General features: G+C 35.3%; 902 protein-coding genes, 27 tRNA genes, 3 rRNA genes, 2 other RNA genes and 9 pseudogenes (1 of these 943 cut by a window edge). 410 read left to right on the top strand and 533 right to left on the bottom strand.

Annotated features, from left to right (window positions below; all coding sequences use genetic code 11):
* Positions 1-45: 45 nt before the first annotated feature.
* From LU301_RS06425 to LU301_RS06395, 7 genes are all read right to left on the bottom strand, one after another.
* Positions 46-2,490: an ESPR-type extended signal peptide-containing protein gene (locus tag LU301_RS06425; RefSeq protein ID WP_305268788.1), complete on the bottom strand. Its 2,445-nt coding sequence runs from the start codon at positions 2,488-2,490 to the stop codon at positions 46-48.
* Between the two features lie 243 nt (positions 2,491-2,733).
* Positions 2,734-3,888, bottom strand: a complete 1,155-nt coding sequence (gene lldD, locus LU301_RS06420) for an FMN-dependent L-lactate dehydrogenase LldD (protein WP_305268785.1) — start codon at positions 3,886-3,888, stop codon at positions 2,734-2,736.
* Positions 3,889-3,925: 37 nt separating this feature from the next.
* Complete coding sequence (locus LU301_RS06415; RefSeq protein WP_305268783.1) at positions 3,926-4,180, bottom strand: Txe/YoeB family addiction module toxin; 255 nt, start codon at positions 4,178-4,180, stop codon at positions 3,926-3,928.
* The gene (locus LU301_RS06410) at positions 4,177-4,431 is read right to left on the bottom strand and encodes a type II toxin-antitoxin system Phd/YefM family antitoxin (protein WP_305268780.1); all 255 of its coding nucleotides are present in this window, start codon (positions 4,429-4,431) and stop codon (positions 4,177-4,179) included. The genes LU301_RS06415 and LU301_RS06410 overlap by 4 nt, the downstream gene beginning before the upstream one ends.
* A gap of 58 nt (positions 4,432-4,489) precedes the next feature.
* Positions 4,490-5,269: an FCD domain-containing protein gene (locus tag LU301_RS06405; RefSeq protein WP_305268778.1), complete on the bottom strand. Its 780-nt coding sequence runs from the start codon at positions 5,267-5,269 to the stop codon at positions 4,490-4,492.
* Between the two features lie 19 nt (positions 5,270-5,288).
* On the bottom strand, positions 5,289-7,046 hold the full coding sequence (locus LU301_RS06400; RefSeq protein ID WP_305268777.1) for an L-lactate permease: 1,758 nt from the start codon (positions 7,044-7,046) through the stop codon (positions 5,289-5,291).
* 524 nt (positions 7,047-7,570) lie between these two features.
* The gene (locus LU301_RS06395; RefSeq protein ID WP_305273984.1) at positions 7,571-8,185 is read right to left on the bottom strand and encodes an arylesterase; all 615 of its coding nucleotides are present in this window, start codon (positions 8,183-8,185) and stop codon (positions 7,571-7,573) included.
* A gap of 57 nt (positions 8,186-8,242) precedes the next feature.
* Between LU301_RS06395 and LU301_RS06390 the strand changes: the two genes are divergently transcribed.
* Both LU301_RS06390 and LU301_RS06385 read left to right on the top strand, forming a co-directional pair.
* A complete protein-coding gene (locus LU301_RS06390) occupies positions 8,243-8,947 on the top strand; it encodes an ABC transporter ATP-binding protein (RefSeq protein ID WP_305268775.1) in 705 nt (234 codons plus the stop codon).
* A 57-nt stretch (positions 8,948-9,004) separates the two neighbouring features.
* Positions 9,005-11,428, top strand: coding sequence for an ABC transporter permease (locus LU301_RS06385; protein ID WP_305268773.1), 2,424 nt, complete (start codon positions 9,005-9,007; stop codon positions 11,426-11,428).
* Positions 11,429-11,627: 199 nt separating this feature from the next.
* On the opposite strand, the gene LU301_RS06380 is transcribed toward LU301_RS06385, so the two are convergent.
* From LU301_RS06380 to rlmH, 14 genes are all read right to left on the bottom strand, one after another.
* The gene (locus LU301_RS06380) at positions 11,628-12,818 is read right to left on the bottom strand and encodes a ribosomal protein uL16 3-hydroxylase (protein WP_305268770.1); all 1,191 of its coding nucleotides are present in this window, start codon (positions 12,816-12,818) and stop codon (positions 11,628-11,630) included.
* A gap of 58 nt (positions 12,819-12,876) precedes the next feature.
* Positions 12,877-13,470: a Maf family protein gene (locus LU301_RS06375; RefSeq protein WP_305268767.1), complete on the bottom strand. Its 594-nt coding sequence runs from the start codon at positions 13,468-13,470 to the stop codon at positions 12,877-12,879.
* A 35-nt stretch (positions 13,471-13,505) separates the two neighbouring features.
* The gene (ybaK, locus tag LU301_RS06370; RefSeq protein ID WP_305268764.1) at positions 13,506-13,976 is read right to left on the bottom strand and encodes a Cys-tRNA(Pro) deacylase; all 471 of its coding nucleotides are present in this window, start codon (positions 13,974-13,976) and stop codon (positions 13,506-13,508) included.
* A gap of 13 nt (positions 13,977-13,989) precedes the next feature.
* Complete coding sequence (locus LU301_RS06365; protein ID WP_305268762.1) at positions 13,990-14,271, bottom strand: hypothetical protein; 282 nt, start codon at positions 14,269-14,271, stop codon at positions 13,990-13,992.
* Between the two features lie 11 nt (positions 14,272-14,282).
* Positions 14,283-15,098 carry a hypothetical protein gene (locus LU301_RS06360; protein ID WP_305268760.1) on the bottom strand — a complete coding sequence of 272 codons (816 nt, stop codon included), beginning with the start codon at positions 15,096-15,098 and terminating at the stop codon, positions 14,283-14,285.
* 190 nt (positions 15,099-15,288) lie between these two features.
* Positions 15,289-16,377 (bottom strand): chorismate synthase, encoded by a 1,089-nt coding sequence (aroC, locus tag LU301_RS06355; RefSeq protein ID WP_305268755.1) that lies wholly within the window; start codon positions 16,375-16,377, stop codon positions 15,289-15,291.
* A 16-nt stretch (positions 16,378-16,393) separates the two neighbouring features.
* Positions 16,394-16,702: a hypothetical protein gene (locus tag LU301_RS06350; RefSeq protein WP_305268753.1), complete on the bottom strand. Its 309-nt coding sequence runs from the start codon at positions 16,700-16,702 to the stop codon at positions 16,394-16,396.
* A 65-nt stretch (positions 16,703-16,767) separates the two neighbouring features.
* Positions 16,768-17,016 (bottom strand): hypothetical protein, encoded by a 249-nt coding sequence (locus LU301_RS06345; RefSeq protein ID WP_305268751.1) that lies wholly within the window; start codon positions 17,014-17,016, stop codon positions 16,768-16,770.
* A 29-nt stretch (positions 17,017-17,045) separates the two neighbouring features.
* Positions 17,046-18,044 (bottom strand): 50S ribosomal protein L3 N(5)-glutamine methyltransferase, encoded by a 999-nt coding sequence (gene prmB, locus LU301_RS06340; protein ID WP_305268749.1) that lies wholly within the window; start codon positions 18,042-18,044, stop codon positions 17,046-17,048.
* Between the two features lie 360 nt (positions 18,045-18,404).
* On the bottom strand, positions 18,405-19,796 hold the full coding sequence (gene glyA, locus LU301_RS06335) for a serine hydroxymethyltransferase (RefSeq protein ID WP_305268747.1): 1,392 nt from the start codon (positions 19,794-19,796) through the stop codon (positions 18,405-18,407).
* Positions 19,797-20,139: 343 nt separating this feature from the next.
* A complete protein-coding gene (gene queF, locus LU301_RS06330) occupies positions 20,140-20,958 on the bottom strand; it encodes an NADPH-dependent 7-cyano-7-deazaguanine reductase QueF (protein ID WP_305268744.1) in 819 nt (272 codons plus the stop codon).
* Complete coding sequence (locus LU301_RS06325) at positions 20,958-21,731, bottom strand: ABC transporter permease (protein WP_305268742.1); 774 nt, start codon at positions 21,729-21,731, stop codon at positions 20,958-20,960. The genes queF and LU301_RS06325 overlap by 1 nt, the downstream gene beginning before the upstream one ends.
* Positions 21,728-22,660, bottom strand: a complete 933-nt coding sequence (locus LU301_RS06320) for an ABC transporter ATP-binding protein (protein WP_305268740.1) — start codon at positions 22,658-22,660, stop codon at positions 21,728-21,730. The genes LU301_RS06325 and LU301_RS06320 overlap by 4 nt, the downstream gene beginning before the upstream one ends.
* Positions 22,661-22,697: 37 nt before the next feature.
* Positions 22,698-23,177 carry a 23S rRNA (pseudouridine(1915)-N(3))-methyltransferase RlmH gene (gene rlmH / locus LU301_RS06315; protein WP_305268738.1) on the bottom strand — a complete coding sequence of 160 codons (480 nt, stop codon included), beginning with the start codon at positions 23,175-23,177 and terminating at the stop codon, positions 22,698-22,700.
* Between the two features lie 156 nt (positions 23,178-23,333).
* Here rlmH and yiaA point away from each other — a divergent pair, with 156 nt between their 5' ends.
* Positions 23,334-23,762: an inner membrane protein YiaA gene (gene yiaA, locus LU301_RS06310; protein WP_305268735.1), complete on the top strand. Its 429-nt coding sequence runs from the start codon at positions 23,334-23,336 to the stop codon at positions 23,760-23,762.
* A 69-nt stretch (positions 23,763-23,831) separates the two neighbouring features.
* Here yiaA and ppk2 read toward each other — a convergent pair whose 3' ends face one another.
* Entirely contained in the window at positions 23,832-24,755 is a 924-nt protein-coding gene (gene ppk2, locus LU301_RS06305; RefSeq protein WP_305268732.1) for a polyphosphate kinase 2, read from the bottom strand.
* Between the two features lie 235 nt (positions 24,756-24,990).
* On the opposite strand from ppk2, the gene ykgO reads away from it, so the two are divergent.
* Positions 24,991-25,116 carry a type B 50S ribosomal protein L36 gene (gene ykgO, locus LU301_RS06300; RefSeq protein WP_305268730.1) on the top strand — a complete coding sequence of 42 codons (126 nt, stop codon included), beginning with the start codon at positions 24,991-24,993 and terminating at the stop codon, positions 25,114-25,116.
* A 73-nt stretch (positions 25,117-25,189) separates the two neighbouring features.
* On the opposite strand, the gene LU301_RS06295 is transcribed toward ykgO, so the two are convergent.
* Complete coding sequence (locus tag LU301_RS06295) at positions 25,190-25,726, bottom strand: DOMON-like domain-containing protein (protein ID WP_305268726.1); 537 nt, start codon at positions 25,724-25,726, stop codon at positions 25,190-25,192.
* Between the two features lie 12 nt (positions 25,727-25,738).
* Positions 25,739-26,752: a lipoyl synthase gene (gene lipA / locus LU301_RS06290; RefSeq protein WP_305268724.1), complete on the bottom strand. Its 1,014-nt coding sequence runs from the start codon at positions 26,750-26,752 to the stop codon at positions 25,739-25,741.
* A 233-nt stretch (positions 26,753-26,985) separates the two neighbouring features.
* On the opposite strand from lipA, the gene sthA reads away from it, so the two are divergent.
* From sthA to LU301_RS06260, 6 genes are all read left to right on the top strand, one after another.
* Positions 26,986-28,398, top strand: a complete 1,413-nt coding sequence (sthA, locus tag LU301_RS06285; RefSeq protein WP_305268722.1) for a Si-specific NAD(P)(+) transhydrogenase — start codon at positions 26,986-26,988, stop codon at positions 28,396-28,398.
* A gap of 98 nt (positions 28,399-28,496) precedes the next feature.
* Positions 28,497-28,572: transfer RNA gene (locus LU301_RS06280), tRNA-Arg, on the top strand.
* Positions 28,573-28,716: 144 nt separating this feature from the next.
* On the top strand, positions 28,717-29,697 hold the full coding sequence (gene pheS, locus LU301_RS06275; RefSeq protein ID WP_305268719.1) for a phenylalanine--tRNA ligase subunit alpha: 981 nt from the start codon (positions 28,717-28,719) through the stop codon (positions 29,695-29,697).
* A 160-nt stretch (positions 29,698-29,857) separates the two neighbouring features.
* Positions 29,858-32,239 (top strand): phenylalanine--tRNA ligase subunit beta, encoded by a 2,382-nt coding sequence (gene pheT, locus LU301_RS06270; RefSeq protein ID WP_305268716.1) that lies wholly within the window; start codon positions 29,858-29,860, stop codon positions 32,237-32,239.
* The gene (locus LU301_RS06265; RefSeq protein ID WP_305268714.1) at positions 32,239-32,532 is read left to right on the top strand and encodes an integration host factor subunit alpha; all 294 of its coding nucleotides are present in this window, start codon (positions 32,239-32,241) and stop codon (positions 32,530-32,532) included. The genes pheT and LU301_RS06265 overlap by 1 nt, the downstream gene beginning before the upstream one ends.
* Positions 32,533-32,757: 225 nt before the next feature.
* Complete coding sequence (locus LU301_RS06260) at positions 32,758-33,960, top strand: DUF1615 domain-containing protein (protein ID WP_305268711.1); 1,203 nt, start codon at positions 32,758-32,760, stop codon at positions 33,958-33,960.
* A 99-nt stretch (positions 33,961-34,059) separates the two neighbouring features.
* On the opposite strand, the gene LU301_RS06255 is transcribed toward LU301_RS06260, so the two are convergent.
* A complete protein-coding gene (locus LU301_RS06255) occupies positions 34,060-34,863 on the bottom strand; it encodes an enoyl-CoA hydratase-related protein (protein WP_305268709.1) in 804 nt (267 codons plus the stop codon).
* Positions 34,864-35,007: 144 nt separating this feature from the next.
* Between LU301_RS06255 and LU301_RS06250 the strand changes: the two genes are divergently transcribed.
* Both LU301_RS06250 and LU301_RS06245 read left to right on the top strand, forming a co-directional pair.
* Positions 35,008-35,568, top strand: coding sequence for a nicotinate-nicotinamide nucleotide adenylyltransferase (locus LU301_RS06250; protein ID WP_305268707.1), 561 nt, complete (start codon positions 35,008-35,010; stop codon positions 35,566-35,568).
* Positions 35,569-35,651: 83 nt separating this feature from the next.
* A complete protein-coding gene (locus tag LU301_RS06245) occupies positions 35,652-36,200 on the top strand; it encodes a carboxymuconolactone decarboxylase family protein (protein WP_305268704.1) in 549 nt (182 codons plus the stop codon).
* Positions 36,201-36,263: 63 nt separating this feature from the next.
* On the opposite strand, the gene LU301_RS06240 is transcribed toward LU301_RS06245, so the two are convergent.
* Positions 36,264-38,432 carry a Lon protease family protein gene (locus tag LU301_RS06240; protein ID WP_305268701.1) on the bottom strand — a complete coding sequence of 723 codons (2,169 nt, stop codon included), beginning with the start codon at positions 38,430-38,432 and terminating at the stop codon, positions 36,264-36,266.
* A gap of 124 nt (positions 38,433-38,556) precedes the next feature.
* On the opposite strand from LU301_RS06240, the gene LU301_RS06235 reads away from it, so the two are divergent.
* The 11 genes from LU301_RS06235 (at position 38,557) to LU301_RS06185 (ending at position 51,704) form a co-directional block, all read left to right on the top strand.
* Positions 38,557-40,764, top strand: a complete 2,208-nt coding sequence (locus LU301_RS06235; RefSeq protein WP_305268698.1) for an AmpG family muropeptide MFS transporter — start codon at positions 38,557-38,559, stop codon at positions 40,762-40,764.
* Positions 40,765-40,768: 4 nt separating this feature from the next.
* Positions 40,769-41,170 (top strand): lactoylglutathione lyase, encoded by a 402-nt coding sequence (gloA, locus tag LU301_RS06230; protein ID WP_305268695.1) that lies wholly within the window; start codon positions 40,769-40,771, stop codon positions 41,168-41,170.
* 121 nt (positions 41,171-41,291) lie between these two features.
* Positions 41,292-43,901: an aminopeptidase N gene (gene pepN / locus LU301_RS06225; protein ID WP_305268692.1), complete on the top strand. Its 2,610-nt coding sequence runs from the start codon at positions 41,292-41,294 to the stop codon at positions 43,899-43,901.
* Positions 43,902-43,980: 79 nt separating this feature from the next.
* Complete coding sequence (locus LU301_RS06220; RefSeq protein ID WP_305268689.1) at positions 43,981-44,403, top strand: RDD family protein; 423 nt, start codon at positions 43,981-43,983, stop codon at positions 44,401-44,403.
* Positions 44,404-44,572: 169 nt separating this feature from the next.
* On the top strand, positions 44,573-45,166 hold the full coding sequence (locus LU301_RS06215) for a 6-pyruvoyl trahydropterin synthase family protein (protein WP_305268687.1): 594 nt from the start codon (positions 44,573-44,575) through the stop codon (positions 45,164-45,166).
* A gap of 24 nt (positions 45,167-45,190) precedes the next feature.
* A complete protein-coding gene (gene ung, locus LU301_RS06210) occupies positions 45,191-45,901 on the top strand; it encodes a uracil-DNA glycosylase (RefSeq protein WP_305268683.1) in 711 nt (236 codons plus the stop codon).
* Between the two features lie 10 nt (positions 45,902-45,911).
* Positions 45,912-47,027: an enoyl-CoA hydratase/isomerase family protein gene (locus LU301_RS06205; protein ID WP_305268680.1), complete on the top strand. Its 1,116-nt coding sequence runs from the start codon at positions 45,912-45,914 to the stop codon at positions 47,025-47,027.
* 52 nt (positions 47,028-47,079) lie between these two features.
* The gene (tadA, locus tag LU301_RS06200; RefSeq protein ID WP_305273982.1) at positions 47,080-47,535 is read left to right on the top strand and encodes a tRNA adenosine(34) deaminase TadA; all 456 of its coding nucleotides are present in this window, start codon (positions 47,080-47,082) and stop codon (positions 47,533-47,535) included.
* A gap of 9 nt (positions 47,536-47,544) precedes the next feature.
* Positions 47,545-48,219, top strand: a complete 675-nt coding sequence (cmk, locus tag LU301_RS06195) for a (d)CMP kinase (protein ID WP_305268679.1) — start codon at positions 47,545-47,547, stop codon at positions 48,217-48,219.
* A 107-nt stretch (positions 48,220-48,326) separates the two neighbouring features.
* On the top strand, positions 48,327-50,006 hold the full coding sequence (gene rpsA, locus LU301_RS06190; RefSeq protein ID WP_305268676.1) for a 30S ribosomal protein S1: 1,680 nt from the start codon (positions 48,327-48,329) through the stop codon (positions 50,004-50,006).
* A 204-nt stretch (positions 50,007-50,210) separates the two neighbouring features.
* On the top strand, positions 50,211-51,704 hold the full coding sequence (locus LU301_RS06185; RefSeq protein ID WP_370692181.1) for a M48 family metalloprotease: 1,494 nt from the start codon (positions 50,211-50,213) through the stop codon (positions 51,702-51,704).
* A 111-nt stretch (positions 51,705-51,815) separates the two neighbouring features.
* Here the strand turns inward: LU301_RS06185 and purN are convergent, their stop codons facing one another.
* The 12 genes from purN to LU301_RS06125 all read right to left on the bottom strand — a co-directional run bounded on the left by purN (position 51,816) and on the right by LU301_RS06125 (position 60,620).
* Positions 51,816-52,460 (bottom strand): phosphoribosylglycinamide formyltransferase, encoded by a 645-nt coding sequence (purN, locus tag LU301_RS06180; RefSeq protein WP_305268672.1) that lies wholly within the window; start codon positions 52,458-52,460, stop codon positions 51,816-51,818.
* Positions 52,461-53,516, bottom strand: coding sequence for a phosphoribosylformylglycinamidine cyclo-ligase (purM, locus tag LU301_RS06175; protein ID WP_305268669.1), 1,056 nt, complete (start codon positions 53,514-53,516; stop codon positions 52,461-52,463).
* A 452-nt stretch (positions 53,517-53,968) separates the two neighbouring features.
* On the bottom strand, positions 53,969-54,151 hold the full coding sequence (locus tag LU301_RS06170) for a hypothetical protein (protein ID WP_305268666.1): 183 nt from the start codon (positions 54,149-54,151) through the stop codon (positions 53,969-53,971).
* Positions 54,152-54,312: 161 nt separating this feature from the next.
* Positions 54,313-55,833 carry a zonular occludens toxin domain-containing protein gene (locus LU301_RS06165; RefSeq protein ID WP_305268664.1) on the bottom strand — a complete coding sequence of 507 codons (1,521 nt, stop codon included), beginning with the start codon at positions 55,831-55,833 and terminating at the stop codon, positions 54,313-54,315.
* Positions 55,834-55,867: 34 nt separating this feature from the next.
* Positions 55,868-56,149 carry a DUF2523 family protein gene (locus LU301_RS06160; protein WP_305268662.1) on the bottom strand — a complete coding sequence of 94 codons (282 nt, stop codon included), beginning with the start codon at positions 56,147-56,149 and terminating at the stop codon, positions 55,868-55,870.
* Entirely contained in the window at positions 56,149-57,588 is a 1,440-nt protein-coding gene (locus tag LU301_RS06155) for a virulence factor TspB C-terminal domain-related protein (RefSeq protein WP_305268660.1), read from the bottom strand. Before LU301_RS06155 ends, LU301_RS06160 begins: the two co-directional genes overlap by 1 nt.
* Before the next feature lie 113 nt (positions 57,589-57,701).
* Positions 57,702-58,007 carry a major capsid protein gene (locus LU301_RS06150; protein WP_305268657.1) on the bottom strand — a complete coding sequence of 102 codons (306 nt, stop codon included), beginning with the start codon at positions 58,005-58,007 and terminating at the stop codon, positions 57,702-57,704.
* A gap of 204 nt (positions 58,008-58,211) precedes the next feature.
* A complete protein-coding gene (locus LU301_RS06145) occupies positions 58,212-58,442 on the bottom strand; it encodes a hypothetical protein (RefSeq protein ID WP_305268654.1) in 231 nt (76 codons plus the stop codon).
* A 13-nt stretch (positions 58,443-58,455) separates the two neighbouring features.
* Positions 58,456-58,605: a hypothetical protein gene (locus tag LU301_RS06140; protein ID WP_305268651.1), complete on the bottom strand. Its 150-nt coding sequence runs from the start codon at positions 58,603-58,605 to the stop codon at positions 58,456-58,458.
* Positions 58,606-58,668: 63 nt separating this feature from the next.
* On the bottom strand, positions 58,669-58,959 hold the full coding sequence (locus LU301_RS06135) for a hypothetical protein (protein WP_305268647.1): 291 nt from the start codon (positions 58,957-58,959) through the stop codon (positions 58,669-58,671).
* Positions 58,960-58,970: 11 nt separating this feature from the next.
* Positions 58,971-60,323 carry a phage/plasmid replication protein, II/X family gene (locus LU301_RS06130; RefSeq protein WP_305268644.1) on the bottom strand — a complete coding sequence of 451 codons (1,353 nt, stop codon included), beginning with the start codon at positions 60,321-60,323 and terminating at the stop codon, positions 58,971-58,973.
* An 18-nt stretch (positions 60,324-60,341) separates the two neighbouring features.
* The gene (locus tag LU301_RS06125) at positions 60,342-60,620 is read right to left on the bottom strand and encodes a hypothetical protein (protein ID WP_305268641.1); all 279 of its coding nucleotides are present in this window, start codon (positions 60,618-60,620) and stop codon (positions 60,342-60,344) included.
* A gap of 185 nt (positions 60,621-60,805) precedes the next feature.
* Between LU301_RS06125 and LU301_RS06120 the strand changes: the two genes are divergently transcribed.
* A complete protein-coding gene (locus LU301_RS06120) occupies positions 60,806-61,000 on the top strand; it encodes a hypothetical protein (protein ID WP_305268639.1) in 195 nt (64 codons plus the stop codon).
* A 606-nt stretch (positions 61,001-61,606) separates the two neighbouring features.
* Here LU301_RS06120 and rraA read toward each other — a convergent pair.
* Positions 61,607-62,107 (bottom strand): ribonuclease E activity regulator RraA, encoded by a 501-nt coding sequence (rraA, locus tag LU301_RS06115; protein WP_305268636.1) that lies wholly within the window; start codon positions 62,105-62,107, stop codon positions 61,607-61,609.
* 246 nt (positions 62,108-62,353) lie between these two features.
* Between rraA and LU301_RS06110 the strand changes: the two genes are divergently transcribed.
* The 3 genes from LU301_RS06110 (at position 62,354) to LU301_RS06100 (ending at position 67,456) form a co-directional block, all read left to right on the top strand.
* Positions 62,354-63,742 carry an amino acid permease gene (locus LU301_RS06110; protein ID WP_305268632.1) on the top strand — a complete coding sequence of 463 codons (1,389 nt, stop codon included), beginning with the start codon at positions 62,354-62,356 and terminating at the stop codon, positions 63,740-63,742.
* A 122-nt stretch (positions 63,743-63,864) separates the two neighbouring features.
* The gene (locus LU301_RS06105; protein ID WP_370692180.1) at positions 63,865-65,586 is read left to right on the top strand and encodes a glutamine--tRNA ligase/YqeY domain fusion protein; all 1,722 of its coding nucleotides are present in this window, start codon (positions 63,865-63,867) and stop codon (positions 65,584-65,586) included.
* A gap of 70 nt (positions 65,587-65,656) precedes the next feature.
* Positions 65,657-67,456, top strand: coding sequence for a tetratricopeptide repeat protein (locus LU301_RS06100; RefSeq protein WP_305273893.1), 1,800 nt, complete (start codon positions 65,657-65,659; stop codon positions 67,454-67,456).
* A 49-nt stretch (positions 67,457-67,505) separates the two neighbouring features.
* Here the strand turns inward: LU301_RS06100 and lolA are convergent, their stop codons facing one another.
* The 8 genes from lolA to LU301_RS06060 all read right to left on the bottom strand — a co-directional run bounded on the left by lolA (position 67,506) and on the right by LU301_RS06060 (position 72,572).
* Complete coding sequence (gene lolA, locus LU301_RS06095; protein ID WP_370692231.1) at positions 67,506-68,204, bottom strand: outer membrane lipoprotein periplasmic chaperone LolA; 699 nt, start codon at positions 68,202-68,204, stop codon at positions 67,506-67,508.
* Between the two features lie 138 nt (positions 68,205-68,342).
* On the bottom strand, positions 68,343-69,026 hold the full coding sequence (pyrF, locus tag LU301_RS06090) for an orotidine-5'-phosphate decarboxylase (protein ID WP_305273890.1): 684 nt from the start codon (positions 69,024-69,026) through the stop codon (positions 68,343-68,345).
* Between the two features lie 94 nt (positions 69,027-69,120).
* Positions 69,121-69,522, bottom strand: a complete 402-nt coding sequence (locus LU301_RS06085) for a lipopolysaccharide assembly protein LapA domain-containing protein (protein WP_305273888.1) — start codon at positions 69,520-69,522, stop codon at positions 69,121-69,123.
* Between the two features lie 142 nt (positions 69,523-69,664).
* Complete coding sequence (locus tag LU301_RS06080) at positions 69,665-69,988, bottom strand: integration host factor subunit beta (protein ID WP_305273887.1); 324 nt, start codon at positions 69,986-69,988, stop codon at positions 69,665-69,667.
* Between the two features lie 145 nt (positions 69,989-70,133).
* Positions 70,134-70,595: a SixA phosphatase family protein gene (locus LU301_RS06075; protein WP_305273885.1), complete on the bottom strand. Its 462-nt coding sequence runs from the start codon at positions 70,593-70,595 to the stop codon at positions 70,134-70,136.
* 27 nt (positions 70,596-70,622) lie between these two features.
* Positions 70,623-71,702: an NAD(P)H-dependent glycerol-3-phosphate dehydrogenase gene (locus LU301_RS06070; protein ID WP_305273883.1), complete on the bottom strand. Its 1,080-nt coding sequence runs from the start codon at positions 71,700-71,702 to the stop codon at positions 70,623-70,625.
* Positions 71,703-71,714: 12 nt separating this feature from the next.
* A complete protein-coding gene (locus LU301_RS06065) occupies positions 71,715-72,305 on the bottom strand; it encodes a nitroreductase family protein (RefSeq protein ID WP_305273881.1) in 591 nt (196 codons plus the stop codon).
* A 15-nt stretch (positions 72,306-72,320) separates the two neighbouring features.
* Positions 72,321-72,572, bottom strand: coding sequence for a PspC domain-containing protein (locus LU301_RS06060; RefSeq protein WP_305273879.1), 252 nt, complete (start codon positions 72,570-72,572; stop codon positions 72,321-72,323).
* 451 nt (positions 72,573-73,023) lie between these two features.
* Between LU301_RS06060 and prmA the strand changes: the two genes are divergently transcribed.
* The 10 genes from prmA (at position 73,024) to LU301_RS06010 (ending at position 81,553) form a co-directional block, all read left to right on the top strand.
* Complete coding sequence (prmA, locus tag LU301_RS06055) at positions 73,024-73,926, top strand: 50S ribosomal protein L11 methyltransferase (RefSeq protein WP_305273877.1); 903 nt, start codon at positions 73,024-73,026, stop codon at positions 73,924-73,926.
* A 19-nt stretch (positions 73,927-73,945) separates the two neighbouring features.
* Positions 73,946-74,368 carry a zinc-ribbon domain-containing protein gene (locus LU301_RS06050; protein WP_305273872.1) on the top strand — a complete coding sequence of 141 codons (423 nt, stop codon included), beginning with the start codon at positions 73,946-73,948 and terminating at the stop codon, positions 74,366-74,368.
* A 423-nt stretch (positions 74,369-74,791) separates the two neighbouring features.
* Complete coding sequence (gene fis / locus LU301_RS06045) at positions 74,792-75,064, top strand: DNA-binding transcriptional regulator Fis (RefSeq protein ID WP_305273870.1); 273 nt, start codon at positions 74,792-74,794, stop codon at positions 75,062-75,064.
* Between the two features lie 187 nt (positions 75,065-75,251).
* Positions 75,252-76,817 (top strand): bifunctional phosphoribosylaminoimidazolecarboxamide formyltransferase/IMP cyclohydrolase, encoded by a 1,566-nt coding sequence (gene purH, locus LU301_RS06040; RefSeq protein WP_305273869.1) that lies wholly within the window; start codon positions 75,252-75,254, stop codon positions 76,815-76,817.
* A gap of 66 nt (positions 76,818-76,883) precedes the next feature.
* Complete coding sequence (locus LU301_RS06035) at positions 76,884-77,867, top strand: hypothetical protein (RefSeq protein WP_305273867.1); 984 nt, start codon at positions 76,884-76,886, stop codon at positions 77,865-77,867.
* A gap of 44 nt (positions 77,868-77,911) precedes the next feature.
* On the top strand, positions 77,912-78,406 hold the full coding sequence (locus LU301_RS06030; protein ID WP_305273865.1) for a hypothetical protein: 495 nt from the start codon (positions 77,912-77,914) through the stop codon (positions 78,404-78,406).
* Between the two features lie 50 nt (positions 78,407-78,456).
* Positions 78,457-78,759, top strand: a complete 303-nt coding sequence (locus LU301_RS06025) for a hypothetical protein (RefSeq protein ID WP_305273863.1) — start codon at positions 78,457-78,459, stop codon at positions 78,757-78,759.
* Positions 78,749-79,216 carry a hypothetical protein gene (locus LU301_RS06020; protein ID WP_305273859.1) on the top strand — a complete coding sequence of 156 codons (468 nt, stop codon included), beginning with the start codon at positions 78,749-78,751 and terminating at the stop codon, positions 79,214-79,216. The genes LU301_RS06025 and LU301_RS06020 overlap by 11 nt, the downstream gene beginning before the upstream one ends.
* A gap of 94 nt (positions 79,217-79,310) precedes the next feature.
* On the top strand, positions 79,311-80,594 hold the full coding sequence (gene purD, locus LU301_RS06015; protein WP_305273857.1) for a phosphoribosylamine--glycine ligase: 1,284 nt from the start codon (positions 79,311-79,313) through the stop codon (positions 80,592-80,594).
* A gap of 107 nt (positions 80,595-80,701) precedes the next feature.
* The gene (locus tag LU301_RS06010) at positions 80,702-81,553 is read left to right on the top strand and encodes a DUF72 domain-containing protein (RefSeq protein ID WP_305273855.1); all 852 of its coding nucleotides are present in this window, start codon (positions 80,702-80,704) and stop codon (positions 81,551-81,553) included.
* A gap of 37 nt (positions 81,554-81,590) precedes the next feature.
* Here LU301_RS06010 and LU301_RS06005 read toward each other — a convergent pair whose 3' ends face one another.
* The 4 genes from LU301_RS06005 to rimO form a co-directional block, all read right to left on the bottom strand.
* A complete protein-coding gene (locus LU301_RS06005) occupies positions 81,591-82,055 on the bottom strand; it encodes an SMI1/KNR4 family protein (RefSeq protein ID WP_305273853.1) in 465 nt (154 codons plus the stop codon).
* Positions 82,056-82,194: 139 nt separating this feature from the next.
* Positions 82,195-83,520 (bottom strand): hypothetical protein, encoded by a 1,326-nt coding sequence (locus tag LU301_RS06000; protein WP_305273851.1) that lies wholly within the window; start codon positions 83,518-83,520, stop codon positions 82,195-82,197.
* A 131-nt stretch (positions 83,521-83,651) separates the two neighbouring features.
* Positions 83,652-84,263: a hypothetical protein gene (locus LU301_RS05995; RefSeq protein ID WP_305273849.1), complete on the bottom strand. Its 612-nt coding sequence runs from the start codon at positions 84,261-84,263 to the stop codon at positions 83,652-83,654.
* 50 nt (positions 84,264-84,313) lie between these two features.
* Complete coding sequence (gene rimO / locus LU301_RS05990) at positions 84,314-85,645, bottom strand: 30S ribosomal protein S12 methylthiotransferase RimO (protein ID WP_305273847.1); 1,332 nt, start codon at positions 85,643-85,645, stop codon at positions 84,314-84,316.
* 128 nt (positions 85,646-85,773) lie between these two features.
* On the opposite strand from rimO, the gene LU301_RS05985 reads away from it, so the two are divergent.
* Positions 85,774-86,517 (top strand): PP2C family protein-serine/threonine phosphatase, encoded by a 744-nt coding sequence (locus LU301_RS05985; protein ID WP_305273845.1) that lies wholly within the window; start codon positions 85,774-85,776, stop codon positions 86,515-86,517.
* A gap of 5 nt (positions 86,518-86,522) precedes the next feature.
* Here LU301_RS05985 and LU301_RS05980 read toward each other — a convergent pair whose 3' ends face one another.
* Entirely contained in the window at positions 86,523-87,515 is a 993-nt protein-coding gene (locus LU301_RS05980; protein ID WP_305273843.1) for a restriction endonuclease, read from the bottom strand.
* A 163-nt stretch (positions 87,516-87,678) separates the two neighbouring features.
* On the opposite strand from LU301_RS05980, the gene LU301_RS05975 reads away from it, so the two are divergent.
* The 5 genes and pseudogenes from LU301_RS05975 (at position 87,679) to LU301_RS05955 (ending at position 92,368) form a co-directional block, all read left to right on the top strand.
* The gene (locus LU301_RS05975) at positions 87,679-89,397 is read left to right on the top strand and encodes a SulP family inorganic anion transporter (protein ID WP_305273841.1); all 1,719 of its coding nucleotides are present in this window, start codon (positions 87,679-87,681) and stop codon (positions 89,395-89,397) included.
* A 90-nt stretch (positions 89,398-89,487) separates the two neighbouring features.
* Positions 89,488-90,189, top strand: a complete 702-nt coding sequence (locus tag LU301_RS05970; protein ID WP_305273839.1) for a YoaK family protein — start codon at positions 89,488-89,490, stop codon at positions 90,187-90,189.
* Positions 90,190-90,209: 20 nt separating this feature from the next.
* On the top strand, positions 90,210-90,752 hold the full coding sequence (locus tag LU301_RS05965) for a DUF2058 domain-containing protein (protein ID WP_305273838.1): 543 nt from the start codon (positions 90,210-90,212) through the stop codon (positions 90,750-90,752).
* Positions 90,753-90,901: 149 nt separating this feature from the next.
* A pseudogene (gene fabR, locus LU301_RS05960) lies at positions 90,902-91,513 on the top strand (HTH-type transcriptional repressor FabR); the annotation flags it as partial.
* Between the two features lie 264 nt (positions 91,514-91,777).
* Positions 91,778-92,368 (top strand): copper resistance protein NlpE, encoded by a 591-nt coding sequence (locus tag LU301_RS05955; RefSeq protein ID WP_305273836.1) that lies wholly within the window; start codon positions 91,778-91,780, stop codon positions 92,366-92,368.
* A 71-nt stretch (positions 92,369-92,439) separates the two neighbouring features.
* On the opposite strand, the gene LU301_RS05950 is transcribed toward LU301_RS05955, so the two are convergent.
* From LU301_RS05950 to recR, 4 genes are read right to left on the bottom strand one after another with little or no spacing between them, the layout of a single operon-like run.
* On the bottom strand, positions 92,440-92,868 hold the full coding sequence (locus LU301_RS05950) for a hypothetical protein (RefSeq protein ID WP_370692230.1): 429 nt from the start codon (positions 92,866-92,868) through the stop codon (positions 92,440-92,442).
* The gene (locus LU301_RS05945) at positions 92,861-93,151 is read right to left on the bottom strand and encodes a YcgL domain-containing protein (RefSeq protein ID WP_305273834.1); all 291 of its coding nucleotides are present in this window, start codon (positions 93,149-93,151) and stop codon (positions 92,861-92,863) included. The genes LU301_RS05950 and LU301_RS05945 overlap by 8 nt, the downstream gene beginning before the upstream one ends.
* A gap of 19 nt (positions 93,152-93,170) precedes the next feature.
* Positions 93,171-94,277 carry a ribonuclease D gene (locus LU301_RS05940; RefSeq protein ID WP_305273832.1) on the bottom strand — a complete coding sequence of 369 codons (1,107 nt, stop codon included), beginning with the start codon at positions 94,275-94,277 and terminating at the stop codon, positions 93,171-93,173.
* 27 nt (positions 94,278-94,304) lie between these two features.
* Positions 94,305-94,901, bottom strand: a complete 597-nt coding sequence (gene recR, locus LU301_RS05935) for a recombination mediator RecR (protein WP_305273830.1) — start codon at positions 94,899-94,901, stop codon at positions 94,305-94,307.
* Positions 94,902-95,156: 255 nt separating this feature from the next.
* On the opposite strand from recR, the gene LU301_RS05930 reads away from it, so the two are divergent.
* Positions 95,157-95,342 carry a hypothetical protein gene (locus LU301_RS05930; protein WP_305273827.1) on the top strand — a complete coding sequence of 62 codons (186 nt, stop codon included), beginning with the start codon at positions 95,157-95,159 and terminating at the stop codon, positions 95,340-95,342.
* A gap of 215 nt (positions 95,343-95,557) precedes the next feature.
* Here LU301_RS05930 and LU301_RS05925 read toward each other — a convergent pair whose 3' ends face one another.
* Entirely contained in the window at positions 95,558-95,887 is a 330-nt protein-coding gene (locus LU301_RS05925; RefSeq protein WP_305273825.1) for a YbaB/EbfC family nucleoid-associated protein, read from the bottom strand.
* Positions 95,888-95,930: 43 nt separating this feature from the next.
* A complete protein-coding gene (locus LU301_RS05920; protein ID WP_305273824.1) occupies positions 95,931-97,115 on the bottom strand; it encodes an O-succinylhomoserine sulfhydrylase in 1,185 nt (394 codons plus the stop codon).
* A 195-nt stretch (positions 97,116-97,310) separates the two neighbouring features.
* Here LU301_RS05920 and LU301_RS05915 point away from each other — a divergent pair, with 195 nt between their 5' ends.
* Positions 97,311-98,330, top strand: a complete 1,020-nt coding sequence (locus LU301_RS05915; RefSeq protein ID WP_305273823.1) for a type I glyceraldehyde-3-phosphate dehydrogenase — start codon at positions 97,311-97,313, stop codon at positions 98,328-98,330.
* Positions 98,331-98,445: 115 nt separating this feature from the next.
* On the opposite strand, the gene ppk1 is transcribed toward LU301_RS05915, so the two are convergent.
* The 17 genes and pseudogenes from ppk1 to tkt form a co-directional block, all read right to left on the bottom strand.
* Positions 98,446-100,527, bottom strand: coding sequence for a polyphosphate kinase 1 (ppk1, locus tag LU301_RS05910; RefSeq protein ID WP_305273822.1), 2,082 nt, complete (start codon positions 100,525-100,527; stop codon positions 98,446-98,448).
* A 79-nt stretch (positions 100,528-100,606) separates the two neighbouring features.
* A complete protein-coding gene (locus LU301_RS05905) occupies positions 100,607-101,098 on the bottom strand; it encodes a hypothetical protein (RefSeq protein ID WP_305273820.1) in 492 nt (163 codons plus the stop codon).
* 47 nt (positions 101,099-101,145) lie between these two features.
* Positions 101,146-101,451 (bottom strand): hypothetical protein, encoded by a 306-nt coding sequence (locus tag LU301_RS05900; protein ID WP_305273818.1) that lies wholly within the window; start codon positions 101,449-101,451, stop codon positions 101,146-101,148.
* A gap of 194 nt (positions 101,452-101,645) precedes the next feature.
* Entirely contained in the window at positions 101,646-102,965 is a 1,320-nt protein-coding gene (locus LU301_RS05895; RefSeq protein ID WP_305273815.1) for an adenylosuccinate synthase, read from the bottom strand.
* Between the two features lie 45 nt (positions 102,966-103,010).
* The gene (locus LU301_RS05890; protein ID WP_305273813.1) at positions 103,011-104,177 is read right to left on the bottom strand and encodes an ATP phosphoribosyltransferase regulatory subunit; all 1,167 of its coding nucleotides are present in this window, start codon (positions 104,175-104,177) and stop codon (positions 103,011-103,013) included.
* A gap of 193 nt (positions 104,178-104,370) precedes the next feature.
* Positions 104,371-105,069, bottom strand: coding sequence for a putative quorum-sensing-regulated virulence factor (locus tag LU301_RS05885; RefSeq protein WP_305273811.1), 699 nt, complete (start codon positions 105,067-105,069; stop codon positions 104,371-104,373).
* Between the two features lie 176 nt (positions 105,070-105,245).
* Positions 105,246-106,238 (bottom strand): adenosine kinase, encoded by a 993-nt coding sequence (locus LU301_RS05880; protein WP_305273809.1) that lies wholly within the window; start codon positions 106,236-106,238, stop codon positions 105,246-105,248.
* A 106-nt stretch (positions 106,239-106,344) separates the two neighbouring features.
* Positions 106,345-106,737, bottom strand: a pseudogene (gene vapC / locus LU301_RS12075) (type II toxin-antitoxin system tRNA(fMet)-specific endonuclease VapC).
* 16 nt (positions 106,738-106,753) lie between these two features.
* Positions 106,754-107,023: a hypothetical protein gene (locus LU301_RS05865; RefSeq protein WP_305273803.1), complete on the bottom strand. Its 270-nt coding sequence runs from the start codon at positions 107,021-107,023 to the stop codon at positions 106,754-106,756.
* Between the two features lie 84 nt (positions 107,024-107,107).
* A complete protein-coding gene (groL, locus tag LU301_RS05860) occupies positions 107,108-108,742 on the bottom strand; it encodes a chaperonin GroEL (RefSeq protein ID WP_305273801.1) in 1,635 nt (544 codons plus the stop codon).
* Between the two features lie 170 nt (positions 108,743-108,912).
* Complete coding sequence (locus tag LU301_RS05855; RefSeq protein WP_305273799.1) at positions 108,913-109,203, bottom strand: co-chaperone GroES; 291 nt, start codon at positions 109,201-109,203, stop codon at positions 108,913-108,915.
* A 168-nt stretch (positions 109,204-109,371) separates the two neighbouring features.
* Positions 109,372-110,370 (bottom strand): adenosine deaminase, encoded by a 999-nt coding sequence (locus LU301_RS05850; protein WP_305273796.1) that lies wholly within the window; start codon positions 110,368-110,370, stop codon positions 109,372-109,374.
* A gap of 28 nt (positions 110,371-110,398) precedes the next feature.
* Positions 110,399-111,712 carry an NCS2 family permease gene (locus tag LU301_RS05845; RefSeq protein ID WP_305273794.1) on the bottom strand — a complete coding sequence of 438 codons (1,314 nt, stop codon included), beginning with the start codon at positions 111,710-111,712 and terminating at the stop codon, positions 110,399-110,401.
* Positions 111,713-111,925: 213 nt separating this feature from the next.
* Positions 111,926-113,206, bottom strand: a complete 1,281-nt coding sequence (gene serS, locus LU301_RS05840; RefSeq protein WP_305273792.1) for a serine--tRNA ligase — start codon at positions 113,204-113,206, stop codon at positions 111,926-111,928.
* A 272-nt stretch (positions 113,207-113,478) separates the two neighbouring features.
* Entirely contained in the window at positions 113,479-113,703 is a 225-nt protein-coding gene (locus tag LU301_RS05835) for a hypothetical protein (RefSeq protein ID WP_305273790.1), read from the bottom strand.
* 15 nt (positions 113,704-113,718) lie between these two features.
* Entirely contained in the window at positions 113,719-114,807 is a 1,089-nt protein-coding gene (locus LU301_RS05830) for a competence protein CoiA family protein (RefSeq protein ID WP_305273788.1), read from the bottom strand.
* 74 nt (positions 114,808-114,881) lie between these two features.
* Positions 114,882-116,900 carry a transketolase gene (tkt, locus tag LU301_RS05825; protein ID WP_305273786.1) on the bottom strand — a complete coding sequence of 673 codons (2,019 nt, stop codon included), beginning with the start codon at positions 116,898-116,900 and terminating at the stop codon, positions 114,882-114,884.
* A gap of 280 nt (positions 116,901-117,180) precedes the next feature.
* Between tkt and trpB (LU301_RS05820) the strand changes: the two genes are divergently transcribed.
* From trpB (LU301_RS05820) to gloB, 8 genes are all read left to right on the top strand, one after another.
* A complete protein-coding gene (gene trpB, locus LU301_RS05820; RefSeq protein WP_370692247.1) occupies positions 117,181-118,386 on the top strand; it encodes a tryptophan synthase subunit beta in 1,206 nt (401 codons plus the stop codon).
* Positions 118,387-118,557: 171 nt separating this feature from the next.
* Positions 118,558-119,304: a type III pantothenate kinase gene (locus LU301_RS05815; RefSeq protein ID WP_305273782.1), complete on the top strand. Its 747-nt coding sequence runs from the start codon at positions 118,558-118,560 to the stop codon at positions 119,302-119,304.
* Between the two features lie 67 nt (positions 119,305-119,371).
* The gene (locus LU301_RS05810) at positions 119,372-121,267 is read left to right on the top strand and encodes a DNA primase (RefSeq protein ID WP_305273780.1); all 1,896 of its coding nucleotides are present in this window, start codon (positions 119,372-119,374) and stop codon (positions 121,265-121,267) included.
* A gap of 225 nt (positions 121,268-121,492) precedes the next feature.
* Positions 121,493-124,411: an insulinase family protein gene (locus LU301_RS05805; RefSeq protein WP_305273779.1), complete on the top strand. Its 2,919-nt coding sequence runs from the start codon at positions 121,493-121,495 to the stop codon at positions 124,409-124,411.
* Positions 124,412-124,606: 195 nt separating this feature from the next.
* Positions 124,607-125,794: a phospholipase A gene (locus LU301_RS05800; protein ID WP_305273777.1), complete on the top strand. Its 1,188-nt coding sequence runs from the start codon at positions 124,607-124,609 to the stop codon at positions 125,792-125,794.
* 159 nt (positions 125,795-125,953) lie between these two features.
* The gene (locus tag LU301_RS05795) at positions 125,954-128,221 is read left to right on the top strand and encodes an NADP-dependent malic enzyme (RefSeq protein WP_305273774.1); all 2,268 of its coding nucleotides are present in this window, start codon (positions 125,954-125,956) and stop codon (positions 128,219-128,221) included.
* Between the two features lie 66 nt (positions 128,222-128,287).
* Positions 128,288-128,761 (top strand): hypothetical protein, encoded by a 474-nt coding sequence (locus LU301_RS05790; protein ID WP_305273772.1) that lies wholly within the window; start codon positions 128,288-128,290, stop codon positions 128,759-128,761.
* A gap of 18 nt (positions 128,762-128,779) precedes the next feature.
* A complete protein-coding gene (gene gloB / locus LU301_RS05785; RefSeq protein ID WP_305273770.1) occupies positions 128,780-129,520 on the top strand; it encodes a hydroxyacylglutathione hydrolase in 741 nt (246 codons plus the stop codon).
* Between the two features lie 25 nt (positions 129,521-129,545).
* On the opposite strand, the gene LU301_RS05780 is transcribed toward gloB, so the two are convergent.
* From LU301_RS05780 to pyrG, 18 genes are all read right to left on the bottom strand, one after another.
* Positions 129,546-130,358: a glycosyltransferase gene (locus LU301_RS05780; protein ID WP_370692246.1), complete on the bottom strand. Its 813-nt coding sequence runs from the start codon at positions 130,356-130,358 to the stop codon at positions 129,546-129,548.
* 156 nt (positions 130,359-130,514) lie between these two features.
* Positions 130,515-131,306 (bottom strand): thiazole synthase, encoded by a 792-nt coding sequence (locus tag LU301_RS05775; protein ID WP_305273766.1) that lies wholly within the window; start codon positions 131,304-131,306, stop codon positions 130,515-130,517.
* A gap of 73 nt (positions 131,307-131,379) precedes the next feature.
* Entirely contained in the window at positions 131,380-131,577 is a 198-nt protein-coding gene (gene thiS, locus LU301_RS05770; protein WP_305273764.1) for a sulfur carrier protein ThiS, read from the bottom strand.
* Positions 131,578-131,586: 9 nt separating this feature from the next.
* Entirely contained in the window at positions 131,587-131,955 is a 369-nt protein-coding gene (locus tag LU301_RS05765) for a DUF423 domain-containing protein (RefSeq protein ID WP_305273762.1), read from the bottom strand.
* 42 nt (positions 131,956-131,997) lie between these two features.
* Positions 131,998-132,867, bottom strand: a complete 870-nt coding sequence (gene rpoH / locus LU301_RS05760) for an RNA polymerase sigma factor RpoH (RefSeq protein ID WP_305273760.1) — start codon at positions 132,865-132,867, stop codon at positions 131,998-132,000.
* 270 nt (positions 132,868-133,137) lie between these two features.
* A complete protein-coding gene (gene ispD / locus LU301_RS05755; RefSeq protein WP_305273758.1) occupies positions 133,138-133,845 on the bottom strand; it encodes a 2-C-methyl-D-erythritol 4-phosphate cytidylyltransferase in 708 nt (235 codons plus the stop codon).
* 14 nt (positions 133,846-133,859) lie between these two features.
* On the bottom strand, positions 133,860-134,252 hold the full coding sequence (locus LU301_RS05750; RefSeq protein ID WP_305273757.1) for a septum formation initiator family protein: 393 nt from the start codon (positions 134,250-134,252) through the stop codon (positions 133,860-133,862).
* 77 nt (positions 134,253-134,329) lie between these two features.
* Positions 134,330-135,643, bottom strand: a complete 1,314-nt coding sequence (eno, locus tag LU301_RS05745) for a phosphopyruvate hydratase (protein WP_305273756.1) — start codon at positions 135,641-135,643, stop codon at positions 134,330-134,332.
* A gap of 302 nt (positions 135,644-135,945) precedes the next feature.
* Positions 135,946-137,064 (bottom strand): hypothetical protein, encoded by a 1,119-nt coding sequence (locus tag LU301_RS05740; protein WP_305273754.1) that lies wholly within the window; start codon positions 137,062-137,064, stop codon positions 135,946-135,948.
* Positions 137,065-137,083: 19 nt separating this feature from the next.
* A complete protein-coding gene (locus LU301_RS05735) occupies positions 137,084-137,611 on the bottom strand; it encodes a hypothetical protein (protein ID WP_305273752.1) in 528 nt (175 codons plus the stop codon).
* Positions 137,612-137,936: 325 nt separating this feature from the next.
* On the bottom strand, positions 137,937-138,131 hold the full coding sequence (locus LU301_RS05730; protein WP_305273751.1) for a hypothetical protein: 195 nt from the start codon (positions 138,129-138,131) through the stop codon (positions 137,937-137,939).
* 328 nt (positions 138,132-138,459) lie between these two features.
* Positions 138,460-139,317: a 3-deoxy-8-phosphooctulonate synthase gene (kdsA, locus tag LU301_RS05725; protein ID WP_305273749.1), complete on the bottom strand. Its 858-nt coding sequence runs from the start codon at positions 139,315-139,317 to the stop codon at positions 138,460-138,462.
* 60 nt (positions 139,318-139,377) lie between these two features.
* Positions 139,378-139,734: a hypothetical protein gene (locus LU301_RS05720; protein ID WP_305273746.1), complete on the bottom strand. Its 357-nt coding sequence runs from the start codon at positions 139,732-139,734 to the stop codon at positions 139,378-139,380.
* The gene (locus tag LU301_RS05715) at positions 139,727-140,158 is read right to left on the bottom strand and encodes a PIN domain-containing protein (protein ID WP_305273744.1); all 432 of its coding nucleotides are present in this window, start codon (positions 140,156-140,158) and stop codon (positions 139,727-139,729) included. Before LU301_RS05715 ends, LU301_RS05720 begins: the two co-directional genes overlap by 8 nt.
* Complete coding sequence (locus tag LU301_RS05710; RefSeq protein ID WP_305273742.1) at positions 140,148-140,390, bottom strand: hypothetical protein; 243 nt, start codon at positions 140,388-140,390, stop codon at positions 140,148-140,150. Before LU301_RS05710 ends, LU301_RS05715 begins: the two co-directional genes overlap by 11 nt.
* A 14-nt stretch (positions 140,391-140,404) precedes the next feature.
* Positions 140,405-140,791, bottom strand: a complete 387-nt coding sequence (locus LU301_RS05705; protein WP_305273740.1) for a type II toxin-antitoxin system VapC family toxin — start codon at positions 140,789-140,791, stop codon at positions 140,405-140,407.
* A gap of 13 nt (positions 140,792-140,804) precedes the next feature.
* Complete coding sequence (locus LU301_RS05700) at positions 140,805-141,056, bottom strand: DUF2281 domain-containing protein (protein WP_305273738.1); 252 nt, start codon at positions 141,054-141,056, stop codon at positions 140,805-140,807.
* Between the two features lie 67 nt (positions 141,057-141,123).
* Positions 141,124-142,755: a CTP synthase gene (pyrG, locus tag LU301_RS05695; RefSeq protein ID WP_305273735.1), complete on the bottom strand. Its 1,632-nt coding sequence runs from the start codon at positions 142,753-142,755 to the stop codon at positions 141,124-141,126.
* Between the two features lie 287 nt (positions 142,756-143,042).
* On the opposite strand from pyrG, the gene LU301_RS05690 reads away from it, so the two are divergent.
* Entirely contained in the window at positions 143,043-143,531 is a 489-nt protein-coding gene (locus tag LU301_RS05690; protein ID WP_305273733.1) for a hypothetical protein, read from the top strand.
* A 118-nt stretch (positions 143,532-143,649) separates the two neighbouring features.
* Here LU301_RS05690 and ppsR read toward each other — a convergent pair whose 3' ends face one another.
* On the bottom strand, positions 143,650-144,477 hold the full coding sequence (gene ppsR, locus LU301_RS05685) for a posphoenolpyruvate synthetase regulatory kinase/phosphorylase PpsR (RefSeq protein ID WP_370692245.1): 828 nt from the start codon (positions 144,475-144,477) through the stop codon (positions 143,650-143,652).
* Between the two features lie 263 nt (positions 144,478-144,740).
* Between ppsR and ppsA the strand changes: the two genes are divergently transcribed.
* The gene (gene ppsA / locus LU301_RS05680) at positions 144,741-147,107 is read left to right on the top strand and encodes a phosphoenolpyruvate synthase (RefSeq protein ID WP_305273729.1); all 2,367 of its coding nucleotides are present in this window, start codon (positions 144,741-144,743) and stop codon (positions 147,105-147,107) included.
* Positions 147,108-147,219: 112 nt separating this feature from the next.
* On the opposite strand, the gene LU301_RS05675 is transcribed toward ppsA, so the two are convergent.
* Positions 147,220-147,951 carry an imm11 family protein gene (locus LU301_RS05675; protein WP_305273727.1) on the bottom strand — a complete coding sequence of 244 codons (732 nt, stop codon included), beginning with the start codon at positions 147,949-147,951 and terminating at the stop codon, positions 147,220-147,222.
* Between the two features lie 161 nt (positions 147,952-148,112).
* On the opposite strand from LU301_RS05675, the gene LU301_RS05670 reads away from it, so the two are divergent.
* The 3 genes from LU301_RS05670 (at position 148,113) to LU301_RS05660 (ending at position 150,256) form a co-directional block, all read left to right on the top strand.
* Positions 148,113-149,012 carry a tetratricopeptide repeat protein gene (locus tag LU301_RS05670; protein ID WP_305273725.1) on the top strand — a complete coding sequence of 300 codons (900 nt, stop codon included), beginning with the start codon at positions 148,113-148,115 and terminating at the stop codon, positions 149,010-149,012.
* 173 nt (positions 149,013-149,185) lie between these two features.
* Positions 149,186-149,755: a DUF4126 domain-containing protein gene (locus LU301_RS05665; protein WP_305273712.1), complete on the top strand. Its 570-nt coding sequence runs from the start codon at positions 149,186-149,188 to the stop codon at positions 149,753-149,755.
* Positions 149,756-149,770: 15 nt separating this feature from the next.
* Positions 149,771-150,256, top strand: coding sequence for a DUF1289 domain-containing protein (locus tag LU301_RS05660; RefSeq protein WP_305273711.1), 486 nt, complete (start codon positions 149,771-149,773; stop codon positions 150,254-150,256).
* A 205-nt stretch (positions 150,257-150,461) separates the two neighbouring features.
* Here LU301_RS05660 and gorA read toward each other — a convergent pair whose 3' ends face one another.
* The gene (gorA, locus tag LU301_RS05655; RefSeq protein WP_305273709.1) at positions 150,462-151,817 is read right to left on the bottom strand and encodes a glutathione-disulfide reductase; all 1,356 of its coding nucleotides are present in this window, start codon (positions 151,815-151,817) and stop codon (positions 150,462-150,464) included.
* Between the two features lie 334 nt (positions 151,818-152,151).
* Here gorA and LU301_RS05650 point away from each other — a divergent pair, with 334 nt between their 5' ends.
* A complete protein-coding gene (locus LU301_RS05650) occupies positions 152,152-152,577 on the top strand; it encodes a YqaA family protein (RefSeq protein ID WP_305273707.1) in 426 nt (141 codons plus the stop codon).
* Here LU301_RS05650 and LU301_RS05645 read toward each other — a convergent pair.
* Complete coding sequence (locus LU301_RS05645) at positions 152,571-153,386, bottom strand: sulfite exporter TauE/SafE family protein (protein ID WP_305273704.1); 816 nt, start codon at positions 153,384-153,386, stop codon at positions 152,571-152,573. The genes LU301_RS05650 and LU301_RS05645 overlap by 7 nt on opposite strands.
* Before the next feature lie 116 nt (positions 153,387-153,502).
* Here LU301_RS05645 and LU301_RS05640 point away from each other — a divergent pair, with 116 nt between their 5' ends.
* Complete coding sequence (locus LU301_RS05640; RefSeq protein ID WP_305273702.1) at positions 153,503-153,892, top strand: DUF4951 domain-containing protein; 390 nt, start codon at positions 153,503-153,505, stop codon at positions 153,890-153,892.
* Positions 153,893-153,951: 59 nt separating this feature from the next.
* Positions 153,952-154,731, top strand: a pseudogene (locus LU301_RS05635) (arginyltransferase); the annotation flags it as partial.
* Between the two features lie 185 nt (positions 154,732-154,916).
* Here the strand turns inward: LU301_RS05635 and lpxA are convergent.
* From lpxA to LU301_RS05575, 12 genes are all read right to left on the bottom strand, one after another.
* Positions 154,917-155,705 carry an acyl-ACP--UDP-N-acetylglucosamine O-acyltransferase gene (gene lpxA, locus LU301_RS05630; protein ID WP_305273701.1) on the bottom strand — a complete coding sequence of 263 codons (789 nt, stop codon included), beginning with the start codon at positions 155,703-155,705 and terminating at the stop codon, positions 154,917-154,919.
* Complete coding sequence (fabZ, locus tag LU301_RS05625) at positions 155,695-156,174, bottom strand: 3-hydroxyacyl-ACP dehydratase FabZ (protein WP_305273698.1); 480 nt, start codon at positions 156,172-156,174, stop codon at positions 155,695-155,697. The genes lpxA and fabZ overlap by 11 nt, the downstream gene beginning before the upstream one ends.
* Positions 156,175-156,202: 28 nt before the next feature.
* On the bottom strand, positions 156,203-157,276 hold the full coding sequence (gene lpxD / locus LU301_RS05620) for a UDP-3-O-(3-hydroxymyristoyl)glucosamine N-acyltransferase (protein WP_305273696.1): 1,074 nt from the start codon (positions 157,274-157,276) through the stop codon (positions 156,203-156,205).
* Positions 157,277-157,372: 96 nt separating this feature from the next.
* The gene (locus tag LU301_RS05615; protein ID WP_305273691.1) at positions 157,373-157,867 is read right to left on the bottom strand and encodes an OmpH/Skp family outer membrane protein; all 495 of its coding nucleotides are present in this window, start codon (positions 157,865-157,867) and stop codon (positions 157,373-157,375) included.
* A 334-nt stretch (positions 157,868-158,201) separates the two neighbouring features.
* On the bottom strand, positions 158,202-160,628 hold the full coding sequence (gene bamA, locus LU301_RS05610; protein ID WP_305273689.1) for an outer membrane protein assembly factor BamA: 2,427 nt from the start codon (positions 160,626-160,628) through the stop codon (positions 158,202-158,204).
* 24 nt (positions 160,629-160,652) lie between these two features.
* Positions 160,653-162,023, bottom strand: a complete 1,371-nt coding sequence (gene rseP, locus LU301_RS05605; RefSeq protein ID WP_305273687.1) for an RIP metalloprotease RseP — start codon at positions 162,021-162,023, stop codon at positions 160,653-160,655.
* A complete protein-coding gene (gene ispC, locus LU301_RS05600; RefSeq protein WP_305273685.1) occupies positions 162,023-163,222 on the bottom strand; it encodes a 1-deoxy-D-xylulose-5-phosphate reductoisomerase in 1,200 nt (399 codons plus the stop codon). Before ispC ends, rseP begins: the two co-directional genes overlap by 1 nt.
* Before the next feature lies 1 nt (position 163,223).
* Positions 163,224-164,114, bottom strand: coding sequence for a phosphatidate cytidylyltransferase (locus LU301_RS05595; protein WP_305273683.1), 891 nt, complete (start codon positions 164,112-164,114; stop codon positions 163,224-163,226).
* 11 nt (positions 164,115-164,125) lie between these two features.
* Positions 164,126-164,821, bottom strand: coding sequence for a polyprenyl diphosphate synthase (uppS, locus tag LU301_RS05590; protein WP_305273976.1), 696 nt, complete (start codon positions 164,819-164,821; stop codon positions 164,126-164,128).
* A gap of 137 nt (positions 164,822-164,958) precedes the next feature.
* On the bottom strand, positions 164,959-165,513 hold the full coding sequence (gene frr / locus LU301_RS05585) for a ribosome recycling factor (RefSeq protein ID WP_305273681.1): 555 nt from the start codon (positions 165,511-165,513) through the stop codon (positions 164,959-164,961).
* Between the two features lie 104 nt (positions 165,514-165,617).
* Positions 165,618-166,355, bottom strand: coding sequence for a UMP kinase (gene pyrH / locus LU301_RS05580; protein ID WP_305273679.1), 738 nt, complete (start codon positions 166,353-166,355; stop codon positions 165,618-165,620).
* Positions 166,356-166,508: 153 nt separating this feature from the next.
* Complete coding sequence (locus tag LU301_RS05575) at positions 166,509-168,680, bottom strand: TonB-dependent receptor (RefSeq protein ID WP_305273677.1); 2,172 nt, start codon at positions 168,678-168,680, stop codon at positions 166,509-166,511.
* A gap of 375 nt (positions 168,681-169,055) precedes the next feature.
* Between LU301_RS05575 and putP the strand changes: the two genes are divergently transcribed.
* Positions 169,056-170,561, top strand: coding sequence for a sodium/proline symporter PutP (putP, locus tag LU301_RS05570; protein WP_305273675.1), 1,506 nt, complete (start codon positions 169,056-169,058; stop codon positions 170,559-170,561).
* 196 nt (positions 170,562-170,757) lie between these two features.
* On the opposite strand, the gene zapE is transcribed toward putP, so the two are convergent.
* The 7 genes from zapE to LU301_RS05535 form a co-directional block, all read right to left on the bottom strand.
* Positions 170,758-171,879 (bottom strand): cell division protein ZapE, encoded by a 1,122-nt coding sequence (gene zapE / locus LU301_RS05565; protein WP_305273673.1) that lies wholly within the window; start codon positions 171,877-171,879, stop codon positions 170,758-170,760.
* Between the two features lie 114 nt (positions 171,880-171,993).
* Positions 171,994-172,491 (bottom strand): hypothetical protein, encoded by a 498-nt coding sequence (locus LU301_RS05560; protein WP_305273671.1) that lies wholly within the window; start codon positions 172,489-172,491, stop codon positions 171,994-171,996.
* A gap of 26 nt (positions 172,492-172,517) precedes the next feature.
* Positions 172,518-173,306: a hypothetical protein gene (locus LU301_RS05555; RefSeq protein ID WP_305273669.1), complete on the bottom strand. Its 789-nt coding sequence runs from the start codon at positions 173,304-173,306 to the stop codon at positions 172,518-172,520.
* 61 nt (positions 173,307-173,367) lie between these two features.
* The gene (locus LU301_RS05550) at positions 173,368-175,320 is read right to left on the bottom strand and encodes a hypothetical protein (RefSeq protein WP_305273667.1); all 1,953 of its coding nucleotides are present in this window, start codon (positions 175,318-175,320) and stop codon (positions 173,368-173,370) included.
* A 152-nt stretch (positions 175,321-175,472) separates the two neighbouring features.
* The gene (gene purF, locus LU301_RS05545; protein WP_305273665.1) at positions 175,473-177,014 is read right to left on the bottom strand and encodes an amidophosphoribosyltransferase; all 1,542 of its coding nucleotides are present in this window, start codon (positions 177,012-177,014) and stop codon (positions 175,473-175,475) included.
* Positions 177,015-177,033: 19 nt separating this feature from the next.
* A complete protein-coding gene (locus LU301_RS05540) occupies positions 177,034-177,645 on the bottom strand; it encodes a CvpA family protein (protein ID WP_305273662.1) in 612 nt (203 codons plus the stop codon).
* 14 nt (positions 177,646-177,659) lie between these two features.
* Positions 177,660-178,685 carry a quinone-dependent dihydroorotate dehydrogenase gene (locus tag LU301_RS05535; RefSeq protein WP_305273661.1) on the bottom strand — a complete coding sequence of 342 codons (1,026 nt, stop codon included), beginning with the start codon at positions 178,683-178,685 and terminating at the stop codon, positions 177,660-177,662.
* A gap of 738 nt (positions 178,686-179,423) precedes the next feature.
* Here LU301_RS05535 and LU301_RS05530 point away from each other — a divergent pair.
* The 3 genes from LU301_RS05530 to LU301_RS05520 all read left to right on the top strand — a co-directional run bounded on the left by LU301_RS05530 (position 179,424) and on the right by LU301_RS05520 (position 182,634).
* Positions 179,424-180,653, top strand: coding sequence for a beta-ketoacyl-ACP synthase II (locus LU301_RS05530; RefSeq protein ID WP_305273659.1), 1,230 nt, complete (start codon positions 179,424-179,426; stop codon positions 180,651-180,653).
* 232 nt (positions 180,654-180,885) lie between these two features.
* Complete coding sequence (hemJ, locus tag LU301_RS05525) at positions 180,886-181,344, top strand: protoporphyrinogen oxidase HemJ (protein WP_305273657.1); 459 nt, start codon at positions 180,886-180,888, stop codon at positions 181,342-181,344.
* Between the two features lie 396 nt (positions 181,345-181,740).
* Entirely contained in the window at positions 181,741-182,634 is an 894-nt protein-coding gene (locus LU301_RS05520; RefSeq protein WP_305273655.1) for a tetratricopeptide repeat protein, read from the top strand.
* 263 nt (positions 182,635-182,897) lie between these two features.
* On the opposite strand, the gene LU301_RS05515 is transcribed toward LU301_RS05520, so the two are convergent.
* The 3 genes from LU301_RS05515 to tfpB all read right to left on the bottom strand — a co-directional run bounded on the left by LU301_RS05515 (position 182,898) and on the right by tfpB (position 185,626).
* Positions 182,898-183,272: a YgiW/YdeI family stress tolerance OB fold protein gene (locus LU301_RS05515; RefSeq protein WP_305273653.1), complete on the bottom strand. Its 375-nt coding sequence runs from the start codon at positions 183,270-183,272 to the stop codon at positions 182,898-182,900.
* Between the two features lie 130 nt (positions 183,273-183,402).
* The gene (locus LU301_RS05510; protein WP_305273651.1) at positions 183,403-183,858 is read right to left on the bottom strand and encodes a hypothetical protein; all 456 of its coding nucleotides are present in this window, start codon (positions 183,856-183,858) and stop codon (positions 183,403-183,405) included.
* 10 nt (positions 183,859-183,868) lie between these two features.
* Positions 183,869-185,626, bottom strand: coding sequence for a type IV pilus assembly ATPase TfpB (tfpB, locus tag LU301_RS05505; protein ID WP_305273649.1), 1,758 nt, complete (start codon positions 185,624-185,626; stop codon positions 183,869-183,871).
* Positions 185,627-185,831: 205 nt separating this feature from the next.
* Between tfpB and LU301_RS05500 the strand changes: the two genes are divergently transcribed.
* Both LU301_RS05500 and fba read left to right on the top strand, forming a co-directional pair.
* The gene (locus LU301_RS05500; RefSeq protein WP_305273647.1) at positions 185,832-187,019 is read left to right on the top strand and encodes a phosphoglycerate kinase; all 1,188 of its coding nucleotides are present in this window, start codon (positions 185,832-185,834) and stop codon (positions 187,017-187,019) included.
* 128 nt (positions 187,020-187,147) lie between these two features.
* Entirely contained in the window at positions 187,148-188,182 is a 1,035-nt protein-coding gene (gene fba, locus LU301_RS05495) for a class II fructose-bisphosphate aldolase (RefSeq protein WP_305273645.1), read from the top strand.
* 129 nt (positions 188,183-188,311) lie between these two features.
* Here the strand turns inward: fba and carB are convergent, their stop codons facing one another.
* The 5 genes from carB to LU301_RS05470 all read right to left on the bottom strand — a co-directional run bounded on the left by carB (position 188,312) and on the right by LU301_RS05470 (position 196,011).
* Positions 188,312-191,533 (bottom strand): carbamoyl-phosphate synthase large subunit, encoded by a 3,222-nt coding sequence (gene carB / locus LU301_RS05490; protein WP_305273643.1) that lies wholly within the window; start codon positions 191,531-191,533, stop codon positions 188,312-188,314.
* A gap of 693 nt (positions 191,534-192,226) precedes the next feature.
* Positions 192,227-193,240, bottom strand: a complete 1,014-nt coding sequence (gene tsaD / locus LU301_RS05485; protein ID WP_305273641.1) for a tRNA (adenosine(37)-N6)-threonylcarbamoyltransferase complex transferase subunit TsaD — start codon at positions 193,238-193,240, stop codon at positions 192,227-192,229.
* Positions 193,241-193,242: 2 nt separating this feature from the next.
* Positions 193,243-194,637 carry an adenylate/guanylate cyclase domain-containing protein gene (locus LU301_RS05480; RefSeq protein ID WP_305273639.1) on the bottom strand — a complete coding sequence of 465 codons (1,395 nt, stop codon included), beginning with the start codon at positions 194,635-194,637 and terminating at the stop codon, positions 193,243-193,245.
* A 124-nt stretch (positions 194,638-194,761) separates the two neighbouring features.
* Positions 194,762-195,196, bottom strand: a complete 435-nt coding sequence (locus tag LU301_RS05475) for an HIT domain-containing protein (protein WP_305273637.1) — start codon at positions 195,194-195,196, stop codon at positions 194,762-194,764.
* A 233-nt stretch (positions 195,197-195,429) separates the two neighbouring features.
* Complete coding sequence (locus LU301_RS05470; RefSeq protein ID WP_305273636.1) at positions 195,430-196,011, bottom strand: BLUF domain-containing protein; 582 nt, start codon at positions 196,009-196,011, stop codon at positions 195,430-195,432.
* Positions 196,012-196,705: 694 nt separating this feature from the next.
* Between LU301_RS05470 and LU301_RS05465 the strand changes: the two genes are divergently transcribed.
* From LU301_RS05465 to LU301_RS05455, 3 genes are all read left to right on the top strand, one after another.
* Complete coding sequence (locus LU301_RS05465; protein WP_305273634.1) at positions 196,706-197,986, top strand: aspartate kinase; 1,281 nt, start codon at positions 196,706-196,708, stop codon at positions 197,984-197,986.
* A 292-nt stretch (positions 197,987-198,278) separates the two neighbouring features.
* The gene (gene csrA / locus LU301_RS05460; RefSeq protein WP_305273632.1) at positions 198,279-198,566 is read left to right on the top strand and encodes a carbon storage regulator CsrA; all 288 of its coding nucleotides are present in this window, start codon (positions 198,279-198,281) and stop codon (positions 198,564-198,566) included.
* A gap of 86 nt (positions 198,567-198,652) precedes the next feature.
* Positions 198,653-199,378, top strand: a complete 726-nt coding sequence (locus LU301_RS05455; protein ID WP_305273630.1) for a 16S rRNA (uracil(1498)-N(3))-methyltransferase — start codon at positions 198,653-198,655, stop codon at positions 199,376-199,378.
* Positions 199,379-199,622: 244 nt separating this feature from the next.
* On the opposite strand, the gene purL is transcribed toward LU301_RS05455, so the two are convergent.
* From purL to LU301_RS05440, 3 genes are all read right to left on the bottom strand, one after another.
* Positions 199,623-203,462, bottom strand: a complete 3,840-nt coding sequence (gene purL / locus LU301_RS05450) for a phosphoribosylformylglycinamidine synthase (RefSeq protein ID WP_305273628.1) — start codon at positions 203,460-203,462, stop codon at positions 199,623-199,625.
* 240 nt (positions 203,463-203,702) lie between these two features.
* Complete coding sequence (locus tag LU301_RS05445) at positions 203,703-204,929, bottom strand: dihydroorotase (RefSeq protein WP_305273626.1); 1,227 nt, start codon at positions 204,927-204,929, stop codon at positions 203,703-203,705.
* Positions 204,930-204,941: 12 nt separating this feature from the next.
* A complete protein-coding gene (locus LU301_RS05440) occupies positions 204,942-205,946 on the bottom strand; it encodes an aspartate carbamoyltransferase catalytic subunit (protein WP_305273624.1) in 1,005 nt (334 codons plus the stop codon).
* Positions 205,947-206,279: 333 nt separating this feature from the next.
* On the opposite strand from LU301_RS05440, the gene LU301_RS05435 reads away from it, so the two are divergent.
* Complete coding sequence (locus LU301_RS05435) at positions 206,280-207,242, top strand: tRNA-dihydrouridine synthase (RefSeq protein WP_305273622.1); 963 nt, start codon at positions 206,280-206,282, stop codon at positions 207,240-207,242.
* 17 nt (positions 207,243-207,259) lie between these two features.
* Here the strand turns inward: LU301_RS05435 and LU301_RS05430 are convergent, their stop codons facing one another.
* Both LU301_RS05430 and LU301_RS05425 read right to left on the bottom strand, forming a co-directional pair.
* Positions 207,260-207,565, bottom strand: coding sequence for a hypothetical protein (locus tag LU301_RS05430; protein WP_305273619.1), 306 nt, complete (start codon positions 207,563-207,565; stop codon positions 207,260-207,262).
* A gap of 53 nt (positions 207,566-207,618) precedes the next feature.
* Positions 207,619-207,900: a type II toxin -antitoxin system TacA 1-like antitoxin gene (locus LU301_RS05425; protein WP_305273617.1), complete on the bottom strand. Its 282-nt coding sequence runs from the start codon at positions 207,898-207,900 to the stop codon at positions 207,619-207,621.
* 128 nt (positions 207,901-208,028) lie between these two features.
* Here LU301_RS05425 and LU301_RS05420 point away from each other — a divergent pair, with 128 nt between their 5' ends.
* On the top strand, positions 208,029-208,592 hold the full coding sequence (locus tag LU301_RS05420) for a dual specificity protein phosphatase family protein (protein WP_305273615.1): 564 nt from the start codon (positions 208,029-208,031) through the stop codon (positions 208,590-208,592).
* Positions 208,593-208,730: 138 nt separating this feature from the next.
* On the opposite strand, the gene LU301_RS05415 is transcribed toward LU301_RS05420, so the two are convergent.
* The 3 genes from LU301_RS05415 to LU301_RS05405 form a co-directional block, all read right to left on the bottom strand.
* Complete coding sequence (locus LU301_RS05415) at positions 208,731-209,903, bottom strand: hypothetical protein (RefSeq protein ID WP_305273613.1); 1,173 nt, start codon at positions 209,901-209,903, stop codon at positions 208,731-208,733.
* A gap of 15 nt (positions 209,904-209,918) precedes the next feature.
* Positions 209,919-210,713: a TatD family hydrolase gene (locus tag LU301_RS05410; protein ID WP_305273611.1), complete on the bottom strand. Its 795-nt coding sequence runs from the start codon at positions 210,711-210,713 to the stop codon at positions 209,919-209,921.
* A gap of 67 nt (positions 210,714-210,780) precedes the next feature.
* A complete protein-coding gene (locus LU301_RS05405; RefSeq protein WP_305273609.1) occupies positions 210,781-211,509 on the bottom strand; it encodes a pseudouridine synthase in 729 nt (242 codons plus the stop codon).
* A gap of 271 nt (positions 211,510-211,780) precedes the next feature.
* On the opposite strand from LU301_RS05405, the gene LU301_RS05400 reads away from it, so the two are divergent.
* Together LU301_RS05400 and ftn are read left to right on the top strand one after the other, a co-directional pair.
* Positions 211,781-212,545 (top strand): glutathione S-transferase, encoded by a 765-nt coding sequence (locus tag LU301_RS05400; RefSeq protein ID WP_305273607.1) that lies wholly within the window; start codon positions 211,781-211,783, stop codon positions 212,543-212,545.
* Positions 212,546-212,886: 341 nt separating this feature from the next.
* Positions 212,887-213,351 carry a heteropolymeric bacterioferritin subunit Ftn gene (gene ftn / locus LU301_RS05395; RefSeq protein ID WP_305273605.1) on the top strand — a complete coding sequence of 155 codons (465 nt, stop codon included), beginning with the start codon at positions 212,887-212,889 and terminating at the stop codon, positions 213,349-213,351.
* A 50-nt stretch (positions 213,352-213,401) separates the two neighbouring features.
* Here the strand turns inward: ftn and LU301_RS05390 are convergent, their stop codons facing one another.
* Together LU301_RS05390 and radA are read right to left on the bottom strand one after the other, a co-directional pair.
* Positions 213,402-213,740 carry a hypothetical protein gene (locus LU301_RS05390; protein WP_305273603.1) on the bottom strand — a complete coding sequence of 113 codons (339 nt, stop codon included), beginning with the start codon at positions 213,738-213,740 and terminating at the stop codon, positions 213,402-213,404.
* Between the two features lie 41 nt (positions 213,741-213,781).
* Positions 213,782-215,173 (bottom strand): DNA repair protein RadA, encoded by a 1,392-nt coding sequence (radA, locus tag LU301_RS05385; protein WP_305273601.1) that lies wholly within the window; start codon positions 215,171-215,173, stop codon positions 213,782-213,784.
* A gap of 119 nt (positions 215,174-215,292) precedes the next feature.
* On the opposite strand from radA, the gene LU301_RS05380 reads away from it, so the two are divergent.
* Positions 215,293-216,678, top strand: a complete 1,386-nt coding sequence (locus LU301_RS05380) for an amino acid permease (protein ID WP_305273599.1) — start codon at positions 215,293-215,295, stop codon at positions 216,676-216,678.
* An 84-nt stretch (positions 216,679-216,762) separates the two neighbouring features.
* Here LU301_RS05380 and LU301_RS05375 read toward each other — a convergent pair whose 3' ends face one another.
* Complete coding sequence (locus LU301_RS05375) at positions 216,763-218,502, bottom strand: P-loop NTPase fold protein (protein WP_305273597.1); 1,740 nt, start codon at positions 218,500-218,502, stop codon at positions 216,763-216,765.
* 204 nt (positions 218,503-218,706) lie between these two features.
* Here LU301_RS05375 and tsaE point away from each other — a divergent pair, with 204 nt between their 5' ends.
* The 6 genes from tsaE (at position 218,707) to LU301_RS05345 (ending at position 223,747) form a co-directional block, all read left to right on the top strand.
* Positions 218,707-219,186, top strand: a complete 480-nt coding sequence (gene tsaE, locus LU301_RS05370; RefSeq protein WP_305273595.1) for a tRNA (adenosine(37)-N6)-threonylcarbamoyltransferase complex ATPase subunit type 1 TsaE — start codon at positions 218,707-218,709, stop codon at positions 219,184-219,186.
* Between the two features lie 7 nt (positions 219,187-219,193).
* Complete coding sequence (gene mutL / locus LU301_RS05365) at positions 219,194-221,143, top strand: DNA mismatch repair endonuclease MutL (RefSeq protein WP_305273593.1); 1,950 nt, start codon at positions 219,194-219,196, stop codon at positions 221,141-221,143.
* A 282-nt stretch (positions 221,144-221,425) separates the two neighbouring features.
* Entirely contained in the window at positions 221,426-221,641 is a 216-nt protein-coding gene (rpsU, locus tag LU301_RS05360; RefSeq protein ID WP_305273590.1) for a 30S ribosomal protein S21, read from the top strand.
* Positions 221,642-221,675: 34 nt separating this feature from the next.
* On the top strand, positions 221,676-222,122 hold the full coding sequence (locus LU301_RS05355; RefSeq protein ID WP_305273587.1) for a GatB/YqeY domain-containing protein: 447 nt from the start codon (positions 221,676-221,678) through the stop codon (positions 222,120-222,122).
* A gap of 154 nt (positions 222,123-222,276) precedes the next feature.
* Positions 222,277-223,149, top strand: coding sequence for a lysophospholipid acyltransferase family protein (locus LU301_RS05350; RefSeq protein ID WP_305273586.1), 873 nt, complete (start codon positions 222,277-222,279; stop codon positions 223,147-223,149).
* Positions 223,150-223,285: 136 nt separating this feature from the next.
* Positions 223,286-223,747, top strand: a complete 462-nt coding sequence (locus LU301_RS05345) for a hypothetical protein (RefSeq protein WP_305273584.1) — start codon at positions 223,286-223,288, stop codon at positions 223,745-223,747.
* An 18-nt stretch (positions 223,748-223,765) separates the two neighbouring features.
* On the opposite strand, the gene LU301_RS05340 is transcribed toward LU301_RS05345, so the two are convergent.
* The 15 genes from LU301_RS05340 to LU301_RS05270 form a co-directional block, all read right to left on the bottom strand.
* Positions 223,766-224,224, bottom strand: a complete 459-nt coding sequence (locus LU301_RS05340; protein ID WP_305273582.1) for a DUF441 domain-containing protein — start codon at positions 224,222-224,224, stop codon at positions 223,766-223,768.
* Positions 224,225-224,455: 231 nt separating this feature from the next.
* An RNA gene (gene ffs, locus LU301_RS05335) (signal recognition particle sRNA small type) lies at positions 224,456-224,552 on the bottom strand.
* A gap of 103 nt (positions 224,553-224,655) precedes the next feature.
* Positions 224,656-225,807 (bottom strand): ATP-dependent RNA helicase RhlB, encoded by a 1,152-nt coding sequence (gene rhlB, locus LU301_RS05330; RefSeq protein WP_305273580.1) that lies wholly within the window; start codon positions 225,805-225,807, stop codon positions 224,656-224,658.
* 212 nt (positions 225,808-226,019) lie between these two features.
* Positions 226,020-226,340 carry a PilZ domain-containing protein gene (locus LU301_RS05325; protein WP_305273578.1) on the bottom strand — a complete coding sequence of 107 codons (321 nt, stop codon included), beginning with the start codon at positions 226,338-226,340 and terminating at the stop codon, positions 226,020-226,022.
* Positions 226,337-227,368 (bottom strand): DNA polymerase III subunit delta', encoded by a 1,032-nt coding sequence (locus LU301_RS05320; protein WP_305273575.1) that lies wholly within the window; start codon positions 227,366-227,368, stop codon positions 226,337-226,339. Before LU301_RS05320 ends, LU301_RS05325 begins: the two co-directional genes overlap by 4 nt.
* A gap of 4 nt (positions 227,369-227,372) precedes the next feature.
* Entirely contained in the window at positions 227,373-228,143 is a 771-nt protein-coding gene (kdsB, locus tag LU301_RS05315; protein WP_305273572.1) for a 3-deoxy-manno-octulosonate cytidylyltransferase, read from the bottom strand.
* The gene (gene lpxK, locus LU301_RS05310) at positions 228,125-229,147 is read right to left on the bottom strand and encodes a tetraacyldisaccharide 4'-kinase (RefSeq protein WP_305273569.1); all 1,023 of its coding nucleotides are present in this window, start codon (positions 229,145-229,147) and stop codon (positions 228,125-228,127) included. Before lpxK ends, kdsB begins: the two co-directional genes overlap by 19 nt.
* 5 nt (positions 229,148-229,152) lie before the next feature.
* On the bottom strand, positions 229,153-230,868 hold the full coding sequence (msbA, locus tag LU301_RS05305) for a lipid A export permease/ATP-binding protein MsbA (protein WP_370692228.1): 1,716 nt from the start codon (positions 230,866-230,868) through the stop codon (positions 229,153-229,155).
* Positions 230,869-230,879: 11 nt separating this feature from the next.
* Complete coding sequence (locus tag LU301_RS05300) at positions 230,880-231,305, bottom strand: ExbD/TolR family protein (protein WP_305273563.1); 426 nt, start codon at positions 231,303-231,305, stop codon at positions 230,880-230,882.
* A 20-nt stretch (positions 231,306-231,325) separates the two neighbouring features.
* Positions 231,326-231,943, bottom strand: coding sequence for a MotA/TolQ/ExbB proton channel family protein (locus tag LU301_RS05295; protein WP_305273561.1), 618 nt, complete (start codon positions 231,941-231,943; stop codon positions 231,326-231,328).
* 186 nt (positions 231,944-232,129) lie between these two features.
* Positions 232,130-233,023, bottom strand: coding sequence for a ParB/RepB/Spo0J family partition protein (locus tag LU301_RS05290; RefSeq protein ID WP_305273558.1), 894 nt, complete (start codon positions 233,021-233,023; stop codon positions 232,130-232,132).
* Between the two features lie 8 nt (positions 233,024-233,031).
* A complete protein-coding gene (locus LU301_RS05285; RefSeq protein ID WP_305273556.1) occupies positions 233,032-233,808 on the bottom strand; it encodes a ParA family protein in 777 nt (258 codons plus the stop codon).
* A gap of 22 nt (positions 233,809-233,830) precedes the next feature.
* The gene (gene rsmG, locus LU301_RS05280) at positions 233,831-234,469 is read right to left on the bottom strand and encodes a 16S rRNA (guanine(527)-N(7))-methyltransferase RsmG (protein ID WP_305273553.1); all 639 of its coding nucleotides are present in this window, start codon (positions 234,467-234,469) and stop codon (positions 233,831-233,833) included.
* A gap of 152 nt (positions 234,470-234,621) precedes the next feature.
* On the bottom strand, positions 234,622-235,329 hold the full coding sequence (gene murU, locus LU301_RS05275) for an N-acetylmuramate alpha-1-phosphate uridylyltransferase MurU (RefSeq protein WP_305273550.1): 708 nt from the start codon (positions 235,327-235,329) through the stop codon (positions 234,622-234,624).
* 12 nt (positions 235,330-235,341) lie between these two features.
* Positions 235,342-236,346, bottom strand: coding sequence for an aminoglycoside phosphotransferase family protein (locus LU301_RS05270; RefSeq protein ID WP_305273547.1), 1,005 nt, complete (start codon positions 236,344-236,346; stop codon positions 235,342-235,344).
* Between the two features lie 134 nt (positions 236,347-236,480).
* On the opposite strand from LU301_RS05270, the gene trmA reads away from it, so the two are divergent.
* A complete protein-coding gene (gene trmA / locus LU301_RS05265; RefSeq protein ID WP_305273544.1) occupies positions 236,481-237,572 on the top strand; it encodes a tRNA (uridine(54)-C5)-methyltransferase TrmA in 1,092 nt (363 codons plus the stop codon).
* A gap of 233 nt (positions 237,573-237,805) precedes the next feature.
* On the opposite strand, the gene LU301_RS05260 is transcribed toward trmA, so the two are convergent.
* The 3 genes from LU301_RS05260 to rplU form a co-directional block, all read right to left on the bottom strand.
* Complete coding sequence (locus LU301_RS05260; protein ID WP_305273541.1) at positions 237,806-238,246, bottom strand: PACE efflux transporter; 441 nt, start codon at positions 238,244-238,246, stop codon at positions 237,806-237,808.
* An 81-nt stretch (positions 238,247-238,327) separates the two neighbouring features.
* Positions 238,328-238,585, bottom strand: a complete 258-nt coding sequence (gene rpmA, locus LU301_RS05255; RefSeq protein ID WP_305273539.1) for a 50S ribosomal protein L27 — start codon at positions 238,583-238,585, stop codon at positions 238,328-238,330.
* An 18-nt stretch (positions 238,586-238,603) separates the two neighbouring features.
* Positions 238,604-238,915: a 50S ribosomal protein L21 gene (rplU, locus tag LU301_RS05250; RefSeq protein ID WP_305273536.1), complete on the bottom strand. Its 312-nt coding sequence runs from the start codon at positions 238,913-238,915 to the stop codon at positions 238,604-238,606.
* Positions 238,916-239,129: 214 nt separating this feature from the next.
* On the opposite strand from rplU, the gene sdsA reads away from it, so the two are divergent.
* Together sdsA and LU301_RS05240 are read left to right on the top strand one after the other, a co-directional pair.
* Complete coding sequence (gene sdsA, locus LU301_RS05245) at positions 239,130-240,107, top strand: All-trans-nonaprenyl-diphosphate synthase (protein ID WP_305273534.1); 978 nt, start codon at positions 239,130-239,132, stop codon at positions 240,105-240,107.
* A 94-nt stretch (positions 240,108-240,201) separates the two neighbouring features.
* Positions 240,202-242,307 carry a site-specific recombinase gene (locus LU301_RS05240; RefSeq protein WP_305273531.1) on the top strand — a complete coding sequence of 702 codons (2,106 nt, stop codon included), beginning with the start codon at positions 240,202-240,204 and terminating at the stop codon, positions 242,305-242,307.
* 117 nt (positions 242,308-242,424) lie between these two features.
* On the opposite strand, the gene LU301_RS05235 is transcribed toward LU301_RS05240, so the two are convergent.
* The 4 genes from LU301_RS05235 to LU301_RS05220 form a co-directional block, all read right to left on the bottom strand.
* A tRNA-Trp gene (locus LU301_RS05235) sits at positions 242,425-242,498 on the bottom strand.
* A 2-nt stretch (positions 242,499-242,500) separates the two neighbouring features.
* Positions 242,501-242,585, bottom strand: a tRNA-Leu gene (locus LU301_RS05230).
* 173 nt (positions 242,586-242,758) lie between these two features.
* Complete coding sequence (locus LU301_RS05225; protein WP_305273528.1) at positions 242,759-244,303, bottom strand: pyridoxal phosphate-dependent decarboxylase family protein; 1,545 nt, start codon at positions 244,301-244,303, stop codon at positions 242,759-242,761.
* Positions 244,304-244,353: 50 nt separating this feature from the next.
* Positions 244,354-249,240, bottom strand: coding sequence for a DEAD/DEAH box helicase (locus LU301_RS05220; protein WP_305273974.1), 4,887 nt, complete (start codon positions 249,238-249,240; stop codon positions 244,354-244,356).
* 13 nt (positions 249,241-249,253) lie between these two features.
* On the opposite strand from LU301_RS05220, the gene LU301_RS12110 reads away from it, so the two are divergent.
* Positions 249,254-249,388 (top strand): hypothetical protein, encoded by a 135-nt coding sequence (locus tag LU301_RS12110; RefSeq protein ID WP_305273525.1) that lies wholly within the window; start codon positions 249,254-249,256, stop codon positions 249,386-249,388.
* A 106-nt stretch (positions 249,389-249,494) separates the two neighbouring features.
* Here LU301_RS12110 and LU301_RS05210 read toward each other — a convergent pair whose 3' ends face one another.
* Positions 249,495-250,859, bottom strand: coding sequence for a diaminobutyrate--2-oxoglutarate transaminase (locus tag LU301_RS05210; protein WP_305273523.1), 1,365 nt, complete (start codon positions 250,857-250,859; stop codon positions 249,495-249,497).
* A 509-nt stretch (positions 250,860-251,368) separates the two neighbouring features.
* Here LU301_RS05210 and LU301_RS05205 point away from each other — a divergent pair.
* The 6 genes from LU301_RS05205 (at position 251,369) to accC (ending at position 257,116) form a co-directional block, all read left to right on the top strand.
* The gene (locus LU301_RS05205; RefSeq protein ID WP_305273521.1) at positions 251,369-252,457 is read left to right on the top strand and encodes an NAD(P)/FAD-dependent oxidoreductase; all 1,089 of its coding nucleotides are present in this window, start codon (positions 251,369-251,371) and stop codon (positions 252,455-252,457) included.
* A gap of 83 nt (positions 252,458-252,540) precedes the next feature.
* Positions 252,541-253,296 (top strand): ankyrin repeat domain-containing protein, encoded by a 756-nt coding sequence (locus tag LU301_RS05200; RefSeq protein ID WP_305273519.1) that lies wholly within the window; start codon positions 252,541-252,543, stop codon positions 253,294-253,296.
* 117 nt (positions 253,297-253,413) lie between these two features.
* The gene (locus LU301_RS05195; protein WP_305273514.1) at positions 253,414-254,496 is read left to right on the top strand and encodes a WG repeat-containing protein; all 1,083 of its coding nucleotides are present in this window, start codon (positions 253,414-253,416) and stop codon (positions 254,494-254,496) included.
* Positions 254,497-254,830: 334 nt separating this feature from the next.
* Positions 254,831-255,274 (top strand): type II 3-dehydroquinate dehydratase, encoded by a 444-nt coding sequence (gene aroQ, locus LU301_RS05190; protein ID WP_305273512.1) that lies wholly within the window; start codon positions 254,831-254,833, stop codon positions 255,272-255,274.
* 36 nt (positions 255,275-255,310) lie between these two features.
* Positions 255,311-255,754, top strand: coding sequence for an acetyl-CoA carboxylase biotin carboxyl carrier protein (gene accB, locus LU301_RS05185; RefSeq protein ID WP_305273509.1), 444 nt, complete (start codon positions 255,311-255,313; stop codon positions 255,752-255,754).
* Between the two features lie 24 nt (positions 255,755-255,778).
* Positions 255,779-257,116: an acetyl-CoA carboxylase biotin carboxylase subunit gene (gene accC / locus LU301_RS05180; protein ID WP_305273506.1), complete on the top strand. Its 1,338-nt coding sequence runs from the start codon at positions 255,779-255,781 to the stop codon at positions 257,114-257,116.
* A gap of 351 nt (positions 257,117-257,467) precedes the next feature.
* Here accC and LU301_RS05175 read toward each other — a convergent pair whose 3' ends face one another.
* Genes LU301_RS05175 through LU301_RS05135 form a run of 9 tightly spaced genes read right to left on the bottom strand, consistent with a single transcriptional unit; the run spans position 257,468 to position 266,204 of the window.
* On the bottom strand, positions 257,468-258,070 hold the full coding sequence (locus LU301_RS05175) for a lysozyme (RefSeq protein ID WP_305273504.1): 603 nt from the start codon (positions 258,068-258,070) through the stop codon (positions 257,468-257,470).
* Between the two features lie 8 nt (positions 258,071-258,078).
* Complete coding sequence (locus tag LU301_RS05170) at positions 258,079-258,453, bottom strand: hypothetical protein (RefSeq protein WP_305273411.1); 375 nt, start codon at positions 258,451-258,453, stop codon at positions 258,079-258,081.
* Positions 258,454-258,512: 59 nt separating this feature from the next.
* On the bottom strand, positions 258,513-258,743 hold the full coding sequence (locus tag LU301_RS05165; RefSeq protein WP_305273409.1) for a hypothetical protein: 231 nt from the start codon (positions 258,741-258,743) through the stop codon (positions 258,513-258,515).
* On the bottom strand, positions 258,736-260,670 hold the full coding sequence (locus LU301_RS05160; RefSeq protein ID WP_305273406.1) for a hypothetical protein: 1,935 nt from the start codon (positions 260,668-260,670) through the stop codon (positions 258,736-258,738). Before LU301_RS05160 ends, LU301_RS05165 begins: the two co-directional genes overlap by 8 nt.
* Positions 260,671-260,682: 12 nt before the next feature.
* Positions 260,683-260,970 carry a carboxypeptidase regulatory-like domain-containing protein gene (locus LU301_RS05155; RefSeq protein ID WP_305273402.1) on the bottom strand — a complete coding sequence of 96 codons (288 nt, stop codon included), beginning with the start codon at positions 260,968-260,970 and terminating at the stop codon, positions 260,683-260,685.
* A gap of 1 nt (position 260,971) precedes the next feature.
* The gene (locus LU301_RS05150; RefSeq protein WP_305273400.1) at positions 260,972-262,189 is read right to left on the bottom strand and encodes a hypothetical protein; all 1,218 of its coding nucleotides are present in this window, start codon (positions 262,187-262,189) and stop codon (positions 260,972-260,974) included.
* A 42-nt stretch (positions 262,190-262,231) separates the two neighbouring features.
* Positions 262,232-263,824, bottom strand: coding sequence for a hypothetical protein (locus LU301_RS05145; protein ID WP_305273398.1), 1,593 nt, complete (start codon positions 263,822-263,824; stop codon positions 262,232-262,234).
* Positions 263,824-265,803: a hypothetical protein gene (locus tag LU301_RS05140; protein ID WP_305273396.1), complete on the bottom strand. Its 1,980-nt coding sequence runs from the start codon at positions 265,801-265,803 to the stop codon at positions 263,824-263,826. Before LU301_RS05140 ends, LU301_RS05145 begins: the two co-directional genes overlap by 1 nt.
* A 53-nt stretch (positions 265,804-265,856) precedes the next feature.
* On the bottom strand, positions 265,857-266,204 hold the full coding sequence (locus LU301_RS05135) for a DUF2513 domain-containing protein (RefSeq protein ID WP_305273394.1): 348 nt from the start codon (positions 266,202-266,204) through the stop codon (positions 265,857-265,859).
* A gap of 301 nt (positions 266,205-266,505) precedes the next feature.
* On the opposite strand from LU301_RS05135, the gene LU301_RS05130 reads away from it, so the two are divergent.
* Positions 266,506-266,709, top strand: coding sequence for a hypothetical protein (locus tag LU301_RS05130; protein WP_305273392.1), 204 nt, complete (start codon positions 266,506-266,508; stop codon positions 266,707-266,709).
* Here LU301_RS05130 and LU301_RS05125 read toward each other — a convergent pair.
* The 6 genes from LU301_RS05125 to LU301_RS05100 all read right to left on the bottom strand — a co-directional run bounded on the left by LU301_RS05125 (position 266,689) and on the right by LU301_RS05100 (position 272,649).
* Positions 266,689-267,093, bottom strand: coding sequence for a hypothetical protein (locus LU301_RS05125; RefSeq protein WP_305273389.1), 405 nt, complete (start codon positions 267,091-267,093; stop codon positions 266,689-266,691). The genes LU301_RS05130 and LU301_RS05125 overlap by 21 nt on opposite strands.
* Positions 267,093-270,170 carry a tape measure protein gene (locus LU301_RS05120; RefSeq protein ID WP_305273387.1) on the bottom strand — a complete coding sequence of 1,026 codons (3,078 nt, stop codon included), beginning with the start codon at positions 270,168-270,170 and terminating at the stop codon, positions 267,093-267,095. The genes LU301_RS05125 and LU301_RS05120 overlap by 1 nt, the downstream gene beginning before the upstream one ends.
* 79 nt (positions 270,171-270,249) lie before the next feature.
* Positions 270,250-270,768 carry a hypothetical protein gene (locus LU301_RS05115; RefSeq protein ID WP_305273384.1) on the bottom strand — a complete coding sequence of 173 codons (519 nt, stop codon included), beginning with the start codon at positions 270,766-270,768 and terminating at the stop codon, positions 270,250-270,252.
* Between the two features lie 330 nt (positions 270,769-271,098).
* Complete coding sequence (locus LU301_RS05110; protein ID WP_305273382.1) at positions 271,099-271,617, bottom strand: KilA-N domain-containing protein; 519 nt, start codon at positions 271,615-271,617, stop codon at positions 271,099-271,101.
* Between the two features lie 276 nt (positions 271,618-271,893).
* Entirely contained in the window at positions 271,894-272,187 is a 294-nt protein-coding gene (locus LU301_RS05105; RefSeq protein WP_305273380.1) for a hypothetical protein, read from the bottom strand.
* Positions 272,188-272,193: 6 nt separating this feature from the next.
* Entirely contained in the window at positions 272,194-272,649 is a 456-nt protein-coding gene (locus LU301_RS05100) for a hypothetical protein (protein ID WP_305273377.1), read from the bottom strand.
* A gap of 391 nt (positions 272,650-273,040) precedes the next feature.
* Between LU301_RS05100 and LU301_RS05095 the strand changes: the two genes are divergently transcribed.
* Positions 273,041-273,238 carry a hypothetical protein gene (locus LU301_RS05095; protein WP_305273375.1) on the top strand — a complete coding sequence of 66 codons (198 nt, stop codon included), beginning with the start codon at positions 273,041-273,043 and terminating at the stop codon, positions 273,236-273,238.
* A 9-nt stretch (positions 273,239-273,247) separates the two neighbouring features.
* On the opposite strand, the gene LU301_RS05090 is transcribed toward LU301_RS05095, so the two are convergent.
* From LU301_RS05090 to LU301_RS05005, 18 genes are all read right to left on the bottom strand, one after another.
* Entirely contained in the window at positions 273,248-273,823 is a 576-nt protein-coding gene (locus LU301_RS05090; RefSeq protein WP_305273372.1) for a hypothetical protein, read from the bottom strand.
* Between the two features lies 1 nt (position 273,824).
* Positions 273,825-273,968 carry a hypothetical protein gene (locus tag LU301_RS05085; protein ID WP_305273369.1) on the bottom strand — a complete coding sequence of 48 codons (144 nt, stop codon included), beginning with the start codon at positions 273,966-273,968 and terminating at the stop codon, positions 273,825-273,827.
* A 79-nt stretch (positions 273,969-274,047) separates the two neighbouring features.
* Positions 274,048-274,797: a phage tail tube protein gene (locus LU301_RS05080; protein ID WP_305273366.1), complete on the bottom strand. Its 750-nt coding sequence runs from the start codon at positions 274,795-274,797 to the stop codon at positions 274,048-274,050.
* A gap of 48 nt (positions 274,798-274,845) precedes the next feature.
* Complete coding sequence (locus tag LU301_RS05075) at positions 274,846-275,283, bottom strand: phage tail terminator protein (protein WP_305273363.1); 438 nt, start codon at positions 275,281-275,283, stop codon at positions 274,846-274,848.
* Positions 275,283-275,663 carry a DUF1320 domain-containing protein gene (locus LU301_RS05070; protein WP_305273361.1) on the bottom strand — a complete coding sequence of 127 codons (381 nt, stop codon included), beginning with the start codon at positions 275,661-275,663 and terminating at the stop codon, positions 275,283-275,285. Before LU301_RS05070 ends, LU301_RS05075 begins: the two co-directional genes overlap by 1 nt.
* Before the next feature lie 2 nt (positions 275,664-275,665).
* Positions 275,666-276,148 carry a hypothetical protein gene (locus tag LU301_RS05065; RefSeq protein ID WP_305273358.1) on the bottom strand — a complete coding sequence of 161 codons (483 nt, stop codon included), beginning with the start codon at positions 276,146-276,148 and terminating at the stop codon, positions 275,666-275,668.
* Positions 276,149-276,499 (bottom strand): hypothetical protein, encoded by a 351-nt coding sequence (locus LU301_RS05060; RefSeq protein ID WP_305273355.1) that lies wholly within the window; start codon positions 276,497-276,499, stop codon positions 276,149-276,151.
* A gap of 49 nt (positions 276,500-276,548) precedes the next feature.
* A complete protein-coding gene (locus LU301_RS05055; protein ID WP_305273352.1) occupies positions 276,549-277,499 on the bottom strand; it encodes a major capsid protein in 951 nt (316 codons plus the stop codon).
* 23 nt (positions 277,500-277,522) lie between these two features.
* On the bottom strand, positions 277,523-278,260 hold the full coding sequence (locus LU301_RS05050; RefSeq protein ID WP_305273348.1) for a DUF6651 domain-containing protein: 738 nt from the start codon (positions 278,258-278,260) through the stop codon (positions 277,523-277,525).
* Positions 278,261-278,264: 4 nt separating this feature from the next.
* Positions 278,265-278,903 carry a DUF2829 domain-containing protein gene (locus LU301_RS05045; protein WP_305273346.1) on the bottom strand — a complete coding sequence of 213 codons (639 nt, stop codon included), beginning with the start codon at positions 278,901-278,903 and terminating at the stop codon, positions 278,265-278,267.
* Positions 278,904-278,945: 42 nt separating this feature from the next.
* Entirely contained in the window at positions 278,946-279,962 is a 1,017-nt protein-coding gene (locus tag LU301_RS05040; RefSeq protein WP_305273344.1) for a minor capsid protein, read from the bottom strand.
* Positions 279,963-279,965: 3 nt separating this feature from the next.
* Positions 279,966-281,396, bottom strand: coding sequence for a DUF4055 domain-containing protein (locus LU301_RS05035; protein WP_305273342.1), 1,431 nt, complete (start codon positions 281,394-281,396; stop codon positions 279,966-279,968).
* Positions 281,397-281,405: 9 nt separating this feature from the next.
* Positions 281,406-282,737, bottom strand: a complete 1,332-nt coding sequence (locus LU301_RS05030) for a terminase large subunit domain-containing protein (RefSeq protein ID WP_305273340.1) — start codon at positions 282,735-282,737, stop codon at positions 281,406-281,408.
* The gene (locus LU301_RS05025; protein ID WP_305273338.1) at positions 282,682-283,308 is read right to left on the bottom strand and encodes an HGGxSTG domain-containing protein; all 627 of its coding nucleotides are present in this window, start codon (positions 283,306-283,308) and stop codon (positions 282,682-282,684) included. Before LU301_RS05025 ends, LU301_RS05030 begins: the two co-directional genes overlap by 56 nt.
* Before the next feature lie 27 nt (positions 283,309-283,335).
* On the bottom strand, positions 283,336-284,025 hold the full coding sequence (locus LU301_RS05020) for a ParB N-terminal domain-containing protein (protein ID WP_305273334.1): 690 nt from the start codon (positions 284,023-284,025) through the stop codon (positions 283,336-283,338).
* On the bottom strand, positions 284,012-284,686 hold the full coding sequence (locus LU301_RS05015; protein ID WP_305273331.1) for a phosphoadenosine phosphosulfate reductase domain-containing protein: 675 nt from the start codon (positions 284,684-284,686) through the stop codon (positions 284,012-284,014). The genes LU301_RS05020 and LU301_RS05015 overlap by 14 nt, the downstream gene beginning before the upstream one ends.
* Positions 284,686-284,835 carry a hypothetical protein gene (locus LU301_RS05010; protein ID WP_305273328.1) on the bottom strand — a complete coding sequence of 50 codons (150 nt, stop codon included), beginning with the start codon at positions 284,833-284,835 and terminating at the stop codon, positions 284,686-284,688. Before LU301_RS05010 ends, LU301_RS05015 begins: the two co-directional genes overlap by 1 nt.
* Before the next feature lie 56 nt (positions 284,836-284,891).
* Entirely contained in the window at positions 284,892-285,344 is a 453-nt protein-coding gene (locus tag LU301_RS05005) for an ASCH domain-containing protein (protein ID WP_305273325.1), read from the bottom strand.
* Positions 285,345-285,421: 77 nt separating this feature from the next.
* Here LU301_RS05005 and LU301_RS05000 point away from each other — a divergent pair, with 77 nt between their 5' ends.
* From LU301_RS05000 to LU301_RS04990, 3 genes are all read left to right on the top strand, one after another.
* The gene (locus LU301_RS05000) at positions 285,422-285,649 is read left to right on the top strand and encodes a hypothetical protein (protein WP_305273322.1); all 228 of its coding nucleotides are present in this window, start codon (positions 285,422-285,424) and stop codon (positions 285,647-285,649) included.
* Positions 285,650-285,756: 107 nt separating this feature from the next.
* The gene (locus LU301_RS04995) at positions 285,757-286,182 is read left to right on the top strand and encodes a hypothetical protein (RefSeq protein ID WP_305273319.1); all 426 of its coding nucleotides are present in this window, start codon (positions 285,757-285,759) and stop codon (positions 286,180-286,182) included.
* Between the two features lie 43 nt (positions 286,183-286,225).
* Positions 286,226-286,450 (top strand): helix-turn-helix domain-containing protein, encoded by a 225-nt coding sequence (locus LU301_RS04990; protein WP_305273317.1) that lies wholly within the window; start codon positions 286,226-286,228, stop codon positions 286,448-286,450.
* 396 nt (positions 286,451-286,846) lie between these two features.
* On the opposite strand, the gene LU301_RS04985 is transcribed toward LU301_RS04990, so the two are convergent.
* From LU301_RS04985 to LU301_RS04945, 9 genes are all read right to left on the bottom strand, one after another.
* Positions 286,847-287,254, bottom strand: coding sequence for an antiterminator Q family protein (locus LU301_RS04985; protein ID WP_305273313.1), 408 nt, complete (start codon positions 287,252-287,254; stop codon positions 286,847-286,849).
* Positions 287,254-287,694 (bottom strand): VRR-NUC domain-containing protein, encoded by a 441-nt coding sequence (locus LU301_RS04980; RefSeq protein WP_305273311.1) that lies wholly within the window; start codon positions 287,692-287,694, stop codon positions 287,254-287,256. Before LU301_RS04980 ends, LU301_RS04985 begins: the two co-directional genes overlap by 1 nt.
* Positions 287,695-287,705: 11 nt before the next feature.
* Positions 287,706-288,014 (bottom strand): hypothetical protein, encoded by a 309-nt coding sequence (locus tag LU301_RS04975; protein WP_305273309.1) that lies wholly within the window; start codon positions 288,012-288,014, stop codon positions 287,706-287,708.
* Between the two features lie 5 nt (positions 288,015-288,019).
* Positions 288,020-288,277, bottom strand: coding sequence for a hypothetical protein (locus LU301_RS04970; protein ID WP_305273305.1), 258 nt, complete (start codon positions 288,275-288,277; stop codon positions 288,020-288,022).
* A 105-nt stretch (positions 288,278-288,382) separates the two neighbouring features.
* Positions 288,383-288,583 (bottom strand): hypothetical protein, encoded by a 201-nt coding sequence (locus LU301_RS04965; RefSeq protein ID WP_305273303.1) that lies wholly within the window; start codon positions 288,581-288,583, stop codon positions 288,383-288,385.
* Complete coding sequence (locus LU301_RS04960) at positions 288,583-289,137, bottom strand: hypothetical protein (protein WP_305273300.1); 555 nt, start codon at positions 289,135-289,137, stop codon at positions 288,583-288,585. The genes LU301_RS04965 and LU301_RS04960 overlap by 1 nt, the downstream gene beginning before the upstream one ends.
* The gene (locus LU301_RS04955) at positions 289,067-290,407 is read right to left on the bottom strand and encodes a YdaU family protein (RefSeq protein WP_305273297.1); all 1,341 of its coding nucleotides are present in this window, start codon (positions 290,405-290,407) and stop codon (positions 289,067-289,069) included. Before LU301_RS04955 ends, LU301_RS04960 begins: the two co-directional genes overlap by 71 nt.
* The gene (locus LU301_RS04950) at positions 290,404-291,102 is read right to left on the bottom strand and encodes a phage antirepressor KilAC domain-containing protein (protein WP_305273293.1); all 699 of its coding nucleotides are present in this window, start codon (positions 291,100-291,102) and stop codon (positions 290,404-290,406) included. The genes LU301_RS04955 and LU301_RS04950 overlap by 4 nt, the downstream gene beginning before the upstream one ends.
* A gap of 19 nt (positions 291,103-291,121) precedes the next feature.
* Entirely contained in the window at positions 291,122-291,322 is a 201-nt protein-coding gene (locus LU301_RS04945; RefSeq protein WP_305273291.1) for a helix-turn-helix domain-containing protein, read from the bottom strand.
* Positions 291,323-291,464: 142 nt separating this feature from the next.
* Between LU301_RS04945 and LU301_RS04940 the strand changes: the two genes are divergently transcribed.
* From LU301_RS04940 to LU301_RS04895, 10 genes are all read left to right on the top strand, one after another.
* Entirely contained in the window at positions 291,465-292,205 is a 741-nt protein-coding gene (locus tag LU301_RS04940; RefSeq protein WP_305273289.1) for an XRE family transcriptional regulator, read from the top strand.
* Between the two features lie 9 nt (positions 292,206-292,214).
* A complete protein-coding gene (locus LU301_RS04935) occupies positions 292,215-292,826 on the top strand; it encodes a hypothetical protein (RefSeq protein WP_305273286.1) in 612 nt (203 codons plus the stop codon).
* 167 nt (positions 292,827-292,993) lie between these two features.
* Positions 292,994-293,227 carry a hypothetical protein gene (locus tag LU301_RS04930; RefSeq protein ID WP_305273284.1) on the top strand — a complete coding sequence of 78 codons (234 nt, stop codon included), beginning with the start codon at positions 292,994-292,996 and terminating at the stop codon, positions 293,225-293,227.
* Between the two features lie 79 nt (positions 293,228-293,306).
* Positions 293,307-293,477, top strand: a complete 171-nt coding sequence (locus tag LU301_RS04925; protein WP_305273282.1) for a hypothetical protein — start codon at positions 293,307-293,309, stop codon at positions 293,475-293,477.
* 14 nt (positions 293,478-293,491) lie between these two features.
* The gene (locus LU301_RS04920) at positions 293,492-294,430 is read left to right on the top strand and encodes a YqaJ viral recombinase family nuclease (RefSeq protein ID WP_305273280.1); all 939 of its coding nucleotides are present in this window, start codon (positions 293,492-293,494) and stop codon (positions 294,428-294,430) included.
* A 22-nt stretch (positions 294,431-294,452) separates the two neighbouring features.
* Positions 294,453-295,436: a recombinase RecT gene (locus tag LU301_RS04915; protein ID WP_305273277.1), complete on the top strand. Its 984-nt coding sequence runs from the start codon at positions 294,453-294,455 to the stop codon at positions 295,434-295,436.
* Positions 295,437-295,492: 56 nt separating this feature from the next.
* Positions 295,493-296,005: a hypothetical protein gene (locus tag LU301_RS04910; RefSeq protein WP_305273275.1), complete on the top strand. Its 513-nt coding sequence runs from the start codon at positions 295,493-295,495 to the stop codon at positions 296,003-296,005.
* Entirely contained in the window at positions 295,998-296,246 is a 249-nt protein-coding gene (locus LU301_RS04905; RefSeq protein WP_305273272.1) for a hypothetical protein, read from the top strand. The genes LU301_RS04910 and LU301_RS04905 overlap by 8 nt, the downstream gene beginning before the upstream one ends.
* Complete coding sequence (locus LU301_RS04900; protein WP_305273269.1) at positions 296,236-296,565, top strand: DUF551 domain-containing protein; 330 nt, start codon at positions 296,236-296,238, stop codon at positions 296,563-296,565. Before LU301_RS04905 ends, LU301_RS04900 begins: the two co-directional genes overlap by 11 nt.
* Before the next feature lie 3 nt (positions 296,566-296,568).
* A complete protein-coding gene (locus tag LU301_RS04895) occupies positions 296,569-296,829 on the top strand; it encodes a pyocin activator PrtN family protein (RefSeq protein ID WP_370692227.1) in 261 nt (86 codons plus the stop codon).
* A gap of 14 nt (positions 296,830-296,843) precedes the next feature.
* Here LU301_RS04895 and LU301_RS04890 read toward each other — a convergent pair whose 3' ends face one another.
* Positions 296,844-297,995, bottom strand: a complete 1,152-nt coding sequence (locus LU301_RS04890) for a site-specific integrase (protein WP_305273266.1) — start codon at positions 297,993-297,995, stop codon at positions 296,844-296,846.
* Positions 297,996-298,132: 137 nt separating this feature from the next.
* On the opposite strand from LU301_RS04890, the gene dusA reads away from it, so the two are divergent.
* Together dusA and LU301_RS04880 are read left to right on the top strand one after the other, a co-directional pair.
* Positions 298,133-299,140 carry a tRNA dihydrouridine(20/20a) synthase DusA gene (gene dusA / locus LU301_RS04885; RefSeq protein WP_370692243.1) on the top strand — a complete coding sequence of 336 codons (1,008 nt, stop codon included), beginning with the start codon at positions 298,133-298,135 and terminating at the stop codon, positions 299,138-299,140.
* Positions 299,141-299,148: 8 nt separating this feature from the next.
* On the top strand, positions 299,149-300,864 hold the full coding sequence (locus tag LU301_RS04880) for a helix-turn-helix domain-containing protein (RefSeq protein WP_305273261.1): 1,716 nt from the start codon (positions 299,149-299,151) through the stop codon (positions 300,862-300,864).
* Between the two features lie 185 nt (positions 300,865-301,049).
* Here LU301_RS04880 and rpiA read toward each other — a convergent pair whose 3' ends face one another.
* The 6 genes from rpiA to LU301_RS04850 all read right to left on the bottom strand — a co-directional run bounded on the left by rpiA (position 301,050) and on the right by LU301_RS04850 (position 314,426).
* Positions 301,050-301,718 carry a ribose-5-phosphate isomerase RpiA gene (rpiA, locus tag LU301_RS04875; RefSeq protein ID WP_305273259.1) on the bottom strand — a complete coding sequence of 223 codons (669 nt, stop codon included), beginning with the start codon at positions 301,716-301,718 and terminating at the stop codon, positions 301,050-301,052.
* A gap of 14 nt (positions 301,719-301,732) precedes the next feature.
* Positions 301,733-303,265: a threonine ammonia-lyase, biosynthetic gene (ilvA, locus tag LU301_RS04870; RefSeq protein WP_305273256.1), complete on the bottom strand. Its 1,533-nt coding sequence runs from the start codon at positions 303,263-303,265 to the stop codon at positions 301,733-301,735.
* Between the two features lie 280 nt (positions 303,266-303,545).
* The gene (locus tag LU301_RS04865) at positions 303,546-312,821 is read right to left on the bottom strand and encodes a putative Ig domain-containing protein (protein ID WP_305273253.1); all 9,276 of its coding nucleotides are present in this window, start codon (positions 312,819-312,821) and stop codon (positions 303,546-303,548) included.
* Positions 312,822-312,847: 26 nt separating this feature from the next.
* Positions 312,848-313,564 carry an imm11 family protein gene (locus LU301_RS04860; RefSeq protein WP_305273250.1) on the bottom strand — a complete coding sequence of 239 codons (717 nt, stop codon included), beginning with the start codon at positions 313,562-313,564 and terminating at the stop codon, positions 312,848-312,850.
* Positions 313,565-313,713: 149 nt separating this feature from the next.
* Positions 313,714-314,046 carry a hypothetical protein gene (locus tag LU301_RS04855; RefSeq protein WP_305273249.1) on the bottom strand — a complete coding sequence of 111 codons (333 nt, stop codon included), beginning with the start codon at positions 314,044-314,046 and terminating at the stop codon, positions 313,714-313,716.
* A 149-nt stretch (positions 314,047-314,195) separates the two neighbouring features.
* A complete protein-coding gene (locus LU301_RS04850) occupies positions 314,196-314,426 on the bottom strand; it encodes a hypothetical protein (RefSeq protein ID WP_305273247.1) in 231 nt (76 codons plus the stop codon).
* Positions 314,427-314,588: 162 nt separating this feature from the next.
* Here LU301_RS04850 and LU301_RS04845 point away from each other — a divergent pair.
* The 4 genes and pseudogenes from LU301_RS04845 to rarD form a co-directional block, all read left to right on the top strand.
* Positions 314,589-314,702, top strand: a pseudogene (locus tag LU301_RS04845) (IS982 family transposase); the annotation flags it as partial.
* Between the two features lie 102 nt (positions 314,703-314,804).
* Entirely contained in the window at positions 314,805-315,578 is a 774-nt protein-coding gene (locus LU301_RS04840; RefSeq protein ID WP_305273245.1) for an RNA methyltransferase, read from the top strand.
* Between the two features lie 11 nt (positions 315,579-315,589).
* Positions 315,590-316,405 carry a serine O-acetyltransferase gene (gene cysE / locus LU301_RS04835; RefSeq protein WP_305273243.1) on the top strand — a complete coding sequence of 272 codons (816 nt, stop codon included), beginning with the start codon at positions 315,590-315,592 and terminating at the stop codon, positions 316,403-316,405.
* 5 nt (positions 316,406-316,410) lie between these two features.
* Complete coding sequence (gene rarD / locus LU301_RS04830; RefSeq protein ID WP_305273240.1) at positions 316,411-317,301, top strand: EamA family transporter RarD; 891 nt, start codon at positions 316,411-316,413, stop codon at positions 317,299-317,301.
* 31 nt (positions 317,302-317,332) lie between these two features.
* On the opposite strand, the gene LU301_RS04825 is transcribed toward rarD, so the two are convergent.
* Complete coding sequence (locus tag LU301_RS04825) at positions 317,333-317,896, bottom strand: LemA family protein (protein WP_305273237.1); 564 nt, start codon at positions 317,894-317,896, stop codon at positions 317,333-317,335.
* A 68-nt stretch (positions 317,897-317,964) separates the two neighbouring features.
* A complete protein-coding gene (locus tag LU301_RS04820) occupies positions 317,965-318,624 on the bottom strand; it encodes a M48 family metallopeptidase (RefSeq protein WP_305273236.1) in 660 nt (219 codons plus the stop codon).
* Between the two features lie 114 nt (positions 318,625-318,738).
* Between LU301_RS04820 and smc the strand changes: the two genes are divergently transcribed.
* The 6 genes from smc (at position 318,739) to LU301_RS04790 (ending at position 327,959) form a co-directional block, all read left to right on the top strand.
* A complete protein-coding gene (gene smc / locus LU301_RS04815) occupies positions 318,739-322,206 on the top strand; it encodes a chromosome segregation protein SMC (RefSeq protein ID WP_305273233.1) in 3,468 nt (1,155 codons plus the stop codon).
* Positions 322,206-323,153, top strand: a complete 948-nt coding sequence (locus LU301_RS04810) for a cell division protein ZipA C-terminal FtsZ-binding domain-containing protein (protein WP_305273231.1) — start codon at positions 322,206-322,208, stop codon at positions 323,151-323,153. The genes smc and LU301_RS04810 overlap by 1 nt, the downstream gene beginning before the upstream one ends.
* A gap of 102 nt (positions 323,154-323,255) precedes the next feature.
* Positions 323,256-325,265: an NAD-dependent DNA ligase LigA gene (gene ligA / locus LU301_RS04805; protein ID WP_305273229.1), complete on the top strand. Its 2,010-nt coding sequence runs from the start codon at positions 323,256-323,258 to the stop codon at positions 325,263-325,265.
* Complete coding sequence (locus LU301_RS04800) at positions 325,258-325,617, top strand: hypothetical protein (RefSeq protein ID WP_305273225.1); 360 nt, start codon at positions 325,258-325,260, stop codon at positions 325,615-325,617. Before ligA ends, LU301_RS04800 begins: the two co-directional genes overlap by 8 nt.
* 196 nt (positions 325,618-325,813) lie before the next feature.
* A complete protein-coding gene (metK, locus tag LU301_RS04795; protein ID WP_305273222.1) occupies positions 325,814-326,974 on the top strand; it encodes a methionine adenosyltransferase in 1,161 nt (386 codons plus the stop codon).
* Between the two features lie 103 nt (positions 326,975-327,077).
* Positions 327,078-327,959 (top strand): glycosyltransferase family 8 protein, encoded by an 882-nt coding sequence (locus tag LU301_RS04790; RefSeq protein WP_370692242.1) that lies wholly within the window; start codon positions 327,078-327,080, stop codon positions 327,957-327,959.
* Positions 327,960-327,996: 37 nt separating this feature from the next.
* On the opposite strand, the gene LU301_RS04785 is transcribed toward LU301_RS04790, so the two are convergent.
* From LU301_RS04785 to LU301_RS04775, 3 genes are all read right to left on the bottom strand, one after another.
* Positions 327,997-330,018: an oxidoreductase gene (locus LU301_RS04785; RefSeq protein WP_305273968.1), complete on the bottom strand. Its 2,022-nt coding sequence runs from the start codon at positions 330,016-330,018 to the stop codon at positions 327,997-327,999.
* Between the two features lie 96 nt (positions 330,019-330,114).
* Positions 330,115-331,218: a hypothetical protein gene (locus LU301_RS04780; RefSeq protein WP_305273220.1), complete on the bottom strand. Its 1,104-nt coding sequence runs from the start codon at positions 331,216-331,218 to the stop codon at positions 330,115-330,117.
* 3 nt (positions 331,219-331,221) lie between these two features.
* The gene (locus tag LU301_RS04775; protein ID WP_305273217.1) at positions 331,222-331,908 is read right to left on the bottom strand and encodes a YggS family pyridoxal phosphate-dependent enzyme; all 687 of its coding nucleotides are present in this window, start codon (positions 331,906-331,908) and stop codon (positions 331,222-331,224) included.
* A 229-nt stretch (positions 331,909-332,137) separates the two neighbouring features.
* Between LU301_RS04775 and LU301_RS04770 the strand changes: the two genes are divergently transcribed.
* Entirely contained in the window at positions 332,138-333,175 is a 1,038-nt protein-coding gene (locus tag LU301_RS04770; protein ID WP_305273216.1) for a type IV pilus twitching motility protein PilT, read from the top strand.
* Positions 333,176-333,273: 98 nt separating this feature from the next.
* Here LU301_RS04770 and LU301_RS04765 read toward each other — a convergent pair whose 3' ends face one another.
* Positions 333,274-334,452, bottom strand: coding sequence for an MBL fold metallo-hydrolase (locus tag LU301_RS04765; protein WP_305273213.1), 1,179 nt, complete (start codon positions 334,450-334,452; stop codon positions 333,274-333,276).
* A gap of 154 nt (positions 334,453-334,606) precedes the next feature.
* Positions 334,607-335,617: a porphobilinogen synthase gene (hemB, locus tag LU301_RS04760; RefSeq protein ID WP_305273210.1), complete on the bottom strand. Its 1,011-nt coding sequence runs from the start codon at positions 335,615-335,617 to the stop codon at positions 334,607-334,609.
* 65 nt (positions 335,618-335,682) lie between these two features.
* Here hemB and LU301_RS04755 point away from each other — a divergent pair, with 65 nt between their 5' ends.
* From LU301_RS04755 to LU301_RS04745, 3 genes are all read left to right on the top strand, one after another.
* Entirely contained in the window at positions 335,683-336,042 is a 360-nt protein-coding gene (locus LU301_RS04755; RefSeq protein ID WP_305273207.1) for a hypothetical protein, read from the top strand.
* Between the two features lie 90 nt (positions 336,043-336,132).
* Complete coding sequence (locus LU301_RS04750) at positions 336,133-337,506, top strand: WS/DGAT/MGAT family O-acyltransferase (RefSeq protein ID WP_305273204.1); 1,374 nt, start codon at positions 336,133-336,135, stop codon at positions 337,504-337,506.
* 1 nt (position 337,507) lies between these two features.
* Positions 337,508-338,200 (top strand): aspartate/glutamate racemase family protein, encoded by a 693-nt coding sequence (locus tag LU301_RS04745; RefSeq protein ID WP_305273199.1) that lies wholly within the window; start codon positions 337,508-337,510, stop codon positions 338,198-338,200.
* 260 nt (positions 338,201-338,460) lie between these two features.
* On the opposite strand, the gene rng is transcribed toward LU301_RS04745, so the two are convergent.
* Both rng and LU301_RS04735 read right to left on the bottom strand, forming a co-directional pair.
* Positions 338,461-339,912: a ribonuclease G gene (gene rng / locus LU301_RS04740; RefSeq protein ID WP_305273967.1), complete on the bottom strand. Its 1,452-nt coding sequence runs from the start codon at positions 339,910-339,912 to the stop codon at positions 338,461-338,463.
* Positions 339,913-340,125: 213 nt separating this feature from the next.
* The gene (locus tag LU301_RS04735) at positions 340,126-340,803 is read right to left on the bottom strand and encodes an O-methyltransferase (RefSeq protein WP_305273196.1); all 678 of its coding nucleotides are present in this window, start codon (positions 340,801-340,803) and stop codon (positions 340,126-340,128) included.
* Between the two features lie 179 nt (positions 340,804-340,982).
* Here LU301_RS04735 and LU301_RS04730 point away from each other — a divergent pair, with 179 nt between their 5' ends.
* From LU301_RS04730 to LU301_RS04715, 4 genes are all read left to right on the top strand, one after another.
* Positions 340,983-341,900, top strand: a complete 918-nt coding sequence (locus LU301_RS04730) for an AAA family ATPase (RefSeq protein ID WP_305273192.1) — start codon at positions 340,983-340,985, stop codon at positions 341,898-341,900.
* An 11-nt stretch (positions 341,901-341,911) separates the two neighbouring features.
* Positions 341,912-342,832, top strand: coding sequence for a DUF58 domain-containing protein (locus tag LU301_RS04725; RefSeq protein WP_305273190.1), 921 nt, complete (start codon positions 341,912-341,914; stop codon positions 342,830-342,832).
* Between the two features lie 45 nt (positions 342,833-342,877).
* Positions 342,878-344,845 (top strand): transglutaminase TgpA family protein, encoded by a 1,968-nt coding sequence (locus LU301_RS04720; RefSeq protein WP_370692241.1) that lies wholly within the window; start codon positions 342,878-342,880, stop codon positions 344,843-344,845.
* Positions 344,846-344,880: 35 nt separating this feature from the next.
* A tRNA-Val gene (locus LU301_RS04715) sits at positions 344,881-344,957 on the top strand.
* 225 nt (positions 344,958-345,182) lie between these two features.
* Here the strand turns inward: LU301_RS04715 and LU301_RS04710 are convergent.
* Together LU301_RS04710 and LU301_RS04705 are read right to left on the bottom strand one after the other, a co-directional pair.
* On the bottom strand, positions 345,183-345,545 hold the full coding sequence (locus LU301_RS04710) for a hypothetical protein (protein ID WP_305273184.1): 363 nt from the start codon (positions 345,543-345,545) through the stop codon (positions 345,183-345,185).
* The gene (locus LU301_RS04705; protein ID WP_305273181.1) at positions 345,535-345,828 is read right to left on the bottom strand and encodes a hypothetical protein; all 294 of its coding nucleotides are present in this window, start codon (positions 345,826-345,828) and stop codon (positions 345,535-345,537) included. The genes LU301_RS04710 and LU301_RS04705 overlap by 11 nt, the downstream gene beginning before the upstream one ends.
* Positions 345,829-346,378: 550 nt before the next feature.
* Between LU301_RS04705 and uvrB the strand changes: the two genes are divergently transcribed.
* Positions 346,379-348,442, top strand: coding sequence for an excinuclease ABC subunit UvrB (gene uvrB, locus LU301_RS04700; RefSeq protein ID WP_305273175.1), 2,064 nt, complete (start codon positions 346,379-346,381; stop codon positions 348,440-348,442).
* Between the two features lie 60 nt (positions 348,443-348,502).
* On the opposite strand, the gene LU301_RS04695 is transcribed toward uvrB, so the two are convergent.
* From LU301_RS04695 to hemE, 5 genes are all read right to left on the bottom strand, one after another.
* Positions 348,503-348,706, bottom strand: a complete 204-nt coding sequence (locus tag LU301_RS04695) for a YgaP family membrane protein (protein WP_305273171.1) — start codon at positions 348,704-348,706, stop codon at positions 348,503-348,505.
* A gap of 113 nt (positions 348,707-348,819) precedes the next feature.
* The gene (locus LU301_RS04690) at positions 348,820-349,611 is read right to left on the bottom strand and encodes a DUF817 family protein (protein WP_305273167.1); all 792 of its coding nucleotides are present in this window, start codon (positions 349,609-349,611) and stop codon (positions 348,820-348,822) included.
* A gap of 17 nt (positions 349,612-349,628) precedes the next feature.
* Positions 349,629-350,006, bottom strand: coding sequence for a type II toxin-antitoxin system VapC family toxin (locus tag LU301_RS04685; protein WP_305273165.1), 378 nt, complete (start codon positions 350,004-350,006; stop codon positions 349,629-349,631).
* Complete coding sequence (locus LU301_RS04680; protein ID WP_305273164.1) at positions 349,996-350,268, bottom strand: hypothetical protein; 273 nt, start codon at positions 350,266-350,268, stop codon at positions 349,996-349,998. The genes LU301_RS04685 and LU301_RS04680 overlap by 11 nt, the downstream gene beginning before the upstream one ends.
* A gap of 223 nt (positions 350,269-350,491) precedes the next feature.
* Positions 350,492-351,565 carry a uroporphyrinogen decarboxylase gene (gene hemE / locus LU301_RS04675; RefSeq protein ID WP_305273161.1) on the bottom strand — a complete coding sequence of 358 codons (1,074 nt, stop codon included), beginning with the start codon at positions 351,563-351,565 and terminating at the stop codon, positions 350,492-350,494.
* A gap of 427 nt (positions 351,566-351,992) precedes the next feature.
* Here hemE and LU301_RS04670 point away from each other — a divergent pair, with 427 nt between their 5' ends.
* A complete protein-coding gene (locus tag LU301_RS04670) occupies positions 351,993-352,379 on the top strand; it encodes an MliC family protein (protein ID WP_305273158.1) in 387 nt (128 codons plus the stop codon).
* 68 nt (positions 352,380-352,447) lie between these two features.
* On the opposite strand, the gene LU301_RS04665 is transcribed toward LU301_RS04670, so the two are convergent.
* On the bottom strand, positions 352,448-353,074 hold the full coding sequence (locus LU301_RS04665) for a MiaE family protein (RefSeq protein WP_305273964.1): 627 nt from the start codon (positions 353,072-353,074) through the stop codon (positions 352,448-352,450).
* A 138-nt stretch (positions 353,075-353,212) separates the two neighbouring features.
* Positions 353,213-353,932, bottom strand: coding sequence for a pyridoxine 5'-phosphate synthase (pdxJ, locus tag LU301_RS04660; protein ID WP_305273962.1), 720 nt, complete (start codon positions 353,930-353,932; stop codon positions 353,213-353,215).
* Between the two features lie 153 nt (positions 353,933-354,085).
* Between pdxJ and LU301_RS04655 the strand changes: the two genes are divergently transcribed.
* Positions 354,086-354,325 carry a type 2 periplasmic-binding domain-containing protein gene (locus LU301_RS04655; protein WP_305273156.1) on the top strand — a complete coding sequence of 80 codons (240 nt, stop codon included), beginning with the start codon at positions 354,086-354,088 and terminating at the stop codon, positions 354,323-354,325.
* A 16-nt stretch (positions 354,326-354,341) separates the two neighbouring features.
* Here LU301_RS04655 and recO read toward each other — a convergent pair whose 3' ends face one another.
* Both recO and LU301_RS12060 read right to left on the bottom strand, forming a co-directional pair.
* On the bottom strand, positions 354,342-355,028 hold the full coding sequence (recO, locus tag LU301_RS04650) for a DNA repair protein RecO (protein ID WP_305273153.1): 687 nt from the start codon (positions 355,026-355,028) through the stop codon (positions 354,342-354,344).
* Between the two features lie 14 nt (positions 355,029-355,042).
* Positions 355,043-355,348 carry an NF038104 family lipoprotein gene (locus LU301_RS12060; protein WP_370692226.1) on the bottom strand — a complete coding sequence of 102 codons (306 nt, stop codon included), beginning with the start codon at positions 355,346-355,348 and terminating at the stop codon, positions 355,043-355,045.
* Positions 355,349-355,438: 90 nt separating this feature from the next.
* Here LU301_RS12060 and LU301_RS04640 point away from each other — a divergent pair, with 90 nt between their 5' ends.
* Positions 355,439-356,437 carry an MBL fold metallo-hydrolase gene (locus LU301_RS04640; protein WP_305273150.1) on the top strand — a complete coding sequence of 333 codons (999 nt, stop codon included), beginning with the start codon at positions 355,439-355,441 and terminating at the stop codon, positions 356,435-356,437.
* A gap of 81 nt (positions 356,438-356,518) precedes the next feature.
* The gene (locus LU301_RS04635) at positions 356,519-357,601 is read left to right on the top strand and encodes an endonuclease/exonuclease/phosphatase family protein (RefSeq protein WP_305273147.1); all 1,083 of its coding nucleotides are present in this window, start codon (positions 356,519-356,521) and stop codon (positions 357,599-357,601) included.
* A gap of 81 nt (positions 357,602-357,682) precedes the next feature.
* On the opposite strand, the gene hpaI is transcribed toward LU301_RS04635, so the two are convergent.
* The 5 genes from hpaI to LU301_RS04610 form a co-directional block, all read right to left on the bottom strand.
* Entirely contained in the window at positions 357,683-358,483 is an 801-nt protein-coding gene (gene hpaI, locus LU301_RS04630; RefSeq protein ID WP_305273144.1) for a 4-hydroxy-2-oxoheptanedioate aldolase, read from the bottom strand.
* A gap of 212 nt (positions 358,484-358,695) precedes the next feature.
* Complete coding sequence (locus tag LU301_RS04625) at positions 358,696-359,115, bottom strand: 2-amino-4-hydroxy-6-hydroxymethyldihydropteridine diphosphokinase (protein WP_305273142.1); 420 nt, start codon at positions 359,113-359,115, stop codon at positions 358,696-358,698.
* Complete coding sequence (gene folB / locus LU301_RS04620; protein WP_305273139.1) at positions 359,087-359,467, bottom strand: dihydroneopterin aldolase; 381 nt, start codon at positions 359,465-359,467, stop codon at positions 359,087-359,089. Before folB ends, LU301_RS04625 begins: the two co-directional genes overlap by 29 nt.
* 9 nt (positions 359,468-359,476) lie before the next feature.
* On the bottom strand, positions 359,477-360,790 hold the full coding sequence (locus LU301_RS04615) for an ABC1 kinase family protein (RefSeq protein WP_305273137.1): 1,314 nt from the start codon (positions 360,788-360,790) through the stop codon (positions 359,477-359,479).
* A gap of 35 nt (positions 360,791-360,825) precedes the next feature.
* Positions 360,826-361,617 (bottom strand): HesA/MoeB/ThiF family protein, encoded by a 792-nt coding sequence (locus LU301_RS04610; RefSeq protein WP_305273136.1) that lies wholly within the window; start codon positions 361,615-361,617, stop codon positions 360,826-360,828.
* Between the two features lie 194 nt (positions 361,618-361,811).
* Between LU301_RS04610 and LU301_RS04605 the strand changes: the two genes are divergently transcribed.
* The 3 genes from LU301_RS04605 to gcvH all read left to right on the top strand — a co-directional run bounded on the left by LU301_RS04605 (position 361,812) and on the right by gcvH (position 363,097).
* Positions 361,812-362,366 carry a hypothetical protein gene (locus LU301_RS04605; protein WP_305273135.1) on the top strand — a complete coding sequence of 185 codons (555 nt, stop codon included), beginning with the start codon at positions 361,812-361,814 and terminating at the stop codon, positions 362,364-362,366.
* 67 nt (positions 362,367-362,433) lie between these two features.
* Positions 362,434-362,661 carry a sulfurtransferase TusA family protein gene (locus LU301_RS04600; RefSeq protein ID WP_305273133.1) on the top strand — a complete coding sequence of 76 codons (228 nt, stop codon included), beginning with the start codon at positions 362,434-362,436 and terminating at the stop codon, positions 362,659-362,661.
* 58 nt (positions 362,662-362,719) lie between these two features.
* The gene (gene gcvH, locus LU301_RS04595; RefSeq protein ID WP_305273130.1) at positions 362,720-363,097 is read left to right on the top strand and encodes a glycine cleavage system protein GcvH; all 378 of its coding nucleotides are present in this window, start codon (positions 362,720-362,722) and stop codon (positions 363,095-363,097) included.
* A gap of 74 nt (positions 363,098-363,171) precedes the next feature.
* On the opposite strand, the gene LU301_RS04590 is transcribed toward gcvH, so the two are convergent.
* The gene (locus tag LU301_RS04590; RefSeq protein ID WP_305273128.1) at positions 363,172-364,287 is read right to left on the bottom strand and encodes a hypothetical protein; all 1,116 of its coding nucleotides are present in this window, start codon (positions 364,285-364,287) and stop codon (positions 363,172-363,174) included.
* A 30-nt stretch (positions 364,288-364,317) separates the two neighbouring features.
* Positions 364,318-364,485, bottom strand: coding sequence for a hypothetical protein (locus LU301_RS04585; RefSeq protein WP_370692225.1), 168 nt, complete (start codon positions 364,483-364,485; stop codon positions 364,318-364,320).
* 286 nt (positions 364,486-364,771) lie between these two features.
* Between LU301_RS04585 and LU301_RS04580 the strand changes: the two genes are divergently transcribed.
* Both LU301_RS04580 and LU301_RS04575 read left to right on the top strand, forming a co-directional pair.
* Positions 364,772-366,004, top strand: a complete 1,233-nt coding sequence (locus LU301_RS04580; protein ID WP_305273125.1) for a pyridoxal phosphate-dependent aminotransferase — start codon at positions 364,772-364,774, stop codon at positions 366,002-366,004.
* Between the two features lie 165 nt (positions 366,005-366,169).
* Positions 366,170-366,245, top strand: a tRNA-Asn gene (locus LU301_RS04575).
* A 141-nt stretch (positions 366,246-366,386) separates the two neighbouring features.
* On the opposite strand, the gene LU301_RS04570 is transcribed toward LU301_RS04575, so the two are convergent.
* From LU301_RS04570 to ffh, 9 genes are all read right to left on the bottom strand, one after another.
* Positions 366,387-366,737, bottom strand: a complete 351-nt coding sequence (locus LU301_RS04570) for a hypothetical protein (protein WP_305273123.1) — start codon at positions 366,735-366,737, stop codon at positions 366,387-366,389.
* Between the two features lie 10 nt (positions 366,738-366,747).
* Entirely contained in the window at positions 366,748-367,122 is a 375-nt protein-coding gene (gene tusD / locus LU301_RS04565; RefSeq protein ID WP_305273122.1) for a sulfurtransferase complex subunit TusD, read from the bottom strand.
* Between the two features lie 83 nt (positions 367,123-367,205).
* A complete protein-coding gene (gene rpsT, locus LU301_RS04560) occupies positions 367,206-367,472 on the bottom strand; it encodes a 30S ribosomal protein S20 (RefSeq protein WP_305273120.1) in 267 nt (88 codons plus the stop codon).
* Positions 367,473-367,639: 167 nt separating this feature from the next.
* Positions 367,640-369,049 (bottom strand): GDSL-type esterase/lipase family protein, encoded by a 1,410-nt coding sequence (locus LU301_RS04555; protein WP_305273119.1) that lies wholly within the window; start codon positions 369,047-369,049, stop codon positions 367,640-367,642.
* Positions 369,050-369,090: 41 nt separating this feature from the next.
* Positions 369,091-371,343: an SGNH/GDSL hydrolase family protein gene (locus LU301_RS04550; protein ID WP_305273116.1), complete on the bottom strand. Its 2,253-nt coding sequence runs from the start codon at positions 371,341-371,343 to the stop codon at positions 369,091-369,093.
* Positions 371,330-372,829, bottom strand: coding sequence for an MBOAT family O-acyltransferase (locus LU301_RS04545; protein WP_305273114.1), 1,500 nt, complete (start codon positions 372,827-372,829; stop codon positions 371,330-371,332). The genes LU301_RS04550 and LU301_RS04545 overlap by 14 nt, the downstream gene beginning before the upstream one ends.
* 206 nt (positions 372,830-373,035) lie before the next feature.
* Positions 373,036-374,049, bottom strand: coding sequence for an SDR family NAD(P)-dependent oxidoreductase (locus LU301_RS04540; protein WP_305273112.1), 1,014 nt, complete (start codon positions 374,047-374,049; stop codon positions 373,036-373,038).
* Positions 374,050-374,168: 119 nt separating this feature from the next.
* On the bottom strand, positions 374,169-375,020 hold the full coding sequence (locus LU301_RS04535; RefSeq protein ID WP_305273109.1) for a metallophosphoesterase: 852 nt from the start codon (positions 375,018-375,020) through the stop codon (positions 374,169-374,171).
* 62 nt (positions 375,021-375,082) lie between these two features.
* Positions 375,083-376,504, bottom strand: a complete 1,422-nt coding sequence (gene ffh / locus LU301_RS04530) for a signal recognition particle protein (protein WP_305273106.1) — start codon at positions 376,502-376,504, stop codon at positions 375,083-375,085.
* A gap of 289 nt (positions 376,505-376,793) precedes the next feature.
* Between ffh and LU301_RS04525 the strand changes: the two genes are divergently transcribed.
* Entirely contained in the window at positions 376,794-377,594 is an 801-nt protein-coding gene (locus LU301_RS04525) for a cytochrome C assembly family protein (RefSeq protein ID WP_305273103.1), read from the top strand.
* A 155-nt stretch (positions 377,595-377,749) separates the two neighbouring features.
* On the opposite strand, the gene LU301_RS04520 is transcribed toward LU301_RS04525, so the two are convergent.
* From LU301_RS04520 to LU301_RS04510, 3 genes are all read right to left on the bottom strand, one after another.
* Positions 377,750-378,523, bottom strand: a complete 774-nt coding sequence (locus LU301_RS04520) for a lytic transglycosylase domain-containing protein (RefSeq protein WP_305273958.1) — start codon at positions 378,521-378,523, stop codon at positions 377,750-377,752.
* Positions 378,524-378,617: 94 nt separating this feature from the next.
* The gene (locus tag LU301_RS04515; RefSeq protein ID WP_305273101.1) at positions 378,618-379,382 is read right to left on the bottom strand and encodes a tRNA threonylcarbamoyladenosine dehydratase; all 765 of its coding nucleotides are present in this window, start codon (positions 379,380-379,382) and stop codon (positions 378,618-378,620) included.
* Positions 379,383-379,388: 6 nt separating this feature from the next.
* On the bottom strand, positions 379,389-379,853 hold the full coding sequence (locus tag LU301_RS04510) for an acyl-CoA thioesterase (protein ID WP_305273099.1): 465 nt from the start codon (positions 379,851-379,853) through the stop codon (positions 379,389-379,391).
* Between the two features lie 187 nt (positions 379,854-380,040).
* Between LU301_RS04510 and hemP the strand changes: the two genes are divergently transcribed.
* The 6 genes from hemP to LU301_RS04480 all read left to right on the top strand — a co-directional run bounded on the left by hemP (position 380,041) and on the right by LU301_RS04480 (position 385,485).
* Positions 380,041-380,211, top strand: a complete 171-nt coding sequence (gene hemP, locus LU301_RS04505; protein ID WP_305273096.1) for a hemin uptake protein HemP — start codon at positions 380,041-380,043, stop codon at positions 380,209-380,211.
* Between the two features lie 133 nt (positions 380,212-380,344).
* The gene (locus LU301_RS04500; protein WP_370692224.1) at positions 380,345-382,492 is read left to right on the top strand and encodes a TonB-dependent siderophore receptor; all 2,148 of its coding nucleotides are present in this window, start codon (positions 380,345-380,347) and stop codon (positions 382,490-382,492) included.
* Positions 382,493-382,671: 179 nt separating this feature from the next.
* Complete coding sequence (gene metX, locus LU301_RS04495; RefSeq protein WP_305273093.1) at positions 382,672-383,814, top strand: homoserine O-succinyltransferase MetX; 1,143 nt, start codon at positions 382,672-382,674, stop codon at positions 383,812-383,814.
* Positions 383,815-383,871: 57 nt separating this feature from the next.
* Positions 383,872-384,468 (top strand): methionine biosynthesis protein MetW, encoded by a 597-nt coding sequence (gene metW, locus LU301_RS04490; protein WP_305273091.1) that lies wholly within the window; start codon positions 383,872-383,874, stop codon positions 384,466-384,468.
* Positions 384,465-385,058 carry a tetratricopeptide repeat protein gene (locus LU301_RS04485; protein WP_305273088.1) on the top strand — a complete coding sequence of 198 codons (594 nt, stop codon included), beginning with the start codon at positions 384,465-384,467 and terminating at the stop codon, positions 385,056-385,058. The genes metW and LU301_RS04485 overlap by 4 nt, the downstream gene beginning before the upstream one ends.
* Positions 385,059-385,167: 109 nt before the next feature.
* Entirely contained in the window at positions 385,168-385,485 is a 318-nt protein-coding gene (locus LU301_RS04480) for a hypothetical protein (protein WP_305273085.1), read from the top strand.
* A gap of 27 nt (positions 385,486-385,512) precedes the next feature.
* On the opposite strand, the gene hemA is transcribed toward LU301_RS04480, so the two are convergent.
* Positions 385,513-386,814: a glutamyl-tRNA reductase gene (gene hemA / locus LU301_RS04475; protein WP_305273954.1), complete on the bottom strand. Its 1,302-nt coding sequence runs from the start codon at positions 386,812-386,814 to the stop codon at positions 385,513-385,515.
* A 155-nt stretch (positions 386,815-386,969) separates the two neighbouring features.
* Between hemA and LU301_RS04470 the strand changes: the two genes are divergently transcribed.
* From LU301_RS04470 to panD, 11 genes are all read left to right on the top strand, one after another.
* Entirely contained in the window at positions 386,970-388,667 is a 1,698-nt protein-coding gene (locus tag LU301_RS04470; RefSeq protein ID WP_370692240.1) for a tetratricopeptide repeat protein, read from the top strand.
* A 15-nt stretch (positions 388,668-388,682) separates the two neighbouring features.
* The gene (gene lolB / locus LU301_RS04465) at positions 388,683-389,261 is read left to right on the top strand and encodes a lipoprotein insertase outer membrane protein LolB (RefSeq protein ID WP_305273083.1); all 579 of its coding nucleotides are present in this window, start codon (positions 388,683-388,685) and stop codon (positions 389,259-389,261) included.
* 19 nt (positions 389,262-389,280) lie between these two features.
* A complete protein-coding gene (ispE, locus tag LU301_RS04460; protein WP_305273080.1) occupies positions 389,281-390,135 on the top strand; it encodes a 4-(cytidine 5'-diphospho)-2-C-methyl-D-erythritol kinase in 855 nt (284 codons plus the stop codon).
* Positions 390,134-390,208, top strand: a tRNA-Gln gene (locus LU301_RS04455). The genes ispE and LU301_RS04455 overlap by 2 nt, the downstream gene beginning before the upstream one ends.
* Positions 390,209-390,239: 31 nt before the next feature.
* A tRNA-Gln gene (locus tag LU301_RS04450) sits at positions 390,240-390,314 on the top strand.
* A gap of 77 nt (positions 390,315-390,391) precedes the next feature.
* Positions 390,392-390,847 (top strand): DUF6636 domain-containing protein, encoded by a 456-nt coding sequence (locus LU301_RS04445; protein ID WP_305273077.1) that lies wholly within the window; start codon positions 390,392-390,394, stop codon positions 390,845-390,847.
* A 177-nt stretch (positions 390,848-391,024) separates the two neighbouring features.
* Positions 391,025-391,099: transfer RNA gene (locus LU301_RS04440), tRNA-Gln, on the top strand.
* A gap of 38 nt (positions 391,100-391,137) precedes the next feature.
* Complete coding sequence (locus LU301_RS04435) at positions 391,138-392,091, top strand: ribose-phosphate pyrophosphokinase (RefSeq protein ID WP_305273074.1); 954 nt, start codon at positions 391,138-391,140, stop codon at positions 392,089-392,091.
* Between the two features lie 131 nt (positions 392,092-392,222).
* Complete coding sequence (gene rplY, locus LU301_RS04430; RefSeq protein WP_305273072.1) at positions 392,223-392,519, top strand: 50S ribosomal protein L25; 297 nt, start codon at positions 392,223-392,225, stop codon at positions 392,517-392,519.
* A gap of 12 nt (positions 392,520-392,531) precedes the next feature.
* A complete protein-coding gene (gene pth, locus LU301_RS04425) occupies positions 392,532-393,110 on the top strand; it encodes an aminoacyl-tRNA hydrolase (protein WP_305273950.1) in 579 nt (192 codons plus the stop codon).
* A 38-nt stretch (positions 393,111-393,148) separates the two neighbouring features.
* Positions 393,149-393,529 (top strand): aspartate 1-decarboxylase, encoded by a 381-nt coding sequence (panD, locus tag LU301_RS04420; RefSeq protein ID WP_305273069.1) that lies wholly within the window; start codon positions 393,149-393,151, stop codon positions 393,527-393,529.
* Positions 393,530-393,620: 91 nt separating this feature from the next.
* On the opposite strand, the gene LU301_RS04415 is transcribed toward panD, so the two are convergent.
* The 5 genes from LU301_RS04415 to LU301_RS04395 all read right to left on the bottom strand — a co-directional run bounded on the left by LU301_RS04415 (position 393,621) and on the right by LU301_RS04395 (position 402,756).
* Positions 393,621-395,018, bottom strand: a complete 1,398-nt coding sequence (locus LU301_RS04415; RefSeq protein ID WP_305273067.1) for a phosphate--AMP phosphotransferase — start codon at positions 395,016-395,018, stop codon at positions 393,621-393,623.
* 95 nt (positions 395,019-395,113) lie between these two features.
* On the bottom strand, positions 395,114-396,811 hold the full coding sequence (locus LU301_RS04410; protein WP_305273065.1) for an AMP-binding protein: 1,698 nt from the start codon (positions 396,809-396,811) through the stop codon (positions 395,114-395,116).
* Positions 396,812-396,997: 186 nt separating this feature from the next.
* Complete coding sequence (locus LU301_RS04405; protein ID WP_305273063.1) at positions 396,998-398,692, bottom strand: AMP-binding protein; 1,695 nt, start codon at positions 398,690-398,692, stop codon at positions 396,998-397,000.
* An 86-nt stretch (positions 398,693-398,778) separates the two neighbouring features.
* Complete coding sequence (gene parC / locus LU301_RS04400) at positions 398,779-400,920, bottom strand: DNA topoisomerase IV subunit A (RefSeq protein ID WP_370692239.1); 2,142 nt, start codon at positions 400,918-400,920, stop codon at positions 398,779-398,781.
* A 252-nt stretch (positions 400,921-401,172) separates the two neighbouring features.
* A complete protein-coding gene (locus tag LU301_RS04395; RefSeq protein ID WP_305273057.1) occupies positions 401,173-402,756 on the bottom strand; it encodes a peptide chain release factor 3 in 1,584 nt (527 codons plus the stop codon).
* A gap of 395 nt (positions 402,757-403,151) precedes the next feature.
* Here LU301_RS04395 and LU301_RS04390 point away from each other — a divergent pair, with 395 nt between their 5' ends.
* Both LU301_RS04390 and LU301_RS04385 read left to right on the top strand, forming a co-directional pair.
* Positions 403,152-403,475: an ArsR/SmtB family transcription factor gene (locus LU301_RS04390; RefSeq protein ID WP_305273054.1), complete on the top strand. Its 324-nt coding sequence runs from the start codon at positions 403,152-403,154 to the stop codon at positions 403,473-403,475.
* A 20-nt stretch (positions 403,476-403,495) separates the two neighbouring features.
* Complete coding sequence (locus LU301_RS04385) at positions 403,496-404,170, top strand: NAD(P)H-binding protein (protein WP_305273051.1); 675 nt, start codon at positions 403,496-403,498, stop codon at positions 404,168-404,170.
* Positions 404,171-404,377: 207 nt separating this feature from the next.
* On the opposite strand, the gene blaROB is transcribed toward LU301_RS04385, so the two are convergent.
* The 3 genes from blaROB to LU301_RS04370 are packed head-to-tail and all read right to left on the bottom strand — an operon-like array spanning position 404,378 to position 405,797.
* Positions 404,378-405,295: an ROB family class A beta-lactamase gene (gene blaROB, locus LU301_RS04380; protein WP_305273048.1), complete on the bottom strand. Its 918-nt coding sequence runs from the start codon at positions 405,293-405,295 to the stop codon at positions 404,378-404,380.
* A 57-nt stretch (positions 405,296-405,352) separates the two neighbouring features.
* On the bottom strand, positions 405,353-405,583 hold the full coding sequence (locus LU301_RS04375; protein ID WP_305273948.1) for a DUF5713 family protein: 231 nt from the start codon (positions 405,581-405,583) through the stop codon (positions 405,353-405,355).
* 22 nt (positions 405,584-405,605) lie between these two features.
* A complete protein-coding gene (locus LU301_RS04370; RefSeq protein WP_305273045.1) occupies positions 405,606-405,797 on the bottom strand; it encodes a hypothetical protein in 192 nt (63 codons plus the stop codon).
* A 234-nt stretch (positions 405,798-406,031) separates the two neighbouring features.
* Here LU301_RS04370 and LU301_RS04365 point away from each other — a divergent pair, with 234 nt between their 5' ends.
* The 11 genes from LU301_RS04365 to trxB all read left to right on the top strand — a co-directional run bounded on the left by LU301_RS04365 (position 406,032) and on the right by trxB (position 414,960).
* On the top strand, positions 406,032-407,243 hold the full coding sequence (locus LU301_RS04365; RefSeq protein WP_305273041.1) for an NADH:flavin oxidoreductase/NADH oxidase family protein: 1,212 nt from the start codon (positions 406,032-406,034) through the stop codon (positions 407,241-407,243).
* Between the two features lie 91 nt (positions 407,244-407,334).
* Positions 407,335-408,420 carry a DUF418 domain-containing protein gene (locus LU301_RS04360; protein WP_305273038.1) on the top strand — a complete coding sequence of 362 codons (1,086 nt, stop codon included), beginning with the start codon at positions 407,335-407,337 and terminating at the stop codon, positions 408,418-408,420.
* 19 nt (positions 408,421-408,439) lie between these two features.
* The gene (locus LU301_RS04355) at positions 408,440-408,880 is read left to right on the top strand and encodes a MarR family winged helix-turn-helix transcriptional regulator (protein WP_305273037.1); all 441 of its coding nucleotides are present in this window, start codon (positions 408,440-408,442) and stop codon (positions 408,878-408,880) included.
* Position 408,881: 1 nt separating this feature from the next.
* A complete protein-coding gene (locus tag LU301_RS04350; RefSeq protein WP_305273034.1) occupies positions 408,882-409,214 on the top strand; it encodes a DMT family transporter in 333 nt (110 codons plus the stop codon).
* Between the two features lie 150 nt (positions 409,215-409,364).
* Positions 409,365-410,198 carry a sulfate ABC transporter permease subunit CysT gene (cysT, locus tag LU301_RS04345; protein WP_305273031.1) on the top strand — a complete coding sequence of 278 codons (834 nt, stop codon included), beginning with the start codon at positions 409,365-409,367 and terminating at the stop codon, positions 410,196-410,198.
* Positions 410,195-411,091 carry a sulfate ABC transporter permease subunit CysW gene (gene cysW, locus LU301_RS04340; protein ID WP_305273028.1) on the top strand — a complete coding sequence of 299 codons (897 nt, stop codon included), beginning with the start codon at positions 410,195-410,197 and terminating at the stop codon, positions 411,089-411,091. Before cysT ends, cysW begins: the two co-directional genes overlap by 4 nt.
* A gap of 17 nt (positions 411,092-411,108) precedes the next feature.
* Positions 411,109-412,155: a sulfate/molybdate ABC transporter ATP-binding protein gene (locus LU301_RS04335; protein WP_305273025.1), complete on the top strand. Its 1,047-nt coding sequence runs from the start codon at positions 411,109-411,111 to the stop codon at positions 412,153-412,155.
* A gap of 14 nt (positions 412,156-412,169) precedes the next feature.
* Positions 412,170-413,105: a CysB family HTH-type transcriptional regulator gene (locus LU301_RS04330; protein WP_305273022.1), complete on the top strand. Its 936-nt coding sequence runs from the start codon at positions 412,170-412,172 to the stop codon at positions 413,103-413,105.
* 153 nt (positions 413,106-413,258) lie between these two features.
* The gene (locus LU301_RS04325) at positions 413,259-413,579 is read left to right on the top strand and encodes a type II toxin-antitoxin system RelE/ParE family toxin (RefSeq protein WP_305273018.1); all 321 of its coding nucleotides are present in this window, start codon (positions 413,259-413,261) and stop codon (positions 413,577-413,579) included.
* A complete protein-coding gene (locus LU301_RS04320; protein ID WP_305273015.1) occupies positions 413,566-413,850 on the top strand; it encodes an addiction module antidote protein in 285 nt (94 codons plus the stop codon). The genes LU301_RS04325 and LU301_RS04320 overlap by 14 nt, the downstream gene beginning before the upstream one ends.
* A 168-nt stretch (positions 413,851-414,018) precedes the next feature.
* Positions 414,019-414,960, top strand: a complete 942-nt coding sequence (gene trxB, locus LU301_RS04315; protein WP_305273012.1) for a thioredoxin-disulfide reductase — start codon at positions 414,019-414,021, stop codon at positions 414,958-414,960.
* A gap of 129 nt (positions 414,961-415,089) precedes the next feature.
* On the opposite strand, the gene LU301_RS04310 is transcribed toward trxB, so the two are convergent.
* The gene (locus LU301_RS04310; protein WP_305273009.1) at positions 415,090-415,731 is read right to left on the bottom strand and encodes a lysophospholipid acyltransferase family protein; all 642 of its coding nucleotides are present in this window, start codon (positions 415,729-415,731) and stop codon (positions 415,090-415,092) included.
* Positions 415,732-415,733: 2 nt separating this feature from the next.
* On the bottom strand, positions 415,734-416,528 hold the full coding sequence (gene lgt, locus LU301_RS04305) for a prolipoprotein diacylglyceryl transferase (RefSeq protein WP_305273006.1): 795 nt from the start codon (positions 416,526-416,528) through the stop codon (positions 415,734-415,736).
* Positions 416,529-416,614: 86 nt separating this feature from the next.
* Here lgt and LU301_RS04300 point away from each other — a divergent pair, with 86 nt between their 5' ends.
* Positions 416,615-417,403 carry an NRDE family protein gene (locus tag LU301_RS04300; protein ID WP_305273004.1) on the top strand — a complete coding sequence of 263 codons (789 nt, stop codon included), beginning with the start codon at positions 416,615-416,617 and terminating at the stop codon, positions 417,401-417,403.
* Positions 417,404-417,544: 141 nt separating this feature from the next.
* Here LU301_RS04300 and LU301_RS04295 read toward each other — a convergent pair whose 3' ends face one another.
* From LU301_RS04295 to folP, 6 genes are all read right to left on the bottom strand, one after another.
* Positions 417,545-417,766, bottom strand: coding sequence for a hypothetical protein (locus tag LU301_RS04295; RefSeq protein ID WP_305273001.1), 222 nt, complete (start codon positions 417,764-417,766; stop codon positions 417,545-417,547).
* A 490-nt stretch (positions 417,767-418,256) separates the two neighbouring features.
* Positions 418,257-419,003 carry a sporulation protein gene (locus LU301_RS04290; RefSeq protein ID WP_305272998.1) on the bottom strand — a complete coding sequence of 249 codons (747 nt, stop codon included), beginning with the start codon at positions 419,001-419,003 and terminating at the stop codon, positions 418,257-418,259.
* Positions 419,004-419,022: 19 nt separating this feature from the next.
* Positions 419,023-419,646: an RdgB/HAM1 family non-canonical purine NTP pyrophosphatase gene (gene rdgB, locus LU301_RS04285; RefSeq protein WP_305272995.1), complete on the bottom strand. Its 624-nt coding sequence runs from the start codon at positions 419,644-419,646 to the stop codon at positions 419,023-419,025.
* A 139-nt stretch (positions 419,647-419,785) separates the two neighbouring features.
* The gene (locus LU301_RS04280; protein WP_305272992.1) at positions 419,786-420,292 is read right to left on the bottom strand and encodes a hypothetical protein; all 507 of its coding nucleotides are present in this window, start codon (positions 420,290-420,292) and stop codon (positions 419,786-419,788) included.
* Between the two features lie 92 nt (positions 420,293-420,384).
* Complete coding sequence (locus LU301_RS04275) at positions 420,385-421,353, bottom strand: bile acid:sodium symporter family protein (protein WP_305272987.1); 969 nt, start codon at positions 421,351-421,353, stop codon at positions 420,385-420,387.
* 43 nt (positions 421,354-421,396) lie between these two features.
* A complete protein-coding gene (folP, locus tag LU301_RS04270) occupies positions 421,397-422,251 on the bottom strand; it encodes a dihydropteroate synthase (RefSeq protein ID WP_305272984.1) in 855 nt (284 codons plus the stop codon).
* An 87-nt stretch (positions 422,252-422,338) separates the two neighbouring features.
* On the opposite strand from folP, the gene tal reads away from it, so the two are divergent.
* The 18 genes from tal to LU301_RS04180 all read left to right on the top strand — a co-directional run bounded on the left by tal (position 422,339) and on the right by LU301_RS04180 (position 434,283).
* Positions 422,339-423,304, top strand: coding sequence for a transaldolase (gene tal, locus LU301_RS04265; RefSeq protein ID WP_305272981.1), 966 nt, complete (start codon positions 422,339-422,341; stop codon positions 423,302-423,304).
* 88 nt (positions 423,305-423,392) lie between these two features.
* Positions 423,393-424,298 (top strand): tetratricopeptide repeat protein, encoded by a 906-nt coding sequence (locus LU301_RS04260; RefSeq protein WP_305272978.1) that lies wholly within the window; start codon positions 423,393-423,395, stop codon positions 424,296-424,298.
* A 43-nt stretch (positions 424,299-424,341) separates the two neighbouring features.
* Entirely contained in the window at positions 424,342-425,316 is a 975-nt protein-coding gene (locus LU301_RS04255; RefSeq protein WP_305272975.1) for a tetratricopeptide repeat protein, read from the top strand.
* A gap of 77 nt (positions 425,317-425,393) precedes the next feature.
* On the top strand, positions 425,394-426,287 hold the full coding sequence (locus tag LU301_RS04250; RefSeq protein WP_305272972.1) for a tetratricopeptide repeat protein: 894 nt from the start codon (positions 425,394-425,396) through the stop codon (positions 426,285-426,287).
* A 92-nt stretch (positions 426,288-426,379) separates the two neighbouring features.
* Complete coding sequence (locus tag LU301_RS04245) at positions 426,380-427,147, top strand: toxin-antitoxin system YwqK family antitoxin (protein WP_305272969.1); 768 nt, start codon at positions 426,380-426,382, stop codon at positions 427,145-427,147.
* Between the two features lie 140 nt (positions 427,148-427,287).
* Positions 427,288-427,674 (top strand): hypothetical protein, encoded by a 387-nt coding sequence (locus LU301_RS04240; RefSeq protein WP_305272966.1) that lies wholly within the window; start codon positions 427,288-427,290, stop codon positions 427,672-427,674.
* Positions 427,675-427,743: 69 nt separating this feature from the next.
* A complete protein-coding gene (locus LU301_RS04235; RefSeq protein WP_305272963.1) occupies positions 427,744-428,118 on the top strand; it encodes a hypothetical protein in 375 nt (124 codons plus the stop codon).
* Positions 428,119-428,187: 69 nt separating this feature from the next.
* Positions 428,188-428,619: a hypothetical protein gene (locus LU301_RS04230; RefSeq protein WP_305272960.1), complete on the top strand. Its 432-nt coding sequence runs from the start codon at positions 428,188-428,190 to the stop codon at positions 428,617-428,619.
* A 249-nt stretch (positions 428,620-428,868) separates the two neighbouring features.
* Positions 428,869-429,084: a hypothetical protein gene (locus tag LU301_RS04225; protein WP_305272957.1), complete on the top strand. Its 216-nt coding sequence runs from the start codon at positions 428,869-428,871 to the stop codon at positions 429,082-429,084.
* The gene (locus LU301_RS04220; RefSeq protein ID WP_305272954.1) at positions 429,084-429,470 is read left to right on the top strand and encodes a type II toxin-antitoxin system VapC family toxin; all 387 of its coding nucleotides are present in this window, start codon (positions 429,084-429,086) and stop codon (positions 429,468-429,470) included. Before LU301_RS04225 ends, LU301_RS04220 begins: the two co-directional genes overlap by 1 nt.
* Positions 429,471-429,540: 70 nt before the next feature.
* On the top strand, positions 429,541-430,056 hold the full coding sequence (locus tag LU301_RS04215) for a hypothetical protein (protein ID WP_305272951.1): 516 nt from the start codon (positions 429,541-429,543) through the stop codon (positions 430,054-430,056).
* An 81-nt stretch (positions 430,057-430,137) separates the two neighbouring features.
* The gene (locus LU301_RS04210) at positions 430,138-430,785 is read left to right on the top strand and encodes a hypothetical protein (protein ID WP_305272948.1); all 648 of its coding nucleotides are present in this window, start codon (positions 430,138-430,140) and stop codon (positions 430,783-430,785) included.
* 199 nt (positions 430,786-430,984) lie between these two features.
* Positions 430,985-431,221: a type II toxin -antitoxin system TacA 1-like antitoxin gene (locus tag LU301_RS04205; RefSeq protein ID WP_305272945.1), complete on the top strand. Its 237-nt coding sequence runs from the start codon at positions 430,985-430,987 to the stop codon at positions 431,219-431,221.
* Positions 431,222-431,330: 109 nt separating this feature from the next.
* Positions 431,331-431,840 (top strand): hypothetical protein, encoded by a 510-nt coding sequence (locus tag LU301_RS04200; protein WP_305272942.1) that lies wholly within the window; start codon positions 431,331-431,333, stop codon positions 431,838-431,840.
* A 33-nt stretch (positions 431,841-431,873) separates the two neighbouring features.
* Positions 431,874-432,311 (top strand): hypothetical protein, encoded by a 438-nt coding sequence (locus LU301_RS04195; RefSeq protein ID WP_305272939.1) that lies wholly within the window; start codon positions 431,874-431,876, stop codon positions 432,309-432,311.
* Positions 432,312-432,320: 9 nt separating this feature from the next.
* Complete coding sequence (locus LU301_RS04190) at positions 432,321-432,812, top strand: hypothetical protein (RefSeq protein ID WP_305272936.1); 492 nt, start codon at positions 432,321-432,323, stop codon at positions 432,810-432,812.
* A 54-nt stretch (positions 432,813-432,866) separates the two neighbouring features.
* Entirely contained in the window at positions 432,867-433,541 is a 675-nt protein-coding gene (locus LU301_RS04185) for a WG repeat-containing protein (protein ID WP_305272933.1), read from the top strand.
* Between the two features lie 10 nt (positions 433,542-433,551).
* The gene (locus LU301_RS04180) at positions 433,552-434,283 is read left to right on the top strand and encodes a WG repeat-containing protein (protein WP_305272930.1); all 732 of its coding nucleotides are present in this window, start codon (positions 433,552-433,554) and stop codon (positions 434,281-434,283) included.
* Between the two features lie 76 nt (positions 434,284-434,359).
* Here the strand turns inward: LU301_RS04180 and LU301_RS04175 are convergent, their stop codons facing one another.
* Together LU301_RS04175 and gltA are read right to left on the bottom strand one after the other, a co-directional pair.
* Positions 434,360-435,397 (bottom strand): NAD(P)H-dependent flavin oxidoreductase, encoded by a 1,038-nt coding sequence (locus LU301_RS04175; RefSeq protein ID WP_305272927.1) that lies wholly within the window; start codon positions 435,395-435,397, stop codon positions 434,360-434,362.
* 204 nt (positions 435,398-435,601) lie between these two features.
* A complete protein-coding gene (gene gltA, locus LU301_RS04170; RefSeq protein ID WP_305272924.1) occupies positions 435,602-436,873 on the bottom strand; it encodes a citrate synthase in 1,272 nt (423 codons plus the stop codon).
* Positions 436,874-437,570: 697 nt separating this feature from the next.
* On the opposite strand from gltA, the gene sdhC reads away from it, so the two are divergent.
* The 12 genes from sdhC to cyoE all read left to right on the top strand — a co-directional run bounded on the left by sdhC (position 437,571) and on the right by cyoE (position 448,438).
* The gene (gene sdhC, locus LU301_RS04165) at positions 437,571-437,969 is read left to right on the top strand and encodes a succinate dehydrogenase, cytochrome b556 subunit (protein ID WP_305272921.1); all 399 of its coding nucleotides are present in this window, start codon (positions 437,571-437,573) and stop codon (positions 437,967-437,969) included.
* Complete coding sequence (gene sdhD, locus LU301_RS04160) at positions 437,969-438,334, top strand: succinate dehydrogenase, hydrophobic membrane anchor protein (protein WP_305272918.1); 366 nt, start codon at positions 437,969-437,971, stop codon at positions 438,332-438,334. Before sdhC ends, sdhD begins: the two co-directional genes overlap by 1 nt.
* Before the next feature lie 12 nt (positions 438,335-438,346).
* Entirely contained in the window at positions 438,347-440,236 is a 1,890-nt protein-coding gene (gene sdhA, locus LU301_RS04155) for a succinate dehydrogenase flavoprotein subunit (protein ID WP_305272913.1), read from the top strand.
* Between the two features lie 14 nt (positions 440,237-440,250).
* Complete coding sequence (locus tag LU301_RS04150) at positions 440,251-440,961, top strand: succinate dehydrogenase iron-sulfur subunit (protein WP_305272909.1); 711 nt, start codon at positions 440,251-440,253, stop codon at positions 440,959-440,961.
* Positions 440,962-441,111: 150 nt separating this feature from the next.
* On the top strand, positions 441,112-441,258 hold the full coding sequence (locus LU301_RS04145) for a hypothetical protein (RefSeq protein WP_305272907.1): 147 nt from the start codon (positions 441,112-441,114) through the stop codon (positions 441,256-441,258).
* Between the two features lie 10 nt (positions 441,259-441,268).
* On the top strand, positions 441,269-442,234 hold the full coding sequence (locus tag LU301_RS04140; RefSeq protein ID WP_305272904.1) for a hypothetical protein: 966 nt from the start codon (positions 441,269-441,271) through the stop codon (positions 442,232-442,234).
* A 139-nt stretch (positions 442,235-442,373) separates the two neighbouring features.
* Positions 442,374-443,168: an RDD family protein gene (locus LU301_RS04135; protein WP_305272901.1), complete on the top strand. Its 795-nt coding sequence runs from the start codon at positions 442,374-442,376 to the stop codon at positions 443,166-443,168.
* A 345-nt stretch (positions 443,169-443,513) separates the two neighbouring features.
* The gene (gene cyoA, locus LU301_RS04130) at positions 443,514-444,596 is read left to right on the top strand and encodes a ubiquinol oxidase subunit II (protein WP_305272898.1); all 1,083 of its coding nucleotides are present in this window, start codon (positions 443,514-443,516) and stop codon (positions 444,594-444,596) included.
* 4 nt (positions 444,597-444,600) lie between these two features.
* The gene (gene cyoB, locus LU301_RS04125) at positions 444,601-446,595 is read left to right on the top strand and encodes a cytochrome o ubiquinol oxidase subunit I (protein WP_305272895.1); all 1,995 of its coding nucleotides are present in this window, start codon (positions 444,601-444,603) and stop codon (positions 446,593-446,595) included.
* Between the two features lie 4 nt (positions 446,596-446,599).
* The gene (cyoC, locus tag LU301_RS04120; protein ID WP_305272892.1) at positions 446,600-447,217 is read left to right on the top strand and encodes a cytochrome o ubiquinol oxidase subunit III; all 618 of its coding nucleotides are present in this window, start codon (positions 446,600-446,602) and stop codon (positions 447,215-447,217) included.
* Between the two features lies 1 nt (position 447,218).
* Positions 447,219-447,551: a cytochrome o ubiquinol oxidase subunit IV gene (cyoD, locus tag LU301_RS04115; RefSeq protein ID WP_305272889.1), complete on the top strand. Its 333-nt coding sequence runs from the start codon at positions 447,219-447,221 to the stop codon at positions 447,549-447,551.
* 8 nt (positions 447,552-447,559) lie between these two features.
* A complete protein-coding gene (gene cyoE, locus LU301_RS04110) occupies positions 447,560-448,438 on the top strand; it encodes a heme o synthase (RefSeq protein ID WP_305272886.1) in 879 nt (292 codons plus the stop codon).
* A 68-nt stretch (positions 448,439-448,506) separates the two neighbouring features.
* On the opposite strand, the gene LU301_RS04105 is transcribed toward cyoE, so the two are convergent.
* The 8 genes from LU301_RS04105 to ptsP all read right to left on the bottom strand — a co-directional run bounded on the left by LU301_RS04105 (position 448,507) and on the right by ptsP (position 457,102).
* The gene (locus LU301_RS04105; RefSeq protein WP_305272883.1) at positions 448,507-449,385 is read right to left on the bottom strand and encodes a protein kinase domain-containing protein; all 879 of its coding nucleotides are present in this window, start codon (positions 449,383-449,385) and stop codon (positions 448,507-448,509) included.
* Between the two features lie 90 nt (positions 449,386-449,475).
* On the bottom strand, positions 449,476-449,895 hold the full coding sequence (locus tag LU301_RS04100; RefSeq protein WP_305272880.1) for an HIT family protein: 420 nt from the start codon (positions 449,893-449,895) through the stop codon (positions 449,476-449,478).
* A gap of 77 nt (positions 449,896-449,972) precedes the next feature.
* Positions 449,973-450,227 (bottom strand): YARHG domain-containing protein, encoded by a 255-nt coding sequence (locus LU301_RS04095; protein ID WP_305272877.1) that lies wholly within the window; start codon positions 450,225-450,227, stop codon positions 449,973-449,975.
* 163 nt (positions 450,228-450,390) lie between these two features.
* Positions 450,391-451,167, bottom strand: a complete 777-nt coding sequence (locus tag LU301_RS04090; protein WP_305272874.1) for a lysophospholipid acyltransferase family protein — start codon at positions 451,165-451,167, stop codon at positions 450,391-450,393.
* A 4-nt stretch (positions 451,168-451,171) separates the two neighbouring features.
* Positions 451,172-451,384, bottom strand: a complete 213-nt coding sequence (locus tag LU301_RS04085; protein WP_305272871.1) for a YqaE/Pmp3 family membrane protein — start codon at positions 451,382-451,384, stop codon at positions 451,172-451,174.
* Positions 451,385-451,471: 87 nt separating this feature from the next.
* Positions 451,472-453,205 (bottom strand): fructose-specific PTS transporter subunit EIIC, encoded by a 1,734-nt coding sequence (locus LU301_RS04080; protein WP_305272868.1) that lies wholly within the window; start codon positions 453,203-453,205, stop codon positions 451,472-451,474.
* On the bottom strand, positions 453,202-454,143 hold the full coding sequence (gene pfkB / locus LU301_RS04075) for a 1-phosphofructokinase (RefSeq protein WP_305272866.1): 942 nt from the start codon (positions 454,141-454,143) through the stop codon (positions 453,202-453,204). The genes LU301_RS04080 and pfkB overlap by 4 nt, the downstream gene beginning before the upstream one ends.
* Before the next feature lies 1 nt (position 454,144).
* On the bottom strand, positions 454,145-457,102 hold the full coding sequence (gene ptsP / locus LU301_RS04070; RefSeq protein ID WP_305272864.1) for a phosphoenolpyruvate--protein phosphotransferase: 2,958 nt from the start codon (positions 457,100-457,102) through the stop codon (positions 454,145-454,147).
* 225 nt (positions 457,103-457,327) lie between these two features.
* On the opposite strand from ptsP, the gene LU301_RS04065 reads away from it, so the two are divergent.
* Both LU301_RS04065 and LU301_RS04060 read left to right on the top strand, forming a co-directional pair.
* On the top strand, positions 457,328-458,569 hold the full coding sequence (locus LU301_RS04065; protein ID WP_305272862.1) for an AI-2E family transporter: 1,242 nt from the start codon (positions 457,328-457,330) through the stop codon (positions 458,567-458,569).
* A gap of 14 nt (positions 458,570-458,583) precedes the next feature.
* On the top strand, positions 458,584-459,306 hold the full coding sequence (locus LU301_RS04060) for a DnaA ATPase domain-containing protein (RefSeq protein WP_305272860.1): 723 nt from the start codon (positions 458,584-458,586) through the stop codon (positions 459,304-459,306).
* A 113-nt stretch (positions 459,307-459,419) separates the two neighbouring features.
* On the opposite strand, the gene LU301_RS04055 is transcribed toward LU301_RS04060, so the two are convergent.
* From LU301_RS04055 to LU301_RS04045, 3 genes are read right to left on the bottom strand one after another with little or no spacing between them, the layout of a single operon-like run.
* Complete coding sequence (locus LU301_RS04055; RefSeq protein ID WP_305272857.1) at positions 459,420-459,881, bottom strand: hypothetical protein; 462 nt, start codon at positions 459,879-459,881, stop codon at positions 459,420-459,422.
* A gap of 1 nt (position 459,882) precedes the next feature.
* Positions 459,883-460,311 carry a hypothetical protein gene (locus LU301_RS04050; RefSeq protein ID WP_305272854.1) on the bottom strand — a complete coding sequence of 143 codons (429 nt, stop codon included), beginning with the start codon at positions 460,309-460,311 and terminating at the stop codon, positions 459,883-459,885.
* Complete coding sequence (locus LU301_RS04045; protein ID WP_305272851.1) at positions 460,308-461,186, bottom strand: polymorphic toxin type 33 domain-containing protein; 879 nt, start codon at positions 461,184-461,186, stop codon at positions 460,308-460,310. Before LU301_RS04045 ends, LU301_RS04050 begins: the two co-directional genes overlap by 4 nt.
* A gap of 219 nt (positions 461,187-461,405) precedes the next feature.
* Here LU301_RS04045 and LU301_RS04040 point away from each other — a divergent pair, with 219 nt between their 5' ends.
* From LU301_RS04040 to LU301_RS04025, 4 genes are all read left to right on the top strand, one after another.
* Positions 461,406-466,349, top strand: a complete 4,944-nt coding sequence (locus tag LU301_RS04040) for an MAP7 domain-containing protein (protein WP_305272848.1) — start codon at positions 461,406-461,408, stop codon at positions 466,347-466,349.
* Between the two features lie 374 nt (positions 466,350-466,723).
* Entirely contained in the window at positions 466,724-468,322 is a 1,599-nt protein-coding gene (locus LU301_RS04035) for an isocitrate lyase (RefSeq protein ID WP_305272845.1), read from the top strand.
* A gap of 227 nt (positions 468,323-468,549) precedes the next feature.
* The gene (locus LU301_RS04030) at positions 468,550-469,191 is read left to right on the top strand and encodes a YiaD family glycine zipper/OmpA-like lipoprotein (protein ID WP_305272842.1); all 642 of its coding nucleotides are present in this window, start codon (positions 468,550-468,552) and stop codon (positions 469,189-469,191) included.
* Positions 469,192-469,308: 117 nt separating this feature from the next.
* Entirely contained in the window at positions 469,309-470,493 is a 1,185-nt protein-coding gene (locus tag LU301_RS04025; RefSeq protein ID WP_305272839.1) for an MFS transporter, read from the top strand.
* 110 nt (positions 470,494-470,603) lie between these two features.
* Here the strand turns inward: LU301_RS04025 and LU301_RS04020 are convergent, their stop codons facing one another.
* A complete protein-coding gene (locus tag LU301_RS04020; protein ID WP_305273946.1) occupies positions 470,604-471,242 on the bottom strand; it encodes an RluA family pseudouridine synthase in 639 nt (212 codons plus the stop codon).
* A 100-nt stretch (positions 471,243-471,342) separates the two neighbouring features.
* On the opposite strand from LU301_RS04020, the gene LU301_RS04015 reads away from it, so the two are divergent.
* Complete coding sequence (locus tag LU301_RS04015) at positions 471,343-472,692, top strand: anthranilate synthase component I family protein (RefSeq protein ID WP_305272836.1); 1,350 nt, start codon at positions 471,343-471,345, stop codon at positions 472,690-472,692.
* Positions 472,693-472,837: 145 nt separating this feature from the next.
* Here the strand turns inward: LU301_RS04015 and LU301_RS04010 are convergent, their stop codons facing one another.
* The 5 genes from LU301_RS04010 to LU301_RS03990 all read right to left on the bottom strand — a co-directional run bounded on the left by LU301_RS04010 (position 472,838) and on the right by LU301_RS03990 (position 479,793).
* Positions 472,838-473,257 carry a hypothetical protein gene (locus LU301_RS04010; RefSeq protein WP_305272831.1) on the bottom strand — a complete coding sequence of 140 codons (420 nt, stop codon included), beginning with the start codon at positions 473,255-473,257 and terminating at the stop codon, positions 472,838-472,840.
* 131 nt (positions 473,258-473,388) lie between these two features.
* A complete protein-coding gene (locus LU301_RS04005) occupies positions 473,389-475,215 on the bottom strand; it encodes a phosphoenolpyruvate carboxykinase (GTP) (RefSeq protein ID WP_305272828.1) in 1,827 nt (608 codons plus the stop codon).
* A gap of 433 nt (positions 475,216-475,648) precedes the next feature.
* Entirely contained in the window at positions 475,649-476,929 is a 1,281-nt protein-coding gene (gene gltS / locus LU301_RS04000) for a sodium/glutamate symporter (protein ID WP_305273944.1), read from the bottom strand.
* Between the two features lie 344 nt (positions 476,930-477,273).
* Positions 477,274-478,458: a DcaP family trimeric outer membrane transporter gene (locus LU301_RS03995; RefSeq protein WP_305272825.1), complete on the bottom strand. Its 1,185-nt coding sequence runs from the start codon at positions 478,456-478,458 to the stop codon at positions 477,274-477,276.
* A gap of 108 nt (positions 478,459-478,566) precedes the next feature.
* Complete coding sequence (locus tag LU301_RS03990; protein ID WP_305272822.1) at positions 478,567-479,793, bottom strand: DcaP family trimeric outer membrane transporter; 1,227 nt, start codon at positions 479,791-479,793, stop codon at positions 478,567-478,569.
* A gap of 209 nt (positions 479,794-480,002) precedes the next feature.
* Between LU301_RS03990 and LU301_RS03985 the strand changes: the two genes are divergently transcribed.
* A complete protein-coding gene (locus tag LU301_RS03985) occupies positions 480,003-480,722 on the top strand; it encodes a nitroreductase (RefSeq protein WP_305272819.1) in 720 nt (239 codons plus the stop codon).
* A 223-nt stretch (positions 480,723-480,945) separates the two neighbouring features.
* Positions 480,946-483,123, top strand: coding sequence for a YccS family putative transporter (yccS, locus tag LU301_RS03980; RefSeq protein WP_305272816.1), 2,178 nt, complete (start codon positions 480,946-480,948; stop codon positions 483,121-483,123).
* A gap of 40 nt (positions 483,124-483,163) precedes the next feature.
* On the opposite strand, the gene LU301_RS03975 is transcribed toward yccS, so the two are convergent.
* Positions 483,164-483,520: a DUF4124 domain-containing protein gene (locus tag LU301_RS03975; RefSeq protein ID WP_305272813.1), complete on the bottom strand. Its 357-nt coding sequence runs from the start codon at positions 483,518-483,520 to the stop codon at positions 483,164-483,166.
* 174 nt (positions 483,521-483,694) lie between these two features.
* Here LU301_RS03975 and LU301_RS03970 point away from each other — a divergent pair, with 174 nt between their 5' ends.
* The 5 genes from LU301_RS03970 (at position 483,695) to argF (ending at position 490,222) form a co-directional block, all read left to right on the top strand.
* The gene (locus LU301_RS03970) at positions 483,695-484,990 is read left to right on the top strand and encodes an efflux RND transporter periplasmic adaptor subunit (RefSeq protein ID WP_370692223.1); all 1,296 of its coding nucleotides are present in this window, start codon (positions 483,695-483,697) and stop codon (positions 484,988-484,990) included.
* Positions 484,991-485,008: 18 nt separating this feature from the next.
* A complete protein-coding gene (locus tag LU301_RS03965; RefSeq protein ID WP_305272806.1) occupies positions 485,009-487,063 on the top strand; it encodes a MacB family efflux pump subunit in 2,055 nt (684 codons plus the stop codon).
* A gap of 61 nt (positions 487,064-487,124) precedes the next feature.
* On the top strand, positions 487,125-488,537 hold the full coding sequence (locus tag LU301_RS03960; RefSeq protein ID WP_305272803.1) for an efflux transporter outer membrane subunit: 1,413 nt from the start codon (positions 487,125-487,127) through the stop codon (positions 488,535-488,537).
* 90 nt (positions 488,538-488,627) lie between these two features.
* The gene (locus LU301_RS03955; protein ID WP_305272800.1) at positions 488,628-489,281 is read left to right on the top strand and encodes a TetR/AcrR family transcriptional regulator; all 654 of its coding nucleotides are present in this window, start codon (positions 488,628-488,630) and stop codon (positions 489,279-489,281) included.
* Positions 489,282-489,310: 29 nt separating this feature from the next.
* Positions 489,311-490,222, top strand: coding sequence for an ornithine carbamoyltransferase (gene argF / locus LU301_RS03950; RefSeq protein WP_305272796.1), 912 nt, complete (start codon positions 489,311-489,313; stop codon positions 490,220-490,222).
* Between the two features lie 56 nt (positions 490,223-490,278).
* Here the strand turns inward: argF and LU301_RS03945 are convergent, their stop codons facing one another.
* Together LU301_RS03945 and LU301_RS03940 are read right to left on the bottom strand one after the other, a co-directional pair.
* Positions 490,279-491,148, bottom strand: a complete 870-nt coding sequence (locus LU301_RS03945; RefSeq protein ID WP_305272793.1) for an arginase family protein — start codon at positions 491,146-491,148, stop codon at positions 490,279-490,281.
* A 13-nt stretch (positions 491,149-491,161) separates the two neighbouring features.
* Positions 491,162-492,133: a hypothetical protein gene (locus tag LU301_RS03940; RefSeq protein WP_305272790.1), complete on the bottom strand. Its 972-nt coding sequence runs from the start codon at positions 492,131-492,133 to the stop codon at positions 491,162-491,164.
* A gap of 346 nt (positions 492,134-492,479) precedes the next feature.
* Between LU301_RS03940 and cysS the strand changes: the two genes are divergently transcribed.
* Positions 492,480-493,970, top strand: a complete 1,491-nt coding sequence (cysS, locus tag LU301_RS03935; RefSeq protein ID WP_305272787.1) for a cysteine--tRNA ligase — start codon at positions 492,480-492,482, stop codon at positions 493,968-493,970.
* 132 nt (positions 493,971-494,102) lie between these two features.
* Here cysS and crp read toward each other — a convergent pair whose 3' ends face one another.
* Positions 494,103-494,774, bottom strand: coding sequence for a cAMP-activated global transcriptional regulator CRP (crp, locus tag LU301_RS03930; protein WP_305272782.1), 672 nt, complete (start codon positions 494,772-494,774; stop codon positions 494,103-494,105).
* Between the two features lie 219 nt (positions 494,775-494,993).
* Here crp and LU301_RS03925 point away from each other — a divergent pair, with 219 nt between their 5' ends.
* The 7 genes from LU301_RS03925 (at position 494,994) to LU301_RS03895 (ending at position 501,792) form a co-directional block, all read left to right on the top strand.
* Positions 494,994-495,416 (top strand): OsmC family protein, encoded by a 423-nt coding sequence (locus tag LU301_RS03925; RefSeq protein WP_305272779.1) that lies wholly within the window; start codon positions 494,994-494,996, stop codon positions 495,414-495,416.
* Between the two features lie 20 nt (positions 495,417-495,436).
* A complete protein-coding gene (purT, locus tag LU301_RS03920; RefSeq protein WP_305272776.1) occupies positions 495,437-496,639 on the top strand; it encodes a formate-dependent phosphoribosylglycinamide formyltransferase in 1,203 nt (400 codons plus the stop codon).
* A 231-nt stretch (positions 496,640-496,870) separates the two neighbouring features.
* Positions 496,871-499,537, top strand: coding sequence for a [protein-PII] uridylyltransferase (glnD, locus tag LU301_RS03915; protein WP_305272772.1), 2,667 nt, complete (start codon positions 496,871-496,873; stop codon positions 499,535-499,537).
* Positions 499,538-499,578: 41 nt separating this feature from the next.
* The gene (gene dapC, locus LU301_RS03910; RefSeq protein ID WP_305272769.1) at positions 499,579-500,748 is read left to right on the top strand and encodes a succinyldiaminopimelate transaminase; all 1,170 of its coding nucleotides are present in this window, start codon (positions 499,579-499,581) and stop codon (positions 500,746-500,748) included.
* Between the two features lie 158 nt (positions 500,749-500,906).
* On the top strand, positions 500,907-501,194 hold the full coding sequence (locus tag LU301_RS03905; RefSeq protein WP_305272766.1) for a type II toxin-antitoxin system RelB/DinJ family antitoxin: 288 nt from the start codon (positions 500,907-500,909) through the stop codon (positions 501,192-501,194).
* The gene (locus LU301_RS03900) at positions 501,181-501,444 is read left to right on the top strand and encodes a type II toxin-antitoxin system YafQ family toxin (RefSeq protein ID WP_305272764.1); all 264 of its coding nucleotides are present in this window, start codon (positions 501,181-501,183) and stop codon (positions 501,442-501,444) included. Before LU301_RS03905 ends, LU301_RS03900 begins: the two co-directional genes overlap by 14 nt.
* 162 nt (positions 501,445-501,606) lie before the next feature.
* Complete coding sequence (locus LU301_RS03895; RefSeq protein WP_305272761.1) at positions 501,607-501,792, top strand: AAA family ATPase; 186 nt, start codon at positions 501,607-501,609, stop codon at positions 501,790-501,792.
* 48 nt (positions 501,793-501,840) lie between these two features.
* On the opposite strand, the gene LU301_RS03890 is transcribed toward LU301_RS03895, so the two are convergent.
* From LU301_RS03890 to rpoD, 6 genes are all read right to left on the bottom strand, one after another.
* Positions 501,841-502,863 (bottom strand): alpha/beta hydrolase, encoded by a 1,023-nt coding sequence (locus LU301_RS03890; protein ID WP_370692238.1) that lies wholly within the window; start codon positions 502,861-502,863, stop codon positions 501,841-501,843.
* Between the two features lie 94 nt (positions 502,864-502,957).
* The gene (locus LU301_RS03885) at positions 502,958-504,031 is read right to left on the bottom strand and encodes a YdcF family protein (protein WP_305272756.1); all 1,074 of its coding nucleotides are present in this window, start codon (positions 504,029-504,031) and stop codon (positions 502,958-502,960) included.
* Between the two features lie 52 nt (positions 504,032-504,083).
* Positions 504,084-505,130, bottom strand: a complete 1,047-nt coding sequence (gene murB, locus LU301_RS03880) for a UDP-N-acetylmuramate dehydrogenase (RefSeq protein WP_305272753.1) — start codon at positions 505,128-505,130, stop codon at positions 504,084-504,086.
* A gap of 8 nt (positions 505,131-505,138) precedes the next feature.
* Positions 505,139-505,633 (bottom strand): low molecular weight protein-tyrosine-phosphatase, encoded by a 495-nt coding sequence (locus LU301_RS03875; protein WP_305272751.1) that lies wholly within the window; start codon positions 505,631-505,633, stop codon positions 505,139-505,141.
* A 1-nt stretch (position 505,634) separates the two neighbouring features.
* Positions 505,635-507,857, bottom strand: a complete 2,223-nt coding sequence (gene dnaX, locus LU301_RS03870) for a DNA polymerase III subunit gamma/tau (RefSeq protein WP_305272749.1) — start codon at positions 507,855-507,857, stop codon at positions 505,635-505,637.
* A gap of 108 nt (positions 507,858-507,965) precedes the next feature.
* A complete protein-coding gene (rpoD, locus tag LU301_RS03865; RefSeq protein WP_305272746.1) occupies positions 507,966-509,858 on the bottom strand; it encodes an RNA polymerase sigma factor RpoD in 1,893 nt (630 codons plus the stop codon).
* A gap of 354 nt (positions 509,859-510,212) precedes the next feature.
* Between rpoD and LU301_RS03860 the strand changes: the two genes are divergently transcribed.
* Positions 510,213-510,425, top strand: coding sequence for a PA3496 family putative envelope integrity protein (locus LU301_RS03860; RefSeq protein WP_305272743.1), 213 nt, complete (start codon positions 510,213-510,215; stop codon positions 510,423-510,425).
* Positions 510,426-510,456: 31 nt separating this feature from the next.
* On the top strand, positions 510,457-510,981 hold the full coding sequence (locus LU301_RS03855; RefSeq protein ID WP_305272739.1) for a YecA/YgfB family protein: 525 nt from the start codon (positions 510,457-510,459) through the stop codon (positions 510,979-510,981).
* Between the two features lie 118 nt (positions 510,982-511,099).
* On the opposite strand, the gene LU301_RS03850 is transcribed toward LU301_RS03855, so the two are convergent.
* Together LU301_RS03850 and prmC are read right to left on the bottom strand one after the other, a co-directional pair.
* Entirely contained in the window at positions 511,100-511,984 is an 885-nt protein-coding gene (locus LU301_RS03850) for an NAD(P)-dependent oxidoreductase (protein ID WP_305273942.1), read from the bottom strand.
* A gap of 53 nt (positions 511,985-512,037) precedes the next feature.
* The gene (gene prmC / locus LU301_RS03845) at positions 512,038-512,856 is read right to left on the bottom strand and encodes a peptide chain release factor N(5)-glutamine methyltransferase (protein ID WP_305272735.1); all 819 of its coding nucleotides are present in this window, start codon (positions 512,854-512,856) and stop codon (positions 512,038-512,040) included.
* A 215-nt stretch (positions 512,857-513,071) separates the two neighbouring features.
* Here prmC and LU301_RS03840 point away from each other — a divergent pair, with 215 nt between their 5' ends.
* Positions 513,072-515,681, top strand: coding sequence for an AAA family ATPase (locus LU301_RS03840; RefSeq protein WP_305272731.1), 2,610 nt, complete (start codon positions 513,072-513,074; stop codon positions 515,679-515,681).
* Positions 515,682-515,733: 52 nt separating this feature from the next.
* Here the strand turns inward: LU301_RS03840 and LU301_RS03835 are convergent.
* A pseudogene (locus LU301_RS03835) lies at positions 515,734-517,014 on the bottom strand (acetyl-CoA C-acetyltransferase); the annotation flags it as partial.
* A 251-nt stretch (positions 517,015-517,265) separates the two neighbouring features.
* On the opposite strand from LU301_RS03835, the gene LU301_RS03830 reads away from it, so the two are divergent.
* From LU301_RS03830 to LU301_RS03815, 4 genes are all read left to right on the top strand, one after another.
* Positions 517,266-518,660, top strand: coding sequence for a 3-oxoacyl-ACP reductase (locus LU301_RS03830; RefSeq protein WP_305272729.1), 1,395 nt, complete (start codon positions 517,266-517,268; stop codon positions 518,658-518,660).
* The gene (locus LU301_RS03825; protein ID WP_305272728.1) at positions 518,661-519,542 is read left to right on the top strand and encodes a MaoC family dehydratase; all 882 of its coding nucleotides are present in this window, start codon (positions 518,661-518,663) and stop codon (positions 519,540-519,542) included.
* 163 nt (positions 519,543-519,705) lie between these two features.
* On the top strand, positions 519,706-520,323 hold the full coding sequence (thrH, locus tag LU301_RS03820) for a bifunctional phosphoserine phosphatase/homoserine phosphotransferase ThrH (protein ID WP_305272726.1): 618 nt from the start codon (positions 519,706-519,708) through the stop codon (positions 520,321-520,323).
* Between the two features lie 183 nt (positions 520,324-520,506).
* Positions 520,507-521,274 (top strand): M23 family metallopeptidase, encoded by a 768-nt coding sequence (locus LU301_RS03815; protein WP_305272724.1) that lies wholly within the window; start codon positions 520,507-520,509, stop codon positions 521,272-521,274.
* 61 nt (positions 521,275-521,335) lie between these two features.
* Here LU301_RS03815 and LU301_RS03810 read toward each other — a convergent pair whose 3' ends face one another.
* A complete protein-coding gene (locus tag LU301_RS03810) occupies positions 521,336-522,826 on the bottom strand; it encodes a WG repeat-containing protein (RefSeq protein ID WP_305272722.1) in 1,491 nt (496 codons plus the stop codon).
* 162 nt (positions 522,827-522,988) lie between these two features.
* Here LU301_RS03810 and LU301_RS03805 point away from each other — a divergent pair, with 162 nt between their 5' ends.
* The 5 genes from LU301_RS03805 (at position 522,989) to LU301_RS03785 (ending at position 528,936) form a co-directional block, all read left to right on the top strand.
* Positions 522,989-523,162 carry a hypothetical protein gene (locus tag LU301_RS03805; RefSeq protein ID WP_305272719.1) on the top strand — a complete coding sequence of 58 codons (174 nt, stop codon included), beginning with the start codon at positions 522,989-522,991 and terminating at the stop codon, positions 523,160-523,162.
* A 197-nt stretch (positions 523,163-523,359) separates the two neighbouring features.
* Positions 523,360-526,044: a DNA mismatch repair protein MutS gene (gene mutS / locus LU301_RS03800; RefSeq protein ID WP_305272714.1), complete on the top strand. Its 2,685-nt coding sequence runs from the start codon at positions 523,360-523,362 to the stop codon at positions 526,042-526,044.
* A 5-nt stretch (positions 526,045-526,049) separates the two neighbouring features.
* On the top strand, positions 526,050-526,574 hold the full coding sequence (locus LU301_RS03795; RefSeq protein ID WP_305272712.1) for a hypothetical protein: 525 nt from the start codon (positions 526,050-526,052) through the stop codon (positions 526,572-526,574).
* A 73-nt stretch (positions 526,575-526,647) separates the two neighbouring features.
* Positions 526,648-527,433 carry a transferrin-binding protein-like solute binding protein gene (locus LU301_RS03790; RefSeq protein WP_305272709.1) on the top strand — a complete coding sequence of 262 codons (786 nt, stop codon included), beginning with the start codon at positions 526,648-526,650 and terminating at the stop codon, positions 527,431-527,433.
* Between the two features lie 90 nt (positions 527,434-527,523).
* Complete coding sequence (locus tag LU301_RS03785) at positions 527,524-528,936, top strand: surface lipoprotein assembly modifier (RefSeq protein ID WP_305272707.1); 1,413 nt, start codon at positions 527,524-527,526, stop codon at positions 528,934-528,936.
* A 203-nt stretch (positions 528,937-529,139) separates the two neighbouring features.
* On the opposite strand, the gene leuB is transcribed toward LU301_RS03785, so the two are convergent.
* From leuB to LU301_RS03705, 16 genes are all read right to left on the bottom strand, one after another.
* Positions 529,140-530,219 carry a 3-isopropylmalate dehydrogenase gene (leuB, locus tag LU301_RS03780; protein WP_305272704.1) on the bottom strand — a complete coding sequence of 360 codons (1,080 nt, stop codon included), beginning with the start codon at positions 530,217-530,219 and terminating at the stop codon, positions 529,140-529,142.
* 34 nt (positions 530,220-530,253) lie between these two features.
* Positions 530,254-530,838 carry a hypothetical protein gene (locus tag LU301_RS03775; RefSeq protein WP_305272701.1) on the bottom strand — a complete coding sequence of 195 codons (585 nt, stop codon included), beginning with the start codon at positions 530,836-530,838 and terminating at the stop codon, positions 530,254-530,256.
* Positions 530,839-531,177: 339 nt separating this feature from the next.
* Positions 531,178-531,777 (bottom strand): hypothetical protein, encoded by a 600-nt coding sequence (locus tag LU301_RS03770; protein WP_305272699.1) that lies wholly within the window; start codon positions 531,775-531,777, stop codon positions 531,178-531,180.
* Positions 531,778-531,841: 64 nt separating this feature from the next.
* Entirely contained in the window at positions 531,842-532,492 is a 651-nt protein-coding gene (leuD, locus tag LU301_RS03765) for a 3-isopropylmalate dehydratase small subunit (protein ID WP_305272697.1), read from the bottom strand.
* Between the two features lie 13 nt (positions 532,493-532,505).
* Entirely contained in the window at positions 532,506-532,922 is a 417-nt protein-coding gene (locus LU301_RS03760; protein ID WP_305272694.1) for a PIN domain-containing protein, read from the bottom strand.
* Between the two features lie 3 nt (positions 532,923-532,925).
* Entirely contained in the window at positions 532,926-533,300 is a 375-nt protein-coding gene (locus LU301_RS03755) for a hypothetical protein (protein WP_305272691.1), read from the bottom strand.
* Positions 533,301-533,327: 27 nt separating this feature from the next.
* On the bottom strand, positions 533,328-533,861 hold the full coding sequence (locus LU301_RS03750) for a YbhB/YbcL family Raf kinase inhibitor-like protein (RefSeq protein WP_305272688.1): 534 nt from the start codon (positions 533,859-533,861) through the stop codon (positions 533,328-533,330).
* A 12-nt stretch (positions 533,862-533,873) separates the two neighbouring features.
* The gene (locus tag LU301_RS03745) at positions 533,874-534,455 is read right to left on the bottom strand and encodes a nucleotidyltransferase family protein (RefSeq protein WP_305272685.1); all 582 of its coding nucleotides are present in this window, start codon (positions 534,453-534,455) and stop codon (positions 533,874-533,876) included.
* A gap of 7 nt (positions 534,456-534,462) precedes the next feature.
* Positions 534,463-534,783 carry a hypothetical protein gene (locus LU301_RS03740; protein WP_305272682.1) on the bottom strand — a complete coding sequence of 107 codons (321 nt, stop codon included), beginning with the start codon at positions 534,781-534,783 and terminating at the stop codon, positions 534,463-534,465.
* Positions 534,784-534,788: 5 nt separating this feature from the next.
* Entirely contained in the window at positions 534,789-535,145 is a 357-nt protein-coding gene (locus tag LU301_RS03735; RefSeq protein WP_305272678.1) for a hypothetical protein, read from the bottom strand.
* A 59-nt stretch (positions 535,146-535,204) separates the two neighbouring features.
* On the bottom strand, positions 535,205-535,525 hold the full coding sequence (locus LU301_RS03730; RefSeq protein WP_305272675.1) for a hypothetical protein: 321 nt from the start codon (positions 535,523-535,525) through the stop codon (positions 535,205-535,207).
* Between the two features lie 128 nt (positions 535,526-535,653).
* On the bottom strand, positions 535,654-536,316 hold the full coding sequence (locus LU301_RS03725; protein WP_305272673.1) for a DUF4272 domain-containing protein: 663 nt from the start codon (positions 536,314-536,316) through the stop codon (positions 535,654-535,656).
* Positions 536,317-536,384: 68 nt separating this feature from the next.
* Positions 536,385-537,806, bottom strand: a complete 1,422-nt coding sequence (gene leuC, locus LU301_RS03720) for a 3-isopropylmalate dehydratase large subunit (RefSeq protein ID WP_305272671.1) — start codon at positions 537,804-537,806, stop codon at positions 536,385-536,387.
* A 276-nt stretch (positions 537,807-538,082) separates the two neighbouring features.
* On the bottom strand, positions 538,083-538,853 hold the full coding sequence (locus LU301_RS03715; protein WP_305272669.1) for a hypothetical protein: 771 nt from the start codon (positions 538,851-538,853) through the stop codon (positions 538,083-538,085).
* 89 nt (positions 538,854-538,942) lie between these two features.
* Positions 538,943-539,197 carry a hypothetical protein gene (locus LU301_RS03710; protein WP_305272666.1) on the bottom strand — a complete coding sequence of 85 codons (255 nt, stop codon included), beginning with the start codon at positions 539,195-539,197 and terminating at the stop codon, positions 538,943-538,945.
* A gap of 8 nt (positions 539,198-539,205) precedes the next feature.
* Positions 539,206-540,252 carry a DNA/RNA non-specific endonuclease gene (locus tag LU301_RS03705; protein ID WP_305272663.1) on the bottom strand — a complete coding sequence of 349 codons (1,047 nt, stop codon included), beginning with the start codon at positions 540,250-540,252 and terminating at the stop codon, positions 539,206-539,208.
* A 138-nt stretch (positions 540,253-540,390) separates the two neighbouring features.
* Between LU301_RS03705 and LU301_RS03700 the strand changes: the two genes are divergently transcribed.
* A tRNA-Ser gene (locus LU301_RS03700) sits at positions 540,391-540,480 on the top strand.
* Between the two features lie 55 nt (positions 540,481-540,535).
* Here LU301_RS03700 and LU301_RS03695 read toward each other — a convergent pair.
* The 6 genes from LU301_RS03695 to glnE all read right to left on the bottom strand — a co-directional run bounded on the left by LU301_RS03695 (position 540,536) and on the right by glnE (position 548,454).
* Positions 540,536-540,709 carry a hypothetical protein gene (locus tag LU301_RS03695; protein WP_305272660.1) on the bottom strand — a complete coding sequence of 58 codons (174 nt, stop codon included), beginning with the start codon at positions 540,707-540,709 and terminating at the stop codon, positions 540,536-540,538.
* A gap of 124 nt (positions 540,710-540,833) precedes the next feature.
* Positions 540,834-542,141 carry an ammonium transporter gene (locus tag LU301_RS03690; RefSeq protein WP_305272656.1) on the bottom strand — a complete coding sequence of 436 codons (1,308 nt, stop codon included), beginning with the start codon at positions 542,139-542,141 and terminating at the stop codon, positions 540,834-540,836.
* Between the two features lie 79 nt (positions 542,142-542,220).
* On the bottom strand, positions 542,221-543,567 hold the full coding sequence (gene gdhA, locus LU301_RS03685) for an NADP-specific glutamate dehydrogenase (protein WP_305272653.1): 1,347 nt from the start codon (positions 543,565-543,567) through the stop codon (positions 542,221-542,223).
* Between the two features lie 697 nt (positions 543,568-544,264).
* Positions 544,265-544,648: a cytochrome b562 gene (locus LU301_RS03680; RefSeq protein WP_305272650.1), complete on the bottom strand. Its 384-nt coding sequence runs from the start codon at positions 544,646-544,648 to the stop codon at positions 544,265-544,267.
* A gap of 73 nt (positions 544,649-544,721) precedes the next feature.
* Positions 544,722-545,648 carry a branched-chain amino acid transaminase gene (locus LU301_RS03675; protein ID WP_305272647.1) on the bottom strand — a complete coding sequence of 309 codons (927 nt, stop codon included), beginning with the start codon at positions 545,646-545,648 and terminating at the stop codon, positions 544,722-544,724.
* Between the two features lie 58 nt (positions 545,649-545,706).
* Positions 545,707-548,454: a bifunctional [glutamate--ammonia ligase]-adenylyl-L-tyrosine phosphorylase/[glutamate--ammonia-ligase] adenylyltransferase gene (gene glnE / locus LU301_RS03670; RefSeq protein WP_305272645.1), complete on the bottom strand. Its 2,748-nt coding sequence runs from the start codon at positions 548,452-548,454 to the stop codon at positions 545,707-545,709.
* Positions 548,455-548,669: 215 nt separating this feature from the next.
* On the opposite strand from glnE, the gene rpsF reads away from it, so the two are divergent.
* The 12 genes from rpsF (at position 548,670) to mpl (ending at position 556,296) form a co-directional block, all read left to right on the top strand.
* Positions 548,670-549,059 carry a 30S ribosomal protein S6 gene (gene rpsF, locus LU301_RS03665; RefSeq protein WP_305272642.1) on the top strand — a complete coding sequence of 130 codons (390 nt, stop codon included), beginning with the start codon at positions 548,670-548,672 and terminating at the stop codon, positions 549,057-549,059.
* 14 nt (positions 549,060-549,073) lie between these two features.
* Positions 549,074-549,301 carry a 30S ribosomal protein S18 gene (gene rpsR / locus LU301_RS03660; protein WP_305272639.1) on the top strand — a complete coding sequence of 76 codons (228 nt, stop codon included), beginning with the start codon at positions 549,074-549,076 and terminating at the stop codon, positions 549,299-549,301.
* A gap of 9 nt (positions 549,302-549,310) precedes the next feature.
* Positions 549,311-549,757 (top strand): 50S ribosomal protein L9, encoded by a 447-nt coding sequence (gene rplI, locus LU301_RS03655; protein WP_305272636.1) that lies wholly within the window; start codon positions 549,311-549,313, stop codon positions 549,755-549,757.
* A 140-nt stretch (positions 549,758-549,897) separates the two neighbouring features.
* Positions 549,898-551,205 (top strand): L,D-transpeptidase family protein, encoded by a 1,308-nt coding sequence (locus LU301_RS03650; protein WP_305272632.1) that lies wholly within the window; start codon positions 549,898-549,900, stop codon positions 551,203-551,205.
* A gap of 165 nt (positions 551,206-551,370) precedes the next feature.
* Positions 551,371-551,446 (top strand) — tRNA-Glu (locus LU301_RS03645).
* Positions 551,447-551,606: 160 nt separating this feature from the next.
* Positions 551,607-552,803, top strand: coding sequence for a PilT/PilU family type 4a pilus ATPase (locus LU301_RS03640; protein WP_305272629.1), 1,197 nt, complete (start codon positions 551,607-551,609; stop codon positions 552,801-552,803).
* A 59-nt stretch (positions 552,804-552,862) separates the two neighbouring features.
* Positions 552,863-553,081 carry a hypothetical protein gene (locus tag LU301_RS03635; protein ID WP_305272627.1) on the top strand — a complete coding sequence of 73 codons (219 nt, stop codon included), beginning with the start codon at positions 552,863-552,865 and terminating at the stop codon, positions 553,079-553,081.
* Positions 553,050-553,319: a hypothetical protein gene (locus LU301_RS03630; RefSeq protein ID WP_305272625.1), complete on the top strand. Its 270-nt coding sequence runs from the start codon at positions 553,050-553,052 to the stop codon at positions 553,317-553,319. The genes LU301_RS03635 and LU301_RS03630 overlap by 32 nt, the downstream gene beginning before the upstream one ends.
* 101 nt (positions 553,320-553,420) lie before the next feature.
* Positions 553,421-553,605: non-coding RNA, 6S RNA (ssrS, locus tag LU301_RS03625), on the top strand.
* 105 nt (positions 553,606-553,710) lie between these two features.
* Positions 553,711-554,031: an IS630 transposase-related protein gene (locus tag LU301_RS03620; protein ID WP_305272622.1), complete on the top strand. Its 321-nt coding sequence runs from the start codon at positions 553,711-553,713 to the stop codon at positions 554,029-554,031.
* Positions 554,015-554,590: an IS630 family transposase gene (locus LU301_RS03615; RefSeq protein WP_370692237.1), complete on the top strand. Its 576-nt coding sequence runs from the start codon at positions 554,015-554,017 to the stop codon at positions 554,588-554,590. Before LU301_RS03620 ends, LU301_RS03615 begins: the two co-directional genes overlap by 17 nt.
* Positions 554,591-554,928: 338 nt before the next feature.
* Positions 554,929-556,296, top strand: a complete 1,368-nt coding sequence (gene mpl, locus LU301_RS03610; RefSeq protein ID WP_305272619.1) for a UDP-N-acetylmuramate:L-alanyl-gamma-D-glutamyl-meso-diaminopimelate ligase — start codon at positions 554,929-554,931, stop codon at positions 556,294-556,296.
* 52 nt (positions 556,297-556,348) lie between these two features.
* Here mpl and LU301_RS03605 read toward each other — a convergent pair whose 3' ends face one another.
* The gene (locus tag LU301_RS03605) at positions 556,349-556,831 is read right to left on the bottom strand and encodes an META domain-containing protein (protein ID WP_305272615.1); all 483 of its coding nucleotides are present in this window, start codon (positions 556,829-556,831) and stop codon (positions 556,349-556,351) included.
* Positions 556,832-556,948: 117 nt separating this feature from the next.
* Complete coding sequence (locus LU301_RS03600) at positions 556,949-557,608, bottom strand: NAD(P)H-dependent oxidoreductase (protein ID WP_305272613.1); 660 nt, start codon at positions 557,606-557,608, stop codon at positions 556,949-556,951.
* Between the two features lie 185 nt (positions 557,609-557,793).
* Here LU301_RS03600 and darT point away from each other — a divergent pair, with 185 nt between their 5' ends.
* The 11 genes from darT (at position 557,794) to LU301_RS03545 (ending at position 567,513) form a co-directional block, all read left to right on the top strand.
* On the top strand, positions 557,794-558,447 hold the full coding sequence (darT, locus tag LU301_RS03595; protein WP_305272610.1) for a type II toxin-antitoxin system toxin DNA ADP-ribosyl transferase DarT: 654 nt from the start codon (positions 557,794-557,796) through the stop codon (positions 558,445-558,447).
* On the top strand, positions 558,447-559,478 hold the full coding sequence (darG, locus tag LU301_RS03590; protein WP_305272609.1) for a type II toxin-antitoxin system antitoxin DNA ADP-ribosyl glycohydrolase DarG: 1,032 nt from the start codon (positions 558,447-558,449) through the stop codon (positions 559,476-559,478). The genes darT and darG overlap by 1 nt, the downstream gene beginning before the upstream one ends.
* 151 nt (positions 559,479-559,629) lie before the next feature.
* Positions 559,630-560,451, top strand: coding sequence for an MBL fold metallo-hydrolase (locus LU301_RS03585; RefSeq protein ID WP_305272607.1), 822 nt, complete (start codon positions 559,630-559,632; stop codon positions 560,449-560,451).
* 64 nt (positions 560,452-560,515) lie between these two features.
* A complete protein-coding gene (locus LU301_RS03580) occupies positions 560,516-560,806 on the top strand; it encodes a type II toxin-antitoxin system RelB/DinJ family antitoxin (protein WP_305272605.1) in 291 nt (96 codons plus the stop codon).
* Positions 560,799-561,074 carry a type II toxin-antitoxin system YafQ family toxin gene (locus LU301_RS03575; RefSeq protein ID WP_305272602.1) on the top strand — a complete coding sequence of 92 codons (276 nt, stop codon included), beginning with the start codon at positions 560,799-560,801 and terminating at the stop codon, positions 561,072-561,074. Before LU301_RS03580 ends, LU301_RS03575 begins: the two co-directional genes overlap by 8 nt.
* Before the next feature lie 15 nt (positions 561,075-561,089).
* Positions 561,090-562,391 (top strand): F390 synthetase-related protein, encoded by a 1,302-nt coding sequence (locus LU301_RS03570; protein ID WP_305272600.1) that lies wholly within the window; start codon positions 561,090-561,092, stop codon positions 562,389-562,391.
* 3 nt (positions 562,392-562,394) lie between these two features.
* The gene (locus tag LU301_RS03565) at positions 562,395-563,699 is read left to right on the top strand and encodes a glycosyltransferase (RefSeq protein ID WP_305272598.1); all 1,305 of its coding nucleotides are present in this window, start codon (positions 562,395-562,397) and stop codon (positions 563,697-563,699) included.
* A 65-nt stretch (positions 563,700-563,764) separates the two neighbouring features.
* Positions 563,765-564,532, top strand: a complete 768-nt coding sequence (locus LU301_RS03560) for a phosphatase PAP2 family protein (RefSeq protein ID WP_305272594.1) — start codon at positions 563,765-563,767, stop codon at positions 564,530-564,532.
* A complete protein-coding gene (locus tag LU301_RS03555) occupies positions 564,532-565,521 on the top strand; it encodes a 3-oxoacyl-[acyl-carrier-protein] synthase III C-terminal domain-containing protein (RefSeq protein ID WP_305272590.1) in 990 nt (329 codons plus the stop codon). The genes LU301_RS03560 and LU301_RS03555 overlap by 1 nt, the downstream gene beginning before the upstream one ends.
* A 279-nt stretch (positions 565,522-565,800) precedes the next feature.
* Positions 565,801-566,244, top strand: coding sequence for a hypothetical protein (locus tag LU301_RS03550; protein WP_305272586.1), 444 nt, complete (start codon positions 565,801-565,803; stop codon positions 566,242-566,244).
* A 279-nt stretch (positions 566,245-566,523) separates the two neighbouring features.
* The gene (locus tag LU301_RS03545) at positions 566,524-567,513 is read left to right on the top strand and encodes an NAD-dependent epimerase/dehydratase family protein (protein ID WP_305272583.1); all 990 of its coding nucleotides are present in this window, start codon (positions 566,524-566,526) and stop codon (positions 567,511-567,513) included.
* Between the two features lie 163 nt (positions 567,514-567,676).
* On the opposite strand, the gene LU301_RS03540 is transcribed toward LU301_RS03545, so the two are convergent.
* Both LU301_RS03540 and LU301_RS03535 read right to left on the bottom strand, forming a co-directional pair.
* A complete protein-coding gene (locus tag LU301_RS03540; RefSeq protein WP_305272581.1) occupies positions 567,677-568,738 on the bottom strand; it encodes an NADH:flavin oxidoreductase/NADH oxidase in 1,062 nt (353 codons plus the stop codon).
* A gap of 164 nt (positions 568,739-568,902) precedes the next feature.
* Positions 568,903-569,910: an LLM class flavin-dependent oxidoreductase gene (locus LU301_RS03535; protein WP_305272579.1), complete on the bottom strand. Its 1,008-nt coding sequence runs from the start codon at positions 569,908-569,910 to the stop codon at positions 568,903-568,905.
* A gap of 187 nt (positions 569,911-570,097) precedes the next feature.
* On the opposite strand from LU301_RS03535, the gene LU301_RS03530 reads away from it, so the two are divergent.
* Positions 570,098-570,799, top strand: a complete 702-nt coding sequence (locus tag LU301_RS03530) for a DUF6988 family protein (RefSeq protein ID WP_305272577.1) — start codon at positions 570,098-570,100, stop codon at positions 570,797-570,799.
* 14 nt (positions 570,800-570,813) lie between these two features.
* Positions 570,814-571,674 (top strand): LysR family transcriptional regulator, encoded by an 861-nt coding sequence (locus LU301_RS03525; RefSeq protein WP_305272576.1) that lies wholly within the window; start codon positions 570,814-570,816, stop codon positions 571,672-571,674.
* Positions 571,675-571,906: 232 nt separating this feature from the next.
* Here the strand turns inward: LU301_RS03525 and LU301_RS03520 are convergent, their stop codons facing one another.
* Entirely contained in the window at positions 571,907-572,089 is a 183-nt protein-coding gene (locus tag LU301_RS03520) for an NF038105 family protein (RefSeq protein WP_305272575.1), read from the bottom strand.
* 175 nt (positions 572,090-572,264) lie between these two features.
* Here LU301_RS03520 and LU301_RS03515 point away from each other — a divergent pair, with 175 nt between their 5' ends.
* Positions 572,265-573,245, top strand: a complete 981-nt coding sequence (locus tag LU301_RS03515; protein ID WP_305272574.1) for a class 1 fructose-bisphosphatase — start codon at positions 572,265-572,267, stop codon at positions 573,243-573,245.
* Positions 573,246-573,305: 60 nt separating this feature from the next.
* Positions 573,306-574,094 carry a TrmH family RNA methyltransferase gene (locus LU301_RS03510; RefSeq protein WP_305272573.1) on the top strand — a complete coding sequence of 263 codons (789 nt, stop codon included), beginning with the start codon at positions 573,306-573,308 and terminating at the stop codon, positions 574,092-574,094.
* A gap of 38 nt (positions 574,095-574,132) precedes the next feature.
* Here LU301_RS03510 and LU301_RS03505 read toward each other — a convergent pair whose 3' ends face one another.
* The 7 genes from LU301_RS03505 to LU301_RS03475 form a co-directional block, all read right to left on the bottom strand.
* Positions 574,133-574,465, bottom strand: coding sequence for a type II toxin-antitoxin system HicB family antitoxin (locus tag LU301_RS03505; RefSeq protein WP_305272572.1), 333 nt, complete (start codon positions 574,463-574,465; stop codon positions 574,133-574,135).
* Positions 574,446-574,664, bottom strand: a complete 219-nt coding sequence (locus tag LU301_RS03500; protein WP_305273938.1) for a type II toxin-antitoxin system HicA family toxin — start codon at positions 574,662-574,664, stop codon at positions 574,446-574,448. The genes LU301_RS03505 and LU301_RS03500 overlap by 20 nt, the downstream gene beginning before the upstream one ends.
* Positions 574,665-574,810: 146 nt before the next feature.
* The gene (locus tag LU301_RS03495) at positions 574,811-576,190 is read right to left on the bottom strand and encodes a Do family serine endopeptidase (protein ID WP_370692222.1); all 1,380 of its coding nucleotides are present in this window, start codon (positions 576,188-576,190) and stop codon (positions 574,811-574,813) included.
* A gap of 332 nt (positions 576,191-576,522) precedes the next feature.
* Entirely contained in the window at positions 576,523-578,037 is a 1,515-nt protein-coding gene (gene lnt, locus LU301_RS03490) for an apolipoprotein N-acyltransferase (RefSeq protein WP_305272570.1), read from the bottom strand.
* 5 nt (positions 578,038-578,042) lie between these two features.
* Positions 578,043-578,876, bottom strand: coding sequence for a CorC family transporter (locus LU301_RS03485; RefSeq protein WP_305272569.1), 834 nt, complete (start codon positions 578,874-578,876; stop codon positions 578,043-578,045).
* Between the two features lie 217 nt (positions 578,877-579,093).
* Positions 579,094-580,326, bottom strand: a complete 1,233-nt coding sequence (locus LU301_RS03480) for an RCC1 domain-containing protein (RefSeq protein WP_305272568.1) — start codon at positions 580,324-580,326, stop codon at positions 579,094-579,096.
* 191 nt (positions 580,327-580,517) lie between these two features.
* The gene (locus LU301_RS03475) at positions 580,518-581,012 is read right to left on the bottom strand and encodes a DUF3465 domain-containing protein (protein ID WP_370692236.1); all 495 of its coding nucleotides are present in this window, start codon (positions 581,010-581,012) and stop codon (positions 580,518-580,520) included.
* Between the two features lie 144 nt (positions 581,013-581,156).
* On the opposite strand from LU301_RS03475, the gene LU301_RS03470 reads away from it, so the two are divergent.
* The gene (locus tag LU301_RS03470; RefSeq protein WP_370692221.1) at positions 581,157-583,298 is read left to right on the top strand and encodes a TonB-dependent siderophore receptor; all 2,142 of its coding nucleotides are present in this window, start codon (positions 581,157-581,159) and stop codon (positions 583,296-583,298) included.
* A 109-nt stretch (positions 583,299-583,407) separates the two neighbouring features.
* Here LU301_RS03470 and LU301_RS03465 read toward each other — a convergent pair whose 3' ends face one another.
* The 9 genes from LU301_RS03465 to LU301_RS03425 form a co-directional block, all read right to left on the bottom strand.
* The gene (locus LU301_RS03465; protein ID WP_305272564.1) at positions 583,408-584,253 is read right to left on the bottom strand and encodes a hypothetical protein; all 846 of its coding nucleotides are present in this window, start codon (positions 584,251-584,253) and stop codon (positions 583,408-583,410) included.
* A 296-nt stretch (positions 584,254-584,549) separates the two neighbouring features.
* Complete coding sequence (locus LU301_RS03460) at positions 584,550-586,187, bottom strand: chemotaxis protein (protein ID WP_305272562.1); 1,638 nt, start codon at positions 586,185-586,187, stop codon at positions 584,550-584,552.
* A 204-nt stretch (positions 586,188-586,391) separates the two neighbouring features.
* Positions 586,392-588,245 (bottom strand): ABC transporter ATP-binding protein, encoded by a 1,854-nt coding sequence (locus tag LU301_RS03455; RefSeq protein WP_305272559.1) that lies wholly within the window; start codon positions 588,243-588,245, stop codon positions 586,392-586,394.
* Between the two features lie 231 nt (positions 588,246-588,476).
* Positions 588,477-588,788: a hypothetical protein gene (locus LU301_RS03450; RefSeq protein ID WP_305272557.1), complete on the bottom strand. Its 312-nt coding sequence runs from the start codon at positions 588,786-588,788 to the stop codon at positions 588,477-588,479.
* A gap of 111 nt (positions 588,789-588,899) precedes the next feature.
* Entirely contained in the window at positions 588,900-590,117 is a 1,218-nt protein-coding gene (gene trpB, locus LU301_RS03445; RefSeq protein ID WP_305272554.1) for a tryptophan synthase subunit beta, read from the bottom strand.
* Complete coding sequence (locus LU301_RS03440) at positions 590,117-590,335, bottom strand: hypothetical protein (protein WP_305272552.1); 219 nt, start codon at positions 590,333-590,335, stop codon at positions 590,117-590,119. Before LU301_RS03440 ends, trpB (LU301_RS03445) begins: the two co-directional genes overlap by 1 nt.
* Positions 590,325-590,783 (bottom strand): PIN domain-containing protein, encoded by a 459-nt coding sequence (locus tag LU301_RS03435; protein WP_305272550.1) that lies wholly within the window; start codon positions 590,781-590,783, stop codon positions 590,325-590,327. Before LU301_RS03435 ends, LU301_RS03440 begins: the two co-directional genes overlap by 11 nt.
* A 27-nt stretch (positions 590,784-590,810) precedes the next feature.
* Positions 590,811-591,563, bottom strand: coding sequence for a hypothetical protein (locus LU301_RS03430; protein WP_305272548.1), 753 nt, complete (start codon positions 591,561-591,563; stop codon positions 590,811-590,813).
* 50 nt (positions 591,564-591,613) lie between these two features.
* Positions 591,614-592,252 carry a phosphoribosylanthranilate isomerase gene (locus tag LU301_RS03425; protein WP_305272546.1) on the bottom strand — a complete coding sequence of 213 codons (639 nt, stop codon included), beginning with the start codon at positions 592,250-592,252 and terminating at the stop codon, positions 591,614-591,616.
* Between the two features lie 488 nt (positions 592,253-592,740).
* Between LU301_RS03425 and LU301_RS03420 the strand changes: the two genes are divergently transcribed.
* From LU301_RS03420 to LU301_RS03405, 4 genes are all read left to right on the top strand, one after another.
* A complete protein-coding gene (locus tag LU301_RS03420) occupies positions 592,741-594,219 on the top strand; it encodes an RNA ligase (RefSeq protein WP_305272544.1) in 1,479 nt (492 codons plus the stop codon).
* Positions 594,219-595,034 carry a hypothetical protein gene (locus LU301_RS03415; protein WP_305272542.1) on the top strand — a complete coding sequence of 272 codons (816 nt, stop codon included), beginning with the start codon at positions 594,219-594,221 and terminating at the stop codon, positions 595,032-595,034. Before LU301_RS03420 ends, LU301_RS03415 begins: the two co-directional genes overlap by 1 nt.
* A 12-nt stretch (positions 595,035-595,046) precedes the next feature.
* Positions 595,047-595,787 carry a phosphoesterase gene (locus tag LU301_RS03410; RefSeq protein ID WP_305272540.1) on the top strand — a complete coding sequence of 247 codons (741 nt, stop codon included), beginning with the start codon at positions 595,047-595,049 and terminating at the stop codon, positions 595,785-595,787.
* Between the two features lie 203 nt (positions 595,788-595,990).
* Positions 595,991-597,868 carry a TonB-dependent receptor domain-containing protein gene (locus tag LU301_RS03405; RefSeq protein WP_305272538.1) on the top strand — a complete coding sequence of 626 codons (1,878 nt, stop codon included), beginning with the start codon at positions 595,991-595,993 and terminating at the stop codon, positions 597,866-597,868.
* A gap of 79 nt (positions 597,869-597,947) precedes the next feature.
* On the opposite strand, the gene LU301_RS03400 is transcribed toward LU301_RS03405, so the two are convergent.
* A complete protein-coding gene (locus LU301_RS03400; RefSeq protein ID WP_305272536.1) occupies positions 597,948-598,568 on the bottom strand; it encodes a biliverdin-producing heme oxygenase in 621 nt (206 codons plus the stop codon).
* A gap of 274 nt (positions 598,569-598,842) precedes the next feature.
* On the opposite strand from LU301_RS03400, the gene hemW reads away from it, so the two are divergent.
* Together hemW and LU301_RS03390 are read left to right on the top strand one after the other, a co-directional pair.
* Entirely contained in the window at positions 598,843-600,015 is a 1,173-nt protein-coding gene (gene hemW / locus LU301_RS03395; RefSeq protein ID WP_305272534.1) for a radical SAM family heme chaperone HemW, read from the top strand.
* 98 nt (positions 600,016-600,113) lie between these two features.
* Positions 600,114-600,203, top strand: a tRNA-Ser gene (locus tag LU301_RS03390).
* 113 nt (positions 600,204-600,316) lie between these two features.
* Here the strand turns inward: LU301_RS03390 and ychF are convergent.
* Positions 600,317-601,408 (bottom strand): redox-regulated ATPase YchF, encoded by a 1,092-nt coding sequence (gene ychF, locus LU301_RS03385; protein WP_305272532.1) that lies wholly within the window; start codon positions 601,406-601,408, stop codon positions 600,317-600,319.
* Positions 601,409-601,484: 76 nt separating this feature from the next.
* The gene (gene greB, locus LU301_RS03380) at positions 601,485-601,961 is read right to left on the bottom strand and encodes a transcription elongation factor GreB (RefSeq protein WP_305272530.1); all 477 of its coding nucleotides are present in this window, start codon (positions 601,959-601,961) and stop codon (positions 601,485-601,487) included.
* A 483-nt stretch (positions 601,962-602,444) separates the two neighbouring features.
* On the opposite strand from greB, the gene LU301_RS03375 reads away from it, so the two are divergent.
* The 3 genes from LU301_RS03375 (at position 602,445) to nth (ending at position 605,175) form a co-directional block, all read left to right on the top strand.
* Entirely contained in the window at positions 602,445-603,596 is a 1,152-nt protein-coding gene (locus LU301_RS03375) for a transglycosylase SLT domain-containing protein (protein WP_305272527.1), read from the top strand.
* 105 nt (positions 603,597-603,701) lie between these two features.
* Entirely contained in the window at positions 603,702-604,499 is a 798-nt protein-coding gene (locus LU301_RS03370) for an RnfABCDGE type electron transport complex subunit B (protein ID WP_305272525.1), read from the top strand.
* A 4-nt stretch (positions 604,500-604,503) separates the two neighbouring features.
* The gene (gene nth, locus LU301_RS03365; protein WP_370692220.1) at positions 604,504-605,175 is read left to right on the top strand and encodes an endonuclease III; all 672 of its coding nucleotides are present in this window, start codon (positions 604,504-604,506) and stop codon (positions 605,173-605,175) included.
* Between the two features lie 208 nt (positions 605,176-605,383).
* On the opposite strand, the gene lpdA is transcribed toward nth, so the two are convergent.
* The 3 genes from lpdA to LU301_RS03350 all read right to left on the bottom strand — a co-directional run bounded on the left by lpdA (position 605,384) and on the right by LU301_RS03350 (position 611,061).
* A complete protein-coding gene (lpdA, locus tag LU301_RS03360; protein WP_305272523.1) occupies positions 605,384-606,820 on the bottom strand; it encodes a dihydrolipoyl dehydrogenase in 1,437 nt (478 codons plus the stop codon).
* Positions 606,821-606,985: 165 nt separating this feature from the next.
* Entirely contained in the window at positions 606,986-608,182 is a 1,197-nt protein-coding gene (odhB, locus tag LU301_RS03355; protein ID WP_305272521.1) for a 2-oxoglutarate dehydrogenase complex dihydrolipoyllysine-residue succinyltransferase, read from the bottom strand.
* Between the two features lie 92 nt (positions 608,183-608,274).
* Positions 608,275-611,061, bottom strand: coding sequence for a 2-oxoglutarate dehydrogenase E1 component (locus LU301_RS03350; RefSeq protein WP_305272519.1), 2,787 nt, complete (start codon positions 611,059-611,061; stop codon positions 608,275-608,277).
* Between the two features lie 462 nt (positions 611,062-611,523).
* Between LU301_RS03350 and LU301_RS03345 the strand changes: the two genes are divergently transcribed.
* The 7 genes from LU301_RS03345 to LU301_RS03315 all read left to right on the top strand — a co-directional run bounded on the left by LU301_RS03345 (position 611,524) and on the right by LU301_RS03315 (position 617,160).
* Entirely contained in the window at positions 611,524-612,636 is a 1,113-nt protein-coding gene (locus LU301_RS03345) for a D-alanyl-D-alanine carboxypeptidase family protein (protein ID WP_370692235.1), read from the top strand.
* A gap of 174 nt (positions 612,637-612,810) precedes the next feature.
* Positions 612,811-613,467, top strand: a complete 657-nt coding sequence (nfsB, locus tag LU301_RS03340) for an oxygen-insensitive NAD(P)H nitroreductase (protein ID WP_305272514.1) — start codon at positions 612,811-612,813, stop codon at positions 613,465-613,467.
* Positions 613,468-613,482: 15 nt separating this feature from the next.
* Entirely contained in the window at positions 613,483-614,757 is a 1,275-nt protein-coding gene (locus tag LU301_RS03335) for a glutamate-5-semialdehyde dehydrogenase (RefSeq protein WP_305272512.1), read from the top strand.
* A gap of 105 nt (positions 614,758-614,862) precedes the next feature.
* A tRNA-Asn gene (locus LU301_RS03330) sits at positions 614,863-614,938 on the top strand.
* Positions 614,939-615,087: 149 nt separating this feature from the next.
* Positions 615,088-616,158: a tyrosine-type recombinase/integrase gene (locus LU301_RS03325; RefSeq protein WP_305272510.1), complete on the top strand. Its 1,071-nt coding sequence runs from the start codon at positions 615,088-615,090 to the stop codon at positions 616,156-616,158.
* 412 nt (positions 616,159-616,570) lie between these two features.
* Positions 616,571-616,768: a ribbon-helix-helix domain-containing protein gene (locus tag LU301_RS03320; protein ID WP_305272507.1), complete on the top strand. Its 198-nt coding sequence runs from the start codon at positions 616,571-616,573 to the stop codon at positions 616,766-616,768.
* A gap of 203 nt (positions 616,769-616,971) precedes the next feature.
* Positions 616,972-617,160, top strand: a complete 189-nt coding sequence (locus LU301_RS03315; protein WP_305272505.1) for a hypothetical protein — start codon at positions 616,972-616,974, stop codon at positions 617,158-617,160.
* A 71-nt stretch (positions 617,161-617,231) separates the two neighbouring features.
* On the opposite strand, the gene LU301_RS03310 is transcribed toward LU301_RS03315, so the two are convergent.
* Genes LU301_RS03310 through LU301_RS03280 form a run of 7 tightly spaced genes read right to left on the bottom strand, consistent with a single transcriptional unit; the run spans position 617,232 to position 621,986 of the window.
* A complete protein-coding gene (locus tag LU301_RS03310) occupies positions 617,232-617,621 on the bottom strand; it encodes a hypothetical protein (RefSeq protein ID WP_305272503.1) in 390 nt (129 codons plus the stop codon).
* A complete protein-coding gene (locus tag LU301_RS03305) occupies positions 617,614-618,120 on the bottom strand; it encodes a hypothetical protein (protein WP_305272501.1) in 507 nt (168 codons plus the stop codon). The genes LU301_RS03310 and LU301_RS03305 overlap by 8 nt, the downstream gene beginning before the upstream one ends.
* A gap of 13 nt (positions 618,121-618,133) precedes the next feature.
* The gene (locus tag LU301_RS03300; protein ID WP_305272499.1) at positions 618,134-618,427 is read right to left on the bottom strand and encodes a hypothetical protein; all 294 of its coding nucleotides are present in this window, start codon (positions 618,425-618,427) and stop codon (positions 618,134-618,136) included.
* 21 nt (positions 618,428-618,448) lie between these two features.
* Entirely contained in the window at positions 618,449-618,724 is a 276-nt protein-coding gene (locus LU301_RS03295) for a hypothetical protein (protein ID WP_305272496.1), read from the bottom strand.
* A gap of 12 nt (positions 618,725-618,736) precedes the next feature.
* Entirely contained in the window at positions 618,737-621,394 is a 2,658-nt protein-coding gene (locus tag LU301_RS03290) for a toprim domain-containing protein (protein ID WP_305272494.1), read from the bottom strand.
* Positions 621,391-621,783 carry an ogr/Delta-like zinc finger family protein gene (locus tag LU301_RS03285; RefSeq protein ID WP_305272491.1) on the bottom strand — a complete coding sequence of 131 codons (393 nt, stop codon included), beginning with the start codon at positions 621,781-621,783 and terminating at the stop codon, positions 621,391-621,393. The genes LU301_RS03290 and LU301_RS03285 overlap by 4 nt, the downstream gene beginning before the upstream one ends.
* A 14-nt stretch (positions 621,784-621,797) precedes the next feature.
* Positions 621,798-621,986, bottom strand: a complete 189-nt coding sequence (locus LU301_RS03280) for a hypothetical protein (RefSeq protein WP_305272489.1) — start codon at positions 621,984-621,986, stop codon at positions 621,798-621,800.
* 104 nt (positions 621,987-622,090) lie between these two features.
* On the opposite strand from LU301_RS03280, the gene LU301_RS03275 reads away from it, so the two are divergent.
* Positions 622,091-622,438 (top strand): helix-turn-helix transcriptional regulator, encoded by a 348-nt coding sequence (locus LU301_RS03275; protein ID WP_305272487.1) that lies wholly within the window; start codon positions 622,091-622,093, stop codon positions 622,436-622,438.
* A gap of 118 nt (positions 622,439-622,556) precedes the next feature.
* Here LU301_RS03275 and LU301_RS03270 read toward each other — a convergent pair whose 3' ends face one another.
* From LU301_RS03270 to LU301_RS03250, 5 genes are read right to left on the bottom strand one after another with little or no spacing between them, the layout of a single operon-like run.
* Positions 622,557-622,781, bottom strand: coding sequence for a hypothetical protein (locus LU301_RS03270; protein ID WP_305272485.1), 225 nt, complete (start codon positions 622,779-622,781; stop codon positions 622,557-622,559).
* Positions 622,774-623,109, bottom strand: a complete 336-nt coding sequence (locus tag LU301_RS03265) for a hypothetical protein (protein ID WP_305272483.1) — start codon at positions 623,107-623,109, stop codon at positions 622,774-622,776. Before LU301_RS03265 ends, LU301_RS03270 begins: the two co-directional genes overlap by 8 nt.
* Before the next feature lies 1 nt (position 623,110).
* Positions 623,111-623,275 (bottom strand): hypothetical protein, encoded by a 165-nt coding sequence (locus LU301_RS03260; RefSeq protein ID WP_305272481.1) that lies wholly within the window; start codon positions 623,273-623,275, stop codon positions 623,111-623,113.
* Positions 623,275-623,625, bottom strand: a complete 351-nt coding sequence (locus LU301_RS03255) for a hypothetical protein (protein WP_305272479.1) — start codon at positions 623,623-623,625, stop codon at positions 623,275-623,277. Before LU301_RS03255 ends, LU301_RS03260 begins: the two co-directional genes overlap by 1 nt.
* Positions 623,626-623,630: 5 nt before the next feature.
* Positions 623,631-623,834, bottom strand: coding sequence for a hypothetical protein (locus LU301_RS03250; protein ID WP_305272477.1), 204 nt, complete (start codon positions 623,832-623,834; stop codon positions 623,631-623,633).
* A gap of 492 nt (positions 623,835-624,326) precedes the next feature.
* On the opposite strand from LU301_RS03250, the gene LU301_RS03245 reads away from it, so the two are divergent.
* From LU301_RS03245 to LU301_RS03155, 19 genes are all read left to right on the top strand, one after another.
* Positions 624,327-624,509: a YdcA family protein gene (locus tag LU301_RS03245; protein ID WP_305272475.1), complete on the top strand. Its 183-nt coding sequence runs from the start codon at positions 624,327-624,329 to the stop codon at positions 624,507-624,509.
* A gap of 66 nt (positions 624,510-624,575) precedes the next feature.
* On the top strand, positions 624,576-625,046 hold the full coding sequence (locus LU301_RS03240; RefSeq protein ID WP_305272473.1) for a WYL domain-containing protein: 471 nt from the start codon (positions 624,576-624,578) through the stop codon (positions 625,044-625,046).
* An 80-nt stretch (positions 625,047-625,126) separates the two neighbouring features.
* Positions 625,127-625,354: a hypothetical protein gene (locus LU301_RS03235; protein WP_305272471.1), complete on the top strand. Its 228-nt coding sequence runs from the start codon at positions 625,127-625,129 to the stop codon at positions 625,352-625,354.
* Between the two features lie 5 nt (positions 625,355-625,359).
* Complete coding sequence (locus LU301_RS03230) at positions 625,360-625,626, top strand: type II toxin-antitoxin system RelE/ParE family toxin (RefSeq protein ID WP_305272469.1); 267 nt, start codon at positions 625,360-625,362, stop codon at positions 625,624-625,626.
* A 116-nt stretch (positions 625,627-625,742) separates the two neighbouring features.
* Positions 625,743-626,246: a phage baseplate assembly protein V gene (locus LU301_RS03225; protein WP_305272467.1), complete on the top strand. Its 504-nt coding sequence runs from the start codon at positions 625,743-625,745 to the stop codon at positions 626,244-626,246.
* The gene (locus LU301_RS03220) at positions 626,246-626,608 is read left to right on the top strand and encodes a GPW/gp25 family protein (RefSeq protein ID WP_305272464.1); all 363 of its coding nucleotides are present in this window, start codon (positions 626,246-626,248) and stop codon (positions 626,606-626,608) included. Before LU301_RS03225 ends, LU301_RS03220 begins: the two co-directional genes overlap by 1 nt.
* On the top strand, positions 626,605-627,498 hold the full coding sequence (locus LU301_RS03215; protein ID WP_305272462.1) for a baseplate assembly protein: 894 nt from the start codon (positions 626,605-626,607) through the stop codon (positions 627,496-627,498). Before LU301_RS03220 ends, LU301_RS03215 begins: the two co-directional genes overlap by 4 nt.
* Complete coding sequence (locus tag LU301_RS03210; protein WP_305272460.1) at positions 627,491-628,027, top strand: phage tail protein I; 537 nt, start codon at positions 627,491-627,493, stop codon at positions 628,025-628,027. Before LU301_RS03215 ends, LU301_RS03210 begins: the two co-directional genes overlap by 8 nt.
* Positions 628,027-629,883: a phage tail-collar fiber domain-containing protein gene (locus LU301_RS03205; protein ID WP_305272458.1), complete on the top strand. Its 1,857-nt coding sequence runs from the start codon at positions 628,027-628,029 to the stop codon at positions 629,881-629,883. The genes LU301_RS03210 and LU301_RS03205 overlap by 1 nt, the downstream gene beginning before the upstream one ends.
* Positions 629,884-629,904: 21 nt before the next feature.
* Positions 629,905-630,720: a phage tail sheath protein gene (locus tag LU301_RS03200; RefSeq protein ID WP_305272456.1), complete on the top strand. Its 816-nt coding sequence runs from the start codon at positions 629,905-629,907 to the stop codon at positions 630,718-630,720.
* Between the two features lie 3 nt (positions 630,721-630,723).
* Positions 630,724-631,548 (top strand): hypothetical protein, encoded by an 825-nt coding sequence (locus LU301_RS03195; protein WP_305272454.1) that lies wholly within the window; start codon positions 630,724-630,726, stop codon positions 631,546-631,548.
* A gap of 2 nt (positions 631,549-631,550) precedes the next feature.
* Entirely contained in the window at positions 631,551-632,171 is a 621-nt protein-coding gene (locus tag LU301_RS03190) for a phage tail sheath C-terminal domain-containing protein (RefSeq protein ID WP_305272453.1), read from the top strand.
* Positions 632,171-632,677: a phage major tail tube protein gene (locus tag LU301_RS03185; RefSeq protein ID WP_305272451.1), complete on the top strand. Its 507-nt coding sequence runs from the start codon at positions 632,171-632,173 to the stop codon at positions 632,675-632,677. The genes LU301_RS03190 and LU301_RS03185 overlap by 1 nt, the downstream gene beginning before the upstream one ends.
* Before the next feature lie 189 nt (positions 632,678-632,866).
* Positions 632,867-633,187, top strand: coding sequence for a phage tail assembly protein (locus LU301_RS03180; RefSeq protein ID WP_305272449.1), 321 nt, complete (start codon positions 632,867-632,869; stop codon positions 633,185-633,187).
* A 5-nt stretch (positions 633,188-633,192) separates the two neighbouring features.
* The gene (locus LU301_RS03175) at positions 633,193-633,309 is read left to right on the top strand and encodes a GpE family phage tail protein (protein ID WP_305272447.1); all 117 of its coding nucleotides are present in this window, start codon (positions 633,193-633,195) and stop codon (positions 633,307-633,309) included.
* A gap of 36 nt (positions 633,310-633,345) precedes the next feature.
* Entirely contained in the window at positions 633,346-635,988 is a 2,643-nt protein-coding gene (locus LU301_RS03170) for a phage tail tape measure protein (RefSeq protein WP_305272444.1), read from the top strand.
* Between the two features lie 14 nt (positions 635,989-636,002).
* A complete protein-coding gene (locus tag LU301_RS03165) occupies positions 636,003-636,401 on the top strand; it encodes a phage tail protein (RefSeq protein WP_305272442.1) in 399 nt (132 codons plus the stop codon).
* A gap of 12 nt (positions 636,402-636,413) precedes the next feature.
* On the top strand, positions 636,414-637,571 hold the full coding sequence (locus LU301_RS03160) for a contractile injection system protein, VgrG/Pvc8 family (protein WP_305272440.1): 1,158 nt from the start codon (positions 636,414-636,416) through the stop codon (positions 637,569-637,571).
* Positions 637,572-637,921: 350 nt separating this feature from the next.
* The gene (locus LU301_RS03155; RefSeq protein WP_305272438.1) at positions 637,922-638,125 is read left to right on the top strand and encodes a ribbon-helix-helix domain-containing protein; all 204 of its coding nucleotides are present in this window, start codon (positions 637,922-637,924) and stop codon (positions 638,123-638,125) included.
* 22 nt (positions 638,126-638,147) lie between these two features.
* Here LU301_RS03155 and LU301_RS03150 read toward each other — a convergent pair whose 3' ends face one another.
* From LU301_RS03150 to LU301_RS03105, 11 genes and pseudogenes are all read right to left on the bottom strand, one after another.
* Entirely contained in the window at positions 638,148-638,969 is an 822-nt protein-coding gene (locus tag LU301_RS03150; RefSeq protein ID WP_370692219.1) for a DNA adenine methylase, read from the bottom strand.
* Complete coding sequence (locus LU301_RS12055; RefSeq protein ID WP_370692218.1) at positions 638,926-639,129, bottom strand: Com family DNA-binding transcriptional regulator; 204 nt, start codon at positions 639,127-639,129, stop codon at positions 638,926-638,928. The genes LU301_RS03150 and LU301_RS12055 overlap by 44 nt, the downstream gene beginning before the upstream one ends.
* Positions 639,126-639,566 carry a phage virion morphogenesis protein gene (locus LU301_RS03145; RefSeq protein ID WP_305272436.1) on the bottom strand — a complete coding sequence of 147 codons (441 nt, stop codon included), beginning with the start codon at positions 639,564-639,566 and terminating at the stop codon, positions 639,126-639,128. Before LU301_RS03145 ends, LU301_RS12055 begins: the two co-directional genes overlap by 4 nt.
* The gene (locus LU301_RS03140) at positions 639,567-639,947 is read right to left on the bottom strand and encodes a phage tail protein (protein WP_305272434.1); all 381 of its coding nucleotides are present in this window, start codon (positions 639,945-639,947) and stop codon (positions 639,567-639,569) included.
* Positions 639,948-639,956: 9 nt separating this feature from the next.
* Positions 639,957-640,454, bottom strand: a pseudogene (locus LU301_RS03135) (NlpC/P60 family protein); the annotation flags it as partial.
* Positions 640,455-640,458: 4 nt separating this feature from the next.
* On the bottom strand, positions 640,459-640,848 hold the full coding sequence (locus LU301_RS03130; RefSeq protein WP_305272431.1) for a phage holin family protein: 390 nt from the start codon (positions 640,846-640,848) through the stop codon (positions 640,459-640,461).
* An 8-nt stretch (positions 640,849-640,856) separates the two neighbouring features.
* Positions 640,857-641,057 (bottom strand): tail protein X, encoded by a 201-nt coding sequence (locus LU301_RS03125; protein ID WP_305272429.1) that lies wholly within the window; start codon positions 641,055-641,057, stop codon positions 640,857-640,859.
* Positions 641,057-641,467 (bottom strand): head completion/stabilization protein, encoded by a 411-nt coding sequence (locus LU301_RS03120; protein ID WP_305272426.1) that lies wholly within the window; start codon positions 641,465-641,467, stop codon positions 641,057-641,059. The genes LU301_RS03125 and LU301_RS03120 overlap by 1 nt, the downstream gene beginning before the upstream one ends.
* Before the next feature lie 12 nt (positions 641,468-641,479).
* The gene (gene gpM / locus LU301_RS03115) at positions 641,480-642,220 is read right to left on the bottom strand and encodes a phage terminase small subunit (protein WP_305272424.1); all 741 of its coding nucleotides are present in this window, start codon (positions 642,218-642,220) and stop codon (positions 641,480-641,482) included.
* 17 nt (positions 642,221-642,237) lie between these two features.
* Complete coding sequence (locus LU301_RS03110) at positions 642,238-643,254, bottom strand: phage major capsid protein, P2 family (RefSeq protein ID WP_305272422.1); 1,017 nt, start codon at positions 643,252-643,254, stop codon at positions 642,238-642,240.
* Positions 643,255-643,266: 12 nt separating this feature from the next.
* Positions 643,267-644,229 (bottom strand): GPO family capsid scaffolding protein, encoded by a 963-nt coding sequence (locus tag LU301_RS03105; RefSeq protein WP_305273930.1) that lies wholly within the window; start codon positions 644,227-644,229, stop codon positions 643,267-643,269.
* Positions 644,230-644,358: 129 nt separating this feature from the next.
* Here LU301_RS03105 and LU301_RS03100 point away from each other — a divergent pair, with 129 nt between their 5' ends.
* Positions 644,359-646,161: a terminase large subunit domain-containing protein gene (locus LU301_RS03100; RefSeq protein ID WP_305272420.1), complete on the top strand. Its 1,803-nt coding sequence runs from the start codon at positions 644,359-644,361 to the stop codon at positions 646,159-646,161.
* A 4-nt stretch (positions 646,162-646,165) separates the two neighbouring features.
* Positions 646,166-647,155 carry a phage portal protein gene (locus tag LU301_RS03095; RefSeq protein WP_305272418.1) on the top strand — a complete coding sequence of 330 codons (990 nt, stop codon included), beginning with the start codon at positions 646,166-646,168 and terminating at the stop codon, positions 647,153-647,155.
* A gap of 1,270 nt (positions 647,156-648,425) precedes the next feature.
* On the opposite strand, the gene rrf is transcribed toward LU301_RS03095, so the two are convergent.
* The 7 genes from rrf to gyrA all read right to left on the bottom strand — a co-directional run bounded on the left by rrf (position 648,426) and on the right by gyrA (position 658,281).
* Positions 648,426-648,540: ribosomal RNA gene (rrf, locus tag LU301_RS03090) — 5S ribosomal RNA — on the bottom strand.
* Positions 648,541-648,651: 111 nt separating this feature from the next.
* Positions 648,652-651,545 (bottom strand): 23S ribosomal RNA (locus LU301_RS03085).
* A gap of 445 nt (positions 651,546-651,990) precedes the next feature.
* Positions 651,991-652,066: transfer RNA gene (locus LU301_RS03080), tRNA-Ala, on the bottom strand.
* A gap of 66 nt (positions 652,067-652,132) precedes the next feature.
* A tRNA-Ile gene (locus tag LU301_RS03075) sits at positions 652,133-652,209 on the bottom strand.
* A 71-nt stretch (positions 652,210-652,280) separates the two neighbouring features.
* Positions 652,281-653,813 (bottom strand): 16S ribosomal RNA (locus LU301_RS03070).
* The 16S, 23S and 5S rRNA genes sit together here with 2 tRNA genes alongside, the layout of an rRNA operon.
* Positions 653,814-654,259: 446 nt before the next feature.
* Positions 654,260-655,465: an MFS transporter gene (locus LU301_RS03065; RefSeq protein ID WP_305272416.1), complete on the bottom strand. Its 1,206-nt coding sequence runs from the start codon at positions 655,463-655,465 to the stop codon at positions 654,260-654,262.
* A gap of 131 nt (positions 655,466-655,596) precedes the next feature.
* On the bottom strand, positions 655,597-658,281 hold the full coding sequence (gene gyrA, locus LU301_RS03060) for a DNA gyrase subunit A (RefSeq protein ID WP_305272414.1): 2,685 nt from the start codon (positions 658,279-658,281) through the stop codon (positions 655,597-655,599).
* A gap of 783 nt (positions 658,282-659,064) precedes the next feature.
* On the opposite strand from gyrA, the gene LU301_RS03055 reads away from it, so the two are divergent.
* Positions 659,065-659,406, top strand: a complete 342-nt coding sequence (locus LU301_RS03055; protein ID WP_305272412.1) for a PepSY domain-containing protein — start codon at positions 659,065-659,067, stop codon at positions 659,404-659,406.
* Positions 659,407-659,603: 197 nt separating this feature from the next.
* On the opposite strand, the gene nfuA is transcribed toward LU301_RS03055, so the two are convergent.
* On the bottom strand, positions 659,604-660,233 hold the full coding sequence (nfuA, locus tag LU301_RS03050; RefSeq protein WP_305272410.1) for a Fe-S biogenesis protein NfuA: 630 nt from the start codon (positions 660,231-660,233) through the stop codon (positions 659,604-659,606).
* Positions 660,234-660,394: 161 nt separating this feature from the next.
* On the opposite strand from nfuA, the gene LU301_RS03045 reads away from it, so the two are divergent.
* Entirely contained in the window at positions 660,395-661,021 is a 627-nt protein-coding gene (locus LU301_RS03045; RefSeq protein WP_305272408.1) for a rhomboid family intramembrane serine protease, read from the top strand.
* Positions 661,022-661,091: 70 nt separating this feature from the next.
* Here LU301_RS03045 and LU301_RS03040 read toward each other — a convergent pair whose 3' ends face one another.
* The 12 genes and pseudogenes from LU301_RS03040 to tpiA form a co-directional block, all read right to left on the bottom strand.
* Positions 661,092-661,940, bottom strand: a complete 849-nt coding sequence (locus tag LU301_RS03040; RefSeq protein WP_305272405.1) for a MetQ/NlpA family lipoprotein — start codon at positions 661,938-661,940, stop codon at positions 661,092-661,094.
* A 96-nt stretch (positions 661,941-662,036) separates the two neighbouring features.
* On the bottom strand, positions 662,037-662,726 hold the full coding sequence (locus tag LU301_RS03035) for a methionine ABC transporter permease (protein ID WP_305272403.1): 690 nt from the start codon (positions 662,724-662,726) through the stop codon (positions 662,037-662,039).
* Positions 662,716-663,753 carry a methionine ABC transporter ATP-binding protein MetN gene (gene metN, locus LU301_RS03030; protein ID WP_305272400.1) on the bottom strand — a complete coding sequence of 346 codons (1,038 nt, stop codon included), beginning with the start codon at positions 663,751-663,753 and terminating at the stop codon, positions 662,716-662,718. Before metN ends, LU301_RS03035 begins: the two co-directional genes overlap by 11 nt.
* Before the next feature lie 154 nt (positions 663,754-663,907).
* Complete coding sequence (locus tag LU301_RS03025; protein ID WP_305272397.1) at positions 663,908-664,309, bottom strand: ribosome-binding factor A; 402 nt, start codon at positions 664,307-664,309, stop codon at positions 663,908-663,910.
* Positions 664,309-666,861 (bottom strand): annotated as a pseudogene (infB, locus tag LU301_RS03020) (translation initiation factor IF-2); the annotation flags it as partial. The pseudogene infB and the gene LU301_RS03025, both read right to left, overlap by 1 nt.
* Before the next feature lie 51 nt (positions 666,862-666,912).
* Positions 666,913-668,388 carry a transcription termination factor NusA gene (nusA, locus tag LU301_RS03015; protein ID WP_305272394.1) on the bottom strand — a complete coding sequence of 492 codons (1,476 nt, stop codon included), beginning with the start codon at positions 668,386-668,388 and terminating at the stop codon, positions 666,913-666,915.
* A gap of 44 nt (positions 668,389-668,432) precedes the next feature.
* The gene (rimP, locus tag LU301_RS03010; RefSeq protein ID WP_305272392.1) at positions 668,433-668,957 is read right to left on the bottom strand and encodes a ribosome maturation factor RimP; all 525 of its coding nucleotides are present in this window, start codon (positions 668,955-668,957) and stop codon (positions 668,433-668,435) included.
* Positions 668,958-669,119: 162 nt separating this feature from the next.
* Positions 669,120-669,196: transfer RNA gene (locus LU301_RS03005), tRNA-Met, on the bottom strand.
* A gap of 62 nt (positions 669,197-669,258) precedes the next feature.
* Positions 669,259-669,335: transfer RNA gene (locus LU301_RS03000), tRNA-Met, on the bottom strand.
* A gap of 107 nt (positions 669,336-669,442) precedes the next feature.
* A tRNA-Leu gene (locus LU301_RS02995) sits at positions 669,443-669,527 on the bottom strand.
* Between the two features lie 880 nt (positions 669,528-670,407).
* Positions 670,408-670,659 (bottom strand): annotated as a pseudogene (secG, locus tag LU301_RS02990) (preprotein translocase subunit SecG); the annotation flags it as partial.
* 28 nt (positions 670,660-670,687) lie between these two features.
* Positions 670,688-671,470 (bottom strand): triose-phosphate isomerase, encoded by a 783-nt coding sequence (tpiA, locus tag LU301_RS02985; RefSeq protein WP_305272390.1) that lies wholly within the window; start codon positions 671,468-671,470, stop codon positions 670,688-670,690.
* A 384-nt stretch (positions 671,471-671,854) separates the two neighbouring features.
* Here tpiA and LU301_RS02980 point away from each other — a divergent pair, with 384 nt between their 5' ends.
* The 3 genes from LU301_RS02980 to LU301_RS02970 all read left to right on the top strand — a co-directional run bounded on the left by LU301_RS02980 (position 671,855) and on the right by LU301_RS02970 (position 674,663).
* Positions 671,855-672,700 carry a DegV family protein gene (locus tag LU301_RS02980; RefSeq protein WP_305272388.1) on the top strand — a complete coding sequence of 282 codons (846 nt, stop codon included), beginning with the start codon at positions 671,855-671,857 and terminating at the stop codon, positions 672,698-672,700.
* Between the two features lie 74 nt (positions 672,701-672,774).
* Positions 672,775-673,524, top strand: a complete 750-nt coding sequence (rlmB, locus tag LU301_RS02975) for a 23S rRNA (guanosine(2251)-2'-O)-methyltransferase RlmB (RefSeq protein WP_305272386.1) — start codon at positions 672,775-672,777, stop codon at positions 673,522-673,524.
* 242 nt (positions 673,525-673,766) lie between these two features.
* Entirely contained in the window at positions 673,767-674,663 is an 897-nt protein-coding gene (locus LU301_RS02970) for a DMT family transporter (RefSeq protein ID WP_305272385.1), read from the top strand.
* A gap of 48 nt (positions 674,664-674,711) precedes the next feature.
* Here the strand turns inward: LU301_RS02970 and hisA are convergent, their stop codons facing one another.
* The 3 genes from hisA to LU301_RS02955 form a co-directional block, all read right to left on the bottom strand.
* On the bottom strand, positions 674,712-675,434 hold the full coding sequence (gene hisA, locus LU301_RS02965) for a 1-(5-phosphoribosyl)-5-[(5-phosphoribosylamino)methylideneamino]imidazole-4-carboxamide isomerase (protein ID WP_305272383.1): 723 nt from the start codon (positions 675,432-675,434) through the stop codon (positions 674,712-674,714).
* A 90-nt stretch (positions 675,435-675,524) separates the two neighbouring features.
* The gene (rd, locus tag LU301_RS02960; protein ID WP_305272381.1) at positions 675,525-675,689 is read right to left on the bottom strand and encodes a rubredoxin; all 165 of its coding nucleotides are present in this window, start codon (positions 675,687-675,689) and stop codon (positions 675,525-675,527) included.
* Between the two features lie 144 nt (positions 675,690-675,833).
* Entirely contained in the window at positions 675,834-676,553 is a 720-nt protein-coding gene (locus LU301_RS02955; RefSeq protein WP_305272379.1) for a hypothetical protein, read from the bottom strand.
* Positions 676,554-676,786: 233 nt separating this feature from the next.
* Between LU301_RS02955 and dapD the strand changes: the two genes are divergently transcribed.
* Positions 676,787-677,608, top strand: coding sequence for a 2,3,4,5-tetrahydropyridine-2,6-dicarboxylate N-succinyltransferase (gene dapD, locus LU301_RS02950; RefSeq protein ID WP_305272377.1), 822 nt, complete (start codon positions 676,787-676,789; stop codon positions 677,606-677,608).
* Positions 677,609-677,682: 74 nt separating this feature from the next.
* Here the strand turns inward: dapD and LU301_RS02945 are convergent, their stop codons facing one another.
* Positions 677,683-678,411 carry an alpha/beta hydrolase family protein gene (locus LU301_RS02945; protein ID WP_305272375.1) on the bottom strand — a complete coding sequence of 243 codons (729 nt, stop codon included), beginning with the start codon at positions 678,409-678,411 and terminating at the stop codon, positions 677,683-677,685.
* An 81-nt stretch (positions 678,412-678,492) separates the two neighbouring features.
* Here LU301_RS02945 and LU301_RS02940 point away from each other — a divergent pair, with 81 nt between their 5' ends.
* From LU301_RS02940 to LU301_RS02930, 3 genes are all read left to right on the top strand, one after another.
* Positions 678,493-678,723, top strand: coding sequence for a hypothetical protein (locus tag LU301_RS02940; RefSeq protein ID WP_305272373.1), 231 nt, complete (start codon positions 678,493-678,495; stop codon positions 678,721-678,723).
* Positions 678,724-679,063: 340 nt separating this feature from the next.
* Positions 679,064-680,770, top strand: coding sequence for a 2-isopropylmalate synthase (gene leuA / locus LU301_RS02935; protein WP_305272371.1), 1,707 nt, complete (start codon positions 679,064-679,066; stop codon positions 680,768-680,770).
* 180 nt (positions 680,771-680,950) lie between these two features.
* The gene (locus tag LU301_RS02930) at positions 680,951-681,211 is read left to right on the top strand and encodes a hypothetical protein (RefSeq protein ID WP_305272369.1); all 261 of its coding nucleotides are present in this window, start codon (positions 680,951-680,953) and stop codon (positions 681,209-681,211) included.
* A gap of 547 nt (positions 681,212-681,758) precedes the next feature.
* On the opposite strand, the gene LU301_RS02925 is transcribed toward LU301_RS02930, so the two are convergent.
* Complete coding sequence (locus LU301_RS02925; protein ID WP_305272367.1) at positions 681,759-682,631, bottom strand: LysR family transcriptional regulator; 873 nt, start codon at positions 682,629-682,631, stop codon at positions 681,759-681,761.
* A 108-nt stretch (positions 682,632-682,739) separates the two neighbouring features.
* On the opposite strand from LU301_RS02925, the gene LU301_RS02920 reads away from it, so the two are divergent.
* The 3 genes from LU301_RS02920 to LU301_RS02910 all read left to right on the top strand — a co-directional run bounded on the left by LU301_RS02920 (position 682,740) and on the right by LU301_RS02910 (position 684,498).
* Entirely contained in the window at positions 682,740-683,138 is a 399-nt protein-coding gene (locus LU301_RS02920; RefSeq protein ID WP_305272363.1) for a DoxX family protein, read from the top strand.
* Between the two features lie 3 nt (positions 683,139-683,141).
* Positions 683,142-683,834 (top strand): pirin family protein, encoded by a 693-nt coding sequence (locus LU301_RS02915; RefSeq protein ID WP_305272361.1) that lies wholly within the window; start codon positions 683,142-683,144, stop codon positions 683,832-683,834.
* Between the two features lie 118 nt (positions 683,835-683,952).
* A complete protein-coding gene (locus LU301_RS02910) occupies positions 683,953-684,498 on the top strand; it encodes an NADPH-dependent FMN reductase (RefSeq protein ID WP_305272359.1) in 546 nt (181 codons plus the stop codon).
* Positions 684,499-684,565: 67 nt separating this feature from the next.
* Here the strand turns inward: LU301_RS02910 and LU301_RS02905 are convergent, their stop codons facing one another.
* From LU301_RS02905 to LU301_RS02845, 13 genes are all read right to left on the bottom strand, one after another.
* A complete protein-coding gene (locus tag LU301_RS02905; protein ID WP_305272357.1) occupies positions 684,566-685,102 on the bottom strand; it encodes a gamma carbonic anhydrase family protein in 537 nt (178 codons plus the stop codon).
* A gap of 104 nt (positions 685,103-685,206) precedes the next feature.
* Positions 685,207-685,282 (bottom strand) — tRNA-Asn (locus LU301_RS02900).
* Between the two features lie 5 nt (positions 685,283-685,287).
* A tRNA-Leu gene (locus LU301_RS02895) sits at positions 685,288-685,374 on the bottom strand.
* A gap of 179 nt (positions 685,375-685,553) precedes the next feature.
* Entirely contained in the window at positions 685,554-685,973 is a 420-nt protein-coding gene (locus tag LU301_RS02890) for a F0F1 ATP synthase subunit epsilon (RefSeq protein ID WP_305272355.1), read from the bottom strand.
* 29 nt (positions 685,974-686,002) lie between these two features.
* Entirely contained in the window at positions 686,003-687,397 is a 1,395-nt protein-coding gene (atpD, locus tag LU301_RS02885) for a F0F1 ATP synthase subunit beta (protein WP_305272353.1), read from the bottom strand.
* Between the two features lie 30 nt (positions 687,398-687,427).
* Positions 687,428-688,297, bottom strand: a complete 870-nt coding sequence (atpG, locus tag LU301_RS02880; RefSeq protein WP_305272351.1) for a F0F1 ATP synthase subunit gamma — start codon at positions 688,295-688,297, stop codon at positions 687,428-687,430.
* An 87-nt stretch (positions 688,298-688,384) separates the two neighbouring features.
* Complete coding sequence (gene atpA, locus LU301_RS02875) at positions 688,385-689,929, bottom strand: F0F1 ATP synthase subunit alpha (protein WP_305272349.1); 1,545 nt, start codon at positions 689,927-689,929, stop codon at positions 688,385-688,387.
* 42 nt (positions 689,930-689,971) lie between these two features.
* Positions 689,972-690,508, bottom strand: a complete 537-nt coding sequence (locus tag LU301_RS02870; protein WP_305272347.1) for a F0F1 ATP synthase subunit delta — start codon at positions 690,506-690,508, stop codon at positions 689,972-689,974.
* A gap of 12 nt (positions 690,509-690,520) precedes the next feature.
* Positions 690,521-690,991: a F0F1 ATP synthase subunit B gene (locus LU301_RS02865; protein ID WP_305272345.1), complete on the bottom strand. Its 471-nt coding sequence runs from the start codon at positions 690,989-690,991 to the stop codon at positions 690,521-690,523.
* A gap of 36 nt (positions 690,992-691,027) precedes the next feature.
* A complete protein-coding gene (gene atpE / locus LU301_RS02860; RefSeq protein ID WP_305272343.1) occupies positions 691,028-691,285 on the bottom strand; it encodes a F0F1 ATP synthase subunit C in 258 nt (85 codons plus the stop codon).
* 73 nt (positions 691,286-691,358) lie between these two features.
* Positions 691,359-692,231, bottom strand: coding sequence for a F0F1 ATP synthase subunit A (atpB, locus tag LU301_RS02855; RefSeq protein ID WP_305272341.1), 873 nt, complete (start codon positions 692,229-692,231; stop codon positions 691,359-691,361).
* A gap of 75 nt (positions 692,232-692,306) precedes the next feature.
* Positions 692,307-692,702, bottom strand: a complete 396-nt coding sequence (locus LU301_RS02850) for an ATP synthase subunit I (protein WP_305272340.1) — start codon at positions 692,700-692,702, stop codon at positions 692,307-692,309.
* A gap of 297 nt (positions 692,703-692,999) precedes the next feature.
* Positions 693,000-693,935 carry a tyrosine-type recombinase/integrase gene (locus LU301_RS02845; RefSeq protein WP_305272338.1) on the bottom strand — a complete coding sequence of 312 codons (936 nt, stop codon included), beginning with the start codon at positions 693,933-693,935 and terminating at the stop codon, positions 693,000-693,002.
* Between the two features lie 89 nt (positions 693,936-694,024).
* Between LU301_RS02845 and LU301_RS02840 the strand changes: the two genes are divergently transcribed.
* Together LU301_RS02840 and epmA are read left to right on the top strand one after the other, a co-directional pair.
* Positions 694,025-695,098: a 4-phosphoerythronate dehydrogenase gene (locus LU301_RS02840; protein WP_305273928.1), complete on the top strand. Its 1,074-nt coding sequence runs from the start codon at positions 694,025-694,027 to the stop codon at positions 695,096-695,098.
* A 54-nt stretch (positions 695,099-695,152) separates the two neighbouring features.
* Positions 695,153-696,112, top strand: coding sequence for an EF-P lysine aminoacylase EpmA (gene epmA, locus LU301_RS02835; protein ID WP_305272336.1), 960 nt, complete (start codon positions 695,153-695,155; stop codon positions 696,110-696,112).
* Positions 696,113-696,175: 63 nt separating this feature from the next.
* Here epmA and ettA read toward each other — a convergent pair whose 3' ends face one another.
* Positions 696,176-697,837, bottom strand: a complete 1,662-nt coding sequence (gene ettA / locus LU301_RS02830; protein WP_305272334.1) for an energy-dependent translational throttle protein EttA — start codon at positions 697,835-697,837, stop codon at positions 696,176-696,178.
* A gap of 143 nt (positions 697,838-697,980) precedes the next feature.
* Between ettA and hpt the strand changes: the two genes are divergently transcribed.
* From hpt to ribF, 12 genes are all read left to right on the top strand, one after another.
* Positions 697,981-698,511, top strand: coding sequence for a hypoxanthine phosphoribosyltransferase (gene hpt / locus LU301_RS02825; RefSeq protein WP_305272332.1), 531 nt, complete (start codon positions 697,981-697,983; stop codon positions 698,509-698,511).
* A gap of 103 nt (positions 698,512-698,614) precedes the next feature.
* On the top strand, positions 698,615-699,301 hold the full coding sequence (gene rpe, locus LU301_RS02820; protein ID WP_305272330.1) for a ribulose-phosphate 3-epimerase: 687 nt from the start codon (positions 698,615-698,617) through the stop codon (positions 699,299-699,301).
* Between the two features lie 12 nt (positions 699,302-699,313).
* Positions 699,314-699,811: a methylated-DNA--[protein]-cysteine S-methyltransferase gene (locus tag LU301_RS02815; protein WP_305272328.1), complete on the top strand. Its 498-nt coding sequence runs from the start codon at positions 699,314-699,316 to the stop codon at positions 699,809-699,811.
* A 49-nt stretch (positions 699,812-699,860) separates the two neighbouring features.
* The gene (locus LU301_RS02810; RefSeq protein ID WP_305272326.1) at positions 699,861-703,148 is read left to right on the top strand and encodes a DNA translocase FtsK; all 3,288 of its coding nucleotides are present in this window, start codon (positions 699,861-699,863) and stop codon (positions 703,146-703,148) included.
* Positions 703,149-703,222: 74 nt separating this feature from the next.
* Positions 703,223-703,687: a hypothetical protein gene (locus LU301_RS02805; protein ID WP_305272324.1), complete on the top strand. Its 465-nt coding sequence runs from the start codon at positions 703,223-703,225 to the stop codon at positions 703,685-703,687.
* A gap of 48 nt (positions 703,688-703,735) precedes the next feature.
* Positions 703,736-704,752 (top strand): transporter, encoded by a 1,017-nt coding sequence (locus LU301_RS02800; protein WP_305272322.1) that lies wholly within the window; start codon positions 703,736-703,738, stop codon positions 704,750-704,752.
* Between the two features lie 210 nt (positions 704,753-704,962).
* Positions 704,963-706,087: a tRNA guanosine(34) transglycosylase Tgt gene (gene tgt / locus LU301_RS02795; protein WP_305272319.1), complete on the top strand. Its 1,125-nt coding sequence runs from the start codon at positions 704,963-704,965 to the stop codon at positions 706,085-706,087.
* A 112-nt stretch (positions 706,088-706,199) separates the two neighbouring features.
* Positions 706,200-706,529: a preprotein translocase subunit YajC gene (gene yajC / locus LU301_RS02790; protein WP_305272317.1), complete on the top strand. Its 330-nt coding sequence runs from the start codon at positions 706,200-706,202 to the stop codon at positions 706,527-706,529.
* Between the two features lie 33 nt (positions 706,530-706,562).
* A complete protein-coding gene (gene secD, locus LU301_RS02785) occupies positions 706,563-708,455 on the top strand; it encodes a protein translocase subunit SecD (RefSeq protein WP_305272315.1) in 1,893 nt (630 codons plus the stop codon).
* Between the two features lie 10 nt (positions 708,456-708,465).
* A complete protein-coding gene (secF, locus tag LU301_RS02780) occupies positions 708,466-709,437 on the top strand; it encodes a protein translocase subunit SecF (protein WP_305272313.1) in 972 nt (323 codons plus the stop codon).
* Positions 709,438-709,587: 150 nt separating this feature from the next.
* On the top strand, positions 709,588-710,223 hold the full coding sequence (locus LU301_RS02775) for a trimeric intracellular cation channel family protein (RefSeq protein WP_305272311.1): 636 nt from the start codon (positions 709,588-709,590) through the stop codon (positions 710,221-710,223).
* A 118-nt stretch (positions 710,224-710,341) separates the two neighbouring features.
* The gene (ribF, locus tag LU301_RS02770; RefSeq protein ID WP_305272309.1) at positions 710,342-711,331 is read left to right on the top strand and encodes a bifunctional riboflavin kinase/FAD synthetase; all 990 of its coding nucleotides are present in this window, start codon (positions 710,342-710,344) and stop codon (positions 711,329-711,331) included.
* Between the two features lie 323 nt (positions 711,332-711,654).
* Here the strand turns inward: ribF and LU301_RS02765 are convergent, their stop codons facing one another.
* From LU301_RS02765 to LU301_RS02740, 6 genes are all read right to left on the bottom strand, one after another.
* Positions 711,655-712,497: a hypothetical protein gene (locus LU301_RS02765; RefSeq protein WP_305272307.1), complete on the bottom strand. Its 843-nt coding sequence runs from the start codon at positions 712,495-712,497 to the stop codon at positions 711,655-711,657.
* A 59-nt stretch (positions 712,498-712,556) separates the two neighbouring features.
* The gene (gene glyS, locus LU301_RS02760) at positions 712,557-714,635 is read right to left on the bottom strand and encodes a glycine--tRNA ligase subunit beta (RefSeq protein ID WP_305272304.1); all 2,079 of its coding nucleotides are present in this window, start codon (positions 714,633-714,635) and stop codon (positions 712,557-712,559) included.
* Positions 714,636-714,810: 175 nt separating this feature from the next.
* Entirely contained in the window at positions 714,811-716,496 is a 1,686-nt protein-coding gene (locus LU301_RS02755; RefSeq protein WP_305273926.1) for a cation acetate symporter, read from the bottom strand.
* A 29-nt stretch (positions 716,497-716,525) separates the two neighbouring features.
* On the bottom strand, positions 716,526-716,861 hold the full coding sequence (locus LU301_RS02750; RefSeq protein WP_305272301.1) for a DUF485 domain-containing protein: 336 nt from the start codon (positions 716,859-716,861) through the stop codon (positions 716,526-716,528).
* 224 nt (positions 716,862-717,085) lie between these two features.
* Positions 717,086-717,610 carry a ribosome biogenesis factor YjgA gene (gene yjgA, locus LU301_RS02745; RefSeq protein ID WP_305272299.1) on the bottom strand — a complete coding sequence of 175 codons (525 nt, stop codon included), beginning with the start codon at positions 717,608-717,610 and terminating at the stop codon, positions 717,086-717,088.
* A 46-nt stretch (positions 717,611-717,656) separates the two neighbouring features.
* On the bottom strand, positions 717,657-718,049 hold the full coding sequence (locus LU301_RS02740) for a hypothetical protein (protein ID WP_305272297.1): 393 nt from the start codon (positions 718,047-718,049) through the stop codon (positions 717,657-717,659).
* A gap of 412 nt (positions 718,050-718,461) precedes the next feature.
* Here LU301_RS02740 and LU301_RS02735 point away from each other — a divergent pair, with 412 nt between their 5' ends.
* The 3 genes from LU301_RS02735 (at position 718,462) to metG (ending at position 722,265) form a co-directional block, all read left to right on the top strand.
* Complete coding sequence (locus LU301_RS02735) at positions 718,462-719,541, top strand: zinc-dependent alcohol dehydrogenase family protein (RefSeq protein ID WP_305272295.1); 1,080 nt, start codon at positions 718,462-718,464, stop codon at positions 719,539-719,541.
* Positions 719,542-719,687: 146 nt separating this feature from the next.
* Complete coding sequence (locus LU301_RS02730; protein ID WP_305272293.1) at positions 719,688-720,053, top strand: hypothetical protein; 366 nt, start codon at positions 719,688-719,690, stop codon at positions 720,051-720,053.
* 166 nt (positions 720,054-720,219) lie between these two features.
* Complete coding sequence (gene metG, locus LU301_RS02725) at positions 720,220-722,265, top strand: methionine--tRNA ligase (protein ID WP_370692217.1); 2,046 nt, start codon at positions 720,220-720,222, stop codon at positions 722,263-722,265.
* 99 nt (positions 722,266-722,364) lie between these two features.
* Here metG and mutM read toward each other — a convergent pair whose 3' ends face one another.
* The 5 genes from mutM to LU301_RS02700 all read right to left on the bottom strand — a co-directional run bounded on the left by mutM (position 722,365) and on the right by LU301_RS02700 (position 728,283).
* Positions 722,365-723,201, bottom strand: coding sequence for a bifunctional DNA-formamidopyrimidine glycosylase/DNA-(apurinic or apyrimidinic site) lyase (mutM, locus tag LU301_RS02720; protein WP_305272291.1), 837 nt, complete (start codon positions 723,199-723,201; stop codon positions 722,365-722,367).
* A 69-nt stretch (positions 723,202-723,270) separates the two neighbouring features.
* Positions 723,271-724,068 carry a tetratricopeptide repeat protein gene (locus tag LU301_RS02715; protein ID WP_305272289.1) on the bottom strand — a complete coding sequence of 266 codons (798 nt, stop codon included), beginning with the start codon at positions 724,066-724,068 and terminating at the stop codon, positions 723,271-723,273.
* Between the two features lie 228 nt (positions 724,069-724,296).
* On the bottom strand, positions 724,297-724,458 hold the full coding sequence (locus tag LU301_RS02710; RefSeq protein ID WP_305272287.1) for an oxidoreductase-like domain-containing protein: 162 nt from the start codon (positions 724,456-724,458) through the stop codon (positions 724,297-724,299).
* Positions 724,459-724,735: 277 nt separating this feature from the next.
* A complete protein-coding gene (locus tag LU301_RS02705) occupies positions 724,736-726,187 on the bottom strand; it encodes an amino acid permease (RefSeq protein WP_305272285.1) in 1,452 nt (483 codons plus the stop codon).
* A gap of 203 nt (positions 726,188-726,390) precedes the next feature.
* Positions 726,391-728,283 (bottom strand): ATP-binding cassette domain-containing protein, encoded by a 1,893-nt coding sequence (locus tag LU301_RS02700; RefSeq protein WP_305272283.1) that lies wholly within the window; start codon positions 728,281-728,283, stop codon positions 726,391-726,393.
* Positions 728,284-728,318: 35 nt separating this feature from the next.
* Between LU301_RS02700 and LU301_RS02695 the strand changes: the two genes are divergently transcribed.
* Positions 728,319-728,573 (top strand): SlyX family protein, encoded by a 255-nt coding sequence (locus LU301_RS02695; protein WP_305272281.1) that lies wholly within the window; start codon positions 728,319-728,321, stop codon positions 728,571-728,573.
* A 148-nt stretch (positions 728,574-728,721) separates the two neighbouring features.
* Positions 728,722-729,144 carry an FKBP-type peptidyl-prolyl cis-trans isomerase gene (locus LU301_RS02690; RefSeq protein WP_305272279.1) on the top strand — a complete coding sequence of 141 codons (423 nt, stop codon included), beginning with the start codon at positions 728,722-728,724 and terminating at the stop codon, positions 729,142-729,144.
* A gap of 58 nt (positions 729,145-729,202) precedes the next feature.
* Here the strand turns inward: LU301_RS02690 and LU301_RS02685 are convergent, their stop codons facing one another.
* A complete protein-coding gene (locus LU301_RS02685; RefSeq protein ID WP_305272277.1) occupies positions 729,203-730,321 on the bottom strand; it encodes an SMI1/KNR4 family protein in 1,119 nt (372 codons plus the stop codon).
* 163 nt (positions 730,322-730,484) lie between these two features.
* Here LU301_RS02685 and vapB point away from each other — a divergent pair, with 163 nt between their 5' ends.
* Positions 730,485-730,721 (top strand): type II toxin-antitoxin system VapB family antitoxin, encoded by a 237-nt coding sequence (gene vapB / locus LU301_RS02680; protein ID WP_305272275.1) that lies wholly within the window; start codon positions 730,485-730,487, stop codon positions 730,719-730,721.
* Positions 730,722-730,759: 38 nt separating this feature from the next.
* Positions 730,760-731,119 carry a tRNA(fMet)-specific endonuclease VapC gene (gene vapC, locus LU301_RS02675; protein WP_432525669.1) on the top strand — a complete coding sequence of 120 codons (360 nt, stop codon included), beginning with the start codon at positions 730,760-730,762 and terminating at the stop codon, positions 731,117-731,119.
* 29 nt (positions 731,120-731,148) lie between these two features.
* Here the strand turns inward: vapC (LU301_RS02675) and LU301_RS02670 are convergent, their stop codons facing one another.
* Positions 731,149-733,167: a M3 family metallopeptidase gene (locus LU301_RS02670; RefSeq protein ID WP_305272271.1), complete on the bottom strand. Its 2,019-nt coding sequence runs from the start codon at positions 733,165-733,167 to the stop codon at positions 731,149-731,151.
* Between the two features lie 123 nt (positions 733,168-733,290).
* Here LU301_RS02670 and LU301_RS02665 point away from each other — a divergent pair, with 123 nt between their 5' ends.
* Positions 733,291-733,827, top strand: coding sequence for a hypothetical protein (locus LU301_RS02665; protein ID WP_305272269.1), 537 nt, complete (start codon positions 733,291-733,293; stop codon positions 733,825-733,827).
* Between the two features lie 37 nt (positions 733,828-733,864).
* Here the strand turns inward: LU301_RS02665 and LU301_RS02660 are convergent, their stop codons facing one another.
* From LU301_RS02660 to LU301_RS02650, 3 genes are all read right to left on the bottom strand, one after another.
* On the bottom strand, positions 733,865-734,911 hold the full coding sequence (locus tag LU301_RS02660; RefSeq protein ID WP_305272267.1) for an SEL1-like repeat protein: 1,047 nt from the start codon (positions 734,909-734,911) through the stop codon (positions 733,865-733,867).
* Between the two features lie 80 nt (positions 734,912-734,991).
* Positions 734,992-737,283 carry a RelA/SpoT family protein gene (locus LU301_RS02655; protein WP_305272265.1) on the bottom strand — a complete coding sequence of 764 codons (2,292 nt, stop codon included), beginning with the start codon at positions 737,281-737,283 and terminating at the stop codon, positions 734,992-734,994.
* Positions 737,284-737,407: 124 nt separating this feature from the next.
* On the bottom strand, positions 737,408-737,605 hold the full coding sequence (locus LU301_RS02650; RefSeq protein ID WP_305272264.1) for a hypothetical protein: 198 nt from the start codon (positions 737,603-737,605) through the stop codon (positions 737,408-737,410).
* Positions 737,606-737,929: 324 nt separating this feature from the next.
* Here LU301_RS02650 and LU301_RS02645 point away from each other — a divergent pair, with 324 nt between their 5' ends.
* Both LU301_RS02645 and LU301_RS02640 read left to right on the top strand, forming a co-directional pair.
* Complete coding sequence (locus tag LU301_RS02645) at positions 737,930-738,175, top strand: hypothetical protein (RefSeq protein WP_305272262.1); 246 nt, start codon at positions 737,930-737,932, stop codon at positions 738,173-738,175.
* Positions 738,172-738,537 carry a hypothetical protein gene (locus LU301_RS02640; RefSeq protein WP_305272259.1) on the top strand — a complete coding sequence of 122 codons (366 nt, stop codon included), beginning with the start codon at positions 738,172-738,174 and terminating at the stop codon, positions 738,535-738,537. Before LU301_RS02645 ends, LU301_RS02640 begins: the two co-directional genes overlap by 4 nt.
* A gap of 18 nt (positions 738,538-738,555) precedes the next feature.
* Here LU301_RS02640 and rlmD read toward each other — a convergent pair whose 3' ends face one another.
* From rlmD to LU301_RS02535, 21 genes are all read right to left on the bottom strand, one after another.
* On the bottom strand, positions 738,556-739,926 hold the full coding sequence (gene rlmD, locus LU301_RS02635; RefSeq protein ID WP_305272257.1) for a 23S rRNA (uracil(1939)-C(5))-methyltransferase RlmD: 1,371 nt from the start codon (positions 739,924-739,926) through the stop codon (positions 738,556-738,558).
* 15 nt (positions 739,927-739,941) lie between these two features.
* Positions 739,942-740,748, bottom strand: a complete 807-nt coding sequence (locus LU301_RS02630) for a 3'-5' exonuclease (protein ID WP_305272255.1) — start codon at positions 740,746-740,748, stop codon at positions 739,942-739,944.
* A gap of 29 nt (positions 740,749-740,777) precedes the next feature.
* On the bottom strand, positions 740,778-741,260 hold the full coding sequence (locus tag LU301_RS02625; RefSeq protein WP_305272253.1) for a hypothetical protein: 483 nt from the start codon (positions 741,258-741,260) through the stop codon (positions 740,778-740,780).
* Positions 741,260-742,180 (bottom strand): cysteine synthase CysM, encoded by a 921-nt coding sequence (cysM, locus tag LU301_RS02620; RefSeq protein WP_305272252.1) that lies wholly within the window; start codon positions 742,178-742,180, stop codon positions 741,260-741,262. The genes LU301_RS02625 and cysM overlap by 1 nt, the downstream gene beginning before the upstream one ends.
* A gap of 81 nt (positions 742,181-742,261) precedes the next feature.
* Positions 742,262-743,110, bottom strand: coding sequence for an MlaA family lipoprotein (locus LU301_RS02615; RefSeq protein WP_305272251.1), 849 nt, complete (start codon positions 743,108-743,110; stop codon positions 742,262-742,264).
* A gap of 171 nt (positions 743,111-743,281) precedes the next feature.
* Positions 743,282-745,708, bottom strand: coding sequence for a TonB-dependent receptor (locus tag LU301_RS02610; protein WP_305272249.1), 2,427 nt, complete (start codon positions 745,706-745,708; stop codon positions 743,282-743,284).
* A 244-nt stretch (positions 745,709-745,952) separates the two neighbouring features.
* Complete coding sequence (locus LU301_RS02605) at positions 745,953-746,096, bottom strand: hypothetical protein (RefSeq protein ID WP_305272248.1); 144 nt, start codon at positions 746,094-746,096, stop codon at positions 745,953-745,955.
* A gap of 11 nt (positions 746,097-746,107) precedes the next feature.
* Positions 746,108-747,088 carry a hypothetical protein gene (locus LU301_RS02600; protein ID WP_305272246.1) on the bottom strand — a complete coding sequence of 327 codons (981 nt, stop codon included), beginning with the start codon at positions 747,086-747,088 and terminating at the stop codon, positions 746,108-746,110.
* Between the two features lie 432 nt (positions 747,089-747,520).
* Entirely contained in the window at positions 747,521-753,118 is a 5,598-nt protein-coding gene (locus LU301_RS02595; RefSeq protein ID WP_305272244.1) for a calcium-binding protein, read from the bottom strand.
* Positions 753,118-753,513, bottom strand: coding sequence for a hypothetical protein (locus tag LU301_RS02590; protein ID WP_305272240.1), 396 nt, complete (start codon positions 753,511-753,513; stop codon positions 753,118-753,120). The genes LU301_RS02595 and LU301_RS02590 overlap by 1 nt, the downstream gene beginning before the upstream one ends.
* Before the next feature lie 137 nt (positions 753,514-753,650).
* The gene (locus LU301_RS02585; RefSeq protein WP_305272238.1) at positions 753,651-754,043 is read right to left on the bottom strand and encodes a hypothetical protein; all 393 of its coding nucleotides are present in this window, start codon (positions 754,041-754,043) and stop codon (positions 753,651-753,653) included.
* Positions 754,044-754,180: 137 nt separating this feature from the next.
* Positions 754,181-754,573, bottom strand: coding sequence for a hypothetical protein (locus LU301_RS02580; RefSeq protein ID WP_305272236.1), 393 nt, complete (start codon positions 754,571-754,573; stop codon positions 754,181-754,183).
* Positions 754,574-754,710: 137 nt separating this feature from the next.
* The gene (locus tag LU301_RS02575; protein ID WP_305272235.1) at positions 754,711-756,915 is read right to left on the bottom strand and encodes a calcium-binding protein; all 2,205 of its coding nucleotides are present in this window, start codon (positions 756,913-756,915) and stop codon (positions 754,711-754,713) included.
* A 154-nt stretch (positions 756,916-757,069) separates the two neighbouring features.
* Positions 757,070-758,098: a hypothetical protein gene (locus tag LU301_RS02570; protein ID WP_305272233.1), complete on the bottom strand. Its 1,029-nt coding sequence runs from the start codon at positions 758,096-758,098 to the stop codon at positions 757,070-757,072.
* 223 nt (positions 758,099-758,321) lie between these two features.
* The gene (locus LU301_RS02565; RefSeq protein ID WP_305272231.1) at positions 758,322-758,999 is read right to left on the bottom strand and encodes a hypothetical protein; all 678 of its coding nucleotides are present in this window, start codon (positions 758,997-758,999) and stop codon (positions 758,322-758,324) included.
* 59 nt (positions 759,000-759,058) lie between these two features.
* Complete coding sequence (locus tag LU301_RS02560; protein WP_305272229.1) at positions 759,059-759,403, bottom strand: hypothetical protein; 345 nt, start codon at positions 759,401-759,403, stop codon at positions 759,059-759,061.
* Complete coding sequence (locus LU301_RS02555) at positions 759,376-760,059, bottom strand: hypothetical protein (RefSeq protein ID WP_305272227.1); 684 nt, start codon at positions 760,057-760,059, stop codon at positions 759,376-759,378. Before LU301_RS02555 ends, LU301_RS02560 begins: the two co-directional genes overlap by 28 nt.
* 59 nt (positions 760,060-760,118) lie before the next feature.
* A complete protein-coding gene (locus tag LU301_RS02550) occupies positions 760,119-760,241 on the bottom strand; it encodes a hypothetical protein (protein WP_305272225.1) in 123 nt (40 codons plus the stop codon).
* A 167-nt stretch (positions 760,242-760,408) separates the two neighbouring features.
* Complete coding sequence (locus LU301_RS02545; RefSeq protein WP_305272223.1) at positions 760,409-760,843, bottom strand: hypothetical protein; 435 nt, start codon at positions 760,841-760,843, stop codon at positions 760,409-760,411.
* A 76-nt stretch (positions 760,844-760,919) separates the two neighbouring features.
* Complete coding sequence (locus LU301_RS02540; protein WP_305272221.1) at positions 760,920-761,807, bottom strand: polyprenyl synthetase family protein; 888 nt, start codon at positions 761,805-761,807, stop codon at positions 760,920-760,922.
* A 25-nt stretch (positions 761,808-761,832) separates the two neighbouring features.
* Positions 761,833-762,180: a zinc ribbon domain-containing protein YjdM gene (locus LU301_RS02535; protein ID WP_305272219.1), complete on the bottom strand. Its 348-nt coding sequence runs from the start codon at positions 762,178-762,180 to the stop codon at positions 761,833-761,835.
* 347 nt (positions 762,181-762,527) lie between these two features.
* On the opposite strand from LU301_RS02535, the gene LU301_RS02530 reads away from it, so the two are divergent.
* The 12 genes from LU301_RS02530 to LU301_RS02475 all read left to right on the top strand — a co-directional run bounded on the left by LU301_RS02530 (position 762,528) and on the right by LU301_RS02475 (position 767,253).
* Positions 762,528-762,857: a hypothetical protein gene (locus tag LU301_RS02530; protein WP_305272216.1), complete on the top strand. Its 330-nt coding sequence runs from the start codon at positions 762,528-762,530 to the stop codon at positions 762,855-762,857.
* Positions 762,858-762,950: 93 nt separating this feature from the next.
* On the top strand, positions 762,951-763,352 hold the full coding sequence (locus LU301_RS02525; protein WP_305272215.1) for a YbaN family protein: 402 nt from the start codon (positions 762,951-762,953) through the stop codon (positions 763,350-763,352).
* A 26-nt stretch (positions 763,353-763,378) separates the two neighbouring features.
* Positions 763,379-763,906, top strand: a complete 528-nt coding sequence (elsL, locus tag LU301_RS02520) for a cell wall-recycling L,D-carboxypeptidase ElsL (protein ID WP_305273925.1) — start codon at positions 763,379-763,381, stop codon at positions 763,904-763,906.
* A gap of 121 nt (positions 763,907-764,027) precedes the next feature.
* Positions 764,028-764,103: transfer RNA gene (locus LU301_RS02515), tRNA-Val, on the top strand.
* 20 nt (positions 764,104-764,123) lie between these two features.
* Positions 764,124-764,200: transfer RNA gene (locus LU301_RS02510), tRNA-Asp, on the top strand.
* 53 nt (positions 764,201-764,253) lie between these two features.
* A tRNA-Asp gene (locus LU301_RS02505) sits at positions 764,254-764,330 on the top strand.
* 18 nt (positions 764,331-764,348) lie between these two features.
* Positions 764,349-764,424: transfer RNA gene (locus tag LU301_RS02500), tRNA-Val, on the top strand.
* Positions 764,425-764,440: 16 nt separating this feature from the next.
* A tRNA-Asp gene (locus LU301_RS02495) sits at positions 764,441-764,517 on the top strand.
* 31 nt (positions 764,518-764,548) lie between these two features.
* Positions 764,549-764,624 (top strand) — tRNA-Val (locus LU301_RS02490).
* 259 nt (positions 764,625-764,883) lie between these two features.
* A complete protein-coding gene (locus tag LU301_RS02485) occupies positions 764,884-765,636 on the top strand; it encodes an electron transfer flavoprotein subunit beta/FixA family protein (protein WP_305272213.1) in 753 nt (250 codons plus the stop codon).
* Positions 765,637-765,647: 11 nt separating this feature from the next.
* Positions 765,648-766,580 (top strand): electron transfer flavoprotein subunit alpha/FixB family protein, encoded by a 933-nt coding sequence (locus tag LU301_RS02480; protein ID WP_305272210.1) that lies wholly within the window; start codon positions 765,648-765,650, stop codon positions 766,578-766,580.
* Between the two features lie 199 nt (positions 766,581-766,779).
* Positions 766,780-767,253 (top strand): hypothetical protein, encoded by a 474-nt coding sequence (locus LU301_RS02475; RefSeq protein WP_305272207.1) that lies wholly within the window; start codon positions 766,780-766,782, stop codon positions 767,251-767,253.
* Between the two features lie 58 nt (positions 767,254-767,311).
* Here the strand turns inward: LU301_RS02475 and LU301_RS02470 are convergent, their stop codons facing one another.
* The gene (locus LU301_RS02470; protein ID WP_305273923.1) at positions 767,312-767,809 is read right to left on the bottom strand and encodes a Holliday junction resolvase-like protein; all 498 of its coding nucleotides are present in this window, start codon (positions 767,807-767,809) and stop codon (positions 767,312-767,314) included.
* Positions 767,810-767,942: 133 nt separating this feature from the next.
* Here LU301_RS02470 and LU301_RS02465 point away from each other — a divergent pair, with 133 nt between their 5' ends.
* A complete protein-coding gene (locus LU301_RS02465) occupies positions 767,943-769,046 on the top strand; it encodes an AI-2E family transporter (RefSeq protein WP_305272205.1) in 1,104 nt (367 codons plus the stop codon).
* A 61-nt stretch (positions 769,047-769,107) separates the two neighbouring features.
* On the opposite strand, the gene ppnP is transcribed toward LU301_RS02465, so the two are convergent.
* The 3 genes from ppnP to LU301_RS02450 all read right to left on the bottom strand — a co-directional run bounded on the left by ppnP (position 769,108) and on the right by LU301_RS02450 (position 771,677).
* Positions 769,108-769,437, bottom strand: coding sequence for a pyrimidine/purine nucleoside phosphorylase (gene ppnP / locus LU301_RS02460; protein ID WP_305272202.1), 330 nt, complete (start codon positions 769,435-769,437; stop codon positions 769,108-769,110).
* Between the two features lie 302 nt (positions 769,438-769,739).
* On the bottom strand, positions 769,740-770,582 hold the full coding sequence (locus LU301_RS02455; RefSeq protein WP_305272200.1) for a hypothetical protein: 843 nt from the start codon (positions 770,580-770,582) through the stop codon (positions 769,740-769,742).
* Between the two features lie 9 nt (positions 770,583-770,591).
* Positions 770,592-771,677, bottom strand: a complete 1,086-nt coding sequence (locus tag LU301_RS02450; protein WP_305272198.1) for an RluA family pseudouridine synthase — start codon at positions 771,675-771,677, stop codon at positions 770,592-770,594.
* 1,021 nt (positions 771,678-772,698) lie between these two features.
* On the opposite strand from LU301_RS02450, the gene LU301_RS02445 reads away from it, so the two are divergent.
* The 5 genes from LU301_RS02445 to LU301_RS02425 all read left to right on the top strand — a co-directional run bounded on the left by LU301_RS02445 (position 772,699) and on the right by LU301_RS02425 (position 778,614).
* The gene (locus LU301_RS02445; RefSeq protein WP_305272196.1) at positions 772,699-776,184 is read left to right on the top strand and encodes an Rne/Rng family ribonuclease; all 3,486 of its coding nucleotides are present in this window, start codon (positions 772,699-772,701) and stop codon (positions 776,182-776,184) included.
* 88 nt (positions 776,185-776,272) lie between these two features.
* Positions 776,273-776,932: a hypothetical protein gene (locus LU301_RS02440; RefSeq protein WP_305272194.1), complete on the top strand. Its 660-nt coding sequence runs from the start codon at positions 776,273-776,275 to the stop codon at positions 776,930-776,932.
* Between the two features lie 200 nt (positions 776,933-777,132).
* A tRNA-Lys gene (locus LU301_RS02435) sits at positions 777,133-777,208 on the top strand.
* Between the two features lie 56 nt (positions 777,209-777,264).
* A tRNA-Lys gene (locus LU301_RS02430) sits at positions 777,265-777,340 on the top strand.
* A gap of 53 nt (positions 777,341-777,393) precedes the next feature.
* Positions 777,394-778,614: a multidrug effflux MFS transporter gene (locus tag LU301_RS02425; protein WP_305272192.1), complete on the top strand. Its 1,221-nt coding sequence runs from the start codon at positions 777,394-777,396 to the stop codon at positions 778,612-778,614.
* 54 nt (positions 778,615-778,668) lie between these two features.
* On the opposite strand, the gene LU301_RS02420 is transcribed toward LU301_RS02425, so the two are convergent.
* From LU301_RS02420 to rpmB, 3 genes are all read right to left on the bottom strand, one after another.
* On the bottom strand, positions 778,669-779,511 hold the full coding sequence (locus tag LU301_RS02420) for a glycosyltransferase family 8 protein (RefSeq protein WP_305272190.1): 843 nt from the start codon (positions 779,509-779,511) through the stop codon (positions 778,669-778,671).
* 171 nt (positions 779,512-779,682) lie between these two features.
* Positions 779,683-779,838, bottom strand: coding sequence for a 50S ribosomal protein L33 (gene rpmG, locus LU301_RS02415; protein WP_001205031.1), 156 nt, complete (start codon positions 779,836-779,838; stop codon positions 779,683-779,685).
* A 12-nt stretch (positions 779,839-779,850) separates the two neighbouring features.
* Complete coding sequence (gene rpmB / locus LU301_RS02410; RefSeq protein ID WP_305272186.1) at positions 779,851-780,087, bottom strand: 50S ribosomal protein L28; 237 nt, start codon at positions 780,085-780,087, stop codon at positions 779,851-779,853.
* Between the two features lie 350 nt (positions 780,088-780,437).
* Here rpmB and LU301_RS02405 point away from each other — a divergent pair, with 350 nt between their 5' ends.
* The 3 genes from LU301_RS02405 to glnA all read left to right on the top strand — a co-directional run bounded on the left by LU301_RS02405 (position 780,438) and on the right by glnA (position 784,040).
* The gene (locus tag LU301_RS02405; protein WP_305272184.1) at positions 780,438-781,088 is read left to right on the top strand and encodes a TetR/AcrR family transcriptional regulator; all 651 of its coding nucleotides are present in this window, start codon (positions 780,438-780,440) and stop codon (positions 781,086-781,088) included.
* 94 nt (positions 781,089-781,182) lie between these two features.
* Positions 781,183-782,049, top strand: coding sequence for a formyltetrahydrofolate deformylase (gene purU, locus LU301_RS02400; protein ID WP_305272182.1), 867 nt, complete (start codon positions 781,183-781,185; stop codon positions 782,047-782,049).
* A gap of 581 nt (positions 782,050-782,630) precedes the next feature.
* A complete protein-coding gene (glnA, locus tag LU301_RS02395; RefSeq protein ID WP_305272180.1) occupies positions 782,631-784,040 on the top strand; it encodes a type I glutamate--ammonia ligase in 1,410 nt (469 codons plus the stop codon).
* Between the two features lie 282 nt (positions 784,041-784,322).
* Here the strand turns inward: glnA and LU301_RS02390 are convergent, their stop codons facing one another.
* From LU301_RS02390 to LU301_RS02350, 9 genes are all read right to left on the bottom strand, one after another.
* On the bottom strand, positions 784,323-784,538 hold the full coding sequence (locus LU301_RS02390; protein WP_305272178.1) for a hypothetical protein: 216 nt from the start codon (positions 784,536-784,538) through the stop codon (positions 784,323-784,325).
* A 1-nt stretch (position 784,539) separates the two neighbouring features.
* Positions 784,540-784,866, bottom strand: coding sequence for a hypothetical protein (locus tag LU301_RS02385; RefSeq protein ID WP_305272176.1), 327 nt, complete (start codon positions 784,864-784,866; stop codon positions 784,540-784,542).
* Complete coding sequence (locus LU301_RS02380) at positions 784,827-785,399, bottom strand: hypothetical protein (RefSeq protein WP_305272174.1); 573 nt, start codon at positions 785,397-785,399, stop codon at positions 784,827-784,829. Before LU301_RS02380 ends, LU301_RS02385 begins: the two co-directional genes overlap by 40 nt.
* Positions 785,400-785,401: 2 nt before the next feature.
* Positions 785,402-786,172, bottom strand: a complete 771-nt coding sequence (locus tag LU301_RS02375) for a polymorphic toxin type 34 domain-containing protein (RefSeq protein WP_305272172.1) — start codon at positions 786,170-786,172, stop codon at positions 785,402-785,404.
* Positions 786,173-786,301: 129 nt separating this feature from the next.
* Complete coding sequence (locus LU301_RS02370; RefSeq protein ID WP_305273921.1) at positions 786,302-788,548, bottom strand: bifunctional prephenate dehydrogenase/3-phosphoshikimate 1-carboxyvinyltransferase; 2,247 nt, start codon at positions 788,546-788,548, stop codon at positions 786,302-786,304.
* Positions 788,545-789,468, bottom strand: a complete 924-nt coding sequence (locus tag LU301_RS02365; RefSeq protein ID WP_432525803.1) for an Rpn family recombination-promoting nuclease/putative transposase — start codon at positions 789,466-789,468, stop codon at positions 788,545-788,547. Before LU301_RS02365 ends, LU301_RS02370 begins: the two co-directional genes overlap by 4 nt.
* 108 nt (positions 789,469-789,576) lie before the next feature.
* Entirely contained in the window at positions 789,577-790,659 is a 1,083-nt protein-coding gene (gene hisC, locus LU301_RS02360) for a histidinol-phosphate transaminase (protein WP_305272168.1), read from the bottom strand.
* A 139-nt stretch (positions 790,660-790,798) separates the two neighbouring features.
* Positions 790,799-791,887: a prephenate dehydratase gene (gene pheA, locus LU301_RS02355; protein WP_305272166.1), complete on the bottom strand. Its 1,089-nt coding sequence runs from the start codon at positions 791,885-791,887 to the stop codon at positions 790,799-790,801.
* A gap of 93 nt (positions 791,888-791,980) precedes the next feature.
* Positions 791,981-793,099 carry a porin gene (locus LU301_RS02350; RefSeq protein ID WP_305272164.1) on the bottom strand — a complete coding sequence of 373 codons (1,119 nt, stop codon included), beginning with the start codon at positions 793,097-793,099 and terminating at the stop codon, positions 791,981-791,983.
* A 310-nt stretch (positions 793,100-793,409) separates the two neighbouring features.
* Here LU301_RS02350 and trpS point away from each other — a divergent pair, with 310 nt between their 5' ends.
* Positions 793,410-794,417, top strand: a complete 1,008-nt coding sequence (gene trpS / locus LU301_RS02345) for a tryptophan--tRNA ligase (RefSeq protein ID WP_305272162.1) — start codon at positions 793,410-793,412, stop codon at positions 794,415-794,417.
* 112 nt (positions 794,418-794,529) lie between these two features.
* Here the strand turns inward: trpS and LU301_RS02340 are convergent, their stop codons facing one another.
* The 6 genes from LU301_RS02340 to LU301_RS02315 form a co-directional block, all read right to left on the bottom strand.
* The gene (locus LU301_RS02340) at positions 794,530-795,534 is read right to left on the bottom strand and encodes an FRG domain-containing protein (protein WP_305272160.1); all 1,005 of its coding nucleotides are present in this window, start codon (positions 795,532-795,534) and stop codon (positions 794,530-794,532) included.
* 27 nt (positions 795,535-795,561) lie between these two features.
* Positions 795,562-797,175 carry an ABC transporter ATP-binding protein gene (locus tag LU301_RS02335; protein WP_305273919.1) on the bottom strand — a complete coding sequence of 538 codons (1,614 nt, stop codon included), beginning with the start codon at positions 797,173-797,175 and terminating at the stop codon, positions 795,562-795,564.
* Positions 797,153-798,163 carry an ABC transporter permease gene (locus LU301_RS02330; RefSeq protein WP_305273918.1) on the bottom strand — a complete coding sequence of 337 codons (1,011 nt, stop codon included), beginning with the start codon at positions 798,161-798,163 and terminating at the stop codon, positions 797,153-797,155. Before LU301_RS02330 ends, LU301_RS02335 begins: the two co-directional genes overlap by 23 nt.
* Positions 798,164-798,179: 16 nt before the next feature.
* Positions 798,180-799,259 carry a microcin C ABC transporter permease YejB gene (locus LU301_RS02325; protein ID WP_305272158.1) on the bottom strand — a complete coding sequence of 360 codons (1,080 nt, stop codon included), beginning with the start codon at positions 799,257-799,259 and terminating at the stop codon, positions 798,180-798,182.
* A 12-nt stretch (positions 799,260-799,271) separates the two neighbouring features.
* Positions 799,272-801,092: an extracellular solute-binding protein gene (locus LU301_RS02320; protein ID WP_305273916.1), complete on the bottom strand. Its 1,821-nt coding sequence runs from the start codon at positions 801,090-801,092 to the stop codon at positions 799,272-799,274.
* A 269-nt stretch (positions 801,093-801,361) separates the two neighbouring features.
* Positions 801,362-804,268: a lytic transglycosylase gene (locus LU301_RS02315; RefSeq protein WP_305272156.1), complete on the bottom strand. Its 2,907-nt coding sequence runs from the start codon at positions 804,266-804,268 to the stop codon at positions 801,362-801,364.
* A gap of 414 nt (positions 804,269-804,682) precedes the next feature.
* On the opposite strand from LU301_RS02315, the gene trmB reads away from it, so the two are divergent.
* Complete coding sequence (trmB, locus tag LU301_RS02310; RefSeq protein ID WP_305272154.1) at positions 804,683-805,387, top strand: tRNA (guanosine(46)-N7)-methyltransferase TrmB; 705 nt, start codon at positions 804,683-804,685, stop codon at positions 805,385-805,387.
* A gap of 73 nt (positions 805,388-805,460) precedes the next feature.
* Here the strand turns inward: trmB and mnmC are convergent, their stop codons facing one another.
* The 4 genes from mnmC to LU301_RS02290 form a co-directional block, all read right to left on the bottom strand.
* A complete protein-coding gene (mnmC, locus tag LU301_RS02305; protein WP_305272152.1) occupies positions 805,461-807,281 on the bottom strand; it encodes a bifunctional tRNA (5-methylaminomethyl-2-thiouridine)(34)-methyltransferase MnmC2/FAD-dependent 5-carboxymethylaminomethyl-2-thiouridine(34) oxidoreductase MnmC1 in 1,821 nt (606 codons plus the stop codon).
* Positions 807,282-807,366: 85 nt separating this feature from the next.
* Positions 807,367-808,200, bottom strand: a complete 834-nt coding sequence (locus tag LU301_RS02300) for a hypothetical protein (RefSeq protein WP_305272150.1) — start codon at positions 808,198-808,200, stop codon at positions 807,367-807,369.
* A gap of 2 nt (positions 808,201-808,202) precedes the next feature.
* On the bottom strand, positions 808,203-808,505 hold the full coding sequence (locus LU301_RS02295; RefSeq protein ID WP_305272148.1) for a YciI family protein: 303 nt from the start codon (positions 808,503-808,505) through the stop codon (positions 808,203-808,205).
* A 54-nt stretch (positions 808,506-808,559) separates the two neighbouring features.
* The gene (locus LU301_RS02290; protein WP_305272146.1) at positions 808,560-809,174 is read right to left on the bottom strand and encodes a septation protein IspZ; all 615 of its coding nucleotides are present in this window, start codon (positions 809,172-809,174) and stop codon (positions 808,560-808,562) included.
* 38 nt (positions 809,175-809,212) lie between these two features.
* Between LU301_RS02290 and LU301_RS02285 the strand changes: the two genes are divergently transcribed.
* The 3 genes from LU301_RS02285 (at position 809,213) to LU301_RS02275 (ending at position 812,461) form a co-directional block, all read left to right on the top strand.
* Positions 809,213-810,061 (top strand): PHP domain-containing protein, encoded by an 849-nt coding sequence (locus LU301_RS02285; protein WP_305272144.1) that lies wholly within the window; start codon positions 809,213-809,215, stop codon positions 810,059-810,061.
* Between the two features lie 103 nt (positions 810,062-810,164).
* Positions 810,165-810,311 (top strand): hypothetical protein, encoded by a 147-nt coding sequence (locus LU301_RS02280; RefSeq protein ID WP_305272142.1) that lies wholly within the window; start codon positions 810,165-810,167, stop codon positions 810,309-810,311.
* A gap of 272 nt (positions 810,312-810,583) precedes the next feature.
* The gene (locus LU301_RS02275) at positions 810,584-812,461 is read left to right on the top strand and encodes a hypothetical protein (protein ID WP_305272140.1); all 1,878 of its coding nucleotides are present in this window, start codon (positions 810,584-810,586) and stop codon (positions 812,459-812,461) included.
* A 243-nt stretch (positions 812,462-812,704) separates the two neighbouring features.
* On the opposite strand, the gene LU301_RS02270 is transcribed toward LU301_RS02275, so the two are convergent.
* Complete coding sequence (locus LU301_RS02270) at positions 812,705-813,361, bottom strand: response regulator (RefSeq protein ID WP_305272138.1); 657 nt, start codon at positions 813,359-813,361, stop codon at positions 812,705-812,707.
* A 208-nt stretch (positions 813,362-813,569) separates the two neighbouring features.
* Here LU301_RS02270 and phoB point away from each other — a divergent pair, with 208 nt between their 5' ends.
* From phoB to LU301_RS02255, 3 genes are all read left to right on the top strand, one after another.
* Positions 813,570-814,268 carry a phosphate regulon transcriptional regulator PhoB gene (phoB, locus tag LU301_RS02265; protein WP_305272136.1) on the top strand — a complete coding sequence of 233 codons (699 nt, stop codon included), beginning with the start codon at positions 813,570-813,572 and terminating at the stop codon, positions 814,266-814,268.
* Between the two features lie 15 nt (positions 814,269-814,283).
* On the top strand, positions 814,284-815,684 hold the full coding sequence (phoR, locus tag LU301_RS02260) for a phosphate regulon sensor histidine kinase PhoR (protein ID WP_305272134.1): 1,401 nt from the start codon (positions 814,284-814,286) through the stop codon (positions 815,682-815,684).
* Positions 815,685-815,793: 109 nt separating this feature from the next.
* Entirely contained in the window at positions 815,794-816,156 is a 363-nt protein-coding gene (locus LU301_RS02255) for a hypothetical protein (RefSeq protein WP_305272132.1), read from the top strand.
* Between the two features lie 50 nt (positions 816,157-816,206).
* On the opposite strand, the gene LU301_RS02250 is transcribed toward LU301_RS02255, so the two are convergent.
* From LU301_RS02250 to pilG, 6 genes and pseudogenes are all read right to left on the bottom strand, one after another.
* On the bottom strand, positions 816,207-816,668 hold the full coding sequence (locus tag LU301_RS02250) for a hypothetical protein (RefSeq protein ID WP_305272131.1): 462 nt from the start codon (positions 816,666-816,668) through the stop codon (positions 816,207-816,209).
* Positions 816,668-821,017 (bottom strand): hybrid sensor histidine kinase/response regulator, encoded by a 4,350-nt coding sequence (locus tag LU301_RS02245; protein ID WP_305272129.1) that lies wholly within the window; start codon positions 821,015-821,017, stop codon positions 816,668-816,670. Before LU301_RS02245 ends, LU301_RS02250 begins: the two co-directional genes overlap by 1 nt.
* Before the next feature lie 136 nt (positions 821,018-821,153).
* Positions 821,154-822,197: pseudogene (locus LU301_RS02240) on the bottom strand (methyl-accepting chemotaxis protein); the annotation flags it as partial.
* 367 nt (positions 822,198-822,564) lie between these two features.
* Positions 822,565-823,098: a chemotaxis protein CheW gene (locus tag LU301_RS02235; RefSeq protein ID WP_305272127.1), complete on the bottom strand. Its 534-nt coding sequence runs from the start codon at positions 823,096-823,098 to the stop codon at positions 822,565-822,567.
* Positions 823,099-823,112: 14 nt separating this feature from the next.
* The gene (locus LU301_RS02230) at positions 823,113-823,484 is read right to left on the bottom strand and encodes a response regulator (RefSeq protein WP_305272125.1); all 372 of its coding nucleotides are present in this window, start codon (positions 823,482-823,484) and stop codon (positions 823,113-823,115) included.
* Between the two features lie 49 nt (positions 823,485-823,533).
* Positions 823,534-823,917 (bottom strand): twitching motility response regulator PilG, encoded by a 384-nt coding sequence (pilG, locus tag LU301_RS02225; RefSeq protein ID WP_305272122.1) that lies wholly within the window; start codon positions 823,915-823,917, stop codon positions 823,534-823,536.
* Between the two features lie 492 nt (positions 823,918-824,409).
* On the opposite strand from pilG, the gene LU301_RS02220 reads away from it, so the two are divergent.
* The 3 genes from LU301_RS02220 to fadA all read left to right on the top strand — a co-directional run bounded on the left by LU301_RS02220 (position 824,410) and on the right by fadA (position 828,587).
* Entirely contained in the window at positions 824,410-825,015 is a 606-nt protein-coding gene (locus LU301_RS02220; RefSeq protein ID WP_305272120.1) for a hypothetical protein, read from the top strand.
* A gap of 224 nt (positions 825,016-825,239) precedes the next feature.
* Complete coding sequence (gene fadB, locus LU301_RS02215) at positions 825,240-827,393, top strand: fatty acid oxidation complex subunit alpha FadB (RefSeq protein WP_305272118.1); 2,154 nt, start codon at positions 825,240-825,242, stop codon at positions 827,391-827,393.
* Between the two features lie 21 nt (positions 827,394-827,414).
* Positions 827,415-828,587 carry an acetyl-CoA C-acyltransferase FadA gene (fadA, locus tag LU301_RS02210; protein WP_305272116.1) on the top strand — a complete coding sequence of 391 codons (1,173 nt, stop codon included), beginning with the start codon at positions 827,415-827,417 and terminating at the stop codon, positions 828,585-828,587.
* A gap of 61 nt (positions 828,588-828,648) precedes the next feature.
* On the opposite strand, the gene LU301_RS02205 is transcribed toward fadA, so the two are convergent.
* Both LU301_RS02205 and LU301_RS02200 read right to left on the bottom strand, forming a co-directional pair.
* The gene (locus LU301_RS02205) at positions 828,649-829,515 is read right to left on the bottom strand and encodes a DMT family transporter (protein WP_305272114.1); all 867 of its coding nucleotides are present in this window, start codon (positions 829,513-829,515) and stop codon (positions 828,649-828,651) included.
* A 32-nt stretch (positions 829,516-829,547) separates the two neighbouring features.
* Positions 829,548-830,156 carry a UPF0149 family protein gene (locus LU301_RS02200; protein ID WP_305272112.1) on the bottom strand — a complete coding sequence of 203 codons (609 nt, stop codon included), beginning with the start codon at positions 830,154-830,156 and terminating at the stop codon, positions 829,548-829,550.
* A gap of 135 nt (positions 830,157-830,291) precedes the next feature.
* On the opposite strand from LU301_RS02200, the gene LU301_RS02195 reads away from it, so the two are divergent.
* From LU301_RS02195 to argG, 3 genes are all read left to right on the top strand, one after another.
* Positions 830,292-830,819 (top strand): hypothetical protein, encoded by a 528-nt coding sequence (locus LU301_RS02195; RefSeq protein WP_305272110.1) that lies wholly within the window; start codon positions 830,292-830,294, stop codon positions 830,817-830,819.
* On the top strand, positions 830,816-831,142 hold the full coding sequence (locus LU301_RS02190; protein ID WP_305272108.1) for a cell division protein ZapA: 327 nt from the start codon (positions 830,816-830,818) through the stop codon (positions 831,140-831,142). Before LU301_RS02195 ends, LU301_RS02190 begins: the two co-directional genes overlap by 4 nt.
* 128 nt (positions 831,143-831,270) lie before the next feature.
* Positions 831,271-832,611, top strand: coding sequence for an argininosuccinate synthase (gene argG, locus LU301_RS02185; RefSeq protein ID WP_305272105.1), 1,341 nt, complete (start codon positions 831,271-831,273; stop codon positions 832,609-832,611).
* Positions 832,612-832,675: 64 nt separating this feature from the next.
* Here argG and LU301_RS02180 read toward each other — a convergent pair whose 3' ends face one another.
* From LU301_RS02180 to LU301_RS02160, 5 genes are all read right to left on the bottom strand, one after another.
* Positions 832,676-833,635 carry a 2-hydroxyacid dehydrogenase gene (locus LU301_RS02180; protein WP_305272103.1) on the bottom strand — a complete coding sequence of 320 codons (960 nt, stop codon included), beginning with the start codon at positions 833,633-833,635 and terminating at the stop codon, positions 832,676-832,678.
* Positions 833,636-833,760: 125 nt separating this feature from the next.
* On the bottom strand, positions 833,761-834,336 hold the full coding sequence (locus tag LU301_RS02175; RefSeq protein WP_305272101.1) for a Maf family protein: 576 nt from the start codon (positions 834,334-834,336) through the stop codon (positions 833,761-833,763).
* Positions 834,324-834,815: a rod shape-determining protein MreD gene (gene mreD / locus LU301_RS02170; RefSeq protein ID WP_305272099.1), complete on the bottom strand. Its 492-nt coding sequence runs from the start codon at positions 834,813-834,815 to the stop codon at positions 834,324-834,326. Before mreD ends, LU301_RS02175 begins: the two co-directional genes overlap by 13 nt.
* A complete protein-coding gene (mreC, locus tag LU301_RS02165) occupies positions 834,805-835,659 on the bottom strand; it encodes a rod shape-determining protein MreC (RefSeq protein WP_305272097.1) in 855 nt (284 codons plus the stop codon). The genes mreD and mreC overlap by 11 nt, the downstream gene beginning before the upstream one ends.
* A 109-nt stretch (positions 835,660-835,768) precedes the next feature.
* A complete protein-coding gene (locus LU301_RS02160; protein ID WP_305272095.1) occupies positions 835,769-836,812 on the bottom strand; it encodes a rod shape-determining protein in 1,044 nt (347 codons plus the stop codon).
* 128 nt (positions 836,813-836,940) lie between these two features.
* Between LU301_RS02160 and gatC the strand changes: the two genes are divergently transcribed.
* The 6 genes from gatC to LU301_RS02130 all read left to right on the top strand — a co-directional run bounded on the left by gatC (position 836,941) and on the right by LU301_RS02130 (position 843,564).
* Positions 836,941-837,255 carry an Asp-tRNA(Asn)/Glu-tRNA(Gln) amidotransferase subunit GatC gene (gene gatC, locus LU301_RS02155; protein WP_305272093.1) on the top strand — a complete coding sequence of 105 codons (315 nt, stop codon included), beginning with the start codon at positions 836,941-836,943 and terminating at the stop codon, positions 837,253-837,255.
* A gap of 203 nt (positions 837,256-837,458) precedes the next feature.
* Positions 837,459-838,937, top strand: coding sequence for an Asp-tRNA(Asn)/Glu-tRNA(Gln) amidotransferase subunit GatA (gene gatA / locus LU301_RS02150; protein WP_305272091.1), 1,479 nt, complete (start codon positions 837,459-837,461; stop codon positions 838,935-838,937).
* Entirely contained in the window at positions 838,937-840,391 is a 1,455-nt protein-coding gene (gene gatB / locus LU301_RS02145; protein WP_305272089.1) for an Asp-tRNA(Asn)/Glu-tRNA(Gln) amidotransferase subunit GatB, read from the top strand. The genes gatA and gatB overlap by 1 nt, the downstream gene beginning before the upstream one ends.
* Positions 840,392-840,462: 71 nt before the next feature.
* Positions 840,463-842,385, top strand: a complete 1,923-nt coding sequence (locus tag LU301_RS02140) for an HsdM family class I SAM-dependent methyltransferase (protein WP_305272087.1) — start codon at positions 840,463-840,465, stop codon at positions 842,383-842,385.
* Complete coding sequence (locus LU301_RS02135) at positions 842,378-843,058, top strand: restriction endonuclease subunit S (RefSeq protein ID WP_305272085.1); 681 nt, start codon at positions 842,378-842,380, stop codon at positions 843,056-843,058. Before LU301_RS02140 ends, LU301_RS02135 begins: the two co-directional genes overlap by 8 nt.
* A gap of 26 nt (positions 843,059-843,084) precedes the next feature.
* Positions 843,085-843,564, top strand: coding sequence for a restriction endonuclease subunit S (locus tag LU301_RS02130; RefSeq protein WP_305272083.1), 480 nt, complete (start codon positions 843,085-843,087; stop codon positions 843,562-843,564).
* Between the two features lie 30 nt (positions 843,565-843,594).
* Here LU301_RS02130 and LU301_RS02125 read toward each other — a convergent pair whose 3' ends face one another.
* The 6 genes from LU301_RS02125 to LU301_RS02100 form a co-directional block, all read right to left on the bottom strand.
* Complete coding sequence (locus LU301_RS02125) at positions 843,595-844,989, bottom strand: ATP-binding protein (protein ID WP_305272080.1); 1,395 nt, start codon at positions 844,987-844,989, stop codon at positions 843,595-843,597.
* A 12-nt stretch (positions 844,990-845,001) separates the two neighbouring features.
* A complete protein-coding gene (gene ompR / locus LU301_RS02120; protein ID WP_305272078.1) occupies positions 845,002-845,802 on the bottom strand; it encodes an osmolarity response regulator transcription factor OmpR in 801 nt (266 codons plus the stop codon).
* Positions 845,803-845,912: 110 nt separating this feature from the next.
* Positions 845,913-846,770 carry an RNase adapter RapZ gene (gene rapZ, locus LU301_RS02115; RefSeq protein WP_305272075.1) on the bottom strand — a complete coding sequence of 286 codons (858 nt, stop codon included), beginning with the start codon at positions 846,768-846,770 and terminating at the stop codon, positions 845,913-845,915.
* Between the two features lie 53 nt (positions 846,771-846,823).
* Positions 846,824-847,663, bottom strand: coding sequence for a pantoate--beta-alanine ligase (gene panC / locus LU301_RS02110; protein WP_305272073.1), 840 nt, complete (start codon positions 847,661-847,663; stop codon positions 846,824-846,826).
* 22 nt (positions 847,664-847,685) lie between these two features.
* The gene (locus LU301_RS02105) at positions 847,686-847,937 is read right to left on the bottom strand and encodes a DUF2798 domain-containing protein (protein WP_305272071.1); all 252 of its coding nucleotides are present in this window, start codon (positions 847,935-847,937) and stop codon (positions 847,686-847,688) included.
* A gap of 39 nt (positions 847,938-847,976) precedes the next feature.
* Positions 847,977-848,741: a DpnI domain-containing protein gene (locus LU301_RS02100; protein ID WP_305272067.1), complete on the bottom strand. Its 765-nt coding sequence runs from the start codon at positions 848,739-848,741 to the stop codon at positions 847,977-847,979.
* 26 nt (positions 848,742-848,767) lie between these two features.
* Here LU301_RS02100 and LU301_RS12045 point away from each other — a divergent pair, with 26 nt between their 5' ends.
* Positions 848,768-848,938 (top strand): DpnD/PcfM family protein, encoded by a 171-nt coding sequence (locus tag LU301_RS12045; RefSeq protein WP_370692216.1) that lies wholly within the window; start codon positions 848,768-848,770, stop codon positions 848,936-848,938.
* Here the strand turns inward: LU301_RS12045 and panB are convergent.
* From panB to ribA, 5 genes are all read right to left on the bottom strand, one after another.
* On the bottom strand, positions 848,930-849,742 hold the full coding sequence (gene panB / locus LU301_RS02095; RefSeq protein ID WP_305272065.1) for a 3-methyl-2-oxobutanoate hydroxymethyltransferase: 813 nt from the start codon (positions 849,740-849,742) through the stop codon (positions 848,930-848,932). The two genes, LU301_RS12045 and panB, sit on opposite strands and share 9 nt — an antisense overlap.
* Positions 849,743-849,849: 107 nt before the next feature.
* Positions 849,850-850,191 (bottom strand): hypothetical protein, encoded by a 342-nt coding sequence (locus LU301_RS02090; RefSeq protein WP_305272062.1) that lies wholly within the window; start codon positions 850,189-850,191, stop codon positions 849,850-849,852.
* Between the two features lie 19 nt (positions 850,192-850,210).
* Positions 850,211-850,714, bottom strand: coding sequence for a 2-amino-4-hydroxy-6-hydroxymethyldihydropteridine diphosphokinase (folK, locus tag LU301_RS02085; protein ID WP_305272059.1), 504 nt, complete (start codon positions 850,712-850,714; stop codon positions 850,211-850,213).
* 10 nt (positions 850,715-850,724) lie between these two features.
* A complete protein-coding gene (pcnB, locus tag LU301_RS02080; protein ID WP_305272058.1) occupies positions 850,725-852,272 on the bottom strand; it encodes a polynucleotide adenylyltransferase PcnB in 1,548 nt (515 codons plus the stop codon).
* Between the two features lie 18 nt (positions 852,273-852,290).
* Positions 852,291-852,917, bottom strand: coding sequence for a GTP cyclohydrolase II (gene ribA, locus LU301_RS02075; protein WP_305272057.1), 627 nt, complete (start codon positions 852,915-852,917; stop codon positions 852,291-852,293).
* 154 nt (positions 852,918-853,071) lie between these two features.
* On the opposite strand from ribA, the gene LU301_RS02070 reads away from it, so the two are divergent.
* On the top strand, positions 853,072-855,090 hold the full coding sequence (locus tag LU301_RS02070) for an esterase/lipase family protein (protein WP_305272055.1): 2,019 nt from the start codon (positions 853,072-853,074) through the stop codon (positions 855,088-855,090).
* 180 nt (positions 855,091-855,270) lie between these two features.
* Here LU301_RS02070 and LU301_RS02065 read toward each other — a convergent pair whose 3' ends face one another.
* The 3 genes from LU301_RS02065 to LU301_RS02055 all read right to left on the bottom strand — a co-directional run bounded on the left by LU301_RS02065 (position 855,271) and on the right by LU301_RS02055 (position 858,873).
* A complete protein-coding gene (locus tag LU301_RS02065; protein ID WP_305272053.1) occupies positions 855,271-855,747 on the bottom strand; it encodes a tetratricopeptide repeat protein in 477 nt (158 codons plus the stop codon).
* Between the two features lie 159 nt (positions 855,748-855,906).
* Positions 855,907-857,346 carry a tRNA (N6-isopentenyl adenosine(37)-C2)-methylthiotransferase MiaB gene (miaB, locus tag LU301_RS02060; protein ID WP_305272050.1) on the bottom strand — a complete coding sequence of 480 codons (1,440 nt, stop codon included), beginning with the start codon at positions 857,344-857,346 and terminating at the stop codon, positions 855,907-855,909.
* A 111-nt stretch (positions 857,347-857,457) separates the two neighbouring features.
* Entirely contained in the window at positions 857,458-858,873 is a 1,416-nt protein-coding gene (locus LU301_RS02055) for a TROVE domain-containing protein (protein ID WP_305272048.1), read from the bottom strand.
* A gap of 328 nt (positions 858,874-859,201) precedes the next feature.
* Between LU301_RS02055 and leuS the strand changes: the two genes are divergently transcribed.
* Positions 859,202-861,817 (top strand): leucine--tRNA ligase, encoded by a 2,616-nt coding sequence (leuS, locus tag LU301_RS02050; RefSeq protein ID WP_305272046.1) that lies wholly within the window; start codon positions 859,202-859,204, stop codon positions 861,815-861,817.
* Between the two features lie 67 nt (positions 861,818-861,884).
* Here the strand turns inward: leuS and LU301_RS02045 are convergent, their stop codons facing one another.
* Positions 861,885-862,601: an HIRAN domain-containing protein gene (locus LU301_RS02045; protein WP_305272045.1), complete on the bottom strand. Its 717-nt coding sequence runs from the start codon at positions 862,599-862,601 to the stop codon at positions 861,885-861,887.
* Positions 862,602-862,606: 5 nt separating this feature from the next.
* Entirely contained in the window at positions 862,607-863,536 is a 930-nt protein-coding gene (locus LU301_RS02040; RefSeq protein ID WP_305272044.1) for a HipA domain-containing protein, read from the bottom strand.
* A gap of 235 nt (positions 863,537-863,771) precedes the next feature.
* On the opposite strand from LU301_RS02040, the gene uvrA reads away from it, so the two are divergent.
* The 3 genes from uvrA to LU301_RS02025 are packed head-to-tail and all read left to right on the top strand — an operon-like array spanning position 863,772 to position 867,663.
* Entirely contained in the window at positions 863,772-866,621 is a 2,850-nt protein-coding gene (gene uvrA, locus LU301_RS02035) for an excinuclease ABC subunit UvrA (protein WP_305272042.1), read from the top strand.
* Positions 866,611-867,504, top strand: coding sequence for an NTF2 fold immunity protein (locus tag LU301_RS02030; RefSeq protein ID WP_305272040.1), 894 nt, complete (start codon positions 866,611-866,613; stop codon positions 867,502-867,504). The genes uvrA and LU301_RS02030 overlap by 11 nt, the downstream gene beginning before the upstream one ends.
* Before the next feature lie 27 nt (positions 867,505-867,531).
* Positions 867,532-867,663 carry a hypothetical protein gene (locus LU301_RS02025; protein ID WP_305272039.1) on the top strand — a complete coding sequence of 44 codons (132 nt, stop codon included), beginning with the start codon at positions 867,532-867,534 and terminating at the stop codon, positions 867,661-867,663.
* 63 nt (positions 867,664-867,726) lie between these two features.
* On the opposite strand, the gene LU301_RS02020 is transcribed toward LU301_RS02025, so the two are convergent.
* Genes LU301_RS02020 through LU301_RS02010 form a run of 3 tightly spaced genes read right to left on the bottom strand, consistent with a single transcriptional unit; the run spans position 867,727 to position 869,694 of the window.
* The gene (locus tag LU301_RS02020; RefSeq protein ID WP_305272038.1) at positions 867,727-868,107 is read right to left on the bottom strand and encodes a type II toxin-antitoxin system VapC family toxin; all 381 of its coding nucleotides are present in this window, start codon (positions 868,105-868,107) and stop codon (positions 867,727-867,729) included.
* Entirely contained in the window at positions 868,104-868,373 is a 270-nt protein-coding gene (locus LU301_RS02015; RefSeq protein WP_305272037.1) for a hypothetical protein, read from the bottom strand. The genes LU301_RS02020 and LU301_RS02015 overlap by 4 nt, the downstream gene beginning before the upstream one ends.
* Positions 868,374-868,422: 49 nt before the next feature.
* Positions 868,423-869,694 (bottom strand): ABC1 kinase family protein, encoded by a 1,272-nt coding sequence (locus LU301_RS02010; RefSeq protein WP_305272036.1) that lies wholly within the window; start codon positions 869,692-869,694, stop codon positions 868,423-868,425.
* Positions 869,695-869,927: 233 nt separating this feature from the next.
* Between LU301_RS02010 and LU301_RS02005 the strand changes: the two genes are divergently transcribed.
* Together LU301_RS02005 and LU301_RS02000 are read left to right on the top strand one after the other, a co-directional pair.
* Complete coding sequence (locus LU301_RS02005) at positions 869,928-870,146, top strand: HP1242/YdcH family protein (RefSeq protein ID WP_305272034.1); 219 nt, start codon at positions 869,928-869,930, stop codon at positions 870,144-870,146.
* Positions 870,147-870,214: 68 nt separating this feature from the next.
* Positions 870,215-870,679, top strand: a complete 465-nt coding sequence (locus LU301_RS02000; RefSeq protein ID WP_305272033.1) for a YchJ family protein — start codon at positions 870,215-870,217, stop codon at positions 870,677-870,679.
* Here LU301_RS02000 and LU301_RS01995 read toward each other — a convergent pair.
* The 3 genes from LU301_RS01995 to LU301_RS01985 all read right to left on the bottom strand — a co-directional run bounded on the left by LU301_RS01995 (position 870,676) and on the right by LU301_RS01985 (position 872,993).
* Positions 870,676-870,912, bottom strand: coding sequence for a hypothetical protein (locus tag LU301_RS01995; protein WP_305272032.1), 237 nt, complete (start codon positions 870,910-870,912; stop codon positions 870,676-870,678). The genes LU301_RS02000 and LU301_RS01995 overlap by 4 nt on opposite strands.
* Positions 870,896-871,201, bottom strand: coding sequence for a BrnT family toxin (locus tag LU301_RS01990; RefSeq protein ID WP_305272031.1), 306 nt, complete (start codon positions 871,199-871,201; stop codon positions 870,896-870,898). The genes LU301_RS01995 and LU301_RS01990 overlap by 17 nt, the downstream gene beginning before the upstream one ends.
* Before the next feature lie 67 nt (positions 871,202-871,268).
* Positions 871,269-872,993 carry a M61 family metallopeptidase gene (locus LU301_RS01985; protein ID WP_305272030.1) on the bottom strand — a complete coding sequence of 575 codons (1,725 nt, stop codon included), beginning with the start codon at positions 872,991-872,993 and terminating at the stop codon, positions 871,269-871,271.
* A gap of 163 nt (positions 872,994-873,156) precedes the next feature.
* Here LU301_RS01985 and LU301_RS01980 point away from each other — a divergent pair, with 163 nt between their 5' ends.
* The 4 genes from LU301_RS01980 (at position 873,157) to LU301_RS01965 (ending at position 879,261) form a co-directional block, all read left to right on the top strand.
* Entirely contained in the window at positions 873,157-874,539 is a 1,383-nt protein-coding gene (locus LU301_RS01980; RefSeq protein WP_305272028.1) for a D-alanyl-D-alanine carboxypeptidase family protein, read from the top strand.
* Positions 874,540-874,661: 122 nt separating this feature from the next.
* Positions 874,662-875,954: a TolC family protein gene (locus LU301_RS01975; RefSeq protein WP_305272026.1), complete on the top strand. Its 1,293-nt coding sequence runs from the start codon at positions 874,662-874,664 to the stop codon at positions 875,952-875,954.
* 20 nt (positions 875,955-875,974) lie between these two features.
* Positions 875,975-878,101, top strand: a complete 2,127-nt coding sequence (locus LU301_RS01970) for an ATP-binding cassette domain-containing protein (protein ID WP_305272024.1) — start codon at positions 875,975-875,977, stop codon at positions 878,099-878,101.
* Positions 878,098-879,261 carry a beta-barrel domain-containing protein gene (locus LU301_RS01965; RefSeq protein WP_305272023.1) on the top strand — a complete coding sequence of 388 codons (1,164 nt, stop codon included), beginning with the start codon at positions 878,098-878,100 and terminating at the stop codon, positions 879,259-879,261. Before LU301_RS01970 ends, LU301_RS01965 begins: the two co-directional genes overlap by 4 nt.
* Before the next feature lie 112 nt (positions 879,262-879,373).
* Here the strand turns inward: LU301_RS01965 and nadS are convergent, their stop codons facing one another.
* Both nadS and LU301_RS01955 read right to left on the bottom strand, forming a co-directional pair.
* A complete protein-coding gene (gene nadS / locus LU301_RS01960; RefSeq protein ID WP_305272022.1) occupies positions 879,374-879,661 on the bottom strand; it encodes a NadS family protein in 288 nt (95 codons plus the stop codon).
* Positions 879,651-879,911 carry a type II toxin-antitoxin system RelE/ParE family toxin gene (locus LU301_RS01955; RefSeq protein WP_305272021.1) on the bottom strand — a complete coding sequence of 87 codons (261 nt, stop codon included), beginning with the start codon at positions 879,909-879,911 and terminating at the stop codon, positions 879,651-879,653. Before LU301_RS01955 ends, nadS begins: the two co-directional genes overlap by 11 nt.
* A gap of 413 nt (positions 879,912-880,324) precedes the next feature.
* Here LU301_RS01955 and LU301_RS01950 point away from each other — a divergent pair, with 413 nt between their 5' ends.
* From LU301_RS01950 to slyD, 3 genes are all read left to right on the top strand, one after another.
* A complete protein-coding gene (locus LU301_RS01950) occupies positions 880,325-880,564 on the top strand; it encodes a hypothetical protein (protein ID WP_305272019.1) in 240 nt (79 codons plus the stop codon).
* 536 nt (positions 880,565-881,100) lie between these two features.
* Positions 881,101-881,259: a hypothetical protein gene (locus LU301_RS01945; RefSeq protein ID WP_305272017.1), complete on the top strand. Its 159-nt coding sequence runs from the start codon at positions 881,101-881,103 to the stop codon at positions 881,257-881,259.
* A gap of 152 nt (positions 881,260-881,411) precedes the next feature.
* On the top strand, positions 881,412-881,900 hold the full coding sequence (gene slyD, locus LU301_RS01940) for a peptidylprolyl isomerase (RefSeq protein WP_305272015.1): 489 nt from the start codon (positions 881,412-881,414) through the stop codon (positions 881,898-881,900).
* 69 nt (positions 881,901-881,969) lie between these two features.
* Here the strand turns inward: slyD and LU301_RS01935 are convergent, their stop codons facing one another.
* Positions 881,970-882,749, bottom strand: coding sequence for a ferredoxin--NADP reductase (locus LU301_RS01935; RefSeq protein WP_305272014.1), 780 nt, complete (start codon positions 882,747-882,749; stop codon positions 881,970-881,972).
* A gap of 98 nt (positions 882,750-882,847) precedes the next feature.
* Here LU301_RS01935 and tsaA point away from each other — a divergent pair, with 98 nt between their 5' ends.
* Complete coding sequence (gene tsaA / locus LU301_RS01930) at positions 882,848-883,561, top strand: tRNA (N6-threonylcarbamoyladenosine(37)-N6)-methyltransferase TrmO (RefSeq protein WP_305272013.1); 714 nt, start codon at positions 882,848-882,850, stop codon at positions 883,559-883,561.
* Here tsaA and LU301_RS01925 read toward each other — a convergent pair.
* Positions 883,554-884,159 carry a DUF4230 domain-containing protein gene (locus tag LU301_RS01925; protein ID WP_305272012.1) on the bottom strand — a complete coding sequence of 202 codons (606 nt, stop codon included), beginning with the start codon at positions 884,157-884,159 and terminating at the stop codon, positions 883,554-883,556. The genes tsaA and LU301_RS01925 overlap by 8 nt on opposite strands.
* Positions 884,160-884,523: 364 nt before the next feature.
* Between LU301_RS01925 and LU301_RS01920 the strand changes: the two genes are divergently transcribed.
* From LU301_RS01920 to rsmD, 3 genes are all read left to right on the top strand, one after another.
* Positions 884,524-885,768, top strand: coding sequence for a multifunctional CCA addition/repair protein (locus tag LU301_RS01920; protein WP_305272011.1), 1,245 nt, complete (start codon positions 884,524-884,526; stop codon positions 885,766-885,768).
* 103 nt (positions 885,769-885,871) lie between these two features.
* Positions 885,872-887,866, top strand: a complete 1,995-nt coding sequence (gene mrdA / locus LU301_RS01915) for a penicillin-binding protein 2 (protein ID WP_370692215.1) — start codon at positions 885,872-885,874, stop codon at positions 887,864-887,866.
* Between the two features lie 18 nt (positions 887,867-887,884).
* A complete protein-coding gene (gene rsmD, locus LU301_RS01910) occupies positions 887,885-888,436 on the top strand; it encodes a 16S rRNA (guanine(966)-N(2))-methyltransferase RsmD (protein ID WP_305272010.1) in 552 nt (183 codons plus the stop codon).
* 75 nt (positions 888,437-888,511) lie between these two features.
* Here the strand turns inward: rsmD and LU301_RS01905 are convergent, their stop codons facing one another.
* On the bottom strand, positions 888,512-888,826 hold the full coding sequence (locus LU301_RS01905; RefSeq protein ID WP_305272008.1) for a hypothetical protein: 315 nt from the start codon (positions 888,824-888,826) through the stop codon (positions 888,512-888,514).
* A gap of 1,044 nt (positions 888,827-889,870) precedes the next feature.
* Between LU301_RS01905 and LU301_RS01900 the strand changes: the two genes are divergently transcribed.
* The 3 genes from LU301_RS01900 to LU301_RS01890 are packed head-to-tail and all read left to right on the top strand — an operon-like array spanning position 889,871 to position 891,499.
* Positions 889,871-890,314 (top strand): hypothetical protein, encoded by a 444-nt coding sequence (locus LU301_RS01900; RefSeq protein ID WP_305272006.1) that lies wholly within the window; start codon positions 889,871-889,873, stop codon positions 890,312-890,314.
* A gap of 15 nt (positions 890,315-890,329) precedes the next feature.
* On the top strand, positions 890,330-890,851 hold the full coding sequence (locus LU301_RS01895) for a GreA/GreB family elongation factor (protein WP_305272004.1): 522 nt from the start codon (positions 890,330-890,332) through the stop codon (positions 890,849-890,851).
* Between the two features lie 12 nt (positions 890,852-890,863).
* Positions 890,864-891,499, top strand: coding sequence for a deoxynucleoside kinase (locus LU301_RS01890; RefSeq protein WP_305272002.1), 636 nt, complete (start codon positions 890,864-890,866; stop codon positions 891,497-891,499).
* Between the two features lie 51 nt (positions 891,500-891,550).
* On the opposite strand, the gene secA is transcribed toward LU301_RS01890, so the two are convergent.
* Positions 891,551-894,304 (bottom strand): preprotein translocase subunit SecA, encoded by a 2,754-nt coding sequence (gene secA / locus LU301_RS01885; protein ID WP_305272001.1) that lies wholly within the window; start codon positions 894,302-894,304, stop codon positions 891,551-891,553.
* A 401-nt stretch (positions 894,305-894,705) separates the two neighbouring features.
* Between secA and LU301_RS01880 the strand changes: the two genes are divergently transcribed.
* The 8 genes from LU301_RS01880 (at position 894,706) to LU301_RS01845 (ending at position 902,915) form a co-directional block, all read left to right on the top strand.
* Positions 894,706-896,790, top strand: a complete 2,085-nt coding sequence (locus LU301_RS01880) for a RelA/SpoT family protein (protein ID WP_305271999.1) — start codon at positions 894,706-894,708, stop codon at positions 896,788-896,790.
* A 100-nt stretch (positions 896,791-896,890) separates the two neighbouring features.
* Entirely contained in the window at positions 896,891-897,124 is a 234-nt protein-coding gene (locus LU301_RS01875; protein ID WP_305271997.1) for a hypothetical protein, read from the top strand.
* Entirely contained in the window at positions 897,121-897,486 is a 366-nt protein-coding gene (locus LU301_RS01870; protein WP_305271995.1) for a hypothetical protein, read from the top strand. The genes LU301_RS01875 and LU301_RS01870 overlap by 4 nt, the downstream gene beginning before the upstream one ends.
* A 110-nt stretch (positions 897,487-897,596) precedes the next feature.
* Positions 897,597-898,571, top strand: a complete 975-nt coding sequence (locus tag LU301_RS01865) for a hypothetical protein (protein ID WP_305271994.1) — start codon at positions 897,597-897,599, stop codon at positions 898,569-898,571.
* A 150-nt stretch (positions 898,572-898,721) separates the two neighbouring features.
* On the top strand, positions 898,722-899,672 hold the full coding sequence (locus LU301_RS01860; protein WP_305271991.1) for an ABC transporter ATP-binding protein: 951 nt from the start codon (positions 898,722-898,724) through the stop codon (positions 899,670-899,672).
* Between the two features lies 1 nt (position 899,673).
* Complete coding sequence (locus LU301_RS01855; RefSeq protein WP_305271988.1) at positions 899,674-901,035, top strand: hypothetical protein; 1,362 nt, start codon at positions 899,674-899,676, stop codon at positions 901,033-901,035.
* A gap of 189 nt (positions 901,036-901,224) precedes the next feature.
* Positions 901,225-901,758: a DUF3800 domain-containing protein gene (locus LU301_RS01850; RefSeq protein WP_305271986.1), complete on the top strand. Its 534-nt coding sequence runs from the start codon at positions 901,225-901,227 to the stop codon at positions 901,756-901,758.
* The gene (locus LU301_RS01845; RefSeq protein WP_305271984.1) at positions 901,755-902,915 is read left to right on the top strand and encodes an MFS transporter; all 1,161 of its coding nucleotides are present in this window, start codon (positions 901,755-901,757) and stop codon (positions 902,913-902,915) included. The genes LU301_RS01850 and LU301_RS01845 overlap by 4 nt, the downstream gene beginning before the upstream one ends.
* A 6-nt stretch (positions 902,916-902,921) precedes the next feature.
* On the opposite strand, the gene LU301_RS01840 is transcribed toward LU301_RS01845, so the two are convergent.
* Positions 902,922-904,136: a TIGR03862 family flavoprotein gene (locus tag LU301_RS01840; protein ID WP_305271982.1), complete on the bottom strand. Its 1,215-nt coding sequence runs from the start codon at positions 904,134-904,136 to the stop codon at positions 902,922-902,924.
* Entirely contained in the window at positions 904,137-904,775 is a 639-nt protein-coding gene (locus tag LU301_RS01835) for a class I SAM-dependent methyltransferase (RefSeq protein WP_305271980.1), read from the bottom strand. It lies immediately after the preceding gene.
* Positions 904,776-904,910: 135 nt separating this feature from the next.
* Here LU301_RS01835 and hemH point away from each other — a divergent pair, with 135 nt between their 5' ends.
* Positions 904,911-905,927 (top strand): ferrochelatase, encoded by a 1,017-nt coding sequence (gene hemH, locus LU301_RS01830; RefSeq protein WP_370692214.1) that lies wholly within the window; start codon positions 904,911-904,913, stop codon positions 905,925-905,927.
* Positions 905,928-905,938: 11 nt separating this feature from the next.
* Positions 905,939-906,571, top strand: coding sequence for an MBL fold metallo-hydrolase (locus LU301_RS01825; protein WP_305271978.1), 633 nt, complete (start codon positions 905,939-905,941; stop codon positions 906,569-906,571).
* Positions 906,572-906,628: 57 nt separating this feature from the next.
* Here LU301_RS01825 and LU301_RS01820 read toward each other — a convergent pair whose 3' ends face one another.
* The 7 genes from LU301_RS01820 to LU301_RS01790 form a co-directional block, all read right to left on the bottom strand.
* Positions 906,629-907,468 carry an inositol monophosphatase family protein gene (locus tag LU301_RS01820; protein WP_305271976.1) on the bottom strand — a complete coding sequence of 280 codons (840 nt, stop codon included), beginning with the start codon at positions 907,466-907,468 and terminating at the stop codon, positions 906,629-906,631.
* Between the two features lie 87 nt (positions 907,469-907,555).
* A complete protein-coding gene (gene ybeY, locus LU301_RS01815; RefSeq protein ID WP_305271973.1) occupies positions 907,556-908,035 on the bottom strand; it encodes an rRNA maturation RNase YbeY in 480 nt (159 codons plus the stop codon).
* Positions 908,036-908,098: 63 nt separating this feature from the next.
* Positions 908,099-909,184: a hypothetical protein gene (locus tag LU301_RS01810; protein WP_305271971.1), complete on the bottom strand. Its 1,086-nt coding sequence runs from the start codon at positions 909,182-909,184 to the stop codon at positions 908,099-908,101.
* A 2-nt stretch (positions 909,185-909,186) separates the two neighbouring features.
* Positions 909,187-909,474, bottom strand: coding sequence for an FG-GAP repeat domain-containing protein (locus tag LU301_RS01805; protein WP_305271969.1), 288 nt, complete (start codon positions 909,472-909,474; stop codon positions 909,187-909,189).
* Between the two features lie 11 nt (positions 909,475-909,485).
* Positions 909,486-910,676 (bottom strand): hypothetical protein, encoded by a 1,191-nt coding sequence (locus LU301_RS01800; protein WP_305271967.1) that lies wholly within the window; start codon positions 910,674-910,676, stop codon positions 909,486-909,488.
* A 25-nt stretch (positions 910,677-910,701) separates the two neighbouring features.
* Positions 910,702-911,022 carry a CREC-EF hand family protein gene (locus LU301_RS01795; protein ID WP_305271965.1) on the bottom strand — a complete coding sequence of 107 codons (321 nt, stop codon included), beginning with the start codon at positions 911,020-911,022 and terminating at the stop codon, positions 910,702-910,704.
* Positions 911,022-912,203 (bottom strand): hypothetical protein, encoded by a 1,182-nt coding sequence (locus tag LU301_RS01790; protein WP_305271964.1) that lies wholly within the window; start codon positions 912,201-912,203, stop codon positions 911,022-911,024. The genes LU301_RS01795 and LU301_RS01790 overlap by 1 nt, the downstream gene beginning before the upstream one ends.
* Positions 912,204-912,397: 194 nt before the next feature.
* On the opposite strand from LU301_RS01790, the gene LU301_RS01785 reads away from it, so the two are divergent.
* Complete coding sequence (locus LU301_RS01785) at positions 912,398-912,991, top strand: LptM family lipoprotein (RefSeq protein ID WP_305271961.1); 594 nt, start codon at positions 912,398-912,400, stop codon at positions 912,989-912,991.
* 91 nt (positions 912,992-913,082) lie between these two features.
* Here the strand turns inward: LU301_RS01785 and yghU are convergent, their stop codons facing one another.
* From yghU to LU301_RS01735, 10 genes are all read right to left on the bottom strand, one after another.
* On the bottom strand, positions 913,083-913,889 hold the full coding sequence (gene yghU / locus LU301_RS01780; protein WP_305271959.1) for a glutathione-dependent disulfide-bond oxidoreductase: 807 nt from the start codon (positions 913,887-913,889) through the stop codon (positions 913,083-913,085).
* Between the two features lie 161 nt (positions 913,890-914,050).
* A complete protein-coding gene (locus LU301_RS01775) occupies positions 914,051-915,148 on the bottom strand; it encodes a PhoH family protein (RefSeq protein WP_305271956.1) in 1,098 nt (365 codons plus the stop codon).
* Between the two features lie 134 nt (positions 915,149-915,282).
* On the bottom strand, positions 915,283-917,034 hold the full coding sequence (locus LU301_RS01770) for a flotillin family protein (protein WP_305271954.1): 1,752 nt from the start codon (positions 917,032-917,034) through the stop codon (positions 915,283-915,285).
* Between the two features lie 9 nt (positions 917,035-917,043).
* Complete coding sequence (locus LU301_RS01765) at positions 917,044-917,769, bottom strand: hypothetical protein (RefSeq protein WP_305271952.1); 726 nt, start codon at positions 917,767-917,769, stop codon at positions 917,044-917,046.
* A 36-nt stretch (positions 917,770-917,805) separates the two neighbouring features.
* Positions 917,806-918,057 (bottom strand): hypothetical protein, encoded by a 252-nt coding sequence (locus LU301_RS01760; protein WP_305271950.1) that lies wholly within the window; start codon positions 918,055-918,057, stop codon positions 917,806-917,808.
* Positions 918,058-918,061: 4 nt separating this feature from the next.
* The gene (locus LU301_RS01755) at positions 918,062-918,718 is read right to left on the bottom strand and encodes a YqiJ family protein (RefSeq protein WP_305271948.1); all 657 of its coding nucleotides are present in this window, start codon (positions 918,716-918,718) and stop codon (positions 918,062-918,064) included.
* A gap of 22 nt (positions 918,719-918,740) precedes the next feature.
* Positions 918,741-919,481: a hypothetical protein gene (locus LU301_RS01750; RefSeq protein ID WP_305271945.1), complete on the bottom strand. Its 741-nt coding sequence runs from the start codon at positions 919,479-919,481 to the stop codon at positions 918,741-918,743.
* A gap of 12 nt (positions 919,482-919,493) precedes the next feature.
* The gene (locus tag LU301_RS01745; protein ID WP_305271943.1) at positions 919,494-920,162 is read right to left on the bottom strand and encodes a PspA/IM30 family protein; all 669 of its coding nucleotides are present in this window, start codon (positions 920,160-920,162) and stop codon (positions 919,494-919,496) included.
* A gap of 15 nt (positions 920,163-920,177) precedes the next feature.
* Entirely contained in the window at positions 920,178-920,657 is a 480-nt protein-coding gene (locus tag LU301_RS01740) for a hypothetical protein (RefSeq protein WP_305271941.1), read from the bottom strand.
* A complete protein-coding gene (locus LU301_RS01735; protein WP_305271940.1) occupies positions 920,644-921,150 on the bottom strand; it encodes a hypothetical protein in 507 nt (168 codons plus the stop codon). The genes LU301_RS01740 and LU301_RS01735 overlap by 14 nt, the downstream gene beginning before the upstream one ends.
* A gap of 231 nt (positions 921,151-921,381) precedes the next feature.
* Between LU301_RS01735 and LU301_RS01730 the strand changes: the two genes are divergently transcribed.
* Positions 921,382-921,888 (top strand): DUF4442 domain-containing protein, encoded by a 507-nt coding sequence (locus LU301_RS01730; protein WP_305271939.1) that lies wholly within the window; start codon positions 921,382-921,384, stop codon positions 921,886-921,888.
* On the opposite strand, the gene msrA is transcribed toward LU301_RS01730, so the two are convergent.
* Together msrA and LU301_RS01720 are read right to left on the bottom strand one after the other, a co-directional pair.
* Positions 921,857-922,381 (bottom strand): peptide-methionine (S)-S-oxide reductase MsrA, encoded by a 525-nt coding sequence (msrA, locus tag LU301_RS01725; protein WP_305271938.1) that lies wholly within the window; start codon positions 922,379-922,381, stop codon positions 921,857-921,859. The two genes, LU301_RS01730 and msrA, sit on opposite strands and share 32 nt — an antisense overlap.
* Before the next feature lie 5 nt (positions 922,382-922,386).
* On the bottom strand, positions 922,387-922,746 hold the 3' portion of the coding sequence (locus LU301_RS01720; RefSeq protein ID WP_305271936.1) for a dihydrofolate reductase. The gene runs 201 nt beyond the window's last position; the window shows 360 of its 561 coding nt (coding positions 202-561); its start codon lies off the right edge, out of view; its stop codon occupies positions 922,387-922,389.

The raw sequence follows: 922,746 nt of genomic DNA, 5'->3' as shown, positions 1-922,746 counted from the left end.
TGGCTCTTGACAGCGTTGGTAAAAGTCGCAAGGCTACTTGGTAAACTAGGATTTCCTGTTGATGGATTTCCTGTTGATGGATTTCCTGTTGATGGATTTCCTGTTGATGGATTTCCTGTTGATGGATTTCCTGTTGATGGATTTCCTGTTGATGGATTTCCTGTTGATGGATTTCCTGTTGATGGATTTCCTGTTGATGGATTTCCTGTTGATGGATTTCCTGTTGATGGATTTCCTGTTGATGGATTTCCTGTTGATGGATTTCCTGTTGATGGATTTCCTGTTGATGGATTTCCTGTTGATGGATTTTGTTGTTGATGGATTTCCTGTTGATGGATTTCCTGTTGATGGATTTCCTGTTGATGGATTTCCTGTTGATGGATTTCCTGTTGATGGATTTCCTGTTGATGGATTTCCTGTTGATGGATTTCCTGTTGATGGATTTCCTGTTGATGGATTTCCTGTTGATGGATTTCCTGTTGATGGATTTTGTGGATTGAAACTTAAATGTATACGACCGTCTTTTTCATCACGATAATCGGCAGTTAGTGTGGTGTCGATAGGAGTACCATCTTCTGCATTGACTACACTTACACCTTTAAAGCGCCCCTTTAATGTGCCTGCTTTAACAATGTCTTTAAATTCTTCGGTAGGATTATCTTTGGTAATTAGAATCTTAGCAATATCATCAGCTAAAACTTGTAAATGACCACTAGAAATATCAGCCGTACCTGTAACTTCAAGTTTACCGTATTCATCGGTAGTATTAATGCTTTGATTATCATTTTGGTCGATGATACCAATAGTTAAATTTTCACCATTCATAGTGTAATTACCATTGATTTTAAGTAGCCCATGAAAAATACTTAAATCGCCAGTAAATTTTTTATTATTTTCGTCAAGAATTAAAGTACCAACTCCCTGTTTGATAAAACTACCATCGATAAAAGTTTTATCAAAATTAAGAGACCCTGTATTTCCTGTTAATATAGCATTTTTATTAATGGTTACAGTATTATTGTTTACAATTACATAGTTGTCAGTCACTTCTCCTGTGTGGAATATAACCCCATTTTCTCCAATATTAATAGGTGTCGTTTCATCAAAATTTTCAAATAAGTTATTTTGATCTTGACGAACAGTAATTTGTCCACCATTGATATTAACAATCGCTTGTCCTGTTTTCTCACGTCTAATTTGGGTTACATCAATATCTCCCTGTTCTAATAAGTTTAATACGCCTGTACCCTCATTACCAATAGTAAGATAACTTGTATTTTGTTCTCTTGGTTGTATGAATAGTCCTGCTTCTTTAATAGTTAAAGTACCATGAGAGCCTACTTTGTCTCCAAGAGTAACTCTTTTTGCATTACCAAGTGTACCAACATAATCATTATAAGATAAGTTTTGAATAGACATTTCTCCTTGCCCTTGATAACCAATAATAAGGTCATTTGTGCTAAGAGATACAGTTTGATTAGCTCTATCATTATCGGTTATAGTTAGAGAACCTTTAGAATTTGTATCCCAACCAATAATAATTTCAGGGGAACTAATTTCGCCATTAGATAAATTAATGTGTCCAGTACCTGAATTACCAATACGCAAAACTTCACTAAGAATTAAAGATGATCTAGATTCGTTATCATGATTGGTCTTAGAAATATTAATGATACCTACAGCGTTTTCTTTATCGCCTATAGACATTTTATTCCCTTGAATAAGTCCGCCATTGAGAATATCAAGTGTTCCTGTACCATTCATGCCCACTCGTATAGTATCATTCACTTGCATTGAACCATTATCCATAGTCATAGAACTTCCTGTACCCTCTTGTAATGCAGAAATCGTTACATTATCAGTACGGACATGGGCTTTATTTTTGATAGTCATATTTGCTACATCACTCACACCCACATGTAATGTTTGTGTTGAAAGTGTAGTATCTTTATCTGTTAAGGTAAAAGTACTTTTACCATTTGCCTGATCGCTTAAAACAGTCATGTTATTTACTGTGATATTTGAGGCATTACTTGCGGTCAATTCTGCTTGAGCATTTCCACCAATAACGAAAGTGTTATATGCTGTTATTTTTGCATTATCAAGTTGTACTTTTGATGGATTTTTAGCACCAATAATAATATCTTGACTTATTGCTTCGGCTTGATTACTAATCAGTACATTATTATTGGGTATGCCTGTACTTTCTGGCGTTGAACCAAAAATAACTTGTTTTTCTGCACTAATTTTAGTATTAGGCTCAGTAATGTGCATAAAACCTTGTACATAGGTAAATTCACCAGCACTATGTGTTTTACCATCATTATAAGTAACATCATATGCCATTACATTAGCACTCATCGCCAAAGTAGTCGCAACCACTACAGCTTTTAACGATTTACTTTTACCTGCAGTTTTTGCCAATTCTGAAACGCATTGCCACAGACCCAACGCTTTATTAAAAATCACACGATAAAAATGCTTATTCATAATAACTCACAATAGAAACGGAAAAATCTATTATTTATATCAAAAAATCCTTGACATGGGAATAGTAAATCTTATAATAAACAAAACAAAACAAAACAAAACAAAACAAAACAAAACATTGATTTCATTCAATATTTTTATTGTAATTTTATGTAATTTTCGATAAAAAGTCAAAGATAATAACTATATTTTATACAGAAAAAAGCCGAATACTCGCATATTCGGCTATTTTTGCTCAATCAATTAAACGCCTAATTTATCCATCTGCACCAAACAATCACGGTTGATGTCTTGAATAGTTTTTGCACCAGTTAAAGTCATGGCAACACGCATTTCTTTTTCCATTAAATCGAGTAGGTTAGAAACACCTGCACCACCTTGAGCAGCAAGAGCATAGACAAATGCACGTCCAATCATACAAGTATCTGCACCTAAAGCGAGCATACGTACGACATCTAAGCCATTACGAATACCAGAATCAACTAAGATTTTAAATTTATCACTCTTGGTTGCATCGGCAATCGCAGGTAAAGCACGAGCAGTTGAAAGCACGCCATCAAGCTGACGACCACCGTGATTGGATACCACAATACCATCAGCACCGAATTTAACTGCATCTTTGGCATCTTCAGGGTCTAAAATACCCTTAATAATCATTGGGCCTTGCCAAAATTCACGAATCCACTCTAAATCTTTCCATGAAATTGATGGGTCAAAGTTTGCACCCAAATAGCCCATATAATCTTCTAAGCCAATGGCTTTACCAAAATATTTTGAGATATTACCTAAATCATGTGGGCGACCAAATAAACCTACATTAAATGCCCAATGTGGACGGAAACATGATTGAATATAACGTCGCATTGCTGCATTAGGTCCACTCATACCTGAGTGAGCATCACGGTATCTTGCACCGGGAACAGGCATATCAACAGTGAAGACGAGGGTAGAACAACCAGCATCTCTAGCACGTTCTAATACATTTTTCATAAAACCACGGTCTTTCAGTACATATAACTGAAACCACATTGGACGTTTAATCGCTGGGACAACTTCTTCAATCGGGCAAACGGAAACGGTTGATAGAGTAAATGGTAACCCTTTTTTATCGGCAGCAACGGCAGCTTGTACTTCACCACGGCGTGCATACATTCCTGTCAAACCAACTGGAGATAGGGCAAGTGGCAACGATAGTTTTTCATTCCATAAAGTCGTTTCTAGACTTAACTCAGACATATCGTTGAGTACACGCTGACGCAAAGCCACTTCGGATAAATCTTTTACATTGCGTTCTAAAGTGCGTTCAGCATACGCACCACCATCGATATAATGAAATAAAAATGGTGGTAAACGGCGACGTGCCGCTTCTCGGTAGTCATTTGCAGATGAAATAATCATAATATCAACTCATTTTAATATCGAATACAAATCTTAATCAATAGTGATAACGGCATTGTAAAATAATCACTTGTTCATCATTCACTACATAAACTAAGCGATGTTCTTGGTCAATTCGCCGAGACCACGCTCCTGAAAAATCATGTTTTAATGGCTCTGGTTTGCCTATACCTTCAAATGGCGTACGTAAAATCACTTGTATTAAGCTATTGATACGCTTGAGATTTTGCTTATCATATTGTTGCCAATACAAATAATCTTGCCATGCATGGCTTGTCCACGTCAGCATCATGATTCAATTAACTCATGTGCTTGTACTTGACCTGCTTTGGCTTGGGCTAAGGCTTCTCGCAAACGTTCAGCATTTTTCGGACTTGCCATTAAATACGCTGTTTCTTCGTATGCTTGAAAATCTTTTAAACTCATAATTACCGTTGGTTCAGCATTTTGACGAGTTATCAAAATGGGACTACGGTCAGCAACCACACGTTCCAAAGTCGATGCCAATTCTTTACGGAAATGGGAATATGACATTACGTCCATTTTACTCTCCTTTTTTGTACAATAATTTGTACAATTATAGTTGCTTTAGTGTTGAAAATCAAATCTCTTGCCATAAACGATAAGCACGTTTACGGCGTGCTTCCGCCTCATCAATCGAGCGGACTTGTTGAATGACAAATTCAATGTGATGACAGACATTGTTACGAGCCTCAATGGCATTTTTTTGCTCGATAGCCGTCATTACATCAAAGTGTTGTTGATGTAATTGGTCAAAACGAGTGGGTTCAGTATAAACTTTTCTACGACCAAGTAAAATATTAAATTGTAATAAATCAAATAGTTCTTTCATCATTTGAATTAATACTAAATTATGTGATGCCTCAGCGATAGCTAAATGGAAATTTGCATCTTGAATGGCAGCTTGTTCATTATCGCCAAGTGCTTGATAATGTGAAATTTGCTCATAATAATAACGAATTTTCGCTTTATCTTGTTCAGTAGCACGTTCGGCTGCATAATAAGCTGTACCGCTTTCTAAAATTAAACGAGCTTCTTGTACATCAAAGCGATAAGAGGCATCTTGATGGATTAAATCGGAAAATAACTCTACAGGAATAATCGGTTGTAATAATAATGAATTTTCTGTTGCAGTACTAGAATTTTGTTTGGGTAACTGTTGAATATAAGTACCATCACCAATACGACTTTCTAAAATACCTTGTGCATTAAGTTGTTGAATAGCTTCTCGTAAAGAAGAACGAGAGACTTGAAATTGTTCACATAATTGACGTTCTGATGGTAAGCGGTCGCCAATCTTTAAATTGGTCTGACATATCATACGTTGTAACTGCTGTGCAACTTTTTCAGAGACTCTCATTCTTATTTACCTGATTAGATTATTTGGCTTTTTTACTGGTCAAGCACATGATAGCGATAAAGCTAATTGGCCATGCAACTGCTAATGCCCACCAAATCGCACCGCCATAAATCACGGCCATACCCAATAAACCACCTTGAATAATATAATAACTTAAACTAATCAAGGTAATACGGATAATTGAACCTTCTTTACCAATCAAACCAACCACCGCAGACGCTGCAACCACATTATGTACCGCAATCATATTACCTGCTGCACCACCAATCGCTTGTAACGCCACAACTTTAGATGCCATTGCCATATCTAAACCAATTTGACCAGCTGTACTCCATTGGAAGTAAGCGAACATCATGTTCGATACGGTGTTAGAGCCTGCGATAAATGCACCTAAGGAACCAATAGTCGGAGCAAAGATTGGCCATGCTTGTCCAAATAAATCGGCTGCAGAGTTTGCAAGATATAATGGCATTGCTTTTAATGGTTCAGCCACATCTGGTGCAGAACCCGAGTTAATGAATACTTGCACCATTGGTACTGAGAATAACAATGCAGGTGCAGCAGCAATCATAACTTTAAATGCTGATGACCAACTACGTTTTACATCATTGCCTTTCATTTTGAACAAAACGATACAGATAATAGATGTTAATAATAAAATCGTACCTGGTGTATATAATAAACTTTCACTATGGCTAATTTTTGTACCAAACATTTCTGTAAATTTGATGGTAAAATTACTGGTTAAGAATTTTTTCACTTCAGGAATGGTACGAGTAATTACCAATAAAATCACAACAATGATATATGGAGAAAGAGCATGAATCATTGAGAAACGTGGTTTTTCATTATCTTTAACATCGTCTTGTGATACTGTTCCCATCCAATCACTTAACCAATCAGATTTTGGAGGGAAATCAAAAGTTTCTTTAGGCATCAAGAAACCCATTTTTGCAGCAGGTACTACAATGGCTAAACCTACAATACCACCCACCATTGATGGGAATTCAGGTCCCCAGAATTGAGCAACCAATAAATATGGAATGGTAAATGCTAAACCTGCAAAAATTGCGAATGGCCAAACTTCTAGACCTTGTTTAAATGAACGCTTCTCACCAAAGAAACGAGTTAAGAATCCACATAAAATTAATGGTATCAAGAAACCAACCATTGTATGGAATAAACCTACATCGGCAGTAACTTGCAATAAATAGTTTTCCATTGTGCCATATTGAGGCGTGATTGCCGCAATAACGTCTTCTTTACTACCAATCCCTGTATTTACCCCAATTAAAATTGGTGTACCCACTGCACCATACGATACAGGTGTAGATTGGATAATCAATAAGCACATTACTGCTGCCATTGCAGGGAAACCTAGAGCGAGCAATAACGGTACGCCAACCATTGCAGGTGTACCCCAACCAGAAGCACCTTCAATCAAACAGCCAAATAGCCAAGCTACAATAATTGCTTGTATACGGCGGTCTGGGGAGATGTCCATAAAACCTTTACGTAAGGCTAAAATTGCACCACTTTCTTTAATGGTATTTAATAATAAAATTGCTGAAAAAACAATAAATAATACGCTTATCGCTGTAATAGCACCTTTGGCACTTGCTGCTAAAATTTGGTTAATATCAGCTTGCCAAACAAATAATGCTAAACCTGCAGTAATTACATAAGTAATTGGCATTGCAACTTTTGCAGGTAAACGCATAATCACTAACAGTAATAATACTGTTAAGATAGGAAGTAGAGCTAAAAATGTGTACATAACTCAATCCTTTTTAAAAACCTTATAGGTATCAATTATTCATCTTCAGGTTAAACTATAGTTATTAGCGTAAATTCTATAGCTTAATCCTGTGCCTCAATTTGCTCAGATGTGGCAATTTCACCTTTATATAAAATATTGTATTCTATTAATGGTGTTATTGTTCAGACCAATTTTGCAAAACATAATGGAATATAGCTAAAAATAAGCAAATATGTCAATAAAATTAAGATTAAAGTATAATTGGTCATACCAATTATAACGAAATTATACCATTTGAGCAATTTTAATTTGCGGTTTTATTCAAATAATTAGTTATGAATAGATTAGAGAGTGTTTTGGTAAATTACATTTAATTTGATTTATTTTTACGTAATTTTAACTTATTGATTCTGTGTAGGAGAAAATTACAATTTGCTCGTATCAAAAGCTAGCATTTAAAATAATATCAAAATGAAGACCCTTGACCCAATTTATGAACCATTAATCAAGGGGAATTCATTTGATTTAGATTGATTTTAAACCTATTTTTTTAATGTTGGCTCAATATATGTCCAAGCATTATTTAATAAAATGGGTTGAGCTTGAGCATTTGGGTGAATTAAATCCGCTTGCATCAGTTTATTATGACCAGCCACACCATTTAAAAAGAATGGCATGAGTTTAATATTATGTTGTTTTGCTACCACTTTATAATTATTTTCAAATGCTTGACTATAAGCTGTGCCGTAATTTGGTGGAATTTTCATACCAAATAATAACACTTGGGCTTTACTATTTTTGCTTAATTGTACCATTTTATTTAAATTGTTTTGAATAATTTGTGGTGGTTGTCCACGCAAACCATCATTGCCACCAAGTTCAATGATAACGACATCAGGCTTATGGGTTTGTAATAATTTCGGTAAACGTGCTAATCCACCACTCGTCGTTTCGCCACTAACACTGGCATTAATAATTTTATGTTGCTTGGGATATTTTTGTTCGATACGTTTTTGCAATAAATCGACCCAGCCCGATTGAGCTGGTAAACCATAGCCAGCACTAATGCTATCGCCAACAATCATTACCGTTTTTGCATGAGCGATATTGAGACTTAACACGCTACTAACAAAAGTTATAACAAGACTACGTTGAATTAGGGTATGATAGTTCATCTGTGTATTTCTCAACTTAAATTTTTGGATTGTATTATCATGCCACAAAATGCAGAAAATATCGTTATTGAAACGCAAAATCTCTCACAAACGATACAAATTCATGACCAACAGATACAAGTTTTAAAATCTATTAACTTAAAAATACGAGCAAAAGAACAAGTTGCGATTACAGGGCGTTCAGGTTCAGGAAAATCGACTTTATTGGGAATATTGGCCGCATTAGACCGTCCAAGTGCAGGGCAGGTATTTTTATGTGGACAAGCAGTACATGAATTAAATGAAGAACAACGTGCAAAAGTACGTTTGCAACATATCGGTTTTGTATTTCAATCATTCCAATTATTGCCACATTTAACGGCATTGGATAATGTATTATTACCGATGCGTTTACGTCAAGATTATAGTTATGCAAGTGCTAAACAAAAAGCTCAAGCAATGTTAGAGCGAGTTGGTTTATATCGACAAATCATGCAAACACCTAAAGTCTTATCAGGTGGAGAGCAACAACGTGTAGCGATTGCTCGTGCATTAGTTACCCAACCACAAGTGATATTTGCTGATGAGCCAACAGGAAATTTAGATGGCGAAACAGCGAAAGATATTGAACAATTATTGTTTGAAATTAATCGTGATTTAGGTACAACTTTGGTTTTGGTAACACACGATGCAAAATTAGCCGCTCAATGCCAACGCCAAATTCATTTAGAAAATGGTGAATTATTAGAGTTAGAACGAGATTAATGTTGGTTTAATACTTGATGGTATTTTTATAATATTTACTTAAATTTAGATTGAATTATGTTGCGTTTATTTTCGAGTTTATTTCGCCAGAGTTTACATAGTGGCGGTATTGTCTTATTTATCATTGCTTTAGTGTTAGCGATTAGTGCTACGACTGCTTTAAAATTTAGTAATCAACAATTACAAACGGCAATTAATCAACAAGCAGGCGAATTAATTGCTAGTGATATGGTACTGAGTTCAACCAATCCTTTAGAGCCGACATGGAAAACCAAAGCTCATGAGTTACACTTAACCACTAGCGAAGTTACTTTATTTAGTTCGATGGCACGAGCAAATGACCAATTTACCATGGTCAATGTGAAAGCGATTGATCGTGTATTTCCGTTGCGTGGTAAGTTGGATATTCAGCCAGAACAGTCAATTCAACAAGGTGAGATTTGGCTAAGTCCACGTCTATTCGATATATTAAAAGTCAAATTAGGCGAACATATTTTTATTGCTGATGGCGAATTTAAGATTACAGGGGAAATTATCCATGATGCTAATCAGGAAATAGGTTTATCTGGTTTTTCGCCAAGTGTGATTATCCATCGTGATGATATTGCTAAAACCAATGCCATTCAAGTTGGTAGTCGTATCGATTATCGTTTATTGATGGCAGGAACACCAACGGCAATCCAACAATTTGAACAACAATATAAGAATAATTTGCAATCACCTATGCGGTTACGTTTAGCCAATGATAGCAATACTCGTTTAATGAAACCGATTAAAAATCTTGAATTGTATATGCAATTAGCCAATTTATTAACTTTATTGTTATGTGGTATTGCGATTGCTTTAACTTGTCAGCGTTATATTCGTCAGCAACAAGAGCATATTGCTATGATTCGTTGCTTAGGTGCTTCTCGTGGACAAATTATGGCAACATTTTCATTATTATTGGTTGTGGTTGGTGTCATTGCAACAGTAATAGGGACATTGTTAGGGATTGCTTTTGGTTATGTGCTATTACACGTGGTACTTAATTTATTTCCATATCTCAATTTAGAATTTTCATTTAGCCAAATGATGATGACCATTTTGCCGAATGCGTTTTTTACCTGTTTGATGGTGTTATGTGGTTTTGTTTTACCAAGTATTATACATTTATCCAAAGTGCCACCTATGCAAGTGTTGCGACAAGGACAATTTAAGGGTATGGCATTATGGGGCATTATGCTAACAGGTCTCATGAGTTTGACCTTATTTACCTTTTATCTAACGCAAAATGTCAATTTGACTTTATCGGTTATGGGAGCATTAAGTGTATTATGTTTAGTGTTATTTAGCTTAATGTGGTTGATTTTAAAAGCATTAAAAAAATTACCACATTTGGAACAATGGTTGCGTGAGCCTGCAAAAATCAGCTTGCAAATGACAGCATTAGCTTTAGGTTTGAGTTTAATGTCAGTATTATTTTTACTGAAAAATGATTTGATTGACCGCTGGCAACAACAATTTCCTGCTGATACGCCAAATCAATTTGTGTATGGCTTACCTCCATTTGATAAAGATGCTTTAGAGCAAGTGTTAGCTGACAAAAATTGGTATCGAACACCATTGTATCCAAATATTCGTGGACGTTTAATCGCCAAAAATGGGCAAGCCTTTAGCGATGATTTACTTAAAAATCATGGGGCATTACGCCGTGAGTTAAATTTGACGCAAACTGAACAATTCCCAAAAGATAATCAAATTGTTTTGGGAGAACAAGTATTTAAATCTGCCAATCAAGTTTCGGTTGAGCAAAATATTGCTCAAGAATTAAATATTAAAATTGGCGATGAATTAACTTTTAGCTTACCTGAAGGTGATATTACTGCTCAAGTTATCAGTTTGCGTAGCGTGGAATGGGAAAGTTTTAGTCCTAACTTTTTCTTTATTTTTTCGCCACAAACCTTTGATGAAAATGCAGGAAGTTATTTAGGAAGTTTCCATTTACCTAAAGCTGATGAATCGGAAATGTCTGATATTATCCAACAATTCCCAACCACTGTATTTGTAGATATACAAGGTATTTTTGAGCAAGTCAAACGCATTGTTACACTACTTTCGCAATTGGTGAGTTTACTTGCATTTTTGGTGTTGAGTGCAGGGATTTTGGTGTTATTGGCTTGTTTAAATCTGTTGATGGACGAACGCCGTCATGAAGTAGCATTATTGCGTGCAATTGGTATGTCTCAAGCTCAATTAAAGCGTTATTTAACCATTGAAATGGCGAGTATCGGTTTAGGTGCAGGTTTAATGTCGATTATTTTTGCGGAAATTGTATCATTTATTGTGGCGATGAGAATGGAACATAGTTGGCAATTACATTGGCAATATTGGTTGATTTTACCAATCGTTATGATGTTGCTTTGTGGTTTAATTGGGCGTTATCGTTTACGTAAATTATGGCAAATTGCTCCGCTGTTAAGTTTGAGAAATTTATCATAATATACTCACTCAACCTAAAAATTAATACAGTTTTGTAGGGGCAAATCACATTTGCCCTGTGCAGACCTTGTGTTTATTGGGTGAATATAATTCGCCCCTACGATACTATGGTGAATTTTGTACCAATTTTTAAGTTATTTGGCTATATAAAAATGGTGTATTGTGATATGCACCATTTTTGAATTAGAACGATGATAATTTATTCGTCTTCAAAATCATCATCATTTGGGTCGCTAACAATTAATACCGCTTGATTAATCATATCGACAATATCTTGGGCAGTATCATCATCAATTTGTCCATGTATGACGCACTGTAATGTTTCACCATCAGCCAACATTTTAAATAAATGATGAGATGATGGACTTAAACATAACAATTCGCCATTTGCCCAAAATTCTAACTCGCCATTATTTAACTGACGGTACAATAAACGACTTGCAGGTTCAATTTGTAATAAATAGCCTTGTTGCCAATAGTCTTGTAATTCGTCTAATTCAATTTCATCTGGTTCAGGTAAATTATCGGCATATTTTGGTTCACTCATAAGTGCCATAATAGCCCGATTAAACTCATCACCTTGTTGTAATTGTTGCAATAATTTAGCTTTTAAATCATCAAGTTCATGTGTGGTAATTTCACCAATGGCTTGCACATTTTGTCGAGCAATATCTACCACAGGGTTTTTCATGATGGCTTGGTCAGCGAATTGGTCGCTGGCTCTATCCATCATATTGGCGATATTGGGCATACGGAAACCGAATGATAGGGTAAGACATTCATTTTCGGCCACACCATAGTGCGATAAACCCGGTGGAACATACAATAAATCGCCTTCATTTAACACTTCATCAAACCAAACTTGCATTTCTGGTAATAATTTTAAGGGTTGATTAGGTACAAATTCACTTTGAGCATCACACATTTGACCGAGTTGCCAACGGCGTTGTCCATAGGCTTGTACTAAGAAAACATCATAATAATCAAAATGTTGTCCTACTGAACCACCTTGCGGGGCATAAGAAATCATAATGTCATCACGTCGCCATTGTGGTAAAAAGAAAAATTTCTGCCACAATTCAGCAATATCAAAACTATGATGGTCAAGGGCTTGCACCAATAACGTCCAATATGGCGGAAGTTTTTTAAAGTCTTTTTTGCTTAAAGGCGAACATTTAAGTTGCCATTGGTCATGTTGTTCACCGTGCTGTTCAATCAAACGAGCAGGTACATTATCTTCTAGTGCTAGTTGTAAAATATCATCAGGCTCAAGCAAGCCGATGACTTCAGGCAAAGCGTTACGCACCAAAAGTGGTTTTTTTTGCCAGTATTCGTTTAAAAATTGTTCTGCGGTAATTTGACCTAAAACGTCTAAAGGAAGTGTATTCATCATCATCTCTCAAAAGATTTTTTTTATTATAACAAAATTAGGCTCAATAAAACGGATTTTATGGCAAATGATAACCCATTTCTCGTAAAATTTTGCATAATTGAATTAAAGGTAAACCCATTAAACTGGTAAAATCATGACCTTGTAAATGTTCAAATAAACTGATACCTAAACTTTCACATTTAAAGCTCCCTGCACAATGTAGCGGATTATCCATAGCAATATAGCGTTGAATTTCCTCAAGATTTAATTGGCGAAATTTAACTTGATAATGTTCTACAAGGGTATGATTAAAATTCATCGCTATACATTGTACACTTAATCCAGTAGAAAAATAGACCGTTTTACTGCTACTTTGTTTTAATTGTTGTATTGCATTTTCTACAGTTAAAGGCTTTCCTAAAAAATCATAAGGTTGTGATTCACGCCAAGCGACTTGGTCTGAACCAATGACAATTGCCTGCGGATACTGTTGAGCAATTACATAAGCTTTTTCATAGGCTAAACGATAGGCTAATTCATCAGCGGTTTCATGAGCTTTGGGTTGTTCATCTATATCTGGGCTGATGGTTTGATAATCTAAATACAAACGGTCAAGTAATTGTTTACGAGTGCTACTTGAAGATGCCAGTATCAATGTTTTTTGGGTCATGATTTACTCTTATGTGTATTGCTGTGATGATAAAGTTATGAATTATCAATCACATCGGCAAATTGTGCATTTAAAATACTGATTAAATCATTTGGTTGAATACCAATATCTAAACCACGTTTACCACCACTGATATACATTTTAGCTAAGTTTTGAGCTTGTTTAGCAATAATGGTTTTTAAGCGTTTTTTCTGTGCTAAAGGACTAATGCCACCGACTAAATAGCCTGTAATGCGTTGGGCATCGGCAATATCCGCCATTTGTACTTTTTTGACACCAACTGCTTTTGCCATTTTACCTAGATTTAATTGATAATTAACAGGTAACACTGCCACAAAATAATTTTTGCCATCAGTAACTAATAGTGTTTTAAATACTTCATCAGCCGATAAGCCTAATTTTTCTACTGCTTCTTGCCCAAAATTTTGATTATTGGGATCATGGTCATATTCATGAATGCTAAAATCAATTTTTGACTTTTTTAAGAGTAAACAGGCAGGGGTCATCGTATATTATTCCTTATAAAGGTGCTTTGAGTATATAAATATGGAATAGGAGCATGATAACAGCACTCAATAAACTGATGATAATAAAAGAAATGAAAGCCAATAATCCAGCTAACCATTTTTTATCATGAATGCCGAGTAATGCTTTTAAATATAAAGGAAAAAATATCACACTTTGTATCAACCAAAATGCCCAATCAGGCATAGTTTTGACACTCGAAAAATTAACATACAATAAATCTAAACCTAGATAATAAACCAGATGTAAAATCATTGTAATGATTAATAATTTCATCACAATATCTCTTATTCACTTGAATTGCAAATAACTTTTTCATCAAATAAATTTCTAAACATATTTTCTTGCTCCAGATAGGAATTTATACCATCTTTATGCTCTATATGTTTATAAAAATAATTTAAACAATGATTCACAAAAAGTTCTGCAAAAGATTTATATCTAAAAAAGCCATCATCATAACTATATATTATTGATTCACATTCGCCATCTAAAAATTGAACATTTTCATAAATTAGACAAATATCACAATTATAAGTAAATCCACCATCTGCAACAACATAGCTATTTATAAGTGTATCAAAATTCGGTGCAGGTGGTGTTGTGAAAGGATCTAAATTAGCATAATCAAGATAGATACTTTCAAAATTTTCAAATTCAAAAAGCTCATCATCATTATAGTCTTCTACAAATATCTCTCCCCTGTATTTGTAACCATTTTCTTCTCTACCTACATAGTCTTTTAGTTTTTGTAATTTAGTAGGATAATAAAATGTATACATATTTATAATATTATCGCCTTTTAAGTCAAGATTTTGATGATATTCACTCAATAAAGCAAAAAACCTATCAAAGAACAATATTAATCCTGATTCCCATAAATCTACATAAGAAGGAGGTAATTTGATAGAAATGTCATTAGGTATTGAAAAATATGAATTTTTCAATACATTTTCCCAATAATCTTTTAACTTAATAATTAAACTTAAATCAAAATAGAAAAATTCTTCTAAATTATCTGCCTGATGATCTAGGAGATGTGTCATTAAATTCTTCCATTTAACCGCATCTCCAATATAATCTGATGTCATATCTATCTTCATTTTATTCACCCAACTTGTATTTTAGAAAAATCGGCATTGCTCACCAACTATACCTATTCAACTTGAAAATTGCCACAAAATTTACCACTAATCCGTAGGGGCGTATTGCATACGCCCTAATAAAAATCAATACGTTATCATGAGTTGAGAATGACGTAAATTCATCAATCATCAATGCTTTTACCCCAATTTACGCAATCGGCTTCAACGGCTGTACCACATCTCCATTTTGCCCACGATGGCGTAAGAAATGGTCAAGTAATACTATCGCTAACATGGCTTCGGCAATCGGTGTTGCACGCACACCTACACAAGGGTCATGACGACCTTTGGTAATCACATCAACTGCTTCACCTTTTAAATTGATGGTTTTTCCTGCAGTGGTAATGCTAGCTGTTGGTTTTAATGCAATTGCTACTCGAATAGTTTGACCACTTGAAATCCCACCTAAAATCCCACCAGCATGATTAGCACTAAAACCATTTGGTGTCAATTCGTCTCGGCTTTCATGTCCAAATTGTTCCGCAACAGCAAAACCATCACCAATTTCTACCGCTTTTACTGCGTTAATCGACATCATCGCATGGGCAATATCCGCATCTAAACGGTCAAATACTGGCTCCCCCCAACCGACTGGCACATTTTCGGCAAAAATTTCTAATTTTGCACCGCAACTTGTACCCTGTTCACGCAATGAGGTGACTAATTTTTCAAAACGTGGAATAGCATCGACATCGCCACAGAAAAATGGATTTTCATTGACAATGTTCCAATCTAATTTTTCTGCTTTTTCTGTACCAATTTGTGTGACATGACCACGAATGACAATGCCAAATTTTTCCGCTAAATATTTTTTAGCAATCGCTCCAGCCGCCACACGCATTGCCGTTTCACGAGCAGATGAACGACCACCACCACGATAATCACGGAAACCGTATTTCATGCTATAAGTGTAATCGGCATGATTTGGGCGGAAGGTTTCAGCAATATTGCCATAATCTTTGGATTTTTGGTCAGTATTACGGATTAATAAACCGATTGGTGTACCTGTGGTTTTGCCTTCAAACACCCCAGAAATAATTTCGACAATATCATCTTCTTTACGTTGGGTAGCAAATTTACTTGTACCCGGTTTACGGCGGTCGAGTTCGGCTTGTAAATCTGCTTCGCACAATGCTAAATTTGGTGGTACACCGTCCACAATCGCCATTAAACCTACACCGTGTGATTCGCCACAAGTCGTTACTGTAAATAATTTACCAATACTGTTGCCTGACATAAATATAACCTCCTATTTAAATTTGGTTAATAAAACTTGTAAAATCCGACCATTGACTGACTTTAAAAACATGAACAGATTTTATACATAATGTATCACCAATATGTGAGCGTAAGGCAGACATAGCTTTAGTTACACTCAACATATTTTCATCATTATTTCTGTAAAAACCATCATGGATACATTCAAAGCCTTCTTGCATAAGCACTCTACGAATCGTCTGATATATTTCTATTTTAGCCTCTGTTAGATTTTGGATTACTTGCAAATCTTTTATAGATGCTAGTAATTCATATTCATCTAAAACTATAGTAATACCATACATTTTATACTAATCCAATTAAAATTGATTTTCTTTGTAGATACCATAAAGCATATCCCCAAAATATTTCAATCAAAATCCATATCGTGTCGATTTAATTGGCTACGTTCTGGCAATTCAAATTCAATATCAGCGATATGCTCAGGATAATCAAAACTGCAAAAATAATCATAAGCATTATTTGCAACGATATTTTGCTGATGATTTGGCATAATCGTTGCAATTAATAAGCCATTATTCACAATATCAACAGGTTGTTTATTTTGCATAATCGACTGTTGAATATCTAACGGTAACATCGATAATTCTATAAACATTTAAATCTCCTGTTTGATATTGATGAACATTAGTTCAAACTCTGATCAAAAATCGCTTTATATTCTCGACATTGTTTTGCAGTTAAAGCAAAAATGCCTGAACCGCCCTTTTGGAATTGTAACCAGTGAAAATCAACCGTATTAAAATTCTGACGTAATGCCCATTCTGAATTACCGACTTCGATGATTAATAAACCATCTTCTGTGAGATAATCGCTTGCCACTGCCAACATTTTTTTCACTAAATCTAAACCATCTTGCCCAGCTGCTAAAGCTAATTCTGGCTCGTGTAAAAACTCTGCAGGTAAATCAGCCATATCTTCTGCATCGACATAAGGTGGATTAGATACGATTAAATCATATTGATTTTCTGCAGGAATTTTATCAAATAAATCTGACTCTAATAATGCGACTTGATACTGCATATTGTGATGTTCAACGTTAATACTTGCTACTTCTAAAGCTTCTTTAGAAATATCCGTTGCATCAACTTCGGCATCAGGGAAGGCATACGCCAACGCAATAGCAATACAGCCCGAACCTGTACATAAATCTAAAATGCGTGCAGGTTGATGGTTTGAACGCACCTCAGGTAAAGCGTGCAAATTATCAGCAGTTTCATCACTAAAATAAGGTGCAAAACCTGCATTAATCAATTCAGCGATTGGCGAACGTGGAATAAGTACACGTTCATCAACATAAAATGGTTTATTACAAAAATACGCCAAATTTAATAAGTATGATGTTGGAATACGCTCATTAATACGGCGTTCCAATAAGGCTAAAAATTCATCTTTTTCAGCTTGTAATAATTTTGCATCTAAAATTTCAGGGTCAGCCGACCAATCCAAAGAAAGTGTTTGTAGTACCAAAGCCGAGCTTTCTGCAAAATAATCTTGCGTGCCTTGTCCGAGATGGGCATCATATTGACGTAAAGCCGTTACACCAAAACGGATAAAATCACGAATGGTATTTAGTTGTTCGCTCGCTTGTTGTAAATGTTCTTGGGAAATGGTTGGATATTCCACCTAAAACTCCGATAATATTCATTGATAATTGTGTATTGTACCTGTTTTTTTGCTTTTTGGTTAGTCTATTTTTACAATAAATATAGGGCGTGTTGAACATTAGTTACATATTTTAACAGTATGCTTAAATTTGGACTATTTATAATATTTTTGTGCTAACTTTCTACCATATTGGGGCTAAATCTAGCTTTTCATCGTCAAAAATTTTGGCAAGATTTTAATATTGCCTGCAACTTTTTCCTTGAAAATCTTCGATTTTTCTCATTTTTAGCAACAAAAACCAATGTTCACCACGCCTAAAAAAACGCTAAACCTGAATAGTATCCATGTTTAGCGTTTTTGATAAATTGAGCTAAGTGATTATTTGCTTACCAATTTATTCATTTTTTCATAAAGCTCACCAACTTTTTGTTTAGCAATTGCAACAACTTCGTGTTGGTTGGCTTGTTCATCAATAAAATGATTCACACGGTCAAATAATTCTTGAGCTTTTGATGATTTATTGGCATAAACAGGGAATTTAGCACACACTTCAGCCACTTTTGCTTGTACTTCAGCAATGACTTTTTCATCACCTTTACTATCTAATACATCAGCAATCCAACCTGCTAATTCACGCACTTCAGCTTCACCAAAACCACGTGTTGTTACTGCAGGCGTACCAATACGAATACCAGATGTTACAAATGGAGAACGTGGGTCATTTGGTACAGTATTTTTGTTTACTGTGATATGTGCTTGACCTAGCCATGCATCAGCATCTTTACCTGTAATATCTTGTTTGATTAAAGATAATAAGAATAAATGATTATCCGTACCGCCAGAAACGATGTCATAACCACGAGCGATTAACACTTCAGCCATTGCTTGAGCATTTTTAACCACTTGTTGTTGATATGCTTTGTATTCAGGTGCCATTGCTTCTTTAAAGCAAATAGCTTTTGCCGCGATAGCGTGCATTAAAGGACCACCTTGATTACCTGGGAATACTGCAGATTGTAATTTTTTCTCAATCTCTTCGTTTTTCTTCGCCAAAATTAAGCCAGAACGTGGACCACGCAAGGTTTTGTGTGTGGTTGTAGTTGTTACATCAGCGATTTGTACTGGGCTAGGATAAACACCTGCTGCTACTAAACCTGCAACGTGTGCCATATCAACAAATAAATAAGCACCTACTTTATCTGCAATATCACGAAAACGTTGCCAATCAATAACACGACTGTATGCAGAGAAACCAGCCACAATCATTTTTGGTTTATGTTCTAAAGCTAAACGTTCAACTTCTTCATAATCAATTTCGCCAGTTTCAGGGTTTAAACCATATTGAACAGCGTTATAAGTTTTACCAGAGAAACTTACTTTTGCACCGTGTGTTAAGTGTCCACCGTGAGCTAAGCTCATACCTAACACAGTATCGCCTGCTTCTAATAATGCCAAATAGACCGCAGAGTTTGCTTGAGAACCTGCGTGCGGTTGTACGTTCGCATAATCAGCACCAAATAACTCTTTTGCACGGTCAATGGCTAATTGTTCAATCACATCAACGTGTTCACAACCACCATAATAACGTTTTGCTGGATAACCTTCCGCATATTTATTGGTTAATTTTGAACCTTGAGCTTCCATTACTGCTGGAGAACAGTAGTTTTCAGATGCAATTAACTCGATATGATCTTCTTGACGCTGACTTTCTAACGCCATTGCTTGAGCAATTTCTGGGTCAAATTCGGCAATAGAAATATTTGGATACATAGCATTAATCCTTAGAATTTAAAAAATGACTATATTGTAGCATGACTTGCGATTAATTAGACAAAAAATCACAAAAATACTATGAGTTTTTGCTGTCAATTTCTCATATTTGCATAAATATTTTTCATGATAGACCATGATTTTTGACTTGCACTGATAATCTATCGATAAAAATAAAATGGATGTTATCTACCAATCAATTATTAAAAAACATTGAGAATCATGAGAATAGCTCAATCATCGAAACATGATTGATGATGATTATTTCAGCAATGATAATGATAATTCGCCATAAAATTAGTTAATGGCATAAAGGAGAAAATAAACCATCATCATTCCTAAGCTATTGTCTAGCTAAGCGAATCGGTTTGACTAACCAATTTAAATCTGATGTACGACATGGGTTAATATCTAAACCACCACGCCGAGTATAACAGGCATAAACCATCAATTTTTCAGGCTTTAATTCACGCCAAATATCGGCAAAAATATGTTCGACACATTGTTCATGAAAACCATTATGCTCACGGTAAGAAATAATATAAGACAGTAATGCCGAATGACTTATTTTTTGTCCTTGATAACGAATAAAAACTGTTCCCCAATCAGGTTGATTCGTTACAGGGCAATTACTGCGTAATAAATGTGAATACAATAATTCTTCAACCTTATCATTGGATAAATGATTTTCCAAAGCTAATAATTTTGCATTCGGTTGATATTCAATTTTATTGGCAGACAAATGGTCGATACAAATACCATCAGGTTGAGAAATTTTTAAATCATCAACAGAAAATAATTCGACCTTGACTGATGCTTGAGCTGCCTTTGATAAATCTTGCTCAACCAGTTTTACTAGTTCATCGGCATGATGAAATGATTTAAAATTTAAACTATTAAAATACAATTTTAATGATTTTGACTCAATTAAATAGGGTGATGATGCTGGAATATGTAACCGAGCAATCGCCACTTGTGGTTGTCCATTGCCATTTAACCATGATAATTCAAACACGTGCCACCAATCCATACCTTGATGAATATGGGGAATATCGGCATACGCTTTACGACTTTCTGCCCGAGTAATCGGAAATAATACATCGGGTGCATATTGTTTAGGATATTGGGTCTCTTTGCCCAATAAAGATAAATCAACTGACATTAGTCTCTAATTCCTGTACCATTTTTCAATAAATAATAAGCAACGCTATAAAATAAACCACATACAATGGTCATAATCAATAATGATAACCACACATTCACATCACTATGTCCTAAAATACCAAAACGAAACGCATTAACCATATAGATAATAGGATTTAATAATGATACGGTTTGCCAAAAAGGACTTAACTGACTGATTGCATAGAATACACCACCTAAATAGGTTAATGGTGTCAAAACAAAAGTCGGGATAATAGAAATATCATCAAATGATTTTGCATAAATGGCATTAATTAAACCAGCAATGGAAAATAAAACTGATGTCACTAATACACTATAGATAATGACAGCAATATTATAAATTTGTAGATGTGTAAAAAACAAACTTAATAATGTAACAATCACACCAACAGCTAAACCACGAGCCACACCACCAATCACATAACCTAAAATAATAATATGTGTTGGCGTTGGACTAGTAATTAACTCTTCAATACTACGTTGAAATTTTGCACTAAAAAAGCTAGAGCAAACATTATTATAACTATTGGTAATGACCGCCATCATAATTAAACCTGGGACGATAAATTGCATATAGCTAAAACCGCCCATATCACCAATACGAGAGCCGACCATTTGTCCAAAAATCACAAAATATAAACTCATGGTAATAGCAGGAGGTAATAATGTTTGTGGCCAAATTCGCATAAAACGGCGAATTTCTTTGCGTAATAATGTGGAGAATGCCACCCATAATTGTGTTGAATTCATGATTTTTTCTCCACCAGATTGACAAATAATTCTTCTAAACGATTGGCTTTATTTCGCATACTTTTGACTTGAATATTGAGTGATTGAAATAAACTAAATAAATCATTGAGTTGATGTTGTTTATCCATTCTCACTTCTAAAGTCATACTATCAACAATATGAAATTCTAAACCATCAATTTGATTCACTTCATCAACATTTAAATGATGGATAGGTTCAGCTAAATCAAAAATAAATGATTCAACAGATAATTGATTGAGAAAATCTTTCATCGCACAATCTTGTTTAATTTCACCACCATCAATAATCGCAATTTTACGGCACAACATTTCTGCTTCTTCTAAATAATGCGTGGTTAAAATAATCGATGTACCTTGTTGATTGAGTTCGATTAAAAAATCCCACATTGAACGGCGTAATTCAATATCAACGCCTGCGGTTGGCTCATCTAATATCAACAATTGTGGTTGATGCATTAACGCCCGAGCAATCATTAAACGGCGTTTCATACCCCCTGATAATAATCGAGCTTGGGTACTACGTTTATCCCATAAACCAAGTTTTTGTAGATAATATTCAGCACGTTGTTCGGCAGTTTTTTTATCAATGCCATAAAAACCCGCTTGAGTTACTAGAATATCAAAAGTTTTTTCAAAATGCCCAAAATTAAACTCTTGTGGCACAACACCTAAATGTTGTTTAGCTTGCGATGCCTGTGTATCTAAATCGTAACCAAAAATCTGTACCGAACCTGATGTTTTAGGGATTAAAGAACTAATAATACTAATAGTGGTTGATTTTCCAGCACCATTCGCTCCTAATAAAGCGTAAAAATCACCTTGTTCAACGGATAAATTGATACTTTTTAAGGCTTGAAAACCATTTTTATAAGTTTTTGATAAGTCAGTTAATGTTAAAGCAGTAGTCATAAATTTTTTACTCAAAATATGTCATTTAAAATATTATTTAAGCTCGATGATATGGGTGGTTATGATTGATACTCATCGCACGATATAACTGCTCAATCAGTAAAATACGCACTAAAGGGTGGGGAAGTGTGAGTTTAGATAATGACCAATGCCATTCTGCACGTTGGCGAACCGCGTCCGATAAACCATCAGGACCTCCAATCGCAAGAGCAATATCTTGTCCATTTAATGTCCAATCTTGCATAGTATTAGCGAGTTTTTCAGTGCTTAACTCTCGACCATTGACTTCTAAAGCAATCAATAATTCATTGGGTTTTAAGGCATTGAGAATGGCTTCGCCTTCAATTTGACAATATTTTTGAATATCGGCAGGGGAGTCATTTTTAATGCGTTTTGCCATTGGTAATTCAACCAGTTGTGTTTGTACAAAGGGTTGTATGCGTTTAAAATAATCATCAAAAGCAGTTTCGACCCAATTTGGCATTTTTTGCCCAATGGTGAGTAAGCGAATTTTCATTAAATATCAAAATATCAATTAACAGACGAACATTATAGCTGATTTTTTTGTAGAGATAAAATGTATGTATCAATTCTCTGCATGATACTTTTCGCAATTGTCAAAATTTATGATGTATGTTGAAATGTATGAATATCAAACTTCTTAGGAATGATTATGGCAATCAGTAAACCAACTTCTGCTTATATTGGAGCTTCATGGTTAGCATTGGGGATAGGCGTGCTAGGTTTTTTAATTGGGCTATGGAATGCCAGTATGCAGTTAAATGAAAAAGGATATTATTTTGCAACGTTATGCTTAGGATTATATTCAGCCATTAGTTTACAAAAAAGTGTTCGAGACCGTATTGAAGGTATTTCTGTGTCAAATTTATATTATGGCATTAGTTGGTTAGCATTAGGCATCAGTATTATGCTGATTAGCATTGGATTATGGAATGCTGAATTAGTATTAAGCGAAAAAGGATTTTATGGTATGGCATTTGCTTTAAGTTTATATGCGGTAATTAGTATTCAAAAGAATGTCCGAGATTTAGCACAATATCGAGAAAAATATGGTGAAGATGATATTGTAGAAGAAAATTAAATATAATCAAAAATATCAAATCAAGTGCTATAATATAACACTTGATTTGATAATTTAAGACTAAATCAATTAACCATGTGAATCAACCACATTTTTTTGTGATGAGAAATTTGGCGATAACACAATCAATGGATCAACGCCTTTAATCGCTTTAACATCTTTACCTGGATAATCTAAAGACATTAAGAAATGGCGGATACAGTTTAATCTCGCACGTTTTTTATCATCAGATTTGATAATCGTCCAAGGTGCATCGCCTGTGTGGGTGTGGAAAAACATTTGGTCTTTCGCATTGGTATAATCGTCCCAACGGTCTAATGATTGCACATCAATTGGCGATAATTTCCAATGTTTTAAAGGGTCATCACGGCGTGCGATAAAACGGCGTAATTGCTCTTCACGGCTGACTGAAAACCAAAATTTAAACAAAATAATACCACTATTGACTAACATACGTTCAAGTTGCGGTGTTTGACGCATAAATTCTAAATATTCATGTGGTTCACAAAAGCCCATTACACGTTCAACACCTGCACGGTTGTACCAAGAACGGTCAAATAAAACCATTTCGCCTGCTGTTGGTAAGTTATTGATATAGCGTTGAAAATACCATTGTCCACGTTCTACTTCATTTGGTTTTTCTAGTGCTACTACACGAGCACCACGTGGATTAAGATGTTCCATAAAACGCTTAATTGTACCACCTTTACCAGCTGCATCACGACCTTCAAAAATACAAACAATTTTTTGCCCAGTATCTTTGACCCAACTTTGTACTTTTAGCAATTCAATTTGTAATAATTTCTTTTGGGCTTCATAAGCACGGCGAGTCATACGTGTACGATAAGGGTAACTTGCTGGTAAATCATCAATAGTACCATCTTCACTTTGTGGTTTGCCTTGATAATTGAGTACTGCCTGCTCGAAGACTGGTAAATTTTTACCTTTAGGTTCGTTAATTGGTTCAAAAGGTTGAAGCTGATGCTCAGTCATATTGAAATCCTCTATTTACAAAATCTACAAACTAAATTTATAGTTTTATTATACTTAAAAATAATATAATTTTACATAGTTATCACATATTTATTATCTTATTTTTAATAGAATTATAAATTTTTTATTTTAGTAAATGGTTAGATAAATTTAAAATCATTTTTAATCAAAATTATAGTTGATTTATTTTTAGATATGTTATAATATAACACTAAATCTAATTGGGAGGCATATTATGCAAGTACTATCTTCATTAAAAAGTGCAAAACGCCGTCATAAAGATTGTCAAATCGTACGTCGTCGTGGTAAATTATTTGTAATTTGTAAATCAAACCCACGTTTTAAAGCACGTCAAGGTTAAATTTTATTTTAATCATGATAAAAAATCCGATAAAATAACTTTATCGGATTTTTTATTGATAGTGCTTGCTCATTTAAAACTGATGTAACCAATCCCGTTTATTATGAAAATCAGCTTGTTGCCCACTATGTTGTAGGGCAAAATAATGGTGTTGATTTGCGGTTTCAACAACGGCTGTTAAACCTAAATAAACTTGAGCCATTTTAACTTGTTGTTGATGTAACCAGTGTTTAATATCCAATGTGGCATTAATACCATATTTAGTTCGTTGTAGCTGAATCAATTGTATATCTTGAGCATAAGCTGGAGGCATACATTCGGGATAGCGATATTCTTCGAAAGCATAAGCTTGCCATGCACCACTTGGAGCTAAATTAATTTCACGATAGACATCTTGTTGTTGAATACCTAAAAATAATTCAAAACAAGTATGTTGCCATAAATAATCATGACGTTCTGCTTGGCTCAATAATTTAGGGTAAATAATACACTGATTAGGGTCAGTTACCCAAAATGCAACTTGTATTTGTGTTGCATTTAACTGTTCTACAGCACCAATAATGCTAATATCATCAACACGATTAAACGCTTCTAATTGATAACTTGCCACAGCTTTCTCCGCTTAGGCTTCAATAGCTTGTACAGCAATCAATTTTGCAGGGTCAGTTTTACGGCGTACTGCTGGTACGGGTTCACCATAATATTGACGGTCAGCATGGTAGCTTGAGCGTACCATCGGTGCAGACCAGATATTTTTAAAACCTAATTTACGCCCATGTTCCGCATAGCGTTCAAATTCTTCAGGCGTTACAAAACGATCAATAGGTGCGTGTTGTTTTGATGGTTGTAAATATTGTCCAATTGTTACTAAATCGACTCCATGAGCGTGTAAATCATCAAGTAAATTTAAAACTTCTTGTTCTGTTTCGCCTAAGCCGACCATTAAACCACATTTAGTTGGAATATCAGGACAATATTCTTTAAACATTTTCAGTAAGTTTAATGAATGTTGATAATCCGAACCGGGACGCATAGCTTTATATAAACGTGGTACGGTTTCAATATTATGGTTGAATACATCAGGTGGGCATTCAGTCATAATTTTCAAGGCGATATCCATGCGTCCACGAAAGTCGGGTACTAAAATCTCTAATAATGTTTTTGGGCTTAATGCACGAGCCTCTTTGATGCAATCTACAAAATGTTGAGCACCGCCATCACGCAAATCATCTCTATCTACAGATGTAATTACAGCATATTTTAAACCAAGATTAGCAATGGTTTCTGCCATGTGGCGTGGCTCATCTGGGTCTAAAGCATTTGGACGACCGTGTGCAACATCGCAAAATGGACAACGGCGAGTACAAATATCGCCCATAATCATAAAGGTTGCTGTACCGCCACCAAAACATTCGGGTAAATTAGGGCAGGCAGCTTCTTCGCAAACGGTATGTAAACGTTGTTGGCGTAAGGTGTTTTTAATACGTTGCACTTCTTCTGGTGCAGTCATTTTAACTCGAATCCAATCTGGTTTTCGAGGTAATTCTGTTGTTGGAATGACTTTTACGGGAATGCGTGCCACTTTTTCAGCACCACGCAATTTTGCACCTTGTTCAGGTTTACGATGTTCAGACATTATTGTTATCCACAATATGAAAATATCACTATATTATACTGCTTTTTAACATAAAATATGTTAATTTTTGATGAAAATAATATCATTTAAAATAATGAATTTGATATTGCCATAGATTTAGAAAATAATCCTATTTGTAAAATAAATACGAAAAATATCTGAAAAACAATGAAAATTATGGCAAAATAAGCGATAATATTCACATTTAAACGATATTGAAGTGGAGTAAGTTTATGTCTCGCAGAAAAGAAGTTGTGCAAGGGAAACAGGTTAAATATGATGCTGTTGTGATTGGTTCAGGTCCAGCAGGTGAAGGTTCGGCTATGAAATTAGCCAAAACAGGTAAACGTGTTGCCATTATTGAAATGCGTGACCAAGTGGGTGGAAACTGTGCTCATGTAGGGACAATTCCAAGTAAAGCATTGCGTCAAACGGTATCAAATATTATTCGTTTCCGCCGTGATCCATTGTTCCAAAAAGTGGGAGACTGGCGACAATTTACCATGAAACAAGTATTGCAAAGTGCTCATAAAGTGATTCAACAGCAGGTGGATACGCACGCTCGTTTTTATGACCGTAATAAAGTTGATGTTTACTATGGGCAAGCTTATATTAAAGATAGAAATACAGTAACTGTTAAAGGTTTAGATGGTATTAATGAGACCTTGTTATGCGACCAAATTGTGATTGCTACAGGTAGTCGTCCATATCGTCCTGATAATATTGATTTTAATCACCCACGTGTATTCGATTCGGATACTATTTTAGATTTGGATTATCCTATTCAAAAAATCATTATTTATGGTGCAGGCGTAATTGGTTGTGAATATGCCTCAATTTTTATTGGTTTATATCACAAAGTTGATTTGATTAATACTCAACAACAACTCATGGCATATTTAGATGATGAAATTGCTGATGCATTGTCTTACCATTTGCGTGATCAGGGGGTGTTAATTCGTCATAATGAACAAATGGAACGAGTGGAAACCTTTGATGACCATATTGTCTTGCATTTAAAGAGTGGTAAAAAAATTAAAGCAGATGCGTTATTATGGTGTAATGGACGCTCAGGTAATACTGAAAATCTAGGTTTAGAAAATGTAGGTCTTGTACCAAACAGTCGTGGTCAATTATCTGTTAATAGCGAATATCAGACGGAAGTGGAAAACATTTATGCTGCGGGTGATGTGATTGGTTGGCCTGCATTAGCATCGGCAGCATATGACCAAGGGCGTTGTGCGGGATCGAATATGAGTGGGGAGTATGTGCTTCCTGTTACAGATATTCCAACGGGTATTTATACTATTCCTGAGATTTCATCGATTGGTAAAACGGAAGAGCAATTAACAGAAGAGCGTATTCCGTATGAAGTTGGTCAAGCAGCATTCCGTCACTTGGCTCGTGCACAAATTACAGGCGATACTGTTGGTGAATTAAAAATCTTATTCCATCGAGATACAATGGAAATTTTAGGCATTCATTGTTTTGGTAATAGTGCTGCAGAAATTATTCATATTGGACAAGTGGTAATGCGTAGTCCAAATAACCATTTGATGTATTTTGTTGATACAACATTTAACTATCCAACAATGGCAGAAGCGTATCGTGTGGCTGCCTTGAATGGCTTAAACCGTTTATTTTAAAACATAGTCGTGAGAAAATGAGATTGTTTGTATGATAATCATATTTTCTCTTTACCGAAAGCGGATAATTATTTATAATAGTTATCCACTTCTTTTATACGCCCATAGCTCAACAGGATAGAGTACAGGTCTCCGAAGCCTGTGGCGTGGGTTCGAGTCCCGCTGGGCGTACCATCTATACAATAAATGGTCTATTTTTATGCTGTTAATGGATGTTTTTATCCAATATTATGCACTTCTCATTGCGAATATCCCCCCACTAATCAAAAAATCTGTTACAATAAAGCATTGTTTTATTTTTAAAATTTGAGAATGACAATGTCACTGGAAAATTTGACTCAAGACGCATTGACAGCGATTGCCAATGCCAATGACCTTACAAGTTTAAATGATGTGCGTGTGCAATTTACAGGCAAAAAAAGTCAGCTTGCAGAGCAATCTAAATCACTCGGTAAAATGGACGAAGAGCAACGTAAAATTTTTGGTGCTCAAATTCATGCGGTACGAGAAGCGATTCAAAATGCTTTAACTGAACGCCAAACCTTTTTACAACAGCAAGCGTTAAATGCACAATTAGCAAGCGAAACGATTGATATTACACTCGCAGGGCGTGGACAACGCATGGGCAGTATTCACCCTGTAACACAAGTGCAAGAGCGGATTTGTCAATTTTTTACCAAGTCAGGTTTCCAAGTGGCACAAGGCCCTGAAGTTGAAGATGATTATCATAATTTTGAAGCCTTGAATATTCCAAGTCATCACCCAGCACGAGCGATGCACGATACCTTCTATTTTGATGTCAATCATTTATTAAGAACACATACATCAGGTGTGCAAATTCGTACGATGGAAACACAAAAACCGCCAATTCGTATTGTATGTCCAGGGCGTGTCTATCGTTGTGATTCTGACCAAACTCACTCGCCAATGTTCCATCAAATTGAAGGCTTATATGTGGCAGAACAAAGTAATTTTACTGAATTTAAAGGTATTATTATCAATTTATTGGAAGCCTTTTTTGAAAAAGAGTTAAAAGTACGTTTCCGTCCATCTTATTTCCCATTTACTGAGCCGTCAGCTGAAGTGGATATTATGGACGAGCGTGGACGTTGGCTTGAAGTGATGGGCTGTGGCATGGTTCACCCAAATGTGTTGCGTTCGGCAGGTATTGACCCAGAGCAATATTCAGGTTTCGCTTTTGGTTTGGGTATTGAGCGTTTTGCGATGTTGCGTTATGGTATCAATGATTTACGAATGTTCTATCATAATGATGTGCGTTTTTTAAGTCAGTTTGCCTAAATATTGAATTGTGAGATATAGAGTAACTCGTGGATTCAATGTAGGGGCGAAAGATTTTTCGCCCGTACAGAATAAATGAAAGCGAATTGTGATTCGTTTCCATGAGATGAAAAATGTAGGGGTGAATGGCAATTCACCCAAAATGAATAGGTTGATAATAATGAAAATTAGTGAAAATTGGTTACGTCAATGGGTCAATCCTAATGTTGATAGTGAAACCTTAGCTAATCAGCTGACCATGCTTGGTTTAGAAGTTGATGATGTTTCTCCTGTGGCACAGCCGTTTACTGGTGTCGTAGTTGGCGAAGTCTTAACCGTTGAACAACACCCAGATGCTGACCGTTTGCGTGTAACTACTGTCAATGCAGGCACTGGCGAAACTTTACAAATCGTGTGTGGTGCACCAAATGTGCGTGTGGGCATGAAAGCTCCTATAGCGTTGGTTGGTGCGGTACTGCCAAATGACATCAAAATTAAAAAAGGTAAATTGCGTGGTGTTGAATCGCAAGGTATGTTGTGTGGTGCATCAGAAATTGACCTTGAAGATAAAATTGATGGTTTGCTTGAGTTGCCTGATGATGCACCGATTGGTGTAAATATTCGTGATTATCTGAATTTAGATGATAATGTGATTGAAATTAGCATTACCCCAAACCGTGGAGATTGCTTTAGTATTCAAGGTATTGCACGAGAATTGGCGGTCATCAATCAACTTCCACTAACAGCACCAAGCATCGAACCAGTTAAAGCTGATATTGATGTTGTAAAAAATGTGCGTGTAGAAACCAAAGGTACGCCACGTTATTTGGGTTGTATCATTAAAAATGTTAATACTAAAGCACCAACACCAGCATGGTTAGAGCATGCATTAAATTGTTCAGGCATTCGCAGTCATAGCATTTTAGTAGATATTACCAATTATGTGATGATGGAATTAGGTCAGCCAATGCACGCTTTTGATTTAAATAAAATTCAAGGTGATGTGATTGTGCGTCAAGCCCGAGCAGGCGAAACAGTAACGCTATTAAATGAGCAAAAAGTAACGCTTGATGAGCAAATCATGGTCATTGCTGATGAACAAAAAGTGATTGCGATTGCAGGGATTATGGGTAGTTTAGACAGTAGTGTCAGCGATGAAACGACCGATATTTTCTTAGAAAGTGCATTTTTTGACCCATTAGCCATTGTTGGACGTGCAAGACGTTTTGGTTTACATACTGACGCATCGCAACGTTTTGAACGTGGTGTTGATTATTTATTAGCTGACCGTGCGATGAATCGAGCATTACAGTTGATTAAAGAATTAGCTGGTGGTGAAGTTGCTCCAGTGGTTACGGTTGAACAAACTGAATTGTATCCACAACGTCAATCTATTGATTTAACACAACAACAAGTCGATAAATTACTTGGTTTTAGCATTGATGGTGCATTTATTGTTGATGTTTTAACCCGTTTACAATGTCAAGTGAAGATAATTGCTGATGGTCAATGGTCGGTCGTTCCGCCAAGTCATCGTTATGATTTAGCGATTTATCAAGATTTAATCGAAGAAATTGCCCGTATTTATGGCTATGATCATATTCCAACGGCAAAACCAAGTATTCAAATTGAGCTGGAAAATTATCAAGATAAAACTGAACTTGGGCAATTACGTCAAACTGTAGCAACACTTGGTTATCAAGAAGCAATTAGCTTTAGTTTTGTTGATGAAAAGTTAGAAAAGCAACTCAATCCAAATGTTAATCCATTGGCATTGGCAAATCCAATTTCCAGTGATTTAGCTGTGATGCGTAGTACTTTATTGAGTAGTTTAATTCCATGTGTACAATATAATCTCAATCGTCAGCAACATCGTGTGCGTTTCTTTGAATTGGGCTTACGTTTTGATTATCAAAATGCACAAAATATCAGTGAGTTACAACAAATTCCAACTTTGGCGTTAATTGCTGTAGGTTCGCACGCTCCTGAACAATGGCACGTTAAAACCCAAGATATGGATTTTTATGATTTAAAAGGTGATGTTGAACAAATCTTGACATCTGCTCGATTAAACGTTACATTTAAACGTAGTGAGCGTGTTTGGCTGCACCCAGGACAATCTGCTGACATTATCTACAATGGACAAAATATTGGCTATTTAGGTCGTTTGCATCCATCGTTAGAAAATAGTTTAGATTTGGGGACGACATGGGTTGCAGAAATCAATCAAAATGTGTTGATGCAACCGTATCAAGCACGTTTTAATGAATTGTCTCGTTTCCCATCGGTTCGCCGTGATATTGCTTTAGTGATTGACAATCAAATTGCGGTTGCGGAAATTGAACAACTCATCAAACAAATAGCAGGTGAATTATTGCATGCAACGTGGCTGTTTGACGTTTATACAGGACAAGGCGTGGAACAAGGTAAACGTTCATTGGCGTTTGCATTATTGTGGCAACACCCGAGCCGTACTTTAGAAGACGGTGAAATTAAAACGGGTATGGATAATATTATCAAAGTGTTAGAAGACACTTATCAAGCAACTTTGAGGGCATCATAATGGTAGCATTAACAAAAGCTGAAATGGCAGACCATTTAAGTGAAAAAACTATGCTGAATCGCCGTGAAGCAAAAGTCATGGTCGAGCAGTTTTTTGATGAAATTAGTTCTGCTTTAATTGAAGGAAATCAAGTAAAATTATCTGGTTTTGGTAATTTTGAATTACGTGATAAAAATGAACGTCCAGGACGTAATCCAAAAACAGGTGAAGAAATTCCAATTTCTGCTCGCCGTGTGGTAACGTTCCGTGCAGGACAAAAATTCCGTCAGCGTGTAAGTGAAGAACAAGGTTAATTTATTTGACTAACCAACGCTAAAGCACTTAACATCATCGTAAATTTGATGTAAGTGATTAATTAGGTGGGGCGAAAGAAATTTCGTCCCTACATTTTTATCAAATATACAGTTTTATACGCAATCAATATAAAAAATAACTATGCACACAGAAATAGCATTGACAACAATAAGCCTAAATTTTTATGATGACGGTCTATATTTAAACGCTTTTGGATTGTCAAGATGTTTACCTATTTTACTCAAAACCACTTAAAATCACTTATTAAACCCCAAACTTTAGCTAAAATCTTAGCTACATTAGGGGCGGTGTGTATTTTAACAGCTTGTCAGCAAAATCATGTGGTTGATAAAAATTTATCTGCCAATCAAGTGGAAAAATTAATCCCACAAGGAGTAAAAAATGCATCATCATGGGCAAAAGATATTACTGATATTATGCAAACTTTAAATATAGAGCGTTCCAAAGATAATGTTTGTAGTGTGATTGCTATTATTGAACAAGAATCGACTTTTGTGGCTGATCCAATTGTGGCAGGATTAGGTGAAAAATCATTAAAAGAAATTAACCAGCGTTTAGATGATAAATTAGGCAAAAAAGTTGCTGATATTTTTCGTAAGGTATTAAAAAATAAGCCCAATGTTGAAGATAATTTCTTAAATCGTATTAAAAAAGTTAAAACAGAACGTGAGCTTGATGAATTATATCGAGAAATTTTTAGTTATTTCGCTAAAGAATATCATGTTGGAGCATTAACTGGGGCGGCTAAAATTATTGGTAATGATATTTCAGAGCGTTTAAATCCGATTACGACTTTAGGTTCAATGCAAGTGCATATTGATTATGCTAAAGCCAATAAGCGTGGTATGATTAGTAATGAAGATTTACGCCGTGATTTATATAGCCAATATGGTGGTTTGTATTATGGTATTCATCGTTTAATGACTTATCAAGCAGATTATGACAAGCCTTTATATCGCTTTGCTGATTATAATTCAGGTATGTATTCAAGCCGTAATGCATCTTTTCAAAAAATGTTAGCCAGTTTGACAGGAGATAAAATTAGTTTAGATGGCGATTTATTAATCTATGCTAAAGATGGCGACCCTAAATTGGCAAAAAGTCAAAGCGAACAAGCGGTTATTAAACTATTTCAAAAACATAATATTGCCATGACAGAACGGCAGATTCGTTTTGATTTAAAGCGTGAAAAAGAACAAAATTTTGAAAATACCAATACTTATAAAACGGTTGTCCGTCTATATGGAGAAAAAACGGGTAAATATCCACCGTATGCGATTATGCCTGAAGTAGTAATTACAGGCCCTAAACTGAGCCGTGATTATAATACCAATTGGTTTGCTACCCGTGTTGATGGACGTTATCAACGTTGTATGGCTAAAGCTAAAACTTTATCGGCGAGTTAGAAATCAATTAAAGCGACGCAAGACTCACTATTTCGATGAAAACTTGTACAAGGTGCGTGGTACGCACCCTGCCTTTATCTATGTAATCCATATTATGATTTATGCAAATTGACTAAAATTAGGTTTGCGTTTTTCCATAAAAGCAGTAACAGCTTCTTTAGTTTCAGGCGATTGTACACGTTGCATAAAAATTTCTGCTTCATCATCAATGTATGCTAAGGTTTCAGCAATATTGTGTTTCATCAATGTTTTGCTTTGTTTAAGTGATGCAAGTGGTAATTGTACTAAATGTTGTGCAGTTTGTAGGGCATAATCATAAACATCAACACCATCAGGCAGGCTATTGATTAAATTGATTTTTTCAGCAGTTTGGCGATTAAATTTTTTCGCTGTAAATAACAATTCTGCAGTATGATGATAGCCAATTTGTTGGCTCATTAAACGTCCAATACCACCTTCAGGTGATAAACCTAAACTTACAAATGGCATTTGGAATATGGCACTATCATCAGCATAGACTAAATCAGCATGTAGAGTTAAAGTAACGCCAATACCAACAGCTACCCCTTTAATAGCTAAAATCAATGGTTTAGAGAATTTGGCAACTGATTTAATCAATACAAATGGTGGTAATTCTCCTGCTTTGCCTTGACTTGAAGGCTGTTTAAAATAGCTCATAAAATCTTGCATATCGTTGCCAGCAGTAAAATCTTGATTTGCACCACGCAAAATCACACAACGCACGTCATTACTTTGGTCAGCATTGTCTAATAATTGTGCGATATATAAATATAAATCGCCATATAAAGCATTCTTACTTTCTGCACGGTCAATGGCAATGGTTAAAATGCCTTGCTCTAACTGTGCTTGGCAATGTTGATGTGGCTGAATTGTGAAAGTCATGTTTATATTCCATTCAATGAGAGATAAAATAGTCATTTTGAAGATTTTTGCCAAAAAATCAATGGATAAATGCAACAAATTATCTTGTCAAATAAGTCAATATTCCGCATAATAAGCCTTGAAGTAATAAATTCTTGATTAAATATGTATCCATTTGATTATCTTGTTTTTATTGGGCGATTTCAGCCTTTTCATCTTGCTCATCAACAAACGATTCACATTGCATTGGCTAAAGCTGAGCGTGTGATTATTGCCTTAGGTTCTGCTCAAAATGAACGTACATTAAAAAATCCATTTTTAGCAGATGAACGTAGGCAGATGATTTTGTCTAATTTTAGTGCTGATGAACAACAAAGAATTATTTTTGTTGATGTGATTGATGTGTATAATGATGTGAAATGGCAAGCATTGGTACGTCAATTAGTGCAAAATATTACCCAAGTTGATGATAAAATTGGATTAATTGGCTACAATAAAGATGAATCGACGTATTATTTAGATTTATTTCCAGAGTGGCAACGTGTCGTCATTGACAGTTTACATGGAGATATTTCAGCAACTCCATTACGAGAAGCGTATTATAGTGGAGAAATTTTAAGTGATAAGTTTCCACAAGGTACGATTGAGTTTTTACAAAAATTTCAAAAAAATACAGTATATCAACAATTACAAACTGAATTTTTAGCAAAAATGCAGGTAAATTGAGATGAAATGCAAATAACTTGAGCTTTTTATTGGGGTTAAAATCAAATAGAATATAAATCATTTATATTAATAGAGAGTATACTATGGCACGTTTAACTGTTCATAATGTAGAAACTGCACCAGAAAAAGCAAAGCCACGCGTAGAAACAGCATTAAAAAATAATGGTTTTTTACCAAACTTAATTGGTGTCTTAGCAAATTCGCCTGAAGCATTAGCATTTTATCAAGATGTTGGACAACTAAATGCAGCAACAAGTTTAACAGGTGGTGAGCGTGAAGTCGTACAAATTATTGCGGCTAAAGTAAACCAATGCGGTTTCTGTGTGGCAGGACATACAAAATTAGCAACTTTGAAAAAGTTATTAGCTGATGATGCCATTCAGGCTTCTCGTGCAACTGACCCTAAACAATTTAGTGATGCTAAATTATCTGCTTTAGCAAGTTTTACCCTTGCTGTTATGGCAAATAAAGGTGCAGTAAGCAATGCTGAATTACAAGCATTCTTTGATGCAGGTTATACTCAACAACAATCTGTGGAAGTGGTTTTAGGCATAGCTTTAGCAACTTTATGTAACTATACCAATAACTTAGCACAAACTGAGATTAATCCTGAGTTAATCGATTTTGCTTAATATACTGAACAATGTTTGTTAGCATTGATATTAACAGGTAAAAGAGCTGAATAATCAGCTCTTTTATTTTTTAGATTTTTTCTTTTTCTTTGGTTCTTCAATGAGTAATTCTTCATCTTGCCAATGAGCTAATTGTGTGAGTACTGCTTCATAAATTGAATTTTGTGGATAGCATCCTTTTTTATCAGGTTGCCCAATTGGACGATTCATTAAAATTTCCATTGCCTGTTCAACATGGTCTATAGCGTAGATATGAAATTGCCCATCAGCAACAGCTTGAATAATATCAGCCCTTAACATTAAATGTTGTGTATTGGAGCGTGGAATAATAACGCCTTGTTGTCCTGTTAAACCTTGTAAAACACAAGTGTCAAAAAAACCTTCAATTTTGGCATTAATACCGCCCACAGGTTGTACCTGTCCTAGTTGATTCATTGAACCAGTAATTGCCCAAGATTGTTGAATTGGAATTTGACTAATTGCAGAAATTAAGGCACATAATTCTGCTACTGTTGCACTATCACCATCAACTTCACCATAACTTTGTTCAAAAGCAAGTGCTGCCGAAAAATTTAAAATCTGCTGTCTGCCAAAATGTGATTTTAAAAAACTCGACATTAATAATGTACCTTTGGCGTGTAATGAGCCACCTAATTCAACACTACGTTCAATGTCTAAAATATCGCCAGCACCTTGTGAAACAGACGCAGTTAAACGTGATGGAAAACCAAATTCACTTTCAGCAAAATGAATGACAGATAATGCATTGACTTGTCCTAAACGCACACCTTGAGTTTCAATCAGTTGTGTTCCTTGTGATAAATCTTGCCAATATAAATCACGCCAATAACCAAGACGATATTGTCTTTGTTTTAAAGCTGTTTGTACATGTTCGGCTTCTACTAGCTTTGCTCCTTGTTGTACGGCGTAATAATGACTTTCTTGCAAAATATCGGTTAATAAACCATCATGCAATAATAATAAATTTTGGTCTTCAGCTTGGCGGCTAAATTCGGTTAAAACTTCAGCTAAAGCACTGCGTTCGAAATCAAGTAACTGTTTTTGTCTGATACAATCAGCAATATTTTGAATATAGGCAAGTTCATGTTCATCGGTCCGAGCTAGACTATCCGTAAAATCTGCACGTACTTTAAATAAGCTACTAAACTCTGGCTCAAGGGTAATAATATCATCAAATTCTTGGCTATCACACAACAAAATAACCTTAATATTTAATGGAATAGGTTCAAGTTTTAAATTTTGAGTATTGCTATTGTCTGGTATCGTTTGTTGTAGATTCTGCCAATCAAATTGCTTATTGATTAAACATTGTTTTAATAAATGCCATACCATAGGATATTGCAATATTTGCTTTAACTCTAAGATTAGAAAGCCACCATTAGCGTGTAATAATTGTCCTGCTTGAATAGAAAAATGATGGCTGATATATTCACCATGTGCAAATTTACGTATGGTATGAGTCAAGCCACGGATTTCACCAAAAAGACGTATTAGACTTGGATTAGGTTCATAAATAACTGGTTGTTGTGTTTGTGTATGATGTACTACGATATGTAATTGATATTCATAGGGTAAAAAGTCAAAAATAATATCTGCATTTAAAGCATAATCATTATAAACATGAGCTAAAATATCATTAACATGATAACTAATGTGTTGTAAGTAATCCTTTAAATAATGTTGAAAATCATTATGATATGATGGCTCTATCCATGTGAGTTGATTTTGTTGAAATTGTTTAAATAATGGAGTAAGCAACTGTTGAATGTCTTGTGCAATATGAGACGAATGAGTTTTTAATTGTGTAATAATATTAATCCACAAAGTCGCCAACTGATTTTTAAAGGTATAAGCATAACCTTGTTTGAGTTTAATTAATAACGGTTGCGTTTTATGTTTAAAATGATGAACATAAATCACATCATAAAATTTAGAAGTCTGCTGATGTTGTACCCACGCTTGTAAGTGTTGTATAATTTTTGTTCGCTTTCCTAAGCCAGATGTGCCAATTGCACACAGATGATAATCATTAAATGGCATATTAATCGCAAATTCTAAGGCTTGTTTTGCACGTTGTTGTCCTAAAAATAAATCGCCATGTGTAAGTTTTTGGGTCGATTTAGGAAGTTGAGCGATGTTTGATGTACGGCTTAATTGTTCAGCTTTTAAGCGAGTTTGCTCTAAAGTGGCATGGATTTCAGTTCTTAACACAAAATTTCTCGTATCTATGCATTTGTTTTATATTTGAATGAAAATAATAGCATAAAATTAACAATATTTTTACCCAAAATAGGTTAAAATAGATAGCATTTTTATTATATTGCCTACCATATCCATGAATAACCATACGCAAGCTTCTCATTCACAACAAACTAGAAAATCATGGGCTTCGTCCTTTAAAGCCTTTGCCGACCGCCGAGCATTGATGATGCTCTTTCTGGGTTTTTCATCAGGATTTCCCTATTATTTGATTGTTTCAACGCTCACTTTATGGTTAGGGGAAGCGGGTATTGAACGTAGTGCAATTACTTTTTTTGCATGGGCGGCATTAGGTTATTCCTTTAAATTTATTTGGGCTCCATTGATTGATGAGGTACCATTGCCCGTTTTGACGCAACGTTTTGGACGTAGACGAGCGTGGTTATTGGTTGCTCAAGCGATGATTATCTTGTCGATTTGCTTAATGGCAATGACTGACCCATCTATGGGGCAATTTGCACTTTATCAAATGGCGGTTGGTGCGGTTTTATTAGGCTTTTCATCAGCCACACAAGATATTGTGATTGATGCCTATCGTATCGAACTTGCCGAACAAGAAATGCAAAGTGTATTAGCATCAACTTTTATGGCGGGGTATCGCATTGGTTTAATTTTGACTGGAGCAGGTGCATTATTTTTAGCCAGTTATTTTGGCACAAGTAAGGGAAATTATATTTATTCTGCTTGGCAATATACCTATTTGTTGATGGCAGGCATCATGTTTATGGTGATGTTTATCACACTAAAATTACCGAATGCAGAATTAATTAAAAAGAATAAACCTTATACGAAAGACGATTATCTTCGTTTATTTGTTTTATTTAGTTTGAGCGTGACTGCTTTTGTTTTATTATACAGTAGTTTCTATCAACCTGTGAAATATCTTAAAGAAGTGTATGCTATTAAAGATAGCTTGACGATTTTTGCGATGGAAACAGTACGATTTTTATCTGCTGGTGGTTTGGCGGTCATTGTTGGTCTTATTTTAGTCAAAATGAGATTAGTGCAAAGTCAGGTTGCTTATGATACTTGGGTTGCCCCAATAGCGGATTTCTTTAAACGTTATGGCTTAAAATTAGCCTTGATTATGCTGTTGCTGATTGGCTTTTTCCGTATTTCCGATATTGTGGCGGGAACGATTTCCAATACTTTTTATCAAGATTTAAATTTTACCAAAGAGCAAATTGCGACAGCAGTTAAAACCTATGGGGTAATTTTTAGTCTGATAGGTGGTTTCTTAGGTGGATTATTGGCACAACGTTTAAATGTGATGAAACTGTTGTTTATTTCAGCGATTTGTGCCAGTTGTACCAATTTAATTTTTATAGGTTTGGTAAAATCTGGACAAAAATTGGCTGATGTGCAGGTCAGTGTTGCAGGGCAAACCTATACCACGCAGGCGGATGATGTTGGCTATTGGTCAATTAAAATTCCACAACAACAGTTACAGAATGCTCAATCGTTACAAATTAGCACGCATTTTGCACATCAAAATGCAGAACAAGCAGTACAATATCAATTACCTTATTTAAAACAGCAGGATAGCCAAAAAATTCATTTCTTACCAATTAGTCAGGATAATCAATTATATGCCGATGAACTGAAACAACCGATGATGATTTCGGGGCAGTTTTTTGGTGTACCAGTTGAGCAGTTGGATAAAAATACGCCAATAAAAGTCTTGCTTGATGGACAGGAATATCCTGCAAAAATTGATAAACAGGGCAAATTTTCTGTTACTATTCATGGTGAGAAATTGCATCAAGCACAGCAAAAAATATTGACGGTGATTGCGACTCATCAACAGCAACAATGGCAAGCGACACAAAGTTATCAAACCTTTAGTGAACAGCAAAAATTAGCCTTATCGATGGACGTACAACCATTGGCATTGGTCGATAACCAACCGCAATCGGACATTGAAGTGAAAGGAAAAGCCATACAATATTATAGTTCATGGTGGTTATATTTTGCGATTGTGGTGGATAATTTAGCATCGGGTTTGGCAGGTGCGGCATTTATTGCGTTTTTATCCAGTTTAACCAGTGTCTCATTTACTGCTGTGCAATATGCTTTATTTAGCTCATTGATGACGCTTGCTCCAAAGTTTTTGGGGGGCTATTCTGGTACGATGGTTACAGCAATGGGCTATCCAAATTTCTTTTTAATGACAACTTTAATTGGTATTCCAATTTTAGTTTTGGTGGTGTGGGTTGGCTATTTATTGAAACGCCATACCGAACATCATTCTATTCAACAACACTCACAGCATGATGGAGAATAAAACCATGCGAATGTTACATACCATGTTGCGTGTAGGCAACTTAGAACGCTCAATTGCGTTTTATACTGAAGTGATGGGTATGCAGTTATTGCGTAAACGTGATTATCCTGAAGGGCGTTTTACCCTTGCTTTTGTTGGTTATGGCGATGAAGATACCCATACCGTACTTGAATTAACTCATAATTGGGATACTGACAGCTATGATTTAGGTACGGGCTATGGGCATATTGCCATTGCGGTTGATGATGCTTATAAAGCCTGTGAAGAAGTAAAAGCTCGTGGTGGTAAAGTAGTGCGTGAAGCTGGTCCAATGAAAGGCGGTGTAACAGTTATTGCCTTTGTTGAAGACCCAGATGGCTATAAAATCGAATTTATTCAACAAGATGAAAATGCACGCAATAACTGATATTTATATTATCTAAATGTGTAAAGGGCGAAGCATATTCGTCCTTTATACGTTTTATAGCTATCTAATTTTATAAAAACAGTCTATAATCCATTTATTTTACCCACATTTGAGAACAATCATGTCTAATGTTGAAACCATTTATTTAAAAGATTATCAAGCACCAATTTTTACGGTAGAAAGTGTAGATTTAAACATTCAAGTGTTTGATCATTATACACAAGTTGATAGCAAACTGACCATGCACCGTCAAACACAAGGCGATTTAATTTTGCTTGGGCGTGATTTAGAGTTAAAATCGATTGCTGTGAATGGTCAAGTATTAAGCGAAAATGACTATCAACTGGATAGTGAACAACTTATTATTCAAAATGCCCCTGATGTGGCGATTGTGGAAACAGTGGTGATTATTCACCCAGAAACCAATACGCAACTTGAAGGGCTATATTTAGCAGGTGATATTTTTGTAACGCAAAATGAACCTGAAGGTTTCCGTAAAATCACCTTTTATCCAGACCGTCCAGATGTATTATCAGTGTTTACTACACGCGTTGAGGCAGATAAAAAATATCCTATTTTGTTGGCAAATGGTAATAAAATTGAGCAAGGTGAACTCGAAAATCATCGTCATTATACGGTTTGGCATGACCCAACGAAAAAGCCAAGCTATTTATTTGCTTGCGTGATTGGTGATTTAGCGGTATTGCGTGATGAATTTATCACCGCTGAACAACGTAAAGTCGATTTGGAAATTTACGCTGAAGCCAAAGATATTGAAAAATGTCATATTGCTATGCAGGCGTTAAAACATTCGATGCGTTGGGACGAAGAACATTATGGACGAAGCTATGACCTTGATAATTATATGATTGTTGCAACCAGTCATTTTAATATGGGGGCAATGGAAAATAAAGGTTTAAATATTTTTAATACCTCATGTGTATTAGCTGATGAAAATATCACCACAGATATGGCGATTATGCGTGTACAATCAGTAATTGCTCATGAATATTTTCATAACTGGACGGGCAACCGTATCACTTGTCGAGATTGGTTTCAATTATGCTTAAAAGAAGGTTTAACGGTATTTCGTGACCAAAGTTTTTCCGAAGATTTACAATCGGCAAGTGTACAACGTATTGACGATGTGGCGATTTTAAAAGCCCATCAATTCCCAGAAGATGCAGGTCCGTTGGCTCATCCGCCACGCCCTGACCATTTTGTTGAAATCAATAACTTTTATACCGCAACCGTCTATGAAAAAGGGGCGGAAATTTCTCGTATGATGGCGACTTTGCTGGGTAAAGAAAAATTCCGTCAAGGTACAGACAAGTATTTTGAATTGTTTGATGGACAAGCGGTGACTGTTGAAGATTGGATTTCGGCATTATCACAAGGTTCAGGTGTGGATTTATCAGACTTTTTACGTTGGTACAATCAACCACATACACCGACTTTAAGTGTCAAGCAACATTATGATAATGCAAAGAAAACTTATACATTATCATTTAAACAAAGCATTAAACCGCATGAAAAATATCCAAATTTACAAGCAGTACCGATTCCAATTGCATTGGCATTGTTTGATGAAAAAACAGGCGAACAACTGACTTTAAATTGTGTGGATTTAACCGAACATCAGGTAAAAGATGGTGTTTATGTATTAAAAAATGAACAGGCAGAAATTATCTTTACTGATGTTCAACATCAACCGATTGTCTCATTGTTGCGTAATTTTTCAGCACCTGTCAATTTAGATTTTGATTATAGTGATGAAAATTTATCCTTTTTAATTCAACATGAAAATAATGGTTTTAATCAATGGCAAGCCACACAAACCTTGTTAGAGCGTATTTTACTGGCAGATACCGCAATTGATGAACAAAATATCGCCTTAAATGCCTATTTGCGTGCGATGCAAGCCGTGTTACCAAAATTATCAGCAGAAGACCCATTATTAAGCTCTCGTTTATTGGATATTCCGACCGAAAGCTATTTGGCAAGCCGTATTGATAGCCATTATCAACCTGAAAAAATGCGTGAAAAACGGGATCATTTAGTCCAATTACTCGCCAATAAAATGCGTGGTTTTTGGAAAAATTATTATCAAACTGCTCAAACCACAGCCGATATGCCATTTAGTCAGGCGATGGGTGTGCGTGCCTTGCGTAATATTTGTTTGAGTATGTTATTTAAGCAAAATGATGTTGATGCGATGGCGTTGGCTGAACAGCAATATCATCAAACTAAAAATATGACTGAACGTCTAGGGGCAATGCGTGCTTTAGTGTGGGCAAATGCACCACAAAGTACGGATATTTTAAATGATTTTTATCAACGCTTTAAAGATGAAGATTTAGCGATTGACCAATGGTTTATGGTACAAGCGGGTCGTCCACATTTGACCTTTGAACAGTTACAAGCTTTAACGCAACATTCGGATTATGACATCAATGTGCCGAACCGTATTCGTTCAATTACAGGTGGATTAAATAGCCGTCCTGTGAATTTATGGTCGGATTTTGGTGTACAACATTTTATCAATTTGGCAAAAGTGATGGACGAAAAAAATCCAATCGTGGGGTCTCGTTTGGTGCAAGCCCTGTCTCGTTGGTACACGCTGGCTGAGCCACAACGTAGTGCGGTAAAAGCCCAATTACAAGATGTACAACAAGTGGTAACATCAAAAAATGTCAGTGAAACCATTCAAAATCTGTTGAATGTGGAATAATTTGCCATACAATTTATGATGAGAATAGGATATATTTTATATCCTATTCTTTTTTATTTGTTAATTGTGGGGGAAATTGATGTCTTCTCGTTATGAATATGCAGGGTTTTGGATACGTTTTGGTGCTGTAGTTATTGACTTTTTAATTTTGTCTATTCCAATTGGATTAATTTCACAATATATTTTTGGCGTACCTGAAAATCGTTTAGAACTTTCTACATCAGATGTTGTAGCCAATCTTACATTTATTATTGTTTCTATTTTTTGTTGGGTAAAATTTGCTGGCACGCCCGGAAAATTAATTTTAAATCTGAAAGTACTTGATGCACAAACAGGTCATCATGTAACCATTGGTCAGGCAATTATTCGTCAATTAGCATATATTTTATCCGCTTTATGTCTCTTACTTGGTTTTTTCTGGATTGGATTTGATAAGAAAAAGCAAGGTTGGCATGATAAATTAGCAAAGACAGTTGTCGTAAAAGACCATGGCGATGATTAATTCTTAATAATATTGCAAAAAGCTAATATGGTTAAATATTGGCTTTTTTGTTTTATCATCTTGTCAAAAAATAAAAAACTATCGAAATAATAGATAAAATCGTATGCTTTTATGGCATATTTGTTTTATACTAAGGCATAAGACCATTTTATTTTCTTGAGTGAACCTTATGCTAATTCGTAAATTATTTAAATTTGAAAATGCACATATTGTGCGTAATTGTACGTCTGATCGCTGTAAACGTTCTATTCACGGACATAGTTACAAACTTGAATTATTTTTACAAGCAAATCGCCTAGATAATGGACAAATGGTTTATGATTTTGGTTTATTAAAAGGCACAATTAAAGAATTATTTGATAGTTTTGATCATGCTATTTGTTTTTGGGATAAAGACGATGCAGAATATATCCAAGCCTGCAAAACCTTTAGTGCTAGATGGATTTCGTTGCCTGTTTCGCCATCAGCTGAACAATTTTCACGGGTGTTTTTTTATTTGGCAGAACAAATGCTAAAAGCAACGGATATGCAAAATAATGAGCAAGGAATTGAAGTGTATTCTGTGATTGTACATGAAACCGATACAGGCTATGCACAGTGTTTTAAAGCTGATGTAGAAAATGAACACATGGGACAATTAAGCTTGGAGCAGATTGTATTTTCGCCACAAATTCAAGCTGAATGGAGCGACCCGCAAATGTATCAAAAATTACAAAATGGCGAACGTTTTAGTAATCCCAAAGTTGAGTTACAAGTGAAATAACCATAGAGATATAGAGATGATAAAATGTTAGATAGTCAAAAAAATGAGCGTTTAAATCGTGTACAATTAAGTCAAGAATGGAAAACTGCTTTACAAGATTTTTTACTCAGTGATGAAATGGAACGGCTACGCAATTTTTTACGCCAAGAAATGCAATTGGGAAAGGTAATTTATCCACCTAATGCAGAAATTTTTAAAGCCTTAGATATGACCAATTTACCTGATGTGAAAGTGGTGATTTTGGGGCAAGATCCGTATCATGGGGCAAAACAAGCCAATGGTTTAAGTTTTTCAGTACAACGTGGCATTGCATTACCGCCATCATTACGCAATATTTATCACGAACTTTATACTGATCTAGGTATTCAACCTGTCAATCATGGTGATTTAACCGCTTGGGCAAAACAAGGTGTATTATTATTAAATAGCGTTTTAACCGTTGAAGCAGGGCAAGCTGCTTCACATCAAAAGCAAGGTTGGGAACAATTTACCGATGCGGTGATTGATGCTATTAATCAGTATTGTAAGCATGTAGTGTTTATTCTATGGGGTGCTTATGCACAACGTAAAGGTTCAATCATTGACCGTAGCAAGCATTTAGTTTTAACAGCGGCACATCCATCGCCACTTTCAGCAAATCGTGGTGGTTTTTTTGGCTGTCGTGTATTTTCTAAAGCAAATTATTTTTTGGTACAACATGGCATAGACCCTGTTGATTGGCAGTTAGAAGCATAAGGAAAAGTTGATGAATACATTAGATTATCATGCGGATTTAATCGTAGAAGTGGCGGATAATGGTTGGCGTATTGTGCGTTTAAATCGTCCAAAATCTTTACATGCCCTTGATGAAGGTTTAGTAAATGCTTTGTTACAAATTTTCCAAGATTTTCATCAAGATGATGATGTTAAAGCAATTTGGTTTGATTCAACAACAAATAAAGCATTTTGTGCAGGTGGTGATGTACGCCGTTTACGTCAATTGGTGCTTGATGGCGAAATGGAACAAGCAGAACGTTTTTTTGAACGTGAATATGAATTAGATTTATTGTTGCATAATTATTCTAAGCCAATCGTGGTATGGAGTGAAGGTTATGTGATGGGTGGTGGTTTAGGCTTATTTATGGCAGCACCATTCCGTGTGGTAACACCTGATTCACGTTTAGCTATGCCTGAAGTGGCGATAGGTTTGTATCCTGATGTCGGTGCAACACGTTTTTTAGCTGACCGTGGAGCGATTGGCTTATTTACAGGATTGACAGGTTCAATTATGACATCGGCAGGCGGTTATGGGATTGGTTGGGCAACTCATATTTGTCGTAGTGGACAACGTGAAGAAGTATTACAAAAAGTGCTTGCCATTGATTGGGAACATTATCCAGCAGGTAAATTCCGTGCTTTAGATGATACACTTAATAGTATGCATCGTCCTGTACCAACAGGTCCATTACAAAACTCCTTAGATGTGATTCATAGTGTAGCTCGTGGTATCGATTTTGTACAGGATTATCAAGCAATTACAGGTCTCATGGATGCACCAAGTGATTGGTTGCGTCATGCTGCGGAAAATCTTAAAAATGGTTCACCGACATCGGCAGCTTTAACGTGGCTATTATGGCAATGGGGTAAACAAGTACATTCATGGCGTGAAGTTTATGCTTTAGAAACACAAATCTCAAGTTGGTGTTTAAAACATCCTGATTTTGTTGAAGGGGTGCGTGCGAGATTGGTCGATAAAGATTTATCACCAAAATGGCAATATTCTGCTGATACATTGTCTTTAAAAGCTTTATTGGGCGACAAACCACCAGTTACGAATATTGAAAGCTGGAATGATATTTTACGTCAGTATGGTGTAATTTAAATTGACAAACACTAATCTGCTTGATGAACAACAACAAATCGATAAGTATTTTATGCAAATGGCTTATGATTTGGCTCATCAAGCCAGTCAGCAAGGCGAAATTCCTGTTGGTGCGGTGTTGGTCAGTCAAGGACAGGTGATAGGACAAGGTTTTAATTGTCCTATTTCAAGTCATGACCCAACAGCACACGCAGAGATTGTGGCATTAAGACAGGCTTGTCAAGCATTACAAAATTATCGTTTACCTGATGATACCACGCTTTATGTAACACTTGAGCCATGTACTATGTGTGTAGGAGCGTTAATTCATGCTCGTGTGCAACGTGTAGTTTTTGCTACCACAGAACCTAAAGCAGGTTCATTAGTCAGTGCTAGACAATTATTGGAAAATGGTTACTATAATCACCGCTTTCAATATGAACATGGGTGTTTACAGCAACAATGTTCAACACAACTCAGTAATTTTTTTCGCCAACGCCGTGCAGAAAAACGTTTATATTCATCTTAGGAAAATGATATGACAATGATTATTACCATTGATGGGCCAAGTGGTTCAGGTAAAGGTACTTTAGCTGCTAAATTAGCACAACATTATGGTTATGATTTACTGGATTCAGGGGCTATTTATCGCTTGTTGGGTTTAGCTTTGTCTCAAGCAAATTTATTGGATAAATTAGAAAGTCAATTAGTGCAAGCTGTAGAAATCGCTGAGCATTTAGACATTAAGTTTAAAAATACTGCTGATGGTGTTTTAACTTATTTAAATGGTAAAGATGTTAGTCATTTAATTCGAAATGAACAAGTGGGTGCTTATGCCTCAAAAGTAGCGGTAATTCCTGAATTACGTACAGCACTTTTAACACGCCAACAAAATTTTGCACAAGGTCAAGGTATTGTAGCGGACGGTAGAGATATGGGAACAGTGGTTTTTCCAAATGCTCAAGCCAAAATTTATCTCACAGCATCTGCTGAAGCTCGTGCGGAAAGACGCTTTAAACAGTTGCAAAATGCTGGACAAAATGCTAATATAGAGCAGATTTTAGCTCAAATTCAAGAGCGAGATAAACGTGATATGGAACGTATCACAGCACCTTTAAAACCTGCTGCTGATGCCTTGTTGATAGATAGTTCTGATTTAAGTGTTGATGAAGTATTTCAACAAATGATTGATTATATCCAATCACGTCAATAAGTTTTTCTGTTTAGTTTCATTCTGGTCGGATTATAGAATGTCATTAAACTTAACCTAAACCAATCTTAACCGACTCTAAGATTGCTATTGATAAAATCGGAAATCACATGACCGAATCTTTTGCAGCCCTCTTTGAACAAAGTGAATTAAACCTAGATATTGAGAAAGGTGCCGTTATTACTGGTACTGTTGTTCGTATCGATGATGAAAAAGTAACCGTTGATACAGGTCTTAAATCTGAAGGTGTTGTTGATCGTGCTGAATTTTTAAACGAACAACGTGAGTTAGAAGTTGCGATTGGCGACAAAGTTGATGTTGTAGTTGAACAGCTTGACAATGGTATGGGGCAAACTGTCTTATCACGTGAAAAAGCTAAACGTGCTGAGACTTGGACTAAATTGGAAAAAATCGCTGAAAGTGGCGAAATCGTTACAGGTCTTATCTCTGGTAAAGTCAAAGGTGGTTTCACTGTTGATATCGGTCTTGTACGTGCATTCTTACCAGGCTCTTTAGTTGATGTACGTCCTATTCGTGATACAGCTCACTTAGAAGGTAAAGAGTTAGAGTTCAAAATCATTAAACTTGATGCAAAACGTAATAACGTTGTTGTATCTCGCCGTGAAGTGATGACTCAAGAATCTTCTGCTGATCGTGCTGAATTATTAGCAAAACTTGAGGAAGGTCAAATTGTTACTGGTACAATCAAAAACTTAACTGACTACGGTGCGTTTGTTGATTTAGGTGGTATCGATGGTTTATTACACATTACTGATATGGCTTGGAAACGTATCAAGCACCCATCAGAAGTAGTTGAAGTAAATCAAGAAGTTACAGTTAAAGTATTGAAATTCGACCGTGATCGTAGCCGTGTTTCTTTAGGTCTTAAACAATTAGGTGAAGACCCATGGTTAGCGATTATGAACAACTATCCAAAAGGTTCTATCGTTAAAGCTCGTGTAACGAACTTAACTGACTATGGTTGTTTTGCTGAAATCGCAGAAGGTGTTGAAGGTTTAGTTCACGTTTCTGAAATGGATCACACAAACAAAAACATCCACCCATCTAAAGTTGTTCAAATTGGTGATGAAGTTGATGTAATGGTACTTGAAATTGATGAAGAACGTCGTCGTATTTCTTTAGGTATTAAACAAACTCGTGCGAATCCTTGGGAAGAGTTTGCAAAATCTCACAACAAGAATGACAAAGTATCTGGTACAATCAAATCAATCACTGACTTCGGTATCTTTATCGGTTTAGAAGGTGGTATTGATGGTTTAGTTCACTTATCTGACATTTCTTGGAATGAAGCAGGTGAAGAAGCAATTCGTCGTTATAAGAAAGGTGATACAGTTGAAGCAGTTATTCTTTCTGTAGATGCTGAAGCAAACCGTATTTCTTTAGGTATTAAGCAATTAAATAGCGACCCATTCACAAACTATGTAGGTTCTGTTGAGCGTGGTGCTTTAGTTAAGGGTACTGTAACTGCTGTTGATGCAAAAGGTGCAACTGTTAAATTGGCTGATGAAGTTGAAGCTCAATTAAAAGCATCTGAAATCAATAGCGACCGTGTTGAAGATGCGACTAAATTCTTAGAAGTTGGTCAAGAAGTTGAAGCGAAGATTGTAAATATTGATCGTAAATCTCGTACAATCAATTTGTCAATTAAAGCAAAAGATGAAGCAGAAGCTAAAGAAGCGATTGCTAAAGTTCAAGCACAACCAGCTGCTCAAAACAATGGTCCAAAAACAATTGGTGATTTGATTAAAGCTCAACAACAAGATAACTAATGCTGTGTTGATTTAATCTTTACTGATTATAAAATAGCACTCTAGTCATTAGGGTGCTATTTTTATTTAAACCATAATGATAATAATTTACATAAACATTCAATAAGATATGCAAAATAATACAATATGAATATGATATTCATGATTTACAATATTATTTTATGCTAAACTTAGTCAAAATTTTATATATCTAATAGGTATAAAATGAAATCACTGATATTAAATAAAAAATTAAGTTGTTTATGTTTAGCTACATTGATAATAAGCCAAAGTATGTCTGTTACTGCACATACACCAATCCATTTTAACCATCAGCATATTCAAGCCATTCCTTCAGTTGTCGATATTAGTGGTGGAGTGAGTATTTTAGAGCTTAATCAGGAACGTTTAATTGGTGAAAAAGTATATCGTCAAATACATCGACAAATGCCATTATTGGAAAATGTATGGTTAGAAGACCAGATGATGTCAATCTTTTCCCACATTCTAAGTCAAAGCCAACTAGGAGAACCAATTGCTTTATTGTTAATTAATGACCCACAAATTAATGCCTTTGCCGTTCCTGGAGGATTATTTGCTATCAATACTGGTCTAATTCATTCTGCTAAAAATATGGGCGATATTGCAGGTGTTATGGCACATGAAGTAGCTCATGTAAGTCAAAGACATTATAGTCGTTCAAAAGAAGCATTTAAAGGGCAGAGATTATTAGCTTTAGCAGGGATATTAGTTGGGGCAGCAGTGGCTAGTCAAGATGCCGAAGCAGGAACTGCGGTAATGATGGGAACTCAATCTGTATTGTTAGATAAACAACTCAGCTATAGCCGAGACCAAGAACGGGAAGCTGACCGTATTGGTATGCAATATTTGTATAGTGCAGGTTATGACCCACATCATATGGCGAATTTTTTTGAAACTATGCAACGTAAAAGTCCACAAATTGGTTATTTACCTGAATTTTGGCTGACACATCCATTAACGAGTGAGCGTATTAGTGAAGCTCGTTTACGTGCTAATCAATTTCCACAATTAAGACATAAAATTCAATATCAAGATGAACATTTTCAACTGATTCAATATTATACCGCAGTATTGACAAAAAAAATTTCTGAAATACAATTGAAAGAATTATCCAATCAGAATAACCATTCTGCTCGTTTAGCATTAATAGCATATTATTTACAAAAGAATGAATGGCAAAAAGCTGATGATATTCGCAAAAACATTTCTAAAGAATATCAACAACATCCTTTATATCATTTATTAACTGCAGATTTACTAATTGCTCAAAAGCAATATGTGCAAGCAGAGCGTTTAATGCGTACACAATGGTTGATTATGCCTGAGAATAGAGCATTGGCTTATAAATTAGCACAAATTTTGATTTTACAACAACGTGGTATGGAAGCACAACAGATTGTTCAACCCTTTAGTAAGAAAAATCCTAGAGATGTATTTGCTTGGCAGTTATTACAACAAGCTGTTGAATATCATTCTCAATTAGAGCAATCAATTAAAACAGTACAAGCATTACATTATCGAGCAGAACAAGAATTTTGGACAGGGAAAGAAGAACAGGGAATAAAATCGCTATTACATGCTCAACGTTTATTACAAGATATAAATAATCAGAGCTTAAAAACTAAAATAGAGCAACGACTTAAACAAATGCAAGATGAATATAAGTTGAAAATTTAGGCTATATTGGATAATTTTTAACTTTATATCAATAGTTGATTATGTAAGGGTACGAAATACTCCTCTATATAATCAATCTAAATATTATCAATAAGTTAGCATAAATCCCAACTATTCATCTTGATAAAACAGAATAGGTTTGAGTAATGGCTTTTGGCGATAATAGACTTGGGCTGTATCATTATGAAAGGTTTGATAATTTACTTGTTGCGTACAAATCCATTCAACCACTTGTGGATAAATAAAATGCTCAATCTGATGAACACGTTGTGCTAAAGTATTTTCATCATCATGTGGTTTAACTTGTAATATGCCTTGTGCAATTGCTTGACCTGAGTCTAATTCAGGCGTAACAAAATGTACTGTACAACCATGTAAAGTATCTCCACTATGTAGTACACGTCGATGAGTATGCATACCTTTATAAGCGGGTAATAGGGAAGGGTGGATATTTACCATTTTCCCAGACCATTGCTCAACAAAAGTTGCACTTAAAATCCGCATGAATCCAGCGAGTACGACTAAATCAACATTCCAAGCGAGTAATTGCTGGTGCATTTGCTCATCAAAACTTTCACGATTAGGGAAGTCTTTATGAGAAATAATAGCGGTTGCAATACCTGCATTTTTGGCACGCTCTAACGCATAAGCATTGGCTTGATTGGATAATACACCAACAATTTTCCCTGAAAGACCGAAGTCAATCAGGGCTTGTAAATTACTGCCATTACCAGAAACTAAAATAGCAATATTCATTTATGCAAATACCACACGGATTTTTTCATCAGCACCTTTGACTGATTGTTCATCGGTATCAATTTGACCGATTTTCCATGCTTTCTCGCCTTGAGCAGTTAAAATATCAATAGCTTTTTGAGCTTCGCTTGCATCAACTGCAATCACCATACCCACGCCACAGTTGAAAGTGCGGTACATTTCAAATTGTTCAACTTGACCTTGTTCTTGTAAGAATTTGAACAATGGCGACCAAGTCCATGAACTTTCATCAATCGTTGCACGCAAACCATCTGGTAATACACGTGGCACATTACCTGGTAAACCACCACCTGTAATATGAGCCATCGCATGAACATCAACTTGCTTACATAATTCCAAAACTGGTTTTACATAAATACGAGTTGGTTCCATCACCAAATCACTTAATTTTTGACCATTAAGTTCTGTATTTAAATCAATATTTTTTACTTCAATGATTTTACGCACCAATGAATAACCATTTGAATGTACACCACTTGAAGCCAAACCGATTAATACATCACCAGCTTTTACTTTTGAACCATCAATAATTTTACTTGCTTCAACTACGCCTACAGCAAAGCCTGCTAAATCATAATCTTCGCCTTCATACATACCTGGCATTTCAGCAGTTTCACCACCAACTAATGCACAGCCAGCTAACTCACAGCCTTTACCAATACCTGCAACAACATTAGCAGCAACATCTATATTTAAATGACCAGTTGCATAATAATCTAAGAAAAATAAAGGCTCAGCACCTGTAACCAATAAATCATTGACACACATTGCGACTAAATCTTGACCAATGGTATCATGTTTATTTAAGTTTAGGGCAAGGCGTAATTTAGTACCAACACCATCAGTCCCAGAAACTAAAACAGGTTCTTCATAACCTTTAGGAATTTTGCACAATGCACCAAAACCACCCAAACCACCCATAACTTCAGGGCGAGTTGTACGTTTTGCCACAGATTTAATACGCTCAACTAGGGCATCGCCAGCTTCAATATCAACACCAGCGTCTTTATAACTTAAACCAGTAGAATTGCTCATAAGTCATCATCAAGAATAATTAAAATGTTTATATTGTACCTGATTTTAACAGTTTATATTCATATTTTATTGATATAAAATTTGGTCAAATATGCTTAGTTCATTTTGATAATAAATAAACTATATAGAAAACTCAGTTTTTATATCTCAATACTAGCAATGGCTAGATTTAATTAAAACAATTTAAAACAATATTTTATTTAACATAATATATATTATGCGAAATGGTAAATAGTTAATTTATATAGATTTTCAATAAATAACAATAGTATTTAAATGAATGATGATTTTTAGAGTATGAATATTATTTGAGCAGTTGATTTTATTTTTTATCTTTTTGATAATTTAAATTATTTATTTGTTTATTATATTTTGGTTATAAAATATACATTTTGATATGTATTAATTTTGTTAAGACATTAAAAAAGCGGTTCCATTCCCGCTTTTTTAATTCAAATTGATTGAGAACAATCACATTTTTTTAATTTAAACCTAGAACCAATCATAAAAAATAGCCAAAAGCCAAACATCAAGCCTATACCAAACCATGACATAGACAATAAAATCATGACATCTAAAGTATCATTGAGTACCTTTTCGGGTATTTCATTGATTTTACAAGTATTAATTGACATTCGTTACTCCAATTAAGCATACTAAACAAATATCATCATCTGTTAATTCTTTTTCACAATCTCCACATATCAAACAATGTTTATCCAATTCATAATCACAATGTAAACATGATGAATTAGAAAAATCATTTGGAAAATCGCAAAAAGAGCAATAAATAAAATTACCTATGATTGACATTAGTTACTCCTATCAATTCGGTTTTTTCAGTTGCAAAGAAATCAGCATTATTGCCAGCATTGATAACCCTGCTAGATTTTGTCTCTTTTTCAACATCATTTGAGAGCTGTTGCGGTTGTTGTAAAGACTGTTCCACATTCTGACTACTGTAGTCCACATTTCTGTAATCATAGCCTTGTGATGACTGTTTGAAATAGTTAAAAGGTCTATCGCCACTAATATAACGTTTACAGTCTTGATAACTCATCTTGATAATAGTCGCTTGCTGTGTGTAGCATTTACATTGTTTTTCGTACAAAATACAACCCGTTAAGAGCGGTTTTTCAGTAATTTGATAGTCTAATTGTGATGTATCAACATCATAAGGCTTAGATATATCGTATTTTATCGCCTGATTGTTCATATTTTGCGTTTGTGGCGTGGTTTTTTCTTGTTGTGCTACTAGGGTAGCTTGATATTCTAAACATTCTGGAAGTTGCTTATTTTCATCTTTTTGGCAAGCAACCGCTAAAACATCTTGAATTTCTTTGTCGGTCATTGATGTTGATATTTGCTCTTTATCCGCTTTTACAGTTGTTTTGTCTTTCTTTTTGTCATCGCCATAAATCGTATCAAAGAACGTTTTATTGTCCCCTGATAGTGCGTAAATAACCATGAGCAAACCTGCTAACGGTATTAACAATAAGAGCAAGAATTTGTACGGAATACGGAATTTGTGTGTATCAGCCGTTGCAGACTCATAAACTTCATACAATCGCTTAGGATAGTTAAATCTAAAATCTCGTTCCGCTGTCCACTTGTTGCCAAGTGAGTTCGGTTTTTCTCTACAGTTTGCCCACACATAAACCGTAGCAGATTTTGCACCCCACCCCCTATGTAGATGATAATGCAAGCCTACAACGTCCCTAAATCCAGTATGCACCAATCTAGGGAACTGGGTAATGCCGTAAATGTCAAATGCACGATGTCGATGTACAGTTAAGTACTTGATTATGCCCTTTTCATCTTTTTTATTCTCACAAGCATACTCATCAAGTAATTGAATTTCATCATAAAAAATAATTGAGCCGTCTGGACATTTACGCCAATCTATCTCAATTTCTCTTACATTGTCCACCTTTAAACCGTCAATATTGGCGTAAATATGGCGTACATATTTTAACTGTTTGAGATTAATCGATAAATCTTCTTGTATATTTTTACAAATGCCATTATAAAATTTAATGTCTAAAAAGATGTTTTCTTTTCGTTGTTCATCTGCAAAATAATCAAAGTAATCATCATCAAAGTATACTGTTTCTTGTTGTTTTGTGATTTTTGAGAAATAAGTATAAGCGTTAAAATAGTGTTGTAACTCATTGTCTTGTATTAGTTTTTTATTTTCAGCATAAATCTTAGCATTGTATTTTAATGCGTTTTGATTTGCGATTTCTTGTTTATCAATCAGATAAACAGCGTATAAAGTCTTTCCACTTCCCGGGGTTCCTGTGATAAGATGTAACATAATTCAATCAACTATAACTTTTAATTTCAATAACTTAACTTGCTTTCTTAATAAACAATTTTTCTTGATTAAGTGTAATTCGTGTAGCCACTGCACCTAAAATAATACTCATGGCATGGTCAAAGCCTGCTAGACTAATCAATGCCAATACATCAGCAGGTATAGCCCCCATAGATGAACGAACTGCTTCTACTGCTTGATTAAATGTAATCATCACAATAGCATAAGAGCCAAGCATAAGACCAGCTCCAAGCAATACATTCTTAAGAAATCCACGTGATAAGCCTGTCAGCAGTCGAGCAAGCAAACCCCACATTAACTATTACTCCGAGTTGTTACACCTGATACAATCAAAGCAGATAAAAAAGTAGATACTGCAATGACAACAGGACGTAAAAATTCACAAATTCGACAAATATACTCAAAAGTAAATTCCATCGTACCGCTTACCCCCGCAAAGTTATAAGGTACAGTTAATGGAGCAGGACAATAAGCACTATAACTTAAATTTGTATTTGGTTTTGGCAAATTAGGCGTTGGAAATTCCAAATTTGTATCTTGTGGAATATGATTATTTACATCATCTTTAAATAAATCTTTTAAAAAATCTAATATGCCGTTGCCGTCTTTATCATCTTTGCCGTTGCCGTCTTTTTCGCCTGTGCCGTCTGTACCAGTACCGCTAGAGCCTGTATTATCGCCACTCATACCCCCATTAGCGGAACCGTTATTAGCCCCATTTGGCGAGCCATTGTTAGCACCCCCACCGCTATTAGAATGATTACCACCACCGCTAGAACCGCCCCCATTAGCGGAACCGTTATTATTTGTAGGATTTGCAGGATTATTCTCATTAGGCGGATTAGTTGTGTCTTTAGGTTCATTCGGCTTGTTCTCATCTTTTTTAGTGTCATCAGACTTAGAATTATCATCGCTAGGCGGAGTATTCGGAGCATCTGGAACTTTTGGAACACAAATTAACTTACCATTAAACGTACCACTATTATGACCTGATGGGCAATCGGGTTCTTTGGGGTTGTCTTTTGGAGGGTCTTTGGGTGGTGTTGGTTGTTTAGGTTCTTTCTCTTTTGGATTTTCAGAGCCTTGCGGAATACCTGACGAACAAGTTTGACCTGTTGTAGAATATTCTCCTTGATAACGATTACCATCAATCGGTTTTTTAAGTGTTAATACTTCATTAAACTGTACTTGACAGCCATGTAAAAAACGACCATCTATCTTACTTCGAGCATCAGCACCGAGGCAACTATAGCCCTTATTCGGACTTTCATTAAATAACATCGAACCAGTTAAGCCCTTAGGACAGTTACCCCAATCACTATCAGGATTACGAACTTTTTTAATTAATATACTATTAAATATAAAATTATCAACATAACACTCAAGATATATACCATACGTATTATTATCCCCCAAATAGTACTGCCCCTTATAAACAATACTAGGAACAGGAGTATAATCTAAATTTAATCCTTTAGCTCTTTTCCTTTCGAAATCTTGATAATAAGCATTATAAATAGAAACAGCATTTGAACATGAAGTAACAGACTTACCCTTAAAAATGGCATCAGGTGCTTCACCATATATATCTGAACCTGAAGAATCATGACCGTCCAAAACACCACGAATATTCAAATCACCTTTACCGCTAGAGCCCAATTTAAAAGCATTAGCATTAGCATTTGAAACTAATAAAAATAAAAAAACTGATAAAAATAAATGACTTAATTTCATGGTAAAAAACCTGTATCATATATTAAAGTTTTGTAGCAAGAATATGTAATGCAAGCCATAAAACAATAACAGGTACCCAATACAATACAGATTCTTCGACCATATGTTACACCTTAGTGTGCAGTACGCTTGAAGTACTTCCAAGCTAAGCCAATTCCGACTAAGACTACAAGTGCACCAATAATTGCTACAATCGTAGTTTTAACGCCTGACAACTCTTCAGTAGCACCCGAGAAATCAAGTTCCGCAGCGACTGCATTTTGTGTAAGTACTAAACCGCTTGCACCTGCAACACCAACCGCTAAAGATTGTTTTGCACGTCCAAAAAAGTTTTTAGTACGTTGCATAAATGTAGTTTTTGAATGTTCATCATACTGAACCGCTACTACATTTTGATTCAAATTATAAGCATTACCCATAATTTAAGCCCTCTTAACAAAGTTATTAAATGCAATAAATGCCATGACAACAGAATAGATACCAAGTATCGCACCCATCAACATATACATTTCTTGCTTGTTAATTGCGAGCATATCAACCCAGCTAACAGCCTTATACTCTGCCCATTCAATACATACGTTTTGTATAAGTCGGTTGCAAACGTATTGCATTTATTAAAACCTTTAACGATATTTTTCTAAATCATAATTAATTTCATAAACACCATCACGGCACTTATAAACCTGTTTTACATCTGATAAAAAGAATGTTGATTTATAATGGTTTTCAACCATCAAACAAGTTTTATCAGAGAAAATCTTTTTTGCTAAAGCTTCTTTTTCAATAGAATATGAATGAATATAAAGCAAAAAAAACAAAGAAAAAAATGCAGAAATAGGAATAAAAAGGTGCATTTCTTAAAACCTTTTATTCAAGCATTCCAAGAATATCGCAAGCAGTATCATAACGATATTCAGCTTCATCATCTGAATTTTTTACATCAAATTTATTAATCTCTTCATTCAAAATTGATTTAAGAAATTCGATTTCACGCTGATTTAATTCAATCGTTTTCATTTTTAGCCTATCGGAACTACAATTACAGTATCATCATCTGGACCAATCATAATTTACTCCTTTCTAAGACTTAGCCTGTGGCATAGATTTAGGAACGACAGTAGCATCATAAATCATTAATGTTGTATTGCCCCAACGGTCTTTAATTTGATTAAATTCAATATCAACTTGTAAACCGTCCTCAATCGCTTTATCTAGCAATTCTTTAATTTTTACAGGGTCTTTAGCTTCTGGGCTAACCTTTAGATTATATTGAGTAGGCTCAAAAATAGTCGTGGTATAATTCACGCCATTTTTAGCTTCATAACTTTCTGGTACAACCACCATTTTGGCGGTACGGATTGATAAACTCATAAATATGCTCCTTAAGCAACATCTAAATAACTTTCATTAACTGCCATTCTCATAGGCGTTGGAATTGGTTCTACCCACCAATCAGGGGTTTGATGTTCGAAATCAATGTTAATCACATCTACAATTTGAATAATTTCTGTATTACTATCAGCATGTAAATTCTGTAAATAGGACTTAGAAAAGCCTACACTCGTTAAATCCTTAACTAATTCATTAAATCGAGAACGGCTATAACGCCCGCTTGATTGCACCACATCATAGCCATCTAATTTCAACGAACGATAAAAGTCGTAAAGATTATTAGCTTTACGATAGCCAAACTTGATTTTTTTATTTAAAAACAATAAATTAAATCGGTTCATTTGGTAGCATTCAATTTGTCGCATATAGCGATAATGCCACTTACTCAATGGACTTTTTAACTTTTCACGTTGCACCACGCCAAAGGCATTTTTAATCTTGTTCAATACTTCATCATCATTCACTAACTTCATCTCTTGACCTTTTAACGCTTGAAATATATTGCCAAAACCTTTAAACCATAAATTTTTAAATAGGTTGCTATCTTTCTTTTGGACATTGATTAATTCAAAAGCATTGGTGGGCAAGTTATTACGCTGTAAATAACGTTTTAAAAATGTTGCTTCCCATCGTAAGCTATTACGAGCCATCTCTAGTAAACGTACATCACTCATCGCTTTAACAATTTTCAACGCTTGACTATCGCCCTTTTCCGCTTTATTTTTGTACTCATCAAGTTGAGATTTAAACTCTTCATATTTGCCATAGCATTTAAGACGTAACAGACGTGATGTAGCACCGCCCCAATATGCTGTAGTTTCGTATTTTTTATCATTGGTCGCTTTAGTATGACCGTTATTGACACGACTTAAAAAGTCGATAATTTGACGTACAATTTTTTCGCTCTGTACTTTAGACATATAAGTAATATCTATGCGAGTAACTTCAGCACATTGAACCGCAAGCATACCGTATAAAGACGGATATGCATTATTGAGCCAATATAACATTTCAGTAACACAATATTGTAAATTATCCGTACCAAAGACATTATGACCCTGCATAATCTTAGCGACACTGCCTTTAATTTTTACATGGGGATAATAGAAACTATCAAAATAAACTTTACACGCCATACCAGTAAAATTAGTAGGCAGGCTTTCAAATGGGTGGTATAGTTCTCCTGTTCTCATTTCGTCTTCATCGTCCCAATAGACTGTTCTCGCTCCTAGCATAATATCCATTTCCTGTAAATTGACACCCACGAACGCAAAACGTCCATCTGCTAATGTTTCGACCAACGAATCATCAAAAGGTATTGAAAGTTCGAGAGTGTCAATCATTGTTATGTCCAAAAATATTTATAAATCAAAATTATCAGATAAAGCCAAATTAGCAACGTTGTTATTTACGAACTTAGAAAAAGACAACCAAATATCAGCCTTGTAACTTGGTAAAAGTTCAGAATCACGCAAACAAATGATATAAGTTTTTAAAGCTTTATACTCAATCAAGCTATCAACAACACCCTTAGCACTTTCTAAATTTGAGTGCATACCATGTAACTGTGTTTTTACAACATCAGATAAATTTGACTCAGAAATCTGATTTAATAAAGATTGGCTCTGTGAAATGTTCATTTCAAATACTCCGACTATGTTTAGACTATGGAACTGCAAACCACCCCATAGTCAAAGAATGATTTGCAGAGCAACAAGAAAAGTTACTTTTAAACTTGTTAAATATATTAAACAAAATTTAAAGGTAACTTGTCAATACTTTTAAAATGTTAAAATTAAATTTTTTAACTAGGTAACTTTTAAAAATGAGCAAAGTGTATAAAATCCGAACGGATGAAGTTGAAGATGTGAAAGAAGTTTTGATGAAATTCATTATCGAACGAAAAACAGTAATGAAAGAATCAGACATAATTCATGCCCTAATAAAATATCATCTAAAAAATTTAAAAGCTGATGAAGTCGTAAAATATAGAGAAGAAGTGCTAGGAAAAGACGACTAAAAACGGTTAAAAAAAACACTAAAATGCCGAAACTTCGGTCGAAAGTCCACCATTAAATGACGTGGACAAGGCTCACGCACGCCACGCCATCGCAATCGCTAGCCGATGTGACGAGTGTCGATGGCGTGCGATTTTTAGCCACAAATTAATTTTTTAATTAAGGTATTTTTTATAATATTTACCATGTCGCATAATACACATTATGCTAAATGGGCTTTTGCTGTTTGCAAGCATAGCAACATTGACAAAACGCTTAATTTATAGAGCATAAATTAAGCGTTTTGTGCAATGTACAAGCCCATGTAACATAACTCCGATAATTATGCGAAATCATAAAACATTGCTTATAATAATATATTTTAAATATTATGTTAAATAGATAAAATTATATTGTCATATCACATCATTTAATTTATGAAAATAATTACATTGTATATTCATAAATTATAAATTAAAATTGCTTTTTTATTGATAAACAAGTATTCAAAATATTATCGTTAATTGTTTAAATAGATTAAAAAATAATTTATGATTGATAAATACCATAAATCGCCAAGTGTGAACTTAGCGATTTATCAGCATAATGTTAGATGTGAACGACAGGAATTAAACTAAAGCTTCATCGCACACAATAATGCCATTATTGTCTGCATAAACATAATGACCAGATTTAAATGTTACTTGACCAAAATGAAGATCAATATCCACTTCCCCAACGCCTTTACGGTTACTTTTTTGTGGAATACTCGCCAATGCGTGTACACCTAAGTCAAGTTCAGCAATCGCATCAACATCACGCACACAACCGTAAATAATGACACCATTCCAATGATTTTTAACTGCTGATTCTGCGATTAAATCGCCCATCAATGCACAACGCATAGATGCACCACCATCGACCACCAAAACTTTACCCGTTCCATCAGTCGCTAATAATTCTTTTACACGAGAATTATCTTCAAAACATTTTACGGTTACAATTTGTCCGCCAAACGTTTTACGTTTGCCATAACTTTTAAAAAATTTACCGTCTAAACTTGGAATTAAAACTTGCAAGTTTTTTTCAGGATTATCATCAAGTAAATCACATGTTACAAATTGAGTCATATAAACCCCTATTTCACTAAATTGAGAATAATATGCGTTTATTATATTTAATTTTTCACATATTGTGTATGAATTATTTATATGCTTTAGTCGTAGATTATACTAGAATTAAAATAAATAAAAATACAAATAATAATTTAATGATTAAAATTCAACAAAATTTAATATTCTCAATGTTTTGATGATTGCACTATTTTAAAAAATCTTTACAATAAGCAAGTTATAATAAATTGATTTGATACAATTATGCAAAATTTACAACATTCAACGCTTAAGCGTTCCATGTCTGCTCGACATGTCATCATGATTTCTTTGGGTGGTGCTATCGGTACAGGCTTATTTTTAAGTTCTGGCGAAGTAATCGCTGATACAGGTCCAATTGGTGCAATTATTGCCTATTTATTGGGTGCAGTAGTTGCTTATATGGTTATGCTATGTTTGGGGGAATTGGCGGTACATATGCCAACATCAGGTGCCTTTGGTGAATATGCTAATGCCTATATTGGCCCTGCCACAGGTTATACTATGTCATGGCTGTATTGGTTTACATGGACTGTTACACTAGGCACTGAATTTACTGCGGCTGCTCTACTAATGCAAGAATGGTTCCCACATATAAGTATGTGGCTTTGGACGATTATTTTTGCTACCACGATTTTTCTGCTTAATATTAGTTCAACACGATTATTTGCGGAATCTGAATTTTGGTTGTGTTTAGTAAAAGTTGCGACAGTAATCATTTTTATTTTACTTGGTTTGTGTGCAATTTTTGGCTTGGTATCTTATCAAGGCTATGAAACTGCCCCATTATTTAGTAATTTAACATCTCATGGCTGGTTTCCACAAGGTTTTATGCCTATTTTTACCACAATGCTAGTGGTGAATTTTGCCTTTTCAGGGATCGAGTTAATTGGTGTTGCTGCAGGTGAAACCAAAGACCCTGCCAAAAATGTACCAAAGGCGATTAATGCAGCGGTGTGGCGTTTACTTATTTTCTTTGTTGGTACTATTATTGTCATTAGTGCTTTATTGCCTTATGAACAAGCAGGTTTAGGAGGCGATATTAGTAATAGTCCATTTGTAACGGTATTTAATTATATTGGTGTACCTTATGCGGAAGATATTATCCGTTTTGTGATTATTACGGCATTATTATCAGCGGCAAATTCGAGTTTATATGCGGCTTCTCGTATGCTTTGGTCATTATCTGAACGTGGTCAATTACCAAAAGTGTTTTCTAAATTATCGCCATCTGGTACGCCAATGATTGCGATTGTTGCAACTATGATGGGGGCTGTCCCTGGTTTATTCTCAGAAATTTTTGCACCAGAAACTATTTTCAAAAACCTATTAGGTGTAGCTGCTTTTACCATGGTTGTGGTGTGGATGAGTATTTGTTTAAGTCAATACAATTTCCGACGTCAATGGTATAAATCAGGTAAAACTAAACAAGACTTAGCATTTGCCGCACCATTGTTCCCTATTGTACCAATTCTAGGTTTTATTATGTGTACCATTACAGGTGTGAGTATGTTATTTGACCCTGAGTTGATTGTTGGTTTTATTTGTTGTATGGTGTTTATTGCAGGTTGCTATCTGAGCCATTATCTGTTTTATCGCAATAAAGTAAATTAACCAATTTAAGAGAGCTGAAAAGCTCTCTTTTTATGTATGATGATTGCAAAATATTCAGACATTTTTGGCTAAACCTGTTAGAATGTTAAAGTATTTTATCTTATATTTGTAAAGAGTAATTTATGAGCAATATTTCTAATAATGAAACAGTGGGCTTAGATTTTATCCGCCAAATTATCTCTGATGATGTTAAATCAGGCAAAGTTACAGAGGTGGTAACTCGCTTTCCACCAGAGCCAAATGGCTATTTGCACATTGGACATTGTAAAGCAATTTGTTTAAATTTTAGCATTGCCAAAGAATATGGTGGGGTGTGTAATTTGCGTTTTGATGATACTAACCCAACTGCCGAAGATCAAGAATTTGTTGATGGTATTCAAAATGATATTGAATGGCTTGGCTTTCAATGGAATGGCGAAGCTCGTTATGCGTCTAGCTATTTTGATAAATTGTATGAATGGGCGATTCAGCTCATCAAACAAGGCGATGCCTATGTGGATTTGCAAAGCCCTGAAGAATTAAAGGCAAATCGTGGGACTTCATGGCAAGCGGGTATTAATTCGCCTTATCGTGAACAGTCAGTGGACGAAAATTTAGCCTTGTTTGAAAAAATGAAAAATGGCGAATTTAAGGAAGGCGAAGCCGTTTTGCGTGCTAAAATTGATATGACCAGTCCAAATGTGCATATGCGAGACCCAATTTTGTACCGTATTTTACATTCTGCTCATCATCAAACGGGCGATAAATGGTGCATTTATCCGATGTATGACTACGCTCACCCATTGTCTGATGCGATTGAAGGCATTAGCCATTCACTATGTACACTTGAATTTGTTGATCATCGTCCGTTTTATGATTGGGTGGTGGAAAAAGTTAAATCGCCTGCTGTGCCGCATCAATATGAATCTAGCCGTTTAAATGTAGATTATACCATCACGTCAAAACGCAAACTTAAAAAATTGGTAGAAGGTGGTTTTGTTGCAGGTTGGGACGACCCACGAATGCCAACTATTGTTGGAATGCGTCGTCGTGGCTTTACGCCAGAAGGTTTACAAGATTTTTGTAAACGGGTGGGTGTGTCCAAAAATGATACGGTCATTGATGTAGCAATGCTTGAATATTGTATCCGTCAGTCGCTTGAAAATTCGGCAAGCCGTGCAATGGTGGTGCTTAATCCATTAAAAGTTACCATTAAAAACTTTGATGAAGCGGTGGCAAAATTCGCTGAGTTGAAAAAAGAAAGCGTGGTTGCTCGCCTTGATAATGGCACGCTTTGGATTAGTTCATCAAAACACCCAAATGGTGAAATGGGTAGCCGTGAAATCCCATTTACTCGTGAAATTTATATTGATAAATCGGATTTTGAACTTAATCCGCCAGCCGATTATAAACGCCTATCGCCAAATAATCCTGAAATTCGTTTGCGTAATAGCTATATTTTAAAAATTGAAGAACATATTTGCGATGACAATGGCGAAGTGGTAGAACTTGTTGCCACGATTGATGAAAAAACGCTTGGCAATAACCCAGAAGGACGCAAAGTCAAAGGCGTGATTCATTGGGTATCGGCAAATCTTGGTGTAAAAGCCAAAGTGCGTATTTATGACCGTTTATTTAGCGTGTCTAATCCTGATGAAGGTGATGACTTTATTGCCAATTTAAATCCAAATTCATTAAAAGTAGTGGAAGCGGTATTAGAGCCGTCATTGGTAGCTGCTCAAAATGAAGAGCGATTCCAATTTGAACGAGAAGGCTATTTTGTGGCTGACCGTTATGACCATTCTAGCGAAAAACCTGTATTTAATCGGATTTTGGATTTAAAGGACAGTTATAAGCCTGCTTAATATAAATAAAACGCAAAGTTGGTAAGGCTTTGCGTTTTTTTCTAATTTTTTAAATGTTAGAGTGAATGAGATGACACCTGAACAAGAAAATGAATTAAATGCTCAAATTGCTGAGTGGGAAAAAGTAACGAGAGAAAAAGATGGGGATAAGGCTTATGCTCAAGCTCAATCAAATTTAGGTATTAATTATCATCAAAAAGGTAATATTGATAAAGCGATTGAATATTATCTAAATATTAAACGTGAATATGATGCTTTAATATATGCTGAATCTCAATGGAATTTAAGTATTGCTTATCATCAAAAAGGAGAGATTGATAAAGAAATTGAATGCTATCTAAATATTAAACATGAAGATAATGCTTCAATCTATGCTCATACTCAATTTAATTTAGGTGTTACTTATGGGGAAAAAGGTAATTTTGATAAAGAAATTGAATGCTATCTAAATATTAAACGTGAAGATAATGTTTCAATCTATGCCAAAGCTCAACTCTATTTAGCTATTACTTATAAACAAGAAGGTAATATTGATAAAGCCATTGAATATTATCTAAATATTAAATATGAAGATAATGCTTCAATTTATGTTCATGCTCAATTAGATTTAGGTGTGATTTATTGGCAAAAAGATAATATTAATCAAGCGATTGAATGTTATCTAAATATTAAACGTGAATATGACTCTATACAATACGCTAAAGCTCAATTTAATCTAGGAATTCTTTATCTGAAAGAAAATAAACAAAAAATAGCAGAAAAATATTTGAATGAGTCTTATCGCACTAAACCTGATTTTAAGAATTTTATATTGACTAAAATTATTGAATTTACTCAATATCAAGATTTTTTTGGGTTATTTGGATGTATGCTAAGCATACAAAATCAATTACAAATTCATTTTAATGATGAGTTTGAAAGAAAGTTAGCTCATTATACGAATATTAATGTTGTTCGTATCTTTTTAGATAAAGATAAGCATATTAACGGTGTTACTGGGTTATTAAGATTAAATAAAATTTATGATATGAATGACCCAACTGAGGGAAATATTTTATTTAAGTATCTTAATACAGAATTATGTCTAGATGATGAGTATGGAAATATGCAGTACAGCCCTTTTATTGCTTGTTTTACACTTAATCATGATAATTTAAATCAATTTAGATTATATGGTAAAACCAACCAACAAGAAGCAACTGGCATTAGCTTAGTTTTTGGTCAGGATTTCTTTTCATTGAACAATGATGGCTTATTTTCAAATATCAAGGTTTTCAATAAATTAAATGCTAGTCAAGATGATAAAAAGCCAAATGAAAAGCTACCTATTTACCGTTGTATTTATATAGACCCTGAAACAGGTTATATTCGCTTGGCTCAACGAGATAAAATGACTTTTTATCGTGAATTTGCTGATGAGAAATCAGAAACAGTAATTGAAAAATTATGGAAAAAGTACAAAAAAAATATTCAAACAAAAGAGAAAGAAATTAAAACTCTTTTGGGGTATATAAAAGAACTTATCCAAAATATTTTAAACAATGTTAAGGGGAAAAAGAAAAAAGAAGCCCTAGAGCTTGTCAGTCTTATTTTATTGCCATTGCAATATTTGGTCAAACATTCAGCATTCCAAGAGGAACAAGAGTGTCGTATATGTGACATAACTTCATTAAATGATACTCGTATTCAAACAGATTTTGATAAAAAATGGTTATATATTGATTATCCTGAACCTGTAAAACGACACATTAAAAATGTATATATTGCCACTGGAGCTAAAGAGTATTATCCATTTATTGTACGATTATTAGGTGAAGAGGATAGTGCTTCAAAAGTGCAATTATCTAAAAATCCATTTCGTACTGCTTAGTAAAAGCAAAAGGCACTATCTTACCATAGTGCCTTTATTCCCTATCTATTTATTGCTCAATAATTTCCGTCCCTTTCGGTGGTGTGAAATTAAATAATGTTGCAGGGATTTTTGCATTAAGTTGCGTATTTTTAAACTTAATATGTGTGGTTTGCCCTGTATTGTCTTGTAATACCATATGAATTGGGGATTTTTTCGCATCAAAACTAAGTGATAAACTTTGAAATACGCCATCTTTATTTTTTGGATATAAAGTATAGAACATTTTTGTTGCATCAGGTTGTGTAATGCGATAGTTTTGCATAATTTTTGCACTATTTCCAGAGAATAATAATGCTGGTGTATTTTCAATTTGTTGATCTAACTTTTGACGTACCGCTTGTTTTAAATCGGGATCATATATCCATACAGTAGAGCCTGAAGTTACAATAATTTGTTTCGCGGGACTGTTAGTCTGCCAATAAAATTTCCCAGGACGCTCAACTTTCATATTCCCTGTAAAGGTTTGGTTCATATGTTGTGCAGTTAAACTTTTTTGTTGAGCCTTACCACTTTTTTGATTACTATAAATACGTTGCTCAAAATCAGCACTTAAACTATTTAAGCCACTTAATATATTCATTAATTGTTGTGTTGCTTGTTGCTCACTATTAGCTTTAGTTTGTGCATATGCCATTGTTGGTAATGCAATAGAACTTACACCCATAGCAGTTATGGCAACACTTAAAACAATTTTTTTTAACATCATAAAACCTTTGTCGTTGATTAACTTGATGAATTTATTGTAGCAAACTTTATGATAAAATCATCAAGTAAAGCGTACTATTTTGTAGTCTTATGCTATATGATTGTGAATAGGCTTTCATAGTTTAAGCGTATTTCAATATTAATTCAAAGATTGTAAAATTTCATTTAACATTGCTGTTGGTTTTTCCGCTTGCGTAATTGGACGACCAATAACTAAATGTGTTGAACCATCAAGCATTGCTTGTTTTGGTGTTACAATACGTTTTTGGTCATCAACTTTACTGCCAGCAGGACGAATACCCGGTGTAACTAACACAAAATCTTGCCCTAAATGTTCACGCAACATTTTTGATTCTTGAGCTGAACATACCACGCCATCTAAACCACAATCTTGGGTTAATTTCGCTAGGCGTAAAACGTGCTGTTGTGGTTCAATATCAATCCCCACTTCTCTTAAATCATTTTGTTCAAGCGATGTTAAAACTGTTACTGCAATCAGTTGTGTATTATAACTACCCTTATGTAAACGCTCTATACAGGTTTCCATCATTTTGCGTCCACCACTTGCATGAACATTAACCATCCATACGCCCATATCGGCAGCAGCACATACTGCTTGAGCTGTTGTATTTGGAATATCATGAAATTTTAAATCTAAAAATACATCAAAACCACGTTGTTGTAGTACTTGCACCACATTTGAACCCGATGATGTAAATAATTCTTTCCCCACCTTGACACGACATAATTTAGGGTCTAATTGGTCTGCAATTTCTAAGGCTTTTTGCTTGGTATTGACATCTAAAGCAACGATAATACTCATAATGAATGTTCTCACATATTTTGAAATAGATTTTGACTATCTTTATTCAATCTATTTTAGATTTACAACATCAAATTAAAACAAAACCCCTAAATTAAGGGGCTTGTTTATCATCAGTTTTAGACTGATTTATTTCGAGTTTTTGCATTTCAGCCATAACTGGAGCATTCTCATGTTGTTTTTGAAAATCGCTTTCTCGAGCATATTGTAATGCTTTTTCAGCAACGCTATTCATTTGTGTTTGTTTAAGCAATTCAATTTCTTTCTTTAAACGTGTAATTTCCATTTTATTTTGAATAACATGGAACATTTGTACGCCTAATAATAAACCAACTGCTATACCTAAACCAAGTGTGATAAGCAATAATAAGCCTAAACGCATGGCAGGAATTTGAGTAAAGACTAAATCAACGGTACTTTCAGTGCTATTGAGTAAAACCAAAGCAATTGAATAACCAAAGAATACCAATAATAAAATGGCTAAAACATAACGCATATTCTATTCTCTACAAGTCAATCATCATGTGATACACTTGTCTATCTAAAAACACCTGTATAAAAATAAAAAAATCTACAAACTCTAACTTTAAAAATACAATTTGGGCTTATCTATTTTTTTATCTAAAGGTATGATGATATCATTTTTTCTTTTTTGCTTTTGGCTGAACCGATTGGTTTACCGCATCACGCAAAGCTTTGCCTGGTTTAAAGTGTGGTACAGCTTTTGCTGATACCATTACATCATCGCCAGTTTTTGGATTACGTCCTTGACGTGGCTCACGATGGTGTAATGAAAAACTACCAAAACCACGAATTTCAATACGATTATCTGAAGCTAAATAATCAACCATTTGCTCTATAATTACACGAACCGCATCTTCAACAAGGGGTTCTGCCATGTGTGGATTTTTTAACGTAAGACGTTCAATTAAATCAGATTTATTCAAAGTTACATTTGTCATAACATGACCTCTGTTCTATTCTTTTACCATATTGAATTATGATAACCTGTTTAAATACAAAAAGATAGCAAAATTTACTATTTTTTTGAGAAAATCATGAAAAAAATAGTAAATTTCATATAAATTGTATTATTATGCATAAATTTTAAGGTACGAATTGATGTTCAACGACTGCCAATCCTTGACTGATAGTGCTTAATTGATACACACGCCCTTCTGCTAAATTAAACGGTTTAATGGTATTTAATGTGAGTAATTGGTCCATATAAGCAATAATATTCATATGGCAAACGACAACCATATTTTGATAATGTCCTTCAATCTCAAGTTGCTGTAATTTATCAAGTGCGAATTTTGCATCATCATCAGGTTTGATGTGTTCACAAATAATAACGGGCACATTGGGAAAATAACTTTGTAAATGTGCTAAAGTCTGTTGGGCACGTGTTAAAGGACTCACTACAAATACGTCAGGTTTAAGACGTTGTTTCATCTCAACAGCAGTACGTTCTGCTTGTTCATGTCCTACAGTAGTTAATTGGCGAGTCTCATCTACCCCATCAAGTGCTGGGTGTGCTTCACCATGACGAATTAATGTTAAATACATAATAACAATTCTCAATAAAATATAAAATTATTTATGTGGTAAAACAAATTCTACATCACTACGATTACCTGCTTGCATCAGGTTTACCGCCAGCTCTAAAGGAGGGGCTTGCTCGTAAATGACTTTATATAGAGCCGTGGCAATTGGCATATAAACATTTCTCTGCTGAGCAAAGTGATATACTTGGGCAATCGTATTAATTCCTTCAGCAGTTTGCCCTAATTCTTCACTTGCTTGTGCTAAACTCTTACCCTGCCCGAGTTTATAACCCATTTGATAATTTCGACTTAGTGGACTATTACAAGTAGCAAATAAATCCCCCACACCTGCTAAACCTAAAAATGTTAAAGGATTTGCCCCCATATCAACAGCAAAACGGCTCATTTCTGCTAATGCACGTGTTAGAATTAAACTTTTAGTATTTTCGCCAATTGCAAAAGCTCCACCCATACCCATTGCAACAGCATAAATATTTTTTAATGCACCGCCAAGTTCTACACCATAGACATCATCACTTGAAAACACACGGAATAAGGCACTATGTAACGCTTGTTGTACTGCTGAACGGACATATTCTGATGAGCTTGCAATAACTGTTGCTGATGGCATACCCATCACAATTTCTTTAGCTAAATTTGGACCTGATAATACGCCATATGCGACTTCAGGCAATTCTTCACGAATAATATCACTCATCAATTTAAAAGTATCACTTTCCATACCTTTGGTTAAAGAAATGACCACTTGTGATGAAATATAAGGTGCAATTTGCTTCACAATTGAACGAAAAGAATGACTAGGAATTGCCACAAAAATTAAATCACGGTCTCTCACTGCTTTTTCTAAATCCGTTTCAGCATATAATTTTTCTTCAAGTTGATAATCAGGCAAATAACGGCGATTGATATGTGTTTGATTAATTTCTTGTGCAACTTGTGTATCACGAATCCATATTTTTGCATCACAACCATTACGAACAGCGAGATTAGCCATTGCTGTACCAAAACTCCCACCACCTAATACACTAATGCGTAAAGGAGCTGATGATGATATTTGTTTGGTTTGTTCATTTAAATGGCTAAATAAAGTTTGAAAATCAAATTGCATCGCAACGTTCCCTTAATTTGCTGTTGGTTGTGGAAATTGTGGCAATGTGCGGATAAAATCTACTTGTGGCTCTACAGTCCGTGGTGGAATAGCACGCGTTGCACTGCCAATATAAATAATTGCTGATAAATAATCTTCCGAATTAAAGCCAAAATATTGTTTTAAATAATCAGAATTTACCCATTCACCTGTACGCCACATGGTTGCAAAACCTTGTGCTTGTAAAGAAAGCAATACATTTTGTACTGCAGCACCTGTACTCAATAATTGCTCAAATGCAGGTACTTTTTCATTTTGCTGAATTTTGGTAAATGCTAATACAAGCATTGGTGCACGCATAACTTGCTGTTGAATACGTTCCATTTGTATTTCATCGGCTTCCCCTTTATCTGCACGCAAACTATCAATTAAAATTTGAGCGAAATTCTTACGTTGCTCACGCTCTACAATGATAAATTGTGTAGGTTGTAAACAACGATGATCAGGTGCATACTGTGCCATTTGCAAAGCCATCATTAATTGTTCATTTGATGGTGCAGGATCATGCAATAGCCCCACTGAACGGCGTTGTTCTATAAGGTCGTGTATTATTTCAGCATTCATGAAAATTTCCTTTGACTAATCTTCAGGATAAATGGTCTTCATCACACGATTTTGTTGATTTTGTGTAGTATAATCAGGATATGATTCAGCTTTAGGAATAATAAACCATAAAATAAGATACACTAAAATACCTGGGAAAGCTACACTAAAAACAGATACCAAAACAAAGACAATACGTACAAGGCTGACATCCCAACCAAAACGCTCCGCAATACCAGCCATGACACCTGCGATCATTTTATTATGCTGAGAACGTACTAAAGCCATAAAACTTCCCCCAATAAATAAGCCTGAGAAATTAAATACCTCTTAAAATAAGGTATTAAATTTTAATTTACAGTTTAGCAAATTTTAAATAAAAAAATGTTATTTTTTATATTTATTTCGTATTGTTTACTCATGGTAAATGATTGATTTTTCTTAAGAGATAAACTATATATTACTTATATAGAAATTAAATTATTTAAATATTATCAATATGTTATAATAATAAATTAAATAATAAACTTATTATTTTATAATTATATTTTATTTATTAATAAGTTTCCATTTAAACACATTATTATCATTATGATTAATTATTGAATGGAATAAGACAAAAATTAAACAAACAATATGATAATTTACTAAAAAATACTAACTAGAACACATTCTTGTATTGGAAAATGTTACTATATGTTCCCTAATTTTTAAATGATGATGCTGTGAGATTTTTGACATGAATTGGTTACAAATCCATATTACTGTACAACAAGCTGAAGTTGAGTTGGCTGAAACTTTATTATTATCATTGGGTGCAGTAAGTGTTACTTTAGATGATGCAGAAGACCAAGCTCTTTTAGAGCCATTACCTAACGAAACACCGCTTTGGGATAAAGTGATTGTAACAGGGATTTTCCAACAAACTGAAGATGAACCCATTGACATTCAGGCTTTACACGCATTTGTTAGCTCGCAATTCTCTCATGCACCTGTAACCTATGATGAAGTGGCTGACCAACAATGGGAACGTGCATGGATGGATTATTATGAACCGATTCAAATTGATGATAATTTTTGGATTGTACCAGAGTGGCTAGAAGCACCAAATCCACAAGCAGTAAATTTAAAATTAGATCCTGGTTTAGCGTTTGGTACAGGTAATCATGCTAGTACATTTTTATGCTTACAATGGCTTGGCAAAACCGATTTAAAAGATAAGGTTGTGATTGATTATGGTTGTGGTTCAGGTATTTTAGGTGTTGCAGCTTTATTACTAGGTGCTAAGAAAGTGTATGCAACCGATATTGACCCACAAGCTGTGCTTGCAACTCGTCAAAATGCTGAATTAAACGGTGTGGAACAAGGTTTATATGTGGGCTTACCAGAACAATTCGAACAAGAATTTGCAGGTCAAAAAGCCAATGTTTTGGTGGCAAATATTTTAGCAACACCACTCATTTCTCTTGCTCCAACTTTTGCCACATTGGTTCAACCACAAGCTGAGTTTGCCTTGGCAGGTGTGATTGAAGAACAATGTCATGATGTATGTCAAGCCTATCAACAAGCAGGTTTTAGTGTGAGCGATATTGAAAAGCGTGAAATCACTTGGTGCCGTATTGCAGGTCGTTATACAGGCTAATTAATCCACAGGCTTATCTATGCTTAAAAATACTAAAAAGCAAACACGTTGTCCTTATTGTTCGACAGTTTATAATGTCAGCATTAACCAACTTACCGTATCTAAAGGGTGGGTGCGTTGTGCTGACTGCCGTTTAGTATTTAATGCTGTAGAGCATGTATATACAAAATCACATTCTGTGTTTAACAATACATCTGAACAACAAAAATATCACAATGAGGATATCCGTACTTTTTTTCATAAAAAAACTGAGTCAGCACAAATGAACTTATTAGAATATCTTAATGAGTCAAAAAGTAGTTCACAACACCACATCAATGAACAAATACATAGATATTCAAAATATAAAAATTTATTTTTAGAGTATCGTCTTTTTATTTTATTATTTGTAATGGCGAGTTGTGCTTTCATTCTTAAACAGTTTAACCTTCATTTACTATAATTTTTTCAATTATTCATATTGTAAATACAAATACTATCGTTTTTAATAATTAATTTTAAATATTAATCTAAAATACAAATAAAATTTAAGCTAAAAATTGTTCATATTTTAACTCAAAAAATGCTATCATACCGCCCGCTAAAGATTTAGCATTTTAAACTATTTGAGTACGATTAATTCCATGATTATTTAAAGCCATATAAACACATTATTATTTTACAAGAACGTAATATTGTGATTTTAAAGTGAAAATAATTTTATAGTTGTACTTAATAGCTTAATTTTTTATTGGCGTTATCCTAAATATAAACTATATTATAGTGATAATATTTTTAATTCTGTAGTAGCAAATAAACCTAAATAACATTATTTTTATTGTATAGTGTTTTTGGTTTTTTTATTGAATAAATTAGGTCAAATCATATGAATAGCAAATCTCCAAATTTTCCTACACAAGCTTCTGATGTTGCACTTCGTATCCATGTAGAACGTGCAGTTCGTCATTATTTTGCACATTTAAATGGTGAGCAACCTGCTGAAGTGTATGATATGGTGTTAGCTGAAATGGAGAAACCACTTTTGTCAGTTGTGTTAGAGTTTACACGTGGTAACCAAACTAAAGCGGCTGAAATTTTAGGTCTCAATCGTGGTACTTTGCGTAAAAAGTTAAAAGCTCACGGTTTAATGAGCGAATAAAATAGAAAAATGCCTGCCTGCTTGGTGGGCATTTTACTTTAGTCTAAAATACCATGTGAAAATGCAATAAAAACATGGTGGTTTATGTTTTAAATGCTATAATTCCATAATTTATATGGCAGATATTTTATGATGGAAAAATAGCTTGCCAATACCTTCATTATTTGATTTAAGTTTAGAGGTAAACATGAACGTAACTCGTGCCTTGATTTCTGTTTCTGATAAAACAGGGATTGTTGAATTTGCCAAGCAACTTTCTGCTTTGGGGATTGAAATTCTATCGACAGGTGGAACATATAAACTACTCAAAGACAACCAAATTCAAGTTGTCGAAGTATCAGAACATACTGGCTTCCCTGAAATGATGGACGGTCGTGTAAAAACGTTGCACCCAAAAATTCATGGCGGTATTTTGGCTCGCCGTGGACTTGATGAAGCGGTGATGGCGGAACACAACATCGCTCCGATTGATTTGGTGGTGGTGAATTTATATCCATTTGCACAAACAGTGGCAAAACCTGATTGTACCTTAGCAGATGCAATTGAAAATATCGACATTGGCGGTCCTACGATGGTGCGTGCTGCAGCGAAAAACCATGCGTCTGTTGGCATTATCGTGAATGCAAGCGATTATGATAGCGTGATTGCTGAATTAAAACAAAACAAGACCTTATCTCAAAAAACACGTTTTGATTTAGCCGTAAAAGCCTTTGAACATACTGCACAATACGATGGTATGATTGCACAATATTTAGGCTGTCGTTTGAATGATGAAGTGGAACAATTTGCTCGTACCTTCAATGTACAAATGAACAAAGCTCAAGATTTGCGTTATGGTGAAAATCCACATCAAACAGCAAGTTTTTATGTAGAACGTAATGCTAAAGAAGCGTCAATTTCAACGGCTAAACAGTTGCAAGGTAAGGAATTATCTTATAACAATATTGCTGATACTGATGCGGCATTAGAATGTGTCAAATCATTTGCTAAACCTGCCTGTGTGATTGTCAAACACGCTAATCCTTGTGGTGTTGCAGTTTCACTTGATGGTATTTTAGATGCTTATAATTTAGCTTATGCGACTGACCCAGAATCAGCCTTTGGTGGTATTATTGCATTTAACCGTGAGCTTGATGTGGAAACAGCAAAAGCAATTATCGAACGTCAATTTGTAGAAGTAATTATCGCACCAAGTATCGCTGATGGCGTGTTAGCCGTAACAGAAAGTAAGAAAAATGTACGTGTGTTAGTCTGTGGTAAATTACCGAAAATTGATGAACGTCAAGCACAATTTGACTTTAAACGTGTCAATGGTGGTTTATTAGTTCAAGAGCAAGATTTAGGCATGATTACAAAGGACGATTTAAAAGTCGTTACTGATGTTGCTCCGACTGATGAACAATTAGATGATTTAATTTTTGCGTGGAAAGTCGCTAAATATGTGAAATCAAATGCGATTGTCTATGCGAAAAACCGTCAAACAGTTGGTATCGGTGCAGGTCAAATGAGCCGTGTAAACTCTGCTCGTATCGCAGCGATTAAAGCCGAACACGCAGGTTTAGAAGTACAAGGTGCGGTAATGGCATCTGATGCATTCTTCCCTTTCCGTGATGGAATTGATAATGCAGCCAAAGCAGGCATTAAGTGCATTATTCAACCCGGTGGCTCAATGCGTGATGAAGAAGTGATTGCTGCTGCCAATGAACATGGGATTGCCATGGTGTTTACAGGAATGCGTCATTTCCGTCACTAATTAAAAAAATGGGTAGGTTGAGATTTTGACCTGCCCATTTTAACAATTTAACTGGATAAATACGAAATGGAACAAAAAACTTATTATCCAAAAACAAGCATTCATTTAGTTTTGTTGATGATTGTGATATGTAGTGTTTATGAGATTTATCATTTTATGGTGCATGGTAAATTAAATAATACAGCTATGCCACTTTTGGCAATTACATTTTTTATCATGTATTATCGTCAAAGTTTATCTTATATAGTTACCGAAACAGGAATTTATTCTAAATTTTTATGTTTTGCTCCACAACTTAAAATTGCTTATGATGATATTAAAGAGATTGCATTAGTCAATGAAACACGTCATGCAAAGTTGCTAAATATTCAACATTTATGGATAATATCAAAACAGTTTACATCATTACGCATTGAGTTAAATTATTTAAAAGATGCTGAGCAGTTTATCGAAGAGATTCGACAATATATTGATATTGAAGAAAAAATATTAGATAGTTATGCTAGTCAATCAATTGGTAATATACCAGTTTATATTTTGCTTGTTAGTATATTTTTGATGTTTGTTACATTATGGTTTGACCATTCTATTATTCAAGCATGGCATACATCGAGTGAATATATGTTCACTTGGTTTACGATAGGCATTATATTGACATCAATAGTCTGTTATTTTGTGTGTAAACAAGATGAAAAAAATAAAGCGGTTGTAATTAGTAGTATTGTGGTTGGGATATTTGCAGGAGCGATGGTTACCAATTTTGCATTATCCATACAGCGTTATATCAATGAACAGCGAAATATCACTCCACAAGTTGTGGTAATGGAATTGGTTGAGCAAAAAGAACGCTATCAAAAATGGAAAATTGTGAGTGAAAATGCCAAGCAATTTCGCTTTCAAGATGGTTATTTTCTCGTCCATAAAGATTGGAAACAAGGCTATAATGAGCAATTACAACAAGGTAAACATTATCAAATTGAGATTTACCAATCTGAATGGAATGATATTTATTTCAAGCCGAACGCCTTTTTTGATGCGAAAGTTAGATAATAACTGTATAATCCTTTTTGATGAGAAACGCAAGGAGATATAAAATGCAAAATATTTTAAAAGACTATCAAACGTGGTTGATTTTAATTGTTGCTCTGATTATATTCTTTTTGTTAGGCTTTGAACTTTACGTTTTCCTTGCTTTAGCTATTACCTATTTCCCCGTCCAATGGTTAAGTGAAAAATATCCTAAACTTAAAAATTATTTATTTTTAATTGGATATGTGTTTATACTGTGTCTTGATGAAGCACATCAATATTGGTTGGTAAATTATCAAGCAACCAATAAATCACAACAAGTTTGTGGTATCTTAACCAAAAATGAACATCACTTTTTTCCTTTGTCTCCCTTAAATCCAGCAAATTTTATCATTCAAACATCAGCAACAGAGATGAAGGAATTTCGCACCGAGAAATTTAGAAATGATGTTGGTTTTCGTGGTTTAAAGCTCAATCAGCACATTTGTGTACAATTTGTCCCTACTGATAAAAATTGGCTTTTACTTCATGATTATATTGTAAAGGTTGAACAATCTTAGATTGATGATATAATGACAAACACTTCTTGCAAAAACACGAGAAATAGTTGATGACCTTATCACTCAATGGAACGATTCCTTTACCCGCTCAATATGGTGGATATTTAACCGTTTATATGGATGGACAAGAGTTTTATATTACTAGTGTGCCATCTTTTGTAGCAAATGCTCCACGTTATCATGATAGTATTGTGGAAAATTTAGACCATGTCCAAGATGATGATGGTAATATTTTTGATATTCGTGTTTTGTCATCAAATTTAGGCGTAGATTGGGATATTCAAATTCAATCTAAACAAGCCGATGAGTTAAAGCAACGTATCAATGTTGAGTATTTGGCAAATGAATATTAACCATCAACCCAGCCAATTTTATCAACGCTTTTCTCAAGATAGTTTAAAAATTAAATTTGATGATATTGATGATTTTCATTGTCAATTATATTTTTCCTATATTATTACCTTAATGGAAAAATATTTATCAGATGTTTTTATTTATGAAATTTCTCAACATCGAGAACATCTCATTCGCTTGGCTCAACATCATAAATTTCAATCAGAAAGCTTAAAAATTCCTTATTTATTACATCATTCTGTAGAAGATTACATGATTAACAGCATTAAAAATTTAGTTTGGCATCGATTAAATGATGTTGAAACATTATATAAATTAGTGCTGAATATTTCATTTAATAAAAGTCATGCTTTATTGAATCAAATGATTACCGCCATGATATTGTACATCGTAATGGTTTTACACTATCAGGCGAGCAAAGAGTTATATCACCGCATGATGTTACAAATTGTTTAACTTTAATTCAACAATTTATTTTAGATGTTGATAAAAAATATCAACAACGCCAAAATATCCATTCTCCATCAATTTAACGTTTTAGGAAATCTTTATGAATATTTTAGTATTAGGTAGTGGTGGTCGTGAACACGCATTGGCGTGGAAAATCGCACAAGATGAAAAAGTAAAAACCGTTTTTGTTGCACCGGGCAATGCAGGTACAGCAACAGAACCTAAATGCCAAAATGTTGCTTTGAATATTTTGGATAATACTGCGATTGTTAATTTTGCCAAAGACAATGCGATTGATTTTATCGTGGTTGGACCTGAAGCACCGCTTGTGAATGGTGTGGTTGATGCGTGCCGTGCAGAAAATATCCAAATTTGGGGACCTACACAATACTGTGCTCAACTTGAAGGTTCTAAAGCATTTGCCAAAGATTTCTTGAAAAAACATGGTATTCCAACTGCATTTTATGAAGTGTTTACCGAAGTCGCTCCAGCGAAGGCATTTGTTGAAAAACATGGTGCGCCTATCGTGATTAAAGCGGACGGACTTGCTGCTGGTAAAGGTGTTATTGTAGCAATGACTCAAGATGAAGCCTTTAATGCGATTGATGATATGTTAAGTGGTAACAAATTTGGTAATGCTGGTAGCCGTGTTGTCATTGAGCAATTTTTAGCAGGTGAAGAAGCATCATTTATTTGTATGATTGATGGAGACAACATTTTACCGATGGCGACCAGCCAAGACCATAAACGCATTTTTGAAGGCGACCAAGGCGCAAATACAGGCGGTATGGGAGCATATTCACCAGCACCAGTGGTTACGCCTGATGTATTTGAACGTGTGATGAGTCAAATCATGCGTCCAACAGTGGAAGGCATCAAAAAAGATGGTCATGCTTATACAGGCTTTTTATATGCAGGTTTAATGATTGATGATGCAGGTAATCCAAAAGTGATTGAATTTAACTGCCGTTTTGGCGACCCTGAAACCCAACCGATTATGATGCGTTTACAATCATCATTGGTGGATTTGGTGCAAGTAGGTTTAGCAGGTAACTTACCAAGCGAAGCACAATGGGACGAACGTAAAACAGTCGGTATCGTATTGGCAACGGCAGGCTATCCTGAAACATCGGGTAAAGGCGATGTAATTACAGGTTTGGAAAATAGCACAGCAGACAGCAAAATTTTCCATGCAGGCACAGCAAAAAATGAGCAAGGTGAGATTGTAACCAATGGCGGTCGTGTATTATGTGTAACGGCATTGGGCGATACGGTTGCTAAAGCTCAAAGTAAAGCATTGGAACTGTGTCAAAAAGTAAGTTTTGAAGGTATGCAATATCGTAAAGATATTGGTTATCGTGCGATTGCTCGAGAACAACAATAATTCATAATGCAAAATAGATTTCCTATCCAAGTGGGAAATCTATTTTTGTGCTTATTTATTACTATTACTTATCTATTCTCATATTATTAGTTTTTATTGATTAAACTATGTCCAAACAATCCATTTATATTGGCACAGGTGGCTATAGCGATACTGATTTAATTGGTACATTATATCCACAAGGTACATCATCAAGTCAATTTCTAAATATTTATCAACAATATTATGATACAGTTGAAATTAATAGCACCTTTCACGCTCCCATTGCCGAAAAAGCCATACAAGGTATGCTTGAAAAATCACAAGGCAATTTATTATTTTCAGTGAAATTACATCAAGATTTTAGCCATCAACGTACGGCAACCTATCAAAACGCCGAAGCCTTTATGAATCATTTAACACCATTAATCGATGCAACGTGTTTAGCTCATTTATTTTTACAATTTCCACAAAGTTTTGTGCGTAATAAGCATAATCGTTTATATTTGGCAAAGATGTTAAATTGGTTTCAAGGATTATCCATTGCTATTGAATTTCGCCACCCGAGTTGGCATATTCCACCAGTATTTGAATATTTTAAACAACAATCCAATTTAATTTGGTGCAATGTCGATTATCCACCTTTAGCAGATTTACCAACATTTAACTTACAATTTAATCAAGAAATTGGCTATTTACGTTTGCATGGGCATAATCTGAAATGGCATGATGCACAATCTGCCAAAGAGCGTCATGATTATCGCTACACTGATGATGAATTACAAAAACTTGCTCATCTAATTCATCAACAACGTCATCATTTTAAACAGTTATTTATCTATTTTCAAAATACTACCCACAGTCATTCTGTTTACAATATCGACAGTTTAAAATCTTATTTATTAGAATATGGCTTTAATATTAAAAATAATCCTGTAAATATTCAAAAAAATGGATTAAGTCAAGGGGATTTGTTTTAATCCCCTTGTTACAAAACTTTATTTTTCATCAAACACTTTATTCATCTTCTGCTAAAGTTAAAAAATCAGCAAAATATTCATCAAATGACGAAAAAATCAGCTCAATTTCGTCAATCTCCAGCTCATCTGAGCCATCATCATAATACACACTCGCACCATATACCGTCGAATCGTTCAATTCTTCTGTGGTTGACGTTTTGTACAGTGTGATATATTCATCAGGCTCATAGCTTAACACCAAAAAGTCGTCAGCAATGCCTAATTCTTCCCTAAGTTGTTTGGTCATTTCAACCACAGGATAAGTACATTTGACATCACTTTTTGCTACACCCAAAATATTAACATCACCATAATTACACATGCCACATTGTAATAAAAATGTTTTGTATGCTGTCGGTAATTTTAAATTTAATTGATTTTCAATATTGGTAATATGGGTATTTTCAGCACCTTGCCAATATTCAAACTCTTCATTAGTCATCAATTTTTTAAGATAATTCATTGTACCACCCCACTCTACCATTTAAAATTTTATGTTACATGGTTTTTGGGATAATATCAATTTCAACACTTCATCCGTCATTGAATGTGATATTATCGCTCATGACTTATATAACAACATTGTTCTTATCACACAACCATCACTTTGACCATTTTCTTAATGCTGACCCATCTTGCAATGAATCGGGCAATTTTTTCACAAAATCTTTCTTTTGCTGATTACTCCAATCTGTATTATGATTAAGCATAATCGGAATGTTATATTTGCTGACACTTTCAGGTTTATAAGCAATCCATTTTTCAATCATCGCCTCGCTAATTGCTTGCCCAAGCTGATGAAGTACACCAATATAAAGCGATTGCCCTTGTTCAGCTTGCTCTCTTGCCACAAAATATGCCACCACTTTTTGTTTAATCGTTGGATTTTTAATATTTTTAGGCAATAACGCTTGAAACAATTGGTCATAGCTTTCATACACCACCGCCACACCAACAGGCATAGAAAAATAGCTTTGCAATGGCACTTTTTCAGGTTCAATTTCAGTCAAAATCTCCAACCACCGTTCGTCCAATGGCTCAAAAATCGCTTGTGAAAAAGAAGTCTCGCTATTATTGCGTTCATCGTGATAATTGCCCCAATTAGCAATGGCGGTATATTGTTCTGCTTTCAAGTCAAAATAAATCAATGCCAATGTGTCAAGTACATAGGATTTATTTTTACCTTTAAGTAATGGCGAATATTTTTCAAATACGGCTGATGAACTTTGCGTTAAAAATGCTCCGATTATTTCAGCAGTCAGCCAATTTTTACCATATTGCTTTGATAATTCATTTGCCAAATCAATCAATCTTTCATCTGGATTGCGAATGATTGAAAGTGCTAAGGTTTGTGGAAATACTTTTGCTAAATTTTTACAAGCAATATCGCCTTGACTATAAAATATGAAGTGCTTATTAATACTCCATTTTATTTTAAAGGAAGTGAATTTCTCTTGATTTTTAGCAAACAAGCGATAGATGTTTTGCATTTTTGCACTGGCTTTACCCAAAATTAAAGAATGCCATACCTGAAATTCTTCAAATTCTTTGGGCGTATAATAGGACAAATCCAAATGACGAAACTCATCGGGAATAAAATCATAATTTTCATCGTGCAAGAAGAGTTTCTGAAAAAATTGCTCAGCTTGCTCCACTAGCAAGTCCGAAAGCGTGTCTGCTGTACCGTGTAGCAGGATTTTTTCGCCTTTGGATTTTGATGTTAATAACTTTTTAAAAATCGGCTGTGCTTCTTCCAAATCAAAACACGCCAAACCACGCAAGGCTTCTTCTTTAAAATAGCTCTTTTCACTTTGTGATAAAGCAAGTAATACAGGAGCATTATTGGGGTCTTTAACCAACGCTTTGATGGCTTGGTATTTGTCATCGCCTTTCATTTGGGCAATTTTGTCTAAAATTTCTTGCATCATATCATCTCTTTTCCTCTCAAACGCCTATTTTCTATCGTAATCCAATTTTATACGATATTCAATAGACTTTCTGCGAAACGCTTAAAATAAGGAAAACCTAGTAGCGCAGGAAGTCTAATTTATCGCTCAGCCTATTTGCTAAATTCAGACTCAGCATTTTCGTCCCACATTTCAAATAAACATGGCGTTTGGCGATTTAAACTACGGTCAGCAATTAAACGTGCTTTTTGATTCGCATTTTTCTGATTACCGTTGATTTTTGCCACAATACAGCTTTTTTCTTGATTTAATTTAACCACAATTAAATAGCTTGATTTCGCTGGTTTGAGTAAAGTGTCTGTTTCATAATCATCATACACATAGATACGATAAATCAACGCATAATAATGTGGTTGATTATCCTTGAGTATATAACGCCATTCCACTTTTTCACCAACAGTCATCGGTAATAAAGTCGTTTGATGGTTTAAATGATAACTTTGATAACGAATATTCAACCATGTTTGCACTTCATAGTTTTGTTTCCAAATTTGATAATTTTTATCTAAACTTTGGCAACGTTCACTATATACCATCGCAGGATGTTGTGGAATATATTCACAGTTTACAGTATCAGTATAAGCTGAATAATACCCTGCTTTCTCATGTAAATTGGGTGTTGATGTCTGCTGAATATCTGTTTTTGCATTCGTATTACAGCCAAGCAATGCTAAAAACAAACCACATAAACGCTTGATTAACATTTTATCTCCCTTAAAAAAATGCCCTATTTTAATCATAGGGCATTTTAATATTAAACGATTTTAATCAACTGTGCAAATAAATCGTATTCATCAGCATCAGTAATTTCTACTTCGAGTAAATCACCTGCTTTAATTTGAGATTTATCAATATCTTCCACAAATACATGACCATCAATTTCAGGTGCATCTGCATAAGAACGAGCCACCGCAACTGGATATTCATCTTCCAAACTATCCACCAAAACGGTCATTCTTTGTCCAATACGCTTTTGCAATTTTTGTGCAGAAATTTCTTGTTGCACTTGCATAAAGCGTTCAAAACGCTGTTGTTTAATCTCTTCAGGTACAGGGTCTGGCAAATCATTGGCGACCGCCCCTTCAACTGGCGAATAAGTAAAACAACCCACTCGGTCAAGTTGTGCTGCCTTGAGCCAATCTAATAAAAACTCAAAATCTTCTTCTGTTTCCCCCGGAAAGCCAACCACAAAAGTTGAACGAATGACCAAATCAGGGCATTTTTCACGCCATAATTTGATGCGTTCTAAGGTATTTTCGCTATGGGCAGGACGTTTCATCAACTTTAAAATACGTGGACTGGCGTGTTGGAATGGAATATCCAAATACGGTAAAATTTTACCTTCTGCCATTAAATCAATCGCTGCATCAACATGTGGATAAGGATAAACATAATGCAAACGTACCCAAATACCCAATTTGCCTAAGGCTTCACACATATCATAAAACTTCGTTTTAAGTGGCTGACCGTCCCAAAAATCAAGTTTATATTTTGTATCTACGCCATAAGCTGATGTATCTTGTGAAATAACCAATAACTCTTTCACACCTGCTCTTTTCAAAGCAGCCGCTTCTTTCATCACATCACCAATCGGACGAGAAACCAAATCGCCACGCAAACTTGGAATGATACAGAATGTACAACGATGATTACAGCCTTCTGAAATTTTTAAATAAGCATAATGTTTTGGCGTTAAACGTACACCTTGCTCTGGTACAAGGTCGATAAATGGATTATGTTTTGGCGGTGGTGGTACATATTCATGTACAGCATTCATCACATCTTGATAGGCTGCTGCACCTGTAACTTTTAATACACTTGGGTGCATATCACGGATTTTGGCTTCGTCTTTACCTAAACAGCCTGTAACAATCACACGCCCGTTTTCGTTGATGGCTTCGCCAATCGCATCAAGCGACTCTTGTACCGCAGATTCAATAAAACCACAGGTATTGACCACCACTAAGTCCGCACCCTGATAGTCTGATGCGACTTGATAACCTTCTATTTTTAATTGTGTTAAAATTCGTTCAGAATCAACTAACGCTTTGGGACAACCTAGCGATACAAAACCCACTTTTGGCATATTTGCTACTCAAAAATTAATTATATTATGAAAGGTGTGTATTATAGTTTTTTTTGTATTTGATTGATAGGGGGTAAATGTTAAAATGATTTGATGATTAATATAACTCAACTCTACAAGGTAAAATAATGAAAATTCAAGCAGTATCATGGCAAGCCCAAGCACCAAAACAACAAGATAGCTTTTTAATTAGTAATGGAGATATTTGCCGTATCATTCAAAATAAAGCTATTATTAGTAAAACCTATGATTTTAATACAAATTTTATCATCGCTGTAGCTGATGGTATTGCGAGTAGCCCTTATTCTGGATTAATTTCAAAAAAACTATTAACTCTTTTAGCGGAACAATTTAATAAAGGCATCATTTCTTTCCAAACATTACAAGATGAATTAAATCATTATTTTAGTCAAGAAAAATATCAAGGTGCAGGTTCTACCCTAGCAATGGCATATTATCATGCCCATAAAAATATTTTTGAACTTCGACATTTAGGAGATAGTCGCATTTACCATTTTAATAGTATGAAAAAACAATGGTGTAAATTAACGCATGACCATACCTATTTAAACGAATTAAAACAAGAAATACAACTTGAGCAAAATCAGCAATATGCGAGCAGTTATGATATTCTCTATCATTATTTTTGTATTGATGATAATCCGCTTAGTTGTTTTCCATCACAAAATATTCAATTAAACACAGGGGATTATTTGCTTATATGTACTGATGGTGTTCACGATGTATTAGATTGTGAACATTGGTTATTACCTTGTGAAATGAATACTAAACAATGGCTATCATCTATGTATAAATTATTACAGAAACATAGGGCTTGGGATAATATGACTATGATTTTAATGCAATATTAAATGAATTAGCTATAAGTCACTAATTGATAACTTTCAAAAATACCTAAATTTTCTTTTGTGGTTTGCGATAATTTGGGCAAATTTTCATAAATCCACTCTACTAACTGTTTTCCTATCATAATTTCAATATTATATTGATAAGCAATATTTATCGCACTTTCAGTTACATTATGAGCAGTTGTAATAAAAATTTTTCTGCATATCAAATCACTTTGATGATGATATTCTTTTAATTGTATGATGCCTTTATTGTGTGATATTCCATGATGATGTTTCACCTGAATGAGCAATTTTTCATCATTATTTTCAGCAATAACATCAATATCAGCAATACCTTTCAATTGACGTTTTGAGCATATACGAGTTTTATAGCCTTGTATTGCATATAATTCTGCAATTAATTGTTCTAAACCATAACCACCTGCTTGTATAAGTATTTTTCCTTGTTGAATATGCTTTAATAATTGATGTTTAAAATTAACAATATGTTCATTAACTTGTTGTTGATAATGTGCTTTTTTATTATAAAAGCCGTTCGTTTCGATTTGTTTAATAATTTTTATAATTTCATCAGCATATTTTCCTTTTAATATTACATTTGTTCTTTTTATTCTTAATTTTGTTTGCAAAAATGAAACTAAATTTTTATTTGGAATTTTGATTACTTCCCCATGTGTATTTCTTAAATAATTGACTTTAATTTGATTATTTGAATCTCGTGTATTTGGCACATATCTTTTTTCACCACAAACAATGGCAATTTTGATTGCCTTATGTACAGGCACAATGACAATATCACCTGCTTTTAAAGTGAAAAAATTTTGTACCATATTACGGCTTCTTTTTCTTTTAGGATATGTTTTTATAAATACGGCTAATAAATCTTTTACATCTTGATAATCAGAAAAATTAATTCTTCCAAAACCATAGCCAATATAACCTTCATTAATTACATGTTGATCAGCAGTTCGGTGTAAAAGTATTTTTGGAATATCCATCATATTGACCTGAGTAAATAAAAAAACAATTAATATAATATTGCATTTTAACTATTTTACAATAATCTATTGATGTTTTGAAAACTATTTTTAAAATTTATCATCACGCCAAGCTCATTTTTGATTATAATAGTAGCATTTCTATTTTTATAATTTTATTTTTATGCGTATTCCTGCTCATTTTCCATTTATGCAATGGCTTAATCATTACAATAAACAAGATTTTAAATCTGATGTGATTGCATCTTTTATTGTGGTTGCTTTAATTATTCCACAAGCAATGGCATATGCACTCGTAGCAGGTTTACCGCCCATTATGGGACTTTATGCCAGTATTTTACCGATTATTTTATATGCTTTTTTAGGCGGAAGTAGCACCCTATCTATTGGTCCTGTGGCGATTTTAGCCATGATGACTTTTGCTTTTTTAAGTCCAATTTTTACAGTTGGTTCAGCTGAATATTTACAGGCAGCGTGTTTATTGGCATTATTAACAGGGATTATTTCATTTTTATTGGGGATTTTTAGATTTGGTTTTTTAATACGTTTGATTAGCCGTCCTGTCATTCATAGTTTTATTATTGCAGCTGCTTTATTAATCGCTTTAGGACAATTACGTTTTATTCTTGACGTTAAACTCAAATCTGATAATTTAATGAGTTTTATCCAAAGTTTTATTTTAAATATTACACAAATTAATTTTAGTACAACATTGATTGGCATCATCTGTATTTTAGCTCTTATTTATGTACCGAAAATATTATCTAAATATAAATTAAATACTTACAGTAAAATTATTCCCTTAATTTTAGTAATTATTAGTATTTTAATTCATCAATTTGCACATCAAACCTTACCTTCTGTGCCTCATATTCCTAGTGTTGGTGTCATTCCATCAGGTTTACCACAATTTAAAATACCTGATTGGAGTTGGCAATTAGTGCAACAATTATTATTACCTGCTTTTTTAATTGCGATGGTCAATTTTGTAGAATCAATGACCATCGCTGAAGCAACTGCTTTACAGCAACGTAAAAATTTAGATAGTAATCAAGAGCTTATTGCAATTGGTGTTTCTAATATTGGTGCAGGTTTAAATATGGGTTTTCCTGTTGGGGGAAGTTTATCTCGTACAGTAGTTAATGCTGATGCAGGTGCAAAATCTCCTTTTTCTGGTGTGTTCGTTGGTATCTTTATCATTATCATTAGTTTGTTTTTAACACAAACTTTTTATTATTTACCTTTATCAGTTTTAGCCGCTACTATTATTGTCTCAATTTGGAGATTAGTTAAAATTAAACCATTTATTGATACTTGGCGATATTCTAAACATGATGGTTTAGCGATGATTATTACCTTTTTATCAGTTTTATTGATTGATATTGCTACAGGATTAATGATTGGTGTAATTTCCACATTTGTTTTATTATTATGGAAAATGAGTCGTCCACATATTGCAACACTTGGTCTAATTGCAGGTACGCAACATTTCCGTAATATTCAACGTCATAAAACCATGACAATCCCACAAATATTTTCCTTACGTGTAGATGAAAATTTAACCTTTTTAAATGCAAATTCTTTAAAACACTATATTATTCAAGAGATTAGCAAAAATAAACAACTGCATCATGTTGTACTAAATTGTTCAAGTATTAGTGATATTGATTTTAGTGCTTTAGAAACGCTTGAAGAAATTAATCATGAATTAATTAAACTTAATATCCAACTACATTTAACAGAAGTCAAAGGTCCTGTAATGGATAAATTACAACATAGCCATTTTTTACATGAATTAAGTGGAAAAGTCTTTTTAACCCATTATCAAGCAGTACAAGCTATTTATCAACAACAGCATGATGATAAAGATTTTACCATTTAGATACTTATAAAAGGTCATGATAACGCTTGATTTTTTATCGAAAAACGGTTTATGATAATTGTTTAGTAAAGTTTTGTAAACTACGCAATTATGAGCCACAATCCTTTTCAAAGCCTACCTAATTGGATACAATTTGGTGCATTTTCCCTTGCTGTAAATGCTGGCATGATTAATGTTTTAGGGTTATTAACCTTATTGCATCAATCTGTTTCACACATGACAGGTAATATTAGCATTTTAGCAATGGATATTGTTACAGGTAATATCGACCATATTTTATTTTTAACTTGTATTTTAATATGTTATGTTTTAGGCTCATTTTATAGTGGTTTTATTTTAGGTAACGCCCATTTTCAATTAGGACGGCGTTATGGTTTACCATTAATGCTAGTTGCCCTGTCGATTTTTTTATGTTGGGCATTTTTGCCCTATTTTCCACGCTATGCACTATTATGGGCAAGCTGTGCAATGGGTATACAAAATGCGATGGTCAGTCATTATAAAGGTGCAATTATTCGTACTACACATTTATCAGGCGTGCTTACCGATTTAGGACTGGCTTTTGGCTATGTTGCACGTGGTTTAAAAGTGGATAGACGGCGTATTGTTCTGCATTTTTTATTATTAGTTGGCTTTTTTGTTGGAGGATTAATTGCTAGTATCATTTATCCTTATTGGGGTTTACAATCTTTTCTATTTCCTGTTGCACTTACATTATGTATGAGTGTAGTATATTGGATTATTTATTTTCGTGTTCGTGGTACACCTTATCAAGAACATGACCCATCATAACCCATGATTATAGGTGTCTTATGCTTAAAAATGCCCTACAGGCTCAACTACTCAAAGCAGGTCTAGTTGATGCTAAAAAAGCCAAAAAAATCAATAAACAAACCCAACATCAGCAACGTATGGGTAATGATGAAGATACACATCTCAAAGCTGAACTCGCACAAGCACAACAAGAGAAAATAGCCAAAGACCAAGCACTTAATCAAGAAAGACAACGTGTACTTGATGAAAAAGCACTCAAAGCCAATATTGAACAAATGATTCAACAACATAAAATCAAAGACACGCAAGGCGATATTGCTTATCAATTTGTGGATGAAACCATTAAAAAAGTTTATATTTCACAACAAGTGTATAATGCTTTAGTGGCAGGTTCATTAGTGATTGCTCGTACACAAAATCAAGAATATGCGTATTTACCTAGAGCATTGGCTGAGCGTATCGAACAAAAAATGGCAGGTTTTATGATTAATTTAAATACGCAATCGCAAGAAAATCATCAGCAAACTGATGAAGAAGATCCGTATGCAGATTATGTGATTCCTGATGATTTAATGTGGTAAACAATAAAATTTGATAAATAATTTGTATTTTATCTCATTTTTTGTACATTTCATCGATATTGTCTATTAATTTGTATTTTAATATATTGCAATTTACATTTTTTTGCTATAGTATAAATTAATCTTTTCTTTACAATAGAGTATTTATTATGGGTCGTACAGCTACGATTGATAAAAATGATTTATTTCAAGCTACATTGCGTTTAATTAGTCCGGGTAAAAGTGTTGCATCACTGAGCTTGCGAGAGATTACACGTGAAGCTGGTATTTCACCAAATAGCTTTTATCGCCATTTCCGTGATACTGATGAATTAGCAGTTTCTCTAATTGTTCTTGCTGGTGAGCGTTTACGTAGTATTATTCGTGAAGCACGTTTACAAGCACAACAAACTGAAAGCGTTATTCGTAGTTCAATTGAAGTATTTGTTGGACAGTTACACAATGATGAAGGTCATTTAAGTCTATTATTACGTGAAAGCTATATTGGTTCAGATGCTTATAAAAAAGCAGTAGAAGACCAATTAAATTACTTTACACAAGAATTAATTGAAGATTTGAATCGTTTTGAACAACATGAAAAACAACAAGATTTAGCACACGCAGATATTGTAGCAAAGGCAATTACACGTATTGTATTCCATATGGGTGCTCAAATCTTAAACTCTCCAAAAGAGCAACAACAACAAATTGCAGAAGAAACGATTGCAATGATTCGTATGCTACTTGAAGGTGCAAGAGTTACTAAAAATCTTAAAGATTAATTTTTTCTTTAAGTATTTTTTGATGATACGGAAACGAAATGTTAAACAGAGGTTTCCGTATTTTTTATTATCATTTTACTATGTCAAATATTACAATTGATTTTTACAAACGGTAAAAATAAAAGCCATATCTTATTATTTTTGTTACTAAAAATATATTTTTTAACAAATTAATGATGATTTTACATCAAACGATTGAATATAATAACCCTAGCTATGATATAATATTCCACATCTTATATTCATCAACCTTTGGAGATTATGATGAAAAAAAGCCTTTTAAGTATTGCACTATTCAGTAGTGTATTGGCTGTTGCTTGTACTCAACAAGAGCCAAAAAAAACAGAGCCTACTAAAGAAACCACATCAACAACAGCTCCTGCTACTCAGCCATCTACGCCAGCAACTCCTGCTGAAACTACACCTGCTTATGTAGGTACTTATAATGGTACTTTACCATGTGCGGATTGTAGCGGTATTGATACAACTGTTGAATTAAAAGCTGATGGTACTTATGTATTAACTGAAAAGTACACACATAAAGACCAAGAAAAAGTTGATGTAAAACAAGGTAAAGCAACTTTTGATGCTACGACTTCAACCATTACTTTAGAAAGCAATGACCCATTAACAACTGCTAAATTTGTTATTGAAGGTGATGTCATTTCTAAATTAGATGCTGATGGTAAAAAAGCAACGACTAAAGAAATGAATTATGATTTGAAAAAAGTAGCTCAACCTGCGACAGATGCTCCGAAAGCAGAAATCAAAGCCGAAGGTGAAGCACAGCCACAAGCAACTGATGTAAAAACCGAAGCTCCTGCTGAGCCTGCAAAAGCAGAAGAAAAGAAATAATCTTTTCACTGGTTAAAAACATAAAAACGTGCTAATTGTTATTAGCACGTTTTTAACAATCACATTATAGATTAAGATAATTTTTTATTGCGATAATTCACATAATAGCTATAGCAATACATCAATAAACAGCCAACCGCCATTACAAAAACAATGGATGCTAAATTCACCCAAACTAAATTCATCTCTTTAGTTAATAAACCAAAAATCATACCAAATATCGCAGGTGCGATTTTTGCATTAGTACCTTCCGAAACAGTAGGGGTTAATAATACGGCAAACATAAAAATGCCAAAACTAATGCGTAAGGTGTGTGGTAAAGATCTAGAAATATTCGACCACCCCCAAAGCATAAACAATGAACCAAGTAAATAGAAACCAACCGCAAAACTATATTCTGGAATGCCATCAAATAAAGAAAAGAAACCACTCCATAGCGAAATGAAAAAGTTTAAAAAATTTTCCCATAGTTTCGCCCAAAAACCAACATGATCATGCACCACGTAAACCCTCTGGTTCAACCGCATTTGGATTAATTAAACCTTCAGGCGGCATTTGTATAAAGAAACCTTTTGTTTGTAAACTATCCATCACATGTAATACATTCACACGTGCTAATTTACGTTTTTCATCTAAATCTAAACTCATGACAAAAGTCAGACGACCAAAAGCATTTAATACGGTTGCAGGTACACTCTCTAAGGCTTCATCTTGATTTTCTTTATGTAAAACATAGAGATACATTTCATCTTTTTTACTTGATTTAAAAATATCACAACGCATAATTAAATACCATCATTTATCAACATTTGCTATTATACAACAATTTTAAGATAGGTTGGGTGATTATATCGTAACGCCAGCCCAAAAGATAGGGATTAAAATCTTGTTCATCTTTCTTATCAGTTAAAGTGTATAAAATATCACTAATCCACTTTTTACGCATTAATAACTCTGGACTGATATTTAATTGTTCAGCTTGAGTTTGAATGAGTTGATTAATTTGCTCTTGTTGCCCTGTATCAAGGCTATAAGGATACGCCAAACGTTGTGGCCACAATTTTGCAGGTGGAAGTTGATAGAGTTGTTTTAAAATTTGATGTGTATAACGGCGAGTACGAGAATTTGTTTCTAATAACATCTCTAATTGGCGTACATTTTCAGGCTGACGTTGTACAATCATCAGTAAATCATGATTTTTTAAAATAAATGAAATTGGTATATTTTGACTGATAGATAACGTTTCTCGCCAAATACATAACTGCTGGATTTGAGCTAATTCACGACGTGTATGCGATGGACGTGCTAAATCTAAATATAATTGCTCCATAGGTGTTTGTTTAAGTAAATTTTTGACAAAACATTGGCTGTCTTGTACTACTCGCTCATAATGCCCTAATGATGTTAATTCTTGTTGAATGATATTTGCCAAATCATAAAGATGAATGACATCATTTGCTGCATAATCTAATTGTAAATCACTTAAAGGGCGAGCTAACCAATCAGAACGAGATTCATATTTATCGATTTGTATATTGAGCATTTCATCAAGTGCAGTTTGATAACCAACACTATACCCATAGCCTAAAAAATTTAAACCAATTTGTGTATCAAAAACATTATTTAAATCATAGCGTTGAGCATAATGTGTAATTAAGTTTACATCTTCAGCACAAGAATGAATGACAATTTGCTGGGCTTGAAATAACTGGTTCCAAAAAGCAGTTAAATCTAATTTTAATGGGTCAATAATAAAAATTTGTTGATTTACATTGAGTTGTAACAAACCTAATTGCGGATAACGTGTTTTGGTTCGAATAAATTCTGTATCAAGATAATAGGTATCATGCTGTTGCATGAACTGCAATAATGCTGAAAGTTGCGATAAATTATTAACAAAAGTGTACATTTAAATCTCCTTATCCCTTTTATCAAACTAACTCATTTTAGAACGATTATGCAAGGCTTTACTTAAAGTATGACTACCTACATATTCCAATTCTCCCCCTTGTGGTATGCCCTGTGCAATGCGTGTTACTTGCACAGTTAAATGTTTACAGGCTTCTACAATATAATGTGCTGTAGCTTCCCCTTCTACAGTGCTATTGGTTGCTAAAATAATTTCTTTTATCTCGCCTTGTTCTAAACGTTGTAATAAATGAGGAATACCAATTTCATCAGGTCCAACGCCATCTAAAGGCGATAAATGCCCACCTAATACATGATATTTACCATAAAAACTGCCACTTTGCTCAATCGCCATTACATCAGCAGGGCTTTCTACCACGCATAATAAATGGCATTCTCGTGCATCATCAAGGCAAATATCACAAATTTCCTGCTCAGTTAAACTATGGCAAACTTGGCAAGTACACAAATAAGTGCTTGCTTCATGTAAAGCATGAGAAAGTTGCATTGCCCCTTCACGATTTTTCATCATTAAATGAAGTGCCATACGCTGTGCAGATTTTGGACCGACACTTGGTAGTAAACGTAAGGCATTGACTAATTCATCAAATTTGGGGCTAAACATGGTTATTCTCAATGATAAAATTGGCAAAGATTATAACAAAAAATTTGATTTTTGGTTGATAAATATTGAAATAAAAAACGTAGTTTTTGTTTAAATATAATCAATTTATATCAGAACAATACAGCAAATGTAGGGGTCTATTATATAAACCCTTTTAAATCAATTGCTTGGGCAAATATAATTTGCCCCTACTGTTCAAGTATGAATTGAATTTGCTATACAAATCCACATAAAAAGTGATTTAAGTGAGAAAATATGAAGAATGCAGAACGAGAGATGTTAGCTTTATTCTCTTCAATGATAATTAATGGGCTATATTTTATATTGATGATGTATGCTGTAGTACAAGCCAGAAAAGGAATTTATCTTTTTGATATTACGGCTATTAATTGGTGTGTAGGTTTCTTTTGTGCTAAAACATTAGTAATTGTAATTGCATAACATCATTTTCAACTTAAATTGATAATATATTGATAACCCCATTCTCAACTTAAAATCATAGTATATTGATATGATTTAAGATATTTAATTTTGTACGGGCGAATAATCATTCGCCCCTACACAAAATCAATAACTTACTATGAGTTGAGAATGACGTATTGATATTATTTAAATAATAAGGGAGAAAAATTAAATTTTCTCCCCCATTACACAATTTAGAATAAACCTGCCAAACCTGGTGGTAAACCCATACCACTATTGGCATTTTTCATGGTTTCTTCTGATAATGCTTCAGCTTGACGTACTGCATCATTAATCGCTGCAGCAATGAGATCTTCAATCATATCTGCATCATCTTGCAACAAATCAGGCGAAATATTTAAACGTTTTACCACGAAACGACCTGTCATGGTTACTTTCACTAAACCATTGCCCGCTTCGCCATGCACTTCTTGTTGTGCCAACTCTTCTTTAGCTTTTTTAATATTGGCTTCAACTTCTTTTTGCATACGTTGAGCCTGTTGCATTAACATATTAATGTTCATGATTTATCTCACTTTATAAAATATTACCCATCATACCATAATCTTAGATTAAATCCAAACCACGTTTCAAATCAGCAATAATATCATCCGCATCTTCCAAACCGACAGAAACACGAATTAAACTTTCGGTAATACCCGCTTTTACTTTAGCTTCTGGCGATAATTTACCATGCGTGGTGGTTGCAGGGTGTGTAATGGTAGTTTTAATATCGCCTAAATTGGCAGTAATGGATAAAATTTTTGTATTATCAATTACTGTCCATGCTTCTTTACGCTCACCATGTACTTCAAATGCAACAATACCACCAAAACCTGATTGTTGTTTTTTAATCAATTCATGGTTTTTATGTGTTGGTAAACCTGCATAATAAACTTGCTTCACTTTCGGATGTGTTGTGAGCCATTCTGCTACTTTTTGAGCATTAGCAGAATGAGCGTGCATCCGTAATTTTAAAGTTTCTAAACTCTTAATTAAAACCCATGCATTAAAAGGACTCATTGTTGTACCAAAAGTACGCAACACATTATATGCTCCTTCCAGTAAGTCATGTTTACCAACAACCGCTCCGCCTAATACACGCCCTTGCCCATCAATATATTTAGTTGCAGAATAAACGACTAAATCTGCACCCAATTCTAATGGCTTTTGTAAAATAGGTGTACATAAACTGTTATCTACAGCTAATAATGCACCTTGCTGATGAGCAATATCTGCTAAAGCACGAATATCCACCACTTCAGATAATGGATTTGACGGATTTTCTAAGAAAAATAATTTAGTGTTCGGCTTAATAGCATCTTTCCATGCTTGTAAATCGGTTAAATCAACAAAAGTAACACCAATATCAAATTTGACAATATTTTTTTCAAATAAAGCGACTGTCGTTCCAAACATTGAACGTGAACAAACAATATGGTCGCCTGCTTGTAAATACCCTAACAATACCGAAGCAATCGCAGACATACCACAGCTACTGGCAACTGCACGCTCTGCTCCTTCCATTTTTGCCAAACGCTTTTCAAAATTTGTAACTGTTGGGTTAGTATAACGGCTATAAATATTACCTTCCACTTCACCAGAGAATTTTGCTGCCGCTTCCGCAGCATTTTTATAAACAAATGATGATGTTAAAAAAATCGGCTCACTATGTTCCCCTTCAAAGGTGCGTTCATGCCCCGTACGAATGGCTAAGGTATCAATCTGATAATCTGTTTCTTGGTTTGACATATCATTACACTCACATTTATTTCATATTGCTTCATTATGATACGTCATGCTTAAAAGGGCAAATGTTAATCGAAAAAAATTGTTAAATTTATGTTTTAATGTCTAATTATTAAACAAAATAAAGCATTTTAGATTTTATTCATCACTCATCTTGACTTACAATAATCATCTATATTTAAAGTAATGAGAAATATCATGCAACGTATCGCAATTAATGGTTTTGGACGTATTGGGCGTAATGTATTACGAGCATGGTTCGAACATCCACAACAATTTAATTTTAACATTGTTGCTATCAATGATGTTGCAGATATTGATACTTTAGTGCATTTATTAAAATTTGATAGTACACATGGACGTTTTCAGGCGTATATTCACATCGAACAGCAACAACTGATTATTCAAACTGCAAACAAAAGCCTGAAAATAGATGTTTTACAACAAAAAAATCCGCTTGATTTAAATTGGCAACAATTGAATGTAGATATTGTTTTAGAATGTACGGGTTTATTTCGTTCTCGTATTGATGCCAGCAAACATTTACAAGCAGGAGCAAAGAGAGTAATTATTGGTGCTGCACCATTCGATAGCGTGGATATTGCAGTGGTGTATGGTGTAAATCATCAACAGATACAAGCGGAGCATCGTTTAATTTCAAGTGTATCGTGTACCACACAAGCCTTAGTGCCTTTAGTTAAATTACTTGATGATACTTTCGGCATGGAAAGTGCGTTAATGACAGAAATTCATGCAGTTACGGCTGACCAATCGGTACTTGACCAAGCCCATCGAGATTTACGCCGTGCCAGAGCGAGCGGACAAAATATTATTCCAACCACATCAAGTGCGATTGGTGCATTAAAACAAGTTTTACCAAATATGAATGGACGTATTGATGGATATTCAATTCGTGTACCAACCATTAATGTAGCAAGTATTGATTTAAGTTTTGTCAGCCAAAAAACGATTGATATGGAACAATTACATCAATGTTTGTATCATGCCAAGCAATATCAATATCGTGAAATTATGGATATTACCGATGAGCCTTTAGTATCAAGCGATTTTAATCATTCGCCGTATTCGCTGATTGTGGATTTAAATCAAAGTATGATTGTTGGACAGCAAGTGAAAGTATTTGCGTGGTATGATAATGAATGGGGGTATGCAAATCGTTTGTTGGATTTGTGTCAGACGTTAAATGACAAAGAATAATGATTAATAATTGTCACTCAATTATTGATATATAAATATATTTTTAGTGGTAAAAATTTTTACTTAAATGATAAAGATAAAAAATCCACCATATTGTATGATGGATTTTTGTCTATTACAATGCCTTAAAATGATTCATTAACGACTCTTGGGCATTGTGCTTAAGTTCTTGTTCAGGCACATAAATCTGTTTCCAAGTACCATCACTCTGTAAAATCCACGCACGTTGATTATCTTGTAAGTAACTCATCAAACCATGTTGATAAATTTGTTTCTTCAATTGTTCATTTTCAATTGGGAAACACACTTCGACACGATTAAACAGATTACGATTCATCCAATCCGCACTTGAACAATAAATACGACTATCGCCATTATTATGGAAATAATACACACGTGTATGCTCTAAGAAACGCCCTACGATTGAACGCACACGAATATTTTCTGACAAGCCTACCACATTTGGACGTAAACAACAAATTGAACGAATAATCAAATCAATTTGCACCCCAGCTTGCGATGCTTCATACAATTTATTAATGAGTTGCGGTTCAGTTAAAGCATTAACTTTAATGATAATTCTGGCTTCTTTACCTGCTTTTGCATTCTCAATTTCAGTATCAACATATTGCATTAAGTGATTATGCAACGTAAATGGAGCATGTAATAACTTCTTCATTTTCGGCATTTTGCCCATGCCTGTTAATTCTTGGAAGATACGATGAACATCTTCACACAATTCTTTATCCGTAGTCATTAAACCATAATCGGTATAAATACGAGCGTTTCCTGCATGATAATTCCCCGTACCTAAATGTACATAACGCACTAATTTATTATGCTCACGACGAACCACCAAAATCATTTTAGCGTGTGTTTTATAACCTACAATACCATAAACAACCACCGCTCCAGCTTCTTGCAACACATTAGCAACTGCAATATTTGATTCCTCATCAAATCTCGCACGCAATTCAATAACTGCTGTTACTTCTTTACCATTACGAGCAGCTTCGGCTAAAACCTGTACAATTTCAGAATCTGCACCGCTACGATAAAGTGTTTGTTTAATCGCCAATACTTGTGGATCATGTGCTGCTTGACGTAATAAATCAATCACTGGTGTAAATGATTCAAAAGGATGATGTAATAAAATATCCTTTTTCTTCATTGCTTCAAAAATATTAGTCGTTTTACGCAATGCTTTAGGTATAACAGGTGTATAAGGCTCATAACGCAAATGTGGACGGTCAAAATTAGACACCAAACGTGCCAAATTAACAGGTCCATCAACTTTATAAAGTTGGTCTTCAGTTAAATCAAATTCATCAAGTAAATAATGATAAATTTCGTGTGGACAATTATGCGTAACTTCTAAACGTACTGCACGTCCAAAACGGCGAGAATTTAATCCCCCTTTCAATGCCTTAGCTAAATCTTCCACATCTTCATTTAAGGTTAAATCTGCATTTCGTGTTACACGGAATTGATAGCAACCTGTCGCTTCCATACCTGGGAATAAATCAGAAACGTGTTCATGAATAATTGCTGATAGCATCACATATTGTTCTTTGCCATCGGTCAAGCTATCAGGTAAACGCACCACACGTGGCAATGAACGTGGAGCAGGTACAACTGCTAAATCAATTTGTCTGCCAAATGCATCTTTACCTTCTAAAGTTACAATAAAGTTTAAACTTTTATTGACTAAGCGTGGAAATGGGTGAGCTGGGTCTAAACTAATAGGTGTTAAAACAGGTGCAACTTGTTCTTGGAAATATTTTTTTAGCCATGATGCCTGCTCATCACTCAATTCATTACGGCGTAAAAAGTAAATATCTTCTTCACGCAATTTAGGTAAAATTTCTTCATTTAAAATACGATATTGACGCTCAATCGCTGTATGGGCTTTATCGGCAATTTGTTCTAATACTTGTTTTGGTGTCATGCCATCTGGACTATGACTTTGATTACCTAAATGTAATTGTTCCAACATTCCTGCAACACGAATTTCAAAAAATTCATCCATATTACGAGAAAAAATTAATAAAAAATTCAGACGTTCAATTAAAGGATGTTGTGGGTCGGTAGCTTGTTCAAGCACACGTAAATGGAAATCTAAAATGGATAATTCACGATTAATATAACGTTCTTGGTCGCTATATTGAACGGTACTAAGCGTCTGAGTTGTTACCATAATAATATTCCTAATTGTATAAGTATATTAGAATTTTAACACATTTCATTAATAAAAACTGCTTAGATATAATGATTTTTTAAATTTTAGGCAATATTAAATGTCCCATTTCATCTTGCCATAATTTTTGGAATGTTGGACTATAAAAATGCTCACCAATATTAACTAATTCACTATCAATTACACCATGCAAATAGAGTAAAAATAAATAATCTAATTGCATTGCATTATATTGTGCTGATTGTTTTGCCAATTTCTGACGATGAGTTTGTGCTTGGGCAATTAATTGCTTAACAAAAACTACATTTTTATAATTCATCAATGCCTTTAAACGTAATTCCAAAATACCCCATGATTGATAAAACTTTTGTAGCATTTGTAAATCTGCTGTTGTGCTTTCCCACTCAATTTTATCTAAAGTTTGTTGTTGTTCATTTAATACAGGTAAAATCAGCTCCATCACACTTGGTAAAACTTTTTTCAACGTTAATAAGACTTCAACATCAGATTGTTGAGTATGTTGAAAAGAAAAATCAAGCCAAGTGCTACTATCAGTTAGTTTTACTTTCATAAATTAATTAACCTAATATAATTAAAAATATAACATTCAATGATTATTTAATAACCTTTAAATGAAAAAATAATCCACGATAATAAACATATCGCATTTAAAAACATATAAAAACGACTTAAAAATGCTAATTTTTCATCTAATTTCTCATCTTTTCGTCTAAAATATAAATAAGTATTTTGAATTAAAAGCAAAGGTGTAATAAAAGCTGCTAGCACAATACTCAAAATTGCAAATGCTGATACTGTAAATTCAACTTGATTGTACTTAAGAATCCACATTGCTCCAGTTGGTGCAGCACCTATAGCAAAAATCAACGAATGGAAGAGAATACGAGAGATATTAGGTTGCATAATAATTCTAACTTATTTCTTAAATGAGCATATTCAAGATAATATCATTGATATGATATTTAACGTTATTGTATAATTTTATGATGATATGAAAATTTGTATGGGCGAATTACAATCCGCCCCTACAAAAAATCAATCACTTATGATAAGTTAAACATACAATATCTAAGATATTATCTTAATTTTTTACATGATTATGACGCAAATGGATGACGTAAAATAATCGTTTCTGCACGGTCAGGTCCTGTTGAAATAATATCAATCGGACAACCAATTAACTGCTCTAAACGTTTTACATAAGCTAAAGCATTCGCAGGTAATTGTTCAATACTGGTTAAACCGACTGTACTTTCGCTCCAACCCTCCATTGTTTCATAAATTGGTTTTAAATTTTCATACGATACAGCGTCTGATGAACCCACACAACCACTATCTGTATTTTCATAACCCACACAGATTTTTACTTCTTTTAGACCATCTAAAACATCTAACTTAGTTAAGCAAATACCTGATAATGAATTTACATCAACCGAACGGCGTAAAATCACTGCATCGAACCAACCACAACGGCGTTGGCGACCTGTTGAAGCACCAAACTCATGACCAACTGTACCTAAATGACGACCAATTTCATCACCTTCATCAGTTGAAGCATCATAGATTAGCTCCGTTGGGAATGGACCTGCACCTACGCGTGTGGTATAAGCTTTGGTAATTCCTAATACATAATCTAAATGCAATGGTCCCATACCAGAGCCCGAACTTACACCACCTGCTGTAGTATTTGAACTGGTTACAAATGGATAAGTACCATGATCAACATCTAATAATGAACCTTGAGCCCCTTCAAACATAATCGCTTTGCCTTCTTTACGATATTGATGTAAAACTTCTGTAACATCAATCACTAAAGGAGCAATCACTTTACGCCATTCATCACATAACGCAAGTACAGTATCTAAATCAACCGCTTCCACACCATAATACTGGGTTAATTGGAAGTTATGATAATCTAATAATTCTGTAAGTTGTTGTTTTAATGCTTCACCACCACGCACTAAATCTGCAACACGCACTGCACGACGAGCCACTTTATCTTCATAAGCAGGACCGATACCACGCCCAGTCGTGCCAATTTTGGCATTACCACGCTTTTTCTCACGAGCTTGGTCAAGTGCAATATGATTTGGTAAAATTAATGGACAATTCGGCGAGATACGTAAACGTTCTTTTACAGGCACACCTTCTGCTTGTAAAATATCCATTTCTTTAATGAGAGCTTCTGGTGAAAGTACCACACCATTACCAATTAAGCATAATACATTTTCACGCAAAATGCCGGATGGAATTAAATGTAAAACTGTCTTTTTACCACCTACTACTAAGGTATGACCTGCATTATGCCCACCTTGATAACGTACGACTGCTGATGCTTGGTCAGTTAATAAATCAACGATTTTTCCTTTCCCTTCATCACCCCATTGTGTGCCTAATACAACTACATTCTTGCTCATAAATACCTCTTTGCGTTTTTATTTATCACGCTAAAATTTAATTCATTACAAATTAACAATTCGCCATTGTCCATCAACCAATTTAAATTGTTGAGTCGCATATGGAATTGAACTTAAATCATCATCTGCCAATAATTGCACCACACTACGCCCTTGACTTCTTGCTTGCTGAATGGCTTTTTGTAATGCAACATCATGTGAAGCAGGTGCAACGATAGTTTCAACTTGTTGAAATTGTCCCGTACATAAAGTATATAAATCACAACTAAAACCTGTTGCAGGTCTTGCACGCCCAAAATGTTCACCAATACCATCATAACGTCCACCTTGTGCTAAAGCGACTGCACGATGTGGTGCATAAACTGCATACACTAAACCTGTGTGATAGTGATAACTACGCAACTCTACAACATCTATACCAATATGTACATTTTCCCAACGCAATTGAATTTGTTGTTTCGTTTTTAACAAATCATCAAGTGCTGAGCTAAAGGCTTTATCTTGTAAAATTGCTGATGATAAATGCTGTTGCAATTCGCCTAAATCAGTTGCATATCGTCCTAAATGATAAAAATCCTGCCCATGTGGCAAATGTTGTGTAAACTCAGCCAACTCTGGCAATGATTTACGTTGATAAATATTAGAAAGCTGACGTTCTTGTGCTTTAGTTAAACCCGCTAAACGTACCATGCTACGGAACAACCCAACATGACCTAAATCTAAATGTAATTGGTCAGCGACATTGGCTTGCTCAATTAAACCTAGCATCACATCAATCATTTCAATATCAGCAGAAATACTACGATGTCCATATAACTCTGCACCTAATTGTAAAGGTGAACGTGTAGTATTAAAACCTTGTGGTTTAGTATGTAGCACCGTACCTGCATAGCAATAACGTGCCACACCATTAACAGGATAAACATGTGCATCGATACGAGCAACCTGCGGTGTGATATCAGCACGCACACCAATTAATCGACCTGATAATTGGTCAATTAATTTAAAGGTCACTAAATCTAAATCTTGTCCAGATTCTGACAATGATGATAATGACTCGATATACTCAATCATTGGTGTATAAACCAACTGATAACCTCGAGTCGCAAGGAAATCTAAACTTTTTCGCCGTAAATTTTCAACGACTTGAGCTTGTTCTGGTAGTACATCAGCTACACCATCTGGTAATAGCCATGTTTCTAAAATAGGCATATCTCAACCCTAATTTTGGTCTTGATGTGGTTAATCTCGGTCTTATGTAGTACATAAAATGCCATCTACATAAAAAAATCGGGAACACACCCGACTTGTTCGGATTGTAACATGATTTTTAACATTTAACCAGTTAAAATCAACTTACATTCACATTTTATATGCTTTTTTAAGCAAATAGTCAATATTTTGCTTACAAATTTTGCAGAACTTGACGTAAACGACTATCTAAATCATCTTTAGATAATAACCAATCAACATAATCTTTGGGTAAATCGGTCAATGCTGTGCCTTTGTATTTACCAAAATGAATTGTCGTTGGAATGAGTGCTTGCTCTGAAATTTGATATAACTCTTCTATATTATTCACTTGCAATTCTTTTAACATATGCATTAATACATTTGCAGTTAAAATAATATCTGCATCAGCACGATGAGCATTTTTCAGCATTTGACGTGCTTTTTCACTACCTTTAGAAACATAATACACCAAAGCTGACATATTATATGCTTCTAAATTTTTCCATACCTGACGTGCTAATGCTAAGGTACAAATTGATTTTAAGGGTTGAATATCAATGCCACAACGTGCAATAGCATTCATATCATATTCAATATTATGTCCAATGATATATTGTGTCTCAATTGGTAATTTAAAACTACGATAGTCAGGCTGATTGATTAAATCACTTTCTAAAATATGATGTACTGCCATAGAACCATAGCTAATTTTCTCGCCAACTTGAAAATACTGGTCAAAAATTTGTTCTTTATCCAATACTAATGTTCCCTGTACAATATCAACAGGTGCATAAGCAATTTCAATTGGCAAACCATTTAAATCATGCGTTTCAGTATCCAAAATAATGGCACGAGCATTAATTGATGTCATTAAATATTCCAAGCATTATAATCAATAAGATAGTCTAAATAATCTTAGTATGATTTTCAACATATCATATGATTGATTTGATGTAGGGTGAGTACTAATTCACCCATAAAAATGATATTAGCTGAATATTATCAATAAGTTATTAAAATATTGACAATAATGAAATCTAGTAAAAATTAAGCAAATTGCTGTTGTAAAGCCTGATATTGCTCTACGCTTAATCTTGCTCCATAATTTGCTACCACTTCACTTGAAATAAGTACTGCTAAACGTCCTGCAGTTTGTACATCTTGCCCTTGTTGTAAAGCATATAAGAATGCACCTGCAAAAGCATCTCCTGCACCATTCGCATCAACCGCAGTAACCGCACGTCCTGCTACTTGTACAATCTCTTTTGCTGTACCAATTATTGCACCTTGTTCACTTAACGTAATGACGACCATTTGACTGATGTTTAATAATGCTGTCATTGCATCTTGTACATTTAAGGTTTGTGTGTACATCATGGCTTCATGTTGATTACAGAATAATAAATCAATACCATCGCCAATCAACTCATCTAAACCTTCACGAGCATATTGTACCATCGCAGGGTCAGATAACGTTAATGCAATTTTTACACCATGTTCTCGGGCTACCTGACGAGCTTGTACCACCGCATGACGTGCTGATGAACTGGTTGATAAATAACCTTCAATATATAACCATTTGGCTTGCTCTAAACGTTTATAATTCACCTGTGCAACTGATAAATCAGAACTTACCCCTAAATAAGTTTGCATCGTACGCTCTGCATCAGCACTTACCATCACTAAACAAGTCCCTGTTGTACCATCATCGGCAATGGCCAAGTCGCCTGTATGTACATTAGCATGACCTAAACCACGCAAATAAGATTGTCCTAATTCGCCAATGCCTACACGGCAAGCATAATACACTGCACCACCTAACGCACTATATGCCACACAAGTATTGGCAGCCGAACCACCACTGGTTTGTCCTTGATAGTCTTGCGAACCTTTTAAATCAGCATATAAATGGGCTTGTTGTTCCGCATCAGCAAGTTGCATTGTACCTTTTTGTAAATTGTGTTTTGTTAAAAACGTATCATCAATTTTAAACTCTTGATCAACCAACGCATTACCAATGGCAAATAAATCAATGTGCATGGCATATTCCTATAAATTTTTAAAACATTATCCTAATTTTATCATCAATATAGTGTGAATGGTAGAGAATAATGTATGTTAAATGATAAATTTAACGACACTAAAATCAGATTGTCCAATCTTCATATTTTAAATTTTGCACACGTTTAAATTCATCAATATTATTGGTAATTAACGTGAGATTTTCTGCAACAGCATGAGATGCAATCAACATATCCATTGAACCAATCACTTGTCCTTTTCTCTCCAAATCTGCTCGTATATTTGCATAATGGGTAGAGATATGATTATCCCAATTTAAAATTTAAATATGATGTAAAAATTGATGAACTTCTCTATATAATCGTGTCGCATTTGGATTTTTAGCAAGACCATACAGTAATTCAGCTTGAGTAATGACTGAAATACATAATTGTATCGATGAAACCGATTTTAATTTTTGCTCCAATATTGAATGATTTACTTTGAGTATAAAGCTCACAATATTCGTATCAAGCATATACTGAATTGTCATTTCAATGCTCTTCAAATAAAGTACGATGTTCTAAAATAGGTTGTTGTCTATTCATTAAAAAATCATCAGGTACGGCAGAAGGATTACGTTGATTTAAATAATCCTGCCAAGTCGTATCAGCAATTTTAGGTTCAGTCATCACTAAACTTTCTAATAATTTCGCAGTCATATATTGTGTGGCTAATTCTTTGAGCAAAGTTTCATTAAACACACCTTTATTTTTGGCTTGTTGTACAAAATGTTCAGGTAAATGAATGGTTAATGTGGTCATCATTTTAATCCTAATAAAAATGCCATTAAACAATAGTCTAATGGCATTTTAAATTAAAGTAAAGCGTGATGTTTTCTTTAGAAATTACATCATTCCGCCCATACCACCCATTCCGCCCATGTCTGGAGTCGCTGGTTTGTCTTCAGGAATATCAGTAATCATCGCTTCAGTCGTAAGCATTAAACCTGCTACTGATGCAGCGTGTTCAAGTGCAGAACGTGTTACTTTTGCAGGGTCTAAGATACCCATTTCAAGCATATCGCCATATTCGCCAGTTGCGGCATTGTAACCGTAGTTACCTTGACCTTGTTTAACTGCATTTACCACAACAGATGGCTCATCACCTGCATTCGCAACGATTTGACGTAATGGAGCTTCAATCGCACGACGTAAAATGTTGATACCAATCGTTTGGTCATCATTTGCACCTTTTAAGCCGTCAAGTGCAGAAATCGCACGCACTAATGCAACACCACCACCTGCAACAACGCCTTCTTCTACTGCGGCACGAGTTGCGTGTAATGCGTCATCAACACGGTCTTTTTTCTCTTTCATTTCAACTTCAGTCGCTGCACCGATTTTGATGACAGCTACACCGCCCGCTAATTTCGCAACACGCTCTTGTAATTTTTCACGGTCGTAGTCAGACGTTGTTTCTTCGATTTGTGCACGGATTTGTTGTACACGTTCAGCGATTTGTTCAGCGTTACCAGCACCATCAACAATCACAGTATTTTCTTTAGATACAGTAACTTTATGTGCTGTACCTAAATCTTGTAAAGTCGTTTGTTCTAAAGACAAACCAACTTCTTCAGAAATCACGGTTGCACCAGTTAAAATCGCAATATCTTGTAACATTGCTTTACGGCGATCACCAAAGCCTGGTGCTTTCACTGCACATACTTTGATAATACCACGCATATTGTTTACTACTAAAGTTGCTAAAGCTTCACCTTCTACATCTTCAGCGATAATCAATAATGGCTTACCAGTTTTTGCAACCGCTTCTAATACAGTGATTAACTCACGGATATTGCTGATTTTTTTATCAACTAATAAGATATATGGATTATCTAACTCTGCAGTTAAAGTATCTTGTTTGTTGGCAAAATATGGGCTGATATAACCACGGTCAAATTGCATACCTTCAACCACATCTAAGGCATCTTCAAAACCAGAACCTTCTTCAACGGTAATTACGCCTTCTTTGCCAACTTTTTCCATCGCTTGAGCAATCAATTTACCGACAGTATGGTCAGAGTTTGCAGAAATCGAACCAACTTGCTCAATCGCTTTAAAATCGTTTGCAGGTTGAGCATTGGCACGAATGCTTTCTACTACTGCTTTTACAGCGATGTCGATACCACGTTTTAAATCCATTGGGTTCATACCTGCAGTTACAGATTTGATTCCTTCATTTAAAATCGCTTGAGCTAACACAGTTGCAGTCGTTGTACCATCACCTGCAACATCATTGGTTTTTGATGATACTTCACGCACCAATTGAGCGCCCATATTTTCAAATTTGTCTTGTAGCGTGATTTCTTTAGCAACCGTTACACCATCTTTAGTAATATGTGGTGCACCATAAGAGCGGTCAATAACAACATTACGACCTTTAGGACCTAAAGTAACTTTCACTGCATCGGCAAGTACGTTTACACCAGCAATCATTTTTGCACGAGCATTATCACCAAATTTTACGTCTTTAGCTGACATGATATTCTCCAAATATTTTAAATTTTAATGTAAGTTACATCATTCTCAACTTAACTTCATCACTTATTGATATGATTTACATTATTTCATTTTGTACGGGCGGAAAATCTTCCGCCCCTACAGCAAATCAATAGCTTAAAAGGGGTTGAAAATGGAGTTGTAATTTAGAATTAACCTTCAAGAACCGCTAAAATGTCAGATTCTTTCATGATTAACAATTCTTCGCCATCAACTTTTACAGTCGTACCAGCGTATTGACCAAATAATACTTTATCGCCGACTTTTACATCTAAAGCACGCACGCCATTGTCAGTAATTTGACCATTACCTACTGCTTGTACCACACCTTGAGATGGTTTTTCAGCCGCTGAACCCGGTAATAAAATACCACCAGCAGTTTTAGTTTCTTCTTCAACACGTTTAATCACGACACGGTCGTGTAAAGGACGAATTTTGCTCATTTTAAAGCTCCAAAATAAAATATATGTTTTGATGTGATACTTTTTGGGGATAAAAATAATCTATTCAAGGGAAAATTTAAAATATTTTAAAATTATTGTTTTTATTGATGATATTTTAGGCATTTAAAACAAAACAAGTAGGATTATTACCCTACTTGTTGTTTATTTTTATAATGCTTGGATTTGCTCAATCCATTTTTGTTTTAGTTCATCAGCAATAAACGAAGCTTTAAATGAATTAATCGCTAATTGTTTTAATTCATCAGCAGTCATATTTAAAGCTTGCTCAATAGCAATAAAATTTTCATTCATGTAGCCACCAAAATAAGCTGGGTCATCAGAATTTGCTGTTACACAAACACCACGTTGCAACATACGACGAATATTATGCTTTGACATATCATCAACAACGCATAATTTTAAATTGCTTAATGGACAAACAGTTAAAGGAATTTGTTCATCAATTAAACGTTGCATCAATTTCTCATCTTCTTCTGAACGCACACCATGGTCAATACGTTGTACTTTTAATAAATCCAATGCTTGCCATACATAATCTGGTGAACCTTCTTCACCTGCATGTGCGACCAATAAAAAGCCTAATTCTTTTGCTTTCGCAAACACACGCTTAAATTTTTCTGGTGGATTACCTACTTCACTCGAATCTAAGCCCACCGCAATAATTTTATCTTTAAATGGCAAGGCTAATTCTAAAGTTTCAAATGCACTTTCTTCACTTAAATGGCGTAAGAAACACATAATTAACTGTGATGTAATACCCCATTTTTGCTCTGCATCTTGGCAAGCACGATAAATACCATTAAAAAAAGTTTCAAAAGCGATACCACGTTGCGTATGTGTTTGTGGGTCAAAAAAGATTTCTGTATGCACTACATAATCTTCAGCACATTTTGCAAAATAAGCTAAAGTCAAATCATAAAAATCCTGTTCATGAATAAGAACATTCGCCCCTGCATAATAAATGTCTAAAAAAGACTGTAAATTATGAAAATGATAGGCTTGTTTAACGTCTTCCACACTTTTGTATGGAACTTGAATTTGATTACGTTGTGCAATGGCAAACATCAATTCAGGTTCAAATGTCCCTTCAATATGCAAATGTAATTCTGCTTTTGGTAAACGTTGAATTAATTCTAAATTAGTCATTTTATCTACTCTTTAAATAAAGTATCATTTATCCGCCATAAACAGCGAATTTGATTGCCCATAAAATCGCAATAATCCATACCATATACGGTACGGTTTTCGCCTTACCAGTACATAATTTAATTAATGCATAACTGATAAAGCCCATCGCAATACCATCAGCAATTGAATAGGTTAATGGCATAAATACCATCGTCAAAAATGCAGGTGCAGCTTCAGTCATATCGTCCCAATCAATATGAATAACGCCATGAATCATTAAAATTGCAATATATAATAACGCAGGTGCAACCGCAAAACTTGGGATTGATTGTGCCAAAGGTGCTAACACCAAACAACATAAAAATAGTACCGCAACCACAACTGCTGTTAAACCAGTACGTCCACCCGCTGCCACACCTGAAGCCGATTCAATATAAGGCGTTGTTGATGATGTACCTAAAGCAGCTCCTGCAACAATCGCTGTTGAATCGGCGAATAAAGCACGTTTTAAACGTGGTAATTTGCCATCTTGTAACAAGCCTGCACGATGTGAAACACCGACCAAAGTGCCTGTACTATCAAATAAATCGACTAAGAAAAATACGAAAATGATACCTATCATACTTGCAGTAAATAAACCTTCAAAGTTCATTTGCATAAAAGTCGGTGCAATTGACGGTATTGCACCAAAAATACCTTTGAAATCATTATGTCCTGTTAAAGTAGATAGAAACGTTACTATTAAAATACTTAGGATAATACCACCTGTAGTTTTAAAATGATGAAAAATAACCATCAAAATAAAACCTAAAAAGGCATAAAGTACACTTGCTTGTTTTAAATCACCCATTTGCACCAAAACAAATTGATTACCTACTACAATTCCAGCTTTTTGCAAAGCAATAAATGCTAAAAATAAGCCAATACCACCGCCAATAGCAAGTTTTAATGACATAGGAATCGCATTGACAATCTGTTCACGAATTTTAAATAAACTAATCGCAAAAAATACCAATCCTGATACAAAAACGGCGGCTAATGCCGTCTGCCATGGGACTGCCATTGCCCCTAAACATACCGAGGCAAAATAGGCATTTAAGCCCATACCAGGAGCTAAGGCAATCGGATAATTGGCAAATAGACCCATTACTAAACAGCCTATGGCTGCTGCTAAACAGGTTGCAACAAATACCGCACCATAATCCATCCCTGTTTCAGATAAAATAATGGGATTGATAATCACAATATAGCACATCGTTAAAAAGGTGGTTAAACCTGCAATTAATTCAGTACTAAGATTGGTTTGATGTTGATTGAGTTTAAATATTCGTTCTAAAAAATTGGTTTGTGGCACAGACATGGAGATAACCTACAAAAGATAAGAATAAAAAACCTATATTTATGAACATCTTTCTGTTACCGTTTATTCAATATAGGTTTGTTATATCATTTTAGCTTTAAAGTACGCTAAAACAGTAAGGGCGAAATATGTTCCGCCCTTACCATAAATCAATCACTTATAATCAGTCTGAAATGATATATTTCAACGATATTATAACAATTTTCTAGCTATTTACTCAACACATTTAATTTGCGTTTGCCCACCCATGTAAGGCTGCAATACCGTTGGAATATTAATTGAACCATCAGCCTGCTGATAATTTTCCATCACTGCCAATAATGTGCGACCAACCGCTAAACCAGAACCATTTAAAGTATGCACCAATTCTGTTTTTTTCGCATCAACACGATAACGTGCTTTCATACGGCGTGCTTGGAAATCACCCATATTTGAACAACTAGAAATCTCACGATATGTATTTTGACTTGGTACCCATACTTCTAAATCATAAGTCTTGCTTGCACCAAAACCCATATCACCACCACATAATACAATTTTACGATACGGCAATTCTAAGGCTTGTAAAATTGCTTCAGCATGATTGGTTAATTCTTCAAGAGCTTGCATTGAGTGTTCTGGTTTAACAATTTGTACCATTTCCACTTTATCAAATTGATGTTGGCGAATTAAACCACGTGTATCACGACCATAAGCCCCCGCTTCACTACGGAAACATGGCGTATGTGCAGTAAATTTTAAAGGCAATTGCTGTTCATCAATAATACTATCACGCACAAAATTAGTTACAGGCACTTCAGCTGTTGGAATTAAATAATATTCCTTTTCGCCTTGTAATTTAAACAAATCTTCTTCAAATTTTGGTAATTGCCCTGTGCCACGCAAGCTATCTGCATTCACTAAATAAGGTACATAAACTTCAGTATAACCATGTTTAAGTGTGTGCGTATCAAGCATAAATTGTGTTAATGCACGTTGTAAACGTGCCAATTGCCCTTGCAATACACTAAAACGTGAACCTGTCAATTTACTTGCTGTTTCAAAATCTAAGCCGTGTAATTGTTCGCCTAAATCGGTATGGTCTTTAATATCAAAGTCAAACTGACGTGGCGTACCCCAGCGTAAAATTTCCACATTATCATTTTCATCTTGACCTTCAGGTACACTTTCATCAGGTAAATTTGGAATGCTTAATGAACGTTGCTCAATTTCTGCTTGTAAGTTTGATAAATCATTTTCAGCTTGCTTTAATTCATCGCTAATGGCTTGCATACGAGCCATCAATTCAGTCGTATCTGCACCTGATTTTTTCAGTTGTCCAACTTGTTTTGCACCAGCATTACGTTCAGCTTGTAAATTTTCGGTATGTTGCTGTAATTGTTTACGGCGATTTTCAAGCTCTATCCATTGTTCAGCATCAAGTTGAATACCTCGTTTAGCCAAAGCACGATTTACTTGTTCAATATTATTGCGTAATAATTTAGGGTCAATCATAAGTCATCAAGAATTGATTTAAAAAGATAGTAAAAGTTTAAATCTTTTTATGATAAATAACAAGTTTTAACGCAAAAATCGTATATTTTACTCGTGATTTTTCTCATTTTTAATGCTAAATATAAGTTGAATACATCTAAAAAGTCTGTGCCATTGCAAAAATCAAATTATCTTATTTTATCCATCATAAGGCGATATTATCATATTTCTAAATTAGTTAATCAATAAATGTTTGATTTCGTCATATTTGGGGAAAACCGTATCCAAAAGCATTAGTCAAGCTCCCAATCATTATCCAATGGCGTGCTGTCGTCAATAATTTTAACCGAGCCTTGCAATAATGGATTGGCTTTGCGTTTTGGTTTGGAGCGTTCGTTTTGTTCGGTTTCTCGTTTGATAAAAATCACATCAAAATTGCCCATTACAGCCAACTCCGCAGGCACAGGAATTTCCTTTGTATTTTTCGGATAATTAAATTTATAAGTAATCACTTTCATTTTACTCTCCACTATTTACTCAACGAACACCCAATTATTTAAATTTGGAATGATACTTTTGATAGAATTTTCGATTTCTTTATTACAATCAATTTCTATATAATCAAATGACTTACACTCATATTCATAAATATTACCAAGCTTTTGTTCACAATAATAACAACTATTCAATCCATCTACTATTTTTCCTGAATTCATTAATTTTAATATATTTTCATTATAAATATACTCTTTTAAAAATGTATATTTACAGCCTATACCTAGTTGCTTTCTATCTACAAATAATGAATAAATTTGTTTATTTTTAATACTAATAAAAATCTGAAACCCCAATATAAAATGAGTAAATTTACGACAAAATTGACAACAAACTTTTGAATATTTTATAGAAATAGAAGCTTTACTTTTATGGCTCTTTGGATGTTGTATATTTCCCTTAAGCAAGTGCTTTATAAAATCAGAAATTTCAATAGATAATAATTTTGGATCTATATTTAATATATCTCCAATGTCTATAACGTCAATGACTTCAAAGAATTTTTTGTTCTCATCATCTTTATTTAATCTTATTGTAAAAATGGGGAGCTTCTTTTCCCTCATATCAGAAAACTCACGAAAACCATAATTAAAAAGAGAATTACCACAACTTTTAGGCATTAAATAAACAAATTGCGTATTTCCATTCTCTAACCTAACTTGATTATGTTTTTCATAATATTCTTTCCAGTTTGTAAAATCTTTACTATTTAAACGAATATCAAAATAAATTTTAACTTTATCATTAAAAACCATAATGTCAGCAATATAATCTAGTTCACTTTCGTGATAAACTTGATAATTCCAACCAATTTCCTGAACAGATTTGATAATCGTATAAACTAAATACATATACTCAGAACTCTTATCCTTAAAAGCACAACCAACCCTAGCTTTATGAGCAAAAAATTGTGTGCCATAAGCACTGGTCTTGGGAACAACATCAGCACCACAGCAAATCATTGTCAGCTTTTTTGAGCGATAATTTTCTTTTAATTCTTGCCACTCATTAGCAGAATATCCAATACTATCAATACGTTCTCCATCTAATAAACATACAAAAGGCATATATGCTACCCCCATATAAAAATGGCATTATATCTCTATAATACCATTTTTATTTTTTAAATACAATTAAAGCATTACATCACTTCTTTAACCGCATTCACCACATTTTCCACCGTAAAGCCAAAATGTTTAAATAAATCTTTGGCAGGAGCGGATTCGCCAAAGGAAGTCATTCCAATCACTTTACCGTCCAAACCAACAAATTTGTACCAATAATCGGCAATACCCGCTTCTACCACCACTCTGGCACGAATATGGCTTGGCAAGACACTTTGGATATAAGCCTTGTCTTGTTTGACAAAAACTTCAGCACACGGCATAGACACCACACGCACGCCATCAAGCCCTTGTTCCAAAAGTGTCTGATACGCCCCCATTGCCAATTCAACTTCCGACCCTGTGGCAATAATAATCGCCTTTAAGTCGCCTTTTTCTTGTGCCAAAATATAAGCCCCTTTGGCAATATCAGCAATTTGATTCTCATCACGGCTTTGGAATGGTAAATTTTGACGAGATAAAATTAAAGCAGTTGGTGTGTTTTTGCTTAAAATCGCTTGTTTCCACGCCACAGCAGTTTCTACTGTATCACACGGACGCCAAGTATAATGATTTGGCGTTTGGCGTAAAGACGCAATTTGCTCCACAGGCTGATGGGTAGGTCCATCTTCGCCAAGCCCAATAGAATCGTGGGTATAAACTTGAATCACTCGCTGTTTCATCAAGGCTGACATACGCACGGCGTTACGAGCGTATTCCATAAACATCAAAAAGGTTGCGGTAAATGGAATAAAACCACCGTGCAACGCCACACCATTGGCAATCGCCGTCATACCAAATTCACGCACACCATAATGAACATAATTACCATCGCTATGGTTTTGTACGCCTTTGGCATCTTTCCATAAGGTTAAATTTGACCCTGCAAGGTCGGCACTTCCGCCCAAAAATTCAGGCAAAATGCTCGCAAATGCCCCAATGGTATTTTGACTTGCCTTACGAGTGGCAATGGTTTCGCCTTTTTCATTGCAAGCTTTAATAAATTCATCGGCTTTTTGTTCAAAATCGCTTGGCAATTCACCATTTAAACGGCGTTCCAATTCTTTTGCCAATTCTGGATATTCGTTTTTATAATTGGCAAATTGTGCATTCCATTCGTTTTCCAAAGCTTGCCCTTTGTCTTTGGCATTCCACGCCTCATAAATCTCGCTAGGAATGTCAAAGGCTTCATTTTGCCAACCCAAAGTTTCACGCACAAGTTTAATTTCGTCATTACCCAGTGGAGCCCCGTGGCAATCTTCTTTACCTTGTTTGTTGGGACTTCCTAGACCGATGATGGTTTTGCAAATAATCAGCGTAGGTTTATTTTTTTCATTTTGGGCAGACAATGTCGCCTGACGAATTTCATCGGCATTATGCCCATCTACTTTTAATACTTGCCAGTTGTAGGAAAGAAAGCGTTTTTCGGTATCGTCCGAGAACCAGCCTTCCACTTCACCATCAATGGAAATGCCATTATCATCATAATAAACAATGAGTTTACCCAAATTTAATGTTCCAGCCAGCGAGCAAACTTCGTGGCTAATACCCTCCATCAAGCAACCATCACCCAAAAAGCAATAAGTATAATGGTCAATCACATCAAAGTTTGGACGATTAAATTGTCCTGCTAAGGTTTTTTCCGCCAAAGCAAAACCCACCGCATTAGCAATGCCCTGCCCCAAAGGTCCTGTAGTGGTTTCAATGCCATCAGCATAGCCGTATTCTGGGTGTCCTGCGGTCTTTGAGTGTAACTGACGGAAATTTTTAATGTCGTCAATCGTCAAATCATAACCAGTTAAATGCAGTAAGGCGTAATGGAGCATTGAGCCGTGTCCGTTGGACAGCACAAAGCGATCACGGTTTGCCCATTTGGCGTTGGTTGGGTTGTGGCGATAAAATTCACGCCATACCACATCGGCAATGTCCGCCATTCCCATTGGGGCACCAGGGTGTCCAGAATTGGCTTTTTGTACTGCATCCATCGCCAAAACACGAATGGCGTTGGCAGTATGGCGTTGGTTTAAAGGAGGATTAAAAGTGGGTAAAGTGGTCATAAAATATTCCAAAACAAATTTAAAAATATCATAAAAATATACTGTTATATTGTCTTAGAAAATCAAGTCTAGGTAAAGAGTAAAAGTAGAATAATTACCGATTTTATACTATAAAAATGCTTTGTTATATCACATTTTCAACAAAATAACATTTTTCCGCAAATATTCAATCGATAAATATTGACTATTTAAATCATTGAAATGATTTACATCATTCTACACATTTTATAAAATGATGATAATTAAGATTTCATATTTTGGAGAAATGACGATGTCTGAAATTACTTATAGCTTAAATCATCATATCAAAGCAAATCAACAAGGCTTTTTTGGCGAATTTGGCGGTAAAATTGCACACCCAGCTCTTGCAAAAGCCATGCAGGAAATCGAAGATGGTTTCCATGCCATGATTGCCGATCCAAGTTTTTTACAACAAATTGAACAATTACAATTGCATTATGTCGGTCGTCCAAGTCCAATTTATCATGCACAGCGTTTATCAGCACATTTAGGTGGTGCTCAAATTTATTTTAAACGTGAAGATTTAAATCACACAGGTTCTCATAAAATCAATCATTGTTTAGGTGAAGTATTACTTGCTAAACGCTTAGGCAAAAAGAAAGTCATTGCTGAAACAGGGGCAGGACAACACGGCGTTGCCTTGGCTACAGCAGCGGCATTATTAGGCTTAGAATGCGAAATCCACATGGGTGTGGTCGATATTGCCAAAGAACACCCCAATGTATCTCGTATGAAAATTTTAGGTGCAACATTAGTGCCTGTAGAGCGTGGTGCAGGTACCCTTAAAGAAGCGGTAGATAGTGCTTTTGAATCGTATTTAACCCAATTAGATGACAGTATTTTTGCCATTGGTTCAGTGGTTGGTCCTGCACCTTATCCTGAAATGGTTGCCTATTTCCAATCTTTAATCGGACATGAAGCTCGTCAGCAATTCCAAATGATGACAGGAAAATTACCAGATGTCATTACTGCTTGTGTTGGCGGTGGTTCAAATGCTTTAGGTTTATTTAATGCATTCTTAGATGATAGTCATGTGCGTAAAGTCGGTGTTGAACCTGCAGGCGAAGGTTTAGACACACCACGTCATGCAGCGACTATGACTAAAGGCGTAAAAGGAGAAATTCAAGGCTTTAAATGCTATGTACTATTAGATGAAAATGGTGAGCCTGCTCCTGTACATTCAATTGCTTCTGGCTTGGATTATCCAGGGGTAGGACCGCAACATTGCTATTTAAAAGACCAAAATTTAGTGGAATATCAAACCGCAACTGACCAAGAATGTTTAGATGCCTTTATGATGTTATCTCGTATGGAAGGGATTATTCCTGCCTTAGAAAGCTCTCATGCTGTGGCTTTTGCCATTCGTGAAGCCCAAAATATGCGTCCTGACCAAGCAATTTTAGTTAATTTATCTGGACGTGGTGATAAAGATATTGATTTTGTAATTGAACGTTTAGCATTGTAATTTATCTCATCTTTAATAGTTAATTTAAATGTAAGGGCGGAAGATTTTCCGCTCCTACAACAGACAATGACTTAAATCATATCAATCATTTGCAAATTTAAGTTAAGCATAACGTTAATATTATAAAATCGTGTATAATAACAATACATCAAAGCTATCTTTTTTATCATTATGTATAAATATTTATTTTTAGATATTGGCAATACCCGTTTAAAATATTGGATGGTTGAACATCAGCAAGTGATTGAACATATTGCAGAATTACATTTACAATCGCCTGCCGATTTAATTTTAGGCTTAATTCATTATTTTAAATCACAAGATTTAGCACAAATTGCAATTTCATCAGTGCTTGATGTTGAAACCAATCAACGTATTCAATCTATTTTAAATCAGCTCAATATTCCTATTTATTTTGCCCAAGTTGAACATGAATATGCAGGGGTTAGATGCGGTTATCATGACCCTAAACAATTAGGTATTGACCGTTGGTTACAAGTTTTTGCCTGTGCAGAAATGGGTAAAAATTATTGTGTGGTGGGTTGTGGTACTGCCCTAACGATTGATTTAGTGGAGGATTTACAGCATTTAGGTGGTTATATTTTACCAAGTTTATATTTACAACGTGATGCCTTGATTCAAAATACTAAAGGCATTAAAATTCCTGCCATTGCTTTTGAAAATCTAAATGTAGGGAATAACACCTTAGATGCTGTTCATCATGGAATCTTATTTGGTTTAATTAGCACCATTCAAAATATCTTATCACAACGTCAAAGTGTAAATTATCAATTAGTTTTAACAGGCGGTGATGCAGAATTATTCTCACATTTTCTGACCGATTTTAATCCACGCATTGAGCCAGATTTACTACTCAAAGGTTTACAAAAATATTTATCACACCAAATGCAAGTTTAATTTTGCCATTTCTGATAATTTATTTTAAACTACAGCAAGTTTATTCATCTTCATCATCAGGCAACACATGGCAATTCCACAACATACCATAGACCAAATTTTAGACCGTACTGATTTAGTTGATTTAATTGGCAAATATGTCAAACTCAAAAAATCAGGGCGTTCTTATTCTGGTTGTTGTCCATTTCATCAAGAAAAAACACCATCATTTCATGTTTACCGTGATAAGCAGTATTATCATTGTTTTGGCTGTCAGGCGAATGGTAATGCAATTAAATTTTTAATGGAATATGAAAGCCGTTCATTTCCTGATGTAATGAAACAGTTAGCAAGTGAAACAGGTATTGATTTACCCAAAGATGATTTTGAACAGAAAAAAAGTGCCTATAAACGTAATCAAACAACAACCTATAAAAATTCATCTGTTGATAATAATACCATAGAATATCAACATTTACCTGCTGATGTACCATTGACTGAAGCAGATTATTTTGTAGATACAACACAGCATTTTAATGATAATTATTTTTTACCTGATGAAACTTTTATGCCATCTGCACAAGAAGAAGGTAATTTATACGATTTATTAGAATACATTACGCAATATTATCAACAACAATTATGGCATAATGCACAAGCACAGGCATATTTTAGTAAACGTGGTTTAAGCAAAGAAACTATTCAAGCATGGCGATTAGGCTATGCTCCTGATGGTTGGCAACATTTACAACAGACTTTTCCACAAGATATTGAGGGTTTAAAATTACTCGGTTTAATTCGTACCAGTAATAATGGGCGAGATTTTTGTTTATTAAGAGACCGTGTGATTTTCCCTATCCGTGATAGCAAAGGGCGTGTGGTTGGTTTTGGTGGACGAGCTTTAAATGATGAAACTAAGCCTAAATATATCAACTCGCCAGATTCAGATATTTTTCATAAAAATCAATTACTTTATGGTTTATATGAAGGCAGTAAACAAAAAGCGAAAGATTGGCTCATGGTTGAAGGCTACATGGACGTAATTGCCTTGCAACAAAATGGTATTCATGGTGCGGTAGCAACACTTGGCACAGCAAGTAATGCTGAACATTTATCACAATTATTTAAACGTAATCCACGTTTAACCTTAGCGTTTGATGGCGACCAAGCAGGTCAAAAAGCAGCACAACGCACATTGGAAATCGCTTTACCATTATTAACTGATGGACGAGAATTGCAATTTTTTGTACTGCCAGCCGAGCATGACCCTGATTCCCTAATTCGTCAATATGGTGTAGAACATTTCAAGCAATTATGGCAACAATCACCGTTATTATCGGATTTTTTGTTCTCTTTACTTAGCCAACACTATGATATTAGTACACCTGAAGGTAAAAGTTTAGTGATGGGTGATTTAAAGCCTTTAACCGATTTATTGCCTAAGTATAATTCTTTTAAATATCTTTTAACACAATCATTTAAAGAAAAATTAGGCTTAGCTTGGCGTTTTAATCGTAAAACCATTCAACAGCAAGATGCATCATTATCCTTTAATAGCCCAAGTTCAACCGAAGACCATGTGATTGCAATTTTAATCCAATATCCAAGTCTATATACACGTTTTGAAATGTTGCGTGCGGTAATTAATCCAAATCTATTATTGTCAGATATTTTGACCACGCTACATTATGTTTATGAACATTTACCAGATGATGCACAAGCACAAAGTTATTATATGCTCGGTGCTTGTGCCAATTATCAATATGAAATTAATCAAATTATCCAACGTGTTCCGCTGGCTTATTTACAAGATGGCGTAGAAAAAATTGACCGTTTAGCCCATGAATATAGTTTAACGTTACAAAGTAAATATTTGAAAGAACATTTAAAATCTGAACAAGCTAAGAATATCAAAACTTTAGCTTATTTGCGTGAACAATTAAATGTCATTCAAAAACAAATTTTGTTTAGAGATGAATTTTAAATACAGCAAATAAATACGCTCTCTGTACATAAAATCATTATACTTTCTCATTTTTTTGGTGTAAGATGTGGAAATTTTGATATTTATCTCCATAACAATTTGATATTAAAAGATTGGTACTCGTAAGGTGCATACTATGCACCCTACTTATTCTTTTATATTCAATAAGTTATAATTATTTATCAAACCAAACTCATGTTAAAATAACATCTGCAAGGTTAAACTATGACATTTCCAACATCTAGCCATCAAGATTTTAAACTGATTTCACAACAAGCCATGCCATCATTGGGCATTGAAGTACAACATTATCAACATAAAAAAACGGGTGCAATTCACTACCATTTAGCTCATCATTCCGATGAAAATGTATTTTTAGTCGCATTCCGCACACAACCAATGGATTCTACAGGTAAAGCCCATATTTTAGAACATACCGTTTTATGTGGTTCTCAACAATTCCCTGTACGAGACCCATTTTTCTTGATGATTCGCCGTTCACTCAATACCTTCATGAATGCATTTACATCATCGGATTGGACAGCTTATCCTTTTGCTACGCAAAATATTAAAGATTATGATAATTTACTAGCCGTTTATTTAGATGCTGTTTTTGCACCAAATTTAAATCCTTTGGATTTTGCTCAGGAAGGTATCCGTATTGAATTGGAAAATGAGCAAGCAGTCTATAAAGGTGTTGTATTTAATGAAATGAAAGGAGCGATGAGTTCTCCTTCATCACAGCTTTATTACCATTTAGCACATCATTTATATCCACATACCACTTATCATTATAATTCTGGTGGCGACCCCAAAAATATTCCCGATTTAACTTATGAACAACTAGTCGAGTTTTATCAATCGCATTATCACCCAAGTAATTCGGTGTTTATGACTTTTGGTAATCGTCCTGTTGATGAATTACATAGCCAATTTGCACCTGTTTTAGCTAAGTTTGAACGTGGAGAAACTTTACATTCTACCCCTGAAACACGTTTAACAGCTCCGATTCAAGTCGTTGAACAATATGCCAATGATGGTGGCGATTTAAGTGATAAAACTTATCATTTATTAGCATGGTTATTACCGCAAGCCAGTGATTTAAAAGTGCGTTTAGGTATGCGTTTAGTTGAAGGTGTATTACTGGAAAATTCAGCATCGCCATTACGTCATTATTTAGAAACGTGCGATTATGCCCAAGCGACATCGCCAATGATGGGTATTGATGATAGCAATTTTGAAATGACATTCTATTGTGGCGTTCAAGGCTCAAATCCTGAACATGCTGAACAATTTGAACAAGGCGTATTTGATATTTTACGTGATGTGGCAAGCAAACCTGCCGACCCAGAATTAATTGAAGCTATTTTACATCAAATTGAACTTCATCAACGGGAAGTCAGTGGCGATGGTATGCCTTATGGTTTAAATGTAATGTTGCAAGGTTTAAATGCTCCAATTCATCACTATGATCCAATCAGTTTATGGGACGTGGATAGTGCTTTAAACCAAGTAAAACAAGAATTACAAGACCCGATGTGGGTATCAAATTTAATTCAAACTTACTTAATTGATAATCCACACCGTGTACGTTTAACTTTACAGCCCGATAATGAAGTTTCAAAACGTGAACAGCAAGCTGAATTAGATCGCTTAGCTGATATTACCGCAAAATTAACTGATGATGATAAAGCCAAGATTCACAAGCAAACAGAAGATTTACGCATTCGCCAAAATACACCTGATGATTTAGATTTATTGCCAAAAGTGGGTTTAGACGATATTCCTGCTGATTTGCATATTGTACAAGGTCAGTTGCGTGAAATTTTAGTCAATAATACCGATGTTCCGTTGAATTTATATACAGCAGGAACAAATGGTTTATATTATCAACAAGTACTCATTCATCTTGATGATGATGTGATTAATTCGCCTTATTTCTCAATTTTAACCATTTTAATGGGCGAAGTAGGTGCAGGCGAATGGGACTATTTAACACTACAACAATTACAAACTGCTCATACAGGCGGTATTGGTATGGGGGTTTCAACCCGTAGTGTAGTCAATGATAAAGATAAAATTAGTGCGTGGACGACTTTAACCACTAAATCTTTAACGTCAAAACTTGATGCAATTTCTTTATTAAAAACAACATTTGAACAATTACGTTTTGATGAAAAAGAGCGTATTATTGAGTTATTACAACAGCGTAAAAACCGTTGGCAAAGCCAATTATCTGGTGTCGCACATCAATACGCTATGCAAACCGCATCACGTCATCATAGTGCTTTAGAAAATCGTGATTATGCCAATACAGGTTTACCTGCGTTTGTATGGTTACGTGATACTTTAGCCAAAATCGAACAAGATGATGTGGCTTATCAACAATTTATCGATGCGGTACAAGCCATTCATCAACGTTTACTCACAGCAAAAAAACAATTTTTATTGGTGTGTGAAGCACAACAAAGTGAACGTTTATTGGAAGAAGTGCAAAATGTATGGTATCAATTGCAACAACCACAACAAGCCAAAACTGTTCAACAAGTTGCACGCCATCAAAATACCCAACATCAAGCATGGCTTATGCAAGCGAATGTACAATTCTGTGCAACAGCTTATCCTGCGGTAGATGTTTCTCACCCTGACGCTGTGCCATTTATGGTACTTGGTGGTTATTTACGCAATGGTTTCTTACATAGTGCGATTCGTGAACAAGGTGGTGCTTATGGTGGCGGTGCAGGTTATGATGGTAATGCGTGTTCATTCCGTTTTTATAGCTACCGTGACCCACGCTTAACAGAAACTTTTGCTGATTTTGACCATGCAATTAATTGGTTACTTAATGAACCGCAACAACCACATCAATTAGAAGAAGCTATTTTAGGTTTAATCGCAAGTATGGATAAACCTGGCTCTCCAGCAGGTGAGGCGATTGGTGCGTGTTATGCCTATTTACATCAACGTACACCAACATTCCGTAAAGCCATGCGTCAAAAAATCTTAAATGTTACACTTGAAGATTTGCAACGCATTGCTCGTGAATATTTACGTCCTGAATTGGCGAGTAAATCAGTGGTTGCTCCATTTAATCAACGTGAGAACTTAGAGCAATTAGGCTTTGAAGTATTTCAAATTGATTGAATTTAGAGCAATATATCACATATAGTTTTTTGTTTGTAACGCCATTCTCAATGAATTGTAACTCATGAATATTGATGTTGCGTAGGGGCGGAAGATTTTCCGCCCGTACAAAATTAAATGATGTGAATCATATCAATATCATGATTGTAAATTGAGAATGGAATATTTTTATCATTTCATCATTTATTTTAATTTATGAATAAATTACATTTCTCCCTTTACAGTCTTAGTGGTATTGCCTTACTGTATAGCCCTTATGTCCTTGCAGATACTGATAAGGCAAAGACTGACCCTATTACTATTCAATCGCCAACATTACAGCCAACATCGGTTAATGCTTGTGTTGCCATTTCTGCTAATGCACAACGTTTAGAATGTTATGACACATTATTTCGTTTAGATGAACAACAAAAACAGCAAGTTTTGCAAGAGCAACAGGCGGAAAAACAATTTGTAAGTTTGGTAAAACAAGCCAATTTAGATGAAAATGCGACATTAAAAGAAAAAATTGCCCATAATTGGAACAATACTGAATTGTTTAGTGCAGGCGATGATTTTAATCCTAATATTTCATTTTTAGACCGTCATTGGGAATTGTCTCCAGACAGTAAATTAGGTACATGGAATATTCATACTTACCAACCGACTTATGTTTTACCGCTATTTGTAACAACTGATAAAAATACGATGCCCAAAAGTGAAAATCCGCTCAATACAGTTACAGCGGCTAAAAATTATGATTCTTTAGAGTCTAAATTTCAACTTTCACTTAAAACCAAAGCGGTTGAAAATATTTTTGGCGATAATGGCGATATATGGCTTGGCTATACGCAATCATCACGTTGGCAAGTGTATAATGGCGAAGAATCACGCCCATTCCGTGAAACCAATTATGAACCTGAAGCTATGCTTATGTTCCGTACCAATTATAATGTATTGGGTTTAAATGCACGTTTATTAGGTGTTGGTTTTAACCATCAATCCAATGGTAGTTCTGATCCATTTTCTCGCAGCTGGAATCGTGTAACATTCCATGCAGGATTTGAAAAAAATAATTTTGCCTTGATGTTACGCCCTTGGATACGTATACCTGAGGCTAAGGCTAAAGATGATAATAATCCTAATATCGAAAATTATATCGGTCAAGGCGATTTAACAGCTTATTATCAACATAATCAACACAATTTTGCTTTAATGTTACGTCATTCATTAAAAGGCGGTAATGATAGTCATGGTGCTGTGCAATTTGACTGGACATTTCCGATTTATGGTAAATTGCGTGGACATTTCCAAGTATTTGATGGCTATGGCGAAAGTCTAATTGATTATAATCATCGTGCGACTTATTTTGGTTTAGGTGTTGCATTAGCAGATGGATTTTAATTAATTAGTTACCAAAAATTAAGCACTTAACCTTATGCCTTAGCAAAATTTATGATTGTTTTTTAGACTTTAATCGTTATTTTTGACTGTATAATTTTGGCATTCGGTGGTATAGTTAGAATATTTTTTACTATTCTCTGTTCATAGGATTTTTAAGTAATGACTGCTCAAACTTTAAAGCAACAAGCCTTACATTATCATGAATTTCCAAAACCTGGAAAAATTAGCGTTACACCAAGTAAACCATTAGCTAACCAACGTGATTTAGCTTTAGCATATTCACCTGGCGTTGCTGAACCGTGTTTAGAAATTGCCAAAGACCCTTCTAATGCAGCACGTTATACTGCTCGTGGTAATTTGGTTGCTGTAATTAGTAATGGTACTGCAGTATTAGGCTTAGGAAATATTGGTGCTTTAGCTTCAAAACCTGTGATGGAAGGTAAAGGGGTCTTATTTAAAAAATTTGCTGGGGTAGATGTTTTTGATATCGAAGTTGCAGAAACTGACCCAGATAAATTTATTAGTGTAGTATCAGCACTAGAGCCTACTTTTGGCGGTATCAATTTAGAAGATATTAAAGCACCTGAGTGTTTTTATATTGAACGTACCTTGCGTGAGCGTATGAATATTCCTGTATTCCATGATGACCAACATGGTACAGCAATTATTGTGAGTGCAGGTTTAATTAATGCATTAAAATTAGTCAATAAAAAAATTGAAGATATTAAAATCTGTGTATCTGGTGCAGGTGCTGCTGCCCTATCCTGTTTAGGTTTATTATGTGCTTTGGGCGTACAAAAGAAAAATATCTTTGTCGCTGATGTAAATGGTTTATTAACCACATCTCGCACAGATTTAAACGAATATACTGAACCATATAAACAAGACACTGAATTTACTAAATTATCTGAAGTCATCGATGACGCTGATATGTTTTTAGGTCTATCTGCACCAAACGTTTTAACACCTGATATGGTTAAACGTATGGCAAAAGACCCTATTATCTTTGCTTTAGCCAATCCAAACCCAGAGATTTTACCAGCTGACGCATTTGCCGTTCGTTCTGACGTGATTATGGCAACAGGACGTTCAGACTATCCAAACCAAATTAATAATGCCTTATGTTTCCCTTACATCTTCCGTGGTGCATTAGATGTTGGTGCAACAGTAATTAATGAAGAAATGAAATTGGCGTGCGTTCATGCGATTGCACGTTTAGCACATGTACAAACTGAAAGTTCTGCTTATGGTGAAAAAGCAAAAACTTTTGGACGTGATTATTTAATCCCTGGTCCATTAGACCAACGCTTAATTTTGGAAATTGCTCCTGCAATTGCTAAAGCAGCAATGGATACTGGCGTAGCGACTCGCCCAATTGAAGATTGGGATGCATATCATCAAAAACTTTCAGAGTTTGTTTATAACTCTGCCTTTGTGATGAAACCTATCTTTAACCAAGCAAAAACTGCTCCAAAACGTATCGCTTATGCTGAAGGTGAAGATTTACGTGTATTGCGTGCTGCACAAGTCGTGGTTGATGAAGGTTTAGCTTATCCAGTGTTGGTTGGTCGTACTGCAATTATTGAGGCAAATATTCAACAGTTAGGTTTAAGTTTACAAAATGGTGTAAATATTGAAATTGTCGATCAAGAAAAAAATCCTGATTATGAACAATTTTGGCAAGATTATTATGAAATCATGAAACGTAAAGGTATTTCACTTGAATTTGCTAAACGTGAAGCACGTCGTCGTTCAACCTTAATTGCTTCTTTATTGGTAAAATATGGTAAAGCTGATGGTATGTTGTGCGGTACTTATTCAAGCTATGGTGTACATTTAGACTTTGTGAATAATGTAATTGGTTTGAAAGATGGGCACAAAAACTACTTCGCAATGAACTTATTAAACTTAAATGAGCGTAATTTGTTTATCGCTGATACTTATGTTAATACCAATCCAACAGCAGAACAGCTTGCAGAATTGACAATTTTAGCAGCAGAAGAAGTGAAACGTTTTGGCGTAGAACCACGTATTGCCTTACTTTCTCACTCAAGTTTTGGTAGTAACCAACATGACCCATCAGCACAAAAAATGCGTGAAGTCTATCAAATTTTAAGTGAAAAAGCACCAGAATTAGCGGTAGAAGGTGAAATGCACGCCGATGCAGCTTTAGATGAAAGTATTCGTCAATTTGCATTCCCAAATTCACGCTACAAAGGTTCAGCAAATTTATTGATTATGCCAAATCTTGATGCAGCTAATATTGCATTTAACTTGGTAAAAGCGATTACTGGTAGTGTAGTCATTGGTCCAATTTTATTGGGTGCTAATAAACCAATTAATATCTTAACACCAACTACAACATCACGCCGTATTGTTAACATGACAGCTTTAACGGTTGTTGAAGTACAAAATCAAGAAAATTAATTTTTGATTTGATTAAATACCTTATTATCATTGTATAATAAGGTATTTTTCATGGGAATTTGTACGATGACACAAAATAAACAAACTTTTCAACGCCTAGTTGAGTTCTTTAACAAAGTACCTAGTGTACAAGCTGATAATATTTTAGCCTATGCTTATGAGCAGGATAACATTTGGTGGTTTAAGTTTAAAATCAATATCAAACACCCTTTGGCATGGCAAACGGTGCAAGAATTAGGTCATGTATTGAATTATCTTTCAGTCAATGAACGTTTACCAACTCGCTTTTTACCTGTCTCGCCACCACCGTATATGAATGGCGGTGCTGATGAGTTTTTAGCATGGGTAATTGAATGTAATCATGCCGACTTTCCACCCGATGTCATTTGTGATTGGCTAGAAGCTCGCTTACCGAAACCCATTGATGATGAAAAGCAATGGAATATTACTGGAGATTTAAGCTTACTTGATAATATGACCGCTCAAGATATTGACCAACTGATTCCACCGTTAGATAGCATTCAATTTGCTAAGAAATAATTGTAAGGAATAATATCCATGTCTGCTCCATTTAAAATTCATACACTTGATGTAAAAAATCAGCTACAAAATTATATCTTTTTACTGGAAGATACTCGCAATCAACATACTGTAGTTATTGATCCAACAGAACATGAATTGGTTATTAATTATTGCCAACAATATCAGCTTAATGTGCAACAAATTTGGATTACTCATCATCATGCAGACCATACCAATGGTATTGCGGGTTTAATCACACAATATCCTACAGCTCAAGTATTTGCACCCGCTTTGGAATTTGACAATATTCCCCATGCCCAAATTAAATTAGAGCATGAACAACATTTTGAGTTTAATGGTTTAGATGTGAATGTGATTTTAACAGCAGGACATACCTTAGGACATATTAGTTATTTTATTGATGCTTTAGATGTTGTATTCTGTGGCGATACTTTATTTGTTATGGGTTGTGGTCGTGTTTTTGAAGGAACACACGAACAAATGTATCATTCTCTCAATCGTTTATCCGCTTTACCACCACGCACAGCGGTTTACTGTTCACATGAATACACCTTAGGTAATGCAAAATTTGCCTTACACGTTGAGCCTGATAATGTGGCAATTCAACAACGTGCCAATGAAATTGAACAATTACGCCAACAAAATTTACCGACTATTCCAAGTACAATCGCTTTGGAATTGGAGACTAATCCATTTTTGCGTGTGTTAAATGTTGATGAATTTAGTCGTTTACGGCAGATGAAAGATGATTTTTAATATAAAAACATCTCCTTAGTTATGATTATAACATATGCAATTTTCCATCAATATAAAGGCTAGGTATATGCCAGCCTTTTGTTTCTGGTCTATCTAAAACATTTTGATTCCATGCTTTTAAAATTTTATGAAAAAATTCCACTTTTTGATGATCTTGTACTTCAAAATCATCATAAAAAATCTGTAAAAGATAACTTTTAATATTCACTACATAATTCACAGTATATTGAGCAGTTGCCATAATACTTTTCTTTTGTTGCAAACATTGTTGCCACACATAAGCATCATTTTGTTGTGAATACGTCCAATAATGTGCTAACTCTCGTGCGGTTTGAATCGTCATAGCTAAACAATTGGTATCTACTAAAAAACCACGATGGACTTTTAATCCAATTCTTCTATGATAATTATTGAATGTTATTTCACAGCCAAATTCTTCAAAATGATAAAATCCTAAAGATTCACTATTATCATCACAAATATACTCGCCTTGTTCAGTCATAAAACAGCGTAATGTATAAGCGACATCAATCTCATATTGTGTAAACGCATTTGCAATCACTTGTGTATGTTCAGGTTGATACCAATTATCATCATCTAAATAGCAAATAATATCTTCCTTGATTAAAAAAGGGGCAATTGTATTAATATAACTATTCGTCCACCCATTTGCCCCTGTATTCATGGGTAAGTAAGTAAAAATCACATCAGGATATTTTTCTTCTAAAGCTTGGATTTTATCAAAATATTGTTTACCATCAACAAATACATAATGCTTACATGGATATTGTTGCTGTTGCACACTTAAAATAGCTCGCTCTAATTCAGCACGACCAATAGTCGATGTAATTACAGCTATTGTTCGATGTTCGATGTTCGATGTTCGATGTTCGATGTTCGATGTTCATGGTATAAACCTTTATAAACAAAAACAATGTAAATTTTCAATGATATGATGTAAATTTAAACATTTACATCATATATTGCAAACACATTATTTAAAAAAATAACCCGTTTCAGGAGAGCTTGCATTTGCCATACGTTTGCGTGGCATACGCCCTGCTAAAAAGGCTTCTCGTCCTGCTTCGACTGCTTTTTTCATTGCTGAAGCCATTAAAATTGGATTTTGTGCTTGGGCAATTGCGGTATTCATCAATACACCATCACAACCTAATTCCATTGCAATTGCCGCATCACTCGCCGTGCCTACACCAGCATCAACCAATACAGGGACTTTAGCATTTTCTTTGATAATTGAAATGGTATGTGGATTTAAAATGCCTAAACCTGAACCAATTAAACTACCCAATGGCATAATCGCCACACAGCCCATATCTTCTAATTCTTTAGCAACAATTGGGTCATCAGACGTATAAACCATGATGTCAAAACCATCATCAATCAGCGTGCGTGCGGCTTTCAATGTTTCAGTTACATTAGGATAAAGTGTTTTTTCATCGCCTAAAACTTCTAATTTAACTAAATTATGACCATCTAATAACTCACGAGCCAACATACAAGTTCTTACTGCACTATTAGCATCAAAACAGCCTGCAGTATTTGGTAAAATCGTATATTTTTCAGGTGGAATAACCGATAACAAATTGGGTTGATTAGGGTCTTGTCCAATATTTACTCGGCGAATAGCAACAGTAACGATTTCTGCTCCACTCGCTTGAATGGCTAAATCCGTTTCTTGTAAATCTTTATATTTACCTGTACCGACCAATAAACGTGAATTAAATTGACGTGAACCGATCATTAATGGGCTATCTTGTGTGTGCATAATCTAAACCTAATCTTGTTTTCAATATCATATTTATCTAGGTTGAAATGGAATAACGCCATTCAAACTATATTCAACCACCACCAACGGCTTGGATAATTTCAATTTTTGCGTGTTCTGTTAATGGCGTATCAGCAAATTTTGATTTACTGATAATTTGTTCATTCATTTCTACCGCAAATCGTTGCCCTTGTAAATCTAAACCATCAATCAACTCTAGTAAAATTTGTGCAGATGTTTCAATCAATTCGCCATTTAAATAAATTTTCATCATTTTACCCTACATTTTACGATATTTTAAGGCATTAAATGCTAATAATAACCAACCAATAATCATGAATAAACCACCAATCGGAGTAATCATACCTAAACTTGATGTCGCTCCAACTCCCATAATATATAATGAACCACAAAATAAGACGATACCAAGCTGAATACAGATAAAACTAGCTTTAATCGGAAATAAGCTATTGATTTTATGTAAAACTGCTAATGCTAATAAACCTAGTGCGTGGTAGAAAAAATAATCTGTTGCCGTTGCCCACCAAGCAAGCTGTTGAGCTGTTGCCATATTCTTTAAACCATGAGCCCCAAATGCACCTAGCACGACAGCTAATGCCATATTTAAACTTGCAATCATTAACCACATAATTTATCTCTCTTTTGATATATCATCATTTTAGTCTTTTGCTTAACCCGCCAACATTGCCGTTTTAATTTTATCCATTGCATTTTTTTCAAGCTGACGAATACGTTCTGCTGAAACATTATATTCCGCAGCCAACTCATGCAAGGTAGATTTATCTTCATCAAGCCAACGACGTTGTAAAATATGACGTGAACGATCATCTAAACTTTGCATTGCTTGATGGAGTGATGCTGTATTTTGCTCTTCCCAATCATCTTCTTCAATTAAACGTGCTGGATCATAACGATTATCTTCTAAATATAAAGCAGGAGCAACACTATGCGATTGTTCATCATCGTCATCATTTTGTGCTTCAAAAGCAGCATCATAAGCCGTTAAACGCCCTTCCATTTCAAGCACTTGCTCAACGGTAACATTTAAATCATTGGCAATGGCTTGAGCCTCTTCGAGATTTAATTTTTTACTTGATTTTTTTAAGCTACGTAAATTAAAAAATAATTTACGCTGTGCTTTAGTTGTCGCAATTTTAACAATACGCCAGTTACGAATCACATATTCATGAATTTCTGCTTTAATCCAATGTACGGCAAATGAAACCAAACGTACGCCCATATTTGGATCAAAACGTTTAACTGCCTTCATTAAACCTAAATTCCCTTCTTGAATTAAATCTCCCTGTGGTAACCCATATCCTGCATAACTGCGTGCAATGTGAATCACAAAACGTAAATGCGACATTACTAAAATTTTTGCAGCTTCTAAATCTTGGTCATAATAATAACGTTCCGCCAGCTCTTTTTCTTGTTCTGGCGTTAAAATAGGAATTTGATTAACATTATTGATATAAGCACCAAGATTGACACCGGGTGCGGTCATTGACAAGGGCATCAACTGGTGGTTGTTGTCCGTCATACATTCTCCAAAATGGGGTTTATCAAACAATATATGCTATTATAACGTTAAAAGCATAAAAATGTGCAATTATTTTGTTGTTGATTGTGGAAATTTTATATTTGGCTTACCAATATTATCGATTTGCTGTTGTAATTATCTTTCAACAAGATCAAGGCGAACGGTTTCGTATCAAAAAATAAGCTGTTTTACTATATCAGTATTAGAGCGAATGGAAATCCCTATATTGGATTCACTTTGAACATGAAGAGTGAGCTAAGCGTGTTTCGTTTAATTATTTCTCGCTTGCAAAATTAACTTTGCTAATATTAAATCCTCAGCATAAGTAATTTTTAAATTATCACTACTACCCTGTACTAAATGCACAATTTCCCCCATATATTCTAAAGCACTTGCTTCATCAGTGATGATGATATTATCGTTTAATGCCTGTTCAATCGCATGAATAAGTACACCTAATTGTGCCATTTGTGGCGTTTGTGCTTGCCACATTTGCTCACGATTAACAGTATGCAAAATATTTTGTGTAGTATCTGATTTTTTTAAAGTATCTCGTACAGGCGTAGCTAAAATTGCACTTTGCCCTGTGTTTAAACATTGTTGATAGAGTGCTTTTAAATGTTGATATTGTACGCAAGGTCTCGCTGCATCATGTACCATCACCCAATCATCATCATTAGCATAACATTGATTTTTAAGATAATATAAGCCATTAAGTACTGAATTTACTCGCTCTGCTCCACCTAAACACTCATGTGCTAAATGTGCTGATGGTAAATTTAGCCTTGCTAATTGTTGGTCATTAGGCGATTTAGCTAAAACATAAGCGGATAAAGGTAATTGTGTGATGGCTTCTAATGTATGCTCTAACACGGTTTTATCATTAATCAACATATATTGTTTTAATTGTTGTGATGAAAAACGTGAACCACTTCCAGCTACAGGAATCACTGCCCATAATTTTTGTGATGTGAACATAATGTAGCCCTATTTTATGGTTCACGAATATCTGGAGCAATTTCGTCCATCATGGGAGCGATATTAGATTGTTGTTGTTCAACAAATTCTGCAGGTAATGGTTTAGCTTTTGCCGTATTTAATTGCACAAAAGTCTCATTTTTTTTCACTAGACCTAAATCTAAACGTGCATATTCTTCAACCACATCATAACCATGTTTTAAATCGTCCATTTCAGCAAATAAAATACGATTACGCATTTCCATTGCTTTATTTTTATCTTGTTGTTCAGCGATTTGTTGTGTGAGTTTACGATGTTCTAAAATACCTGTTTCACCACGCCATAATTGGTATTGCAATACCGCAATGATTAATAATGAGATAATCAAAATTGCAATATTCATTTTGGAATGGAAAAAATTATTCATAAAACACTCAATTCAATATTGATTTACGCTTTTAGCCATTATGCCAAAAGCGTAAATTTTAAACTTAGAAGATTAAATTATTTTAAGCCTTTAAACTCAGCTTTACCATGATATGGTGCTTTAATTAATTCTTCAATACGCAATAATTGATTGTACTTCGCTACACGGTCGCTACGGCACAATGAACCAGTTTTGATTTGTCCCGCCGCAGTACCGACTGCTAAGTCAGCAATAGTACTATCTTCAGTTTCACCAGAACGATGTGAAATAACTGTAGTATAACCATTAGCTTTAGCTAAATAAATCGCATCTAAAGTTTCAGTTAAAGTACCAATTTGGTTATATTTAATTAAGATAGAGTTTGCAACTTTTTCATCAATACCACGTTGTAAAATCTTCGGATTAGTTACGAATAAATCATCACCAACAAGTTGGATTTTATCACCTAAAATTGATGTTAAATACGCCCAACCATCCCAATCACTTTCATCTAAACCATCTTCAATTGAAATAATAGGATATTGACGTACCAAACCTGCTAAATAGTCAGCAAATTGGTTACTAGTAAATGCTTTATTACCTTCACCTTCAAGCACATATTGACCATTTTTATAAAATTCAGATGATGCACAGTCTAAAGCCAAATAAATATCTTGACCTGCTTTGTAACCTGTTTGTTCAATCGCTTGTAAAATAACGGTAATCGCTTCTTCATTAGAACGTAAATTTGGTGCAAAACCACCTTCATCACCCACAGCAGTATTTAAGCCTTGTTTTTTAAGTACAGATTTTAAGCTATGGAAAACTTCCGCACCCGCACGCAACGCTTCAGAGAATGATGTAAAACCAACAGGCTCAATCATAAACTCTTGAATATCAACGGTATTATCAGCATGAGCACCACCATTTAAGATATTCATCATTGGCACTGGCATACTGAGTTTATTTTGACCACGCAAATTTGCAATGTATTGGAATAATGGTAAATTTTGCTGTTGAGCAGCAGCACGAGCAATTGCTAATGAGACTGCTAAGGTTGCATTTGCCCCCAATTTAGATTTATTTTCCGTACCATCACGAGCAATCATTTTTTCATCAAGTAATTTTTGCTCAAATACACTTTGACCCACCAATAATTGTTGAATTTCAGTATTTACATTTTGTACAGCTTGGCGAACACCCTTACCTAAATAGCGAGCTTTATCGCCATCACGCAATTCTAAGGCCTCTCGAGAACCTGTTGATGCTCCTGATGGTGCACACGCACGACCCACTACCCCAGATTCTAAAATTACATCAGCTTCAATGGTTGGATTACCACGAGAATCTAAAATTTCACGTGCACGAATGTCTTTAATTTCAATCGCAGTTTTATTTTGTTCAGCGTACATACAATGTCCTTTAGGTCAAAAACGCAACAGTTCAGCAATTTTAGCATTAATAATTAATGTAAATTACCATTTAAAACTTGAGTTAGGCATTAGCCTAATTATCTTTACAGTATACCATAATTTTGCATAGGAAAATCAGTTTATCTACCGCTTTTCATCGCTTATAAATTAAATTGATTAATTTATAGACTAAATTTCTCAAATTAAAATAATTTGAACTTCATTCATTTTACTGAAATCATTTAACCTAATATGAGTAAACTACAATTTACGCATACATAAAATCAATAAATTACAATCAGTTAAGATTTTAAACCTGATGATACCTCTACTACAGGCACTACAAGCTGACGACTATAATAATCATTACCATGACGCTCATCAAATTGATGTGCTAAACGGCTGGCTTGCTCCAATAACTCAGCTTGTTCTGCTACAGCCAATTTTGATGCTTCAATAGCAAACAACATTCGCTCAAATAATGATTCACATTCATGATATAAGTCTTTGTTTTCTTGATAAATGTTTTCAGCAAATTGTATATCGCCCATTTGAATGGCTAATCGCATGAACTCTGCAATCGGTTTAATGAATTGCCCTTGTCCTTTGACTAAATCATAACCTGAAATTAATAAGTTTTTGGCTTTTTCTAATTGGTTAGTATAAAAATATGCTTGCACAATTAAACTATTGGTCAAATGTGGTACTTCGCCACAAGAACTAGTACCATCTAAAATTTCTTGAGCATATTCAAGGGCTTTTTCATATTGACCTAAAAATACATTCACACGCACCATATCATCAACTTGGCACGCCCAACAATCATCAAAATCATTTTTTTCAGCATCAAGCCATAATTTAAAATGTGTTTTTACCATGTCTTGATTTGCCATTTGCAAACCGTGCATGACTGCTAATTTATGAATTGAACGCCAACCTAAATCCAACAAATTACAATAATATGAAAATAAACGCATATATTGATTGATTTGACTATAAGGACGAGAGACATCATCAATAATATCCGCTAAGAACCATTTAAATTTCCATAAAATCATAAAATTCATAAATGCTTGGAAACGTTCATCTTTTTCTTGATAATACATATCAATCATGGCTTCATGATAAACCACCAACCACAATACACTTTCTTGCCACAAATGAGTATTTTTAATTGGTGATGTTTCATGTTGTGTATAGTCTGAACTTTCCATGATTTTTAAATGGAGCATACCTTGTTGATATAATTCATCAGGGTGTGGAATAACCAATTGATTAGCAAAGAAACTATCTACCAATTCATCAATTTGGGTAATATCCATTAAATCTTGACGTAATTGTTGAATATTTTCTACAATCGGTTGATGATTATCATCAAATGCTTGCTCTAAACGTTGTTCAAATTCATGTTGGTTCATCATGTGTTCCTCAAAATAAAGCTTATTTAAACTCTGCCGTTCCACTAATATGCCATTCACAGCCATTATTTTCAACTGAAATGATATTATTTGGCGTGTAGATATAATGAGATTGATAAGCAATGCCTCGCCCAGTTTGCAAACTTGGCGAACCCACCATTTCAACCGTTTTAAATTGTTCACCAAATTCTAATTTAAGCATTTTAATGCTTGGGCAATGTTCTTTAAAATGAATTATTACGCTTTTATTGGCTTTATTTAACTCATAATCACCTAAACCACCGACAGAAATAATATGCGAAATAGACGCAATCGGAATATCTTTATCATTGTTGTGATAAGTGTAGCGAATACTATCGCCATTTGCTACAGGTTTCATTGCCAAATTATCAATATCATTTAAACCCAATTGCTTGGCACTTTCTCTTAATTTAAAAATTTGCCCATTTTCCACCAAACTGGCAATTTCTCCGAGCCAATTTTTGGCGGATAGAGCGTGGGCATTGGTGGATAATACTAAGATAAGTGGTAAAAATAGGAGTTTTTTCATTTTAAAATACCTTTTTAAATACAAATGGAAAAATTTGGCGTAAGGTGTGTAATACACACCATTTAGATTTAGAATTTTAAACGGTGCGTTGTACGCACCTTACAGATTTTTTTCATTTTAAACGCCTTTAAAAAAATAAAATGTGACACATCAATTAAACACCAACTTCACTCATCCAGTTTTTCATAATAAGAGTTTCTATCAAGTATTTCAACAGCAATACAGCCAATCAGTACAGTAAATACAATAGAAAACCAAAAAATATTTTCAGTAATATTACAAAAAATTAGCAGTATGCAGTATAAAAAAGATACAAAAATCACCATCATACCAACTTTAAAGAAAACTTTTTATCCCACACTTGACCCAATTTCTGCTGACAATGTGGGCAATGTTTATCTGGGTGTACATAAAATATAGTTTTTTCTGACCCTTTTGCAGGTTTTTCTATCAGCTCTGATGATTTAAATAATTGCTGACAATTTGGACAAGTGTGTTTATGGCTAGGTGTAAATTTCATTGAGTTTAACCTGCTAATTTGGTGTAAGGTGCGTTGTACGCACCTTACAGATTACGCTTATCATCAAAATCCTTCAATGATTGCATTTTGATAATTTTTTAAAAATAAAAATATCATTAAAATATAACAAACCCATAAAATAATTCCAACTATAAAAGCTGACACCATTTTTAAAGTCGGTTTTTCTTTAATTATACAATAAATATCTAATAATCCACGACAATCTTTGGGTGTTAAAATATGGAATAATAGCAAAACAATTATCCAAATAAACGAAACACCATAGAACGACATTTTAATCCCCAAAGATTATCTTTATAACTCTTATTTAATGCGTATCAAGCACTTCAAACCCTTTGACCAAATTATCAAGCTGTTTTAATTGGGTTAAAAACGGCTCTAATTGTGATAATCTTAAGGCACAAGGTCCATCGCATTTAGCTTCATCAGGGTTTGGGTGAGCTTCCAAAAATAATCCTGCCAAACCTGTTGCCATACCTGCTCTTGCCAATGTGGTAATTTGAGCACGGCGACCACCTGCACTATCTGCACGTCCCCCTGGTGTTTGTAAAGCGTGCGTTACATCAAAAAATACTGGTACATTCATCGCTTTCATGATATCAAAACCAAGCATATCCACCACTAAATTATTATAGCCAAATGCTGAACCACGCTCACATAAAATCAACTGGTCATTGCCTGCTTCTAGGCATTTGTGCAAAATATGACGCATTTCATGGGGTGCTAAAAATTGAGCTTTTTTAATATTGATGATTTTACCTGTTTTTGCCATTGCTTCCACAAGGTCAGTTTGACGGCTTAAAAATGCAGGAAGTTGTAAAATATCAGCCACTTCCGCCACTGGTTCAGCCTGATACGGCTCGTGAATATCGGTAATAATCGGCACATTAAATTGTTGTTTAATCTCACCTAAAATCTCTAAGCCTTTTTCCATTCCAAGCCCACGATAAGAATGTAAACTTGAACGATTCGCCTTGTCAAAACTAGCCTTAAACACATAGCCAATATTTAATCGCTGGCAAATATCAATATACGTTTCGGCAATTTCAAACGCCAAATCACGACTTTCAATGACATTCATTCCACCAAATAGGACGAATGGTTTATCATTGGCGATTTGAATGCCATTGAGTTGAATAGTCGATTTTGCAGTTAAAGTGGTCATAACACTACCTAAATTTAAAAATTATCTTAAAATATCATCAATTAAGCGAAATATCAATGTTTATTCATTTGCTTTTTGATATACGATATTTTTATCTGTTTGAATCGCAAAATATAAAGCAATCAATAAACCAGTACCTTGAAAAATTATTTCAAAAGTTTTACTCACAACAAATAAATCCATCATATCGATTAACATTAGTATAACAATTGGTAATGACATGGCAATTAAAGTAAAATAAAATTGATTGGGGAGAATAGCGACCAACCTTTGCTCACAATGTGGACAATACACTCTCGGAGCCGGTGTCATTTGATACCATTTTAATGTTCCCTTAAATGGCTTTTTAATTAACTGTTTTCTTATAAATTTATTTTGACAATTTGGGCAATTATATTCAGGGTTTAATTTAAACATCAGTTCTCCAATTTTCAATAAATGGGTTAATAATTGTTAATTTCCCATCTATTATTTGACTGTGAGCCATATCTTCAGAATATAAAATAGATACACCTGATTTTAAAGCGGTGGCAATAATCAAACTATCCCAATAAGAATAATGATAGCGGTCTTTGATATTTAGAGCATTGATAACCAAATCACTGGTTAAATCCATTACCGTAAATACTTGACGAAATCCATCTACCGATACAAATAATTGTTCTGGCGTAAGCAATTTCTTTTTAAAAGCTACATTACAAAACTCATTTAATACTTGCGTACTAATAATCAAATGAGTATTTCTTACCAATTGTTTTGCAATTTGTTTTTTATGCACATCATCGCCGATAGAATACAATAAAATATTGCTGTCTATAAAATAAGGTTGTTTAACGCTCATACAATTCCTCTCGGTCAAACTTAAAGTTTGGCGGTAGTTTGGCTTGTACAGTGTCAAAAATATTATCTAAAATGGCTAATTTTCTTTCCTCTTCAGACATTATTTTTTCATTTGGCATAACATTAAACTGCTTACCATTTAAATTTAATACCACTTTTTCGCCCTGCTCGGCTTTTTGCAAAACTTGCACCATATCATAATTCGCAATTTCTTGAATGGCAATTTCAATCATTTTATACTCCAAATTTACCAAAATACGTTTACATCATAATCTTTAAATGCCCTATCACAACCAATAATCGGCATATTTTCCATTATTGATTGGGCGATTATCATTCTATCAAATGGGTCATTGTGATGAAAAGGCAAATCGTGAAAATTTTGTAAATACTTAATATCAAAATCCAACAAGCGAATATGATTTTCAAGTACATATTTTTGATATAGTCGGCTAATTGGTAGTGGAATTTCCAATTTGCCCAATGATGATTTAATGCTCATTTCCCACAAACTTGCAAAACTCAAATAGCACTGATTATTTGGGCTGGCAATTAATTGCTTTGCATAAGCAGACATTTTTTCGTCGCCATTAATGTACCATAAAAAAGTAAGCGTATCCAATAATAATCGCATCATAAATCCTTATTTATGGCATATAGTCTTTAAAACACTCTAAAGGCTCATCAAAATCATCGCTCATTTTAATTTGTCCTTTAGCAATTCCAAAAACAGGCACTTTTGGCAACTCTATTTCATTATCCACCAAAGTCAAAATGTATTGCCCGCCATTCAGCGTAGGGTTTAATAAATATTTATCGCCATTAATATTGAGAGTAACTTGTTCTTGAATACTTTTTAAATCGTATTGTTGAATATCTTGAATCGCAATTTCTAACATATTTTACTCCTGCCAAATAAAAAGGGAAATCATAACCGACTTCCCTTATTGTAATGCAAATCAATCATTAAGCCAAATGCTTTTTCTTGCCTGCTTCTACAAACGCACCAAATAATGGGTGTCCGCCTCGTGGCGAGCTGGTAAATTCTGGGTGAAATTGCACCGCCACAAAGAATGGGTGTGATGGAATTTCCACCGTTTCTACCAAGTTTTGTGCCGAATAACCAGATACTTTCATACCTGCTTTTTCAATATCACTAATAAAATGATTATTCATTTCATAACGATGGCGATGACGCTCTACAATTTCCGCTTGTCCGTAGATTTCACGCATTTTTGTACCTTCAAGCAGTAATGATGTTTGAGAGCCTAAACGCATCGTACCACCTAAGTTCGAGCTATCTGAACGTTCTTGCAATTCACCTTTTTCATCTAGCCATTCAGTAATTAAGCTGATAATTGGTTGTGGTGTTTTCTTATTAAATTCGGTCGAAGTCGCTTCAGTTAAACCTGCAACATTACGAGCAAATTCAATCACTGCCAACTGCATACCTAAGCAAATCCCTAAATAAGGTACATTGTTTTCACGAGCATAGCGAATGGCTTTCATCTTGCCTTCTGTGCCACGTTCGCCAAATCCACCTGGAACGAGAATCGCATCAGCCGTGCTTAAGATTGCTTTTTCATCTTGGCTTTCTAACTCTTCAGCATCAACATAATCAATTTGCACTTTCACACGATGTTTGATACCTGCATGAAGTAACGCCTCATTAACTGATTTGTATGCATCTGGCAATTCTACATATTTACCAACCATTGCCACACGCACCGTGAACTCTGGATTAAATAAACCTTCACAAACACTATCCCAATCGGATAAATCAGCTTCTGGCAAGTTTTCAAAACCAAAACGGCTCACAATTAAATCATCAACATCTTGTTCATAAAAATTGCGTGGAATTTCATAAATGCTACGAGCATCTTTACACACAATCACCGCTTCCTGCTTAACATTGGTAAATAGGGCGATTTTACGTTTTGTATCTTCATCAACATCATGTTCGGTACGGCAGATTAAAATATCTGGTTGCATACCAATTGACAATAATTCTTTGACTGAATGTTGTGTTGGCTTAGTTTTTAACTCACTTGCCGATGCGATATATGGCAATAATGTTAAGTGCATTAACATTGAACGATTATGCCCCAATTCCACCATTAATTGACGCACTGCTTCCATAAAGGGTAAACTTTCAATATCGCCTACCGTACCCCCAATCTCCACAATCGCAACATCAAAACCTTCGCCAGCTTTACGCACTCGCTCTTTAATATTATCAGTAATATGTGGAATAACTTGAACAGTTTTACCCAAATAATCGCCACGGCGTTCTTTATCTAACACATCTTGATAAACACGACCACTGGTAAAGTTATTGAGTTTACTCATTTTTGAGCGTTTTAAGAAACGTTCATAATAGCCTAAATCAAGGTCAGTTTCCGCCCCATCTTCAGTTACAAAAACTTCGCCATGTTGGAATGGACTCATCGTCCCAGGATCAACATTAATGTAAGGATCCATTTTGACCATAGTAATTTTTAAGCCACGAGCTTCAAGTAAAGCAGCGACTGATGCTGCCGAAATGCCTTTACCGAGCGATGAAACCACACCGCCTGTTACAAAGATAAAATGGGTCATGCAAATTCTCATCAATTATGGATAATATCAATTATTTTGACCTTATCCATTTATAAAAATATCAAAAAATAATTACCCAATATTCTACCATAAGCAAATGATAAAATCTCATTATTTTAGATAGATTTTTTATGCTGTTTTTCCTACAATAAAACTCTTAACTCAAATAAAAATATTACAATATGTTTTAATTAAATAACATAACATAACATAACATAACATAACATAACATAACATAACATAATGCTATAATTTAATAAATGTAGCTTAAAGTGTGAGAATGTAACATGAATATCAAATTTGTAATCATTGGTCTAGCAATTATTGCTGGTCTATGGTTTGGCACTGAATATTATTCTGCCAAGAAATTTCAAGAAAATGTCCGCAATGAATTAAAAAACATTAAAATAGATGCTGAAATGGAAAAGCAAATGAAACGTTCGGGTTTACCTATTAAAATGGATATTTTAAATCATTATCCAAAAATTACTCAGTATTATGATATTGATTTCTTATTACCAAGCGAACAAGCCCAACAAATTCGTACCCAAATGCAACAAGAAGCTAATGAACAACCTTGCCGTTATATCAATAATCATCCTAACTTAAAAAATGATACAAAACCTCATGATTATTATCATGCGTATAAAACAGTATTGGAAAAAGATAATGTAAGTCTGACGATTATTGTGCGTGATAAAAATAAACAAAAAATTGCTGAAGCAACACAAGAACTAGCGAAATGCTCAGTCTTTTTAACGCCACCTAAAAGTTAAAATATCAGTTAGATAAACGTGAGCTTAGCTTAACTATAATTAATAACTTATTGAAATATAAAGTATAAGTAAGGTGCGTAATACGCACCCTATTCTTTTAATGACATTATTCTATCATTTAAACAATACGGCGTTTTAATTTTGTCATTTGCAAAATACGTGTTGAAATTTCTTCAATTGACATTTCCGACACATCTAAATATGGAATGCCTTCGGAAATATAAATGCCTTCAATCGCTCGTAATTCCATTTGACATTGATTAAAACTCGCATAACGACTTTGCCCCATACGTTCAGTACGAATTGCCACCAAACGTTCAGCATTAATCATCAAACCAAATAATTTATGCTTATGTTGTTTTAAAATACTTGGTAAGCGATTATCATCTAAATCTTCTTCGGTTAATGGATAATTTGCTACACGAATACCAAATTGCAACGATAAATAAATCGATGTTGGCGTTTTGCCTGAACGAGATACCCCAATCAAAATCAAATCTGCTTTATCATAATGACGTGTTCTTGCCCCATCATCATTATCAAGGGCAAAATGTACCGCATCAATCCGTGCTTGATAAGTTTCACTATTGGTAACAGCATGAGTTTGCCCAACCAATGTGGTTGGCGGTGTGCCAAGCTCATGTTCTAATTTACTAATCAATCCTTCAAAAACGTCTAAATTAACTGCATTCGCAGTATTGATGATTTCTCGTACATCAGCATTGACGATGGTATCAAATACCAATGGTAAACAGCCTGTCATTTCAGCACAAGCATTGATTTCCTCAACTGTTTTTAAAGCAATTTCTTCACTCATCACATAAGGAATGATATGCACTTCAAATTTGACATTAGGAAATTGTGCCAATAATGAACGCCCCAAGGTTTCCGCAGTAATCGCCGTGCCATCGGAAATAAAAAATACTGTACGATAAATTTCACTCATTTCATTACCACTATTCATTTAAATTATGCCTATATTACCCTAAAAAATCATTTATTAAAAAAATAATAAACATTTACTTTTGAAATAAATAAAATATAGATAAAAATCAACTACTTACTAAAAGTTTATTTTTTAGACAACAACATAAAGCTAACGACATCTACAAATGAGTATAATATAATGACGATATATTTAACAGAATTTTATTTTACATTCTATCTCAAAAAGATAAAATGTCTCAATTATCCTATCAGGAGAAAAAGATGACTGCTCGTGTTATTCCTTTAAATCAACTTGGCAAGCATGACGTTGAACTGGTTGGCGGTAAAAACGCATCACTCGGCGAAATGATTAGCCACCTTGCCAATGCTGGTGTCTCTGTACCCACAGGGTTTGCGACCACAGCCGAAGCATACCGTGAATTTTTACAACAAAGCGGTCTCAATGATAAAATTAAAGCAGAATTAGACCAACTCGATGTTGATAATATTCAGGCTTTAACTGAAACTGGTGCAAAAATTCGTCAATGGATTGTGGATACACCATTAACTAAAGAATTAGAACAAGAAATTCGTTTAGCTTTCCACACATTATCCAATGGTAATCCTGATATTGCGGTTGCGGTGCGTTCATCAGCGACAGCGGAAGATTTACCCGATGCGTCATTTGCAGGACAACAAGAAACCTTCTTAAATATTCGTGGTATTGATAATATTCTGATTGCCATTAAAGAAGTTTTTGCATCATTATTTAATGACCGTGCCATTGCATACCGTGTACATCAAGGTTTTGACCATAGTTTAGTGGCATTATCAGCAGGCGTACAATATATGGTACGTTCAGAAACAGGCTCTTCTGGTGTGATGTTTACCCTTGATACCGAATCTGGTTTCCGTGATGTGGTGTTTATTACTGCGTCTTATGGTTTAGGTGAAATGGTTGTACAAGGTGCAGTGAACCCTGATGAATTTTATTTATCGAAAAAATTATTAAATAATGGGAAACACGCTGTTTTACGCCGTAATTTAGGTTCAAAACACCAAAAAATGATTTATACTCAAGATGCAAGTGCAGGTAAATCAGTGGCTGTGGTTGATGTTGATAAACAAGAACGCCAACAATTTGCACTCACCGATGAAGAATTGCATGAATTAGCTAAACAAGCCTTAATTATTGAGCAACATTATGGCATGCCAATGGATATTGAATGGGCAAAAGATGGCGATAATGGTAAATTATATATCGTACAAGCTCGTCCAGAAACGGTAAAAAGCCGTCAAAATGCAGGCACAATGGAACGTTATTTACTCAAACAAAAAGGAACTGTTTTAGTAGAAGGTCGTTCAATCGGACAACGCATTGGTGCAGGAAAAGTGCGCATTGTTACATCTGTACAAGAAATGGACAAGGTACAAGATGGCGATGTATTGGTTTCTGATATGACTGACCCAGATTGGGAACCAGTAATGAAACGTGCATCTGCGATTATTACCAATCGTGGCGGACGTACTTGCCATGCGGCAATTATTGCACGTGAATTAGGCGTACCTGCGATTGTCGGTTCAGGCAATGCCACTGAAATTTTACAAGATGGACAAGAAGTAACCGTTTCATGTGCTGAAGGCGATACAGGTTTTGTTTATGAGCATTGTTTAGATTTTGAAATTCAAAGTAATTCTATCGAATCAATGCCTCCATTACCATTTAAATTGATGATGAATGTCGGCAACCCTGACCGTGCATTTGACTTCGCCCAAATTCCAAATCAAGGTGTAGGTTTAGCTCGATTAGAATTTATCATTAACCGTATGATTGGTGTTCACCCTAAAGCATTGATTAATATCGATAGCTTACCTCGTGAAACTCGTGCCGCCGTGCTGATGCGTACTGCAGGTTATGCAACACCGATTGATTTCTATGTTGAAAAATTGGTTGAAGGGATTTCTACCCTTGCGGCTGCCTTTGCTGATAAGCCAGTAATTGTGCGTATGTCTGATTTCAAATCTAATGAATATGCGAACTTAATCGGTGGAAAACTATACGAACCTGAAGAAGAAAACCCAATGCTTGGTTTTCGTGGTGCAAGCCGTTATGTCTCTGATAATTTCCGTGATTGTTTTGAACTTGAGTGCCGTGCTTTGAAAAAAGTGCGTGATGAAATGGGTTTAACTAATGTACAAATTATGATTCCATTTGTGCGTACAGTCAATGAAGCTAAACGTGTGATTGAACTCCTTGCACAAAATGGTTTAAAACGTGGTGAAAATGGCTTAAAAATCATTATGATGTGTGAATTACCAACCAATGCGTTATTGGCAGAGCAATTCTTAGAGCATTTTGATGGTTTCTCAATCGGCTCAAATGACTTAACACAACTCACGCTTGGTTTAGACCGTGATAGTGGTATTGTTTCTCATCTGTTTGATGAACGTGATTTAGCAGTCAAAGCGTTATTGTCAATGGCAATTCATGCGTGCCGTAAAGCAGGTAAATATGTGGGGATTTGCGGACAAGGTCCATCAGACCATCCAGATTTAGCAAAATGGTTGATGGAACAAAATATCGAATCAGTTTCACTTAACCCAGACTCTGTACTCGATACATGGTTCTTCTTGGCTGGTGAAAAATAATATTGTATCATTGTACAATATCATCAAAATGTAGGGGCGAAAAATTTTTCGCCCTTACTTAAATCTATAAATAACAATCAATTCAATATAACATATTATTTTTGATAATTATTTATTGAATAACACAACGAATCAAACCAAGTTCTTTTTTATTAAAACCTGATTGTACTAAAGACTGAGCCAATCTATCTGAAAAAAATAAAGAATGATTAAGTAATGGGTCATGCCATAAATCTACCTCATTGGCTTTAGCTTGTGATAATAAAACAATATCATCATCTTTTGGTTCTCTTATCCATCTCTTTCTTTGTTGAGAGAAATAGTGGTTAGCTGTAATTTCTTGACTATTTGCCACATCCAAAAACTCAAATTTCTCTGCAATATTCATAAAATAATAAGGCTTATCGAAAAGCTGTTCTTTGGTTTCAATGTCATAGATATAAACTTGGCTAAAATGGGTTTTACCAAGATTATATTTGGAAATTATTTTGTATATTTTCTCACTAATAATCAAGAAACCTCCAACTATTCGAAACATTACTTCATTTGTATTTGGCAAGACTCTATTTGGTTCATTAAAGTTTGGTTCGCTAAATATTGCTTTTGGCATATATTTACCCTCAATAAACTCCCCCCCTTTCCATTTTTCAGAAAATGGCTTTGTTAAATCATAATACATTTTTATCTTTTGTTTTTCATCATCAGTTGCATTCCCAGCCTTTTCTTTTTGTTCAAGACGAAAAAGGTCTACAGCATCCCAACATTCAGGTATAGTAGCTTGAATACCATGCACTTTTGTTACAGAATAATTACTATACTCACACAACCAAGCATAATTAGACATCACTGTCTCCTAAAATTTCAATTTCTCTATTTTAAAACACTAAACCTATAAAAACAAGTGTTATTTTACAGTTTAGCCAGTTTAAATAATACACTTGCTTTTATTTTTATAATCTGTATAAAATAGCTTATCCATTTATTGTTCAACTCATTGGAGTTTTGATGAAAAATTATATTTTATCGGCATTGTTTGGTGCAATGCTCGCAACAAGCAGTATGGCAACGTTCGCTTATCAATATCAATACGGTTCATATAGTGCAGAAACCTTGAAAAAAGCCCAAGCAGGCGATGCAGATGCGCAAAATATGATTGGCGATGGTTATTTTGAAGGCAATGGCATTAAGCAAGATTATCAAAAAGCCTTTGAATGGTATATGAAAGCTGCGAATAATGGTCATTTAGAAGCTATGAACTCAGTTGCTTATATGTATGATAATGGCTATGCGAGTAATGATGTTGATGTGATTCAAGCTGAAAAATGGTATAAAAAAGCAGCAGATAAAGGTCATGCAAGTTCACAATTTATGCTAGCAATCATCTATCGTGATGATGAAACATTTCAAAATAAAAAATTATACCGTGAATATCTAGTTAAATCAGCAAATAATGGTCATGACCCTGCTCAATATGAATTAGCTTTAGCCTATGAAGATGGTTTATATGGCTTTAAACAAGATGAAAAACAAGCCGTTAAATATTATCAATTAGCTGTTGCTCAAAAACACCCGATTGCGACCAATAATTTAGCTTTGATGTATGAAGAAGGTCGTGGGGTCAATAAAGATATTAATAAAGCCTTGAGTTTATATGAACAAGCCTATCAATTAGGCGATGTTGCAGCTGCTTACAATTTAGGTAATCTTTATTATGAAGGCGAGTTAGTCAAAAAAGACTATAAAAAAGCGGTAATGTATCATGAGTTTGTCTTAGAAAATACCGATGACCATGATTTTTTACATGACAGTCTCGACCAATTGATTAATATGTATGAAAATGGTGGTTATGGTATCAAGAAAAACTTAAGAAAAGTCAAAGAATTAGAACAAATGGATATTCACTAAGTGAAAGAATAATCACCTACATGATGCAATGTAGGTGACTATTTCATCAAATCTATACTTTAAAATAACAAATAAGAATAATCATCATTGTTTATTTTCATCAAATATTCGCATATATTCTCATAAATAAGTGGTATAATTTTAGTGAAATATAATTTAAATATTTGTTTATTATGAGTACAGAAATCCTTTTAAGTATTTTTCTTGGTATTGGACTGGCTGCAAGTGCAGGTTTCCGTGTATTTGTCCCCTTATTTGCTTTAAGTGGTGCATCATTTTGGGGGATTTTACCCTTAAATGAACAATGGGCTTGGCTCGCCTCAACACCTGCTCTCGTGATTTTAGGCGTGGCAAGTATCGCAGAATCTGTCAGTTATTTAATACCTTATGTCGATAACCTACTCGATAGTTTAGCTGTACCATTAGCAGGCATTGCAGGCACATTAGTCATGGCATCAACACTTACCGATATGGATCCCGCTTTAACTTGGGCTTTAGCTTTAGTCGCTGGTGGTGGTTCAGCTAGTCTGATTAAAGGGACAACGGCTGTAGGACGTGGTGCTTCTACCGTTACCACAGGTGGATTAGCGAATCCTGCCATTTCCGTTGCTGAAACAGGAACTGCGATTGGACTCTCTGCTTTTGCCATTTTTATGCCTGTTTTAACTGCTGGGATTGTTGCTGTACTATTAATTGCTTTTATATGGTTTTTAGTCATTAAAATGAAAAAGAACAAATCTTAACGCAAGGTATGAATTATGTCTCAATCTATTCAAAATAAACGTTTAACCCCTTGTGCAGGACGATGTTCTACTGTATTTGGCGACCAAGTATGTCGTGGTTGTCGCCGTTTTAATCATGAAGTGATTGATTGGAATAGTTATACCACCGAACAACAAATTGCAATTTGGCAACGTTTAGACCAACAGCTTGACCAAATTTTAATTCCAATGTTGTCTAATGCTGAACCTGAAATCGTTGATGATTTTTTAGATAGTAAACACGTTCGTCTTATGCCGACTGCAAGTTTAGGACGTAAATATTATCACGCTATACGTCTTTGTGAAAAAACACCTAAATTTTGTGAAATTAGCGGATTAAATATCGAAGCAAGTCAAATTAAAGATTTTTGGTATGATTTTGAACAGCGTATTTTAGCCCTTGCCTTAGCACAATACGAAATGGCATGGGTACGTGCTACGAATCTCAAAAATATTTTAGAGCATAATGATGATTTGTCTTAAATTTGTATGTAAATTCAATTCATATTTGAAAAGTAGGGGCGAATCATATTCGCCCTGTATGAATATCGTATTTATTCGGCAAATGTGATTTGCCCCTACAAGTCTGTACCACTTTTTAGGTTAAATTAGTATATAAACTGACCATATCAAAAAAAATGGCTATCTATGATTATAGACAGCCATTTTACAATCTAATCTTTAACCATTATCGCATGGTTACAAATTCTTCTGAACCTGTTGGGTGAATAGCAACGGTATTATCAAAATCGGCTTTAGTCGCTCCCATTTTGATGGCAACGGCAAAACCTTGAATCATTTCATCAACTCCAAAACCGATACCATGTAAACCAATGATTTTTTGCTCCTGACCTAAGCATACTAATTTCATTTTACACGGCTGACGATGTTGCGTAACTGCACTATACATTGGTGTAAATGACGATTGATACACTTTAATATTTTCCTGACCATATTGTTCAATCGCTTGCTGTTCAGTCAATCCAATTGTACCAATTGGAGGGTGGCTAAATACAACGGTTGGCACAAAATTGTAGTCTAAATGCTCATTCGGTTTATTATTAAATAAACGCTCAGATAATCGGCGACCCGCAGCAACAGCAATAGGTGTTAAAGAAACTGCATTTTCAATAATATCTCCTACCGCATAAATATTTGCTACATTTGTATTTTGATATTTATCAACTTTGATAAAGCCTTTATCATTAGTTGCTACACCTACAGCTTCTAAATTGATATTATCCGTTGCTGGCTCACGTCCAATTGCCCACACTAAACAATCAACCGTTAATTCTTGCCCATTAGCATAATAAATAGTTAAACTTTCATCAGCATTTTTAACAATACGTTGTGGATTAACTTGACGATGAATATGAACGCCTTCCTTTTCCATCACATCAACTAAAGTTTGTACAATATCTGTATCAAAATTACGCAATGGATTATCTTTACGCACCAATAAATGCGTTTCTGAACCTAAACTATTAAATACTCCAGCAAGTTCTACTGCAATGTAACCTGCACCAACCACCGCTAAACGTTTAGGCTGTTCAGTCAAAGCAAATAAACCATCAGAATCTATACCATATTGTTGCCCTTCAATATCAGGACGGCTTGGTCGTCCACCAGTTGCAATTAAAATATGTTCTGCTGTAATTTTTTCGCCATTCACTTCAACTGTATTTTTATCAATAAATTTTGCAAAACCTTGAATTACATCAACATTATTTTTATTAAACACATTTTGATATGAACCATGAATACGCTCAATATAGGCATTACGGGCTTTCACTAAAGTTGCATAATCAAATTTATTGACCTGAATATCAAAACCATAATCGGGTGCATATTGATGAATTGCATCAGCTAATTGTCCTGCATACCACATCACTTTTTTAGGCACACAACCAACATTTACACAAGTTCCACCAATATGTTTTGCTTCAATAATTGCACATTTTTTGCCATAACTTGCCGCACGGTTAATCGATGCAATACCACCAGAACCACCGCCTATCGCAATATAATCATAATGTTTAGTCATTTCAATCACCATTTTACATTTTATCTAAGATAAAGCTATTGTATCATACCTAATCTGTTAAATTTGTCATAAAATCATATACTCACACAATATTATACGATTTTACGATAGATTGATAATTTTTCTTGGGCGTGATGGACATTGGTTTTTGTAGCTAAAAATGAGAAAAATCAAAAATTTTCAAGGAAAAAGTTGCAATCAATATTAAAATCTTGCCAAAACTTTTGACGAAAAAAACTAGATTTAGCCATTTTTAGCACAAAAAATATTATCAATAGCTAAAATTCAAGCAAACTATTAAAATATGTCATTCATGTTCAACACGCCTTAAATTATGAGTTATTTCACATTATTTATCACAGCTTTTTTGGCAGGAAGTTTATTCCCTGCCCAATCTGAGGCTTTATTAATCACTTTATTATCTCAACACCGCTACACAATTGAATTGTTAATCTTGTGTGCCAGTTTAGGTAATATTTTAGGCTCGTGTTTTAATTGGTATATTGGTACCCAACTGCAACGTTTCCAACACAAAAAATGGTTTCCTTTTTCACCACAACAAATCCAAAAAGCTAAACATCACTACCAAAAATATGGCTATTTCAGCTTATTATTCAGTTGGCTACCGATCATTGGCGACCCTTTAACTTTAATCGCAGGCATACTCAAAGAACATTTTATTAGATTTTTACTCTTAGTCAGTATTGCTAAAACAGGACGCTATATTGCAATTTATTACTTATATCAAATCGCTCAATAAAAGAATACTCGCAACCATTGATAAATAAAATAGCAACCGACTAATAATAATTCAATAGCAAAATATTTTTTAAGTTTTTGTGCAGAAATAGCATGAGCCACTTTAACCCCTAATTTTGCTGTCATAAAACTGGCAATGCTAATACCTAAAAAGGCATAAATGTGTACATAACCTAAACTATTAGGTGCTTGAATACTATGTTGTGAGCCAAACCATAAATAACCGATCGCCCCCATAATCGAAATTGGTACACCACACGCAGATGAAGTCGCTACTGCACGCTGTATTAACATACCACAACGATTTAAATAAGGAACAATAATACTTCCCCCTGCTATACCAAAAATCGATGATGCTACACCAATTGCACCACCAACTACACGCATCGTCCAAACGTTCGGTAAATTCATTGTTTCAGCTTCAATAATGTTTTTCTTTTTTAACATACCATAAGCTGTCCAAAATGCAAATAAACCAATCACTAATTGCATATTGGCTGAACTGAGTTGATTAGCAATCCAAGCACCTAGTAATGAACCAAGTAACATAAATGGCACAAATACTTTAACCACCGACCAAACAATTGCACCTTTTTTGTGATGGGATAATGCTGAACTTAAACTACTGATGACAATACTCGCCAACGCAGTACCAACAGCTAAGTGCATAATAATTGATGGGTCATAATGTAAAATATAATTAAATACAAAATAGAGACAAGGGATAATAATTAACCCACCGCCAATGCCAAACAAACCAGCAAAAAAACCTGACACGCTACCAATTAATAAATAAAGTAAAATTTCCATCATTCACAGCATAAAAATGATAATAAACAGTATTGTAACATAAATAATACTATTCCATCATTTTATTTTTATGATAAAATATAATCATTATTATTATAGAATATTAGGTAATCACAGTGAAACCATCTCCACTAAAATTACTCTTTTGCTGTTTAATAACAACAAACGTATCGGCTGAATTGCATATCAATAATATTATTACACCACTACCTTCGCAAGTAAATAAATCCATTAATCGTCTTGCAATTCCACCAATCCCTGAAAAAATGTCATTAACCCAATTTGGTCAAGAAGTTATTCAATGGGGAACTGGATTTCAAGGTGCTAAATATCAACTAGATAATATTACAGCTGAATATGTGCAAACTATTAAACAACATGGTATAACACAGACAATGATTGTACAATGGCGTGATTTTTATCAAAATGAAACTCAACGCAATCCTTCTAATATAGCTGCTTATTACCGTGCTTTACTAATGCAAAAAATATTAACATTATGGTAACACATAGAACTATGATTTACTCTCTGATACAATAATCATGTGATAATTTAAGGTGAACTATGAATCAACACAATAAAGATATTTTGCGTAATTTTAACTATTTTATTACCAATGATGATGAAGATTGCTCTTATATTGATGGCAAACTATCACGCATCGTATTGATTGACCCACAAGCTAAAATTAATGATAACGTATTTTCTGCCCTTGCTGATGGCGGTTTTCGTCGTAGTGGTGAGTTAATTTACAAACCTAGTTGTAATTCTTGTTCACAATGCTTGGCTTGTCGTATTCCTGTGGCAGATTTTAAAATTAACAGTATGCAAAAGAAAGCATGGAAACGTAACCAAGATTTAAAAGTAACGCTTATTCCTGCACATCAAGCAAATCAAGAACATGCTAAATTGTACGTTAAATATGTCCAACATCGCCATGCTGATAAATCAACCAGTCCGCCGAGTGAACAACAATTTTATGAATATCTTGTAGTCTCTCGTACACAAAATATTTTTATTGAGTATTGGCTTAATGAACAATTAATTGCCGTTTCTGCCTGCGATATGTTCCATGATGGCTTATCTGCCGTTTATACATTTTTTGACCCAGATTATCACAAACGGTCTTTGGGTGTGTTTTCAGTCTTAACTCAAATCGAATATGCCAAATCATTAGGATTAGATTATGTCTATTTGGGCTATTGGATTCCACATTCAAAAAAAATGAATTATAAAGCTCAATACCAACCTTTAGAAATTCTATATAAAGGAACATGGGAACGTTTAAGCTACCCTTTAAATGACGATGATGTCCGCCGTTTTGGTAATATGCTCAATACCAGCAATGATTTATTACATGCACCTGCACAATTATTACCTGTATTTAATCCACACATACAATTTGATAATGTCAGATTGATTGGCTTTCATGATGATAAACCATAGACAATAAAATACCCCAAAAGGTTGATTGCTAACTTTTGGGGTATTGGTCAATAATCAGCCACTTTAAGCAACTTTTATCACAATTAACGTGTAATACCACGTGTACTATCCTTTAAGGACTGTACTAATAATGAAACTTCTGGAACTGTTGGTAAAATTTGCTCTTCAATTAAGGCAATCGCTTCTTTAGTGGTATAATTTTGTTTATATACCAACTTAAAAGCATCCATCAAACCATTAATCACATCACGAGACCAACCTTTACGCTTTAAACCTTCCGTATTAATTTTCATTGCACGAGCAGGATTTCCAGAAACAAGTACATAAGCAGGTACATCTTTCCAAATAGTTGAACCACTCGCAATCATACTATAAGAATCAATATGACAGAATTGATGAATACCTGAATTACCACCCATTACCACATAATCCCCCATATGTACATGTCCTGCAATACCAGCATTATTGGCAATCACATTATGACTACCAATAATACAATCATGAGCAATATGAGTATTGACCATCAACAAATTATGACTGCCAATTTTGGTAATGCCTTGATCCTGAATTGTACCACGATGTAAAGAACAATGCTCACGAATAGAATTATAATCCCCTATTTCCAGCCATGTTTCTTCACCCATGTATTTTAAATCTTGGCAATCCGCACCAATACTAGCAAAAGGAAAAATTTCATTCATTTTTCCTATGCGTGTATGCGAGTGTACCACAACATGTGAATGTAATTTTGTACCTTCAGCAATACTAACTTGAGGACCAATAATACAGTAAGGTCCAATTTGTACGTCTGCTGCTAATTCTGCCGATGGATCAATAATAGCAGTCGGGTGAATGAATTGATTATTGCTCATTATTACTCAATTTTTGATGGGAAATCATAATTTCAGCCGTTGCAACCACTTGATTATCAACGAGTGCAGTACAATTATATTTATACAAACTACTACGTTGCATAATTAATTCAGATTTTAACACTAATTGATCACCAGGCACAACAGGACGTTTAAAGCGTACTTTTTCAGCACCCGCAAATAAGAATAGTGAATTACCATCAGGTAATACATCATTTAAAATAAAGCCTAAGACACCAGATACTTGTGCTAATGCTTCAACAATCAACACACCAGGCATAATTGGTTGATTGGGAAAATGTCCTTGAAAAAACTCTTCATTTAAACTGACATTTTTATAACCCACAATGGTTTTATCTTCTACACTTAATACACGATCCACCAATAAAAATGGATAGCGATGTGGTAAATACTTATGAATGTCAGGTGCCATTAAAGGAAATTTAGGCAAATTAACAGTTTCAGTCATGATGATACTCACTCATTTATCTAGGCAATTATTTGGGTAATTTTGCCTGTAGGGTTTCAATCTTAGCCTGCATATCATCTATCTTTTTAGTCATCTGGGTCAATGGCAAATCTGCTAATTGTCTTAAACGTACAATCGTTTTTTTCCAATGATTAGTTTCAAAAAAACTTGTTCCTGAAGAATAACTTCCAGCTTCGGTAATACTTTTAGTAACCATTGATTGGGCAGTTAAAGTTACATTATCCGCAATGCTAATATGTCCAACTAAACCACAATCGCCACCTAAAATACAATTTTTACCAATTTTAGTGCTACCTGCAATACCACATTTTGCCGCAATCGCAGTATGTTCGCCAATTTGTACATTATGGGCAATTTGTACCAAATTATCAATAATTACACCATCAGCAATTATCGTATCATCTAATGCACCACGATCAACACTACAATTAGAGCCAATACGTACACCATTGCCAATACGCACTGAACCTAATTGAGCAATACGATGCCATTGTCCTTGATACGGTGCAAAACCAAAACCTTCACCACCAATCACAGTATTAGCATGAATGCGTACACCTTGACCTAATTTACTTTCGCCAATAATGCTGACATTACTTTCAATAAAACTATTTGCACCAATTTCAACTTTATCACCAATGACCGTATTGGCTAAAATAATGGTATTGTCTCCAATCACTGCATGATGACCAATGACCACATGATGACCAATATATACATTGTCACCGATAATCGCTGAATCATCAATTTGTGCTGTATGCTCAATACCACGTTTTATATGCTTAACTTCAAACACATGAGTTAAAATAGCAAAAGCCAAATAAGGATTAGCAACTACTAAATAAGGAATATTTAAATTTTGTGATTGTAAATTTTGTAATACATCTTCATTCACAATTAATGCGCCTGCTTTTGTTTGTAAAGCAGATTCAATATATTTTGTTCCATTGACAAAACTTAATTGTGTAGGTTGTGCATTGGCTAAACTTGCCATTTTATCAATGACTATATTTTCATCGCCAATAATTTTTGCTTGAATATGGGAAGCAAGCTCAGCTAAACGATAAGATTGATGTATCATAAAATGTATTATTCACGAGATGATTTTATTTAAAGAACAATATAAAATCAGTTAAAGCGTATATCATTATGATACACGCTTTATTAGAATTTAATATTATTTAATCGCATTTAAACGTTGAATTACTTTATCTGTAATATCCACTTTCTTATCATAAGATAATACAACACCACGCTCTAAAACAATATCAAACTTATTTTCAACACGCAATTGTTCGGTTACTTGGCTAATACGATTATTTAAAGTATTTTCAATTTGCCCCATACCTTGTTGTACACGTGTTTGTACTTGTTGTTGCAATTTGCCAAATTCATTCATTTTAGTTTCAAACTGTTGCTCAAGACGTTTCAATTCATCTTCTTTCATTTTAGGAGCTTCAGTTTGTGCTTTTTGTTGCATAGCAGCTAATTCTTTACGTAATTGTTCCAACTTTGTTGTATCAGCCTTGATAGATTGTTGTAAACTTGCTTCTTGCTGTTTGACATAAGTACTACTTTCAATCACTTTTGGTAAATCAACTACCGCATATTGATTGGCAAAACTTGCAACTGACATTGTCATACCTGCAACTAATAATGCTATTTTTTTCATATCATAACTCCATCGTTACCTATTTAATATGAATTCGGCTTATTTACACCCATAAATTTTTGATACTAAAAGATATAAATTAAATCGATAAATGCTAGTGGGTGCGTAATATACACCATGTATAGATTTTTATCGAAATGGTGTAATACACACCCTATTTATCCTTTTATTTTCAATAAGTTGTATAAATATTTGAGCCAAACTCACGTTATTTAATATATGAGAATAATTTTTAACTAAAAACTATTCTCATTAAACTATTACTAGCACATCATAACATAAGGCATGATTTTTGCCTAGATTATGATAGTATATTTTCAGTAAATTTATAGGTTTAGAATGTACGACCAATTTCAAATTGAACATTCTTGGTTTCATCACCCTCTTTTTTGTTCAATGGATAAGCATAACTTAATGAAATTGGACCAATCATAGTCAGCCAAGTAAAGCCTGCACCCACACTATAACGCATATTGTTCATATCAAAGCCATAATTGTCTTTACAATACTGTTGTGCTGAAACTAATGTATTCGTTGCACGATTATATTGCTGTGTGCCTGTATTAAAGCCTTTACATTGCGTATCAAAGACTTGAGCTCCTTCAGCAAATAGTACTGGGCGTACTTGACGTGTCCAATCACCTTTAAATGGTAATGGCAATACCAATTCAGTACCAAATTGGATTAAAGCATTACCTCCTACGTGTTCTGGATCCACATCACCTCTATTCTCAAAATATGTACGGTCATAACGGGGCCCTAAAGTACTAATTTCATAACCACGCACCGAACCAAAACCACCAGCAAAATAGTTTTTGTAGAATGGCATATCATTACCATAACCTAAACGCCCGTAACCGCGTAAGGCAAAACCTTTCCATAATGGTAACATACCTTGGAAATCATAAGTTATTTTTTGATAATCCACATCACTACCAGGAACAGCAACTTCTAAACCTACACGGTGGTACATACCTGACGTTGGGAATACTGGACGGTTTAAAGTATTATATGCCCATGCTAAATTTAAATTATAGGTTAAGAAATCGCCTTCAAATGATTTATTTTCATTTGTTCTAGCTTTACCGCCATTATTCAATAAATAATCACGCACATAGGTTGAAGCATATTCACCCGTACGCACTGTTGTTTTATCCACACCAAAGGTTGCACTTACACTTTGATTTTCATCTAAAGGATAACCAAACGTAATATTTCCACCTAAACTATCGGTAGCATAATTAGTTACACTATAACTGCTACTTTCTTTAGTTTTACGATAATAAGCATTAAAACCACGACTCACACCATCAATGGTATAATACGGATTGAGTACACTAAAGTTATAATAATCTTGTGTTTGTGAACGTGTTAAATCAATCCCCACACGATTACCTGTACCTAAGAAGTTAGTTTGGCTTAAACCTGCTTGGAAAGTCATACCACCACTTTGTGAATAACCTACTGCAAATGTCGTGCTACCTGAGTGCTGTTCTTCAACTTTTACATCGATATCCACTTCATCAGGAATATTCGGTACACGCACAATATTCATATCCACGGTTTTAAAGAAACCTGTACGCTCTAAACGAATTTTTGACAATTCAATTTTTTCATTACTCGCTAAAGCACCTTCCATTTGACGCATTTCACGGCGTAATACTTCATCGGCAGTCTTGGTATTACCACTAAAATTAATACGGCGTACTTTGACTTGCTGACCCGGATTAATATAATAATTTAAATCAACAGTTTTAGTCGCTTCATCAATTTTTGGAATGATGTTAATTTCAGTAAAATAATAGCCAGCGTTACCATATTTATTGAGTAATAATTGACGCACTGCATTCACTTGAGCTTGAGAATAAGTATCGCCTTCTTTATACACACGCAAGGCATCTAAATCTTCCGCCTTAAACATGGCATCGCCTAAAAATTTACTTTGTCCAAAGTTAAATTTTTCACCTTCTTTAATTTTTACTTCAATAAAGATATGACGTTTATCTTCACTAATATCTAGTTGTGAGTTTTCAATTTCAAAATTAATATAGCCATTATTGAGATACATGGTGCGTAAAGCTTCTAAACTCGCCGCCATTTTTTCACGTGCATAACGGTCTTTACGTGAAAGTACAGTAGACCAACCGCTTTCTCTTACAGCAAAGGCTTGCTTAATCTCACTCTCTTTAAATACGGTATTACCAATCACATTAATATCGACAACTTTTGCAGGCAAACCTTCATCAAAGTTAATGGTAACTTCAACACGGTTATTTGCTGTTTCTAATGTTTCGATTTTAATATCAGCATTATAGCGACCTTGTTGTGCATATTGTTGCTCTAACTCTGTCTCAATGGTATGCATAGCAGATTTTTTATAAACGCTTCCTTCAGCAATACCCATCTTTTTCAAGCCATCAAGCAACATATCTTTTTGTAATAATTTATTGCCTTTTAATGTAATTTTAGAAATAATAGGACGCTCCACTACATCAAAAGTAATAATTCCATCTTGTGTTGAACTTTTTACATCTTCAAATAAACCTGAAGCATATAAACTTGAAACTGTTTGTGCAATCACAGTCTCATTCGCCGTATCTCCTACACTAATTGGCAAATAAGGCTGTACATTGGCAGGCGTTAAACGAATTAAACCCGACATACGCACATCTTTTACCGTAAAACTTTCACTAGCATGAGCTTGAACACTTGCTATAGCACTGACTAAAGCCAGTGGCATAAATAAATGTGAAAATCGCATTTGCTGTTTCCTATATTGTGCAGTTTATAACCGCATTAAGTCATTAAATAAAGCTAGTAGCATTAAACCGCCTAGCAATACTATACCAATTTTAAAACCTACAATTTGTACCGCTTCTGAAACAGGCTTACCACGCACCATCTCAATGATATAATAAACCAAATGCCCACCATCTAACATTGGAATTGGCAATAAATTTAAAATACCTAAGCTAACACTCATCATCGCCATAAATGCAAAAAATGTCTGCCACCCCATTTCTGCAGTTTGACCTGCAACTTTCGCAACTGAAATCGGTCCTGAAATATTATCCAAACCAATTAATCCTTTAATCATTTTAACAATCGAACCAACTATCATAACCGATAAGTCATAGGTTTTCTCAACTGCTTTAGATAAAGCTTGCATTGGATTATAATGCACAATTTGCTTATATTCATCAGGTACAACAAATTTTTCTGCTTGATGTTTTACACCAATACTACCAAAAATCTGACCATCTTGCCGAGTTGCTTGAGGCATAATTTTTAAGTTTACTACATTACCCTGTCTTAATACATCTATATGTAACGTTTTTTCTGGTGAATTGCGTATAATTGCAACAATTTCATACCAATCTTGTACAGGCTTTCCATCAATTTTGATAATTTCATCACCAACTTGCATACCTTGCAATTGAGCAGCACCACCATCAATCAATTCCGATACAATGGCTTTGATCGGTGGACGATAAGGATAAAAGCCTAAAACTTCTAATGGCGACTGTTGTGAATTACTCAAAAAACGCTCAATCGGTAATACAACGGTCTGCAACTGTTGCTCACGTTCAACTTGTAACTGAATTGTACCAGTTTCACCCACTCTATCAATTAAAGCCAAATGTAACTTTTCCCATGTCTCCACAGGTTTGCCATCAATCGCAACAATTTTATCCCCCTGATGTAAACTCACTTCAGCAGGTGTATTGGGCATAATTTTGCCAACGCGTGTATTCAACTGTTCACTTGCAGGTAAATAGAGTAACCAAAACAATAAGATAGCAAAAATTAAGTTAATTGCAGGTCCTGCAAAAACAATGAGAAAACGTTTCCACACCGATTGACGATTAAATGCTTGTTTTTGCTCTTGTTCACTTAACTTCGGTGGATTTCCATCTTGGTCTAGTTCACGCTCATCAAGCATACGCACATAACCACCCAATGGAATCACTGCTAATTGATAAACAATTCCCGTTTTTTTCGATTGCCATTTTAACAACTGTGGCCCAAATCCTATCGAATACACTAACACTTTTACGCCTAATGCTCGAGCAACCCAATAATGTCCAAACTCATGAATTGCAACCAATGGACCAAGTAAACAAATCGCCGCTACAATCATAATTAATACACTCATTATCTCACTCCTTGATTAATCCATTGTTGTGCAATATCACGAGCGTGTCTATCCGTATCAAGAATGATATCTAAGTCAATCGCCGTTTGTATTGTCATTTTATTCAATGTAAAATCAACCACTTGTGGAATGGCTGTAAATACAATTTGACCATTTAAAAATGCTTCAACGGCAATTTCATTACTCGCATTTAAAATTGTAGGTGCAGTCCCCCCCATACGCATGGCTTGACGTGCTAAGTTAAGTGCTGGGAATTTTTGAACATCAGGTTGTTGAAAGTTAAGCTGTGTATAATGGAATAAATCCAACGCTGGCACATCTGTTTCTATACGTTGTGGATAAGCTAAAGCATGTGCAATCGGCGTACACATATCAGGATTACCCATTTGTGCTAAGGTTGAACCATCAACATATTGCACCATTGAATGAATGATACTTTCTGGGTGAATCACTACTGTAATAAATTGCTCTTGCAGATTAAATAAATGACAAGCCTCAATCAATTCTAAACCTTTATTCATTAAAGTCGCTGAATCAACTGAGATTTTACGCCCCATTGACCAATTTGGGTGTTTACACGCTTGTTCAGGAGTTACTGTTTGTAATTGCTGTTCACTAAAATTTAAAAAAGGTCCGCCAGACGCAGTCAATAAAATTTTTGATACACCTAATTTAGGCTGTCCCTGCTGACCATCCGTTTGCATATAATGTTGTGGTAAACTTTGGAAAATCGCATTATGTTCAGAATCAACAGGTAATAATAGTGCTTGTGATTGTTGAACTGCATTCATCATGATTTCACCTGACATGACCAATGCTTCTTTATTGGCTAATAAGACACGTTTTCCAGCTTTAACTGCTGAAAGTGTCGGTAATAAACCCGCAGCTCCAACAATCGCTGCCATGACTATATCAACATCATGATGTTGAACAACATCAATTAGACCTTGTTCGCCTGTTAAAATTTCAATATTTTCTATTTTTTTTTCTGCTAATAATTGCTTTACTTCACTAGCTTTATGATGTGGTACAACCACAACTTTAGGTTGAAATTGCACACAAATATCCACCAATTCCGCTACACGATGTTGGGCTGTAACTGCGTAAACTTGATATTGCTCTGCGTGTTTTGCTAATACTTTTAAGGTACTTTGTCCAATAGAACCTGTCGCCCCTAAAATACAAACTGATTGCACCATATTATAACACCACACCCATTAAACTTAATAAATATAAGCCACACAAGAAAATAGGTGTTGCTGATAATAATGAATCCACTCGGTCTAATACACCACCATGCCCTGGTAAAATAGTTCCTGAATCTTTAATTCCCGCACGGCGTTTAATCATTGATTCAAATAAATCTCCTTGCACCGATGCAATGACTGTTATTATAGAAACAACCAAAAATACAAAACTTTGCACAATATTTAACGATAATGGACTTAATATTAAAGTCGCTATCATAATAATAACAGTTGTAATAATACCACCTATTAACCCTTCTATACTTTTATTTGGACTAACATATGGCGATAATTTATTTTTACCAAATTTTCGCCCAACGAAATAAGCACCACTATCAGCACCCCATACCAATAAGAATACATACATTAACCACCAAGGCGACATTTTCCATAAGAAAAACATTGAAAAAGCTGCACTTGGAATTACGATCGCACCAACAATATATAATGATTTACCATACCATTGCATATCATTTTTAGGAAATGTAAAGACCCAATACACACTCACTAACCAATAAATAATTACCAATAGTAAAGCGTATTTCAAAATTGAAAAAATCTCACCCATCTGTCCGAATATTGGAACAATCATGAGCAAACCAGAAATCCATGCTCCTATCACACCATATAAATAAGCATCGGTTTGACGTTTTTTAGCTTTATTAAAATCAATCACACCATCTTGTTCTAAAGGTGCTTTCGGCATTAATTTAAACCATTCATAACTAGCAATACCAGCAAGTAATGTCAGTAATAAAAACATAGGTGCAGGTTCACGTGTAGCAAACATACAACCTAATACAATCGCAACTAAAATCAATCCTGTAATAATACGCTGTTTCATCAGTCATATCCTTATTGTTGTTCTTGTTGTATTTGTTCAGAAGTTTTACCAAAACGACGTTCACGTCCAGCAAATATCGCTAAAATTTGGTCTAATTCTGCAGGTTTAAAATCTGGCCATAAAGTATCTGTAAAGAATAATTCACTATAGGCAAGTTGCCATAACAAAAAGTTAGAAATGCGATAATCTCCACCTGTACGAATAAATACATCAATCGCAGGCAAATCACTCAAACTAACATATTTTGAGACAGTATCACTGTTAATATTATCAACATTCAGTTGTCCTGCTTGTACCTGTTGAGCAATCTTTTTACAAGCATTAGCAATATCCCACTGCCCACCATAACTAATGGCGATGTTAAGACTCATGGCTTGATACTGAGCGGTTTCTTGCTCTGCATACGCCATTAAATCCTGCAATTTTGGTGATAATTGACTGCGGTCGCCAATAAAACGCATAGCTATTCCAAATTTTTGCATACGTGGTAATTGCTCATGAATAGCTTGTTCAAGCAACATCATCAACAATTCCACTTCATCTTGTGGACGTTGCCAATTTTCACTCGAAAATGCAAACACGGTTAAAGCACGAATACCAATCTTACGACAATGCTCCACGATTGGATCAAGGCTTTGCTTACCTGCCAAATGTCCTTGTCCCTTTACCATACCATGCTTTTTAGCATAACGATTATTACCGTCCATAATAATAGCGATATGTTGCGGTAATTGCCCTGTAGTGATTGCTGATGTATTCACGTTTTAACCCTGCTTTATACTCAATCATTGAGCGATACAATCATTAATCATCAATCGCTCAACATTTTACCCAAATTTTGAGTTTAAACTTTCATTAATTCAGCTTCTTTATCTGCCAAACGTTTATCCACTTCAGCAACATATTTATCTGTAATTTTTTGAATATCTGCTTCTGCACGGCGTTCATCATCTTCAGATATTTCTTTATCTTTTAATAATGTTTTAATATCACCTAATACATCACGGCGGATATTACGAATCGCCACTTTAGCATGTTCTGCTTCACCACGTGCCACTTTTTGCATATCACGGCGTGTTTCTTCCGTTAAAGCTGGTAATGGCACACGAATTGCATCAGCAGAAATTGGGTTTAAACCTAAATCACTTTCACGAATTGCTTTGTCAATCGCTGAAACCATATTACGCTCAAATGGTTGCACGATTAATGTACGAGAATCCTCAACACCAATGCTTGCCACTTGGTTTAATGGCACATCAGAACCATAATATGATACCATTACACCATTTAGAATTGATGGATTTGCACGACCTGTACGCACTTTTGCAAAGCCTTGTTCTAGTGATTCAAGACTTTTCTGCATACGCTGTTCTGCATCTTTTTTCAAATCGTTAATCATAACATTTTCCTATATTTCAATACTTAAAATTTATACAAATGATATGTTAGTATTTAAACATATCATAAGTTACACCATTCACTCATCAATGTACAGATTTCCCATTAGTTTGATGAAACCAATGTACCCTCTTTTTCACCCATTACCACAGATAATAAAGCACCTGATTTATTCATATCAAATACTTGTAATGGCACATTATGGTCACGACATAAACAAATCGCAGTTAAATCCATTACACCTAATTTTTCATCAAGCACTTGGTCAAATGTCAAATGGTCATATTTAACCGCATCATCATATTTACTTGGGTCTTTATTGTACACACCATCAACTTTGGTTGCTTTTAAAATCAAATTCGCTTCGATTTCGATACCACGCAAGCACGCTGCCGTGTCCGTAGTAAAGAATGGATTACCTGTACCCGCCACAAATACACACACTTCACCATTATTTAAATGACGAATTGCATCACGGCTTGAGTAAGGCTCACCCACTGTAGCAATATTCAATGCAGACATCAAACGAGTTTTAATATTACGGCGTACCAACGCATCACGCATGGCTAAACCATTCATCACTGTTGCCAGCATTCCCATTTGGTCGCCTGTTACACGCCCAACCAAGCCTTCTTTTTGCAAGGTGCTACCACGATACAAGTTACCACCACCCACAACAATACCGACTTGCACACCCAAACCTACCAAGTGAGCAATCGATAAAGACATTTGGTCTAAAACTTGAGCATCAATGCCCATTTCTTTATTGCCTGCTAAAGCTTCACCTGAAAGTTTTAATAAAATTCGCTGATAACGTGGGCGAGTATTTTGTATCGTGCTCATTAGCCTCTCCAAAATCTAAGATACGTTTTTTAAATAAACATTTTATTCTACATCATTTTTAGGCATAAGTCGATAAACAGAACAAAAAAGCACAATAATAAAGTAAAAAAGGCATGCTTAGCACACCTTTTTAATTAAAATCAGCACCTTAGCTTAGAATAAATAATTGACACGCAATAATACATTTCTCGGTGTACCTGGCATTGCACCAGAACGCCAATATTGTTTATTGGTTAAATTATTACCTGCAAGTGTAATACTCCATTGGTCATTTTTAAAGCCAATCGCACCATCTAAACGTGTAAAGCCATCAATTTTTTCTGTATTGGTATTATTCGCATAAAAATCGCCGACATACGTTGCACCTAATTCTGCATAAATTTGTTCAGTTGGCAAATAACGTACAAAAATATTACCCGTATGCTTTGATGTATTTTGCGGACGTTTACCAATCTCATTAGCATTAGTTGGATTTTTTGTGGTTTTTACATCATTATAACCATAACCACCACGCACATAAAGATTATCTAACACACGACCAATCACACTAAATTCAGCACCTTTGGATACCATTTCCGCACCAGAAGCCCATGAAGTTGGATCTTCACGGTCTCGCAAATAGCGTAAATTATGCTTTTTGATATGATAAGCTGAAAGTTGCGTATTTAAACGCTGATTAAACCAATCACTTTTTAGCCCAATTTCATATTGGTCATTATAAGTTGGTTCCATATTGAAACGACTTAAATCTTCAGTACTGCCCACCATACTTACCCCCATATTCCCACCAAATGGTGCAAAACTACGGCTATAAGATGCATAAATACTTTGCTGTGGAATCGGTTGCCATACAAGACCAATATTTGGACTAATCGTTTTATTTTTAACCTGACGATTATCGCCATTTAACTTATTGGTCGTAGAAAAGTCATAATAATCATAACGTAAACCAAGCATAAGTTTATATTGGTCAGAGAAACTGATTAAATCTTGTAAAAATACGCCATAATTGGTACCTTGATTATAATTATGTGTACGAATTTTCAATGTACCATCACGGTTATTTTCACTATATTGACCTGTATAAGGATTTAAATAACCAGTAATTAATTGACCTTGAGCATTTTGATTAGCAAGGCGTGGTTCACGCTGTTCGTAAATCCAATCGGTACCCAACATGATATTATGTTTGATATGACCAGTCAAAAACTCGCCTGTAATGTCCCATGTATTACTTGTGGTTTTATTATCAGTTTGTTGCCAATAATAATTTTGTGAAATTTCCCCTGCATGACCATTACACGAACCTAAATTGCCTCTCACTTGAGTGGTATCTGTCGCACAATATAAGCCTGTATAAAAATGGTCAAAATTTTGCGATGCTTCACGATGACTCAATGCCCAATGAAATTTCCAATTTGGCAAATATTCATATTTTAAATCTGTACGCAAAACTTTTAACTCATCATCTACAAAATCTTTAGGATGAGCAAAACCCATTTTTAATGATACATCTTTTGGCATATCTTCATAACGTGGGCTACGGTCAGGCACACGCTCTAACTTGTCATAAGTAAATTGTGTCGTCCATAATAAAGTTTCATCATCATTACGATAGCTGATACTTGGAGAAATCATGGCTAATTCAGAACTAATGCCTCGACGGAAACTATCACTTTTTGATTTTTCACCCGTTAAACGTACCGCCCAATTATTATTCAAAACACGGTTAATATCTAATGTACCGCCAACATTATCATAAGAGCCTGCGTACACGCCTAATGAACTTTTAGAGCTAAAGTTTGCATATTTTGAAACCATGTTCATTACGCCACCGCCTGCACTACGACCATAAAGCACAGAAGCAGGACCTTTTAAAATTTCAATACGCTCAACATTAGCAGTGCTACGGCGAACCTGTCCACTTTCACGAATACCATCACGGTAAATATCGCCTGTATCCGCACTAAAACCACGAATGCTAATCCCATCACCACGCATATCATAATTAGTCGAAACCCCAGGTGTACCTTGTAACATCACACTTAAATCATTAGCACCATACAGTTTATATTTGACAACATCAATGGTATCAATGGTTTGCGGAATATCTTTTTTATCCAAACCATTACGCGTAACATTCGCTTGTTTATAATCGACATAGGTTTTAATTGGATCGCCTTCTTCCATCGCTTCAACTTCAATGGTTGGTAATACAGTTGATGGTATTGCAACATCTTGAGCAAAAATTTGTGTACTAAATGCTAAGCCTAATAACGCAATCGCATTCAGTTGTTTAACTAAACATAATAAATGACGTTTCATAATTAACCTAATAAATAAAAATGAACCAATAAGATATGTTGATAATAATTATCAATATTTCCTGTATTATATATTATAATTACATAAAATCAACATAAATTCATAATAAGCATCAATCATTCACATTAAATCATTTTTATTTCTGTGAAAAACATCACTAAAATTTATAAAAAATCCAATATTTTTAATTTTTTATCGATAAATCTTATTAAAAATACTAGCTATTATTTCCGTTAATTTGCGATAATATCTTATTTTTAATCCATTATTGAAGTGCAATTATTTGTAATTTAAAAGATAGACCATCATTATTGTATATTACATCTTATTTGATAAAACATTGCACGGTACCCTATTTTGAAATTGGAGCAGAGCATGAATCCTACTATTATCATGTTTGCATTTTATATTTTTGTTATGTTAGCGATAGGTATGATTGCTTATCGCAGTACACAAAGTTCCGCAGATTATGTATTGGGCGGTCGGCGTTTAGGTAGCTTTGTAACTGCTATGTCAGCAGGTGCATCAGATATGTCAGGCTGGCTATTAATGGGCTTACCCGGTGCAGTCTATGCTGCAGGTTTGGTTGAAGCATGGATAGCGATTGGTTTAACTATTGGTGCTTATTTCAACTGGTTATTTGTGGCTGGGCGTTTGCGTGTGCATACTGAATATGCAAATAACGCTCTTACTTTACCTGATTATTTTTACCATCGGTTTGGTGGTAATAATATTGCATTAAAAGTCGTACCTGCATTTATTATTTTGCTATTTTTCACGATTTATTGTGCTTCGGGCGTTGTTGCAGGTGGACGTTTATTTGAAAACTTATTTGGAATTCCTTATGCTCAAGCCTTGTGGTATGGTGCTTTAGCAACAATTATTTATACCTTTTTAGGCGGTTTCTTAGCGGTAAGCTGGACAGATACCGTACAAGCTACGTTGATGATGTTAGCACTGACTCTTGCTCCACTATTTGTATTATTCCAGCTTGGTGGTTTTGATGAAATGCAAATGGTGCTAGTTCAAGCTGGCGAAGCAGCCAATCTCAGTTATACCGATTTACTTCCAGAAGGTACAACAGCAATTGGTATTTTAAGCTTAATGGCTTGGGGGCTAGGCTATTGTGGTCAGCCACATATCATCACCCGTTTTATGGCAGCAGATAGTATTAAATCCTTACATCAAGCACGCCGTATTAGCATCACATGGATGATTATTTGCTTAACAGGTGCGATAGCAGTGGGTTTCTTTGGTATCCCATATTTCTTTAGCCACCCTGAAATGGCAACAGTTGTCAGCCAAGACCGTGAACAAGTATTTATTGAATTGACGAAAGTATTATTTAATCCTTGGATTGGTGGTATTTTACTCGCTGCAATTATCGCCGCAGTGATGAGTACACTTTCTGCACAATTATTAATTAGTGCTACAGCCATTACAGAAGACTTGTATAAAGGTTTAATCAACAAAAATGCATCTGATAAACAACTTATTTGGTTGGGACGTATCATGGTATTAGCAGTTGCAGTGATTGCGATTATTATTGCACAAGATCCAAAAAGTCAAATTTTAGGTTTAGTGGCAAATGCTTGGGCAGGCTTTGGGAGTGCGTTCGGACCTGTAGTAGTGCTATCATTATTCTGGCGACGTATGACAGGTGCTGGTGCATTGGCAGGTATGATTGTTGGTGCATTAATTGTTAAATATTGGGATTCAGCAGTAGAAGGCTCAAATCTTGCCAATATCTATGAAATGATTCCAGCCTTTATTTGTGCTACGATTGCGATTATTATCGTTTCACTCATTACACCAAAACCATCACAGCAAGTGCTTGATAATTTTGATAAAGCAAATAATGAATATCAACAAGCAAAATAAAATCAATCATATAAAAAAAGATTGGGAATATTAAAACTCCCAATCTTTTTATTTTACCTATGGTAAATTATAGTCGATTTATATCAGAATAATACAATAAATGTAGGGGTTTATTACATAAACCCTTTGTAAAATCAATTGCTTGGGCGAATATGATTCGCCTCTACTGTTCAATTTTGAATTGAATTAACTATAATTATAATACTTCATTATCTGTTGCCTTAGCTTCAATTTGACGATGTAATGAATTGAGATAATCATCAGATTGCATTTCTAATAAACGAGAACGTGTCCGCTCAATTTCGAACGCTAATTTTTCGCCTTGATAGAGTTCAATAATACTATCTTGCGATGTTAAAATTAATTTCACACTACGGTCATAAAACTCATCAACCAAATAAATAAAACGACGTGTCGCATCAGATAATACATCATGTAAATGCGGAACATCGCTGACTAAAATAGTATTATAACGGTTCGCTAATTCAATAAAATCTGCAGGGCTACGTGGCTTTAAACATAATTCACGGAAATCACACCATAAAATATCATCACTATAAGCAATGGTTTGTACAGGACGATTGTTAATTTCAATCGCTCCTGTTTGTACTTGATGACCACCAATTAATGCATCAAAACGCCCTTGTAACCACTGTGTAGTTTCTGGCGATAATGGTGATTTAAATAATTGTGCTTGTTTTAATACACGCAAACGATAATCTACACCCGCATCAACATTTAAAATCGTACAATTTTTATTGACTAAATCAATGGTTGGTAAAAATCTATCTCGATGAATACCATTTTTATATAAACCATCTGGTGCAATATTTGATGTCGCCACTAAGGTAATACCGCGTGTAAACAATTTATGGAATAAATCACCTAAAATCATCGCATCAGTCACATTTGAAACGAAAAATTCGTCAAAACAAATGACTAAAGCTTCTTCACAAATTTTATCTGCAACAGTATCAAGCGGATTTTGCTGCCCAGATAATTTGTTTAATTCTTTATGAACGTGTTGCATAAAATGATGGAAATGCAAACGTTTTTTACGTTGTAAAGGTACACTATCAAAAAATTGATCCATCAGCCATGTTTTACCACGTCCGACACCACCCCACATATACACACCTTTAGGATGTGTTTTTTTACGCAAAAATGAAAAAAATCCTTTAGAATTTTGTTCAAATTCAACTAATTCTTGCCAAATGCGTTGTAACTCTGCTACAGCTTGGGCTTGGGCTTCATCGGGTAAAAATTTTCCAGATTCAATGGCTTGTGCATAACGCTGAGCTGGACTTAAATTCGACATAAATGACTCATCATACAAAAATTGATGGATATTACCATAAAATTATGGCGTAAATTTGTTAAGTATAACGAAATTTAGCTTAAAATTAAATATTTAAAGTAAAAAATCATCAAATTATGATGGATTGACTAATTTTTTCGGGTCAGTATTGCCTAATTCTGGGTGATTAATCGCATCTTCACATAAAGCTTTATCACGCAAATACATTTCACGTCTTTTTTCAATATCTCGACTATTATCTTGTAATGCTCTTGCCCATGCATCCATACTTTGTAAAGTCTTACGACACATCGCATATTTACCTTCGGTAACTGCATCATTCATTTTCACTTGCGTGAGCCAATCTTCAGTTAATTGACGAATCGGCTGACGTACTGAACCATCAAGCATATCAATTTTTTGTTCTTGCAATAACGTCTCAACTTGCTGTATAAATTGCCAAGCTCGTTGTGCGTGCATAGTCGCATCTGGACTTAATTTAACCGCAGGCTGAATTTTCTTTTCACTCTGCTGTTGATTTACAGTTGAATCGGCTTGTTTCTGACCACCACAAGCCACTAAAGTCATGGTTAATGCCGATAAGGTTAATAATTTTAAGGTTGATATCATCATGTTAGACTCCTATAACGATATGTAATTTATTGCATAACTGTCATCATTGTACGATAGACTTTCCGTTTTGCATCAGCGTGCTGTAACATTTGTGCTAAGCTGGGTAATTGTTGCCAATGCTCAGCTACTTCATTACCCTGCCAATCGCCCAATAATAACACTTTCTTTTGTTGCGTAATTACTTCAATATAACCTTGTTGAAAATAACCCATCATATTAGGTTCTATATCAATAAAATCATATCCCCATACTAGCACTTGATGCTGAATTTCTTTTTGTGTCAAACGCATTTGTATTTGATTAAAAAAATTTCGAATATTATGCCACAATCGCACATCTTCACGCTCAGCATGATGCGGTGCTTGAATATCCACATCAAATTGTGTCATCAAAACGATTTGTTCACTTATACAACTCGCTACAAAAATATTTTGTTCAAATTTATGCTGAATAATGGCATGATGATGTCCAACTTGAACCGTATGCTCATCGATTAAATCTCGATGATTTGATGAGTTTTCTAAAATTTGTTTAGTGATATTAATTTGTTGTGAACTGATAACTGATTGATATTCATCAACTTCATCAATGATAGTTTGTTGTGTTATATGATTTGCATGATTTGTATCTAACGGTTGATGATTTATATCTATTGCGATTGATGAACTTAATCCATCTGTCATGTCATCATTAGCATCATCATCTCGCCATACTGTTGAATATGGCATTTTTACACATGGCGTAGCAACTTCAACCCATGGTTGTATGCCCATAAGTTGCAATAATTGACGTTGATGATGTGATAAATTTGACATGATAAAAATCAAAAATAATTTTTGTCGATTATAACATATTTCATTTCATCAACAATAATTTTTACCAAATTGCAATTTGACTACGTTTATAAAGCATTTTCTGTATAGGCTCTTTATCAAAACCTAATCGCCAATATAACAGTACAATAACATCAAATGCATCTTGCGTAATTTTTTGATGATGCCATAATAATTGTTCAATCAATGTTAAAACTTTTAATTTATCTGCTACGGTTAAACCCGATAATTCCTGAAAAATACAATGATAATCCATCGCTTGCTTACGATAGGGTGGATATAATTCACCAAATGTTTCATAGTAAGCCGTTTCATAAACTTTACTCGGAATAACAAAAGGTTGCACATAACTCACCGCTTCTACTAATTGAGCTACACTTCCCATCACACCCGCTAAAGTCTGTGGCTGACTTGGACATGACCATTGCCATTTTGCTTTTACACGTTCAAACATCAATGCATCCAGGAGATGAATTTCTCCATCACTTTGTATTGTTTTAGACCATGCAAGAATATAAGGTTTAGCTACAATGGTCGGAATCGTTAATAAATCACAACATTGTTCAAAAATTTCTACTAATAAACGTTGGTCTGCCTTATATAAGACCATCGTTACAGCAGCACTAATATCTTTGGTTTGTACCAAACTTGGTCTATGTACTTTGCGTAATTCAAAAATATAACTTAATACATGTAAATAATGTGCTTTCGTAGGAAATATTTGCTGTAAATAAATTTGTGCCTGCTGAGTACGGATCTCAGGATTTAATGGACGAATTTGGTCAATATGACGATTTTGCGGATTAAATTGTTTGCTCATAACCGTCATAACATTTGTATGAGACCAATATAATTTATTTTTTTGATAATCAAATTTAAACAAACGTTGCTTAAGAAAATGACTTTGTTGATACATCGCTTGTATATTCGAAGCTTGATGATGACGCTGTGCTAAAATATAATGCTTTACATCTTGCATTTTCATCTCCAAACTCAAGTATCGCAATGCATCTAAACGATGTTGAATATGTTGATATGGTGAGCATTGCCATAAATGATAAGATTGAAATAATGCTAATGGCGATAAATACACTAAATCCATACGTTGTATAGACAATAAATCAGGATATAACTGCATACGCTGTAACATACAAATGGTATGGTGATGATATTGAGCAATACATCCATCTAAACTAAAGTCTTGATGAAATAAATAACATTGTATTCGTTGATATAACCAAGCATCAAAACTACTTAAAATTTTCAGTAACCAACCCAAACAAAATTGCATACGATATTTCAGACGTGGAGATGATTGTTTTAGTTGATATTCTGCTTTAAAAATCAATTTATTAGCATAGTATGCTGTCAAAAAATAGCCTTGTAAATAAATAAAATAATGACTACGAGTCCGTGTTTCTCCAGACAAAATAGAAATATATTGTGCAACTAAAATTTGATAAATATCTTGCGGGCTAAAATGAGACAATAAACCACGTGTTACCAAAATATAGGGAACATTTGGCTCTAAATGAAAACTAAAGCTATGAATACTTTCTTCATCTAATGTAAAAACATCTATTTCTTCGATTGAAAATTGTTGTGCAATATGCTGATTTAATTGATAGAGTAATAATTCTTGTTCTTGTAGTGGTTGATGATTCATACTGATTTTATGTGCTACAGTATCATTGAACAATGTTTTTGATGTATAAGCAACTCGATAATATTGATATAATAAACCACAACTAAAAGCAGTAAGATATAAACCAATTACCAATACACTTACTGAATGCCATAAAATACTTGAACTTAATGCTAAAACATATAAAACAACACCAACCAAAAGATTTAAGCACAAAATAGCAAAAATCAAACTCAAGATTAAAACTATTACACGATAAATTGACCTAAATAAATGACGACTTTGCCGATACTCATCTAAAATTTTTGCTAATTGATGATTTTCTATTGGTTTAAAGGCTAATTTTTGCATGAATGGTATCAAATATTATAATAAATTCAATTCGCCATTGCGTCGTAGGGGCGAATTATATTCGCCCAATAAACACAAGCTTTGTACAGGGAAAATATAATTTTCCCCTACCCATCATCAATCATTATAGCAAGTTGAGACTAATGTATAACTTAGGCTTTATCAGTTACACCTGTTAAATCCACCGCTGCTACATCAATATTGACATCAATATAGCCATCTTTTTTCTTTTTTGCACTATCGTTACGCAAATTCGCTAAATCATCAAGATATTGCTCATCAATACCACCTGTTACATAGATACCATCAAATACCGAACAGTCAAATTCTTGTAATTCAGGCACTTTTGATGTACGTACTGCATCTTTTAAATCGTCCAAATCTTGGAAAATCAAACGGTCAGCACCAATAATCTCACAAATTTCATCAACATTACGATTTGATGCAATCAATTCAGATTTCACAGGCATATCAATACCATATACATTTGGATATTTTACCATTGGTGCAGCAGAGGCAAAGAATACATTTTTCGCTCCAGCATCACGTGCCATTTGAATAATTTCATTACAGGTGGTACCACGCACAATCGAGTCATCAACCAACAATACGTTTTTATCTTTAAACTCAAGCTCTACAGGATTGAGCTTTTGACGTACTGATTTTTTACGTTGTTGTTGTCCTGGCATAATAAATGTACGTCCGATATAACGGTTTTTCATAAAACCTTCACGGAATTTCACACCTAATACATTTGCTAATTCTAAAGCAGATGTACGACTCGTATCTGGAATTGGAATAACCACATCAATTTGATGATTTTCTCCCCATTCTTTTAAAATCTTATGAGCTAATTTTTCTCCCATCTTTAAGCGAGCTTTATAAACTGATATACCATCTATAATCGCATCTGGACGAGCAAAATATACATATTCAAAAATACATGAACGATATTGTGGATTTTGAGCACATTGTTGGCTAAATAATTGACCATTCGCATCGATAAAAATCGCTTCACCTGGTGCAATATCACGTTCAACTTTAAAACCTAAAGCCGTAATCGCAACTGACTCTGACGCAATGATATATTCCACACCCTGCTCTGTTTCCCTTGAACCATAAATTAATGGACGAATACCATATGGATCACGAAAACCAACCAAGCCATAGCCTGTAATCATTGCCACAACACCATAAGCACCTCTACAACGCTTATGTACTTGAGCAACCGTATTAAAAATATCTTGTGCATCTGGTTCTACTTTACCAGTTTTTTGTAATTCATGAGCAAAAACGTTTAATAATACTTCTGAATCTGAATCTGTATTGATATGACGCAAATCTGTTTTAAATAAATCTTGTTTAATTTCATCAGCATTGGTTAAGTTACCATTATGTGCCAAACTAATACCATACGGAGAATTAACATAAAATGGTTGAGCTTCTGCACTACTTGATGAACCTGCTGTAGGATAACGTACATGACCAATACCATAATTACCAATCAAAGCTCTCATATGGCGAGTATGGAACACATCACGCACCATACCATTATCTTTGCGTAAAAATAAACGACCATCATGGCAGGTAACAATCCCAGCTGCATCTTGTCCACGATGCTGTAACATGGTCAAGGCATCAAATAACATTTGATTAACTGGCGATTTTCCAGCGATACCAACAACTCCACACATATATAAACCTCAAAGTGTGCTAGGGTGAAAATGGATTTTTAACTTCTCGATTAGACGATTTTTCGCTTGATGACGATGTAGATGGCGAATCTGAAGCTGATTTCATTTTAGGTAATACACTATCAGACTGTAAATAGTCGCCTACTCTTTGTTTCATCTGCGTGGTCATGTGTTTTGACCATTGCGTTGCCATCGGAGCATAAGGATATAAAGTTTGTAAAATTTGTGATTGTTGCCACATTGGCATTTTACCAAATATAGGCGTTAAAATATTCAATAATATTAAAATAACTATCACACTTTTGCTCACACCAAATATAGCACCTAAAGCACGATTGACTGGACTAAGTTTTAATTTCTTAAAGGTTTGGTCTAATAAAAAAGCCAAGCCCCAAATCATCATCATCACACTTAATACAATACAACTAAAAGCTAGTACATTTTGTTGCCACATACTTTCAGTTGCCCATAGCATTAATGGTGCAACATCATCATAATATTTAATTGCTAGAATTAAAGCGATTGCCCAGCCCACTAAATTAAAGATAATTTGCACAAAACCTATATATAAACCTTGCACAAAACCTATTAGCAGGACAATTAGCAATGCAATATCAATATAATTATCCATTATTAATCAAACAATTAAGCTTCAGATGAAGAAATATTTAAACGATTTACACAAGCCTTTACCAATTTAGGACCTTCATAAACTAAACCACTATACAGCTGTACTAAAGTTGCTCCTGCGTCAATTTTTGCTTGAGCATCATCAGCTGAGCAAATACCTCCTACACCAATCAACGGTACACACCCTTTTAATATTTGAGCAAATTGGCGTAAACATTCAGTACTTTTTTCAAACACTGGCATACCCGATAAACCACCACTCTCGTTGCCATTTGGTAAATCTTCTACACCTTCACGAGACAATGTCGTGTTACTCACGATTAAACCATCAAATTTATATTTTAAAACTTGTTCAGCAATAAATGGAATTTCATCTGTTGTTAAATCTGGAGCGACTTTTAATACTAAAGGTACATAATGTTGATAGTGTTGTGCTAATTCAAATTGTTTTTCTTTGAGACTTGATAATAATTCCGTCAAAGCAGAACCATTTTGTAAACTGCGTAAATTTTTCGTATTTGGCGATGAGATATTTACCGTTACATAAGAAGCATAGTGATAAACTTTTTCTAAACAAATCAAATAATCTTGCGTTGCTTGTTCGACAGGTGTATCCGCATTTTTACCAATATTAATGCCCAATACACCTTGAAATTGGGATTTTTTTACATTTTCAACCAAAGCATCGACACCATGATTATTAAAGCCCATACGGTTAATAATTGCCTTTGCTTCAGGTATACGGAATAAACGTGGTTTTTCATTACCCTCTTGTGGTCTTGGTGTTACTGTACCGATTTCAATAAAACCAAAGCCTAATTCAGCTAAAGCATCGATATATTCGCCATTTTTATCTAATCCTGCTGCTAAACCTACAGCATTAGGAAATTCGATACCCATACATCTTACTGGATTTTGTTCTACTGTTTGCGTAACAAAACCAAATGTATCCGCTTTTTTAAGTAAAGATAATGTTAAGTGATGTGCTTTTTCAGCATCTAAACTAAACATTAAAGGGCGAATAATCGAATATAAAGACATATCGAAACTCAAAACAGGATAAAAACTAATATATGTTTATTATAAATCAGTCTTAAAAAATTGTCATTAAAATCATAGAAATTATTACGATCATTTGTAGGGAGTCTTTTTCATCATTTGTGTAATTACATTTTAAGCTATTTATAAGATAAAAAAATCCACATAACTGGCTTCCACCAAGTATGCGTAATCTACCACAAGAATATATTGTTACGCATAAAATACACCCAAATTACCAAAAGTTATAATTTAAATATACTCTAAGATGAATTACCCAACCATTATATTCATTATGTTATAACATTTTTATTTTCCCTATAAATATACAATCTCTATTGAAAATAAAAAATTATTTTACATACAAACAGTATCAATGACAGATTTCGCCACTCAAATTTGAGTATAGCAAATTCAAAATATGACTAGCAAACCAAACTACCATAATTTAATATTTTATTTAAATACTTGATTTAAATAAAATTTATAAGATTAAAACTTTTCAATTTAGTTATTCACTATTAAAACCTATCTTTAACTTAATTACAATACAATTATGATTAAAAAAATAAAATAGACTAGCATATTTGCCATAAGCAAGTGATGAACTTTCTGTTATGATAAGCCTAATTTTTTAATATGCTGATATAAATTTGTGATTTGATTGATTTTTATATTTTTCTTTTATCATCAATCATAAAAGAGTAAATATCAGCACAACAATTTTTAAAGGAACAACTTATGAAACGTGTTGTTATTACGGGTATGGGTATTCACTCATGTATTGGCAATTCATTAGAAAGCGTTTTACACTCATTACAAAATGGGGTTTCAGGTACACGTTTTAATCAAACTTATGCTGATTTAAACTTTAAAAGTCATGTCAGTGCTGCTGCAGAGAAAAATTTTGAGCAAATTGACCGTAAACTTATGCGATTTATGGGTGGTTGTGCGGCTTATGCTTATTTATCAGCGTTAGATGCGGTAAAAAATGCAGGTTTAGAACCCGAACAATTAGCAGGCAATCCACGCTATGGCGTTGTAGGAGGTACTGGCGGTGCTTCGACTGCTTCTGTAGTAGAAATGAATGACATTCGCATTGAAAAAGGAGCAAGAAAAGTAGGGCCATTTTTCGTTCCTCGTAATATGACCAATACCATTACGGCTAACGTGGCAGTGGCTTTAAAATTACAAGGGATTTCACACTCGATTTCATCTGCTTGTGCAACATCTGCCGATGCGATTGGTTATGCTTATAATTTAATCCAATTAGGTAAACAAGATTTAATGCTTGCAGGTGGTGGCGAAGAAGACCATTGGTCGCAAAGTTTATTATTTGATGCAATGGGTGCATTAAGTTCTAAATATAACGATACACCAGAAAAAGCTTCTCGCCCTTATTCTAAAGACCGTGATGGTTTTGTTATCGCAGGTGGTGGCGGTTTTGTCGTGTTAGAAAGTTTAGAACACGCTCAAGCTCGTGGTGCAACTATTTTAGCTGAAGTTGTGGGCTATGCTGCAAATAGTGATGGTGCAGACATGGTTGCTCCAAGTGGTGAAGGTGCAACACGTTGTATTTTAATGGCTTTAGATGAAGCAAAACAACACGGCGTAGAAAAAATTGATTATATCAATACACATGGTACTTCTACTCCTGCAGGTGATATTACAGAATTAAAAGCTGTAGAGCGTGCTTTTGGTGTGGGTAATGTACCGCCAATTAGCTCAACAAAATCTATGACAGGTCATAGTTTAGGTGCGGCTGGTGTGCATGAAGCGATTTATTGCTTATTAATGATGCAAAATAATTTTATTGCACCGAATATCAATGTTACAGAGCTTGATGAAGAAGCAAAAGCATTTGATATTGTGCAACAACCACGAGAAGCAAAACTTGATGCAATTATGAGTAATAGTTTTGGTTTTGGTGGTGCAAATGCTTGTTTAATTTTTAAACGTTGGACAGTATAAAATATAAGTTTGTATTATTCTCAGTTTTAATTATAACGGATTGAGAGTATTTAAATAATATCATGTGTATGAGTGGAAATATTTCACTCATACGCAATAAATTTAAAAATAATTTCAATCATTTAAATCAATATAAAATATAAACACACATCTTAAAAATACTGTTATACTTGATTCTATGTAACTCTACCCTTTATAATATTTTCAAATTATTCATGATGATAATAAAGCCATGACTACTCCACCTGATGCTTTTTTATGGGTAAAAGCTTTACACATCATTGCAGTGGTGTGTTGGTTTGCTGCCCTATTTTATTTACCACGTTTATATGTCTATCATGCAATGACTGATGCGGACGATACAACTGCACATCAACGTTTTCAAATTATGGAACGTAAATTGTATCGTGGTATCATGTGGCCTGCGATGATTGCCACACTCATTACCGCTCATTTTTTAGTAGATTGGGGCGATGCATTTTATCATTATCATCAATCTGCTTGGTTTTATATCAAAGTTGCCTTAGTTGGCTTATTAGTCATTTATCATTTTGTCTGTGGCTATTATCGTAAAAAATTAATCGATAATGCTCATTATAAATCACATAAATTTTGGCGTTTTTTTAATGAAATACCAACACTGATTTTATTTGCTTGCGTGATTTTAGTTGTAGTTAAACCCGTATTTTAATGTTGCTTTTATATTTATGGCTATCTAAGTAGAATAGCCATGCTTTTGTATAATGTTATTCTCAATTCATAGTAAGCGATTAATTTTGTGTAAGGGCAAATGATGATCCATCTACACAAAGTTAAATATTTTAAATCATATCAATAGATTATAAGTTTAAGTTGAGAATGGATTTATTATACAAGAAAACTACAGACTAATCGTACGAGATATGATAAGGTATTGATTATTAAATAAAATCAATAAGCTAAATCACTCATGCAATTGCCCTGAATAAAACTACAATTTCTTGATTTCCATCACATAGCTATGCTAGAATAATGCTAATAGTACATTTTTTATTCTATCTCTTTTGATTTTGAGATATACAACAACATTTCCTTTTAGGATATTTATATGAAAAAATATTTCCTACTCACTCTTACTGCAATATTTACCAGTTTAAGTATCGAGAATGCAGTCGGTTATGAATATCACTATGGTTTTTATAGTGAGCCTACCTTACGTCAAGCACAATTAGGTTATGTTGATGCACAAAATACCATTGCTGATAGTTATTACGCAGGTAATGGAATTGAAAAAAATTACCAAAAAGCCTTTGAATGGTATCAAAAAGCAGCAAATAATGGACATTTAGAAGCGATGAATTCATTGGCTTTAATGTATGAAAAAGGCGATATTAGTTCGCCAAATATTGAACAAGCTGAAAAATGGTATAAAATCGCAGCAGATTATGGTCATGCTTCATCACAATACATGGTTTCTCTTATTTATCGTGAGCATGAAAAATTTAAAAATCTTAAATTAGCACGCGATTATTTAGTCCGTGCTGCCAATGGCGGTCATGCTCCAGCACAATATGACTTAGCTTTACATTATGAAGATGGATTATATGGTTCACCAAAAAGTGAAAAATTAGCACTCAAATATTATCAGTTAGCAGTTGCAAAACGCTATCCTAAAGCAATGAATAACTTAGCACTCATGTATGAAGAGGGTCGTGGTGTTGAGCAAAATATTGAACAAGCCTTAGGTTTATACAACCAATCATTCCAATTAGGCGATACCGTTGCGGCATATAATTTAGCTAATCTTTATTATGTAGGAGATTTTGTTGAGAAAAATTATAGTAAAGCCAGTATTTATTACGAATTTGTACTCAAAAATAGTGATAATCGCCAACTCATTACTGACAGTCTAAAAGACTTAATTGAAATGTATGAACAAGGTGGACATGGTTTACGTAAGAATCCACAAAAAGTGAAAGAATATCGTAATTATAAATACTAAAATTAATATGGGTTTAGTTTAATAAACAACCATAACTCATTGAATATAAAAGAATAAGTAAGGTGCGTAGTACGCACCTTGCGAGCATTAATTGATGTATTTAGAGCTTTTATGGTAAATCCAAAATAAAATAATCACTTTTAATCTCCATATATTTAAACGTTGCACTTCTTAGTTGAATCTAAGCTTTCTGTATAAAACATTTTTTATATAAAAAGGCATTAAATTAATAATGCCTTTTGTTTTATTAAATTTAGTAAAAATTAACGGATTTTTTCTACATCAATTTTCACTAAACGTAAACCATCTGGCTGTAACTCTACATCCGCTTCACCAATTAAAGTAACTGCCTTTTTTGCATTTGGCTTACGGTTTCCCATCAACTCATCATCAATTTCAACTGTAATTGTACCTGTGCGGTCTTGGAAAGTATAACGCTCTTTGCCAGTTTTTTTAATTAAATAACCTTTCAGCTGTACTGGAGCACCATCAGCACGTAATTTTGCAGAGGCAACATCTTTAGCTAATTTATTTTGTAAAGTCTCTGCCGTATGCTCTGGTGTATGATGAGCCATTGCTATAGGTGAAGTGATAGCTAAACTCGCCATCAATGTGGTTAAAATCAAAGTTTTTTTCATATATTTGCTCCAAAAAGCCTAAAATAACTAGGCTTATATTAACTTATTTTTGACATCAACAGGCATATTTTTCACATATTGTTACGCTTTGAATATCTCTATTCACGATGATGGATTGATTTTGTAGAAACTACTTTGGAGCTTCATCTAAAATATCATACACATAAATTTTACGCCTATAAAAAATACCATCAAAATAGCGAATTAGAATATATTCAATATGTCTACATTGATGAGGTCTATATAAAAAACTAGTGACCAAATTTCCATATTGCAAACGGTCTATTTTGGCATTTTCATTATATCCCATCGAAACAGTTTGATTATTTAATGTATAATAATACACCTTCTTTCTATAAGTGGATTTATAATCAGGTATTAAACCCGATTTAAACATATTACCCTTTCTCTCTTTATAATACAGACAACCCTGCATACGTTTGTCCGCATTTTTAATTTTATAATTGGCATAATGCTTAATGATATAAGATTCATAAATATTACCCAATAATGCAGTAACAATAGACAAAATAACAACCACAATAACGCTAAAAACAACTCTTTCATGCCAAGTCTTAGTCTGCATTTTTTATCTCTCAGGATAATGGTACCACACGCAACACTTCTTCCATCGTAGTTTTACCTGCAACAATTTGTCTTATCCCAGCGATACGCAATGGCTCAACACCTTCTAATTTTGCTTGTTGGCGAATATCATTTAAAGTCGCATCAATACTAATTAAATGTTTTAATTCCAAACTAACAGGCATAAATTCATATAGTCCAATACGCCCTTTATAACCTGTATGACGACAATGCTCACACCCCACCGCACGATAAATCGCTGACGGTACATTCACACGATAACCTGATGTTAAATGTTTCCATTCATCAACATTTACTTCAGTTTCCTGTTTACAATGCTGGCATAATTGACGTACTAAACGCTGTGCTAATACACCTAAAATGGTCGCTGCGGTTAAAAAAGGCTGTACACCTAAATCATGCAAACGTGTAAGTGATGATGGTGCATCATTGGTATGTAAAGTTGATAATACTAAATGCCCTGTTAATGCTGCTTGAATCGCCATATTCGCTGTATCTTGATCACGAATTTCCCCTACCATAATAATATCAGGGTCTTGACGCATTAACGCTCGCACACCTTCTGCAAAAGTTAAATCAATGGTTGGATTCACTTGCATTTGATTAAAACTTGGCTCAATCATTTCAATTGGGTCTTCAATCGTACATACATTCACTTGCTCAGTTGCCAATTGTTTTAATGATGAATAGAGCGTTGTGGTTTTCCCCGAACCTGTCGGGCCTGTTACCAAAATAATACCATGACTATTTTGTGTTAATTTTTGCCATTGTGTAAGTAATTGTTCGCTAAAACCCAACTGCTGGAAACTGCGTACCAATACTTCAGGGTCAAAAATACGCATGACTAATTTTTCACCAAATGCAGTTGGTAAAGTTGATAAACGCAATTCTGTTTCTTGTCCCTTAGGCGTTCTAGTTTTTAAACGCCCATCTTGAGGTTTACGTTTTTCAGCAATATTTAAACGCCCTAAACTTTTAATACGTGCAATGACTGCTAATAAAGTATTGGCAGGCATATTATAAATGGTATGCAATACCCCATCGATACGGAAACGTACTTTAGCATTTTCCTTGCGTGGTTCTAAATGAATATCGCTTGCCCCTTGTTCAAAGGCAAATTGTAAAATCCAATCTACCAATTTAACAATATGTTGGTCATTGGCATCAGGATTTTGCGTATCACCTAATTGTAATAAGGCTTCTACATTTTGTGTCGCATCACGGTAAGCCCCTGAATTTTTAGAAGAATTAACCGCACGACTTACTTGATAATATTCAATCAAATAACGTTGTAATTGCTCAGGGTTAAGCATTACAATTTCAATTTCTTTATTTTTGAGATTTTGTCTTAAACTTCCCTGCCAATCTTGCACAAAAGGTTGATCTGTACCAATTAAAACCTTATCTTGTTGTACATCAACAGCTAAGATTTGATTTTTCAGGGCAAATTCTTGCGACATCACACTGGTTAAGGCTTGTACATCAACTTTTAATGGGTCAATCACAAAAAAATTAACCTTAGCTTTATTCGCTAACCATTGGCATAATACTGTTAAAGTTAAGAGTTGATTTTGTGCATTACTTAAATCACGCAATTTAAAATGTGCAATCCATTGTAATGGATGCCATTGTAACTGGTCTCGTTGACGTGATGTAGTTTGTACCAATAAACGGTCTTTTTCTGAAATTTTACCATCTTGTAATAATTGTTCTAAACACCACTGCGTATCAACTTGTAAGCCAAACATATCGAATCTCAAAAATGATTTACTTTAATATATCATAACATGTTATCGAATATAAATCATAACATCATGATAAACACAAATAAAAAACAATCAAACATTTAAATAAAAAATGATACTATTTATTTTTTTAATATAAATATAAATATTAAGCAAATATCAGTATAATTTATCACTAATTTTAACCCTACCTTGAGTGAGAAATATCATGAATTTTAAACGCATGACTGATTTAGACCTAGCTGGTAAACGTGTACTTATCCGTGAAGATTTAAATGTGCCTGTTAAAAATGGTGTCATTACAAGTGATGCTCGTTTGCGTGCTTCTTTACCAACCATTCAACAAGCATTAGCTCAAGGTGCTGGTGTAATTGTCTGTTCACACTTAGGTCGTCCTGTAGAAGGTGAACCAAAAGATGAACAATCTCTTGCTCCTGTAGCTCAATATTTAAGTGACGCTTTAGGTCAAACGGTACGCCTAGAAAAAGATTATTTAAATGGTGTTGATGTACAAGCTGGTGAAGTGGTATTACTGGAAAATGTTCGCTTTAATCATGGCGAAAAGAAAAATAATACAGAATTAGCTCAAAAATATGCTGATTTGTGTGATGTATTTGTGATGGACGCATTTGGTACAGCACACCGTGCCGAAGCTTCAACAGAAGGCGTTGCTCGCTTGGCTCAAGTGGCTTGTGCAGGGCCTTTATTAGCTGCTGAACTTGACGCTTTAGGCCGTGCTATGCAAACCCCTGAAAAACCAATGGTAGCGATTGTTGCAGGTTCAAAAGTATCAACTAAATTAGATGTATTAAATTCACTTTCTAGCATTTGCGACCAACTCATTGTTGGTGGTGGTATTGCGAATACATTCTTAGCAGCAGCAGGTTACAATGTCGGTAAATCACTTTATGAAGCAGATTTAGTAGAAACTGCAAAAACCATCGCACAAAAAGTAAACGTACCTTTACCAACCGATGTTGTCGTTGCTGATGCAAGTGAAATCAATTTTGAAGATTTCTTAGGTTCATTAGCAAATGCGAAAGCAACAATTAAAAATGTGGCTGATGTTGCCGATAATGATATGATTTTAGATGTGGGTCCACAAACCGCTCAAACTTTTGCTGACATTTTAAAACAATCTAAGACAATTTTATGGAATGGTCCAGTTGGTGTGTTTGAAGTAGATACTTTTGGCGAGGGTACAAAAGCATTATCGTTAGCGATTGCTGAAAGTTCTGCTTTCTCAATTGCAGGTGGTGGCGATACTTTAGCAGCAATTGATAAATATCAAGTTGCTGATAAAATTGGCTATATTTCAACAGGTGGCGGTGCATTTTTAGAATTTGTAGAAGGCAAAACTTTACCTGCTGTTGCGGTATTATTAGAAAAAGCATAATTTTAACGATGATAATAAGCACTATTTTCTATCATTTTTGAATGAAAATAGTGCATTTTATTGCAAAATATGCTGAATAAAATCTTATTTCACGTTAAAATATAGTCAATCTAATCTGAGGATAAAACATGGCTCTTATTTCTTTACGTCAGTTACTTGACCATGCTGCTGAACATAGCTATGGCGTACCTGCATTTAACGTTAATAACTTAGAACAAATGCGTGCAATTATGATGGCAGCAGATGAAACTAATTCTCCTGTAATTGTACAAGCATCAGCAGGTGCAAGAAAATATGCAGGAGCACCTTTCTTACGCCATCTTATTTTAGCTGCGGTTGAAGAATTTCCACACATTCCTGTGGTCATGCACCAAGATCATGGCACAAGTCCAGCAGTTTGCCAACGTTCAATCCAACTTGGTTTTAGTTCAGTCATGATGGACGGTTCATTAGGTACTGATGGTAAAACACCTACTACTTATGAATATAACGTTGATGTAACTCGTCAAGTAGTCGCAATGGCTCATGCGTGTGGTGTTTCTGTAGAAGGTGAAATCGGTTGTTTAGGTAGCTTAGAAACAGGCTTAGCAGGCGAAGAAGATGGTGTAGGTGCTGAGGGTGTACTTGATCATTCACAATTATTGACTTCTGTAGAAGAAGCAACTCAATTTGTTGCCGATACCAATGTTGATGCTTTAGCCATTGCTGTAGGTACTTCACACGGTGCATATAAATTTACACGCCCACCTACAGGCGATATTTTATCAATAGACCGTATTAAAGAAATTCATGCTGCCTTACCAAATACTCACTTGGTCATGCACGGTTCTTCATCTGTACCACAAGAATGGTTACAAATCATCAATGAACATGGTGGTCAAATTGGTGAAACCTATGGTGTACCTGTAGAACAATTGGTTGAAGCAATTAAACACGGCGTGCGTAAAATTAATATCGATACCGATTTACGTTTAGCTTCAACAGGTGCAATCCGTAAATTCTTAATTGAAAATCCAGCAGAATTTGACCCACGCAAATACTTGGCAAAAACTGTTGATGCAATGAAACAAATCTGCATCGACCGTTATACCGCTTTTGGCACTGCAGGTCATGCTTCAAAAATTCGTCCAATTTCATTAGAAAAAATGGTTGAACGTTATTAATCATTGTTAATCTGATAGATTAATTAGGGCTATGATACAAATGATAGTCCTAATTTTATTTTTCATTAATAAAAAATAACCACCATCAGTTTTTTCCCAATGGTGATTATTCTTTTTTAGTCTACAAAATTACAAATCTTGCAAACGATAAACATCAAGTTCAACATTATTCTCTAATGCTTGACATACAGCATCAGCACCATTCAGTGTAGTTGAGTAATACACTTTTCCTTGCAACGCTGAACGGCGAATTGGGAAAGAATCCTGATGTGCTTGCTTGCCTTCTGTTGTATTAACAATAAAATGAATTTCTCCATTTTTAATCATATCCACAATATTTGGACGACCTTCAGGTACTTTATTGACACGCTCACATGGCACACCTGCATCAATAATCGCTTGATATGTGCCACCCGTAGCCACCAATTTAAAACCAAAATCAGCAAATGTCTTCGCAATTTTCACTGCTTGTGGTTTATCACTATCACGTACTGAGAAGAAAATAGTTTTTACTTCACCCTCTTTAGGTAATTCAGGTAAACGGTCATTTGAACCCAATACCGCTTTATGATACGCCTCACCAAAAGTACGCCCTACGCCCATTACTTCACCTGTTGATTTCATTTCAGGCCCTAAAACTGGATCAACACCCGGGAATTTAGCAAATGGGAATACTGCTTCTTTTACCGAGAAATGTTCTGGAATAATCTCTTGCGTAAAACCTTGCGATTCTAATGATTGACCTGCCATACAGCGAGCAGCTATTTTCGCCAAAGACACACCAATACATTTTGAAACAAATGGTACAGTACGGCTCGCACGTGGATTCACTTCTAAGATATAAACATCATTATCTTTCACAGCAAATTGTACATTCATTAAACCAACCACACCAAGTTCTTTTGCCATCGCTACTGTTTGACGACGCATTTCATCTTGAATGTCTTTGGATAATGAATAAGGCGGAATTGAACATGCAGAATCGCCAGAGTGTACACCTGCCTGTTCAATGTGTTGCATAATACCACCAATGACTACATCTTTACCATCAGATACACAATCTACATCAACTTCAATTGCATCATCTAAGAAACGGTCTAATAATACAGGAGCTTCATTTGATGCTTGTACTGCATCACGCAAATAACGTTTTAACTCTTCTTCATTGTAAACGATTTCCATCGCACGACCACCCAAGACATAAGATGGACGTACAACCAATGGATACCCCACTTTAGCCGCTTCAGAAATACCTTCTTCTGCTGATTTTACAATACTGTTATTTGGCTGACGTAATGCCAATTTTTGAATCATTTGTTGGAAACGTTCACGGTCTTCCGCACGATCAATCGCTTCTGGGCTAGTACCGATAATTGGCACACCAGCTTCTTCTAAAGCACGGGCTAATTTCAATGGCGTTTGACCACCATACTGTACAATCACCCCTTTTGGATTTTCTGTACGCACAATTTCTAATACATCTTCACGAGTGATTGGTTCAAAATATAAACGGTCAGATGTATCATAGTCAGTAGAAACGGTTTCAGGGTTACAGTTTACCATGATAGTTTCATAACCATCTTCACGCATCGCAAGTGCTGCATGTACGCAACAATAGTCAAACTCAATACCCTGTCCAATACGGTTTGGACCACCACCAATAACCATGATTTTTTCTTTATTACTTGGATTAGCTTCGCATTCTTCATCATAAGTTGAATACATATAAGCTGTATTTGATGCAAATTCGGCTGCACAAGTATCAACACGCTTATAAACAGGATAAACACCTAAATTCCAACGTTGTTTACGGAATTGTTTCTCTGAAATACCCATTAATTGAGCAATACGCAAATCAGATAAACCTTTACGTTTAAATGAACGGATATTCTCTGCTGTTAAATCACCAAAACCTAAAGTCTTAATTTGATTTTCGGTTTGAATAATATCTTGAATTTGAATTAAGAACCAACGATCAATTTTAGTCGCTTCAAATACTTCATCTAAACTAAAACCATGACGGAATGCATCAGCCACATACCAAATACGCTCTGGACCTGGTACTTTTAATTCCACTAAAATTTTATCTTTTAGGTTATCTGTTTCGCTCGTCACTTTTTCATCAAAGCCACAAACACCAACTTCTAAACCACGTAATGCTTTTTGTACAGACTCTTGGAAATTACGACCAATTGCCATAACTTCACCGACAGACTTCATTTGTGTAGTCAAAACAGGCTCTGCTTGCGGGAATTTTTCAAAGTTAAAGCGAGGAATCTTCGTTACAACATAATCAATTGATGGTTCAAATGACGCAGGTGTGATACCACCTGTAATATCATTTTTCAATTCATCAAGTGTATAGCCTACCGCTAACTTAGCTGCGACTTTTGCAATTGGGAAACCTGTTGCTTTTGATGCTAATGCTGATGAACGACTCACACGTGGGTTCATTTCAATAACCACCATACGTCCATCTTTTGGATTGATACCAAATTGAACGTTTGAACCACCTGTTTCTACACCAATTTCACGCAATACAGCGATAGATGCATTACGCATAAGTTGATATTCTTTATCAGTTAATGTTTGAGCAGGAGCAACAGTGATTGAGTCGCCAGTATGCACACCCATTGGATCAAAGTTTTCAATTGAACACACAATAATACAGTTATCATTTTTATCACGTACAACTTCCATTTCGTACTCTTTCCAACCAATTAAACTTTCATCAATTAATAACTGATGCGTTGGTGATAAGTCAAAACCACGCTCACAAATTTCTAAAAATTCTTCACGATTATAAGCAATACCACCACCACTACCGCCCATTGTAAAAGATGGACGAATAATCACAGGAAAACCAAATTTTGCTTGAATTTCAAGAGCTTGTTCCATCGTTTCAGCAACAGCGGCTCGTGGACACTCTAGTCCAATTTTACGCATTGCTTGGTCGAATAATTTACGGTCTTCCGCTTTTTCAATCGCTTCTTTAGTTGCTCCAATTAATTCCACACCATATTTTTCTAATACACCATGCTCATCTAAAGCTAAAGCACAGTTAAGTGCAGTTTGTCCACCCATTGTCGGCAACACAGCATCTGGACGCTCTTTTTCAATGATTTTAGCAACGGTCTGCCAAGTAATCGGCTCGATATAAGTCGCATCTGCCATTGACGGATCGGTCATAATGGTTGCAGGGTTAGAATTAACCAAAATCACACGGTAGCCTTCTTCACGAAGTGCTTTACACGCTTGTGCACCAGAATAGTCAAATTCACAGGCTTGTCCAATCACAATTGGACCTGCCCCAATAATTAAAATAGATTTAATGTCGGTACGCTTTGGCATATATTCTTCCCACTACTTAAAAAATGCAAATTAATCTATTCTACCATAATATTTAGAATTTTTCAGCATAAAAAGTATGCATTAAATAGAAAGTAAATTCCGTCTAACTTAGAATGATTGTTTTATGTGAGTTAAATAAATTTAATCGTTGCATATCATAAACCTTTTATTAAAATTATACAATGCAATGATAATACCTTAGTAGAATAACTATTGTAAAATAATCAAAAATATTGAATAATAAACAAAATTTAAATCAAGTTTAAGTAAATGTGGCAATGGTTTAAAAGATTAGATTTTGTATAACAAAGTGTCTCTATTATACTTCTAAGTGGAGTGATATATTGTTCATATATCTTTACTATACTACCATTACGTTTTAACTACGCTCAAACCAAAACAGATTGTGGCGTTTTTGTACGTTACAATAAACAAATAAAATCAGGTAAAGGCTCTACATGGACTGTTTACTGGCTAATCATTCAAAGTCAAACAGCTAAAGAATATAAATTCCTATACTATTCTAAATATCATAAATCATTTTCCTTTATCAAAACTGATTTACAGCAAGGGCAAAAATTATGTTTCGAATATTTTAACCCTTGGGTTGAACATCAACTGGGAAAAACTTTTTTAAAATCAATTAAATTGACCCAAGACAAATAATAAAAGCCTATATACAGCCAATATTCATCAAGATACAGGCAATAACTCCGTCATTAACCAACGTGGCGTTGTTGTAACTGCTAAATCATGCGACTGCCCAGCTTTTAAACGTTGATAACCTGCAAAAGCAATCATTGCCCCATTATCAGTACATAAAGCTGGTTCAGCATAATATACATCCGCTTTTATTTTCGCTAATTCTTGTTCTAAACGCTGTCTTAACGCAATATTGGCACTCACACCACCCGCAATCACTAAGCGTTTTAAACCCGTTTGTTTTAATGCTTTAACGGATTTTTTAGTTAATGTATCCACAACTGCTTCTTGGAATGATGCAGCAATATCCGCATGACGTGGGTTTTCATCACCATTTTTTTTCAATTGCACGGCAACAGCTGTTTTTAAACCGCTAAATGAAAAATCCAAACCTTGATGCAAAATCGGACGTGGAAATTCAAATGCTAAAGCATCTCCCTGTTCAGCTAGTTTTGCAATATTCGGACCACCCGGATAAGGTAAATTCATCATTTTAGCAACTTTATCAAAGGCTTCACCTGCTGCATCATCAATAGATTCGCCTAATAATTCATATTGCCCAATGCCATAAGCCGCCATTAATTGTGTATGCCCACCTGACACCAATAAGGCTACAAAAGGAAATTCAGGTGGTGTATCAGACAACAATGGTGCAAGCAAATGCCCTTCCATATGATGTACGCCAATCGCAGGTTTATTTAGTGCAAATGCCAAACTCCGCCCAAACAACGCACCTGTCATCAACGCCCCCATCAAACCCGGCCCCCGCGTATAGGCGACTGCATCAATATCTTTTTTATCCACTTGACTTTGTGATAATAATTGTTCTAACAATGGAATTAATTTACGCACATGGTCACGTGATGCTAATTCAGGTACTACACCACCATATTCAGCGTGTAATTGAATTTGACTGTATAACACTTGTCCTAACAATCCACGCTCACTATCAAATAGTGCAAGCCCAGTTTCATCACACGATGTTTCTAAACCTAAAACCAACATAATTATTTACCATGATGTTGTGATGATGTTAATATATCTTGTTGAAAAATAGACTTTTCTTTATCAGCATCAGTTAATTCAACAATTCCATCATCATTGGTTAATTGTTGTTGTAAATGAATACGCTGAATGGTTTTCTTTAACGTATTCAATACATCTTCATAATTTTTACGCTCCATGCTATTTAAATCAAGCAATAAATTAAAGCCTCTATACTCATAATCAAAATATTGCTGTGCATTATCCAACATCCCTTGCTCATAACGCTCTGATACCTGCCATGTGGTAATCAATTCATTAATCCCCTTAACCATCACTGGAGCTCTTTGAATACATAAGAATTCATCATTAATCAATTGATAAGTACTATCTGCTACTAAAATTTCATCAACTGCTGCTAAAGCCTGAATACGAGCTGCCAAATTTGCTTCACGTCCCACAATAGTATATGCCATACGGTCAGACGTACCATAGTTACCAACATGGCAATAACCCGTAGTAATCCCCATACGCACGTGTAAATCTGGATAACCCATTTTCTTCCAACGTTCACGCAAAATTTTCATTTGCTGTTGCATGGCAATTGCCATATTTACACAGGCTTTTGCATCAGCTTGTATGCCCTTAGAATCAAGATCTCCAAAAAAAATTAAAATACCATCACCCATAAATTTATCAATCGTAGCATTATATTGACGGGCGATTTGAGTCATATGATGTAAATACTCATTGAGTAAAAATGCTAAATCTTCAGGAATTAAAGTCTCAGATAATTGAGTAAAACCTTTAATATCTGAAAAGAAAATAGTCATTTTTTTACGTTTATATTCAATTTTTGCTTCAGATTCACCACGCATAATTGCCTGCCATAATTGCACAGGTGCATAACGGCTAATCTGATTAGAAAAATCAATATAATGAGTCATTTGTTGATAGTAAGAACGATTTTGTCGCTGCAAATGAATCATTTTTTTTGATTGAGCAAATACCCCTGAAAATATAAAAGCACTCAATAATAATACATATAAAACAAAACTAGTCAGTGATAAATGAACCAAGTTTTGTTGAAAATCCATTTTACTACTCAATGTTAGACTTAACAAAGCCAGCAAGATAAAAACAAGTAAATATTCAATTTTTTTATGTTCATACATCAATGCATAAAATAAAGCAATTAAAGATAAACCCAGTAAAATTAAATTAAAATCAACATAATATAAAGCAAGGAAATAAACCACTATATCTAAACTAAACGCCATATAGCGAGTAAATTGTTCATTTTTACTCGCAACTAATTTTTGTAACGGTTGATTTAATACATATAAAATCATAAATACAACTGGCAGATAAATAATACTCTGCCAAGTGCCTAATTCATAATGATAAATCAATACCATACAAGAGAGCAATAAATACCCCCAAAGTCGATATGGTGATGCAATTTTTATAAAATATTGCTTAAATAGTTGATTCAATGATTATGCTCAATTATCAATAAATACAAAAAATAATATGAAACAATTAGTCCATACGCCAATCAAAAGGCATTTCACCTTGTCCACGTAACGCTAACATTAAAGTTTGACGCATATGAGCCAACACATCAGAACTATAAGGCACAGCAGGATTACCCCAAACTGGTTTTGGCCACGCCACATCGTTGTGATAACGCACTACATGATGAAAATGTAATTGAGGCACTACATTCCCTAATGCTGCTACATTCATTTTATCCGCACGAAATACACGTGCTAATTGACTCGATAACCAACTTGATTCACGCAAAAATTGCTCTTGGTCGGCAGGGCTTAATTCGTATAACTCACTAATATTTGGCACACGTGGAATTAAAATCAGCCACGGATATTGCATATCGTTCATCAAACGGCAAGTTGATAATGGAAAATCACCAACCCAAAATGTATCTTGTGCTAATTGAGGATGTAAACTAAACATAATTTTAAATCTATAATCAATAAAAATATAATCTTGCTAATACTAACATATTTTTTTACAAGACTGTATCCACATTTGATGAATTTTCACTAGATTTTTCAAATTTATGCTTTTTTAATATTTAAAGACACAACAATATAAATTATGCTGACTCAACATCACATCTAAAGAAAAACACTATTTCAATCAATATTGATATGGTATTTTATTTATAACATATGATGAACATGACTTTAAACGGATATAAATTTGATACCAATCCACGCCAAAAATGCAATCAATATCAAAACACTTTGTAAAATCAATAATTTATAATATCGATGAAATAAATGATATAAACCAGCATAATGATAAATCAAATCATCAGAATCCATTTTCTTCTCTTTGGCAGGTAAATGATAATAAATATCTTTAAATAATGCTATCAAATAATTCGCATCTTTTTCCTGCCACTTAAATGGTTTCCATGAACCTAAGAAATTCACTATTTGGGGACTAATATTCGAATTGTGAATATTAACAAACGCCATATCCCATTGTTCAAAATTCTTACTTTCCAAATAACCTGTAGATAAGAGCATAACCTTATTATGACGTTTATCTCTGCAAATATTATCATACAATGCTCGTACTTTACTTTCCTCTCCTTCTAAATACTGAAAGAAATAGCCATCACCAAAACACAAAAAGCCTGTAATATCTTGTGTTGCATTAAACTGATTGGCAACCTGATAAATATCAACAAATACATTTTTATTCATACCAGCATACCAAGTCATACGACTCACATAAGTCAAATAAAAAACTGGTTTCATATAAAACCTCAATAAATCTTTATCAAAAAGAATGGCTATATCATAACAACTTCACTCTGAACTCAATTTTATAATAGATTATTTATGTTTTAAGCAAATTTACCTTATATAAAATTGATAACTTACTGTAATTAAATAAAAATGCTCTAATAATAAATAAAAGCGATTATCACTCATAGGATTGAGAAACATTGTTTAGCAACAGACCATCTATAAGCTTTTATCGAAATAAAACTTCTTTTGTAAGTTCAACTATTACTCAATTTAGCTTATTATTTTATTTTCAATAAGTTATATGAAATGTATTAAACCAAACTCACATCAAATTAAATTTATTATATACTATACGATAAAAATAATGCAATAAAATGAGAATATAATTGTTATTTACAAACAATATATTTATTTAAATTTTACAATCATATATATTGTTTTATAATAAATACAATCAGTTATATGACCTATCAACATAATATCACTTTTAACACTTTATAAGCTATCCATTTTTGTGAAATAGAATTAACATTTCCTATATTATAATAAATTTTATATTTATCAATATATTATAAAACAAAATTACTCATAGCATTTACAGTCTATATTTTTAATTGATTTTTAACTTTATTTTTATTGTAAAAAATGCTTTAATAATAAAGTTTTGATTTCTATTTCTTGATTTAGAGTAAGAATAGCTATGGCTTTAATCGTACAAAAATATGGTGGTACGTCAATGGGTACACCAGAGCGAATTTTAAATGTCGCTCGCCGTGTAAAACGCTGGCATGACCATGGACATAAAGTAGTTGTCGTAGTATCGGCAATGAGTGGTGAAACCAATCGTTTACTCGCTTTAGCAAAAGCAATTACAGAAACCCCAAATCCTCGTGAATTAGACCAAATGGTTTCTACAGGTGAGCAAGTAACGATTGCAATGTTATCGATGGCTCTAAACTCTTTAGGTGTTGAAGCTCAATCAATGACAGGTCGTCAAGTTGGTATTAAAACTGACAGTGCCTTCACTAAAGCACGTATTGAATCGATTGATACTCAAGCTATGACTGAACATTTAGATGCAGGGCGTGTAATTGTAGTGGCTGGCTTTCAAGGTGTTGATGATTTGGGCAATACCACTACATTAGGTCGTGGTGGCTCTGATACAACGGGTGTTGCTCTTGCAGCAGCATTACAGGCAGATGAATGTCAAATTTATACCGATGTTGATGGTGTTTATACAACCGACCCTCGTGTTGCACCAAAAGCAAAAAAAGTTGATCGAATTTCCTTTAAAGAAATGCTAGAAATGGCATCTTTAGGTTCAAAAGTGTTACAAATTCGTTCTGTAGAATTTGCAGGTAAATATAACGTGCCATTGCGTGTATTATCAAGTTTTGATAATGATGATGATGGTGCATTTGATGATGAATTTAGAAAAAATGTTGGTACTTTAATTACAACAGAGGCAGAAGACGATATGGAACAACCAATTATTGCGGGTATTGCATTTAACCGTGATGAAGCAAAATTAACGGTATTAGGCGTACCAGATGAGCCGGGTATTGCATCAAAAATTTTAACACCAATTTCTGATGCCAATATCGAAGTAGATATGATTATTCAAAATATTGAAGAAGATGGCACGACCGACTTTACCTTTACCGTAAACCGTAATGATTTTACTAAGGCTAAAGGTATTTTGGAAGAAACTGCAAAACAAATCAACGCTCGTGAAGTGATTACACGTAATGATATCGTAAAAGTATCAATTGTTGGTGTTGGTATGCGTTCTCATGCAGGTGTTGCAAGTAAAATGTTTACCGCTCTTGCCAAAGAAAGCATTAATATTTTGATGATTACGACTTCTGAAATTAAGATTTCTGTTGCAATTGATGAAAAATATTTAGAGCTTGCAGTGCGTACTTTACATACAGCATTCGGCTTAGACCGTGAACATGGTGAGAGTTCTGCTCGTGCCTAATTTGAAAAATTAATGTACATAACATAAAATTTCAATATTATTTTTTGTTAAATGTATCACATTTTTATAGAGAACCACTATATTTTTTATAGTGGTTCTGTTATTATACTTAGGCAAGTAACAATCTTACCAAGATTGTGAGACAAATCCTAACCCAAAAGGTGATAAATGTGATTAGGATTAATCGTGAATCACAAATTTTGGAACTATCACATTAATCTGACAATATGTCTAAGTATTGGATATTTTTCAATATAAATGTTCAATATTCCAAGATAAAAGGAGCAATCTTATGTTAATTTTAACTCGTCGTGTTGGTGAAACATTGATGATTGGCGACCAAGTAAGCGTAACTGTTTTAGGTGTAAAAGGTAATCAAGTACGTATCGGTGTTAATGCACCTAAGGAAATTTCTGTACACCGTGAAGAAATTTATCAACGTATCCAACATGAGCGTGCAATGCACCAACATTTACAGCATTTAGAACAAGGCTATCAACAAGGTTACGAAGAAGATCCATATAATCAAATGAATCAATTAAACCAGATGAATCATATGGGTTGGAATCAATATCGTTAAGTAAATCACTTGCTTTAAACGATTGCATTTTTTAAAATATAACCGACTAAATTTCTAGTCGGTTTTTTTTTATTGAGATTTCTGTTATGAACCGTTTTTATGTGCCATTATCTTTACACGTTGCACAATCGATACAACTTCCAGAGAATGTATTTCATCATTGGACACGTGTATTGCGTGCCAAAATCGGTGAGCAAGCAATTTTATTTAATGGTCAAGGTGGTGAATATCTCGTAGAATTAAATGAAATCAATAAAAAAAATGCTCAAGTTCATATTTTAGATTATAACCCTATTAATCGTACATTAGCTTTTAATGTTACTATCGGTCTAGTCATGAGTAAAGGCGACCGTATGGATTATGCCGTTCAAAAATCAACTGAATTAGGCGTGCGTCATATTCAACTTTTAACCAGCGAACGCTGTGAAATGCGTTTGAAATATGACCGAGACCAAAAAAAAATTGAACATTGGCAAGGTGTAGCCATTGCGGCTTGTGAACAATGTGGTTTAAATATTGTACCTCAAATTATTGAGCCTACAAGTTTAGAACAATGGGTTCCTAATGTACAAGCTGACTTAAAATTAGTAATGGCATTAAGTGATGGTAAAGTAAATTTCCCAAAACCATTACCCAATCACATTGCTTTATTGATTGGTGCTGAAGGTGGTTTAAGTCAAGCAGAAATTGATTTCACCCATCAACATGGCTTTCAATCATGGACGATTGGCGACCGTGTACTACGTACAGAAACCGCTCCTGTTGTAGCGTTAAGTATTTTAAATATGTTAAATGATATTAATATAACGTGAGTTTAGAGCATTTTTGAGTGTAACTATTTAATTAATATTAAAGGTATAAATGACATAGATTTCTACTCGTAAGGTGCGTACTACGCACCTCACTCAATCTTTATATTTCAATAAGTTATAATATACAATTTAAGCTGAATTCACGTTAATATATAATAAATATGTTGTCACAGCAATTATAAATACGCCATTTACTATCCAAATAAAAATAGCTAAATCAATAATTTAGCTATTTTATATTGAATTAACCTACAAATACTCGTGCATTACGGAACATACGCAACCAAGCACCATCTTTATCCCAATCTTCAGGCTTCCATGAATGTTGAATAGCACGGAAATTACGCTCTGGGTGTGGCATCATGACTGTTGCACGACCATCTTTAGAGGTTAAGCCTGTAATCCCTTCTGGAGAACCATTTGGATTTAAAGGATAATGTTGTGTTGGATTACCTGCACTATCAACATAACGCAATACAATTTGATTATCGTATTTCATTTGTTGCAGACTCTCATCAGCAACAACCAAACGACCTTCGCCATGAGCCACTGCGATTGGCAAAATCGAACCTTCCATACCTTGTAATAAAACAGAAGCCGATTTTTCTACACGTACATTGGCAACACGTGCTTCAAATACTTCTGATGTATTACGATGGAAACGTCCCCAATGCTCCGCACCCGGAATTAACGATGCAAGTTGTGAAACCATTTGACAGCCATTACACACACCTAAAGTAAATGTTTCAGGACGATGGAAAAATTTCTTAAACTGATCACGTAATTGTGGATTTAACAAAATTGATTTTGCCCAACCACCACCAGCACCAAGCACATCGCCATAAGAGAAACCACCACACGCCACTAAACCTTCAAAATCAGCAAGTTGTACACGACCTGATAATAAATCACTCATATGTACATCAACTGCATTAAAGCCAACTTTATCAAAAGCTGCAGCCATTTCAATATGACCATTGACCCCCTGCTCACGCAAAATTGCCATATTTGGACGGCGGATATTGATAAATGGTGCTTCGATTTGCTCATTTAAATCATAGGTTACTTGTGCAATTAAACCTTGATGGCTATTATCACTAATCAAGGCAAATTCTTGATCAGCTGTTTCTGCATTATCACGCAAACGTTGGATTTGGTGCGATACACTTGCCCATGCTTGTTGCAATTCTACACGTTTTAACGTTAAATCATCAACCAATAAAGTGTCAGTATCATTGACATAACCAATCACATCAATACAATCATTTAAGGTACTCATATTGAGTTCGGTTTGAATTTGTTGCCAATCTTCCTTCCTTAACTGTACTACAGCACCAATTTCTTCCGCAAATAATGCTTCAATACGATGTTCTATTAATTCCACACCCAAACGTGAAGTAAACATCATTTCTACAACTGTCGCTAATAAACCACCATCGCCAATATCATGATAAGCTAAAATCAGATCACGCTCATTCCAATCTTGTACCAATTCAAACAAATGACGTAAATCTTCAAAATCATCAACATCAGGACTTTCCGCACCAATCTTTTGATATACTTGAGCTAAAATCGAACCACCTAAACGGAATTGACCACGAGATAAGTCAATACGAACCAGTACACTCTCTTCAACATTTTTTAATTCAGGTGTTAAAGTTTTACGCACATCTTGCACAGGTGCAAAAGCCGTGATAATTAACGACAATGGCGATGTTACTGATTTATCTTCCCCATTATCTTGCCAAGTAGTACGCATAGAAAGCGAATCTTTACCTACAGGAATAGCAATATCTAAGGCTGGGCAAATTTCCATACCAATCGTTTTTACTGCTTCAAATAAGGCTTGGTCTTCGCCAGTTTGTCCTGCTGCTGCCATCCAGTTTGCAGATAATTTAATATCACCAATTTTTTCAATACTAGCACTAGCAATATTAGTAATTGCTTCTGCAACCGCTAAACGTGCCGATGCTGATGGATTTAATAATGCCACAGGTGGACGCTCACCCATCGCCATCGCTTCACCTGTATAATCTTGTAAATTGGTTGTTGTAACCGCACAATCTGCTACAGGAACTTGCCAACGTCCAACCATTTGGTCTCGTGCAACCATGCCTGTAATGGAACGGTCTCCAATGGTAATTAAGAATGATTTTGAAGCAACCGTTGGATTTTTAAGTACACGGAAAATCGCATCTTTTAAATCAAGCGTATATGGGTCAAAATCATCTCCTTGACGTTCAATACGGTCAAATGAACGTTGCATACGTGGTGTACCGCCTAACATCACTTGCATTGGCATATCTACCGCATTATTTTGAAATAATGGGTCTTCAACCGTTAAATGACGCTCTGCTGTTGCTTTACCTAACACCGCAAATGGGCAACGCTCACGCTCACAAATATTTTCAAATACTGATAATGATGATGGACGAATTGCTAATACATAACGTTCTTGTGCTTCATTTGACCAAATTTCCATCGGACTCATGCCCTTTTCTAATGATGGAATTTTACGCAAATTCAATATTGCACCTAATTCATGGTCATTGACCAATTCAGGCATGGCATTAGACAAACCACCTGCACCCACATCATGAATAGAAACAATGGGGTTTTGTTCACCCAATCGCCAACAAGTATCAATCACTTCTTGACAACGGCGTTCCATTTCTGGGTTTTCACGTTGTACTGATGCAAAATCTAAACTTTCGCCCATCGTACCACTATCCACAGATGAAGCAGCACCACCACCTAGACCAATTAACATCGCTGGCCCACCTAAAACGACTAATAAATCGCCCGCTTGAATATCATTTTTTTCCACATGTTCAGCATTGATATTACCATAGCCACCTGCAATCATGATTGGCTTATGGAAACCTTTTACTTCACCATTAACATTTTGCTCAAACGTACGGAAATAACCATTTAAGTTAGGACGACCAAATTCATTATTAAATGCAGCTCCACCCAAAGGTCCATCAATCATAATTTGTAATGGCGATGCCATACGACTTGGTTTACCGTATTGCTCTTCCCATGGTTGTTCAAAATTAGGAATATTTAAATTTGAAACCGTAAAGCCTGTTAAACCAGCTTTTGGTTTACCACCACGACCCGTTGCACCTTCATCACGGATTTCTCCACCAGAACCCGTTGCAGCTCCTGCAAAAGGAGAAATCGCTGTTGGATGGTTATGGGTTTCCACTTTCATTAAAATATGCGTTTCTTGTGGATGATGATTGTACACATATTGACCATCTTTATTTGGAGTTGGATAAAAACGTGGAGCATCAAAACCTGTAATCACAGACGCATTATCTTTATACGCTGATAATACATCGGTTGGCGACATTTTATGCGTATTTTTAATCATTTGGAACAATGATAATGGTTGTTTTTCACCATCAATCGTCCATTCAGCATTAAAGATTTTATGACGACAATGCTCTGAATTTGCTTGAGCAAACATCATCAATTCAATATCATGTGGATTACGCCCTAACTCCTTGAAAGCATCATATAAATAATCAATTTCTTGTTCAGATAAAGCAAAACCAAATTCAATATTGGCTTGTTTTAAAGCATATTTCCCTTCTTCTAAAATATTAATACTATTTAACGGTTTAGGTTCACTTTCTTGGAATAAAGATTCAGCCTCATTTATATTGTTAAACACACTTTCAGTCATGCGGTCATGTAAGGCTAATTTTAATTCTGTTGAAAGTTGTTCAATTCCCTTTAAGGTATATAAAATACCACGTTCAATACGCTCAATATTAATACCACAATTTTTAAAAATATCAGTTGCTTTTGAACACCAAGGTGAAATCGTTCCTATACGTGGTGTTATCAATACCTGTATTTCATCTTCACTCGTACGATATAATTCGTATTTCTGCCCATCGTTCAATAATTGAATAGCCGTCTCATGTTGCTGTTCATTTAAGTAAGACGTATCAAAAAAATAAATCCATTGACTTTTAATATCTTGTACCTGATTATCAATTGATTGTAATCGTGTTAAAAGCTGTGATTGTTTAAAAGATGAATGTGCATCTGCACCCACAATGGTAAACATGTTAAACCTAACCCCACATATTGAAAAACTGTCTTATTTTTCCAGAAGGTAAAATAAGCTATCATACAAAATTCTCCTTATTATTTTAGCGTAAATTATATTAAAAATCTAACAAAATTAATCAGAAAATGTGAAAAAATTCACAAAAGATACAATTTCTATTATAAATATCTCGCTATTGAACAATCAAGCAATAGGCATAAATCATTTTATGCCTATTTTGTTTATAATGGATATAAATTAAACAAAAACTTTAACTGTTTTACCCATTAATTCACAATTGATTAATGGTGTATTTTTACCTTTGGAATGCATATTTTGTGAGTTTAATGTCCATTTTTGTGTAGGATCAATTAATACCCAACCATGTTGTTTTATCCAATCATCAACTATGTTAGCAATCTGTGCAGGTTTAATCGTTACTGTTTCAACCCATTGCAATGGCGTTAATAAACCTTGTTCCACTAAAGATACACCCAATGCCACAAAACTATCAAAACTACTAATACCTGCTTGCGTTTCAGCAAATGGTGCCATTTTTGCCGATGAATTAAGCGGTTCGTGATGACTACAAATGGCATCAATTACACCTTGTTGTACCCCTTTACGTAATAAATCACAGTCAGATTCAGCACGCAATGGTGGACGCACATGAGCCAAACTATTAAAACCATCAGTAATACTTTCTGTTAAATGTAATTGATGAATTGCTACATCTGCAGTAACTTTTAAACCATTTTGTTTAGCAATACGAATTAAATCAACCGAAGCACCGCAAGATAATAAACCAAAGTGTGCTTTAACGCCTGTTGCTTCCACCATCAATAAATATTTCGCAACAGCAACTGTTTCTGCTAACGTTGGAATAGTCGGCAAGCCTTGACGTGAAGCAGTAAAACCTTGATGCACACAACCATCTTTAGCAATTTCAGCCTCTTCAGGATAAAATACTACTGTTAAATCTAAACCTGCTGCATATTCCAAAGTACGGATAATTACATCATCATTTTCAAATGGTGCATAAGCATTAGAAACTGCAATACAACCACCTTTTTTCAATCCTGCCATATTTGCAGGTTGTTTACCTTTTAAGCCTTGTGTTAGTGCCCCAATAATATGCAAATAAACTTGAGCATCAGCCCATGCTTTTTCTTGCAAACCACTAATTAATGCCCCATTATCTTGAATAATTGGCGAATCTGGCGGATTAACAATGTGTAAAATCCCATTTTCACGAGCTGCTGTCCCTTCAGATTGTAATGTACCATGTTGCTGCTGTCCTGGTTCACGCATATTAGCACATAAATCAACCATCGTTGGTATTAACCATTGCCCTGTACCATCTAATGTGGTATGAATATAAGCAAAATGTTCATCAACCAACTGCCCATTATGAATATAAACTGTTTTTACTTCATCAGTTTTATCAAGCGGATTTAATACACGTACATTTTCTATTTTAATCATTTGCCTCACCCCTTATACTCGACCATTTTCTTGTAATTGCCCTTGCATTGATAAAGCAAGAACCGCCATACGCACAGCAATACCATTAGTTACTTGTTTTAAAATCACTGATTGCTCACCATCAGCTACACTAGAAGCAATTTCTACTCCACGATTCATTGGACCTGGGTGCATGACAATACAATCAGGTTTGGCTAATTTTACACGGCGTTCGTCTAAACCAAAAGTTTTAAAAAATTCTTGTGGTGATGATAAAGCAGGAGAATCAATACGCTCATTTTGAATACGCAAGGCAATCACAACATCGCAATCTTTTACACCTTCATCCATATTATTCACTAAACGCACATGACTACCATATTCTGCAAAACCTGCTGGTAATAAGGTATTTGGTGCAATCACACGAATATCTTTACAACCTAATGTTTGTAATGCTGCAATATTCGAACGAGCCACACGTGAATGTTTAATATCGCCAATAATAGCAATACTCATGTCAGAAAATGGCTTTTGCGTTTCACGGCGAATGGTCAGCATATCCAACATGGCTTGTGTTGGGTGAGCATGACGACCATCTCCAGCATTAATAATGGCAACATTTGGACAAACTTGCTGAGCAATAAAATGGGCCGCACCTGACGACCCATGACGTACAACAAAAATATCTGCTGCCATTGCTTCTAAATTCCACAAAGTATCACGTAAAGTTTCGCCTTTATTGGTACTTGAGCGTGCAATATCAATATTTAATACATTGGCAGATAAACGCTTAGCAGCAGCTTCAAATGTCATACGTGTACGTGTTGAATTTTCAAAAAATAGATTCATTACCGTGCGTCCTTCTAGTAATGGACTATTTTTTAATTGATTATTTTCATCAATAAAACTATCTGCAGTATCTAAAATCTTAACTAATAAGTCTTTAGATAAGCCTTCTGTAGTTAAAAAATGCTTTAAATTCCCATGAGAATTTAATTGAATTTGACTTGGTGTATGTAAAGCAGCAATATGCGACATAGAATTTCCCCGCTATGTATTCACTCTATAATCCATACATAAAGATAACAGATTTCTGCTAGATTTGAAACAAAAAATTGCGAGATAATAGCACTAAATAAATCAGAGTAACTTTATTTTATGATAAAAATTAAACCAATTACATGATTGATTTAACTTATTGATTTTATTAAATCATTCATCAAACACCCCAAATAATAATTCATTCAAAATCAATATCTTATTATATTTTATGAAATTACTCTGTACTACAATTAATTATCGTTAGATTATTCTTAATTTAATGCTATAATTTATTGATAATATTGCAAAATATTAAAAGGCTAAACTGCAATGAAAAACTTACAAAACACTGATTTAAAAAGAGATGGTTTACTTTGTCTCGCTCCTATGGAAGGTCTTACCGATCCAATCATGCGTGATGTACTTACCCATATTGGTGATTTTGATTGGTGTGTTACCGAGTTTATCCGTGTAACTGATAGTGTATTACCAGACCATATTTTTTATCACTATTGCCCTGAACTCAAACAAGGTTGCCAAACATCAGCAGGTACGCCTGTACATATTCAATTTTTAGGCAATAATGCAGAAATGTTGGCTCGAAATGCAATACGAGCAGTAGAATTAGGTGCTGTTGCTATTGATTTAAATTTTGGTTGCCCTGCAAAAACGGTGAATAAGCATCGTGGTGGTGCGGTTCTACTTGATGAACCTGAAACCATTTATCAATTAGTCAAAGCAGTACGAGATGCAACACCATCACACATTCCTGTATCAGCAAAAATGCGTTTAGGCTATTTAGATGAAAATCATACTTTAGACAATGCTTTTGCCATTGAAAATGCTGGAGCAAGTTGGCTTACCGTACACGCACGCACCAAAGCTAATGGCTACACACCTCCTGCATATTGGGAAAAAATCTTACCAATTAAAAATGCATTAAATATCAATGTGATTGCTAATGGTGAAATTTGGAATTATCAACATGCGCAACGTTGCCAACAGCAATCAGGTTGCCAAGATTTAATGCTCGGTCGTGGTGCAGTAACTACACCCGATTTAAGTCTATGTATCCGTCAGCAACAACATACAGCTATACTCACTTGGGCTGATTTAGTAAACTTACAAATCCGCTTTTTACAAGGCGAAAGTAAAACGGAAATTGGCATGGTAGGACGTTATAAACAATGGCTCGGTATGATGTCTAAAGCCTATCCACAAGCGGAACAATTATGGCAACAAGTCAAACGTTTAAAAACCATTAATGAGATTATTGAAAATTTAAAAAAATAAATTAAATCATAGATTTATTATAATACTTCCTGTTTACTTGGTAATCTAAACGGTGGATGTGGCAACAAACCTACGAGTATAATTTCATCATCAAATCGTTGATAATGCAAAATATATTCACTAGTCATATCGCCGTGTTCTCCTACATAACAAGGTATCCCAATGTGATAATGCCATAAACAATACTTTTGAGTGTAGGCGTACTGTAACTGTTGGCGTTTTGTGCGTGGATTAATAGGCATTGATGACTTATTACGCCCTCTTAAACCATACAAGCCATATGTTCTAACATGTGCCACAAAGCTCAATACGGCTTGCCTCATATTATCGTCTAATGTTAGCATACGTCTTTTGAAAGCGTTAGAAAAATTCACTTTCATACGCTTGCCAACCATTTATCAAAACTTACCAAATCCTTAAATGCCCACTCAGGCATTTCCGTTGTATTTTTTGCTCGTTCTTCAGGTGTTTCAAGTCCTTGCATCATTTCTTTCATTTGCTCTAGGTCAAAATCAAGATTATCACTTTCATCTTTCGTCAAGGAATATAATGCCTTTTCATAAGCACTCATGATAATAAAATCTTCCACGCTACGTCCTTGTTGATGTGCAATTTTTTCAATAATGTGTCTCGTTTGTGGTGCAATATCAAGGTACATATTTTGCTCCAAATTTAGAATGTATTTACTTTATTATAGCACAATATATTTACAAATATCACAATACAAGCTATGAACGATTATGTTAAAATAAATCCATAAACCACAACTCAACTGCAAATTATTTTATGAAAAATACATTATTTATCATTACTTTGGCAATTTTATCTACGGGTTGTATGACAACACCTGCCCTACCAGATGAACAACGACCAATACAATGGGGAACATCGCTTGATAAACAACATAATTTTTATCAAATCTCCAATCATGTGTTTCGTAGCGAGCAACCATCACAAGAGTTTATTCCACAACTACAACATTATAAAATTCAAAATATTATCAACTTAAGACAAAGTAAAGATGATTTTAAAATTTTAGAAAATCAGCCTTATAATATTATTCATATTCCGATTCGTACTTGGGCAATTGACCGTGAAGATATGCTCCAAGTGATGAAAAATATCAAACAAATTCAACAACGTGGTGAAAATGTTTTAATCCATTGTTATCATGGTTCTGACCGTACAGGAGCAAGCATTGCTATGTATCGTATTTTATTTGAAAATTGGACGATTGAACAAGCCACACAAGAAATGAAACACGGTGGATATGGCTTTCACAGTATTTGGAAAAATATTGAGCATTTATTTACTGAAGAAAATATCACTTGGATTCGTCAAAGATTATAAATTATTCACTTTACTCCATGTTCAACTTAAAATCATAATATATTGATATAATTGAAGATATTTCATTTGTACAAATAAATTGCAAATTTTCCTTACACGACATCAATAATTTATAATGATGAGCATAACATTAACTTTTTAGGATGTAATCTGATAATGATTTTGTCGATGGCATACTTGGCAACGTAAACTCACATGTTGAAATTGGTTATATTCGACCAAAACATCATAACTCCCACAATGCAAACAGCGGCGACGAGCAAAAAAACTTAAACGTGGCTGTACAGTTTGCCAAATTTTCCACAACGGCTGATAATAAAAATTATCTTTTAAATTAAGCACATGATAATATAAAATCTGACTCATATGACTTATTGGCATATCATCAGGTCTTAATATACTTGATGTTTCCCACTTTTCATGAATAATTTTTTGTTCGTATTCCAATAAAGTTTTACGTAATAAATTGGTATTCACAAAATCATCATTCTTACGTTTTAATAATTTTTTCTGATGTAAATAATTTAATGCCTGTTGCACCAAATAAAAAATTTGTGATAATGCTAAATGTGCCATCAATTGCTGACATAAACGTTCTAACTGTTGATTACCCGCAATTTGAATTTTCCATAATCCACAAACATATTGCATAAATTGCACAATTTCTTGATACATCATTTGATAAAGTGCAAATTTCACTTCATTTTCATGTTTAAATGGCACATATTCATTCAACTGATGATAAAATCCTGATTTTAATCCAGAATGAATACTATATAAACTGCTATCATACAAACCATCAAGTGATAAATTTAAATAATAAAAACCCACAGCTCCTTGATGTTCAACTAAAAAATTTTGTTTAATTAATTGTTTAATTAAGTATGCTTGATATTGATAATTAGGCGTAATGGGTAAATATTTCATGCGTTCCCACGCAATATATTCGCCATGTACTCGCTCCTCATTCACATGATAATCCAGCACACTTAATACAAATAACTTTTGTGTAAAATTTAAATCATCAATTTGTGGTAAAGTTTCTTCAGCGCTTACAATTTTATCTTGATGCTTTTTTTTCTCATGTAACGATGTTTCTCGCATTAAAATTTTACGCTGTTGTACACAATGTTCACAATAACAAATTCGGTCTTCATTGGGAAAAATTTGATGATGACATTGCTTGCATTGATAAAACTGATAAACTCGCCCAACAATTTCCCCCTCAATGTCATACATCATATTTTGACATAAAGGACAAATCACTTGCTCATCAAGTTTTCGGCTTAAAATTTCAACACTAATATCCATGTTATCAACTTTTGATTAAACCACTTGCTGACGTAAACGAGTAAAGTTTTGTGTCGTAATTTCTGCCATTTCTTCTAATGTTTTACCATGAATATCGGCTAAAACTTGAGCTACATAAGGCACATATTGTGGTTCATTTGACTTACCACGATACGGCACGGGTGCTAAATAAGGACTATCCGTTTCAATCAACAAACGGTCTAATGGCACTTGTTTTGCCACATCACGCAAGGCTTGAGCATTTTTAAACGAAATAATACCTGAGAATGAAATATAATAACCCATATCAAGCAACTGACGAGCCATTTCCCAATCTTCAGTAAAACAATGTAAAATACCATGTTCTGACTTTTCTGCACGGATTAAATCGACAGTATCTTGTTTTGCTGAACGTGTGTGTACCACCACAGGTTTTTTCACAATTTTTGATGCTGCAATATGGTTAATAAAACTTTGTTTTTGTTCAGCAATTAAACTGGTATCATGATAATAATCCAAACCCGTTTCACCCAATGCCCAGACTTTCTCATCTTGTGCATAAGTGACTAAATTTTCCACAGTTGCTTCAGCTAACTCTTCAGCCGAACTACATGGATGTACACCAATGCTATAACCCACTTGTGAGTGTCTATCCGCAACTTTAGCTAAAATATGACGGTCATTTAAGGTTACAGAAATCGCCATCATTTGTGTAACATTAGCTTTCAAGGCATTTTCAATAGCTAAATCAATCACTTCATCAGCATTGTTGGCTTGTGGATAGCGAGTAGCATCTAACATAGTTAAATGGCAATGGGTATCGATAAACATAACTTTTTATATCACATCATTATAATTGACGTATAATAGATGATAATCCACAAAATATCAAACAACTTTATCGATGTACATCATCAAGTTGTATTTTACCTATTTGTTCATTAGTTAAAAAACACCATTCGCCTAATGCTAAATCTAAATCATCTAAATCAAGCTGTCCAATTTTAAAACGATGTAATCGCTCAACTCGATTACCAGCACTCGCAATCATACGTTTTACTTGATGATAAATCCCTTGATAAATTGTCATATTTAACTGATTACTTGCAACACGCTGTACATGACTTGCGGTAAAAATTCCCTGTTCTTGATGTAAACTTACCCCTTGTTGTAATCTATTTAAGAGTTCATCATCAAAATCATGACAAGTTTGCACACGGTAGGCTTTACCTATATGATGTCGTGGATGGGTCATTTTTTGTAGAAATTGTCCATCATCGGTCAATAACAAAAAACCCGTAGTATCTTGGTCTAAACGCCCTACTGCTTGTACACCTCGCAAATTTAAATAATCAGGTAATAATTCAAATACTGAATGATGATGACTCGTTTGATGTGAACATTCATAGCCTATTGGTTTATTTAAAGCAATATAAACTTTTTCACGATACTGATAATCTTGTCCAAAAATAGTAATGCTTAAATCTGATAACTTATCTTTAGGAACTTGATATTTTAAATGAGTACACAATTCATTATTTAAATATACCACACCTTGTTCAATTAATGATTGACAATATTTGCGTGAACCAAATCCTTGCGATTGTAACAATTTATCTATTTTCATCAGTTTCTACTCAATCATATCACACAGACATTTTATATTGTATCAATAAAAAAATCAATTTATATCAACTAGATAATATCATTTACTATATAATAAATGGATAGAAATTCATTATTATCGCATTAACTTCAATCATCCTAGAAATAATTTTATACAAACAATCGTAAAAATGAATAGAATTTACCTACAAAAGTCATAAATTGCCATACAAATTTACTTTAAAAATTTGTTATGATATAAGAATTAATTTACATTCTTATTTATGGTTTTTATGCGTATTCTTTATCAGTTTCCATTGTCGCCTTATTGTGAAAAAGTCCGTTGGATTTTAGATTTTAAAGAGCTCCATTATGTGGCACAAAATCTCCGACCAGGTTTACATCGTGCTTTTACGCAATTAAAAACGAAACAAAATACCTTACCTATTTTAAGAGACGACCATGCTTGGGTAGGTGATTCAACTAAAATCGCTTTATATTTAGATGATATTTATCCAGAACATCGTATTATTCGCCCACAACGTGATTTACATGAAAAAATTTTACAATGGAATAGTTTTGCTGATGAATTGGGACAATATATTCGCCGTTGGTGTTTAGCTTCATTATCTGCACAAGATGAACATACGCTAGATATTTTATTGGGCGAGCGTGGCTATGCACGTCAATTTGAAAAAATTACCAAACCAATTTTACAAAAAATGCTTCATCATCATTTTGGTTTAAATGATAAAGATATTCAGCAATCACATCAAAAAATGCAACAGATGATTATTGAACTAAATCAACAACTTGAATATATCGATGAATTTTTGATTGGTGGTAAATTAAGTTTAGCCGATATGTCATTATGTGCCATGATTGCACCATTATTACAGGTTGCTAATACCCCTTGGGAACATGGTGAATATCAAATTTTTTCTGATGAATTTTATGCTTATCAACAACAGTTAAAAAATATGAAAGTGGCTCATTATGTACAAAATATGTACCAAAATCATCGCAAAGCATGGGTAGATTGGCGTGGTGTGGATTGATGATGAAAACCATTGATAATTAAGAGTGATTATTATAAACTACTGTTTTACATCAATAAATAATCAATCTCAATATTAAAATAGATGTATTCTTATTGGCTACAATTTGCTACATTTTAAATATAGTGGTTAAATTTGCGTAATTGACAATTAAAATGAATTATCGCAAATTTAAGCTATTATTTTTATTCATAATATTCAAAATGATAAAACATAAATGATAAACTTTATCATTTTATTTATTTATAAATCAGTGTTTTAAGCAAAAATAACCTTTGCAAATTGTACAAAAATTTGCATAATATAGCCATTAAGTCCATAATCCGATAAGAGGAAAACAAATGAAAGGTAATCCTGAAGTTATTGCTTATCTAAATAGTTTGATTGGTGGCGAATTAGCTGCTCGTGATCAATATTTTATTCATTCACGTATGTATGAAGATTGGGGTTTAACCAAGATTTATGAGCGTATCAATCATGAGATGGAAGAAGAAACCACCCATGCCGATGCGATTATTCGCCGTGTATTATTTTTAGGTGCAGAGCCAGATATGACACGTGATGAATTAAATATCGGTCATGATGTTGTGAGCTGTTTAAAATCTGACTTAGAGCTTGAGTATCATGTGCGTGATCGTTTAGCTCAAGGTATCAAATTGTGTGAAGAAAAAGGCGATTTTATTAGCCGTGATATGCTTCGTCAGCAACTCTTGGATACTGAAGAAGACCATATGTACTGGTTAGAAAAACAAATTGATTTAATTGAGTTAATTGGTTTACAAAACTACATTCAATCACAGATGTAATCTTGGTTGGATTGTATAAACGCCATTTTTATTGAGAATGGCGTTTTTATTTATGGTGTTTCATCTAATAATAATCCATTTTTATTGACTGCAATCACGCCATCAAATTGAGCGATTTGTTGTTGTATTTCATTGATTAATTTTAAATTATTCACTTGAATAGCAACTGCATTTAGCGTTTGATATTGATGATAAAAGCTCACATCAAGCGTAGCTAAAGCGACCATGACATGAGGTTGTTTATCCGCTTGATAAAACACAATCAAATGATGTTGTGCTTGTTGGTTAATCGTTACTGGTGTTGATGGCTGATAAGTGATAGCAGTAAGCTGTGATGGCTCAATACCTAACAATAACCATAAGAGTGCACTAAAAGATAATTCTGGCATAGTAAATTCCCAAATAATTGATTTATATCAATGGAAAAGGTCTATAAATCCATCGCTGCACCTAAGGCTTCATGCAAGCGAGAAACAGCAATAATTTCTAAACCGACAATACTTTTTTGTGGAGCATTCGCTCGTGGTAAAATAATAGTTTTAAATCCATGTTTTTGAGCTTCTTTTAGACGCTCTTGACCATTCGGCACAGGACGAATTTCGCCAGATAAACCGACTTCACCAAAAACAGCTAAATGTTGTGGTAAGGCTTTATTTCTTAAACTCGAAGCACAGGCTAATAGAACAGCTAAGTCCGAACCTGTTTCAGTAATTTTTAAACCACCAACAATATTAACATAGACATCTTGCCCTACAGTATGCACACCACCATGACGATGCATAACTGCTAATAACATCGATAAACGGTTTTGTTCTAAACCAAGTGCTACACGGCGTGGCTGACCATGTGCATCATCAACCAATGCCTGTACTTCAACCAACAATGGGCGAGTACCTTCACGACTAATCATAACAATAGAACCAGCAATCGGTTCATCATAACGGCTTAAAAAAATTGCTGATGGATTAGCCACTTCTTTTAGACCTTTATCTGTCATGCCAAAAACACCCAATTCATTCACCGCACCAAAACGGTTTTTTACTGCACGAATCATACGATAACGACTATCGGACTGCCCTTCAAAATACAGTACGCAATCAACCATATGTTCCAACACTCTCGGACCTGCTAAAGCCCCTTCTTTTGTTACATGACCAACGATAAATAATGCTGTGCCTGTATGTTTCGCAAAACGTGTTAAAATTGCAGCAGATTCACGAATCTGTGATACGCCCCCCGGTGCGGATTGAATAGTTTCAGTATAAAGTGTTTGAATAGAATCTAAAACAGCCATTTGTGGACGTTCATGGGCAAGCACTTCACAAATGCGTTCAACGCAGGTTTCTGCCATGACTTTTAGGCGTTCTAAGGGTAATTCTAAACGTTTGGCACGCATTGCCACTTGGGAAAGGCTTTCTTCCCCTGTAATATAAAGTGCTGATTGCTGACTTGCCATGTAGGTTGCTGTTTGTAATAAAATAGTCGATTTACCAATACCGGGATCACCACCAATCAGTACTACTGAACCTGTAACTAAGCCACCACCTAATACTCGGTCAAATTCACTAATCCCTGTTGATGTGCGAGTTTCGTAACTAATTTCAACTTTATCAAGTGTAGTAATGGCTGAAGTTTGCCCTGCATAACCACCCTTTTTAGGTGCAACATTTAAACCAATTTGGGCTTTATGAGCAGGTGTTGTAGTTTGAGCTTGACTTTCGATGAGACTATTCCATTCTCCGCAATCTGAACATTGCCCAGCCCATTTTGAATGTACTGTCCCACATTGTTCACAACGATAAATAGTTTTAATTTTACTCATAACATTAATGCATTAAAAATAAACAAGATATTAAAATTATCTCATAAAATGTCAGAAAAGTATTTCCTATTTTTGTGAATTGTTTTATTGTAATAGGGTTTTTATTTTTTGTGGATAATATGCAAATGTCTGAAACACATGAATTACAACGAAGCTTGTCAAACCGACATCTTCAGTTAATTGCAATTGGCGGTGCGATTGGTACAGGTTTATTTATGGGCTCTGGTAAAACCATCAGCGTGGCTGGACCATCAATTTTATTTATTTATATGATTATCGGCTTGGTGGTATTTTTTATCATGCGGGCATTGGGTGGTTTATTATTATCCAATTTAAATTATAAATCATTTATCGATTTTTCGACTGATTTAATTGGACCTTGGGCTGGCTTTTTTGTAGGTTGGACGTATTGGCTCGTTTGGGTAACGATTGGTATTGCTGATTTATCAGCCATTATTTATTATTTACAATTTTTCAATAATGGACAAGCTTTTAGTTTAGCTGAAGGTTTAATGATTAGTTTTGCATCGATATTTTTTATCATGATTTTAAACCTTGCGACGGTGCGATTATTTGGTGAAATGGAGTTTTGGTTTGCCTTGATTAAAATTATTGCTATTATTGTACTGATTTTAACAGGTTTATGGCTGATTTTTACAAGTTATACGTCAAGTGCGGGACACGTTGCATCATTTAGTAATATTTGGTCGCATGGTGGTTTATTTCCACAAGGGTTTGATGGATTTTTAGCAGGCTTCCAAATTGCAATTTTTGCTTTTATTGGTGTGGAATTAGTTGGCACAACAGCAGCAGAAACAGAAAATCCACAGCGTAATTTACCAAAAGCGATTAACTCGATTCCAATCCGTATCATTATTTTCTACGTTTTTGCCTTGTTAATTGTGATGTCGGTGACTCCTTGGAATGCGATTGACCCAAAAGTAAGTCCATTTGTGAATTTATTTAGTGAAGCGGGTGTAGCAGCAGCAGCGATTATCATGAATTTGGTGGTTTTATCATCTGTGATGTCATCAATGAATGGCGGTATTTTCTCAACCAGTCGTATGTTGTTTGGTTTATCAAGCGAACAATCTGCACCAAAATTATTTGGTAAGCTCAATAAAAATGCTGTACCTGCCAATGCTTTATATTTTACCGTGGCGTGTTTGGTGGGGGGAGCGATTTTACAATCAACATCAGAAAGTTTACAACAAGCCTTTACCATTACCACAACTTTAACTACAATTTTATGTATTTGCGTGTGGTTAATTATCATATGGAGTTATATCAATTTAATGCGTAAACGCCCACAACTTTATGCAGAATTGAGTTTTAAATTACCCGGTGGATTGGCAACATGTATTTTTGTAATTGTATTCTTGATGGTTACGGTATTTATATTATGCTTAGAGCCCGATACTTTATTAGCAGTACAATGGAGTCCAATTTGGTTTATTTTGATAGCAATTGGTTATTTCGGTTTTTATAAAAAGAAATTGAAATAGTGCGTGTATTACATCATGAATATTGGATTTTACGATATTCATGATGTTTGATTAAAGTGGTGATGGTGAAAAATCACCATCTTTTTAGTCAAATTTTGTCAGATTTTCTGTTTGCTTAAGCCAATATTCAATAGGAATTTTACTATCAGGATTTTCTTGCACTTTTTCCTGTAATAATTCAACTATCCATTGGCGGACTTGTTCTTGTTTTTCTTTGGAAAGGAGCCTGTTGTTTATGATTGATTTAAGAAATGATCGTCGAGTTGAATGGAATGGTATTTTTTCTACCCAAATAATCTCTTTTAAATCATTCTTATTTATATTGTTTAATTTGTTTTTTATATCATCTTCTGAATTTTTACCTTTTCCATGTAAAAAATAGTCAAGATAACTAAAAACCTCTTTATTTTCATTCAGAATGTTAAGTTGTTCGATTGTAAATTCATAAAAAATATTTTCTTTATGTGAGTCAGTGAGTTCAAAATATTCAAGAGAAAGTTTCTTATCAGATTTTGTAATTTCGTCTATAATAAAATTTTGAGATAGTTCTTTTAATTGATTAGCCTTATCTTTGCTAAACATGGAGATGTACTGGTAATAATTACTTAATGTCCGCAAGCTTAAGTAAGGGATACTCTTAATCGAAGAGTTGTAAAAATTATTAAAATTTATCTCGTTAAACTCAAGATTTTCAAAATCACTTTTGAATCTGTTATAGTAAAAAATACATTCAAAACTGTGATTTTTAGTTATTATATCTTTTAAAGTATCATCATTATGGTCTAAATTATAGTTCATAAGATAATCAATAATTATTTTCATCCAATCTTCAATTTCATAAAATTTGAAGAAATCCTTTGAATATCTTGAAATATCTTTTTTGTATACATCTATTTTTCTATTAGAGTGCATGCTTATATCCTTTAATAACTTCAGATTAAAAGTAATATGTTCAGACTTTTGGTCAAGACTATCATTATCATTAATATCAATGCTAAGTATTTTAGGAGAAAAATACTCAGCAAATCTAATCATAAGTAGATTTTTTAAGATATATTCTTTACTTTTATAACTAAAATCATGTCCTAAAGACATTATATTTTGAAAATCTTTATCTACTTTTTGATAAAATCTTAAGTTTTTGTTTTTGACCTTTAATTTATCGTAAAACTCTTGATAAATATCAATCATTTCATGATTTTTAATCATTTCTTTGATGATAGAAAAGTTGTCAGTTAAATAAAACACATCATCAAATACTTTTTCTTTGTATTCTTGAAACTCTGTATTTTGCTCATTGATTTTATCTTGATGCAGAATAACAATCACTTGACAATTTTTCTCTGTTTTTAATTGGTTAATAAAGCCCATTAAATCTTTCATATCAAGTTTATCGGATTTTCGTTCTAAATCATCAATGCAAATGACACTATTTTTTACAACAATAGAACCCAATACTGATAATGTATTTTTACTAGAAGAAATAACAACTCCACTATTTTTAACATCATCTATCTTAATCTTTTCTAAAAACACTTTAAGCAATGATTGTAGTTTTAAAGAAATTCTATTTAAAAAGTTTGGAGTGGAGTTTCTTTGAGATTGAATGGCAATTTCATACTTGAGAGCTTCTAAACTTTCAATCCCAAAAACAGAAACATAAGAATATATTGGTTTTTTAAATTTTCCACGATTTTCATTATAAAAACTTTTCCAAAAATGTGTTTTGCCAATACCCCATTCTCCAGTCAAAGCAATCGCAAAACTTTCTGTTTGCTGTAATTGTTGTAGGAATTTTTGTTCAAGATTTTCAACACTCGCCATCGCTTATTACCTTTTGTTTACTTTACATCAGTATATCATGATTAGATTGAGCATTCAAATGAGAACAATATGCTAATTTATTTAAAATATCACTGTTTTTGAATTTGTTATTTTTGATGATTTTGTATAAAAATAGAGCAACAAACAGACAGATTTTGCCTAAATTGTAGTATGATATAATCCCTTTTTACCTGTGATCAGAAGATGTCTATTTTACATTGTGTATTGAGCCAAGAGAGCGACACCCAACAATTTGCCCAAGCCTTTGCCACACACGTTCAGCAAGGTGTGATTTATTTAATTGGCGATTTGGGTGCAGGAAAAACCACTTTTACTCGCTATTTTTTGCAAGCATTGGGGCATCGTGGAGCGGTGAAAAGTCCGACTTATACGCTGGTTGAGCCGTATGTGATTGATGGAAAAAACATCTATCATTTTGATTTATATCGTTTAAATGACCCCTATGAATTAGAATTGATGGGCATTCGTGATTATTTGGATACACCTAATGCTCTATTTTTATTTGAATGGCCATCTAAAGGAGGAGATGAAATTCCATCAGCGGATATTATCATCAATATTGAAAAAACAGATAATGAATTAACTCGCCGTGTATCGCTTGAATGTTATGATATAGCATTAGCGGAGAAATTATCATCAACATTATCGGCATATTGTATTTGATTTTATCATGACTGATTTATCTACCAAACGCATTCACACTTTACCGCCTGCTTTAGCCAACCAAATTTCCGCAGGGGAAGTGATTGAGCGTCCATCATCAGTTGTCAAAGAATTATTGGAAAATGCGATTGATGCTGGAGCGACCTCTTTACATATTCGTGTGGAAAATGGTGGAAGTACACTGATAGAAATTATCGACAATGGTGCAGGTATTCACCCTGACGATTTACCATTGGCGGTGATGCGACACGCCACCAGTAAAATTCAAACAGCTGATGATTTAACCAATATTATCAGTCTAGGTTTTCGTGGTGAAGCGTTGGCATCGATTGCGGCGGTATCTCGATTAAGCATTATCAGCAGTCAAGATGATACAGGTCTCGGCTATAAAATTGAAGTCAATGGCACGGCATTTGACCATCAGCAGGTACAAGCAGTGGCACAAGCCAAAGGTACGCATATTCGAGTACAAGATTTATTTTTTAATGTCCCTGCACGGCGAAAATTTCTTAAAAAACCACAGACAGAATTTGGACATATTGAAGAAATTGTTCGCCGTTTGGCTTTAACGTATTTTGATATTCAGTTTATTTTAGAACATGGCGATAAAATTCGTTTTAATCTACCTGTAGCAGATAGTGGCGTGTTACGTTTTCAGCGTGTACAACAATTATTAGGACAAAAATTCATCGAAAATGCTTATTGGATAGATGCTCAAGGCACGGCAATGCGAATTTCAGGTTGGTTGGGGCATCCATCGGAACCACGTTCGCAAGCGGATTTACAATATATTTATGTCAATGGGCGAGTGGTAAAAGATAAAACCATTAGCCATGCCTTAAAAATGGCGTATGATGGGATTTTACACGGTCATCAATTTGCCAGTTATTTATTATTTTTAGAAATTAACCCTGAAGATGTTGATGTTAATGTACATCCAACTAAGCATGAAATTCGTCTCTTAAATGGACGAGAAGTACATGAATTTGTACGTCATCATGCCAAACAAGTATTGGCTCAATTTCAAACCGCCACCGCTGATTTAAGTCAAGCGATGAAAGTTGAACCTGAAATAACTTTATCATCGCCACAAATACAACAACAATTTGCTTTACATCAACATACATATCAAACGGCAACAAGTCATCATCATACTGAACAAAATACAGACAAGATTCAATATCCATCATCATCTGCAACTCGCCCAGTCAGTGCAGGGCAAAGTAATCATTTAACTGCGGTACAACGTTATCTTACACCCTTACGAGATGATGAAAATCATCACTCGATGGCGGAATCTGCTTCTTCATCACACGCTATTGCCATATTATCTGAAACAAACGATGTTGATATAGCACCGAAAACCGATGAATATCCACTCGGTTTGGCGATTGCACAATTACATGGTATTTATATTTTGGCACAAAATAGTGAAGGGTTAATTATTGTTGATATGCACGCTGCCCATGAACGTGTGGTCTTACAACAGATGAAATCAGCTTGGGATAAGCCAGAATTTTGGATTTCACAACAATTATTATTGCCAAAAGTAGTCGAAGTCAGTCCACGCCAAAGCGAACGTGTTGATGATTTAAAAGCCAGTTTACAGCGTTTAGGCTTGGATATTGATGTATATGGCGAACAGCACGTGATTATTCGTGGCGTGCCTGCAATTTTACAAAAAGCAGATATGGAACGCTTAATCCCTGAATTACTTGATGATTTAGATCCGAATAATGAAGCCTTAACTCTAATTCATTATCGTGATAAAATCTTGGCAACAATGGCGTGTCATGGTTCGGTGCGTGCCAATCGTTTATTAAGTTTGGCGGAAATGAATGCCTTATTGCGTCAAATGGAACAAACTGAGTTTGCAAGTCAGTGTAATCATGGCAGACCGACTTGGCGAATGTTTCCATTATCGCAGTTGGATAAGTTATTTGCACGGGGGGAATAATTTTTATAGGAGCGAATCCTAACTCATACCTACGCAGAATTAATAACTCATTATAAGTTGAGAATAACTACTATCATATTACATTATCTTATTCTAAGAGTTATACACAATTTCTGTGGATAACATTGTGAAATAAATATTTCGCATTGTTTAAATAATAACCACATATATTATAATACCTTGAAAAAGGCACAGTTTATCTATAGAATATATGCTCTCACTTATATCTATCATTAATTTGTATAGATATTATCCATTATCTTTTTTACATGAGGATTAATCATGCCACAAGTTAAGTTAAAAGAAGGCGAACCAGTTGATGTTGCTATCCGCCGTTTCAAACGTTCTTGCGAAAAAGCAGGTGTATTAGCAGACGTGCGTAAGCGTGAATTTTTTGAAAAGCCAACACAAGTGCGTAAGCGTAAAAAAGCTGCTGCTGTTAAACGTTACCAAAAGAAATTGGCTCGTGAGTCAGTACGTACAGTTCGTTTGTACTAATTTAAAAAAAGTTGTAGGCATTCAGAGGTAGACTATGAGTACTTTAAAAAATCAAATTACTGATACTTTAAAAACGGCAATGAAAGCTAAAGAAATGGCAACAGTTACCGTTATTCGTAGTCTGCAAGCAGCAATTAAACAAATAGAAGTCGATGAACGCATTGAATTAAATGATGATGCTGTTTTAAAAGTCATCGAAAAACAAATTAAACAACGTAAAGAGTCGGTAAAAGCCTTTGAAGGTGCAGGACGACTCGAACTCGCAGAAAAAGAGCAAGCTGAAATTGATGTATTGACACAATTTCTACCTGAGGCGATGACAGAACAAGAGCTTGATACTCTGATTGAGCAAACCATTGAAGCTCAAAATGCGACTAGTATTAAAGACATGGGTAAGGTGATGAATGTTTTACGTCCTATCATCGCAGGGCGTGCAGATCCAGCCGAAGTTTCTGCTAAAATTAAAGCAAAATTAGGCTGATAGTATAAATAATATAGTAAATAGATAATTGAGCAGTTCAGTTATCTATTTTTATTTTGATGATGATTTTTAAGCCAACTCTATTCTATCTTTTAATCGTATGATTTCAAATTCCTTCTCTTATAAGCTGATAACTTGGGTAAGTCGTTTACCAATGACATTTTTACAATCGATGGCAAAGACAATCGCTTATATTGAAAATACATTTCATTTCTCTAAAACCGCCAAATATGTGCATTTAAATCTGCAAATTGCATTACCAGAATTATCAACACAGCAACAAAAACAAATTATTCAGCAAGCAATATCTAATGAAATACAATCTTATTTTGAATTTTTTCATATTTGGGGGGCGAATAATCAAGATAATATTTCCCGTATTCATCAAGTACATGGTGCTGATTATTTCCATCAAGCATTAGCTGAGCAAAAAGGCGTAGTATTGATTGTCCCACACTTTGGTACATGGGAGATTATGAATGCATGGTGTGCTCAATTTACTAAAATGACAATTTTATATAAACCCGTAAAAAATAAGGTCGCTGATGAATTTGTCCGTCAAGCTCGTAGTCGAGAACAAGCAAATCTAGTGCCTACTAATGAAAGTGGTGTAAGAGAAATTTTAAAAGCTTTAAAAAAAGGTGGAACAACCGTCATTTTACCCGACCATTCACCTAACATTGAAAGTGAAATGGTTGATTATTTTGCTATTCCACTTTATTCAAGTAATTTAACTGCTAAATTAGTTCAAAAAACCAAAGCTAAAGCCTTATTTTTATATGCTATGCGTAATGAACAAGGCGGATTTGAGATGTTTATTGAGCCAATGCCTGATGAAATTTATCAAGGCACAGCCAATGATGGAACTTTATTAATTCATCATAAAATTGAACAACTTATCAGAGCATATCCACAACATTATCATTGGAGTTATAAGCGTTTTAAAGCAAATCCTGTATTAGATGGTGTTTATCACGAGTCAATAGAACAAGCTTTAAAACTAGTTGAACAAGTGAGAAAATCATAATATATAGCAAATATAGTATTCTAAAACCATGCACTAATATAATATGTCTACTAAAAAACTAAATTATCCCATTAAATTTTATGCTCAAAAACGTATTTCTTTGTTTTTAAGTATAGTTAGTACATTCTGTTTTTTAATGATATTTGCAGATGTGTTTTTTGATTATTTACCGCCATCTCATCGTGGTGATTTACCTTTTATCATTAAACTATTGATGATGTTATTGACAGGAGGTATGACATTGATTTTTATGAAAAAAATAATGAATTCCCTGCCTGATATCGTGTTATATGCAGATAAAATAAAATTGTTAAATCCATTTAAGAGCACTTATGAAGAATTTCAATTTTCCAATCTAAAGAATATCGAATTTAGTTTTGGTAAACATCCAATGTTGTATATTTATTTAAAAAATCAACCACGTTTATCCAATGCTCATAAAAGCTATCCTATGGTTTATTTAAAATTAAATAAGCAAAGATTACACAGCCGACAAGTAGCAGATATTATCCATCAAGTATTTGAAAGTTACCAAAATAATACTCAACAAATGATTTACTTAAGAGAAGTGAAAAAAGATTTTTTTGATTGGGGTTAAAACATATATGCTATCAAGCTATCTATTTAAATAAAGTAAAGATACCATACCTGCTGCAACTAAAGGTCCAACAGGCACACCACGGAAAAAGGCTACACCAATCACCGTACCGATAAGTAAACCTGCAACAATATTGGGTTGTAAGGTCATCAATTGTACACCACGCCCTCCTAACCATGCTACAAAAATACCCACAGCAATAGCTAATAAAGATTGTAAGCTTATAAACGATTTTATAACCATATTACCATCAATTTTACCTGTTGCAATCGGCATAAGTACAGCAATGGTTAGAATAAGAATACCTAAATTTAAACCATATTGTTGAATATAAGGGAAAATATAACTGTGTAATGGCGATATTTTGATTAAAATTAAAACGGCAGTTGCACCGATAATAGTTGTATTTTGGCTAAAAATACCACAAGTGAGTAAAATTAATAAAATAATAAGGCTACTATCAAGTTGTTGTAACATAGATGTCATCTGATTAAAAATATTATATTAACATATTGTATAGAAAAAATATAGGTTTTACTAGAAAATCACAGAACAATCTTATAAGTGAATTAATTTATTGATTTTATTAAAATATTCTCCAAATATTAAAAATAATAATTCATTAAAAATCAAAATTATATTAATATTTTACTCTATGCCCAACTTAGTTTTTTTATATAATTTTTTAACCCTTAAAATGGGTGATAGCCCTACTAGCAAAACTTCGGCACATCATATATATACTACCGCTGCTACCTTCCGGTTCTGACGGGGTTCGTATAGTATAATTGCGAAGTAACCAATAGAGCTACCATAACAATATGTCAATATTATAGCGTATTTTTGCAATAATGCAAGCAATTTTGCTGATAATTGCTACATTTACGCTCAAGATTAGCCATTTTGTTTTAACAATAACCATCTAAACGCGTTATTTCTAATTTACGTCCTAATTTTTGTTCCAAATCAGCTAGATAAAACGCATCATCTTCCGATAAAAAGCTGATACTAATCCCTTGTTGCCCTGCTCGCCCTGTACGCCCAATACGATGTACATAATCATCAGGTTGTTCAGGAATCGTAAAATTAATTACATGGGAAACACCATCTACATGAATGCCACGCCCTGCAACATCGGTAGCAATCATGATATTATATTGCCCTGATTTAAAACGCTCTAACATTTTCAAACGCTTATCTTGCTCAATTTCACCTGATAAAATACCTACTTTATATTGTTTTTTCTGTAAGAACTCATAAATATCTCGTACTTGGTCACGGCGATTAGCAAAAATCATAATTTTTTCAATCGGCTCATGCTGTAAAATATCTTCCAATAAACGATATTTATCTTTCTTTTCAACCAAATACACACGCTGTTCAACATCAGCATTGGTTTTTTGCTCAGGTTCAATTTCAATTAACACAGGTTCAAATAGCCATTTATAGGCTAAATTCATGACATCCACATTAAAAGTTGCTGAGAAGAATAATGTTTGACGACATTCTTTTTTTGGTGCTACCCGAACAATACGTTTAATCGCAGGGATAAATCCCATATCTAATAAACGGTCAGCTTCATCAATTACTAAAAATTCAAGTTGATCAAGCCAAATTTCTTTTTGATCTAAGAAATCAATCAATCGACCTGGAGTAGCAATCACAATATCAATAATTTTACGGTCAAATTGTTCATTTTGTTGTTTAAAATCAACACCACCCAATAATGTTATAGAATTTAAACCACAAAAACGTGTAAGTGCTTTACAATCCTGTTCAATTTGTAAAGCCAACTCTCGTGTTGGTGCTAAAATTAACGCTCTTGGCTCTGCACGATAACGTGTGTCTTGAATAGGATTATTAAGTAAATCATTGATAATACTAATTAAAAATGTTGCTGTTTTCCCTGTGCCTGTTTGTGCTAAACCAATCGCATCGTGCCCTGCTAAACTATATTTTAATAGTTTTTGTTGGATAGGTGTCATATTTGAAAAACCTAAATGGTCTATCGCTTTTTGTAGTTTTGAATGTAAATTGAGTTGTTTAAAAGTCGTAAACATAATTTTCTCAAATCGTTTAGTTTATTTAAATGATAATATTATGCCCAACTCATAATAAGTTATTGATTTCATGTAGGGACAATTTGTAATTACTCCCGACTAACTTAAATAAAATTAAGTTGAGCAAAATACTATTCTAACAAATAAGCATAAGGGCGAAAAATCTCGCCCCTATCTATCATTGATTGTCATCACAATATGTTTTGAACATTTTACATGGTATAGCCTGATTTATTGGCATTCATACGACCAGCTAAAATTCGCTCAAATTCAGCTTTAAATTCCATACCTTTAGGTGTGCCTGATAAGGTAATGGCAAAACCTTGAGGACGCATACCTGTTTGTTTTGGATTAATCCACACTACTTTACCTGTTACAGGACCACGAGACAAACCAGGGTAAGCTAACATGATAAGTTTTTCATCGCCTAATTTTACAGGTTGATTTGATGGACAAAAAATAGCACCACCTTCAACAAAATGTAAATAACTTGCTTGCAAGGTATCAATATCGGGAATATTTAAGGGTATCATCTTAAATCCTGTATTTCTGACAAATTCATCATAGCAATAAAATATTGTTCCATCATCAACTGAGTTTGTACATTTTGCCCTAAGTTAATCGCATTTTGTTGTGTTTCATCATATAAATGAAATAACATTTGCAATGAACATTGTTGAGCAAGTGTGGTTAAATCTAAATCAATATTATAGATGGGTTGTTGCAATTTCATGCGAATTATATCACAAACCAACAATTCAAACATAGAATTAAAATCATTAAATGACATGATTTTTTGCCATTTTTGTGCATAAAACATCGGTTGATGTTTCTGCTGAGATAATTTCAACCAATCTTGAATAAATTCTGCTCGATAATTCAGCCATTCACTATTAACCAATTCTGTTGCATAGAGTGGCATAGATTCTGCTAAATTTAACAATAATTGCTGATGTTGTTCGGAGAGTTGTACATTTTGCTGTTGTAAATGAGCCTGTAAAAATTGTTGAGCTTGTTGTACACTCACTCGGTCTAAAGCAAAATGTTGGGTACGACTGCGAATAGTCGCAGGTAATTTAAGATAATGCTCAGCAACTAAAATCAAAATGACTCGCTCGCTTGGCTCTTCTAAAGTCTTCAATAAAGCATTGCTCGCTGCAATATTTAAGGCTTCAGCAGGCTCAATGATAATCACTCGCCAACCTTCTAAAGTCTGCTGTACAAAAGGTAAAATCTCACGAATTTTATCAATTTTAATCACAGGCTTTTTGGCTTTATCTTTGTTTTTTTGCTCTTCTTCATCTGGTCGAATGACCATGATATGTGGATGTATATCCGTTTTTAACCAGATACAACTTTGACATTGACCACAAGCTCCATCAGCTTGTTGATTTGAACATAACAACCAAGCTACAAAATGTTCAACAAATGCCCGTTTTCCACAGCCATGCTTACCATAAAATAATAAAGCATGTCCTAATTGTGGGTAACGCTGTTGTAAATGTTGCCAAATTGGCTGTTGCCATGTATAAACTTGTGGTTCAATGCCAAACACATACATAGCATTAACCGTTTACAATCGGTGCAAATAAACTAGGGTCTAAAGCATTTAAACGTGCTAAATCTTCAGGTGTATCCACCCCTGCAGGCAAACTTACTTTAGCTTCAGTAATCGCAATACGATGCCCATTTTCCAAAATGCGTAATTGCTCCAAACTTTCTAATTGTTCAAGTTGTCCCATTTGCCAAGTACTAAATGCTTTTAATACTGCCACACGATATGCATATAAACCTAAATGGCGAAATACTTGTTGATTTAATTGTTGATTTTGACTTGCACGATGATATGGAATCATAGCACGACTAAAATATAAGGCTTCATCATGAGCAGTTTTGACTACTTTAACAATACTATCTTTTTGAAAATCATCATAATGTTCAATTTTTTCACACAATGTGGACATTGAACATTGCGGACGATTTAATAATAAATCACTCACTTGATGTACTAATTGTGCTGGTAATAAAGGCTCATCACCTTGAATATTCACCACCACATCATCATCTGCCCAACCTTTTAACTGAGCCACTTCCGCTAAACGGTCTGTTCCTGATTGATGTGAAACTTGTGTCATGACTACATCTACACCAGCATAACGACAAACTTGTGCAATTCGTTCATCATCGGTTGCTACACATAAATCATCAAAACCTTGCACCAGTCGCGCCTGATCAACCACACGTAAAATCATTTCACGTCCATGAATTTTTAATAAAGGCTTTTCAGGTAAACGAGAACTCGCTAAACGTGCAGGAATTACAATATGTTTTTGCATGATGAATGCTCCATAGAAATATTAAATTGGGCAAGCTGTTGCTGTAACGTCTGATAACATGCCAATGATAAAACCGCTTGTACAGGTACAACCCAAATTTTGGTCAATAATATATGACCTTGCAATAATGGTTTCAGCTTAACCGCATCTTTTTCAGTAGTAATGATAGGTAAATCATCATTAAAATCAATATCTTGTAGTGTATATTGATGATGGTCGGCAAATTCATGATAGATTACATCATCAACACCTAACTCTCGCAATGTGGTATAAAATCGCTGTGGATAACCAATGCCCACCATTACATGATATTTTTGTTGAGCATTAAAAGCTTGTGTTTTATCAAATAAGGCATAAGGTTGAGCAACTGCTAAATGCATATTTAATCTAGCATTTGAATGTGGTGAATGTTCAATCACTGTCGCATAATCTAAACGAGATTTTGGCTCACGCAAATAACCTTCGGGTAATAATTGTTCATTACCTAAACCACGCACCGCATCATAAACAATCCACTCTATATCTCGTTGCAAAGCCCAATGTTGTAAGCCATCATCACTAATAATAATTTGTAAATCATGATGTTGTAATAATAATTCTATTGCTTGTTGGCGATTTGCACCCACCGCCATCGGCACTTGTGTAGCTTGTACAATTAAACATGGCTCATCGCCCACTTGTTCAGGCAATGAATTTTGCTCCACTAAAGCAGGAAAGACACCTTGACCACCATAACCACGACTAATTACACCTACTTTAACTCCTTGTTGTTGTAAATATTGTACAATTGCAATCAATAAAGGCGTTTTTCCACTTCCACCTACCGTAATATTACCAATCACCATCACAGGAATAGTAGCTCGATATGATTGCTTAAATCCCTTCTTATACAAATATTTATTTAAATGAAATAAAGCACCATATAAACATGACAATGGACGTAATAACTTTAACCACGCTGATTGCTGTTGCCATGCTTGTTGAATAATATGTGCTAAAGCCATCAATTTTACTCTTCAAATTGACGTTGATGTAATTGATAATAAGCACCCTGCTGTGCTAATAATTGCTGATGTGTACCTTGTTCAATGATACGACCTTTATCCATAACCACAATACGGTCTGCATTTTCAATAGTTGATAAACGATGTGCAATCACAATTGTTGTACGATTTTGCATTGCAGTATCAAAAGCCTGTTGAATAAAATGTTCTGATTCGTTATCCAATGCACTGGTTGCTTCATCTAATATAAAAATCGGTGCATCTTTTAAAATGGCACGGGCAATCGATAAACGCTGACGTTGCCCACCAGATAGACTCAAACCTTGCGAGCCTAAAACCGTATCATAACCTTGTGGTAATTGCATAATAAAATCATGGGCATAAGCGGCTTTTGCTGCTGCGATAATTTCTTCATCAGATTTATTGGCTAATTGACCATAAGCGATATTTTCTTTTACCGTACGGTCAAACAATATCACTTGCTGATTCACCATCGCAATATTTTGACGTAAATAAGACAGTTCAATATCATTAATGTGATGTCCATCAAGTAAAATTTGCCCTGCATTAATCTCTTGAAAACGCACCAATAAATTGACTAATGAAGTTTTACCTGCACCAGAACGCCCAACTAAAGCAATCGTTTCACCAGCTTTAATCTCTAAACTAAAATCATCAATCGCTTTAGATTCACTATTTTTATAATTCAAATCAACATGTTTAAATTCAATATGACCTTGAATATTTGGCGTAAGTTTACCTTCATTACGCTCCTCAGGTAAATCTAATAATTCAAAGACTGACTCTGCCGCAGCTAAACCACGTTGAATTTTCGCATTTACATCTGTTAATGACTTAATCGGCTTCGCTAATAACCCAGCAGCAGTAATATATGCCACAAATTCGCCCGCAGTCGTATCGCCTAAAATTTCAGGACGTAATGCAATCCAAATAATCATACTCATGGCAATGGTCATGACTAATTGTACTAAAGGGCTATTTAGCGTTTGTACCACCACCATTTTTAAGCCTTTACGCAAATTATCATAAGATGCATCATAAAAGCGTTGAATTTCATAGGCTTGCCCTGCATAGCTTTTTACCACGCTTTGCCCATTTAAATTTTCTTGTACAATATGGTTAATATTACCCATTGTATCTTGTACTTGTGAGGATAATTTACGCATACGTCGAGATGCTTTACGGATTAACCAAGCAATAATTGGTACGCAAATAAAAATGCATAATGTTAAACGCCAGTTGGTATAAAGCAAATACCCCAACAACGCAATGGTAATTAAGCCATCTTTGACTAAAGTTTGCAGAGCTTCTGTAGTAGCAGCTGTTAATTGTTCAATATTATATAAAATTTTTGATGTAATTTGTCCTGTAGAATTATCTAAATAATATTGGCTAGGCATTTTTGACAATTTTATAAATACTTCATGGCGGATGCTAAAAATAAAACGGCGTGAAATCACCGCCATAAAATACCCCCCCATAAATAAGCCTAAACCACGAAAGAAAACCAATACGACAATCAGTAAAGGAAACCAATCAATGTTAGCACGATTTCCATTTTGAATGGCTTCAATAATATATTCTAATAATTTTGCAACAGAAACTTCCGTAACTGCATTAATGATAAAGCCTAAAATCACTAATAATGCCACTTTCCAATAAGGCTTTAAATAAGCCAATAATCGGAAGTACATTTGCATATCTTGTTTCACTAATCAAAACCTCGAGCAGGCACTTTAGTACTGATATTAATATTAGAAAAACCTAACTGTCCAGCCACGTCCATGACACGAATCACATCTTGATGACTTGCTTTTGCATCAGCAGAAACAATAAACATCAAATCTCGGCGTTCTTTAGAAACTTGTTGAATAATTTGTTTTAAATCAGAGACATTTTTAGTCGATAATGCTTGACCATTGACTGAATAATGTCCTGTTGCATCAACGGTAATTTCAATTTTATGGTCAAATGCTTTTGGCGGTACACCTTGAGCATCAGGTAAAGTTAATTGTAAACGGCTTTGTTGGTCAAAAGTGGTTGAAAGCAACAAAAAAACTAAAATGAATAACAAACAGTCAATCATCGGAGTTAGATTAATATTAATCTCTTCCACTTGTGTACGTCTAAATTTCATACTAAAGTCTCTAGCAATGATTATTTATTCTTTTGATAAAATAAAGCCGCATGAAATAAAGTTGCTTGTTGTTCAATTTCAGCAATATATTCATTCACTAAACGCTGAAAATAACGATAAGCAAATAAAGCAGGTACAGCAATAATCATACCTACCGCAGTGGTAATTAAAGCCTTAGAAATACCCGGAATCATTGCTGCTGGATCATTATTTTTCGCCATATCAACAATTAAAAATGACTCAATAATCCCCAATACTGTACCCAATAAACCTAATAAAGGTGCAACTGCACTTAATGTACCCAAGAAATTGATATTTTTTTCAAGCTTTAGAATCTCTTTAGAAGCTGCCACTTCCATTTGTGCTTGTGTATTCTGCCCTAAGCCATTATCGTGTTCTTTAGCTTTGTAACCCGCAATAAATACACCACCCAAAGCAGTTTGTTGTAAAGCCGATTGTTCAGATAAACGCTGTATTACAGGTGCAACATCTTGCCCACCTTTCAAAAGTAATTCTTGTGGTAAAACCAATTGCTTTTTCAAACGTAAAAAACGCTCAATCGAAATCGCAAGCGTAAAAAGTGAGCATAAGAGCAATGGGATCATCAACCAACCGCCAGCTTTTACCAATTCCCACATAAAAAATCTCTCTATTTAATAATACAATACATGAATTTAAATCATCATCATAAATAAACTAGCAATTTTAATTATGTAAAATAGTAGTTTTTATGATGCTTATTGCATAAGAATTTAAGACAATCTCTCTATTATACTATAAATCAGCACTAAAAATATGATGATTTTGTATCTCTCAGCAAAAAATTATTCTACATCTACACCAAAAATATTTAAAATACCATCTAACTCATCAAGAGAGTGATAATGAATCACCACTTGCCCCTTGCCTTGTTTATGATGCTTCAAACGTACATCAGCATTAAAACGTTCTACTAATTTTTGTGTAAGCTGTTCAATATCTGGTGGTAAAGCCAATGTTTTGTGTTCAGCTTTAGGTGCATAATAATCCCGTACAAGTTGCTCTGTTTGACGCACTGATAAATTTTTATCCAAAATCAACTGAGCAATTTTGGATTGATCAACAAGTTTTAAACTTAATAATGCACGAGCATGACCCATATCAAGCTCTTGATTTTGAATTAATTTTTTCACATCATCGTGCAAACTTAATAAACGCAATAAATTACTTACCGTTGTACGTGCTTTACCTACCGTATCAGCAATCTCTTGATGACTCATGTTAAATTCATCATGGAAACGTTGTAATGCTAACGCCTGCTCCATAGGGTTTAAATCTTTGCGTTGAATATTTTCAATTAATGCCAATGCAATCGCCACTTGGTCGTTTAAATCACGCACAATGGCAGGAATATGGCTTAATCCTGCCAATTTAGCAGCTCGCCAACGGCGTTCCCCTGCAATAATTTCATAAGGTATCATCGCATTCTCAAGTGGACGTACCACAATCGGTTGCATAACACCATGTTTTTTAATTGATTCAGCTAATTCTTGTACATCTTCATCTTGAATTTGTCCACGTGGTTGATATTCACCACGTTGCAATAAATCTATTTTTAAATGCTGTAGTTCCCCCTGCTGAGAAACTTGAGTTTCTAACTGTAATTTTTCTTTTTGAATTGTACCTAAAAGCGCATCTAAGCCACGCCCTTTGGCTAAACCACGTTTTTTTGCTGTCATGGATATTCTCACTTTTTGCGTGCTTTTTTGAGCATTTCTGCTGCTAAATTAAGATAGGCAATCGCTCCTTTCGAGCTTTTTTCAAAATTAATCACAGGTAAACCATGTGCAGGTGCTTCAGCTAAACGAATATTTCTTGGAATAAAAGTTTCATACAATTTATCGCCAAAATACTTTTGTAACTCTGCCGATACATCTTTCGTCAATGCACTACGCCCATCAAACATGGTACGCAATACCCCTACTATTTTTAAATCAGGATTGAAATTTTGTTGTATTCGATCAATGGTTTGCGTTAAATCCGCCAATCCTTCTAAAGCATAATATTCACATTGCATTGGAATCATCACACCATCAACCGCACATAACGCATTAACGGTAATCAAACTTAAACTTGGTGCACAATCAATAATAATATAGTCATAATGACTTAAAATCGATTGTAAGGCATTTTTTAAAATAAATTCTCGTCCACTTTGCTCAGCTAAACTTAATTCAACCCCAGCCAATTCACGATTTGCTCCAATGACTTTATAACCCACTTCTGTTTTTTGGATGGCAGTTTCAATTGGTACTTCACCTAAGAGTACATCAGTAATACTGTATAATAAATCGTTTTTTTGCACCCCAGAACCCATCGTGGCATTGCCCTGTGGATCCATATCAATTAACAATACACGCTTTTTTAAGATACTTAATGATGCTGATAAATTAACCGCAGTAGTCGTTTTACCTACACCACCTTTTTGATTAGCAATCGCAATCACTTTTGCTGTTTTACTCATAAGATAACCTATAACTGCTAATTTAACGCTGTTTTAATAATAATAAATGACGTTGTTCATCTAATTGCGGAACTTTTAACTCAATCGTTTCACAACTAAATTGTGATTGTAATTGACGAATTTCGTCATCAGGCACTAAGCCTTTCATTGCTGCAATCACACTTTTATCGTGCATATAAGGTTTTGATGCGTCCACAAAATCAAGCAATGATGCAAATGCACGACTAGTAATGACATCAAATTGACCCAATTGAGCAATCATGGCACTATCTTCCACACGCGTTTGTACCGCTTTAACATTGGACAATTTCATATCTGCAATCAGTTGTGTTAAAAAACGGATTTTTTTACCATTAGAATCTAGCAACACACATTCACGCTCTGGCTGACACAAAGCAATCATCATACCCGGCATACCACCACCTGTACCAACATCAAGTAAACGCCCATGCGGTAAATGTGGCAAAATACTCAAACTATCCAACAGATGCTTAACTAACATTTCCTGTGGTTCACGAATAGCGGTTAAATTATAGGCTTTATTCCATAAAATAAGTGAATCTTGATATTTGAGTAATTGACCTAAAACATCATCAGACAAATCTAAGCCTAATTGCTGACTGCCTTGCTTTAAAGTCAAATAAAATGTATGTGTTGTCATCTTAAATCATCATCTTTTATTTTATCATCATTCATGCTTAATCTAGTAAATGTATGATGGCTCTGTGAGGGACAAAAAATTTTATCCCTACCAATTTAAATCGTATCAATACATCATAAAATTAAGTTCTAAATGATGCTAGTCATATAAAATTACACAAACTGACCTTGACGAATTTGCTCATCTAATTGATACAAACGCTCTGGCGTACCAACATCAACCCAACGTGAAAGTGTTTTATGGGCAGAAATTTTACCATATTGCATGGCTTCTCGTAAAATCGGTGCTAATGGGCGTTTCCCTTGTTCCAACCCTGTAAATAAAGCAGGTGATTGTAACGACACGCCACTAAAAGTTAAATTTTCGCCATCAGTATATTGGCTATGCTGATAAGCATTACCTTGATATAAACAAAAATCTCCATCTGGGTGCTGAGCAGGATTATCTACTAAAATCAGATGAGCTAATTTATCACCATTTTTAACTGCTTGATAAATCTCATCTTGTTGCAAATCAGCAAAATCAATTTGCGTCCATACATCGCCATTCACCACGATAAAAGGCTCATCACCTAACAATGGCAAAGCATTCACAATACCGCCTGCTGTCTCCAAACCTTCTTGCTCATGCGACCATAGAATATTCACACCAAAAGCCGAACCATCACCCAAATATTCAACCAATTTTTCTGCTAAATAAGCTGTATTAATTACAATATCAGTAATGCCAATCGCTTTTAATTTCTCAATATGCCACACAATTAATGGTTTATCACCCACCGCTAATAATGGTTTTGGCATAGTTAATGTCAGTGGTCGCATACGATTACCTAAACCTGCGGCTAAAATCATTGCTTTCATTATATGATATCCTTAAGTAATCACTTGATATGTACCATATTTTTCATTAAATGGTGGTAAGATTTTTTGCTCTAATAATTGCATAAAATCAGCTAATTCAGCATATTGTTGCCCAATATGACAGACATACCACATCACACGAGGCAAATCTTTTAAATAACCTGCTTTACCATCACGCTCAAATAAACGCACAAAAATACCTAAAATTTTGATATGACGTTGCATTGCCATTAAATCCGCATCACGTTTAAAATCGGAAAAACTACGATTTTGTTTAGCTTGCTCTGGTAATAAATCATAGAATTGTTTAAACCATTGCTCCACACGATTTGGTAGCCATTGTACATAAGCATCACGTGTAATCGAAATCAAATCATAAGTATCTGCACCAATCACAGCGTCCTGAAAATCAATCACGCCTAAATCAGTTTCATCAGCAATTTTCATCAAATTACGACTATGAAAATCACGATGCACAATTACTTGTGGTTGATTTAATGCACAATCTGCTAGTGTCCCAAAAGTCTTGGCAATAATTTTTGTCTCATCATCATTTAACTCAATTTGTAATGACGGTAATAGCCAATCAGTCAAAAGTTGCATTTCTTGTAATAATTTTTCACGACTATACGGTGGTAAAATCCCTGTTGCGTCAATACTTTGTAAGTGAATAATTTGTTTAAAACTTTGTAAATAATAACCATCAACTGTATTGTTATCTAGTAACTGAGCCAATACCACATCGCCAAAATCTTCCAACAATAATAAACCTTGCTCAAGATTTTTAGCAATAATATGCGGCACACGCACACCATTTTGATCGAAAAACTCATCAATTTGCACAAATGGCACACAATCTTCTTTATCTGGTGGAGCATCCATCAACATATAAGTTTGATTTGCACAATGAACACGGGCATAACGGCGAAAACTTGCATCACCCAATAAATAGTTGAGTTGATAAGGTGCATTTAATACCATATCAAGCCAATTTTTAATCACTTGTTCACGTTGCATAATAAGCCTATAGTAGATTTGAATAGAATTTGCTTATCATACCATAATTTAGCGGATATTTTCGAGTGTATGCCTTATGATTTTTTGCTGAATAATATGCTAAAATAGCATTTTTATTTGAGATAGATGACCCAATGACACCGCTTAATCAAGATTATCAGCAACAGTTAGAACAAAAAATTCAACGTATTCAACAACAATTTTCATGCTTTTCAATGCCTGAATTGGAAATTTTCACTTCACCTAAGCAACACTTTCGGATGCGTGACGAATTTCGCATTTGGCACACAGATGATGATTTATTTTACGCTATGTTTGAGCGTAATGAACAAGGTCATAAAAAAATCATTCGTATTGATGAATTTCCCATCGCAAGTCAAATGATTAATCAACTAATGCCTATATTACGTCAAGAATTATTACAACAACCTATTTTATCGGAGCGTTTATTTGAAATTAATTTTTTAAATAGCTTGCACGGCGATATGTTAGTCAGTTTGATTTATCATAAAAAACTTGATGAAACATGGCAAAATACTGCTCAACAATTAGCTCAGAAATTAAACATTAAAATTATTGGGCGTAGTCGTGGGCAAAAAATTGTGCTAAGTGATGATTTTGTGATTGAACAATTTAACATCAATCAGCATACTTATCAATACAAACAAATTGAAAATGGTTTTAGCCAGCCCAATGCTCGTATTTGTCAGCAAATGTTGCATTGGGCGTGTGATGTTGCAGGACAACAAACTAAGGATTTACTTGAATTATATTGTGGTAATGGTAATTTTACCCTACCACTTTCACGTCATTTTAGAAAGGTTTTAGCTACCGAATTAGCTAAAAGTTCAGTGCAGACTGCTGAATGGAATATTGAGCAAAATGCTATAGAAAATATCCAAATTGCACGTTTATCCGCAGAAGAGTTTAGTCAAGCATATCAAGGTGAACGTGAATTTAGACGTTTACAACAAGCCAAAATTAATATTCAACATTATGATTTTAATACCATTTTTGTTGATCCACCCCGAGCAGGAATCGATGATGATACATTAAAACTCATGCAAAATTTTGAACGTATTATTTATATTTCATGTAATCCTGATACGCTACATGAAAATTTAAAAACTTTAACGCAAACCCATGAAATTCAACGTTTTGCATTATTTGACCAATTTCCTTATACACATCATGTAGAAAGTGGGGTGTTTTTAATTAAAAAGTAATTAATTAAATCGCCTCCTAATACAAGATACATACCATGTACCATTTTAAGTTTTTTATTAAAATGGTACATTATACATTTTATAGTCGATTTATATTAGAATAATACAATACATGTAGGGGTTTATTACATAAACCCTTTGTAAAATCAATTGCTTGGGCGAATATAATTCGCCCCTACTGTTCAATTTTGAATTGAATTAACTATAATAAATTCAAATTTATGTTATTTACTTTACCCTATTCTCTTTTTAACAATACTTGCCCGAGTATGGTCATAAATATAATTAAAAATCAGCGTATAAATCACGATAAAAATAGTCATTGCCAAATCAATGATAAAAGCCTGCCATAAACTCACTTTTAAAATATACGCTACCAACGGCAAAGTCATGCACAACAAACCACCTTCAAATAAAATAACGTGCAATAAACGAATGTTTAAACCACGAGTTTCACGGCTTGCAGGAAAAAAATAGTCAAAAATCCAATTAAAAATAAAATTCCACACCATTGCAATGAGTGAAATTAAAATCACTAGTCCCGATACAGACATTAACTGATGGTCAGTAAATAATATCAAACCAATGACCGTTAATATAATTGCTAATACTTCAAATAATACCGCATGAAAAATCCGTTCTACTATGCTGATTTTATATTGTAATTCTGCCATAAAAATACCTAAAAATTTAAAACCCATTTTATTAACTAAAATGGGCTTAATGTCGTTCAATTTATAATCTTTTATAGTGGATTATGCACTTTCTACGCTAACGTAACGGCGACCGAATTGACCTTTCACTTCAAATTTTACTACGCCATCAGCAGTAGCAAATAAAGTGTGATCACGACCCATACCCACGTTTGCACCTGCATGGAATTCAGTACCACGCTGACGTACAATGATGTTACCAGCAGTTACAGTTTGACCACCGTAAACTTTCACACCTAACATTTTTGGATTTGAATCACGACCGTTTTTAGTCGAACCACCTGCTTTTTTCGAAGCCATGTCTATTACTCCTCGTGATTAACCAGAAATGCTTGTAATTTTCAACTCAGTAAACCATTGACGGTGACCTTGTTGTTTACGATAGTGCTTACGGCGACGCAATTTGATAATGCGAATTTTGTCATGACGACCATGACTCACCACTTCAGCTACAACTTTAGCACCCGCTACAACAGGTGTACCGATTTTTACGTTGTCGCCATTTACAAGCATTAATACATCGTCAAAAGTAACTGTAGAACCAGTTTCAGCTTTTAACAATTCTACTTTAAGGGTTTCACCCTCAACTACACGGTGTTGTTTACCACCGCTTTGAATAACTGCGTACATTGTGTACTCCACTTAGCCCGTGTCGTCGTGCCAATAAAGGGATATATTGAACTTCAAACGAACGCCACTGGGAACAGTCAAATATTATACTAAAATTTGTATTAATTTCAAGATGATTGCTGTTTTTTTAAACATTATTTTACCGTTTTATACGATTTAATGATATGATAAACAAATATCCATGTTGAGATTTATCCTAAAGGCATTTTCCACTATGAGCATTGACTTTCAAAATGATATTTTAGCCCCTGTTGCAAACGATTTTGCAGAGATGGATCATTTTATCCAATCAGGTATTAGTTCCAAAGTGGCATTAGTCATGTCTGTCAGCAAATATGTCGTTGATGCAGGTGGAAAACGTTTACGCCCAATCATGTGTTTATTATCAGCTCGTGCTTGTGGTGTAGAAAATATGCAACACGCTCAACATTTAGCTGCAATTATTGAAATGCTCCATACTGCAACATTAGTACATGATGATGTGGTGGATGAGTCTGGATTAAGACGTGGCCGCCCAACAGCAAACTCAACATGGAATAATCAAACAGCAGTTTTAGTCGGTGATTTTCTCATTGCTCGTGCATTTGATTTATTGGTCAATTTAGAAAATATGACTTTACTTAAAGATTTTTCAGCAGGAACATGTGAAATTGCTGAAGGCGAGGTATTACAATTACAATCACAACATCAGCCAGATACTACAGAAGAAACTTATTTAAAAATCATTCATGGCAAAACATCACGATTATTTGAATTAGCCACCGAAGGTGGTGCGATTTTAGCAAACAAAGAGCAATATCGTGAGCCTTTACGCCAATTTGCAGGTCATTTTGGCAATGCTTTCCAAATTATCGATGATATTTTAGACTATAGTTCTGACAGTGAAACCTTAGGTAAAAATGTTGGTGATGATTTAATGGAAGGAAAACCTACTTTGCCACTCATTATTGCCCTACAACGTACTACAGGTGAAGAGCATGAATTATTACGCAATACCATTTTACATGGTGGTTTAGAACATTTAGAGCGTATTATTGAAATTATACATCAATCAAAAGCATTAGATTATTGTCGTGAACGTGCAAAACAAGAAACTGATTTAGCACTACAAGCCCTTAGTTTAATTCCTGTTTCAGCATATCGTACCGCTTTAGAAAATCTCGCAAAAATGGCATTACATCGTATCCAATAAATAAACTCTACGATTTACATTTTTGCCAATTTGATATAAATTGATATAACACTTTGAATTTTAACCCTATTTTTATAGTAATAAAGATTGTAATATGATGACCGTAGAAGATTTAATTGTAAAAATGCAACAGCGTTTAAATGCTTACTCTGTCTCACAAGATACTTCTACAACAGAAAAAGCACTATCATCAGAACAGGATTTAACACAATGGCATCAACAAGATATGCAATTATTTGCAGAATTTGTAAACCTTTTACGTCCACAACATATTCAAGATATAGATGAAATTAAACAAAAAATTGATGATTTTGCTAGCCATATTATTAAAATTCCCAATGCCTTATTTATCTTAAAACAATTCGTTTTACGTTTATTTAAGGATTATAAACAAAGCCAACTGTATGCAGATTTAGGTATTTTTTCACTTGATGGCTTTTTTAACCAACTAGGTGAACGTATTGGACAAAAGATTTTACCTAAAATCGCTGATACTCATGCTTTAGATTATCTACTTGAACATATTTTTCCTTACAAAACAGATTATCAATGGTTAGAACGCATTCCAACTGACTATTGGACAAAAATTTTTGATTTATTTCAAGCGAATCATGAAGAGCATTTTAAATATACACAAGATGAATTATTAAACGCTTTAACTATTTTATCCTATCGTATTAGCGGTTTAGGTTTATTGCCTGAATTTTTAAATGCCTTACCAGAATTATCTAATCATTTATCCCCTTTCTTAGTACAAAATAAAGAAATTGTTGATTATATTGAACATTATCATAAATTTCAGCAACAAGATGTAATTACTGTATTAGCCAAACCCGATGCTTCACAAGCACTGGTTATGCTCAATCAATGTTTAGAAATGGTACAAAAAGCACGGCGTACGACTAAACGTATTGGTGTGAGTTTTAGTTTAACCTATTCTTTAGCTGTTTTGGAACAATGTCTCAATCGTTGTTTAGTTTTGCTTAATATTTTAGATAGTGATCGTCAAAAACGCTATGTAGCACTCGCTCAATTTATCACTAATTTAAGTCATTTACATCATGAAGAAAAATCAGTTCGTACTTTACTAAAAACCAATAGTGAATTAATTGCACTACAAGTAACTGAGAACGCCAGTCGTACAGGCGAACATTATGTTAGTACTGACCGTCAAGGTCTATTTGATATGTATAAACGAGCTGCTGGCGGTGGTTTAGTCATCGCTTTTATGGCGACGCTTAAAACCTTGACAGGACGTTTAGTTCTCGCACCGTTTATGCAAGCTTTTCTCTATAGTATGAATTATGGTTTAGGTTTTGTTTTTATTCATATTATGCACTTTACAGTGGCAACTAAGCAACCTGCAGCAACAGCAGCAGCACTTGCATCAACAATTCAACAACGTAAAGGCTCTAAAACTGCTCAACTCGCTGAACTAACCACAATGATTATTAATATTATTCGTACGCAATTTTGGGCAATTTTAGGTAATATCTCCATTGCAATTCCTGTTGCTGGATTAATTGCTTTCTGTTGGGAAGTGATATTTTTTGAGCCACTTATGAGTCATGCTAAAGCAGCTAAATCTCTCCATGATTTAAACCCATTTACTTCCCTAGCAATTCCTCATGCAGCAATTGCTGGTGTATGTTTATTTTTATCAGGTTTAATTGGTGGTTATTTTGATAATGTTTCAAAATATCGTCAAGTTAAAGAACGTATTTTAGCTAATCAACGACTTACCCGTTGGATTGGAGCAAAACGACTACCACGTTTTGCAGATTATATTAGCACGAATTTAGGTGCTATTATGGGTAATTTTTTATTTGGTTGTATGTTAGGTAGTATGGGAACTATTGGCATGATTCTAGGTTTACCTTTAGATATTCGCCATATTGCTTTCGCCTCTGCTAATTTTATTCAAGGTTTAATGAATATTAATGGTTCACCTGATATTGGTCTTATTTTTGTATCATTTTTAGGAGTGCTATTAATCGGTTTGACGAACCTGTTTGTTAGTTTTACTTTAACGATTATTGTAGCATTACGCTCAAGACAAGTACAATTTGAACAGTGGAAACCCTTAGCAAAATTAGTTTTAACTCACTTCTTTACTCGTCCTAGCGATTTCTTCTGGGTAGCTAAATCAACATCTCAAACTGAAGAACATGATACCAATAAAAATACTGAACTCAAATAACTATTTAAAAATTTATTTTTAATTCAATAACGGAGCCTTTATAGGCTCTTTTTTATTTTTAGTAAAATCTACTAAAACAAAAAAACCCAATGTAAAACATCGGGCTTTCTTTAAATTTGGCAGAGAATCAAGGACTCGAACCTTGACCAACGGTTTTGGAGACCGACATGCTACCATTACACCAATCCTCTAATGGTGGGGGCGGAGAGACTCGAACTCTCACGGATTGCTCCGCTGGAACCTAAATCCAGTGCGTCTACCAATTTCGCCACGCCCCCGATAGTTATGTATTATAGAGATATTTTATGACAATGACAAGTATTTTTTTATATTCAAAGTAAATTTTTATGTTAAGTGTTTACAAAACAATCTGTTAAGATAATTCAAAAATAATAAATCACCATCAAGCATTCATTTGATGGTGATTACTCTATTATTTAAAGATTATAATTTAATCAATCGGCGGTGTATACGTACCGTTTTTGATATCGTCTTTAATCCGATCTGCTTCTGCCAATACTTGTGCAAGCAAGGCTTTGACATTGTCCAATGTCGCAACAGGGCTTAAAGTGGTCATTTTTAAGGACTGCACATTTTGACGGCTGTCAATGACACGAGTTACACCAATATTTGCCTCACCACGAGCAAACAGCTCATCAGCGACATTTTGGTTAAGATTATCCACAAACTCAGCAGGATAATCTTTTGGTACAACACGGAATAGAACTGACGCAAACTGTGGCTCAACCAAAAGTTCCAAACCATCTGTTGCCTTAATATAATCCGCCACTTCACGGGTGAGCTTGACTCCGTGGTCAATCATTGAACCGTATAACTCTTCGCCCAATGCTTCCACTGTCATCCACAGTTTTAACGCATCAAAACGGCGGGTGGTTTGTAATGATTTTGATACCAAGTTTGGCACGCCATGCTCTTCATCATAAGCCGAGTTTAAATATTCTGCTTCATAGTGCATAAAGCGATAATTTTTCTCATCTTTTAATAAGAACGCACCGCATGAAATGCTTTGGAAATAGTGCTTATGAAAATCAAGCGTTACCGAATCGGACAGCTCAATACCGTCTAGCATCGCACGGAACTCATTTGACAAAATCAACGCACCGCCCCACGCCGCATCAATGTGCATCCATGCACCATATTGATTGGTCAATTCACGCACTTTTTTCAAGTCGTCAATTGCACCTGCATCGGTTGTACCTGCTGTTGCCACCACGCACGCTACGATTTTACCTTCATCTTTAAGATGTTGCATGGTTTTAGCTAGTGCGTCCATGTCCATTTGAGCATTGTCATTGACAGGTACAGTAACAACTGATTGGAAGCCCATGCCCATCATTGCCATATTTTTTTGCACGCTAAAATGAGCATTTTCCGAGCAAATCACTTTGACTTTTTGCATCGCATCGGCAGGAATACCGTCCCTTTGCACCGACCATTCTTTGCCGTCTGCATTTTTCCAGTTTTTCGCAATCGCCCAATCACGAGCCAATAGTACGCCCATCAAGTTAGATTGTGTACCACCTGAAGTAAATACGCCTGCTTGACCACTACCATAACCAACTTTTTGACGTAACCAGTCAATAAGCTGAACTTCCATCAACGAGCCAGCAGGAGACTGGTCCCAAGAATCCATTGATTGATTGGTGGCGTTAATCAGCACTTCGGCAATTTGTGAAGTTACCATCGTGGGGCAATGCAAATGTGCCAAAGAATGTGGGTGATGAACTTTTAAACTTTTGTTTAAAAACAGCTCTACAAGGCGGTCAAGCGATTTGTGTACGCCTAAACCTTCTTTACTTGGGTTAAAGCTAATCTCAGAACGGAGCTGTTTAATGCTACCGCCTGTGTACATTTTGTCTTCTTTTAGCCAGTTTGAGACGGCTTGTACCGCTTGGTTCATCGCTGTTTGGTAGTCGGCGATGGATTTGTCGTCGTTGCAAAATAGGGCTTGTTTGTGTTGGGATAGGGTTGTCATAGCATATTCCTAAAAAGAAAAATTAGCTCATTATAGCACAGTTTTGGCTGCTACTCCAAAACCAAACTTGGCAAGCCGTTCACAATTTTCATCGTTTCTAGGCTCACTGTGATGACACGCAGTAGCAGCTCCAACGGATAGCGAGCATTATTCATTGTCTCGCACGCCCAATCATTGGCATTATTGGTAATGCCACTGGCTTTATCGGTTTTGATAGATTGTCGTTCTATGACCCATTCTATCGCTGATTTGCCATTGACGACATAATCATAAGCGGATAATGGGATATTAGAAATGGTAAAGTTTTCATTATAAATAATCACTGTTTTATCATCTTCATTTTTACCTGTTTCTTTATTTTTACGCTTGCCAAATTTCATTTTACTCACATAAAAATCATCATCACTACCACCGATTATTTTATCATCAACAAGGATAATGCCGCCTTGTAAAATAATATTATCATACATTGGTACACTTTCATAATTTAAATGCAAATTTGCCAATGCTCGCCCTGCTTTTTCAAATGCCAAAAAGTCATCTACCGATTTGACTCGTGGAATGCGTGGCAACTGTTTGGATAAATTATCGGCATAACGCTGACGGTATTCTGGGCTGTGCAAAAGACCATAGATATAATAAAAAATTTGTTCTTTTGATATTCTACGCATTTTATAATACGATTGAAAATATTCAAAGGCTTCATCACTAATGGCATCTTTTTTTTCAAAAGTATCAAAAGATTGACCTTGAAATAATGGGTGGCTTGAAGCGATGGTTATTGGTTCATAGAGGTATAATGGAAAACATTGTCCATTGGCTTGTAACTGTAAATCTGGAATGCAGTCTGTTATGATAACAGAAAATTCTTTTGGAGTGCCAAGACCTGTTATAGAAATAACCAAATTTTCCGACTGGTCATTTGGAAATAATTTTGGCAATTGATAAATCATATCATTAAAACTTCTATTAAAATAGACATTGGTTTTTGAAAATGGTCTATACAACCCTATACGAATTGAGCTATTATCAAATTTGTGATTTTTACCACGAGCAAAATCATTTTTAAGACTTCTATTCCAAGAGATTTTTGAGCTATCGTAATCAATAATGTCATCTAACTCAATTTTTTCATTATTTTCTTTTTGAATTAAGTATTGACTTAATTGAAAGTTATAAAAATTAATCATTGATGACATATTATGAATTAATGATTTTTTGGAATAATTGTAACACCAAGCATCACGAGCAGTTGCTAATCCACGAGAATAATTATTAAAAATTACAACAGAATTTTTATCTTTTTTATCTCCCATAGAGATATATTTATCAAAATTGGTATCTCTTTGATTAAGCCAATCATTAAATTCATCTGGGATAATCTGTTGCCAATCTACGATATTTTCAATGGATTTTAAATGAGTTATTTTATCCAATTTTTCTTGACGATTTAGATAATTGCCTATATCGTAATAATAAATTTTACCGATATTTTTTGAATTTGGATTTTTAACCAAAATAGCAATGGCAACACCTGTCATAATATCAAAGACATTTTGTCCTTCTTTTTTGGCAGTATCGCCAGCTTTACCACGAATAGCACCCCTTAAATTAAAAATATAAAGAGAACTAAATTCATCAGATAAGCATTTTCTTAATCCGTCCGAACTGTTACTATTGATATACCCAGAATTTGTAATAAAGCCAATTACTCCCCTATCTTTAATTCTGTCTGTTGCCCAACGAATTGCTCTGATATATGGGTCATATAAAGAATTTTGATTAACTGATTTGCCATATTGTGCATAAGTTAATCTAATACGATTATCTAGCATTGGATATGAAAAATTGGCATTATTATCGTTAGCTATTTCTTGTTTAGCTGAATAAGGCGGATTTCCCATTATCACCGTAATATCCAGCTCTTTTTGCCGTTTTTGGCGTTGGCTATTATCACTTAGAGCAATCAAATTGTGTTCATACATTGCAAAAGTATCCGCCAAACAAATACCTTTAAATGGCTTATAATCATCAATAATCAAGCTATGATAAATGCTTTCAATATTGATGGTGGCGATATAATACGCCAGTAGAAGCATTTCATTGGCGTGGATTTCTTGGTATTTTTGGGGTAGGTTTTTATTATCAATAATACCACTTTGTAATAGCCGTGTGATAAAAGTTCCCGTACCTGTAAATGGGTCAATGATTTGTACGCCTTTATCATTAAGACTGGCATTAAATTCACTTTTTAAAATATACTCAATAGAATGAATGATAAAATCCACCACTTCTATGGGTGTATAGACAATGCCCATTTTTTCAGAAAGTTTTGGAAAAGCGGTGCGAAAGAAATTATCATACAATTCTTTGATAATTCTTTGGCGATGAGCAGGCTCTTTGATACCGCTCACACGAATGGCAATGGCATCATAAAATTCATTTAATTCTTTGGTTTCTTTGTCTGAAATATTGGTTAAAGCAAGTGCATCTATCACTTTATCCAAAGCAATAGACATTGGATTAAACTTGGCAAATTCACTTTCACTAAATAATGCATCAAAGATTGGTTTTGTGATTAAATGCTGTGAGAGCATTTCTATGGCTTCATTATCGGTGGTACTATGATTTAAATCATTTCGCAATTGATTTGCAAATTCATTAAAGGCGTTAATTTGTGTGTGGTTTTCGGTATTTTCTAAGATGGCTTTTATTCTATCGGTATGTGTATTGGCAATTTGAGCAACATTAGCCGCCCATTCTTGCCAGTGCATACGATTGCCACATTTTTTGACGATTTTGGCAACCAAAGCTCGCTCAATGTCTGTGATATTAAAATCCAATTCGCCTTGTACTGGTATTTCATCATCTTTTTGTCCAATGCTATTTTTGCCACGAGTGGTTGTTTTATTGGATTTTTTGACTTTTGCTTTAATATTATCGGCGATAGCGGTAATCTCAATTTTATCCGAACCTGCCCCAAATTCTAATTTATTGAGTATGGCATCAAATCTATCATCGTGCGAACGCAAGGCATTTAATACTTGCCATACCACTTTGTAATTTTCGTTATTATCAAGGGCGGTTTCTGGCTCTATGCCTGCTGGTATGACAATGGGTAAAATAACATAGCCTCGTTTTTTGCCGTCTGCCTTTCTCATCACTCGCCCAACCGATTGCACCACATCAATTGGTGAATTACGAGCGGACAAAAATAACACAGCGTCCAATGCAGGCACATCAACGCCTTCGGATAGACAACGAACATTAGAAAGTATTCGGCAAGTATTATCTGGGGTGTTTTCTTTTAGCCAGTTGATTTTATTTGCCTTTTGGCTAGCGTTCATTGAGCCGTCTATATGGTTGGCTTCACAGTTTAATTGCAATGATGGGTTTAATGTTATTCCATCTGTTTTATGTTTTTCTTTTAGCAGTTTGATTTCTTGGGCTTGATAAGCACTCACCACTTCATTAAACATACCACTAATGGCTTTTGAACTGACTTTATGTTTGCCTGTATATTTGTCAATCACTTGACAAAAGGCAACCGCTCGTTTCATTGGGTTATAATCATCGGATAATTCTGTTTCTACACCATATTTTGATAAGGCTTTCCAACAGCCGATGATTTTGGCAACATCATCAACTTTATATTCGTTTTTATCATCATTTAATAATTTTTCTAATTGGCGGTTAATATGACTTTCGGATATAGCTAATACCAATACTTTATAATCCACCAGTAACCCTAAGTTTACCGCACGACTAAAACTGATGGTATAAAACTCTTTGCCATAATATTCTACATTGTCCATAGAATAAATGGCTTCTACCCCTTCGGTCTTTTTGGCACTGTCGCTATACACTTTTGGGGTGGCGGTCATATATAGGCGTTTTTTCGCTTGAATAAAGTCGTTGTGATGAATTTTGACAAAATGGCTTTCGTCTGTATTTTCAAAGGTTGCCCCTGTGGTACGGTGGGCTTCATCGCAAATAATCAGCTCAAACTCGCCCAAACCCAGCTTTTGAGCTTGACTGATGACATCAATAGAATGATAAGTGCTAAAAATTACCGTCATTGCGGTGTCATTGGCACGATTTTTTATGGCATTGCACAAAGACTTGGCATTGGTAGTTGCAGGAAATTGTAATTCGTGGATTTGGGTTTGTAGTAGGTCATCGTCTTTTTGTTTGCCAACATCGCTGTCAGAGCAGACGGCATAGGCATAGATAGGAATGTCTGACTGCTGTGTCCATTCGGTCAAAGATTGGGATAAAAGAGCCAAACTTGGCACTAAAAACAACACCATTTTGCCAATGCCTGCTTGGTCTTCGGCGATTTTTAGGGAAGTAAAGGTTTTGCCAGTACCGCACGCCATAATGAGTTTGCCACGATTGGCGGTTTCAAAGCCTTTTTTGACGGCATTTAGGGCTTCTGACTGATGGTCTCTTAATGTCTTTTTGGTGTGCAAGATGGGCGTTTGATTGGGCGTGTATCGCTCCCAGTCAATGACGCTATTTTCTAAATCTGTGCGGCTGATGACATTGACAGGAATTTGCTGGTCGCTTAGGGCGTTTTGGGCATTGTCCGACCAGTGGTCGGTGGTAGCGATAATCAGGCGATGACTAAAATCGCTTTTGCCAGAAGCGGTAAAAAAGCTGTCAATGTCGGATTTGGCAATGCGATAATCAGCTGAATAATTTTTGCATTGAATGGCGGTTAATGTGCCGTCAAATCCTATGGCAACAAGGTCTATGCCTGTGTCGGTTTTTGGAAAGGTGGGTTTGTACTGGCTAATCCAGTCGGCAAAGGGGAGAACGGATTGATAAAGGGCTTTGTAATGGTTTTCGGTGGTTAGATAATCAATACAAAGGCGTTCAAAATAAGTGCCTTTTTCTCGTTGGCTATGAGAAAGGGCTTGATATTGTTCTAAAATATCCGATAATGTTTTGGTTGGTTGGTTGGTTGGTTGGTTGGTTGGTTGGTTGGTTGGTTGGTTGGTTGGTTGGTTGGTTGGTTGGTTGGTTGGTTGGTTGGTTGGTTGGTTGGTTCATTTTGCGGATTTCCATCTGATTGTCAAGTAAAATTTTGCTATTCTAACAAGTTTTAGCCCAAACATAAAGCCAATTTATCCTAAAAAAATAAAGACGCACCAACCTGGCACGCCTTTATTTACATTAGACAATGCGATTAGCCACGCACCGCTTGAATCGCTTCAGCAATCGATTGTTTGAAACGTTTAATCATTTCTTCGCATTCTTCTTGGCTAATGTTTACCGCACATAAAATACGCACTACATTACCACCACGACCACCACGCTCTAATAAGAGTTTGTTTTTAAAGCAGGCTTTTTGGATTGCCGCAGCTAACTCCCCATCTTCAGGGAATGAACCAATTTTGTTAGCAGGCTTACGCTCATCAACAATTTCAATTCCCATCATCAAACCACGACCACGCACATGACCAATACAAGGATATTCTTTCGCCAAGTCATTCAATGCTTGAGTTAAATACGCACCACGTTCAATCGCATTTTGTGCAAGATTTTCTTCACGCAATACTTTTAATGTTGCTAAACCAGTCGCCATTGCCAATTGGTTACCACGGAATGTACCTGTATGCCCTGCTGGTTGCCATGCATCAAACTTTTTCTTGATTGCCAAGACTGCCAATGGCAGGCTACCACCAATCGCTTTAGACATCACCACGATGTCAGGTTGAATACCTGCATGTTCGTACGCAAACATCTTACCTGAACGGCAGAACCCTGCTTGTACTTCATCAATAATCAACACGATGTCATGCTTTTCTGTCACTTCACGGATTTTTTGTAAGAATTTCACAGGTGCTGGTACTACACCACCTTCACCTTGGATTGCCTCTAAAATCACTGCAGCAGGTTTAACAACACCACTTTCTACATCATTGATAAATGTTTCAAAATAATGTGTTGCAGCATCAACGCCTGCTTCACCACCTACACCAAATGGGCAACGGTATTCATGCGGATATGGTAAGAATTGCACGCCCGGCATTAAGTTTTGTACTGCATTTTTAGCGTGCAAATTACCTGTCAATGCCAATGAACCTTGACTCATACCGTGGAAACCACCAGAGAATGCAACCACATTACCACGACCTGTATAAGTCTTAGCTAATTTAATCGCCGCTTCATTGGCATCAGTCCCTGCAGGACCTGTAAATTGTAAAACATACTCATCTTTCGGGAAGAAAGTTAATAATTCTTCACTAAAAGCATCTTTTAACGGTGTAGTCAAATCAAGTGTATGCAATGGCAAACCGCTTGCCAATACATCTTGAATTGCTTGAATCACTTTAGGGTGATTATGACCCAAAGCTAAAGTTCCTGCTCCTGCTAAGAAGTCAAGGTATTGATTACCTTCAACATCTGTTACCCAGCACCCTTGTGCTTTGGCGATTGCTAATGGAAGTTTACGAGGATAACTACGAACATTTGATTCCATCGCATTTTGGCGATTTAAATAATATTCGTTAGTGGCATTTGGAACTGGATTTACAGGAGTAACGCTCATATCGGATTACCATCTCAGATTATGGGTTAAAAGAAAATAAGTCTGACTTTTGGTTTTGACTCGGTGCTTTATATCGATAGCTCTATTATCTCACATTTAAAAAAAAATTTCATCTAAAAGATAAGAGAATAGAAAAATTAAAACAGGCATAATACTGATTTTTTATTAAATGAAAAGTTTTTTTTGATAGATTTAACAAAAAAATCAATATTTCTAGACGATTTGGATAATAGTTATGCAAAAAAATCCTTATTTTTTAATATAATGTTTGATTTATACATATTATTCCCAAGATAAATTTAAATAATACAACCAATTTATTGCACATTAAACTCTATATTTTTATCATTATTATCTACCATTCGTAAGTGATTGATGATAAAATCTAAAATCACATGATATCTTATCAAACTAAGTTTAAATATTGGTAAATTCAATATTATATACATCACTCTCAACTACTTTTTACAAATCAAAATAGTATTAGCTGTAATACTTTAACGCTACACATGAAAATCGCAATTATTGGTACAGGCATTATCGGTTTATTGACTGCTTTAGAGTTTTTAGATTGTGGCGAAGAAGTCATCATTTTCGACCAACAACAAGCAGGACAAGGTGCATCATGGGCAGGTGGTGGTATTTTATCACCAATGTATCCATGGCGTTATCCAACAGCTGTCAATGTATTAGCTCAATATGGTAAATCCATGTATCAACAACTCAATCAACGTTGTTTAACACTAACAGGGATAGATTTTGAAATTAATCCAACAGGAATGCTGATTTTTGACCAAAGTGATTTCGAAATTGGTTTAAATTATGCTGATGAAACACAGCAACCTATGCAAAAAAGTGAATTACTAGCACAGACACAACTACAACAACTCGTTCCGCAATTAAATAAAAAATTTCAACAAGGCTTATATTTTCCAGAACTTGCCAATGTGCGTAATCCTCGATTATTGCAATCCTTAATCCAATATTTAAAACAGCAACCGAAAGTTACATTTTATACTAATACCCAAATTACTGATTTTAAAATCCATCAACAGCAAATAAATACGCTCATCAGCCAAGATGGACGACATTTTTCTGCTGATGCGGTGATATTATGTACAGGTGCATGGTCAGCTCAATGGCAAACATTATGTCCTAATCCGCTCAATATTAAACCAATACACGGGCAAATGGTCTTATTTAAAACACCAAAAGATTGGCTTAATACCATGTGTATGAATCAAGTGATGTATCTCATTCCCCGTCAAGATGGTCATATCGTTTGTGGTTCGAGTATGTCAGAACGTGGTTTTGATACCACTGTTGATAGTCAAATTAGCCAATCGATTTTAGATGCCAGTTTTGACATGATACCTGAATTAGCTCAATTCCCAATTGTAAAGCAATGGGCAGGTTTACGCCCAAGTTCACCCAATGGGATTCCAAAAATTGGTAAACTCCACGATTTAGATAATGTGTGGGCGAATTTTGGACATTTTAGAAATGGTTTAGTAATGGCTCCTGCATCAGCTCGGCTATTACGTCAGCAATTTTATGGGCAAAATAGCATTGTTGAGCCATCAGCTTATCAATTTTAACTGTTAAAATCGTAAATACACTATTTTTGCGATGTATTATTTTGTACAATGACTAACATTGAATCTCAATTTTAGGTAAATATATGATGGAAATTTCTCCAATTTGGCTCGCTTTATGTGCAGTTTTAGGCTTATCTGCATGTGCAAATGATTCGCCATCAACCAAAGCAAGCCCAAGTAGCTCAAATACGCCAGCCGTAACAACACCTGCTCCAACAACAGGTTTCCGTTTTACTCAAGAAGAAATGCAAGATATTGCCAATCCTAAAAAATTATCATGGCGTATTTTTTACGACAAACCATCACAAGGTGAACACGCTCAATGGTTCGATGCAGTGAAACGTGGCGACTTAGCAACGGTACAAAAAATGGTTGAACAAGGGCAAAATTTAGAAGTCAAAGATGAAGCCAGTTTAGGTCAAACCGCATTAGGCTGGGCGGCATTTATTGGTTATGAAGATATGGTTGATTATTTAATCAGCAAAGGAGCAAGTTTACAAGCTACTGACCGTGGCGATGTTTATAATGTACTTAAATCTGCTGTGCTTGGTAAAAATGTCAATATTGTGAAAAAAATCCATAAGTTATTACCAAATACTGACTTTAACGACCAAAGTTTAGAAGATGATGGCGAAACTTTAATCATGGTTGCAGCAAGTAATAACCGTATTGAGATTGTAAAATATTTATTAACACAAGGTGCAAATCCAAATCTTGCGGCGAAAAAAGATGCCAGTGCTTTATCATACGCTTGTGAACGTGGACATACCGAAATGCAACAATTACTCATTTCTCATGGTGTTATTAACCACAAAACAGGTAAATCAAGCTGTCAATAATACGTCTTAAGATGTAAATAAAATAGCCAATTTATATTTTAAATTGGCTATTTTTTATTTTATTTTTCATTAAAATATGGTTTAATCATTCAACAAAATATTCATTTTAGGAAGCGAATGATGAAACTATTCCCTATTTTAAAGCCTTTAACTATCGCTTTAATGCTTACAACAATAATTGCTCATGCAGAGCATGAATTTCAACCTGTAGATTGTCCAAAAATTCAAGGTTATGATATTCATTCTTCTTGTGATAAAAATACGCCTATTTTTCCAATTATTGACCAGACTACAGGCTTACATGGTTATGCCAATTTACAAGGTGAAATTTTAGTTCAACCACAATTTGAAGATACAAATTCTTTTGAAAAATATGGTATTGTTATGAAAAATGGTAAATGGGGTGCGATAGATTTACAAGCAAATACCATTATTCCTTTTGAATATGACCGCCTAAGTTATACTTCTGCTCATGATAAAGGCTATTTTTCTGCTTTAAAACAAGGAAAAATCGGACTTTTAGATACAAATGGTAAGGTTGTACTTGATTTTATTTATGACACCACGGATGAAGAATATGGCTATCTATTACATTTTAACAGTGGATTAGCCTATGCTGAACAAAAAGGTAAAATTGGTTATATTGACATCACAGGTAAAGCTGTTATCCCTTTTATTTATGAGGCTGTGAATAGTGTTCCATTTGATGAGAATATTATTGGCATCAAAAAGAATGGAAAATGGGGTGTCATTGATAAACAAAATAATGTCATTATTCCTTTTATCTATAAAAAAGAAGTCCATGTTTTTGAAGATGATTTAATTCTCATTGAAAAAAATAACAAAGTGGGAATTATTAATCAAAAGCAAAATGTTATTTTACCTGCGATTTATGATTATATCTTACCGCTGTATCATCATAAAAAATTTGTTTCATTTATAGTTGAAAAAGACAATAAATATGGTCTTTTAGACGGTCAAGGTCAAGCATTAACCAGTTTAGATTATGACAGTTTGGAGGGTACATCTCGTGAAAATACTGTTATTGTGGTTAAAAACAATTTAAAGGAAGCAATGGATTTCAAAGGTAATATTTTAATTCCTGTACAATATAAAGAGATTTCAATCTCTAATGATGATGTTTTCCAAGTGAAAGATAAAAATAATCAAGTGAGTTATATTAATATTCAAAATAAATAACCCCTTTTAAGTCATAAATAGCCAATTTCCCCAATAAAATTGGCTATTTTCTTATGCCCTAACCACTTTTAAAATCTTACGATTACTTTATTTTAATCATCTATGTATTTTTATTAGATACAAATATTTACAATTGTGATAATTTTTTTGGCAGTTTTGAACATTGCACTTTTATGCTAAAAAATAGATGATATTGCACTATGAGAAAACCTTACCTAAATGTGTAAGTTATTCACCAAATTTATAAATTTTGTCAATAAATAATATGAAAATCCGCCAATTTTGCGATAAACTATATTATTTATTTGATAGTTTTTAAACTGAGTATTTGTGTATGAAACGTCATTTTTTACTTATTCAAGGACCAAACCTTAACTTACTTGGTAAGCGTGAGCCTGAAATCTATGGACGTTTAACGCTAGATGAATTACATCAAGATTTAGTTCAATATGCTGAACAACATCATATTCAATTAGATACATTTCAAAGTAATTGGGAAGGTGCAATTATTGAACGTATCCACCAAGCACAAAATGAAAATATTGAATTGATTTTAATTAATCCAGCTGCTTTTACACATACTTCGGTCGCTATACGAGATGCTTTATTGGGCGTGGCAATTCCATTTATTGAAATTCATTTGTCCAATGTACACGCACGAGAACCTTTCCGCCATCACTCTTATTTATCAGACAAAGCCATTGGGGTGATTTGTGGCTTAGGTGCATTCGGTTATCGAGCTGCTTTAAATTATGGTATTGAGCATTTTAAAGCTTAATTTTTATTTATTTTTCAAGTAAACAGGGCTATTCCTATGGATATTCGCAAGATTAAAAAACTGATTGATTTAATGATTGAATCAGACTTACACGCTATCGAAGTAAAAGAAGGCGATCAATCAATTTCGGTAACACGTCAAGCACCTGCACCGATTTATGCACCGCCTGCGGTGGCTGCTGTAGCTCAAGTATCAGCACCTCAGATTTCTACTCCCGCTCATAATACCATTGATGTGATTCAAGGTGCAATTGAGACTTCACCTATGGTCGGTGTGTTCTATGCTGCCCCAAGCCCTGATGAAGCTCCATTCGTAAAAGTAGGTCAAGCTGTAAAAGCAGGTCAGCAATTATGTATTATCGAAGCGATGAAAATCATGAACCCAATTGAAGCAACTCAAGATGGTATCATTGAAGAAATTTTAGTTAAAAATGGAGATGTGGTTCAATTCGGTCAGCCATTATTCCGTTTTCGTGGTTAATTCAGCCTAAAGAGAGATAACATCATGTTAAAAAAAGTGCTGATTGCCAATCGTGGCGAAATTGCCCTACGCATTGCCCGTGCCTGTAAAACACTTGGTATTCAAACCGTTGGCGTGTATTCACAAGCCGATAAAGATTTAATGCACTTACGTTTTGTTGATGAAGCGGTCTGTATTGGCGAAGGTGCAAGTAGTGGCAGTTATTTAAATATCGCCAATATTATTACTGCTGCCGAACTTACTGGAGCTGATGGCATTCACCCTGGTTATGGCTTTTTATCAGAAAATGCAGATTTTGCTCAAGCGGTTGAAGAAGCAGGTATTGCCTTTATTGGTCCACGCCCAGATACAATCCGTACAATGGGGAATAAAGTTTCTGCCATCATTGAAATGAAAAAAGCAGGTGTGCCTACTGTACCTGGTGTTGATTATGCAGTAACACCTAAAAATGCGATTAAAGAAGCGAAAAAAATCGGCTATCCTTTAATCGTAAAAGCTGCGGCAGGTGGTGGCGGTCGTGGTATGCGTATCGTTGAAAGTGAAGAAACATTGGTTGAATCAGTTCAAGCTGCGATGCGTGATGCAGAAATGTGGTTTGGCGATGATACGGTTTATATGGAACGTTTCTTACAAAAACCACGTCATGTCGAAGTGCAAGTTCTGGGCGATGGTGAAGGTCATGCCATTCATTTATATGACCGTGATTGTTCATTGCAACGCCGTCATCAAAAAGTATTAGAAGAAGCACCAGCACCGAATTTACCTGAAAAAGCCCGTGCCGATATTTTACAGGCTTGTGTCAATGCGTGTAAATTGATGAAATATCGTGGTGCAGGTACATTTGAATTTTTGTATGAAGATGGCGAATTTTTCTTTATTGAAATGAATACACGTGTTCAAGTTGAACACCCAGTAACGGAAATGGTTACAGGTATCGACATCATTCAACAACAAATTTTAGTCGCTTCTGGTTTAGGTTTAAATATTAAACAAGAAGATGTACAAGTACGTGGTCATGCGATTGAATGTCGTATTAATGCCGAAGATCCAACCACTTTCCTACCAAGCCCTGGTAAAATCACACAATTTTATGCTGCAGGTGGTGCAGGCATTCGTTTAGATAGTCATATTTATCAAGGATATAGCATTCCACCATATTATGATTCAATGATTGCTAAACTCATCGCACACGGTCAAGATCGTAAAACAGCAATTGCTCGTATGCGTCAAGCACTTGATGAAATGATTATTACTGGTATCAAAACCAATATTCCATTACATCAACAAATCATTTTGCAAGATAAACAATTCTGTGAAAATGCGATGGATATTCATTATCTCGAAAAACATTTGTTAAAATAATAGTGCTTTGCTTTAAAGTAAAGGTGTGTGGTTTATTCTACACACCTTTTATTTATGAATAGAAAAATTACGTATTCAATGCTAAAATATAAATCCCATTTTACTCAATAACAAAGTGTGATATTAGATGGAAAATCTCCAACTTACTGATTTAATTCCAAAACGTATAAGCCTAGCCCCGATGTTAGATTGGATATATAATATTTATTTTTAAAATAAAAACAATAAGTTATATTAAATTTAATTTAATAAGTAGTAAATTGGTAGCAAAAAAATAGTGGGTTAATATACCCATTATTTTTAATTAGATTAAATATTAATCAAGTAAAAGTAGGGAATTACTCCCCTACTTTACGCTAAAAACAACTGCTTTTCGGCTTCTCGTCTACGTACTAAGCCATTTAAAACACGCCCACCTGCTTTATTGTAAAGCAAAAAGGCTTGCCCTGCCTTTTGATAATCACCTGCTTTAATGTGGCGATAAATGCTAGATTTCGCCAAAGCACCCGTACCGATGTTATACGCAAGACTAATCAAGGCATCAAACATATTTTGTGTGATTTGCCCTTGTGCAATCTCATCAGCAAACATCGCATTGACAGCAGGGGCAAAATCCTGATTGATAATGGCTAATTTTAAGGCTTTTGCTTCATCTTTACTGATTGGCTTATCCGTCATTTTGACTTTTGTACCATCAAGATAATATGTATTACCATAGCCGATTGTAGGTACACCGACAGCATCTAAATAAGTAGCCGAGCGAAATCCCTCAAACTCAGCAATTAAATTAAACCCATTGTCAGATAATTGCATATTTTTAGATACACCCAACATGGCTGATAATGGCTCTAATCCGACCTGATCAATAATCACATTAGCACTATCCACTTGATTTTGCGTTAATCGACCGCCACTCATCAAGCGTAATTTATTAAAAAAATCTTTTACAGTCATATTTACACCTATTTTGTCCAAGATTTCACAATATTTTTAATTTCGGCAATAATTTCTGGTAATGTTTTATCAGTAAAAGTAAGCTGGATAGAGCGATAACCAATACCAATAATTAACACACCGAAAACAGCAGTCAATAAGTGGATTAATCCTTTAGCTGACTGGCTATAGTGAGCAAATCCCCAATGTTCAATAATAAACGCACCGCCAGAAATGCTAAAAGAAATCGCAAATAAAAGAGTAATGCAAAACTGCTTTTTATTATGTTTTAGCGTTCCATTTTCTTCAAAATGACCACCAATTGCCAAGCCAAACAATGCCCCAATAATTGATAAAACAATAATTAAAAATTGGGGAAAAAAATAAGACACTTTTTCAGGCATTTTAAACTCCAATAAAAACCACTCATAAGAGTGGTCTAGGTTAAGTTAATGTAAAAAAATTACACTTCAATTCTAATCACAGTTTCACCCACTGCAAGCCGTTTAATTTCCAACCCTTGCACGACTACTCTATCGCCACGTTTAAAGGCTTGCACACTACTACACATGACCAAACCTGTTTTATCTGATACCAATACTTTATAGTATGGGTGATTTGCCGATTGAATAATGCCTACAAATTCACGATTTTTAGGCATTAAATCAATCAAACGTTGCAAATAATTACTCATTATTCACCCTTTCAATTTCAACATTTTGCACAACATGGGCATAATTAAACTGGATACTGATACTATTAACCACGCCCCACCATTGCCCATCAAATGCTACAACATCAGCAGGTTTAATAAATCCAACTTTGTCAGTTAATGGCATGGCAATGCGATGTGTTTCAACTAATTTTGCTTTTGCTAATTGAGATTTAGCAAATCCGCCCATACTTTGAGCGGTAAATAATGGATTATTCACTGCTTCAAGCAATACATCTCCTGCGGTATCACGGCGATTGACTAGGGCTGTTAATCCAGTTTTATCATTGGTTAAGGTTATGCCGTTATAATCTGGCAAATATTGATAATCCGTTGATAAATCAGTAACAATACTACTTGGAATTTTGGCTTGATAATCATCAACCGTGATATTATCCCAAAATGTTTTTGGGTATAATGCTTTTACCGTTAATTGATTTTTGTGTGGCTCAGATAAAATAAATCCACCTGCACTCTCTGCAATCATTTTAATGACTGAAATTGGACTTAAATTTGAATATGTCAAACTATCCGATGGCACAACCCACCCCAATTCATCGATTAAATCCCACTTTAACGCCATATCAAAATTAAAACGACTGCTTAAATGTGCAGTCGCTCTATCAATTTCAGCTTGGGCTAATTGTACCGATGTTCGGTCATTTTCCTGCGTAAATGAGCGTGTGGCACTATATGGACTATCCAACAATGCTGATGGGCTACGACCTGTTAATGTGTAATATTCACTGGCAAATTGTAGGCTACGCTGTTTATTTTCTAATAACATCAAATGGATATAACCGTTAATATTTAGCTTTAAAATAACAGGTTTTTGCTCAATCGGATTGAGTTTAACAAGTTCGCTTGTTGGCACAGTTAAACTATACGACCAACACCAACTATTACGGTCAGATGATAAATTACCCTGCGTAACTAAAATCTCTTCGCCAGTATCCGCACGGATAACAGATAAACGATTCACAATATACCACCATTGACTATTTTTATTCGGTTCAACATTTGGAATACAATCATCATCACCAAAATGTAAAATGACATTATGGCTATCCACATCATGACATTTACAAATAAATTCTAATGTTGTATTGCCCACATATTGCGGTTTAGGTTTTGGTAAAATCGGCTCAATAATACTTTTACGATAATAAACCGCTCGACCAATATCCCACACAATACTATCATTTTGATATTGATTTAACCCAATATGCCATAACAATAAAAAAGGCGAACGTTTTAATTCATTCGCCTGTTGATAAATCACATCATCATATTGTCTTAAGCGTATCATTTCCTGCCAAATTAAAGTAGTTAATTGGCTAAATGTATCACTATTATCATAAACAATATCCGTTTTTAAACGCAATTTATCATTTTCTTGCCACACAATTTTAGATGTTTGTTGATATTTTCGACTTTCATCAAAAATAATATCAATATCATTACTGGTATAATCTGTTGAACCATAAGGCATATCAACATCTTGATGGATTTTATCACTATCCTGCCAAGTGATTGTTGTACCTTGAGCCATATCATCAGTTTTTGCCCATGTCGATAATATTGATGATTGACCACTATTCGCCTGTTGATAATCCACGCCAAAAATCGCAATCAATGGGCGTTTAAATGGCTCAAATTCAATGGGCTTATCAGGCTGATTAGGTTTGTCAGGATTAGGCGGAATAATTGAATTATCTATTGAGCCATCATCGCCAAAATGTAAAATAACATTATGACTGTCCACATTATTACATTTACAAACAAATTCTAATGTAGTTTTATTAACCTGCTTTGGTTCATCTTGCAATATAGGCTCAATTTTACCTAAGTGTAAAACGACTTGATGACTATCAACAGCTAAACCAGTTTTAAACTCTAAAATAATCATCAATATCTACCTTTATTTAGGAATAATATTATCCTGTATCACCGCATTATATTCGCCATCAGGGTCGTGAGCCACCACATAATAACGGTTTAGTGGGATTTCATTAAATTCATAATAACCGTTTTCATCAGTAACCACATCTTTAAATAATTGCCCTGTTGCTTTGACAAATAAACGCACTCGACAAGGGATATTTATGCCACGTTTTAACACTTGTCCACGAATAGAAAAGAAAGGATATGTAGAATGTCTTGTTTCACCAGCAGGATAAGCAAAAAATCTACTTTTCACAAAAATCATACTACTCACCTAAACCAAAAAGCAACATGCCATCTTCATATGACATACAACCCACTGCAATTTTAAACTTACCTTTGTATTTAAAGGTATGTAAATGTTGATACGGTAATTTTTGATACAAAAATTCTACTGATGGAAAATATCCACGATACACATTTTTTTTGTTAAAAATATTGATACTACTCGAAATAATTGGAATATCATCAGATGGAGCAGGCATAAAATCATCACGACCAGATGCTAATTTTCGACTTGTATTCAAATATCCTTTGTTGTGATGTAAAGATAAGTCATTTGACACATAAATACTCTCCTTCTCAATATAACTTATTCCAGTCATATCATAAGGTTCAAGAGTATTGTAATTATCATGTGGTATAGAAACTAAACAACTCCCATTTAAATAATCATCTTCGATTTTTCCGAAAAACATTGGAACATGGCGTAAATTATAACTTTCATCTGTATGAAAACGATTTAAAATAAAAAACCAGTCTTGATTACCAATCATTACCCAGCTTCTTATTCCATCGCTTACTGTTGATTGTTCATAACCTGATGTATTCTCATTAAATGCTAAAGCATAATACCACTTTGCCCAACCATTACTCGTACTATTACCTACCCAATTTTTTTGCGGATTATTGACATCAAAAGGGATTTGTTGCCCCATCATGGTATCAATATCGAGCATATCTTCCACCATGCCCACTTTTGCATATTTCGCCCAATTTGCATTGTAACTTGGGTCTAATTCATCAACTACACGCAAAAATGGACGATTTGGCAATAAGGTATTTTTTGAACGATACGCCCCTTTACCGCCACCATTTGGATTTTCACTGGCAAATGGCTTTTCCCACCCCAAAGGCGGTAATGAACAGTTAATTAAACCACTGGCATAATTGACACTGGCAGGCTGTGCAATTTCAAATGTAATCGTATTAGTCGTAACTTCTAAAATGCGGTGTTCGCCATTAAATTCATCTTGAATAGCTCCATCAATTTTAATCACTTGAAAGCGTAATAAATTGTGGGCTTTACCAAAATCAGCCGTTACTGTCGTACCATTAGCAGTAAGACTATCAACCGTTTGCGAGCCAAAACCATTGACTAAGCACGCATCTAATACGTTCAGCATTGAGCCATACGCATTTTCTAACTGCGGTGCTTTGTGATTTGTGTGTACATAATATTTAATATCAGTTTGAGCAACCATTTTATTTACTCCAAAAAATAAAGCCATCATAAAGATGATGGCTTATCGGTCAATATCTCCACGCAACATGAGCTGAAACTGGTCGCTTAATGTTGTCGGTTCCGATTGTTTGACAGTACGAATACACCAAATTGGATACATACTGGCGTGCGTGTTGAAACGCAAGGTATTTCCGTTCGTCCAACCACTGCCCCAACCATCTTTATTAATCGTGAAATAAGGTACTTGCGTAATTGGGTTAATCGGTGAGCAATCTTCATTGATATTACCAATACCAATTAAGCCTGATGTTTCGCCAATAATGCGGAAATTGGTATTATCTGTAAACACTAATGCCCATCGTTCCTGAATCGCTCCCTTGTTGGTTACGACAATCGGATACAAGGCATCATTGTAGTTAGCAGATAAACTTTCATCAGTTGAGACATTTTCCCATTTTGCATTCCACGTTACTTGTTCAAATTTATTGGCATAACGTGCGTACATATCGCCAATAATCAACGCTGAACCAACAATCGAATGTTCTGGCGAATAATCATGGGTAACAGGTTTAGTGAATGAGATTTGCCCATTGATTTGCACATCTCGAATTAAGCCCATATCTTGATAACGATATACAGCGGTCAAAGGTGGTTGTAATCGCCCTATTGTGAAGTCGCCACCCAGTGTCAATGTGCCTTGTTCATAATCCACCGTGTATAAAGTTGGGTCTAACTTCGTCCCCACACTATCCACAATTTCCACAAAAGATAAACGTTGGTCCTGCAATGTAAATTGTTTACCTGCAATCGGCTCGTTTAATTCTTGGCGTTTTTCAGCACAAATCACACCAATATCGCCAACACGGAAAATCGGCACACGTCCATCGAGCGGTAATCGAGTAGCGGATAAGCCTAAAACATCTTTATCCAATGGAATATAGCTGTAAGAAATCGCATTGTAGCGTACACTATCTGCAATTACCCAAATTGGCACATTGATGTAAGTTTTTCCACCATCTTGATACTCTAAATCGGCATGATACCAATCTTTCGCTTTGATTTCGGCATGATTATCAGGCGTAATCAGCGTTTTTTGTATAAAATGCACATCAACAAAACCAGTATCATACGATACTTTACCGATGGCTTTTTCATGCTGGATGACACCTTGCTCATTGGCTTTTAAAGTAATCCGTCCATGCTCTAAAGTGTTAATAGTCATGGTAAACGAGCCTACACGCAACGGAATTGTTGGCGTGCGGAAACATACATGATTAATTGGTAAAGTATCACTCGATGTCGCTAAACTCTGTAAATTAATACGGTTTTCTTGTTCAGCTTGCCATGTCGATAAAGTCATTTCACCGTTGGCATAGTTAATCTCACCTGCCAATGTACTGTTATTATCATGATGACGATAAATCTGTCCAAGTTTATCAACATACACATGATGACCCAACATCAAACGCACTGAACCTGCTAAAATCTGTTCATTGTAGCCTGCTGTCAAATCAAATGTAAGTTTATCTACATTCACTGTTTTATTGCCAACTGTATCGCCTGCAGTATCACGATATTTAATCGCAATTTGTGTATCATGATACACTTTTAGTGTTTCAGTTTTTTGCGTAACTTTGCTAATTTGTGTAATCATTATCCTGTCCAAACCGAATCTATAAGCCATTTATCACTTTTTACAGATGCAAATTCTTCTGTATAAACATTTTTTTGCCATGATGGTGTAATCACCACTTGCCCTGTACGATAATTAATCGTGCCTTGCACTTGCCCCAAATGATTCACCAAATTCCCCATATCACCAGATGTAGGGTTATCAGTAAATGTTATTTGCGACTGCACTTTATTGAGCTTATCTGTTACAGGAATCAGCAACTCAACACTATTTTTTGCAATCGCACCCGAACCAATCTTAAAACGTAACGTATTGTTTGTATCAGGTGATACTTGTTGAGCGGTTAATTTTGGCGTGCCATGTTGATAATTAAAAGTAATCTCTGTTCCTTTCTGTGGTAATACATTGGGAATGAGATAACCTGTACCACTGGCATAATTGATAAATCCTGTAGCATCGCCTGTAAATTGCCCTTGAGCATTGGATTGAGCGGTTTTCTGCTGTCCATTGACTTGCCATGTCGCAGTTAAGCTATTTGCAGCAATGCCCTCTTGACCTAAATCAAATGCAATTTGAGCAGGTTTAACTGTGGTATTTGCACGGCTAAATGTGGTGATTGGCGTTGCCCAATGAATTAAAATTGGCGTATCCACATCAGGTAAAGCACCACACGTTAAAACCCACGACCCAGTCTCATAATCAATCGTACCACTGCCCAAACCATCACCAAAGGCTTTTAACTGTCCATTGCCCATATCTCGCACTTCGTAAAATTTACCTTGAGCCATGTATGAGATACTGACACTGCCCATTGTAGGAATTGGCACAAGCATACCTGTATAATTCAATGACTGATTTTTTTGCGTAATGATAATGCTGTCCGATTGTGTCGGCTGTGTTTGTGCCACTGCAGGCGTAAACTCCATCACAACAGATGTAAAATAGCCAATATCAACCGTCCATTGCAGTAAACCACGCTGATAATCAATCGTACCAACTTGAGTACCATTGGCATATTTGAGCAATCCGCCATCATCTGTAATTGCTTGCCCATTCAAGGAAAATGATAAGCTATTCGGCAATACTGATGAACCAATGTACAGATTTTGCGATGTACGAGCATTCACTGGCGTATTAAATTGCACTTTTTGCGTATTTCCAGCCACCAATGCCACACGTTCGCCTATCGCATTGACATCAACAATCGGAGTTTCTGCTTGAGCTGATGGGATAATTTGGGCATAAATACTTGCCCCTTTAACTGTAAAATCGCCTTTATTGACATTTTCAGCCAACGCCACACTACCAAAATATTTACCCGTATCCGCTACTAGGGTATCTCGGATAATCGTTTCTGATTTTACGCCATCGTACCATTGCCCTGCTGACAATCCGACAAAATCCGTTGCCAATGGGTCATTAATGGTATAGGTTGCGATTTTATACTCAATTTCTTTATGATTAATCATCATTTTGGCAATGCGTGTATCCACTTTTAAAATGCGTACATATTGCTCAACTTGATTAGGTTTATTTTCATTACTAATCAAGACAATACTATCGCCTACTTGATTGGGTTCATCAGATAAAAACATACACACTTGCAAAATTTTCATACCTTGCCAATGGGTATCCAATGGCACACCTGCCACTTGACCACCTTTGGCAAGATAATTTTCAATGCGGTTTTGGGCTTGGCTACGCTCATCAGTATGCGATTGTGTGCTAAATAACAATGCTGACACATTTGGGTCGCTAGGATTTTTAGAGACAAACACCGTTGCTCCCATGAGCATATCTGTATCTGCGGTATTTACACCTGCAAAAATTTTACGCAATGACACACGCCCCATGGTGCGGTCAAGTTCTGAAACATCTGTAAATAAGTTATTAGACTGGCCATCAACCACAATTTGTCCATTGTATTGACCGCCACCATCAGGCGTATCGGCTAAACGTTCTGATTGATATAACACTAAATTTTTTGGTTCAATCGTCATATAAACTCCAATAAAAAAACCGCCCTTTCGGACGGTTTTTATACGATTATTTTTTACATTAACTTTAAAGCAATATGCCTAACAACTTCAAAAGACAATGTGAGCGATTGCTCTTTTGCCATTGTTTTAATCTTATGCCAAATTGTATCCTGCTGAACACTTGCTAAAAACTCATGCCCTTGCCATGTTAAACAACAAGCTTTGCAAAATAAACCTGCTTTAGGTGTATCACTATTACACACACCAACAATTAAACCAGATTGAATTAAGAGCCACAAATGATAATTCACCGTTTGCTCATCATATCCATTAAAATGATTTGCAAATACAGGCGTTTCAAAATCAGGAAGTTGTTCAATATGGATTAAAATTTGACGAATTAAATCCCAGTTTCTTGTCATATTTTCATTATAAAAATTAAATATTTACTTGACTTTTATGTAGGTTTAACCTATAATATCTATATCAACAGAACGGGTCTGTTGATTGGGCTAGGACAAGCCTAGTGATAAACTTAAGGAGTAAGGCAATGACTACAGTCTACAAAATCATCGCCTTGATTATCCTGCTCTTAATGAGTTTTCCAGCTTATTAATCAGGTAGCCTAAAAGATACTGACACTATCTCATGGCTTGGTTAGGGGAAACCCTAATCACTCCTTAACCCTAATCTTAAACCCATTTAAATAAAAGGTCAAGTATTATGCCTAAAATTGTTGAACGCCCTAAAACACGCACTCAAATTCAAGCAGAAAGTGATGCTAAACGTGGTATAAAAATCAAAGCATTCAAGTTTAAAATTGAAGATATTCAATTTATTGAACAAACGGCTAAAGATTTAGATTTAAATCAAAATGAATTGGTGCTTAAAGCGATTCACTTTTATTTAGACAATCACAAATCTTAAAGTAACGCTATACCATTCATCATCATTGACCGTTGGAAAGCCTTTAACTGGTTTAGCTTCAATCGCCCCATCTTGATGATTAAAAATCACATTGAAACGCCGTGTATCATGCGGGTATTCAAATTGCAAAACAAAAGTATCTTGCAAGGCTGACCAGTCCATCAATTTGGATAAAATATGACGTTCTACCCAACCTTGATGTTCATCAGGCGGTACTAAAGTCATTAAACGCCCTGACTTTTTCTTACCTTCTTGCACAATCAGCGTGCCATCAATCGCACGTTCTTGTTTTTGCTCAATCGGTTTCCAGTCGAATTCATCAGACCATAAAAAACCATCTTCAATCGAGATGGTTTCTTGTGTCGCTGTATGTGTTAAACGCATTAACTTCTCCGTTTCAGCATTTCAAGTTGTTGGAACATTGCCTCTAAACTATTTGCATTATCGTGAGTCCCCATTAACTCAGCCGTTTTTCCGCCAATATCAAATTGCAATTTCACCACTCTATCCACCGATTGTGTCATATGTGGCGTAACTGGCTGTGATACCGTTGGAGCAATCTGTTTCACTTGCTCGGCAAGCTCTTTTTGTTGTTGAGCTTGTTTTTCCTGTAATGCTTTTTGGGCATTCATGGCTACAGCCTGCTCACCTGCTTTTTTCATCGCTTGATACATGGCTTCAGCCGTTACACCATGACGATTAATCGCATTATTCGCTAAGTCTTTCATCAAATTATTACTACCTGCCCATGCAAGCATTTGCTTACTTGCTTTATAAAAAACTTCTTGGGCTTTAGCGTAGGCTTGAGCATCATCATAGCCCTTATTTTTAAGTTCATTGGTAATGGCTTCAATGCTATAGTAAGTGCGTGTGGTTGTGCCTAATTTACCGCCTTTTTCGCCTGCTTGGGTAGCTTTCTCAATAGCCTCTTCGCTTTTGGCAATGGCATTTTCAGCAGATTTCACCAACGCATCAAACCCACCTGTGGCATTGTAAGCAGTATTAGATAGATGATTAACCGATTGACTAGCTTGTTGCATATTTTCAATGATACTTTTGCCTGTTTCGTCAGCTTTAACAGATAGACCAAGCATTGCACCTTGACTTTGTAATGCACTATCAGCAATACCACCATTAGCTTGAATAGCAACATCGGCATACTGTTGAAAGGCTTGTTTCAATTGGTCAGTTGTTGCTTGTCCGCTATTTTTTAGCTTTTCAAATGCTTGTCTATAGTTTTCTGCCATCAATTTAGCTTCATCTCTGGAGCGTAATCCAAATACACTAAATGCTTCATTGACCGAGTTAATGCCTGCAGTGACTTGGTCTAAATTTTGCTTAATTTTAAGACTTTGTTGTTCGACTTGTTGCAATAATCCGTTGCTGACTGTTTCGCCCAATTCGGTTTTCATCTGACGGATTTGCCCACGAATTGCCCCAAGTTGCTGTTCAGTCTCAGCTCCTTGAATAGCTTTACTAAAACTCGCATTCAGAGCCATACCTGTATCAATACCTTGCATTTTTAACTGATCTAGGCTATTGATAATGATTTGTGTATCATTCACCAATGCACGGCTTGCTTGACTGCCATGTCCTTTCAGCTGTTCAAAACTTAATCCTGTACGTTCAACCGCTAAAATCATCGCTTGTTCAGTAATCAATGCCATTTTTTGTGCTTCTTGAGCTGTCCCCATAAAAGCTGCTTTTGCATTGGTCTGAAATACAATCAAATCTTGACCTGACATGGCTTGCTTGAGATTGGCTTTAATCTCATCAGCAGTCGCTTTACCTTGCTGTTGTAGGGCATTGAGTGCGGTTACATAATCATTGATACCTTTGGTTGAGCCTAAATTGACTTTATCAAATGCTTCTTTTAAGGCATCGCCTGTGGCTTTACCTGCATTTTTTAACGCATCAAAATCAGCGACTAATTTTTTACTATCAGCACTTAAGCCTAAACTTTGTTCACGCACTTTGGCTAAGGCTTGAGCATATTCTTGCTTACGTTTAGCTAAAAACTCAGCATTTCTTTGTTCAATAAGTTGTTGTTGCTCTAATTTCTTTAATGCATCTTCTTCACCATTTAGTGCAAGCACTGTTTTTGCTGCTATTTCACCAATAGCTTCGCCCATCGGTTGCAATACGGTAGGAACTAATGCTCCCAATGCAGTAATAGCAATGCCTAAATGCCCCAAACGTCCAACCAAGCCCATTAAACTGGTGCTTGTGGCTTGTGTTGCAGTGCTAATTGCTTGAGCATTTTTAGTGCTTTGTACTGCCATGCCTTGTTGAGCAATATTTGCTTGTTGTGTGGCTCTCGCATTGGCAAGTTGAGCTTGAGTATTGGCAATGACAGCTGTGGTTTCTTGTTGAATTGCCACGCTTGCTGTTTGTATCGCTTTGGATTTTTGATAAAACTCATAAGCGATATTGCCCAATTTCCACGCCAAAAATGCCTGTCCTGCAAGCATGGCAGTATCGGCAATTTCGATTAAATTTTGTGATACATAGGTCAGTGCTTGTACAACTTTAGCACTTGCACCACTACCTTTGTCCATTTCCCCAATAAAAACCGTCCATTGCGTTTTAAGATTTTCCATTGCATCGCTGATGGTGGTTGGCATTTGGGCATATTCTTTACTGATGGTTTCCGCTTGGCTCAATAATGCTTTTGTTACTACATCAGATGTCAATTTGCCTTGACTAGATAACTCTCTTAATTTGCCTAATGGCACATTAAGTCCATCAGCTAAGGCTCTAGCTAAACGGGGCGAATTTTCCATCATACTATTAAATTCATCGCCACGCAATGTACCAGACATCAAGGCTTGTCCAAGCTGTTGAATACCTGCTTGAGCGGTTTCGGCACTACCGCCACTTACGGCAATCGCTTGGTTAATGGTTTTCGTCAGCGTTAAAACATCGTTATTGGATAATTGAATTTCTTTGCCAATGTTAGATAGTTTTGCATATAAATTAGCCGTTTCTTCAAGGTTTGATGTGGTATCAATGGCGATTTGCTGTACATTTTGCATGGCTTGTTCGAGATTACCATGTTCGCCAATGGCTAATTTAATACGAGCAGTCATGCCTGCATAGGCATCAGCAGTATTAGCAATTTCCATTGCCGTTGCTCCAATACCAATCGCACCGAGTGCGTTTTGTACTGTTCCTAAACCTGTAACCGCTTTTTCAATCGAGCTACGAGCTTGCTCCGATGCCGTACCTACATTTCGCATTTCTTGGTTGAGCTGACTTAAATTACGTTCGATTTTAGTGATTGATGATGAGCTTTGATTAAATTCATCAGCTAGCTCATTAAACTCTTGACTCGTTTGTTTTGACTGCTGTTTAATCTGCTCAAACATCGCTTTAACAGACTGCTCACTCTGTTTTGTTGCTTGTACAAATTTTCCTGTTTCTGCTTCAAGTAAAATCTTAAAACTCAACTCTTTAGACATAAATTACTCCAAATAAAAAACCGCCCATTATTGGGCGGTAACTATCTTTGTATATTGATAAAAAATTAGCTAAAGTTGCTCATTGTGGGAATGTTTCTGTTTTAGACTGACGACAAACATTTTGGACATAAGTGAATCGCTCATAAGGGATTAAGCTTTCATGTTTAGTTCTGATTTCAGCAGGTAGTTTTTCAGGATAAGCTTTTAAATATTCTTGCCCATGTTTAACGCATTTTTCAAAATTCTCATGCTGAATCATAGCTTGTTTTTGTTCATCAGTCATAGTAATACGTTGCCATACGGTACTACCAAGACCATAAGCTAATAATATGAAAAAAGTTACACCGATTGCCAATACCCACATCGCAATAAAACGGAATGGGTCTAGTTTGTCTTGTGGTGGGCAGCTATTTGATGGTACAAGTGCTGTGCTATGGCAATTTGAACAACGTCCTAAACCACTGATTGACCAGAAATAATAAATGACAGCAGGTATAAACCCCAAACATGCTAAGGCAATTAAAATAAAAATATTGCCCTTAGAGATAGAATATCCAACATGCCCACAATTATGACATTTTACACAACGATTACTCATTTAAATATGAATCCAATATCATTAACTTATTCATTGTAACACATAATTACATAATGTAATAAAAAAATCAAGCCAAAAATTCAGCATATCCAAAACCCCACACGGCGAACCGTGCAGGGTTTTACTAAAATTTAACAATAATTACTTATGCTGAAATTGCACCATAAACTTATTTAAATCTTTGGCACGCTGTTGCAATAATTGAGCGATTTTATTGCCATCAATTAAACTAGCCAAATCAAAAATATGTTTAAGACGAGCATCAAACTCACGAGCAATATGAATATTTAAAAAATAAGGCTGTTCTGGGAGTTTATATGTATTATCATTTTACACCATGAGATGATGAACATATTCCACAGCTTGCCCAATTTGTTCACGGCTTAATTCTTTGATTTCGTCCACGCCAAAACGCTGATGAACCATTTTATAGATGGTTGAATAATCTAACTTGAGTACGCCAGTCGCTAAGTTTACCGCATTGCGGAGTTGGAGTGTATCGTCTGATGAGAGTTTAGGTAGGCAAGAAATAGCACCAGTATTTAACGCATCAAAGGCACGGATCACCATTAAAGAGAATTTTGCAGAAATCCACATGGCATAAGCGTAAACCAATTCACGGCAAACATAAGTGCCTTGTTTCACAGTTTTAACATCGCCACCTTGTATGGTATGATAAGCAATTTGATTTTCACTTTCAATTTCAGCGATTAAGTCTTTGGTTTGTTCATTGCGTAAAAAGTTCGTTGGTTTATGTTTACTCGCATTACCAGAAACTTTGTGTAAATCGTTAAGAGAGAATAAGCCGTTGTATTGGCTAATTGTTTGGTTTGAAATGGTTAAGTTCATAATGAACCCCTTGATATTTAGTTAATGAATGTTGCCATATAGGGCAACGGGTTTCAACTACCGTATCAAGACGGCTGGGGCTATTTCCTTTCGGTATTGTATTTACCCCTATCAACCCGTCATAAAAGACGAATTTTGTTTTGCTATTTACCGTTTCTCAAATTTGAGCAACGCTATTTTAAGCAAATTTTAGACACAAAAAAATCACGATGACGGTGTGAATTTTCCGCTTGATATTTAGTAGTGGTTATATCATACCCCACCTTTTATATTTTGTCAAGTCTCTAAATCAATCGCTTCATGAAAGTCCGTGATGGTATACAAGATTGGTTTATCATTGACTGTTTGCACTTTAACATCAACGATATACGCCTTATCAAAAATATTGTAATCCACATCAATAATCATACGACTTTTGAGTTCTTGACTATCAAAAGCGACTTTTACTTCTTTTTTACTGATAAATTCAATAATACCTTTATCACCTTTTTTGTTATCGCCACGAGCTTGTGAGAAATACAAAACCACTTGGTACTGGTAGGCGGAGATAGGTTCTTTCAGATTTTCCATTTCACGTCATGCATTGTTTTGAATGGCATTCGCATCTAAGCTATTCACATTAAAGCTGTCATTGACATTGCCATAGATATTAACAGTTTGGATATTCATAACTGCATTATTGTCTTTGGCAATCGGTTCAACTAATCGTGTTAAGTTCTGTAAGGTGGTTACATCAAGTTGTGCATTATTCTGTTCTCCTTTTAAACGTCCAAAAGCATTTTTGAGATGAGTGGCAAATTCAATAATGCTATTAGCGTGTTCAGCAAAAGGCAATATATTGGGTGCAATCGCAACTAAACTCGCAATAATGGAGCCTGATTTTACTTCTTTGATGTATAATTTAAAATCATCAGTTTTAGTGTGATGATTATATTCAAGTGCAAAACTTGACATCGTTTGTGTAAAATCTAAAACTTCTATAGGAGCGTGGTTTTTGATGTGGATAATTAATTCTACTTGCTGTTCTTGCATTTTTACACCTAAAAGCTGAAAAAACTGATTATAAACCAGTTCTTTATTTTTGAAAAGAACACAATATAACAATAAAAAAGTCAAATAAATTCATAAATTTACTTGACTTTTGTGTATTCTAGTATACAATATATTTATCTAGCAAGGGTTGTTAGATTGGTAAGGCGTAAACCAACGCTTACGCCATAAACCATAAGGAACAGACAATGAAGTACGTCATTAAGTTCATTGTCCTTATTGTCTTATTACTCATTAGCAATAATGTTTACTAAGCAATAAGCCAGTTAAGTTACTGCTAATAACTTGACTGAAGGTTATAAGGTGTTACAGCACTTTATAACCTGTTCTTTATATATTATTGTATTAATATGAAAAAATCAAGAGATATTTTATGAGTAACGCACGTCAAAAAGCAACTAATAACTATCGTAATAAAGCCCTTGCTAATATTGCTTTAGTGATTAGTCATACTGAGCCTGAAATTTTAGAAGCTTTGAATAAAATTATGGCTCATCAAGATTGTTCTAAGGCGATGGCAATTAAAATGGCATTGCTTGAGTATGCACAACAGCTACAAAATCCACAATAATGTGGATTTTTACTCCAAAGACCGTAAAAACTTTTCTACATCAGTTTTACCGCCGTGAAACGCCATACGCATAACATTAAACTGCATTTTTGCATGGCGTTTTTGCTCATCTTGTACCGCCTTTACAAAGCCTAAAAACTGCCCAAAGCCCATATTTTGCACACTATCTAAGCTATGTCCGTGACTAATCAAAAGCTGAAATGAGGTAAACCATGAATTATCATCATCTTTTTGATTTCTTTTAGTTTTGTTTTGTTGTTGAATATGCTTAAAATATGCACTATTCACATCAACAACACATTGCACCAAGCGAATAAACTCAGTAGCATTTAATTCTAAATCTGCCAATTTAGCCGTATCCACAAAATCAACACACAAATAAACCATTGCTTGCAACTGATTTAAATGTGTAGCAATCAGACTTGAAATATCAGTTTGTAACTGCTCAGTAATATCAACCACCGCACCAAGCCAATACTCCAAGTCTTTCATTTTAAATTGCGATACATAACAATCCATCACCTTATCGCCAATAAAAAAAGCATGATAAACTGGATTGTTTGTTACTTGCTGAAAATCGCTCATATTACCACCACTTAACCGCAGAGATAAAATGACCTAAAACAAATATTGTTAAGCAAATCACAAGCCAATTTATTAAAAAACGTACTTTTGGAGAGTTTTCATACTTTTCAAGCATTCCTACCACCATTGCAATAATTTCAGACATAATATATAATTTACCTGTAGTTTGCTAAATTTACACATAAAAAAATCCCTGTTACGACCAATAACAGGGATTTTTGCTTTTAAGCAGTTTTAGGTAATACCGTTACACGTCCAAATAACCCCAATGACGGGTCATTTTGTTTTGTCTTATCCGACAAGGCATCACCAGCCAATTCAATTTTACCCAATTCTTCATGAATAAACGGAATAGACCCTTTAGCTTGCTTTTTCAATCGCCATAATTCAAGGATAACATCTTCGCCAGTAACGGTATTCACACCTTCAAAGTACAGTTGATATTCATCATCGTCCGCACTCATAATTGTGGTTACTTCGACCGCACCAGTGGTATATTCAGCGATAAATGGCTGTTTAAAACCATCAATATTTTTAAATACCACCTTGCCCAATTTTTCATCAAGCGTATAATGCGTATCTTTTTCCAACGTTTTGGCTGAACCTGTACTGTCTTTAATGGTAACGCTAGTAACATTAAACCCTTTCAATTTAACCATATCGCCCACTTTAACCGTGCCAAAAACATGATTGCTAATCGGCTCTGGTTTAACGGATACGATATTACCGCTCACCGCCAACGCCAAATTTTCACGGTTAAAATCTTCCAATGTTGCTGATACCTTGACACTTTTAGTTTTGGTCATAGTAAAATCAGTAGTACGTTGCCCTGTCATACTTTCTTTATGCTCAAAGACTTCACTATCAGTCTCAACGACAAATTCAGGGGCGTTGCCCACTTCACGCATTGCTTGTACAATGCCTGCTACAATTTTTGCAAGGTATAACTTGCCTTGATAACTTGCATAAGCCATCTTTTCAACTCCAATAAAAAAAACCGCCCTTTCGGACGGTTGATTACATCAAATAAACATCTGAATTTCAAATAAAAATGGAAAATACGCAAAACTGGATTGACTACCCACTCTCACAGGGCTATTCGCACGTTTAAATTGACGATAGCCATCTAATTGCGGATTAAAACCTTGTAATCCTTGCAACAGTTTTTTAATCAATGGGTCAGCCGTACTGCGAATGGTATTGGTTTGTTGTAATTGTGCTTGAGCATCGTGCAATGACAACACCACAAGCCATTGTTGATAACAACTATTGAGCGTGCCACTATTGCCACCATCTGCGATACGGTCATCATGATAAATAATGCTAATGCTATATTCATCATTCACCGCCTGTAGCATATCTTCCACGTTAAATGGCGTTAAAACTGTAAAATTAGGAAATAAGGATTGTACACGTTCCACTAATTTTTGTTCAACGCCAAAATATTGTTCAACAGCCATCAATAACGCTCCAAACTCAATGAAAATGCTTGTGGTTTCGGTTCTGGATTGTCATCACCCAACATCAACATGACTTTACCGCTTGCAATTTGATTGAGCCACTTTATTTCTTGTTCATAATCCCATTGCACCTGTTCAGGGGCTTTGTTTTTATACAGTCGATAACGTGCAATCACCGCTACACATTGTTTTAAGCGTTCAGGTACGCTCCCCAATGGCAAGTTGTAACGCACTGCCAAATAGCCGTTGGTCTCTTCCGTTGCGTTTTTAATCACTTGTTCTGTGGCTTCAATGCCATTATCAAAACTGATATTTCGCTCCAGTTTGATGATTTCACTTTCACCAAACAAGGTCATTAAATCATCACGAGAGATATACATTTTTACTCCACTTCAAAACTTAATGAATTGCGTAAATTGCCAGTATCAACCAATGGACGATTAGACTGTTTACGTCTGCGTTTAATGGTTGATGGTTTTAATGGTGCAAAATTAGCCGTTGAAATGTATTTCACCACATCACGATGGGCAATTAAACCTAATTTATGTTTGAGCTTATCAATAGACATTTCACCGCTTAACACAGTAAATAATCCACTTTCCAACACATCAACATAATTACTTTCATTCTGCCTTAAACTAGCACGCAAAAATGAACGTTCAGGAATATGACGTGTTGAGTCACCATACTCATGAATTTCTGCCAAGTCTGCCATACCGATAGATGGCTTACCTGCGTTTCCACTGGTAATATGTGGTTTATTGTTGAGTACACCCACTTTTACACCACCATCCATCGGTATTTGTCCAATTTTAAACAGGCTTGACCATTCGCCCTTTTGACTCAAATGTACTGATACTTTCATTTAAGCATCTGTTTTTGGGTCTGATGGTTCAGATTTTGCTTTAGATTTTTTAGCTTTTTCTTCAGCTTCAGCTTTCAATTTTGCTTCCGCTTTTGCCTGCTCTTCAGCTTTTAAACGAGCTTGTTTTTCCAATTCAGCTTGCTCTAAGGCTTTTTGATGTTCAGTTTTTGGCAATTCGTGTACTGGATATTTATCCAAGTAAGCCTGTGGCACATCGCCACATACAGCCGAGCATTGTTCTACAGTATCAATCTGATGATAGGCTGATCGTTTACGCATGGTTAAACCATTTTGTTGTGCAAATTGAATATTTTCTTGTGAAAAATCATCAGTAAAATAAAGAATACGCATTTTTTACTCCCAAAAAGGCGATACCCATAAAAGTACCGCCTTAATTCAATTAAGCAGCAGTTTGCAACAATACACCAGCAGTATATTTACTTGATGTTGCCGTTTTAATCCAATTGGTAGGCGTTGCTAAAGCCCCTGCATTTGGGTTAGAACCACCTGCTGAAATATTCCACTTATAACCTTTTACAGACACGGCGTGCGACCATTCAGCCTGATAAGTATAAGAAATATTTTCTTTACCTGTCGCATTGGTAATCACACTGTTAAAATCATCTTGGTTATTGATAACAATACCCGATTCAGATAAGCCAAGTGTATTGTAGCCACCATCAGATTTTTTCAAGTCTTCACTGTCTGTAATGACAAAAATACGTCCGAATTGGTCTCGTAACACATTGATGTTTTCATAAGTGAATAAACGCTCATTATTTGCCAATGCCTTAAGCTGCAATTGTGTTAATGCTCCAGAGTGCATGACCCAACCCACAATAGAGCTTGAATGATCGCCAAAACGACTACTACCCTTAGTCATGGTTGCAAAATCTAAAGCAGATGATGATGTTTCAATCACTTCACTATTTCCGCTCAATGCTGAAACACCTGCTTTAATTGCAGTATTCAACATATGAGCCATCATGCCATTACTTAACATTTCACCAATTTTTACAGGTGCAAGTTTTGGATTTTGCATTGTCCACGCATATTCTGCTTGACTCCAAGCGATTTCAGGCGTACCGCACGCAATTTTTACCGCAACATTTTCATGTTGTGATAAACGGCTTGTTGTAATAGGATTTGAGCCATTTTCTACATCACGATGACGTACAATGTTTTTCATTCCACTAAACGCAGATGAAATATCAAAATCGCCTTTAAATGGTTTAGCAATCAACTGGATAACCCCATTTGATTGTTCATTGAATTTTTCAACTTGTTGAGCAAGTGCTTCAGTTGCTACTGTATAGGTTTGTTGATTAAATTTAATTAAATCAAAAGCCATAATTGACTATCTCCACATAAAAATTAAGATTGAGCTTCCAACCAAGCTACTTTTTCTTCATCTGTTTTACAATCAGCGTAGCTTTTCGGAGTATTTACATTTCCACCCTGCCCTGGTTGTCCTGCACCAGCACCGCTTGCACTTGAACCTTTTAAGATGGTATCTTTTTGTGGATAAGTACCGACCAACAATTCAATCGCTTCATCAAAACTGGCAATTTCACCTGCATTTGTGCGTGATAAAATTGGATTTCCGAGGGTATCTTTCGCCACAACTTGACCTTGTTCATTTACGTTAAAATGCTTTGCAAAAAAACTTTGGGCAATTTCAGGTGGTAAAGTCGTTTTATCTTTGATAAATGATGAGCGTGCAAATTCCCCACTAATCACTGCCGTGTGGAATTGCTGTTGTATAGCATCACGTTCAGCATAAGCCTTAGCCAACAGTTCATCATAAACCTTTTTCGTTTCAGCTTTAACACGTTCTACTTCGCCAATATCAATCAGTTTTTTATCATCAAGATTTTTGACTGTTTCAATCGCTGATTTTGCTTTTTCCACGTCAATGCCATCAAACGCTTTTAATGAATTTTCAGCTTTTTCAGCACGGTTTAAGTATTGTTGCTTTTCAGCAGTTAAGCTATTGACTTTGGCTGTCATTTGCACCGCATCAAATGCGATTTCTTTACCATCATCATGTACATAAACAGGTTTACCGTCCTGCAATACAACATTGCCATGTTCATCAAGTTTAAGTTTCATTTTCTTACTCCACAATCACCCAATCTTCAGCCAATACATCAGTTTGACTAGCAAGCCACGGTACAAGTTTATTGTCTGCTGTTTTCATATAAATGGCGTTCAAAACAGGCATGGATTGCCCTTTTTCATAACCATCAGCACCTACTTCATATCGTTCAGGGTCTCCATAACAATTATTGATTACTTCTGTTACACATTTGCCATCAACCAAAAGCAAGTACATACCCTTGCCATTCCACCCCTTACGAGCGACTTTTTGCCCAGCTTTCAACAAGTGTAATGCCATACCAAAATCAAATTCATCAGCCAATGTATGTGTTTCTTTGATTTTCAACGCATTTTCTTTGGCTTTTTCAGGCGTATCACTTTCGCCAATGTAAACGCCATTTTCATCATTGATGGCAAAAAGAAATAACCCACCCGTATTCGGTTTGTAACTTTCGTTAAACTCAAATTCAGGCAACCATGAGATGTAACCTTTGAAATCAAAATGATTTTGTGATTTTGACTGTAAATCTTCAATCAAATATCCGTTGTCATCAGGATTTTCATTTTCAGGGACTTTCCAACCACGCAAATCATTGTATTCTTTGCGTGTCATTAGTTTAGCTTGCACTAATTTTGTGCCTATATACTGTTTCATATCTACTCCAATAAAAAAAACCGCTATTCACGGCGGTTGAGTTTAATTATCGAACAATTTGGCAAATACCAAAGGTTCAAGTTTTTTCATTTCTTCCAACGTGATTGGTTGGAATTTTTTATCCAGCTGCAAGGCTTTGAATTGTTCAATCGACAATCCACCATCTCTAAACAACATAGCCCTTTTTGTACCCAACACTTGATTTTGAAAGTCATCGGATTGCGTTTTCAGCCATTCATAATAACTCATGCCATCAGTTGATGGTTTTTCCCCTTTTAGAACATACACAAAGGTAGAACGACAATTAAAATGAAATGGCGGATAAATAGCCTTATCCAATGACATATATTCACGGTCCAAATGACGGCAAATAGGACTTGTTCGACTATCAAGCGTTGCAATGACTTGAATACCATCAATTAAATCATCATGTTTCTCCATAAATGTGGTTTTAGCTTCAGTATTGAATATCGCCGTGCCAGTTCGGGCGATGCTTTCAGCGTTGCGTTGTAAAATGCTCAATACACCATCTTGATACTGGCGTGCTTTTGTACCACGAATCAGTCTAATAATATCTGTAATCGTTTTGCCTTGATGATGGGCAAGGCGAATTGTTCGCACAATCCGTAAACTTTCCGATTGTTGAAAACTCTCCAACATTTCACCAAGTGTGATACCAGTTAGACCTTTAAAGTCAAGCGGTTTATTCAGCACATGATTTACAGCTTGGCTAATAAAATTCTGCTCCAATGGCTTGAGTTTATCTTTTAAATGCGTATAGATATGCCCAACAGATTTTGTTTCAAAGCGATAACTATCATCAAAAAAAGACTGCCAATGTGATTTTAAATCATCAACATACACGCCATATAATGCTGATACTTCAGATTGTACTTTATCCAGTAATTTGTTCAATTTTGGAATAGACAACTGCGAAATATCAGTATTAAACACATGATTTTGTAAGAATTTATCCACATCTTTCAAATTAAAACGTTTTACTAGGTATTGCTTAAAACGTTCTACCATAATCGCACGGCGGATATGTGTATCTTTCATGTCTTAATCATCTAAATCAATGTTTGGTTTGTCTGCTTCAATCATTCCGATAATATCATCATTGCTTAATTCAGCATCAAGTAAATTATACTTTTTCGCCAAATCAAAAATGATGGTTTTTGGCAATTTTCCACCATCAACCAACGCATTGATAGTATTGAGTAAATTCACATCAACCGCAATCAATGAAAATTCTTGACGAATTAAGAATTTAGGCTGTTCATCAACCGCAACATAGGCATTACACCACAACAAAACATTTAAAAATCCTTCATTAAGATTTGCCACACATAAACTAGCGACACTATGTTGTGCCTGTGCTTCATTGTCTGCTTGTGTTGCTGTTTTGACGGCTGACCCAGCTTGCCCAAGCTGAAAACCTAACTCAGCAATAATTTCACGTTTTTCACGAATACCATCAGTTGCCATGTTATTAGGCGGAGCAACTGCATAACCGAAATGCCCATGTTCACCAAGCATGATGACCGTTTCCGACCCAACACGCAAATTCACTTGACCTTTTGAACGTCCTTGTTCATCATAATCAGTATAAAAATCTCGTGTCTGGCTATCCACATTCATGAATGGCTGAACTTGACCACAGAAAAAGCGTGAATTTTCAGCATCAGCACTATTTTGATAAATGCCTTTTTCAATATGAACCAGGGGCTCAATCGGAATTTCTTGTACATCAAAAGTATTGTATTGACTACCAAAGATTTGAAACGGTATAAAGGTCCAGAACTCACCTTTGGCGTTTTTAGGATAAAGACGACCTGTCAAACTATAAAAGTTTCCTTTATCATCTTTTTGCCATACATCAACATAATAATAGCCGTATTTATCAATACCTAATTCACGCCATTGCTCCACCTGTTCAACCACAAAATAATCATCAGCTTTTGGCTGTTCAATTACTTCATGCAGTACAATCAGCGTTGTTTCACCATTGACAACACGCCAGTTGATAATACTTTCAGCCGTGTAAAATAGAATTTTTGGCAAAATTTTCTTTTGCTGTTGTTTGGTAATTTGTCCTGTAACCACAGGATAATCTACCCAAATACCAAACCTCCCATTACACAATAATGCCTTAAAGCCTTTTTGTGCCTGTTGATACAAGGTGGTTCCTTGCCCATCAACATTCTTTTTTAAATATTCTAAAATATCATCAACTTCGCAAATTGGGTCTTGCTTAAATGATAATCCAATATACTGATTAACGATTTTTTTAGAAAACTCATAAAACACTGCACGATGGAGATAATTCTCATAACGTGCTTTGGCTTCAGGCGTTGTATCTTTAGGATTTGGCTGCGGTAAATAATCTCTTCCTTTTGCCTTAACTGCACGAGTACCGCTCACAAAATCATTACACATTTGCCATGCTGATACACTCTGTTGATAAGACTGTTTTAATGTATCTACTTTCATAACATTACTCTAATATGGCATATCCACAAACGACCGTGTAATCGGCTTGGATATTGGAAATTGGTAAGCAATAAAATAACCGCCAGCATCATTTACATGGTCTAAACCTGTTGATTTATCAGGAATGCCAAACTTATCAAAAATTTGCTGTTCTAATGCGTCCGTATATTCTGGACAACGCAATGGATTGACAAAAAATCTACGCTCACCTTGACTATTTAAAATCATGGCGTTCATGGCATTTAATCGGTCTTTGATACTTGGATTGGTTGATGCTACCTTAATCACAAATCCATGCTGACGGATAATTGAATGGTCTGATACGCTTGATGATTTTGAACTAGTATTTTGACCGCTTGCATCAGGATAGATGTAAATCATGTGATTAGGATAACGTTGTTTCAATAATTGGCACATGGTTGGCGTATCTCTCACACCGACCAACTCATCAACAGCGTGCGGAACGTTACCACGCATGACATACACCACACACGCCATTTTTAACACGTTAAAATCCATGCCAATATGCAAAATATCGCCATCTTGGATTGTCTCAAATGATTTGTTGAGATGTCTATCAAAGTCAGGATACACCGCTCCACTCGCCAAATTGACAAACTGCCCATTTAAATAGGCTTCAATCAGTTGTGGCGGATACGATTGTCGTAAACTTTCGATGTAATCAGGTGGTAAATTCTTCTCATTATCGTATGTACTCGCTTGTATCAGTCCATAAAAATGAGCAATATCCTTATTTTCGCCTGGTGCTTTGACGAATTGCTTATATGTAAATCTAAAACCTTCAGGCGTTGTGGTTACATCAATGCCATTGGTATTACGAACGATTTCAATCTCATTTTCTTTTGTGATTGCCGTTTCATCAAAGTCCAACTCACATGAAGACGCACGATGACGAGCAATAATTTTACGCCATGATTCTGTTGCTTTACCTTCATTTAGGGTATCCAATTCATCAACAAGTGATTTACCTACTTTAAAACCGACAATCGATGACGGGTTATCCATTGAACGGCAAATCGTTGTACCACGATAAATTGAACCACTATAAAAATGAACTTCTTTATTACTGGTCTTAATATCAACCCTTAACCCAAAGTGAAATGCACACTCTTCAATAGTTGGATAAAAAATATCTCTAATTTGTGGATAAGTCGCTCCAAAATAACCACTTGGCACTTTTGGAGAGTTCCACGCATGGATACACAATGCTGATGAGCCTACCCATGTTTTACCACTACCAAACCCAGCAACAAACGCTCTAAACTTATTCGGCATTTGCAGGAATTTCGCCTGCGGTATGTTCAATTTCGGATTCATCATATTTACGAGCATCTTCCACTTGAATGACAACTTTAACTGGCAATGCTTGGTTTTCTGCTTCTTTTGCTTTCAGTTTATCTAATTCAATCTGTTTCATTTCCATATCAATCGCCTTGCTTTGCATATCCTGAACACTATGAGTTAGCGACTGGATACGACCAATAAGACGGTCAATAATGCCCCCAAAGTCAGTTTTAGCAAAGGATTTATTAACTTGTTGGCGTGCGATTTGTTCGCCATCTTTGACCGCTTGAATGGTTTGGGCGATTAACTCCATCTTATCGTTGTCATTAGCTTTAAGCTGTTTTTCTTGGGCTTCTAAGGCTCGGATAAGCTGTATTTTGCACAGTTGCAATTCGCTGTTTAAATTGTCCAACTCCAATTCATCAAGCTGTGCTTTTTCATCATCAGTGAAAAATTTAGAGTAAGCACCGTGTTTTCTTGCGTTCTGATTGCCTTTTACGCCTGTTGATTTACCGCCGTGAAAACGACAACGCCCATTTTTCATGGGTTTTTGTTGGCAGATTTCACCTTTGCGGTTTTTTGCCCCACAAATCTCTTTTTCTGTCATAATTTACCCTTGCCATGGGGTTGTTTCTCATTGCCCCCTTTCCACATACGGCATAATCGCACCAACTGGAATATAACTTTCATGTTCAGGCACTTTAATCATGCGTAAAAGTTGTGCTTTTTCATCTTTATTCGCACAGACAATCATTACATAAAAATCAATGTTGTTGGCTTCTTTGAGTTTTTCTGTGCTTTCTTTTCGGTGTTCTTTGATTTCTTGCAAATCGTGCTTGACCTGCTTAACTTCTGCTGTATCCTCAAACAAAGCACTAAAACGACTATCGCCATCAAACATTAGATTAACATCAAGATTATCAAAACCCATATCAGCAAAAGACACATCAAAATCAAGATTGATTTTTGCCAATAGTTCTTTATCCCAATCGCCCTGACCAGATGGATTATTGAAAAACACAAGCATTTCTAACTCTTGCTTTTCATTGACACAAACTAAATCCACATCAAGTTCATAGTCATTTTTACCATCTTTGTACTTCATCTCTTCATCAAGAATAGATAAACGCTGATGACCACTTAATAAATGACCTGTTGGCTGATTTACTACAAAAGACGTGCCTAAAATTCCGACTTCTTTTAAACGTTTTTTTAAGGCTTTGCGATTACCATCATTGATAATGCGTGGATTATGTGGGTGCGGTTTAATTTCGCTACGCCACATCGTAACTCGTTCGCCTTTTTGTAAATTATTCTTTGCCATTTTTCAGCTCATTTAACTCATAATTCAAAATAGATGCTTCCACATACGGAAACCATGATTTCACTCGCTCATAATCTTTGGGATAATGCTGTCTTAACATAAACATATCCCTACCTGCCAATGAACGGAAAGAATGCCCCATACTTGATGTTTCTGGAGCGTACTTTAGCTTATGATGTTTGATATACCGCAAGATGTCATTTTTGCTAAAATTCGCAATTGGATAAAACCGTCCACGCTTTTCATCAATACAACCGCTTTTTTTCATCATTGCACGGCGAACAATACTATCTGAAATACGCTCGCCTGCTGCAATCCACCACATATCATTAACAATTCTGACATAGTTATAAACATCATTCATGCCAATAATAGGCAAATTGACATCATAATGACGAAATGAGCCATACGCCAAAAATTCAGACAATTCAAAATGCGGTATGCGTTCAATCTCAATACCGTATTTTTGCTCCGCCCAGTTGATTGTGGCTTCTTGAAAGGATAGGTTACTGACTTGGTACATAAAAAAAGCCGACACATTTTTAAAGTATCGGCAACACAAATCAAGTGTTACAACGCTATCCTTACCGCCACTAAATGCCACAATCACGCTATCGGTTACATTGGCTTGGGCTTGAATAGGATAAAACAGGTTGGACATTAGCCGCCTGCACCGCCATTAGATTTACGACGAGATACATTTTTCATGTGTCGGATTTCTTTTTCAAAACCTGCACGATGTCTATCGTGTCGGCGTTGCTCGGTACGAGTAGCACCAACTTTTTTGTGAGTGTATTTCTTTGTTGCCATTTTCACTTCTCCAATAAAAAGACCGCCATAAGGGCGGTCGGTTGCGGTTAGCTCATCTAACCAATATCAATAATAATATCTTTATCTTCGTTTGGTTTACCAGTCTCTAAAAACTCGTGATACCACTTTTCGCCACATGGCACAATTAAATCATCAGGCACATCAAAAAAGTTTAATTTACCTTTAACTGATTTTGGTTGTAAATCTACAACATCTTCAAGCACCCAAGCCCACATTCCGTCTTGAATATCTTCAGGTTCACAATAAGCTAATTCTGCGTCTTGTTTTGTTGCTGGTCGGCAATCAACTAATTTTACTTTGCAAATAGTCGTGCCTATAGGTGCTTGATAATGCACACCATCACTCAAAAGCCAAGTTTTTACACCTGCTTTACTGCTACAAATGATAAGCTCGCCCCTGTAATCTGTCTGCCATGTTCTAAGCTCAATCGTCTTTTCACCAAAACAAATATCATTTGCAAACGGCTGTCTTACACTAATTGCTTTCATAGTTTATTCTCAATAATTTGAATACTTGAGTATTCTATGCTAAAATAAAAACTAAATCAACTTTTTTTGGAGTTTTTATGTCAGAAATTGAAAAAATTGGCACAGCCTTATTTGGTCGTTCGTGGATGGCTCAAGTTGGGCATTACTTAGTCAATGCAAACGGTGAATCAATCTCACGGCAGACGGTGCAATCATGGCACAATCGAGATAATTTAGCACCATGGGCGAAAGAGCAATTAAAAGACATTGCTCAAACACGCTTGAAAGAAATTCAAGAAATCAATGAATATTTAGAAAAATCTTAAAAAATCTAAAATTTCTTAAAATTGTGCTTGACATGAATACAAAAGTATTCTACAATATACTCATAGACAGCAAATAGGTTGCAGTCGTAAACCAAGAGGTTAGTATCATGAACAAGCACACCCAAACAGCGAAAGCAATTCGCCAAACATTGAAAGCCAAAGGCATTACAGCAACGGTTAAAGCTAAAGATTTTGACTGTGTTACCATTAAATTAGTAAATGCTTCGCCTGCTACAGTAGCAGAAGTTAAAACTATCGCAAAAGCTCACCAATACGGGCATTTTGACGGTATGACTGACATCTATGTTACTGACAATCTAAACAAAGATTTGCCACAAGTCGGCTATGTTCTAGTTTCAAATGAAATTGATGATAGTATTTATCAAAAAGCACTTGACTATTTGCACACGAAATTCAATGAGCCAAAAACATCACTTGATGACATCTCACGCACCGACCGCATTTATAAACTTATGATGAATATTGTAAAGAATGAATTTGGACGTGGCGAAGAGTTTTGGGCAAGTTTATAATCAACCAAGCCCCTAATCATGGGGCTTTTTTTTGGAGTAAATAATGAAACCCCACATTGACAACCACAACCCAGACCCAACCTACATCAGAGCCTTGCTTGAAAAAGCAGGGCTTTCACAACGCAAGACTGCTCATATTTTGGGCGTATCGGAAAGAATGATGCGTTATTATTTAGTTCGCACAGACGACCCAAATTATCGCCCTATGCCCTACACGGTGCAATTTGCTATTGAATGCCTAGTAAACGATGAAAAATCTACTCAATAATTCTATTTAGAATGACTTAATTTCTATTTAGAATTATCAAAATTCTATTTAGAATTGTTAATTTGCATAATGGGTTTAAGATAATAATTAAAGGGTTTAACCCTTTCACTATTGCCTTAAACTCAAAATAATGATAAAGACAAAAGAAAATCCACACATTCAACTCAATGCACAAAGGCAAATATATAAATTTTCAACAACACACTGCGGTGCGACCAACTCACCTAATCGGACTGTTCTTTGATACTTGCTGTGTAAGTAGCAAGCTGTGCATTCTGTAATTGGTCAATTTACAGACAATAAAAAAGCCCAACCATTCAGATTGAGCTTAAATTTAGTGATTTTGCTTACACTACGACCACTATAGCATAAATATAGCATATTCTGTACGGACAGTCAAATTCTGATAAAATTATACACACCTGTGATAAAACATTTTGCACCGTATATTTTACGTTCAGTTTCATGTTTAGAAATTTCACAAATATCTGCAATTTTTCGCAAAGAATAGCCATGTACAAAATGATTAAACAGATATTTAAGCGATTGTTTCATGTCATTATCTGCACGGCGATAAACACTCAAAATCAAATCTTGTACTTGCAACGCTTCATCATCAGAGATTTTCAATTCAACTGTATTTTTGTGTGTAGGTAATTTTTTGTACCCCGTTTCAACCATTAATTTATCAATTAAATTCACTTGTAAATTATCTGGATAATGACCAGTCTGCATACGACAACTTTCACACCACGCTCCAAATTGCTCAAGCCACTCATCTAAACTATATTTTGACCAATTCATTAATCTAACCCCAAATAATTTTTAATTTCGCCAATCGCCTGATCAGCACCAAAACACACTTTACAACGATAACCCAATTCAGCCATACGATTTAACACAATTTTTTGCGTGGGTTGTAATCGTCCATTTTCTGCTTTAAGTTCAATCAATAAGCCGTGATAACCTTGATCAGGCACAAACAAAAACAAATCAGGAAAACCTTTCATCACGCCCATACGCTTAAATTTGCTTGCTTCAATGACATTACGACTACCACCGTTCGGGCTATGATGTAAATAATCCGCCACTTTGCCATCTTTGTAATTTTGTAGCTTTGCCCATTGCATGACTGCGATTTGTTCATCATCTTCACTACGTTTTGCCTTAGTTTTCAGCATATCCCAGTTATTACGCTGTTGCCGTCTGCGTTGGTTTTGTTGTTGTTTAATTTTGCGTTTCATCTCTTCACTACCTAAAAATTAAAATCACGCTTTAAGAAAAAAGTCTCATCGGCATGATATAAAACTGGATTTCTGTAAAATATATTTTGTTGCTCTCGAGTAAAACAACGAATGCAAATATATTCAATTTCGTTTGGTCTTAAATAAGCATAATAACAACGAGATGGCTCTAAATTTTTACAATACGAACATTCCATCTCATGTTCATATTCTTCATCAATAATCAAAATATCGCCATTTTCACATTTGTCTAAATCAATATTGCCACAGCTGCGATTATTTGGAAGATATTTATATGCAATGTGAATATACTTACGCATTTTTCTTACGCCATACCAAATAATCTGTCAAGATAATCGGTCAATTCACGCACGTTAATCATATCTTGCAAGCATTCAATATATCGATATTCTTTGCTTGATTTGAGCGTTATTGTTTTTAGATAAGATAATTCATCACACAAATCATCAACACTACGCTCTGCATAAATCACAAGTAAATGTTCAGTATCTAATTTTTTCTCAACAAATTTATTTTGATTGTTGATATAAAAATTAAATCTGCGTATATCTTCAATATTCATTTTCTGACCGCCCAATAATAACTATTTGCCTGTGGTTGATTTTCGCCACTTGCCACCGTTGCAAACGATAGCAACAGCAAACAACAGATTAAAAAAACATTTTGACTATTCATCATCATTCAAATAATCACTTAAACGCTGATGTAGATATTTAGCTTGTTCATGATTAAGTAACAATTTAACTTTTTCACCGTACATTTTTTTATCTACAAAAACTAATTCAATATTTTCTGTAGTTTCATAACTGCATATTTGTAAATCAGTTTGCGATAAATCAATCTCAGCATTGGTTACTTGTATTGTCATTACGCCACCATTCTCCGCATTTTCGCTAAATATTGTTGAGCAACACTAGGGCTAACAGGATCATGTTTATGCTCAATCCGCTGCGATTTTGGCAATGTAAACACTTTGCCATTTCGTACTTCTTGACAGACTTTTTCATAAAATTTCTGCCAAATTGGGTACATGGCCTTTTCGCTTTTACTACGTAATTCATACATACCCACACGGCAAGCCGTTTCATAAATTTCAGCCGTTGGATAGCGATTATGTGTCGCTTCAATGTACGCTTGATACACGTCCATAAACTCATCAACACGCCCTAAATCTAAAAATTCCCTTGGGTTGTTGGGCGGAAAATCTAAATCAAGGCTTGCAGTTTTCGCTGCCAAAAATTCACGTTTAGTGATTTGTTTTGCAGTGAGATAATTCGCCCACATCATCGCTTCTGTGCCATTGTAAAAATCTTTGCCTGTTTGCATTTTGTTTTTAAAAAATACACGCCATTCAGCAAATATCTCGGTAATCGCCATCAATAACGCTTGAGTTGGTTGTGTGGTTTGTTGCTCCGATGTCATAGCCGTATGCTCGTAATTCATCATGCAATCGCTGTTGGTATTCGCTAGGGCTTTCGTGATTTGAATTTGACTTGCGTGTTTCATGATTTGCTCCTGTAAAATTCATTTCAGCTTGTTTGCGTGGTGTTAAATCTCTGTAGCGTTCAAGATGTTCAACATCACGACAAATCAACTCTAAATCGATATATTCGTTTACAACGTTAAACTCATTTTGAGATACGTTGTGAATCGCTTTTTTGATTTCATCAATGCTGTAACCATCTTTCAAACGTGCAATCACTTTTGCTTTTCGTTTGTCAGAAAATTGCGTACTCGCATTTTTGCCAAAAACCGATTTCCAGAACTCAAAAATTTCCTGAGCTTGGGCGGACAATATATTTTTATTTATATTATCTTTATTGGTTACTGGTTTATGGTTATTGGTTCTAGCCCCATTTTTCACGTTATTATCGCTGTTACGCATTTCGTTACTGTCGTTACTATCAGCGTTACTATTGCCGTTACTTTCATCATCTAAAGCGTTACTAAAATGTTGTTGATGTAACTTTAAAATATCATCAAATGATTGATTTTCATCAAAATTATCTAAATTTAACGCTTTTAAATCATCAATCATTTTGCGTTTTAGGCGTAACTTTGCTTGTCGTTGTGCGTTACTATTTGCGTTACTCGTAACGTTACGCTTTCCGTTACTATCAGCGTTACTATTGCCGTTACTTTCATCATCTAAAGCGTTACTAAAATGTTGTTGATGTAACTTTAAAATATCATCAAATGATTGATTTTCATCAAAATTATCTAAATTTAACGCTTTTAAATCATCAATCATTTTGCGTTTTAGGCGTAACTTTGCTTGTCGTTGTGCGTTACTATTTGCGTTACTCGTAACGTTACGCTTTCCGTTACTATCAGCGTTACTATTGCCGTTACTTTCATCATCTAAAGCGTTACTATTTTCGCCTGTAACGTTACTGTCGTTACGCCAATCAAACGTGCCATTTTTAAAGTTTTTTATCTCTAAACGAATACGCTTGTGATGATATTTGCCCTTTTGCAAGTTGAAAAACTCGCCCAATACAGCTTTTAACGCCTGAATTTCGCCATCAGTCGTTAAGCGTAAACGCCGTGCCAACACATCTAAATCCGATGTTAAAGCCTTCTCAGATAGATAATACACATCAATCAAACGGCGATAGATGCAATCTTCAACAATGTTGAGATGAGCAGTATGTGCGTAATAATCGCCAATATGAAAACGGTAATAATTCATAGGCTTATCTCTTGATTTAACATCATAGACAGTTTACCAATGCCTTTCGCTGTGATTTTGACCTGCGAAAATACACGCTCGCCGTGTGCGGTTTGCTGTGGGCTACTGTAATGATGGATTAAATAACCTTGATTGATTTTGTCTTGATACGCCTGTAGCTTATCTTTGCCATCTCGATAAATCCACTTTTGATGTAGTAAAAAGTTAATTAGTTGCGATTGACTGATTTTTAGCACTTTGGCACTTTCACGCAAGCCTAAATCTTCGCCTACTTGTGTAATGCGTTGTAGGGCGTTCGCTTGTGGTTCAATCACGGCGATTTTTTCTTTCAACGCTTGATTTTCCTGCTCTGCTTGCATGGCAAGCTGTAAAATCTGCATACGAGATAAATTGGCAGGATTAAATGACTGTTGTTGCTCTAACTGTTGCCAGCGTTGAATAATGCGATAACGCAAAGTAGCGTTATAACCTGCGACTAATGTCAAGGTTAAATCTTTGTCTAGTAAATATTCGATTTGCTGACGATTCATATTGTCAAAATAGATAGCACCAAATTTGGATACATCTAATTTCAACTGTGCAAGCATATTTTCAATATCTCGTTTGACGTGATAATGTTGCTTTTCGCACAGTTCAGCAATTTCACGGCTAGACATTGCTTTTTGCGTTGATTGTGCTATAATAGGACTATTCATGATATAAATACTCCACCCCCTAGTGTCCGCTAGGGGTTTGTTGTTTTTGGGTTTGTTGGTGTAATTCGGTTAATTTTATCCCCAAGCTATAACTCGGATTTTTCCTACGACCAACAAGCAAATGAGAAATGTAACCTTGTGTTACACCTAATTGCTCTGCTAATTCATCTTGAGTTTTTACGAGTAAAATGTCAGATACGATTAATTTCCAATCTTTCATAAAAAATAGTCTATTAATTAAATTTGTAATATTTTATTAGTTAAGTAAATATTTTACAATACCTAAGTAATATTTTTTTTTGCTATAATTATTACTATGGTATTATTACCATTATAATTATCCTTATTTAGGAGTATGCCTTATGAATAGTCTTGGCGATCGTATCCGTTCTGTAAGAAGACAGAAAAACATATCTCAAGCTGAACTAGCTAAATTGGCTAATGTTTCACAAGGGGCAATTTCACAGCTAGAAAGTGGGCGTAATGAAACATCGAAAGAATTACCACAAATCGCATTAGCATTAGGTGTTGATGTGTATTGGCTACAAACAGGTAAAACAGATTTATCCACCATAGATAAAACACTTAACCCTTACCAGTCAGAAGCAAGTTTATCCAATAAAAAAATCGCTGTTTGGAATGATGGCGATAATTTGCCAGAAGGTATGATACCTATTCGTTATCTTACAAACATTGTCGGTAGTTTGGGCAATGGCTACCCAAATGAAGACTATTACGAAGAAATTACACTATGGTTTAGAGAAGAAACCATTATTGAATGCAATGTTAATCCAGACTATGCCCGTATCATCAATGTACAAGGCGATAGTATGTTCCCTGAAATTGTCGATGGACAAGTGATTGCTATAGACACATCAGCAACACGTATTTTTGATGGTGAAATTTACGCTTTTGTAGTCAATGGCGAGTTAAAAGTGAAATATCTATTTAAGCTCAAAGATGGTTTTAAGGCGGTTTCTCGTAATGATGATAAATTACGCTATCCTGATGAAATCTACACCGCAAACGACATTGAAAATGAAAATATTCGTATTTTAGGTCAGTTCTGGTGGAAATCTGAAATTAGACGAGTAAGACGATAGGAATTTTTTATGAATATCAAACAATTAGCTTTAACCCTTACACTAGCTGTAACACCTGTTATTGTACAGGCTCAAAACTACTACAATCCATATAATGCAAATATTTACGTTATACAACAACGTCCTATGCTAGATACCAGTATATATAAAAATATACGTACTGTTGATGCTGCTAAAATTTATGAAGATGGACAAAGAATAGCAGATATGCAATTAAAAAATAGCATTGAAAGAGAATATGTTAAATTATTTCGCCAAACTGATGGCGATTTATACAAAATGCGTGAATTAAGTCTAAAACTCAAAGTATCGCCATGGCTAACGCCAAAAATTGATGAAAAAATTCGTCAAAAAGAATTGCAAGAATTAGAGTTGTTACAGCGAAAAGCAGAAATTGCACGCTTAGAAAGTACCATACGACAAAATAATGCAGAAGCTCAAGCAATACGAGAAAAAACCGCTCAAAAAGAGTTGCAATATAAACAACCGCAACAACCAACACAGCGATTTTTAACTGATGACGAGATACGCCAAGTATTACCGCATATCGACCACCCAGCAAATAAGCAACAAAATACATTACCAGAACTACCACAATATCAAAAAATAGACTTAAACTAGCAATTATTTTCAAACCAAACCCTGCATTAAGCAGGGTTTTTTGTTATCTCTTAATTATTATGATTAAATAATAAACAATTAACTAATAAAATATTACTTTAGTATTGATAATAATATATTACTTATGTAATAATATCTACATCAACAACGAACATAGGTAATCAACAATGTTAAGCCCAAATTTAAACGACTTAAAATTTTATGGCCCAAATGCAGAAATCGACTTCCTAGCAAAAGTAGAAGCAATGGTTTCAAAAGCAAAAGATGAATTACACCGCTATCGCCATGAACAAGTTTATTTATTACTAGACAACGAAGAAGAGTTAAAAAAATTTAATGCTTGGTTCGAGTTAGAAGCAAAACGATTAGACAAGATTTTAGAAGCGATGTACGCAGAATAAATCAAACCAGTTTACCAATTTTTGCTAGTTCGATGAGCTAGCAAATGTGGGTAAACCAAACCATGAACAGGAGATAACCATGAAACATTACATCACCATTGCACAAGATTTATTGCTTGCATTGTTTTTTATTTGTGCAGTTGCCCTGTCATTGGGCGGTAGCTTTAAAAAAGGGGAATGCGAAGCAGAAGTAAGCCCGATGTTGTGTATTCCTGTTTATAAATTACCAAGTTTTCAACAAGTTAATTAAGTGGAGTAAATATCATGAATGAGCAACAATTTCACGAAAACCGCCGTTTAGGTATTGGCGGATCAGACGTAGCCACCGTCTTAGGCTTAAACAAATACCAAAGCCCATATCAATTATGGCTTGAAAAGACAGGACGTGAAACATCAGATGTGCAGAGTGAGCCAGCGTATTGGGGAACAACCTTAGAAGATGTAGTAGCCAAAGAATTTCAAAAACGCACAGGCTTAAAAGTGCAAAAAGTCAATCAGCAACTTATCCACCCTGAACATGATTGGGTGCGTGCCAACATTGACCGTGCAGTGATTAACCGTGAAATCAGCGGAAATGTACGCTTAAAAGATGGCAAATTGACAACAGACCAAATTTTAGAGTGTAAAACCGCAAACGCTTATTTGGCTAAACTTTGGGGCGAAAATGACGATGAAATCCCTGATTATTACATGACCCAATGTCAATGGTATATGGGCATTACAGGGGCAGAAATTTGTCATTTAGCCGTGTTAATTGGCGGTCAAGATTTCCGTACATACCGCATTACATTTGACCAAGAATTATTCGATATGCTTTTTGAAGAATGTCGTAAATTTTGGTTCGACCATGTATTAGCTGATGTGCCACCCGCCCTAACCACATTTGACGACATTGCCCACAAATGGCAAAAGCATGAAGATGGAAAAACACTCACAGCAGACAGCAATTTGCTTGAAAAAATCAATGAGTTTAAAGACTTAAAAGCAACCATCAAACAAGCTGAAGAAGAGTTAGACGGCTTAAAATTGGAAATCTGCACAGCGTTTGGCGATTGTGAAATGATTGTAGGCGATGATGACAAAAAGCTCATGACCTACAAATATCAAGAACGCACCACGATTGATAGCAAGCGATTGAAAGCTGAAAACCCTGAATTATGGCAACAATACGCTACAACAAGCGGAACACGAGTATTACGTTAATTTAATTTTTGGAGAAACTACCATGAACCAATTACAAACCCAACCACAGACAGCAGTTAATTTTTTAACACCGCAATCGCTACAAGAAGCTATGCAAGTGGCTAATATCTTAGCTGATAGCGATATTGTACCAAAAGACTACCAACGTAAACCAGGTAATATCCTTGTCGCTTTACAATGGGGTGCAGAAATCGGCTTGCAGCCATTACAAGCCCTGCAAAATATCGCTTGTATCAATGGTCGCCCTGCCATTTGGGGCGATGCCATGCTTGCCCTAGTACGTCAATCAGGCTTACTCGCAAGCATTAAAGAAGAGCAAAATGATACTCAAGCGACTTGTATCGTACAGCGTAAAGGCGAAGAACCGCATACCAGTATTTTTACGATGGAAGATGCGAAACGTGCAGGCTTAGCAGGTAAATCAGGACCATGGACAAACTATCCTAAACGTATGATGCAATTACGAGCGAGAGCCTATGCCCTGCGTGATATTTTCCCTGATGTGTTAAAAGGTATGGCAATCGCTGAAGAAGAGCAAGACAAAGAAATTGATGTTACGCCTGAAAACACTGACACAACAGCCAAAGCCAACACAGGGGCAAAAGCACTCAAAGCACGCTTAAAAAATACTAAAAATGTAGTCGATGTACAAGAGCCAACATCAAAAATCGATGTCGCTCCCTATCATCAAAAAATCCAACAGGCAAGCGACTTAGAGCAGTTAAAAGCCATTGGCGATGAAATTGCAAAACTCAATCTAGGCGAGCCTGAAAAAACCGATTTACGCACGGCGTATAGTCAGCGTGTAGAGCAGTTATCGCAGCCAAAATTTGACAATGTAAGCTTAGGCGAATTGTTAGAACGCTTAGAAAATGCAAGCGAATTAACCGAGCTTAACCATATTCTAGCAACTGAATTTGAGCCATTCACTGCACAAATGAATGAGTTGCAAATCGAACAAGTAAACAATGTTTACGAGCGTAAAGTTGCAGAATTAACGGATTAGCATTTATTTTAAAAGCCATTTATAAAAAGTTAAATGGCTTTTATTGGAGATTTGAAATGAGTGAAACAAAATTTAAAATTGGCGATAAGGTTTATTGTCCATGCCTTACAACTAACATTTTAAAAGTTGTAGCTAGTGAAAACAGCCCCAATTTAGTTGCTATTGAAAACAACAATAAACTTATCGATATTACAATCGATGGCAAAATTTGGTCTGCACAAGGCATGGTTAATGATGTATTTCCTGCTACTCAAGAGTGGTACGAGTTGCTTTCAAAATTATATCCTGATGTAGATTTTGAAAAACCTACAGTTTGCAATGACCCAAAAGGCGTTATTAAAGCAATGTTTGATAGTGGTATAAAATACATTATCTGTAAGGTTGAAAATGACGTACGGAATGAAAATCTTGAAAAAAGCACTACAGATGTTATTCACGGCTTTAACGTTCTTGGTAATTTTATGGGTTTCAATGGGATATGGGAAAAAGCAGAGCCAATTACGCAAGACGGTAAATTTATTATTGGTTTTGCTGATGGTGAAGTGGTATTGGAGAGTGAAAATGAGTAAATCCCAATTAACCTTAGAACTGTTAAAAAAACGTACAAACCATAAACAAGCAGTTGTCTGTATGTGTAGAAATGATTGTGAAAGTGCATTTTCTAGCATTATGGGCGATTATTTTGTTGTCATAGACCACACAACGAGATTTGGCTTTAAAACTGCTGACGGTCAATTTTTTAGGTATGCTGTTCCTGTGGCGGTTATTGAATTAAAAGAATTAGTTTTGGAGGACGAAAATGCTAAGTAAAGAAACAATCAAAGACTTTGCATTGGCAAATGGCTTTAAATTAAAAGAGCAAACAAATGGCGAGATGGATTTAAATCCGTACGTTTATGACACAATCAATAAAGCCATTGCATTTTATGAAAGTAAAAAGAATGGCGGTTGGATTAGTATTGATGATGACTTACCAAAAGTTAAGGGTCGTTATTTATGCTATTATCCAAAAAGTGGTAAGCAAACAGTTGAACCGTTTATGCTTGAGCATACACTAAATGACAAAGATTATATGCAAGCGTTGGGTATTAGCCATTGGCAACCAACACCACAAAATCCACAGGAGTAAATTATGATGACAACTCAAGATTACTTATTTATGCAGTTTAAAAAGCTGATTGTGCCTTTAGATGAAATATGTGCAGTTTATTACCCACATTTACAGAAAAAGGTAGTGTTAGAAAAAGCAAGCAAACAGGAATTTCCATTTACTTGCTTTAAACTAGATGATAGCCGTAAAGCACCTTATTTTGCAAATATTAGTGATATTGCTCAAGCATTAGATAATGAGTACATCAAGCAAAGTAAAGACCATCAAGCACTACACAGCTAATCCAACTCGCCCCCTTAATCAAAGGGGGTATTTTCTGTAATAATTTTCATCACATCATCATAATCTAATACCTTTTTACGTTGAACGACAGATACATAACGCTGTAAACTCGACCAACTATCATGTAAACTTACTTGTTGAATTTGTGGAATAGTACACCCCTGCTCTGCTAAACGTGTACAACCCTCATGACGTAAATCATGAAAATGTAAATTTTCAATACCTAAAACATGGCACGCATCAGTAAATAGACGAGAGACCGTCTTAGTATTTAAAGGGAATATGTATTGTTCGCCATGCCCTAATTTTAACATTCTTTGTCTATATTCATCACTTAACGCCAAGTCAATCATAGACTTACATTTTTCATTCACATAAAATGTTTTATGATTACCTTTTGACCCATTAGGATTTTTCAAATCTCTAACTAGACAACTATCTTCTTTATAATCTTTTAATTGGATACGGCAAATTTCATCTTGCCTACGACACGAATATATCGCAAACCATATTACCAGGTGCATAGGATATGTATTACTAGGCTTACTTTCCCATTTTCTGAAAAAATGTTCAGTCAATCGGATAAGTTCGTCATCAGTCGGCAATCTATCTCGTATGCCACTTCTAGTGATTTGCCTAGTATTTCTTAATTTCCCTGCTGCCCTATCAAATCCGTTTATATCTAAATTAATATCCCACATGATATTGGCGTATGATAATATACCCCTTATCATTAATAATTCTTGATTCATTGTGCTTGAGGCAATACCTTTTAATCCTAATTGCAGTATTCCCTGCTTTCGCAATGCAACGTGTTCTGTCAAAATAGCTGGCGTTATTTTGCTTAATTGTATTTTAGCAATGTTAAATTTTTGGATTAAACGTAAAGAAGCTATTTTACTACGACCGTAATTACTACCAACTTCAGATAAATATTTATCTATTGCTTGCGATAATGTCATCTTTTGGTTTACACTTACACCTAGCAAAATATTAGGATTTTCGTCAATCTCAAGCTCACGCTTTTTAATCCAATTTTCAGCGACCTTGCGACTACTAAAAGTCTTAGTCTCATGAAAAGGTGGATAGTCTGACCGCTTGATACGAATTTCAGCACGATAGCGAGTTTCGCCTTTTTTTGTTTTACGCTCAATGATAGTACCCATTTACTACATTTCTCACAAATTAAAATTTGTAGTAATTATGGCGTAAATCAACAGAAAAATAAAGCACTAAAAAGCGAAATAAAGCACTAAAAAGCACAATATTAAATTATGTAAAGGTATGATTTTAAATGATAAATATGCAAAATCTTGATTTAAAAAGAAATAATAGAATTAGCCTAGCCCCGATGTTAGATTGGACCACCCGAGATTTTCGTTTTTTTGCACGTTTGTTTAATCCAAATGTCATTATGTACAGTGAGATGGTTACCACAGGTGCGATTTTACACGGCGATGCTCATCGTCATTTAGATTTTGATGTGAAAGAACAACCAATTGTATTGCAACTTGGAGGTTCAAATCCACAAGAATTGGCTCAATGTAGCAAAATGGGCGAAGACTGGGGGTATAATGAAATTAATCTCAATGTCGGTTGTCCAAGCGATAGAGTACAACATAATAAAATCGGTGCCTGTCTGATGGCTGAACCTGAATTAGTCGCTGAATGTTTCCATCAAATGCAAAAAGCTGTCAGCATTCCGGTTACCATTAAACATCGTATTGGTATTGATGATTTGCAAAGTTATGAACATATGCTTAATTTTGTTGATACAGTCGCTCAAGCAGGCTGTCAGCATTTTATAGTACATGCTCGTATTGCTTTACTCAATGGTCTATCACCTAAAGAAAATCGTGAAATCCCCCCTTTACGTTATGATGATGTATATCGTTTAAAACAAGAACGCCCACATTTAACCATTGAAATTAATGGCGGTATTAAAACGGTTGATGAAACGCTACAACATTTACAACACGTCGATGGTGTGATGATTGGTCGTGAAGCCTATCATAATCCTTATTTATTGGCTGAATTGGCACAGCATTTTGATGGTCAAGCCCTAGTCAATCGTTTTGATGTAATGCAAACTATGCTAAACTATATGCAACAACGTCTTGATGAAGGTGTGCCTTTATCACTCATGACACGACATATTTTAGGTTTATTTCAAAATTTACCTTATGCTCGTAAATGGAGACAAGCACTGAGTGGTGGTAATGCTAAAAATTTACAAGATGTTGCTCAAGCCCTAATGATGATGCAAACTGCCCTAACATCATCAACTGAAAATACAATGCCGATGAAGTGAGATAAAAAATGAACCAAGAAACAGCCTTAAAATTACTCAAGGCAGGGGAAAATGTCTTTTTAACAGGGTCGGCAGGTGCAGGTAAAACGTATACATTAAATCAATATATTCAATATCTTAGAGTAAGAAAAATTCCTGTAGCTATTACAGCATCTACAGGTATTGCTGCGACACACATGAATGGCAAAACGATCCATACATGGGCAGGTATTGGTATTAAAGATGAAATAACTGAGCAGGATTTAAAAAATCTTAAGGAACGCAAACATATTAAAGAACAACTTGAAAATGCTCAAGTTTTAATTATTGATGAAATTTCCATGCTACATGGTAAACAACTCAATTTAGTCAATCGTGTATTGAAATATTTTAAAGGTAATGATGAAGCCTTTGGTGGTATTCAAGTTATTGTTTCTGGAGATTTTTTTCAGCTTCCACCTGTAGGTAAAAAAGAAGAATTAAATCGTGATAAATTTTGTTTTATGTCGCAAGCATGGGTAGAAGCAAAATTTCGAGTGTGCTATTTAACTGAGCAACATCGTCAAGGTGATGATATGCTCAATCAGATTTTAAATGCGATACGCTCACAAACCATTCAAGCAGAACATATTCATGCCCTAGAACAAACACGTTGGCAAAATATTGGCGATACTTTTACACGTCTTTATACACACAATGCCAATGTAGATAATATTAATGAGCAATATTTACAACAAATTCAACAGTCTAGCCATACGTTTACTGCAACTAAACAAGGTAATACTAAACTGTTGGATATGTTATTATCATCTATCCGTACAAGTGAAGAACTCATCTTAAAAAAACATGCTAAAGTCATGTTTATCAAAAATAATTTCGATGTTGGTTATATTAATGGTAGTCTAGGAGAAGTTATTGATTTTATTGAAGATGATAATAAAAATATTCTACCTAAAGTCCGTTTAAATGATGGCGAAACCATCATTGTTGAACCAGAAACTTGGTCGATTGAAAGTGATGATGGCGATGTATTGGCGAGTTTTAGCCAAATCCCTTTACGTTTAGCATGGGCGATTACTATACACAAAAGTCAAGGTATGACTTTAGATAGTGCCGAAGTTGATTTATCTAAAACCTTTGAAAAAGGTCAAGGCTATGTTGCTCTATCACGTTTAAAAGCCTTAACAGGATTACGTTTATTAGGTTTTAATTTAACCGCTTTAGAATTGGATAGTTTAGCCATTAAAGCAGACAAACGCTTCCAAGAATTATCACATGAAGCAGAATTAGCTTTCGCTCATGTTGATTTAACTGCACAACATCGAGCATTTATTCGCCATTGTGGTGGTATTACCAATGAGCAAGAAATTGAGAAAAATTTAAAAAAACTTAAGCAAAAATCGCCTATTTCCATTTTAAAATCAGATACTTATGAAAAAACACAAGAACTATTTGAACAAGGCTTAGATATAGTTGAAATTGCTGATGAACGCCAACTTAGCCCTGCGACTATTATTAATCATCTTACTCGTCTACACCGTGAACATGGTTTAGATATTGAGCGTATTCGTCCCGATGAAGAAAACATTGAACAAGTGCGTAAAATTTATAAAAAATTACAAAAACGTAACAATGCTGATGATTTTAACGAAGATGGGCAAATTAAACTCAAACCGATTGTGGATATGACTTCACCACATTTAAGCTATGATGAAGTCAGATTGGCATTGTTATTTGTGATTTAAATAATCTATAATAAACTCAATTCATAATTGAACAGTAGGGACAAATCACACTCACTCAAATTATTGATTTTAAAATATTTTATGTGATACCCCTACATTTGTTGTCTGTTTAACTATAATTTTATATGGGCGAAAAAATCTTCCACCACTAATAAAATCAATAACTTAACAATAAGTTATCATTATTAAGCATAACGTACATCAATACCATCATTGGTTGCAACAATTGCTACACTAGCAGGATTGAGAGCGAAAATACCATTGGTTACTACACCTGGAATATCATTGATGATTTTTTCTAGCTCAATCGCATTTAAAATATTTAAATTATAAACATCTAAAATCACATTACCATTATCAGTAATGACACCTTCACGATAGGTCGGGTCGCCACCAAGTGTTACCAATTTACGAGCCACTGCTGAGCGTGCCATTGGAATAACCTCTATCGGTAATGGGAATTCACGTCCTAATTGTGTAACCCATTTACTATCATCAACAATACAGACAAACTTTTTCGCAATTGAAGCCACAATTTTTTCACGCGTTAATGCTGCACCACCACCTTTAATCATGTGTAAATGACGGTCAATTTCATCAGCACCATCAACATAAGCATCTAAATAGCCAACATGGTTCATATCAACCACTTCAATACCTAATTTTTGTACACGTTCAGCCGTTGCTTGTGAACTTGCAACCACCGCTTCTAATTGTAATTGTGGCAGTAATTCAATTAAAAAATTAACCGTACTGCCCGTACCCACACCTAAAATACCACCTTTCGGTAAATGCTCTAAAGCAGCTTGTGCGGCCGCTTGTTTTTTTTCATCTTGTGTTTGATAAAGTGCCATAAAATTTTCTCCAATTATTTTAAAAAGCGGATATAACCAATATTATCACTAATTTCTTGATATGGATATTGGGTATTTTCTAAACTTTGAATTAAGGCTTGCGGACTACTTTCATCTGATTGTAAGCCCACTAAAACTCGCCCTTCGGCTGAACCATGATTACGATAATGGAATAGGGTAATATTATTATGCCCGCCTAAACGTTCTAAGAAGGTTAATAATGCCCCCGGACGCTCTGGAAATTCTACACGGAATAATCGTTCATTTTCTAAATGAGCATGACCACCAATCAGATAGCGAATATGTAATTTTGCCACTTCATCATCGGATAAATCATCAACTTCATAATATTGTGATAAATGCTGATAGATTTCTTGACGTTCTTTATAGCCATTTTTTAAGCTAATGCCTACAAATACATGAGCAACATTACCATCTTCTACACGATAATTAAATTCAGTAATATTACGCCCTTGTAATGTGCGACAGAAATCTAAAAATGCTCCTGTACGCTCTGGAATTGTTACTGCATAAATTGCTTCTTTGCGTTCGCCCAACTCAGTACGCTCGGCAATATAACGCAAGCGGTCAAAATTCATATTCGCACCACACACAATCGATACGATTTTTTTATCGACAATACCGTGCTGTTCCACGTATTTTTTAATACCTGCCAATGCCATCGCCCCAGATGGCTCAACAATACTACGATTTTCATCAAAGGTATCTTTGATCGCAGCACAAATTTCATCTGTATCAACAAGGACAATATCAGACTCAATAATTTTTCCTGAACCATCAGATTTTTGTTGTTGTAATAATTTAAATGGCAATTCACCAATTTGTGCCACCGCCGTACCATCAGCAAATAAACCGACTTGTGGTAAAATCACACGTTCACCTGCTTTCAGTGCTTCATGTAAACAAGCTGATTCATTATATTCTACACCCACGACTTTAACATGTGGTGCAACATCACCCAAATAAGCCGCCACACCAGCGATTAAACCACCACCACCAACAGCAACAAAAACATATTCTACATCACGCCATTGACGTAAAATTTCGTTAGCAATTGTGCCTTGTCCTGCTATCACTAATTCATCATCATAAGGAGGAATAAATACTAGACCTTCATCTTCGGCACGTTGTTTTGCATAACGATTTGCCACATCAAAGCTATCGCCATGTAAAACCACTTGTCCGCCTAAATTTTTCACCGCTTGAATTTTAATATCAGGTGTAGTACTTGGCATCACAATAATCGCATTAATGCCTAATTTTTGCCCTGATAATGCTACACCTTGAGCATGGTTTCCTGCTGATGCACAAATCACACCACGAGCCAATTGCTCTTTTGGAAGCTGGCTAATACGGTTGTATGCCCCACGCAATTTAAACGAAAAAACAGGCTGTAAATCTTCACGTTTAAAACGAATTTCATTATTTAACCTTTGACTCATGCGTGGTGCATATTCAAGTGGTGTTTCAACAGCAACATCGTAAACGGTGGCTTGTAAAATTTGGCGAACAACTTGGGGAAGCATAATTTATTCCAGTACTCTATTTTTTAAGATAAATATTGTAACATATTTTTTTATTTGCTTATATGGTATCAGCAAATTTCAATTTCACATTTATATCATCAATACTATACTCACTCAATCTAAAAATTGGTATAGACTTGTAGGGGAAAATTACATTTTCCCTGTACAAACCTTGTATTTATTGGGCGAATATCATTCGCCCCTACAACACGATGGTAAATTTTGTATTCGTTTTTAAGTTGTTTTACTATATATTCTAATACAAAGGGTAAGTGATAACTCACCCTATAATATTCACAACAATCTCACTTAGCCCTTCCTGTTCCATCCGTTTATAACCATCATACATCGATAACGAGATATTCAATGCTTGCTCATAATCATCTGCACTCTCATGTAATGCTTGTTTCGGTGATTTAAAGGCTTGTAGTAACTGCTGATTACTTATACTACCACCACCTGAAAAGTTAAGGTATATATCTGCATGCTCTCCTCCTAAAAAGAAATCTTTTAATGTTAGTTCATCTGTTGTACCTTTCACTTTTAAAATCAAGTTATTATTATATTTAACTAAACCTTGACTTACTTGAGCATAACTAATACCATCAAAGTAGATATTATCTAAGCCCCCACCTGTATTAATAATGGTATCTTTGCCAAAACCACTACTAAAGTAATACAAATCATCGCCTTTCCCTCCTATCAAGGTATCATTACCTTGACCTCCAATTAAAATATCATTACCTCCTTGACCATTGAGAATATCATTACCATTTAAACCATTCAATTGTTCATGCGAAGCTGTACCTGTCATTCGCTCCGCCATATTCTTACCAATTAAATGATGTTTTTTATACAATGTTAGTGATATATCATGTGTTTCTTGTTGGTCTGTTGGTACTGTAAAATTTGTACCTATTGATGATACATTTGTTGTTGGTACGGAGCTAACTGTCATATTAACATATGTACCAGCACTATAACCAAAGCTATCTGTTCCCCATAAAATAAACTGATAATTTTGTACTGTATTTCCACTATTCGTATGCTGTGATGGTGTTCCTGTTAATGTTAATGTACTTGCATCAAACTGTAACCAACTTGGTAATGGCTCATACTGTCCATCAATTCCTTTACTCGCAAGTGTTAAACGATAACTTAATTGTTGATCATAAACATCTTTATCTTTGATTGTATCAGCATCAAATTTTACACTCAATGCTTTACCTATTTCTGCTTTAATCGCTTTAGGGTATTTATTAACTTGTGGAGCATTATTGTTACTCTGTGAAATAATCAAACTTTCAAAATCTTGTCGTGTTAGTATTTGACTCACACTACCTTTTTGTAATTTAATTTGGTCAATACGATTATCCTGTATTACACCATTACCTTGTTCCATAACTGGAGCAAAGTAATCTAACAACGTAATACTGTCTTGTGTATTACCTTTAAAGCGGATTTGTAACATATCATATTGACTTGCATTATTTTTTAACCGTACAAATTGAACTTCTGATGTATCATAACCATCGATGACTAATGTATCTTGGAACATAATATCATCTGTACTCATAATCGTGTCTTTGCCCCCACCCTTTTGGTAGATGATGGTGTCGTTGCCTGATAAGGCATTGACGAAGTTGTTTTGTGTATTTAGCGTGATGGTGTTGTCAAGCTCATTACCAAAGGCGGTTTTGGCGTGTCCTTTTAAGATGAGATTTTCGACATGGTGTGGTAGCATGGCGTAACTGTCACTACCCACCAAACGCCCCTGTTCATCCACATGATATGAGAAATGGCGATCTGTCCATTGTTCAAGCGTGTCAATGCCTTCTCCCCACCGCTCTACAATGACATCTTGACCGTCATCAAGCACATAATAATCATCGCCTAAGCCACCAATGAGAGTGTCGATGCCAGCTCTACCATCAAGATGATTATTGCCTGTATTACCAATTAAAGTGTCGTTGTGCTCACTGCCATAGGCTGTTAGGTTGTCACTGCCAAGCAGTATCAACTCTTCAATGTTGGTGCCTTGCAAATCGTAAGAAGCTGAAATGTGTAGACGGTCATACCCACCATCGGCTTGCTCAATGATGCGATCACTGCTATCTGCCATGTAAGTATCATCGCCTTGACCGCCAATTAAGGTATCTGCACCTGCACCACCTTCGAGCCAATCATTACCATCATCACCTTGTAATGTATCATCACCTGCTCGACCAAATAAGGTGTCGTGACCCATGCCCCCTATCAGAGTATCTTTCAACGCTCCACCAGTCAGGGTGTCATCACCAGCACCGCCATCTAGCATATTGTGTACATTCTCTTTGCCTTGCACTTCATCATCGCCTGATTGTGCGTAGATGTTGTTGTTGGACACGGCATAATAGTGAGTGATGACATCTGTGTTGTCTGTACCTAAAATGTACGCTCGCTCTGCAAGTAAGGCATTTAGGCTTTGCTTAGGACGGTCAATAAAGCTGATGTCTAATAAATGTAAATCTGCTTGTACGACATTTTTTAAGACCAATTTATTATGATCGCCATAAATAAATATCAAATCATCTTGCTGATAATATAGCTGTTGTAATTGGTTTTGGGCAAGATTAAATTGTAAGTGATTGCCTTCTTTGCTAAGCCAATCTTCATAGATTTCATCATGACCTGCATTTGCATCAAAACGATAAGTATCATAGCCTGTGCCACCATACAAACGGTCTTGCCCTGTTTGCCCCTCTAAAATGTCCGCCCCTTCAAAGCCATATATTACATTATCTTGCTCATTGCCAATCAAAACATCATCATGCTCCCAACCGCTAAAATACAAACCATTATCCATCGCCAAAACAGCCATATCCATTTGCTTTAAATCAGACAAATAATAATGCTCTTGGTTAAATACCAATTCAAATTGACGTTTCGCTCCTGTATGTAGTACGTTAGTTAGAACAACGGTATGATCACCAAACTGTAATACCAAATTTTTGCCTTGTGACATGAATCTGACATCTTTGGCATCCACATCATCAAATAAGAATCTGTCCAATCCATAACTATCATAATCAAATTCAATGGTGTCTGAACCTGACATATTGGATAAAATATAGGTATTATTACCCCCCTTACCCATCAATACATCATCATGCTGACCGCTGATGAAAGTTTCATCTCGTTCACTGCCAATCACCTTTTTGGCACCCGTACCTGTCAGATAAACAGTTCTGTCGGTCATTGTTAAGGCATAATCACTTATAGTGTCATCGATAAATTTTGTGTTGACCACTGTTTGATGATTTTTAAGGTACTCGTCAATCGATGATTTGTGCTGTGAATACCATTGAGACATTAATTTATACAATTTGGTCGTATTATACTGACTAAAATATGGTGCATTAATTCCCAGTAAGTTGAGTAATTCTAAACTGGTTTTACTTGCATTTTGCTCATAATTGTTAATTAACAAATCATTCACTTTATCAAACTGATGATATTGTAAATGAGCAATTTGATAATATTTAATTGCTTTGAAATACGGCTTTAAAATGGTTTGGTTAATTAATTCCCCTTCGATACCAGTCTTAAGTTGTTGATAGACTGTTTTAAATTGTTGTAACTGATTGGTGGTTGCTTGATTGACATAAGTAGTCGGTCGTATGCCTGTGATGGCATCCACAAATTTGACTTGTGCTTTATCCTCTGCGGACAACTTTTGTGTATGGGTTTGGTAGTGCTCTGCCTGCATGTTGTTTGGCACTATTTCACTCGGTCTTAATCTTACGGTATGAGTGGCATCATCACTTTCTTGCCAACGGATATTATGCGTGTTAATCACATCGATGTCATTATTATTGTATTGTTGGTCTGTCATTGACCACAGTTTCATCAATTGATCAGAATGATTAAAAATAAAGTCAAAGGAGTTATTTTTTTCAAAACTCTCTATCAATGTTGCTAATTCTGCATGCGTTGATTTAACATCCGCCAATTCATCCAAACGCCCATAACCTTTAATGTTCAATCCTTGATATGTGCTGTTTAATGTATTTTTATGCTGGCTATAAATCACATTTTGATTAAAATGAATGTCTGCAATCAATCGCTTTTCACCCGTTAATGTGGTGTATGTGCCTTGTTCACGCAAAATACCGCCTGTTGTGGTGATTTCCTGCGTTGTTTTAATTTGTACATCAATGTCGCTAATACCTACTTCACTTAGGCTAAATAACTCTCCTTGTTCTGTTTGACCGTTGAGATTTAAATCTCGCCACACTTTCAATTCTAAGAAAGCATCATCATCAGCATTGATGATGCCATCTTGGTTGCTGTCCAAATCTGCCAAAGCCTCAAAGCCATGCTGTGCAATCATGCCGTTTTTAAGCTGTGTTTGGTCGCCAAAGAGTTCTTTGCCATGATTGATGAGACCATCTTGGTTAAGGTCTCGTACTAAAAAACCATCTTCTGGACTTAACCACGCCGTTGCTGTTGCGATACCATCTGCATCTTGGTCAAACATCACGCCATGATGTTTGTTTTCTGCGATGGTGCCAATATGACCATCTTGGTTTAAATCTAGCACCAATGGGTCATAACGTTGTATTTGATATTGATGTGTGAACTCACCTGCTTGATTTCTCACGAGATTTGGTAATAAGTTGGACAATATTACTTCCCACGATATTACACCAACCGACTGACCAAGTGGTAAGTGTGCGAACGGTTCATTGCTATTTGATGGTTTTGATTGATTAGATAAATGATTGTTCCACCAATGATTTAAGTTTTGATTATTTGATAGCAGTGATAGTAAATGATATGGATTTAATTGTTGTAGTCCTGGTCCTATATAAGCACTAAAAGGTTCATTATCACCATTTGATGTAAATGTAATCAATGGATTTGATTGTTGGTTGAGTAAGTTTAACAAACCGTCATTATTAGGTTTACTTGGTCGTGTTTGCGTAGATGATGTGTTATCACCATTTGGTAAAAAGCCCATTGGCAATACAATTGGTTGAGCGGTTGTAAAACCTGTATTGACTAAATTACCTTGCCCATCTTTTACTTGTATATTAAAACCTTCTATAATGATTTTTGAACTAAAGTTATCACTACTCATCATGAGTTTATTATTTACATATTCTAAATAGTTTTGGCGACTGTCTTTCCATTTCATGTGGATAGTGCCGTTTTTATTTTCGGCAAACGATACTCGCCAGTCTGATGCAAAGATATTGCGACCATCAATTAAAATCTGACCACGACCATCACTATCTACAATATGTTTAGTTTTACCGTCTTTTAGTTCAGTTTCTTTTAAGATATAAAAATCATGCCCCTCTCCACCATGTAAATGGTCTTCACCACTGCCCACATAGAAATAGTCGTTTCCTGTATCGCCATACACCCAATCATCACCTGTCCCATCTGATAGGACATCATCACCTTCACCGCCATGCAGTGTGTCATTGCCACCTTGACCCAATAATTTATCATTACCTGCTCCGCCATTTAGCGTATCATCGCCATGATATTGTTCATCAAGATCCCCATAATCACCTTGTAACTCATCATCGCCTTCACCGCCATATAAAGTGTCATTACCACCTTGACCAACAATAATATCATCACCTGTACCACCGTCTAAACGGTCATCACCATGATACTGCCCATCAAGATCGATATAATCACCTTGTAATTTATCATCACCTTCACCACCATATAAGGTATCGTTACCCCCTTGACCCAATAATTTATCATTACCTGCTCCGCCATTTAGCGTATCATCGCCATGATACTGTGCATCTAGGTCTTTGTAATCGCCTTGTAGCTCATCATCACCTTCACCACCATATAATGTGTCATGACCACCATAACCCAATAGTATGTCATCACCCTTACCACCGTCTAAGCTGTCATTGCCATGATACTGCCCATCAAGGTGTATATAATCTCCCTCTAATTGATCATCACCTTCTCCACCATACAAGGTATCATTACCACCATCTCCCCAAAGCTGGTCATTACCTGCTCCTCCATTTAGCGTATCATTACCATGATATTGTCCATCTAAATCAGATGAATCACCTTTTAATTTATCATCACCATCGCCTCCATACAAAGTGTCATTACCTCCATTTCCAATCAAAGTATCATTACCTTTACCACCATCTAAGGTATCATCGCCATGATATTGTCCATCTAAATCAGACGAATCACCTTGTAATTTATCATCACCTTCTCCACCATACAAGGTATCATTACCACCATCTCCCCAAAGCTGGTCATTACCTGCTCCACCATCTAAAATATCATCGCCAAATCGCTCAAATGGAGTGCCTGTTGGATAATCATCAATATCTCTTAGCAATGACAAATCACCATTTAACATATCATCGCCAGTACCACCATATAATTTGTCATGGTCTAACCCTCCTATAATATAGTCGTTACCAGAACTTCCATTCAAAATATCTAAACCATCGCCACCAATGAGACTATCATCGCCATCACCTCCATCTAGTATATCATCGCCATGTAAGCCATATAAACTATCATTTCCTTGCTCACCATATAAACTATCTGTATCTGATGAACCCACAACAACATCATGACCTGCACCACCATAAACAGTATCTGCACCTGCATAACCCTCGCCACGATTTGTCAAAGCATACACATCAGAAAAGAAATCTACACGTCTATTATGTGCTGCTGTTGCTAAATAATAACTACTTACTATTGGTAATAAATGATAACTATTTCTAAAATAATAACTCGTACTATGACTTGTATATAATTGTGTATCATAAACTATTTCTTTAAAAAAAATGTTGCTATACGCTCGTTGATAACGTGGTATGTTTGCTTCATCATCCGCTTTTTGTTGTTCTTCAGTTTTTAAATCATCTATCATATATCTAAAATAGCCATTCAGATCAGATGATGAAAAGATAATATCGTCCCCTGCTCCTGTATAAATTTTATCTGAACCTTCTCCAGCAAATACTACATCATCGTCTGTTGAACCTGTATCCACCCCTGCATAAACCACATCATCGCCTGCTCCTGTTGTAATCACATCGTTACCTGCTCCTGCAATCACTACATCATCATTTACCGTAGTAATAATAAAATCATTCCCTGCGTACGCTGCGACATGAGAAACACCATCGATGATATTATTTCCATCTGTACCTAAGGTATAACCTGTACTAGCTGGTTGCTCTGCTTTTTTACCCAAGCCAACCAAATTCAGTCCCAAATCCCCTTGTTTCCACTGTGGAATAGTAATACTTTTACTTTTATCACTTTTTGATGTAATGTGTAAACTATAATACCCCTCAACATTTTCCTGTGTTTTTACCACACGAATAATATAATCAGAGTGAGAACTTTGCCAAATATCGTCTTGGAGTTTTTTGCCTGCACTTAACGATTGATAATTGATTTTTATTACGCCTTGACCGTCTTTGTCGTAAATCGTGTCATGTCCAAAATCACCAATAAAATCGTACGTTTCATTGCCACTTTCGTCAATTAAAGTGTCGTTACCTTCGCCTCCGTTTAAGGTATCGTTGCCAAGTCCGCCAATCAAGGTATCATTAGCTTGTTCACCATATAAATTATCATTACCTTCATTACCATTTAAAATATCATTACCTTGTTCACCATATAAACGGTCATTACCTTCACCACCAAGCAAAATATCTTGATACTGGCTACCAATAATACTATCCGCTCCTTTATCGCCATATGCAACCACACCTTTTTTAGATGTCTTGGCACTTAAAGTATCATCTTCTTCTGTGCCTGCAAGCTGATTATCTTTTTCAATTTGCGTTTTAATATATTTAAAATCTATCGCACCTTTACTTTGCTCTATAGTATCTTTATACGCTAAAAGCAATGGTTGAAGACTGCCTTGCTCTCCCCAATCTGTAAATTGATTGAGAACATCTGCCAAACCATTGATGGTTGATGATGTTTGCTCTGCAAACCAATCTTTTAATTTGTCAATTTCTAATATATTGCTCATAAAGCCATCATAAACTTTCTCCCAGTCCGTCTCTCTCACTTTAGTTGTGAGTTCGTACCACATATACCCCCAAGCAGCAAGTCCCGCCCCAACAAGCACAGTTGCCCCCACTGTACCAACCACAGCAATTGCACCGCCAGCCGCTACCATCGCACCAAAAGCAGCAATCGCAGCCATACCAATCGCAGTGCCAATGACTGCTTCTGTGCCATATTCCTTTGCTTGTGCAAAAAACTTATCCCAATTATTAGTGGTTAAGCCCTCAATCAGACCATCATAAACACCATTAACAAAATCCATCATCCCCGCCATACCGTTAAATTTGGCAGAGAGAGTAGTGTTATTCATGAGCTGTTTTGCATAACTTTCAATCACATTATAGGATTTTTTAACAGGAAACATAAACTCCAAGAATTCAGGTGTGATATAGCCACCTTGTCCATTTTTAAAACTAGTAATTTGTTGCTTAACCTCTTCGCTGGCATTATCAAAATCTACAAATTTTGAAGTAACAGTCGCTACTTGATGAATGGCTTGATATATTTTTGCATAAACCTCAGCCTCCTTAATAACTTCCGTATCAACATTAATTTTCTTTGGGGCATTAAATATAGCACTGGCAATATTTGCCTTGATATTCATATCATTAGTTTTTTTAAATAAATCAATATCTTCTTTTGTAACAATAAAATGACTGGCTTTGGCTTCATCATAAACCAATGTCGCAATTAAGCTTCTCATTTTACCCAATGTTGCATCATTTCCAGTTATATCTTTACCTTTGTCATTCTTTCCTATATAGAATATTTGGTTAAGATCATTTAGATATTGAGCTGATTTTAATTCATTTTTTGTCTGTTCAAGATAAGGCGGATTGGGTAAATTATCCAAACTACCGTACTTTTCAATTAGCAATTGTTTGATAACATTAAAATCTTGTACAATAGATTTATTATTATCTACATTAGCAATATTAAATTTATCATAGTCAGTTTTATAACTCTCCACCCGTTTACTATGAGCAGTATTTGGGTCATAGTTGCCATCTTTATCCATAAAATCTTGGGGTTTGGCTAGGCGGTCAGAAAAATGACTTTTGTAATCATTTGCATTGGTATCATGCAATGGTGGAAAACCCTCACGCATAGCAACCACAAGCTGTTGATGTAGGTCTAATACCAATGCTTTTTTAATTTCATCATTAATTGGTGTTTTACCATCTGGTTGCTTTAATGACAAGATATCATTTAATCTTTTCTCAACAAACTTATTATAAACATCATGACCACCACTATGTCTAACCGAACCAAAAAATCTCGCTATATTCATACCATCAGGATTTTTGGTATGAAATTCTTTCATAATATTAGCCATCCTATCATTATCAAAAAGATTAATGCGATTGCTGTAGTCATTAAAGTCTAAACCAATATCTTTAAAAAAACTGGTATATCTTTTTTGCAGATCTTTCATCATCGCTTCAGGGAAAATATGATGAACTTGAAAACCTAACATAATAAACTCCTAAATTTTTAAAAAAATTATTTAACAACACAACGAATTAAACCCAGTTCTTTTTGGGTAAATCCTGCTTTAAATAAGGCTTGTGTCAATCTATCAGACAAGAATAAAGAATCTCTTAATTTTGGGTCATGCCACAAATCTAAGTTAAATTTTTCTGCACTTAAAGATAATTTAATATCATCATCTTTCGGTTCTCCAATAGAACGAACTGGGTGTTCTGGTTGGTAAAAATTAGCTTCAATACCCTGACTATTCTCCACATCCAAAAACTCAAACTTCTCTGCAATGTTCACAAAATAATAAGGCACATCGGAAAGCTGTTCTTTGGTCTCAATGTCATAAATATAAACTTGACTAAAATGAGTTTTGCCTAGATTGAATTTAGAAATAACATCGTATAGTTTTTCATTAATTATTAAATATCCGTTGGTAATTCTAAAGAATATTTCGTTTTCTTTTGGTAAATTACTATAATTTATATCAGGCTCTTTAAATAGTTTAGTTGGTAAATATTCCAAATACTCATAATCATGCCAAATGTCATCAAAGTTTAGATGTATCTTGTCTAACAACTCCAACTTACTTTCTTCCAAAGAATCTAGTGTATCATATTTTTTTTTCTCTTCAAGAAAAAAAATTTCTGAGCCATCAAATTCAACTGTTTTCACCACAATTCCATAAGTATTCGCTATGGAAAAGCTACGATACTCATACAACCAAGCATAATTTGACATAACCGTCTCCTAAAATCTAAATTTCTCTATTTTAAAACAACAAACCCATAAAAACAAGTGTTATTTTTATGGGTTTAGTGTCTTTTTGGAAAAATATGATGAACTTGAAAACCTAACATAATAAACTCCTATAAAATTAAATAAAAAAATTATTGAACAACACAACGAATTAAGCCTAATTCTTTTTGGGTAAAGCCAGCCTTAAATAAGGCTTGTGCTAATCTAGCAGAAAAGAACAAAGAATCATTTAAATTCTTATCATGCCATAAATCAATGTCTATATTTTGGACTTGCTCTAATAATACAATATCATCATCTTCAGCTCCCCACATATACCTTAATGGTTCTTCTGGATTATAACGACTTGCTCTAATGCCTTTACTTTCATTTGAATTTAAAAACTCAAACTTTTCTGCAATGTTCACAAAATAATAAGGCACATCAGAAAGCTGTTCTTTGGTTTCTATGTCATAAATATACACTTGACTAAAATGGGTTTTGCCTAGATTGAATTGGGAAATAACATCGTATAGTTTTTCATTAATTATTAAATATCCGTTGGTAATTTAAAAAAAAACTTCATTATTTGTCGGAAGATTCACAGAATCCATATCAGGTTTTTTAAATAATTTTATTGGCAAATTATCAATAAACTCTCTCTCCAAGCATTTACAAATTTATAACTCTGCTGCTGCAGACTTTCTAACTTTTTTTGTTCTGCATCATTCAGCTCTCCAAGTGATTCTTTGCGTTCAAGCCAAAAACGCTCTACACCATCATAGTCTTCCGTCTGAATAACAATACCATAAGTATTTGCTACAGCAGAACTACCATACTCACACAACCAAGCATAATTTGACATAACTGTCTCCTAAAATTTAAATTTCTACCCATTCTAAAATAAAAAAACTATTAAAACAAGTGTTATTTTACCGAACCAAAAAATTTAACAATATCCATCTCATTAGGATTTTTGGTATAAAAATCCTTCATTACATCTGCCATCGCCTGATTGTTAAATAAATGGCATTTATCTCATCGATGTATCCCAAAAATCTTAGCTCATAACTTTTGTTTTGTTCTAAATCGCAATTTAGGGAATCCGCCATTACAATTTGAGTTATTGTATAAAAAATAATCTAAATTTGAGTTAAGAATGACATTATAATCTATTTCATTCCATGCCTATTTCCCCTATAATGTGCTATATTTTTAAGCATTGATTTTATTTATCATTTTTATGTTGCATTCAATTAAAATTGTCATGGTTAATACGACCCTTCCTGCCAATATCGGAAGTGCATTAAGAGCAATGAAAACGATGGGATTAAACCAACTGGTTTTGGTCGCCCCAAAATATTTCCCCCACCCTGATATTGAAGCACTTTCAGCAGGTGCTAAAGATTTAATTCCACAAATTCAAGTAGTTGAGCGTTTAGAACAAGCCATTGCTGATTGTCATTGGGTTTTTGCAACAAGTGCTAGAAGTCGCCATATCGCTTGGCAATTGGTTACAGCACGGCAAGCCGCACACATGATTAATCAGCAGTGCCAACGTATGCCCCACCATCAAACTGCTATCATTTTTGGACGTGAAGATAGAGGTTTAACCAACGAAGAATTGGCCTTAGCCACACATCATCTCACTATTCCAACCAATGATGATTATGGCGTACTCAATGTCGCTCAAGCAATTCAAATCGTGTGTTATGAATTGCGTATGGCAACTTTAGAACAACAGCCCATTGCACAAGCCGATTATTGGGACGAGCCTTTAGTTACGCAACAACAAATGCACCAATTTTACCCACATTTAGAGCAAATGTTAGTCGATATTGATTTCTTAGACCCAGATAATCCACGCCTATTGCCCTTACGTTTACGCCGATTATTTGGACGCATACATTTAGACCGTATGGAATATCAACTGTTAAGAGGTATTTTTAGCCGTGTACAAGCCTTGAAAAATGGACAATGGCAAGCACCAAATCCATCATCAAAAAACACAAAATAAAGGTAATCACTATGTTCAAGCAATTCAAACAGATTAAAGAAGATGTACAAGCCGTTTTTGCACGAGACCCTGCTGCTCGTAACACATTAGAAGTTTTAACGACTTATCCCGGCATTCACGCCTTAATTATGCACCGCATTGCTCATCAACTTTGGCAAAAAGAATATAAAGGCTCAGCTCGTTTATTATCATCATTTAGCCGTTTTGCGACAGGCATTGAAATTCACCCCGGTGCAAAAATCGGTAAACGCTTTTTTATTGATCATGGTATGGGGGTTGTGATTGGTGAAACAGCCGAAATTGGCGATGATGTTACACTTTATCACGGTGTAACTTTAGGCGGGACAACATGGAATAAAGGTAAACGTCACCCAACTTTAGAAGACGGCGTTGTCGTAGGTGCAGGTGCAAAAATTTTAGGACCTTTTACGGTTGGTAAAAATGCAAAAATTGGCTCAAATGCAGTTGTTACTAAACCTGTACCTGAACAAACAACAGCCGTAGGCAACCCCGCACGTTATATTTATAAAAATCAACAGGATAAACCAAAATTATCTGCTGATAGTACATCAGAACAATTCCAAGCCTATGCTACCAGTCAAGACCAATCTGACCCAATGATTATTGGTATTCGTATTTTAATGGAGCGTATTCAAACCACAGAACAGCGTTTAGATGTCATGTGCCAACGATTATCAATGCTCGACCCAACCTATCAGCAAACTGAACTAAGTGAACAATTTAGTGAAGAAGAGTTAAATACTCTAGCAGAATTACGCCGTATTTGTGAAAGCTCATCAACAACCCATCACAAAAACTCGGATTAATCAATATGGTTAAAGGTGTTGTTTTATCACTCATTGCATCTTGTATTTTTGCATTATTATATCTATATAGTCAATTACTTACAGGCTTAGATAGTTATCAAGTTTTCGGTTGGCGAATGCTGATGACTTTACCCTTTATTTGGCTATTTGCAAAATTAAGTGGTGATATTCAACACATTAAACAATTATATCAACGCATTAAACATGAGCCTAAAATCATTCCCTTATTAATACTCACATCAATTTTAGGCTGTTCCCAATTATGGTTATTTATGTGGGGACCTGTGATGGGACGAGGATTACAAGTCTCTTTAGGATATTTTTTACTCCCACTCGTCATGGTATTAATTGGACGTGTATTTTTAAAAGAACAATTATCAAGACTACAAATATTTGCCGTATGTTGTGCTTGCGTAGGTGTAGGACATGAAATTTGGCGAGTGGGACACATTGCATGGGAAACTTGTTTAGTGGCAATCGGCTATTCTGCTTATTTTTGGTTACGCACTAAAATTGGTACGAATAATTTAGGCGGTTTTTTCTGGGATATTGTCATTATTTTACCTATTGCACTATATTTTATCAGTACATCAGATTTAGGGCGAATCGTAGAACAAGTTTCATTTTTACCGATTATGCTTGGTTTTGGTTTATTAAGTGCTATCGGTTTAGGGAGTTATTTACTAGCCAGTCGTTTATTAAGTTTTAGTTTATTTGGGTTACTGAGTTATGTTGAACCTGTTTTATTAGCCATGGCATCATTAATCTTAGGTGAAAGCATTAGTGGACAGGAATGGTTTACTTACGTAGCAATTTGGTTTGCTGTATTGATTTTAGCTTATGAAGGTGCATTAAACGTTTATAAACAAAGAAAATTTTATAAAAATCAAGTATAATCAAAATGTTAACCATGACAATTATTCTAATTTAATGAAATTTGGGTTTATAATTAAATTGCTGTTGAGCTTGAGCATCTTGAAATGGACGTAAAGCTTTTTTACCCGTAAAAATGGTATTAATCCAATTATTGGGGAAAATTTGGATATAATTATTAAACCATTCAACATTACGATTAAAAATAGTAATCCCTGCCGATACATTATTATTTTGCTCATCAATATTTTTCATCATTTGCATATACAATTCATTACTTTTCAATTCAGGATAATTTTCAATAACCACATTTAAACTTTTCATTAACTCACGGCTCATTACTTCAATTTGATGAATTTGTTGGCTGTCATTGACATTTAAATTAGCAATATTTTGGCGTAATGCAATCACTTGAGTCAGCGTACTTTGCTCAAATTGACTATATTGCTCTACAATATGTTGTAATTGTTCTAAAGTATGAATTTTTTGACGTTCATATGAAATAACATCAGCCCATGCACGTTGAGTCGCATTGAAATGCATAATAATACGATTGCGTATAACAATTGAACCTAAAATCAGTACAAAAAATAATAAGAAGAAAATAATTGCACCCATCAGCTATATCACCTAATTTAGTCATAAAGTATCTATCATTTTAGCATAATTATATAAAATCATCTCAATTAAAATGGAATTTGTATCTGTTTTAATGCTTGTTGATGTTGTTTATAATAACCATCAAATTGCTCAACAAATGCCCAAAATTGCGGACTATGATTAAAATGCACAATATGTGCCAATTCATGAATACACACATAACGAATTAATGTTTGCGGACAACACACCAAATAAGCATTGAGCATAATATCCTGCCGTTGATTACAACTTCCCCAACGAGTTTTAGCATGGCGAATTGATATTTTATTAACCTTAATGCCCATCTCGTGTGCAATTTGCATTAAATAAGGCGGAAGATGAATTTTGGCATAACGCTGGATAAAAGTTTTAATCGCCAAATCATGCCGAGCCTTATCAACAATCAAACAATTTTGCTGATATTGATATAAATATTTACAATTCTCTAACATTTCAACATGAATTTTTTGTTGCTGTTGCGTATGATTATTAAACAAGTTTAAACTTTGCACAGGCTGAATTGGTTGCCATTCTTCTAATAACCATGCTTGTTGAGCGTGTAAAAATGATAAAATCGTTTTTTCATCAACATAAGGTGGAGACACCAATTCAATCGTTTGGTGTTGAATTTTGAGTTTTAAATACTTGGCTCGTGCATGATATTTAAGCCGTATTGCAGGTAAATCACCATGTAAGTTGATGTACATACTATTTTTTAATCACTAGAAAATGCTAATATTATACAGATTTTTTATGTGGTAAATGTTATAATTTCACTTTTTTATGATTTGTAACAATTTCTTGTTAATATTGAATATTCTATGCGTTTAAGTAGTTTAAAATTATCTGGATTTAAATCCTTTGCAGATAGTACCACTTTACATTTTAAAGACAACCGCACGGCGGTGGTTGGTCCAAATGGTTGTGGTAAATCCAATGTCATTGACGCGATTCGTTGGGTGATGGGTGAATCATCAGCACGTCAATTGCGTGGTGGCTCAATGCAGGATGTGATTTTTACAGGAACAGCTCAACGCAAACCTGTGGGTATGGCAAGTGTAGAATTACGTTTTGATAATACTTATGGGAAATTGGGTGGTGCTTACAATGCTTATACTGAGTTAGCCGTCCGCCGCCAAGTTACTCGTGATGGCAAGTCTGAATATTTTTTAAACGGCACTCGCTGTCGTCGTAAAGATATTACCGATATTTTCTTAGGCACAGGTTTAGGGCCTCGCTCGTATGCTGTGATTGAACAAGGTATGATTAGCCGTTTAGTCGATGCAAAACCTGATGAAATGCGTGTATTTATTGAAGAAGCAGCAGGCGTATCACGTTATCAAGCACGCCGTAAAGAAACCTTACAACATTTAGAACAAGCTGAACATAATTTAGCTCGTTTACATGATATTGATAACGAACTTGAAAAACAATTAAAAGCCCTAGAACGTCAAGTTAAAACTGCACTGCAATATAAACAATTAGAAAATGAAATTCATACGTTAAAAGTAGAATTATTATCTTATCAACTTGAGCAAAATCAGCAACGTCAAACCCAATATCAACATGAGCTTACGAGTTTAAGCGATGTATTTAAGGACTTGCGTGTTGAATTACATAAAATTGAAGCCGAATTTCAACATGAGCAAAATGCCTTTCAAAACTTGTTAGAACAATCCGCCCCATTACAAGACGAATGGAAAAATGCAGAAAAACGCTTGGCAGAATTAACTGCCCAAGTGGTGCAAAAACGTAATTTATTTGAACAAACACAGCAACAAATCATCAATATCGAACAACACAAAGAACAAGATATTGAAAAAGTCAAATTACTTGAATTACAACTTGAACAACTACATGAGCAAGCTGAACATGGTAATGAGCAAAGTCTAATTGCTCAACAGGCATGGCAAAATACACAACAACAATTACAAGATGTAAAACATCAACAACAACAGCAACAAGCAGAATTTAATCAATATAAACAACAAGTTGAGCAATATCAGCAACAACAACAGCAATTATTGGTACAACAGCAACAGTTACAAAAAAATTGTCAGCGTTTACAGCAACAGCAAGAAACGCTACTTTCACAACGTCAGCAACTTGCTAAACAAGTTGATAATGAAACATTAAGCGACTATTTACAACAGCAACAACAATTACAACATCAATTAAATCAATTACTTGAGCAGTCCACTCATGCTGAACAACAGTACGAACAGCAACAACAACAATATCAACAGGTTCAACAACAACGCCAGCAAATTCAAGCCGAAATTAAAATTTTGCAAGCTGAACAAAACCACTTGCAACAATTATTGGTTAAAACATCGGCACAAACGGCAAATCATCAACATTTATTTATGCAGTTAGAGCTGACTGAACCCGCTAAAAACCATGCAAGTTTAATTGAAAAAGTACTTGCTGATTGGTTACACGCTGATATTATCGCAGAAACACACGCATTTAAATCTGATGTCGCACGACAAATTTGTGTAAATTCTGATGATAGAACATCAAATACTTGGCACGAACAACTACAAACTTATCCGACCTTAGCGACTTGGATTAAAGCACCACAATGGCAATTTTTTAAGCGTATTATTATCATTGAACAGTATGCTGATGCGATTGCACTACAACATTTACTACAAGCCGAACAGCAAATTTTAACTTTAGATGGCTATTTATTGGGCATGGATTGGCAAATTGCCCTTTTGTATGATGAACCAAGCCAAACAGGACAAGGGATTTTTAGTCATCGTATCCGCTTGCAAGAAGTTGAACAATTAATTAAAAATTTAGAGCAACAATTACAACAAGTTGATGTTGATTATCAACAACAAAACACTTTAATTGAGCAACATAAGCAACACATACAGCAATTTAAACATCAACATAAACACATCGAGCAACAGCTCAAACAGCTTGATTTAGATATTGTAAAATTGCAAAGTCAGCAACACGCCAATCAAGCACAGCAACAACAACTAACTGAACAATATCAGCAAATTGAACAACAATTAGCCGATGATTTATTACAATTAGATGATTGGCAAATTGACACACAAGCGATTGAAAGTAAATTAGAGCAACTGATGCCTAATTTACAAGCAAAACAATTATTGCTTGATGATTTAGAGCAACAGCTTGAAGATATACAACAGCTATTAGAGCAACAATCTGCAACCTTACAAGCAAAAAAAGCAGAGCAAATGCAATGCAAACAAGATATTGAATTACTTGAAAAAGATTATGGTTTTTTAAGCAAACAAGTGCAACAACAAGCTACACAATATCAGCAGTTGCAAAGTACATTATTGCCCTTACAAATGGAGTTACCAAGTTTACAACAACAGCTTGATAATCAAGCAAAACTTACGGTTGAACTACAAAGTACATGGCAAGTGTGGCAAGATGATTTAAATATCGCTCAACAAAAACAGCAACAACGCACCGAATTACGCCAAAAATTACAACAACAAGATGAAGATTTACGTCAAAAACTTGAAGATAAACGCTTGGCATGGCAAAGTGTTAAATCAGATATTGAACATCAGCAAGAGCAATTACATCATCTAAACGCTCAAGCAATTTTAGGTTTAAGCATCGATATTGCACAACATCAAACACAATTAGTGGAAAAACAAGAAAAATTTGATAAAATAGGTGCGGTTAATTTAATTGCGTCAGAAGAATATCAAGACATTATGCAACGTCATAATGAATTAAGTCATCAAATCAGCGATGTGGAAACTACTGTTACACAATTGCGTGAAGCAATGAAAAGTATAGACCAAGAAACCAAAAGTTTATTCATGAATACTTTTGATAAAATTAATCGTGAATTACAAGTATTATTTCCTAAAGTTTTTAATGGTGGCGAAGCCAGTTTAACACTTGAAGATGATTGGCAATCAGGCGTAAAATTAATGGCACGCCCACCGGGTAAACGTAACAGCTCATTGGCTTTATTATCTGGAGGTGAAAAAGCACTCACAGCGTTGGCATTGGTATTTGCTATTTTCCGCTTAAATCCTGCACCATTTTGTGTGCTAGATGAAGTTGATGCCCCGCTTGATGATGCCAATGTACAACGTTTTTGTAATTTAGTCACAGAATTATCGCAACAAGTACAATTTATTTATATTACCCACAATAAATTGGCGATGACAATGGCAACAGATTTATTGGGTGTAACCATGCCAGAAGCAGGAACTTCAAAATTGGTTGCGGTTAATATTGAACAAGCAAAAGAATTCGGTCTTATGTTGGAGCAAGTCTAATGTACACTTTCTTATCTATCGTGCTATATATCATAGCCGCTATCATGGTGATTTGTAGTTTTATTTTACTGGGCAAGGCATTGTTCCGTAATCGAGACTCAAAGGCATTGTCATTAGATAGTGAATTACACATCGACCCACATACTTCACAACCTGTAATTCCACGTCATGTACGTCATCAACTCGCCGAAGCACAAGCAGAACAGGAAAATATTAGCCAACAAGATGAAGAACATAAAGACATCCAAAACACTTCAACTACAACTTCTGTTGAACCTATAGTCAATCGTCAGACTGATGATGAGCCATTTGTTCACCCAATAGAAAGTAAAAATGAAAATATTACTGATGAAGCACCCACTGTAATAGCAACAGAACAAACTGAAACCGAACATAAACCTGAAATCTTACAACTTAACCCTGATATTGAAGTCAAAGAAATTGAAAAATTTCAAGGGGATAGTGAATTATTGATTGCTAACTTAGATAATCAAGATGATGACGAAAGTGAAGAATATGCCGAACAAGTCATGGAGTTTTATGTTTATTTAGATGACCATGATTTAAAAGGCGACCGCTTCTTAAAGATTTTAGACCGTTACGGTTTACGTTTTGGTGAAGAAAATTATTTCCATCGTTATCATCAAGATGAAAATGGCGATTTTTACCATATGTTCTCATTAGCAAAACGTACTTATGATGGCACAACAGAACCATTCGATATTAATACAATGGTAAATGAACCGATTAATGCGGTTGTCTTTTTCCTTACACTACCACATTATGATGCAGTAACAGGCTATGATATGATGATGACTAGTATGCACCGTATGACACGTGAATTAAAAGGACGTATTTTTGATGGGCATCGTAATGAATTAACATCACAAATGGAACAAGATTTGCGTAGTGCAATTAAGATGTATGTAAGCGAAAATCAATCCTAATACGACTTCATTTTGAACATACATACGTGGGCGAATAACCATTTCCCCACATATCACATGATGATAGTTCATTCTATCATCATTTTTATATCGAGATAACACATGAATATTCAACAACAAATACAGCAATTAGTACATATTTTAAACCAACATAGCCATGCCTATCATGTCATGGATAACCCAACCATTTCTGATGCAGAATATGACCAATTATTCCATCAACTCAAAGAGTTAGAACAACAATATCCGCAGTTTATTCAAGCCAATAGCCCTACACAAAATGTAGGCGGAACACCATTGGTAAAATTTGAAAGTATTACCCATACTGTACCTATGCTCTCATTAGGCAATATTTTTAATTATGATGAATTAAAAGATTTTGTGCGTAAAGTGGAAGAACGCCTACCTAAACAACAAATCCAATACGAAGTAGAATTAAAACTTGATGGTTTAGCTATTTCTTTATGGTATGAACATGGCGTTTTAGTACGTGGCGTAACACGTGGCGATGGCGAAGTTGGCGAAAATATTACACAAAATGTAAAAACCATCCGTAACTTACCACAAGTATTATTAGGCGATAATATTCCTACTTTCTTAGAAGTACGTGGCGAAGTATTAATGCCAAAAGCAGGTTTTGAAAAACTTAATGCAGAACAAGAAAGCAAAGGCGAAAAAACTTTTGCCAATCCACGCAATGCTGCGGCAGGTAGTTTACGCCAACTTGACCCGAATATTGCCCGTCAACGTCCTTTAGCATTTTATGCTTATGGCATTGCACAATGTGAACCCCATCATGGCTTAAATAGCATGAATGATAGTTTACATTGGTTACAAAATTTAGGTTTTGAAATCGCTGAACGTCAATTTTTATGTGAGAATATTGAACAAATTCAACAAGTTTATGAACAAGTCATTGAACAACGTGCAGATTTACTAGTTGAAATTGATGGTCTAGTCATCAAAGTTGATAATTTACAACAACAACAACAACTGGGCTTTTTAAGCCGTGAACCACGTTGGGCAACAGCTTATAAGCTCCCTGCACAAGTCGCTTTAACAACGGTTGAACACATCGATTGGCAAGTGGGACGCACAGGAACTTTAACACCCGTTGCTCGCTTAAAACCTGTTGCTGTAGGTGGTGTTACTATTTCTAATGTTACTTTACATAATATTGGTGAAATTTATCGTCTTGATATTCGTACAGGCGATACTATTAGCGTTTATCGTTCTGGAGATGTGATTCCAAAAGTGGAAAAAGTGTGGCTAGAATTTCGCCCACAACATACCAACATTGTACAATTACCAAGCGAATGTCCAGATTGTCAATCGCCTGTAGTAATGCCTGAAGGCGAAGCACTTGCCCGTTGTTCAGGTGGATTATATTGTTCTGCTCAACGTATTGAAGCAATTCGCCATTTTGTATCACGTAAGGCAATGGATATTGAAGGTTTAGGCGACCGTTGGGTGGAAAGTTTATTACATTTAAATTTGCTCAATAACGTTGCGGATATTTATCAACTCTATCAACATCGTGAAACATTACTCAATATTGAAAAAATGGGCGAAAAGTCGGTACAAAATTTACTTGACGCGATTGAAAATAGTAAAAAAACGACTTTAGCTAAATTTATTTATGCACTCGGTATTCGTGGTGTAGGCGAAACAACAGCAAGAATGTTAGCTCAACAATTTCAAACTTTAGAAAATTTACGTCAAGCGGATATTGAAAGTCTGAAAAAAACCCCTGATGTCGGCGATATTACCGCAGAATGGATTTTTGACTTTTTCCAAGCAAGCCATAATTTAGACATTATTGACCAATTGTTGCAAGCAGGTTTTGAATTTGAAGCCATGCAAGCCCCAAGCCGTCAGCCTTTAAATGGCGAAAGTTGGGTGGTTACAGGCACACTTGCTACAATGGGACGTGATGAAGCTACACAAAAATTACAAGCCTTAGGTGCGAGAGTGAGTGGTAGTGTATCATCAAAAACTAAATGTGTCGTTGCAGGTGAAAAAGCAGGCTCTAAATTAGACAAAGCTGAAAAATTAGGCATTCAAGTAATGAATGAAACTGAATTTTTAGCGATGTTGGCGGAATATGCTTAAAGTTTTAATTTGGGAAGATTATGGAGCTTATGAATATTTGTGGATTAGCACATTCACAAATATTCAATCGCTTTTAACATGGTGGCAAAATTTATCATGTGCAGATATATATCAATATGCAACAACACCAGATTTAAGAGAACAACAGGATAATTATCAATCTGCTATTCAGCATATTTTACCTAATGGAGAATTAATCTATCTACAAAATAATCAGCTACGAAAACAATATCATATTGATATAATAGAATACCCTAAAATTATGTTAGATAATGATTATTCTTCCTATCTCTTTTATCAAGGTAAGCAATATTATCATCAAGGGAAAAAATTTAATGTAAATGTAAAGTAAATCCTAAAATTATTTCATGTAATTTTAATTTAAAATACTATCATTCAACATCACTCTATTATAAAATAGGAAAATTTAATCAGATTTAGATTTCTTTCCAAATATGGCAAACATTTTAATGATGAACTGTCATTTCGTTAATCGATTCCTTTGAAAAGCAATTTAAATCTTTCTACACTTAAACATAGGTTTAATTATGAAAGAATATTCAGTATTCACTTCAGAGTCTGTAAGTGAAGGACACCCAGATAAAATGGCTGACCAAATCAGCGATGCAATTTTAGATGCCATTTTAAAACAAGACCCTTATGCTCGTGTAGCGTGTGAAACCTTAGTAAAAACAGGTGCAGTTGTTCTAGCAGGTGAAATTACCACAACCGCTAATGTCGATTTCGAAGAAATTGTGCGTCAAACTGTTAAAGGTATTGGCTATGCTCATTCTGATTTAGGTTTCGATGGAGCAACTTGTGCGGTAATGAATATGATTGGTAAACAATCACCTGAAATCGCTCAAGGGGTCGATCGTCAAAAACCTGAAGATCAAGGTGCAGGCGATCAAGGCTTAATGTTTGGTTACGCTAGCCGTGAAACAGATGTATTAATGCCAGCTCCAATTTTATATGCTCACCGTTTAATGGAGCGTCAATCAGAATTACGCCGTAGTGGTCAATTACCATGGTTACGTCCAGATGCAAAAAGCCAAGTTACGTTTGCGTATGAAAATGGTCAGCCTGTACGCTTAGATGCAGTGGTTTTATCAACTCAACATGACCCAGATATTTCACAAAGCAAATTAAAAGAAGCTGTAATTGAAGAAATTATTAAACCAATTATCCCTGCTGAAATGTTCCATGCTGATACTAAATTCCACATCAACCCTACAGGATTATTTATTATCGGTGGACCTGTAGGCGATTGTGGTTTAACAGGTCGTAAAATCATTGTCGATACTTATGGCGGTATGGCTCGTCATGGTGGCGGAGCATTCTCTGGTAAAGACCCATCAAAAGTAGATAGAAGTGCTGCTTATGCAGGGCGTTATGTTGCCAAAAATATTGTAGCAGCTGGTTTAGCGGATAAATGTGAAATCCAAGTCAGTTATGCTATTGGCGTAGCAGAGCCGACATCTATTTCGATTAATACATTTGGTACAGGTAAGATCTCTGATGAACAAATTATCGCATTAGTGCGTGAATGTTTTGACTTACGTCCTTATGGTATTACACGTATGTTGAATTTATTACAACCTATGTATAAACAAACTGCTTCATATGGACATTTTGGTCGTATTGGTTCTGAAACTGCCTTTACTTGGGAAAAAACTGATAAAGTTGATGTTTTAAAATCAGCATTATAATTCTATTGTCAATGTATTGATGATGGTGTGGGTGAATTGTCATTTGCCCATACCATTTTAAAATTATCAATCAATGAAAAAGTAAAATGATGATAAATCATATATTTTAGGAATAGGTTTATGCTATGCAACAACGCAACAACGCAACAACGCAACAACGCAACAACGCAACAACGCAACAACGCAACACAATGTTATCGTACTTTCAGCCGACTATCAATACGCTGAACATGTATTAACTACAATTAAATCAATTTGTTATCATAACAAAAATATCCTATTTTATTTATTTAATAATGATTTTCCATCTGAATGGTTCGATATTTTAAATCAGCATTTATCTATGCTCAATTGTCAAATTCATGATACTAAAATCCATCATGAGACCTTAAAAAACTATCCAACATTTGCCCATATCAATTCTGAAGCAACATTCTATCGTTATTTTATTCCAACCTTTATTCCACATGATAAAGTATTGTATTTAGATTGTGATTTAGTCGTAAATGGTAATTTGAACCATTTATTTGCAATAGATTTACAACATTATTTTGTAGCTGTTGTTAAAGACCCAATTGCACAACAATTTCATGGATTAGATGAATTTAATGCAGGTGTAATGTTAATTAATAACCAATTATGGCGACAAACTAAGATGACAGAACAATGTTTAAATCTCTCTAATCAGCTAGCTGAACAATTAAAAAATGGCGACCAAGAAGTATTAAATATCTTATTAAAAGATAAATGCTTATATTTAAATCGTGGCTATAATTATCAAGTTGGGTTAGATTATTTACTAACACTATCAAATCATGCTCATCTCATCGAAGATTTAGGAAATATGACACCTTTGATTGTACATTATTCCACAAGAGCTAAACCTTGGTTAGCTGAAAAACTAACCCGTTTCCGCCATTTATATTGGTTTTATTATCAATTAAGTTGGCAAGATATTTCGGCACATCATCAAAATCCATCATGACGCCAATTGTACATAATAGGCATCATGATAATAAATACTAAATTAGCATGGCCAATTCTGTACCTTGTCGAATGGCACGTTTAGCATCAAGCTCACCAGCTTCTTTTGCACCACCAATGATATGCACCGACATTTTGCCCTGTAATTGATGATATAATTCATTGACCGATTCTTGCCCCGCACAAATCACTACATGATCTACATCTAATATTTGTGTTTCACCATTGATGATGATATGTAAGCCGTCATCATCAATTTTTTGATATTCAACACCACTTAACATTTGCACTTTACGTTTTTTCAAGCCAGCACGATGAATCCAGCCCGTTGTTTTTCCTAAATTAGCACCGACTACACTATTTTTACGTTGCAATAAATAAATTTGTCGTAGACTTGGTTCAACTTTAGGCATTTTTAAACCACCATTATGCTGATAAGTGGTATCAATGCCCCATTCATCATAAAATTTTTCAGCTACTAAACTACCACTCTCTCCTTGATGACTGAGATATTCTGCCACATCAAAACCAATACCGCCTGCCCCAATGATGGCTACTTTCTGCCCTACATACACTTTATGCTTTAAAACATCAACATAATTCAATACTTTTTGATGCTGAATACCCTCAAGTTGTAATTGACGTGGCACGACACCTGTCGCAATCACAATCTCATCAAATTGTTGCTGATTTAAATCATCAAGCGAAATCTGTGTATTTAAATATAATTTAATATTGCTATGATGTTGTAATTGTCGCTTAAAATAACGTAAAGTTTCACTAAACTCTTCTTTACCCACTACATTTTTAGCAATATTAAATTGACCACCAATTTCACTATCTTGCTCAAATAAATGAATTTCATATCCACGTTGTGCCGCTGTAATCGCAAAACTTAAACCTGCAACACCAGCCCCAACAACTGCAATTCTTTTCACTGAAGTAGTTGCGATTATATTGAATTCAGTTTCACGTCCTGCTCGTGGATTTACCAAGCAAGTTGCTGTTTTCCCTAAAAAAATATGATCTAAACACGCTTGATTACAAGCAATACAAGTATTAATATCTGCACTACGCCCTGCACTTGCTTTATTAACAAATTCTGGATCTGCCAACATTGGACGTGCCATTGAAACCATATCCGCTTGCCCTGTTGCCAACACTTGCTCTGCAACTTCTGGCGTGTTAATACGATTAGAAGTAATCAATGGAATATCAACATATTGTTTGATTTTTTGCGTAATCCATGTAAATGCAGCACGTGGCACTTTAGTCGCAATCGTTGGAACACGTGCTTCATGCCAACCAATACCTGTATTCAATAAGGTAACGCCTGCCTGTTGCATAGCCTGTGCAAGTTGAATAACCTCTTCTAAACTTGAGCCTTGTTCAACTAAATCTAACATCGATAACCGATAAATAATAATAAAATTTTTACCTACTTCCGCACGAATACGGCGAACAATTTCTAAGGCAAAACGAATACGATTTTCATAACACCCACCCCACTCATCATCACGTTGATTGGTGCGTAAACTAATAAATTCATTAATTAAATAGCCTTCAGACCCCATTACCTCTACGCCATCATAGCCTGCATATTGTGCTAATTTTGCACATTGTACAAAATCATCAATGGTTTGTAGAATTTGTTCATGGGTCATAGCTTGTGGCACGATTGGATTAATCGGTGCTTGTATCGCTGATGGTGCAACAATATGGCGTTGATAAGAATAGCGCCCCGTATGTAAAATCTGTAAGGCAATTTTTCCACCAGCATGATGAACAGCTTGAGTAATCACTTTATGATGTTCAGCTTCTTCAAGACTATCAAGCTTTGCAGCCCCTTCAAAAGTACGTCCTGCATCATTAGGTGCAATACCTCCTGTAACAATCAACGCTACACCACCTTTAGCTCGTTCTGCATAAAATACAGCAAGTTTTTCAAAACCATTAGGTTGTTCTTCTAATCCTAAGTGCATAGAACCCATCATAACACGGTTCTTAAGTGTAGTAAAACCTAAATCTAACGGCTGTAATAAATGTGGATAGTTGTTCATCATATAATCCTTGCGGCGGTTGGCTTGCAATTGAATCATCATACTGTAACTTATAGCAGGATACAATTACTTTTTTAGCAATAAACTTAGGTTTATTTAGTCAATCACATCTAATGAGTTTTCTAAAAATGCGAGTAAATCATGCTGTAAACTTTCATACTCAGCCAATTTAAAACGGCGTAAATGCCCACGCAAATGAGCCACATTTCTAATATGTTCATATTGATGATTAGGTATTTGTAAAATTGGACGTTTGCCTAAAAAGCACATCATGGACATATCAGCATGACAATGTAAATAACCTTTCCTCTGTGCAAAAATCTGATTCAGTAATAAAATACGATGTGGTGTCATGGTTTGAGCTAAATGTCGTTCGCTTTCCCCACGAATAGAAAATTTTTGATTAATTTGAATATCGCTACTTTGCCAACGACTATAATATTCCATTGGAAAACGGTCATGTTCTGTAGATACAGCAAAACCATTTAAATCCACATTAAAAATAAAAATCCCCCATAAATATTGTGGTTTACGTTGGTGAACACGAATCCTACCACGATTTTGTATAAAATCCATCCATAAAAAATGAATCATTGATTGACTGCTTTGTTGTAAATGACTGGCTGGTACATCATTTATATATTCATATTGAAATATGATTACGGGATAGCTTCGTCCATGACAATCTGTCCATATAGTGCTAGCAAAATCAGTCAAAGTATTTGATACTGTACCTTGTTCAAATAATGGAAAAAAATGTTGTTTAAAAAATGCCAAAGCTAAACTGCTACTACGATAATGACCACTAAAGGATATAGGTAACATGGAATATTGTAATTGATACTGATGTTGTATCATTTTCTTTTCTAAATTTTGAATACAATAAATCACAGGTTGTTGATTTTCATAATAAATATAGCTAATCAAAGCTAAAGTAATCATGATTAAAATAACTAAAAAATGCCCCATTGGAATCATAAATAAACTAAAAAATAAGGCAATATTGACATATCCTACTGTATAAATCCATTGATTATTAAATTGTAAACTGCCACTTGGCATACGAGCCAAACTATCCAATATTTCTTGGCGATCATGACTATGTGCTGACAATGAATTTAATTGTCGTAATTGCTCATAAACGTATTCATTATGACGTTTATAAATTTTAAGTTTTCTTTTTGTACGATGAATCGGCATAAGTTAAGTAGAATAATCTCTTACCCCAAATAACGCTGTTCCAACACGAACCATCGTTGAACCTTGAGCAATTGCTTGTTCTAAATCATTCGACATACCCATACTCAAAGTATCCCAATCTTGGGGATAAGCATGATGTTCAACCATGTCATCAAATAATGCTTTTGCCATTTCAAAAGCTGCAAAATGCTCTGGTTTGGGAATCACCATCAATCCACGTAAACGGATATTAGGCAATCGGCTAATATGATGAACCAATTCCACCACATCATCTACAGCACAACCATCTTTACTGTCTTGATTATCAATATTAACTTGAATACATACATTTAAAGCAGGTAAATCGCTTGGTCTTTGTTTAGATAAACGTTCAGCAATAATTAATTTATCAACACCCTGCACCCATGCAAAATTTTCCGCCAATAGCTTGGTCTTATTACGTTGCACATGTCCAATAAAATGCCAATCAATTGCTAAATCTTGTAATTCAGTTATTTTACCCATCGCTTCCTGTACATAATTTTCACCAAAAGTACGTTGTCCTAATTGATATAATTCACGAATTTTATCCGCCGATTGTGTTTTAGAAACCGCTAATAATTGTACATCTTTTACTTGACGTTGTGCTTTAACACATGCAGACTGAATTTGCAGTTGAACTTGTTGAAATGATTGCATGATTTGAGTCATAGAATACACTTTTTATCACATAAAAATTAAAGGATTATCATAACAAATTTTAAGCTCAAGGCATAGAGATAAAATTTAAAACACCTGCCATGATGATTAATATAATTTCTTAAGATGAGATTGACATTTTTTGCAACTACGTTAAAAATAATGATAAATTTATCGCAAAAATCGGCTATAATATAGCAGATTATCATTCCCCTATACACTTAAAATATCAGAGGCCGACATGGATATTACTGAATTATTGGCATTCTCAGCCAAAAATGGTGCATCAGACTTACACTTATCAGCAGGTTTACCGCCAATGATTCGTGTTGATGGTGAAGTACGACGTATTAACTTACCTCCAATGGATCATAAAGACGTTCACCGTTTAATCTATGATATCATGAACGATAAACAACGCCGTGATTATGAAGAATTATTAGAAACTGACTTTTCATTTGAAGTACCGGGAGTTGCACGTTTCCGTGTAAACGCATTTAACCAAAACCGTGGTGCTGGTGCTGTATTTCGTACCATTCCCTCAAAAGTATTAACCATGGATCAATTAGGTTTAGGTCCTATTTTTAAAACTATTGCCGAGTATCCTCGTGGTATTGTATTAGTTACAGGTCCGACAGGTTCTGGTAAATCAACAACTTTGGCTGCAATGTTAGACTATATTAATGACACACGTCATGACCATATTTTAACTGTTGAAGATCCAATTGAATTTGTACATACGTCTAAAAAATGTTTGATTAACCAACGTGAAGTACACCGTGATACTTTAGGTTTTAACGAAGCATTACGTTCAGCACTGCGTGAAGATCCTGATATTATTCTAGTTGGTGAGATGCGTGACTTAGAAACCATTCGTTTAGCATTAACTGCTGCAGAAACAGGACACTTGGTATTTGGTACGCTCCACACCACATCTGCAGCAAAAACCATTGACCGTGTAATTGACGTATTCCCTGCTGAAGAAAAAGATATGGTGCGTGCCATGTTATCAGAATCATTACAAGCGGTTATTTCACAAACACTCTTAAAGAAAAATGGTGGCGGTCGTGTTGCTGCACATGAAATTATGATTGGTGTACCTGCGATTCGTAACTTAATTCGTGAAAATAAAGTTGCACAGATGTATTCTGCAATCCAAACGGGTGCAAACCATGGTATGACTACACTTGACCAAAGTTTAAAAAACCTTGTTACTAAAGGGATTATTAGTAAAGAAGCGGCCCGTGCTGCTGCCAAACAGCCAGAGTCTTTCTTGTAATGTACTATTAGTTTATCATTTAAAAGATTTTCTTTGTATATTTACCAAACAAGGAAAATCTTTTTATTATGTAAACATTAACACCTTTGACAGCTGTACTAGCTTATGAATATCCTACCAAATTGGATATAAATATCATTGCGATTTTCAGTTATAAAAATTGGCATAGTACCTATAGATAATAATTCAGTTAATACACTTGGTGCAGGATGTCCATATTGATTACATGAACCAAATGAAATTGGACATATAATCAATCTGTCTTCTATATTAATTTTTTTAAAAAAATCAATATCAAAACTTCTTTTAGAACCATGATGCGTAACTTGAATTGTTGATATTGTATTCAATGATTTAACTTTATTAAAAAATAAATCACATATTTTATCTAAGGAAGCATCACCTGTATAAATACAACCACCACAATGCAAATAATCATCAAAATAATATCGATAATCTAAATAATATCTAGGACTCAAATAATGCCAAAAAAACGTTTCCTTAGGATTAGGTGTTGAAATTAATAACATAGAATTTTCATTTATTGTTCCATCTAACTTCTCCATTACTCCATCTAATTTATTTTTGTAAAGCTTCTTAAGTTTATTCATATATTCATCAGTAAACTTTCCATTTTGAATAGAATCTATATCAATATTAGTCTGTGTAATTAACTCTTTAAATTGTTTATTTCTTTCTTTAAATTTATAGTTATAAGGGATATATAGCCAAACATCTTTTCTGCTGCATTGATATACAATTGGTGTACCACTAGAAATTTCTGGTGGTAAATTTGTCATACCATTATCTTCTTCAGCTTTGATAGATAGCCTATCATTTTCTTCAGGGTTGTTGTCGGTATCATTTTGATTAACAGCTCTAACTTTAGTTATCTTAGTACGTTCACCAAAAAAGGTTTCAGGACGTTTTATTATATCTACAACATCTTGTTGATTTAAAATAGAATAAACACCAACTAATATATCTGCATCATTCTTATCTAATAAAGGCATCACAACTCGTTTAATATCAAATTCATCTTTTAGTGTTGTAATTTGATTAACATGGTCTGCATCAAAATGTGAGATAAATAGAATATCTATCTTTGAGCCTTTTGGGAAACTATGTTTAATAGTTTGTTTAATTGCACTTTTAGAAACTGAACCACAATCATAAACGATATTAAAAGTGCTATTATTTTCCTCATTCCTAATAGTTTCACCATAAAAAGCACCTTGACCTACAGGAAAAAATGTTCTTTGAAATTGAAAAATCATTATTTTTACACTCCAATTATTCAATGGCTTTATTAAGTTTTTGAATTGTCAAATGAATATAACTGATTTGACAATACTTTAAACTCACTTATCAACAATACCCCCTATATAAAAGGGGATATTATGTTCATTTACATTAGCTCTAATCTTATCATCACGATGATTTCAACATCTCCCCAGCTTGTTCAGCAAAATACGTCCAAATGCCATCAGCTCCTGCACGGCGACAGCATAATAGACTTTCTAAAATCACTTCTTCAGCAAGCCAACCATTTTGAATCGCTGACATCATCATAGCATATTCTCCACTGACTTGATAAACAAATGTTGGCACGCCAAAAGTATTTTTTACTTCACGCACGATGTCTAAATATGGCATTCCCGGTTTAATAATCACCATATCTGCTCCTTCTTGAATATCTAAAGCGATTTCATGTAAGGCTTCATGACGATTGGCACAATCCATTTGATAGCTATATTTGTTACCACCTTTAAGATTACTCGCTGAACCAACTGCATCACGGAATGGTCCATAAAAACGAGAGGCATATTTTGCCGAATACGCCATAATACTAGTATCAATAAAACCATTTTGCTCTAAAACTGTACGAATTGCCCCAATACGACCGTCCATCATATCACTAGGTGCAATAATATCTGCCCCTGCTTCGGCATGACTAAGTGCTTGTTTAATCAAACATTCAATGGTTTCATCATTCAAAACATAACCATCATCGTTGATAATACCATCTTGCCCATGCGTTGTATAAGGGTCTAATGCACCATCAGTAATAATCACTAATTCTGGCAATTCTTGTTTTAATAAACGTACTGTACGTTGCACTAAACCATCATCTCGCCAAGCGTGTTCAGCGGTTAAACTTTTATCTTCTTGTGGGGTAACAGGAAAAAGAGCCAATTTATTAATGCCTAAACTCAATAACTTTTCCGCTTTTTTGAGCAATAAATCTGCAGATAAACGTTGAATATTAGGCATACTGGCGATGTCTTGGGTTTGATTTTCACCTTCCAATACAAATGTCGGATAAATCAAATGACTTGCGGATAAATGGGTTTCACTTACCATTTCACGTAAGGCAGGATTTTTACGAATACGTCTCATGCGTGTTGCAGGAAAATTGGGGCGATTAAAAACAAAACTCATGACAGTTCTCATTGTAAATTGTAGAATATAGATTATTTTACCTTAAATCATGAGTTTTTGCATAAATGAACGATACAAAATCACCAAAAAATATTGATATTACCCATTTTTATCAATCAGGCTTAATTGATATTCAATTTGCCAATTTCGGGCAAAGTGTAGTTTTGGAATTTTGTGCCGATGATGGACAATCTTTGGGCTATTTAGTCTGTCATGATGTGTTACGTTTTCATTATATCGACCCAAATTTTCAACAAAAACAGCATCAGCAGGAAAAATATCAAGATATTCAAGGATTTTCCCATTATGTACATCAATTTCAAATCCATCAGCGTGGACAGCATCTACACATAAGTTTGCGACCTTATGTGCAGTTGGATATTGAATGCCTTGATATTGAAATATTATCACCTACCACACCTTGAGCAATTTGAACAATTATTCATAACAAAAAGTATGTTAGAATAACCGCTACAAGTTTCTAATTAAACGCTGATGACGCACAGGAATATATCATGAATTTTAATAAACGTTCCATCAATCCAACAGATTTTCTATTTTTATCTTTAGAAAAACGCCGTCAGCCAATGCATATTGGTGGATTATTATTGTTTAAAATTCCTGATGATGCACCTGCAGATTATATCCAACAAGCGGTACAACATTTCCGAGCAACAACTCAACCTCCAATGCCACCCTATAGTGATTATTTAAATGGTTTGACTTGGGAAAAAGATGAAGAATTTGATTTAGACCATCACTTTCGTCATGTGGCGTTGCCTGCACCTGCACAAATTAAAGATTTATTACGCTATATTTCTCAAGAACATAGTGCCTTACTTGATCGTGCTAAACCAATGTGGACGTGTACTTTGATTGAAGGCATTGAAGGTAATCGCTTTGCAATTTATTTGAAAATTCATCATGCCTTAGCTGATGGTGTAGGTGCAATGCGAATGATTAAAAAATCACTTTCTCATTCTGCTGATGACCCACATTTTGTACCAATTTGGTGCTTAAACCCGAATCAACAATCTTCACAACGTACAGCTAAACCGCAAGAAAAATTATCGTTTACCGAACGAGTGAAAAATACTCTAAAATCTAGCCAAACGGTTTTAACAGAAATCGGTAAAAATATCATTACGCCTACACAACAAGCACAACATATTCCGATTTATCAAGCACCCAAAAGTATTTTAAACCAAAAAATTCACGCCTCACGGCGGTTTTCTGCACAATCCTACCAACTACAACGGTTACGCCATATCGCTCAACATTTTGATGTGAAAATCAATGATATCATTCTGGCAATGTGTTCTGGTGCATTGCGTTTATATTTACAAAATCATGCACAATTGCCTGAAAAACCATTGATTGCGATGGTACCAGCATCTTTGCGTGATGATGATACCCATTTAGGCAATCGTATTACCATGATTTTGGCAAGTTTAGCAACTGATATTGCTGAGCCTGTACAGCGTTTAAAAGCTATTCAACAGAGTGTACAACAATCCAAAAATCGTATGGCTCGTATGACAAGTGGTGAAATCTTGGCTTATACAGGTTTATCTTACGGTGTGATTGGCTTACAAGTCGCAAGTGGTGCATTTCCTAAACATCAATCATTTAACGTTATTATTTCAAGTTTTATTACATCACAAGAACCATTGTATTTAAATGGAGCGAAGTTAGAAGCCATGTATCCTGCTTCAGTTGTGGTTGATGGTCAAGCAATGAATATTACTGTCGCAACTTATTTAGACCAGCTTGATGTTGGTGTCATTGCTTGTCGTCAGAGTTTGCCAAAAGTGCAAAAAATGTTAAAATATTTTGAACAAACTTTACAAGAATATGAAAAAATTATCACATCAACAGTAGAGAAATAAAATGAAAACATTAGGTATTATCGGCGGTATGTCATCAGCTAGTACAGAGACTTATTATCGTGAAATCAATCGCTTAGTAAATCAGACGAAAGGATATAATCATTCTGCACCATTGATTGTTTATAGTGTAGATTTTGAACCGATTGTACAATATCAAAAACACAATGAATGGCAAAAAGCAGGTGAACTATTGGCAAAGATTGCCGAAAAATTACAACGAATTGGTGCGGAAGGGATTTTATTGGCAACCAATACCATGCACAAAGTTGCACCTGCGATTCAAGAAAAAATTACTGTGCCATTTTTACATATTGTTGATGCAACAGCTCAAGCCATTCAAAGCAGCCAAATTGATAAAGTGGCATTATTAGGCACACAATTTGTCATGCAACAGGAGTTTTATAAACAAGGTTTGGCACAATATCAAATTGAAACCATCGTTCCTGATGCAGAAACACAACAAGAAATCCACCGCATTATTTTTCAGGAATTATGCGTTGGCGAAATTTTACCACAATCTAAACAATATTATTTGAGAGCAATAGAACAGTTAATTGCACAAGGGGCGAAAGGTGTGATTTTAGGTTGTACGGAAATTGGTTTATTAATTCAACAAAATGATGTTTCTATTCCTGTTTTTGATACCGCAACGTTACACGCTGAAATGGCAAGTCGCTTTATTTTAGCTGATTAAAGTCATGTTAAATCGATGGGTTAATTAGATTGTTTAAAACAATATAGCCAAGAATTGCAACAACTTAGATTATTGGGTAAACAACGTTTTAAAGCTTGTTTTATTGGTGAATAATTTGCTCATTTATTAAAGAGTAGTAGCGATGAGTGAGAAGCATAAAGAAAAGAAATCATTTTGGAAAATCATTATATTGTTAATCATTGCTTTTTTAATCATCTTTTAATGTGTATTTGTAAGAGCGAAAAAAATTCGCCCTTATTCTAACTCAACACAATATCATATTGCTCTTGTGTATAACAATTTTCGACCTGAAATTTAATCGTACGTTGTACAAAATGTTCAAAATCCGCCACGGCATTGGTTTCCGTAGTTAAAAAACGGTCAATAATCGCAGGGTGGGCAATCACTGTAAAATCATGTTGTGTTTCATAAGCTCGTGCATATCGCATCAGCTCACGGAAAATCTCATAGCAAACAGTTTCCGCAGTTTTCACAAAACCACGACTTTCACAAGTAGGACACGGTTCACACAATAATCGCTCTAATGACTCTCGTGTGCGTTTACGTGTCATTTCAACTAAGCCTAATTCTGATACTTGACTAATTTTAGTTTTTGCATGGTCTCGTTGTAGCATTTTTTCAAATTGTTGCATCACACGCTCACGATGATGAAGTTCTTGCATATCAATAAAATCGATAATAATAATGCCCCCCAAATTGCGTAAACGTAACTGCCGAGCGATGACTTCCGTTGCTTCCATATTGGTTTTAAATACCGTATCTTCTAAGCTACGTCCACCAACATAAGACCCCGTATTAACGTCAATTGTAGTCATAGCTTCAGTTTGGTCTATCATTAGATAACCACCTGATTTGAGAGCCACTCGAGTTTGTAAGGCTTTTTGAATATCTTCTTCAACATTATACAAATCAAAAATTGGCTTTTCACCTGCATAATGAATCAGATTATCTTGCAAATGCGGAATAAATTCTGTAATAAATTGATTTAATTGCTGATAAGTCTCACGAGAATCAACAAAAATTTTCACATTTTGCTGACGTGTATAATCACGGATAATGCGTTGTGCTAAAGGAATTTCCTGAAAAACTAAACTCGGTGCGTGTAAATTAATTTTTTTATGCTGAATATGCTCCCAAAGTTTCACTAAGTACAACATATCTTGTTCTAGTTCGGTTTCAGATACACCTTCTGCAGCCGTACGCACAATAACGTTAGGCAACTTATGCTTTTGTTGCAATTGTTGGATGATATTTTTGAGACGTTCACGCTCCTGCTCATCTTCAATTTTTTGAGAAATACCACTTTGTTCCGCAAAAGGCATAAAGACTAAATAGCGTGATGGAATCGATAAATCAGTAGTCAGTCTAGCTCCTTTTGTGCCAAGCATATCTTTCATGATTTGCACAGTAATGACTTTACCGGGGTGTAAAATCTCGCCAATATTTGGTTCAGGTTTTGAACGACACCAAACCATATCATTAATATGTAAAAAAGCAGTGCGAGAAAGTCCAATGTCGATAAATGCGGCTTGCATACCGGGTAGCACACGAACGACTTTCCCCTTGTAAATATTTCCCACCAAATCACGGCGAGCGGTGCGTTCAATAAACAGCTCATTGACTGTACCATTTTCAATAAGTGCAACACGACATTCAGTCGGTGTCATATTAATTAAAAACTCTGTTACCATCATTGCCTATCTCAAGATTTAGCACCTTATCTACAGTTACCCACACTTTTTGTGGATAACTTTATGGAAAATATGCCTATAACACTTTAAGTTATTAAAATCATTTAGTTTAATTGTTTTGAGTGAAAAATATCCATAGTATAAAACATCATCATATTTGCTTTAGAGATGATAATTGATTTATCCAATCATCATCTTATACTACCATTTTTCCTATTTGACAATCGCAATAGCAAAACCATCATGTCCTTTACTGCCCACCGTTTGTAAAGCGGTACAAGATAAAATTTGCGGATGATTGTACATTGTTTTATACATTTGACGAATACCTTCAATACTTGGCTTATAATTATTTTTATCCAAAATATCGCCAGCACGAATCACATTATCTAACACGATAACCGTTCCAGAACGTGAAAGTTGCAAACTTAACGCTAAATATTGAGGATAACTTTGTTTATCAGCATCAATAAAAATAAAATCAAATGGTTCAATATTTTGCTCAATCAATTGCTGTAAAATATCAACACCACGCCCATGACGCAAATCAATTGTTGAGCTAATATTAGCCAACGCTAAATTTTCTCGTGCCATTGCCACATGTGTCTCTCGTCCTTCTATGGTTAATAAATATCCATCATCAGGAAGGGCTTGTGCAAGCCATTGTGTACTATAAGCGGCAAATGTACCTAATTCTAAAACACGTTTACAATGATTCATTTGAACCAACATTTTTAAAAACATACCTTGATTAGGAGCAACCGCTAAATGATTAGAAAAACCATGCAAGGCTGTGTTTTCTAAGGTTTTATCGAGCTGTGGTTGTGGTGGAATTAAATGTTCATCAATATATTTATCAATCTCTGCCCACAAAGATGGTGTATCTGACATGATTTACTCTAAACTAATGGAAAATAAGCAATATTTTACCTGAAAAATAGCTAATTCGTATAGTAGATTTTTTATGGTATGATGATGGTAACAAAATGTGATTAATGTCATATTTTACTATACGAAAATACTTATTTTTTGTTATCATATACACCTAATGTCTATGAAATGAGTAAAATATGCAAAACCTTGAACAAAATATCCAACAATTTTCAGCTAAAATTGATGAATTTTTAACACAAATTAATCAAATTGTTTTAGATAAACATCAACAAACTAAGCTTTCCCTTTGTTGTTTATTGGCAGGTGGTCATGTTTTATTTGAAGATTTACCCGGTTTAGGTAAAACTACATTATCACACGCATTATCAATTTTAGCAGGCTTACAATTTCAGCGTATTCAATTTACCAATGATATGTTAGCAAGTGATATTATTGGTTTTAATTTATTTAATCAAAAAGAACAAAAATTTGAATTTAAACAAGGACCTATCTTCAGTCAAATTTTATTAGCAGATGAAATTAACCGCTCAAGCCCAAAAACACAAAGTGCATTATTAGAAGCAATGGAAGAAGGTTTTGTTACTGTTGATGCGGTACGCTATGCCTTACCACAACCATTTTGGGTTATCGCAACACAAAATCCATTATTCCAAAGCGGCACTTTTGCCCTACCTGAATCACAATTAGACCGTTTTTTGATGTGTCTATCTCTAGGTTATCCATCGCCAGTTGCAGAGAAAAACTTATTAAAACAACAAAGTCGCCGTGAAATTTTCCAACATTTGCAACCTGTATTTAATGTTGATGATATTTTACAATTACAAAAAATGGTAAATGAAATTCATTGTAGTGATGCTATTTTAGATTATTTAGTACGTCTTGCAGGCGAAACACGTAAACATCATCATGGTTTATCAACACGTGGTTTAATTGCATTGAAAAAAGCATCGCAAAGCCATGCCTTAATTGAAAAACGTACTTTTGTATTACCAGAAGATATTCAAAATGTATTCGCAGCAGTAGCAGGACATCGTATGGGCTTATCTCAAGCAGAAAGCCAAGAAATTTTAAAACAGGTTAAAGTTGAAATTTAAGGCGAATTCAGATGATTCAAGGTCTGTTTCATAATCAATATCAGCATTGGATTAAAAAACGTTTTCAGGTTAGCGAACGTACAACTTTAACCCATCAAACCGTATTAATTTTTTTATATCGTTACGGCATTTTATATTCTATTCTGATTATTTTAACCTTTATTGCAGGTATCAACTATGCCAATAACCTAATTTTAGGTTTTTGCTTTTTGATTAGTGCTGTTTTAGCAATTAGTTTTTACTTAACATTCAAACAATTACATGGTTTGAGTATAGAAATTATTTACCCTGATGTTGGACGTGTTGGACAAGATTACCAAGTACAATTTATTTTTAAACAAGCACAAGCTCAACATCGTTATTTAATGCTAGAAACTGAAACTGACTTAAAATATGTACTCTTGACTGAAACACAACAACATATTGATTTACATTTTTTTCCAGAACAACGTGGGCGTTTTGAATTACCCAAAATCAAAATTTACTCAACATATCCATTAGGATTAGTACAAACATGGTCTTATTTATTTTTACAACATGAATGCTGGATTGCACCTTATGCAGAGCAAAGCACACGAGAAAATAAGATTCAAAAGGCTGACTTTACCCCAGATGTCGATGAATTTAGAGAGCTACGCCCATTTAAACAAGGCGATAGCTATCAATCAGTATCGTGGAAACAACTTGCTTTAGGACAAGGTTTATTTGTTAAAATATTTGAACAAATGAATGAACAACAAGAAATTCATATTAAGTATGATGATATGCCGAGTGCTTTACATGAAGAGAAATTAAGCTTAATGATGTATCTCGTAGATTACTGTCATCAACACCATCTCGCATATTCAATGCAACTGCCACAACAATCTTTGGCTTATGAACAAGGATATGTACAATGGGTTAATGCTCAAAAATTGCTGGCTCAAGCTTAAGGAATATACACAATGACTATGCAAAAACAAAGTATTATTTATGGTGTGGATCGTTCTATTCAGTTATGTTTATTAATGGTATTATCCTGTATTACCATTGCTCAAATTAGTTATTTACCCTATAGCTTAAGTGCTTTATTTATTTCCATTTTCTCATTTTTAACATGGCAATATTACCGTAAAAAATTTACCTATTATCGTTATTTACAATTAGGCGTATTTGTTATTGGATTGGCACTTATTTTATTCCAATTCAAAACCATTGTAGGTGTAGAAGCTGGTGTTTCTTTTTTAACCCTGTGCCTATTGGCTAAAAGTTTTGAATTAAAACAAAAACGTGATTTATTGATTATCTTCAATTTTGCTTTATTTGTTAGTGCAAGTTTATTTTTACATAGTCAATCATTCTTAATGACACTCGCTGTTTTATGGTGTGTCATTGCCTGCTTGACAGGTTTATACCGTTTACAAACTTATGAATTTTTAAAACAAGCCAACAAGCAACCTGCTATTAAACAAGATATTAAACAAATTATTAAATTTATTGGCTTTGCTATCCCATTTTTTATCATACTATTTATCTTTTTTCCACGTTTCCCTCCATTTTGGGCGATTCCTATTCCTGAGAATAAAGCAAAAACAGGTTTAAGCGACAGTATGTCTCCTGGTGATATTGCAGAATTATCACAATCATCGGCTTTAGCCTTTCGTATTATTGGCGATATGCAACAATTACCACCACGTTCACAACTCTATTGGCGTGCAATGGTGCTAGACATGTATGATGGCACTACATGGACACGTCAGCCTATACAACGCCCTGTTGATATACGCAAATTTGCTAATCGAGATGTGATGTATTATCAATATTTAACGGCTGACCCAAATCAACAATGGCTTGTATCTTTAGAAAAATCTGTACCTGCTACACGTGGTTATCGTTTGTACAATGATGGTAGTATTGTACCATTTCGTCCAGCTCAAATTACTCAACCGATTGATTTTGCTTGGCTCAAAAATAATAAAGCAAGTGATTTTGATGACCAACCTATTGGAGATACCAACCAAAAATTTATCATTCCATTAGATTTAAAATCACAAGCATTAGCACAGCAATTATGGCAACAAAGCGGACAACAGCCTGAACAATATGTGCAAAATGTGTTAAATTGGTATAAAAAAGAGCAATTTACTTATACACTTAAACCGCCTTTATTGGGTGAACATCGTGTTGATGACTTTTTATTCCAATCCAAACAAGGCTTTTGTGAACATTATGCTTCAAGTTTTAGTATGATGATGCGTTATGTGGGTATTCCTGCACGTGTTGTCATCGGTTATCAAGGTGGACAACTCGCACCAGATGGCAAAAGTTGGGAAGTTCGTCAGCTTGATGCCCATGCTTGGACAGAAGTTTGGCTCAATCAACAATGGGTACGTATTGACCCAACTGCTGTAATTGCACCTAATCGTATCGATGACGGTATGCAAGACTTTTTAGAATCAGCTCCTGATACTTTAGGCACAGGTACGTTTGGTTATCATCAGTTTAATATGTTACGTCAATTACAAGTTTGGAGTGATTATGCAAGCTATCAATGGCAAAGTAAAGTTGTTGGTTATGATGTGGATTCTCAAAAGAGTTTCTTAGGAAAATTAGGTTTAACATCTACACAACACTTTATTTGGATATTGATTGCAGGGATTTTTGTGTTAAGCATGGTATATTGGTATTGGCTCTATTGGCAAAAACAACGTCAATACAGTATTTATCAGTTACAAATTATGCGTTTAAATCGCCAATTACCTTCAGCTTTACAACAACAAACAGGGGAAAGTTTTGCAATGTGGATAAAACGTATTCAAACTGAGCCTCACGAATGTTTTATCCAAGTTGTTGAGCTTTATCAGCGTGTACATTATGCAGAACAAAAAAATGCTAATGATGAAAAACGATTTGTAAAATTGATGAAAGAGTGTGCAAGCATATTAAAATCACAAAAAAATACTTGAGTTTATGTGATAAAGTGCTAGAATATTGCACATACAGGCGTATAGCTCAGTTGGTTAGAGCGCTACGTTGACATCGTAGAGGTCTCCAGTTCAAATCTGGATATGCCTACCAAATAAATCAAAGACTTATAAGCTATTTTAAAGTTTATAGGTCTTTTTTATTTGTATTATTTGAGTATATTTAACAATAAAAATGCACCAGAGTATTTTTTAGTCTGGTGCAGATTTCATTAAATTGTTAGGTAAATTAGTGGGTTATATAACTCTATAGGCTGTACAAACTTATCAGTCATTTTTCCATCTGTTCACGGCTTAATCTATAATTATACATACTATCTTACTGTAGTGTTTGTTCATTAGGCAAATTAAAAGGTGGGTGTGGCAATAATGCAATAAGCACAATTTCATCATCAAATCTTTGATAATGCAGAATATATTCACTTGTCATATCGCCATCACTACCTACATAACAAGGAATACCTATATGATAATGCCATAGACAATATTTTTGGGCATAGGCAAAGTTAGCTCTTTCTCGTTTTGTATGTGGATTGACTAGAGCAGATGATTTATTACGCCCCTTTAAGCCATTTAAACCATACTTTTCAACATGGTTCACAAAATCAGCGATAATGTCTTGACTTTGTATATCCATCTTATCTAGCTGTCGTAAAAACTGTGGTGATAAATCAACTCGCATTATTAGCTTTTACCCATTCTCTAAATGCTTCTTTGTCTTGTGCCACCCCTTCAGGTATGCGAATGGTATGTTTAGCACGCCCATGTTCATCAGTTTCGCCAATTGCTTGTTTGATATACTCAATATCAAAATGACGATAGAAATGCTCATAATAGTCATCGTCTGTTGTATCGTTAAGTTTAGGCGTGGCAATCACTTCGCCATCAACTAATCTTAATTCTACTACGCCATTTTCTTGAATATACTGTTGGATAATTGGTGGTAAAGTCGCTAATTCAATCATTTTATCCCCCATAATAAAAAAGCAGTTGTACCATTATAGCACAACCACTCTATTTTTTGCTAACTCATTTGCCGTGCATAGCTCTTGTCTTGCGTTCGGGCAAATTTACTATTTCCTCACTCAGAGTATAGATTAAATATTTAAGAAAAGTATTGAATGTTAGTTGCATTTAAACTTTACTATTTTGATTTTTAAGTAATTACACTATATACCAATAAATCATATATACGATTGATAAAATCAAGCATAAGACATTAAATCTTTTATATTTTTTCATCATAAATAATGAAATAACATTCAACATTGTTAAGATAAACAATAAAAATAAGGCAACGACTTGTGAATTTTCATTAACTCTATATCCATCTGCTAATAATCCTGTATCATATTTATTCAAAAATAAGAAAACGAATAAAATTAATCACATAACAGAAAAAATATTTCATCAGCAAACTCTAAGCTAAAAAAATCCTATCCACAATGTGTTATGCTACCATTCCACATCATTTCTGATTATAATAACAAAACTTAGATTGATGAAGCAAATACCATGTCTGAAGCGATTCCATTTCAACTTGTTACCGAGTATCAACCTGCAGGCGATCAGCCACAAGCCATTGAAAAATTGGTACAAGGTATTCAAAATAACTATAAAAATCAATTATTACTAGGCGTTACAGGTTCTGGTAAAACCTACACAATGGCAAATGTAATTGCCCAATTACAACGTCCAACCATTATCATGGCACACAATAAAACGCTTGCAGCACAATTGTATGGCGAGTTTAAACAATTTTTTCCGCATAATGCTGTTGAATATTTCGTCAGCTACTATGATTATTATCAACCTGAAGCCTATGTGCCATCATCAGATACCTTTATTGAAAAAGATGCCGCTATTAACGACCATATCGACCAAATGCGACTTTCCGCTACACGTTCGTTATTAGAACGGAGAGATGCGATTATTATTGCATCAGTCTCTGCGATTTATGGTTTAGGCGACCCAAATGCCTATATGCAAATGTTGCTCCATCTCGTGCAAGGCGACCGTATTCATCGAGATGGTATCATTAAACGCTTGGTGGAATTGCAATATCAACGCAATGATGTTGAGTTTAGTCGTGGCTGTTATCGTTTGCGTGGTGAAATTATTGATATTTTCCCTGCTGAATCAGACAATGAAGCTCTACGTGTTGAATTATTTGATGATGAAATTGATAGTATTCGTTGGTTTGACCCATTAACAGGAAAGATGTTACGCAAAGTACCCCGAGCAACCATTTATCCAAAAAGCCACTATGTTACACCAAAAGACCATTTGCAACGTGCGATTGACAATATCAAAATCGAACTCAAAGAACGCTTAGAATTTTTCCGAGCCAATGATAAATTACTCGAAGCACAACGCATCGAACAACGCACACAATATGATATTGAAATGATGCAACAGCTCGGTTATTGTAATGGCATTGAAAATTATTCACGGCATTTATCAGGACGAAATGTCGGCGAAGCACCGCCCACATTATTTGATTATTTACCACCAGATGCCCTATTATTGATTGATGAAAGCCACGTTACTGTACCGCAAATTGGTGCAATGTATAAAGGCGACCGTAGCCGTAAAGAAAATTTGGTCAATTATGGTTTTCGCTTACCAAGTGCCTTAGATAATCGCCCAATGAAATTTGAAGAATGGGAGCGTATCATTCCAACAACCATTTTTGTGAGTGCAACCCCTGCCCAATATGAATTGGAATTAAGTGAGCAAATTGTAGAACAAGTCGTTCGTCCTACAGGATTGATAGACCCAGAAATTGAAATTCGTCCAGTTTTGACCCAAGTTGATGATATTTTATCTGAAATTCACTTGCGTAAACAGCAAAATGAACGTGTACTAATTACAACACTGACCAAAAGAATGGCTGAAGATTTAACCAGTTATCTGAAAGAATACCATATTAAAGTGGCGTATTTACACTCCGATATCGATACGGTTGAACGTGTAAAAATCATTCATGAATTACGCACAGGTGTACATGATGTTTTAGTCGGTATCAATTTATTGCGTGAAGGTTTAGATATGCCTGAAGTGTCACTTGTGGCAATTTTTGATGCAGATAAAGAAGGTTTTTTACGTTCAGAACGTTCATTGATTCAAACCATTGGACGAGCAGCACGCCATGTGAAAGGTAAAGCGATTTTATATGCCGATACTATTACCAATTCTATGCAAAAAGCGATTGATGAAACCGAAAGACGGCGTAAAAAACAAATTGAATTTAATGAGTTGCATGGTATTACGCCACGCAGTGCGATGCGTCAAGCTATTCAAGAATTAGATACAGGTGAAGATTTAGCCGAAAAAGAACATTTACAACAAGCTCAAACTGCCTATCTTGATGAATTATCGAGTAAAAAAGTGAAAAGTACGCCTGAACTTTCCGCAGATGAACAACATTTACTCTCTAATCCAAAACTATTAGCCAAACATATTAATAAGTTAGAGAAAGAAATGTTTAAAGCATCTAAAAATTTAGAGTTTGAAAAAGCAGGACGTTTGCGTGATGAAATGTTGGCGTTAAAAGAAAAATTGTTGATGAGCGGATAAATAATAGCCTTAATTATCAAAATGGATAGAAATTAATCTATCCATTTTTTGTCATAGACATTATTCAGAGTCTTTTAATTTTACCTTACAAGTGTTAATACCTAGCAAATGATAGAGCGGGCAAAAATTAATGACACCTGTTACCAATGGAATTAAACCAATTAATCCCCACCAACCAATGACTTGAGTAAATACCAAAGCGAGTATCACTAATCCTAAGATAATACGAACAATTTTATCAATTTGACCAAGATTTCGTTTCATCATATCACCTATACAATTGATTTCATTGCTTTATCATAATCGTTTACATCAGTAAATTTAACTATAAAATTTCTCAACATAGCCATAAAAAATCTTAATCATATCATCAATATTTATTTCAACCGCCACACACCATTTTGCTGATGCCCCAACACTTTTAACACAAACACCAAACTTAACAATAATAATAAATACCACGACCCCATTTTTTGCCAGCTTACCATTTTCCACGCTTCAATTTGACTTGGATACAACCAAATTTTATAAAATGTACTCATATTTTCCGCAATCCAAATCATAAATGCTAAAAACCAAAGTAATAATAACATCGGTACTTTAAACTGATAATGTTTTAAACGGAATAAAGCCATTGTTCGCCAAAATAAAAGCGTTGAAACTACAAATAAAATATAACGTATATCCCCAAAAAAATATTTTGTCATAAAGTTTAAATAAGAAACTACTGCTAATATCAACATAATAGCAAAACTTGGTAAACGCTCAAATTCCACTTGATATACTCTTAAACTACGAGCAAAAAAACTACCTACTGCAGAATACATAAATCCTGCAAATAAAGGTACAGTTTCAATTTTAAAAATCGATGGTTGCGGATAATGCCAAGATGCGATTGCTGGGTGCGTTAAAAATAACTCCATAATTAAACCCAGTAAATGAAATAAGGCAATGACTTTTGCCTCCGCCCATGTTTCCAACTTAAAATACAGTAATAATCCTTGAATAATCAACGCATAAAATAATAAATAATCATACCGATAAAATCCATAATATAATTCACTTCCCATCGGAGCTGTAATTGCAAATGCTAATAATAATAAAATTCCAAATAATGCGGTTGAAATGCCTTTTAATAAAAACTCTCCACAAGCAAGTAAAATTTTCATTTTTATACTCAATGATATTAACAAATACTTAATCGCTTAATATAATTCTTTAATTTTTTATCAAATGATGCAACTGCTGTACCATGAATCATATATTCAGCTATCAACAAACAATCAATAAAATCTAAAGATGTTTCTTTAAATATTGTCAATGTTTTTAAAATGACTTTTTTGTTTTCACTACCTATAATATCATCTTCAAATAACCCATATAACTCATCAGCAATGTGTGTTCGTTCAATATGATACACATTTTTCATCACATGAATTGCTTCATAGACTACAGCATTTAGGCAAATCGTCTTATTTTCAGAAATAATACAACTTGCCTGCTCCGCAAGTTCTAAATTATCTTTTAGAATATAGCGTAATAAAATATTTGTATCAATGAACACCATATTTTTCCTTAATTGCCATTTCAACGGCTTTTTCTTCAAGCGGAATTAAATCAGGATTTGCATACTGGGCTAATCCCCCTGCACGAGCTCGTTTCTTTGCACGCAACGTTTCATCATTCTGCTCTTGATAATATTGTGTAAATTGATGCAAAAACTCTTGAAAAACCTGTTCAGGCTCAACATTTTTCTGTTCACAAACAGCCAAAAAACGTTGTGTATCTTGCTCTGACATTTGAAATGTAAAGTTTTTTATTGTCATGATTGGCTCCTTATCCATAAATTGATATTGGCAGTTTAACAAACAAATTTTTATTTTTCAATTTGTCAGTTATACCACCATCAAGACTATTTAACACTCCATTCTCAACTTATCATCATAATATATTGATATTATTTACATCATCTCATTTTGTACGGGCGGAAAATTTTCCGTCCCTACGTAATAAAATCAATAATTTACTGTAAATTAAGAATAAAGTTATTTAACCCAAATATTTTAAACTATATTCATGCACAGTATCGACTAAAATTTTTGGCTGACTTGGCTCAACCCATTGCGTAATACCATGCCCTAAATTTGCTACATAGCCTGTTTTTTCACCATTTTGATAGGCATCATCAATCATCAATTTGACGGATTGTTCAATCATTTCTTTTGAACCATACAACACCGCAGGGTCTAAATTGCCTTGTAATGACGCTCGCCCATTCACGATATTACGTGCTGTATAAAGTGGCGTTGTCCAGTCCAAACCAAAAGCATCTGCACCTGTAGTCAGCATATTTTCTAACCACTGCCCACCACCTTTACTAAATACAATCACAGGCACACGGCGACCATCTTTTTCACGCTGTAAACCTGCCACTATTTTTTGCATATAAGCCAATGAAAATGCTTGATATTCTCGATGAGCCAACGCTCCGCCCCAACTATCAAAAATTTGCACCGCTTGAGCCCCTGCATCAATTTGGGCATTGAGATAATCAGTCACAGCATCCGCTAAATGAGTCAATAGTGCGTGTAAAACCTCTGGTTCACGATACATCATTTGCTTACTGTAGCGAAATTCTTTACTTGAACCACCTTCAATCATATATGTTGCCAATGTCCACGGACTGCCCGAAAAACCAATCAATGGCACTTGTCCACCCAATGCTGAACGAATCGCTTTTACCGCATTCATCACATAATCAAGGTCTTGATTCGGCTGAATTTTTGGTAAATTGGCAACATCTTGCTCACTACGCACCGTTTTTTGAAAACGAGGACCTTCTCCTGTCTCAAAATACAGCCCCAAGCCCATCGCATCAGGCACAGTTAAAATATCAGAAAATAAAATCGCTGCATCTAAATCATAACGGCGTAATGGCTGTAAGGTAACTTCACAGGCAAATTCTGTATTTTTACATAAGGATAAAAAATCGACTGCTGTCGCACGAGTCTCACGATATTCTGGCAAGTAACGCCCTGCTTGTCGCATCATCCATACAGGTGTGGTATCCACAGGCTCACGCAATAAAGCACGCAAAAAACGGTCATTTTTTAAAGTTGTCATAACAATATCCTCTCAATTTATCATAGTTTAACATAAAATCATCATCTACAGTTTTAATAATGCTTAAACGATGAAGTATTTTTATTGATTAAATTTATTATCAATATTTGTTAATATCAAAAAATATTGAAGTGTAAGATATTGATATTCCATATTTTTATTTAATGAATATTGATACTCCATTTCAACATAAATCATAATATATTGATATTATTTAAAATATTTCATTTTATACGGACGATTTACAAATTCTTCATTGCGAAAAATCAATCATTGACTATAAGTTGAGAACAATGTTATTCATATATTCTACTTAATTATTGATAATCAATATATTTTAGTTACAATATCATACAAAATATTGACTTGTATCCATCGATATTTTTGCATAAAATCAAATATTATCAATCTTGATAGGGGTTCTATAATGAAATCACTTTTAATTGCGGGTACAATTGCAAGTCTTGCTTTGGTTGGTTGTACAACATCAAAGTCTGTAACTCAACCTAATAATCAAGCAACTCAGCACACTACACAAAAACCAGTAACATCAAGTGTTACACAAAAATTTGAATGCCAAAATGGCTTAACTGTACATGTTACAAATTTAAATGATGACAAAATTCAGTTAAATACTCAAACTTATAGTGCAACATTAACCCAAGTACCATCAGCTTCAGGTGAACGTTATACAGCAACACAAGGGTTATATGGTTATGGTGGTGAATGGCATCAAAAAGGTAATCAAGCACATTTCTCATATAAAGGTGTGCATGGTGCAAATGGCGAAACAACCTGTAATGCTGTAAACTAATTAATTTTCATTTATACAGCTAATATTTGTAAAAACCATCTAATTCAATGATTTAGATGGTTTTTCATTTATACAGGTACACCACTATGAAAACGGAATAATTTATCTGGACTTAAAATCAGATTTTTTTCCACTTCTCTAAAATGGGCAATACGACTTTGAATAGTTTCTTCTGGGTCTTTTAGTTGATTTGAACGAGCGACATCAGTTGCTAAAGAGATATAATCTTCATAATGACGTGCTTCAGATTTGAGTAAATAACGATAATAACGCCCTAATTCTTCATCAACAATATGAGACAATGCCGCAAAACGCTCACACGAACGAGCCTCCACGAATGCTCCAATAATTAATACATCAATTAATGCTTCAGGTTCATAAGTACGAATTTCTTTGCGTAATTCACCTGCATATCGCCCTGCACTGAGCGGTTTTAGCTCAATATTACGTTTTTCCATTAAAGCTAAAACTTGTTCATAATGCAACATTTCTTCACGCACAAGCTGAGCCAATTTTGCTTGTAAATCGGTAAAAAAGCTATAACGGAAAATCAAATTCATGCCTGTACCCGCCGCTTTTTTTTCACAATTGGCGTGGTCTAAAATTAACATATTCAAATTTTCTGGGCTTTCATTCACTTTATCTAACCAAGCCTGTGGTGTACGACAACCTAAAAATTCATAAATCGGTAACATTAACGCATCTAATTTACCTAAACTTACCGCATTGGCTTCGGTCGCATCGGCAAAATTAGCGGGTAATTCTTCGGTCGCTAAAAGTTGTTCTGTTGTCATTTGTTGTTCATTCATCTTGTATCTTCACTATGTTCATAATTACACTTCATCAATTTTAGCTTTCATTCGTTTTACTGCATTTTCTAGTCCGACAAAAACCGCATCAGCAATAATTGAATGTCCTATATTTAATTCGTGAATTTGATCAATACGGGCAATTGCCTGTACATTGTCTAAATGTAACCCATGCCCAGCATTAACAATCAGACCTTTATCATAAGCATATTTTGCACCGTCAATAATACGTTGTAATTCATGCTGTTGCTGTTCACCTGTTGCATTAGCATATGCTCCCGTATGAATTTCAATCACAGGTGCACCGCAAGCAATCGCAGCATCAATTTGGGCGTAATCTGCATCAATAAATAACGACACTTGACAGCTAATTTCAGTTAAAAATTGTGTAGCTTTTTTCACTTGTTCAAAATGACCAACCACATCTAAACCACCTTCGGTCGTTATTTCTTCACGGCGTTCAGGCACTAAACAAACGTGTTGTGGACGTACTTTTTCAGCAATCGCCAACATTTCATCGGTAACCGCCATTTCTAAATTCATACGTGTTTTAAGTAATGGACGCATACGGAATACATCTTCATCAACAATATGCCGTCTGTCTTCACGCAAATGTAAAGTAATGCCTTCAGCTCCTGCTTGTTCACAAATCAATGCTGCTTCTACAGGGTCAGGATAAGTCGTACCACGAGCCTTACGTAAAGTTGCAACATGGTCAATATTTACACCTAAAATCGCCATAATTTTATACTCTATAATGGATTGATGGGATTATAACAAAAATTTTATCCATACGCAGAAAATCTCTTCAACTTTTTATTGATAATGATTAAAATCGATAAATAATCATATTTTATGCTATAATCAACAATATACATTACTATCGGAGCTGTTAAAATGATTTTGGAATTAGCCACATTACCTACCGTTTTTCAACAATATATTCAAGAAAATCCATCACTTGAAATAAAGTTAGTCGATGGAAAAGTCATTGCTACACCGAAATTAGTCGAACGTCCTTTTAACTTTGATATAGAAGAAATGGATAAAGCGATTAATAGTGGAACAACTCCTCCTGTCCCACAATATGCTTTGCAAGATGTAGAAACTTTTGAAAAATGGTTAAAAACAAATTAAAATAAATCTCATTCCATTATTTTTTATGTTGCATCCATAACTGACGACTTTTTAACGGTTTATCGCCCAATAATGCATTTAAAATCTGCCGATAAAGTTTTGTTAAAAATTTAAGCTGGACCGATGAAAATATCTCACATTCCTGTTGCATTAATATAATATCCTGCCCTAAATATTGCCCTTTAGTAGAAAGACTAAAACCTTGATTTAAATGATAATCATAATATAAATTTGCTACTATTTGCTGTTGCTGTGCATCACAACTAAAATCAGGCAAATAACCTAAATCTTGCAATAAGTAATGTTCAAATTGACGTAAAATTTGTAAAGTTTGCTGTACAACATCATCAAAATGAGCTAAATATTGTAAGGCTTGCACCGCTTGTTGATATTGCCTAAAACTTAATAGCATTTCCTGTTCAACGGGTGCAAGTTTTAGCACAATTTCATTTAGATAAAAACCTAAAAAAAATGCATCACCAGTCAAAAAAATTGGCTGATGAAAGTTTTCAACATGACTAAAATTTTTTAATTCATGTTTACCTGTTGCTAAAAGCTGTATAGGTTGATACTGTGGCGGTGGATTTTGCCGTAAAATACCATCAACTCGCCCATGTTCTTCACTAAAAGTATGTACAATATAACTTCGCTCACGATACTTTCGATAATGAATCACATAAGCGTGAAGTAACTCATTACGCATAGGATTACAACAAATTAATCATCTGATGCTTGTTCCAATTTCTTAGTTTCTTTCTTTGCCTTTTTTATCTCTTTTTCTGCTTCTTTTGCACGTTTTTTAGCTTCCTTTTCTTCAGCCAATTCTTTTTTACGTTTTTCTTTATACTCTTTTTCTAACTTTTCATCTTCAGTTTCATACATGGCATCTGCCACCGCAACCGTACCTTTTACCACACCTTTGGTTACACCATAAGCAACTTTTACAGGAGCTGTTACCACACTTACACAGGCTTGTAAGCTAAAAACCAGCCCTAGAACCATTAAAACAGAAGTAATTTTCATTATACAACCTAAAAATAAAATTTGATTACATTATTTTAGCATAAAAGCGTTTACAATAAGTGTCATTATGTATTTACTATGATTTAAATTATGATGCCAAATTCAAATTTACAGCAACATTATCATGCAGAAACTCAGCGTTTTTTTAACACGCCTCCAACACAACCCATACAAGGCAGTTTAATTAAAACTTTTTGGCAAATGATTATTAATAAACAACAATTTATGCCACCTAAAGCATTGCCACAACAACGCCCCAACTGGCAAGATTTTTTAGCCCCTAGTGCCAAAATTAAACTGATTTGGTTCGGGCATTCTAGTTTTATGTTGCGTATTGCTGATAAAACTTTGTTGATTGACCCTGTATTTGCTCAAACTGTTTCACCTTTTGGTTTGATGATGTATCGCTTTCAACCACCTGCGATTACACTTGATGAATTACCTCATATTGATTATATTTTATACACACATAACCATTATGACCATTTAGATAAAGCCGTAGTTAAACATTTTATTCAACATCAAACTTCATTTATTGTCCCTTTAGGTTTAGATAAAATCTTACAACAATGGGGAATTTCATCACAACGTATTCAATGCCTAGATTGGTGGCAAAATATTAATATTTCATCATTTAAAATTACAGCCACACCTGCACGACACAATACTGCTCGTGGGCTATTTGATAAAGATAAAACGCTATGGTGTGGTTATGTCTTTGAAACCCAACATGAAAAAATCTATTATTCAGGCGACAGTTCCTATGGCGATGGACGGCATTTTAAACAAATTGGGCAACATTGGCAGGGTTTTGATTTAGCCTTAATCGAAAATGGACAATATCATAATTATTGGTATGATAATCATCTATTTCCACAGCAAACCATTCAAGCAGTGCAAGATGTTCAAGCACAATGTTTTATGCCTGTGCATTGGGGTGCTTATGCTCTCAGCACTCATATATGGAATGAACCTGTACAACAATCCATCACACTCGCTCAACAATTCAATATTGCTACCCTTACTCCAATGTTGGGACAAGTTGTTGATTTAGATAGCATTACATCACACTGGTGGGAAAATATCTAAATCATACTTTACCTAAAGTTCAATTTTATATATAATAAAATTATTAATTATCAATAGCATAGAAAATAAAGATTTAATTCAATGTTTTTATTATATACTCTCTCTATTTTAACAATTTGGCTAACATTTTGGTCGCTTATCCCCCGTAATGAATGGTGGTTTCGTGGGGCAGATTTTCCACGTTTGCAATTATTAAGTTTGGGTATTATTTGTTTTATTATCTGTTTATTTACAATTAAGCAATGGCATATTTATCATATAAGTTTAATCATCGGTTTAATTTTTGCAATTGCCTATCAAGTCAAAATGGTCATTCCTTATACATTTTTATGGAAAAAACAAGTTAAATCTGTACATCAATCCATGTGGAATACAGATAAACAAATTTCGTTATTGGTCTCCAATGTTTTAACGCCTAACCAAAATTATCATAAATTATTAGCACATATTGAACAATATCAACCTGATATTGTTTTAACTTTAGAAAGTGATTTACATTGGCAACAAGCATTATCTGTCATTGAAGCTGATTACCCATATCAAGTTAAAGTACCATTAGATAATTTATATGGTATGCATTTATATAGCAAATTAGAAATTATTCATCATCAAGTTGATTTTTTACTCAGTGATGAAATTCCATCTATTCATGCTGTTGTAAAATTAGCGTGTGGTAAACCTGTGCATTTATACTGTTTACACCCACAACCGCCAAGCCCAACCGAAGCCAAAGAATCAACTTTAAGAGATGCTGAATTGCTGATTGTTGGTAAACAGATACAAGCTCATAGTGAAACTTGTATTGTGATGGGCGATTTAAATGATGTTGCATGGTCAAAAACCACACAATTATTCCAACGCATGAGCGGTTTACTTGACCCTCGTATTGGTCGCCGTTTTCTCAATACATTTCATGCTGATTTACCCTTTTTACGTTGGTCATTAGACCATATTTTCCATAGTGCCGATTTTGGTTTAGTGAAAATACAACGTTTAAGCCATATCGGTTCAGACCACTTTCCTGTTTATACGGTGCTACAGTTTGATGGTTTATTTGAAATTGTACATGAACAACCTGAACAACATGAAAATGATACAGAAATTGTTGAACAAAAAATAGAACAAGGTATTGAAAAAGCAGAGCAGGAAAATCAGCAAGATTAATCACTGTATTTAATAAGTATAAGGGCGAAAAAAATTCACCCCTAAAAAATCAACGACTTATAATCATTTTTTACTCAACATTTAATAAACTGATGATTGATTTTGTTGATTTACATCATCTTTTAATTTAAATTTTGCTAAGCGTTGTGTCATCGCTTGTAATAATAAACTCGTATCTACACCTACAGCAACAAATTCTGTACCCATTGCTAAATATTGTTTTGCTAAGTTTTCATCAGCCGATAAAATCCCTGCTGCCTTTCCTGAAGCACGAATTTTTTGGATACATTCCACAATTGATTGTTGCACATCTGGGTGAGTTGGATTACCTAAATGCCCCATATCCGCAGATAAATCGGCAGGTCCAATAAATACACCATCAATGCCATCAATTTTTAAAATCTCATCAAGATTTTTCACACCTTCAACTGATTCAATTTGAATCAACAAGCAAATATTTTCATTGGCTTTATGTAAATAGTCTGGGATTGTATTCCAACGTGAAGCACGAGCCATTGGTGCACCTACTCCACGAATACCTTTAGGTGGATAATACACCGCTTTTACCATTAATTCCGCTTGTTCAGCTGTTTCGACCATTGGGATTAATAAAGTTTGAGCCCCTAAATCCAAAAGCTGTTTAATACGATGTACGCTACCCGTTACAGGACGTACAATAGCTTGTGTTTCATAACCTGCGATTGTCTGTAATTGAGAAAGTACATCGCGTACCCCATTTGGTGCGTGTTCGCCATCGATTAATAACCAATCATAACCTGCCACAGCTGCAATTTCTGCACTATAACTATTTGCTAAGCCTACCCATAAGCCTATTTGTTGTTGTGTTTTTAAACGTTGTTTAAAGTGATTCGTTGTACCCACTTTGACCTCTGATTATTTGTACAAAATTTACATTATTGTGAAATACTATACATTTTTCTATCATTTTTCAATAATAATACTATATTATTTTTAATATAATGGTTATATCATCATTAAAATAATAAATATCATCATATTTAAAATGGATATAGTATTCGTTATTTTTTAAACTAATTTTTCATTTATTTTTGCTCGACACATCATGATGATATTTAACCCCAATCCACTCGATTAAATTGAATATTCTCGCTCAATAATTCATCATGTTGCCATAATTCAGATAATGGAATTTTGACATCGAGCGGTAAAGGTAATTTTTTTTGAATAAATCGCATTTCCGCCAAACTTTGCCCCCATGCAATCACATCAACATCTAAAGAAATTTGGTGCGATGGACGTTTACGCTCGGCTTGCTGTTCCCATTGCTTACACAAATCTTGTATTTGTTCCAAATTTAAATCACATTGCACTAAACACGCACTATTCCAATAATCAGCCCCTACCCCATCACGACATGGAATGACATAAGTCGATGAAAATTGTACGCTTCTAAATTGTTGTAATTGCTGATAAATCCATTTAAAATACATGGAGCGATTAAAATTACTCGACAGAGCGATAGCAAAAATCATGACGTTCTCGGACTAAACGTATGCCCACAGCTTGAGCTTGAGCAATAATAGCAGGTTTACGAATATGGATGGTAATTTTTTCAACACTTGCATAATGTTCAAATAAACATTTAATAACTAAAAAACCAGCGTGTTCAATCAATTCAGGCTTTGCTTGTTGAATGGTTACACTCGTGAGCTGGCAAATTTCAGCATAATTTAAAGTATGTTCTAAACGGTCAGATTGACTTGCTTGACTTAAATCACATTCAATATTTAAATCAATCATTAACGGTTGTAAAATTTCTCGTTCCCAAGCAAAACAACCTATGATTGTTTGCACTTCTAAACCTTCAATAATAATACTATCCATTTGATTACCTTATTGAATTTTATGCACATCGATCATTGTTGGTTCTTGCAACATTTGTAAACGCTGGTCGGCATAAATATCTGTATAAGGCGTTAAAACTCGCATAAAACGGTCAAAATATAACATTTGTTTTAATAATAACGCAAAATCTCGTGGGAATTTGATACCATGACGTTCACCTACCGCTACTAAATCTAATATGACCGCATTTAAATCACTTGCACTACTTTGTAAAATATGACTTGGATCTGTTTCCATCGCCATATTAAAAATACGCTGTAAATCATCAGTTAATTTTGCAACATCAACCTGCTGATGGGTCATACCCATTTTAAGCATATTTTCCGCCATTTGCTGATAATCCATCATTTGTAAAGCATCCATAAATGCCATACTTGCCGACCACACTTCTGCTTTTAATTGACCAACAATCCCAAAATCAATAAAACCAATTCGTCCATCATCAAGCAACAATACATTCCCAGCGTGTAAATCAGCATGAAAACTCTCACAATGACTTAAACTGCCAAACCATGTATTCATCACATTGATTAAAACTTGCGATGGGTCATACGCACGTTGTTGAATCACACTCATATCAGTTAAAGGTACACCATATAAGCGTTGCATAGTCAAAACTTTTTGTGTGGAATATTGATGATAAACTTTTGGTGCAATGGCAACCGTATTCCCTGTTTGCTGTAGATAAGCATTAAAATCATCTAAATTTTTTGCTTCAGCATAAAAGTCGATTTCTTTAACCATGCGAATTTTAATTTCTTCAGCAATCTCTGAAAATGACGCAAATTTAATTTTAGGCATGATTTTTTCAATGACCAAACTTACGCCATGTACCACATTTAAATCAGTATATAAAATCGTATCTACATTTGGTTTTTGTACTTTAATAACCACATCTTCGCCCGTAATTAAACGTGCAGCATGTACTTGAGCAATCGATGCCGAAGCCAGTGGTTTTTCATCAATCCATGCAAAAATATCATGAAGCGGTTTACCTTTAAATTCTTGTATTAATACTTGACGAATATAACTAAATGGCAAAGCAGGTGCTTGATCTAAACATTTTTGAAACTCTTCCACATATTCTCGTGGAAATAATGAAGGTGTACTGGCGATAAATTGACCTAATTTAATATAAGTCGTCCCCAATTGTTCAAAGGTTTCTCTTAATAATTGTGCTGAAATCGGCTGTTTTTGTTGATAGGCTTTAGCGTATTTTAAGCCTGCCTTCGCAGATACAACAGCAGTTTCTCCCATACGTTTTAAAGAACGTAAACCATCAAATACGATTTTTTTATTCATCAGCATATACCTAAGAAAAATCAGCGTTTATGATACTATGTTTTGACTAAATTACCAAATGTTTTGCATACTTCACAATTTTCATCATGCTGAAAACGCACAATTTTTTGTGTCATAGTTTGCCCATTCCACAGTAAAATTTTTTCTCGCAATGGCATTTGTCCCAAACCTAAATACAATAATGTATGATGTGCTTGTAAACTTGCCATCACAATTGGTGTACTCGCTAATACACCACTGGTTGCACAACTGCCCTGTTCTTCATCTTCATTTATGATGGGAAATAAACATTGATAACACGCTGATTGACCTTCAAGCATCAATAATTGTCCTTGTAAACCAATTGCAGAAGCACTGATTAATGGAATATTCGCTTGTTTACACAAAGTATTGACCGCATAACGTGTCTTAAAACGATCGCAACCATCAAGCACCACATCAAATTGAGAGAACCAAGCTAAATCAATATTAGCATCAAAACGTTGATTTAACCCAACCACTTCAATATGTGGATTAATCTCTTGTAAATGTTTTGCTAAAGTAAGTGCTTTAGATTGTCCAATATGCTGATGATGAAACGCAATTTGACGTTGTAAATTACTGATTTCAATACAATCAAAATCGATAATACTCATATGCCCCACACCTGAACGAGCTAAAATTTCAGCACTAGTACACCCCAAACCACCTGCACCAATAATCAAAACTTGACTATTTTTTAATTTTTGTTGTGCTTCTAAATCCCAATCATCCAATAATATTTGACGACTATATAAAAATAATTCGTCATCATTTAATTCAATGGCAGGTAGATTTGTGTGTTGCATTGTTTACTCTATTCGCTAAAATTAAAATCAAGTTTATTTGCCTATTTTAATCAAAAACATGATATAAATCATTTTAATTTGTAAATTTCGTATAAAAAATAACAATTACACTTGCACAATAGTCAAAATATCTGTAAATTAATACCCCAACTTACCTATCGTTTTATGATCTTTAAAATTGTGAAGATTTAACCATGAATGTAAAAATTTTAGCTTGTACTGCCATTGCTACATCACTGTTATTTACCGCTTGTGTAAAAAAAGAAGAACCGAAAGAAACTGAAAAGCAACAAACGCCTAAATCTTCTGTTGTCAATCAGATTCCTAAAGACCAACAAGTGAAATTACCAACCGATAATAATGCAAATGGTATAGATAATACTGATCCAGCAAACGCAACAGATAACAATGCAAATAACAACGCTGTAGATTTACAAGCATCACCAGGTCCGTCAGATACGCCTGTTGCTCCTGTACGTTCAGTTGAAAAACCACGTCCAGTAGCACCTGCAGAACCACGCAAACCTGTACAAACAACCCAAGTTGAAAAAAAACCAACACCTGAAGCAAACAAAACTACAGATATTCAAGATGATACTGTTGTGGGTAAAACTGAACGTGTAAAAGCACCTGCACAATCAGAAACACCACGAGCAACACCAGCTCCAATTACTGAAAAAGCAGACCAAGCTCAAAGTATCGATGATGCGATTAAACAAGCAATTGATGCAGCAACGCCTGCTAAATAGATACAGTATTTAACTGAACAATAGGTTTTCTAATGAAAGCCTATTTTTATTATGGGGATAATGATTGATGAATATTATCGAAGTAAATAGTATAGGACAACATTGCCCTATGCCCTTGTTATTACTCAAAAAAGCTATCAAACAATATGATATAAATCATGTACAATTTCTCGTCAAGTCATCAGATAAAAATAGTAAAGTCGATTTAACTCGCTACTGCCAAATGCACCAATTACAATGTGATATCATATTTGATGATGGCAGTGAATTTCATTATCAAATCTTTAAGGCTTGATGAAACGCACTTTTTTAGCCATAATAACACCCATTTTATTTATTGTTAGGATAAGATAATGAATCATCCAACTCATCTTAAATATGCCCCAACCCATGAATGGGTTAAACTTGAAGATGGACTTGTGATTACAGGTATTTCAGACCATGCCCAAGATGCTTTAGGCGATATTGTTTATGTTGAAGCTCCTGAAGTTGGACGTGAAATGACCGCAGGCGAAGTTTCAGGTAGTGTTGAGTCAGTTAAAACCGCTTCTGATATTCATGCACCAATTACAGGTGTGGTGGTTGAAGTTAATACCACACTTGAAGATGACCCAGAAACGATTAATGAAGACCCCTATGGTCGTGGTTGGATTTATAAAATTAAACCACACAATTTAGCAGAAATTGATAATTTACTCGATAATCAAGGTTATGAACAGTCTTTAGATTAATTGTAAATCATTGATTTTATTTAGGGTGAATGCTTATTCACCCTTTTGTGTAGAAATAAATAGTGATTCTTCACTCACTCATCTTGGCAAGATTCCATAAATACAGGTCGCTGTTTAATCATTTGTGGAAATTGCGTCATTACCGTTATTTTAGGTTGATGATAGCGATATTTCCATAAAATGGGTGGATAAGATTCTTCTAAAGCAAAGGTGCTATTGAACTCTTGCAATTCTTGTTTAGACAAATTGGCAATATACTCATTAAATTCTTGTTCTGAATAACCCAAAGATGTAGTCATTCTCTGTTTGAGCATATCCAATTTCTTCTCATCTGTTAAACGATAAGTATGACTTGCTGTATCAAGATAATAAGCATTTTTATCTAGCTCACGTCTATAGGTTTCAAAAACTGAATCAAAATAAATATCCTGCTCTCCTATAGGACGAGTTACCAATTGTTTGACTATTTGAAAGTCATCAAATGTCGTATCATCATCTTCATAAGGTTCTAAATGATAACTCTGCATATCATTCTTTTCAAAATAACGTACACCATCAATCACAGTATAATCTGTTTCAAAAAATTGATATTTTTTCCCTTTCAATTGATAAGTAAAATACATATCTTCTAATTGTTCTTTCTTATCCATATAGAGTACATACAATTTATTTTGTTTTGCTGACAAATCAACATGAAATTGGCGAATATCGGTTTTATTTCGCTCATCTTGGAGATAAAAATTGATGCTTTGTAGCGGTTGTCTAAGTGTATGAATATAAGGATATGCTATACATCTTGAATTTTTAAATCTAATAACAGGTTGAATACCCTGTTCATCAAACTGTACAAATACATCACTTAAGTAATGGTCAGCGAACCCATCAAATTGAATTTTTGTACCTTGTACAGTTGGATCATAAGTACTATAAATATATAATTCTTGTGGATTTTTAAATGAAAGTTGTACACGTTGATTTTGGCTATCGACTTGATAAGTACCATATTTAGCAGCCCCAAACCCCGCAATCACAAATTCTTGGTTATCAAATAAACAAAGCTGTGTACCTCCTTCAGGTGAATACCCCATTTGCAGGCAACCTGTTAAGTCAGGTGCTTTAGCAGATGACTCAGCTAGAGTACACGTTGATGACAACAATGTCAGTAATGTTAAACCAAGAATTTTTTTCATCATTTATTCCATTAAAAGTAGAACTATAATTTAACGTTTCCCCATTGAACGGCGTGTGCCACGTGGTGGTGGAAATAATTGGTCAGCATATTGAGCAGGTTTAGGACGTGTTAAATTATAAGCTTGTTGTTGCTCAGTTTGTTCAGTATTTGGCATAGCAAAAGGTAACTTTACTTTTGCTTTAGAAGGTTTAGTCATTAGATTACCATTTAATTAATTCAATCATTTCTTTTATTTTAACACATCATAATACATAATAGTTTTAAATGAGAACTATTGCTAAAAAATTATACTATTTCTATAAAAAAATCCGCACGAAAGCTCATTTTTAAGGTAAGATATAAGCTATGTTCAACATTCATTTTTACGATTGTAATATGATGAAATAATGAACACTACTCATATAAATATTTATATGATTTCGCCATGCTAATTTTGTGATAAATTAGTGATTATTGACTTCAATTTAAAAAAGGAAAGCACTGTGGAAGTACGTCTTTCTGATCGTGTTAATGCGATTAAACCATCTCCAACATTAGCAGTTACAAATAAAGCAGCCGAACTTAAAGCAGCAGGTAAAAATATCATTGGTCTAGGGGCTGGTGAACCTGATTTTGATACGCCACAACACATTAAAGATGCCGCCATTAAAGCAATCAATGACGGTTTTACCAAATATACAGCGGTTGATGGTACACCTTCTCTTAAAAAAGCAATTATTGAAAAATTAAAACGTGATAATAATTTAGAATACACACCTGAACAAATTTTAGTCTCTTGTGGTGGTAAACAATCATTTTTCAATCTTGCTTTAGCATTTATTAATAGAGGCGATGAGGTCATTATTCCAGCACCATTTTGGGTAAGTTATCCTGATATGGTTATTATTGCGGAAGGTACGCCAGTTATTGTTAAATGCAGTGAAGACCAACGCTTTAAAATCACACCAGAGCAATTAGAACAAGCAATTACACCCAAAACTAAATTAGTGGTATTAAATAGTCCATCGAACCCTACAGGTATGATTTATAGCAAAGAAGAATTGCTTGCTTTAGCTGAAGTTTTGCGTAAATACCCACACGTTTATATCGCTTCTGATGATATGTACGAACCAATTCGTTGGCAAGAAGAGTTTTACAATATTGTAACAGTTGCTCCTGATTTATATGACCGTTCATTAGTATTAAATGGTGTATCTAAAGCCTATGCTATGACAGGTTGGCGTATTGGTTATGCGGCTGGGCCTGCAAAAATCATCAATGCGATGAAAAAAGTGCAATCGCAATCAACTTCAAACCCAACATCAATTAGCCAAGTGGCTTCAGAAGTTGCCCTTAATGGTCCACAAGATGTATTAAAACCAATGGTTGAAGCATTTAAACGCCGTCATGATTTGGTGGTAAATGGCTTAAATGCAATTAAAGGGATTTCATGTTTACCTGCTGATGGTGCGTTTTATGCCTATGCTAATATCCGTCCGTTGATTCGTGCAAAAGGTTTCAAATCTTGTACTGAGTTTTCAGAATGGTTACTTGAAGAAACAGGTGTAGCGGTTGTACCAGGCGATGCATTTGGCTTAGGCGGATTTATGCGTATTTCTTATGCAACGGCTGATGAAGTATTGGTCGATGCCTTAGCCCGTATCAAAAAAGCTGCTGAATCAATTGAAGGTGTTGATGAAGCGATTGCAAGTATTGAGCAAGAAAATAACGTTTAATTGCCGATATATTGTATAAAGAAAATCGCTATGGTAATGATAGCTGTAGCGATTTTATTTTTCGGTCGTTTGTTAGACAAAGAAACGTTTTTTTCAAAAAAAAAGCAAATTTTTTAAAAAAAATCCTTGACACTAGCAAAAATTTCTTTATAATATACTGCATATTCTCCCATAGCTCAGTCGGTAGAGCGACGGACTGTTAATCCGCAGGTCCCTGGTTCGAGCCCAGGTGGGAGAGCCAAATTTACAACTAAACCCAAGTTAATTTAACTTGGGTTTAGTTTTTTTAATACAATATATCAATTTTTTCTAAGTACATGACAAAAGTCTAAATAAATCTATCTCCTTGAATTATTTAGGCTTGATTTGACAATTCAAACTATTAAAATGTCAAAATATGTTGATATTGTTTGATAAAATCTGCATTATATTCAATAAATTGTAATTCATGTTGTGTAGCAAGCACAAAATGATGATGTTGATTTTGTTGCTCAATTAAAATTGGCAATAAATCATAATATTCAAAACTATCTACCATATTTGATGCCAATTTAAACGGCATTCGCTCAGCAATAAAAGCTAAATCATGTTGCAATAAAGATAACCCTGCTCCTTGTAATAATACCTGTACGTGATGCCCAAAAGTCGCTAATACCATCACAGCAGATAGGCTTTCTAAACTATTTAAATGCGTTAAATTGGCTTGTTGAATAATCACTAATATTTTTTTCATATTGCCCCACTTAAAATTGTAATACTTTATCTGCTTGTGTGATTAAGTCAGACAAAACGCCTAACCCCACTAATTGAAATCCTTGTGCTAAATTAGCTTGATTTAAATGATGGCGTTGAGCATTTTCATCATCACTAATGCCACGCGTCAAACTTGCACTCACACATACAGGTAAATCGATACCCAAATTTTGCCATTGCTGTTGTAAATTGAGTTGGTCATCAGTCTGCCAATTCAGTTGATTAGCAATACTTACTGCATCTTGATAAAAAAATACTGATACTTGATGTTGTTTATTTTTATAAGCCTGTGCTAATCTTAAAGCATAATACATATTTTTATGCCAAGCAGAGCACGTCATTAAAATCAAAATATGTTTTGACATAACTTTGTAATGTTCCAATCATAATATATAGACACAAAAAAACCCTAGATAAAACGCTAGGGTTCTATTTTATACTCAAAAAATTAAGCTTGAAGTGCTTTAATTTGAGCATTTAAACGGCTCTTATGACGAGCAGCTTTATTTTTGTGGATAATACCTTTATCAGCCATACGGTCGATTACAGGTACTGCACGCTTATATGCTTCAGTTGCTTTAGCATAATCGCCAGTTGCAATTGCATTTACAGTGCTTTTAATATATGTACGAACCATAGAACGCAAACTTGCGTTATGGCGACGTGCTTTTACGTTTTGACGTGCACGTTTTTTAGCTTGAGCAGAGTTCGCCACTCTTAGACTCCTTGAAATTTGATGAACTTGAGAGCTATTATTTTAAGACATTGAAATAATAATAGCCAATAATTAATGTAATATTTTCACAAAATCTTAGTCAAAAGTCAAGTATTATCCACCTTGACTTGAGAAATAAATGTACTTATCCACACGAATAAACTAAATTAATACATATTTTTAGCAGGCGTAGTTTGACATTGTTGCTGACCTTGCTCATCTTCAGTACAAATACGTGCTAAACCATTTGGATTAAAATGTGGAAGCTCTATAGGGGTAGGAGTTTGTCCTATAGGTTGTTGCCTATCTTGTCCTGTACCATCAGTATGCTTAGTCGGTAGTATTGCCACATCTTGTGCTTGTTGCATATTTGAATTTACCCAACTTTGCATGGTTGGTGGTTCGCTCATATTTAGCTTTAAGCTATTTAATGCCAAAATATCTTGTGCTAAATCTTGACCAAGTTGAGTATAACCTTTCACAGTGAAATGTACGCCATCTTTACTGGCTTTACCTTGATTAATCCACGACTTCATACTACATTGCCCCCCCATCGCTTGTTGCCAATCCCAATACAGCGTATTTTGACTTTGAGCAACTTGCTTTTGCACTTGTTGTATTGCAGTTAATTGAGTTGGACGTACACCACATTGTCCATTTATACTTTTTAAAGCTTCAGGTGCAGATAAAATCATAATGGCAGTTTGCGGACTTGTACTACGAATTTGTTGAATCCGTTGAGTTAATACACTGCGTACTTTTTCTGGCGATACATTATTATAAGCTTCATTGGTACCATAAGCTAAAATTACTAATTGTGGATTAATCTGAGCCAATTCATTTTTCCATGCTTGGTTATTCCAACGATTTAAATGTGATAACTCCGCCCCATTAATGCCTAAAGCAGAGACTGTCGCTCCTGTATTTTTTGCATTAAATGCCCACCAACCACCAATCGCTGATTGAGTTACATTTTGAGCTTGTATCGTAACAGGTAATTTTGCCTTAAATTGTACTAGTTGCCATGTATTATTTTTGCTAGGTGCTTCAATATTAAATACTTTTCCTGTCGCATCACGTGCAATAAATTTGCCATCCCCCTGTGCTTGACGTAAACTTAGACGAATATTTTGTTCAACCTCATCACCACGTTTTGCTTTTAACGTCAGTGTTGAACCTTGTTGCAATGGTTTTGCAATCAAACCACCTAAAGTATAATTTTCTTGATGGTTATTACGGCTTGAAATCGGTTGAAAAGCATGATGATCATAACCAAAACGTGCCATGCGTTGCCCAGAAAAATACATAGGCATTGCCCAACCCATACCACCATTCCCTAACTGTTGTTGTAAACTAGTACGCATTGCTTCAGTTAAACTATCGCCCGCAGTATGCGAATCCCCAAGTTGTACTATATGTAAATTTTTATTCTGTAAAGCATTCACTAGTTGAACACTATTAGGCTCATTAAAATTTTGTAAATAACCCGCTTGTGTAGATGTACTCACTAAAGCCGAACATAAAACAGCCATACTTGCAACGCTTTTTAAGCACTGTTGATTATATAAATATTTCATCGTCATTTCCTCATACAATTATTGTATGACGTATCACAGGATTAAGGCATAATGGTTAAATGCTTTTGTAAAGCCTGTGCAACATTTTTTTGCCCTTGTGGGGTAAAATGAACGCCATCGCCTGTACGCATTTTAATAGATTGTCCATCTTTTACAAGATAATCATTGTAAACATCATTTTGACTGCCTAACAATGCTCGTGTATCAATTGCTAGTACATCATCATGTTTACGAAGTTCATCATTCATAATTTTATTTAAATCAATCATTTGACGATTTAATTTATCATCTTTCATATTGGGTGAAGTCAGCCAAATTACACTAACTTGATGTTGTTTAGCCACATTTAAAATGCTTAACATACGAGATTGGTACTCAGCTTGCCATTCTGAAGAAGCAAATTTTAACAATTGTTTAGTCTGTGGATGTACTATATTCCATGGATCATTGGGTCCTAAGAATATGGCTAAAATTTTAATATCAGAATTTTGCTGTAAAGTTTGTTCAATAGTTTTAGGCCAATCAAAAAAACTTGGATACGACAACCCTGTACTCTGCTTACTTAAATTAATCGATTGAATATTATGCTTTTGCAAATATTGTTGTACATGGGGAGCAACTCCTTGCATCATCGAATCACCTGCAAAAAAGATTTTATCATTTGGCGTTAGCATATAACGTTGTGCTAATTGTTCTTTTGCTTGCTTTTCTTGCTCTAATTTTAATTGAGCTAATTGTGCTTGACGTTTTTGCTCTTGTTCAGCCAAATATTCTGCTGTAAAAGCATGATTTTGATTAAAATTATCAACAACTTTTTGGTTCGCCTGTTGAATGCCTGATGTTAAAGTATCATGTTGAGCATATAAAAAATCGCCTATTTTTGCACCTAATGACCACAATGCAACATCATCTAATTTAACTAAAGGACTTGGCTGATGATAGGTTTGCAAATAATATGCATTCACTGAACGTTGCATTACCCAAATATTTAACACCGCAAAAGCTAATAAAATCCCACCAACTTTAGCACATTTTTTTAGCGTAGATTGGTAATTTGTCTCAGATTCTACCGTTTTTGTTGATAACAGTACAAAAGATTGTTCAGCCATCGCAGATAATTGAGTATTTTCATCATTCGACTGAATAATTTCTTCTGTTACTTTAATTTCTTCTTGTTCAACATTATCAATAGTTTCAACAACACTCTGTTCTGATCGAATATCTTCAATCGATTTTTCAACAGTATTTTCATCATTCGACTGAATAATTTCTTCTGTTGTATCAATACTATACTCATGACCTTGCTCAATACTTTCTTCTATTACTTTAACTTCTTCTTGTTCAACATTATCAATAGTTTCAACAACACTCTGTTCTGACCGAATATCTTCAATCGATTTTTCAACAGTATTTTCATCATTCGACTGAATAATTTCTTCTGTTGTATCAGCACTATACTCATGGCTTTGCTCAATAATTTCTTCTATTACTTTAACTTCTTCTAGTTCAACAGTATCCACTGTTTCTATAACAGTTTCTTTTAATTGAACATCTTCAAGCAAATTTTCATCATTTTTATCGTCCATAATTTCAGTAATTTCTTGCTCAATATATTCCACTGTTTCAACAAGAGTTTCTATATTATCATCTTGCTCCACGATTTCTTGTGTTGTTGTAACATCATCTTGTTCATTTAGTTGAACCAATTCTGTAATAGAAGCACCTTTAGCCATGATCACATCATCAATCACATTAATCGCTTGAGTTGTATAATGTGCTGAGACTGTTTTTGAGTCTATAATTTCTATCTTTTCATTCGGAGACGATATTTCATCATCTATCAGCCCATCAGACTGTAAAATGGGCTGAAATTTCATTATACGCATATCATCTACAATCGTTACAACCTCTGTAGCTAAGACAGATAATCCTTTCATTTGAGGTGCAACTACACGAATATTCTGAAAAGTGAATAAATGAGAGACACTTGGTAATGCTTCTTTTACAACTGGTACTTGTGTTGATTGTTCTTTGGCTGACGATACAATAGATATATTTTTAGGACGAACAACACTCACATTCATCAACGGTTCAGTTGTATAATCTGTTATTGCCTGAACTCGATAAAATTGCTTACCGATTTGCACGATAGGAAAATACACTGACACAAACTTATTTTGAGCCAATACACTGTGCTGTTCATTTCCAAAACGAAAACGAAATCTCAATTTCCCTTGTTTTGATTTAAGCTGTTCCATCATCGCTAAATGAATTGGCAATTTAGAAGTTTGCATAAATAAATCCTGGAATACCTGATGGTGCAAAAACAATTAATAACATAAACACCAAAAATAATAGCACATACAGAATACTTTGCGGTATCGTTTGTACTTTTTGCCATACAACCTGTTGATGACGATGATATTGAGCATAAATAATCCACGATATAATTAAAATAATCAATAAATATAATGGATTATTTACCCATGCCATATTTATAGTATTACTCAATAACGCTTTAAATACCAATAATGCTTCTTCAAAATTACTAGCACGAAAAAATACAAAACAAAATGCAACAAAATGGAACGTTACTAACATTCCCAATATTTTACCCCAAATACTATATTGAGCCAAAGCATTTCTTGCTTGTTTCATAGGTACTTTCGTCCCACGCTGATAAATTTTATCGCCACAATTCAATAAAATAATAGCAAAACCATGTAACAAACCCCAAAATAAAAAATTCCAACTGCTACCATGCCAAATGCCAGATAATCCCATTGCAATCAATAAATTCACTTGTGTACGGGTAAAGGAAACACGACTCCCCCCCAAAGGAATATAAATATAATCACGAATCCATGTTGATAAACTAATATGCCATCTATCCCAAAAATCCCGAATGTTATGTGCCAATAATGGTGCTTTAAAATTCACAGGTAAACGCAAACCTAATAATAAGCCAAAAGCAATCATCATTTCACTATAACCTGAAAAATCTAAAAATAGTTGTAAAGTATAACCATAAATTGCAAGTAACACTTCTAAACTATGATATTGCATTGGATTGGTAAATACAGGTGTTACCCAAGTATCTGACAAATAGCCTGCTAACCACCATTTTTTAATTAATGCTAATAAAATCAAAGCAAGTGCGAGTAATGGAAATAATAATTGACGTGGCTCTGTTTGACGAATTTGTTCACTCATACCACAAGGATTACCTTGAATATCTGTTAAACCTGTAGCTGATTTTGCACGTGCAATAGGACCAGCACTAATCGTCATAAACAAAGAAAAATGAGTTAATAATTGCACCCAATTAAAGGCAGGCACATCAACTTCATCATGATAACGGCTAACTAAATAACTAATCGCTTGGAAAGAATAATAAGATAAGCCCAAAGGTAAAATTAAATTTGCCATTAACCCTGAACTATCAAAATTTAAAGTTTCTAAACTACTTGCCACCGCTTGACGAAAAAAATCATAATATTTAAACAAAGACAACTGTGCTAAAGTCAAAACAATCCCTGTAATTAACCACTTTTTTTTATATTGAGCCTGATATTGCATTGCCCATGAAATACCATAAATCAGACAACTAAAGGTAAATAAAATAGAGACTGCAACCGCTCCCGCCATCATATAGACGATAAAATAGCTTGCCAAAACGAGCAATACATTTTGCCATTGTGGATGTTTAATCAAACTCCAATATAAAGCAAAAAATGCTATAAAAAACAAGCTAAACTCAATGGATAAAAAAGAAAACATAACCCTTTCTTCTATAAGATGACTATTTACAGATTACACATAATTTCTGTGATATTATAGTCGTTTTGTAAACTTAAATAAATGATAACAATTCATTTTTTAAGTAGTTTAAGACAAAAGTTTAATGTTTTATTTCAAATGAAAACCGTAATGATTTTCTGAATTATTTTTATTCATCAATCACTACGGTTTATCTGATATATGCTTTATTGAAATTTTAAAATACCTTCATAAAAACGCCACTGGTCTTCCAACATTTGATGAAATGAACGAGTCGCACGCCATTGTAAAGTGCAATGTGCTTTAATATTCTTAGCACCAATTTGTAGTAAAGTATCACGATCAGGTGTTTTAATTTCTACCGTTGGAATTGGACGTTGTGTAATACGAGAAATTTCATTGACCACTTTGTGCATATGAATCGCTTCATAACCTGATACATTAAAACAATCATAACCTTGCTCACGGCGAGTGAGCCAAATAAGTGCTTTTACAACCGCATCACACGCATCCATCACATGTAAAAAATGTCGCTCCACTGTTCCTTCTGGATTTTCTGTGCCATAATGATGTAATTCTAAAGTTTCACGTTGTCGCCCTGCGACTTGCATAGCCAGTGAAATAATATTTTTAGGTAATGCTGGAATTAACTCGCCCAATAAACCATTTGGGTATGCACCTGCAATATTTGACATACGTAAAACTGCAATATTCCATTCAGGGTCGCTCAGATAAGCATCTTTAATAATTTGTTCAATCATTTGTAAAGAGCGTACATAAGGGTTTTGATGTTGTGTGTTAAATTCCATTTTTTCATCAAGCTCTGCTGATGATTGATTGTACACCATCAGACTTGAAATATGGACCAAATTACGCACATTAGCACGTTGCATAGCACGCAATAAACTCATGATACAATTTAAATTATCATTATAATATTCTAAAGGTTTTTGTTTTGACTCACTTACCGATTTAAAACCTGCACAATGTACTACTGCTTGAATTGGATATTGCTCAAATACTTTATTTAATGCAGGTGTATTACGTACATCTAATTTAATAAATGGCACATACATTTGCGTAATATATTCTAATCGTTCTAAAACTTGAATATTAGTATTGGATAAATTATCAACCAATAAAATTGGCTGACCTTGAGCCATAAGTTGTAATGCAAGATGTGAACCGATATAGCCTAAGCCACCTGTAATTAAAATCATTTGTATTTACCTTCTGTTATTGTCATGATTAAAACTATAATAACTCAAACAAGACTTAATTGCCATGTAAAATATCAGTTCCTATACAAAAATCATGATTATACCCACATCACTCAACCCTATGATTTAGCGTTTAATTCAATAAAAATAATTTCAGGGCGATTAAAAATACGTGGAATATAGCGTGTTGATTCTCTTGCTAATCCACGACTAACAATAAACTTTTTCTGCCCAAATACATATTCTCCACCTGCATATTGTGGTAAAAAACCTTGATTAGGTGCAAATATACCATTAATTAATTTAGGAATACGCCATTGTCCGCCATGTGCATGACCAGCAAACATCATATCAAACGGATATTGTAAATAATCGTGAATATGTTCAGGACGATGGCTTAATAAAATATTAAAATTTGTCGTTTGTGCTTGCTGTCCAACTTGCTTTAATTGTTGTGCAAATTCCCCACTCACAGGGTCTGCTACACCATAAACCATAATATTCGTTTGTGGAATATTCGCTCCTATGCCATGCAAAATATGAATCCCATAATCACGAATTTTTTGTTCAACTTGTAAATAATCGTGCTTTGGCATCCATAATTCATGATTGCCATTGACATAATACACTTGATTTTTGGCTTTTAATTGTTTAAATTGACTTAATAAAATATCAGTATTATCTTGACTTAACACATCATCATAAATATCGCCACCCAATAAAATAATATCTGGTTGCTCAGCTTTTAAAATATCCATAATTTCATGCTGATTTTCACCATAAAAACAACTGTGTAAATCTGTAATCAATGCTATTTTTAATGATGATTGTTGCATTTTAAGCTGAGGAAAATCATTTTTTTGATAATGATGATGTTGAATTTTAATACGTTCACTTGTGGCAAATAGATAAAAAACAATCAATAATATAAGCGTAACCACACTGATAATAATTTTCTTGGATTTTTGCATTAATCACTTCCATTTAAAAAAGGATAAATGAATTCATCACTTATCCTTTTTTATAAACCGACTTATTTCTGTTCATTATTTTGGTTTGGATTACCAAATAATGGTCCCATACTTTGCCCTGCACCAGAGAAACGTTTTTGTAAATCGCCTAAAGAACGTAACATTTTGCTAATACCTGCAGGATTTGATAATTTTTTCATCATCTTCGCCATTTGCTCATGCTGTTTCAACAATTTATTGACTTCAGATACTTCCATACCACAGCCTTTAGCAATACGTTTTTTACGGCTATTGTTGATAATATCTGGATTACGGCGTTCTTTAATTGTCATCGAATAAATAATCGCTTTCATCTTACCAATTTGCTTTTCTGGATTTGCTTGCTCTACTGCTTCACGCATACCTGCACTAGACATACCAGGGATTTTATCTAATAAACCCATCATACCGCCCATACGGTTCATTTGGTCAAACTGCATCAGCATATCTTCTAACGTGAAAGAACCGCCTTTTTGCAATTTTTTCGCCATTTTTTCGGCATTTTCTTTATCGATTTTACGTTCTACTTCTTCTACTAAAGATAAAACGTCCCCCATACCTAAAATACGTTGTGCCACACGCTCAGGGTGGAATGGTTCTAAGGCATCAAGTTTTTCCCCCATACCCAAGAATTTAATTGGCTTACCTGTAATCGCACGCACAGATAATGCAGCACCACCACGTGCATCACCATCCGTTTTAGTTAAAATTACACCTGTTAATGGTAAAGCATCATTGAAGGCTTTAGCTGTATTCGCAGCATCTTGACCTGTCATTGAGTCTACAACAAATAATGTTTCTGTTGGCTGAATTGCAGCATGAACTGCTTTAATTTCATCCATCATGTCTTCATCGACGTGTAAACGACCTGCTGTATCGACAATTAACACATCTGCAAATTGGATTTTTGCTTTTTCAATCGCACGCAATGCAATATCAACAGGTTTTTCATTGACATCAGACTCAATAAAAGTCGCACCCACTTCACCTGCAACCGTTTGTAACTGCTTAATCGCCGCTGGACGATAAACGTCTGCAGATACCATCGCTACTTTTTTCTTTTGGCGTTCTTTCAAGAAAGCGGCTAATTTTGCAGCAGTAGTCGTTTTACCTGCACCTTGTAAACCTGCTAATAAAATAATCACAGGTGGTTTAGCATTTAAATCTAAACTTTCATTTGCCTCACCCATCATTTTGGTGAGTTCATCATAAACAATTTTTACAAAAGCTTGTGCGGGTGAAAGTTGCGTTAAAACCTCTTGTCCTAATGCTTCTTCTTTTACTTTGGCAATAAAATCACGAGCTACAGGTAAAGCAACATCGGCTTCTAATAAAGCCATTCGTACTTCACGTAGTGTGTCTTTAATATTATCTTCTGTCAGCTGACCTGAGCCAGTAATATTTTTTAAACTCGATGAGAGTCGTTCTGTTAAAGTATCAAACATGGTAAAATCCAATTACAATAATATAGGTCAATTCGCCATATCATCATGTGATATCTAACTTACAAGTCATGTTAGACTTATCACACAAAATTAATGACAACATTGACCTTGTTGTCTATATGCTATTATTTTAAAAGATATTGAGCCATTAAAGTAAAAAATCTATCGAGTTTGTTCAAAAAACAATCTAAAAAACAATTTTTTTCTCATTTTTTGCTAAATTGTTCGCTAAAATAAGGTAAATTATACACCAAATCTAAATCATAAACTTATTTAGGCTTATAAAATAATGTTTGACTTTATCTATACCATACTTGCTCTTACAGCTTACGCCGCTGCGTTTTGGTATTTATTTATTCATTTGATGGCAAAAACACAACCCAATTTATGGTTGTTAGGTCTGTTATTTAGTTTAGGTTTAGGTTTGCATGGTACATTACTCTATCAACATATGCTCACGCCTGCAGGTATTAATTATGATATTTCAAATGTCATTTCATTTACATCAGCATTAATGCTGTTATTGAGTATAGGTTTTAGTTGCTATCGTCCTGTTTTAGCTCTCAATTTACTAGGTATCCCTGTTGCGATGTTTGGTTTAGTGATTGGAGCAAGTTTTAGCCCTCCCACACAACTCATTCAACAACAATCTTTTGGTTTAGACATTCATATTATTTTATCTCTTTCCGCCTATGCCGTTTTATTAATGGCAACCATTCACGCCCTATTAATGTGGATACAAAACCGAGAACTCAAGAAAAAACAAAAACGTTTATGGGTCAATCTCTTACCTTCTGTACAAACGATGGAACGTTTATTATTTGATTTAATTATCACAGGTTTTGCTACGCTTACTTTGGCTTTGGCAGTTGGTCTATTAACTGTTGAAGATATTTTAGGACAACACGTTGCACATAAAACATTCTTTAGTATTGTTTCATGGATTGTTTATGGTACTTTACTTATCGGACATTACTATTGGGGCTGGCGTGGTAAAAAAGCTATTCACTTTACTATTATTGGTTTTGCACTATTAGCTTTAGGTTTTATTGGCAGTAAATTTGTTTTAGAAATGATTCTAGGAAGATAAAACAAAATACTTGAATAAGACTTGAATTCGGTTTATTCACTCACATCTTAAAATAAGATAAGCAATAATAACCGAATTCACATTAAACAATATCAAAAGAATTTTAAAATTTCTACCTATCAATTTAAGTTGAGACTGGCATTTAGTCTCATACCTTACGGTTGCCGATCTGTAAAATGACCTTCTGCTAAAGTAATAATTTTAACAGGTGGTTTTGGTGGCACATTAGTAAAAGTATTATTTGTATAAGAAATTTGTGATGTTTGACCTACATTACTACTTTGGCTATAACTCACTTGTGTTACTCCACCATTACTACTACCACCTAAGCCACCTGCATACAAGTTATTATAACGACTCATCACACGGCGTACATAATCCTGTGTTTCACGAAATGGTGGAATACCGCCATATTTATCCACATTACCCGGCCCCGCATTATACGCTGCAATCGCTTTCGTCCAATTGCCATTATAACGTCGCATCATTTGACTAATATACTTTGCCCCACCCATAATATTTTGGTAAGGATCCCAAGCATTTGCTACATTTAAACCACGAGCCGTTGCAGGCATTAATTGCATTAAACCTTGAGCTCCAACAGGTGAGCGAGCATTGGGATTAAAACCAGATTCGGTATGCATAATGGCTTTAATTAATCCTTCAGGTACACCATATTGTTGTGCTGCTTGACGAATAATTGCATCATAAGCATTTCTATTACGGCTATAACTTGGCAAAACGGACGCTTCAGTTTTACCCCAGTTATTATAGCTATGAATATTACTTTCAGGATAATGCGTAACCTGAATAGCTTTTGCCCCCGCGACTTTTTTATTGGTCAAAAGCGTTGTACCGTTGGTTTCATAAATATACATCGTCCCTGCAAACGCAGTTGATGATAGCAACATCGCAGGCACTAACATCATTTTTTGTAATTTTGAATTTAAAAAAATATGTTTCATAGCAATTTTAACATTAAAATGTGGATAACTCTGAGTATAACAAATTTTGCGACAGAGTTCACTTTCTTTTTTGTAGTTTTTTCAAAGTTTCCGCCACAGCAAACATGGCAAAGGTTGATGTAACCGCTACCGCTGAGCCATATCCCCCACAATGTAAACCTGAAGCAGCACAACTATTTTCTGCTAATTTAGGCTGTTCTTGAGAATAAATACAGGTTAAGCCAAATTTTTCTTTGACATTTTTACAAATACCTTTACGACGTAATTGATTGCGTAATTTTGCTAACATGGGGTCTTGCTCCGTTCGTGCCAAATCAGCTACACGGATTTGACTTGGGTCATATTTCCCGCCTGCCCCACCAGATACAATAAGCGGAATTTTATGAAAACGACAATATAGAATTAACGCTAATTTTGCTTTCACATCATCAATACAATCCAATATCACATCTGGTTTATTTGCTAATAATGTCTCGACATTATCCGCCGATAAAAAATCATCAACCAAATGTAATTGAATATTTGGATTAATTTCTAAACAACGTTGTGCCATCACTGCAATTTTTTCTTGTCCCAAAGTTGAAGTTAAAGCAGGTAACTGACGATTGATATTTGAACTCGCTAAAACATCCATATCTATCAATGTTAAACAACCCACACCTGAACGAGCTAATGCTTCTACTGCCCAACTACCAACACCACCAACACCAATCACCATCACATGAGCAGACTGAAACTTGCGAAATGCCGATTCACCATAAATTTTTTTAACACCTGCAAAACGGCGTTGTACATCATCTTGTTCTAAGTTTTCTATATTCATTTTATATCACATTAAGTCAGTATAGCGTTGTTGAAAGTCATAAGGATTAATATCATCAGACAATGGCTGATAAGCTTGTGTAAAGGTAGGCGACATACGTTTGGCTCTACCTGTTTTTAATTCCACACACGCCCATTTAGTTTCCCCCATAAAATAAACATCATGATTTTCAGGGTCAAAAAATACATAGCGGCGTAATGAATACAAAGCATTAATATCTGCTAGCCATGTGCGTAACATCACTTTTTGTCCAAGTAATAAAGGTTTACGATAATGTGCATGATGTTCCACAGCAACCATCGCATGATTTAATTGTTGATATTCAGCTAAACCTAAGCCCAAATATTCACTATGTGCCAAAGCAATATCTTGCATCCAAGCAATATAGCACACATTATTGACATGACCTAACACATCAATATGTTCTACTTTGACTTCACAACATTGTTCAAAAATAGCAGATTTTGCCATAACAACCCAATTTAATATTATTCATCTTGGCTATTCTATCTTATTTTGATAGCGATAAAAATTAAATCGAATAAATATTGAACAAATAAATCATTTTGATATAAAATTTCGATAATCAATATTGACGAATAAATCAATAATCATTATCATTTATATATCGAAATTAATCTCATTATTGGAGAGAATTATGAACGCACCATTTAGCCTATTCAATCGCCCTGTTGAGCAAACTCAATCTTTGCCAATGTTGCATTCAAATAATTTATTTGCATTAGGACGTGAAATTCGCATTTTACACGCGGGTGAAGAATATCGTTTACGCCTTACACGAAATAATCGTTTGATTTTAACCAAATAAAATGGTTTAAGATGATGAGTTTACAACTCCAACTCATCATCTATTTTTCAGAATAGAACATTGTAAAAAGCCTAGCCGAACAGCAAGGCTTTTTGTTGATGTTGAACATTCAAATTTTAATAGGTATATTCTTATGCAATCCATTACTCTTAAATCACGATTTAAATTATTAGCAATCGTTTTAGCTTGCAAAATTGCTTTTATGACAAATGCTTATGCAACTGAAACACCTGTACAGCAATTAGAAACCATTGAAGTTACTGCAATAAATGACGAAACATCGGAACAAAGCAAAAATTATGTGGTTAAGAATAATAATGCCAGTAAACTCAACATTCAAGCTAAAGAAACACCACAAACCATTAACGTCATGAGCCATCAACAAATGCAGGATTTTGGTTTACATAATATCCGTGATGTTTTAGCAAATACTGCAGGAGTAACAGCAAGCAATTTAGAAACTGAACGTACTGTCTATATGGCACGTGGCTTTGAAATTTCCAATATCAATAAAGACGGAATTGGTTATCCTGAAACCAGTTATAATTACCATGAAGATAATACGGATACTTTTTTCTACGACCGTGTAGAAGTCGTCAAAGGAGCAGATGCATTAAATAATGCGTTTGGCGATCCAAGTGCTACAGTGAATTTTATTCGTAAACGTCCAACCACAGAATTAAAAACGCAAGCAAATCTAACAGTTGGCTCGTGGGATAATCAACGTTATGAGCTTGATTTATCAAGTAAACTTATAGCCAATGGTAAGTTACGTGGACGCATCATGGGCTATCAAAGTAATGGAAAATCCTATCTTGACCGTTATCAACTTGAAAAAAATGGTCTATCTGCAATTATCGATGCTGATTTAACGGATAACACACTTTTAACCGTTGGTGTATCGCAAACTAAAAATAAACCTAATGCTAATAATTGGGGAGCAAATCCTCTCATCAATAGTGTAGGACAACAAATTCATCATCAACGTGGCTATAATTATGCACCAAGTTGGACGTATTGGGATAAAGAAAATCAGAATTCTTTTATCAGTTTAGAACAAAAATTTGGAAAAGATTGGAAACTCAATGCACATTATGAACAAAACAAAATAGATAACACCTCAAAATTATTATATTTATCAGGCACTGTCAATGCTGATAACACATCTGGTTTATGGCTTTATCCAAGCCATTTTAATGATAATCAAAAACAAAAGCAATTTGCTTTAACTTTACATGGTCGTATTCCATTATTTAATCGTCATCATGAATTATCATTAGGCTATCGTCATGCCCACAAAAAAGTATTCCAACAAAGTTATAATGGAACATTAGCAAATCATATGACAACTGATTTAGCCAGTTGGACACCTGTAGAACCAATTTGGGCGACAACATCATCAAGTGGTGCAGATTATCAACAACGTTTTAACTCATTATTTTTGGCGAGTCGTTGGCATTTAACTGATGATTTAAAAATGTTAGTAGGGGCAAATTATGTTAAAGCAAAAAGTACAGGCCTAAGTTATGGAGCAGATCAATCCTATAATGAAAATAAAGTATCACCCTATTTTGGCTTGACGTATAATTTTACTCCTGCATATACCGCTTATGCAAGTTATACCTCAATTTTTCGTCCACAAACAGGCACAGATACAACCACTGGTAAAGTGATTAAACCGATAGAAGGTAAAAGTTATGAAATGGGTGTCAAAAGTACTTGGTTCGATGAGCGTTTAACAGGAACATTTGCTCTATTCCGTACTGAAGAAAATAATTATCCACTGCGTGATGGCGATAGTGCAAATCCATTAAACCAATTGGTTAAAGCAACAAATTTACGCTCACAAGGCGTTGAAATAGGTTTGACAGGACAAATCAATGATTATTTAACAACATCATTTGGCTACACACATTTCGACATGAAAGATTTAAAAAATGGCGGGGATGCTCGCACATACACCCCACATCAAAGCCTACATTTAAGCGGAACTTATACTATTCCTGCTTTACCACAATTAAAAGTAGGTGCAAGTTACAAATGGTATGATAAAACCTATCTCAATGTGGCAGCAAGTACAGGACAAAATGCAGGTACTATTCGTCAAAAAGCCTATGGTATTTTGGATTTAATGGCAAATTATGAGCTCAATAAATATATGAGTTTTCAACTCAATGTCAATAATCTAACTAATACGGAATATTTACATGAGTTTCCCAATAAACATGGTATGAAAGGTAGCCCAACTCATTATAATGCAACCATTCGTTTTAAATATTAATCCATGATGTCAGTAAAAATCGCAAGCCAGTATTGCGATTTTTGCTTTTAAACAAAATGTAAACTATATCAATAAATAAAATTAAATCCCCTATTCATCTTGTGCAATATGCTTTGCCCCTTGCAATTTTATGTTATAATCCAAATATATCATGCAAATAGCAGAATTAAGGTATAAAAATGTCATTTTCACCTAAAGATTCAGTTGGTATTGTTAAACCACAAAAGTTTAGTTTTGAAGAACCACTTACCTTAGAATGTGGTCGCACCTTACCACGTTTTGATTTAATGGTGGAAACTTATGGTACTCTCAATGCTGATAAATCCAATGCCATTTTAATTTGCCATGCTTTGTCTGGACATCATCATGCAGCAGGTTATCATAGTGAAGATGATAGTAAAGCAGGTTGGTGGGATAGCTGTATCGGTCCAAACAAAGCCATTGATACCAATCATTTTTTTGTCGTTGCCTTCAATAATATTGGTGGTTGTCATGGCTCGACTGGTCCAACTTCACCTAATCCTGAAAATGATAATCGTCCTTATGGTCCTGATTTTCCATTAGTTACTGTACGAGATTGGGTTAAAACCCAAGCCATGCTCTCTGACCGCTTAGGTATTGATGTATGGCACGCTGTGGTCGGTGGTTCATTAGGCGGAATGCAAGCAATACAATGGTCGGTAGATTATCCAACACGTTTAAAAAATTGTGTGGTTATCGCATCTGCTCCCAAATTATCCGCCCAAAATATTGCTTTTAATGAAGTGGCTCGTCAATCGATTTTATCTGACCCTGATTTTTATGATGGTCGTTATTTAGAACATGATAGCTATCCTAAACGTGGCTTAATTTTGGCTCGCATGGTTGGACATATTACGTATCTATCTGAAGAAGCCATGAAACAAAAATTTGGTCGTGATTTAAAATCAGGCAAATTTATGTATGGTTTTGATGTTGAATTTCAAGTTGAGAGTTATTTACGTTATCAAGGTGAGCAATTTAGCCGTAATTTTGATGCCAATACTTATTTGATTGTAACCAAAGCTCTCGATTATTTTGACCCAGCCCGTGAATATGACGGCTCGCTAGAAAAAGCAATGGCTCAAACCCAATGCCGTTTTTTAGTAATTTCATTTACGACAGATTGGCGTTTTGCTCCAAGTCGCTCACAAGAAATTGTTGATGCATTAATCAGTCATCAAAAGCCTGTAAGCTATTTAGATATTAATGCAGAACAAGGACATGATTCCTTTTTATTCCCTATTCCACTCTATGTCAAAACATTGCGTGCATTTTTAAATCAACCTATAAATACCGCTTGACTAAGTTTAGGATAAAAAGTAAATCATATTTTGTAACAAAAAAAGTAGTGTAATTGTATGAGAATTGACCAACAAATTGCAGAAAAATGGATACAACCACGCTCTCGTGTGTTAGACTTAGGGTGTGGAGATGGTACATTTCTTGCACAAATGCAACAAAAATACCAAGTACACGGCTATGGCTTAGAAATCGACCAAGAGAAAATTGCGGTCGCTATCAGTCGTGGACTAAATATTATCCAACAAGATTTAAATTTAGGCTTAAGTCGTTTTACTGATCAATCTTTTGACACCATCATTATGGCTCAAGCCTTACAAGCCGTAGATGCACCAGATGTATTATTACGTGACATGGTGCGTGTTGGCAAGCAAGCTATTATTACGTTTCCAAATTTTGCACATTGGAAAACACGTTCCTTTTTAGCTTTAAAAGGTATGATGCCTGTTTCTGAAGCATTACCTTATATGTGGTATAACACACCCAATATTCATTTATGCACATTTCGTGATTTTGAAGCCTTATGTGCTGAAAATGGCATCAAAATTTTAAACAGACTCGCTGTTAATGGGAATCAGCAAGACAATATGTTAAGCAAATATATTCCTAATTTATTTGGTGAAGTCGCAATTTATCATGTGAGTAAACTATCATGAACAAATTCTTACGCCATAGCTTAATTTTAAGTTTAGGTTTAACGAGCGTTATCGCCCATGCTGATTATACACAGCCAGCAACAAATAGCTATCAACAAGTGGCTCAATTCTCAACTATGGATTTGCAAAATTTGATTAAGGCTGCTCAAGCAGGTAATGCAACTGCACAATTCTATTTAGGTACACGTTATCAACGTGGTTTAGGTATTGAACGCAGTGCAACTCAAGCATTTAAATGGTTTAAAGCGGCTGCTGATCAAGGTTTATCATCTGCACAATTAAATGTAGGTCGTATGTATGCTGATGGTATTGGCGTAAAAAAAGATGAAACTTTAGCACGCAAATATTTTGAAAAAGCGGCAAGTCGTGGTGATAACCGTGCCAGCTACAATTTAGCAGTGATGGAAGAGAAAAAGCAAAACTATATGGGTGCTTACCAATGGTATGAGCTTTCTAGCCGTGATGGTATGTTAGATAATAAAGTCATCGGTCTATCTGAAAGTAAAAAATTAGCTTTAGCTGCTAATTTATCGCAAGAGCAAATCCGCACAGCACGTGATAATGCTGACCGTTGGATTCAAGCACAATAATTAAGACACAAATGGGGCGATAAACTTATTCTTCCCTTTTGTACAAAAAGCACTTTAGCTGATAAAGTGCTTTTTATCTATCATAAAATACAAACTACAGGAATAAACAATGAACATCAAAACCATCAATCTTTTAGGTAATCTTATTTTAATCATAACATTTGTATTAGGTGCATTACATCTTTCTTGGTTAATGATTTTAGCTTGTACAGTCGCTTTAACTATTATCCGTATTTTGTATATTAAAGCAGAACAAAAACTTAATATCAATCATGAAAATAATCAGACCACTACACCACAAAACCCTGCAATGGGAACACCTATGGTACGTACTGTTGCAAGTTTTATCACAGCAAGTTTAATGACCAGTATTATTTTTGCGATTGGTTATGGCGTGCGTTATGCAGTGAATTTAATGATTGCTTAATATGAAATAAACAACACAAATATCAACTTAATTTTGTTGATATTTGATTTTTGTTTCTCGCCCATGTGTTAATATATCACTCATCTCTTGCTCTATCCATTGATAAATTTCTGGATTATCTTGTTGAGCAGATTGACGTAATAATTTAGATGTTGGGTGCAATAATTTATGACTTAAACGATAAGCAAATTGTTGTAGTACTTGTTCGATTGATTCACCTTGCTGTACTTGTGCTAAAGCAGTTGCAAGCTCCATATCTGCCATACGTTGCCCATACTGACGATATTGATAAATAATATCTCCTGCTTGATGTGCTTTTTGTTGTGTAATAAATTGTGTCGCTAAATGATTCACCATAAATTCAGCTTCTACCGCAGCTTGACGGCGTTGTGCTAAATTCTCATCAATCACACCTTGTAAGTCATCAATACCATATAAATACACTTCATCAAGTTGCTCAATTTCGGCATCGATATCACGTGGTACAGCCAAATCAACCAATAACATTGGCTGATAACGGCGTTGTTTTAAAGCTGACTTAATATCATCATAAAAAATAACAGGTTGTAAACTTCCTGTACAACTTGAAATCACATCAGCACGATGTAAATGTTGTTTTAAATCAGCAAAATCAATCACCTCTACATCTATCCTTTGACGTAATTCACTTGCCAATAGCTCAGCTCTCTCACGTGTACGATTACAAATAATCATGTGTTTAACTTGCATTTGAGCCAAATGGCGAGCCACTAAACTGTTCATTTCTCCAGCGGCGACAATTAATATGGTTAAATCTTGTGCTTGATGAAAAACTTGTAAGGCTAATTGGGCAACGGCATACCCCATTGAAATTGCATGGGCTCCGATTTCTGTTTCTGAACGCACTTTTTTCGCTGCAAAAAATGCATATTCAAAAATACGATTTAACTCTTTTGATACTGTCCCTGCTTCTTTAGAGTAATTTAACGCATTTTTCACTTGCCCTAAAATTTGTGGTTCGCCTAACATCAATGAATCTAAACCACTCGCTACACGCATTAAATGCGTTACTGCTTGTGCATTTTCATGATAATATATATGTTTCTTTAGCTCATCTAAAGCCAAAGCATTTACTTGAGCAAACCATGCTAAAATATCTTTAATATTAGACGTGATAGCATAGATTTCTGTGCGGTTACATGTAGAAACCACCACCAAATCATTTAAAATCGGTTGATTTGCCTGTTGTGATAAGACCATTATTAAGCGTTCGGCATTAAATGCGACCTTTTCTCGCAATTCAACTGACGCAGAATGATGGTTAACACCTAAAACAAAGAAAGACTTCATCATTTATAGTTCATAAAAGTGCAAAAATATGATACAGTTTACATACTGTACTCATCGTTTAACTCGGTGCTAAAAAATTGCGTTACATTCATCATTTTCGTGAGAGCCACGAATTAAAACTGCCTTATTCTACCACACTCTTGCTATTAGCGAGTATGTTATTTAGTTCAAATATTTGGGCTAATAGTGCAAATTTATCAAAAAATCACACGAATACAACGCAAACTAGCCAAAAGCAAGCCAAAATAACGCAAAAAAATGCTTTAGAATTAGCATTTATCGGTGAATTTCATGCCCAAAATGGTGATTTAACATCAGCAGTTGATGCCTATACACCTTTAGCACTTTATACACCATCAACCAGTGCCAAACGTCGTGCCTTAGAATTAAGCCTTGAAGATCATCAATTAGACATTGCCTTTATTGTTGCGGATACTTGGGTCAAACAAGAACCCAAAGATGTCCCAGCGTTATTTTATCTAGCCCATACAACGCTTAAAACGCATCGTTATACACGTTTTGCACAAGTTTTAGAAAATATTTTACAAATTGATAAAAACGCCAATCTCGACCAGATTTTAACGGGGATTTTGCCTGAAAATCAGCAAGACCGTTTAGAACTACTAGAAACTTTAAAACAGATTAAATATTCTAATAATCCATCATTATTGGTGCTAATTGCAACCCTACAAGCACAAGAGCAACAATTTAATGAAGCATTAATCAATGTCAATAAAGCCTTGCGTAAACGTCCTAAAACAACCAGTTTTATTCTGCTTAAAGCAAACTTACTGATTGCGATGGAGCATTATGATGAAGCATTGAAATGGCTGAAGAAATCTAATAATCGTTATAAACGTAATCCTGATATTCGCCTAGCAGAAATACAGCTTTTAATTGAGAAAAATCAAGAAGATGTCGCATTACAACGTATTGAAAATGCTTTAAAATATAATCCTAATGCAGATGATATTTTATTTTTAGCGAGCTTAACTAATATTGACCATCAACGTTATCAAAAAGCCGAACAATATTTATTAAAAATTCAACAATCTGAACGCTATCACAATGATGCAAATTATTATTTAGGCATTAATGCGGAGCGTCAAAAACATCTTGAAGATGCATTAATTTATTATCGTCAAGTTGATGGTAATTTATACATGGCATCACGACAAGCAATGATTAAAATCTATCAACAGCTCAATCAAGTTGATGAAGCGATTCGTTTTTTAACCCAAGAGCGGGTAAATTATCCATCTCATGCTAGCTTTTTGTATCAAGCACAAGCAGACTTATTACAACAAGTAGGACGTAAACAACAAGCTTTACAATTATTACAAGAAGCAAGTCAAGATTTAGCCGAAGACCCAGATTTACTTTATGCTCAAGTGCTATTACTCAACCCATATCAAGAGCAAAAACGCTTAGACCAAGTGCTTAATCAACTACTTCTGCTTGAGCCTAATAATCCAAATTATTTAAATGCTTATGCCTACACACTTGCTTTACAAAACCGTGATTTAAAACGTGCAAGAACATTTGCTGAAAATGCACTCGCACAAGACCCAACCCAACCTTCATTTCTGGATACTTTAGGTTATATTGCCTTTTTACAAAATGATTTTAAAACCGCAATTCAAAGTTTATCACAAGCTTATGAATATGCACCAAGTGCAAGTATTGGTACTAAATATGCTCATGCACTCTATATGCATGGCAACTTAGATAAGTTTACACAACTAGTACAACAGCTTAAACAAAAGTATCCTGATAATGAACAAATTCTACAGCTTGATATGTTAATTTTACCTGACCATCATCAGTCAGAAAGTTCAAATTCTAAATCATAATCGTTAGAGAGTATTATGTCATTTTCATTAAACAGCTATGCCAAACTTACATTTATTAGTCTTAGTTTAAGTTTAACTGCCTGTCAAACTTTACAACCTATTCAACCAACTATTCATAGTCAGGAACAAGTCGAAAATTTTGCTATTCAAGGTAAAATTGGCATTCGTACACCTGAACAAACCAATAGTGCATTTTATACTTGGATACAGCAAAATGAACAGTATAGCATTGAATTATCAGGTATTTTAGGTATTGGTTTAACCCAAATTAATGGTGATGCACAACAAGTTAGTCTAACTAATGCCCAAGTCGGCACCATTACTGCACCTACCGCAGAAGAATTACTTAAACAAGCAACTGGTTGGATTGCTCCTATTAGTAATTTAAAGTTTTGGATTCAAGCTCAAGCACGCCATGCATCTGCTCAAGTACAATATGATACACAACAACGCCCAACAATTATTGTAGAAGATGACTGGCAAGTAGAATTAGATTATAATGATTTAAACACTAAACCTTATCGCTTAATTTTAACTCAAACCATTGAAAATAATAAACAAAATCGTATTACAATGATTATTCAAAATCGTTAATTTTTATCAAGGATAGCTTATGTTATATTCAACTCCAACTATCAAAGTTCAATCTCCTGCAAAAATTAATTTATTTTTACATATTGTAGGCAGACGTGAAAATGGTTATCATAATCTACAAAGCATATTTCAACTGATTGATTTATATGATGATATAACTTTTATACCAACCCAGCATGATGACATTCATATCATTGGTGATTATGGTATTATCCAACAAGATAATTTAATTTATAAAGCAAGCCAACTGTTAAAACCACACGCTCAACAAATTTGTGGGGTAGATATTATTTTAGATAAAAAAATTCCTATGGGTGCAGGTCTTGGCGGTGGCTCATCAAATGCGGCGAGTACGCTGATTGTTCTTAATCAGTTATGGCAATGCCATTTAACACAACAACAACTCGCAGACTATGCCCTACAATTAGGAGCCGATGTACCTTTTTTTATCTATGGGCAAAATGCGTGGGTTGAAGGTATAGGCGAAGATATTCAACCGATTGAATTGGCTGAAAGCGATTATATTTTACTCAAACCAGACTGTTTTATCAGCACTCAACAGCTTTTTTTACAAAAATCATTGACAAGAGATAGTAAAATCTCTATATTTAGCGACTATCAAAATCAACCATCTCAATTTGGTAATAATTTTCAGCCTATTGCACAAAAATTATATCCTGAAGTTGATGAAGCATTACAATTTCTTAATCAATTTGGTCAAGCTAAATTGACAGGTACAGGAAGTTGTTGTTTTGTTGAAATTGATAAAAAATTAGTTGATGTTGAGCAAATTTTACAACAAGCACCATGTAAGGCTTATTTAGTCAAAAGTTTACAACAATCACCATTAATTAATTTTAAACTACCAATTTAGGGGCGTCGCCAAGTGGTAAGGCAGCGGGTTTTGATCCCGCCATCCGTTGGTTCGAATCCAGCCGCCCCTGCCATCTATTTTAAATAGATAAAATCCTTCTTAATAGGGGTGTCGCCAAGTGGTAAGGCAGCGGGTTTTGATCCCGCCATCCGTTGGTTCGAATCCAGCCACCCCTGCCATCATTTCCATACGCTTTTATTGAATTTACAATCATTTTAACTTATACTCAATCTTTATCAATAAATTAGGCTAAGTTATGAAAAAATTATTGCTTATTTGCAGTCTATTATCATGTGCTTTATCAGTGCATGCAAATGACTATTCTGACGGCTATTTTGCTAAAACTTTTAAATCTCCAAGTGGTAATATCGTTTGTATGGGAGATAGTTTAGATGATGAAATATCTGAGCTAAGACAAGGTGTTAGCTGTTTTATTTTCAACCACCAAAATATCATTAAACCTACTAAAGATGAGCAGGAATGCCCTTTAGATTGGACAACAGGTTACACGCTAGAGCGTACAGGTAAAGGGAAATATGAAGGTGTCTGTCATGGTGATATTTTTTGGAATTATAATGCCAAAGCATTAAATTACGGTCAAAGTATCAAAGGTAATGGTTGGCAATGTAACAGTAAAACCACAGGTATCACTTGTACAAATACATCTGGCTCGGGTTTTCATATTAATAAGAAATCACAGAAAGTTTGGTAATCATTATTCATTACTTTAAGTTTGATTTTAATCGCATCAATAATTTATAAATTAATTCAAACATAAGTGATTGATTATAATGTGATTTTATTAAAAACTGAATTTCAAACCATTTTTAAATATATTTTTCGATATTGACAAAATTTTATGAATTCTCTATAATTTATCTCAATTTTTAGGGGCGTCGCCAAGTGGTAAGGCAGCGGGTTTTGATCCCGCCATCCGTTGGTTCGAATCCAGCCGCCCCTGCCATATTTCCATTATTTTAAGCTAACCGCCAGTGGTGCTTCATGCCCAATCTTGTTGTTTTTAGTGGAACAGCTAATCCACAATTCGTTGAAAAAGTCGTAGAACACTTACATATTCCTTTAGGTGCTGCATCTGTTAGTCGCTTTTCCGATGGTGAAATTGCCGTTGAAATTAGTGAAAATGTACGTGGTAAAGATGTCTTTATTGTTCAATCTACCTGTGCCCCAACCAATGATAACCTAATGGAAATCTTGGTCATGGCTGATGCTTTACGTCGTGCCAGTGCAGGTCGCATTACCGCAGTGATTCCTTATTTTGGTTATGCTCGTCAAGACCGCCGTCCACGTTCCGCTCGTGTACCAATTACCGCAAAAGTTGTTGCAGATATGCTAACAACCGTTGGTATAGACCGTGTGGTTATGATTGACTTACACGCAGACCAAATTCAAGGTTTCTTCGATATTCCTGTTGATAATATTTATGGTACACCAGTATTACTTGCCGATTTACGCCAACAATCACATGATAATTTAATGGTTGTTTCTCCAGATGTCGGTGGTGTGGTGCGTGCTCGTGCTGTAGCTAAACAATTAGGTGATATTGATCTCGCAATTATTGATAAACGCCGTCAAAAAGCCAATGAATCTCAAGTCATGCACTTGATTGGTGATGTAAAAGACCGTGATTGTGTCATTGTAGATGATATGGTTGATACTGCTGGTACATTATGTAAAGCTGCTGATGCTCTAAAACAATTTGGTGCAAGACGTGTTGTTGCTTATGCAACTCATCCAGTGTTATCAGGTAAAGCATTAGACAATCTTAAAAATTCTGTCATTGATGAGTTAGTGGTAACCGATACTATTCCATTATCTGAAGAAGCAAAAGCATTAGGTAAAATTCGTCAAGTTTCTGTATCAAGTATGGTTGCTGAAACAATTCGCCGTATCAATAACGAAGAATCAATTAGTGCCATGTTCGACAGTTACTTGTAAATAACAATTTTTTTATCATTTTTATGATAAATGTTGTATGATACGCTCACTTTAAGTGAGTGTATCTCATGTAGAGTTAAACTGGTCGCAAGTTTAACTTTTAATTTTAAATCTATATAGGAACTAACCTTATGTCACACTATGTATTAAACGCTACTTTGCGTACTGCTGAACAACAAGGGAAAGGTGCGAGCCGCCGCCTTCGCCGTGAAGCATTAATTCCAGCTATCATCTATGGTGGTAACAAAGAACCTGTTGCAATCACTTTAGAATATCGTGAAATCATCAAGTTATTGGAAGATAACAACTTCTTCACTGCTAATACAACAATTAAATTTGATGGTCAAGAAGAAACTGTTGTAATTAAAGCATTACAACGTCATCCTTCAACTAACCGTCCTATGCACGCTGACTTTATTCGTGCTTAATCACTTATTTGTATAATGTCTATTGTACTTATTGTAGGTTTGGGCAATCCCGGTGCGGAATATGCCCAAACTAGGCATAATGCAGGCTTTTGGTTTGTTGAACAACTTGCCAAAAGCTATAATATTAGCTTAAAAAATGATAATAAATTTAATGCTTATATAGGACGTGGTAACATTGAAGGTCATGATGTGCGTTTATTATTGCCACAAACTTTTATGAACCGTTCTGGTCAAAGTGTTGCTCCTTTTTGTAAGTTTTATCAAATTAATCCTTCTTCCTTACTTATTGCTCATGATGAACTTGATATGAATGCAGGTATCATTCGCCTAAAAACAGGTGGCGGTCATGGTGGGCATAATGGCTTACGAGATATTGTTCCTCATATTGGTGCTGATTTCCATCGTTTACGTATTGGTATTGGACACCCCGGTCATAAAGATAAAGTCTCAGGTCATGTACTAGGTAAAGCACCATCAGCTGAACAAAAACTGATTGATGATGCGATTGACTTCGCCACTACAAAAATTAAATTATTGGTTGATGGTCAAATTAACCAAGCTATGAATCAAATCAATGCTTATAAGCCTTAATATCTTATACTCTTCCCTATCTCTATTGGAGACATACTATGCTTTCTCGTTTATTAAAATGTAAAATCCATCGTGCCATTGTAACACACGCTGAACTACATTATGAAGGTTCTTGTGCTATTGACGGTACATTGATGGACTTAGCAGGTATTCGTGAATATGAAGAAATTCATGTATGGAATGTAACCAACGGAAAACGTTTTACCACTTACGCAATTCGTGGTGAAGACAATTCAGGAATTATTTCTGTGAATGGTGGTGCAGCTCATCAAGCAGATGTAGGTGATATTGTGATTATTGCTACTTTTGGTGATTTTACTGAACAAGAAGCAAACCAACACAAACCACGTTTAGTTTATGCAAATCCTGATAATACAGTGAACCATACAGCAAACTGTATTCCTGTACAAGTGGCTTAATTTTCTATTACTTTATTTCAGAAATATTAAAAAATCTACTTCTACCATATTTAAGATATTTTGATGGTAGAAGTAAATCTACAATATAAAACTAGCTTAAATGCTGAATAATCACATTTAACACCCGAATCCGTGCATCATATTTATCATCCGTTGCAACAACGTTCCATGTCGCAGATGGATGTTCAGTATAATGCAACATATCCGCACAAGCTTGTAAATAATCCTGCCATTTAGCACGATTTCGCCAATCTTCAGGCGTAATTTTAAAACGTTTATGTGGCGTTTGCTCACGTTGTTCAAAACGGTGTAACTGCTCTTTATCACTAATTGCCAACCAAATTTTTATCACAACCGTTTGATGACAAACTAATTGTGTTTCAAATTGATTAATTTCATGATAAGCATTTTGCCATTGTGTATCATTAATCAAATGTTCAATACGTTCAACAAGTACACGTCCATACCATGAACGGTCAAAAATTTGAATTTTACGCCCCTTTTCTAATCTTGTCCAAAAACGCCATAGATAAGGACGGCGTAACTCATACGGCTCGGGAGCAGCAATGCTATGAATATCATATTCTCGTGGGTCGAGTTTACGCACGATACGCTTAATTGCACCACCTTTACCAGCAGCATCCATGCCTTCAAGTACAATCACTATTTTACGATGTTCTTGACGTAATAATTGAGCAACTTTTTTACTGAGCTGTTTAATGATTTGTTTTTTCTGTTCAACAGAAAACTGTGTATCACTCTGTAGAATATCAGTGAATATTTGAGGAATTGCTTGTGCTTGATAAGTTTGACATGGCACAATAACTAAAGGTTGTTGTAAAACCTGTAAAATATTTTCAGCAAAAATTTGATCACATTGTTGATGTTTACCATCAATCATTAACCAATCCGAAGCTAAGGCTTTTTTAAGTTTTTTCAAGGCTTTATATTGTGTTTTACAACGCCAATCTATCCCATACAAATAATGTAATAATTGTCCACTTTCATCAAGCTTACTCAGACGTTTTTGTAAATCTTTCCATGATAAATCAAACCAAATTTTAACGACATGTGTATGATTTTGCATTAAATAATGCTCAAATTCAGCAATTTGTTGTGCATAATGATGAAAATCATGTTGGCTAAATGCATATTCAGGATTTAAAGCTGTAGCAAATAAATCATTATACCAAGCCCCAAACATCACTGTAATTTGACCTGTCGCAGGTAAATCTGGCGTATAACGTAACCATATCGGTTGATGATTTTCAATAAAGTGGGGAGCATGACTTTTCACACGCAAATAACGTGGGTCAAGCCATTCTCGTAATTGACGTACTGCTCGCCCTTTCCCTGCTGTTTCGATACCGCTGATGATAATTAATAAACTTTTTTGTTGTCCTTGTTGCTGTTGTCTTAAACGTAACTGTGCTTCAATTAAAGCTAAAGAAAGTTGATTAACATCAGTATAATTTAATACAGTATCCATGTCTAATCCCACTATAAACGATTTTAAAATCGTAAGGGCGAAAAATTTCCGCCCCTACATTGATAATTTTCACTCTGTTTTTTGAATAAGATGAATTATTTACCACGCAAATCTTTACGTAAGATTTTACCTACGTTCGATTTAGGTAACTCATCCATAAACTCAACATAACGAGGACGTTTATATCCTGTTAGGTTCTTTTTAGCAAAGTCTAGCACTTCTTCTGTAGTTAAAGATGCATCTTTTTTCACTACAAACACTTTTGGTACTTCACCAGCCTTTTCATCTGGTACACCAATAGCAGCCACTTCAAGTACTTTCGGATGTTTACTAATCACTTCTTCAATTTCATTTGGATAAACATTAAAACCAGACACCAAAATCATATCTTTTTTACGGTCTACAATTTTAACAAAACCTTTTACATCCATAAAGCCAATATCACCAGAACGGAAGAAACCGTCAGCAGTCATTACTTTAGCTGTTTCATCATCACGATTCCAATAACCTTTCATCACTTGTGGACCTCGAATCGCAATTTCTCCTACAATAGGTTCGCCATGTTCATCAACACTTCCCGCAGGAATCATATTACCATCATCATCTAAAATTGCAATATCGGTACTTGGTGCAGGCAGACCAATCGTCCCTGTAAATACTGGATTGGTTGGTGCATTTACTGTCGCTAATGGCGATGTTTCTGATAGACCGTAACCTTCCGTAATCACAATACCTGTAACCTGTTTCCATGCTTCAGCTGTACTTGGTAATACCGCCATACCACCACCAATACAGATTTTTAAATTGCTATGGTCAAGTTGTTTAAATTCCTGATGATTGACCAATGCATTAAATAAAGTATTGACCGCAGGAAATAATGATGGACGATATTTACGGAATTCTTTAATCACCGCTGGTAAATCACGTGGATTTGGAATTAAAATATTGGTTGCACCTTTATACATACCATATAATGCACATACCGTAAACGCAAAAATATGATAGAGCGGTAAAGCACAAGCAAAATTTTCGCCTTGTAATGATGTTCCTTTACCAAAACGACTTTCAAAAATTTTATCCACTTGCAACATATTAGCAATTAAGTTGCGATGAGATAATTCTGCACCTTTAGATACACCTGTTGTACCACCTGTATATTGTAATACAGCCGTATCACTTAGATGAACCGTAGGTTTTTGATAACGGCTTGATGATGTATTTAAAGTATCTTTAAAATTAATATGACCATTAATCTGCCAAGCTGGCACTTCCTTACGCACACTACGCAATACAAAATTGACGATAGAACCTTTTAAGAAACCAAGCATATCGCCAATGCCTGTAATAATCGCATATTTTACAGGTGTTTTACCATGAATCGGCTGATAAATATGTGCAAAACGGTCTACTGTAACTAAGACCTCTGCACCCGAATCATTTAACTGATGTTCTAACTCTCGTGTGGTATAAAGTGGGTTTACATTTACCAGTACTAAGCCTGCACGCAAAATCCCCATTAGTGCAATTGGATATTGAATTAAATTCGGCATCATCACTGCAACACGTGTGCCTTTGGCTAAATTTAATCCTTGCAAATAGGCAGCAAAACTACGGCTATAAGTATCTAATTCAGTATAAGAAATACTTTTATCCATAAAGATAAAAGCCGAATTATTTGCATAGTTTTTTACATTTTGTTCAAAAAAATCGACTAGAGATGTTTGTTCATTTGGTAAATTAATCTCTTGTTCAATTCCAAATTGTTGCAAAGTATCAAGCCAAACACGTTCCATTAAATATACTCCACGTTTAAGTTTTCGTAAAAGTTTAAGATAGTATATCTAAATTATCTTGTCAAAGTATATTCTTATCATTTTGCTTATAATTTGTAAAATTGAACCAAATTTATGTATAAATTTCATCCATTTGATAAAAATAAAGTGTCTGACATCAGATACTTTATTTTAATAGCTTAGTATTTAAGCTTTATTTTGTGCCTTAGAACGTAGATTTTTACGTAAAATTTTACCTACCGCTGATTTAGGTAACTCTGAAACCACTTCAATATGACGTGGTCGTTTGTAACCTGTTAAATAATCATGAGTAAATTCCAATAACTCTTGTGGTGAAACTGAATAATCTTTTAATACCACGAAAGCTTTTGGTACTTCACCTGATTTAACATCGGGTACACCAATCACCGCAACTTCAGCAACAGCAGGATGTTTACTCATAACAGCTTCTATTTCATTTGGATAAACATTAAAACCTGATACAATAATGGTATCTTTTTTACGGTCGATGATGCGGATAAAGCCTTCAGCATCCATAACACCAATATCACCTGTACGTAGATATCCATCAGCTGTCATCACTTTAGCCGTCTCATCAGGGCGTTTCCAATAACCTTGCATGACTTGTGGACCTTTAATACAAATTTCTCCACTATCGCCCATAATCACAGGTCGTCCATTATCCCCTAAAATAATAATATCTGTTGATGGAACTGGTACGCCGATACTATTCATATATTCTGGGTTATTTGGCGGGTTAAAAGTCGCTACGGGTGATGTCTCAGACATACCATAACCTTCTAAAATCATACAGCCTGTAATTTCTTTCCAACGCTCAGCAGTACTTTCTAACACTGCCATACCACCACCAACACTACCAACCAATTTACGATGGTCAGACTCAATAAAACCTTGATGGTTTGCCAAAGCATTAAATAAAGTATTTACCGCAGGGAAAATAACAGGTGGATATTTGCGATATTCTTTAACTAATGCATCTAAATCACGTGGATTTGGAATCAATACATTTGTTGCACCAACATACATACCATACATCATACAAGTAAATGAGAAAATATGGTAAAGTGGTAAAGCAACAAAAAAGTTTTCTCCGTGAAAGAGTCGATTACGACCAAATTTACTTTCAAATAAAGCATTGACTTGCAACATATTAGCAATCAAATTACGATGTGAAAGTTCCGCCCCTTTCGCTACACCTGTGGTACCTCCTGTATATTGTAATAATGCAGTATCATGCCCTGTTACCATTGGACGCTTATAATCATTAGTAGAATAACGTGTTGCTGCCTCTTTAAATGGGGTATGTACAAAACTCCATTCTGGTACTTGTTTACGCACATTACGCACCACAAAATTAACTACAGACCCTTTAATAAAACCTAATAAATCACCTACACCAGTTACAATCACATGTTTAACTGATGTTTTCCCCACCAGTGGTTGATATACATGAGCAAACATATCAGCAATAATTAGCACTTCTGCTTCAGAATCATTCAGCTGATGTTCTAATTCATAAGTGGTATACATAGGATTAATATTGACTAAAATACACCCTGCTCGTAAAATGCCCAGCATTGCAATCGGATATTGCAATAAATTTGGCATCATGACTGCAACACGTGTACCGGGTGCTAAATTTAACTTTTGTAAATAAGTTGCAAAACGAGTACTATAATCATCTAATTCAGCATAGCTAAATGATTTATCCATTGACACAAATGCCATTTGGTCACGGTGCTTTTTAATATTGTAGTCAAAAAGGTCTAACAAAGAAATTGAATCCGCAGGTATGTTAATTTCAGCATCAAGCCCAAATTTTTCGTATGTTTTTAACCACGGTTTTAGTGTTGTTGGCATATATAAGTCTCTCTAAAAATCCTATCTATTTGCATAAAATATTGTATATGAAAAACCAACCATTATAATCAGTTTTTACATAATTATTACACAATAACTTTTAAATGTATAGCTTTTGTATAGCCACGTGGTAAAGCTTTACCTTTATTACCACGTTTTCCTACAAAATTCATTAAATCATCTGCTTTAAACTTAATGTGTCGATTTTCAGTTTCGACTAATAAAGTATCTGTCAATTCCAGTGCAATAGCAGAAATAAGCGATTGATTATTTTCTAACTGTATTAGTTTATTGCCTTTACCTTTATTTAATATTGGCAATTCTGACAATTCAATTACATTCAAATAGCCATTTGAAGTTAATAATGCCAAATGTGTTGCATTATTTTGCAACAAAATTACCAATGCTTGACTATCTTCTGCGACTGTTAAGAAATTCTTTCCTGCCTTAACTGATGTATCGAGCTGTTTAAGTTGTGATTTAAAACCATAACCCGATGAACTGATGGTAATGATGTCTTGTTCATCATCACCCATTAGCACTTGAATAAACTGTTTACCCGATGGCGGATTGAGTTTTGATGTCAATGGTTCGCCTTGTCCACGAGCGGACGGTAAATTATTGGCAGGTAGCGTATAACTGCGTCCTGTTTCATCAAGTAGATAGACTTTTTGATTACTTTTACCTAAACAATGGCTCAAATATTCATCACCTGTACGGTAACTCATATGATGTACATCAATGTCATGTCCTTTGGCGGAACGTATCCAACCTGCTTTAGATAACACGACCGTAATTGGCTCAGCAGGAATTAAATCTTGCTCGTTAATGGTTGATGCTTCTGCACGTTCAATGATTGGCGAACGTCTATCATCACCAAATTTTTTCGCATCATCTTTTAGTTCATCAATCATCAATTTTTTTAATGATTCAGGATTCGCCAACTGTTCACGAATGATTTCAGCTTGGGCATTCAGTTCATCTTGCTCTTTACGAATTTCCATTTCTTCTAATTTTGCAAGATGACGTAATTTTAATTCTAAAATCGCTTCGGCTTGAATTTCATCAATGCCAAAATGTGCCATCAATATAGGTTTTGGCTGGTCTTCTTCACGAATAATTTTAATCACCGTATCAATATCTAAATAGGCAATCAACAAACCTGCTAAAATGTGTAAACGTTTTTCAATTTTATTGAGATGATATTGTAAACGGCGAGTAATGGTTGTTTTACGAATTTCAATCCATTCCAATAAAATTTGACGAATAGATTTGACTTGTGGACGACCATTTGCACCAATCATATTAAGATTGACACGATAACTGCTTTCTAAATCGGTCGTGGCAAATAAATGGCTCATCACTGCATCAGCATCGACACGATTGGAACGTAAAATAATCACAATGCGTGTTGGGTTTTGATGGTCGCTTTCATCTCGTACATCATTGATAAATGGTAATTTTTTTGCATTCATCAAATCAGCAATTTGGCTAATAATTTTTGAACCAGAGACTTGATACGGTAAATGTTCAATAATAATTTCATTTTTTTCAACACGATATACCGCACGCATACGATAGCTACCACGCCCAGTCATTTGAATTTTTAATAATTCATCTTTAGGTGTGATAATTTCTGCTTTAGTCGGTAAATCTGGTGCAGGAATATATTCGTGAATCGCTTGGTCATCTAAATCTGGCTTACGGATTAACGCAATCGTCCCTTTAATCACTTCTCGTAAATTATGCGGCGGAATATCCGTTGCCATACCAACCGCAATTCCTGTTGTACCATTGAGTAAGATATTGGGTACACGGGCTGGTAGATGGATTGGCTCTTTCAATGAACCATCAAAATTATCTTGCCAATCGGTTGTGCCTTGTCCTAATTCGCTTAATAGCAGTTCACTATATTTGGCGAGTTTAGCTTCGGTATAACGCATGGCTGCAAATGATTTTGGGTCATCAGGTGAACCCCAGTTACCTTGCCCTTCAATCAATGGATAACGGTAACTAAACGGTTGAGCCATCAATACCATTGCTTCATAACAGGCAATATCGCCGTGTGGATGATATTTACCCAATACATCACCGACTGTACGTGCAGATTTTTTTGGCTTCACATTATTTTTTAAGCCCAATTCGCTCATGGCATAGACAATACGGCGTTGTACAGGTTTTAACCCATCACTGATATGTGGTAATGCCCTGTCCATAATCACATACATGGCATAATTCAAGTAGGCTTGTTCGGTAAATTCGGCAACCGAACGATTTTCAGTGGCTTGATGGCTGATATTGTTCATCTTTAAGTCAATTTTTACAATTAATAAGGCTAGACAGATAATATAGTAAATTCAATTCATTATTGAACTGTAGGGGCGACTTGTATTCGCCCAAGCAATTGATTTTACAAAGGGTTTATGTAATAAACCCCTATATTTGTTGTATTGTTCTGATATAAATCGGCGATAAAACAATTAATGTTCTCTGGTCGCAAAGAATTGAATATCAGGATAACGCTCTTGCATCAACTGTAAATTCACACGGCTTGGTGCAAGATAAGTTAAATGCCCACCACCATCAATCGATAATTGGTCGTATGCTTTCTTTTTAAATTCATTGAGTTTTTTCTCATCATCGCAATGAATCCAACGCACAGTATGAATGCTGACTGGCTCATATACACAATCGACCTTATATTCTTCTTTCAAACGATACGCCACCACATCAAACTGTAACACACCCACCGCACCGAGAATCAAATCATTGCTATTTTGTGGCATAAATACTTGCGTTGCACCTTCTTCCGATAACTCTTTTAGACCTTTTTGTAACTGTTTTGATTTTAATGGGTCTTTAAGACGCACACGGCGGAACAATTCTGGAGCAAAGTGTGGAATGCCTGTAAAGTGCAAATTTTCGCCACTGGTAAAGGTATCACCGATTTGGATTGTGCCATGATTATGTAAACCGATAATGTCGCCAGCCCATGCTTCTTCCAAATGCTCACGCTCACCTGCTAAAAAAGTCAAAGCATCAGAAATACGCACTTCTTTACCAATACGCACATGGTTCATTTTTAAACCTTTTTCGTATTTTCCAGAACAAATACGCATAAAGGCAATACGGTCTCGATGTTTTGGATCCATATTTGCTTGGATTTTAAACACAAACCCTGAGAATTTTTCTTCAGTTGCCTCAACCACACGTTCTTGTGCTTGATGAGCTTTTGGTGATGGCGACCAGTTAATAAACGCATCTAATACATGATCAACCGCAAAATTACCCAACGCTGTACCAAATAAAACAGGCGTTTGCTTGCCTTGTAAGAATAATTCTTGGTCAAAATCTTCGCTTGCCATTTGAGCTAATTCTAAAGACTCTTCAAAGGCTTTGAATGCTAAATCACCAATTTTTGCACGAATATCAGGATAATCATAACCATCACGCACTTCAATTTCAGTAATGGTTGAACCAAAACCAGCTTTATAAATATAGGTTTTATTTTCTCGTAAATGATACACACCTGCAAACTCACGTCCCATACCCAAAGGCCAAGTGATTGGTACACAACGAATATTCAACACATTTTCAATTTCATCAAGCAATTCAAGTGGATCACGAATTTCCCTGTCCATTTTATTAACAAAAGAGATAATCGGTGTATCTCGCATACGGCACACGTCCATCAATTTAATAGTACGTTCTTCCACGCCTTTTGCACCGTCAATCACCATTAAGGCACTATCCACCGCAGTTAAAGTACGATAGGTATCTTCCGAGAAATCTTCATGCCCTGGTGTATCAAGTAAGTTAATAATATGATTTTTATAAGGAAACTGCATCACCGATGTGGTAATCGAAATTCCACGTTCTTTTTCCATTTCCATCCAGTCTGATGTAGCAGAGCGGTCAGATTTTCGACTTTTGACCATACCAGCAACCTGAATTGCTTTCCCCCACAATAACAATTTCTCTGTCATGGTGGTTTTTCCCGCATCGGGGTGTGAAATTATAGCAAAAGTGCGGCGAGCTTGTACTTCTTTAAGTAAATTTGACATAAGCACCTAGTTTTTTAAATTTGTTGATTGCTGAGTATTGTAACAGATATTATCTATTTCATCATCTATTATCATCACATAACGAGTCATTAAAAAGTTAAAATAGCTATTTTAATATCAGCTTAAAATAATAATTCCATTCTTAACCAAAAAATTATAACATATTGATATAATTTAAATTATTTAATTTTGTATAGATGAATTACAATTATCCCCTACACAGAATTAATAACTTATAACGAGTTGAGAATGATGGCAATTTAGTAATTTTAAGACTTATTTAATGTAAGTAAACCTATTGAACGCATCGCTATTTTAGATTGTTAGCAGTATTTCCCTTGACTTTCCCCCAAAACCGCCTATAATAAGTCCAAATTTTTAAACCTATCAAAACTATGAACGAACAAACTCATGCAATGCGTCTTTTAAAAGACTGCATTCCCATTTTTACCGTGCTGTCGGACGAAAACCGCCATTTGATTTTGAAATTATTGCTGGAAAATGGGGCGATGCGGGTCAATGACATTACCGAAAATCTGCATTTGTCTCGCCCTGCGGTGTCGCATCATTTAAAAATTATGTTGTCCGCCAATGCGGTGAGCGTAGAGCAAATCGGCAAAGAACGCTTTTACAGTTTGGCGATGAAAGATGAAATTGAAAAAATGGGTGAACTCGTTGAATTGATGAAAAAATATTGTCCGAGCAATCAAAGTGAATAAGGCAATCAAGGTAAAATACAATGAAAGCAATTGTTATTGGTGCAACGGGGGCGACAGGCAATGCCCTGACCCAATTATTATTAAATAATGAGCATTACCAAAGTGTGATGATTTTTGTGCGAAAGCCTGTGGCAATCACACACCCAAAATTAACCGTGCATTTGATTGATTTTGACAAGCCTTCTGATTGGGCGGATAAAGTAAAAGGCGATGTGCTGTTTTGCTGTCTTGGTACAACTTTAAAACAAGCGGGCAATCAACAAAATCAACGCAAAATAGATTTTGATTATCCGCTTGTGTTTGCCAATATCGCCAAACAAAATGGCATTGCACGATTTTTGGTCTTATCATCGGACGGAGCGAATGCAGATAGCCGATTGTTTTATTATCGTTTAAAAGGCGAATTGGAAATGGCTTTGCAAAATATTGGTTTAAATTATTTAACCATTTTGCGACCGCCTTTATTAAAACGAGAAAACAGCGACCGTTTGGGCGAAATGGTCAGCGAAAAAGCCTTGTCATTTTTAAATCAATTTGGTTTATTGTTATCCGCCAAACCTATGCCAACCGATGTTTTGGCAAAAGCAATGATACAAGTGGTTGCTGATAATAAAACGGGGATTTTGGAGAAGGGGGAAATTTGGGGGTTGGGTGCTGTTTATGAGAAAAATGGTGTAAAAAGAAGAGCTGTATAGCATTATAAATGCGTACACCACACCAAATATAGAATTTTGGTAAAATGCTATGCGGTGTACGCTTTATTTATTTTTTTACATCTTGAATTGTCAAACCAAGTGCAACGTTTTTTTGAAGTAAACTTCATAAGGTGTTTTCCAACCCAAACATTTACGCGGTCGTAAATTCAGCCCTAAATTTTCACTTTTTCTAACAAAATGAATTTGTTAGTTGAGCTGTAAAGTATGAAATACTTGCTTTGCTGCATCTTCTACTAATTTATTGTTGAATTTGGCTTCTTCGGTAAATTGCGTACTCATGATTGCCATCACAATCGGTTTGCGATTTGGTATGCGAACCACCGCAATATCATTGCGTACACCATATTTACCCGCCCCGCTTTTATCGTACACTTTCCACGATGTTGGCGTAGCAGCGCGAATCAATGGATTGCCTGTTGCGTTATTGTCCAACCAATTCCACAAAATCGTTTTTTGCGATTCGGTTAATGTGTTGCCCAATAAATACGCATTTAAATTCATCGCCATTTGTTTGGGTGTACTCGTATCACGAATATCGTTGGGTTTGGCTTCATTTAAATCGGGTTCTAGCCGATTGGCATGGGTTACGTTATCGCCTAATTGTCGCAAAATACGTTGATATTGTTCCACGCCACCCAATTCTTTGAGCAGCAAATTGGTCGCGCTGTTGTCGCTAAACCGCACGGCTGCTTCACATAATTGGGCAATCGTCATGCCTTTGCCAACGTATTTTTGGGTTTCGGGAGAATAAATAACCAAATCTTTTTGGCTATATGAAATGGTACGATTTAAATCTTTTTCAGGCAGCGATTGCAACACCGCCCCAGCCAACAACGCCTTGAAAGTGGACGCATAAGCAAAGCGTTCATCTGCACGATAAGACAAAGAATGTCCCGTTTCTGTATCCCATACATAAACGCCAATTCGGGCTTGATACTGCTGTTCCAAATTCGCCAAAGTCTGTTGAAAGGTGGCTTGTGTGGCTGATTGTTGCACAGGCGCACTAGCAGGCTGCGGATTAGACGTTACCGAATGAACAGAATTGAGCGAACAAGCCGTTAATGTCAGCAATAATAATGTGCCGATTTTTAACTTATTAAACATAAATTATCCTTTGATTTTACTAAATAAATTTCTTTTCAGGCAGCCTGAAAAATAATTTTACCAATCACGCGGGGCAATCAATTCTACACCATCTGCGTCATCAAAACCATAAGCTTGGGCAATAAATTCCATGGTTTCGCCAAAACAATCACGCGCAACCGTTTCAATTTCGCTGTCATTTTCATCAAATTCATCTTGCAATTCATTGAGTTGCTCGGTGGCTTCGTGCGTAATGGCATACAGCGCGTCTAAATTGTCGGGTTGTTCTTGTTCAATGCGTTGGCACACATTCAAAAAAATAGCTTTGCATTTATCCACCAAAAAATTGCTCAAAAAAAGTTTTGGTAAATTCCCACATTTCCTGAGTGCTTCTTTGTCGGTTAAGTGCTTGTCTGATTTCATCTTCTGATATGTTGTATTTACCAACAAAATTAGGACCATATGTGTCCACTAACTGAAAGAAATGGCTTTTACATTGGGTGTCAAATTGTTCAAGTGACATAATTATCTCCTATATTGGATGTTTAATCAAAATTACTACTAGCATTTGCCAATATAGTATCAAAATAAAATAAAATAGTAAAGTGGTAATTAAATTTAACAATAAGATAACATCTTAATCAATTGTTTTATTGAAATTATTTTTTATTATTTATTCCACCCCCTTGACTTCCCCCACATTCCCCCTTATAATAAGTTTAAATTTTTAAACATATCAACTTAAAAGAGACCTTTTATGCTATTCCAATCTTTCACTTTCCCAAACGGCACAACCGCCAAAAACCGCTTTTTCAAATCGGCAATGGAAGAGCAGCTCGCCATAGACAATCAGCCGACCCAAGCCCTTGTTAATTTGTACCGCACTTGGGCATTGGGCGGGGCGGGCGTGCTGGTTACGGGCAATGTGATGGTGTCGCCAAACGGCAAAGGCTCGGTGGGCGATGTCGTGGTGTCGGACGACCGCTCGCTTGCTATGCTCAAAGCGTGGGCGGAGGCTGGCAAAACCGCAGGCACGCTGATGATTATGCAAATCAACCACGCAGGCAAACAATCGCCCAAAGCCGTCAATCGTGAACCTGTCGCCCCAAGTGCCGTGCCACTGGTTGGAATGGACGGGTTTATCAATCCGCCACGAGCTTTGCAAGCGGTTGAAATTGAAAAAATTATTGGCGAATTCATCACGACCGCCAAAATTGCTGAACAAGCTGGATTTAGTGGTGTGCAAATTCACGCTGCACACGGCTATTTGATTAGCCAATTTTTGTCGCCACACCACAATACTCGTACCGATGATTGGGGCGGAAGTTTAGCTAACCGAATGAATTTTTTGTTAAAAATTTATCAAGGCATTCGTGAAAATGTCCGTCCTGATTTTTTGGTGGGCGTGAAATTAAATTCAGCCGATTTTCAAAAAGGCGGTTTTGATGAAAATGACAGCTTGCAAGTGGTAGAAAAATTATCGCAAATGGGCATTGATTTTATTGAAATTTCTGGTGGAAACTACGAAAGCCCTGCAATGCTGGCTGAAAAATCCAGCACCCGCCAAAGGGAAGCCTTTTTCCTAGATTATGCCGAAAAAGCTCGCAAAATCAGCCAAGTTCCGCTCATCATCACAGGCGGATTTAGAAGTGAAACGGCAATGAATGATGCTTTAAAAAGTGGCAATTTGGATTTAATCGGCATTGCTCGTCCGCTTGCCCTAATGCCTGATTTGCCAAACCAAATCCAAAATGGCTCGTATCAAACGCTGACCACCAATCGCATTAAAACAGGCTTTGCACCGCTGGATAAAAAAGTCGGGGCGGTTTTGGAAATGGATTGGTATATGGCTCAAATGCGTTTGATTGGCGAAGGTAAATCACCCAATCCGAAATTGTCGGCTTGGAAAGTGTTGTTTAATACGATTGTGGCGAATGGGAAGGCTGGGCTTAGTACGGGGCGGAGCTGAGTTTTAAAATCCCAAAAATCAAAAACCCCTTGCAATTAGTCCTAAAGTTTACTAAAATACACCCAAATTAGTAATTTTTAGGACTATTTTGATGTCAGCCACGTCCATTACCGCCCCAAACGACCGTATCGCCATTTTGGATTGTTGGCGGGGTTTTGCCATTTTTGGGATTTTCGTGGTAAACATCATCACTTTTTCGGCAATTAATCACGATTTTGAGCAACTGACCCTAAACTCGGCACTTTGGTACGACACCTTAACACGCCATATCAGTTCCTTATTTTTTGAAAGTAAGTTTTATATTATTTTTTCATTTTTATTTGGCATTGGGTTTTCGGTACAAATAGAAAGCCTTGCCAAAAAAGGCGTGAATATCAGCCGTTTTTATACAAAACGCTTAGCAATTTTATTTGCTATTGGTTTAATTCATTCAATGTTTTGGTGGGGCGATGTATTAAGGTTATATGCCATTTTGGGACTTGGCTTATTACTCTGTCGGCATTTATCGGTAAAAGCCTTATTGGCATTGTCATTATTATTGTTAATATTGGCACAAATGATTGCCATATTTCCAGATGTATTTGGCGAATTTTCCAGTCCAAAAGCAAGCGATGATATTTTTAAAACCTTATATTTTGCTTTAATTCAAATGGCACCAACCGCATTTTCTTTATTTTTATTGGGGCGAGTGGTGGGTAAAATTGGGCTATTAAAAAATTTGGCGGATAAAAAGTCTTTAATGAAAAAAGGCATCATCATTGGGCTAATTATTTGGGCAAGTTTGACGGGTATATTGGCTTTATTATCAGACACCTATCACCCAATGGCAACTTTACCAAAAACTATATCGGATATGGCGTTATCGTCTGCTTATTTGGCGGTATTGGGATTATTATTGGTTTATGATAAATTTGCTTTATTGACCCAATCGCTTGCCAATATCGGTAAATTGGCACTGACCAATTATGTATGTCATACCGTGATTTGCGTGTTTATTTTTCAAGGGCTTAATTATCAAGGTAAACTACAAATGGGCGGATTATTACTCATTGCTTTAATGATTTTTATCGGGCAAATGGCGTTTAGCAATTTGTGGGTTAAGCGGTTTAATTATGGCTTATTGGAATGGCTTTGGCGGTCATTGACGATTGGTAAATGGCAAATATTGGTAAAATAGTTTATTTTTGGAGAAGTGTATGAACAATAACCCCATTCTAAACCTTTGGGCAATCACCACTTTATTTGGCAATGTGTATGATGATTATAGTAAACGCTTTAATTTTAATTATAATGAACTTGCCTGTTTTTATAGTTTGTATGTCTTTGGACAATGTACACAAAAACAAATTTGCAATGAATGGTTATTACCAAAACAAACCATTAACACCTTATGTAAATCTTTTATTGAACAAGGTTTGATTGAAATTGTTCCGCATACAGGCGATAAACGAGAAAAAGTATTAACTTTAACTGAAAAAGGTAAAGAAATTGCCAAGCCAATGATTGAGCCGTTGCTTGACATAGAAAAGCAAGCGGTTAAAAACTTTGGTGATGAAAGAATGAATCATTTGGTGAATGAATTTCAAGAATTTCAAGCCACTTTTAATGCCACCTTTTTAAAGTCTATCGGAGAATAAAATGCACTGGTCTTTATTATTAGCCATCGCCATTTGTAGTGAAGTGTTTGGCTCTACAATGCTTAAACTATCACAAGGATTTACCAAGCCTTTGCCGAGTATTGGCTTTATGTTTGGGTTTGGCATTGCCTTTTATTGTTTGTCATTGGTGTTAAAACATATTTCACTGGGTATGGCGTATGCGATTTGGAGTGGGGTTGGCATTATTTTAACGGCTGTGATTGGCGTGATTATTTTTAATGAAAAAGTGGATAGTTGGGGCATTATTGGCATTGCGTTTATTTTAATTGGCGTAGTGATTTTAAATGTTTTGTCAAAAATGGGTGGGCATTAGAGCATACAAAATTTCAACTCTCACTAAACTTAAATACAATGTGTTTATCATTTTTTCATATATACATTTCACTATTTATTGATTTTTATTATGTAAATCTTTCTGTATGATACTGTCCTATTTTACATATATAAATACTATTGGTGCTTTATGTCGCAAGGCTCTCGAGTTCTTCCTGGTTTTGGTTTATCGTTAGGCATTAGCATTGCCTACTTATCAGTCATTGTATTGATTCCATTATCAGCAGTTTTTTTAAAATCGATTGATATTGGTTGGACTGGTTTATGGGAAATTTTAACCTCTGAACGTATTTTAAAATCCTTACAATTAAGTTTTGGTGCGTCATTGCTTGCTGCCTTTATCAATGTGATTTTTGGTGTATTATTGGCATGGTGCTTGGTGCGTTATAACTTTTGGGGTAAACGTTTGGTCGATGCGTTGGTCGATTTACCCTTTGCTCTACCCACTGCTGTTGCAGGCATTGCCCTCACCGCACTCTATGCCGAAACGGGTTGGATTGGACAATATCTTGAGCCGATGGGCATTAAAGTCGCTTATACACCAATTGGTATTACCCTTGCTTTAGTATTTATTGGTATTCCATTTGTGGTGCGTACAGTACAGCCCGTCTTAGCTGATTTAGAAACCGAATTAGAAGAAGCCGCAGCGACTTTAGGTGCAACACGTTGGCAAACCATCACACAAGTGATTTTACCGAGTTTATTCCCTGCCATGCTTACAGGTTTTGCCTTAGCTTTTGCTCGTGGTGTGGGTGAATATGGCTCAGTGATTTTTATTGCAGGTAATATGCCCTATAAAACTGAAATTGCACCACTGATGATTATTTCTCGTTTAGAAGAATATGATTTTGCAGGTGCAACAACTATTGCTGTGGTCATGTTATTATTATCATTTAGTATTTTATTTGCAATTAACCTATTGCAAGCGTGGATTTATCGCCGTTCGGGGAAAAATGCCTTATGAGTTCACAACAAAATAGCCGTGCCTTAGCCGATAAATTACAATCCGCACACGCCACACGAGAGCCAGCTTGGGTCAAATATACGTTATTAAGCATTGCTTTAACCTTTTTTATGGCATGTTTAGTATTACCTTTAATTATCGTGTTTTATGAAGCCTTTAAACAAGGTTGGAATGTTTATATTCACGCTTTAACCGATAGCGATACATTATCAGCAGTAAAACTCACTTTAATTGCAGCAGGTATTGCCGTACCATTAAATGTAATTTTTGGGGTTTGTGCAGCTTGGGCGATTGCAAAATTTGATTTTAAAGGTAAATCATTATTAACCACCTTAATTGATTTACCATTTTCAGTATCTCCAGTCATTGCAGGTTTAATGTTAGTATTATTATTTGGTGTCAATGGTTGGTTTGGCGGTTGGTTATCAGATAATGATATTAAAATATTATATGCTGTGCCTGCGATTGTGATTGCCACGATTTTTATTACCTTTCCATTTGTTGCTCGTGAACTGATTCCACTCATGCAAGCACAAGGAGTGGAAGAAGAAGAAGCAGGTATCGTACTCGGTGCATCTGGTTGGCAAACCTTTTGGCATATTACCCTGCCGAATATCAAATGGGGATTATTATACGGGATTATTTTATGTAATGCTCGTGCGATGGGTGAATTTGGTGCAGTATCCGTAGTCTCTGGGCATATTCGTGGAGAAACTAATACTTTACCATTACACGTTGAAATTCTTTATAATGAATATACCTTTAGTGCTGCTTTTGCTGTATCATCATTATTGGCATTATTAGCATTATTAACTTTGGTATTAAAAACCTATATTGAATATCGTCAAGAAAAAATCCACGCATTATCTCAGCATAATGCCGACAGTCATTAACTTTAGGAAAATAAAACATGAGTATCCAAGTTAAAAATATTGAAAAACATTTTGGGCAATATCATGCACTACAAAATATCTCACTGGATTTTCCTGAAGGTAAATTGATTGCATTGCTCGGGCCATCGGGTTGTGGTAAAACCACATTATTACGCATTATCGCAGGATTAGAAACTGCCGATAGCGGACAGATTATTTTAAATGGACAAGATGCCACCCATCTCCATGTACAACAACGTAATATCGGTTTTATGTTTCAACATTATGCCCTATTTAAACACATGACCGTGTTTGATAATGTAGCATTCGGTTTGCGTGTTAAAAAACAAAATCGTCCATCAGAAACGGATATTAAAAAACGTGTGATGGAATTATTAGAATTAGTACAATTACCACATTTAGCTCAACGCTATCCTGCTCAACTTTCGGGCGGACAACGTCAGCGTATTGCCTTAGCTCGTGCATTGGCGGTTGAACCAAAAGTATTATTGCTTGATGAGCCGTTCGGTGCCTTAGATGCTAAAGTGCGTAAAGAACTTCGCCGCTGGTTGCGTAATCTGCACGATGAATTACATATCAGCTCAATTTTTGTAACGCACGACCAAGAAGAAGCCCTAGAAGTGGCTGATGAAATTGTGGTGATGAATAAAGGTATTGTGGAACAAGTTGGCTCTCCAAAAGATGTCTATCAAGCACCTGCGACTGCATTTGTCTTTGACTTTTTGGGCAATGCCAATAAATTTGAGGCCGATTATCAAAATGCTCAACTGACTTTTGGTGAAGATAAAATCAACATCAATCCGCATAATATCGAAACAGGTCAAGTCATCGCCTTTGTTCGCCCTGAAGATGTACAAGTGTTTACTCGTCCTGAACAAGATAGCATTCAAACCACATTTATCCGTGAGATTTGGATTGGCGGACGTGTATTGGTTGAGCTGATTGACCGTCAAGGACAACATTGGGAAATTAGCTTAAATCATGAACAAGCCACACAACTCGCATTGCGTCCAGAACAAAATGTGTGGATTAAACCAAATCAAGTCCATGTATTTAAACAATAAAATGGAGTGATAGCATGAATTTTCAACAATTACGCATTATTCGAGAAACAGTTCGACAAAACTTCAATTTAACTGAAGCATCAAACGCCCTTTATACTTCACAATCTGGCGTGAGCAAGCACATCAAAGACTTGGAAGATGAATTAGGCGTGCAAATTTTTGTGCGTAAAGGCAAACGTTTACTTGGCTTGACTGATGCAGGACAAGCACTCTTTCACATCGTGGAGCGTATGTTGTTAGATATTGATAATATTAAACATATTGCTGATGATTTTAATCGTGTCAATGAAGGAACGCTCACCGTTGCCACCACGCACACGCAAGCACGCTATATTTTACCGCCAATTATCAATCAGTTTAAACAGAATTTTCCTAAGGTGCATTTGATTTTACAACAAGCCAGCCCTGTGGAAATTACCAATATGTTGCTCAATGGCGAAGCGGATATTGGCATTGCCACTGAAGCATTAACGACTGAAGACCATTTAGCCAGCATTCCTTATTATGATTGGCAACACAGTATTATTGTGCCAAAAGACCACCCATTAACCACAGAACGCAATATTACTTTAGAAAAATTAGTGGAATATCCACTCATTACCTATCATGGTGGATTTACAGGGCGTTCCAAAATCGATAAAGCCTTTGCCGATGCAGGACTTGAACCCAATATCGTAATGTCCGCTCTCGATGCTGATGTCATCAAAACCTATGTCGAACTCGGCATGGGCATTGGTATTGTCAATAATGTTGCTTTTGATGATGAGCGAGACCATCGTTTAAAACAAATTCAAACCGATTTATTTGGGCTGAATACCACGTGGATTGCCGTGCGAAAAGAACATTTATTGCGTGGTTTTGGTTATGAATTTATCCAAATGTGTGCTAAAGATGCAGATTTAAGTTATTTAAAACAAGCTGCTTTTCCAGAACCTGATTATTCCATTTAATTTTGCTTATCAGTTCAATAATGCAGTATCATCATGATATTGCATTATTTTTTTAGATAAAAACTGTAAATCAACAATTAACGGAATAAGTTTATAGGTTCTTGCTTTTTGTCGTGTTTTTGCTACAATAATAGAAATATTTCGGATAAGGCAATGAACATACTCAACAAAACTGACCAATTTCTTGCTTGGTATAACAAACTCAAAGACCCTATCGGCAAAGCAAGCATTGCTATGCGATTAGAACGAGCCGAAAATGGCAATTTTGGCGACCACAAATTACTACCTGATACGGGCGGTATTTATGAAATGCGAATTTTTAAAGGCAATGGCTATCGTTTGTACTATGCTCAACAAGGCGAAACCATTTATTTACTACTGATTGGTGGTAGTAAAGACAACCAACAAAACGATATTAATCAAGCCAAAACCTTATGGCAAAGCATACAGGAGCAAAACCATGAACAAAGTTGAAATTAGCCGTTTAGATATTGCTGAATTACTCAATGATGAAGAGACAATTAATGCCTATCTTAACGAAACTTTAGCAGAAGGCACACCAGCTGAATTTGTTCAAGCCTTAAATACGGTAGCACGAGCAAAAAAAATGCACCATATTGCAGAAAAAACAGGCATTGGGCGTACTACCCTGTATCGTTCATTACAAAGCGAAAAGCCACGTTTTGAAACATTAGCAAAAGTTTTAGATGCAATGGGCTACCGTTTAGCAGTTGTTGCAAAATAAAATATAAATCCTAAGTTTTAACTTAACGAACTTGGGATTTTACGCATTATTTTTTAGATATCAATATAACATCCATCAAATTTTCCCATCATTTCATTACATCATTATCATAGAAATTTTGACCCAAATCTTTTATAGTAATCCTATTACAAATATGAGAGAGAAATCATGCAACATTCACGTTTAATTATTTTAGGTTCAGGGCCTGCGGGCTATAGTGCGGCGGTTTATGCGGCTCGTGCCAATTTAAAACCAACCTTAATTGCAGGTATGCAAATTGGCGGTCAATTAACCACCACGACTGATGTCGAAAATTGGCCGGGTGATGCATCTGGTTTAACAGGTCCTGCATTAATGGAGCGTATGCACGCTCACGCTGAACGTTTTGGTACACAATTTGTCTATGACCATATCAATGAAGTTAATTTACAACAACGCCCATTTATTTTAAAAGGCGATAATGCTGAATATAGCTGTGATGCCTTAATTATCGCTACGGGTGCAACTGCACAATATTTAGGCTTGGAATCTGAACAAAAATTTAGCGGACAAGGTGTGAGTGCTTGTGCCACTTGTGATGGCTTTTTCTACCAAAATCAAAAAGTTATGGTTGTTGGTGGTGGTAATACAGCCGTTGAAGAGGCACTGTATTTAGCCAATATCGCTAGTCATGTAACTTTGGTACATCGCCGTGATAGCTTACGTTCAGAAAAAATCTTACAAGACCACTTATTTGAAAAAGTTAAAGAAGGCAAAGTCAGTATCATTTGGAATCATCAAGTTGATGAAATCTTGGGTGATGATATGGGTGTAAACCAAGTTCGCATTAAATCAACTGTAAATGATGAAACTCAAACTATTGATGTACAAGGTATTTTTATTGCGATTGGACATAAGCCACAAACTGCGATGTTTGAAGGTCAATTAGCATTGCGTGATGGTTATATTCAAGTACAAAGTGGCACATCGGGTAATGCAACAGCAACTTCTGTTGCAGGCGTATTTGCAGCAGGCGATGTGGCGGATAGTATTTATCGTCAGGCGATTACATCAGCAGCTTCTGGTTGTATGGCAGCTTTAGATGCAGATAAATATTTAGATAGTTTATAAATTAATATAAGCTATTGATTTTATAAGGGTTTATTTATAACAAATTCAATTTAGAATTAAAAGGTAGGGGCGAATCATATTCGCCCAAACAATTGATTTAAAAAGGGTTTGTATAATAAACCCTTATTGTCATTTCCGTTTCAAATCTTGCAACGGCTTTGACATATGTTCAGGATAATGCCCTTCTACACCTGCAAAATATTCATATAATTTAGGTAAATCCTGCTCAATATCGCCACTTGGATAAAATAACGGTAAAAAGCGTAATTGCTTGGTTTTATAGTCCAATGCCACAGGTAAAATCGGCACATTTGCCCCTAATGCCAAATAGTAAAATCCTGTTTTCCATTGTTCGGTATATTTGCGTGTACCTTCAGGAGCAAGTCCTAAAAATAACTGGGGCTGTTGTTTAAATTTATCAATACTCGCCTGTAAAGTTGAACCTTTTTTCGCACGATTAATAGGTATCACGCCACACCATGTCAGCACTTGAGCCAAAATGGGTACATTAAATAGTTGCTGTTTTCCCATAATACGAATATCAATATCCAACGCCAACAAGGCAGGCAAAGCATACAAACCATCAATATTTGATGTATGTGGTACACCAATAACCACCGCTTGTGCAATATTTGGAACTTTACCAACAGTTTGCCAACCAGATAATTTCATTATGCTTTGTGCAACATAGCGACTGATTTTTGCACCTCGTTGCGGTACATTTTCGCCTAAATGACGTTTGCGTAATTTGGGTAAATTTGAAAAATCCATCATTATTTCACATCATAAATTTTACGTTGATAAGCAATCACTAACATGATAATACCCATAATAATCATTGGTAAAGTTAAAAATTGCCCCTTACTCATCCATGCAATAAATAATTGTCCATGGTCAGGTTCACGGAAAAACTCAACCATAAAACGAGCTACACCATAACCCATTAAAAATAATGCTGATACTGCCATACGTGGGCGTGGTTTACTACTAAACCACCATAATAAGATAAATAATAATAATCCCTCGCCTAAGGCTTGATAAAGTTGTGATGGATGACGTGGAATATTATCAACGTGCGGAAAAATCATCGCTAAAGGATAATTTAAATCTTGTACAGCTCTCCCCCACAATTCACCACCAATAAAATTACCTAAACGTCCAAACATCAAGCCTAAAGGCACACATGGTGCAACAAAATCTAAGGTTTCTAACCAATTCTTTTGATATTTTCTACACCAAAATAACATTGCAATCACCACGCCTAAAAAACCGCCGTGAAAACTCATTCCTCCTGTCCACACTTGAAATAACCAAATTGGATTTTGTAAAAATTGTTCAAAGCCATAAAAGAATACATAACCAACTCGACCACCTAAAACAACGCCCAATGCACCGAAAAAGATTAAATCAGATACCATATCAGCATTCCAATTCTCACGTTTTTTAGCACGATATGTTGCCAAGCCCCATGCACAAGCAAAGGCAAGTAAATACATCAAACCATACCAATGAATTTGTATGATTCCTAAATCAATCGCTACAGGATTAATATTGGGATAAGTTAGCATAAAATATCCTACGGGCAAAATAATAAATAGAATTTTAACTGAATTTCAGGCACAATAATGTTTTTAATTGTTGATGAAAAGCATAGATGTGTATTGTAGCATTTGCATGGCAAGTTTTCGAGAATATGCCTTTATTTTTAATCTCAAATCGTGATGAGTTTTATCATCGTCCGACACAAATGTTAGATTATCAAGCTGAATATGATATTTTTGCAGGACGTGATTTACAATCGGGCGGTACTTGGCTTGGCACAACCAAAGCAGGAAGATGGGCAATCATTACCAATTACCGAAATGGGCGAGATAAACGCACCTTTAATACATCTCGTGGACATATTGTTCAGCACTATTTAATGAGCGATTTAAGCCCTATGCAATTTGCCAAACAGTTACAAAAACAGCAACAACATTTTGCAGGATTTAATTTGATTGTGGGCAATCATCAACAAGCGGTTTATATCAGCAATTATGGTGAAGCACCTCAAGCTCTCGCCAATGGTGTTTATGTATTATCTAATGGTTTAATGTCTGATGATTGGGCAAAAACTCACCATTTACGCAAACGTTTTACCCAAGAATTATTACCTGTTTTACAGCAACATCAAGCTATTTTACATGATGATGTACGCAATTTAAGTTTTGAGCTGTTGCAGGATAATCGCCAATGTGATATCGATGATTTACCTGATACAGGTATCGGCATTGAATGGGAACAGCTCTTATCATCGACCTTTATTCAAAGCCAAAATTATGGTACACGTTGCTCAAATGTGTTGATGATGACCGATACACGCCTAGAATGGTATGAAAAAATTCAACACGGTGATGAACAAGGGTTGATGAATTATGTGCAATATGATTTAGCTTATTTTTAACGTTAATTCGGTTGAATAAATAACTGTAACTTATTGAATATAAAAGGATAAGTAGGTGCGTATTACGCACCTTACTCGCATTTATTTAGCTTATATCTTTTAATATCAAATATTTGTAAATTCCCAAAACTTATGTTATTTTTAAATCAATGCTTTTATCCAGTGTGCAATAATGGCTATGGCAGTAATAGTAACCACAACTGTTGTCATCGTATTAAAACGTCTATGCCAAATGGTTTTAAAACCATCAACTAATTCTGCTTTATCACTCGATTTTCTATTACGATACCAGCCCCAATTAAGCATAATATCGAATATCAACATTACCATAGCAGTCGTTTTTAATGTTTCATACCAATCCATCTAAATATCCCCAATCTTCATTTAGATATATTTATACCCAATGTATAATCATGACAATCACATAAATCATAAACAGATAGGTAACAAAACGATTCAAACGTTTATGCCAAATGCTTTTAAATTGATATATCTGTTTAGGGTCAGAATTAAATACAGGTATGCTTTTATAATAGGAATAATTAACAATTACCTCAAATAATACTATTATAAGAAAAATATTTTTAAAAGTTTCATACCAACCCATCTAAATATCTCCAATCATCATTTAGATATATTTTAATATCCAATACATAATAGTCATAATAACATAAATAATGAGCATATATCTAACAAAAATATTAAAACGTTCATGCCAAATCGTTTCAAACTCATAATTTTGTTCTGTATTAAAACCAAATGCTGGCATATTTTTATAATAGGGATAATTAATAATCATCTCAAATACTACTATTACAACAAAAATACTTTGTAAAATCTCATACCACCCCATCTAAATCCCCAATAATTGACGAATTTGCCCTGCTAATTGCCCTACATCAATATGTTGATGTGGAATAGTTAAACATTGATAACTATCTCTATAGCTCATTTTACGGTCAATTTCCAACAAAACATGAGTGCGATGTGCTTCCGCTACAAAAGACACTTCAATTTCATTAATCATACTAAATTGTTGAATCGCAATAAACTCTAATTCCTGATAGCAACCAATTGTTGATTGAAAACCTTGTCCACGTAATTGCCCTTTTTCTACATCAATCGAGCGTAAAGCAAAGCCACATTGTTGCATAGCGGTCATAAAAGCCAACATCGCTGGATTTGGCTGAATGTTTAAATAATCAACATCTTTAGCATCTAAACTCCAATCAATATCTAAATGTGTATAAAGCCAAACTTTGGATTTATTATAATGGCAAGACACATCGGTTAAAGGCGTTTCAAATGGTAATTCAAGCGAAAATGGTATACGATGACGGCTATTGGTTTGTAAATTAAACGCACCACTTACATGCCAACTGGTAATACACAGGGCAGTATTGTATTCATTATCACCACTTTCTACTTCGGCGGTCGTCATCAAATCCAAACGTAAACCATTGATATATTTATCACTTGATACACCACGAAATACAATTTCTCCATTTAAAACTTGCCCACCACATAAACTTGGATTCGCTAGTTTTGTATCAATCTTCACTTGCTCTATGCCCAATGCTGACGCAATTTTTCCAAGCATAAATTACTCCTAATCTGATTTAACCTTGTAAATATTGTTCAAATAATTTCATTGCCTGCCCACGATGGCTAATTTTATTTTTTTGCTCTTTGCTTAATTCCGCACTTGATACGCCTAATTCTGGCAACCAAAATAATGGATCATAACCAAAACCATGTTCGCCTTTGGCTTCGCTTAAGACTTCGCCTTGCCATGTCGCTTGGAAAATTTTTGGTAATGGGTCTTCAGCGTGTTCCACCAAGGCTAAAACACAAACGAACATTGCACTAATCGCTTGTTCACCACGATAAGGTAATAAATCTTGTAATAATTTTTGATTATTAGCATGATCATCGCCATGTTGCCCTGCATAACGAGCCGAATAAATTCCCGGTGCATAATTTAAAATCGGTACACAAATCCCCGAATCATCAGCAATGGCAGGTAAACCCGAAATTTTTGATGCATGGCGTGCTTTAATAATGGCATTTTCAACAAAACTTAAACCATCTTCCACCGCATCATCAATATTAAGCTGTCCTTGTGGAATAATTTCAATTGGCAAATTTAACTGCTCAAATAAATGACTAAATTCAGCAATTTTACCTTTATTATTGCTGGCTAATACTAATTTACCATGTTGTAACCATGTAAGTGCAGACATATCAAAATCCTAATGAAAATAAAACCTTATCATAATCGATAATGAAAGATAATTCAAATGATGTGATTTAAGTCATTGTTTAATTATCTTATAAAAAATGCCATCTTAAACGATAGCATTTTATTGTGGTTAAATTGGTTTATTTCAATTTTTTCAAATAACGCCAATAAACAACTTTGTCTGTTTCAGGGTTAATCAAACCCATCACTAGCGTATTTTTAGGTATAAATACACCATCTGGCGTGGTAATATCTTTATCTAAAAAAGTAACCTGCCAATACAACGTCTGCTGACCATTTAAGGCTTCAGTTTTTGCTACGCCTTTAGTTACATAATCATATTTAAAAACTTGCGGTAGGCTATCTAAAGTTTTACTTAAGCCTTTTGTCGTTTGAGCTTCATAGACAGTCGAACCCATGCTTGAAAATTTACTATTTTTGTCAAAACAAAACCATTCATACGGTGATTCAATATAGCCAATTTCATTCATTAATTTGCTCAATTCTGCTGAAAAATTGATACGTTCATAACAGCCCACTAACTCTTTTTTATTGGTTAATGGTTTAGGTTCTGCATAAACAGCTGTTGAAGCTCCAAATGCCAAACCAACAGCAAGCAAATAAGAACTCATTTTCAATAATTTCATGGAATAACTCCTATCTTAATACATTAAAATCATATCAATTTTATGATAAGTTTAATGTGTTATTTCGATAATGAAGTGTATGGTTTTGTAAATTATTCCTGTTCTTGATTACCCCATTTATTGGCGATAATCCCACACACCATTAGCTGAATTTGATGGAAAATCATAATCGGTAAAATCAACATACCTAATGGTTGCCCTGCAAATAAAATCTGTGCCATCGGTACACCACTCGCCAACGTTTTTTTAGACGAACAGAAAAATATGGTTTTGCGGTCTTGTGCATTAAACCCTAAAACTTTTGCTGTATATAGAGACAATAACATCACAACTGCCAATAACACACAACATAACACAAAAATCCACATTAACGTCATGCCATCAACTTGCTGCCATAAACCTGACACGACTGCTCCACTAAATGCACCATAGACCACCATTAAAATTGTAGTTTGGTCAAATGCTTTGACTACTGATGGATAACGCTTTAAAACAGGAGAAAAACGAGTTTGTACAATTTGCCCTAAAATAAATGGTACAAGCAATAAACCTGTAATTTTTAAAATCGCTTGTGTTGGGTCAAAGCTATGCGATTGTGATTGTGTAATAAATAAACTCACTAAAATTGGTGTAATCATCATACCAATTACATTAGAAAATGACGCACTACAGACCGCCCCTGCAACGTTACCTTTTGCCATTGACGTAAATGCAATGGAAGACTGCACCGTAGATGGTAAAAAGCATAAAAATAGAAAACCCCAATATAACTCTTGCCCCAATAAAGGTAAAATAATTGGTTTTGCCATCAAACCTAAAATCGGAAATAGGATAAAAGTAAAAGCAAAAATGATACTATGTAATTTCCAATGCATGATTCCTTCTAACATCGCTTGACGAGAAATTTTAGCACCATGTAAAAAAAATAAAATCGCAATGGCAATGGTCGTAATATGACCAAAATAACGTGCCATGTCCCCTGATACAGGCATAATGCTGGCTAAAATGACCATGACAAATAATAAAATGGTAAAACGGTCGATGGCTAAAAATTTTAACATTATTTTCACTCACTATTTTAAATTGTGATTTTTTATCATAATTTTATTTTTTTGTAAATACAACTTCCCACATTTTAATAGCTTCCACCGTTGCTTTGACATCATGCACCCGTACTATGTTTGCTCCTTGTTGAACACTGAATAAATGCCCAACTACACTACCAATCACACGTTCATCAGCTTGAGTGATGTCTAAAATTTCACCAATAAAACGCTTGCGAGAAAGTGCGGATAATAACGGAAATCCCATATCGGTAAATTGTGAAAAATGCTTTAATAATTCAATATTATGTTGCGTATTTTTAGCAAAACCAAAACCCACATCTAAAATAATACGTTCCGCTTTCATGCCCTTTGCTAAAGCTAAATCAATACGTTGTTGTAATTCTTGCTTTACTTCAGCCACCACATCATCATACACCGCCAATTGATTCATAGTCTGTGGTTCGCCACGCATATGCATTAAAATAACAGGAATATCCAATTCAATCGCAGTTTCTAAAGCATTAGGGCGAGTTAATGCACGCACATCATTCCAAATATGAGCTCCAGCTTCCACCGCTTGATAAATTACTTCAGGCTGACTAGTATCAATTGACAGGGTAACACCATGATTTTTTAAGGCTTTTACTACAGGAATGACTCGTTCTAATTCCTGCTCTACACTCACCACTTGTGCATTTGGGCGTGTTGATTCTCCACCAATATCAATAATGGTTGCACCTTCAGCAATCATTTGTTCGGCACGTTGCACGGCGGATTGCACATTATCATATTGACCACCATCACTAAATGAATCTGGTGTAACATTTAAAATACCCATCACATGAACTTTGGATAAATCAAGTTGATGGGTTTTACAATCAAATAAAATAGGCTTTAAAGGCTGAATGTGCATAATATATTGTCTTAGCAAAAATAGTATTTACAATTATACTGAAAATACGTTATAAAGGTTGAAATTTTTTCGACTTTTGGATATTTTATGAATAGTTTACAACAGCTCAAACAATATACTGTGATTGTTGCGGATACAGGCAATTTACAAGCCATTCAACAATTACAACCGCAAGAAGCCACGACCAATCCTACCTTAGTTACACAAGCCTGCCAATCTGCTGAAAATTTACATTTACTTGAATCTGCCTATCAACAAGCCAAGCAACAATATTTAACTGGTAATGATTTACTCAATCGTACTATTGATATTTTAACTGTTGAACTTGGTGTAGAAATTTTAAAACATATTGATGGGCGAGTTTCAACTGAAATTGATGCAGAATTATCTTACAATACACAAGCAACGATTGATAAAGCAATGCAAATCATAGAATTATATCAACAAAAAGGAATTGATAAAAATCGTGTATTGATTAAAATTGCTTCAACTTGGCAAGGTATTCAAGCCGCAAGATATTTAGAACAACACGCTATTCATTGTAATTTAACCTTGCTTTTTGGCTTACATCAAGCCCAAGCCTGTGCCGATGCAAAAGTAACCTTAATTTCTCCATTTGTGGGGCGTATTTTGGATTGGTATAAAAAGCATGAAAATGTTGAATCTTATCCAATCGAACAAGATAAAGGCGTGTTATCTGTACGTCAAATTTATCAATATTACAAACAAAATAATATTCAAACACAAATTATGGGGGCAAGTTTCCGTAGTACTGAACAAATTTTAGCCTTAGCAGGTTGTGATTTACTGACCATTTCCCCTGCTTTATTGCAACAATTAAGCACACAAAATAAAATTGTTATATCTCAACTCAACCATGATTTTGCTAGTAATAGTCCTTCAATTCAGCGTGCACCACAAACTGAACAAAGTTTCCTCGATGAATTAAATGCAGACCCAATGGCAAGTGAATTATTGCAACAAGGGATTGATGGTTTTATTCACGCCAAACAGCAATTAATGGATTTGTTGAAAGCTCAATTTGAGTTTTAATAAGTACTTTTTAACTTGATGTTTAAGTGATTTGATTTTTTTAATCACAGTAAATTCATTTTAACTTCAACCCCAAAAGGAAACTATTATGAAAAAACTTATCCTATCGGCACTCTTTGCCACCGTTCTATTTTCTGCCCCTGCAATGGCAAAGGTCGCCCCTGATATTATCAAGACCTCGTATGGCGACTTTGACGCACAAGGGCAATTATTATCTGCTAATCCTACTGCCTTAAAAGCAATGGATTTTAAAACGGTAGAGAAAAAAGCCAATCAAGGCGATAATATGGCTCAATTTCATCTTGCGAAAATGTATCAATTGGGCATTCACACCCAAAAAGACGAAGCTAAAGCACAAGAATGGTATAAAAAATCTGCCGAAAATGGCAATGCCTTTGCGATGAATAATTATGCCAATTATTTAATGAACGATGAATCAAATAGCGATATTGCTCTATCTTGGCTTAAAAAGGCAAGTGATTTAAATCAACCCCACGCCAAAATGAATTTGGCGATTGAGAATATTAAAAAAGAAATGGATATTCAAAAAAGCGTGGACATATTATTAGAGCTTGGCGACAATGGCTTTGCCCCTGCGTATTTTGTGTTATCACAAATTGATACAGAATTGCCTGAGAATATTCAAAAAAGCGTGTATAAAGACAAATCTGGTTCATTTCGTTATTTAAAACAATCTGCGGAAATGGGATTTGCCCTTGCTCAAATGCAGTTGGCGGATACTTATCAATGGGGCGTAATGGGTCCTGATAAAGAAGACCGCATTTTGCCGATTGCATTGGCGTATAAATGGTCAAAACGGGCGTGTACCAATGGCATAGAGCGTGGCTGCCAAGTGGAGCAATTATACGCCCCTTACAAAACCCAAGATTTAAGCCAATATCAAGGCAAATGCACAAAAGGCGATGAAAATGCCTGTGAAAGTTATGAATTAAACAAACGCTTGGTTGAAGAAATGAATAAAGCAGATAACTAATGGTTTATTTTATTTAATTTTTATCTTAAAGGAAAACAAACTTATGAAAAAACTTCTGCTATCCACCATTCTTGCCACCGCCTTATTTTCTGCCCCTGCAATGGCAAAAGTTGCCCCTGATATTATCCGCACCACTTATGGCGAATTTGATGCACAAGGGCAACTCTTATCCGCCAATCCTACTGCTCTAAAAGCGATGAAGTTTAAAAAGGTAGAAAAACAGGCTAATAAAGGCGACAAAGATGCTCAATTTTATTTGGCGAAAATGTATCAATTGGGCATTCATACCCAAAAAGACGAAATTAAAGCCCAAGAATGGTATAAAAAATCTGCCGAAAATGGCAATGCTTTTGCGATGAATAATTATGCTAATTATTTAAGCGAAAATGAAGCCTTAGAATGGTTTAAAAAAGCCAGTGATTTAAATCAACCACACGCCAAAATGTATGTGGCAATATATTATATCAACAGCAAAACCGACATTCAAAAAGGCGTGGATATATTATTAGAGCTTGGCAAAAATGGCTTTGCCCCTGCGTATTTTTTGTTATCGCAAATTGCCACAGATTTACCTGCTGATATTTATAAAAATCTTTATACAGATGAAAACGGCTCATTACATCATATCAAACAATCTGCGGAAATGGGATATAGCGATGCCCAAGTTTATTTGGCTCAGTTTTCTAGTATGTTGTTTTTGTTTGGGGCGGATATTGATGAAAATGGCGAAAAAACCAATGATGAAACGAGCCAACTTGAAAAAACAAAACAAAATATCATCAACGCTTATGGCTGGGCAAAACGGGCGTGCAATAATGGTAACGAACAAGGTTGTCAGGCATTGGCAATTTATGATGATTTTAAAGATGGGTTTAAAGATACTGAGCGAACAGAATTTATAAATTCATCTTGCAAAACTGAAACAGACCCTGAATTAAAACAGAAAATATGTCAAAGCGAGAAACTGTATCAAGACTTAAATCAGGCATTTGAAACCATAGACAAACGCTATCAATAATGATTTAATAAAATCTGAATTAAATGAAAATCTTATTTTTCTGATCAAATTAACTTTAACTCTAAAAGGAAAACTCTATGAAAAAACTTATCCTATCGGCACTCTTTGCCACCACTCTATTTTCTGCCCCTGTAATGGCAAAAGTTGCCCCTGATATTATCAGGAGCTCGTATGGTGATTTTGATGCACAAGGGCAACTCTTATCTGCCAATCCTACTGCCCTAAAAGCAATGAATTTTAAAACCGTTCAGGAAAAAGCCAATCAAGGCGACAAAGACGCTCAATTTCATTTGGCAAAAATGTATCAATTAGGCATTCACACCCAAATAGATATGCAAAAATCACAAGAATGGTATAAAAAATCTGCCGAAAATGGCAATGCCAATGCAATGAATAATTATGTCGGATATTTAGATGAAAATGAAGCTTTGATTTGGTACAAAAAAGCCAGCGACTTAAATCAACCACACGCTACAATGGCTTTGGCAATGTATTATATCAACAGCAAAACCGACATTCAAAAAGGCGTGGACATATTATTAGAGCTTGGTGAAAATGGTTTTGCCCCTGCCTATTTTGTATTATCGCAAGTTGCCGAAATATTACCCAAAGATATTTCCGATAAACTTTATCAAAATGAAAACGACTTTTTTAATCATCTCAAAAAATCTGCCGAAATGGGATTTGCCCCTGCTCAAATGGCATTATCCGATTATTATCAAAAGAATTATGTAATGAATGCGGATAAAATCGTGCGTCCAACGGGCATTATTAACGCCTATAAATGGGCAAATCGTGCTTGTGTCAATGGCGTAGAGCGTGGTTGTCAAACGGCAGAATATTTTGGCTCAATCAAAACGGCTGATTTAAGCAATGAAAAAACCCAATGCGAAAAAGGCAATAAAGACGCTTGCGAAAGTTATAAAATCAGTAAATACATTCAAGAGGAAATCAGTAAATTGGATAAATAATGCTCTATTTGATTAATGATTTTGATAAAATAAATTGGGGAATGTCATTTTTTCCCAATTCAATTAACCTTAACTTTAAAAGGAAAATCCCTATGAAAAAACTTTTAAAATGCTCCGCCACCGCCCTAATCCTCGCAGGGGCAAATATGTTATTTAGCCAATCGGCTTTGGCGTGTACACAAAATGACCCACATTATCACGCTTGTGTTTATCACAATATTATTTTGCCACAACAACAGCAACAACAAGGTTATGGTAATTATGGCGGTTATGACAATATCGGTTCAACCCATTCTCGTGAACCCACAATGAGAACCGAATGCAAAATGCTCAATAATGGCTATAAATTGTGTACGGATTATAGATTGTCCACAGGGATAATCGTCTCCGAAGAAGTTACCAACCCAAAAACTTCGCAACCAATTTACTCAACTTATTATCACCCAAATGGCAAACTGAGAATTGAAACATCTTTTGATGAACAAGGCAAAGAACACGGGGAAACAAAACATTATCGTGAAACAGGGGAGCTGTATGCGGTTAAAGTTTATGAACACGGCAAAGAGCTGTCAGCCGAATTTAAAAGCGAGGATGGCACAATTACCAAAGAAACCTATGAATATAATACTTTGCCTTATAGAATTGAACATCAACAAGTTTATGTCAATGGCAAACAACACGGTTTGGAAATCAAACAATTTTATAATAAAAAAAGGCTAAAATGGGTTACGCTTTATGAAGTCAATTGGGTCAATGGTAAAAAACACGGCACTGAAAAATTTTATTCATTGGTCAATGACAAAGGCAAAACCAAATTGGATAAAAAAGTAGAATGGAATAATGGCGTACAAGTGCGTTGATGATTGTGTTATGCCAAAATAACCTAAAAAATGCCACATTTTTTTTTGGGCATAAGGTGCGTAATATGCACCATTCAAAACCAAACGCCAAACGGTGTGTTGTACGCACCTTACGGCTTAACTTTAAAAGGAAAACTTTTATGAAAAAATTTATTCTCCCCCTAATCCTTGCCCTAATTGCAAGCCCTGCCTTAGCAAAACCTGTCGTTACGCCAATTCAATTTGCCAAAGGCAGTGAATGCGGTTATTTTGAAGGCAATGTTAAAAATCGTGAATTGACCTTAAATTTAAAGAAAGGGCAATATTTAATTGTTACTGTTTCCAAATCATTTGACGAAGACGACTATGTAAACCCAAAATTAAAAGACCCAAAAGGCAAAGATCAACTGCCTTTTTCTAGCACCGTATTTGTTGATGAATATTTGGAGGAATATCAGATTGCACACACAGGCAAACATCGTTTTACTTTTGATTTGTATGATGAATATACCTTTGCTGAAATTAAATTTTGTGCTTATGACAAATAACTGGCATTCATTCCCTAATTGATTTAAATTGGGGAATGACATTTACTTTAACCTTAAAAGGAAACTTTTATGAAAAAATTTATTCTCCCCCTAACTCTTGCTTTAATCGCAAGCCCTGCCTTAGCAAAACCTGCCAAAACTTATGTTACGCCAATTCAATTTGCCAAAGGCAGTGAATGCGGTTATTTTGACGGTAGTTTGGCAAATCGTGAATTTACTTTACATTTAAAGAAAAATCAATGGATTCGCATTGGTATTGAAAGCAGTAAACCCATTACAGAAATCGTCAAAGACCCAAAAGGCAAAACCCTAAAACACGATGATGGCGATGAATGGGGCGTTATTTATGACATTAAGCAAACAGGCAAATATCGCATTGCTTTTGAGTTGGACGATGAAGCCTATCCTTTTGCCGAAGTCAAAATTTGTGCTTATGACAAATAACTGTCTTTTATTGCTAAATTTATTTAAATTGAGCAATAAAATTAACTTTAACCTTAAAAGGAAACTTTTATGAAAAAATTTATTCTCCCTCTAATCCTTGCTCTAATTGCAAGCCCTGCTCTTGCTGAAACGGTGTTTTTATGCAATACCACAAATGGCAAACAAATTAAATTGGTGGATAATGGCGACACCTTTACTTATGAGTTTGGCAAAGGCAAAAAGACCGAGCTTGCATTTTCCATTGCCAAACATAAGGTGCAATATGATGGCGGTTTTTGGAATGTAGAAACCAGCAACTGGTTTGAACTGCCTTACAAAGGCAATGTCTATACCGTATTTTCCAGTTTGGTGAATTTGGACGAAAATCGTGAAGAATTACCCACACCCAGAAAAAAAGCAGGGGTGATTATCAATCAACACAAACCCAATTCAAAAACCATTTTGTGTAATCCCAAACAAATCAAAGTAGATAAAATTGAAAGCTATGGCACGCCAAGTTGATTGTTAAAAAGCCATTCCCAAGTTTAATTAGGCTTGGGAATGAAATTGACTTTAACCTTAAAAGGAAACTGTTATGAAAAAATTGATATTATCCCCCTTAAATTAGCACAGCTTTATTTTCTAATACTATCCCTTGATTTTTCTTAAAAATTAAGATAGATTAAATTTAGACATCATTTAAAATGTGTTATAATAAAAGCAAGCCAACTCTTTGTTTTTATTATAAAACTTAAAATTTTGGAGCAAAAAATGTTTATTGATTTACCGCCACATATTGAACAATATATTACCGCCCAAGCACAAATTGCAGGGCTTAGCACAGAGCATTATATTATTGAGCAATTAACACAATTAAGCACCAAATCCGAACCAAATTTGCGTCAGCTTGGTGGTGGGGAGCATTTTTTATTATCCAATTTGGATAAATTTGATGAACCCCTAGATGATTTTAAGGACTATATGTAATGCGTTATTTATTGGATACACACAGTTTGATTTGGTTTATTTCCAGCCCAAATGAATTGAGCCAAAAAGCCAAAACCATTATTCAAAATCCGCAAAATCAATTATATTATAGTCCACTTAGTTTTTGTGAAATTGCCATTAAAGTAAGCAATAAAAAACTAGCAATGGCAGACGGTTGGCAAATCGGCTATCATCATCTCTTAAAAAAGAATAATGTAATGCCAATCGCCCAATCGTGGCAAGATGCGGTAATTTTGCAGAATTTACCATTTCATCATAAAGACCCATTTGACCGTATGCTGATTAGTTTGGCAATCGCCAATAATCTTAGTTTTATCAGTGCGGACGGTCATTGTGCTTTATATGATTTAGATGTGGTTTGGTAAATTAAAAAGTGCGTTAATTATTTTTTCTATCGTCAATCGTATTTTTAATCAACCTTAAAAGGAAACTTTTATGAAACTTTTAAAACTTTCCGCCACCGCCCTAATCATCGCAGGGGCAAATGTATTATTTAGCCAATCGGCATTGGCGTGCCAAGACAGTGGTTCTGGGCGTTGTGGCAATCAAGGCTATTCAGGTAACACCTATAATGGCGGTTATTATGGCTATGGCAATTATGGCGGTTATGGTGGGTCGTTTACGCATAAATATGTTGCCGTTGCATTTGACCGCCACGCCCAACCCTTTATTTATCGCAATACTTTTCGTACGCCCGATTATGTTTTTGCTGATTGGGACGAAGCGGTTGGCATTGTATTGCAAGCCTGTAATAGCGACCCTAATCGCAGTCCTTGCCGATATGGCTCATCAGCGACCAATAAAAACTGTGTGGTCTATGCCTTTGACGGTAACTTTATGATGTCAAATGCTGGTTCGTGTTCACAAACCAAAAAAGCCCTAAAACGAGACTGTAAGGCACATTATGGCAATAACCCTGCTTGCAATGCCGTTAAAGTGATACGCCCTTAATTTTAAGTCTAATTCATTAAAAAATTGGGCGAAAGTGTTTATTTTTATTCGCCCAATTTCCCTAAATTTTAGGAGTGTTTTATGAAAAAGCCTTTAATTGTTATCGCCATAGCGTTAAGCCTGACGGCGTGTAGTATCCATTTGACCGATGGACATATTGATAGAGCCTTGCCAAAATTTAAGCGACTGTCCACGCCCACACTGACCCAAAACCCAACCCAAGCCCGCACGCTAACGATTAGCTTTGACAATAAACCAAGCGAGCTTAGAGTGAGTAAAGTTACCGCCAATTATCTTGCCGATTGTGAAGTTAAAATGGGGGCAACTTTTGAACATATCTATTTTCATCGCCCAAACTATGATTTGCCAATTAAATTTAGCCAAAATAGCAAAGATAGTTACACGGCAACCCTTTATAATGACGCATTGGTAAACGAAAATTATTTTAAAGACATTAAAGGCTATACAGGCGGTGTGTGTCATTGGAAACTTTATTATGTAGATGTGCTTGCCGAGCCAATACCAAACCGTGCCAAAATGTATTATGGAGTACGGATTTTTGCTCATACAGACAAAATGGCAAAAATGACAAAGGGGCAATTTAATATTCAACATTTTAATGCCCCAAGCGACCGCAAAAAACATACTTCTTCCGATTATCTATCTGACAAACAAATATCGGAAATGGACAAAAAAGATGTAATGACGATGACTCTAAAATTTGATTAAAGCGTTAATGATTGGAGAGTGTTTATGAAAAAATTGATGTTATCCGCCTTAATTAGCACAGCTTTATTTTCTAATATTATTCCTTGATTTTTCTTAAAAATTAAGATAGATTAAATTTAGACATCATTTAAAATATGTTATAATAGAACCAATCTAATTGGTTGTTTTTATTACAAAACTTAATTTTGGGAGTAAAAAAATGTTTATTGATTTACCACCGCAAACCGAGCAAATCATCGCCCAAGTCGCCAAACAAAATGGACAAAGTTTGCAAGATTTTATCGTCATTAGTGCTTATGAAAAAGCCTTGCAAAGTATGGCTAATCCACCAACGCAAGGACTAGGAGACCGCTTACACCAAATTTTTGCACAAGCACAATTTCCAGAACTCAATATTTTAGAAAGACAGGAATATCCCAGAGAGATAACGCTATGAGTGAGTTGTGGCTACACGAAATGTCAAAGATTTTGAAAATATCAATGGGTTATCAATAGTTAATCCATTTTAAAAAAAGCAACCACCCAAATTTTAAAGGAAAATTGTTATGAAAAAGTTAATGCTATCCACCGTAATGGCAAGTTTGTTATTAACAGGTTGTACGACTACCAGAGATTATATGTTGCCTGTTGCTTTAATGGGGGGAGCGGTAATTAGCGGTTTAACGCCCGATACTTGCAAAGCATTTAAAAAACCCGATGATGGCAGTAGATTTGCCTATCCGTGCCGTATAAAGCATAATTATGCCCCTATTGTTCACGATGAATTGGGGGACGCCATTATTGATAAAGACGGTAATTTTTTAATGGAGTACCGACATTATTATCTAATGAGAGAAATAAAACCGAATTATTTTAAAGCACAAACTTACGGCAAGATTAATAAATCAGGTGTATTTGATAAACGGGGTAATATTATTGTGCCTTTTGAATACAAATCCATTGATGAATATGAGAAACTAATTCGTGCTGAAAAATTCCCGAATGCTGATGGCAGTTATTCCGATAATCAAAAATTTATTTATTATGATTATCAAGGCAATGTCGTCCAAAAATAAACCAAATTGATATTTTAATAAAAGGAAATTGTGATGAAAAATTTAATATTATCCGCTTTAATTAGCACGGCTTTATTTTCTAATATCGCCTTTGCCGAAACTTATTTTGAATGTACTGATATTTTGGGCAGTCAATTTCGTTTAACAGACAGCGAAAAAGGCAAAGAGCTTTTGACTTATCAAGCGATGTATCATAATGGCGAAAGTGAGCAATTTGACTTGCCAAAATCTGATGTAAATTTTATTGCAGATAATTTGCAAGACGATAAAAGCAAAAACCATTATTTTCAATCTGCTCAATTTAAAAGCGATAAAGCCCACCACGAAATGTACTACCATAAATTTGCAGACGGCAAAGAATATGCTTATGTTACTGCCATTTTATTTGGTGAAGAAGATATTGATGATAAAGGATTTTATCATTGTAATATGACAAAACCTGTAATTCATTCTTTGGATAAATTAAAATAGGAAATTGTGATGAAAAAACTTTTATTATCCGCTTTAACCGCCACTCTATTTGCCAATTTAACAGGGTGTATCGCAATCGCCAAACATATCAAAGAACAACAAGAACTGGCTGTTGCCGAGTGCGATAAATTCCCCAAATTGGCAGGACATCATTTTACCTATTGTCCAAATACACATTATGCCATTGCCAAAAAAGGCATTGGACAATATACCCTAATGAAACCGACAGGCGAAATCACCGCTTATTATGATGATATAAGATTTAGCCAGCGTATTAAAGATGAATTTTATTTTAACATTCAGCGTGGTAAACAATCTGGCGTAATGAATTTGGACGGTAAAGTTATTTTGCCATTGGATAATTATACAGGCAATATTAGCTATGAATATGCCAAAGGCTTTGCCATTTGTGGAGCATTTGGCAGTATTAGCGATACAGGTTATAAAAAAATATGTTATGATAAAAATGGCAATAGAGCCAAGCAATACGAAGTGAATTAACCACGCTTTAATGCTATTGGTATTAAAATTAGCCTTACTAAAAAAGGAAAATTTATGAAAAAATTGATTTTATCCACCATTATCAGTACGGTAGTATTTGGCAATATCGCCTTTGCCAATACCTGCCCCAATCCACCGATATTAAAAGAAAGTATCGCCAAACAATACAGTGAGATTGAATTAAAAGCCTGTCAAGAACAGCAAGAATTTTGGCGAGTCAAACGAGATGGCAAAATCGGCGTGATTGACAATAAAGGCAATATTATCATTCCTTTTTATTATGATTATGTTGGCAAATGGTCAAAGTCGTCCGATTATTTATCGGTTGCCCTTGGCGATAAAGACCGCCCCTTTTTAAAGGCAAAATGGGGCATTATTGATAAAACAGGTAAAGAAGTTATCGCTCCACAATACGATTATATTTATCCAATCAGCGATACTTTATTTGTGGTAGAAAAACAACAAGCAACAGATATAGAAATAGACATAACAAAGGGCAGTCTAGAACAAATGGATAATATAATGAATATGATATTTATGTTTCAAGGATTTGGTTTTCCAGTTACCAATCACAATACCAAAATAGGCTTGGTTGATGTCAATAACACCTTATTATTACCCATAGAATATGACGGATATAGAGATATTGATAAAGACTTTATCAATATTTATAAAGATGGTAAGGCGCTGTTAATTGACAAGCAAGGCGAAATTTTAAAAACACAATAATGGTAATATTATGAAAAAGTTGTTATTTGCTTTTCCAATTCTAATTGGCACGGTTTTGTTTTCCACCAATGCCAATGCAAATGCGTGGTGCAAACGCCCACAAATAGACAATCATACCAGCAGTTGTTACTCTGATAATATGTCTATTATCAAAAACAAAACAACAGGCAAATATGGCTTTGCCAATAAGAGAAGTCAAATTGTCATTGCTACTCAATATGATAAAGTTGATGATTTTTCACAAGGGTTATCGGCGGTGCAATTGGGCGACTATTGGGGAATGATTGATAAAAATAATCAAGTGGTTATTCCATTTATTTATAAGCATTTGGATAGTCCCAATCAATACGGCTTTATTCGTGCCAATAAAAACGGGCAATGGGGATTTATAGACAAAAACCAAAATGAATTATTGGCATTTGGTAAATATGACTATGTAGAACCCTTTGCCTTTGATGGTTTTGCGTGGGTGCGTAAAGATGACAAATGGGGATTTATTGATAAGGGTTTTAATGAAATCGCTCCGCCACAATACGACACGCATAATTATTTTACCCACCCCATTGTTTGTATCAAAAAGAATGGCAAATCAGGCTGTATTAACAAACAAGGCGTGGAAGTTGTGCCATTTATTTATGATAAAATTGATGCCTTTATGGTTGGTAAACATCAAAATAAAGTGGTGGCGTATTTAAATGACGAAGTGTTTTATTTTGATAAAAAGGGGCGTGCGTTGAAATAAGGATTATGGGCATTTTTCTAAAAAAGTGCATACATTAATTTAAAATGTATACACTATTTCTGCTAAGTGACTATTGTTATCCTTGCATTTCCTGTACTAAGGTTTTGACTAAATCCGTTGCTGATAAATCACGAATTTTACTCACACCCGTTCCCGCCCAAAATGCTGCATAATCTTGATTGCCCTGCTGACTAGCAATACCATGTAATTGTTTTGCCACATCATAAGCATAAGGATAATCTGCCACATCAGGACGCTGAGCTGTATCTAAATTATGCCATTGATTAATAATACCACGGGCAGGTCGTCCTGAAATACATGATGTAATTTGTGTTTGCGGTTGAGCAAATAACGCTTGACGATAGGCATGATTCGCATTAGAAGATGAACATTGAATAAACGCTGTACCTAATTGTACACCATCAGCACCTGCTTGTAACATTTGTTGAATATCCTGCCCTGTCATCAAACCGCCCGTAGCAATAACTGGTCGTGAAATATGCTGTTTTAATAATTTCACTAATTCCAAAGTAGTCATTGCCCCATCACGCTCCGCATGGAAAATACCACGATGTCCACCTGCTTCAACACCTTGAGCAATAATTACATCAATACCCGCTTGTTCAATCGCTTGAGCTTCCACTAAATTAGTTGCAGTTACCATTGTGATGATACCTGCCTGTTTTAAGGTTTGTATTTGATGTTGATGTGGAATACCAAAATGGAAACTTACTATTTTTACGCCAGTTTCTAAAATCACATTTAAAAATTCATCACCATCTAAAAAGCTAGGATAAATACAATTCAACTGTGATGGAATTTCTGCTCCCCATTTTTCAAATTCAGAGCGAATATAATCAAGCCATTGTTGATGCTTTTCCACACAAGGTTGTACCGTTTGATGACAGAAAAAATTCACTTGGAATGGTTGATTGGTCAAAGCTTGTGTTGCTAAAATTTGTTCACGACATTGTGTAACACTACTCGCACCTAAACCTAATGCACCCAAAGCTCCTGCATTAGAAACTTCACTTGCAAGTTGTGGTGTGGTTACACCTGCCATAGGAGATAATAAAATTGGGTATTCAATACCAAATAATTGACAAATATTCATTTTTAATCACTCATCGTTAATCATCATGGATATTTTAATAACATGTATTTTAAATACAACTATTATTCCACGATAAAATAACGTATATAAATAAGATATATTTAAAATATATCTATTGTTTCATCATAAAATAACCACAATTAATCAAGGATATAAATAAAAAAGAGTACCCTTACGGATACTCTTTTAACCATCAAAATAATATTAACGGTTGATATGACGCTCAGTCTCACCAGTATAAAGCTGACGTGGACGGCTGATTTTGTATGGACCAGCGTGCATTTCTAACCAGTGGCTAATCCAACCTACAGTACGAGCTAATGCAAAGATTACTGTAAACATTGCAGTTGGAATACCAATCGCTTTTAAGATGATACCCGAATAGAAATCTACGTTCGGATATAATTTACGCTCAACAAAGTATGGATCGCTCAATGCAATTTTCTCTAACTCTTTTGCTAAAGCTAACTGTGGATCATTGCTATGACCTAAAGCAGCCAATACTTCATCACATGTTTCTTTCATCACTTTCGCACGAGGGTCAAAGTTCTTATAAACACGATGACCGAAGCCCATTAATTTTGCTTCTTTCTTCTTCACTTTTTCCATGAATGCAGCAACGTTTTCTACGCTACCAATTTCATCAAGCATCGTTAATACTGCTTCATTTGCACCACCATGTGATGGACCCCAAAGTGCAGAAATACCAGCAGAGATACACGCATAAGGGTTAGCACCAGTAGAACCTGCTAAACGTACTGTTGAAGTTGAAGCATTTTGTTCATGGTCTGCGTGTAAAGTAAAGATACGATCCATCGCACGAGCAAATACTGGGTTTACTTTATAATCAGGATTTGCTGGCGTAGCAAACATCATATATAAGAAGTTTTCAGCATAGCTTAAATCATTACGTGGATACATAAATGGCTGACCCACAGTATATTTGTAGCTCCATGCTGCTAAAGTAGGTACTTTTGCAATTAAACGCATCGCTGTAATTTCACGATGGTTCACATCTTCAATATTTAAGTTGTTATGATAAAATGCTGATAATGCACCCACTACACCAACCATAATTGCCATTGGGTGAGCATCACGGCGAAAACCATTATAGAAACGACTTACTTGATCATGAACCATAGTATGATTGCGGATTTTTTCATCAAAATCAGCTTTTTGTTCAGGTGTAGGTAACTCACCATTTAATAGCAAATAACAAGTTTCCAAATAATCCGCTTTAGTTGCTAATTCATCAATTGGATAACCACGGTGTAATAGAATACCTTTATCACCATCAATAAATGTAATTTTAGATTCACAAGAAGATGTAGACATAAAACCAGGGTCAAACGTAAAATGACCTTCTTTTAACAAGCTACCTACATCAATAACATCAGGACCTAATGTACCACTGTAGATAGGTAAGTCAATTTTTTTTCCATTAAGCTCTAACGTTGCTTTTTTAGATTCAGACATTTACATTCTCCTGTCTAAATAAATAAAATGAATCTTAAAATTTTGCTCTACCAATTTTATTAAAAGTTTCAAAATAAGTATCGCAAGTAAAAATTTGATGTGCATTAGAATCTTATACTATCAACATTTTGTCAATCATACTAAAGCCTAATACGCTGTGTATTTGATTACATTTTGTTCATCATGTAAATTCATTACTTATTTACATTCTAATTCATTTATAATTATTATTCAATGAATTAGCACTAATTTATTATCACCTAATTAAATAGATCTCGAATCATTATTATAGTGAATAATAATTATCATTTTATAATAAAATATATGTAACATATTGTGTATATAAATCCAATAATATCAATTATTCATCAAATAAATGTCTAAAAAATTATTATGAGGCAAAATGTCACTTTATAAAAATATTCAATAAAATAAAAAACATAGTACATTCTGTTATACACAAATTTATCCACAGAAGCTAAATACATGATATTGATTATTATTTAAGTGAAATAATTTTAAAAAGTGTCCATTCTTTATTTGTATTTTGTTAAATAAGGCTATATAATTCCAATGTTTTTAAATTGCTTGTATGCTTATTTTAAAAACAACACCGTTTTATTTAAAATAAGCAGGCAAGATTGCCAGCTTTCTCAATTAATTCAAACAAACTTCAATTGAAGTTTTAACTTATGGGATGCCCGCTGTGAAAAGCAACAGACCTGTCAATTTGTCTACAGATCAGATTTTAGCGGTAAACCTAAAATCGCCTGTCGCAATTGCTTCAATTTTACACCGTATTTCGGGTGTTATCGTTTTCTTATTGGTGCCAGTTTTTCTTTGGCTTTTAGATCGCTCTTTATCATCGCCTGAAGGTTTTGCCTACGTTCAAAAAGTGTTTGATCATATTGCTGCACGTTTTATCATTTGGGTATTTGTTGCAGGCTTGATTTATCACTTTATTATGGGTATCAAGCATTTATTTGCTGATCTTGGCTTTAATGAAGAACTGCAAAGTGGTCGTACTGCTGCCACAATTTCATTGATTTTATCTGTGATTGGTATTATCGCAGCCTTTATCTGGATTATGTTCTAATGAAAAGTGCTACTGGTTTAACAGGTTCAGGCTCTCGTGATTGGTTTATCCAACGTGTAAGTGCTGTCGTTTTAGCGGTTTATACCGTTGTATTGCTTGGTTGGTTTATTTGTACTGGCGAAGTAACATATGAAAATTGGGCTGGCTTTATGATGACCCTACCAATGAAGTTATTCTCTTTATTGGCAATTTTTTCATTGGTTGCTCATGCTTGGATTGGTATGTGGCAAGTCTTTACTGACTATGTAACTACTCGTCAAATGGGCGAAAAAGCAAAAAGTTTACGTTTTGTCTTAACTACTGCGGTTGTGATTGCAGTCGTTGTCTATGCAATCTGGGGTATCCAGATTTTCTGGGCAAACTAATAGGAATATATCATGGCTAGTGTTAATGAAAATTATACTAATGTTGAAATGCTAAATTTTGATGCTGTCATCGTTGGTGGTGGTGGTTCAGGTATGCGTGCATCTTACCAACTTGCACAAGCAGGCTTAAAAGTTGCCGTTTTAACTAAAGTATTCCCTACTCGTTCACATACCGTAGCTGCTCAAGGTGGTATTGGTGCATCATTAGGTAACATGCAGGAAGATAACTGGCATTATCATTTCTATGATACTGTAAAAGGTTCTGACTGGTTAGGTGATCAAGACGCAATTGAATTTATGTGCCGTGAAGCACCTTATGTGGTTTATGAATTAGAACATTTAGGTATGCCTTTTGACCGTAATGAAGATGGTACGATTTATCAACGTCCTTTTGGCGGTCACTCTGCAAACTATGGTGAAAAAGCTGTACCTCGTGCTTGTGCTGCTGCTGACCGTACAGGTCATGCATTGTTACACACATTGTACCAAAGTAACGTAAAAATGGGTACGCAATTCTATGTAGAATGGATTGCTCTTGACTTAATCCGCAATGAAAATGGTGATGTGTTAGGTGTAACTGCAATTGACCAAGAAACAGGTAAAGTTGCAGTATTCCAAGCGAAAGCAACATTATTTGCTACAGGTGGTGCAGGTCGTGTATATCGTGCTTCTACCAATGCTTATATCAACACAGGTGATGGCTTAGGTATGGCTGCTCGTGCAGGTATTCCATTACAAGATATGGAATTCTGGCAATTCCACCCTACAGGTGTAGCAGGTGCAGGGGTGCTTTTAACTGAAGGTTGTCGTGGTGAAGGTGGTATCTTGCGTAATAAAGATGGCGAACCATTTATGGAACGCTATGCACCAACACTTAAAGACTTAGCTCCTCGTGATTTCGTATCTCGTTCAATGGACCAAGAAATTAAAGAAGGTCGTGGTTGTGGACCAAATGCTGACTATATCTTACTTGATATGACGCATTTAGGTGCTGAAACAATTATGAAGCGTTTACCATCTGTATTTGAAATTGGTAAAAAATTCGCTAACGTAGATTGTACTAAAGAGCCAATTCCTGTTGTACCAACAATTCACTATCAGATGGGTGGTATTCCAACCAATATTCACGGTCAAGTATGTGTACCAGAAGGTAAAGAAATTACACCTTTAAAAGCACACTATAATAAAGAGACTAAAGAATATACATACGAAGGCGATCGCAACTATACTAAACCTGTAAAAGGTTTCTATGCGATTGGTGAATGTTCTTGCGTATCAGTACATGGTGCAAACCGTTTAGGTACTAATTCTTTATTAGACTTAGTCGTATTTGGTAAAGCTGCTGGTAAGCATATTATTGAATACATCACTAAAGAATGTACTGATGAATACATCCCTTTACCAACAGATGTATTAGAAAAAACATTAGCTCGTATTCGTAAGTTAGACGAATCAACTGAAGGCGAAAATGCTCAAGACGTTGCTGATGAAATTCGTGAAATCGTTCAATATCACGCAGGTGTATTCCGTACTGCTGAATTACTTGAAAAAGGCGTGCGTGAAATTCTTGCTCTTGAACCACGTGTACGTAATATCCACTTAAAAGACAAATCTAAAGTATTCAACACCGCTCGTATTGAAGCTTTAGAAGTTGAAAACTTATATGAAGTAGCAAAAGCAACCTTGATTTCAGCTGCTGCTCGTAAAGAATGTCGTGGGGCACATACAGTCCTTGATTATGAATTACCTGCTGACCATCCAGAATATTCTTATGGTCGCCGTGATGATGAGTGGATGAAGCATACACTTTGGTTCTCTGAAGACAATCGTTTAGAGTATAAGCCAGTACGTTTCAGCCCACTTAGCGTTGAACCAATCGAACCTAAACCTCGTACATTCTAATTAGGAGAGTAAAGATGAGTCGTGGTACTCGAATTTTTGAAATTTATCGTTACGATCCTGATAAGGATAGTAAACCATATATGCAAACATTCAAACTTGAATTGACTGATAAGCACCGTATGTTGCTTGATGCTCTTCTTGATTTGAAAAAGCAAGATGAAACTTTAACATTCCGCCGTTCTTGCCGTGAAGGTATTTGTGGTTCTGATGGTGTCAATATTAATGGTAAAAATGGTTTGGCTTGCTTACAAAACCTTAATGATTTACCAGAAAAAATTGTAATTCGCCCTCTTCCTGGTTTGCCAGTAATTAAAGATTTAGTGGTAGATATGAATCAGTTCTATGATCAATATAACAAGATTCAACCATTCTTAATCAATAACCAACCAGCTCCACCAAAAGAGCGTTTACAATCACAAGCAGACCGTGAACATTTAGATGGTTTATATGAATGTATTTTATGTGCATGTTGTTCAACATCATGCCCTTCATTCTGGTGGAACCCAGACAAATTCTTAGGTCCATCAGCATTATTAAATGCATATCGTTTCATCATTGACTCTCGTGATACTGCAACTGCTGAACGTTTAGCTCGTTTAGACGACCCATTCAGTTTATTCCGTTGTAAAGGTATTATGAACTGTGTATCAGTATGTCCTAAAGGTTTAAACCCTACTAAGGCAATTGGTCATATTCGTAGTATGATGTTTGACCGTGCTGGTTAATATTTAAATCAGCTCAATCAAATGAATAAAACGCATCGATATTCGGTGCGTTTTTGTTATGAATAATTTATATCTGCTATTGCTTGTATTATAAGGTTACATTATAATAATAATCATTATTATATTCTAATTTATTTGGGATTTACCATAATGGTTAATGCAGAAATACATTACCTAAACAGCAAACAGCAAACAGCAAACAGCAAACAGCAAACAGCAAACAGCAAACAGCAAACAGCAAACAGCAAACAGCAAACAGCAAACAGCAAACAGCAAACAGCAAACAGCAAACATTAATGGTTTTGATATGATATTACAAGACGCTCAACGGCAACTTCAATTATTTTTTACTATTCCTCGTGAGGTCTCTAAACAAGCAATTGATTTTTCTAAAAAAATCAACTACAATTTACAGAATCATACAATGCCCGCTTTTGAAAAGAACTTAAATTCCAAAAGTTTTTTTCATCAACCATTAGAATCTCGTCTCTTCGAACTTGAACAAAGTATTTCTGTATATTTATTACAAGAAATAAGTTATGCTCTACGCCATCTGGCAAAAACTAAAGATGATTATACTTACTTTTACCTTTGCACACGTTTATTTTTCACTAACTTAATTGTTCATTATAATAACATTTGTAATCAATCCACATTTAAACTAAACCATCAAGTACAAAATTTTATGAATCGTTTATTAGCATGGAATGCAATTACTGAAAAACGTCATCATGAAATTTTTTTATATTATCATGATAATGAGTATCAGTTACAGAATCAAAAAGCTGAAAAAGTCATCTATGACCTATTCAAAATTTTAGAGACAGGGATTGAACAAGAAATCAAACTACAAAAAGAGCTTCAACATTTATATGCTCAAGAACACGAAATAGATAGTATGTTTTGGTTAAAAAGAATATTTATAAAAAAACCAAATTTTACTCGACTGATTAGTGAAACATTAAATAAAATATACAAAATTAAACAAAAAATCTATTCAGATATAATGATGATGAAAGATATTCATCCATCTACTATGCTTTATATTGAAGAAGAGCAAATGTCTCTTTCTTCGAACTCACATCATCTTTATGCACTCAATATGGGAGAAAATGGTTTCTCTCGTCTACCAATTTTAATTCAGTTACCTAAAGATATAAAATTATTTGATATGCGTCAAGTACAAAATAACTTAGTAAATGATTATAATTTACTAAATCAGCAGTGGTTTCCCATTACACAACAGGATACATCAATAGAGCATAACTATTAAATACATCATCATAGTATCACAATATATGACGAGTGTGTAATCTATACTTAATATTCACAGATTATGAATTGAAAAATCCGTTAAAATCAGGTACATTTATTCATCTTTATGATTACCTTGATAAACTTTAGGATTTATTATGTCGGAACTACAAATTTATCTAGCTCGTAATAATCAACAAGCTGGTCCTTATAGTCTTGAACAATTAAACCAAATGCTCCAAAGTCAGCAAGTTTTACTTACTGATTTAATGTGGCATGCAGGTATGCAAGAATGGAAACCAATTGGGGAAATTACACAGGGTCAGCATTTTTATCAACCACAGACGATGGCTAATCAAAGTCCATTTACAACATCTGAACAAACATCTATCCAGCAATCTGTTTTCACAGGGCGGGCAAATAATGATAATATAAATAATAATCAAAATATCAGATTAGCCAGCGTGGGCAAACGTTGTATTGCTAAACTAGTTGATTGGGGAATTTTATTTATTCCACAGATTATTTTATATGCTTCTTATCTTGATCAAACTTTTCTTAATAAAGTTGCTCAAGCACAAACATCAGCAGAACAAAATCAACTCATGCTGGAATTTGCCCAATCATTACCCAACTGGGTAAGTTTATCAGTATTAGGTTATACCCTATTTATTTTATTTATTCAAAATGATTTAATTCGCCGTTCTGGACAAAGTATTGGCAAAAAATTATTCAAATTACAGATTGTTGATATAAATACCAATAAAATCACTACAGGTGGGAGAGCATTTATTATCCGTTCATTTGTATTTTTTATGATTTTTCAAATTGCACAAATCTTCCCACTCTTAATCATCGTATTAATTGTTGATTTTGTGATGTTGTTTAGTAAACAAAATCAAACCCTACATGACCGTTTAGCTAAGACTAAAGTCGTTGATATTGCTCAATAATTTATCACATATTATTTATATGTTTTTATTAAAGAAGAGTATTTCCTGCTCTTCTTTTTTAATGTTTTTTTGTGATAGATCCCTCAATTTAGTACAATTTCAACAAAAACAAGTCTATGTTTTTATTAAAATTCCTAGCATTTCAATCGGGTTATTTTATTTCACTTTTCTGTTGATAAGTGGTAGCATAGTTTTGAATTTTAGTGCATAATATGGCTATAAGATAACGTTGTTACATCATTGAAAAAAATTGTAGCGTTTTTTTGCAGTATTTTTCAATCATGCGACATTTTTATCGCTAATCCCGAATTTAATGGGACATAAACTCTTGATTGAGGTTGTAACATGAGACAAACAAAATTAGCTGTATTGTCTTTAACATTGCTAACCGCCCTGCTTTCTGGTTGTGGCGGCGATATGGTACTCATCAATCCAAAAGGTCCTATCGCTGAAGGTCTTAGTACCTTAATGATGATTTCGATCTATGTCATGCTTTTAGTTGTTATTCCAACGATTATCATGGCAATTTGGTTTAGTTATAAGTATCGTGCAGGTAAAGGCGCAGAATACAAACCTGATTGGAACCACTCAACAACGATTGAAGTTGTCGTTTGGGGGATTCCTGTTATCATTATTATCGTTCTAGCAACTTTAACATGGTGGGGTTCTCATAAATATGACCCTTATCGTCCGCTAGAATCTGACAAACAAGCATTAACGATTCAAGTCATTGCTGAACAATTCAAATGGATCTTTATTTATCCAGAGCAAAATATTGCTATGGTAAATGAAGTACGTATTCCAGAGCAAACACCTATCAATTTCCGTATTACTTCTAACTTTACAATGAATTCATTCTTCATTCCACAGTTAGCGGGTCAAATTTACGCGATGGCAGGTATGCAGACACACCTTAACTTACAAGCAAATGAACCAGGTGTATATAGCGGTTTCTCAGCAACTTATAGTGGCTATGGTTTCTCACAAATGCACTTCAAAGCACATAGCTTAACTGAAGGTGATTTTAATGCTTGGGTACAAACCATTAAAGACGGTAAAGGTGATTCTGTTGTAGTTGGTGAACAAGATGGTAAACCAGTATACGCTATCCAGCAAGGTATGCTAGATAAGGCTGTATTTAAATCTTTACGCGATGGTAACCGTTCTCAATTACAAATTGATGCTATGGTTAAAAATGCTGAACATGAATCAGAAACACAGAAGAAATTAGCTAAAATTGCTCAAGAAGAAGGGGCTTATCCAACTAAGCCACACCCAGTAACTTATTACTCTTCTGCAGATCTTAGCATTTTCCCTTCAGTCATTAACTGCTATATGAGTAACTATCATAATGATAGTCAAACAAGTGATGTAACTGAAGCGGCAAAAGACAATATCTGTGCTAATGTCGCACAAGTAGGAGAATAAAAAGATGTCATTTTTATTCGGTAAATTAGGTCCTGATGCAATCCCACACGATCCAATCGTATTGGTAACAGTTGCATTTATGATTATTGGTGCTATCGCCATTCTTGGTGCTGTCACTTATTTCAAAAAATGGGGCTATTTGTGGAATGAGTGGTTTACCACTGTAGACCACAAGAAAATTGGTATTATGTATGTAATTGTATCGATTGTCATGCTTTTGCGTGGTTTCGCCGATGCAATTATGATGCGTCTACAACTCTTTCTCGCTAAAAATGGCGGTGAAGGTTACTTACATCCAGAACACTACGACCAAATCTTCACCGCTCATGGTGTAATCATGATTTTCTTCGTAGCGATGGGTTTAGTTACAGCATTCTTTAACATTATTGTACCTTTACAAATCGGTGCACGTGATGTTGCTTTCCCTTTACTTAACTCTTTAAGTTTCTGGTTATTTACTGGCTCTGCTGGGTTAGTAATGGCTTCACTTGCAATTGGTGAATTTGCTGCGACAGGTTGGATGGGTTATCCTCCACTTTCAGGTATCCAATATTCACCAGGTGTTGGTGTAGATTACTACATTTGGGCAATTCAGATTTCTGGTGTAGGTACAACACTTACAGGTGTAAACTTCTTTGTAACTATCATTAAATTGCGTGCTCCAGGCATGAAGTTAATGGATATGCCAATTTTCACATGGACAGCACTTTGTGCATGTGTGTTAATCATGGCAACATTCCCTGTACTTGCTGGTACGCTTGCAATGCTTACTCTTGACCGTTACTTCGACTTCCACTTCTTTACTAATGAGCTTGGCGGTAGTCCAATGCTTTATGTAAACTTGATTTGGACTTGGGGTCACCCAGAAGTATACTTACTTGTATTGCCTGCTTTCGGTTTATATTCTGAAATCGTTGCAACATTCTGCCGTAAATCATTGTTCGGTTATAACTCAATGGTTTATGCGACTGTAGCAATTACAGTATTATCACTAGTCGTTTGGGTACACCATTTCTTTACAATGGGTGCTGGTGCGAACGTAAACGCATTCTTCGGTATTATGACCATGATTATCGCCATTCCTACTGGTGTTAAATTATTCTCTTGGTTATTTACCATGTACAAAGGTCAAATTACATTCTCTTCACCAATGCTTTGGACACTAGGTTTCCTTGTAACTTTTGGTATTGGTGGTTTAACAGGTGTATTAATGGCTATTCCGCCTGCTGACTTCTTAGTACATAACTCTTTATTCCTTGTAGCTCACTTCCATAACGTAATTATCGGTGGTGTAGTATTTGGCTTAATCGCTGGTCTTGTATTCTACTGGCCAAAAATGTTTGGTTGGAAATTACATGAAGGTTGGGGTAAAGCTTCATTCTGGTTCTGGTTCTTCGGTTTCTATTTCTCATTCATGCCATTATATATTCTTGGTTTCATGGGTATGACTCGCCGTTTGAACACTTATACAAATCCAGAATGGGAACCATACTTAAATATCGCATTCTTTGGTTCTGTACTTGTATTATTCGGTATTATCTGCCTTGTATTACAAATTGTGTTTGGTTTCTTACAACGCAAACAAAATATGGACTACACTGGCGATGCATGGAAAAATGGTCGTACATTTGAATGGGTAATGTCTTCTCCTCCTCCATTCTATAACTTTGCTCATCTTCCTAACGGTGCTGGTATTGACCGTTTCTGGACTGATAAACAAAATGGTGTTGCTTATACACGCCCTGAGAAATATGAAGATATTCATATGCCTACAAATCGTGTAGCTGGCTTTGGTATGGCAATGTTATTAAGTGTTATGGGCTTTGCTTTAGTATGGCATATTTGGTGGTTAGTGATTGCATCATTAGCAGGTACTATCATCAGCTTAATTGCAAGTTCATTCTCTAAGAATGTGGACTACTATGTACCAGCAGCAGAAGTTGAACGTATCGAAAATGAACGTTATGCACTTCTTGAACAACATTTGAAGAAGGACTAAGAATATGAGCGAAGTACTTCATCACAGCCATGGACATGATGAACATCATCACCATGATGATACCGATATCACGGTCTTTGGTTTCTGGTCATATTTAATGACTGACTTAATCTTGTTCGGTACGCTGTTTATTGCCTATGCCGTTCTTAGTCAGAACGTACCACCAGGTACACCAAGTGCAGCAGATTTATTTAGTGATTCATTAGGTTTTGTTTTAACTGAAACAATGCTCCTTTTGATTTCATCTGTTACTTTTGGTTTTGCAGTATTGGCACAACAAAAGAAAAATGCCAGCCAAGTTTTAATGTGGTTAGCAATTACTTTTGTATTTGGTGCTGGCTTTATTGGCATGGAAGTTTATGAGTTTAATCATTTAGTTCATGCTGGTCATGGTCCTAGCACAAGTGCATTCTTATCTGCATTCTTTACCCTAGTTGGTACACATGGTATTCACGTTTCATCAGGTCTAGTGTGGATGGCAGTATTAATGTATCAAATCAAAAAATTTGGTTTGACTATTCCTGTTACTCGCCGTTTAGCTTGCTTAAGTTTATTCTGGCACTTCCTAGACATCGTATGGATCTGTGTATTTAGCGTAGTTTACTTGATGGGAGTTCTGTAAGATGAGTAATCAACATCATAATGAACACAATCATGAAGTTCACGGTAGCACTAAGCACTATATCATTGGATTTGTATTATCTATCATTTTAACGATTATTCCGTTTGGTATGGTAATGTCAGGCTCTAAAGGTACAGGTGTAATGGCTGTTATCGGCATTACTGCGGTAGCACAAGTGTTAATTCAGTTGATTTATTTCTTACATATGAATAGCTCTCCTGAACAACGCTGGAACGTGATTGCGTTCACTTATACAATCCTCACAATTGCCGCTCTTTTGATTGGCTCTGTTTGGATTATGAACTATCTTCATAGTAACATGATGCTTTACTAAACATCGCTATGTTTAAAAAGTATCTATTCCTGACTAAACCAGGGATTCTATTTGGTAACTTCGTTACTACTTTGGGTGGCTTCTTTTTAGCCGCCCAAGGGCAAATAGATTTCTTGCTTCTCACTTATACCTTACTTGGTACACTATTCGTTGTGGCATCAGGTTGTGTATTCAATAATGTAATTGATCAAGATATTGATCATCGTATGCAACGTACCCAAAATCGTGCTTTAGTACAAAAAACCATTAGTCCAAATATTGCATTAATTTACGCAGCTATTTTAGGTATCATTGGTTTTTCTATTTTATGGTTTTTAATCAATCCCTATGCTTTTGGTTTTGCAGTTTTAGGTTTTTTTGTTTACGTTGTATTATATAGTTTATGGTCTAAACGACATAATATTCATCAAACTGTTATTGGTAGTTTTTCAGGGGCAAGTCCACCCGTGATTGGCTATACGGCTGTTACAGGTGAATTTGATTTAGCAGCTTTAGTGATTTTCCTTGCTTACGCATTTTGGCAAATGCCACATTCTTGGGCTATTGCAATCTATCGTTTTGATGATTATAAAAATGCAGGCATTCCAATTTTACCTGTTGCCCGCTCTATTCTCCGTACTAAAATTGAATGTATGGTGTATATGATATTATTTATGATTTGTGTCAATATTTTATATATTTATGATTATACAAATATTTGGTCAGTGATTTTAAATAATATATTATGTGGTTACTGGATTTATCTAGGTTGGATTGGTTTTAAAGCAGAAAATGAACAACAGTGGGCAAAACGCTTTTTCTTATTTTCAGTGATCTTAATTACTATTATTAGTTTAAGTTTTGTTTGTACCTATAAGCCTGCTCCACCGAATATTCCTATTTTCTAATTGATTTAGATGATATTAAATCTTTTATAATTAAAACGAAACTGAACTTTATCATAAAGTTCAGTTTTTTATTGATAATTTATATTTTCCATCATTTCTAATACTTCAGCCATACTACTTACTCTATCTGCTAATGGTGCTAACATCGCTTTTAAAATAGGCTGAAAAACTTGATAATGATGTTCCAATTTTACAACTATACCCTGTTGATGTAATTGTTGCCATTGACGATAATTTAATTTTTGTTCAATATGTTTTTGCTGTTGTTTACTTTGAGCTATGGTTTGCTGACTTAACCATTCATATAACACAATACCTAAAGCATAAATATCACTTTGTATATTTTTTGCTTGCCCATAAAATAATTCAGATGCCATATAATGGGGCGTTGCAGTTAAAGTTTGCTCTGCTGGTTTAGCTAACCACATGGTTTCAGCTTGTTCAAAATCAATCAAATAAACACTTTGCTGATATTGTACAAAATGCTCTGCTTTAATATCACCATGAATTACACCTGCTTGATGAATATTAGCAAGACAATCCATTACTGATAAAATTATCTGCTTACATTGTGCAAAATCATCAGGAGGTGCTTGATTAAAAATTGATTGACTATCAGCCAAAATTAAAATATTTAAATGGGGATAATGTTGTTGATGTTGCCATAATGTACTCTGCCAATATTGCTGATCTAATTTTAAATCTTGAAATGCAATAATTTGATAGTCTAATATTAAATGAGTTTGGATACTATGCAATAAATTATAAACTTTTAATTCATATTCAAAAGAACTTTGTTTTTGCTGATATTGTGCTACATTCAACTGATATTTAAGCCAATATTTTTTATTTTGCTGTTGAATACAATAGAGATATCGTCCCCACTCATCACGTTGAGCAGAATCATGTAAATTAACACTATCTATTTTATATTGAATATTTAACATTTTACTTTTAAGAAACTCAAACAAATATCAGATATAAATTGAAAAGGTGCGTTACCGCACCTTAACTTGTCTATCAAATTCAATTGCTCATCATTCAGCTAAAACAGCTTTAATTTTTTCAGCATATGCTTTGATTTGTTCCATATCCCCTATTTGACCACCATGTTTTCCTAATTCATGTACTGAACTTGGAATAATGTGGAAATGGATATGTGGTACAGTCTGCCCTGCTTTTTCACCTGAAAGTTGCATTAAAACTAAACCTTGTGCATCCATTGCTTTTTTTACTGCTTGAGCCACTTTTTGCACAATCTGCATGGTATATGCTAAATCATCAGCAGGAATATCTAATAATGTGATTGCAGGTGTTTTAGGAATAACTAAAGTATGCCCTGCTGCCTGTGGCATAATATCCATAAAGGCAAGGGTTTTATCATCTTCATAAACTTTCATTGCAGGAATTTCACCACGCAAAATTTTAGCAAAAATATTTTGGTCATCATAGTTCATTGTTTAACTCCTTCAATTATGATGTAAAAATCGCCAAATCACAAGTTAGATTTAGCGACTTTTATTATTGACAAATATTATTTACAATTCAATTCTTTTTGACGTGCTTTAATTTCATCTAAGCGTTGCTGTTCTTTATCAGAAAATTTGGGGCTAGATGTATAACAATCTGTACCAAATTTCTTTTTCGCTTCATCATCTTTAAAGCAGAAGCCTTTAGCAGCATAAATAATATCACGATCATCTTTTAGCTTTTTACATTCTGCTTCTGATGCGTAAGCTTGAGCTGTAAATAAACTAAACATCATCATTGCTAATAGTACTTTTTTCATGGTTAGTTACCTATCAAGGTTATTATGCTATTAAATTAACTGAAATCACACTAAACTGCAATGGCAAATTTCATCAATATGTGGTGCTTTTGTGCCATTTTGTATGAAATATAGCTTTTCACTTCATATTCTACACATGATTAGCTATTTACAAACAAATAATTTACTTTTGTGTAATCACTTGTGCCTGCAATTCTGCTAAACCTTGCTCCATTTGTTGTTGTACTAAAGCCGTCAGGCTACGCACATCATGCCCTATTACATCAACAGGTGGTAAAAATTTAACATGAGCTTGCACTTTATAATCAATATCAAACACATTGCGTGCGTGTTCAACAAATCCAATATCCACAAAAGGAATATTCTTTTCCAACCGTCCTTGTGCATTTAAATAGCAAATAAGTGCAATTTGAATCGGTTTTTGTGCTTCTATAGCAGAAACAAATAATTTACCATAAATTTTCTTTACTTTTTCGCCATTAGTCGTCGTTGCTTCAGGGAAAAAAACCACAGGAACATCTTGGCGTAAATAATCTGCCATTTGTTCACTCACACGATTAACATCACCTGAACCACGTTTAATAAATAATGTACCGCCACTACGGGCTAAAAAGCCTACCAAAAACCAATCTGCAATTTCTGCTTTAGACAAAAAGAATACACGTCCTGCCGAACCCAACACAGGGATATCTAAAAATGAAATATGGTTACTCGCCCATAATGCAGTTTGCTGTGGTACTTCTCCATGTACTTGCACATGAATATTCAGCGTAGCACACAAACGGCGACAAAAATATTGCACATGACGTGCATTTTTAGGATTCATATTATTTTTGTGCATACCGTAACGGAAAATGATATAAATTGCTTCTATCAAAACCGCAATAAGCTTAATTCCTTTCACTAAATAAAGTGGAATACGGCGTAATATTTTCATCATGTGATTAATCTTTACTGATATCAACATTATGCTGTTGAATAGCTTGTTTGATTTTTTGGTCAGTTTTATATTGTGATAAAGCATAAACTGCCCAAATCGTTGCAGGCAACCACCCTAACACGGTAATTTGTAAAATTAAACATACAATTCCCGCAATCGGACGACCAATGGTAAAAAAGGTTAAAAATGGCAATAAAAATGCTATCAGTAATCGCATCATCAACTCCTTCATCATTAAGATAAGCCATCATAACAAATTTTGATAGATTTGATGATGGCAAATCTCGTTTATTTATTGTTTATTTTAGTTAATTTCACGGCGTTTTAATAAAGCATACATCACACCTGTGAGTACGCTGCCACAAGCAATAGCAATTAAATACGCCCCAATGTGATTCACTGCATTTGGAATGAGTAACACAAATACGCCACCGTGTGGTGCCGCTAAAGTAATATGGAAAAATGCTACCAATGCCCCTGTAACCGCACCACCAATAATACAACTTGGAATAACACGCATTGGGTCTTTTGCTGCAAATGGTATCGCACCTTCAGAAATAAAGCATAAACCTAATACAAATGACGCATTGCCTGCATTACGTTCATCTTCAGTAAATTTATAACGAGCTAACCATGTGGCAACCGCCATACCAATCGCAGGTACCATCCCACCTGCCATCGCAGCCGCAATCGGAAATTGGTTAGCATTTTCCATTGTCAATAAGCCAACAGAGAAAGTATAAGCGGCTTTATTAATCGGCCCACCCATATCTACACACATCATTGCACCGAGAATGAGTCCCATCACAATGGCATTTTGTGTTCCCATATTATTTAAGAAATTCTCCATCATCTCAAATAATTGCTTAACAGGCTCGCCTACCACATAGAACATCAATAAACCCACAATCAATGAACTAATTAACGGAATAATTAAAATTGGTTTTAATGCCTGCATACTTTGCGGTAATGGAAACTTCTTCGCTATCAATAATGCACTATAACCTGCAATAAAGCCTGAAACAATCGCCCCTAAAAAACCTGCACCCATTTGAGCGGATAATAAACCACCAATTAATCCAGCCGCTAAACCGGGGCGGTCAGCAATCGAATAAGCGATATAACCAGATAAAATCGGTACCATTAAGGTAAAGGTTGCTTTCCCTGTTTGCATAAGAACATCAGCGAGAGAACCTTGCTCTTTAAATGCTTCAATACCAAATACAAAAGATAACGCGATTAATAAACCACCTGCAACGACAATGGGTAACATAAATGAAACCCCTGTCATTAAGTGTTTATAAATACCTGTTTTTTCTTTAGTTTTACTAGAAGTTTGACTATTACTATGCTGATTATTTGTCTTATTTGATGATGATTGTGCGGTTGCAATCGCTTGAGCAAAAGCTTGTTCAGTCTGTTTTAAAGCAAAACCTGTAGAACAATGATAGATTTTTTTACCTACAAAACGCTCACGATTGACCTCAATATCAGTCGCTAAAATCACAAAATCCGCTTGAGCAATCGCTTCATCAGTTAAAATATTTTTTGCTCCTACCGAACCTTGTGTTTCTACATCAATGATATAGCCTAACTTTTCAGCACCTTGTTTTAATGCATCAGCCGCCATAAAAGTATGTGCTACACCTGTAGGACAAGCAGTAATTGCTACAAAACGTAAAGGTTTTTGTGCTTCAGCAGTGGTTAATTCATCTACAAAAGTAGGTTTTATTTTCTCTTGACGTAAAGCAAAATCAATCACTTGCTCACTATCATCTCTAGCTTGTGCTAAACTAAAATATGCTTGTGGATAATCAGCATAACGTGCTTTCAATGAATGATTAATTTCTTCACCTACAAACAACAAAATACTATCCGTTGGTAATATAGTAGGTAACTCATCAACACTATAACATTGGCTAACGTAACCTTTTTGTTCAGCAAAATGAGCTAGTTTTTGTATCACAATTAAGCTATCAATATGATTTTTAATATCTGATGTTGGATAATTTGCAATTAAAACAAGATGTTGTGTCATATTCTTACTCCCAAGTCAATTTTTTGTACTTGTGTTTGTTCAATTAAACGCTGTAAATGTGCTGTTGATGGAATATGAAAACCAACTTGCGTTACCGAGTAAGTTGCTAAAGCCGTTGCCGTACTGAGAATTTGCACATCATCTACATGAGACATAAGACCGTGTATCATACCCGCTAATAGCGTATCTCCCGCACCTACAGTACTTTTGACTTGTACTTGAGCTGGTTTGGCTTGATAAACTCGCTCTGGTGTTAGCCAGTTTACACCTTGTTCGCCCATTGAAATCACTGCATGCTCAATATGATAATCTGCTAAAAATTGCATTTGCTGTTCAATAGTATCAAGTGATTGTTGGAATGTTTCACTTAATTCATCAGTATTCGGTTTAATCAACCATGGATTAAGTTGCATAGCAATAGCCAACGCTTGACCGCTCGTATCTAAAGCAATACGTGAATTTACGGCTGTTAATTGCTCAACCAATGATTTAAAATCTTCTAAAGTAAAATTTTGCGGTAAACTACCAGCAATGACAATACAATCCATCTGTGGTGCTAATGCCAAACATTGTTCAAAAAGTGATTGCTTTTGTCTCTCTGTTACCACAAAGCCTTTACCGTTAATATCCGTAACACGTCCTGCAGATTCAATCAGTTTAATATTATGACGTGTTTCTCCATCCACTAGAATAAAATGAGAATCGAATTGTTCTCGTGCAAAATGTTGCTCAAAAATTTGATAGTTATCTCGCCCTAAAAAACCAGATACATATACATCATGCCCTAAATCTTTGAGAACTTGTGCTACATTTAGACCTTTACCTGCAGCATGAGATTGAGCGTGTTGTTGGCGATTCACAGCACCAAGCTGAATTTGTTCCAACTCTAAACTCATATCAATCGCTGGATTGAGCGTAATACATAAAACCTTTGCCATCTTACACTCCACTTACATGATGAGCAGATGATTCCTGCCAATTACCCACTAAAAAATCACTGGCTAATTGTCGTACTTCATCAGCAGTCGCACATTCCAAACTCTGTTTTGCCATCTCTTGACATTTTGCGAAATTTAATCCACGGATTTGTGCTTTGACCAATGGAATTTGATTTGGCGACATACTCAATTCATCAACACCTAAGCCTAATAAAATTGGTACAGCTTTATGCTCACCAGCTAATTCACCACAAACACCTACCCATTTACCATAACGATGAGCAAATTTAACTGTATGATTAATCATCATCAAAATACTGGGGTGCAATGCATCTGCTTCCTTCGACAATTCAGTATGACCACGATCTATCGCCAATACATATTGTGTTAAATCATTAGTACCAATACTAAAGAAATCCACCTCTTGAGCTAAAATCGGTGTCATCAAAACTGCTGATGGAACTTCAATCATCATACCCACTTGTAAATTTGGACATGGTAATTCCTGTAAAATCTCATCTAAAATCGCTTTCGCTTCTCGCCACTCTTCCACCCGTCCAATCATTGGGAACATAATACGTAATGGTCGATTATCTGCAGCACGAATTAATGCACGTAATTGACTACGCAATAATTCTGGCTGACGTAAAGTTAAACGCATACCACGAATACCTAAAAATGGATTTTCTTCTTTTTCCATCGGTACATAGGGTAATGGCTTATCTCCCCCAACATCTAAAGTACGCACCACCAATGGTTTCCCTGCCAATGCATCAAATACCACACGATAATCTCGTTCCTGTTGTGGTTCACTTGGCATAGCCGAATGAGACATAAAGACCAATTCAGTGCGTAATAAACCTACTGCATCCGCACCAAACTCAACTGCTTGTGCAGTATCATGCACATCACCTAAATTACTCGCCACTTCTATTAAATGTGCATCATTAGTCATAGCTGGTAAAGCACAACTATGTAATGCTACTTGACGTTGTTCCGCTTGTTGTTGTTGCAAAGTCAATGCCTGTTGTACACGCTCGGCATTTGGCTGTATATAAAACTGCCCTTGCTCTCCATCTAGCAAAATTTGACTTGCTGGTTCAATATTTAAAATCATTTCCCCTGCACCGACAATCGCAGGAATCGCCAATGCACGTGCCACAATTGCACTATGTGAACTTGAACCACCTACTGCAGTCAAAATACCCACAACTTTATTTTTATCTAAGCGAGCAACATCGCTTGGCATTAAATCATATTTAACCAAAACATACGGTTGGCTTGGCTCATTCGATACTTGCTCATTACACAAAATAGCTAACACACGTTGCCCAATATCACGTAAATCATCAGCACGTTCTGCTAATAGAGCATTATTCAAATTTGCTTGAATTTGTGCTGTTTGTTCAATATGCTGTTGCCATGCCGCTGCTGCACTTAAATGATCATGAATAATTAAGCTTTGTACATCTGCCAATAAATCTTCATCTTGTAATAAAGCTTGATGAGCATGAAAAATATCAGCAATATCTTGCGTTTTTGCCTGCTGAATCAATAAGGTTAATTGTTCAATAGCTTGTCGAATCGCCATATCTAAATCAGCTAACTCATCATCAAGGTCTTTCTGTGCAAAACGTGAAAAATTAAACTGTTGAGCCTTAACTAAATGTGCTACACCTACTGCTAAACCACCCGATGCAGATACACCTTGATAACATACATCTACTTGTAATGGTTCAACTTTTTTATTTTTTTGATTGAATGATGATAATGTATTTTGCTTTGCGATGCTTTCATGTGTTATTACAGATGTTACACGCTCAGCAGATGGTGTAATCACTGGTTCAATTTCTTCGCCTAAACCTTGCTCAACTGCTTGAATAATATCGCCTAAATGTTGCTCTGCCATAGTATTTGGTTCAGCCATAAAGGTTAAAACCTGCCCACGCAAAGCACCTAAAGCTAATAATTTAATTAAACTTTTAGCTGAAACACTAGCACCTTGTTCAACACTTACTAAAATTTCACCATCAAACTGTTGGCATAACTGTGCTAATGCTGTTGCAGGACGTGCGTGTAAACCATGTGCATTCGCCAATGTTACCGATTGACTACGCCATTGTGGTGAGGTTTCTGCCCCAATCCACTCTGCAACAGCTACAGGATTTGACCAATCCAACATTTGAATTTGACAAATATTTTGAATTAGTTGTGCTAATTGTTGCTTATCAATATCACGATGACTGGCAACACATACGAGAACCTGTAATTTTTTCTTTTTAAAATCAATCGCTTTAGCTAAATGTATAATACTTACCGCCGATTGTTGTACATAATGATGCCCAGTAATACACCAAATATTATCCTGTAAAGCAACAGCACTCTCTGCATTTAAACTGGTGATAAAACCTGCATCAACACATTGAGCTTGTTTAAGCATTTGACTGGCTAATAATACAACATCATCAATATCTCGTGCTTGTACTTGTGTTTTAATTAAACTTTCATGTTTAAATAAACTAGGTTGATGAACCTGAAGTAATTCTAAAATTTGCTCTGGCGTTGTCGCTTGTTGTAAAGCTCTACTTAAATCTTTTTCTCCCAAAGCCTTAGTTAAAAGTTGTAAGATGTGTAAATGCTCGTCAGATTTAACCGCAATAACCACCGCTAAATAAACGACATCACCCTGCTCAGTCCACACTACACCTTGGGGAAAATGCACCAAACGTACACCACCATTTTGTAAAATTGCATCACGTGATTCTGGTGTACCATGTGGAATAGCAATACCTTGTCCCAAATACGTTGCCGATAGATGTTCACGTTGTTCTAAACCATAGAAATATTGCTCTGTGGCTAAACCATCTTGTTGTAAAATTTCACATAGTTTCTTTAAAGCGGTTGTTTTATCTTCCGCAGTCTGTTGCATATAAACATGACGAGGCTCAAGAATTAGCATTGACATCTCACAGCGAGTTAAATCAAACAAAATTTGGCTATTGTATATCGTTTTAATTTTATTTGTGTGATATTGTTGTAAATAATCAAATATTTCAACACTATTTTGTCAGTTTTTTGATATTTAACTAATGCCTTTTTAAATTAAATATGCTATTGTATCTTTTCATATAAAGATGGAATGCTCTTTATTTATTTTTCATTGCTTTAATTGGTTTAACTTATCATGATTGATCGTGTTTTTTTGCGTCTCTTTCTTATTGCCACAGTTATTGGTATCGTGTGGTTACTGATTTTGCTAAAACCAGTGGTTATCCCATTATTTATTGCCTTAATTTTTGCGTATTTACTCAATCCATTTGTCGATCAATTATGTCAGTGGAAAATTTCACGTGGTATTTCCATCGTCTGTGTGAGCTTAGGTATTACAGCGATTTTATCTATTGCTTTATGGTATCTCATTCCTCTCGTATGGAAGCAAATTGTATTTATCCGTGATAATATTCCGCAGGCTATTGAATGGATTAATCAGACTTTCTTGCCTTGGTATGCAAAAACCTTTAATACAGATGAAATGATGATTGATACCCAAAAAATCACTAGTGTTATGATGGAATATATACAAACCAATTATAGTGCAGATAATATTCAAGCCTTTGTTTTACAATTAATTAAATCCAGTCTCAATCTATTACAAATAGGTGGTACGGCGATTTTAATTCCAATTTTAACTTTTTATTTACTGATTGATTGGCATAAAATGCATGATAGTTTATTTAAACTCATTCCACCACGTTTTACTGTCAAAACTTATGTGGTTTTAGATGAATGTAATCAAGTATTAAGAGCCTTTATTAAAGGTCAATTATTGGTAATGTTCTTACTGGGCAGTATTTATGCTATTGGTTTAGAAATAATTGGTTTAGAAGTTGGTTTAATTATTGGTATGATGGCAGGTCTTGCTAGTATTGTTCCTTATGCAGGTTTTGCCGTTGGTGTTATTGCGGCAATTTTAGCCACTTTATTCCAATTTGGTTTTGACTGGACACAATTAATTTTAGTTGGTGTTGTGTTTGCGATTGGACAATTATGTGAAGGTTATATCTTACAACCATTTTTGTTAGGCGATAAAATCGGACTTTCTCCTGTTGCTGTGATTTTAGCAGTTTTAGCAGGAGCTCAATTGGCAGGTTTTATTGGTATGCTTGTTGCTTTACCAATTGCAGCAATTCTTGTTGTATTATTACATCATCTCAATGATTATTATCAACAAAGTGAATGGTTTAAGCGTACCGCACCTGTTATGGCTGGTGCTTGTGCTGAAAATGTGGATAATCTGAGCCATATCCCATCTAATCATGAAAATTCTATCATAAAGTTTGAAAATTCAGAGGCTAACCCCATTGATGAATTTGTAAATGATGATACAATAAATGATGATAATTCTCCTTCATCACCGAATTCGTAGGAATACCCCTTATTATGCGACAACTACAGTTGGATATTGAACCGCATTTTGATGCTCATATCAACGACTTTGCTGGCCCTAGCTGGGAGCCAATTATAGACGGTGTGCGTCAATTACACACGGGGGATATTCAACGTCTGTATCTTTATGGGGGAGCTGGTACAGGTAAAACTCACTTACTCTCTGCTATTTGTGATTCTTATCGTGATGTCAATCGTACCGCCATTCAAATTTCAGTTTTAGAACTCATTACCCATACCCCCGAATTACTTACCTCTTTAGAACATTTTCAACTAATTGCTTTAGATGATATTGAAGCCATTATTGGACTTAAAGAATGGCAAATTGCTGTATTTAATTTAATCAACAATAATAATATGGCAGGTGGACAAATTGTTTTTTCATCACGTTTTGCACCCATTGAATTACAATTTGAATTACCTGATTTACGTTCACGTTTAACCCAAGCCGTTAGTATTAAACTACCCACAGGTGAATTATACGCTGACCGTCATGCCCTCATTTATACCACTTTAGAGCGTGAAGGCTTAATGTTACCTGAAGAAATTTTAAGCTATTTACTCACTCAAGGACCTCAACAAACTTCTTTATTACTAGAATGCTTACAACGTCTTAAACAATTATTAAAAGGGGAAAAATTAAACCTTTCCAAAACCATGCTCAAACAAATTTATGCATTGATTGATGAATATCAAATTTATCAACCGCCACACTAAACTATATTATAGGCTTGATTGCTTTACTACAGTTAAACAACTTAAATGCAAGAAACTCAAGAGTTTATTACATATAAACTGAATAAATTTTGAATTTTCATAGTTTTAATCATCTAAGTTAAATAATGATAAAAATCAATATCTAATTTAGCATTTATCTTTGATAACAGGTTCAGATTATTCGTAGATAATCCTATATCAAACAAATCACTATCAGTTTCTGCATCTAAACATAGACTTAATACTGAATTCCCACATTGTAAATCAAATAATGCCTTATGCTCATCATATTTCAACACTTTAAAAGCATTTTCTACCCATTCATTTAAAATATTAGTTTTGCCCATATCTAAAATAAGATAAGCAACTTTCTTTTTTGGCTGTTGCTCAAAAAAACTCTTATTTATATCAAATTTTAAATTGTCATCATTATAATCAACTACAAAATGCCGTCTAGCAAAATCTTGATAAATAGATAAGTTATCACACTTAATCTCGCTGATATACTTTTCTAATAATGAATAATACTTTTCTTCAAAAGTAATAATAAGTCTTACACGGAAATACTTCATCATTTTACTCCTGAGTAATACGATAATGAACATTTAAATAACCTGATAGTCTTTTTAATACAAATAAACTTTTTGATGACAGTGCTAAATCAAAAAAACAATCTTCGGTAACATATATAAAAACATCTAAAACACTATTGTAGATATGAACAAATAACTTATCACTTGTTAAGTTGTCTATATCTTTTATCCAATCATCTAAACATTTTAACTCATCAGATTGGATAGAAAGAGTTACCAATTGTTGTCTCTCATAATATTCGCCTATTTCATGTTTTTTATTTTTAGGATAATAATCATAAAACTCATGTTTATGGATATATTGAATACCATAAGACAAATTTTCATACTGAGCATGATGCAAAAACTCTAAGACATCAGCTTGATAATCTAATTCAAAATATAGGGTTAATTTAGCAAGAAAAGATTTCATTTGAGAAACTCTCCTGTTGGTATAATCCCACCTTTGCAACCTTTCTCTCTGATTACAATTTCTTTATTTTTACATTTACACAATTCATATCTCTGAACATTTGAACCAACAATTGATTTCAAATCATGAGCATCGAACCCATTTTGTTTCAATTCCCAATCCGAAATTTTATTTTTACAATCATTGTTCTTTGGCTCTTTATCATCTTTCTCTTTATCTGGATTAGACGTGTCAGTATCTTCATTCGCATTTGCCGAAGCAATCGGTTTAGCACCAGTTTGTTTCTTTAATTCATTAGCAACATCCACAACAAAATCAACCGATTCCGCATGACCTGCTTGTGCATTTTGAATGATTTGTTCTGCAATTACATTCAAAGGAATTGACGTTTCTTCTACAGGTAAACCGCAATCTACAAATGTACTACCTCCATAACCACCAGCACAGGTAGCTCGTGAATATGTTGTTGAACCTCTTCTATTCCATTCTCCAAATATATGTTTGCTTTGATTTCTATTTATCGCTTTACAATAGCTTTCCGCAACATAATCTGCTGTACCTATCCATTTGTAATGTAAATATGAACCACGGCAGACAGATGTAGGTGTGGGAAATTTAATTTTTGCTTGATTATTAGCTGGATCTAAAACCCAATCCACCGCTCCTAGTAAACTTTCAACTGCGTAATTCACCACATTCGCTCGACTGACCATTCGCTTGGCTATTTCACCAATAGGTGGAAATTTAAAATCTGTTGGTAAACTTTTTGCTGGTGTTGGGGCTGTCGTACTACCTGCATTGGCAGATGACACTACTGGCATCACAATTAGACATAATGCCAGTAAACCACTCATGATAAAACGAAATAGTTTCATTCTCTATCTCTAAAATTAATATTGAGAATGATTATATTTTAAACATAAAATATTGTCAATTATCTTATTAAAACGAGTATAATTTAAAATCATTATTCCTATCTCAATATTTTGAGATTAGACTGTAAATCATCTGTTATCTATTGTGATTTTATGCTACTATTCTAAACAGATACATATTGATAAACAAACAACTGATTGCTGTTAGGACTTAAACAGATGAAACATATTTTATATACTTTTGTTGCTGAAGAATGTAAGCAAGAGGCAAAAAAATTTGGCTTAATACAAGCATTAGATGCCGTCAGACAACGCATTGAGAAAGACCAAAATCTCAATAAATTTGAGTTATTTGAATTTCCCTACTTAATGAGGAAAAAATTTAGCTATCAATACCGTTTACTCATTAAAATGGTCAGACGTGAATATCAAAATAAAATTTATGATATTGTCGTATTTTTAAAAATTTATCATCGTGGGGATAAAAGCTATAACAGTCTCTACATCAATTCACGCCCACAATTCGATGCTATTTATCAACAACGAGATGTTGAACCTGCCCTTGATGAGTTTGTCAAAAATTTATCACCACAACACTTCGAAGCCACACAACTGTCTTCTGATTTATTACCATTACTTTCCGAGTATCGTGTCGATAGCTTAAATTTATCAGCAATTGCACCAGAATTTTATTATGAATCAACACAATGGCAATACGCTATTGCTCCTAAATTATCACCAACCCAATTAAAAAATTATTATCAAACTTTATTTTATGCTATTGAGCGTGCAGAAATTGGTGAATTACAACTTGAACAAGATACGGACTATTATCCTGTGTTGCACGATATTCATGGGCCTAAAGAAAAATTTCATCCTTTTATCTATCCGAAAAAAATTGCCTATAATATGCAACGCAAACCCTATTATTTAGGTGTCGAGCATGAACAACAGAATGAGCTTTCACTAAATTATCCAGCTATTTCACAATATCAACGTAAAATTCCATTGGAATTTGCCTTAGATGAACAATTATGGACTTTATCACAACAGCATCATTTACCGTTTGAACTCAATGAATTTCAGCAATATTGTTTGAAAGAATTGTGTTTTAATTATAGCCCTTATCCTTTTGTAATTAATGCCTCGGCAAATTCAGGTAAAACAACCTTACTTGCTTTATTATATGTACATTTTTTGTTTAAGAAAAATCCTAAACAAAGTTTACCATGTTTATTATTATGCCAAAAACATGAAGTTGAGAGTTTACGTCAGCAAATTAAGCATTATGTCCAACTGTGTTTAAGCAAACAACCTGAACTCAAATTAGCTTATAATACACAACAATTAGATAAGTTATTACAACAATCTTGTTTAAGTACACACGAATATCTACGTTCTGCACTCAATGAGCAACAACAAAAAGAGTTTTCTATACAAAATTTTGTTGATGAACATCGTTTCTATCAACTCTTTCATAAACAATTTAATCCTGAAAAAAATCCAGATTATGATTGTGCTCAATTAGCATGGTATGTCATTCAATATATTATTAAAGAACAAAATATTTTTGACGATAACTTAGCCAGCGTACAACATCAACCAATTTCTGAAACAACATTCCAATTTATTTATGAAAAAATTTGGAAAGCATGGTATGCCAATTTAGCAAAACAATCACTTTGGGACGAACAAGATTTAATTAGTTATATTGATGAACATGAATTAGCATTACCATTTTATAGTGTATTATTAGCAGATAATAGCCAGCGTTTTTCTGCTAATTTTTTAGATTTATTATTAAACCATAATATGTGGTTAAAATTAGGCATGGCAGACCATCTACATAATATTCCATTAATTTTCATGGAAACTCATGAGTTTTGTGATGGAATTTACAAATGGCAACCTGCCCTGCTTAATGCATTCAAAAAATTAATTATGGTCAATAATTTTGATTATTTTGAACCTGAACAAGCCCATAATCCTTTGCCTGATATTGAAATTACTCATCTTAATGATTTAGCATTTCATTTATATGGTGCAATTCCATCATTATTAGAAACTTATCATCATCACTTAAGTTTATCTAGCCGTGATTTGCAAAAAATCACAACGAATGATTTAGGTAATCCAATTGAAATTGTCATTGTTTCATCTGAAAGTGCAGAATTTATTCCACTTTTACAACAACACCATGTACCGATCATTGTCAATGATGCCTACTATCCACTAGAAACTGTACTACAAGAAAAAAGTGCATTTCAAGATTTATGCAATATCTCCTCTTATCGGGAAGTCCCTTTAGTTCATCAATATTCACATCTACCAACCAAGCAAGATGCAGTTATTTTAGCAGGTTTTGATTTAGAAGTTATTTCATATATTAATCAGACACGTCAAGAGACTGATGAACTTAAACGTACACAACCATATTTAGCAGAAAAATTAGCAGAATATGAATTGGCTAATTTACATAAACTAGATGAACAGCAACGCTATCGTTTAAATGGACAACTTCATGTTTTAAGCACTGCATTAAATCAAGGACTTAGTCGTATTTACATCATGTCAAATTTACCATTTGACACATGGCAACAGTTTTTTAAATACCCAACTATTCAAGTACGAAAAATCGATACACATGATGTACAAAACTTTATTGCCGTTCATACATTGCCTAAACCTGAACCATTCTATATCTTTGAAGACTATTTACATCAACTATTGAAAAAATCAAATCTAAATGATGCAGAAGAGTTTTATAGTTTTACCCATGCTTTATATTATCAACATCAGTTTGACATTGAACAACGCTTAAAATATGAAGCTATCTTTTATTTTAATAATCATGAGTTAGATACTTATTGGAAAAAGTATGCAAACTATACACATAGTTATTATATATTTCATGTACAATGGATAATGGAGGCATTCAAAGCATTCCTATCTTATAAACATTATGTACCTGCACATTTAAAAGTACATTTAACTGCAATTGAATTATATGAACAAAAAGACTATTCTAGTCAATGGCTAAAACAATGCCAAGAATTATGGATAGACACTGCACAAATTGCACAAAATAACATCAATAATCATGTCATTGCAGATCTCATTAATGGAGAATTATGGCAAAAAAGTTGGTTAATAATTCAACATCATTGGTTTAAACAACTCAGTGAATTACAGCCTTATACCCTACAACAATATCAACAGTTACAATCCGCTTTCGCACAATGGATTGATGCTGGTTTAGTTTATGATATTGACTTATGGGCATTTTTAACGGCCCATACAGGACAATATCAAACTGCTATTGATATTTGGCAACACGCATTTAAACAGTGTAAAATCGTACAATATCCGTTAGAATATCATTGGGCTAAATTACAGTTGATTGAAGATACTCAACAACGTTTAAATTATCTATTTAGCATCGCAAATCAAAAACTCATCATACAGGAGCTTTTAGCCATGAACTTAAACCAATTACACGAATCTTATTGGCAACAAATCTTAGAATATTTACAAGATGAACAGGAGTTGTTACCTGTCCTTGAACAATTATTGCCTGCGATTGACTCGCAAGAAGTACTTGACCGTTTACTCAATTTCTGTAAACTCGACCCAGAAAATGATATGTTTACTCGCAGAATCCAACGCTTAAAAACTTTACACGCCTGTTTATATAGCCAATGGGATACTATACTTGAGCGATTAAATTTATATTTACCAATTTCTGATGAAAATGCATTACAGCAACGTTTAGCAAAACATTTCCAAAATGTCGTCGTACGTAATTCTAAAAAATCACGTATTACAGCACAACATCAATATCACGAAGAAGTGCTTGATATGCTATATGCATTAAACTTAAATACTCATTTTGGTATTGTACAATCGACTGAACAACTCAACCAATATCAACAGTATGATTTAGCTCAACAAATATTTGATTTAATTCGCAATATTTTTTCAACTCCTGACCCAGATCCAAATTCTAACCATATTATATGGAAAGCGAATTTCTCTGCAGTGCGTGCCTTAACCTGCCTAGTTGAAAAAAGCCCTAATTTATATGACCCGTTCTTCCTATATGGTCAGTTGGTTGCAGAAACTGATAGCAAGGAAAATCTCTATCCATTTTTCTTAGAGCGTTTATATGTAACCATGGAACGTATTAAACTATTTCAATCCAATGACGAAAAATTGATGGAAATGGTTGAACGTATGGAACAACGCTTGAAAAAGCAATTACAGAATTTTAATCTCCATCAATTACCGATTGAACCACCAATCTTAAAACAACCAAGTGAAATTATCAAAAGTATTTTAGCATTAACAACACAAGAAAATGCCAAAATTCAACAACTTGAACGTGAAGAACGTCTAGCTCAAGAACGTGCCGAAAAAGAACGTCTTGAACGTGAACAAGCAATTTTGCGTGAACGTGAACGTGTAGAACAAGAACGCTTAAAGGCTGAACGTTTAGCACAACAACAAGCTGAAAAAGAGCGTTTAGAGGCTGAATGCCTAGCACAACAACAAGCTGAAAAAGAACGTTTAGAAGCTGAACGCCTAGCACAACAACAAGCTGAAAAAGAACGTTTAGAGGCTGAACGCTTAGCACAACAACAAGCCGAGCAACAACGCCTAGAAAATGAACGTTTAGAAGCTGAACGTATTGCTAAACAACAAACCGAAGAACAACAACGTTTAGAAACCGAACGTATCACTCAACAGCAAACAGAACAACAACGATTACATCATGAACAAATGCTGGCACATTCAACAATCAACCAATCTTTTGATAACTTTGCTACAGAAACAGTTAATACAAACAATAGTTCTAACTATTTTACACAGCAAGCTCCTAATTTAAATGCTTATGTACCACAAACATCAACCATTGAATTTATTCAGTTTGACTTGCGTGTATTCCTTGCACGCAGTCATCGCCGTTTAAATATTGAAAATAGTAAAACAGGTGAATTGTTCTCATTAAATTTAACCAACGGTCAAGTGAAAAGTGATTGGGCTTATCAACAGCAACAACATATTTACCACTTACCGAGCATTCAGCTTAATATCTTAGTATTTAATGATAGTATTCATTTGCATTATCTAACTTATGGTGTCTATTCACAAATCCAGCTTTAAATGAATATAGCCTAAATAAATAGCTGAATATCTATAATCAACTAGCGATATTGGTTCACAATATCGCTAATTTTTAGGCAAATAAGCACTATAGACTAAAGTCTAATTTCAGTTTTTATGATGTTTTCTTCATCTTACCAAAATAAAAAATAATATATTTCAATAATATAAACATAAGAATAATTTTACATAATGACTATTGATTTGATATTTATTTAAAAAATATTGAGCATTAAGCAAAAGCGATAGATTATTTTGATAAAAAATTTTATTCTATGCACATAGAGTGTGATATAGATTTTAATGATTAACATAATTGATGATTTAAATCTATATTATTGATGATTAACCTTGTGAAATCAAAGGAAAAACCCATGACTTATCAATCAGCGTTAGAACACGTTCGTAAAGTGAAGGAAAAATTAGGCGGTACTTGGAATGCGATTCGCCCTGAAGATGCAGCTCGTATGATCGTACAAAACCGTTTCCACACTGGTTTAGACATCGCTAAATACACCGCATCAATTATGCGTAAAGACATGGCAGAATATGATGCAGACAACAGCAAATATACTCAATCTTTAGGTTGCTGGCATGGTTTCATCGCTCAACAAAAAATGATTGCCAACAAAAAATACTTCGGTACAACAAACAAGCGTTATATCTACCTTTCTGGTTGGATGGTTGCTGCATTACGTTCTGAATTCGGTCCACTTCCTGACCAATCAATGCACGAAAAAACTGCTGTACCAAAATTAATCGAAGAAATCTACACATTCTTACGTCAAGCTGATGCTAAAGAATTAAATGATTTATTCCGTGCAATGCAAAAAGCTGAAGCTGCTGGCGATACAGCAAAAGTAAAAGAAATCGAAGCTCAAATCGACAACTTTGAAACTCACGTTGTACCAATCATTGCAGACATCGATGCTGGTTTCGGTAACGAAGAAGCAACTTATCTTTTAACTAAGCAAATGATTGAAGCAGGTGCTTGTGCAATCCAAATCGAAAACCAAGTATCTGATGCTAAACAATGTGGTCACCAAGCTGGTAAAGTAACTGTTCCACATGAAGACTTCTTAGCAAAAATCAATGCTGTTCGTTATGCATTCTTAGAATTAGGTGTTGATGAAGGTGTAATCGTTGCTCGTACTGACTCTGAAGGTGCAGACTTAACACAAAAAATCCCTGTAAGCCGTGAACCAGGCGATTTAGCTTCTAAATATATCAGCTACTTAGAAACAACTGAAATCGACATTTCAGAAGCTAAAGAAGATGAAATCTTAATCAAACGTAATGGTAAATTACATCGTCCAACTCGTTTACCATCAGGTTTATACCAATTCCGTGAAGGTACCCAACACGAGCGTGTAGTTCTTGACTGTGTAACTTCATTACAAAACGGTGCGGACATGATTTGGATTGAAACTCCAACTCCAGATGTTGCTGGTATCGCAAGTTTCGTAAACGACATCAAGAAACAAGTTCCAGATGCGAAGTTAGTTTATAACAACTCTCCATCATTTAACTGGACAATCAACTTCCGTCAGCAAGCATACGATCGTTGGGTAGCTGAAGGTAAAGATGTATCTGGTTATGACCGTGCGAAGTTGATGGATGCTAAATACGATGACAGCGAATTAGCTCGTGATGCAGACGAAAAAATCCGTACATTCCAAGCTGATGCAGCACGTGAAGCAGGTGTATTCCATCATCTCATCACATTACCTACTTACCACACTGCAGCACTTTCTACTCACGAACTTGCTAAGGGTTACTTCGGTGATGAAGGTATGTTAGCTTATGTTGCTGGTGTACAACGTAAAGAAATTCGTGGCGGTATCGCTTGTGTGAAACACCAAGCAATGGCTGGTTCAGACATCGGTGATGATCACAAAGAAATCTTCTCTGGTGAAAATGCGTTGAAAGCTGGTGATGCGAGCAAAAACACAATGAACCAATTCGGTGGTTAATCTAATCAGTTTGATTTAAATTAATCAGCATAAAGAAGACCTAAAATTTTAGGTCTTCTTTTTTGGTTATTACTGACTATTCCCCTTCACTTATACCCTAATCATGTCTAAATTGCGAAGAAATATTGACATTCAATACACATTCTTTACAAAAAGTCTATAGTTAAATGTAAGAAAATATTGCAATATACTGTTATCTTATTTAAACATAAATTTGGAGTTTATCCATGCGTTCATTAGCAATTACTGCTTTAGCAGGTTCAATGATTTTAACTGGCTGTCAATCTATGCAAGGTATGGAATATGACAAAGCTGCAATTGGTACTGTTGCTGGTGCATTAGCAGGTGCTGCTATTGCTTATTCAAATGCAGATAAAGACAAAATGGGACAAGCAGCTGCAATTGGTGCAGTAGTAGGTGCTGGTGCGGGTGCGATGCTGGACCAAAAAGAAAAACGTTTACGTCAAGAATTACAAGGTACTGGTGTAAATGTTTCTCGTAATGCTGATGGTTCTATTAACTTAGTTATGCCTGATGTAACTTTTGCAACGAGTTCAGCAGCAATTCAACCACAATTCCAAAATGCTTTAGCTGATGTAGCCAAAGTATTGCGTGAAGACAATACAGCAAGCAAATTAGCATTAGTGATTCATGGTCATACTGACAGCACTGGTAATGATGAAATTAACAATCCTTTATCTGTAAACCGTGCTAATTCTGTTAAAAACTTCTTAGCTTCACAAGGGATTTCAGCTTCTCGTATGACAGCAAAAGGTTATGGCTCTACTTCACCTCGTGCTAGTAACCAAACTGCTGAAGGTCGTCAATTAAACCGCCGTGTAGAAATTACAGTTTACGCAACAAGCTAATGTTTTTAGCCTAAAATCGTAAAACAGACCTTTAAAAACTGCATTGATATTTTATCAGTGCAGTTTTTTTGTTATCATAATTAAACTTAACATCTTATTTTATTAATGTTCAGTTCAATGCAACAAACAAGCACTTACCATAAATTATCAGGCTTTTATTTTGGTTACTATGCCATTATTGGCACTTTTATGCCTTTTTGGAATTTATATTTAGAACATCAAGGTTTTAATTATCAGCAAATTGGCTGGCTTGCCTCTATTGCCATTATCACACGTTTTTTTGCACCTTTTATTTGGGGGTGGGTTGCAGATAAAACAGCTCAGAGAATGCTACTTATTCGTATTGCCTGTGCAGTTGAATGCTTTATTTGGTTATTAATTTTTATCATACCCAATAATTTACAGAACATTGCCCTGTTGATGTTTATTTTTAGCTTTTTCCAAAATGCGATTTTAGCTCAATTTGAAAGCATTACCCTATTTTATCTTGCTGAACGTAAAAATGAACTGTATGCCAAAATTCGTAAATGGGGTTCGATTGGCTTTATCGCAGGTGTCGTAATTATTGGAGCAATTTTAGATATTGTAGCGATTGAAATATTACCTATTTTACTATTAAGCATTTCATTTTTAGTATTTCTTTGGTCATTACAAATCGCTGAACCATCACAAGCACCGCAAGCTCAACAACAACTAGAACCAATTTTACCTACGCTCAAACAAAGCACAGTATGGGGATTTTTTCTCATTCAATTTATTTTATTATTTTCTCACGCACCTTTTTATAGTTTTTATAGCATTTTTTTACACGGTTTAAATTATAATAAAACTCAAATTGGTATTTTATGGTCATTAGGTGTGATTGCGGAAATTATTATGTTTGCGATTTCATCACATTTTTTTAAACGTTTTAACTTACAATATTTATTATTATTCTGTTTAGTTTTAACTGCATTACGCTGGCTGATGGTTGGCTATTTTGCACAACATTTTATCATACAAATCCTCGCTCAACTGATTCATGCGTTTAGTTTTGGTTTATTCCATCTTATCGCCATGCGTATCATCGCCCATTATTTTTCAGCTCAACAACAAGGGCGAGCTCAAGCAGTGTATAGCACCGTTTGGGGATTAGCGGTAGCGAGTGGTAGTATTCTAATTGGACAACATTGGCAACAAATTGGTGGCAAAATGATATTTATGCTAGCAGGTGTAATTTGTTTAATGGGAATTTTGTTTATTCCTCTCATACCCAAATCATTAACCACACGTTCTAATTATAATAGTAAATCCAATTCATAATTGAACCGTAGGGGTGAATTATATTCACCCAAGCAATTGATTTTACAAAGGGTTTATGTAATAAACCCCTACATTTTTGTATTATTTCGATATAAATCAACAATAAAAAATCAAAAATCAGGCTGACTTTCAAAAGTCATCAACTGGTTTAAACGTGGGTGCATAAATTTGAGCTGACTGGCATGTAAACATAATTGTGGTGTTAAAGTTTGATAAGTTTCATCAGCATATAAGGTATCTCCCACAATCGCATGACCCAAATATTGACTATGTACACGCAATTGATGTGAACGCCCTGTAATCGGCTTTAAAATCACACGTGTAACAGGCATATCATTAAACAAAAATTGTTCAATCGCTTGCCAATGCGTGATTGCTGGCTTTTTTTCATTACTATCTACAATATGTAACGGTGGGCGAGTTGGGTCATATACCACAGGAATATCAATCACACCTTGCCCTGTAAGATGCCCAGATAATAACGCCGAATAAATTTTTTCCGTTTCTCGAGCTTGAAATTGTTTAGAAATATGACTTTGTGCAGTTTTATTGAACGCAAATACCAACAGACCCGATGTATCTCGGTCAAGACGATGAATCAGTAAAGTTCTTGACTCTATTGCCTGTAAACGTGTTAAGACACTATCTTTAATATCTTTACCATCAATAGTTAGCAAGCCTGCTGGTTTGTTAATCACCAAAATATCATCATCTTTATAAATACAATGTTGCTGTAAAAAATTCAAAATATCGCTCGACAGAAAAAATGAATGTACTATATTCTAACATAAAAAGCCTGTTAAATTTGTGTTAAAATAAGCATTTATTTTAATTTATATCGATTTACTTATGCCTGTATTTGACGTACCAATCAGCATTCAACACGAAAGCCAACTATTAAAACAGCTTAAATCTCGTACAGGTTTGGTTTATTTATATGATAACCATTGCCCTGTGATTGCCTATTTACCTGAAAGCTATTGGCAAATCCAAGCAAATACAGCCTATTATTATCAACGTCAGCATGATTTTAGCTATCAATGCTTAAAGCAATTACCACAAGCCGAAGCACATCAAGCCATTATAGAATGGTTAAATATCAATCCTGAACAATATCAAAATTTTAGTCAATTTACAGGCGGTTATATTGGTTTTGTTAGCTATGATGATGGAGCAAATTTTCATTTAAAACAATCTATTAGACAACGTCCACAACCAAGCACCTATCTTGGTTGCTATCGTAGTTTTATTACTAAAAATTCTCAAAATAACTATACTTTTTATAGTGATGAAACTTGTGCTGAACAATTGTATCAATTATTGATTGATGACCTAGCAAAAGAAAATCATATTCCATCATTACAATTAACAACACCTTGCCAAGCACGATGGTCTAAATCAGATTATCAATATGCATTTCAACACGTCCAAGACTACATCATAGCAGGTGATTGTTATCAAATTAATCTAACACAAGAATTTATTGCACAAGCCAATGGCTCATTACTCAGCATCGCTGATGAATTATGGCAACGTACACAAGCTCCTTTTGCTGGTTATTTACAGGTTGATGATTTTGAATTATTAAGTTGCTCTCCTGAATTATTTATTGAATGGTACACACCACAGCATATCAAAACCCGTCCAATAAAAGGGACTTTACCACGTCATGCAGATAATGCACAAGATGAAATAAATCGTCAAACCTTACAACATTCGCAAAAAGACCAAGCCGAAAATGTGATGATTGTCGATTTATTACGCAATGATTTAAGTGTTTATGCTCAAACAAGAACGGTTAAAACTACAAAATTATTTGAAGTAGAAAGTTTTAATCAAGTTCATCATTTAGTGAGTGAAATTCATGCACAATTACATGACATTCACCCTTATCAAATGCTCATGATGGCTTTGCCAGGGGGGTCGATTACAGGAGCACCCAAAATCCGTGCGATGCAAATTATTGATGAACTGGAACAAAATGCTCGTGGTGCATATTGCGGAAGTTTAGGTTATTTTAATTTTGATGGAACAGGACGTTGGAATATTTTAATTCGTACTATTCAAAAATATCAACAAGATTTATCGGTTTGGGCTGGTGGTGGTATTACCATAGCGTCAAATGTTGATGCGGAATATCAAGAATGTTTTGATAAAATTGGAACGATATTAAATATTTTAAATTCATTTCATAAATGAGCAGTAGGGGCGTATTATATACGCCCAAGTAATTGATTTTACAAAGGGTTTATATAATAAACCCCTACAATCAACTCTATCTAAAATCGCTATCAACCAAGATAAAGACCCAATTTTAGATCTTTATCTCTACATCAATTTCAGCTTATTTTTGACATTGATAACGTACCACAGTTAAAGTATTCGGACGCGTTTCTAATACTTGGCGACCTGCATAACCTTCGCTATTATGTAATTCAGGGCTATGAGAAAAAGCCACTTTCATGCGACTCTCACCAATACGCACACCAAAATCATCATTTTGAGCTTTAGGTGCAGAAATCTCTTGTTGGTTTAATATTTGAATATGATATTTTTGTTGCTTGCCTAAAACTTGCTGACAAATTTGCTGTAAACGTGATTCATTCACCGCTTGATTTATACGTTTTGCCATCGTATAAGTAATCATTGCTGATTGCTCAGTTTTAGATTCTACCTGATACCCTGTTACACCATTATAACTCGCTGGTGTTTGACAAGCAGTCAAAGCAAAACTTACCAATACTAATCCAAGCACTTTTTTCATGATATTCACCTAAATTCTCAATGTCATCAATACGCTAAATTATAGCATAGAATGATAAAAAAAGCCGTTTTGAATGATACTCAACGGCTTTTTTCACGGTCAATTACTTATCATCAATAACAATAGAGCAATTATGCTTGTACTGCTTTTAATAATTCAGCCTGACGTTGTTTTAATGCTTTCGGTAAACGCTCACCTAACTTATCAAACAACTCAGTATGACTTTCAATTTCTTTTACCCATAACTCTTTATCTTGAGAAGTGACTTGTTCAAACTCTGCTTTAGAGAAATCAGAACCTGTCCAATTTAAATCTTCATAGGTAGGTACATAGCCAATTGGTGTTTCAACGGCATTTGCTGTGCCTTTACAACGGTTAATAATCCATTCTAAAACACGCATATTTTGCCCAAAACCAGGCCATACGAAGTTACCTTCAGCATCACGGCGGAACCAGTTTACATTAAAAATTTTCGGTAATTGATTGCCATTTTCTTGTGCAACTTTAGCGACTTTCTCGCCCATAACTAACCAATGGTTAAAGTAGTCAGCCATGTTATAGCCTGTAAATGGTAACATTGCAAATGGATCACGGCGTACTACACCTTGCTGACCTGTTGCTGCAGCAGTCGTTTCAGAACCCATCGTTGAAGCTTTATATACGCCATCAACCCAGTCAAATGCTTCTGATACTAATGGAATTGTATCTGCACGGCGACCACCAAAAATAAATGCAGTAATTGGCACACCTTCAGGATTTTCCCAATTTGGGTCAATCGATGGACATTGCCCTGCTGATACTGTAAAACGTGAATTAGGGTGAGACGCTTTTTCTTCACCAGTATGCTTTTGACCTTTCCAGTTAATTAAATTCGCTGGAGCTTCTTTTGTTAAACCTTCCCACCATACATCGCCTTCTTCAGTCATTGCTACATTCGTATAAATCACATCATGAGTTAATGTAGACATACAGTTTGAGTTAGTTTTAGTATTTGTACCTGGTGCAACGCCAAAGAAACCAGCTTCTGGATTAATCGCATATAAACGACCATCTTTACCTGGTTTAATCCACGCAATATCATCGCCTACAGTTTCAACTTTCCAACCTTCATAACCCGCTGGTGGGATGAGCATTGCAAAATTAGTTTTACCACACGCTGATGGGAATGCAGCAGCCACATAATGCTTTTCGCCTTGTGGATTGGTTACACCTAAAATAAGCATATGTTCAGCTAACCAACCATTATCACGACCCATTACAGACGCAATACGTAATGCAAAGCATTTTTTACCTAATAACGCATTACCGCCATAACCTGAACCAAATGACCAAATTTCACGAGTTTCTGGGTAATGTACAATATATTTTTCCGCATTGCATGGCCAAGTTACATCTTTTTGTCCCTCAGCTAATGGCATACCTACAGAATGAACACATGGTACAAATTCACCATCTGTACCTAAAATGTCATAAACTGCTTTACCCATGCGTGCCATTTTACGCATACTTACAACCACGTAAGGCGAATCTGTAATTTCAATACCAATATGTGCTATATGACTACCCAAAGGACCCATTGAAAATGGTACCACATACATTGTACGTCCTTGCATACAGCCATCAAATAAACCATTTAATGTTTGACGCATTTCGGCAGGTGCAACCCAATTGTTTGTTGCACCTGCATCTTCTTGCTTTTCTGAACAAATAAAAGTACGACCTTCCACACGTGCTACATCATTTGGATCTGAACAAGCCAAATAAGAGTTTGGGTGTTTCTCTTGGTTTAATGCTTTCATTGTGCCGTTAGCAATCATCAAGTCGATTAAACGTTGATACTCTTCATCGCTACCGTCACACCATTCAATTTTTGCAGGTTTTGTTAATTGAGCAATCTTTTCCACCCATTGTACTAATGCTGGGTGACGAACGAATTCTGGTGCGTTCACTGTGGTCATGGTTATACCTATATGAGAAATTAAAAACTATTATCAAAAATGTATAATATAATAAATACAAAATGATAATGAGTATAAAAAATATAAAAGTCTTTATATTAAACCATAAATTTAAAAAAAATATAAGGGGTTAATATTTTTAAAGTAAGTTTTATTTTAAATAAATACAATATAAAACAACAATTTAAACAAATATTCATGTAATTTATATTTTTATTAACAAACATTAAAAAAATAAATAATATTTAAAATCAAATATTTAATATCAAAATAAAAACTTTGTTATGATATGGTTTTTATCAATCATCAACATTGCCTTTTAGTATCATGCTATATTTATACTGATGATAAAACGTTTACAAGTAATAAGGACGAAAATTTTTCGTCCTTATTAAAATCCACAACTCAACATAAGTTGTAATTTATCTCATGATTAAGCACCAAAAAATTTCTTAATCAAATCAATCGCACCTGTAATGACTGCTAAGTTCACTAAATCCACCAAGAATGCACCACATAACGGTACAATCAAGAATGCTTTATGTGATGAACCAAAACGGCTCGTAACCGATTGCATATTTGCAACTGCAGTTGGTGTTGCACCTAGACCAAAACCACAATGACCTGCTGCTAAAACCGCTGCATCGTAATCTTTCCCCATAAGACGGAAAGTTACAAAATAGGCATATAATAACATGATTAAAGTTTGTACTACCAAAATGATTAATAATGGTACAGCTAAATCTAATAATTGCCATAATTTTAAAGCAACCAACGACATTGCCAAATAAAGTGATAATGATACGTTACCAAAAACATCAATCGCACGGTCAAAAACTTTTACTTTAAATACATTTTCAATCACACTACGTACGACCACACCTGCCATTAAGCACCATACGAAAGTTGGTAGTTTTGCTAAAAAGCTTTCTGAACCTTTAAATACGCCCGTCATATAATCGCCAAATGCCAAACAAATAGCAAATAAGCCCAATACCGTAATCGCATTTTCTGTCGTGATTAAACGCACTTGTTTAGGATTTTGAAAAGCAACAAATTCTGTACTACTGGTTGGTTCTTCATCACTCGTATTCGTATTTTTCTCTTCTTGTTTTTCTTGTTGCTCTTGTGTCTTTGGTGCAGCTAATCCATGACGTTTAATAATAAAATTCGCCAATGGACCGCCAATAATACCACCTAAAACTAAACCAAATGTCGCACTTGCCATACCAACCAAAGTTGCGTGCTGTAAACCATAAGTATTTTCAAAAGTTGCACCCCATGAACCTGCTGTACCATGACCACCTGTTAAAGTGATTGAACCCGCAACCAAGCCCATTAATGGATCTAAACCCATCATAGCTGCTAAACCAACACCTACAGAGTTTTGTAAAACAATGAACAAACTAATTGCAACTAAAAATATAGCTAAGCCTACACCACCTTCTTTAAGACGATTAAAATTAGCACTTAAACCTACTGATGTAAAAAACATCAACATTAAAGCAGTACGTAAATCAGCATCATAATTTATAGTAAAATTACCAAATGCAAACATCAATGAACCAATTAATGATGCAACCAAACCACCCGCAACCGCTTCAGGAATACTATAACGCTGTAAAAAATTGATTTTATTAACCAATACACGCCCAAGCATGAGTACAGCTACTGCAATCACTAAGGTATAAAAGGCATCTAAAGTAATTTCTATACGATTTCCTTTAAGAGAATGTGTCTAAATTAATACTCTTTTAATATAATATACATTAGCATTGCATATTATTTAAAGAAATACGGAAATGTAAAGATAAATAATATATAATAAATCATCACTATAAAGCGAATACAAATAAGTCAAATAAATCGTCTTATTTGCTTAAGTCATGTTATCAATTATAGTGTAGAGCCATAATAATATAGCTCACTTATCTTTATTTATTTTTACATTATGAATAACAAGCAATAATTTAAAAAATTATCGCCAACCTATCTAATCAATAGACAAGTTGGCTAGTTTAACAGATTTTGAATCGATTTAGCAATGCAAATTACAACTTAAAAATTATATGTTGCTGATAAACCAACTCGTTGGTCTTTTGCTTTTGTATCGGCAAACGTTGTTGCTTCACCATATAAATATTCTACGCCAAAGCTTAAAGGCTCAACTGGACTATAAACTACATTAGTAAAACCTTGTTTGATTTCACGATTTGTACCAACGCCATTATCTTTTGCTTTAATATAGCCAACACCTGTTGTACCAGAAACTTTTGGTGTAAATTTATAATTAGCACCTAAACTTACTGCATCAAATTCACTTAATGTTAATTTACCATTTGCATTTACTGTATAAGGTGTATTGGTTTGCTCTAAATACTGCTGATTACCTTTGATGTGATTATAATCACCCATTAAAGTCAAGTTATCATTTACATTATAAGCTGCACCAACTGCCACACCCCATGTTAGTTTTTTATCATTTGATGCATTAGAGTCATGAGCTTCACCCACAAAACTACGTGCTGAAACATGAACTTTATCGCCTGCCATTTTTTGTTGTACACGGGCAGTCAAGTTTGGTACTCGGTTATAATTTTTATTACGCTCAAGTGCAACCGCAACCTTAGTTTGTGGTGCAACTTTAGTTTCATAACGGATTTGTAACGTACGGTCTGCACCTTGTCCTGCAATTAAATTATCATCTAAAATATTGGGTAATACATCTAAATCATTAAAGACCGACCAAGTTTGCCCTACCAATACATCATTATAGGTTACATAAGCATGACGTACACGAAAGCCATTGCCATTTTCACTATTACTACCGCCACGGAAATCACCTTCTAGCTTACCACCAACTAAATGTCCACCTTTGGTTGGTGTTTTAAATTCAAAACCTAGACGTGTAGTTGCCATTGATGTATTTAATTTCACATCATCATTACCTGTATTAGCTTCAGCAATATTATTCCAAGTATTTGATGTACCATCTAATTTAATACCAGCATCTGCACGTACAAAACCATAAAGTTTTACTTCCGCACCATTTTTAGTGTTTAATTTTGGTGCATTTTGTAATTGATATTTTACTTGTTGCTGTTGTTTTTGCTCAACAACTGCTTTTAATGCTTGAATTTCTTCACGCAATTGACGTAATTCTTCAGGATCTACATTTGATGCTTGAACCATCGTTGTTGTTGCCATACAAGCAAACACAAATGTTACTGTTTTTAATTTCATATTATTTCACCCAATTAAATAAAAATAATAAAAAACCACATCTTATAACTTGAAAAATCAGGTTATAAAATGTGGCTAAGTTTAATCTAATATCATATGATAATTAAATTAGAAGCTGTAAGTTGCATTCACACCTACACGTTGGTCTTGACCTTTTGTACCGTTAAATTGCTCAGTCTCACCATGAATATATTCTAAACCAAAGCCTACAGCAGGAACTGGTTTATACACTACATTCGCAAAACCTTGTGTAATGGTTTCATTTGCAGTTGCAATACCTTTATCTTTAGCTTTCATATAACCCAAACCAACTGCACCAGCAAGCTTAGGATTAATATTATAGTTCGCAGCTACACTCACAGAATCAAATTCATTTAATACCAAATCACCATTTGCATCAAAACCAGCAATAGCTGGGTTAATACCAGTAGCAATATATTGAGTATTACCTTTTATATGGTTATAGTCTGCCATTAATTTTAAATCATTGCTTACTTTATAAGATACGCCTGCTGCAGCACCCCAAGCAACTTCTTTTTCATTTTCTCGTTTTGCTTCGCCTACAAATGCACGAGCAGATATTAAACCTGCATCACCTGCAAATTTTTGTTGTACACGCCCCACTAAATTTGGTGTGCGGTCAGAAGCTGTACTCTTTTCGACTGCTACAGCGACTTTAGTTGTAGGTGCAATATTAGTTTCATAACGTACCATTTGATGACGTTGTGCACCTTGACCTGCTGCCAAATTAAAGTCAATAATACTTGGTAAGAAATTCAAATCATTAAATGTTGACCAAGTTTGACCAATTAACCAATTACCATAAGTTAAATATGCATGACGGATACGTAAATTTGCACCATTAATGTTACCGCCACCAATAAAGTCAGCCTCAATTTTACCACCAACTTTTTTATCACCAGCGACAGGTGTTGCGAAATCTAAACCTAAACGTGTTGTTGCCACAGTTGTGTTTAGCTTTTTATCATTATTTCCTCGTGGAGCATTTGCAATGTCATTCCATACTTGCCAGCTTGTTGCATCATTACCTTTAATTTTGTAATAAGCATCCGCACGAACGAAACCATAAATTTTTGCTTCTGCACCATTTTTAGTTTGTAGAGAAAGTGCCGAGCCTGATTTTGCCACAGGTGCAGATACCACTGATACAGGTGCTTGTTGAGCTTGTACAGTTGCTTTAAGTGCGTTTAATTCTGCACGGAGTTGTTGAAGTTCCTTTTGCTCTGGCGTTAATGCGTGAGCTGTTCCTGTTAAAAGACCTAATAATGCAACAGCTAAACTCGTTTTAGCTAATTTATGAGATGTCAATTTCATACAAAACTCCTTAATAAACACGGATATTTGAACATCATGTTGGCATTCTATATTAAAATTTTTCAGTTTGTAAATATTTATTTTGACTTTTTTACAAAATATTTTGCAAAAATTAGACTAATTATCTATTTAATTTACCATTTTTTATACAAAACGTTATAGAATATAGCAATTCAACTTCTCAATTTGATTTTTTAAGGAACAATTCCATGACATTGAATACAGAAAATACAGAACAAGTCCGCCTTGTTGATGAAGCAATTACTTCTCGCCATTCCGTGCGTGCTTTTTTAAACACACCAGTTAATGAAAATATAATCAAAGATATTTTAACTGTGGCGAGTCGTGCACCATCAGGTACAAATACTCAACCATGGAAAGTATATGTGGTTACAGGTGCAAAGCGTGATGAATTAATCGCAAATATTTTCCAAGCTAAAGAAGAGATTAAAACCAATCCAACTTTAGCAGAACAATGTCAAGAAACTTTCCCATATTATCCACAAACTTGGATTTCACCTTATATTGACCGTCGTCGTGAAAATGGTTGGGGTTTATATGGTTTATTAGGCATTCAAAAAGGCGATAAAGATAAAATGGCGGCACAACAAGACCGTAATTTTAAATTATTTGATGCACCAGTAGGCTTATTTTTTACGGTAAATAAAGCTATGGGTATTGGTGCTAAAATGGACATCGCTATGATGATGCAAAACGTGATGATTGCAGCCAAAGCTCGTGGTTTAGATACTTGCCCACAAGCAGCTTTTAACCATTATCATCCAATTGTACTTCAAACCATTGGGGCAAATGATGATGAAGAACTCGTTTGCACCATTGCACTTGGTTATGCTGATGAAAATGACATCGTCAATAGTTTTAAAACACCACGTGAACCAGTAGAAAATTTTGCAGTTTTTGTAAAATAATCATTTTTCAGCAGATTGATATAGGGTGCATCATATGCACCTTACTTTTTTATTTATTTTCAATCATTTATATTGTTATACTAAACCTATTTATTAACTTATTTTTGATAAAAAATGAGTCCAACTTTATAATTATTTTCACTATCATCTATTTATTTAGTGCTAAACTTTGTAAAATATCACATAAAATTAAACAAATGACAATCACCCAATTTTATTTATTATGAACACATGGCGTAAAAAAATCCGTAAATTTGGTAATAATAGCACCTTACTCTATAACATTCGTATGCTCATCGCTTTTACAGGTGTAGTGAGTTTTCCCTATTGGTGGGGCGAACAACTTTATACTATTCCATTAGCATTAGGTGTTGTTGCGGCGGGTTTAAGCGATATTGATGACCGTTTTTCAGTGCGTATTCAAAATTTAATTTACACTTATATTGGTTTTTTTATTACATCTGTTTCAATTTATTTTTTATTTCCCTATAAAATTTTATTTGCCATCGGTTTATTGGTCTCATGTGTTGGCTGGATTTTACTTGGCTCACTTGGTAGACGTTATGCCACTATTTCTTATGGTTGTTTACTCGTTTCTGTTTATAGTATGCTCGGCGTGGATTTATTTGATAATTGGTACACACAAGCATCATTATTAGTCATGGGGGCAATGTGGTACGGTTTTTTATCAAGTATTACATTCTTGCTCTTCCCTGTACGTGAAGTACAACAAAAATTATCAGCAAGTTATTCAGAATTAGGTAATTTTTTATTCAGTAAATCCAATTTATTTGATGCCGATATGACGCCTAAAAGCTATCAACAAAGTACTATTGATGCATCACTTGAAAATGGAAAATTGATTAGTCTATTTAATGAATTGCGTGTTGCCTTACTTACACGTTTAAAAGGCGACCGTGGTCAATCTGATACACGGCGGAGTTTACATTATTATTTTGTTGCTCAAGATATTCATGAACGTGCCGATTCTGCCCATATTGATTATCAGCGTTTAAGTCAATTATTCCAACATAGCGATATTTTATTCCGTTTTCAACGTATTTTAACCATGCAAGGTAAAGCCTGTAAAGATTTAAGTCATAGCTTAAGACAGCAGGAAAAATATCAACATTCTAAACAATTTGTGCAAGCCTTTCAAAATTTGCGTATTTCTTTAGAAAAAGTGCGTAATCAAGGTACATACGACCCTGTTATTATTACTGCATTATTTGCCCTATTTCAAAATTTAAAAGCAATTGATGCCCAATTTGTCAGCTTAGAATCTGAACGGCATATTCAAAGTAAACCTAAACAAAACATGACTGATGATTATTTAGTTGATGATGATTTAAAAGGTTGGCAAGATATTTGGATGCGTGTCAAACAAAATTTTACACCTGAATCAGTACTATTCCGTCATGCCATTCGCTTATCTATTGTACTATTTTTCACTTATATTTTTGTACAAATTACAGGTTTTGAACATGGTTACTGGATTTTACTGACCGCATTATTCGTACTACAACCCAACTTTAACGCCACTAAACGCCGTTTATATTTGCGTATTATAGGAACTTTAGCAGGAATTTTAGTCGCTTATGGTATTTTAACTTTTATTCCATCACTTGAAGGACAGTTGATTATTTTAGTCATTAGCGGTGTATTATTTTTTGAATTACGCAGTAAACAATATGCTCAAGCTACTGCTTTTATGACTATTTTAGCAATGATTAATTTTAACCTTGATGGTGGGGGTACTACCGCTATAATACCTCGCTTTTTTGATACGCTATTAGGCTGTTTATTTGCATGGGTAGGTATGGTGCTGATTTGGCCTGATTGGAAATTTCGCAGATTGGGTTTACATGTACAAAATGCACTCAAAAGTGAATGTGCCTATTTAAAAGTCGCTATTGCTCAATATCAAGCAGGGCGAGATAATAGTTTGCACTATCGTAGTATTCGCCGTCAAGCACATAACCGTGATGCAGATTTAGCCTCATTAATTTCAACTTTAGCGACCGAACCACATTTTGATGTTATTCAAAAACATAATGCATTTGAGTTTTTATGTTTAAATCATACTTTTTTAAGCTATATTGGTGCATTGGCAACCCATCGCATCAAATTGGAAGATGAGCAAACTTTAAACTTTTTATATGATATGTATCAAGCGATTGAAGACTCTTTACTCAATGACCAACAACCTGAATTATCGCTCATTGAACAATTACAAGAATATCGCAAAACTTTGGATAACGAACATCCACAATATGAGTTAATTTTAATTATCTTACAACAAGCATATTTGATGCTTAATTTATTACCACAATTAAAAACACTCAAACAAAAATTATTGTATCAACAAGATACACAAGCGAGTGCATTAGCATCTTTATAAAACAATGAGAGGCTAAAATTTTTTAGCCTCTCATATCACATTATCGTGGTAATGGAATATATTGTGCATTAGGATTACGTGGAGGCATATTCGTTGGTTGTGTAGTTGATGATTCTGCTACAGGCTCAGCCACTACAGTTTGTGATGAATTATCTTGTGATGTTGGTTGCTCCGATACAGGCTGACTCACAGGTGCTGGCGTTGGTTGAGTTGGTAATGAATAATCACGATAAGTTTTCATCGTACCTAATGATTTTGCACCTTTAGGTGGTGGAGTCAGTGTATAATGTGTTGAACCTTTCGCATCTACCCATTTATAAAATGTATCATTGGCAAAAGTTGCTGTACTCAATGTACCTAAACCTAACACTGTACCAAGCAAAATTGGTTTTATCATAATCTTTACCTAAAAAATTATAAAAATAGAACTATATCACATTATTGTATTTTATCTTAAGTGAAAATCAAATTATTTTTTGTGATTTTTTGCATACGTTTTGCCAATTTACATTTTTATTCACGATTTATTCTCATTTACATCGTATAATATTTTTACGATTTTTTATTCTTAATGTTAAATATGAAAAAACCTCTTAAATGGCTTATTTTGTCTCTCATTCTTGCTAGTATAATTGGCGGTGCGTGGTATTATATGCAACCCAAAGAACAAACCCCAAGTTATATCACTGCCCAAGTTATACAACAAGATTTAGAAAGTAATGTATTGGCAACAGGCACATTAGAAGCCTCAAAATTAGTCAGTGTCGGAGCTCAAGTCTCAGGGCAAGTGAAAAAATTGTATGTACAATTAGGTGAGCAAGTCAAACAAGGACAATTGATTGCCCATATCGATTCAGTACAACAAGAAAATGCCCTAAAAACTGCTGAAGCAAATCTCAACAGTTTACAAGCACAGCTTTCTGCCAAACAAGTCAATTTAGATAAATTAAATGCTGAATATCAACGCCAAAAATCAATGTTCGCTCAAGATGCAACTTCAAAAGCTGAAGTAGAAAATGCACTTGCTAATTTCAAAACTGCTCAAGCAGATATAAAAATTATTCAAGCACAAATTCAACAATCGCATTTAAGTATTGCAACAGCCAAAGAAAATGTGGCTTATACGCGTATTGTTGCCCCAATGGACGGTACAGTTGTGGCAATTATTACCGAAGAAGGTCAAACCATGAATGCTAATCAATCTGCACCGACTATCGTCAAATTAGCAAAATTGGATACCATGACGATTAAGGCAGAGATTTCCGAAGCCGATGTGATGAAAGTCGAACAAGGTCAAAAAGTGTACTTTACCACTTTAGGCAGTGATAAAAAACATTATGCGACTTTACGTCAAGTTGAGCCTGCACCAAAATCGATTAAATCAGATAGTACCACGACATCATCAAACACAGCGATTTATTATAATGCTTTATTTGATGTACCCAATGAAGATGGTAAATTACGCATCGATATGACTGCACAAGTATATATTATTCTCAATGAAGCAAAAAATGCATTAACTGTTCCTGTAGCAGCTTTACAAAATGACAAAACGAAAAAATCAACAAATATATCTACTCCATCTACATCTCAAAATGCTAAACCAGAAGCTAAAGACAATAAAGCCCCAAGTTTAGAATTAACCGATGATGAGAAAGCTCTGATTGACGAAGGTAAAGCTAGCTTAGGCACAGTCAAGGTCTTGGAACATAATAAAGTCATTGAAAAACCTGTCTTAGTTGGTTTAAATAACCGTGTCAATGTACAAATTTTGCGTGGTTTAAATGCAGGCGAACAGGTAATTATCGCTGATGGTAATGATAAGTCAAATGACAGTGCCAAACGTAATCGTATGCCGCCACGCTAAGGGATTGAGAAATACATCATGACTGATATTGAATCTATCTCCGCACCATCGGCACGGCCCTTGCTCGAAGTCAAACAATTAGTACGTGAATTTCCTGCAGGAGAACAAACCGTACAAATTTTAAAAGGTATCGATTTAAAAATTTATGCAGGAGAATTGGTTGCAATTGTTGGACAATCAGGCTCAGGCAAATCCACGTTGATGAATATTTTAGGCTGTTTAGATAAGCCGACCACAGGCAGTTACCTTGTCAATGGGCGAGAAACTCAACAACTGACGGCTGATGAACTCGCTCAACTTCGCCGTGAATATTTTGGTTTTATTTTCCAGCGTTATCATTTATTGGGTGATTTAACCGCATCGGGCAATGTGGAAGTCCCAGCCGTATATGCAGGGATTGAAGCGGAACAACGTCATCAACGTTCTGCAGAATTATTGAGCGAATTAGGCTTGGGCGAACGTTTACATCATCGTCCAAATCAATTATCAGGCGGACAGCAACAACGTGTCTCCATCGCTCGTGCCTTGATGAATGGCGGTGATGTGATTTTAGCTGATGAACCGACAGGAGCATTGGATAAAAAAAGTGGTATTGAAGTCATGCGGATTTTGCGTGAACTCAATGCCAAAGGACATACCATCATTTTGGTAACGCATGATGCCAATGTAGCGAAAAATGCAACACGCATTATTGAAATTAGTGATGGTATGATTATTTCTGACCGTGCCAATGTACCTGAAAATATCTATCAACAAGAAGAGGTTTCTCCAGAAACTAAACTTGAAAATACGTCAGTAACATCAACACAAACACAAATTCAATCTACATCACGTACTCAGCATAAACCTAACATCAATGCATGGCGAGCATTTATAGACCGTTTTTCTGAAGCCTTCCATATGGCATTATTGGCGATGAATGCCCATCGTATGCGAACATTTTTGACCATGTTGGGGATTATTATCGGTATTGCATCCGTGGTATCAGTCGTGGCGTTGGGTAATGGCACACAACAAAAAATCTTAGATGACATCAGCAGTATGGGAACTAATACCATTACCGTGTTTCAAGGGCGTGGCTTTGGCGATAATTCTCGTACCGCGAATCGGCGAACGCTTGTTCCTGCCGATGCCGATGCATTGGCTCAACAACCTTATGTCGAAGCAGTATCACCATTAGTAACGACTAGTCTCACTGCTCGTCATCAACAAACTGAAGCTACAGCCAATATTCAAGGCGTGAGTGCAGATTATTTTAATGTACAAGGGCTAAATTTTGCACAAGGTCAAGCGTTTAATCAAAGCGACACCCTGCAACTCGCCCAAAATGCTGTGATTGATGAAAATACCCGTAAAGCCTTTTTTGCTAATAGCGACCCAATCGGACAGGTTATCTTTTTAGGGAAATTGCCTGTACGTATTGTCGGCGTATTACAAGCCGAAAAAAAGAGTATGATGTCGTCAGATAGTTTAACTGTCTATCTACCTTATAGTACAGTGATGAGCCGTATCTTAGGGCAAGCTCATGTACGGAATATTGTAGTGCGTATTAAAGATGAATATCCAAGTGCAGTAGCAGAAAATGCGATTTTAGCTTTATTAGAACAACGACATAATGCACAAGATGTATTCACACAAAACGCTGATAGTATCCGTGAAATGGTTGAAGAAACCACACAAACCATGACGCTCCTCGTCTCTGCAATTGCGGTAATTTCGCTCGTTGTGGGTGGTATTGGGGTAATGAATATTATGCTCGTTTCGGTAACGGAACGCACGCAAGAAATTGGCGTACGCATGGCAGTCGGTGCAAGACAAAGCGATATTCTACAACAATTCCTGATAGAAGCCGTGTTAGTCTGTTTAATTGGCGGTATTTTAGGTGTGTTATTTGCCTTTGCAGTCGGACAAGTGTTTAATACGATGGCAGGCGGTGAGTTTATGATGGCATATTCAACCACATCGATTATTTCTGCCTTTATCTGCTCGAGTTTAATTGGGATTATTTTTGGCTTTTTACCTGCCAATAATGCGTCCAAATTAGATCCAGTGGTTGCGCTATCCAGAGAATAAATGTACTTTAATATCTAATCATGGATAATATTGACACAATATTATCCATATTTTTAGGACAATGATGATGAAAAAAACATTACTTTCTATTTCACTCGTTACATTATTATTAAGTGGGTGTACAGCAATAGTCAAAACACCTTACGAAGCACCTAATATTGCTATACCAGAAAATTTCCAACAAGATGAAGTCAAGAAAAATTCTATTCTGCTTAATGCTGAACAACTTGACCGTTGGTGGACATTATTTGGCGATAAAAAACTCAATTATTTGGTTGAACAAGTTTTAGAAAAAAATAGCAACTTAGCAGTCGCAGGTATCAATCTGAAACAGGCTCGTTTACAAGCAGGTTTGCAAAAAAATCAACAGGGCATTCGTACCAATGCAGGTGTTTCCACTGGACATAGTATCGATTTAAACTCAGGCGATGACAGCGGTAATGGACTTTCACTCAATGCAGGTGTGAGCTACGAATTAGATTTATTTGGCAAATTGGCAAAACAAAGTGAAGCTAGTCAATGGGAAGCCATTGCCACAGAACAAGATTTACAAGCAACAGCACAAAGTTTAATCGCTGAAACAGTCAAATTATATTGGCAACTTGCTTATCTGCATGAACGTGAACATTATGCTCAACTCAATTTAGAGACATCAAAAAAATTATTGAGCATTGTACAAGCTCAGTTTAAAGCAGGTGCGGTCTCACGATTAGAATTAACTCAAGCCCAACACGCTGTTGAAAGTCAATATTCCAATATCAGCCAAATCAAACAACAGCTGATTGAAACTCGGACAGCTCTAGCCATCTTACTCCATCAGCCATTACAAGAATTATCACTTGATGAGCCAACACGCTTAGCACAAATCCAACTCCCTGAAATTTCTGCAGGATTACCCGCTACGTTACTCGCTCGCCGTCCTGATTTACAAGCCGCAGAGTATCGTTTACGTAAAGCCCTTGCCACAAAAGATGCAACCAAAGCTAGCTATTATCCATCAATCAGTTTAACAGGCAGTTTAGGCTCACGTAGTACATCATTGATTGAATTAATTCAAAATCCAACATTGGCTCTTGGAGCAAGTCTCAATTTGCCATTTTTACAAGTCAATGATATGAAAAAAAATCTAGCAATCAGCGATTTAGAATACGAAAAAACCATTATTCAATATCGTCAAACGTTGTATCAGGCTTTTGCTGATGTGGAAAAAGCCCTTGCCAATCGTACGGAAACCAACAATCAAGTTGAACTCAATAAGAAAACCTTAGAATTAAGCGAAAAAACTCAACAGCTCACCGAAGTACGTTATAAACATGGAGCAATCGCCCTAAAAAATGTGCTTGATGCTCAACAAAATACGCGTTCTGCCTATCTCTCATGGTTACAAAGTAAGCAAAATCAATATAATGCTTATGTTACATTGTTACAAGCATTAGGTGGTTCGCCTATCGTATTACCATCGGTACAACCTTAAATCAAATATGATGAAATGTGGATATAAGCTATACATCTACATTTATATCAAGTAAAATATAGTAAATACATCCATTAAAAAGATTTCGCCATGAATGTAAAAAACACTACCACAAAAGATAAAGTTATTGATAAAACAAAACCATTCACACGACGTGGTACAGAACGCCGTTTAAATTTACTGAAAACGGCTTATCAGTTATTTTTACAACATGGTTATGATAAAGTATCTTTAGATGAAATTATCCAAATTGCAGGTGGCTCTAAAACATCAATTTATCAATATTTTGATGATAAAAAAGGTTTATTCCATGCAGTTTGTGATTATCATTTTTCACAAAAATCACAAAACTTTATTCTTGAATATCAAGAAGATGATACCTTAAAATCATATTTGCATAAAACCTTATCGAAATTTTATCATACAATTCAACAAGAACGAGATAGACAATTTTTCCATCTTATTTTGCAACAAAGTCAATCTGACCCAAGTTTAATGCACGATTTAAACCAACGTTGGTGTAATGAAGTACAAGGCAATGTCAAAAATATTCTGACCCAAGCTCATCAGCAACAGAAAATTCTATGCCCTAACCCAACCTATTCAGCAACTATGTTTTGGGGTATTGTGCATGATATACACTGGAAAAGTCTAATGAATCTTCCACTTGACCCAGAACAAGTAGAAGCCTATTTAGCCTATAGTTTAGAACATTTTTTAATCGCTCATCAATATCAACCTTAAATGATTTCTTTTAATAGGATATTTGAATCATGGCTTTAAGACATTTTTTAACCTTAAGTGATTTATCTAAAGCAGAATTGCAACAAATTTTACAGCGTGCAAGTGAACTTAAGCGTATGCAACGTGCAGGTGAAGTGTATCAACCCTTTGTAGGCAAAGTGCTTGGTATGATTTTTGAGAAATCAAGTACGCGTACGCGTATTTCATTTGAAGCAGGTATGTGTCAATTTGGTGGCGATGCAATTTTTTTATCTCCTCGTGATACACAGTTAGGACGTGGAGAACCTATTGAAGATTCTGCACGTGTCATTTCAAGTATGTTGGATATAGTCATGATTCGTACTTTTGGACATGATATTGTGGAGCGTTTTGCTCAATATTCAACTGTTCCAGTCATCAATGGTTTAACTGATGACCATCACCCATGTCAATTATTAGCGGATATGCAAACTTATATTGAACATCGTGGTGATATTACAGGGAAAACAGTGGTTTGGGTTGGTGATGGTAATAATATGTGTAATTCATATATCGAAATGAGTCAAATGCTTGATTTCAAACTCAATATCGCTTCCCCACAAGGCTATGAACCAAAAGCTCAGTTTTTAGCTAACACTAAAAATGTGCAAATTTTCCATGACCCACAACAAGCCGTTCAAGGTGCAGATTTAATCGTTACTGATGTTTGGGCAAGTATGGGACAAGAAGAAGAGCAAAAATTGCGTGAACAAGCCTTTGCTAATTTCCAAGTGAATGAACAACTCATGGCTTTAGCTAATCCAGATTGTTTATTTATGCACTGTTTACCAGCTCATCGTGGTGAAGAAATTTCAGAAAATATGCTAGACCATGCAGGCTCTGTAGTATGGGATGAAGCTGAAAATCGTTTACATGCTCAAAAAGCATTGATGGAGTTTTTATTATTAGAAATGCAAAAATAAGATAAAAACAAATGATAGAGTGTTTATAAAAACACTCTATTTTTTATATCTATGATTTAGTTAGGAAAATAAACCATATTCACTGCTTTAAATGTATTCACATGTAATGGAATTAGAGTTTCCAAAGCCTGATACCCTCCTGCTAAGACGAACAATAAAGGAATGCCTAATTGTTTTACTTCACGAAATACAGTTAAATCACGCTCATACATCATTTCAGTTGTCATCCATAATGAACCAAATGGGTCTTTTTGATGACAATCAGCTCCTGCTTGATAAATAATTAAATCCGCTCCCCATTCTTGTGCTTTTTTTAATCCATCTGCTACACAGTTCATATAATCTTCAAAATTCCCTGTACGTGGATGAATGTGATGAAGTGTGCTTCGTTCTAATTGCATACAACCAAAAGGTAAACCACATATACTATAATTATATAAATTTTCATAACGTTGCGTATATTCAGCCGTTCCATTCCCTCCATGTTGGTCGCAATCTAAAACAAAAATTTTCTTATCTGGATATAACATAGCAATTAACGCCAATCCATTAAAAGTACAAAAGGCATTACCAAAATCATATACTGCATGATGAAAACCTTGCGCAATATTTGCTGCTACACCTTCCTTAAACGCTATCTCTGCTGCTAAAATTTGCCCTTGTTGAATGGTAAGTACCGCATCTCTTAATTGTTCATTCCATTTACGAAAGCCTTGCATTAACGCCAAAGGTTTTTTACCTACCAAAAATGCATCAACATAATCTGGATTATGTAATTGACGTAAAATATCCGTATCAATTAAATCTGGTTCAACTAAATCAGCTAAATTCTCTGCAACCAATACCTCCGCTACAGCAGAGAGTTTTTCCATGCTATTCGTTGGTGTGGATGCAAAATAACGTGGAGAATAACAAGTTTTTACCATTCTTTCCTACCCTCTAAAACTGTTCCATTGCAACATCCATAAGCTGCGATACTGTAGTAGTGCCTGGATTAAACAAACCATTTTGAATTTGCTGTTTAAAATGCGTTGTAAAAGCTCTCTCACGATTTTGTGGAGAAACCGCCAAAGTCGTTAAACGCAAAAACCAAAATCCTTGCATACTATTAATTGGTACAATACTACCTTTCGCACGTTTGTTATCTACTCCGTGTAATGATTCATCTTCATATTGTGTAGAAAATAAACACCCAATTGGTAAACGCACCCCATTTTTAATCATCGGTACAAGGTTGATACACGAATGGTCATCACCCATTTTAATTTTTTCCATAATTAATGGTTGATTTTTATCATCAACAAAAATATTAATACGCCCTTGTCTTAATATTTTACCATGTGCAATTTTTAGAAAGAAATTTTCTGCCATTGGACAAGAACCTACTTTCGGTTTTTCATCTAAATTAGGCACATTAATTAAATCCCATTGCTCTCCTTGTTCGGGTAAAATTAAATCTTCAATAAAATCAATGATTAAAAAACTTTCTTCTAAATTTGCATATTGGCGAATTTGACGCAACTTTTGTTGAAATTGTACTTCTTTATTTAATGCTTGATAAAAATCTTGTTCAGCATGATTTTCATCAGCCAAATAGTTTAATACGCCAACATTTTTATCAAGATTTCGCCACGAATTAAGCTCTAAACCATAAACACTTGCTTCATTCATGATTTTTTTAAGTGCAGTCAAATCATAATCTTCAAAAATATTTAAGTCAGTAAATTCAGTATCACTACGTGGCACATTAATATAGTCAGCTAAAAAACGTGTTGCTTGTGTGTAACCACAACCACGACGCTCCGTTTGGTGCGTATGATGTTCATTGAGCATTTCCACTAATTTACTATTTAATGGGTGTAAATAAGTTTCAAATAATGTAACAATTTCGTGATTTGGTAAATCTTGCATTGGAATAGCCTATATTTGATGGTGTAATGTAACCATTAGCTTTCATGCCCCATATATCATATCCACATACACAAACTTACTCACTTATCCTAATTTACACAAATGTAAATATATTATAAAAATAAACTTGTAAAGATGAAAGATGAAAGATGAAAGATTAAAGATTAAAGATTATATCATCTTTACATATTATACTCTACTTTTACATAAATTAATATTTTAAATCATGCCTTTTTTTTGTAATTTTTTTTCAATGATAAAATATCAACTTTATCTAAAATAGTTTCCTAAACATCGTTAAACAATGTTAAAATGATAAATATCATATATAACTGATTGACTAATTATGAACGCTCAACCTTTTTATCTCTACAATTCAGAACTTCGCCAAAAACAACCATTTCAACCACGCAAAGATGGACATATCGATATGTATGTTTGTGGTATGACAGTTTATGATTATTGTCATATTGGACACGCACGTGTGATGGTCGCATTTGACTATATCATTCGTTTTTTGCGTAGTCAGGGGTGGGCGGTAAAATATGTGCGTAATATCACCGATATTGACGATAAAATCATCAATCGTGCCAATGAAAATAATGAAACGATTTACGATTTGACCGAGCGTTTTATCAAGGCAATGAATGAAGATGCTGATGCTTTAGGCTGTCTTGCTCCTGATGAAAGTCCACGAGCAACAGATTACATTCCACAAATGCAAGCAATGATTAACGCTTTGATTGAGAAAGGTATTGCTTATCCTGCCGATAATGGTGATGTGTATTATGCAGTGGAAAAATTCGCTAAATATGGACGGTTATCTGGTCGTAAATTAGACGATATGCAGGCAGGTGCGAGTGAGCGTGTAGATGTCGAAGTGGATAAAAAACATCCATTCGATTTTGTATTATGGAAACGTGCCAAAGATGGTGAACCTGCATGGCAATCCGCTTGGGGTAACGGTCGCCCAGGTTGGCATATTGAATGTTCAGCAATGAGTACTTGTTGCTTGGGTAATCATTTTGATATTCATGGTGGTGGTGGTGATTTAATATTCCCACATCATGAAAATGAAATTGCTCAATCGGAAGGAGCAACAGGCGAACAATATGTAAACTATTGGATGCACGTTGGTTTTGTCAATGTTGATGGCGAAAAAATGTCTAAATCTTTGGGCAATTTCTTTACCATTCGTGATGTGATGGCGAAATTTCACCCAGAAGTAATTCGTTATTTTATTTTAGCAAGCCATTATCGTAGCCCAATCAATTTTTCTGATAGTGCTTTAAAAGAAGCGAAAAATGCCTTAACTCGTTTTTATCAAACAGCGAAAGCTGTGCAACAATCGAGTGAAGTGCAAGTAGAATTGGTAAAAATTTCAGCAAATGACATTCAACAATCGTGCTATTATAGTGAGTTTGTCGAAGCAATGGCAGATGATTTTAATACACCTAATGCCTTAAGTGTATTATTTGAATTAAGTCGTGAAATTAACCGTAATTTAAAAGCAGAATTATGGAAAGATGTAGCGACACATTATGCGGTATTAAAAGCCTTATTTGATATTTTAGCGATAGTGCAACATGATGTTGATGATTTCTTTCAAATGAAATATGAAAAACTACTACAAGAGCATCGTCAAGTCTATACCATTAGCTACACTGTTAATAATACTTTATCTGATGCGGAGATTGAAACTCAAATTCAAGCTCGTGCCGATGCGAAAAAAAACAAAGATTTTGCCCTAGCGGATAATATCCGTCAGCAATTATTAGAGCAAGGTATTATTTTAGAAGATAGTCGCCAAGGTACAACATGGCGACGTGCGGATTAATTATAATCAATTTATATCAGCACAATATAATAAATGTAGGGGTTTATTATATAAACCCTTTTTAAATCAATTAATTGGGCGAATATAATTCGCCCCTACTGTTCAATAATGAAATTTAATTTACTATAATATTTATAATGAACTATCAAAAATTAAAATTGCTTTACCATCTGTTTCAATCATTCCCTGTTCTTCAAGATTTTTCAAAACACGTCCAACCATTTCACGAGAGCAACCAACAATTCGCCCTAATTCTTGACGTGTAATACGAATTTGACGACCATTTGGCAGAATCATGGTTTCAGGTTGTCGTGATAGTTCAATGAGTGTACGAGCAATACGTCCAGATACGTCAATAAAAGCTAAGTCTGTTACTTTACGTGTAGTTTGATGTAAACGGCGTACTAGCTGAGCAAATACAGCATAACTTAAATCAGGATAAATAGCACTTAAAGCATGAAAATTTTCATAACTAATTTCGGCAATTTCACATACAGTGCGTGTACGCACTTCAGCACTACGTTGAGCATTTTTATTAAATAAACCCATTTCCCCAAAGAAATCCCCTGGATTTAAATATGCCACTACAATTTCACGTTCATCATCTTCTCTAACAATGACAGATACTGAACCTTTCAAAATCAAATATAGTGATTTTGATTCAGCACCCTCAGCTACCACTGTGCTACGTTTTGCATAGCGACTAATATAGGCACGCTTTAGTAACGTCTTAATTGACTCAGGAAGTTGATTAGGAAGAATGGAACTACCCAATAATGAAGCCGTATCAGATGGAAAATTCATAATGCACTAAATCTCACAAAGGCAAGAATTAAAATTTCTTTATTATATAATGATTTATAGCAATATAGCAAATAATAATTGTAACATAATACTATTCCTAGCATTTTTATCAGCTTTAATACTATCATTGATGTTTTAAATAGCTTAACTCTTTATCCTAAAGCCAATTTATGATACTGTATTGACATATTTATATCATTATTTGTAGAGTGAAATATTATGAAATCTCGTGTAACTTGGCTTGAAAATGTAGCATTTCAAGCGGAAACTGAAAGCGGTCATCAACTTACTATGGACGGTTCACCTGCTTATGGTGGTGAAAATCGTGGTGCTCGCCCAATGGAACTGATTTTAACAGGTTTAGGCGGTTGTGCTTCATTTGATGTTGTAACTATTTTAAAGAAAGCCCGCCAAGATGTACATCATGTAGAATGCTTACTGGAAGCAGAACGTGCAGAAACAATACCCGCAGTCTTTACGAAAATTCATTTACATTTTATTATCAAAGGTAAAGGGATTAAAGAAAAACAAGTAGAAAAAGCACTTGAATTATCTGCTTCAACCTATTGTTCAGCAAGCCGTATGCTCACTCAAGGTGGTGTAGAAATTACTCATGACTATGAAATTATTGAAATTGAATAAATCATTTTAGGAGATGAACCATGAGTGTAGTATTAGGTACACCATTACAATCATCAGCACTTAAAGTATTAATGCTTGGCTCTGGGGAATTAGGTAAAGAAGTTGTTATTTCTTTACAACGTTTAGGCGTGGAAGTTCATGCAGCTGACCGTTATGCCAATGCACCTGCAATGCAAGTGGCACACTTTAGCCATGTATTAGCGATGAGCGATGCTCAAGCATTAAAAGATTTAATTGAACAAGTCAAACCACATTTAATCGTGCCTGAAATTGAAGCCATTGCGACAGAAGTTCTGCTTGATATTGAGCAACAAAACATTGCAACTGTAATTCCATCAGCCAAAGCAGTGAATTTAACCATGAACCGTGAAGGGATTCGCCGTTTAGCTGCGGAAGAATTAGGTTTACCTACATCAGCTTATCGTTTTGCAGATAGTTTAGCAAGTTTCCGTCAAGCGTGTGATGATATTGGCTATCCTAATTTTGTAAAACCTGTAATGTCATCATCAGGCAAAGGTCAATCTCGTGTTAAATCATTTGATGAAGTGGATACCGCTTGGAACTATGCAATGCAAGGTGGGCGTGTCAATCAAGGCAAAGTCATTGTAGAATCACAAATCGATTTTGATTTTGAAATTACCCTACTGACCGTGCGTAGCAAAAATGCACAAACAGGCGAAATTGAAACATCTTTCTGCGACCCAATTGGACATCGTCAAGAAAATGGCGATTATGTCGAAAGTTGGCAACCACAACCAATGACCGAAACTGCTCTACAAGAAGCAAAACGTATTGCACATAAAGTGACAGAGGCTTTAGGTGGTTGTGGTATTTTTGGTGTGGAATTATTTATCAAGGGCGACCAAGTATGGTTTAGCGAAGTATCACCACGCCCACATGATACAGGTTTAGTAACCTTAGCTAGCCAATTTCAAAGTGAATTTGAGTTACATGCACGTGCAATTTTAGGCTTACCTGTAAATACGGCTCGTCATAGTATTGCAGCGAGTGCGGTCATTTATGCAGGTCAAGATGCAGATAATTTAAGCTATCACAACTTAGCCGAAGCACTGAACAATCCACAAACTGATTTACGTTTATTTGGTAAGCCTGAAGGTTTTGTACGTCGCCGTATGGGGGTCGCAACAGCTCGTGCAGAAAGCATTGAACAAGCACGAGAGTGGGCAACGCAAACTGCTCAAAGTGTTAAAGTAGTGAAATAATATTATTCTCAACTTGATATAAGTTATTGATTTTATGTATGGGCTGAAGATTTTCTGCCCATACAAAATTAAATCAAATGTTCAACACTCCCTATTCTATACCCACAGAACTGCAAAATTATCACAATCCGTAGGATGCTTATTACGCACCTTACGCCAAAAATGGATTTTGTAGAACTTTTAAGTTTTGAGGTATCAACCATATCAATAAATGACAATAAGGATAGAAAAATGCCACAATACCCTAGCCTAAACCAATATTTAACCCAACATACACACGATGAATTTAAAACCATTCAAGATTGGTTTAATAATATTGATGAGATATTACACCAAGCATTTGAAAATAATAAACTTTCTATTCGCCAATTGGTACATAAACGTACTCAAGCTATCGACCAAATTTTAGCCTTTTTATGGAAAAAAGCTCAATTAAATCAAAAAAATCTCGCATTATTTGCTGTAGGTGGTTATGGTCGGCAGGAAATTTTACCTTATGCTGATATTGATATTATGCTATTCAGTGAAGAAAATCTGGATAATTCACAACAGCAAAAAATTGAGCAATTTATCACAACTATATGGAATATCAAAACGATTCGCCCTGCCCTAAGTGTGCGTACTTTAAATGAAGCTATACAAGATGCACAACAAGATATTACCATCTCTACCGCACTCACCGAAGCCCGACTAATTTGTGGTGAAACACGTTTAGCTCGTTATCCACATCAAATTGTAGCTCAGACATGGACAGATGAAAAATTTTATCATGCAAAATTAGCCGAACAAAAACAACGACATACTCAATATGATGATACCAGTAGCCGTGTTGAACCTGATATTAAAAATTCAGCAGGGGGCTTGCGAGATATTCATACTGTCGGCTGGGTGGTCAAACGTCATTTCCGTGTAAAACGTATTGTTGATTTAGTACAGCTCGGCTTTTTATCTGAACAGGAGCTGAAAACCTTAGCTCAAGCAGAAAATTTTTTATGGAAAATCCGCTACTATCTACATCGTATTAACAAACGTGATGACAATCGCTTACTATTTGATTTTCAATATGATATTGCGAATAAATTTGGCTTTTATATACAACATCAACAAACTAAAAATGAAGTGATTGAGTTGTTTATGAAGCAATATTATTGCATAGTACAACAAGTGGTTACTTTAAATGAAATGATTTTAAGCTATTTTTATGAAGCAATTATCATGCCACTCTCTACCACTTATCAACGGCAAGTGATTCATATTAATCAATATTTTAAACTAGTTGATGGACAATTAGCCATACAACATCATCGTATTTTTACGCAAGCACCCCATACTATTTTAGAATTATTTGTACTTTGGGCAAAACGTCCCGATGTACAAGGTATTCGTGCTAGAACTTTACGTTTATTACGTTTTGCTACCAAGCATATTAATGAGCATTTTCGCCAAAATCCCTACCATCAACAACTATTTTTACAAATTTTCAAGGCAAATCCTGAACAACTTTACCCTATTTTAGTAACTATGCAACGCTATGGCGTGTTAGGACATTACATTCCCGCTTTTGGTAAAATCGAAGGCTTAATGCAATATGATTTATTTCATATTTATACAGTGGATGCTCATACTTTGTTATTAATCCGTAACTTAGCACGCTTTAGTACCACACATTTTGCTGAACAATTCCCTGTCATCAGTCATGTTTATCAACAATTACCACGTTATGATGTGTTGTTTATTGCGAGTTTATTCCATGATATTGCTAAAGGACGAGATGGCGATCATTGTATTTTAGGGGCTGAAGATGTCCTTGCATTTTGCCAGCTACATCAGATGAATGAAGCTGATGCTCAATTTATTGCATGGTTGATTCGTCATCATTTATTGATGTCATTAACCGCACAAAAACAGGATATTTCCGACCCTGACATTGTACAACAATTCGCCAAACAAATGCCATCTATTCGCCATTTAGATTATTTGTACTGTTTAACTGTTGCCGATATTAATGCGACTAATCCTAAATTATGGAATAGTTGGCGTGCGTCATTATTACGTCAATTATATTTGCAAAGTAAAGAATTATTGATGGCAGGTATTGAACAACCAATTGATTATCAACAAATTGTAAATGAAACCAAACAACAAGCTTATCAACAATTAAGTAAAAATTATCCACAACAGCACATTGAGCAATTATGGCAAAATTTAGGCGATGATTATTTTGTCAAAGAAAATACCGATGATATTGTATGGCATACTCAAGCCATTTTACAGCATGAACAACCTGAACAGCCATTAATTTTATTCCGTCCTCACCATTCCGATGCTGTACAAATTTTCATCTATAGCCCAGACCAAGACCATTTATTTAGCAAAACGGTAACGGTATTGGATAATATGAATTTGAATGTACTCAATGCAAAAATTATTACATCAAAACATGGGTTTAGTTTAGATAGTTATGTCGTGCTAGATAATTCTGGGACATTGGTCAATGATAAAATGCGTGAATTAGAAGTTAAACAAGCCATTCGTGATGTATTAATGCAACCGCATTTTAATTTAAAAGCTAAAAAACGCCGTGTGCCACGTCAATTACGCCATTTTAATATACAAACCCAAGTGAAAATTGATTTAGATGAAAATCTCGGGCAAAGCGTGATTGATATTATTACACTTGACCAACCCGGATTATTGGCTAAAATTGGTGCGATTTTTGTGCAAGAAAGTTTAGAAATTCATTCGGCACGCATTGCTACTTTAGGCGAACGTGCGGAAGATATGTTTTTTATTACTCAACACGGACAACCTTTAACTCAACCCTATGCTGATAATTTTGCTCAACGTCTAACAAAAATGCTTGATGATTTTGCACAAAAGTTACAAATAAATGAATAATTCAGGTAAAATAATGATTATTTGACCTGACCGAGCGACACATGAATACACAACTGAATTTATTACAACCTTATCCATTTGAAAAGTTAAACCAACTTTTTGCAGATATTCAAACACCTGATTTATCATTAATTTCCCTTTCTATTGGCGAGCCAAAACACCCTGCCCCAGAATTTATCAAGCAAGCGATTAGTGAAAATTTTCATCATCTTTCAACATATCCTAGCAGTAAGGGCTTACCTGAATTACGTCAAAGTATTGCGAACTGGCTAACCAATCGCTTTCATTTACAAAAAATTGATGCTGAAACGCAAATTTTGCCTGTATCAGGTACGCGTGAAGCCTTGTTTTCATTTGTACAAACCGTCATTGAACGTGAAAAACAGCCTTATGTGGTAATGCCAAACCCATTCTATCAAATCTATGAAGGGGCGACTTTACTCGCAGGTGCAAAACCTTATTTTTATAATTGCACGGCGGAAAATGGTTATTTAGGCGATGTTGAACAAATTCCAAATGAAGTATGGCAACAAACGCAACTCTTATTTTTATGTACACCAAATAATCCAACAGGTGCTGTTTTAAATAAACAACAACTGCAAAAAATTATTCGCTTGTCTGATGAATATGGATTTACCATTGTATCTGATGAATGTTATTCAGAATTATGGTTTGATACGCCACCAACAGGTTTATTAGAAGCGTGTACGGATATGGGACGACATGATTATAAAAACTGTGTGGTATTCCATTCACTGTCAAAACGTTCAAATGTTCCTGGTATGCGTTCTGGTTTTGTCGCAGGTGATGCAAGTTTACTCAAGCCTTATTTGCTGTATCGTACTTATCATGGAGCAGCTATGCCTGTACAACATCAGCTTGCATCTATTTTAGCGTGGAATGATGAACAACACGTTGAGCAAAACCGTGTACAATACCGTGCAAAATTTGAACTTTTCCAACAAGAATTGGGACATTTATTACCACTACAAAAACCTGATGCAGGCTTTTATTATTGGCTTTCAGTTGATGATGATGAAAAATTTGCCCGTATGTTGATGGAAAAAGCTCATATTAAAGTGTTAGCAGGTCGTTATTTATCACGTGATACTGCACAAGGTAATCCCGGGCAAAACCATGTGCGTATGGCTTTAGTCGCAGATTTAGCTGAATGTGAACAAGTCGTTGAACGTTTGAAAAAGATTTTATAATCTTTGATGATATATTTAGATTTAAATCATTGATTTTATGTGGGGGCGGAATATTTTTCGTCCTTACAAATTTTGATAAGTAAAAACTAGAATATTGATATTTATCATGCTAATATATGGCTATTAGCAGTATTTTATCATGATAATAGGAGTATGCTATGACAATGGTTGCTTGCCAATTTAAAATCGATGAAACAGAAAAAATCCAAGCCTTTGAAGTGATTGAGAGTTATGGACTTTCTCCATCTCAAGTATTACGCTCATTTTTAAAAGAAATTGGGCAAACGAAACGCATTCCTTTAGATTTGAGTTATCAAGCAGAGCAAAATTATCAGCCCAATGCTGAAACCGCCGCATTTTTGCTTTCATTAAAACAAGGTTTAGAGCCTAAACATCAAGCGGATAGCATTGATGATTTAATGGAGCAACTTTATGCGAAAGATTGAATATACCACTCGATTTAAACGTCATTTTGCCAAACATAATGTACTGATTGCTCAGTGGTTTGAAGTCATTTATCTGTTGATTAATGACCAAACTTTACCTGAACGTTATAGAGACCATGCACTACAAGGAGATTTTTTAGGTTATCGAGATTGTCATATCAAACCTGATTTAGTGCTAATCTATCGAAAATTAGGCGATGATATTTTGGAGCTGGCTGATATTGGTAGTCATGCAAAGTTATTTGGTTGATTTTAAAATAAAATTCAACCTTAATAATTTTTACAGTATCTATATTGCAAAAAATTTAATTAATCGCATTAAAACACATAAAGAAAAAAATCTCTTGACACAATCCATCTCATTTTGTGATTTTACAAATCATTTTTTATTGTCAGTTTTAAAGGAATAGCCATGCAACATAAATTACAGCAGTTACAGCAACAACTTTCACAAGGGTTTATTGGTCGTAAATCCGAAATTCAAGTTGCCTTATTAGGCTTACTTGCAGGAGAAAACACCCTATTAATTGGACCGCCTGGTACAGGTAAAAGTATGCTGGCTCGCCGTATTAGTCAAGCTATCAAACAAGACAAGTAGAAGATAATTTTAGTGATGAAGTTGTCGTGTTGTAATTATGCAATCAAATTAATAATACTCCTTACGATACTCCACATTTAAAAAACTTTTAATCAACCCAGTCAATGGTGAACGAATACTTTCCACTTCATTTACCAATTGATGTGAACCTTCTTCCAGTAATAAAAATGCCTGTAAACGGAATTTTTTGCGTACAAATTCCACATTATATTGCCAATCCACCGTTTTATCTAACACACCTTGTGCCAACCAAATCGGAATACGACAATTAGGATAATTTTCCATATCGGTCATCCACTTAGACATCGCTAAAATCCAGTTCATACCTAATTGATGTGGCTGTAATGGGTCATGCAAACGCACAAAACGCAAAAATTCTGGATTATGATTATTACGGCGAAATGGACGTGGTACGCTCGTTTTCACACGTTTAACAATGCCTAAACCGACCGAATTGTGCCACCATGCACTTTTAGCAGGGCGAATTAATGGCGATAATAACAATGCTTGCTTAAATAAAGGGGCTTGACGTTGTTGGGCATATTGTAAAATGTGGTGCATAATAATCGCTGCACCTGTACTTTGTCCTATAGCAAGGTATGGTTGTGTTAAATGCGGTTTTACATATTGATGCACGGTTAATAAAATATCTTGGTAATCATTAAAATCATCAATATTTGCGGGTTGCCCTTCACTTAAACCATGTCCGGGTAAATCAAAAATCAGTACTTGAAACCCTTGTTCTAACACTTCTTTAATTAAAGGCTGATAAATACCACTATGTTCCAAATAGCCATGTAATAAAAAAACTGTTCCCTTACAAGTCTGTTTGGGCTTAAACACTTGTGTGTGAATTTTATATTTGGCTGTTTGTACATACCCTTGCCAATAATCGCATAAATCCGTTAATTTATCCAAAGCAAACATTTTTTGATAACCTAACAATGCGTGTTCAGCAACATATTCACGATTTAAATTTAACGGTTTTAATTGACTACGTGTTTCAGGTTGTGGACTTTCGTATCCTAAATCTGTTAATTGTCGTGGCGTGAGAAATGCAATACTCATAATTAAAAATTGGATTAAATTAGTCAAATATCAATCATTGTAACTGTTTTAAGTTCAGTTTTATGTATAGATTTTGTCGATAATCATTAGCCTTAATTTAAGGTGCAGGTACTTCACGACAATCATTCCGTCCTAAAAATTTATCACGCAAAGTGGCTAAAAGTTCATAATTAGCACGGCGACTATGGTCATAATTAATCTTACTTGGTTGCCATACGGTTAATTCTGTTGGCATATTTGCCACCATTGGAATAGTTGCAATACCATCATCAGCAAATAAACGGCGAGTTCGTGGCATATGATATATATCCGTAATTAAAATCACTGTCGGTGCTCCACCTTTTTTCTGTAATAATAAAGAGCTAAACCGTGAATTTTCACAGGTATTCATACTTTTTTTCTCTAATAAACTGGCTTGTACCCCATATTGTTGCAACCATTTTTGCATATAAGGTGATTCAACACCACTTAATAAAATCGGTAAATTATAATCTTTCACTACATCAATGGTGGTTTTTAAACGCTGTTCCGTATAAGCATTAACAATAATTTCTTTAGTATTTTTATCTCGTGTTAAACCACCACCCACGACTACAATCGCATAAGGACGTTGTAAACTCACAGGAGTTTGTTGTCCATGTTGTTGATATAATTCAGCAATATCAGCAAAAAGCTCATCTTCAATTTGTCGAATATTTGGATTATTATGTAAGAAATTAAGCATAAATTGACGATATTTATCAGATAATTGTACTTGTTCTGCTTGTTGTATCGTAGTTTCAGTATTTTGAGTTTTTTGACTTGACATAATTGTTGATGATGATGTTTTTACTTTATGTTGTTGTAATTTACGATTAAGTAATTGTACTTCTATTTCACGTTGTAAGATTTGATAGGCGGCATAAATCCGTGATAATTCATGAGATTTCCCTTGCTGAATATATTCCCATAGTAAATTTAAATAACTTTGACGTGCAATCCATAATACTGAACCCGGTTCTAAAGAAACACGCTCTCCTAATTTTAATCCTGCTTGTTGCTGACTTTGTGCTGCCACAGGATTAACCACAGCAGGATTTAATTTTTCGATTAAAAACAATACACTACGAGAATAATAAGGGGTATAAACAAAACATAAACAACATAATAATAATGCCGATAATATCAACATCGTTTTCAGCACCTTTATTAAAAATATACGCATGGTTTAATCGTCATTATTACTATTCATGATGTGAACGATGTTCAATCATTTTACCTTGCTCATTAAATAACACTGGTTCAGGCTCTAAATCTACCGCAAATTTTTGCCATACATCCCGCTGAACTTGATGGTACGTTTGCTGTACATCATTCAGAGTGGCATCAGCATAATTCACTAAAACCAATGCTTGACGTTCAAACATACCGACTTGCCCCAAACGTTTTCCTTTCCACCCTGCTTGTTCAATCAACCAGCCTGCTGCTAATTTTACATCACCATTGGCTTGTCGATAATGTGGTATATGTGGATAATGAGCTAAAATATCAATAAACTCCTGCTGTGTAATGATTGGATTTTTAAAAAAACTACCTACATTAGCAAATGCTTTCGGATCTGGTAATTTAGATTGACGAATATTTATAATTTGTTGTTGTACATGTTCTGCACTTAAATCATCGCCAACCGCCTGTTTTAAATCGCCATAATCCAATGTCCAATTGGGTTGTTTGAGCAAACGGAAATACACTGAAATAATCACAAACCTCCCTGCTTGACGTTTAAAAATACTATCACGATACGCAAATTGGCAATCTTCTTTACTCAAATAGCCAAACATCTGGGTAACGCTATCATAAACTTCAACATAATCAATAAAATCGCCCACTTCTACACCATAAGCACCAATATTTTGCACAGGTGAAGCACCCACTAAACCAGGAATTAAAGCTAAATTTTGTAATCCATAATAGCCTTGTTGCGTAGTATAACAAACAAAATCATGCCAAACTTGTCCTGCTTCAACTTTTAAACATACAAATTCATCATTTTCATCTGTTAGTTCAATGCCTTGTATATTCATTTTCATCACTAAAGCATTAATTTTTTCAGGCAATAATACATTGCTCCCCCCTGATAAAATTAACGTATTTAACTGATGTTTGCGTGCATAATCAAATGCATCTTCCACATTACGCCGACTATTAATTTCTACAAAATATTCAGCTATGCTATTTAAAGCCAACGTATTATAAGGTTTTAAATTCACATTATTTTGTACTAATAACATCTTTTTTCCTATATCGATTGTGTTTTTAAATAATGAATCCACGCCAAACTACTACTTTCACATTGGTCTAATACCGCTTCAAAATCTTGCTCATCGCCATAATAAGGGTCTGGCACGGCTTGTCCTAAATAAGCAGTATCATGCTCACTCATCAAAGCAATTTTTGCTTTATATTCTTGTGGATAATACTGTTTTGCTTGTTGTGCCAAAGCTTGAATATCAGCTAAATTTTGTTTATCCATCGCTAAAATTAAATCAAACTTACAAAAATCTTGCAATTTAATTTGTCTAGCACGCAGGGCTGATAAATCATAGCCACGTTTTAATGCGTGCTTTTGACTACGCAAATCAGGAGCTTTATTCGGATGATAATTACTCGTTCCCGCCGAATCCACCTGTACATTTAAACCATGTTGTTCAGCTAAAGTTCTCAATACGACTTCAGCAGTTGGCGAACGACAAATATTACCTAAACACACACATAATATTCGATAAGGTTGCACGTTATTCCCCTTGCTCTAATTCAATATCACGGATTTGCCCTGAAAAGGTTTGCACAAAACTGGCAATACCCTGATGTTGATGTAGCCATTTTAAGGCTTGTTGATGTGCTTTCATTTCACGTTGTTGCTGTAAACGTAATGGCGTCATCACATTCACTTCTAATTGTTCAACCCAATTTATTTGCAAGCTATTATGACGGTCAATTTTCTTTAATGCTTGCTCAATATGTGGAATGAAACCATGTAACATCATTTCATATTGTCGTGGAATATTCAAGACTGATACACCAATAATATCGCCAGTCATCATACCATCTTGTATAAAACCTTGTATCACAGGCGATAATTCACTATGTTTGCGTAACCAATACTCGTACTTTTCCGCTGTCCACTGCCCTGTTAAATCTTGCTCTGGCAATTGTAAAATTTGTTGTGGACTTAATTCATTAGGCTGTACCAATTCAGGTACTTTACTCAACTGATGCGTATCTATCTGTGATGGCATGATAGTGCCTTCAGTAACCATCAATGGTTGTACTAATGCTGTATTTTCTTGCATCACAGGAATACTTGGTGCAGACGGAATAGCTTCCATAATGGTCGATTGATGAATAATTGGTGTTGATGTTTCATCATCAACATCAACTAAATCTTGTGTACCATCTAAATACATCAAACCTTGTATTTTCGTTTTTAATGACGTTTGTTGTTGTAAACTTGCTTCTTGTTCAAATACATCAATTAAATCATTTTGTCGAGTATCAAAGCGGATAAAATGCTCAGCTAAATCATCTAATTGTGGATAAGTGTTTAAATTATCCACATTTATAGACATTGCAGTAGGATTTTCTATAATCTGCGTATCTGTATCAGAAATATCCTGTTGAGATAATGGCTCAAAGACCGCTTGTTGCGTAACTTGTTCAATCGCATCTATTGTTGGCTCATCTATGCTATTGACCACAGTATCAGACATCGAACTTATAACATTTTCTCCTACTGTTGTAATATTTTCTATTTCTAAATGTTCCGTTTTTTCTTCTATTAAGGCATTTTCCATGCTTCTATTTTCAATCACTATTGATTGTGATGATACATTTTTGGGTAATACATTTTCTGATGATATAATTTCATTATTAGATAACGGACGAAATGCCAACAAACGTAAAATGCACATTTCAAATCCTTGTGCTTGTGTAACTGCAAGATTTAATTCATCACGTCCTTTACAGGCAATTTGATAATACAATTGCAAATCTGTCGCCGAAATACGTTGTGCCAACATTTGAATTTTTTGGTTAATATCTTGGCTATAATTTGCTGTTAAATTTGGCAAATGTTGCATTAAAGCCAATTCATGCAATGTTGAAATCAGTTGGTCTAACACCATCGCTACATCAATCGCTTGCTGACGAAATAACAATAATAATTCCGCCACCATTTGACGTTGATTTTGATGAATTGCGAGCAATAAATCATACACCAAATGTTTATCAATCAAACCAAGCATTTCTTTAACATCTTGCTGTTGGATAACTCCTTGCCCATAGGCAATTGCTTGGTCAGTGAGCGATAATGCATCACGCAATGAACCTTGTGCTGATTCAGCTAATTGCCATAATGCCCCATCATCATGATGAATCTGTTCTAAAGTTAAGATTTTGTCAATATGATGATGAATCTCTTCTATCGTTAAAGGACGTAACGTAAATTGCAAACAACGTGAAATCACCGTGATTGGTAATTTTTGTGGATCAGTTGTCGCAAATAAAAACTTAACATGCTCAGGCGGTTCTTCTAAAGTTTTAAGTAAAGCATTAAAAGAATGTGTAGAAAGCATATGTACTTCGTCAATTAAATAAACTTTAAACCGTCCTTGTGTTGGTGCATAGGGCACATTGTCCAGTAACTCTCGTGTATCTTCAACTTTGGTACGAGATGCTGCGTCAATTTCAATTAAATCAATAAATCGTCCTTCATTTACCGCTTGACATACATTACATTGTTCACATGGTGTAGCAGTAATACCCGTTTCACAATTTAGACATTTAGCTAAAATACGTGCAATTGTGGTTTTCCCCACCCCACGTGTTCCTGTAAATAAATAAGCATGATGTAAACGTCCTCGCTCTAAAGCACTGGTTAAAGCTTTAGAAACATGTTGTTGCCCAACCAATTCATAAAAATTATGCGGACGATATTTACGAGCGAGAACTTGATACATAATAAACTCTTAGCAATCTGTCTATATAATCATGATAAAAACAAAAGATTTATCACATGATGATTATGCGATAAATCTTTTGCCTATCATTAAACATTTAATCTCGAATTAATCACTTTCTAAGAATGAACGTAAATGTTCAGAACGTGATGGATGGCGAAGTTTACGCAATGCTTTAGCTTCAATTTGACGAATGCGTTCACGCGTTACATCAAACTGACGACCCACTTCTTCTAAAGTATGGTCTGTAGTCATATCAATACCAAAACGCATTTTCAATACTTTTGCTTCACGCTCAGTTAAATTTTCCAACACTTCTCGTGTTGCTTCACGCAGACCTTGTGAAGTCGCTGCATCGACTGGCGAAATGATATTTTGGTCTTCAATGAAATCCCCCAAATGACTATCTTCATCATCACCAATTGGTGTCTCCATTGAAATTGGTTCTTTAGCAATTTTTAACACTTTACGGACTTTAGATTCATCCATATCCAAACGTTCGCCCAATTCTTCAGGTGTAGGCTCACGACCCATTTCTTGTAATAATTGACGTGAAACACGATTAATTTTGTTAATAGTTTCAATCATATGCACAGGAATACGAATAGTTCGTGCTTGGTCTGCAATCGAACGTGTAATCGCTTGACGAATCCACCAAGTTGCATAAGTTGAGAATTTATAACCACGACGATATTCAAATTTATCTACCGCTTTCATTAAGCCGATATTACCTTCTTGAATCAAATCAAGGAATTGTAAGCCACGATTAGTATATTTTTTGGCAATCGAAATCACCAAACGTAAGTTTGCTTCAACCATTTCTTTTTTCGCACGATGAGCTTTCGCTTCACCAATTGCCATGCGTTTAGAAATGTCTTTAATTTCACTTACTTTTAAGCCAAGCTGTTGTTCAATTTCACCAATTTTTGCCTGATAAGCCATCACATCAGCACGCACTCGGCGTAGATAAACCTTTGTTTCTTCTGGAACTTTTTCTAATTGTTCATCAAGCCATGCTTGATTTGACTCTTGACCGGGGAATGACACACGGAATAATTCACGATCCATACGTCCACGACGCAAAGCATAACGCATAATTTCACGTTCATTTTGGCGAATTTGCTCATGTGTACCACGAATTGACTCTGCAATTAAATCAAATAAACGTGGCGTAAATTTAAACATCATAAATACAGCAGCTAATTCATCTAACGCTGCTTTACCATAAGCACTATGACGACCATTTTCCCTTACAATCGCATTCGTTTTATGCCAAATTGCCTCTAACTCTGCAAAACGTTGTTTGGCAAGTTCTGGATCTGGACCTGAATCATCATCACCCTCTTCACCTCCAACTGCAACTTCCTCATCACTTTCATCATCTAAATCAATATCATCATCTAAACTACCAGCCTGAGCATTAAGCTCTTTCTCTGCGTCCTCATCTAACACATCTGGAATTTCTTCGTTTAACTCTTCAGGGTCTAAATAGCCTGAAAAAATATCTGCTAAACGGCGTTCACCTGCTAAGTAAGTTTGATATTCATCTAATACTACATCAACTGCAGTTGGCCAATACGCAATTGATTTTAAAACATCACGTGTACCCTCTTCGATACGTTTTGCAATACTAATTTCGCCATCACGGGTTAAAAGTTCAACAGTCCCCATTTCACGCATATACATACGCACAGGGTCAGTCGTCCGTCCTGGTTCATTTTCTACCGAAGCTAAAACTGCCGCCGCCTCTTCAGCAGCAATATCATCTCCCACTTCCGATGTTTCACTAAACATGGCATCATCAGATTCAGGTGCGCGTTCATGCACAGGAATACCAACATCTTGAAGCATTTGAATAATATCTTCAATTTGCTCACTTTCTGTAATCGACTCTGGCAAATGGTCGTTAATTTCAGCATAAGTCAAATAACCTTGCTCACGACCACGAGTAATTAACTCGGCAACTTGGGATTTTTGAGATTCCAATTCATTTTCGCTCATGATGAATGACGCCTTAAATCTGCTTAATCATAATAAATTATCAAACAACGTTATTTTTAACTGAACGTTATTCTGATGTTAATCTCATATCATAGCATAAAATCATATATTCCTGCTATGCTCTAAGTAAAAATTATCTGTAAAAATTATGTTCTCTAAATTGAAAAACTTCATTATATAATGCTTATCATTATAATTAAGCTGTCCATCAATACACATAATATAGATTAAATAATCATCAAAAAATATATTTTTTCTATTTTTTAATAAAAATTATCAAAAAAACTTGACATTAGTTATAAAAAAAGATAAATAACGCAATTAAAATCAAACTTATTTTTGTGAGGATATGAAATGAGCCCACCAGATTTTGAACTAGATGATAATTATGGTGATGATGAAACGATTAATTTCGATGAAAATGATGCGAAATTAAGTAGTAAAGAATCTTTAGAAAAACGTCGCTTAATTGATGATTTACTTGCCCAACGCCGTTTAGAAAAAGAACTTAAAGACTTCGATTATGATTTCGATGATTTAGACGATTTTGATGATGAAAATGAATAATTGATTTTCACTTTTGTTTTTGAGATAAAATATGACTCAAGTTAATTTAGATTTACTCGCCGATTATTTAGATGGCGAACAAAACGAATATGGCTTAGATTTTGCTGCCACACATGGTTTTTTATGTGCTGTTGCAGTAGGCCCCCAATTTAGCAATTGGCTAAAAGAATTATTTGACCAACAACAGCAAAAAGTGCCACAAGAAATTGTTGAACACATTCAATTATGGTTAAAACAGATTCAAACTACATTAGTTAATGAAGAATTAATTGACTTCCCTTTTGAAATTGAAGAAGCTGATGTTGATTCAAGTCTAGGTGATTGGGCGGTTGGTTTTGTCGATGCACTCTTCTTAAACGAAGAAGCATGGTTCCAACCAGAATTGGAAGAAAATCTAATTGAACTGACTTTACCAATGATGGTATTTAGCGGTATTGACGAAGAAGACCCACAAATGGAAAGTTTCCGCCGTAATGGTCAATTAATGGACGAATTGGCTGAAGAAATTCCAGAAAATCTTACTGAACTTTATTTAATGTATCATACGGATGAATAATTAATTATTTGATTTCAATTGATAATTAAACTGTAGGGTGAATTATATTCACCCAAGTAATTGATTTTACAAAGGGTTTATGTAATAAACCCCTACATTTCAAAATATCAATTCTATATTATTCCAATGTTGATTTATGCCATTGCTCATACATTTTGGCAATGGTCGAAAAATCATCATTAGCAGTTGATTGACTATTGGCAATATTGACCAAATTACGCACCGTTGATAAAACAGGTGTGGCTAATTTTTGCTGTTGAGCCAAATCTAAGGCAATTCCTGTATCTTTATCTAACAGTGGCAGAGCAAAAGTTAATGGAAATGCTCGATTGAGTACACGTTGTGGAAATACTGTTTCTGTAACCATACTTTTACCACTAGATGCATTGATACACGTCAAAGCAGAATTTAAATCTACACCATGGGCTTTTAAAGTGCCTAACCCTTCAGCAACTGCACAAATATTCACCGCCATCAACATATTATTGACAGCTTTTACTGCAAAACCTGCCCCACTTTCACCTACATGTTGAATTAATTTACCAAAACATTGCATAGCAGGATAAACACGTTCAAAAGCTTCAGCTTGACCACCTACCATCACCGTTAATGTGCCATTTTCTGCACCGATGGTTTGCCCACTTACAGGTGCATCTAAAAAATCCACGCCATAAGTTTTTAAGTTTTCACTCATCGCTTTTGCATAGGCAGGCACACCACTCGTACAATCAACCCAAATGCTACCCGTTTTAAGCCAACCATGTTCTTCCGCTTGCAACATTAGATGATATACTTCTAAACTAGTTGGCAAGCATGAAAATATCACGTCCGCTTGAAAGGCTGTTGCCAAATCAACTGCTTGCGTTTGATATTGCTCGGCATGTTGTTGTGCTTTAGCTGTCGTGCGATTCCATACCCGCACATCTTGAAATTGTTTAGGCAAATGGCTCGCCATACGATAGCCCATCGCCCCTAACCCTAAAAAAGCAACTGATTTCATGATTTAAAACTCCATCAATAATTTGATATGTATCATATAAGAAATATTGACCTAGCTCAACGATAACAACCTAAAGTAATCCTTTCATTACCACCATAATCACGAATGGTTTTAACATCACTAAACTTTGCTTGTAAAAATAACTTTCGTATCGCCTGCCCTTGATTATAACCATGCTCAACAATTAACCAAGCATTTTTATTTAAATAATGTGGTGCTTGACCAATAATCACAACCAAATCCGCTAAACCCTGCTGTTCTGCAACCAAAGCACGGCGTGGCTCATAAGGTAGGTTTGCAAGATGACTATCAACAGCATCAATATAAGGTGGATTTGAAACAATTAAATCAAATTTACAATGATTATCAATCGCTTGATACCACGTCCCCAAAGCAAATTGCACATTCGATAATTGATGGATTTGAGCATTTTCTTGTGCAACATCTAAAGTTGCTTGATAAATATCCGTTGCAACTACTTGCCATGTTGGGTGTTCTTTCGCTAAAGATAAAGCGATTGCTCCTGTACCTGTTCCTAAATCCAATACTTTTGCTTGTGTTGGCAATATCAAATTTAAAGCCGTTTCCACTAAAATTTCTGTATCTGGACGTGGCACTAAAGTATCATGTGTTACTTTTAAATCCAAACTCCAAAATGGTTGTGAACCTAAAATATAGGCTAAAGGTTCGCCCGTATTTAAACGCTCAATCGCCGTTAAATAAGTCTGTTGTTGTGTTTCAGTCAATTCATCATTTGACATCAATTTTAATTCTAATGCGGAACAATTTAAAATATGTGCCAATAACCACATATTTTCTTGGCGTTCATAACTGTCTAATTCTCCGCGTAATGCAAGTGCTTGGGATATATTCATACTTGTAAATCATAGGGTTAATTTTAAATATTATAATGGATTTGTTGTAGTTTTATGAATAGTTATCATACTAAAGAATGGATATTTTGTTGTCAATATATTACTGATAGATAATATAAACTTCTTATGATAATTTAGTAATTTGTTCATATTGACATTTAAATAAGTAGCTGATAGTATAAAATACATTAATACATTTTATTAGGATTATAATGATGTCTATTTATCAAGAAATTTTAGATTGGTCACAAAATAAGCCTTTATTCATAAAAGATGCTTTGCGAAGAATTATTACACAATCAAACCTTACAGATACAGATATTGATGAACTAACATTATTGGTAAAAAAAGAATGTGGTGATACAACCATCAATCTAAATGCAATAGAGTTCAATAGTAGTCATTTTCCAGCCATTACAAGTCCAAACTCAACTTATCCCAAGCTATTCAGATTGAGTAATCCGAATAATATTTGTGCTTTAGACAATCAGGCTAATTTAGAGTTTGCACCAGATGGATTAACAATTGTCTATGGTAATAATGGTTCTGGAAAATCTAGCTATGTGAGAATACTTAGAAAGTTGTGTTGGAGTAGAAATTCTAGCATTGAATTGAAGAATAACATTTTCAATCCTTCAAATAATATACAAAAGGTTGATTTGACCTTAAAGCACAATAATTCAGACATTCAATATAATTGGGTGGATGGAAATACTGCTCACACTCACCCACTATTGAACTCTATCTTTGTTTTTGATAGCGATTGTGGCAATATCTATATTAACGATGAAAATCCAAATGAATATAAGCCAGTTGGCATCGATGTTTTAGAAAAGCTTATTGATACATTTAAGCAAATGAATGAAAAAATTGAAAATTCAATTGCTTCGTATCACACACAAAAACCCTCTTTAAGTAATGAGCTACTAAGAACAGAAGTATCGCAATGGTACAATTCAATGGAAAACTTAAGTCGTTTAGAGATTAAATCTTATATTGAGTGGACGCAAGAAAATATAAATAGGAAAAATAACTTAACTACTTTACTTCACGAACAGAATCCTAATGAGAAAATTCAAAATCTAAACGCCCAAAAAAGACGTTATTCTCTTCATATTGAACACTTAAAAAGAATTGAAGATTTATTTAATGAAGATAATGTTGGTCACATACAACAAATAAAAAATGCATTTGCTTCTGTAAGTCAAGCATATTTCTTAGCAAGTCAAAAACTGTCAAGTGTTAATACATTAGATGGTTTTGGCACTAATCCTTGGCGTACATTATGGGATTCTGCTCAAAAATATGCTCATCATTCTCATTTGTCAGATGGTCATAATTTTCCATCCCTGTTATCAGCTCAAAAATGCGTTTTGTGCCAACAAGAACTCGATGAAGTAGCAAAACGAAGATTGGAAGTATTTAATGAATTTGTTTTAAATGATGTTTCACAACAATTAGATGTTATTACCAAAACAATCAATAACTCAAAAAATTCATATAGTTCCATTCAGTTTCCAAGTTTGGAGGAATTATCAGAGTTATTGCACCATATACCTAATTTTGAAGATATTTATAATGAATTCTTGCAATCCATTATGGATTGTAAAAGAAATATTATTGCTTTTTTGAATAATGAAATGGAGGAATTGGTGTGCAATCCAAAGAAAATTACTCAATATATTCAAATAAGTATATTAGATATTGATAAACAAATTGGTGAGAATACTCAGCTAGCTAAAAATAGACAAAAATTATCTGATGAATTGAATGAATTAGTCGCTAAAGAGTTTCTTTTCAACAATAAAGAAAAAGTTATTCAATACTTTGATGAATATCAATCTAAAACTTGGCTAAAATTATGTCAGTCTAAATTAAATACCACTATGATTTCCCGAAAAATAGGTGAAATTATTGTGGACCAATCTGTTGCATTACAACATGAGGAGTTTATTAAGCATTTAGGGTCGTTTAATCAGGATTTAGCTAGCAAAATTAAAATTGCTAAAACTAAAACAACGAGAGGGAATACATATCAACAATGCCAACTCAATGTTAATGGCAGTAATCAAAAAATGAATACAATTTTAAGTGAGGGAGAACAAAGAGTCGTGGCATTGGCTAATTTTTTGGCAGAATGCACAATTGATAATCGTCAAAATACAATTATTTTTGATGATCCAGTAACTTCTTTAGATATGAATTATCGTGATTTGATTGCTGATAAAATTATTGAATTGTCAATAAATCGACAAATTATTGTTTTCACACATGACTTATCTTTTCTAAGGCTATTAATAGATGTGCATAAATCCAAACGCTCAATAGATTGTCATATTGCCAGTATTGACAAATATGATGGTGTTAGTGGTATTGTTACAGATGAAATTCCATATTTGGCTAAAAATGTCCAACAACGAATTGATTCAATCATAACAATTTTAGATGAATATAAAGCTATATCTCCCAATAAACAATCTGATAGAGAAATGAAATTGGATTCTGCACGAAAACGATTTAGAATGCTATTAGAGCGAACGGTTGAAGAGATTTTATCGGGTAAAACCTACGAAAGGTTTAGTAAAAATATTGCTTTTAAAAGGGGAAATTTATCTAGCTATATTGTTACGGAAAAAGCAGATATTGACTTTTTATTAGGTCTATTTGGCAAATATTCAATAACAGAACATGATGGTGGAATATCTACTATTTCCCAATTGCCAAACGAAACTGAAATTAGGAATGATCTTAAGGATTATAAGGATTGGAAAGATAGTTTTGCTAGTAGATTAAAAACTTTTAAAAAAGATAATAATTATGGTTAGCTAACATTTAACAAGATACTCACTTAGTCTAAGTGAGTATCTTATGTTTAGATTAAGGCTTTTCTAAAATTGCGGTTACGCCTTGTCCACCTGCAGCACAAATGGAGATTAAGGCACGCCCCGAACCTTTTTGATGGAGCAATTTTGCAGTTGTCGCTACAATACGTCCGCCAGTCGCTGCGAATGGGTGTCCAGTTGCCAAAGATGAACCATTAACATTGAGTTTCGCCATGTCAATTTCACCAAGTGGAGCGTCTAAACCTAAGCGATTTTTACAGAAATCTTCATCATTTAACGCAGTTAAAGTCGATAATACTTGTGATGCAAAGGCTTCATGAATCTCATAAAAATCAAAATCTTGCAGTGTCAATCCAGCACGTTGCAACATTTTTGGAATTGCATAAGCTGGTGCCATCAACAAACCTTCTTTTGTGCCATTTTTACCAATAAAATCAACGGCTGCTGTTTCAGTAAAGGTCAAGTACGCCAAAATTTCGTGTCCATGTTCAATCGCCCACTCTTCCGATGCCAATAACACACACGATGCACCATCAGTCAAAGTGGTTGAATTTCCAGCAGTCATTGTGCCACTATCACCACGACCAAAAACTGGTTTTAATTTCGCCAATTTTTCTACTGATGTATCAGGGCGTAAAGTTTGGTCACGTTCTACACCTAAAAATGGGGTGATTAAATCATCAAAAAAGCCTTCATCATACGCACGTGCTAAATTTTGATGGCTTTTCACGGTTAATTCATCTTGAGCTTGACGGCTAATGCCCCATTCTAAAGTGGTTAAGGCTTGATGTTCGCCCATCGACAAACCTGTGCGTGGTTCGCCATTTCTTGGTGCATCGAGCAAATCTTTCACATTGATTTTAGTTAAGGCTTTTAAACGGTCTTTGGCAGTTTTTGCGACATTTAATTCTAATAATACTTTACGCAAGCCATCACCAACCGCTAAAGGAGCGTCCGATGTGGTATCCACACCGCCAGCGATGCCGACTTCAATTTGTCCTAACGCAATTTTATTTGCCACTTGCATAATCGCTTGTAAACCTGTACCACACGCTTGTTGTAAATCATAAGCAGGGGTTTGCGGGTCAAGTGCGGTATCAAGTACGCATTCACGGGTCATATTAAAATCACGACTATGTTTTAATACTGCCCCTGCGACCACTTCGCCCAAACGTTGTCCTTGTAATTGATAACGTTCAACTAAACCATTTAAACTAGCGGTAAACATTTGTGCATTGGTTGCATTAAAATACACCGTATTAGAACGAGCAAATGGGATACGATTTCCGCCAATAATGGCAACTTTGCGAATAGATTGTGTCATAAAAAATGCTCCAAATTTGGCTAATCTGACATTATAATTTATCAGTCAATATACATTTATCTTAACTGTAACACAAAATAAATAAGCCTGTATTGACTTAAATGACATACTTGATTTCGATTAGGTCAAGTCATTTCTTGACAAAGTTCGGTATGATGTGATTGAAGTATGATATTCTTGATATAATGTTGGGGTGTATTCAATATACTCATCAATATATCATCAAACATTGGAGTATTCTCATGACTGATAAATATCAACAATTTACAACATCAACAATTGGTAAAATGGTCGTCAAAAATCTAGGCTTACCATCGCCAACCATTTTAGAACGTTTTAAATCGCCAACGCCTGTGGTGAGTGGTGCGGTATTGTTGGGTTCAAGTCAAGGTGGGATATTTGGTTCAAACATCGCACAAATTTTAAAACATATTCATGCCAATACTTTTGTCATGGGTGATGATGAACAAGTGCAAAATCTTTGTAAAGATGCTCAATTAAACACATCAGCCTACAATACAGAGCAAAAAAATAGCAAATTTAAAGCTGTGATTTTTGATGCGTCAGGTATTGAAAATAGTGAACAATTACAACAACTTTACGCATTTTTTAATCCGATTGCTCGTCAAATTTCAGTATCTGGACGTGTAATTATTGTCGGTTTAAATCCAAATACTGCATCAAGCGTAAAACAAGCAATTGCTCAACGTGCTTTAGAAGGTTTTGTAAAATCTGTTGCAAAAGAATTTAAAAAAGGTATTTCAGCTCAATTATTATACGTTGATGCTGATGCCAAAGATAATATCGAAAGTTCATTACGTTTCTTATTATCGCCACGTTCAGCCTATGTTTCAGGACAAGTGATTACTGTACACAAAGCAGATGTGGTACAACTCGATTGGAATGCACCATTGGCAGGTAAAGTCGCTGTAGTTACTGGTGCAAGTCGTGGCATTGGTGAAGCAATCGCTCAGGTGTTGGCTCGTGATGGAGCAAAAGTGATTTGTTTAGATGTGCCACAACAATTACAAGATTTAGAACGTGTGGCTCGTGATATTTCAGGTGAAGCCTTAGCTGTAGATATTACCGCTGATGATGCAGGTGAACAAATTGCGAAACACGCTGAAGCATTGGGTGGCTTAGATATTATCGTGCATAATGCTGGTATTACTCGTGATAAAACCCTTGCCAATATGAAACCAGAGGCATGGGATTTAGTGATGAATATTAACCTATCTGCGATTGAACGTATTAACGATTATTTATTGGAAAATAAAGCAGTTAATTTTAATGGTCGTATTATTTGCGTGTCGTCAATTAGTGGTATTGCAGGTAATTTAGGACAAACCAATTATGCGACATCAAAAGCAGGTGTGATTGGTATCGTTAAATATACGGCACCGCATTTAGAAAATAATATTACCATTAATGCTGTTGCTCCGGGGTTTATCGAAACACAAATGACCGCTCAAATTCCATTTGCCATTCGTGAAGCAGGTCGCCGTATGAATTCGATGAGTCAAGGCGGTTTACCTGTCGATGTGGCGGAAACGATTGCTTATTTTGCATCACCTGCATCGACTGGTTTAAATGGTAATGTGGTGCGTGTCTGTGGTCAAAGTGTGTTAGGGGCGTAAATGAAAATCGTGCATTTTAAAGAATTTCCTAAAGCCTATCAGGCTTATCCCAATGTATTAAAAAGCGTGGTTTTGGGACAGCTCAATAAATTTAAGGCGAAAAAACGTGCTCAAATTGGTACGCAACTTCCTGAAGTGCAATATCTCGTTGATGATTTTCAGGTTGATGTCAATCATTTACGCAAATATTTGAATATTTGTGAATTTCCTGATAATGGAACTGTACCAGCGATTTATTTTGCGGTGTTGGCTCAAAGTTTACAAATGCAAATGATGAGTCAAGAAGCCTTCCCATTTGATATTTTGGGCTTGGTGCATATCGCTAATCGTATTGAGCAAAGTCGTCCGATTCATCAACATGAACATGTGAGCCTAAGCTGTCAATTTGGCGAACTGCAACCGCATGATAAAGGCGTGCAATTTGCCTTTATCATCGCTGTAAAAGTAGATGATGAAGTGGTTATAACAGCAGAAACCACTTATTTATCACGTCAAAAAACAGCAGAAAGTAAAAATAAAGAAAAATCTCATGATGATGTGCCGAATTATCAGCCTATTGCAATATGGACATTAGCTGAAGATTTAGGTCGCCGTTATGCAATGATTTCAGGAGATTTTAATTTAATTCATTTGCATGAAAAAACCGCAAAATTATTTGGCTTTAAACGTGCAATTGCTCATGGTATGTGGTCGAATGCTCGTGCATTGGCAAATTTAACTTTACCGCCTGCTTATCAGCTTGATGTACAGTTTAAATTACCGATATTCTTGCCTGCCAAAGTCGAATTATTAAGCGAACAAAATGGGCAACAAACGCAAGTATTACTGCGTCAGCATGATGGCAATAAACCACATATGACGATGGTCATTATTCAAAATTAATCATAAACACCGTACACAATCTGTACGGTGTTTCTCTATGTAACCTAAATTCGGCTTAACAAAAAACACTCCAAACTCACGTTAAATATAATTAGATGATGTTAGAAATCATCACAATATGCTAAAATAATGTGATGTTTAACTGATTTTTTAGGTAGAAATGATGGAAATCGTTTGCTTAGATTTAGAAGGCGTATTAGTCCCTGAAATTTGGATTAATTTCGCTAAAAAAACAGGTATCAAAGAGTTAGAAGCAACAACACGTGATATTCCTGATTATGATGTATTGATGACACAACGTTTAAATATCTTAAAACAACATAACTTAGGTTTACCTGATATTCAAGCTGTGATTGCAGATATGGGACCTTTACCTGGTGCGAAGGAATTTGTTGAATGGGTGCGTACACACTTCCAACTCATTATTTTATCTGATACATTCTATGAATTTGCTCACCCACTCATGCAACAACTTGGCTGGCCAACCATTTTCTGTCATAAATTAGAAGTCAATGAACAAGGTTTAATTACTGATTATAAATTACGTCAGCCAGACCAAAAGCGTGAAGCGGTTAAAGCATTGCATGGTTTAAATTTCCGTGTAATTGCAGCAGGTGATTCATATAACGATACAACGATGTTAAGTGAAGCTGATCATGGTTTCTTATTTGATGCCCCTGCAAATGTAATTGCAGAATTCCCACAATTCCCTGCTATTCATGGTTATGATGCATTGAAAAAAGCGATTATTTCTGTTTCTCAGCGTAAGATTCCAGAATAATAAGCTTAGTCCTGTACAAATATAACATCATAAAAATTCACATGGTCTCACTATGTGAATTTTTTATTATCACGTGTTATCTTAAGTTATTCTTTAGTTATATTTATTTTATTATTAATATTTTCCACATATTTATTTGCTATGCTACATAGCTGAATGCGTTTTATGTGGGGAATTATCATTATGTTAAATTTTTCTAAATCATTTTGTCAAAAATTAGCTTTAGTTACACTTTGCTCAAGTATTTTAACTTTAACTGCTTGTACCACTACAACACATTATGGTTCTAAACAAATCAGAAATATTCCTGTGCCTTTATATTATACAGTTCAATATGGCGATAGCTTAAGTAAAATCGGACAAAAATACGCTCTTGACTATGTGAGTATTGCCCAAATTAACAATATTCCAGCACCTTATAATTTAATTCATGTTGGGCAAAAATTACGCCTAAAAGGTGCTAAACGCTTACAAGTTATGCCAAATAAAAATACAACATCAACTACAACTGTTAGCAGACCAACACCTGTCATCAATAAACCAACACCAAATACCACAATATCATCAAACGTTTACCAACAATGGTTTAAACCAACATTAAATCACTACAGTCCTACGCTCAATTCATCTAATTATGCACTATACTATTTTGGGCAAATGAATGACCCAATTTATGCAGTGGCAAGTGGAACAGTAGTTTATGCCTCACCTACCAATGAGTATGGTGATTTAGCTCGTTTTGGTAATTTAATCATGATTCAACATGATAATGGTTACGTAAGTGTCTATGCCCATAATAATAATTTATTGGTACATAATGGGCAATCTGTACAAGCAGGTCAGCAAATCGCTACAATGGGTATGTCAGGTTTAGATGTGCAACAGCCTATGTTAGCATTTCAATTAAAACAAAATGGACAAGCAACAGATGCCCGTAAATTAATTCCTTGATGGATTGGTATCAATCATAAAATGCACGATGTTTTTATCGTACATTTTATGAACTTGTTCTCTACTTTAATTTTGCAGGTCGATATTCTCCATATATCACTTGCCCCCGTTCATCAATATAAAACGGTTTTTCATCGCCATAGTCATCAGGATATTCTTGATTATCTTCATATTTTACATTTGGATTAAGCATCATCGCTTTACCACCAAAAAAGAAATATGGTTGATAACTAGTAGGTAATCCTTCAGCATAAGAACGGCGTACATATTGATATTTAAATGGTACAACGGTGTTATTTTTCGCATCAATAAAACCAATTTTACCATTTTTTACTACCGCAGCTTTACCTTCTGAATATGGAAAAACTTCATCATATTCTAAAGGGATTTTTATTTTCCCTGTATTATCGATAAAACCAGCTTTACCATTTTTCCACACTGCAATCCAATATTGTTCTTGCTGTCGTTTTGGTGGATTTTTAAAAGAAGAATTATCCCATGTTTTATCACCTAAACCATGTTGCATATAATCATAAATAAATGGAGCAACGATTTTCCCTTGCGTATTTAATAACCCCCATTTACCATATTTACCCACTTGACGTACTTTCACTACATCATTGATATAATACAATTTACCAGTATGATAGATATAATCTTCATCTTGATAATCATATTGTATTGGTACGATGATTTTACCATGTTTATCAACAAAGCCAAGTTTATTATTTTTAGCCACAGCAATTAAGCCTTGTTTTTCACTGGCAATATATTGATAAATCGGTGGTAAAATCACTTTACCTTGATGATTAAGTAAGCCATATTTTTCATTATGAATGATAATAATATGATTTTTATCAATATAGCTAATATGATAAGGTGTAGAAAATAAGATTTTTCCTGTACTATCAACCACATGATTTTTACCATTTTTATGATAATAAGTTAAACCATGAGTAAACTCTGTTTCATATTCCCGCTCTGTCCAATCAATCACGACTTTATTATGGGTATTGATAAAAGCAGTTTTACCATCTTTTTCAACTCTGGCTAAACCATCAGAAAACTGTCCAATATCATCATATTCAAATGGAATTTTAATTTGACCTTGTCTATCAATCATGCCTTCTTTTTCATTTTGACGGGCAATCAACCAATAAGGTGCTTTATACGTGATAGATAATTTATCATATTGAAATGGAATAATCACTTTATTATTGCTATCAATCAGTCCCCATTTTCCATCTTTTTCTACTGTTGCCACCCCATCATTAAACATCGTACCATCATCATAATAGAATAACTTTTTTCCTGTGTGTTGAGAAAAATAATGGGCTTTAGGTGCTTTTGTATCATCACTATCATTTTTTAGCAACACAATACCATCACTCGGGCAATAAATTTCGTGATATTCCCCATCCATGATATTTTCAATTGGTGGAACATAATCTTCACACATACCGATTGAATATGCCATACTTTGTTGCATTGCACCCAATAACAATGCACTCAGCAAAATTTTGCATGGGAATTTAAATGAAAAATGAAGCATCACAAGTCACCTATTTTGATGATATTTTCAACAATATAGCATAATTTTTCAGCAATTCCAAGCCTAATTCTGCCATAAAATCGCAAAAATAAAATTTGATTTTAGACGGTTTAGCTTATATACTTCAAGACAAACTCAACAAGCAAAATATGGAGTAAAGTCATGTTTTTAGAGTTTGACCTTGAGCGTATGAAACGAGCCATAGATGCTCCTGTGATTCGTGTACCTGATTTTGACACTGATGAACAGTTTTTAATATGGCTGAATGTGAAAAAAGATTTTGTAGAGAAACTTGATTCTAACCATGACTTAAGCCATCAAGCACAAAATATGTAAAGATATTACTTTTTCAAAATATATTTTGAAAATGTTGGCATGTAGGGGCGAAAAATTTTTCGCCCAATTTCAAATGATGATTATTGGGCGAATGATAATTCGCCCCTACAAATCCAATATTCACATGTTTTTAGAATATCCTTTTAAACCTTAGCCATTAAAATTTATCGAGCAACATTTATTTTTGGAATATCCCCATGAGTCAATCATCAGCCACAACCGCCCAAGCTCTAGCACATATCGACACGCATACACCGATGATGCAACATTATTTACAGGTAAAAAAAGAATATCCAAACGCATTATTATTTTATCGTATGGGCGATTTTTATGAGTTATTTTTTGATGATGCTCATACTGTGGTTAAAATACTGGGTATTACCCTCACCCATCGTGGGAAAAGTAATGGGCAACCGATTCCAATGGCAGGTGTACCCTATCATTCAGCTGACCGTTATTTAACCCGTTTAGTCAAAGCAGGACAAGCCATTGCCATTTGTGAACAAGTGGGCGAAGTGACTGGCAAAGCCCCTGTTGAGCGTGAAGTCGTACGTTTAATCACCGCAGGTACATTGACTGATGATAATTTATTGGGACAACATCAATCATCAAGTTTATTGGCATTATGTATTCAACAACAACAAATCGGTATGGCATTATTGGATTTAAGTGCAGGGATTTTTAAAGTACAACAAATTGAATATAAATTAGAACAATTTCCATTAGAATTAGCACGTTTAATGCCGAGTGAAATTATTATCGATGAAGATATGGTAGATACCAATATTATCGATATTATTAAAAATACTTTAGAATGCACCATTACCAAACGTCCAAATGTCGATTTTAATATTAAAAATGCCGATAAAACTTTATGCGACCAATTTGGGGTGAGTACATTATCTGGTTTTGGCGTTGATGAATTACCTTTAGCCAAAGCATCTGCCAGTGCCTTAATTCATTATGCTAAAGAAACGCAAAAAACTGCTTTACCGCATATTTGCTCATTGCGTGTAGAAAACAGTCAGCAATATATCGCCATTGATTATATCACTCGTAAAAATTTAGAAATTACGCAACCTTTATTTGAACATGGCACATCATTATTTAGTTTAATCAATGATTGTAAAACTGCAATGGGCGGACGTTTATTACATCGTTTTTTAATGCAACCGATGCGAGATACTGCCATTTTAGAACAACGTTTAGAAAGTATTGATATATTATTGCAAGGTTATCACGAAACACCAATTCGTTTAGTTTTACAAGAAATTAGCGATATTGAACGAGTCTTAAGTCGTGTGGCTTTAGGTTCAGCTCGTCCTCGAGATTTAGTGCAATTACGCCAAGCCTTTGCACAAATTCCATTATTACGCCACGCTTTACAACCGATTTTAAATACCCATACACAAGGATTATTAACCGAACTGACCCAGCAATTAGGCGATTTTCAACCCTTATATGAACATTTATGCCATGCGATTGTCGAATTACCGCCAGTAGTTTTACGAGATGGTAATGTCATCGCCACAGGATTTGACCCTGAATTAGATGAATTACGACAAATGAAAGATAATGCAGGTGATTTTTTAATTCAAATGGAATTAAAAGAACGCCAACGTACAGGTATTGCCAATTTAAAAATCGCTTATAATAAAGTGAGTGGTTATTTTATTGAACTGACACGTGGGCAAGCAGAAAATGCACCAAGTGATTATATTCGCCGTCAAACTTTAAAAAATGCTGAACGTTTTATTACACCAGAATTAAAAACGTTTGAAGATAAGATATTATCTGCCGATGCACGAGCATTGGCACGAGAAAAATATTTATTTGAACAGATTTTAAAACATTTACAACAGCATATTGCCGAGTTACAGCAAATGTCGAATGCGATTGCTCAACTAGACGTGTTATGTAATTTTGCTTATCAAGCTCGATTACGCCATTGGGTACGCCCAGAATATACCAGTGATATTGGCATTGAAATTATTGCAGGTCGTCATCCTGTGGTGGAAGCATTAAGTAAAACCGCTTTTGTTGCTAATGATACATTATTAAATCAACAACATCGTTTATCGATTATTACTGGTCCAAATATGGGCGGAAAATCGACTTATATGCGACAAACCGCATTGATTTGTATTTTGGCGTATTGTGGCAGTTTTGTGCCTGCTCAATCGGCAAAATTAGGCTCGATTGACCGTATTTTTACCCGTATTGGCTCGGCTGATGATTTATCGACAGGTAAATCCACATTTATGGTGGAAATGACTGAAACAGCTCAAATTTTACATCATGCAACTGCACATTCTTTAGTGTTGATGGACGAAGTCGGACGTGGTACAAGTACCTATGATGGCTTGTCATTGGCGTGGGCGTGTGTATTAGACTTATCTAAACGAATCAAATGCTTATGTCTATTTGCGACACATTATTTTGAGCTGACCGAATTGGGTAATCAAGCACATATTCAAAATCAACACGTTACCGCTGTAGAAGCCAATGGCAATTTGATTTTATTGCACAAAGTTCAAGCAGGCCCAGCCAGCCAAAGTCATGGTTTGCAAGTGGCAAAATTGGCAGGTATTCCAACCAGCGTGATTAAAGAAGCACAAAAACGCCTAAAAATTTTAGAAAAACAGCAAATCGCTACGCCACAAAATCAGCAAGCGGATTTATTTGCTGAATCAGAAGATATTATCCATCATGTTGAGCATAATACACAACAGCAGATAATGTCATCACCACAGATTGAATATATTGAAGTGGAAAAACCATCACCCATTATTAAGCAATTAAAACAGTTGAATATTGATGATTTAAGCCCACGTCAAGCGTTGGAGCAATTATATCAACTCAAAGAGTTACTGAAGGAATAATATCCATGAAGCCATTATCCATTCACAGTTGGGATTTTCGTATTGCATTTGCCATTTATATTTGTGCGTGGATTTGGTTGAATGATTATTGGCTGTGTTTTGTTGGTATTGCCTTAGCAATGACAGCAATTTATTTTATTTTACAATGGCGAGCAAATCATCAAACAGATAATGATGATGATGCAAAATATCAACAACGCACCAAAGAATTATTGATGGTTTTTATCTTATTTTTTGGTGCGTTAAGTTATAAAACTGCCAGTTGGTTGATTGATTTAGAATTACCTAAACAAGAAACCTATTGCGGATATATTAGCCATAAACATATTAAGGCTCGTAAAAGTATTTTTGGCACATCTTATATTCAATTACAAACTACACAAAAATCTTATCAACTATCGCCCAATACACAAGTAAGTATTACTGACTTGCATATCAATGATAAAATTTGTGCAACATTTATCGATGAAAATAAAAGTTTATGGTTAGCAAAACATTATGTGGTAAATATTGTGAAAAATAATCATTAAATTGATTTGTATTCTATATCATTTTATGCTAATTTAACCTATATATGCATATAGATGTATTGGAGTCATATTTATGAAAAAATCGGCTTTATTAGGTTTGAGCCTAGCAACTGCCCTTTTAACTGCTTGTGGCGGTGGTGGCGGTTCAAGTAACCCAACCCCAATGGTCAATAATAATGGCGGTGGCGGTAACAATAATGGTGGTACAACAGTGGTTGGTACCACGACCAATAATAACGCACAAACAAACACTGACAAATTAGATACGACCATTCAAGGTAATCTATTAAATCTGAATAATGCAACGGCTAAACGTGCTAATAATTCAGCAACTGCAACCGCTGCAACGACAGATAAAAATATTGTCGTGGTCAATGGTCAAAAATTGACTTTTATGCAAACTGGAATCGGTGGTAATACCATTAATATGAATGCAAACAATATGGCTCGTACGGGTGGTAGTTCTAATTTACAATACACACGCTACGGCTATTTACGTGAAGGTTCAAATGCTCCTGTACTCTTTGCTCAAGGGAATTTAGCTGAAAAAATGCCAACTACAGGTCAGTTTATTTATACAGGTAAAGCTGCTCACATCCAGAATGGTGAAGTAAAAATAAAAGATGCTGAGTTTGATGTAAACTACGCTAATAAACAAATCTCAGGTCAAATCCGAGATGAAGGTACACGTAATACGATTGCAATATTAGGTGCAAAAATTGATGGTAATAAGTTTAATGGTACTGTAGGTACATTTACCACTACAGGACATTTCTACGGTCCAAATGCTGAAGAAATGGGCGGTGTGTACAAAAATACCACAGGCAATATCAGCGGTGCATTTGGTGCAAAAAAATAAAAGCTAGGATAATATTGAGCTGAATAAATTATGCCAAGTTATTGTTTTAACTTGGCATTTCTGTTTAATGTTGAATGATGAGAAGAATTGATGAAACTCATATATGGTTGCGTATTGTGCTTATATTCAAGTACAATTTTTGCTCAAACATCAAATCCAACTGATGATTGGATTAAGGCTGATTTAACTCAACAACAACGCAAAAATATACAACAAAATCAAGAAATTACTTCATCATCAAGCGTACAGCAACAAAACACCGTCACGGAAATGACCGAGCAAGAATTATTGGCTCAACCGCAATTTTTAGAACAATTATTAGACAATGCTTTAGCTGAACACAATATCGGTGGCGTGCGTGTTTTAATTCCCATTTATCAACAATGGCAACAATATGATGAAATATTACTCATGTATGCTCAAGCAACCATTGCTCAATCTGATGGAAATTATGCTCAAGCTATTGATATTTATAGAAAAATAATTGCTAAGCGAAATGATTTAACGCCAATACGAGTGCGTTTAGTCGAAAATTTAATTTTAGATAAGCAATGGAATGTCGCCCAACAACAGATTATGAAAATCCAAGCAGATAAAGATTTACCCCAAGAGATTGCTCAACAATTAACTAATGCTGAACAATGGCTCAAAAAACAACAAAAATGGCAAGTGAATGCCAATGTACGTTATTTAAATAATGAAAATATTAACCAAGCACCTAAACATCAGCATTATGGTGTATGGCGGTTCCCTACCCCAATTTCCGCTCAGGGCTTAGGCTATGATGTATCTTTACAAAAAAATCAATCATTCTTTAACCATTGGTCATGGCAAAGTGGCATATTTTTAAATGGAGAAAGTTATTGGAATGCTCATCGGTTTGATGATATTTCCCTACAAGCTCACATGGGTCTCGCTTATCAAAGTGCTGATTTTGATGTTGCAATTTTGCCTTTTTATCGTTATCGTTGGTTTGCTGGACAATCTTATGCTCAAGAATTAGGCGTTCGTACACAAGGACAATATCATTTTAATACACAATGGCATGGTTTTGCTACGGTGCAATATAGCGAAAAGCATCATCAACAACGTGATTTTTTAGATGGTTGGCTGTGGAATAATGCCTTGACTGTATTATATATACATTCGCCACAACAATCATGGTTCGCAGGCGTTGATTTTATGATTGAGCAAGTTAAAGATAAAAGTGATAGTTATCAACGGGTTGGTATGCGTGTTGGTTGGGAACAAGATTGGAATTATGGAATTTCAAGCAGTAGCCAAATCGGTATAGCCCAACGTGATTATCAAGCCCCTGATATTTTTCAAATTCAACGACAAGATACTGAATATTTTATGCAAACGACCTTATGGCACAAAGCATTACATTGGAAAGGTTTTACGCCTAAAATCACTTGGCAATGGCAGAAAACTGATAGCAAACACTTTATATATGATAGAGATAAAAATCAAGTATTCTTAGAAATTAGTAAACGGTTTTAGTTTATTCTAAATGTCGATATTAAAGCCTTATCAATACAATCTTGATAAGGCTTTTAATTAAAAATGTATAGTAAATTTAATTCATGATTGAACAGCAGGAGCATATCATATACGCCCAAATAATTGATTTAAAAAGGGTTTATATAATAAACCCCTACATTTATTGTACTGTTTCGATATAAATCGACTATATAATTAAAACTTTAATTTAAGGCATCAACAACCGCTTGCCCCATTTCTTTAGTACCCACTAATGTTGTACCTTCAGACATAATATCGGCTGTGCGTAAACCTTTGTCTAACACCTTACCTACCGCATCTTCAATCGCTTTCGCTGCTGTTTCTTCACGGAAAGTATAACGTAACATCATGGCAACTGATAAAATCGTTGCTAATGGATTGGCTTTATTTTGCCCTGCGATGTCTGGTGCAGACCCATGACAAGGTTCATACATACCTTTACCATTTTCATCTAAAGACGCTGATGGTAACATACCTATAGAGCCTGTAAGCATTGCTGCTTCATCCGATAAAATATCACCAAATAAATTACCCGTAACAATCACATCAAATTGTTTTGGTGCACGCACTAATTGCATTGCGGCATTATCTACATACATATGCGACAATTCAATATTTGGATATTGAGCTTGCTGTAAATCGGTAACTGTTTGTTTCCACAATTCTGTCACTTCTAATACATTGGCTTTATCCACCGAGCAGACTTTTCCACCACGTAAACTTGCCATTTCAAATGCAACTTTAGCAATACGTTTAATTTCACTTTCGCTATAAACATCGGTATTATAGCCTTGTTTTTCGCCATTTTCTAATTGACGAATACCACGAGGCTGACCAAAATAAATACCACCCGTTAATTCGCGAACAATTAAAATATCCAAACCTGATACAATTTCAGGTTTAAGACTCGATGCACTAGCTAATTGTGGATATAAAATCGCAGGACGTAAATTTGCAAATAAATTTAATTCACTACGAATTTTTAATAAACCACGCTCTGGGCGAATAGAACGTTCAATTGTATCCCACTTAGGTCCACCCACTGCACCAAGTAAAATCGCATCTGCTTTTTGAGCTTGTTCACTGGTTACGGCAGGATATGGTTCACCATATTCATCAATGGCTGCACCACCTAATAAACCATGTTCCCAAGTAAAACCTAATGCAAATTTTTCATTGATGCGTGTTAAAACTTGTTCAGCAGCAGCGACAATTTCTGGACCAATACCATCACCTGCTAAAATTAAAATATGTTTTGACATAGCAATTCCTAAACCTTTGATTTAAAATATAATATTAAACTTTACTTTTGTTTTGTAGATTTTGTTCCACAAACTCGCCAAAACCTGATACTGCATTATGTGTACGACAGAAACGGCGAATTGTTGTGTCGCCTTGTTGCAAATCTACACATAAAGGGTCAGGGGCAGAAACTTCCAATAAACTTTCATGTTTAATACGCTGACGGTACATCATAAGTTGATAATGTTGTCCCGCTTGAAACTTATGAATAATAGTAAACTTCTCAGCACGATACTCTGATACAGGATAAAATTTAACACTGATTTCATGCTGTTGTGCAGAAACAGTTAAATCAAACGCAACCTTACCTTGTTTTATATTTGAACTTTTTAGCTTAATCATACCAGTACGTAAAGCTTGCATGGTTAGCCAATCATTATCTGGATTTACCAATTGGATATTATCAATACGTTCAAATTGACAATAACTGACCCCAGTACAACTCAAGTGTGCTGTTTGTTCAGAATGACCTGTTGCTGTAAAATTAGCTGTATTCGATGATGGTAAGCTATGACAAGCACTTAGACCTATAGCCATAGCTCCTGCGAGTAACATCACAGCATAGGATTTGTTCATCATTTTCATCATCACCTAAATCTATAATCTGTAGGCATTATACAAAAAAAAAGCAAATATAGCAAAATCTTGTTTCTTATATTCTTTTACCATTTGAATAATTTTTATGATGGGTTTTATTTTTGAATGATGTATGATTGCACTTAGCCCAAAACCGTTGATAAAGTTTAAAACTTAAACGGTTTTGAGCAAGATTTTGTAGATTAAGCTGTTAATTCTCTAAACATCTCAATCTACCTATTTTGGCTTTTTCCACAAGTTTTGAAAATCATTGCTATTAGCCTTTTAGGATTGCAATGTGTTTCATAAAGATTATTCCTTATTAAAAATAAATTAACCGAATTAAATTTGCTCTAAAAACAAAAAAGTCATTGAAGTTTGATTATCTGAAATCTGTTGTATATCCACAACCTTTAAATTCAACCCATCCAAAATAATGACTTCAAATTCATTTTGATCTTCAATACAAGCAGGAAATACTCTTGTATTTTGACTTAACTCTATACTCCAAAAATAATGGATATTCTTATCATTTTGTAATGCGTGTAGAGATGCCTCCTGTGGGTTAATAGTAGCAGAAAATATTGGGGAAACTGACAAAATATCTCCAATTTTTGGGTTCTGTAACGGACAATCGCCACCGTGAAATACAGTTTGACCTTCTGATAAATAAATATCAATATCTTTCAACTCATTTGTCATCAAGTCAGAATCTTTATACTTTTCATCCTTTACATACTTATATGTACTTGGAAATAATTTCTTTGTTAATTTGGGAGATTTTTCCAACAATAAATTATATTTTTCATAAGTAATTTTATCCAAAGAAACATTTTTTAACCCACCAAAAGTCCCTAAAATAAAATCTTTTGATGAATTAAATTTAAAACCTTTGATTTCAAGCGGATAAATTTCTTTGTCTATACTAGGAAATAAAAACATAGACCCCCCATTAAAAGAGCCAAATTTAATAATCCAAAATAAGGCTCTTTTTATCTATCAAATATTAAGCATTTAACTCTTTAAACACCCAAGGACGCTCATTTTTCGCTTTCTCTTCAAACGCCTTAATATCATTGGCATTTTGTAAAGTCAAACCAATATCATCTAAACCATTTAATAGACAATGCTTACGAAATGCGTCCACTTCAAAAGCATATTCTTTACCAGATGGAGAAATCACTTTTTGATTTTCCAAATCAACGGTTAATTGATAGCCGACATTATTAAAACATTCTTTAAACAACTCATCAACTTCACTTTCTGTTAATATCACAGGAAGCATTCCGTTTTTAAAGCAGTTATTATAAAAAATATCAGCAAAACTTGGGGCAATCACAGTGCGAAAGCCATATTCATTCAATGCCCAAGGAGCGTGTTCACGACTAGAACCACAGCCAAAATTGGTGCGAGCCAAGAGAATCGTTGCCCCTTGATAGCGGTCTTGATTTAGCACAAAATCAGGGTTTTTTGGGCGTTTTGAAATGTCTTGCCCCAAATAGCCTTCGTCCAAATAACGCAGTTCGTCAAATAAATTATCGCCAAAGCCTGTGCGTTTAATGGATTTTAAAAACTGCTTAGGGATAATCAAATCCGTATCCACATTGGCACGGTCTAGGGGGGCAACAATGCCGATTTCGGTGGTGTATTGTTTCATAATTTTTGCCTTTTTAAAGTTTAAAGGGATTTAATATGCGAATGCCTTGAATAATTTGTCCGTGTGTTAAATCTTCGGAATACATTATTTTGCAATCAGCTCTATATCCAGCCACAATCATTAAAGCATCCCACAATCTTAATTTGTGATGAATGCTCACTTTAATGCCTTGTTCAATTAACGAAATATCGGTTAATACGGTTGGTAATTTACTCAAATTGGCAACTGTATTTTGCATTTCAACTGGGTCTAATTTTAGTTTATAAGTGGTAACATTAAAAAACTCTTGCAAAACTTGGGTGGAAATGACAAGATTTTGATTAGCGTGCAAGTTAGCAATTAAATCCAATGCCATTTGGCGTTTTTCTGGAAATCGCCCATCAACCGTATAAACCAAAATGTTCGTATCAATAAAGGCTTTATCGCTCATACTTTATCGCTCATAGATATCATCTCTTGTCCAGCCACGCTCATTTTGTGGCAAATGCGTAGCAATATTTTTTGATGCCTTTTCGGTCATTGCCAAAAAATTGGTAATCCAATCTTTATCAGTTTTATCTTCACTGACCGCCAAATAATCCAAAGATGAATAGTCATCAATATCCTTTTCTAATATCACATCATTAGAATTATTTTTAATATCTTGAATAATTTCATCAGCCGTTCTGTCATCTTCCCAAGAACCAAATAGTGAGTTCATATCAGATGAATTTTCCAAAACTTTTACATCATTTTTTGGCAAACTTACCAAAAAGTTGATAAGTTTTGCCAAATGATTTTCGTGGATAGACAATGTTATGGTTTGCATAATTTATCCTTTTAATTGACATTCAATTTACCAACTATAATAAGCCGTCAAACTTGCTGTTGCCAATACTTTACCATTTAAATTAAAGCCCAAAACCGCAGGGCTTATGGTATTTGGCAAATCCAGCATTTCATTTAGGGCGTATAAGGTAAAAATATAACGGTGCGGTTTATCGCCTTTGGGCGGAAATGCCCCAATAAAACCATCAAGGGAAGCGTCATTTTTTAATTCTAAAATACCATTACCAAACTCACCCGATTTGCCTTTTGGTAATTCATTCCAATCGGCAGGAATATTAAACACATTCCAATGCCAAAAACCACAGCCTGTCGGAGCGTCTGGGTCGTACATTGTCAGCACAAAACTTTTGGTCTCGCTTGGGGCGTTTTGCCATTTAAGATTGGGACTGATATTATTGCCAGTAAAGCCCCAAATATTGGCGACATAGTCATTGGACAGCGTATCGCCCTCTTTAATATCGGCACAGAATAACACCATTTCACCAGCATTTTGGGCAGGGTTACGCACATCGATGTAAGTGTTTTTAGCTAAGTCGTTCATAAAAGCTCCTTTTTAGGTTTGAGTTAAATGATTTACAAAGTCTCGTTTATACAAACGATGGCTTTGGATATTGGCTTTGGCATCTTTAATATCCCAAATTTGTAATTCCCAAGGATAATAAAAATTGCTGGCATTTTTAAAATAAATATGAATGCCAATATAGCCATCTACATCTCGCAAATACCAATTTTTTAGTTGATATTTTTCTTTATAGGCATCTAAATGATTTAAAATATCGCCAATACATTCAGACGGCAAAATCATTCTTGCCCCAAAAATATCATTTAAAATGTTATTTACAGGATATTGATTTTCTCTTAATAAATATCGCTGTATCTTATCATTAATGCTTTCGGTGGTTTTGACACGATAATAAAAATGAATGTCTTTAATATCGGCAAAAAATAAATAATCGTTAATTGCTTCGTGCAAGTTTAGCCGATACGCTAAAATATGCTCAGTTGGCACATTGGCAAGCGTGCGTGATAAATTCACTTTTTCAACCTTACCTGTTTCAAAATAATCGGCTGAATATTGGGCGTGAATTTGATTGATTTCACGGATTAAGCGTTCGGTTTGTTCCAAATAATTCATTTGTCATTTAAGATAAATTAAAATTATCGCTAATACACTTTAACACATAAGTTTGACAATCATCAAGCGTTTTAAAATATTTTAAATCATCGCCATATAATCCCAAACCATCAAAACGAAAACTATCATCAATAAAGAAACTTTCACTAGCAATATGCCCTGTTACGGTTGGAAAAGTTGGTTGGATATTATACATATCCAACCGCCAAAGGGTCGCAAAATAACCTTTTTGTGAATGTTTAAATATTTCAATTTTAAATACCCATAATTCATCAGCTATGGCAATTGGGTCAATGATTAAGGTTTTAATCAGTTCAGAATAACTCATTAAAATTACCACCGCCCAAAATCATAATAATCAGGAAAGGCAATCTGTTGCTCAATAAATTGCTGTCTTAATATCAACCATTCTTTTTCGGCAATTATCTTATCATAAGCACAATAAAGATTAACTCTAGCAAAATCAAAAATATCCATAATCAATTGTTCCATTTTATCAGACAAAGGTCGATAATCTTTTTCTATATAGGCATTTTGACAAGCCATTTCCCACAAATCTAAACGATGAATCTCTAAATACATTGGCATCAACGCAATTGTTGCCAAAAATATACGTTGATGAGCATATTCTTTGGGAATTTTATTGAGCGTATTATTGGAAATAACTGTAACAAATTGGCAAAAAGACATTTTATCATGCCCTAATTAAAAAATAAGACAATCATAACACAGATTGTCTTATTTAACCATTATTTATATTCTGTACATTCAATATCTTTTTCTTGGCAAAACATTTCGTCATTATCCGCAAGACATTTTTTTTGCACTGCCAATTTTGCCTTACCACGATTGATATTTTCACTCTGATAAGTATCGATAAATGGTTTTAATTTACATACATAGATTGGTGCTTGTGGGTCAATTTTAGTTGTTTCACGTGCATCAATAATCACCGCAGGTGTTGGCGTTTGAATAAGCACAGGTACTGTTTTACCGTTGCTCTCAACAACTGGAGCAACACAAGCGGTTAAAGTTACAATGAATGGTAAGGTTAAAAGTAGTCTTTGCATAAAAGCTCCACAATATCAAACAAAACCATATTATAACTATGGATTTATACTTAATTTTGGATAATACTTATTTTTTTGTAAAGTTATATTACCTATCATTGAGCTAATTTCATAATCTATGCAAAATATTAAGTATTTAAATCAGGATAATCCCAATCTGCATCAACTCTAAACAACCAATCCAATCCTGCACGACGTTCCATAACGACACTACCATCTAAATTAACTTCCTTGCCATTAATACGAGCGTCCACACACGCCCAATGATAACGATAAATTAAATCAGCTTGGTCTAAAATTTCATCAAGTGAACGCATTTTGATTTTTGACAAAAATTCATCAATATCTGCATTACTAGAAACCACCTCAATCGCAAAATGGCATTCATCGTGGGTCATTGGTTCATTTGGGAATTTTAATTCATCAATTAAACCCAATGCCCATAATAATGCCCAACACGCTTCATATTTCCAAGTCATATTAAGCAAATCTTGCTCATCGCCTTTTTGCTCAAAGACAATCAACTCTTTTTCGGTTAAATTATCAATTTGAAATTGCTTTAATAGTTTTTGATAAAAAATAACAACTTCTACATCATAATCATCATTTCTTTGGTCAAAACTTGCTTGAATGCACAGCATACAGGCGATTAAGCGTTTTGCGATTTCCAATGGTGTTTTTAATTCAGCTTCGCTTTCATCTTCTATGACTGGCAACCAATCAATATAGGCAATGCCCTCATTTTTTAGTTGTTCAATGGATAATTGCTTGCGTTGTTCTGCAGTTTTCATAAAAACACCTTTGCTTTAATTTAAAATAAGACAACCCATCATATCACAGATTGTCTTATTTTCACGCCTTACGCCACCGTCCGCACATCCACAAAATGTCCGTGAATTGCCGCCGCTGCCGCCATTGCAGGGCTAACAAGGTGCGTACGACCGCCATTGCCTTGACGACCTTCAAAGTTACGGTTGGAAGTGCTAGCACAATGTTCACCTGATTGCAATTTATCCGCATTCATCGCAAGACACATTGAACACCCTGGCTCACGCCATTCAAATCCCGCATCAATAAAGATTTTATCCAAACCTTCACGTTCCGCTTGTTTTTTGACTTGCCCTGAACCTGCTACAACCATTGCTTGTTTAATCGTACTCGCCACTTTTTTACCTTCAACGATTTTGGCAACTTCTCTTAAATCTTCAATACGAGAGTTTGTACAAGAACCAATAAACACACGGTCAAGGGTAATATCAGACAATGATTGACCAGCAGTTAAGCCCATATATTGATAAGCTCGTGTCCAATCATTTTTTTGTACTTCATCTTTTGCCATATCAAGCGTTGGTACAGTTTTAGATACTGGAATGACCATTTCAGGCGAAGTTCCCCAAGAAATTTGTGGTTCAATCTCATCGCCATTTAACACAACTACCGCATCAAAATGAGCATCATCGTCCGATTTTAAGGTATTCCAATAAGCAACTGCTTTATCCCAATTTTCACCAGTTGGAGCGTATGGACGACCTTTGACATAGTCAATGGTTTTATCATCTACAGCTACAAGTCCAACCCTTGCACCACCTTCAATTGCCATATTACACACCGTCATACGTCCTTCAATCGACATATCACGAAACACTTGTCCACCAAATTCAATGGCATAGCCTGTACCACCTGCCGTGCCAATTTTGCCGATGATTGCCAAAATCACGTCTTTTGGGGTAACACCTTTGCCCAATTTACCGTCCACTCGCACCAGCATATTTTTCATTTTCTTTTGTACAAGACATTGTGTAGCAAGCACGTGTTCAACTTCCGATGTACCAATGCCATGAGCCAAACAGCCCAAAGCACCATGTGTTGCAGTATGACTATCGCCACATACCACCGTCATTCCCGGCAAGGTCAAGCCTTGTTCAGGACCAACAACATGAACAATACCCTGACGGTCATCATTAATACCAAATTGCACCACATTAAAAGTTTTACAGTTATCATCAAGGGTTTTAACTTGAATGCGAGAAGTATCGTCTTCAATACCCGAAATACCTTGTGAACGCTCTTTAGTCGATGTTGGCACATTGTGGTCTGGCGTTGCAATATTCGCCGACAAACGCCAAGGGGTACGCCCTGCAAGTTGTAAGCCTTCAAATGCTTGTGGACTGGTTACTTCGTGCAATAATTGACGGTCTATATAAATCAATGATGAGCCGTCATCACGCTGTTTGACCAAATGGTCGTCCCAAAGTTTGTCATATAAAGTTCTGCCTGCCATTTCTCATCTCCGAATGGTTGGGTAAAATGTTAAAACTTTCTGCATTATAGCATAATAAAATAATAAATCTAATTTATGATTTTTATAAATTTAATAAGTTTTAGGAATAATTTACGCTATTCTCAACTTAAAATCATAATATGCTAAATTTAACTCATTATTGAGTCGTTAGGAACATATGACACACTCTTAATTCATTGATTTTACAAAAAGTTTACCTAATAATCACTACACAAAATCAATAACTTACTATAAGTTGAGAATAACGTTATATCATCAATCATCACCAAAAACGATTTGCAATGGGAATGGCACTGCTGTCCACGCATATTGATGTTTATTCTGCTTGGTTGTAGTATGCCGTTCTACTTGCTGACTATCCAAAAATACAATCAACATATCATCCAAAACAGGATATAAATCAGTCGTACAAGTTAGAGATTTCAATACATCTCGATGTTTTTTATAATCTATTAATGTTATTGCACCTTGTTTAAGCAATTGATTTTGTATGGTTTCATTCAACTTCGTACGATTTAAAAATAACATAAAATCACCTTGCTTTTCCTGCTTACGCTCATGACTTGGACAATATAAAGCAAATTCTACATATTGACCATAATCTGAAAAAAACTGTAAATGATTTTGTTGCAAACTAATTTTTAAATCCTTTTTCTCTTGCTCCATCATTGGTTGAGATGTAGTAATAATACTTGCTTCAGATACATTGAGCAATAATACAGGATTAATATCAGTACCAGTTTGAGAAAGCTGTGCTGTAATATCGATTGGCTTAACTGCATTGATCGGTATTACCACTTCACGAACTGGATATTTATTATCCTTATTAATCATATCCCCTGCCATTGGAAAAACTAACATTTGCTGATGAGCAGGAATTGCCCATTTTTGCTCAGGATAATGAACTGCAATATTTTCAACAACATCATACATACGATATTGAACATTTGTATGGTCTGCCATTGTATAACCTGAAAACAAACCACAAAATCCACTTAATATCGTGATACTCATCAACTTATTCATAAAAATCACCTATTGTGATGTTAGATTTATAGCATGACATTTAATCATATCTATAAGCTGATTGCAATCATATAACACCATGTTTAATATCAAAAATCAAAAGGATTATCCACCCAACGAGTAGGTTTAATATTAATCTTATCTACTAATTTTTGCTGTTGTTCCAAACCCTGTAAATGTTGCACCACATCTTGTAATAATGCTAATAATTGTTGTGCTTGAACTAAACTTTGGCGGTCTTGATAAAGCTGTAAATTTCCATAAATATTAATTACATCTGCTTGATTTTCAACCGTCAAATCATCAAATTGACACGATTCATTACCCTGATATACTTTAAACATCAATATTCTCACTCATCTTTTAATATACGCACAACTTTTAATAATGCCGTATTTACCATTTGTTCACTTACTGTTTGCTCAGGCGGTGTTTCAGTAAATAAACCTTGTGGCATGGTACTATAACGCAAGGTCTTAAAATTTTCCCATTTAAATTGTTGTTTTTGCCATTCTAATTCGGCATCACTTACAGGATTGGCACAAGTGCTTTTACGGTCAATCGCCTTAAGTTCAATAATACGATTACTTTTCACCGCATTGGCATTTAATGGTAAATTATAAATTTCCCGTTTCATATCTTGGTTCATTTTAGGAAATAAATTGATACCTGCTCTTTGCTCTAAAGCACAAATACTCATAATTTCATATCTTTGTGAATCATCATTCGGTGTATAATAAGCACTTACCACACCCAATTTAGGATAATAAACCGCTTTAAATACTGCCGTTGGTACTAACACGCCATTGCCAATCGCTTGCAACTGTTTTTTCTCGAATAATGGACCTGTAATAACATATACTTCTTGCTGTTGCTTACGCACCATTGCCCGTGTTGCTTCTTCAATTTCACGCCAAATATTCTGATTATTTTTAGGATGTTGTGGCACCATATTCGTTAAAGTAAAACTATCATATTGCGATTGTTCATCAAACATATCGCCATTCGGTGCCATATGTCCACGGTCAAAACCTGAACCACGATAATCAGTTAATAATGAACGATGTTCTTTATCAATTCGTTCTTCTTCATGGAAATGATCTTGACGTTTTAATGGTGTACTGAGACGAGTCGGTGTTAAATGTTCTGCAACCCACAATGGTGTTTTAGATACACCTGAATATACCATATTAAAACCATGATAACACAACGCATAATTAAGTTTTTTCAGATTAGCTTTTTGGATATCTGGTGGATTTTGTTGATAAAATTGCTCCCAACAATAACTTGGCTCTTGATTATAGGTTATATCTAAAGGTAATTGATAACCATTACAAGCTGTTAAAAAAAAACCGACTGTTAATAAACATATCTTTTTAACTTGATTATTGTAGTGCATGACTTATCTCTTCTCTCTTCATACTATAAGGTAAATTCTAAACTCACTTATATTAGCATAAAATTGGATATTTTAAAAAAATCACTTGGCAAAAGCCATTTTTTTAGTTATGATTTCAATCCACTCAATATCTTATATGGTGAGGTGTCCGAGTGGCTGAAGGAGCACGCCTGGAAAGTGTGTATACGTTTACGCGTATCGAGGGTTCGAATCCCTCTCTCACCGCCAAACTTTATGTTTAATATAATTTAAATGTGTAAATCTTTTCTATAAAATAATTGTTTTACCAAACTTCACGACTCTGTCTCGCTACATTTAAAATAAATGCTTCCATTTCATCCATACTTAACCCTTGAGGCATTAAAAAACGCTCGCTTTGTAATGCTTGTTCCATACGAGGAATATCAATTTTGACATTAGATTGTTGTTCATACACAGGTGCAATATCAATAATCATTTGTTTTCTCCGACACATAAAAATAATATGGTCATTATAACACCACTATTTTTACATCTCAATCATGACCTTAACCATGACACTAACCAAATTGAGTCAAAACATCCTTGTCTTATCCAATCCTTTATTCCACGCGTTCACCGTGAATACTAACATCTAACCCTGCCCGTTCATCATCATATTCAACACGCAAACCTTTACAGATTTTTTTGACCACAGTTAAAATTAAAATACTCATCACGCCACTATAAATTACGGTAATAATAACATCTTTAATCTGAATAAAAATTTGTGTAAAAATCTGTTTATCCCCTGCAAATATTTCATTATTAAAAAATATCCCTGTCAATATTGCTCCTAAAATTCCACCAAAACCATGAATACCAAACGCATCTAAAGAATCATCATAACCCAATTTATGTTTCATAATCGATACTGATAAAAATGTACCCATCGTGGTTAAAATGCCGATACACAACGCACCTGTAGTATCAACAAAGCCAGCAGCAGGTGTAATACCGACCAATCCCGACACAACTCCTGAAACCAAACCTAATGATGATGTGCGATGCCCTGCAATTTTTTCACAAATCAACCATGTTAATGCCCCTGCCGTTGCCGAAACTTGGGTAACCACCATCACCATTCCTGCTGATGCACTAGCGGACATTGCCGAACCTGCGTTAAAACCAAACCAACCAATCCACAACATCCCTGCACCAATCAGCGTAATCACCATATTATGCGGTGGCATAGCTTCTTTACCGTGTCCGACACGTTTACCGAGCATAATCGCAACAACCAAACCTGCAATCCCTGCACTAATATGCACCACTGTACCGCCAGCATAATCCAGTACACCGCCTTGTGCCATAAAGCCACCACCCCACACCCAATGGCAAATCGGTACATACACCAGCAAAAACCACAAGCCTGAAAACCACATCATGACAGAATATTTGATACGTTCAGCAAATGCACCTGAAATAATGGCTACAGAAATGATGCCAAAGGTCATTTGAAACAGCATAAAGACAGATTCTGGAATAGTAGGGGCATTAGGTGAGATGGTTAATTGTTGATTTACTAAATCAATGCTCATACCATGTAACAGCACACGCTCAAAACCGCCAATAAACCAATTCCCTTCGGTAAATGCCAGTGAATAGCCGATAACCACCCATAAAATTCCGATCAATGCGGTTGCTGAAAAACTGTGCATCATGGTACTGAGTACATTTTTCTTACGCACCATTCCGCCATAAAATAACGCCAAACCTGGCACGGTCATAAATAGCACCAAGATGGTTGCCATCATCACCCACGCTGTGTCGCCTGTGTTGAGTGCGGAAAACGGTTGCCACCATGTTTCGGTATTGGCAAATGCTGATGACGAACTAAGCCCCAAGAGCAAGAAAGCGATTCTTCTCATGTTTATCTCCAAAATAAAAATGAGCTAAAAATTTCTTTCTAGCTCATTTTTTGTGAATGTGACACCTAGTCAAATGTGATTAGTACACACCTTGAGCTAGCATAGCATCAGCTACTTTTACGAAACCAGCAATGTTTGCACCATCAACATAGTTTACGAAACCATCTTCAGATTTACCATATTTCACACAGTTTTCATGAATGCTAATCATGATGTCTTTTAATTTTGCATCAACTTCTTCAGCAGTCCAGTTACGGCGGATTGAATTTTGAGACATTTCTAAACCAGAAGTCGCTACGCCACCCGCATTAGATGCTTTACCTGGAGCATATAAGATTTTCGCTTTAATAAACTCTTCAACTGCACCTAAAGTTGATGGCATATTCGCACCTTCAGCCACACAAATACAACCATTTGCTAATAATGTTTTCGCATCTTCAGTATCTAACTCATTTTGCGTTGCACATGGTAATGCGATGTCACATTTAATATGCCATGGTGTTTTACCCGCAAAATATTCAAAACCGTGTTTCTTAGCAAAATCTTCGATACGACCACGTGTTACGTTCTTCAACTCCATCACTTCTGCCAATAATTCAGTCGTGAAGCCATTTGCAACATACACAGTACCATTAGAGTCAGATAATGAAACAACTTTTGCACCTAAGTGTAAACACTTTTCAACAGCATATTGAGCAACGTTACCAGAACCAGAAATTGTTACTACTTTATCTTTAAAGCTTTCACCACGTGTTTTTAACATTTCATCAGCAAAATAAACAGTACCATAACCTGTTGCTTCTGGACGAATTAAACTACCACCGTAAGACAAACCCTTACCAGTCAATACACAAGATGTATCGTTGCTTAATTTTTTATACATACCTGCCATGAAACCAACTTCACGACCGCCCACACCGATATCACCTGCTGGAACGTCAGTATTTGAACCAATATGACGATATAATTCAATCATAAATGCTTGACAGAAACGCATCACTTCAGCATCTGACTTACCTTTAGGATCAAAGTCAGAACCACCTTTACCACCACCCATTGGTAATGTAGTTAAAGAGTTTTTGAAAACTTGCTCAAAACCTAAGAATTTTAAGATTGATAAGTTTACAGAAGGATGGAAACGTAAACCACCTTTAAATGGACCAATTGCAGAGTTAAATTGTACACGGAAACCACGGTTTACTTGAGTTTGACCTTTGTCATCAACCCATGCTACACGGAATTGGATTGCACGCTCTGGCTCAACTAAACGCTCTAATAATGCTTGATTTGCATATTGTGGATTTTTTTCAATGAATGGCCATAAGCTCGTCATTACTTCTTCTACTGCTTGTAAAAATTCTGGCTGGTGACCATCACGAGCTTTAACGTAATCTAAGAACTCTTGTACTGATTTGTACTTTGACATAAGGATAAACTCCAAGTTAAAAATAAAATTATCAAAACTAATACTAAAGTTTAATAGATTTTTACAATAATTCTATGAGAAAATTATCGTATCTACATATCAATATTTTGTGTATTTATTACACTATTATCAATGTAGTATTAGTTAAGAGTTACAATCCTAAACCTAAACACTTTGACTATTTTGTTGGCAGTTGTTACGCTCTTTATTTGCTACAAAATATTCATTTAACATTAGTTATTAAAACCGTAATGAATGCAAGGTTTAGGATTGTAATTATAATCATATTTTATGTAAGAAAAATATTTTTTTAAAAAATAGTAGTTATGCACTCAAAAAATAGAATAATTGTATAATATGTATTTGAATTTTAATTTTATGCTTAAAATCAATGACTTATTTTTAACGACCTGACACCATCATTTGAATTATCCATCAACTTACTATTTTTTATCGTGATTTGACATTTTATTCAATTATTTATTTTTTTAATTTTTTTTTTAAAATCACTTGATTTATCCATTGTCAATCTTTTTATTTCACTTTTTATTGCGATTATTCACCTTTCACTCCCCCATAATCACGCCATCATTTTTTAACAAAATGATGAAATGAGCGAAAATAATGCCATAAAAAACCGTTACCATCAAATATTAATGATAACGGCTTTTGCAAAATTAAGGATTTTTCATCATTTTTAATGATATTGACGATGTCCTTGACCTGCAATTTTTTTCATATTTTTGATTAATTTTTTAGCTTCAGCAATCTTACCTGCTTCAATCAATGCTTTCGCTTGCTCCACTTCAGCATTTAAATCGTCAAATAGCGTATGATAAACCTGTAAATCGCTCGCATTTTGGCTGTTTAATTTGCGTGGCGTTTCGGCTTTTGCGTTATTTAACGCCATTTGAAATTGATTTAAAGCCGACAAAGCCTTCGTTTCATCTTTTGCCTTATCAAATGCTTTTAATTGTTGCGACATGGTTTTCATTTCTTGAGCTAAGGGGCTGGCATATACTTGGCTGGCAGTTAGGCTCATCATCGTAAATAAACCAATACACATGATTTGTTTCATCATCTTTTATCTCTCATATTCCAAAAAATAAGCGGTTCACAATAAACCGCTTATTCATTCAAGAAAATAATTTAAATTATTTTACATAAGTTAGCCAATGAGCGTATTTATCATTGCGTCCTTGAACTGCATCAAAGAATACTTTTTGAATTTGTTCAGTAATTGGACCACGTGTACCACTACCGATTGGACGGTCATCATATTCACGAATTGGGGTTACTTCTGCTGCTGTACCTGTGAAGAATGCTTCATCAGCGATATAAAATTCATCACGTGTAATACGGCGTTCCACCACTTCATAACCTAAATCTTTCGCAATAGTAATAATCGTTTGACGTGTAATACCATCTAATGCACCACCAGCTAAATCAGGCGTATGTAATACACCATCTTTCACTAGAAATACATTCTCACCAGAGCCTTGACATACAAAACCTTGTGGATCCATCAACATCGCTTCATCATAGCCACAACGAGCCACTTCTTGATGAGCTAAAATTGATACCGTGTAGTTACCACATGCTTTCGCTTTACACATGGTTACATTTGGGTGATGATGAGTAAATGACGATGTTTTAACACGAATACCTTTCGTCATTGCTTCTTCACCTAAATAAGCACCCCACGACCATGCCGCCACAATCGTACGAATACTATTACCTGTTGCTGCAATACCTAATTTTTCTGAACCGATATAAATTAATGGACGTAAATAACCTGCACTTAATTTATTTTCACGCACCACATCAATTTGTGCTTGTTCTAATTCAGCCTGTGTAAATGGCACGTCCATTTGGAAAATTTTAGCCGAATTCAATAAACGTTTTGTATGATCTTGCAAACGAAAAATTGCTGTACCATTTGGTGTTTCATACGCACGCACACCTTCAAATACGCCCATACTATAGTGCAATGTATGTGTTAAAACGTGTGTTGTTGCACTACGCCATTCAACTAATTTACCATCTTGCCAAATAAAGCCATCACGGTCTGCTAAATTCATCAGTTATACTCCAAAAATATAGTTTATTGATTATATGCAAATCATAAACATAAATCAATCAATTAAAATCTACCTGTGCGGTTGGGTCTATCAATTGTTTCCACAACCTTGCCACAACGGTGCGAGTTTCTGCCCATTGCACCGCTTGCACGACTAACTTTTGATTTGCCAATGCTAAACGATGGCTTTCTGCACGTTGCAAGAGATAAGCTTGTATCAGTGCTTGAGCTTCTGTTGATGATACACACCCTGCTTGAGCGGTATCTTCTAAAATTCTTACATTGTCTGAATAATGAGCAAGTTGTGGATATTGTCCACCCCATGCTAAGACCGCATATTGTGTCATAAATTCAATATCTACGATACCACCTGAGTCTTGTTTTAAATGAAATATACCTTGTTCTTGTTGCTGTTTTGACGAACCAAGATGCTCTTTCATTTTATTACGCATTTTTAATACTTCATTGCGTACTTCTTGCTCATTACGTTTTTGTGTTAAAATTTCAATACGTAATCGTTCAAATTTAGCTCTTAATTGTTCATCACCTGCAATACTTCTTGCACGCACTAAGGCTTGATGTTCCCATATCCATGCTTTATGACGTTGATAATGTTCAAAAGCAGTTAAACTACTAACTAACATTCCCGCATCACCAGATGGTCTTAATCGTGTATCAATTTCATAAACACGTCCATCAAGCGTTTGAGTCGTCATTAATGTCATAAACTTTTGTGCCACTTTTGTGGTAAATTGCAATCCACTAATTGATTTTTTACCATCAGTTTCGCTTTGCTCATCAATTTGATGAATAAAAACTAAATCTAAATCTGAACCATAACCTAGTTCAATACCACCTAATTTACCATAACCAATCACGGCAAACGCTAAATAATCTACCGAACATCGCTGACCATGGACATCAAGCGGATAGCCATGACGTTGTACCACTTGTTGATAAGCAAATTGTAGCACCTGTTGTATGGTTACTTCAGCAATTTCAGTTAAAGCATCTGATACTTTCATCAACGGACTCGATGCTAATACATCGCACCCCGCCACTGCTAATACATGACTTTTTTTGAATAGACGGATTACCCGCATAAAATCTTCCACTTGTTCGATTTCTATGCGTAATAATTGTTGGCGTAAATTATCCTGTAAATACTCACGGCGTGGTAATTCAAAATCCATCGATAAAAACTCATCAAGCAATACAGGATAATGGCTTAACTCATCACAAATCCATGGACTAACGGTTGCCATTTTAACCAAACGTTGCAATGCTCCTTTACTTTCAACCAACATCACAAAATATACACTACGCCGTAAAATACTTTCAATCAATGGCATTAAACGCAATAATGCTTGCTGTGGTTGCTCCGATTGAATAATAGCTTGACTAAAAGACACCCAAAATGTTTTTAAACGCTCTAAGGATTTAACAGGTAATTTTTGTAAACTTGAACTATTCCAAAAATTATCTACCATTTTTTGCGTTTCGCTATCCAAAACTGTATATAATTGACCATTGATATCTTGCTCATTTTGTTCATTATGATCATCAAAATTTTCACGGATTAGTACATCAAATTGCTGTTGTACAATTGCACGATGTTGATTTAAAACCTGTAAAAAATCTTGCCAATCAGCAAAATTAAGCGTATTTGCCATACGTTGTTGCACATCAATATCTGTTGGTAATGATTGAGTTTGCTGGTCATTAAAAGCCTGAATTGCATGTTCTACACGGCGTAAAAATAAATAAGCTTGACGTAAATCATTAGCAACTTGTATTTCTAATAATTGTAAATCTGCCAAATGTTGTAAATTCACCAAACAATTTTTATCCTGTAATTCTTTTTTTGAACCCCCATATAATAATTGAAAAACTTGCACGATAAATTCAATTTCCCGAATCCCACCAGCACCCAGTTTAACATCATCACACAAATTACGGCGTTGCACTTCCTTTTCAATCATTGTTTTCATATCACGCATAGCTTCAAAAGCTGAATAATCAACATAACGGCGGAATACAAACGGACGTGTCATATCCATCAGTACCTTAGCTTGTTGTCCACCCGTAATAGCTCGTGCTTTAATCCATGCATAACGTTCCCATTCACGTCCATGTTGAATTAAATATTTTTCCAAAGCATTATAGCTCAATGCCAAAGGTGAACCATCTCCCCAAGGACGTAGTCGCATATCAATACGGAATACAAAACCATCAGCCGTAATTTGACTCAGTAAATAAATTAATTTTTGTCCCCATAAAATACAAAATTGTTGTACATCAACACATTTTCGTCCATCGGTTGTACCATTTTCATCAAAAGCAAAAATCAAATCAATATCGCTTGATAAATTTAATTCTCTTGCTCCATGTTTCCCCATCGCAATCACAATTAAATCTTGTAACTGCCCATCATCACTTATTGGTTCACCATATTTTGCCACTAAAATTGGGTAAGCAAAATCTTTCGCCACTCGCACACAACAATCAGCAAAATCTGATAATTCTCGTGTTAAATCAATGATATTAGTTAAAGCATTGGCATCTTGATAAATCCAGCGAAACATTAATCTAGCACGCAAAATACGTAATGCACGCATAAAACCCGCTTCATCTGCTATCTCTTGTAATTGATGATGAACAATTTGCTCAATTTGTGAAGTTGTTAATAATTGTTCAAATGGATACTGTTGCTCATCTTGCTCAATCAGCGATTGATGTTGCTGATAAACTTGTTCAGCGTAAGTACTCGCTACAAAAGTTTTTTTTAACTGATGAACATCTAACATAAATACCCCAACTTCATCACTAATTTCGCTTGTTTAATATGCAAAAAGCTGATAGAATATGCAACTGCAATTTTGCAACTCATTTATTTAACTTGTTTAATGGAACATTTATGTCATTGTAAATGTTTTTAGATAAAAAATAAATGATTATTCTCCTTGCTTTTTTACCATTGATATTAAAGTAAGAAGGCTGTTTAAACCATAAGGAGCTGACAATGCGTCACTACGAAATCGTACTTTTAGTACACCCTGATCAAAGCGATCAAGTAGGTGGCATGGTTGAGCGTTACACTAATCTTATCCAAGAAGCAAATGGTCAAATCCACCGCTTAGAAGATTGGGGTCGTCGTCAATTAGCTTACCCTATCAACAAAATTCACAAAGCACACTATGTATTATTCAATATTGAATGTGCTCAAACAACTTTAGACGAATTAGAAGAATTATTCCGTTACAATGATGCAATCATTCGTAGCTTAGTAATTCGCCGTTCTAATGCAATTACTGAAGAATCTTTACTTGCAAAGAGTGCTGAAGAAAAACGTGCTCGTAAAGCTCAACGTGAAGAAGCTCAACAACAAGCAGCTCAAGAAGCTGAAGCATAATAGGAGAACATTCAATGGCACGTTTCTACCGTCGTCGCAAGTTCTGCCGCTTCACAGCTGAGAATGTTGCGTATATCGATTATAAAGATGTCGATACTTTAAAACAGTACATCACTGAAAACGGCAAAATCGTTCCTAGCCGTATCACTGGTACTAAAGCTCGTTACCAACGTCAATTAGCTCTTGCAATTAAGCAAGCTCGTTACTTAGCGTTGATTCCTTACACTGACAATCATAAGTGAGGTTGAGCTATGGATATTATCTTATTACAACGTATCAAAAACTTGGGTAAATTAGGCGACAAAGTAACTGTAAAAGCAGGTTATGGTCGTAACTACTTAATCCCTCAAGGTAAAGCTGTTGCTGCAACTGAAGCAAATACTGCTGCATTTGAAGCTCGCCGTGCTGAACTTGAAAAACAAGAAGCTGCAGTATTAGCTGCTGCTCAAGCACGTGCTGAACAGTTAAACGACGTAAATGTTGTGATTACTGCAAAAGCTGGTGATGAAGGCAAATTATTTGGTTCTATCGGTACTCGTGATATCGCTGATGCTTTAACAGGTGCTGGTTTAACTGTAGATCGTTCAGAAGTACGTTTACCAAATGGTTTATTACGCCATGTTGGTGAATACAATGTTGCGATTCAATTACATCATGATGTAACTGCTGAAGTATTAGTAACAATTGTTGCTGAATAATTCAAATTGATACATCGAAAAAGAGAATGTCTAGTACATTCTCTTTTTTTATCAAAATTTACAAATCAATAGCTGATTTTTACTGCTATTTCTGTAATACTTAACAAACGATATTTTTTATTTATTGTGTAGGAAAAATGATGTTTAATCGTACTCTAATCGCTATAAGCTTAAGTGCTTTAATCGCCAGTCCACTCTATGCTCAATCATTAGTTGAGCAACCATTAATCTTATCAGCACCAGAAGAACTCAAAACTTCGCAATATGACCCTTTGGTATTAAATGAAGTAAAACCAGAGGAAACTGTAACAACCTCAAAAGAAATAGCCACAGAGCCAACTAAAAAATCATTCTTTAAACGTGATAAAAAAGCAAAAGTTGCCGAAGAGAGTGGCGTAGAATCAACCGAACAAAAAGAGATTATTATTGATTCTGCAACAACACCACCTAGTGATGATACAGAAATTGCTACATCTCCTACAGATGAAGAAACACCAACAAACAAACCTAAAGAAGAACAGCCTGCAAAAGATAAGCCAAAAGTTTCTGTTGGCAATGCAAGTGCATTACAAGCATTAAATAATGCTCAATGGTCAGCAACGCCAACTACCAATATGATGGCTAAAGCACAAGTCATGCTTGATAATGCCTACTCTCCTGCAGGAGCAATTGATGCTTCGTCAGGTCCTAAAACAGACAAAGCCATTCGTGCATTCCAAGTGATTTATGGATTACCTAAAACAGGTAAATTAGATAAAGTAACTTGGGATAAATTGGTTGAACTTAATGGTAGTCAAAATGTATTTGTAGAGTACACCATTTCAGCCGCTGATGTAGATAAAAAATTGTATGTTAATTCTATGCCTTCTGATTATGGTGAAAAAGCCAAAATGAAACATTTAGGCTACACGCGTGTTAGCGAAATGATTGGTGAGAAATTCCATTTAGATGAAGCTTATCTAAAACGCTTAAACCCAAATGCAAAATTTGTCGCTGGTGAAAAAATCATTGTTGCTAACGTACACAACAAATTACCTGCTGATATTACTTTAATTGTGGCACATAAAACCGCAAAACAATTATATTTATTTAATAGCAAAAACCAAATGGTAGGTTCATTCCCTGCTACGTTTGGTAATGACCCTAAGGCACTTGTTGGTGAACATACCATTACTGGAGTTGCACGTAATCCATGGTATAGCTACTCTCCAAGTAACTTTGTACAAGGCAATAACCTGAAACCACTATCTTTACCACCAGGTCCAAATGGTCCTGTGGGTAATATTTGGATCGGTTTAAGTAAAAAATCATTTGGTATTCATGGTACACCAGACCCATCAAAAATATCAACTAATAACTCACATGGTTGTATCCGTTTAAGTAACTGGGATGCGAATAACTTAGGTAATTATGTACAAAAAGGTGTAAAAGTACGTTTTGTTGATTAATTACTAAGCTTCAAAATAGTATCTTGAACAATAGCACTATCTATAATAGTGCTATTGATCTTTAAAGTGTATAATAAAGAAACACTTAGCAAAATTTTAAAATTATTTTTCATTTAAAATTTGACATACTTCTTTATTTACTTTAATATATGCCAATATTCAAATGTCCCTATCGTCTAGAGGCCTAGGACATCGCCCTTTCACGGCGGTAACCGGGGTTCGAATCCCCGTAGGGACGCCAAATTTATATAAAAACCACTATCTATTGATAGTGGTTTTTTATTGTCTATTTATTCTTCCATTATTTTTATAGTTAAATAAAGTAATTTTATATCAACATAAATTTCATTTAAGTTATAATAACTAGTATTACACATCATATTTATAAAGTAGGCGATCTCATGAGTACCGAAGAATCATCTCCATTATTTACTGAAGAAACACTTGCTGAAGCACGTCGTATTATGTTTAATATGCTCACTAAAGTTGTTGAAGTGGGTGGTTCTGATTTATTTATTACTGCTGAATTTCCACCAAGTATTAAACATCAAGGTTCGATGAAACCTTTAAGTAAACAAGCACTTACAGCAGATAAAACTAAACTTTTTGCTTATAGCTTAATGAATGAACGACAACGTGCAGAATTTGAAGAACAATTAGAATGTAATTTTGCAATTAATGTCCCTGAAGTTTCACGTTTCCGCGTTAATATTTTTGTACAACAATTACAAGTTGGTATGGTCATCCGTACGATTACTGCAGAGATTCCAAACTTTGCAAAATTGCGTTTACCTGAGAAACTCAAAGATGTGATTATGGAAAAACGTGGTCTTGTACTTGTCGTAGGTGGTACTGGTTCTGGTAAATCTACATCATTGGCTGCCATGATTGATCATCGTAATGAAAATTCAGCAGGTCATATTATTACTGTTGAAGACCCTGTTGAATATGTTCACAAACACAAAAAATCAATGATTACCCATCGTGAGGTCGGTGTTGATACTCATACTTGGCATCACGCACTCAAAAATACGCTCCGCCAAGCACCCGATGTAATTTTGATTGGGGAAATTCGTGATACTGAAACGATGGAACATGCGATTGCCTTTGCTGAAACAGGACATTTATGTTTAGGTACATTACACGCTAATAATGCAAACCAAACACTTGACCGTATTATTAACTTCTTCCCTGAAGAACGTCGTAATCAATTATTGATGGATTTATCATCAAATATGAAAGCAATTGTATCACAGCGATTAATTCGTACACAAGATGGTCAAGGTCGCCGTGCAGCTGTTGAAATCATGCTCAATACCCCATTAATTTCGGACTTAATTTTAAAAGGACAAATGCATGAACTAAAAGAAATCATGGGTAAATCTCGTGAATTAGGTATGCAAACCTTTGACCAAGCTTTATTTGATTTGTACGATGAAGGTGCAATTTCTTATGAAGAAGCAATCCGTAATGCAGACTCTGCAAACGAACTTCGTTTACAAATTAAACTAAAGAGTAAACGTGGCGGTGAACAGAGTTCGCCATCAGTCGGTTTATCTTTACATAAAGATGAAGAAGAAAAAACTGAAGGTGAATAATTTAGCTTTTATATTTGATAAAAAAGGATATAAAAGCTATATTTTATAAGGATTTTCTTATGCATAAATTTGTTATTATAAGTCTAATATTGGGCTTTATGGGTATTGCATCAAGTTATGCCAATACCCAACAAATGACCAATACAACTATTCCCAAAGCTATTTTTGATGGTTATTGGGCAATGACAGATAAAATTTTTGATCATTATGGTGTGATTAAATTCACTAGAACCAAAACAGGTATTCGTGGAGAAAACTTCCGTTTTTATCTGCCATAATGATGGTCATTATAAACTTATCCACAAAGAAATCACGCCTGTAACCATTGAAGATAACAAATTGATTATACTTAAAGATAATCAAGCGTGGTCAAGTTTACAAATTTTAGCGATTGAACCAAAGAAAGTTTTATTGATAAAACAAGAGCTTCTTCAAGAAAGTAGAAAACAATTATTCCCACAAGGTCTTGAGTTTAGCTACATTCATCGTAAAACAGCAAAACCTTTATGTCCTTAATCTGATAATTTATGGATAAAAAGTACAGCTTAATCATTGATTAACTGTACTTTATTTATGCTAAATCATTTTGATATTTAATATTTTTATCTTATAATAGTAAAACTCTGGAGTATTTGCCAACAAATCTATTCCCCTGAGCCGATAAACACACTTAACAGATTGTTTTTTGTACATTCAGCGTGTAAGCCTATCTTGTAATAGGAAACCCAATATGTACTCAGCAATCTAACCTTGAATCTTAGGGTTCAAGGGTGCGATTTGTAGCGATACTTTCGGAGTTCATTTTATAGCAGTATATAACCATACATAACACTACATAGATTCAATAACTTAATTACATTTTACTCTATCTATAGTATAATAATATAAAAATCAATACAGGTATTTAATGATGACGTATCCAATGTCTATGCGTAAAAAAATTCTTGCTGAACTTGAAACCAGTTCTTTCCGTCAAGTTGCCAAAAAGTACAATATGAGTACTCACACCTTGTATAGTTGGAAACAGTGTATAGATATTAAAGAAACGCATGATAGAAAACCAAGAACGATTCAAGATGAACAGCTTTTGCAAGACATTAAAGATTATCCAGATGTTTATCAATGGGAAAGAGCTTCTCGTCTAAATTGTTCACAAGCTGGTATATGTAAGGCGTTAAAACGCTTGGGTATTACTCGAAAAAAAATCCTTCATTCCGAAACAAGCTGATGAAGTAAAGCGTCAAGAATATTTAGAGTTACTTTCAATTTATGAAAAGTGTTTATATCCTATTGTTTATATTGATGAAAGTGGATTTAAGATAGAAGATAATCGACCACACGTTTATGCACCCAAAGGTCAAACCTATCAAGAAAAAGGGACTTTTAGTGTTAAGCAAAAGAATGTGATTGGTGCAATTTGTGGACAAACTCCCTTTGCATTGAGTGTATTTGATTGTTCAATTACTGCTGATGTTTTCTATGCTTGGGTTATACAGCAGTTAATTCCTGAATTACCTGCTCATAGTGTTGTTGTGATGGATAATGCACCTTTTCATAAAAAAAAAGATATTCAGACTGCTTTAGAGCAAGCGGGACATCAAATTCTATGGCTTTCACCTTATAGTCCTGATTTTAATCCTATAGAAAAATTATGGTCATGGATTAAGTATCTAAGAAAAGTATGGAACGTTAATTGTATTGAAACTCTACTATTTTGGTTTTTAACTATCGTATCTTTTTTAGGTAATTACACTATATATGTTTTAGCAATTGATAACAATACATAGCCATTCATAACCATAATTCTGTGGTATACAGTAGGTATACAATATTTGATGAAAAATTATACAAAAATAAGGGCTTATTAGCTTTTGTGTGTATTGATATTCCATATAATCTGATACATCTTGCTTTTGATATGATTTATTTATGAACATTACTCCTATAATTTGTGTGATAACAATTACTGCACTTAGATTGTATATTCAAGAGTAAAAATTCCTATCATAATAAGAGTTTTTTAATAAACAAAATTTTCTATAACATATTGACATAAATTATAAAATTTAATCATTAAAAATCTGCTAAAATAAAGCAAAGATATTATTTTTTATAAGGCATCATCATGCACATACATATTTTAGGCATTTGCGGTACATTTATGGGTTCATTGGCATTATTGGCTCGTGAACTTGGGCATACGGTAACAGGGTCTGACCAAAACGTTTATCCACCGATGTCCACCCAATTAGAAAACGTGGGCATTACCCTAATGCAAGGCTATGACCGCAGTCATTTACAAAATCCAACACCTGATTTAGTCGTGGTTGGCAATGCCATGAAACGTGGTATTGATGCGGTTGAATATATGCTCGATGCAGGTTTGCCTTATACTTCTGGGCCACAATTTTTAGCCGATTATATTTTACAAGGTAAACATACGCTTGCTGTTGCAGGGACACATGGCAAAACCACAACTTCAACCATGCTGGCTTGGGTCTTGGAATATGCAGGAAAAAATCCAAGTTTCCTCATTGGCGGTGTCCCATTATGCTTTGAACATAGTGCAAGATTAACCGATAGTGATTATTTTGTGGTTGAAGCTGATGAATATGACAGTGCTTTTTTTGATAAACGTTCAAAATTTGTACACTACAAACCCAAAACAGCCATTTTAAATAATTTAGAATTTGACCATGCGGATATTTTTGAAGATTTAAAAGCCATTCAAAAACAATTCCATCATCTTGTGCGTACCATTCCTGCGACTGGACAAATTATCGCTCCATTGGCAGAACAAAACATTGATGAAGTCTTACAAATGGGCTGTTGGTCGCCAATCATTCGCACAAGTTTACACAGTGAAAATACGGTATTAACAGCTGAATTATTGAGCGATGATGGCAGTCATTTTAAAGTGAATTTTGGCGAACAAACGGCTGAAGTACATTGGACAATGACAGGTAAACACAGTGTAATGAATGCCCTTTCGGTCATTGGTGCGTGTTTGCATATTGGCATTGATATTGCGACAGCGTGCGAAGCTTTATCAAAATTTGCTGGGGTAAAACGCCGTATGGAATTATTAGATACGGTACAAGGCATTGAAGTATATGATGATTTTGCCCATCACCCAACAGCAATTGCAACGACATTAGACGGTGCCAGAAAACGTATTGGCGAGCGTAAATTATGGGCAATTATCGAGCCACGTTCAAATACCATGCGTATGGGTACACATAAATCTGAACTAGCTCATTCTGCCAAATTGGCTGATGAAGTCATTTGGTATCAACCAGAAGGTTTAGATTGGGATTTACAGCCTGTGGTTGCCGATGCAAAAAATTCTGCTCAAATTGCCACATCTTTACAGCAAATTATGCAACGTATTGTAAATGAAGCAAAATCAGGCGATGTCATCATTATTATGTCGAATGGTGGTTTTGGTGGTTTACATCAAAAATTGATTCAAGCATTAAAAAATCAAAATTAAGCCTAAACCACTAAAAAGGCAAATCGACATGGATTTGCCTTTTTCTTACACATTATTTTACTCGGTTAAATTTATATTCTTTACCATCAAGCGTGATTTTTAAATAACTATGTTCAGGTAAACTATCAACAAATTTTTCTAAAATAATTTGTCCTGTTAATAATTTACTTGCTAAATTATCAATTTGCATCAAGTTTTCTTCACACATCATACGGGTAGAAATTGGTGAGGCAACTGTTAAACGTCCATCTTTAATTTCATAATTAGCACGTAGATTATTACAGCCATTCAGTACCAACACCTCTCCCTGTTCAAATTTTAAGGTTAAAGGTTTGTTTTCATTATCTTTAAATGGACTATCTTTTAATTGCCAAGTACCTAATAAATATTTTTCACTCATCGGAAATGTTTGAAATAAATCTAATTTTGATACTTGACTACTCATATTGATACTACTGATATTCTTTATATTATCTGATTTACAAGCTGTTAATACGATGAGCAAACTTAGTACAGTCAACTTAAGAGTTTTCATAAGCATCTCCTATCAATGGATAACTTATTATACAAAATAATCCACAAAGTTTATAGATTTTAAGTCGAATTTGCAATGAAAAACACCGCCTACATTCCTGCAAACGGTGTTTTTATTTTATTCCACAAACTTCACCACTTCATCAAAGGCTTTGCGTGCCTTTGGCTTGATGTCTTTATCACGATAGCCAAAAGTACACATTACTGACACCGCCCACTCGTTCGGGTCAAACAAGCCTTCATTTGCCAAGATGTCATTGACTTCTTTGTAGGCGAAACCTTCAATCGGACAAGAATCAATGCCCATCATCGCCGCCCCCGTCATCATATTGGCAAGGGCGATGTAAGTTTGTTTGCTCGCCCAATCGTATAGACTGCGGTCAGAGTCCAAAATGGCAATGTCCTCTGTTTGGAATTTTTTGTACACCGCCAACGCTTTTTCACGAGCCTCGCCAGTTAAGCCCCGTCTGTCCATAATTTGCCCAAAATAAGGCGTGTCATAGCGGGCGTTTTTCTTTGCCAAAATCGCCACAATATGACTTGAAGTTTCCATCGTGGGAATGCCCCAGCAGTAAGGTTTTAATTTTTGGCGTAAATTGGCATTTTGCAATACCAAAAATTGCCAAGGCTCAGAGCCCACCGAGCTTGGGGAGAGTCGCCCCATTTCCAAAATGGCGTGAAAATCGTCATCGCTGATTTTCTTATTGCCATCGTACGAGCGAGTGGAGGCACGGTAATGAAAGGCATTTAAAATATCGTCTTTGTTAAAAAAGGTCATTGGGCTACTCCAAAATTTGGGGATTTAAAGATTGGGTGTATTATAGCGGATTGGCAATATTGTGAAAAATTGAGAATTTTGATGATTGGGTATAATTTTTATTGATATTAAGATTGTTTAATGCTTGAAAATAAATGGTATTTTGTGCTAGAATGGGAAAGTGTTATGTCTTTATTTTTAAAACAATGATACCCAGTAATTCAAAAATTTATCACATTGTTCATAAAGATAGGCTTTCTGCAATCATTCAAGATGGCTGTCTTTTTAGTGATGCCTTGATTCGCCAAAGAGCAAATAATTTTCCTGTGATTGGTTTGGACAAGATTAAAGATCGGCGTTTAGATGAATTAAAACTTACTAGCTATCCAGATTTATTTGTGGGTCAATGTGTACCATTTTATTTTTGTCCTCGTTCTATAATGCTGTATATGATTAATCAACGAAATTCTCAATTAACTTATCAAGGTGGACAGGAAAATATCATTCATTTACAAGCAGATTTAAGACAAGTCATTGATTGGGCGAATTCAAACAATATTCGTTGGGCATTTACCGATTCTAATGCAGGTTCTTATCATTTTAATGACTACAATCAAATAAACGAATTTCATAACATAAACTGGACAGCAGTCAATACACAGCATTGGTCAGCCCCTGAAATTAAAGCAGGGAAACAAGCCGAATTTTTGATAGAGCAACAATTCCCTATTTGTTTGATTGAAAAGATTGGTGTTCATTCTCAAACAGTATTCAATGAAGTTTCTCAAACAATACAAAGTTTAGGCTATCAAACCAATTTAGAAATTTGTGAAAATTGGTATTATGAAGTGAGTTTGTGATGATTATTTATAAAAATGGCGATATTTTTAATAGTGAAGCCGAAGCAATCATTAACACCGTTAATTGTGTTGGTGTAATGGGGCGTGGATTGGCATTGCAATTTAAAAATAAATATCCTGAGAATTTTAAGGCATACCAACAGGCTTGTAAGTTAAAAGAAGTACAAATTGGAAAAATGTTTGTTTTTCAAGTCAATTCTTTGATTTTTCCTAAATATATTATTAACTTTCCAACTAAAAATCATTGGCGTGGTCATAGCAAAATAGAATATATTGAAGCAGGATTACAGGATTTAATATCAGTTATTCAAAAATATCAAATTCGCTCCATTGCCATTCCACCATTAGGTTCTGGTTTGGGTGGACTAGATTGGCAAACTGTAAAAAATAAAATTGGATACGCTTTATCTGATTTAAAAGATATTGATATTTATATTTATGAACCTGATACTGCCATTCAATATCATACCCAAACGCAAAAGATACCAGAGATGACCATTGGTCGTGCATCGTTAATTGAATTAATGAATCGTTATTTGCAAGGATTATTAGACCCAACTATTTCATTACTAGAAGTACATAAATTAATGTATTTTATGCAAGAAGCGGGAGAAAATTTGCGTTTAAATTATGTCAAGCATCATTATGGTCCTTATGCAGAAAATTTACGCCAAGTTCTAAAAGCAATAGAAGGTCATTTTATTCAAGGTTATTTAGATGGTGGCGATAATCCACATAAGACATTGGCGATTATGAAAAATGCTATTATTGATGCCCAAAATATATTAAAAAACTCTCCACAAACACAAATTCATTTTGAAAAAGTCAGTCAATTGGTAGATGGTTTTGAAAGTTATGATGGTTTAGAATTACTATCTACGGTACATTGGGCTGTGATTAAGGCAGAAAAATATGATTTAAGTGAATGCATTGATTATATTTATCAATGGAATGAACAGAAAAAACGCTTTTCTCCTAGACAAATTCGTATTGCGTATGAGCGTTTGCAGGAGCAAGGTTGGATAAATTAAAGCAAAAAACACCGCCCCAATCAAAGCGGTGTTTTTGTGGATTATTAAAAAGAGGGGTTGGGACATTCACATCACAACCACAATCAAGCGACTTATTGTGTTATACTAAACCAGAAAAATCAAAATAATCGTTTAGTTACATAAAGTTATTATGGCAAAAATCCACTTTTTTCAGGCAGGTTATTGCACCCACCCTGCTTGCGTGGCGGTGCGTGGCGCAGGATTTGGGGCGTGTCAATTTCCTGCAAGGGTGTTTTTATTAGAAGCCAATGGGCGCTTTTGGCTGTGGGACACAGGTTATGCCGAACATTTTTTTGATGCCAGTCGGGGCATTTATTCGCTGTATGCCAAAATCACGCCTGTATTTTTTAATCTGTCCGAACACATTTTCCATCAATTACAAGGATTTGGCTTGAATATTAAGGATTTGTCAGGGCTGATTATTTCGCATTTTCACGCCGACCACATTGCAGGTTTAAAGGATTTTACCAACATTCCTTTGATTGCTAGACGGCTTGCCTTTGATTTTTTAAAACCATTAACAGGCTTAAAAGCCCTCAAACAAGGTTTTTTGCCTAATTTAATACCCAGCGACTTTGAAAGCCGATTTATGGCGGTGGAACAGTTTTTACCCAAAGCCTTACCAGAACATCTGTGCCTTGATGAACCACACGCCCCCAAAACGGCTTGGGCATTGCCCAATAGCAATGATGAAATTTTGCTGGTACCACTAGATGGGCACGCCATTGGACAAATTGGGGCGTTTGTTTTAACCGATAAGGGCTGGGAGCTGATTGCATCTGATTCGGCGTGGTCAGCACAAAACTTTTTGGGTCGTCCGCCTGCCAAAATCAGCCACTTGATTATGCACGATATGCCTGCGTTTTATCGCACGCTGTCGCATTTATCCGAGTGGCATAAACGAGGTGTTGCCATACATTTAAGCCACGAGTTGGACGAAAAACTTGCTTGATTTTGCAAAACAAATGACATACAATAGAATCACAATGTAAAACATATCTTGAATAGGTGCGCTGATGACCACAAATTTTAATTTGCGACTTGATGAAAACTTAAAAGCACAAGCATTTGGTGTGATTGAAAGTTTTGGTATGACACCAAGCCAATTTATGCGATTGATTTTAAAACAGGTGGCAGACACAGGCAGTTTGCCTTTGTCTTTTGAAAAACGCACAATGGCAATCACACCCAATGAACTGACCGCACAGGCAATTCGTCAAGGGCGAACAGATTATCAAGCAGGGGTTTTGGAGAAATTTGAAGCTGATAATGTCATTGAAGCATTGCAGGAGCTCTCCTGTGGCTAAGTCGGTATTGATAACCAAGCAATTTAAAAGAGACATTAAAAAACACACTTTGAGCCTTGTTGCACCACAATGGATAGAAGTGATGAATTGCTTGATTAACGGCTTGCCAATGCCTGCTCGTTATGCCAATCACCCCCTAAAAGGCGAATGGCAAGGCTGTATGGATTGTCATATTAAGCCTGATTTGGTGCTGATTTATGAATTGATGGGCGACAACGACCTACTTTTGCACCGCTTGGGCAGTCATAGTGAATTAAGTATTGCTTAAAACCCTCCAACCAAAATGAACCTACTACCCCTACTTGTCAGCTACCACCGCACCAAACGCCTAACTTTCGTCAGCCGAGCGGATTTAGAGTACCACCAAGCTAAGCAATTAAGCCGATTTTTTAAGCAAACTTTACGCCAAAGCCCTTATTTTTCTGCCCTATTAAAAACGCATTTTGGCGATGATTGGACATTTAATCCAGCCATTTTCGCTCAATTACCTACAATGGATAAATCATTGATGTTAAAAGAATTTAACACAATGAACACCCAAAACATCAACAAAGACACCGCCTTTGCCTTGGCACTTAAAGCCGAACAAGACCGTAATTTTAGCCCCACTTTAAACAATGGCATCAGCGTGGGCTTATCATCAGGCACAACAGGCGAGCGAGGACTGTTTTTGGTATCGCCAAATGAACAAGCCAAATGGGCAGGGATTATGCTTGCCAAAATGCTCCCTGATGGACTGTTCACAGGCGAAAAAGTTGCCTTGTTTTTGCGAGCCAATAGCAATTTGTACAAAGCCGTGACCACGCCGTGCATTGAATTTGCCTATTATGATTTGCTTTTGCCGTTTGAAACACTGCTTGCCAAACTCGCTACGCAAAACCCGACCATCATTGTCGCCCCTGCCCAAGTCTTGCGAGCCATTGCGGACGAAGTGCGTTCAGGCAGCCTGAAAATCTCGCCCAAAAAAGTGATTTCTTGTGCCGAAGTGCTTACTTTTGCCGACCGCCAAGCCATCGCTCAAATTTTCCCCAATCTGCACGAAGTGTATCAAGCCACCGAAGGTTTTTTGGCAAGCACTTGCTCACACGGCACTTTGCATTTGAATGAAGAGTTTGTCTATATTGAAAAACAATGGCTTGATGACAAGCACTTTATGCCTATCATCACTGACTTTTCTCGCACCACTCAGCCGATTGTCCGTTATGTGTTAAACGATGTGCTCACCGTCAAGCCCACCCCTTGTCCGTGTGGCTCTGCGTGTTTGGCACTCTCGCATATTGAAGGGCGTAGCGACGACGGGCTAAAATTTGGCGATAAACAGATTTTTGCCGACAGCATTTCACGCATCATCGCCCTTTCTTTGCCTTTGGATAGGGATTATCGCCTTGAACAAGCAGGCAATTGTCTAACTTTAACCGCACAACTGGACAATGCTGATTGGGAACATTTCAGGCTGTCTTTTAATGAATTTTTAAATACGCAAGGCATTGATAGTGGGAATATTGTTTGGCAATGGCACAATCAAATCCCCACCCAAAGTTTTGATAAGAAAAAAAGGCGGATTGTCCAATTGGCGGAGCGATAAGAAATGACATTAACACCCACCACTTATTTGATTGCCACCGCAGGCAGTCACGGCGATGTTTTGCCTTTTATGGCGTTGGCAGAAGGTCTTACCAAATTAGGTCATCACGCCATTGTCTATGGCACGCCCTTGTTTGCTCAGTTTGCCCCCAAAGGCGTTCGCTTTGTGCCTGTGGGGACAAATGAGCTGTATTATCAAGCCTTGTCTGCACTCAATGACAATCGCCCCTTGTCGTCCATTCGTCAAATTGTGGCGGTAATGACCAGAATTATTCCCTTAATTATCAATGAGATGGAAAAAGACATCGCTCCAAATCAAACGGTCGTGATTGGTGGTGTGATGAACCCTGCTCCGCATATTTTTGCCGAAAAATACCGCCTCCCTTTTGTCAATGTGCATTTGTCGCCCCTTGCCATTTATTCAGTACAGCGTATGGGGCGAGCCTTACCGATATTGGACAATTTAACCCAATGGCAAAATCCCACCCTAAATCGCCTGTTTTGGCGGTGGGTGGATTGGGCGGTATTTCGTCCTAATTTCACCAAGCCTATCAACCGCTTGCGTGCCGATTATGGATTGGCACCTTTGGCAGTACCGATGATACAGTGGGTCAATCAGGCGGATTTGGTGCTTAGTTTGTTTGATGAGCGGTTTGCCCCAAGACAGCCTGATTGGGCGGATATTGAAGTGGTCGGATTTCCTTTTTATGAGCATCAGCAGTCAGGCGAACTCTCCACAAAGATAATGAACTTTTTACAAGAAGGCGACAAGCCTGTGTTGTTTTGTGCAGGGACGGCAACCGCCAATGCCCAACAGTTTTTTGCCACTTCACGCTTGGTTTGTGAAAAAATGGGCATTCGGGCGATTTTTGTCAGCCATATCAAGGAGCAGTTGCCTACCAATTTGCCCAATAGTATTTTGGCGGTGGATTATGTGGCGTATGAGCAAATTTTGCCTAAAGTAGCCGTGTTTGTACATCACGGTGGCATTGGCAATACCGCAGTTGCCCTAAAATCAGGCGTGCCACAGCTCATTCGCCCCTGTGCCTTTGACCAATTTGACAATGCCAGCCGTGCCGTATCGCTTGGTGTGGCGGTAGAAATTTTACCCAAAGCCTATCAGGTGGATACCGTCATCAAGGCTTTAAAAAATCTTATCAATAACCAAAACTTATCTCATCATTGCCAAAGTATCGCACAACAAATCACGCCCACAGGTATTGATCAAGCCTGCCTAAAAATTATCAAGATGGGCAAACACAATGATATTGATAAAGCAAGTGATTGTTTGGATAATAATACAAAATGACTTGGTTAAAATATCAAATACCAAACCCATTTATCATCACGCTATATGGGTGCGTGGTTTTTTGTATGATGATAATGATGATTGGGATTGGACAATTTGACCACTTTGAACCTCGTCATTTTGTTTCACTGACACTATTAAGTGTACTCATACCATTGATACTCAAAACAAAAAATGGGCGTTTTGTTGGTTTTGCTGTTTTATTATTGTCTTATGTGATTTTTCCAATGTTTTCTTTAATTGGCAACATTATTCCTTATCGTTTTGATGATAAATTATACCAATTAGATACTTGGATTTTTGGGCAAAGTTTACCGCTTTATTTCACTTACCGCCCCGTGTGGCTGTCTGAATATTTGGCATTGTGTTATTTGGCATTATTTCCATTGCAAATTTTGTCGTGTTATTTTTGGTTTAAAAATCATAAACAGCATTATCAATTATTTAGTTTTGGTTTGGCGATAATGTTTGTTGTAGGATATATGGGTTATTTGGTGATTCCTGCACAAGGCGGTTATTTGGCATATCCTGATGTGTTTTATTTTCCCAATACAGGCGGATATATCACAACATTTTTAATGAACGCCAACAAACCTTTGATTGTTGGGATTGACGCATTTCCCAGTTTACATACAGGATTTGCGGTATTGATTAACGGATTTTTCTTTATTAAAAAATGCCATAAAATTGGCTTGGCATTATTGCCTATTACCATAGGTCTTATCATTTCTACGCAATATTTTGCTTTTCATTATGGTGTAGATTTATTGGCAGGAATCATCTTGGCAATTGGCATTTTAATTTTTATCAGTTGTTATCAAAAGGTGCAATAATGACCCCATTCTCTCTTAAACTCATCGCCACAGGCAAGGCATTACCCACACAAAAAATCCATTCTGGCGAGCTTGATAAACGCCTAAACAAACCAGACGGCTATGTGCAAAAAAGAAGTGGCATTCTGTATCGTCATCACGCCGATTTGCACTTAACCCAAGCTGGGTTGGCAGGTCAAGCAATTTTAAATGCTTGCCAAAATGCCAATTTGTCTTTATCCGATATTGATTTGTTGATTGCGGTCAATGGCGTACCACAACAAGCTCTGCCTAGCACCGCAAGCCATATCTTTGCACACTTAAATTGGCAAGGAGCGGGCTATGATGTCAATGCCAGTTGCGTGGGCTTTTTGCCTGCTTTGCAACAGGCAGGAGCGTTATTGAATATGGGTTGTTATAAACGCATTGCCATTTGTGCGTCCGATTTGGCATCTCGTGGGCTAAATTGGCAAGACGATGAAACGGCACTCATTTTTGGCGATGGGGCAAGTTGTGTCATTTTGGAAAAAGGGGCGGACAATGACGGCGGACTGCTCGGATTTTTGATGAAAAGTTATCCTGACGGCATTGAATATTGTCAAATTCAGGCAGGTGGCACTGCAAGAAACCCCAAAACAGGAATGTGTGAAGACGATTTTTATTTTAAAATGGACGGCTATGGGGTATTTAAAAAAACCAGCGAAGTGTTGCCAGCTTTTTTGGATAATTTATTAAACACACCCAAAAATCCTTTAACAATCCAAAAGATAGATTTATGGCTTGTGCATCAAGCCAGCCATTTGGGTATGAGTCATTTAATCAAACGCTTGGGCATTGCCCCACAAAAAGTCATCAATATTTATCCCACACACGGCAATCAAGTTTCCGCCTCCTTGCCCACGGTGCTACACGAAGCGGTCAGCACAGGGCAATGGCAACAGGGCAAAACGGTGGCACTTGTTGGCACAGGGGCGGGGTTGACTTTGGCGGGGGCAATTTGGCAAATTTAAACGATGGGTAATCAATGAATATTTTATTTTTAAATTTTAAATCTGTTGGGTATCGCTATCGCTCTACCCAACCTACGAGCTGATTTAAGTTTGGTGAGTATCATTTGTCGGTAGTCTTGTGAGTATGCCATTGGTGGTATTTTGTGATATGGTATTGGGTTGATATTGTATCATATTTGGGGTTCGGTGGGTATAACAAACTTTTTTTCAATTATACATTGTATTTTTTTCTTTACAGTGTTATAATTAAATCTTCTTAAATTAACAAGGAGAATGATTATGTCTATGTCTGTATGCTATATAACAGCTACCAAAGAAAAATTTGAAGAAATTAAATCAGGGAAGTTAGATTTTTCTGATTATGTAGAAAGTAACAGATATACAGACTCAAAAGAAATTCAATATATGGATTTAGATTTTTATGCTAGAGATTTTATGGATTATTTATACGAAACGGGTAATTCGTTAGGGGCAATTTTTAGCTATGTTGAACCTTTATCTATTTTGCAAGTGGATGCTGGTGGAATGTATGATGAAGAAGGTCTTGAAATAGTTTTGGATAGCTTTAATGATGAAGATTTATTGCAAGTGGCTTCAGAGATAGAATATTCATCACAAGATGAGAATGATCAAGAGAGATTCTATGGGTTCTTAGTGGGCATGAAAGAATATTTTGAGTATGCTAAAGCCAATAATTTAGTAATAATAACTTGGATGATATAACTTTCCTTAATAAAAAACCCTTAACTTTTAATTTTAGTTAAGGGTTTTTATTTTTCACAAAAAAAATTACCTAAAAAATCATTTTTATGTTATTGTTGTAAAGCCGTTTCAACCATTAAAAAGCTCGTAGGTTGGGTAGAGCGATAGCGATACCCAACAGATTCAAGGCTTAGCTTAAAATGTTGGGTTTCGTACAAAAACCCAACCTACGAACTAAAATTAAGGTTTAATTTATGACATCTACCAATTGACTGTATTTTATAAATAAATAGGTAATCAATGAATATTTTAATCACAGGGGCAACCAGTGGGCTTGGGCGAAGTGCTTGTGATATGGCGTTGGCACTTGGGTTTAAGGTCATTGCCGTGGGACGAAACCAAGCTGTGCTGGACACACTAAACGCCTTGGGTTGTCAAACTTATGCCTGTGATTTGGCAAAGCAAGCCTTGCCCAATCACTTAGTAGCAACAGCCGATACAATATGGCATTGTGCGGCATTATCATCACCTTGGGGAGCGTATGATGAATTTTATGCGGTCAATGTAAAAGCAACCCAAACCCTTGCCACACAAGCAGGCATAGCAGGCGTGCCGTCTTTTGTGCATATTTCCACACCGTCTTTGTACTTTGATTATCATCATCATATTGATATTCAAGAGACTTATCGCCCAAGCCGTTATGTCAATCACTATGCCCACACCAAAGCACAAGGTGAAAACGCCATTGTGCAACTGACACAACAATTTCCTAAAACACGCTATGTAATGCTCCGCCCTCGTGCTATTTTTGGGCAATACGACCAAGTATTGATACCCAGATTGTTAAAAGTCATCAAGCAAAAGGGGTTTTTGCCCCTACCCAGTGGCGGACAAGCAATGATGGATTTTACTTTTGCTGACAATGTGGTCGAGGCAATGCTGTGTGCCAGTCGTGCAGATTTGCCAAATGATGTCAGCGGACAGGCGTTTAATATCACTAATGGCGAGCCGATGGCGTTAAGGGCGGTGCTGGATAAATTGTTTGTTGATGAATTACAAATGGATTTTAAAATCAAAGCCGTGCCGTATCCGATTTTGCACTCTGTAGCGGTGGGGTTAGAAAGCCTGTCAAAATTGACCAAAAAAGAGCCGATTTTGACCGCGTATAGCGTGGGGGCATTGAATTTTGATATGGTATTAAACATTGATAAGGCTAGGGAAGTTTTGGGCTATGTGCCAAAGGTAAGTATGTCGGAAGGGATTGAGCGGACGGCTTTGAGCTTGATTTGATTAGGGCATACCCCCTTTTATAACACTATTTACATTGAAAATCATTTAGAAATAACGATGGCGTTTTTACAAATAATGTTATCAATGTTCAACACACCCTAATAAAAAGCCGTTGTCCAAAGTCAATTTGACAACGGCTTGATGATTAAAAATGGCTCATTGATTAAGCAAACCCTCTGACATATTGTCTTGGCACAAACTGCATTTCTTGGCTATCCGCCCCATTTTGCTGATATTGGGCGTTTAACACCCAATAGGGGTCTCGCAAAAGCCCACGCCCCACCGCCACCAAATCGGCATCGCCAATACCCAAAATATGGTCAGCCACAGACGGATTATCAAGCATTCCCACCGCAATCACAGGTTTGGCTGTTGCCTGTTTGACTTTGCGGGCAAAATCCACCTGATAGCCTGCATAAAATTCTGGGTGATTGCCTTTGTGTAGTACGCCATCGCCACCACCACTCACATCAAACACATCTGCCCCTGCGTCAGAAAATCGCTTGGCAATCGCTACGCCATAATCGCTGTCAAAACCATCTTTGCCGTATTCTTGGGCGGAAATTCGCACGATTAAAGGCATATCGGCAGGCATCACTTTTTTGGCTGCCTGAATAATTTCCACACCAAACAAGGCTTTGTCTTGACCGTATTCATCGGTGCGAGTATTGGATTTTGGCGAATAAAATTGATGAATCAAATAACCGTGTGCAGCGTGAATTTCAATGGTATCAAAACCTGCCTCCACCGCTCGTTTGACTGAATCGGCAAAGGCTTGTACCAAGTCTTTCACTTCGGCTGTGGTCAATTCTCTTGGTGTGATGAGATTTTGCCCAGCATAGTCAAGCTCACCATAATGGATAGGACTTGGGGCAACGGCGTTTGGCTCATCTTGGGCTTTTCTGCCTGCGTGGGCAATTTGAATGCCGATTTTTGCCCCTTGTGCGTGAACGCTGTCCACCAATTTTTTAAAGGCGTGTTGTTGCTCATCGTTCCATAATCCCAAGCAATTTGGGCTAATGCGACCGTTTGGGGCAACATTGGTCATCTCAACGATAATGAGTCCCACACCGCCCACCGCACGACTGGTGTAATGCACCAAATGCCAGTCGTTTGGTACACCATCTTTGGCAGAATATTGGCACATTGGGGGCATTACAATGCGGTTTTTGAGTTCAAGATTTTTAAGAGAAAAGGGGGTAAAAAGGTTGCGGATTTTTGCCATTGTTTTAAATCTCTTAGGTAAATTTTGGGCTATTGTATAAAATTTTGGATATTGTGGGAAATTGAGAATTTTGATGATTGGGTATTATTTAAAATGATAATTAAAGTTTTTCAGGCAGCCTGAAAATAAAACACCGCCCCCATTCAAGCGGTGTTTTATTTCACTTACAACTCATCAACCATTTCTTTAAATAATTGATAAGCATAATGCTGTTTGTCTTCATCAAAAATATAATTGGTTAAAATCAGCTCATCAACACTCAGTCTATTTTGAAAATCAATCAGTTGATGTTTAACGCTTGCCTTATCGCCCACAAATGAACCAGCCAGCATTGCCATTGCCGCCTGTTTTTCGCTAGGCGACCAAAGTGCGTCCATATCGTCCACAGGCGGACACACGCCACGAGACACACCACGCACCAAATCCCAAAAGAGCTGTTGAAGGCTTGTTTGCAAAAAGTGGGCTTCATCGTCTGTATCCGCCACCACCGCATTGACACAAACCATCATATAAGGGGCATCTAACACAGCAGACGGTTTAAATTCACGCCGATAAATCTCTACCGCCAGCTCTAACATTCGTGGGGCAAAATGGGCAGCAAAGGCATAAGGCAAGCCAAGTCGCCCTGCCAAATACGCACTTTCGGTACTTGACCCCAAAATATACAAAGGTACATTTAAACCCATCGCAGGATAAGCTTTGACTTGCCCTTGTACGCTGTCATCGCCAAAGTAGCGTTGTAACTCACTGATGTCACTGGAAAATTCATCAGACACATCTCGCCTGCCTCGCCGTAGGGCAAGGGCGGTCATTGGGTCGGTGCCAGGGGCTCGCCCAAGCCCCAAATCCACCCTGTCGCCATACAAGGTTTTAAGCGTGCCGTACTGTTCGGCAACTTGCAAAGGGCTGTGATTAGGGAGCATTACGCCACCGCTACCGACACGGATTTTTTGTGTTTGTGAAAGCGTGTGGGCGATGAGAATTTGTGTGGCAGAACTTGCCAAATGGGGCATATTGTGGTGTTCGGCAATCCAAAAACGTTTAAAATCAAGGTGTTCTAAATGTTGTGCCAATCGCACCATAGCGTCAATGGCATCTTTGGCGGTTTGTCCTTGACGCATTGGGGCAAGGTTTAGGGCGGAAAGTTGGGGGATTTTGATGGGATTTGACACAAAAATTATCCTATTTCATTCATTTTACCTATCATAAGTGAATCATCATATTATTTCAAATTGATTATTTTTATAATTTGATATAAATTTAAATGATAACTTGATTTCTATAAATAATAAGGATACTATATTCACATTATATTTTTCACAAATGCATCATTACTTGAAATTTTAGGAAAAACAACTGATGACACAAACTTTTAGAGTATTTTTAGCTAAATCTTATGAGTTTTGTCAAGCCCTATATAGCGGTATTGGCGACATTCCTTTTACTGAGGATAATGAATATCGTGTTTTATCTGTTTTGGTAATGCTTGATATTTCATCAGAATACGGTCAAGCCATTCACAGATTGGCAGAAAATGAATTATTTATTTCTGCAACGAGTTTATTAAGGTTACAATATGAAGTAACCATTAGGGCTTTTTGGTTGTATTATTGTTCAAAAGAAAAAATCATCAATAAATTGCAACAACCCTTAACAGAACAAAATGTGAAACAATTTGAAAATATCACGCCAACAATTACCGTAATGCTAGAAGATATTGAAAAAGGTGTTCAAAATCAAGCTATTCCAAATAAAGCCTATGTTTTATTAAAAAGTTTTAAGGATTTGCATTTCAAACATTCTTGTTCTTATGTTCATTCAGGGTTACACGCTTTTAATCGTAAAAAAGAAGGTTTTCCCGAACCATTAATGATCCAACTTTTGCAAAATTCCAATGGTCTAGAAGCATTAAATGCAATGTTATTGGCGACAATGTCTCAATCAATGCAAACGATGTCATCAGTATTAAGTATGCAATATTTATATTTGGATTGTTTACCTATGCAAATTCCAGAAATTATGCATAAATTTTATTTTAACAATGTTGGCGATTTTAAATAAATAGAACTGTTATAATGACCGACTTACGAAAACTTGACCTAAACTTACTCAAAGCCTTTGTGGTACTGCTTGATGAGCAAAACGTCAGTCGTGCCGCTCACAGGCTATCACTGACACAGCCTGCCATGAGTGGGATTTTAAACCGCTTGCGTGAGAGCTTTAACGACCCTTTATTTGTGCGGGTGCAACACGGTGTCCAGCCGACCGATAGAGCATTAGAGCTTGGCAAAATCGCACGGCAAATTTTGCAAGATGTCAATTCAATGTTACAACCACCCATTTTAGAGCCTGAACATTTGGCGATGACACTGCGGATTGGGGCAACCGATTATGTACAGGCGATTATTGCTGTGCCACTTATTTTAAAATTAAGACGGCTTGCTCCCAATGTACAAGTGGCATTATTGCCTGTACAAGGGCAAAATGTGAAAACTTTGTTTGAACAAAATAAAATTGATTTGGCATTTGTCAGTCATTATAATTTAACCCCTGATATGTACCAACAAAAACTTTATGATGAACGCTATATTTGTGCAATGAGTAAAACGCACCCAATGGCAAATAAACAATTAACCTTAGAAACATTTTGTGAATTACCCTTTGCAATGTTTTCTTATAATGGCGGAGAGTTTAGTGGAGCGACTGATTTGGCATTACAAAAATTGGGATTAAAACGCAGAGTGATGGTATCTTTAAATAATATTTTGTTGTTGCCATCTTTATTGCAAGAGTCAGATTTGGTAGCAGTATTACCAGAACAGCTTGCCAAAACTTTATCCAATGTTCATCTGCAAACACCGCCCATTGATATAGACGGTTTTACAATACTAATGAGCTGGCATGAACGCACGCACCACGACATTGCTCATTGCTGAATTAGAGAATTGGTAGCTAAGATGATGAAAGATGTGCGAAAGAAATAAGCATATCGTGAATTCCATTCAAGGTATTGGAATTATTTTAGTGAATGTTTCAATTTTAAATACTTTATCTAAATGGGAGAATACTGATATTCAATATGAGACAAAATAAAATAATAATCAAAAACTCATCATGATTTCCATTGTTTTACAAAAAAAATCATGATGAATGATAATTTTTTATAATCTACTCTGCTGACTTTTGCTCTAACATACTGTCAATCATGTCATGCTTATTAAACTCTTTATATTCAGGTTTAGCTTGATAATCTCGCCATGCTTGCTGTACGCTTTCTTCACTAATTTGTTCCATTTCTACCGTAATTGGCTCACTTGGTGTTGGTACTTTATCAAATGTTTTTACACTCATTTTTAAACTCCTCTATAACATGATAGATAGATTTAAAATAACCTGATTAAAATAAATATGCAAGCATTTTATAGACTATTTTTAACATATTTTTGCAAAATGATTTTAATTTATGAGATTATGATTTAAAATATAACTTTAAAAAATACCCTTTATCTTTTGGAGTGATAATCCTATGTCATCAATCAGCCTTGCTCAGTATTTACAACAACGTGAACAACATATTCCGACTGCCCTAGCCAATGTTTTACAATGTATCGCTCAAACTTGCCAACAAATTGATATTATTTTACAAAAAGGTGCTTTGGCAGGTGTATTAGGTAATGTCGGTGTAGAAAATGTACAAGGTGAAACCCAAAAGAAACTAGATGTCATTTCAAATGATTTACTAATTAATAACTTAAAAAAACACACCAATGTTGCAGGTTTAGCATCAGAAGAACTCGATGATTTCACTCCAGCTCAAAACAATGGCGAATATTTAGTATTATTCGACCCTTTAGATGGTTCAAGTAATTTAGATATTAATATGGCTGTGGGTACGATTTTTTCGGTTTTACCAGCAATAAACCACCCTGCACAAGCTGAAGATTTTCTGCAAATGGGAACACAACAAGTTGCTGCAGGTTATGTACTCTATGGTCCATCAACCATGTTAGCATTAACCACGGGGCAAGGTGTTGATATTTTTACTTTAGATATTGAAACTAAACAATTTATTTTAACAGCAGAACAAGTTAAAATTGATACAGATACACAAGAGTTTGCAATTAATAGCTCAAATCAACGTCATTGGGAAGCACCTGTACAGCGTTATGTTGAAGAATTATTAGCAGGTAAAACTTCAGTGCGTGGTAAAGATTTTAATATGCGTTGGGTTGGCTGTATGGTGGGCGATGTACACCGTATCTTATGTCGTGGTGGTATTTTTATGTACCCTTATGATACCAAATCGGCGAATCGTAAAGGGCGTTTACGTTTACTTTATGAAGCAAATCCAATGAGTTTCTTAATTGAACAAGCTGGTGGTGAATCATCTACTGCACGTTTACGTATCATGACGATTCAACCCACAGAAATTCATGAGCGTGTGCCTGTCGTTTTAGGTGCAAAAAATGAAGTTGATTTAGTGGTAAGTTATCATACTCAAGCATAATAAAGTTAAATCAAGCGTTGAAATGTTCTATCAACGCTTGATTTTATCTATGGATACATCATGTCAATTATTTATTTAGAATCAAAAGATAATAGTAAAATTAAACATTTACGCTCATTAATTGAGCATCAACATTATCGTAAAAAACATCAACAAAGTGTGATTGAAGGCACACATCTTGCTTTAGCCTATTTAGAACAGTCTCCTTTGTTATCAATTTTTACTACAGAAAATGCTTTAGAACATGATGATTTCCAACGTATTCAACAGCAATATCGTGGACAAATTTTTATTATTTCACAACAGTTATATAAAGAGTTCAGTAACTTAGGGACTTCCCTTGCTTGTTTAGCCATTATTGATACAACTCATCATCAAAAAAATCTTAATGAAATTCAATATGATAAAGATACTCTTATTTTAGAAAATGTACAAGACCCTGGTAATGTCGGTACATTATTACGTTCAGCTGCCGCCGCAGGAATTAAACAAATTATTTGTAGTCAAGGCACAGCATCTTTATGGTCGCCTCGTGTGGTGCGTGCAGGTATGGGAGCACATTTTGCCTTACAATGTTTTGAAAATGTAGATTTAACGTGTATTCTATCTCATTTTAGTATTCCTGTTTTAGCTACTAGCTTACAAAATTCAAATAGTATCTATCAACAAGATTTACGCTCACCTATAGTGTGGATTTTAGGTAATGAAGGACAAGGGGTAACTGATGATGTTTTATGCCATGCTCAAGCGGTCAATATCCCCCAACCCGGTGGACAAGAATCATTAAATGTTGCAGTTGCAGGCTCAATTTGTTTATTTGAAATGGTAAGACAGAGATTAACGAGCTAATTTTATAGACCATTAGCTCGTTAATAACAAAGTTTAGATTAAGCCCTTACTTCATTGCGAATCGCCCGATTAACAATTTCATTAATACTGCACCCTTGTATCGCAGATAATATTGCCAATTCACGGTGTAATTCAGGGTCAATGCGTGTATTAAACTTTCCAGAATATTCTTTTACAGGTTCAATACCTTGTTCTTCACATACTTGTAAAAAGGTTTCTAATGATAATTTTGCTTCTTTATGTAGGGTATCTACATCGCGAGCATAAAAATCAGCACCACCGTTTAAACCAATAAATTCTCCACGAAACATATCAATTTCTGCATCATAAGCAATAATTGCTGTATGACCATTAATGTTTAAGGTATTCATGACTTTCTTCCAATATATCATTAGGCGTAATACCATGTAATTCTAACCACTGCTTAACTGATTTTACAGCCCCTTTATCTGTATCAGGACTGGGGTGCGGTCGATGAAATACTTTAACTTCGCCAAATAAAATAATCGCAACTCGAGAGCCTTCACGCTCCATAATCATTGCACCTAATGAGATAAACAATGCTTCAATATCAGACCATTTAATCGTTCCTAATATCGGACGATGATAAATCGCTTGAAGTGTTTGAGATGTTTACGTTGCATTATCATACTCAGTATATGGTATTAAAAAATAGTACCATAATATCTCTTTTATATCAAATCTTATTCAAAATACTATTTCAACCGCAACGCCAAAATAGCTACTTCGCCTTGACGAACAACAGTTAAACGTACCACATTATTTCTTTCTAATCGTTTGATTTTACTTACAAATTCAGCAACAGACTGTACACTTTCATCATTAATATGTGTAATTAAATCTTGTGGTAATAAACCTGCTTTACTCGCTAAACCTGATTGTGTTAAATCAAACACTACTACACCATTGAGATTTAATCGCTGACGTTCTTTTAATGACAACTCACGAATAATCATACCTAGAACTTGGGTATCTTGTGATGAATGATTCATAGCTTTAGGACGTTGTTGTGGGGTATCATCAGGTGATGTTTCTAATTTTAAATCAACAGATTGTACTCTACCTTGACGTAAAATATCGAGTTTAATCATTTGATTAGGACGTGCTCGATACAAATAATCCATTAATTCTGTCGTATGTGCAATCTCATGCCCATTATAAGTTAAAATCACATCACCAGTTTTGAGTCCTGCCAATTGTGCAGGAGAATTTTTAGCAACTTGAGTAATAATTGACCCTTTTGGTTTACTAAATTGGTAACTTTCCGCTAAATGACGATCCACATCTTGCAAATTAACTCCTAAATACGCCCGAGAAACACGTCCTGTCTGTTTTAAATGTTGAGCCACGTCCATCGCCACATCAATCGGTACAGAAAATGATAAGCCCATATAACCGCCTGTACCACTAAATATACGAGAATTTACCCCAATCACTTCACCCTGACGATTAAATAAAGGTCCTCCTGAGTTTCCGGGATTTAAAGCAACATCAGTTTGAATAAATGGTACACTTGCTTCACTTGACATCGTGCGTGATTTAGCACTAACAATCCCTGCCGATGCCGAATAATCAAAACCAAACGGAGAACCTATTGCCAATACAGGTTCACCGACTTTCAGCGTATCCATTTTACCCATAGTTAAAGATGGATAATTTGTTCCTTCAACCTTAAGTAAGGCAATATCAGTACGCTTATCACTACCAATTAGTTTAGCATCAATCTCACGGCGGTCATTTAAAATAATACTGATATGTGATGCCCCATCAACCACATGATGATTGGTCAATAAATATCCATCTTGACTGATAAAAAATGCACTACCATAACTACTTTCTTCTTTATGTTGTGGGATATTATAATGATATTCAAAATAACGGCGTAATTGTGGCGGAATTTGTAATTCTTCACTTGGATTTGTTGTTTTCACTACATTAACACTAACTACCGCAGGACTCACACGCTCTACTAATGGTGAAAAATCCACACTTGATGCAGTAGCTTGCATTGCAGTAAGCCCTAAAACTGCCCCATATATTGTATTTTTAGCGAAATGACGAACTAAATATTGCATATCATGTTACCTAAATTTTATATCAAAATCTTATTATGCAATTAGAATTTGCTTTTTAATGAATTTTTCAGTTAAATCATGTAATTTTTTGCTATTTTATTTATAATAATTATCATTATACTTAAATAATTCAATGAAATATCTATTTAATGATTGATTTTTGTATAGGTTCATCTTGCAATTCCTTCATATCATTTATATCAGAATAATACAATAAATGTAAGGGTTTATTACATAAACCCCTTTGTAAAATCAATTACTTGGGCGAATATAATTCGCCCCTACTGTTTAATTTTGAATTTGAACTGAATTGACTATATTAAAATATTCCACTATTTTGGACGATAACGCAAACTTAATAACAATAATAACGCCACAATCACCAAAATCGGATAATCACCAAAACGATTATACCACGTTCTACCCGTCATACTTGGTAATTCACCACGTAATACTATTGCCACATCCTGTGGAACTTGTTGCACAATTTTCCCATGATGATTGATAATGGCGGTAACACCCGTATTCGTTGCACGAATGAACCACCGTCCATTTTCTTTAGCTCGCATTTGCACCATTTGTAAATGTTGCCATGGACCTGCCGTTCCTGTAAACCATGCATCATTAGAAATCGTCATTAAAGCATCACTTTTGATGGCATTAGCACGAGTAATATTTGGATACGCAACTTCATAACAAATTGCAACAGCTAAATCACGGTTTTTAACTTTAATCGGTAATTGCCCAGCTGGTCCTGCCGATAATTGCCCATTAGCAACATCTTTTTGTGCTTCAGGTAATATCCAATACAATAAACCTGATAATGGAATATATTCCCCAAAAGGAACCAAACGCTGTTTTAAATACACGCCTGATGTATCGGCACCCAATGAAATCAACCCATTATATTTTTGTTCAGTATTGACATCACGATAAAAAATACCAACTAACCATGCTGTTTTACTTTGTTTCGCAACGTCACCAACGCCTTGTAAAAAAGGTTGTACATCTGTTTGAAATGCAGGAATCGCAGATTCAGGCCAAACAATTAAATCTCTACCCCATTCTTTTTCGCTTAAATCACTATAAATTGCCAATGTTTTAAAAAAATATTGTTCGTCCCATTTCACATTTTGATCGATATTCCCTTGAATAAGTGATACACTCAATGGTTTTTCATTTTTTTGTTCCACAAAATTAAGCTGTGATAATCCCCAAGTCAATAGTAACATAACCACACTTGGCACCGCCCAAAACCATTGTTTTTTACACAAATGCACCAATGCACAAGCCATAAATACCACCGCAAATGATACACCCAACACTCCAAAAACAGGTGCATATGCATCAAAAAAGCGTTCAGTAAAGGCATAACCAACGAATAACCAAGGAAACCCTGTTAAGAACCATGTTTTCAACCATTCAAATAGTACCCAAACAGGTGCAAAAGTTAAAGGTGTTTGTGGAAAAAATTTACGATAGATATAAAGTTGTACTGCTGAAAATATTGCCATCAATAGTGCCATCACAGCAACCATCAACACTGCAATAGGCGATGAAATATGTCCATAAATATGAATCGATGTATAAAGCCAAAATGCCCCAACAAACCATAACGCAAAACCATAAATCCAACCTAAAATTAAGGCTTGCTTTGGTGTTCGGTCTTGTACACAAAAATAGAGTAAGGCTGGCGAAATAATCGCTAAATACCAATAATGATAAGGGGCTAATGCAAAACTAAACATTGCTCCAGCCAATATTACCAACATAATCGCCCATATCATAGCCATTGGTTGTTTTTTGTTTTTTTGGCTTGGACTGGTATAGTGTATATTTTTTGCCATGTGCTTTACTCTAATTTTTCAGCACGAATTAATTGAATGGTGCGTGTATCCGCTTGTTCAATGCTAAATTTCCAGCCTGCCAATTCAATACTCTGCCCTTGTAAATCACTTACAAAACCAATTTCCTGTAGTAATAATCCACCCATTGTTTCCACTTCTTCATCGGAAAATTGCGTATCTAAGGTTTCATTAAAAAATTCAATAGGCGTTAAGGCTTGCACTAACCAGACATTGTCATATATTTTATCTTTCACAATCAAACTAGCCTCTTCATTGGCTTCATCATGTTCATCTTCAATTTCGCCAACAATTTCTTCTAAAATATCTTCAAGCGTAATCAGACCTGCTGTTGAACCATATTCATCAACAACAATAGCGATATGCGTTTGTGTGTTTTTAAGTGTACGTAATACTTGGTCAGTTCTAGCACTTTCAGGAATAAAAATTGGCTGACGTAATAAATGCTTAATTTCCAATCCTTGATTAGGATTTAAAATAAATGGTAATAAATCTTTGGCAAGTAAAATCCCCACCACTGTATCAGGATTTTCCGCTGAAAATACAGGAAAACGAGAATGAGCAGACTCAATTAAAGTCTGTAAAGCATCTTTTAGATTATCATCTTCCTGTAAGCTTACCATACTGGGACGTGGGGTCATCACTTCTTTGACTTTAGTCGCTGGTAAATCCAGTACACCTTCTAGCATTTCTACGGTGTCTGCTTCTAAAAAACGTGCTGACTGTTGAACTAATTTTAATAGTTCATCACGTGTTTCAGGTGCTGTTCCTAACCATTTGCGTAAACCACGCATTCCCCATGACGTAGCGTCATCACTCATAATCTTATACCAAATTTATTTCAAAATACCTTAGAGCATAAAAAACATCAATTTGCAAAAGAGAGCAAAATCAATATTCCTTACACTCTATTAATATGCTATTCTACACACAAATAATCAAGTCATTTTTACAATTTTTGTTTAAATTATTAGCGATTATACCTAAGCTTAATATACTTTAATCAAAATTTTCTCACCAAATAATTTACCAATAAGATTAATGTGTTGTAAATAGCGATTTATGTAAGGTCATTACCTCTTTTTTACTTACTTCTTTACCTGGTAATTGACCTGTACCTAATTGACCATATTTATCCCAACCCCATGTATATAAATGACCTTGTTTATCTAGAACTGCTGAAACATTATTACCATGAATCAACATCGTAGGATTTACATTTTCTGCAATTTTTACAGGGCGACGATAAATCTTAGAAGACGGAGCATCAGGATTACCATAACCAACTTCCCCCCACATATATAAATTACCATCAACATCAACCGCAGAACGGTCGCCTATATTGACAATTCTCTTTAAATCAGGGTGCTTAATTGGAAAATCAGGAGCTTCTCCTTTAGGTAAACCTAAACCTGCTAATGAACTATTACCCCATACCCATACTTCGCCATTATCTAACAACGCCATACAGCCTATGCCTGTAACGGCTATATCAACCGCTTTTCTTGGAAGATTTACTTTTTCAGCAGGATAATAATGAATATTTTTATCCTTTGTTATCTTTACTTCTCGCCCTAAACTATAAGTCGAACTACCTGTTGTATAAACTTCACCTTGACTATTTAAAGCCAAAACAATACCACCTTCATTATAAATTTCAACAATTTGATTAAGTTTATCCAATTTCAAAGGTACTTTAATAGGTTCATCTACACCATTCATTAAACCTGTTTTATTTGAACCTATTACATAAACATCACCTTTTTTATCAATAAAAAATGAGTGATCAGAACCTGCACTAATTGAAACTATCTCAGGTAAGCCTTCTATTTTTTTTAATTCATATATCGCATATGCTTTATCATTGGGATCTATTGTACCATGACTGTTACTACCCCAACCCCATACTGTACCATCTTTTTTTAATAAGAGCATATGACTACTACCACCTGAAATGGCAACTGCATCATCTACACCTGCAACCTGCATTGGCGTTGGATCTTCTGGTTTACCTGTTGTAGTTTTACGAATTTTTCCGCCTCCACTGCCCCAAGTCCAAAGTGTACCATCATCTTTAATCCCTGCTGCCCAAGTATCCGTCATTGCTACTTTTTTCGGCTCTATTATCAACTCTAAAGGTTGAGCTAAAGGTTCATCTGGCATATTTGCAACAGGGTAGTCATTACACGCAGTTAAAGACAAACACAAAAAAAGAGCTGACAATGCTCTCTTTGATTTTAAACAAAACACATCTTTCATTGTTGCTTTCATAAAATAGCTCCTTATCACCTTAACGTCATTCTCAACTCATTGTAAGTAATTGATTCTGTGTAGGGGCGAATTGCAATTCGCCCGTACAAATTTAAATGATTTAAGTGATATCAATAAGTTACAAATTTAAGTTGAGAATGGTATAACCTTATTTAGTAAATATACAATATGATGTTCTCTATCTCTCTAGTTTATTGATAAGTTTGCCCTTCATGTTTTAACCAACCGCCCACATGGCGTTTTTGTGGGTCGTGGTGTGTCCAATGAATCACACCGCCTTTATCACTATATTCATATTCGCCATAAAACTCAACCATATCTCCTTTACGCAAATTTTGAATACGTGGTGCAAGGTCAATATTATGAGCAACCAACACCGTAATACCATTATTCAGCTTTAAAATAAACTTTTGATGGCGTGAGCCTTGATTATCATCAGGTAAAATTGCAATCACTTTACCTTTACTATAAACTTGTACATCACTTTTACGTTGCTGAAACGCATCCGCAATTTTAATCGACTCGTCTTGTGTAGGTTCAGTTACCTGTTTCGACTTGGTTTGTGGCTGTTGAACCGTTGTTTTAGGCATTTGCTGTGGTGTTTGTTCCACAGGTTTATCATTAAAACAAGCTGTTAAAGGTAACATCACCCCTATCAAGCTTAATATAGAAAACTTATTCATAATAACTCAAAATGAATTAAAAGGCTTATTGTATAAATTATTACTTAGATATGCAATATGGACATTATTTCAACAAGTTATTATCAAATAACTATAGAAGTAGATAGCATATCTATTATTATAATGATATATTATAACATCTTTATTTTGAGATATGATTTAATGAAATTTTCTCCTCTATTAATTTCGATTCTAGCTGTAATTAGCCCAACAGTATTTGCTCAAGTTGCTGATACTACGCCAACACAACAGCTTGAAATTATTGAAGTTATTGCTCAGCAACAAACTGAAAGTTTATCGCAAAATACATCAGCCACTAAATTTTCACATGATGTTTTAGATATTCCATTTTCTCGTAGCTTAGTCGATAGCCAAAGTTTAAAGCAAAATGATATTCAAAAAGTTGATGATGCGATTGATTTTGCCAGTGGCGTCTTCCGTCAAACAGATTATGGCGGTGGTTTTTGGGATAATTACTCATTTCGTGGCTTTAACACCGACCCAGATATGGGAGCGGTAACGATTCGTAATGGTTTAGGTGCGAGTCGTGGTATTAACACACCAAAAGAAATGGTCAATGTTGAAAGTTTAGATTTTGCCAAAGGTGGCGCAGGTTCAATTTATGGACGTGGCGAAGTGGGTGGTTTGCTCAATGTAACCACTAAAAAACCCAAATGGCATAAAGAAAGTATCATCAATGCACGTGCCAATACTGATGAAAAATATCGCTTAAGTTTAGAACATACTGCACCAATTAACGACCAAATCGCTTATCGTATTGCGGTTGCAGGTGAAGATAATAAATCATTCCGTGATTATGTATATAGTAAACATTGGTTTATTTCTCCACAACTCACTTGGAATATTTCTGACCAAACCACTCTTGATTTTGATAGTGAATTTTTACATCGTAAAGGTTTATTTGACCGTGGCTTAACAGCAGTCAATCAACAATTGGTTATGGATAAAAGTACCTTTACAGGTGAACCTGATGATGTCAATACACTCAAAAGTGAATTTTTACAATTACGCTTAGCTCATCAATTGAGCAATAATTGGAAAACCAATTCAGCAATTAATTATAAACACAGTACGCTTGAAGGAACATCAACTGAACCACGCCGTATGTTGGCTGATAATACCACTTTAACACGTTTCCGCCGCCATCGTGAAAACGAAAGTACCGATATTATGGCTCAAACTGATGTTTTAGGCACGGTGCACAGCAACTGGGCAAAACATGATATTTTGCTTTCAGCCGAAGTCGGTCAGCTTGAATATAAACAACATTTATTACGCCGTAACCCCGATTTAAGAAATGGTTTATACCTAAATCCTATCGATATTCGCAAAGGTCAGCAAGTTTATCATAATAATGTATACCAACTTACTTCAGCCAATGAAAATGAACATTTTACCGAGCAACAACGTTATCTTGGTTTAAATGTTCAAGACCAAATGTTCTTTAATGATAACTTCAGCCTATTAGCAGGTTTACGTTTTGATTATGTGAAACAGCATTTTGATAATTATAATGCTCAACAATATCCTGTAACAACATCATCAAAAAATCATCATCAACTTAGCCCACGTTTAGGCGTAAATTATAAATTTAATGATGATGTATCGGTCTATGCCAACTATTCTAAAGCATTTGCCATGAATAGCCGTTTAGATGCTCAAGGCAATACTTTTGAACCTGAAAAAGGTACAAATTATGAAATTGGTGCAAAATATAAATTTAATCAACGTGGTTTATTAGGTATTGCCCTATTCAATGCTGATAAACGTAATGTGTTAGTTTGGAACTCTACAACAAATTATAATGAAACCGCAGGTAAAGTCAGCAGTCGTGGACTTGAGCTTGATGTAAATTATAATATCAATGACCAATGGAATATTGTAGCCAATTATGCTTATATCGATGCACAAGTTGAAGAAGATTTACGCCTACCAAAAGGTGCAAGACTAAGTAATGTTGCTAAACATAGTGGCACTTTAACAACAAATTACGAATTTTTACAAGATGGTGAGCGTAAAGCAGGTGTTGGTGGTAGCGTAATTTATATGGGCGACCGTAGTGGTAATCCTGAAGATGATGGTTTTACCCTACCAAGCTATACTTTAGTCAATGCTCATGGTTATTATGCTCCATCTGAGCGTGTGCGTTATCAATTAAATATCAATAATTTACTGAATAAAGATTATTATATCGCAAGTTATAGTGATAAATGGATTCAAGCAGGCGAACCAATCAATGCTTCATTATCAATGACTTGGAAATTCTAATCCGTACCATATAAACTATCTATAAACCAAACCCCAAAAGTTAAACATCTAACCTTTGGGGTATTTTTATCGCTTGAGTTATTCAACTCACTGCAATATTTAATCAAAATTAGCAACCACCCATACATACAATGGCTTGCACAGGGAAAGTTGCAATATCAAATGCCAATGCTACAGGTAACATCGCAATCAATCCTACATTGTACAAATTTCCAGCGACACCACGAGAATGCTTCGTTTGATAGGTCACTTCAATCACACGTGGACGATTTAATTTGTGTGTTAATTGAGCATTATTAATGGTCTTTTTCACCGCGGTTAAATGAATTTTAGTTGAACGGGCACATACGGTATAAACGGTCGGATCATCTACATATTTATCAGGTGTGTGATAAGCATGGGACACAATTGTTAATCTATCAGTAATACATTGAAAGCCATATTGTTGTAAATTGGCTTTTTCCTGTTTTGTCACTTTATTTGCTGGTTTCGCAAAAATCACTCGTACGGCACTATCTACCCCAGATTGCTCAAAACTCTGATTTGCTTGCTTTTTACGTTGAATATTGCTATCTATCTTAAATTCAGTACGCCAAGTACCCATAGATGTGGTATCGAACCAATCTTTATCAATCACTTTTAAAGGTTTATCGCTATGACCAAACAGTAATAATGACTTGGTATCAAAACTTGTAAATAATTTTTCCACAATCGCAGGGTCATTTTCTGCTGACGTAATCAAATAGTCATTCTGTTTCCCTGCCAATGCCAAAGCGTGCGGAAAATTCGCAATCGCTTGCGTTGGTTTGCCCAAAGCATAGACTTCATCTTTTAAAATCGTTACTGTTTCACTATGAGAACGAGCCCTCGAGCCAAGAACGGCATCTGTGGCACAGGCTGATAAAATGGTACTCGATAACACCGCAAGCGCAGTAACTTTTAATACTGGTTTCATGATTTTTAACTCCTTAAATATGATGATAACCATTCTCTAATAATACCTAAAATTCTACGGTGATATATGAATTTTTACAAAAAATAATATACTAACCCAACCTAAAAATTGATATAGACTTGTAAGGGTAAATCACATTTGCCCTGTGTAAAACTTGTATTTATTTGGCGAATATTATTCGCCACTACTGCTCACATTTGAATTGAGTTGAATATATTACTTCCTAAAATCCCTTATGCGCAAAAGGCAGATAATATGCCATTATCCGCCTTTTATTTAATATCTATATTTGACGATTAAGCCATTAAACGCTTACTACTTTCTAAGGCATAATCAAAAGTATGTTGTAAAACGGGCTGTTTATTTAATGAATTATCAATAAATAAATCAACTGCTGCCAATACTTCAAGCAATAAATTCATTTGCTGTGCAGAAACTTTCTGTTCAGTTTCTATTGTCAATGCTAAGAATTTAGCACCATTTAATAATGCTTGTTGCCCAAACTCTTGCGACAAGAATAAACAAGCACCTGAAAGTTCACGCAATTTCTCAATGATTTCGACCAATATTTCGTTAGATGGTTGTTCTACATAATCATTCATCTTTTGAATGGTATGAGTAATATCTAACTTACTTTCAGCCAATAATGTTTCATGAGCTTTATCAACTTGGTCTAATACGATTTCAGTATTAAATATACCTAACTGCAAACGACTCGATGTATATTGACGCTCTAATAAGCCTAAACCATTAGTAACTGTTAATACACTATCCATTAAAGCTTGGGCAAATAAATCACTTTGTAATTCAACATGATTATTTGGTACAACTTTCTGTGCTTGTTGGTTAAATTTTTCAGCGACATCATGTAAATTTAATACTTGCAAGACTCGAACTACCGCAAACATACGCTGTTGTACTTCGGCAATTTGTTCAGAAGATAAACTATTGTAATTATATTCAATTTCACGGCGGATATGGTTAATTTCTTCACGCAATAAATCTGCTACATCATGAATAGTACGGCTATTTGGTGCATATAATTTACTAGCCAATGTACGTAATTCATCTGTACTAATGACTGTCTCTGCCACACCTAATTGCTGGCGTAAAGCTTGGTTCACTTCACCCTCTTGACCTAAAATCATGGTTAATATGGCAAACATATCTTGCTCAGTCGCCGTAAAGTTAGGATTTTCTAAGAAAGTTGCAATATTACGCTCAACCGCAATTAAAGTACGTAAACGAACATCCGTTAAGTAGTTTTCAGCCAATTGTGCTAAAGCAAGATTTACTAGCCCCCAATATTGCTCACTTGCTGTACCTTGTGCAAAATATGCTAAATATTGACCTGCAATTTTCATTGCTTGTATATCAGTTGCATTCACACGTTGTACTAAAAATGCATTCAAACTTACTTTATAAAGTTGATGTACATAATCTGATTTTTCAACACTCGCCACAGTTGGCAAATTAAATATAGGTAATTGCTGTACATGTACTAAACTTTCAGTAGCTTCTGTTGTTAAGGGTTTATTAAGTGCTAACTCTAAGCGGTTTAAACTGTCTAGTAATAGAATAGGTGCATCAACTTCATTTAAAGTTGCAAATTCCATATAGCGTTTTAAAATTGATGTTCCTTCACTTAATGCTTCCACTTCACGCATTTTTAAATTTTGAGGATTTTGAATAATTTGACGCATTAATTCTGCACAATATTGGGCAATTTTACCAATATTTGGCAAATCAATTAAATCTAAAACACGACCACATTGCTCAATTTGATGTAAAGCATCATCAATAGCAAATGGGAGTGATTGCTCTTCCACTAAAGCATTTACGGTTGATTCTACCGCATTAATTGATTGTTCGACTTCACCTTTAATCATTAATAACGCTGTTGGGTCAAAATGATGAGCGGTTGAATAAGACATATAAACTCCCCAATATTTTAGGTCTGTTACTTTGTTAAATCATTTGATACTGTATGGTTATCAAAAATCCATCATATACTAGAGAATTGTATCACATTTTCCAGTAATTGTCATAATTTAGGCTCATCGATTGTCAGATTATTTGTAAATTATTTTCTCGATAAAGAGCAAATATCCACAAATTCATATCCGATCTCATCCTATTTATTCATTGACATCACCCAAAAAACCGCCTGTTTGTCGTTGCCATAAACGTGCATAGACACCATTTTGAGCTAATAATTCATCATGGCTACCTTGCTCAACAATTTGCCCACGCTCCAATACGACCAAACGGTCTAATTCTGCAATAGTAGATAAACGATGGGCAATGGCAATGACCGTTTTACCCTGCATCATTTGTGTTAAACTTTCGGTAATAGCGTGTTCCACTTCACTATCTAATGCACTGGTTGCTTCATCAAGCAGTAAAATAGGTGCATTTTTCAACATCACACGAGCAATCGCAATACGCTGACGCTGTCCGCCAGACAATTTTACCCCACGCTCACCAACTTGTGTATCTAAACCTGTATTACCTTGATTATCAGATAATTGCTGGATAAAATCCCATGCTTGAGCTTGTTTAGCGGCTTGAATAATTTCATCATCAGTTGCATCAGGGCGACCATACGCAATATTTTCACGAATGGTACGATGTAATAATGATGTATCTTGCGTAACCATACCAATATTCTGACGTAAACTCTCTTGACTGACTTGTGCGATATTTTGCCCATCAACCAAAATTTGTCCACCTTGAATATCATAAAAGCGTAATAATAAATTCACTAAAGTCGATTTCCCTGCCCCAGATTGCCCAATCAAACCAATTTTTTCGCCTGCTTTAATATTCAAACAAAATTGATTAAGTAAATTTTCCTGCTGACCTTGTGCATTTAAATAACTAAAATCTACACTATTAAAATCAATTTTTCCCTGTTGTACATTTAATGTATGAGCATTCTCACAATCAATTACTGTTTGTGGTGTGGCTAAAGTACGCATACCATCTTGTACTGTACCAAAATTTTCAAATAAACTTGCCGTTTGCCACATAATCCAATGCGTTAAACCATTTAACCGTAATGCCATCGCCATCGCTACTGCTAACGCTCCTGCCGTTGCATTTCCCTGCGACCATAAATATAAACCTATGACCGCCGTACCACCCACCAATAGTACACTCATACTATGATTGACCACTTCTAACACACTCACCCAACGCATTTGCCCATGTACGGTGTGCATAAATTGTTGCATAGCGTCCTTAGCATAGCTCAACTCACGGCGAGAATGACTAAATAATTTAACAGTATTAATATTAGCATAAGCATCGGTAATACGTCCTGTCATCAAAGCTCGTGCATCTGCCTGTGTAATAGCTGCCTTCTGTAAACGTGGAATAAAAAATTTAAGTACGACAATAAATAAAATTAGCCATGCAACAAAAGGTATTAATAGTAATCCATCTAAATTAAATAAAATTACACCTGTAGTGATAAAGTAAACACTGACATAAACCATCATATTTGCCAATGTCATAATGGTTTCACGTACCGCTAATGCGGTCTGCATAACTTTTGCTGATACTCGCCCTGAAAATTCATCTTGATAAAATTGTATCGATTGACCAAGCATTGCCTTATGAAAACGCCAACGCATTTGCATAGGAAATACACCTTGTAAAACTTGGAAATGAATTAATGAATTTAATCCCACCCAAAATGGACTAATCAACAATACTCCCGCCATCAGCCATATGGTTGTACCATGCTGTTGCCACAATTCAGCAGGAGTATAATGCCCTAACCAATCAACTAAATCCCCTACCCATTTATAGAGCATTGCTTCATAAATACCTACACCTGCAGTTAAAAACATCAATAGAAATAACCATTTACGCAAACCATAGGTACACGCCCACAGAAATTTAATCATGCTATCTCTAGGTAGTGGAATGTGATTTTCAGGATAAGGATTTAAACGCTTTTCAAAAAATTGGAAGATAAAATTCATATGACTAACATCAATAATAAAACTTTAGTATTATAGCATTTTTTTAATTATGACAATACCATAACGTACAAAAAAACCGAGTTATAAACTCGGTTTAGAATTAATCTATTGAAATTTAAGGATTAAAAATTAACAGGCTTAATGCACAAATCCTAGCGTAAACGCACGCAGATGTGGGCGAACTTCGGGTTGATTGGACATTTTTTCCTTTCAGGCTGCCTGAAAAAACATTCATTCATCTTCAAGTTCCGATATTCCGCCAAACACATATTCATGCGACCAACCGCCACCTTCATGTGTAATCAATGTTTTGCCATTATCAGGCGTAAAACACAGATGAACATTAGCATTATCTGCATTAATCGCCTTTGAACCGTCTAATACGTTACAAAAATGAAATACAATATTTTCACAAATATCGTCTAATGTTTCTTTATCTACATCGTGTAATTGCGGTATCTCTTTTAATGACAAACGTGTTTGGGATAATTTGCATTGTTTACTGCTCCATTTATTTTTCAGGTTCCTGAAAGAAATTGCCATTAGGTCGGGCATCAATGCCAGACCGACAACTCAATTCACCCAATAAAACCACGCTTTGTCAAAGCGTTGTACGACTAAATCTATTTTATCACTTGATTTAACAATTCAAGGTTAAATATTCACCGGCTCAATCCCATCAACTTTCATCACGGTATGTAAATCTTTATCGCCACGTCCAGAAACATTGACAATAATAATTTCATCTTTTGACATAGTCGGAGCAAGTTTAGTCACATACGCCATCGCATGAGAACTTTCCAATGCAGGAATAATTCCTTCAATGCGGGTTAAATCACGGAAACCTTGTAAGGCTTCATCATCATTAATCGGCACATAATTGACACGTCCAGTATCTTTTAAGAAACTGTGTTCAGGGCCAACACCAGGATAGTCTAAACCAGCAGAAATACTATGGGTTTCAATAATTTGCCCTTGTTCATCACTCATCAAATAAGTACGATTACCATGCAATACACCAACATGACCTGCATTGAGCGGTGCAGAGTGTTTACCTGTTTCGATACCCAAACCACCAGCTTCTACACCATACATTTTCACAGTTTCATCATTTAAAAATGGGTAGAATAAACCAATCGCATTCGAGCCACCACCTACACACGCCACCAACGCATCAGGTAAACGCCCTTCGGCTTGTAAAATTTGTTGCTTGGCTTCACGCCCAATAATCGATTGGAAATCACGCACCAACTGCGGATAAGGGTGCGGACCTGCCGCCGTACCAATCACATAATAAGTGCTATCAACATTGGTTACCCAATCTCGCATGGCTTCATTCATGGCATCTTTGAGTGTTTTTGAACCACTTTCCACAGGCACAACAGTCGCACCCAACAAACGCATACGATATACATTCATTGCTTGGCGTTTGACATCTTCCGCACCCATATAAACCACACATTCTAAGCCCAAACGAGCAGCGATGGTTGCAGTTGCTACGCCGTGTTGCCCTGCACCTGTTTCCGCAATAATACGTTTTTTGCCCGATAATTTGGCAAGTAGAGCTTGTCCAATAGTATTATTCACTTTGTGCGAGCCAGTATGGTTTAAATCTTCTCGTTTGAGATAAATTTTTGCACCGCCTAACTGCTGAGTCCAACGTTCAGCAAAATACAATGGACTTGGACGCCCCACATAATAGGCTAAATCTCGGTCAAATTCGGCACGAAATTCGGCATTATCACGCATTGAAAAATACAATTTTTCTAAACTTTGCAATGCGTCCATTAAAGTTTCCGATACAAATCGTCCACCGTGAATCCCAAAATGTCCTGTTTTATCAGGATATTGGCTAAAATCGATTGCTGTCATTATAGACCCCTACGGTTCATCTTTTTTTCAAAAAAATCTTGTGCATTTTGGCTAAATTGTTCAATATCACTACATTCATTAAACAAAGTTCTCTGCCATTCAGTATAATCAAAATTATCTCGTCTAATCAATGTAATAAATCGCTCTGCTTGTACTTCGCCAAGTGCATGAATCAGGCTTTGCATACCCGTTACACGAAGTTCATTATCAGTAATCATCTGCTAACTCCTGTATAAAATTGATTGGGTTTAAAGCTCGAATGTCTGTATTATACGCTAATTTTTTCAGTAATTTATCATCGGTTGATAAAAAATAATGAGCTTTTGCTTGAACTGTACAAGCAACGTGTAGAGCATCTTTGATTTTTATATTTTGCTCTACAAGTCGTTGAGCATATTCAATAATTTCTGGACATTGCTCAATGATGATTGTTGATAAATCTAACCATTGTTCAATCGCAAATTTTCTCTCAAAAAACGGATTTTTATCATTTTCATAATCTAATATGTATGACCAAACTAATGATAATTCTTTATTTTTTATCATTGCTTGAATATATAGTTTCGCTTCGGTTTCTAATCGTATGCGTATATTTCCTTGTTCATCAAAAGGGCGGTTAAACATACAATTATCTAAATAAACCAATGGTGTATATAAATTACCCATATAATTCTCTCAAAATACAGTTTATAATTACTTTTTTTCTTTTACTTCAACAAATTTTTGCGTTTTCACATCAAATATCATTTTATATTGATGATGTTTAATTTGTGGTTTAACTTTTTGACCTTGACGATTAAATTTGCCAGTTTCAGTTTTTACCTTCACTGAAATAGGATAATAGCCATTCACCACAGGCTGATTTTTTAAAATATTGATTTGGGCATTATCATCAAGATATTCATCACCACTGGAAAACTCATAACTATGATGGCTTTCAATTTCCGCAATTAACGCAATTTTTTTGGCAATCGGTGCATAAACATTAGTTTGGCAACTGCTTTCTCCACCTGCACCGCTTGCACATTCTTCACCAAGCCAAGCATATTTATGTTGCCCAATTTCGATGAGTTTATAATCCGTCATTTGACTACGACCTGCACCGCCACTGGCAATATAAGGATTTTTAGCGATAATATGCCAATCTTTTTCTTTTCTTTGTAAGATAAATAATCCACCTAAACCAGTATCAACACGGCTTGCTTCTTCAATGGTATCACCTGCAACGGCTAAATATAGTGTTGGGATTTGATTGAATAATTTAAAATCTGCAGCAACCACACGAACACAATAAGGTTGTTTTTCTGCACCATATTCAGCATAAGCAGTAAAATCATAAATATGACATTGTTTTTTCTTATCAAATTTTGCACCATAATGCTCGGTCAATAATTTTTTTACCGCAGGTGTTGCATCTTTTTGAAGATCAAATTGTGCAAATGTCATATTTGACATCATACATAGTGATAAAAATAATATTTTTTGATTTAACATTCTCAATCTCTTGCTTTCATGACATTATGGATAAATCTTTGCATTTTTTCATGACATTTAATCCCTTTTTCCTGTTCAACCCCACCACTAACATCAACAGCATATGGTTGGGTTAAAGCAATCGCATCAGCGACATTTTCAGGATTGAGACCACCTGCCAAAATCAAAGGAATATCCGCTTTCGGAAAACTTGTCCAATCAAAACAATGCCCTGTACCGCCTTTTAAATCAGGGTGATAAGCATCAAGCAAAATCGCACTTGCACCTGCATTTTGATATTCAGTAATCGATTTTAAAATATCCATATCATCTTTTACTTGAATCGCTTTATACCAACGGCGACTCAGTTTTTGAGCAATATTTTGGCACTGTTCGGGACTTTCATCACCATGAAATTGTAAAATATCAATTGGCACTTGATGGCAAATATCGGCAATTTCATCGAGTGTGGCATTGACAAACAGCCCCACAATCTGCACATAGGGCGGAATATACTTTACTAAATCAATGGCTTGTTCAATATTGACTGCTCGTGGACTAGGAGGATAAAACACCAAACCAATCGCATCAACGCCAGCCTGTACAGCGGATTGTATATCTTGTGGGCGGGTCAGACCGCAAATTTTTGTGCGAGTTTTCATCAGAATTATAACTAAAACATTTTTTCTATTATACTGTAATTTTAAGTTTTTGCTTAGATTTTTAAAGCATTTAATTGTGTACGGGCGGAAAATCTTCCGCCCTTACAACAGTCTATACGACATATCAACTTTTAGAACTATCATTTGTTTATTTTTTACACTAATTTATAAAATGTTTTATCAAAACTATTGACAATCTTGATTTATTTTATCTACAATCCAAATATTAACGTAAAGATTGGCGTTAATGGTAATTTTAAATGTCATTAAAATAGATTTAGAATTTCCCCACTGAGCTATGTCCCGCCTACTTTTCAGTATTGTTTTTACACAATATTGATGGTTGTTTTATTGTAAATTTTAGATGATACAACTTAAAACTGTGTGTTTTAGGTTGATGTTTCATTATCTCTAAATTTTACGTTGTTGAAATCATGGGCATATTCGCAAAGTGTGGAGCATTGCCCTATCGTCATGATGGAGCAGAAATGCAAAAATTTATTTTAATTCGTGGACATCAAGGCTCAGGAAAATCGACTTTTGCCAAACAAAAAATACAGGATTTTAAAAACCAATATCCAAATGCACAAATTATTCATTTGGAAAATGATATTTTATTGACCGATGAACAGGGGAATTATCGTTGGTCGCCAGAACGTGTGGATAAAGCACAACGTCAAAATATGACGACATTTAAAAATGCGTTAAAACAGGCTCAACAAAATCCAAGTCAAGATATTTTGATTGTCAATTCTAATACCAATCAAAAACATACTACTTGCATGCATTTAATGCAATTAGCAAGAAAGTTTAATTTCATAGTTGAAATTTATCGCCTGCATAATTTTTTTGAAAATACTCATCGTGTGAAATTGCCTGATGTATTATCGGCTTATATGAATTTAAATAATAATCCTTTGCGTGAAGAAATTCATATTGAGCCAACCAAACCGATTGATGATGAGATTCGAGCATTATTAGAGAAAATGCAGAATTTTAGTCAAAATAAATTGCCTTTTGATGAACAACAACAAACCTTTGTGACTGAAGAGTATTTAACCTTTGCTCAAAAGAATTTTATCAAAAAGCAAAGTAAAAAATATCCTGAATTATCAGTATTAAAATATGCTCGTCATATTTTTTATGATGATAAATTTGATAATGCTTTATTGGAAATGCGTGGTTTAATTATTGATGAATTTAACCAAATCATTGTACGTCCATTTAAAAAGGTTTTTAATTATAGTGAGCGTATTGCGAAACGCAGTAAATATCCACTTAAAATTGATGATAATCATCTGGTAAAGGCTGTTGTTAAAGTCAATGGATTTTTAGGTGTCTGTACTTATGTGGATTTAGATGCACAACATCCAAGTTTTAACGCATCGTTTAATCATCAGGTATTATATTCGACCACAGGTTCGCTGGATAGTGATTTTGCACAGATGACAAAAAATCATTGTGAACAATATATTGATGTATTTAAACAATATCCAAATCATAGTTTTTTATTTGAAATTACCGATGAGCAAGATATTCATATTATCAATGAAGAATTTGGCGAAACCTTAATTGGTATGGTGAATGTCAAAACAGGTCAAATGTTTAGCGAACGTGAGCTTGATGACATCGGTCAGCAATTTAATATTAAACGACCAGATACGATTAAAAATATCACATTTGCTGATTTAAAAACCTTGTTAAAAGATGTGAAACATGAAGGTTTTATGGTGTTTGATGCCAAAACTGATGAGTTATTATTTAAGTTAAAATCACCTTATTATTTAATTTCTAAATTTTTTGGGCGTAGCCAAAATAGTAACTTAGACAGTAAACTCAATAAGCGTAACGTTGATGAAGAATATTATCCTTTGATTGATTATATCAATGCCAATAAACAGCATTTTAATGGTTTAGATGAGTTAGCAAAAATTGCATATATTCAAGCATTTTTGGAACAATTATGATGAATAATGCTGTTGTCGAAAATCCATTTCAAAATATCATTGATGAATTTTATCAAGTATTTAATTATCCAAAACCAACTGGATTTTTAAATGTCTGTACTTGTGGCGTATGTGTAGATGAAAAACTTGAATTAGAACTGCGAACATTGCCTTTGCGTGAATTAACTCGTAATCATTTGTATAATTACAATGATACGGCAAAAGACCCAATAGAACGACCGCATGAATTAAAATATTTTTTACCTAAAATGGTAGAGTTATTTACCGAAGGTGAAAATTTACACCATTCTACTGAAATTTATTTTCAGCGTGTGGGAAATTGTCCAAAAGGCAGTTTTACTACACAAGAAATGGCTCTGTGGAATAAATTTTGCTATGAATATCTAAAAGCCTTAGTCAATGTTTATCCTTATGAGCGTTTAAAGTGGCAACAAGATGGTATATTTAATTGCTTGTTAATGTTTTATATTGGCGGTGCAAATATTCAACCGTTTTTAGATTATTGGGTAACGCTAAATACACCACAATCCACCATAAATTATATATTCAGTAGTGCGTATGATTATTGGAATAATTATTATCTACCACCCGTTGATTATAAAATTGATATGGCATTTGCACAGGATTATCCAGAATTTAAATCAATCATGAAAAAATGGTTGGATAATCCAAAACATAAACAGCATTTTACCGATTGTATTATCAATCTAAGCAGTGATAATATTGATAAATTTTATGCTGAATATGAATTTGCTCAACGAAATGATTATATTAGTTGTGTTTTTGATGCTTTAACAGGTGTAATTTGGAAATAAAAGGAAAATAGAATGTCTAAAATATTTTTTACATCAGATTTGCATTTTTCTCATCGAAATATTGCAAAATTTTGCCCACATACTCGCCCACAAGGCGATATTGATACCCTAGACCGTTATATGATTGATGTATGGAATGATACGGTTGGGGTTGATGATATTGTTTATAATTTGGGGGATTTAAGTTTTTCCCACGATTTAAAACGCATTACCAAAGTTTTAAGTCAGCTTAATGGTGAACATCATTTAATTTTTGGTAATCATGATGACATCATCCAAAATCATCTTGATAAGTTGCTGAATACGCAAAAACATGATGGTAAACCGTTATTATCATCAGCACAGAGTTATTTAAAATTAAAGATTGAAAAACAAACTTTGATTTTATTTCATTATCCAATTGCAGAATGGGACGGTTGCCATAAAGGTTATTATCATTTACATGGGCATATTCATGAGCGTATGAGTGATATTCAAGGGCGGATTTTAAATGTTGGTTTTGATTTACATGGGCGGTTTTTAACACTTGATGATATTCAACATTATTTAGATGATATTATTGAATCTAATCATCATTTTGGTGATAAAACCGATACCACGCTGAGTCCAATTTATGGTTTGAATATTCCAGAAGTTTTAAAGCAGTGTACTGATTATCAAAGTAGCAAAAATGATGAACAAATCTGTGCAAATCAGCAATTATTACCATTTTTAATTGCTGAACATTTTACAAGGTTAAATCCCAAAAATTGATGCGTTTTAGATATTCATTGTCTATGAATTTGTTTGTCCCTATAATATGTTTCGCCTTGTAACATGGGCTGGCAAGTCAGTGAAAGTCCGACACTGTACCCGCAACAGTGATAAGATACCCCATATCTTTTAGTCTGAAAACAACCATGTTACTTTACCTTAATCCATTCATTTACGAGAAAATGATTGTTTGGAAGATGATGATGTCTAAATTATTTAAACCTGCGACTTTAGTAGTTGCAATGGCTTCAGCCCTATTTTCTAATACAGTTTTTGCTCAAGAGACTGTAGAAGTTAATGCTCTAGATCCAATTGTAGTAACAGCTAACCGTATAGATACTACTTCTAAAAATGTATTAGCCAGTATTATTGTAATTGATCGTCAAGAAATTGAGCAAAAACAATATACTTCTTTATTAGAAGCATTAATTTCTGTACCAAGTATTGCAATCTCAAATTCAGGCGGTGCTGGTAAAATATCATCTATCTCTATTCGAGGCACTAGTAACCGCCATGTGTTAGTGTTGGTAGATGGTCAAAAAGTTGGTTCTGCAACTTTAGGAGAAACTGCTTTTGAACATTTCCCAATTTCTCAAATTGAACGTATTGAAGTTGTAAATGGTGCACGTTCAGGTATCTATGGTTCAGAAGCTGTAGGTGGTGTAATTCAAATTTTTACACGCAAGAATAATGACTCAAATGGTATCAAAGCATTTGGATCAACTACGATTGGTTCTCACCAAAGCTATCAAGGTAATTTAGGATTAAGTGCAACTTCTGATCAAGCATGGGCTACCCTAAATATCGCAACTGAATTTACCGATGGGTTTAACGCTACAAATATTCAACAAATACAAGACCTTGATAAAGATGGCTATAAAAATAAATCGGCTTTTCTACGCACAGGCTATCGCTTTAACGACCGCTTAAAACTGGATGCACATGCGTTAATGGTTGATGCTAAAAATGATTATGATTATTCTGATTGGGGTGCTACAGATACAACAAATGTACATGGTAATATCAAACAAAATGTCTATGGTATTGGTGCAAACATTAAACCACTTAATGCTTGGGATTTAAATATCAAAGTAGGTCGTTCAGAAGATAAACTAGATAGTCGTGATGGTTTCCCTTCAATCATAAACACACAACGTGATACAATTAATATTCAAAATACCTTAACTTTACCTGCAAATCAAAAAGTGGTTATTGGTGCTGATTATCAACAAGATAAAATATCAGGTACAACAAACTATGCTGTTAAAGAGCGTGATAATAAAGGTTATTATGCACAATACCTCGCTCAATTTAATGGTTTAAATATGCAAGGGGCTGTACGTCTTGATGATAATGAACAATTTGGCAATAAAACGACAGGTAATATCGCTTTAGGTTATCAATTTAATGATACCATTCAGGCTTACGCTAGCTATGCAACGGCGTATAAAGCACCAACTTTTAATGATTTATATTGGCCAGGCTCTGAAAATCCAACACTTGTACCAGAACAATCTAAAAATTATGAACTTGGGTTTAAAGGTTCGTTATTCAACTTAGATTGGCAATTAAATGGTTTCCAAAACAAAATTGATAATATGATTGTTTGGGCACCAAATCGTAGTGGTAATTGGGTACCAAGTAATGTTGATAAAGCTGAAATTAAAGGTATTGAGCTAGCATTAGGTCAAAAATTAGATAAGCTTTCTTGGAATGCAAGCTATACTTATCAAGACCCAACCAATAAAACAATTGGTGCAAATACCAATAATCAACTTGTTTTACGCGCTAAACAATTAGCAAAATTCTCAGCAGATTATGACTTAACAGATAAATTATCAACAGGTTTGTCTATATATGCAAGTGATAAACGCTATATTAATGTCAGTAATACAAGCTATTTATCGGGCTTTGCAACAGCTGATTTCCGTATTTCATATCGTATTTTGCCAGAGTTTCTCGTTCAAGCAAAATTAGCAAATGCTTTTGACAAAACATATCACACACACTATGGTAATTCAACCCTATACACTCAAGATGGTCGTACAGGTTGGCTTACTTTCCGTTATGATATGAAATAATCATGCTCTCATAACATAAAAAATGGATAGTTTGACACTATCCATTTTTGTTATGTATTTTATGCAAACAAAGTCAATATCAATCGTGAACAGGTGCTTGATTCGGTGTTTCATAACCTTCAGGTAAACCAAAAATTTGACGTAAAATCACTTTATAAAAAGCAAATGCTTCTAATGCCCCTTGAATAGCTTCATTCTCTGCTGATTTATCTAAACCTAAATTATTTAAATAAACCACAAATTCACGCCAATGCTTACCACGACCATCTGGGTGCGGTGCTAAATGTGTTGCCCCAATATCAGCATTAAAATTCAATTTTTCTTTAGCATCTTTATATAAAAATGCCGCTCCTAAATTTGAACCCTCAGCACAATATAACCAACCAATCGCTTTATTGCCCTGTGGAGTTGGTAACTGCCCTTGATATGCATACACTTGACTATTTAAGTCCTGTAAATCTTTCAGTACAGCATCATAACGAGCCATATATTCCAATTCTGGAATTTTTTCATTTAAGTTTGGATCTTTATAAATATCATCAACGATTTTATGGAAAACTGATTGTAATTGCAAAAATTTTGCATAATTTTCATTATTTTTAAATGGCTCAACTGACATTACCAAATTATCAACACTATCATGTGTAGTGCGAGTTTCTGTTTTTAAACGTTGAGCAAAAGTTAATGTTTCTTGTGTCATGATGTTTACCCTAGAATAAAAATATACTGATAAAAAACTTATCAACCCCACAATCTACATCATGTATATGATAAGATTGATGATTATCGGTTATAATGAATAGTCTCATTCAAATATCAGATAAATAATATAGCATAATTTACAAATGACTATCAAGTGAAAATAAATATCAATTATATTAGTTTATAACAAATAAAAAACAATCAAACGATTATTCCACTCTCATCTTTTATCTATGTTAAAATATTTCTAAATCATTGATAAGTTTTTAAATATGTTGAATCCACAATCCATTCCACAATCACTCTATATTCACGTACCTTGGTGTATCAAAAAATGTCCTTATTGCGATTTCAATTCTCACGCCGTGCCAAATGGTGTGTTAGAGTTTGACTTGGCACAGAATTATATGCAGGCATTGTGGAAAGATTTTCAATCACAAACAGATTTATTACAACAACGTCCTATTCATAGTATTTTTATTGGTGGAGGAACGCCATCATTGATAAGTGCAGAGCATTATCAACGTTTATTTAACAAAATCCAAAAAATAACGCCATTTCAAGATTTTTATACACAAAATCCCAATATTGAAATTACCTTAGAAGCAAATCCAGCCAGTATTGAACATGACCCATTTTTATTCTATTTAGAAGCAGGGATTAACCGTATTTCATTGGGCGTGCAAAGTTTTAATGATGAACATTTAAAACAATTAGGACGCATTCATTCTGCAGACAGTGCCTTAAATGCCATTCAACACGCTAAACAAGCAGGTTTTCAGCGTATTAATGTAGATTTAATGCACGGTTTACCCAATCAAACACAAGAGCAAGCATTAAATGATTTAAAAACAGCGATTGATGCAGGTGTAACACATATTTCATGGTATCAATTGACTATTGAACCAAATACCGTTTTTTATCGTACTCAGCCAATTTTACCGCCTGATGATACCTTAGCCGATATTCAACAAGCAGGTGAACAATTATTAAAACAACATGGTTTTGTACAATATGAAATTTCTGCTTGGCGTAAAGAATTACCATCAAGCCATAATCTAAATTATTGGCAATTTGGTGATTATTTAGCCATTGGTGCAGGAGCTCACGGTAAAATCACCCAAAATGATGGTATTTATCGCTATCAAAAAACCCGTTTACCTAAAGATTATCTTGCTAAACAACCTGCTGAAAATCTACAATTTCAACAGATTTTAGCACAAGATTTAGCTTTTGAGTTTATGATGAATGCCTTACGTTTACATTATCCAGTGCCACTAGAATATTTTAGCCAACGTACAGGTTTAGATATTGCGGTTATTCAACCCACACTTGATAAGCTCAGACAAAAATATTTAGTTATTATAGATGACAATAAAATCCAATGTAGTACCTTAGGTCATCAATATTTAAATGATGTGTTACAATATTTTTTAAGCGAATAATTTACAAAGTAATAAATGACTTATTTTTAAACAAATAATTTAAATTATCATTGATATAACTTGTATTTCTTATTTTTTTCGCTATAATAGCACCCTATGGAAGCGTGGCAGAGTGGTTTAATGCACCGGTCTTGAAAACCGACGAGGGTTCACGCCCTCCGTGAGTTCGAATCTCACCGCTTCCGCCAAATTTGAAAATCCTTTATCTTCATGATAGAGGATTTTTTTATTTCCATAAATAATAAACATAAAAAATGTGGATAATTTTTTATCTTATCCACATTCTCGCAGACTAATTTAATTAAACATTAAAACGGAAATGCATGACATCGCCATCTTGTACAACGTAAGTTTTACCTTCTAAACGCCATTTTCCTGCTTCTTTCGCACCATTTTCACCATTATATTGAATAAAATCATCATATGCTACCACTTCAGCACGAATAAAACCTTTTTCAAAATCAGTATGAATCACACCTGCTGCTTGTGGTGCTGTTGCTCCGACTTTTACCGTCCATGCACGCACTTCTTGCACACCTGCAGTAAAGTAAGTTTGTAAACCTAATAATGCATAACCCGCACGAATCACACGGTTTAAACCTGGTTCTTCCATACCCATTGCTTCTAAAAATTCAGCACGCTCATCATCTTCTAATAATGAGATTTCTGCTTCAATTTGGTTACATAATGGCACAACGACTGCATTTTCAGCTTCAGCTAATTTTTTAACAGCATCCAAATGTGGATTATTATCAAAGCCATCTTCAGCAACATTGGCAATATACATCGTTGGCTTTAAGGTTAATAAACCAAAACCACGTAATAATTTACGTTCATCATCAGATAAATCTGCTGCACGAGCTGGACGACCTTCATCTAATAAAGGCTGTAATTTTTCTAAAGCAGTTTTTGTTGCAATTGCATCTTTATCACCGCCTTTTGCCACTTTCGTTAATCGGGTAATCGCTTTCGATACTGTTTCTAAATCTGCTAAAGCTAATTCTGTATTAATAGTTGCAATATCATCTAATGGGTCAATTTTCCCATTCACATGAATTACATTTTCATCTTCAAAACAACGTACCACATGAGCAATCGCATCGGTTTCACGAATATTCGCTAAAAATTGGTTACCCAAACCTTCTCCTTTTGATGCACCTGCTACTAAACCTGCAATATCTACAAATTCCATGGTCGTTGGTAAAATACGTTGCGGTTTAACAATTTCCGCTAATTTATTTAAACGTGCATCTGGTACAGGAACAATACCTGTATTTGGTTCAATAGTACAAAATGGAAAATTTTCCGCTGCAATCGCAGCTTTCGTTAAAGCATTAAATAAAGTTGATTTACCAACATTTGGCAAACCCACGATACCACAGTTAAAACCCATGAAATGTCTCACTATTTTTATAAATTAAAATGATTATTTTAACGTAATTTAAGGTTAATAGATAGGATAATATCAATTATTTCTCATATTCAATGTGATTGATATACCATAGCACTTTACCTAATGGCGTACTGACTTCTGCTTCATCATCAACAGATTTACCTAATAATGCTTGTGCCATTGGTGCTTCAATAGAAATATAATCGGGGTGATGTCCATAAATTTCATCAACACCAACAATACGTAAGCGTTTTTGCTCACCTTGCTCATTTTCAATTTCCACCCAAGCCCCAAAATATACCTTTCCCTCTTGCTCTGGCGAATAATCCACAATACGAACTTCTTCTAAACGTTTGCCTAAATAACGTACACGGCGGTCGATTTTTCGTAATAATTGCTTATTATATTGATAATCAGCATTTTCACTACGATCACCCAAACTTGCTGCCCAATTCACCTTTTGCGTAATTTCAGGTCGTTGATTACGCCATAAATCATTGAGTTCTTCAACCAGTAAATCATGCCCTTGCCTTGTAATTAATGGCGATTTCATGTGATATATTTCTCATTTACAAACATAATTTTCTATCATATCTGAGTTTACAACAGTTTTCAACTATTCAAAAAATATTACAAAATATTTCAAAAACATGATAAATTCTGCCATTTATAAATGTATTTTTTACAGTAGAATATTTGACAAGTTGAGCAATCAGATATATCATGCTCATATTAAGGTCAAGTTTTTACAATTTAAGCCTTGATGATGTATATTCAATATTCTTGTTTTATTATTATTTTTTAATATAAAACAATAATTTGTATATTTTTTATCGTTATACATTTTGGTTAAGTATGTATAATTAAAAAGATAAAACATCACTAAGGTCCGAATAACCGTTCAATTTTGACAACAATTTAATGGAACCACAAAGGTTTACCGTTGCTAAAATTGACGCATGACTCAGCACTGTATGTTTTAATTCTAGGTTTAGCCAATGATTTAAAAAGTATATACAGTTGTAGGAGAACCAACATGCAAAATTTAACCAACCAAACCCAACAAAGTACACCAAGACTGAAAGTTTTTTTAACATCATGGCTCGTTAAGCTTGTCGCAATTTCAGCAATCTCAGCATCAACTTGCTATGCTTTTTACAATTTGAATTATAATGGCTCAACGCCAACTGCAATGAGTTCTACTGACTATAATCGTGTCATCAATCAAAAATATATGACTGTTGTAGCAAGTCCAAATCCAAGTGCCTATTTTAAAGATGGTGATAATATCATGCATGGTTTTGGTTATGATTTAACTCGTCTTTATGCCAATGAACTGAATGTTGAACTCAAATTTGAAACCGTAACTGATGATGAAACTGCTTTAGAATGGGTCAAACTCGGTAAAGCTGATTTTGCAATTACCAGTGCAAATGAAAAACAATTAATCTCTCATAAACTCAATGCTATATCACTGGCTTGTGGTGATATACATAGTTTAAGCCAAAATGGTTTAGATGAACAATTACAATGGACATTTAAATCACAACAAGAAACACTGACCCAAAAAGCACAACAATTTGCATGTAATCATAAACAAAATGGTACCATGCAACAATTAGCTTCATTTTATAGTCGTTATATTGTGAATGATGATGATTGGTTCTTTGTTAAACGTGATTTAAATGACCGTTTACCAATGTATAAAGCTGATTTTAAAGCCAATGCTAAACAATATGATTTAGATTGGCATTTATTAGCAGCAATGGGTTATCAAGAATCTTTACTCAAAGCCGATTCAGTTTCACCTACAGGTGTTAAAGGCTTGATGATGCTGACAAATAGCACCGCAAAAGAAATGGGCATTGAAAATCGTGAAGACCCATTACAAAGTATACAAGGTGGTGCCAAATATTTTGACCGTCTGCTTGACTCCTATCAGCATATTCCCAATCCAGACCGTACATGGTTTGCTTTAGTCGCATATAATATGGGACCGGGTGCGGTTAAACGTATCCAAAATGAAATTGAAACTCAAGGCAAAAATCCAAATGATTTTGTCAATCTATTTGACTATTTACAACGTAATAGTGCAGAAAATAGTCGTTATGTACAAGCCATACACTATGTAACACGTGTTCGTACCTTCTTAGAGCATCTCAAAGCAGAGCAATTACCACGCGTATAAAAGCCATATTACAAAAGCCGATTATATTTATCATAATCGGCTTTTTGTTTTAACTATAAAATTCTGTTAAAATACATTACCCTTAAAACACTATTCAATAATAATATGATGCCAACAAGCAATTTTTCACTTATTCAGCAAATTGATGCTCTACTTCCACAAACTCAATGTGGTTTATGCGGTCATCGTGATGGTTGCCTACCCTATGCTCAAGCCATTGCACAAGGTGAACCTGCCAATAAATGTGTACCTGGTGGACAGCCTGTAGCTGATGCATTAGCTCATTTATTAAAACGTGAACCTTTAAGTGCAGAACCAAGTGTTTGGCAAATTCAAGCTGATGGTCGCCCACAACGTATGAAAGCGATTATTCGTGAAGATGAATGTATTGGTTGCACTAAATGTATCAATGCTTGCCCTGTTGATGCAATTATTGGCAGTGGAAAACTCATGCACAGTATCCTAAGTGATTTATGTACAGGTTGTGAATTATGTATTCCACCTTGCCCTGTTGATTGTATTGACTTAGTGGAAGATACTCAACCTTTACCCAATGAAACACAACGTATTACCGAGCAAAATAGCTTACGTCAGCGTTATTATGCACATATTCAACGTGAACAACAACGTAAATTAAATCATAACAATCCTATTGTGCGTGCTGAAATTAATACAGCTTTATTTATTGAATTTTCTCAATATCTGCAAAATGTTCCACAAATTCAAAATGTTGAGCAAAGTCATAATCAGCATTTAATTTATGATAGTAAAAATACTATTGAAATGGCAAAAATCCGTACGCAAATTAAAAAATTACAAAAGCAATTAAGTGTACGTGCCGATGCACAGAAACAAACACAACTGATTGAATTAGAGCAACAATTAGCACAATTATTAGGATAAGAATATGAGTGAACAACCCAAAGCTCGTAAAGCAATGACTAAAAAAGAAGTCATTACATTTTTTGAATTATTACGAGAACAACGCCCAAAACCTGAAACGGAGCTGAATTATTCATCGCCTTTTGAATTGCTAATCGCTGTAATGTTATCTGCTCAAGCAACAGATAAAAGCGTGAATAAAGCTACAGATAAATTATTCCCTGTTGCTAATACAGCACAACAAATTTATGATTTAGGTGTTGATGGCTTAAAAGAATATATCAAAACCATTGGTTTATTTAACGCTAAAGCAGAAAATGTCATCAAAACATGCCAAATCTTGATTGAAAAATATCAAGGCGAAGTTCCACAAACACGTGAAGCTTTAGAAGCCTTACCTGGTGTGGGACGTAAAACTGCCAATGTCGTTTTAAATACAGCTTTTGGACAAGTGGCGATGGCAGTTGATACACATATTTTCCGTTTAGGTAATCGTACAGGTTTAGCAATAGGCAAGAATGTGTTAGAAGTTGAAAAAAAACTACTCAAAACTATTCCTAAAGAATTTATTTTAGATGCTCATCATTGGCTGATTTTACATGGTCGCTATTGTTGTACCGCTCGTAATCCCAAATGTAAAGAATGTATAGTCAGCCATGTATGCCATTGGGTTGATAAAGACAGTTATTTAAATTAATAAGCAAAAAAATACGCAATGATGGGGTAATCATTGCGTAATAAAACTAAATTTATATTATTTGATTTAATAAGCACATTATAATATAAAATGTTAAATACATCACATATTTTAATGTAATTTTTTGTATCATTCCCTTTTATTCAGCAATAAAAAATAGCTAAGTATTAAACTTAGCTATTTTCAAATCATTTGATTAAACTAATGATTATTTCTTCTTACGGTTAATTGCATGAATCGCACGATTATCCACTGCTAAAGCCGCTTCATGTACCACTTCAGAGAATGTTGGATGACCAAATGTCATTAATTGTAAATCTTCTACTGAAGATACAAATTCAAGTGCAATCATACCTTGATGTACCAAATCAGAAGCATTAGGACCAACAACATGCATACCTAATAAACGGTCAGTTTTTGTATCAGCAACAAATTTAACAAAACCTTGATTATCTGCAGCTGCTAAAGCACGTCCATTTGCCGCAAAACCAAACTTACCAGCTTTAACTTCATAACCTTTTTCTTTCGCTTGCTCTTCAGTTAAACCAACCCAAGCTGCTTCAGGATGTGTATAAATTACGCTGATAATAGTATCATAATTCACTTGGGCTGCATGACCGTGAATACGTTCAACCGCCATCACACCTTCTTCCATCGCTTTATGTGCAAGCATTGGACCACGCACTAGGTCACCAATCGCATAAACACCTTCAACAGATGTTAAGCATTGATCATTGACTTCAACTAAACCACGCTCAGTTAATTTAATACCACTGTCTTCAGCTAACAAACCTTCTGCATATGCTTTACGCCCCACACAAACAATCACTTTATCAAAAGTTTGTGCTTTTTCTTCGCCATTTTGTGTATATTTAACAGTCACTTCTTGACCGTTGATTTCAGTACCAGAAACTTTAGCACCAACTTGAATATCTAAACCTTGTTTAGTTAAGATTTTTTGATATTCTTTAGATAATTCTTTATCCGCAATCGCTAAGAAATTATCCATTGCTTCAAATACAACAACTTCTGCACCTAAACGACGCCATACAGAACCTAATTCTAAACCGATAACACCAGCACCAATAACACCTAAACGTTTTGGCACTTCAGAGAATTCTAATGCACCTGTTGAATCAACAATTAAGCCCTGCTCATTATCTACTGGTGCAACTGGGATATTCACAGGTACAGAACCAGAAGCTAAAATCACATATTTTGGTGCAAACACTTGTACTTGACCAGAGTGAGCAACAAATTCAACTTTTTTGCCTGCTAATAATTTACCAGTACCTTGTAACCAATCAATACCATTGCCTTTTAATAGACCCGCAACACCAGCCGTTAAACCATCAACTACTTTATCTTTACGAGCCAATAAAGTTGCTAAATCTAACTTCACTTCACCTGTTGTAATACCATGTTCAGCAAGTTCATGTTGAGTTGCTTCATAGCGGTGAGAAGAATCTAATAATGCTTTTGATGGAATACAACCCACATTTAAACAAGTCCCACCTAAAGATGGTTTCCCTTTGTGGATACGTTTTTCAATACACGCTACTTTAAAACCAAGTTGAGCCGCACGAATCGCTGCTTCATAACCACCTGGTCCACCACCAATGACAACTAAATCATATTCAGACATTTTTTATACTCCAATTTAGTGATATTACACTAGATATACTTAAAAATTTTATATAAAAAGCCGTTTCATGACAGAATTATCATGAAAACGGCTTATATCAATATGTAGATAAATTAAAATTTATCCACAAATGTTTATACATCATACTTAACTGTATAATATCAATTATAAATCAAGAATGAGTTTTGCTGGTTCTTCAAGTAATTCTTTGATTGTTACTAAGAAACCAACTGCTTCTTTACCATCGATTAAACGATGGTCATAAGATAATGCTAAATACATCATTGGTAAAATGACCACTTGACCATCAACCGCCATTGGACGCTCTTGGATTTTGTGCATACCTAAGATTGCAGTCTGTGGTTGGTTTAAAATCGGTGTTGATAATAATGAACCGAATGTACCACCATTAGTAATAGTAAATGTACCACCTGACATTTCTTCAATCGATAATTTACCTTCACGTGCTTTAGCCGCATAAGCTGCAATGCCATTTTCAACATCAGCATAGTTCATACGGTCAGTATCACGCAATACTGGTACCACTAAACCACGATCAGAAGATACGGCTACACCAATATCATAGTAACCATGATAAATAATATCATCACCATCGATAGATGCATTTACTGCTGGATAACGTTTTAATGCTTCTGTTGCTGCTTTAACAAAGAATGACATAAAGCCTAAACGAGCACCATGACGCTTTTCAAAAGCATCTTTATATTGCTTACGCATATCCATGATTGGCTTCATATTTACTTCATTAAATGTAGTAAGCATTGCAGTTTCTTGTGTCGCAGATAATAAACGCTCAGCAATACGCTTACGTAAACGAGTCATTGGTACACGCTGTTCAATACGCTCACCTACTAATGGAGCTGGTGCAACACTTGTAGTCGCAGGTTTTCCTTGATGATTTGCAACATCTTCTTTTGTAATACGACCACCACGACCTGTACCATTTACATCAGCTGGATTAATACCTGTTTCAGCTAATGCCTTACGCACCGCTGGTGCTTGGTCTTGAACTGGAGTTACTGTTGAGGCTGCTACTGGTGCTGTTACTGCTTCAGGAGCAGCTGCTTGTGGTGCTTCAGCTACTGGTGCTGTGGTACCCGCCGCACCTTCTTCAAATTGAGCAATCACTTCAGCAGAAAGAACTGTATCGCCTTCATTTTTACTAATAGATGCAATTACACCATCAGCAGGTGCAACCACTTCTAAAACGACTTTATCTGTTTCGATATCACAAATTACTTCATCACGTGAAACAGGTTCACCTACTTTTTTGTGCCAAGTTGCAATCGTACCATCTGCTACTGACTCTGGAAATACGGGAGCTTTAATTTCTGTTGCCATGTCGAGTTCTCTCTATAAATAAGGCGTTATACTATTTTATATTCCAATGAAAATCTGTTGAATAAACGTATCCAACAGATTTTTAACTACGATTATTGAATGCCTAAAGCGTCATTCACTAATTGTGCTTGTTGTTTAGCGTGCTTAGACGCTGAGCCGCATGCTGGTGCTGCTGCTGCCTCACGACCTGCATACTGAACAGTCTTAATTTTTTCATTAGCAGCAATCAATTCATATAGATGCGGCATTACAAAGAACCAAGCACCTTGGTTTTTAGGTTCTTCTTGAGCCCAAACAAGTTCAGTTACATTTGGATATTCAGCTACAATCTCAGCCACTACATCTGCTGGATATGGATACAACTGCTCAATACGCACAATCGCAATATGATTTAGATTCTCAGCACGGCGTTTTTCAAGCAAGTCATAGTAAACTTTACCACCACAAATAACTAAACGTGTTACTTCATCTTTATTAATGCTATCGATTTCATTAATTACTGTTTGGAATGAACCATTCGCTAATTCATCTAAATCAGAAGTAGCTAATTTATGACGTAACAATGACTTAGGCGACATAATTATCATTGGCTTACGCACATTGCGTAATACTTGACGGCGTAAAGCATGATAAATCTGTGCAGGTGTCGTTGGTGTCATCACTTGCATATTTTCTTCAGCACATAATTGTAAGAAACGCTCTAAACGTGCTGATGAATGCTCAGGACCTTGACCTTCGAAACCATGTGGCAACAACATGGTTAAACCACTTAACTGCTCCCATTTAGTTTCACCAGAACAAATAAATTGGTCAATCACCATTTGAGCACCATTTACGAAATCACCAAACTGTGCTTCCCAAATAGTTAAACCTTTTGGTGCATTTGTTGAGTAACCGTATTCAAATGCCAACGCAGCCTCTTCAGATAATAAAGAATCCCACGCTTCAAACATTGGTTGATTTTCGGCAAGATTACATAATGGTAAATAGGTTTGACCAGTCACTTGCTCATGTAATTTAATATGACGGTGTGAGAATGTACCACGACCCACATCTTCACCAGAAATACGGATTTGACGACCTTCAGCCAATAATGTTGCATAAGCTAAAGTCTCTGCTGCCCCCCAGTTTAATGGTGCTTCACCAGTTTGCTGTGCTAAGCGGTCAGCTAATACTTTTGCAACCTGTGGTTGAACTTTAAAACCTTCTGGCAATTCAGCCATTTTACGACCTAATGCTTTTAATTTTTCAATACTATAGGTTGTATCACACACATCTGTATAAGGCTGATCAATATAAGCATCCCAATCATGTGTAGGTTTAGTATCATGATGAATTAAGTTTGGTGCAACAAATTCTCCACGCTCTAATTGTTGGCGATAATCTTCCGCCATTTGATTAGCTTCAGCTTTGCTCAATACACCTTCAGCAACCAATTTATCAGCATAAATTGTACAAGTTGTTGGATGCTTACGAATCACTTGATACATCACTGGCTGGGTTGCCATTGGCTCATCAGCTTCATTATGACCACGACGGCGATAACATACTAAATCGATAAATACATCTTTACCGAAAGTATGACGATAATCATGTGCTAACTTAGTTACAAAAATAACTGCCTCAGGGTCATCACCATTAACATGAAATACTGGTGCAGAAATCATTTTTGCAACATCAGTACAGTATTCGGTTGAACGTGCATCTAATGGATTCGATGTTGTAAAACCAACTTGGTTATTAATAGCGATATGAATTGAACCACCTACACCATAACCACGTGTTTGCGACATTTGAAAAGTCTCTTGGTTTACACCTTGACCTGCCAATGCTGCATCACCATGTACAATAATTGGTAATACATTACCACCATGACGGTCTTTTCTCGCACGCACTGAACCCTCAACCACAGGAGCAACGATTTCTAAATGCGATGGATTATATGCCAATGCTAAATGCACACTATTCCCTGCAACATTCACATCACTAGAGAAACCCATGTGATATTTTACATCGCTTGAGCCTTTGTATGGTTTGTATTTACCATCAAACTCATCAAATAAATCTTGAGACTTCTTACCCATCACATTGACAAGCGTATTGAGACGACCACGGTGAGCCATACCAATAATCACTTCTTTCACACCTGATTCACCCGCAGATTGAATCAATTGTTGTACCATTGGAATATAAGATTCACCACCTTCTAAACCAAAGCGTTTCACACCAACATATTTATTTGCAAGGTATTTTTCCAAACCTTCAGCAGCAGTCAAACCGCTTAATAATTTTTTCTTATCGTCAGCAGAAAAATTAAATTTACCTTGAGCTGTTTCTAAACGCTGTTGTAACCATTTGGCTTCTTCAGGCTGTGTATAGACATATTCAGCACCAATAGTATTACAATAAGTTGCTTGTAAAACATCAATAATTTCTTTTAATGTCGCTGATGTTTTACCAGCAAATTCAACATGGAACGTTTTATCTAAATCAGATTTTGATAAACCATAATATTCCAATTTTAATTGTGCTACTTCAGAACGTTGCTGTAAACCTAAAGGGTCTAATTTTGCTTGCTTATGACCATAGGTACGGTATGCTTCAATTAAACGCACAACTCCCACCTGAGCCTGAATTTGCTCTGGAGATGAAGCACCAGCAACCACCACACGTGCTGTCTGACGACCCAATTGTAAAAATTGCTCACGCACATCGCTATGTGTTTGATCACCTTTTGGATATTTATCAAAATATGTACGCCATTCATCAGACACAGATGATGGAGAGATTAAATACTGTTCATATAAATCTTCAATATATGCAGCACCATCAGCGGAAAGTTCGCTATCTTGACGTAAAACAGCAGCAGACTGTTGCATTAGAATATTCCTAATTTCTCAATTAATGTACTATACAATAATAATTGTATAGCATTGATTTATGTTTTTTAATGTCTGATAATTATCAGTACAATAAAAACGGATTTACACATTTATATAGTATAACAAATATTATGCAAGGGATAAACCATTTAATGATAATAATTTTAAATGATTTTGCTATATTTTATACGATAGGCTGTCAAATAAGTCAATTATATATCAACGTTTTTATTTTTATCATCTTATTTATAATAACGTTGGTTATAAACCACTATTTTTTACAAATTCATGTGATGAATTTATCATTTCCACTTAAAATGATTTTTTTTGTATGTTTACTTCCACTTAAATACCTTTTTTAGTTAAAATATAACGTATCTTTTTAGTTATTTTATTTGGAATATTTTCATGATACGTCAGACGTTTGCAATTGTTACGCTTGCAATTGCTCAAATAGCGATGATTCCAATGGCTATTTCTGCCACAATTATCCCTAATGCACCACAATTGAATAATAAATCATATGTTTTAATGGACTATGAAACAGGGAAAATTTTAGCAAGTAGTAATGAAGATTTACGTTTACCTCCAGCATCAATGACTAAAATGATGACCAGTTATATCATTGAGCAAAAATTACAAAATGGTGAACTAACTGAAGATGAAAAAGTTCGTATGAATGAAACTGCTTGGTGTCGAGGTAGCAGTGCTGAATCATGTATGTTTGTTCCTTTAGATGGTACGGCCACTGTCCTAGATATGCTAAAAGGTATTATCATTCAATCAGGCAATGATGCCTCAAAAGCTATGGCAGAACATATTTCTGGTAATGAAGGTACATTTTCCCACTTGATGAATCAAGAAGCAAAACGTTTGGGCATGAATAATACCAATTTTGTTAATTCAACTGGTATGCCTGCACAAAATCATTATTCAACTGCTAAAGATATGGCGATTTTAGCACAACATATTATTGCTGATAATCCCAAATATTATCCTTTATATGCACAAAAGGAATTTACTTATAACAATATTAAACAGAATAACCGCAATACACTCTTATTTACCGACCCGAGCGTTGATGGTCTTAAAACAGGACATACTGCCGAAGCAGGTTACTGTCTAGCCACATCAAGTAAACGTGGCGGTATGCGTTTGATTTCTGTAATTTTTGGTGCATATAGTGAAGCAGAACGTACACGTCAAACACGTGAATTACTTAATTGGGGTTACCAAAACTTTGAAAATATTCATGTAAAATCAGGTAAAGAAATTTTACAAACACCACAAGTTTGGTTTGGTACTAAAAATAGTGTAAAAATCGGTTTAGTTGACGATTTTAGTATCGTTGTGCCTAAAGGTGAAAAACCTATCGTTAGCACAAAAATTGCAATTCAAGCAGATATTAAAGCCCCTATTCAAGAAGGTCAAATTTTAGGGAAACTTATTACCAGTGTCGATGACCAAGTAGTTGCGGAAAAACCTTTAGTCGCCTTAGAAGCCGTTGAAGAAGCAGGTTTTTTATCACGTTTAATTGACCATATTAAACAATTTTTCACTAATTTATTCTAATTTTTTATTACTTCCCTACTTTATATAATAGGCATTTTATCATCTTATATAAAATGCCTACTCTCAAAAACAATATTCTCTCTATCAAAATAATCCATCATTTATCACAATCAACTTGTACTTTTATCATTTTTTGCTTAAAATCAAAATCATTCTTAATTTAGGAAAAATATGATGAATAGTCAAACTCTTGCTCAAAAGCGTTATACTTGTAAAGCTTATGATAATACACGTGAAATTCCCTATGATGTTTTACAACGTTTACTTGAAGTATTACGTTTAAGCCCATCGGCAATCAACATTCAAGCATGGAAATTTCTCGTTGCTCAAACAGATGAAGCAAAACAAAAACTCGCTCAAGCCACAATTGATAGTCATGCACATAATACACCCAAAATTTTAAATAGTTCTGTAGCGATTGTACTTGCTGGTCAAAATGAAATTGATAACCAACATTTACATGATGTCATGAATTGTGAAGCTCAAGCAGGGCGTTTTGCCACAGCAGAAGCACAACAACAACGCACACAACATTGTTTGAATTATATACAACAAAAACGTGCTTTACCTACATATGAAATGAAAACTTGGATTGATAATCAAATTTATATTGCACTTGGTAGTTTACTAACATCAGCAGAAATTGAAGGCATTCAAGCAACGCCTATTGAGGGTTTTGATAGTGAAATATTAGACCAAGTACTTGATTTATCATCACAAAATTTACATAGTCGTGTGATTGTCGCTCTAGGGTATTCTAGCGATGATGATTTTAATCGTAAATTACCTAAAGCTCGTTTATCAGCTGAACAAGTAATTCAATATTTATAATCTTAGGAATAGCTCATGCAAAATATACAACAATACATGCAACAATTGGGGCAAAACGCACGTCAAGCATCACGTCAGCTTTCAATTGCAACAACACAACAAAAAAATCAAGCACTTGAATTAATTTATCAAGCACTTGAACAACAACAACAGGCGATTTTTACCGCCAATCAAACTGATGTTGCTAATGCAAAACAAAATGGCTTAGACCCTGCTATGGTTGATCGTTTAGAAATCACGCCTGCTCGTTTTCAAACCATGCTTGATGGCTTAAAAGATGTGATTAATCTCGCCGACCCGATTGGTGAAATTACCGATATGAATTATCGCCCATCGGGCATTCAACTTGGTAAAATGCGTGTACCTTTAGGCGTGATTGGTATGATTTATGAATCTCGCCCAAATGTAACCTTAGAAGCAGGTTCTCTTGCCCTTAAATCAGGGAATGCCATTATTTTGCGTGGAGGTTCAGAAGCATTAAATTCCAATCAAGCCATTGCACAAGCGATTTTAGCTGGCTTAGCTCAATCCGAATTACCACAAACCAGTGTACAAGTCGTTAATACGCCTGATCGTGAAGCAGTTGGACAACTTATTACCATGAGTGATTATGTTGATGTGATTGTACCACGTGGCGGAAAAAGCTTGGTAGAGCGTGTTACCAATGAAGCTCGTATTCCTGTGATTAAGCATTTAGATGGAATTTGCCATGTTTATGTTGATAATCAAGCAAATATGGAAAAAGCTGTTAAAGTTGCCTTCAATGCTAAAACTCAGCGTTATGCACCATGTAATGCAATGGAAACTTTACTTATTCATAAAGATATTGCTAATTCTTTTTTAGCAGAAATTGTACCATTATATCGTGAAAAAAATGTAGAATTACGTATATGTGCTACTACTCAAGCTATTTTTAATCAGCAAAATTTAGGCAATTATATTCTAGCTACTGATGAAGATTGGATAACGGAATATCTTGCTCCAATTTTATCGATTAAAATCGTGAATAATATTACTGAAGCAATTGAGCATATTAACCATTACGGCTCACATCATACTGATGCGATTATAACTGAAAATTATAGTCATGCCCGATTATTTCTTGCTCAAGTAGACTCTAGTTCAGTTATGGTCAATGCTTCTACACGATTTGCTGATGGATTTGAATACGGTTTAGGTGCAGAAATTGGTATTTCTACTGATAAAATCCATGCACGTGGTCCTGTAGGCTTAGAAGGACTTACTTCACAAAAATGGATTGTGTTTGGTGATGGACATATCCGTCAATAATATCAATTATAATGATGTTTTTTTAATCACTAAAATCAGATTAAGTCATTTTATGATGAAATTTTCTTGACCTGATTAAAAAAATCATTATAATAAGCAATACATTCTCCCATAGCTCAGTCGGTAGAGCGACGGACTGTTAATCCGCAGGTCCCTGGTTCGAGCCCAGGTGGGAGAGCCAAATTTAAAACATAAAAAATATATAGCCCCCCAAGCCTAGTCTATACTAGCTTGGGGGTTTTGCATTGCTAGGCTTTTATGTTTTTTTGCGGTATTTCTCGGTATTTTTTGGTATAGTTTTCCACTCTGTTTCCGCTTTTGGAGTTCGATATGAGTTATTCGATTTATTTAGTGCAAAAATCAAACAAATATAAAGCTGATGTGCAATATCAAGGCTGTCGCAGGACTAAAACTTTTGCCAAGAAATCGGATGCAAAAGCGTGGGCAATCACAACTGAGCGAGATATGATGCTTAATCACAATACTCAGCTTGCTTTATCATCAACGGTAAAAGTGATAAGTTTGTATGATGCTTTATCTGCATATGCTCATGATGTTTCGCCAACTAAAAAGACTGCAAAAAAAGAGCAAAAAATGTTAGCTCGGTTACAACGAGAGTTACCTAATGTCGATTGGCCCATTCAGAATTATCGTGGTGATTTTATTCAAGCGTGGCAAAATCAAAATATGAATAGAATATTTAAGCCATTGAAAGCCAATAGTATTTTGCGAATTTATTCAACATTAGGGGATTTTTTTAGTTGGTGTGTGAAGAAAAAATGGATAACTACTAATCCCCTAAAAGATGTTGATAAGCCGAATGAAAGTCCACATCGAGAACGTCGTATTGAATTGCATGAAGCTGAAGCAATTTTAAAAGAGTTGGATTATGTGGTTGGTGATGTACCAAGTAGCAAAAATCAACAAGTCGGTTTGATTTTTATGATTGCCCTTGCCACAGGTATGCGGTCGGGCGAAATCGTTAATCGGCTAGTATCAGAAGTTGATTTAGTAAAAAGAGTAGTTATTATCCCTATGACTAAAATCGGCACAAAACGCATTGTACCACTTGATAATTTTGCTTTGTTTTTGTGGAAATTAGCGTTACAAATACAGCGTGGACAAAGTCAGCGTGTATTTTCGATTAAAGATGGTAGTCGTGATACATTGTTTCGCAAGGCTCGTGATAAAGCAGGGATTGTCAATTTAACATTTCACGATACACGTCATGAATCAGCAAGTTTAATGGCTAAACGCTTGGCTAATCCACTTACTTTATGTAAAGTTTTTGGCTGGAAAAATGTCAATCGTGCATTAACTTATTACAATCCAACGGCTGATGAAATTGCTGATGAGTTAAATCAATCACAAGGTTTAGATGTATTATTTAAATCGGCTTAAAAATATGGGTTACTGTGGTTACACTATCGATTGTATAAGCTAAATATTTGTTTATTATCGTATTTTAAAAATAAAAAGCAGGTTACATTTAGGCTACTTGAGTAACTTTTTTTGCAAAAAATAGGGATAAATACTTGACTTTTAATGTAGTTTAAACTACAATATATTTATCAGCAGTAAGGGATTGTTGATGAGTGATTAGCTTATTCTAATCGCATTAAAAAGGAACAGAACGATGAAGTTATTAATCCAAATCATCGTCCTTGTTATTTTGTTACTTGTTAGCAATAACGTGTATTAACATAACAAGCCTATCAAGTTACCGTTAATAATTTGATAGGGGGTTAGGTAGGATTAGCGGTCTTGCCTAACCTGTTCCTCCATTTTAGCCCAAACTTTGGAGATTTGCAAGATGCCTAAAATTGTAGAACAACCTAAAAGCCGTAATCAGACACAAAAAGACAGCGATATGAAGCGTGGCGTAAAGCCGATTGGTTTTAAAGTGCCTGTAGAATTTGCTGAATATCTGGATAAATTGGCAAAAAGTACAGGCAAAACCAAAAATATTATTATTATGGAAGCGGTTCAATTGTGGGAAAAACAACAATAAATCTAAATAAACCACCATTAAAATTGGTGGTTTATTTTATTAAAAATAAATGATTTAAAATCAATTTATTATCAGTTAAACAGCAGGCGAATAGATGTCCTGACAGATTGAATAGTGCTTGCTATCATCCGCAAAGAGAGCGAATATGTGCATATAGCAAGGCAAAAGCCTTTTATTGTAAACAAGTTAAATAGGTAATACCCATGACAGACATCAAAAATTCTCCAAACGCTATCGCAGATTATACAAATGTTGAAATGTATATGAATATGATTAAAGATAGCATTAACAAAAATATCAATCTTGAACAGCCTAACCATGCAGAAAAAATTGTCATTAGCTACATTGAAGGGGAATTAGCAAAACTTATCCGATACATTAACAATAATTAAGCCAATAAAAAACAACCCTATCAAATTGATAGGGTTGTTTTTAATGTGTCTTAATCAAGATAAATGAATGTTTAATATAACATTACATTTTCTCGTTGTATGGCATATTTTACTACTTTTTCTAGCACTTTTTTATAGCTTTTTGCATAAAACCATTGTTGAGTACAAATATTCCATGATATATGGCGTTGAGTTTCATTGATACGACGTACATTCGGAAAATCAAACAGAACTAAAAAGCCCTCTTTGTTGTTTTCTTCTATCCATTGCACTACATCGTCAATATCAAAATCAAAAATTTGTTCATCTTTCATTCCCAATAAATAACCAATTTCTTCAGAGTCCTCATCATAAGCAGTTTTTAATGTTTCAGGGATGAGATTATCTGAGACCAAATTTAAGTCGATAATGGTATTAACACGCACTCGTAAAAGGCGTAATTGTTGATAAAGATTAGTCATCACTATTCTCCGCTAATTTTAAGAATTCACTATGTGTGATTTCTTCAACGTAGTCGTACTGCTTAATAGCTTTTGTTGTTGCAAATAAAATGAATTTTTCTTTAAAAACAGTACGACTGAGATTTATTTGTTCCTTTGCTGACAAACATAAATCATAAATTGGTTGATATGAAAATACTTGTTTATCAATAGGTACTAAACTTTCATATTCTTTAAAAAACTTTTTATTTGTTTTTCTTGGTCGAATAACATAGCAATTATGTTTTTCAACTTTTTGCTGAATACACCATTTACTTGTATCAAGTGTTGTTTTATCTGTTACAGAAAAACCGACAAAAGTTTTTGCGGGAAAAAGTAAATGTTGCTCAATATATAACGGTTGTCCCACATTTAATTGTTTTGCGACTTGTGCTAAGTAATGATGAAATGTCTCTAAGTCATTGAAAACTTGGTTACATTTTTCCATAATTTCAGGACTTTCAATTTTATATAAAAACATTATTTGCTCCAGTTTAGTTCTCAATCGATAGATTATCTATATTAACTTGTAAATTTTTAAACTTAGTTTCTGCTCGTTTATCGTAAAAAGGTAATAACCAGCCGAATACGTCATGATTATAGCCTTCGCCACCATTTAGTAGCAAAGATACTATATGGGCATAAATATCTTCTTCACTATCGACAGGAAATCCCATATTACTAATATTATCTAGTAACTCTGGGTCTTTTAAATCTAAGTCATCAGGGAGTTGAATTTCAACTTCAACTTCTACCATCGCTTTAATATGTTTTATAGAATTAGTCATCTGATTTACTCCAGTTTTGGGTTAATACTCAATTTCGCTTTTGTTAAAAGCCATTGCATAAGTAATGACATCACTCGCTTTCCACCGATGGGCATAGCGGTCGCCATGTATCGATGTTGGCAGTCTGCGAGATGGTGGAAAATCAGGGTGCGAAATAATATGGCGTTTCGTGTAATCTAACGAGTATTTAAAGTAATTCGCTATATCGTGTTCGTCCCACAGCTGTAACTCAATTGGTAACTGTTTTTGTTTCAGTACATTGAGCATTTCAGTCATAATGTTTTCAAGATTACTCATTCTGTTCACCTATTAACGTGGTTTTTGGAAAATCCAACATTTCACGTTACGTTTACTTCTTACATCAGTTTCAAGCTGTTTGCCTTCTTCGCTTGGATAATTTGCTGTTTTAACCTGTTTATTCATTTCAATAAATTTATAATGTCGGCTACTGCGTAATAAATCTCGCATTTCATTAATATCTGGCAGGGCTTGATAATGTCGATGAGCCTGTTTATACACTTCATTCAAATTGATAGCGATATACGGAATTTCTTCTGAATAATGATTAAGTTTAAATGCAGGAGCTGAATTTGCTTCAAGATATTCAAACACTTCAAAAAATTGCTGTACAAAAATATGGTCGGCAGATAAATCATGGATACGTTTTTGAGCCATTTGTTCCAATAATTTTTTTGCATCGCAAATTTCTTCCAGGTCGATAATATCTTTTAAAACGTGTTCAGCAATTGCATCAATCATTGCTGATATTTGAGCATGGCATAATGCAATACGAGTATGAGTAATGCCCATATCATGATATTCTTTTTCGATTTCTGCAGTTTTTTGCCAAAATGTTTCAAGGATTTTATTCTCGTTTTTAAGGCAATGACTGATATATTGACAAGCAATATCAGGCTCAATACTGTATAAACGATTGGCAATCAGTTTATTTTTATAATTATGCCCCTTTGTATCGACAAAAATATGTAGCGTACGGCTTAATATTGCCTCGCTCGCCTGAATTGGGTCATTTTGGCTAATCATAATTGCACCCCTAAATGGCGGTTCATAAGTTTCGTTTCCTGTAGTCTTAACGCCACGACTGCGGATATTTTGACCGTTAAAGGCATCTTTGAGTTCGTCCCAGTCAAATTTTTGCTTGGCTTTTTCGGTTTTGCGGTCGCCTTCAATAAATACTACAGGCAAATTTGATAATTGAGCCATTGTACGGTGTACCGCTACCATTGATGATGAATTAGGGTTAATCCCTTCTTTACGGTCGTTTCGTCCTGATAGTTTCCACAAAAACTCAATCAATGATGATTTACCTGCACCCGCTTGACCGACAAATTCCATAAATGGGAAACTTGAGTGTTTGGCACGGATTTGTTCAGCAAAATATGAGCCTGTCCACCATGCCAATAAAATTAAGCCTTTTTCGCCATTGATAGTGTAAAAATCTTGCCACCAGTCGCCTTTAAACGTTTCATGTGTGAGTGTGATGGTTGGGCTTTTGGCAAGGGTTTTTAAATCTGTTTTTCCTGCACGATAATAATCATGCTCGTTAATATCGATAATTCGCCCTTGATGTACCGCATGACAGGCAAAAACATAAGTGCCATGCTCTTTGCTGTAACCCATGTAGTCGATGGTTTTGACTTCTTTGAGATGTTCGGTTTCACGTTGGGCGATGGTTTGTAATTGCTTTTCTGAGCCTGTCCACCATGCCCCTGCAGATACGGAGAGTAGGCGGTTGGTAAAGTTATTTTTAGATGTAAGTTGTTCTGGCGAAAATGTTTCTTGTACCGTGCCTTGCTCGCTATGAATCTGAAAAAAGTAATGAGCTGTGTCAGTCAAAACATCACGTTGGAAATATAATGCTTTGAGTGTGGCATTACAAATTTGTTCGATTTTGGCGGTTTGCTGTAGGGCTTGTTTTTCCGCTTCTGCGGTGCTATCACAAATTTGTAGTTGTGTTTCTAAATTATCTTCATACTCTTTGGCATCGAGCTTGAACCAATAAGTTTTATATTGATGGGTAAAATGAAATTGTTTAAGTTGGCGTTGGTAATAATTAAAAATCAATAATGCCGTGTCATTGGCATTTTCAGCGATATGTAATGCCCCATAATGACGATATTTTTTTAGGTCATCATCGGTTAATAAATCACGTTCAAATAAATCATTCCAGTCGTTGCTTGCATTGGGCAACACTGCTGATGATTTAAAACCTTCTTCAATCGCACGTTGATGGAATTTTAGAATGGCTTTTTTGCCTGCTGGATCATTATCAAATGCCCATACAATCTGTTGTTTTTTGTCTATTTGTGCTAATAAATCGCTTGGATAATTTTGGCTAGATATACACGATACAGCGATAATCCCCATATTTTTAAGTGCCATGTTTAAGGCGATGGCATCAAAAATCCCTTCTACAATCCATATTTCATCAGCTGTTTTAATTTGCTCAGCCTTGTGCATTGTCCAATATTTACCGCTAATTTTACCCACGATATTGGCTTTTTGTCGTCCAAAACGTTCTGGTCGGTCAATAATCCGCTCCCAATAAGTTTCGCTGTCGATGGCAAAACGTACGGTTGCCGAGACTTGGTCAGGAAATTTTAAGTCGTTGCGGAATAATTCTTGGCTATATAATCCACGCAAGGCAATCACATCAAAACCACGAGCATGGCTTAAGTAAGCATCTGCGGTGGCGGTTGGACTTTCTTTGGTGCGTGGAAATTCTTTTGACCAGTCCTTAAATAAATCTTGGCAAATGTCTTTAACGTGTTCTTCGTATCCGCATTTATTTAAGCGACCACATTTTACAATGCGTGGATTTTCCGCATGTGTAAACAATTCTTTTTTACCGCACTGTGGGCAGATACCTTGACGATACCATTCGCCTACACGTTTAAAATTAAACATTTGATTTAGGCGGTCATCAATTTTTTGTTTAATGTTCATGGTGCTATCCCTGTCTCGGTTGCGATTTGGCGTGTGTACTGTTGAGCCTCTGCTAAGTCAATCATATTGCAAAAATACAAGGCTTGGATAAAACCTTGTGCGTGGGAAATGGTCTGCTCATTTGGGTTGTTTTTTGCACCTTGTAAGATGATGTCGAGTTGCTTAAACCATACATTGAGTGAGCGTAATGAACCTTGTACATTAGGATTGGGATTTAGGCTCGGTTGAATGGCATTGACTATCTCAACGTTGGCACTAAAAGTGGCTGAACATTTTGGATTTTTACAGACTGCATTGAGTTGATGTAAGACTGGACTTGGGCGTTTGCGACCATTGACCGTCATGCGAGTACCACAATGGGGACAATATACACCGATGGATTTGCTCATAATTAATTGCCTATTTAGTGTGCGTTTTGGGTCAATTCAGCAGTATTGCTAAGGTATGATGTAGGTATTGATGAGTTTTCTCGGTCAATCAACCAATTTAAGTATTCATTGATAGACATATTATGTTGGGCTGCCAACACACGAAGTTGATATTTTTTCTGTTCAGTGGTACGAAAAACTACCTGTTTGATTTCTTGGGTCATATTCATCACCTATGGGGCTGTGCTATCATTTATATCATTGTTGTTAATGATAACACCGTTTTCGGATTTTTCAATAGTATTTTAATCCTTTAAAGGAGTTTATAATGAATGAAATTGCTGAACGTTTAAAAAGTGAACGTAAACGCTTAGGTTTTACGCAAAAACAGATCGCTCAAGCTATTGGAATTGGTGAAGCATCGTGGAATCGTTATGAAAAATATGCCGTTCCCTTTGATACAAATGTGATGATTGGTTTGCATAACAATGGTTTTGATATTTTATATTTGCTGTTTGGCGTGCGACAAATTCATTCACCAATGATGGTGAGCGATGATTTTTTACAGGTATTTACTATTTATAATCAATTAGATAGTCAAGCTAAACAGTATTTTTTAGAAATGGCTGAATTGGTTTTAAAGATGAATAAAAAAGACCCTACTGGTGTGGAGTAGGGTGAATAGGACGCCTCATGGAGAGTTACTATTATGCCAAATTCTATTTAAAATTTCAATATTAATAGTAAATAAAACCACCATTCCGAAAATAGTGGTTTTATTTTTTAATCAATGATTAGCTAAATGATACCTCTTCATCCATCTTTTGTAGGGCTTCTAAGGTTTCATCATCTAAACCATGTTCAACAGCTAAATCAATTTTTTCAATCAGTTGTTGTAACACTTCCATTAACTCATCGCTGGGTAACTGTACATAAGGTTCTGCACTTGGTAGGCTGTGCATCAGTACACTAATCAAGCTACGAGCTTGACGAATGTATTTGTAACTTTCATCATTCATGAGATTTTTCCTCTTTAAAAATTATGGAAAAGCCATTTTGAATGATGTCGCTTAATTCGTTAAAGAGTTGCCATGCTTTTTGTGTACCCACGATGACTAAAATCGCTTGTACAGCCGAGATACTCAAATTATAACAACCATGTGTCGGGCTATAGTGATAATCAACATTTGTACGCAAGTTTGAGAAATAAATCATACTGGCAAATTCATCATAAGATAAATTTAAACTTAATAATTTAAATAACTTACGACTATTGATAAATAAACGACGTTTCTGATGATATGGGCAACGTTTTCGGAAAATCGCTTTTTCAAGTTCAGTTTTCATTTTACGCTCCATAATTTTGTACATGGCACGCTTTGCATTGTGCAGTATATTTAACTTGACCGTTTTTAATGCCTTTGCGATAAAAAAATTCATTATCCAATGGATAATATTCACCGCACGCACTGCAACGTTTTTCTTGTCCTAGCTCGGTAAAAATATAGAGCATTATTTTACCCCCTGCAAATACCATTGCATGGCAATGTCTAAATGTTTGTAGCCAATTAACCCTGAATACTCTAAACCGTGTAAAAAACCGATATACATACCAAAATCATAATCACGATCTTGTTTTTTACATAGTGATAAATAGTGTTGGATTTTTTCTACGATATTATCATCGACACCGTCTAAGACTAATGCTGCAGGTTTATTTTTGGGCTGTTGCGATGGCTTAACGACTTTTTTACTCACGACATGATGAGTAGATGGGCTTGCCAATACAGTGATTTGATTACCTTGAGCCAGCCATTGCTCCACTTGTGAGTTTTGCGGTTTGATTGGAGATAAGCTAATCATGCACTTTACTCCACTACAACAACATTTGGGAAATAAAGTAAGGCAAGCATAGCCATAACAAACACCACCGCACAGTAAAACTCTTGAGCTGTGTGGCTACTTAATATAGCATAAATGTGTTGGATTTGATGGCGAATGCGTTTACGCAACTGGTAACGCTTAAATTGACGTGGGGTTAAAAACTCCACCGCTTGATGGGATTTAGACATTGCTGTCTCCTAGCTTAATTTTACGATAACTTTACTCTAAATAATTAGAGTGCCAACAGGTTCGTAACCGCAAACTAGAACGGTGGGATTATTCCCCATAAATGGGTCTTGTATTCTCCGCCCTGTCGGCATGGAGCATTATACAATAAGGGCTATTGCACAATGAAACTTTTATGCCTAAAAATTACACATACAAAATGTACAGGCATAAAAAAACCGCTATGCTGTCGGGTGCGGAAATCCGCTAGTTTGTTCAAGGTTACGACACCTATCGACACCTATTATGTCTGCCTTACTGTTGAGTGTCAAGCGTTATTTTTGGGTATTTTGCGTTATTTTTGGGTATTTTGCGTTATTTTTGAGTTTGTTTGTTGTTTATTTGAGCGATAGGGCAGGATTAGGGATTGATGTTTGATGATAGCATTGATATGATTGCTATCAATTTATATACATTTACTAATGTATTTTGGTTGAAGTTTGGAGCGTGGAAAGATGAAAAAAGTTGGTTTATTGTTGGTGGCTTTAGCAGTATGTTTGCCGAATGTAAGTTATGCCAAAGGAAAGAAACCTTGTTCAGGTTCTAAAGGTGGTGTAAAAATGTGTACTGTTGATGGCAAATTTATGTGTAATGATGGTTCTATCAGCGGTTCTAAAAAAATCTGTGGGCGTAAATAAAATTATATTGTTTGATATTTAAATTGTCAGTTAAGCATTAAATAACTTTTAAAATTAGGATTGATGATGTTTGAATTATTTGCATTAGCTTTGGTAGTTTGGGTTATTTATTGCTTTGCTACTGGTAAATTTAGCAAAGAAAACCAAGAGAAAAATAAGCAAGAGTTGGATAAAAGTTTTCAAGAATTAAAAGATACTTTTAAAAATCACCCATTTAAAAGTGAACCAAAAAAAGAGAAACCAAGTGAGCCTATTCGTGTATTCAAAAACAAAGGGAATGATTTAAAAACTAGACTTACTATTACTTATAAAGATTATGATGGTGATGAAAGTTATCGCACTATTCAAATTAAACGGATTTATAAAGATGGTAAACATTGGTATATTGATGCCTTTTGTGAATCTGCTCAAGCTGAACGCACTTTTCGCTCTGATAGAATTATTGATTTGATGAACCTTAAAACCTATGAATGTTTGCAAAATCAAACCGCTATCCGTGCCTATATTAGAGACTTAGCCAAAAATGGTGGATACTAAGTTGTTAAATCACATAGTATAATGTAGTTATGATAAAGTCATTGATTTATCATTAAACGTTTAATTATGAGGAGTAGTATATGATTATCGATATTCCCCCAATGTATGAACAATATATTCAACAACTGGCAAATGAACGTGGTTTGAGTGTGAGTGAGTATGTGGTTGAGTTATTGCCTAAACCTTATGAACCCAATGCTCAGACAGTGGCTGACTTAAAAACTGCGATGGCTGAACGTGAAACGGCGATTGCTTATCACTCAGTTGATGATGCCATGCAAGCCTTACAGCAAGCAATTCATGGGTAAAACGTATGCCACGTTCTATTGTTTTATCTTCACCTTTTAAACGAGATGCACGTAAGCATTATTTAGAATTGGTCAGCCATGCGTGGTCTGAAGTGTTGTATTTATTGATTCATGATTTACCACTCCCTGCAAAATACAGCGACCATGCTCTACAAGGCGAATTAAAAGGTTTTCGTGATTGTCATATCCGTCCTGATTTGGTGCTGATTTATAGTAAATATGATGATAAATTAGAACTCAACAGACTGGGAACGCATTCCGAACTATTTTAATTCATCGACTTTTCCCTTAAAAATCCGCTTAATTGCTAAGCGGATTTTTTGTGCTTTATAAAAAAATCAAAATCTATCATGATGTTATCCATGCTCCACATGACGGATAACTCAACATGAATCTTGCCCAACATCACGCTGAACTTGACCGTTTAGTCCATAACCTTGCGGTGATTGGACGTGTCATTGCCGTACAAAATGGCAAGGCCCGTTTTGAGATTGGCGACAATCAAACTGATTGGCTGACTATACCCTCTATGGCGTGTGGAGTATTATCGATTTGGCGGTCTCCATCAGTCGGTGAGCAATTTTTGCTTATCTCATCATCTGGCGATTTTAATAATGCTGTGCCAGTGGTGGCGATTCCTAGTCAGATATTCCCCATGCCAAGCCTAAATCCTGATGAAATTAAAATCAAATTTCCAGCGGGTGAAATGACACTTAATCAACAATCAGGCGTGGCGGATTTACAACTATCAGAACTGAATATTACCGCTGATGTCAATGTTACAGGCACAATCACGGCAAGCGGTGATGTAGTGGCAGGTGGTATTAGCCTACAACAACACACGCATGGCGGTGTAAAAAATGGCGGTGGCTCGACAGGAGTAGCACAATAATGATTGGTATGGATAAAAATAATGGTCGTCAGATTGATGACAGCTCGCCTGAATTTGTGCATTTACGTCAATCCATTCATGACATTTTAACCACATTAAAAGGCACTCGTATTTGTCGTCGCTCGTATGGCTCGCTAGTGCCAAACTTGATAGACCAGCCATGCAATGAAGCAACCAAAGTACGTCTATTTAGTGCCATTGCAACGGCTTTAATTGAGTTTGAGCCACGTTTAAAAATTAGTCATGTGCGACTTTTATCCATGAGTGAAAACGGCTGGCAAGTGGAAGTTGTGGGTAAGTGTATGATTTATCAACAGGTACAAGCCTATACACAATATATCAATTTGGGGAGAAGTACATGAGTAATCGTGTTGATTTATCCAATTTGCCCTATCCTGATTTTTTGCAAGAATTGGATTTTGAACAAATTTTACAGGAATGCAAAGATGATTTTGTTCAGCGTTTCCCTGCAATGGCGGAAACGGTACAGTTAGAAAGCGAACCTGTAACCAAGCTATTGGAAACATTTGCTTATCGTTTAATGATTAAAAACCATGAAATGAACAGCCAAGCCAAAGCCTTAACTTTAGCCTATGCCACAGGTGCGGATTTAGACCATTTAGCGGTCAATCGTGATGTTTATCGTTTGTTAATCCAACCTGAAAATAATAACGTAATACCGCCTATTCCTGCCATTTATGAAAGTGATGAAGCCTTACGCAGACGTGTGCAGTTATCTGTAGAACGTCAATCAGCTGGTTCAACTGGGGCTTATCAATATTGGGCCTTATCTGCTGATGGCGATGTGCGTGATATTAGTGTCATCACTGAATCCCCTGGGCGAGTGGATGTTTATGTACAAAGTCATAAAGAAACAGTCGCACCGCAAAGTTTACTTCAAAAAGTTGATACCGCTCTTGACCCGACATCTCGCAGACCATTTACTGATGATGTACATATTCATGCTGCCACGCCGTATGATTTTCGCATTTCAGCAACATTGATTTTGTTCGCAGGTCCAGACCGTGAAGTAGTGTTAGAAAATGCTAAAAATGAACTTAAAAAATATCTCGATAAAGTGAGTTATCTCGGTTATGACGTAACTTTATCGGGGATTTATAACGCACTACATCAAGGCGGTGTGCAAAAAGTCGATTTACATGAGCCTACACAAAATATTGTCATTTCTAATAAGCAGTATGCTCGTTGTGTTTCGCAAAATATTACCAGCTCGGAGTATAGAGATGTCTAAATATCGCTCCTTGCTCCCTGTCAATAGCACTCAGTTGGAGCGTGATTTAGAGTACATCGGTGTCAAAATCGAACGCTTGCCTGTGCCTTTTGTTGCTTTAAGTCGCATTGATGAATGTCCTGAAGCCTATTTGCCGTGGCTGGCATGGTCGCACCGTGTGGAATATTGGAATCCTGATTGGACGATTGAGCAAAAACGACAAGCCATTCATTCTGCTAAAGATTTTAACGCAGGACGTGGCACACAAGGCTCATTGCAAGCCTTAATCAATACGGTTACTACAGATTATCGCATTACCTCGTGGCACCAAATGAAACCCAAAGGTCAGCCATACACCTTTATTGTTGCAGTGGATAAAAGCCAAATGCTCACTGTTGATGAATTGGCAACTTTACATACAGCGATTGATGCAACCAAGTCGCAACGTGATTTATACAGCATCGATGCTCAAGTAAAAAGCCAAGCAACATTGAATGTAGGTGGTCAAATTACCGCAGGTGAAATTATTTATTTGTCGGAGAAAAGATAATGTCTGCAAATTACTATGTTGTTCCGACTGAATATGGTCGGCAACTATTAAGAGAAGCTCATCAAGGGCAACCCATTCAACTGAAAAATCTTGTCATCGGTGATGCGAATAATGTGCCATTTACCCCTGAAAGTCGAAGTAATAGCACTGATTTAATCAATCAGCGAGCCAGTATTGCTATTCAATCAATCACTGCTGTTAATGCGACAACATTACAAATAAAGGCGACTTTACCAAGTCATGTTGGTGGATTTTTTATTCACGAAGTTGGCTTGACCGACATCAACGATAAACTGGTGTACATCGGCAATTATCATGGAAACTATAAGCCTGTCATTACGCAAGGGGCAAGTAGTGATATGACATTTAATATCTTTATCGTGTTAGATAAAGCATCAGTGATTAACATTTCACCATCTGACAGTATCATTGCCAATCAAGACTGGGTAATGAGCAAACTAGATGAAATCCGTAATTATTATGATGAGCAATTACGTATTGAGCGTGAAAAAATCAAAGATGAGATTGCCATTGGTCAGTTATTTTTGACCAATATGCCCTTTGAAAATGGCGAACAAGTCGCTCGTTTTAAAGGGTATGGACGTTGGAAACGTTTTGGCGATGGTCAAGCGATTGTTACCTTCCGTCATGGCGAAACGGTTAAAAATTATGAATGGTTGTCTAAAATGGGAGCGACTGGTGGTGCTTATCAGCATAAATTAACGATTAATGAAATGCCTGAGCATAAGCATGATGTATTGCTTGGGGACGCAATTACCAGTGGAGAGCAGAAAGTAATTTCTGCAGGCGGTGGTCGTGGCATGAAAGATTTTTATGACCAATATAGTTTGCAAGCATCTGGAGGTAGTCAGCCCCACAACAACGTACAACCGTCTATTGTTACTGGTGCATGGTTACGTATTCCACTAGAGAGTGATTTCGTTAGTTTTTTTGCTAATCGCTCACAAGTTGCCGTTGGTCAGACGGTTGAATTTACGCTAAAAACCACCCTTGCTCAGTTTACCATGATTGATTATGAGATTTTAGGCGTAAAACCAAATCAAATTAACCTTGCTCCGCTTAAAGGTCAAATGATGGTGGGGGCTGATAGCAATGCACATTTACGTTTAAAAATTAGTGAAGATTATATTGCTCAAGGCAATCAAAATCTAACTGTACAACTGGTGGATAGTGCTAAATCTGTAAAAGTTTTACTGATTGATAGTGGCGAAACACAGGCTCCGAGTCAAATTTACAAAGTCGGTACACATGAATTTGTCATCGAGCCTAATCAAAGTATCACGTTTGATATGTTTGCTGGCGGTGGCGGTGGCGGTGGCTCTCGTTGGAGTACACAATGGGGACAAAATGTTGATGGTCAGCATGGAGGGAATATTAGCTTAAGCATTGCTGAATCTAGTATTAACGTTGGTGGTGGACGTGGCGGTACTGGTGGTATTTGGGGCAATGGTTCTTCTTATAGCAATGGTCAAGCAGGTGCAGGTGGTAACAATACGATTGACAACCAAAACGGCATGGAAATTCTGATTAATCAGCGTGGGCGTGATGGTGTGTCTAATCAAGATAGAGGAGGTATTCAACGTGGTGCTGATGTAGTTGCAGGTGCAATGTCAGGCTCTAACTTCGGTGGCGATGGTGGCACAGGCGTAGGTGATGAGCGTTGGAGTTATGGCGGTGCTGGTGGTTCAGGCGGTCATGTTAAAGCTAAATTTGTGAATACGACTGACCATGCAATTACTGCAACGCTTATTGTTGGTGAAACTGCGTTAGGTAGTCAAAATGGTAATAAAGGACAGAATGGCGGTTTTGCTTATGCTGTCGTTAGCCAAGTGTAATAAATTTTAAAGGAGACAATTATGTCAAGTCATCAATTTCATCACGGTTTGTCTAACCGTGACCATGTGGATAGTCAAGGTTTTATCCGTGAGACACCGACTAATGTCATTGGCTTAGTCGCTTTTGCTGATGATGCCGATGAGCAATTTTATCCACTTAATACCCCTGTATTAATTACCAACATTAATACAGGTTTGGCTAAATCAGGCTATCACGGTAATTTACGCAAATCACTTGAAACCATTCAAGCGATTGTTAATCCTACTATTGTGGTGGTGCGTATCCCTAGTCCATTTGTTGATGGTGGATTTAATGCCAGCCGTGTGATTGGCACAACCCAAGCCGATGGCAAGCGTACAGGTTTACAAGCATTATTGACTGCAAAAACCCGTTTAGGCGTGGTGCCAAAAATCAATATTGTACCTGATTGTGAAACGCCTGATGTCATTAATGCATTGATTAACATCAATAAAAAGTTACGTGCATTTAGTTATGTAACGCCACGAGATGAGCAAGCTCAAATGTTGGCAACCAAAGAGCAAGTGGTTGCTTATCGCAAAACTTTGGGTGACAAAGAAGTGATGCTGATTTGGCCCGAATTTACTGCGGGTAATGTGTTGCAAAGTGATTATGCTAGTACTATTGCCTTAGCCCCTGTTCAGCCGACACCAACGGTAAATATTCAACCAACCGCTCAACAGCAATATGAAATTTATATTGATGATGTACTGGTGGCAATGCTCACAATTGACGAGCTAAAACAGGGTTTCAATCATAACAATGTTTCAATCGCTTGGGACGAGCAAACACAACAATTTACGGTAACAGGAGCTTAATCGATGAGTAAAGTAAAAATTATGCCCCAAAATTTTACTGGCGATGTACGTCAAATCTCGGTAACTGGTCAGCAAGCGACTTTTAGCGTGCAAGATTTACCGTGTGAGTTTGTGTTTAATCATATTACTTCTCAAGCTGGGAGTGATGTCGCAGAAGTTAGTAATCAAACGGGTATACACCATTTTGAAGCGAGTAATGGTTTTAGTGCTACAGGTAGTTTTGATGGTATTCGCAGAACCATCTTAGAACTAGGTAATGATTTTCACATGGTTCAAAAAGAGACGGGTGAATGGCTTATCGCTTATAGAGGAATTGGCGTAGTCAATGTTGAGATTCAAGCAGTTAGTGGTGGTATCGATTACATACCAATTCTTCAACCAAATACAAGTATCAAGATTGACGGAAAAAATGTACGTTTTAGTTTAGAAAATAATATCCCTTTCGGAAGTATTGATATGGTAGGTGATGAACATAGTGAAGCTCCTGATTTATCATTACCTGAAGATGGTAGCTATATCATAACAAATTCTATGCGTCTTACTAAACAAACAGGTCGTCATCGCATTCGGACTAGTAATGGTTTCGATAGTGTCGGCACAATTGATGAACTCGCTCCACAATTGTTGAATTATCACATTAATCTGATCGATAAAGGCGATGAAATGGTATTTGAAAACACTGATTATAGTCAAGATATTACTGTAGAAATAAAAGCTCAAGGTAATAGCGGTAAAGATTATGTAGCAACTGAACAACAAAACAAAAGTTTAGTAACTAATGGACGTAATGCAATTTTTAAGTTGCAACAAATGTTTAATGCGGAGTAAATATGACTGCAACATATTCAGCTGGCATCTTATCTGCCGTTGTACTCGCAAGTGCCTTACGAGCGAAATTAGACAAAGAAATCGGCTGGCATAAGTCCATTTCTAACGTTCCTATCGCTAGTCCGACAGGGATTAGCCATGATTTGAGTTTTGATTTTGAAGACCCTGACACTGACGTGGGCTACTTAAATCACAACGACATTACCACGTTAATCCAACATAACGGTTTCCGTTTTTGGGGCAATCGTACGCCATCGAGCCAGCGTGATTATGTGTTTGAAGTGGCGGTGCGTACGCAACAAACACTCAAAGACAGTATCAATAATGCCTGTTTTGAATATATAGACCAGCCACTCACACCATTTTTAGCCAAAGATATTATCGACACCATCAACGCCTATTTACGCTCGCTCTCGAGCGGAAAAGACCGCCTATTGATGGGCGGTATGGTTTGGTTTGACAGTGAGCAAAATCCGCCAGAAGCATTGAATAGTGGGATTTTGTGGATTGATTATGATTTTGGCATTGTCCCTCCACTTGAAAACTTGGGCTTAAATAACCGTATTACTGGGCGTTATATGGTTGATTTTGCCAAACTTATTAACGGTACAGGAGATGAATAATGTTACCTCGTACGTTACATAACTTTAACGTGTTTACCAATGGCGTAAACTGGGCAGGTGTTGCTCAAGAAGTGCAGTTGCCTAAAATCACTAAAAAAGTAGAAGACTATCGTGGGGCTGGCATGATTGGCGACGTTGGCATCACGATGGGCTATGAAAAAATGGAATGCGAAATCACATATGGCGGTTTTGACCCAACTCATTTAACCCAACTGAAATATTGTGGTGCGACATCATTGCCGATTCGTTATGTTGGTTCATATAAACGTCAAGATACTTGTACGCAGTCTTTTGTCGAAATTTATATGCGTGGTTCTGCTGTTGAATTTGATGGCGGTTCGAGCAAACTTGGCGAACAAACGGAGCATAAAATCAAGTATAACGTGAGCTATTACCGTGTCAATGTTGATGGCGTGGAAGTGTGCGAGCTTGATTTTATCAACGGCATTGAAAAGTTTGGCGATACTGATGTCGCTCAACAACTGAAAAATCTTTTAGGTTTGTAATTTATAGTCAATTCAATTCAAAATGGAACAGTAGGGGCGAATTATATTCGCCCAAGTAATTGATTTTACAAAGGGTTTATGTAATAAACCCCTACATTTATTGTATTATTCTGATATAAATCGACTATAAAATGCGTAAGGGCGAAAGATTTTTCGCCCCTACATGATTAATTTTTTTGGAGAAAATCAATGAACGAACAAGCAAATAATACGTTGCCAATCGAAAACCCTGATGTGGTCAATGTTGGATTTGACGATGGTTTTAAGCGTGGCAATGACACCATCAAAACTGTACAACTCAATAAACCGAAAACAGGGGCTTTGCGTGGTTTAAGTTTAAGCAACGTCATTCAGATGGACGTGGATAGTCTCGCAAAATTGGCAACACGCATCACCGTGCCAACCATGACCGAGCAAGATGTATATAACTTAAGCCCTGCCGACTTTACCACGCTTGGGGTAGCAATGATTGGTTTTTTCGTGAGCAACAGCAACTCCCCAGCAGTGTAGATGAAGTGATTGCAGATATTGCGGTCGTTTTTCATTGGACACCGCAAGACTGCGACGAGTTTACACTTGATGAGCTAATGGCTTGGCGAGAGCGGGCTGTAGCAAGATGGAGTACAGAATAGCCCTAGTTTAGGGCTATTTTTATAGGTTGAAAATAAATGGCAAAATTAAATTTAGAAGCGGTTTTATCGTTGATTGATAAAGTGTCTGAGCCACTCAAAGACATCACACAAAGTAGTGATAAAGTCTCTAAAGCACTTAAAGAGCAAAAAGAAGAGATGAAAAAACTTAACCAAAGCATGGGGAATATCACTTCTTTTAAGCGTATGCACGAGGTGTTAAAACAAACTTCTAGTGAGTTGGAACAAGCCAAAGCCAAAGCTCAACAGCTTGGGCAACAGTTGGCTCAAACTGCTAACCCAACTAAAGCAATGATTAAAGAATTTGAACAGGCTCGTAAAGCAGTGAGATATTTAGAACAGGCTCAACAATCGCAAACGCTAAAATTGCAGGGCTATCGTAAGGTGCTGAATGAAGCTGGCATTAACACTAAAAATTTTGTGGGTGCGGAAATTGATTTACGCAAAAAAATTGAGCAAGGTAATGCTGTTTTAGAGCAACGTAAGAAAAAGTTAGAGCAAGTAAAACAAGCTCAAGAACGCTATAAAAAAACGCAAGAAACGATTGCTACTTTAAGGGAGAAAAGTGGTAATTTTGCACTACAAGCAACCGCAGGAACAGCGTCTATGATTGTGCCTGTAAAAATGGCAATGGATTTTGAAAGTTCGATGGCAGACGTCAAAAAAGTGGTTGATTTTGATACGCCACAACAATTCAAACAAATGGAACAAGACATCATTGGATTGAGTAAACGCTTACCAATGACCGCTAATGATATTGCCAAAATTATATCAGCAGGGGGACAATCAGGTATTGCTAAAAATGAATTGCTGTCTTTTGGCGAAAGTGCCATTAAAATGGGTGTCGCCTTTGATATTACAGCAGATGAAGCAGGTCAAGCGATGGCAGAAATGCGAACCGCATTTAAAATGACACAGCCCGAAGTGGTGGCTTTGGCAGATAAAATTAACTGGCTTGGCAATAACTCGCCCAACGAAGCTAAAAAAGTAATGGAAGTGGTACAGCGGATTGGCTCACTGGGCGAAGTTGGCGGTTTTGCATCAAGTAGTATTGCTGCAATGGCTGCATCATTGACGGCAGTCCAGCCTGATGTGGCAGCAACAGGGATTAAAAATATGATTTTAGCCTTAACCAAAGGCGAATCTGCGACTAAATCGCAAAAGGCAGCATTTAAAGAACTGGGCTTAGACCACAAAAAAATTGCCAAAGATATGCAAGTCGATGCCAATGCAACCGTTGCTCAAGTCATGACCGCTATTGGCAAGTTAGATAAAGATAAACGGGTGGCGATTACCAATGATATTTTTGGTTCTGAAGCGTTGCCTATTGTTGCTCAATATGCAGAGAATTTAGGCACATTACAGAAAAACTTACAGGCGGTGAGTGATAAAAGTAAGTATGCTGGCTCAATGGAAGCAGAATATGCAAGCCGTGCTGCCACGACTGCAAATAATCTACAATTAATGAAAAATAAAATGTCAGCAGTCGCCATGACTGCAGGAGCAACTCTTCTGCCCCTAGTCAATCAAGTGATGGATAAAATTGGTGCAGTGGCGGATAAAGTCCATGCTTGGTCGGTCGCAAATCCAGAATTGGCAAGTACGTTAATGAAAATTGCTGTGGTTATGGTCGCAGTTTTAGGAGCATTAAGTGCAGGTGCTTTGGCAATCACAGCATTTATCGGACCGTTGGCTTTACTTAAAGTGAGCCTTGCATCTATTGGCATGGGCGGTATAGGTACTGGAGCTGTAGCAATGGTTAGCCGTTTAAGTGGTGCTTTGTTATTTTTAAGTAAAAAAGCCATTCCCCTAGCAGTGTTAGGTTTAAGAGCCTTAGCGATTGCTACCTTAACCAACCCTTTGACAGTAATTATCGCGTTAATTGCTGTAGTGGCTTTAGCAATTCATCGCTATTGGCAACCGATTAAAGCCTTTTTTAAAGGTTTTTGGGACGGTTTAAAATTGGGACTTGCTCCAATGGTCGATAGTGTGTCAATAGCATTTAACCAACTAAAAATAGCCTTAGAGCCATTACGCCCAATATGGGATAGCTTGGTTTCAATTTGGAATATTTTTAAGGGTGTGTTATTGGAAATGCTTTCCCCTATGCAAGCCAATAATGAACAATTACAAACAGCGACTAATTTAGGACATCTCTTTGGGATGATGCTTGGCTCACTGATTGGGATTGTTGTAGAAACCTTTATGACCATTGGACGTTGGCTTGGTGAAACCGCTGCTAAAATTGCCTTATTTGTGGCAAGTGCAGGAACACACTTTAACAATTTTAAAGCGTTTTTAAGTTCTGTAGGTGCAAGTGTTTACAATGGCTTGGTTGCTCCTATCAATGGTGCAATTTCAGCAGTAAATAGCCTGATTGCTCAATTAAATCGTATTCCGAAAGTGTCTATTCCAAGTATTCCATCAGTACCTACTATGGCACAACCGACATCGTTGCAAGCCACACCGAAAGTGACAGCAGTTGCACCATTGAAAGCCAATGTCAATCGGTCGAGCGTCAATCATTTTGCTGGGGCGAATATCAATATTTCAGGAGTCAGCGACCCAAATATGGTCGCGAGTATTGTGGATAGACAGTTACAACAACATCAACTTAAACTTGCAGCACAACAACGCCGTAGTTATGGCGATTATGCGTAAACAGGAGCAAAATTATGGCAATCATGGCACTGGGTCAATTTGTATTTACTCTATCTGACTTGGCATTTAATGAGTTACAACGCCAACGCCAGTGGAATTATGCAGAAAATGCGGTCGCTAATGGGCGTGCAAAAAAGCAGTTTATCGGTCATGGCGAAGAAAATATTACCCTGAATGGTAATGTTTATGAAGAGCATGGTTTTGGTAAACGTAAATTTTTAGATGACTTGGCAAGCATGGCGGACAGTGGTCAAGGATTTACCCTTGTTGATGGCAATGGCTATGTGTATGGCGTGTATATTATTACATCACTTGATGAGACAAAATCAATCTTGATTGAGTTGGGTGTACCACGCAAGATTGATTTTAGCTTAAAACTTGTGCGTGTAGATGACGATAAAATAGCCAACTAAGGAGATGTAAAAATGCTAAAAACGCCTGTATGTATTTTAACCGTTGATAATAAACCGCTCAATGATGTTATTGTACAACGGATTATCTCGGTATCATTGACCGATAACCGAGCCAAAGAAGCCGACCAGCTCGACATCGTATTGGACGACCATGACGGAAAATTAGAATTGCCCAAACGTGGGGTAAAAATTAACTGCCAACTTGGTTTTAAGGGCGAGCCATTAACCGACAAAGGCGATTTTATCGTCGATGAAGTGGAATGGGCTGGCACGCCTGATACCATTACCATTAAAGCCAGTTCAGCGAATTTGCGTGGGGAAATTAAATCAGGAAAAAGTCAGTCTTTTCATCGCAAAACTTTTGGTGAAATTGCCCAAAGCATTGCCAAAAATAATCAACTTAAACTCAATATGCCATCGAATTTGGCGAATATTAAAATTGCCCATATCGACCAAACTGATGAAAGTGATTTAAGTTTTATTCAACGCTTGGCAAATCGCTATGGGGCGGAAATGGCAGTAAAAAAGGATATGCTATTGATTTTTGTCGCTGGGCAAGGTAAAACAGCATCAGGCAAAACTATGCCGACATTAACCATTACACGAAAAATGGGCGACCAATATCGCTACAATGAAGAAGACTCAGATGGCAATTATACTGGGGTAACAGCATATTATTATGACAAAAGTCAGGCAAAACGCAAACCTGTAGAGAAGAAAAAACCGAAGAAAACCACAGATAAGAAAACGAGCAATAAAAAAACAACCCCAAAAACTGAACAGAAAAAACAAGACATCAAAGCTAAGCCAGCCAAGCCACAAGTCAAGGAACGTTTAGGCACACGCACTAAAGTAATAGCTGGTGATGTTGAACACTATGGCGATGGTGATGATAAACGCACTAAAACCAAAGTATTAAAAGGTACTTTTGCGACCAAAGCAGAAGCCGAGCAAGCAGTACAAGCAAAAATGGCGGAGAAAAATCGTAAGATGGCGAAATTTAGTATCACAACGGCTTTTGGCATACCTGATATATCTACAGAGCAAGCTGTTAAATTGCAAGGATTTAAGCCACAGATTGATGGTTTGCGGTGGATTGTAGCAAAAGCGACACATCAATACTCAACCAGTGGGCTGACAACACAATTAGAATTAGAGGCGAGTATTTAGACATTATCATATTCCTGATGTTGGGAATATGATTGAAATTTAAAGAGATTTTTTTAAAAAAGTAAAACTAATGCTTGATTTTTATGTAGGAATGACCTATAATATAAACATCTAGCAAGGGTTGTTAGATTGGTAAATCGGTAGCCACCGATACCGATAAAAAATTAAGGAGTAAGACGATGAAAACGCTACTAAAGCTCATCGTAATCATCATCTTATTTGTTGTAAGCGGTAACGTTTACTAACAAATAAACCTAAGGCGACTGGTACTCGCTAAGGTTCTGGCTAGTGGAAACGCTAGTCACTCCTTAACTTTATATTAATCTGATTTTTTAGAAAGGTCAAGTATTATGCCAAAAATTGTTGAAAAACCAAAAACTCGTACCCAAATTCAAACCGATAGCGATGCTAAACGTGGGATTATGACCAAGTCATACAAATTACATCGTGATGATGTTGAATTGATTAAAAAAATTGCTGAAGATTTGAATATGGCTCAAAATGAATTGATTGTCAAAGCCATCAAAGAATATGCCGAAAAACATCAAAAATAGGGGATATTTAATCCCCTATTTTTTAGAAATTAGTAATAATCACTTCTTTGCCAAGCTCATTATTGCTTGTTGTAGAATTAACCGACCAACGGATTTTCTTGCTGTGAATATTAAAATCCTTAAATAATTCACGCACTTCAGGCACATCATTTAGACTTAAAATAAATTTACCTTTGATATTAAGTAAAATATTTTTCAAGTTGTCAAAATCATCACGCCCAAAAATATCCTTACCATAATAATTTTCACAATTATAATAAGGTGGGTCGATATAAAATAAAGTATCGACATGGTCTTGCTGACGAATTAAATTATCATAAGATTGATTTTCAATCATCACACGTTGCAAACGCTGATGTACGCTTGTGATAATCTCATCTAATTCATCACCCAATTTTAAACTGCTAGAGCGTGTAACACGTTGCGAAAAAGTAGGATTATCAATACGACAACCATAACAAGTACGCAAAATAAAATAAAAACGACAAGCACGCTGAATATCTGTTAATGATTGCGGATTTTCAGATTTAGCACGATTAAACTCATCACGGCTAATTAACTGATATTCAAACTCTTTTAAAAACGCATCTTTATGATATTTTAAAACACGGTATAAATTGATTAAATCACCGTTAATATCGTTGATGCACTCAGTTTGACTTGGGGATTTTTTAAATAATACCCAACCTGCACCACCAAATACTTCGACATAATATTTATGTTGTGGCATCATCTCAATAATAGTGCGTGCAAGTTGATATTTACCGCCTAACCAGCCACTAAATGAGCGACCAGACGGATTATATTGGACTGGACTTTCGTCCGTTTTGACTTTCATCGCCATGTTTATTTTCCTGTAAAGGTAGCTCATGGCTATCTGACCCGACGTTCAAGACGTTCCAATGATTAACCACGCTACAACGTGGACACTTAATTTGTACTTTTACCGCACGATTTTCAACTTTCGCTAAAAGCCGTCCGCAAGTACATCTAAATTCTTTCATGCTAAATTACTCATAAAATTATGAATTTGTTGCTCAATCCATTGCACATCATCATCGCTAAAACCAACCAATTCACGCACTGGATAAGCGGTAGGCTGTGCGATTCTAGTCGGCTTTACCGTCCGCCCTTCGTGATGAATTAAAGCGATATTCCCTGTTCGCCCTGCAAAACCGACACTGGCTTTATCAGCTGTATAATCTGTTTTGAGTTGCCGATGTATCCCCTGAAATAATGCTCCTGTGCGTTTCTTTTTGCCAATCTGGTCTCGTTTGCGTGGCACAAATTTTGCACCGCTTGGGTCAAGTTGATTTTTAATACGTTGAGCGGTTCGCTGTTTTAATCCCAACGATATTTTACGCATTAAATCTCTTTTTTGACTATCATCAAGCGATAATGCAATTTGATTGAGCCATGTATTTAAAGCTGAAAAATACATTTACAAACCTAACATTTTAAGGTGAGCAGTATTATCACAAATGACATATTCTCCAGTATCCGCATTGATATTTAAATCATCATACTGGATAAAATCAATTTCTAAATCAAAAGTATTAGTATCAATCACTTCACTGCTAAAATTAATTTCAATTTGTGAGCCGTTCGGTTTTAAATGTCGATGATGTTTTTTGAGCCACAATTTAATATGATTTAAAATAAAGATAGGGTCATGACGACAATCTAAAAATAATAGCCGAGCGGTATATTCTAAATGTTGATTAACATAGCCACCATTAACAATAAATAAATGGACTTTATCATCAGTTAATCGTGGCATTTGCTGATTTAAATATCGTTTCAACTCGGCTAAATGGTGCATGATAATATCCTATGCTTCGTTGCCTGCAGGTTTAAAATTGCCCGCAATTAAATTTAAATCATAACGATGTGGGGCTGGATTAGGCGTGCGACCGTACCAATAAAAACCGTCAAAATCAGTTTCGTTATATAAACGGATATTGACCGCATTGCCTTGATTGCCACCTAAACACAACAGTTTATTGGTTTTTTCATCACGCCCCACGATAAAGCACACATGACCACCGCCCTTACGTTTTTTCACAGCCACGCAACCATAGGCAGGTTTTTCTAGCTTAGTGGCTAAAGTTTCATCAGCGTATGCCAAAGCACGATACCAATGTTTGGGATATTTGATACCAACCGATTTTAGACAATGGGCGATAAAAACACCGCACCACGGCACTTCGTCATCTTGCCACCAACCGCCCAAGTCTTTTACCCAGCTTACAATCGTTGCGTTATGTTTTGCTCCGACTGTTTCAGTTAAACCGATATGTTTGCGTGCTTCAGCAATCCAGTCCAATTCTGGACTACTCATCAGTTGTTGAGTTTGTTCCACTTTTTTGCTCCTGTGTTGGTTGATGGTGATGATGGTTTGATGGCGGATAATGTGGCGGTGGATAACGCCGATGATACTCTTGATTAAATTTCTCCTCGACCCACAAACTGCCTTTAAAACCGATAAAGCCACCGATAAAGATAGCCAGTTGATTAGGCAAATTGATGTAATTTAAGATACTTGCTATTGCGACCGTTAAACCGCCACAGATAAGAGCTTCTAACCAATCAATCTTGCCATGTTTTTTAGCCGTACTAAAAATTGAAATAAATACGGCTAAGAAAAAGCCAAAAATGACCGTTGCATAAGTGTTTAGCCATTGCAATAAGTCGGTTAAAAAATGATTATTTCGCCACGGCATATATCCTCCTAATCCCACAATTTTAGGGTGTTTGATGTTGGCTCAACCGTTGCAACAGGGAGTTGTATTGCTTGATGTTCAGCCAAAATCACGCCTTTTAAATTAGGATTTAAATCTAAAATTTTTGCTAGATAATCAACAGATTGCTCACCAAAATATCGATAAGCAATACTGTCAATCGTGTCAAATTGTTGAGCATAAACCAGCATTAAATCAATCTCACTCGGTTTCGTTTTCGCCCTGTTAAATCAGCGATACGATTGCTCACGATGCGTCTTAAACTACCGATTTTACTCAAGCCATTTTCGCCACGAATTTGACCTGTTGATGTGGTGTCAAAGTCTAAATTATCTTCAGCAATTAATGCCGAGCATTCATAACAGACGGCTGTTTTATAGAGGACGGTTTGTTCATCATTGAGCGGATTTTGAATAAAATTTTTATCCAATAATTGCCCATTGATTTCAATCATCGCAAGCAAAATTTTTTCGCTGAGTAATGCTTCGCCCTTACTTTCATCTAATCTCACAGTATTGAGCAATTCTTTCACGCTTAGACTGGGATAGCCTAAGCGTGGATTTTCAATGACTTTGTCAATCGGTTGTTGATTGATAAGCACAGTTAGCCCCTATCAAGTGACGGTGGACGCACCATCATCTGACTTTTTATCGTCAGCTTGGTGCGAGCCGTCAGGTGTTGCAGTGGACAACATCGGTGCTTTATTAAGCATTTTTTCTAAGCGTGTAATACTGGTTTTCACGCCACTACCATCGTGCAGACGTAAAGCGTTTTTGTAAGCTGTTAAAGCATCACTTGGTTTTGAATTTTCGAGTGCAATACCAATCGCCTTGTACAATTTTGCATGGGCTTGGTCAGCTAAATCTTCGCCCTGAATTAGCTCTGCAAATTGTTTGAGCAAGTCGCCATGTTCAACGGCTAAATCAGGGTTTTTAAGACAGATTTCGCCCACTTCATCAGCGACTAATTCTGCGATTGAGCGTGTAAAGCCTTCAGGCATGACCATACCATTTAAGATACCATGCTGTGCAATACGGTATGATAAAGGTAAGTTTTGAGCATCAATCGCCCACACTAACATATACATCAACACGTTATTTTGCGGTGCAGGGGATTGGGCTAAACTTGCTTCAATAAAGCCCATGTATTGCGGTAGCCATTCCGATTTAAGTGCAATTTTTTGCTCCACCGAGCGAATTTCTTTCAGCTGAGCCAAGTGCGACATCAGGCGTAATTCGATATTATTCTCGGTGGGTGTTTTTAATTCACTCAATTTTTCCAAAACTGTTATAAGAGCAGACGGCTTTTTACGTTGCTCCATTTGTAACAACATCTTTTCACGATGTTGTTTCATATCTTCAATGCCCATGATTATTCTTCCACCACAATATTTTCAAGCAAAGCACAACGGAAATAATCTTCCACCACATAATCTTCATTAATCGACTGAAAATCGACATCACGATCCCACGCTGGTTGTGTTTCGATATGGCGGACGAGCGTGCCTTCTTGCAAGTAAATCGACAAGTTATCTAAAGTGGTAATTAAAATCGCATTAGCAGGAAAATTGTGCGGATACAACACTTGGCGTGTGCCTAATACTTTATCGCCATATAACACTCGGCTGGCAATTTGTTCGGTTGGGTCTTGGGCTTTATCTAGCAACGGCAAATATTTTCTAGCGACTAAATTACGACCACAAAGCACCACGAGATTTTGGTCATTGCGATATTGTTCGCCAATCAATGTTTCTACCGCACTCTCCACCAAGCCATCGAGTGTCTTAAATTCGCCATTTGCACCAACGGTAATTTGTCCGCCAGATTTGCCCTGATACACTTGCGATGGAGCGTTATCACGGATTTTTTGTAACCAACCTTTTGCCACATCTTGCAACAACGGATTAGCATTGCGGTCAGATGTATCAGCACGGCTTGTACCATTAAAACCGATGGTAATTTTGTCTAAAGCAATGGCTTTTGTAACCATTTGAGCTAATTTAGATTTAAACATTGGGTCATGTCGCCAAGCATTGAGCAGTTCCCAACGATACGCCACGTCATAGTTAATTTGCTGACACAAATATTTATCATCAACTTTAGTATCACCGACATTCACAGGCTGACGAGCTTGTGTCTTGGTATTTGTGGTACTGGCAATGGTTGAGCCAACCATTAAGCCGATTTTTTCACCTGACTGATGAATCACAGGAATGATGTTAATCAATTTTAGAAAATCATCAGCCCCTTGATAGGCAGCAACGATTTTTTGGAATGGTGCAGGAGCAACGGCAAATTTTTCGGCCGTATCTGCAACATTATTCATTTGAGCGATTTCACGTTTATATTCTGCAAAACGCTCACGAGCAATTTGATGTAAAGCGGTCATTTTTTAGTCCTTTTAGTATGGAGTAACATCAGCTACTGCACCTGTTGCTAAAGGAGCAGGATTGGCAGTTTGCGTGCTGACACTGTCTAATTTTTGCGATAATTTTTGGATTGCATCGGTCAAAGTCGCAAAAGCATCAACATTTTGTACTTGCGTGGTTTGAGTTGGTGCAGGTTGAGCTACAGGTGTATTGGCTACAGGTGTAGATAATTGCTGTACTGGTTCGGTAGGTTGTTGAGCCATTTTCTGCTCGAGGGCGGAAAATTTATCGCTCAATTCAGTCATTGACATCACAATCACAGTCAATGCCTTCACCATCGTATCATCATTTTGATTTGGATTTTGATTGAGCGTAATCGGTTGAGACACAGGCGTATTGGCTATAGGTACAGTGGTCATCAATGTTGGATTTGCCGATAAATTAACCACAGGCGTTGTGGCTTTAGGCTCAGTTGATGGCAATAAACCAGCCAGAGCGGTCAATAAAGTTTGTTTTTCAGCACCCATGAAAATCTCCTGAATTGGTTGGGTAAATAAGGTATTGCCTTGTTTTGATGAAAATTTAAGCGGTTCAGTGCCGAGCGATGCAGGTGTATCGGTAAATGCCAAACCGACTTGGTAGGCTTTTCCAGTCCCTGCAAAATCACGATAAAACTCAATCGATGGGTATAATTTTTGTCCATCTTTATTCATCTCAACTAAATTCGGCAAAGCTGAAATTGTGTTGTATAAACACCACACGCCATTTTCTTGCACAGCTTCTACGGCTAAAATATCGCCATAAGCGTTGAATGGCGGATTAGGCGAAAAGCCTAAAATATGCTCAATGTTAATCCGTCCTGCATACAAAGCAGGATTGTAAGTATTTGCCATATCGATAATTTCTTGTGGCGACAGTTGGCGACCGTCCACCGTTTGCCCTGCTTGGGCAACTTTTAGGCGTTTTTCAACACGCCCTTTACCTGCAAGATTCATCAAAAAAATCTCAAAATATTAAATTGACATCATTATGAAAAATTTAAATGAATAATCTCAATCACTTAAAATCCGCTTAAGGTTTAAGCGGATAATCACAACAAGAAAAATATTTAAAAATATCGTTAAATGCAAAACATGAACGATAGCACACACAACGAGCTGAGTTTTTTCAGCACCATGACCCCACGACAACAAGGGCGGATACTTTTCGCTCAAGGGCTTTCTGTTGCTGAAATTTCACGACATTTGAGCGAAAATCAATCAACGGTACAAAGTTGGAAACAACGTGATGGTTGGGAAAAAGCAGATATTTTTGATGATGTTACACTGGGTTTGCGTGCGAGATTTTTGTCGTTGATTTTTGCGGATAATAAATCCAATGCAAATTATAAAGAAATGGATTTTTTAATGCGTATGCTAGAAAAATCGGCAAAAATTGAACGTTACCGCAATGGTGGCAATGAAAGCGATTTAAATGAAAATCTGAAAAAACGTAATGCTGGCGAACGTAAAAAACCGCTCAAAAATCAGTTTACACAAGAAGAAATCGATAAATTAACTCAAGCGTTTGAAGAATTATTTTTTGATTTTCAACATGAATGGGGAGATGCGGTTGAGCAGGCTCGTATCTTTATGATGCTGAAAAGCCGTCAAATTGGTGCGACTTTTTATTTTGCATTGTGGGCGTTAATCAACCTATTTAAAACGGGTAAAAATAAAATCTTTTTATCGGCATCAAAAGCCCAAGCCTATCAATTTGTTGAATATATCAAGTCTTTTGTCATGGAGCATACGGGCAAAGAATTAAAAGGCAATCCGATTGAAATCAATATGCCAGAAGGCAAACAAGCCAATATTTATTATCTTGGTACAAATGCCCTTACATCACAAGGTAAACATGGCGATGTCATTATGGACGAATTTTTTTGGATTCGTAATTTTACGATGTTCAGAAAAGTCGCTTCAGCAATGGCATCACAAAAAATGTACAAGCAAATTTACATTTCCACGCCAAGCAGTATCCTACATCAAGCGTACGAATTTTGGGCAGGTACGGACGGCAAACGCAAAAAGCAAACCGAGATTGATATTTCAAAAGTTGCTCTACAAAAACCAACAAAAGGAGCGGATAGACGAACACGGCAAATTGTAACCTTAACCGATGCTGAACGCAGGGGCTATGACCGCTTTAGTCGTGAAGACTTAGAAGCGGAATATTCAGAAGATGAATTTGCGAATCTGTTTGAGTGTGAATTTATTGATGACAGTGGCTCATATTTCCCACTAGATATTATAGAGCCAAATATGATTGATACTTGGGAAACGTGGACAGATTACCATCCGTTTGACTCTGAGCCATATGCTGGCGAAGTTTGGCTCGGCTATGACCCGTCGTTTACTGGAGATAAGGCAGCACTTGTCGTTGTTGCCCCGCCTGTATCTGATTTAAGTCCATATCGTGTCTTGCACGTGCAACAATTGATACGTTTGCAAGCAAGCGAACAAGCCCTAATCATTAAAAAATTTGTTGAGCGTTATAATGTAACATTTATTGGCTTAGACAATACAGGTAATGGCTTAGCGGTTGGAGAATATGTAAAGAAGTTTTATCCATCTGTCAAACTGTTAAATTACAATGCTGATTTAAAAGTGAAGATGGGATTAAGAACAAAAGAGCTTTTTAAACGCAGACGGCTACATTTTGATACAAGTAGAGTTGATATTGCAAAGTCATTTATGTCTATCCGTAAAGCTCTAACCAGTAAACAAGGAGCACAAACGCTTGTAACAACACGCTCGGCCGAAACAGGACATGGTGATATGGCTTGGGCAATTATGAACGCACTAGAATGTGCTCCAATTATTGACATTGTTGATGAGCAAATTAGCAATGCGATGAAACCAAGAATCCGAATTTTTAAAGGTTAAGATGATGAAAAATCAAGTTTTATTCCGTACCTTTGGCGAACCTGAACCAGTTTTAGACGGGCGAACATTGTTAGAATACGGCTACTGTCCGCAATGGCAAAACTGGTATGAATTGCCGTATGATATGCACGCAACAGCAAAATTATTCCGTGCGACCAGTCATCATACCAGTGCAGTTATTGTCAAACGCAATATTTTAAGTAGTACATTTATTCCGCACCCATTATTGAGTTTACAAGATTTTAATGCGTTAGCGTTAAGTCTTTTGACGTTTGCCAATGCCTATGTCCATGTCGAAAAAAATATTTTTGGCAAGATTTTAAAATTAACTACACGACCATGCCTAAACATGAGACGTGGTATTGAGCCGAATACTTATTATCAACTCAACCAATACATGAGTGAGAGCCATCAATTTAATCAAGGCGATATTATCCATATTTACGATGCTGATATTACCCAAAATATTTATGGCGTGCCTGATTATTTAAGTACAATTAACGCAATTTTACTCAACGAAAGTGCTACATTATTCCGCAGAAAATATTACAAAAATGGAGCCCATGCGGGTTTTATTATGCACTTGACCGATGCTCTACAAACCCAAGATGATATTGATGCTCTGGAGCAATCGCTTGAACAATCAAAAGGAGCTGGCAACTTTAAAAACCTGTTGATTTATACGCCAAACGGCAAAAAAGATGGCGTGCAAGTTATTCCGATTGCCGAAGTCGCAGCCAAAGACGAATTTTATAATATCAAGATTGCAAGCCGTGATGACCAACTCGCAGGACACCGCACACCGCCCCAGTTAATAGGCGTTACCCCACAAAACGCTGGGGGGTTCGGCGACATCGAAAAAGCAGCCAAAGTATTTTATTACAATGAGATTGTGCATTATCAAAACCTGTTCAAACAAATAAACGATTATCTCGGCATTGAGATTATCCGCTTTGCTGAGTACCCACTCATCGCCACCGCCACCACCACATAATTATTTTTCTATAAACTTAACCAGTGTTATCACTGGTTTTTTATTGTCTAAATTTGCTCAAAAGCTGTCCGCCCAAACGCAGTTGTCTCCACGCCACACCTGCACACTAAATGTGTAAAAACAAATGCAGGTGCATGAGTTTTCTTTGCCCTGCTCAATAGTAGCGATGGACACAGAAAAACAGCCAATTTATTTCATGCGAAATCATGCAGTATCATGCTGAATTTTGAAAAACAAAAAAATGATAGTACGTTTCATGCTGATGAAAATTAGGTTACTGAAGTTACTGTAAAATATTTTATGACTTAAATCATTGATTTAAATATATTTTATAGGTAACTCTAAATAAGATACCTTAAGTTACTTCAGTAACTTATTTTTTAAATATTATTTAAAATCAATATCTTAATAACTGATAGTGGTAACCTAAATTATAAGTTACCAGTAACTTTATAGTAACCTATTTGTAACCTTTACTAATTTATATAATATCCTTATTTTTCAATACATTAAATACTATTTTTTGTCTTAGTAACCTGAGTAACCTATTTTTGAAGTCATCTCGGAAAAGTGTTTTTTATTTTCTATATAAGATAACCGACCTATGCACTGGCTTAATATAGTTCCACTTATTTCCACTTTATTTATTTTATCTTATTGTTTTTATTTACTTTATCGGCTCTAGGTGGGAGAGCCAAATTTAAAACATAAAAAATATATAGCCCCCAAGCCTAGTCTATACTAGCTTGGGGGTTTTGCATTGCTAGGCTTTTATGTTTTTTTGCGGTATTTCTCGGTATTTTTTGGTATAGTTTTCCACTCTGTTTCCACTTTTGGGGGTTAATATGAGTTATTCGATTTATTTAGTTCAAAAATCAAACAAATATAGTCAATTAAAATAAAATAGGACACTATCGTATCGATAAAATTACGTTCACAAGACAAAATACTTCGCATGTATCTCTTAATATTTGCCCATGTCCGTTCTATTGGATTAAGTTCTGGAGAATAAGGTGCTAGAGGTAAGACTTTATGCCCCAATCTCTGTGCCATTTCACACAAAATATCCATTCCAGATAGAAGCTTATTTGAACAATAGACCACGAAAAGTACTAGGTTTTAGAACACCTCTTAAGGTAAAATCTGATTTTCAGTGCGTTGCAGCTGGTAATTGAATCTACCAAAGTAAATAATTAAGAATACAAATAATTTATGTAATAAAAAACCTTCAACCATTATTTATTTGATTGAAGGTTTTTATTTAAAAAGGAGTTGGCGATGACTTACTCTCACATGGTTAACACCACACTACCATCAGCGCTAAGTGGTTTCACTTCTGAGTTCGGGAAGGGATCAGGTGGTTCACACTTGCTATGGTCGCCAACGAAACTGGTACAGCGAGTATTGAGCTGAGTTGTTTTGTTCATTGCATTTTCTGAATCAAGTTTTCACATTTATTTTGGATTATTGTGTTTATACAACAACTTGGGTGTTGTATAGTCAAGCCACACGAGCAATTAGTATTGGTCAGCTTCACATGTCGCCATGCTTCCACATCCAACCTATCAACGTCCTAGTCTTGAACGGCTCTTTAGAGTAATTAAATTACTAGGGAAATCTCATCTTGAGGTAGGCTTCCCGCTTAGATGCTTTCAGCGGTTATCCCTTCCGAACATAGCTACCCGGCGATGCCACTGGCGTGACAACCGGTACACCAGAGGTTCGTCCACTCTGGTCCTCTCGTACTAGGAGCAGATCCTCTCAAATTTCCAACGCCCACGGTAGATAGGGACCGAACTGTCTCACGACGTTCTAAACCCAGCTCGCGTACCTCTTTAAATGGCGAACAGCCATACCCTTGGGACCTGCTTCAGCCCCAGGATGAGATGAGCCGACATCGAGGTGCCAAACACCGCCGTCGATATGAACTCTTGGGCGGTATCAGCCTGTTATCCCCAGAGTACCTTTTATCCGTTGAGCGATGGCCCTTCCATACAGAACCACCGGATCACTAAGACCTACTTTCGTACCTGCTCGACTTGTGGGTCTCGCAGTTAAGCGCGCTTTTGCCTTTATACTCTTTGCGTGATTTCCGACCACGCTGAGCGCACCTTCGTACTCCTCCGTTACTCTTTAGGAGGAGACCGCCCCAGTCAAACTACCCACCAGACATGGTCCTCGTCCCCGATTAGGGGACTGAGTTAGAACCTCAACATTACCAGGGTGGTATTTCAAGGATGGCTCCACAGAAACTGGCGTCTCTGCTTCTAAGCCTCCCACCTATCCTACACAAGTAAGGTCAAAGTTCAATGTCAAGCTGTAGTAAAGGTTCACGGGGTCTTTCCGTCTAGCCGCGGGTACACTGCATCTTCACAGCGATTTCGATTTCACTGAGTCTCTGCTGGAGACAGCGCCGCCATCATTATGCCATTCGTGCAGGTCGGAACTTACCCGACAAGGAATTTCGCTACCTTAGGACCGTTATAGTTACGGCCGCCGTTTACTGGGGCTTCGATCAATAGCTTCGCTTGCGCTAACCACATCAATTAACCTTCCAGCACCGGGCAGGCATCACACCCTATACGTCCACTTTCGTGTTTGCAGAGTGCTATGTTTTTAATAAACAGTTGCAGCGGCCTGGTTTCTGCGACTGTCGTCAGCTCAAGGAGCAAGTCCCATCACCAACAACAGTGTACCTTCTCCCGAAGTTACGGTACCATTTTGCCTAGTTCCTTCAGCAGAGTTCTCTCAAGCGCTTTGGTCTACTCGACCTGACCACCTGTGTCGGTTTCGGGTACGATTCCTGTGTAACTGAAGCTTAGAGACTTTTCTTGGAAGCAGAGTATCAGCCACTTTGCTATACAAGTATAGCTTGCTATCAGTTCTCAGCATAGAGTACCCCGGATTTGCCTAAGATACATGCCTACAACCTTCCACCTGGACAACCAACGCCAGGCTGACTTAACTTTCTCCGTCCTCTCATCGCATTACACAGAAGTATTGGAATATTAACCAATTTCCCATCGACTACGCCTCTCGGCCTCGCCTTAGGGGTCGACTCACCCAGCCCCGATTAACGTTGGACTGGAACCCTTGGTCTTTCAGCGAACGGGTTTTTCACCCGTTTTGTCGTTACTCACGTCAGCATTCGCACTTCTGATACCTCCAGCGGGCTTCTCAACCCACCTTCTTTGGCTTACAGAACGCTCCCCTACCACTTACATAAAATGTAAATCCGCAGCTTCGGCACATAGTTTTAGCCCCGTTACATCTTCCGCGCAGGCCGACTCGACTAGTGAGCTATTACGCTTTCTTTAAAGGGTGGCTGCTTCTAAGCCAACCTCCTAGCTGTCTATGCCTTCCCACATCGTTTCCCACTTAACTATGATTTTGGGGCCTTAGCTGGCGGTCTGGATTGTTTTCCTCTTGACTATGGACGTTAGCACCCATAGTCTGTCTCCCGGATAGTACTCATCGGTATTCGGAGTTTGCATCGGTTTGGTAAGTCGGGATGACCCCCTAGCCGAAACAGTGCTCTACCCCCAATGGTATTCGTCCGAGGCGCTACCTAAATAGCTTTCGGGGAGAACCAGCTATCACCGAGTTTGATTAGCCTTTCACCCCTATCCACAAGTCATCCCCTGGCTTTTCAACGACAGTGGGTTCGGTCCTCCAGTTAGTGTTACCCAACCTTCAACCTGCTCATGGATAGATCACCCGGTTTCGGGTCTATACCTTGCAACTTAACGCCCTATTCAGACTCGATTTCTCTACGGCTCCCCTATGCGGTTAACCTTGCTACAAAATATAAGTCGCTGACCCATTATACAAAAGGTACGCAGTCACATAACAATGTATGCTCCTACTGCTTGTATGCATACGGTTTCAGGATCTATTTCACTCCCCTCACAGGGGTTCTTTTCGCCTTTCCCTCACGGTACTGGTTCACTATCGGTCAATCAGGAGTATTTAGCCTTGGAGGATGGTCCCCCCATATTCAGACAAGGTTTCACGTGCCTCGCCCTACTCGTCATCATCTTATATAGCCTTTCGTGTACGGGAATATCACCCTCTACGTTCGCACTTCCCAGAGCGTTCCACTAAACTATATAAAACTTTATGGGCTACTCCCCTTTCGCTCGCCGCTACTAAGGGAATCTCAATTGATTTCTTTTCCTAAGGGTACTGAGATGTTTCACTTCCCCTCGTTCGCTTCATTAACCTATGGATTCAGTTAATGATACCTACCTTATGGTAGGTGGGTTCCCCCATTCAGACATCGCCGGATCAATGCTTGTTTGCCAACTCCCCGACGCTTTTCGCAGGCTACAACGTCTTTCTTCGCCTCTGATTGCCTAGGCATCCACCGTATGCACTTATTCACTTGACTATACAACCCCAAATTGTCGTTTAAATAAATATTTTAAAATATCTATTCATTCTTTCAACTTAAAGTCACACAATCTATTCCAAAACGCTTGATTCAGTTTTTGCTAGTCCTCAATTAAATCTTTTCATCTTACGACTACTTCAATCTATTGAGTGAACAATTATTTTCAGACTCAATTCTTGCTGTTAATGAATGATGTTTTATAGCTTTAACCTGTGTTATCACTTATAAAACTGTAATACCTCATCAGTATCACTTAAATTTTATGCTTTAATTACTCACTAATTTCTTTACTTAGTGAACTTAATTGCATAAGTTAATTATTATAACATAATAACTAATTTATTCAATCAAATAAATCATTTAATCTATACCGTACAGAAAAATCATAGATTTTTATCTTGTGTTCGGACTAAGATTATTAATCTTTGCTATTCCTCACTTATGGTGGAGACTAGGAGAGTCGAACTCCTGACCTCCTGCGTGCAAAGCAGGCGCTCTACCAACTAAGCTAAGTCCCCATAGCTTTTCATTTATCTTACCATCTATATTTTTAACTACTTGCACTTTAAAGTGCTTGCAATTAGTGGTGGGTCTAATAAGACTTGAACTTATGACCCCACGCTTATCAAGCGTGTGCTCTAACCAACTGAGCTATAGACCCTCAGATAAACTCTTTCAGAAGAACAACTTGTTGTGGATTCTAACTATCATCAAACGAATCTTTTTTTTCGTTAAGGAGGTGATCCAGCCGCAGGTTCCCCTACAGCTACCTTGTTACGACTTCACCCCAGTCATCGGCCACACCGTGGTGATCGCCCTTTTTTAAGCTAACCACTTCTGGTGCAACAAACTCCCATGGTGTGACGGGCGGTGTGTACAAGGCCCGGGAACGTATTCACCGCAGCATTCTGATCTGCGATTACTAGCGATTCCGACTTCATGGAGTCGAGTTGCAGACTCCAATCCGGACTACGATAGGCTTTTTGGGATTCGCCAAGCCTCGCGACTAAGCTGCCCTTTGTACCTACCATTGTAGCACGTGTGTAGCCCTGGTCGTAAGGGCCATGATGACTTGACGTCGTCCCCGCCTTCCTCCAGTTTGTCACTGGCAGTCTCCTTATAGTTCCCACCCAAAGTGCTGGCAAATAAGGATAAGGGTTGCGCTCGTTGCGGGACTTAACCCAACATCTCACGACACGAGCTGACGACAGCCATGCAGCACCTGTATCAGAGTTCCCGAAGGCACCAAAGCATCTCTGCTAAGTTCTCTGTATGTCAAGACCAGGTAAGGTTCTTCGCGTTGCATCGAATTAAACCACATGCTCCACCGCTTGTGCGGGCCCCCGTCAATTCATTTGAGTTTTAGTCTTGCGACCGTACTCCCCAGGCGGTCTACTTATCGCGTTAGCTGCGCCACTAAAGTCTTATACGACTCCAACGGCTAGTAGACATCGTTTACGGCATGGACTACCAGGGTATCTAATCCTGTTTGCTCCCCATGCTTTCGCACCTCAGCGTCAGTATTAAGCCAGAAGGCTGCCTTCGCCATCGGTATTCCTCCAGATCTCTACGCATTTCACCGCTACACCTGGAATTCTACCTTCCTCTCTTATACTCTAGCCAACCAGTATCGTATGCAATTCCCAAGTTGAGCTCGGGGATTTCACATCCGACTTAATTAGCCACCTACGCGCGCTTTACGCCCAGTAATTCCGATTAACGCTCGCACCCTCTGTATTACCGCGGCTGCTGGCACAGAGTTAGCCGGTGCTTATTCTGTGGGTAGCGTCCAGTACTCAATGATATTAGCATCGGTACCCTCCTCCCCACTTAAAGTGCTTTACAATCTTACGACCTTCTTCACACACGCGGCATGGCTGGATCAGGCTTGCGCCCATTGTCCAATATTCCCCACTGCTGCCTCCCGTAGGAGTCTGGGCCGTGTCTCAGTCCCAGTGTGGCGGATCATCCTCTCAGACCCGCTATGGATCGTCGCCTTGGTAGGCCTTTACCCCACCAACTAGCTAATCCAACTTAGGCTCATCTATTAACGCAAGGTCCTAAGATCCCCTGCTTTCCCCCGTAGGGCGTATGCGGTATTAGCAATCCTTTCGAATTGTTGTCCCCCATTAATAGCCAGATTCCTAAGCATTACTCACCCGTTCGCCACTATCTCCAGGTGCAAGCACCCTTCAACCGTCCGACTTGCATGTGTTAAGCCTGCCGCCAGCGTTCAATCTGAGCCATGATCAAACTCTTCAGTTTAATTCATTCTTAATCAGCATTCATCATCATAAACATAACAACAAATACCAATTCGCCCATTCAATCACTAGCAAAATTTTCGCTCAAATAAATCTCGAGTCAATTTCTACCAAATCAAATGAACTTTATATTCAATTTAAAATATAAAAATCCATCCAATAATAGCAAAAATCCACACAAGTTGTTCTTCTATCTCTCTTAATGAATTATCAACCATCTCTTCAATTGTTGATTATTACTATCACAAATTTATAAGATAATATCTTATAAACATAAATACTTAAAATCAATATTTAATTTAAATTCAAAATATTATCATCTTGCGATAGATGTGTATTATAGACACAACTCAAACCTTTGTCAAACTTTTTTTTAAAATATCTTCATTATTTTTAATTTAATAGAGCGATATTTAAACAAATATAATAAAAATCTATTCAAAATCATCATTTTTCAATCTTCGGTTCTCGAATTGGTAAATTTGCCACCCCTGCCAATACCGCTAAAATAATATCGGCATACCACATCAACTGATAATCACCAAATTGTTGAATGGCTAAACCGCCAAAATATGCTCCGAAAAATGCCCCAATTTGATGACTCACCAAGGTCAAACCAAACAGAGTTGCCAAATAACGTACACCAAATAATTTCCCTACTGCACTTGCTGTTGGTGGTACAGTGGCTAACCATGTTAAACCCAAAGCAATGGCAAAAATATAAAAAGTCATGGTGGTTTTTGGTGCGATTAAAAATATCGCTATCATCACTGCTCGGCTTAAGTACATCCAAAATAAAATATATTTACTGCGATAATGCCCCACACACCAACCAATAAATAAACTCCCAATCACATTGGATAATCCAATCAATGCCAATGACCATGATGCAACATTTTCCTTTAAGCCTGCTAAGGTAATTTCCATCGGTAAATGGGTTGCCAAAAATGCGATATGAAATCCGCAAGTAAAAAATGCTAAATGAATCAATAAATAACTTTTATCTTTTAAGGCAATTTTAACGGTTTCCCCTAAACTCTGCTCTGCTGTTTGTGGCGTTGTCGTTTGTGATGGGCTTAGCGTTTGATGTTGCCCACGAGTAATCCACCACGCCACAGGAAACATCAATAAGGAAATACCAGCCATCGCCCACATTGCTCCTTGCCAACCTGTAAAACGCCATGCAATCAAGGGTTGTAACATTAAGGCAAAACTAAATTGCCCAAAAGATGAACTTGCATTGATAATCCCTGATGCCACACCACGATATTGTGGTTCAATACGATTGGCAACTTGCCCCATCAACAGAGAAAAACTGCCTGCTCCAGTACCAAAAGCAATCAATAAACCAATGCTAAAAATTAAACCCAATGGTGTAGCTAAAAATGGCGTTAAGGCACAGCCTAAAATGAGTAAAATTGTCCCTGATATTAAGACCCATCTCGCACCAAATTTATCGCCTAATGCACCTGCAATCGGTTGGGCAATGCCCCACATTAACTGACAAACTGCAAGAGCAAAGCTAATTGAAACAATATCTAAGGTGATACTTTCCATCGGCTTGACAAATAATCCTAAGGACATTCGTACGCCAGACGTGATCCATAAAATAATACCTGCCATAAAAATGAGTACAATAGATGTTTTGGACATACAATAATCCATCAATAAAAATTAAAAATTATAAGGGCGAAAAATATTTCGCCCCTACACAATAATCTCCATAACATCATTAATATCACAAAATAAACCCTAAATCAAAATTTAGGGTTTATTTTCATTATTTATTCTGTTGCACCATCTTGCTGTTCAATAGCTTCATCAATTTCATCGCTATTGTCATCATTTTCCACAGCTTCAATCGATACCACACCGACTAGCGTTTCATCATCTGCCAAGCGAATTAAGCGTACACCTTGTGTATTACGCCCTGCGGTTGCCACTTCTGATGCACGTGTACGTACCAATGTTCCGCCATCAGAAATCAACAACATTTCTTTGCTTTCATCAATTGCAACTGCACCGACTAATTCACCATTACGCTCGCTAGTCTTAATAGCAATTACACCTTTACCGCCACGTTTTTTGGTTGGGAAATCATCAACAGGAGTACGTTTACCATAACCATTGGCACTTGCACATAACACTTCCCCAGTTTCAGGTACAACCACAAGCGACACAATACGACTAATGATATTGCTGTTTTCTTCGCCATCATCTTGCTCGTTGATATCATCATCAACTTCGACATCTTCACCATCAACCGCACCCACAGACAAGGTTACACGCATACCACGCACGCCTTTTGCTGTACGTCCCATCGCACGCACATCGGTTTCGGCAAAACGAATCGCCTTACCTTCATTACTAAACAACATAATTTGTTGCTGACCGTCAGTAATCGCAACGCCGATTAAAGTATCGCCATCAGCCAATTCTAAGGCACGCAAACCATTGGAACGAACATTGCTAAATTGTTCTAATTCCACACGTTTTACTGTACCTGACGCAGTTGCCATAAACACATAATGATTTTCTGGGAAATCTTTAACAGGTAAAATCGCAGTAATGCTTTCATTGGCATCAAGTGGTAATAAATTTACCATTGGACGACCTTTTGCCCCACGAGATGCAATCGGCACTTCATAGACTTTTAAGCGATACACTTTACCCACATTGGTAAAACACAATACCGTTGCATGGTTCGATGCCACAATCAAATGTTGAATATAATCATCTTCTTTCATTGATGTTGCAGACTTGCCACGTCCGCCACGGCGTTGTGCTTGATAGTCTGATAATGGTTGTGTTTTTGCATAACCTGTTTGTGAAACGGTTAAAACAACCTGTTCTTCAGGAATTAAATCTTCACGGCTAAAATCGACACGAGATTCGATAATTTCTGTACGGCGAACATCGCCATATTGTTGAATGACTTCTGCAAGTTCTTCACGGATAATATTCATCAACAAGTTAAAATCACTTAAAATCGCTTCAAGATGTTGAATTTCCGCTAAAATTTCTAAATATTCTGCTTGTAATTTATCTTGCTCTAAACCTGTCAAACGATGTAAACGTAACTCTAAAATCGCTTGCACTTGAGCTGGTGATAAGCGATAAATCGCACCACTTACTCCAAATGGACGATTTGGGTCTTCATCTTCAATCACATCAGGGCGAATCGATTGCTGTCCCGCTTTTTCCAATAATGATAACACACCGCCTGCTTGCCATTCTCCCGCCAACAAACGCTCACGGGCTTCGGTTGGATTGGCTGATGTTTTAATGGTTTCGATAATCTCATCTACATTAGAAATCGCAACCGTCAAACCTTCTAAAATATGTCCACGCTCACGTGCTTTGCGTAATTCAAACAAGGTACGGCGTGTAACCACTTCTTGACGATGATGAATAAATGCAGAAATAATATCTTTTAAATTCATCAATTTAGGTTGTCCTTTATCGAGACAGACCATATTAATGCTAAAACTGGTTTCTAATTGTGTATTTTGGAATAAATTATTAACAATCACTTCAGCATTTTCACCATGTTTCAGATAAATGGCAATTCGCATACCTTCTTTATCCGATTCATCTTGTAATAATGAAATGCCTTCAAGTTTCTTTTCTTTTACTAGTTCAGCGATACGCTCAATCGCTTTCGCTTTATTCACCTGATATGGAATTTCAGTAAAGACGATGACTGTTCGACCTGTTTTTTCATCTTGCTCTAAGTGATATTTGCCACGAATATGCAAGCGTCCTTTGCCTGTACGATAGGCATCAACAATGCCTGATTTACCATAAATCACACCGCCTGTCGGAAAATCAGGCCCTGAAATATGTTGCATCAACCCTTCAACGCTAATGTGTGGATTATCCACATAAGCAAGACAAGCATTGACCACCTCCGTCATATTATGCGGTGCCATATTGGTTGCCATACCAACTGCAATCCCTGCTGAACCATTGACTAATAAATTTGGAATACGTGTTGGTAACACTTCTGGGATTTTTTCTGAACCATCGTAGTTATCTTCCCAATCAACCGTGTCTTTATCCAAATCTGATAGTAAATCATGGGTGATTTTTTGCATACGAATTTCAGTGTAACGCATCGCCGCTGGACTATCACCATCAACCGAACCAAAATTCCCTTGTCCATCGACCAGCAAATAACGTAAACTAAAATCTTGTGCCATACGCACAATGGTATCATACACCGCAATATCACCATGTGGGTGATATTTACCTATCACATCACCGACCACACGAGCGGACTTTTTATAAGGCTTATTATAATCATTGCCCAGTTCGTGCATAGCGTATAACACACGGCGATGTACAGGCTTGAGACCATCTCGCACATCTGGCAAGGCACGAGAAACAATCACGCTCATGGCATAATCAAGATAGGAATTTTTTAACTCATCTTCAATCGCAATAGGGCGAATTTCCGATACGCTCATGTAAGCTCCTTAAATCGCCGACACTCGGCAAAATTAGCAAAAATTTAACTTTAAATGGTAGCGAATTATAGCATATTTTATGATAATTATACAGTTAGGAAGATGTTTCATCATTGGAATTTTTGTTGTGTGGCATTTTGCAGTTGATACATTGACAAGGAAAAAGAAAACTATGCTCAAACCCCACACGAGATTGGGCATAAAGAAAAAAACTTTGTTTGCAAAACGGGCAAATATCTTTTGCAAAAAAGATAAATGTTGAAATATAAGCATAAATTATCCAACACAAAAATATCTAAAGATTTAAAAATATAATTGCTACAAAAAAGCACAAAATATGGCTTACAATAAAAAACAACCGCAAATGTAATAGTTTATGATACTGTTGATATTGTTCTGATAAATTATTCATTATTGATACACCTATTTTTAAGTTTAACTTTATACAAAAGATTATAATACAAAAATAACTTACAACTTTATTTAAATCATAAAAAGCCAGAGCAATCTAATAAATAATATAAAATATTGATTTTTAATAAATTATTATATTTAAAAATAATTTAATAAACTCAATAAGTTAAATCACTTATGTGATTACTCTGCAAGATTATACAGTCATAGCCAATATTGTTCATTTACTTGATGATTATCATCATTCAATGTTCACATTTTATTACATCACACTAATTTTTAGCTAATTTTTATTTTATATCATATATCCATCGCAAGACATTATGCCTAAATGCATAATCAATTTAAACTTTATTCGGAGTATTTTCCATGTTTAATCTTAAACAAATTATTTCTGCTACTGTGATTGCAACAGCAACTTTGACCACTGCTCCTGCAGTATTTGCTGATAATGATGAGCGTATTTATCAACAAAATAAAGATCAATATATTTCTAAAGAAAAAGCAGGTCAAATTGCTCAAAAACAAATCAAAAATAGCAAAGTTAAAAAAGTAGAATTTGACCATGATAGCCGTTATGGTGCGACTTTTGATGTTGAACTTGTCAATGCACAGGGTGTGGAATATGATGTAAAAGTCAATGCTAAAACAGGTAAAATCATCGCTCAAAACCACGATGACCGTGATGATCACGACGACCATGATGATTAATCATCAACAATGATAAAAAATAAGGGCTAAGTCATTTTACTTAGCCTTTATTGTATATTCAACAAAAGGATGCCCTTTCTCAACTTAAAATCATAATATAATATGATTTTAAATATTTAATTCTGTACGGGCGAATAATCATTCGCCCCTACATAAAATCAATAACTTACTATAAGTTGAGAATGACGTAAAGGATATTATTTAAAATACGCTCCTTCACTTTGACTATGGTCAGTTTGGTCAATAACGTGTTGTAATTCTGGTACAAACTCTTTTAAAGTTGTTTCAACCCCTTGTTTTAAAGTAACATCAATCGCTGAACAACCTTGACAACCACCACCAAATTTTAATACCGCAGTCAAGCCATGTGTTTCATCATCACGCACTTCAACCAGCATACAACTTCCCCCATGCCCAGCTAAACTTGGGTTAATTTCTGCTTGTAACACATAGGTAATACGCTCTTCAATCGAAGCATCAGGACCTACGCGTGGTACTTTAGAATTTGGGGCACGGAATGTTAATTGTCCACCAAAACGGTCTTTATTATAATCAATCACCGCATCAAGCAAATATGGAATTGATGGTAAATCGATAAAAGCAGTAAAATCTGCATATTCTTGGCGATAATCTGTTTCTACACGTTCATCTGGCGTACTATAAGCCATACAACATTCTGCACGTGGCGTACCTGCATTTTCCACAAAAATACGCACACCGATACCATCAGTTTCTTGCTTTGCTAATAATTCTTTTAAATACTCTTGTGCCGATGGCGTAATGAGTAAATTAGGAATTTGTTGTTCATTGTTTACAGAATCAGTCATTGTTAAACTCTCAGTTAATTTAATCTGCCTATTGTACTCTATTTTGAGCCAACTAGGAAAAAAACAACTAATTTCGTCAGAATTATCTGTTATGATATGGTAATCATGTTATGCTATAATGTGTTCCCTTTAACAATTATTGAATGATTAAATAAAATTTTATGGCTGAACTACTTGGATTATCACATACGCTTTTTATTATCCTAATTACCACAGGTATTTCCTTATGGGCATTAAAAGATATTAATGTAATGAACCGCCTGATTTTATGGGTACCTGCAGTAAAACAAGGACAATACGATCGTTTTATTGGTTCGGGGTTTATCCATGCTGATGGCTTTCATTTACTTTTTAATATGATTACCCTATTTTTCTTTGGGCAAGCTATTGAAAAATTTTATACACAATTTTTAGATGGATTGGGATTTATTTTATTTTATTTAACAGCCATGATTGTTGCGAGTATCCCAAGCTATTTACAAAATCGTCATAATTCACAATGGGCAAGTTTAGGAGCTTCAGGAGCAGTTTCTGCAGTATTATTTGCTTTTATTTTATTTGACCCTTGGAATTTAATTATAGTACTCTTTATACCCATGCCTGCAATTATTTTTGCAATACTCTATGTCGCTTATAGTATTTGGGCAAAAAATCGTGGTGTATCAAGAACAAATCATTCAGCACATCTCTGGGGAGCTGCTTATGGTATAATAATGACTATTGCTTTAGAACCACGTATTATTCCCCATTTTATCAGCCAATTAATGACCCTTCCTAAATGGTTTTAATTACTACATAAATCGCATAAAAAATATCCCTTGAATACAAGGGATATTTTCTTTTTAAATCGTATTCAGCTTACCAACCTTTTACAACACCATCTTTAAAGTGTTTTTTCGCTTCTTCATAAACTTCTTCAGTTTGATAAGATTTCACAAAATTTTGTACCGCTGGCGTATCTTTGTTATCTTCACGAGCAACAATGATATTTACATACGGAGAATCTTTCGATTCAACAAATACACCATGTTCAGTCGCATTTAATCCAACTTGACCTGCATAAGTATTATTCACAACTGCTAAATCAACATCATCAAGTGCTTTTGCAGCAATAGATGTATCGACTTCTTTGATGCTTAATTTCTTTGGATTTTCAACAATATCTTTCGATGTCGCAAATAAATTTGTACTATCTTTAAGTTTAATCAAACCTTGTTTTTCCAACAAAATTAAAGCACGAGCCAAGTTACTCGGGTCATTTGGTACTGCAACAACAGCTCCTTCTTTTAAATCAGCAACTGTTTTAATTTTCTTAGAATAACCCGCTAAAGGATACACAAAACTATTACCTACAATAGTTAAGTTTTTAAGATTTTTTTCCTGCGTGTCTTTATCAAAATATGGCTTATGTTGCATCGCATTAGCATCTAAATCACCTTTGCTTACTGCACTATTTGGAATACCATATTCAGTAAATGGTACTAATTCAACTGTTAAATTATATTTTTCTTTAGCAATTTGTACCGCTTTTTCAGCTACAATTTGCTCAGGACCAGACATCACACCCACTTTAAGCACTTGAGCAGTTGCAGTTGTTGGTGCTTGACTTGGTTTATCATTTGCTTTTGATGCATTATCACCACCACACCCCACTAATGCCATTGTAGTTGCAAAAGTAAATAAACCTGCTAATTTCTTTAATTGCATAATCAATTCTCACAATAAGATAAATTAGCTAACATTATAATCAAATTCATCTTAAATGAAAATCATTAGATGATATATCATCATCACAATACATCATTAACGATGGTCAAAACGTTGTGCCAAATAGTCGCCCATTTTTTGACAAATCATCACAAAAGCCACAATAATAATAGTTGCGACCCATTTAACATAGACCATATTTCGGTGTTCACCATAACTAATGGCTAAATTACCCAAACCGCCACCACCAACAGCCCCAGCCATTGCCGAATAACCAATCAAAGTGACTAAAGTTAATGTAATACCATTAATTAAAATCGGTAATGATTCTGGAAAATAATATTTACTGACAATTTGCCAATGTGTTGCCCCCATCGATTTTCCAGCTTCAGTTAAACCTGTTGGAATTTCCATCAAAGCATTCGCTGTTAAACGTGCTACAAATGGAAATGCAGTAATTGCTAAGGGAACAATTGCAGCCGTTGTTCCTAATGTCGTCCCCACGATAAAACGTGTAAATGGCAATAATAAAACCAATAAAATAATAAAAGGAATAGAACGTCCAATATTAATAATGATATTTAATAAACGATGACTAGTCTTTTGTTGTAAGATTTGTCCTTGCCCTGTTAAAAAGGCTAAAAATCCCACAGGTACACCGATGATCACTGCTAAAAATGTTGCCGTGATACTCATATACACCGTTTGCCATGTGGATAAAGCCACCATTTTCCACATTTCAGGCGTTAATTCTGCGGAAAATTGTTGTATTAAATCAGCCCACATAGCCGAGTACCTCAAGCTTAACTTGTTGTTTAATTAAATATTTTTTTGCTTGTTCAATATCATCTGGTTGCCCAATCAATTCTACAATACTAATACCGAATTTAATCCCATCAACATAATCAATCTGCGATGTTAAAATATTAAAATCCACATCAAATTTTTTACTTGCTTGTGATAGTAATGGAGCGTCTACCGATAATCCTGTAAATTCCAATTGAATAATCGGACAAGCATAATCTGTTTTAGGTGTTGATGATAATTGAGCTAAATAATCATTCGGCAAACCTGTATTTAATGTTGAATAAATAAACTGTTGTGCTAATTCTGTTTTTGGATTAGCGAATATTTCACTCACTGTACCCTGTTCAACTAAAACGCCTTGATCTAAAATCGCTACACGGTCGCAAATTTGTTTAACCACATCCATTTCATGAGTAATCAACAAAATAGTAATACCTAATTCTTGGTTAATGCGTTTTAATAATCGTAAAATTGCTTGTGTCGTTGCTGGATCTAAAGCACTGGTTGCTTCATCACATAATAACACTTTGGGGTCGCTAGCTAATGCTCTAGCAATGGCGACTCGTTGTTTTTGTCCACCTGATAAATTAGCAGGATAAACATTAGCTTTATCTGCCAAACCCACCAATGCTAATAACTCATTGACTTTATTTTGGATTTTTTGTTTATCAACTTTTGCTAATTCTAAAGGCAATGCCACATTATCAAACACAGTACGAGAACTCAACAAATTAAAATGCTGAAAAATCATACCAATTTGACGGCGTGCAGTAATTAAATCTTTTTCATTTAATGTAGTTAAATCAATGCCATCAATTTCAACAGAACCTGATGTTGGACGCTCCAGTAAATTCACGCAACGAATTAAGGTACTTTTTCCTGCACCTGATGCTCCAATTACACCTAAAATCTGACCTTTATCTATTTCAAGAGATATGTCATTTAATACGGTCAAAGGATTACTATGCTGATGGAACGTTTTATAAATATGCTGAAGTTTAATCATGAAATATATAATTGTGATAATAACAAATAGAGAAATAGATTAATGTATTATAGCAAATTATAGGGGGAAATAAAATGATAAATCAAAATATCACACGATGAATAATGTGTATAAAAACACTCCAAAACCTTGTTCATTTTGGAGTGTTTCTGATTTATTCTGCTAATTTTTCATCATCAACAGGTGGTAAATCTCGTGTTGCCTTAGCAATTAAATCAAACATATAATTACCATAAGCATTCGTTTTATCATAATGAAAACGCAAACGTGGCGTTACACGAGTTTTAATTCTACGCCCTAATTCTTGACGTAAAAAACCACTCGCATTATTTAACACCTCTAAGGTTTCTTTATGCTGTTCTTCACTTTGTTCATCAAGTTCACGTCCCATTACAGTAACATAAACATCAGCATAGCCCAAATCAGCACTGACTTTTACCCCAGAAATGGTCACTAATCCACCCAAACGTGGATCTTTTAATTCAAGGCGAATTAAATCGGACAGCTCACGCTGTACCGAATCCGCCATACGTTTTAAACGCTGACTACCTGCCATTAAAGACTCCGTTTCACAATTTGTACATCATACACTTCAATTTTATCAAGTGGTTTGATGTCATTATAACCTTTCACGGCAAGACCACATTCCATACCTGCACGCACTTCAGTAACCACGTCTTTGAAACGGCGTAATGATTCCAATTCACCTTGGAAAATCACTATATCATCACGTAAGACACGGATAGGCTTATTACGATAGATCGTACCTTCCATCACCATACAACCTGCAGCCGCACCAAATTTACTCGAACGGAATACATCACGCACTTCAGCCACACCAAGAATCGTTTCACGATGTTCAGGAGCAAGTTTACCACTCATTGCATCTTTCACATCATCAATCAATTCATAAATCACGCTATAGTAACGAATATCGATACCTTCCATATCGCTCTTTTGACGAGCTGATGTATCGGCACGTACGTTAAAGCCGAGCAATACACCTTCTGATGATTGAGCTAAAATTACATCTGATTCAGTAATCGCACCCACACCAGAACTGATGACATTTACTTGCACTTCATCGGTTGATAATTCCACCAATGCCGTTTGTAAAGCCTGTAACGTACCACGTACATCTGTTTTTAAGATGATATTGACTGATGGAATTTCTTTCTTACCCATTGATGCCATCAAGTTTTCTAAACGCATTGAACTTTGACGTTCTAAGCGTTTTTGACGTTCACGGTCAGCACGAGCGTCCGCCACTTCACGAGCTTTTTTCTCATCAGTAACAACTAAAACTTCATCACCTGCCATTGGTGCTTCAGGCAAGCCTAAAATTTCTACAGGAATCGATGGACCTGCTGATTTAATTTTTTGACCATTTTCATCAATCATGGCACGCACACGACCGTATGATGAACCTGCAAGCACTAAATCACCAATCTTCAGTGTTCCATTTTGTACTAGAATCGATGTAACCGCACCACGGCCTTTATCAACTTTCGCTTCGATGACAACACCTTGTGCGGCACCTTCTGCTGATGCTTGTAATTCCATCAACTCTGCTTGTACCGAAATCAAGTCTAATAAATCGTCAATGCCTTGTCCTGTATGTGCAGATACTTTCGCCACAGGTACATCACCACCCCACGCTTCTGCAATCACTCCATGTTGGCTTAATTCACTTAATACACGATCGACATCAACGGTATCTTTATCCATTTTGTTCATGGCAACGATAATTGGCGTATTGGCAGCTTTAGCATGATTAATCGCCTCAATGGTTTGTGGCATCACGCCATCATCGCCTGCAACCACAATGACTACAATATCAGTCGCTTTCGCACCACGAGAACGCATTTCAGTAAATGCTGCGTGTCCCGGTGTATCTAAGAAAGTAATAATACCTTTTTCAGTTTTAACGTGATATGCACCAATATGTTGGGTAATTCCACCTGCTTCACCTGCAGCCACTTTAGAACGGCGAATACGGTCAAGCAATGAAGTTTTACCATGATCCACGTGTCCCATAATCGTTACAACTGGTGGACGTGTTGATAATTCACCACGCTCTTGTTCAGCTTGTTCAAGTAAGTTATCCTCAACTGCTGTTTCAGAAATTAAAACTGGATTATGTCCCATTTCTTCCACAACTAAAGCAGCAATTTCTTGCTCAATCGATTGATTTTGCGTCACCAGTTCGCCCATTTTCATCAATGTTTTGATGACTTCACGAACTTTCACTGCCATTTTTTGTGCCAAGTCAGATACAACAATAGTTGAACTGATTTCTACATCATAAACTTGTTTTTTAACAGGTTTTTCAAAACCATGTTTATTGGCTTGCGATGATTTTAAACCACGTTTATGGCGATTATTTTGCGTGAAGTTTTGTTCTTCTTGGTTACGTCCACCTTTTTTCGAGCCACGACCTGTATTTGCACCACCACCACGTTTAATTTCACGGTCTTCACGTTCAAATGAATCTTCGTATGCTTGACCGACTAAACCTGATGCCAATGGTGTATCATTATCATCATCTTGATAACGATTATCATCATCAGAGTATTTTGATGCCATTTGACGCATTTGCTCTTCAGCAGCCTTACGATTTTCTGACTGCTTTTGTGCTTTTAACTTCGCTAATTGTGCTTCTTGTGCTTCACGAGCCTTACGTTGTTCAGGTGTTTCTTTTGTCGATTTTTGACCTTGATTTACCTTAACAGTCGTACCATTGCTACGTTTTACCACTACACTTTTTGCTGCAGGAGCATTTTTACTCGTATTTTTAGCATTATTAGCATTCATGGCAGCTATTTTCGCTTGAATGTTATTAGCATTTTCAGCTTTTTTCGCTTGTTCAGCCTGCTCTTTAGCCTGAGCTTCTGCTTTTGCTTTTTGTTCAGCTTTTGCTTTTTGCTCATTTTGTTGAGCTTTTTGTTCAGCTTTTGCCTTTTGTTCTGCTTCAGCACGCTCTTTATCTGCCTCAACTTTTTTAGGGTCAATGACAATTTTTTTGCGTGTTTCCACTAAAACTTTTTTGGTTTTACCTGAACTATCAACCATTTGTGTAGTTGATTTTTCTTTACGCTTTAATGAAAGCGGTTTTTTTGTTTCATTGCTAGATTTTTCACTCATTCTCTATCCTCCCTATTAATTAAACCATGATGCACGTGCATTCATAATTAATTGACCAGCACTTTCCTGATTTAAACCTTCAATATCAATAATATCATCAATCGCTTGTTCTGCTAAATCATCAACTGTAATAATACCACGTGTTGCTAAAATTTCTGCAATCGCAGTTGTCATACCTGCTAAAGCCAATAATTCTTCACTTGGTTGTGGTTTATTTTGTAATGCAACATTTAAAGCAGCTTCTTTTGCACGACTTTGTAATGTATCAATATCTTCTTCTGAAAGCTCTAAATCTTCAAAAGTCTCTGCCGATACATAAGCAATTTCTTCTAAAGATGTGAAACCAAGTTCAGCTAATGCTAATGCAAATTCTTCATCAATATCTAAATGAGTTACAAATAAATCAACATATTGACGCATTTCATTTTGCTGACGTGCTTGGAAATCGTCTTCCAACATCATATCTAACTTATAACCAGTTAATTCTGATGCTAAACGTACGTTTTGCCCTTGTAATCCGATAGCACGAGCCAATTGGTCATTAGTTGCAAAAATAATTTCTGCACGTTTTTCATCTTCATCAATCATGATGCGTGATACATCAGCAGGCTCTAAAGCACTTGCGATATATTGAGCTGTATCATCAGACCATACCACCACATCAATACGCTCACCATTCAATTCTTGTTGAATCGTTTGAATACGTGTACCACGCATACCAATACATGCACCCACTGGATCAATACGATTATCATTAGTCTTCACTGCAATTTTAGCACGCACACCTGGTTGGCGAGCAGCTGCACGTACTTCAATGATTTCTTCTGAAATTTCTGGAATTTCCTTTTTCATCAAAGCAATCAACATTTCAGGGCGTGAACGTGTTAATAATAATTGTGAACCACGACCATCACGATTGACTTTATATAATAATGCACATACACGTTGTTTAGGACGTAACATTTCTTTCGCAATAATTTCATCACGTGCTAAGAATGCTTCAGCATTATCACCCAAATCAATGATAAAGCCTTCTTTATTTTGTTTTTTCACTTCGCCATAAACCAATTCACCTTCTTTAGAGACAAACTGTTCAGCAATAATTGCACGTTCAGCTTCACGAATTTTTTGAATAATCACTTGCTTCACGATTTGTGCAGCGATACGACCAAATTCAATTGATTCTACTTCTAATTCACGAATATCACCAATTGACCACTCTGCGGGATCAAGGTCAGAAATTGCATCTTGGCAAGCAGGCATTTCATGATCTTCATCAGCCACCACTTCCCATTGACGGAATGTACGGTAATCACCCGTTTTACGGTCAATTTCCACACGAATACGTGCTTCCTCTGCATGTGTACCTTCATAAAACTTTTTACGTGTTGCAACAACTAATGCTTGCTCTAAAGCCTCAAAAATCGCTTCACGTGGTAATGATTTTTCATTACTCACTGTTTCTACAACCGTTAAAATCTCACGGCTCATGGTTCACCTCTTAAACTTTAATTCTTCACAATAAGATATACAACCTAATCTTGATAAATCAAATTTGCTTTATCAATATTATCGACATCAATAGCTAATATTTGTTGCTTTTCAACTTCAACTTGAATTGTACCTTGCTCAATATCGACTGCACGCAAAATCGCTTGGAATTTACGGCGATTTTCCACTGCACTAATTAAACGTAATGCGATTTTTTCATCGATATAATTTTGCATTTGCTCGATATAGAAAAATGGACGATCCCAACCAGGTGATGATACTTCTAAAGCATATTCACCTGAAATTGGATCATGCACATCTAAAATTGCCCCCACTTGACGAGTAACACGCACGCAATCTTCTACACCAATACCACGCCCTTGCTCTACTTCGCCATCTTCATTAATCACAGGTTCAGCATTTACATCAACATCTTTATCAATATAGATACGCAATAAAGAACGTTTACCTTGTGGAATAAATTCAAGCCCCCATAGATTCACATCACACACTTGTACTGCTGGTGCAATTAGTTCTAAAAGAGCTTGTGTTTTACTTGATAATTTCATTCAACCTTACCATTGATTTAACAAAATTTTGATAAGCAATCTATCAAAATCTATGCAATAAAAAAAGGGCAAATGCCCCTCTCAATTTTTGTATATATTACAATAATTTATTGAATACATTGACAAAAAAGACCCACATTTGTGAGCCTTTGATAAGAAACTTGGTAGCGGGGGCTGGATTTGAACCAACGACCTTCGGGTTATGAGCCCGACGAGCTACCAGACTGCTCCACCCCGCAACAATATATACATTACTTCATAAATTTTCATTTATGTTATTTTGCTGTATAAACAAAATAATTGGTAGCGGGAGCTGGATTTGAACCAACGACCTTCGGGTTATGAGCCCGACGAGCTACCAGACTGCTCCATCCCGCATCAACACTTATTTTTAGATTTATTAAATAAATCAAAATAAGTTATACTCACTACATACACACATTATAACTTAAAAATAAAAGAATTACAACTATTTTAAGTTTTAATGGTGCGGAAGGGGGGACTTGAACCCCCACGCCTATTGGCACTACCACCTCAAGGTAGCGTGTCTACCAATTCCACCACCACCGCAGTGTGCAATATTTTAACGACTATTCACAAAAAAAGATAGCTTTTTTTCGCAAAAAATTATACTTTTTATAATAATTCATTATTCATTTGCTGTTTTTTCAGACATCGCATTCATTTTTGGAGTGGAAACACGAGCCTTAGCATCAGAACTGCCTGCACCTTTTGCTTTATCATTTTGTATCATAGAAGTTGTTACCACTGGTGCAGTCTTCACTGTAGTTTCAGTTTTAGATTTATTTGCCGTAGTCTGTTTATTAACCACTGGTTTTGGAGTAGCAACTTTAACAGGGGCTTTAACTACAGGTTTAGTAACTTCATTTGCTTTGGCAGTTATAGGTTGTTTTTCTTGTACTTTAACAACAGGCTTGTTTACTACCACTTCTTTTTTGACATCAGCTTTAGCAGGTTGTTTTTTATCTGCAACTTTAACAGGCTCTTTCGCTTTTACGGCCTCTTTCTTTTCTATAGGTACAGACTTGATTGTTTCTTTAGTTTGAACTGAAGCTTTTTCATTTTTTGTTACGGTTTTTTCTACTGGAACATAAATAACCTCATCTTGTACCACACTCATACGGGGTGTAGTATTTGCCTTGTGAGCAACTACCCCTGCAGCTGTCGCACCTACTGCCGCTGTAGCAACATCACTTAATACTGTATCAGTTTTTTCAGCTATATTTGCAGTCGTATTTGTATTATGTTCAGTACCATCGGTTGCAGCTGTAGAACTATTATTTACATCAATTTCAGTTTTAGTCTGTGTATTTACTTCACTCGTTGTGTCCACTAATGGCATCAGTTCAGTTTTTTTTTCTGCCTCTTGCTTATTCTCTTCTACTTTTGTTTCAGATAGTGTAGCTTGCGAATGCGACGCATTGCTAGTAATTGCATAAGGATTATTTGTTCCCTTTTTCGCCAAAACTGCTAAACCAATACTGGTAATAAAAAATAGTGCTGTTAAAATCGCAGTCAATCGGGTTAAAAAGTTACCCGAACCAGAACCACCAAAAACAGTACCTGCACCACCACCGCCCATTGATGCTCCTGCATCAGCACCTTTACCTTGTTGTACTAAGATTAAACCAATCATTAACACTGCTAAGATAATATGAATCACTAAAATAACTTGTTGCATACTTTTTCTCTCTTATAATTGGTTAAGCTTAGCAAGCAAAAGCTTGAGCAATTGCAAAGAAGGATTTTGCATCTAATGATGCACCACCAACCAAAGCACCATTAATATCTGGACATTGAGCAAATTCTTGTGCATTTTCTGCTTTAACACTACCACCATACAAAATTGGTAATAGCTGAGCAAATGATGTAATTTGCATTAACCCTTGACGAATAGCTAAATGCATAGCTTGTGCATCTTTCGCTGAAGCAGTCTGCCCTGTACCTATCGCCCAAATTGGCTCATAAGCAATAATAATATTCTGCCAATCTTCTGGATGATGAACCGCTTGTGCCAAATCACAAATTTGTTGCAATACGACTTGTTCAGCCAATCCCTCTTGACGCTGAGTCAAACTCTCACCCACACAATAAATGACTTTGAGGTTTTGAGACAACGCATTTTTCACTTTGTTTTGCAATACACTAACATCTTCAGCAAAATATTCACGGCGTTCAGAATGACCCACCAATACTGCACTAATTTGTTGTTCTGCTAAAAGCTCAGCACTTACCTCGCCTGTAAATGCCCCCGTATCTACCATTTTTGATACATCTTGAGCAAATACTTGAATAGGTGTATCCATCAGATATTGTTTAACTGTAAGCAAATGCAACATTGTAGGTGTAACGGCTAAATTACAACGACTAAAAACATCTGACTGTTGTGAAGAAAACTGTGTAAGTTCATTCAGCAATATTTGAGCACTCGCCCACGTTGGGTTCATCTTCCAATTACCAATCACCCATGTTTGTATTTTGCTTTGAGACATAACCCCAAAAACCTATAATTATTTAACTAACCTTATATTTTACACGCTTACACGTTAAAAAGACATCTTTTTATGTGAATTTATGTTGATTATAAGAGTTTTGACTATTTTTTAACCCAATTATATCCAAATAACATCATAAAAGTTATATTCTATTCTATCGTTCATTTAGATAAACATCAGCAAATAAAATTATAGAGTATCTTCTCTAATATCACATAACTTCATGTTATAATAAGAAAGTTTTTATTCTTAGCTAATGTCAAATTATTGAACTTATAAAGGCAACTTGAAGTAACCATATTATAAATATATACTCAATAATTTAAGCATAGCGTTTAGAATAACATCATGTAAGATCTTTTTTATTTTTAGGCTTTAATTATGAAACGTTTGATTGTATCTACTTCTACATCTTGCTTAAATTATTTAGATAAACCAGATAATGTCAAAATGTTACCAATGAATGTTCATATTCGCAACCAGGATTATCTTGATGGTCAAGACCTTACAATTGAACAATTATCAACGTTTATTTTAGCCAATCCCGATGTTCAACCAACAACATCTGCACCATCGCAACAACAACTTATCAATTTTTTTGAAAATTTAGTCAATGAAGGTGTTGAAGAAGTTTTAGTTATTTGTGTATCTGAAACATTAAGCTTAACTGCTGCAAATATTCGCCAAGTGCGTGATATGTTCATAGACCGTCTCTCTATTCATATATTTAATAGTCGTAGCGTTTCACACGGAGAAGCCATTTTGGTTTATAAAGCAGCTCAAATGTTCAAGGAAAATGCTTTAATTTCAGAAATTGTTGCTCATCTTAATCAAATTCGTGATAAAACTTCTATGTATATTACCGTTGATAATCTAAAAGCAATGGTGCGTACTAAGCGTTTATCAGCACCTGCTGGTTTCTTAGCAAATCTATTTAACATCAAGCCCATTGTTGTTGTGGATATCAAAGGGCAAGTTTCTGCACATGAAAAAGTTCGTTCTTTTGAACGTAGCTTAGTGCGTTTAGCAGAACTCATCGATGGACATGCACGCAACCGCAAAGGACAATTATATATTATGGCAAATACCATAAATCCGTACTTAAATGAATTAAAGCAAATTTTAGAGCGTATGGGTTATCATCAAGTTCCAATTATGCCTGTTGCCAGTGTTTCTGTTGCTAATATTGGTGTATATGCTATAGGTGTATTATTTGTTGAACATTAATCATCAAATATAAAATTTACAAAGCTGGTTATTCAGATTAAAATAGTGATTTATTTTGACAAATTGGTTAGCTCATGGCAAAACATGAATATTATTATGGCGTACATCCCGTTGAAACTTTATTAGAATTAGAACCTGAACGTGTTTTAACTTTATTTACCTTAAAAGGACGTGATGATGCACGTTTACAACGCATTTTACAACTTGCCGAACCTTTTGGCGTAAGCATACAACAAACTAGCCGAGACCGTTTAGAAAAAATGGCAGGATTGCCTTACCATCAAGGTGTAGTAGCAATGGTACGTGCATTACCTACACTCAACGAACAAGATTTAGACCAATTATTAAATGCACAAGCAAATGCGTTATTATTAGCACTCGACCAAATTACCGACCCTCATAATTTAGGTGCGTGTATTCGTACTGCAGCAGCAATGGGCGTACAAGCCGTTATCGTACCACGTGATAAATCAGCAAGCTTAACGCCAACCGCTCGTAAAGTCGCTGCAGGTGGAGCAGAAAAAGTTAAGTTTATCCAAGTTACTAATTTGGCTAAAACATTAGCTCATATCAAAGAGCATTTTGATTATAAAGTGGTTGGTACATTACTTGATGAACAAGCCATTGAAATCCAACAAGCAAATTTAACAGGAAAAATAGTGATTGTCATGGGTGCTGAAGACACAGGCATTCGCCCAATTGTACAAGCTCAATGTGATGAAAAAGTATTCATTCCAATGTCTGGTGCATTGCAAAGTCTCAATGTGAGTGTAGCAACAGGCATGGCACTTTATGAAACATTCCGCCAACGTCATTTAAAATAAATAAAATGATACGTTATTGTATGTTATAACTTATTGATAATATTAGGCTAATTTAACTTAATTTTATAAGCTATTGATATTATTTAAAATAATTTAATTTTGTACAGGCGGAAAATTTTCCGCCCCTACATAAAATCAATAACTTAGATTTAGTTAAAAATAAAGTTAATATTTTAATTATTTATAGAGTGATGTTTTTCGTTCAAACATAAAATCAAATATTTATAATCATTGAGAATTAGATGAAATTTTTTAATCAACTTTCGCCAAGTACGCAAGGTTATATTTTTACTGTCATTACTATGCTGATATGGGGCAGTTTTAGTTTACTGTCTCGTGTTTCCGCTCAATGGAATATTCAAATTTGGGATTTATTAGCATTACGTTTTGGTATTGCCAGTTTAATCTTAATTCCAATTTTATTATATAAAAAAGATTACCAATTTTTGTTTAGTTATCGCTCAATGATTATCGCTTTAGTCGGTAGTATCGGCTATTGTATTTTTGTTTATGCAGGTTTTTATTTATCGCCTGTTGTGCATGGTGTGATTTTACTGAATGGCTTATTCCCTATTTTAGCTGGGATTATGGCATGGATTTTCCTAAAACAACCTTTTGATAAACATACAAAAATTAGCATGACCATTATTATTAGTACTTTTATTTTAATGGCAACTTTAATCATGCAAACCGAATATCATTTTAGTATTGGTGATATATTTTTAATTTGTAGTGCGATGTGTTGGGCTGGATTTTCTATTTTATTACGCAAATGGAAATTTACCGCATGGCAAGCTATGGTGAGTTTAGCTATTTGGTCAGCTATTCTCTATTTACCTTTTTATTTTGCTTTTGCGACACCTAAGATTGCACAAGTTGAAACTCATCATTTAATTATTCAAACCATTTTCCAAAGTATTATCGTGGTCATTGTTGCAACCTTAAGTTATGCCAAAGCCATTGAAAGAATTGGTATTTTTAAAGCAGGAACCATTGCCAATATCGCACCATTTACAGCACCTGTTTTGGCTGTATTTTTACTCAATGAACCACTTAATTTAGCAATGGTATGTGGTTTAATTGGTATGGCGACAGGTGCTTTACAACCATGGCGATGGTTACCAAGTAGTCATAAATAAAATATGGTTTAGCTTTTGACTAAACCATATTAAAATCAGTATGTTCTATCAACTATCTAACAAAGCTTGAGCTTCCGCTAGATTTAACGTACCTTCATAAATCGCACGTCCTGTAATTGCACCTAAAATACCTACTTGACCTTTTAATAAACGTACATCATCTAAATTTGTAACACCACCTGACGCAATGACGGGTAAACCACTATATTGTGCTAAATTCACAGTTTGTTCGATATTAACACCCTGCATCATACCATCACGAGCAATGTCAGTATAAACAATACTCGATACACCAGCATCAGCAAAACGTTTAGCTAAATCTGTTGCTTTTACATCAGTTACATTTGCCCAACCATCTGTTGCCACAAAACCATCTTTTGCATCAATACCAACAATAATATGCCCTGCAAACTCTTTACACGCTTGCTCTACAAAAACAGGCTCTTTAACTGCACGTGTACCAATAATCACATAGGATACACCCGCTTCTAAATAATGCTCAATAGTTTCTAACGAACGAATACCACCGCCAATTTGTATTGGTAAATTGGGTTGAGCTTTTGCAATTTCTGTAACCACCGCTTTATGAATCGGTGTACCTGCAAATGCACCATTTAAATCTACTAAATGTAAACGTCTTGCACCTTGCTCTACCCAATGTTGTGCCATCGCTACAGGATCATCTGAAAATACAGTATCATCTTCCATACGGCCTTGTTTAAGACGTACACATTGACCATCTTTTAAATCAATCGCTGGGATAATTAACATCATCTATTCCTAAGTTAACAAATGATAAAAGTGTAACAAATTCATATCATTTTGACTATATATCTATCAAAATGTTAGTTATATTCTTAATTAGATTTCTACCATTTCAAATTCATTTTTACCCACGCCACAATCAGGACACATCCAATCATCAGGTATATCTTCCCATTTTGTACCTGCAGGAATACCCTCATCAGGGTCGCCTAAACGTTCATCATAGATATAACCACAAATAATACATATATATTTTTTCATCATTACACCTTCTGTATATCATGATTCATACACTTTAATTTAAATTGCTTGAAATCTTAAGTTATTATACTCAATTCCTCCTAAGTAAAAAAGGTAGATGATATATTCATCTACCTTTGTCATATATTGAAATATATTTTAGGTTTAGAAGCGATAAGTTACACCTAATTTCGCCACTGGTAACCACTCATACTTACTACCAGTTTCAAACTTTTCGTTTTCACGTTCTGCAGCTTCAGCACCTGTAGTAGTACCACCAACTTCAGTTAAACCAGCAGATTCAAATTGTGCAGTTGGATTACCTGTATAATAAGCACCTACTTCACCAAACATACCAAAACGGCTTGTTGTTGATGGAGAGAAACCAATGCCTAAATAAGGTGCAATGGTATTGTTATAGCTTGCTTTTCCAGCAAAATTACCACCATTACCTGCATAGTTTTTACCATTGATTTTGACAACATCATTACCATTAGTTAAAGTTTTGTTGATACTATATTCAGCATCAATATAACCTACACCTGCAGCAATATAGAATGGATTAGCAAATGGACGTAACTCTGCATTTAAATATACATTGTTATTTTTCATTTCAGTATCATAATCAATACCATGTAAATTTAAACCATCAGACCATGAAATATCGCCACCATTATAACCTAAAGTTAAACCTACCTTTGGGGTAACATTATAAGAAATAGCAGCACCATAACCTAAAGTACCTACTTCTGCACGCACTGATGATGGCTTAAATGTTTTAAATGACGCAACACCTTCAGCAGTGTGGATTTTTTCATCTGCTACAGCAGTGCCAGCTACAGCTACAAGTACCGCAGTTAATGCAACTTTACCTAATACTTTCATTACTTACTCCAATGATTAATTCACAATGAATTAATATGTTGTTAAGGACTATGTTTCATATGTACCATTCAGTCTATATTATAATTATTTCAAAGTAAACCATTTTAAGAAATTTTTTGTAACAATTTAATGTTTTTCATGTTTCATTATATTTCAACGTGAAAAATTTCGCTATTTATCGCTAAAATCGTGTACAATAGTCGGGCTTTTTGTTAATTTTTTAGGATATGATGATGTCTAATCTAGCGTCTATTATTGAACAAGCTTTTGAAAATCGTGCAAATTTTACTGCACAAGACTGTCCTGCAGAAATCCGTGATGCAGTTGAACAAGCCCTTACAGGTTTAGATAATGGTTCATTACGTGTTGCTGAAAAAATCAATGGCGAATGGGTCGTACATCAATGGTTGAAAAAAGCAGTATTATTATCTTTTAAATTAAATGATAATAAACCGATTGAATCTTGCGATTTACGTTTCTATGATAAAGTCGATACTAAATTTACAGGCTGGACTGAAGAACAATTTAAACAAGCAGGCGTGCGTGTTGTACCACCTGCTGTCGCACGTCGTGGTAGTTACCAAGCAAAAAATGTCGTGTTAATGCCATCTTATGTAAACATCGGTGCTTATGTTGATGAAGGCACAATGGTTGATACATGGGCAACTGTAGGTTCATGTGCACAAATTGGTAAAAATGTTCACTTATCAGGTGGTGTAGGCATTGGTGGCGTATTAGAACCATTACAAGCAAATCCAACCATTATTGAAGATAACTGTTTCATCGGTGCTCGTTCTGAAATTGTTGAAGGCGTGATTGTTGAAGAAGGTTCAGTCATTTCAATGGGTGTTTATATTGGTCAATCAACACGTATTTATGACCGTGAAACTGGTGAAATCCATTATGGTCGTGTACCTGCTGGTTCTGTCGTTGTACCAGGTAATTTACCATCTAAAGACGGTACGCATAGCTTATACGCTGCAATTATTGTGAAAAAAGTTGATGCTCAAACACGTGCAAAAACCAGCTTAAATGATTTATTGCGTGCTGATTAAGTGTAGTATTCAATTATATTTTATTACTTAACAAAAAATCCACTAAATATTTGATTTAGTGGATTTTTATATTTTCATGATAATAGTTTTTGTATATGTTGTACGATTAGTCTCACTTGGCTCACAACTGCGCCATGCCCACAATTTTCTAAATGAATAATATTATCATCACCTAAATATTGCGATAATCTATTAGACACGGCGATAGGAACTAAGCTATCATCTTGTGCAAAAAAGTGATATTGTCTTGCTTGTTCAATTTCACTAAGCTGTTTTAAATAGTTTAATGTATTGAGCTGTTGTAAAGTCTCTAATCCTTGTTTTAATTTATCAATGATAGCAAATTGAGATTGGTCATTTAAATAATCCTGTTGGGCTTGTTGTATTTGCAATACCAAAGATTTTGCTTGAGCTTCACCTTGAGTAATCAAATGGCTAAAACGTTTTAACGTATTTAAGGGCTGTGTAATAAAGCCTTGTTGAAAAGTATTAAAATTATCCACAGACATCGCACAATGCCAATGTTCATTTACAATAAAGCAAGGATTTGACATTAATGTGATTAAGATTTTTTGTTGCCCTTGTTGTTGTAAATGATAAGCCAATAATGTGGCTAATTGTCCACCTAATGACCAACCAATCAATACATCATAGTTTTGAGCAAAGTCAATATAAGCCAATATCTCATCTTGTATAAAATAATCAATCAATGTAACTTGATGACCTTGACATTCTAATTGTTGTTGTAAAGGCTGTAATAGTGATATTACCCCGCCCCAACCCGAAATGATTAAAATTTTCATTTATTTTTCCTATTCAAAATTGAATTTTAAGTCATACAAGAGTACAATGCTTTTAATCTTTAAACAATAGGATTTTAACTCATGGCAATGCGTCCTGAAGTCCGCCGTCGTGGTTTAGTGATTATCATCACGGCTATCGTACAATGGTTTTTTATCCGTTATTATTTACTAGAAGACCCAACGTTTGAATTTACTAAATATCAACGTGTACTTATGTTTAGTATCAGTAGTCTTGCTGGTGGTTTTGTACTGTTTTGTACTATCGTCTATATGTTTGTGTTTGGACGAGACCGTAGTCAAGACCCAGATTAACAACGAATACATAATCCTATCATATATTTATGATAGGATTTTTTATGTCGAATAAATATTCAATTTAACCCTTGACAAATCTTACTATCATCAATTATAGTTAAGCACATGAATATTGTATCTACTTTTTCGCCTTTCTTTTTACCAAGCCAATTACTGAGCTTGCGTCTTCTGCTGTGCCTACGGCACGGTTAATATATTTTCTTTTCTCTATTTTATTTACACTATTATTCATCTTGATTATCAATATTTTATATTGATATTATTCTGCCATATTTGCTATTTTATGGCATAATAAAAAGATGAGATTGTATTTTTTTATTCATGAAGGAATGTTCACATGATGTTAAAAGACCCTAGCCAAAAATATCGCCGTATGTATCAACGTGTCGATTTGCCAGACCGCCAATGGCCTAATAATGAAATTACCCAAGCACCAATTTGGATGAGTACCGATTTGCGTGATGGTAACCAAGCAATTTTTGAACCAATGAATATGGAACAAAAAATGAAAATGTTCCAAATGTTAGTCAAAATTGGTTTTAAACATATTGAAATCGGTTTTCCATCAGCATCACAAATTGATTTTGATTTTGCCCGCAAATTGATTGAAGAAAATCATATTCCTGATGATGTACATATTGAAGTATTGGTACAGGCTCGTGAGCATTTAATTCAACGTACCTTTGAAGCCTTAGAAGGGGCAAAAAATGCCATTGTTCATATTTACAACTCTAACTCACCAACCTTCCGACAAAAAGTGTTAAATGTGGATATTGAAGGTGCAAAAAATCTTGCGATGCAAGGGGCAACTTTGGTGAAAGAATATGCTGAAAAATACCCTCAAACCAATTGGACGTTCCAATATAGCCCAGAATGTTTCTCTGCAACAGAGTTAGAAGTTGCAAAATTAGTCTGCGATGCTGTTACTGAAATTTGGGACGCTCGTCCAGAGAAAAAAGTTATTTTGAATTTGCCAGCAACAGTTGAAGTGTCTACACCGAATGTATATGCAGACCAAGTCGAATGGATGCACCGCCATCTTGCACGCCGTGATGGAGTATTGATTTCAGTACATTGTCATAATGACCGTGGTTGTGGTATCGCTGCTTCAGAATTGGCGATTATGGCAGGAGCTGATCGTGTGGAAGGCTGTGTGTTTGGTAATGGTGAACGTACAGGCAATGTGGATATTGCTGCGATGGCATTAAATATGTATTCACAAGGCGTTGCACCGCATTTAGATTTTTCAAATATCAATGAAATTATCGCAACGGTTGAAGAATGCACAGGTTTACCTGTTCACCCACGTCACCCTTATGCAGGTGATTTAGTATTCACGGCATTCTCTGGTTCACATCAAGATGCGATTAAAAAAGGCTTTGAATTCCAAAAGAATGAACAAATTTGGGATATGCCGTATTTGCCAATTGACCCGAAAGATTTGGGACGTAACTACGATGCGGTCATTCGTGTCAATAGTCAATCGGGTAAAGGCGGAATTGCGTATTTGTTAGAAGCCAATTATGGCATACATTTACCACGCCGTATGCAAATTGAATTTAGCCAAGTGGTACAAAAATGGACTGATAGCAATGGCACAGAAATTTCAGCCGAACAAATTTGGACATTATTTACCGAAAGCTATGTTTACACAGGCGAAAATCACTATAAAGTGAAAAATTATCGTTTAACTGATAACAATGGTAAACAGCAAATTAGCATTGATGTAACCATCGGTAACGATACACATACCTTACAAGGAGAAGGCAACGGTCCTATTTCTGCTGTATTGAATGCCTTAGCTTTACCAATTGATGTATTAAATTATGAAGAAAAATCACTAGGTTTAGGCGGTGCAAGTGCTAAAGCCTTAGCAATTATTGAGTTACAAGTGCATGATACTGAACAAACAGTAAGCGGTTTTGGCGTTGGTATTCATGATAACATTGTAACGGCATCGATTGAGGCAATTATTGCATCAATTAACCGCTTGATTATTCGTGGAGCTTTAACCCCTGAACAAGTGGTATCTGCGTCTGTTTAATCATTTATTTTCAATCATTTACAAGTCGTAGGGTGCTTAATAGGCACCTTACCTTGCACTATGTAATCAATCCAATAAATCATGATAGAGAGTTTTATGCTAATGATAAAAAAATATACTAAGTTAAAATATTTATTTATGATTTTTTTCATTTTTCTTTTATTATATTATAATTTTTATATGTACAAATCAAAAGAAAAATTACTTTTGATTGCTAAAGAATTTTCAGAATATTGTAACAAAAACATTTCATGTGATCGTAGTCCAAATGGCTGGGAGCATAGTACCAATCATCAGTATTTAGGTGAAAACTTAATGGTTTATAAAGTCAGTGCGGATTTTAAGAGCTTTAAAATAGAACAAAAAGTTGCGACTGGTATTACACTTGTTGCTAGTGGCGGAGTTAATCAGGAAATAACTGTAGAAAAAATTGTAGATTAAAATTTTTGATGTATATATTTCACAAATTTCAATCTTTTCCGTTATTATGATACTGATGTTGGCATGTTCATTCAAAGAGACCCGATTGGGCTGTTGGGTGGTAATAATGTATTCCAGTATGTTATTAGCCCTACCACCTTAGAAACACTCAAAAAATTAAAAAATTTAAGACATCTATTAATCTCTGCCAAAACCATTGCCAAAAAGAAACAGCTAGAAATATATAGAAACGAGTTGCCACATTGTAATATTAATTAGGATATGAATGAGTTAATACATCAAGATGAGCTTTATGCTCAACAAAGAAGATATAAGTTTCAAGTATGTAAGAAAGAATCTAAGGGAAAGCCTTGGATAACTTGCTCTGATAACTTAGAAAGTCTGAGTGAAGCAATTCGCTTGGTTAATGATATAACAAGTTATGAGGTTGCCATTTTTATCATAAAAAATGATTTTGGATTTATGTATTGGAGTTCAAATTCAAATACCTATAATCACACTGTTATTTACCAAACATGAGTCTAAAACCTTTAGATGATGAGCTAAACTATAGCTTATCAGCTTGTAACATAAACCACTCCACAAAACTCCTAACCGTTGGCACAGCTCCCCTATTTTTATAATAAATAATCGATAATGGAGCACTCGGTAATTGCCAATCCTGTAAAATGGGGATTAAATTTGGATATTTATTTAATAATTCAAGCGGTAAAACGCCAATGCCTAAACCTTGATGAATAAAATCCGCAACAATTTCAAAATGATTACATGAAATATATGCCTGCGGTACAATTTTAATTTGGCGTTCTTTATGTTGAAATATCCAGCCTTGCATTAAACTTTGTACAATTAAACGATGTTGATACAAATCATGCGGTGTTTCTAAACATTGATGTTGTTGCAGATAATCAGGGTTGGCACACAATACAAAATGTTGCATTTTTAATAATTTGGCAACCACATTTTCATTTTCAATCGCTCCTGCCCGAATCGCCACATCAATACCATCTTGAATCATATTGATTTTTTGTTGCGTCAGATTGATGTCAAGTTGCACCTGTGGATATAAAGCTAAATATTGTGATAATTTATTCTGCAATAATCCCATCATATCAATCGGCAAGGAAATTTTTAATACGCCCGATGGCTCAACCAAACCATGATGAACCCCGCCAATCGCCAATTCCGCATGATACAACATACTTTGTGCATGTTGAAAAAAATCTTCCCCTAATTCATGTAAACTCACACCTTTTTTACCACGATTGACAAGCTGTGTGCCTAAATCTTGTTCTAAGGCGGTTAATCGGCGACTTAAACGAGAAACAGGTATGCCTGTCAATTCAGAGGCAGAGGTCAGACTCCCAGATTGTACTACGGCAACAAACAAACGTATATCATCTAAACTAATATGGTGCATTTTAATCTTTCTATTATTGCAAAAATAACTTGTAATATTGTATCTTGTTGCAAATTTAAAAACAATTATAATAAGTACATCTTATCCAACACTAAATGAGAATTTTTTATGAATACTTCACATCTCAGTCCTATCGTTTTATCACTGTTACGCATGGCGACAGGTTATGCCTTTTTATTACACGGCACAGCAAAAGCCTTTGGTTTTCCAGTTGATAATACCGCTTATTTAGGTGGAAATTGGTTTTCTTTAATGGGAACAGCCACGATTTTAGAATTAGTCGGTGGACTATTGATTATTTTAGGCTTATTTACTCGCCCTGTTGCCTTTTTATTATCAGGCATGATGGCAGTGGCTTATTTTATGATGCACGCTTCAATATTTCCACTTGCTAAAGGTGGTGAACCTGCGATGTTATTTAGCTTCATTTTCTTATATTTAGCAGTAGCAGGTGCTGGTTCATTATCATTAGACCATATTATCTCTAAAAAAGTAATGGGAGAATAAAATATGTTATCAATCCGTAAAAGCGAAGAACGTGGACACGCCAATCACGGTTGGCTCGATGCCCGTCATAGTTTTTCATTTGCCAATTATTATGACCCACAGCACATGGGCTTTTCCGATTTACGTGTGATTAACGAAGACCGTGTTGCCCCAACCATGGGCTTTGGCACACACCCACATAAAAATATGGAAATTCTTACTTATGTGTTAAACGGCTCAATCGCTCATAAAGACAGCATGGGCAATGTCAAAGAATTTCATGCGGGTGAATTTCAAATTATGTCGGCAGGTTCTGGCGTAACACATTCAGAATTTAATCCAAGCGATAGCGAAGTATTACATTTATTGCAAATTTGGATTATGCCCAATGAATTAAATATCGCACCACGTTATGACCAAAAACGTTTTGCTGACCAACACGGTGGAACCTTGATTTTATCGCCAAATGCTGATGACGGCTCATTTAAAGTCTATCAAGATATGAAATTGTGGCGTTATCAATATGCAACTGAACAGCAACAACTGATTGATTTAGATGTTAAACGTGTGTATTGGTTACAGATGGTGAAAGGTAAATTAACCGTCAATGGACAATCTTTAGCTCAAGGCGATGCGATTGCTGTTCGTCAAGAACAAGTTTTAAATGTACATACGCACAGCGATGCTGAATTTTTATTGTTTGATTTACGTGCATAAATTGTATACTCCCTATCAATCTCATCATATAAATCAATCATGATTTTACTGATAAGATGGATAAATATGCTACAATAATCCAACTATCTTAGTAAACTTTCTTTTTAAGGAATATCTCATGACTAAACAAATTGCTGTATTGATTGGCTCTGCCAGCAAAACATCTTTTAACCACTTAGCAGTGAAACATTTACAAAAAATCGCTCCAAGTTCATTACAATTAAATATTGTTGAAATTGGTGATTTACCGTTGTACGACCGTGATTTAGACGAGCAGGACATTCCACAATATACTCGTGTACGTGAAGCAGTAAAATCAGCAGATGCAGTAATTTGGGTGAGCCCAGAGCATAATGCTGGTTACTCTGCTATGTTAAAAAATGCAATTGACGTTTGCTCTCGACCAATGGGACAAAGTGTTTGGATCGGCAAACCATTAGCAATTTTAACAGTAAACGCAAGTGGTAGTCCTCGTGTTGCAGATAGCTTACGTACTTTAGCTTCTGCACCATATATCAATATGCCAACTTTACCATTTTCAGCAGTTATTGGCGGTATTTTTGCAGGTGCATTCAATGAAAATGGTGAATTGGTATCAGAACAAGCCCAAACTACTTTACAAAACTTTATCAATGCCTATGCGGAATTTATTGCTCGTTTTTAATCAAAACTAACAGCATAAAAAGCCTATACAATAAGTATGGGCTTTTATTATATCTAGGAAATGTCTTTTAATCATCAAACTGAAATGGTTCAAGATTTTTAAATAATTTAATTTTTTCTGCATAAGCAATAGCACTTTGTGTTAGACGTGCGACTACTTGTTCATCTATGGTTTTGACCACTTTGGCAGGAGAACCCATTACTACAGAATTATCGGGAATCACTTTGCCCTCTGGTACTAAAGCATTTGCCCCAATAATACAATTTTTACCAATTACTGCATGATTTAAAATCACAGCGTTAATACCAATTAAACTATTATCACCAATAGTACAACCATGGATTGTTGCCTGATGTCCAATCGTTACATATTGACCGATATTCACTTCAATTCCTGCATCCGTATGAATTACAGCATTTTCTTGTACGTTGGTAAAATCGCCAATACGAATTTTACAATTATCGCCACGCACTACCGCACCATACCAGATACCAACTTTTTCGCCCAATTCAACTTGCCCAATGACCATTGCATTATCCGCAATCCAACCGTTCCAAGGTTGTTTGCTTACTGTTGGTGCATGACCTGCAAATTTATACATCATGTTGCATTACTCCCCACATATTACAAAGATTTATGTCATATCATACTGATTTTTTAGCAAAATAAAAGCCCTTAGTTAAAAATTAACTAAGGGCTTTTAGAATTTGGCTCTCCCACCTGGGCTCGAACCAGGGACCTGCGGATTAACAGTCCGTCGCTCTACCGACTGAGCTATGGGAGAATATTTGGTCCCGAGGGTCGGACTCGAACCGACACGTCATCGCTGACAGTGGATTTTGAGTCCACCGCGTCTACCAATTTCACCACCTCGGGAAAAATATATCTATCTCAACGAAAGATATAATACAAAAATTATGACTCATTAGCAAGTTTTTTTTACTATTTATGCTTTATTTTTAAACACTTAACACTCTATTGCATATTTTTTCTACATTTCAAATAAAAACTGCCTTATTATTACATAAGGCAGTTCATATAAAAACAATACAAATTTACATTGCACGGTTTTTAATTTTGCGAATCGTTTCCAACTGACCTGCAATCTCAGCTAAAGATGCTAAGGCTGCAGCAGTATCCAATTCACTCTTCTGATTTGCTAATAATGCTTCAGCTTGCTTACGTGCTTCTACAATTGCAGCTTCATCTAAGTTATCCGCACGAATTGCTGTATCAGCAAGAACCGTTACAATATGTGGCTGTACTTCTAATACACCACCAGATACATAAACTAATTCTTCCGTACCATTTTCAAGCAAAACACGAATTGGACCTGGTTGTAACAAAGTGGTTAATGGAGCATGTCCAGGCATAATACCTAACTCACCCGCAACACCCTTTGCGATCAACATTTTTACTGTACCAGTGTAAATACTTTCTTTTACACTTACGACATCACATTGCATAGTTGCCATGAGAACCTCCTAATTAGAGTTGCTAATTATTATAGCTTCTCGGCTTTTGCAATTACTTCATCAATACCACCAACCATATAGAACGCTTGTTCTGGGATATGGTCATATTCACCAGCTAATAAGCCTTTGAAACCACGAATAGTTTCTTTTAATGGTACATATTTACCTGGTGCACCAGTAAAGACTTCAGCAACGTGGAACGGTTGAGAGAAGAAACGTTGAATCTTACGTGCACGGTATACAACTAATTTATCTTCTTCAGATAATTCGTCCATACCTAAGATTGCAATAATATCTTTCAGCTCTTTATAACGTTGTAACACATTTTGAGCTTGACGAGCAATATCATAATGCTCTTGACCTACTACCAATGGGTCTAACTGACGAGAAGTCGAGTCAAGTGGGTCAATCGCAGGATAGATACCTTGAGATGCAATATCACGGCTCAATACAACTGTTGCATCTAAGTGAGCAAACGTTGTTGCTGGTGATGGGTCAGTCAAGTCATCTGCTGGAACGTAAACTGCTTGAATCGAAGTAATCGAACCAGATTTAGTTGAAGTAATACGCTCTTGTAATACCCCCATTTCTTCAGCAAGTGTAGGCTGATAACCTACCGCCGATGGCATACGACCTAATAACGCTGATACTTCAGTACCCGCCAATGTATAACGATAGATGTTATCTACGAATAAAAGTACATCACGACCTTTACCGTTTTCATCTTTTTCATCACGGAAATATTCAGCCATTGTCAAACCAGTCAAAGCAACACGTAAACGGTTACCTGGTGGTTCATTCATCTGACCATAAACCATGGCTACTTTATCGAGTACGCCAGAATCTTTCATTTCATGATAGAAGTCGTTACCTTCACGTGTACGCTCACCAACACCAGCGAATACAGATAAACCACTGTGTGCTTTTGCGATGTTGTTGATAAGCTCCATCATGTTTACGGTTTTACCTACACCCGCACCACCGAACAAACCAACTTTACCACCTTTAGCAAACGGACAAAGTAAGTCAATTACTTTAATACCTGTTTCTAAAAGCTCTGTTGAACCTGCTTGCTCTGCATAAGATGGTGCAGAACGGTGAATTGCCCAAGTTGTATCTGCATTCACAGGACCTGCTTCATCTTGTGGGCGACCCAATACGTCCATGATACGACCTAAAGTTGCCTTACCCACTGGAACAGAAATTGGTGCACCTGAGTTAGTTACAGGTAACCCACGTTTTAAACCTTCAGTAGAACCCATTGCAATAGTACGAACAACACCATCACCGAGTTGTTGTTGAACTTCTAAAGTTGTTTCCGTGCCTTCTACTTGCAGGGCATCATAAATTTTTGGAACATTGTTACGATCGAACTCAACGTCGATAACCGCACCAATGATCTGAGTAATACGACCGCCACTCATTGGAAAACTCCCAAATTTAATTTCATAATTTTATACCGCTGCCGCACCACCAACGATTTCAGAAATTTCCTGAGTAATCGCTGCTTGACGCAACTTGTTATAAATAAGCTGTAGACTCTTAATCAACTCACCTGCGTTATCTGTTGCAGCTTTCATAGCTACCATACGTGCAGATTGTTCACAAGCAATATTTTCTACAACACCTTGATACACCATAGACTCGATATAACGAACCAATAAACCGTTCAATAATACTTCAGCGTCAGGCTCATAAATATAATCCCAACTATGTGTACGGTTTAATAATTCCTCTTCTTTTGCTGGTGCTAAAGGAACAAGTTGCTCAATTTGTGGTTTTTGGGTCATTGCATTTACAAAACCGTTCGATACCAAATAAATGCGATCAACATCACCGCGTTCAAAGGCAGCTAACATACTTTGTACTGCACCACTAAGCTGTTCTTGCTCTGGAGCATCACCGATTTGAGTCACTGCTCCAATCACTTTCCCGCCGAAACTTTTACAAAACGAGACTGCTTTTTGCCCAATTAAAGCAAATTCAACTTCAATAGATTGCTCTTGTTGCTCTTTCACATGTTGAGCTAATTTTTTAAACAAGTTAATGTTTAAACCACCAGCCAAGCCACGATCTGAAGAGACAACAATATAACCCACACGCTTGACAGGACGTTGTATCATATAAGCATGTTTATATTCTGGGTTTGCTTGTACTAAATGAGCAATCACACGTTGCATATTTTCGGCATAGGGACGACTTGCTGCCATACGCTCTTGCGCACGACGCATTTTTGAAGCTGCAACCATCTGCATGGCACGCGTAATTTTCTGTGTGCTTTTGATACTTGCAACTTTGGCACGAATTTCTTTTAAATTTGCCATACGTTTAACCTATTTTTTTCGAAAGCTCAATTAAAATATACTGAGCTTTCGAAGCCTATATCTGTAACTAAACCTACTATTTTAATATTAGTAAGTTTGAGTCGCCTTGAAGTTTTCAATACCTGCTTTAATTTCAGCTTCGATGTCGCCATTATAATCGCCAGTTTCATCGATTTTGTTCATTAATGCAGAATGTTCTGAACGGAAGTATGAAATTAATGCAGCGTCAAAATCTACAATTTTCTTCACTTCAACGTCAGCCATATAGCCTTCATTAGACGCATAGACAGATACTGCTTGGTCAGCAATTGAATATGGTGCATATTGTTTTTGCTTCATCAATTCTGTTACACGCTGACCATGTTCAAGCTGTTTACGGGTTGCTTCATCAAGGTCAGAAGCGAACTGAGCAAAGGCAGCCAATTCACGATATTGAGCAAGCGCAGTACGGATACCACCAGATAATTTTTTGATAATCTTAGTTTGAGCAGCACCACCTACACGAGATACCGAAATACCAGCGTTCACTGCAGGACGGATACCTGAGTTAAATAATGATGTTTCTAAGAAAATCTGACCATCTGTAATCGAAATTACGTTCGTTGGTACGAATGCTGATACGTCACCCGCTTGTGTTTCAATAATTGGCAATGCAGTTAATGAACCAGTTTGACCTTTCACTTCGCCTTTAGTAAATTCTTCTACATACTCAGCTGATACACGAGAAGCACGTTCTAACAAACGAGAGTGTAAGTAGAATACATCACCTGGATATGCTTCACGACCTGGTGGACGGCGTAATAACAATGAAATTTGACGATACGCTACCGCTTGTTTAGACAAGTCATCATAAATGATTAGTGCATCTTGACCACGGTCACGGAAATATTCACCCATTGTACAACCAGCATACGGTGCTAAGAATTGCATTGCTGCTGGATCTGCTGCCGCTGCTGCTACAACAGTTGTATAAGCCATTGCACCTGTTTCTTCTAACTTACGCACCACATTCGCAATGGTTGATTGTTTTTGACCAACTGCGACATAAATACATTTAATGCCAGAATTTTTCTGTGCAATGATGGCATCGATTGCCATTGCTGTTTTACCAGTTTGGCGGTCACCAATAATCAACTCACGCTGACCACGACCGATTGGAATCATGGTATCTACAGACTTATAACCTGTTTGTACTGGCTGATCTACTGATTGACGCCAAATTACGCCTGGTGCTACTTTTTCTACAGCATCAGTTAATTTTGCATCGATTGGACCTTTACCATCGATTGGATTACCTAAAGCATCAACTACACGACCCAATAATTCTGGACCGACTGGTACTTCTAATACACGACCTGTACAACGAGCTTTTTGCCCTTCTTGTAAACTTAAATAGTTACCTAATACGACCGCACCGACTGAATCCTGTTCAAGGTTCAGTGCTAGACCGTATAAGCCACCATCAAATTCAATCATCTCACCGTACATTGCATCTGCCAGACCGTGAATACGCACGATACCGTCAGATACCATTACGATGGTACCTTCATTTTTAGCGGTGGCACTGGTATCCAAATCGCCAATACGCTGTTTAATGAGCGCACTAATCTCTGATGGATTCAGTTGTTGCATTGCGCTATACCTCAATTTGTTTGTAATTCTATCTTCTTTAAATTAAGCAAGAAGACGAGTCCGCATTTTTTCAAGCTTGTTTAATGCTGAGTCATCAATTACTTTATCACCCGCACGAATAACCACGCCAGCAATTAATTCTGGTTTTACTTCAACTGTTGTATGAATTGTACTATTAAAATGCTTCTCTAAGGCATTAATCAATAGTTGTTCTTGAACAGACGTTAAAGGAAGTGCTGATTCAATTACGACATCAACAACATTATTTTGCTGTGATTTTAACTCATCAAACTCTGCCGCAATTTCTGGTAATAAAACTAAACGATCATTATCTGCCAATAACGTTAAAAAGTTATCTACAGCTTGTGATTGTTGTTCACCTAAAATTTGGGCAAAGCATTTGACTTGCTCTGCAGGAGTAAGCTCTGGGCGACCCAAGTAAGCGGAAAATGCTTCATCTTGCACTGCTGCACTCAACATCTGTAACACAGCTGACCATTCCTCCGCTGTATTTTGTTCAGATGCGTAAGCAAATGCTGCTTTGGCATATGGGCGTGCTAATGTCAAGAGTTCAGCCATAATTTTCCTCGCTTACAGTTTAGCTGCCAGTTGTTTAAGCATTGCATCGTGTGCTTGTGCATCGACTTGTTGGTTCAGAATTTTTTCTGCACCCGCCACAGCTAAAGCTGCTACTTCTTGACGTAATGCTTCACGAGCAGCATTAATTTCGGTATCCACCGCTTCTTTTGCTTGCTGGCGAATACGCTCACCTTCAGTAGTTGCTTGAGTGCGTGCATCTTCTGCAATTTGTGCAGCACGACGATTCGCTTGTTCAATAATTTGAGCTGCTTGAGCTTTAGCGGCATCAATCTCTTGCTTTACCTGTGCTTGTGCATCAGCAAGGTCAGCTTTTGCTTTTTCAGCCGCATTTAAGCCATCTGCAATTTTACGCTGACGAGTCTCTAAAGCCTCCATCAACGGTGGCCAAACATACTTCATGCAGAATGCGACAAAAATCGCAAATGCAATCATTTGACCAAAAATGGTTAAGTTAATATTCATTGCAATTCCTCAATGATAAATTAGGAATACTGCTGATTAACCCGCTAATAAACCAACAAATGGGTTTGCGAAGATGATGAATAAACCAATACCTACACCAATCATTGGCACCGCATCAAGAAGACCAGCGATTAAGAACATACGAGTTTGAAGTTGTGGTGCTAATTCAGGCTGACGAGCAACTGCTTCTAAGAAACGACCACCTAAAAGACCAAAACCAATTGCAGTACCTAAAGCACCAAACGCAATAAGAAGTGCAGCTGCAACAGCTGATAAACCAACGACTAATTCCATGAAAGAATCCTCAGGGTTAAGTTATATTAAATCGAAATTAAATTAGATCTAGCCTTTTGACTAGACTGAACCATTAATGTTTTTCGCTTGCCATGCTCAAGTACACGATAGTTAACATCATGAAAATGAAGGCTTGCAATGTAATCACCAAAATATGGAAAATTGCCCAAGGCACTGATAATGTCCATTGAATCCAGAATGGTAATAAAGCGATTAAGATAAAAATTAATTCGCCTGCATACATGTTACCAAATAGTCGCAATGCTAAAGAAATTGGACGTGCTAAGAAAGTAACAAGTTCTAGAATCAAGTTAATTGGAATAAAGAGTGCTTTAAGAGCAGGATTTTTTGGATTAAATGGGTTAAGTGCTAATTCACCAACGAATCCGCCTACACCTTTCTCACGAATACTATAGAATAAAATTAACGCAAATACAGATAATGACATACCTAATGTAATATTTGGATCTGTAGATGGTACAATTTTAAAGTAAACGTGATGAGGATCCATGCCCATCATGCCACCAATTTGTTGTGCAGCATAAGGAATCCAATCCACTGGGATTAAATCCATTAAGTTCATTAAGAAAATCCACACAAAAATGGTTAATGACAATGGAGCAATTAAGCGTGATTTGCCATGAAACGTATCACGAACATTTGAATCTACAAACTCAACAATCATTTCCACCATTGCTTGAAATTTGGTTGGCACACCACTATTTGCAGCTTTTGCCACGCACCAAAACATCAAACAGAAAATAAGTCCAAGTCCAATAGACCAACCCATTGAATCCAAGTGAATTGCAGTGAACCCCATCTGTTGAGCTTCTTCAGCAGTCTCCGCCAATTTCCATGTTCCATCTGGCATTTTACCATAGGTCATGTTGGTCAAGTGATGCTTGATATACTCTGTCGAAGTAAGGGTATGTTCTTCAGCAGCCATAGTCACACCTGGTCAATGTTAATACAATAATTTCAAATCAAGTATCAAATAATATTTGATTTAAATTTCTGATTTTTACTTGTTTAATAAGCGTGTATACACGATAGGTGCAAACCACGACATACTCTGTACAAGTATAAATCCACAAAATAATGCAATCCCAGAAACTGGTTTTACATTTGTTAAAATAACAATAAATCCAACGATTAAAATCACAAATTTGCCAATCATTCCCTTATACATATTACTTAAAATCTGTTTAGATGCACTTGCACCAGCAGTACGAAATGATTGCCAAGCAAAGTAAGCACTTGCCAACCAACACACTACTGCCCCACATACCGCATTGAGTGCAATATGAAATGACCAAACAAATCCAGCAATCAAACCAATGAATGGAATAATGGATACCTGCAAAATGACTAAAGTTTTGGCTAATCGGCGGTCGATAAGCCGTCCAATCTGACGCATACAATACTCACTTTGGCATTCATGTTGTGATTTTGTCAAAAATCGTGTTTTAATCTCGCGTATTATACGTTTAATTTATACATTTTTGCAATGTTTTCATAAGAATAACATCACTTTTTATCATTTTTTTCTATGATGATTGTTATTTCCAATTATTTTAATACAAAATTATCCTATCATAAGACGTAAAATAACTATATTGACATTTTTATAGATTTTCAGCAAAATTATTAACTTCACATCAATATATCCAAATATAATTTAATTATTTCAAAACTTTATAACATAATTTTAAAATTACTTTTTCCGTGCATGAGGATGGCAATCTTGATATTTTTGTTGTATTTCTGCAAAATTTAAATGTGTATAAATTGCTGTGGTACTCGCTCGCTCATGACCTAGCATTTCTTGTACTGCTCGTAAATCACCACTACGATTGAGTAAATGACTAGCAAAACTATGGCGTAATAAATGTGGATATAAATTAATCGCAATTCCTGCTCTCTGTGCCTGATATTTCACACGATTTTCAATTTGACGTGTAGACAGCACATCACCTTTTCGGCTAATAAAAACAGGTTGTTGTGCTGTTATTTTGTATTGTTCTTCTGATAAAGCGGATAACCATTGTTGATAAATTTCTCTCCATTGTATTAAACTCTCATTCGCCTTTTTACCAAAAGGAACAATACGATTTTTTTTACCTTTACCCATAACATTAATTAGTTTTTGATTAAAATCAATATCTTGCCATATCAGACCTTGCAATTCAGACAAACGCAACCCGCTTGAATAGAACAATTCTAACATTGCTTTATCTCGTATCCAAAATTCTGCTTGTGTATTATCCAAAGGTTCAGCTTGCTCTAATAATTGCGTAATCAATTGTTCATTCATCACTGCAGGTAAAGTTTTATTTTTATTTTTAATTTTAATATCTTGTGCCGCAGCTATATTTTGTTGATGTTGTTGGTTGAGCCATGTAATAAATTGCCGAATGGCTGATAAACGGCGTTGCAAACTTTTATTTTGTAATTGTGTATATTCAATTTTTTGTACTAAATAATACTGAATATCAGCATGAGTTAATTTTTGAATATCAATATCTTGTTGCTGACAGAATTTAAAAAAATCTAAAATATCACGGCGATAAGCATCAATGGTATGTATAGATTGTTGTTGGACAATTCGCTGTTGTAGCCATTGTTCAAGATAAGATTGATAGGTGTGCATATTAAAAATCATCAACATTTAAGTATGAGTAAATACCTCTCATAGAAAAATCATTATATAATAAACAACCTAAATTAGGAAACACGATGATGAATTTAAAACTACTTGCTGATGAAAATTTAGAATATTATCAACATTTTTTTGCTGATATTGCCACAATTGATATTAAAGCAGGGCGTAAAATTACTGCTCAAGATGTAGCAGATAAAGATATACTTTTAATACGCTCTGTAACCAAAGTGAATGCTGAATTATTACAACATTCACCCGTAAAATTTGTGGGAAGTGCAACCATTGGTACAGACCATTTAGATATTGATTATTTAGACAAACACAACATTACATGGGCAAATGCCAGTGGCTGTAATGCTCAAGCAGTTGCTGAATATGTAATTCGTGCGATTTATCAATTAAACCCACAATGTTTTGAGCCACATCATCGTTTAAGTTTAGGTATTGTAGGATTGGGCAATGTGGGTACACGTCTTGCCAATTTAGCTCAAGCATTGGGTTGGCAAGTCAAAGGTTATGACCCATTTACGCAACATCAGCATATCCAACAAGTTGATTTTTATGATATTTTACAGTGTGATGTCATTTCAATTCATGTTCCTTTAACCAAAACAGGCAATTATCCAACTTATTATTTATTTGATGAGCAGACTTTTAAAAATATGTCTCAACATAGCATATTGATTAATTCTGCTCGTGGTGGTGTGATTAAAGAACAAGCATTATTAGCTGATATTGCACGGACTGGGCGAAAGGTTGTTTTAGATGTATTTGAACATGAACCAACTATTAGCCAAGAAATTATCAATGCAGTGAGTATTGTTACACCACATATTGCAGGCTATAGTTTAGAAGGCAAAGCTCGTGGTACAGCGATGATTTATCAAGCCTTATGCCAACATTTAAGGCGAGAAATCAACAAATCAATGTATGAGTTATTGCCTGAATGTGATGCAAAATTTAATGCTGAGTTATCTTTAGCAGAAAATTTAAAACAACATTTGGCAGATATTTATCCAATTATGCGTGATGACCAAAATTTACGAAATTGTTTAAAAGATGGACAAATTTCTGCTGATGATTTTGATGCTTTACGCAAACATTATCTATTACGCCGTGAATGGGCGAGTTATGGATTTTTTATAAAATAATTTTATTTTAGGGTGAATTATTACTCATACAAATTCCAAAATTAAGAGAAAAATATGAATTATCAACCAAATTGTAGCATTGAAATGCTTCACGCACGAGCAAAATTATACCAAACCATTCGCCAATTTTTTGCTAAACGTGATGTATTAGAAGTAGAAACACCATTATTATCGAGTGCAGGCACAACCGATGTGCATTTATCATCAATTCCTGCACAACGTCATATCAATGGTCAATTAGCCACACATTATTTACAAACATCGCCTGAATTTGCGATGAAACGTTTATTGGCAAGCAGTAGTGGAGCGATTTATCAAATTTGTAAAGTATTCCGTGATGATGAGCATGGGCGTAAGCATAATAGCGAATTTACGATGTTAGAATGGTATCGTCCAAAATTTTCACTCGCTGATTTAATGCAAGAAACACAAGATTTACTTTGTGCGTGTTTAAATAAAGATATTCAAGTACAAGTTTTAAGTTATAAGCACGCTTTTCAACAACATTTGAATATTAATCCCTTACAAGCCAATTTAGATGATTTAAAACAATATGCAAAGCGTATAAATTTAGACCTTGATTTAGGCGATGACCGTTTGGCTTATATGGATTTATTATTTTCACATTGTGTTGAACCATATTTAGGTCAGGATAATGCTGTTTTTTTAACTGACTTTCCACCTGAAATGGCATCTTTAGCCAAAGTTAAACAAGATGATGATGGTGAAATGGTTTCTGCACGTTTTGAATTATATATCAATGGTTTAGAGTTAGCCAATGCTTATGATGAATTGATTGATGCAACGATTTTACGTCAGCGTTTTGAGCAAGATAATCAACAACGTGAACGATTGGGCTTAGTACAAATGCCAATAGATGAATATTTATTATCCGCTTTACCAAATATGCCTGCCTGTAGTGGTATTGCTTTAGGAATTGACCGTTTGTTGATGGTGGTTACTGGACAAAATAAGTTAGAAAATGTGGTGAGTTTTATGGCGGATAGGGTTTGATGCACATTTATGCCCAATAAAAATGTGGATAAACTCACATTTATCCACATCTTTATTTAAAGATTAACCACCAATCTTTTTATACTTTTGACGTTTTGGACGAGCGTCATCGCCAAATTTTTCCTTACGCCATTTTTCATATTCGGTATAGTTACCGTCATAGAATTCTGGCTGTTCATTTTCAAAGGATAAAATATGCGTACAAATACGGTCTAAGAACCAACGGTCATGCGATACGACCATCACTGTACCTGGGAAGACTAAAATCGCATCTTCCAATGCACGCAAAGTTTCTACGTCCAAATCGTTTGATGGTTCATCGAGTAAGATGACATTTGCCCCTTGTTGCAAAATTTTTGCCAGTTGCAAACGGTTACGCTCACCACCTGATAATTCGCCCACACGTTTTTGTTGGTCTTGTCCTTTAAAGTTAAAGCGACCAATATATGAACGAGATGGTGTTTCATAATCACCCACTTTAAGAATATCTAAACCGCCAGAGACTTCTTCCCATACTGTTTTATTATCATCTAAAGTATCACGAATTTGTCCAACATACGCTACTTTAACGCTTTCGCCTAAAGTGACTGTACCTGTATCAGGTTGTTGTTCGCCTGTCATCATACGGAATAAGGTGGTTTTACCCGCACCATTCGGACCGACAATGCCCACAATCGCTGCTGGTGGCACAGTAAAACTTAAGTTTTCGTATAGTAAACGGTCGCCAAAAGATTTACTGATATTTTCCACTTCCACCACTTTATTACCTAAACGTGGACCTGGTGGAATATAAATTTCAGACGTTTCATTACGTTGTTGGAATTCTTTTGAGTTTAACTCTTCAAAACGTTCCAAACGTGCTTTATTTTTCTTCTGCTGACCTTTCGCATTTTGACGAACCCATTCAAGCTCTTTTTTCAATGCTTTAGCAAAACTTTCTTCTTGTTTCTGCTCTTGTTCTAGGCGAGTATTTTTCTGCTCAAGCCAAGAGGTATAGTTACCATGATAAGGAATACCATGTCCACGGTCAAGCTCTAAAATCCACTCTGCAACATTGTCTAAGAAATAGCGGTCGTGGGTAATCGCCACAATCGTACCTGGGAAGTCTTTTAAGAAACGTTCCAACCAAGCTACAGATTCAGCATCTAAATGGTTTGTTGGTTCATCTAGTAACAACATATCAGGTTTTGATAGGAGTAAACGACACAAAGCGACACGGCGACGTTCCCCCCCAGAGAGTTTAGTCACATCAGCGTCCCATGCAGGTAAACGCAAGGCATCAGCCGCTTGTTCCATTTGATTATTGAGATTATGTGCGTCCCATGCATGGATAATTGCTTCTAACTTCTCTTGTTCTTTAGCCAATTTATCAAAATCAGCATCTTCCATCGCATATTCCGCGAACACTTCATCAAGACGAGCCAACGCATCAAGCGGTTCACGTAAACCATCTTCCACATTGCCACGCACATCTTTAGTTGGGTCTAGTGGCGGTTCTTGCTCTAAATAACCAATTTTAATCCCTGGTTGTGGACGTGCTTCACCATTAAAATCTTTGTCCACACCCGCCATAATACGCAGTAAAGTCGATTTACCTGCACCATTTAAACCAAGTACACCAATTTTTGCACCTGGGAAGAATGATAACGAAATATCCTTTAAGATTTCACGCTTAGGCGGAACCATTTTGGATACACGGTTCATTGTGTAAATATATTGAGCCACAGAAATATCCTGTCATTTGTAGAATTTAATCTATACTATTATACGCAAAATTTAGCAAAATCTAAACCATATCATAAAAATACATAGTATAAAATCTAAAATTATCTTAAAATATATACTTTGAATACATTTAGGCTTGTAATATGACTGTACAAATGAATATTATGATTTCTGAACAAGAAATCCAGCAAAAAGTAAAACAACTTGGGCAACAAATTACTGAACATTATGCCAATAGTGATAAAGAATTAATTTTAATTGGTTTATTGCGTGGTTCTGTTATTTTTATGGCAGATTTATGTCGTGAAATTAAAAAACCACATGAACTTGATTTTATGACGGTTTCTAGTTATGCGAGTGGTTCAACCGTTTCAAGCCGTGATGTCAAAATTTTAAAAGATATTGATGGTGAAATTCGTGGTAAAGATGTTTTAATTGTTGAAGATATTATTGATTCTGGTCATACTTTAAGCAAAGTAATGGAAATTTTACAAACCCGTGAACCAAATTCAATTCAATTATGTACTTTAGTCAGCAAACCATCACGCCGTGAAGTGCATTTAGATGTCCATTTCTTAGGTTTTTCTGTAGAAGATAAATTTATTGTCGGTTATGGTTTAGATTATGACCAAAAATATCGTCATTTACCTTTTATTGGCGAAATCGGTTTGTAAATCTTAAAACACATATCATTATTTCACAATCTCATTTTGGGCTTATTCATTAAGCCCTTTAATGTGCTATAATACGCTATTATTGATATTTTCAGGTTATTCCATGTCTAAACCCTATTTAATTGCCCCATCAATTTTATCTGCCGATTTTGCCCGTTTAGGCGAAGATGTTGAAAAAGTGCTACAAGCTGGTGCAGATGTGGTACATTTCGATGTTATGGATAATCACTATGTACCTAATTTAACGTTTGGTGCAGGTGTTTGTAAAGCATTAAAAAATTATGGTATTACCGCACCGATTGATGTACATTTAATGGTCTCACCAGTGGATAGAATTATTGGTGATTTTTTAGAAGCAGGTGCTGATATTATTACCTTTCACCCTGAAGCCTCTAACCACATTGACCGTTCACTACAACTTATTAAATCAGGCGGAGCAAAAGCAGGTCTAGTATTTAACCCCGCTACACCTTTACACTATTTAGATTATGTTCTGGATAAAGTCGATCAAATTTTATTGATGAGTGTCAATCCCGGATTTGGCGGACAAAAATTTATCCCAATGACATTAGAAAAATTAAAACAGGCTCGTGCGATAATTGACCGTAGCGGTTTAGATATTCGCTTAGAAGTAGATGGCGGTGTTACTCCTGATAATATCCGTGCAATTGCTGAAGCAGGAGCCGATATGTTTGTTGCAGGTTCTGCGATTTTTAATCAACCTGATTATAAAGTGGTGATTGATAAAATGCGTGCTGAACTTGCACTAGTGAAGTGTATCAATGTTTAATTATTGTACATTATGAGCCAACTTTACGCCCTAAAATATTATGCTAGTCCCGTTGGACAATTACGTTTAATTGCTGATGAACAACATTTAATTGGTGTATTATGGCAAAATGAAACTATTCGCCGTTTTAGCCAATTTAAATATTGTGAAGTTGCTTATCATCCTATTTTAAAGCAAACAGCTCAACAATTACAGCAATATTTTGCTCAACAACGACAAAGTTTTGATTTACCTATCGCCATACAAGGTACAGATTTTCAAATTGCTGTATGGAATGCTCTCAAAACTATTCCTTATGGAGAAACGAGAAGTTATCAAGATATTGCGACACAAATTGGTAGACCAAAAGCAGTGCGTGCAGTTGGTATGACCAATGGACAAAATCCACTTTCTATTATTATTCCCTGTCATCGTGTGATTGGCAAAAATGGAAAAATGGTTGGCTTTGGTGGCGGAATTGAGCATAAAATAACATTATTACAAATAGAAGCTAACACAATTCAATGTTAAAATAGCATACCCATCATCATCTACTCGCTATATTTAGGTTAAATTTGTTATGAATCAGTCATCAGTCGTAGCATCTTCTTTAAATCATACACAATTTTTAATCTGTGTATTTTTAGCCTGTTTAGGTGGTTTTCTATTTTTAGCATTATTGAGTTTTTCTGCTTTTGACCCAAGTTGGAGTTATTTATCGAGCGATACACAACATATCTCCAATTTAACAGGTGTTGCAGGTGCATGGATTGGCAATTTATTGCGAGCTTTTTTCGGTTGGGCAAGTTTACTCATTCCATTTTTTTTATGGTTAGAAATTTATCATATTTATCATCATCATAAAAATCGTCTTAAACGTTATTTTGCACAAATTACCTTGATATTTGTTGTTGCTATTCTCAGTGCTTTATTACTCAATAATGCACCCATGACCCATAGTGGCGGTATTATTGGTTATGCAATTGCTCATGATTTAAGCAAAATTACGACTATCTACGGTGCATTATTTATAATGCTGTTTATGCTGATAATGACATTCAGTGCTAGTTTTAATATTAAATGGGTCAGTCTAACTGAAAAACTACAAAATTTCCCATTATGGCTAAAAGACGTTTGTTATATTGGTCAAGATGATGCCATACTACTTAAACAATATCACACACTGCCTAAAACACACCAACAACAAATGGTTCAACAAGAAACAACAAACCCACTTACTCAGCCAACAACTGAGCAAAATAGTTCCGATACTGCTGAAACTTCTGCTCAATCAACAGCAACAACAGAAAATCAAAACAACAGCACAATCAATATTACTGCTGGACAAGTTGTATTTGGTGATGTTTGGCAAAATAATGATAAAAGTAATGAATTATTAAATGAAATGCAACAACTACTAGAACAATCACAGCAACAATTATCAGCACACCATGAGTTTGAGCAACAAGTATTACAACGTAAATATGAAGAAGAGACACGAGCTAGAGAAAATATTTCCAATGTAATTAAATCATCAGTTTCTAATGAATCATTTGATGCTTTACAAAGCCAATTTATACAACAGGAACACGCTACTCAACAAGATATTGCCTATCTTGACAAAAAAATTAATGATTTAAATCAACAAATTGCACAATTACAAGCAGAACCGACTCCACCTACATTCGATGAAGTTGTAATGCATGAATCTTATGATTTTGATAATGCACCAGTCGCAACAACTGATGTAAATATCATATATGATGAAAATCATTTATCTCAAGAGTCTACATTGGAACCAACTCAAGTGCAAACAGCACCTGTTGAAACAAATACCACATCTATTGAAATAGATGAGACTCATCATACGACATCTGTTGAAGCAAAAACAATATCTACTCAAAATCCAAGTTTAAATCGTATTCGTGAACGCCTTACTCAACCAAACCCTTTGGCTGATTTACAATCACTACTTAATCATCATATTAAAAAAGTACCAAAAACACCTGTAGCAGTTGAATTAGAAGAATTTGAATTACCTAAAAAAACATCACATTCATTTGATGAGTCATCTTTCACGATTACTCATGATACGCCATTAGAATTTAATGATTTAACACATCAGCCAGTACAAAACAGAACTCTGGATTTTGCACTTGATGATGATTTCATCCATCATTCAACACCAGCACAATCTCATATTGAGCATGAAAGCGTGCAAAATAATGCTCCGCAACATTATAATCCATTTAAACAAACTTTACATGACGATACTCATGACAATACCAAAGTTGCTTATTTTGATGATGATGCACCATTAACCGATGCATCAGGACGTATCATTTCTCGAGCAATGCAAGTTGCAGAATATCGTAAAACTTTATCACCATTACCAAGTATATCTTTACTTGACCCTGTTGATCATAGTCAAAAAGTACGTTTTAGCGATGAAGAATTAGACAAACTTGCACAATTGTTAGAATTAAAATTACAAGATTTTAACATCAAAGCCAGTGTTGAAGAAATTGACCCAGGTCCTGTAGTTACACGTTTTGCCTTATCGCTTGCTCCGGGTGTAAAAGCGACTAAAGTTGCCAGTATTTCACAAGATTTAGCCCGTTCAATGTCATTAAAATCGGTGCGTATTGTATTATCTATCCCCGGTACACCATTTATTGGCGTGGAAATCCCAAATAAAAAGCGTGAAATGGTTCGTTTAATCGAATTAATTGATAATGACGAATTTCGTAACCCTGAAGCGGGTTTAAGTGTGGCAATGGGTAAAAATATTACGGGTAAACCAATTATTACCAATTTAGCCAAAGCCCCTCATATGCTTGTTGCAGGGACTACGGGTTCAGGTAAATCAGTTGCTGTAAATGCGATTTTATTATCATTATTATTAAAATATACACCAGAACAATTACGTTTAGTATTGATTGACCCTAAAATGTTGGAGCTTGCCAATTATGACGAAATTCCACATCTTTTAACACCCGTCATTACCGATATGAACAAAGCAACCAATGCTTTAAACTGGTGTGTCAATGAAATGGAACGCCGTTATGAATTGATGGCAATGTTTAAATTACGTCAAATTGCACCATTCAATGAGCGTATTCGTCAGGCACAAGCCAATGGTGAAGATTTAATCGACCCATTATGGAAACCTAGCGATAGTGCAACACAGCAACGTGCTCCTCGTTTAGAGCCACTACCAAGCATTGTGGTTATTGCTGATGAATTTGCTGATATGATGATGCAACAATCTGGTAAAAAAACGGAAACATTAATTACACGTTTAGCTCAGAAAGCCCGTGCTGCAGGTATCCATTTATTATTAGCAACACAACGTCCATCAGTTGATGTCATTACAGGTTTGATTAAAGCAAATGTACCAACACGTGTTGCCCTACGTGTGAATAGTAAAATTGATTCACGTACTATTTTAGATGCAGGTGGTGCTGAAGAACTACTTGGTAATGGTGATATGCTATTCTTAGGACCTGGACAAAATGAGCCTGAGCGTGTACATGGTGCATTTATCAGTGATGACGAAGTGAATCGTATTTGTGATGCATGGCGTGAGCGTGGTTCACCAAATTATGTTGATGATATTTTAGTTGGTGATGATGAAGAAGATGATAACTCATCACGTAGTTATGATGATAGTGGAGAAATGCAACAAGACGTTTTATATGATAGAGCAGTTGAATTTGTCTTACGCACCCGTAAAGCTTCTGGTTCGGCTTTGCAACGTGAATTTGGTGTTGGCTATCAACGTGGTGCAAAACTCATTGATATGATGGAACGTAATGGCATTGTCAGCCCTGCCAATAGCTCCAATAAACGAGAAATTTTAGTCTAAAATGTCAAACACATCTTGCTAACAATATGATTTTTTTGTTATTATAAGTAAAATCAAGTAAGTAAGATGTTGTAATGATGTTTCTAAAAATAGGGCTAATCAGTGCAATATTTGCATTATTGATGCAAGTATTTATACTCTTATCGCCTTTATTTTTAAGTTATGATAATGCACGTGTTTGTATCCATATTCAGCGTTTTAGTCAAATCCATCATCAGCATATATTACAACAACAATCACTTGCTCAACATTTCTCTCCAATTTCTCAACCACATAACCATCAATATCATCATTTGACACATGATGAATCTCATCAACATACAACTGAAACACCTATTGATGAAAAAAACATTCATCTACAACATTGTGATTTCTGTGCTATTCATTCTGAATTTGATTTACCTAAAACGTTATTTTATCCTATAGTACATTGGTTTGATGTTGGTTATATTGTTGATTTTTTTATCGATTATCAACAACCATTTGTCTCATTACGTTTATTTGAATTACCCTTAAAGCACGCTCCACCGCTATTTTAAATTTCTCAATTGAATCTATGATTTGTTAATTTTATTTTTGAGTAATTTATGATGCGTAAAAAAATTTCTTGTGCAGTGTTATCTGCCCTTACTTTATCAATGAGCTCAATAGCAATGGCTCATAGTGAACATGAAATGCACGGACATAACACCGTGGCTCGTGCTGATGGTCATGCTCCTGCTGGTGTAATGTTTGACCATATGCACGGCAAAGGTAGTTATATGTTTGGTTATAATGCACAACGTCTAAAGCAAACTGGTGCATATTATACTGGTGAAAACAAGGTTGATATGACTGATTCAGGCTATATGGCATGGGGCAAAGACCATGATATGACGATGCATATGCTACATTTCATGTATGGCGTAACGGATAATTTAACTTTAACAGTTATGCCAATGTACATGAAAATGGACATGGATATGCAAAATGCTCAAGGTCGTACAGGCTCACACGGTACTGAAGGCTGGGGCGATACCATTATTGCAGCAAGTGGAAAATTATACCAAAGTGCAGATAAAAAGCATGATGTGATGGCAACTTTAGGCTTATCTGCTCCAACAGGTAGCTATAAAGAAACTTTGCCAAATGGTCGTTATCAACCTTATGGTATGCAATTAGGTGCTGGGATTTGGCAGGTTTTACCAAGTCTGACTTATCAATATAATGAAGGAGATATTAAAGCAGGTGTACAAGTATCAGCTCGTTTGCCACTTGAAGATACGAACGATTTAGGTTTCTATAAAGGACAGCAAGTCGGTGGTACAGCATGGCTCAGTTATTCATTTATGCCACGTTTAAGCGTTTCTACTCGTATTCAACATACTAAAACAGATGATATTCGTGGGCAATATGTGAATTTTACTGCACCAAACACACCTGCATTTCAACCCGTGAATTATGGTGGACGTCAGACTTTAGCAGGTATAGGTATAAATACAACATTACCAGCTAATGTGCGTTTAGGGGTAGAATATATGGTACCCGTGTATAACAAGGTCAATGGCGTACAACAAGATACCGATAATTTAATTCATCTGTCGATTAGTAAAGGTTTTCATTAATCTTTTAATATAAACTAAACAATCCCCTAGCGTTGTAAATGTTAGGGGATTGTTATTAGCAGTTTGAATACAAAAAAATTCAACCTACCCTAAACTAAAGATAGCATTATAATTAAATTGTCTATCCATTTTTAATCATATCATTAAAACCATTTTTTTGTTAAAATAGTATCTTTTATCAGCGAACTGTTTTTTCGCCTCGAGTATTTTATGAAATTTGAAAAACTTTCCCAGTCAGGACGTGCGAGACGTGGGCGTTTAACGCTTGAACACGGCACGATTGAAACCCCTGTTTTTATGCCAGTCGGTACTTATGGTACGGTCAAAGGTATGTTGCCACGAGATATTGAAGAAATTCAAGCACAAATTATTTTGGGCAATACTTTCCATTTATATTTACGCCCGGGTTTAGATGTGATTAAACAACACGGCGGATTACATCAATTTATTCGTTGGAATAAACCGATTTTAACTGATTCTGGTGGTTTCCAAGTGTTTAGTCTCGGTAAAATGCGTAAAATCGCCGAAGATGGTGTTACATTCCGTTCACCGATTGATGGTTCAAAAGTATTTTTATCGCCAGAAATTTCTATGCAAATTCAGCACGTTTTAAACTCTGATATTGTGATGATTTTTGACGAATGTACGCCTTATCCTGCCACACATCAGCAAGCCCAAGAATCATTACAACTGTCATTACGCTGGGCAAAACGTTGTAAAGATGAGCATAATAAATTGAATAATGTCAATGCTTTATTTGGTATTATTCAAGGCAGTATGTACGAAGACTTGCGAGATGAATCACTCAATGGCTTGCTTGAGATTGGTTTTGATGGTTATGCCATTGGTGGATTATCAGTGGGTGAACCAAAAGAAGAAATGATTAAAGTGTTGGATTATTTACCTAACAAAATGCCACACGATAAACCACGTTATCTAATGGGCGTAGGTAAACCCGAAGATATTGTTGAAGCGGTCAGACGTGGTATCGATATGTTTGACTGTGTGATGCCAACCCGTAATGCTCGTAATGGACATTATTTTGTAACTGATGGCTTAGTGCGTATTCGGAATAGTCGCTATCGTTTTGATGAAAGTCCACTTGATGCCCATTGTGATTGTTATACTTGTCAAAATTTCACTCGTGCTTATCTTTATCATTTAGAAAAATGTGGCGAAATGTTAGCATCAATGCTCGGTACGATTCACAATTTACGCTATTATCAACGTTTAATGGAAATGATTCGTCAAGCCCTAGATGAAGATAAATTTGATGAATTTGTTGCAGATTTTTATGCAAGACGTGGTTTAAACGTTCCACCATTGGCTGAATAATTCACAACATCATGTTATATTTGCAAAAGTTGAACATTTATATTGTTTTTGCTTGCAGATATTTTGTTAAACTATCACTTGTTATTGTTATATTTTATTTTTGGAAATCAATATGAGTTTATTTATTAGTAATGCTTATGCCAATGGCTCAGCTCCAGCTGCTCAAGACCCAACAATGACGATTATCATGATGCTCGTTATGGTCGCGATTTTTTATTTTATGATTTGGCGACCACAATCAAAACGTGCAAAAGAACATCGTGCTTTAATTGAAAGTTTAACCGAAGGCATTGAAGTGATGTTTGCAGGCGGTTTAATGGGACGTATTACCAAACTCGATGGTGAAATTGCAACAATTGAATTAAGTAAAGGCGTTGAAATTAAAATCCAACGTGGTTCGATTATTTCTGTATTACCTGAAGGTACATTGAATAACGTTTAATTCATCTTCCTTTTTATTGTTGAGTAAACAAAAATGCGTTACCCTTTATGGAAGTATCTGCTGGTTTTGTTTGTTTTAGTGATTAGTACACTTTATGCACTACCAACATTGTACCCAGATGAGCCTGCGGTACAGATTTCTGGTGCAAAAGCAGGAACTGTCATTGATCAAAGCATTGTCCAACAAGCAGAACAAATTTTAAATGAAGCTCAAATCCAGAGTCATAACAATTCATTTAATGAAAATTCAGCTTTATTGCGTGTAAAAACATCAGAAGAGCAATTAAAAGCTCAAGATATTTTACGCCGTCAGCTTGGAAATAATTATGTGGTGGCACTCAACCTTGCACCCACAACACCACAATGGTTGCGTAATATTGGTGCAAAACCAACAAAACTCGGCTTAGACTTACGTGGGGGTGTACATTTCTTACTCGAAGTTGATATGGATAAAGCCTTAACACAACGTATCGAATCCGCTGCTACAGAAATTCGCCGTCAATTAGCACAAAATAAAATCAAATACCAAAACTTATCGGTCAATAATAAAGATCATAATATGGTGATTTCATTTGCTGATACTGCTGACCGTGATAGTGCTGTATCATTCTTACGTAGTCAAAGTGCTGAATTTACCCCCCAAGCTTTAGCAACAGAAACTGGTCCTGTCATTATTTTAAATTATACTGCTGACCGTTTAGCAGAAATTCAATCTGAAGCGGTACAGCAAAACTTAATCACTTTGCGTAATCGTATTAATGAATTAGGTGTTGCCGAAGCAGTAGTACAAACTCAAGGTTCTAATCGTATCGTAGTACAGCTTCCCGGTGTTCAAGATACTGCTGAAGCAAAACGTGTGTTAGGTCGTACCGCAAACCTACAATTTCGCTTAGTATCTGACCACAATACGACTTATCAAACACAGTTTGACGCAATTCCACCCGCAGGTACAGAAGCATTTGAATTTGGTGAAATTGGTAGTGATCATAAATATTTACTTGAACGTAACTACATCGTAACAGGTGAACGAGTACAAGGTGCTTCATCAGGTAAAAGCCACGATACTAATGGCTATGAAGTGGGCATTAATTTAGATACAGCAGGTGGTAAATTGATGGCTGATGCGACACGTTCAGCTAAAAATAAATTAATGGCTGTATTATTTATTGAACATAAACAAAAAATTAGCCATGAAATTGACCCTGCAACAGGCGAAACCAAAGAAGTTCGTACTCCTTATACTGAAAGTGTGATTATCAATGTTGCAACCATTAACGATGTACTCGGTTCAAGTTTCCGTATCACAGGATTAGATTCAAGAAAAGAAGCTGAAGAATTAGCATTAATGTTGCGTGCAGGTGCATTGGCTGCCCCAATGTATTTTGTGGAAGAACGTGTGATTGGTCCTAGTCTCGGTCAAGAAAATATCGAAAAAGGTATTTTATCTACGCAAGTGGGCTTTGTGTTAGTTGCTTTGTGGATGATTGTATTCTTCCGTTTATTTGGTTTAATCGCCAATTTTGCTTTAGTATTTAACCTTGCTATGATTTTGGCTATTATGTCATGGATGGGTGCAGCTTTAACCTTACCGGGGATTGCAGGTATTGTGATTACCATTGGTATGGCGGTCGATGCTAACGTATTGATTTGTGAGCGAATACGTGAAGAAATACAATGGGGTGCATCACCAAAACAAGCGATTGTTGCAGGTTATGACCGTGCTTATAACACTATTTTTGACTCAAACCTAACGACATTTCTTGTAGCAGCAATTTTATTCTTTGTCGGTACAGGTCCAATTAAAGGCTTTGCTGTAACGCTAATGATTGGTATTGTCTGCTCAATGTTTACTGCGATTACTGTAACCCGTGCGATTGTACAAATCATTTACGGTAAGCGTAAAGACTTACAAAAATTGAGTATTTAAGGAGTATATCATGAGCGAACAACTTCCAACGACAAATACTCAAGACACTTATCAATTAGCCAATGGTGGACGTGTTATTGACTTTATGAAAATTGCCCTGCCAATGGCAATTATCTCAATTGTCCTGACCATTGCTAGTATTGTGTTTATTAGCACTAAAGGCATTAATTTAGGTTTAGACTTCACAGGCGGTGTATCAGCCGAACTGAACTATACCCAAGCTGTTGATAATCAACAAATTGTTGAGAAACTTACACAAGCAGGTTTTAAAGATGTGCAAGTGCGTAGTTTAGGTAGTAATAGTGATTTGATGATACAAATGCCTGAACAACCACATATTAAAGCGGATGAACTTGGTAATGCGATTAAACAAGCAGTACAAATGGAAGCCAATGAAGTTACTGTAGCTAAAGTTGATTCTGTCGGTAGTCAAGTTGGTAAAGAGCTTTATGTACGTTCTGCTGGTGCTGTAGGTTTAGCATTGTTATTAATGCTGATTTATATTACCATTCGTTTTGAGCTTAAATTAGCGATTGGTGCAGTATTATCATTATTCCACGATATTATCATCACGCTTGGCATTTTCTCTATGATGGGTTGGCCGTTTGATTTAACTGTATTAGCAGCTATTTTATCAATCATTGGTTTCTCGCTGAACGATAATATTGTTGTATCTGATCGTATTCGTGAAAACTTCCGTAAAATTCGTGAGGTCAGCTCAAGAGAGGTTATTAACATTGCTTTAACTGAAACCTTACGCCGTACTATTCATACATCAATGACACTTTTACTCGTTGTTGTTGCGATGTTAATCATGGGTGGTGATGGTTTACGCTGGTTCTCAATTGCTATGTGTATTGGTGTATTTGTTGGTACCTATTCATCAATTTATATCGGTACAAGTTTTGCTTTATGGCGTAATATTTCTGCACAAGATTTTATCGTCAAAGTTAAACCTGAATTTGATGATGAAGAGCCTTAAATTCATTAAGTCATTTAAAAATCTATCATCAAACCAAGAGTTAGTTGTTTTATCAACTAACTCTTTTTTATGCGGATAGATGAAAATTAACTTAAAAAATAGCACAATATTGGTTACAATATAAAGCTAAAACAACATTAGGGTGTCATAATGTTATTAACCATCATTTATATTATTGCCATTACCGCAGAAGCGATGACAGGTGCATTATCCGCAGGTCGCCGTAGCATGGATTGGTTTGGAGTGATTATTATTGCCAGTGTTACCGCACTTGGTGGTGGCTCAGTGCGTGATGTGTTATTGGGGCATTATCCATTAACATGGGTTAAGCATCCTGAATATTTAATTCTTGTATGTTGTGCTGCATTATTTACTATCGTCATTGCCAAATGGATGAAACATTTACGTTCCACATTCTTAATTCTTGATGCAATGGGGCTGATAGGTTTTACTATTATTGGTTGCCAAATCGCCATTGAAATGGGACACGGTTTTGTCGTTTCTGCTGTTGCAGGGATTTTAACAGGTGTATCTGGCGGTATTTTACGTGATATTTTATGTAACGATGTTCCTTTAGTATTCCGCCGTGAACTTTATGCCAGTATTTCATTTGTATCAGTCATTTTTTATTGGTTGTGCTTACACTTTGGTTTACAATTAGAATTAACGGTTATTGCTACACTTATTTTTGGTTTTACTCTACGCATTATTGCTATTTATTTTGGTTTAGAAATGCCAAAATTTATTTATCGTGATGATGATGAATCTGTATCATCAAGAGAATAGTTATCAATATCAAAAATTTATGCATATTTACTACAGACGACAGCCATATTTTATGGCAATATATGCCTGAATTTACCTAAGTTAATATGATATTTCGCCATTACTTAATTTCACTATTATGCAACTCATTCGACTTCATGCTTGTACTTCTACCCTAAATACTTTACCACCGTTAGTGATGACCATTGGTAATTTTGATGGTGTACACTTAGGACATCAAGCACTTATTACACAATTAAAACAAACCGCTCAACAACAGCAATTAAAAAGTGCAATTATGTTGTTTGAACCACAACCTTTAGAATATTTTTTAGGACAGAATGCCCCACCACGCATTACATCTTTGCGTGAAAAAATCACTTATTTAAAAGATTTAGCAATTGATTATATTATTTTAGTCAAGTTTGATGACGCTTTTCGCCAACTTTCTGCAACCCAATTTGCACAACGTTTACAACAACTCAATGTATGCAGTTTAATTTTGGGCGATGATTTTCATTTTGGTAAAGACCGCCAAGCGGATAGTCAATTCTTACGTAATTTTGGTTTTAATGTTTTAAATTTAGCAACTGTTACACTTTCTAATGAACGTGTGAGTTCAACACGCATTCGTCAAGTATTAGCCGATGGTAATTTTGCCTTGGCGAGTAAATTATTAGGGCGACCATATAAAATTTTAGGGCGTGTAGTTCATGGTGATAAAATTGGACGTACACTGGATTTTCCAACAGCAAATATTGCCCTTAAACGTTTAAAGCCGTGCTTACATGGTATTTATGCGGTTGATGTTAAATTACTCAATGGTTCATTTACACAATTATTAGCACAACAACCAAGCGAGAAACAAGGCTTGCAAGGCACTCAAGCGAATACATTATTTGGTGCGGCTCATGTCGGAACACGCCCTGCGATTAAGCAAAACCAACTGGAATGGCGTTTAGAAGTACATTTTCCACAATTTTCGGCTGATGTTTATGGGAGATTGATGGAAGTTACTTTTTTACATTATTTGCACGGCGAAAAAAATTATGTTTCTTTAGATGAATTAAAACAAGGTATTCAACAAGATATTGTGGATTTATGTGAGTGGCGGAATAAACAGACTTAAACTCAAAATTTGCTATTGAGATAAAAAGTAATTAAAATCTCTCTAACTCACTTTGATTGGAGATAAAATGATGATATTAAAAATCATTACAATCATTCTTGTTATATTATTTTTGGCATTAGGTTGTTATATAATTTATCAATGCGGTAATGCTGATGATTATGTTGATAGGTTTTAAAAATGGCGAGTAAGGTGCGTATTACGCACCCTACTTAACTATTCAAAAATTTCATACTAGATTTCATCATCTAATGAGCTTGAGTATAGCATACTTTGATTTCGCTGCAAGTGGCATACACAAATTTATGGTATATTTACCCACCCTAAAACCAAGATTTCAATTTCAACCAAATTGATTTATTACCCATTCTTTCTTGATAATCTAAATATACAGCATCAATACACAAGCGTAAAAACTCAAGCGAACGTTCCGAAACCACAGCGTGTTTTGATTGCGGTTTATCAACAATTTTAAAATCAAAGACAGCTGGTTTTACATACTTTTTATATTCATTCCATATCACGCCTTTCGGATCCAATTGTAAAAACGCATTACTCATATCCATATCATTATAAGCAATCCAGTCTTGATATAACTCGCTATCTTGCCAAAATCGTGCTGGCAATACTGTCGCTATACCTTGACAATTATCGCTAATTAAAATTGGAAAATACCCCAAAGATAAAACACCATTCGGTAAATGTGGACGCCAAATAAACATTGTCGTTGTAACTAAGTCTTTATCGGTCAAAACTTTTGGAACATTATTAAATAGCTGTGTATTTTCATTCGTAAGATGTTCTGCATATTTTCTTAATTCGGGGTCATCTGGCGTGGTATGTTTTAATTGAAATAATTTATGTGCAATTTCAGCTAATTCATCAATACTACTTTCCCCTTTCACATCATATACGATTTCAGCAGGACAAGAATTTGGATTATCATCAGAAAATAGCATTCTATTTGCTTGAATAATATGAGCCATTACTACTCTACCACCTTTATAAAGATGAGCAAGTTGATTAATTTGTTTCAAATATGCTGAATATTGTTCTTCCTGCATCCAACCTGGTGGAATAATCTGTAAATAGGATAAATCCTGTTTTGATAATTGAGCAATAGAATTTTCTAAATTCATTTGAGCAGTTTTAATATCTAAATACATTTTTCTCTCCCAAATAAAAATATTCCCTTGATTAAACAAGGGAATATTTTGTCATATGATTAGTCTTGCAACACACTAATATCCGCCACCAATAAAAATAAATGACGCACTTGATTTAATAAAGCAAGGCGATTATTTTTTAGGGCTTCATCATCAGCATTCACCATTACATTATCAAAGAACTGGGTTAATGGTTCTGCCAAAGCCGTTAAGTTTTGTAAAATCGCTTGATAATCAGCATTGGCTTGCAATGGTACAACTTCATTTTTAGCGGTTTGAATTGCAGTAAATAACTGTTTTTCATCATTTTCTTGCAATAAACTTTCATTCACAGTATCTGCAATTTTGGTATCTGCTTTTGCTAAAATATTTGCCACTCGTTTGTTATTTTGTGCCAAAGTTTTCGCCTCTGGTAAGGTACGGAATGCTTGTACAGCATTGATTCTACGGTCAAAATCCAAAGGTGATTTTGGAGACAAAGCTTGTACCGCTTGAATCACATCCACCGCTACATTTTGGTCTTCGTACTTGGCACGATAACGCCCTTCTAAAAATGCCAACGCATCAGTACGGGTTTTGGCGTGGTCTTTAATCACATCACCATAAGCATTTAATGAGCTGTCAATCAGACTTTCAAGCGTGACATCTAACCCATTTTCAATAATTAAACGCAAAATACCAATCGCTGAACGGCGTAAGGCAAATGGGTCTTTTGAACCTGTTGGAGCTTGCCCAATGCCAAAAATCCCCACCAAAGTGTCCAAGCGGTCAGCCAAAGCCAATGTTGTCCCTGTTTTCGTACTTGGCAATTTATCGCCTGCGAATTTAGGCAAATATTGTTCGCCTAATGCCAATGCCACTTCTTCATTTTCACCTTCCAAGCGAGCATAATAAGTCCCTGCAATGCCTTGTAATTCTGGAAATTCACCCACTAATTCTGAGGTTAAATCACATTTACATAATAAGGCGGCTTTTGCGACATCATTTGCATTTGCTCCTGTGATTGGTGCTAAAACTGCACCAATTTTAGCCATTCGTTCTACTTTTTGCCAAATTGTACCTAATTCTGCTTGGAAAATACGATTTTGCAATTTTTCCTTACGGCTGGCAAGAGGCTCTCTTTGGTCTTGTAGATAGAAAAATTCTGCATCTGACAAGCGTGGACGCACCACTTTTTCGTTACCTTCGATGACTTGACTTGGGTCTTTAGACTTGATATTGCTAATAAAAATAAAATATGGCTGTAATTTACCTGCGTTATCCACCAAACAAAAATATTTTTGATTATCCTGCATTGTGCTAATCAAGGCTTCTTGTGGCACGGCTAAAAATCGTTCTTCAAAACTGGCACGCAAGGCAACAGGCAACTCCACCAATGCGGTTACTTCGTCCAATAAATCATCAGGTACGATTGCTACTGCACCCACTTCATCGGCTAAGGCTTTGGTTTGTTTGATAATGTCATCACGGCGTGCATCAAAATCGGCAATCACACTGGCATTTCTAAGCGTGTCTAAATACTCATCAGCGTGGGCAATATCAATCGCTTTTGGTGCGTGAAAACGATGCCCAAAAGATTGCCGACCCGTTTTAAATGCCTGAATGGTTGCATCAATAATTTCATTATCTTTTAATAACACCACCCATTGTACAGGACGCACAAATTCACTGCGACTGTCGGCTGAACGCATTCTTTTGGCAATTGGCAATTTATCCAACGCATCTTGTAAAATATTGGGCAATAATTCATCAATATTTTTCCCTTGAATGTCTCTAATATAGCAGACTTTTTCAACTTTACCTGCCATAAAAGTGCTTAATTGCTCTTTTTCTATGCCTTGCCCACGCATAAACCCTTCAAGTGCTTTGGTTGGTGTACCATCTTCATTATAAGCTGCTTGCAATGCAGGACCATCAAAGCGTTTTTGATTATCGGCTTGTTTGGCATCTAAACCTTGAATAGACAATGCCAATCTACGAGGGCTTGCATAAGCATAAATTGCTTGAAAATTTAATCCTGCTTGTGTTAAACCTTGCTCAACTTCGCTTTTGAGGGCATCTCGTAAGGTTTTTAGACTTTTTGGTGGCAGTTCTTCACTACCAAGTTCAAATAAAATGTTGTGTTTTTGGGCTGACATAGCACGCTATCCTAATGTAAATTTGTTAAAAAATTAAGATATTATAACAAAAATTTTGATGATTAGAAAATTGATAATTATGTATATTTATTATTCAATAATGCATTTGACTATAGGATTTATAAAAAACAAAAGCCCCATTATTGGAGCTTTCGTTTTGAGTTTGTTACTGAGATTAGTGGTCAGATGCTTCTGAGATACCAATACCAGTCATAGAACGTACAAACTGTGCGTCATATGCTTTTTTCTCTGCTTCAGCACGTGCTGATTTATCAGTGATTGAGAAAATCCAGCAGCAGATGAATGCAATAGCCATTGAGAAAATCGCTGGATTACCCATTGCAATAATAGGGTCTGTACCTAATTTTAATGTATCTACCCATACTGCTTTAGTTAAGGCAATCAACACAACTGCACTAATTAATCCTGCATAACCACCGATTACTGCACCACGAGTCGTTAAACCTTTCCAGAACATTGATAATACTAATACTGGGAAGTTTGCAGATGCTGCTACAGCGAATGCCAAGCCTACCATGAATGCAACGTTTTGCTTCTCAAAGATAATCCCTAAGATCATTGCTAAGATTGCTAACGCTAAAGTCGCACGTTTCGTTACTTTCATTTCAGATTCTGGCGTTGTTTTGCCCTTGCAATATACGTTTGCGTATAAGTCGTGAGAAATCGCACCTGCACCTGATAATGTTAAACCAGCTACTACCGCTAAGATAGTTGCGAATGCTACCGCAGAAATAAAGCCTAAGAATAAGTTACCACCAACTGCATGACTTAAGTGGATTGCAGCCATGTTACCACCACCAATCAGAGCTAACTGACCAGTTGCTGCCATTTTTGCAACATCTAAGTATTGTGGGTTGTTTGCAACTAAAAGAATTGCACCAAAACCAATGATAAAGGTTAATAAATAGAAGTAACCAATAAAGCCTGTTGCAACTACAACTGATTTACGAGCTTCTTTTGCATCACGCACTGTAAAGAAACGCATCAAAATATGTGGTAAACCTGCAGTACCAAACATCAAGGCTAAGCCTAATGAAATCGCATCAAGTGGCGTTTTAACCAAACTTGTTGGACCCATGATTTTACTAGCTTCTTCAAGTGTTTTGTTATTGACCTGAGCATACATTTCAATTGCACGGCTAAACATTTCAGAGAAACTGAAACCTACATGGTGCATAACCATAAATGCCATGAATGAAGCACCAGATAATAGCATAACCGCTTTAATGATTTGTACCCAAGTGGTTGCTAACATACCACCGAACATTACATATGCCATCATCAATAAGCCAACAGCAACAACTGCAATTTCATACGGTAAACCAAACAACAACTTAATCAACTGACCTGCACCTACCATCTGAGCGATTAAGTAGAATGCTACAACAACCAATGAGCTAAATGCTGCCATTTTACGAACTGGTTTTTCATCTAAACGGAATGAAACTACATCAGAGAAGTTGTATTTACCTAAGTTACGTAAACGTTCCGCAACTAAGAAAAGTACAATAGGCCAACCCACCATAAAACCAAGTGAGTAGAGTAAACCATCATAACCTGATGTGAATACCATTGCTGAAATACCTAAGAATGACGCTGCTGACATAAAGTCCCCTGCAATCGCCAAACCATTTTGGAATCCAGAAATACCACCACCACCAGTATAGAAGTCATCTGCTGATTGTGTTTTCTTTGCTGCCCATTTGGTAATAAATAATGTCGCACCTACGAAGATAGCGAACATAATAATCGCTGTCCAGTTAGTTGCTTGCTTTTCAGCTTGCCCTTCTAATGCAGCTGCCATTACTGGACTGCTTAACAACATCGTTAAGCCAGCCATTAAGGTTGCCTTCATTGTTGAAATATTCATTACAATGAACCTCCCTTATTGTGGGTAATCGCTTCCACTTCGTCCATTGCTTCTTTATTCAGTACATCGAATGAATTATTAGCAATAGTTGAATATACGCCACACAATACAAATGAAATAACAATCACACCAATACCAAGTGGAATACCCCAAGTAATCACACCGCCGCTAATTGATGTACGCAAAAACTCTGGATTGTATGCAACCAACAAAGTAAAACCAATGTAAATAAACAACATTAAAGCTGCTAAGCTCCAACTTAAATTACGCTTTTTAGCAACCAATGCTTTAAATTTTGGATTTTGTAGAATTCTTTCTACTTGAACCTCATCCATAATTAGCTCCTTTAAAACAGCCTAAAATTAAAACACCTAAAGAAGGTGGGTTTGTTTAGTATTGATTATCCATATTATTTTAGTCAAGTAACTTATACTTTAGTCTTGATTTCCCATAAAAAGTGATTATTTTCTCATTATTTTTATTCTTTTGCATAAAAAAAAAGCAGTTATTTTCAATTTTTCCTACTTTTCTTTTATGCAACTTATTTTTTCTTACCACATCAGTCTGATAATAAAACAACTTGCTGAATATAATTTAACAATTTTTGCATTGATGACTCAACTTGTTGTGGGTTCTGCTGTTTATCACGCACAATGCGTAATACATGCTGACGTAAAGTATGACGTTCACAAGCATTATATTCTTTACTAAATTCATGAATGGCACTATCGCCCTGTTCAATCATACGCTCAACCCAGCGTTGTAGTTGTGCCAATTTTTTAGGGCTTTGTTTCGGTGTTAAATAACTCAATATTACACTTTCATCTTCATTACGTAATAATTTACCAATACGCTGAAATTGACGGCGACGTGCTTCAAATGAACTAATCGCTTGTACATCAAGCAAAGCATCGATTAAACGTTCATCTACAGGGAGTTGTTGAATTTGCTCTTTATTGAGTTCAGCTAATTGTGCACCAATTGCAGATAAACGTTGTACAGCTTTTTTTTGTTCAGTTTTACTAGCACGACCTTCTAAAGATTCAAAATCATCTTCATTGTAACGAGTAGGACGACGTGCCATAGTATTCTCCAAAATAAGTGAATACTATATTATCTCAATAAAATGCTTAACACGCAATTGCATATTGACGTTCAAAAATCGACTCAACTTGCTCAAATGGCAAACACCGTGCCAAATGAGATACAGCACGTGCATAAGCATTGATTTCTTGTTCTAAAATTTGCAAAAATATCTCATAATCTTGCTCAAAATGTGGCAAATCACGTAAATCCACACGTGCAATACAATTATGCTGTCCAATAAAATCTAACATCAACTTTTGAATCTGACGATTGGTATAAAAAATCAAATAAGTAGCAGCCGAGCCACAATGTAAACACCCTTGCTCTAAATAAACTTCTTCATTATTCAACCAACAGCATTGTAAAGTAAAAAAGGCACGAATAGCTTCACTCGCTTGTGTAGGTTGCTGAATATTAGCGACTTGCTTGATAGACATTATCGTCTCCTTCATAAAGAATTAATAACAATCATTATCATTTATAATATAATAAACAATAATTATTTTCAATATTATTTATCGATAGTTTGATTTATTTTTGAGCATAAAATACTATATCTAGTGTTTTAATAATAAAAATAACACAATTTATAGGATAATAAATATTATCTCACTCACAAATATCTTATTTAGAATCGATATTATTATGTATAATGACCCAATTACTATCATGCTCTATCATTTTTCATGATATAAGAATAGTCATTATTCATTGTATTTATCAAACATTACAATATAATTATGTTATAACATAATGATTTAAAATAAAAAATTTATCAATAACACTTTACAAATACTCGCATTTGGTTTATTTTTAATCTGTACTATCCAAATGATGAGGAATTTTATCATGACTACAATGAAAGCAATGACGTATTATGGTGAAAATGATATTCGTTTTGAAGATCGCCCAAAACCCACTATCATTGACCCAACCGATGCTATTATTCGTATGACAAAAACCACAATTTGTGGTACAGACTTAGGGATTTGGAAAGGTAAAAACCCTGAAATTGAAGCAACCGCTCGTGAAAAAACAGGCGAATGGAATGGTCGTATTTTAGGACATGAAGGGATTGGTATCGTTGAAGAAGTGGGTTCTGCAGTTAAAAACTTCAAAAAAGGCGATAAAGTGATTATTTCATGTGTCAGTCGTTGTGGTTCATGTGAAAACTGTCAAAAACAACTGTATTCACACTGCCGCCAAAATGGTGGTTGGATTATGGGTTATATGATTGATGGCACACAAGCTGAATATGTTCGTACGCCATTTGCAGATAACTCATTGTACATTTTACCCGATCATTTAAATACTGATGTCGCTGTCTTCTTATCCGATGCTTTACCCACTGGACATGAAATCGGTGTTCAATATGGCGATGTAAAACCAGGTGATACAATTGCAATTGTCGGTGCGGGTCCTGTTGGTATGGGCTGTCTATTAACAGGTCAGTTATATTCTCCATCAACCATTATCGTAATTGATATGGACGAAAACCGCCTAAAAATGGCAAAAGAAATGGGAGCAACACACACTATTAATCCAAATACAGAAAATGTTGTGGCTAAAGTACTTGAAATTACTGGTGGTCGTGGCGTAGATTGTGCAATGGAAGCCGTAGGCTATCCACAAACTTGGGATATTTGCCAAAAAATCGTCAAAGAAGGTGGTAACATCGCTAACGTGGGTGTACACGGTCAGCCCGTCAGTTTTGAGCTTAACAAATTGTGGATTAAAAACTTAAAAATTACCACAGGTTTAGTTAATGCCAATACAACTGGTATGCTATTAAAAGCGTGTGAATGCAGTAAATTACCAATGGAAAAATTGGCAACACATCATTTCAAATTTAGTGAAATTGAAAAAGCCTATGATGTATTCAAACACGCTGCTGAAACTAAAGCAATGAAAGTCATCATTGAATATTAATCTAAACAACTTTTATCTCTTAAAACCGTTCATTTTTTATCAAATGAACGGTTTGTATCAATTCTTCACAATTTATTATCCGTTCTAGCACAATTCAACTGTATGATATGTTATCATCATATCATCTTATTTAAAAAGTGATGATGATGAAAAAAATTATTCTTATTTCATGTTTTAGTGCTTTAATCATGGCTTGTCAGACTCAACCTATTGACGGAAAAAAAGATAAATATGGTTGCTTAACTAGTGCCGATTTTACATGGTCGAAACTTAGACAACAATGTGTGCGTGTCGCCAATATTGCTGATATTCAACTAAGCGAAACCATTAAAGGCGTAACTTATAATATTGATGTGATTTTATCTGAAGATAGACAGCAAGCCGAAATTTTTGCCGTAAGTGTGCCTAAAAACACGATTTTACAAGCGGTTAAAGGCGGTTATATTTCTGATGATAATAAAATCCGTCTAATGAATACCAGCAAAGGTTGGAAATTACTCTCTAAGCCTTAATCAGCCAAGCATCAATCAAAATAGCTCTATTTAATATAGGGCTATTTTTATGCTCAATGATAGAACAATGATTTCTATGAAATATCCACCCAACCGCTACACAAGCTATTAAAAATTAGGTACAATTAAAGTTTGTCCAATAATTATCAAATTTAGAGTGTTATTCATGTCCAAACGTCAAATTTTAGTTACCAATGCCCTACCGTATGCCAATGGTCCAATCCACATGGGACATTTACTTGGTTATATTCAAGCCGATATTTGGGTGCGTGCAATGCGTTCAATGGGACATGATGTGATTTATGTCTGTGCTGATGATGCACACGGCACGGCGATTATGTTGCGTGCAGAAGCAAATGGCATTAGCCCAGAACAACAAATTGCCAATGTACAACAAGAACATGAACGTGATTTTGCTGGTTTTATGGTAGATTTTGACCATTATGACTCAACCAATAGTGAGACTAACCGTAAACGTTCTGAAGAAATTTATCTCAAAAATCACCAAGCAGGTCATATTAGCATTCGTCCTGTAACACAATTATTTGACCCTGAAAAACAAATGTTTTTATCAGACCGCTTTATTAAAGGCACTTGCCCTAAATGTAAAGCTGATGACCAATATGGCGATAGTTGTGAAGTGTGTGGCACTACTTATAATGCGACAGAACTGATTAATCCACGCTCAACTTTAAGCGGTGCAACACCTATCGAAAAAGATTCAGACCATTATTTCTTTAATTTACCGAATTTTAGTGAATATTTACAAGGTTGGACACGAGATAAAGGTCGTTTGCCTGTTTCGATTGCCAATAAGCTCGATGAATGGTTTGAAGCAGGTTTGAATGATTGGGATATTAGCCGAGATGCCCCTTATTTTGGTTTTGAAATTCCAAATGCACCGAATAAATATTTTTATGTTTGGGTTGATGCACCGATTGGCTATATGGCGAGTTTTGAAAATTACATCAAAGCAAAACGCCCTGAATTAAATTTTGATGATTATTGGAAACTAGATTCAGATAAAGAAGTTTATCATTTTATTGGTAAAGATATTGTCTATTTCCATGCTTTATTTTGGCCTGCGATGTTACATGGAGCAAATTATCGTACACCAACCTCATTGTTTGTAAATGGTTTCTTGACGGTTAATGGAGAAAAAATGTCTAAATCTCGTGGGACATTTATCAAAGCAGAAACCTATTTACAGCATTTAAATCCTGAATATTTACGTTATTATTTTGCTTCACGTTTATCGGATAAAGTAGAAGACGCTGATTTAAATTTAGATGATTTTGTTCAAAAAGTGAATTCTGATTTAGTCGGTAAAGTGGTCAATATTGCTAGCCGTTGTGCTAAATTTATCAATACCCAATTTGATAATAAATTATCTACAAACTGTAGTGAACCTGATTTAATTCAAGAATTTATCACAGCAGGTGATAGTATTATCCAACATTATGAACACCGTGAATTTAGCACTGCGATTCGTGAAATTATGGCATTGGCGGATAAAGCTAATCAATATATTGATGAGAAAAAGCCTTGGTCTTTGGCAAAAGAAAATCCAAATAGTGCAGAAGTACAACAAATCTGTTCTGTCGGTTTAAATTTATTCCGTCAATTAGTGATTTTATTATCGCCAGTCTTGCCAAAATTAGCCAAAGAAGTACAAGCTTTCTTTAAATTAGAACAGTTTGATTTTGCTTCACGCACACAAATCTTACTTGACCATGAAATTGCAACATTCCAACCTTTAATGCAACGTGTTGATAAAAAAGCAGTTGATGCTATGATTGAAGATTCAAAAGAAAGCCTACAATCAACTGAGCAAAAAGCAAAACCATCTACAGCAAAAGCAGTGGAGCAAACTGTTAAGACTGACGATTTTATCTCTATTGATGATTTTGCTAAGGTAGAAATGAAAGTGGCTAAAGTGCTTGAATGTAATAAAGTTGAAGGAGCTGATAAATTATTGCAATTTACACTTGATGTAGGCGAAGAAAAAACCAGAAATGTATTTAGTGGAATTGCTAAGTTTTATAGCCCTGAAGAATTACAAGGCAAAACGGTAATTTGCGTAACCAATCTTGCCCCACGCAAAATGAAGTTTGGTTTATCGGAAGGTATGATTTTATCTGCGGAGAAAGATGGGCAATTAACCGTTATCCTACTTGATGATAATATTCCTGCTGGTGCAAAACTCGCATAAATTATCAAACCAAAAGTAAGTAAGGTGCGTAATACGCACCCTACTTAATCTTTATATTTCAATAAGTTATACAACTATATTCAGCCAAACTCACGCTATTTAACGTTTCAACGGCTGACATTCTGGACAAAACACACTCGAACGCTGTGCAATTTTGACATTTTCCAACGTAGTTTCACAATTGACACACATCTCGCCTGCTCGCCCATAGGCTAATAAAGTTTGCTGAAAATAACCATTTTCGCCCATCGCATTGGCATAATCTCGTAATGTTGTACCACCAAGATGAATAGCATTGGCTAAAATACGTTTAATTTCAATCACTAAACGCTCTAATTGTACTTTGGTCAAAGTTTTTGCAGGCTGTAAAGGGTGAATGCCAACATTAAACAGACTTTCTGTTGCATAAATATTACCCACTCCAACCACAATATGCGAGTCCATAATCGCTGATTTAATCGCTACACTTTTATTTTTAAATTTATCCATCAAATAATCGGCAGTAAAATCATCACTTAACGGCTCTACACCCAACACATCAAGCAGTTTTTGCGATTGCTCATCTAACCAAATCATACAACCAAAACGGCGTGGGTCATGATAACGTAATTCCACCACTTCCCCATCATTTAATTGGAATTTTAATATTACATGGTCATGTTTACGCAAAGCTTTTTCACAAGGACTAATACTAAAACTACCCGACATTCCCAAATGCCAAAGCATTGTTTTTACATTATTTTTATATTTAAACGTTGCAATAATATATTTAGAACGGCGAATAAGTTGCGTTAAAACATAGCCTTTTAACTCTGCTAAATCATCAGGCACACGCCAACGCAAACTCGGCTGATGAACTGTAACATCCATCACTTGTGCATCTAATAATGGCTCTAAACTAGCTTTGGTGGTTTCAACTTCGGGTAATTCTGGCATAACATAGTCTCAATGTTGGCGTATATAACCATAGAAATGGCAATATAGCATTTCTATGGTTTTTTAATTTTATTTTGCTTTTGTTGGTTTTGCTTTCGGTGCTTCTGCTGGCACTTGAGTGAGGGCTTGTTCTACTTGGGCTAAACGTTCTTTCGCTGTCGGTACATTATTTTCTGCTAAAATCGTATAAAGATTTTTTGCTAATGCTAAGTTTTGTGGTAAAACTTCACCTGTTGCTGACATATTTGCCACCGCCATCATCGATGGAATATAGCCTTGTTTCGTCAATGTTTCTAGGCTTTTAATCCCTGTCATAATTGAACTTTCATTTACCGTTTTAACACCATTGACAATATGATAAACCGCCAATAAATGTTGTGCTGATTGGTTATTTTGTTCTGCCAATGGCTTTAATAATTCAACTCCTTTTTTATCACTTTCAGTCGTACCCTGTGCAAAATATTGATTTGCCAATTCAACAGTTGCATCTGTCCAACCTAATTTTGACGCTTTTTCTAAGTGTTTACGAGCTTGTATACTATCTGCTTTTACACCTAAATCGCCATCAGTGTAAATTTCAAACAACACCATTTCTGCACGAGCATAATTTTTATCAGCTGCTTGTTTAAATAATTTTAATGCTTTTTTTGAATCTTGTTTGGTGCCTTGCCCAAAACGTGTCATTTGCCCTAAATTAAATATTGCTTGAGCATCACCTGTTTTAGCAATACGCTCAAACTCTTTAAACGCATTCGTAAAATCTTGTGCCGTATAAAACTGTTCTGCTTTTGCATAAATATTGGTATCATTTGCATAAGCAAAGTTTGCGGTTACAGCCAATAGACCAGTCATTAATAATTTTTTCATGAAATACTCTCATCAATATATGGTAAATTAACCCCAAAACACCGCAAGCCGTAAGGTGCGTACAACGCACCATTTGAGACTTTATCCCTTTACTGGTGCGTGATACGCACCCTACGCAAGTTTTATGTTATGGTGTATTTTGAGAAGTTTATTTAGTGTAAAATCTTATTTTAACAAAAAATCAGCCATATCATTGTAATAATATATGTACAATCATTAAGCTGATTTTTAGGATTCAGCCTGTTTTGCTAAACGTTGTTGTTGTTCATCATAAGCCTGCTTTTCACGGCGATAAATCTCATATACGCAATAATCGCCACATTCACTACCACAACATTCCCAGTCTTCGGGCGGCGTAGGTTCAGGTAAAAGTTCTTTGGGTTCACTCATAACGATATTCAATAGATAAATAATTATATTTTACTTTAAAACATGATTTATGCAAATTAGATTTTATAATCGATTTATATCAGAATAATACAACAAATGTAGGGGTTTATCACATAAACCCTTTCTTAAATCAATAACTTGGGCGTATATGATACGCCCCTACTGTTCTATTATGAATGGAAATTATTACATCATCAATCATAATAAAACACTCTACAGTTTTGTTGTGAGCTGTAGAGTGTTTGATAAATGAGCTATAAATGATTAAAAACTAAGCTTAATCGCTATCTGCTTTAACATTCATTTGGTCATATGGAATCAATTTAGTTTTATATTTCCATTTATAACCAAGCCATAATGCTAAAAATAATGGAATAGTAATATAAGTCGCCAATAATCCCATCCAATCAATTTTATCGCCAAGCAAGGCTTCATAATTTTGCCCAAGCATCACAATGGCACATAAAATAAACGCAAACCATGGTGCATACGGGAAAAATTTGGCACGATAACTTAAATCTTCCAGTTTATAACCTTGTGCAAGATAACCTTTACGGAAACGATAATGACAAATTGCAATCCCCAACCATGTGATAAAACCACACATCCCTGACATATTTAACAACCAATTAAAAACCGCTTGCTCGCCAATAAATGTTGTTAAAAAACATAATGATGCTACAGCAGTCGTTGCCAATAATGCATTCATTGGCACACCACGTTTATTGAGTTTAGCCAACGCTTTTGGTGCTCGCCCTTCTTTTGCCATATCATATAAAATACGGGTTGATGAATATAAACCAGAATTTCCTGCCGATAAAATCGCAGTTAAAATCACCGCATTCATTACCCCTGCAGCAAAGGCAAAACCTGCTTTTTCAAAAATCAAGGTAAATGGCGATAATGCAATATTTTCTGTTTCTTTCGCATTCAGTAAATTAGGGTCAGTATAAACTATCAATGTACCGATAATAAAAATACACAAAATATAAAATAGTAAAATTCGCCAAAAGACCTGTTTAATTGCCAATGGAATCGTCTTTTTCGGGTCTTTTGACTCTCCAGCCGCTACACCAACCATTTCTGTGCCTTGAAATGAAAAACCAGCAATCATCGCCACACCAATCATGGCTTGAATACCACCTGTAAATGGTGCTTCTTGATGTGTCCAATTTGCTAAGACTGATTGATTTGGGTCTAGCATGATTTTAGCAATCATCGCAATACCTACAACAATAAAGGCAATAATCGCTAACACTTTTACCAAAGAGAATAAAAATTCACCCTCACCAAAACCTTTGACTGATAAAGCATTAATCGCAAAAATAATGCTTAAAAAGATAACACTCCAATAAAATCCGGGAATATCTGGAAACCAAAATTTCATAATCATGTGAACGGCAACTAGCTCAAATGCTACCGTTACCGCCCAGTTATACCAGAAATTCCAACCTAAGGCGAAACCAAAACTTTCATCAACATAACGATTACCATAAGTAAAAAATGCTCCAGATGTTGGATTATGTGTTGCCAATTCACCTAAACTAGTCATTAAGAAATAAATCATCACACTGATGATAGCATAAGCGAGCAATGCTCCACCCGGTCCTGCACTGGCAATAGTCGCCCCTGATGCTAAAAATAATCCTGTACCAATCGAACCACCGATGGCAATCATATTTAAATGCCGAGCACCTAATTTTCGCTGTAATTGTTGTGTTTCACTCATAATTTTACTCTATCATTTTGATGGTGCGATTATAGCATTATTTATTAGGATTAATAGATATTCCCTAAATTTTGTAAATATAATCTAAGTCATTTTTTCCAATGATGATAATTTGATTTTATTATGGTATTTTAAATTATACAAATGGAATTAAAAAGGGTTAAATCTATTTAACCCTCATAAAAAAACTTAGATTATCAAAACTAACCTTCCAATTCTGTCCAACGTTCCAATTTTTCAAGCAATAACATTTCAATGTCTGCTAAACGTTCACTGGCTTGTGTTGCACCTTGCATATCGGTATTAAACCACGAGCCATCAGCCAGTTTTTCGCTTAATTCAGCTTGTTCTTGCTCAAGTTGTTCAATTTCTTTAGGCAATAATTCTAACTCTCGTTGTTCTTTATAACTGAGTTTCTTTTTACTCGTTTCAGCTTTTGTTTCAGTTTTAATCTCTGTTTTTGTTTCAACTTTTTTACTTTCTTTTGCTCTGTCAATCGTTTTTTCTACTGGACGTTGATTTAAATAATCTTGATAACCACCAATATATTCAGCTATATTGCCCTTTCCATCAAATACCCAAGTTGATGTAACGACATTATCCATAAAGGCACGGTCATGGCTAATCAATAATAATGTGCCTTGATATTGTGATAATAATTCTTCCAATAATTCAAGTGTAACCATATCTAAATCATTGGTTGGCTCGTCCATGACCAACAAGTTTGATGGTTTTAATAATAATTTTGCCAATAAAATACGGTTACGTTCACCACCAGATAAAGCTTTTACAGGCGTTCTAGCACGTTCTGGTGCAAATAAAAACTCTTGCAAATAACCTAAAATATGTCGGCGTTGTCCGTTAATATCCACATAATCAGACCCTTCTGCGACATTATCTGCGACTGATTTTTCTAAATCCAGTTGATGGCGGAGTTGGTCAAAATAAGCCACTTCAAGTTGTGTTCCTGTTTTGACAGTACCACGATGTTCAATTTCACCCAAAATCGCTTTGATTAATGTGGTTTTACCCACTCCATTATCGCCAACTAAGCCGATACGGTCTCCACGCAACACGACTGTTGAGAAATCTTTAATTAAGGCTTTGCCATCATAATCTACACCGAGATGTTCAATTTCAAACACTAATTTGCCTGAGCGTTGAGCATCTTGTAAAGTCAAGTTTGCTTTGCCTTGTTGGAAACGCCGTACTTTGCTTTCTTCTCGCAAGGCTTTTAAGGCACGCACTCGCCCTTCGTTGCGTGTTCTACGTGCTTTGATGCCTTGACGTATCCATGCTTCTTCTTCAGCTAATTTTTTATCAAATAAAGCATTTTGTTTTTCTTCAGCTTCGAGTTGTTGGGCTTTGAGTTCAAGATAACGACTATAATTTCCCTCAAAACTGCGTAATTGCCCACGGTCTAATTCGACAATGCGTGTGGATAATTTATCAACAAAAGTTCTATCATGTGAAATAAATAATAACGTTAAATTGTGTTGTTCTAATAAAAAATTCTCAAGCCATTCAATACTTTCCACATCTAAATGGTTGGTCGGTTCATCAAGCAATAAAATATCTGGTTGGCTCAATAACGCTCTTGCCAATAGCACTCGGCGTTTACGTCCACCTGATAAATCGGCTAAATCTGCATTGGGGTCTAAGCCCATTTTACTTAACATGAGATTGACTTGATTGTCTAATGCCCAGCCATCTAATTGGTCAAGTTGATGCTGAATATCGCCTAATTTATCGCAAGCATTGCTATCGCCTGCCATACATTGGTGGTTAAGTTGATGATATTGTTGTAATATTTTTGCTACTTCGCCTGCACCTTCTGCCACGATGTCGGCAACACGTCCGCAATCCATCGGTACATCTTGAGCAAGCATGGCAATGCGTAAACCATTTTGTAAAATGACTTCGCCTGCATCAGCATTGATTTCTCCTGCAATCAATTTGAGTAAGGTTGATTTACCTTCGCCGTTGCGACCAATTAAGCAGACACGCTCCCCACGTTCAAGGCTAAAGTTGGCGTTATCTAAAAGTGCAGGGCCACCAAAGGCAAGTTGTATATTTTTTAGGGTCAAATATGCCATAATATTACTCAAATTGTTGAAATCAGGAAAAAATGATGTCTTCACAAACCAACATTCTAACACAAAATCAAGCGATACAGTTACAGCAACTGATTGATGATTTACAAATGAAAGTCGCTTTTTTAGATGATACAGTTGAGCAACTTAATCAAAAAATTGCCGAGCAAGACCAAGAAATCATGGATTTAAATCACAAAATGCAAATGCTCTATCAACGTGTGGAGCAAGCTGATTTATCCGAAGGTATTGCACCTTTTGACCCAATGTTAAATATTCCACCGCATTATTGATACGATAATTTACAATAATTCCTTATTTACCATATGATTTTATCTATACTATAGTCATCAAATTTTGTATATTAACTGTTGTATGATTTACATATCATCATATACTTAATTAGGACTCAATGTTTATTCATGTAGTAGATTAATGTTTATGAATACCTATTTATCCGCCAGTTTGCTCTTATGTAGTTTATTTTTTGCTAGTAATAGTATTGCACAAACCGTAAACACCAATATCATACCACCATCGACCGTACAACAAACTGCTTCTGGTCTAAACTATAAAGTATTACGAGCAGGACATGGAATATCTCCTAAACACCGTGATGAAGTCGAAATTCTATTTAGTTCTTACAATGCTAAAGGAGAATTAAACGAAGGTACATTGAATGGTGTACCTGTTATTTTACCCATTTCAGAAATGTTTTCAGGTTTACAAGAAGGTTTAATGCTTATGCAAGTAGGTGGTATTTACGAGTTATATATCCCTGCTCATCTTGGTTATCGTGAAGAAGGTAAAGTGAACAAACAAGCTTCAACTTATCGTATCGAACTATTAAGCATTAATCCTTAATATTAAATTAAACACGACATCATCATGGTAAATATATCATGGTGATGTCGTACGGTACTTATTCATCACTCTCTTTAAAACGTTCAAATTTAGTGCTATCAATATGATAAATATCTTTATCTTTAACTAAATGTTCACCATTTTTCAATGTCCAACAATTTTCTTCTACACTATATGTAAAATAAGGATTTACGGTAACAATGCTAGTGATTGGATTTTCAATCAGCTGACGTAATGACCACGCACACCATGTAACACGGTAATATTCCAAATCTATATGTGGTGTAATTTCAATCATTTGTCCAAGTGAACCATTTTCAGTTTGTGGGTCTAAATCCATACACATTAAACTATTATTTTCACCTTTAAACATTGGCAACCATTTTGCATTAAATAACACATTTTTAACTTCTTCAATATCATCAAATTCGTAAGCATTTAACTGTATATCTTGCCAATTTTGACCAAAGTTATCCTGTAAATATGCCATAAATTGCTGTTGTGTTGGAATAATTTGTTCCAATGGAATCAGATGAACCAAACTATTACTATCAATAAATTTTGCCCCATCAACCTGACCATTGAATGTACGATACCATTGTTTAAAACTTTCTGGCACTTCAAAACCAAGTTGTTGTTCAAAATCAGCGAGTTGCTCATCGCTAACACCTGCTTGGAATGTGTCTAATAATGACACGGATTTTGCTTTCAGTACATTTAGCAAATGATTTAATTCATATTCTACACCGCCACGACCACCTTCACGATATTCATTGATACTCACATTATTTTCTATCGCTAAATCAATCATCTGCAGTAATTCTTTGGTTGCCACCCCCACTTCGCCTAACGCTTCAACTTTACGTAAATGTTTTTGGGCATTGAGCAAATCATTCATATAAAAATAAGTGTAACCGATACGATAATTCCAAGTTCCCGTATCGCCCAATTCATCTTCAACCGATTTAAACAATGTCAAAGCTGTTTCTAAATAATGGCGATTATTCTCTTCATCATCAGCCTGCCAAAACATATTATTATACGCTCGACCTAAAGCTGAAATCACATTCGCTGTATGATAACGTGGTGTTAATTGTTCAACATAATCAATAATTTGCTGAAATTCATTATGGTCATGAAATTGCTCTAATTGAGCTAGAATATCTGCTTCAGTCATGATTTTTATCCTATTTACATTTGCAATCTCTGTATTCTAGCATAAAATATCGATAAATAAATCAGCAAAATTAAAGTTTGTAAAATGGGAATAAGATTGACAACACTTATTTTTTATCGTTATGATATACTTTAAGTATATACTCACTATATAGGAGTAAAATATGATTGTTGCAAGTATATTTAAAACCAATCAAAGCCAAGCTGTACGCTTACCTAAAGCTGTTGCCTTTCCTGCAACGGTCAAACAAGTCGATGTCAAAGTTGTTGGTAATACACGAATTTTATCACCTGTCGGTTCTACTTGGGATTATTTTTTTGATAATATTGAAGTCCCTGAAGATTTTATGAACGAACGTAATCAGCCAATGCCACAGGAAAGAGAGGAAATTTTCCCATGATTACTTATATGTTGGATACAAACATTTGTATTTATACAATGAAAAATAAACCCCAACAAGTACGCGAAAAGTTTAATCTTTGCCAACACCAATTATGTATGAGCAGTGTTGTTTTAATGGAATTAGCAGTTGGTGCAGAAAAATCCATGTACCGAGAAAAAGCATTTAGAGCTTTAGAAGTATTTGCTGATAGCCTTATGATTTTGGAATATGACATACACGCGGGTTATCATACCGCTAATATTAAAGCGACACTTGAAAAACAAGGTACACCGATTGGTGCCTACGATGCTATGATTGCAGGACACGCTCGAAGTTTGGGCTTAATTGTGGTAACCAATAATGAACGAGAATTTAAACGCGTAGATGGCTTAAGAGTAGAAAATTGGGCGATATAAAATCAAGAGGTGATTTCTCACCCCTACAATTATTTCCACCCTTGATGACGCAATAACGCATCAATATTTGGTTCACGCCCACGGAAGTTTTTAAATGCGGTGAGTGCATCAACCTGCCCGCCCACAGCTAAAATACAATCACGGAATTGTTTACCTGTTTCACGATTAAAAATCCCTTCCTGTTCAAAACGGGCAAAGGCATCACTAGCTAACACTTCCGCCCATTTATATGAATAATAACCGCACGCATAACCACCTGCAAAAATATGACTAAAACTATGTTGGAAACGGTTATAATCAACCATTGGTGTTACACTAATTTCACAGCGAATGCGATTTAGCTCATCTTGAATACCTTGAGCTGACAAAGCAGGCACTGTACAATGAATATTCAAATCAAATAAGGCAAATTCTAATTGACGCAAGGTCTGCAAGCCTGTTTGGAAATGACGAGCATTCAATAAAGCCTGTAAAATATCTTGTGGTAAAGGCTGTTTAGTCTCAATATGCTCACTCAATAATGCCAAACTTTCGTTATCCCACGCCCAAAACTCCATAAATTGACTTGGTAATTCCACAGCGTCCCACGCCACACCATGCGTTCCTGCCACATTAATATTATCTACTTCGGTCAATAAATGATGTAAACCATGCCCAAACTCATGGAATAAAGTAATCACTTCATCATGCGTTAATAATGCAGGTTGTTCGCCAATTGGCGGATTAAAATTACCAACCATAAAGCAAATTGGCTTTTGTAATTGCCCTAAAATCACCGCACGAGAACGGAATCCGCTCATCCACGCCCCGCCACGTTTCCCTTGACGAGCATATAAATCGAAATAAAAACCACCTAAAACTTCATCATTTTGCAATAATTCAAAATATTGAGCATCATCATGCCAAACTGATGTTGATTTTTCGACAATCTGTACACCGTATATTTTTTCAACAATCGCAAATAAACCTGATAATACTTTTGGCAATGGAAAATATGGTTTTAATGCTTCTTGCGATAAATTAAACTGTTTTTGCTTTAATTTTTCTGATAGATAAGTTAAATCCCATGCTTTTAACTCATCAATGCCATATTGTTGTGCAAGCTCTTGTAATTGTGCAATATCTTGTTCAGCAGGTTGGCGAGCGTGTTGGGCTAAATCGATTAAAAATTGACGAACGGTATCCACATCTTTTGCCATTTTACTAGCTAAAGAATATTCACCATAATGTTTAAAACCGACTAATTCCGCCATTTCTTGACGTAATGCTAAAATTTCCTGCATGATGTCAGTATTATCAAATGCTGAATCACCCAATTCTGATGCACGAGTTACATAGGCTTGATATAACTGCTCTCGCAATTTACGGTCATCAGCATAGGTCATCACCGCCAAATACGCTGGAAAATCCAACGTTGCCACAGGGCGAGTTTCACCTTTTTGCTGTCCATATTGTTGTAATAAGGCGATACTACTGTCTGGTAAACCTGCTAATTGAGCATCATCAAGCACTTGATAATAGGCTTGTGTCGCATCAAGCACATGATTAGAAAAATCTGATGAGAGTTGTGATAAACGGCTAGAAATCTCTGCAAAGCGTTGTTTTTTATCCGTTGCTAAATCCACGCCTGACAATTTAAAATCACGCAATGCCAATTCAACCGCTCGTTGTTGTGCTGGATTTAAGGTAGCAAATTGAGCATCATCAAATAATTGTTGATAATTTTGATAGAGAACTTCATGTTGTCCAATTTGTGTATAATAATTACTCAAGTTCGGCAAGATGGCTTGATAAATCGCACGAGTATCATCATTACTCATCACCGCATTTAAATGCGATAAAATGCCCCAACTTTCGCTCATTTGCTGTTCTAATTCGTCCATTTTTTGTAAAATGGCAAGTTTATCGGCAAAATCTTGCGGTACAGCCACAATATTGCTTAAAAACTGCTGACCGTTAGCAATATGCTGTTCAATCTGCTGTTGTAATTGGCTTAAATCAATCGCTTGAAAATTCGGTGTTGGTAAAGTTGCAGGAGAAAGGCTCATTTAAATTATCCTAGTCATTTCATTCACTTCTTTATAAGGGTTTTAAAGCCTAAAATCAAGTTGATGATGGATTATTTTTATGGAATAATGTGATGATTGTTAATTTATTTTTCGTTTAGCATCATGGTTTTAAGATGGCTTAAAAATTTTGTGATTGCCATTGCTTTAATCATTCGGCAAATTTTGATTTTTTTGCTGATTCGGTTAATCTCTACCTTGATTTTAGGGTTTATTTTACAACCCAAGCCTGAAACTGTAACAAATCCATCTGACTTTAAAATTTGTATTTTACAGCAACAACAACCTGAACTGATTGAATTAAAATCCTATCAACAACAAACACTTTGTCAGCAAAAACTTGAATTTTCTGATGGTGGTGAAAATTTTTATGGTTTTAAACCTGTTGATGATGGTTTTAAATTAACGCATAATGGCGATGATTTTAATACCCCCATTATTTATCATTATCACATTCAACAAAATCATCATGGCAATATCATTCAACCGATTTCCATCACCAAAGGCGGTTTATTAGCCTATATGTTGGCGATGATGATTTGTTTTATTTTAACACCGATTATTTGGTATATCATTGAACGACTTTATAAAAAATATCGTTCAATCAAAGCAAACCAAGCTACATCATCTCAAGTAGAATAACAAAAATCTTATTAGCATGTTTTTCTAACGATTAAATTTAAGGCAACTCCAAACGATACGACACCTTGCCTTGTCCTTCATCTTGAATGGTTACTTTAAAATCCACAGGGGTCATTTTGTGCCAATTTTGCCATTTGTCCCAGCCCTTAAATAAACGGGGGCTGTATTTGGTGGCGTCTACAAGCTGGGGAACTTTTTGATAATATTTATTGTATAAGGCTTGATTGGGAGCAATCCCCAAGTTGGCATTGCCCCCTTGTTTTAAAATGATTGCCAAACTCATCATCGCCCATTCATCTTCGGCATTGGCGGCAGCCCGTAATAACTGACCTGCCAATTTTGGGTCAATGATGACCTTACTCTCATCTTCGCCCAATTCAGCAAAGCCATTTCGCTCTTGCTGTCGCCACAAGTTTGCTAGCTTAAATTGGGCTTGCGGATAGCCTTCTTTGGCTAGGGCAATCAATTCATCACTATACATACCGCCATAACCTACTGCATCAAAATAGGATACATATTTTTCTTGTCGGCTGTGCGGTTTGTCATAGATGATATAATCTAATGTCAAATAAGGCGTTTTTTGCTCATCATAATGCACTTGCCCATAAAAAGTGGCTTTATCATTGTCGTGTTGGGAAGGAAATTTGGTAAGTTTGGCATTCAAATTGGCAAGCCCACATTGATAAGTCAAATCAGGCAAAACATTGATGGCTTGTGTGTCATTTTTGATATAAATCTGCTCACCATTTTTAATCAAATTGCCATACACCGCCACTTTGGTCGTGTCAGGTAATTTCCCCACCTTATCAATTGGCGTGCGTGGCAAGGCTTGATAGTCGGCACTCAGTGGTGAAATGTTGTGCATGGTGTTGTAATACGACCCCATATTGGTGGTGAGATGATGCGGGGTCTTTTTGCAGGTCTTGTTGAATTTTGCATTGTCATATAATGCTTTTGGTAGCATTAATGCACTCACTGCTAATATCGCAGGAGCAACAATCACCGCATTGCCTGTATTGGCGGACGCAATGTTTGAATGAAGTAAAGCGGTTAGGCTTAAGGCGATTAGGGAGAGTTTTTTCATCAATAATCCTTAAAATCAAATATTTATTAACTTACCTGTATTGGTAAGATTAATTCATTACACAAATACAATTGATGATATTACACACTCGCATTTTGTACCAAACGTCTCGCACTAATAATACCAGGTTGTTGTTCCAAACGTGCCAATAGTTTAGATAATTGTGCTAACCCTTTGACTTCTATCAATAATTTCATATTAGCAATACCATCAGCTTCGGAAATCGTATTTACTTGACGAATATTAATATGGTCAGAGAAAATCACTTGTGTTAAATCTTTTAACAAACCACGTCTATCATAAGCTTCAATTTCAATTTGTACACTTTGCCCACGAGCAGGTTGCATTTGCCAATTTGCTTCCACCATACGTGCAGGCTCTTGCGAAATCATGCGTAAATAATCACTACAACCAATTTTGTGAATACTCACACCACGATGTTGGGTAATATAACCGCCGATACTTTCACCATGCACAGGCTGGCAACATTTGGCAATGTATAATTCCACATTATCCAAGCCATCAATTAAAATACCATAATCTGACAATGTTTGACTCGCTTTGGGGTCAAGCATTGGCTGTAATACGAGTTCTGGCTCATCATCATTGGCGTGCATTTGTTTATTAATTTGATTTAATAAAGCATGAATACCAATATCACCATTCACTAAGCCAACTAAAATATCTTCGCCAGTTTTTACATTAAAATGGTTACAATAATCATTTAAATCAATACTTTTAGGGTGAATCGCCAAACGTGCCAATTCTTTATTGAGCATTTCACGCCCAGTTTCTAAATTATGGCTACGGTCTTGTTGTCTGAACCAATGACGTAATTTTTCTTTTGCACGGTCAGTTTTAAGATAACCTAAAGAATTTATTAACCAATCACGATTCGGCGTGCGGTCTTTTTTGGTTAAAATTTCAACTTGTTCGCCTGTTTTTAAGGTATAAGTTAATGGCACATAACGTTGATTTACTCGTGCTGCATAGCAATGATTACCCACTTCAGTATGTAAATAATAAGCAAAATCTAATACCGTTGCATCTCGTGGTAACTCTTTAATATCACCATCTCGGCTAAACACATAAATTTTTTCAAAATTTTCAAAATCTTGTACAGGTTGAAATTGACTATCTTCACTATCCGTATTGAGATTGCTGTCATTGCGTTCCTGATAAAGTTCAAGTACCGCACGCAAAGAGTGCAAACGATTATTAAACGATTGGTCAGTATTTTTTGCCCCTTCTTTATAATTAAAATGCGAACATACGCCTAATTCCGCTTCTTGGTGCATTTCTCTAGTACGAATTTGAATTTCCAACGATTTTTGCTCAGCAATCACCGCCGTATGCAAGGAACGATAACCATTGGGTTTAGGATTGGTGATATAATCATCAAATTGATGTGGAATATGTCGCCATAAGGTATGGACAATGCCAAGTGCATGATAACATTCAGGAATTGTATCTACTAAAATGCGTAATGCTCGAATATCGTATAATTGTTCAAAGCTTAAATTTTTGCTTTTCATTTTACGATAGATGGAGTAAATATGCTTCACTCGCCCCGTAACTTCAGCATTAATATTATATTCTGCTAAACTATTGCGTACCGCATCTTGTACATCTTGGATATACTGTTCACGTTCTAGGCGTTTTTCATTGAGCAAGCCTGCAATTTCCTTATATTGTTCAGGTGCTAAAAAACGGAACGCTAAATCTTCCAATTCCCATTTCAATTGGGCAATGCCCAAACGATGAGCAAGTGGTGCATAAATCGTCAAAATTTCACGAGCCACACGCTCTTGACGTTCTCGTGAGGATTGAGCCAATTCTCGTAAAGTATAGGTTCGGTCAGCCAGTTTAATCAGTACCACCCTGACATCTTCCGTAACCGAAATCAGCATTTTATAAATGCCTGTTAAATGCTCACGTTGATTGTTATTAAAATGGTCTTCCAAACGTTTATTCTTTTCAATTAAATCAGACAACCGCCCCATTGCAAGTGTGCCTTTCATCAGCCCTGCAATCGCATCGCCAAATTGCTGTTGAATATCTTCAAGCGATACCAAGCCCGAACGCACACTACGATAAAGCATTGCTGTAGCTAAAGTTTCTTCATCAACATTTAAATGTTCTAAAATATCTGCCATTTCAATACCCATAATAAAGATATTGATGTCGCTGTCCTGTTGTTGCTGTAGTTTTTGTAAAATATAGCGTCCGACTTGTTCTAATTGATGTAATGGTCTGCCATCTTCCCGTACTTTTTCTAACCAAAATAATAATATTTCCAATGAATGTTGTTCAAGCATTTCATCAGATAAATCAGCCAATTGAGCAGGTAATTGTTCACGAACGGTTACCATAATATCTCCCTAAAAGTAGGATATTTTTAATTGGCAATTATACTCTATTTTTTATGAAAATAATATGACTATACAAATTGGGGGAACATAAATTTGTGGGAGCATATCCGCCATTTATTCAGCATTATTGTTCATTTTTGATTTTTTGCTCAATTTTGGTCAGCATGATGTGCCAACTAATCACAAAAATCAAAGAAAATATTACACCGCTAATGACCGTTTTCCAATAATGCAATGGTTCAAATAAAAGATATTGCACACCAATCCACACAAAAAATATTAAGAAAAATTGAGCAATCATAGGATAAAATTTATTCATCATCATTTCACCACGATTTTGATATATTTGCTTAATATTATAAATAATAATCATTCTTGTCAATAAAGAATTTATTCATCTCCTATGCTAGATACTTTCTCAAACAACACCATACTTTCTACATAGGTAAAATGACTAAGCATATTTTTAGATAGAATGAATCTTATTCAGTCATATTTACACTATTCAACATTAAAAATCGTGTTAAATTGATTTTATTTCTGTTATCATTCAAGAAACAACTGCAAAAACTAATGAACTTTTTTCAAGCATTCACATTTTATGGTTTAATGTTGAGTGATACACATTTGCTTAGGAAAATAATATATGTTGATTGAGCTTGCAACATTACCACCAACTGTACAGCAACAAATTTTACAGATTAAAGCTGATGAAGTTGTACATATTGTAGATAATGGTAAGGTCGTTAAACAACTGACCCAATCTACACATGACAATTTTACTTTTGATATGGAACGTATTCAACAATCTATTGATAGTGGTCGAGTCACTGTACCGCAGTTTAATTCTTTTGAAGAGTTTGATGCTTGGCTACACAGAGATGATGTATGATTGTTGAATTTACGCCACGTTTTAAACAATATTTACGTAACTTCCCTGAAACAGATAGACAAAAAATTTCAGCTTTTGTCACTCATGTACAGCAATATGGACTTACAGGATTAAAAGGGCGTAATAAAAATTCAGACAATGTGCCTACAAATGACCCTAATTGGTCAGAGCGTGTAGCTTATGCACAAAAATACCAACTATGGCATTATCACATTGGTATTCCTAATTATGAATTATCAGAAAGAGGTGATTATGTAAGTGAATATATTTTGCATTACATCAGAGAAGAACAACGAATTATCATTGTAGATATGTCTCCACACCCACCTTTTCAACTTCCCGATATAGATTATTTAAAATAAGATAAGAAAATCAAACTTTTATCCCAAAATATCAATTTTTTCAAACAACGCCATACTTTCCACATGAGCGGTGTGGCTAAACATATCCATAATACCTGCCTTGCTCAAACGATAACCACTTTCTAATAAGACTTGACTATCTCGAGCTAAAGTTGCAGGGTTACACGACACATAGACTATCCGTTTTGCCTGAAAATTCGCCAAATACACCATCATTTCCCACGCTCCTGTGCGTGGTGGGTCAATTAAAATCGCATCAAAACCTTGCTTTGCCCAATTTTGTTTTGAGCAATCTTGACTTAAGTCTTGGGCATAAAATTGGGTATTATGTAATTGATTTTGTTTGGCATTCGCCTTAGCACGTTGAACCATTGCTGAACTGCCTTCCACACCAACCACTAAACCATTCTGCCCTACAACTTGAGCCATTGGCAAGGAAAAATTACCCAAACCACAAAATAAATCCAGCACTCGCTCGCCTTGTTGTAAATTTAATAAATGCAAGGCTTGCTCTATCATCTGTTGATTGACACTATGATTGACTTGAGTAAAATCGCTCATGGCAAAATTAAACTGTATTCCATTGATTTTATAGATTAAATCAGCCGTATTTTTAGCATTTGAACCATCATCAATCCGATAAATATCATTACGGCGAGCGGGTTGCAGATACAATTTCCATTGCTGTTGTTGGCAAAAATCGATTAAAATTTGTTTATCTTTTTTACTTAATGATGCCGTTTCTCGAATTAACAAGCCAATATTTTGAGCAATATCATCATCGCCCATCGCCAATTCAATATGTCCAATATCCGCTTTGCCATGCAGTTGGCTTAAACACTGTTTTAATGCTTTAAGTTTTTGATTTAATTGATTATCTAAGATTGGGCAAGATTCTATATCAACCAAATGATTGGACTGATTAGCACGAAAACCAAACAAAAACTGTTGTTTTTTGGCTAAATATCGTACACCAATTCTCGTCCGTCTGCGATAATCCTGCTGTTGTGAACGAATTGGTTGTAACCATTCATCGGGTTGAACCTGTGCCAAATGCTGAAAATGCGATGCCAATACTTGTTGTTTATGTTCAATTTGTGCATTTAAATCAAGATGTTGCAAATTACAACCACCACATTGCATATAATATCGACAAAATGGCTCAACTCGCTGTGGAGACGGCTCACCCACAAGGCGAATCATATCCGCTTCTTCCCAACGTTTCAGCTCATTCGTTAGGCGAATTTCTACCGTTTCATTAGGCAAAGCATAACGCACAAATACTTTTTTACCGTGCTTTTCAGTTGAGTGATGTTCATCATGATAATGGGCAATGCCACGCCCTTCATGGGATAAACTTTCTATATTAAAAATCAATGGATTAGTCATGATTATCTGTGCCATTTAAGGGAAAAATCGCTGACTAAACACATTTTTTTGTGCATAATGTTGCCAACGTTCGATAAAATTTTGACAATGTGCTTGCTCCTGTAAATACGCCAACGTTTCATGCACCATATTATCATGCGATTCGCCATCAAGCTGTCCTTTTAACAACGACCAACGCAGATAAATTAACCAAGTATTTAACACATCACTTTCACAATATTGTCTTACGATTGACCAATTTTGCTGTTTAATTGCCCCATTTAAATCTAATTCAGGCTTGCCCGCCAAACCAAAAAAATGAGCCATATCATCAAGTTTGGCAAAATGTTTTTGATGAAACATCGCCAATTGGTCCATTAAATCAATATGTTGATGATGATAACGATTGACATAATTTTGATAGCGTTTTTGGCTAAACAGCTCACCATTATCCCACAAATAAGCTGATGATAAACCATGCAACATCGAACGAATCATCAACACAGGCAAATCAAATTGCGAACCATTCCAAGTCACAATGCGTGGGCTATATTGTTGATATTTTTGAAAAACTTTAAAAAATTTTTGAATAATTTCCGTTTCACTATATTGTTCTTGCGTCCACGAAAAGAGTTTAATATCCCCCTCATTAAACCAAAAACCAGAAATACAGACAATTTCATGTAATGCCAAACGTTGAAACTCTTGCCCAGTCTCTTGACGGCGTAATTTAATTAACGCCTGTTCACTATCTTCATCATTCAACTCAAAATCATATAAAATACGTCCTGAATGAATATCAATTTTTGTTTCAATATCAAAGACTAAGATAGGATTATACATGGGTAATATTCTCAAAATGTCATGACAATTTATTTAAATTGACATTTGGCTTTATTTTCAGTTTGATAATCAAACCGATATTTTTGCACACCGTCAGGCGTTTCTTTCGATAAAATCACATATTTCTTAGGTTTTAATTTAACCAAATGTAACTGCGTTAAAAAAGGCTGATAATCACGATAACCAGAAGAAATATAAAAATCAGCCATCACGCCATTATCATTTTCAGGCACACCAACAATGCGATGTAAGGGGTTCTCTGCATTATGACAATCATATTTCCATTCACGATAAAAATAATAACCCTTGTTATGACTATGTTCGCCTAATTCAAACACAATCGAACGATGTGTTGTTGGGTCATCATAGACCCAAAAACCATTGGCTAAACGATTTGCCAATGGTTGTCGTTCGATATTGACTAATTGTGTACCAACACCTGATTTTGCATAGCTGATTTGACTACATAATAGACCGCAAAATAACGCACAACACAACAAGTTTAAACGCATTACACGTCCCCATCATCTACCGAAAATAATCCTGTCGATAAATAACGATCGCCACGGTCGCAAATAATACAGACAATAACCGCATTTGGATTTTGTTCAGCAATTTTTAAACTTGCCCACACCGCTCCCCCTGATGATACACCTGCACTGATACCTTCTTGACGAGCCAACTGACGCATAGTTTTTTCCGCTTCAAGTTGTGGAATATCAATGATTTTATCCACACGACTGGCATCAAAAATAGTTGGTAAATATTCAGTCGGCCAACGGCGAATCCCTGCAATACTCGCCCCATCGCTTGGTTGTAAACCTACAATTTCAATATTTGGATTTTGTTCTTTTAAATATTTTGATACCCCCATAATCGTGCCAGTCGTTCCCATCGCACTAACAAAATGAGTAATTTTGCCTTGGGTTTGTTGCCAAATTTCTGGACCTGTGGTCAAATAATGTGCTTCAGGATTATCCATATTGGCAAATTGGTTTAATACTAAACCTTTGCCTTCGGCTTGCATTTGCAAGGCTAAATCTCTCGCCCCTTCCATGCCTTGAGCTTTAGGCACTTCTATCAATTCTGCACCATAAGCACGCATAGCATCTTTACGTTCTTGGCTCATATTATCAGGCATGATTAAGGTCATTTTATAACCACGCATCGCCGCTACCATCGCCAATGCAATGCCCGTATTGCCACTGGTCGCTTCAATTAAAGTATCACCCTGCTTGATTTGTCCACGACGCTCCGCCTGCATAATCATGTGATATGCTGGTCTATCTTTCACCGAACCTGCTGGATTATTACCTTCAAGTTTAAATAAAACAGTCGCTTGCGTACGATTAGCAAGACGTTGTGCTTTCACAAGTGGCGTTTTACCAACAAAATGGTCAAGTGTAAATTGTTCTGTTAAAAAGGGCGACATAAAAAACTCTAATATTATCAAATATCTAATATAAAATAATCATCGCTTTCATGAATTATAAAAGCGATGTTATTGTGCTACTTATTCAGTTGGTACAGATAATTCATCTGGTAAAACTTCATCAGACAATTCCACATCTTCATTAATCACTTCAATATCATCAGCAAAGACGTGTTCTTGCGTTACACCTTGCAGTTCAGCAATATCAAATGCTTTACGCTCTAAATAAACATCACGAATCGCAGCATATTTATCTTCTGGTAACATTTGTTCAATACTTAACAAACCTGCACGTTTATCCACACCTGTTAAAGTTGTCATGCTTATTGTTGCTTTATCATTATGTAAATAACTCTGTGGTTGAGCTTGTCTGTCAATCGCCATACCTACTGCATCACGCATAGTACTTGGACCTAACACAGGTAACATCAAATAAGGCCCTGTATTTACACCATAATAACCTAACGTTGTACCAAAACTTTCTTCTTGTTGCGTTAAACCAATACGACTTGCAGGGTCAGCAAACCCTAAACTAGTTAAAGTATTAACCGTAAAACGTCCTAAAGTCTTAGTTGCTCGTACAGGTTTTCCTTGAATAAGCTGATTGACTGCATTCCAAGGTTCACCTAAATTTTTACGAAATGAATGATATGAACCACGAACTTCTTCTGGAACTTTTTCTTGATATTGGACTGCAACAGGTTTCGCAATATATTTATCCAAAGTTTCATTAAAAGTAAAAATCTTACGATTCATCGGTTCAAATGGATCTTTTACCGTAGCAGGCTGTTGTGCTCGTGCATCAACCGTAAAATTTTTGATGGTTAAATAACGTACAGGCTTAGTTATTTGAGATTCATTTGATGGAGCTTGTGCAAATACTGCACTACTCGTTAAAAATGCAAGGCTTAGAATAGTAGCACGTTTCATAGCGTTTAAATTTTTATCAATTAAAATAATACTATTATTATAACGTATTTTGTGTATGAATATACTATCCAATATGATAAATTCATCATAGCTCACAAAATTTGATATATACTTTCATAAAAAAAGGTGGACTATTACATCCACCTTTTTACTATGTAATCATTGCAACGCTTAAAATTTCCAATTCACACCTAAACTAAAGTTACGTCCCATTTGTGGAATATATGGTAAATATGTTTCATGTGCATACACTTTTTGGTCAAGTAAGTTATTCGCTTTAAAGAATACATCATATTCACTAGGAACAAACCGCCCTTGATAATTTAAACCCATATTTAACATATCATAACCGTTAGTTTTACTCTCAAATTTAGAAAGTTTATTTTGGTCAAAAGTACGTATAAATTCTACATTACCTGACCAATTTTCATCAAAATTCGCTTTAATCCGTGTACCTAAACGCATTGGGGGTAAACGTGGGGTATAACGATCTGCTTGAGATTTATAAGATGTCGGCTCACCTGTTAGCCAATGTGTTTCGTCTACCACATCTGGTAAATCTTTTAAGCGACCACGCACATAATCACCAAAAAATGAGACATAATATACTGGTGTGAACTGATAGCCAATCTGTGCTTCTACCCCATAAAAACGAGCTTTAGATTGTTCATAACGATTAATGCGTAATAAACGATTATCTTTATCTACTGAAAAGGTATTAGAATTTTCATTTAATGCAAATAAATAAATATAATTATCAAAATCATAAAGATAGCTTGATAATTTATAATCCAATTTATCACCTTGATAACCTAAACCAAGTTCAAAATTATTGGATTTTTCTTTACGCAAATGAATATTGCCCATTTCAAAAGAATTTGTTGCTAAATGCATACCATGAGCATACAGCTCTTGTGCATTAGGTACACGTTCTTGATGAGATAAATTTAAAGATAATGTATAATTAGGTTTAAATTGCCAATGTGTACTCAACGCATAAGAATAAGCATTCTCTTTATGCGGTTTTAACTTGACAACAGTTTGTTGAATTTTATCTTGAATGGCTTCGTTACGACAACTATAACTTGTCCCACATTTTCTATCAATAATATCACTGATAGCCTCAACATCATAATCCATACTTACTTTCTGTTGTTCTGCACGTCCAGATAATTCAAACGTAAAATTATTCCATTTCAATTGTTCTAGCCCAAATAGGCTAATATTCTTGGTTTCATTATTATTTAAGAGAGGTTGTTTATCAACAGGTTCATATCTTTTTTTCCAGACATTATAATGGAACTTAGGTTTTTCAGTTGCACTATTTTTAGAATTTAAATATTGTATTCCCCAAACACCCTGTAATTCTCCAATAGGTTGATGAGCAAATTCTAAACGTGCTGATGTACCTTTATTTTTAAAGAAACTATTTGCCTCACTTCCTTCCTTCTCATCATGTTTATAATCAGTACGAGCAAGGTGTAAGCGTGTTTTTGCTATACCTTTAACAGGCTCTAACCATTCACCACGAATTTCATAACGTTTCGATTTTAAATCAATCCATGCTGATTCATGTTCATGCTCATCATCATGGCTATGTCCTGCATGAGTATGGCTATCTTCACAATGATGGACTTTGGCATTTTCCCAATTAATATGGGTATCTTTGCTTACTAAATGTGGATAAATCGCCAAATACGGTTCATCTCGAAAACCTCGTGGCATAATCACACTCACTTGGCACTGTTCATAAGCATGACTATGTGCAGGTAAGCCATATTTTTCACGGCGTTCAGTTAAAGAAGCTCCTAAATAGCCATGTTTACCTAACCATGATAATCCAACTGTTCCCACTTTACCTTTAGCCCAACTTTCAGGTAAATAATTTAATTTTTGATACGTTGTTTCTATCTCTCCATGTTCAAATTCATGTATCGGATGTAAATGATTTGGTGTTTTATAATTCCCCACATCACGATTTAGACCTTCTAAACGTACAGCAAAATTTTTACCTAAACCAATTGTTGTACCTAATGTAGTCAATTTTTCATTACTATTGGTATTAAAACGAAACCCAGCTTCTGCTTCAAAACCATGATTTGGTAATGCACTTGGAATTTTATTGTCAATAACATTGACAACACCTGCGGCATTACCCGAGCTATAAAGTAAAGTAGTTGCTCCACGAACTAATTCTACTTGTTTAGCTAAGTGAGTATCCACACTAATTGCATGGTCTGGCGACATATTTGCCATATCAACCACATCTGCATTATTAGCAAGTACCTTAATACGTTTCCCTTCTTGCCCACGAATAATCGGAGCAGATGCCCCACCACCAAATTGGTTAGAATGAATGCCTAATTCTCCACTTAAGGCATCACCCAAAGTTGTTGCACTTTGTTTCAACTCTTTAGCTTGAATGGTTTGGTCGCTCACATTAGGACGTTTACCCAATAAGTTTGTTTCGCTACTTTCTTGTTCTGCTGTTACTTCAATCGTTGGTAGTACTTGGGTTGTATCTGCCCAAATCATCGAACTTGCACCTAACGATAGCAACGCTAAAACAATTTTTGCTTTCTTTAACACGTTTAACATACAAAATCCTAATACATTCTACAAAAATGTAATGTTATTTTATAACAATATCAATATCAAAAACAATGGACGAAACATTATTATGCCATCACAATAAATTAAATAGATTATTTAAATAAAAAATAGTTTTTCAAATCAATTAATTATAATTATATAAAAAGTAAGTTGAGCAATATTATTTTACAAGATAAACCATGTCGATGAAAATTTTAATTTAATTACACCCACTTATTAGTATATTTCTCTAAAAAATACAAGAAGCAACTTCATTAAGTGTCACATTTCCATCATTTGGTTCTCCTCCAACTGTTCTACTTATAACGGAACTTCGAATATTTTCTAAAAAGTAAGCAATAATACCACCATGTTGTTCAATTTGATTACTCATAATACTGCCCTCTAAAAATATGTTTTAATTAAACGCAACCATTCAAAAAATAATTGCAAGCCAAATACAACACCAATATACATAAAATTCCAACCAAAAGCATCAACCCAACCCTGATTTTTTATTACAATAGGTAAAATTATTGTATTTGAAGCTATATCACCTGATAACATAAAAAAAATAAAAACCAGTAATAAACCAAACATCATTAAAGCAGATGTCCAAATAAATCCCCAAACACTAGAGTTAGCACGGTTAATTAAATGATTTATTCCAAGCCAATTCAGTACTTTTGATACTACAATAGATAAAGCAACTAAAATGGGGAAACTAGCTATGAATTTTAAAAATACAAAAAGCATTGCGGATTTACCAAGCTCCGAATTTAAAAATACATCCTTATCTTGATAGTATTGATATAGGAAATCGTTACTCTTTAGAATTACAGAAAAAGAAAAAAAATCCCCACCTGTTGATATTGATACCAGTTCTGTATGTTCTAATACCCATTCTATAACCGATACTACCCAATCAGGTTGCCATATAAGTCTCATTTCTTTAACCCATGCCGAAATAAAAAATAATTCCAATAACAAATACGCTCCTAAAAACAACATTGCATAGCGTTGCTTGTTAGTCGGCAGAGTATGACCTTGCTCTTTTATCAAATCCCAAACAATTTCTTTTTCACCATCAGTTAAGTTTTCTGCTATTTCTTTTTCTAGGTTTTTTAAGTACTTTTCATATTTATTAGTCTCATACGTATTACAAAATATAGTTAAACTAACTGTCATTAATACACATACTACTAAATACCAAATAAAATTAAAAAAAAGATTTTGTAATTGGCTATATCCATTGATTTCAAAACCTAAACTAAAGAAACCTACGATTATCCAAAAAGCAACAATCAAGGTATAATAAAAAATATGGACTTCATAAAGACGGTTTGAAACAAGCCAGTCTTTTATCGTATCAGAATGTTTAGACATAGGTATTTCTTTTATAAAACGTTAAATTTTCAAATAAAGTGATTTAAATTGATAGTAATGCTCACTATCATACTGATATAACCATTCTTGATTAGACATAACTCATCTCCTAAAAACTAAATTTATTTATTCTAAAGCACTAAATCCATAAAAACAAGTGTTATTCTACAAATTAAGTTTAAAAAATAATTAAAAAACAAACTGAGATTTTAAATACTTTATTACTTGAACTTATCTACATACATCCAATCAAACACCCCAAATGTTAGCGCTTTCCTATAAAAATATCTAACTTTGGGGTGCAGTTCAATTTTGAAGGTCTAACATATCCAGCAAACTATCTAATCACTAAACTATCTACCAACAAACAAGCTATATAGTTTAAGTTTAACCACTTAATAATCTAACTAGCAAACAACCTAACCAACTAACCTAAAAAATAGGTGTATGTGTGTCTGTTGTAAGATGTTTAAACTCTTCCATCAACACTAATGATGTCTCTAATGCTTGATTAAACCCTTGACTATCACTATGTGTTGGCGTTTTACTCGATTTAAATGCATCTAAAAGCTGGGTATTACTAATACTCCCCCCATCCTTAAAGTGAATGTTAAGACTAGCATTGTCCCCACCTAAAAAGAAATCCTTCAACGTCAATTCATCTGTACTGCCTTTCACTTTGAGAATGAGATTATTGTTTTGTTTAGTTAAACCTTGTCCGATTTGGTTAAAACTAATACCATCAAAATAGATGTTATCATAGCCACCTCCTGTATTAATAATCGTATCTCTGCCAAAGCCTTGGGTAAAGTAGTATAAATCATCGCCTATACCTCCCATCAAGGTATCATTACCTATGCCTCCGATAAGTATATCATTACCTTCTTTAGCATTTAAAGTATCCGCTCCCGATAAACCTTGTAATTGGTCATTACCTTTGGTACCTGTTATCTTATCCGCTTTTGCTGTGCCAACAAAGTTGTTTTGTGGGCTAACTGTTGGCTTGGCTGGACTTGTGGTGGTGTCTGTTGTTGGGGCAGGTGTGTCGGTTGCTACTGTTTTACCAAACAAACTGTAAATTTGCTTGTAGTCAATTTGACCACCAGTTTCAAATTTGATGGTTTCAATAATGCTATTGCCATCTGTAAAGAAGTTTTTTAGTGTTACTTGGTTGGCACTGCTACCATTCACTCTTAGCACCAAATCATTACCTGACATCATCAGTCCTTGACCTACCTGATTAAAGGTAATACCATTGCCAAAGACCAATGTATCATATCCTCCTTTATCTGTAATGGTGTCTACTCCACCTGTGTAAATAAAGGTGTTATCAGCAATTGTACCTTTTAGCGTATCATTGCCTTTAGTATCTTTGATGGTATTACCTGTAACAATAGGGGCTGATGGTACAGTCGTTGCTGGTGTATGATTTGTACTATTGGCAATGTTAAGATTAACATAGGCACCAGCACTATGATTAAAGCTGTCTTCGCCCCATAGGATGAATTGAAGGTTGCTTTTTGTTCCTTTGGGTGGTGTGCCTGTCAAAGTGAGTGTGGCTGGGTCAAAGTTGAGCCAGCTTGGTAGTGCTTCATACTGTCCATCAGCTCCTTTACTTGCCAGTGTTAGGCGGTAAGATAATTCTCTGTCATAAGGGTCTATATCTTTGATGGTGTCTTTATCAAAGCTAACGGATAACACCTTACCGATCTCTCCTTGTATTGGTTTTGGATATTTATTTACCTGCGGTGCATGGTTGTTGGTCTGAGCAAAGATTTTTGTTTCAAACTCGCTTTGTGACAATGTAGTCATCTGCTCACCTTTTTTAAAGGTAATTTCATCTATTCGATTGTTTTGACCATTCATATCGCTGGCAAAATAATCAAGTAAAGTAATTTGGTCATTTGTTCCTTTAAAGCGGATTTGGAGCATATCATGGGGGCTGGCTGTATTGGTCACACGGACAAACATTGCTTCTGACATTTCATAGCCTTCGATAACCAATGTGTCCATACTTTCCAAGCGATCTGTGCTCACAATGGTGTCCTTACCTCCTCCTTTTTGGTAGATAATGGTGTCATTACCTGATAGAGCATTCACAAAGTTGTTTTGCTCGTTTAGGGTAATGATATTATCTAAGTCATTACCAAATGCTGTTTTGGCTGTGCCTTTTAAAATCAGGTTTTCTACATTATTAAAAAGTAAGTGGTAAGAGCCTGTTTTGTTCGTATTACCAAACTCATCAAAGTCATAGAATGGGCGGTCGATGTGTTGCTCTACGGTGTCTATACCACTCTCTAAACTAAAATGCTCAAGTACTTGATCAAATTCATGATCGACGATGTAATAGTCATTACCAGCTCCACCATTCATACGGTCTGCTCCTGCACCTCCGTCAATGATGTTGTTGTGTTCATTGCCCTCAATGAAATTATTAAGTTCATTGCCTGTAGCATAAATGGCTTTTGAACCTGCCTCTAGAATTAAATGTTCTACGTGCTGACTAAGTGTATAATCAACCTGACTGATGATGGTATCATAGCCTTCATCTATGAGTTCTACAACTCGGTCTAAGATATTATCCACATAGTAAGTATCATTATCTAAACCACCTATCATGGTATCAGCACCTAAACCACCATTTAGACTGTCATCACCACGACCTCCTTCTAAGTGGTTTGCTTGTTGATTACCAATTATGATGTTATTGTGGTCATTACCTATCGCAATCGTAGCATTATCTACTAAGGTTAGATTTTCAATATATGCCGATAGTGTGTAGTCACTACTTGCTATGATATGGTCATTACCTTCTCCTGCTTGTTCTATGATAATATCTTGGCTATTGTCCACATAGTAAGTGTCATTACCTGTACCACCAATCATGGTATCTATCCCTGCTTGACCATCTAGAGTATTATCAAGTGCATTACCGATAATAATGTTATTTAAGGTATTACCCGTAGCTGTAATCGCCTGTTCATTATTGACTAAAGTCAGGTTCTCTACGTGTTGAGTTAAGGTGTAATCTATTGCACTAATCACAATATCCTCACCTTCTTCAGCATTTTCAATGACTTCATCGCCTAATTCATTGACATAATATATGTCATTGCCAGCTCCACCAATTAGGCGGTCTGCACCAATGCCCCCATCTAGGGTATCATTACCATTTTCACCATAAAGGGTGTCATTACCATCTTCGCCATATAATTGATCCTGACCATCACCACCATATAAAATGTCATTATCAAGCTGACCATAGAGCGTATCATCACCATCTTGACCATACATAATGTCAAGACCATCAAAGCCATAGCGTACATCATTTAATGGGGTGCCGATTACTGCGTACTTCTTAAAAACTGAACTATCCCAAAGTGTACCGTCAGCAAATAGAATACTTGTGATAGGAACTTGACCGACCTTATCATCAAATTGATGTTGAATTTGGATGCTGTTCTCTGAGCCTAATTGCTTAATAATCAAATGTCTATTATCATGATATAGATAAACTTCAGATGGTTTCACACCTTCTAAGCGGATTTGGTTGGTGCCAGTATTGTCAGATATAATGTCTTGTCCCCAGTCTCCACTAAATACATAGCTATCATCACCAATTCCACCAATTAAGGTATCATTACCAACTCCACCGATTAAGGTGTCATCACCTGCATTACCATAAAGAGTGTCATTACCTCCCTTACCAAATATCATATCATTGTCATTAAGACCTTGAATAATATTATCATCATCTGTACCAATGACCGTTTTTTGTTTGATGATATTAACATCCCAAATCACACCATTGTCAAAAGTAATTGATTGGATACTTGTGATATGTGTACTATCTGCTTGATGGTGGAATTGATTATAAACAGTAATTTGATTAGTAGTACCAAGTTGTTTGATAATTAAGTCATTACCATCTCTAAATAGGTGCAAACTGTCAGGATTTATACCTTCCAAATAAATTTTGTTGTTATCAGTGTTATCACGGATAATGTCTTGTCCCCAGTCTCCACTAAATACATAGGTGTCATCACCAATTCCACCAATTAAGGTATCATTACCAACTCCACCGATTAAGGTGTCATCGCCTGCATTACCATAAAGAGTGTCATTACCTCCCTTACCAAACATCATATCATTGTCATTAAGACCTTGAATAAGATTATTCTCATCTGTACCAAATGCAATAAGATTTTGTTCACGCAAAATAGGATTAATTTCATCTAACCATTCAGTTCTTTGCTGTATCGTCATCTGCTCATTAATTTGAGATAATAACACAACTACCTTAGAAAAATTATGATTTGATAATATCTTAGGAGCTTGAAAATAGTGCATATATTCCATTAAATCCACAAAAACAGATTTTAATTGCTGTTCATCACCAGTTGCAATTTTCTGTTTAAAATACTCAACTAATGGAGAAAAATCTAAGCTATATTGCATATTTTGTTCATCATCTTCTTTGATATGCAGATAAACATAATGACTATAGTGGTTAAATACAGCAACTTGCCCATAAAGCCCTGCATAAATAACATCGTTTAAATTTTCATACGTTTTATTGATAATATCAACCGTGTCTTGAGCATGTTGTTCATCATAATAATAAAGATTTGTTGTTTTAGTACCTAAAAAGCTATCTAACACACCAATTTTATGAGCAATAGTATTATATTTTGCCTGTATCCGCTCTATATAACTTCTATCTTCAATGACTTCTTCTCGTACACCTGTCGCATTAATTCGAATCGCATCAGGGTCACTTGCATCTACCACAACTGATTTTTTAAGATTAGGCACTTGAAATTCATGATATTCTGGGTCAGTTTTAGCCCATGCCTTTAACAAACTTGGTAATAATTCCAATTGAGCTTGCTTTGTACTCGCTTGAGCGTATTGAATCACGACTTCTTTTAACTCTGTTGAGAGTTGCATTGCTTCATGTAAACTACGCACACGCCCACTACCTGCCAAATTTGGCAACTGTGAAATCTGAGTATCAGTAATCTCAACTGCTACACTATGTTGGCTATAAAAACTATTAAATTTAAAGTTTACATCACCCATTGTAAATTTTGTGCCATCAACTTTAGTATAATTTCCAATTTGGGTAAGCTGATTATCACCATTTAAATTCTGCCTTATATTTTGATAAGCTAAGTTAAGTGATTGAATACCTAACTCTTCAAGCGTTTTCAGTTCGTCTTCTTGAGAAATACCATCTTGATTTTTGTCTTGCCACACGCTCAGTAATTTATAAGCATCATCGTCTTGGTTAATATAACCATCGCCATTGCTGTCTAAATCAGCTAAAGCGTCAAAACCATGTTTTGCTGTGCTACCATCTTTTTTCAGTGTACTATCACCAAACACTTCTCGCCCATCATTAATAGTGCCATCAGCGTTACGGTCATATACTAAAATACCATCATCATCTTTAACCCAACCTGTTGCATGACGCAGTCCATCTGCATCAAAATCAAACATGACACCCTTATTTTTATGAGCCAGTGTTTCAACACCATCACCATCTAAGTCTAAAACCAATGGGTCATAATAATAGTAATGTTTCCCTGAACGATTTGGCTCTTCCTGCCAATTTTTGGCATTCATTTTCTCTTTCCAGTCAAGAGTTTTAGCATATGCTCCTACCATAACCGCCGCATACTCACCCAAAGTAAATAAACGACCAACAGGGTGATTTTTAGCAGCAAAAGCTAGTAAATTTAGCAAACCCTCAACCACTGCTGCTTGTTCTTCAGGGGTTAAGGCTACTTTTTCTTTAAATATTTGATGTCTAGCGTGTTCCAAAGAGCCTAATGCACTTACAAGTCCTCCCAAAGTACCAAGGTTTCCACCATTATATTTGGTATAAAACTCAGTTACTGCTCCAGCAATCGTTACAGCATTCCCTGCTGTACTCATATGTTGTCCTACAGTTGGCTCTGCAGGAGAGTTCATCGCTCCATCTAAATTTCTAGCACCAGCAATTGTACCATTTGTATATACAGACATTATTTATCTCCTGTCAATTTTATTGATTTAAAAAAAGTTTTACCATATTCATATTCAAACCAAGGGTCAAAATATTCAAAACATAGTTTTTGACCTTGCCTTAAATCATGTTGAATAAAAGAAAATGATTCATGATATCTTTTAGAGTAAATAAATTGATATGTTTTACCTGTTTGACCTTGTATAATTAACCAACGTTCTGTCCATGTAGAACCTTTGCCAGAACGGGCTCTATCATAATAATTTACAAATACACCACAATCTTTTTTCGTTTCAGCAAGATGCCAACGAATTGGGACAATATACCACATATATATAATATAGATAGCACCACCAAAGATAATGATAAATCCAAGCTGTCTATCTATTTCTTGCCGTTTAAACCACTGCCACATTTATCTCAACCTAATTTCAATTTTATGCATTATTCAATATTATTTATTATTTTACAATAGTTATTATACTAAAGTATTATTTTATCCATCTAAATTTCTTGTACCCGCAATAGTACCATTTGCATATACAGACATAACTATTCTCCAACTAATTTAGCCGATTTTAAAAAAGTTTTACCAAAAATATGCTCAAGCCAAGGGTCAAAATATTCAAAACATAACTTTTGACCCTGCTTTAAATCTTTTCTGATAAAATCAAATGATTGATGTTCTGGATAAGAATGCATAAAGTGATAAGTTTTACCTGTTTCACCTTGCACAATAAACCAATTACTCTTTACTGTAGAACCTTTACCATGTTTAACACGAGTATAGTAATCCACAAATTCACCACAATCTGTTTTGGTTTCAGCAAGATGCCAACGAATTGGAAGAATACTCCATATATATACCATATATATAGTAAGTCCCAAAATACCCATCAACACAATTTGCCTCTCTATCTCTTGCCTTTTAAACCATTGCCACATTTGTCTCAACCTGATTTCAATTTTATGTATTATTCAATATTGTTTATTATTTTACAATAGTTATTATGCTAAAGTATTATTTTATCCATCTAAATTTCTTGCAACAGCAATAGTACCATTGGTATATAATGGCATAGTTACTCTCCAACTAATTTAGCCGATTTTAAAAAAGTTTTACCAAAAATATGCTCCATCCAAGGGTCAAAATATTCAAAACATAACTTCTGACCCTGTTTTAAATCTTTTCTGATAAAATCAAATGATTGATGTTCTGGATAAGAATATATAAAGTGATAGGTTTTACCTGTTTGACCTTGTACAACTAACCAGTCACTCTTTATTGTAGAGCCTTTACCATACTCAACGTGAGTATAATAACGCTCAAAAACACCACAATCTGTTTTGGTTTCAGCAAGATGCCAACGGATTGGAAGAATGCTCCACATATATATAATATAGATAGCACCGCCAAAGATAATGATAAATCCAAGCTGTCTATCTATTTCTTGCCGTTTAAACCACTGCCACATTTATCTCAACCTAATTTCAATTTTATGCATTATTCAATATTATTTATTATTTTACAATAGTTATTATACTAAAGTATTATTTTATCCATCTAAATTTCTTGCAACAGCAATAGTACCATTGGTATATAATGGCATAGTTACTCTCCAACTAATTTAGCCGATTTTAAATAAGTTTTACCAAATATATGCTCCATCCAAGGGTCAAAATATTCAAAACACAACTTTTGCCCCTGTTTCAAGTCTTTTCTGATAAAATTAAATGATTGATGTTCTAGATAAGAATGCATAAAGTGATAAGTTTTACCTGTTTCACCTTGCACAATAAACCAATTACTCTTTACTGTAGAACCTTTACCATGTTTAACACGAGTATAGTAATCCACAAATTCACCACAATCTGTTTTGGTTTCAGCAAGATACCAAAAGATTAAGCCTCGTCCGTCTTTGTCATAAATATCATCTTCTCCTTTCATTTTAAAAAGTGGATGGTAATAGGATGTCGTCTCTTTTAGCTTGGCATTGTACATATCCACACCTTCTAGGTCGATCAGTTTATCTGAACCTTTACCTCCATAAAAAGTGTCGTTACCTTGCCCTCCTACTAATACATCATTACCCTGACTTTCTCCAAAGCCTAATATTCCATCTGGAGTGATACTATCACCATACAAGCGGTCGTTCCCTGTACCTCCCCAAAGTGTATCATCACCATCCCCGCCTTCTAATACATCATTGCCCGAATTCCCTTCTAGGTAATCTCTACCTTCTCCTGCTGAAATTCTATCATCGCCTTTGCCGCCAAAGAGAAAATTATGCTTATCACCTATATCTTCAGCTGTAATTGTATCACTATCTTCTCCACCGAAGATGATCTGAGTATTTTCATTGTAAACATCAACATTACCATAACGTGTATCTAGGCTAGTTTCATTGATCACAATATCCTTCTCCAAATCTTGGTAACTATACTGGCTCGTTTGGAATTTACCATTAGCTTTATCCAAAATAATGGACAGCATTTCAGCTCGTTTGCTAAGATAGATTTCCGTTAAACCATCAGGATGTTTCTCAGTATCATATAGCTCCAACTCACCGTTTTTATTATGCTTACTATAATCAATGCCTTCTAGAACAAATAGATTCAGATTGACTATCGCATAACGGTAAGCAAAGGAACTAGCAGAATCTTCTAAAGCAATCTTACTAAATGCTTTAATATCATCACTATTTTGAGCGATAATCAGCTTTTGACCTTTTAAAGTCTTAAATAATTCATAAGATTTTTCCATATGGGCAAGCATAGAAAATTCGTTGCTAATATTATCGGCATCATCTTTGCCTGAAATGAGTTTATAAATGGCTTTGTAATTTTTTAATGCCTTGTTGAAATCCATTTCCTTATAATCATCAGAGCCAAGCAAGATGGTGGTGTCTTCCGTGATGACAGATTGCCCTTGTGCATTGATAAAGTTGCCAAGTAGTAGGGTATTAAATACGATGACAGCATTGAGTTTATCTCCTGTTAAATCTTGGAATATAAAGGAATAAATGCTATCCATAACTGTGATAAAATTCTCCATTTCATAGAGTTCTTTACCTAATACTGCCTTAAAACCTTCTTTAAATACCAATTCACCAAAAGCATACCCACCCTTATAACTAAGATCCGTTAAAATCCCAGTGATTACACCACGAGATAATATCCCCACCACACCTTTAGCAGAAATAGTAGGTATTTTTTGAGCAAGGCTTTCAAGGTGTTTTAATCCTTCAGATTGTATTATACTACTAAGACTAATAGCCCCCTGTTTTGCCCCATAGAGCAGTCCTGCTGACCCATCAACAAATGCACCTCCTGAGAGTTTTGAACTCAGATTAAGTACATCTTTCACATAATCTACCTGTTTGCTTGTGTCACTTGACAATTTTTCATCAAAAGTATTGTACACCAGTTTAATATAATCATTATATTTAAACAGTTTATCCATACTCTCATTAAAAAGCTTGCCATAACCTTGACCTACCAATTTATCAAGCGTAGTCGTTAAATCATCATGTTTAACATTAATATTAATACCTTTGTCATCAGCAAGAAGTTGTACAGCAGTTTGTAAATCTGCAATTTGTTCTTTAAGATTTATTTTTATTTTATTAAATTCTGGATGTCTTGAAAACTGAGATGATTGTAGTGTCTCCAAATTCACTTTCATATTATGAACTTGAATAGCAAGCATTTCAATTTGAACAATATCAGGATACTTATGTTTGGTTTTTTCTATCAGTTTATTGTCATTAAAATATTTTAAAGAAGTTTCAAAGACAACTTGGGCGGTTAGTTTCATAAGATTGCTGGAAGCTGCTTCCCAAACTTTTTCATAATAATTTTTCTCTGCATCAGTTACAGAACCAAATGAATGTTTTTCAAGAATTTTTCTTGATTCTTCAAAGTAAACATTGTCTACTAAGACCAGTTAAATTACTCATAAAAATACCTCGTTAGGTTGATTGAAAAAATTGTTTGATGAAATCAGTTATTGATATTGCCAATAATACACCAGTTTTAAACCAAGAGACAGTAACAGATAGTGCGATAATAAAGAATGCATATCCAATATTTAAGAAAAAATTGTCCACCCAAGCAGTTATATTTATTAAAATTTCTGCTGTTGTCTCAATATCCATAAATATTTTTCCAAATCCGCCCAGAACCATAATAAATAGGAAAAACATAAGAAATGATAACCACAGAAATTTTTTAAGACTACTAAAAAATGAAATTTCTTGATGGTCTGTATTAAACCTATTAATGCCAGCCCAACCTATAATATTTGATAGCAACAAATAGACTGCAATTAAGATAGGGGCAAAGTTTAATGCTTTTATAAAATGAAAAAATGATGTCGTTATTCCAAATTCTGAATTCAAAAATTGCATTTCTGTTTCATATAATTCTCTTAATAACGTACTTGATGACGAATGAATATTAAGCAAAAACAATTTCCTATCCACATTCAATGGCGGTAAATTGATGTTCTCTTTCACCCAATGTGTGATTGCTAACACCCAATCAGGTTGCCATACAAGCGTCATCTCTTTCACCCACGCTGAAATAAAAAACACTTCAAATAAAAAGTATGACCCTAAAAACACCAATGCCCATCGTTGTAAAGGTCTCATGGCAAGTTGTCCTGTTTGTGTCAAATAATCCATAATAACTTGGCGGTCATTATGATTTAATTTACTCAAACTATCATTGAGTTCTTGCTCTCGTTTGGCAGTATGCGTTTTCCCAAAAAATAGCTTAAACCAAAAAGGACACAGTGCCATCATGGTACAGATAAATAAATACCAAATAAAATTGAAAAAAAGATTTTGTGTTTGGCTATATCCATCAATTTCAAAACCAAGAAAAGCAAATCCCCAAAAGAACCAAAAACAAATAATCAAGGCATAATAAAATAGATTGTCTTCATACAAACGATTAGAAATAAGCCAATCTTTTATCGTATCAGAATGTTTAGACATAGGTATTTCTTTTATAAAACGTTAAATTTTCAAATAAAGTGATTTAAATTAATAGTAATGCTCACTATCATACTGATATAACCATTCTTGATTAGACACAACTCATCTCCTAAAAACTAAAGTTATTTTATTCTAAAGCGGTAAATCCATAAAAACAAGTGTTATTCTACAAATTAAGTTAAAAAATAATTAAAAAACAAACTGATATTTGTAGAAATAATTTCTACTTCTTGCTGAGTGAAGTTTGCCATATATGTTCTCCAGTGGCTTGGTAAATATACTCTTCCACATAAGAAATTATGCGAAAAAAGTCTTGGGGGTCAGAAAAGCTGATGAAAATTTTTATATTGTATTGATGACTACCATAGTAAAATAAACGACAACTACCTGATTGAAATTCTGAACATTGAAAATCCAAGGTTTGGTAGATATTATTTGCTTTATTATTACTGTATTTTGGGATATAAAAATAATGCAAATAATCAATACAAAGCAATCCATCTACTTGATAATCTTTTGGACATTCTTGATATTGTTTGTCTTTATAATAAAAATTCAATACTTCTTCTTTCTCTGACAAAAAATTAATTGGAGAAACATAGTGTTCTTTTGGATTTGTTCTGCTGACAACTAATTTAAAAAGAATATCATCTTTCACATCTAAGCCCAAAACATCATTAATATATTTTTTATCAAAAGGTTTTTCAAAACCATCATTACTCATAATAACATTTAATTTTTTTCTTTCAACTTCTCTTGCAAGTTTAGAATAAAAATCCTGATATTTTTCATTACGAAAATTATAAACCTCTTCTGTCGGCGTAGGTTTCGGCTTATCATTACAAGCTAGTAATGACAAAGATAAAAAAGCTAAGATAAGTGATAGTTTAATTTTGTTCATTTCTTTAGTTTATATTAAAATCAGAAAAAATCAATAGTTTTTGAAAATAGTTTTTAATTTCAAAAAGTATTGATTTTATTTATCACTCCCACACCATAACGCAATTTGCCTTGCACATCAGAATAAGTACGAATCATAGTAGAAAACGAACCTTCTCCACGATTGACTTTTTCTGCTCCCAGAAACCAAGTCATGACATAAGTCATACTTTCTCGTTCATCTGCGGTTAAAGTCTTATCAGACTCTAAGCGATTTTTAAGCAAATTTGCCATTAATGCATAGCCTTCCGCAATTGGCTTATCATTAGGATTAAGTGCAATCGTACCTGAGTCATTCATACGATTGGTAATATTTTCATACATCGCTTTAATGCGACTTACTTCTGATTGAGTGAACGTTGCCATATGTGTTCTCCTGTCATTTTAAAAAAATATTTTTCTACATAATTAATGATATAGAGAAAATCCTGTGGATTGGAAAAGTGAATACTAATCCTTACGTTATAAGGATAGGTTGGATAATTTAAAACCCAACAATTCAAACTACAATCTGCATCAATGCTTTGATTGATATTTTTAATCTTGTATTTTGATTCATTGGGTAAATAGTAGTAGCTTAACTGTTTTGTATCAAGGCAATATAATCCATCTATTTGTTTTTCCAATGAACATTCCTGATATTTAAAATTAATTTGTTGTTGTTGCCTATGTGTTAAAATATCTTCTTTATCTTGATATTTAGCTGGCATACCTACATGCCTATCATTTGGGTTAACTCTATTAATATTTAACTTAAATAAAATGTTTTGATTAGGGTGTTCAATATCTAAAACTTGTTTTATCTTTTGATAATCAAACGACATTTCAAAACCATCATTAGGATTGATACTATCCTTATCCATTTGTTGTACTTTACGCATAAATACGGAATAAAAATCCTGATATTTTTCATCACGAAAATTATAAACCTCTTCTGTCGGCGTAGGTTTCGGCTTGTCATTGCAAGCCAGCAATGATAAAGATAAAAAAGCTAAGATAAGTGATAGTTTAATTTTGTTCATTTCTTTAGTTTATATTAAAATCAGAAAAAATCAATAGTTTTTGAAAATAGTTTTTAATTTCAAAAAGTATTGATTTTATTTATCATTCCCACACCATAACGCAATTTGCCTTGCACATCAGAATAAGTACGAATCATGGTAGAGAACAAACCTTTGCCACGATTGACTTTTTCAGCTCCCATTATAGATATACTTTTCACCATAATTTTTTTATTCTAAATCACTAAATCCATAAAAAACAGTGTTATTCTACAAATTAAGTTAAAAAAATAATTAAAAAACAAACTGAGATTTTAAATACTTTATTACCATTTGTCATACTACTCTTAGAAAGTTTACTTTAAAAGGTCTAAACCTTTTTACCAAGATATTGATAAATATATATTCTTCTAAACACAACATAGTCTAGGTCAATATAACGTACTAAATGACAAGTTTCATCACCGCCTTTTTTCAGATTAGCTTCAAAATCACCTATTTTGATTTTCGAATTTCTAAGATTTTCAAAAAAATACCTTGTATACATTTTTACACCTTCTGTGCTATAACCATCAATAGTAAAATATACAAATTCAAAATCATGCTTATCTTTTCTAGAGCCTGAATAATACATACAGCCTTGAACAAAATTATCAGGATTTTTGGCTTTTTTATTGGCACTTTCTTCAAACCCAAAAACTAACATATAAAATAAAAATAATAAGAGCAATACAAATAAACAATAAAAAATTTTCTCTCCAAGTGTTAAAGGTCTATCATCTTCAAATAGTGTACCACGAGCCATTTTAAATATCCTATTAAACTGATATATGGTCAATATATTATCATTCACATAAACTATTATATCAATGCCATCTCCATCAATACGTCCTTTTCAACAAAAACTCCGTCAATTGTTTTAACGCATCTGCTTGTTCAAATTGCCCCAAAATTTGCCACGCTTCATCATGTAACTGTTGTGCATAACGTTGTGCATTTTCCAAACCCATCAACGCTGGATAAGTCGATTTTTCCACTTGCACATCTTTCCCTGCAGTTTTTCCTAAATCTTGTGTTGTCGCTGTAATATCTAAAATATCATCTTGTACTTGAAATGCCAAGCCTAACTTTTGTGCAAATTGACGTAATAACGCAATTTTTTCATCACTGCCTTTAAATAGTGTAACCGCACTCATCATCACACTAGCGACAATCAACGCACCTGTTTTATTCACATGAATTTGTTCTAATTGCTCTTGTTCAATCCGCTGACCTTCTGCTTGTAAATCAAGCATTTGCCCACACACCATTTTAGAGCTTGCTGTGGCTAAAATCTGCATTTGACGTAATATAATATTCGGTTCACATTCTACTTGTCCTTGTTCAAATAATCGGCTAGATAACACTTCCATCGCCATCGATTGTAAAATATCCCCTACTAATAATGCAGTCCCCTCGCCATAAACCACATGACAAGTCGGCTGACCACGTCTCAATAAATCATTATCCATACACGGTAAATCATCATGTACCAATGAATAACAATGAATTAACTCCACCGCTACTGCAGCACGACGTACCTCAGGCGATAATACTTCACCTTGTAAATATGCAGTCGCATAACACAAAGCAGGACGAACTCGTTTACCACCTAACATTACCGCATGATGTAGTGCAGATTGTAAAGGCTCGGGAATGGTAAATGCCTGTAATGCTAAAGTTAAATCTTGTTGTATTTGTTGTTGAGTAAACTTCAAAAATTCAGACATTTTATCTCTCCTAAATTGCTTAATATTAAGCCTTTTTTACAAACTCTGATTTGAGCTTAATCGCCCCAATACCATCAATTTTGCAATCAATATCATGCCCATCACTAGTATCAGCCAATAAACGGATATTTTTAACTTTTGTTCCCACTTTTACAACTGATGAAGAGCCTTTAATTTTTAAATCTTTAATGACAGTAACACTATCTCCATCAGCTAAAATTTGTCCATGTGCGTCTTTAATGATGACTGTATCATCTGTTACAATCTCAGTTTGCTCGTGCCACTCATAGCTACATTCTGGGCAAATCCACATCGCACCATCATGATAAGCATAATCACACGCACATTTTGGACAATTTGCTAAATCACTCATCAGCTTTCTCAATTAAAATAAAATCTAAACTATTATATGATTTTTCCGCCAATTTCTCTAGTTTTTTATGATAAATAAGATACAATTTCATTTAACATAAAATCTATCTATATTATTGGAATAATCCATCATGAAAGCAACTACTTACCATATAAAAATGAGAATATATTGCATTAAAACAACAATATAACTAATTGAAATTAATCATATTTTTATAAAAATAAGATATCAATAATAATTATCAAAAATATCTATTACATTTTATTAAAAATAAGCCCTAAAATAGGCTTTCAATTCAAAAATATAATGGCATAATAAGCCTATCAATATAAATCCAGAGTATTTAAATGTATATCCAACTTGACCCTATTAACCGTTTGCACTTACAGACTTTTAAATCAATACTTGGTACTTTAAGTCTATTACCTGCAAGTTATTTGTTCCATCATTTGTGGTTTTACTCAACTGATAGTGAACAAGTGGTGATTCGTTTTTTTGCTTTAACTGTATTTATTTCATGGGCATTGGTCGCATTTAGCATTGCACTTAACCATACAGCAAAAAATGATGATGAACAATTTGAACAACATGAACAAAAAATGATGAGTTTTTATCGTCAAATTCCATTGATGTTTTTTACAGGGTTTATTGTGTTTTTACAAAGCCAATTTTGCTAAAAATAATTATCATTTACTCAAAAATCATAGTGAAAATGAATATAAAAACAGCTATACTATAACAACATACTCTTATTTCTTATTTTTATACTCATGACTGCCCTATTTTGGAAAGCACTCGTCTTACTTTTTATTGGTCTAGCCTATATCGGAACAATTGTTCCGGGCTTACCAACGACTGTATTTCTTATTTTGGCAACATGGGCAGCTTCAAAGGGTTGGCCTGAATATTATGAAAAATTACTCAACCATCCCAAATATGGTGCAACTTTACGTCAATGGCGAGAGCATGGTGTTGTAACACGAAAAATTAAATATATCGCCATTGGTATGATGTTCATTAGCGGTATCGTGATGATACTTACTCCTGCCCCAATTTGGGTTAAATGTTTAAGTAATGGTACAATGTTCATTGTCGCAATTTGGTTATGGTTACGCCCTGAACACATTCCAGAAACCACATCAGATACATCACATAACCCTAAACAATCTTAAATCAATCTTAAATTTGACCCACGATGATGAATTTTCCCATATCAAACTTACCCTACACACTTAAAAATGCTGATGTGATTATCGATTTAGCTCAACAATTACTGTATTTACCACAGCATAATAAAAAATATCAGATTTCTAGTGGGAAAAATGGCATTGGCGAACAGGAAAATAGCGGAAAAACACCACGTGGTTGGCATAAAATTGCTGAAAAATTTGGCGAAAATATGCCAATCAATAGTGTATTTGTGGCACGTCAAGCGACTGGTGAAATTTATAGCCATGAATTAGCGAAACAATATCCAAATCGTGATTGGATTTTAAGCCGAATTTTATGGCTACAAGGACTTGAACACGGTTTTAATTGTGGCAATGGTTGCGATACTTATCAACGTTATATTTATATTCATGGTACACCTGATAGTGAGCCAATGGGCGAGCCTTTATCACACGGTTGCATTCGTATGAGAAATATTGATGTTATTGAGTTATTTAATTTAATTCCCATTGGTGCTTTAGTATATTTATCCGAGCAAACATTGCTACTTAAATAGACTAAATCGCATGATTTCGCTTTATTTTTAATCACTTAAACATTTTTTTAAGTTTTTTAGCAAAAATAATTTGACATAAAAATATTTTTCTCTATAATGCAACACACAAAGGATGAATACAGGGCGCTTAGCTCAGTTGGTAGAGCGTCTGCCTTACAAGCAGAATGTCGGCGGTTCGATCCCGTCAGCGCCCACCAATCATTAAGATTTTCGATGTGCAGCGGTAGTTCAGTTGGTTAGAATACCGGCCTGTCACGCCGGGGGTCGCGGGTTCGAGCCCCGTCCGCTGCGCCATTTAATCTCTTAATCCTGTATTATCATTCCCCTTACAAATTATTGTATAATGTGCAGCGGTAGTTCAGTTGGTTAGAATACCGGCCTGTCACGCCGGGGGTCGCGGGTTCGAGCCCCGTCCGCTGCGCCATTTTCAATAGTTTTTAAAGGGCGCTTAGCTCAGTTGGTAGAGCGTCTGCCTTACAAGCAGAATGTCGGCGGTTCGATCCCGTCAGCGCCCACCATATTTTTATATACCCTGCAGCGGTAGTTCAGTTGGTTAGAATACCGGCCTGTCACGCCGGGGGTCGCGGGTTCGAGCCCCGTCCGCTGCGCCATCTACTAGACAATAATGTCTATCCCTTTTTAGGGCGCTTAGCTCAGTTGGTAGAGCGTCTGCCTTACAAGCAGAATGTCGGCGGTTCGATCCCGTCAGCGCCCACCATATCTCAATATATTCATTCATCACTATATTAAAATATAATTTATTTACCATTATCAATATTTTAGATTTTAAATTCTAATTTATTTGTATTGTTCTTTTTTTAATCAATTAATCAATTTTATTACATTTTTGGCATTTTCTACTTGACCGAATTGTCAAAGACTTGCATTATTAGCTGTTGTACACTTTGCTTAATCAAATAAGTGATTTTTTATTTGATTAGGAATTTTTTTACATTTTTATCATAATGAGGATAAACATGAAGGCTCTAGTTGCAGTAAAACGTGTGGTTGATGCCAACGTTAAAATTCGTGTAAAACCAGATAATTCTGGTGTGGATTTAGCAAATGTTAAAATGTCAATTAACCCTTTCTGTGAAATTGCAGTTGAAGAAGCAGTTCGTTTAAAAGAAAAAGGCGTTGTTTCAGAAATCGTAGTAGTAACAATTGGTGAGAAAAAAGCAGAAGAACAACTTCGTTCTGCTATGGCTTTAGGTGCAGACCGTGCGATTTTAGTAGAAGCAAATACCGATGAATTAGGTGCTTTAGAAGTTGCAAAAATTTTAAAAGGTGTTGCTGAACAAGAAAAACCTGAACTTATTTTATTAGGTAAACAAGCCATTGATGACGACTCTAACCAAGTAGGTCAAATGTTAGGTGCATTATTAAAAGCACCACAAGGGACTTTTGCCTCTGAAGTGAAAGTTGAAAATGGTAAAGCTGTTGTTACACGTGAAATTGATGGTGGTTTACAAACTGTTGAACTTAACTTACCTGCAATTGTAACTACTGATTTACGTTTAAATGAACCACGTTTTGCGGCATTACCAAACATCATGAAAGCACGTAAAAAGCCATTAGATGTAAAAACACCTGCTGATTATGGCGTAAGCGTTTCAACAAAGTTAAAAACCATTAAAGTTGAAGCACCTGCTGAACGTCAAGCAGGCGTACGTGTCAATTCAGTTGATGAATTAATCGACAAATTAAAAAATGTCGCTAAAGTGATTTAAGGAGTATGATTGTGAGTATTTTAATTATTGCTGAACACGATAATAAAAATTTAAATTCTGCAACTTTAAATGTTGTAACTGCTGCTCAAAAAATTGGTGGTGATATTACAATATTAGTTGCAGGTCAAAATGCTCAAGCAGTTGCTGACCAAGCACAACAAGTGACAGGCGTAAGCAAAGTGTTATTGGCTGATAACACTGTTTATGCCAACCAATTAGCAGAAAATGTTGCTGATTTAGTGGCAAGTTTAGCAGGTCAATATAAATATGTACTTGCTCCTGCAACAACTACAGGTAAAAATATTTTACCACGTGTATCTGCATTGCTTGATGTGAGCATGATTACAGATATTATCGCTGTTGAAAATGCAAATACTTTCAAACGTCCAATTTATGCAGGTAATGCGATTGCAACTGTACAATCTGCTGAAAATATTATTGTTGCAACTGTACGTACAACTGCATTTGATGCAGTTTCTGCACAAGGCGGTTCTGCAACAGTTGAAGCCGTAAGCGAAGTGAAAGATGCAGGTATTTCTAAATTTGTAAATGAAGAAATTGTGAAATCAGAACGTCCTGAGTTAGCCTCTGCTCGTGTGGTAGTTTCTGGTGGTCGTGGTGTTGGCTCTGGTGAAAATTATCACAAAATCCTTGACCCATTAGCAGATAAATTAGGTGCTGCTCAAGGTGCATCTCGTGCCGCCGTTGATGCTGGTTTTGTACCAAATGATATGCAAGTCGGTCAAACAGGTAAAATCGTTGCACCTGATTTATATGTTGCTGTAGGTATTTCTGGTGCGATTCAGCACTTAGCAGGTATGAAAGATTCTAAAGTGATTGTTGCGATTAACAAAGATGAAGAAGCACCAATCAATGCAGTAGCCGATTACTGGTTAGTGGGTGATTTAAACGAAGTTGTACCTGAATTAGTATCTAAACTATAAGTTTAAATTACGATAAAAAAATATCCCTAAGACAAATTGCTTAGGGATATTTTTTATCATCGTTTGTAAAAATATATGAATATTGTAATTTATTTTTATTTAACTGGAAATATATCACAATTATCTACAAGATAAAACTTGTTTTTTTAAATAATAATGATTACAATCAACTTATCATCCACAACATAGGAAATAGAAAATGTTTGTTGAAGAAAGTGAAATTAATGTTAATTTTTTAGTTGAAAAATTACGCAATGCTTTTTTTGAAATTAGCGATGTTGAAGAAGACCGTTTTACCATCAAAATTTATAAATACACAGCAGTGGTATCATTAAATGCCGATCAAAAATTAGTGCGTATTACTTGTACTGACCGTGTTGCAGATTATCATGCTGAATTGTTTGATAAATTATTGGTTGCAGTGAATGAAGCAAATGCTTCTATGATTAATGTCAGTAGCTATATTTTACCATATGAAGATGATGAAGACCATCTTATCTTATTACGTGTAGATCAACACATTAGCTATAACAAAGGTTTGATTTTAGACCAATTTGTACAATTATTGCGTGATTTTGAAGAAATCGATGTACATATTTTCCAACGTTATATGATGACTACAGTACAAGAGTTTGAAGAAAACCGTGTTTCTGATAAAACATTGTTAAATTAATTTCATCTTAAACTGATGAATAGCTAAAGGCGAATATGGTTCGCCTTTAGTTGTTTAATTAACGCTCATTAACATCATTATACCAATCATCGTCATCATCAAAATCGATATGTAATGTTTCAAAACGCACCCTACCCTGTGCAATCGCACGAGCAATGGCATTTTGTCCCTTATGTAAGCGTGCTTGCCCACTTTTAATATCCATCAAAACAATAGAAATATCATCAGCCGATAATAAACCTTCTCTAAACTCACTATAGCCATCAAAAATTACATAATCAATCGGGTCGCCTAAAAATTTAGCATCACTAGGTAGATAATCAAATTCTGGTAATATCGGTGCAAATTGCTCTGCCATACGTCCCTTTAACACCGAACGACTAGTATTGACACTACGCTTTTGTGCCAACTGTATGGCTTGTTGATGTTCTAACTTTAATTGGGCTATTTTTTGTTCATATTCGGCTTTAATTTTACCATTGCGACTATTACTCAATAATAAATAACAGCAAATAATACCAAAAACAAAAGCGGTTATTGCCACTATAAATACAATTGTTATATCCACAATTTACCTTCATACTATGCACAATATAAACTATTTTACATGATATTTTTACATTTCACACATCGTCATCATACATATTTTGCGTTAAAATAGAAATATTGTATTGATAAAGAGCAATGATGTGAAAAGGCACTATCTTACAACACAACGTTTGTTATTAATCAGTTTATTGATTATCTTGCTATTTTTAGGATTTCATATCCTTAAATATTTTATTGTTCCTGTGGTATGGGCTGCAATTATTGCCTATATGACATGGCCAATTTATGTTTGGTTACAAAATAAAGTTACAGGCAAACATCGCCCTACATTAAGTGCAGTCATAATGTTAGGATTAATTATTTTAGTGATTGGTATTCCACTGATTACCTCTATTGTGATTTTACAACACGAAGGTCGTTTACTATATGCCGATTTACAACATAAACTATTCTTAGGCGATTTAAAAGTACCACCAATGATTCAAAATTTACCATTTATTGGTCCTGAAATTGTTAAAATGGTACAAGACCTCAATCTTAACCCTGAAGATTTAAATAAAAATATTGGTCATTGGGTACAAAATCATCTCGGTTATGGGCGTTTAGTAATCAATGAAATTAGTAAAAATTTGATTAAATTATTCTTTGCATTATTTTCACTATTTTTCTTTTATCGTGATGGTCCAATGATTTTAAAACAAATCAGCCGTGCCATTGAAATGGTCATTGGCGAACGTATCCATCATTATTTAAATACAATTTCTGAAACCACACGTGCAGTTGTTTATGGTATTGGTTTAACTGCTCTTGCACAAGCTTTATTAGCTGGTGTAAGTTATGCTGTTGCTGGTGTACCAAATCCAATGCTTTTAACCATAATGACCTTTATTTTGGCGTTAATTCCTTTTGGTCCTCCTGTTTCTTATACAGGTGTCGCATTGTGGCTCGTTTCACAAGGGCAGATTGTTGAAGCAATTGGTGTTATGGCTTGGGGTGTTTGTGTGGTAAGTACTGCTGATAACGTCATTCGTCCTTTAGTCATTTCTGGGGCAACACAAATTCCATTTCTGATCATTATGTTTGGTGTGTTAGGTGGTATTGCAAGTTTTGGTTTAATTGGTTTATTTATCGGACCTGTGATTTTAGCAATTTTATTAGCAATTTGGCGTGAATGGATTCATGAAACCATTGAACAACCGCCTGAAACTGATAATGATGATGAACAAGTCAAAAGCTCATCTTAAATACAAAAGGCATATTGTGATGATATGCCTTTATTTAGATATTGATAATTAATCGATCATATCAGCCTTCATAATGGCAAACATAATCAACAACATCTTTTAATTCAACTGTAAAATAACTATCGCCTGATACATAAAATGATTGCCCTGCTGTAAATAATTCTTTTTCAGCATCAGCAATACTTACCCAACATTCCCCAGATACAATTTCCATACGCTCAGCAACTTGTGTATTAAATTTTAATGCCTCACCCGTTGGATTTGGTAATAATACACCTAAGGTTTTACGTGTACCATCAGCGAATTGTACTGTATGACTTACACACAAACCGCCAAAATACACATTTGATTTTTTAAGAACCGATACTGAATCAAATTGACCTTCACTCATCTGATTGCTCCTATCATTTCATATTCGATGAATTAACCATTAGTGTAATGTGGTTTATAAGGTTTAGCAATGGCTTTTTATGCAAATTAAGAGTAATTTTACTACAATTAAGCATTGACAACGAGCACTATATAAAAATTAAAATACAATTAAACTGATTTAAAAATTATAGTTTTGGTTTATAAATTAAACAGACTATTATTTATCAATGCGGTAATGCAGATGATTATGTGGATAGATTTTAAAAATGGCGAGTAGGTACATATTATGCACCCCACTTTCACTATTAAAAATCAACTTTATTAAAATTCTTCAACAATACTTTTAATCACATCTACCACTTGTTTAGTTTTACCACCATAGGACGGATCATTTTTATCGACATATTGATAAAAATCTTCCAAATGATTAGCAGGAGAAAAAACCCCCATACGATGCGTAATTAATTCCACATTGGCAATTTTTGTAAAATATGGCAATAGTGTTTTTAACTCTTTATGTGCAATCCAACAGCTACTAGCAAAGCCTAATTGTCCACGAAATAAAATATCACTCATCAAAACATCAGTTAAACTAGGCACTTCACGCTCAAAATAACGTGTAACTGCAAAATGATATTCTTTTTTGCGTGCAGATTGTTCAATATCCACCACTAAAAATACCCCATAATAACCTTGCTGAAAATCATCAGGATATTGAATCACCACCACATCACCAATATTAAAATATGGTGGTGTTGTCGCGGGCTTTAATATTTTAGGTGAGCGTTGTTTTAAGGGTCTTGTATTGGGCGTTTGAATTTTTTTCAATAATTTATCTAAGGCTTTTTGACGCAATTTTACCGCTTTCTCATCAAAGACAATCGCCCATTGTTCACTAGCACCTTGTTCAATGATTGTTGCTACTTTTTGATAAATATCATCAGGTAAATGACTAATTTTCCATAGGCTATACGCCAAAGCTGTCCAATAAATTTCTGTAAATACCTCTGGAATTTCATCGTCATCACAAAAAGAAGTTTGTAACGCTAATGCTTCTTGTAGAATTTCATCAAATGCTTTACCTTCTTTCCAGTCATCCGTAATGCTGATATAAACATCATGTGCCGAATCACTATCAATAATGTTAATACCATCTATAGCCATCATTTCACCTTATTTTATTAATGTATCAATAATTTTCTGAATATCATCAGGCATATCCGTTTCAATCAATGGATAATCAGGAATATTTAAGCGAATGGCGTGTAAACATAAACGATGAGCGTCAATCGTACTAGTGATATGATGCCCATATTTATCATCGCCCAATAAAGGATGTCCAATACTTAAACCATGCACCCGAATTTGATGTGTCCGCCCTGTCAAAGGCGATGCTTGTATCAAAGTCGCTCCCTGAAAACGTTGTAATACTTTCCAATCAGTTTGACTTGGCTTGCCATCTTTACTAATACGGACACGGCGTTCGCCATTCGCCAATTCATAACGCAACAACGGTGCATCAATCAACTGCTGATTCAGCGTAACTTCGCCTTTCACTAAGGCAATATAATCTTTACGGATTTTATGTTCACGCAATAAATCTTGTAATTTTTTTAAAATACTGCGTTTTTTGGCAATCATCACCAAACCAGAGGTATCTCGGTCAATACGATGAATCAGTTCCAAATATGGTTTTTGCAATGCGGTGCGTAAAATTTCAATCAAACCAAAATGCACCCCACTACCGCCATGCACCGCCAACCCTGATGGCTTATTGATGACGATTAAACCATCATCTTCATACACAATGCGTTGCAACAAACCGTCCGCCATTTTATCGCTGACTGGTACATCTTGCTGATTTTTTTGTTGATAACGAATTGGAGCAACTCGTACTTGGTCGCCTGCCATCAAACGTGTATCCGCTTTCACTCGTTTTTTATTAACACGTACTTCTCCCTCACGAATCAAACGATAAATACGACTTTTTGGCACACCTTTTAAGCGATTGATTAAAAAATTATCAACACGTTGTCCATCTTGATATTCTGTAACATCGAACCATGAAACTGTTTGATAGTCTTGTTCTACTTCATCTGTGGATAATTTTTTCTTTACTGTGGATAATTTGTTAGATGCTACAACACGACTTGAATTGACACTTGATTTTACTGATGTTTTATCATAAGCCTGACGTGATATGAATGATTTAGGCTGTGGATTTTTTGTGGAAAATGATGATTTTTTAGAAGTACGCATAACTCAACTCACGCCTAATAATTAAACAAAATATAGGTAATAGTATAAAAAAACATCAAACAATTCGATAATATGGATATGATTGATATAATTTTAACAACTCAGCCATAGGCAGATGATAAAAGATTTGCTATAGTTGCAACATAGAATATGTCTTATCTCAAACATCATACCTAAATAAATGATGGATGATAATTAAATGACGCATTCTTACAGAATTTGCCATAACCGATGGCGTATTATAACTTTAAAAGTTATATCGGTAAATCAAATCTAGGATTGATTTTGTGAGCAAAAATTCGGGATTTTTGTTTCAGCCTAATATGCGAACTCGCTTTAACAAAATCAATACTGATGAAAATGTCTGATTTAGTCATTTTGTATGTGGAATATGATGTTATAAATAAAATGTTCAACACACAAACTAAATCCAATAATTGACGCAACAAATAAGCAATCATCTACATATTTTCGGTAACGAGTTTGGTTTAGATTGACTTATTTTGGTATCGATACGATGTAACATTCCGTATCCAACATCATCAGAACAATGTTGAAATAAGTACCAAATGGAAAATTCATTATGAATAAATCCCAAAAGTTAATACAACTCGTCAATCCAGTGAAAATTTATGAGATGAATGGAATAATTTTAATCTATCCCATATCTTAATTATCAAAATTTGATATGCCTTAACCATAATATTAATGATATAACACAAACTCATTAATATAAATTGATGTCAGAGGGATTATCACTTTATATAAGTAAGATAGTTGGTGTAAGTGATATAAATATAAACTTGCATTTTCCATTAACGCTTTTCAGAAATCAGAAAGTTTCACTGAGCTATAGGAATAATTGCAACCATAAATGATACCTGTGATTAGCCTCATATCAGCTATTCGGTCATCATTAAAGCAATTTATATGCTGGTTAATATCTTAAGACTACACTTCTCTTTTATGTATTGAATTATTCATATTGTTTATTTGTGTAATAAAAACAGGTATTACACCCATGAAACGTATGCTTATCAATGCAACTCACCCTGAAGAGGTTCGTGTTGCCCTAGTTACTGGTCGCCGCTTATATGATTTTGACTTAGAAAATCGTACACGTGAACAGAAAAAATCTAATATCTACAAGGGACATATTACTCGTGTAGAACCATCTTTAGAAGCAGTTTTTGTCGAATATGGTGCACAAAAACAAGGTTTCTTATCTATCAAAGAAATTGACCGTGCTTATTTTCATGGCGACCCACGCAATGAACATTTAAGTATTTATGAGTTAATTCCAGTCGGTACTGAAGTTTTAGTACAAGTGGAAAAAGAAGAGCGTGGCAATAAAGGGGCTGCGTTATCAACTTTTATTTCATTGGCAGGACGTTATCTGGTTTTAATGCCGAATAATCCAAAAGGTGGCGGTATTAGCCGTCAGATTTCTGGTTCAACACGTGAAGAATTAAAACAAAATCTTGCAGCATTAAATCTACCACAAGGTATGAGTGTCATTGTGCGTACTGCAGGTATTGGACGTAGTTTAGACGAATTACAAGCGGATTTACAGCATTTATTAGCCTTATGGCAACAAATTCAAGCAATGGCAAACTCTGGTCCATCTCCAATGCTAATCCATCAAGAAGCAGGGGTTGTAACTCGTGCTTTGCGTGATTATTTGCGTGATGATGTCGCTGAAATTTTAATTGATAGCAAACAAGCCTATGATGAAGCTTATCATTTCATCAAAACGGTTATGCCACATCAATTAAATAAATTACATACTTATACCCTAGAAGAGCCTTTATTTGCTTATTATGGTGTTGAAAATCAAATTCAAACAGCTTATGAGCGTGAAGTTAAATTGCCATCTGGTGGTTCAATTGTCATTGACCAAACCGAAGCCTTAGTTTCTATCGATATTAACTCAGCTAAAGCAACACGTGGTGGTGATGTTGAAGAAACTGCTCTCAATACCAACTTAGAAGCTGCTGAAGAAATCGCACGCCAATTGCGTATTCGTGATATGGGCGGTTTAATTGTGATTGACTTTATCGATATGGGTAAAGAACGTCATCAACGTATGGTAGAAGCAAAATTGCGTGAAGCAACACAAAGCGACCGTGCAAGAATCCAATTTGGACAGCTTTCTCGTTTTGGCTTGATGGAAATGAGCCGTCAGCGTTTACGTCCATCATTAGAAGAAGCAACTGGCTATGTTTGTCCACGTTGTCATGGTACAGGTATGGTGCGTGATTTACGCTCATTATCATTATCGATTATGCGTAAAATTGAAGAATTAGCTTTACAACATCGTCAAGGTGAAGTACAGGTTGAAGTACCTGTAGAGATTGCCGCATTTTTACTTAATGAAAAACGCCATAGTCTTGTGTATTTAGAGCAAACATCGAATGTGCGTGTAACAGTTTTACCACATCCACATTTGGAAACACCACATTTTAATATTCAATTTAATCCTGATGGCTATGCACCAAGCAGTTATGAACGTACCGAAGCAACACGTTCAAGTGAAAAAGAATTAGGTTATGAATTATCTGAATGGCATTTAAATGAAGCTGAGCAAAATGGCTTACAACAAGTAATTACTCAGCAAGCTAAAAAAGCTGAACAGACACCTCAACAAACTAAATCTGTAACAGAAGCTCATCTAGCACAAGTCAATCATGCACCACAAACAACTACAAGCCCTTGTGCATGGTTAGAAAATTTATTTGTGCAAAAACAAGCTAAAACCATTGACCAAAGCCGTACTGCTCGTAATGCCGCAGCATCAATTGAAGCGATGATTAATAATGGTGCAATTAGCCGTGGACAATTTGGACATATTCATCACGAACCCGTTGCTCAAGCACAAGCAATTACAACACCAACAATGGGTGAAACACCTGCTTATGCACATAAAGCTCCTGTCGTAGAAACCGAAAAAGTGGAAAAAAGTTCACGCCAAAATAAAAAATCACGCAAAAAAGAAGCAGTAGAACATCAAGTTCATGAAGAAATTATCCAAATTTCTCGCCATGAGCAACGCCAAGAACAACGTGAAAAACGTCAGCAAAAACGTCAAGAACAGGAGATTCCACGTCGTGAGCCAAATCAAACACGTCCACAACGTCCTGTACGCCAACGTGATGCAAGTGTTTTAACTGCTGATGACGATCTTACTCCTATTGCAACGCCAGTAGCTAATGAACAAATCAATGATACAGCACCAGCAGAAACAACTCATACCCGCAAACCACGTCGTGAGCGTCATGCTGAAACTGAAGCCATAGCACAAACTACAACTACACCAGTTGTTGAAAGTAGCACAACCGAAAATCCTACTATTCGTGTAGAAATGATTGATGTACCACAACATCAAATCATGAATACAGCTTTGGTGGTGAATATTGACCAAGCACAAAGTGAAATCATCACGCTAATTCCTGAGCAATTAAAAGTATCTGCTCCAGTTGAAACTACGGTAATTCATAATGATGAAAAGGTCGCTACACCAACAGAAACAGTAGTAGCAAGCACAGAGCCAATGACTACAGAAACGGTCGCTACGGTTGAGCCTGTCATCGCACCTGTAGATGAAACTGCACTAAAAGCTCCTGTACAACGTGCAAGTAATGACCCACGTTTACGCCGTAAACAGGCACAAGCTGAAGTTCAAACTATTGCAGAAGTGAAATTGACTGCAACACAAATTCCAACTTTAGCTCAATACAATGTAGGACAATTGATTCGTCATGTTTATGGTGATGATTGTCAAGTATTAATTGAACAATTTGGTTTAATTCCTACTTTTAATCGTGCTTTGGGTAAATTTGTTGAACAATATAATCAACAACATACTCAAGCTCATAATACATCAGAAAAGAAAACGGTTACACGTGATGTTGCAGTACCAAGCATGACTGTAACAAATACAGAAGAGCCTGCACCTGTGTTAGATATCACACCACCTGTACGCCCTACTGCTCGTTTAGCGAATGACCCACGTGTACGCCGTGAATTAGCAAAACAAGCTAAAGAGCAAGAATATCAACAACGTCAGCAACAAATGCAAGCGAATACTGCAAATGTTACAACCTCATCTGATGATGTTCAAGCTGAAGCTGAAAATCAAGTTGTATCAACTCAACAACCTGCAGAAGAGCAAATTGAAGTTACACCAACTGAAGCTATAGAAGTTAAAGAAGCTATAGAAGTTAAAACAGAAGTGGTAAATGCTGATGATGTAGTTAATGTAAATCCTGAAGCTGAAACATTAACTTCTAATGATGAACCAGCAGTAACCCCTATAGAACAAGAGGTTCGTACTTTTCAACAAGCACAACAACGTGCCCAAATCGGTTTTAGTTTAGAAGCTCAATCTGCAATTGCTCAACTGACAGGGCAAATGTTGATGAATGCAAATCTATTTGGTGATGAGACTTCATCTGAGAAAGTACCACGTTCTATACGCCGTCCACGTGGACGCCCACCAAAAAAATAATGGTATAATCATAAAAATCTAGCAGAAATGCTAGATTTTTTTATGTAAATCGATTATAAATAAAATAAATCATCATAGGAATTAAATTATGAAATTAAACTATATCCTACCATTACTCGCACTCAGTATGAGTCCTATGGCAATCGCTGATGTATCGCCTGCACTTGAACGTGATTTTATGCAAACCTTCACACAGTGTAATGGTTCAATGTTTAAACTTATTAAGAAGCATAAAGCTGAATTAAGTCAATATGCCCCCATTATTGAAAAAGATAACATTGCCTATTTTGCAACAAATGAACAGGGCTGGGTAAATTTTAATAAACCTTTAGTTATCAATAATATTGAATTGACTGGTTATTTTCAATATCAATCTGAACTTGATGATATGGAATTTAGCGAAGAAGATTTAGAGCAAACCCCTATTGATGCTTTACAACGTCAAGACTATCATTTTTGGGGCTTTACTACCAATGAACCAAATGAAAAACGTCTAACACGTAAACTCAGCTCATTAAATTTACATCGTCATCATCATTTACGCTATATGACCCATCAAGTCATATATGATGTACGTAAATCACAAAAATGGCATACCAAAGATTTAGGTTGGGGTAAATTCCCTGCACCTTATAGCCTAGAACTTACCATGTATATCGATGGGAATGATAACCCTGTTTCATTAACTTGCACTATACAAGGTGAAGTTACACCAAAAATTCTTAAACAAATTCGCCCTGATTTATAAAACAAATGACAATATAAAATGATATAGAACATTTATCTATATCATTTTATTGTTCTATATGTCTCTTATTGGATAAAAATGCTTATTAAATCAGCATTAATTGCCAAAATCGTATTCTTTTCAATCAATTAAAATATTTTTTATAATTTCCTATTGCACTTTAGCGAAACTCTGCTATAATACGCTCCATCACAGAGAATGGGTCGTTAGCTCAGTTGGTAGAGCAGCGGACTTTTAATCCGTTGGTCCCGCGTTCGAGTCGCGGACGACCCACCATATTAATGTGATAATATCTTCTTAATTATATTTAATGAAAATTAAATCTCCAAAATGGGTCGTTAGCTCAGTTGGTAGAGCAGCGGACTTTTAATCCGTTGGTCCCGCGTTCGAGTCGCGGACGACCCACCATTTACTTAAAGTATTTATTACTATCTAATATATTACTTATATAATATCTATTAATGTCTCAACCCAATTTATCCAATCGTCAAATAGCATGGCTCTTGGCTAGTTTATCTGCAATTATGCCTTTTGCCATTGATGTTTATCTACCAGCAGTACCTTCCATGGCTGAAGCACTCAAAGTCAGTAGTGCTGATATTCAACAAAATCTTAGTATGTTTTTAATCGGACAAGCCTTTGGTTTAATCATCGGTGGAACCATTTCCGATATTAAAGGACGTAAACCTATCGTACTCTGTGGACTAATTATTTTTGCTCTTAGTTCACTACTTTTAATGTTTATTGATAGCATTCAACAATTACTTTTCATACGCTTTATACAAGCAATTGGTGCAGGTATGATTGCAGCAATGGGTGGGGCAATTGTCAGAGATTATTATGATGGTCAGCAAGCCGCTCAAATTTTTGCTTTAATTGGCTTAATTATGATGATGGCACCATTACTTGCACCAACAATTGGCTCAACTTTACATTATTTATTTAATTGGCAAGCAATTTTTGCCTTTTTAACCATTTATTCATGTCTTATTTTCATCATACAACTTAAATTTTTACCACAAAAAGTCATTATATCAGATGCACCATCATGGTCTATACTTAGCCATCAAATATTACAACGCTACCAACGTGTATTAACCACACGTCCTGCATTAGGCTTTTTATTTGCACAATCTTTTAGTTTTGCTGCAATGTTCTGCTTTCTTACAGAATCACCTTTTGTTTATATGCAATATTTCCAACTTAGTGAATTTCACTATGCATCAGTCTTTGCTTGTAATCTTCTCGCTATGATGATATTTAATCGCATTACCGCATGGAAACTAAAACAAGGTATCGCCCCACATAAAATTTTACGCTATGGTGTGATATTTCAATCTATTTTAAATATCAGCCTATTTTTAATCGTTTTAATTGATAATACTCCACCTTTATGGCTATTTATCAGTTTAGTTTGCTTATCTGTTGGTACACAAGGTTTTGTTGGTGCTAATACACAGGCTTGTTTTATGCAATTCTTTAAAACAGAAGGTGGCAGTGCCAATGGTGTACTTCTTTCTGCACAAGCATTAATTGCCGCTAGTGTCGGCTATTTAACAACACAATTACATAATAATAGCCTAATGATTATGCCAATGATGATGATGTTTTCTAGTTTAATCGGCATTAGTTTATTATGGCTATGCTCACGCCAAATATGGCAAAATCAATCACATTCATAAATTTATTCTCCTTACTTATAAAAAGTGTGATTTACACAAATCACGCTTTTTATTTTATACTACATCACCTGATTTCCATGTACGTTTTTTCTTAATTTCCTCCCACTCCAAATCTTCATAGAAAATGTATAACTCTTCATAAGGTACTTCAATTCCCTGTTCATTAAATGGCTCAAGTTCATTATATTGAATAATATAAGGTGTATGCCCTTCTACATCTAATGCTTCATCAACAAATTGTGGTGCTTGATGTTGTTCAAAAATATATTTAATACCCGCTTGGAAATTATATAATTTCGACAAAGGATACCAACGCTCTACACAAACTAAGTTCAATATGTCTTGTTCAGCAAAAGTAAGTTGTTTTTGTTCCCTTAAAGCACGATACATTTGCCAATAAAATGGACTTTTATTACATAAATCCACATTAAATAAAATCATACCTGCATTAAAATAGGGTTTTAAATCTGGGAAACGGTGATGTGTTACACTTAAATGGTCTAAAAATAAATCAGGAGTAGCCGCTAAAGCGTAATCTGTTAAATCTAATTTCCATAAAGATTTTAAAGAAGCATTAACAATACACTGATTATTTAAAAATAATACACGTTCAGCCTTAACCAATTGTGGTATAGATAGCTTTAAATAAGCATAATAATTCATATTTTCATGTAAAGGCTCATATTGCATAAAAATTTGTGAATTTACTTCAATAGAAATAACTTCACAATTTAATTCATATAAATAAGTATTCAGCTTAACAAACCATTCTGCCGTAATATCTGCATGAATAATATGAAATTTAACATTTTCATGATGAAAACATACCGATTTCATCAAGATAATAGTTTTTTCTATCTGCTGCATACTGGAAATTAATGCAATATCAATCGACATTATGAGACCCTAAAAATATTGAATACACGCATTGTACAATCCATCCTATTATTTGTCTATGGTTTTGTGATATTTCTCTCATTTTATGATGATATATTATTCCTATCATCTTATAAGTAATAAAAAAGAGATAACATGACTGCTATCTCTCTTTGTAAAGATGCTAAAATCTTATTTAATTTTAGCTTCTTTAAAAATAACGTGCTGACGGATTTTTGGATCAAATTTTTTGATTTCCATTTTTTCCGGCATTGTACGCTTGTTTTTAGTCGTGGTATAGAAATAACCTGTACCTGCACTTGACACTAAACGGATTTTATCACGCATGGCGATGACTCCTTAAATCTTTTGACCTTGAGCACGAAGATCAGCAACAACTGCTTCAATACCCAATTTATCGATGATACGCATACCTTTAGTAGATACACGAATACGCACAAAGCGTTTTTCGCTTTCTAACCAAAAACGATGGTAGTGCAGGTTCGGCTCGAACCGGCGTTTAGTTTTGTTGTTGGCGTGCGAAACGTTATTACCTACGATCGGACGCTTGCCGGTAACTTGGCAAACCTTAGACATGGTAGAACTCCATTGATTTCAACTGTACCTAGACAGAGAACATCTTTAAGAAACTATGAACTATATTTAAGCGTATATTTATAGCAAAAAAACATACAAAATGCAAGTTTTTTTGTATCATGCACTATCATATAGAGTATTTATTGTCCAATTTGGGTTAAAATATTGGACACTGTCAATTTTGCATAAATTATACAGAATAATCTTGATTTTTTCTAGCGATGATGACTATTTGTTTTTAAGTATGTTTATTTTTTATACTTATTTTTATTTTTCATAAAAGACTTGTTTTTTGACCATCAATTTTGCTACAATTTTAGAGTATTTATTCTATTTTGTAGTTTAGAATTATGAAAAAAGCTCAGCGTACCAAACAACGCATTTTAGATGTTAGTTTACAACTATTCAATGAACATGGTGAACGTAGTATCAGTACTAATCATATTTGCAATGCCTTAGACATTAGTCCAGGTAATTTATATTATCATTTTACCAATAAAGATGAAATTATTAAACAATTATTATTACAATATCAACAAAATACCTTAGCTTATTTAACTGTACCTAGTGATCGTGAACTGGTTGCAGAAGATAAAGTTAAATATTTTGACTTACTCAGTAAACAGATTTGGGATTATCGTTTTTTACATCGTGATATTTACCATCTCATTGAAAATGAAGAATTTAAATCATTATACCGTCAATTTTCTCAACAAGTAATGCAACAAAGTCGCTTAATTTATCAAGCCTTTATTAATGCTCAACTAATGGCAATGAATGAGCAAGAATTAGAAGCATTGATTATTAACCTGTGGATTGTATTAACCAATTGGGGAAATTTCTTACTAATTACAGGACACGGTGAGCAAGCCAATGATCAACATTGGAAATGGCAAGCACTTAGACAAATTGCTTTTTTAGAAATGCCTTATTTAACAAGTGCAAGCCGAGAAAGTTATGCCAAAATTTTAAAATTATTACAAGACGTTGATATATTCTAATCATCACCTGTTGTAATTTAATATGTCTATTACTTGTATTTCACACTAAACTGCGTAAAATATAGCAAACTTATTTTCTATAGAAGATTACAAGATGAACAAATGCACCAATAATACTGCACGCTTACTGATTACTTGCGATGATAAATCAGGTATCGTACAAGCTGTTTCAAGTTTTTTATATCATCAAGGGGCAAATATTACCGCTCTTGACCAATATGCTACCGCACCAACAGGCGGACGTTATTTTATGCGTGTAGAATTTGAATTAGACCAATTAAGCTCGCGAAAAGAAACATTACAACAAACTTTCGCTACCAATGTCGCAGAACGTTATGATATGCAATGGCGTTTTGCTTTTGTTGGCGATGTGAAAAAAGTGGGGATTTTAGTTTCTAAAGTTGATCACGCATTACTTGAATTATTATGGCGTCATGCTCGTGGTTCATTACCATGTGAAATTACTCATGTCGTGTCTAACCACCCTGATTTACGTGAATCTGTTGAGAATTTTGGCATTCCATTTACCGTTATTCCTGTAAATAAAGACAATAAAGTGGAAGCCTATCGCCAAATGAATGAATTATTAAAAGATAATGATTTATTAGTATTAGCTCGCTATATGCAAATTTTAAATGAAGAATTTGTTGATCAATGGGATACCAAAATTATTAATATTCACCATTCATTCTTACCTGCTTTTGTCGGTGCAAATCCTTATCAACAAGCTTATGATAAAGGTGTAAAATTAATTGGTGCAACCGCTCATTATGTAACAGCAGAGCTTGATCAAGGTCCTATTATTGAGCAAGATGTAGAGCGTGTTAGCCATAATTTTACTGTAGAAGAATTGCGTGAATTAGGTGAAGATGTAGAACGTAACGTTTTGGCTCGTGCAGTAAAATGGCACTTAGAAGACCGTATTATTGTTGATGGCAATAAAACCGTTGTTTTCCAATAAATTGAGTATAAAATAAAAGACATCATCACGATGTCTTTTATTTTTATTGATAAGTCTTAGCGAATATTGCGGATTAAGATTTGCCGTAGAACCAAGTCGCAGCAATAAAAATCGCAAAAGCTAAAACTAGTAATACAGGAACTAACATAATTGGGTACTCACTATTGTGTGGTTTATAAGTATTATTATGCGATAGTTTTATGACAGAATGATGACAAAACTTATCAAATTTATCATTTGCTTATTATTTATACAAAATATCATCTTTTAATAGGTTTTATCCATGATATTAATTGTTTTAAAATAGTGCATTTAACAGCCAAAAATCTATTAAATATGCTACAATCTGTGTTATCTTTTATGTAATTAACCTAAGGCTTAACTTAAAGTAGATTTCTTCATGTTCAAAACAATTAAGTGATTGTTTATTAATATAATCTATGTATGAACATTTGAGCTAAATTTTATTTTTTGACATTAAATCAAAAATTAGCATCATCATGACTTAGGTTAGAATCGTTATTTTAATAATTTCGCATTGAGCAGTCGCTAATGCAACAGACATTTTTGGAGTTTTAATAATGTCAAATAAAGTTCTTGCTCTTATCGAAGAAAGCGGAGCAAAATGGGTTGATTTCCGCTTTACCGATACTAAAGGTAAAGAAAAACACGTTACCTTCCCTGCTCATAGTATCGATGAAGATACTTTTGAAGACGGTAAAATGTTTGATGGCTCATCAATTGATGGTTGGAAAGGCATTGAAGCATCAGATATGATTTTACTTCCAGATGCTGAAACCGCATTTATCGACCCATTTTTTGCAGAAGCGACCGTAGTTGTAACCTGTGATGTCATTGAACCAGCAACAGGTCTAGGCTATGAGCGTGATCCACGTTCGATTGCTCGCCGTGCAGAAGAATATTTAAAAGCAACAGGTATTGGTGATACTGCATTTTTCGGACCTGAGCCTGAATTTTTTGTGTTTGACGAAGTAAAATGGGATATCGATATGTCTGGTGCTCGTCATACCATTATCGCAGAAAATGCAGCATGGTCTACAGGTAAAGATTATGATGCTGGTAACTCAGGACATCGTCCAGGTGTAAAAGGGGCTTATTTTGCTCTACCACCGATTGATGCAACACAAGACATGCGTGCTGAAATGTGTAATCGCATTGAAGAAATTATTGGTGAAGGGCGTGTAGAAGTACATCATGGTGAAGTTGCATCATGCCAATTAGAAATTGGTGTATCATTTAATACCATGGTGCGTAAAGCCGATGAAGTACAACAATTTAAATATGTGGTATGGAATGTTGCTCATCAATATGCTAAAACTGCAACCTTTATGCCTAAACCAATGGTAGGTGATAATGGTTCAGGTATGCATGTACATATTTCTATTTCTAAAGATGGTAAAAACTTATTTGCTGGCGATGAATATGCAGGTTTATCTGAAACTGCATTATATTTTATTGGTGGTGTGATTAAGCATGGTCGTGCTTTAAATGCAATTACTAACCCATCAACTAACTCATATAAACGTTTAGTACCACATTATGAAGCTCCAATTATGTTGGCATATTCAGCAAGTAACCGTTCTGCTTCTATCCGTATTCCTTATGTCTCTAATCCAAAAGGTAAGCGTGTAGAAGTACGTTTCCCTGACCCAATGATGAACCCATACATTGGCTTTGCAGCTTTATTGATGGCAGGTCTTGATGGTATTCAAAACAAAATTCACCCCGGTGAAGCAGCGGATAAAAACTTGTATGATTTACCGCCAGAAGAAGAGCAAAATGTACCAACAGTTGCTCATAGCTTAGAAATGGCATTAGAAGCATTGCAAAATGACCACGAATTTTTATTAAAAGGTGGTGTATTTACCAAAGAAATGCTCGATGCTTATATTGAGTTAAAAACGGAAGAAGTTCGCCGTTTAAATACGACAACGCACCCAGTTGAGTTTGATATGTATTATAGTTTATAAGACTGGATATAAATAAAACAAGGCATTCATGGAGTGCCTTGTTTTTGTTTGGGATGATGATGAGCTTATATCAATCTCAATCCAATTGGTAAGTTTTCAAGTAATTATGAACGCCTTTTCACTTGTTGCACTTAGATTATATATTCAAGAGAAGTAAAAAATCGGCATTTAAAAACTGATATTTTAAAATGAACAACCCGTTCAAATGATGAACTTCTCTTTAGGTAAGTATCCACTTTCCACCCATCATTTAAAGTAGTAGAAGTTCTATCTTGACCTACTCTAGTAAGGTCTTAATTCAGGATAATCTAAATAAACATATTTTTCTAACACATCTATCAAGTTTGCCATTGAATGAGCATATTGTAGCCGAATATCATTTTTAATGGACTCATCATCTATACTATTATAGATATTCAATAAATTCATATTTAATGATTTAATTGAGATTTGGCACTGCTCATAAACAAGTATAGCTTGTTCTTTCGTTAATTTCATCTTATTTACTCATACACTCATAATCAGCTAAACATTGTGAATAACATTTTTGAAAATTCATACTTTGTATATCTTTGTCTGGAAGTATCTCCATACATTTTTCAATACACATTGATTTTACTTGTTTACATCTTGCTCTTTCATCATCATTATTTAGTTTACTAGAATCAACCACATCAATATCAGTATTAGCATTTGCCGAAGCAATTGGTTTAGCGCCAGTTTGTTTCTTTAACTCATCTGCAACATCCACAACAAAATATTTCTGTTTATCAATCTTACTTTTTGCTATTCTAAGTCCAAAATTTCTAAAGCCACTTCTGCCCATTCTTGCACATCAATGTCTTCATCTTCGAGTAAACGATGTAACGCACTTCTGACTTCTTCACAATCAGGCATTTTTGATAAACTAAAGGCTGATGCGGAACGAATACCTGCTGATTTATGCTGACTTGCACTTAATATCATTTGATAAATCTCATCAGATACTGGGACTTTATCTCTATGGAAACCATAAAAATGTCCCAATGCACAAATCGCAGCACTTTTAACCAAAAGACGTTTATCTTGAGATAATTTAAACAAAACCTCTGGGATTTGTCTTAAATATTCAATGTTATCGACCTTAATTTGACCAAGAATATAAGCACATACTTCTCGTAAATAATATGGTTTAGCATCTTGTAATGTCAAAACCTGATGAAATAAAAAGTCTGTTGCTCGGAGTTGAATTGTCATACTCGCAAGTGTTCGTACGACATACTCATCACTATAAAGTAATTGAAATAGTGGTTCATCTGTTAATGTTTCCATATAACGCCAAGCAAGACCTTCCACTTCGGTATAATTCCAACTAATCATTTTTAATCCTTACTTTGACGACTATGACGACATTTCCACGCTTTTGCTGTTGCTTTTACCCTATCAGCAGAATATCTATATTGATTAGCCTTTAACCACTCACATTTCTCTTGTGTCCTACCATTATTAGTTTCTGCATTATAATCTTTTTCTATACCAGAGTCTGCCTTATTTCCCTTACCATGTTGTGATAAAAGAGCAAGTTCATTAGCCACTTCCACTACAAAATCTACCGATTCCGCATGACCTGCTTTTGCATTTTTTATGATTTGCTCTGCAATATCATTAAAAGAAACACTCCCTTCCCCTAATTCACAATGGACAATAACTCCTCCAGCTCCACCTTTACAACCTACCGAATATTGCACATGAGATATTTTCTTAAATCTCTCAGCAGGATTATTATAATCTCGAATAGATTGACACCACGCATCACCTACTTGTTTTAAATCTCCTGTAAAGGTTTTATCACCATGCCATGCAGAACAGTTTTTACCATCAGTTTCTGATTGCTTATAAATAATACGATTGTTTTTATAATCTAAAACCCAATCTACTGCTCCTAACAAACTTTCAACTGCGTAATTCACTACATTTGCTCGGCTGACCATTCGTTTGGCGATTTCACTCACTGGCGGAAACTTAAAACCTGTTGGTAAAGTCTTTGCTAGCGCAGGTGCAGTCGTACTACCAGCATTGGCAGATGACACTACTGGCATCAATACCAGACATAATGCCAATAAACCACTCATGATAAAACGAAATAATTTCATTCTCTATCCCTCAATATTAATATAATGAGAATGATTGTATTTTATAAACTTCAATTCGTCAATCTTATTCACGATTAAATCATAAAATACAAAAATCCCCAATTCAGGGGATTTTTATTCAAAGTAAAATCAATATTCTTTTACTGTTAAGTTAATCCCTGCCTGTTGAGCGATATTAGTAAACGTTGGGAAACTGGTTGCCACCGTTTCTGTGCCATGAATAATAATATCCGCATTGGCACGAATACCTGCCACCGCAAAACTCATCGCGATACGATGGTCATGATGTGAAGTAATTTCTCCACCACCAAAAATCGCAGACCAATCGCCTTGTTTGCCTTTGCCATTGATAATCATGCCATCAGCAGTTGGCGTGCAATCAATACCTAATGCTTGTAAACCATCTGCCATTACTTGAATACGGTCGCTTTCTTTCACACGCAATTCTTCCGCACCTGTTAAAACAGTTTGTCCTTCAGCACACGCTGCCGCCACAAATAAGACTGGAAATTCATCAATTGCCAATGGCACTTGCTCTTCTGGAATATGAATACCTTTCAGCGTTTTTGTCCCACGAATACGGATATCCGCAATCGGTTCACCACCTGCAATGCGTTCATTTTCAAGGGTTAAATCCGCTCCCATTTGTTTTAAAATTTCAATCACACCTGTACGAGTTGGGTTAATACCCACCGCTTCAAGGGTAATATCTGCATTTTCACTGATTGCAGCCGCCACCATAAAAAACGCTGCACTTGAAATATCAGCAGGAACACGAATATTGGTTGCGGTTAATTTACCACCACCTTGTAGGCTAATTTTATTGCCATCAGTTTTGACATCATAACCAAAAGCACGCAACATACGCTCCGTATGGTCTCGTGTTGGTTCTGGTTCCATCACTGATGTTTCACCATCTGCCCATAATCCTGCCAATAAAATCCCTGATTTCACTTGAGCAGATGCCATCGGTAAATCATAATGAATACCTTTTAATGACTGTTGTCCTGTAATACTCACTGGCGGCGTGCCTTTTTCGCCTGTCGTTTGAATTTTTGCACCCATTTCACGCAATGGTTTGGCAATTCGTTCCATTGGACGCTTTGATAATGACGCATCGCCTGTCATCACACTATCAAACTTTTGAGCGGACAGCATTCCTGATAATAAACGCATACTGGTGCCAGAGTTACCCATATATAATGCACCAATAGGTGCTTTTAAGCCATGCATGCCTACACCATGAATAGTTACTTCACCATTTTTTGGACCTTCGATGACTACGCCCATGTCACGGAATGCCTGCAATGTTGCTAATGCATCTTCACCTTCTAAAAATCCTGTAACGTGGGTTGTACCTTCAGCAATCGCACCAAACATAATCGAACGATGCGAAATCGATTTATCACCCGCTACAGTAAATCTCCCTGTTAATGGTTTGCTGTTCGGTTGAATGATAAATTGTTGATTCATAGATTGTTTCTCCATTAAAGGGGTTTTACTGAGCATATGATTAAAATGTCGGCGAGCAGAGCGTGCATGACCCAACATTCCCATCAAAGTTTGGCTGTCTTCTTGCTGAATAACCTGTTTAAAATGAGCAAGTTGCTGTTCAAATTCGGATACGGCATTGAGTAATGCGGTTTTATTAGCAAAGAAAATATCATGCCACATTTGTGCATCACTACCAGCGATGCGTGAAAAATCACGGAAACCACCCGCAGCAAAACGAAATATTTCTAAATTATCTTGACGATTGGATAATTGTTCCACCAAGTTAAATGCCATCAAATGTGGTAAATGACTGGTATAGGCTAATATTTGGTCGTGTCGTTCCACGGTCATACAAATCACTTCCGCCCCACCTGCTTGCCACATGGCCGTGATTTTTTCTACGGCTGATGGACAACTACTCTCTAAAGGCGTAACGATGACTTTATGATGGGCGAATAAATCCGCCTTACCTGCATGAACACCACTATTTTCTGCACCTGCAATCGGGTGAGCAGGCACAAAACCTTTGGGTAGCGTATCGCCAAACACCTGTTGTGCTGATGATAACACATTCATTTTGGTACTACCAACATCACTAATGATGGTATTTTCTTGTAGATAAGGTTCGATATTTTTTAATACTTGAGCGGTTGCTTTAACTGGCACCGCAAGCATGATTAAATCCGCATCCGCTATGATAGAATAATCTTGTGAGCCATCATCAATCACGCCTAAAAATATCGCATCAGCAATAGTTTGTGCCTGCATATCCACCGCAACAATACTTTGCGTTAGTTGCTTTTCTCGTAACATACGAGCAAGGCTTGAACCAATTAAACCTAAACCGATAAAGGCGACTTTGTTAAATAAGGTTTGCATTATGGCTCATTCTCCAAAAGATGTGTGATTTCATCCATCGATAATCCAGTCCCTTCAGCAATCATCTCATCAGCAATTCCAAGTCGTTTTAAATTTTTAGCTGTCGCAAGTTTCGCCTGATATTCACCTTGTTCAATCCCTTGTTTAAGCCCTTGTTCAAGACCTTGCTGTAAACCTTGCTCATGCCCATCTGCATAACCATCTTCACGAGAGGTTAAAAGTGCAGATTTTAAATCTCGATACACTTTTAAACTTTGCTCATATTGGTCTCGATCACGGCGGTTAAATTTCGCTAATTCTGCTTTATTAAAGGCCTGATCAAATACCACATCATTATTAAAAATCTGTGGAATAGATTGCAATTCTTCTAAATTTTTAATAAAAAACAACCATTTATCAAGTTGTGTAGAAAGCTCATGTTCTGTTTTACAAAAATTTGGCATTTCCAAATAAACAAAGGTTAATTTATCATAAAATACACGATTGTTTTGATTTTTTAACTGAACGGTATGTACCACTTCATCAGCATCATCGGCTCTATCGTCAAAAGTAAAATTTAAAATGGCGATACAATACACCGCTTTGAGATTATAATCCCAATCACCTTTTTCACCTTGTTCACGAATGGGATAGGTCGTATAAAATAAAGTCCGCTCCTTAAAATAACGTTGCTTTACTTTTTGTAATTCAACAATAAATTTCTCTCCCAGTTCATTTTCACAATAAATATCATAAACTGCTTTACGGTCATCATCAGCAACGCCAAGTTGTTCTGTATTTTTAAAATGTAACTCTTTGATTTGATGATATTCTGGCAAAATTGAATTCAGAAAATCCATCAATAAAGGTTTGCTGGCTTCTTCACCAAAAATTTTCTTAAATCCAAAATCTGTATAAGGATTGATATACTTTGTCGTCATGATGCTTATTCCCATACATTGAATAACAGTTTATTGTACCCCTATTTCTAATAAAAATAAATAGATATAAAAATAAGAGCATATTCACTGAATACGCCCTTATATATTGGATTAAGCAATATTTAACACTTTCGCCAATGCATTTAAAAACTTCTCATTTTCTTTTGCTGTGCCAATCGATACACGAATATGATTGTCTATGCCAACAGCCCGTACAATCACACCTTCACGCAATAAAGCATTAAATACTTCAATGGCATCACGTTCTACATTGACCAGTAAAAAATTGGTACGAGATGGTACATAATTTAAGCCCAGCTTGCTCAAACCTTGCTGTAATTGAGCCATACCCAGTTTATTGATTTGACGAGAATGTTCAATAAAATCTTGATCTTGTAACGCTACCACACCTGCCACCATTGCCAAATGATTGACATTAAACGGCTGACGAATACGGTTTAAATAATTAGTAATCTCTACTGATGCAAAGGCAAAACCCACACGCAATGCCGCTAAACCATAGCATTTTGACATGGAACGAGTGATAATCAAATTAGGATATTGAGCTAAAAATTGTAAACTATCAAAATTTTCAGGGAAATATTCGACATAAGCTTCGTCAAGCACCACAATCACACGGCTTGGAATTTTGTCCATAAATTGTGCAAATTCAGCTTCTTCAAACCATGTACCCGTTGGATTATTTGGATTGGCAATAAAAATGACTTTGGTATTGTCTTGTACTGCATTTGCCATTGCATCTAAATCATGTCCAAAATTTTTTGCAGGTACTTCAATTGCTTGAGCATTTAACGCTTGCGTTACCAAAGCATACACAGCGAAAGCATATTGACTATACACCACACTATCTTTATCGCTAATAAAAGTTCGTGCGATAATTTCTAATACATCATTTGAACCATTACCAAGCGTAATACAATCGTGTGCTATCCCAAATTGTTGTTTAATTTGTTCTTTTAAAATATAACCGCCACCATCAGGGTAACGTCCAATTTCACTAATTTCTTGGGCTACAGCTTGTTTGACTTTATCGGAACAGCCAAGCGGATTTTCATTTGATGCTAGTTTTACAATTTCAGTTAAACCTAATTCACGTTGTAATTCAGAAATTGGTTTGCCTGTTTGATACGGTTTCAGTTGTTCAATACCTTGATGGGCAGATTGAATAGTCATTATCAGTTCCTTATTTTGCAATCATCAAAAAAGAGTAGCGATAACATTTAACGCTCATATCGCTACTCTACAAAATAAATATTTTAAATACAAGAGATTATCTTATATTTTAAATATCTTAATTTAAATATTTCAACAATTATAAAACCGCCATCGGATACGAACCTAACACACGCAATTCTTTGACCATTGGACGAATTTCATCTAATGCTAAACGAATATTTTCATCATCAACATGACCTTTTAAATCGATAAAGAACACATATGCCCATTTGGTTGGCAAATCTGGACGAGTTTCAATACTGGTCATGGTAATATTGTGTTTTGCCAATGGCGTTAAAATATCCAATAATGCACCCGAACGGTCTTGAGCTGACACTAAAATCGATGTTTTATCTTGTCCACTACGTTCTGATTTTTCACGACCAATTACCAAAAAGCGAGTGGTATTATCAGGATTGTCTTCAATATTGGCATGTAAAATATCTAAATTATAGATTTTTGCTGCCACATCACTGGCAATCGCTGCTGAATGCCATTCATTACGAATACGGCGAGCTGCTTCTGCATTTGAATTTAACGGAACAAGTTCTACACCTGGGTAATGCACATCAAGCCATTTACGGCATTGAGCAAGTGTTTGTTGATGTGCATAAATTTGTTTAATACTGTCTTTGCGAGTATGTTCTGAAATGAGTAATTGATGATGAATATGTAATTCTACTTCGCCAATGACTTGTAAATGTGATGTTTTAAAACAATCTAGTGTATGATTAACCACACCTTCTGATGAATTTTCTACAGGAACGATACCATAATGTGCCGAGCCTGCTTCTACGTCACGGAAAACTTCATCTATGCTGTTACATGGGCGAGTAATTGCATCTTGTCCAAAATGTTTATAGGCTGCCGCTTGGGTAAATGTCCCTTCAGGTCCTAAAAATGCAATCGATTGTGGTGCTTCCAATGCCAAACACGCTGACATAATTTCACGGAACAAACGAGCTATGGTTTCATCAGACAAAGGACCTTGATTGCGTTGCATCACATTGCGTAAAACTTGTGCTTCACGTTCTGGGCGATAAAATAATACACTCTCTTCTTCAGATAATTTCACTTTCGCCACTGCTTCTGCAAGCGACGCACGTTTATTAATTAACTGTTGTAGTTGTTCATCAACAGAATCGATTTCTTGACGTAAAGTCGATAAATTAGTTTGGCTCATCATCTATGCTCAAATATCATAAATAAAAAAATTGTATCTCAATTTTCATCAAGATACAATTTTTTCGACTAAAATAATCGTGAATATTGGTATCAATTAGAATTTATATTCCACACCCACACCTACAGCAGTTTGTGTATCTTTCGCAGAACCTTGCTCAAGTGTCAGATAAGCTGCTTGAGTATACGCTTTAACTTGCTTATTTACTGCATAATCTACACCAACCGCATATTGTTGAGCTTCAAAATCAGCCATACCTGCTGTTTTATAGCTAGTAATATTGTGGCTATATTGACCTTTTACTGTTAATGCTTTATGTTGCGGAATATTATATTCAACACCTAATAGCCAACCTTGAGCATCATCAATATTTTGTGCTGATGATGAGTTACCATTTTTTGCTTCAACTTCTGATGTTTGATACAAACCTTTAATCGCTAAATCATTTGTTGCATTTACACGGGCTACTAAACGTACAGTATTAGCAGCAGCAAAAGCAGTTGGCGTACTTACTTCACGAGATGCAGCATTTAAAACACCTTTATTGGCAAAAGTCGTTGGAATTGCTTTATCATAAGCTACACCTAATACAAATTTATCATGCGTATAAGTTACTGAACCAGATAGTGCATCACCTAGACCACGACCAGCCACTTTTACTGCACCACTAACACGATCTACACCGCTTGCTTCACCTGTTGCAGTCAAGAGTGCAACTTTTAATTTACCTTGACCTACTGTAAAATCAGGTGTTTGATAATAAAGTGAATTAGCAACACGACTTTCACCTGTCATGATACCATTAATATCTAATCGATTTTCAATACGATTATTAAATGAATCCACAACGCTTGATAATGATTTTAATGGCGAATCTTGATTACCGACACGCAAAGTACCCAATTTTTTATCTTTGATACCAGCATAGATATTACGGTTAGTAAATGTTTGATCACTTGTTTTACTATCAATCGAAATACCCCACTCTGCCGTATACAAGACGCTAGTACGGTCATTTAATTTTTCTTCGCCTTTTACGCCAATCCAAGAGCTATTAGAATTCACACGTGTTACATCACGGTCAGTACCTACACTATTATTTTGTGGTAAATAATCGATACTTAAATCTAAAGCACCTGTTAATGTTGGTGCTGCATATACACCCATTGTTGATAAGCTAAGCACGATGGCAGTCGCTAATGTTTGCATTTTCATTGATTAATTTCCTTGCTCGGTTAAAAACTTTTTCAAATGATACTTAACATTTATGACAAAACAATGACAATGTGTTCAGTTTCATTTTTCATATCATGACCGAAATCTCGTAAAACAACTATGGCATTTTTAGACTTTTCCATATTTTTCATGATTATATGTCTATTTAATCATCAAATACAACTAAATTTAAGATTTTAGCAATACAATCACTGTATTTTATCATTCAAATAGTTAAAATTTTTCTGTTGTTTAAGCTTATTCTATTTTAAAATAGAGTGATTTTATAATTTTAATTTTAGGTCAAGATATGAATACAACACGCCCTATTATTTTAACAGGCGACCGTCCAACAGGTCAGCTACATTTAGGACATTTTGTCGGTTCTTTGCGTACCCGTGTACAGTTACAAGATAGCCATAATCAGCATATTTTATTGGCAGATACCCAAGCACTTACCGATAATGCTGATAATCCTGATAAAGTACGCAATAATATTTTAAATGTCGCTTTGGATTATTTAGCAGTGGGTATTGACCCAACTAAAACCACCATTTGTGTACAATCTTGCTTACCTGCATTAAATGAATTATCGATGATTTATTTAAATTATGTGAGCTTGGCACGTTTAGAACGCAATCCTACTATTAAAACAGAAATTCAACTACGTGGTTTTGAACGTGATATTCCTGCTGGATTTTTATGCTATCCTGTATCACAAGCAGCAGATATTACTGCATTTAAAGCAACTGTAGTACCTGTGGGTGATGACCAAATCCCAATGATTGAACAAACCAACGAAATTGTACGTAAAATTAACCGTCAAGCAGGACGTGATATTTTACCAGAATGCCAAGCGTTATTGTCAAATACTGGACGTTTACCGGGTTTTGATGGTAAAGCAAAAATGTCAAAATCATTAGGTAATACCATTGTACTTGATGCATCCGATGCAGATATTAAAAAAGCAGTCAATGCCATGTACACTGACCCAAATCATTTACGCATTGAAGACCCCGGTCAAGTGGAAGGCAATGTCGTGTTTACTTATCTTGATGCATTTGACCCAAATCAAGATGAATTGGCAGAACTCAAAGCTCACTATCAACGTGGTGGTTTAGGCGATGGTACAGTGAAAAAACGTTTGACAGGCATTTTACAAGAATTGATTGCCCCAATTCGTGAACGCCGTGCAGAATTGGCAAAAGACCCTGATTATATTATGGACGTATTAAAAACAGGCACACAAAAATGTCAAATTATCACGCAAGCAACACTTGATGAAGTAAAAGATGGTTTGCATTATTTCAGTTTTTAATTGAGATTTTAATAAAAATACACGTTGATTGTTTCAGCGTGTATTTTATAAACTATGCCATAAATTAAACATCTAACCTTTGGGTTTTGATTTTTTGGAAATCTAGGTTATTTTAACTTTCCTTATAACGAGCAATAATATGTTCAGCTTGTTGATCTAATTCAGGAAATAAAGTTTGATGGTTAATTCCAAAAGATTTCAATTCATTTAAAATACTAACTTTTGATTTAGCATCAATAATCAGTTTCTTCTCCTGTTGAGAAACTATCCACTCTGGATTCAAATCAGCTTGATTAATCTTTTTATCATTGATACCAAAAATCAAAAAAGCTCCTTGCTGACGAATAATTCTAGAATTATTTGCTTTAGGCTTAACACATAGTACACGACTTAAATCTACTCTTTGTATAATTGGTAAAAAAGAAGGTTTATCTTTTCTGACATCATTCAATAATTTAATAATATGCTTTTGTGAATTATATTCTTTCACAGTAATATCCTTACTAATATTGAATTGTTCATCTTTTGGCAACTCATGCATTTCTTTAATAATTTGTTGGAATTCTAATAATAAATCATTGTTATTTTTTTGTAAATACTCTATCATTTCATGCTCCTCTTTTAACAGTAGTACTTTTTCTCTACCCATTTTATATTGTGATTCAATAGATAAGTTATCAGATTGAAAATCTTTATCTTGTAATGAAATAGCAGATAAAATAGCCACAGTATCACTATCATGGTATTTAAGCTTATCATTAGGAATATCAAAAACAATAACTTCTCCATCAGTTCCGTCTATTTTAGAAACTGAAAAATATAAAGCAACCAATGCATTATAAGTAATATCTAATAATCGTGTTGGATAGCCATAATGTTGCATTTTCACTAATTTATCAAAAAGTGTATCATGTGGAGAAAAATATTCATGACACTCTGTCAGAACATCTTTAATAATATTATGCTCATTTGCAATTAAATGATTACTTCTATAAATACTCGGCTGTAACTTATAATCAATATTAGAATGTCCACGAAAAAATCGTGTTTTTCCTTTTTCACACTCGCCTACTTTTGCTAATGCTTCAACAAACTCACTTAAAGTTTTAATTTTCATTTCTCATCTCTCACTAATTAATAACAATTATTCCACCCCACTCGCTTCAATTAACATTTTCGTATAGTCTTGTTGTGGTGAGGTAAACAATTGTTCAGTCGGCTGATATTCTACCACTTCACTATTTTTTAATACCAAAACGTTTTGGCATAATGCTCGTATGACGTGTAAATCATGGCTAATAAAAATGTAGCTAATACCAAATTGCTGTTGAAAATGGCGTAATAATTGTACGATTGCTCGCTGTGTGGTACGGTCTAAAGCGGATGTTGGTTCATCTAAAATCATCAATTTTGGTTTTAAAATCAATGCTCTGGCTAAAGAAACACGTTGTCTTTGCCCACCAGATAACTCATGTGGATAACGTGTAGCAAATTCTACAGGTAATTCAACATGTTGTAATGCTTCGGCAACTCGTGTTTGAATCTCGTGTTTATTTACGCCCAAAACCTGCAATCCTTCACCAATAATTTGAGCAATGGTCATGCGTGGGTTTAAACTACTAAATGGGTCTTGAAAAACAATCTGAAAATGCTGACGTAATGGACGTAATTGTTTTTCTTTCAACTGATTTAAATCTTGATTCAATAATATAATTTCGCCTTCACTTTCAATTAAACGAGCAATCGCTAAAGCAAATGATGTTTTTCCTGAACCACTTTCACCCACAACCCCTAAACTTTCTCCTTGTACAAGCTGAACAGATAATGGACGAACTGCATGATAATAATCAACAATTCGATTGAATAATCCCGCTTTAATTGGGAATTTAACCGTTAATTGTTCAATATTTAAAATCGTTTCTGCCTGTTGATTCAGTGGTAATGCTTGCCCAAAATCTTGATTAAGTAAATGTTTAGTATATTCTGCTTGTGGTTGAGAAAATAATGTTTGGCATTCTCCTTGTTCGACCACTTGTCCATATTGCATGACAATCACATCATCCGCATAACGTTTTACCAAATTTAAATCATGGCTAATTAAAATCATTGCCATATTTTTTTGTTGCTGTAATTGTTTTAATAATTCTAATATTTGTTTTTGTAAAGTTACATCTAACGCGGTTGTTGGCTCATCAGCAATTAAAACTTCAGGCTCTAATGCCAATGCTGATGCAATCATCACACGCTGACGTTGCCCTCCTGATAATTCATGTGGATAGCGTTTTAATTTATCTTCAGGTTCAGCGATACCAACATCGTGTAATAATTGAATCACTTTAGCACGAGTTTCAGTTTTACTATAACCTTGTAATAATAAACTTTCCCCAATAATCGTTTCAACACGATGTAAGGGATTTAATGCGGTCATCGGTTCTTGAAATATCATGGCAATTTTACGCCCACGAATATGGCGTTGTTGTTCTGCTGAAATCGATAATAAATCAATCATCTGACCTTGATGATTAAAATTCGCTTTTCCTGTAATTTTTAAATCTGCTGATAATAAACCTAATAATGCTAAATTACTAATCGATTTACCAGAACCACTTTCTCCTACAATCGCCAATGTTTTTGCAGGATAAATTTTAAAATTAAGCTGTTGTACCAATTTTTTATCGGCATAATCAATATTTAAATCATGCACGCTTAATAATGCAGATACATCATGATTGGCATTATTTTCTTGGGTCAAAAGCATCACGGGTAGCTTCTCCAATATAAATCAATAATGATAAAACAATCGCTAAAGTAAAAAATGCGGATAATGCTAACCATGGTGCATTAAGATTATTTTTACCTTGTAATAATAATTCACCTAATGATGCTGAATCTGGTGGTAAACCATAACCTAAATAATCTAGCGAAGTTAATGCGGTTAAATTTGCAGTTAATATAAATGGCAATTGTGATAAAGTTGAACTCATTGCATTCGGCAATATATGACGGAAAATAATCACATGGTCTTTTACGCCTAATGCTCGAGCAGAGCGAACATAATCAAAATTTCGCATTCTTAAAAACTCTGCTCGCACTAAACCCACCAATGCTGTCCAACCGAAACAGAGCATAATAGCAAATAACCAATAAATATTTGGTGTAAACATACTGACTAATATCATCACCATAAAAAGCATAGGTAATCCACCCCATACTTCTAAAATCCGTTGCCCAAATAAATCAATCCAACCACCATAATATCCCTGTATTGCACCAACAGTAATGCCAATAACAGCAGAACATAATGTCAAAGCAAAAGCAAATAATAATGATACTCGCAAACCATATAATATTCGAGCTAATACATCTCGTCCTTGATCATCTGTACCTAGCCAATTTTGTGTTGTTGGGGGAGATGGTACAGGCACGTCTAAATCTAAATTTGGTGATTGATATGAAAATGGAATAATCGGTGAAATTGCCCAACCATCAGCCTCAATTAAAGCCTGTACAGCAGGGTCTTTATAATCGGTTTCAGTTTCAAATACGCCACCAAATGTGGTTTCAGGATAGGATTTTAATATCGGGAAATAGGTTTCTTGTTTATAACGTACGATAATGGGTTTATCATTGGCAATTAGTTCTACCCCCAACGATAAAATAAAAATCAGCATAAAAATAATAAAACAACTAAAACCTAAACGATTTGCTTTAAATCGCTGTATGCGTTGTTTCATCATTGGAGAAATATGAAAAACACTCATTTTATTTCCCCTGTGCATCAAAGTTAATTCTAGGGTCAATCATTTGATACATCACATCACCAATTAAACGTAATACTAAACCCATTAAAGTAAAAATAAATAATGTACCAAAAATCACAGGATAATCTCGTTGTACAATCGCTTCAAAACCTAATAAACCTAAACCATCTAAATTAAATAAAATTTCAATAAATAAGTTCCCAGCAAAAAATACACCTACCAATACTTCAGGTAAACTCGCAATCACAATCAACATCGCATTACGAAATACATGACCATATAAGACTTTATTTTCAGTTAAACCTTTACTTCTCGCCATCAGAACATATTGTTTATTGAGTTCTTCCATAAACGAATATTTGGTTAAATAAGTCAAACTGGCAAAACCACCTAAAATCATTGCAATTAAAGGTAAAGTCATATGCCAAAAATAATCTTTAATTTTACCAAATAATGAGAGCTGGTCGAAATTATCCGACATTAAACCTTGCAATGGAAACCATTGAAAATATGAACCACCTGCAAAAAAAACAATCAGCAAAATCCCAAAAACAAATGACGGCACGGCATAGCCCACTGCCAATAATAATGATGTTGATTTATCAAAAAATAATCCATGTTGTTTGGCTTTTTTAATCCCCAAAGGAATGGAAATTAAATAAACCAATAAAGTACTCCATAATCCTAACGAAATACTGACAGGCATTTTTTCATAAATCAATTCAATCACCGATTTATCTTTAAAAAAACTGGTACCAAAATCAAAGGTTAAATATCCCTTCAGCATCATCCAAAAACGTTCGTGAGCAGGTTTATCAAAGCCATATTGTGCTTTAATTTTTTCAACCATTTCATCACTTAAGCCCCGAGCACCCTGATATTGTCCCACTGTATTTTGTGCAACACTTGCGGTATCAGCACCGCTTTGCTGTAAGCCCACGCCCTGAAAAGTTTGTGCTTGTTGAATGGCTTGTTCTACAGGTCCACCGGGAGCGATTTGTACCACAATAAAATTGAGCAATAAAATAAAAAATAAGGTTGGTATAATCAATAATAAACGTTTAAGAATATAAATTTTCATTGGAATATCTCATTATTTTTTCAAATATAAATCAACCGCATTGGCTTTATCTGTATTTACCCACCAATAATCCAAAGCAGTGGCTAAACGTGCTTGCCGTTGTGGACGTTGATACATATTCCAATATGCTAGCCAATTCTCACCTTTACCATACGTTAATATATGATAATATCCTGAACGTAAAATACGATCTAATACTTTGGTACGAATAATTAACTGCTCTCGATTGGGTGCTTCAATAATACTTTGAATAACCTCATCAATCACAGGATTTTTAATCCCTGCATAGTTAGATGCACCTTGTTGGTCAGCGGATTGACTGCCCCAATATTGTGCTTGTTCATTCCCCGGAGATAATGATTGCAACATCACATTTGATGTCATTTCAAAATCATATTTACGCATACGTTCAATATATTGTGGTAAATCAACTTGACGAATATTGACTTCAATACCTAATTTTTTTAAATTACGCACATAAGGCATTAAAGTACGAATTAAATTCTCCTGATGAATTAAAAACTCAATTTTAATCGGTTGCCCATCTTTACCTAATAATCGACCATCTTGCACAAAATAACCTGCTTGACGCAATATCTCTCGTGCTTTTAATAAATTATCACGATTAAAGCCACTGGCATCAGAAACAGGATATTGCCATTCATTTAAAATGCCATCTTGCATGATTTTAGGCAAACGTGGTAATAATGGTGTTAAGATTGCCATTTCTTCCGCACTAGGTACACCTTTCGCTTCAAGCTCGCTATTCATAAAATAACTTTGTAAACGGCGATATTGCCCATAAAATAATGCTTTACTTTGCCATTCAAAATCATAGGCATAGGTTAAAGCCTGACGAAAATAAATATCATCAAAAGGTGCTTTACGTTGATTAAATACAAAATTTTGTGTATTGATAGGATTAAAATGTACCGCTTTATATTGTTCGACCATACCTGCCTGCACTGCGGGGAATTTATATTCTGTTACCCATCGGCGAGCGGAATATTCTTCTTGTACGGTAAATTGTCCTGATTTAAATCCTTCAAAAGCGGTTTCTAAATTACGATAATACACATATTTAATATTATCAATATTATAACGCCCACGATTCACCATTAAATCTTTTGCCCAATAATTCGGATTACGTTTATAACTAATACTGCGTCCTGCATCAATTTTATCAATTAAATAAGGTCCTGAACCTAAAATCGGTTGCATGGTAATACGAGTAAAATCTTTATCTTGCCAATCCTTTTTAGAATAAATCGGCAATGATGCAATAGTTAATGCCAAATCTTTATTATTTTTTGATTTAAAATAAACTTTCACTTGATATTTTGATAATACTTCAGTGCGATCTAAATCAGATAAATACATTTGCAAACCGAAACTTGACTTAGTTTGAAAGGTATCCAAACTAAATTTAACATCATCAGCCGTAACCTCTGAACCATCACTAAAACGAGCTTGTGGATTTAAATGAAAAATGACATAACTTAAATCATCGGGGTCAAGTGTGACTTTCTCCGCCAATAATGGGTACATCACGCCTGATTCATCCAGTGAACTATCCATCAAACTATCAAATAAATAATTTAAACCTTGTGCTGATGTGCCTTTGCCATTAAATTGATTCAAAGTATCAAAAGTACCATTCGCAGAAAAACTAATATATCCGCCTTTATTTGCTAAGGGATTGGCATAAGGTAAAACATCATGTTGTGCATACAATGGTTCAGTATGCACTGCAATATAAGGTGTGGTTTGTGGAATACTATAGGCAATACCGCTCAATAATAGACCACATAATGCCCAATAAATCTGTTTCATCATATTATTCTGCTATTTTAATAAAACCTTAAAATAACCACAAAACAAGCGACTTATGAGTGATATTAGAGCAATATCGTAGGGGCGAATCACATTCGCCCATACTGATATAAACAAATGTTTTATTGGGCAAATATTATTTGCCCCTACACACCATCCTCATATTTACCCAATGATATGCTTGTGGATTTTGGATTTAGATAATCAATTATAAAAAATCTCTTATTAATATCACATCAACAAGAGATTTTTTAAATCTAGCAATTCATTTACTTCGCTGGTACTTGAATAGTTGTCCCCGATTGTAAACTTGCATTTGATTTTAAGCCATTGATTTGAGCTAATTCAGCAGGTGTTATACCATGCTTTTTTGCTATCGCAATCAAGCTATCACCACTTTTGACTTTATAGCTGACCGTTTTAGCCTTTTTGTTGCTGTCTTTTTTAGTGTCAGCTTTTTTATCAATCGGCTTTTTCTCATCAGCTTTTTTGGTTAATGTCTTAGCTGGTTCTTTAGCAGGTTCAGATTTTTTCGTTGCTTTTGGAATCACTAAACGTTGTCCACTACGTACCGTACTCTTACTCGTTAAGCCATTTGCCGCAGCTAATTCAGCAATCGTTAATCCTTCTCGTTTAGCAATACTGGTCAATGTTTCACCTGATTTAACAACATAAGCTGTATTTGCATTTGATGTTGATGTCGCTTTTGGTGCAGGCGTTACTTTTGGTTGAGTAACTTGTTTCGGTACATCGCCTGTTAATTTTAATACCTGACCTGCACGCACACGAGAATTACGCTCTAAACCATTTAATTCAGCTAAATAATTTAATTGTAAAGCATAACGTTGTGCGATACTGGTTAATGTTTCACCAGACTTAACCGTATGACTGGTTGGATGTGTTGTACGTTTTTCATTCGCTGATGTCTCAAGTACTTTACTTGATGTATTTTTACCTTTAGGTACATTAATTTTTTGTCCTGCTTGTAAAATACTATTAGCACTCACGCCATCAGTTAAATCAGCTAATTCTTTAGCAGTCATACTATAACGACTTGCTAAACCAATTAAGTTTTCACCACGTTTAACAATATAACTTTCTGTTGCAATTTTACTATTCACTGGAGATGTTGGTTTCACCATAGGTTTGACAGGTGCAACAGGTTTTGGCGGTATTTTTGGTTCAACAAGACTCAATTTTTGCCCTGTAATCACACGACTCGTAACTGTTAAACCATTATATTCAGCAAGCTGCTTAACCGTTAAACCTGTACGATTCGCAATACTATTTAAACTATCGCCACTTTGTACCGTATAAATTTCAGGCTTTTTCACAGGTGTAGGTGTCGGTTTAGGCTCATTCACTACTTTAGCATTATATAAATACAAAGGTGTACCCACTAACAATGCAGCATTGGCATCAATCTTATTCCACTCTGCAATATCACGCCAATTTACACCATAACGATTAGCAATATTGATTAAACTATCGCCTGCACGTACCACATAAGTGGTTCGTTTACCTTTAGGTGCAGTTACAACCACTTCTTTTTCTTTTTTGATAATCTCTTTATTTTTATTCAACTGTGCTACTTCTGTCGTTTCTGCTATTTTTTCAGTAACAGCGGTTGGATAACTAAAGGTTTTTTCAATTTCCTGACCTGTTTTTTCAGCAACAGTTAAATTAGTTTCAACTGTTTCTAAATCAACATCATCATGTTCTACAGGAATAGCAGGTGCGATAGTTGATGCTGATGTGGTCAATGTTTCACTTGGTGGAGTGATATTATTTGTCGTAGATATAATATTATCAAGTTTAGCAAATTTACCTTCAACAGTATTAACATTTGATGTCGTAGAAGCCATCAATGTTGTATTTGATGTTTCTTCCGCCAATAGCTCAGCAATTTTTGCACGTTCAGCATCAGAAATAGGTGGCTCTACTGGTGCTATAGGTTGTGCATTTACTGTCGTCATCGGTGTTGTCGTAGGTGGATTCACACTCGGCAAAGGAATAAATTGTCCTGCTATTGAACCTGTTACCCGATTGACTGTAGGTTTAGTTTCTATTTTCTTTGCCAACCAACTATTATCCACTTTACCTTTCAATTGAGCATCAATATTGGGATTTAAATCAGCAGGAATTAATAAACGCATTGAACTTGAATAATCAATAATATCACCACGATAACCAGGGTTTAACGCATATAATTCTGCACGATTTAAACCAGTAACCTGCGATACATAATTTAAATCCATCGGTTCACTTAAGATAATTTCACGGAAGTGTGGGCGGTTAGCAATCGCAGGAATATCAACACCATAAGCTGCTTGATTTTTTACAATTTGAGCTACAGCAATAAAACGTGGTACATAATCCATCGTTTCCTTAGGCAAACGTAATGACCAATAATCCGTTGGTAGACCCGCTTCTTCATTACGCTTAATGGCTTTAGCAATTGTTCCTGGTCCAGCATTATAAGCAGCCAATGCTAATTCCCAAGAACCAAACTGATTATATAATGCACTTAAAAAGTCATAAGCTGCTTGTGTAGATGCGACAACATCACGGCGACCATCATAGGTTGAGTTTTGCGTTAAGCCATAAGAACGTCCTGTTGATGGAATAAATTGCCACAAACCTGCTGCTGCAGCTGAACTAGTAGCTGCTGGGTCATAAGAGCTTTCAATCACTGGCAATAAGGCTAGTTCGGTTGGTAAACCACGGCGTTCCGCTTCACGTACAGTATAAAATAAATAACGACTGGCACGAGCACTTAAACGGTCTAAATAAGGCTGACGAGAAATAAACCAATTTCGTTGTGCTGAAATACGTGGATGTTGTAAATTGTCTAATCCCATGCCATAGCCTAAAGGCAAACGTTTCCATACATTACCATGCTTTAAAATTGCTAAACGGTCATTTTCCACCGCTCGTACATCTGTTGCATAAAGTAAACCTTCCAAGCTATCAAAACTATCCGCATCTAAATATTCTGAATCTGCACTGTTTACATCTTGTACCGCAACAGCTTTATTTTGAGATGCTTTCTGCACAGGTGTCGTTGTAGTTGCACACGCAGTTAAACCCAAACTTCCTATAGCGGTTGCTATCATTGATAATTTAAAAACACGTTGTTTTGTTTGTTGCCAAATCGTTGTATTCATGCTTGTCATAAAAATGGTTTACCTATACGAATATTGTATAATAATACGAATTAAAAAGATTTAATCAAATTCATTCTATTATACTCATCTAAAATACTGTTATGATGATATTTACATACATATTAATCTAATCATAATTAGATTATTATCTTGCAATCGCCACTCAAAATGTTTAAACAATAAATCATCTTTGAGCAAAATATCATGGCATATCTGACTATTGTAAAACAAGTCATTATAAAATCAAGTCTATTTTCACAAAATCATATCAATAAGATGTTACAAAATATCATAATCCACCCAAAATATATGAATTTAATCATATCAATTGTTATCAATATCGATTTTTAAGAACAATATATTGGTTTCTGTAACTAAAAATGAGATAATGTGTGCTTTAAATTATCTTTATGTTGAATAACAATGACTCAAAACGCTGCTCACACACCATCGGAACATCAAGAACATCGTGAAATTGTAACCTTTATGCGACGTTCTGCTCCACTAAATACATCTCAACGTACGGCTTTAGAACAATATCAGCATTTAATTTTACATTATCCTGTGAGTGATTTACGTCAATATTTTACTGAATCTCATCGTCCTTTAACCGTTGAAATTGGTTTTGGTATGGGACAATCATTAGTCGAAATGGCTAAAAATAACCCTGAACGTAATTATGTGGGCATTGAAGTCCATATTCCGGGCATTGCTCAATGTTTACATGAAGCAGGCTTATGGGGTTTAACCAATTTACGTGTGCTTGATGCCGATGCAATTCAAGTCTTAAAAGAGATGCCTGATAATAGCATTGATACACTGCAATTGTATTTCCCTGACCCATGGCAAAAGAAACGTCATTTTAAACGCCGTTTTGTAGTACCTGAGCGTATGGCATTGGTTGAACAAAAACTAAAAATAGGGGGTACATTCCACACTGCAACGGATTGGCAACCGTATGCCGAATGGATGATTGATGTGTTAGAGCAACGCCCACGACTCAAAAATTTAGCAGGTAAAGGCAATGCTTATCCACGTCCTGAATGGCGACCCTTAACCAAATTTGAACAACGTGGTATTGATGCAGGACACCCCATTGCTGATTTTATTTTTGAAAAAATAAGCTAAACACAGTATAAAGACCGAAATAATATTGATAGTATTTCGGTCTTTATCATTTAAATTCAACAATTTAATCAGCTTAATTAACAAACACTTTCTTAAAGCGTTGCGGACGCAATTTTTGCCACAAACTTTGTGGTATAGGCACTATTTCCCCTAACATCTCTGCCATCAATACATCTGCACAGAGTGGTGCAAATAAAAAGCCTTTAGAGCCCAATCCTGTTAAAGTATAAATTTGCCCTTGAGCCACTTTACCTACAATTGGAAAATAATCCGCTGTTTGAGCTCGAACAGATGCCCTGCCCTGCCACTGTTCAATGCTCGGTAATTGTTTTGCTAAACTCGGTAAGGCTTGTTTAACCAAATCAAAATTATGTTGATGATCCGCAAGCAACACATCATCATCATCTCGATTCGGATAAAATGAAGCACCCAAAACCAATTTTTTCTCATGGACTTGTGCGATATAACCACCATAACTATAAGCGTGATGACAAGATAAAACAGGATGATCCATCTCAATATAACTCACTTGCCCACGAATCGCTTTTAATGTTGGAAAAGGCTGTAACACATCCGCTGTGTGTTTAGCCGCACACACAATCACTTTATCATATCTTAAATGTTCATTTAAAATCACAGACCCATCTTGTTGTACGGTTATTTTTTGCACATCTAAAGAATGATAATGAATAGCATAATGTGCCAAAATTTGCTCAGCCAAACGATGTGGTTCAACCGCCCCTGCTTGTAATAAATTAAGCTGTGGATAATGTTCATTCCATTGCGGATAAATCACATCTAATGACAATACCCCTTGCGGATAGTCATCAAGATAATGCAATTCTGTTTCTGCTTTAAGCTGTAATTGCTGTACATTTAACGTCCTAAATGCCTGAAATTGACGATAATATCGCATAGCATATTGCCAGCTATTGACCATCAAATGTTCTGCACTTTGTTCAATATCACACAGTTTAGGATTTAATAATGCTAATGGATTACCTGAAGCACCTGATAAAGGTTTATTTTTATCAAAAATATCAACATGATAGCCACGTTGTGCCAAAGCCCATGCACAAGTCAAACCTGCAATCCCTGCCCCAATAATAGCAATTTTAGCATTTTTTAAATTTACTATTTGTTCTAAGTGTTGTGTTTGATGTGCATTATCCACTTGCCAAATTGCTTTTAACATTTCTCGTTTATGTCCAAACCCTTTCGGGCGACTAATCGAAATACCATATTGAGCTAAACCACGTTTTACCACACCCGCAACAGTAAATGATGCAAATGTTGTACCTATTGTGGATAGACGAATAATATGCTTTAAGACATTATCCTGCCAAAAATCAGCATTACATGATGGTGCAAAACCATCTAAAAACCAAGCATTTACAGGGTGATGTGTTGCAATTTTTGGTAATACATCAACTGCATCGCCTAACCACAAATCTAAACTAATTCGTTGTTGTGGAAAACAAATACGATGGCAACCTGCAATAGGCAATGGATAATGCTCTATCAATTGTGCAGATAAATCCGCTAATTCCGTCCACACCGCTAAAGCACGGCGTAAATCATCAATACTTAAAGGATATTTTTCAATACTAATAAAATGTAAATGACTATGATTATTAGGTCGAACTTGTTGCCATAATTGCCATAATGCTAAAAAGTTTAAACCTGTACCAAAACCTGTTTCACCTACACAAAAATATTCAAAATCATCAAGTTGAGCTAAACGTTCATTTAAATCATTACCATTTAAAAACACATGACGTGTTTCTAATAATCCATTGGCTTTAGAAAAATAAACATCACCAAATTGTTTAGAAATCGGAATTTCGACTTCATCAATCTGTTGCCACTCAATTTCAGCAGTTTGAATACGCATAGTCTCTTAAAGTATCTATCATTTGATGGGTAAATAACATTTACCTTACAATCAATCACTTATAATCAGCTTAGGATATTTCATATTATAAATAAGGACGCTGACGGCGAGCAAATAAATAGCCTGTTAAAAAGCCAAAAATTGCACCAACCAATAAAATCATTGCACCATAAAATAATAATTGTGCCGTACGCTCACTTTCTAAGACTTTTACTTGTGTACTCAAATTATCATTCTGCATTTGCAATTCTTGGTTTTGGGCGACTGTTTCATCATTTCTTTGCTCTAAATTCTGATAACGTTCATACACTTCCTTAGATACCACTACTTGTGTTGCTGATAATTTCGTTTTATCTACTTTTGCATCAGTCGTTGCTTTATTCACATCGGATTTAGTTGCACCTGCTACATTAGGTACAACAGCCATTGCAGGGTTATATAAAGGTGCTTGTGTTGTACTCTCTATTGGTGTCGTTTGCTCTGATGATGTATTACCCTGTGCTGCTGCAACTACCGTAGCAGCAGTTGCCACTACCGCTGTTGTCGTTGGTTTTGTTTTCGGCGAATTATTTACAGGCTTAGCTAATTGTATAGATGGTGTTGGTTTCTGCTGTGACGTAGTTGTTCTAGGCTTAGCTTGTTGTTGTTGAGTAGTCGGTTTTACCTGCGTTGTTGTATGATTAGGCTTTGGTCGTGTAGTTTGTTGTGTATTAGCCGTAAGTTTTGTTTGTGCAATAGGAGTTACTTTCTGCTGTTGAACATTTGTTGTTGCAGGCTTCGGTTTTTGCTGTGCCGTATTATTAGTAGGTTTTACCTGCTGTTGTGAACTTTGTGTCGTATCCTGTTCAGCCCAAGCCATTGGGCTAAACGTAGTACTAATAATCATGAGTGCTAATAGCATTTTATTCATATTGTTCATGACTAATCCTTAGGAAAGGCTTTATTAAATGGACGAACTTCAACCTGTTGATACACCCCAGCTTGTACAAAAGGCTCTTCTGCAAGCCATGCATCTAATTGCTCACGACTATCAAAATCCACAATCATCACACTACCATAAAATCCAGCTTGTGGATTATCACGTTCTTTAGGCATCGCACCTGCCGTCAATAATCGCCCTTCAGCATTTAACTGCTCCAAACGTGCCACATGAGCAGGACGTGTCGCTAAACGCTGTTCAACTGTGCCTTCAGCATCAGTACATAATAACACAAATAACATCATCTATTCCTAATTTGAAATTATGATTATTTTAGCACAACTTCACGCAAAATAGCGTTAAGCATCGGGGCTTTTAAAATATTTACGCAACACGACAAATTGACCGATTAAAAATGCAATCATCACTGTAATATCGCCAAACGCTGTAAATTCTCCCCAATATTTGCCATTCATAAAAATAAAGGCAAAAAATCCATGTAAACCCGCCATAACAACAAACATCATACCCCATGCTGTATTGAGTTTAACCCAACCTTTTTCAGTAAGATTAAACACTGGATCTAACATTTTACGAATTAATGGTTGCTTATTTTTCATAAATAATGGCGAAAAGAAAAACACACCAGCAAAAATTAAATTGATAATAACGGCCTTTAATCGTATATAATAGTCATCGCTCAACATCAAAGTAACGCCACCAAAGATGATGGTCATTAACAAAACAAACCATTGTTGTTTTTCTAAGCGAAATTTTTGTGATACAAATAAAGTACCATAAACCACGAGCATAGAAATAATTAAACCTGCGGTTGCAACTAAAATATGGTTATTATCTACCCCACCTTCTGCACCAAACCATTGTAAAAAAGGGTGCTGTGTATCTTTTGGATCTACTGTTTTATAGAGATAAAAAAAGATAATCATTGGGATAAAGTCAAGAAAGGCTTTCATAACGTAAACTTCAATCAGCTTAATTTAGGAATTTCACAATGCAAGGTATCGATTTACACACGCATAGCACCATATCAGATGGTGCATTATCACCAGAAGATTTGGTTTTATTAGCAAAACAAAAATCTATTCATACACTTGCTTTAACTGACCATGATAGCATGGATGGCATACAACGTGCTAAAATTGTGGCAAAACAACAACAAATTAATTTAATTTCAGGTGTGGAAATTTCAACACAATGGCACCGCCCTAATACCAAAAAAACCTATGGCATACATATCATAGCATTGAATATGCGAAATCCCGAACCCTTATGCACACTTTTAGAACAACAAAAAATCATTCGTGCTGAACGAGCTAAAACTATTTGTGAAAAACTGTACAAAGTAACCGCTTACAATGCATGGCAAGATGTACTCAATATGGTCGATGGTTGTGCTGAACGTATAACCCGTAGTCATATTGCACAAGCCTTACAACAAAAAAATATCGTCAATCGCCTACAAACCGCTTTCGATGTATATCTAAAACAAGGCAAACCTGCTTATGTACCTTTGCAATGGGTTAATATAACTGATGTAATGACTACAATTCACAATAGTCAAGGATTTGCCGTACTTGCCCACCCAGCAGAATATAATTTATCTGCCACAAATGTACGTTATATGATTGATTTATTTGCACAAATGGGTGGTCATGCTGTTGAGCTTAGCCATCATTCTAAACCATTAGCTACACGACAAATGATTAACCGTTGCATTCAAGAACATCAACTTAAAATCTCTGTTGGTAGTGATTTTCATGGGAGCCATATGCCATGGCGAGTACTAGGACGTGTACCTGAAATGAATGCTCAGCAAGTCGGTATTTGGGAGATGTTTTAACTGATTTTCCATATCTCGTATAAGGATATACCTTGCATTTTCATAAGAAAAATTTTACAATACAATTATCCATTGATTTAATTGAATTTACAAGGATTTTATAATGGCAGATCATCATACTCATGATAATAGTTATCATATTGACATAACTGAACCCAAAATCCCAACTTGGGCAAAAATCTTTGCACCTCTAGTCGCTTTAGCTGTATTAGCAATACAATATTGCTCATTCTCACAATTAGTGAATTAATATTTCAGTTTATGCCATGAATTGACATTTTCTGCATAAATTGCTCTAAAAAATGATTTGTTTATGTGTTGTTTTCTATGGTAAAATAGAGAACTAAACCACATTTTTAAATGTTGTTTGTCGCTATACATTTTATATCATTGAGACTAATCATCGTTAATCAATGAACAAAATATATGCATGATTGAACATAGATACAAAATATGATTTGCATGATGTATAGCATTGTTCAAGTTTTAAGTATTTTAAGAATCTCTATAGCGGGTTAAACTATGGACTTGTTAGAAAAAATTCATTTTAATCGTGTCATTCATCAAGTTATGGCACAGTTACACCGTCCCTTGTTGTCGCATGATGAGATTAAAAATTTACAAAATAATCTAAATACCTTAATTTCGGTATGTTCCAATAAACAAATTAATGAACAAGCACAAACTTTACTGCAACAAGTTGCTCTAAAATCATCTGCTCTCTATTTTGCTGAAGATGGGAAATATTTAAATAGTTTCTTAGGCACCGTCATGATTCCGATTGACCTTGTTGAATTACTCACTCAACATGAAGGAATTGGCTGGGGAATTTTATCTAAAAATAATAGTTTATGGCAAATCATGCTCAAATATAGTAAACACATTGAGCATAGTATTTGGGTAGAGCATTTAACCGAACTTAGTCCTTGGTTAGATGCACAAATGGAGATTGCTCAACAGCATATCACTGAAACAGTTGCGTTTGGTTCAACTGCATCAAGCTCAAATAAACATACACAAGCAACATCATCTACTGTAAAACAAGAGTTACCTAGTTTTGACCTTACTGTAAATAAGACTGCTCAAAATCAAGCAAATCATAAACCTACCACTTCTCATGCCCATCAAGATACATCTGAATTAGCAGATTTTAGTGTAGGTCGTAAAGTGGTTAATCCTTTTGATGCCATGCGTGCACAATTAGACCAACCATCAAATACTGAAACATTAGAGCTGACAACGGTAGGCTCAACCGCTATTGCTAAAACAGCAACCGAATCTAATCATACACTGAATGAACTTGTTACACCAGATTTGTTACAACAAACCATTGCACAATTGCCAAATCAGCAACAAGTTGCTCTCACACCAGAAATGCTTGAACAAATTACCAATGCATTAGCAGAAAAATTAAAAGCTCAGGTGCCTACGACTCAAATGGCATCCTCATCTTTGGCTAAAACGCTAAAAAAAGAGCCTACTTTGCCTAAACCAATTGAGTTACCAAAACCTATAGAATTACCTAAACCAATTCCAGTAGAGAAAACAGCAACTCAACATCATTCTGCACTAAATGATGATATTACGGTAGATTTTTCATCATTCCCTGCACCATCAATTGTTGATGATGAAGAGCCTAACACCAAACCTGAAACGCATATAAGTCTCAATGCACAACAAATTACAAGTCCTACAATGCAATATCAGGCATCTAAGCCTGTAGAAACTTGGGACTGTGAATTTGAATTAGGACAAGATTTAGAACTTTCTTATTTCCATATTCAACTCAAAAAATATTTAGGCTATATCAATTTAATTACACTCAATACAGATATGGCAAAAATTCAGCATCAACCAATTTATATGACTGAAATTATTGATATAAATAATCAATTTAAGCATTATTTATTGGTATTTGCAAGTGATACAAGTCATCAAGCAATTGATTTTATACATCAATTTACGCATCAACATCAAGATACTGTTTCACACATTGCCCAAATTACTTGGAAAGAATTTAAGAAACATGTACTGGATTTAAGTTTATGTTGCCAACTTTATCATACAGCACCTGTCGTGATGAAATCTCATATCTTATATTCACATATTTCTGCTTCACTCATTAGTAAACAACAAATGTTGTATTTTGATGAAATGCCTGCCAATATCAATACACCATTATTGTTATTACAAGAAAATTCTCGTTTCCGTGTGATTCACGGTCAAAATCGTTTAAATATGGATGCACCCTTAGATATGTATCCGTGTATTATCTTATCACGTACTAGTGGTATCACATGGCAAATCATACGAGAACAGTTAAAGTTTCTATCACAACCTGTTAATGTCTATCAATTATTTGAAGCATTGCAACACGTTATTCAACATGAAGAATCATGATAAATAGAGCCTATTAAGCTTAATACAAATTTTAAGTGATTGAAATCAATATAAAAAAGCAGTTCTGATTTGAACTGCTTTTAATTTATGTATAGTCAAATAACTTAAAAACTGGTACAAAACTCACCATTGTGCTGTAGGGGCGAATCATATTCGCCCTGTATGAATATCGTATTTATTGGGCAAATGTGATTTGCCCCTACAAGTCTGTATCAATTTTTAGGTTGAATTAATACATGATATTTAAATCATTGGCGCTTTATTATCATTAATATTTAAAGCTTGCACCATTAAAACTGCTTGAGTACGATTTTGTACACCCAGTTTTTTGAAAATTGCGGTAACGTGTGCTTTAATTGTTGCTTCAGAAATACCTAAAGTATATCCGATTTGTTTATTGAGCATACCTTCCGATAGCATCATTAGTACTCTAAATTGTTGTTGTGTTAATGATTGAATTTTTTCTGCTGAATCAATTTCATCTTGTACTTGCCCTGTCATTTCATGACCCTGCATTTGTTCTGGCAACCAGATATCACCCTCTAATACATTTCTAATTGCCTCACCAATTTGATTTGGATGCGTTGATTTTGGAATATACCCCATCGCTCCATGTGCCATCGCACGCTGAATAATGCTTACCTCTTCATAAGCTGAAACAATAATCACAGGTAAAAATGGATAATAAGCACGTAAATGCACCAAAGCAGAAAAACCCGATGCACCAGGTAAAGTTAAATCCAGCAAAATTAAATCAGGCTCAGGCTGACTTTCCAAATGAGTATATAAATCATTAGCAGTAGAAATTTCAATAATTTGGACTTGCGGAAATTGATAACGTACTGCTTGAATTAAAGCATGGCGAAATAAGGGATGATCATCAACAATTAAAATATTCATAACATACTCTAATAAACCTTGTGCATTTCTAGCTTGTATATTCTACCTTAGTCTAATATTTAAAGATACGATAAATTATTACTTTTTTAAATTTATTTTAAATCCTCAATACAACTCAAGTCATCAACAGAAAATCTATCTTCATTCTATACAATTTATTTTTTTAAAGTATAATAACAGACAATCTATATCCATGATAAATCAAGCTATGAATCATACTAATATTTTAATTGTTGATGATGAACAAGATATTCGAGATATGCTCAGTCATGCACTCGAACTCGCGGGCTTTCAATGTTTAGAAGCAGAAAATACTTTGCAAGCACATCAGCTAGTGGTTGATAAACGTCCTGATTTAATTTTACTTGATTGGATGTTGCCGGGTGGAACAAGTGGTGTTGAACTCTGTCGCCGTTTAAAACAAGACCAAGATTTAGCAGAAATTCCGATTATTTTACTGACTGCAAAAGGCAATGAAGATGATAAAGTACAGGGATTCGATGCAGGAGCTGATGATTATTTAACCAAACCATTTTCTACACGAGAATTAATCTCTCGTATTAAAGCAGTATTACGCCGTTCCAATACACAAAATAATGATAAAATCATTGAGTTTCAAGGCTTAAGCATCGAATTAGCTAGCCAACGTGTGATGTTCAATCAACAAAATATTGATATAGGTCCTACTGAATATCGTTTATTAGCCTTTTTTATGACTCACCCTGAGCGTGCTTATACACGTTCACAATTACTTGACCATGTCTGGGGAGGGAATGTTTATATTGAAGACCGTACGATTGATGTGCATATCCGCCGTTTACGTAAAGTATTAGAACCTTACGGTGTGGAACATTTTGTACAAACCATTCGTGGTACGGGTTATCGTTTTTCGACTAAGTCAGATTAAAATAGCAACTACGATATGCCAAAATCATTTTTTAATCCTTTACCTAAAGCAAACGATAACGAGACAACATTTGCCCCACAAAATGCCTTAAAAGTATTTGTAACACACGATGTCTTACTTTTAGTCTCGTTTTTGGTTTATGCCTATATATTAAGCTTTTTTGTTAATTATATTTGGCTCTGTGTTGCTTTGGCAATTATTCTATTTTTTTCATTACAACTTTATTCATTATTTAAATTAAATCAATGGATTACACAATTTCCTGATCAAGAGCCACCTAAACTTGATGGTGTATGGGGTGTATTAGTCGATAATGTTTATCATACACAACAACAGCAAAAACAGCTCCATCAACATTTAACTTTGTTATTTGAAAAAGCACAGGATTCTTTAAAGCATCTTAATCATGGTATTGTATTACTCAATAAACAAGATGAAATCGAATGGGGGAATTTAGCAGCAGTAGAATTATTAGCGATTCATCCACAGCATATTCATTATAATATCACACAGGTCATTGCTGATAGCCAACTGATTGAATATACACAAAATCCTGATTATTTCCCAGACGGCATTAAAATCTTATGTCCCGAATATCAAAATCGTTATATTCATATTAAAATTACCGATTTTGGTGCGAATAATCGTCTGCTGATTGCTAATGATGTAACACGTATGCACAATCTTGAACAAATGCGTAAAGATTTTGTCGATAATGTTTCTCATGAATTACGCACCCCATTAACCGTGCTATCAGGTTATTTAGAAACCTTTAAAGAGCAAGAGGATTTAGCCCCAGTCTATGAACGTGCTTTTACCAAAATGCAAGCACAAACAAAACGAATGAATGCGTTGGTTAATGATTTATTATTGTTATCAAATTTAGAAAATCAAAAAAATGCCATTCCCCATCAACTCATAGATATGCCAAATTTAATTAACCATATTTTTGATGATACACAAGCCTATAATATTGATTATGGACATAGTTTACAATTAGAAATCGATAGTCATTATGATATTTTTGGTGCAGAAGCAGAAATTGTGAGTGCTTTTAACAACTTAATTAGTAATGCGATTAAATATACCCCTAAAGGTGGTACGATTACACTAGGTTGGCACGATCATGAGCAGGGGGCTTACTTTTCGGTACAAGATACAGGTATTGGTATTAATGCTGAACATTTACCACGTTTAACCGAGCGTTTTTATCGTGTAGATACCGCTCGTAGTCGTTTAACTGGCGGTACAGGTTTAGGACTCGCTATCGTCAAACATGTACTTATTCAGCATGATGCCCGTTTAGAAATCGAATCAGTTGAAGGACAAGGCTCTATTTTTAAAGTTATTTTCCCTAAACACTGCCTGCATTCACGACACAGTGATAAACATGAAAAATTTATTGATATGGAATAACATCATCATGCAATAAATATACCAACGATTTTATCATTAAAATTACAATTTTTTCATAATAAGCTATGTTATAATAATTGATAGTTTTAATTTATTTTGAGAGACTAAAATGTTATTGAAAAAATTAGCTTTAATTGGTGTCGCAACAGCGACTTTAGCCTTAGTTGCTTGTGGTGGTGAAAAGAAGCCTACTACAACAGAACAAAAACCAACAGCTACTGAAGCAGTAGAACAGCAAGCTGCGATTGATGCAAGCAAAATTGATGCTGCACCTGTTGAAGGTCCTGTTGCTCCAAATCCAAATGCACCAACAGAGACACAAACAACAACTCAATCAGCAGATACTCCTAAAGCTGAAACGACTGAAGCTAAACCTGTAGAAGAAACTAAAGCGACTGAAACAACAACAGAAGCTAAACCTACAGAAGAAACTAAAGCAACTGAACCAGCTCCAGCGGATACTAAACAATAATGTATCAATAAGACAAATAAAGAGAGAATTTAAAATTCTCTCTTTTCATTTTATTCAACACTTTTCTTTGCTTTAACTTTATCAGATGCAAGTTGTTGTAGATATTCTACTCGTGGTACTTGATATAAATCAGAACCAATTTCTACATATTGATACACTGCTAAATCTTCAACAGGAATTGTTGAATCTACAGCCTCTGAAATACGTAAACGAATCTCACGTGGCATTTCATTACAAATTAAGGCAAATCGTTGCCACGTATTTTCACCTTCAATAATCAATGCTACACCATCTTCCAAACTTGTATCAGCGATATTGTAAGTTGGTATTTGTTGATTATGCCATTTAATGACATCTGCATTAATTTCTGTATCAATCGCAGATAAAATAATATTCTGCGGTAATAACATCGGCATATTTTTATGTACAGGGATAATATATGCATCAATAAATCCTGTCGATACCGTCATCAAATAATCGAGTTGATCGGCAGTCGTAATTTCATGAGCCATTATTTACTCCCCATATCTACAGTTAAATAACTACGAATCTTACTCAATAAAGTATCTTCTTGGAACGGTTTACCCATATATTCACTTACACCTAATGATAATGCACGTTCACGATGTTTTTCACCAGTACGTGATGTAATCATGATAATCGGTAAGTCTTTATGTGTCTCATGACGACGTACTAAAGCCGTTACTTCGAAACCGTCCATACGTGGCATTTCAATATCAAGTAACATTAAGTCAGGTGTAACATTTTCAAGTTGCTCCATCGCATCAACACCATCTTTAGCAGTAATAACATCATAACCATTACGCTCTAATAGACGAGATGTTACTTTACGTACTGTTACTGAGTCATCGACAATCATTACTAAATGACGCTGATCACGCTGACGACCTTTCTCTTTATGCTTAACTTCATCCACTTGACGTGAACGGTTAGTTGATTGAGCCTGACGAATCATATTTGCTGTATCTAAAATCAGACACACACGACCATCACCCAAAATCGTTGCACCAGCAATAATACCTACTGAACCAAACTGTTCACCAATTGGTTTTACTACAATCTGTTCACGAGAACCAGATTGGTCTACTAACAATGCAACACGCTGACCACCTGTACTTTTTAATAACAATACAGGCATTGGTGTATTCATATCTTGGAAACGTGGCATTGGCTGATCAGAAATCAATTCTGATAAATAACGTAAACGATAGTTTTGGTTGTCTATACTTAAATGTTCAGCATTACTCTTAAAATAAGTTTCTAAGATTTCAGGTGAAATACGCACCATACGCTCAATTTGAGTTAATGGTACTGCATATTGTTGATCACCTTGTTTAATCATCAAGGCATCACTCATTGCTACCGTTGTTGGTACACGAATAGTAAAGGTTGTTCCTTCACCATAAACTGAGTCTACACTAAGTTGTCCACCCAACTCACGAATTTCGCTTTGTACTACATCTAAACCGACACCACGACCTGAAATATCACTTACTTCTTGTGCTGTACTAAAACCATGATGGAAAATAAACTGTAAAATTTCTTCACGCTCTAATGGCTCACCCTCTTTCATTAAGCCACGCTCAATCGCTTTACGGCGAATTTTACGCACATCAATGCCACGACCATCATCACTTAAAGTTGCAACTACATCTGTACCTTGACGTTCAATTTTTAATTCAATACGTCCAGCCTCAGGTTTAATGGTACGATGACGTTCTGCTCGAGTCTCTAAACCATGATCTAGTGCATTACGCAACATATGCTCAAATGGTGTAATCAAATGCTCTAAAATATTACGGTCAAATTCCCCATCAATACTATCTGTAATAAACTCAACAGGTTTATCTAATTTGGCAGATGTTTGACGTACAATACGTTGTAAACGTGGTAACATCGGTGAGAATGGTACCAAACGAGTACGCATTAAACTCTCTTGCATTTCATTTTGCAAACGGAATTGTTGTAATAATAAACCTTCTGTATCACTTAACTTATTGGCTAATGTCGTTTTAAAGTCGATTAAGTCCGATGCAGATTCTGCTAACGATTTAGATAATTGGTTTAATGATGAATATTGGTCCATTTCCAACGGGTCAAAATCTTCATAACGAGACTCTTCTCCGCCATGACGTGCTAAAATTTGTGATTCTAACTCACCCTGCATTCGGCGTAACTGGTCAGCAAGACGCTTAATAGTCAATTCCATTTCAGATAAGGTTGATGCAAATGAGTTAATATCCATTTCAATTCGTGAACGGTTAATCGAGTTCTCACCAGATAAGTCAAGCATTTTATCAATCACATCAGATGAAATACGAATCATCTCTGCATTTGTTACTTGTTCGGTAGTATCCCATTCACCCATCATCGATGGTGGTTCAGTACCATCACCCATCACTGTATCTTCAATGAATGTCTCACCAACAAAGTCATCTACTTTATCTTGTGTATAATTAATATTTTGCAAACTTTGCAAAATCGTTTTAACCAAACTTACATCTTTATTGAAAATTGCAGGTTTGAACCAACGCAAAGTATCTTGTAAAGTACGGTCATATATACCCGCCTCAAAATGATGTACTGCGAATTGTTCAAAAGTATGTTCTAATTGTGCTGCCACTTCAGAAACTTCTGTACGTTTTGCTAAACGTGCTGCACCTTTTAAACTATGAATAGTACGCTGTAAACGTAATAATACGTTACGGTTAGTACGTTCATCTTTCCACTGTGTCAATAATTCTTGTGCATTATTGAGTAAAATACCTGCTTCATCCAAGAATTCAGTTTCAATAATTTTATCAATATCATCATCTTCTTCTATAATAGATGATGATACTGTTTCAGCAACCACGATTTCTGTTGCTGGCTCAGTTGTTACAATTGTATCACTTTGTTCTGGATCATTAGTCGGCTCAACAGATACTTGACCACCTGCAACATATTGCATGATATTTTTCAATATATGCACTGTCTCTGTTGATGGGTAATCCACTTTCACATCACGCAGAACTTGTAAACGCTCAGAAACTTCGTCTTGTAACACACGAATTAAACGCTCCAAATTCAATGAAACAGGAATAACTTGAGCAATAATGTTTTCATAAATACTTTCTAACTCATGCGTAACCAAACCTAAATGTGTTGCTTGAATCATATTCGCACCACCTTTCAAGGTATGCAAATAACGCATCAGACTATTTAAAGTATTTATATTTGTATAATCTTGCGACCATTGCTCTAAACTTTGATCAATGCTAATTTGTAACTCTTCAGCTTCTTCTAAGAAAATATCAAGTAAATCTGAGTCAAAATCACGATTAATTTGTTCACTTTCAATTTGTTGTTTATCTAATGCTATACGAGCTACAATTGTACTAATATCCAACTCAGCACTTTGAGTAACAACAGACGAAGTATTTGTACTAACTTCAATTTCTGATGTTAATGCCGTATCTTGATGGTCTAACACCGTCAATAAGCGTGTAATAACTTGAAGTTGTAAACCTGTTTCAATCGACTGTCCAGAGGCAAGTGTATCAAACAAATTCACAAATTGTTTATGCGTATTTAAAAATGCTTGTTGCACATTCTCATTATTTAATAATTCTGGTTGCTCTAAAATACTCTTATAAGCACGCCCCATTTTTTCACTATAATCTTGAATAGCTAAACTTTCTTTATGGTGCTGATAATTGACCAGATTTTGAGTTTGCTCAATCAAACTTTGTAAATATGCAGAATCTTGTGCATTTTGCTCAAAATCAAATTCGGCATCAAGTAATAAACCAATATCCAATTCCAACAATGTACTCACAATACCTTGAGTATTTTGCTCATCTTTATCGTCTAAAGCATTATTTTCTAAAGACCATTGTTGAGTAAAATAATCATACAAATCATTTAATTGTTGAGTATTTTGTTGTTGCAATGAATTTAGAGACTGCGTAATAAATGCTTTATAGTCTTGCAATAATTGTTTTGATTGTGCAACAACCTCTATATCATCAGTTGTACTTTTATGCTCAAAACTCTTTTCTACATATTGACTGACTTTGGTAATTTTTTCCAAACCCACCATTGCAGAACTACCACGCAAGGTATGTAATGCACGCACTAAACGATTATAATCATCTGTTGTTGGTAATGCTTGTTCCAAGAAAGAATCAACAACAATTAAATTTTCATTTGATTCTTCTAAGAAAATTTCCAGCATTTCAGGAGCAATATCAATACTTGGTAATTCTGTTGTTGCCACCACAATATCTGTATGTGGTTGAATTTCTTCCACTTCTTTTGAATTATCGTCATTTGCAACTTCTAGACCTGTAACCACAGTTGATGATGTTAAAGTATCTGCTAACACCAATAAGTCATTTAATTCTACTTCTAAATTTTGTTGCTGTTGTAAACGTTGTCCCAACAAAACCAACGGACGAAAATCTAACTGATGAGCAGATACTACTTTAAACTCATGCAATAATTTATACTGATATAAATTAACAACAGTTTGTACATAACGCTGAATATCAGTCGTTAATTCAATATTATTTGAGATGACATTATTTAATAAACTTTCTACTGTCCATGCCAATTCCCCAGATGCTTTCGCACCCACCATACGCCCCGAACCTTTTAAAGTATGAAAATAACGGCGAATCGTAACCAATGTTTCTTGATCTTGGCTATCCGCAATCCATTGTGGTACTAACTCAACCAACTCATTGAGAATTTCTTCCACTTCCTCTACAAAAATTTCAAAAATTTCTGCATCTTGCTCCAAATATTCATCTTCGGGCAATGTTATCGTATCTACCAAATGTTTTAATGCAGTTTTCATTGATTAGGCTACTTTAAGTCTATAATTAAAATCATCATATACAGCGATGTATAGATTATTAATGGGTTTAACCACTGCTATTATAGTGGTCTTCACCCATGCCATACTTACTAACAAATCATCAATAAATTCATTATTAGTCAGGTAATTTAAAGTCAGATACAGATTCACGTAACGACTCAGCCATATTTGCCAATTCAGAAACCGAACGTGCAGTATCCAATGTTGCCGTTGTTGTTTGTGAAGTAATTTCTTGTACTACATGCATCGTACCAGAAATATGACCTGCAGAAACTGACTGTAATTTAGACACTTCAGAGATATTAGAAATCAATTGTGCTAAATTACCCGATACTGTTTGAATTTTATCTAAGGCAATACCTGCATCTTTGGCTAAGTTCGCACCACGCACAACTTCCGCAGTTGTTTGTTCCATCGAACTTACCGCCTCGTTAGTATCCGCCTGAATAGTCTTAACTAAGCTTTCAATCTGTTTAGTTGCTGATGTTGAACGCTCTGCAAGACGTTGTACTTCATCTGCAACAACCGCAAAACCACGACCAGCTTCACCCGCCATCGATGCTTGAATCGCTGCGTTTAATGCCAAGATGTTCGTTTGGTCTGCAATATCGTTAATCAAAGATACGATATTACCAATCTCTTGAGATGATTCACCTAACTGCTTAATACGTTTTGATGTTTGTTGAATCTGTTCACGAATGTTATCCATACCTTGAATCGAACGGTTTACAACTTCAGCACCATCTGTTGCGATTTGTACTGAGTGTTGTGCTACTTCTGCTGATTCAGCCGCATTTTTAGAGACTTGTTCAATCGAGCTTGCAATTTCATTAATCGCAATTGAAGCACCAGCAATTTCTTGTGCTTGGTGTTCAGATGATTGTGCTAACTGATGTGTAATACGTTGAGTATCTTGTGAATAGCGAGCAACCTCTTGTGCTGTTTCGTTAATACGTGATACTAAGGTACGTAAATGGTCAATCGCAAAGTTAATCGAGTCTGCAATTGCTCCTGTAAAATCTTCCGATACAGTTGCATAAGAACGTAAATCACCATCTGCTAAGTCTGCAATTTCATCAAGTAAACGTAAAATCGCATTTTGGTTACGTTCATATTCTGCTTGCAATTCAGAGATACGTTTATCTTCTTCTGCACGCAAAAATTCAGCACGCTTTTGTTCTTCTTCGCGTAAACGTGCAATATATTCAGCCTCATCATCAGAACTAGAATCGATCGCACTAGCCGTACCAGATGCCAAAATTAAAACAAAGATTAAAAATGCGACAACCACAGCTACTACAGCTTGGTTAATAGTAGGATTACCAAACACATCAGCAAATGATAACCCCAATAGAATGATACTAACAATAGCACCACCTTTAATCAACCCTAAGCGAGATTTCGCTTTACTCATACTTCCTAAAGGTTGATTTTGTCCTGTTGCAACAGAACCCTGATTGTTTTGAAAGCTCATATAGCCTCTCCGAGATCTATCTTACATCAATAGATTTTTTTATTTGATTAAATTACATTTTGTTCATAGAAGCATTCATATACTGCTCATCTTTCAACAAACGACTCAATAAAAATACTTGCCATTGCTTTTGGGATTGTTTAAAGTAACCAGGACAATAAGGTTTTAACACACCATCTAAATCTTCAGACTGTGCAAAAAAACTATTTTTATTAAAATGTTGAATCCCTAACACACGATCAACCACCAAACCAATATAATGGTCTTGATGGTTTACGCATAACACTTTTTGTGTTGGAAGAAACGGACTTTTCTTACCCGTTAAAAAATGTGGCAAATCAGAAACCGACAATAAACGCCCACGCACATTAGCTAGACCACACACCCAATCTTGAGATTTTGGAATATAAGTGTATTTTGGCTGATAAATTACCTCAGCCACTTCACCTAAAGGCGCAACAAAATATTGTCCCAACATTTCAAAAGCAATACCAGACCAACGATTAGCCTCTTGCTTTGTCATGTCGTGGCTTTTTTTACTACGTTTAGCCAAACGTAATAATTCAATAAACCCTTTCGCAGCCATGTTTTATTCTCGTATTATCGCCCTTGTGGAAGATGCTGAAAAATCGTACCAATCAATTGTTGTTCATCAACTGGCTTTGTCAAATAATCACAAGCACCTTGACGTTTACCCCAGACACGGTCTGTTGCTTGGTCTTTTGTACTCACAATTACAACAGGAATATGCTTTGTTTTTTCACCACGCGTAATTTGACGTGTTGCTTGGAAACCATTCATACCCGGCATTACGATATCCATCAACACTAAATCTGGCTGTGCTTCTTGAGCTAACTTAACGCCATCTTCTCCATTCGTAGCTTCAATGACCTCATAACCATTTCTTTGCAAAATATCACGAAAATGATATGTTTCAGTGGGAGAGTCATCAACAATCAGGATTTTAGCCATTTTTGCTCTCTTTTTTATCTTTTAATAAATTAAATACACACAACAAAATTTATGCTTGAATATGTGTGCGAATTGCATCGATTAATTCATCTTTACTAAATGGCTTAGTTAAATATTGATTTGCACCAACTACACGACCTTTTGCTTGGTCAAATGAACCATCTTTACTTGACAACATTAAGACTGGAATATTACGGAAATTTTGTGAATTTTTTAATAATGCACAAGTTTGATAACCATCAAGACGTGGCATCATAATATCAACGAAAATAATATCAGGTTGTGTTTCTGCAATTTTTGACAATGCTTCAAAACCATCAACTGCAGTAATCACTTCACAACCTTCACGTTGCAATAATGTTTCAGCTGTACGACGAATGGTTTTTGAATCATCAATTACCATAACTTTAAGATTTTTAAGAATATCTTCCATTTGGAAAGCCCTACTCAAGATGAAATTATGAACACATAATTGAAATGTATGTTTTACAGTGGCTTTTTTAACATATTTTGACCTTGTTTTTCAATTACATTTTTGAAAATACAGGTACAATAAGCCACATTTGAACAATTATTAACCATTATGATTGTATATATATTATACCACAAAATGACATTTTTTTACAATTACCAAGATTTTTTCTGATGTTTTAGTTAGATTAATCACATTAATACGATACTGTATAGCATAAAATATATACAAATTTACTTTTTTATTCATGTCGATAAGTGACAAAAATTATCCATTTTTTACATCTTTAATAAACACTACAATTTATCAATATTTTTAATACACAATATTTAAACAACTTTACAAAATAGCTTACTTTTAATTCAATTTATTCTTTGCTATTGTAATTAATAATAACGGACGAATGATAGCTCTATGGTTATTTTTACCCTCTATCTCATACAGGTTCATATCATGTTTAAACTATTTTTTTCTCATAAAGCGTATTCTTTTTCACTTATGACAGTTGTAATCATGATGGTGCCTAATTTTGCTTGGGCAGATTGGTATCGTTACTATGATGCAAGTGGTAAACCCACTATTAGCACGAGCGTTACCGCCAACCATATTAAGCATGGTTATGAAGTATTAAATAACCAAATGTATGTGGTACGTCGTGTACCACCATCAAGTCAAGCAATTGAAAAACGTCAATTACAACAAGCTCAAACAAATAAAAATCAACAACAAGAATTACAACGCTTACGCCAAGCCTATGGCTCAAGTACTTCTGCCATGCGTAAACGTGATGAATTATTAAAGAAGTTAAATGAACAACTTAATTTTCAGAATACTCAATACACTCAATTAATGAATGCTAATCGTAATTTACAAATCCAGCAAAGTAATTATACACGTCAAGGTAAAGCCGTCCCTGCTAATATTAGCAATTCATTAAATCAAAATAATAAAGCTTTACAGACCATGTTGCATAATATCAAAGTATTACAACAACAAATTAGCAAAACCACGACTGAATATCAACACATCATTCAGACATTAAAAGCGAATGGTTATTAACCATACTACATATCTCTCCATCAATGAAAATATGAGATTTAATGAATTTCATATCTTAATTTGCTATTTTATATTCGCCACCTTATACTCTTACATGATTATGACTTTTTTGTCATCACTCATAGTGCATTTCGGTCATATATTTTCATGCGATTTAGCGTATATTAGACACTATCCTATGATTTTGTTAAATCTTTTTTAAATCACAAGAACAGGAGTTCATTATGATTTTCTCTGGTCAAGCTATTTCCGTCCAATTTATTGAAGATGGAATTGCAGAGTTCCGCTTTGATTTACAAGGCGAATCTGTTAATAAACTCAATCAACTTACTTTACAAGAGTTAAGTGAAGCGACACGTCTGATTGCAACTAATAGCGATGTTAAAGGCGTTGTTGTAACTAGTGGCAAACCTGTATTTATCGTTGGAGCAGATATTACCGAATTTGGTGGATTATTCTCCAGCGATGTTGAAACAATTAGTCAAAAAATTGTTGAAATTCATAAAATTTTTAATGCTTTTGAAGATTTACCAATTCCAACCGTTGCAGCAATTAATGGTATTGCTTTAGGTGGTGGTTTTGAAATGTGTTTAGCATGTGATTATCGTGTCATGTCAAGTTCAGCACAAGTGGGCTTGCCTGAAGTGAAATTAGGTTTATTTCCGGGTTATGGTGGTACGATTCGTTTAACACGTATTTCTGGTGTTGATAATGCCTTAGAATGGATTGGCACAGGTAGCCAAAATAAAGCTGATGTTGCACTTAAAATCGGTGCGGTTGATGCGGTAACTTCGCCAGAGCAATTATTAGCAGGTGCTGTTGATTTAATCAAAAAAGCCATTGCAGGTGAATTAGATTGGAAAGTAAAACGCCAAGAAAAATTAAATCCAATTAAACTCAATCAAATTGAACAAATGATGGCGTTTAATTCTGCAAAAGGTGTTATTTTTGCCAAAGCAAATCCTACTCAATATCCTGCACCAAAATTAGCTTTAGATAGCTTACAAATTTCTGTCAATCAAACCCGTGAAGAAGCTGGTAAAACTGAAGCAAATTATTTTGCACAAGCAGCCAAAACAGCACAAGCAGAAGCACTTATTGGTCTATTCTTAAATGACCAAGTGGTGAAAAAAATTGCTAAAAAATACGAAAAAGGTGCCAATGATGTTAATCTATCAGCAGTATTAGGTGCTGGTATTATGGGTGGTGGTATTGCTTATCAATCAGCAGTTAAAGGTACACCAATTATCATGAAAGATATTGGTAATCCACAACTTGCACTTGGTATGAGTGAAGCAAATAAACTACTCACTAAACAAGTTGAACGTCAAAAATTAACCCCAGCAAAAATGGGAGAAACTCTAGCACGTATCCGTCCTACATTAAGTTATGATGAATTTAATAATGTAGATATCGTGATTGAAGCAGTAACAGAAAATCCTGCCATTAAAGAAAAAGTATTAGCAGATGTTGAAAGTCGTGTGCGTGAGAATGCGATTATTGCATCAAACACTTCAACCATTTCAATTACACGTTTAGCTAAAGCTTTAAAACGTCCTGAAAATTTTGTTGGTATGCACTTCTTTAATCCAGTACATATGATGCCGTTGGTTGAAGTCATTCGTGGTGAACAAACATCTGAGCAAGCCATTGCAACAACAGTAGCTTTAGCTCAAAAAATGGGTAAAACACCAATTGTAGTAAACGACTGCCCTGGATTCTTAGTTAATCGTGTATTATTCCCTTACTTTGGTGCATTTGATTTATTATTGAAAGATGGTGCCGATTTTACACAAATCGATAAAGTCATGGAAAAATTCGGTTGGCCAATGGGTCCTGCTTACTTGATTGATGTTGTCGGTATCGATACAGGTGTTCACGGTGCTGAAGTAATGGCCGAAGGTTTCCCTGACCGTATGAAACCTGATTTTAAAGGTGCAATTCAAGTGATGTATGAAAACCAACGTTTAGGTCAGAAAAATGACATTGGTTTCTATAAATACGAACTTGATAAAAAAGGCAAAAAAGCTAAAAAACATGATGAATCTGCCTATGAACTTGTTGCAAGTGTAGCAACAGCCGAACGTCAAGAATTTGACCCACAAGTCATCATTGACCGTATGATGTTAGCTCTATGCAATGAAACAGTACGTTGCTTAGAAGATAAAATTGTAGCAACACCTGCAGAAGCGGATATGGCAATGATTATGGGTATTGGTTTTCCTCCATTCCGTGGTGGTCCATGCCGTTATATCGACCAAATTGGTGTAGCTGAATATGTAGCTTTATGTGAAAAATATGCACATTTAGGCAAAGCGTATGAAGCACCGCAATTATTGAAAGATATGGCAAGTGCTAACAAAAAGTTTTATGGTTAAGATTTGATAAGGATACAGAATATGGCAACTTTAAACCCACGTGATGTGGTGATTGTCGATGGTGTGCGTACCGCTATGGGCAAATCAAAAAATGGTATGTTTCGTAATGTGCGTGCAGATAATATGTCTGCGGACTTAGTTCGTGCCTTATTAGCACGCAACCCTTTTGATGTAAATGAAATTGAAGATGTGATTTGGGGTGCTGTCAATCAAACTTTAGAGCAAGGTTGGAACATCGCACGTCATATTGTATTATTGGCAGATTTACCAAAAACAGTTGCAGGTCAAACAGTAAACCGTTTATGTGGTTCATCTATGCAGGCATTACATACTGCTGCCGCTCAAATTGCGACCAATCAAGGCGATATTTTTGTCATTGGTGGTGTGGAGCATATGGGTCATGTGAATATGATGCACGGCGTGGATTTAAACCCACTTGCTTCAAAACACTATGCGAAAGCGTCTAATATGATGGGCTTAACTGCTGAAATGTTAGGACGTATGAATGGCATTACCCGTGAAGAGCAAGATGAGTTTGGTGTAAATTCACATAAAAAAGCATGGGCAGCAACGGAAGCAGGGCGTTTTAAAAATGAAATCATTGGCATTGAAGGTCATGATGAAAATGGTTTCTTACAACGCTGTGATATTGATGAAGTAATTCGTCCAGATGCTAATTTAGAAGCATTCCAAGCTTTACGTCCTGTATTTGACCCTGTCAGCGGTTCAATTACTGCTGCGACATCATCTGCATTATCCGATGGTGCTTCTGCAATGTTAGTGATGTCAGCTCAACGTGCGAAAGATTTAGGGCTTAAACCACGTGCTGTAATTCGCTCAATGGCAGTTGCAGGCTGTGATGCAGCCATTATGGGCTTTGGTCCTGTTCCTGCCACACAAAAAGCATTAAAACGTGCTGGCTTAAGCATTGATGATATTCAAACCATTGAACTCAATGAAGCATTTGCTGCTCAAGGTTTATCCGTATTAAAAGGTTTAGGCTTATATGACAAACAAGACATCGTAAACTTAAATGGTGGTGCGATTGCTTTAGGACACCCATTAGGCTGTTCTGGTTCTCGTATTACCACAACCTTGCTTAATGTGATGGAGCAACAAGATACGCAAATCGGTTTAGCAACCATGTGTATCGGTTTAGGTCAAGGTATTGCAACGATTATTGAACGTGTTTAATGCCTAAATAACATTAAAAACCCAAATATTTGATGATATTTGGGTTTTTATTATTCAAAACTCAAATTTGCCTTTTATCTTTAATAATCGGAATAATGGTCGATAACATCGCTGAACCAATCACTAAAACGCAACCCACAGTCGCTAATACACTCATACGCTCACCCAATAATAACATGGCAATAATGACGCCAATCACAGGCTCTAACGCAATCAACATACCCGAAATATGGGCAGGTGTTTTTTGTAAACCAATATTCCACAGTTTATAGGCGAGCCAACTACAACCCACACCTAAATAAATCACCGCAAACAAACTTGCCCACGAAAAATTAATCTGCCAACTTTTGGTTAATATCAATGTCAATGGTAAGCATAATATCGCACCCTGAACTAAGATAATTGCTGTATAAATATTAGGAGCAAGTTGTTTCATAATATTTTGCCCAAGATGGATACTTAAAGTAAAACCAATCCCCGCAATAAATACCAATGATAAACCCAATAAATCCACCGCTCCATCACTTTTTGAACCAAGCACCAATAAACCAATGCCTAAAAAAGCAACAACACTTAATAGCCAATCATACCATGCAATTTTTTGTTTAAACAATAAAAAACCTAATAATAAAACCAATATCGGTTCTGTGCCAATAATCGTAACCGCACTACTTGCCGAAGTATAACTTAAACCAATAAATTGCACAAAAATACCAATCGGAAATATCAAAAAAGATAATCCCCACAACTTTTTACGCAAACTTGGCTCGACAGTCGCATAATGTTTAATAAATAAAGGGGCAACAATTAACCCCGCAATCATTAAACGTAATTGCACCGTAATGGCAGGGTCAAACATTTGATAGGCATATTTAGCAGCCGTAAAAGAACTTGCCCACATGGTCAGGGCAATTATCATTAAAAACATAAAATTAGTCGTCTATTTTTTGGTATTTACAATTAACTCGGACGGCTCGGATTAAACACTTCAACAACATCAACATTTTTTGCAGGGGCTTTACTTAACACAATACTTTCATCGATGGAAATTTTATTCGGTCTACCCATTGCTAAATGAACAGGAATTAAACGCACTAATTCATATAATTCTTGATAGGCTTGCTCACCCTCTTCATCATCGTCAGTTTCAGCAAATTCAACCGCAGCAATATCTTGTAAAATTTCGATTTGTTCTGCTTCATCATCACTTAATTTTTGAGCCACTAAACCAAAACCCAATACCACACCCGAACACCAATCACTCAATGCCTGTACACGCTCAAATAATGGCGTATCATCATCAGGTAAGACAGGTAAATAATCAAGCTCACCATCGACTAAAGCATGACTTGCATCTTCAGTTTCTTGACATAGAAATTCAATTGCCTCATCGTTTAGACTGGGTACTTTTAATAAGGCTAAAATTTGTCGCCACTGTTCAGCATTAGGCGTTTGCGTAACACTCACAATCCCCATCATCAAACCATGTAATTCTGCAATACTTAAACTTTCATCAATCTCTTGAAAAGTATCACACCATATTGACCAGTCTAAACTTTCATTTGACATAAAATTTACTCTAAAAATTTATCTAATTGCACTATTTTACAGGAAAATTACGCATTTTGCTTGCTTATTCTACTTTACATCATTTTAGATTATGTTTAATATAAGGCATGATTTATTTTTGTTATTTAGACCACTATGTTAGACCAATTACAGCGTTTGCAAACGCATATTGAACAGCTTAAACTCAGTTTAAAAAATCTACAGCAAAGTCATGATGATTTGCAACAGCAAAATGAGCAATATACGCAAACCATTGAACAAAAGGATCAACAAATTGAACAATTAAACCGTCAAGTGAATAGCACCCAGCAACAATTTGACCAACTTAATGAAGATGCAACTTCACTCACGGAACGTTACGATACCTTAGAAAAAAGCTGTAATGATTTAAAAACACGTTTCCAAGAAATCTTGACTGAATGCCAAGAATTACAGGCAAGCCGTGAAACATTACAATATGACTATGAACAAGCTCAAAAAACCATTAAACATTTGCAAAGTAATAGTCAGCAATTGCATAGCAAAAACCAACATGTGCGTAATGAGTTACAAACGTTTATTCAACGTTTAAATCAATTGGGGACTGAACAAGACAAACATCAGCAAGAGATTATCAAACTGAAACAAGAAAATAGTGAATTAGAACAGGAACTTAAGCAATGAGTGAAAAAGTAACTTTAGAATTGCGTCTTGCTGACCAATTATTTAAATTAAGCACCACTGAAGAGCAACGTCCGCAGCTTGAACGTGCAGCCGAAGTATTTAATGACAAATTCACTCAATTACGCCGTGAAAGTCCAATGCTTGACCGTGGTAAAATTACCATTATGATGGCTTTGGAATTTGCCCAAGAGATTTTAAATCTCAATAAAACCTTGCAACTTTATACACATGGCGAATATTTATTGCAAAACATTGTTGATGATTTAGATACAGAATTTCCACAACATACAACTGCAGATAAAGCAAAACTAAGTGAAAAATAATTGCTTGTTTTTATTATCTTCAAACGTAATATCTATAGGTAAACTTTTCTACCTAAAATTACACAAATCATTATGGGGTAAATCATGATTTGCCCTTTTAAATTTAATCTGTATAACGGAACAATTTTATGAGTACCATTCTCCAATCCATTCCTACTGGTCAAAAAGTAGGTATCGCCTTTTCTGGCGGTTTAGACACTTCTGCTGCTCTATTGTGGATGAAACAAAAAGGGGCTGAACCTTATGCTTATACTGCGAATTTAGGTCAGCCTGATGAAGATGATTACAATGCTATTCCCAAAAAAGCTGAACAATATGGTGCAGTCAAAGCACGTTTGATTGATTGCCGTTTACAACTTGCTCGTGAAGGCATTGCAGCCATTCAATGTGGTGCATTCCATATTTCAACAGGTGGTATGCCTTATTTTAATACTACACCACTGGGTCGTGCAGTAACAGGAACCATGCTCGTTACCGCTATGGCAGAAGATGGCGTCAATATTTGGGGTGATGGTTCAACCTACAAGGGTAACGATATTGAGCGTTTTTATCGTTATGGTTTATTAACTAATCCAAATTTAAAAATTTATAAGCCTTGGCTCGATACTCAATTTATCGATGAATTGGGTGGTCGTGCTGAAATGTCGCAATTCTTAATCGATAATGGTTTTGACTATAAAATGTCAAAAGAAAAAGCCTATTCAACCGATTCAAATTTACTTGGTGCAACACACGAAGCAAAAGATTTAGAATTTTTAGATGCTGGCATTAAAATCGTAGAACCAATTATGGGTGTGGCATTCTGGCGTGATGATGTTGAAATTAAAGCAGAAACTGTCAGTGTTACTTTTGAAGAAGGTACGCCAGTTGCCATCAACGGTGAACGTTTTGATAATCCTGTCGATTTAATCTTAAAAGCCAATGAAATCGGTGGACGACATGGTCTCGGTATGACTGACCAAATCGAAAACCGTATTATTGAAGCGAAATCTCGTGGTATTTATGAAGCTCCTGCCATGGCGTTATTACATATTTGCTATGAACGCTTGGTAACGGGTATTCATAACGAAGATACGATTGAACAATATCGTATCAATGGTTTACGTTTAGGTCGTTTATTGTATCAAGGTCGTTGGTTCGATAGCCAAGCACTGATGTTGCGTGAAACTGCTCAACGTTGGGTGGCAAAAGCGATTACAGGTACGGTAACTTTAGAGTTAAGACGTGGTAATGACTACAGTATTTTAAATACTGAATCGCCAAATTTAACTTATCAAGCTGAACGTTTATCGATGGAAAAAGTGGAAGATGCCGCATTTACACCGATTGACCGTATCGGACAATTAACCATGCGTAATTTAGATATTACTGATACACGTCAAAAACTAGGTATTTACAGCGGTGCAGGTTTATTAAGCCTTGGTGCTGGGTCTGATGTGCCACAGTTAGAAGATAAATCAAATAAATAATATCCGATTTATCATGAAATATCCCTAAGCAATTAGGGATATTTTTTATTCACTTTGATAAAATTTAACACACCAAATATTTTGCCTTTTCCCCTGTGAGATGTAAAACTAAATTATCATAAGCTAATTTATTCATAGCATAACGTGTCGCTTGCGTTGCCGAACCGATATGTGGTGTAATCACCACATTCTCCAATTCAAATAAAGGGGATTGTTGTAACGGTTCTTGCATAAACACATCTAAACCAGCGGCAAAAATTTGCTTTTGTTTTAACGCATTATACAAAGCCTGCTCATCTAACACCGCACCACGAGAAATATTCACCAATACAGCGTGTTTTTGCATCAATGCAAGTTCTTTTTCACCAATTAGTTGTTGTGTATCAGCATTTAAATCCACCGCAATCACTACAAAATCTGATGTGGCTAATAATTCATTAAGCTCTAAATATTGAGCATTGAATGGCGTTGCTACTTCCATTTTTTCACGTCTACCATGATAGACAATGTCCATATTAAAGCCATAAAAACCACGACGTGCAATTGCTGAACCGATATTACCTAAACCAATAATGCCCAAACGTTTGCCATAAATATCCATACCATATTCAGATTCGCCAACTGTGCGTGTCCATTGCCCTGCTCTCGTCCATTTATCTAATTCCACTACACGGCGAGCGGCACTCATCAACAAACTAAATGCTGTATCGGCTGTGGTTTCCGTCAAAACGTGAGGGGTATGTGCCAAATGAATAGCTTTGGCTTTTAAATAATCAACATCATAATTATCATAACCTACACTCACTGTTGAAATGATTTCCAACTGTTGAGCGGTTTCTAATTGAGCCTGCCCTAAATAACGTCCTGCACCAATCATGCCATGTGCATTGACGACTGCATCACGAATTTGTTGATTGACATCACCCAATTTAGGATTGATTTTGATAATATTAAACTGCTCTGCTAATTTTTGTTCAAAATCAGCATGAATACGGCTAAAAATCACTACATTTTTCTTATCCATAACCTATCTCTATTCAATAAAAACTGATGATTTACGGTAACATAAGATGGATTATTGAGCAAGTATTGATTTGAATATTATTCTATTTGCTTGTTTTTACTATAATATTTTTTGAATGATTTGTATCAAACAAAATGTTTTAATAATTGCATAGTTTCATATAATGGCAACCCCACTACATTACTATAACTACCACGAATAGATGGAATAAATTGACTGGCAATGCCTTGTATCGCATAAGCCCCTGCTTTACCGATTGGTTCACCTGTCGCCCAATAATCCAATAATTGTTGTTCGGTTAATGCACAAAATTCAACTTCGGTGCATACTACTTGACTAAATTGTTGTTCTGAATTAGCAACACAAACACCTGTATAAACTTGATGATAACGCCCTGATAATTTATGCCAAATCTCCATTGCTTGCTGTAAATTTTCTGCTTTACCAATAATTTCATCATCAACACAAACCGTGGTATCCGCAGCAATCACTAATTTATCAGTATGATGTTTTAGCACCGCTTGTGCTTTTTGTTCAGCTAAACGTTGTACATAATGAATTGCTGTTTCTCCATTTTGCACACTTTCATCAATATCAGGGGCAATAATCTCAAATGATAAACCCATTTGACTTAACAATTCACGACGACGTGGCGAACTGGATGCTAAAATTAATGGTTGTTTAAGTATTAAGCCTTCCATTTTTTCAGTACCCAATACACAAGTGGAAAAATCATAATACTACTTAATAAAGGTTGCCAATGACGAGTATCAATAAAGTTAATATTAGCTAAACTAAAGGCAATCCACATAACCAACACATAAATTAGTACTGCTAAACTACTTACTAGCCATAACAATACAAAATGTAAGTGGGCAAATTCTCGTGTAAATTGGCGTGCTAAAAAGGTTAAAATCACAAAACTCAGTGCATTTGAACCCAAAGGTAAATTGAGTAATAAATCGGTAATGATGCCCATTGTAAAAGCAAACCACACACCACACCACATCGGTTGGCAGAGTACCCAAAAAATAGTAATTAAAAATAAAGTATGTGGTCGCCACCCAGCAACAGCATAAGGTAAAGGATAAACCATCAACACTGTACTAACGATAACAGAGACAATGATAACAAGCAAAGGGTCTTTTGCCTTATTTGATGATAGTAGCCTATTGAGCATTCACACGACCCTTATTTGAATTGTTAGTAAAAAGTAAAGCAACATGATGGGCTGCTGCTAAATTTGCGACTGATTGTACTTCAATTTCAGCAAATTCATCAGTACTATGGCGTTGAATTTTACTAATCGTTCCCACCAAATAACCTGCAGGAAAATTTACACCTAAACCAGAAGTATAGACTTTATCACCCACCTCAATATCCGCATTGGTGGTAACATATTTCATTTCTAAACGTTGTAAATCGCCAGTCCCTGTTACGATACCACGCATTCCCGTACGCTCCACACGCACCGAAAGAGAATGCTCTTTATCGGACAGTAACATCATACGGCTACTATTTGCATACACTTCAACAATTTGCCCCATCACACCTTGATGGTCAAGCACCACTTGTCCTTTATATACACCATCTTTTTGACCACGATTAATAATTAATAAATGGCGTAACGGGTCGCTATCAGTACCGATGACTTCAGCAATTTCAATACGCCCATCTAAAATCATTGGTGTATTGAGCATACCACGTAAACGTGCATTTTCAGCACTCAATTGTGATAATTTTTGTAAGCGAACTTGGGTTTGCAACAACTCTACTTGCATAGCCTTATTTTCACGAACCAATTGGTCATAAGACTTACCTTGCTGTTGTAACCATTCAGTAGAAATAGTTGGATAATGTGCAATACTATAAATAGGGTCATACGCTGCACGTAAAACTTCACGCACAGGTTCAAGTACCTTCGGCATACGCCAATCCACAAACAAAATGACCAAACTTGTGATAACTGCCATTGTTAAAGCACGATAGCTTGGTGGTTGTCTGGAAAAGATATTTTGATTCACCTAAATTTCCGCACTCATATAAGCAAATATAGACTATTGATTTAATAAAGCCATCTTGACGATGGCTCTATCTCATATTCCTTAGCCTAATACATTCAACGCTTTAGACTTATTCACCCACAAATAACATATTATGATTTGGATTGTTAAATAATTCTAAAACTTTACCACCACCACGTGTTACACAAGTCAGTGGGTCTTCAGCAACTAACACTGGCAAACCTGTTTCTTTAGCAAGCAATTTATCTAAATTACGCAATAATGCACCGCCACCTGTTAAAACAATACCACGCTCAGCAATATCTGATGATAATTCTGGTGGTGTTTGCTCTAAAGCTACTTTTACAGCAGATACAATACTGGCGATAGGGTCTGCAATTGCCTCAACGACTTCTTCAGAAGTAACAGTAATTGCACGAGGAACACCTTCCACGATACTACGTCCACGCACTTCAATTTCAAGCACTTCTTTATCGCTCATAGCACGACCGACTTCTTGCTTAATTTGTTCCGCAGTGGTTTCACCAATGATACAATTATGTGTTTTGCGTACATAATTAATGATATGCTCATCAAATACATCACCACCGACACGCAATGAATCAGCATACACACAACCTTGTAATGCAATAATTGCGATTTCAGTGGTACCACCGCCTATATCAACCACCATTGAACCACAAGCTTGTTCTACAGGTAAACCTGCACCAATCGCTGCCGCCATAGGCTCTTCAATCAGGCGTACATCTCGTGCACCTGCATTCAGTACTGCTTGACGAATTGCACGGCGTTCAACAATGGTTGATTTACACGGTACACACACCACCACACGTGGTGCAGGTGGAATAAGACGCTTTTCATGAACTTTATTGATAAACTGATGTAACATGGTTTCTGTTACTTCAAAATCTGCAATTACGCCATCTTTCATCGGACGAATAGCAGAAATATTAGCAGGTGTACGACCAAGCATCTGCTTAGCATCATCGCCAACAGCTGCTACAATATTTTGCGAACCACTATGACGAATTGCCACTACAGTTGGTTCATCTAAAATAATACCACGATCAGGTGCATAAATTAACGTATTTGCCGTACCTAAGTCGATTGCAAGATCCTGCGAAAACAAGCCTAAAAGTCGTTTTAAAATCACGGGTCATTTCCCAATTAAATTGTGTGGAGTAAAAGTGCTAAATTTAACGAAATATGATAAATTGAACAAGTCAAACCCTTATTATATCCTATATTGCATGGATTATTCATCTTTTATGAGGTAAATTTATGTCAAAAGACCAATTAGCAGACGATTGTTTGCTCAATTCTCAAACAGTTTCCAGTATTGCAAAACTGGCAAAATTGTCATTTGATGATACGCAATGTGTTGAATATGCTCAAAGTTTAAGTAAAATTTTAGCCATGATGGAGCAGTTACAAAAATTCGACACAAAAGATGTTGAGCCATTAAAAAGTCCATTCGATAATGCCCAACCTTTACGCACTGATACTGTAACAGAATGTAATCAACGTGAGCAATATCAAGCGGTTGCTCCTGCAACACAAGCAGGTTTATACCTTGTACCGCGTGTGATTGAATAATTTTTAGGCATTTAAACAGCTTATTATTTTTACATTAATATTGTGATTGACCAATGATTTTGCATAATATAGTGTGTAGGGGCGAAATATTTTTCGCCCAAAAGCAATCGACGTTGGGCGAATGATTATTCGCCCCTACACCATCATCTTATCAATATTTTATTTTGTTTATTACAATATCCCAAAACTTTTTTGAATAGATTATGAGCAATTTACATCAACTTTCCATTCGTGAGCTATCGCAAGGCTTACAACAAGGGCAATTTTCATCGGTGGAATTGACCCAACATTATTTAAAGCGTATTGACGTATTAGACAGTAAAATCAATAGTTTTGTCACTGTTACGCCAGAATTGGCATTGGCGGAAGCAAAACAGGCAGATGAATTGCGTCAAACAGGTCATGCAGGATTCTTAACAGGTATCCCTCTCGCCCACAAGGATATTTTTTGTACACAAGGTATCCGTACTTCGGCGGGTTCAAAAATGTTGGACAACTTCATTTCACCTTATGATGCCACTGTGGTGGCAAAAGCCAAACAGGCAGGCTTAGTCACTTTAGGTAAAGTGAACATGGACGAATTTGCGATGGGTTCAACCTCTGAAAATTCGTATTATGGTGCAACACGCAATCCTTGGGGCTTAGATTATGTACCCGGTGGGTCGTCTGGTGGTTCATCGGCAGTTGTATCAGCAGATTTAGCACCTTTTGCCACGGGAACAGATACAGGCGGTTCAATTCGTCAGCCAGCATCATTCTGTGGCATTACTGGTTTAAAACCAACCTATGGGCGTGTGTCTCGTTTTGGTATGATTGCCTATGCATCAAGTTTAGACCAAGCAGGTCCAATGGCTCGTTCAGCTGAAGATTGTGCTTATTTAATGAACGTCATTGCAGGACATGACGAAAAAGACAGTACATCAGTTCATCGTGAAACTGATGATTATGTGGCGAATTTATCAGCAACAAATTTAAAAGGTTTGCGTATAGGGATTCCTAAACAGTATTTCAATGTACAAGGTTTAGATGCTGAAGTCAAAACTCATGTGGAAAACGCATTAAAACAACTCGAGCAAATGGGTGCAGTGTTAGTTGAAATTGATTTAACCATGACAGATGCCTATGTACCAACCTATTACTTGCTTGCTCCAGCAGAAGCATCATCAAACCTTTCTCGTTATGATGGGGTGCGTTATGGTTATCGCTGTGAAAACCCACAAGATTTGAATGATTTATATACTCGTTCACGTTCAGAAGGGTTTGGTGCAGAAGTACAACGCCGTATTTTAATTGGAACATATGCTTTATCAGCAGGTTATTATGATGCTTATTATGTTAAAGCACAGAAAGTCCGCCGTTTAATTCAACAAGATTTCATCAAAGCTTTTGCACAGGTTGATGTAATTGCATCACCATCAGCACCAACAACAGCTTATAAAATTGGTGCATCACTGGAGCCAGTGGAGTTATATTTGGGTGATATTTATACATTGGCAGTTAATTTAGCAGGTTTACCAGCCATTAATGCGCCTGTTGGCTTTGATAAAAAACAACTTCCTATTGGTTTACAACTGATTGGTAATTATTGGTCAGAAAGTCAATTATTATCAATTGTTCATCAATATCAACAACACACAGACTGGCATTTACAACGCTCGCCAATCGCTCAGGAGAATGTATAATGGCTAAATTAATTGATGGTTGGGAAGTGGTCATCGGCTTAGAAATTCACACACAACTCAATACCAATTCTAAAATCTTCTCTGGTTCAAGTATTGCTTTTGGTGCAGAGCCAAATACACAAGCAAGTTTGATTGATTTAGCATTGCCGGGCGTGTTGCCTGTATTAAATGCAGAAGTTGTCAATAAAGCGATTCGTTTTGGTTTGGGAATCAATGCGGAAATTGACCGTGCATCAGTGTTTGCTCGTAAAAATTATTTTTATCCTGATTTACCAAAAGGCTATCAAATCAGCCAAATGGATAATCCAATTGTAGGTAAAGGCTATATTGATATTTACCTAGAAGATGGTGAAACAAAACGCATTGGCATTACTCGAGCCCATTTAGAAGAAGATGCAGGTAAGTCTTTGCATGAAGATTTTGCAGGTATGACAGGCATTGACTTAAACCGTGCAGGAACGCCATTATTGGAGATTGTATCAGAGCCTGATATGCGTTCGGCTGAAGAAGCAGTGGCTTATGTGCGTGCAATTCATACATTAGTGCGTTGGTTAGGGATTTCTGATGGCAATATGGCGGAAGGTTCATTCCGTTGCGACTGCAATGTCTCCATTCGTAAACCCAATCAGCCTTTTGGGACACGTTGTGAATTAAAAAATATCAATTCATTCCGTTTTATTGAACAAGCAATTAAAGTAGAAATCGAACGTCAAATTGATATTTTAGAAAGTGGCGGAACGATTGTACAAGAAACTCGTTTGTTTGACCCAAATAAAATGGAAACACGTTCAATGCGAACAAAAGAGGAGGCGAACGATTACCGTTACTTCCCTGACCCTGATTTATTGCCTGTACATATTTCAGAGCAACAAATTGCTGATATTCAAGCAGATATGCCAGAATTACCCAAAGCTCGTCAAGAACGCTTTGTCCGTGATTACGCCTTGCCAGAATATGATAGCCGTATTTTGACACAATCTCGTGAAATGGCAGATTATTTTGAAGATGTGGTAAAATCTGCTGGCGGAAATGCACAAGCAAAAGCATCGGCAAACTGGGTGATGGGAGAACTTTCTGGGGCATTAAATAAAGCCAATATTGAGATTACACAATCGCCAATTTCTGCACAGCAATTAGGTGGCATGATTGCTCGTATTGCTGATAATACAATCAGTGGTAAAATCGCTAAACAAGTCTTTGGTTATTTGTTAGAAAGCGAAGGTAAATCAGCAGATGATATTATTGCCGAACACGGTTTAAAACAAGAAACCGATACAGGGGCAATTGAAGCCATTATTAAAGAAGTCTTAGCCAATAACCAAACAATGGTGGACGAATATAAAGGCGGAAAAGAAAAAGCCTTTAATGGACTGGTCGGACAAGTAATGAAAGCAAGTCGTGGTAAAGCCAATCCTGCACAGGTGAATGAATTGCTTAAAAAATTGATTGGTTAAAGTTAGGTAAACTTTTATAAATGCCTTATCTTAAAATAAGGCATTTATTTCTATTAAATTTTGGATAAACAATGGCAAAGAAAGAAAAATCTACCGATTTTTGGGTATATGATTTATTAAAAAATGCTGATATTGCAGATAATTTTGACACACAGGGGAGTTCTATTTTAGAAATAGATACCGCCCTAAAAAGTGCATCAAAAGCCAAAACAGGCAAAGTAGGTATGCCTGAATTTGTTGGTGTGGTTAAAGATTTTTTGATTGTCATTGAAGATAAAAAAGATGTTACCCTACATCAAAAGTACAATGAGCAAAATCTGATTTGCCAAGAAACAGACAGCATAAAAAATTATGCCGTCAATGGTGCAATACATTATGGCATTCATCTAAGCCAGCACACAACTTATAAAAAGATTATCGCCATTGGTGTCTCTGGCGATGAAAAACGCCATCACATCACGCCCATTTTTATTAACGAGCGTGGCGAATATAAAGAATTAACCAATATTGAAACCTTTATTTCTTTTAATGAAAACAATATTGACGAATATTATATTAAAGAAATCCTAAAAGAACAAACACCCCAAGAAAAAACTACCGCAGAAATTCTAAAAAACGCCAAAGACCTACACGAAGATTTGCGTAATTATGGGAGTATTCAGGACAAAGACAAGCCATTAATTGTCTCTGGGATTTTATTGGCTTTACGAGAAATGGAATACAAAAACTTCTCCATTGATGATTTGATTGGCGATGATATAACAACCGATGGCGAAAAAATCTATACTGCCATTGAAAATCATTTAAAAAGAGTCAAAGTATCACCAGAAGTCAAAAAAGACAAATTACTTAATCAATTTTCGGTCATCAAAGACACCAAAATCATCAATGAAATTAATGACAACTTAAAGAAAACACCCCTAAAACATTATACCGAGTTTTTATACAGACACATCTACCAAAATATCAAATACACCCAATCCGCCGAAGATTATTTGGGGCGGTTTTATGGCGAGTTTATGTCGTATTCTGGCGGTGATGGGCAAACACTCGGCATTGTTTTAACCCCAAAACACATTACCGAAATCTTTTGTGAACTTGTCAATTTATCGCCTGATGATTGTATTCTTGACCCTTGCTGTGGTACGGCTGGATTTTTGATTGCAGGTATGCACCATATGCTCCAAAAAGCCACCAGCGATAAACAAAAAAATAACATTCGTAAAAATCAACTGCACGGCATTGAATTACAGCCGTATATGTTTACCATTGCCACCACCAATATGATTTTACGTGGCGATGGCAAAAGCAATTTAGACCAAGAAGATTTTTTGAAACAAAATCCTGCTAAATTACAATTAAAGGGCTGTAATATTGGTATGATGAATCCGCCTTATTCACAAGGCTCAAAACAAAATCCCAATCTGTATGAAATCGCCTTTACCGAGCATTTATTAAACAGCTTAACACCTGATGGCAAGGCGGTTGTTATTGTTCCGCAGTCATCAATGACGGGCAAAACCAAAGAAGAACAAGCCATCAAAGCCAATATCTTAAAACATCATAGCTTAGAAGGCGTGATTACTTTAAATAAAAATACTTTTTATGGTGTTGGCACCAATCCGTGTATTGCCGTATTTACCGTAGGCATACCGCACGATAAAGAAAAACTGGTTAAATTTATTAACTTTGAAGATGATGGTTTTGAAGTCCAAAAACACAAAGGCTTAATAGAAACCGAATCCGCCAAAGACAAAAAAGAACATCTGCTTAATGTCTGGCGTGATGAAATTACCGCACCAACCAAGTTTTGTGTCGAGACAACCATTGAAGCTGACGATGAATGGCTACACTCATTTTATTATTTTAATGATGAAATTCCAAGTGAAGCCGATTTTGAAAAAACGGTCGCCGATTATTTGACTTTTGAAGTGAATATGATTACGCACGGTCGTGGTTATTTGTTTGGTATTGGGGAGAATAATGATGAATAAGTTAAAATTGACGGACAGGGAGTGGCACAATTTTCGTTTAGGTCAAATTTTTGATATTGAAAACTGTAAATGCTCCAAAGTTTCAGGTATTCCATCAGGAAATACACCTTATGTTGGAGCAACAAATAGAAATAATGGCATAATTTCCTTTATAGAAAACAAATCGGAATTAATAACCAAAGGAAATTGTATTGTTTTTATTTGTGATGGAGAGGGTTCAATTGGTCTATCTATCTATAAATTGGAAAATTTTATTGGTACAACAACTGTAAAAGTTGGCAGAAATCCAAACTTAAATCGCTATACTGGCATGTTTATTTCCACGATTTCAAATAGAGCCAGAGGAATGTATAATTTTGGCTATAAAAGAAATGAGAAAAATTTAAAAAGAGAAATCCTTTCCTTGCCTATTGATAGTCAAGGTAATCCTGATTGGCAATTTATGGAAAATTACATCAAGCAGATTGAACAAGAGAAAATCAAGCAATTAATTGGCTATTATCAAACCAAATTACTTGACAACCAACTAAAAAATGATAGAGAGTCGAGAGTCGAGAGTCGAGAGTCGAGAGTCGAGAGTCGAGAGTCGAGAGTCGAGAGTCGAGAGTCGAGAGTCGAGAGTCGAGAGTCGAGAGTCGAGAGTCGAGAGTCGAGAGTCGAGAGTCGAGAATAGTATGGGCAAAATTTAAATTAAGTCAAGTGTTTTTTATTCATTCTGGTGTGCGTTTAACCAAATCAGATATGATAACAGGCGATATGCCATTTATTGGGGCGACTGAATTTAATAATGGCATTACCGAATTTGTGAGTAATACCAATGCCAGTCTTGATAAAAATGTCTTGGGCGTTAATTATAATGGGAGTGTGGTAGAAAATTTTTATCACCCTTATGATTGTATTTTTTCTGATGATGTAAAAAGACTGGAATTAAAAAATAAAGATTATGCCAATAAATGGGTATATTTATTTTTAAAAACCGCCATTTTGCAACAAAAAGAAAAATATCAATATGGTTATAAATTTAACGCCCAAAGAATGAGTAAGCAAACCATTATGCTACCCACCGATGATAACGGTGAGCCAAATTGGGCGTATATGGAAAGCGTGATGAAAGAGATTGAAATGAAACAAATTTTAACCACCATCAAGCATCATTGTAAATTGGCAAATGAATTGTGAATAAGAACTCTCAAAATGACTCTATCTACCCTATTCAACCAATTGCAACGGTAAAGTAATCATCACTTGTAAACCGCCATCAACATGATTTTGAATGACTAATTCGCCTTGATGAATATCCACAATACGTTTTACAATCGCCAATCCTAAACCACTACCTTGTATCGTGCGTGCTTCATTGCCACGCACAAAAGGTTGCATTAAATCTTGAATTTGTTCTTTGGGAATGCCTTGCCCACAATCTCGCACACAAACCACCATTTTATCTGTTACCGTATAAGCTGACAACTCTATCGGCTCTGCTCCATAACGTTTGGCATTATTAATTAAATTGGCAATCAAACGTTTAAATGATAAAGTACGGATCATCATATCTGGTACAATTTGTGCTTGAAAACGTACATCTAAAGGTTTGAATTGTATCACTAATTCTTGTAATATATGATTAATATTGGTTAATTTTAATTCTTCATCAGAACCATCTCGCATATAAGAAATAAATTGCTCCAAAATGGCATCCATATCATCAACATCATAAATCAAGCCTTCTTTTAAAAACTCATCAGGCAACATTTCCGCAGTTAAACGAATACGAGTTAAAGGCGTACGTAAATCATGTGAAATCCCTGCCAACATTATTTTACGGTCTTTTTCTGTTTGTTCTAAATTTGCCATAAGTTGATTAAAAGCCAAATTTACTTGGCGAATTTCCACAGGACCATGCGTTGTAGATAAATACGGTGCATGACCTGTTTTGCGATATAAATTAGCGGTATCTTGTAAACGGCGTAAAGGACGATTTTGCTGACGCACTAAAATTAAAATAATAATAAATGTTACAATTGGTACACCTAATAGCCATGCTAAAATTAATTCACGACTATAATTAGCATAAGTGGTCAAAGGTTCAGATACCCAATGACCATTCATTTCAGGGGTTTGAATCCAAATACGTGGACTTGGTTTTAATTGGAAATAAACCGTTACATTTTGGGCTTGTAATTCCTTTTCTAAAACTTGTTCAATACGGCTTGTAAAAAAATCCGCAATCACTTTTTTCTTGACTTTTGGATAATACTTAGGATCAGTTACATATTCAAAGCCTAAACGCTGTTGTAACCAAAGATGTTGATCTAATTCTGTATCGCCATCAAAAATACGCAAATTATCATTGTTTATCAATTCTAATTCAATAGCTAAATAACGTGCGTGTTGTTGAATTTCAGGCAGATACAACGTTCGCCAGAAAAACCATAAGGACATACTCAAACTGAATATAACCACTGCACTCACTAAAATCGTGGTACGCATGACTGATGAGCGTGGTTTTATTTTATCCCAAAAACGCTGATCCGATGTACGCTTTTCAGGGACATAGCTTGTATTTGTATCCAGTTGTTCTGGCGAAATGGGGTCTAATTTCATGAAAATAGCAAATTATGACTCATGATCAGGTACAAAAACATAGCCCGTTCCCCACACCGTTTGGATATAGCGTGGGTGGCTTGCATCAACTTCGATCATACGGCGTAAACGTGAAATTTGCACATCAATCGAACGTTCCATAGCCCCCCACTCTCGTCCTCGTGCTAAAATCATTAATTTATCACGTGTTAAAGGCTCTCGTGGGTGTTCTGCAAACGCTTTTAATACCGCAAACTCACCTGTTGTTAAACTGATATTCTCATCATTTCGGCTTAAGGTGCGTGTTGCTAAATCTAATTTCCAATCGCCAAAACTAATCACATCATAATTTAAACGACTCGGAGCTCCCGGAATATCACGCGTATGACGGCGTAGTACTGCACGAATGCGTGCCAATAATTCATTAGGATTAAATGGTTTTGATAAATAGTCATCAGCACCTGCATTTAAACCGTCAATACGATCGGTATCACTCCCTTTTGCCGTGAGCATCACAATCGGCATTTGTGTGCCTTGTTCACGCAAACGCTCACAAATTTGTAAACCTGTTTCATTGGGCAACATAAAATCCAGCACCATCAATGAAAAAGTTTCACGCTCAAGTAAACGATCCATTTCACCACCATCATGAGCAGTACGCACGATATAGCCTTTATCTTCTAAAAAACGCTGTAATAACGTGCGTAAACGTACATCATCATCAACGATTAAAATACGTTCAATACGGACTTTTTCACCATCAACATCAGTTTGTGGTGTTAATTTAGTTTTGTAATCCTGTGCGGAATTATTATTATTAATCTGGTTCATCATCATCTCACTCTATAACTTCATTCTCTTTGAGTATAATCGATTTTCAACAAGAATGTTTTTTAATATGTAATATTTTGCTTATTTTTTACCCAATCGCTGATATAAACCATTTAATGCGACCATCTTTGGCGTTCACGATGAAAACTTTGCACTGTCCAATCTTGTCCTAAACGTTTACACAGTTGTTCACAAATATAGACTGAGCGATGTTTACCACCTGTACAACCAATCGATACTGTTACATAATGACGATTACTTTGATATAATTTTGGTAACCAACGGCGTAAATTCTGTTCAATATCATTAATCATTTCAACAACATCAGCATCTTGAGCCAAAAATTGCTGTATTGGTTCATCTAATCCTGTTAATGAACGTAAATGTTGATGCCAATAAGGATTTGGCAAATGTCGCACATCATAAACATAATCAGTATCCAGCGGAATACCATATTTAAAACCAAATGATTGAATAATCAAGGATAATTGTGGTGTTTGTCCTAATCGAGTTAAAATGACTTGTTTAATATCATGAATACTTTTATCCGTGGTATCAATTTGTAAATCCACATCATATTGAATTTGTTCTAATAAAATGGTTTCTTGATGAATACATTCACTTAAAGTGCTAAAACGCTGACTTAATGGGTGTGGACGGCGTGATAAATTAAATCGAGAAATTAATTCTTGCGGTTGAGCCGTTAAAAATAATACTTCGATACGGCTATATTGTTTAAGCTGTTCGACAATATCATGAAAACTATGCAAATCATGTTGCGTACTACGCACATCAATGCCCAAAGCTAAATGGGTAAAAATATGTTGATGAGCAATTTTATTAACAATATCTGGTAACAAACTCAAAGGCAAATTATCGATACAATAATAGCCTATATCTTCAAGAACACGCAAGGCGGTTGATTTACCTGCACCTGACTGCCCTGTAACAATTAAAATACGCTGTAACATTGCACTAATCCTAACATAAAAATACCTTATATCGAAATATAAGGTATTGAAATTTATACAAATGGAATAAATAAATTATCAATCAAACGTGGTTTACCAAGTTTAGCTGCCACAAATAATACAATATCTTGTTTAAACTCATCAACGGGCTGTAACTGCGGAGTACGTGCTTCGATATAATCGATGTCAAAACCTGCTTGTTGTAAATTTTGTCTCATTTGCAATAACACTTGATTTAAGGCTTTACCCTGCTGTAAATCACTTTTGGCTTGTTGTAAATTTTGATAAATCTGTGGTGCAATTTGGCGTTGTTCGGCAGTTAAATAACCATTACGAGAACTTAGGGCTAAACCATCATCAGCACGCACAATCGGTACACCAATAATTTCAATAGGAATATTTAAGTCTTGTACCATTTGACGAATGACCGCTAATTGTTGATAATCTTTTTCACCAAAAAATGCTTCATCAGCCTGTACAATATTAAATAACTTACTCACCACCAATGCCACGCCATCAAAATGCGTTGGACGAGATGCACCACATAAATCTTGGGTGATTCCACTGACCGAAACCTGCGTTAAACGTGGTTGAGTACCATACATTTCTTCAATACTTGGTGCAAACACCACATCGCAAAATTGTTCAACAAGCGTACAATCTTGCTGTAAAGTACGGGGATAACTATCAAAATCTTCTCCCACACCAAATTGTGTTGGATTAACAAAAATACTCACCACGACTACATCGCAAGATTGGCGTGCAGTTTTAACCAATGTTAGATGTCCATCATGCAGATTACCCATCGTTGGCACAAAACCAATACGTTTACCTACTTGACGTTGTTGTTGGATATAGTTTCTTAAAGATGAAATTTGATGAATGATTTGCATAATTATCTTTACTCTTGTAGCGTTACTCTTTAGGTGGTTCAGCAGGTTTGATTGTTAAAGCGACTAGTTTCATGACAAATGGACGCACTAAAATTACACAACAAAACGCAATCGGAAAAGCAATCACATACGCTTTAAGAACTCGCCAAACATAACCATTTGCCAAACCAGTATTCACCGCAACCAGTACCGCCGACATCAAAAATGCCATAATGCCTGCCATAAAAAATGCAAAAACATAAGGTGTATATTTGGCTGGGATAAAACCTTTCATATGATGACTCGTGTATTCAATTTTGGCTATTTTATCACATCATAACTTCTGATAATATCCTCGTCGAGAAAACTCTATAATACCTTGATTACGTAATATTTGTAATTGCTGACGTATTTTTGCTTTAATATTATGATTATTTGGAAATAACTTACTCAATTCTGTTTCAAAAAAATATACATCTTTCAAACTAAAATCCTGACTTGGTATTCTATCAAGGCATTGCATAATTGCAAATAACCACCCTTTGTGTTCTGTGCTATATTGTCTAATAAATAAATGTTGCTTCCATTGTTTGACAATTATACTTTTTTCAATCGGTTTTTGTTGTGAAATAATTTGAATTTTTGCACTCTCAGGTAACGTTTTAGTATCAATAGAACACATAATATAATTTGGTCTATTTTTTAATCCTTTTTTTCTAGGAATAATTATATTAGCTGTAAAAAAATGTTTTGGAATAAGAATAAGTTCTTGTACCTTAAACTCTCTCTTACAATAACTTAAAAAGAAAAAATTTGGATTTGTACTCGAATGAATACGCTCCAACATTGTATGATATGCTCCATCACTAATACTATTCCCCATTGTTTGACCAATTTTACTTTTCAATTCGTATTCTTCTAAACAATTTGAACAATAAACATCTGCTACTGGACTATTATTTTCAAATTTAGAAAAAGATTCATTTCCACAACTAGGACAATACATATTGTTTTTCAACCATGCTTCAGTTAAAACTCTCGCCTTTTGTGCAGAACTATGATAGCATTGTGCTAAATTTGTATCAAAATATAAATTCATCTTATTCTTTCTAGAGTTGAAACTATATGCCCACATATAAAATTGAAATTATTGAAACTCTCAGTACTGTCATTGATATAGATAGTGAATCCCTTGAGAAAGCAATACAACAAATACAAAAACAATACCAACATTGTGAAATCGTCCTTGATTATTCACATCACATTAATACACAGATTCAAGAGTATTCAACTTAATGAAACATTAAACATCTGCTCTTTTGCAGGAAAAGACCCATCTTGCACCGCTTGATGATAGGCTTTAAAGGCATCAACAATCGCATTTGCACCTGACTGCTCCACCATAAAATTACGCACAAATTTTGCCACATGCCCAAAATTCAGACCAAGCATATCGTACACCACCAGAACTTGCCCATCAGTATCTGCTCCAGCACCTATACCAATCACAGGAATATGCGGAAATAATTCACTCACTTCTTTGCCTAATTGTGCAGGCACACATTCCAATAATAGCATTGCTGCACCAGCCTCTACTACCGCTTTACAATCAGCAATCAATCGGTCAGCTTGTTCTCGAGTTTTTGCTTGTAAACGATAACCACCCAAAACATTCACCGATTGTGGTGTTAATCCTAAATGAACACATACAGGAATACCATTACGGGTTAAAACTTCCACACTTTCTGCTAACCACGCACCACCTTCCATTTTCACCACTTGAGCACCTGCTTGCATCAGCAATTTAGAATTATGCAAGGCATCAGGCAATGTGGCATAGGTCATAAATGGTAAATCTGCCAAAATCAATGCATGTTGATTGGCACGGCGAACATTTTTGGTGTGATAAACCATCTCTTCAATGGTTACAGGTAACGTGCTATCTTGTCCTTGCACACACATTCCTAAACTATCACCAATTAAAATCGTATCAATCTGAGCGACTTCCATCGCTTTTGCCATTGTTGCATCATAGCAAGTTAAGCAAGAAAATTTTTGTTGATTGGCTTTACGTTGGCGTAAGTCATTGAGTGTAATCATAATTTTGACCTATAGTGAAATATCAACTAGCGTAACAGCACGATAGCTATATCAATATGAGGGTTAAATATCAACTTTTCAAGGGAAAGAATATTAAGCTCTCAACATCAAAAATTTGCCAAATAGCTAATAAATACAAAAAAACCTCCGATAAATAACATATTTTCACAAGCAATTTTCACAATATATAATACACTTAAGATAAATGAGTTTTCTGTTGCTTTATCCAATAATGACTGTTCTGGATACTTTTTCTCAAAATAAAGACCAATAATCCTACCACACATTGTTGATAATATAACAACATACAAACTAAAAGACTTTAAATTGCTCACAATATAAATGCCTTTATTTGCTTTTGCCAACATATACAACATAAAAATAAAGTATGCTACATTTACAAGAATTGCAAACACAATAGCATACTTATTTCGCTTATCAATATTCATTTAATTAATGCTCTATATTTTAAACCCACTCATCAGCATAAGGCGTTAAAGTAGATTGTATAACAGCAGGATTTTGTCGAATATCTTGCCCTAAAACAGTTTGCAAATCAGCCAAATTAGGCGATAAATCCAACAATGGTAACAAGACAAAATCTCGCTCTAATATCCCATAATGCGGAACAATCAAACGTTCATGTTGAATTTTTTGTGTACCATACAACAATAAATCTAAATCTAGTGTTCGTTCACCCCAATGACGTAAACGTACACGTCCTGCTTGTTGTTCTATTTTTTGTAATTCATCAAGTAATGCTAATGGTGCTAATGTCGTCTCTAATGCAACAACAGCATTGAAATAATCTGGTTGATCTTGCGGTCCCATTGGCGGTGTATGATATAATTTTGACACTCGTACATCACCAAACAGGCGAAGCTGTTGCACTGCTTGACGTAAAATCTCTACACTATTATCAGTTGCATTTGCTAAATTACTACCCAAACCAATATAGCATAAGGTCATCATTTACCTCACTTTAGCGTATAGGGCCAAAAATGACTTGCGATAAATCACGTTTTACACGTTTACGCCGAGTAATCGCAGGTTTTTCACTTGGTGAATTATCATAATACTCACGAGATGTTTTTGATTCATGACGGAATTGCTGTGCTTTCTGATAACGTTGTGTTCGCTCATCGGTTAATAATGGCTCAAGTAACTCATGTTCCACCTTATCTAGCATCGGAATATCTTGGCTACCTTGTACTTTTTCTAGTACATCATCAACCTGATTTTGCTCAATATTTTCTACAATTTCAGCCGTTTTATCCGCACTCACTTTTGCTTTATCAGCCTTTTCCTGTTGGCGTTTTTTTACACTACGCCGTTGATATAAACGAATGGCTTCTTGTTTTTCATCAGTATTCATCAACTGGAATTTTTCCCACCAATCGACCATACCTTGACTATCAACATCTTTTGCTTGTTCACGCAACATTAAAAAGTCAAAACCAGCTCTAAACCGTGTATGATTGAGTAAAGACATGATTTGTGCAGATTTTGGTTGCATTAAACGGGTTTGCATTTCCCATGTTTCACGAATAAAAATCTCTACAAAACGTGGAATAACCGTACGCATAGATTGACGTTTTAATACATCTAAACCTGCTTGTACACGTGCTTCTGTACCACCACGTCCCACTTTTTGATGATAAGTGCAACGTTGTTGAAATACCTCCCACAGCATAATGGCATAGAAAAATGCAGGATTGATAGTTTTACCTTGTTGTAAACGTAAGTCCGTATTTTTAGCTGCTCGTTGCATTAAAGGTGTAATTTTAGCAGGCACATCTTGGAATAAATGTTGCCATAATTGATAATGAATTAATAATGGTAGAATTTTATGTAATGCTCCTGATAAAAATAATTTTTGTACTTCATCATATAAACGGTGCGGAGAAACTTCACGCAATAAAACCGTCATATCAGCATTTAAAATTTTTAAAATTTCAATATCAAAATCAAAATTTAATTTTGCCATAAAGCGAATCGCACGCAACATACGTACAGGATCTTCTTCAAAACGCTGTTTGGCATTGCCCAGTAAACGTAATTTTCCTTGTTGGATATCTTTTACCGCACCACAAAAATCAAGCACCTCACCTTTTAATGGTTGATAATACAAGGCATTAATAGAAAAATCACGACGAGCAAAATCATCTTCTATCGTTCCCCAATGATTATCACGCAAAATCATACCTGTAGCACTGGTTAAAGCCTTTTTAGGGGTAGCTCGAAAAGTCGCCACTTCAATAATTTCATTGCCTGAATGAATATGTGCCAACTCAAAACGTCGCCCAATAATACGGCAACGTTTGCCAAAGACTTGTTTAATTTGGCTTGGTGTTGCATTGGTTACTGCATCAAAATCTTTAGGATTGTGTCCTAAAATCATATCACGCACACCACCACCCACAATATAGGCTTCATAGCCTGCTTTGTTTAACATTTCGATCACATTAATAATCGAAGTAGGTAAACGTTGAATCGATAAACCTAGGTCTTTGGCTTTAATACGTTTCATGTATAATGAAATTTCCTATCATTTGGGCTCAATGGTAGCAAAATCATCGACTTGATAAAGATGCTCCATACGCTGTTGTTTTGTATTTAAATATTGCTCATTAAACTTATTTTTACCAACCATTAATGGCACTCGCTCTACAACATTAATACCTAAATCTTGTAAAGCTTGAACTTTTAATGGATTATTGGTAATCAATTTAACTTGTTGAATTTTAAGATGTGCAAGCATAATTTTACACATATCATATTGACGTGCATCAGCAGGTAAATTCAACATTAAATTTGCATCAACAGTATCATGTCCTTGATCTTGCAAGGCATAGGCACGAATTTTATTGGTTAAACCAATACCACGCCCTTCTTGGCGTAAATATAAAATTACACCACGTCCCGCCTGATTGATTAAGCTTTGTGTTGCCTGTAATTGTGGTCCACAATCACATTTTAATGACGCAAATGCATCACCCGTTAAACATTCAGAATGAATACGCACTAACACAGGTTCATCAATAAGCTGTTTAAAATCAATCCCTTTGGATAAAGCAATATGCTCTTCTTTAGTAATCGGGTCTTGAAATACGCTAATTTGAAAATCACCAAAAGCGGTTGGAAGTTGTGCTGTTGTAATAAATTGAATTGCCAAAATATAACCTATTTTAGATATAAAAATGATAACTATTATAGCTTAAAATTGCTAAATAAGTTATAGTTTACAACCTGTCGATGTCTATTTAGCCATAGAAAATCATGATAAAATACATTATATTAAACTATCATCATGACATCAACGATATTTTATGAAAACTTCTCTGTACTTTGCATTTTTAACCAGTCTTTTACTCAGCGGTTGCCAAGTAATTAATATGGTCAGCGTAAAACAAGTCGATTTAAGCAAAAGTTTATCGAGTGAGCGTGCTAGTATTTTAACAGATGATAGCCTAAGCCATGCAAGTCATAATACCTTGATGATGATTCGCCCTAAAACCAAAACTTGTATCAATACCCCTGATGAATGTATGCAAAGTTTTCAAAATATCCCTGAACTAGGAGATGAGCAAATTTTATCAGCAGGGAGTGAACTATATTTAAGCCATGCTTTACAACTTAAAGATAAAAAAGAATGTCAAACAAAACATTATCAAACAGAAAAAGATGAAAGTGAAAAATTACAAAAACAACAACAATTTCAACAATGTAGCACACAATATTTAGAAGCTCTCAATCAAAGTATTCGCTATAGTTATGCCTATTTATTTGCCACACAACGCAAACCTGAACAACGGCTCTTTAATAATCGACAGATTCAAGTTAAAGATTTTTATAATCAAGCGATTGCACATTTACTCAATCATATCAATCAATACCGCACACAGCAAATTGATTATAAAAACACCATTTCTGTAGGGAATAGCTTATATAAAATTAATATCAACCAATACCCAGCTTTAGATTTAGAACAAATCGAGCAACTAGTTTCAACCTACAATTTACAATTTAATGGCTTAAATTCACTGGCTCGCCGTGATGGGTTTGGTTCAGAATTTGTTATTAAGCTCAAACGTCCAGATTTTAAAAATACGCAAAATATTGTCAATTATGGTAAACAAAAAATTGATATTTTTCATCATCCTAATGTACATTTAGGTGAATATTTACCTGCAACTGTTATTATTGAGCCCAAACAAAAAAACAATATTCACGATATATTAACCAGTAAACAATTTGAATTGCGTGTGATTAATCCTAATAAATTTGTCGATATTGAGCTACAAAAACAGCCATTACAACTTGCAGCTAATTTTTCTGCTCCTTATGGTTTATGGCTTGCGAATAGTAAAATGGGTTCATTAGGTATCAATACCATGCTCAAACAAGATGAAGGATTTATTTCTCCGCAACTGTTTATGCTTGAGCCTTATAATCCAAATAAGAAAATTATCATTATGATTCATGGGCTTGCTAGTAGTCCTGAAGCATGGATTGCCACGAGTAATGATATGATGAGCGACCCAATATTGCGTGAAAACTATCAAATTTGGCAAGTATTTTACTCAACCAATATCCCTATTTTTGAAAATCGCTATCAAATTTATCATTTATTACAACAAACATTAGATACTTTACAGCAAAAATATCCACAATCACAACAAGATATTGTACTCATTGGACATAGTATGGGGGGTATTATTAGCCGTTTATTGGTCAGTCAAGATGATTTATCGCCTAAAGTGTTAAGCTATATTCAAAAGAAATGTAAAGATTGTCGTAAAGAAAATCATATTATTTCTCAAATTATTGCCAATAATGCCGACTATCTAAAACTCAACAGTTTAACACCTAAAGTCAAACGTAGTGTGTTTATCTCAGCACCGTTAAAAGGTACAGATTATGCAGATAGATGGTTTACACAAACCGCTCGCAAGCTCATCAAACTCCCATTAACAGTAACCAATGCAACTTTTGAACGTCTCAATTACCAATTTAATGATGAAAGTGAAAAATTTTTAAATAAAGAATTAAAGCAAGAATTGTTACAAAATGGTGCAAGCAACCTGAGTCCTAAATCACCATTTATGTATATAACTAATGATGTAAAAATTGTACAACATTTACCCTATCATGTGATTGTGGGCAATAATACAAAATCAGACGATAAAGCTATCATGAGTGATGGTATTGTACCTTATTTAAGCTCACATTTAGATGATGCAATTTCTGAAAAAATTATTGAAGGTGGACATTCGATTCAATATACACCTGAAGCCGTTTTAGAGCTTAGACGTATTTTACATTTGCATTTGCAGGATAAAAAATAATCTGCGTACGTTATTTGCCCATTGTCATTATATAACCAAATAACTTAAAACTGGTACAAAATTTACTATTGTGCCGTAGGGGCGAATTATATTCGCCTAATAAAAATAAGGCTTACACAGGGCAAATATAATTTGCCCCTACAAGTCTATACCCATTTTTAGATTGAATGAATATAGCAATTATAGGCAATCTTTCATCAGCCTTTCAATCACAGGATTACTTTCTGATTCAACAGATTTTTTCATCCAATAACAAGCCTTCTCTTTATCTCTAGGGAAACCATGTCCACCAAATTTATAGGTCGAACCTAAAAATATTTGTGATGCTTTATGGTTCATATTGGCTGATTTTAATAATAATTCTTCTGCCTTTTTACTATCAGGAGTAATCACGCCATCTAAACGAGATGGTGCAATATAAAATTGTCCTAAATGATAAATTGCATCGGGATTACTTTGTTCTGCATATTTTAATAATACTTGATAGGCTTGTTGTTTTTTAGCCATATCTTGTTGAGACATAATTTCTATAACAGCTGAAGAAATTTCTTGTTCAATCTGTGGTGATGTATTCGTTGTGCTTTGAGTTATTGAACTATTACACGCCACGCATAAACTCAATAATGAAAGGATTAATAATGTTGATAGAGGTTTCATTTTCATAGTCCTATAAAAAATATAGAGCATTATAAAGAATGTAGGGGCAAATCACATTTGCCCTGTTTAAACCTTTTATTGGGCGAATATAATTCGCCCCCTACGATACAATGGTGAATCTTGTACCAATTCTTAAGTCCTTTGGCTATATTAAACCGTTTATTCTAACGTAACCAATTCACCATACACCAAATTCAGTGTTTTAATTTCGATAATTTTAATATCAGCAAATTTACCAATCATACTTTCATCACCTTTAAAACACACTAAACGGGTATTATCCGCCGTACCGATGAGCATTGTTGGGTCTTGCTCGGAAACTTTTTCAATCAATACACGTTCTGTACGCCCGAGCATGGCATCAGTTTTCGCAATACTCGATTGCTTAATCACTTGTTGTACTTCAGCCAAACGTGCTTTTTTCACGATTTCAGGGGTAACATCTTCCAATTCTGATGCAGGCGTACCAGGGCGTTTAGAATAGATAAAACTATAAGAATGGTCAAAATCTAAATCTTTGATAAATTGTAACGTTTCTTGGAAATTAGCATCAGTTTCGTTTGGAAAACCGATAATAAAATCGCTCGATAAGTGCATATCTGGACGAATTGCACGCAATTTAGCAATTTTATCAATATAGACATCGATGGTATGGTTACGTTTCATGGCTTTTAATACATCATTTGAACCGCTTTGTACGGGTAAATGTAGATGTGAGACCATTTGTGGAATATCACGATAACACTCAATCAATTCATCAGAAAATTCTAATGGGTGCGATGTGGTATAACGAATACGTCCAATGCCTTCAATTTGTGAGACTAAACGAATCAATTCAGCAAAAGTACAAATACCACCATCAAAAGTTTCACCACGATAGCCATTTACATTTTGTCCAAGTAGATTGATTTCACGTACGCCTTTTTCTGCCAAACCAGCAATTTCAGCAAGCACATCATCAAGCGGACGTGAAACTTCTTCACCACGAGTATAAGGCACCACACAGAATGAACAATATTTTGAACAGCCTTCCATAATGGAAACAAAAGCTTTCACACCATCTACTCGTGGTTCAGGTAAAAAGTCAAATTTTTCAATATCTGGGAACGAAATATCCACCAGTTTGATTTTATCTTGTTTTGGTTTATCGATTTGTTGTTGATGTTGGTCAAGCATTTGCGGTAAACGGTGCAACGTTTGCGGACCAAATACCATATCGACATAAGGTGCACGTTTTTGAATCACATCGCCTTCTTGTGATGCGACACAACCACCAACTCCAATAATTAAATCAGGATTTTGCTCTTTCAGTTTACGCCAACGCCCCAATTCGCTAAATACTTTTTCTTGAGCTTTTTCACGAATCGAACACGTATTCATCAATAGAATATCGGCTTCGGCAGGATTGTCGGTTAAAACATAACCATGACTATCGTTTAATAAGTCCGCCATACGATGACTGTCATACTCATTCATCTGACAACCTTGCGTTTCAATATACAGTTTTTTCGCTGTAGGGCTTGAACTCAAGTTGTGCGATGGCTGGGGAACAGTTTTTGCTGTGGCAACGGACGCAGGGTTGAAGGTATGAACCGTCATAAAAATTTCCTTAAAAATATCTTGCTATAGGCTAGAAAGTAGATATTTTAGCAGATTTTTGTTTGTCTGTTGGGATATTTTTAGTTCATACCTAAATTTAAAAACTCACCTTTATTCACTTTCACCAAAATTCACCCCTTCTAATGATGCGATATAGCGTAAAAAATGCTTTGACCAACCGCTAATTTCAGCCGTCCACACGCCTTGATAATTCACGCCATGCGTATGAGCCGACACATCAATAATATAATTGTGCTTGGCAAAGGGCTCAGGCAATTTTGTATTATCACGGTCGCAATCTTGGCTATCTGAAAACACCATTAATCGCTCTGGCATGGCGATTTTTTGTTTTTCCAAATCTTTACGGATAAAATCTAAACATTGACGGGTAAAAATACCGCCACCACCTAACGAATTTTCTCCACCATGAACTGTCTTTAAGATTTCATTTTCTATGGCAAAACCTTGTACATCAGGTAATTTCATGGTTTTATGCTTACTCTTACTATCACTGCCAGCTGTAGCATAAATCGTGATTTGTTCACATAAACCACTGGCTAAAATCGCCATTGCAATCGCACAATCTAGCCGATTAAGATGACTTTTACCGCTAATTCTAGCGTTCATTGAGCCTGACACATCAACCACAAATACCGTATGACCGCTCAATTTTGGTAAATCTTGCAGACTTTTCATCATCATCGGTTCTAAAATGTTTTTATAATCAGGATTGATACGAATTGCCGATAAATAATTGATAGGCAATAACATTTTAGTATTTAAGGCGGTTAATCCCTGTAAAATCAAGCCACTATCTACTTCAGCTTTTTGCATATTACGCAGATTTCGCAAATATGCCAATGCCCCAAGTTTTCGCTCTTGAATTAAACGTGTCCATGCTTGTTTTTTATCCGCCCCTGATGATAATGCCACTTCCCAAGTATCAGGCGTTGCTAAAGTATCATCGGCAAGCTGTTTAAAAATTTCCGCTTGAGCAGGATTTTGCGGTTTTGGGTGTACCAAAAACATCACATCACGCAATTTAACTTCAGTTTTGCGGTTGTATTTGGCAAGTTGATAGGCATCAAATTTTAAAAAGGCACGAGCCAAGCCTTTTTTGATTTGTTTGGATAATGGCTTTTTACCATCTAACCAATATAAAGCGACACATTCAGTTAATTCATCAGGGCGTAAAATAATTTGTTCTAATAATTTACTCACCAAATGTTTATGCGTGGCAAGCCCTGCCATCTGACAGGCAATCCATAATGGTACATGGCGGAGTTTTTGTTCATGACGAGCGTGAATGGCAATGTCAAATACCGTTTCGGCAGGCACTTGTGGAATAAGATTTTTAATAGTTTCACTGATACTTTCACCATCTTGATAGGCATTATCTTCCCAAAGTAAATTTGCCATGACAGTACGGCGAAGTAGTTGTTCAGGGGATTGTTTAGCGGATAATTGACCTTCGCCACCTGCGAGACGTTGTTCATCAAACAAACTGGCTTTTAAATTCTTTTTCATATTATATATTCCTAAAATAAAAATGTCGGGGAACAAAGCGATTAAAGTACAAATTACAAGTTGCTCTATCCAGCTAAGCTACACATTTTTGCAAATGTGGTGGGACTCGAACCCACGACCGACTGTTCCCGAAGTAACTTCAATCTACACCACCGACAGAATGATTTTAGAAAAAACAAATATGATTGTCAATCATTGTTTTATTTCGGATACAGGTAAAAACAAAAAAATGACCGCTAGAAAATCGAGATGTTTCATTCCATTTTCGCTGTATTTACGGTATGATAACACATTATTTTGAACATATTTTTATAGATAGTTGATGAAGATGAATACACCAATTTCTCCTGAATATCAAGCCAATACGATTGAACCGCAAATCCAACAGGATTGGGCGGAGCGAAAAACCTTTAAAGTTGCTGATGTCGTTGAAGGTAAAAAACGCTATATTTTGTCAATGTTCCCTTACCCAAGTGGCAAATTACACATGGGGCATGTGCGTAACTATACCATTGGCGATGTATTAAGTCGTTTTTATCGTTTAAAAGGTGAACAAGTATTACAACCAATGGGTTGGGACGCATTCGGTTTGCCTGCGGAAAATGCAGCAATTGCCCATAAAGTTGCACCTGCAAAATGGACATTTGAAAATATCGACTATATGCGTAAGCAGTTGAAAAGTTTAGGTTTAGCAGTAGATTGGGATAGAGAATTTGCTACGTGTACACCTGAATATTATCGTTGGGAGCAGTGGTTATTTATTCAACTGTATAAAAAAGGCTTAATTTATCGTAAATTGGCAACAGTAAACTGGGATCCAGTAGACCAAACCGTATTAGCAAATGAACAAGTGGAAAATGGTCGTGGGTGGCGTTCAGGTGCATTGGTAGAAAAACGTGATATTCCAATGTATTATTTTAAAATCACCGATTATGCACAAGAATTACTCGATGATTTAGATACGCTACAAGATGGTTGGCCACAACAAGTATTAACCATGCAACGCAACTGGATTGGACGTTCGCAAGGTATGGAGATTACGTTTACTTCGCCGAGTGATAGTCCTTATCAAGAGAGTGTAACTGTATTTACCACACGAGCTGATACCTTGATGGGTGTGAGTTATTTAGCGGTGGCAGCAGAACATCCATTAGCAACCAAAGCCAGTGAAAATAATCCACAATTACAAGCCTTTATCCAAGAGTGCCGTCAGGGTTCAGTGGCTGAAGCGGATTTAGCAACTGCCGAGAAAAAAGGTATGCCAACAGGGTTGTTTGTCGTTCACCCTGTAACAGGTGAAAAAGTGCCTGTTTGGGTGGCAAATTATGTATTGATGAGTTATGGTTCGGGTGCGGTGATGGGTGTACCATCGCATGATGAGCGTGATTTTGCCTTTGCTTTAAAATATGATTTGCCGATTACCCAAGTGATTGATGTCAATGGTGAAAACTACGACAATAAAAACTGGCAGGAATGGTATGGTTTAAAGCAAGGGACATTGGTTAATTCAGGTGAATTTAATGGCTTAAGTATTGCTGATGCGTTTGATGCGATTTTAGCCAAACTTGAACCACAAGGTTTAGCCAATAAAAAAATTCAATTCCGTCTGCGTGATTGGGGTGTGAGTCGCCAGCGTTATTGGGGTTGTCCAATTCCGATGATTAATTGTGAACAATGTGGTACAGTGCCTGTGCCTGAAGAGCAGTTACCTGTAGTATTGCCAACTGATGTCGTGCCAGATGGTACAGGTAATCCATTGAATAAAATGCCTGAATTTTATCAAACGACTTGCCCATGTTGTGGTGGCGAAGCACGCCGTGAAACGGATACCTTAGATACTTTTGTTGAATCATCTTGGTATTATGCACGTTACGCATCACCACAGTTTGCTGATGGTATGGTTGAGCCAAAAGCAGGTGAAAACTGGTTACCTGTCAATCAATATATTGGTGGTGTAGAACACGCCATTTTACACTTATTATATGCTCGTTTCTTCCATAAATTGATGCGTGATGAAGGGGTTGTCAAAGGTAATGAACCTTTTGCCCGTTTATTGACACAAGGTATGGTATTGGCTGATGCGTATTATCGTCCAAATGGGGATAAGAAAATTTGGTTTAATCCTGCTGAATTAAACTTAGAAAAAGATGATAAAAATCGTATTGTCGGTGCAACATTAAAAGCAGATGGTCAACCTGTATTTTTAGGCGGTTTAGAAAAAATGTCTAAATCAAAAAATAATGGTGTTGATCCACAAGAAATTATCGATACTTATGGTGCAGATACCGCTCGTGTATTTATGATGTTTGCCGCTCCACCAGACCAAGCCTTAGAATGGTCAGATGCTGGGATTGAAGGTTCAAATCGTTTCTTAAAACGTGTGTGGCGTTTGGTGGCGAATTTCTTAGAGCAGAATCCAGACTTTAAATCAACTGCTATCAATACAACAAATTTAAGCCAAGATGCACAAGATTTACGCCGTAAAACCCATGAAACCATTGCTAAAGTCGGTGATGATATTGAACGCCGTCAAGCCTTTAATACCGCAGTTGCAGCATTGATGGAATTATTGAACAGCATTTCTAAATTTGAAACTACAAATGCTGATGAGGTGGCTGTGCAAGGCGAAGCAATTATCAATCTATTGATTATGCTTTCGCCATTTGCACCACATTTAAGCCAATCTTTATTAAGTTATTTCGATATTGATGCAACACAATGTGCATTCCCAAGCGTTGATGAAAGTGCTTTAACACGCAATACACAAACCATCGTGGTGCAAATCAATGGTAAAGTGCGTGGTAAATTAAACGTTGCGGTTGATGCCTCTAAAGATGAGATTTTGGCTCAAGCCAAAGCCTTGCCTGAAGTACAAAATTACATCGCTAATGGCATTAAAAAGGAAATCGTTGTACCTAATAAATTGGTGAGTTTTGTAGTGTAATCACAACACCAAATAAAAATAATCCCTAAATCAAATGGTTTAGGGATTATTTTTATATAGATTACCATTAAAATGGCTTAAAATCATCACGATTAAAAGGCTTAAAATCATCATCAACATTTATTGTTAATTCACATAAAAGTTGATATTGCGATGGTGCATCTGCATTATATTTTACAACCTGAATTTGTAAAGAAGATTCGCCATACAAATCAATTAAACGTTTAAACTCTTCACATAAATAAGCAGGTAGATAACCAATCTGATGTTCTTTAAATAACATGATTGCATTTTTATCTACAGAATTATTTAACTCAAACTGATAAGTTAATATATCTCCTGATTGAATTGAGGGTAAATACTGTTTTTGCTCATCTGTCAAATAGTGAATACCACTGACAAAAAAACGAGTTTTATATACCCCATTTTCAATTATTGGTATATTTATTAAACGAATATAATCGGTTTTCTTTTCGGCCCCAGACAAAGCGAGTAAAGAAAAATAATCTTTTTCTTCCAAAGGTAACTCAACCCATGAAAACATTCTATCATGCTCAGGACGGCTTTCAGGAAGAATACGATTTCGCAAAAAAGTAAAAATCTTTTCTGATTTATAAGTATGATTTTTATCTTCCATACCAACAAAACCATGAAAATTTTTATGATTAGCACCTTGAGTATAAAAAAACTCATATTGTCCATCGTCTTTTTGTGTCAATTTGGCAACAGCTTTCCACATACGACTTTGAGTTGAATCTTGCCATAAAATAAAAGCACTTTTCACGTTCATCACCACGATATTAAATCACATAGAGATTTTTTATTGGCTAAAATAAGTTGATAAGTGAATGTTTTTGCGATTTCACTCATTAATTCATCAGGAATTTTCTGAATTATAGCATAAATATCATCATCAGAAATTTGATTTAAGCGATTTAACCAAGCTATTTTTGCATTTGGTTCTTTTTCAGCATATAACTTAAAACAGTCTATGAGCCTAATTTTATGCCCTGACTCTTTATCTTGAAAATGGGATTTTGCTCTTTTAACATACGTCTCAATTTTTTGACCTATATCTTTACTTTCTAAACGTCTTTTTCGTGTTTCATCAGACTCATTTCTGGCTAAACTTGCTCCATGATCATAACTTGGTGCTAAATGCTTTTTACCTTTTAAAGTAACGATACAGCCCCAATTTTCATTATGTCTATCTTGATTAGAAATCAATACATCAAACATTAAATAACCTAGAAAAAATTCACTCGCTGTTTTAATATTGACATCACTTTTAAAGCCAATGGGTTTATGTTTAATGATTTTAGTCATTACTTCATAAACATCATCAATATATTGTAAATTTGGATTATCATCACCATTTCCACCAACAAAAGGACGTAATAGTTCATTGCCTAAAGTGAATTGTTCACCTTTATTATCAGAAATAAATTTTGTTGAAATCACACCTCTATGCCCTTTATAAACAGCAAGCTCATAATCCGCATATGGTAATCTTAACAATTTTGCTAATTCACAAGCAATTTTTTCTGCCCAATCTTCACCATATCTCATATATTCCTTAGACTGAATACTTTTAAATAACAACCATTGTTCCTTTTCTTTATCAAAATACCAAAATTTACTTTTTGTACCTAAATGTTCAATTTCATCATCTTGATATGATGAGATATCATAAATAATAAATTTTTCATCATAATTCATATATCTCTCACTTTTGACTAATATTTGTGTTATTGTAACATAAGATTTACCTTACATCTATCTAACTTAAGAATTGATACAAAATTCACCATTATGTCGTAGAGGCGAATTATATTCGCCCAATAAACACAAGGTTTGCACAGGGCAAATGTGATTTTCCCCTACAAATCTGTATCAATTTTTAGGTTGAGTTAGTATAATGGCTTAATATGATGATTTAAATATTGAGCAAATTATGAGCCAAAGCCACATTCGCATTCGTGGGGCGAGAACCCACAATTTAAAAAATATTAACCTTGATATTCCACGAGATAAATTTGTCGTCATTACTGGGCTATCTGGCTCGGGCAAATCATCATTGGCATTTGATACTTTGTACGCTGAAGGACAACGCCGTTATGTGGAAAGTTTATCAGCTTATGCTCGTCAGTTTTTATCGCAAATGGAAAAACCAGATGTTGATAGTATTGAAGGTCTTAGCCCTGCGATTGCCATAGAACAAAAATCAACCAGCCATAACCCACGTTCTACAGTCGGTACAATTACTGAAATTTATGATTATTTACGATTACTCTATGCTCGTGTAGGTACACCGTATTGCCCAGAACACGACTTACCGATGGTCGCTCAAACTGTATCAGAAATGGTTGATGTCATTAAATCGCTTGATGAAGGCACAGCGGTGATGATTTTAGCCCCTATCGTGCGTGAACGCAAAGGCGAATATTCTGCATTATTTGATAAATTACAAGGGCAAGGTTTTATTCGTGCCAGAGTTGATGGTGAAATTATTGAGATTGATACACCGCCTGAATTAGATAAAAATAAAAAACATACCATTGAAGTGATTATTGACCGTTTTAAAGTGCGTGATGATTTGGGGAATCGTATTGCTGAATCTTTAGAAACGGCATTACGTTTGGGTAATGATTTGGTGATTTTAGCTTTTATGGACGGAGAAACGCCTGAACGCATTTTTTCAGCCAAACACAGTTGTCCAAAATGTGAACGTGCCGTTGCCGAATTAGAGCCAAGATTATTCTCATTTAATAATCCTGTGGGTGCGTGTCCAAGCTGTGATGGTTTGGGTGTACGCAGTCATTTTAGTGCAGAAAAATTAATTCCGAATGGCGAGATTTCCATTCAACAAGGGGCAATTCGTGGTTGGGATAAACAACGCCCTTATTATTTTGCCATGTTGCAAAAAGTCGGTGAACATTTCAATATTCCGCTTGATGTAGCATGGAATGAATTATCATCAAAACAACAAAAAATTATTCTCAATGGTTCAGGCAAAGAGAAATTAGACCTCTCTTATACTGATGAGCGTGGGCGTTTTCATCAACGTGTCATGCCATTTGAAGGCGTATTGCCATATTTTGAACGGCGTTATCGTGAGACAGAAAGTAACTTTATTCGTGATGATTTAGCACAATATTTGGCAAACTCTGCCTGTAGTGAGTGTGATGGTTCTCGTCTCAATGAAATTTCTCGTCATGTCAAAGTATTAGATAAAACGATTAGTCAAATTACACAAATGTCGATTGGTGATGCGCAACAGTATTATCAACATTTACAGCTTGATGGTGCAAAAGGCGAAATCGCTGATAAAATTTTTAAGGAAATTCGTGAACGCTTACATTTTTTAGTAAGTGTAGGTTTAAATTATTTGAGTTTATCTCGTTCTGCGGAAACGCTATCTGGGGGCGAAGCACAACGTATTCGTTTAGCTAGCCAAATTGGTGCAGGTTTAATGGGTGTGATGTATGTGCTTGATGAACCATCCATCGGACTACATCAACGAGATAATGACCGATTATTACAAACCTTAATTCGTCTGCGTGATTTGGGCAATACCGTTTTAGTGGTTGAACATGATGAAGATGCGATTCGTTGTGCTGACCATATTATCGATATTGGTCCATTGGCAGGGGTGCATGGCGGACAAGTGATTGCTGAAGGGACAGCCAAACAGCTGGCAAAAAATAAACAATCTTTAACTGGACAATATTTATCAGGGAAATTGAAAATTGAAGTGCCAAAAATTCGTACACAATCACCACGACCTGATGAAAAAATTATCTTAACTGGAGCGTGTGGGCATAATCTGAAAAATGTTGATTTGACCTTGCCAACAGGTGTAATGACCTGTATTACAGGGGTTTCTGGCTCGGGTAAATCTACCTTGATTAACCGTACATTATTACCATTGGCTTTAACACAACTCAATGGTGCAACAACACTCACTGCTGAAAAATTTAATAGTATTGATGGTTTACAATATCTTGATAAAGTTGTAGATATTGACCAAAGTCCCATTGGACGTACACCACGCTCTAATCCTGCAACTTATACAGGATTATTTACTCCAATTCGTGAATTATTTGCACAAACCCCTGAAGCACGAGCCAGAGGTTATACTGCTGGGCGTTTTTCGTTTAATGTCAAAGGTGGACGTTGTGAAACTTGTGAGGGTGATGGTATGATTAAAGTTGCCATGCACTTCTTACCTGACATGTATGTACCGTGTGATGCTTGTCAAGGTAAACGCTACAATCGTGAAACTTTAGAGGTGTATTACAAAGGAAAAAATATTGCTGATGTGTTAGAAATGACAGTGGAAGATGCTGTGCCATTTTTTAATGCAATTCCTGTGATTGCACGGCGTTTAGAAACGCTTGCTGAAGTTGGATTGGGCTATATCAAACTTGGACAATCAGCAACAACACTGTCTGGCGGTGAGGCGCAACGAGTCAAACTTGCCAAAGAACTTGCTAAACGAGATACAGGTAAAACTTTGTATGTTCTTGATGAGCCAACAACAGGGTTACATTTCCACGATATTGCTAAATTGTTGGATATTTTGCATACGCTACGAGATAGAGGGAATACGATTATAGTCATTGAACATAATCTTGATGTGATTAAGACTGCGGATTGGGTTGTTGATTTAGGACCTGAAGGCGGTGCTGGCGGTGGGCAAATTATTGCTCAAGGTACGCCTGAAGACATCGTCAGTGTTGAGATGTCGCATACTGGGCGGTTTTTAAAAACTTTACTATCAGAGAAAACTCATGACAACTGAATTTAAATTTGATTTAGAGCAAGCCAAAAAAGATAGATTAGTTAATACTTACAATATTAACTTTGAAAATATGCCAATTACTGATGATGATATTGTGTATCTTTGTCAGCATATTGCTACTAAGCAGATTGTAAATGTGAACTTAATTGGTACACAAATTACTGATAGATCCCTAGAATATTTGGCAAGATTCCCCAAATTAGAACATTTATTTGCCAATAATACTGCGATTATTGGGCAAGGTTTCTATCATTTTGCAGGACATAAAAAATTATCAACACTTTGGCTAGAAAATACCAAAATTAATGATGAAATTTTACCCTTGATTGCACAAATTCCTAATTTGGATACTTTACTAATTGAGGGTACACCGATTACGTGGCAGGGGCTTTTGACATTAGCATCGCACTCACACATCACTCCGATTGCTCGACAACAGCAATTTTCTGATGAACAATTAGCTGAATTTCGTCATATTCAACGCCAATTTAATAAAAAGAATAAAAAAGAGGTTGATAATGATGATTTAAACAACATTACTACTCATTTATTTACATTTTTTGAAGCTATCCATTCTTGGGAAAAACTTGCTGAGCTAGATTTTAATGATGAAATGATACAAAACAGCACAGAAATTTATCGGCAATATTTTACAGAACGTTGGCACGATACTCAAAGAATGCATTTACAAGAAGGAGGTAGTTATAAAGACCATAAAATCGTGGATAGTGAATATGTGAGTAAAAATAGGCTTTATCTTTATACTGAAGATGATTCAAATACGCTTCATCGCTTTTTGTTTATTCGTCAAGCAGACAATTCGTGGCTACTGGATAAAATGCAAATTAAGTTTGGTTATAAGTGGACAACATATAATTCATAAAATCCAATAAAAAGCACAGCCAAAACTGTGCTTTTTGAAAGTATTATTTTTTCGCCTATCGTTGCCAATGAAGAACAAATCCCTGCCACTTTTGATAATCTCGACCAATTTATCAAAATGATGAATGTTGCCAATGGCGGAAAAGGAGAGAATAAATAAATCGTGGTTGTAAGGTGCTTAATAAGCACCTTACACTTTTTTGATTTGAAAAATCAAATTTTTTTACAAAGCGTCAAAAGGATTGATTAAAGTCAAATCATCAATCCAATCAAAATCTTTACTATTTCTCGTCATAAGCGGTATCTTGTAAATAACCGCTGTTGCCAAAATAATCGCATCACCTAAACTCATTTTTTTAGTTTGGCGAAACTCGGTGGCTTTTTGAATAATATTATCATCAATATCATACAGATAGATTTTGGTAAATAATTGATGATACAATTCTTTTTCAGGCACCATGATTTTATGATAACCTAAAACTTCTATTTGGCTAATTTTTGATGCACACCAATCAAAATCACTCATATAATCTCTGACATTTTGATATTGTGGCAAAACAGCATAAATAATAATATTGCTGTCCAATAAAATAGGCTTATTCATCTGTCTAATTCTCTATCTTGACGACTTTTTTCAAATTCATCAATATCAATATTAACTCCCATTGCTTTGGCTTGATGAGCAAGGTCGTTAATAAAGTTTAGACGTTCTTGAGAATTATCCAATGCTTTTGCCACAACCGTTCCTTGAGCCATATCTTTATTCCGCCCAAAACGAGCCTTAATCATATTGATATAGCCAAAAACTTCAAGGCGTTCACTTTCGGTTAAATCATAACTAGATTGATGAATTAGTTCAATTGTGTTCATTTCTGCTCCTACACTAAAAATGATGAAAATAAATCAACCATCATATTTTTCACTGCAAACTTCTTTTAAAAAAATCACTCAAATCATCATCAACTTTAAGCTGAATTAAATTCCAATAATGCCCAGAAATAGTACGATTAATCAACAAAGTATAAGGCGATGGTTTAAATAAATCCCAATATTTTAGTGATGATTTCATCAATTCAACCGCATCATGATGTGATGAATTTTCCGCAAAATCATACTTTTGGCGTAATGGACGTAATAAAATCTCAATCCATTGCTCATACAAATCCTGTGGAAATTGCCCTGCTTGCGTCAAACATTGCAACTCCATTAATTCTTGTTCCAAACGTGGAATATCATGATTATTCCCTGCATTTAGCACACGTTTAAAACTAGCAATCGTGCTATCTTCTAAGGATTTTACTGCACCAAAGTCATAAATAATCACGCTACCATCTTCACGAAAAGCAAAATTTCCGGGGTGTGGGTCGCAATGAAAGCGTTGCATGACAAAAATTTCATCATTAATAGCATTTAGTAAACGTCTGCCCAGTTCGTTACGTTTTTCTTGTGTCCATGTACTCGCTGTTTGAATATTTTCGCCTAATTCTTCACTCAAGGTTAAAACACGGTGACTTGAATATTCGGTCAGCACTTCAGGAATAATGACTTTAGGGTCAATATTTTGATGAAACGTACGGAATAATTGCAAATTATGTGCTTCAATTTCATAATTCAATTCAGCAATTAAGCTCTCTTCAATTTCAGCAAATAGTTTATCTTGTAATTGCTTGTCAATTTTTAATACACCCATCAACCGTAAAGCAATGCGAATATATTTTAAATCACTTTTACACGCTTCATCGACTTGTGGATATTGCACTTTAACTACCACATTTCGCCCATCTTTTAGTATAGCCTTATGTACTTGACCAATACTTGCCGATGCAAATGGTATAGGCTCAAAATGGCTAAATATATCATTTAATGGACATTTTAACTCTTTTTCAACTTGTTGTTGAATAATTTTAAATTCGACAGGTGGTGCTTCTCGTTGTAACTTCGCAATCGCTTTAGAAACTTCTGGCGGAAAAATATCTTTGTATTGTGATGCAATTTGCCCTACTTTCATAGCAGCACCTTTCATTTCACCTAAAGTTTCAGCAATTTGTGTACCAATTTGTTGAAATAATTCATGATTTGCTTGTTGTTTTTGTTCATCATTCCCTGTGAATGATTTAATTTTATTACTTACAGTTTTAGTGGCGATACTTGCAGTCATACCTGCAATTTTTAAAAGTCGTTTACCTGCCATCGTCATTACCCAATTTCTGTTACATTTATACAATAACATTATCATATTTTGCTATTTGTGCAAGTACTTATTACAATTTCCACTAAAAACTATGGTTTTTGCACACAATTGGCGGACTAAAATACATAAATCTAAAAAAAGATGATAAAACAATTCAAAAAAGGGTAGAAAAATTTTTCAATTTAGCATACTATAATCGTATAAAGTGATTAACATTAAAGAAGGTGGATACCATGTTTCCAGAACATCGTGAATTAATCAGCGAATTACGTCAAAACAATGCTCACTTTGCAAAAATTTTTGACGAGCATAATGCACTTGACCATGAAATTATTCGTTTAGAACAAGATCCTGTAACGAGCGGTCTTGAAGATATTGAAGTATTGAAAAAGAAAAAATTACATTTAAAAGATGAAATTTATCAAATGATTTTAAAAGCGAAAGCTGAATAATCATTGTTCTTTTAGATACAAAAACCCATTGGAATATCATTCAATGGGTTTAATTTTGGAAAATTATCATGCTTTGTCCTTGCCAATCTCACTTAGATTATACCAATTGTTGTCAGCCTTTACATTTAGCTCAAACCACTGCACAAACCGCAGAACAACTCATGCGTTCACGTTATAGTGCTTTTGTATTACAACACATTGACTATATTATCGTTACAACTGCACCTGCACAACAGCATTTATTAGACCACACTGCATTATTAGATTGGTCAAAAAATACTGATTGGCAAGGTTTAGATGTAATCAAGCATCAAGCAAATATTGATAAAAATCATTCTCTTGTCGAATTTAAAGCCTATTTCCAACAAGATGGCGAACGGTGCGTACATCATGAATTATCAGCATTTGTACTTATCGATAGCAAATGGTATTTTTTAGACCCAACTTTGCCAAGTGTACGCACCATGAAACAACCGTGTTTTTGTGGTTCAAGCAAAAAGTTTAAATTGTGTTGTGGTCTATACCTAAATTAGGCAAATAATACTCTTAACATGGTATTGATACGCTCCACATCTTTTTGATTATTTGCACGCTGTTTCAATAACTCTAGCACATCATGGTCAAGCATTTGTGTTAAAATTTCATTTTGCTCATGGCGTGCTTGAGCATCTTGTAAACGTTTAATCATGGGATTAGTATTACCTCTTTTTGCCTTAGACATATCCCAATCTTTGTAGGTCTCATAGATTTCATCTGTTGTATTCATAGGCTTTCTTATCCTGTGCTGTTGCTTTCCACGCCGAAATAATACGTGTATTTGGGTCTCTATCTGTCCATATCACTTTTAGTAATCTATGATGACTACTCATACCAACCGTGATATAACGTGTTTCACCGTATTCTCGATAATCCTCATCAATAATATTATAAGGGTCTAAAAATACGGTAATTGCTTCGGAAAAATGTACACCATGATTCTGAAAAGATAAATGTTCTTTTTCTTTATCCCATTCAAAAATCATGCCATACAAACTTGAAATAATGGTTTCACTCATTGTTAAAGTAACACTCGATTTTTATTCATCTTACATAATGTAATACTAAAAATCAAGAATCTAACTTTTATCTCGACAACCACTTCGCCACTAAACTTTCATCTTTAATGCTTAATTCCACATCCTGTAATTGATGTTCGCCTAATGGCATATCAAATTCCATCAATTCATCACGGCGGAATGCATGGACTTTAACGCTACGAGTCGTTTTTTCTTTACTTAATTGCGTACACAATGCAGTTGTGGCTTTTAAGCCATCAATCGCAACAATTATATCATGAGCCGATAAACCTGCTTGACTTGCCACGCCTTGACGTTGTGCGGTTTGAATCAATAAACCTTCTGGCTTTTCTTGCAATTTTAACCCAAATGGTAAAGCAGATTTTTCAAGGATTTTATAATCTATACCAAAGCTAGCTAATAATTGCTCAAGTGGTAATTCTTCAGTCGTATCAATTAAATATTGAATACGTTCTCGCCAATCTTGCCCTGTTAATTGCTGGCAAACTTCAAAAATCGTATGTTCATTGACTTGTTTAGCTTGTTGAGCATTGAGATAAAATTGACCTAATACTGCATCTAAACTTGAGCTATGTAAACGTAAACTTAAATCTAAGCACAAGGCAACCAATGCCCCTTTATTATAATAACTCGTGCCTGCCTGATTTGAATTTTCATCTTGACGATAATATTTAATCCACGCATCAAAACTTGATTCACTGACGCTTTGAATTTTACGTCCATCATTTTGTAAATAACGATTAATTTGTGCTGTTAATAATTTAAAATAACTCGCTTGTGAAATTACTCCACTACGATACAAAATCAAATCATCATAATAAGATGTAAAACCTTCAAAAATCCATAACAACGTAGTATAACCTTCTTGATGTAATGGATAATTGACAAAACTCTCTGGACGAATAAACTTTACCCACCATGCATGGAAATATTCATGGCTACACAAACCTAAATAACGCTGATAATCCGCACTCGGTTCATCTGGCTCATCAATTTTAGGCAAATCCTGACGTGGTGTAATTAAACTGGTACTATTTGTATGTTCCAAACCACCATAATGATTGCCCGTTGCCATCGTCATAAAAGTATAATCATCAAATGGAGCTGAACCAAATAAATCCACTTCAGCTTGACAAATTTTTGTAATATCTTGTTGTAAACGGCTTAAATTAGCTTGATGTTTACCTGAAATCACAAATTGATGGCAAATATCACGTTCACCATCTTTGATATTAAATTCAAAACGGCTATGCTCGGCTAATTCAAATGGACTATCAATGAGTTGGTCATAATTTTGACTGGTTAAGGTAAAACGCCCTTGCATAAATTGATGTGATTTTAAGCCTGTTACTAAGGTAAAATGTTGCAATGCTTTAGGAATAAACAAGGCAACTTCACAAGGGTCTTGCTCCTGTCCTGCCACCGCCATACACACACAAGCAGGATTGACATATAAACGAGTATCATCAACATACGCCCCACGCACCGATAAATCATAAGCATAAACATCATACTCAACGGTCATCAATTCATGGTCAGTATTAAATAATTGCCATTGGTTTTTAGTTTTTTTACTGATTTTTAAACTATGCCCTGCTTCATCATAAGCCTTGACTTGTTCAATATGTTTACTAAATTCACGAATTAAATAGCTACCCGGAATCCAAGTCGGCAACCATAACAGCTGATTTGGACTAGCTAAAAAACGTAAAGTAACATGAATTAGATGCTGACGATAATCATCAAATTCTATTTGATAATGAACTTGCATAATAAAAACCAAATGATTGAAAAATTAGTATTAGACTAGCATTTTTTTACTAATTTTTCCCTAAAATTTTGTAAAAATATCTGGCAATAGCTAGAGTTTTTAGCTAAAAAAAAGTATCATACTGCAATTTTATTTATTCTTTTTATTTTAAGGCAATTATTTTATGTGGGCTTCTCGTTTTTTCGCATTAACGCTAGGCTTAGTCGCTATGCAAAATAGCTTTAGTGCTGTTCTTAATATTCAACCCACATCTGTTAATGCACAAGCATGGCTTATTTACGACCAACAAACCCAGCAAATCATTGCCGAGCATAATGCCCATAAACAACACGCCCCTGCTTCATTAACGAAAATGATGGTGGCTTATATTGTACTCAAAGATATTCAATCAGGAAAATTACAAAAAAATCAAATTGTTAATGTAACACCTATTGTCAATCAAGTTCAAGATGACGAATCACAAATGGAGCTAAATGTTGGCGAACAAGTGAGTATTGACCAATTATTAGCAGGTCTTACCATTATGTCTGCCAATGATGCTGCTTTGTTACTTGCTGAATATCTTGGTAATGGAAATATGCAAAACTTTATTCAGCGTATGAATCAAGAAGCTCAGCAATTAGGCATGAAGAATACGTCTTTTACCAACCCATCAGGCGTTACGATGGAACAGCATTATTCAACAGCGTATGATTTGAATTTATTATCATTAGCACTGATTGAACAAACGCCAGATTACTTAAATTATGCTAAACAACCAACATTTAATTATAAAAAAATTCATGAAGCAACCAATATTTTACTTAAACGTGATAACCGAATTGATGGCTTAAAAACAGGTTATACCAGTGCAGCAGGTTATAATTTAGCTTTAACTGCAACACAATCATTAGCGAAAACAGCACAAGAGAGTTCATCAACCAATCCAACAGACGAACAAACAACCGAACAAGTAAATACTGCTCATCATGAAATTACCGTTGGTACACTGCCCTTAACACAACGCCGTTTAGTGGTTATTGTACTGGGTACAAATAGTAAAGCTCAACGTGCTGATATTTCTTATAAATTGCTTAATTTAGCCTTTGAATATACACAAAATGTTCCTTTAATTCAACAATATCATACTATTGCTTATTTACCTATCGAAAATAGTTTAAATAATCGTTTAGCAGTTTATGCACCACACACTTATAATATTACTGCTTCACGTTATCCACAGCAAAATAGTATTGATTTAAATCAGTTTAATTTACAGAATATGCGTATTCAATATACAGAAAATGAGCAAATCATTAATATTGAACCTTTAACACATTCGCCTGTTAATTATCGTGTAATCGCAAAACAAAAATTAATTGCACCATTACAACAACAAAATTTTGCATTGGCTGACCTTGAAATTATTCAAAATAATCAAGTCATTCAAACCATTCCAATTACACAAGATGTCGATATTAAAGCAATGAATTTCCTGCAACGTGGCATTGATAACTTTTGTCGTGGCATTATTGCACTATATTTAAATATCAAAAATGCATTTTAATGGGTAAATTGTATGCTCAACGTAGGTGGAATATCATCTCCTACCTTACACCAATCTTTTACAATATAGACTTGTGTAATAAATTAGAGTAGAATTTTTATTTTAATTCAAGTTGGTCGCCTATGTCTTATATTCAAAAAGTTTTATATGGAATATTGATTTGCCCTATTGCAGTCAATAGTTATGCAATCGATTTTTATAACATAGAGCAATTAATTGAATTAACCCTGACCCAACACCCAACAATACAATCCGTACAAGCTGAACAGCAAGTGTCTGAATTGCAAACAACTATTGCCAAAGCCCAACGTTATCCAACACTATCTACACAAAGTCAATATAACCAAGATAAACAGCTTCACCATCAAATAAATATTCGACAAACATTGTGGTCTGGCGGGCAGATTACTGCAGATATTCAACAAGCACAATATAAGAATCAAGCAAGCCACATGGCTGTACTTGAACAAAAATATCATATCGCTAAAAATACCATAGATGTGTGGCAAAATTATATACAAGCTGATAGTGTAAGTGTCATTTATAAAACCATTATTCAAGATTTACATCGTTTTAAAGCAATGATGCAACGCCGTGTTCAGCAAGGAGTTTCTGCACCTATTGAGTTAGAACTTATTAATAATCGTATATTATTAGCACAAACTCAATATGATTCGGCTTTAGAGCAAAAACGTGTAGCTCAATTACGTTTAATTTATTTAGTCGGTCATAAACCATATCAAGACCATACTTTATTTCATCATAATAGCAATATAAAACAAATACTTATGCAACAAGCTGAGGCAGATTTAACCATGATAAAACATAAAGTTATGTATCAATACCAAGATTATACTGCTCAGCACCCTACATCTAGTAAATTGGATTATCAAATTAAAGCACAGCAAAAGCAATTAGAATCTGTTAAAGCACAACGCTATCCAACCATTTATACGCAATGGAGTCATGAATATCAGCCTAATGCAACAAAACATTATGACCAATCTTTCAGCATAGGCATGACTTTTAATACAGGAGCTGGTTTGTCTAAATGGATAGAGCCTCAAATTAGTACCGCTCAAATTGAAAGTCTGAAAGCAAATCAGCAAGCCAACCAACGACAACTTGAAGAAAATTTACAAACACAATATCAGCAGTTTATACATGATTATCAACAAATAAAACTCTTAAAATTAGCAATTAAAGATTCTCAAATGGTCAGTGAATCTTATCAACGTCAATTTTTAGTAGGACGTAAATCATGGTTAGAAATACTCAATGCCATAAGAGAACATATGGACTACCAAGCACAGCTCATTCAATTTGAAAGTTCATTTTTAGCTCAGTATTTTAGATTGAAAGTCGATTTAAATATGATGACGTGGCAAAATGAAGTAACTGAACATCATCAATGATGAATTAAAGAGTTTTTAATATGAATACGTTGGCATTCCCCCATTCATCATCTGCTTTTTTTGAGTTGCAACAAGCTATTTTTTATTGTTTGCGTCATTATGATTATGTTATAGATAGAGTTGCTATACAGCATATTCTACAACAATCTTTAGCACCACTCTTTAAACAAGAACATATTCAAATTGGACAAGTTCAATCTCAAATTATACAATGTTTAACCGCACTCAATATTTCACAAGTAAACATTCTTTCACAACTTGAAGCAACACATTTACCCTTAATTGCTCATGTACCTCATTTAGGCTGGGGTGTAATTACACAAAGTATTACAGAACAACAATATCAGTTTCAACAAAGCCAACATACATATCAATTAGATAGTTCGAATTTTGATGTATTGATAAGTATCAAAGCGAATGATTTGATTGTAACTTCATCACACCAAACAAGTTTTTCACAATTTATTCGACAGCAACTCATTTCTTATCGTGGTGTGATGGGTGAAGCAATTATTGCAACTTTTGTGATTAATGCATTTGCCTTAGCGATTTCCCTATTTTCCATGCAAGTCTATGACCGTGTGATTCCAACCCGCAATGAAAACACATTAATTATTCTAGCTTCGGGTGTTGCTTTAGTGATTTTATTAGAATTAGTGTTAAAAGTCGCTCGTTCTAAGCTAATGGATAAAGTCATGATTGGTTTAGATGTCAAATTATCTGAACATATTTATCAGCGTCTATTAGGCATACGTTTAGACCTATTACCTACATCAGTTGGTTCAATGGCAGCTCAATTAAGAGGTTATGAACAAATCCGTAGTTTTTACACTTCATCAACCTTATTTAATTTAGTTGATTTACCAATGGGTATTTTATTTATTGTACTCATTGCAATGATTGGTTCAGTTTGGGTTGCTGCCGTACCTTTTATTGCGGGTGTGATTGCTGTGATTTTAGGTTTAACATTCCGTCATTTTATGGATAAAGTAGCAAAACAAGGAGCAACCTATTCTTATTTAAAAACAGGATTATTAGTTGAAACTGTGGAAGGTATGGAAACTATTAAATCAGGTTTTGGTCAATATAAGTTTTTAACCAAATGGACGAACATCATTCACAAAAACTTAAAACAAGATATTGAGATGAAACATTTAAATGATTATCTCAACTATATTGTACAAACTTTACAACAGCTTAGTTATATTGGTATCGTCATTGTAGGTTCTTATGTCGTTATGGACGGTAAAATGACTATGGGGGCGATGATTGCTTGCTCCATTTTAGGTGGACGTATTTTAAATCCGATTATGCAAATCCCTAATCTTTTAGTGCAATCCTCTCATGCAAGAGTAGCCAAACAAAACTTAGATCAATTGTTCCAGCTTAAACAAGATAATGATAGCCAATTAAAGCCACTCATGCCAAGTCAGTTACTTGGTCATTATCAACTGAAACAGATTAAATATTTTTATCAACAACAGCAACACCCTGTCTTAGACATCGAACACCTTAATATTAAAGCAGGTGAACGTATCGCTATTTTAGGAGCGATTGGTTCGGGAAAATCAACTTTATTGAAATTATTGTCAGGTTTATATATTGCCCAACAAGGTCAAACGTTGTTAGATGGATTAGATATACAACAAATTCATGCTCGTTTATTGCAACAAAAGTTGGGATATTTGCAACAAGACCATCGTCTATTTCAAGGTACATTACGAGATAATTTACTTATTGGTCTAGCACAACCAAGTGATGATGAACTTCATCATGTCTTAACTCGGACAGGATTGATGGATTTTATTCAACATCACCCTAAAGGTTTAGACTTAGATATTTATGAAGGCGGTAAAGGTTTATCAGGTGGACAAAAACAATTATTGGCTTTTTCCCGTTTAATTTTAACACGCCCACAAATTTTACTACTTGATGAGCCTACTTCATCTATGGATAATCGCCAAGAACAACGTTGTATTCAATTATTAAATGATGAATTAAAACGTAATCAAACCGTCATTATCTCAACACATAAAATGAGTATTTTACCTTTAGTTAATCGAATTATTGTTATGGAACGTGGTAAAATTATCATGGACGGTAGTAAACAAGCAGTTTTAGATTATTTTCAAGGCAAACGCTCATGAGTGTAGAAACAGAATTAAAACCATCAACTCAATCCGCACGCTGGGTAATTTGGAGTATTGTTATCGCAGTAGTCATTTTAGTAGCTTGGGCTTCGGTCGCAAAAATCAACCAAGTTACACGAGCTAAAGCTAGTGTAATTGCATCGGCACGCACTCAATATGTGCAAGCCATTGAAGGTGGTATTTTAAAACAACTATTAGTTAAAGAAGGACAAACCGTTACTCAAGGTGATTTACTTGCTGTATTAGAAGAAGAACGAGCTCAAGTTGCTGTAAATGATGCTTTACAACGTATAGCAGCGTTAAAAGCCAGTTTAGCACGTTTAGAAGCCGAAGTGTATGGTAAGGCTTTAATTTTTGATGCTCAAACGCAAGCCTACCCAGAATATATTGCCAATCAACGACAGCTTTATCAACGTCGTCGCCAAGCGATAGAGGCTGATATTTTTGCATTACAAAAAACATTAGCATTAGCCAAACAAGAACTTGCTATGAATGAGCCTTTACTTAAATATGGCGATATTGCACTAGTGGATATTATTCGTTTACGCCGTCAGGTTGCAGATATTCAAGCAGAAATTGCCAACAAGCAAAATAAATATTTGCAAGATGCTCAAGCAGAACTGACCAAAGTTCAAGAAGAGTTAAATACAGAACAAGAAAAACTTAAAGACCGTAATCAAGTGTTAGCCGAAAAACGTTTATTTGCACCAATGACAGGTTCAGTCAAAAATATTACCATGAATACTATTGGTGGCGTGGTGCGTGCAGGTGAAACGTTTATGGAAATTGTACCAACTGAAAGCGATTTGATTATTGAAGCTCAAGTTAGCCCTGCAGATATTGCTTATGTGCGTGTAGGACAACAAGCTTCTGTTAAGTTAGATGCTTATGATTACTCAATTTTTGGTAGTTTAAATGGCGAAGTAACCTATATTAGTTCAGATACTTTACTTGAAAAAACAGCTCAAGGAGAACTACCTTTTTACCGTGTAAAAATTAAGATTTCGGGAGCAGAGTTTAAAAAACGTGAACATGAAATTGTGGTTAAAGCAGGTATGACTGCAAGTGTCGATATTAAAGCGATGGAGCGAACTGTGCTATCTTATTTAACCAAACCAATTATTAAGACCTTGTCAGAAGGGTTGGGGGAACGTTAATTTGTAGGGAAATAGTTTTTGTTTGTGATGTGCATTTATCTAATTTTGCACACCACTTTGCTTTATATTTAGCAATACAGCTCTATAGCCCCAAATGACAGGCATAGCAAGTCTAGGTTAAATTTAAAATATTAGGGTCTTTATCAATTAAATTCATGAGAACAATTGCGGTTCCTGTCGGTTTTCGTCTGCCTTGTTCCCAATTTTGTAGGGTTTTAAAGCTGATTTTGAGTTTGTTGGCAAATTCAACTTGACTAAGCCCTGTTTTTTTACGAATAGCCTGTACATCTGGAATTTCTACTTCATGAGTAAAAACACGAGCAGGCGACATTTCGCCTTTTGCGATGGCTAGGGCTTGGGTTAGAGATAGGTGTAAATCTTGGTAAAAATCATTGCTCATGGTTTAGTTCCTTAATAGCAGTCGTTAATTTAAGTAGGTTGGATTTTTCTTGAGTAGATAAATCAGTTTGCTTAGATTTTGGATAAACTAGTAGCATATAAATATGTCCTTGATTATCTATATAAAAATAAATAATACGAAGTCCACCACTTTTACCACGCTTACCTGTAGCAAACCTCATTTTTCTAACTCCACCTGTACCAATAACTAAATCGCCTTGTGTGGGTTCAGATATTAGACTTTGTTGCAATTTACTGTACTAATCGTCATGAATGAGTTCAGTAATTTGTTTACTAAATAAAGGTGTTTCTATAAATTGGAGTAGTCGTTTCATGCTTAAAAGTCGTTATATATTGTAGATATTATATACGTCTATGGCGTATGGGTCAATTAAAATAAAGAGCATACATAGGCTAATTCTTGCCCTTCCTTTGTATTGTCTTACTATTTTCTAGTCCAATTCTTAATCTTTGCATAACGATTTCTTTAACTTGATGACTTGTTACACCTTGTGAGTTATTTTTTATCATCTCATTGTATGTTTGTAAAATCCTTAGCACAAATTGATAGTGAATATGGTAAACCTATAAATCATCAACAAAATTCTCAAACAAGCCTTGCAAATGTTGAAATTAAGCTCTAGCAATATAGTTGCATATTTACTTGATACTCATATTATTTCTGAAATTAAAAAATACAAAACAAAACTTAAATGGTGGTAATGAACTTGCTCAAATTGGCAGTTATACCAAAACTGATGGCACAAGTTTAAAAATGGGCGATGTAAACTTTAAATTTGATAGTTTATATAGCCAACATAGTTTAGCCGTTGATATTACAGATATTGAAATTGCATTTTTACCAAATTTAGCAGGTAGCGGGCGTGTGCGTAGTTTGCGTTAAGTGATACAAATTTCATAATGATAATATTTTAGTTTTATAACTATTGAAATATAAAGATGTTTGTGATTAAATGAGTTAGTTATATCAAAAGAGTTTATTAAATGTTACATCTCAAGAATATTTCTTTACCAGTAAAAATTTTATTAATAATAGGTGTTATCATTGTTTCAGATTTAACATACTATATAACGGGATCTATAAAATTTAATAGTAAAGAAAGAATAACTGAATGTGGTTCAATTAACCATATTTATCCTGAACAAAGTATTGCTAGAAAAAATGTTATTTTTTTGATTTAAAAGGGAAAAATAATACAGTAAAATTCTATTATATCAATAATTTCTCTACAGGGAAAACTCGAACAAATAAAAAAGAAAAAGATAATCAAAAAATCTATAGAGCAATGAAAGTTGGGGATAAGGTATGTATTACCTATAGTCCTAAATATTATGAACACGGCTATCTCGATAGTATTAAACCAAAAGTTCCCTATATTTTCTATATAGAATGGGATAGACGTTAAGTAAAAAGTAAGGTTGAGTAGTGGGTTAAAGCTACGCAAGACGTACTATTTATATAGCCAAGCCGTTAATATTACAGATGTTGAAATTGCATTTTTACCAAATTTAGCAGGTGGTGAGCATGTGCGTAGCTTACATGAGGCAATGCAACTTTCAGCAGAACAGAAACCGTAGCATTTTTAACCTTGTTTTACTATAAAATCATTTTAAGTATATTAGTTTACAAATTTAACTTGTATTATTTGTAAATTTCCCCATAATAGTGATTAGATACATGAAAAATCTAATCGATTTTTTGAATTTTCATTCTATTAGGAATTTAATCCATGACAACTCAAATTGCAGACAATCTCGTTGTAAACTTTCACTACATTTTAAAAGATGAACAAGGTAACATCTTAGACCAATCACCAGAAGGTCATCCTTTACCTTATTTACATGGTGCAAGCAATATCGTTCCAGGTTTAGAAAATGCCATGACAGGCAAAAAAGTAGGCGATAAATTCTCTGTACACGTTCCTGCTTCTCAAGCGTATGGCGAATACAACCCTGATTTAGTTGATGAAGTACCACGTGAAATGTTCCAAGGCGTAGATACTATTGAAATTGGTATGCAATTCCAAGCACAAACTGACCACGGCGTACAAATCGTTACCGTAAAAGGCGTTGAAGATGACAAAATCATCGTTGATGCAAACTTCCCATTAGCAGGTCAAGATTTAAACTTTGATATTGAGATTGTTGATATTCGTGAAGCAACTCAAGAAGAGTTAGATCACGGTCATGTACATGGTGTAGGCGGTCATCAGCACTAATCTGCTTTGAATAGCACATAAAAAAGATGGTTGAAATAACCATCTTTTTTGCCATTGTGGATAACTAAATTACTTTTCCACAAAAGCACGTTCAATCACATAGTCGCCTAATTCGCCCATGCGTGGCGACTCTTTTAAGCCATGAGCATCGAGTAAGGCAGCTACATCTTTTAAGAATGCAGGGCTACCACACAACATTGCACGGTCAGTTTCACGATTAAAACGTGGCAAACCAATTTTTTCAAACAATTGTCCGCTTTCAATCGCTTCAGTTACACGTCCACGGGTATGAAATTCTTCACGAGTTACGGTTGGATAATAAATTAATTTGTCTTGAATGCCTAATTCTTTGAAAAATTCATGATTTGGTAATTCATTTAAAATCAAATCTTGATACGCCAATTCACTCACATAACGCACACCATGCACCAAAATCACTTTTTCAAAACGCTCATAGGTTTCAGGGTCTCGAATCAGTGATAAAAATGGAGCTAAACCTGTCCCTGATGATAAAAGATACAAATTTTTGCCAGGTAATAAATCATCATGCACTAAAGTACCTGTCGGTTTTTTAGATACTAAAATTTCATCGCCTACTTTAACTTGTTGTAAAATCGATGTTAATGGACCATTGGGTACTTTAATTGAGAAAAACTCTAGCTCTTCTTCATAATTGGCACTCGCAATTGAGTAAGCACGCATTAATGGTTTACCATTCACTTCTAAGCCAATCATAACAAATTGACCATTTTTAAAACGTAATGCAGTGTCTCGTGTGGTTTTAAAACTAAATAAGGTATCATTCCAATGATGAACCCATGTAATTTTTTCAACGTTATATGCTGCCATAATCTTAACCTAAAACTTTAACAAAAAATTTTACCTATTTTAAAACATTTTTAAACTTGATAAACTAATATCTTTCGCTATGGTTATCAGAAAAACTGATGAATAACTCCATTAATCTACCAATTATTGCCTATCTTCACTCACCTTATCGTGAAAAATTCGGCATTCCACGCCAGCCTAATTTAGTCCAAGTGCAATCTCGTATTGAAATGCTTGCACCTTATCATAACCCATTAGCCTTTGATGGTATTGCACATTTTAGCCATTTATGGTTAATTTGGCAATTTCATGAGAATAAAAATCAACATCAACAACAATTTCGCCCACAAATTCGCCCACCACGCTTAGGTGGCAATCAAAAAATCGGTGTTTTTGCCAGTCGGAGTATGTATCGCCCTGCACCGATTGGTTTATCAGTGGTGCGTTTTATCGCTATTGAGCAGGATCATCAAGGAAAACTGTCACTAATTGTGGAAGGTGCGGATTTACTTGATGGTACACCGATTATTGATATTAAACCTTATCTTGCCTATGCCGATAGTATCGAAAATGCACAAAGTGGCTACGCTCAACAGCAACCGCCAGTCAAAGCCGTGATTTGGCAAGATAAAACATTAAAAACACATTTAATCACATCGCAACACGTTTTAGCTCGCCATATCGATGAGTTAGAACAAATTTTATCCTTAGACCCACGCCCTGCTTATCAGCATGACCCTAAACGAATATATGCAATGAGTTTTGCCAATATGGACGTTCAGTTTTGTATCGATGATAAGCGTGTATTCATTGTGGGCTTAAGTATTATTTAGTACAACTGCTGACAGGCGATTTATCCACGATAACATCAACATCAGCCAATTTAAATAAAGCCTGTACTTGTGATTGAGCATTGTCATTGGCAAGTTGCAAAATATCTGACTTACACGCACTGACTAATACTTGTTTTTTCGCTTCATCTTGAGCTTGATTAAACACTTGTGGGTCTATATCCAAAATGTTAAATAATCCCGTCTTGACATCATATACTTCAATTTTATCTAAATAGGTTTCAAAAATCTGTGCTGGTGGTAGTTTAATCTTCACTTGTTGTCCATCTGCAGAAATTTCAACGTGTTCTGCATTAAGTTGGCTTAAATCAATTCCTGCTTGCACACGACCATGTACAATAAATAAGCCTTTTTGCTCATCTTGCCACAAGCGATACCAATTCCCTTGCTTATGGCTTTGGATTACGCTATCAACATGATACACCACTGTTTGCAAGCGATTTAACGACTGTATTTTATTGACCACACCTTGCGTGCTTAACACTTGCGTTGTCGTTGGGGGAGAAAAACGCATAAAAACAATTACCACAACGATAGCCAAAAACAATACCATCAAGGTCATTAATATTTTTTTATTCATTCACAATCTCAAATCACTACTTTGATTCATCATACAAATTATGTAGAATTTATCTGTAAATTCAATGTAGATTGTGCAAGAATTGATTACATGATGTTATTTGTTATACTATTTAGTACGTTTTTTTATAATTAGACTTGAATTTTAAAGTATTTATACCATAATATAGCGTAGATTTACCTCAGTAATATGTCATTCTCAACTTAAATTGATAATATATTGATATGATTTAAGTTTTTTAATTTGTACGGGCAAATAATCATTCGCCCCTACACAAAATCAATAACTTACTATAAGTTGAGAATAACGTTATTCAGTATGTTATTCATTTTATCTTTTAAACATAACAATAGCAGGAAACTTTATGCAAACTTATCTGGTTGGTGGTGCAGTGAGAGACCATCTACTCGGACACCCTTACCATGAACGAGACTATGTCGTTGTTGGTGCTACCCCTGAACAATTATTAAACTTAGGCTATCAAGCCGTAGGTAAGGATTTTCCTGTCTTTTTGCACCCAGAAACCAAAGATGAATATGCCCTAGCCCGTACTGAACGCAAAACAGGACAGGGCTATCATGGATTTGCCTGCTATTTTGATATTGATGTCAGTTTAGAAGATGATTTAATTCGCCGAGATTTAACCATTAATGCCATGGCAATGACCGATGATGGGCAAGTGATTGACCCTTATGGCGGTCAAGCTGATTTAAAAGCCAAAATATTACGCCATGTTTCCCCTGCTTTTGCTGAAGACCCATTACGTGTATTGCGTGTTGCTCGTTTTGCCGCACGTTATGCCCCTTATGGCTTTAGTGTCGCTGATGAAACCTTAGCCTTAATGCGTCAATTAGTCGAAAGTGGTGAATTAGACCATCTCACGGCGGAACGTGTATGGAAAGAAACTAGCCGTGCGTTAATGGAACAACACGCTGATGTTTATTTCCAAGTGTTACGTGATTGTGGTGCATTGAAAGTATTATTTCCTGAAGTTGATGCATTATTTGGCGTACCACAACGCCCACAATTTCATCCAGAAATTGACTGCGGTATTCACACATTAATGACCTTACGCCAAGCGTGTAAACAAAATTATAGTTTAGATGTACGTTTTGCCGCTCTGACCCACGATTTAGGTAAAGCATTGACCCCTGTTGATATTTTACCCAAACACACACTACATGAAGAACGTGGCGTACCTGCAGTTGAAGCATTATGCAAACGTTTAAAAGTGCCAACCGCCATTCAACAATTAGCAGTGGTCGTATGCCGTGAACATTTAAAATGTCATCAAGTGATGAATTTACGTGCAGGGACATTATGGCGTTTATTACAACGCTTAGACGTATTACGCAATCCACAACGAGTTGAATATTTTGTACAAACTTGTGAAAGTGATGCACGTGGACGTTTAGGGTTTGAACAACGAGACTATCCACAAAAAGAATATATTCTTAAAGCGATGGATATTGTGCGTAGAATTAAAGCACAGCATTTGCCCAGCCATATCAAAGGAGCTGAGATTGGTGAAATGTTGATACAAAAACGTATTGAAGCCTTAGACGCATTTAAGCAACAATATTTGCTTGAACACGTTGCTATTGAATAATTGTTCATCATTTTTGTTATAAAGTTACAAAAAATCAGCGATGTTCAACGCAAAATAACGTAAAATAGCACCTTATTATTCCCTTTTGATATATTGTGTAGCTATGCGTTTACCAAGATTAAAAAATAATCAGCAAGAACAAACCATTTATCGTCATCGTATCTATATTGCGATGGCGATTGTACTCTTTTTTATGGGTGTTTTAATTGCTTGGTATAGCTATTTACAAATTTCACAATATGAAAAATTTTCAACCGCTTCAGACAAAAACCGTATTCGTTTACAACCATTACCACCTGCTCGTGGTTATATTTATGACCGTAATGGTATTTTATTAGCCGATAACTACCCTGTTTTTACCGCAACATTAAGCCCTGCTGATATTAAAGATTTAGATGATACCTTACAACGCTTAACGCCCATCTTAACACTCTCTGAAGATGATATTCAACAATTTCGCCACCGTATTAAAACCGCTAAAAAAACTGAACGTGTAACCTTAAAATTAAACCTAACAGAATTAGATATTGCTCGTTTTAGTGAATTAAAATACGATTTCCCTGGCGTTAAAATCGAAACACAAATGACACGTTATTATCCACATGGAGAATTATTTGCTCATGTCATCGGTTATGTAGGACGTATTAACGATAAAGAATTAAAGCAGATTGATAATAATTTATATGCAGGTACGACACTCATTGGTAAAAGTGGTGTGGAAAAATATTATGAAGATTTATTACATGGTACACCGGGTTATGAATCTGTTGAAGCCGATGCCCATAATAATGTTTTACGCCATTTAGGTCATGAAGAGCCTGTACGTGGTAATGACTTATATTTATCCATTGACTATGGTTTACAAAAAGTTGCCACCGACCAAATGAAAGGTAAACGTGGTGCAGTCGTGGCGATGGATCCAAATACAGGCGAAATTTTAGCCTTAGTTTCCACACCAAGTTTTAACCCAAATCTATTTGTAACAGGGATTAGCCGTACCGATTACGCTGCCTATCGTGATAGCTTAGATCAACCATTATTTAACCGTGCGGTACAAGGGGTTTATCCACCGGGTTCAGTCATTAAGCCAATGGAAGCATTGGCAGGTATCCATTATAATATTTTAGATTGGAATACATCGATTTCTGACCCCGGTTATTTCCATTTACCGGGCGATTCGCACAAATTCCGTGACTGGAAAAAATCTGGGCATGGTATTGTCAATATGCACAAATCGATTGTTGTATCATGTGATACTTATTTCTATATCATGGCTCATCAGCTTGGTATTGAACGTATGAATGAATGGATGCGTCAATTTGGTTTTGGTGAAAAAACAGGCTTAGATTTACCAAATGAAAGCTCTGGTTTATATCCAAATCCTGAATGGAAAATGCGTACCCGTAAAACAAAATGGCTCAAAGGTGAAACCATTTCAGTAAGCATTGGACAAGGAGCATTTACCGCAACCCCAATTCAAATGGCGATGGCAACAGCGATTACTGCCAATAAAGGTGCTCATGTAACCCCACACGTCTTACGTGAAACCAAAGGTGCAAAACATTTCCCTGTATTGAACGCACCTGATGGTCGTATTAATTTTAATGGTAGTGAAGCCGATTGGGATAAAATGCGTAATGCAATGATTGATGTCATTAGCTATGGTACAGCAAAAGGCATTAATAACGGATTAAATTATCAAATTGCAGGTAAAACAGGAACTGCACAGGTTAAATCTATTGCACAAGGTAAAACCTATAATGAAGCTTTATTGCATGAACGCCAACGTGACCATGGTTTATTTGTAGGTTTTGCCCCTGCTGATAAGCCAGAAATTGCTATTCTTGTCGTATGGGAAAATGGTCGAGCAGGTGGTGCTGCTGCTCAAGTTGCACGTCCAATTTTAGATTATTGGTTATTGCGCCGTGAGAAAAATCCAATTGTACCTGTAAGTCATCATATTAGTGGCGGTTTAATGACTGCTGGTATCAAACCAAGTGAATTAATTCAACAAGAAAATACGAAAACAACAAATAAAAAAGCCGTTAATCATAGCAATAGTAATAACACATCAAACAGCAATACACAAGGTGAATAAGTAAATAGGGCGAATGTTATGAATAATCAATTGCGTATTATTGCTGGGAAATGGAAACGTCGCCAGCTTGATTTTGCCAATGTTGATGGTTTAAGACCGACACCAGACCGAGTGCGTGAAACATTATTTAACTGGTTAATGTGGGATATTCAAAATGCCGATGTGCTTGATGTCTGTGCAGGCTCAGGAGCGTTAAGTTTTGAAGCCTTATCCCGTGGTGCAAATACTGTAGTTATGATTGAACCTAATCGAGAACAAAGCACTTTTTTGAAAAAAAATTTAAAATTACTACAAGTTGAAAATTCAACATTGATGGTAACGACCGCACAACAAGCATTAAATCAACTTGCTCAATCCACACAACGTTTTGATGTGGTATTTTTAGACCCACCTTATAGCCTCAATTTATGGCAAGAATTAGCCATATTAATACAACCTTTACTCAAACCCAATGCATTCATTTATGTTGAAGCAGATAGAGCCTTACATCTTTTAGGTTTACCACATGAATGGCAAATCACTAAAGAAAGCAAAGCAGGCAAAGTCTATGCAGGTTTATTTCAAGTATAAACATAAAAAGACTTAATATAAGATTAAGTCTTTTTATATGCCATATCTACACAATTGACGAGTCATCACAACCCATTATGGTTGAATGACGATGCCTTGTGCTAATTTTTGACGTGCTTGCTCTTGGCTTTCAGGCGATAATGCAGGATTTGTTGCAACAATACGCTGTACATTTTCCTCAGTTACCGCAGCAATTTCTGAAGGTTTAAAAATAATCTCTGCTTGATTTGGATTAGACAAGCTATAAGAAACGCCTGTGCGTGGGCTAATAAAGGTGGTATAACCATCTTCATGTACACCTACAACACGACTATCTTGATTTGATGTATTATTTGCCATAGCATTTACACTACACAATACTAAACCACACATCAATACGATTTTTTTCATGGAATAAACCTTTCATTTCATATTTATATGGTGCTGTATGTTACACCAACTTTGTACGCAAATTTATCATAATTGTGTTAAATCAAGTGAATTTATGTGTTTATCACTTCATCAATATATCATATTCTAGTACCAAATTTAAAACCTAATTTTGTAGATCTATAAATTAATTAAAACATCAATAAAATTTATCTATTTAGACTTATTGCTTTATTTTTCCTTTATTGATAAAATAAATATATCTATACAAACCATAAAGATAGAAAATATGAGACAATCGACAATCGACAATCGACAATCGACAATCGACAATCGACAATCGACAATTATCATGGTATTAGCTCTTTAAGACAATTACAAGAGCTTTTTGATGTTTTCTTTCTTAAACCACAACCTTTACATAACTTAGCTCAACTATTAACAACATCTTGCTCCCTAAAACATATTACACAAATTATTAAAGATGATATTCTCTCTAATCCCTTTATATTAAATAATATTGCTCAACGTTCTTATTGGCATGGTAACGGCTTTTTAAAAATCGTTTTAATAAATAATGCCTATAAATTACGGCTACATATTTGGTTTCCTGAAACAACTTGTGAAGAGAATATCCACAATCATCGTTGGCATTATGCCTCTCATGTTTTAATTGGTCATCTGTATTCCGAAATTTGGGAAGATTCTATTTCATCAACCAATAGTTTTGAATATGATGAATATCTATATCATGCAAAAACTAATAATAATGCACCAAATAAAACTTTCATTAAGAAAACATTATTAAGGCAAACTCAAAATACTTGCTATCAAGCGGGTGAAAGTTATTTTTTAGATAAAGATATTTTACATAGAATCAAAAAATCATGTGGAAATATGGTTGCAACTATTATTTGTACAACCCCTACACAACAATTAACCAATCGTCTATTCCCTTTAGTACAGGAACCAAGAATTCAGCCTACTTACTTAAGTAGTAATGAATTAGCCACTCAATTGCTATCTTTTTTAAACTACTCTGATAATATAATAAAGGTATAATTTATGCTCAGTCAATCTTGTCTAAATACTTTGAAATACCATTATCAAACTGTTGAAATTACTGATAATGTAAAAAAACATCAATTAAGTAAAGAAATTCAATCTCTGCAATTTCTTCGTAAAAAAGAAACATTACTATCTCATGAATTATATTTGAATTTATATGATAGATTATTTCGCCATATTTCTATATTGCTATTAAATCATAATTATATGATAACCAAAGAGAAACCACATCAAACTTTATATGAAATTTGCAAAGATTTGCACCCCAAAAAAAGTCATGATATTAAAGCTATGATTAAATTACGTCATTATTTTAAAAAGAATACATTTATTGTCAATGAATATATTGATATAGATTCTTATGAATGCCTTTTTCAAATGTTAGCAATTTTTGATATTTCTGATAGTTTAGATTGTCAAAAATTATATATTAATTCTTAAATCTTGGAGTAAGATATGCAAGAGACAAATAATCAAGTGTATTTAACACAACGTGGCTTTGAACAACTTAAAGAGTTATTAGCTCGAAAAGAAGAAGAGTATGCTGAAGTTCGTAATGCTCGACAAATTGCATTTGAACTGTCAGGTGATGGTTGGCATGATAATCCTGAATTTAATCGACAACAGCAGATGGAAGCTAATTATAACCATCTAGTAAAAGAGCTAAACGAGAGGCTAGCTCAAGCTAAACTTATTAAAATCATTGAAGGATATAGACCCACTCATTGTGTTGGAATAGGCTCTTGGGTAAAACTCACTCGATGGAATTTATCAAGTGATGAAAGTATACAAGAGTTTTGGGAGATTGTAGGTTTTGATGAAACTGATGTTAATCTTCAACAAATTGCTTACAATGCACCATTAGCTACTGTCATCATGGGACTAAAGAAAGGTGATATTTCTGAAGAATTATCGTTAGGCGATAATCGATGGGAAATTGAAATAGAAGAATTATATCCTACAAGACAAACAAAATAGAGAACCTAGCTTATGTATATTGTAGTTGAAGGTCTGAAAGGAGTTGGAAAATCAACAACTGTAGAAAGTTTAAATCAAAGATTATCTGATTTAAATTTTCTACATACAATTATTTCACCAACCAAACCTATGCCACATCATATCTGGTGGGAAACAGCATATCAATATTTTCATCAGGATGACAATTTTATAGAAGCTTTATATGCTAGTCGCTCTAATTATCATGCCAGAAACATAAATTGGCATGATAATCTAATTATTGGAGATCGTAGTATTCTTACTAGTCTAGCTGTAAGGTGGGACAAAATTGAAAATGAATTTTCATCAGCTTACCATTTTTTTCATCATGTTAGACAACTAGAATATTATATTGGCATACCTGATATATCTATTCAATTGCATATTGATGATAATCAACTTATGCAAAGGTATGAAAGACGAGATAGACATTATGGAAATGCTGAAGAATGTTTAAATGAAATTAAAAGAATTAAACAAAATTATGAACACCTTAAAACATGGTTAAAATCAACAGAAGCTATCACTTTACTACAAAAACAAATAAAGTGGATAGATATAGATTGTAATAATCGCTCAGTAGACAATATCACTAATGATATTTTAAATATCATTACACAAAATGTTTAATTAAATTCTCAAACAATAAGGACGAAATCTCTCCGCCCTTATATTCATCATTTAAGTAATTTTACCATGACATTGCTTATATTTAAGCCCTGAACCACATGGGCATGGTGAATTACGGCTTTCAGGTGCTGGATAATATTCCTGTTGAGCATTAAACTCACCTGCAATATTACCATTTTGGTCAAGCCCTAATTGCTGTGCAACATCCGCTAAGAACTCTTGCGAAACATCACTCATTTGTGCTTGTTTGAATGATAATTGCATTGCCTCAATTTCAGCTTGGCGTTGTGCTTCTAAAGCAGCTAATTCTTCAGGTGTTGGAATGTGTACACGAGCCAAATCAGTAACAACATCAGACTTAATCGCCCCTAACATATTGACAAATAAATTAAACGCCTCACGCTTATATTCTTGCTCTGGGTTTTTCTGAGCATAACCACGCAAATGGATACCTTGACGTAAATAATCCATTGATGCTAAATGATCTTTCCAATGGCGGTCGAGTGAATTTAACATAAAATGACGTTCTAATACTTCCGCATCTTCTTTGCCCATTTGCTCACGGCGTTCACGATAACGGTCAAGTACAGCCTTCGTTACACGGCGAATAATACCTTCTTCATCTAAACGGCGGTCATCTTTCATCCATTGTGATACAGGTAAATCAATGCTTAAATCATTTTTTAAGCTGGCTTCTAAACCTGCAATATCCCATTGGTCATATACCGTTTCAGGTGGAATAAAGTTAGCGATAAGAATTTTTACCACTTCTTTATACATTTCTTCTAAATATTCACTTAAATCATGTTCCGATAAAATCGCATCACGTTGAGTATAAACAATTTTACGCTGTTCATTATTCACATCATCGTATTTTAATAAGTTTTTACGAATGTCAAAATCACGTGATTCCACTTTACGTTGAGCATTACTAATCGAGTTATTGACCATTTTATGCTCAATCGCTTCATCTTCTTTTAAGCCCATCGCACGCATCATCGCAATAACACGATCACCAGCGAAAATACGCATTAAATCATCTTCTAATGATAAGAAGAAACGTGATACACCAGGGTCTCCCTGACGACCTGCACGACCACGCAACTGGTTATCAATACGGCGACTTTCATGGCGTTCTGAACCGATGATATGCAAACCACCCGCATTCAGTACAATTTCATTATCCGCACGCCATTGTGCCTCTAAACGTGCTTCATCTTCTTCACTTGGATTTTCAATTTTAGCTAATTTAGCTTTCCAGTTACCACCTAGCAAAATATCAGTACCACGACCTGCCATATTAGTCGCAATAGTTACTGCACCGGGTGCCCCTGCTTGAGCAATAATATCCGCCTCACGCTCATGCTGTTTTGCATTTAACACTTCGTGCATAATGCCTGCATTGCTTAATTTTTGCGATAAAATTTCACTGGCTTCAATGGTAGCTGTACCAATCAACACAGGAGCACGTTTTTCTTGAATACGTAAAATTTCTTTGATAATAGCATTATATTTCGCATCTTTTGAAATATAAATCACATCATTTAAATCCTGACGTACTAAAGGACGATGAGTTGGAATAATAACCACATCTAAACCATAAATTTCCTTCATTTCCGCCGCTTCAGTATCTGCCGTACCTGTCATACCTGACAATTTACGATATAAACGGAAATAGTTTTGGAATGTCGTTGTCGCCATAGTTTGGTTTTCAGGTTGAATTTCTAAGCCTTCTTTGGCTTCAACTGCTTGATGTAAACCCTCCGACCAACGGCGACCCGGCATCGTACGTCCTGTATTTTCATCAACAATAATGACTTCGCCATCATGAATAATATAATGTACATTCAGTTGATATAAATAATGGGCACGAATCGATGCTGTAACGTGTTGTAACAAATTTAAATTTGCCGCAGAATAAAGACTATCATCTAAACCTAATAGGCCTAATTCCATCAATTCTTGTTCAATTAACTCAAAACCTGCTTCAGTAATATCAATTGAACGTTGTTTTTCATCTATCCAAAAATGTCCACCATCAGCCACTTTTTCTTCTTTTTGTGGGCGTAATTTTGGTGGAATACGGTTAATTAAAGCATATAATTCTGATGTTCCTTCACTTTGCCCTGAGATAATTAATGGTGTACGGGCTTCATCAATTAAAATTGAGTCCACTTCATCAATAATAGCATAGGCTAAACCGCGTTGTTTTTTTTCTGACCATGCAAACACCATATTATCACGCAAATAGTCAAAACCAAACTCATTGTTCGTACCATAGGTAATATCTGCTTGATAAGCCTGTGCTTTTTCAAATGGGTCTTGCATTGAGTAAATAATACCAATACTTAAACCCAAAAATTCAAATAAAGGACGGTTTAGCTCAGCATCACGTTTCGCCAAATAATCATTGACGGTAATGACGTGTACACCATCACCACTAATGGCATTTAAATAACACGCCAAAGTCCCCATTAAGGTTTTCCCTTCCCCTGTACGCATTTCAGCAATTTTACCTTCATGTAAGGTAATACCGCCGATTAATTGTACATCGTAATGACGCATTCCCATGATACGTTTTGCGGCTTCACGACATACCGCAAATGCTTCTGGCAATAGTTTATCTAAACTTTCACCTTTTTTATAACGTTGTCTAAATTCTGAAGTTTTTGCTGATAATTGTTCATCGCTTAAGGCTGAAGTTTTTTCTTCCAACGCATTAACTTGGGCAACAATTTTACGCATACGTTTAAGTTCACGTTCATTTTTTGTGCCAAAAATACTGCCCACTAGGCTAGATAACATACAAATTTCTCTCTAATTTTTAAATATTAAAATTATTCATATTATGAACTTTTTTTTATGAAGTACAAGGGTAATTTAGTAAAAATTAGCAGATATTCTAAAGTAAACATAGAATTAGGTTATAAAATAATCATTTCAATGATTTAAATTATTGTTATATAAGGGTAGTAATGCAAAATAATAATTAAATTAAATACTAAGCTCGCAATTTACTTGTGATGATTTATCTGAAACACGGACATATTTGCCGATCATCTCAATCTATTTTTATAGTTATTCTGTTGATATTGATAAAATCCTTGACAAACTTTCCTAATTTAGTTATATATTAGAGTAATATTCACTCTATATTTTTTAGCCAATTATCTGCTTTATTATTGTTATTATCTCTCGGAGCCAAAATGCCAGACTGTATTCGTCAAGCCAAAGACCAGCTCAAGTTAATTATTGAACCTTATTTACCCACAGATCAAGTAAATTGGGTAATGGATGCTGCTGATTTTGCAGATAAAGCACATGAAGGCGTTACACGTAAAAGTGGTGAACCATATATTTTACACCCAATTGCGGTTACTTGTTTATTGGCAAATATGCGTTTGGATTATGAAACTTTAATGGCAGGTCTAATGCATGATGTCATTGAAGATACACCTGTAACTAAAGAACAAATGGCTGAAAAATATGGTAAAACTACAGCCGATTTGGTTGATGGTGTAACCAAAATGAGTCATTCAAGCGATAAACTTTTTAATAAAGCACTTACATTTCGTAAAATTTTACAAGCAACTTTACAAGACCCACGAGTGATTATGGTTAAACTGGCTGACCGTTATCACAATATGACCACGCTTGATTCTCTACGCCCTGATAAACGTGCGAGAATTGCTCAAGAAACCATCGATATTTACGTCCCTATGGCTCGCATTGTGGGTATGAATGATATGGCAGATCAACTTGAGTTATTGTGCTACGAAAATTTAGATTTAGAGGTTTTTAATAATATTCAAAATGCCCTTGCTGAAGCGAAACCCAATCGTTGCCAATATCAAAAACAATGGGAACAAGCATTAGCACATATTTTCCAGACTTTAGAAATTGCTGCAACTATTGAGAAAAAAGATAACAAAGTCGAATTATTCCGCCGTTTTATGCGTGGTAAAATCTCACTGCATGAACTATCGCATAGCCATTCATTTAATGTAATTGTTCCAACTATTGCCAATTGTGATACGCTTGCAGAGTATTTAAAACAGCATTTTGAAGTCCTATTCTATGCTGATAATATCCGCCACCCTTTACCGGGGGGCAATCAGTCATTGCGTATCAAATTAAAAGGTGAGCATACCTTTTTGACTTTAAATATTCAAACTGAACTGATGCAACGTGCATCACAATATGGTGTTGTTTTAGGCGAGAATGCACCACAAGCATGTCGTTCCGCTATTCAAGCATCAATGCAAAATTTAAATACTTTACTTGATGTTGATGATGCTAAAACTACTTTTGATGATTTATTAGACTATTTACATCAAGATAAAATTTGGGTTTATACACCACAAGGTCATGTACATGAATTACCAAAAGGTGCAACAGCAGTAGATTTTGCTTATGCAGTAAGTACATTTTTAGGTGATCATACAGTTGGTGCAAAAATTGATAAAGAAATCAAGCCACTTTCTACACCTTTATTACAAGGACAAACCGTTGAAATTATTAAAGATGTATTGGCAACACCAAACCCAGATTGGCTCAGTTTTGTCAATACACAAAAAGCTCGCCGCGCTATTCAAAATATTCTAAAAGAACAAGATGTAGAAGAACAACGCTTAATCGGTGCTCAAGCATTAGACCGTGCATTACGTTTATTTAATCGTTCTAGTCAAGATTTGACCGAACAAGATTGGGCAGATGTTTTACAATGGCAGAATATTCAAAGCAAACAACGTTTATTTGAACAAATTGCTATTGGTGATTTATTACCACAATTGGTAGCAAATCGTTTATTTGCACGAGAAAATAGTGAGCAAGATATTGAATCTGACCGTTTAATTAAAGGCACAGAAGGCATTGATGTTAAATATGCACAATGCTGTAATCCGATTTTAGGCGATATTATTCAAGGTAATTTGACACGACGTGGTTTAATTGTACATCGTGTTAAATGTACGCATTTAGAGCATGAACGTAGCATCAATCCTGAAAATATCATGCCTTTACAATGGAATAATGAGATTGATGATGTTAGTTTTACTGCTTATTTAAGTATTCATGCTGAACTTGATGATGAACAAGTTTCTCGTATGATTTACCAATGTCGTAAAATGCAAATCGGTGTTGAAGGTATTTATCCACAGGAAGAGCAAACTTATGCACATCTAGTGGTAAAAAATCGTAATCATTTGGCGGAAGTGATGCGTGAATTACGTTCATTATTGGCATTCCCACAAATTACACGTTTAAAAGCACCAATGATTATTAAACACTAATTCATGGGTTATCATAGTAAGGTACTTAATATGTGCCTTACTTATGCTTTATTTTTCAATAACCTATATTTTTTATAAACTTAATGATGGAGTAAAAATAATGATTTTTGAATTAGCCACTTTACCACCTATTTTCCAACAATATATGCAACAACATCCTGCTGTTGAATTAAAACTTGTTGATGGAAAATTAATTGCTACCCCTACACGAATAGAACGTCCTTTTAATTTCGATATTGATGAATTAGACAAAGCATTAAACAGTGGTGTTGTCTCTGTACCAAAATTTGATAATGCTGAGCAATTAGCAAATTGGCTTGGCGGTGCAAAATGAGGGTTACTTTAAGCGAAGATTTTAAAAATAAAGTTGCTCATTTTCCCCTAGCTGACCGCATAAAAATTGCGGAATTTATCCAATATGTAGAAAATCACGGATTAAATGGCTTAAAAGGTCGTAATAAAAACTCAGACAATGTTCCTACAGATGACCCATATTGGGCAAAAAAAGTAAAATATGCTCAAAAACATCATTTTTGGCATTATCATATTGGTATTCCGTACTATGAAACTGCAAGTAATGGCGAACAAGTGAGTGAATATATCCTGCATTATCAACGCTTTGATGATAGAATTCATATCGTTGCTATGGCTTATCATCCACCTTTTAATTTACCAACTGAAAGTGAAATTTTATAGATAGATAAAATCATTTATTCAAAATATCTCCATTTTTATATCTACTGTCATCAAATTGTAATAAGATAACGATAAAATAACTATACCATTTACAATCTAGGATTATTCTTTTGAGCATTGAAGTTTTAATGATTATAGGCTTTTGTTTGGCAGCCTATTCAATCGTTGCAAATGATGTCCCACAAACTTTAGGTACATTTATTTCATCAAACTCTCATCGCCCTTGGTGGGTATTATGGATTTATACCAGTGTTATTTTAATCGCTGTATTAATGTATGGTTGGTATGTCTCAGGTACAGGCGATGCATCTTATGGACGTTTAGAAACTATTCCTTTCCCTGATTCAGGTATTACATGGTTGTATATTATACCACCTATATTATTGATTATTCTCACTAAATATGGTATTCCTGTTAGTACAACATTTTTAGTTTTAACAATATTTTCACCAAGTAGCCTAAGCTCCATGCTCACTAAATCGATGATGGGTTATGCTGTTGCATTTATCGCTGCTATTGTGATTTACCGTTGGGTACTGAAAAAAGTAAGTGTTTATTTTAGTGAAACTCGCCACTTACCGCCAACACGCACATGGATTGTTTTACAATGGTTGGCAACCGCATTTTTATGGAGTCAATGGTTAATTCAAGACTTGGCAAATATTTTTGTCTATGTCCCACGTCAAGTTCCATTAGAATTTATGTATTTTGCCATTGCAGTATTTGTTGCATTACTGGGTGTAATTTTCTATCAACGTGGTGGTGCAATTCAGCACATTGTAGACACCAAAACAGGCGTAACCGATATTCGCTCTGCAACAGTTATTGATTTTATGTATGCGATTATTTTATTGGTATTTAAAGAGTGGAGTAATATCCCTATGAGTACCACATGGGTATTCTTAGGTTTACTCGCAGGACGTGAATTTGCGTATTCAATGCACTTAAAGGGTGTAGATAGCAAATTAACTTCACTTACCGTAAGTAAAGATGCAATGAAATTGATGTTTGGTTTAGCGATGAGTATTTTCATTGCCACCGCCTTACCATGGCTTTACGCAAAAATTAATCTATTCTTAGGCTAATTTCAACACTGATGAATGGCTGTACATCAGCCATTCATCAATACTCAATTAACAATCATATAACATAACATTATCTATCTTTTACAAAAAAACATTTTCATTCATAAAAAATCAATTATACTCAAATGATATTCATTTGAGTAAATAGCAATGATAGAAATCCAACAACTCAGTTTTTATTATGGCGAACAACAAATTCTGTTTGACATTAATATTAACTTACATGAAAACAGCATTACAGGTCTCATCGGACCGAACGGTGCAGGTAAATCTACGCTAATGCGTTGTATTGCAGGTTTAGAAATTCCACGACAAGGACAAGTTTTACTCAATGGCGAACCAATTTTAGCCAACCCGCAACATAGCTATACACAACTTGGTTATTTACCTGATATTTTTGGTTTATCCGAACAACTGACCATTTTACAATATTGGACCTATTCAGCTCATGCCAAAGGTGTTGCCAGCGAAAAAATTCCTGAAGCGGTGGCACAAACCGCTCAATTATTAAACTTAGAGCATAAATTACATCATCGTATTCGTGAGTTATCTCGTGGGCAACGTCAGCGTGTTGGCATTGGGCAAGTGATTATTCATCAACCTAAGTTATTGATTTTAGATGAGCCAGCAAGTGGACTTGACCCAGAAGCACGCCATGAATTATCACAATTATTTAACCGTTTAAAAGCACAAGGCATGACGTTGTTAGTCTCTAGCCATATTTTGTCTGAGCTTGATGAATATTGCACCCATATTCTGGTGTTAAAACAAGGGAAAATCGTTAAACATCAAGCGATTAACCATGAAAATAGTCAATTTATTTATACAGGACAACAAAGTATTCCGCTTGTGTTACGTTTTGCACAATGGAATGATGAAATATACAATACTTTAAAGCAAGCACCACATTTAAGTCATTTACAGTTCGATGAAAAACAAATGAGTGTGATTGCCAGTATTTCACCTGAAACACAAAAGCGTATCGAAATTATTCAATACTGTGTAGAAAAACAATTACCACTCATCGGCGTGGAAATTTTAAAAGAAAGTTTATTACACACTTATCAAAAAACATTACATCATGATGAAACGGGAGCATAATATGAGTGCTATCAAAATCCCTAAAATCTATTTTAATGCTGAATTTCAACGCTTAATGTGGCTCAATTTTAGTTTGCCATTATTATGTGTGATTATTTTTTGCTATGGATTTTTTAGTTATAATTCAATTAATTATCATGATGGTTATCGTTTTGAGCATTTACAAACGGTGGCATTTACAGGCTTTTGGATTTCCAATATTGCCATGGCGATTATGCTACAACGTAGTTTTAAACAGGATATTCAATCACAATTTTGGGATCAGTTGCGTATGTCCACGCTGACATCGTGGCAACTGTCATGGACACGCTTATTTATTACCCCAATTTTGGCATGGGCAAGTTTAATCATTTGTATGCTGTTGATGTTTTTGGGGGTAGTGCTGTATGTACCAGATAGTGAAACATACAGTTATAGTCTAGTTTCTGAAGATATTAGACAGCATATTTTGCATTTTGTACTGATGATGCCGATGTTTACTATTTGCTGTGCGAGTTTGTTTATTATCAATGAGTTACAGTTTAAACGTAGTCAATATGAATGGAATGGCACCTATTTTCAGCTGGGTTTATTGGCAGTTGTGGGTGGTTTCTTTTTAAATTCAACTTTAGATCGATTTGACTATAATTCTCGTTTAGATATTTTGCCATTTTTTAACTATCATACTGATTTAAATATTTGGCATTTGTTCAGTTATGCTGTGTTGGCAACGGTGATTGCATTATTTTTACTCAATAAATCAATGTCATATAAATTGCATTTAAAATCAACGCATATTTATTGGCTGATGATTGTGTTGATTTTGCCTTATGTTTTAATCGTGATTGATAGTTTGTTTTTACAAAATACCCTAACTATCGGCAGTTATGATTACACAAGTGAAAAATATATTGACATCAGTTTTGCAAAATCATCTGCGTTGATGTACTATTTTTCAGTCTATAGTGTGATTATTTATTCGGTAGCGTGCGGTATCTCATTGATTTGTCAGGATAATCGTCCACAAACGTTTAGTTTAGCATGGCAATATTTTAAAGCAAAACAGCTACGCAAAATGCTTGATATTTTACCGATTTGGGTGATTTTGTTACCAGTTGCATTACTGACGATGGGATTATTAGCGGTCATCATTCCAAGTATTGATACGAATTTTTACCAAACTGTTATCCAGCAAAATCACTTTGATGATAATAAACATTTTGCTTTTGCGAGTTTTGCTTCTCAATTGGTCGTTTATATGAGTACGATTTTCGTTTTATATCATTTAAGCCGTAACATTGCACCACGTTTTAATAGTGTCAATTTAAGTTTAATCGGCTTTATTTTGCTGTATGTGATGTGGATGATTATAATGAAAGTCTAACTTGACAAAGTGATTGTTTGATTTTATACTGAAACTGTAGCCGTAGTGTAGTATAAATATTCCACACCTAGAAATTGGTACGACAAATACTACGGTCATCGTAAATTTACTTTAAGTAAGTTGCCACTAGGTGCTACAATTTAATAAAAAGCTCCTTTTTCGGAGCTTTTTTGTTGGGTAAATATTTTTATGCATTCATTAATTTTTCTTGATGAAAGTGGTGATTTAGGCTGGCGTTTGGATAAACCTTATCAACAAGGTGGTTCTAGTCGTATGCTTACATTATCTGTAATTTGTATTCCCGAGCATAAAACTAAATATATCAAACGAATTGTTAAAGCACTTCATCAAAAAAGAAAACGTCCGTTGCAACATGAATTAAAATCAGTTCATCTAAATCGTGCAGATAAATCATTGTTTTTATCTCTAACAAAAAAATTACTTAAACAACATCAAGATATTCATCTTTATTCAATTACGCTCAATAAAAATAATATCCCAACAAAAATCAATCGTAATCCAAATGCCTTATATAATTATATGGTTAAAAAATTAGTATTAGATTATATTTGTGATACACCATTTGTAGATTTTATTCCAGATAGAAGAAGTGAGTATTTGAATATTAAATGGAATATGGGGGAATATCAAGAGTTAGTTATGCGTCAGTTTATTCATTCTAATCAAATTAGACATGATTATATTGAGTTAAAACACTTATGATAAATCATTCCATCTCATTGCTTTTAAAACTTACTTTTGCCATCATTGGCTTATTTGCCTTTTTGCAAGTTTATTCCGTACAAGCTATTTTACCTATTTTACAACAAGATTTTTCTGCCAATGAAACGCAACTCGGTTTAATGGTTGGTGCTACGGTCATTGGGATAGCCATTATTTCACCTTTTATTGGTTTATTATCTGACCGTTTTGGGCGTAAAAATATCATTATTTTATCTATTTTAGGTTTAGCAATTCCTACATTTCTCATGAGTTTTGCACCATCACTTAATGCCATGATTATTTTACGCTTTGTACAAGGCATTGCTGTCCCGGGAATTACTGTGGTTACCATCGCTTATATCGGTGAAGAAATTTCAGGTAAACATTTAAGTCAATCTATGTCGATGTATGTTTCAGGTACGGTATTGGGCGGATTTTTAGGACGCTTTATTTTAGGACATTTACAAGAAATCATGGGTTGGCGAAAAGCATTTATCATCATGGGTGTTGCTACCTTAATTGGAGCAATTTGGGTCGCTTGGCAATTACCTTCATCTAAAAATTTTATTGCCAATCAAAATTTAAAATCATCATTACAAATTTTTAAACAACACTTAAGCAATCGTCATATTATCATGCCCGCTTTATTGGGAATGTGCGTTTTATTTTCATTAGTGGGTTGTTTTACCTATATCAATTTACATTTAGCAAATGAACCCTACCGTTTATCGAGTGCAGATTTGGCGAATATTTTTGCGATTTATCTTATTGGCATGGTGATTACGCCTATCGCAGGTCAGCTTATTCATCGTTTTGGGACTCAATGCATTATTATGGGAGCAACGATGTTATCTATGTTAGGCGTGTTATTAAGTTTAGTCAATCCTTTAACAGGAGTGATTATCGCTTTAACATTGATGTCCACAGGTGTGTTTATTACTCAATCAGCAACGATTTCTTATATTGCCATAAATGTGCAACAAGGGCGTTCTTTGGCTTCTGGCATTTATTATAGTGGTTATTATTTGGGTGGTTTTATTGGAGCATGGATTTGTGCAATGGCATATGCTTATGGTCAATGGACGTGGACGGTGATTACCTTATTTATGGTGCAATGTATTGCGTTAATCATTGCATTTTTTGGTCTAAAGAAATGATTTATTCTAAGAATGAATGGATAAAAATTCTGCCACTCGCTGACCACACACTCTTCCTGTTGCCAAACACGCTGTCAGCAAATAACCGCCTGTTGGAGCGTTCCAATCGAGCATTTCACCGCAACAAAAAATATAAGGATTTGATTTTAATTGAAAATCATGTTGTAAACTCTCTTGCTTAATACCACCACCACAACTAATTGCTTCATCAATTGGGCGAAAATGGCTAAACGTAATCGCTAAATCTTTAATATAATCAGCCATTAATGCCATATCTTGCCAATGTTGTTTATCACTACATTCTCGTAATAAAGCAATTTTAGTGGCGTTTAAACCTAACTTTTTTAAACGTGTATTGAGCGATAATTTTATATTCTTTTGTAAAATTTGAATAATGGATTGCTTCTCATAATCTGGTAATAAATCCAAGTGTAAAGTCATTTGACCTTTCGCCAATAACTGTTCACGCAAAGGCTGATTGATCCGATAAATCAATCCACTTTCCAAACCATAATGGCTAATGACAATATCGCCATGACAAGGTTGCCCATCAACCCACGCATTAACACGTTTCAACGCCTGCCCAAAATGCTCTTGCATAAATGATGACCATTGACGACAAATACCAACATTACTGGCATAAAATGGCATGATTTCATCAGCATTAAACCATTGTTGCCACTGTCCTGTACTGCCTAATTGTGGATAGGATATTGCCCCACACGCTAGCACTATCGCATCAAATTGATATGTGATTATTTGATGATTTTCATTTTTAAGATTTTGAAATTTAACTTGATTTTGTTGTATATCAACACAACGATGATGATAAAAAAACTGTACACCTTTTTGTTTTAAATCCGCCAACCACGCACGTAATAAAGGAGCAGCTTTCATCTCTACAGGAAAAATCCGTCCAGATGAACCAACATAAGTTTCTATACCAAGCGATTTTGCCCAATGTTGAATCCATGTTGCATCATACAAACGAACAAAAGGTTCCAACCAAGCTTGTGGCGTATAACGTTGTACAAAATCATCAAGTGGTTCAGCGTGGCTTAAATTCAATCCTGTTTTCCCTGCCATCAAAAATTTTCGCCCTGCACTGGGCATTTGCTCAAATACAGAAACTCGCACATCATATTGGCTCAAAACATCAGCACACATTAAACCCGCAGGCCCTGCCCCAATAATGGCAATATGTGGTTTATTTTCCATCATTTATGCTTGCCCTAATTTTGGCAATGTTTCATCAAAACGAGTTTGATAACCGCTCGGCTTAGTAATAATGAGTTGCTGACATAACTCGCCACGTTGTAAATATTTAATTTCAAAATGAGTACGTGCTGATGTCTGCTCAATCATTTGTCGCTGATAAGGCAATTTCCATACCTGTTGTAATTGTTGTTCTGCTTCATCGATATATTCCGCAATATTACTTGCGAGTGTAATGGTTGCTTCATCTGCCATACGTGAAAGTAAATATTCAAAAAATGGCATATTTAACCAACGTTGTGTTGCATTATGCGGTTCAGGATTAGGATATAAAATAAAACATTGTTGGACTTGTTTAGGATAAAGTGCGTGTACCGTCCATGCAATCGCATCGGCATGTATAGGCACTAAATTTTCACGCTGTAACTGCTGATGTAATTGTTGCATCACTTGAAATTTTTGTTGTGTACGTTCAATCGCATAAAGTTGATATTGTGGATATTGTTCACTAAATAACTGCTCACTAAGTAATAACGCATGCTTACCCTTACCTGCACCTATTTCTAAATATATCGGCTGATTTGGAACAGGACTAAAATTTCGTGGTGCATGAATATATTGGGGTTGAAATAAACGTATCATCATCAAAACAAGTCAATATGGAAATATCAGGGCTTATTGTAACATTAAATCATTTTGATAGGTAAAAACATATGCAAAATCGAGTAAAATCTGTTATTTTATACACATCACAATATAATGTAAATTGAGCCTATTATTATGACGCAATCTCGTCCCAAAATCACAATTATCCTTGCTAATCTAGGTACGCCTGATGAAGCAACTCCTGCATCAGTACGTCAATTTTTACGCAATTTTTTATCTGATACACGTGTAGTAGAAATTCCTAAACCCATTTGGCAAATTATTTTAAATTGTTTTATTTTACCATTTCGTCCCAATAAAGTGGCACATGCTTATCAACAAATTTGGCAAAATGGCTCACCTATGCGTACGATTTTGCTTGAACAAGTCAATCAAATCAAACAGCGTTTAACTACAATTTATCCAGAATTTGAATTGAATGTCATTCCTGCTATGACCTATAGCTCGCCAAGTTTAGCCAGTGCCTTACAACAGGCAAGTCAAAATATACCTGACCAAATTATTTTATTGCCACTATTTCCACAATATTCAGCAACTTCAACCGCACCCTTGTATGATGGTCTAGCAAAATGGATTCCTAAACAACGTAATCTACCTGCAATTCATATTATTCGTGATTATTATCAACATCCTTTATATATTCAAGCCTTAGCCCAAAGTGTTAAAGATTATTGGGCGGAACATGGACAAGCTGAAAAACTATTGATGTCATTTCACGGAATTCCACAACCATTTGCGGATAAAGGCGACCCTTATGCTGACCGTTGTCGTAGAACAGCTGAATTAGTCGCTCAAGCACTCCATTTAAATGAATCACAATGGGCCGTAAGTTTCCAATCTCGTTTTGGTGCACAAGAGTGGCTTAAACCTTATACTGATGTCATTTTACCAGAATGGGCAAAACAAGGTGTTAAATCCGTACATGTGATGAGTCCTGCATTTTCTGCCGATTGTTTAGAAACTTTAGAAGAATTAGCCATACAAAATGCTGAATTATTCCAAGAGCATGGTGGAGAAAGCTATGCTTACATTCCTGCACTTAATGAGCGAGCAGACCACATCGAATTATTATTCCAACTACTGAAAGCTCAATTAGATGCTAGCAAATATCATTTTCAATGTTTTGAATAAGGAATATGGCTATGCTAAAAGTTCAAATTGTTCCTGTTACGCCTTTTGCTCAAAATTGTTCTATTATTTGGGACGATGAAAGTTTAGAAGCAGTCATTGTAGATGCAGGTGGCGAAGCCAATAAACTACAACAAATTGTACAACAATTAGGCTTAAAAGTCGTCGCTTTATGGAATACACACGCCCATATTGACCATATTGGTGCGGTAGGCGAATTGGCTCGTATTTGGCAAATACCTGTGATTGGACCCCATCGTGATGATGAGTTTTGGGTCGAGATGTTAGCTGATGTCGCACAAAAATATGGTTTTGCCATTCCTGAACCTGTTCAAGTTACACAATGGCTCAATGGTGGTGATGTAGTTAAATTAGGACAACATACATTTGAAGTACGTTTTGCACCCGGTCATACTCCCGGTCATGTGATGTTTTATAATGATGAACATAAAATATTATGGGCAGGTGATGTATTATTTAAAGGCTCTATTGGGCGTACTGATTTTCCAAAAAGTAATCATCAACAATTATTAGATTCCATTCAACGTGAATGTTTAAGCCTTGATGATGATGTACAATTTATCGCAGGACATGGCGAAATGAGTACTATTGGTTATGAACGTAAATATAATCCTTTTTTAAAATAATACTTAACCTCAATAAAAAAGCATATCCAACGATATGCTTTTTTATTAATCCATGCTTTATCTGGCAGAACGCACCGCATCGCCCCATGCAGGAACAACAGTTTGCATTAATGGTTTTAATAATTTAATTGATGTCGCCACCACTTGACCATTTTCTAAATAATCATTACCGCCACGAGCATCAGCAACGATACCACCTGCTTCACGCACAATAATATCGCCTGCTGCAATATCCCAAGGTTTAAGACCTAATTCAAAAAAGCCATCAACACGACCATTTGCCACATAAGCCAAATCTAAAGCAGCAGAACCACCACGGCGAAATTGTGCTCCCGCTTGTGTTACTGCTAATAATGATGCAAAATGTTGCTCCGCATAAGATACGACTTCACCATGATGCAATGCACGATAGGCATGACCTACTGCTAAAGTGGTATTTTGTAAACTTTCTTTTTGTGTAACACGAATACGGCGTTGATTGAGCATCGCACCTTGACCACGACTTGCAGAGAATAATTCTTCACGCACAGGGTCATAAATTACACCGTGTTGTGTAACACCTTTATGTTGCACAGCGATTGAAATACAAAAATGTGGAATACCTTGAATAAAATTAAGCGTACCATCTAAAGGGTCAATAATCCAACACCAATCAGCGTCATTGCCTTGCCCTTCTTGCATACCAAATTCTTCGCCTAAAAAACTATGGCGTTTATAACTTTTCTTTAAAGTATCAATCGTTAATTGTTCTAAATAACGGTCTATACGAGTGACAGGACCATCAATCCCTTTTTCTTCAACTTGTAATTCAAGACGATGACGATTTTGGTGTGCTTTTAAAAGCTCTTGCCCAACTGTTTGTGCTGCTCGTGCAGCCATGACGACCATAGGTTCCATGAAGTTTACCCGTATAGATTTTAAATGATTAAAGAATAATGCATAATAGCAAATATTATTTTAACAGAAATTTGTGCGATTTAATATTTATTTTTCCAAATATGGATTATTTATTGCTAATTTCGCCAAAATCTCAATTTCTAATTGTTCCATTTCTTCGGCATCTTCATCAGAAATTTCATGGTCATAACCGAGTAAATGTAATACCCCATGCACCACCAAATGCGTAAAGTGATGTTGTGGATTTTTTTGTTGCTCAATACTTTCTTGCAACACCACAGGAATACAAATCACTAAATCGCCTAATGGATATTGCACCAATTCATCAACAATATCAGCAGGGATTTCACTTGGAAAAGACAGTACATTGGTCGGTTTATCTTTTTGGCGATATTGTGAATTTAATTCTTGACTATAAGCCAAATCCACACAAGCAATGCCGATTTCAATATCTTGTTCAAATTCAATATGTTGTAAAGTCGTTGCAATCACTTGTTGCAAAGTCGTTTCATCAAGTGGCAATTCAGGCGAAGTAAAATCTTGCTGTAAAAATAAGTCGATATTCATGGGCTATCAAATCGGATAAAAATCGAGTACATGATACGTTTTTTTACAGCAAAAATCCAGTGGTTAAAGATTGTCATCAATCGGAATATCTAACATTTGAGCTAAAGATAAAATTTCTGCTTTATCATGACATTTCACAATAATGAGTTGTAATTCATCATTGCCAGAATCAATATTTAATAAAGCCCGCTCAAATTGAGATTCTAACATTTGATTGATATGGCTTAATCCTTGTTTACGGTCAGATTCACTGATGACAAAATCTTGTTCTATATATTCTCCGATAAAATGACTTAACGCTTCACTGTCATATTTCCAATCATCATGATAATAATAAATGATATTACAAATCAATAATTGGGCTAAATCTTGATGTTCTGCATCGATTAAATCATCTTTCTCATAGTCTAATAATTTTTCAAGTTTTTTACGCATTTTATGCGGATTTTCTCGCAACTCCATTAAACCTTTTTTCAGTCTATTTATATCTCGTTTGTGCAATATTTCGTTTTCATATAATAATTCTACAAAACGTGCGATATTTTCCTGTTCAGAATGGGTTTCTTGTTGAGTAAAAATCCCTTGATTTTGTTCAGTATAAATTTTTAAATCATTACACGCACGCTCAATATATTGACTTAATAAGTTAAAATGTTGAATATCTTCATCAGTTAAATGATTTAAATCAAAGGGTTGGCTATCTATCACCATGTCTATATAATTGGCAAATAAGGTTTTTGTTTTCGTGAGATAAACACGTTCATTTTCCAATAAAATCACAAAACAGATTTCTGCATTACCTTGATACATTGGCGTTTTGATTTTAGTCTCAAAATTCACGCTTAATACTGGGCGATGTCGTTCATGTTGTAATAATTCAGCTAAATCATCAACTTGCTCTAATCCCATTTTTGCTCGTAATTGATTATAGGCTTGATATTCCGCTTGATAATCATAATATTTTGGTCGAGTTTCGCTTTTATTTAAATCATACGGCATATACCAATAAAATAAGGTTAAATCTTTACTTTTAGTTTGGTAATGGTCGTCATGTTCACGAAAATAATCATTTAGTCGTGAAACATTATCATATAATATACTTGCTTGTTCTGCATATTCAAGCGGATAGTCATCAGTTAAATCGTGCATTTTCAAATTCCTTTATTGAGTAAAGTATAACTATTGTGCAATATGTTCATCAATCGGCATTTTATATTGCTTTTTGACTTGATTAAAAAAGGTGGTTCATCGCCCAAAGGGGCATGAATATCACGCATTACACGATGATTTTGGCTAGATAATTTAATGTGTAACGTACCATCTTCAAGCCAAATCACATCTTTTTTGCCATCACCATCAATATCTTTTATTAAACGCTCTTCCGCATAAAGTATTGAACTAGATAGCACGCACAGACTAAATACAAACCATTTTTTCATTAGAAATATTCTCATTTATTTTCGGCCACTTGCCATACTTGCCCATTTTCTAGCAGTAAATAAGCGGTTTGTTCACTGGCAACCGTTTTAATGATTTTACTTGGTAATGTTTGTGCAATTTTTCGTACTTCACCTTGTTTATTTAATATACTGACTTGTCGATAGCCCATATGCGGAATAACTGCAAAATTTTGCGTTACTGCTGTAATATTCGTTTCAAAACGTCCAATTTTATGATTACTTAAACCACTGGCGAGTTGCTGTGGTTGTAAGCGATTGTCCTGTAATTGATAACGCACCAAATGCCCTGCTAAATGTGGCATATGCACCGCATACAGTTGATTTAAAAAGACAAATGGCGATTGCCAACGAAATGGTGCTAAGGCTTCACTTTCTGCTACAATCTTTAAACTTGGTTGTTGCAATACATTTTTGCCTAACTCAACGAGTACGGTTTTTGCACCTTCGCCATTGCCTGCCATAACGGTAACTAAGCGTTGTCCTTGTGGAGTATTTAAAATTTCCAAACGATTGGCTTCAAAGACTAAATCATCGTCTGACAAAGGTTTAGCTAGTGGTTTCAGCGTATGACGTTCTAAATATTGCAATTCACCTGCTTCGATTTTATCGCCCAATACACCATGCTGATAGGTACTGTTATCAGGTTTTGCTAATACAGCGATATGTCCATCATGATTTTGACCTGAAAAATTGATTTGAATGGGTTGGGCATCTGGTATAACAGGTGTATCCGCCATTGCGACCACCTTTGCATCTTGTTGATGAGTTTCAATGCGTGCTAAACGTGCTTGTTGCTGATGATTGATAACCGCAATGGTTGCAAAAGGTAAAATTTCTATACCTGCATGACTTGATAAAGGAATTTTAGATGAATATTTCTGTTGTTTATCCCACAAAACAAAATTGCCTTGCTTGTCTGCCATCGCAATTTTACCATAACGAGCCTTTGGTGTAATTTCTGTCGAAAGACCATTCATCAAACAATGTTGTTGTTTTACCTGCCATAATTCGCCACGTTGATTAATGACCAATAAGTTTTGTTCATCATCAATAGTCAATTGGGCAACTTGTCCAATTTGTTGTAAATCCATTGCTTGAAGTTTAAAATTTGCCCATAATGGCGTACTCTGCACCGTCAATAACAATGCAAATAATGTGATAAAACGATGTTTGAGTTTCATATTCTCATTTCCAATTTAACAAGCATTATTTCTGCTCACATCTAGGCCAACACTGAATATAATCATAAATTTCTTGTGTATAAGCAATCGGTAAATTATCAAACTCATCTAAAAAACCGTTTTTATTACGGTCGAGTTTTTTAAAACTTTGTTGCGTAATTGGAAAATCAAAAACTAAATCTTCTGCCGATGATCTTTTAACAGCCAAAAACTCTTTTAAATTGAGTTTATGATCGCCATTGTTATCAAACTTATAAATAAAACTCTCATCAGGCGGTGCTATACTTAATGCCTGTACGGATGAACTGAATACTATCAACAAACTGAGAAATAAATATTTTTTCATTATAGCTCCCCTTGAATGGTCAAAGCAAAATCAACCGTTTCTTCTGCCAATACATCACCTGCAATATTGGTCAGTTGTAAATAAAACCCTGATATTTTACGGATTGGATTCTCTGAAAAATCCACATCTTCCCAATTGATAGTAAAATTTGGATTATGATTTTCATTTTGACATTCATCATAGGTTTGTATGTGAGACCTAAAAATCTGTTCACCAATTTCGCCATCAACCATATCATAAATCCACAGCACAACGCCATGTTCCGCTTGATGATTTAAATACATAAACAAGTTTAAATCTTTATCATACGGTAAAATACTTGATTCTGGGATAAAATCAAAGCTACCTTCTGCATTGGCAATACTGTCATATATACCGTCAAAATCAAATCTTACTGGCTGATATTTTCCCTCATCATGCCAATCTTCCACTTTTAATGGAAAATCAACCTGTAATGAATCAATTGCAATACCATAGCGATTATAGGCTTTAATCATCAATCCACTAATATCACCAATATTATTCATATTAAAATCTAAATCTAATAACCCATCAACCGTTTCAGACATTGGGTCAAAACCATAGGATAAATCCGTAATTGGCACGCAAGAAAAACTCACATTTTCATTACATTCCGCTTTTATTCGTACGGTAATTTGTGAATCGATACTAATACTGTCATGTGGCGATAAAATATGTCCATTATAACGGATGGAAACAAATTCAAATTTTAAATGTTCTGTATCTGCTTTTTGGCGTTCGGTCAATTCTTCTAAAGATAATGGCTTATAAATATAATGAATATCATGCACTTGATGATATAAAATGCCACCATCAGTGGTTTGCACATTAATATTGGCACCATTCACCGTAACACCATTTGGATATTGTTCTGCATCAATATCATTTAAATAAAAATAACGCTCAATGGTATGTCGTCCTGCTGGTAATACATCAGATGGCATATAACCACCGCTAATAGAACATTCACTTGATTCTTGTTCTTCCTTAGTTTGTGGTAACATCCAAATTTGACAATCATAACGACTTTCAAAATCAATGGTTGCCCATAAATAATCACCATCGGTTAAAGTTTCTGATTCAGGCGTTTGAAATTGAATGCTATGTAAGATAAAATCATCTTTTGGTTTTGATTTAAAAAATTTAGAAAAGAATGACATTGAGATGTTCTCCACATTTTAGATAAATGGTTGATTTTTGCATTGGTTTTAGTCTAACAAATATAAAGTAAATAGTCCATAAAATTTATTTTTTGTTGTTATAATACGATGATGTTATTTTTGTAACTATATAATATATTAATTTTATTAACATTATCAATATGATGATTTTGTAAATGTAGATGGGGATTCAAATGAAACTACTAAACTTAACTGCTGTATCACTTGCAGTTGTTTTCACCTTAACCGCTTGTGGCAATGATAAACCTGCGGAAGCACCAAAAACCGAACCAAAGGCGGAGCAAACTGCTACTAGTACAAGTTCAGCCGAAATTGACAAATTAATCATCAAAAGCCCTTATATGGATTTTGTGGTCAATAGTAATCGTGCGGTGATTATCAAAGATATTAAATCTGAATTTCAAGTTACGCCAGAACAAAATGCGTGTTTGCACAGTTTAGAAGGTAATCCAAATTATTTAGCAACGCTTGAACCTTATGTTAAAGGGATTTTAAATGATGCGGAAATTAAGGAAGCTGATGCGTTTTTTGCAACTGATGCAGGGCGTAAATTCTCTGAAATGATGTTAAAACAAATGGGCGCAGAAAATCTACCGCCATTTGTTGAACCAACTGCAGAAGAAAAAGCGGAAATCGCCAAAGCCTTTCTCAAAGCATTTTTTGTGAAAATGAAAGCAAAACAAGATGCAATGAGTGAACAAGAAGCGATTGATTTTGTGATGACGATGATGAAAAAAGAAATGGAGCGTTGCAAAATTTCTAAATAATCATACGATTTAATATGATTTTAAAGTATTAAATCATGATGGTGTAGGGGCGAAATATTTTTCGCCCTTACATATTTAAATCATCTTATATTTATTTAATCGACTTTAATTCTAATTGCAACGCCTGTTGTACTGCAGGACGTTGTTTTAATTGATTTGCCCAACGAATAATATGCGTATATTCATGAGCCGATAAAAACTCAAAGGCATTATAATGCTCGCTGACATATAATTCACCTAAACATAAACGCCCGTACCAAGGGAATATTGCCATATCTGCCACTGTATAATCATCGCCCACCATAAATTGATGAGTTGCCAAATGTTGATTTAATACATCAAGCTGACGTTTAGTTTCCATCGCATAACGGTTAATCGCATATTCAATCGGCTGTGGTGCATAGGCATAAAAATGTCCAAAACCACCACCTAAAAATGGTGCAGACCCCATTTGCCACATGAGCCATGATAATGTTTGGGCATTTTTGTGAATGTCACTTGGTAAAAACTGCTGATATTTTTGGGCTAAATACAATAAAATCGCACCACTTTCAAAAATTGAAATCGGCGTATCTTGGCTATAATCTACTAAAGCAGGAATTTTAGAATTTGGATTGATAGCAACAAAATCTGAACCAAATTGGTCGCCTGCCATAATATCAATTTTAAAAGCATCGTAGCCTTTGATTTTATTTAAGGCTTTTAGCTCTTCTAAAATAATATTGACTTTGATTCCATTTGGTGTATTTAAACTATAAAGTTGATAATCAAATTCACCTTTAGGTAAAGTTTGTGTATGCGTTGCACCAGCAGTTGGGCGATTAGTACCGCCAAATTTACCGCCATTTTGGTTTTTAACCTGTTCATAATCCCAAATTTTTGGAGGAATATAACTCATGTCGTTACTCCGATATTAAGCATGATGATATTTACAGTTTAACTGTATTTGATTAATGTAAATCACCCAATCAATTCAGCAACGGTAATTGAATTCACATCAAGCTGGATTACCAGTTGATTACATATTATGCTGATTTAAAATTACCGTGTGCATATTTATTATCCTGAAGTATTTTGATGCTGTTCATCAGCCTTAGCATCATGTTCAGTTATCAATGCTTGTTGTAAGGCTTTCTTTTCAGCTCGTTTTTCTGCTGAAATGCGTTGTTGTTCATCATCAAATTGATCGTAGGCTTCCACGATTTTTTGTACTAATTGATGACGAACAACATCTCGAGAATGAAAACGTGTAATATGAATTTCTTTAATATTTTCAAGAACCTTTAGTGCTTGTGCTAACCCAGATTGTTGTCCACGAGGTAAATCGACCTGAGTAATATCACCTGTAATCACTGCACGAGAACCAAAACCAAGTCGAGTTAAAAACATTTTCATCTGTTCAGGTGTGGTATTTTGTGCTTCGTCTAAAATCACAAAAGAATGGTTGAGCGTTCGCCCACGCATATAGGCAAGCGGTGCAACTTCAATCACTTGACGTTCGATTAATTTTGCCACTTTTTCAAAACCCAACATTTCATATAAGGCATCGTATAAAGGACGTAAATAAGGGTCGATTTTTTGCGTTAAATCCCCCGGCAAAAAGCCTAATTTTTCTCCAGCTTCGACCGCAGGACGTACCAATAAAATCCGTTGAATTTCATTACGTTCTAACATATCCACTGCAGCCGCCACAGCCAAATAGGTTTTCCCCGTTCCCGCAGGTCCAATACCAAATGAAATATCACTTTGTAAAATACGTTGCACATAACGGCGTTGATTTGCCCCACGTGGATTGATTCGCCCTTTACGAGTTTGCAAATACACGTCCATTGGTGCATCGCTATCATCATTTTCATCAACATTAACAAGCTGTTGCATATCATGCTGATTTTGGCTGGCTTGAATAATTAAATGCAATTGGTCAGCCGTAATCGTTTGATTTTCGCTTTCTTCATATAAACGTTGCAATACTTGTTCAGCTTGTTCAACCTGAGCTAATTCGCCTTGAATGGCAAAATGTTCGCCACGTTGAGCAATCGTAACATGCAAACGTTGCTCGATTTGTTTTAAGTGTGATTGATAAATTCCTGTTAAGCGTTTCAAATGCTCTAAGTGAATATCATTAAATTTTAAATGACGTTGGATACTAGCAGTCAAGGGTATTTCCTTTTAAATAAAACATCGTTTAGTTCAGACAATATTATCATAATATGTTCCTATCGCATATTAAATTTAGTTGTGAATAAAAAATCAGCCTAACTCAACATTAGACTGATTTTTAAAAGCGGAATCTAATCTACTTTGTTTGTGCTTTGGCTAATATTTTGATTTAAACCATTGGTTAAACCATTAATATCTCCACCATTTAAGCCAATTTCTTTCAACAAACTATCCACCAATGGAGCTTGTGAACGATAGCGTAAAGCCGAATTGACCATTTGGTCAGCAAGGTTAGCATTATTGTTTTCGCTAGTTTCTACATTTGCACCATTACCGCCAAAACCACCTAAGCCATTAACTTGTAAAATCTTAATGTCATCGATGTTTTCCATTGGACGTACACTTTCACGAATAATTTCAGGTAAATGCTTGAGTAATGCCAAACGGATTTGCATTTCAATTTGTTCAGTTGAAAGTACATTTGCAGCTTCATTAACTGCTTTCGCACCTTCTGCATCAACACGATATTGTTTTTCTTGTGCTTCAGCGAGTAAGATTTTAGCATCGGCTTCACCTTTTGCCTGTAAGCGTAATTTCTCCGCTTCTGCAGTTGCAGTAATACGCACCGCTTCCGCTTGGTCAATCGCTGCTTGTTTTTCTGCATCAGCTGCAACCGTAATAGCAATTGCTTCTTTTTGAGCCGTCTCTTGAGCAGAAATTAACTCAATAGTTTTTGCACGCTCTGCACGCTCAGTCTCACGCACGGTAATAACGCTTTCTTCTTCACGCACCGCATTAGCACGTGCTTTATCCGCTTCGGCTTTGGCTTCAGATTCTGCACGAGATTTTTCCGCTACCGCAATGGCACGGTCTTGCTCCGCCAATTCAATGGCTTTTTTCCGCTCAACTTCTGCACGTTCAATCTGCTGTTCTTTTTGGATTTTTTCATTTTCAATATCACGCTCTGCCAAAATGCGTTTTAAATCCACTTCACGTTTAGCAGCAATTTGAGCTTCTTCAGCTTCACGCTTTTTATTAGCTTCTTGTCCTGCAATTTCGGCAGCTTGCTCAGCACGGCGAACGGCAATTTCTCGTTCTTGTTCTGCTTTACGAATTTCGATTTCACGTTCTTGCTCTAATTTTGCATATTCTTCTTCACGCAAAATTTGTAAGCGAGTACGCTCAGCTTCTAAATTTTTGGTTTTAATTGCCAAATCAGTATCTTGTTCAATATCATTACGCTTTTTACGGCGAATTTCAATGGTTTCAGTTAAACGAGTTAAACCCTCCGCATCAAACGCATTTTGTGGATTGAAATATTCAAAACCTGTTTGATCTAAACCTGTCAATGACACAGTTTCTAATTCCAAACCATTTTTAAATAAATCTTCTGATACCACTTGTTGTACTTTTTGCACAAAATCCACACGTTTTTCGTGAAGTTCTTCCATTGCCATTTCAGCCGCAACTGCACGTAAACTATCCACAAATTTACCTTCCACCAAGTCTTTTAAGTCTTGAGGCGACATGGTTTTCATACCCAATGTTTGTGCAGCGGTAGCAATACTTTCTGCCGATGGTTTTACACGCACATAAAATTCAGCTGTAACATCAACACGCATACGGTCTTTGGTAATTAAGGCTTGTTCACTGGCACGGCGTACTTCAAGGCGAAGAGTATTCATATTGACAGGAATCACTTCATGAAGCACAGGCAGGACAATCGCACCACCGTTCACAATGACTTTTTCACCGCCAAAACCCGTCCGCACAAAAGAAACTTCTTTACTGGCACGGCGATATAGGCGAGTTAAAATCAAGCCTAATACAAAGAGTGCGATTAGAATAATAATCGCAATGGTTAAAATGGAAAATAGGTTCATAGAAGCTCCTTATGCTTTAAAGATTTTAGAGTAAATGATGGGATATATCAAACCCAATATAAAAGAGAACCACCAAGCTATTTGTAGCGATTTTTTAATGCTGTTGATAGCGTCAAATTGTTCTAAAAGCAACCTGAAAGAAACATCTTTGGTAGCAGTTACAAAAAGAGTAATTCCCGAATCAAAAGCAAATTTATCATTGTAATTAGAAAATTTTGTTAACAGCATCAATAATTCTTTCCAACTTATTGAGTTCCAACTACTGTTCTCAATAAACCTGAGGGTTTGCCACTCAAAAGATACGCAAAATAGCATAAAAGATATGCTTAGTGGTATAAATCTTACTGCTCCACTAAATTCTTTATCATAAAAATTATTATTCATAACTTTATCCAAAAAACCATCAATAAAGCAGGATAAACTATCTTGTATTACTAGCACAGAAAGACAAAACAAGAGGGATAAAATCAATATAAATCCACTCAATGTTTTGAAAAATATTGTCAAAATTAATAACAAAAAAAATACAAAAAACAACTCTAATCCAGTATTTTTTGTAGCATAAGCATAATAATTATTTTTTCCACTAATTTTCTCAATCAAGCAAGAAAAAATAAATATAAATAAAACAGTTAAGCATATAGCAATATTTGAAAAATTACTAATCAATAGAATAAAAATTATAGCTGCCACAACTCTTATGTGCCAAATTGGTTTATTTGTTTCTAAAATCAATATTTAATCTCCGCAATTTCTATCCCATTCATCACGCTACTGTCTTTGTAAGCTCACTGCATCTACGTCATCAAAACAAGCGGATTTTGGCAATTTCATTACTATTTCTATCATTGAATTCTGATGAATTTTATATGACTTTAATCCAGCAATTTGTTCATCATTTAATACTGGTATATCACTATAATCAATCTTATCATCAGGCATAGATTTTAGGTAATTTAGCTCATCATAATTCATAGATGTATTTCTGATTTCATCAAGCGTTTTTCTTGCCATACTGACCATATTTTCAATCCACCAAAACTTGATTTACATTTTTAATCGCTACAAAATACATTTCTTTTTGGGCAATTAATAATACCGTTTCTCCTTGTATCAAATCTTCATCATCAGCATACGCCATCACATAATGCGTTTGACCGTGCGTATCTTTCACTTTGATTTGAGCAGGAGTTTCTTGAGTTGCTTTACCAATGACCACTACACCCACACGTCCAATCAATTCATTTTGATGAATGGCGGTCGTTTCATCTTTGGGTAAAATGAGATAAACCCCTTTAGCACATATTCTAACAATCGGCAACGAAAGCAACCATACCACCACAACCGCAAGCAAACTTGGTGCATAAAACCCAACAACGTTATGTAGCATAGCCTGTATGATAAAGCCAGTCAGCCCAAAAACTGCTAAAAAGATAACCATTAACATCAATAATGGAATTTTACCCACATAGAGCCAACTTAAAAAACGAATCAATACACCTGTATCCGCACCATCTACGCCAATTTCAGTATGTGCGTGTAATTCATTTGGTAATAATCCATCGACCCAATCATTAACACCACCCATCATCAACGCCACCACTTCTACAATAAAAAGTAATAACATCAATGCCAATGCAATACCAAATGGTGCAGTTTGTGTCGCAGTTATTAGTTCAAACATGACTTTATCTCAATCAAATATGTTATTTTGATGTAATTTGATTAAATTGCTGTTTAGCGTGTTGATAATAAGTCATTGCTTCATCATTGGTCGCAAAACCAAGCGATTGTACCAATTTAATCAAATCATCATGAGCTGCAAAGATTAAACCGCCACCTTGAGTCACTTGCTCCATCAACGGTTGTGCTTGACCACCTAAGGTTGGATCCATTAAATTGAGTTTACTCATTTGCTGATATGCACTTTTGGTTTGTTCTATACCACGTTTCATCTTATCAGCAATAGACTGTACTTCTGGCGTATAAAGTTTGACATTATTCACTTCACGCAAGAGATTATCCATCAATGCCATTTGCTCATTAAATACTGCACGAATTTCTGCATCACTTTTAGCAGAAATCAAACGTTGTTGCCATTGCATTGCTTTATCCATACCATTTTGATATGAATTAGCACGCAAATAAGCCTGTTGTAATGCAACAATATCACCAATCTTTTTACTTTTTTCTAGCATTTCTACCTTTTCAGGACTTAATTTTGATACATCAACTTGCCCAACATGACTAGTTGATAATGTCGCTGATGATGTACTCGCAGTTGTCGCTAATGGTGTTTGCGATGATGTCAATGCTGATGACGTTTCCGCTGAATTTGTCGTTTGCGTTGCTGATGTTGCTTGCGTTTTGTTCGCTGTATCGCTATCACCACAAGCGGTTAATGCCATTGCACTTAATAGTATGGTTAAAATTTTGGTTTTCATCATATTCTACTCCAATTATTGCCCAGATTTTAATTTTGCCAAACGCTCACTAATGCGATTATTGCGACTTAGCTCTTCTAACTCTTTTAAGCTTTGTGCATTATTATTGGCATTGGTACTGTGATTAAATCCTGTTTGGCGGCTCATTACACGGTCAAAAGCGTTGGTTGCTTTTTCTGCTTTTTGAGCAATTTTATCCAAATTTGAGCCAGTATTTACGCCCTGCCCTTGACTTTGTATCGCTACAGTTTTTTGATAATTTTCAATCGCAGTCATTAACTCACGGCGTTTGGCTTGTAATGCCACAATAAAACCTTCTAACTCTTTTTCCTGTTCGCTACAATCGGCAATGGTATTTTCAAGTACAGGCAAACGAGCTTCAATATCAATTTGTTCTGCAATACCCACTTGTGCCAAATCATCACGTCCGAGATTCACCGCTGTAACAATGCTATCATTTAATTGTTCATGACGTGTATTTTCATCGGCTAATTTTTTAGTTGCAAGGTGCTTTTGAGCCACAATTTTACCTAATTCAGCACGCACTTCATCAATCGCCTGCTCAATCTCACGCACATTTTCATTAAATGCTACCATTGGGGCTAAATCTTCTGCTTTATCCATCAAAGCATGAAAACCACCACTCACAAGCCGTCCCACACGGCGGGATAATGTTTCGCTCATTGTGTACTCCTTAAGCTAAACAAATTGTAAATAATAATCGCTATATTGCTCTAAATATTGTGGTTCAATCATATTATGATTTTCATCATAACAAAATTGCCAAACCATTTCGCCAATTTGTTCATCATATTCAAAAATATCATAATAAACCAATTGACCATCGCCATCATACCAAGTACATTTAGCTTTACGATGTTTAATTAACCATTCATTTTGTGTCATCAACAGTAATTTAAATTGCCCATCAAGCCATTTATAATCACGATAACCATAATTATGCCCATCATCATAATATTCACGATAAGCAATTAAAGTGGTATGATTGATAAAAACATTCTCACAAATTAATTGACCCTGCTCATCAAATTCAGAGATTTCATCTTGAATGATATTACCCTTTAAATCTAAAATCACTTGACGAATGGCAACATCATTTTGATTACGATAAATAATGATACGATGTGTATCATAATCTACAGTTTCAACGCTTAACATCAGCTTTATTCTGAGAAATCAACTGTGCTAGATTTAAAGTATTTTCCAACTCGCCTAATACTTTATCATCATAACCTGCACCTTTACCTGTAATCGCAAGTTGTAAAATACTATCCATTAAACGCACAATCCGCCACATAGCTTGTTTTTCAAAATCGACTAATGCCGTTTTATCACACGTTTTAGGATAATCGCCTGCCATCGTTGCCATCAAATCAGGCAATACATCAAAGATTCGTGCCACAATATGTGAATGCACTCCTAAAGCCTTTTCTGACTGTAAAATTTCATGGCGAGCGGTATTCAACATTTGCTCACAACTAGTTAAAATAGCATCGTAAGCCTTACTTTGTGTATGGGCAAGCCGTGCTTGTTTTAACAATTCACGGATTTTTTCTGATGGTGTATTTGCACCATCAATCTGTAATTGAGCAATAAAATCTGCATCTTCTTGGCTAATGCGTACACTTAGCGGGATACGGTTGGCTGTCATAAGTATGCTATTTTAACCTTTTGTATTCATTTGAATACATTATAATAAAGATATATTTAATTTTCAAGTGTTTTTATAATTTTGATGGAAACTCAAAAGACCTTGCAACAGCAAAAATGAAGACAGAAACTGATTGATTTAGAGCTAAGTTATGATAGAATTCATATTTTGATAGGAGCTAACATTCATTCTAAACCACAATCCAATCTTTAAAATGGCATCTTATTTGATATGAAAGCAAATCGTTTATTAAAAATGGTCAATGTTAGTTCACATTTACCAAAAATGTTCCAGCGTAAAATATGGACAAAAATATTTGGTCGTATCGTGCCAATGGTGGGTACAGCTAAAATTCGTTATGTTGAAGTCAGTCCACAACAAGTCATTGTTGAAATTGATAATCATAAGGCAGTACAAAATCATATTCACGGCGTTCACGCAGCAGCAACTGCACTATTAGCAGAAACTGCCACAGGTTTTATCGCAGGTTTGAGCGTGCCTGATGAGCGTATTTTACTAATTAAATCTTTAAAAGTTGATTATATCAGAATCGCAAAAGGTAAATTAATCGCTACAGCTACCTTAAACAATGAACAACGTCAATTTATTTTACAGAATGAAAAAGGCGAACTTTCTATTCCCATTACCGTAATTGATGAACAACAACAAGAGCCTGTCAAATGTGAAATGATTTGGGCATGGCGACCTAAACGTGCTTCATCAAATGAGAAAAATTAGCCTTTAACTTCATTAACTTAGGTGGAATGACCGCATTACAATAACCTTGAGTCGGATTTCTAGCATAAAAATTTTGATGATAATTTTCAGCAGGATAAAAGATTGGAGCTGGACTGACTTCTGTTACAATGTTGAGACCAAATGAAGTTAATTCAGCGACTTTTTGCTCTGCTAAAATACGCTGATTTTCATCTAAATAAAAAATCACTGAACGATATTGTGTACCAATATCATTACCTTGACGATTAAGTGTTGTAGGGTCATGTGTCGCAAAGAAAATATCTAAAAGATTTGAAAAATCAATGACTTTTTCATCATAATCAATACGAATGACTTCCGCGTGCCCTGTATTACCATCACATACAGCGTGATAATTTGCCATTTCCGCCGTGCCTCCTGCATAGCCACTTTCAACTTTGTGTACACCTTGCACTGCTAAAAATACTGCTTCAGTACACCAAAAACAGCCACCACCAAATATTGCTTGTTGCATGATATTTACTCCACCTTATCTTGCTGATGTAATTGTCGATATGTTTCAAAAATATAATTTACACCATTTTTTGCACTTGTACCATGCTCACGATGTATTAAAGTAAATTCAATTGGAATAGAAGGATAAAACGCATCACCCTGTACATCTAAATCAACACGTGTAATTTCTAATCTATCCATAATAGGTAAAGTTTGCTTAAAAATATCCCCACCTCCAATAATAAATAGCTGTTTTTTATTAATATTTTCAATATCTTCACTGGCTAATTCTAAAGCTCTCTCTAAACTATAGGCTATTTTAACGCCATCTGCCGACCAATTTTTATCCCGAGTAATCACCCAGTTAATGCGATTAGGCAAAGC

This window comes from Moraxella sp. ZY210820 (assembly GCF_030674635.1).
Taxonomy (GTDB): domain Bacteria; phylum Pseudomonadota; class Gammaproteobacteria; order Pseudomonadales; family Moraxellaceae; genus Acinetobacter.
The sequence above is the reverse complement of the archived record's forward strand: the minus strand, read 5'-3'. Positions and strand labels throughout refer to the sequence as shown.

Excerpts from the sequence above, each read along its gene's own strand:
- LU301_RS06425 (WP_305268788.1), bottom strand. The coding sequence starts at position 2,490 with ATGAATAAGCATTTTTATCGTGTGATTTTTAATAAAGCGTTGGGTCTG.
- lldD (WP_305268785.1), bottom strand. The coding sequence starts at position 3,888 with ATGATTATTTCATCTGCAAATGACTACCGAGAAGCGGCACGTCGCCGT.
- LU301_RS06415 (WP_305268783.1), bottom strand. The coding sequence starts at position 4,180 with ATGATGCTGACGTGGACAAGCCATGCATGGCAAGATTATTTGTATTGG.
- LU301_RS06410 (WP_305268780.1), bottom strand. The coding sequence starts at position 4,431 with ATGGACGTAATGTCATATTCCCATTTCCGTAAAGAATTGGCATCGACT.
- LU301_RS06405 (WP_305268778.1), bottom strand. The coding sequence starts at position 5,269 with ATGAGAGTCTCTGAAAAAGTTGCACAGCAGTTACAACGTATGATATGT.
- LU301_RS06400 (WP_305268777.1), bottom strand. The coding sequence starts at position 7,046 with ATGTACACATTTTTAGCTCTACTTCCTATCTTAACAGTATTATTACTG.
- LU301_RS06390 (WP_305268775.1), top strand. The coding sequence starts at position 8,243 with ATGCCACAAAATGCAGAAAATATCGTTATTGAAACGCAAAATCTCTCA.
- LU301_RS06385 (WP_305268773.1), top strand. The coding sequence starts at position 9,005 with ATGTTGCGTTTATTTTCGAGTTTATTTCGCCAGAGTTTACATAGTGGC.
- LU301_RS06380 (WP_305268770.1), bottom strand. The coding sequence starts at position 12,818 with ATGAATACACTTCCTTTAGACGTTTTAGGTCAAATTACCGCAGAACAA.
- LU301_RS06375 (WP_305268767.1), bottom strand. The coding sequence starts at position 13,470 with ATGACCCAAAAAACATTGATACTGGCATCTTCAAGTAGCACTCGTAAA.
- ybaK (WP_305268764.1), bottom strand. The coding sequence starts at position 13,976 with ATGACCCCTGCCTGTTTACTCTTAAAAAAGTCAAAAATTGATTTTAGC.
- LU301_RS06365 (WP_305268762.1), bottom strand. The coding sequence starts at position 14,271 with ATGAAATTATTAATCATTACAATGATTTTACATCTGGTTTATTATCTA.
- LU301_RS06360 (WP_305268760.1), bottom strand. The coding sequence starts at position 15,098 with ATGAAGATAGATATGACATCAGATTATATTGGAGATGCGGTTAAATGG.
- aroC (WP_305268755.1), bottom strand. The coding sequence starts at position 16,377 with ATGTCAGGCAACAGTATTGGTAAATTATTTACAGTAACGACTTGTGGC.
- LU301_RS06350 (WP_305268753.1), bottom strand. The coding sequence starts at position 16,702 with ATGTATGGTATTACTATAGTTTTAGATGAATATGAATTACTAGCATCT.
- LU301_RS06345 (WP_305268751.1), bottom strand. The coding sequence starts at position 17,016 with ATGTTTATAGAATTATCGATGTTACCGTTAGATATTCAACAGTCGATT.
- glyA (WP_305268747.1), bottom strand. The coding sequence starts at position 19,796 with ATGTATCCAAATATTTCTATTGCCGAATTTGACCCAGAAATTGCTCAA.
- queF (WP_305268744.1), bottom strand. The coding sequence starts at position 20,958 with ATGTCAGTTGATTTATCTTTATTGGGCAAAGAGACCCAATATCCTAAA.
- LU301_RS06325 (WP_305268742.1), bottom strand. The coding sequence starts at position 21,731 with ATGAATTCAACACAATTATGGGTGGCATTCTCCACATTATTACGCAAA.
- LU301_RS06320 (WP_305268740.1), bottom strand. The coding sequence starts at position 22,660 with ATGACTACTGCTTTAACATTAACTGACTTATCAAAAACTTATAAAAAT.
- rlmH (WP_305268738.1), bottom strand. The coding sequence starts at position 23,177 with ATGAAAATTCGCTTACTCACCATTGGGCAAAAAATGCCAAATTGGGTC.
- yiaA (WP_305268735.1), top strand. The coding sequence starts at position 23,334 with ATGGCAATCAGTAAACCAACTTCTGCTTATATTGGAGCTTCATGGTTA.
- ppk2 (WP_305268732.1), bottom strand. The coding sequence starts at position 24,755 with ATGACTGAGCATCAGCTTCAACCTTTTGAACCAATTAACGAACCTAAA.
- ykgO (WP_305268730.1), top strand. The coding sequence starts at position 24,991 with ATGCAAGTACTATCTTCATTAAAAAGTGCAAAACGCCGTCATAAAGAT.
- lipA (WP_305268724.1), bottom strand. The coding sequence starts at position 26,752 with ATGTCTGAACATCGTAAACCTGAACAAGGTGCAAAATTGCGTGGTGCT.
- sthA (WP_305268722.1), top strand. The coding sequence starts at position 26,986 with ATGTCTCGCAGAAAAGAAGTTGTGCAAGGGAAACAGGTTAAATATGAT.
- pheS (WP_305268719.1), top strand. The coding sequence starts at position 28,717 with ATGTCACTGGAAAATTTGACTCAAGACGCATTGACAGCGATTGCCAAT.
- pheT (WP_305268716.1), top strand. The coding sequence starts at position 29,858 with ATGAAAATTAGTGAAAATTGGTTACGTCAATGGGTCAATCCTAATGTT.
- LU301_RS06265 (WP_305268714.1), top strand. The coding sequence starts at position 32,239 with ATGGTAGCATTAACAAAAGCTGAAATGGCAGACCATTTAAGTGAAAAA.
- LU301_RS06260 (WP_305268711.1), top strand. The coding sequence starts at position 32,758 with ATGTTTACCTATTTTACTCAAAACCACTTAAAATCACTTATTAAACCC.
- LU301_RS06255 (WP_305268709.1), bottom strand. The coding sequence starts at position 34,863 with ATGACTTTCACAATTCAGCCACATCAACATTGCCAAGCACAGTTAGAG.
- LU301_RS06250 (WP_305268707.1), top strand. The coding sequence starts at position 35,008 with ATGTATCCATTTGATTATCTTGTTTTTATTGGGCGATTTCAGCCTTTT.
- LU301_RS06245 (WP_305268704.1), top strand. The coding sequence starts at position 35,652 with ATGGCACGTTTAACTGTTCATAATGTAGAAACTGCACCAGAAAAAGCA.
- LU301_RS06235 (WP_305268698.1), top strand. The coding sequence starts at position 38,557 with ATGAATAACCATACGCAAGCTTCTCATTCACAACAAACTAGAAAATCA.
- gloA (WP_305268695.1), top strand. The coding sequence starts at position 40,769 with ATGCGAATGTTACATACCATGTTGCGTGTAGGCAACTTAGAACGCTCA.
- pepN (WP_305268692.1), top strand. The coding sequence starts at position 41,292 with ATGTCTAATGTTGAAACCATTTATTTAAAAGATTATCAAGCACCAATT.
- LU301_RS06220 (WP_305268689.1), top strand. The coding sequence starts at position 43,981 with ATGTCTTCTCGTTATGAATATGCAGGGTTTTGGATACGTTTTGGTGCT.
- LU301_RS06215 (WP_305268687.1), top strand. The coding sequence starts at position 44,573 with ATGCTAATTCGTAAATTATTTAAATTTGAAAATGCACATATTGTGCGT.
- ung (WP_305268683.1), top strand. The coding sequence starts at position 45,191 with ATGTTAGATAGTCAAAAAAATGAGCGTTTAAATCGTGTACAATTAAGT.
- LU301_RS06205 (WP_305268680.1), top strand. The coding sequence starts at position 45,912 with ATGAATACATTAGATTATCATGCGGATTTAATCGTAGAAGTGGCGGAT.
- tadA (WP_305273982.1), top strand. The coding sequence starts at position 47,080 with ATGCAAATGGCTTATGATTTGGCTCATCAAGCCAGTCAGCAAGGCGAA.
- cmk (WP_305268679.1), top strand. The coding sequence starts at position 47,545 with ATGACAATGATTATTACCATTGATGGGCCAAGTGGTTCAGGTAAAGGT.
- rpsA (WP_305268676.1), top strand. The coding sequence starts at position 48,327 with ATGACCGAATCTTTTGCAGCCCTCTTTGAACAAAGTGAATTAAACCTA.
- LU301_RS06185 (WP_370692181.1), top strand. The coding sequence starts at position 50,211 with ATGAAATCACTGATATTAAATAAAAAATTAAGTTGTTTATGTTTAGCT.
- purN (WP_305268672.1), bottom strand. The coding sequence starts at position 52,460 with ATGAATATTGCTATTTTAGTTTCTGGTAATGGCAGTAATTTACAAGCC.
- purM (WP_305268669.1), bottom strand. The coding sequence starts at position 53,516 with ATGAGCAATTCTACTGGTTTAAGTTATAAAGACGCTGGTGTTGATATT.
- LU301_RS06170 (WP_305268666.1), bottom strand. The coding sequence starts at position 54,151 with ATGTCAATTAATACTTGTAAAATCAATGAAATACCCGAAAAGGTACTC.
- LU301_RS06165 (WP_305268664.1), bottom strand. The coding sequence starts at position 55,833 with ATGTTACATCTTATCACAGGAACCCCGGGAAGTGGAAAGACTTTATAC.
- LU301_RS06160 (WP_305268662.1), bottom strand. The coding sequence starts at position 56,149 with ATGTGGGGTTTGCTTGCTCGACTGCTGACAGGCTTATCACGTGGATTT.
- LU301_RS06155 (WP_305268660.1), bottom strand. The coding sequence starts at position 57,588 with ATGAAATTAAGTCATTTATTTTTATCAGTTTTTTTATTTTTATTAGTT.
- LU301_RS06150 (WP_305268657.1), bottom strand. The coding sequence starts at position 58,007 with ATGGGTAATGCTTATAATTTGAATCAAAATGTAGTAGCGGTTCAGTAT.
- LU301_RS06145 (WP_305268654.1), bottom strand. The coding sequence starts at position 58,442 with ATGCACCTTTTTATTCCTATTTCTGCATTTTTTTCTTTGTTTTTTTTG.
- LU301_RS06140 (WP_305268651.1), bottom strand. The coding sequence starts at position 58,605 with ATGAAAACGATTGAATTAAATCAGCGTGAAATCGAATTTCTTAAATCA.
- LU301_RS06135 (WP_305268647.1), bottom strand. The coding sequence starts at position 58,959 with ATGAGTTTATCAATCCGTACCGCCAAAATGGTGGTTGTACCAGAAAGT.
- LU301_RS06130 (WP_305268644.1), bottom strand. The coding sequence starts at position 60,323 with ATGATTGACACTCTCGAACTTTCAATACCTTTTGATGATTCGTTGGTC.
- LU301_RS06125 (WP_305268641.1), bottom strand. The coding sequence starts at position 60,620 with ATGAACATTTCACAGAGCCAATCTTTATTAAATCAGATTTCTGAGTCA.
- LU301_RS06120 (WP_305268639.1), top strand. The coding sequence starts at position 60,806 with ATGAGCAAAGTGTATAAAATCCGAACGGATGAAGTTGAAGATGTGAAA.
- rraA (WP_305268636.1), bottom strand. The coding sequence starts at position 62,107 with ATGACTCAATTTGTAACATGTGATTTACTTGATGATAATCCTGAAAAA.
- LU301_RS06110 (WP_305268632.1), top strand. The coding sequence starts at position 62,354 with ATGCAAAATTTACAACATTCAACGCTTAAGCGTTCCATGTCTGCTCGA.
- LU301_RS06105 (WP_370692180.1), top strand. The coding sequence starts at position 63,865 with ATGAGCAATATTTCTAATAATGAAACAGTGGGCTTAGATTTTATCCGC.
- LU301_RS06100 (WP_305273893.1), top strand. The coding sequence starts at position 65,657 with ATGACACCTGAACAAGAAAATGAATTAAATGCTCAAATTGCTGAGTGG.
- lolA (WP_370692231.1), bottom strand. The coding sequence starts at position 68,204 with ATGATGTTAAAAAAAATTGTTTTAAGTGTTGCCATAACTGCTATGGGT.
- pyrF (WP_305273890.1), bottom strand. The coding sequence starts at position 69,026 with ATGAGTATTATCGTTGCTTTAGATGTCAATACCAAGCAAAAAGCCTTA.
- LU301_RS06085 (WP_305273888.1), bottom strand. The coding sequence starts at position 69,522 with ATGCGTTATGTTTTAGCCATTTTATTATTGGTATTCTTTGGTTATTCA.
- LU301_RS06080 (WP_305273887.1), bottom strand. The coding sequence starts at position 69,988 with ATGACAAATGTAACTTTGAATAAATCTGATTTAATTGAACGTCTTACG.
- LU301_RS06075 (WP_305273885.1), bottom strand. The coding sequence starts at position 70,595 with ATGTATTTAACATTAATTCGTCATGGTGAAGCACACCCAGCACTTGAT.
- LU301_RS06070 (WP_305273883.1), bottom strand. The coding sequence starts at position 71,702 with ATGCAATTTGATTTTCAAACTTTATTTAGCCATTTAAATGAACAAACC.
- LU301_RS06065 (WP_305273881.1), bottom strand. The coding sequence starts at position 72,305 with ATGAATGCTGAAATAATACACGACCTTATAGAACAACGCCGTTCAGTG.
- LU301_RS06060 (WP_305273879.1), bottom strand. The coding sequence starts at position 72,572 with ATGGCTTTAGTACGTTCTCAGCATAATAAAATGATCGCAGGTGTCATG.
- prmA (WP_305273877.1), top strand. The coding sequence starts at position 73,024 with ATGAATTGGTTACAAATCCATATTACTGTACAACAAGCTGAAGTTGAG.
- LU301_RS06050 (WP_305273872.1), top strand. The coding sequence starts at position 73,946 with ATGCTTAAAAATACTAAAAAGCAAACACGTTGTCCTTATTGTTCGACA.
- fis (WP_305273870.1), top strand. The coding sequence starts at position 74,792 with ATGAATAGCAAATCTCCAAATTTTCCTACACAAGCTTCTGATGTTGCA.
- purH (WP_305273869.1), top strand. The coding sequence starts at position 75,252 with ATGAACGTAACTCGTGCCTTGATTTCTGTTTCTGATAAAACAGGGATT.
- LU301_RS06035 (WP_305273867.1), top strand. The coding sequence starts at position 76,884 with ATGGAACAAAAAACTTATTATCCAAAAACAAGCATTCATTTAGTTTTG.
- LU301_RS06030 (WP_305273865.1), top strand. The coding sequence starts at position 77,912 with ATGCAAAATATTTTAAAAGACTATCAAACGTGGTTGATTTTAATTGTT.
- LU301_RS06025 (WP_305273863.1), top strand. The coding sequence starts at position 78,457 with ATGACCTTATCACTCAATGGAACGATTCCTTTACCCGCTCAATATGGT.
- LU301_RS06020 (WP_305273859.1), top strand. The coding sequence starts at position 78,749 with ATGAATATTAACCATCAACCCAGCCAATTTTATCAACGCTTTTCTCAA.
- purD (WP_305273857.1), top strand. The coding sequence starts at position 79,311 with ATGAATATTTTAGTATTAGGTAGTGGTGGTCGTGAACACGCATTGGCG.
- LU301_RS06010 (WP_305273855.1), top strand. The coding sequence starts at position 80,702 with ATGTCCAAACAATCCATTTATATTGGCACAGGTGGCTATAGCGATACT.
- LU301_RS06005 (WP_305273853.1), bottom strand. The coding sequence starts at position 82,055 with ATGAATTATCTTAAAAAATTGATGACTAATGAAGAGTTTGAATATTGG.
- LU301_RS06000 (WP_305273851.1), bottom strand. The coding sequence starts at position 83,520 with ATGATGCAAGAAATTTTAGACAAAATTGCCCAAATGAAAGGCGATGAC.
- LU301_RS05995 (WP_305273849.1), bottom strand. The coding sequence starts at position 84,263 with ATGTTAATCAAGCGTTTATGTGGTTTGTTTTTAGCATTGCTTGGCTGT.
- rimO (WP_305273847.1), bottom strand. The coding sequence starts at position 85,645 with ATGCCAAAAGTGGGTTTTGTATCGCTAGGTTGTCCCAAAGCGTTAGTT.
- LU301_RS05985 (WP_305273845.1), top strand. The coding sequence starts at position 85,774 with ATGAAAATTCAAGCAGTATCATGGCAAGCCCAAGCACCAAAACAACAA.
- LU301_RS05980 (WP_305273843.1), bottom strand. The coding sequence starts at position 87,515 with ATGGATATTCCAAAAATACTTTTACACCGAACTGCTGATCAACATGTA.
- LU301_RS05975 (WP_305273841.1), top strand. The coding sequence starts at position 87,679 with ATGCGTATTCCTGCTCATTTTCCATTTATGCAATGGCTTAATCATTAC.
- LU301_RS05970 (WP_305273839.1), top strand. The coding sequence starts at position 89,488 with ATGAGCCACAATCCTTTTCAAAGCCTACCTAATTGGATACAATTTGGT.
- LU301_RS05965 (WP_305273838.1), top strand. The coding sequence starts at position 90,210 with ATGCTTAAAAATGCCCTACAGGCTCAACTACTCAAAGCAGGTCTAGTT.
- LU301_RS05955 (WP_305273836.1), top strand. The coding sequence starts at position 91,778 with ATGAAAAAAAGCCTTTTAAGTATTGCACTATTCAGTAGTGTATTGGCT.
- LU301_RS05945 (WP_305273834.1), bottom strand. The coding sequence starts at position 93,151 with ATGCGTTGTGATATTTTTAAATCAAGTAAAAAAGATGAAATGTATCTC.
- LU301_RS05940 (WP_305273832.1), bottom strand. The coding sequence starts at position 94,277 with ATGTACACTTTTGTTAATAATTTATCGCAACTTTCAGCATTATTGCAG.
- recR (WP_305273830.1), bottom strand. The coding sequence starts at position 94,901 with ATGTTTAGCCCCAAATTTGATGAATTAGTCAATGCCTTACGTTTACTA.
- LU301_RS05930 (WP_305273827.1), top strand. The coding sequence starts at position 95,157 with ATGAAGAATGCAGAACGAGAGATGTTAGCTTTATTCTCTTCAATGATA.
- LU301_RS05925 (WP_305273825.1), bottom strand. The coding sequence starts at position 95,887 with ATGAACATTAATATGTTAATGCAACAGGCTCAACGTATGCAAAAAGAA.
- LU301_RS05920 (WP_305273824.1), bottom strand. The coding sequence starts at position 97,115 with ATGTCAAACCAAGAAACAGATTATCAGATTGATACCTTAGCCATTCGT.
- LU301_RS05915 (WP_305273823.1), top strand. The coding sequence starts at position 97,311 with ATGCAACGTATCGCAATTAATGGTTTTGGACGTATTGGGCGTAATGTA.
- ppk1 (WP_305273822.1), bottom strand. The coding sequence starts at position 100,527 with ATGGTAACAACTCAGACGCTTAGTACCGTTCAATATAGCGACCAAGAA.
- LU301_RS05905 (WP_305273820.1), bottom strand. The coding sequence starts at position 101,098 with ATGAAAGTAAAACTAACTGATAGTAGCACTTGGCTTGATTTTTCTTTT.
- LU301_RS05900 (WP_305273818.1), bottom strand. The coding sequence starts at position 101,451 with ATGCAACCTAATATCTCTCGTATTCTCTTCCATTCGTTGATTTTTGCT.
- LU301_RS05895 (WP_305273815.1), bottom strand. The coding sequence starts at position 102,965 with ATGAGCAAGAATGTAGTTGTATTAGGCACACAATGGGGTGATGAAGGG.
- LU301_RS05890 (WP_305273813.1), bottom strand. The coding sequence starts at position 104,177 with ATGCCTATTTTAGAAACATGGCTATTACCAGATGGTGTAGCTGATGTA.
- LU301_RS05885 (WP_305273811.1), bottom strand. The coding sequence starts at position 105,069 with ATGACATCAATTAATGCTCGTGCCATTATTTTGGATACTGAAACGCAT.
- LU301_RS05880 (WP_305273809.1), bottom strand. The coding sequence starts at position 106,238 with ATGCACATTGATTTATTTGCCATTGGTAATGCGTTGGTTGATCAAGAG.
- LU301_RS05865 (WP_305273803.1), bottom strand. The coding sequence starts at position 107,023 with ATGACCACATTAACCATTCATTTACCTGAACATTTTGTACAACAAGCC.
- groL (WP_305273801.1), bottom strand. The coding sequence starts at position 108,742 with ATGTCAGCTAAAGACGTAAAATTTGGTGATAATGCTCGTGCAAAAATG.
- LU301_RS05855 (WP_305273799.1), bottom strand. The coding sequence starts at position 109,203 with ATGAGCAAAATTCGTCCTTTACACGACCGTGTCGTGATTAAACGTGTT.
- LU301_RS05850 (WP_305273796.1), bottom strand. The coding sequence starts at position 110,370 with ATGACTAATTTAGAATTAATTCAACGTTTACCAAAAGCAGAATTACAT.
- LU301_RS05845 (WP_305273794.1), bottom strand. The coding sequence starts at position 111,712 with ATGTCTGTGCCACAAACCAATTTTTTAGAACGAATATTTAAACTCAAT.
- serS (WP_305273792.1), bottom strand. The coding sequence starts at position 113,206 with ATGATTGACCCTAAATTATTACGCAATAATATTGAACAAGTAAATCGT.
- LU301_RS05835 (WP_305273790.1), bottom strand. The coding sequence starts at position 113,703 with ATGAAAGTGATTACTTATAAATTTAATTATCCGAAAAATACAAAGGAA.
- LU301_RS05830 (WP_305273788.1), bottom strand. The coding sequence starts at position 114,807 with ATGCCTTTTGTATGTTTATTAGATGGAGAACGTATTGATAGTATTGGA.
- tkt (WP_305273786.1), bottom strand. The coding sequence starts at position 116,900 with ATGACCACTTTACCCACTTTTAATCCTCCTTTAAACCAACGCCATACT.
- LU301_RS05815 (WP_305273782.1), top strand. The coding sequence starts at position 118,558 with ATGTATAAATATTTATTTTTAGATATTGGCAATACCCGTTTAAAATAT.
- LU301_RS05810 (WP_305273780.1), top strand. The coding sequence starts at position 119,372 with ATGGCAATTCCACAACATACCATAGACCAAATTTTAGACCGTACTGAT.
- LU301_RS05805 (WP_305273779.1), top strand. The coding sequence starts at position 121,493 with ATGACATTTCCAACATCTAGCCATCAAGATTTTAAACTGATTTCACAA.
- LU301_RS05800 (WP_305273777.1), top strand. The coding sequence starts at position 124,607 with ATGAATAAATTACATTTCTCCCTTTACAGTCTTAGTGGTATTGCCTTA.
- LU301_RS05795 (WP_305273774.1), top strand. The coding sequence starts at position 125,954 with ATGACTGCTCAAACTTTAAAGCAACAAGCCTTACATTATCATGAATTT.
- LU301_RS05790 (WP_305273772.1), top strand. The coding sequence starts at position 128,288 with ATGACACAAAATAAACAAACTTTTCAACGCCTAGTTGAGTTCTTTAAC.
- gloB (WP_305273770.1), top strand. The coding sequence starts at position 128,780 with ATGTCTGCTCCATTTAAAATTCATACACTTGATGTAAAAAATCAGCTA.
- LU301_RS05775 (WP_305273766.1), bottom strand. The coding sequence starts at position 131,306 with ATGCACACACAAGATAGCCCATTAATGATCGGTTCACGTCAATTTAAT.
- thiS (WP_305273764.1), bottom strand. The coding sequence starts at position 131,577 with ATGAAAATTTATTTAAATGGCGAATTGATTGAAACATCTGCACAAATT.
- LU301_RS05765 (WP_305273762.1), bottom strand. The coding sequence starts at position 131,955 with ATGTGGTTAATGATTGCAAGTTTAAATATGGCATTAGCTGTCGTGCTA.
- rpoH (WP_305273760.1), bottom strand. The coding sequence starts at position 132,867 with ATGACGGACAACAACCACCAGTTGATGCCCTTGTCAATGACCGCACCC.
- ispD (WP_305273758.1), bottom strand. The coding sequence starts at position 133,845 with ATGTTCACATCACAAAAATTATGGGCAGTGATTCCTGTAGCTGGAAGT.
- LU301_RS05750 (WP_305273757.1), bottom strand. The coding sequence starts at position 134,252 with ATGAATAATTTTTTCCATTCCAAAATGAATATTGCAATTTTGATTATC.
- eno (WP_305273756.1), bottom strand. The coding sequence starts at position 135,643 with ATGTACGCTGAACAAAATAAAACTGCGATTGAAATTAAAGACATTCGT.
- LU301_RS05740 (WP_305273754.1), bottom strand. The coding sequence starts at position 137,064 with ATGATGAACCAACATGAATTTGAACAACGTTTAGAGCAAGCATTTGAT.
- LU301_RS05735 (WP_305273752.1), bottom strand. The coding sequence starts at position 137,611 with ATGAAAAAACTCCTATTTTTACCACTTATCTTAGTATTATCCACCAAT.
- LU301_RS05730 (WP_305273751.1), bottom strand. The coding sequence starts at position 138,131 with ATGAAATTTACACCTAGCCATAAACACACTTGTCCAAATTGTCAGCAA.
- kdsA (WP_305273749.1), bottom strand. The coding sequence starts at position 139,317 with ATGACCACTTTAACTGCAAAATCGACTATTCAACTCAATGGCATTCAA.
- LU301_RS05720 (WP_305273746.1), bottom strand. The coding sequence starts at position 139,734 with ATGTTTAAATTAAACCCTGAATATAATTGCCCAAATTGTCAAAATAAA.
- LU301_RS05715 (WP_305273744.1), bottom strand. The coding sequence starts at position 140,158 with ATGAGCGTTAAACAACCTTATTTTATAGACAGCAATATTTTATTGTAT.
- LU301_RS05710 (WP_305273742.1), bottom strand. The coding sequence starts at position 140,390 with ATGATTGAAATTGCCATTCAAGAAATTGCGAATTATGATATGGTGCAA.
- LU301_RS05705 (WP_305273740.1), bottom strand. The coding sequence starts at position 140,791 with ATGCGATTATTATTGGATACGCTTACTTTTTTATGGTACATTAATGGC.
- LU301_RS05700 (WP_305273738.1), bottom strand. The coding sequence starts at position 141,056 with ATGTTAGAAATTGCGATTCAAGATATTCAACAATACGATTTAAAAAGT.
- pyrG (WP_305273735.1), bottom strand. The coding sequence starts at position 142,755 with ATGACCCATTTTATCTTTGTAACAGGCGGTGTGGTTTCATCGCTCGGT.
- LU301_RS05690 (WP_305273733.1), top strand. The coding sequence starts at position 143,043 with ATGAATATCAAATTTGTAATCATTGGTCTAGCAATTATTGCTGGTCTA.
- ppsR (WP_370692245.1), bottom strand. The coding sequence starts at position 144,477 with ATGAGTGAAATTTATCGTACAGTATTTTTTATTTCCGATGGCACGGCG.
- ppsA (WP_305273729.1), top strand. The coding sequence starts at position 144,741 with ATGACTGCTCGTGTTATTCCTTTAAATCAACTTGGCAAGCATGACGTT.
- LU301_RS05675 (WP_305273727.1), bottom strand. The coding sequence starts at position 147,951 with ATGTCTAATTATGCTTGGTTGTGTGAGTATAGTAATTATTCTGTAACA.
- LU301_RS05670 (WP_305273725.1), top strand. The coding sequence starts at position 148,113 with ATGAAAAATTATATTTTATCGGCATTGTTTGGTGCAATGCTCGCAACA.
- LU301_RS05665 (WP_305273712.1), top strand. The coding sequence starts at position 149,186 with ATGAGTACAGAAATCCTTTTAAGTATTTTTCTTGGTATTGGACTGGCT.
- LU301_RS05660 (WP_305273711.1), top strand. The coding sequence starts at position 149,771 with ATGTCTCAATCTATTCAAAATAAACGTTTAACCCCTTGTGCAGGACGA.
- gorA (WP_305273709.1), bottom strand. The coding sequence starts at position 151,817 with ATGACTAAACATTATGATTATATTGCGATAGGCGGTGGTTCTGGTGGT.
- LU301_RS05650 (WP_305273707.1), top strand. The coding sequence starts at position 152,152 with ATGAGTTATTTCACATTATTTATCACAGCTTTTTTGGCAGGAAGTTTA.
- LU301_RS05645 (WP_305273704.1), bottom strand. The coding sequence starts at position 153,386 with ATGGAAATTTTACTTTATTTATTAATTGGTAGCGTGTCAGGTTTTTTT.
- lpxA (WP_305273701.1), bottom strand. The coding sequence starts at position 155,705 with ATGAGCAATAATCAATTCATTCACCCGACTGCTATTATTGATCCATCG.
- fabZ (WP_305273698.1), bottom strand. The coding sequence starts at position 156,174 with ATGACTGAAACTGTTAATTTGCCTAAATTTCCTTTAATGGCACCTGAC.
- lpxD (WP_305273696.1), bottom strand. The coding sequence starts at position 157,276 with ATGATACATCAATCTTATCGTTTAGCTGAGCTTGCTTCCCATATTCAA.
- LU301_RS05615 (WP_305273691.1), bottom strand. The coding sequence starts at position 157,867 with ATGAAAAAAATAGCATTATTAGTTGCAGGTATGACAATGTCAGTTGCA.
- bamA (WP_305273689.1), bottom strand. The coding sequence starts at position 160,628 with ATGCGATTTTCACATTTATTTATGCCACTGGCTTTAGTCAGTGCTATA.
- rseP (WP_305273687.1), bottom strand. The coding sequence starts at position 162,023 with ATGAGTGTATTAATTATGATTGTAGCGGCGATTTGTTTACTTGGTCCA.
- ispC (WP_305273685.1), bottom strand. The coding sequence starts at position 163,222 with ATGGTGCAATCAGTTTGTATTTTAGGGGCGACAGGTTCTATTGGACAA.
- LU301_RS05595 (WP_305273683.1), bottom strand. The coding sequence starts at position 164,114 with ATGAAACAGCGTATTATTACAGGATTGATTTTAGTTGCGATTGTATTA.
- uppS (WP_305273976.1), bottom strand. The coding sequence starts at position 164,821 with ATGGACGGTAATAATCGTTATGCTAAAAAGCATGGTATGGTAAAGGGA.
- frr (WP_305273681.1), bottom strand. The coding sequence starts at position 165,513 with ATGATTAACGATTTGAAAAAAGATGCAGAACAGCGTATGCAGAAAAGT.
- pyrH (WP_305273679.1), bottom strand. The coding sequence starts at position 166,355 with ATGAGCACGATACAAAATACTCGCCCACGTTATCAGCGAATTTTATTA.
- LU301_RS05575 (WP_305273677.1), bottom strand. The coding sequence starts at position 168,680 with ATGAAACGTCATTTATTATGTTTAGTTAAACAACTGAATGCGATTGCG.
- putP (WP_305273675.1), top strand. The coding sequence starts at position 169,056 with ATGAATCCTACTATTATCATGTTTGCATTTTATATTTTTGTTATGTTA.
- zapE (WP_305273673.1), bottom strand. The coding sequence starts at position 171,879 with ATGTCGAATTTAAGTCCAGCTCAGCGTTATGCACAAGCCATTGAATCT.
- LU301_RS05560 (WP_305273671.1), bottom strand. The coding sequence starts at position 172,491 with ATGATGATATCAACCTTAAAATTATTAACCTTATCGGCATTAACCATG.
- LU301_RS05555 (WP_305273669.1), bottom strand. The coding sequence starts at position 173,306 with ATGTCAAATTTATCACATCATCAACGTCAATTATTGCAACTTATGGGC.
- LU301_RS05550 (WP_305273667.1), bottom strand. The coding sequence starts at position 175,320 with ATGCAAAAATTAGCCTTTAAACCAATAGAAAATCATCAATTAGCAAAA.
- purF (WP_305273665.1), bottom strand. The coding sequence starts at position 177,014 with ATGTGTGGAGTTGTTGGTATCGCTGGAAAATCGCCAGTTAATCAAATG.
- LU301_RS05540 (WP_305273662.1), bottom strand. The coding sequence starts at position 177,645 with ATGGATAATTATATTGATATTGCATTGCTAATTGTCCTGCTAATAGGT.
- LU301_RS05535 (WP_305273661.1), bottom strand. The coding sequence starts at position 178,685 with ATGTCTTTATATTCGATTATTCGCCCTTTAATGTTTAGTTTAGATGCT.
- LU301_RS05530 (WP_305273659.1), top strand. The coding sequence starts at position 179,424 with ATGAAACGTGTTGTTATTACGGGTATGGGTATTCACTCATGTATTGGC.
- hemJ (WP_305273657.1), top strand. The coding sequence starts at position 180,886 with ATGACTACTCCACCTGATGCTTTTTTATGGGTAAAAGCTTTACACATC.
- LU301_RS05520 (WP_305273655.1), top strand. The coding sequence starts at position 181,741 with ATGAAAAAATATTTCCTACTCACTCTTACTGCAATATTTACCAGTTTA.
- LU301_RS05515 (WP_305273653.1), bottom strand. The coding sequence starts at position 183,272 with ATGAAAAAAACTTTGATTTTAACCACATTGATGGCGAGTTTAGCTATC.
- LU301_RS05510 (WP_305273651.1), bottom strand. The coding sequence starts at position 183,858 with ATGCAGACTAAGACTTGGCATGAAAGAGTTGTTTTTAGCGTTATTGTG.
- tfpB (WP_305273649.1), bottom strand. The coding sequence starts at position 185,626 with ATGTTTGGCTTACAAGTTGATACGCAGTGGTGTTTAGAACAATTATTA.
- LU301_RS05500 (WP_305273647.1), top strand. The coding sequence starts at position 185,832 with ATGAATTTTAAACGCATGACTGATTTAGACCTAGCTGGTAAACGTGTA.
- fba (WP_305273645.1), top strand. The coding sequence starts at position 187,148 with ATGGCTCTTATTTCTTTACGTCAGTTACTTGACCATGCTGCTGAACAT.
- carB (WP_305273643.1), bottom strand. The coding sequence starts at position 191,533 with ATGCCAAAGCGTACCGACATTAAATCTATTTTAATTATTGGGGCAGGT.
- tsaD (WP_305273641.1), bottom strand. The coding sequence starts at position 193,240 with ATGTTGGTTTTAGGTTTAGAAACATCGTGTGATGAAACTGGGCTTGCA.
- LU301_RS05480 (WP_305273639.1), bottom strand. The coding sequence starts at position 194,637 with ATGGTATTGATTTATCATTATGAATTAGGCACTTGGCAGAGTATTATT.
- LU301_RS05475 (WP_305273637.1), bottom strand. The coding sequence starts at position 195,196 with ATGTTTAGTTTACATCCTCAATTAGCACAAGATACATTTTGGGTTGGT.
- LU301_RS05470 (WP_305273636.1), bottom strand. The coding sequence starts at position 196,011 with ATGAAACCAGTTTTTTATTTGACTTATGTGAGTCGTATGACTTGGTAT.
- LU301_RS05465 (WP_305273634.1), top strand. The coding sequence starts at position 196,706 with ATGGCTTTAATCGTACAAAAATATGGTGGTACGTCAATGGGTACACCA.
- csrA (WP_305273632.1), top strand. The coding sequence starts at position 198,279 with ATGTTAATTTTAACTCGTCGTGTTGGTGAAACATTGATGATTGGCGAC.
- LU301_RS05455 (WP_305273630.1), top strand. The coding sequence starts at position 198,653 with ATGAACCGTTTTTATGTGCCATTATCTTTACACGTTGCACAATCGATA.
- purL (WP_305273628.1), bottom strand. The coding sequence starts at position 203,462 with ATGTTTACCATTGTGGGTGCAGATGCACATTCATCTTTTAAACAATCA.
- LU301_RS05445 (WP_305273626.1), bottom strand. The coding sequence starts at position 204,929 with ATGATTAAAATAGAAAATGTACGTGTATTAAATCCGCTTGATAAAACT.
- LU301_RS05440 (WP_305273624.1), bottom strand. The coding sequence starts at position 205,946 with ATGTCGCATATTGCTGCTTTACATACACCAAGTCAAATTCAATTAAAT.
- LU301_RS05435 (WP_305273622.1), top strand. The coding sequence starts at position 206,280 with ATGAAAAACTTACAAAACACTGATTTAAAAAGAGATGGTTTACTTTGT.
- LU301_RS05430 (WP_305273619.1), bottom strand. The coding sequence starts at position 207,565 with ATGAGGCAAGCCGTATTGAGCTTTGTGGCACATGTTAGAACATATGGC.
- LU301_RS05425 (WP_305273617.1), bottom strand. The coding sequence starts at position 207,900 with ATGTACCTTGATATTGCACCACAAACGAGACACATTATTGAAAAAATT.
- LU301_RS05420 (WP_305273615.1), top strand. The coding sequence starts at position 208,029 with ATGAAAAATACATTATTTATCATTACTTTGGCAATTTTATCTACGGGT.
- LU301_RS05415 (WP_305273613.1), bottom strand. The coding sequence starts at position 209,903 with ATGGATATTAGTGTTGAAATTTTAAGCCGAAAACTTGATGAGCAAGTG.
- LU301_RS05410 (WP_305273611.1), bottom strand. The coding sequence starts at position 210,713 with ATGTTTATCGATACCCATTGCCATTTAACTATGTTAGATGCTACTCGC.
- LU301_RS05405 (WP_305273609.1), bottom strand. The coding sequence starts at position 211,509 with ATGAAAATAGATAAATTGTTACAATCGCAAGGATTTGGTTCACGCAAA.
- LU301_RS05400 (WP_305273607.1), top strand. The coding sequence starts at position 211,781 with ATGCGTATTCTTTATCAGTTTCCATTGTCGCCTTATTGTGAAAAAGTC.
- ftn (WP_305273605.1), top strand. The coding sequence starts at position 212,887 with ATGAAAGGTAATCCTGAAGTTATTGCTTATCTAAATAGTTTGATTGGT.
- LU301_RS05390 (WP_305273603.1), bottom strand. The coding sequence starts at position 213,740 with ATGCCAGAATTATCTTTTAGTGCACTCTTATGGTTATTGTTAGGTATT.
- radA (WP_305273601.1), bottom strand. The coding sequence starts at position 215,173 with ATGAGTAAAATTAAAACTATTTATCGTTGTGAACAATGTGGGACAGTA.
- LU301_RS05380 (WP_305273599.1), top strand. The coding sequence starts at position 215,293 with ATGCAAATGTCTGAAACACATGAATTACAACGAAGCTTGTCAAACCGA.
- LU301_RS05375 (WP_305273597.1), bottom strand. The coding sequence starts at position 218,502 with ATGGCGAGTGTTGAAAATCTTGAACAAAAATTCCTACAACAATTACAG.
- tsaE (WP_305273595.1), top strand. The coding sequence starts at position 218,707 with ATGTCTATTTTACATTGTGTATTGAGCCAAGAGAGCGACACCCAACAA.
- mutL (WP_305273593.1), top strand. The coding sequence starts at position 219,194 with ATGACTGATTTATCTACCAAACGCATTCACACTTTACCGCCTGCTTTA.
- rpsU (WP_305273590.1), top strand. The coding sequence starts at position 221,426 with ATGCCACAAGTTAAGTTAAAAGAAGGCGAACCAGTTGATGTTGCTATC.
- LU301_RS05355 (WP_305273587.1), top strand. The coding sequence starts at position 221,676 with ATGAGTACTTTAAAAAATCAAATTACTGATACTTTAAAAACGGCAATG.
- LU301_RS05350 (WP_305273586.1), top strand. The coding sequence starts at position 222,277 with ATGACATTTTTACAATCGATGGCAAAGACAATCGCTTATATTGAAAAT.
- LU301_RS05345 (WP_305273584.1), top strand. The coding sequence starts at position 223,286 with ATGATATTTGCAGATGTGTTTTTTGATTATTTACCGCCATCTCATCGT.
- LU301_RS05340 (WP_305273582.1), bottom strand. The coding sequence starts at position 224,224 with ATGTTACAACAACTTGATAGTAGCCTTATTATTTTATTAATTTTACTC.
- rhlB (WP_305273580.1), bottom strand. The coding sequence starts at position 225,807 with ATGTTTACGACTTTTAAACAACTCAATTTACATTCAAAACTACAAAAA.
- LU301_RS05325 (WP_305273578.1), bottom strand. The coding sequence starts at position 226,340 with ATGATACCCTTAAATATTCCCGATATTGATACCTTGCAAGCAAGTTAT.
- LU301_RS05320 (WP_305273575.1), bottom strand. The coding sequence starts at position 227,368 with ATGTATGTGTTTGGCATTGAACCACAAGTTTATACATGGCAACAGCCA.
- kdsB (WP_305273572.1), bottom strand. The coding sequence starts at position 228,143 with ATGCAAAAACATATTGTAATTCCTGCACGTTTAGCGAGTTCTCGTTTA.
- lpxK (WP_305273569.1), bottom strand. The coding sequence starts at position 229,147 with ATGGCTTTAGCACATATTATTCAACAAGCATGGCAACAGCAATCAGCG.
- msbA (WP_370692228.1), bottom strand. The coding sequence starts at position 230,868 with ATGCAAATGTACTTCCGATTATTGGCTTATTTAAAGCCTTATTGGAAA.
- LU301_RS05300 (WP_305273563.1), bottom strand. The coding sequence starts at position 231,305 with ATGAAATTTAGACGTACACAAGTGGAAGAGATTAATATTAATCTAACT.
- LU301_RS05295 (WP_305273561.1), bottom strand. The coding sequence starts at position 231,943 with ATGTGGGAATTGGTAAAAGCTGGCGGTTGGTTGATGATCCCATTGCTC.
- LU301_RS05290 (WP_305273558.1), bottom strand. The coding sequence starts at position 233,023 with ATGACAGCAAAAAAACGTGGTTTAGCCAAAGGGCGTGGCTTAGATGCG.
- LU301_RS05285 (WP_305273556.1), bottom strand. The coding sequence starts at position 233,808 with ATGAGTAAAACAGCAAAAGTGATTGCGATTGCTAATCAAAAAGGTGGT.
- rsmG (WP_305273553.1), bottom strand. The coding sequence starts at position 234,469 with ATGACAACACATACATTTTATTTGACTTTAAAGCAAGGCAGTCAGCAA.
- murU (WP_305273550.1), bottom strand. The coding sequence starts at position 235,329 with ATGAAAGCAATGATTTTAGCCGCAGGTTTAGGTAATCGTATGCGACCA.
- LU301_RS05270 (WP_305273547.1), bottom strand. The coding sequence starts at position 236,346 with ATGCAACGTGAACAAGTGATTAAAAATTGGCTTGATATGGTATTAAAT.
- trmA (WP_305273544.1), top strand. The coding sequence starts at position 236,481 with ATGACACCGCTTAATCAAGATTATCAGCAACAGTTAGAACAAAAAATT.
- LU301_RS05260 (WP_305273541.1), bottom strand. The coding sequence starts at position 238,246 with ATGGCAGAATTACAATATAAAATCAGCATAGTAGAACGGATTTTTCAT.
- rpmA (WP_305273539.1), bottom strand. The coding sequence starts at position 238,585 with ATGGCTTCGAAAAAAGCAGGTGGTTCGACTAAAAACGGTCGTGATTCA.
- rplU (WP_305273536.1), bottom strand. The coding sequence starts at position 238,915 with ATGTACGCAGTTATTCAAAGCGGTGGTAAACAACACCGTGTAGTTGAG.
- sdsA (WP_305273534.1), top strand. The coding sequence starts at position 239,130 with ATGAGCATTGACTTTCAAAATGATATTTTAGCCCCTGTTGCAAACGAT.
- LU301_RS05240 (WP_305273531.1), top strand. The coding sequence starts at position 240,202 with ATGATGACCGTAGAAGATTTAATTGTAAAAATGCAACAGCGTTTAAAT.
- LU301_RS05225 (WP_305273528.1), bottom strand. The coding sequence starts at position 244,303 with ATGACAACCCTATCCCAACACAAACAAGCCCTATTTTGCAACGACGAC.
- LU301_RS05210 (WP_305273523.1), bottom strand. The coding sequence starts at position 250,859 with ATGAGCGTTACTCCTGTAAATCCAGTTCCAAATGCCACTAACGAATAT.
- LU301_RS05205 (WP_305273521.1), top strand. The coding sequence starts at position 251,369 with ATGAAAATCGCAATTATTGGTACAGGCATTATCGGTTTATTGACTGCT.
- LU301_RS05200 (WP_305273519.1), top strand. The coding sequence starts at position 252,541 with ATGATGGAAATTTCTCCAATTTGGCTCGCTTTATGTGCAGTTTTAGGC.
- LU301_RS05195 (WP_305273514.1), top strand. The coding sequence starts at position 253,414 with ATGATGAAACTATTCCCTATTTTAAAGCCTTTAACTATCGCTTTAATG.
- aroQ (WP_305273512.1), top strand. The coding sequence starts at position 254,831 with ATGAAACGTCATTTTTTACTTATTCAAGGACCAAACCTTAACTTACTT.
- accB (WP_305273509.1), top strand. The coding sequence starts at position 255,311 with ATGGATATTCGCAAGATTAAAAAACTGATTGATTTAATGATTGAATCA.
- accC (WP_305273506.1), top strand. The coding sequence starts at position 255,779 with ATGTTAAAAAAAGTGCTGATTGCCAATCGTGGCGAAATTGCCCTACGC.
- LU301_RS05175 (WP_305273504.1), bottom strand. The coding sequence starts at position 258,070 with ATGACTGTAAAAGATTTTTTTAATAAATTACGCTTGATGAGTGGCGGT.
- LU301_RS05170 (WP_305273411.1), bottom strand. The coding sequence starts at position 258,453 with ATGCCTGAAAAAGTGTCTTATTTTTTTCCCCAATTTTTAATTATTGTT.
- LU301_RS05165 (WP_305273409.1), bottom strand. The coding sequence starts at position 258,743 with ATGAGTAATTATTTGCAACGTTTGATTGATTTAATGCCTAAAAATCGT.
- LU301_RS05160 (WP_305273406.1), bottom strand. The coding sequence starts at position 260,670 with ATGATTATTTTAGAGTTTAAAACTGGTTTAGCTGTTGATAGTCATCAA.
- LU301_RS05155 (WP_305273402.1), bottom strand. The coding sequence starts at position 260,970 with ATGATTTTTGTGAAAAGTAGATTTTTTGCTTATCCTGCTGGTGAAACA.
- LU301_RS05150 (WP_305273400.1), bottom strand. The coding sequence starts at position 262,189 with ATGGTTGCTCAAACTGATATTAAATATTATGTACACACAAATCACAAA.
- LU301_RS05145 (WP_305273398.1), bottom strand. The coding sequence starts at position 263,824 with ATGATTACACAAATTAGCAAAGTTACGCAAAAAACTGAAACACTAAAA.
- LU301_RS05140 (WP_305273396.1), bottom strand. The coding sequence starts at position 265,803 with ATGACGATTGAACCAAAAAATTTAGTGTTATATCAATCAGAACGTTTA.
- LU301_RS05135 (WP_305273394.1), bottom strand. The coding sequence starts at position 266,204 with ATGACAAGAAACTGGGATTTAATTCGTCAAATTTTAATCCATATTGAA.
- LU301_RS05130 (WP_305273392.1), top strand. The coding sequence starts at position 266,506 with ATGCCTAAAATTGTTGAACGCCCTAAAACACGCACTCAAATTCAAGCA.
- LU301_RS05125 (WP_305273389.1), bottom strand. The coding sequence starts at position 267,093 with ATGCGTTTAACACATACAGCGACACAAGAAACCATCTCGATTGAAGAT.
- LU301_RS05120 (WP_305273387.1), bottom strand. The coding sequence starts at position 270,170 with ATGTCTAAAGAGTTGAGTTTTAAGATTTTACTTGAAGCAGAAACAGGA.
- LU301_RS05115 (WP_305273384.1), bottom strand. The coding sequence starts at position 270,768 with ATGAGTAATCGTTGTGTAAAATGTCATAATTGTGGGCATGTTGGATAT.
- LU301_RS05110 (WP_305273382.1), bottom strand. The coding sequence starts at position 271,617 with ATGAACTTAACCATTTCAAACCAAACAATTAGCCAATACAACGGCTTA.
- LU301_RS05105 (WP_305273380.1), bottom strand. The coding sequence starts at position 272,187 with ATGGAAAATCTGAAAGAACCTATCTCCGCCTACCAGTACCAAGTGGTT.
- LU301_RS05100 (WP_305273377.1), bottom strand. The coding sequence starts at position 272,649 with ATGCAAGAACAGCAAGTAGAATTAATTATCCACATCAAAAACCACGCT.
- LU301_RS05095 (WP_305273375.1), top strand. The coding sequence starts at position 273,041 with ATGAGTAACGCACGTCAAAAAGCAACTAATAACTATCGTAATAAAGCC.
- LU301_RS05090 (WP_305273372.1), bottom strand. The coding sequence starts at position 273,823 with ATGAGCGATTTTCAGCAAGTAACAAACAATCCAGTTTATCATGCTTTT.
- LU301_RS05085 (WP_305273369.1), bottom strand. The coding sequence starts at position 273,968 with ATGTCTGAAATTATTGCAATGGTGGTAGGAATGCTTGAAAAGTATGAA.
- LU301_RS05080 (WP_305273366.1), bottom strand. The coding sequence starts at position 274,797 with ATGGCTTATGCAAGTTATCAAGGCAAGTTATACCTTGCAAAAATTGTA.
- LU301_RS05075 (WP_305273363.1), bottom strand. The coding sequence starts at position 275,283 with ATGGCTGTTGAACAATATTTTGGCGTTGAACAAAAATTAGTGGAACGT.
- LU301_RS05070 (WP_305273361.1), bottom strand. The coding sequence starts at position 275,663 with ATGTATATCTCTCGTGATGATTTAATGACCTTGTTTGGTGAAAGTGAA.
- LU301_RS05065 (WP_305273358.1), bottom strand. The coding sequence starts at position 276,148 with ATGAAAGTATCAGTACATTTGAGTCAAAAGGGCGAATGGTCAAGCCTG.
- LU301_RS05060 (WP_305273355.1), bottom strand. The coding sequence starts at position 276,499 with ATGCGTATTCTTTATTTTACTGATGATTTTTCACAAGAAAATATTCAA.
- LU301_RS05055 (WP_305273352.1), bottom strand. The coding sequence starts at position 277,499 with ATGGCTTTTGATTTAATTAAATTTAATCAACAAACCTATACAGTAGCA.
- LU301_RS05050 (WP_305273348.1), bottom strand. The coding sequence starts at position 278,260 with ATGAAACTTAAACTTGATGAACATGGCAATGTTGTATTGCAGGACGGT.
- LU301_RS05045 (WP_305273346.1), bottom strand. The coding sequence starts at position 278,903 with ATGAAACAGTATATAGGCACAAAATTAGTGCAAGCTAAACTAATGACA.
- LU301_RS05040 (WP_305273344.1), bottom strand. The coding sequence starts at position 279,962 with ATGAAAGATACACATATCCGCCGTGCGATTATGGTAGAACGTTTTAAG.
- LU301_RS05035 (WP_305273342.1), bottom strand. The coding sequence starts at position 281,396 with ATGAAAGTAGATACATTAAAACAGTCTTATCAACAGAGTGTATCAGCA.
- LU301_RS05030 (WP_305273340.1), bottom strand. The coding sequence starts at position 282,737 with ATGATGAATCCGAAATTGAACATACCGCAGGCGAAATTCCTGCAAATG.
- LU301_RS05025 (WP_305273338.1), bottom strand. The coding sequence starts at position 283,308 with ATGACAGAAAAAGAGATTTGTGGGGCAAAAAACCGCAAAGGTGAAATC.
- LU301_RS05020 (WP_305273334.1), bottom strand. The coding sequence starts at position 284,025 with ATGGCAAAGAATAATTTACAAAAAGGCGAACGAGTTACGATGTGGCGT.
- LU301_RS05015 (WP_305273331.1), bottom strand. The coding sequence starts at position 284,686 with ATGTCCAACCTGTTTTATCCTATTCAAGCCCAAGCCAATGTAACCGAT.
- LU301_RS05010 (WP_305273328.1), bottom strand. The coding sequence starts at position 284,835 with ATGGCAACAAAGAAATACACTCACAAAAAAGTTGGTGCTACTCGTACC.
- LU301_RS05005 (WP_305273325.1), bottom strand. The coding sequence starts at position 285,344 with ATGAAAGCAATTAGTGTAAGACAGCCGTTTGCAAATGATATTTGTTTT.
- LU301_RS05000 (WP_305273322.1), top strand. The coding sequence starts at position 285,422 with ATGTCAGAAATTGAAAAAATTGGCACAGCCTTATTTGGTCGTTCGTGG.
- LU301_RS04995 (WP_305273319.1), top strand. The coding sequence starts at position 285,757 with ATGAACAAGCACACCCAAACAGCGAAAGCAATTCGCCAAACATTGAAA.
- LU301_RS04990 (WP_305273317.1), top strand. The coding sequence starts at position 286,226 with ATGAAACCCCACATTGACAACCACAACCCAGACCCAACCTACATCAGA.
- LU301_RS04985 (WP_305273313.1), bottom strand. The coding sequence starts at position 287,254 with ATGAATTGGTCAAAATATAGTTTAGATGAGTGGCTTGAGCAATTTGGA.
- LU301_RS04980 (WP_305273311.1), bottom strand. The coding sequence starts at position 287,694 with ATGAAACGCAAAATTAAACAACAACAAAACCAACGCAGACGGCAACAG.
- LU301_RS04975 (WP_305273309.1), bottom strand. The coding sequence starts at position 288,014 with ATGCGTAAGTATATTCACATTGCATATAAATATCTTCCAAATAATCGC.
- LU301_RS04970 (WP_305273305.1), bottom strand. The coding sequence starts at position 288,277 with ATGAATATTGAAGATATACGCAGATTTAATTTTTATATCAACAATCAA.
- LU301_RS04965 (WP_305273303.1), bottom strand. The coding sequence starts at position 288,583 with ATGACAATACAAGTAACCAATGCTGAGATTGATTTATCGCAAACTGAT.
- LU301_RS04960 (WP_305273300.1), bottom strand. The coding sequence starts at position 289,137 with ATGACATCGGAGCAACAAACCACACAACCAACTCAAGCGTTATTGATG.
- LU301_RS04955 (WP_305273297.1), bottom strand. The coding sequence starts at position 290,407 with ATGAATTATTACCGTTTTCATATTGGCGATTATTACGCACATACTGCT.
- LU301_RS04950 (WP_305273293.1), bottom strand. The coding sequence starts at position 291,102 with ATGAATAGTCCTATTATAGCACAATCAACGCAAAAAGCAATGTCTAGC.
- LU301_RS04945 (WP_305273291.1), bottom strand. The coding sequence starts at position 291,322 with ATGAAAGATTGGAAATTAATCGTATCTGACATTTTACTCGTAAAAACT.
- LU301_RS04940 (WP_305273289.1), top strand. The coding sequence starts at position 291,465 with ATGAATAGTCTTGGCGATCGTATCCGTTCTGTAAGAAGACAGAAAAAC.
- LU301_RS04935 (WP_305273286.1), top strand. The coding sequence starts at position 292,215 with ATGAATATCAAACAATTAGCTTTAACCCTTACACTAGCTGTAACACCT.
- LU301_RS04930 (WP_305273284.1), top strand. The coding sequence starts at position 292,994 with ATGTTAAGCCCAAATTTAAACGACTTAAAATTTTATGGCCCAAATGCA.
- LU301_RS04925 (WP_305273282.1), top strand. The coding sequence starts at position 293,307 with ATGAAACATTACATCACCATTGCACAAGATTTATTGCTTGCATTGTTT.
- LU301_RS04920 (WP_305273280.1), top strand. The coding sequence starts at position 293,492 with ATGAATGAGCAACAATTTCACGAAAACCGCCGTTTAGGTATTGGCGGA.
- LU301_RS04915 (WP_305273277.1), top strand. The coding sequence starts at position 294,453 with ATGAACCAATTACAAACCCAACCACAGACAGCAGTTAATTTTTTAACA.
- LU301_RS04910 (WP_305273275.1), top strand. The coding sequence starts at position 295,493 with ATGAGTGAAACAAAATTTAAAATTGGCGATAAGGTTTATTGTCCATGC.
- LU301_RS04905 (WP_305273272.1), top strand. The coding sequence starts at position 295,998 with ATGAGTAAATCCCAATTAACCTTAGAACTGTTAAAAAAACGTACAAAC.
- LU301_RS04900 (WP_305273269.1), top strand. The coding sequence starts at position 296,236 with ATGCTAAGTAAAGAAACAATCAAAGACTTTGCATTGGCAAATGGCTTT.
- LU301_RS04895 (WP_370692227.1), top strand. The coding sequence starts at position 296,569 with ATGATGACAACTCAAGATTACTTATTTATGCAGTTTAAAAAGCTGATT.
- LU301_RS04890 (WP_305273266.1), bottom strand. The coding sequence starts at position 297,995 with ATGGGTACTATCATTGAGCGTAAAACAAAAAAAGGCGAAACTCGCTAT.
- dusA (WP_370692243.1), top strand. The coding sequence starts at position 298,133 with ATGCAAAATCTTGATTTAAAAAGAAATAATAGAATTAGCCTAGCCCCG.
- LU301_RS04880 (WP_305273261.1), top strand. The coding sequence starts at position 299,149 with ATGAACCAAGAAACAGCCTTAAAATTACTCAAGGCAGGGGAAAATGTC.
- rpiA (WP_305273259.1), bottom strand. The coding sequence starts at position 301,718 with ATGGCACTTTATCAAACACAAGATGAAAAAAAACAAGCGGCCGCACAA.
- ilvA (WP_305273256.1), bottom strand. The coding sequence starts at position 303,265 with ATGCTTCCCCAAGTTGTTCGCCAAATTTTACAAGCCACCGTTTACGAT.
- LU301_RS04865 (WP_305273253.1), bottom strand. The coding sequence starts at position 312,821 with ATGTTAGGTTTTCAAGTTCATCATATTTTCCCTGAAGCGATGATGAAA.
- LU301_RS04860 (WP_305273250.1), bottom strand. The coding sequence starts at position 313,564 with ATGTCAAATTATGCTTGGTTGTATGAGTATCGTAGCTTTTCCATAGCG.
- LU301_RS04850 (WP_305273247.1), bottom strand. The coding sequence starts at position 314,426 with ATGTCAAATTATGCTTGGTTGTGTGAGTATGGTAGTTCTGCTGTAGCA.
- LU301_RS04840 (WP_305273245.1), top strand. The coding sequence starts at position 314,805 with ATGTTGCATTCAATTAAAATTGTCATGGTTAATACGACCCTTCCTGCC.
- cysE (WP_305273243.1), top strand. The coding sequence starts at position 315,590 with ATGTTCAAGCAATTCAAACAGATTAAAGAAGATGTACAAGCCGTTTTT.
- rarD (WP_305273240.1), top strand. The coding sequence starts at position 316,411 with ATGGTTAAAGGTGTTGTTTTATCACTCATTGCATCTTGTATTTTTGCA.
- LU301_RS04825 (WP_305273237.1), bottom strand. The coding sequence starts at position 317,896 with ATGGGTGCAATTATTTTCTTCTTATTATTTTTTGTACTGATTTTAGGT.
- LU301_RS04820 (WP_305273236.1), bottom strand. The coding sequence starts at position 318,624 with ATGTACATCAACTTACATGGTGATTTACCTGCAATACGGCTTAAATAT.
- smc (WP_305273233.1), top strand. The coding sequence starts at position 318,739 with ATGCGTTTAAGTAGTTTAAAATTATCTGGATTTAAATCCTTTGCAGAT.
- LU301_RS04810 (WP_305273231.1), top strand. The coding sequence starts at position 322,206 with ATGTACACTTTCTTATCTATCGTGCTATATATCATAGCCGCTATCATG.
- ligA (WP_305273229.1), top strand. The coding sequence starts at position 323,256 with ATGAATATTCAACAACAAATACAGCAATTAGTACATATTTTAAACCAA.
- LU301_RS04800 (WP_305273225.1), top strand. The coding sequence starts at position 325,258 with ATGCTTAAAGTTTTAATTTGGGAAGATTATGGAGCTTATGAATATTTG.
- metK (WP_305273222.1), top strand. The coding sequence starts at position 325,814 with ATGAAAGAATATTCAGTATTCACTTCAGAGTCTGTAAGTGAAGGACAC.
- LU301_RS04785 (WP_305273968.1), bottom strand. The coding sequence starts at position 330,018 with ATGAACAACTATCCACATTTATTACAGCCGTTAGATTTAGGTTTTACT.
- LU301_RS04780 (WP_305273220.1), bottom strand. The coding sequence starts at position 331,218 with ATGCCGATTCATCGTACAAAAAGAAAACTTAAAATTTATAAACGTCAT.
- LU301_RS04775 (WP_305273217.1), bottom strand. The coding sequence starts at position 331,908 with ATGACTCAAATCATGCAATCATTTCAACAAGTTCAACTGCAAATTCAG.
- LU301_RS04770 (WP_305273216.1), top strand. The coding sequence starts at position 332,138 with ATGGATATTACTGAATTATTGGCATTCTCAGCCAAAAATGGTGCATCA.
- LU301_RS04765 (WP_305273213.1), bottom strand. The coding sequence starts at position 334,452 with ATGATTTTTCAATTTCAAAGAACATTTTTTCCTGTAGGTCAAGGTGCT.
- hemB (WP_305273210.1), bottom strand. The coding sequence starts at position 335,617 with ATGAGTTTTGTTTTTAATCGCCCCAATTTTCCTGCAACACGCATGAGA.
- LU301_RS04755 (WP_305273207.1), top strand. The coding sequence starts at position 335,683 with ATGAACGATACAAAATCACCAAAAAATATTGATATTACCCATTTTTAT.
- LU301_RS04750 (WP_305273204.1), top strand. The coding sequence starts at position 336,133 with ATGAATTTTAATAAACGTTCCATCAATCCAACAGATTTTCTATTTTTA.
- LU301_RS04745 (WP_305273199.1), top strand. The coding sequence starts at position 337,508 with ATGAAAACATTAGGTATTATCGGCGGTATGTCATCAGCTAGTACAGAG.
- rng (WP_305273967.1), bottom strand. The coding sequence starts at position 339,912 with ATGGTAACAGAGTTTTTAATTAATATGACACCGACTGAATGTCGTGTT.
- LU301_RS04735 (WP_305273196.1), bottom strand. The coding sequence starts at position 340,803 with ATGTCAGATACACCATCTTTGTGGGCAGAGATTGATAAATATATTGAT.
- LU301_RS04730 (WP_305273192.1), top strand. The coding sequence starts at position 340,983 with ATGCAAAACCTTGAACAAAATATCCAACAATTTTCAGCTAAAATTGAT.
- LU301_RS04725 (WP_305273190.1), top strand. The coding sequence starts at position 341,912 with ATGATTCAAGGTCTGTTTCATAATCAATATCAGCATTGGATTAAAAAA.
- LU301_RS04710 (WP_305273184.1), bottom strand. The coding sequence starts at position 345,545 with ATGCGAGTTGATTTATCACCACAGTTTTTACGACAGCTAGATAAGATG.
- LU301_RS04705 (WP_305273181.1), bottom strand. The coding sequence starts at position 345,828 with ATGATTGAATTAGCGACTTTACCACCAATTATCCAACAGTATATTCAA.
- uvrB (WP_305273175.1), top strand. The coding sequence starts at position 346,379 with ATGTCTGAAGCGATTCCATTTCAACTTGTTACCGAGTATCAACCTGCA.
- LU301_RS04695 (WP_305273171.1), bottom strand. The coding sequence starts at position 348,706 with ATGAAACGAAATCTTGGTCAAATTGATAAAATTGTTCGTATTATCTTA.
- LU301_RS04690 (WP_305273167.1), bottom strand. The coding sequence starts at position 349,611 with ATGAAAATTTTACTTGCTTGTGGAGAGTTTTTATTAAAAGGCATTTCA.
- LU301_RS04680 (WP_305273164.1), bottom strand. The coding sequence starts at position 350,268 with ATGACAATAAAAAACTTTACATTTCAAATGTCAGAGCAAGATACACAA.
- hemE (WP_305273161.1), bottom strand. The coding sequence starts at position 351,565 with ATGACAACTTTAAAAAATGACCGTTTTTTGCGTGCTTTATTGCGTGAG.
- LU301_RS04670 (WP_305273158.1), top strand. The coding sequence starts at position 351,993 with ATGAAATCACTTTTAATTGCGGGTACAATTGCAAGTCTTGCTTTGGTT.
- LU301_RS04665 (WP_305273964.1), bottom strand. The coding sequence starts at position 353,074 with ATGTTACCGATTTATGAATTTTTAGGTTGTCGTACACCACAGGCTTGG.
- LU301_RS04655 (WP_305273156.1), top strand. The coding sequence starts at position 354,086 with ATGATTTTGGAATTAGCCACATTACCTACCGTTTTTCAACAATATATT.
- recO (WP_305273153.1), bottom strand. The coding sequence starts at position 355,028 with ATGCGTAATGAGTTACTTCACGCTTATGTGATTCATTATCGAAAGTAT.
- LU301_RS12060 (WP_370692226.1), bottom strand. The coding sequence starts at position 355,348 with ATGAAAATTACTTCTGTTTTAATGGTTCTAGGGCTGGTTTTTAGCTTA.
- LU301_RS04640 (WP_305273150.1), top strand. The coding sequence starts at position 355,439 with ATGATGCCAAATTCAAATTTACAGCAACATTATCATGCAGAAACTCAG.
- LU301_RS04635 (WP_305273147.1), top strand. The coding sequence starts at position 356,519 with ATGTTTTTATTATATACTCTCTCTATTTTAACAATTTGGCTAACATTT.
- LU301_RS04625 (WP_305273142.1), bottom strand. The coding sequence starts at position 359,115 with ATGATTTTTGCTATCGCTCTGTCGAGTAATTTTAATCGCTCCATGTAT.
- folB (WP_305273139.1), bottom strand. The coding sequence starts at position 359,467 with ATGGATAGTATTATTATTGAAGGTTTAGAAGTGCAAACAATCATAGGT.
- LU301_RS04615 (WP_305273137.1), bottom strand. The coding sequence starts at position 360,790 with ATGAATAAAAAAATCGTATTTGATGGTTTACGTTCTTTAAAACGTATG.
- LU301_RS04610 (WP_305273136.1), bottom strand. The coding sequence starts at position 361,617 with ATGCAACACACAAATCTACCTGCCATTGAATTAAATGATGACGAATTA.
- LU301_RS04605 (WP_305273135.1), top strand. The coding sequence starts at position 361,812 with ATGAATGTAAAAATTTTAGCTTGTACTGCCATTGCTACATCACTGTTA.
- LU301_RS04600 (WP_305273133.1), top strand. The coding sequence starts at position 362,434 with ATGAATATTATCGAAGTAAATAGTATAGGACAACATTGCCCTATGCCC.
- gcvH (WP_305273130.1), top strand. The coding sequence starts at position 362,720 with ATGAATCATCCAACTCATCTTAAATATGCCCCAACCCATGAATGGGTT.
- LU301_RS04590 (WP_305273128.1), bottom strand. The coding sequence starts at position 364,287 with ATGAAAAAAATTCTTGGTTTAACATTACTGACATTGTTGTCATCAACG.
- LU301_RS04585 (WP_370692225.1), bottom strand. The coding sequence starts at position 364,485 with ATGACTAAACCTTCTAAAGCAAAAGTAAAGTTACCTTTTGCTATGCCA.
- LU301_RS04570 (WP_305273123.1), bottom strand. The coding sequence starts at position 366,737 with ATGAAAAAAATATTAGTGATTATTCAACAAGCCAATTTAACGCATTTA.
- tusD (WP_305273122.1), bottom strand. The coding sequence starts at position 367,122 with ATGTCAAAACATATTTTGATTTTAATGACGTGCTCTGCTTGGCATAAA.
- LU301_RS04555 (WP_305273119.1), bottom strand. The coding sequence starts at position 369,049 with ATGAAATATTTATATAATCAACAGTGCTTAAAAAGCGTTGCAAGTATG.
- LU301_RS04550 (WP_305273116.1), bottom strand. The coding sequence starts at position 371,343 with ATGCAAACTTCTAAATTGCCAATTCATTTAGCGATGATGGAACAGCTT.
- LU301_RS04545 (WP_305273114.1), bottom strand. The coding sequence starts at position 372,829 with ATGTTTTCTTTTTTATCCATTGAGTTTAGCTTGTTTTTTATAGCATTT.
- LU301_RS04540 (WP_305273112.1), bottom strand. The coding sequence starts at position 374,049 with ATGATTTTAATTACAGGTGGCTTAGGCTATATCGGTTCACATCTTGCA.
- LU301_RS04535 (WP_305273109.1), bottom strand. The coding sequence starts at position 375,020 with ATGCAAAAATCCAAGAAAATTATTATCAGTGTGGTTACGCTTATATTA.
- ffh (WP_305273106.1), bottom strand. The coding sequence starts at position 376,504 with ATGTTTGATACTTTAACAGAACGACTCTCATCGAGTTTAAAAAATATT.
- LU301_RS04525 (WP_305273103.1), top strand. The coding sequence starts at position 376,794 with ATGTTTGACTTTATCTATACCATACTTGCTCTTACAGCTTACGCCGCT.
- LU301_RS04520 (WP_305273958.1), bottom strand. The coding sequence starts at position 378,523 with ATGATGTTAGTGCCTGCGATGTTGCTATCATCAACTGCGTTTGCAGGG.
- LU301_RS04515 (WP_305273101.1), bottom strand. The coding sequence starts at position 379,382 with ATGAATATAGAAAACTTAGAACAAGATGATGTACAACGCCGTTTTGCA.
- LU301_RS04510 (WP_305273099.1), bottom strand. The coding sequence starts at position 379,853 with ATGGCAAAATCTGCTATTTTTGAACAATGTTGTGAAGTCAAAGTAGAA.
- hemP (WP_305273096.1), top strand. The coding sequence starts at position 380,041 with ATGAACGCACCATTTAGCCTATTCAATCGCCCTGTTGAGCAAACTCAA.
- LU301_RS04500 (WP_370692224.1), top strand. The coding sequence starts at position 380,345 with ATGCAATCCATTACTCTTAAATCACGATTTAAATTATTAGCAATCGTT.
- metX (WP_305273093.1), top strand. The coding sequence starts at position 382,672 with ATGTCATTTTCACCTAAAGATTCAGTTGGTATTGTTAAACCACAAAAG.
- metW (WP_305273091.1), top strand. The coding sequence starts at position 383,872 with ATGAGAATTGACCAACAAATTGCAGAAAAATGGATACAACCACGCTCT.
- LU301_RS04485 (WP_305273088.1), top strand. The coding sequence starts at position 384,465 with ATGAACAAATTCTTACGCCATAGCTTAATTTTAAGTTTAGGTTTAACG.
- LU301_RS04480 (WP_305273085.1), top strand. The coding sequence starts at position 385,168 with ATGAACATCAAAACCATCAATCTTTTAGGTAATCTTATTTTAATCATA.
- hemA (WP_305273954.1), bottom strand. The coding sequence starts at position 386,814 with ATGAAGTCTTTCTTTGTTTTAGGTGTTAACCATCATTCTGCGTCAGTT.
- LU301_RS04470 (WP_370692240.1), top strand. The coding sequence starts at position 386,970 with ATGTTATTTAGTTCAAATATTTGGGCTAATAGTGCAAATTTATCAAAA.
- lolB (WP_305273083.1), top strand. The coding sequence starts at position 388,683 with ATGTCATTTTCATTAAACAGCTATGCCAAACTTACATTTATTAGTCTT.
- ispE (WP_305273080.1), top strand. The coding sequence starts at position 389,281 with ATGTTATATTCAACTCCAACTATCAAAGTTCAATCTCCTGCAAAAATT.
- LU301_RS04445 (WP_305273077.1), top strand. The coding sequence starts at position 390,392 with ATGAAAAAATTATTGCTTATTTGCAGTCTATTATCATGTGCTTTATCA.
- LU301_RS04435 (WP_305273074.1), top strand. The coding sequence starts at position 391,138 with ATGCCCAATCTTGTTGTTTTTAGTGGAACAGCTAATCCACAATTCGTT.
- rplY (WP_305273072.1), top strand. The coding sequence starts at position 392,223 with ATGTCACACTATGTATTAAACGCTACTTTGCGTACTGCTGAACAACAA.
- panD (WP_305273069.1), top strand. The coding sequence starts at position 393,149 with ATGCTTTCTCGTTTATTAAAATGTAAAATCCATCGTGCCATTGTAACA.
- LU301_RS04415 (WP_305273067.1), bottom strand. The coding sequence starts at position 395,018 with ATGGATACTGTATTAAATTATACTGATGTTAATCAACTTTCTTTAGCT.
- LU301_RS04410 (WP_305273065.1), bottom strand. The coding sequence starts at position 396,811 with ATGGAACGTGTTTGGCTTGATACTTTGCAACAATTTGGAATTGAACAA.
- LU301_RS04405 (WP_305273063.1), bottom strand. The coding sequence starts at position 398,692 with ATGCCAACAACACTAAAACCGTGGTTAAAAACATACGAAAAATTTGGG.
- parC (WP_370692239.1), bottom strand. The coding sequence starts at position 400,920 with ATGTATGTGATTATGGACAGGGCATTACCACATATCAGTGATGGGTTA.
- LU301_RS04395 (WP_305273057.1), bottom strand. The coding sequence starts at position 402,756 with ATGTCAAATTTACTTAAAGAAGTACAAGCTCGCCGCACTTTTGCTATA.
- LU301_RS04390 (WP_305273054.1), top strand. The coding sequence starts at position 403,152 with ATGAACGAACAAACTCATGCAATGCGTCTTTTAAAAGACTGCATTCCC.
- LU301_RS04385 (WP_305273051.1), top strand. The coding sequence starts at position 403,496 with ATGAAAGCAATTGTTATTGGTGCAACGGGGGCGACAGGCAATGCCCTG.
- blaROB (WP_305273048.1), bottom strand. The coding sequence starts at position 405,295 with ATGTTTAATAAGTTAAAAATCGGCACATTATTATTGCTGACATTAACG.
- LU301_RS04370 (WP_305273045.1), bottom strand. The coding sequence starts at position 405,797 with ATGTCACTTGAACAATTTGACACCCAATGTAAAAGCCATTTCTTTCAG.
- LU301_RS04365 (WP_305273041.1), top strand. The coding sequence starts at position 406,032 with ATGCTATTCCAATCTTTCACTTTCCCAAACGGCACAACCGCCAAAAAC.
- LU301_RS04360 (WP_305273038.1), top strand. The coding sequence starts at position 407,335 with ATGTCAGCCACGTCCATTACCGCCCCAAACGACCGTATCGCCATTTTG.
- LU301_RS04355 (WP_305273037.1), top strand. The coding sequence starts at position 408,440 with ATGAACAATAACCCCATTCTAAACCTTTGGGCAATCACCACTTTATTT.
- LU301_RS04350 (WP_305273034.1), top strand. The coding sequence starts at position 408,882 with ATGCACTGGTCTTTATTATTAGCCATCGCCATTTGTAGTGAAGTGTTT.
- cysT (WP_305273031.1), top strand. The coding sequence starts at position 409,365 with ATGTCGCAAGGCTCTCGAGTTCTTCCTGGTTTTGGTTTATCGTTAGGC.
- cysW (WP_305273028.1), top strand. The coding sequence starts at position 410,195 with ATGAGTTCACAACAAAATAGCCGTGCCTTAGCCGATAAATTACAATCC.
- LU301_RS04335 (WP_305273025.1), top strand. The coding sequence starts at position 411,109 with ATGAGTATCCAAGTTAAAAATATTGAAAAACATTTTGGGCAATATCAT.
- LU301_RS04330 (WP_305273022.1), top strand. The coding sequence starts at position 412,170 with ATGAATTTTCAACAATTACGCATTATTCGAGAAACAGTTCGACAAAAC.
- LU301_RS04325 (WP_305273018.1), top strand. The coding sequence starts at position 413,259 with ATGAACATACTCAACAAAACTGACCAATTTCTTGCTTGGTATAACAAA.
- LU301_RS04320 (WP_305273015.1), top strand. The coding sequence starts at position 413,566 with ATGAACAAAGTTGAAATTAGCCGTTTAGATATTGCTGAATTACTCAAT.
- trxB (WP_305273012.1), top strand. The coding sequence starts at position 414,019 with ATGCAACATTCACGTTTAATTATTTTAGGTTCAGGGCCTGCGGGCTAT.
- LU301_RS04310 (WP_305273009.1), bottom strand. The coding sequence starts at position 415,731 with ATGGATTTTTCAAATTTACCCAAATTACGCAAACGTCATTTAGGCGAA.
- lgt (WP_305273006.1), bottom strand. The coding sequence starts at position 416,528 with ATGCTAACTTATCCCAATATTAATCCTGTAGCGATTGATTTAGGAATC.
- LU301_RS04300 (WP_305273004.1), top strand. The coding sequence starts at position 416,615 with ATGTGTATTGTAGCATTTGCATGGCAAGTTTTCGAGAATATGCCTTTA.
- LU301_RS04295 (WP_305273001.1), bottom strand. The coding sequence starts at position 417,766 with ATGGATTGGTATGAAACATTAAAAACGACTGCTATGGTAATGTTGATA.
- LU301_RS04290 (WP_305272998.1), bottom strand. The coding sequence starts at position 419,003 with ATGCTTGGAAAAATTGCGTCAGCATTGGGCATAGAGCAAGTGAAGATT.
- rdgB (WP_305272995.1), bottom strand. The coding sequence starts at position 419,646 with ATGTCTGCACTTACATGGTTACAACATGGTAAATTAGTATTAGCCAGC.
- LU301_RS04280 (WP_305272992.1), bottom strand. The coding sequence starts at position 420,292 with ATGAAATTATTGAAAATGAGTTCTTATTTGCTTGCTGTTGGTTTGGCA.
- LU301_RS04275 (WP_305272987.1), bottom strand. The coding sequence starts at position 421,353 with ATGTTAAAATTTTTAGCCATCGACCGTTTTACCATTTTATTATTTGTC.
- folP (WP_305272984.1), bottom strand. The coding sequence starts at position 422,251 with ATGCACATTCAGCCTTTAAAGCCTATTTTATTTGATTGTAAAACCCAT.
- tal (WP_305272981.1), top strand. The coding sequence starts at position 422,339 with ATGAATAGTTTACAACAGCTCAAACAATATACTGTGATTGTTGCGGAT.
- LU301_RS04260 (WP_305272978.1), top strand. The coding sequence starts at position 423,393 with ATGAAAAAACTTATCCTATCGGCACTCTTTGCCACCGTTCTATTTTCT.
- LU301_RS04255 (WP_305272975.1), top strand. The coding sequence starts at position 424,342 with ATGAAAAAACTTCTGCTATCCACCATTCTTGCCACCGCCTTATTTTCT.
- LU301_RS04250 (WP_305272972.1), top strand. The coding sequence starts at position 425,394 with ATGAAAAAACTTATCCTATCGGCACTCTTTGCCACCACTCTATTTTCT.
- LU301_RS04245 (WP_305272969.1), top strand. The coding sequence starts at position 426,380 with ATGAAAAAACTTTTAAAATGCTCCGCCACCGCCCTAATCCTCGCAGGG.
- LU301_RS04240 (WP_305272966.1), top strand. The coding sequence starts at position 427,288 with ATGAAAAAATTTATTCTCCCCCTAATCCTTGCCCTAATTGCAAGCCCT.
- LU301_RS04235 (WP_305272963.1), top strand. The coding sequence starts at position 427,744 with ATGAAAAAATTTATTCTCCCCCTAACTCTTGCTTTAATCGCAAGCCCT.
- LU301_RS04230 (WP_305272960.1), top strand. The coding sequence starts at position 428,188 with ATGAAAAAATTTATTCTCCCTCTAATCCTTGCTCTAATTGCAAGCCCT.
- LU301_RS04225 (WP_305272957.1), top strand. The coding sequence starts at position 428,869 with ATGTTTATTGATTTACCGCCACATATTGAACAATATATTACCGCCCAA.
- LU301_RS04220 (WP_305272954.1), top strand. The coding sequence starts at position 429,084 with ATGCGTTATTTATTGGATACACACAGTTTGATTTGGTTTATTTCCAGC.
- LU301_RS04215 (WP_305272951.1), top strand. The coding sequence starts at position 429,541 with ATGAAACTTTTAAAACTTTCCGCCACCGCCCTAATCATCGCAGGGGCA.
- LU301_RS04210 (WP_305272948.1), top strand. The coding sequence starts at position 430,138 with ATGAAAAAGCCTTTAATTGTTATCGCCATAGCGTTAAGCCTGACGGCG.
- LU301_RS04205 (WP_305272945.1), top strand. The coding sequence starts at position 430,985 with ATGTTTATTGATTTACCACCGCAAACCGAGCAAATCATCGCCCAAGTC.
- LU301_RS04200 (WP_305272942.1), top strand. The coding sequence starts at position 431,331 with ATGAAAAAGTTAATGCTATCCACCGTAATGGCAAGTTTGTTATTAACA.
- LU301_RS04195 (WP_305272939.1), top strand. The coding sequence starts at position 431,874 with ATGAAAAATTTAATATTATCCGCTTTAATTAGCACGGCTTTATTTTCT.
- LU301_RS04190 (WP_305272936.1), top strand. The coding sequence starts at position 432,321 with ATGAAAAAACTTTTATTATCCGCTTTAACCGCCACTCTATTTGCCAAT.
- LU301_RS04185 (WP_305272933.1), top strand. The coding sequence starts at position 432,867 with ATGAAAAAATTGATTTTATCCACCATTATCAGTACGGTAGTATTTGGC.
- LU301_RS04180 (WP_305272930.1), top strand. The coding sequence starts at position 433,552 with ATGAAAAAGTTGTTATTTGCTTTTCCAATTCTAATTGGCACGGTTTTG.
- LU301_RS04175 (WP_305272927.1), bottom strand. The coding sequence starts at position 435,397 with ATGAATATTTGTCAATTATTTGGTATTGAATACCCAATTTTATTATCT.
- gltA (WP_305272924.1), bottom strand. The coding sequence starts at position 436,873 with ATGTCTGAATCTAAAAAAGCAACGTTAGAGCTTAATGGAAAAAAAATT.
- sdhC (WP_305272921.1), top strand. The coding sequence starts at position 437,571 with ATGCCCGCTGTGAAAAGCAACAGACCTGTCAATTTGTCTACAGATCAG.
- sdhD (WP_305272918.1), top strand. The coding sequence starts at position 437,969 with ATGAAAAGTGCTACTGGTTTAACAGGTTCAGGCTCTCGTGATTGGTTT.
- sdhA (WP_305272913.1), top strand. The coding sequence starts at position 438,347 with ATGGCTAGTGTTAATGAAAATTATACTAATGTTGAAATGCTAAATTTT.
- LU301_RS04150 (WP_305272909.1), top strand. The coding sequence starts at position 440,251 with ATGAGTCGTGGTACTCGAATTTTTGAAATTTATCGTTACGATCCTGAT.
- LU301_RS04145 (WP_305272907.1), top strand. The coding sequence starts at position 441,112 with ATGGTTAATGCAGAAATACATTACCTAAACAGCAAACAGCAAACAGCA.
- LU301_RS04140 (WP_305272904.1), top strand. The coding sequence starts at position 441,269 with ATGATATTACAAGACGCTCAACGGCAACTTCAATTATTTTTTACTATT.
- LU301_RS04135 (WP_305272901.1), top strand. The coding sequence starts at position 442,374 with ATGTCGGAACTACAAATTTATCTAGCTCGTAATAATCAACAAGCTGGT.
- cyoA (WP_305272898.1), top strand. The coding sequence starts at position 443,514 with ATGAGACAAACAAAATTAGCTGTATTGTCTTTAACATTGCTAACCGCC.
- cyoB (WP_305272895.1), top strand. The coding sequence starts at position 444,601 with ATGTCATTTTTATTCGGTAAATTAGGTCCTGATGCAATCCCACACGAT.
- cyoC (WP_305272892.1), top strand. The coding sequence starts at position 446,600 with ATGAGCGAAGTACTTCATCACAGCCATGGACATGATGAACATCATCAC.
- cyoD (WP_305272889.1), top strand. The coding sequence starts at position 447,219 with ATGAGTAATCAACATCATAATGAACACAATCATGAAGTTCACGGTAGC.
- cyoE (WP_305272886.1), top strand. The coding sequence starts at position 447,560 with ATGTTTAAAAAGTATCTATTCCTGACTAAACCAGGGATTCTATTTGGT.
- LU301_RS04105 (WP_305272883.1), bottom strand. The coding sequence starts at position 449,385 with ATGTTAAATATTCAATATAAAATAGATAGTGTTAATTTACATGATTCT.
- LU301_RS04100 (WP_305272880.1), bottom strand. The coding sequence starts at position 449,895 with ATGAACTATGATGACCAAAATATTTTTGCTAAAATTTTGCGTGGTGAA.
- LU301_RS04095 (WP_305272877.1), bottom strand. The coding sequence starts at position 450,227 with ATGAAAAAAGTACTATTAGCAATGATGATGTTTAGTTTATTTACAGCT.
- LU301_RS04090 (WP_305272874.1), bottom strand. The coding sequence starts at position 451,167 with ATGATGAAAATATTACGCCGTATTCCACTTTATTTAGTGAAAGGAATT.
- LU301_RS04085 (WP_305272871.1), bottom strand. The coding sequence starts at position 451,384 with ATGCGATTACTGATAGCATTTTTATTGCCATTTTTAACCTTTTTTACC.
- LU301_RS04080 (WP_305272868.1), bottom strand. The coding sequence starts at position 453,205 with ATGACACAACATCTTGTTTTAATTGCAAATTATCCAACATCAGATATT.
- pfkB (WP_305272866.1), bottom strand. The coding sequence starts at position 454,143 with ATGGCAAAGGTTTTATGTATTACGCTCAATCCAGCGATTGATATGAGT.
- ptsP (WP_305272864.1), bottom strand. The coding sequence starts at position 457,102 with ATGCTAATTCTTGAGCCTCGTCATGTTTATATGCAACAGACTGCGGAA.
- LU301_RS04065 (WP_305272862.1), top strand. The coding sequence starts at position 457,328 with ATGATTGATCGTGTTTTTTTGCGTCTCTTTCTTATTGCCACAGTTATT.
- LU301_RS04060 (WP_305272860.1), top strand. The coding sequence starts at position 458,584 with ATGCGACAACTACAGTTGGATATTGAACCGCATTTTGATGCTCATATC.
- LU301_RS04055 (WP_305272857.1), bottom strand. The coding sequence starts at position 459,881 with ATGATGAAGTATTTCCGTGTAAGACTTATTATTACTTTTGAAGAAAAG.
- LU301_RS04050 (WP_305272854.1), bottom strand. The coding sequence starts at position 460,311 with ATGAAATCTTTTCTTGCTAAATTAACCCTATATTTTGAATTAGATTAT.
- LU301_RS04045 (WP_305272851.1), bottom strand. The coding sequence starts at position 461,186 with ATGAAACTATTTCGTTTTATCATGAGTGGTTTACTGGCATTATGTCTA.
- LU301_RS04040 (WP_305272848.1), top strand. The coding sequence starts at position 461,406 with ATGAAACATATTTTATATACTTTTGTTGCTGAAGAATGTAAGCAAGAG.
- LU301_RS04035 (WP_305272845.1), top strand. The coding sequence starts at position 466,724 with ATGACTTATCAATCAGCGTTAGAACACGTTCGTAAAGTGAAGGAAAAA.
- LU301_RS04030 (WP_305272842.1), top strand. The coding sequence starts at position 468,550 with ATGCGTTCATTAGCAATTACTGCTTTAGCAGGTTCAATGATTTTAACT.
- LU301_RS04025 (WP_305272839.1), top strand. The coding sequence starts at position 469,309 with ATGCAACAAACAAGCACTTACCATAAATTATCAGGCTTTTATTTTGGT.
- LU301_RS04015 (WP_305272836.1), top strand. The coding sequence starts at position 471,343 with ATGCCTGTATTTGACGTACCAATCAGCATTCAACACGAAAGCCAACTA.
- LU301_RS04010 (WP_305272831.1), bottom strand. The coding sequence starts at position 473,257 with ATGAAAAAAGTGCTTGGATTAGTATTGGTAAGTTTTGCTTTGACTGCT.
- LU301_RS04005 (WP_305272828.1), bottom strand. The coding sequence starts at position 475,215 with ATGACCACAGTGAACGCACCAGAATTCGTTCGTCACCCAGCATTAGTA.
- LU301_RS03995 (WP_305272825.1), bottom strand. The coding sequence starts at position 478,458 with ATGAAATTAAAAACAGTAACATTTGTGTTTGCTTGTATGGCAACAACA.
- LU301_RS03990 (WP_305272822.1), bottom strand. The coding sequence starts at position 479,793 with ATGAAATTGACATCTCATAAATTAGCTAAAACGAGTTTAGCTGTTGCA.
- LU301_RS03985 (WP_305272819.1), top strand. The coding sequence starts at position 480,003 with ATGACATTGAATACAGAAAATACAGAACAAGTCCGCCTTGTTGATGAA.
- yccS (WP_305272816.1), top strand. The coding sequence starts at position 480,946 with ATGAACACATGGCGTAAAAAAATCCGTAAATTTGGTAATAATAGCACC.
- LU301_RS03975 (WP_305272813.1), bottom strand. The coding sequence starts at position 483,520 with ATGATAAAACCAATTTTGCTTGGTACAGTGTTAGGTTTAGGTACATTG.
- LU301_RS03970 (WP_370692223.1), top strand. The coding sequence starts at position 483,695 with ATGTTAAATATGAAAAAACCTCTTAAATGGCTTATTTTGTCTCTCATT.
- LU301_RS03965 (WP_305272806.1), top strand. The coding sequence starts at position 485,009 with ATGACTGATATTGAATCTATCTCCGCACCATCGGCACGGCCCTTGCTC.
- LU301_RS03960 (WP_305272803.1), top strand. The coding sequence starts at position 487,125 with ATGATGATGAAAAAAACATTACTTTCTATTTCACTCGTTACATTATTA.
- LU301_RS03955 (WP_305272800.1), top strand. The coding sequence starts at position 488,628 with ATGAATGTAAAAAACACTACCACAAAAGATAAAGTTATTGATAAAACA.
- argF (WP_305272796.1), top strand. The coding sequence starts at position 489,311 with ATGGCTTTAAGACATTTTTTAACCTTAAGTGATTTATCTAAAGCAGAA.
- LU301_RS03945 (WP_305272793.1), bottom strand. The coding sequence starts at position 491,148 with ATGGTAAAAACTTGTTATTCTCCACGTTATTTTGCATCCACACCAACG.
- LU301_RS03940 (WP_305272790.1), bottom strand. The coding sequence starts at position 492,133 with ATGCAAGATTTACCAAATCACGAAATTGTTACATTATTTGAAACTTAT.
- cysS (WP_305272787.1), top strand. The coding sequence starts at position 492,480 with ATGAACGCTCAACCTTTTTATCTCTACAATTCAGAACTTCGCCAAAAA.
- crp (WP_305272782.1), bottom strand. The coding sequence starts at position 494,774 with ATGAATTTTCCATCTGATACGGCTTCATTATTGGGTAGTTCCATTCTT.
- LU301_RS03925 (WP_305272779.1), top strand. The coding sequence starts at position 494,994 with ATGAAATCTCGTGTAACTTGGCTTGAAAATGTAGCATTTCAAGCGGAA.
- purT (WP_305272776.1), top strand. The coding sequence starts at position 495,437 with ATGAGTGTAGTATTAGGTACACCATTACAATCATCAGCACTTAAAGTA.
- glnD (WP_305272772.1), top strand. The coding sequence starts at position 496,871 with ATGCCACAATACCCTAGCCTAAACCAATATTTAACCCAACATACACAC.
- dapC (WP_305272769.1), top strand. The coding sequence starts at position 499,579 with ATGAATACACAACTGAATTTATTACAACCTTATCCATTTGAAAAGTTA.
- LU301_RS03905 (WP_305272766.1), top strand. The coding sequence starts at position 500,907 with ATGACAATGGTTGCTTGCCAATTTAAAATCGATGAAACAGAAAAAATC.
- LU301_RS03900 (WP_305272764.1), top strand. The coding sequence starts at position 501,181 with ATGCGAAAGATTGAATATACCACTCGATTTAAACGTCATTTTGCCAAA.
- LU301_RS03895 (WP_305272761.1), top strand. The coding sequence starts at position 501,607 with ATGCAACATAAATTACAGCAGTTACAGCAACAACTTTCACAAGGGTTT.
- LU301_RS03885 (WP_305272756.1), bottom strand. The coding sequence starts at position 504,031 with ATGTTGATATTATCGGCATTATTATTATGTTGTTTATGTTTTGTTTAT.
- murB (WP_305272753.1), bottom strand. The coding sequence starts at position 505,130 with ATGTTATTAGTACAAAATAATGTGAATTTAAAACCTTATAATACGTTG.
- dnaX (WP_305272749.1), bottom strand. The coding sequence starts at position 507,857 with ATGTATCAAGTTCTCGCTCGTAAATATCGTCCGCATAATTTTTATGAA.
- rpoD (WP_305272746.1), bottom strand. The coding sequence starts at position 509,858 with ATGAGCGAAAATGAATTGGAATCTCAAAAATCCCAAGTTGCCGAGTTA.
- LU301_RS03860 (WP_305272743.1), top strand. The coding sequence starts at position 510,213 with ATGAGCCCACCAGATTTTGAACTAGATGATAATTATGGTGATGATGAA.
- LU301_RS03855 (WP_305272739.1), top strand. The coding sequence starts at position 510,457 with ATGACTCAAGTTAATTTAGATTTACTCGCCGATTATTTAGATGGCGAA.
- prmC (WP_305272735.1), bottom strand. The coding sequence starts at position 512,856 with ATGAATATATCCCAAGCACTTGCATTACGCGGAGAATTAGACAGTTAT.
- LU301_RS03840 (WP_305272731.1), top strand. The coding sequence starts at position 513,072 with ATGTCTATTTATCAAGAAATTTTAGATTGGTCACAAAATAAGCCTTTA.
- LU301_RS03830 (WP_305272729.1), top strand. The coding sequence starts at position 517,266 with ATGACTGATAAATATCAACAATTTACAACATCAACAATTGGTAAAATG.
- LU301_RS03825 (WP_305272728.1), top strand. The coding sequence starts at position 518,661 with ATGAAAATCGTGCATTTTAAAGAATTTCCTAAAGCCTATCAGGCTTAT.
- thrH (WP_305272726.1), top strand. The coding sequence starts at position 519,706 with ATGGAAATCGTTTGCTTAGATTTAGAAGGCGTATTAGTCCCTGAAATT.
- LU301_RS03815 (WP_305272724.1), top strand. The coding sequence starts at position 520,507 with ATGTTAAATTTTTCTAAATCATTTTGTCAAAAATTAGCTTTAGTTACA.
- LU301_RS03810 (WP_305272722.1), bottom strand. The coding sequence starts at position 522,826 with ATGCTTCATTTTTCATTTAAATTCCCATGCAAAATTTTGCTGAGTGCA.
- LU301_RS03805 (WP_305272719.1), top strand. The coding sequence starts at position 522,989 with ATGTTTTTAGAGTTTGACCTTGAGCGTATGAAACGAGCCATAGATGCT.
- mutS (WP_305272714.1), top strand. The coding sequence starts at position 523,360 with ATGAGTCAATCATCAGCCACAACCGCCCAAGCTCTAGCACATATCGAC.
- LU301_RS03795 (WP_305272712.1), top strand. The coding sequence starts at position 526,050 with ATGAAGCCATTATCCATTCACAGTTGGGATTTTCGTATTGCATTTGCC.
- LU301_RS03790 (WP_305272709.1), top strand. The coding sequence starts at position 526,648 with ATGAAAAAATCGGCTTTATTAGGTTTGAGCCTAGCAACTGCCCTTTTA.
- LU301_RS03785 (WP_305272707.1), top strand. The coding sequence starts at position 527,524 with ATGAAACTCATATATGGTTGCGTATTGTGCTTATATTCAAGTACAATT.
- leuB (WP_305272704.1), bottom strand. The coding sequence starts at position 530,219 with ATGTCAAAACATATTTTAATTTTAGCAGGTGATGGTATTGGTCCAGAA.
- LU301_RS03775 (WP_305272701.1), bottom strand. The coding sequence starts at position 530,838 with ATGATGAACAAATCCTATGCTGTGATGTTACTCGCAGGAGCTATGGCT.
- LU301_RS03770 (WP_305272699.1), bottom strand. The coding sequence starts at position 531,777 with ATGTTTTTATTTCCTAGTATAGACAAAGAAATTTATCCGCTTGAAATC.
- leuD (WP_305272697.1), bottom strand. The coding sequence starts at position 532,492 with ATGAAACAATACACCACCGAAATCGGCATTGTTGCCCCCCTAGACCGT.
- LU301_RS03760 (WP_305272694.1), bottom strand. The coding sequence starts at position 532,922 with ATGAGCGATAAAGCCTTTATTGATACGAACATTTTGGTTTATACGGTT.
- LU301_RS03755 (WP_305272691.1), bottom strand. The coding sequence starts at position 533,300 with ATGCAAACCATAACATTGTCTATCCACGAAAATCATTTGGCAAAACTT.
- LU301_RS03750 (WP_305272688.1), bottom strand. The coding sequence starts at position 533,861 with ATGAACGACTTAGCTAAAAACACTTACATCGATGTGCGTAACCCTGCC.
- LU301_RS03745 (WP_305272685.1), bottom strand. The coding sequence starts at position 534,455 with ATGAATTATTTGGAACAAACCGAACGCTTAATCCGTGAAATCAATCAA.
- LU301_RS03740 (WP_305272682.1), bottom strand. The coding sequence starts at position 534,783 with ATGAGTTATTCTGAACTGATTAAAACCTTAATCATTGACCCAATTGCC.
- LU301_RS03735 (WP_305272678.1), bottom strand. The coding sequence starts at position 535,145 with ATGTCTTTTTGCCAATTTGTTACAGTTATTTCCAATAATACGCTCAAT.
- LU301_RS03730 (WP_305272675.1), bottom strand. The coding sequence starts at position 535,525 with ATGCAAAGACTACTTTTAACCTTACCATTCATTGTAACTTTAACCGCT.
- LU301_RS03725 (WP_305272673.1), bottom strand. The coding sequence starts at position 536,316 with ATGAAAACTGCAGAACAACGCAAGCAATTATCCATTGAACAACTAAAA.
- leuC (WP_305272671.1), bottom strand. The coding sequence starts at position 537,806 with ATGGCAGGCAGAACTTTATATGACAAACTTTGGGACGACCATTTGGTC.
- LU301_RS03715 (WP_305272669.1), bottom strand. The coding sequence starts at position 538,853 with ATGAATAAGTTGATGAGTATCACGATATTAAGTGGATTTTGTGGTTTG.
- LU301_RS03710 (WP_305272666.1), bottom strand. The coding sequence starts at position 539,197 with ATGTTTAAAGTATATCAGGGTAATGAATCGTGTCAATTTGATGATTTG.
- LU301_RS03705 (WP_305272663.1), bottom strand. The coding sequence starts at position 540,252 with ATGCACTACAATAATCAAGTTAAAAAGATATGTTTATTAACAGTCGGT.
- LU301_RS03695 (WP_305272660.1), bottom strand. The coding sequence starts at position 540,709 with ATGATTATTGATATTGCACCTGTGTATGAACAACAATCTAATGTCAAA.
- LU301_RS03690 (WP_305272656.1), bottom strand. The coding sequence starts at position 542,141 with ATGAGAAGAATCGCTTTCTTGCTCTTGGGGCTTAGTTCGTCATCAGCA.
- gdhA (WP_305272653.1), bottom strand. The coding sequence starts at position 543,567 with ATGTCAAAGTACAAATCAGTACAAGAGTTCTTAGATTACGTTAAAGCT.
- LU301_RS03680 (WP_305272650.1), bottom strand. The coding sequence starts at position 544,648 with ATGATGAAACAAATCATGTGTATTGGTTTATTTACGATGATGAGCCTA.
- LU301_RS03675 (WP_305272647.1), bottom strand. The coding sequence starts at position 545,648 with ATGAATTTAGCAGACCGTGATGGCTTTATTTGGCAAGATGGTAAATTA.
- glnE (WP_305272645.1), bottom strand. The coding sequence starts at position 548,454 with ATGTTAGATGTTCATCAGTTAAAAAAAACTTTTGTAGCGAGTACTTAC.
- rpsF (WP_305272642.1), top strand. The coding sequence starts at position 548,670 with ATGCGTCACTACGAAATCGTACTTTTAGTACACCCTGATCAAAGCGAT.
- rpsR (WP_305272639.1), top strand. The coding sequence starts at position 549,074 with ATGGCACGTTTCTACCGTCGTCGCAAGTTCTGCCGCTTCACAGCTGAG.
- rplI (WP_305272636.1), top strand. The coding sequence starts at position 549,311 with ATGGATATTATCTTATTACAACGTATCAAAAACTTGGGTAAATTAGGC.
- LU301_RS03650 (WP_305272632.1), top strand. The coding sequence starts at position 549,898 with ATGTTTAATCGTACTCTAATCGCTATAAGCTTAAGTGCTTTAATCGCC.
- LU301_RS03640 (WP_305272629.1), top strand. The coding sequence starts at position 551,607 with ATGAGTACCGAAGAATCATCTCCATTATTTACTGAAGAAACACTTGCT.
- LU301_RS03635 (WP_305272627.1), top strand. The coding sequence starts at position 552,863 with ATGCATAAATTTGTTATTATAAGTCTAATATTGGGCTTTATGGGTATT.
- LU301_RS03620 (WP_305272622.1), top strand. The coding sequence starts at position 553,711 with ATGATGACGTATCCAATGTCTATGCGTAAAAAAATTCTTGCTGAACTT.
- mpl (WP_305272619.1), top strand. The coding sequence starts at position 554,929 with ATGCACATACATATTTTAGGCATTTGCGGTACATTTATGGGTTCATTG.
- LU301_RS03605 (WP_305272615.1), bottom strand. The coding sequence starts at position 556,831 with ATGAAAACTCTTAAGTTGACTGTACTAAGTTTGCTCATCGTATTAACA.
- LU301_RS03600 (WP_305272613.1), bottom strand. The coding sequence starts at position 557,608 with ATGACCTTTTTTAACAAAGACGATATTTTAAATGCCTTTCATTACCGT.
- darT (WP_305272610.1), top strand. The coding sequence starts at position 557,794 with ATGATACCCAGTAATTCAAAAATTTATCACATTGTTCATAAAGATAGG.
- darG (WP_305272609.1), top strand. The coding sequence starts at position 558,447 with ATGATTATTTATAAAAATGGCGATATTTTTAATAGTGAAGCCGAAGCA.
- LU301_RS03585 (WP_305272607.1), top strand. The coding sequence starts at position 559,630 with ATGGCAAAAATCCACTTTTTTCAGGCAGGTTATTGCACCCACCCTGCT.
- LU301_RS03580 (WP_305272605.1), top strand. The coding sequence starts at position 560,516 with ATGACCACAAATTTTAATTTGCGACTTGATGAAAACTTAAAAGCACAA.
- LU301_RS03570 (WP_305272600.1), top strand. The coding sequence starts at position 561,090 with ATGAACCTACTACCCCTACTTGTCAGCTACCACCGCACCAAACGCCTA.
- LU301_RS03565 (WP_305272598.1), top strand. The coding sequence starts at position 562,395 with ATGACATTAACACCCACCACTTATTTGATTGCCACCGCAGGCAGTCAC.
- LU301_RS03560 (WP_305272594.1), top strand. The coding sequence starts at position 563,765 with ATGATGATAATGATGATTGGGATTGGACAATTTGACCACTTTGAACCT.
- LU301_RS03555 (WP_305272590.1), top strand. The coding sequence starts at position 564,532 with ATGACCCCATTCTCTCTTAAACTCATCGCCACAGGCAAGGCATTACCC.
- LU301_RS03550 (WP_305272586.1), top strand. The coding sequence starts at position 565,801 with ATGTCTATGTCTGTATGCTATATAACAGCTACCAAAGAAAAATTTGAA.
- LU301_RS03545 (WP_305272583.1), top strand. The coding sequence starts at position 566,524 with ATGAATATTTTAATCACAGGGGCAACCAGTGGGCTTGGGCGAAGTGCT.
- LU301_RS03540 (WP_305272581.1), bottom strand. The coding sequence starts at position 568,738 with ATGGCAAAAATCCGCAACCTTTTTACCCCCTTTTCTCTTAAAAATCTT.
- LU301_RS03530 (WP_305272577.1), top strand. The coding sequence starts at position 570,098 with ATGACACAAACTTTTAGAGTATTTTTAGCTAAATCTTATGAGTTTTGT.
- LU301_RS03525 (WP_305272576.1), top strand. The coding sequence starts at position 570,814 with ATGACCGACTTACGAAAACTTGACCTAAACTTACTCAAAGCCTTTGTG.
- LU301_RS03520 (WP_305272575.1), bottom strand. The coding sequence starts at position 572,089 with ATGAGTGTAAAAACATTTGATAAAGTACCAACACCAAGTGAGCCAATT.
- LU301_RS03515 (WP_305272574.1), top strand. The coding sequence starts at position 572,265 with ATGTCATCAATCAGCCTTGCTCAGTATTTACAACAACGTGAACAACAT.
- LU301_RS03510 (WP_305272573.1), top strand. The coding sequence starts at position 573,306 with ATGTCAATTATTTATTTAGAATCAAAAGATAATAGTAAAATTAAACAT.
- LU301_RS03505 (WP_305272572.1), bottom strand. The coding sequence starts at position 574,465 with ATGAATACCTTAAACATTAATGGTCATACAGCAATTATTGCTTATGAT.
- LU301_RS03495 (WP_370692222.1), bottom strand. The coding sequence starts at position 576,190 with ATGCAATATTTAGTTCGTCATTTCGCTAAAAATACAATATATGGGGCA.
- lnt (WP_305272570.1), bottom strand. The coding sequence starts at position 578,037 with ATGGCAAAAAATATACACTATACCAGTCCAAGCCAAAAAAACAAAAAA.
- LU301_RS03485 (WP_305272569.1), bottom strand. The coding sequence starts at position 578,876 with ATGAGTGATGACGCTACGTCATGGGGAATGCGTGGTTTACGCAAATGG.
- LU301_RS03480 (WP_305272568.1), bottom strand. The coding sequence starts at position 580,326 with ATGAAAGCAACAATGAAAGATGTGTTTTGTTTAAAATCAAAGAGAGCA.
- LU301_RS03465 (WP_305272564.1), bottom strand. The coding sequence starts at position 584,253 with ATGAAACCAGTATTAAAAGTTACTGCGCTTGCGGTGTTATCGAGTACC.
- LU301_RS03460 (WP_305272562.1), bottom strand. The coding sequence starts at position 586,187 with ATGTCTTATTCAACCGCTCATCATTTTGACCCAACAGCGTTATTAATG.
- LU301_RS03455 (WP_305272559.1), bottom strand. The coding sequence starts at position 588,245 with ATGAATTTTATCTTCCAATTTTTTGAAAAGCGTTTAAATCCTTATCCT.
- LU301_RS03450 (WP_305272557.1), bottom strand. The coding sequence starts at position 588,788 with ATGGCAATTTCTTTCAGGAACCTGAAAAATAAATGGAGCAGTAAACAA.
- trpB (WP_305272554.1), bottom strand. The coding sequence starts at position 590,117 with ATGACAGCAATCGATTTTAGCCAATATCCTGATAAAACAGGACATTTT.
- LU301_RS03440 (WP_305272552.1), bottom strand. The coding sequence starts at position 590,335 with ATGATTACTGATAATGAACTTCGTGTAACGGGTATGCAAAGCCTGATT.
- LU301_RS03435 (WP_305272550.1), bottom strand. The coding sequence starts at position 590,783 with ATGGGTAATTTATATACACCATTGGTTTATTTAGATAATTGTATGTTT.
- LU301_RS03430 (WP_305272548.1), bottom strand. The coding sequence starts at position 591,563 with ATGACATTTGCACAATTTGATCTTCAAAAAGATGCAACACCTGCGGTA.
- LU301_RS03425 (WP_305272546.1), bottom strand. The coding sequence starts at position 592,252 with ATGAAAACTCGCACAAAAATTTGCGGTCTGACCCGCCCACAAGATATA.
- LU301_RS03420 (WP_305272544.1), top strand. The coding sequence starts at position 592,741 with ATGCAAAAATTTATTTTAATTCGTGGACATCAAGGCTCAGGAAAATCG.
- LU301_RS03415 (WP_305272542.1), top strand. The coding sequence starts at position 594,219 with ATGAATAATGCTGTTGTCGAAAATCCATTTCAAAATATCATTGATGAA.
- LU301_RS03410 (WP_305272540.1), top strand. The coding sequence starts at position 595,047 with ATGTCTAAAATATTTTTTACATCAGATTTGCATTTTTCTCATCGAAAT.
- LU301_RS03405 (WP_305272538.1), top strand. The coding sequence starts at position 595,991 with ATGTCTAAATTATTTAAACCTGCGACTTTAGTAGTTGCAATGGCTTCA.
- LU301_RS03400 (WP_305272536.1), bottom strand. The coding sequence starts at position 598,568 with ATGACACAAGAAACATTAACTTTTGCTCAACGTTTAAAAACAGAAACT.
- hemW (WP_305272534.1), top strand. The coding sequence starts at position 598,843 with ATGTTGAATCCACAATCCATTCCACAATCACTCTATATTCACGTACCT.
- ychF (WP_305272532.1), bottom strand. The coding sequence starts at position 601,408 with ATGGGTTTTAACTGTGGTATCGTGGGTTTGCCAAATGTTGGTAAATCA.
- greB (WP_305272530.1), bottom strand. The coding sequence starts at position 601,961 with ATGAAATCGCCATTAATTACAAGGCAAGGGCATGATTTACTGGTTGAA.
- LU301_RS03375 (WP_305272527.1), top strand. The coding sequence starts at position 602,445 with ATGCAAAATTTAACCAACCAAACCCAACAAAGTACACCAAGACTGAAA.
- LU301_RS03370 (WP_305272525.1), top strand. The coding sequence starts at position 603,702 with ATGATGCCAACAAGCAATTTTTCACTTATTCAGCAAATTGATGCTCTA.
- nth (WP_370692220.1), top strand. The coding sequence starts at position 604,504 with ATGAGTGAACAACCCAAAGCTCGTAAAGCAATGACTAAAAAAGAAGTC.
- lpdA (WP_305272523.1), bottom strand. The coding sequence starts at position 606,820 with ATGTCTGAATATGATTTAGTTGTCATTGGTGGTGGACCAGGTGGTTAT.
- odhB (WP_305272521.1), bottom strand. The coding sequence starts at position 608,182 with ATGGCAACAGAAATTAAAGCTCCCGTATTTCCAGAGTCAGTAGCAGAT.
- LU301_RS03350 (WP_305272519.1), bottom strand. The coding sequence starts at position 611,061 with ATGCAACAGTCTGCTGCTGTTTTACGTCAAGATAGCGAACTTTCCGCT.
- LU301_RS03345 (WP_370692235.1), top strand. The coding sequence starts at position 611,524 with ATGATTCCAATGGCTATTTCTGCCACAATTATCCCTAATGCACCACAA.
- nfsB (WP_305272514.1), top strand. The coding sequence starts at position 612,811 with ATGAATAGTCAAACTCTTGCTCAAAAGCGTTATACTTGTAAAGCTTAT.
- LU301_RS03335 (WP_305272512.1), top strand. The coding sequence starts at position 613,483 with ATGCAAAATATACAACAATACATGCAACAATTGGGGCAAAACGCACGT.
- LU301_RS03325 (WP_305272510.1), top strand. The coding sequence starts at position 615,088 with ATGAGTTATTCGATTTATTTAGTGCAAAAATCAAACAAATATAAAGCT.
- LU301_RS03320 (WP_305272507.1), top strand. The coding sequence starts at position 616,571 with ATGCCTAAAATTGTAGAACAACCTAAAAGCCGTAATCAGACACAAAAA.
- LU301_RS03315 (WP_305272505.1), top strand. The coding sequence starts at position 616,972 with ATGACAGACATCAAAAATTCTCCAAACGCTATCGCAGATTATACAAAT.
- LU301_RS03310 (WP_305272503.1), bottom strand. The coding sequence starts at position 617,621 with ATGACTAATCTTTATCAACAATTACGCCTTTTACGAGTGCGTGTTAAT.
- LU301_RS03305 (WP_305272501.1), bottom strand. The coding sequence starts at position 618,120 with ATGTTTTTATATAAAATTGAAAGTCCTGAAATTATGGAAAAATGTAAC.
- LU301_RS03300 (WP_305272499.1), bottom strand. The coding sequence starts at position 618,427 with ATGACTAATTCTATAAAACATATTAAAGCGATGGTAGAAGTTGAAGTT.
- LU301_RS03295 (WP_305272496.1), bottom strand. The coding sequence starts at position 618,724 with ATGAGTAATCTTGAAAACATTATGACTGAAATGCTCAATGTACTGAAA.
- LU301_RS03290 (WP_305272494.1), bottom strand. The coding sequence starts at position 621,394 with ATGAACATTAAACAAAAAATTGATGACCGCCTAAATCAAATGTTTAAT.
- LU301_RS03285 (WP_305272491.1), bottom strand. The coding sequence starts at position 621,783 with ATGAGCAAATCCATCGGTGTATATTGTCCCCATTGTGGTACTCGCATG.
- LU301_RS03280 (WP_305272489.1), bottom strand. The coding sequence starts at position 621,986 with ATGACCCAAGAAATCAAACAGGTAGTTTTTCGTACCACTGAACAGAAA.
- LU301_RS03275 (WP_305272487.1), top strand. The coding sequence starts at position 622,091 with ATGAATGAAATTGCTGAACGTTTAAAAAGTGAACGTAAACGCTTAGGT.
- LU301_RS03270 (WP_305272485.1), bottom strand. The coding sequence starts at position 622,781 with ATGAATGATGAAAGTTACAAATACATTCGTCAAGCTCGTAGCTTGATT.
- LU301_RS03265 (WP_305272483.1), bottom strand. The coding sequence starts at position 623,109 with ATGAAAACTGAACTTGAAAAAGCGATTTTCCGAAAACGTTGCCCATAT.
- LU301_RS03260 (WP_305272481.1), bottom strand. The coding sequence starts at position 623,275 with ATGCTCTATATTTTTACCGAGCTAGGACAAGAAAAACGTTGCAGTGCG.
- LU301_RS03255 (WP_305272479.1), bottom strand. The coding sequence starts at position 623,625 with ATGATTAGCTTATCTCCAATCAAACCGCAAAACTCACAAGTGGAGCAA.
- LU301_RS03250 (WP_305272477.1), bottom strand. The coding sequence starts at position 623,834 with ATGTCTAAATCCCATCAAGCGGTGGAGTTTTTAACCCCACGTCAATTT.
- LU301_RS03245 (WP_305272475.1), top strand. The coding sequence starts at position 624,327 with ATGAAAAAAGTTGGTTTATTGTTGGTGGCTTTAGCAGTATGTTTGCCG.
- LU301_RS03240 (WP_305272473.1), top strand. The coding sequence starts at position 624,576 with ATGTTTGAATTATTTGCATTAGCTTTGGTAGTTTGGGTTATTTATTGC.
- LU301_RS03235 (WP_305272471.1), top strand. The coding sequence starts at position 625,127 with ATGATTATCGATATTCCCCCAATGTATGAACAATATATTCAACAACTG.
- LU301_RS03230 (WP_305272469.1), top strand. The coding sequence starts at position 625,360 with ATGCCACGTTCTATTGTTTTATCTTCACCTTTTAAACGAGATGCACGT.
- LU301_RS03225 (WP_305272467.1), top strand. The coding sequence starts at position 625,743 with ATGAATCTTGCCCAACATCACGCTGAACTTGACCGTTTAGTCCATAAC.
- LU301_RS03220 (WP_305272464.1), top strand. The coding sequence starts at position 626,246 with ATGATTGGTATGGATAAAAATAATGGTCGTCAGATTGATGACAGCTCG.
- LU301_RS03215 (WP_305272462.1), top strand. The coding sequence starts at position 626,605 with ATGAGTAATCGTGTTGATTTATCCAATTTGCCCTATCCTGATTTTTTG.
- LU301_RS03210 (WP_305272460.1), top strand. The coding sequence starts at position 627,491 with ATGTCTAAATATCGCTCCTTGCTCCCTGTCAATAGCACTCAGTTGGAG.
- LU301_RS03205 (WP_305272458.1), top strand. The coding sequence starts at position 628,027 with ATGTCTGCAAATTACTATGTTGTTCCGACTGAATATGGTCGGCAACTA.
- LU301_RS03200 (WP_305272456.1), top strand. The coding sequence starts at position 629,905 with ATGTCAAGTCATCAATTTCATCACGGTTTGTCTAACCGTGACCATGTG.
- LU301_RS03195 (WP_305272454.1), top strand. The coding sequence starts at position 630,724 with ATGAGTAAAGTAAAAATTATGCCCCAAAATTTTACTGGCGATGTACGT.
- LU301_RS03190 (WP_305272453.1), top strand. The coding sequence starts at position 631,551 with ATGACTGCAACATATTCAGCTGGCATCTTATCTGCCGTTGTACTCGCA.
- LU301_RS03185 (WP_305272451.1), top strand. The coding sequence starts at position 632,171 with ATGTTACCTCGTACGTTACATAACTTTAACGTGTTTACCAATGGCGTA.
- LU301_RS03180 (WP_305272449.1), top strand. The coding sequence starts at position 632,867 with ATGAACGAACAAGCAAATAATACGTTGCCAATCGAAAACCCTGATGTG.
- LU301_RS03170 (WP_305272444.1), top strand. The coding sequence starts at position 633,346 with ATGGCAAAATTAAATTTAGAAGCGGTTTTATCGTTGATTGATAAAGTG.
- LU301_RS03165 (WP_305272442.1), top strand. The coding sequence starts at position 636,003 with ATGGCAATCATGGCACTGGGTCAATTTGTATTTACTCTATCTGACTTG.
- LU301_RS03160 (WP_305272440.1), top strand. The coding sequence starts at position 636,414 with ATGCTAAAAACGCCTGTATGTATTTTAACCGTTGATAATAAACCGCTC.
- LU301_RS03155 (WP_305272438.1), top strand. The coding sequence starts at position 637,922 with ATGCCAAAAATTGTTGAAAAACCAAAAACTCGTACCCAAATTCAAACC.
- LU301_RS03150 (WP_370692219.1), bottom strand. The coding sequence starts at position 638,969 with ATGGCGATGAAAGTCAAAACGGACGAAAGTCCAGTCCAATATAATCCG.
- LU301_RS12055 (WP_370692218.1), bottom strand. The coding sequence starts at position 639,129 with ATGAAAGAATTTAGATGTACTTGCGGACGGCTTTTAGCGAAAGTTGAA.
- LU301_RS03145 (WP_305272436.1), bottom strand. The coding sequence starts at position 639,566 with ATGTATTTTTCAGCTTTAAATACATGGCTCAATCAAATTGCATTATCG.
- LU301_RS03140 (WP_305272434.1), bottom strand. The coding sequence starts at position 639,947 with ATGCACCATTTAGCCGAGTTGAAACGATATTTAAATCAGCAAATGCCA.
- LU301_RS03130 (WP_305272431.1), bottom strand. The coding sequence starts at position 640,848 with ATGCCGTGGCGAAATAATCATTTTTTAACCGACTTATTGCAATGGCTA.
- LU301_RS03125 (WP_305272429.1), bottom strand. The coding sequence starts at position 641,057 with ATGCTGGTTTATGCTCAACAATTTGACACGATTGACAGTATTGCTTAT.
- gpM (WP_305272424.1), bottom strand. The coding sequence starts at position 642,220 with ATGAAACAACATCGTGAAAAGATGTTGTTACAAATGGAGCAACGTAAA.
- LU301_RS03110 (WP_305272422.1), bottom strand. The coding sequence starts at position 643,254 with ATGACCGCTTTACATCAAATTGCTCGTGAGCGTTTTGCAGAATATAAA.
- LU301_RS03105 (WP_305273930.1), bottom strand. The coding sequence starts at position 644,229 with ATGAATCTTGCAGGTAAAGGGCGTGTTGAAAAACGCCTAAAAGTTGCC.
- LU301_RS03100 (WP_305272420.1), top strand. The coding sequence starts at position 644,359 with ATGCAAAACATGAACGATAGCACACACAACGAGCTGAGTTTTTTCAGC.
- LU301_RS03095 (WP_305272418.1), top strand. The coding sequence starts at position 646,166 with ATGAAAAATCAAGTTTTATTCCGTACCTTTGGCGAACCTGAACCAGTT.
- LU301_RS03065 (WP_305272416.1), bottom strand. The coding sequence starts at position 655,465 with ATGTCCAAAACATCTATTGTACTCATTTTTATGGCAGGTATTATTTTA.
- gyrA (WP_305272414.1), bottom strand. The coding sequence starts at position 658,281 with ATGAGCGTATCGGAAATTCGCCCTATTGCGATTGAAGATGAGTTAAAA.
- LU301_RS03055 (WP_305272412.1), top strand. The coding sequence starts at position 659,065 with ATGTTTAATCTTAAACAAATTATTTCTGCTACTGTGATTGCAACAGCA.
- nfuA (WP_305272410.1), bottom strand. The coding sequence starts at position 660,233 with ATGACTGATTCTGTAAACAATGAACAACAAATTCCTAATTTACTCATT.
- LU301_RS03045 (WP_305272408.1), top strand. The coding sequence starts at position 660,395 with ATGGCTGAACTACTTGGATTATCACATACGCTTTTTATTATCCTAATT.
- LU301_RS03040 (WP_305272405.1), bottom strand. The coding sequence starts at position 661,940 with ATGCAATTAAAGAAATTAGCAGGTTTATTTACTTTTGCAACTACAATG.
- LU301_RS03035 (WP_305272403.1), bottom strand. The coding sequence starts at position 662,726 with ATGTGGGCTGATTTAATACAACAATTTTCCGCAGAATTAACGCCTGAA.
- metN (WP_305272400.1), bottom strand. The coding sequence starts at position 663,753 with ATGATTAAACTTCAGCATATTTATAAAACGTTCCATCAGCATAGTAAT.
- LU301_RS03025 (WP_305272397.1), bottom strand. The coding sequence starts at position 664,309 with ATGGCAGGTAGTCAGCGTTTAAAACGTATGGCGGATTCGGTACAGCGT.
- nusA (WP_305272394.1), bottom strand. The coding sequence starts at position 668,388 with ATGAGCCGTGAGATTTTAACGGTTGTAGAAACAGTGAGTAATGAAAAA.
- rimP (WP_305272392.1), bottom strand. The coding sequence starts at position 668,957 with ATGAAATTATCAAGTAAAACACAAGCTCTTTTAGAACTAATTGCACCA.
- tpiA (WP_305272390.1), bottom strand. The coding sequence starts at position 671,470 with ATGTCTCAAAGCAAAATACAAACATGGGTGATTGGTAATTGGAAGATG.
- LU301_RS02980 (WP_305272388.1), top strand. The coding sequence starts at position 671,855 with ATGAAACGTTTGATTGTATCTACTTCTACATCTTGCTTAAATTATTTA.
- rlmB (WP_305272386.1), top strand. The coding sequence starts at position 672,775 with ATGGCAAAACATGAATATTATTATGGCGTACATCCCGTTGAAACTTTA.
- LU301_RS02970 (WP_305272385.1), top strand. The coding sequence starts at position 673,767 with ATGAAATTTTTTAATCAACTTTCGCCAAGTACGCAAGGTTATATTTTT.
- hisA (WP_305272383.1), bottom strand. The coding sequence starts at position 675,434 with ATGTTAATTATCCCAGCGATTGATTTAAAAGATGGTCAATGTGTACGT.
- rd (WP_305272381.1), bottom strand. The coding sequence starts at position 675,689 with ATGAAAAAATATATATGTATTATTTGTGGTTATATCTATGATGAACGT.
- LU301_RS02955 (WP_305272379.1), bottom strand. The coding sequence starts at position 676,553 with ATGAAAGTATTAGGTAAAGTTGCATTAACTGCGGTACTTGTAGCTGTA.
- dapD (WP_305272377.1), top strand. The coding sequence starts at position 676,787 with ATGTCTAATCTAGCGTCTATTATTGAACAAGCTTTTGAAAATCGTGCA.
- LU301_RS02945 (WP_305272375.1), bottom strand. The coding sequence starts at position 678,411 with ATGAAAATTTTAATCATTTCGGGTTGGGGCGGGGTAATATCACTATTA.
- LU301_RS02940 (WP_305272373.1), top strand. The coding sequence starts at position 678,493 with ATGGCAATGCGTCCTGAAGTCCGCCGTCGTGGTTTAGTGATTATCATC.
- leuA (WP_305272371.1), top strand. The coding sequence starts at position 679,064 with ATGATGTTAAAAGACCCTAGCCAAAAATATCGCCGTATGTATCAACGT.
- LU301_RS02930 (WP_305272369.1), top strand. The coding sequence starts at position 680,951 with ATGTACAAATCAAAAGAAAAATTACTTTTGATTGCTAAAGAATTTTCA.
- LU301_RS02925 (WP_305272367.1), bottom strand. The coding sequence starts at position 682,631 with ATGCACCATATTAGTTTAGATGATATACGTTTGTTTGTTGCCGTAGTA.
- LU301_RS02920 (WP_305272363.1), top strand. The coding sequence starts at position 682,740 with ATGAATACTTCACATCTCAGTCCTATCGTTTTATCACTGTTACGCATG.
- LU301_RS02915 (WP_305272361.1), top strand. The coding sequence starts at position 683,142 with ATGTTATCAATCCGTAAAAGCGAAGAACGTGGACACGCCAATCACGGT.
- LU301_RS02910 (WP_305272359.1), top strand. The coding sequence starts at position 683,953 with ATGACTAAACAAATTGCTGTATTGATTGGCTCTGCCAGCAAAACATCT.
- LU301_RS02905 (WP_305272357.1), bottom strand. The coding sequence starts at position 685,102 with ATGATGTATAAATTTGCAGGTCATGCACCAACAGTAAGCAAACAACCT.
- LU301_RS02890 (WP_305272355.1), bottom strand. The coding sequence starts at position 685,973 with ATGGCAACTATGCAATGTGATGTCGTAAGTGTAAAAGAAAGTATTTAC.
- atpD (WP_305272353.1), bottom strand. The coding sequence starts at position 687,397 with ATGAGTGGCGGTCGTATTACTCAGATCATTGGTGCGGTTATCGACGTT.
- atpG (WP_305272351.1), bottom strand. The coding sequence starts at position 688,297 with ATGGCAAATTTAAAAGAAATTCGTGCCAAAGTTGCAAGTATCAAAAGC.
- atpA (WP_305272349.1), bottom strand. The coding sequence starts at position 689,929 with ATGCAACAACTGAATCCATCAGAGATTAGTGCGCTCATTAAACAGCGT.
- LU301_RS02870 (WP_305272347.1), bottom strand. The coding sequence starts at position 690,508 with ATGGCTGAACTCTTGACATTAGCACGCCCATATGCCAAAGCAGCATTT.
- LU301_RS02865 (WP_305272345.1), bottom strand. The coding sequence starts at position 690,991 with ATGAATATTAACTTAACCATTTTTGGTCAAATGATTGCATTTGCGATT.
- atpE (WP_305272343.1), bottom strand. The coding sequence starts at position 691,285 with ATGGAATTAGTCGTTGGTTTATCAGCTGTTGCAGCTGCACTTCTTATT.
- atpB (WP_305272341.1), bottom strand. The coding sequence starts at position 692,231 with ATGGCTGCTGAAGAACATACCCTTACTTCGACAGAGTATATCAAGCAT.
- LU301_RS02850 (WP_305272340.1), bottom strand. The coding sequence starts at position 692,702 with ATGCGTCAGATTGGACGGCTTATCGACCGCCGATTAGCCAAAACTTTA.
- LU301_RS02845 (WP_305272338.1), bottom strand. The coding sequence starts at position 693,935 with ATGCACACCTATCAATCTTATCTTGAACAATGGCTACAACAGCGAATT.
- LU301_RS02840 (WP_305273928.1), top strand. The coding sequence starts at position 694,025 with ATGAATTTAAAACTACTTGCTGATGAAAATTTAGAATATTATCAACAT.
- epmA (WP_305272336.1), top strand. The coding sequence starts at position 695,153 with ATGAATTATCAACCAAATTGTAGCATTGAAATGCTTCACGCACGAGCA.
- hpt (WP_305272332.1), top strand. The coding sequence starts at position 697,981 with ATGACTGTACAAATGAATATTATGATTTCTGAACAAGAAATCCAGCAA.
- rpe (WP_305272330.1), top strand. The coding sequence starts at position 698,615 with ATGTCTAAACCCTATTTAATTGCCCCATCAATTTTATCTGCCGATTTT.
- LU301_RS02815 (WP_305272328.1), top strand. The coding sequence starts at position 699,314 with ATGAGCCAACTTTACGCCCTAAAATATTATGCTAGTCCCGTTGGACAA.
- LU301_RS02810 (WP_305272326.1), top strand. The coding sequence starts at position 699,861 with ATGAATCAGTCATCAGTCGTAGCATCTTCTTTAAATCATACACAATTT.
- LU301_RS02805 (WP_305272324.1), top strand. The coding sequence starts at position 703,223 with ATGATGTTTCTAAAAATAGGGCTAATCAGTGCAATATTTGCATTATTG.
- LU301_RS02800 (WP_305272322.1), top strand. The coding sequence starts at position 703,736 with ATGATGCGTAAAAAAATTTCTTGTGCAGTGTTATCTGCCCTTACTTTA.
- tgt (WP_305272319.1), top strand. The coding sequence starts at position 704,963 with ATGAAATTTGAAAAACTTTCCCAGTCAGGACGTGCGAGACGTGGGCGT.
- yajC (WP_305272317.1), top strand. The coding sequence starts at position 706,200 with ATGAGTTTATTTATTAGTAATGCTTATGCCAATGGCTCAGCTCCAGCT.
- secD (WP_305272315.1), top strand. The coding sequence starts at position 706,563 with ATGCGTTACCCTTTATGGAAGTATCTGCTGGTTTTGTTTGTTTTAGTG.
- secF (WP_305272313.1), top strand. The coding sequence starts at position 708,466 with ATGAGCGAACAACTTCCAACGACAAATACTCAAGACACTTATCAATTA.
- LU301_RS02775 (WP_305272311.1), top strand. The coding sequence starts at position 709,588 with ATGTTATTAACCATCATTTATATTATTGCCATTACCGCAGAAGCGATG.
- ribF (WP_305272309.1), top strand. The coding sequence starts at position 710,342 with ATGCAACTCATTCGACTTCATGCTTGTACTTCTACCCTAAATACTTTA.
- LU301_RS02765 (WP_305272307.1), bottom strand. The coding sequence starts at position 712,497 with ATGTATTTAGATATTAAAACTGCTCAAATGAATTTAGAAAATTCTATT.
- glyS (WP_305272304.1), bottom strand. The coding sequence starts at position 714,635 with ATGTCAGCCCAAAAACACAACATTTTATTTGAACTTGGTAGTGAAGAA.
- LU301_RS02755 (WP_305273926.1), bottom strand. The coding sequence starts at position 716,496 with ATGGCTGGCTTAACGATGTTGTTAAGCAGTCCAGTAATGGCAGCTGCA.
- LU301_RS02750 (WP_305272301.1), bottom strand. The coding sequence starts at position 716,861 with ATGGATGAGGTTCAAGTAGAAAGAATTCTACAAAATCCAAAATTTAAA.
- yjgA (WP_305272299.1), bottom strand. The coding sequence starts at position 717,610 with ATGGCACGTCGTCCTACTCGTTACAATGAAGATGATTTTGAATCTTTA.
- LU301_RS02740 (WP_305272297.1), bottom strand. The coding sequence starts at position 718,049 with ATGTCTATCAAGCAAGTCGCTAATATTCAGCAACCTACACAAGCGAGT.
- LU301_RS02735 (WP_305272295.1), top strand. The coding sequence starts at position 718,462 with ATGACTACAATGAAAGCAATGACGTATTATGGTGAAAATGATATTCGT.
- LU301_RS02730 (WP_305272293.1), top strand. The coding sequence starts at position 719,688 with ATGAAAAAAATTATTCTTATTTCATGTTTTAGTGCTTTAATCATGGCT.
- metG (WP_370692217.1), top strand. The coding sequence starts at position 720,220 with ATGTCCAAACGTCAAATTTTAGTTACCAATGCCCTACCGTATGCCAAT.
- mutM (WP_305272291.1), bottom strand. The coding sequence starts at position 723,201 with ATGCCAGAATTACCCGAAGTTGAAACCACCAAAGCTAGTTTAGAGCCA.
- LU301_RS02715 (WP_305272289.1), bottom strand. The coding sequence starts at position 724,068 with ATGAAAAAATTATTAATGACTGGTCTATTGGCTGTAACCGCAAACTTT.
- LU301_RS02710 (WP_305272287.1), bottom strand. The coding sequence starts at position 724,458 with ATGAGTGAACCCAAAGAACTTTTACCTGAACCTACGCCGCCCGAAGAC.
- LU301_RS02705 (WP_305272285.1), bottom strand. The coding sequence starts at position 726,187 with ATGAGTGAAACACAACAATTACAGCGAAAATTAGGTGCTCGGCATTTA.
- LU301_RS02700 (WP_305272283.1), bottom strand. The coding sequence starts at position 728,283 with ATGGCATATTTGACCCTAAAAAATATACAACTTGCCTTTGGTGGCCCT.
- LU301_RS02695 (WP_305272281.1), top strand. The coding sequence starts at position 728,319 with ATGTCTTCACAAACCAACATTCTAACACAAAATCAAGCGATACAGTTA.
- LU301_RS02690 (WP_305272279.1), top strand. The coding sequence starts at position 728,722 with ATGAATACCTATTTATCCGCCAGTTTGCTCTTATGTAGTTTATTTTTT.
- LU301_RS02685 (WP_305272277.1), bottom strand. The coding sequence starts at position 730,321 with ATGACTGAAGCAGATATTCTAGCTCAATTAGAGCAATTTCATGACCAT.
- vapB (WP_305272275.1), top strand. The coding sequence starts at position 730,485 with ATGATTGTTGCAAGTATATTTAAAACCAATCAAAGCCAAGCTGTACGC.
- vapC (WP_432525669.1), top strand. The coding sequence starts at position 730,760 with ATGAAAAATAAACCCCAACAAGTACGCGAAAAGTTTAATCTTTGCCAA.
- LU301_RS02670 (WP_305272271.1), bottom strand. The coding sequence starts at position 733,167 with ATGAGCCTTTCTCCTGCAACTTTACCAACACCGAATTTTCAAGCGATT.
- LU301_RS02665 (WP_305272269.1), top strand. The coding sequence starts at position 733,291 with ATGGTTTTAAGATGGCTTAAAAATTTTGTGATTGCCATTGCTTTAATC.
- LU301_RS02660 (WP_305272267.1), bottom strand. The coding sequence starts at position 734,911 with ATGAAAAAACTCTCCCTAATCGCCTTAAGCCTAACCGCTTTACTTCAT.
- LU301_RS02655 (WP_305272265.1), bottom strand. The coding sequence starts at position 737,283 with ATGGTAACCGTTCGTGAACAATTACCTGCTCAATTGGCTGATTTATCT.
- LU301_RS02650 (WP_305272264.1), bottom strand. The coding sequence starts at position 737,605 with ATGATGAATAAATTTTATCCTATGATTGCTCAATTTTTCTTAATATTT.
- LU301_RS02645 (WP_305272262.1), top strand. The coding sequence starts at position 737,930 with ATGTTGATTGAGCTTGCAACATTACCACCAACTGTACAGCAACAAATT.
- LU301_RS02640 (WP_305272259.1), top strand. The coding sequence starts at position 738,172 with ATGATTGTTGAATTTACGCCACGTTTTAAACAATATTTACGTAACTTC.
- rlmD (WP_305272257.1), bottom strand. The coding sequence starts at position 739,926 with ATGACTAATCCATTGATTTTTAATATAGAAAGTTTATCCCATGAAGGG.
- LU301_RS02630 (WP_305272255.1), bottom strand. The coding sequence starts at position 740,748 with ATGTATAATCCTATCTTAGTCTTTGATATTGAAACAAAAATTGATATT.
- LU301_RS02625 (WP_305272253.1), bottom strand. The coding sequence starts at position 741,260 with ATGCGTTTAAACTTGTTGTGTTGTGCGTTATTTTGCGGTCTATTATGT.
- cysM (WP_305272252.1), bottom strand. The coding sequence starts at position 742,180 with ATGTCGCCCTTTTTAACAGAACAATTTACACTTGACCATTTTGTTGGT.
- LU301_RS02615 (WP_305272251.1), bottom strand. The coding sequence starts at position 743,110 with ATGAAACGTGCTACTATTCTAAGCCTTGCATTTTTAACGAGTAGTGCA.
- LU301_RS02610 (WP_305272249.1), bottom strand. The coding sequence starts at position 745,708 with ATGTTAAACGTGTTAAAGAAAGCAAAAATTGTTTTAGCGTTGCTATCG.
- LU301_RS02605 (WP_305272248.1), bottom strand. The coding sequence starts at position 746,096 with ATGAGTAATCAAATTGAACAACATGGTGGTATTATTGCTTACTTTTTA.
- LU301_RS02600 (WP_305272246.1), bottom strand. The coding sequence starts at position 747,088 with ATGTCTAAACATTCTGATACGATAAAAGACTGGCTTGTTTCAAACCGT.
- LU301_RS02595 (WP_305272244.1), bottom strand. The coding sequence starts at position 753,118 with ATGTCTGTATATACAAATGGTACAATTGCTGGTGCTAGAAATTTAGAT.
- LU301_RS02590 (WP_305272240.1), bottom strand. The coding sequence starts at position 753,513 with ATGTGGCAGTGGTTTAAACGGCAAGAAATAGATAGACAGCTTGGATTT.
- LU301_RS02585 (WP_305272238.1), bottom strand. The coding sequence starts at position 754,043 with ATGTGGCAATGGTTTAAAAGGCAAGAGATAGAGAGGCAAATTGTGTTG.
- LU301_RS02580 (WP_305272236.1), bottom strand. The coding sequence starts at position 754,573 with ATGTGGCAGTGGTTTAAACGGCAAGAAATAGATAGACAGCTTGGATTT.
- LU301_RS02575 (WP_305272235.1), bottom strand. The coding sequence starts at position 756,915 with ATGAAACTAACCGCCCAAGTTGTCTTTGAAACTTCTTTAAAATATTTT.
- LU301_RS02570 (WP_305272233.1), bottom strand. The coding sequence starts at position 758,098 with ATGTCTAAACATTCTGATACGATAAAAGATTGGCTTATTTCTAATCGT.
- LU301_RS02565 (WP_305272231.1), bottom strand. The coding sequence starts at position 758,999 with ATGAACAAAATTAAACTATCACTTATCTTAGCTTTTTTATCTTTGTCA.
- LU301_RS02560 (WP_305272229.1), bottom strand. The coding sequence starts at position 759,403 with ATGGCAACGTTCACTCAATCAGAAGTAAGTCGCATTAAAGCGATGTAT.
- LU301_RS02555 (WP_305272227.1), bottom strand. The coding sequence starts at position 760,059 with ATGAACAAAATTAAACTATCACTTATCTTAGCTTTTTTATCTTTATCA.
- LU301_RS02550 (WP_305272225.1), bottom strand. The coding sequence starts at position 760,241 with ATGGGAGCTGAAAAAGTCAATCGTGGCAAAGGTTTGTTCTCTACCATG.
- LU301_RS02545 (WP_305272223.1), bottom strand. The coding sequence starts at position 760,843 with ATGGCTCGTGGTACACTATTTGAAGATGATAGACCTTTAACACTTGGA.
- LU301_RS02540 (WP_305272221.1), bottom strand. The coding sequence starts at position 761,807 with ATGTCTGAATTTTTGAAGTTTACTCAACAACAAATACAACAAGATTTA.
- LU301_RS02535 (WP_305272219.1), bottom strand. The coding sequence starts at position 762,180 with ATGAGTGATTTAGCAAATTGTCCAAAATGTGCGTGTGATTATGCTTAT.
- LU301_RS02530 (WP_305272216.1), top strand. The coding sequence starts at position 762,528 with ATGTATATCCAACTTGACCCTATTAACCGTTTGCACTTACAGACTTTT.
- LU301_RS02525 (WP_305272215.1), top strand. The coding sequence starts at position 762,951 with ATGACTGCCCTATTTTGGAAAGCACTCGTCTTACTTTTTATTGGTCTA.
- elsL (WP_305273925.1), top strand. The coding sequence starts at position 763,379 with ATGAATTTTCCCATATCAAACTTACCCTACACACTTAAAAATGCTGAT.
- LU301_RS02485 (WP_305272213.1), top strand. The coding sequence starts at position 764,884 with ATGAAGGCTCTAGTTGCAGTAAAACGTGTGGTTGATGCCAACGTTAAA.
- LU301_RS02475 (WP_305272207.1), top strand. The coding sequence starts at position 766,780 with ATGTTTGTTGAAGAAAGTGAAATTAATGTTAATTTTTTAGTTGAAAAA.
- ppnP (WP_305272202.1), bottom strand. The coding sequence starts at position 769,437 with ATGAGTGAAGGTCAATTTGATTCAGTATCGGTTCTTAAAAAATCAAAT.
- LU301_RS02455 (WP_305272200.1), bottom strand. The coding sequence starts at position 770,582 with ATGGCTATAGATGGTATTAACATTATTGATAGTGATTCGGCACATGAT.
- LU301_RS02450 (WP_305272198.1), bottom strand. The coding sequence starts at position 771,677 with ATGCGTACTTCTAAAAAATCATCATTTTCCACAAAAAATCCACAGCCT.
- LU301_RS02445 (WP_305272196.1), top strand. The coding sequence starts at position 772,699 with ATGAAACGTATGCTTATCAATGCAACTCACCCTGAAGAGGTTCGTGTT.
- LU301_RS02440 (WP_305272194.1), top strand. The coding sequence starts at position 776,273 with ATGAAATTAAACTATATCCTACCATTACTCGCACTCAGTATGAGTCCT.
- LU301_RS02425 (WP_305272192.1), top strand. The coding sequence starts at position 777,394 with ATGTCTCAACCCAATTTATCCAATCGTCAAATAGCATGGCTCTTGGCT.
- LU301_RS02420 (WP_305272190.1), bottom strand. The coding sequence starts at position 779,511 with ATGTCGATTGATATTGCATTAATTTCCAGTATGCAGCAGATAGAAAAA.
- rpmG (WP_001205031.1), bottom strand. The coding sequence starts at position 779,838 with ATGCGTGATAAAATCCGTTTAGTGTCAAGTGCAGGTACAGGTTATTTC.
- rpmB (WP_305272186.1), bottom strand. The coding sequence starts at position 780,087 with ATGTCTAAGGTTTGCCAAGTTACCGGCAAGCGTCCGATCGTAGGTAAT.
- LU301_RS02405 (WP_305272184.1), top strand. The coding sequence starts at position 780,438 with ATGAAAAAAGCTCAGCGTACCAAACAACGCATTTTAGATGTTAGTTTA.
- purU (WP_305272182.1), top strand. The coding sequence starts at position 781,183 with ATGAACAAATGCACCAATAATACTGCACGCTTACTGATTACTTGCGAT.
- glnA (WP_305272180.1), top strand. The coding sequence starts at position 782,631 with ATGTCAAATAAAGTTCTTGCTCTTATCGAAGAAAGCGGAGCAAAATGG.
- LU301_RS02390 (WP_305272178.1), bottom strand. The coding sequence starts at position 784,538 with ATGAAATTAACGAAAGAACAAGCTATACTTGTTTATGAGCAGTGCCAA.
- LU301_RS02385 (WP_305272176.1), bottom strand. The coding sequence starts at position 784,866 with ATGGGCAGAAGTGGCTTTAGAAATTTTGGACTTAGAATAGCAAAAAGT.
- LU301_RS02380 (WP_305272174.1), bottom strand. The coding sequence starts at position 785,399 with ATGATTAGTTGGAATTATACCGAAGTGGAAGGTCTTGCTTGGCGTTAT.
- LU301_RS02375 (WP_305272172.1), bottom strand. The coding sequence starts at position 786,172 with ATGAAATTATTTCGTTTTATCATGAGTGGTTTATTGGCATTATGTCTG.
- hisC (WP_305272168.1), bottom strand. The coding sequence starts at position 790,659 with ATGACTATTCAATCTGCCCATCAAGGTATTGAACAACTGAAACCGTAT.
- pheA (WP_305272166.1), bottom strand. The coding sequence starts at position 791,887 with ATGATGAGCCAAACTAATTTATCGACTTTACGTCAAGAAATCGATTCT.
- LU301_RS02350 (WP_305272164.1), bottom strand. The coding sequence starts at position 793,099 with ATGAAAATGCAAACATTAGCGACTGCCATCGTGCTTAGCTTATCAACA.
- trpS (WP_305272162.1), top strand. The coding sequence starts at position 793,410 with ATGAATACAACACGCCCTATTATTTTAACAGGCGACCGTCCAACAGGT.
- LU301_RS02340 (WP_305272160.1), bottom strand. The coding sequence starts at position 795,534 with ATGAAAATTAAAACTTTAAGTGAGTTTGTTGAAGCATTAGCAAAAGTA.
- LU301_RS02335 (WP_305273919.1), bottom strand. The coding sequence starts at position 797,175 with ATGCTTTTGACCCAAGAAAATAATGCCAATCATGATGTATCTGCATTA.
- LU301_RS02325 (WP_305272158.1), bottom strand. The coding sequence starts at position 799,259 with ATGAAAATTTATATTCTTAAACGTTTATTATTGATTATACCAACCTTA.
- LU301_RS02320 (WP_305273916.1), bottom strand. The coding sequence starts at position 801,092 with ATGAAACAGATTTATTGGGCATTATGTGGTCTATTATTGAGCGGTATT.
- LU301_RS02315 (WP_305272156.1), bottom strand. The coding sequence starts at position 804,268 with ATGACAAGCATGAATACAACGATTTGGCAACAAACAAAACAACGTGTT.
- trmB (WP_305272154.1), top strand. The coding sequence starts at position 804,683 with ATGACTCAAAACGCTGCTCACACACCATCGGAACATCAAGAACATCGT.
- mnmC (WP_305272152.1), bottom strand. The coding sequence starts at position 807,281 with ATGCGTATTCAAACTGCTGAAATTGAGTGGCAACAGATTGATGAAGTC.
- LU301_RS02300 (WP_305272150.1), bottom strand. The coding sequence starts at position 808,200 with ATGAACAATATGAATAAAATGCTATTAGCACTCATGATTATTAGTACT.
- LU301_RS02295 (WP_305272148.1), bottom strand. The coding sequence starts at position 808,505 with ATGATGTTATTTGTGTTATTATGTACTGATGCTGAAGGCACAGTTGAA.
- LU301_RS02290 (WP_305272146.1), bottom strand. The coding sequence starts at position 809,174 with ATGAAAGCCTTTCTTGACTTTATCCCAATGATTATCTTTTTTTATCTC.
- LU301_RS02285 (WP_305272144.1), top strand. The coding sequence starts at position 809,213 with ATGCAAGGTATCGATTTACACACGCATAGCACCATATCAGATGGTGCA.
- LU301_RS02280 (WP_305272142.1), top strand. The coding sequence starts at position 810,165 with ATGGCAGATCATCATACTCATGATAATAGTTATCATATTGACATAACT.
- LU301_RS02275 (WP_305272140.1), top strand. The coding sequence starts at position 810,584 with ATGGACTTGTTAGAAAAAATTCATTTTAATCGTGTCATTCATCAAGTT.
- LU301_RS02270 (WP_305272138.1), bottom strand. The coding sequence starts at position 813,361 with ATGAATATTTTAATTGTTGATGATCATCCCTTATTTCGCCATGCTTTA.
- phoB (WP_305272136.1), top strand. The coding sequence starts at position 813,570 with ATGAATCATACTAATATTTTAATTGTTGATGATGAACAAGATATTCGA.
- phoR (WP_305272134.1), top strand. The coding sequence starts at position 814,284 with ATGCCAAAATCATTTTTTAATCCTTTACCTAAAGCAAACGATAACGAG.
- LU301_RS02255 (WP_305272132.1), top strand. The coding sequence starts at position 815,794 with ATGTTATTGAAAAAATTAGCTTTAATTGGTGTCGCAACAGCGACTTTA.
- LU301_RS02250 (WP_305272131.1), bottom strand. The coding sequence starts at position 816,668 with ATGGCTCATGAAATTACGACTGCCGATCAACTCGATTATTTGATGACG.
- LU301_RS02245 (WP_305272129.1), bottom strand. The coding sequence starts at position 821,017 with ATGAAAACTGCATTAAAACATTTGGTAGATACGATAACATTGCCCGAA.
- LU301_RS02235 (WP_305272127.1), bottom strand. The coding sequence starts at position 823,098 with ATGGCTGCGAAAGGGTTTATTGAATTATTACGTTTGGCTAAACGTAGT.
- LU301_RS02230 (WP_305272125.1), bottom strand. The coding sequence starts at position 823,484 with ATGGCTAAAATCCTGATTGTTGATGACTCTCCCACTGAAACATATCAT.
- pilG (WP_305272122.1), bottom strand. The coding sequence starts at position 823,917 with ATGGAAGATATTCTTAAAAATCTTAAAGTTATGGTAATTGATGATTCA.
- LU301_RS02220 (WP_305272120.1), top strand. The coding sequence starts at position 824,410 with ATGTTTAAACTATTTTTTTCTCATAAAGCGTATTCTTTTTCACTTATG.
- fadB (WP_305272118.1), top strand. The coding sequence starts at position 825,240 with ATGATTTTCTCTGGTCAAGCTATTTCCGTCCAATTTATTGAAGATGGA.
- fadA (WP_305272116.1), top strand. The coding sequence starts at position 827,415 with ATGGCAACTTTAAACCCACGTGATGTGGTGATTGTCGATGGTGTGCGT.
- LU301_RS02205 (WP_305272114.1), bottom strand. The coding sequence starts at position 829,515 with ATGTTTTTAATGATAATTGCCCTGACCATGTGGGCAAGTTCTTTTACG.
- LU301_RS02200 (WP_305272112.1), bottom strand. The coding sequence starts at position 830,156 with ATGTCAAATGAAAGTTTAGACTGGTCAATATGGTGTGATACTTTTCAA.
- LU301_RS02195 (WP_305272110.1), top strand. The coding sequence starts at position 830,292 with ATGTTAGACCAATTACAGCGTTTGCAAACGCATATTGAACAGCTTAAA.
- LU301_RS02190 (WP_305272108.1), top strand. The coding sequence starts at position 830,816 with ATGAGTGAAAAAGTAACTTTAGAATTGCGTCTTGCTGACCAATTATTT.
- argG (WP_305272105.1), top strand. The coding sequence starts at position 831,271 with ATGAGTACCATTCTCCAATCCATTCCTACTGGTCAAAAAGTAGGTATC.
- LU301_RS02180 (WP_305272103.1), bottom strand. The coding sequence starts at position 833,635 with ATGGATAAGAAAAATGTAGTGATTTTTAGCCGTATTCATGCTGATTTT.
- LU301_RS02175 (WP_305272101.1), bottom strand. The coding sequence starts at position 834,336 with ATGGAAGGCTTAATACTTAAACAACCATTAATTTTAGCATCCAGTTCG.
- mreD (WP_305272099.1), bottom strand. The coding sequence starts at position 834,815 with ATGCTCAATAGGCTACTATCATCAAATAAGGCAAAAGACCCTTTGCTT.
- gatC (WP_305272093.1), top strand. The coding sequence starts at position 836,941 with ATGTCAAAAGACCAATTAGCAGACGATTGTTTGCTCAATTCTCAAACA.
- gatA (WP_305272091.1), top strand. The coding sequence starts at position 837,459 with ATGAGCAATTTACATCAACTTTCCATTCGTGAGCTATCGCAAGGCTTA.
- gatB (WP_305272089.1), top strand. The coding sequence starts at position 838,937 with ATGGCTAAATTAATTGATGGTTGGGAAGTGGTCATCGGCTTAGAAATT.
- LU301_RS02140 (WP_305272087.1), top strand. The coding sequence starts at position 840,463 with ATGGCAAAGAAAGAAAAATCTACCGATTTTTGGGTATATGATTTATTA.
- LU301_RS02135 (WP_305272085.1), top strand. The coding sequence starts at position 842,378 with ATGAATAAGTTAAAATTGACGGACAGGGAGTGGCACAATTTTCGTTTA.
- LU301_RS02125 (WP_305272080.1), bottom strand. The coding sequence starts at position 844,989 with ATGAAATTAGACCCCATTTCGCCAGAACAACTGGATACAAATACAAGC.
- ompR (WP_305272078.1), bottom strand. The coding sequence starts at position 845,802 with ATGATGAACCAGATTAATAATAATAATTCCGCACAGGATTACAAAACT.
- rapZ (WP_305272075.1), bottom strand. The coding sequence starts at position 846,770 with ATGTTACAGCGTATTTTAATTGTTACAGGGCAGTCAGGTGCAGGTAAA.
- panC (WP_305272073.1), bottom strand. The coding sequence starts at position 847,663 with ATGCAAATCATTCATCAAATTTCATCTTTAAGAAACTATATCCAACAA.
- LU301_RS02105 (WP_305272071.1), bottom strand. The coding sequence starts at position 847,937 with ATGAAAGGTTTTATCCCAGCCAAATATACACCTTATGTTTTTGCATTT.
- LU301_RS02100 (WP_305272067.1), bottom strand. The coding sequence starts at position 848,741 with ATGAATTTATATTTTGATACAAATTTAGCACAATGCTATCATAGTTCT.
- LU301_RS12045 (WP_370692216.1), top strand. The coding sequence starts at position 848,768 with ATGCCCACATATAAAATTGAAATTATTGAAACTCTCAGTACTGTCATT.
- panB (WP_305272065.1), bottom strand. The coding sequence starts at position 849,742 with ATGATTACACTCAATGACTTACGCCAACGTAAAGCCAATCAACAAAAA.
- LU301_RS02090 (WP_305272062.1), bottom strand. The coding sequence starts at position 850,191 with ATGAATATTGATAAGCGAAATAAGTATGCTATTGTGTTTGCAATTCTT.
- folK (WP_305272059.1), bottom strand. The coding sequence starts at position 850,714 with ATGATGACCTTATGCTATATTGGTTTGGGTAGTAATTTAGCAAATGCA.
- pcnB (WP_305272058.1), bottom strand. The coding sequence starts at position 852,272 with ATGAAACGTATTAAAGCCAAAGACCTAGGTTTATCGATTCAACGTTTA.
- LU301_RS02070 (WP_305272055.1), top strand. The coding sequence starts at position 853,072 with ATGAAAACTTCTCTGTACTTTGCATTTTTAACCAGTCTTTTACTCAGC.
- LU301_RS02065 (WP_305272053.1), bottom strand. The coding sequence starts at position 855,747 with ATGAAACCTCTATCAACATTATTAATCCTTTCATTATTGAGTTTATGC.
- miaB (WP_305272050.1), bottom strand. The coding sequence starts at position 857,346 with ATGACGGTTCATACCTTCAACCCTGCGTCCGTTGCCACAGCAAAAACT.
- LU301_RS02055 (WP_305272048.1), bottom strand. The coding sequence starts at position 858,873 with ATGAAAAAGAATTTAAAAGCCAGTTTGTTTGATGAACAACGTCTCGCA.
- leuS (WP_305272046.1), top strand. The coding sequence starts at position 859,202 with ATGAATACACCAATTTCTCCTGAATATCAAGCCAATACGATTGAACCG.
- LU301_RS02040 (WP_305272044.1), bottom strand. The coding sequence starts at position 863,536 with ATGAATTATGATGAAAAATTTATTATTTATGATATCTCATCATATCAA.
- uvrA (WP_305272042.1), top strand. The coding sequence starts at position 863,772 with ATGAGCCAAAGCCACATTCGCATTCGTGGGGCGAGAACCCACAATTTA.
- LU301_RS02030 (WP_305272040.1), top strand. The coding sequence starts at position 866,611 with ATGACAACTGAATTTAAATTTGATTTAGAGCAAGCCAAAAAAGATAGA.
- LU301_RS02020 (WP_305272038.1), bottom strand. The coding sequence starts at position 868,107 with ATGAATAAGCCTATTTTATTGGACAGCAATATTATTATTTATGCTGTT.
- LU301_RS02015 (WP_305272037.1), bottom strand. The coding sequence starts at position 868,373 with ATGAACACAATTGAACTAATTCATCAATCTAGTTATGATTTAACCGAA.
- LU301_RS02010 (WP_305272036.1), bottom strand. The coding sequence starts at position 869,694 with ATGGCAGGTAAACGACTTTTAAAAATTGCAGGTATGACTGCAAGTATC.
- LU301_RS02005 (WP_305272034.1), top strand. The coding sequence starts at position 869,928 with ATGTTTCCAGAACATCGTGAATTAATCAGCGAATTACGTCAAAACAAT.
- LU301_RS02000 (WP_305272033.1), top strand. The coding sequence starts at position 870,215 with ATGCTTTGTCCTTGCCAATCTCACTTAGATTATACCAATTGTTGTCAG.
- LU301_RS01995 (WP_305272032.1), bottom strand. The coding sequence starts at position 870,912 with ATGAATACAACAGATGAAATCTATGAGACCTACAAAGATTGGGATATG.
- LU301_RS01990 (WP_305272031.1), bottom strand. The coding sequence starts at position 871,201 with ATGAGTGAAACCATTATTTCAAGTTTGTATGGCATGATTTTTGAATGG.
- LU301_RS01985 (WP_305272030.1), bottom strand. The coding sequence starts at position 872,993 with ATGCAAGTTCATTATCAAATAGAATTTGATGATTATCGTCAGCATCTA.
- LU301_RS01980 (WP_305272028.1), top strand. The coding sequence starts at position 873,157 with ATGTGGGCTTCTCGTTTTTTCGCATTAACGCTAGGCTTAGTCGCTATG.
- LU301_RS01975 (WP_305272026.1), top strand. The coding sequence starts at position 874,662 with ATGTCTTATATTCAAAAAGTTTTATATGGAATATTGATTTGCCCTATT.
- LU301_RS01970 (WP_305272024.1), top strand. The coding sequence starts at position 875,975 with ATGAATACGTTGGCATTCCCCCATTCATCATCTGCTTTTTTTGAGTTG.
- LU301_RS01965 (WP_305272023.1), top strand. The coding sequence starts at position 878,098 with ATGAGTGTAGAAACAGAATTAAAACCATCAACTCAATCCGCACGCTGG.
- nadS (WP_305272022.1), bottom strand. The coding sequence starts at position 879,661 with ATGAGCAATGATTTTTACCAAGATTTACACCTATCTCTAACCCAAGCC.
- slyD (WP_305272015.1), top strand. The coding sequence starts at position 881,412 with ATGACAACTCAAATTGCAGACAATCTCGTTGTAAACTTTCACTACATT.
- LU301_RS01935 (WP_305272014.1), bottom strand. The coding sequence starts at position 882,749 with ATGGCAGCATATAACGTTGAAAAAATTACATGGGTTCATCATTGGAAT.
- tsaA (WP_305272013.1), top strand. The coding sequence starts at position 882,848 with ATGAATAACTCCATTAATCTACCAATTATTGCCTATCTTCACTCACCT.
- LU301_RS01925 (WP_305272012.1), bottom strand. The coding sequence starts at position 884,159 with ATGAATAAAAAAATATTAATGACCTTGATGGTATTGTTTTTGGCTATC.
- LU301_RS01920 (WP_305272011.1), top strand. The coding sequence starts at position 884,524 with ATGCAAACTTATCTGGTTGGTGGTGCAGTGAGAGACCATCTACTCGGA.
- mrdA (WP_370692215.1), top strand. The coding sequence starts at position 885,872 with ATGCGTTTACCAAGATTAAAAAATAATCAGCAAGAACAAACCATTTAT.
- rsmD (WP_305272010.1), top strand. The coding sequence starts at position 887,885 with ATGAATAATCAATTGCGTATTATTGCTGGGAAATGGAAACGTCGCCAG.
- LU301_RS01905 (WP_305272008.1), bottom strand. The coding sequence starts at position 888,826 with ATGAAAAAAATCGTATTGATGTGTGGTTTAGTATTGTGTAGTGTAAAT.
- LU301_RS01900 (WP_305272006.1), top strand. The coding sequence starts at position 889,871 with ATGCTCAGTCAATCTTGTCTAAATACTTTGAAATACCATTATCAAACT.
- LU301_RS01895 (WP_305272004.1), top strand. The coding sequence starts at position 890,330 with ATGCAAGAGACAAATAATCAAGTGTATTTAACACAACGTGGCTTTGAA.
- LU301_RS01890 (WP_305272002.1), top strand. The coding sequence starts at position 890,864 with ATGTATATTGTAGTTGAAGGTCTGAAAGGAGTTGGAAAATCAACAACT.
- secA (WP_305272001.1), bottom strand. The coding sequence starts at position 894,304 with ATGTTATCTAGCCTAGTGGGCAGTATTTTTGGCACAAAAAATGAACGT.
- LU301_RS01880 (WP_305271999.1), top strand. The coding sequence starts at position 894,706 with ATGCCAGACTGTATTCGTCAAGCCAAAGACCAGCTCAAGTTAATTATT.
- LU301_RS01875 (WP_305271997.1), top strand. The coding sequence starts at position 896,891 with ATGATTTTTGAATTAGCCACTTTACCACCTATTTTCCAACAATATATG.
- LU301_RS01870 (WP_305271995.1), top strand. The coding sequence starts at position 897,121 with ATGAGGGTTACTTTAAGCGAAGATTTTAAAAATAAAGTTGCTCATTTT.
- LU301_RS01860 (WP_305271991.1), top strand. The coding sequence starts at position 898,722 with ATGATAGAAATCCAACAACTCAGTTTTTATTATGGCGAACAACAAATT.
- LU301_RS01855 (WP_305271988.1), top strand. The coding sequence starts at position 899,674 with ATGAGTGCTATCAAAATCCCTAAAATCTATTTTAATGCTGAATTTCAA.
- LU301_RS01850 (WP_305271986.1), top strand. The coding sequence starts at position 901,225 with ATGCATTCATTAATTTTTCTTGATGAAAGTGGTGATTTAGGCTGGCGT.
- LU301_RS01845 (WP_305271984.1), top strand. The coding sequence starts at position 901,755 with ATGATAAATCATTCCATCTCATTGCTTTTAAAACTTACTTTTGCCATC.
- LU301_RS01840 (WP_305271982.1), bottom strand. The coding sequence starts at position 904,136 with ATGATGGAAAATAAACCACATATTGCCATTATTGGGGCAGGGCCTGCG.
- LU301_RS01835 (WP_305271980.1), bottom strand. The coding sequence starts at position 904,775 with ATGATGATACGTTTATTTCAACCCCAATATATTCATGCACCACGAAAT.
- hemH (WP_370692214.1), top strand. The coding sequence starts at position 904,911 with ATGACGCAATCTCGTCCCAAAATCACAATTATCCTTGCTAATCTAGGT.
- LU301_RS01825 (WP_305271978.1), top strand. The coding sequence starts at position 905,939 with ATGCTAAAAGTTCAAATTGTTCCTGTTACGCCTTTTGCTCAAAATTGT.
- LU301_RS01820 (WP_305271976.1), bottom strand. The coding sequence starts at position 907,468 with ATGGAACCTATGGTCGTCATGGCTGCACGAGCAGCACAAACAGTTGGG.
- ybeY (WP_305271973.1), bottom strand. The coding sequence starts at position 908,035 with ATGAATATCGACTTATTTTTACAGCAAGATTTTACTTCGCCTGAATTG.
- LU301_RS01810 (WP_305271971.1), bottom strand. The coding sequence starts at position 909,184 with ATGCACGATTTAACTGATGACTATCCGCTTGAATATGCAGAACAAGCA.
- LU301_RS01805 (WP_305271969.1), bottom strand. The coding sequence starts at position 909,474 with ATGAAAAAATGGTTTGTATTTAGTCTGTGCGTGCTATCTAGTTCAATA.
- LU301_RS01800 (WP_305271967.1), bottom strand. The coding sequence starts at position 910,676 with ATGAAACTCAAACATCGTTTTATCACATTATTTGCATTGTTATTGACG.
- LU301_RS01795 (WP_305271965.1), bottom strand. The coding sequence starts at position 911,022 with ATGAAAAAATATTTATTTCTCAGTTTGTTGATAGTATTCAGTTCATCC.
- LU301_RS01790 (WP_305271964.1), bottom strand. The coding sequence starts at position 912,203 with ATGTCATTCTTTTCTAAATTTTTTAAATCAAAACCAAAAGATGATTTT.
- LU301_RS01785 (WP_305271961.1), top strand. The coding sequence starts at position 912,398 with ATGAAACTACTAAACTTAACTGCTGTATCACTTGCAGTTGTTTTCACC.
- yghU (WP_305271959.1), bottom strand. The coding sequence starts at position 913,889 with ATGAGTTATATTCCTCCAAAAATTTGGGATTATGAACAGGTTAAAAAC.
- LU301_RS01770 (WP_305271954.1), bottom strand. The coding sequence starts at position 917,034 with ATGAACCTATTTTCCATTTTAACCATTGCGATTATTATTCTAATCGCA.
- LU301_RS01760 (WP_305271950.1), bottom strand. The coding sequence starts at position 918,057 with ATGGTCAGTATGGCAAGAAAAACGCTTGATGAAATCAGAAATACATCT.
- LU301_RS01755 (WP_305271948.1), bottom strand. The coding sequence starts at position 918,718 with ATGTTTGAACTAATAACTGCGACACAAACTGCACCATTTGGTATTGCA.
- LU301_RS01750 (WP_305271945.1), bottom strand. The coding sequence starts at position 919,481 with ATGATGAAAACCAAAATTTTAACCATACTATTAAGTGCAATGGCATTA.
- LU301_RS01745 (WP_305271943.1), bottom strand. The coding sequence starts at position 920,162 with ATGAGCGAAACATTATCCCGCCGTGTGGGACGGCTTGTGAGTGGTGGT.
- LU301_RS01740 (WP_305271941.1), bottom strand. The coding sequence starts at position 920,657 with ATGTTAAGCGTTGAAACTGTAGATTATGATACACATCGTATCATTATT.
- LU301_RS01735 (WP_305271940.1), bottom strand. The coding sequence starts at position 921,150 with ATGACAGCCAACCGTATCCCGCTAAGTGTACGCATTAGCCAAGAAGAT.
- LU301_RS01730 (WP_305271939.1), top strand. The coding sequence starts at position 921,382 with ATGAAAGCAAATCGTTTATTAAAAATGGTCAATGTTAGTTCACATTTA.
- msrA (WP_305271938.1), bottom strand. The coding sequence starts at position 922,381 with ATGCAACAAGCAATATTTGGTGGTGGCTGTTTTTGGTGTACTGAAGCA.